At 72.4% G+C, this 914504-nt stretch carries 807 protein-coding genes, 15 tRNA genes, 3 rRNA genes, 1 other RNA gene, 11 pseudogenes and 2 riboswitches (2 of these 839 only partly in view); of the genes and pseudogenes, 505 read left to right on the top strand and 332 right to left on the bottom strand.

The annotated features are described in order from the left end of the window. A protein-coding gene (locus tag OG294_RS20190; RefSeq protein WP_327067911.1) for a LuxR family transcriptional regulator crosses the window boundary here: on the top strand, window positions 1–391 show its final stretch. Its footprint begins 560 nt before the window's first position; 391 of the gene's 951 nt are visible here — the last part of the coding sequence; the start codon falls outside the window, past its left edge; it ends in the stop codon at window positions 389–391. Between the two features lie 5 nt (window positions 392–396). Continuing rightward, window positions 397–1377, top strand: coding sequence for a LuxR family transcriptional regulator (locus tag OG294_RS20185; RefSeq protein WP_327067910.1), 981 nt, complete (start codon window positions 397–399; stop codon window positions 1375–1377). Between the two features lie 46 nt (window positions 1378–1423). On the opposite strand, the gene OG294_RS20180 is transcribed toward OG294_RS20185, so the two are convergent. The 6 genes from OG294_RS20180 to dnaK all read right to left on the bottom strand — a co-directional run bounded on the left by OG294_RS20180 (window position 1424) and on the right by dnaK (window position 8329). Then, window positions 1424–2056, bottom strand: a complete 633-nt coding sequence (locus OG294_RS20180; RefSeq protein ID WP_327067909.1) for a hypothetical protein — start codon at window positions 2054–2056, stop codon at window positions 1424–1426. 809 nt (window positions 2057–2865) lie between these two features. Beyond that, window positions 2866–3915 carry a TrmB family transcriptional regulator gene (locus OG294_RS20175; RefSeq protein ID WP_327067908.1) on the bottom strand — a complete coding sequence of 350 codons (1050 nt, stop codon included), beginning with the start codon at window positions 3913–3915 and terminating at the stop codon, window positions 2866–2868. Between the two features lie 122 nt (window positions 3916–4037). After that, on the bottom strand, window positions 4038–4559 hold the full coding sequence (locus OG294_RS20170) for a heat shock protein transcriptional repressor HspR (RefSeq protein ID WP_327067907.1): 522 nt from the start codon (window positions 4557–4559) through the stop codon (window positions 4038–4040). 6 nt (window positions 4560–4565) lie between these two features. Further along, window positions 4566–5714: a molecular chaperone DnaJ gene (gene dnaJ / locus OG294_RS20165; protein ID WP_327067906.1), complete on the bottom strand. Its 1149-nt coding sequence runs from the start codon at window positions 5712–5714 to the stop codon at window positions 4566–4568. 159 nt (window positions 5715–5873) lie between these two features. Beyond that, a complete protein-coding gene (gene grpE, locus OG294_RS20160) occupies window positions 5874–6485 on the bottom strand; it encodes a nucleotide exchange factor GrpE (protein WP_327067905.1) in 612 nt (203 codons plus the stop codon). Continuing rightward, window positions 6482–8329, bottom strand: a complete 1848-nt coding sequence (dnaK, locus tag OG294_RS20155) for a molecular chaperone DnaK (protein ID WP_327071602.1) — start codon at window positions 8327–8329, stop codon at window positions 6482–6484. Before dnaK ends, grpE begins: the two co-directional genes overlap by 4 nt. Before the next feature lie 338 nt (window positions 8330–8667). Between dnaK and OG294_RS20150 the strand changes: the two genes are divergently transcribed. From OG294_RS20150 to OG294_RS20135, 4 genes and pseudogenes are all read left to right on the top strand, one after another. Next, window positions 8668–10881: a (Fe-S)-binding protein gene (locus OG294_RS20150; RefSeq protein WP_327067904.1), complete on the top strand. Its 2214-nt coding sequence runs from the start codon at window positions 8668–8670 to the stop codon at window positions 10879–10881. A gap of 408 nt (window positions 10882–11289) precedes the next feature. After that, window positions 11290–12363: pseudogene (locus OG294_RS20145) on the top strand (sugar phosphate nucleotidyltransferase); the annotation flags it as partial. 235 nt (window positions 12364–12598) lie between these two features. Further along, on the top strand, window positions 12599–13636 hold the full coding sequence (locus tag OG294_RS20140) for a Yip1 family protein (RefSeq protein ID WP_327067903.1): 1038 nt from the start codon (window positions 12599–12601) through the stop codon (window positions 13634–13636). Between the two features lie 93 nt (window positions 13637–13729). After that, window positions 13730–14638, top strand: a complete 909-nt coding sequence (locus tag OG294_RS20135) for a metal-dependent hydrolase (protein ID WP_327067902.1) — start codon at window positions 13730–13732, stop codon at window positions 14636–14638. Between the two features lie 50 nt (window positions 14639–14688). On the opposite strand, the gene dcd is transcribed toward OG294_RS20135, so the two are convergent. Both dcd and OG294_RS20125 read right to left on the bottom strand, forming a co-directional pair. Beyond that, the gene (gene dcd, locus OG294_RS20130; RefSeq protein ID WP_327067901.1) at window positions 14689–15264 is read right to left on the bottom strand and encodes a dCTP deaminase; all 576 of its coding nucleotides are present in this window, start codon (window positions 15262–15264) and stop codon (window positions 14689–14691) included. Between the two features lie 126 nt (window positions 15265–15390). Beyond that, window positions 15391–15612 carry a hypothetical protein gene (locus OG294_RS20125; RefSeq protein WP_442789181.1) on the bottom strand — a complete coding sequence of 74 codons (222 nt, stop codon included), beginning with the start codon at window positions 15610–15612 and terminating at the stop codon, window positions 15391–15393. Window positions 15613–15795: 183 nt separating this feature from the next. Here OG294_RS20125 and OG294_RS20120 point away from each other — a divergent pair. Together OG294_RS20120 and OG294_RS20115 are read left to right on the top strand one after the other, a co-directional pair. After that, window positions 15796–15866: transfer RNA gene (locus tag OG294_RS20120), tRNA-Gly, on the top strand. 524 nt (window positions 15867–16390) lie between these two features. Then, window positions 16391–16810, top strand: coding sequence for a hypothetical protein (locus OG294_RS20115; RefSeq protein ID WP_327067899.1), 420 nt, complete (start codon window positions 16391–16393; stop codon window positions 16808–16810). Window positions 16811–16925: 115 nt separating this feature from the next. Here the strand turns inward: OG294_RS20115 and OG294_RS20110 are convergent, their stop codons facing one another. Together OG294_RS20110 and OG294_RS41160 are read right to left on the bottom strand one after the other, a co-directional pair. Continuing rightward, window positions 16926–18131: a tyrosine-type recombinase/integrase gene (locus OG294_RS20110; protein WP_327067898.1), complete on the bottom strand. Its 1206-nt coding sequence runs from the start codon at window positions 18129–18131 to the stop codon at window positions 16926–16928. 313 nt (window positions 18132–18444) lie between these two features. Next, a pseudogene (locus OG294_RS41160) lies at window positions 18445–19509 on the bottom strand (IS630 family transposase). A 302-nt stretch (window positions 19510–19811) separates the two neighbouring features. On the opposite strand from OG294_RS41160, the gene OG294_RS20090 reads away from it, so the two are divergent. The 6 genes from OG294_RS20090 (at window position 19812) to OG294_RS20065 (ending at window position 25278) form a co-directional block, all read left to right on the top strand. Further along, window positions 19812–20615, top strand: a complete 804-nt coding sequence (locus OG294_RS20090) for a hypothetical protein (protein WP_327067895.1) — start codon at window positions 19812–19814, stop codon at window positions 20613–20615. After that, complete coding sequence (locus tag OG294_RS20085; RefSeq protein ID WP_327067894.1) at window positions 20608–21771, top strand: helix-turn-helix domain-containing protein; 1164 nt, start codon at window positions 20608–20610, stop codon at window positions 21769–21771. The genes OG294_RS20090 and OG294_RS20085 overlap by 8 nt, the downstream gene beginning before the upstream one ends. A 134-nt stretch (window positions 21772–21905) precedes the next feature. Further along, a protein-coding gene (locus OG294_RS20080; RefSeq protein WP_327067893.1) for an IS3 family transposase occupies window positions 21906–23143 on the top strand; the annotation gives its coding sequence in 2 pieces (ribosomal slippage) (window positions 21906–22179 and window positions 22179–23143; 1239 coding nt in all). Between the two features lie 258 nt (window positions 23144–23401). Beyond that, window positions 23402–23692, top strand: coding sequence for a hypothetical protein (locus OG294_RS20075; RefSeq protein WP_327067892.1), 291 nt, complete (start codon window positions 23402–23404; stop codon window positions 23690–23692). Between the two features lie 16 nt (window positions 23693–23708). Further along, entirely contained in the window at window positions 23709–24491 is a 783-nt protein-coding gene (locus OG294_RS20070) for an AbiTii domain-containing protein (RefSeq protein WP_327067891.1), read from the top strand. A gap of 43 nt (window positions 24492–24534) precedes the next feature. Further along, the gene (locus OG294_RS20065; RefSeq protein ID WP_327067890.1) at window positions 24535–25278 is read left to right on the top strand and encodes an AbiTii domain-containing protein; all 744 of its coding nucleotides are present in this window, start codon (window positions 24535–24537) and stop codon (window positions 25276–25278) included. A 438-nt stretch (window positions 25279–25716) separates the two neighbouring features. Here OG294_RS20065 and OG294_RS20060 read toward each other — a convergent pair whose 3' ends face one another. Further along, window positions 25717–26733 (bottom strand): hypothetical protein, encoded by a 1017-nt coding sequence (locus OG294_RS20060; RefSeq protein ID WP_327067889.1) that lies wholly within the window; start codon window positions 26731–26733, stop codon window positions 25717–25719. Window positions 26734–27210: 477 nt separating this feature from the next. On the opposite strand from OG294_RS20060, the gene OG294_RS20055 reads away from it, so the two are divergent. Continuing rightward, complete coding sequence (locus tag OG294_RS20055) at window positions 27211–28260, top strand: hypothetical protein (RefSeq protein WP_327067888.1); 1050 nt, start codon at window positions 27211–27213, stop codon at window positions 28258–28260. A 663-nt stretch (window positions 28261–28923) separates the two neighbouring features. Here the strand turns inward: OG294_RS20055 and OG294_RS20050 are convergent. After that, window positions 28924–29355, bottom strand: a complete 432-nt coding sequence (locus OG294_RS20050; RefSeq protein ID WP_327067887.1) for an NUDIX hydrolase — start codon at window positions 29353–29355, stop codon at window positions 28924–28926. Window positions 29356–29390: 35 nt separating this feature from the next. Then, a pseudogene (locus tag OG294_RS20045) lies at window positions 29391–29495 on the bottom strand (SDR family oxidoreductase); the annotation flags it as partial. 957 nt (window positions 29496–30452) lie between these two features. Here OG294_RS20045 and OG294_RS20040 point away from each other — a divergent pair. Continuing rightward, window positions 30453–30713, top strand: coding sequence for a hypothetical protein (locus OG294_RS20040; RefSeq protein ID WP_327067886.1), 261 nt, complete (start codon window positions 30453–30455; stop codon window positions 30711–30713). A gap of 84 nt (window positions 30714–30797) precedes the next feature. Here the strand turns inward: OG294_RS20040 and OG294_RS20035 are convergent, their stop codons facing one another. After that, complete coding sequence (locus tag OG294_RS20035; protein ID WP_327067885.1) at window positions 30798–32012, bottom strand: alpha/beta hydrolase family protein; 1215 nt, start codon at window positions 32010–32012, stop codon at window positions 30798–30800. 134 nt (window positions 32013–32146) lie between these two features. Between OG294_RS20035 and OG294_RS20030 the strand changes: the two genes are divergently transcribed. From OG294_RS20030 to OG294_RS20010, 5 genes are all read left to right on the top strand, one after another. After that, entirely contained in the window at window positions 32147–32764 is a 618-nt protein-coding gene (locus tag OG294_RS20030; protein ID WP_327067884.1) for a TetR-like C-terminal domain-containing protein, read from the top strand. Between the two features lie 204 nt (window positions 32765–32968). Continuing rightward, window positions 32969–34435, top strand: coding sequence for an MFS transporter (locus OG294_RS20025; protein WP_327067883.1), 1467 nt, complete (start codon window positions 32969–32971; stop codon window positions 34433–34435). A 266-nt stretch (window positions 34436–34701) separates the two neighbouring features. Then, window positions 34702–35895, top strand: a complete 1194-nt coding sequence (locus tag OG294_RS20020) for a cytochrome P450 (RefSeq protein ID WP_327067882.1) — start codon at window positions 34702–34704, stop codon at window positions 35893–35895. Between the two features lie 55 nt (window positions 35896–35950). Further along, window positions 35951–36325, top strand: a complete 375-nt coding sequence (locus tag OG294_RS20015; protein ID WP_327071600.1) for a PaaI family thioesterase — start codon at window positions 35951–35953, stop codon at window positions 36323–36325. A 164-nt stretch (window positions 36326–36489) separates the two neighbouring features. Further along, window positions 36490–37119 carry a TetR family transcriptional regulator gene (locus OG294_RS20010; RefSeq protein ID WP_327067881.1) on the top strand — a complete coding sequence of 210 codons (630 nt, stop codon included), beginning with the start codon at window positions 36490–36492 and terminating at the stop codon, window positions 37117–37119. Window positions 37120–37192: 73 nt separating this feature from the next. Here OG294_RS20010 and OG294_RS20005 read toward each other — a convergent pair whose 3' ends face one another. The 8 genes from OG294_RS20005 to OG294_RS19970 all read right to left on the bottom strand — a co-directional run bounded on the left by OG294_RS20005 (window position 37193) and on the right by OG294_RS19970 (window position 50146). Next, window positions 37193–38752 (bottom strand): MmgE/PrpD family protein, encoded by a 1560-nt coding sequence (locus OG294_RS20005; RefSeq protein WP_327067880.1) that lies wholly within the window; start codon window positions 38750–38752, stop codon window positions 37193–37195. Window positions 38753–38875: 123 nt separating this feature from the next. Then, window positions 38876–39244 carry a nuclear transport factor 2 family protein gene (locus tag OG294_RS20000; RefSeq protein ID WP_327067879.1) on the bottom strand — a complete coding sequence of 123 codons (369 nt, stop codon included), beginning with the start codon at window positions 39242–39244 and terminating at the stop codon, window positions 38876–38878. Between the two features lie 153 nt (window positions 39245–39397). Next, on the bottom strand, window positions 39398–40348 hold the full coding sequence (locus OG294_RS19995; protein ID WP_327067878.1) for a diacylglycerol/lipid kinase family protein: 951 nt from the start codon (window positions 40346–40348) through the stop codon (window positions 39398–39400). Window positions 40349–40525: 177 nt separating this feature from the next. Beyond that, a complete protein-coding gene (locus tag OG294_RS19990) occupies window positions 40526–41287 on the bottom strand; it encodes a thioesterase II family protein (RefSeq protein ID WP_327071599.1) in 762 nt (253 codons plus the stop codon). A 20-nt stretch (window positions 41288–41307) separates the two neighbouring features. Beyond that, window positions 41308–42321: an LLM class flavin-dependent oxidoreductase gene (locus tag OG294_RS19985; RefSeq protein WP_327067877.1), complete on the bottom strand. Its 1014-nt coding sequence runs from the start codon at window positions 42319–42321 to the stop codon at window positions 41308–41310. 49 nt (window positions 42322–42370) lie between these two features. Beyond that, window positions 42371–43957: a fatty acid--CoA ligase gene (locus tag OG294_RS19980; protein ID WP_442789180.1), complete on the bottom strand. Its 1587-nt coding sequence runs from the start codon at window positions 43955–43957 to the stop codon at window positions 42371–42373. Between the two features lie 36 nt (window positions 43958–43993). Beyond that, window positions 43994–49741 (bottom strand): SDR family oxidoreductase, encoded by a 5748-nt coding sequence (locus tag OG294_RS19975; protein WP_327067875.1) that lies wholly within the window; start codon window positions 49739–49741, stop codon window positions 43994–43996. Window positions 49742–49798: 57 nt separating this feature from the next. Continuing rightward, the gene (locus tag OG294_RS19970; protein WP_327067874.1) at window positions 49799–50146 is read right to left on the bottom strand and encodes an acyl carrier protein; all 348 of its coding nucleotides are present in this window, start codon (window positions 50144–50146) and stop codon (window positions 49799–49801) included. Between the two features lie 265 nt (window positions 50147–50411). On the opposite strand from OG294_RS19970, the gene OG294_RS19965 reads away from it, so the two are divergent. The 12 genes from OG294_RS19965 to serS all read left to right on the top strand — a co-directional run bounded on the left by OG294_RS19965 (window position 50412) and on the right by serS (window position 62739). Next, window positions 50412–52082 (top strand): aldehyde dehydrogenase family protein, encoded by a 1671-nt coding sequence (locus OG294_RS19965; RefSeq protein ID WP_327071598.1) that lies wholly within the window; start codon window positions 50412–50414, stop codon window positions 52080–52082. Between the two features lie 39 nt (window positions 52083–52121). Further along, the gene (locus tag OG294_RS19960; protein ID WP_327067873.1) at window positions 52122–53258 is read left to right on the top strand and encodes an acyl-CoA dehydrogenase family protein; all 1137 of its coding nucleotides are present in this window, start codon (window positions 52122–52124) and stop codon (window positions 53256–53258) included. 43 nt (window positions 53259–53301) lie between these two features. Then, window positions 53302–54615 (top strand): aspartate aminotransferase family protein, encoded by a 1314-nt coding sequence (locus tag OG294_RS19955; protein ID WP_327067872.1) that lies wholly within the window; start codon window positions 53302–53304, stop codon window positions 54613–54615. Further along, window positions 54602–55084, top strand: a complete 483-nt coding sequence (locus OG294_RS19950) for a type II toxin-antitoxin system RatA family toxin (RefSeq protein ID WP_327067871.1) — start codon at window positions 54602–54604, stop codon at window positions 55082–55084. Before OG294_RS19955 ends, OG294_RS19950 begins: the two co-directional genes overlap by 14 nt. A gap of 24 nt (window positions 55085–55108) precedes the next feature. After that, window positions 55109–55708 (top strand): hypothetical protein, encoded by a 600-nt coding sequence (locus tag OG294_RS19945; protein ID WP_327067870.1) that lies wholly within the window; start codon window positions 55109–55111, stop codon window positions 55706–55708. Beyond that, entirely contained in the window at window positions 55705–56292 is a 588-nt protein-coding gene (locus OG294_RS19940) for a flavin reductase family protein (protein WP_327067869.1), read from the top strand. Before OG294_RS19945 ends, OG294_RS19940 begins: the two co-directional genes overlap by 4 nt. Further along, entirely contained in the window at window positions 56289–57272 is a 984-nt protein-coding gene (locus OG294_RS19935) for a VlmB-like protein (RefSeq protein WP_327067868.1), read from the top strand. Before OG294_RS19940 ends, OG294_RS19935 begins: the two co-directional genes overlap by 4 nt. After that, window positions 57269–58282: a beta-ketoacyl-ACP synthase III gene (locus OG294_RS19930; RefSeq protein ID WP_327067867.1), complete on the top strand. Its 1014-nt coding sequence runs from the start codon at window positions 57269–57271 to the stop codon at window positions 58280–58282. The genes OG294_RS19935 and OG294_RS19930 overlap by 4 nt, the downstream gene beginning before the upstream one ends. A gap of 63 nt (window positions 58283–58345) precedes the next feature. Further along, window positions 58346–58579 carry an acyl carrier protein gene (locus tag OG294_RS19925; protein WP_327067866.1) on the top strand — a complete coding sequence of 78 codons (234 nt, stop codon included), beginning with the start codon at window positions 58346–58348 and terminating at the stop codon, window positions 58577–58579. Beyond that, a complete protein-coding gene (locus OG294_RS19920) occupies window positions 58579–59799 on the top strand; it encodes a beta-ketoacyl-[acyl-carrier-protein] synthase family protein (RefSeq protein ID WP_327067865.1) in 1221 nt (406 codons plus the stop codon). The genes OG294_RS19925 and OG294_RS19920 overlap by 1 nt, the downstream gene beginning before the upstream one ends. Before the next feature lie 41 nt (window positions 59800–59840). Beyond that, window positions 59841–61460 carry an APC family permease gene (locus OG294_RS19915; protein ID WP_327067864.1) on the top strand — a complete coding sequence of 540 codons (1620 nt, stop codon included), beginning with the start codon at window positions 59841–59843 and terminating at the stop codon, window positions 61458–61460. Further along, entirely contained in the window at window positions 61453–62739 is a 1287-nt protein-coding gene (gene serS / locus OG294_RS19910) for a serine--tRNA ligase (protein ID WP_327067863.1), read from the top strand. The genes OG294_RS19915 and serS overlap by 8 nt, the downstream gene beginning before the upstream one ends. Before the next feature lie 74 nt (window positions 62740–62813). On the opposite strand, the gene OG294_RS19905 is transcribed toward serS, so the two are convergent. The 4 genes from OG294_RS19905 to OG294_RS19890 all read right to left on the bottom strand — a co-directional run bounded on the left by OG294_RS19905 (window position 62814) and on the right by OG294_RS19890 (window position 64989). After that, window positions 62814–63461, bottom strand: a complete 648-nt coding sequence (locus OG294_RS19905) for a class I SAM-dependent methyltransferase (RefSeq protein ID WP_327067862.1) — start codon at window positions 63459–63461, stop codon at window positions 62814–62816. Between the two features lie 149 nt (window positions 63462–63610). Next, on the bottom strand, window positions 63611–63994 hold the full coding sequence (locus tag OG294_RS19900; protein ID WP_442789349.1) for a glycine-rich domain-containing protein: 384 nt from the start codon (window positions 63992–63994) through the stop codon (window positions 63611–63613). A 132-nt stretch (window positions 63995–64126) separates the two neighbouring features. Further along, window positions 64127–64618, bottom strand: coding sequence for an ATP-binding protein (locus tag OG294_RS19895; protein ID WP_327067861.1), 492 nt, complete (start codon window positions 64616–64618; stop codon window positions 64127–64129). After that, complete coding sequence (locus OG294_RS19890; RefSeq protein WP_327067860.1) at window positions 64615–64989, bottom strand: hypothetical protein; 375 nt, start codon at window positions 64987–64989, stop codon at window positions 64615–64617. Before OG294_RS19890 ends, OG294_RS19895 begins: the two co-directional genes overlap by 4 nt. A 466-nt stretch (window positions 64990–65455) precedes the next feature. Here OG294_RS19890 and OG294_RS19885 point away from each other — a divergent pair, with 466 nt between their 5' ends. Further along, the gene (locus OG294_RS19885; RefSeq protein ID WP_327067859.1) at window positions 65456–66532 is read left to right on the top strand and encodes a hypothetical protein; all 1077 of its coding nucleotides are present in this window, start codon (window positions 65456–65458) and stop codon (window positions 66530–66532) included. Continuing rightward, a complete protein-coding gene (locus OG294_RS19880) occupies window positions 66517–67041 on the top strand; it encodes a GNAT family N-acetyltransferase (RefSeq protein ID WP_327067858.1) in 525 nt (174 codons plus the stop codon). The genes OG294_RS19885 and OG294_RS19880 overlap by 16 nt, the downstream gene beginning before the upstream one ends. A 105-nt stretch (window positions 67042–67146) precedes the next feature. Here OG294_RS19880 and fabI read toward each other — a convergent pair whose 3' ends face one another. From fabI to OG294_RS19855, 5 genes are all read right to left on the bottom strand, one after another. After that, entirely contained in the window at window positions 67147–67917 is a 771-nt protein-coding gene (gene fabI / locus OG294_RS19875; RefSeq protein ID WP_327067857.1) for an enoyl-ACP reductase FabI, read from the bottom strand. Window positions 67918–67981: 64 nt separating this feature from the next. Then, window positions 67982–69367 (bottom strand): MFS transporter, encoded by a 1386-nt coding sequence (locus tag OG294_RS19870; RefSeq protein WP_327067856.1) that lies wholly within the window; start codon window positions 69365–69367, stop codon window positions 67982–67984. 180 nt (window positions 69368–69547) lie between these two features. After that, window positions 69548–70651, bottom strand: a complete 1104-nt coding sequence (locus tag OG294_RS19865) for a fatty acid desaturase family protein (protein WP_327067855.1) — start codon at window positions 70649–70651, stop codon at window positions 69548–69550. 287 nt (window positions 70652–70938) lie between these two features. Then, entirely contained in the window at window positions 70939–71121 is a 183-nt protein-coding gene (locus tag OG294_RS19860) for a hypothetical protein (RefSeq protein ID WP_327067854.1), read from the bottom strand. Between the two features lie 51 nt (window positions 71122–71172). Beyond that, a complete protein-coding gene (locus OG294_RS19855) occupies window positions 71173–72165 on the bottom strand; it encodes a DUF2156 domain-containing protein (protein ID WP_327067853.1) in 993 nt (330 codons plus the stop codon). Window positions 72166–72339: 174 nt separating this feature from the next. Between OG294_RS19855 and OG294_RS19850 the strand changes: the two genes are divergently transcribed. After that, a tRNA-Gln gene (locus OG294_RS19850) sits at window positions 72340–72436 on the top strand. A 442-nt stretch (window positions 72437–72878) separates the two neighbouring features. On the opposite strand, the gene OG294_RS19845 is transcribed toward OG294_RS19850, so the two are convergent. Then, a complete protein-coding gene (locus OG294_RS19845; RefSeq protein WP_327067852.1) occupies window positions 72879–73226 on the bottom strand; it encodes a hypothetical protein in 348 nt (115 codons plus the stop codon). A gap of 143 nt (window positions 73227–73369) precedes the next feature. Between OG294_RS19845 and OG294_RS19840 the strand changes: the two genes are divergently transcribed. The 7 genes from OG294_RS19840 (at window position 73370) to OG294_RS19810 (ending at window position 80084) form a co-directional block, all read left to right on the top strand. Then, entirely contained in the window at window positions 73370–74365 is a 996-nt protein-coding gene (locus tag OG294_RS19840) for a helix-turn-helix transcriptional regulator (protein WP_327067851.1), read from the top strand. A gap of 557 nt (window positions 74366–74922) precedes the next feature. Continuing rightward, complete coding sequence (locus OG294_RS19835) at window positions 74923–75105, top strand: hypothetical protein (protein ID WP_327067850.1); 183 nt, start codon at window positions 74923–74925, stop codon at window positions 75103–75105. A gap of 312 nt (window positions 75106–75417) precedes the next feature. After that, complete coding sequence (locus OG294_RS19830; RefSeq protein ID WP_327067849.1) at window positions 75418–76212, top strand: AfsR/SARP family transcriptional regulator; 795 nt, start codon at window positions 75418–75420, stop codon at window positions 76210–76212. 171 nt (window positions 76213–76383) lie between these two features. After that, window positions 76384–77928, top strand: coding sequence for an acyl-CoA carboxylase subunit beta (locus OG294_RS19825; RefSeq protein WP_327067848.1), 1545 nt, complete (start codon window positions 76384–76386; stop codon window positions 77926–77928). 11 nt (window positions 77929–77939) lie between these two features. After that, complete coding sequence (locus OG294_RS19820; RefSeq protein WP_327067847.1) at window positions 77940–78131, top strand: acyl-CoA carboxylase epsilon subunit; 192 nt, start codon at window positions 77940–77942, stop codon at window positions 78129–78131. Between the two features lie 109 nt (window positions 78132–78240). Further along, window positions 78241–78999, top strand: a complete 759-nt coding sequence (locus OG294_RS19815; protein ID WP_327067846.1) for a serine hydrolase — start codon at window positions 78241–78243, stop codon at window positions 78997–78999. Continuing rightward, on the top strand, window positions 78996–80084 hold the full coding sequence (locus tag OG294_RS19810) for a serine hydrolase domain-containing protein (protein ID WP_327067845.1): 1089 nt from the start codon (window positions 78996–78998) through the stop codon (window positions 80082–80084). The genes OG294_RS19815 and OG294_RS19810 overlap by 4 nt, the downstream gene beginning before the upstream one ends. A 110-nt stretch (window positions 80085–80194) precedes the next feature. On the opposite strand, the gene OG294_RS19805 is transcribed toward OG294_RS19810, so the two are convergent. After that, on the bottom strand, window positions 80195–80590 hold the full coding sequence (locus tag OG294_RS19805) for a hypothetical protein (RefSeq protein WP_327067844.1): 396 nt from the start codon (window positions 80588–80590) through the stop codon (window positions 80195–80197). Window positions 80591–80633: 43 nt separating this feature from the next. Beyond that, window positions 80634–81923 carry a cytochrome P450 gene (locus OG294_RS19800; protein WP_327067843.1) on the bottom strand — a complete coding sequence of 430 codons (1290 nt, stop codon included), beginning with the start codon at window positions 81921–81923 and terminating at the stop codon, window positions 80634–80636. 190 nt (window positions 81924–82113) lie between these two features. Here OG294_RS19800 and OG294_RS19795 point away from each other — a divergent pair, with 190 nt between their 5' ends. After that, the gene (locus OG294_RS19795; RefSeq protein ID WP_327067842.1) at window positions 82114–83118 is read left to right on the top strand and encodes a ketopantoate reductase family protein; all 1005 of its coding nucleotides are present in this window, start codon (window positions 82114–82116) and stop codon (window positions 83116–83118) included. Window positions 83119–83192: 74 nt separating this feature from the next. Here OG294_RS19795 and OG294_RS19790 read toward each other — a convergent pair whose 3' ends face one another. Beyond that, window positions 83193–84194, bottom strand: coding sequence for an Lrp/AsnC family transcriptional regulator (locus OG294_RS19790; RefSeq protein ID WP_327067841.1), 1002 nt, complete (start codon window positions 84192–84194; stop codon window positions 83193–83195). 158 nt (window positions 84195–84352) lie between these two features. On the opposite strand from OG294_RS19790, the gene OG294_RS19785 reads away from it, so the two are divergent. Next, a complete protein-coding gene (locus tag OG294_RS19785; protein WP_327067840.1) occupies window positions 84353–85825 on the top strand; it encodes an MFS transporter in 1473 nt (490 codons plus the stop codon). 94 nt (window positions 85826–85919) lie between these two features. Here the strand turns inward: OG294_RS19785 and OG294_RS19780 are convergent, their stop codons facing one another. After that, the gene (locus tag OG294_RS19780) at window positions 85920–87659 is read right to left on the bottom strand and encodes a DUF4132 domain-containing protein (RefSeq protein ID WP_327067839.1); all 1740 of its coding nucleotides are present in this window, start codon (window positions 87657–87659) and stop codon (window positions 85920–85922) included. A 340-nt stretch (window positions 87660–87999) separates the two neighbouring features. Here OG294_RS19780 and OG294_RS19775 point away from each other — a divergent pair, with 340 nt between their 5' ends. The 5 genes from OG294_RS19775 (at window position 88000) to OG294_RS19755 (ending at window position 94574) form a co-directional block, all read left to right on the top strand. Further along, the gene (locus OG294_RS19775; RefSeq protein WP_327067838.1) at window positions 88000–90405 is read left to right on the top strand and encodes a glycosyl hydrolase family 18 protein; all 2406 of its coding nucleotides are present in this window, start codon (window positions 88000–88002) and stop codon (window positions 90403–90405) included. A gap of 149 nt (window positions 90406–90554) precedes the next feature. Next, window positions 90555–91340: a hypothetical protein gene (locus OG294_RS19770; RefSeq protein WP_327067837.1), complete on the top strand. Its 786-nt coding sequence runs from the start codon at window positions 90555–90557 to the stop codon at window positions 91338–91340. 59 nt (window positions 91341–91399) lie between these two features. After that, entirely contained in the window at window positions 91400–92353 is a 954-nt protein-coding gene (locus OG294_RS19765) for a LysR family transcriptional regulator (RefSeq protein ID WP_327067836.1), read from the top strand. A gap of 9 nt (window positions 92354–92362) precedes the next feature. Continuing rightward, window positions 92363–93166, top strand: coding sequence for a pentapeptide repeat-containing protein (locus tag OG294_RS19760; protein ID WP_327067835.1), 804 nt, complete (start codon window positions 92363–92365; stop codon window positions 93164–93166). A 55-nt stretch (window positions 93167–93221) separates the two neighbouring features. Continuing rightward, complete coding sequence (locus tag OG294_RS19755; RefSeq protein ID WP_327067834.1) at window positions 93222–94574, top strand: CoA transferase; 1353 nt, start codon at window positions 93222–93224, stop codon at window positions 94572–94574. Here the strand turns inward: OG294_RS19755 and OG294_RS19750 are convergent. Then, window positions 94493–95383: a MerR family transcriptional regulator gene (locus OG294_RS19750; protein ID WP_327067833.1), complete on the bottom strand. Its 891-nt coding sequence runs from the start codon at window positions 95381–95383 to the stop codon at window positions 94493–94495. The genes OG294_RS19755 and OG294_RS19750 overlap by 82 nt on opposite strands. A 184-nt stretch (window positions 95384–95567) precedes the next feature. Here OG294_RS19750 and OG294_RS19745 point away from each other — a divergent pair, with 184 nt between their 5' ends. The 4 genes from OG294_RS19745 to OG294_RS19730 all read left to right on the top strand — a co-directional run bounded on the left by OG294_RS19745 (window position 95568) and on the right by OG294_RS19730 (window position 99798). Continuing rightward, the gene (locus OG294_RS19745; RefSeq protein ID WP_327067832.1) at window positions 95568–96122 is read left to right on the top strand and encodes a GNAT family N-acetyltransferase; all 555 of its coding nucleotides are present in this window, start codon (window positions 95568–95570) and stop codon (window positions 96120–96122) included. A gap of 182 nt (window positions 96123–96304) precedes the next feature. After that, a complete protein-coding gene (locus OG294_RS19740; RefSeq protein ID WP_327067831.1) occupies window positions 96305–97612 on the top strand; it encodes a hypothetical protein in 1308 nt (435 codons plus the stop codon). Between the two features lie 254 nt (window positions 97613–97866). Continuing rightward, window positions 97867–99120, top strand: coding sequence for a hypothetical protein (locus tag OG294_RS19735; RefSeq protein ID WP_327067830.1), 1254 nt, complete (start codon window positions 97867–97869; stop codon window positions 99118–99120). A gap of 165 nt (window positions 99121–99285) precedes the next feature. Continuing rightward, window positions 99286–99798 (top strand): rhodanese-like domain-containing protein, encoded by a 513-nt coding sequence (locus OG294_RS19730; protein ID WP_327067829.1) that lies wholly within the window; start codon window positions 99286–99288, stop codon window positions 99796–99798. Between the two features lie 19 nt (window positions 99799–99817). Here OG294_RS19730 and OG294_RS19725 read toward each other — a convergent pair whose 3' ends face one another. Then, a complete protein-coding gene (locus OG294_RS19725; protein WP_442789348.1) occupies window positions 99818–100795 on the bottom strand; it encodes a DJ-1/PfpI family protein in 978 nt (325 codons plus the stop codon). Window positions 100796–101326: 531 nt separating this feature from the next. Here OG294_RS19725 and OG294_RS19720 point away from each other — a divergent pair. Together OG294_RS19720 and OG294_RS19715 are read left to right on the top strand one after the other, a co-directional pair. Beyond that, a complete protein-coding gene (locus tag OG294_RS19720; RefSeq protein ID WP_327067827.1) occupies window positions 101327–102031 on the top strand; it encodes an RNA polymerase sigma factor in 705 nt (234 codons plus the stop codon). Next, window positions 102028–103497, top strand: a complete 1470-nt coding sequence (locus OG294_RS19715; RefSeq protein WP_327067826.1) for a hypothetical protein — start codon at window positions 102028–102030, stop codon at window positions 103495–103497. The genes OG294_RS19720 and OG294_RS19715 overlap by 4 nt, the downstream gene beginning before the upstream one ends. 75 nt (window positions 103498–103572) lie before the next feature. On the opposite strand, the gene OG294_RS19710 is transcribed toward OG294_RS19715, so the two are convergent. Continuing rightward, window positions 103573–105072 carry an aminopeptidase P family protein gene (locus OG294_RS19710; RefSeq protein WP_327067825.1) on the bottom strand — a complete coding sequence of 500 codons (1500 nt, stop codon included), beginning with the start codon at window positions 105070–105072 and terminating at the stop codon, window positions 103573–103575. Window positions 105073–105238: 166 nt separating this feature from the next. Then, entirely contained in the window at window positions 105239–107044 is a 1806-nt protein-coding gene (locus OG294_RS19705) for a PP2C family protein-serine/threonine phosphatase (protein WP_327067824.1), read from the bottom strand. A 634-nt stretch (window positions 107045–107678) separates the two neighbouring features. Here OG294_RS19705 and OG294_RS19700 point away from each other — a divergent pair. Beyond that, window positions 107679–108482 carry a bifunctional DNA primase/polymerase gene (locus OG294_RS19700; RefSeq protein ID WP_327067823.1) on the top strand — a complete coding sequence of 268 codons (804 nt, stop codon included), beginning with the start codon at window positions 107679–107681 and terminating at the stop codon, window positions 108480–108482. Window positions 108483–108707: 225 nt separating this feature from the next. Here the strand turns inward: OG294_RS19700 and OG294_RS19695 are convergent, their stop codons facing one another. The 4 genes from OG294_RS19695 to OG294_RS19680 form a co-directional block, all read right to left on the bottom strand. Beyond that, the gene (locus OG294_RS19695; protein ID WP_327067822.1) at window positions 108708–109691 is read right to left on the bottom strand and encodes a DUF5926 family protein; all 984 of its coding nucleotides are present in this window, start codon (window positions 109689–109691) and stop codon (window positions 108708–108710) included. Window positions 109692–109771: 80 nt separating this feature from the next. Beyond that, on the bottom strand, window positions 109772–110470 hold the full coding sequence (locus OG294_RS41155) for an ATP-binding protein (RefSeq protein WP_442789179.1): 699 nt from the start codon (window positions 110468–110470) through the stop codon (window positions 109772–109774). Window positions 110471–110797: 327 nt separating this feature from the next. Next, on the bottom strand, window positions 110798–111646 hold the full coding sequence (locus OG294_RS19685; protein WP_327067819.1) for a glycerophosphodiester phosphodiesterase family protein: 849 nt from the start codon (window positions 111644–111646) through the stop codon (window positions 110798–110800). Window positions 111647–111762: 116 nt separating this feature from the next. Beyond that, entirely contained in the window at window positions 111763–113139 is a 1377-nt protein-coding gene (locus tag OG294_RS19680; RefSeq protein WP_327067818.1) for a purine-cytosine permease family protein, read from the bottom strand. Beyond that, window positions 113132–113280: riboswitch (TPP riboswitch) on the bottom strand. (Overlaps the previous gene by 8 nt.) Before the next feature lie 229 nt (window positions 113281–113509). On the opposite strand from OG294_RS19680, the gene OG294_RS19675 reads away from it, so the two are divergent. Continuing rightward, on the top strand, window positions 113510–115288 hold the full coding sequence (locus OG294_RS19675; protein ID WP_327067817.1) for a S1C family serine protease: 1779 nt from the start codon (window positions 113510–113512) through the stop codon (window positions 115286–115288). Window positions 115289–115360: 72 nt separating this feature from the next. Then, a tRNA-Ser gene (locus tag OG294_RS19670) sits at window positions 115361–115448 on the top strand. Window positions 115449–115595: 147 nt separating this feature from the next. Here the strand turns inward: OG294_RS19670 and OG294_RS19665 are convergent. The 17 genes from OG294_RS19665 to OG294_RS19585 form a co-directional block, all read right to left on the bottom strand. Further along, on the bottom strand, window positions 115596–117005 hold the full coding sequence (locus OG294_RS19665) for a tyrosine-type recombinase/integrase (RefSeq protein WP_327067816.1): 1410 nt from the start codon (window positions 117003–117005) through the stop codon (window positions 115596–115598). A 70-nt stretch (window positions 117006–117075) separates the two neighbouring features. Next, on the bottom strand, window positions 117076–117276 hold the full coding sequence (locus tag OG294_RS19660) for a helix-turn-helix transcriptional regulator (RefSeq protein ID WP_327067815.1): 201 nt from the start codon (window positions 117274–117276) through the stop codon (window positions 117076–117078). Window positions 117277–117294: 18 nt separating this feature from the next. Next, a complete protein-coding gene (locus OG294_RS19655; protein WP_327067814.1) occupies window positions 117295–119076 on the bottom strand; it encodes an ATP-binding protein in 1782 nt (593 codons plus the stop codon). After that, window positions 119073–119984 carry a bifunctional DNA primase/polymerase gene (locus tag OG294_RS19650; protein ID WP_327067813.1) on the bottom strand — a complete coding sequence of 304 codons (912 nt, stop codon included), beginning with the start codon at window positions 119982–119984 and terminating at the stop codon, window positions 119073–119075. The genes OG294_RS19655 and OG294_RS19650 overlap by 4 nt, the downstream gene beginning before the upstream one ends. Before the next feature lie 88 nt (window positions 119985–120072). Beyond that, window positions 120073–120339: a hypothetical protein gene (locus tag OG294_RS19645; RefSeq protein ID WP_327067812.1), complete on the bottom strand. Its 267-nt coding sequence runs from the start codon at window positions 120337–120339 to the stop codon at window positions 120073–120075. 16 nt (window positions 120340–120355) lie between these two features. After that, on the bottom strand, window positions 120356–120619 hold the full coding sequence (locus OG294_RS19640) for a hypothetical protein (protein WP_327067811.1): 264 nt from the start codon (window positions 120617–120619) through the stop codon (window positions 120356–120358). Then, a complete protein-coding gene (locus tag OG294_RS19635; protein ID WP_327067810.1) occupies window positions 120616–120831 on the bottom strand; it encodes a hypothetical protein in 216 nt (71 codons plus the stop codon). Before OG294_RS19635 ends, OG294_RS19640 begins: the two co-directional genes overlap by 4 nt. Before the next feature lie 220 nt (window positions 120832–121051). Continuing rightward, window positions 121052–123193, bottom strand: a complete 2142-nt coding sequence (locus tag OG294_RS19630; protein ID WP_442789347.1) for an FtsK/SpoIIIE domain-containing protein — start codon at window positions 123191–123193, stop codon at window positions 121052–121054. Between the two features lie 122 nt (window positions 123194–123315). Beyond that, entirely contained in the window at window positions 123316–123699 is a 384-nt protein-coding gene (locus OG294_RS19625) for a hypothetical protein (protein ID WP_327067808.1), read from the bottom strand. An 88-nt stretch (window positions 123700–123787) separates the two neighbouring features. Continuing rightward, a complete protein-coding gene (locus OG294_RS19620) occupies window positions 123788–124549 on the bottom strand; it encodes a DUF4097 family beta strand repeat-containing protein (RefSeq protein WP_327067807.1) in 762 nt (253 codons plus the stop codon). Window positions 124550–124569: 20 nt separating this feature from the next. Beyond that, entirely contained in the window at window positions 124570–125019 is a 450-nt protein-coding gene (locus tag OG294_RS19615; protein ID WP_327067806.1) for a hypothetical protein, read from the bottom strand. A gap of 42 nt (window positions 125020–125061) precedes the next feature. After that, the gene (locus OG294_RS19610) at window positions 125062–125442 is read right to left on the bottom strand and encodes an RRQRL motif-containing zinc-binding protein (protein WP_327067805.1); all 381 of its coding nucleotides are present in this window, start codon (window positions 125440–125442) and stop codon (window positions 125062–125064) included. Continuing rightward, the gene (locus tag OG294_RS19605) at window positions 125439–125762 is read right to left on the bottom strand and encodes a hypothetical protein (RefSeq protein ID WP_327067804.1); all 324 of its coding nucleotides are present in this window, start codon (window positions 125760–125762) and stop codon (window positions 125439–125441) included. The genes OG294_RS19610 and OG294_RS19605 overlap by 4 nt, the downstream gene beginning before the upstream one ends. Then, the gene (locus OG294_RS19600) at window positions 125759–126709 is read right to left on the bottom strand and encodes a DUF2637 domain-containing protein (RefSeq protein ID WP_327067803.1); all 951 of its coding nucleotides are present in this window, start codon (window positions 126707–126709) and stop codon (window positions 125759–125761) included. Before OG294_RS19600 ends, OG294_RS19605 begins: the two co-directional genes overlap by 4 nt. Beyond that, complete coding sequence (locus OG294_RS19595) at window positions 126706–126984, bottom strand: hypothetical protein (RefSeq protein ID WP_327067802.1); 279 nt, start codon at window positions 126982–126984, stop codon at window positions 126706–126708. Before OG294_RS19595 ends, OG294_RS19600 begins: the two co-directional genes overlap by 4 nt. Continuing rightward, entirely contained in the window at window positions 126984–127118 is a 135-nt protein-coding gene (locus OG294_RS19590; RefSeq protein ID WP_327067801.1) for a hypothetical protein, read from the bottom strand. The genes OG294_RS19595 and OG294_RS19590 overlap by 1 nt, the downstream gene beginning before the upstream one ends. After that, complete coding sequence (locus OG294_RS19585) at window positions 127115–127402, bottom strand: hypothetical protein (RefSeq protein ID WP_327067800.1); 288 nt, start codon at window positions 127400–127402, stop codon at window positions 127115–127117. Before OG294_RS19585 ends, OG294_RS19590 begins: the two co-directional genes overlap by 4 nt. 532 nt (window positions 127403–127934) lie before the next feature. On the opposite strand from OG294_RS19585, the gene OG294_RS19580 reads away from it, so the two are divergent. From OG294_RS19580 to OG294_RS19555, 7 genes are all read left to right on the top strand, one after another. Next, window positions 127935–128783, top strand: coding sequence for a GntR family transcriptional regulator (locus OG294_RS19580; RefSeq protein ID WP_327067799.1), 849 nt, complete (start codon window positions 127935–127937; stop codon window positions 128781–128783). Further along, window positions 128780–129484, top strand: a complete 705-nt coding sequence (locus tag OG294_RS19575) for an HAD family hydrolase (RefSeq protein WP_327067798.1) — start codon at window positions 128780–128782, stop codon at window positions 129482–129484. The genes OG294_RS19580 and OG294_RS19575 overlap by 4 nt, the downstream gene beginning before the upstream one ends. A 542-nt stretch (window positions 129485–130026) precedes the next feature. Further along, a complete protein-coding gene (locus OG294_RS19570) occupies window positions 130027–130257 on the top strand; it encodes a hypothetical protein (RefSeq protein WP_327067797.1) in 231 nt (76 codons plus the stop codon). A gap of 13 nt (window positions 130258–130270) precedes the next feature. Further along, window positions 130271–131011 carry a helix-turn-helix domain-containing protein gene (locus tag OG294_RS41150; protein ID WP_442789178.1) on the top strand — a complete coding sequence of 247 codons (741 nt, stop codon included), beginning with the start codon at window positions 130271–130273 and terminating at the stop codon, window positions 131009–131011. A 226-nt stretch (window positions 131012–131237) separates the two neighbouring features. Further along, window positions 131238–132602: an FAD-binding oxidoreductase gene (locus OG294_RS19565; RefSeq protein WP_327071596.1), complete on the top strand. Its 1365-nt coding sequence runs from the start codon at window positions 131238–131240 to the stop codon at window positions 132600–132602. Between the two features lie 282 nt (window positions 132603–132884). Continuing rightward, on the top strand, window positions 132885–133214 hold the full coding sequence (locus OG294_RS19560) for a hypothetical protein (RefSeq protein ID WP_327067796.1): 330 nt from the start codon (window positions 132885–132887) through the stop codon (window positions 133212–133214). 260 nt (window positions 133215–133474) lie between these two features. After that, entirely contained in the window at window positions 133475–134446 is a 972-nt protein-coding gene (locus OG294_RS19555; protein ID WP_327067795.1) for a glycoside hydrolase domain-containing protein, read from the top strand. A gap of 67 nt (window positions 134447–134513) precedes the next feature. On the opposite strand, the gene OG294_RS19550 is transcribed toward OG294_RS19555, so the two are convergent. Beyond that, window positions 134514–135230: a TetR/AcrR family transcriptional regulator gene (locus tag OG294_RS19550; RefSeq protein WP_327067794.1), complete on the bottom strand. Its 717-nt coding sequence runs from the start codon at window positions 135228–135230 to the stop codon at window positions 134514–134516. 77 nt (window positions 135231–135307) lie between these two features. Between OG294_RS19550 and OG294_RS19545 the strand changes: the two genes are divergently transcribed. Together OG294_RS19545 and OG294_RS19540 are read left to right on the top strand one after the other, a co-directional pair. Next, the gene (locus tag OG294_RS19545; RefSeq protein ID WP_327067793.1) at window positions 135308–136510 is read left to right on the top strand and encodes an FAD-dependent monooxygenase; all 1203 of its coding nucleotides are present in this window, start codon (window positions 135308–135310) and stop codon (window positions 136508–136510) included. 138 nt (window positions 136511–136648) lie between these two features. Next, on the top strand, window positions 136649–138325 hold the full coding sequence (locus tag OG294_RS19540) for a long-chain fatty acid--CoA ligase (protein WP_327067792.1): 1677 nt from the start codon (window positions 136649–136651) through the stop codon (window positions 138323–138325). A gap of 13 nt (window positions 138326–138338) precedes the next feature. Here the strand turns inward: OG294_RS19540 and OG294_RS19535 are convergent, their stop codons facing one another. Beyond that, the gene (locus tag OG294_RS19535) at window positions 138339–138866 is read right to left on the bottom strand and encodes a GNAT family N-acetyltransferase (protein ID WP_327067791.1); all 528 of its coding nucleotides are present in this window, start codon (window positions 138864–138866) and stop codon (window positions 138339–138341) included. A gap of 50 nt (window positions 138867–138916) precedes the next feature. Next, entirely contained in the window at window positions 138917–142324 is a 3408-nt protein-coding gene (locus OG294_RS19530; protein WP_327067790.1) for a PAS domain-containing protein, read from the bottom strand. Window positions 142325–142532: 208 nt separating this feature from the next. Between OG294_RS19530 and OG294_RS19525 the strand changes: the two genes are divergently transcribed. The 6 genes from OG294_RS19525 to OG294_RS19500 all read left to right on the top strand — a co-directional run bounded on the left by OG294_RS19525 (window position 142533) and on the right by OG294_RS19500 (window position 147983). Then, window positions 142533–142626 (top strand) — tRNA-Ser (locus OG294_RS19525). 160 nt (window positions 142627–142786) lie between these two features. Further along, window positions 142787–142859: transfer RNA gene (locus tag OG294_RS19520), tRNA-Arg, on the top strand. A gap of 129 nt (window positions 142860–142988) precedes the next feature. After that, window positions 142989–143064, top strand: a tRNA-Arg gene (locus OG294_RS19515). A gap of 152 nt (window positions 143065–143216) precedes the next feature. After that, on the top strand, window positions 143217–145691 hold the full coding sequence (locus OG294_RS19510; RefSeq protein ID WP_327067789.1) for an Ig-like domain-containing protein: 2475 nt from the start codon (window positions 143217–143219) through the stop codon (window positions 145689–145691). Between the two features lie 127 nt (window positions 145692–145818). Next, window positions 145819–147033 (top strand): SPFH domain-containing protein, encoded by a 1215-nt coding sequence (locus OG294_RS19505; protein ID WP_327067788.1) that lies wholly within the window; start codon window positions 145819–145821, stop codon window positions 147031–147033. Further along, window positions 147030–147983: a C40 family peptidase gene (locus OG294_RS19500; RefSeq protein ID WP_327067787.1), complete on the top strand. Its 954-nt coding sequence runs from the start codon at window positions 147030–147032 to the stop codon at window positions 147981–147983. Before OG294_RS19505 ends, OG294_RS19500 begins: the two co-directional genes overlap by 4 nt. 58 nt (window positions 147984–148041) lie before the next feature. On the opposite strand, the gene OG294_RS19495 is transcribed toward OG294_RS19500, so the two are convergent. Beyond that, entirely contained in the window at window positions 148042–149007 is a 966-nt protein-coding gene (locus OG294_RS19495) for an aldo/keto reductase (RefSeq protein WP_327067786.1), read from the bottom strand. A gap of 127 nt (window positions 149008–149134) precedes the next feature. On the opposite strand from OG294_RS19495, the gene OG294_RS19490 reads away from it, so the two are divergent. Beyond that, window positions 149135–149326: a hypothetical protein gene (locus tag OG294_RS19490; RefSeq protein WP_327067785.1), complete on the top strand. Its 192-nt coding sequence runs from the start codon at window positions 149135–149137 to the stop codon at window positions 149324–149326. Between the two features lie 45 nt (window positions 149327–149371). Here the strand turns inward: OG294_RS19490 and OG294_RS19485 are convergent, their stop codons facing one another. The 8 genes and pseudogenes from OG294_RS19485 to OG294_RS19450 form a co-directional block, all read right to left on the bottom strand. Next, window positions 149372–150391: an endo alpha-1,4 polygalactosaminidase gene (locus OG294_RS19485; RefSeq protein ID WP_327067784.1), complete on the bottom strand. Its 1020-nt coding sequence runs from the start codon at window positions 150389–150391 to the stop codon at window positions 149372–149374. Further along, window positions 150388–151173, bottom strand: coding sequence for a spherulation-specific family 4 protein (locus OG294_RS19480; protein WP_327067783.1), 786 nt, complete (start codon window positions 151171–151173; stop codon window positions 150388–150390). Before OG294_RS19480 ends, OG294_RS19485 begins: the two co-directional genes overlap by 4 nt. Beyond that, complete coding sequence (locus OG294_RS19475) at window positions 151170–152105, bottom strand: NAD-dependent epimerase/dehydratase family protein (protein ID WP_327067782.1); 936 nt, start codon at window positions 152103–152105, stop codon at window positions 151170–151172. The genes OG294_RS19480 and OG294_RS19475 overlap by 4 nt, the downstream gene beginning before the upstream one ends. A gap of 122 nt (window positions 152106–152227) precedes the next feature. Then, window positions 152228–152932, bottom strand: a pseudogene (locus OG294_RS19470) (nucleotidyltransferase family protein); the annotation flags it as partial. A 58-nt stretch (window positions 152933–152990) separates the two neighbouring features. Beyond that, a complete protein-coding gene (locus tag OG294_RS19465; protein WP_327067781.1) occupies window positions 152991–153983 on the bottom strand; it encodes an SDR family NAD(P)-dependent oxidoreductase in 993 nt (330 codons plus the stop codon). A gap of 65 nt (window positions 153984–154048) precedes the next feature. Then, the gene (locus OG294_RS19460) at window positions 154049–155545 is read right to left on the bottom strand and encodes a hypothetical protein (RefSeq protein ID WP_327067780.1); all 1497 of its coding nucleotides are present in this window, start codon (window positions 155543–155545) and stop codon (window positions 154049–154051) included. Window positions 155546–155618: 73 nt separating this feature from the next. Continuing rightward, window positions 155619–157070 (bottom strand): GT4 family glycosyltransferase PelF, encoded by a 1452-nt coding sequence (pelF, locus tag OG294_RS19455; RefSeq protein ID WP_327067779.1) that lies wholly within the window; start codon window positions 157068–157070, stop codon window positions 155619–155621. Between the two features lie 197 nt (window positions 157071–157267). Beyond that, window positions 157268–159502 carry a hypothetical protein gene (locus OG294_RS19450; RefSeq protein ID WP_327067778.1) on the bottom strand — a complete coding sequence of 745 codons (2235 nt, stop codon included), beginning with the start codon at window positions 159500–159502 and terminating at the stop codon, window positions 157268–157270. A gap of 392 nt (window positions 159503–159894) precedes the next feature. Here OG294_RS19450 and OG294_RS19445 point away from each other — a divergent pair, with 392 nt between their 5' ends. Next, window positions 159895–160821 carry a tyrosine-protein phosphatase gene (locus tag OG294_RS19445; RefSeq protein ID WP_327067777.1) on the top strand — a complete coding sequence of 309 codons (927 nt, stop codon included), beginning with the start codon at window positions 159895–159897 and terminating at the stop codon, window positions 160819–160821. Window positions 160822–160876: 55 nt separating this feature from the next. Here OG294_RS19445 and OG294_RS19440 read toward each other — a convergent pair whose 3' ends face one another. From OG294_RS19440 to OG294_RS19395, 10 genes are all read right to left on the bottom strand, one after another. Continuing rightward, the gene (locus OG294_RS19440; RefSeq protein WP_327067776.1) at window positions 160877–161821 is read right to left on the bottom strand and encodes an RNA polymerase sigma factor SigF; all 945 of its coding nucleotides are present in this window, start codon (window positions 161819–161821) and stop codon (window positions 160877–160879) included. A gap of 170 nt (window positions 161822–161991) precedes the next feature. Further along, window positions 161992–162927, bottom strand: coding sequence for an RNA polymerase sigma factor SigF (locus tag OG294_RS19435; RefSeq protein ID WP_442789346.1), 936 nt, complete (start codon window positions 162925–162927; stop codon window positions 161992–161994). Between the two features lie 229 nt (window positions 162928–163156). Beyond that, window positions 163157–163450: a Dabb family protein gene (locus tag OG294_RS19430; protein WP_327067774.1), complete on the bottom strand. Its 294-nt coding sequence runs from the start codon at window positions 163448–163450 to the stop codon at window positions 163157–163159. 66 nt (window positions 163451–163516) lie between these two features. Continuing rightward, a complete protein-coding gene (locus OG294_RS19425) occupies window positions 163517–163657 on the bottom strand; it encodes a hypothetical protein (protein WP_327071820.1) in 141 nt (46 codons plus the stop codon). 402 nt (window positions 163658–164059) lie between these two features. Further along, window positions 164060–164485, bottom strand: coding sequence for a DUF6917 domain-containing protein (locus OG294_RS19420; protein ID WP_327067773.1), 426 nt, complete (start codon window positions 164483–164485; stop codon window positions 164060–164062). After that, entirely contained in the window at window positions 164482–165450 is a 969-nt protein-coding gene (locus OG294_RS19415; protein ID WP_327067772.1) for a Gfo/Idh/MocA family protein, read from the bottom strand. The genes OG294_RS19420 and OG294_RS19415 overlap by 4 nt, the downstream gene beginning before the upstream one ends. Further along, the gene (locus tag OG294_RS19410) at window positions 165447–166637 is read right to left on the bottom strand and encodes an Ldh family oxidoreductase (protein WP_327067771.1); all 1191 of its coding nucleotides are present in this window, start codon (window positions 166635–166637) and stop codon (window positions 165447–165449) included. Before OG294_RS19410 ends, OG294_RS19415 begins: the two co-directional genes overlap by 4 nt. Beyond that, window positions 166628–167959 (bottom strand): M20/M25/M40 family metallo-hydrolase, encoded by a 1332-nt coding sequence (locus tag OG294_RS19405; protein ID WP_327067770.1) that lies wholly within the window; start codon window positions 167957–167959, stop codon window positions 166628–166630. Before OG294_RS19405 ends, OG294_RS19410 begins: the two co-directional genes overlap by 10 nt. After that, the gene (locus OG294_RS19400) at window positions 167953–168942 is read right to left on the bottom strand and encodes a sugar phosphate isomerase/epimerase family protein (protein ID WP_327067769.1); all 990 of its coding nucleotides are present in this window, start codon (window positions 168940–168942) and stop codon (window positions 167953–167955) included. The genes OG294_RS19405 and OG294_RS19400 overlap by 7 nt, the downstream gene beginning before the upstream one ends. Beyond that, window positions 168932–169966: a Gfo/Idh/MocA family oxidoreductase gene (locus OG294_RS19395; RefSeq protein ID WP_327067768.1), complete on the bottom strand. Its 1035-nt coding sequence runs from the start codon at window positions 169964–169966 to the stop codon at window positions 168932–168934. Before OG294_RS19395 ends, OG294_RS19400 begins: the two co-directional genes overlap by 11 nt. 256 nt (window positions 169967–170222) lie before the next feature. Here OG294_RS19395 and OG294_RS19390 point away from each other — a divergent pair, with 256 nt between their 5' ends. From OG294_RS19390 to OG294_RS19360, 7 genes are all read left to right on the top strand, one after another. Next, window positions 170223–171455 carry a DegT/DnrJ/EryC1/StrS family aminotransferase gene (locus OG294_RS19390; RefSeq protein ID WP_327067767.1) on the top strand — a complete coding sequence of 411 codons (1233 nt, stop codon included), beginning with the start codon at window positions 170223–170225 and terminating at the stop codon, window positions 171453–171455. Next, complete coding sequence (locus OG294_RS19385; RefSeq protein ID WP_327067766.1) at window positions 171452–172588, top strand: DegT/DnrJ/EryC1/StrS family aminotransferase; 1137 nt, start codon at window positions 171452–171454, stop codon at window positions 172586–172588. The genes OG294_RS19390 and OG294_RS19385 overlap by 4 nt, the downstream gene beginning before the upstream one ends. Window positions 172589–172891: 303 nt before the next feature. Further along, window positions 172892–173395, top strand: coding sequence for a hypothetical protein (locus OG294_RS19380; protein WP_327067765.1), 504 nt, complete (start codon window positions 172892–172894; stop codon window positions 173393–173395). 80 nt (window positions 173396–173475) lie between these two features. Further along, window positions 173476–174297: a class I SAM-dependent methyltransferase gene (locus OG294_RS19375; RefSeq protein WP_327067764.1), complete on the top strand. Its 822-nt coding sequence runs from the start codon at window positions 173476–173478 to the stop codon at window positions 174295–174297. Between the two features lie 58 nt (window positions 174298–174355). Beyond that, window positions 174356–175318, top strand: a complete 963-nt coding sequence (locus OG294_RS19370; protein WP_327067763.1) for a UbiA family prenyltransferase — start codon at window positions 174356–174358, stop codon at window positions 175316–175318. Next, the gene (locus tag OG294_RS19365) at window positions 175315–176913 is read left to right on the top strand and encodes a class I adenylate-forming enzyme family protein (RefSeq protein WP_327067762.1); all 1599 of its coding nucleotides are present in this window, start codon (window positions 175315–175317) and stop codon (window positions 176911–176913) included. The genes OG294_RS19370 and OG294_RS19365 overlap by 4 nt, the downstream gene beginning before the upstream one ends. Continuing rightward, window positions 176913–178247, top strand: coding sequence for a protoporphyrinogen/coproporphyrinogen oxidase (locus OG294_RS19360; RefSeq protein WP_327067761.1), 1335 nt, complete (start codon window positions 176913–176915; stop codon window positions 178245–178247). Before OG294_RS19365 ends, OG294_RS19360 begins: the two co-directional genes overlap by 1 nt. A gap of 62 nt (window positions 178248–178309) precedes the next feature. On the opposite strand, the gene OG294_RS19355 is transcribed toward OG294_RS19360, so the two are convergent. The 4 genes from OG294_RS19355 to OG294_RS19340 form a co-directional block, all read right to left on the bottom strand. Beyond that, window positions 178310–178399 (bottom strand) — tRNA-Ser (locus OG294_RS19355). Window positions 178400–178466: 67 nt separating this feature from the next. Further along, complete coding sequence (tadA, locus tag OG294_RS19350; RefSeq protein WP_327067760.1) at window positions 178467–179003, bottom strand: tRNA adenosine(34) deaminase TadA; 537 nt, start codon at window positions 179001–179003, stop codon at window positions 178467–178469. 55 nt (window positions 179004–179058) lie between these two features. After that, window positions 179059–179613 carry a tRNA adenosine deaminase-associated protein gene (locus OG294_RS19345; RefSeq protein WP_327067759.1) on the bottom strand — a complete coding sequence of 185 codons (555 nt, stop codon included), beginning with the start codon at window positions 179611–179613 and terminating at the stop codon, window positions 179059–179061. 283 nt (window positions 179614–179896) lie between these two features. Beyond that, the gene (locus OG294_RS19340) at window positions 179897–180154 is read right to left on the bottom strand and encodes a hypothetical protein (protein ID WP_327067758.1); all 258 of its coding nucleotides are present in this window, start codon (window positions 180152–180154) and stop codon (window positions 179897–179899) included. Window positions 180155–180261: 107 nt separating this feature from the next. On the opposite strand from OG294_RS19340, the gene upp reads away from it, so the two are divergent. Then, complete coding sequence (gene upp / locus OG294_RS19335; RefSeq protein ID WP_327067757.1) at window positions 180262–180897, top strand: uracil phosphoribosyltransferase; 636 nt, start codon at window positions 180262–180264, stop codon at window positions 180895–180897. An 82-nt stretch (window positions 180898–180979) separates the two neighbouring features. Here the strand turns inward: upp and OG294_RS19330 are convergent, their stop codons facing one another. The 4 genes from OG294_RS19330 to OG294_RS19315 all read right to left on the bottom strand — a co-directional run bounded on the left by OG294_RS19330 (window position 180980) and on the right by OG294_RS19315 (window position 184463). Beyond that, window positions 180980–181768, bottom strand: coding sequence for a LytR C-terminal domain-containing protein (locus OG294_RS19330; RefSeq protein ID WP_327067756.1), 789 nt, complete (start codon window positions 181766–181768; stop codon window positions 180980–180982). Between the two features lie 291 nt (window positions 181769–182059). Continuing rightward, window positions 182060–182356 (bottom strand): type II toxin-antitoxin system VapB family antitoxin, encoded by a 297-nt coding sequence (locus tag OG294_RS19325; RefSeq protein WP_030273186.1) that lies wholly within the window; start codon window positions 182354–182356, stop codon window positions 182060–182062. 142 nt (window positions 182357–182498) lie between these two features. Then, complete coding sequence (locus OG294_RS19320) at window positions 182499–183665, bottom strand: hypothetical protein (RefSeq protein WP_327067755.1); 1167 nt, start codon at window positions 183663–183665, stop codon at window positions 182499–182501. A 90-nt stretch (window positions 183666–183755) separates the two neighbouring features. Then, entirely contained in the window at window positions 183756–184463 is a 708-nt protein-coding gene (locus tag OG294_RS19315) for a rhomboid family intramembrane serine protease (RefSeq protein ID WP_327067754.1), read from the bottom strand. 107 nt (window positions 184464–184570) lie between these two features. On the opposite strand from OG294_RS19315, the gene OG294_RS19310 reads away from it, so the two are divergent. Continuing rightward, window positions 184571–187378, top strand: coding sequence for a lectin (locus OG294_RS19310; protein ID WP_327067753.1), 2808 nt, complete (start codon window positions 184571–184573; stop codon window positions 187376–187378). A 40-nt stretch (window positions 187379–187418) separates the two neighbouring features. Here OG294_RS19310 and OG294_RS19305 read toward each other — a convergent pair whose 3' ends face one another. Then, window positions 187419–188054: an HhH-GPD-type base excision DNA repair protein gene (locus OG294_RS19305; protein ID WP_327067752.1), complete on the bottom strand. Its 636-nt coding sequence runs from the start codon at window positions 188052–188054 to the stop codon at window positions 187419–187421. 292 nt (window positions 188055–188346) lie between these two features. Between OG294_RS19305 and OG294_RS19300 the strand changes: the two genes are divergently transcribed. Then, window positions 188347–189837 (top strand): amino acid permease, encoded by a 1491-nt coding sequence (locus OG294_RS19300; RefSeq protein WP_327067751.1) that lies wholly within the window; start codon window positions 188347–188349, stop codon window positions 189835–189837. A 4-nt stretch (window positions 189838–189841) separates the two neighbouring features. Here the strand turns inward: OG294_RS19300 and OG294_RS19295 are convergent, their stop codons facing one another. Next, window positions 189842–191311, bottom strand: a complete 1470-nt coding sequence (locus OG294_RS19295; protein WP_327067750.1) for an MFS transporter — start codon at window positions 191309–191311, stop codon at window positions 189842–189844. Between the two features lie 57 nt (window positions 191312–191368). On the opposite strand from OG294_RS19295, the gene OG294_RS19290 reads away from it, so the two are divergent. Beyond that, window positions 191369–191542: a TetR/AcrR family transcriptional regulator C-terminal domain-containing protein gene (locus tag OG294_RS19290; protein ID WP_327067749.1), complete on the top strand. Its 174-nt coding sequence runs from the start codon at window positions 191369–191371 to the stop codon at window positions 191540–191542. 54 nt (window positions 191543–191596) lie between these two features. On the opposite strand, the gene OG294_RS19285 is transcribed toward OG294_RS19290, so the two are convergent. The 4 genes from OG294_RS19285 to OG294_RS19270 form a co-directional block, all read right to left on the bottom strand. Then, window positions 191597–193942: a helicase-associated domain-containing protein gene (locus tag OG294_RS19285; protein ID WP_327067748.1), complete on the bottom strand. Its 2346-nt coding sequence runs from the start codon at window positions 193940–193942 to the stop codon at window positions 191597–191599. Window positions 193943–194316: 374 nt separating this feature from the next. Continuing rightward, window positions 194317–195087 carry a class I SAM-dependent methyltransferase gene (locus OG294_RS19280; RefSeq protein WP_327067747.1) on the bottom strand — a complete coding sequence of 257 codons (771 nt, stop codon included), beginning with the start codon at window positions 195085–195087 and terminating at the stop codon, window positions 194317–194319. Window positions 195088–195184: 97 nt separating this feature from the next. Beyond that, window positions 195185–196420 (bottom strand): arylsulfotransferase family protein, encoded by a 1236-nt coding sequence (locus OG294_RS19275; RefSeq protein WP_327067746.1) that lies wholly within the window; start codon window positions 196418–196420, stop codon window positions 195185–195187. A 466-nt stretch (window positions 196421–196886) separates the two neighbouring features. Beyond that, window positions 196887–197507: an NADPH-dependent FMN reductase gene (locus OG294_RS19270; protein WP_327067745.1), complete on the bottom strand. Its 621-nt coding sequence runs from the start codon at window positions 197505–197507 to the stop codon at window positions 196887–196889. Between the two features lie 125 nt (window positions 197508–197632). Between OG294_RS19270 and OG294_RS19265 the strand changes: the two genes are divergently transcribed. Then, window positions 197633–198286 (top strand): TetR/AcrR family transcriptional regulator, encoded by a 654-nt coding sequence (locus OG294_RS19265; protein ID WP_327067744.1) that lies wholly within the window; start codon window positions 197633–197635, stop codon window positions 198284–198286. Here the strand turns inward: OG294_RS19265 and OG294_RS19260 are convergent. Both OG294_RS19260 and OG294_RS19255 read right to left on the bottom strand, forming a co-directional pair. Beyond that, the gene (locus OG294_RS19260) at window positions 198271–200736 is read right to left on the bottom strand and encodes an ABC transporter permease (protein WP_327067743.1); all 2466 of its coding nucleotides are present in this window, start codon (window positions 200734–200736) and stop codon (window positions 198271–198273) included. The genes OG294_RS19265 and OG294_RS19260 overlap by 16 nt on opposite strands. Further along, window positions 200736–201479: an ABC transporter ATP-binding protein gene (locus tag OG294_RS19255; RefSeq protein ID WP_327067742.1), complete on the bottom strand. Its 744-nt coding sequence runs from the start codon at window positions 201477–201479 to the stop codon at window positions 200736–200738. The genes OG294_RS19260 and OG294_RS19255 overlap by 1 nt, the downstream gene beginning before the upstream one ends. A gap of 106 nt (window positions 201480–201585) precedes the next feature. Here OG294_RS19255 and OG294_RS19250 point away from each other — a divergent pair, with 106 nt between their 5' ends. After that, on the top strand, window positions 201586–202194 hold the full coding sequence (locus tag OG294_RS19250; RefSeq protein ID WP_327067741.1) for a response regulator transcription factor: 609 nt from the start codon (window positions 201586–201588) through the stop codon (window positions 202192–202194). A gap of 64 nt (window positions 202195–202258) precedes the next feature. On the opposite strand, the gene OG294_RS19245 is transcribed toward OG294_RS19250, so the two are convergent. Next, entirely contained in the window at window positions 202259–204484 is a 2226-nt protein-coding gene (locus tag OG294_RS19245; RefSeq protein WP_327067740.1) for a sensor histidine kinase, read from the bottom strand. A 138-nt stretch (window positions 204485–204622) separates the two neighbouring features. On the opposite strand from OG294_RS19245, the gene OG294_RS19240 reads away from it, so the two are divergent. From OG294_RS19240 to OG294_RS19230, 3 genes are all read left to right on the top strand, one after another. Further along, window positions 204623–205051, top strand: coding sequence for an SDR family NAD(P)-dependent oxidoreductase (locus OG294_RS19240; protein ID WP_327067739.1), 429 nt, complete (start codon window positions 204623–204625; stop codon window positions 205049–205051). Window positions 205052–205349: 298 nt separating this feature from the next. Continuing rightward, window positions 205350–207278 (top strand): APC family permease, encoded by a 1929-nt coding sequence (locus tag OG294_RS19235; protein ID WP_327067738.1) that lies wholly within the window; start codon window positions 205350–205352, stop codon window positions 207276–207278. Window positions 207279–207300: 22 nt separating this feature from the next. Next, complete coding sequence (locus OG294_RS19230) at window positions 207301–207735, top strand: OB-fold nucleic acid binding domain-containing protein (protein ID WP_327067737.1); 435 nt, start codon at window positions 207301–207303, stop codon at window positions 207733–207735. A 47-nt stretch (window positions 207736–207782) separates the two neighbouring features. On the opposite strand, the gene OG294_RS19225 is transcribed toward OG294_RS19230, so the two are convergent. Both OG294_RS19225 and OG294_RS19220 read right to left on the bottom strand, forming a co-directional pair. Beyond that, window positions 207783–209051 (bottom strand): ATP-binding protein, encoded by a 1269-nt coding sequence (locus tag OG294_RS19225; protein WP_327067736.1) that lies wholly within the window; start codon window positions 209049–209051, stop codon window positions 207783–207785. A 9-nt stretch (window positions 209052–209060) separates the two neighbouring features. Continuing rightward, window positions 209061–209507 (bottom strand): DUF5994 family protein, encoded by a 447-nt coding sequence (locus OG294_RS19220; RefSeq protein ID WP_327067735.1) that lies wholly within the window; start codon window positions 209505–209507, stop codon window positions 209061–209063. A 258-nt stretch (window positions 209508–209765) separates the two neighbouring features. Here OG294_RS19220 and OG294_RS19215 point away from each other — a divergent pair, with 258 nt between their 5' ends. Next, window positions 209766–210224 carry a CBS domain-containing protein gene (locus OG294_RS19215; RefSeq protein ID WP_327067734.1) on the top strand — a complete coding sequence of 153 codons (459 nt, stop codon included), beginning with the start codon at window positions 209766–209768 and terminating at the stop codon, window positions 210222–210224. Between the two features lie 258 nt (window positions 210225–210482). Beyond that, the gene (locus OG294_RS19210; RefSeq protein WP_327067733.1) at window positions 210483–213047 is read left to right on the top strand and encodes a ricin-type beta-trefoil lectin domain protein; all 2565 of its coding nucleotides are present in this window, start codon (window positions 210483–210485) and stop codon (window positions 213045–213047) included. Window positions 213048–213138: 91 nt separating this feature from the next. Here the strand turns inward: OG294_RS19210 and OG294_RS19205 are convergent, their stop codons facing one another. From OG294_RS19205 to OG294_RS19180, 6 genes are all read right to left on the bottom strand, one after another. Next, window positions 213139–214335 (bottom strand): metallophosphoesterase, encoded by a 1197-nt coding sequence (locus tag OG294_RS19205; RefSeq protein WP_327071595.1) that lies wholly within the window; start codon window positions 214333–214335, stop codon window positions 213139–213141. Window positions 214336–214840: 505 nt separating this feature from the next. After that, window positions 214841–215107 (bottom strand): Txe/YoeB family addiction module toxin, encoded by a 267-nt coding sequence (locus OG294_RS19200; protein WP_327067732.1) that lies wholly within the window; start codon window positions 215105–215107, stop codon window positions 214841–214843. Further along, the gene (locus OG294_RS19195; RefSeq protein ID WP_327067731.1) at window positions 215104–215382 is read right to left on the bottom strand and encodes a type II toxin-antitoxin system Phd/YefM family antitoxin; all 279 of its coding nucleotides are present in this window, start codon (window positions 215380–215382) and stop codon (window positions 215104–215106) included. Before OG294_RS19195 ends, OG294_RS19200 begins: the two co-directional genes overlap by 4 nt. A gap of 610 nt (window positions 215383–215992) precedes the next feature. Continuing rightward, on the bottom strand, window positions 215993–216349 hold the full coding sequence (locus tag OG294_RS19190) for a hypothetical protein (RefSeq protein WP_327067730.1): 357 nt from the start codon (window positions 216347–216349) through the stop codon (window positions 215993–215995). Further along, window positions 216346–216807 carry a prevent-host-death family protein gene (locus OG294_RS19185; RefSeq protein ID WP_266296005.1) on the bottom strand — a complete coding sequence of 154 codons (462 nt, stop codon included), beginning with the start codon at window positions 216805–216807 and terminating at the stop codon, window positions 216346–216348. Before OG294_RS19185 ends, OG294_RS19190 begins: the two co-directional genes overlap by 4 nt. A 129-nt stretch (window positions 216808–216936) precedes the next feature. After that, window positions 216937–217021, bottom strand: a tRNA-Ser gene (locus tag OG294_RS19180). A gap of 132 nt (window positions 217022–217153) precedes the next feature. Here OG294_RS19180 and ffs point away from each other — a divergent pair. The 5 genes from ffs to OG294_RS19155 all read left to right on the top strand — a co-directional run bounded on the left by ffs (window position 217154) and on the right by OG294_RS19155 (window position 221541). Next, window positions 217154–217244, top strand: an RNA gene (gene ffs, locus OG294_RS19175) — signal recognition particle sRNA small type. Window positions 217245–217323: 79 nt separating this feature from the next. After that, a complete protein-coding gene (locus OG294_RS19170; protein ID WP_327067729.1) occupies window positions 217324–219594 on the top strand; it encodes a DNA polymerase III subunit gamma and tau in 2271 nt (756 codons plus the stop codon). Window positions 219595–219746: 152 nt separating this feature from the next. After that, window positions 219747–220091 carry a YbaB/EbfC family nucleoid-associated protein gene (locus tag OG294_RS19165; RefSeq protein WP_327067728.1) on the top strand — a complete coding sequence of 115 codons (345 nt, stop codon included), beginning with the start codon at window positions 219747–219749 and terminating at the stop codon, window positions 220089–220091. Between the two features lie 201 nt (window positions 220092–220292). Continuing rightward, entirely contained in the window at window positions 220293–220892 is a 600-nt protein-coding gene (gene recR, locus OG294_RS19160) for a recombination mediator RecR (RefSeq protein WP_327067727.1), read from the top strand. Beyond that, window positions 220885–221541 carry a DUF5063 domain-containing protein gene (locus OG294_RS19155; RefSeq protein WP_327067726.1) on the top strand — a complete coding sequence of 219 codons (657 nt, stop codon included), beginning with the start codon at window positions 220885–220887 and terminating at the stop codon, window positions 221539–221541. Before recR ends, OG294_RS19155 begins: the two co-directional genes overlap by 8 nt. Before the next feature lie 24 nt (window positions 221542–221565). On the opposite strand, the gene OG294_RS19150 is transcribed toward OG294_RS19155, so the two are convergent. Then, window positions 221566–222114 carry a MarR family winged helix-turn-helix transcriptional regulator gene (locus OG294_RS19150; protein ID WP_327067725.1) on the bottom strand — a complete coding sequence of 183 codons (549 nt, stop codon included), beginning with the start codon at window positions 222112–222114 and terminating at the stop codon, window positions 221566–221568. A gap of 97 nt (window positions 222115–222211) precedes the next feature. Here OG294_RS19150 and OG294_RS19145 point away from each other — a divergent pair, with 97 nt between their 5' ends. The 6 genes from OG294_RS19145 to OG294_RS19120 all read left to right on the top strand — a co-directional run bounded on the left by OG294_RS19145 (window position 222212) and on the right by OG294_RS19120 (window position 229412). Further along, on the top strand, window positions 222212–223627 hold the full coding sequence (locus OG294_RS19145) for an MFS transporter (protein WP_327067724.1): 1416 nt from the start codon (window positions 222212–222214) through the stop codon (window positions 223625–223627). A gap of 327 nt (window positions 223628–223954) precedes the next feature. After that, on the top strand, window positions 223955–225235 hold the full coding sequence (locus OG294_RS19140; RefSeq protein ID WP_327067723.1) for an aspartate kinase: 1281 nt from the start codon (window positions 223955–223957) through the stop codon (window positions 225233–225235). After that, a complete protein-coding gene (locus OG294_RS19135; protein ID WP_327067722.1) occupies window positions 225232–226305 on the top strand; it encodes an aspartate-semialdehyde dehydrogenase in 1074 nt (357 codons plus the stop codon). The genes OG294_RS19140 and OG294_RS19135 overlap by 4 nt, the downstream gene beginning before the upstream one ends. Before the next feature lie 259 nt (window positions 226306–226564). Further along, complete coding sequence (locus tag OG294_RS19130) at window positions 226565–227170, top strand: SigE family RNA polymerase sigma factor (protein ID WP_442789345.1); 606 nt, start codon at window positions 226565–226567, stop codon at window positions 227168–227170. Further along, complete coding sequence (locus OG294_RS19125; RefSeq protein WP_327067720.1) at window positions 227163–228494, top strand: hypothetical protein; 1332 nt, start codon at window positions 227163–227165, stop codon at window positions 228492–228494. Before OG294_RS19130 ends, OG294_RS19125 begins: the two co-directional genes overlap by 8 nt. Window positions 228495–228617: 123 nt before the next feature. Further along, window positions 228618–229412 (top strand): SURF1 family protein, encoded by a 795-nt coding sequence (locus tag OG294_RS19120; protein ID WP_327067719.1) that lies wholly within the window; start codon window positions 228618–228620, stop codon window positions 229410–229412. Between the two features lie 18 nt (window positions 229413–229430). On the opposite strand, the gene OG294_RS19115 is transcribed toward OG294_RS19120, so the two are convergent. Beyond that, window positions 229431–231242, bottom strand: a complete 1812-nt coding sequence (locus OG294_RS19115; protein WP_327067718.1) for a S9 family peptidase — start codon at window positions 231240–231242, stop codon at window positions 229431–229433. Between the two features lie 123 nt (window positions 231243–231365). Then, on the bottom strand, window positions 231366–231734 hold the full coding sequence (locus tag OG294_RS19110) for a nuclear transport factor 2 family protein (RefSeq protein WP_327067717.1): 369 nt from the start codon (window positions 231732–231734) through the stop codon (window positions 231366–231368). A gap of 110 nt (window positions 231735–231844) precedes the next feature. Here OG294_RS19110 and OG294_RS19105 point away from each other — a divergent pair, with 110 nt between their 5' ends. Continuing rightward, window positions 231845–234574, top strand: coding sequence for a helix-turn-helix transcriptional regulator (locus OG294_RS19105; RefSeq protein ID WP_327067716.1), 2730 nt, complete (start codon window positions 231845–231847; stop codon window positions 234572–234574). Between the two features lie 43 nt (window positions 234575–234617). Here OG294_RS19105 and OG294_RS19100 read toward each other — a convergent pair whose 3' ends face one another. Together OG294_RS19100 and OG294_RS19095 are read right to left on the bottom strand one after the other, a co-directional pair. Next, window positions 234618–235346, bottom strand: coding sequence for a TetR/AcrR family transcriptional regulator (locus OG294_RS19100; RefSeq protein ID WP_327067715.1), 729 nt, complete (start codon window positions 235344–235346; stop codon window positions 234618–234620). 292 nt (window positions 235347–235638) lie between these two features. Continuing rightward, on the bottom strand, window positions 235639–239772 hold the full coding sequence (locus OG294_RS19095) for a type I polyketide synthase (protein WP_327067714.1): 4134 nt from the start codon (window positions 239770–239772) through the stop codon (window positions 235639–235641). Between the two features lie 617 nt (window positions 239773–240389). On the opposite strand from OG294_RS19095, the gene OG294_RS19090 reads away from it, so the two are divergent. After that, window positions 240390–240974 carry a hypothetical protein gene (locus tag OG294_RS19090; RefSeq protein WP_327067713.1) on the top strand — a complete coding sequence of 195 codons (585 nt, stop codon included), beginning with the start codon at window positions 240390–240392 and terminating at the stop codon, window positions 240972–240974. Between the two features lie 15 nt (window positions 240975–240989). Here OG294_RS19090 and OG294_RS19085 read toward each other — a convergent pair whose 3' ends face one another. The 5 genes from OG294_RS19085 to OG294_RS19065 all read right to left on the bottom strand — a co-directional run bounded on the left by OG294_RS19085 (window position 240990) and on the right by OG294_RS19065 (window position 245102). After that, window positions 240990–241910, bottom strand: a complete 921-nt coding sequence (locus OG294_RS19085; protein WP_327067712.1) for an N-acetylglucosamine kinase — start codon at window positions 241908–241910, stop codon at window positions 240990–240992. Next, window positions 241907–242854, bottom strand: a complete 948-nt coding sequence (locus tag OG294_RS19080) for an N-acetylmuramic acid 6-phosphate etherase (RefSeq protein ID WP_327067711.1) — start codon at window positions 242852–242854, stop codon at window positions 241907–241909. Before OG294_RS19080 ends, OG294_RS19085 begins: the two co-directional genes overlap by 4 nt. 104 nt (window positions 242855–242958) lie before the next feature. Continuing rightward, window positions 242959–243738 carry an ABC transporter ATP-binding protein gene (locus OG294_RS19075; RefSeq protein WP_327067710.1) on the bottom strand — a complete coding sequence of 260 codons (780 nt, stop codon included), beginning with the start codon at window positions 243736–243738 and terminating at the stop codon, window positions 242959–242961. Between the two features lie 269 nt (window positions 243739–244007). Next, a tRNA-Pro gene (locus OG294_RS19070) sits at window positions 244008–244081 on the bottom strand. A gap of 76 nt (window positions 244082–244157) precedes the next feature. Beyond that, complete coding sequence (locus OG294_RS19065) at window positions 244158–245102, bottom strand: metallophosphoesterase (protein WP_327067709.1); 945 nt, start codon at window positions 245100–245102, stop codon at window positions 244158–244160. A gap of 347 nt (window positions 245103–245449) precedes the next feature. On the opposite strand from OG294_RS19065, the gene OG294_RS19060 reads away from it, so the two are divergent. Beyond that, the gene (locus OG294_RS19060) at window positions 245450–245908 is read left to right on the top strand and encodes a GatB/YqeY domain-containing protein (RefSeq protein ID WP_327067708.1); all 459 of its coding nucleotides are present in this window, start codon (window positions 245450–245452) and stop codon (window positions 245906–245908) included. A 279-nt stretch (window positions 245909–246187) separates the two neighbouring features. Here OG294_RS19060 and OG294_RS19055 read toward each other — a convergent pair whose 3' ends face one another. Together OG294_RS19055 and OG294_RS19050 are read right to left on the bottom strand one after the other, a co-directional pair. Then, window positions 246188–246661, bottom strand: coding sequence for a hypothetical protein (locus tag OG294_RS19055; protein ID WP_327067707.1), 474 nt, complete (start codon window positions 246659–246661; stop codon window positions 246188–246190). A gap of 65 nt (window positions 246662–246726) precedes the next feature. Next, window positions 246727–250578, bottom strand: coding sequence for a golvesin C-terminal-like domain-containing protein (locus tag OG294_RS19050; RefSeq protein WP_327067706.1), 3852 nt, complete (start codon window positions 250576–250578; stop codon window positions 246727–246729). A 978-nt stretch (window positions 250579–251556) separates the two neighbouring features. Between OG294_RS19050 and OG294_RS19045 the strand changes: the two genes are divergently transcribed. The 3 genes from OG294_RS19045 (at window position 251557) to OG294_RS19035 (ending at window position 254037) form a co-directional block, all read left to right on the top strand. Further along, complete coding sequence (locus OG294_RS19045) at window positions 251557–252060, top strand: hypothetical protein (RefSeq protein ID WP_327067705.1); 504 nt, start codon at window positions 251557–251559, stop codon at window positions 252058–252060. Between the two features lie 142 nt (window positions 252061–252202). Further along, the gene (locus tag OG294_RS19040) at window positions 252203–253153 is read left to right on the top strand and encodes a hypothetical protein (RefSeq protein ID WP_327067704.1); all 951 of its coding nucleotides are present in this window, start codon (window positions 252203–252205) and stop codon (window positions 253151–253153) included. Between the two features lie 638 nt (window positions 253154–253791). Then, window positions 253792–254037, top strand: a complete 246-nt coding sequence (locus OG294_RS19035) for a hypothetical protein (protein ID WP_327067703.1) — start codon at window positions 253792–253794, stop codon at window positions 254035–254037. 135 nt (window positions 254038–254172) lie between these two features. Here OG294_RS19035 and OG294_RS19030 read toward each other — a convergent pair whose 3' ends face one another. Further along, entirely contained in the window at window positions 254173–256566 is a 2394-nt protein-coding gene (locus OG294_RS19030; protein ID WP_327067702.1) for a transglycosylase domain-containing protein, read from the bottom strand. A gap of 434 nt (window positions 256567–257000) precedes the next feature. Between OG294_RS19030 and OG294_RS19025 the strand changes: the two genes are divergently transcribed. Next, window positions 257001–257324, top strand: a complete 324-nt coding sequence (locus tag OG294_RS19025) for a WhiB family transcriptional regulator (protein ID WP_145905440.1) — start codon at window positions 257001–257003, stop codon at window positions 257322–257324. Window positions 257325–257373: 49 nt separating this feature from the next. On the opposite strand, the gene OG294_RS19020 is transcribed toward OG294_RS19025, so the two are convergent. Together OG294_RS19020 and OG294_RS19015 are read right to left on the bottom strand one after the other, a co-directional pair. Further along, complete coding sequence (locus OG294_RS19020; RefSeq protein ID WP_327067701.1) at window positions 257374–258591, bottom strand: ArsA family ATPase; 1218 nt, start codon at window positions 258589–258591, stop codon at window positions 257374–257376. Beyond that, entirely contained in the window at window positions 258588–259604 is a 1017-nt protein-coding gene (locus OG294_RS19015; protein ID WP_327071594.1) for an ArsA-related P-loop ATPase, read from the bottom strand. The genes OG294_RS19020 and OG294_RS19015 overlap by 4 nt, the downstream gene beginning before the upstream one ends. A 242-nt stretch (window positions 259605–259846) precedes the next feature. On the opposite strand from OG294_RS19015, the gene OG294_RS19010 reads away from it, so the two are divergent. The 5 genes from OG294_RS19010 to OG294_RS18990 all read left to right on the top strand — a co-directional run bounded on the left by OG294_RS19010 (window position 259847) and on the right by OG294_RS18990 (window position 262518). Next, on the top strand, window positions 259847–260002 hold the full coding sequence (locus tag OG294_RS19010; RefSeq protein ID WP_184936686.1) for a DUF4177 domain-containing protein: 156 nt from the start codon (window positions 259847–259849) through the stop codon (window positions 260000–260002). Next, window positions 260002–260466 carry a RidA family protein gene (locus tag OG294_RS19005; RefSeq protein ID WP_327067700.1) on the top strand — a complete coding sequence of 155 codons (465 nt, stop codon included), beginning with the start codon at window positions 260002–260004 and terminating at the stop codon, window positions 260464–260466. Before OG294_RS19010 ends, OG294_RS19005 begins: the two co-directional genes overlap by 1 nt. Window positions 260467–260539: 73 nt before the next feature. Beyond that, window positions 260540–261448, top strand: coding sequence for an NUDIX hydrolase (locus tag OG294_RS19000; RefSeq protein WP_327067699.1), 909 nt, complete (start codon window positions 260540–260542; stop codon window positions 261446–261448). Then, window positions 261435–261668 carry a hypothetical protein gene (locus OG294_RS18995; protein ID WP_327067698.1) on the top strand — a complete coding sequence of 78 codons (234 nt, stop codon included), beginning with the start codon at window positions 261435–261437 and terminating at the stop codon, window positions 261666–261668. Before OG294_RS19000 ends, OG294_RS18995 begins: the two co-directional genes overlap by 14 nt. Window positions 261669–261696: 28 nt before the next feature. Then, on the top strand, window positions 261697–262518 hold the full coding sequence (locus OG294_RS18990; protein ID WP_327067697.1) for an MBL fold metallo-hydrolase: 822 nt from the start codon (window positions 261697–261699) through the stop codon (window positions 262516–262518). Window positions 262519–262597: 79 nt separating this feature from the next. On the opposite strand, the gene OG294_RS18985 is transcribed toward OG294_RS18990, so the two are convergent. Further along, window positions 262598–263272: a Crp/Fnr family transcriptional regulator gene (locus OG294_RS18985; protein ID WP_030240972.1), complete on the bottom strand. Its 675-nt coding sequence runs from the start codon at window positions 263270–263272 to the stop codon at window positions 262598–262600. Window positions 263273–263532: 260 nt separating this feature from the next. Between OG294_RS18985 and nth the strand changes: the two genes are divergently transcribed. From nth to OG294_RS18965, 4 genes are all read left to right on the top strand, one after another. Beyond that, window positions 263533–264417: an endonuclease III gene (gene nth / locus OG294_RS18980; protein ID WP_327067696.1), complete on the top strand. Its 885-nt coding sequence runs from the start codon at window positions 263533–263535 to the stop codon at window positions 264415–264417. Further along, window positions 264414–265082, top strand: coding sequence for an NUDIX hydrolase (locus OG294_RS18975; RefSeq protein WP_327067695.1), 669 nt, complete (start codon window positions 264414–264416; stop codon window positions 265080–265082). Before nth ends, OG294_RS18975 begins: the two co-directional genes overlap by 4 nt. A 55-nt stretch (window positions 265083–265137) precedes the next feature. Continuing rightward, the gene (locus tag OG294_RS18970; RefSeq protein WP_327067694.1) at window positions 265138–266325 is read left to right on the top strand and encodes a MarP family serine protease; all 1188 of its coding nucleotides are present in this window, start codon (window positions 265138–265140) and stop codon (window positions 266323–266325) included. 156 nt (window positions 266326–266481) lie between these two features. Continuing rightward, window positions 266482–267183, top strand: coding sequence for a metal-dependent hydrolase (locus tag OG294_RS18965; RefSeq protein WP_327067693.1), 702 nt, complete (start codon window positions 266482–266484; stop codon window positions 267181–267183). A 45-nt stretch (window positions 267184–267228) separates the two neighbouring features. On the opposite strand, the gene OG294_RS18960 is transcribed toward OG294_RS18965, so the two are convergent. The 6 genes from OG294_RS18960 to OG294_RS18935 form a co-directional block, all read right to left on the bottom strand. Next, window positions 267229–267441: a hypothetical protein gene (locus OG294_RS18960; RefSeq protein WP_327067692.1), complete on the bottom strand. Its 213-nt coding sequence runs from the start codon at window positions 267439–267441 to the stop codon at window positions 267229–267231. Window positions 267442–267540: 99 nt separating this feature from the next. Further along, window positions 267541–268425: an alpha/beta fold hydrolase gene (locus OG294_RS18955; RefSeq protein WP_327071593.1), complete on the bottom strand. Its 885-nt coding sequence runs from the start codon at window positions 268423–268425 to the stop codon at window positions 267541–267543. A gap of 317 nt (window positions 268426–268742) precedes the next feature. Further along, on the bottom strand, window positions 268743–269210 hold the full coding sequence (locus tag OG294_RS18950; protein WP_327067691.1) for a phage holin family protein: 468 nt from the start codon (window positions 269208–269210) through the stop codon (window positions 268743–268745). Between the two features lie 152 nt (window positions 269211–269362). Next, the gene (gene nhaA, locus OG294_RS18945) at window positions 269363–270724 is read right to left on the bottom strand and encodes a Na+/H+ antiporter NhaA (protein ID WP_327067690.1); all 1362 of its coding nucleotides are present in this window, start codon (window positions 270722–270724) and stop codon (window positions 269363–269365) included. Between the two features lie 159 nt (window positions 270725–270883). Further along, window positions 270884–271528, bottom strand: coding sequence for a response regulator transcription factor (locus OG294_RS18940; RefSeq protein ID WP_327067689.1), 645 nt, complete (start codon window positions 271526–271528; stop codon window positions 270884–270886). A gap of 41 nt (window positions 271529–271569) precedes the next feature. Further along, entirely contained in the window at window positions 271570–272880 is a 1311-nt protein-coding gene (locus tag OG294_RS18935; protein WP_327067688.1) for a sensor histidine kinase, read from the bottom strand. Window positions 272881–273298: 418 nt separating this feature from the next. Between OG294_RS18935 and OG294_RS18930 the strand changes: the two genes are divergently transcribed. Beyond that, window positions 273299–274813, top strand: a complete 1515-nt coding sequence (locus OG294_RS18930) for a serine hydrolase domain-containing protein (protein ID WP_327067687.1) — start codon at window positions 273299–273301, stop codon at window positions 274811–274813. A 114-nt stretch (window positions 274814–274927) separates the two neighbouring features. On the opposite strand, the gene acs is transcribed toward OG294_RS18930, so the two are convergent. Further along, window positions 274928–276883, bottom strand: coding sequence for an acetate--CoA ligase (acs, locus tag OG294_RS18925; protein WP_327067686.1), 1956 nt, complete (start codon window positions 276881–276883; stop codon window positions 274928–274930). Between the two features lie 511 nt (window positions 276884–277394). On the opposite strand from acs, the gene OG294_RS18920 reads away from it, so the two are divergent. Beyond that, window positions 277395–277856: a hypothetical protein gene (locus OG294_RS18920; protein ID WP_327067685.1), complete on the top strand. Its 462-nt coding sequence runs from the start codon at window positions 277395–277397 to the stop codon at window positions 277854–277856. 261 nt (window positions 277857–278117) lie between these two features. Further along, window positions 278118–279092 (top strand): chitinase, encoded by a 975-nt coding sequence (locus OG294_RS18915; RefSeq protein ID WP_327067684.1) that lies wholly within the window; start codon window positions 278118–278120, stop codon window positions 279090–279092. Between the two features lie 150 nt (window positions 279093–279242). Here the strand turns inward: OG294_RS18915 and OG294_RS18910 are convergent, their stop codons facing one another. Continuing rightward, entirely contained in the window at window positions 279243–281561 is a 2319-nt protein-coding gene (locus OG294_RS18910) for a SulP family inorganic anion transporter (RefSeq protein WP_327067683.1), read from the bottom strand. A gap of 403 nt (window positions 281562–281964) precedes the next feature. After that, window positions 281965–283017: an ATP-binding protein gene (locus tag OG294_RS18905; RefSeq protein WP_327067682.1), complete on the bottom strand. Its 1053-nt coding sequence runs from the start codon at window positions 283015–283017 to the stop codon at window positions 281965–281967. Between the two features lie 196 nt (window positions 283018–283213). On the opposite strand from OG294_RS18905, the gene OG294_RS18900 reads away from it, so the two are divergent. Then, window positions 283214–284176 carry an oxidoreductase gene (locus OG294_RS18900; protein ID WP_327067681.1) on the top strand — a complete coding sequence of 321 codons (963 nt, stop codon included), beginning with the start codon at window positions 283214–283216 and terminating at the stop codon, window positions 284174–284176. 397 nt (window positions 284177–284573) lie between these two features. Here OG294_RS18900 and OG294_RS18895 read toward each other — a convergent pair whose 3' ends face one another. Beyond that, entirely contained in the window at window positions 284574–285599 is a 1026-nt protein-coding gene (locus OG294_RS18895) for an HAD family hydrolase (RefSeq protein ID WP_327067680.1), read from the bottom strand. 692 nt (window positions 285600–286291) lie between these two features. On the opposite strand from OG294_RS18895, the gene ssd reads away from it, so the two are divergent. From ssd to OG294_RS18860, 7 genes and pseudogenes are all read left to right on the top strand, one after another. After that, window positions 286292–287413: a septum site-determining protein Ssd gene (gene ssd, locus OG294_RS18890; RefSeq protein WP_327067679.1), complete on the top strand. Its 1122-nt coding sequence runs from the start codon at window positions 286292–286294 to the stop codon at window positions 287411–287413. Beyond that, the gene (locus tag OG294_RS18885) at window positions 287410–288744 is read left to right on the top strand and encodes a TadA family conjugal transfer-associated ATPase (RefSeq protein ID WP_327067678.1); all 1335 of its coding nucleotides are present in this window, start codon (window positions 287410–287412) and stop codon (window positions 288742–288744) included. The genes ssd and OG294_RS18885 overlap by 4 nt, the downstream gene beginning before the upstream one ends. Then, window positions 288741–289910 carry a type II secretion system F family protein gene (locus OG294_RS18880; protein ID WP_327067677.1) on the top strand — a complete coding sequence of 390 codons (1170 nt, stop codon included), beginning with the start codon at window positions 288741–288743 and terminating at the stop codon, window positions 289908–289910. The genes OG294_RS18885 and OG294_RS18880 overlap by 4 nt, the downstream gene beginning before the upstream one ends. Before the next feature lie 5 nt (window positions 289911–289915). Beyond that, window positions 289916–290755, top strand: coding sequence for a type II secretion system F family protein (locus OG294_RS18875; protein ID WP_327067676.1), 840 nt, complete (start codon window positions 289916–289918; stop codon window positions 290753–290755). Between the two features lie 162 nt (window positions 290756–290917). Beyond that, the gene (locus tag OG294_RS18870; RefSeq protein WP_327067675.1) at window positions 290918–291334 is read left to right on the top strand and encodes a DUF4244 domain-containing protein; all 417 of its coding nucleotides are present in this window, start codon (window positions 290918–290920) and stop codon (window positions 291332–291334) included. 121 nt (window positions 291335–291455) lie between these two features. Then, complete coding sequence (locus tag OG294_RS18865) at window positions 291456–291794, top strand: TadE family type IV pilus minor pilin (RefSeq protein ID WP_327067674.1); 339 nt, start codon at window positions 291456–291458, stop codon at window positions 291792–291794. After that, window positions 291794–292168, top strand: a pseudogene (locus OG294_RS18860) (Rv3654c family TadE-like protein); the annotation flags it as partial. The gene OG294_RS18865 and the pseudogene OG294_RS18860, both read left to right, overlap by 1 nt. 201 nt (window positions 292169–292369) lie before the next feature. On the opposite strand, the gene OG294_RS18855 reads toward OG294_RS18860, so the two are convergent. Then, the gene (locus tag OG294_RS18855; RefSeq protein WP_327067673.1) at window positions 292370–294724 is read right to left on the bottom strand and encodes a DEAD/DEAH box helicase; all 2355 of its coding nucleotides are present in this window, start codon (window positions 294722–294724) and stop codon (window positions 292370–292372) included. Between the two features lie 272 nt (window positions 294725–294996). Between OG294_RS18855 and bldG the strand changes: the two genes are divergently transcribed. From bldG to OG294_RS18830, 5 genes are all read left to right on the top strand, one after another. Further along, window positions 294997–295338 carry an anti-sigma factor antagonist BldG gene (gene bldG / locus OG294_RS18850; RefSeq protein ID WP_327067672.1) on the top strand — a complete coding sequence of 114 codons (342 nt, stop codon included), beginning with the start codon at window positions 294997–294999 and terminating at the stop codon, window positions 295336–295338. Window positions 295339–295630: 292 nt separating this feature from the next. Next, a complete protein-coding gene (locus OG294_RS18845; protein ID WP_327067671.1) occupies window positions 295631–296041 on the top strand; it encodes an ATP-binding protein in 411 nt (136 codons plus the stop codon). A gap of 445 nt (window positions 296042–296486) precedes the next feature. Next, window positions 296487–298850 carry a sodium-translocating pyrophosphatase gene (locus OG294_RS18840; protein ID WP_327067670.1) on the top strand — a complete coding sequence of 788 codons (2364 nt, stop codon included), beginning with the start codon at window positions 296487–296489 and terminating at the stop codon, window positions 298848–298850. A 101-nt stretch (window positions 298851–298951) separates the two neighbouring features. Then, window positions 298952–299857: a hypothetical protein gene (locus OG294_RS18835; RefSeq protein WP_327067669.1), complete on the top strand. Its 906-nt coding sequence runs from the start codon at window positions 298952–298954 to the stop codon at window positions 299855–299857. 80 nt (window positions 299858–299937) lie between these two features. Continuing rightward, complete coding sequence (locus OG294_RS18830) at window positions 299938–301488, top strand: DUF7059 domain-containing protein (RefSeq protein WP_327067668.1); 1551 nt, start codon at window positions 299938–299940, stop codon at window positions 301486–301488. 31 nt (window positions 301489–301519) lie between these two features. Here OG294_RS18830 and OG294_RS18825 read toward each other — a convergent pair whose 3' ends face one another. Continuing rightward, the gene (locus OG294_RS18825; protein WP_327067667.1) at window positions 301520–302143 is read right to left on the bottom strand and encodes a hypothetical protein; all 624 of its coding nucleotides are present in this window, start codon (window positions 302141–302143) and stop codon (window positions 301520–301522) included. Window positions 302144–302441: 298 nt separating this feature from the next. Here OG294_RS18825 and OG294_RS18820 point away from each other — a divergent pair, with 298 nt between their 5' ends. From OG294_RS18820 to OG294_RS18795, 6 genes are all read left to right on the top strand, one after another. Next, complete coding sequence (locus OG294_RS18820) at window positions 302442–302849, top strand: hypothetical protein (protein WP_327067666.1); 408 nt, start codon at window positions 302442–302444, stop codon at window positions 302847–302849. Between the two features lie 375 nt (window positions 302850–303224). Continuing rightward, window positions 303225–306107, top strand: coding sequence for a type I DNA topoisomerase (topA, locus tag OG294_RS18815; RefSeq protein ID WP_327067665.1), 2883 nt, complete (start codon window positions 303225–303227; stop codon window positions 306105–306107). Between the two features lie 170 nt (window positions 306108–306277). Then, a complete protein-coding gene (gene tmk / locus OG294_RS18810) occupies window positions 306278–309532 on the top strand; it encodes a dTMP kinase (protein ID WP_327067664.1) in 3255 nt (1084 codons plus the stop codon). 160 nt (window positions 309533–309692) lie between these two features. Beyond that, entirely contained in the window at window positions 309693–310928 is a 1236-nt protein-coding gene (locus tag OG294_RS18805; RefSeq protein ID WP_327067663.1) for a DNA polymerase III subunit delta', read from the top strand. A 218-nt stretch (window positions 310929–311146) separates the two neighbouring features. Beyond that, complete coding sequence (locus tag OG294_RS18800) at window positions 311147–312334, top strand: hypothetical protein (RefSeq protein WP_327067662.1); 1188 nt, start codon at window positions 311147–311149, stop codon at window positions 312332–312334. A gap of 96 nt (window positions 312335–312430) precedes the next feature. Next, a complete protein-coding gene (locus tag OG294_RS18795; protein ID WP_327067661.1) occupies window positions 312431–314032 on the top strand; it encodes an alpha/beta hydrolase in 1602 nt (533 codons plus the stop codon). Here OG294_RS18795 and OG294_RS18790 read toward each other — a convergent pair. Further along, window positions 313974–314630, bottom strand: coding sequence for a TetR/AcrR family transcriptional regulator (locus tag OG294_RS18790; RefSeq protein WP_327067660.1), 657 nt, complete (start codon window positions 314628–314630; stop codon window positions 313974–313976). The two genes, OG294_RS18795 and OG294_RS18790, sit on opposite strands and share 59 nt — an antisense overlap. A gap of 74 nt (window positions 314631–314704) precedes the next feature. Between OG294_RS18790 and OG294_RS18785 the strand changes: the two genes are divergently transcribed. The 3 genes from OG294_RS18785 (at window position 314705) to OG294_RS18775 (ending at window position 316602) form a co-directional block, all read left to right on the top strand. Continuing rightward, window positions 314705–315274 carry a GNAT family N-acetyltransferase gene (locus OG294_RS18785; protein ID WP_327067659.1) on the top strand — a complete coding sequence of 190 codons (570 nt, stop codon included), beginning with the start codon at window positions 314705–314707 and terminating at the stop codon, window positions 315272–315274. Between the two features lie 101 nt (window positions 315275–315375). Continuing rightward, window positions 315376–315449, top strand: a tRNA-Thr gene (locus OG294_RS18780). A 175-nt stretch (window positions 315450–315624) separates the two neighbouring features. After that, window positions 315625–316602, top strand: coding sequence for a hypothetical protein (locus tag OG294_RS18775; RefSeq protein ID WP_327067658.1), 978 nt, complete (start codon window positions 315625–315627; stop codon window positions 316600–316602). A gap of 71 nt (window positions 316603–316673) precedes the next feature. Here OG294_RS18775 and OG294_RS18770 read toward each other — a convergent pair whose 3' ends face one another. Then, window positions 316674–318902: an MMPL family transporter gene (locus tag OG294_RS18770; RefSeq protein WP_327067657.1), complete on the bottom strand. Its 2229-nt coding sequence runs from the start codon at window positions 318900–318902 to the stop codon at window positions 316674–316676. A gap of 98 nt (window positions 318903–319000) precedes the next feature. After that, window positions 319001–319351: pseudogene (locus tag OG294_RS18765) on the bottom strand (AMP-binding protein); the annotation flags it as partial. 305 nt (window positions 319352–319656) lie between these two features. Between OG294_RS18765 and OG294_RS18760 the strand changes: the two are divergent. From OG294_RS18760 to OG294_RS18740, 5 genes are all read left to right on the top strand, one after another. Beyond that, window positions 319657–320049 (top strand): hypothetical protein, encoded by a 393-nt coding sequence (locus tag OG294_RS18760; RefSeq protein ID WP_327067656.1) that lies wholly within the window; start codon window positions 319657–319659, stop codon window positions 320047–320049. A gap of 115 nt (window positions 320050–320164) precedes the next feature. Continuing rightward, window positions 320165–320344: riboswitch (M-box (ykoK) riboswitch) on the top strand. A gap of 292 nt (window positions 320345–320636) precedes the next feature. Further along, window positions 320637–322283, top strand: a complete 1647-nt coding sequence (locus OG294_RS18755; protein WP_327067655.1) for an NRAMP family divalent metal transporter — start codon at window positions 320637–320639, stop codon at window positions 322281–322283. Between the two features lie 232 nt (window positions 322284–322515). Beyond that, window positions 322516–322809 (top strand): hypothetical protein, encoded by a 294-nt coding sequence (locus OG294_RS18750; protein ID WP_327067654.1) that lies wholly within the window; start codon window positions 322516–322518, stop codon window positions 322807–322809. An 83-nt stretch (window positions 322810–322892) separates the two neighbouring features. Next, on the top strand, window positions 322893–323312 hold the full coding sequence (locus OG294_RS18745) for a winged helix-turn-helix domain-containing protein (RefSeq protein ID WP_442789177.1): 420 nt from the start codon (window positions 322893–322895) through the stop codon (window positions 323310–323312). 43 nt (window positions 323313–323355) lie between these two features. Continuing rightward, window positions 323356–324081: an MgtC/SapB family protein gene (locus tag OG294_RS18740; protein WP_327067653.1), complete on the top strand. Its 726-nt coding sequence runs from the start codon at window positions 323356–323358 to the stop codon at window positions 324079–324081. Between the two features lie 122 nt (window positions 324082–324203). Here the strand turns inward: OG294_RS18740 and OG294_RS18735 are convergent, their stop codons facing one another. The 3 genes and pseudogenes from OG294_RS18735 to OG294_RS18725 form a co-directional block, all read right to left on the bottom strand. Next, on the bottom strand, window positions 324204–324968 hold the full coding sequence (locus OG294_RS18735; protein WP_327067652.1) for a hypothetical protein: 765 nt from the start codon (window positions 324966–324968) through the stop codon (window positions 324204–324206). 230 nt (window positions 324969–325198) lie between these two features. After that, window positions 325199–325309, bottom strand: a pseudogene (locus OG294_RS18730) (DUF397 domain-containing protein); the annotation flags it as partial. A 54-nt stretch (window positions 325310–325363) separates the two neighbouring features. Beyond that, the gene (locus OG294_RS18725; RefSeq protein WP_327067650.1) at window positions 325364–326176 is read right to left on the bottom strand and encodes a helix-turn-helix domain-containing protein; all 813 of its coding nucleotides are present in this window, start codon (window positions 326174–326176) and stop codon (window positions 325364–325366) included. A gap of 167 nt (window positions 326177–326343) precedes the next feature. Here OG294_RS18725 and OG294_RS18720 point away from each other — a divergent pair. Next, window positions 326344–326676: pseudogene (locus tag OG294_RS18720) on the top strand (ATP-binding protein); the annotation flags it as partial. 72 nt (window positions 326677–326748) lie between these two features. On the opposite strand, the gene OG294_RS18715 reads toward OG294_RS18720, so the two are convergent. After that, window positions 326749–327120: a VOC family protein gene (locus OG294_RS18715; protein ID WP_327067649.1), complete on the bottom strand. Its 372-nt coding sequence runs from the start codon at window positions 327118–327120 to the stop codon at window positions 326749–326751. A 95-nt stretch (window positions 327121–327215) separates the two neighbouring features. Between OG294_RS18715 and OG294_RS18710 the strand changes: the two genes are divergently transcribed. Beyond that, a complete protein-coding gene (locus tag OG294_RS18710) occupies window positions 327216–327653 on the top strand; it encodes a MarR family winged helix-turn-helix transcriptional regulator (protein ID WP_327067648.1) in 438 nt (145 codons plus the stop codon). Here OG294_RS18710 and OG294_RS18705 read toward each other — a convergent pair. The 4 genes and pseudogenes from OG294_RS18705 to OG294_RS18690 all read right to left on the bottom strand — a co-directional run bounded on the left by OG294_RS18705 (window position 327601) and on the right by OG294_RS18690 (window position 329300). Then, window positions 327601–327855: a WYL domain-containing protein gene (locus OG294_RS18705; RefSeq protein ID WP_327067647.1), complete on the bottom strand. Its 255-nt coding sequence runs from the start codon at window positions 327853–327855 to the stop codon at window positions 327601–327603. The genes OG294_RS18710 and OG294_RS18705 overlap by 53 nt on opposite strands. Window positions 327856–327916: 61 nt before the next feature. Then, window positions 327917–328042, bottom strand: a pseudogene (locus tag OG294_RS18700) (alpha/beta hydrolase fold domain-containing protein); the annotation flags it as partial. 101 nt (window positions 328043–328143) lie between these two features. Next, complete coding sequence (locus tag OG294_RS18695) at window positions 328144–328836, bottom strand: hypothetical protein (RefSeq protein ID WP_327067646.1); 693 nt, start codon at window positions 328834–328836, stop codon at window positions 328144–328146. Between the two features lie 53 nt (window positions 328837–328889). Further along, window positions 328890–329300, bottom strand: a complete 411-nt coding sequence (locus tag OG294_RS18690) for an ArsR/SmtB family transcription factor (RefSeq protein ID WP_327067645.1) — start codon at window positions 329298–329300, stop codon at window positions 328890–328892. A gap of 98 nt (window positions 329301–329398) precedes the next feature. Here OG294_RS18690 and OG294_RS18685 point away from each other — a divergent pair, with 98 nt between their 5' ends. Then, entirely contained in the window at window positions 329399–330634 is a 1236-nt protein-coding gene (locus OG294_RS18685) for an MFS transporter (RefSeq protein WP_327067644.1), read from the top strand. Between the two features lie 47 nt (window positions 330635–330681). Here OG294_RS18685 and OG294_RS18680 read toward each other — a convergent pair whose 3' ends face one another. From OG294_RS18680 to OG294_RS18670, 3 genes are all read right to left on the bottom strand, one after another. Beyond that, window positions 330682–331641, bottom strand: coding sequence for an esterase/lipase family protein (locus tag OG294_RS18680; protein WP_327067643.1), 960 nt, complete (start codon window positions 331639–331641; stop codon window positions 330682–330684). A gap of 147 nt (window positions 331642–331788) precedes the next feature. After that, window positions 331789–332631 (bottom strand): ABC transporter ATP-binding protein, encoded by an 843-nt coding sequence (locus OG294_RS18675; protein WP_327067642.1) that lies wholly within the window; start codon window positions 332629–332631, stop codon window positions 331789–331791. Beyond that, window positions 332628–333365: a FadR/GntR family transcriptional regulator gene (locus OG294_RS18670; RefSeq protein ID WP_327067641.1), complete on the bottom strand. Its 738-nt coding sequence runs from the start codon at window positions 333363–333365 to the stop codon at window positions 332628–332630. The genes OG294_RS18675 and OG294_RS18670 overlap by 4 nt, the downstream gene beginning before the upstream one ends. A gap of 258 nt (window positions 333366–333623) precedes the next feature. Here OG294_RS18670 and OG294_RS18665 point away from each other — a divergent pair, with 258 nt between their 5' ends. Then, window positions 333624–335297: a protein kinase domain-containing protein gene (locus OG294_RS18665; RefSeq protein WP_327067640.1), complete on the top strand. Its 1674-nt coding sequence runs from the start codon at window positions 333624–333626 to the stop codon at window positions 335295–335297. Window positions 335298–335311: 14 nt separating this feature from the next. On the opposite strand, the gene OG294_RS18660 is transcribed toward OG294_RS18665, so the two are convergent. Further along, window positions 335312–335974: a MerR family transcriptional regulator gene (locus tag OG294_RS18660; RefSeq protein WP_327067639.1), complete on the bottom strand. Its 663-nt coding sequence runs from the start codon at window positions 335972–335974 to the stop codon at window positions 335312–335314. A 78-nt stretch (window positions 335975–336052) separates the two neighbouring features. On the opposite strand from OG294_RS18660, the gene OG294_RS18655 reads away from it, so the two are divergent. Next, complete coding sequence (locus OG294_RS18655; RefSeq protein WP_327067638.1) at window positions 336053–337132, top strand: MmcQ/YjbR family DNA-binding protein; 1080 nt, start codon at window positions 336053–336055, stop codon at window positions 337130–337132. Between the two features lie 11 nt (window positions 337133–337143). On the opposite strand, the gene OG294_RS18650 is transcribed toward OG294_RS18655, so the two are convergent. Continuing rightward, window positions 337144–337803, bottom strand: a complete 660-nt coding sequence (locus tag OG294_RS18650) for a double zinc ribbon domain-containing protein (RefSeq protein ID WP_327067637.1) — start codon at window positions 337801–337803, stop codon at window positions 337144–337146. Window positions 337804–338064: 261 nt separating this feature from the next. On the opposite strand from OG294_RS18650, the gene OG294_RS18645 reads away from it, so the two are divergent. From OG294_RS18645 to OG294_RS18635, 3 genes are all read left to right on the top strand, one after another. After that, window positions 338065–338685 (top strand): hypothetical protein, encoded by a 621-nt coding sequence (locus tag OG294_RS18645; RefSeq protein ID WP_327067636.1) that lies wholly within the window; start codon window positions 338065–338067, stop codon window positions 338683–338685. Window positions 338686–338735: 50 nt separating this feature from the next. After that, window positions 338736–340004, top strand: a complete 1269-nt coding sequence (locus OG294_RS18640) for a sensor histidine kinase (RefSeq protein WP_327067635.1) — start codon at window positions 338736–338738, stop codon at window positions 340002–340004. A 79-nt stretch (window positions 340005–340083) separates the two neighbouring features. Beyond that, window positions 340084–340821: a response regulator transcription factor gene (locus tag OG294_RS18635; protein ID WP_327067634.1), complete on the top strand. Its 738-nt coding sequence runs from the start codon at window positions 340084–340086 to the stop codon at window positions 340819–340821. Between the two features lie 295 nt (window positions 340822–341116). Here the strand turns inward: OG294_RS18635 and tatA are convergent, their stop codons facing one another. Next, window positions 341117–341389 (bottom strand): Sec-independent protein translocase subunit TatA, encoded by a 273-nt coding sequence (gene tatA / locus OG294_RS18630; protein ID WP_327067633.1) that lies wholly within the window; start codon window positions 341387–341389, stop codon window positions 341117–341119. A gap of 189 nt (window positions 341390–341578) precedes the next feature. Further along, window positions 341579–343177, bottom strand: coding sequence for an MFS transporter (locus OG294_RS18625; protein ID WP_327067632.1), 1599 nt, complete (start codon window positions 343175–343177; stop codon window positions 341579–341581). A 110-nt stretch (window positions 343178–343287) separates the two neighbouring features. Here OG294_RS18625 and OG294_RS18620 point away from each other — a divergent pair, with 110 nt between their 5' ends. Continuing rightward, window positions 343288–343884: a TetR/AcrR family transcriptional regulator gene (locus tag OG294_RS18620; protein WP_327067631.1), complete on the top strand. Its 597-nt coding sequence runs from the start codon at window positions 343288–343290 to the stop codon at window positions 343882–343884. Window positions 343885–343942: 58 nt separating this feature from the next. Next, window positions 343943–344221: a hypothetical protein gene (locus OG294_RS18615; RefSeq protein ID WP_327067630.1), complete on the top strand. Its 279-nt coding sequence runs from the start codon at window positions 343943–343945 to the stop codon at window positions 344219–344221. 52 nt (window positions 344222–344273) lie between these two features. On the opposite strand, the gene OG294_RS18610 is transcribed toward OG294_RS18615, so the two are convergent. Both OG294_RS18610 and OG294_RS18605 read right to left on the bottom strand, forming a co-directional pair. Then, window positions 344274–346001: a class I adenylate-forming enzyme family protein gene (locus OG294_RS18610; protein WP_327067629.1), complete on the bottom strand. Its 1728-nt coding sequence runs from the start codon at window positions 345999–346001 to the stop codon at window positions 344274–344276. A gap of 68 nt (window positions 346002–346069) precedes the next feature. After that, window positions 346070–347227: an acyl-CoA dehydrogenase family protein gene (locus tag OG294_RS18605; RefSeq protein WP_327067628.1), complete on the bottom strand. Its 1158-nt coding sequence runs from the start codon at window positions 347225–347227 to the stop codon at window positions 346070–346072. Window positions 347228–347541: 314 nt separating this feature from the next. On the opposite strand from OG294_RS18605, the gene OG294_RS18600 reads away from it, so the two are divergent. Continuing rightward, on the top strand, window positions 347542–348807 hold the full coding sequence (locus tag OG294_RS18600) for a TetR/AcrR family transcriptional regulator (protein WP_327067627.1): 1266 nt from the start codon (window positions 347542–347544) through the stop codon (window positions 348805–348807). Between the two features lie 7 nt (window positions 348808–348814). On the opposite strand, the gene OG294_RS18595 is transcribed toward OG294_RS18600, so the two are convergent. Further along, window positions 348815–349129 carry a hypothetical protein gene (locus OG294_RS18595; RefSeq protein ID WP_327067626.1) on the bottom strand — a complete coding sequence of 105 codons (315 nt, stop codon included), beginning with the start codon at window positions 349127–349129 and terminating at the stop codon, window positions 348815–348817. A 294-nt stretch (window positions 349130–349423) separates the two neighbouring features. Here OG294_RS18595 and OG294_RS18590 point away from each other — a divergent pair, with 294 nt between their 5' ends. The 6 genes from OG294_RS18590 (at window position 349424) to OG294_RS18565 (ending at window position 359358) form a co-directional block, all read left to right on the top strand. After that, window positions 349424–351421, top strand: coding sequence for an ATP-binding protein (locus tag OG294_RS18590; protein ID WP_327067625.1), 1998 nt, complete (start codon window positions 349424–349426; stop codon window positions 351419–351421). After that, window positions 351421–353814 (top strand): hypothetical protein, encoded by a 2394-nt coding sequence (locus tag OG294_RS18585; protein WP_327067624.1) that lies wholly within the window; start codon window positions 351421–351423, stop codon window positions 353812–353814. The genes OG294_RS18590 and OG294_RS18585 overlap by 1 nt, the downstream gene beginning before the upstream one ends. A gap of 163 nt (window positions 353815–353977) precedes the next feature. Beyond that, window positions 353978–354637, top strand: a complete 660-nt coding sequence (locus tag OG294_RS18580; protein ID WP_327067623.1) for a DedA family protein — start codon at window positions 353978–353980, stop codon at window positions 354635–354637. A 181-nt stretch (window positions 354638–354818) separates the two neighbouring features. Beyond that, window positions 354819–356747 (top strand): threonine/serine ThrE exporter family protein, encoded by a 1929-nt coding sequence (locus OG294_RS18575; RefSeq protein WP_327067622.1) that lies wholly within the window; start codon window positions 354819–354821, stop codon window positions 356745–356747. Between the two features lie 79 nt (window positions 356748–356826). Beyond that, on the top strand, window positions 356827–357777 hold the full coding sequence (locus tag OG294_RS18570; RefSeq protein WP_327067621.1) for a hypothetical protein: 951 nt from the start codon (window positions 356827–356829) through the stop codon (window positions 357775–357777). 168 nt (window positions 357778–357945) lie between these two features. Beyond that, complete coding sequence (locus OG294_RS18565; protein ID WP_327067620.1) at window positions 357946–359358, top strand: C40 family peptidase; 1413 nt, start codon at window positions 357946–357948, stop codon at window positions 359356–359358. Window positions 359359–359395: 37 nt separating this feature from the next. On the opposite strand, the gene OG294_RS18560 is transcribed toward OG294_RS18565, so the two are convergent. Continuing rightward, a complete protein-coding gene (locus OG294_RS18560) occupies window positions 359396–360316 on the bottom strand; it encodes a LysR family transcriptional regulator (RefSeq protein WP_327067619.1) in 921 nt (306 codons plus the stop codon). A 93-nt stretch (window positions 360317–360409) separates the two neighbouring features. Here OG294_RS18560 and OG294_RS18555 point away from each other — a divergent pair, with 93 nt between their 5' ends. Both OG294_RS18555 and OG294_RS18550 read left to right on the top strand, forming a co-directional pair. Then, entirely contained in the window at window positions 360410–361783 is a 1374-nt protein-coding gene (locus OG294_RS18555) for an MFS transporter (protein WP_327067618.1), read from the top strand. A gap of 53 nt (window positions 361784–361836) precedes the next feature. Then, window positions 361837–363141 carry a GNAT family N-acetyltransferase gene (locus OG294_RS18550; protein ID WP_327067617.1) on the top strand — a complete coding sequence of 435 codons (1305 nt, stop codon included), beginning with the start codon at window positions 361837–361839 and terminating at the stop codon, window positions 363139–363141. A gap of 97 nt (window positions 363142–363238) precedes the next feature. Here OG294_RS18550 and OG294_RS18545 read toward each other — a convergent pair whose 3' ends face one another. The 3 genes from OG294_RS18545 to OG294_RS18535 are packed head-to-tail and all read right to left on the bottom strand — an operon-like array spanning window position 363239 to window position 365068. Beyond that, entirely contained in the window at window positions 363239–364087 is an 849-nt protein-coding gene (locus OG294_RS18545; protein WP_327067616.1) for a TetR/AcrR family transcriptional regulator, read from the bottom strand. An 11-nt stretch (window positions 364088–364098) separates the two neighbouring features. Beyond that, window positions 364099–364659, bottom strand: coding sequence for a thiol-disulfide oxidoreductase DCC family protein (locus tag OG294_RS18540; RefSeq protein ID WP_327067615.1), 561 nt, complete (start codon window positions 364657–364659; stop codon window positions 364099–364101). Window positions 364660–364663: 4 nt separating this feature from the next. Further along, the gene (locus OG294_RS18535; RefSeq protein ID WP_327067614.1) at window positions 364664–365068 is read right to left on the bottom strand and encodes a hypothetical protein; all 405 of its coding nucleotides are present in this window, start codon (window positions 365066–365068) and stop codon (window positions 364664–364666) included. A 126-nt stretch (window positions 365069–365194) separates the two neighbouring features. Here OG294_RS18535 and OG294_RS18530 point away from each other — a divergent pair, with 126 nt between their 5' ends. Continuing rightward, entirely contained in the window at window positions 365195–365770 is a 576-nt protein-coding gene (locus OG294_RS18530; RefSeq protein WP_327067613.1) for a GNAT family N-acetyltransferase, read from the top strand. A gap of 51 nt (window positions 365771–365821) precedes the next feature. On the opposite strand, the gene OG294_RS18525 is transcribed toward OG294_RS18530, so the two are convergent. Together OG294_RS18525 and OG294_RS18520 are read right to left on the bottom strand one after the other, a co-directional pair. After that, window positions 365822–366304 (bottom strand): macro domain-containing protein, encoded by a 483-nt coding sequence (locus OG294_RS18525; protein WP_327067612.1) that lies wholly within the window; start codon window positions 366302–366304, stop codon window positions 365822–365824. A 9-nt stretch (window positions 366305–366313) separates the two neighbouring features. Then, window positions 366314–367531: an MFS transporter gene (locus tag OG294_RS18520; protein ID WP_327067611.1), complete on the bottom strand. Its 1218-nt coding sequence runs from the start codon at window positions 367529–367531 to the stop codon at window positions 366314–366316. Window positions 367532–367697: 166 nt separating this feature from the next. On the opposite strand from OG294_RS18520, the gene OG294_RS18515 reads away from it, so the two are divergent. Beyond that, window positions 367698–368669, top strand: a complete 972-nt coding sequence (locus tag OG294_RS18515; protein WP_327067610.1) for a LysR family transcriptional regulator — start codon at window positions 367698–367700, stop codon at window positions 368667–368669. Window positions 368670–368726: 57 nt separating this feature from the next. Here OG294_RS18515 and dmpI read toward each other — a convergent pair whose 3' ends face one another. After that, window positions 368727–368909, bottom strand: coding sequence for a 4-oxalocrotonate tautomerase DmpI (dmpI, locus tag OG294_RS18510; protein ID WP_327067609.1), 183 nt, complete (start codon window positions 368907–368909; stop codon window positions 368727–368729). A gap of 330 nt (window positions 368910–369239) precedes the next feature. After that, window positions 369240–369848, bottom strand: coding sequence for a YceI family protein (locus tag OG294_RS18505; protein WP_327067608.1), 609 nt, complete (start codon window positions 369846–369848; stop codon window positions 369240–369242). A gap of 210 nt (window positions 369849–370058) precedes the next feature. Here OG294_RS18505 and OG294_RS18500 point away from each other — a divergent pair, with 210 nt between their 5' ends. From OG294_RS18500 to OG294_RS18490, 3 genes are all read left to right on the top strand, one after another. Further along, on the top strand, window positions 370059–373457 hold the full coding sequence (locus OG294_RS18500) for a DEAD/DEAH box helicase (protein WP_327067607.1): 3399 nt from the start codon (window positions 370059–370061) through the stop codon (window positions 373455–373457). Beyond that, window positions 373454–373651 (top strand): hypothetical protein, encoded by a 198-nt coding sequence (locus OG294_RS18495; RefSeq protein WP_327067606.1) that lies wholly within the window; start codon window positions 373454–373456, stop codon window positions 373649–373651. The genes OG294_RS18500 and OG294_RS18495 overlap by 4 nt, the downstream gene beginning before the upstream one ends. Window positions 373652–373720: 69 nt before the next feature. Then, complete coding sequence (locus OG294_RS18490; RefSeq protein ID WP_327067605.1) at window positions 373721–374893, top strand: DNA polymerase III subunit beta family protein; 1173 nt, start codon at window positions 373721–373723, stop codon at window positions 374891–374893. 13 nt (window positions 374894–374906) lie between these two features. Here OG294_RS18490 and OG294_RS18485 read toward each other — a convergent pair whose 3' ends face one another. Together OG294_RS18485 and OG294_RS18480 are read right to left on the bottom strand one after the other, a co-directional pair. Beyond that, window positions 374907–375581 (bottom strand): LysE family translocator, encoded by a 675-nt coding sequence (locus tag OG294_RS18485; RefSeq protein ID WP_327067604.1) that lies wholly within the window; start codon window positions 375579–375581, stop codon window positions 374907–374909. Between the two features lie 13 nt (window positions 375582–375594). Next, window positions 375595–376338 (bottom strand): metallophosphoesterase, encoded by a 744-nt coding sequence (locus OG294_RS18480; RefSeq protein ID WP_327067603.1) that lies wholly within the window; start codon window positions 376336–376338, stop codon window positions 375595–375597. Between the two features lie 124 nt (window positions 376339–376462). On the opposite strand from OG294_RS18480, the gene OG294_RS18475 reads away from it, so the two are divergent. Next, window positions 376463–377152, top strand: a complete 690-nt coding sequence (locus OG294_RS18475) for a CGNR zinc finger domain-containing protein (protein ID WP_327067602.1) — start codon at window positions 376463–376465, stop codon at window positions 377150–377152. A gap of 33 nt (window positions 377153–377185) precedes the next feature. On the opposite strand, the gene OG294_RS18470 is transcribed toward OG294_RS18475, so the two are convergent. Both OG294_RS18470 and OG294_RS18465 read right to left on the bottom strand, forming a co-directional pair. Then, window positions 377186–378184, bottom strand: a complete 999-nt coding sequence (locus OG294_RS18470) for an SDR family NAD(P)-dependent oxidoreductase (protein ID WP_327067601.1) — start codon at window positions 378182–378184, stop codon at window positions 377186–377188. A gap of 202 nt (window positions 378185–378386) precedes the next feature. Next, complete coding sequence (locus OG294_RS18465) at window positions 378387–379307, bottom strand: NADP-dependent oxidoreductase (RefSeq protein WP_327067600.1); 921 nt, start codon at window positions 379305–379307, stop codon at window positions 378387–378389. A gap of 82 nt (window positions 379308–379389) precedes the next feature. Here OG294_RS18465 and OG294_RS18460 point away from each other — a divergent pair, with 82 nt between their 5' ends. The 4 genes from OG294_RS18460 (at window position 379390) to OG294_RS18445 (ending at window position 381616) form a co-directional block, all read left to right on the top strand. After that, window positions 379390–379962 (top strand): TetR family transcriptional regulator, encoded by a 573-nt coding sequence (locus OG294_RS18460; RefSeq protein ID WP_327067599.1) that lies wholly within the window; start codon window positions 379390–379392, stop codon window positions 379960–379962. Between the two features lie 108 nt (window positions 379963–380070). Then, on the top strand, window positions 380071–380436 hold the full coding sequence (locus tag OG294_RS18455; protein ID WP_327067598.1) for a helix-turn-helix domain-containing protein: 366 nt from the start codon (window positions 380071–380073) through the stop codon (window positions 380434–380436). Window positions 380437–380497: 61 nt separating this feature from the next. Continuing rightward, window positions 380498–381118 (top strand): hypothetical protein, encoded by a 621-nt coding sequence (locus OG294_RS18450; protein ID WP_327067597.1) that lies wholly within the window; start codon window positions 380498–380500, stop codon window positions 381116–381118. 153 nt (window positions 381119–381271) lie between these two features. Further along, window positions 381272–381616, top strand: coding sequence for a DUF2516 family protein (locus tag OG294_RS18445; RefSeq protein WP_442789176.1), 345 nt, complete (start codon window positions 381272–381274; stop codon window positions 381614–381616). Between the two features lie 74 nt (window positions 381617–381690). Here the strand turns inward: OG294_RS18445 and OG294_RS18440 are convergent, their stop codons facing one another. After that, window positions 381691–383298: a PP2C family protein-serine/threonine phosphatase gene (locus OG294_RS18440; RefSeq protein WP_327067596.1), complete on the bottom strand. Its 1608-nt coding sequence runs from the start codon at window positions 383296–383298 to the stop codon at window positions 381691–381693. A 363-nt stretch (window positions 383299–383661) separates the two neighbouring features. On the opposite strand from OG294_RS18440, the gene OG294_RS18435 reads away from it, so the two are divergent. After that, entirely contained in the window at window positions 383662–384246 is a 585-nt protein-coding gene (locus OG294_RS18435) for an O-acetyl-ADP-ribose deacetylase (RefSeq protein ID WP_327067595.1), read from the top strand. Window positions 384247–384394: 148 nt separating this feature from the next. On the opposite strand, the gene OG294_RS18430 is transcribed toward OG294_RS18435, so the two are convergent. After that, window positions 384395–385156: a class I SAM-dependent methyltransferase gene (locus OG294_RS18430; RefSeq protein ID WP_327067593.1), complete on the bottom strand. Its 762-nt coding sequence runs from the start codon at window positions 385154–385156 to the stop codon at window positions 384395–384397. A 367-nt stretch (window positions 385157–385523) separates the two neighbouring features. Here OG294_RS18430 and mshA point away from each other — a divergent pair, with 367 nt between their 5' ends. From mshA to OG294_RS18415, 3 genes are all read left to right on the top strand, one after another. After that, entirely contained in the window at window positions 385524–386888 is a 1365-nt protein-coding gene (mshA, locus tag OG294_RS18425; RefSeq protein ID WP_442789344.1) for a D-inositol-3-phosphate glycosyltransferase, read from the top strand. 71 nt (window positions 386889–386959) lie between these two features. After that, complete coding sequence (locus tag OG294_RS18420; protein WP_327067592.1) at window positions 386960–387496, top strand: YbjN domain-containing protein; 537 nt, start codon at window positions 386960–386962, stop codon at window positions 387494–387496. 104 nt (window positions 387497–387600) lie between these two features. Then, window positions 387601–388359: a phosphoglyceromutase gene (locus tag OG294_RS18415; protein WP_327067591.1), complete on the top strand. Its 759-nt coding sequence runs from the start codon at window positions 387601–387603 to the stop codon at window positions 388357–388359. Window positions 388360–388450: 91 nt separating this feature from the next. On the opposite strand, the gene OG294_RS18410 is transcribed toward OG294_RS18415, so the two are convergent. Then, on the bottom strand, window positions 388451–388633 hold the full coding sequence (locus OG294_RS18410; protein ID WP_327067590.1) for a hypothetical protein: 183 nt from the start codon (window positions 388631–388633) through the stop codon (window positions 388451–388453). Between the two features lie 164 nt (window positions 388634–388797). Further along, complete coding sequence (gene phoU / locus OG294_RS18405) at window positions 388798–389463, bottom strand: phosphate signaling complex protein PhoU (RefSeq protein ID WP_327067589.1); 666 nt, start codon at window positions 389461–389463, stop codon at window positions 388798–388800. A gap of 263 nt (window positions 389464–389726) precedes the next feature. Here phoU and OG294_RS18400 point away from each other — a divergent pair, with 263 nt between their 5' ends. Together OG294_RS18400 and OG294_RS18395 are read left to right on the top strand one after the other, a co-directional pair. Continuing rightward, the gene (locus tag OG294_RS18400) at window positions 389727–391019 is read left to right on the top strand and encodes a sensor histidine kinase (RefSeq protein WP_327067588.1); all 1293 of its coding nucleotides are present in this window, start codon (window positions 389727–389729) and stop codon (window positions 391017–391019) included. After that, window positions 391016–391711 (top strand): response regulator transcription factor, encoded by a 696-nt coding sequence (locus tag OG294_RS18395; protein WP_327067587.1) that lies wholly within the window; start codon window positions 391016–391018, stop codon window positions 391709–391711. Before OG294_RS18400 ends, OG294_RS18395 begins: the two co-directional genes overlap by 4 nt. Before the next feature lie 206 nt (window positions 391712–391917). Here the strand turns inward: OG294_RS18395 and OG294_RS18390 are convergent, their stop codons facing one another. Continuing rightward, window positions 391918–392649: a DUF461 domain-containing protein gene (locus OG294_RS18390; protein ID WP_327067586.1), complete on the bottom strand. Its 732-nt coding sequence runs from the start codon at window positions 392647–392649 to the stop codon at window positions 391918–391920. 514 nt (window positions 392650–393163) lie between these two features. Between OG294_RS18390 and OG294_RS18385 the strand changes: the two genes are divergently transcribed. From OG294_RS18385 to OG294_RS18360, 6 genes are all read left to right on the top strand, one after another. Beyond that, the gene (locus tag OG294_RS18385) at window positions 393164–393646 is read left to right on the top strand and encodes a CarD family transcriptional regulator (RefSeq protein ID WP_030244332.1); all 483 of its coding nucleotides are present in this window, start codon (window positions 393164–393166) and stop codon (window positions 393644–393646) included. Between the two features lie 299 nt (window positions 393647–393945). Next, a complete protein-coding gene (gene ispD, locus OG294_RS18380) occupies window positions 393946–394668 on the top strand; it encodes a 2-C-methyl-D-erythritol 4-phosphate cytidylyltransferase (RefSeq protein WP_442789343.1) in 723 nt (240 codons plus the stop codon). Next, window positions 394658–395197 carry a 2-C-methyl-D-erythritol 2,4-cyclodiphosphate synthase gene (gene ispF / locus OG294_RS18375; RefSeq protein WP_327067584.1) on the top strand — a complete coding sequence of 180 codons (540 nt, stop codon included), beginning with the start codon at window positions 394658–394660 and terminating at the stop codon, window positions 395195–395197. Before ispD ends, ispF begins: the two co-directional genes overlap by 11 nt. A 135-nt stretch (window positions 395198–395332) precedes the next feature. Then, on the top strand, window positions 395333–396727 hold the full coding sequence (gene cysS, locus OG294_RS18370; protein ID WP_327067583.1) for a cysteine--tRNA ligase: 1395 nt from the start codon (window positions 395333–395335) through the stop codon (window positions 396725–396727). 101 nt (window positions 396728–396828) lie between these two features. Next, on the top strand, window positions 396829–397821 hold the full coding sequence (gene rlmB, locus OG294_RS18365) for a 23S rRNA (guanosine(2251)-2'-O)-methyltransferase RlmB (protein ID WP_327067582.1): 993 nt from the start codon (window positions 396829–396831) through the stop codon (window positions 397819–397821). A gap of 291 nt (window positions 397822–398112) precedes the next feature. Continuing rightward, window positions 398113–400029, top strand: a complete 1917-nt coding sequence (locus OG294_RS18360) for a DoxX family protein (protein WP_327067581.1) — start codon at window positions 398113–398115, stop codon at window positions 400027–400029. A gap of 95 nt (window positions 400030–400124) precedes the next feature. Here the strand turns inward: OG294_RS18360 and OG294_RS18355 are convergent, their stop codons facing one another. From OG294_RS18355 to OG294_RS18345, 3 genes are all read right to left on the bottom strand, one after another. Next, entirely contained in the window at window positions 400125–400892 is a 768-nt protein-coding gene (locus OG294_RS18355; protein ID WP_327067580.1) for a nucleotidyltransferase family protein, read from the bottom strand. 140 nt (window positions 400893–401032) lie between these two features. Continuing rightward, entirely contained in the window at window positions 401033–401506 is a 474-nt protein-coding gene (locus tag OG294_RS18350; protein WP_327067579.1) for a hypothetical protein, read from the bottom strand. A 175-nt stretch (window positions 401507–401681) separates the two neighbouring features. Further along, window positions 401682–402773 (bottom strand): ABC transporter ATP-binding protein, encoded by a 1092-nt coding sequence (locus OG294_RS18345; RefSeq protein WP_327067578.1) that lies wholly within the window; start codon window positions 402771–402773, stop codon window positions 401682–401684. A 289-nt stretch (window positions 402774–403062) separates the two neighbouring features. On the opposite strand from OG294_RS18345, the gene OG294_RS18340 reads away from it, so the two are divergent. After that, window positions 403063–403136 (top strand) — tRNA-Thr (locus tag OG294_RS18340). A gap of 118 nt (window positions 403137–403254) precedes the next feature. Continuing rightward, window positions 403255–404392: pseudogene (locus OG294_RS18335) on the top strand (DUF3631 domain-containing protein). A gap of 388 nt (window positions 404393–404780) precedes the next feature. On the opposite strand, the gene OG294_RS18330 reads toward OG294_RS18335, so the two are convergent. The 6 genes from OG294_RS18330 to OG294_RS18305 all read right to left on the bottom strand — a co-directional run bounded on the left by OG294_RS18330 (window position 404781) and on the right by OG294_RS18305 (window position 410595). Further along, window positions 404781–405851: a UDP-N-acetylmuramate dehydrogenase gene (locus OG294_RS18330; RefSeq protein ID WP_327067577.1), complete on the bottom strand. Its 1071-nt coding sequence runs from the start codon at window positions 405849–405851 to the stop codon at window positions 404781–404783. Between the two features lie 13 nt (window positions 405852–405864). Next, window positions 405865–406896, bottom strand: coding sequence for a serine hydrolase domain-containing protein (locus OG294_RS18325; RefSeq protein WP_327067576.1), 1032 nt, complete (start codon window positions 406894–406896; stop codon window positions 405865–405867). Further along, on the bottom strand, window positions 406893–408206 hold the full coding sequence (locus OG294_RS18320) for a UDP-N-acetylglucosamine 1-carboxyvinyltransferase (protein ID WP_327067575.1): 1314 nt from the start codon (window positions 408204–408206) through the stop codon (window positions 406893–406895). The genes OG294_RS18325 and OG294_RS18320 overlap by 4 nt, the downstream gene beginning before the upstream one ends. Before the next feature lie 2 nt (window positions 408207–408208). Further along, on the bottom strand, window positions 408209–408910 hold the full coding sequence (locus OG294_RS18315) for a hypothetical protein (RefSeq protein WP_327067574.1): 702 nt from the start codon (window positions 408908–408910) through the stop codon (window positions 408209–408211). An 81-nt stretch (window positions 408911–408991) separates the two neighbouring features. Then, the gene (locus tag OG294_RS18310; protein ID WP_327067573.1) at window positions 408992–409198 is read right to left on the bottom strand and encodes a hypothetical protein; all 207 of its coding nucleotides are present in this window, start codon (window positions 409196–409198) and stop codon (window positions 408992–408994) included. A 104-nt stretch (window positions 409199–409302) separates the two neighbouring features. Continuing rightward, a complete protein-coding gene (locus OG294_RS18305) occupies window positions 409303–410595 on the bottom strand; it encodes a helix-turn-helix domain-containing protein (RefSeq protein WP_327067572.1) in 1293 nt (430 codons plus the stop codon). Window positions 410596–410880: 285 nt separating this feature from the next. Here OG294_RS18305 and OG294_RS18300 point away from each other — a divergent pair, with 285 nt between their 5' ends. The 3 genes from OG294_RS18300 to OG294_RS18290 all read left to right on the top strand — a co-directional run bounded on the left by OG294_RS18300 (window position 410881) and on the right by OG294_RS18290 (window position 412705). Next, a complete protein-coding gene (locus OG294_RS18300) occupies window positions 410881–411822 on the top strand; it encodes a hypothetical protein (protein WP_327067571.1) in 942 nt (313 codons plus the stop codon). A gap of 91 nt (window positions 411823–411913) precedes the next feature. Next, on the top strand, window positions 411914–412480 hold the full coding sequence (locus tag OG294_RS18295) for a mobilome CxxCx(11)CxxC protein (RefSeq protein ID WP_327067570.1): 567 nt from the start codon (window positions 411914–411916) through the stop codon (window positions 412478–412480). Window positions 412481–412501: 21 nt separating this feature from the next. Then, window positions 412502–412705: a hypothetical protein gene (locus OG294_RS18290; RefSeq protein WP_327067569.1), complete on the top strand. Its 204-nt coding sequence runs from the start codon at window positions 412502–412504 to the stop codon at window positions 412703–412705. Between the two features lie 554 nt (window positions 412706–413259). Here the strand turns inward: OG294_RS18290 and OG294_RS18285 are convergent. After that, entirely contained in the window at window positions 413260–414132 is an 873-nt protein-coding gene (locus OG294_RS18285; protein WP_327067568.1) for a polysaccharide deacetylase family protein, read from the bottom strand. Between the two features lie 179 nt (window positions 414133–414311). On the opposite strand from OG294_RS18285, the gene OG294_RS18280 reads away from it, so the two are divergent. From OG294_RS18280 to OG294_RS18260, 5 genes are all read left to right on the top strand, one after another. Continuing rightward, window positions 414312–415562, top strand: coding sequence for a M23 family metallopeptidase (locus tag OG294_RS18280; protein ID WP_327071590.1), 1251 nt, complete (start codon window positions 414312–414314; stop codon window positions 415560–415562). Window positions 415563–416046: 484 nt separating this feature from the next. Next, window positions 416047–417777, top strand: a complete 1731-nt coding sequence (locus OG294_RS18275; protein ID WP_327067567.1) for an ABC transporter ATP-binding protein — start codon at window positions 416047–416049, stop codon at window positions 417775–417777. Continuing rightward, complete coding sequence (locus OG294_RS18270; RefSeq protein WP_327067566.1) at window positions 417774–419603, top strand: ABC transporter ATP-binding protein; 1830 nt, start codon at window positions 417774–417776, stop codon at window positions 419601–419603. Before OG294_RS18275 ends, OG294_RS18270 begins: the two co-directional genes overlap by 4 nt. A gap of 84 nt (window positions 419604–419687) precedes the next feature. Beyond that, a complete protein-coding gene (locus tag OG294_RS18265) occupies window positions 419688–419969 on the top strand; it encodes a hypothetical protein (protein WP_327067565.1) in 282 nt (93 codons plus the stop codon). Window positions 419970–420082: 113 nt separating this feature from the next. Then, window positions 420083–421894, top strand: coding sequence for a glycoside hydrolase family 35 protein (locus tag OG294_RS18260; RefSeq protein WP_327067564.1), 1812 nt, complete (start codon window positions 420083–420085; stop codon window positions 421892–421894). Here the strand turns inward: OG294_RS18260 and OG294_RS18255 are convergent. After that, window positions 421885–422655 carry an SDR family oxidoreductase gene (locus tag OG294_RS18255; protein ID WP_327067563.1) on the bottom strand — a complete coding sequence of 257 codons (771 nt, stop codon included), beginning with the start codon at window positions 422653–422655 and terminating at the stop codon, window positions 421885–421887. The two genes, OG294_RS18260 and OG294_RS18255, sit on opposite strands and share 10 nt — an antisense overlap. Before the next feature lie 168 nt (window positions 422656–422823). Here OG294_RS18255 and OG294_RS18250 point away from each other — a divergent pair, with 168 nt between their 5' ends. The 5 genes from OG294_RS18250 (at window position 422824) to OG294_RS18230 (ending at window position 428062) form a co-directional block, all read left to right on the top strand. Next, window positions 422824–423762 (top strand): helix-turn-helix transcriptional regulator, encoded by a 939-nt coding sequence (locus tag OG294_RS18250; RefSeq protein ID WP_327067562.1) that lies wholly within the window; start codon window positions 422824–422826, stop codon window positions 423760–423762. Continuing rightward, entirely contained in the window at window positions 423759–424310 is a 552-nt protein-coding gene (locus tag OG294_RS18245) for a methylated-DNA--[protein]-cysteine S-methyltransferase (RefSeq protein WP_327067561.1), read from the top strand. The genes OG294_RS18250 and OG294_RS18245 overlap by 4 nt, the downstream gene beginning before the upstream one ends. A gap of 202 nt (window positions 424311–424512) precedes the next feature. Beyond that, window positions 424513–425937: a family 2B encapsulin nanocompartment shell protein gene (locus tag OG294_RS18240; RefSeq protein WP_327067560.1), complete on the top strand. Its 1425-nt coding sequence runs from the start codon at window positions 424513–424515 to the stop codon at window positions 425935–425937. Between the two features lie 69 nt (window positions 425938–426006). Then, a complete protein-coding gene (locus tag OG294_RS18235) occupies window positions 426007–427179 on the top strand; it encodes a family 2 encapsulin nanocompartment cargo protein polyprenyl transferase (RefSeq protein ID WP_327067559.1) in 1173 nt (390 codons plus the stop codon). A 124-nt stretch (window positions 427180–427303) separates the two neighbouring features. Continuing rightward, on the top strand, window positions 427304–428062 hold the full coding sequence (locus OG294_RS18230) for a bestrophin-like domain (RefSeq protein WP_327067558.1): 759 nt from the start codon (window positions 427304–427306) through the stop codon (window positions 428060–428062). 83 nt (window positions 428063–428145) lie between these two features. Here OG294_RS18230 and OG294_RS18225 read toward each other — a convergent pair whose 3' ends face one another. Then, window positions 428146–429171 carry an NAD-dependent epimerase/dehydratase family protein gene (locus tag OG294_RS18225; protein ID WP_327067557.1) on the bottom strand — a complete coding sequence of 342 codons (1026 nt, stop codon included), beginning with the start codon at window positions 429169–429171 and terminating at the stop codon, window positions 428146–428148. 253 nt (window positions 429172–429424) lie between these two features. Continuing rightward, window positions 429425–431533, bottom strand: a complete 2109-nt coding sequence (locus tag OG294_RS18220) for a BACON domain-containing protein (protein ID WP_327067556.1) — start codon at window positions 431531–431533, stop codon at window positions 429425–429427. A 140-nt stretch (window positions 431534–431673) separates the two neighbouring features. Here OG294_RS18220 and radA point away from each other — a divergent pair, with 140 nt between their 5' ends. Both radA and disA read left to right on the top strand, forming a co-directional pair. Further along, window positions 431674–433191, top strand: a complete 1518-nt coding sequence (gene radA, locus OG294_RS18215) for a DNA repair protein RadA (protein WP_327067555.1) — start codon at window positions 431674–431676, stop codon at window positions 433189–433191. A 169-nt stretch (window positions 433192–433360) separates the two neighbouring features. Beyond that, window positions 433361–434419, top strand: a complete 1059-nt coding sequence (gene disA, locus OG294_RS18210; protein ID WP_327071589.1) for a DNA integrity scanning diadenylate cyclase DisA — start codon at window positions 433361–433363, stop codon at window positions 434417–434419. 158 nt (window positions 434420–434577) lie between these two features. Here disA and OG294_RS18205 read toward each other — a convergent pair whose 3' ends face one another. Further along, the gene (locus OG294_RS18205) at window positions 434578–435573 is read right to left on the bottom strand and encodes a hypothetical protein (protein ID WP_327067554.1); all 996 of its coding nucleotides are present in this window, start codon (window positions 435571–435573) and stop codon (window positions 434578–434580) included. A gap of 141 nt (window positions 435574–435714) precedes the next feature. On the opposite strand from OG294_RS18205, the gene OG294_RS18200 reads away from it, so the two are divergent. Then, on the top strand, window positions 435715–436611 hold the full coding sequence (locus OG294_RS18200) for an A/G-specific adenine glycosylase (RefSeq protein ID WP_327067553.1): 897 nt from the start codon (window positions 435715–435717) through the stop codon (window positions 436609–436611). Between the two features lie 96 nt (window positions 436612–436707). Here the strand turns inward: OG294_RS18200 and OG294_RS18195 are convergent, their stop codons facing one another. After that, entirely contained in the window at window positions 436708–438312 is a 1605-nt protein-coding gene (locus OG294_RS18195) for an MDR family MFS transporter (RefSeq protein ID WP_327067552.1), read from the bottom strand. 267 nt (window positions 438313–438579) lie between these two features. Between OG294_RS18195 and OG294_RS18190 the strand changes: the two genes are divergently transcribed. Further along, entirely contained in the window at window positions 438580–439209 is a 630-nt protein-coding gene (locus OG294_RS18190; RefSeq protein WP_327067551.1) for a TetR/AcrR family transcriptional regulator, read from the top strand. 57 nt (window positions 439210–439266) lie between these two features. Here the strand turns inward: OG294_RS18190 and OG294_RS18185 are convergent, their stop codons facing one another. Further along, window positions 439267–440151 (bottom strand): M23 family metallopeptidase, encoded by an 885-nt coding sequence (locus OG294_RS18185; protein WP_327067550.1) that lies wholly within the window; start codon window positions 440149–440151, stop codon window positions 439267–439269. 319 nt (window positions 440152–440470) lie between these two features. Here OG294_RS18185 and OG294_RS18180 point away from each other — a divergent pair, with 319 nt between their 5' ends. The 6 genes from OG294_RS18180 (at window position 440471) to OG294_RS18155 (ending at window position 447653) form a co-directional block, all read left to right on the top strand. Then, window positions 440471–441628 (top strand): threonine aldolase family protein, encoded by a 1158-nt coding sequence (locus OG294_RS18180; RefSeq protein ID WP_327067549.1) that lies wholly within the window; start codon window positions 440471–440473, stop codon window positions 441626–441628. A 76-nt stretch (window positions 441629–441704) separates the two neighbouring features. Beyond that, a complete protein-coding gene (locus OG294_RS18175) occupies window positions 441705–442034 on the top strand; it encodes a trypco2 family protein (protein ID WP_327067548.1) in 330 nt (109 codons plus the stop codon). Continuing rightward, window positions 442031–445747: a tetratricopeptide repeat protein gene (locus OG294_RS18170; protein ID WP_327067547.1), complete on the top strand. Its 3717-nt coding sequence runs from the start codon at window positions 442031–442033 to the stop codon at window positions 445745–445747. The genes OG294_RS18175 and OG294_RS18170 overlap by 4 nt, the downstream gene beginning before the upstream one ends. Before the next feature lie 39 nt (window positions 445748–445786). After that, window positions 445787–446005 (top strand): hypothetical protein, encoded by a 219-nt coding sequence (locus OG294_RS18165; RefSeq protein ID WP_327067546.1) that lies wholly within the window; start codon window positions 445787–445789, stop codon window positions 446003–446005. A gap of 68 nt (window positions 446006–446073) precedes the next feature. Next, complete coding sequence (locus tag OG294_RS18160) at window positions 446074–446799, top strand: Clp protease N-terminal domain-containing protein (protein WP_327067545.1); 726 nt, start codon at window positions 446074–446076, stop codon at window positions 446797–446799. An 89-nt stretch (window positions 446800–446888) separates the two neighbouring features. Further along, a complete protein-coding gene (locus OG294_RS18155; RefSeq protein ID WP_327067544.1) occupies window positions 446889–447653 on the top strand; it encodes a MerR family transcriptional regulator in 765 nt (254 codons plus the stop codon). Between the two features lie 92 nt (window positions 447654–447745). Here the strand turns inward: OG294_RS18155 and OG294_RS18150 are convergent, their stop codons facing one another. The 16 genes from OG294_RS18150 to OG294_RS18075 all read right to left on the bottom strand — a co-directional run bounded on the left by OG294_RS18150 (window position 447746) and on the right by OG294_RS18075 (window position 464874). Then, the gene (locus OG294_RS18150; RefSeq protein WP_327067543.1) at window positions 447746–450262 is read right to left on the bottom strand and encodes an ATP-dependent Clp protease ATP-binding subunit; all 2517 of its coding nucleotides are present in this window, start codon (window positions 450260–450262) and stop codon (window positions 447746–447748) included. 764 nt (window positions 450263–451026) lie between these two features. Then, a complete protein-coding gene (locus OG294_RS18145) occupies window positions 451027–451377 on the bottom strand; it encodes a histone-like nucleoid-structuring protein Lsr2 (protein ID WP_327067542.1) in 351 nt (116 codons plus the stop codon). A 162-nt stretch (window positions 451378–451539) separates the two neighbouring features. Further along, a complete protein-coding gene (locus OG294_RS18140; protein WP_327067541.1) occupies window positions 451540–452067 on the bottom strand; it encodes an amino-acid N-acetyltransferase in 528 nt (175 codons plus the stop codon). 10 nt (window positions 452068–452077) lie between these two features. Then, the gene (locus OG294_RS18135; protein WP_327067540.1) at window positions 452078–452500 is read right to left on the bottom strand and encodes a BlaI/MecI/CopY family transcriptional regulator; all 423 of its coding nucleotides are present in this window, start codon (window positions 452498–452500) and stop codon (window positions 452078–452080) included. A 100-nt stretch (window positions 452501–452600) separates the two neighbouring features. Further along, on the bottom strand, window positions 452601–452768 hold the full coding sequence (locus tag OG294_RS18130; protein WP_327067539.1) for a hypothetical protein: 168 nt from the start codon (window positions 452766–452768) through the stop codon (window positions 452601–452603). A gap of 4 nt (window positions 452769–452772) precedes the next feature. After that, complete coding sequence (lysX, locus tag OG294_RS18125; RefSeq protein ID WP_327067538.1) at window positions 452773–454335, bottom strand: bifunctional lysylphosphatidylglycerol synthetase/lysine--tRNA ligase LysX; 1563 nt, start codon at window positions 454333–454335, stop codon at window positions 452773–452775. 80 nt (window positions 454336–454415) lie between these two features. After that, entirely contained in the window at window positions 454416–456056 is a 1641-nt protein-coding gene (locus tag OG294_RS18120) for a hypothetical protein (protein WP_327067537.1), read from the bottom strand. 223 nt (window positions 456057–456279) lie between these two features. Beyond that, complete coding sequence (locus OG294_RS18115; RefSeq protein WP_327067536.1) at window positions 456280–456996, bottom strand: hypothetical protein; 717 nt, start codon at window positions 456994–456996, stop codon at window positions 456280–456282. A gap of 117 nt (window positions 456997–457113) precedes the next feature. Beyond that, complete coding sequence (locus OG294_RS18110; RefSeq protein ID WP_327067535.1) at window positions 457114–457905, bottom strand: type III pantothenate kinase; 792 nt, start codon at window positions 457903–457905, stop codon at window positions 457114–457116. Between the two features lie 58 nt (window positions 457906–457963). After that, window positions 457964–458932: a carboxylating nicotinate-nucleotide diphosphorylase gene (gene nadC, locus OG294_RS18105; RefSeq protein WP_327067534.1), complete on the bottom strand. Its 969-nt coding sequence runs from the start codon at window positions 458930–458932 to the stop codon at window positions 457964–457966. Next, a complete protein-coding gene (locus tag OG294_RS18100) occupies window positions 458929–460605 on the bottom strand; it encodes an L-aspartate oxidase (RefSeq protein WP_327067533.1) in 1677 nt (558 codons plus the stop codon). The genes nadC and OG294_RS18100 overlap by 4 nt, the downstream gene beginning before the upstream one ends. Before the next feature lie 22 nt (window positions 460606–460627). Next, window positions 460628–461044 carry an aspartate 1-decarboxylase gene (panD, locus tag OG294_RS18095; protein ID WP_327067532.1) on the bottom strand — a complete coding sequence of 139 codons (417 nt, stop codon included), beginning with the start codon at window positions 461042–461044 and terminating at the stop codon, window positions 460628–460630. Window positions 461045–461090: 46 nt separating this feature from the next. Beyond that, window positions 461091–461987, bottom strand: a complete 897-nt coding sequence (gene panC / locus OG294_RS18090) for a pantoate--beta-alanine ligase (RefSeq protein WP_327067531.1) — start codon at window positions 461985–461987, stop codon at window positions 461091–461093. Continuing rightward, complete coding sequence (locus tag OG294_RS18085) at window positions 461987–462910, bottom strand: Rossmann-like and DUF2520 domain-containing protein (protein WP_442789175.1); 924 nt, start codon at window positions 462908–462910, stop codon at window positions 461987–461989. The genes panC and OG294_RS18085 overlap by 1 nt, the downstream gene beginning before the upstream one ends. 61 nt (window positions 462911–462971) lie before the next feature. Next, window positions 462972–463658 (bottom strand): response regulator transcription factor, encoded by a 687-nt coding sequence (locus OG294_RS18080; protein WP_327067529.1) that lies wholly within the window; start codon window positions 463656–463658, stop codon window positions 462972–462974. 13 nt (window positions 463659–463671) lie between these two features. Beyond that, window positions 463672–464874 carry a sensor histidine kinase gene (locus OG294_RS18075; protein WP_327067528.1) on the bottom strand — a complete coding sequence of 401 codons (1203 nt, stop codon included), beginning with the start codon at window positions 464872–464874 and terminating at the stop codon, window positions 463672–463674. 94 nt (window positions 464875–464968) lie between these two features. Here OG294_RS18075 and OG294_RS18070 point away from each other — a divergent pair, with 94 nt between their 5' ends. Both OG294_RS18070 and OG294_RS18065 read left to right on the top strand, forming a co-directional pair. Then, window positions 464969–465970: an SAM-dependent methyltransferase gene (locus OG294_RS18070; RefSeq protein WP_327067527.1), complete on the top strand. Its 1002-nt coding sequence runs from the start codon at window positions 464969–464971 to the stop codon at window positions 465968–465970. A gap of 5 nt (window positions 465971–465975) precedes the next feature. Next, a complete protein-coding gene (locus tag OG294_RS18065) occupies window positions 465976–467124 on the top strand; it encodes an NADH-quinone oxidoreductase subunit D (protein WP_327071588.1) in 1149 nt (382 codons plus the stop codon). Window positions 467125–467142: 18 nt separating this feature from the next. On the opposite strand, the gene OG294_RS18060 is transcribed toward OG294_RS18065, so the two are convergent. Both OG294_RS18060 and OG294_RS18055 read right to left on the bottom strand, forming a co-directional pair. Next, window positions 467143–467976: a hypothetical protein gene (locus OG294_RS18060; RefSeq protein WP_327067526.1), complete on the bottom strand. Its 834-nt coding sequence runs from the start codon at window positions 467974–467976 to the stop codon at window positions 467143–467145. Window positions 467977–468105: 129 nt separating this feature from the next. Continuing rightward, complete coding sequence (locus tag OG294_RS18055; RefSeq protein WP_327067525.1) at window positions 468106–468861, bottom strand: alpha/beta fold hydrolase; 756 nt, start codon at window positions 468859–468861, stop codon at window positions 468106–468108. Between the two features lie 117 nt (window positions 468862–468978). Here OG294_RS18055 and OG294_RS18050 point away from each other — a divergent pair, with 117 nt between their 5' ends. The 5 genes from OG294_RS18050 (at window position 468979) to OG294_RS18030 (ending at window position 474247) form a co-directional block, all read left to right on the top strand. Continuing rightward, entirely contained in the window at window positions 468979–469950 is a 972-nt protein-coding gene (locus OG294_RS18050) for a Ppx/GppA phosphatase family protein (RefSeq protein WP_327067524.1), read from the top strand. Between the two features lie 199 nt (window positions 469951–470149). Next, window positions 470150–470953 (top strand): sugar phosphate isomerase/epimerase family protein, encoded by an 804-nt coding sequence (locus tag OG294_RS18045; protein ID WP_442789342.1) that lies wholly within the window; start codon window positions 470150–470152, stop codon window positions 470951–470953. Between the two features lie 29 nt (window positions 470954–470982). Further along, entirely contained in the window at window positions 470983–471747 is a 765-nt protein-coding gene (locus OG294_RS18040; protein WP_327067523.1) for a class I SAM-dependent methyltransferase, read from the top strand. Between the two features lie 122 nt (window positions 471748–471869). After that, window positions 471870–473714, top strand: coding sequence for a dihydroxy-acid dehydratase (ilvD, locus tag OG294_RS18035; RefSeq protein WP_327067522.1), 1845 nt, complete (start codon window positions 471870–471872; stop codon window positions 473712–473714). A 38-nt stretch (window positions 473715–473752) separates the two neighbouring features. Continuing rightward, window positions 473753–474247, top strand: a complete 495-nt coding sequence (locus OG294_RS18030; RefSeq protein ID WP_327067521.1) for a hypothetical protein — start codon at window positions 473753–473755, stop codon at window positions 474245–474247. 266 nt (window positions 474248–474513) lie between these two features. On the opposite strand, the gene OG294_RS18025 is transcribed toward OG294_RS18030, so the two are convergent. Next, window positions 474514–474963, bottom strand: a complete 450-nt coding sequence (locus OG294_RS18025; RefSeq protein ID WP_327067520.1) for a hypothetical protein — start codon at window positions 474961–474963, stop codon at window positions 474514–474516. A gap of 129 nt (window positions 474964–475092) precedes the next feature. Beyond that, window positions 475093–475563: a hypothetical protein gene (locus tag OG294_RS18020; protein WP_327067519.1), complete on the bottom strand. Its 471-nt coding sequence runs from the start codon at window positions 475561–475563 to the stop codon at window positions 475093–475095. 522 nt (window positions 475564–476085) lie between these two features. Here OG294_RS18020 and OG294_RS18015 point away from each other — a divergent pair. The 5 genes from OG294_RS18015 to OG294_RS17995 all read left to right on the top strand — a co-directional run bounded on the left by OG294_RS18015 (window position 476086) and on the right by OG294_RS17995 (window position 484086). Further along, the gene (locus OG294_RS18015; protein WP_327067518.1) at window positions 476086–477414 is read left to right on the top strand and encodes an NDP-sugar synthase; all 1329 of its coding nucleotides are present in this window, start codon (window positions 476086–476088) and stop codon (window positions 477412–477414) included. Between the two features lie 143 nt (window positions 477415–477557). After that, window positions 477558–478250 (top strand): NAD(P)H-binding protein, encoded by a 693-nt coding sequence (locus OG294_RS18010; RefSeq protein WP_327067517.1) that lies wholly within the window; start codon window positions 477558–477560, stop codon window positions 478248–478250. Window positions 478251–478466: 216 nt separating this feature from the next. Beyond that, the gene (gene glgX, locus OG294_RS18005; RefSeq protein WP_327067516.1) at window positions 478467–480596 is read left to right on the top strand and encodes a glycogen debranching protein GlgX; all 2130 of its coding nucleotides are present in this window, start codon (window positions 478467–478469) and stop codon (window positions 480594–480596) included. Continuing rightward, complete coding sequence (locus OG294_RS18000; RefSeq protein WP_327067515.1) at window positions 480593–482761, top strand: AGE family epimerase/isomerase; 2169 nt, start codon at window positions 480593–480595, stop codon at window positions 482759–482761. The genes glgX and OG294_RS18000 overlap by 4 nt, the downstream gene beginning before the upstream one ends. Window positions 482762–482853: 92 nt before the next feature. Beyond that, entirely contained in the window at window positions 482854–484086 is a 1233-nt protein-coding gene (locus OG294_RS17995) for an IS701 family transposase (protein ID WP_327067514.1), read from the top strand. Between the two features lie 69 nt (window positions 484087–484155). Here the strand turns inward: OG294_RS17995 and OG294_RS17990 are convergent, their stop codons facing one another. From OG294_RS17990 to OG294_RS17965, 6 genes are all read right to left on the bottom strand, one after another. Then, entirely contained in the window at window positions 484156–485085 is a 930-nt protein-coding gene (locus OG294_RS17990; protein WP_327067513.1) for a TMEM175 family protein, read from the bottom strand. A 98-nt stretch (window positions 485086–485183) separates the two neighbouring features. Further along, window positions 485184–485870: an EthD domain-containing protein gene (locus OG294_RS17985; protein WP_327067512.1), complete on the bottom strand. Its 687-nt coding sequence runs from the start codon at window positions 485868–485870 to the stop codon at window positions 485184–485186. Window positions 485871–485907: 37 nt separating this feature from the next. Then, the gene (locus OG294_RS17980; RefSeq protein WP_327067511.1) at window positions 485908–486216 is read right to left on the bottom strand and encodes a muconolactone Delta-isomerase family protein; all 309 of its coding nucleotides are present in this window, start codon (window positions 486214–486216) and stop codon (window positions 485908–485910) included. Window positions 486217–486248: 32 nt separating this feature from the next. Then, on the bottom strand, window positions 486249–487727 hold the full coding sequence (locus OG294_RS17975) for an ankyrin repeat domain-containing protein (RefSeq protein ID WP_327067510.1): 1479 nt from the start codon (window positions 487725–487727) through the stop codon (window positions 486249–486251). Window positions 487728–487763: 36 nt separating this feature from the next. Beyond that, window positions 487764–488189, bottom strand: a complete 426-nt coding sequence (locus tag OG294_RS17970; RefSeq protein ID WP_327067509.1) for a VOC family protein — start codon at window positions 488187–488189, stop codon at window positions 487764–487766. After that, a complete protein-coding gene (locus OG294_RS17965) occupies window positions 488186–488875 on the bottom strand; it encodes an SDR family oxidoreductase (RefSeq protein WP_327067508.1) in 690 nt (229 codons plus the stop codon). The genes OG294_RS17970 and OG294_RS17965 overlap by 4 nt, the downstream gene beginning before the upstream one ends. 406 nt (window positions 488876–489281) lie before the next feature. On the opposite strand from OG294_RS17965, the gene OG294_RS17960 reads away from it, so the two are divergent. The 6 genes from OG294_RS17960 to glgB all read left to right on the top strand — a co-directional run bounded on the left by OG294_RS17960 (window position 489282) and on the right by glgB (window position 498652). Further along, entirely contained in the window at window positions 489282–490133 is an 852-nt protein-coding gene (locus OG294_RS17960) for a type 1 glutamine amidotransferase domain-containing protein (protein WP_327067507.1), read from the top strand. 174 nt (window positions 490134–490307) lie between these two features. After that, window positions 490308–491972, top strand: coding sequence for a thiamine pyrophosphate-binding protein (locus OG294_RS17955; RefSeq protein WP_327067506.1), 1665 nt, complete (start codon window positions 490308–490310; stop codon window positions 491970–491972). Between the two features lie 54 nt (window positions 491973–492026). Continuing rightward, on the top strand, window positions 492027–492623 hold the full coding sequence (locus tag OG294_RS17950; protein ID WP_327067505.1) for a DJ-1/PfpI family protein: 597 nt from the start codon (window positions 492027–492029) through the stop codon (window positions 492621–492623). 30 nt (window positions 492624–492653) lie between these two features. After that, the gene (locus OG294_RS17945; RefSeq protein WP_327067504.1) at window positions 492654–494750 is read left to right on the top strand and encodes an alpha-1,4-glucan--maltose-1-phosphate maltosyltransferase; all 2097 of its coding nucleotides are present in this window, start codon (window positions 492654–492656) and stop codon (window positions 494748–494750) included. Further along, complete coding sequence (locus OG294_RS17940) at window positions 494750–496279, top strand: maltokinase N-terminal cap-like domain-containing protein (protein ID WP_327067503.1); 1530 nt, start codon at window positions 494750–494752, stop codon at window positions 496277–496279. Before OG294_RS17945 ends, OG294_RS17940 begins: the two co-directional genes overlap by 1 nt. 72 nt (window positions 496280–496351) lie before the next feature. Next, entirely contained in the window at window positions 496352–498652 is a 2301-nt protein-coding gene (glgB, locus tag OG294_RS17935) for a 1,4-alpha-glucan branching protein GlgB (protein ID WP_442789174.1), read from the top strand. A 49-nt stretch (window positions 498653–498701) separates the two neighbouring features. Here the strand turns inward: glgB and OG294_RS17930 are convergent, their stop codons facing one another. Continuing rightward, complete coding sequence (locus tag OG294_RS17930) at window positions 498702–500048, bottom strand: helix-turn-helix domain-containing protein (RefSeq protein WP_327067502.1); 1347 nt, start codon at window positions 500046–500048, stop codon at window positions 498702–498704. A 280-nt stretch (window positions 500049–500328) separates the two neighbouring features. Between OG294_RS17930 and OG294_RS17925 the strand changes: the two genes are divergently transcribed. Together OG294_RS17925 and glgA are read left to right on the top strand one after the other, a co-directional pair. After that, window positions 500329–500502 carry a hypothetical protein gene (locus OG294_RS17925; RefSeq protein WP_327067501.1) on the top strand — a complete coding sequence of 58 codons (174 nt, stop codon included), beginning with the start codon at window positions 500329–500331 and terminating at the stop codon, window positions 500500–500502. 43 nt (window positions 500503–500545) lie between these two features. After that, on the top strand, window positions 500546–501730 hold the full coding sequence (gene glgA / locus OG294_RS17920; protein WP_327067500.1) for a glycogen synthase: 1185 nt from the start codon (window positions 500546–500548) through the stop codon (window positions 501728–501730). 29 nt (window positions 501731–501759) lie between these two features. On the opposite strand, the gene OG294_RS17915 is transcribed toward glgA, so the two are convergent. Then, window positions 501760–503136, bottom strand: a complete 1377-nt coding sequence (locus OG294_RS17915) for a cation:proton antiporter (protein ID WP_327067499.1) — start codon at window positions 503134–503136, stop codon at window positions 501760–501762. Between the two features lie 442 nt (window positions 503137–503578). Here OG294_RS17915 and proC point away from each other — a divergent pair, with 442 nt between their 5' ends. The 7 genes from proC (at window position 503579) to OG294_RS17880 (ending at window position 509890) form a co-directional block, all read left to right on the top strand. Further along, a complete protein-coding gene (proC, locus tag OG294_RS17910) occupies window positions 503579–504406 on the top strand; it encodes a pyrroline-5-carboxylate reductase (protein ID WP_327067498.1) in 828 nt (275 codons plus the stop codon). Between the two features lie 122 nt (window positions 504407–504528). After that, window positions 504529–505743: an MFS transporter gene (locus OG294_RS17905; RefSeq protein ID WP_327067497.1), complete on the top strand. Its 1215-nt coding sequence runs from the start codon at window positions 504529–504531 to the stop codon at window positions 505741–505743. Continuing rightward, on the top strand, window positions 505724–506923 hold the full coding sequence (locus OG294_RS17900) for an acetoin utilization protein AcuC (protein ID WP_327067496.1): 1200 nt from the start codon (window positions 505724–505726) through the stop codon (window positions 506921–506923). Before OG294_RS17905 ends, OG294_RS17900 begins: the two co-directional genes overlap by 20 nt. 258 nt (window positions 506924–507181) lie before the next feature. Then, complete coding sequence (locus OG294_RS17895; protein WP_035847941.1) at window positions 507182–507391, top strand: helix-turn-helix domain-containing protein; 210 nt, start codon at window positions 507182–507184, stop codon at window positions 507389–507391. Window positions 507392–507494: 103 nt separating this feature from the next. Then, window positions 507495–507611, top strand: coding sequence for a 30S ribosomal protein bS22 (locus OG294_RS17890; protein ID WP_425311139.1), 117 nt, complete (start codon window positions 507495–507497; stop codon window positions 507609–507611). A 141-nt stretch (window positions 507612–507752) separates the two neighbouring features. After that, a complete protein-coding gene (locus tag OG294_RS17885; RefSeq protein WP_327067495.1) occupies window positions 507753–508844 on the top strand; it encodes an NAD-dependent epimerase/dehydratase family protein in 1092 nt (363 codons plus the stop codon). Beyond that, a complete protein-coding gene (locus OG294_RS17880) occupies window positions 508841–509890 on the top strand; it encodes a lysophospholipid acyltransferase family protein (RefSeq protein ID WP_327067494.1) in 1050 nt (349 codons plus the stop codon). Before OG294_RS17885 ends, OG294_RS17880 begins: the two co-directional genes overlap by 4 nt. 58 nt (window positions 509891–509948) lie before the next feature. On the opposite strand, the gene OG294_RS17875 is transcribed toward OG294_RS17880, so the two are convergent. The 3 genes from OG294_RS17875 to OG294_RS17865 all read right to left on the bottom strand — a co-directional run bounded on the left by OG294_RS17875 (window position 509949) and on the right by OG294_RS17865 (window position 513882). After that, the gene (locus OG294_RS17875) at window positions 509949–511232 is read right to left on the bottom strand and encodes a DUF5667 domain-containing protein (protein ID WP_327067493.1); all 1284 of its coding nucleotides are present in this window, start codon (window positions 511230–511232) and stop codon (window positions 509949–509951) included. A gap of 251 nt (window positions 511233–511483) precedes the next feature. Next, complete coding sequence (locus OG294_RS17870; protein ID WP_442789341.1) at window positions 511484–512260, bottom strand: ECF subfamily RNA polymerase sigma factor, BldN family; 777 nt, start codon at window positions 512258–512260, stop codon at window positions 511484–511486. Between the two features lie 656 nt (window positions 512261–512916). Continuing rightward, a complete protein-coding gene (locus OG294_RS17865; protein ID WP_327067492.1) occupies window positions 512917–513882 on the bottom strand; it encodes an HAD family hydrolase in 966 nt (321 codons plus the stop codon). A gap of 96 nt (window positions 513883–513978) precedes the next feature. On the opposite strand from OG294_RS17865, the gene OG294_RS17860 reads away from it, so the two are divergent. The 6 genes from OG294_RS17860 (at window position 513979) to hemB (ending at window position 520477) form a co-directional block, all read left to right on the top strand. Next, window positions 513979–514257 carry a glutaredoxin family protein gene (locus OG294_RS17860; RefSeq protein ID WP_327067491.1) on the top strand — a complete coding sequence of 93 codons (279 nt, stop codon included), beginning with the start codon at window positions 513979–513981 and terminating at the stop codon, window positions 514255–514257. Between the two features lie 250 nt (window positions 514258–514507). Then, the gene (locus tag OG294_RS17855) at window positions 514508–515332 is read left to right on the top strand and encodes a redox-sensing transcriptional repressor Rex (protein ID WP_327067490.1); all 825 of its coding nucleotides are present in this window, start codon (window positions 514508–514510) and stop codon (window positions 515330–515332) included. 70 nt (window positions 515333–515402) lie between these two features. Next, entirely contained in the window at window positions 515403–516749 is a 1347-nt protein-coding gene (locus tag OG294_RS17850) for a glutamyl-tRNA reductase (protein WP_327067489.1), read from the top strand. Between the two features lie 50 nt (window positions 516750–516799). Next, entirely contained in the window at window positions 516800–517807 is a 1008-nt protein-coding gene (hemC, locus tag OG294_RS17845; RefSeq protein ID WP_327067488.1) for a hydroxymethylbilane synthase, read from the top strand. After that, window positions 517804–519465: a bifunctional uroporphyrinogen-III C-methyltransferase/uroporphyrinogen-III synthase gene (locus tag OG294_RS17840; RefSeq protein ID WP_327067487.1), complete on the top strand. Its 1662-nt coding sequence runs from the start codon at window positions 517804–517806 to the stop codon at window positions 519463–519465. Before hemC ends, OG294_RS17840 begins: the two co-directional genes overlap by 4 nt. Before the next feature lie 31 nt (window positions 519466–519496). Beyond that, window positions 519497–520477 carry a porphobilinogen synthase gene (hemB, locus tag OG294_RS17835; RefSeq protein WP_442789340.1) on the top strand — a complete coding sequence of 327 codons (981 nt, stop codon included), beginning with the start codon at window positions 519497–519499 and terminating at the stop codon, window positions 520475–520477. A 67-nt stretch (window positions 520478–520544) separates the two neighbouring features. Here the strand turns inward: hemB and OG294_RS17830 are convergent, their stop codons facing one another. The 3 genes from OG294_RS17830 to OG294_RS17820 all read right to left on the bottom strand — a co-directional run bounded on the left by OG294_RS17830 (window position 520545) and on the right by OG294_RS17820 (window position 521756). Further along, window positions 520545–520817 carry a hypothetical protein gene (locus OG294_RS17830; RefSeq protein WP_327067485.1) on the bottom strand — a complete coding sequence of 91 codons (273 nt, stop codon included), beginning with the start codon at window positions 520815–520817 and terminating at the stop codon, window positions 520545–520547. 192 nt (window positions 520818–521009) lie between these two features. Further along, complete coding sequence (locus OG294_RS17825) at window positions 521010–521348, bottom strand: rodlet layer protein (RefSeq protein WP_184936990.1); 339 nt, start codon at window positions 521346–521348, stop codon at window positions 521010–521012. Between the two features lie 69 nt (window positions 521349–521417). Continuing rightward, window positions 521418–521756, bottom strand: coding sequence for a rodlet layer protein (locus OG294_RS17820; protein WP_184936991.1), 339 nt, complete (start codon window positions 521754–521756; stop codon window positions 521418–521420). A 426-nt stretch (window positions 521757–522182) separates the two neighbouring features. Here OG294_RS17820 and OG294_RS17815 point away from each other — a divergent pair, with 426 nt between their 5' ends. Continuing rightward, entirely contained in the window at window positions 522183–522866 is a 684-nt protein-coding gene (locus tag OG294_RS17815) for a hypothetical protein (protein ID WP_327067484.1), read from the top strand. 81 nt (window positions 522867–522947) lie between these two features. Here the strand turns inward: OG294_RS17815 and OG294_RS17810 are convergent, their stop codons facing one another. The 4 genes from OG294_RS17810 to OG294_RS17795 all read right to left on the bottom strand — a co-directional run bounded on the left by OG294_RS17810 (window position 522948) and on the right by OG294_RS17795 (window position 524446). Further along, window positions 522948–523325, bottom strand: a complete 378-nt coding sequence (locus OG294_RS17810; RefSeq protein WP_327067483.1) for a hypothetical protein — start codon at window positions 523323–523325, stop codon at window positions 522948–522950. An 87-nt stretch (window positions 523326–523412) separates the two neighbouring features. Then, complete coding sequence (locus OG294_RS17805; protein ID WP_327067482.1) at window positions 523413–523682, bottom strand: chaplin; 270 nt, start codon at window positions 523680–523682, stop codon at window positions 523413–523415. 95 nt (window positions 523683–523777) lie between these two features. Next, window positions 523778–524020, bottom strand: a complete 243-nt coding sequence (locus OG294_RS17800) for a chaplin (RefSeq protein ID WP_327067481.1) — start codon at window positions 524018–524020, stop codon at window positions 523778–523780. A gap of 186 nt (window positions 524021–524206) precedes the next feature. Then, window positions 524207–524446: a chaplin gene (locus tag OG294_RS17795; protein WP_184937001.1), complete on the bottom strand. Its 240-nt coding sequence runs from the start codon at window positions 524444–524446 to the stop codon at window positions 524207–524209. Window positions 524447–524699: 253 nt separating this feature from the next. Between OG294_RS17795 and OG294_RS17790 the strand changes: the two genes are divergently transcribed. After that, complete coding sequence (locus tag OG294_RS17790; protein WP_184937003.1) at window positions 524700–524939, top strand: chaplin; 240 nt, start codon at window positions 524700–524702, stop codon at window positions 524937–524939. A gap of 205 nt (window positions 524940–525144) precedes the next feature. Further along, complete coding sequence (locus OG294_RS17785; RefSeq protein ID WP_327067480.1) at window positions 525145–526794, top strand: RICIN domain-containing protein; 1650 nt, start codon at window positions 525145–525147, stop codon at window positions 526792–526794. A 59-nt stretch (window positions 526795–526853) separates the two neighbouring features. On the opposite strand, the gene OG294_RS17780 is transcribed toward OG294_RS17785, so the two are convergent. Then, complete coding sequence (locus OG294_RS17780; protein ID WP_376778494.1) at window positions 526854–527441, bottom strand: hypothetical protein; 588 nt, start codon at window positions 527439–527441, stop codon at window positions 526854–526856. Window positions 527442–527726: 285 nt separating this feature from the next. Here OG294_RS17780 and hemL point away from each other — a divergent pair, with 285 nt between their 5' ends. From hemL to OG294_RS17735, 9 genes are all read left to right on the top strand, one after another. Continuing rightward, window positions 527727–529061, top strand: a complete 1335-nt coding sequence (gene hemL / locus OG294_RS17775; protein ID WP_327067479.1) for a glutamate-1-semialdehyde 2,1-aminomutase — start codon at window positions 527727–527729, stop codon at window positions 529059–529061. Next, complete coding sequence (locus OG294_RS17770; protein WP_327067478.1) at window positions 529058–529735, top strand: histidine phosphatase family protein; 678 nt, start codon at window positions 529058–529060, stop codon at window positions 529733–529735. The genes hemL and OG294_RS17770 overlap by 4 nt, the downstream gene beginning before the upstream one ends. Window positions 529736–529851: 116 nt before the next feature. After that, the gene (locus tag OG294_RS17765; RefSeq protein ID WP_327067477.1) at window positions 529852–530454 is read left to right on the top strand and encodes a TlpA family protein disulfide reductase; all 603 of its coding nucleotides are present in this window, start codon (window positions 529852–529854) and stop codon (window positions 530452–530454) included. A gap of 107 nt (window positions 530455–530561) precedes the next feature. Then, the gene (locus OG294_RS17760) at window positions 530562–531164 is read left to right on the top strand and encodes a TlpA family protein disulfide reductase (protein WP_327067476.1); all 603 of its coding nucleotides are present in this window, start codon (window positions 530562–530564) and stop codon (window positions 531162–531164) included. A 35-nt stretch (window positions 531165–531199) separates the two neighbouring features. Next, complete coding sequence (locus OG294_RS17755; RefSeq protein WP_327071584.1) at window positions 531200–531946, top strand: cytochrome c biogenesis CcdA family protein; 747 nt, start codon at window positions 531200–531202, stop codon at window positions 531944–531946. Between the two features lies 1 nt (window position 531947). Further along, on the top strand, window positions 531948–533726 hold the full coding sequence (gene resB, locus OG294_RS17750) for a cytochrome c biogenesis protein ResB (protein WP_327067475.1): 1779 nt from the start codon (window positions 531948–531950) through the stop codon (window positions 533724–533726). A 45-nt stretch (window positions 533727–533771) separates the two neighbouring features. Further along, a complete protein-coding gene (ccsB, locus tag OG294_RS17745; protein WP_327071583.1) occupies window positions 533772–534887 on the top strand; it encodes a c-type cytochrome biogenesis protein CcsB in 1116 nt (371 codons plus the stop codon). A 189-nt stretch (window positions 534888–535076) separates the two neighbouring features. Further along, entirely contained in the window at window positions 535077–535481 is a 405-nt protein-coding gene (locus OG294_RS17740; protein ID WP_327067474.1) for a hypothetical protein, read from the top strand. A gap of 65 nt (window positions 535482–535546) precedes the next feature. Continuing rightward, entirely contained in the window at window positions 535547–536041 is a 495-nt protein-coding gene (locus tag OG294_RS17735) for a GNAT family N-acetyltransferase (protein ID WP_327067473.1), read from the top strand. Here OG294_RS17735 and OG294_RS17730 read toward each other — a convergent pair. The 3 genes from OG294_RS17730 to OG294_RS17720 form a co-directional block, all read right to left on the bottom strand. Beyond that, window positions 536019–536231 carry an acyl-CoA carboxylase epsilon subunit gene (locus OG294_RS17730; protein WP_327067472.1) on the bottom strand — a complete coding sequence of 71 codons (213 nt, stop codon included), beginning with the start codon at window positions 536229–536231 and terminating at the stop codon, window positions 536019–536021. The genes OG294_RS17735 and OG294_RS17730 overlap by 23 nt on opposite strands. Window positions 536232–536330: 99 nt before the next feature. Then, window positions 536331–537917, bottom strand: coding sequence for an acyl-CoA carboxylase subunit beta (locus OG294_RS17725; RefSeq protein ID WP_327067471.1), 1587 nt, complete (start codon window positions 537915–537917; stop codon window positions 536331–536333). A gap of 448 nt (window positions 537918–538365) precedes the next feature. Further along, a complete protein-coding gene (locus tag OG294_RS17720) occupies window positions 538366–538707 on the bottom strand; it encodes a PLD nuclease N-terminal domain-containing protein (RefSeq protein WP_327067470.1) in 342 nt (113 codons plus the stop codon). Between the two features lie 105 nt (window positions 538708–538812). Here OG294_RS17720 and OG294_RS17715 point away from each other — a divergent pair, with 105 nt between their 5' ends. From OG294_RS17715 to OG294_RS17705, 3 genes are all read left to right on the top strand, one after another. After that, on the top strand, window positions 538813–540270 hold the full coding sequence (locus OG294_RS17715; protein ID WP_327067469.1) for a menaquinone biosynthesis decarboxylase: 1458 nt from the start codon (window positions 538813–538815) through the stop codon (window positions 540268–540270). Next, a complete protein-coding gene (gene mqnP / locus OG294_RS17710; RefSeq protein WP_327067468.1) occupies window positions 540267–541175 on the top strand; it encodes a menaquinone biosynthesis prenyltransferase MqnP in 909 nt (302 codons plus the stop codon). The genes OG294_RS17715 and mqnP overlap by 4 nt, the downstream gene beginning before the upstream one ends. A 102-nt stretch (window positions 541176–541277) precedes the next feature. Then, window positions 541278–541646 (top strand): VOC family protein, encoded by a 369-nt coding sequence (locus OG294_RS17705; protein WP_327067467.1) that lies wholly within the window; start codon window positions 541278–541280, stop codon window positions 541644–541646. 16 nt (window positions 541647–541662) lie between these two features. Here OG294_RS17705 and OG294_RS17700 read toward each other — a convergent pair whose 3' ends face one another. Then, on the bottom strand, window positions 541663–542373 hold the full coding sequence (locus OG294_RS17700; RefSeq protein ID WP_327067466.1) for an MOSC domain-containing protein: 711 nt from the start codon (window positions 542371–542373) through the stop codon (window positions 541663–541665). A 64-nt stretch (window positions 542374–542437) separates the two neighbouring features. Beyond that, window positions 542438–543196: a cyclase family protein gene (locus OG294_RS17695; protein ID WP_327067465.1), complete on the bottom strand. Its 759-nt coding sequence runs from the start codon at window positions 543194–543196 to the stop codon at window positions 542438–542440. A gap of 39 nt (window positions 543197–543235) precedes the next feature. Here OG294_RS17695 and OG294_RS17690 point away from each other — a divergent pair, with 39 nt between their 5' ends. The 6 genes from OG294_RS17690 (at window position 543236) to OG294_RS17665 (ending at window position 549107) form a co-directional block, all read left to right on the top strand. Further along, on the top strand, window positions 543236–543934 hold the full coding sequence (locus OG294_RS17690; RefSeq protein WP_327067464.1) for a UbiX family flavin prenyltransferase: 699 nt from the start codon (window positions 543236–543238) through the stop codon (window positions 543932–543934). Window positions 543935–544083: 149 nt separating this feature from the next. Then, window positions 544084–544542, top strand: coding sequence for an Lrp/AsnC family transcriptional regulator (locus OG294_RS17685; RefSeq protein WP_327067463.1), 459 nt, complete (start codon window positions 544084–544086; stop codon window positions 544540–544542). An 18-nt stretch (window positions 544543–544560) separates the two neighbouring features. Further along, complete coding sequence (locus OG294_RS17680; protein ID WP_327067462.1) at window positions 544561–545523, top strand: threonine ammonia-lyase; 963 nt, start codon at window positions 544561–544563, stop codon at window positions 545521–545523. A 69-nt stretch (window positions 545524–545592) separates the two neighbouring features. Continuing rightward, the gene (gene mqnE / locus OG294_RS17675; protein WP_327067461.1) at window positions 545593–546756 is read left to right on the top strand and encodes an aminofutalosine synthase MqnE; all 1164 of its coding nucleotides are present in this window, start codon (window positions 545593–545595) and stop codon (window positions 546754–546756) included. Between the two features lie 116 nt (window positions 546757–546872). Continuing rightward, window positions 546873–547862 carry a hypothetical protein gene (locus OG294_RS17670; RefSeq protein WP_327067460.1) on the top strand — a complete coding sequence of 330 codons (990 nt, stop codon included), beginning with the start codon at window positions 546873–546875 and terminating at the stop codon, window positions 547860–547862. Between the two features lie 300 nt (window positions 547863–548162). Continuing rightward, window positions 548163–549107, top strand: coding sequence for a beta-ketoacyl-ACP synthase III (locus OG294_RS17665; RefSeq protein ID WP_327067459.1), 945 nt, complete (start codon window positions 548163–548165; stop codon window positions 549105–549107). A 191-nt stretch (window positions 549108–549298) separates the two neighbouring features. Here OG294_RS17665 and OG294_RS17660 read toward each other — a convergent pair whose 3' ends face one another. Continuing rightward, a complete protein-coding gene (locus OG294_RS17660; protein WP_184937043.1) occupies window positions 549299–549946 on the bottom strand; it encodes a TetR family transcriptional regulator in 648 nt (215 codons plus the stop codon). 411 nt (window positions 549947–550357) lie between these two features. On the opposite strand from OG294_RS17660, the gene OG294_RS17655 reads away from it, so the two are divergent. Further along, entirely contained in the window at window positions 550358–552985 is a 2628-nt protein-coding gene (locus tag OG294_RS17655; protein WP_327067458.1) for a serine/threonine-protein kinase, read from the top strand. A gap of 202 nt (window positions 552986–553187) precedes the next feature. Further along, a complete protein-coding gene (locus OG294_RS17650) occupies window positions 553188–554246 on the top strand; it encodes a S1C family serine protease (RefSeq protein ID WP_442789339.1) in 1059 nt (352 codons plus the stop codon). A 101-nt stretch (window positions 554247–554347) separates the two neighbouring features. Here OG294_RS17650 and OG294_RS17645 read toward each other — a convergent pair whose 3' ends face one another. Beyond that, window positions 554348–555556 carry a sensor histidine kinase gene (locus OG294_RS17645; protein WP_327067457.1) on the bottom strand — a complete coding sequence of 403 codons (1209 nt, stop codon included), beginning with the start codon at window positions 555554–555556 and terminating at the stop codon, window positions 554348–554350. Between the two features lie 306 nt (window positions 555557–555862). Between OG294_RS17645 and OG294_RS17640 the strand changes: the two genes are divergently transcribed. From OG294_RS17640 to OG294_RS17580, 13 genes are all read left to right on the top strand, one after another. Further along, window positions 555863–556279: an NADH-quinone oxidoreductase subunit A gene (locus OG294_RS17640; protein ID WP_327067456.1), complete on the top strand. Its 417-nt coding sequence runs from the start codon at window positions 555863–555865 to the stop codon at window positions 556277–556279. Continuing rightward, complete coding sequence (locus OG294_RS17635; protein WP_327067455.1) at window positions 556270–556896, top strand: NADH-quinone oxidoreductase subunit B; 627 nt, start codon at window positions 556270–556272, stop codon at window positions 556894–556896. The genes OG294_RS17640 and OG294_RS17635 overlap by 10 nt, the downstream gene beginning before the upstream one ends. After that, on the top strand, window positions 556893–557924 hold the full coding sequence (locus tag OG294_RS17630) for an NADH-quinone oxidoreductase subunit C (RefSeq protein ID WP_327067454.1): 1032 nt from the start codon (window positions 556893–556895) through the stop codon (window positions 557922–557924). The genes OG294_RS17635 and OG294_RS17630 overlap by 4 nt, the downstream gene beginning before the upstream one ends. A 2-nt stretch (window positions 557925–557926) precedes the next feature. Next, entirely contained in the window at window positions 557927–558883 is a 957-nt protein-coding gene (locus tag OG294_RS17625; RefSeq protein ID WP_442789338.1) for a complex I subunit 1/NuoH family protein, read from the top strand. A 50-nt stretch (window positions 558884–558933) separates the two neighbouring features. Continuing rightward, complete coding sequence (locus OG294_RS17620; protein WP_327071580.1) at window positions 558934–559419, top strand: 4Fe-4S binding protein; 486 nt, start codon at window positions 558934–558936, stop codon at window positions 559417–559419. Beyond that, window positions 559416–560072: an NADH-quinone oxidoreductase subunit J family protein gene (locus tag OG294_RS17615; RefSeq protein WP_327067453.1), complete on the top strand. Its 657-nt coding sequence runs from the start codon at window positions 559416–559418 to the stop codon at window positions 560070–560072. The genes OG294_RS17620 and OG294_RS17615 overlap by 4 nt, the downstream gene beginning before the upstream one ends. A 6-nt stretch (window positions 560073–560078) precedes the next feature. Next, a complete protein-coding gene (gene nuoK, locus OG294_RS17610) occupies window positions 560079–560468 on the top strand; it encodes an NADH-quinone oxidoreductase subunit NuoK (protein ID WP_327067452.1) in 390 nt (129 codons plus the stop codon). After that, window positions 560465–562498: an NADH-quinone oxidoreductase subunit 5 family protein gene (locus OG294_RS17605; RefSeq protein ID WP_327067451.1), complete on the top strand. Its 2034-nt coding sequence runs from the start codon at window positions 560465–560467 to the stop codon at window positions 562496–562498. The genes nuoK and OG294_RS17605 overlap by 4 nt, the downstream gene beginning before the upstream one ends. Before the next feature lie 73 nt (window positions 562499–562571). Continuing rightward, window positions 562572–564131, top strand: coding sequence for a complex I subunit 4 family protein (locus tag OG294_RS17600; RefSeq protein ID WP_327067450.1), 1560 nt, complete (start codon window positions 562572–562574; stop codon window positions 564129–564131). Between the two features lie 3 nt (window positions 564132–564134). After that, a complete protein-coding gene (locus tag OG294_RS17595) occupies window positions 564135–565718 on the top strand; it encodes an NADH-quinone oxidoreductase subunit N (protein ID WP_327067449.1) in 1584 nt (527 codons plus the stop codon). A gap of 140 nt (window positions 565719–565858) precedes the next feature. After that, a complete protein-coding gene (gene htpX / locus OG294_RS17590) occupies window positions 565859–566716 on the top strand; it encodes a zinc metalloprotease HtpX (protein ID WP_327067448.1) in 858 nt (285 codons plus the stop codon). Window positions 566717–566779: 63 nt separating this feature from the next. Next, the gene (locus tag OG294_RS17585; RefSeq protein ID WP_327067447.1) at window positions 566780–567076 is read left to right on the top strand and encodes a YciI family protein; all 297 of its coding nucleotides are present in this window, start codon (window positions 566780–566782) and stop codon (window positions 567074–567076) included. A gap of 276 nt (window positions 567077–567352) precedes the next feature. Further along, window positions 567353–568843: a CehA/McbA family metallohydrolase gene (locus OG294_RS17580; protein ID WP_327071579.1), complete on the top strand. Its 1491-nt coding sequence runs from the start codon at window positions 567353–567355 to the stop codon at window positions 568841–568843. Window positions 568844–568869: 26 nt separating this feature from the next. On the opposite strand, the gene OG294_RS17575 is transcribed toward OG294_RS17580, so the two are convergent. From OG294_RS17575 to OG294_RS17550, 6 genes are all read right to left on the bottom strand, one after another. Beyond that, a complete protein-coding gene (locus OG294_RS17575; protein ID WP_327067446.1) occupies window positions 568870–569877 on the bottom strand; it encodes an MASE1 domain-containing protein in 1008 nt (335 codons plus the stop codon). 109 nt (window positions 569878–569986) lie between these two features. Then, the gene (locus tag OG294_RS17570; protein ID WP_327067445.1) at window positions 569987–570811 is read right to left on the bottom strand and encodes a PP2C family protein-serine/threonine phosphatase; all 825 of its coding nucleotides are present in this window, start codon (window positions 570809–570811) and stop codon (window positions 569987–569989) included. Between the two features lie 149 nt (window positions 570812–570960). Continuing rightward, window positions 570961–572532, bottom strand: a complete 1572-nt coding sequence (locus OG294_RS17565; RefSeq protein WP_327067444.1) for an LCP family protein — start codon at window positions 572530–572532, stop codon at window positions 570961–570963. Then, window positions 572525–573097, bottom strand: a complete 573-nt coding sequence (locus OG294_RS17560; protein WP_327067443.1) for a DUF6542 domain-containing protein — start codon at window positions 573095–573097, stop codon at window positions 572525–572527. The genes OG294_RS17565 and OG294_RS17560 overlap by 8 nt, the downstream gene beginning before the upstream one ends. Window positions 573098–573182: 85 nt before the next feature. Then, window positions 573183–574529, bottom strand: a complete 1347-nt coding sequence (locus OG294_RS17555) for an ABC transporter ATP-binding protein (RefSeq protein WP_327067442.1) — start codon at window positions 574527–574529, stop codon at window positions 573183–573185. A gap of 16 nt (window positions 574530–574545) precedes the next feature. After that, a complete protein-coding gene (locus tag OG294_RS17550) occupies window positions 574546–576291 on the bottom strand; it encodes an ABC transporter permease (protein WP_327067441.1) in 1746 nt (581 codons plus the stop codon). A 203-nt stretch (window positions 576292–576494) separates the two neighbouring features. On the opposite strand from OG294_RS17550, the gene OG294_RS17545 reads away from it, so the two are divergent. Beyond that, window positions 576495–576896, top strand: a complete 402-nt coding sequence (locus OG294_RS17545; protein WP_327067440.1) for a YccF domain-containing protein — start codon at window positions 576495–576497, stop codon at window positions 576894–576896. Between the two features lie 62 nt (window positions 576897–576958). Here OG294_RS17545 and OG294_RS17540 read toward each other — a convergent pair whose 3' ends face one another. After that, window positions 576959–577642 carry a TetR/AcrR family transcriptional regulator gene (locus OG294_RS17540; RefSeq protein WP_327067439.1) on the bottom strand — a complete coding sequence of 228 codons (684 nt, stop codon included), beginning with the start codon at window positions 577640–577642 and terminating at the stop codon, window positions 576959–576961. A gap of 161 nt (window positions 577643–577803) precedes the next feature. Between OG294_RS17540 and OG294_RS17535 the strand changes: the two genes are divergently transcribed. Beyond that, window positions 577804–578835 (top strand): medium chain dehydrogenase/reductase family protein, encoded by a 1032-nt coding sequence (locus OG294_RS17535; RefSeq protein ID WP_327067438.1) that lies wholly within the window; start codon window positions 577804–577806, stop codon window positions 578833–578835. Window positions 578836–578935: 100 nt separating this feature from the next. Here OG294_RS17535 and OG294_RS17530 read toward each other — a convergent pair whose 3' ends face one another. After that, entirely contained in the window at window positions 578936–580189 is a 1254-nt protein-coding gene (locus OG294_RS17530) for a citrate synthase/methylcitrate synthase (protein ID WP_327067437.1), read from the bottom strand. Window positions 580190–580323: 134 nt separating this feature from the next. Here OG294_RS17530 and OG294_RS17525 point away from each other — a divergent pair, with 134 nt between their 5' ends. Then, window positions 580324–581778, top strand: coding sequence for a citrate synthase (locus OG294_RS17525; protein WP_327067436.1), 1455 nt, complete (start codon window positions 580324–580326; stop codon window positions 581776–581778). A 3-nt stretch (window positions 581779–581781) separates the two neighbouring features. On the opposite strand, the gene OG294_RS17520 is transcribed toward OG294_RS17525, so the two are convergent. The 4 genes from OG294_RS17520 to OG294_RS17505 form a co-directional block, all read right to left on the bottom strand. Further along, on the bottom strand, window positions 581782–582789 hold the full coding sequence (locus OG294_RS17520) for an NADP-dependent oxidoreductase (protein ID WP_327067435.1): 1008 nt from the start codon (window positions 582787–582789) through the stop codon (window positions 581782–581784). Window positions 582790–583060: 271 nt separating this feature from the next. Further along, window positions 583061–583627, bottom strand: coding sequence for a G/U mismatch-specific DNA glycosylase (mug, locus tag OG294_RS17515; RefSeq protein ID WP_327067434.1), 567 nt, complete (start codon window positions 583625–583627; stop codon window positions 583061–583063). A 128-nt stretch (window positions 583628–583755) separates the two neighbouring features. Beyond that, window positions 583756–584901, bottom strand: coding sequence for a phosphatase PAP2 family protein (locus OG294_RS17510; protein WP_327067433.1), 1146 nt, complete (start codon window positions 584899–584901; stop codon window positions 583756–583758). 806 nt (window positions 584902–585707) lie between these two features. Further along, the gene (locus OG294_RS17505; RefSeq protein WP_327067432.1) at window positions 585708–586196 is read right to left on the bottom strand and encodes a YajQ family cyclic di-GMP-binding protein; all 489 of its coding nucleotides are present in this window, start codon (window positions 586194–586196) and stop codon (window positions 585708–585710) included. Between the two features lie 192 nt (window positions 586197–586388). On the opposite strand from OG294_RS17505, the gene OG294_RS17500 reads away from it, so the two are divergent. The 3 genes from OG294_RS17500 to OG294_RS17490 all read left to right on the top strand — a co-directional run bounded on the left by OG294_RS17500 (window position 586389) and on the right by OG294_RS17490 (window position 587973). Continuing rightward, window positions 586389–586469 (top strand) — tRNA-Tyr (locus tag OG294_RS17500). Between the two features lie 129 nt (window positions 586470–586598). Beyond that, on the top strand, window positions 586599–587225 hold the full coding sequence (locus OG294_RS17495) for a hypothetical protein (protein WP_327067431.1): 627 nt from the start codon (window positions 586599–586601) through the stop codon (window positions 587223–587225). A 64-nt stretch (window positions 587226–587289) separates the two neighbouring features. Then, the gene (locus OG294_RS17490) at window positions 587290–587973 is read left to right on the top strand and encodes an integrase (RefSeq protein ID WP_327067430.1); all 684 of its coding nucleotides are present in this window, start codon (window positions 587290–587292) and stop codon (window positions 587971–587973) included. Window positions 587974–588151: 178 nt separating this feature from the next. On the opposite strand, the gene OG294_RS41145 is transcribed toward OG294_RS17490, so the two are convergent. Beyond that, window positions 588152–588361, bottom strand: coding sequence for a KTSC domain-containing protein (locus OG294_RS41145; protein WP_442789173.1), 210 nt, complete (start codon window positions 588359–588361; stop codon window positions 588152–588154). Between the two features lie 17 nt (window positions 588362–588378). Further along, a complete protein-coding gene (locus OG294_RS17485; RefSeq protein ID WP_327067429.1) occupies window positions 588379–590268 on the bottom strand; it encodes an ATP-dependent nuclease in 1890 nt (629 codons plus the stop codon). 717 nt (window positions 590269–590985) lie between these two features. Between OG294_RS17485 and OG294_RS17480 the strand changes: the two genes are divergently transcribed. The 11 genes from OG294_RS17480 to OG294_RS17430 all read left to right on the top strand — a co-directional run bounded on the left by OG294_RS17480 (window position 590986) and on the right by OG294_RS17430 (window position 606597). Beyond that, complete coding sequence (locus OG294_RS17480) at window positions 590986–591513, top strand: universal stress protein (protein ID WP_327067428.1); 528 nt, start codon at window positions 590986–590988, stop codon at window positions 591511–591513. 8 nt (window positions 591514–591521) lie between these two features. Then, window positions 591522–591953, top strand: a complete 432-nt coding sequence (locus tag OG294_RS17475; RefSeq protein ID WP_327067427.1) for a hypothetical protein — start codon at window positions 591522–591524, stop codon at window positions 591951–591953. Window positions 591954–592109: 156 nt separating this feature from the next. Then, complete coding sequence (locus tag OG294_RS17470; RefSeq protein ID WP_327067426.1) at window positions 592110–594023, top strand: APC family permease; 1914 nt, start codon at window positions 592110–592112, stop codon at window positions 594021–594023. Window positions 594024–594466: 443 nt separating this feature from the next. Then, window positions 594467–596470, top strand: coding sequence for an APC family permease (locus OG294_RS17465; protein ID WP_442789337.1), 2004 nt, complete (start codon window positions 594467–594469; stop codon window positions 596468–596470). 395 nt (window positions 596471–596865) lie between these two features. Further along, the gene (gene kdpF / locus OG294_RS17460) at window positions 596866–596955 is read left to right on the top strand and encodes a K(+)-transporting ATPase subunit F (RefSeq protein WP_184937114.1); all 90 of its coding nucleotides are present in this window, start codon (window positions 596866–596868) and stop codon (window positions 596953–596955) included. A gap of 1 nt (window position 596956) precedes the next feature. After that, entirely contained in the window at window positions 596957–598618 is a 1662-nt protein-coding gene (gene kdpA / locus OG294_RS17455) for a potassium-transporting ATPase subunit KdpA (protein ID WP_327067423.1), read from the top strand. After that, window positions 598618–600732 (top strand): potassium-transporting ATPase subunit KdpB, encoded by a 2115-nt coding sequence (kdpB, locus tag OG294_RS17450; protein ID WP_327067422.1) that lies wholly within the window; start codon window positions 598618–598620, stop codon window positions 600730–600732. The genes kdpA and kdpB overlap by 1 nt, the downstream gene beginning before the upstream one ends. A 20-nt stretch (window positions 600733–600752) precedes the next feature. Further along, complete coding sequence (gene kdpC, locus OG294_RS17445) at window positions 600753–601391, top strand: potassium-transporting ATPase subunit KdpC (RefSeq protein WP_327067421.1); 639 nt, start codon at window positions 600753–600755, stop codon at window positions 601389–601391. A 109-nt stretch (window positions 601392–601500) separates the two neighbouring features. After that, entirely contained in the window at window positions 601501–604056 is a 2556-nt protein-coding gene (locus OG294_RS17440) for a sensor histidine kinase KdpD (RefSeq protein WP_327067420.1), read from the top strand. Next, window positions 604053–604739: a response regulator gene (locus tag OG294_RS17435; protein ID WP_327067419.1), complete on the top strand. Its 687-nt coding sequence runs from the start codon at window positions 604053–604055 to the stop codon at window positions 604737–604739. Before OG294_RS17440 ends, OG294_RS17435 begins: the two co-directional genes overlap by 4 nt. A gap of 337 nt (window positions 604740–605076) precedes the next feature. Continuing rightward, entirely contained in the window at window positions 605077–606597 is a 1521-nt protein-coding gene (locus OG294_RS17430; RefSeq protein ID WP_327067418.1) for a hypothetical protein, read from the top strand. Between the two features lie 26 nt (window positions 606598–606623). Here the strand turns inward: OG294_RS17430 and OG294_RS17425 are convergent, their stop codons facing one another. Continuing rightward, window positions 606624–608096, bottom strand: a complete 1473-nt coding sequence (locus OG294_RS17425) for a hydrolase (protein ID WP_327067417.1) — start codon at window positions 608094–608096, stop codon at window positions 606624–606626. Window positions 608097–608414: 318 nt separating this feature from the next. Between OG294_RS17425 and OG294_RS17420 the strand changes: the two genes are divergently transcribed. The 6 genes from OG294_RS17420 (at window position 608415) to OG294_RS17395 (ending at window position 611007) form a co-directional block, all read left to right on the top strand. Further along, window positions 608415–608487: transfer RNA gene (locus OG294_RS17420), tRNA-Thr, on the top strand. Between the two features lie 40 nt (window positions 608488–608527). Beyond that, window positions 608528–608600: transfer RNA gene (locus OG294_RS17415), tRNA-Met, on the top strand. An 83-nt stretch (window positions 608601–608683) separates the two neighbouring features. After that, the gene (gene rpmG / locus OG294_RS17410) at window positions 608684–608848 is read left to right on the top strand and encodes a 50S ribosomal protein L33 (protein ID WP_006604855.1); all 165 of its coding nucleotides are present in this window, start codon (window positions 608684–608686) and stop codon (window positions 608846–608848) included. Between the two features lie 113 nt (window positions 608849–608961). Further along, window positions 608962–609423 (top strand): MaoC family dehydratase N-terminal domain-containing protein, encoded by a 462-nt coding sequence (locus tag OG294_RS17405; protein WP_327067416.1) that lies wholly within the window; start codon window positions 608962–608964, stop codon window positions 609421–609423. A 4-nt stretch (window positions 609424–609427) separates the two neighbouring features. Continuing rightward, window positions 609428–609850 carry a MaoC family dehydratase gene (locus tag OG294_RS17400; RefSeq protein WP_327067415.1) on the top strand — a complete coding sequence of 141 codons (423 nt, stop codon included), beginning with the start codon at window positions 609428–609430 and terminating at the stop codon, window positions 609848–609850. Between the two features lie 101 nt (window positions 609851–609951). Then, a complete protein-coding gene (locus OG294_RS17395) occupies window positions 609952–611007 on the top strand; it encodes a UDP-N-acetylmuramate dehydrogenase (protein WP_327067414.1) in 1056 nt (351 codons plus the stop codon). A gap of 22 nt (window positions 611008–611029) precedes the next feature. Here OG294_RS17395 and OG294_RS17390 read toward each other — a convergent pair whose 3' ends face one another. From OG294_RS17390 to OG294_RS17380, 3 genes are all read right to left on the bottom strand, one after another. Beyond that, window positions 611030–611266 carry a hypothetical protein gene (locus tag OG294_RS17390; protein WP_327067413.1) on the bottom strand — a complete coding sequence of 79 codons (237 nt, stop codon included), beginning with the start codon at window positions 611264–611266 and terminating at the stop codon, window positions 611030–611032. Between the two features lie 35 nt (window positions 611267–611301). Then, the gene (locus OG294_RS17385) at window positions 611302–612327 is read right to left on the bottom strand and encodes an adenosine deaminase (RefSeq protein WP_327067412.1); all 1026 of its coding nucleotides are present in this window, start codon (window positions 612325–612327) and stop codon (window positions 611302–611304) included. A gap of 105 nt (window positions 612328–612432) precedes the next feature. Then, a complete protein-coding gene (locus OG294_RS17380; RefSeq protein ID WP_327067411.1) occupies window positions 612433–613671 on the bottom strand; it encodes a pyridoxal phosphate-dependent aminotransferase in 1239 nt (412 codons plus the stop codon). Between the two features lie 251 nt (window positions 613672–613922). Between OG294_RS17380 and OG294_RS17375 the strand changes: the two genes are divergently transcribed. From OG294_RS17375 to OG294_RS17295, 17 genes are all read left to right on the top strand, one after another. Then, a tRNA-Trp gene (locus OG294_RS17375) sits at window positions 613923–613995 on the top strand. A gap of 163 nt (window positions 613996–614158) precedes the next feature. Then, window positions 614159–614530, top strand: a complete 372-nt coding sequence (gene secE, locus OG294_RS17370) for a preprotein translocase subunit SecE (RefSeq protein WP_327067410.1) — start codon at window positions 614159–614161, stop codon at window positions 614528–614530. Window positions 614531–614751: 221 nt separating this feature from the next. Then, window positions 614752–615687 (top strand): transcription termination/antitermination protein NusG, encoded by a 936-nt coding sequence (nusG, locus tag OG294_RS17365; protein ID WP_327067409.1) that lies wholly within the window; start codon window positions 614752–614754, stop codon window positions 615685–615687. A 156-nt stretch (window positions 615688–615843) separates the two neighbouring features. Next, window positions 615844–616278, top strand: a complete 435-nt coding sequence (gene rplK, locus OG294_RS17360; protein WP_266296769.1) for a 50S ribosomal protein L11 — start codon at window positions 615844–615846, stop codon at window positions 616276–616278. Window positions 616279–616348: 70 nt separating this feature from the next. Further along, on the top strand, window positions 616349–617071 hold the full coding sequence (gene rplA / locus OG294_RS17355) for a 50S ribosomal protein L1 (RefSeq protein WP_327067408.1): 723 nt from the start codon (window positions 616349–616351) through the stop codon (window positions 617069–617071). A 188-nt stretch (window positions 617072–617259) separates the two neighbouring features. Further along, window positions 617260–618141, top strand: a complete 882-nt coding sequence (locus tag OG294_RS17350; RefSeq protein WP_327067407.1) for a hypothetical protein — start codon at window positions 617260–617262, stop codon at window positions 618139–618141. 32 nt (window positions 618142–618173) lie between these two features. After that, window positions 618174–619133, top strand: a complete 960-nt coding sequence (locus tag OG294_RS17345) for a hypothetical protein (protein ID WP_327067406.1) — start codon at window positions 618174–618176, stop codon at window positions 619131–619133. Between the two features lie 53 nt (window positions 619134–619186). Beyond that, window positions 619187–620041: a hypothetical protein gene (locus OG294_RS17340; RefSeq protein ID WP_327067405.1), complete on the top strand. Its 855-nt coding sequence runs from the start codon at window positions 619187–619189 to the stop codon at window positions 620039–620041. Window positions 620042–620396: 355 nt separating this feature from the next. Further along, window positions 620397–620960 carry a 50S ribosomal protein L10 gene (gene rplJ / locus OG294_RS17335; protein WP_327067404.1) on the top strand — a complete coding sequence of 188 codons (564 nt, stop codon included), beginning with the start codon at window positions 620397–620399 and terminating at the stop codon, window positions 620958–620960. 91 nt (window positions 620961–621051) lie between these two features. Further along, window positions 621052–621432 carry a 50S ribosomal protein L7/L12 gene (gene rplL / locus OG294_RS17330; protein ID WP_327067403.1) on the top strand — a complete coding sequence of 127 codons (381 nt, stop codon included), beginning with the start codon at window positions 621052–621054 and terminating at the stop codon, window positions 621430–621432. 597 nt (window positions 621433–622029) lie between these two features. Beyond that, a complete protein-coding gene (gene rpoB / locus OG294_RS17325) occupies window positions 622030–625503 on the top strand; it encodes a DNA-directed RNA polymerase subunit beta (RefSeq protein ID WP_327067402.1) in 3474 nt (1157 codons plus the stop codon). Window positions 625504–625604: 101 nt separating this feature from the next. Beyond that, the gene (locus OG294_RS17320; RefSeq protein WP_327067401.1) at window positions 625605–629510 is read left to right on the top strand and encodes a DNA-directed RNA polymerase subunit beta'; all 3906 of its coding nucleotides are present in this window, start codon (window positions 625605–625607) and stop codon (window positions 629508–629510) included. Between the two features lie 201 nt (window positions 629511–629711). Continuing rightward, the gene (locus OG294_RS17315) at window positions 629712–630392 is read left to right on the top strand and encodes a DUF4097 family beta strand repeat-containing protein (RefSeq protein WP_327067400.1); all 681 of its coding nucleotides are present in this window, start codon (window positions 629712–629714) and stop codon (window positions 630390–630392) included. A gap of 76 nt (window positions 630393–630468) precedes the next feature. Further along, entirely contained in the window at window positions 630469–631683 is a 1215-nt protein-coding gene (locus OG294_RS17310) for a sensor histidine kinase (RefSeq protein ID WP_327067399.1), read from the top strand. A 17-nt stretch (window positions 631684–631700) separates the two neighbouring features. Further along, entirely contained in the window at window positions 631701–632381 is a 681-nt protein-coding gene (locus OG294_RS17305) for a response regulator transcription factor (protein WP_327067398.1), read from the top strand. Window positions 632382–632489: 108 nt separating this feature from the next. Beyond that, window positions 632490–634646 carry an MMPL family transporter gene (locus tag OG294_RS17300; RefSeq protein WP_327067397.1) on the top strand — a complete coding sequence of 719 codons (2157 nt, stop codon included), beginning with the start codon at window positions 632490–632492 and terminating at the stop codon, window positions 634644–634646. Between the two features lie 59 nt (window positions 634647–634705). Further along, window positions 634706–636142, top strand: a complete 1437-nt coding sequence (locus OG294_RS17295; protein WP_327067396.1) for a WGR domain-containing protein — start codon at window positions 634706–634708, stop codon at window positions 636140–636142. A 14-nt stretch (window positions 636143–636156) separates the two neighbouring features. Here OG294_RS17295 and OG294_RS17290 read toward each other — a convergent pair whose 3' ends face one another. Beyond that, complete coding sequence (locus tag OG294_RS17290; protein WP_327067395.1) at window positions 636157–637248, bottom strand: helix-turn-helix domain-containing protein; 1092 nt, start codon at window positions 637246–637248, stop codon at window positions 636157–636159. Between the two features lie 92 nt (window positions 637249–637340). Here OG294_RS17290 and OG294_RS17285 point away from each other — a divergent pair, with 92 nt between their 5' ends. The 3 genes from OG294_RS17285 to OG294_RS17275 all read left to right on the top strand — a co-directional run bounded on the left by OG294_RS17285 (window position 637341) and on the right by OG294_RS17275 (window position 639917). Further along, window positions 637341–637544, top strand: a complete 204-nt coding sequence (locus OG294_RS17285; RefSeq protein ID WP_327067394.1) for a hypothetical protein — start codon at window positions 637341–637343, stop codon at window positions 637542–637544. Between the two features lie 178 nt (window positions 637545–637722). Beyond that, window positions 637723–638931: a cytochrome P450 gene (locus OG294_RS17280; protein WP_327067393.1), complete on the top strand. Its 1209-nt coding sequence runs from the start codon at window positions 637723–637725 to the stop codon at window positions 638929–638931. Then, a complete protein-coding gene (locus OG294_RS17275; RefSeq protein ID WP_327067392.1) occupies window positions 638928–639917 on the top strand; it encodes an ADP-ribosylglycohydrolase family protein in 990 nt (329 codons plus the stop codon). Before OG294_RS17280 ends, OG294_RS17275 begins: the two co-directional genes overlap by 4 nt. Before the next feature lie 25 nt (window positions 639918–639942). Here the strand turns inward: OG294_RS17275 and OG294_RS17270 are convergent, their stop codons facing one another. After that, window positions 639943–641241: a DUF2786 domain-containing protein gene (locus OG294_RS17270; protein ID WP_327067391.1), complete on the bottom strand. Its 1299-nt coding sequence runs from the start codon at window positions 641239–641241 to the stop codon at window positions 639943–639945. A 191-nt stretch (window positions 641242–641432) separates the two neighbouring features. Here OG294_RS17270 and OG294_RS17265 point away from each other — a divergent pair, with 191 nt between their 5' ends. From OG294_RS17265 to glmM, 41 genes are all read left to right on the top strand, one after another. Further along, entirely contained in the window at window positions 641433–642014 is a 582-nt protein-coding gene (locus tag OG294_RS17265) for a DUF1707 and DUF4190 domain-containing protein (RefSeq protein WP_327067390.1), read from the top strand. A 489-nt stretch (window positions 642015–642503) separates the two neighbouring features. Beyond that, complete coding sequence (gene rpsL, locus OG294_RS17260; RefSeq protein WP_014144289.1) at window positions 642504–642875, top strand: 30S ribosomal protein S12; 372 nt, start codon at window positions 642504–642506, stop codon at window positions 642873–642875. A gap of 2 nt (window positions 642876–642877) precedes the next feature. Then, window positions 642878–643348, top strand: coding sequence for a 30S ribosomal protein S7 (gene rpsG, locus OG294_RS17255; protein ID WP_035848142.1), 471 nt, complete (start codon window positions 642878–642880; stop codon window positions 643346–643348). Window positions 643349–643387: 39 nt separating this feature from the next. Then, window positions 643388–645493, top strand: a complete 2106-nt coding sequence (gene fusA, locus OG294_RS17250; RefSeq protein WP_327067389.1) for an elongation factor G — start codon at window positions 643388–643390, stop codon at window positions 645491–645493. Between the two features lie 195 nt (window positions 645494–645688). Then, window positions 645689–646882: an elongation factor Tu gene (tuf, locus tag OG294_RS17245; protein ID WP_327067388.1), complete on the top strand. Its 1194-nt coding sequence runs from the start codon at window positions 645689–645691 to the stop codon at window positions 646880–646882. Between the two features lie 573 nt (window positions 646883–647455). After that, window positions 647456–647764 carry a 30S ribosomal protein S10 gene (rpsJ, locus tag OG294_RS17240; RefSeq protein ID WP_012785157.1) on the top strand — a complete coding sequence of 103 codons (309 nt, stop codon included), beginning with the start codon at window positions 647456–647458 and terminating at the stop codon, window positions 647762–647764. Between the two features lie 14 nt (window positions 647765–647778). Beyond that, window positions 647779–648426 carry a 50S ribosomal protein L3 gene (gene rplC / locus OG294_RS17235; RefSeq protein ID WP_327067387.1) on the top strand — a complete coding sequence of 216 codons (648 nt, stop codon included), beginning with the start codon at window positions 647779–647781 and terminating at the stop codon, window positions 648424–648426. Between the two features lie 4 nt (window positions 648427–648430). Continuing rightward, on the top strand, window positions 648431–649108 hold the full coding sequence (gene rplD, locus OG294_RS17230) for a 50S ribosomal protein L4 (RefSeq protein ID WP_327067386.1): 678 nt from the start codon (window positions 648431–648433) through the stop codon (window positions 649106–649108). Then, window positions 649108–649428 carry a 50S ribosomal protein L23 gene (rplW, locus tag OG294_RS17225; protein WP_035848160.1) on the top strand — a complete coding sequence of 107 codons (321 nt, stop codon included), beginning with the start codon at window positions 649108–649110 and terminating at the stop codon, window positions 649426–649428. Before rplD ends, rplW begins: the two co-directional genes overlap by 1 nt. A 43-nt stretch (window positions 649429–649471) precedes the next feature. Next, window positions 649472–650308 (top strand): 50S ribosomal protein L2, encoded by an 837-nt coding sequence (gene rplB / locus OG294_RS17220; protein WP_327067385.1) that lies wholly within the window; start codon window positions 649472–649474, stop codon window positions 650306–650308. 11 nt (window positions 650309–650319) lie between these two features. Beyond that, window positions 650320–650601: a 30S ribosomal protein S19 gene (gene rpsS / locus OG294_RS17215; RefSeq protein WP_035848164.1), complete on the top strand. Its 282-nt coding sequence runs from the start codon at window positions 650320–650322 to the stop codon at window positions 650599–650601. A 55-nt stretch (window positions 650602–650656) separates the two neighbouring features. Then, entirely contained in the window at window positions 650657–651004 is a 348-nt protein-coding gene (gene rplV, locus OG294_RS17210; RefSeq protein WP_280692195.1) for a 50S ribosomal protein L22, read from the top strand. Then, window positions 651004–651837: a 30S ribosomal protein S3 gene (gene rpsC, locus OG294_RS17205; protein ID WP_327067383.1), complete on the top strand. Its 834-nt coding sequence runs from the start codon at window positions 651004–651006 to the stop codon at window positions 651835–651837. Before rplV ends, rpsC begins: the two co-directional genes overlap by 1 nt. A gap of 4 nt (window positions 651838–651841) precedes the next feature. Continuing rightward, window positions 651842–652261, top strand: a complete 420-nt coding sequence (gene rplP / locus OG294_RS17200; RefSeq protein ID WP_327067382.1) for a 50S ribosomal protein L16 — start codon at window positions 651842–651844, stop codon at window positions 652259–652261. Further along, window positions 652261–652485, top strand: coding sequence for a 50S ribosomal protein L29 (gene rpmC / locus OG294_RS17195; protein WP_101381388.1), 225 nt, complete (start codon window positions 652261–652263; stop codon window positions 652483–652485). The genes rplP and rpmC overlap by 1 nt, the downstream gene beginning before the upstream one ends. After that, a complete protein-coding gene (gene rpsQ / locus OG294_RS17190) occupies window positions 652485–652757 on the top strand; it encodes a 30S ribosomal protein S17 (protein WP_110670527.1) in 273 nt (90 codons plus the stop codon). The genes rpmC and rpsQ overlap by 1 nt, the downstream gene beginning before the upstream one ends. 102 nt (window positions 652758–652859) lie before the next feature. Then, window positions 652860–653231, top strand: a complete 372-nt coding sequence (gene rplN, locus OG294_RS17185; protein WP_035848171.1) for a 50S ribosomal protein L14 — start codon at window positions 652860–652862, stop codon at window positions 653229–653231. A gap of 14 nt (window positions 653232–653245) precedes the next feature. After that, window positions 653246–653557: a 50S ribosomal protein L24 gene (gene rplX, locus OG294_RS17180; protein WP_035853973.1), complete on the top strand. Its 312-nt coding sequence runs from the start codon at window positions 653246–653248 to the stop codon at window positions 653555–653557. Beyond that, window positions 653557–654135, top strand: coding sequence for a 50S ribosomal protein L5 (gene rplE / locus OG294_RS17175; RefSeq protein ID WP_327067381.1), 579 nt, complete (start codon window positions 653557–653559; stop codon window positions 654133–654135). The genes rplX and rplE overlap by 1 nt, the downstream gene beginning before the upstream one ends. Window positions 654136–654139: 4 nt before the next feature. Then, the gene (locus tag OG294_RS17170; protein ID WP_030251570.1) at window positions 654140–654325 is read left to right on the top strand and encodes a type Z 30S ribosomal protein S14; all 186 of its coding nucleotides are present in this window, start codon (window positions 654140–654142) and stop codon (window positions 654323–654325) included. 278 nt (window positions 654326–654603) lie between these two features. Beyond that, window positions 654604–655011: a 30S ribosomal protein S8 gene (gene rpsH, locus OG294_RS17165; RefSeq protein WP_184937226.1), complete on the top strand. Its 408-nt coding sequence runs from the start codon at window positions 654604–654606 to the stop codon at window positions 655009–655011. A gap of 22 nt (window positions 655012–655033) precedes the next feature. After that, window positions 655034–655573 carry a 50S ribosomal protein L6 gene (rplF, locus tag OG294_RS17160; RefSeq protein ID WP_184937229.1) on the top strand — a complete coding sequence of 180 codons (540 nt, stop codon included), beginning with the start codon at window positions 655034–655036 and terminating at the stop codon, window positions 655571–655573. 3 nt (window positions 655574–655576) lie between these two features. Further along, window positions 655577–655960, top strand: a complete 384-nt coding sequence (rplR, locus tag OG294_RS17155) for a 50S ribosomal protein L18 (protein ID WP_327067380.1) — start codon at window positions 655577–655579, stop codon at window positions 655958–655960. A gap of 48 nt (window positions 655961–656008) precedes the next feature. After that, window positions 656009–656656, top strand: a complete 648-nt coding sequence (rpsE, locus tag OG294_RS17150; protein ID WP_327067379.1) for a 30S ribosomal protein S5 — start codon at window positions 656009–656011, stop codon at window positions 656654–656656. Continuing rightward, entirely contained in the window at window positions 656656–656838 is a 183-nt protein-coding gene (gene rpmD, locus OG294_RS17145) for a 50S ribosomal protein L30 (protein WP_030300409.1), read from the top strand. The genes rpsE and rpmD overlap by 1 nt, the downstream gene beginning before the upstream one ends. A gap of 2 nt (window positions 656839–656840) precedes the next feature. Then, entirely contained in the window at window positions 656841–657293 is a 453-nt protein-coding gene (gene rplO, locus OG294_RS17140) for a 50S ribosomal protein L15 (protein ID WP_391446271.1), read from the top strand. Between the two features lie 319 nt (window positions 657294–657612). Continuing rightward, a complete protein-coding gene (gene secY, locus OG294_RS17135) occupies window positions 657613–658920 on the top strand; it encodes a preprotein translocase subunit SecY (protein ID WP_327067378.1) in 1308 nt (435 codons plus the stop codon). Beyond that, window positions 658920–659579, top strand: coding sequence for an adenylate kinase (locus OG294_RS17130; RefSeq protein WP_327067377.1), 660 nt, complete (start codon window positions 658920–658922; stop codon window positions 659577–659579). Before secY ends, OG294_RS17130 begins: the two co-directional genes overlap by 1 nt. A 133-nt stretch (window positions 659580–659712) precedes the next feature. Next, window positions 659713–660552: a type I methionyl aminopeptidase gene (gene map, locus OG294_RS17125; RefSeq protein ID WP_327067376.1), complete on the top strand. Its 840-nt coding sequence runs from the start codon at window positions 659713–659715 to the stop codon at window positions 660550–660552. A gap of 54 nt (window positions 660553–660606) precedes the next feature. Then, window positions 660607–661035 (top strand): large conductance mechanosensitive channel protein MscL, encoded by a 429-nt coding sequence (gene mscL / locus OG294_RS17120; protein WP_327067375.1) that lies wholly within the window; start codon window positions 660607–660609, stop codon window positions 661033–661035. Window positions 661036–661197: 162 nt separating this feature from the next. Further along, window positions 661198–661419 (top strand): translation initiation factor IF-1, encoded by a 222-nt coding sequence (gene infA, locus OG294_RS17115; protein ID WP_003956442.1) that lies wholly within the window; start codon window positions 661198–661200, stop codon window positions 661417–661419. Window positions 661420–661484: 65 nt separating this feature from the next. Then, window positions 661485–661598, top strand: coding sequence for a 50S ribosomal protein L36 (gene rpmJ, locus OG294_RS17110; protein WP_003956441.1), 114 nt, complete (start codon window positions 661485–661487; stop codon window positions 661596–661598). Between the two features lie 191 nt (window positions 661599–661789). Continuing rightward, entirely contained in the window at window positions 661790–662170 is a 381-nt protein-coding gene (gene rpsM, locus OG294_RS17105; RefSeq protein WP_327067374.1) for a 30S ribosomal protein S13, read from the top strand. Between the two features lie 73 nt (window positions 662171–662243). Then, a complete protein-coding gene (rpsK, locus tag OG294_RS17100) occupies window positions 662244–662651 on the top strand; it encodes a 30S ribosomal protein S11 (RefSeq protein WP_030232513.1) in 408 nt (135 codons plus the stop codon). 142 nt (window positions 662652–662793) lie between these two features. Next, the gene (locus OG294_RS17095) at window positions 662794–663816 is read left to right on the top strand and encodes a DNA-directed RNA polymerase subunit alpha (protein WP_035800873.1); all 1023 of its coding nucleotides are present in this window, start codon (window positions 662794–662796) and stop codon (window positions 663814–663816) included. 134 nt (window positions 663817–663950) lie between these two features. Beyond that, complete coding sequence (gene rplQ / locus OG294_RS17090) at window positions 663951–664448, top strand: 50S ribosomal protein L17 (protein ID WP_327067373.1); 498 nt, start codon at window positions 663951–663953, stop codon at window positions 664446–664448. Window positions 664449–664555: 107 nt separating this feature from the next. After that, window positions 664556–665455: a tRNA pseudouridine(38-40) synthase TruA gene (truA, locus tag OG294_RS17085; protein WP_327067372.1), complete on the top strand. Its 900-nt coding sequence runs from the start codon at window positions 664556–664558 to the stop codon at window positions 665453–665455. A gap of 53 nt (window positions 665456–665508) precedes the next feature. Beyond that, a complete protein-coding gene (locus OG294_RS17080) occupies window positions 665509–667173 on the top strand; it encodes an ABC-F family ATP-binding cassette domain-containing protein (RefSeq protein ID WP_327067371.1) in 1665 nt (554 codons plus the stop codon). Between the two features lie 217 nt (window positions 667174–667390). Continuing rightward, complete coding sequence (gene rplM / locus OG294_RS17075; protein ID WP_327067370.1) at window positions 667391–667834, top strand: 50S ribosomal protein L13; 444 nt, start codon at window positions 667391–667393, stop codon at window positions 667832–667834. A gap of 74 nt (window positions 667835–667908) precedes the next feature. Further along, a complete protein-coding gene (rpsI, locus tag OG294_RS17070; protein ID WP_376778550.1) occupies window positions 667909–668391 on the top strand; it encodes a 30S ribosomal protein S9 in 483 nt (160 codons plus the stop codon). Between the two features lie 179 nt (window positions 668392–668570). Further along, window positions 668571–669938, top strand: coding sequence for a phosphoglucosamine mutase (gene glmM / locus OG294_RS17065; protein ID WP_327067369.1), 1368 nt, complete (start codon window positions 668571–668573; stop codon window positions 669936–669938). A 7-nt stretch (window positions 669939–669945) separates the two neighbouring features. On the opposite strand, the gene coaA is transcribed toward glmM, so the two are convergent. After that, on the bottom strand, window positions 669946–670950 hold the full coding sequence (coaA, locus tag OG294_RS17060; protein WP_327067368.1) for a type I pantothenate kinase: 1005 nt from the start codon (window positions 670948–670950) through the stop codon (window positions 669946–669948). A 120-nt stretch (window positions 670951–671070) separates the two neighbouring features. On the opposite strand from coaA, the gene glmS reads away from it, so the two are divergent. Genes glmS through OG294_RS17035 form a run of 5 tightly spaced genes read left to right on the top strand, consistent with a single transcriptional unit; the run spans window position 671071 to window position 677226 of the window. Continuing rightward, entirely contained in the window at window positions 671071–672927 is a 1857-nt protein-coding gene (glmS, locus tag OG294_RS17055) for a glutamine--fructose-6-phosphate transaminase (isomerizing) (RefSeq protein ID WP_327067367.1), read from the top strand. Between the two features lie 21 nt (window positions 672928–672948). Then, window positions 672949–673317 (top strand): holo-ACP synthase, encoded by a 369-nt coding sequence (locus tag OG294_RS17050; protein ID WP_327067366.1) that lies wholly within the window; start codon window positions 672949–672951, stop codon window positions 673315–673317. 9 nt (window positions 673318–673326) lie between these two features. Next, window positions 673327–674799, top strand: a complete 1473-nt coding sequence (locus tag OG294_RS17045) for an NAD(P)H-hydrate dehydratase (RefSeq protein WP_327067365.1) — start codon at window positions 673327–673329, stop codon at window positions 674797–674799. A 35-nt stretch (window positions 674800–674834) separates the two neighbouring features. Then, the gene (gene alr, locus OG294_RS17040; RefSeq protein WP_442789336.1) at window positions 674835–675995 is read left to right on the top strand and encodes an alanine racemase; all 1161 of its coding nucleotides are present in this window, start codon (window positions 674835–674837) and stop codon (window positions 675993–675995) included. A gap of 13 nt (window positions 675996–676008) precedes the next feature. After that, entirely contained in the window at window positions 676009–677226 is a 1218-nt protein-coding gene (locus OG294_RS17035) for an alpha/beta fold hydrolase (RefSeq protein WP_327067363.1), read from the top strand. Between the two features lie 7 nt (window positions 677227–677233). Here the strand turns inward: OG294_RS17035 and OG294_RS17030 are convergent, their stop codons facing one another. Beyond that, window positions 677234–678181, bottom strand: a complete 948-nt coding sequence (locus OG294_RS17030) for a hypothetical protein (protein ID WP_327067362.1) — start codon at window positions 678179–678181, stop codon at window positions 677234–677236. On the opposite strand from OG294_RS17030, the gene OG294_RS17025 reads away from it, so the two are divergent. Together OG294_RS17025 and tsaE are read left to right on the top strand one after the other, a co-directional pair. Next, complete coding sequence (locus OG294_RS17025) at window positions 678144–678545, top strand: hypothetical protein (protein WP_327067361.1); 402 nt, start codon at window positions 678144–678146, stop codon at window positions 678543–678545. The two genes, OG294_RS17030 and OG294_RS17025, sit on opposite strands and share 38 nt — an antisense overlap. Window positions 678546–678763: 218 nt before the next feature. Beyond that, the gene (gene tsaE, locus OG294_RS17020; RefSeq protein WP_327067360.1) at window positions 678764–679300 is read left to right on the top strand and encodes a tRNA (adenosine(37)-N6)-threonylcarbamoyltransferase complex ATPase subunit type 1 TsaE; all 537 of its coding nucleotides are present in this window, start codon (window positions 678764–678766) and stop codon (window positions 679298–679300) included. A gap of 274 nt (window positions 679301–679574) precedes the next feature. On the opposite strand, the gene OG294_RS17015 is transcribed toward tsaE, so the two are convergent. Beyond that, window positions 679575–680153, bottom strand: a complete 579-nt coding sequence (locus tag OG294_RS17015; RefSeq protein WP_327067359.1) for a hypothetical protein — start codon at window positions 680151–680153, stop codon at window positions 679575–679577. 133 nt (window positions 680154–680286) lie between these two features. Here OG294_RS17015 and tsaB point away from each other — a divergent pair, with 133 nt between their 5' ends. The 5 genes from tsaB (at window position 680287) to OG294_RS16990 (ending at window position 683847) form a co-directional block, all read left to right on the top strand. After that, entirely contained in the window at window positions 680287–680940 is a 654-nt protein-coding gene (gene tsaB / locus OG294_RS17010; protein ID WP_327067358.1) for a tRNA (adenosine(37)-N6)-threonylcarbamoyltransferase complex dimerization subunit type 1 TsaB, read from the top strand. Then, entirely contained in the window at window positions 680937–681482 is a 546-nt protein-coding gene (gene rimI / locus OG294_RS17005) for a ribosomal protein S18-alanine N-acetyltransferase (protein WP_327067357.1), read from the top strand. Before tsaB ends, rimI begins: the two co-directional genes overlap by 4 nt. Continuing rightward, window positions 681475–682575 (top strand): tRNA (adenosine(37)-N6)-threonylcarbamoyltransferase complex transferase subunit TsaD, encoded by a 1101-nt coding sequence (gene tsaD / locus OG294_RS17000; RefSeq protein ID WP_327067356.1) that lies wholly within the window; start codon window positions 681475–681477, stop codon window positions 682573–682575. Before rimI ends, tsaD begins: the two co-directional genes overlap by 8 nt. Further along, a complete protein-coding gene (locus OG294_RS16995) occupies window positions 682572–682841 on the top strand; it encodes a hypothetical protein (RefSeq protein WP_327067355.1) in 270 nt (89 codons plus the stop codon). Before tsaD ends, OG294_RS16995 begins: the two co-directional genes overlap by 4 nt. Window positions 682842–682911: 70 nt before the next feature. After that, window positions 682912–683847 carry a polysaccharide deacetylase family protein gene (locus OG294_RS16990; protein WP_327067354.1) on the top strand — a complete coding sequence of 312 codons (936 nt, stop codon included), beginning with the start codon at window positions 682912–682914 and terminating at the stop codon, window positions 683845–683847. Here the strand turns inward: OG294_RS16990 and OG294_RS16985 are convergent. Then, window positions 683823–685019 (bottom strand): class I SAM-dependent methyltransferase, encoded by a 1197-nt coding sequence (locus tag OG294_RS16985; protein ID WP_327067353.1) that lies wholly within the window; start codon window positions 685017–685019, stop codon window positions 683823–683825. The genes OG294_RS16990 and OG294_RS16985 overlap by 25 nt on opposite strands. Before the next feature lie 245 nt (window positions 685020–685264). On the opposite strand from OG294_RS16985, the gene groES reads away from it, so the two are divergent. The 3 genes from groES (at window position 685265) to OG294_RS16970 (ending at window position 688518) form a co-directional block, all read left to right on the top strand. Then, entirely contained in the window at window positions 685265–685573 is a 309-nt protein-coding gene (gene groES, locus OG294_RS16980; protein WP_327067352.1) for a co-chaperone GroES, read from the top strand. A gap of 161 nt (window positions 685574–685734) precedes the next feature. Then, on the top strand, window positions 685735–687366 hold the full coding sequence (gene groL / locus OG294_RS16975; RefSeq protein WP_327067351.1) for a chaperonin GroEL: 1632 nt from the start codon (window positions 685735–685737) through the stop codon (window positions 687364–687366). A gap of 123 nt (window positions 687367–687489) precedes the next feature. Next, on the top strand, window positions 687490–688518 hold the full coding sequence (locus OG294_RS16970) for a LysR substrate-binding domain-containing protein (RefSeq protein WP_327067350.1): 1029 nt from the start codon (window positions 687490–687492) through the stop codon (window positions 688516–688518). Between the two features lie 111 nt (window positions 688519–688629). On the opposite strand, the gene OG294_RS16965 is transcribed toward OG294_RS16970, so the two are convergent. Beyond that, window positions 688630–688944 carry a WhiB family transcriptional regulator gene (locus tag OG294_RS16965; protein WP_327067349.1) on the bottom strand — a complete coding sequence of 105 codons (315 nt, stop codon included), beginning with the start codon at window positions 688942–688944 and terminating at the stop codon, window positions 688630–688632. A 458-nt stretch (window positions 688945–689402) separates the two neighbouring features. On the opposite strand from OG294_RS16965, the gene OG294_RS16960 reads away from it, so the two are divergent. From OG294_RS16960 to OG294_RS16945, 4 genes are all read left to right on the top strand, one after another. Then, a complete protein-coding gene (locus OG294_RS16960) occupies window positions 689403–690014 on the top strand; it encodes a response regulator transcription factor (RefSeq protein ID WP_014136228.1) in 612 nt (203 codons plus the stop codon). A 225-nt stretch (window positions 690015–690239) separates the two neighbouring features. After that, entirely contained in the window at window positions 690240–690911 is a 672-nt protein-coding gene (gene shbA, locus OG294_RS16955; RefSeq protein ID WP_327067348.1) for an RNA polymerase sigma factor ShbA, read from the top strand. A 323-nt stretch (window positions 690912–691234) separates the two neighbouring features. Then, window positions 691235–692737, top strand: coding sequence for an IMP dehydrogenase (gene guaB, locus OG294_RS16950; protein ID WP_327067347.1), 1503 nt, complete (start codon window positions 691235–691237; stop codon window positions 692735–692737). Window positions 692738–692849: 112 nt separating this feature from the next. Further along, window positions 692850–693965 carry a GuaB3 family IMP dehydrogenase-related protein gene (locus OG294_RS16945; RefSeq protein ID WP_327067346.1) on the top strand — a complete coding sequence of 372 codons (1116 nt, stop codon included), beginning with the start codon at window positions 692850–692852 and terminating at the stop codon, window positions 693963–693965. A 60-nt stretch (window positions 693966–694025) separates the two neighbouring features. Here the strand turns inward: OG294_RS16945 and OG294_RS16940 are convergent, their stop codons facing one another. Then, window positions 694026–694562 (bottom strand): hypothetical protein, encoded by a 537-nt coding sequence (locus OG294_RS16940; protein WP_327067345.1) that lies wholly within the window; start codon window positions 694560–694562, stop codon window positions 694026–694028. Window positions 694563–694783: 221 nt separating this feature from the next. Here OG294_RS16940 and OG294_RS16935 point away from each other — a divergent pair, with 221 nt between their 5' ends. The 12 genes from OG294_RS16935 to OG294_RS16880 all read left to right on the top strand — a co-directional run bounded on the left by OG294_RS16935 (window position 694784) and on the right by OG294_RS16880 (window position 711967). After that, window positions 694784–696853 carry a serine/threonine-protein kinase gene (locus tag OG294_RS16935; protein WP_327067344.1) on the top strand — a complete coding sequence of 690 codons (2070 nt, stop codon included), beginning with the start codon at window positions 694784–694786 and terminating at the stop codon, window positions 696851–696853. Between the two features lie 18 nt (window positions 696854–696871). Next, window positions 696872–698002 carry a protein kinase gene (locus OG294_RS16930; protein WP_327067343.1) on the top strand — a complete coding sequence of 377 codons (1131 nt, stop codon included), beginning with the start codon at window positions 696872–696874 and terminating at the stop codon, window positions 698000–698002. 169 nt (window positions 698003–698171) lie between these two features. Next, window positions 698172–700058, top strand: coding sequence for a serine/threonine-protein kinase (locus OG294_RS16925; RefSeq protein WP_327067342.1), 1887 nt, complete (start codon window positions 698172–698174; stop codon window positions 700056–700058). A gap of 97 nt (window positions 700059–700155) precedes the next feature. Beyond that, window positions 700156–701775 carry a succinic semialdehyde dehydrogenase gene (locus tag OG294_RS16920; RefSeq protein ID WP_327067341.1) on the top strand — a complete coding sequence of 540 codons (1620 nt, stop codon included), beginning with the start codon at window positions 700156–700158 and terminating at the stop codon, window positions 701773–701775. Then, window positions 701772–703568, top strand: coding sequence for a GMC family oxidoreductase (locus tag OG294_RS16915; RefSeq protein ID WP_327067340.1), 1797 nt, complete (start codon window positions 701772–701774; stop codon window positions 703566–703568). The genes OG294_RS16920 and OG294_RS16915 overlap by 4 nt, the downstream gene beginning before the upstream one ends. A 148-nt stretch (window positions 703569–703716) precedes the next feature. Continuing rightward, on the top strand, window positions 703717–704238 hold the full coding sequence (locus OG294_RS16910; protein WP_327067339.1) for a sortase-dependent protein: 522 nt from the start codon (window positions 703717–703719) through the stop codon (window positions 704236–704238). Further along, window positions 704219–704914: a class F sortase gene (locus OG294_RS16905; RefSeq protein ID WP_327067338.1), complete on the top strand. Its 696-nt coding sequence runs from the start codon at window positions 704219–704221 to the stop codon at window positions 704912–704914. Before OG294_RS16910 ends, OG294_RS16905 begins: the two co-directional genes overlap by 20 nt. A gap of 126 nt (window positions 704915–705040) precedes the next feature. After that, window positions 705041–706021, top strand: a complete 981-nt coding sequence (locus OG294_RS16900; RefSeq protein WP_327067337.1) for a hypothetical protein — start codon at window positions 705041–705043, stop codon at window positions 706019–706021. After that, window positions 706018–706866 (top strand): response regulator transcription factor, encoded by an 849-nt coding sequence (locus OG294_RS16895; protein ID WP_327067336.1) that lies wholly within the window; start codon window positions 706018–706020, stop codon window positions 706864–706866. Before OG294_RS16900 ends, OG294_RS16895 begins: the two co-directional genes overlap by 4 nt. Next, window positions 706863–708062 carry a HAMP domain-containing sensor histidine kinase gene (locus OG294_RS16890; protein WP_327067335.1) on the top strand — a complete coding sequence of 400 codons (1200 nt, stop codon included), beginning with the start codon at window positions 706863–706865 and terminating at the stop codon, window positions 708060–708062. Before OG294_RS16895 ends, OG294_RS16890 begins: the two co-directional genes overlap by 4 nt. 996 nt (window positions 708063–709058) lie before the next feature. Then, window positions 709059–710654, top strand: a complete 1596-nt coding sequence (guaA, locus tag OG294_RS16885) for a glutamine-hydrolyzing GMP synthase (protein WP_327067334.1) — start codon at window positions 709059–709061, stop codon at window positions 710652–710654. 260 nt (window positions 710655–710914) lie between these two features. Then, window positions 710915–711967, top strand: coding sequence for a Rieske 2Fe-2S domain-containing protein (locus OG294_RS16880; RefSeq protein ID WP_327067333.1), 1053 nt, complete (start codon window positions 710915–710917; stop codon window positions 711965–711967). A gap of 5 nt (window positions 711968–711972) precedes the next feature. Here OG294_RS16880 and OG294_RS16875 read toward each other — a convergent pair whose 3' ends face one another. The 3 genes from OG294_RS16875 to OG294_RS16865 form a co-directional block, all read right to left on the bottom strand. Beyond that, a complete protein-coding gene (locus OG294_RS16875) occupies window positions 711973–712194 on the bottom strand; it encodes a hypothetical protein (protein ID WP_327067332.1) in 222 nt (73 codons plus the stop codon). Then, window positions 712191–713771: a PspC domain-containing protein gene (locus OG294_RS16870; RefSeq protein ID WP_327067331.1), complete on the bottom strand. Its 1581-nt coding sequence runs from the start codon at window positions 713769–713771 to the stop codon at window positions 712191–712193. Before OG294_RS16870 ends, OG294_RS16875 begins: the two co-directional genes overlap by 4 nt. An 81-nt stretch (window positions 713772–713852) precedes the next feature. Beyond that, entirely contained in the window at window positions 713853–714602 is a 750-nt protein-coding gene (locus tag OG294_RS16865; RefSeq protein ID WP_327067330.1) for an SGNH/GDSL hydrolase family protein, read from the bottom strand. A gap of 347 nt (window positions 714603–714949) precedes the next feature. Between OG294_RS16865 and OG294_RS16860 the strand changes: the two genes are divergently transcribed. From OG294_RS16860 to OG294_RS16840, 5 genes are all read left to right on the top strand, one after another. Further along, window positions 714950–716287, top strand: coding sequence for a PspC domain-containing protein (locus tag OG294_RS16860; RefSeq protein WP_442789335.1), 1338 nt, complete (start codon window positions 714950–714952; stop codon window positions 716285–716287). Then, complete coding sequence (locus OG294_RS16855) at window positions 716280–716981, top strand: response regulator transcription factor (RefSeq protein ID WP_327067328.1); 702 nt, start codon at window positions 716280–716282, stop codon at window positions 716979–716981. The genes OG294_RS16860 and OG294_RS16855 overlap by 8 nt, the downstream gene beginning before the upstream one ends. Window positions 716982–717379: 398 nt before the next feature. After that, window positions 717380–718903, top strand: coding sequence for a hypothetical protein (locus OG294_RS16850; protein ID WP_327067327.1), 1524 nt, complete (start codon window positions 717380–717382; stop codon window positions 718901–718903). A 139-nt stretch (window positions 718904–719042) separates the two neighbouring features. Beyond that, a complete protein-coding gene (locus OG294_RS16845) occupies window positions 719043–720272 on the top strand; it encodes an acyltransferase family protein (RefSeq protein WP_327067326.1) in 1230 nt (409 codons plus the stop codon). Between the two features lie 88 nt (window positions 720273–720360). Then, window positions 720361–721923: a glycosyltransferase family 39 protein gene (locus OG294_RS16840; protein ID WP_327067325.1), complete on the top strand. Its 1563-nt coding sequence runs from the start codon at window positions 720361–720363 to the stop codon at window positions 721921–721923. An 82-nt stretch (window positions 721924–722005) separates the two neighbouring features. Here OG294_RS16840 and OG294_RS16835 read toward each other — a convergent pair whose 3' ends face one another. Next, window positions 722006–723202, bottom strand: a complete 1197-nt coding sequence (locus OG294_RS16835; protein WP_327067324.1) for an acyltransferase family protein — start codon at window positions 723200–723202, stop codon at window positions 722006–722008. 569 nt (window positions 723203–723771) lie between these two features. Between OG294_RS16835 and OG294_RS16830 the strand changes: the two genes are divergently transcribed. The 3 genes from OG294_RS16830 to OG294_RS16820 all read left to right on the top strand — a co-directional run bounded on the left by OG294_RS16830 (window position 723772) and on the right by OG294_RS16820 (window position 728127). Next, window positions 723772–724968 carry a hypothetical protein gene (locus OG294_RS16830; RefSeq protein WP_327067323.1) on the top strand — a complete coding sequence of 399 codons (1197 nt, stop codon included), beginning with the start codon at window positions 723772–723774 and terminating at the stop codon, window positions 724966–724968. A gap of 71 nt (window positions 724969–725039) precedes the next feature. After that, window positions 725040–727628 carry a DNA helicase PcrA gene (pcrA, locus tag OG294_RS16825; protein ID WP_327067322.1) on the top strand — a complete coding sequence of 863 codons (2589 nt, stop codon included), beginning with the start codon at window positions 725040–725042 and terminating at the stop codon, window positions 727626–727628. An 85-nt stretch (window positions 727629–727713) separates the two neighbouring features. Further along, window positions 727714–728127: a cobalamin B12-binding domain-containing protein gene (locus OG294_RS16820; protein WP_327067321.1), complete on the top strand. Its 414-nt coding sequence runs from the start codon at window positions 727714–727716 to the stop codon at window positions 728125–728127. 7 nt (window positions 728128–728134) lie between these two features. On the opposite strand, the gene OG294_RS16815 is transcribed toward OG294_RS16820, so the two are convergent. Both OG294_RS16815 and OG294_RS16810 read right to left on the bottom strand, forming a co-directional pair. Next, window positions 728135–729730, bottom strand: a complete 1596-nt coding sequence (locus OG294_RS16815) for a DUF5691 domain-containing protein (protein WP_327067320.1) — start codon at window positions 729728–729730, stop codon at window positions 728135–728137. Further along, window positions 729727–731028, bottom strand: a complete 1302-nt coding sequence (locus tag OG294_RS16810) for an SWIM zinc finger family protein (protein ID WP_327067319.1) — start codon at window positions 731026–731028, stop codon at window positions 729727–729729. Before OG294_RS16810 ends, OG294_RS16815 begins: the two co-directional genes overlap by 4 nt. 203 nt (window positions 731029–731231) lie before the next feature. Between OG294_RS16810 and OG294_RS16805 the strand changes: the two genes are divergently transcribed. The 5 genes from OG294_RS16805 (at window position 731232) to sucD (ending at window position 738583) form a co-directional block, all read left to right on the top strand. Next, window positions 731232–732335, top strand: a complete 1104-nt coding sequence (locus OG294_RS16805; RefSeq protein WP_327067318.1) for an ATP-binding protein — start codon at window positions 731232–731234, stop codon at window positions 732333–732335. Between the two features lie 216 nt (window positions 732336–732551). Next, a complete protein-coding gene (locus OG294_RS16800) occupies window positions 732552–735071 on the top strand; it encodes a DUF5682 family protein (protein WP_327071577.1) in 2520 nt (839 codons plus the stop codon). Then, window positions 735068–736279, top strand: coding sequence for a VWA domain-containing protein (locus OG294_RS16795; protein ID WP_327067317.1), 1212 nt, complete (start codon window positions 735068–735070; stop codon window positions 736277–736279). The genes OG294_RS16800 and OG294_RS16795 overlap by 4 nt, the downstream gene beginning before the upstream one ends. Before the next feature lie 229 nt (window positions 736280–736508). Beyond that, on the top strand, window positions 736509–737684 hold the full coding sequence (gene sucC / locus OG294_RS16790) for an ADP-forming succinate--CoA ligase subunit beta (RefSeq protein ID WP_327067316.1): 1176 nt from the start codon (window positions 736509–736511) through the stop codon (window positions 737682–737684). Window positions 737685–737701: 17 nt separating this feature from the next. After that, a complete protein-coding gene (sucD, locus tag OG294_RS16785; protein ID WP_327067315.1) occupies window positions 737702–738583 on the top strand; it encodes a succinate--CoA ligase subunit alpha in 882 nt (293 codons plus the stop codon). 37 nt (window positions 738584–738620) lie between these two features. Here sucD and OG294_RS16780 read toward each other — a convergent pair whose 3' ends face one another. Further along, a complete protein-coding gene (locus tag OG294_RS16780) occupies window positions 738621–739487 on the bottom strand; it encodes an RNA polymerase sigma factor (protein ID WP_327067314.1) in 867 nt (288 codons plus the stop codon). A 167-nt stretch (window positions 739488–739654) separates the two neighbouring features. Here OG294_RS16780 and OG294_RS16775 point away from each other — a divergent pair, with 167 nt between their 5' ends. After that, complete coding sequence (locus OG294_RS16775) at window positions 739655–741235, top strand: cell division protein PerM (protein ID WP_327067313.1); 1581 nt, start codon at window positions 739655–739657, stop codon at window positions 741233–741235. 39 nt (window positions 741236–741274) lie between these two features. Here OG294_RS16775 and OG294_RS16770 read toward each other — a convergent pair whose 3' ends face one another. Then, entirely contained in the window at window positions 741275–741997 is a 723-nt protein-coding gene (locus OG294_RS16770; protein WP_327067312.1) for a hypothetical protein, read from the bottom strand. Between the two features lie 365 nt (window positions 741998–742362). Here OG294_RS16770 and purN point away from each other — a divergent pair, with 365 nt between their 5' ends. Then, window positions 742363–743022: a phosphoribosylglycinamide formyltransferase gene (gene purN / locus OG294_RS16765; protein ID WP_327067311.1), complete on the top strand. Its 660-nt coding sequence runs from the start codon at window positions 742363–742365 to the stop codon at window positions 743020–743022. Beyond that, window positions 743019–744602: a bifunctional phosphoribosylaminoimidazolecarboxamide formyltransferase/IMP cyclohydrolase gene (gene purH, locus OG294_RS16760; RefSeq protein WP_327067310.1), complete on the top strand. Its 1584-nt coding sequence runs from the start codon at window positions 743019–743021 to the stop codon at window positions 744600–744602. Before purN ends, purH begins: the two co-directional genes overlap by 4 nt. A 71-nt stretch (window positions 744603–744673) precedes the next feature. On the opposite strand, the gene OG294_RS16755 is transcribed toward purH, so the two are convergent. Together OG294_RS16755 and OG294_RS16750 are read right to left on the bottom strand one after the other, a co-directional pair. Continuing rightward, window positions 744674–745342 (bottom strand): RDD family protein, encoded by a 669-nt coding sequence (locus OG294_RS16755; protein ID WP_327067309.1) that lies wholly within the window; start codon window positions 745340–745342, stop codon window positions 744674–744676. A 74-nt stretch (window positions 745343–745416) separates the two neighbouring features. Beyond that, complete coding sequence (locus OG294_RS16750; RefSeq protein WP_327067308.1) at window positions 745417–745827, bottom strand: DUF2752 domain-containing protein; 411 nt, start codon at window positions 745825–745827, stop codon at window positions 745417–745419. Between the two features lie 312 nt (window positions 745828–746139). On the opposite strand from OG294_RS16750, the gene OG294_RS16745 reads away from it, so the two are divergent. The 7 genes from OG294_RS16745 to OG294_RS16715 all read left to right on the top strand — a co-directional run bounded on the left by OG294_RS16745 (window position 746140) and on the right by OG294_RS16715 (window position 753754). Further along, the gene (locus OG294_RS16745; RefSeq protein ID WP_327067307.1) at window positions 746140–746994 is read left to right on the top strand and encodes a bifunctional methylenetetrahydrofolate dehydrogenase/methenyltetrahydrofolate cyclohydrolase; all 855 of its coding nucleotides are present in this window, start codon (window positions 746140–746142) and stop codon (window positions 746992–746994) included. 24 nt (window positions 746995–747018) lie between these two features. After that, the gene (locus tag OG294_RS16740; RefSeq protein ID WP_327067306.1) at window positions 747019–747432 is read left to right on the top strand and encodes a DUF3017 domain-containing protein; all 414 of its coding nucleotides are present in this window, start codon (window positions 747019–747021) and stop codon (window positions 747430–747432) included. A 227-nt stretch (window positions 747433–747659) separates the two neighbouring features. After that, window positions 747660–748652, top strand: a complete 993-nt coding sequence (locus tag OG294_RS16735; RefSeq protein ID WP_327067305.1) for a malate dehydrogenase — start codon at window positions 747660–747662, stop codon at window positions 748650–748652. Between the two features lie 76 nt (window positions 748653–748728). Then, window positions 748729–750078 carry a hemolysin family protein gene (locus tag OG294_RS16730; protein ID WP_327067304.1) on the top strand — a complete coding sequence of 450 codons (1350 nt, stop codon included), beginning with the start codon at window positions 748729–748731 and terminating at the stop codon, window positions 750076–750078. Between the two features lie 29 nt (window positions 750079–750107). Then, window positions 750108–751148 (top strand): tryptophan--tRNA ligase, encoded by a 1041-nt coding sequence (gene trpS, locus OG294_RS16725; RefSeq protein ID WP_327067303.1) that lies wholly within the window; start codon window positions 750108–750110, stop codon window positions 751146–751148. Further along, entirely contained in the window at window positions 751148–751723 is a 576-nt protein-coding gene (locus OG294_RS16720) for a 2'-5' RNA ligase family protein (RefSeq protein WP_327067302.1), read from the top strand. The genes trpS and OG294_RS16720 overlap by 1 nt, the downstream gene beginning before the upstream one ends. Window positions 751724–751909: 186 nt before the next feature. Continuing rightward, window positions 751910–753754 carry a stealth family protein gene (locus OG294_RS16715; RefSeq protein WP_327067301.1) on the top strand — a complete coding sequence of 615 codons (1845 nt, stop codon included), beginning with the start codon at window positions 751910–751912 and terminating at the stop codon, window positions 753752–753754. Window positions 753755–753864: 110 nt separating this feature from the next. Here the strand turns inward: OG294_RS16715 and OG294_RS16710 are convergent, their stop codons facing one another. After that, window positions 753865–757428, bottom strand: coding sequence for a bifunctional glycosyltransferase/CDP-glycerol:glycerophosphate glycerophosphotransferase (locus OG294_RS16710; protein WP_327067300.1), 3564 nt, complete (start codon window positions 757426–757428; stop codon window positions 753865–753867). Between the two features lie 204 nt (window positions 757429–757632). Between OG294_RS16710 and OG294_RS16705 the strand changes: the two genes are divergently transcribed. Continuing rightward, window positions 757633–758580, top strand: coding sequence for a YihY/virulence factor BrkB family protein (locus OG294_RS16705; RefSeq protein WP_327067299.1), 948 nt, complete (start codon window positions 757633–757635; stop codon window positions 758578–758580). Here OG294_RS16705 and OG294_RS16700 read toward each other — a convergent pair. Further along, window positions 758577–759911: a D-alanyl-D-alanine carboxypeptidase family protein gene (locus OG294_RS16700; RefSeq protein WP_327067298.1), complete on the bottom strand. Its 1335-nt coding sequence runs from the start codon at window positions 759909–759911 to the stop codon at window positions 758577–758579. The two genes, OG294_RS16705 and OG294_RS16700, sit on opposite strands and share 4 nt — an antisense overlap. Before the next feature lie 166 nt (window positions 759912–760077). Here OG294_RS16700 and OG294_RS16695 point away from each other — a divergent pair, with 166 nt between their 5' ends. Continuing rightward, window positions 760078–760341: an SCO4848 family membrane protein gene (locus OG294_RS16695; protein WP_327067297.1), complete on the top strand. Its 264-nt coding sequence runs from the start codon at window positions 760078–760080 to the stop codon at window positions 760339–760341. A gap of 77 nt (window positions 760342–760418) precedes the next feature. Then, window positions 760419–762065 carry a hypothetical protein gene (locus OG294_RS16690; RefSeq protein ID WP_327067296.1) on the top strand — a complete coding sequence of 549 codons (1647 nt, stop codon included), beginning with the start codon at window positions 760419–760421 and terminating at the stop codon, window positions 762063–762065. Between the two features lie 72 nt (window positions 762066–762137). On the opposite strand, the gene OG294_RS16685 is transcribed toward OG294_RS16690, so the two are convergent. From OG294_RS16685 to OG294_RS16655, 7 genes are all read right to left on the bottom strand, one after another. Further along, window positions 762138–762932 (bottom strand): succinate dehydrogenase iron-sulfur subunit, encoded by a 795-nt coding sequence (locus OG294_RS16685; RefSeq protein ID WP_327067295.1) that lies wholly within the window; start codon window positions 762930–762932, stop codon window positions 762138–762140. Continuing rightward, on the bottom strand, window positions 762932–764674 hold the full coding sequence (sdhA, locus tag OG294_RS16680; RefSeq protein WP_327067294.1) for a succinate dehydrogenase flavoprotein subunit: 1743 nt from the start codon (window positions 764672–764674) through the stop codon (window positions 762932–762934). Before sdhA ends, OG294_RS16685 begins: the two co-directional genes overlap by 1 nt. 44 nt (window positions 764675–764718) lie before the next feature. Next, entirely contained in the window at window positions 764719–765207 is a 489-nt protein-coding gene (locus tag OG294_RS16675) for a succinate dehydrogenase hydrophobic membrane anchor subunit (RefSeq protein WP_327067293.1), read from the bottom strand. A 6-nt stretch (window positions 765208–765213) separates the two neighbouring features. Beyond that, window positions 765214–765594 carry a succinate dehydrogenase, cytochrome b556 subunit gene (gene sdhC, locus OG294_RS16670; RefSeq protein ID WP_327067292.1) on the bottom strand — a complete coding sequence of 127 codons (381 nt, stop codon included), beginning with the start codon at window positions 765592–765594 and terminating at the stop codon, window positions 765214–765216. Between the two features lie 241 nt (window positions 765595–765835). Next, complete coding sequence (locus OG294_RS16665) at window positions 765836–766327, bottom strand: 2-oxo-4-hydroxy-4-carboxy-5-ureidoimidazoline decarboxylase (RefSeq protein ID WP_327067291.1); 492 nt, start codon at window positions 766325–766327, stop codon at window positions 765836–765838. 338 nt (window positions 766328–766665) lie between these two features. Then, entirely contained in the window at window positions 766666–767427 is a 762-nt protein-coding gene (locus OG294_RS16660) for an SDR family oxidoreductase (protein WP_327067290.1), read from the bottom strand. A 158-nt stretch (window positions 767428–767585) separates the two neighbouring features. Next, window positions 767586–769715, bottom strand: coding sequence for a S53 family peptidase (locus OG294_RS16655; RefSeq protein WP_327067289.1), 2130 nt, complete (start codon window positions 769713–769715; stop codon window positions 767586–767588). 572 nt (window positions 769716–770287) lie between these two features. Between OG294_RS16655 and OG294_RS16650 the strand changes: the two genes are divergently transcribed. The 9 genes from OG294_RS16650 (at window position 770288) to OG294_RS16610 (ending at window position 779727) form a co-directional block, all read left to right on the top strand. Next, on the top strand, window positions 770288–771493 hold the full coding sequence (locus OG294_RS16650; RefSeq protein WP_327071576.1) for an amidohydrolase: 1206 nt from the start codon (window positions 770288–770290) through the stop codon (window positions 771491–771493). 248 nt (window positions 771494–771741) lie between these two features. Next, complete coding sequence (locus OG294_RS16645) at window positions 771742–772815, top strand: BMP family lipoprotein (RefSeq protein WP_327067288.1); 1074 nt, start codon at window positions 771742–771744, stop codon at window positions 772813–772815. Window positions 772816–773100: 285 nt separating this feature from the next. Further along, the gene (locus OG294_RS16640) at window positions 773101–774750 is read left to right on the top strand and encodes an ABC transporter ATP-binding protein (RefSeq protein WP_442789334.1); all 1650 of its coding nucleotides are present in this window, start codon (window positions 773101–773103) and stop codon (window positions 774748–774750) included. 5 nt (window positions 774751–774755) lie between these two features. Continuing rightward, window positions 774756–775907: an ABC transporter permease gene (locus OG294_RS16635; protein WP_327067286.1), complete on the top strand. Its 1152-nt coding sequence runs from the start codon at window positions 774756–774758 to the stop codon at window positions 775905–775907. Further along, entirely contained in the window at window positions 775904–777178 is a 1275-nt protein-coding gene (locus OG294_RS16630; protein WP_327067285.1) for an ABC transporter permease, read from the top strand. The genes OG294_RS16635 and OG294_RS16630 overlap by 4 nt, the downstream gene beginning before the upstream one ends. 56 nt (window positions 777179–777234) lie before the next feature. Next, window positions 777235–777615 carry a cytidine deaminase gene (locus OG294_RS16625; RefSeq protein WP_327071575.1) on the top strand — a complete coding sequence of 127 codons (381 nt, stop codon included), beginning with the start codon at window positions 777235–777237 and terminating at the stop codon, window positions 777613–777615. Window positions 777616–777768: 153 nt separating this feature from the next. Continuing rightward, a complete protein-coding gene (locus OG294_RS16620) occupies window positions 777769–779046 on the top strand; it encodes a thymidine phosphorylase (protein WP_327067284.1) in 1278 nt (425 codons plus the stop codon). 115 nt (window positions 779047–779161) lie between these two features. Continuing rightward, entirely contained in the window at window positions 779162–779443 is a 282-nt protein-coding gene (locus tag OG294_RS16615) for a type II toxin-antitoxin system Phd/YefM family antitoxin (protein ID WP_327067283.1), read from the top strand. A 5-nt stretch (window positions 779444–779448) separates the two neighbouring features. Continuing rightward, window positions 779449–779727 carry a type II toxin-antitoxin system RelE family toxin gene (locus OG294_RS16610; protein ID WP_327067282.1) on the top strand — a complete coding sequence of 93 codons (279 nt, stop codon included), beginning with the start codon at window positions 779449–779451 and terminating at the stop codon, window positions 779725–779727. A gap of 23 nt (window positions 779728–779750) precedes the next feature. Here the strand turns inward: OG294_RS16610 and OG294_RS16605 are convergent, their stop codons facing one another. Together OG294_RS16605 and OG294_RS16600 are read right to left on the bottom strand one after the other, a co-directional pair. Continuing rightward, complete coding sequence (locus tag OG294_RS16605) at window positions 779751–780401, bottom strand: beta-glucanase (protein ID WP_327067281.1); 651 nt, start codon at window positions 780399–780401, stop codon at window positions 779751–779753. Window positions 780402–780501: 100 nt separating this feature from the next. Beyond that, a complete protein-coding gene (locus tag OG294_RS16600; RefSeq protein ID WP_327067280.1) occupies window positions 780502–781281 on the bottom strand; it encodes a TetR/AcrR family transcriptional regulator in 780 nt (259 codons plus the stop codon). Here OG294_RS16600 and OG294_RS16595 point away from each other — a divergent pair. Then, window positions 781238–781504 carry a serine aminopeptidase domain-containing protein gene (locus tag OG294_RS16595; RefSeq protein WP_327071574.1) on the top strand — a complete coding sequence of 89 codons (267 nt, stop codon included), beginning with the start codon at window positions 781238–781240 and terminating at the stop codon, window positions 781502–781504. The two genes, OG294_RS16600 and OG294_RS16595, sit on opposite strands and share 44 nt — an antisense overlap. A 50-nt stretch (window positions 781505–781554) precedes the next feature. Here OG294_RS16595 and OG294_RS16590 read toward each other — a convergent pair whose 3' ends face one another. From OG294_RS16590 to OG294_RS16580, 3 genes are all read right to left on the bottom strand, one after another. Then, window positions 781555–782349: a phytanoyl-CoA dioxygenase family protein gene (locus OG294_RS16590; RefSeq protein WP_327067279.1), complete on the bottom strand. Its 795-nt coding sequence runs from the start codon at window positions 782347–782349 to the stop codon at window positions 781555–781557. 66 nt (window positions 782350–782415) lie between these two features. Then, window positions 782416–783141 carry a tyrosine-protein phosphatase gene (locus OG294_RS16585; protein ID WP_327067278.1) on the bottom strand — a complete coding sequence of 242 codons (726 nt, stop codon included), beginning with the start codon at window positions 783139–783141 and terminating at the stop codon, window positions 782416–782418. A 44-nt stretch (window positions 783142–783185) separates the two neighbouring features. Beyond that, entirely contained in the window at window positions 783186–784613 is a 1428-nt protein-coding gene (locus OG294_RS16580; RefSeq protein ID WP_327067277.1) for an MFS transporter, read from the bottom strand. 37 nt (window positions 784614–784650) lie between these two features. Between OG294_RS16580 and OG294_RS16575 the strand changes: the two genes are divergently transcribed. From OG294_RS16575 to OG294_RS16565, 3 genes are all read left to right on the top strand, one after another. Then, a complete protein-coding gene (locus OG294_RS16575; RefSeq protein ID WP_327067276.1) occupies window positions 784651–785631 on the top strand; it encodes a LysR family transcriptional regulator in 981 nt (326 codons plus the stop codon). 77 nt (window positions 785632–785708) lie between these two features. Continuing rightward, window positions 785709–786857, top strand: coding sequence for an adenosine deaminase (locus tag OG294_RS16570; RefSeq protein ID WP_327067275.1), 1149 nt, complete (start codon window positions 785709–785711; stop codon window positions 786855–786857). 238 nt (window positions 786858–787095) lie between these two features. Continuing rightward, window positions 787096–787485 carry an ATP-binding protein gene (locus tag OG294_RS16565; protein WP_327067274.1) on the top strand — a complete coding sequence of 130 codons (390 nt, stop codon included), beginning with the start codon at window positions 787096–787098 and terminating at the stop codon, window positions 787483–787485. A gap of 98 nt (window positions 787486–787583) precedes the next feature. Here OG294_RS16565 and OG294_RS16560 read toward each other — a convergent pair whose 3' ends face one another. The 5 genes from OG294_RS16560 to OG294_RS16540 all read right to left on the bottom strand — a co-directional run bounded on the left by OG294_RS16560 (window position 787584) and on the right by OG294_RS16540 (window position 791711). After that, window positions 787584–787766, bottom strand: coding sequence for a PspC domain-containing protein (locus tag OG294_RS16560; RefSeq protein ID WP_327067273.1), 183 nt, complete (start codon window positions 787764–787766; stop codon window positions 787584–787586). 219 nt (window positions 787767–787985) lie between these two features. Continuing rightward, window positions 787986–788810, bottom strand: a complete 825-nt coding sequence (locus OG294_RS16555; RefSeq protein ID WP_327067272.1) for a VanZ family protein — start codon at window positions 788808–788810, stop codon at window positions 787986–787988. Between the two features lie 151 nt (window positions 788811–788961). Then, entirely contained in the window at window positions 788962–789285 is a 324-nt protein-coding gene (locus OG294_RS16550; protein WP_327067271.1) for a hypothetical protein, read from the bottom strand. Further along, the gene (locus OG294_RS16545; RefSeq protein WP_327067270.1) at window positions 789282–790925 is read right to left on the bottom strand and encodes a sensor histidine kinase; all 1644 of its coding nucleotides are present in this window, start codon (window positions 790923–790925) and stop codon (window positions 789282–789284) included. The genes OG294_RS16550 and OG294_RS16545 overlap by 4 nt, the downstream gene beginning before the upstream one ends. Before the next feature lie 108 nt (window positions 790926–791033). Further along, window positions 791034–791711, bottom strand: a complete 678-nt coding sequence (locus OG294_RS16540; RefSeq protein ID WP_327067269.1) for a response regulator transcription factor — start codon at window positions 791709–791711, stop codon at window positions 791034–791036. A 243-nt stretch (window positions 791712–791954) separates the two neighbouring features. Here OG294_RS16540 and OG294_RS16535 point away from each other — a divergent pair, with 243 nt between their 5' ends. Continuing rightward, window positions 791955–792836 (top strand): SigE family RNA polymerase sigma factor, encoded by an 882-nt coding sequence (locus OG294_RS16535; RefSeq protein WP_442789172.1) that lies wholly within the window; start codon window positions 791955–791957, stop codon window positions 792834–792836. Between the two features lie 155 nt (window positions 792837–792991). On the opposite strand, the gene OG294_RS16530 is transcribed toward OG294_RS16535, so the two are convergent. Further along, the gene (locus OG294_RS16530) at window positions 792992–793198 is read right to left on the bottom strand and encodes a hypothetical protein (RefSeq protein ID WP_327067267.1); all 207 of its coding nucleotides are present in this window, start codon (window positions 793196–793198) and stop codon (window positions 792992–792994) included. A gap of 146 nt (window positions 793199–793344) precedes the next feature. Further along, window positions 793345–794349 carry an AraC family transcriptional regulator gene (locus OG294_RS16525; RefSeq protein WP_327067266.1) on the bottom strand — a complete coding sequence of 335 codons (1005 nt, stop codon included), beginning with the start codon at window positions 794347–794349 and terminating at the stop codon, window positions 793345–793347. A gap of 159 nt (window positions 794350–794508) precedes the next feature. Here OG294_RS16525 and OG294_RS16520 point away from each other — a divergent pair, with 159 nt between their 5' ends. From OG294_RS16520 to OG294_RS16505, 4 genes are all read left to right on the top strand, one after another. Further along, on the top strand, window positions 794509–795495 hold the full coding sequence (locus OG294_RS16520; RefSeq protein ID WP_327067265.1) for a zinc-dependent alcohol dehydrogenase family protein: 987 nt from the start codon (window positions 794509–794511) through the stop codon (window positions 795493–795495). Window positions 795496–795727: 232 nt separating this feature from the next. Then, on the top strand, window positions 795728–796573 hold the full coding sequence (locus OG294_RS16515) for a helix-turn-helix domain-containing protein (protein WP_327067264.1): 846 nt from the start codon (window positions 795728–795730) through the stop codon (window positions 796571–796573). Further along, a complete protein-coding gene (locus tag OG294_RS16510; RefSeq protein ID WP_327067263.1) occupies window positions 796549–796761 on the top strand; it encodes a DUF397 domain-containing protein in 213 nt (70 codons plus the stop codon). The genes OG294_RS16515 and OG294_RS16510 overlap by 25 nt, the downstream gene beginning before the upstream one ends. Before the next feature lie 19 nt (window positions 796762–796780). Then, the gene (locus OG294_RS16505) at window positions 796781–796993 is read left to right on the top strand and encodes a DUF397 domain-containing protein (protein WP_327067262.1); all 213 of its coding nucleotides are present in this window, start codon (window positions 796781–796783) and stop codon (window positions 796991–796993) included. A 302-nt stretch (window positions 796994–797295) separates the two neighbouring features. On the opposite strand, the gene OG294_RS16500 is transcribed toward OG294_RS16505, so the two are convergent. Continuing rightward, a complete protein-coding gene (locus OG294_RS16500; RefSeq protein WP_327067261.1) occupies window positions 797296–798045 on the bottom strand; it encodes a DUF2637 domain-containing protein in 750 nt (249 codons plus the stop codon). 69 nt (window positions 798046–798114) lie between these two features. Next, window positions 798115–798345 (bottom strand): hypothetical protein, encoded by a 231-nt coding sequence (locus OG294_RS16495; protein WP_327067260.1) that lies wholly within the window; start codon window positions 798343–798345, stop codon window positions 798115–798117. A gap of 585 nt (window positions 798346–798930) precedes the next feature. Here OG294_RS16495 and OG294_RS16490 point away from each other — a divergent pair. Next, window positions 798931–800055, top strand: coding sequence for a Mu transposase domain-containing protein (locus OG294_RS16490; RefSeq protein ID WP_327067259.1), 1125 nt, complete (start codon window positions 798931–798933; stop codon window positions 800053–800055). Between the two features lie 13 nt (window positions 800056–800068). Here the strand turns inward: OG294_RS16490 and OG294_RS16485 are convergent, their stop codons facing one another. The 4 genes from OG294_RS16485 to deoC form a co-directional block, all read right to left on the bottom strand. Next, window positions 800069–800716 carry a uridine kinase family protein gene (locus tag OG294_RS16485; RefSeq protein ID WP_327067258.1) on the bottom strand — a complete coding sequence of 216 codons (648 nt, stop codon included), beginning with the start codon at window positions 800714–800716 and terminating at the stop codon, window positions 800069–800071. 169 nt (window positions 800717–800885) lie between these two features. Then, complete coding sequence (locus tag OG294_RS16480) at window positions 800886–801812, bottom strand: aldehyde dehydrogenase family protein (protein ID WP_327067257.1); 927 nt, start codon at window positions 801810–801812, stop codon at window positions 800886–800888. Further along, complete coding sequence (locus tag OG294_RS16475) at window positions 801805–803283, bottom strand: aldehyde dehydrogenase family protein (protein WP_327067256.1); 1479 nt, start codon at window positions 803281–803283, stop codon at window positions 801805–801807. Before OG294_RS16475 ends, OG294_RS16480 begins: the two co-directional genes overlap by 8 nt. A 5-nt stretch (window positions 803284–803288) precedes the next feature. Then, on the bottom strand, window positions 803289–804275 hold the full coding sequence (gene deoC, locus OG294_RS16470) for a deoxyribose-phosphate aldolase (protein WP_327067255.1): 987 nt from the start codon (window positions 804273–804275) through the stop codon (window positions 803289–803291). Between the two features lie 238 nt (window positions 804276–804513). Between deoC and OG294_RS16465 the strand changes: the two genes are divergently transcribed. Further along, window positions 804514–804768, top strand: a complete 255-nt coding sequence (locus OG294_RS16465; RefSeq protein ID WP_327067254.1) for a hypothetical protein — start codon at window positions 804514–804516, stop codon at window positions 804766–804768. A 30-nt stretch (window positions 804769–804798) separates the two neighbouring features. Here OG294_RS16465 and OG294_RS16460 read toward each other — a convergent pair whose 3' ends face one another. Further along, entirely contained in the window at window positions 804799–806628 is a 1830-nt protein-coding gene (locus OG294_RS16460; protein ID WP_327067253.1) for a carbohydrate-binding module family 20 domain-containing protein, read from the bottom strand. A 319-nt stretch (window positions 806629–806947) separates the two neighbouring features. Between OG294_RS16460 and OG294_RS16455 the strand changes: the two genes are divergently transcribed. Continuing rightward, window positions 806948–807631, top strand: coding sequence for a PH domain-containing protein (locus OG294_RS16455; protein ID WP_327067252.1), 684 nt, complete (start codon window positions 806948–806950; stop codon window positions 807629–807631). A gap of 93 nt (window positions 807632–807724) precedes the next feature. Here OG294_RS16455 and OG294_RS16450 read toward each other — a convergent pair whose 3' ends face one another. The 3 genes from OG294_RS16450 to OG294_RS16440 form a co-directional block, all read right to left on the bottom strand. Then, window positions 807725–809416 carry a phospho-sugar mutase gene (locus OG294_RS16450; protein WP_327067251.1) on the bottom strand — a complete coding sequence of 564 codons (1692 nt, stop codon included), beginning with the start codon at window positions 809414–809416 and terminating at the stop codon, window positions 807725–807727. A 224-nt stretch (window positions 809417–809640) separates the two neighbouring features. Next, window positions 809641–810462, bottom strand: a complete 822-nt coding sequence (locus tag OG294_RS16445; RefSeq protein WP_327067250.1) for a purine-nucleoside phosphorylase — start codon at window positions 810460–810462, stop codon at window positions 809641–809643. A 175-nt stretch (window positions 810463–810637) separates the two neighbouring features. Continuing rightward, a complete protein-coding gene (locus OG294_RS16440) occupies window positions 810638–811075 on the bottom strand; it encodes a gamma-glutamylcyclotransferase (RefSeq protein WP_327067249.1) in 438 nt (145 codons plus the stop codon). A gap of 159 nt (window positions 811076–811234) precedes the next feature. Here OG294_RS16440 and OG294_RS16435 point away from each other — a divergent pair, with 159 nt between their 5' ends. Next, window positions 811235–812689, top strand: a complete 1455-nt coding sequence (locus tag OG294_RS16435) for an NAD(P)H-quinone dehydrogenase (protein ID WP_327067248.1) — start codon at window positions 811235–811237, stop codon at window positions 812687–812689. A 198-nt stretch (window positions 812690–812887) separates the two neighbouring features. Then, window positions 812888–813820 (top strand): DeoR/GlpR family DNA-binding transcription regulator, encoded by a 933-nt coding sequence (locus OG294_RS16430; RefSeq protein ID WP_442789333.1) that lies wholly within the window; start codon window positions 812888–812890, stop codon window positions 813818–813820. Window positions 813821–813891: 71 nt separating this feature from the next. Here OG294_RS16430 and OG294_RS16425 read toward each other — a convergent pair whose 3' ends face one another. The 5 genes from OG294_RS16425 to OG294_RS16405 all read right to left on the bottom strand — a co-directional run bounded on the left by OG294_RS16425 (window position 813892) and on the right by OG294_RS16405 (window position 819273). Continuing rightward, window positions 813892–815667 carry an acetyl/propionyl/methylcrotonyl-CoA carboxylase subunit alpha gene (locus OG294_RS16425; protein ID WP_327067246.1) on the bottom strand — a complete coding sequence of 592 codons (1776 nt, stop codon included), beginning with the start codon at window positions 815665–815667 and terminating at the stop codon, window positions 813892–813894. 226 nt (window positions 815668–815893) lie between these two features. Beyond that, the gene (locus tag OG294_RS16420) at window positions 815894–816679 is read right to left on the bottom strand and encodes a hypothetical protein (protein WP_327067245.1); all 786 of its coding nucleotides are present in this window, start codon (window positions 816677–816679) and stop codon (window positions 815894–815896) included. Between the two features lie 47 nt (window positions 816680–816726). Then, on the bottom strand, window positions 816727–817344 hold the full coding sequence (locus tag OG294_RS16415) for a nucleoside triphosphate pyrophosphatase (protein WP_327067244.1): 618 nt from the start codon (window positions 817342–817344) through the stop codon (window positions 816727–816729). Between the two features lie 61 nt (window positions 817345–817405). Then, window positions 817406–817627, bottom strand: coding sequence for an acyl-CoA carboxylase subunit epsilon (locus OG294_RS16410; protein WP_327067243.1), 222 nt, complete (start codon window positions 817625–817627; stop codon window positions 817406–817408). Between the two features lie 41 nt (window positions 817628–817668). After that, complete coding sequence (locus tag OG294_RS16405) at window positions 817669–819273, bottom strand: acyl-CoA carboxylase subunit beta (protein WP_327067242.1); 1605 nt, start codon at window positions 819271–819273, stop codon at window positions 817669–817671. 200 nt (window positions 819274–819473) lie between these two features. On the opposite strand from OG294_RS16405, the gene OG294_RS16400 reads away from it, so the two are divergent. The 3 genes and pseudogenes from OG294_RS16400 to OG294_RS16390 all read left to right on the top strand — a co-directional run. Then, window positions 819474–820370: a biotin--[acetyl-CoA-carboxylase] ligase gene (locus OG294_RS16400; RefSeq protein WP_327067241.1), complete on the top strand. Its 897-nt coding sequence runs from the start codon at window positions 819474–819476 to the stop codon at window positions 820368–820370. Between the two features lie 204 nt (window positions 820371–820574). Further along, window positions 820575–821747: an adenylate/guanylate cyclase domain-containing protein gene (locus OG294_RS16395; RefSeq protein ID WP_327067240.1), complete on the top strand. Its 1173-nt coding sequence runs from the start codon at window positions 820575–820577 to the stop codon at window positions 821745–821747. A gap of 309 nt (window positions 821748–822056) precedes the next feature. Next, a pseudogene (locus OG294_RS16390) lies at window positions 822057–823235 on the top strand (diguanylate cyclase domain-containing protein); the annotation flags it as partial. 659 nt (window positions 823236–823894) lie between these two features. On the opposite strand, the gene fdhD reads toward OG294_RS16390, so the two are convergent. Then, window positions 823895–824719 carry a formate dehydrogenase accessory sulfurtransferase FdhD gene (gene fdhD, locus OG294_RS16385; protein WP_327067239.1) on the bottom strand — a complete coding sequence of 275 codons (825 nt, stop codon included), beginning with the start codon at window positions 824717–824719 and terminating at the stop codon, window positions 823895–823897. Between the two features lie 161 nt (window positions 824720–824880). Between fdhD and hutH the strand changes: the two genes are divergently transcribed. Next, window positions 824881–826455 (top strand): histidine ammonia-lyase, encoded by a 1575-nt coding sequence (gene hutH / locus OG294_RS16380; RefSeq protein ID WP_327071573.1) that lies wholly within the window; start codon window positions 824881–824883, stop codon window positions 826453–826455. Window positions 826456–826480: 25 nt separating this feature from the next. Here hutH and OG294_RS16375 read toward each other — a convergent pair whose 3' ends face one another. Beyond that, a complete protein-coding gene (locus OG294_RS16375) occupies window positions 826481–826930 on the bottom strand; it encodes a hypothetical protein (protein ID WP_327067238.1) in 450 nt (149 codons plus the stop codon). A gap of 182 nt (window positions 826931–827112) precedes the next feature. Between OG294_RS16375 and OG294_RS16370 the strand changes: the two genes are divergently transcribed. Both OG294_RS16370 and OG294_RS16365 read left to right on the top strand, forming a co-directional pair. Continuing rightward, window positions 827113–827979, top strand: a complete 867-nt coding sequence (locus tag OG294_RS16370; protein ID WP_327067237.1) for a MurR/RpiR family transcriptional regulator — start codon at window positions 827113–827115, stop codon at window positions 827977–827979. A gap of 242 nt (window positions 827980–828221) precedes the next feature. Next, a complete protein-coding gene (locus tag OG294_RS16365; protein ID WP_327067236.1) occupies window positions 828222–828581 on the top strand; it encodes a hypothetical protein in 360 nt (119 codons plus the stop codon). A 7-nt stretch (window positions 828582–828588) separates the two neighbouring features. On the opposite strand, the gene OG294_RS16360 is transcribed toward OG294_RS16365, so the two are convergent. Further along, window positions 828589–829158: a Uma2 family endonuclease gene (locus tag OG294_RS16360; RefSeq protein WP_327067235.1), complete on the bottom strand. Its 570-nt coding sequence runs from the start codon at window positions 829156–829158 to the stop codon at window positions 828589–828591. 183 nt (window positions 829159–829341) lie between these two features. Between OG294_RS16360 and hutU the strand changes: the two genes are divergently transcribed. From hutU to hutI, 4 genes are read left to right on the top strand one after another with little or no spacing between them, the layout of a single operon-like run. Next, window positions 829342–831012, top strand: coding sequence for a urocanate hydratase (gene hutU, locus OG294_RS16355; RefSeq protein WP_327067234.1), 1671 nt, complete (start codon window positions 829342–829344; stop codon window positions 831010–831012). 17 nt (window positions 831013–831029) lie between these two features. Next, the gene (locus OG294_RS16350) at window positions 831030–832214 is read left to right on the top strand and encodes an allantoate amidohydrolase (RefSeq protein WP_327071572.1); all 1185 of its coding nucleotides are present in this window, start codon (window positions 831030–831032) and stop codon (window positions 832212–832214) included. Further along, window positions 832205–833590 (top strand): formimidoylglutamate deiminase, encoded by a 1386-nt coding sequence (locus OG294_RS16345; protein WP_327067232.1) that lies wholly within the window; start codon window positions 832205–832207, stop codon window positions 833588–833590. The genes OG294_RS16350 and OG294_RS16345 overlap by 10 nt, the downstream gene beginning before the upstream one ends. Window positions 833591–833634: 44 nt before the next feature. After that, window positions 833635–834801 (top strand): imidazolonepropionase, encoded by a 1167-nt coding sequence (hutI, locus tag OG294_RS16340; RefSeq protein WP_327067231.1) that lies wholly within the window; start codon window positions 833635–833637, stop codon window positions 834799–834801. A gap of 75 nt (window positions 834802–834876) precedes the next feature. Here hutI and OG294_RS16335 read toward each other — a convergent pair whose 3' ends face one another. Continuing rightward, window positions 834877–836388, bottom strand: a complete 1512-nt coding sequence (locus OG294_RS16335; protein ID WP_327067230.1) for a peptide MFS transporter — start codon at window positions 836386–836388, stop codon at window positions 834877–834879. A 443-nt stretch (window positions 836389–836831) separates the two neighbouring features. On the opposite strand from OG294_RS16335, the gene OG294_RS16330 reads away from it, so the two are divergent. After that, on the top strand, window positions 836832–837506 hold the full coding sequence (locus tag OG294_RS16330; RefSeq protein WP_035848478.1) for a response regulator transcription factor: 675 nt from the start codon (window positions 836832–836834) through the stop codon (window positions 837504–837506). A 17-nt stretch (window positions 837507–837523) separates the two neighbouring features. Then, window positions 837524–838768, top strand: a complete 1245-nt coding sequence (locus OG294_RS16325; RefSeq protein WP_327067229.1) for an ATP-binding protein — start codon at window positions 837524–837526, stop codon at window positions 838766–838768. Window positions 838769–838848: 80 nt separating this feature from the next. Here the strand turns inward: OG294_RS16325 and OG294_RS16320 are convergent, their stop codons facing one another. Next, window positions 838849–839385 (bottom strand): GtrA family protein, encoded by a 537-nt coding sequence (locus OG294_RS16320; protein WP_327067228.1) that lies wholly within the window; start codon window positions 839383–839385, stop codon window positions 838849–838851. Window positions 839386–839621: 236 nt separating this feature from the next. Here OG294_RS16320 and OG294_RS16315 point away from each other — a divergent pair, with 236 nt between their 5' ends. Genes OG294_RS16315 through OG294_RS16305 form a run of 3 tightly spaced genes read left to right on the top strand, consistent with a single transcriptional unit; the run spans window position 839622 to window position 842512 of the window. Continuing rightward, window positions 839622–840779, top strand: coding sequence for a 5-(carboxyamino)imidazole ribonucleotide synthase (locus OG294_RS16315; RefSeq protein WP_327067227.1), 1158 nt, complete (start codon window positions 839622–839624; stop codon window positions 840777–840779). Then, window positions 840776–841306, top strand: a complete 531-nt coding sequence (purE, locus tag OG294_RS16310) for a 5-(carboxyamino)imidazole ribonucleotide mutase (protein ID WP_327067226.1) — start codon at window positions 840776–840778, stop codon at window positions 841304–841306. The genes OG294_RS16315 and purE overlap by 4 nt, the downstream gene beginning before the upstream one ends. A gap of 12 nt (window positions 841307–841318) precedes the next feature. Continuing rightward, the gene (locus OG294_RS16305; RefSeq protein ID WP_327067225.1) at window positions 841319–842512 is read left to right on the top strand and encodes a dipeptidase; all 1194 of its coding nucleotides are present in this window, start codon (window positions 841319–841321) and stop codon (window positions 842510–842512) included. 6 nt (window positions 842513–842518) lie between these two features. Here OG294_RS16305 and OG294_RS16300 read toward each other — a convergent pair whose 3' ends face one another. Next, entirely contained in the window at window positions 842519–842929 is a 411-nt protein-coding gene (locus tag OG294_RS16300) for a CoA-binding protein (RefSeq protein ID WP_327067224.1), read from the bottom strand. Between the two features lie 90 nt (window positions 842930–843019). Beyond that, window positions 843020–844360, bottom strand: a complete 1341-nt coding sequence (locus tag OG294_RS16295; RefSeq protein WP_327067223.1) for a UDP-glucose dehydrogenase family protein — start codon at window positions 844358–844360, stop codon at window positions 843020–843022. Between the two features lie 183 nt (window positions 844361–844543). Between OG294_RS16295 and OG294_RS16290 the strand changes: the two genes are divergently transcribed. From OG294_RS16290 to OG294_RS16270, 5 genes are all read left to right on the top strand, one after another. Then, a complete protein-coding gene (locus OG294_RS16290) occupies window positions 844544–845707 on the top strand; it encodes an acyl-CoA dehydrogenase family protein (protein ID WP_327067222.1) in 1164 nt (387 codons plus the stop codon). Between the two features lie 172 nt (window positions 845708–845879). Further along, on the top strand, window positions 845880–846563 hold the full coding sequence (locus OG294_RS16285; protein WP_327067221.1) for a DUF4232 domain-containing protein: 684 nt from the start codon (window positions 845880–845882) through the stop codon (window positions 846561–846563). Between the two features lie 432 nt (window positions 846564–846995). Continuing rightward, the gene (locus OG294_RS16280; RefSeq protein WP_327067220.1) at window positions 846996–848264 is read left to right on the top strand and encodes an MFS transporter; all 1269 of its coding nucleotides are present in this window, start codon (window positions 846996–846998) and stop codon (window positions 848262–848264) included. Between the two features lie 59 nt (window positions 848265–848323). Beyond that, the gene (locus tag OG294_RS16275; RefSeq protein WP_327067219.1) at window positions 848324–849904 is read left to right on the top strand and encodes a GMC family oxidoreductase; all 1581 of its coding nucleotides are present in this window, start codon (window positions 848324–848326) and stop codon (window positions 849902–849904) included. A gap of 74 nt (window positions 849905–849978) precedes the next feature. After that, a complete protein-coding gene (locus OG294_RS16270; RefSeq protein ID WP_327067218.1) occupies window positions 849979–850698 on the top strand; it encodes an SDR family oxidoreductase in 720 nt (239 codons plus the stop codon). Between the two features lie 77 nt (window positions 850699–850775). On the opposite strand, the gene OG294_RS16265 is transcribed toward OG294_RS16270, so the two are convergent. Then, complete coding sequence (locus tag OG294_RS16265; protein ID WP_327067217.1) at window positions 850776–852059, bottom strand: LCP family protein; 1284 nt, start codon at window positions 852057–852059, stop codon at window positions 850776–850778. A gap of 168 nt (window positions 852060–852227) precedes the next feature. Between OG294_RS16265 and OG294_RS41140 the strand changes: the two genes are divergently transcribed. The 6 genes from OG294_RS41140 to OG294_RS16240 all read left to right on the top strand — a co-directional run bounded on the left by OG294_RS41140 (window position 852228) and on the right by OG294_RS16240 (window position 858417). Further along, window positions 852228–852326 (top strand): putative leader peptide, encoded by a 99-nt coding sequence (locus OG294_RS41140; protein WP_442789171.1) that lies wholly within the window; start codon window positions 852228–852230, stop codon window positions 852324–852326. 209 nt (window positions 852327–852535) lie between these two features. Next, window positions 852536–853096, top strand: a complete 561-nt coding sequence (ssuE, locus tag OG294_RS16260) for an NADPH-dependent FMN reductase (protein ID WP_327067216.1) — start codon at window positions 852536–852538, stop codon at window positions 853094–853096. Between the two features lie 177 nt (window positions 853097–853273). Next, window positions 853274–854062 carry an ABC transporter ATP-binding protein gene (locus OG294_RS16255; protein WP_327067215.1) on the top strand — a complete coding sequence of 263 codons (789 nt, stop codon included), beginning with the start codon at window positions 853274–853276 and terminating at the stop codon, window positions 854060–854062. Window positions 854063–854078: 16 nt separating this feature from the next. Further along, complete coding sequence (locus OG294_RS16250) at window positions 854079–856649, top strand: ABC transporter permease (protein ID WP_327067214.1); 2571 nt, start codon at window positions 854079–854081, stop codon at window positions 856647–856649. A gap of 110 nt (window positions 856650–856759) precedes the next feature. After that, the gene (locus OG294_RS16245) at window positions 856760–857791 is read left to right on the top strand and encodes a glycosyltransferase family 2 protein (protein WP_327071571.1); all 1032 of its coding nucleotides are present in this window, start codon (window positions 856760–856762) and stop codon (window positions 857789–857791) included. A gap of 26 nt (window positions 857792–857817) precedes the next feature. Then, the gene (locus OG294_RS16240; RefSeq protein ID WP_327067213.1) at window positions 857818–858417 is read left to right on the top strand and encodes an acyltransferase; all 600 of its coding nucleotides are present in this window, start codon (window positions 857818–857820) and stop codon (window positions 858415–858417) included. Between the two features lie 30 nt (window positions 858418–858447). Here OG294_RS16240 and OG294_RS16235 read toward each other — a convergent pair whose 3' ends face one another. Continuing rightward, entirely contained in the window at window positions 858448–859224 is a 777-nt protein-coding gene (locus tag OG294_RS16235; protein ID WP_327067212.1) for a TIGR03089 family protein, read from the bottom strand. A gap of 245 nt (window positions 859225–859469) precedes the next feature. On the opposite strand from OG294_RS16235, the gene OG294_RS16230 reads away from it, so the two are divergent. Both OG294_RS16230 and OG294_RS16225 read left to right on the top strand, forming a co-directional pair. Further along, complete coding sequence (locus tag OG294_RS16230) at window positions 859470–860729, top strand: peptidoglycan recognition protein family protein (RefSeq protein ID WP_327067211.1); 1260 nt, start codon at window positions 859470–859472, stop codon at window positions 860727–860729. 160 nt (window positions 860730–860889) lie between these two features. Then, window positions 860890–861822, top strand: coding sequence for a DNA-3-methyladenine glycosylase family protein (locus tag OG294_RS16225; RefSeq protein WP_327067210.1), 933 nt, complete (start codon window positions 860890–860892; stop codon window positions 861820–861822). A 17-nt stretch (window positions 861823–861839) separates the two neighbouring features. On the opposite strand, the gene OG294_RS16220 is transcribed toward OG294_RS16225, so the two are convergent. Next, window positions 861840–862064 (bottom strand): hypothetical protein, encoded by a 225-nt coding sequence (locus OG294_RS16220; RefSeq protein ID WP_327067209.1) that lies wholly within the window; start codon window positions 862062–862064, stop codon window positions 861840–861842. A 77-nt stretch (window positions 862065–862141) separates the two neighbouring features. On the opposite strand from OG294_RS16220, the gene OG294_RS16215 reads away from it, so the two are divergent. Continuing rightward, the gene (locus tag OG294_RS16215; RefSeq protein WP_327067208.1) at window positions 862142–862798 is read left to right on the top strand and encodes a class I SAM-dependent DNA methyltransferase; all 657 of its coding nucleotides are present in this window, start codon (window positions 862142–862144) and stop codon (window positions 862796–862798) included. A gap of 331 nt (window positions 862799–863129) precedes the next feature. On the opposite strand, the gene OG294_RS16210 is transcribed toward OG294_RS16215, so the two are convergent. From OG294_RS16210 to OG294_RS16200, 3 genes are read right to left on the bottom strand one after another with little or no spacing between them, the layout of a single operon-like run. Then, window positions 863130–864428: a coenzyme F420-0:L-glutamate ligase gene (locus tag OG294_RS16210; RefSeq protein WP_327067207.1), complete on the bottom strand. Its 1299-nt coding sequence runs from the start codon at window positions 864426–864428 to the stop codon at window positions 863130–863132. Continuing rightward, complete coding sequence (gene cofD, locus OG294_RS16205) at window positions 864425–865384, bottom strand: 2-phospho-L-lactate transferase (protein WP_327067206.1); 960 nt, start codon at window positions 865382–865384, stop codon at window positions 864425–864427. Before cofD ends, OG294_RS16210 begins: the two co-directional genes overlap by 4 nt. Before the next feature lie 51 nt (window positions 865385–865435). After that, window positions 865436–866092 carry a cysteine dioxygenase gene (locus OG294_RS16200; protein ID WP_327067205.1) on the bottom strand — a complete coding sequence of 219 codons (657 nt, stop codon included), beginning with the start codon at window positions 866090–866092 and terminating at the stop codon, window positions 865436–865438. A gap of 771 nt (window positions 866093–866863) precedes the next feature. Here OG294_RS16200 and OG294_RS16195 point away from each other — a divergent pair. From OG294_RS16195 to OG294_RS16185, 3 genes are all read left to right on the top strand, one after another. After that, complete coding sequence (locus tag OG294_RS16195; protein ID WP_327067204.1) at window positions 866864–867133, top strand: WhiB family transcriptional regulator; 270 nt, start codon at window positions 866864–866866, stop codon at window positions 867131–867133. Window positions 867134–867387: 254 nt separating this feature from the next. Continuing rightward, window positions 867388–871395 carry a glycosyltransferase gene (locus tag OG294_RS16190; RefSeq protein ID WP_327067203.1) on the top strand — a complete coding sequence of 1336 codons (4008 nt, stop codon included), beginning with the start codon at window positions 867388–867390 and terminating at the stop codon, window positions 871393–871395. Beyond that, entirely contained in the window at window positions 871392–873092 is a 1701-nt protein-coding gene (locus OG294_RS16185) for a DUF5719 family protein (protein ID WP_327067202.1), read from the top strand. Before OG294_RS16190 ends, OG294_RS16185 begins: the two co-directional genes overlap by 4 nt. A gap of 34 nt (window positions 873093–873126) precedes the next feature. Here OG294_RS16185 and OG294_RS16180 read toward each other — a convergent pair whose 3' ends face one another. Continuing rightward, window positions 873127–873630: a metallopeptidase family protein gene (locus tag OG294_RS16180; protein ID WP_327067201.1), complete on the bottom strand. Its 504-nt coding sequence runs from the start codon at window positions 873628–873630 to the stop codon at window positions 873127–873129. Between the two features lie 151 nt (window positions 873631–873781). On the opposite strand from OG294_RS16180, the gene OG294_RS16175 reads away from it, so the two are divergent. The 8 genes from OG294_RS16175 (at window position 873782) to OG294_RS16140 (ending at window position 881995) form a co-directional block, all read left to right on the top strand. Further along, window positions 873782–874153: a DUF3499 domain-containing protein gene (locus OG294_RS16175; RefSeq protein WP_327067200.1), complete on the top strand. Its 372-nt coding sequence runs from the start codon at window positions 873782–873784 to the stop codon at window positions 874151–874153. 203 nt (window positions 874154–874356) lie between these two features. Beyond that, entirely contained in the window at window positions 874357–875754 is a 1398-nt protein-coding gene (locus OG294_RS16170) for a phosphomannomutase/phosphoglucomutase (protein ID WP_327067199.1), read from the top strand. Window positions 875755–875847: 93 nt separating this feature from the next. Then, the gene (locus OG294_RS16165) at window positions 875848–876030 is read left to right on the top strand and encodes a Trm112 family protein (protein WP_327067198.1); all 183 of its coding nucleotides are present in this window, start codon (window positions 875848–875850) and stop codon (window positions 876028–876030) included. 41 nt (window positions 876031–876071) lie between these two features. Then, window positions 876072–877277, top strand: coding sequence for an SIS domain-containing protein (locus OG294_RS16160; RefSeq protein ID WP_327067197.1), 1206 nt, complete (start codon window positions 876072–876074; stop codon window positions 877275–877277). Between the two features lie 71 nt (window positions 877278–877348). Continuing rightward, on the top strand, window positions 877349–878554 hold the full coding sequence (manA, locus tag OG294_RS16155; RefSeq protein WP_327071570.1) for a mannose-6-phosphate isomerase, class I: 1206 nt from the start codon (window positions 877349–877351) through the stop codon (window positions 878552–878554). Between the two features lie 10 nt (window positions 878555–878564). Next, the gene (locus OG294_RS16150; RefSeq protein WP_327067196.1) at window positions 878565–879530 is read left to right on the top strand and encodes a cation diffusion facilitator family transporter; all 966 of its coding nucleotides are present in this window, start codon (window positions 878565–878567) and stop codon (window positions 879528–879530) included. A gap of 256 nt (window positions 879531–879786) precedes the next feature. Beyond that, window positions 879787–881235: an adenosylhomocysteinase gene (gene ahcY, locus OG294_RS16145; RefSeq protein WP_327067195.1), complete on the top strand. Its 1449-nt coding sequence runs from the start codon at window positions 879787–879789 to the stop codon at window positions 881233–881235. Window positions 881236–881365: 130 nt separating this feature from the next. Continuing rightward, a complete protein-coding gene (locus OG294_RS16140; protein WP_327067194.1) occupies window positions 881366–881995 on the top strand; it encodes a hypothetical protein in 630 nt (209 codons plus the stop codon). Between the two features lie 14 nt (window positions 881996–882009). On the opposite strand, the gene OG294_RS16135 is transcribed toward OG294_RS16140, so the two are convergent. Further along, entirely contained in the window at window positions 882010–882942 is a 933-nt protein-coding gene (locus OG294_RS16135; RefSeq protein ID WP_327067193.1) for an RDD family protein, read from the bottom strand. A gap of 191 nt (window positions 882943–883133) precedes the next feature. On the opposite strand from OG294_RS16135, the gene OG294_RS16130 reads away from it, so the two are divergent. From OG294_RS16130 to OG294_RS16110, 5 genes are all read left to right on the top strand, one after another. After that, window positions 883134–884138, top strand: coding sequence for a stage II sporulation protein M (locus tag OG294_RS16130; protein ID WP_327067192.1), 1005 nt, complete (start codon window positions 883134–883136; stop codon window positions 884136–884138). Window positions 884139–884688: 550 nt separating this feature from the next. Further along, window positions 884689–886210: ribosomal RNA gene (locus tag OG294_RS16125) — 16S ribosomal RNA — on the top strand. Between the two features lie 276 nt (window positions 886211–886486). Continuing rightward, window positions 886487–889606: ribosomal RNA gene (locus OG294_RS16120) — 23S ribosomal RNA — on the top strand. A gap of 83 nt (window positions 889607–889689) precedes the next feature. Beyond that, window positions 889690–889806: ribosomal RNA gene (rrf, locus tag OG294_RS16115) — 5S ribosomal RNA — on the top strand. The 16S, 23S and 5S rRNA genes sit together here, the layout of an rRNA operon. Before the next feature lie 84 nt (window positions 889807–889890). Continuing rightward, window positions 889891–890583: a transposase gene (locus tag OG294_RS16110; RefSeq protein WP_327067191.1), complete on the top strand. Its 693-nt coding sequence runs from the start codon at window positions 889891–889893 to the stop codon at window positions 890581–890583. Window positions 890584–890607: 24 nt separating this feature from the next. Here OG294_RS16110 and OG294_RS16105 read toward each other — a convergent pair whose 3' ends face one another. From OG294_RS16105 to OG294_RS16085, 5 genes are read right to left on the bottom strand one after another with little or no spacing between them, the layout of a single operon-like run. After that, window positions 890608–891918 (bottom strand): DUF58 domain-containing protein, encoded by a 1311-nt coding sequence (locus OG294_RS16105; protein ID WP_327067190.1) that lies wholly within the window; start codon window positions 891916–891918, stop codon window positions 890608–890610. 44 nt (window positions 891919–891962) lie between these two features. After that, the gene (locus tag OG294_RS16100) at window positions 891963–892949 is read right to left on the bottom strand and encodes an AAA family ATPase (RefSeq protein ID WP_327067189.1); all 987 of its coding nucleotides are present in this window, start codon (window positions 892947–892949) and stop codon (window positions 891963–891965) included. Further along, window positions 892946–894148 carry a DUF4350 domain-containing protein gene (locus OG294_RS16095; protein ID WP_327067188.1) on the bottom strand — a complete coding sequence of 401 codons (1203 nt, stop codon included), beginning with the start codon at window positions 894146–894148 and terminating at the stop codon, window positions 892946–892948. The genes OG294_RS16100 and OG294_RS16095 overlap by 4 nt, the downstream gene beginning before the upstream one ends. A 26-nt stretch (window positions 894149–894174) precedes the next feature. After that, on the bottom strand, window positions 894175–894843 hold the full coding sequence (locus OG294_RS16090) for a DUF4129 domain-containing protein (protein ID WP_327067187.1): 669 nt from the start codon (window positions 894841–894843) through the stop codon (window positions 894175–894177). Between the two features lie 4 nt (window positions 894844–894847). After that, window positions 894848–896110 carry a hypothetical protein gene (locus OG294_RS16085; RefSeq protein WP_327067186.1) on the bottom strand — a complete coding sequence of 421 codons (1263 nt, stop codon included), beginning with the start codon at window positions 896108–896110 and terminating at the stop codon, window positions 894848–894850. Between the two features lie 240 nt (window positions 896111–896350). Here OG294_RS16085 and mtrA point away from each other — a divergent pair, with 240 nt between their 5' ends. The 3 genes from mtrA to OG294_RS16070 are packed head-to-tail and all read left to right on the top strand — an operon-like array spanning window position 896351 to window position 901035. Beyond that, the gene (gene mtrA, locus OG294_RS16080; RefSeq protein WP_035848644.1) at window positions 896351–897028 is read left to right on the top strand and encodes an MtrAB system response regulator MtrA; all 678 of its coding nucleotides are present in this window, start codon (window positions 896351–896353) and stop codon (window positions 897026–897028) included. A 1-nt stretch (window position 897029) separates the two neighbouring features. After that, window positions 897030–899165, top strand: a complete 2136-nt coding sequence (gene mtrB / locus OG294_RS16075) for an MtrAB system histidine kinase MtrB (protein WP_442789170.1) — start codon at window positions 897030–897032, stop codon at window positions 899163–899165. Window positions 899166–899187: 22 nt separating this feature from the next. Beyond that, entirely contained in the window at window positions 899188–901035 is a 1848-nt protein-coding gene (locus tag OG294_RS16070; RefSeq protein WP_327067185.1) for an LpqB family beta-propeller domain-containing protein, read from the top strand. Between the two features lie 23 nt (window positions 901036–901058). Here OG294_RS16070 and OG294_RS16065 read toward each other — a convergent pair whose 3' ends face one another. Next, window positions 901059–901769, bottom strand: a complete 711-nt coding sequence (locus OG294_RS16065; RefSeq protein ID WP_327067184.1) for a ComF family protein — start codon at window positions 901767–901769, stop codon at window positions 901059–901061. Window positions 901770–902102: 333 nt separating this feature from the next. On the opposite strand from OG294_RS16065, the gene hpf reads away from it, so the two are divergent. Then, complete coding sequence (hpf, locus tag OG294_RS16060) at window positions 902103–902795, top strand: ribosome hibernation-promoting factor, HPF/YfiA family (RefSeq protein ID WP_327067183.1); 693 nt, start codon at window positions 902103–902105, stop codon at window positions 902793–902795. Between the two features lie 200 nt (window positions 902796–902995). Beyond that, on the top strand, window positions 902996–903724 hold the full coding sequence (locus tag OG294_RS16055) for a response regulator transcription factor (protein WP_327067182.1): 729 nt from the start codon (window positions 902996–902998) through the stop codon (window positions 903722–903724). Between the two features lie 43 nt (window positions 903725–903767). On the opposite strand, the gene OG294_RS16050 is transcribed toward OG294_RS16055, so the two are convergent. Then, window positions 903768–904970, bottom strand: a complete 1203-nt coding sequence (locus OG294_RS16050) for a winged helix-turn-helix domain-containing protein (RefSeq protein ID WP_327067181.1) — start codon at window positions 904968–904970, stop codon at window positions 903768–903770. A gap of 61 nt (window positions 904971–905031) precedes the next feature. Next, window positions 905032–905604: a GNAT family N-acetyltransferase gene (locus OG294_RS16045; RefSeq protein WP_327067180.1), complete on the bottom strand. Its 573-nt coding sequence runs from the start codon at window positions 905602–905604 to the stop codon at window positions 905032–905034. Between the two features lie 234 nt (window positions 905605–905838). Here OG294_RS16045 and secA point away from each other — a divergent pair, with 234 nt between their 5' ends. Beyond that, window positions 905839–908598: a preprotein translocase subunit SecA gene (gene secA, locus OG294_RS16040; RefSeq protein WP_327067179.1), complete on the top strand. Its 2760-nt coding sequence runs from the start codon at window positions 905839–905841 to the stop codon at window positions 908596–908598. Window positions 908599–908691: 93 nt separating this feature from the next. Here the strand turns inward: secA and OG294_RS16035 are convergent, their stop codons facing one another. After that, complete coding sequence (locus OG294_RS16035; protein WP_327067178.1) at window positions 908692–909234, bottom strand: Rv3235 family protein; 543 nt, start codon at window positions 909232–909234, stop codon at window positions 908692–908694. A gap of 300 nt (window positions 909235–909534) precedes the next feature. Here OG294_RS16035 and OG294_RS16030 point away from each other — a divergent pair, with 300 nt between their 5' ends. From OG294_RS16030 to OG294_RS16015, 4 genes are all read left to right on the top strand, one after another. Beyond that, the gene (locus OG294_RS16030) at window positions 909535–910044 is read left to right on the top strand and encodes a DUF6912 family protein (RefSeq protein WP_327067177.1); all 510 of its coding nucleotides are present in this window, start codon (window positions 909535–909537) and stop codon (window positions 910042–910044) included. Window positions 910045–910112: 68 nt separating this feature from the next. Further along, on the top strand, window positions 910113–910769 hold the full coding sequence (locus tag OG294_RS16025; protein ID WP_327067176.1) for an HAD family hydrolase: 657 nt from the start codon (window positions 910113–910115) through the stop codon (window positions 910767–910769). Window positions 910770–910873: 104 nt separating this feature from the next. Then, window positions 910874–912499, top strand: a complete 1626-nt coding sequence (pruA, locus tag OG294_RS16020; protein WP_327071568.1) for an L-glutamate gamma-semialdehyde dehydrogenase — start codon at window positions 910874–910876, stop codon at window positions 912497–912499. Window positions 912500–912785: 286 nt separating this feature from the next. Further along, a protein-coding gene (locus OG294_RS16015; RefSeq protein ID WP_327067175.1) for an NAD-glutamate dehydrogenase crosses the window boundary here: on the top strand, window positions 912786–914504 show its start. 3243 nt of this gene lie beyond the right edge of the window; only the first 1719 of its 4962 coding nucleotides appear in the window; the start codon lies at window positions 912786–912788; the stop codon falls past the right edge of the window.

Here is a 914504-nt window from a genome sequence, read left to right as displayed (position 1 = left end):
TCGGATCCGGGTGCTGGACGAACCGTTCCTGCGGACGCTGATCCTCGACCGGACCGTTGCGGTGATCGACGGCGCCGGGGACTTCCGCTCGGCCTCGTTCATCGAGGACCCGGTGCTGGTGGACCTGATGGTGTCCGGCTTCGAGCGGGACTGGGCCCGCGCCGAGCGGGTCCGGTGGGAGCCGCCCACCGGCACCGAGGGACCCTTGGCCGCTTTGCTCGCACAGGGCCTGACGCAGGGCGCGATCGCGAAGCGGCTGGGCCTGAGCGAGCGCACGGTGGCGGCGCAGATCGCCGCGCTGCGCGAGGAGTACGACGCCGGGACCCTCTTCCAGCTGGGCTGGCTGATGGGAGCCGCGGCGGGCGGCGCGACGGGTGAGCCGGGGAGGTGACGCCGGTGTTCGAGGGTGCGGAGGAGGGCGCCCGGCTGCCGGACGGCCCGGCACGGGCGCTGTACCTGCGGCTGCTGGAGGGCGGTGGGCTCTTCCAGCTCGCCGACGTGCCACCGGACGACCTCGCGGCGCTGGTCCGGCTGCGGGAAGCCGGCTTGGTGAAGGAGCAGCCGACGCAACCGGACTCCGCCTTCTGGACCGTGGTGAGCCCGCGCAGCGCCGGGAGCCGGCTGAGTGTCGAACTGCGGGGCACCGGGATCGAGTTGCTGTTCCGCGCGGACGAACTGTCGAGGAGGTTCGACGAACTAACCTGGGCCTATGATCAGGCCACCCAGCCTGCGGCTGCCCGCAGCGTGACGCGGCATCTGAACGTGACCGAGCAGATTCAGCAACGGCTGCAGGAGCTGGCGCTGGAGTGCACCCGGGAGGTCCTGATGATGCAGCCCGGTGGTCGCCGCCCCGCTCGAGTGCTGCCGTCGGCGCTCGCCGCTGCGCGTGACCTGTCGCAGCGCGGCATCGCTCAGCGCGTCATCTACCAGCCCGGCAGTCGTCGGGACCGGGCCACCGCGAACTACGCGGCCAGCGTCACCGGGCTGGGCGGCCGGGTCCGGGTGCTGGACGAGGACTTCCGGCGGGTGGTGGTCTTCGACCGCAGGGTGGCCGTGATCGCCGGCTACCAGGGGGAGCAGGAAGCCACGTTCATCGAGGATCCGGTGCTGGTCGATGTGGTGGTGTCCGGCTTCGAGCGGGACTGGGCCCGCGCCGAGCGGGTCCGCTGGGAGGCGCCCGCCGAGGAGGCCGAGGAGCCGCTGGCGGCGCTGCTGGCGCGGGGCCTGACGCAGGGCGCGATCGCCAAGCGGGTGGGGTTGAGCGAGCGCACGGTGGCGGCGCAGATCGCCGCGTTGCGCGAGAGGTACGACGCCGAGACCCTCTTCCAGCTGGGCTGGCTGATGCGGGCCGACGCGCAGTCGGACAACCAGGGCTGACCGCAGTCCGCCGCCGCCGTCGGCGGACCGTGTGGACCCTGGGCGGTCAGCCGGTGGCCGCGCCGCTGCTCGGCCAGGCGCCGTACTGGTCGGCGTGCGACAGGCGCGGCGCGGTGGTCGGCTTGAACTGCTCGCCGGGTGCGGTCCAGAAGCCCTCGCGCAGCGAGAGCGCCATGCCGGCCCAGTCGAGGGCGGTCTCCACGATGTGCCGCAGGCTCTCCTGCGACCAGGTGTCGTCGAAGACCAGCGGAAGGACCGGGGCGACCTGCTCGATGGTGGCGATCAGCGGGTTGTGCGTGATCGCCTCGTCCACCAGCAGCACGATCGGCTTGCGCAGCGCGGAGCCCCAGCCGAGCTCCAGCGAGACCCCGGCCGACAGCGGCGAGCCGACGTAGGCGAAGACCAGGTCGGCGGTCTGCATGGCGCGGAAGTCCGAGGGCACGCGGGGCTCCGGTGACCGGCCTTCCACTGTCCAGGCGTCACTGTGGTGCGCGCTGAAGACAGCGGCACCGCTGTGCAGCAGGGAACTGCGCAGTGCGGTCAGCCGGGTCCGGCTGGCCAGCGTCACGACGCTGTCGGCCGGCCCGGTCAGCCGCATGAGCGGCGCGGCGAGGAAGACACGGGCCCGACGGCCTTCGGGGGCCTGGGCTGCGTGCTGGCGCATGTAGGGCTCACTCATGGCGATGGCTCCGGGGGAGATGAGGTGAACCCGGCCAGCTGTGGTGTTCTGGCCGGTGGAACTGGGAGGACCACTAGTCGTGGCACAGGCGCAGTGATTGCAGCGATTCGGTCGTCCTGGAAGGGATTGTTGAAATCTTTGCAGCTCGCCTGGGCCGGGAGACGTTGCGTCAGATCTGCTGCTATTGATCGTCTCCGCTTGGGCCGGTTGCAGTCCACAGGGCCGGTATGTCATCTCGCTGTCTGGCGCTTGGATGACACCATCCCGCTGCCAGGTCGACCTCGCCGCACCGTCCGAGGGCTGGCATCTTTCTGCCTGGCAGAACTATGACAGCCGCAGAGTGATGCCTGAGCCTTGCCTCGGGTCATATCAATGGCTTTGATAATGCATTGACCGTCCCAAACCGGCCAATGGAAGCACCAGAGCCGGGCAGACAATGTTTATCAGGTTCATGACAAGGAGTCACCACATGCGCCGTGCAACCCGGTCTGTGATACGCGCGCTTGTCGCTGGTTCCATTGCGGGTGGGGCTCTAGTGGCAGTTGTCGGCACTTCGGCCCTACTGTCCGGACCCAACTCCAGCTCAGCTGCGCAACACGGCAACGGATCCACCCACGCTGTTGTTGTGCAGGCCGCCGACATCCGCTGGGACGTCGTTGGGGTCTCGTCGCCCGCCAGCGCACCGAGCGACATCCGCTGGGACTGAGTGGTCGCGCCGGCGTCGCCATTGCGCGCCATGGATGCAGCCGAACCTCGCCCGGGGCGGCCGGACGGCACGGCGGAGCCGGGTGCGCTCGTCTGGAACCCGGTCAGACGTCCTTCTCCGGGTGCCCGTCCTCGTCTGCGTCCTCGTAGAGGATCTCGGGAGAGTTGAGGGCCATCCGCCAGCCGAGCTGGAAGAGCGTCTCCGAGTTGTACTCCTCGCGGAAGTCGGCGATGTGCCGGGCCAGTGTCCGCTCGCTGATCCCAAGGTTGCGTGCTATGACCCGGTGGCCGAGGCCCTGGGTCATCATGCGCAGGATGTTGCCGCGCAGGCGGGATATCACCTCGGGCGGGACCTCGGTGGCGCCGAGGAAGGGGCTTGCCCGCTCCCAGAGCCGCTCGAAGGAGTCGAGCAGATAGCCGACGATCGCCGGGTCGCTGATGAAGGCGGCTTCCTGGGTGGTGCCCTGGAAGGGGATCACCGCGATGCGCCGGTCGAAGACGAAGAGCCGGGTGAACGGTTCCTCCAACGTCCTGACCTCGGCACCGGCTTCCGTCATCTCCTCGACGTACTGTCTGGTGGGTGCGGAGTAGCGAGCGCTGGGGTGGTAGATGATCCGCCGGGCCACGCCGCGCTGTAGCCGTGAGAGGTCGTCCTCCAGGGTCCCCTTGAGCTGCAGCAGCGACTGGCGGCGGCTGCCACCCGGCTGAGCGGTGAGAAGCTCCGATTCCACGCTCTCGGAGAGCGCCTCAAGCCGCTGGTTGATCTCGACGAGCCCATGGATGTGCTCGACGGAGCCGCCCGGGTGGAATGGCCGCTCAAGCGACTGATAGGCATGGCCGAGCTCCTGCATGGCCACCGGAACCGCGACCGCTTGGGAAAGCAGGCCCAGCGCTTGCTTCTGCCACGCGGAACTGAGCTGGCTGGCCAGACGATTCGGGTCGGTGACGCTCGCGATCTCGGGCTTTCCTTGGCTCAGAACCAATAGACCCAGTCCGGCCAGCTCGTTCTTGGCACTATCCAGCGTCGGATCGTCCACTTCCAAGCTGCCGCCGGCCGCGACCACCCGGAGATAGAGGGACTTGGCCTCGGCAGAAATGAACTCGCTGTGTTCACTGGTTGCTTCGGGCCGGGTGCCGTTGCCGTGCGAACGCATCCTCAAGCTCCCCCTTCCCGGACACTCAGCGAACGCTCATCGGGCAGCAACTCTACGCACTTCGGCCATAGGTTGGCACCCCACCGCAAGGGTGGGGTGCCGGTTACCTGAGCGCAGCTCACTTACCGCCGGGGCCGCCAGACCACCAGCGCGCTGGACTGCTGCGCCGGCTGGTAGGGCACCAGGTCCCGCCGGTACGAGGCGTGCACCGCGGCCTCGCGGGCCTGGAGGGCGGCACCGGCACCCTCCACGGCGGTGGCCAGTTCGGCGACCCGCGACTGCAGGGCGGCGACCTGGTTCTCCAGTTCGATGATCCGCTTGATCCCGGCCAGGTTGATGCCCTCGTCCTGGGAGAGCCGCTGCACCTCGCGCAGCTGCTGGATGTCCCGGGCCGAGTAGCGCCGGCCGCCGCCGCCGGTCCGATCGGGGCAGACCAGGCCGAGCCGGTCGTACTGCCGCAGGGTCTGCGGGTGCAGGCCGGACAGCTCCGCGGCCACCGAGATCACGTAGACCGGGGTCTCCTCGGTGAGCACGTACTGCGCACCGGGCGGGGCGGCCCGGCGCGGGCGGGGGCCGGGGCCGCCGGGGAGGCCCTCGCCCAGGCCCACGCCGATGGCATCGGCTCTCTTGTCGGAATCACGCATGTCAGGTCACGCTCCCTCCGCCGCCTTGAAGAGGGCGGCACGCGGGTCCTCGGATGCGGTGGCGTCGCGGTACTGCTCCAGAGCGTTCAGGGCCTCGCCGCTGGTCTCCTGAGGAACGGTCACCTCGACGGTGACCAGCAGGTCGCCCCGGGTGCCGTCCTTGCGGGTGGCACCCTTGCCGCGGGCCCGCAGGGTCAGGCCGTTGGCACTGCCGGCCGGCAGCCGCAGCTTCACGGCCGGGCCGTTCAGGGTCGGTACGTCGATGGTGCCGCCGAGCGCGGCCTCGGGGAAGGAGACGGGCACCGTCACGGTCAGGTTGTCGGCCTTGCGCCCGAACACCGGGTGGGAGCTGACGTGCACGGTGACGAAGAGGTCGCCGGGCTGGCCGCCGCGCTCGCCCTGGGCGCCCTTGCCCTTGAGCCGGATCTTCTGGGCGTCCTGTACCCCGGCGGGGATGCGCACCTGCATGGTGCGGGCCGAGCTGGCCCGGCCGCTGCCGTGGCACTCCGTGCAGGGGTCGTCGACGATCATGCCGCGGCCCTTGCAGTCGCGGCACGGGTCGGAGAGCGCGAAGGCGCCCTGGCCACGGCTGACGGTGCCGGCGCCGACGCAGGTCGGGCAGACCCGGGGGGTGGTGCCGGCCTTGGCGCCGGTGCCGGAGCAGACCCGGCAGGCGGCCTGGCTGGTCATCCGCAGCGGAACGGTGGCGCCGTCCACCGCCTCCTCGAAGCTGAGCGTGACCTCGGTCTCGACGTCCGCGCCGCGGCGCGGCTGGGCCTGGCGGCCGCCGCGGTTGAACAGGCCGCCGAAGACGTCGCCGATGCCGCCGCTGCCGCCGGACTGCGCGCCGGTGAACAGGTCGCCGAAGTCGAAGCTGTAGCCGTTGCCGCCGGGGCCGCCCGAGCGCATCCCGCCGGCGCCGAAGAGGCTGCGGGCCTCGTCGTACTCCTTGCGGCGCTTCTCGTCGGAGAGCACGTCGTAGGCCTCGGAGATGTCCTTGAAGCGGTCCTCGGCCTTGGCGTCGCCCTTGTTGGCGTCCGGGTGGAACTCGCGGGCGAGCTTGCGGTAGGTCTTCTTGATCTCCGCGGTGGTGGCGTCCTTGGGCACACCGAGGACCTTGTAGTAGTCCTTCTCCACGTAGTCCTTCGTGCTCATGGCTGCTGCCACCTCCCGGGGTGGGTCGATACGGTGCCGGTCGCTATGGCGCTGCCGGCCGGAGCGGTGCCGTGGGCCGGAACGGCGCTGCGGGTCGATACGGCGCTGCGGAGCCGCCCGTCACCAGAGGTGACGGGAGACCCCGCAGCGCACAGCGTGTCAGTTGTCGCCCGCACCGTCAGCCTCGGGGGCTGTGTCCGAGCCGGTGGCGGAGCTGCCGCCACCGGACGGAGCGCCCGGCTGCGGCTCGGCGACGGCCACCATCGCCGGGCGGATGATCCGCTCGCCGATCCGGTAGCCGGGCTGCAGGACCTGGACACAGGTGTCCTCGGTGACGTCCGAGGAGTAGCTGTGCATCAGTGCCTCGTGCAGGTTCGGGTCGAAGGGCTCGCCCTCCTTGCCGAACTGCTGCAGGCCCAGCTTGGCGACGACGGTCTCCAGGTTGTCGGAGACCGACTTGAAGCCACCGGTCACCTCACCGTGCTCACGGGCCCGGCCGATGTCGTCCAGCACCGGGATCAGGGTCTCCAGGATGTTGGAGACCGCGATCTCGCGGACCGTCAGCCGGTCGCGCTCGACCCGCTTGCGGTAGTTCTGGTACTCGGCCTGCAGCCGCTGGAGGTCAGCGGTGCGCTCGGCCAGCTCGCGCTTGGCGGTGGCCAGCCCGTCCGAGGCCTCGGCGTCGGCCGGCGCCTCCTCGGTGGTCGGCAGGTCGGCCTGGTCGGCGCTGGAGTCGTCGCCGGGCTCCACGCCCTGCGCCTTCTCCGTCATGCGGCACCACCCTTGGGCTTCTCGTCGTCGATGATCTCGGCGTCGACCACGTCGTCCTCGGGCTTGGCACCGGCGTCGGCGCCGCCCGCGGCACCGGCCGCACCGGCAGCGTCGGCGTTGGCGTAGAGCGCCTGGCCGAGCTTCTGGGCGGTGGTGGAGACCTTCTCGGTGGCCTCGCGGATGGCCGCGATGTCCTCGCCCTTCAGGGCCTCCTTGAGCTCGCCGATCGCCGTCTCGACCTCGGTCTTGACGTCGGCCGGGAGCTTGTCGGTGTTGTCCGCGATGAACTTCTCGGTCGAGTAGACGAGCTGCTCGCCCTGGTTGCGGGTCTCCACCGACTCGCGGCGCTTGTGGTCCTCCTCCGCGTACTGCTCGGCCTCGCGCATCATGCGCTCGATGTCGTCCTTCGGCAGCGCCGAGCCGCCGGTGACGGTCATCCGCTGCTCCTTGCCGGTGCCGAGGTCCTTGGCACCGACGTGCATGATGCCGTTGGCGTCGATGTCGAAGGTGACCTCGATCTGCGGCAGGCCGCGCGGGGCCGGCGGCAGGCCGGTCAGCTCGAACATGCCGAGCTTCTTGTTGTACGCCGCGATCTCGCGCTCGCCCTGGTAGACCTGGATCTGCACGGAGGGCTGGTTGTCCTCGGCGGTGGTGAAGATCTCCGAGCGCTTGGTCGGGATCGTGGTGTTGCGCTCGATCAGCTTGGTCATGATGCCGCCCTTGGTCTCGATACCAAGCGACAGCGGGGTGACGTCGAGCAGCAGGACGTCCTTGACCTCGCCCTTCAGCACACCGGCCTGCAGCGCGGCACCGATGGCCACGACCTCGTCCGGGTTGACGCCCTTGTTGGCGTCCTTGCCGCCGGTCAGCTCCTTGACCAGCTCGGCGACGGCCGGCATACGGGTCGAGCCACCGACCAGGACGACGTGGTCGATCTCGGACAGGTTGATGCCCGCGTCCTTGATCACGTTGTGGAACGGGACCTTGCAGCGCTCCAGCAGGTCCGCGGTCAGCTGCTGGAACTGGGCCCGGGTGAGCTTCTCGTCCAGGTGCAGCGGACCCTCGGCGGAGGCCGTGATGTAGGGGAGGTTGATCGAGGTCTCGGAGGACGAGGACAGCTCGATCTTGGCCTTCTCGGCCGCCTCGCGCAGGCGCTGCAGCGCCATCTTGTCCTTGGAGAGGTCCACGCCGTGGCCGGCCTGGAAGGTCTTCACCAGGTGGTCGACGACCTTCTGGTCCCAGTCGTCACCACCGAGGTGGTTGTCACCGTTGGTGGCCTTGACCTCGACGACGCCGTCGCCGATCTCCAGCAGCGAGACGTCGAAGGTGCCGCCACCGAGGTCGAAGACGAGGATGGTCTGGTCGTCCTTGTCCAGGCCGTAGGCCAGGGCGGCCGCGGTGGGCTCGTTGACGATGCGCAGGACGTTCAGACCCGCGATCTCACCGGCCTCCTTGGTGGCCTGGCGCTCCGAGTCGGAGAAGTAGGCCGGGACGGTGATGACGGCGTCGGTGACCGTCTCGCCCAGGTACGCCTCGGCGTCCCGCTTCAGCTTCTGCAGGATGAAGGCGCTGATCTGCTGGGGGTTGAAGTCCTTGCCGTCCAGGTTGATCTTCCACCCGGTGCCCATGTGGCGCTTGACCGAGCGGATGGTGCGGTCGACGTTGGTGACCGCCTGGCGCTTGGCGACCTCGCCGACCAGCACCTCGCCGTTCTTGGCGAAGGCGACGACGGACGGCGTGGTCCGGGCGCCCTCGGCGTTGGTGATGACGGTGGGCTCACCGCCTTCGAGAACACTGACGACCGAGTTCGTCGTGCCGAGGTCGATACCGACCGCGCGTGCCATCGTAGATACCTCCAGGAAGAAGTTGAGCTGTACGCACTCAAGCATGCCCGACGGTTTCGGGGGCGTCAACAGCCATGAGCTGACCTGACTCAACTTTATTGCGCGCTTATCTCCCGCTCGCGGTGAGCAGGGGCCGCGCCGTCGCCCGGAGGGGTGAGCATCGCCCGGCGTGATCGCCGCCATACCTTGCGCATCTTCTGAACCAGCGTTAACGCGCGGTAGTGTCCGCCCCGATCCCTGGATTAAGTTACCGGCGAGTACACTGCCGGGTGGGGAGAGCCGTACCCCCTTGCCCCTTTTCGACATCGCCCCTCGCACCCGCAGGAGACGGAGAGCCGATGCAGCTAGCAGCGATCGTCATCTCGCTGATCACCACTGTGATCGGCATCGCGCTCGCCACCCGTGCGGGCATGCAGATCTACCACGTCGTCAAGACCGGCCAGCCGGACGACACCCGCACCGGGCAGCCGGTCCAGCGGGCCAAGACGGTGGGCGTGGAGTTCCTCGGCCACACCCGGATGAACCGCTGGGGCGTGGTCGGCGTCGCGCACTGGTTCGTCGCGGTCGGCTTCCTGACCCTGGGCCTGACCCTGCTCACCGCGCTCTGCCAGGTCTTCGACGCCGAGTTCGTGCTGCCGGTGCTCGGCGGCTGGCTGCCGTACGAGCTCTTCACCGAGCTGGTCGGCACCTTCACCACGCTCGGGATCCTGGTCCTGATCGTGATCCGGTTGCTGAGCCTGCCCTCGCGGGCCGGGCGCAAGTCGCGGTTCGCCGGCTCGATCGCCTGGCAGGCGTTCTTCGTCGAGTACGTGATCCTCGGCATCGGCATCTGCATCCTGACGCTGCGCGGCCTCGAGGGCGCGATGGCGGGCGTCGGCTCGTACGAGGTGCGCTACCTGGTCTCGTACCCGCTGGTCGCCGCCTTCCACGGCCTGTCGCACGGCACCCTGGTCAACCTGATCTACCTCTTCGCCACGCTGAAGATCTGCATCTCCTTCGGCTGGGCGGCCACCATCGGCCTCAACCCCTCGATGGGTGTGGCCTGGCACCGCTTCCTGGCGTTCTTCAACATCTTCTTCAAGCGCGAGGCGGACGGCGGGGTCGCGCTCGGCGCGCTGCGCCCGATGACCAGCGGCGGCGCCCCGATCGACTTCGAGGACCCGGCCGAGGACGCCGTCTTCGGCGTCTCGCAGGTCGAGCACTTCTCCTGGAAGGGCATCCTCGACTTCTCCACCTGCACCGAGTGCGGCCGCTGCCAGTCGCAGTGCCCGGCCTGGAACACCGGCAAGCCGCTGTCGCCGAAGCTGCTGATCATGAGCCTGCGCGAGCACACCTACGCCAAGGCGCCGTACCTGCTGGCCGGCGGCGGCAAGGATGCCGAGGGCAACGAGAAGGCGACCGCGGAGCAGTTGAAGGACGTGCCGGCGGCGGCGCTGGCCGAGGCGGAGCGTCCGCTGATCGGCACCGCCGAGGAGAACGGGGTGATCGACCCCGACGTGCTGTGGTCCTGCACCACCTGCGGTGCCTGTGTCGAGCAGTGCCCGGTGGACATCGAGCACATCGACCACATCGTCGACATGCGCCGCTACCAGGTGATGATCGAGTCCTCGTTCCCGACCGAGGCCGGGACGATGCTCAAGAACCTGGAGAACAAGGGCAACCCGTGGGGCATGGCCACCAAGGCGCGCCTGGACTGGGTCAAGGAGCTGAAGAAGGAGACCGGCATCGAGGTGCCGGTGATCGGCCAGGACATCGAGCCGGCCGAGGTGGAGTACCTCTACTGGGTCGGTTGCGCCGGTGCGTTGGAGGACCGGGCGAAGAAGACCACCAAGGCCTTCGCCGAACTGCTGCACACCGCCGGGGTCCGGTTCGCCATCCTGGGCAAGGAGGAGTCCTGCACCGGTGACTCGGCCCGCCGCCTGGGCAACGAGTTCCTGTTCCAGATGCTCGGTGCGCAGAACGTCGAGACGCTCAACGCCGCGCTGGAGGACGCCCCGAAGAAGCGGATCGTGGCCACCTGCCCGCACTGCTTCAACACGATCGCGAACGAATACCCGCAGCTCGGCGGCCACTTCGAGGTCATCCACCACACCCAGCTGCTGCAGCACCTGATCGACGAGGGCAAGCTGGTCCCGGTCAACCCGGTGGAGGGCCTGATCACGTATCACGACCCCTGCTACCTGGGTCGGCACAACAAGGTCTACAGCCCGCCGCGCGAGATCATGGACAAGGTCCCGGGGCTGCGCCAGCAGGAGATGCACCGTCACAAGGAACGCGGCTTCTGCTGCGGCGCCGGTGGCGCGCGGATGTGGATGGAGGAGCGGATCGGCAAGCGGATCAACACCGAGCGGGTGGACGAGGCGCTGTCGCTCAACCCCGACATCGTCTCCACCGCCTGCCCGTTCTGCCTGGTGATGCTCTCCGACTCGGTGAACGGCAAGAAGAACGAAGGCGCGGCGAAGGAGCACCTGAAGGTGGTCGACGTCGCGCAGCTGCTGCTGGACTCCGTGAAGGCGGCCCCGCCGGTCGTGGAGGAGCCCGCCCAGGTCTAGCGGGCCGGGGCAGCCGCCCAGGTCAACGGCGTGTGAAGGGGATCGGCGTCCGGAACTCCGGGCGCCGATTCGCCGGTTCTCCGGCCATTTCACGGCGACCGGATTCGGTGGATCCGGTCGTACGGAGGCCGTTTTGATCGTGTGCGAGTTCGACCGCTGCGCGAATGTGCTTGTGGCGCACCGCCTCACATATGATGCCTGCCCCGGGTGGTATCCACCCGGGGCAAGCTGCTACTCACACACAGGGCTTATTCTCAACGGAACCGGGGACGTGGCGCGGGGGTCGCGACCGTCTGGTTCGGCCGCCGCCACCTGGATGTCGGCCCGATGAGCACCAAGCACCCAAGCGACGGTCCTGGCACCATCACCGCCAGGTCGCTGACCGGAACCAAGGGGAGAAACGCACAGATGACCCAGGCGATCATGCTGGTCGGCGGCCAGGGGACCCGGCTGCGCCCGCTCACCACGCACACCCCGAAGCCGATGCTTCCGGTCGCGGGCGTGCCGTTCATCGCGCACCAGCTCGCCCGCGCCGCGGCTGCCGGTGTCACCCGTGTCGTGCTGGCCACCTCGTACCTGGCCGAGGTGTTCGAGGAGCACTTCGCCGACGGCTCCCCGTACGGGCTGGAGCTGGTCTACCTGACGGAGCGTGAGCCGCTCGGGACCGGCGGCGCGATCCGCAACGCCGCCGAGGGCCTGACCTGCGGCGCCGACGAGCCGGTGCTCATCTTCAACGGCGACATCCTCTCCGGCCTGGACATCGCCGCGCTGCGGGACGGCCACGTGGCCGCCGGCGCCGACGTCACCCTGCACCTGACCCGCGTCGAGGACCCGCGCGCCTTCGGCCTGGTGCCCACCGACGCCGACGGCCGGGTGCTGGAGTTCCTGGAGAAGCCGGAGACCCCGGAGCAGATCGTCACCGACCAGATCAACGCCGGCTGCTACGTCTTCACCCGCTCGGTGATCGACCGCATCCCGGCCGGCCGGGTCGTCTCCGTCGAGCGCGAGACCTTCCCCGAGCTGCTGGAGAGCGGCGCCCTGGTGCGCGGCGTCGTCGACACCTCGTACTGGCTGGACCTGGGCACCCCCGCCGCCTTCGTGCGCGGCTCCGCGGACCTGGTGCTCGGCCGCGTCGACTCGCCCGCCGTCCCCGGCCCCACCGGTGACGCGCTGCTGCTGGACGGTGCCACCGTGGACCCGGCGGCCGTGCTCAGCGGCGGCACCGTGGTCGCGGCCGGCTCGGTGGTCGCGGCCGGTGCGATCGTCGAGGGCAGCGTCGTGCTGCCCGGCGCGGTGATCAGCGCCGACGCGTACGTGAAGGACTCCATCGTGGGTGCCTACGCCACCATCGGCGAGCGCACCGCACTGGACGGCGCGGTGATCGGCGACGGCGCCGTGGTCGAGTCCGACAACGAGCTGCCGAACGGCATCCGGATCGCCTGCGGCACCCGGCTCCCGGTCGGCGCGGTGCGCACCAGTGCGGGCCCCGGCGGCTGCCCGGCGGGCGAGAGCTCGGCGGCGGCCGTGCACGGTTCGGTGCTGCAGAAGTAGTCCTGCAGTGGTCCGGCCGTCGTAGCGGTGGACCAGGGCGGTGCGCCGGGCTTGCAGGGGGGCGGTGCGGCGGTTGCGGCGGGGCGGTGCGTCACAGCCCTGCTGCAATGCCGTGGATCCGCTGGGCGGTCCGGCTGCCGTCCCCCTTTCCGGGTACCTTCGGAGGGTGGCAGGCAACGGAATTCCCAACGGGTGGGGCGGCGGCGAGCGCAACCAGGCCGCGCCGCCGGCCCGTACGCATGAGCCGTACGGTTCCTACGGCTCGCAGGGCTCACAGGGCCCGCAGGGTCCCTACGGCGCGCAGGGCTCGTACGGGGACGACCCGTACCGCGGCGACCCGGATCGCGACGATCCGTACCGCGCGGACCGGCCCGGGAACACCCGCGCCTTCCCGGTCGGCGGCCAGGGCTACGGCGCTGACCAGGGCTACGGCCCTGACCGGGGTTACGGCGCCGACCGGGGTTACGGCGGCGGGCAGGGCCATGCCGGTGCCCAGGGCTACGCCGGTGGCGAGGATTACGCCGGTGGCCAGGGCTACGGGGCCCACGGTGGCGCGGAACAGGGGTGGGAGCGCCCGGGCGCCCGGTCCCAGGCAGGGGACCGGCCGGACCACGTCGCCACCTACCGGGCCGGCGGTCGCACGGCCCCCAGGACGGGCGGTCCGCGGCTGCGCTGGCGGGAGTTGCTGATCGGCATCTACCGCGCCCCTGCCCGCACCTTCGACCAGATGCGCGACCACCAGATGTGGCTCACCGCCGTCACGGTCTCGCTGATCTACGCGGTGGTCGCCGTGCTCGGCTTCGGTGACACCCATGACGAGGTGGTCAACTCCACCTTCGCGACCGCCGCTTGGTCGCTGGCCGGTGCCGCGGTCGCCTTCGCGGTGGCCGGCCTGATGCTCGGCTCGGTGACCTACGCGCTCTCCCGGCAGCTCGGTGGCGACGGGCCGTGGGCGTCCACCGTCGGCCTCGCCGTGCTGATCGGCTGGACCAGCGACGTGCCGCGGCTGCTGCTCGCGCTCTTCCTGCCCTCGGACAACCTGCTGGTGCAGGCGGCGGGCTGGCTGACCTGGCTGTTCTGCGCCGTACTGATGACCACGATGATCCGCCGGGTGCACGACCTGCCCTGGGGCAAGGCGGCCGGCGCGGCCTCGATCCAGTTGCTGGCGCTGCTGGTGCTGATCAAGCTGCCGACCCTGGGCTGACGTCCGCCTCTCCCGGCTTCATCCCCCTTCCTCTTTTTGTCGTCTCCTCTTTTTGTCGTCCTCTCCCTTCCCCCTCTCGCACGGAGCCACCGAATGACCCTCCCCACCACCCGCGTCAGCTTTCCCGGCGGCGCGGTGACCGGTGAGTCCACCGTCCTGGCCGTCCACCCGCTCGGCGACGGGCGGTTCGGTGTCGTCACCGCCGACACCCCGTTCCACCCGCTCGACCACACCTGGCCCGACCAGCCCGCCGACACCGGCACGCTCACCGTGGACGGGAGCGATTTCGCGGTGGTCGACTGCCTGACCGCCGCCGTGGGGCCGGAGGCCGAGGACCTGCTGGTGGGCGCCGACATCCCGGTGCGGCGCGGCGACGAGGCGTGGTCCTGGCTGGTGCTGCACGTGCTCGCCGAGGAGCCGCAGGCCGAGCTGCTCGGCCGTCCCGTGGCGCTGAGCGTGGACGAGGAGCGGCGCGCTGCCCTGTGCGCCTCGCACACCGGCTGTCACCTGCTGGCGCTGGCGCTCAACGCCGCGCTCGCCCCGCGCTGGCGCAAGGACCCGGGGCGCGCGGACGCGTTCGGCAACCCCGACTTCGACAGCCTGGCGATGGCCTCCTCAGTGATGGACACCGAGGCGAGCACCGACGTCTACCGGCTGGGCAAGTCGCTGCGCAAGAAGGGCTTCACCGCCGAGGCCACCAGCACCGAGGCAGGCGAGGAACTTCCGGCGCTGGCCGAGGCGTTGCCGGCGATCACCGCCGAGGTCAACAAGGTGCTGGCCGGCTGGGTCGCGGCCGACGCGCCGGTACGGATCGAGGTCCCCGGCCCCGAGCTGACCGCCCGCCGCCAGTGGCACTGCGAACTCCCGGCCGGCCCCGCCGAGATCGCCTGCGGCGGCACCCACCTCCACCGGCTGGGCCAGCTCTCCGCGCTGGAGACCGAGTTGACCCTGTCGGCGGACGGTTCCGAACTGACCGCGGTGACCCGCCCGAAGCGGGTCTGAGCCCGGTCGACGGGTCTGGACCCGGTCGGCGGGGCTGACCCCGGTCCCGGTTACACGTCGGTGCGGTGGAAGTTCAGGAACGATCGCGAGGGCGTCGGCCCGCGCTGCCCCTGGTAGCGCGAGCCGTACCGCTCCGAGCCGTACGGGTGCTCGGAGGGCGAGGAGAGCCGGAACAGGCAGAGCTGCCCGATCTTCATCCCCGGGTAGAGCTTGATCGGCAGCGTCGCGACGTTCGACAGCTCCAGCGTCACGTGCCCGCTGAACCCCGGGTCGATGAAGCCGGCCGTCGAGTGCGTCAGCAGCCCCAGCCGCCCCAGGCTCGACTTGCCCTCCAGCCGGGAGGCGACGTCGTCCGGCAGCGTGATCACCTCGTAGGTGGACGCCAGCACGAACTCGCCCGGGTGCAGGATGAACGCGTCATCGCCGTCCGGCTCGACCAGCCGGGTCAGGTCCGGCTGCTCCTCGGACGGGTCGATGTGCGGGTACCGGTGGTTCTCGAACACCCGGAAGAACCGGTCCAGCCGGACGTCGATACTGGACGGCTGGACCATGGCCGGATCGAACGGGTCGATGACGACTCGGCCGTTGTCGATCTCGCTACGGATGTCTTTGTCGGAGAGCAGCACGCCTTGAGGTTACGTGCTGGCCCACGCGTACTCCCAATCCACACGCGAACCGCCCACAGTACGGTCATACGACAGGCGGCCACCCACGATGGATGACCGCCCGCCGCCACACACACCCGCCGCTGCTCAGGCCAGGAACGGCGCGGCCTCCAGCCGCAGCGCCCGCGCCAGCTCCGGCGCCGTCAGCCCACTCACATCGGCCGGCACCGAGTTGCGCATCCGCCCGCACTGCGGACACCGGATCAGCCGCCCCGGCCCCAGCCGGCCCACCCCGAGGTTCTGCATCGGGAACGTACTGGTGCTGAACAGGTGCCCCTCTGCACAACGCACAACGGTCCGCTGCTCCATTGATCCCCTTCCCAAGCCCGTCGGCCGCATCACGACAGCGTCACATTAGGGGATCTTCCGGACATCCCCACCACGGCTCGCCGCCGGACCCCCCTCTCCACCGTACCGAGAACCGGTGTGTGGGAGTGGGTGCGGGATGGGGTAGCATGGTGCAAGATCGAGCGGTCACTGGCGGCTCGTCAGGCGGGCGTAGTTTAATGGTAGAACATGAGCTTCCCAAGCTTATAGCGCGAGTTCGATTCTCGTCGCCCGCTCAGAAGCGTGAAACCCCAGGTCAGAGGCCTGGGGTTTTCGTTTTCTGTGTCCGATTTCCGCTCTGGAGCCATGAGCTTTGCGGCGAAGAGCCATGAGCCTAGTGGAAACGCGCTATGAGCATCGACGGCTCATGGCCTGGAATGCGGCTGGCGGCTCAGTAGAGCCTCGGAGGGGTCGCGCGTCTCATGATGTGAGACGGTCGCGGGGGCTATGCCTGGCCGCTATTGACCGTCGCATACCCGCCCTAATGGTGCGCTGGTGGTGCGCAAGGCGATCTGCGAGTCCTGGCGGGGAGATCTTCAGCGAGGTTGGGTTGCCCATTGCTGGTCCTTCGCCAGCCGGGTGCCCCCAGGTGAAGAGCGGGAAACCGTATCGATCTCCCTCCGGGGGAGATAAGTTGACGGTCTGCCACGAACTATGGGGGAGCCTCCGACGTGACCATCAACCGGGGTGCTCTCGATAGCGCTGTGAAGGCGGTCATCGCCGTTACACGTGCCGACGACGTGGGGCACTGTTTCGGGCCGTGATGCCGCCGGCTGGAAGCGCCACGCCTCCGGCCGACGCCGCCATCTGGTTCGGGTCGCTCGTCATCCATCTGGCGCTGACGGCTGCGGCCGCGTCGAGGCTGGAGCAGGGGTGCTTCCGGGAGGCCGTCTCGGGCTGGGTCGGGAAGGCGCTGGGCCCGCTGCCCACCCCGGCGCTGCTGCGTGCCGAGGATCCTGGCCGCATCGACCACGTCGAAGCGCTGAGTGCCGCAGCAGACTACTTGCAGTGCCGCGAGTACGCCGTCGACCTGATCCGGGTGGGTTTGGCCGAGCCGGATCAGGCACCGGAGGAGCGGGGCGTCGATGCCCACTGTGCGGTGACGAACGACAAGAAGGTGCGGATCACCGTGATCTCGATGCTCGGCCGCCTCGCTGCCGTTTCCGCTGGCCGGGGTTGATGGTTGCGGTGCGGGCTACGACGGACCGCAACCCGCAGCGCAACCGCGAAACTTCGCAATCGTCAATGGCGCCGGCCCGACCAGGAACCCCTGGTCATCGACATCGGCACCACGCTCACCCGCTGGCTCTCAGCCGCCCCTTGTCGCCGGGCCCGCCCCTGCTGCGGACGCGGTAGTCGAGCTTGGTGGCGAGTTCGCGTTGGCTGTCGTCGGTGGAGTGCTGGTAGATGAGGGCTGCGCGGGCTGAGCTCTGGCCCATGCGGACCATGAGGTCCTTGAGGCTGGTGTTCTCCTGGGCGAGGAGCGTGTTGCCGGTGTGGCGCAGGTCGTAAAAGGTGAAGCTCGCTGGTAGATCCGCCACGCGGGTGCGGGCCGCGCTGAACTTGCGGCCGAACGTGGAGCGTCGGTAGGGGGCTCCCTTTTCTCCGACGAAGACCAGTCCCAGAGGGCCGGGTTCGGCGTAGCGGTTCATGTGCAGGCGCAGTGGGTCGTCGAGGAAGGCCGGCAGGTGGACGGTGCGTTGTCCGGCCCTGGATTTGGGGCGCCCGGTCGCGCGTCTGCCGTTGGGCAGTTCCGGTGAGGCGGAGCGGATCCTGAGCAGGCGGTGGTCGACGTCGATGTCTGCGCGTCGCAGGGCGGCGAGTTCCTCGGGTCGCAGTGTGGCGAATCCGGCGAGCAGGACGAGGAGCCGCCACCGCTCACCGACGTTGTCGGCGAGCGCGAAGATCTGGTCCATGGTGGCGACGGTGCGTTCGGCGGGGTACTCGCTGCCTGCACCGCGGATGCGGCAGGGGTTGCGTGTGATCATGTCGTCGGCGACGGCGGTTTCCATGACGGCCTTCATGAGCCGGTACGCCTTGGCGGCGACGCAGGGTCCGGTTGTGCCGCGCTGTTCGCAGTTCCAGGCCCGGACCATGGCGAAGGTGATCTGGGAGACGGGCGTGTTGCCGAACGTGGGCAGGATGTATGCCGACAGCAGGCGTCCGTAGAGCGCGCGGGTGGTGGGCATCAGCGGGCGGTTGTCGACCCAGTCTTTCGCGTAGTCCTTGAGCAGGTTGCCTTTGCACGGGAAGGCTTTCGGTGGGCGTTGGCGATCACGGAGATCGGCTTGGAGCGCTGAGACATCCGGCAGGCGGCGGTCGTGCGTGAGGTCGGCTCGAACGAGTGCGAGCCAGGTCATGGCGTCGAGGTTGGTGTCGAAGGTCTCCGGGGAATGGTGTGTCCGGCCGTTGCGGTCCGTGTATGCCGCGCTCCAGCGACCGGAGCGGTACTGGCGGATCCTGCCGAACTGGCGCGGCGGTTTTCTCGCCCTGGAGGGCATGGCTGGCCTCCTCGGTGGATGGCAACCGGGAACTGTGGCCGTTCGAGCGCCGAGACGGAAGATCATCACGTCGCCGGATCGGCAGCGCGGTCGTTGTACGGATCCCGTTGTGATCTTCAGGCGCCGAGTCCGCGGCTGCAGGCTTCTAGGATCAGCATAGTCACATGAGCATGACATAAATGCCCGAAACGTCGAATCCTGCTGGTGAGCTGCCCGTCGGCTGCGGCCTGGGAGAGCCCCCTGGGCCGGTCCTTGCCTGCGGAAAGCGCTGAGGGCTACTGAACGTGGGTTCGTGATGTCGTCCTGAGCGCGGTCAGCCGTCCATGATCAGGCCACTCGCGGAGAGGTAGCCGGCGATGAGCCGGGGTCGGTACTGGATCTTCTTCAGGCTGCGCTTAACGGCCTGGGCGAGTTGGTTAAGGTTGGCAGCGGCGAGGCTACCGATGGTGCGCTGGACCAGCGACCAGCTGCCCTCTTGCGGGTCGAGGTCCGTTGCGTACGAGGGGAGTTGAAAGACAGTCAGCCACTTCTTGCTCGCCTCGATGAACTCCCGCATCGGCGGCATCAGGTGGGCGCGCAGGTTGTCCCACACGAGCACGACCGGACCGCCGAGCTCGATGCGCGTGCGAATGAGCAGGTCCCGGTAGTCCTGCCAGGCCAAGCCCTTCTTCTCGCCCTTGCGGCTCCGGTAGACGTGGAAGCTGTCGAACATCCGCGAGCGCCGGCCGGATTTGAAGCAGCTCAGCCCAGCCATGGAGACCCGGCCGCCTCCCCGGCCGCACACCCGCACCTCCGGTGTGCGGCCGACCCCGGCCCCAGGTCCTGGCGCGTGGCGGCCTCATCGACTACCCGGCTTCGTCCTCGATGACAAGCCAGGCTCCACGGGCCGCCGAGGTGCCTTTACCCGGGGCCACACCTCCTTCTTCCACAACTCGATGGCGGTGTCGTCGCGTTCGATCGCCCGGCGCGCCAGCTGCTGCCACGACCAGCCGTGGCGCTTGAGCAGGGCCCAGGTCTCCTCGATGGTGTAGCTGACGTGGAACATTCGCCCGATAAGCGTATTGTTTCGGGTCAGCGTCCAACGCTGGTCCTGACAGCCGTGCGTGAGCGGTTCATGCTCGAATTCTTGCTCTAATCAGGCTACTTGCGCATCACTCAGCGTTGACCTGCCCGGTGACTTCTTCGGCTGGACCCGGCCTTGCCTCGCTCCCGCCAGTGCTGCTGCCAGCGTTCCACCGACCGCTCGGACACCCGCAACACGGCAGCGATCTCTCTGGTCTTTTCCCCACCTTCGAAGCGGGTGACTGCCTCCAGCCGGATCCGCTCCCGCGTGGCCCTCTCAGTGTTGGATCAGCCCGCCGCCCCGGGCGTACGTCACAGCCCACAGCTATCGGACCCGAACCCGCGCCTTTAGGAAAACAGCCCGGCTTCACTCAATCAAGCGCAGTAGTGAACGAGATGCGCAGATGGCCTCGGTGGGCGCGCCCCGGGCTGGCGCCTTCGCCGACAGTCCGCCGTGGTCAACGGGCAGCTGACCGAGAGGTCGCCATCCGCAGGACCAACTCGCGCGTTCCCGCAGACCGTTCGCTGAAGTGCTTGTGCAAGTCCGATGAGATCAAATATAGTACTTTCGATGGTGCTGTGCTTCATTGAGAAGTGCTGGCCGCGAAGGAGACCGGTGTGAAGCTGGATGCGGACGTACCGTGGCAGAAGCAAGCCTTCGGTGAGCAGGACGAGTTGGTGCGGCTAGGCCTTGGGCAGGCGCTGCGGAACATGCACGAGAATGCACGCAACGCCCAGGAAGAGGCTCGGGTCAAGGCGAAGGACCCGTACGGCTCCTCGCGGTACACCGGCCAGTTCGAACGGATCGAAGATGAGGTCGGTGGCATCCCCGGCGCCAGGCTGGTCCATCCGCACGGCTTCAGGTTCAACCTGATCATGGTGGAGCGAGGACTGATCTACCCGTTCCGGTACGCGAAGAAGAACACGGACGTCCGTCTGGCGCGCATCCCTCACTCGAAGCTCATCCAAGAGCTGATCACGAACTTTGGGACCGAGTCCGACTCGCCCGACGAGATGCTGGACTTCGGACTGCCTGAACCCGAACCGACTGTGCTCGAACTGCGATCTGGCCTGGCCGGCCTGCCTGGCGACACGATGCTGATCCTGGTGCCCTTCGCCTGCAACGCCGGCAGCCTCCTGGAGTCCTACTGGGGGGTGGCCTCGCTCAGCGAGAACGGAGCGGACTTGCAGTGGGCGTCCCGTCCCGAGTCCCTGCCGGTGCCCGACAAGGCCACCGTCAAGACCAGCCTCATCGCCATTCCCGATCAGAGTGCTCCTAAGATCGAGTTGTCGGCCTTCAACCATGGCGCCCCGCCCCAGGTCTCGCTCGTCTCCCGGGCTGGCAGTGACGTGAAGCGCAAGACCACACCCAAGTCCGAAGTCGAACCGATCAAGCCTCAGGCGAACGAAAACGATGACTAGGCAAGACCTCATCCCAGGACTCGAAGAACGAGGAGTGACACCCCGCTCCGTCTGTGACTTCTTCGACCCGGCTCGGCTCACCCAAGCCCGTCGACTGGCGGAGCTGACGAAGAAGGAGCTCGCCGGCAGTCTTGGCGTGACCCCGGCAGCGGTAGGGCAGTACGAGACTGGCGTCTCGCGGCCTCGCCCAGACCTGATTCCCCGCATGGCTGACACGCTGAACGTGCCGATGAAATACTTCCTGACTGGACGACCCAGCAGCAGACTTGACTCCTCGATGGCTTACTTCCGCAGCCTGCGCAGTACACCAAAGGCCCAGCGCGAGCGCTCGTTGGCGTTCGCCGAGCAGATCTGGGAGCTGACCTTCGCGTTGGAGAGGCATGTCCAAATGCCTTTGGTGGACCTACCAGGATTCGCAGGGGGCGAAGTCCACCCGGGAGAGGACCTTCCAGCGGAGCCATCAGCGGCTGCGCGCGAGTTGAGGAGCCGGTGGGCTCTCGGGGATGGCCCGGTCACCCACCTCGTAAGGCGAATGGAGTCCCACGGCATAGTCGTCGTCCTCCCGTCGCAGGCCGACCCGTCGGCAGCCACCGTCGACGCCTTCTCCACCCGGGCTCCGCGGCCCGTGGTAGTCCTGACCTCTAATCGTGCGGACGACGTGTACCGCCATCGATTCAGCGCGGCCCATGAGCTCGGCCACCTCGTGCTGCATAACGATGCCACTGGGGACAGCCGGCAGGAGCGGGAAGCGGACGCCTTCGCGGCGGAGTTCCTCACCCCGCAAGCCAGCATTCTGCCGCTGCTACCGCCTCGCATGGACCTCGCACAGCTCGCTGACCTACGGCGCACCTGGGGAGTGTCGATCCACTCGCTCATCTACCGTTGCCGCGAACTCGGCCTGATCTCCGACGCGACCTCCAGCAGGGCCTACCAGCGTCTGCGGGCCTTGGACGGGCAGCCTGGTTTCGCACCGGAACCGGTCAGCGGATTTACCGGCGAGCAACCCGTACTTCTTCGTCAAGCATTCGAACTCGCAGAAAGCGATGGAGGATTGACAACTGAAAAGCTGGCGCATGAGCTGGGCTGGAAGCCGGAACGAGTCCGCGAGCTGCTCGGCGTTCAAGACCACCGTCCCGTGCTACGACTGGTCAGGTAGTCGAGGATCTATACCAACAACATGTTCTCCGTTGGCGATGGATCGGAGGCTCGGCGGATGAGCTGGTAGAGGCAGGCTGGTGAATCGCTGCGGGTTTGACCGAGACTCCTTCTCTTGGAAGGATCGATTCCGTTATGAGGAAGCCATACCCCAGTGAGGTCCGGGAGCGGGCGGTACGCCTGGTGCTGGAGACCCGCGATCAGTACGAGACCGAGTACCAGTGCATCCGGTCGATCGGCGCCAAGCTCGACGTGGGCCCGGAAAGCCTGCGCAAGTGGGTCCGCCAGGCCCAGACCGACGCCGGCGCCCGGCCGGGCACGACGACGGAGGAATCCGCGGCGATGAAGGCGCTCAAGCGGGAGAACGCCGAGCTGAAGCGCGCCAACGAGATCCTCAAGGCCGCGGCGTCTTTCTTCGCGGCCGAGCTCGACCGGCCACACACACGCTCGTAGCGTTCATCGACGAGCACCGGGACCGCTTCGGCGGAGTCGAGCCGATCTGCAGGACGCTCACCGCGAACGACTGCGGCATCCACCCCAGCACCTACTACGCCCACAAGAGCGGCACCACCTCCGCCCGCGCCCGCCGCGACGCCGAAATCGTCCCGATCATCAAGGAGATCCACGAGAGCAACTACGGCGTCTACGGCTACCGCAAGGTCTGGGCCGAACTCAACCGGCGCGGCCACACGGTCGCCCAGTGCACGGTCTCCCGCCTGATGAAGGCAGAAGGACTGTCAGGAGCGGTGCGCGGCAAGAAGATCGTCACCACCGTCTCGGACAAGAGCGTCGACCGGGCGCCCGACCTGCTCCAGCGCAACTTCGTCGCGAGCGCACCGAACCGCGTCTGGGTGGCGGACTTCACGCACGTGGCGGCGTGGGCCGGCACCGTCTACGTCGCCTTCGTCGTCGACACCTTCTCACGGCGGATCGTCGGCTGGTCGGCGGCCACCAACAAGCAGACCCCACTGATCCTCTCAGCCCTCGAGATGGGCCTGTGGCAGCGGGACCGCTCCGGATTCCCGCTAATGCCAAGGGAGTTGATACACCACTCCGATGCCGGCTCGCAGTACACGTCGTTCCGCCTGGCAACCCACCTGGCCAAGGAGAAGATCGCCGCGTCCATCGGATCGGTCGGAGACGCCCTGGACAACGCCCTGATGGAATCGACCATCGGGCTGTACAAAACCGAGCTCATCAAGCGTCAGGGCCCCTGGCGCACCCTTGCCGACGTTGAGATCGCCACCGCAGAGTATGTCGACTGGTTCAACTCCACCCGGCTCCATAGTGAACTCGGCCACACCCCACCCGCCGAATACGAAGCCAAGTACTACAGCCAACAGCCAAACCTGCAGGTCACAGCCACAATCTAGAGCCTCTGAAGAACCCGCAGCGATTCACTGGTTCTGCGTCTCCCCATCTTGGCAGGTGCTGGCTCTTGTGGGTGCGCCAGCGCACGGCCGACTCGGACTGGGCCGAGCTCGTGGTAACGGTTGCGGCCCTGTTGGCCTGGTCAAGCGGGAGGGGTGGAAGCAAACCCAGCGCGACCGGTTCTACAAGACGTTAGATGGCCTCATCTCTCCACCGCCCGACAGAGCGTCATAATCAGCTATAAGGAGCAGATCAACACCATGAACGGCAAGGGCAAGCTCCCTCCCGAGACGCCGCAGAACGGCACCCCCCAGTCATTTCAGATCCGCTCGGGCAACAGCTCGCCAGTCAACGTGTATGCACCTCAGTCCCATGCGCCCCAAGGGGGGACCGCGAACGCGAACGTGAGTGTGAACCCGCCTGCCGAGCTGTCCGGCGACGTCCGGCCCAAGTCTCGGTGGCGGGATCCGAAGATCCTCGGGATCGGGACGGTGCTCCTGGTGCTGATCGGTGCGGCGACCCTGTACTACACGGTCTTCCCCAACCACTGACGCCGGAGGCCGAACCATGAACGACATCTCTCCCTTGACTCGCCTGGAGCGGGACGTCGTAGACGACTCGGTCTCCCTGGCGTCGCTCCTGCGCCAGGTCATGGTCATCGGCGGTCGCGCCTCCTCTGCGGAACTGCGCCACTGGGCCAAGCAGGAGTTGGAGGGCTACGCCGACACCGACGTGGCGATCCCGTCGTATCGCCGGCTCCCAGCAACCATCCAGATGGACTGGTCGTCAGGCCCGCGCAGATGGACCGGCGTCCCGATCAGCACCGTGGAACTGCCCGAGCAACTACGCGGCAGGATTACCGAGGAGGTGCCGCTACCGTTCTCCGTGGCGGAGATCCAAGCGACGGTCGACAACCGCGAGCCCGGTCGGCCCGTGAAGCTGACTTACACGGGCATGGTCGGGGCTGCCCGGATCATGACGAGCCAGCAACAGGAGCGAGGCAACCTCTTCGCGGAGGTGCACTCGGTGTACTGGGCGGTAGCGCCAGCATCGCTGCAGGGCGTTCTCGATCGCATCCGTACCCGCCTGACCGAGTTCGTCGCGGAGCTGCGCGCAGCAATGCCTGAAGGTGAGGATGAGCCGACCGCTGAGCAGGTCAGTCAGGTCTTCCAGTACTTCTTCGTGGCCACCGGCAATGATTCGCCGGTGAATATCGCCGCACCGCTCGCCCAGGCGGTGGGCGCGGAAGCGCGCGCCGAGGCGAACATGACTCCGGCTCCCGCGCCGGCTCCCGCAAGGCCGGCCGCCCAGACCGAGAGCCGCCCGGGGCTGCTGAAGAGACACCGATGATGACCAAAGTGAGGTCCACCGTGCCCCTTGAACAAGGGAATGCATGAACTGGTTCAAGCGGACGTTCGCACAGAAGTCAGTCCTGGACCGGCTCGAAGAGGGCGTCCTGGACGAGGCGGTACCGCTCACGACGCTGCTGCGCCAGGTCATCGTCCTGGGCGGACGTGCTGCGTCCCAGCCACTGCGAACATGGGCCCAACACGAGCTGCGTGGCTACACCGAACCGGATACGGAGCTGCCAGACTACCGGCTGCTCCACGCCCTCATTCAGACCGACGCCCGGTCCGTCGCCTGGGAGATAAAGGCGCAGACAATCAGCGTCCTGGACCTGCTCGACTTCGCCCAGGACGTGGTGAAGGAGCAGCTCCCGATGACGTACGGCGTCGGCAAGATTGAGGCCCTGATCGCCTCCGCCGACCCCACCAAGCCGGTCAAGTTCTCCCTGCCTGGTGCAGCGGAACTCGCCAGGATGATGTCATACGAGCGCCGCCACATGGGCGTCTTCGTCGACGTCGTGTACTGGTCGGTCCATCCGTCGTCGCTGCAGGACGTCATAGACCAGGTCCGCAATCGCCTGGCCCAGTTCGTCGCGGAGCTTCGCGCGACCATGCCCATGGGCGCGCCGGAACCCACGCCTGGGCAGGTGCGACAGGCCGTCCAGCAGATCATCACGATCGATGCCGGAGACCACTCGCCCGTCACCGTCTACGCCCCTGTGGCACAGGCCAACCAAGAATCCGCTGCCATCGCCTCGATCAGGCTCGAGCTTCCAGATGACCACCCGTGACAGGTTTGCTGCCGCCTTGAGCGTCGCCAGGAGCATCGAAGCCATGAGATCAGCTCCTGTGATCGCATGGTGGTTGCTTCGGCGTGGACTTCGTGAACCTGCGAAAGGGGGTGACTACCTTTCAGTGCCGAGGGACGGTGCGCAGTTGTCTGCCCCAGGTGATGGTGCTTCCCGGTGGGAGGAAGGGCGGGTTGCTCGGTGACCGTCGTGCCGTACCGCTCCGGCAGATCGATACGGTCGGCCAGGCTTGCCGGACCTTCGGGTCGTACGGCGGAGTTCCGTCACCTGCCAGCGTCGACGACGGTGTTCGAGGAGGGCCTTCCACAGCTCCAGGCGGTGGCGGGAGTCCTTCGGGAACGTGAATCGAAGGACTCCGAGTACGAAGGTGGCCACCAGCATGGGTGCGGACACTGGGTGGTCGGTGAGGAACTGCACCGATCAACCCTTCCCGTCACACAGTTCAAGTGTGGCGACGCCCAGCGACACCTGGTAGGAGTCGCCGCGGCGGGTGAACCCCGCGCCCTTGATCCCGGCCTCGCGGTGCGTCAGGGCCAGTGCCAGGTCGCGGGATTCGGGATAGCCCGTCCAGCGGAACATCCACGAGGCCCCAGTGCCCCAGAGTCGGCGCACGGCACCTTGCTCCATCAGCTCCGGGTCTTTCCTGCACTCCACTTCAGGGCGCCCCAGGGGGTCCCAGGACAGACTGGTCGCCCAGTGGCCGCGCCGGTCCACCAGGTTGTAGCGGGAGACGAGACCGGCCAGCAGAGTGGCAGCGTCGGCAGTCATCGGGGGAACGCTTGCCAGCATCTCGCGTTCGTGCCCAGTGAGCGCATCGCGCACGGTGGGGAGTTTGCGCCACTTGGTCTGCTCGCGGGTGCGGCCGCGTTCGCGGCAGGCCGGGTCGCTGGTGACAGTCAGCATCGCTCCGGTGGGCAGGTGGCGCAGACGCAGTGTTAGATCTCCGCCCCGCCAGTAGTGGCTCTGATAGCGAAGGCCGGCTAGTCCGCAGGTGCGCTCGTAGTCGGTGGCCAGTAGCCGGCTGGCCACGTTCTCCGGGGCGCGCTCCGCCACCATCACCAACTGGTCCCAGCGGGGCGACATCACCGGGTCGTACGAGGCGACGATCGCGTAGCCCCACCTCGCCGTCGGACCGGTGTACACGTTGCCGTTGAACAACGCCAGTGCCAGCAGGGCCCGGAAGGCGCGCTGGTCGTCCGAGCAGTGATCCAGGCCCAGCCCGCGGGTGGCGCCGCCGATCGCGGATCGGGCGGCGTCCTCGCTCTCCCCGGTGTACTCGACGCGGAGTGGGATTCGCTCTTCCGGCGCCATGGTGTGGATGGGTAGCCCGCCCAACTCGCGCTCGGCGGTCAACCGTGCCTGTTGGAAAGGGATCGTGTTCCCGGACTCGTCCTGGATGCGGCGTGTGAGCGCAGCGATATCCCTGTTGAGCGTCATGTTCGGCTCCCGGTGGGCGCGACTCAGTGCTCCCGCTCACTGCGCCCCATAGGAGGAACGACAGTTCTGGATCACGCGTGCCCGACGGCACTTTGCGCCCTCAACCCCGGGTGGCTGCGAGAGGAACCCAGGTCCGACGTAACAGCGAGCGTGGTCGCCTGGCCGAAGCATAGCGCCTTGACGGTGCGTGTTGGAGATCCAGCTGCAAGCACGGGCTGTTGGGAGCGGCGAGCGGGATCGGCCATAGCTTTGCCGTGTACAGCTGCATCGCTGTTGGGCCTGCCAAAATCGGCCTCGGCGACGGGTGGTCCACTGTCGACATCGAGGGTGCGGGATGGCTGGGTGTTCCAGCAAGTACTAACGCCGATACCGTAGTGATCGACTGCGTCGACCAGATGACCCTCCGCCGTAGCATCGATGTTGATGTCAGCTGAGGCCGATAGCCTAGCTACGGGGGCCGGTTGGAAGGAGCCGTAGTTGGCCGGATTCAGCATCAACCACCACGAGATCGACAAGTTCGTCCGCGAGATCAAGAAGAGCATCGAGCAGGCAGCTCAGCGCCACCAGGTAAACGTGCCCATAGGTGCGAGCCTGTCCGACGGCTTCGGCACGCACAGCGGGATCGAGGACGATCCGTACCTGTCGAAGGCACTGCTGTGGCTGGACGAGCGATCCATACAGGAGCCTGGTTATGTCCAGGACCTTATTGACTTTGCCGGGCGGGAGCAGCTCCCGCAGGAGGAGGCCGAGAGCCTCGCGCTTCAACTGGAGCAGCACGGCCTCGTCCGCAGTGCGCAAGGTCTGGTGCCCAGTGCCGAGGTCTTCCTCACGGATGACGGTCGGATAGAGGTGCGGCGACTGAAGAAGCTTGCTGGTGACCGTGTGCGCCGCGCCAACTACTCGTGTAATGCCTTCCTGCGCTGGCTCTTCGACCAGGACGCCCCGATCGAGCCTGGCGAGTTCGCCCACGCCCGCACTGCCTTCTTCGCTGGCAGCGCCCTGGCAGCCGACGAGATCGCGGGTGCTGGCGCGGAACTCATCGAATACGGCCTTGCGGAATCCGAGGGCGCCCAGGACGACAACGAACCGCTCCGGTTGCGTATCACCGCTGTTGGAACCGCTTGCGTCCGCAGTGGCCACCCCGTCAGGAGCTATATGGATAGCCGGAACACCGCTGGGACCACGACGAATAACTACGGCAACGTGATCAACGGTGGCATGACTGGTGGGGTCGTCTCCACCGGTGACTACAACACGATTAACAGCGGCAACGGGATCGATGCCCAAGCGTTGGCCAACCTGGTTCACGGCCTGCGCGAGGTCGCCCCGCAGCTCGGTCTGGACGATGTCGACGCAGAGGACTACGCAGCCGAGGTCGAGACCCTCGAACGGGACGGTCACGACCCGGCGCAGGGCAGCCGGATCTGGCGCCGGATCCTGCGACTGGCTGGCCCAGCACTCACCACGGCTATCGCGAGCAGTGCAGGTCAGCAACTGGTCGCACTTGGAGCTGGCCTCTACAGCTGAACCACCCGAACACGATGGCGGCCGACCGCTGCGCGGTCGGCCGCCCCGGGCAACGGGTATCCGGAGGGGTTGTCCTCGGAGCGTCGTGTCTCATAACGGGGAGGTGACTCGGGCGGGTGCTTCCCAAGAGACGAGAGTGCTGGAAGCCATCCTGAGAGCCAGTCACGCCAGAAGCCCTGCACCACTAACGCGCCGGTACGGGCCGGTATGCAGCGGTCAACAGCGGTCAGGAATTATGCCAGCCACCGGTCTGCCGAAGCAGAGCCTCCGCACCACTAGCGCACCAGTAAGGCCGGTAAACAATGGTCAGCCGGGGCAAAGAATTCGTGACCGTGGGTCACCTGCAAAAACGTCAATTCACTTGACTGGCTTGGGAGTTGACGATCCATGCTCCCGAGCTTCCCAAGCTTATAGCGCGAGTTCGATTCTCGTCGCCCGCTCAGAGGTAAAGCCCCAGGTCAACAACCTGGGGCTTTCTTGTTGTCTGGACCAATTCGGGGTGGCCGCACCACTCGCGCACGAGCAGATGCCCGCGGTGCTGGTACGAACCATGAGGCCCTTGCGGCTGGCACCTTATTCAGCGAGCAGTGTTGTCGGTGTGCCGCAGGTCGTAGAAATGGACATGCTGTGGCAGGCCCTCGACCTTGGAAGAGGCCTCCGCTTCTATTGCACGGCGAGCAGTTCGCCACGCTCGATGGCCTCGCGCAGCATCGTGGCGAACTCCCCGGGCAGGAGGTTGACGGCGTCGAGCGCTGTGGTGGTGAGCGGAATCTCCTCCAGGAGGTACTCACCGCGGCCTTCCTGGCTGAACTCGGGGCCGGTGCGGTCCTCGAAGTTCCAGCTCTCGATGGTGGCCAGGTAGAAGTCCTGGCGCTCGTCGTCGGTTTCGATGGTGTGGAGCAGGCTGACGATCCGGGCGTCTCCGGCGATCTCCTCTCGGACTTCGCGGAGCAGGGCGTCCTCGGGGCTGGCGTCGGTCGGGTCGACCTTGCCGCCGACGATGACCCAGTACGGGGCGATGCCAGGACGGATGCGCTTGATCAGCAGTGTGGTGTTGTTCGGGGTGACGAGGACGGCTCGGACTCGCCTGAGCATGGTGGCCTGCTTCCTGCGTGGTGTGGCGGTGCTGGTCAGTGGAGGATCCATCCCCCGTCGACGTGCAACGACTGGCCGGTGACGAAGGACGCGCTGGGGCTGGCGAGGAACGTGACCGCGGCGGCGACGTCCTCGGGGCGAGCCCCTTCCACCGCCGTCGGATGCGTTCGTGATGGACACTCAGATTGAGTCGGCCTGGCTGGAGGGAGCCGCTCTCCAATAGTCGGTAGTCGAAGCTGACAACGGCCGGTTGTCAGCAGCCGCGTACGTGACATACGTGCCCCATCCGTGCCCAAAGGGCGGCCATCGGCGGTAAGTCACGGTGAATGACAGTACTTGCGTTCACGCAGCCAGCGGCGGTCCCGATCGTATGACTGCACGTCAGGAGCTTTTCACTGCAGATCAGTAGGCGAGATTCCCAAGCGCGTGGGCTCTCCACCGGTTGCTGGGCTCCGTCCTCTGTTGGTCGGGGTCCGCGGGTGAAGCGCGGAGCTAGGATGCGACGCATAGGGGGTGACGGATGCGGTCCAGTGGCCGTTGGTCAGTGGTGTTGCAGTTCGCGGGGGTGAGCGCGGCGGTCGCGGTGCTTTGGTTTGCCATGGCGTGGGGGGCGCCGGGCATCCTGCGCCAGATCGTCGACTGGTGAGAGGGTGCGGCGGCCGTCCCGCAGCCATGCCGGATCGGACGGTACGTGGCGGTCAGTCATGGGTGCTTGGAGCTCACTGGCTGGCGCCGACGCAGGTGGGGCGGGGTGAAGGTCAGAGCGGGTGGCGCACGCCAAGCCTTGTAGAGCAGTCTTCCGGCCGGTCGCTCGGGCGGACAACATCGGTAATCTGCAGGCAGATGAAGCCGAGCCAGAGCGACGCGACGGGAACGTTTTCGCAGTTCAGGGCCCAGATCTGCGGCGCAGGAGCACTGATTCCCAAGTGTGTAGCGCGAGTTCGATTCTCGTCGCCCGCTCCAGTAGTAAAGCCCCAGGTCAGTGGCCTGGGGCTTTCTTGTTGTCCGGATCGATTCGGACGCCTTCGTGGCATCCCTGCGGTGGGGGTGTTCCGGAGGGGTTCGGGTGGTGAGGGGTGTCGTTATGCTGCCGGGGCGTGGCTTCTGGACAGTTGGTGCGCTGGTGGTTGCAGCTCATCGACAACGGCAGCATGAACGCGATCGAGGGCGGCAGGCTGATCACGTACGAGGGCTGGCAGCCGCTCGGGTGTCCGGAGGCCCTGGTGCCGTTCCGTGTCTGGACCAGCGAATACGACGACTGGAAGGACGGCTGGGGCACGCCCCGGGGCGTCTTCGGGCAACGGATCGCCGACGAGGCCAGGGCTCTCCTTGCCGGGCCCTGGCCGCCGATGGGGTGAGCACGGGCGACGGTTTCCGTCGCCGTGCGCGGCCCGGCTCGGGAGGGTGGTCCTCGGGAGGGTGATCCCTGGGCCGGGCCTCTGTCAGCTGGTGGGGTGGGTGGTGGTCAGGGTGGTGTCGAGCCAGTCGAAGGTGAGTTGCTGGAAGCGGGCCATGGCTCCCATGTGGCAGTGCTCGCCGGCGCCTTCGGCTTCGGGGAGGGTGATGAGGGTGTGCGGGCAGGTGAGGGCGGCCTGGACCTCCTGCGGCTGGCCGTGGAAGAACTGGTCGTTCTCGGCGTCGAGGACGAGGGTGGGGCAGTCGATGAGGTGGGCGACGCCGTCGAGGGTGTAGTCGGTGGTGCGGCGGACGTAGTCGGCGGGGGAGGTGGCGCCGAAGGTCCAGACGCCGTTGCGCAGGGCCCAGCGGAGCTGGGTGCTGGTCCGCATGAGCAGGTTCAGGACGGGGTTGGCGAGGTCGTCGCGGCCGCTCTGGACCCAGTCCCACAGGAACGGCGGCATGAAGCGGGTGTGGGCCTGGCCGAAGCTGTAGAGGCCGTCGTCCAGGACCAGGGCGGCCAGGCGGTGGTCGTGGGCGGCGGCGCGGGCGACCAGGTAGCCGCCGAGGCTGTAGCCCAGCAGGACCAGGCGGTCGGGGGCGATCTCGGGGCGGGTCAGCGCGTAGTCGACCACCGGGGTGACCACGGCCTCCCAGTCCGGGCGGAAGACCATGCCCTGCTCGCGCAGCGCCGCCCCCTGGCCCGGGCCGTCGTAGGCCAGCACGTTGTAGCCGCGGCGCAGCGCGGCGGAGCCGATGACGAAGTAGGCCTCCTCCAGGGTCGAGTCGAAGCCGCTGGTGAAGACGACGGTGGGGCGGGGGGTGCCGGAGTCGTCGACGAGGAAGAGGTAGCCGGGCAGGCTGGTGTCCTCGTAGGGGATGCGCACGGCCTCGACGGGGGTGTCCATCAGGGAGGCGGCGGTCGCGAAGGTCTCGCGGGAGAGGCCGGAGAGGAGCTTGACCTCGGGGTCGTCGGCGGGGTCGTCGCGGCGGTAGAACTCGGCGGTGCGGTAGTAGCTCGACGCGCGCAGCAGGGCCTCGCGGGCGCTGACCCGGTGGCCGGTCGCCAGGGCGCGGTTGCCGATGGCGTGGACGCGCTCGGCGGTGCTGCGCCACTCGCGCAGCCAGGCCTCCTCGTCGCCCTCGGGGATGTTCCGGGCGGTGGTGACGACCTCGCCCAGATCGGCGCCGCCGTCGTTGGCGAAGCCGGCGGCGCGCAGGGCCTCGAAGGAGAAGGACTCGTCCTCGAACAGGAATCGCATGGGGTGCTCCTGAGTGGTCGGGCTGGCCGATGGGGTGCTTGATCGAGACGGAACGGGTTCGTCTCGGCTACGGGAACGACAGTAGCCCCCGCCTGGTCGAGACGCAAGCGTTCCGCCTGGTGTAGGTTCGAGGCATGTCCAGCTCACTCACGCCCCAGACGCCCGCCCCCGAACGCCGGCTCCCCGGCGGGCCCGTGCTCCAGGACTCGGTGACGGCGGCGATCTCGGCCGCCTTCTTCGAGGAGCTGGCCTCGGTCGGCTACGCGCGGCTCTCCCTGGAGGCCGTCGCCAGGCGGGCCGGGGCGGGCAAGGCCGCGATCTACCGCCGCTGGCCGTCCAAACTGGAGATGACCGTCGCCCTGGTCTGCGCGGTCGCGGTCGACGGACCCGAACTCGCCGACAGCGGGAGCCTGCGCGGCGACGTGCTCGCCCTCCTCACGGAGTCCGCCGCCGCGCTGCGCCACCGGCTGCCGTCGAAGATCATCCCCGACCTGCTCGCCGAGGCCACCCGCAACCCCGAGCTGGCCCAGGCGCTCTTCGGCGCCGTCCGCGACACCCGCCGCGCCAAGGCCACGAGCATGCTGGAGCGGGCGGTCGCACGCGGCGAACTCCCCGAGGACGTCGACCGCGAACTCGCGCTCGACTTCCTCGCCGGCCCCCTCTACTGGCGCCTCGCGGTGGTCCACACCCCGACCGGGCCCGACTACCTCGACCGGCTCGCCGACAAGCTGCTCGCCGCCTTCACCGCCTGATGAGGAGAGGGGCGGACCGGCTGCGGCCGGGGGTGTGTGCGCTGCGTCATCGGATGTCAGCGCCGCGTCAGCGGGCTTTGGTTGCATGGACGGGTGTGGGCGCCGTGTGACCTCGCTGGGGGCGAGAGCGGAAACGGGTCGGACGGAGTCAGCGCTGTTTCTTCACAGTGATTGCCCCAAGTCATGACTCAGGGAGGGCTCGACATGACCACCGAAGCAGAAGTGAAAAGCGGCGCGGCCGAGGCTGCGGCGCCCCCGGAGGGTTCGGCGGGCAAGCCGGCCTGGGGGGCGCTCCTGGTGGTGCTGGCCGGTCTGTTCATCACCAATCTTGATTTCTTCATCGTCAATGTGGCCATCCCGTCGCTGCAGAAGGGGATGCACGCGAGCCCGGCGCAGATCCAGCTCGTCGCCGCCACCTTCAACATCGGCCTGTCGGCCATGCTGATCACCGGTGGCCGGCTGGGCGACCTCTACGGACGGCGGCGGATCTTCTCGGTCGGCCTGGCGCTGTTCGCCCTCTCCTCGCTGGTGTGCGGCATCGCGCCGAACATGATCGAGCTGATCATCGCCCGCGGGGTCCAGGGTGCGGCTGCCGCGCTGGTGATCCCGCAGGTGCTGGGCATCCTGACCACGGCCTACGAGGGCAAGAACCGGGTCACCGCGTTCAACGCCTACGGGCTGGCGCTCGGTGCCTCGGCGGTGTTCGGGCAGCTGGTCGGCGGTCTGCTGATCAAGGCGAACATCTTCGGCCTGGACTGGCGGACCATCTTCCTGATCAACGTGCCGATCGGCGTGGTGGTCCTGCTGCTGGCGCCGAAGAAGGTGCCCGAGTCGAAGTCCGACGGCCGCACCGGGCTGGACCTGGTCGGTTCCGTCCTGGTCACGGCGGGCCTGACCGCGATCGTGCTGCCGCTGGTGCTCGGCCGCCAGCAGGGCTGGCCCACCTGGACCTGGGAGTGCCTGATCGCCGCGGTCCCGCTGCTGGCCGCCTTCTGGCTGCTGCAGCGCCGGCTGGTGGCGCGTGACAAGTCGCCGCTGGTCAACCCCGCGATGTTCGGTGACCGCTCGTTCAGTGTCGGGGTGGCGGCCATCTTCGGCGTCTTCTCGGTGATGGCCTCCTTCTTCCTGGTGCTCGCGCTCTACCTGCAGGAGGGCCGCGGCACCGGGGCGCTCACCTCGGGGCTGCTCTTCATGCCGCTGGGCCTGGGCTTCTTCCTCGCCTCCACCCAGGCTCCCCGGGTCGCGGCGAAGCTGGGGCGGCAGGTGCTGGCGCTGGGCGTGCTGGTGCAGGCGCTGGGCTACGTGGCGCTCGCCGAGACCGCCTCGGAGCTGCACCACAGCGGTTCGGTGGTCTGGTGCATCCCGGCGATGGTGATCTGCGGCGCCGGCATGGGCCTGGTCGTCGCGCCGCTCACCTCGCTGGTGCTGGCGGGTGTCCGGCCGCAGTACGCGGCCGCCGCCTCCGGGGTGTTCTCCACCGCGCAGGAGATGGGCAACGCCGTGGGCATCGCGATCATCGGCGTGGTCTTCTTCACCGTGGCCGGCCACCACAGCGGCACCAACGGCTACCCCGGCGCGTTCGGTACCGCCCTGTTCGTGCAGGCGGGGATCTGCGTGCTGGTCGCCGCCCTGGTGCAGTTGCTGCCCCGGCCGTCCGCCCCGCAGGGGTGAGCTGAGCAGAACGGCGCAGGACCGCCTGGCCGGCGGGGGCTTCGGAGCAGACTCCGGAGCGCCCGCCGGCCTTCGCGCGTGCTGCGGGGAGCGTGATGCAGGGGCCAGGGCCAGGGCCAGGGGCCACGTGCCAGGGGCCAGGGGCCACGTGCCGGGGGCCGGGGGAGCGGGAGCGAGTCAGTCGGAGATCAGTTCGAGGTCAGAGCATCGGCGCAGCATGGTGGTTGTCCACTGATGCCACCCCACCGCAGCCAGAGGTACCAGCCGTGTCTGACACCATCGAGGCGTTCTCCGCCTGGCCCATGCCGCGTTCCTGCCCCTACTCGCCGCCCGACGCCTACCGCGCGCTGCGCGACCAGCCGCCGCTGAAGGTGCGGATACGGGACGGTGAGGCCTGGCTGGTGACGCGGCACGACCAGGTGCGCCAGGTGCTGACCGACCCGCGCTTCAGCGCGGACGACCAGCAGCCCGGCTTCCCGATCCGCATCCAACTGCCGCCCGAGCCCGGCGTCATGTCCTTCAACCGGATGGACGACCCGGAGCACGGACGGCTGCGCCGGATGGCGATGACCGAGTTCACCGCCCGCCGCACCCGCGCCATGCGCCCGGAGGTCGAGCTGCTGGTGGACCGGCTGCTCGACGAGCTGGCGGCGGGCCCGCGCCCGGTCGACCTGGTCGACAACTTCGCCGTCCGGCTGCCCTCGCTGGTGATCGCCCGGATGCTCGGCGTCCCGGAGGAGGACGAGCACGCTTTCACCGAGCAGAGCCGCACCATCCTGTCCCAGGAGGCCAGCGGCGAGGAGATCCTCGCGGCCTTCGTGGAGATGTCCCAGTACCTGGACCGCCTGACCACGCAGAAGGAGCGCGACCCGCAGGACGACATGCTCAGCCGGCTGGCGCAGCGGTACGTGGCGACCGGCGAGCTGACCCATCAGGAACTGGTCGCCATGGGGCGGTTCTTCCTGGTGGCCGGCCACGAGACCACCGCGCACCAGATCAGCCTGAGCGTGCTGAGCCTGCTGCGCGACCCCGAGCAGCTGGCCCACCTGCGCGAGGACCCCGAGCTGTTCAGGCCGGCCGTCGACGAGCTGCTGCGCTACTGGTCGATCTCGCAGGACAACCAGGTGCGGGCGGCGATCGAGGACGTCGAGCTCGGTGGCGCCCGGATCGCCAAGGGCGAGGGCGTGATCGTGGCGATCCCCAGCGCCAACCACGACGAGTCGGTCTTCCCCGACGCGCACCGGCTGGACGTGCGGCGGGACGCGCGGGCGCACATCGCCTTCGGCCACGGCCCGCACCTGTGCCCGGGCGCACCGCTGGCCAGGATGGAGCTGGAGGTCTGCCTGCGCGCGCTGTTCACCCGGTTCCCCACGCTGCGCCTCGCGGTGGACGAGGCGAAGGTGGACTTCCGGGAGAACACCATCGTCTACGGTCTGAACCAACTGCCCGTCACCTGGTAGGGAGTGACCCGTGTCGTCGTCCGAAGCCGTGCCGCCCGAGGCCCTGCTCGAACTGATGCCGTACGCCGTCGGGCTCGGGGTGCGGCTGTCCGCCGCCTCGGCCGGTGAGGTGCGCGGCGAACTGGACTGGGCGCCGCGGCTGTGCACCGCGGGCGGGGTCCTGCACGGCGGCGCGCTGATGTCGCTGGCGGACGCGGTTGGCGCGGTGTGCGCCTTCCTCAACCTGCCCGAGGGGGCCTCGACCAGCACGGTGGAGTCCTCGACCCACTTCTTCCGGGCGGTCCGCGGCGGGACGGTCGCCGCGCTCGCCACGCCGCTGCACACCGGGCGCTCGTTCGTCACGGTGCAGACCGAGTTGTACGGCGAGCAGGGGCGACTGGTGGGCCGCACCACGCAGACCCAGGCGGTACAGGTGCGCCGGCCGGACTGAGCGCGCCCAAGGGCCCGTTGGACGCGGCCGGCGGACGGGGAGAACCCGTCCGCCGGCCGCGTCAGAGGCGTGTCAGCGCCGCGCACCACACTGGTCCCCGCCACGCACCCGGGCAGCTGAGCGCCCAGGGCCGGTCCGGCTGTGATCCAGGAGGTGTGGACGCTTTGCCCAAGCAGGCTCGGGGCCTGAAGACGCGCGGCCTGGTGCTCGACGCCGCCGCACGGGAGTTCGCGCAGTACGGGTACGCCGAGGCGAACCTGCAGCGGATCGCGGACCGGATCGGCATGACCAAGGGCGCGCTCTACGCCCACTTCGCCACCAAGGAGGAGCTGGCGGAGGTCTTCGCCGGCCATCTCGCGCAGGCGGGCGAGGAGTTGCTGGCCGACCGGCAGATCGGCTCCGGGGAGCCGCTGGAGGGGCTGCGGGCGCTGATGCTGGGCGCGGCCTCGCTGCTCCAGCAGGACGACTGGGCGCACGCGGCGTTCCGGCTGGCCGTGGAGGAGGCGTGCGCGACGGGCGTACCGCCGGCGCTGCCGGTCCGGATCGGCTGCGCGGTACGGCAGTTGGTGGCGCGGGCGCAGCAGGGGCGGGGGTGCGGGGCGGCGGTGGACCCGGCGGTGCCGGCGGACCTGGTCGTGGCGGTGCTGTTCGGGGCCTACGGGACCGGGGCGGCGCTGGAGCGGGCGGGGCTGCGCACGAGGGTGGCGGGGCTGTGGGAGCTGCTGGCCACGACGCTGGGCGCGGCCGGCAGCGCCGGCGCCGCCCGGACCCGCGTGGAGCTCTGGCGGTACTGACGGCGGCCGGCGGCACGGACAGTGACACGGACTGCGGCACGGACAGCGGCCGGCCGGTCAGCCGGTCAGCCGGTCAGCCCAGGAACGCCGCCTCGACCCAGCGGCGCACCGCGCGCGGACGCATCCGGTGCAGGCTGGCGGCGGTGTCGGCGACCCGCTGCGGCCCGCCCACGGAGAGGAACTTCTGGCGCATCATCTCGGCGTGGTTCACCCGGGTGTCCGGCCCGGCCGCGCCGATCGGGATGAGGCGGGAGCGGGTGATGGTGCGGCCGTCCTTCATCCGCACCACGACGCGGGCGCCGGTGGCCTTGGTCGACCCGGTGAAGTCGGGGGTCTCGCCGCCGAGGGTGCCCACCAGCTCGACCAGTTCGTCGCCGCCGAAGCCGCGCAGCCAGGGCAGCGCGCGGGCACCGGCCTCGCGCACCGCCTCGCCGAACGGCGCGTCGGAGGCGAAGAGTTCGCGGGTCATCGCGGTGTCGTGCTCGAGCCGGATGCGGCGGGCCAGGTTCCAGCGGGCGGGGTCGTCCAGCAGTGGCGAGGAGAAGTCGTCCACGCCGAACTCCCCGGTCAGCAGCGTGGTGGCGACCGGGTAGGGCACGTCCAGCACGAGTGCGCCCAGCGGGGATCCGGGGCCGCAGATGTAGGCGGAGGCGCGCTGGCCGGCGAAGAGCGTGTAGAGCGAGGCCTCGACCACGATGTCCGCGACGTCCTCGGGGCGGATCGGCCCCAGGACCCGGTGGATCTCCGCGGCGCAGTCGATCGCCGCGTCGATGCCGGGGCCGCCGGGGTGCACCTTGAACGAGAGGGTGTCGGTGTGCCAGCGCCGGCCCAGTCCCTTGGCGACCGCCTGGGGGAGCGGGACGGTGGCGAACCGGGCGAGGAAGCCGTCCTCGTGCTCGATGATGTCGGGGGCGCCGCGCAGTCCGGCGATCGCGCCGTCGCAGGCGTCCATGGCGGTGCGCACCGGGGTGAAGGTGTTGAACAGGCGCGCGTCGCTCGCCAGGAAGCCGCGCATCAGCGGCCAGTTGGGCATGGCCAGGGCGAGGCCGAAGGCGTCCTCCCAGACCCGGCCCGGCGCCCGGTCGCAGTGCAGCCGCCCGGCGACCGCGCCGGCCAGGTGGGTGTGCACCGCGCTCTGGCCGCGCAACGGGCCCAGGGTGGCCGAGGCGGTGATCCGCGCGGCGCACTCGTTGGCGGCCACCACCGCGGTGAGCAGCGAAAGGCCGTCCAGCTGGCGCGCGTAGGCGTAGGCGAGCGGGACGGCGACGGTGGAGTTGGACAGGTGGCCGGCGTAGGCGGTGTCGTCCAGGTTGAGCCAGGAGCCGAGTGCCGCGAACATGGCGGCGGAGGCGCGGGGGTCGGGCTGCAGCGGGTGGCCGAAGGCGGCGACCAGCCGGCGGCCCAGCGGGTGTGCCAGCCCGGCGCGGATCGAGGCCGCCTGGGAGAGCACCTGACTGGCCGCCAGTTTCAGTACCCGGCAGGGTATGTCGGTGGGGCGCAGGGCCGCGGCCCACTGCGCCAGCTCCCGCAGCGGGGTGTCGGCCGAGGCCCGCGGGTGGCGCGGCCCGCCGCCGGGTCGTTGCCACTCCTCGCAGAGGGCGGACAGCACGTCCTCGCTCAGGACCGACGCCATGACTGTGTCACATCCCTTGTCCGGTACGGGTCTTGACAGCAGAGCGGGAGCTGCCGGGTACGGGGGTGGGACCCGGCAGCTCCACGCGGTGGCCGGGGCGCCCTCAGGCGGCGCCCCGACCGGTCAGGCGGCCGGCAGCTTGTCGAGGAAGCCGTAGACGCCGGTGATCCGGCCGTCCTCGTTGGTGACGGCGACGTCGAAGCCGATCGCGATCGGCTCGGCACCCGCCTCGGTCACCAGGCCCCACTGGAACCGGGCGATGTTGTGGTGGGTGTCGACGGTGCCGAGCAGCTCGAAGGAGAGGCCCTTGAACTGGTCGCGGGCGCCGGTGAGGACGGCCGCGATGCCCTCGTGGCCCGCCACGGCGGCCAGCGGGTCGATGTACGGGGCGTCCGCGGTGAAGAGCTCGGCGATGGCGGCTGCGCGGTTGTCGGCGTCCGCCTCGTTCCAGATGGCGAGGTAGCGGTTGACGGTCTCGACCAGGTCGCTCATGGTGTGTCCCTTCGGTACGGGGTTCGCATACGGGTAACGGGTGGCGCAACGGTGTGCCGCTGGTGCGGCGGCGCGGTGCGGATGGCTGCCGCACCGGGGTGACCGGCTGCCGCGGGTGCACGCTCGGGCGTGCCGACGGCGGTGCCGGAAGCTCTATTCGGCCGGTGCCCAGGCGGCCAGGGCACCGGGCATGACCTCGAAGGTCGCGCGGGAGCCGAGGTCCTCCTGGTACTCCCCGTCGTGTTCGAGGGGGAGCCGCTCACCGTCGGTGCGCTCGACGGTGATCCGCCGGCCGCGGGCGTAGACGGTGGCGGGGTGGGTCAGGTGGGCGGCCTGGAGGGTGAGGGCCGGCACCTCGGCGGCCGGCACGTCGCCGATGACGCAGACGTCGAGCAGGCCGTCGTCGAGCAGCGAGTGCGGCAGCACCAGGTACTGCCCGCCGCGGTAGCGGCCGCCGCCGACGTTGGCCAGCGTGGTCGGGCCCTCGTGCACCACCTTGCCGTCGACGGTGACCCGGCCCGGGTAGGGCCGGTAACCGCGCGCGGTCTCGGCGTAGGCCCGGGCGTAGCGGGCCCGGCCGCTCTCCGGCACGCTGCGGGCGGTGATCAGCGAGTCGGCGATCACGCCGGAACAGCCGCCGAGGTAGACCACCCGGTCGGTCTCGACGAGTCTGGCCAGGTCGAGGCGGCGCAGCCGGGAGCCGCCGCCCGGGCCGGAGTCGGCCAGCACCGACTTGAGGGTCTCGGCCCAGAAGCGGTCGCCCCACAGCATCCGGTAACCGGAGTTGCCGGTGCCGCCGGGGACGACGAACAGGGCCGCCCGGCTGCCGGCGGCCTCGACCAGCCCCTGCACCACCTCGCGCACGGTGCCGTCGCCGCCGATCGCGACGACGAGGTCCGGTGCGCCCTCGGTGCGCTCCAGGGCGCGGCGGACCGCGGTGGTCGCGTCACCGGGGCCGGTGGTGCTGTGGACCTCGGCGTGCCGCAGGTAGTCGGCGCAGAGTTCCTCGACCTCGTAGACCAGCTGCGGGTTGTGCGAGCCCGAGGCCGGGTTGGCGACGATGAGGGCCCGGGACGGGCCAGCCGCGTGGATGGGATCGGCCATCTCCGGGACTCCTCCTTCGGTCGATGGATCCAGTCGGTGCATCGGGTGGCGGGCCGGGGTTCCGGTGTGGCCGCCGCATCGCTTCTGTTCCGACTATGGCGAACGGTCCTGACGGCGGCCTGACGCGCGACTGACTGAGCGTCAGTTCATGCACGCGCCAGGCCCAGGGCCGCCGGCTCAGCGGGACGCCACCAGGCGCTGCAGCCGGTGCGCGAAGTGGCTGGTGACGGCCTGGGCGTGGCTGTCGATGTAGAAGTGGCCGCCGGCGTACTCGTTGTGGCCCAGGTAGCTGGGGGTGCGCTCGGCCCAGTGGCTCATGGCGTCCGGGCGCTCCTGCAGCGGGTCCGAACGGCCGCCGTAGGAGGCCAGCGGGCACTCGACCTTGGCGCCGTCGTCGACGTACTGGGCGGCCACCCGCAGGTCTGCCCGCAGTGCCGGCACGACCAGGGCGAGCATCTGCGGGTTGTCGTAGACCTCGGCGGGGAACGAGCCCAGCTTCTTGATCCACTCGACCATCTCGGCGTCGGGCATCCGGCTCTGCTCCTCGGTGGGCTGGAAGAAGCCCTCCGGCGACCAGCCCGACATGCCGATCATGATCGGCTTCGGGCCGCCCTCCTGCTCCAGCTTGATGGTCAGCCGGAACGCCAGCTGGGCGCCGAGGCAGTGGCCGAAGAAGGCGAACGGACGGTCGTCCAGGTCGTCGAGGACGGCGTCGTAGAGCGCGTCCAGCAGCGGGTCCCAGTCCTCGTAGCTCTCCTCGTAGCGCCGGTTGTGCCGGCCGGGCAGGGTCACCGCCTGCGGGGCGATGTCGGCGGGCAGCAGGGACTCCCAGTCGCGGTAGATGACCGCGCCGCTGCCGGCGTGCGGCAGCATGAACAGCCGCACGGAGGCCTCCGGCGAGGGTTCCACCGGATGGAACCAGTGGCCGGCCTTCGACATCTCCTGGCCCAGGACAACGGTCACGATGCACTCCCAACGGCGATGGTCGGTGCGCCGAGCGCGCGCACTGCGGGCAGCAGCACCTCGGCGATCTCCTGAAGGTGCGGTTGCGGGTCGTAGGACCCGATCCGGATCACGATGTGGCGGGCGCCGGCCCGCACGTAGCCGGCCAGCCACTCGGCGCAGCGCTCGGCGCTGCCCCAGCCGTAGGCCTGGATGGCGGCCATCTGTGCCAGCGAACGGCCGTAGTAGTGGCCGATGTAGTGCTCCAGCTCGGCCTTGGCCGCGGCCTCGTCGCGGTTGACGGTGATCGTGGCGTAGAGCGCGGGGGTCACCGCGTCCGGGGCGCGGCCGGCCTCGACGCTCAGCTCGGCGAGCCGCTCGCGGGCGCTCGCGTAGGCCTCGGTGGAGGGCAGGAACGGCAGCCAGCCGTCGTAGTCGCGGGCGACCCGGGCCAGCACCTTGGGCGTGTCGCTGCCGGCCAGCCAGAGCGGCGGGCCGCCGGGGGTGCTGGGTCGCGGCAGCCGGTCCAGGCCCTCGGCCTGCCAGTACCTGCCCTCGAAGGAGGTCGGCGCGCCGGGCTCGCCCGCGTGCCAGGCCCGCCGCCACAGCGCGGTGATCTCGTCCAGCCGGCCGACCCGGCCGGCGAAGGAGGCGCCGACCGAGGCGAACTCGGCCTCGGTCTCGGGCATCGGGAAGCCCGAGCCCAGGCCGAGCACCAGGCGGCGGGCGGCCACGTGGTCCAGGCTGGCGATCAGGTTGGCGCCGATCAGCGGGTGGCGCAGGGCGGGGGTCAGCGCGGCGGTGCCGACCGTGATCCGGCTGGTCACCGCCGCGGCGGCGGAGAGCACGACCAGCGGGTCCAGCCGGGGGCGGGCGGTGAGCGAGTCGCCCGCCCAGAGCGAGTCGAATCCGAGCGACTCGGCCTGCCGTGCGAAGTCGAGCAGCGGCGCGGCCGAGTAGCCGCCGCTGATGGCCTGCTCCCGGGTCGGCAGCAGGATGCCCAGCTGGGGTGGCCCGGCGGACGAGGACATGACGGTCTCCGATCGTGGAAGGGCTGAAGATGCGTCAGAAACATTGCCTTCAAACGGCTTTCTGCAGGCCCTCACGGACGGTGCGGCGCAGCACCTTGCCGGAGGGATTGCGCGGCAGCTCGTCGACGATGTGGTAGCCGGTGGGGATCTTGTAGTCGGCCAGCCGGCCGCGCAGCGACAGCATCAGCTCGCGCGCGGTGGCGGTGTGGCCGGGGCGCAGCACCACGCAGGCGTGCACGCTCTCGCCCCAGCGGGTGTCGGGCAGGCCCACCACGGCGGCGTCGGCCACCGCCGGGTGGTTGCCCAGCTCCATCTCCACCTCGACCGGGTAGATGTTCTGGCCGGCCACGATGATGGTGTCGTTCATCCGGTCGCACAGGTAGACGTACCCGGCCACGTCCAGGTAGCCGGCGTCGCCCATGTGCAGCCAGTCGCCCACCAGGGTCCGCGCCGTCGCCTCGGGCAGGTTCCAGTAGCCGAGCATCCGGGAGGGGGTGCGGATGCAGATCTGCCCGATCCGGCCGGGCGGCAGCTCCTCGCCGTCCGGGCCGATCACCTTGACCTCGTTGCCCGGGCAGGGCCGGCCCACCGAGCGCAGCCGCCCGACGCCCGGGCGGTGGTCCTCGGGCGGCAGGCAGACCGCCACGCTGCCGGTCTCGGTGCTGGCGTAGATCTGGGTGAACTCGCAGCCGAAGGCCGCCAGGCACTCCTGCAGCAGCAGCTCCGACATCGGCGCCGCGCCGTAGGCGATCTTGCGCAGCGAGGCGAAGGAGACCGGCCCCGCCTCCCGTTCGGCCATCAGCATCTGCAGCATGGCCGGGGCGGCGAAGGTGATGGTGACCCGCTGCTCGCGGATCAGCCGCACCGCCTCCTGCGGGATGAACTGCGGCATCACCACGTTGACCGCACCGGCGTTGAAGCCGTGCATGAACCAGCCGATGCCGGCGATGCCGAAGCCGGGCAGCGAGATCAGGCTGACGTCCTCGGCCCGCCAGTCGATCCAGTCCACGCCGTGCTCGCGCATCGCCGCCGGCAGGGTGAAGAAGCTGCGGTGGGCGAGCACCGCACCCTTGGGCAGGCCGGTGGTGCCGCTGGTGTAGATCTGCACCACCGCGTCCTCGGGACCGGTGCCCGGGTCGAGGTCGGTGTCGGGCGCTGCGGCGTACCAGGCGCGCAGGCCCGCGCCGCGGTCCGCCGCGCCCCCGGGGCCGGTGCCGTCCAGCACCACCACGGTCCGCAGGCCGGGCAGCTGGGGGCGGACCGACTCCAGGGCGGCGGCGAACTCGGCGTCCACGTAGGCCAGGACGGCGCCGGAGTCGCGCACGATGTGCTCCACCTCGGGAGCGGTCAGGCGCCAGTTGACCGGCACCGTCACCGCCCCCGCCTTGGCGCCCGCCAGCAGCGCCAGGTAGTAGTACTCCGACTCGCGGCCCAGGTAGGCCACCCGGTCGCCGCGCCGCACCCCCGCCGCGAGCAGGGCGTGGGCGGCCCGGTTGCTCTCCCGGTGCAGCTGCCCGTAGCTGGTGGTCCGGTCCTCGCAGACGATCGCGGCTCGCTCGGGCCGGGCATCGGCGTGCCCGCGCGAGGTGTGGACCAGCGTCCACGTCTGGGTGTCTTCCACTGTCTGTCTCCGCATGTGTCGAAGGTGTCGGCCGCGGCGCTGGCGGACTGCTCAGGCGGCGGCCGGGGCGAGCTGCTCCTCCAGGAAGGCGCTGAGCTGACGCACCGTGGGGTGGTCGTACGTCAGGGAGGCGGGCAGCGGCAGCCGGAAGGCGCTCTCCAGGCCGGTCTTGACGGTCTGGGCCATCAGCGAGTCCAGCCCGAGCGAGAGGAACTCGGCGTTCGGCGAGAGCTCGTCGCCCTCCTCCAGGTGCAGCACGTCGGCGACCTTCTCCCGCACCAACTGGTCGATCAGGGCCAGTCGTTCGGGCTTGGGCAGGGCAGCCAGCGCCTGCGGCTCGAAGCTGCCGTCCGCCGCCTGGTCCTGGCGGGCCAGGCGGTCGTAGAGGGCGTCCTCCACGCCGCCGACCACATAGCGGTCCCAGTCGAACTCGCCGACCAGCCGCTGGGTGCGCGGCCCGTCCCAGAGCCGGGCCAGGGTGGCCAGCGCCCGGGTGGGGGAGAAGAACCGGACGCCGCTGCGCTCGATCTCCGCGATCAGGTGCTCCTCCAGCCGGGCGGACATGCCGACCCGCGCCCAGGCCGCCCAGTTGACGGACAGACCGGGCAGGCCCTGCCGCACCCGCCACTCGGCGAGGCTGTCGAGCGCGGCGCCGGCGGCGGCGTAGTGGCCCTGGGTGGCGCCGCCGAGCACGGCGGCGATGGAGGAGTACGAGGTGAAGAACGCGAGCTCCGGGAAGGACGCCGCGGCCTCGTGCAGCAGCCAGCCGCCGTAGGCCTTGGCCGCCAGCTGCTCCTCGAACGCCTCCCAGGTCAGGTCGGCGATCAGGGTCTTGTCGAAGGAACCGGCCGCGTGCACGATGCCGCCCAGCGGGTGCGCCGCGGTGCGCAGCAGGGCGGTCAGCCGCTCGACGTCCTCGCGGCGGCTCACGTCGGCCCGCACCACCTCGACCTCGGCCCGCTCGGCGAGCGCGGCCAGCACCGCGGCGGCCTCCTCGGTGGGCCGGCCGCTGCGGCTGACCAGGGTCAGCTGCCGGGCGCCGAGGTCGACCAGCTTCGCGGCGGTGACCAGGCCGAGGCCGCCGAGGCCACCGGTCACCAGGTAGTTGCGGTCGGGGCGGACGGTGACGGCGGCGCCGTCCGCGGGCGCGGGGCGCAGGCCGGTGAGGTCCACCCAGGCCGTCGTGCCGCGCGCCGCGGTGCGCAGCGCCTCGCCGGTCTCCTCGGGCAGGTAGGTCTCGGCCCCGGCCGGCAGGGCGGCGGGCTCGACGGCGGCGCAGGGCACGAGCAGGGTGCTGCGGAAGGCGCCGTCCCAGCGCACCAGGACCTCGGTGCCCGGGGCGTGGTCCGCCTGCGGGCCCGCGGCCCGCACGATGCCGCGGGCGAGCGAGCCGAGCACCGGTCCGCGCTCGCCGCTCTCGGCCCGCGCGGTGTCCAGCGCCACCGCGGCGTCCTCGGCCGTCAGGGCGACGGCGGTGACCTCGACCCGCAGCTGGTCGCCGCTTGGGGCGTCCACGTCGGCGTGTTCGAGCGCCAGGTCGGACAGGTCCCCGGTGGCCGGGGCGCGCAGCTCGACCTCGCCCGAGGCGGGGGCGGCGGTGTCGCCGGCGACCAGTCGGCGCACGTAGCGGCGGCCGGCGCGCAGCGCCACCTGGTGCTCGCCGGCGGGCTGCGCGGCCAGCTCGGCGGCCAGCGGCGCGAGCGGGCCGGCCGGGTCCGACCCGGTCTGCGGTGCGGGGTCCAGGGCGGCGTCCAGCGCGGGGTCCAGGTCCACCAGCGTCACCCGGTACTGCGGGTACTCGCTGAGCAGCACCCGGCCGAAGCCCCACAGGGTGGCGGCGGCCAGGTGTCCGCCGGTGCCCTGCGGATCGCCCGGCAGCAGCGTGGCGCCCTCGGTGACCAGCCACAGCCGCGGTGGGCGGCGGGCCGCGGCGCCGGCCAACGCGGCGGGCAGCGCGAGCAGGTCGCGGTAGTTGGCCTCGCACTCGGCGCGCAGCCGCTCCAGCGAGGGGACGCTGTCGTGCTGCGGGCGCCAGACCCAGCAGACGTCGGTGACGGCGGGTTCGCGCAGCGCCTCGGCCAGGCCGGCCGTATCCGCGCACCGGGTCACCGTGACCTCCGCTCCGGCGGCGGCCCGGAAGCCGTCGAGCGCCCGGGAGGCGTGCGCGCGCTCACGGTCGAGCAGCACGACGTGCCGGGCGGTGGGGCCGGCGGCGGGCGGCAGGGCCCGGCGCAGCCAGAGCGGCCGGTGCAGGAAGCTGCGTGCTCCGGCGCGGCCCTCGGGACGCTCCAGCTCGACCCCGCGCAGCTCGGCGACCGGCCGCCCGTCCTCCAGCAGCAGCAGGTCCGCGCGGTGGCGGCCCGCCTCGGTGGTGACCCGGGAGAGGACCAGCAGCTCGCCGCCGCGCGGCTTGCGGTGCAGGGTCAGGCCGCCGATCGCGCGCGGCTGGAGCACCGGGCCCTCGGGGTGCAGGACGACGCCGGAGAGCAGGGCGGCGTGCAGCAGTTCGGCGGGCAGCTGCTCGACGGCGGTGCTGTCCTTGCCGCGCACCCGCGCGCTGAGCAGGCCGTCCTCGTGCCGGGTGACCTCCAGCAGCCGGCGGATCCGCGGGCCGTGCGGGTGGCCGACCGAGGCGAGGTCGGTGTGCAGGTCCTCCTCGTCGATCCGCAGCACGGCGGCGCCCAGCTCGTCCGGCGCCGGCCAGGCGGTGGCGGTGGGGGCGTCGGGGGCGATCCGGGCGGTGGCGTGGACGCGGTCCGCGCCGTCGACGACGGTGACCACCTCGACCTCGGCGCTGCCGTCCGGGCGGCGCCGCAGCCGGGTGCGCACGGTGACGGGGTTCTCGGCCTCCAGCACCAGCGGTGCGTGCAGCCGCAACTCCTCGACGGCGCCGCGGGTGTGGCCCTCCACGGCGTCCTGGAGCGCGAGCAGCAGGTCGAGGTGGGCGGCGGCGGGCAGGGCCAGGCCGCCGTCCTCGGTGGCCAGGTCGGCGAGCGCGCCGAGGTCGTCGAGGACCAGGTCGGCGGCGAACTCCACGGTGCCGTCCTGCTGTTGCTGGTCCACCCGGGTGCCGAGCAGCGGGTGGTGGGCGGCGGCGCCGGTGGCGGCGGCGCGGCGCGGGCCGGGGGAGGGCAGCCAGTAGCGCTTGCGCTGGAAGGCGTAGGTGGGCAGCGGGATCCGGGCGGGGGCCACGGTCCCCTCGTGCAGCCGGTCGAAGGAGAGCGGCAGGCCGGCGGTGTAGTAGGCGCACAGCGCGTCCAGCAGGGCGGTGCCCTCCTTGTCGCGCCGCCGCAGGCTGGGCAGCCACAGGTGCTCGGCCGCATCGAGGCAGCGCTGGGCGAGGGCGGTGAGCGCCGCCGAGGGGCCGATCTCGATCATCGCGTGGCGACCGCGCTTGGCCACCGCCCGGATGCCCGCCAGGAAGCGCACCGGCTCGCCGATGTGCCGCACCCAGTACTCCGGGGTGCCGATCTCGGCGAACCGCGCGGGGCGGCCGGTGAGGTTGGAGACCACGGTGATGGTCGGCTCGTGGAAGGTGATGTCCTTCAGGGCGGTGCGGAAGTCCTCGTAGACCTCCGTCATCAGCGGTGAGTGGAAGGCGTGCGAGACGGCCAGCCGGTCGGTCCGCACGCTGCGCTCGCGCAGCACCTCGGCGACCTGCTCCAGCGGCGCCACGGCGCCCGATATGACGCACTGCTCGGGCGAGTTGACGGCTGCCATGGCCAGGTCGGGGTGGTCGGCCAGCAGCGGTTCGACCTGCTCGGCCGGCGCGCTGACGGCCAGCATGCCGCCCGCGGCGGTGACCGCCTGCATCAGCCGGGCGCGGGCGGCGACCAGGGCCACCGCGTCGGGCAGGTCGAGCACGCCGGAGACCGCGGCGGCGACCACCTCGCCGATGCTGTGGCCGATCAGCACGCTGGGCTTGGCGCCCCAGTCGATCCAGAGCTGCGCGAGGGCGTACTCCAGGGTGAACAGGGCCGGCTGGGTCAGCTCGGTGCGGTTCAGCGCCTCCGGGTCGGGGGCGGTGCCGAGCAGCAACTCGCGGACCGAGCGGCCCAGATGGGGCTGGAACAGCTCGTCGCAGCGGTCGACCAGCTCGCGGAAGAGCGCGTGGCGCCGGTAGAGCGCGGCGCCCATGCCCGGGTACTGCGAGCCCTGGCCGCTGAACAGGAAGGCGATCTTGCGCAGGCCGGCCGGCCCCTCGTGCTCGGCCTGCTGGGTGCGCTCCAGCAGCTTGTCCAGGGCGGCGTGGTCGGCGACCAGTCCGGCCACCCGGTAGGGGAAGTGGGTGCGGTCGGTGTGGCCGGTGCGGCAGAGCGCTTCGAGCGGCACGTCGGGGCGCTCGGCGAGCAGCAGCCGGTAGGCGGCGGCCTGGTCGCGCAGTGCGGCGGCGCTCTTGGCGGAGAGGGTGAAGAAGTTCGCGGCGGGCGACTGCGCCTGCCCGGCGGCGCCCTGCTCGTCCGCGGCCGGCTGCGGGGCCTGCTCCAGGACGACGGCGCCGATCGTGCCGGCGAAGCCGAAGCTGTTGACGACGGCGCGCCGCACCGGGGCCTGCCACGGCTCGCACGCGGTGGGCACCCGGATCGGGTAGAGGTCCCAGGGGATGCGGCCGGAGGGGGTGGTCAGGTTGAGGTGCGGGAAGATCGTCGCCGAGCGGATCTGCAGCAGCGCCTTGATGACGCCGACCAGGCCGGAGGCGGGCTCCATGTGGCCCAGGTTGGTCTTCACCGAGCCGACCAGCAGCGGGGCGGCGCTGGTGTGCGAGTCGGCGAAGGCGTCGCCGATGGCGCCGAACTCGATCGGGTCGCCCAGCGGCGTGCCGGTGCCGTGCGCCTCCACGTACTGGATGTCGGCCGGCTCCAGGTGGGCGGCGGCCAGCGCGGCGCGGATCACCTTCTCCTGGGCCGGGCCGTTGGGGACGGTCAGGCCGGCGCTGTCGCCGTCCTGGCCGACCGCGGTGCCGCGGACCACGGCGTGGATCCGGTTGCCGTCCCGCAGCGCGTCCGACAGCCGCTTGAGGACCAGCACCCCGCAGCCCTCGGCGCGCGCGTAGCCGTCGGCGGACTCGTCGAAGGTCTTGCAACGGCCGTCGGGCGAAAGCATGTTGGCGTTGGAGAACATCACCGGGATGCGCGGGTGGTGCACGGCGTTCACGCCGCCGCACAGCGCGATCTCGCACTCGCCGGCGCGCAGGCCCTGGGCGGCCAGGTGCAGCGCCACCAGCGAGGAGGAGCAGGCGGTGTCGATGCTCATGCTCGGGCCGCGCCAGCCCAGGAAGTACGAGATCCGGCCGGAGAGCGGGAACATGGTGATGCCCGAGGCGAGGTGGCCGTCCAGCTCGGTGTACGGCAGCGAGTCCAGCTCGAGGGCGTAGTCGATCGAGCTGGCGCCGACGTACACGCCGCCGTCGCCGCGGCGCAGCGGGGTCGGGTCGATGCCCGCGTGCTCCAGCGCCTGCCAGGCCGTCTCCAGCAGCATCCGCTGCTGGGGGTCCATGTACTGGGCCTCCTTCGGCGAGATGTTGAAGAAGGCGGCGTCGAAGCGGTCGACGTGGTCCAGGAACCCGCCGCCGGTGGTGTGGATCTTGCCCTTGTCCTCCGGGCTCTGCGGCGTGAACGCCGGGACGTCCCAACGGTCCTGCGGCAGCGGGCCGATGCCGGAACGCCCCTCCCGCAGGAAAGCCTCGAACTCGTCGAGCGAGTTGCTGCCACCCGGGAAGCGCAGACCGACACCGACGATGGCGATCGGTTCCGGCGGCTGCGGGTGCGTCACATCGGTCTTCGCTGCCACAGGCGGCATGCCTGGTCCTACCTTTCGGATGGGGGTTCGGTGCTCGGCGGCAGGTGCCGGTCGGTCTCAGCCGGCGAGCGCGTCGGTGAGGTGCTCGACCAGGCGCTCGACCGTGGGCTCGTTGAAGAGCACGTTCGCGTTGATCGCGAGGCCGAGCCGGGTCTCCAGGCGCTCGCGGATCTCGCTCAGCCGCAGCGAGGTGAGGCCGAGGTCGAAATAGCTCGTCTCCTGCGGAAGGTCCTCGTGCTCGGACATCAGCAGGTATTCCCGGAACATCTGCTGGACGACGGTCTCGACTTCCTCGCGTATTTCCAGCGGGGACAGCCCGCGCAGGTCGAGCGGCGCCGAGTTCTCGGTTTTCATGGCAGAGCCCCAATCCAGGGACAGCGAATGGCGGACCGGTGTGCGGATCATCCAAGCCGTCGGTGCTGACGCGGGACTGAGGTATCGCTGACGCGTTCGATTTCCGTACGTCAGAGGCATGTTGGGGCTGCTCGCCGGGCAGTCGGCGCGGTCGGCGCGGGTGGCGCAGGATCAGCAGGGCGTCAGCAACGAGTCAGATCCGATTGCGACCATCAAATCGCCCGAAAGCATGTTCTCCGGATCTGCAGCAGGCACCCGCGCCCAGGTTCCACCGTGCGACGGAACTATTCCGGAACCCCACTCGGAAAGGCTGATGATGCTTCGCGGAACTGTACAGGAGGGAAACGCCGAGGCGTACTCCCGATCAACCGGGACGGCCGGCCGGGCCGAATCCGTCAAGCAACTGAAGAGTTATGACCTCCTCATCGGGGGCAAGGACGTCCCGGGCGACGGCTGGGTCTACACCGTCAGCGGCAAGTCCCTGCTGGAGGACGTGTTCACCAGCGTGAGCCTCAAGCGCACCCTGGAGCAGGACCCGGAGTCCGAGGTCGCCCTCCACCCCTACGTGGTGGGGCGCTGCGCCGTCGCGAACGACGCCGCCATCGACTGGGCCACCCAGGCGGCGGCCGCCGCGGCGCCGCGCTGGGCCGCGGTCCCGCTGGAGCACCGGATGAAGCTCGGCACCCGGTTCCGCGAGGAACTCATCGCCCGCCAGGACGAGTTCCTGGAGATGCTGGTCGCCGAGTCGCACCCGGTGAAGCTGGCCCGCTGGGAGCTCAGCTGCCTGCTGCAGATCTACGCCCCCGGCAGCCTGCGCTGGTACACCAAGCAGATGCGGGTCGAGAAGGACTACGGCGACCGCAAGCTGATCCTGCACCGACAGCCCGACGGCGTGGTCGGCTTCAACCCGCCGCAGAACGCGCCGCTGCCCAGCGCCGCCCTCTCCGTCCTCGCGATGATGGCCGGCAACGCGGTCGTGGTGCGCGCCCCGCGCAGCATCGCCCTGAGCACCATGTGGCTGCTGCGCGACGTGGTCGCCCCGCTGCTGGAGGAGCTCGACGCGCCGCCCGGCGTGCTCAACGCGATCTGCTCCAACCCCAAGCAGACGCTGGACCGTTGGGTCGCCGACCCGCTGATGGACGACATCTTCTACATCGGCGGCAGCCAGGAGGGCCTGAAGTTCGAGCAGGACTGCGTGGCCAACGGCACCAAGCCGATCCTGGAGCTGGCCGGCAACGACGGCATCGTGGTGTGGTCCGACGCCGACGTGAAGTACGCGGCCGAGGCCATCACCGAGTCCTTCTACGGCTCGGGCCAGATCTGCATGGTGCCGAACTACGTGCTGGTCCACCCGGCGGTGGCCGACGCGCTGATCGCCGAGGTCTGCGAGCAGGTCAAGAGCGTCAAGCCGGGCCTGCCCGAGGAGGAGGACGTGCTGCTCTCCCCGGTGCGCCGCAGCGAACGCTTCTTCCGCCTGCTGCGCCAGGCGCTGGGCAACGGCGCCGAACTGCTGTGCGGCGGCAACCGGATGGAGGTGGACGGCACGGTCTCCGACACCGGCGTCTTCCTGCAGCCGACCGTGGTGAAGGTCTCCGGCCTCAAGGACGCCCGCAGCTTCGACGTGGTGCGCGAGGAGACCTTCTTCCCGCTCATCCCGATCATCGTGCCGGAGGCAGACGGCGACGACGCGCTGCTGGAGGCCTTCCTCGGCTTCGTCAACAGCAACGACTACGGCCTGCGCAACTCGCTCTGGGCGGGCTCGGACGAGGTGATCGACACCTTCGTGCGCCGGGTGGTCAACGGCGGCCTGCTGAAGGTCAACGACTCGCACATCGGGTTCCTGCCCTACCTCCCGAGCCACGGCGGCACCGGGCGCACCGGTGGCGCCTTCGGCGAGGCCAACTACCCCATGCTCAAGACCTCGCACGTCCAGGGCGTCAGCATCGCGCGCGGCGTGAGCCCGTACCGGGCGGTCTTCGGCGGCTGAGCGCGGTCGTCCCGTCCACCATCGATCGGAGGTAATCCGTTGCGTTCCCTCGACGCCGCCCGGGCCGTCTGTGAGCGGTACCACCCGGGCCTGCTCAAGGAGTTGGAGAGCATCCCGTTCGCCGAGCGGGAGAAGCCCGGCAGCCCGGTGATCGACCTGTTCCGGGTCTACGGCGGAGTGGGCCTGCTGGTGCCCGCCGAGTACGGCGGCCACGGCGCCGACCCGCTGGACGCGCTGCTGGTCCAGCAGGCGCTGGGCGCGATCTCGCCCTCGCTGGCCGCCGCGGTGACCATGCACCACTTCACCGTCGCCATGCTCTACTCGCTGGCCGGCCGCTCCGAGCGGCTCACCGACGCCCAGCTGAACCTGCTGCGCCGGGTCGTCCAGGACCAGCAGCTGCTGGCCTCGGGCTGGGCCGAGGGCCGGACCCAGCAGAACATCCTCACCCCGGCGGTCACCGCGCGGCCGGTGCGGGGCGGCTACCTGCTCTCGGGCTCGAAGAAGCCGTGCAGCCTGTCGGCGTCGATGAACCTGCTGACCGCCAGCATCGCGGTCTACAACGACGAGGGCCCCGCCGAGCTGGCGCTGGCCCTGGTGCCCGCCACGGCGCCGGGCCTGAGCGTGCACCGCTTCTGGGGCAACGAGCTGCTGGCCGGTGCCGAGAGCGACGAGGTGCGGCTCGCGGACGTGTACGTCCCCGAGGACATGGTGGTGCGGGCCGGCGCCGACGACCCGCGCCGGCTGGACGACCTGCAGACGGCCGGCTTCGTCTGGTTCGAGACGCTGATCAGCGCCGGCTACGCCGGTGCCGCCGCCGCCCTGGTCGAGCAGGTGATCCACCGCGAGCGCGGCGGCGCGCTGGAGCGGACCGACCTCGCCATCGAGCTGGAGGCGGTCCTGACGCTGCTGGAGAGCGCCGCCCGCGGCATCGGCCCGTTCCCCGACGACGACGCGGTGGCCCGCAGCCTGGTCGCCCGGTACTCGGTGCAGCGGATGCTGCCGCGGATCGCCGCGCGGGCCCTGGAGCTGCTGGGCGGGCTGGACTTCATCCGCTCGAACGACCACACCGCGGCCGCGGCGGCGGTCCAGGCGCTCGCCTTCCACCCGCCGGCCCGGGCCGCCGCCAGCGATCCGCTGCTGCGCTACTTCCGGGGCGAGGCCCTGGTGCTGGCCTGAGCCGACCCCGCACACCCCCACGCTTCCTTGGAGTGAGTACCTCGTGACCGTACTGCAGGAGACCGCCCCGGCCGCCGCCCCGGCCGATACCGAAGAGAAGATCCTGGGGCTCTACCGGGCCCATCTGAGCAAGGGCCGCGCCACCCTCGCCGAGCTCTTCGGCAGCCACATGGAGACGGCGTCCGAGGGCGCCTGGCTCACCACCAGCGACGGCGAGCGCTTCCTGAACGCCGGCGGCTACGGCGTGTTCATCATGGGCGCCCGCCACCCGATCGTGATGGAGGAGGTGGAGCGCCAGCTGCGCACCCACCCCACCGCCACCCGCATCCTGCTGGAGCCCACCGTGGCGCGGGCGGCCGAGGCGCTGGTCTCGGTCATGCCGCCGGGGCTGGACCGGGTGCACTTCGCGCTCTCCGGCGCCGAGGCGGTGGAGACCGGCCTCAAGCTGGCCCGGGCGGGCGGGTTCCGCCGCACCGTCTCGATGAAGGGCGGCTACCACGGCAAGACCATGGGCGCGCTGTCGGCCACCGCCAAGGAGGTCTACCAGGCCCCGTTCCGCCCGCTGGTGCCGGACTTCCTCCACCTGCCGTTCGGGGACGCCGACGCGCTGGAGGCCGAGCTGGCCGCCCACCCCGGCGAGGTCTGCGTGATCCTGGAGCCGGTCCAGGGCGAGGGCGGGGTCATCATCCCGCCGGCCGGCTACCTGAAGAAGGTGGAGGAACTGGTCCGCCAGTACGGCGGGTTCCTGATCCTGGACGAGGTGCAGACCGGCTTCGGCCGGCTCGGCACCTGGTGGGGCGCCGACGCCGAGGGCGTGGTCCCGGACGTGCTGCTGACCGGCAAGGCGCTGGGCGGCGGGGTGCTGCCGGTCTCGGCCGCGGTCGCCACCCGCAAGGCCTTCAAGCCCTTCGACAAGGACCCCTACGTCCACACCGCCACCTTCTCCGGCCAGCCGGTGCTGATGGCGGCCGTGCAGGGCGCCATCCGCGCCATGCACGAGGAGGACCTGGTCGCCAGGTCGGCCCGCCTGGGCGCCGAACTGCTGCCGCGGATCGCCGAGATCGCCCACCGCAACATCCCCGACCTGGTGGTGGACGTGCGCGGCCAGGGCACCCTGATCGGCCTGGAGCTGATCGAGGCGGGCCTGGCCGGCGAACTGCTGATCGAGCTGTTCAACCACGGCGTGGTGGCCAACCACTCCATGAACGGCAGCTCGGTGGTGCGGTTCACGCCGCCCGCCGTGCTCAGCGCCACCGACGTGGCGTTCCTGCTCAACTCCTTCGATCTGGCCACCCGCGACCTGGTCCGGGGCGCGGCCACTATGCCGGAAGGCGGTACCAAAAGTGCGGCACGTTGAACTGATCGCCCTTGTCCCCGGGCAGGAGGCCGCGGCGGTGCTGGACGCCGTGCGCCGCTGGGAGCGGTACCCGGAGCTCGCCCCGCACGTGAAGGCGACCGAGGTGCACGCGACGCTGCCGGCGCCGGTCGGCTCCTCCAGCTGGGAACTGCACTTCCGCAGCGGCCTGTTGCGCTGGACCGAGGACGACGTCTTCGACCTGGCGGGCAACCGGATCAGCTTCGAGCAGACCGACGGCGACTTCGACAGCTTCACCGGTGCCTGGACGCTGGCCCAGGAGGGCGACGACGTCCGGGTGACCTTCGAGGCGGACTTCGACTTCGGCATCCCGAGCCTGGAGGGCATCCTCGACCCGATCGCCGAGCGGGTCATCAAGGAGACCGTGGCCTGGGCGCTGACCGGGCTCTACCCGGACACCGAGGTGGTCGGGGGCATCGAACTGACCACTCCCGCCGCTGCCGCCGTGTAGCCGGTCGCCCACCAGGAGCTGATGATGGATCAGGCAAATCCCTTCGAGACGCCGAGGACCTACTCCCTGCACCGCGCGGAGTACCTGGTCGCCTTCGCCGTCACCACCGGCCTGCTGATCGCCCACCTCGACCAGGTGCGCTGGCTGCCCGCGGTCGCGCTGTTCCTGTACATCGACCTGATCGGCTACATCCCGGGCGCCCTCGCCTTCAAGCGCAGCGGCGGGCGGCCCGTCCACAAGGGCTACTACGTGGCCTACAACGTGATGCACAGCCTCATCACCCAGGGCGCGGTGGCCGCGCTGTGGTGCCTGCTGGTGAAGCCGGAGTGGGCGTTGCTGGTGCTGCCGTTCCACCTCTTCGGGGACCGGGGGCTGTTCGGCAACTTCATGAAGTCCTTCGCGCTCCCCTTCGAGCCGGTGCGCCAGAGCGGCTACCTGCGACTGCTGGACGACCTCGGGATCGCGCACCCCAAGCCGGTCGGGCACCACGGTGACGGTCCGGTGCCGGTGGGGCACGTCCCCGCCAGGGTCACCGCCACGGCCACCCCCACGGCCACGCCGAGGCCGGCCGCCGCGCAGCCGGTCGGCAGCCGGTCGGGCGCGCAACGGGAACCGGTGCGATGAGCGCCGCAGCCGTCAGTACCCTCGCGCCGGTGGACGGCCCGGCGCCGGCCGCCCGGCGCCCGGCCCGGCAGGACCCGGCCGAGCGCCGCCGGGCCCTGTACCACCTGGCCTCCCCGGTGTCGGTGCTCACCGTCAACCGGGACGGCCACCTGCACGGCACCACGGCCAGCACGGTCACCCTGATCTCCAAGGACCCGCTGCTGCTCGGGGTCTGCCTGCGGGTCGGCTCCTCCTTCGCCCAACTGGCCGGGGAGGAGGGCCGGTTCGCGGTCAACGTGCTCGGCGCCCAGCAGGCCGACCTGGCCCAGCGGTTCGCGAGCAGGCGCCCGGACGGCGGCGGGCAGTTCGCCGGCCTCCGGTGGTCCCCCGCCCCCTACGCGGGCGCCCCGCTGCTGGCCGGCGCGCTGGCCCACTACGTCTGCCGGGTGCACGGCACCCTCCCGCTGGGCGACAGCCTGGTGCTGCTCGGCCGGGTGGTGCACGCCACCGCCGTCGAGGACTCCCCGCTCCTCAGCTACTCCGGCGCCCTGTTCGCCGGGTCCCTGCAGCCGGTCCTGACATCGAAGGAGACATCCACACCATGAACCACTTCGTGGCGCCCGAGGCCGGCTGGGACACGGCTCCCGGCCTGCTCGACGGCGCGAAGGAACTCACCCTCGGCCCCGAGGAGTGCAACCTCGCCTACTGGTTCACCTCGGTGGCGCAGGGCACGCTCCGCGACCGCGGCGAGACCGGCCACCACCGCGACGCGGTGGTGCCGGACTTCCTCAAGGAGCCCGGCCCGCTGCGCGACGCGCTGGTGCTGGAGTTCGGCTTCCGCGGCCTGTCCGAGGAGATCGCCACCCGGCTGCTCGGCCACTACGTCGCCATCGCCCCCGGGGTTCCGGAACTGGAGTTCTACGCCACCCAGTTGATCGACGAGGCACGGCACGCCCGGGTGTTCCGCAACCACCTGGTGGAGCTGGGGCAGCCGGCCGCGACGCTGCTGCGCGACATCGACGAGATGGCCGCCGACTACCGGGCCCGGGTGCTGGAGCCGGTCGTCGACTTCACCCTCGACATCGTCCGGGACAAGGCCGACTTCCCCGGCGGCGTCGCGGTGTTCGCCATCGTCATCGAGGGCGTGCTGGCCCCCGCCGCCGAGCTGAGCGAGCGCAAGTGGACCCCGCTGTCGCCCGCCACCGGGGAGATCTCCCGCGGCACCGCGATCGACGAGATCCGCCACCTCACCGTGGCCAGCACCATCCTGCGCGACCACGTCGCCCGCCACCCCGAGTACCGGCCCCGGCTGCTGGAGATCCTGCGGGCCGGCGTCGAGCTCTGGGACGAGGTGCCCGACCGGGAGTTCGTGATCCACCGCGAGGAGCTGTTCCAGAAGGGCATGGCGCAGCACGCCGACCTGATCGGCGACTACGAGGTGTGGCCCGGCGTGCGCCTGCTGGACACCACGCCGGACCAGCGCTACGACATGGCCGAGCGGTGGACCGACGAGATGGCCGAGGCCCGGATGGCCTACATGGGCCTGCCGGTGGAAGTCCTCGCCTCACCGGGGGCCGACCGGTGACCCGTCGCCGTGGCCCCGCCGCGGTACTCGCCGGGCTCGGGGCGTACCTGCCGCCCCAGGTGGTCACCAACGAGGACCTGTCGCGCCGGCTGGACACCTCCGACGAGTGGATCCGCAGCCGCACCGGCATCGCCACCCGGCACGTGGTCACGCCCGGCACCGCCACCTCCGACCTGGCGGTCGAGGCGGGCTGGCGGGCGCTGAAGTCGGCGGGCGACGACCGGGTGGACGCGGTGGTGCTCGCCACCACCACCCCGGACCAGCCCTGTCCGGCCACCGCGCCGCAGGTCGCGGCCCGCCTGGGCCTGGGCCACGTGCCCGCCTTCGACGTGGCCGCGGTCTGCTCGGGCTTCCTGTTCGGGCTCGCCAGCGCCGAGGGGCTGATCGCCTCGGGCCTCGCCGAGCGGGTGCTGCTGATCGCGGCGGACGCCTTCACCACGATCATCAACCCCGAGGACCGCACCACCGCGGTGATCTTCGCGGACGGTGCGGGGGCGGTGCTGCTGCGGGCCGGCGAGGCCGGCGAACCCGGCGCGATCGGCCGGCAGATCCTGGGCAGCGACGGCGAGTCGAGCCACCTGATCGAGGTGCCGGCCGGCGGTTCCCGACAGCGCTCCTCGGGCCGCCCCGCCGCGCCCGGGGACGAGTACTTCCGCATGGTGGGCCGGGAGACCTACCGCCATGCGGTCGAGCGGATGACCAGCGTCTCCACCCAGGCCGCCGAGGCGGCCGGCTGGCGGCTGGACGAGGTCGACCGCTTCGTGGCCCACCAGGCCAACGCCCGGATCCTCGGCTCGGTCGCCGACCGGCTGGGGATCCCCGAGGACCGGCGGCTGAGCAACATCGCCCACGTCGGCAACACGGGGGCCGCCTCCATCCCCGTGCTGCTCGCCGAGGCCGCCGCCGACGGCGGCCTGCGGGCCGGTCACAAGGTCCTGCTCACCGCCTTCGGCGGCGGGCTCTCCTGGGGCGCGACCACCCTCGTCTGGCCCGAGGTCGCCGCCACCTGACCCCACCCCACACCTCACCCCACCACAGGTTCCACCCATCCGCGTCAACGAAAGGGAACTGCCATGCAGCTGGACCAGTTCAGGGAAATCCTGGTCGACACCCTCAAGATCTCGCCCGAGGCCATCACCCCGGAGGCCACCCGCGAGGACATCGAGCTCGACTCGCTGGCCGTGGTGGAGCTGTCGCTCCTGCTGAAGGCCGAGTTCGGCCTCGACATCAGCGACGACGAACTGCTGGAGGCCGAGACCGTCGCCGACATGGTGCGACTCATGGAGGAGCGGAGCGCGAAGGTCTGATGGCCGGCATCGACATCGCGGTCACCGGTCTGGGGCTGGTCACACCAGGCGGCGTGGGTGTCGAAGCGAGCTGGGCGAGCGTGTGCGGGGGCCGTTCCCCCGCCGCGCTCGATCCGGCTCTGGAAGGCAACCCGGTGCGGATCTCGTGCCGGGTGCCCGACTTCGATCCCGAGCGCCTGCTGAATGCCCGCCGGGCCCACCGCCTCGACAGGTTCGTACAGTTCGCCCTGGTCGCCGCCCGGGAGGCCATCGCCGACGCCGGCCTCGACCCCGCCACCTGGGACGGGGCGCGGGTCGGGGTGGTCCTCGGCTGCGCGGACGGCGGCCCGGGCACGGTCGAGCAGCAGCACCAGGTCCTGCGCGAGCAGGGCTCGGAGCGGGTCTCCCCGCTGCTGCTGCCCAAGCAGCTGCCCAACATGCTGGCGGGTCAGACCGCCATCGAGTTCGGCGCCACCGGGCCCAACCTGGTGGTCGCCACCGCCTGCGCCTCCGGCGCCACCGCCATCGGCACGGCCCGGGACCTGCTCGCCCTCAACCGCTGCGACGTGGTGCTGGCCGGCGGCAGCGAAGCCATGATCACCCCCCTGGTGATGGCCGGGTTCGCCCAGATGGGCGCGCTCTCCAAGCGCCAGGACGACCCGGCCACCGCCTCGCGCCCCTTCGACGCGGACCGGGACGGCTTCGTGGCCGGCGAGGGCGCCGGGATCCTGGTGATGGAGCGCATCGCCGACGCCCGGGCCCGTCGCGCACGCGTCCGCGGCCGGATCATCGGCTACGGCGCCACCGCCGACGCGCACCACATCACGTCCCCCCACCCCGACGGCGCCGGCATCGAGGCGGCCGTCCGCGCGGCCCTGGCCGACGCGGGCGCGGACCCCGAGGACGTGCAGCACGTCAACGCGCACGGCACCTCCACCCCGCTCAACGACCTGGCCGAGGCCCGGATGATGTACCGGGTGCTCACCGGCAGCCCGCTGGTCACCTCCACCAAGGGCGTCACCGGCCACCTGCTGGGTGCGGCCGGGGCGGTGGAGGCGGCGTTCTCGGTGCTGAGCGTGGAACGGGAGACGGTGCCGCCCACCGCCAACCTCTTCCTGCCCGACCCGCGCATCGACATCAAGCTGGCGCAGAGCCTCTCCCACATGCCGATCGACCTGGCGCTGAGCAACTCCTGCGGTTTCGGCGGGCAGAACACCGTGCTCGCCATCGCACCCGCCTGACCCTCCCCCGGCCCACCCCCGCCCCTCCTCCTGGAGCTGCCATGCCCGACAACAGACCCACCCGCCGGCCGGAGGCCCCGGCCGCTCCGGCCGGCCGGCTGACCACCCGTCACATCCTCTTCCTCATCGTCGCCGCGGCGGCACCGCTGTCGGCCATGGTCGGCACGGTGCCGCTGGCGTTCGCCTTCGGGAACGGGGCGGGGGTGCCGGCGGCCTTCGCCTTCGCCGGCATCACCCTGCTCTGCTTCTCGGTGGGGTACGCGGTCAGCGCCCGCCGCACGGGCGGCTCGGGCGGCTTCTACGCCTCCACGGCGGCCGACCTCGGCCGGCCGCCGGCGGTGGCGACCGGATACCTCGCCCTGCTCTCCTACAACTGCGCCACCATCGGACTGGCCGGCGCGCTGGGCTACTTCACCCAGATCATCCTGGCCCAGCACGGCCTCAACCTGCCCTGGGAGTGGTGCGCCGCGGTGGGGATCGCGCTGGTGGCCGTCTTCGGCTACCGCGAGATCGGGGCCAGCGCCAGGCTGCTGGCCCTGCTGATGCTCGGCGAGATCGGGATCCTGTTCGCGCTGGACATCGCGATCCTGGTCAAGCACGGCACCCACGCGCTGCCGGCCTCCTCGTTCTCCGAGCACAGCATGACCGGCCCGGGCACGGGTGTGGCGCTGATGTTCGCGTTCGTCTCGTTCATCGGCTTCGAGTCGGCCGCCCTGTACGGCAAGGAGGCCAAGGACCCGCAGCGCAGCGTGCCGCGCGCCACCTACGGCGCGGTGCTGCTGATCGCCGGCTTCTACGCGCTGACCAGCTGGCTGGCGGTGGGCGCGGTCGGCACCGGCAAGCTCAAGGAGGTGGCCGGCAACGAGCTGGGCAACCTCTTCTTCGACCTCGGCAACAGCTACCTCGGCACGGTCGGCGGCACCTGCCTGCAGGTGATGCTCTGCACCAGCCTGTTCGCCGCCACCCTCGCGCTGCACAGCGCCGCCAACCGCTACGCCCAGGTGCTGGCGGCCGACGGGCTGCTCCCGGCCGGACTGGCCGAGCAGCACCCGAAGTTCGCCTCGCCGCACCGCGCCAGCGTGGTGCAGACCGTGCTGACCGTGGTGGTGGCCGCCGTCTTCGCGCTGGCCGGGCTCAACCCGTACACCTCGATGACCACCAGCATGCTGGGCCTGGGCACGCTGGGCATCGTGGTGCTCCAGGCGGTGGCCGCGCTGTCGGTGGTGGTGGCGCGGCTGCGCGGCGGCGCCCGCGGCGGGAGCTGGCTGCGCGAGGCGGTCATCCCGCTGCTCGGCTTCGCCGGGCTGGTCGCCTCGGTGTGGCTGGTGGTGGGCAACTTCAGCATGCTGACCGGTTCGACCAACGTGCTGGTGGCCGACCTGCCGTGGCTGGTGGTCGCCGTGGTGGTGTTCGGCCTGCTGGCCGCCGCCTGGCTGCGCTCGGCCCGCCGCGCGACCTACCAGCGGCTGGGCACGGCGCATCTGGTGACCGCATCGGTCGCAGCTCCTGTTGCTGCTCCTGCTCCCGTCCCTGCTCCTGTCGCTGTCCCTGCTGCTGTCCCAGCGCCCGCGATCGACGTCGACGCCGACCTGGCGGCGGCGGTCGCGGCGGGCGCGGTCCTGTCCATGTCCCACGGTGATTCCGGAGAACGCCATGCATGATCCGCGCGAGCTGATCGAGAGGGACCCGGAGGCGGTGCGCCGCCTGGCCCGCCGCAGGTTCGCCTTCGACCGCGAGGCCTTCGCCACCGCCTACCGGCGCCGGGCCGAGGCCCAGGGCGTGGTCGACGGGCTGCGCGCCGAGGCCAACGCCGCGGCGCGGGCCCGCAAGGCCGGCCCGCCGACCGAGGAGGCCAAGGAGGCGGCCCGCGAACTGCGCGCCCGCACCCAGCTGGCCGAGGCCGAAGTCCGCACTGCCGAGGAGGAGTTCGAGGAACTCGCGCTCGGGATCCCGAACATCCCGCTGGACTCGGTGCCCGACGGCGACTCCGAGAAGGAGGCGGTGGAACTGCGGCGGATCGGCCCGACCGTCCGCACCCCCGGGGTGACACCACGCCACCACGCCGACATCGGCGAGGACCTCGGCATCTTCGACACCAAGACGGCCGCCCGGCTCTCCGGCGCCCGGTTCCACCTCAGCCGCGGCGCCGGGGCCCGCCTGGAACGGGCCCTGTCGGACTTCTTCCTGGACCTGCACACCCAGGAGCAGGGCTACACCGAGTACGCGGTGCCCTACCTGGTGAACCGGGAGACGATGACCGGCACCGGCCAGCTGCCCAAGTTCGAGGAGGACCTGTTCGCGACCTCGGTCGGCGGTCGCGAGCTCTTCCTCATCCCCACCGCCGAGGTGCCGCTGACCAACATGGTGGCCGGCCAGACCCTGGACAGCCGCGAGCTGCCGCAGGCCTTCACCGCCCGCACCCCCTGCTTCCGCGCGGAGGCCGGCGCATACGGCCGCGACACCCGCGGGGTGCTGCGGCTGCACCAGTTCGAGAAGGTCGAGCTGGTCCGGATCTGCGCCCCCGAGGACGCGCCGCACCAGTTCGAGCTGATGGTGGGGCACGCCGAGCAGTGCCTGAAGCTGCTCGAACTCAGCTACCGCGTCGTCCAGTTGCCCGCCGGTGACCTGGGCTTCTCGGCCCGGGTCACCTACGACATCGAGGTCTGGCTGCCCGGCAGCGACTCCTACCGCGAGATCTCCTCGGTCTCCGACTGCGGCACCTTCCAGGCCCGCCGGGCCGGCATCCGCTACAAGACCCCGGACGGCCGCAAGGGCCCCGCCGCCACCCTCAACGGCTCCGCCCTCCCGATCGGCCGCACCGTCGCAGCCCTCCTGGAGCAGGGGCTCCAGGCGGACGGCTCGGTCCTGCTGCCCGACGCCCTGATCCTCTACACCGGCTTCCGCCGCCTGCTCCCGGGCGGCGGCACCTCGACGGACTAGGAGAAGGACCAGGCACAGCGCGCACCAGCAGGGCCCGGCCGGGGGAGACCCCGGCCGGGCCTTGCTGCTACTGGTCACGCGCGGGCCACGACCAGCAGCGTCCCCAGCGCTGCATCCGGCGCCGGGATCACCTCCGCCCGTACGTCGGCCAACCCGTGACGCTTCAACAGATCGGACCACTGTTCGATGCTGTGCTGCCACCGCAGCACGGTCAGGCCGCCGTTCCCCTCGAGCCACCGACCGCCCATCTCCTGCGCCCCGTACTGCCCGGCGACCGGTTCACGGTGCGAGAAGGCGAAGACCCCGCCGGGCACGAGTCGTCTTGCGATGCGCGGGAACAGCTCCTCGGGGTCGGTGAACCAGACCGCGCCCCACGTCGAGTAGATCGCCTCCCACTGGCGAACCTCCTGGTCGAGGAACGCACACGCCTCGGCCTGGACGAACCTCAGATTCGGCAGACCGGCCCAGAACCGCCGAGCCCGCTCGACCTGCACGGCCGAGAAGTCCACCGCGGTCACCTCGACGCCCTGCCGGGCCAGGAAGGCGGCGTTCTCGCCTTCGGCCGGGCCGAGGTCCAACGCGGTCCCGGGGGCACCCAGGACCTCCGCGCCGGGGCCACTGCCGGGGATGCCCGTCCAGTCGAACCGTTCGGCGGCGGGCCGTTCCTGCTGGGGCCGGTACTTGTCCCAGTACTCGGCCGGCGTGGTGGGCGCGGTGGACATGTGGCTCCTCGTACGGCGTCGGGATCCGGTGCCACGACGCTATCGGGGATGCCGGTGGGGCGAGAGCTGAAGACGGAAACTGCTCAAATCATCACAAAATGAAAGCCGGAGCCGCACGCAGCGGCTCCGGCCCGATCGTTCAGGTCCTGCTAGTGGCAGCTGGCCCCGGGGTGGCACGGCCCGCACTTGGCGTAGTCGGCCTCCCAGAGCTTCCAGTCCACCTCGAACCCGTTGGCCGCGATCAGCTGGGCGGTTCGCTCCACACTCCCGTCGTACTTGAACGCGATCTCGGGGATGTGCTCCAGGAACTTCCCGTCGAAGTGCTTCGCGCAGAACTCGCGGTAGTTCTTCGTGTCGAGGATGAACACGTGGACGGCGATGTCCACGATCCGACCGCAGCACATCTCCAGGCCTTGGCCCCACTTCTCCATGGCGGTGATGAGGTACGAGACGGCGGCGTGGAACAGGCGCTCGGCCATGACCTGGTCGAACGGGTAGTCGCGCATGAGCAGGGTGACCTCGCGGTCCCAGATTTCGGGGCTCACGTAGGTGCGGGGATCTCGGGTGATCGTCGGAGTAGCCACTGTGGTGCTCCTTCCGCTGAACGGACCGGTGGTGCAAGGGTGGTGCTCGCCGCCGCGTCGCTGCGCGACGGAGACTGAGGGTTACGCCGGTACGGGCTCGGCGCGGGCGCGCGCGGTGTGGAGGAGCACGGATAAGCGGGGCTCGCCGGCGATAGCGGCGTCGGCGGCGACCAGGAAGTGGACCACCTTCCCGCGTTGCTTCGGCTCCCAGCCCCAGGAGTGGGCCAGCGCTTCGACGAGGGCGAGCCCGCGGCCCGACCTTGCGCTCGTGTCGGAGGACGTGAGGACCGGCACTCGGATGGACCGATCGGTGACATCGACCCGCAGGTGTTCGCCAGTCCAAGTGACCGACACCGTGCAGTGACCGGCGGCGTGGATCAGCGCGTTCGTGATGATCTCCGAAGCGCACAGCCGGACATCAGCGAGCGCGGCCCGGGACAGCGGGACGCCCCACCCCGTTGCGGTGTCGGCGATGCGGTCGCGGGCGGCCTGTACCGGCGTCTTGCCGGAGGGATCGGTAATGCCTGCGACCACGTCAAATGTGAGGGGCGTGGGAAGCGCGGCGATCGTCACGAGGTCGCCCCCGTCCGTTCGAGGGCGGGCTCGGTCTGTTTCGGGTAGAGCCGGGCACTAGCGAGGTGGCCGCCCACGACGAGGAACGTTCCACGGGCCCGCAGTGCCGCGCACAGCGCCTCATATGCGGAACTGTCGGGCGTGATCCCCCGGCGCGTCCAGGTGATGACCCCGGCCGCTCTGCCGTCGGCGAGCAGCGACAGCACGCGGGCCCATCCGAGCCGGTCGCCGAGGGGGCCACCCAGGCCGGTGTCAGGGTCGGCGGGGTCGGTGATCTCCGCAACGACGGTCCACTGACGCTCGTCGGCGTAGCTCCGGCAGTAGGCAGTGAGCACACCGCCGTCCAGCTCTGCGGCGGGCGTGTAGATCACCACGTCGACCGTACGCGGCAGCGTGGAGGGGAGCGTCACTGGAGTCGCGGTGGACATATCGGCGCCTCTCGTCGGGGCAGTAGGAGGGACGCCGCCCGGTGGCTTCCCGACAGCACTGCGCGAAACGGCTGGTCGCGTCGGGCGGCTCAACCAGTGAACGACCGTCAGGGACCGACGGGTAAGGAAGAAGTGCGACGATCCTGCTGGCTCGGGCAGGAAATTTTGGCATGCTCTTTACCCGAGCGGCTGCGCCGAGAGTAACGATGGCACTACCGTGCGCTTATGGGTGACAATGCCGCACTCCGCCAGGCCATTGCCGAACTCGGAATCAGTCATGCCGAGTTGGCCCACAGGATCAACACCCACACCGAGGCCCTGACAGGTCGGTACGGGTCCTGTACCGAACGCACGGTGCACAACTGGGTGGCCGGCAAGACCGGCTGGCCCAACGCGTCAACGAGCAGGCTTGGAGGCAGTATTCGACTGCACGGCCGAACAGCTCGGCTTCACCCCGCGGGGCCAACGCTCCGTGTCGCTCTCGGAGGAATCAGTGCGGCGCCGTACCTTCATCACGGCCGGGCCGACCACCGCAGCAGCGGTCGCTGCCCCGATGCTCGCCATCCGCCACACCGTCGGCCTCTCTGACGTCGGCCGGATGCGCGCCGGTCTCCAGGCACTGGATGCCCTGGACGACCATCAGGGCGGACACGCGACGCTCGAATGCGCTGCGCTTGCGGGCGCCCGACAGGTGATCGACATGCAGCAGAACAGCACTGCCAGCGAACGTGTGCGGCGACGCCTGTTCAGTGTCGCGGCCGACTTCACGGCACTCGCGGCCTGGTCGTGCATCGACGCGCGGGAACCCGACCGGGCCCGGCAGCATCTCGACCGGTGTGCGACGCTGGCCGGCCTCGCGCAGGACTCGACCGCGCAGCTACGGGTGTGGAACTCGATCGCGATCCTGGCGAACCAGGAGCGCCGCCACGGGGACGCGGTGGCAGCCGGGCGTGCCGCTCAGCGGACGGGGATCACCCGCCAGGATCCACTTTTCGCGTCGCTCGCGCATGCCCGCACAGCGGTGGGACTGGCGAATTCCGATGACCGTCAGGGCGCGCTGCGGTCGCTCGGGCTCGCCGCCGATGCCCTCGGTCGCGCCGTCGACCAGCCGCGACCGACCTGGATGGCGTTCTACGGACCGGCCGAGTTGCACGCGCTGACGGCGATTGCCCGGGACCGGCTCGGTGATGCCGAGCAGGCCGAATGGGCATCGCACCGGGCGTTGGCGACGTTGCCGGAGCGGTTCCGCCGCAACCGGGCGCTGGCCACCGCGCGACTGGCGCTCGCGCAGCTCCACCAAGGCGACGCCGAGCACGCGACCGCCACGGCCGGCTCGGTGTTCGACCTGATGACGGACGCGCCGATCCCCGCCCGGATTCGGACGCTGCTCGGGGACTTCTACCGCGATCTGTTGAGCCTGGCGGTGACCGCACCCGCTGCGCGAGAGTGGGCGGACCGCTTCCGTACCGAATGGAGCCGATCGTGATCGAGCTACGGCACTACCGCCACGGCGAGCTGCCGGAGGACTTCCGAGACCTGCTGCTCGGCGTCCACGCGGACGCCTACGCGGACCAGATGGACGACCCGTTCGTGCAGCGGTTCCCCTGGTTCGTGGATCACTGGTCGGGCCTGGACGGCTTCGCGTGCGTGGTCGGGTTCGACACCGGCGAACCGGTCGGGTTCGCCTACGGCGCGCCGGCGAAGACCGGCCGGGAGTGGTGGCGAGAGCACGTCGTACCCGCACCGGAAAGGGACTCGACGTTCGCGTTCTCCGAACTGATGGTGCGCCCGAGGTGGCGCAAGACCGGGGTGTCCGAGCAACTGCACGAAGCGCTGATGGGGAGCCGGGAAGAAGCGTTGGCAGTGTTGCTGGTCGATCCGGATCACCCGAAGGTCCAAACCCTGTACGAATCGTGGGGCTACCGGAAGGTTGGCGATCGCCAACCGTTCCCCGACTCGCCCCGCTACGCGGTGATGGTGCGCGACCTGCTCTGATCGAGCAATGACCGCGCTGGGTCGCCCTGCCGGACCGATGTGCGGTCCGGCAGGGCGACCGGCTTCCTGGGGCGAGCGGGCTCGCAGAACCTGCAGATATCCGCCCTACACCCCCATCGCGTGGACGCCGCCGTCGACGTGGACGATCTCGCCCGTCGTGGCGGCGAAGAAGTCCGACATCAGCGCCACCGTGGTGCGGGCGGTCGGGGCGGGGTCCGTCTGGTCCCAGCCGAGCGGGGCGCGGGCGTCCCAGCCGTCGGCCAGGTCGGCGAAGCCGGGGATGGACTTGGCGGCCATCGAGCGGATCGGGCCGGCCGCCACCAGGTTGCAGCGGATGCCGCGGCCGCCCAGGTCGCGGGCCAGGTAGCGGTTGGTGGACTCCAGGGCCGCCTTGGCCACGCCCATCCAGTCGTAGCGCGGCCAGGCGACCTGGGCGTCGAAGGTGAGGCCGACCAGGGCGCCGCCGCGCTCCATGAGCGGCAGGCAGGCGACCGCCAGGGACTTCAGCGAGTAGGCCGACACGTGCACGGCGGTGCCGACGTCCTCCCAGGTGCCGGTGAGGAAGTCGAAGGCGCCGGCCGGGCCGAAGGCGATCGAGTGCAGCACGCCGTCGAGGTGTCCGTCGTCGCCGGTCAGTTCGCGCACCCGGTCGGCCAGGGAGTCCAGGTGCGCCTGGTCGGTGACGTCGAGCTCCAGCACGGGCGCGGGTTTGGGCAGGCGCTGCGCCATCCGTTCGACCAGACTGAGCCGGCCGAAGCCGGTGAGCACCACCTCTGCCCCCTCGTCCTGGGCGATCCGGGCGGCCTGGTAGGCGATGGAGGACTCGGTGACCACACCGGTGATCAGCAGGCGCTTGCCCGCGAGCAGGCCGCTCATGCGGTCACCGAACCGGGGGCTGTGGTGTTCGCCGTCATGGGAAGTCCCTTTCGTGGGTGGGGAGTCACTCGGAGAGGACGCGGTCGACCGAGACGCCGGTGGTGCGCCCGCCCAGGCTCAGCACGGCGACGACCATGACCACCGTGGTGGCCGCGATGACGGCGAAGAGGGCGTCGGCGCCGTCGTGCTGCAGGACCGGCAGCAGGACGAACGGCAGCGAGCCCGCGGCGAGCTTGGAGAGCGAGTACGCGGCCCCGGAGGCGCCGCCGCGGATCTCGGTCGGGTACTGCTCGGAGAGGTAGACGTGCGAGACGCTGGAGAAGACGTTGCTGCACAGCGTGTAGCCGAAGCCCAGCAGGACGATGAGCACCGGCGAGCCGGCCACCCCGAAGCCGAGCCCCGCCACCGCCATCGCGGTGGCCGCCAGCACCAGCAGGGTGCGCCGTTCCATCCGCTCGACGATCGGCACCGCGAGCACGGAGCCCACCGGGTAGCCGAGGAAGCACAGGGCGGTGAAGCCGAGGCCCGCCACGATGCCGTAGCCCTTGGCCGCGAGGATCTCGGGCACCAGGGTGCCGAAGCCGTAGTAGCCGACCACCGAGAGGGTGCACAGGATCCACAGCATCACGGTGCGGCGCCGCAGCCCCGGATCGAAGGCGCCGCGGACCCGTTGCGCGGGAGCCACCGCCGCCGGCGCCTCGGCGACGGCCGCGGTGGGCCGCCCACCAGCCTGCCCGGCCTCCATCACGGCGACCAGCGCCTCGGCCTCGGCGACCCGGCCGCGCGCGGCCAGCCAGCGGGGCGACTCGATCAGGTTGCGGCGCAGCACCCAGACCACGGCGGAGCCGAGCGAGCTGATCACGAAGAGCCAGCGCCAGCCGGCCAGGCCCAGTGGCGACAGCGGCACCAGCCACAGCGCCGCGAAGCCCACCGCGGGCACCCCGCAGTAGGCCAGGGTGTAGGCCCAGGCGATGAACCGCCCGCGCCGGGAGGCCGGTAGGACGTCGGCCAAGTAGCAGTCGGCCAGCGCCTGTTCGGATCCGATGCCGATGCCGGCCACGAACCGGGTGGCGATCAGCCAGGTGGCGTTCGGCGAGAAGGCGCCCAGCAGCGAGAAGCCGGAGTAGAGCGCGAGGTTGAACAGGAAGGCCCGGCGTCTGCCGAACCGGTCGGCGAGTCGGCCGACCACCAGCGAGCCGAGGAACTGGCCGATGAACGCCGAGGCCAGCACGAACTTCAGGGTGGTGGCGTCCATCGCGAACTTGTGCTGGAGCACCTTGCCGATGGTGCCGGAGAGGTTGTTCTCGAAGGTGTCGAAGAGCAGCCCGGCGCCGATCGCGGCGGTGAGCCGGCGGTGGACCGGGCCGATCGGCATCCGGTCCAGCCGGGCACCGATCGAGGCCGGGGAGGGGCCGGGGGAGAGGCGGGGGCCGGTGAGGGTCTGGGACATGGTGAACGACTCCTGGGAAGCAGATCGCCCGGGACCGCAGGACGGTCCCGGGCTCTTCGGCCCGGAGACCGGGACGAACGACGGCTCGCGGTACAGCGGGAGTTGGGGGAACTCGGGAGTGGTGGGGCACTCGGGAGTCGGGGCACTCGGGAGGGAGGGGTGGGGGTGGGGGAGCGCGGCTCAGGCCGCCTGCCGCAGGGCCGCGTCCGCCTCCCCGCTGCGCACGGGGGCGCTGACCTCGTGCAGGAACGAGGCCACCTCGCGGTACGAGGCCCAGAAGCCGACCTCGTGGTACGGCATGCCGCGCTCCGCGCAGTACTCGCGGGTGAGCACCCGGGCCCGTCCCAGGTGGTTCTGCGGCATGGCGGGGAAGAGGTGGTGCTCGATCTGGTAGTTGAGACCGCCGTAGAGGAAGTCGATGAGCCACGAGGGCCGGATGTTGCGGGAGGTCAGCACCTGGCGGGCCAGCCAGTCGAGGGTCTCCGCCTCGCCGTCGCGCACCTCCATGCCCTTGTGGTTGGGCGCGAAGATCATGCCGAAGTAGACGCCCAGCACGGCGTACTGCACCAGGATGAAGGCGACCGCGAGCACCGGGCTCAGCACGGTGAAGACGCAGGCCAGGTAGCAGACCGCGCGGGCCACCAGCAGGACGGTCTCCAGCACCGGCCGCTTGGTCTTGCCCTGGGCGATGGACTGGAAGGCGGTGCGGTTCATCTTGAACGACTCCAGCACCAGCAGCACGAAGAACAGCACGCTCTGGTAGCGCACGATGAAGCGCTGCACACCGGTCCGGGTCCGGTACTGCTTGATGTCGAAGATCGCGGTGCGGCGCCCGATGTCCGGGTCCATGTCGAGGTGGTTGGGGTTGCTGTGGTGGCGGTTGTGGTGGTTGACCCACCAGCCGTAGCTGACGCCGTTGACCAGGTTGGCGTGGAAGTAGCCGACGACCGAGGAGACCTTCTTGTTGTGGAACATGGCCTTGTGGCCGGCCTCGTGCCACATGAAGGCCGACTGGCCGCCGCACAGGCCCATCCACAGGGCGACGACCAGCTGCCACCAGGAGTCGCCGATGAGGAAGAACGCGGCCAGGCCGGCCACGATCAGGCCGGTGTTGAGGATCAGCCGCCGCACGTAGTACCCCTGGTCGAGGTCCATCAGCCCTTCGGCCTTGACGCGGGCGAGCAACTCGGAGAACGTGGCGGACGCGCCGGCGCGCGGCGGCGCTGCGGCCGGGGACCCCGGCCCCGCCGCGCGTGTTCGGGTCTGGACAGGCTGAGGCTGCATGGATGCTCTCCTTGCGAGATGGAGCCGCCGGCAGGCGGCTGCGGTGCCGCACCCGGGAGCGCGGATGGACGAGCGGCGCGGCGAGGAGCCGGCTGGCGGTGCCGCGGCGCGCAGCGGCTGGTCGTGCTGCGCCGCAGCGCCCGGGAGATCGGGCCGGCCGGGGCGGCGCACAGGGGTGCCGCCCCGGCCGGACGTCGAGCGGACTCAGCGAACAGGGTTCTCGGTCGGCCTGATGTGGCTCTGACGCTCGACTGATCAGCGCGGCCGGCCTGCGAACTGACGGAGCGTCAGGCGGCTTCCGCGGTGGCGCGCAGTGCGGTGTCGAGCTTGCGGACGATCTCGTCGCCGGCGGCGGCGACGTCGGCGTCGTCGGGTGCACCGATGACGCCCATGAGCCCCTCGACCATGGCGTGCTGGAGGGTCTCGATCGGGTCGGCCGCCGCGGCGGCCGGGGTCTGGTCCTCGGACATGTCGGGCTCCTCTGCGTAAGTTGGCGGACCGGGTGGAGCGGACCGGGTGGACTAGAACGCCCCGCAGGCCCGGAAGATGTGCGCGAAGGAGGCCAGGGACGCCTGCCCGTCGAAGGCGACGTACTCGGGGATGGTCAGGTCCGGGGCCCACTTCTGCTTGTAGTTCAGCTGGGTCTGAGCCGGGTACAGGGCCGCGCCCTCGGCCCACAGGGCGTGCATCAGCCACTGGAACGCGGGGCTGTACCCCTCGATCTCGTAGCCGGCGTCCAGGCCGGTGAACGGGGTGAAGCCGAAGTGCAGCCACTCCACGCCCTCGCTGCGGAAGACCTCGGTGGCGTGCGCGTTGATGGCCTCCATCAGGCCCGGCGAGCCCTCCGGCAGTCGCCGGCTGAGGTCGTGCATCCAGCCGGCCCGGTCGCCGTAGACCGGGGAGTAGGAGATGTAGGCGACCGGGGCGCCGTCGATGGTGCCGACGAAGAGCCGGCGCTGCGCCTGCGCCTCGCCGCCGATCTGGCCCACCAGGAACTCCAGTTGGCTCGCCCCGCCCTTGGAGGCCAGCCAGGCGCCGTCGATCGTGCGGATGCCGTCGGCCCACTCCTCGGCCGGCACCTCGCTGATCTGGAGCCCGTTGCGCAGGGCGCGCGAGATCTTGTTGCGCAGTTGCATGAAGCGCGAGCCGCGCAGCGTGTGGTCGGGGATCCGGACCGCCCAGGAGGCGCCGACCTGGTTCACGGTGAAGCCGCGGCGCGCGTAGCGCTCGGCGTCGTGCCGCTGCAACTGCACGCCGACCAGGCGCAGTTCCTGCTCACGCACATGGTCGATGAAGTGCTCGGCGAGGGCCTCGTAGTCGTCCGGCGCGGCGAACGGTCCGCCGAACTGCACCACGTGCCGGCCGGTGCGCCGGTAGACGATGACGCCGTCACGGCCGGGCACCGTGAACGCGCTGTTTCCGCTGTTGAGCGCCAGGAATGAGCTGGGATTCTCGGCCTGGGTGTGCTGCCGCACTGCTGCGAGAATCGGATCGGCGGTAGCCGTCAGGGACATGGAATCGCATCCTCTCGCGAAGGGTGGATGTCGGTGAGAGTAGAGCACAGGCGGCCATTTCAGGGAAGGGTTGAATTCACTCTCGAATTCGCGTCAGAGGAACGTCAGTTGGGCGTCAGAAGAGGCTGCCAGAGTTGTTCTCGTGAACGGCGCGGGAAACCGGGCCGGGAACACGGAGAGGTGCCCGGAGTGGTTGATCGGGGGCCGGGCCCTGGCCCGGTCGGGTGACGTCAGGTTGCCCGCGCAGGTTCGAATCCTGCCTTCTCCGCCACGCCGTCCGTCGGTGCCGGGACCGCCTCGCGTCCGCGGCGCGTCCGCGGAGGTGACGGTGCGCCAACCGCCCGAGGGTTCACCGCCCTTCGGGCGGTTCTGCGTTTTCGGCCCTGGTGCGGAGCGGTCGCAGGCCTCACGCAACGCGCGGCACAGGCGCCTCATCTGACTCGTACTCAGCAGGCCTGCACACGCTGCCCGGTGGGCGTGACAGCGGAGTGACGGCGCCATCGTGATTCACTACGATAATGATCGTTGTCATGGGATAGGCATGCCCACGGTGGCCGCATAAGGACGCCGTGGTGTCAAGTGGCGGGGTGGTGCGGGAGCATTAGCGGGCAACAGTAAAGCCCCGCGCCGTGGTGCGGACGCAGGGCGGGCGACCAGCCCGATTCGGATCATGCACCTGACAAATACGCAGGTCGGCCATCCGGATCGGACCCTTAGAACGGTGGGGAGGGATCTTGGCAATCCGGATCGGTTATGGGCAGACGTCCTCCTGTCACGGGATCTTCGAGCAGTGGAACCTCGCTGCGCAGGATGAGGCATCCCCGCAGTTCGGGACAGGTCGCGATGGCGCGCTCGCAGACGGCCGATGCCGTCTGCTCGGCTTCGTCGAGACGAGCCGATAAGAGGAATAGCCCCACCACCGGGCCGCCGACCGCCTCCGGATGGAAGGTGACGTGCTCCACCGCCTCGTCGGGGGCTATACAGCCGGCCACGAGCCCCGCGACGTGATCAGGCAGCCGCCGCCCTGCGGGAGGTCGGAGCTGGACGTGAACAAGGTACATGTCCCGATCGTGGATCCATGACAATCCACTCCACAAGCAGTCATGGTGGACGGTTTAGGTCATTGCAGAAAGCGTCCAACTCGGGCAGGTGCATGCTAAAAAAAAGCTAGTGTTTCGTTACGCGAAGGGTAGGGGGAGGCGAAGTGCTCGAGTCGTTGGGCATCGATCGGCATGCTGAGCTGGTGTATCGCGCGATGCTGGCCCATCCAAGCGAGGGTGTGGCCGCTCTGGCGGCACGGTTGCAGCTCACGGAAAGTGAGATTCGCAGCAGCCTCGACCAACTCAGCGTGCTGGCCCTGATCCAGCCGTCGCCAGATGAGCACATCGGTTTCCGCGCGATTCGGCCGGAGATGGCCATGGAACTCCTGCTGGCCCGGCAACACGTGGATCTGGCGGCCCAGCAGATGCGCGTCGAGGCGTCCCGGGCCGCCGCGGCCCAGCTCATCGCCGAGTGTTCCGCACTGCCGACCCCCTCGGGAGACACCGACTCCGAGCACCTGGTCGGTCCCAACGCCATCCGGGAGCGTCTTGGCCAGATCGGCCGGACCATCGAGCAGGAGGTGATGACCCTCGCGCCCGGCGGCGCTCATCCGGTGGCGGACCTCGAGGCCAGCCGCGGTCCCAATGCGGCCCTGCTCGAACGTGGCGTTCGCATGCGGACGATCTATCTGGAGAGCATTCGCAACGACAAGCCGACGCTCGATCACGTGGCCTGGCTCAACCACCGGGGCGGCCAGGTGCGGGTGGCTCCCGCGCTGCCGGTGCGCATGATCATCATGGATCGCAGGCACGCCCTGCTGCCCATCGACACCAACGACGCGCGCATCGGAGCAGTGCTGCTGCGCGGCCAGGGCACCGTCGCGGCCCTGTGCGCGCTCTTCGAGAACATCTGGGACGCCGCGACCCCCCTCGGGGTCGCGCCCTCGCGCGACATCGAGGGGCTGCCGCGCCAGGAGGCCGTGGTGCTCCGGCTGCTCACCCAGGGGCTCACCGACGAGGCGATCGCCAAGCGGCTGGGCATCTCCCCGCGCACCGCCCGTCGGATCGCGGCGGACCTGATGACCCGGCTGGAGGCCCGCAGCCGCTTCGAGGCCGGCGTCCACGCCGTTCAGGACGGCTGGCTGCCCAGCACCCGGTAGTACCCCGGATCCCGCGTCACCCGGCACCCGTGTCCGCCCCCGCCTCCCGGGCGTCCGCGGCGTGCCGGTGACCGCCCGCACAGCCCGCCGGTGACCGCCCGCGCAGCCCGCCGGCGGCCGGACGGGCGTGCCCGCCCACGTCTCTTCGACCGCCGGCGGGCTGTCGTGTTCCGGCTCGGGAGAAGAGTGCGATCCGCCTTTCTGTTCGCGCCGTATGAACGGCTGTCCGGTATTTGCCGAGGGGCACGGATCCGCTGGGCCGGAACGGGCCGGGGGTGGCGCCGAGGACGGTTCGGGACATAGCTTGACGGTGCCATGGCGTGGCCGGTGACCAGCGGATTCATGCACGCGGCGGTCGGCCCGGGGATGGCCGTGCTGGACGGCTTATGCCACTGCAGGTTCCGTCCATTGGAGATCTCTTCCATCGCTTCCCGGGGTCCGCCACAGTAGAGCCATCGGCAAGGGGGACCAGTCAAATCGGGCGGTGAATATTCGTCCCGCCAATGACTCCTCCACGCAGTCGCTGCCGTCATTCAATCCCACAAAGGAGGCCCACTATGAGCACGTTCCGAAACGCCAAGATATACGCGACCGGAATTCTCGCCGCTCTCATTCTGGTCTGCGCTCCGATGGTGATCGGCGGGGCGTCCGCCTCCGCCGGGACGGTCGCCGGCGGGCAGGCCACCGCCCCCGCCCCGTCCACCTCCGCGTCCCCCGACGACCTGACCTGGGGTCCGTGACGTCCCGTACGCCGGCCCGCGGGCCGGGCGACGGTGCCGAGGGCTCCCGCCCTGCGCCGGGCACCACCCGCTCGAACGCTGCTGGAGTCAACTCGCTTCGTATTGCACCGATCTGACTTTCCGTAATACCTTCCCGGGAGAATGTATCCGCCATGATGCGAGTGGGGGTGTGAGGCCTCCGCTCGGCCTCCCGGCGCCGAGCGCCATGGCCGGCGACCCCCGCGGACCGCAGCGGGGCCGTACCGGCCACAGGGTGGCGTGACGCGAACCAGGCCAGACATCGTCTGTTTGATGAAGAGCCAAGGGGGCAGCATGCTGAGTTTTTCCATCCTCGGAGCCCTGGAGATCAGAACCCCCCTGGGGGCCGCCGAGATCTCCGGTGCCCTCCAGCGCACGCTCGTCCTGACCCTGCTCGTCAACGAGGGCCAGTCCATCTCGGGCGAGAGCCTGATCGACGAGATGTGGGGTGACGCCCTCCCGGACAACGAGTCGAACGCACTGCAGGCGCATGTCAGCCGACTGCGACGGAAGTTGAAGGCCCTGGAGCCCGACTGCCCGGGGGCCCGCCTGACCATCCATCCGTCCGGGTACCGGCTCTGCCTGCGGGACGCGGTGCTGGACGCCGTCGAGTTCATCAAGGCGGTGCGCCAGGCCGAGGCCCTCGCCCAGACGGATGCGGGGGCCACCGCGGCGCTGCTGCGCGACGCGCTGGCCATGTGGCGGGGACCGGTGTTCGGCGGCTTCACCGGCGGCCCGGCCTGCCAGCTGGCCCGGGCCCGGTACGAGGAGCACCGGATGCGGGCGATGGAGCTCTGCTTCGACGCGGAGCTGCGGCTGGGCCGGCACGCCGCGATCCTCCCCGAGCTCCAGGACGCCCACCGCAACCACCCGTTGCGCGAGCGCTTCTGCGAGCAGCTGATGATCGCGCTCTACCGCTCCGGGCGGCAGGCGGACGCGCTGGGCTTCTACCGCCTGATGTGGCAGAACCTCTCCGAGGAACTGGGAATCGAACCCTCTCCCGCGCTGAAGCGCCTGGAGCACGCGATCCTCTCGCACGCGCCGCACCTGGACGAGAGGGCGCTCACGCCGGCTCTCCAGCTGGTCTGAATCCGTTCGGCGCAGGGGCGCGCCGGTCACCGCGGTCGTGTGTCAGTGCCCGGTCAGCGCCGGCTGGCACGATCACTCGACAGGAAGTGGAATCCCGTTGATCGGGACGGGAGTTCACATCTGTTCCTGGACCGTACCGCGTCCCGTGCCCGGCCGAATGGAAGGGAAGAGATGATATCCCAGATCGAGGAGCTGGCACATATACGGCAAGAGGTGCTGGCCGGACCCAGCGCGCGGGCCACCGCCGCGCAGCTGGCCAAAGGAAAACTGACGGCACGTGAGCGCATCGCCCTGCTGCTGGACGAGGATTCGTTCTGCGAAGTGGAGCCGCTGCGCCGGCACCGGGCGACCGGCTTCGGTCTGGAGCTGAAGAAGCCCTACACCGACGGCGTGATCACCGGCTGGGGAACCGTCGGCGGGCGGACGGTCTTCGTCTACGCCCACGACTTCCGGATCTTCGGCGGCGCGCTGGGCGAGGCGCACGCGGCGAAGATCCACAAAATCATGGACATGGCGCTCAACGCGGGCGCGCCCCTGGTCTCCCTCAATGACGGTGCGGGAGCCCGGATCCAGGAGGGCGTCACCGCGCTGGCCGGCTACGGCGGCATCTTCCGCCGCAACACCCGGGCCTCCGGGGTGATCCCGCAGATCTCCGTGATGCTCGGGCCGTGCGCGGGCGGTGCGGCCTACAGCCCGGCGCTGACCGACTTCGTCTTCATGGTCCGCGACACCTCGCAGATGTTCATCACCGGGCCCGACGTGGTCCGCGCGGTGACCGGCGAGGAGATCAGCCAGAACGGGCTGGGCGGTGCCGACGTCCACGCCGAGCGCTCCGGGGTGGCCCACTTCGCCTACGACGACGAGGAGTCCTGCATCGCCGAGGTGCGCTACCTGCTGTCGCTGCTGCCGCAGAACAACCGGGAGACCCCGCCCGCGGAGAGCTGCGACGATCCGGCCGACCGGCGCTGCGAGGCGCTGCTGGACCTGGTCCCGGTCGACGGTAGCCGCCCCTACGACATGCGCAAGGTGATCGAGGAGATCGTCGACCACGGCGAGTACCTGGAGGTGCACGAGCGCTGGGCCACCAACGTCATCTGCGTGCTGGCCCGCCTCGGCGGCCGGGTCGTCGGCATCGTCGCCAACCAGCCGCAGTCGCTGGCCGGCGTCCTGGACATCACCGCCTCCGAGAAGGCCGCCCGCTTCGTCCAGCTCTGCGACGCGTTCAGCATCCCGATCGTCACGCTGCTGGACGTGCCCGGCTTCCTGCCCGGGGTCGACCAGGAGCACGGCGGCATCATCCGGCACGGCGCCAAGCTGCTCTACGCGTACTGCGACGCCACCGTGCCGCGGATCTCGCTGATCCTGCGCAAGGCCTACGGCGGGGCGTACATCGTGATGGACTCGCAGTCCATCGGCGCGGACCTGACCTACGCCTGGCCGATCAACGAGATCGCCGTGATGGGCGCGGAGGGCGCGGCCAACGTCATCTTCCGCCAGCAGATCGCCGAGGCCGACGACCCGCAGGCCAAGCGGGCCGAGCTGGTCAAGGCCTACCGCACCGAGCTGATGCACCCCTACTACGCCGCCGAGCGCGGCCTGGTGGACGACGTGATCGACCCGGCCCAGACCCGTCAGGTGCTGATCCAGTCGCTGGAGATGCTGCGCTCCAAGCACGCCGACCGCCCGTCCCGCAAGCACGGCAACCCGCCGCAGTAGGGGGCCGGGCGATGACGGCGATCGAGATCCAGGTCCTGCGGGGCCGGGCGACGGCGGAGGAACTGGCCGTGCTCACCGCCGTGTTGCTGGCGCGTGCCGCGGCCGGAGCGGCCCCGCGCGCCACCGGTGCCGGCAGCGCCTGGCAGCCGGACACCTTCGAGGCCCCGCACAGCTGGCACAGCCGCGCGGAGCGCGGCGGGTGACGCCGGGCGCGTCGGCATTGACGGGGACCGGGGCGCTCCGTCACGGTGAGGGGCGTCACGGTGCGGGTGCCGGCGGGCGCCTGCCCGGGCGAACCGAACGGAGGCGTGGATGCTGTCTGTTGCCGCTGGGCCACTGCACGGCCGACCGGTGGTGCTGCACAACGCCCAGGAGCCGCACGAGGCGGCCAGCACCATGAAGGTCGCGGTGCTGGCCGCGCTGCACCGCAGCGGACTCGACCTGGACGCCGAGGTGCCGGTGGTGAACCGGTTCGAATCCGCGGTCGGCGGCAGTTTCGCCAACGACCCCGGCTACGACAGCGATCCGGAGCCCTGGCAGCGCATCGGGCAGGGCCGGGCCCCGCTGCGCTGGCTGGCCGAGCGGATGATCACCCACTCGTCGAACCTGGCCACCAACCTCTGCCTGGCCCAGGTCGGCGGGGCGGCGGTCGCCGGGGCCTGGCGGGCGGCCGGTGCGACGCACAGCGCGAGCCCGCGCGGCATCGAGGACGCCCGGGCCCGTGCGGCCGGGGTGCGCAACGAGGTCACCGCGCTGGACCTGCTCCGGCTGGTGCGGTCGCTGGAACCGGAGCCGCTCGGGCTGCTGGAGCGCAACACCTGGCGGGTGGACCTGGCGGCCGGGCTGCCGCCCGGCACCCGGATCGCCTTCAAGAACGGCTGGTTCACCGGCGTGCGGCACAGCGTGGGCCTGGTGCGACCGCCCGACACCGCGCCCTATCTGCTCGCGGTCTGCTACACCGGCCCGCTGGCCTCGGGGGACGCCGAGGGGGACCCGGCCGCCGCCCTGCTGGCGCGCCTGTCCGCCCGGGCCTGGGCGCGGCGCCACGAGCTGGCGGGCGGGCGGCCGTGACCGAGCCGACCTGCTGCTGGGCGCCCGACACCGAACGGATCCACCGACTGCTGGCCGAGGGTGTGCGCGAGCACGTGTACCCCGGCGCGGTCTGGGCGGTGGGGGACGCCGGCGGACGCCTGACGGGCGGCGCGGTGGGCGTGCCGGATCCCCGGCGGCCCGAGCGGCCGATGCGGGCGGACACCCTCTTCGACCTGGCCAGCCTGACCAAGGTCCTCGCCGTCTGGTCCGTCCTCGGCGCCCTGTGGGAGGACGGCCGGCTGCCGCTGGACCAGCCGATCGGGAGCTACTGGCCCGAGCCGGCCGGCCACCCGCTGGGCCGGGTCACCGCCCGCCAACTGCTCACGCACACCGCCGGGGTGCCGCTGCGGACCCAGCTGGAGGCGCTGTACGGACGCGACCCGGCGGCGATCCGCACCGGCGTGCTGCGGGCGGCCCCGCACCGGCCGCCCGGCGAGGCGGTGGAGTACACCGACCGGGCCGCGCTGATCCTCGGCTACCTGGTGGAGCACCTGACCGGCGAGCGGCTGGACCGGCACGTCACCGAGCGGATCTGGGACCCGCTCGGCATGCACGCCACCCGGTTCGGCCCGCTGCCCGCCGCGGCGGCGGCCCGCTGCGCGCCCACCGAGCTGGACCAGGCGAGCGGGGAGCACTGGCAGGGCACCGTGCACGACCCCTCGGCGCGGCTGCTCGGCGGGGTCTGCGGCATCGCCGGGGTCTTCTCGACCGCCGACGACCTCGGCGTCTACCTGCGCCACCTGCTCGCCCCCGGTGCCGGGCGGACCACCGGCGGACGGGCCGGTGCCGACCGGGTCGGCGTCGGCGCGGCCTGGACGGCGGAGTCGTTGCGCGTCCAGACCGGCCGATTGGAGCCGCAGCGCGGGCTGTTCTGGCACCTGGCGCCCGGCACCGGCCCGGCCGAGGGGGTCTGGACGCACTACGGCTTCACCGGCACCGCCCTGTGGCTCGTCCCGGGGCTGGGCCGCTGGGCGGTGCTGCTGACCAACAAGGTGTTCTGGACGCGCGAACGCCAGCCGCTCACCGACATCCGCAACGCCTTCCGCGCGCTGGTCTGTGCCTGACCGGGAGCTGTGCCTGACCCGGTGCTGCGCCTGACCCGCTACTGCGCCGGTGCGGCCACTGCGCCTGACCCGGTGCCGTGGTCAGGCGCAGCGGCCGGCGCGGCGGCGGGCTACTGGTCGTCCGAGTAACTGAGGTCGCCGACCGTCCAACTGCTCACGTCCGCGATGGCGATGCGGTACATGCCGCCGGTGTGCGGCAGCCCGAAGCTGCCCTGCAGGATCCGGGCGAGGTGCAGGTGCAGGTGGGTCGGCTCGCCGGCGGTCCGCTCGGCGACGTGCGTGGTGGCGCTGCCGGGTGCGGTGGGGGCCGCGAAGAGGGCGGCGAAGGGCTTGAGGTGTTCCGAGGTCGCGAGCACCTCGGCCACCCGCTCGCGCCACAGGCTCTCCGGTGCCAGCCGGCCGGTGATGACCGCTCCCGGCACGACCACTGTCATGGGCATCTGATTGCTGCGCTCGGACTCCACCATGGCGGCGATGTCGACCAGCAGACCATCAAGTTTCGACATGGCCGACAGAGTAGTGCCTGCGGCCCTGCCGCGGGCCGGTGCGTCACCAGGTCACCAGCAGGCGGTGGACGCCGTAGATGATCATGTCGTCGCGGAACGGGACCTGCTCCAGCGGCTCGGCCAGGCGCAGGCCGGGGAACCGGGCGAAGAGCGCGCCGAGGGTGATCTGCAGTTCGGCGCGCGCGAGTTGCTGGCCCAGGCACTGGTGCGGTCCGTGGCCGAAGGCCAGGTGCGCGGTCGGCGGGCGGGTGATGTCCAGGTGCTCCGGGTCCGTCAGCGGTTCGCCGGCGCCGGGCAGCCCGAGCCCGAGTCCCGGGTCCCGGTTGGCGGCGGGCAGCGCGACGACCACCTGCTCGCCGGCGCGGATCGACCGACCGCCCACGGTGGTGTCCTGGGTGGCGAGCCGGAGCAGGCCGAACTGGATGATGGTCAGGTGGCGGAGCAGCTCCTCCACCGCGCCCTCGCCCAACTCGGGCTGCGCGCGCAGGGCGGCGAGCTGCCCGGGGTGCTGGAGCAGGGCGAGCGTGCCGAGCGAGATCATGTTGGCGGTGGTCTCGTGGCCGGCGATCAGCAGCAGCGAGCCGAGCACGGTGAGGGCCTGGTCGTTCAGCGGGCCCTCGGGATCGGCGTCGGCCTCCGCGACCAGCGTGCTGAGCAGGTCGGCGCCGGGGTCCAGCCGCTTGGCGGCGACCAGTTCGGACAGGAAGGCGCCCAGCTCCAGCCGGGCCTGCACGGACTGCTCCGGTGTGACGTCGATGGTCAGCAGCTGCCCGGCCAGGCGCTGGAAGGTGGCGCGGTCCTCGTAGCGCACCCCGAGCAGCTCGCAGATGACCAGCGAGGTGACCGGGAGCGCGAGTTCGGCCACCAGGTCGACCGGTGCCCCGCCGCCGGCCGCGGCCGCGCGCTCCATCGCGGCCAGGTGCTCCTCGACGATCCGCTCGATCCGCGGCCGCAGCTGCTGCACCCGCCGGACGGTGAACGCCCGCATCACCGGTCGCCGGTAGCGCCGGTGCTCGGCGCCGTCCAGGCGCAGCAGCGCTCCCGGCAGCGCCTGCTCGGGCAGCGGGACGAGGGTCCGGCGCACGTGCGGGGAGCCGGTGCTGAGCCGGGAGCTGAAGGCGGGGTCGGCCAGCACCGCCCGGGCGTCGGCCCAGCGGGTGACCAGCCAGCCGGAGCCGCCGCTGGGGAAGGCGATCCGGCTGACCGGCTGCTCCTCGCGCAGTCGCGCGTACGCGGGGTCGGGGTCGAACGGGCAGCCGCGCCGGCGGGGGAGCGACGGAAGATCTGATGGTTCGTCAGACAGGGCCGGACCGGCCTGGGTTGGCTGCGTCATACGGTCCACCATAGAGAAAGTGGCAGAACTGTCAATATTTATCCCACGGCCTTCGGCCCGGCCCCCGGGCGGCTCCCGGCCCGGCCCGGTGAAGCGGCGGGCACGAACGGTACGGTGACCTGGTCTGCGGCGGGGCGCGCGGGGGTACCAGGACCTGCCCCGCACGGGAACGACGAGGGGAGCCAGGGAAATGCGGTACATCATCATCGGCGCCGGCGCGATCGGCGGCACCATCGGCGGGCGGCTGCACGAGAGCGGGCACCAGGTGGTCCTGGTGGCGCGCGGCAGCCAGTACCAGGCCCTGCACGAGCAGGGATTGGCGCTGACCACCCCCGACCTGGGCACCCGGGTGCTCCCGGTGCCGGTGGCCCAGGGGCCGCAGGGGGTCGAACTCGCGCCGGAGGACGTGCTGGTGCTCGCGGTCAAGACGCAGGACACCGAGGCGGCGCTGGTCGCCTGGGCGGACCGTCCGGTCGCCGGCGGCGGCACGGCGGGCGAGCGGCTGCCGCTGGTCATCGCGCAGAACGGGGTGGAGAACGAGCGCCTGGCGCTGCGCCGTTTCGCCCGGGTGTACGGCATGTGCGTGCTGCTGCCGGCCAGTTACCTGGCGGCCGGCTCGATCACCGCCCCCTGCACCCCGTACACCGGGATGCTCACCCTGGGCCACTACCCGCCGCGCGCCGAGGCGGACGGGACGCTGCGTGCGATCGGCGAGGACCTGGTGAAGGCCGGCTTCCTCGCGCCGCTGGCCCCCGACGTCATGTACTGGAAGTACGGCAAGCTGGTCACCAACCTGGTCACCACCGTCGAGGCGCTCTGCGGCACGGGCGGCGACCCGGCCGCCCAGCGGGTGGCCCGGGAGGCGGTGGCGGAGGCGGACCGGGTGCTGGACGCCGCCGGGATCGCACGGGCGGACGCCGCCGAGATGGCGGACATGCGCACCGGCAAGGTGGAGAAGCCGCCGGTCTCGGGGGCGGCGACCGGCGGCTCCTCCTGGCAGAGCCTGGCCCGCGGCACCGGCTCGATCGAGGCCGACCATCTGAACGGCGAGATGGTGCTGCTCGGGCGGCTGCACGGGGTGCCGGTGCCGGTCAACGAGGCGCTCCAGCGGCTGGCGAACGCGAGCGCGCGCGAGCGCCGGGCCCCGGGCAGCCTGACCGGCGAGGAGCTGGCCGCCGCGGTCGGCCTGGTCTGAGCGCACCGGGGTCGCTGCCGCCCAGGGCCGCTCTTTCGGATCTTGCCGGGCGCGCAAGATCCGAAAGAGAGGCCCTAGCGGCGTGCCAGCGGCAGCGGCCCCGGGCCCTTGACGAGCCGCATGGTCGGCGCGGTCTCCAACTGCCGCACCGCGGGCAGCGAGGCGATCCTGGTGGTCAGGTAGGTGTAGAGGGCCTGCGCGTCCCGGGTCAGGACGACCGCGTGCAGGTTGGTCGCCCCGGTGGTCGCGCAGGCGTAGGCCACCTCCGGGTGTTCGGCCAGCGCCGTGCCGGTGGCGGCCAGCTCGGCCGGCGCCACCGAGAGCCAGAGCATGGTCTGGGCCCGCACGCCGAAGAGCCGCCAGTGCACCTCCAGGTCGTAGTAGAGCACCCCGCAGGCCTCCAGCTCCTCCAGCCGGCGGCGCACCGTGCTGAGCGACCAGCCGGTGGCGGCGGCGAGTTCGGCCGGCGGGGTGCGCCCGTCCACGGCCAGTGCGTCGAGCAGCCGCCGGTCGGCCGCGTCGAGCACCGGGGGCGGTCCGCTCGGCGGTCCGGTGGGCACGGTGGCGGCGGCGGGCAGTGGGCCCAGCGCCGCCACCTGCTCGGCGCTGAGCGTGTCGGTCTTCATCACCATGCTCATCGCGCCGCCGAAGAAGGTGTGCAGCACGCAGTGCGCGGTGACGCCGACCACGCTCGGGGTGCGCGGCAGCCGCTGGAGCAGCAGCGAGTGGTCGGCCTGGTCGGGGTGGGCGCGGGTGGAGCAGTTGATCTCGGTGCCGCCCGAACTGAGCGTGACCCAGGAGGTGTCGTTGCGCCGGGCCAGTGCCTCGGCCACCGAGGAGGCCGCGTCGGGGGTGCACTGCACCCGCACGTGCCAGCGCACCTCGCCCAGCGCCTCGGGGTGGGTCAGGCCCAGGACCCGGATCCGGCCGCTGCCGCGCAGCCGGGTGTAGCGGCGGGCCACGGTCTGGTCGGAGACGCCGAGCACGGCCGCGATCCGGCTGAAGGGCGCTCGGGCGTTGAGCTGGAGGGCGTGGACCAGCTCGCGGTCGATTCTGTCGAAGGTGTCGGAATCCACCGCTCCAGCGTAGGTGATGTCGAAATCCACCGGGGCTGGTCCGCCGGCTGAGGAAACCCCGCCTCGACGGCGCAGGGTGGGCACCGATCGACATCGTCCGGGCCGCCGGCGGGTGGCAGACCCGCCAGTGGCCCTCTGCTCTGACCGGAGAGAACACCGTGCGCAAGTGGATACCGTTGGCAGCCATCTGCCTGGGCGCCTTCATGCTGCTCGTCGACGTCAGCATCGTGAACGTGGCCCTGCCGAAGATGTCCGTCGACCTGCACTCCTCCTTCACCTCCCTGCAGTGGGTGGTGGACATCTACGCGCTGACCCTGGCCGCGCTGCTGATGGCGCTGGGCTCGCTCGGCGACCGGCTCGGCCACCGGCGGCTCTACCTCGGCGGCCTGGTGCTCTTCGCCGTCGCCTCGCTGACCTGCGCGCTGGCGCCCGACGCGGCCACCCTGATCGCCTCCCGCGCGGCCCAGGGCATCGGCGGCGCCGCGATGATGACCTCCACCACCGCCCTGCTGAACGGCGCCTACCAGGGCCGTGACCGCGGCACCGCGTTCGCCGTCTGGGGTGCCGTGAACGGCGCGGCGGCCGCGGTCGGCCCGGTGCTCGGCGGCCTGCTCACCGACCAGTTCGGCTGGCGCGCGATCTTCATGGTCAACGTGCCGGTCGCGGTCCTCGCGCTGGCGATGACCCTCGGCTACCTCAAGGGCGGCTCGGGCGTGACCCGCGGCCGGATCGACCTGGCCGGTGCGCTGAGCTTCACCGTCTTCGCCGGCTCGCTCGTCTACGGGCTGATCGAGAGCGGCGACAAGGGCTGGGGCAGCGTGCAGGTGCTCGGCCCGCTCGCCCTCGGCGTCCTCGCGCTGGTGGTCTTCGCGGTGGCCGAGCTGCGCGCCGGGCACCCGCTGCTGGACCTGGCGCTGCTGCGCAACCGCACCTTCCTGGGGCTGACGGTGGGCGGCCTGCTGCTCAACGCCGCTGCCTTCGCCCAGCTCACCTACGTCTCGATCTGGCTGCAGCAGGCGCTGGACCTGACACCGCTCAACGCGGGCCTGGCCGTCTGCCCGCTGGCACTGGCCTCCTTCGCGGTGTCGCTGGCCACCGGCAAGGCGGTGCACCGGCTCGCGCCGCAGCTGCCGATCGGCGTCGGCCTGCTGCTGATCGGCGGCGGCACGCTGCTGCTCGGCCTGGTCTCGGCCGGCTCCAACTGGACGGCCCTGCTGCCCGGTCTGCTGGTCAGCGGGGTGGGCGTGGGCCTGGCCACCCCGCAGCTGATGTCCACTGCGCTGGCCTCGGTGCCGCGCGAGCGGGCCGGGATGGCCAGCGGCGCGGTCAACACCGGTCGCCAGCTGGGCTATGCGCTCGGCATCGCGCTGCTCGGCACGGTGTTCCAGGACCGGGTGCGGCAGTTCACCGGGCACGCCGCCGGCCGCCCCGACCTGCACGCGGCCTTCGCGGCCGGGCTGGACCGGGTCTTCCTGGTGGCGGGCTGCGCCGGTCTGGTGGCCGGGGTGCTGGTGCTGGCGCTGGTGCGCCGCCCGGCACCGGTCCCCGGCGCCTGGGCGCCCGGCCAGGCCGCGGCGGCCCCGGCGGAGGCGGCCCCCGCGGTTGCGGCTGCGACTGCGGCGAAGGCCTGACACCGAGGCCGGCCCCGCGCCGCCCGTCCCGGATCACCGATCCGCGGCGGGCGGCGCTGCTGTTCGGGCCGACCGGCCCTCGTGCGGCGCTCCCTCACACCTGCGGCACCGGTTGCGCCAGCCCGTGCCGGGCCAGCTCGGCCCGCCAGGCGGCCGCCTGCTCCGCCTCGTCCGCCGCCGGGGACCAGAGCCGCACCAGCGTGTCGTCGGCCAGTTCGTGCATCCGCCCCGCCAGGTCGCGCAGCATCCAGTGGGTGGCGCCCTTGCGGCGGACCGGTCGGCCCAGCACCGGGCCTGACGGTGTGTCAATGTGCCAGACCAGGGCACAGCCGAGCTGGGCGAGCGCCGGATCGCCCAGGTGGTCGGCCTGCCACCGGGCCGCCGGTGTGCCGGGGTCGGCGTGCAGGCGCTCGGCCAACATGCCGCGGTAGGTCACCAGTTGGGTGCGCAGCTCGGCGAGCCGGGTGCGCAGCGCGGCGTACCGGGCGGGGTGCCGCTCGCGCACCTGGGAGGGGACGCCGCTCAGCAGCCGGCCCGCCTGGTTGCGGAACCGCAGCTCCACCGTGCCCTTGGCGCCGATCACGAAGGAGGCCGTGTACGGGCCGACCGGCACCCGCAGCGCCGTCGGGTCGGCACCCGCGGGCAGGTCGCGGACCGCGGCGAGCTCCTCGCGGGCCAGCCTGGTGGCGGCCGGCGAGTTGCCCGCCAACAGCCGGCGGTGCGCTCCGGCGCCCGGCTCCCCGGCGAGCGCGGCCAGGGCCGCCATCCCGGAGCGGACGAAGTGCGAGGCGGCCGGCCGCAGGTCGCCGAGCGCGGCGCGCCCGTGGTGCTCCAGGGCGCGGCTGAGCTGGTGGAGCGCCTTGGTGTCCTCGGTGACCACCGCGACCCAGGCCAGCGCGGCCAGCACGTGGGCACTGCGCTCACCGAGTTCTCCCGGGTGCGGCTGACCGGCGGGCCGGCAGTCGGCCGGCCCGCCGCGCCCGGCCGCCAGCAGGATCCGCAGCGGCTGCCGCAGGTCCGGCGTGAGCTCGGACAACTCCTTGGCCCGGCCCAGCCATTGATAGCCGGGCCGCAGCTCGGTGGTCTGCGCGCACAGCTCCAGCAGCCGCAGCGCGGGCTCCTCGTACAGCCGGGCGCCGAGCCCGCAGCGGGCCGAGCGGGCGAACAGCTCGTCCCCGGCGCCCAGGTCCGGGCCCCAGGGCAGCAGCGGGTCGGGGTCGAACGGGGTGGACACCAGCGCGCGCAGCCGCTCGGCGAAGGCCGCCTGCTCGGCGGTGGGCCGGCCGTCCGGCGTGCCGAGGTCGGCCCGGCAGCCGGACCGGGCGGCGAGCAGGGTGCGCAGGTACGGCTGGAACGGCTCGCGCTCGGGCGGGTCCAGTTCCGCGCAGGCGGCCAGCGGCAGCTCCAGGCTGCGCTCGGCGGTCACCCAGTCGGTGGCCCCCGGGCGGACCGGGTCCACCCCCAGCAGGGCGGTGGCGAACAGCTGGTGGACCTCCGCCGGCCGCCAGCCGCAGTGCGTCGCGCACAGCACCGCGCCCGCCGCCCACTCGTGGTCCCGCGCCAGCAGGCCGCTGCGCTCCTGCTGGAGCCGCAGCGCGATGGCCCGCAGGGTCTCGGCGGGCAGTCCGGCGAGCAGGGCGGCGGTGTGCGGCGCGGGCCGCTGCTGCCCCGGTCGGCCGGGATCCGGCCGGGAGCGCCCGTCGGCCGCGCCGGCCCTGGCCAGCGCCCGGCCCAGCTCGCGCGGCTCGAACGGCTCGCCGCCTCCGTCGCCCCACGTCCGTGGGAACTCCCGGCCCTGACCGAACCGATGCCACCACCGAAGCACGATCCTCACCCCCGTCGTCGTTCGCAGTCCTACCGCACTCGCCCCTGCCCGACCACGCCGGGTGGCACCCGTGGCAGTGCGCCGACCGCCGCCGCACCGGTCGAACAGGTACAGACCTGTTCGACCGAGCGAGGTCCATTGCCGGACGAACTCGGACGTTTGGGCCGGTCGGATGGTTCATCAGATTGCAGATTGGTACAGACCTGTTGACCCGGCCGGTGGACTGGGCATACGTTCTGCGCCAATCCGCGGAACCAGATCAGGCGACTGCGCCCCGCCCTGACCCAGGTACACCTCCCCCACACGGCGTCCGGTGCCCTTCGGCCGGGCGTGACTCCCTGGAGCGACCATGCCCGAACGCAGCCCCGCCGCGCGGCCGGCCGAGCGGCCCCAGACCGCCCGGCGCCCGTTCAGAAGCGCCACCGTGCTCGCCACCGCCACCGCCCTGGTGGCCGGCGCGGCCGGTCTGGCCGCCCTGGCCGGCGGTTCCGCCTCGGCCGCGAGCGCCAACCTGCTGGCCAACGGCGACTTCGAGACCGGCACGCTGTCCGGCTGGACCTGTTCCAGCGGCCTCGGCAGCATCACCACCACCTCCCCGCACGGCGGCAGCTACGCGCTGGCGGGCGCCGCCTCCGCCGCGGACACCGCGCAGTGCGCGCAGACCGTGACGGTCACCCCGAACACCGCCTACAACCTGACCGGTTGGCTGAAGGGCAGCTACGCCTACCTCGGCGTGACCGGCACCGGCACCACCGACACCAGCACCTGGACCTCCTCCAGTGCCGCCTGGGCCGACCTCAACACCGCCTTCACCACCGGTGCTTCGACCACCTCGGTGACGGTCTGGGTGCACGGCTGGTACGGCCAGGGGACGTACTACGCGGACGACCTGGCGCTCACCGGCCCGGCGGGCAGCACCGCTTCGCCGAGCCAGAGCACCTCGCCGAGCCAGAGCGCGAGCCCGTCGCAGAGCGCTTCGCCGAGCCAGAGCGCCTCGCCGTCGCAGAGCGCGAGCCCGTCGCAGAGCGCCTCGCCGAGCCAGAGCGCCTCGCCGTCGCATAGCGCGAGCCCCACCCAGAGCGCCTCGCCCACCGCGAGCCCCACCGCCGGCCCCGGCACCGGCACCGCGCCCGGCGGCGACGGCCTGGTCAGCACCCCCACCGGGGTCACCGCCGCCGTCAGCAACAACACCGTCACGCTGAACTGGTCCGCCGCCGCCGACGGCGGCCAGAACGGCAACGTCCCGGCGTACTACGTCTATTCGGGCGGCAACCTGGTCGCCACCTCGATGGGCACCTCGGTCACCGTCAGCTCGCTGCTGCCGAACACCGCCTACACCTTCACCGTCCAGGGCTACGACGTGGCGGGGCACAGCAGCGCCCAGTCCGCCCCGGTCGCCGTCACCACCGGCGCCCAGCCCACCGGCGCGGTGAAGTCCGCGTACTTCTCGCAGTGGGGCATCTACGGCAACCAGTACTACCCGAGCACGGTGGCGGCCAGCGGCGCGGCCTCCGGCCTGAACGTGATGATCTACGCGTTCGAGAACATCGACCCGACCAACCAGACCTGCTTCGAGACCATCAAGGCCGCCGACACCAACGACAGCGACCCGAACGCGGGTGACGGTGCGGGCGACGCCTTCGCGGACTACCAGAAGTCCTACACCTCGGCCAACAGCGTGGACGGCGGCAACGACGCCTGGAGCCAGCCGATCAAGGGCAACTTCAACCAGCTGCGCGAGCTGAAGGCCAAGTACCCGAACCTGCGCTTCACGCTCTCGCTGGGCGGCTGGACCTACTCGAAGTACTTCTCCGACGTGGCCGCCACCGACGCCTCGCGCAAGAAGTTCGTCTCCTCCTGCATCAACATGTTCATCAAGGGCAACCTGCCCACCGGCGTCTCCGGCGACGCCTCCGGCGGCACCGGCTCGGCCGCGGGCATCTTCGACGGCATCGACATCGACTGGGAGTACCCGGCCTCTTCCGGCGGCCACGCGGGCAACCACTACTCGGCCGCCGACACCGCCGACTACACCGCGCTGCTCGCCGAGTTCCGCAACGAGCTGGACGCCTACGGCAGCAGCATCGGCAAGCACTTCCTGCTCACCGCGGCGCTGCCGAGCGGCCAGGACAAGATCACCAACGTCCAGACCGACCAGATCGGCAAGTACCTGGACTACGGCAACATCATGAGCTACGACATGCACGGTGCCTGGGACGCGACCGGTCCCACCAACCTGCAGGACCCGCTCTACAACAGCCCGGGCGACCCGAGCACCCCGATCGCCCCCGGCACCGAGAAGTACACCGTCGACAACGCGGTGAACGCCTTCATCAACGGTGACCCGGCGTACGGGATCAAGGGCGGCTTCCCGGCCTCGAAGCTGGTGCTGGGCGTGCCGTTCTACTTCCGCGGCTGGACCGGCGTGCCGGCCGGCAGCACCAACGGCCTCTACCAGAGCGCCACCGGCCCGTCCGCCGCGCAGAGCACCAGCCAGGCGGCCGGCGTGGCCTTCTGGAAGGAGCTGGTGGCCACCGGCAAGACCACCGCGGCCAACGTGCACTGGGACCCGGTCACGCAGAGCTCGTGGATCTACGACGGCACCAACCTCTACACCGGTGACACCCCGCAGGCCATCACCGCCCGCGGCGCGTACGCCACCAGCAAGGGCCTGGGCGGAATCTTCGCCTACTCGCTGGAGGCTGACGACCCGTCGGGCAGCCTGGTCAAGGCGATGACCGGCAGCATGAAGTAGCAGCCCGTCCCGAACGGTCCCGGCGGCCCCCGGAGCGCACCGCGCACCGGGGGCCGTCAGGTGTTCGACCGGCCATCACGACCTGCTAATCTCAGCCGATTTCACCGCGGCACGAGGCGGTGGACAGACGGGGAAGAGGAACGGAAACCATGGCAATTCGCCGGGCCAAGCAGAAGGCTCAGGTCATCGAGAAGCTGTCCCAGGTGGCGCCGCCCGGGGAGACCTTCATCGCCTGCGTGCACGTGGAGACCGGGCCGAGCCCGTGGCTCAACGCGATCTTCGACGAGGTCCCGGGCCTGGGCCTGCTCGTCGCGCTGACCCGGCGGTTCTACTTCCTCACCCTCACCAGCAGCTCGGTGGTGGTCAACGTGGCCAGCCGCTGGACCAACCGCCCGGGCGAGGTGGTGGCGGTCTTCCCGCGGCACGCCTTCCCGGTCAGCCGGGTCAAGCGGGCCACCATCTGGAGCTCGATGTACCTCCAGCTGCCCACCGACAGCAAGCCGAAGCGGCTGAACATCCACCGCTACTGGCGCAACGAGATGGACCAGCTCGCGGCGGCCTTCCCGCCCGGGGCGATGGCGGACGGCTCGGTGCCGCCCACCGCGCCGGACCCGCTGGGCCGGCCCCTCATGCCGCAGGGCGTCCAGCCGCCGTTCCCGGGCCAGCAGCCGCCCGCCGGGCAGCCGTTCCCGCCGCAGGCGCCCGCCCAGCCCTTCCCGGGTCAGCAGCCGCCCGCCGCTCAGCCGTTCCCGGGTCAGCAGCCGCCCGCCGCTCAGCCGTTCCCGGGTCAGCAGCCGCCCGCCGCTCAGCCGTTCCCGGCCCAGCAGCCGCCCGCCGGGCAGAACCCGTACGGCGGCGCCCAGCCGTCCTACCCGGGCGCGCCGGCCCAGCAGCCGAGCCACCCGAGCTACGCCCCGCACCCCGACCAGCTCTGACCCCACCCCCGTACGGCGCCCGCCCCGGCACCCGGGGCGGGCGCAGTACGGTGGGCGGCGTGAACGATCTCGCCATCCGCGAGCTGCGGATCCTGGTCGCCGTCGAGCACCGGGGCAGCTTCACCGCCGCCGCCGAGGCGCTCGGCCTGACCCAGTCCGCCGTCTCACACGCCGTCAGCGCCTGTGAGCGCAAGATCGGCGCGGTCCTCTTCGACCGCGGCCGGCACGGCGCCCGTCCCACCCCCGCCGGGGAGCGCGCCGCCGCGCACGCCCGCCGGATCCTGCGGCTGCTCGACGCGCTGCCCGCCGAGGCGCGCGGCGCGAGCACCGGGGCGGTCGGCGGACCGCTGCGGATCGCCGCCTTCCGCAGCGCCGCCGTGCACCTGCTGCCCACGGTGCTCACCCGCCTGCGGGCGGCCCACCCGGCCCTGGCCCCCGAGGTGCGGATCGTCCCCGAGGTCGGGCCCGGCACCGCCGGCGAGGTCCACGCCGGGCGGGCCGACCTCGGCATCGCGACCCTGAGCGGCAACTACCGGCTGCCGGAGGGGCTGGTCGCGGGCGAGCTGTTCGAGGAGGAGTACTCGCTGGTCCACCCCGTCGGGCGGGTCGACCCGCGCTCGCTGCCGCTGATCGACTGGGCGGAGAACTGCTCCTCCTACACCCGCACCTGGTGGTCCCGGCAGGACTGGCTCCCGGCCGCCCGGCTCGACGCCGGCGAGGACAGCGTGGTGCTCTCGATGGTCGCGCGCGGGATGGGCATGGCGATCATGCCGCGCCTGGCCGTGCTGGACGCCCCCGCCACCGTCGCGCTCACCGACCTGGGCCCCGAGCGCCCGACCCGCACGGTCGGCTACGTCACCACCCCGGAGCTGGCCGGCACGCTGGCCGTGCGCGCCCTGATCCGCGAGCTGCGCGGCGCCGCCCTGCTGCCCGCCCTGCCGGCCCCGCCCGAACCGATTGGACGGGTCCCCCGTGCGTCGGTTCTACTCGATGGCCCGGCCCACCCCGAATAGAGGACCTTCGTGACCGAGCCCACCGCCCTGACCGGCGACTGCGCCAGCTGCTTCGGCCTGTGCTGCGTTGCGCTGCCCTTCACGGCCTCGGCGGACTTCGCGATCACCAAGGAGGCCGGCAAGCCCTGCCGCAACCTGGACACCGAGTTCCGCTGCGGCATCCACACCCGGCTGCGGGAGAAGGGCTTCACCGGCTGCACGGTCTACGACTGCTTCGGCGCCGGCCAGCAGGTCTCCCAGGTCACCTTCGGCGGCACCGACTGGCGCACGGCCCCGCAGACGGCGCGCGAGATGTTCGACGTCTTCCCGGTCGTGCGCCAGCTGCGCGAACTGCTCTGGTACCTCGACCAGGCGCTCGCCGCCGCCCCGGCCGCCCGGCTGCACCCCGCGCTGGGCGAGCTGCGGGCCGAGACCACCGCGCTGACCGCCGCCGCCCCCGCCGAGCTGCTCGCTCTCGACGTCCCCGCCCACCGCCAGCGGGTCAACACCCTGCTGCTCCAGGCCGGCGACCTGGTCCGGGCCACCATCCCCGGCAAGAAGCGCGACCGCCGCGGCGCGGACCTGATCGGTGCCAAGCTCGCGAAGGCCCAGCTCGCCGGTGCCACCCTGCGCGGCACCTACCTGATCGCCGCCGACCTCACCGGCGCCGACCTGCGCTGCACCGACCTGATCGGCGCCGACCTGCGCGACGCCCGGCTCCACGGCGCCGACCTCACCGGCGCCATCTTCCTCACCCAGCCCCAGCTCACCGCCGCCCGGGGCGACGCCGCCACCAAGCTCCCCACCGGCCTGACCCGCCCGTCCCACTGGTGACTCCCACCCCGTCACCCCCTCCCGCCGCAGGCCCGCCCGGGAGCAGAATGACGGGGTGACAGATCGCGAAGACCTCCCCACCGCCCAGGCCTGGTCCGCGCTCGGCGGTGCACCGGAGCTGACGAGCGGCGTGCGCTACCAGCGTGCGCCCGGGGTGCTGGAGAGCCGACTGCCGGTGCGGGAGTTCGCCGGCGCCACGGTCGGGGTCTGCTCGCTGGCGGCGGCCGAGCTGCTGGCGGAGCGCAACGGCGGGCCGCGGCCGGCCGTGACGGTGGACGAGGCGGCGGTGGCCCCGGCCTTCGTCAGCGAGCGGCACCTGCGGATCGAGGGGCGGGCGCCGACCAGCTTCGCGCCGCTCTCCGGGTTCTGGCGCACCGCCGACGGGTGGGTCCGCACGCACGCCAACTACCCGCACCACCGCGAGCGCCTGCTGGCCGCGCTCGGCCGCGGGCCCGACACCGGCCCCGAGCAGCTCGCCGCCGAGCTCGCGGGGCGCTCGGCGCTGGAGGTGCAGGAGAGCGCGTACGCCGCCGGCGCACTGGCGGTGGCGGTGCGGCCGGCCGAGCCGACCGAGCACCCGCTGGTCGAGCGCACCGCGCGCGGCAGCGGCGAGCGCCGGCTCGCCCCCGCCGCGCTGCCCGCCGCCGGGGTGCGGGTGCTGGACCTCACCCGGGTCATCGCCGGCCCCGTCGCCACCCGCACGCTGGCGCTGCTCGGCGCCGACGTGCTGCGCGTCGACTCCCCGCGGCTGCCGGAGAGCGAGGACGCCCACGCCGACACCGGGTTCGGCAAGCGCTCGACCCTGCTCGACGCCTCCGTGCCCGCCGACCGGGCCGTGCTGCGCGAGCTGGTCGCCACCGCCGACGTGCTGGTCACCGGCTACCGCCCGGGGGCGCTCGACCGCTACGGGCTGGCGCCCGCCGACCTGCCGCCCCACCTGGTGGTGGCCCAGCTCTGCGCCTGGGGCCGGCACGGGCCCTGGGCCGGGCGCCGCGGCTTCGACAGCCTGGTGCAGGCCGGCTGCGGGATCGCGCTGATCGAGGCCGGGCCGGACGGGCGCCCCGGCGTGCTGCCCGCCCAGGCGCTCGACCACGGCACCGGCTACCTGCTGGCAGCCGGTGTACTGCGGGCGCTGACCGAGCGCCAGCGCACCGGCGCCGGGACGCTGCTGCGCCACTCGCTGGCCGGCGCCGCCCAGTGGCTGCTCGGCCTGCCCGCGTCCACGCCCGAGCCCGGGGCCGCCGCCGCCGCGCCGGGCGCGCACCCGCACCTGGCCGAGACCCCCGGCCCGTACGGCCTGCTCCGGCACGCCCGGCCCCCGATCGGCTACGCCGGCGCCCCGGGCACCTGGTCCGCGGGCCCGACCCGCTGGGGCACCGACGCCCCGGCCTGGACCACCGGCTCCTGAAGCTCGGTCACCCACTGCCCAGGGTCGTCCGGGCACTCCAGGTAGAGCTCCCGGGCGAACCCGGCCGAGTGCCACCCGTTGGCGTCGATCCAGCGGGCCAGCGTCTGCGCGGTCCCGAGCACCTCGTCCATCGCGCCGCGGTGCACGATGGTGGCGGCGGCCGGCAGTGCGGGCAGGTCGGTGATCGCGAACCCGGCCGGGTGCCGCGGCAGCGTGGCCGGGGCGCTCACCGGGAACGCCGCGTGCACCAGCACGGCCTCCGAACCGTCCCCGGCCGGCTCGTAGTAGGCGATGGTCGGCCCGGCCGGGGGCAGCCCGGACTCGGCCACCCGCCGGCACAGCTCGTCGAAGAGCGGCCCGATGACCGGGGTGATGTGCTCCGGCTCGTAGCCGGCGGCCACGGCCTGCAGCTCGGCCACCCGGACCGCCGGGATCGGCTTGACCACCACGTCGTCGTTCTGCATGTGTCCCTCGCTCGCGATCGTTCGGAGCCTCGCCTCGACCTGGGTCAGCCGGGCGGTCGCCGCCGCCACCGTCTCGGCCAGTTCGGCCCGGCGCAGCCGCAGCATCCCGCGCAGTTCCTCGGTGTCCACCCGCTCGTCCAGGATCGACTGGACCTGCTGGAGGGTGAAGCCGAGTTCCTTGAGCGCGATCACCCGGTTCAGCCGGGCGAGCTGCTCGGCGCGGTAGAAGCGGTAGCCGCTGACCGGGTCGACCTGTGCGGGGCGCAGCAGCCCGATGGCGTCGTAGTGACGCAGCATGCGGACCGAGACCCGGCCGTGCCGGGCGAAGTCTCCAATGGTGAACATGATGGCTCCACTCCAGCGCCTGACACGGTGTGAGGGTCAACCTACGAGCTGCCCCCGAAACGCGATGGATCGTTTCCTCCGGAGCAGGACGCGATAGGTCGTCTTGACGTGCCCGGGGCTGATCCGTCCTCAGCAGCACCGGGCCGGGCGCGGGTCGACCCGGCCCGGTGCGTACGCTCCCCGGATGAGCGAGAACCCTCCCGCGCCGGGTGCGGTCGCCACCGAGCGGCTCGACCTGCGCCCGGTGCACCTGGACGACCTCGACGCGCTGCACACGATCAACCGCGACCCCGAGGTGTGGCGTCATCAACCCGCGGGCCGGCACACCGGGATCGCGCAGACCAGGGACTGGATCGAGCGGGCGGCGGCGCGCTGGGAGGAGGAGGGGAGCGGCTACTGGACGGCGCGGCTGCGCACCACCGGGGAGGTGGTCGGCGTCGGCGGCGTGCAGGTCCAGGGCCGCGGGCACTGGAACCTCTACTACCGCCTGGCGCCCGCGCACTGGGGCCACGGCTACGCCACCGAGCTGTCCCGGGCAGCGATCGATGCGGCCCACCGGCGGCGGCCCGAACTGCCGGTCTTCGCCTGGATCCACGCGCACAACACCGGTTCGCGCGCGGTTGCGCAGCGGCTCGGACTCATCGACCACGGCCTGCGACTCGACCCGTTCCTGCGCGAACTCCTCCATCTCCACGCCGACCGCCCGCAGCCCGAGGAGCGCCTGACCGGGCCAAACTGAGAGTCAGCTGGGAGTTTCAACCCCACTTTCTGCAAAAGCAGTTCGTCCGATATTCTCCGTCGAAATCTCCGTCGGCCCGGGGTGGGTCTCCAGCGGCCCGACGGCACACGATCGCGTTCCGGACGGCTTCTGGTGGGGGCTCCCCATGGGCGCGGCATTCTGATGATGAGGTGCACACACCCATGCGTCGTTCTCTCGCTCTGGCCGCGGTCGGCACCCTTGCCTCCTCCGCGGTGCTGACGGGTGCTCCGGCCGCGCTGGCGGCTGCCCCCTTCAGCGCGCCCTTCTCCGCCCACCTCGCGCTGCCGGCGATCCTGGCGACCAGCCCCACGCCCTCGGCCACCCCGGCCACGGGCGACGACCAGGCGGTGCCGGCCGCGGTCCGACCGCGCCTGGAGGTCCAGGGCCTGCGCGACCGGATCACCGCGGGCGCGGCGCCGACCGAGTTCACCGTCGAGCTGACCAACCCCTCCAAGAGCGACCTGGTCTTCTACCCGGCGCTGCGGGTGAACGACAAGGCCGGCGACTTCGACACCACCGCGCTCACCGTCGACTACCGCCGCGGTCAGCAGGACTGGCAGCCGAGCACCGTCCCGACCTACCTGAACACGCTGCGGCTGCTCGGGCCGCTGGACCAGAACGGGGCGCCCGCGCCGGGCGCGCTGATCTTCGTCAAGGCGGGCCGGTCGGTCTCGATCAAGGTCCGGCTCGGGCTGCCGGCGGACAACCCGACCGGGCCGGCGTTCGCGCAGTTCGTCTCCTACTGGGCGCCGGTGGACGCGCAGCGGCAGCCGACCCAGGCGGGGGAGATGTCGGCGAGCCGTCCCTCGTACTTCTGCGTGGTGTCGCCCGGCACCCCGAAGCCCTCGCACAGCCCGACCGGGAGCGCCTCGCCCACGGTCGAGCCGTCCTCCTCGCCGACGGTGCCAGCCACCCCCAGCGCCTCGCCGTCCAGCCCGGCCACGCCGCCGGCCTCGCCCTCCGCGCCGTCCACCTCCGCCTCGCCGTCCCCGTCCACCTCCGCCTCGCCGTCCCCGTCCGGCTCCGCGAGCCCCTCGCCCAGCCCGTCGCAGACCCCGGCCCCGACGCCGAGCACCGGCGCGTCCGCCACGCCGACGCCGAGCGCCACCCCGAGCCGGTCCGCCACGCCGGCCCCGAGCGCCAGCGCGACCGCCACCCCCGCGCCGTCCACCCCGGCACCCGCGAGCGCGCTGCCCGGCGGCCCCTCCTCCTCCCCTTCCTCTTCCTCCTCCGACGACACCGTGACCCCCTTCCCGGTCCAGCCGCCGGCCGCCGCCGTCCTGCCGATCCCGGCCACCGCCGTGCAGCAGGCCCAGGCCAGCGCCGCCGCGGACGAGAAGAGCCTGGCCTTCACCGGCGGTGGTGGCGACGCCGTGCCGATCGCCGTCACGGGCGCCACGGTCTTCGCGCTCGGTGTCGGCACCCTGGTGCTGCTGCGCCGCCGCAAGGGCGGTGCGCGGCACGCCTGACCTGTTCGGTCCGTTGACCGGACCGGTGGTCCACACCTCCTGGGTCCGTCCGAGCGGTTGAGCGGACGGGCCCAGGAGCGCTGTGCGCGGAACTCGGAAGACCCGGTTGTTCCACCTGATCGCATAGGATGACCGGCCGAAGGGGCCGGTGTGGGGAAGAGGAACAGGTGCGCCGAGCAAGCGCGGATGACGAAGCAACCGACTACGGGTCGAACACCGGCCGTATCGCGAGCCTTCCTGTCCGTAGACACCACGTGCTGCTGGTGGCGTGGACGGTCATCTGGTTCCTGATCGTCGAGCCCAGCGGCGGCTTCTCGTGGCACTACCTGCGCGAGGGCGAGCAGCTGCTCTTCAGCGGCGGCAACGGCGGCGGCCTCTCCCTCTACGCGCACCACCCCGAACTGCAGATCGGCCCGGTGAGCCTGATGGCCGCCCGGCTCTTCGCGCCGTTCCCCGCGAACGTCGGACAGGTGCTGGCCGAGGGCACGATGTCCGCGCTCGGCCTGATCATGCTGGTCCTGGTCGGGCGCACCGCGGCCTGGTACTACCGGGGCACCGGCACCAACCACCGCCGGCTCCAGCAGCGGATCCTGATCGCGGGCCTGGCCTTCATCCCGATGTGGGTCGAGGTCTCGGTGCGCTTCGCGCACATGGACGACGTGCTGGCGCTCTTCTTCACGATGCTCGCGGTGCACGCGCTGGCCCGGAACAAGCCGGCCGCGGTCGGCATCTACCTGGCCCTGGCGGTCGACTCCAAGCCCTGGGCGATCTCCTTCCTCCCGCTGATCCTGGCGCTGCCCAAGGCGTCGTGGAAGCGCTCCTTCCTCTGGTGCGTCGGGCTGATCGCGGTGGCCTGGCTGCCGTTCTACCTGAGCAACCTGGGCTCGCTGTCGGCCGCCAAGTTCACCATCCCGAACCAGCCCGCCTCCTCGCTGCGCTGGCTCGGCGTCTCGGACCCCTCCACCCCCTGGTGGGACCGCCCCGCGCAGTTCGCCGTCGGGATGGGCCTGGGCACCCTGGCGGTGCGCCGCGGGCGCTGGCCGGCCGTGGTGCTGGTCGGGGCCAACGCCCGGATCCTGCTCGACCCGAGCGTCTACACCTACTACACGGCCTCCATCCTGCTCGGCACGCTGCTCTGGGACGCGGTCGGCCAGCGCCGCCTGGTGCCCTGGTGGAGCTGGATCGCGCTGGCCTCGCTCTACGGCGGCACGCTGCTGATCCCCTCGGACTCCACCAAGGGCATGATCCGGCTGGCCTTCGTGGTGATCTCCACGGCCTATGTGCTGCTCTGGCCCACCAAGCAGCCGCGGCGGGGCCGCGGCAGCGGCGGGCGCGGTTCCGGCGGGCGCCGGGCGGGCGGTCGCGCCGAGCAGCCCGCGGCGCTGTCGAGCGAGCAGCAGGGCGGCATCCCGGCCCCGGCCGGCACCGGCGGGCGCCGGGCCCGCAACCGGGGCAGTGTGCCGCCCCCGGTCGGCGGGTCCCGCACCCCGGCCACCATGGGCGGCTGATCCGGGGCTGATCCGCCGCTGATCCGCAGCCGGTCGGCCCGGCGCGGCGAGGGGGCGGTGGCGGGATCTTGGCGGTCGTGGTCGTCCACGCCACTGTCGGCGGTGGTGGTCCGCGGCGGAGGATCGGGGCACCGCCCAGCAGCCAGCCCCGCCGAGGAGCCGACCGTGACCACCGCCCCCAGCCCCGCCGCCCCCGCTCCCGCCCCCGCGCACACCGCGAGCAGTGCCGCCCCCGCCCCCTCGCCGGTCAGCGCGATCCCGGCGCTCTCCCCGGAGCGGGCCTTCGCCTTCTTCGCCGAGCGGCTGGGCTGCCAGGCCGACCCGGCCGACGTCTGGTACGCGATGCGGGACGGCAGGCAGGACTTCACCCTCCTCGACGTGCGGATCGAGGGCGCCCACCGCAGGACCCACCTGCCCGGTGCGATCAGCCTCCCGCTGGCGGAGATCACCCCCGAGCGGGTGGCCGAGCTGCCCGCGGGCCTGCTGGTGGTCTACTGCTGGGGCCCGGCCTGCAACGGCTCGACGAAGGCCGGGATGAAGCTCGCCGCGCTCGGCCGCGAGGTCAAGGAGATGATCGGCGGTCTGGAGTACTGGATCCGCGAGGGCTGGCCGACCGAGGGCCGCCGGCCGGTCGACCCGAAGAGCGCCACTCCCGCCGACCTCGGCCTCGTCTGCTGACCGGCCCTCGCCGACCGGGTCAGGCCGCTCCGCTGCCGAACGAGCGCCGGTAGGCGGTGGGCGAGGTCCGCATGGTGCGCCCGAAGTGGTGCCGGTAGGTCGCCGCGCTCTCGAAGCCGACCGCCGCGGCGATCTCCTCCACCGTCCCGTCCAGCGACTCCAGCAGCGGCAGACTGGCCGCGATGCGCTGGGTGATCACCCAGCGCATCGGGCTGGTCCCGTTCCGGGCGGTGAAGTGCCGCAGGTAGGAGCGGTCCGACATGCGCGCGGCCCGGGCCAGCAGCGAGATGCTCAGCGGCGCGGAGAGGTGGTCCAGCGCCCACTGCATGCTGCGCGCCACCCCGTCCTCGGCCGCCTCCACCGGCGGCACCGCGGCCTGGATGAACTGCGCCTGTCCGCCGTCCCGGTGCGGCGGGACCACGAAGCGGCGGGCCACCGTGTTGGCCACCCTGGCGCCGTGGTCGGTGCGGACCAGGTGCAGGCAGAGGTCGATGCCGGCGGCGCTGCCCGCGCTGGTGAGCAGGTCCCCGTGGTCCACGTAGAGCACGTCGGGGTTGACCGTCACCGCCGGGTGGCGCTGCTGCAGCAGCTCGGCGTACCGCCAGTGCGTGGTGGCCTCCTTGCCGTCCAGCAGCCCCGCCGCGGCCAGCGCGAAGGCGCCCGAGCAGATCGAGACGATCCGCGCCCCGCGTTCGTGCGCGGTGCGCAGCGCCGCCACCAGCGCGGGGGAGACCTCGCCGGTGAAGGCGTTCGGCACGCCCGCCACGATCACGGTGTCGGCCGCCGCCAGCTCGTCCAGCCCGTGCTGGGCGGTCAGCAGGAACCCGCCCATGGCGCCGAGCGGCCGCCCGGGCTGCTCGGCGCAGACCTTCAGGCCGTACCAGGGGGCGGCGAGCAGTCCGGCCAGTTCGGGCCTGGCCAGCGCGAAGACCTCGACGACCACCCCGAGCTCGAAGGGCGCCATGCCCTCGAACGCGTACACCGCCACCGTGTGCACCGGCTCGGGCCGCCGTCCGATCGCCACCGGGACCGGTTGCGCTCCACTCCGCTCGGTCATGGACCCCCCTGTGCGCCGTGCCGAAACTGCTGGCGAGTGTAGTGGCGGGGGTGCCGCGAGCGGATCAGCGGCCGGTCCGCCGCCGGTCCGGACCGAGGCGGATCACGGGTGACCGGAGCCGATCGGAAAATTTTCGAAGTCACCTGCAACCCCCCGCGGGGATGGACGTCTATCAGGGTGGGAGCAAGGGAGCGGGACCGGCCGGGCCGGACCGCGTCAGCCGCTCCCGTCGATCCCACCGCCACCAGCACCACCGCCATGCCCAGGGGGGCCGCGTCATGCGCATGTCCGCTATCAACCGATTCACGGTGATTGTCACGGCAGACGAGGGCTCCGGTGACACCTCCTGGATCCGCCGCCTGGCCTGACCTGCCGCCAGGGGAGCGGCCGGGGGGTGCCACAATTCCGTCGTTCATGATCTTGAAATCAGCTTTGACGGCCGTCGCCGTCTCGGGGGAAAGCAGACCGTACATGTCCTTGGCCATGGCACCGAGCCTGCCCGCCGCAGTCCCCGTCCGGGGACTGCGGGGCCGGCGTTCGCCGGGTGTCCTGAAACTGCTGTTCGGCGCGCTCGGCACCTCCCCGGGCGAGGTGCCCGCGGGCGCGGAGCCGAGGGACGGCCAGGCGCCGCCGGCTGCCCGCCGGGCCGGGTTCCGGCTGCTGCGCGGCGGTCGCGCGGAGGACGAGGAGCGGCCGACGGTGACCGACCTCTACCACGCGCACCGGCTCGGCCTGGTCCGGCTGGCCGTGCTCCTGGTGGACCGTCAGGACGTAGCGGAGGACGTGGTCCAGGAGGCCTTCGCGGCGCTCTTCCAGAAGCACGGCGAGCGCCTGGACGACCTGGACAACGCGCTCGGCTACCTGCGCACCTCGGTGGTGAACGGCGCCCGCTCGGTGCTGCGCCGCCGCAAGACCGCGCGCGAGTACGTGCCGCCGCACGAGGCGGACGCCCCCTCGGCCGAGGACCACGCCGTCCTGAACGACGAGCACCGCCGCGTGGTGCTCGCCCTGCAGGAGTTGACCGAGCGGCAGCGCGAGGTGCTGGTGCTGCGCTACTGGTCCGATCTGTCGGAGGCGCAGATCGCCGAGGCCCTCGGGCTCTCCCGAGGCGCCGTCAAGTCCACCGCGAGCCGGGCGCTGGACGCCCTGGAGAAGCAACTGGAGAAGGTCCGATGACTGATCGTCAGAAGCTTGGGCCTTCGGGGGACGGCTCCGACGGCACCCCCTTGGAGAACCTGCTGCGCGAGGCGATGAGTGCCCGCGCCGCCCAGATCACCGCGGGCAGTCTGCGTCCCGCGGCCCCGCCGGCCCGCCGCCTGCGGCGCACCCGGCCGCTCTACACCGTCGCGCTGCCGCTGGTGGGGCTGGCGGCGGCGGCCTCGATCGGCTACCTGGGCTTCCGCAGCGACACGGTGGCCGAGCACGTGGTCCCGCCGCCGGCGGCCGTGCTGCCCACCAGCGCCCCGTCCTCGGCCACGCCGTCCGCCTCCCCGTCCCCCTCGCCCTCGGACTCGCCGTCCCCCTCGCCCTCGCCGTCCACCGCCCCGGCCACACCCAGTGGCTCGGTGACCTCCGACGACGCCCCGTCCGGCACCCCCGGCACCCCCGGCGCGAACGGCGGCCAGGCGCAGAGCTCGACGACGAGCGGCAGCCCGGTGTCGAGCGACGGCCCGTCGGCCCCCGCGAGCGCCACCGGGACGCCGTACACCTTCCGGGGCGTCAGCTTCACGCTCCCGGCGGGCTGGACGGCGAAGGCCAACGGGACCCAGGTGTGCCTGGAGACCCCGGGGGCCAAGCCCGACGACACCGAATGCGAGCCGCACGGGGTGTCCATCACCGCGTACAGCACGGCGGCGGATCTCGGGCAGCCCTTCCCGGTCGTCGAGGACCAGTACTCCCCGGACGGCTGGGCGCACCAGCCGGAGTGCTACTCCTGGGACAACCCGGCCATGGGCGGACAGCAGAGCCTCACCGACTACCGGTTCCAACTGGGCGTGCTGGCAGGGCAGTCCGTCCATGAGGCCACCTGGCAGCTGAAGTGCGACACCGGCGCCACCTTCACCGCGCGCCGCTGGGACTTCCCCAAACAGCAGGTCTTCGTGTCGGCCCGGGGTCTGAGTGCGACCTACGAGAGCGGGCTGCAGAGCGTGCTCGGCAGCCTGGACGTGTCGGGCCACCCCGACCCGCTGGGATCGCAGGCGGACGCGCTCTCGGTCGCCGTCAAGGGCCTGACGCCGAGCCAGCAGCTCAACCGCGGCACCCCGTACACCTTCTCGGTCACCTGGACGAACACCAGCAGCACCACGTACGCCACGGTGCTGCCGGCCGTCGCACCCGAGATGTACGGCAGTACCAACACCGGTCCGCCCCAGGCCCAGGGGACGATGGAGCGCCAGGACGGCGGCTCCTGGACCCAGCTCGGGATGCTCTGGAGCACCGCCGACTTCGGGGGCAGCAGCACCTCGACGACGTTCTCGCTGGCTCCCGGAGCCCAGCGGACCATCACCTACCGGATGACGCTGGACCAGCACAACAACCCGGGCACGCTGGTCCTGTCGGCCGGCGCCTTCCTCCAAGGGCAGGGCGGCCAGCTGTCCCAGCTCGGCAAGTTCTCGATGCCGCTGATCATCACCGGCCCCTGACACGCGCGAGGCCCTTGGCACCCCGACCCGGGGTGCCAAGGGCCTCGCCGTCAGCGCATCAGCCGATCGGGCGGATCAGCCCGCCAGCTCGGCCATCCAGGCCTCCACCGCGTCGGCCGTGCGGGGCAGCGCGGCCGAGAGGTTCTCGTTGCCCTCGGCGGTCACCAGGATGTCGTCCTCGATCCGCACGCCGATCCCGCGGTACTCCTCGGGCACCGTCAGGTCGTCCTGCTGGAAGTAGAGGCCGGGCTCCACGGTCAGGCACACGCCCGGCTCCAGCACCGCGTCCACGTAGGACTCGCGGCGGGCGTGGGCGCAGTCGTGCACGTCCAGGCCGAGCATGTGGCCGGTGCCGTGCAGGGTCCAGCGGCGCTGCAGGCCGAGCTCCAGGACCTTCTCGACGTCGTAGACCGAGGCGTCCAGCAGGCCCCAGGCGAGCAGGTGCTCGGCCAGCACGCGCTGGGCCGCGTCGTGGAAGTCGCGGAACCGGCCGCCGGGCCGCACCGCCGCGATGCCGGCCTCCTGGGCGGCGTACACGGCGTCGTAGATCTTGCGCTGCAGCGGGTTGAACGTCCCGTTGATCGGCAGCGTGCGGGTGACGTCGGCGGTGTAGAGGGTGCTGGTCTCCACGCCGGCGTCCAGCAGCAGCAGTTCGCCGGGGCGGACCTCGCCGTCGTTGCGCACCCAGTGCAGGGTGGTGGCGTGCGGCCCCGCGGCGGCGATCGAGCCGTAGCCCACGTCGTTGCCCTCGACCCGGGCGCGGCGCCAGAAGGTGCCCTCGATCCAGCGCTCGGAGGTGGCCACGGCCTGGCTCAGCTCCCGCACCACGTCGGTGAACCCGTTGACGGTGGCGGCGCAGGCGGCGCGCAGCTGCTCGATCTCCCAGGCGTCCTTGACCAGGCGCAGGCCGCTCAGGAAGACCTTCAGCTCGTCGTCGCCCTCCTCGGTGGTGGCGACCGCGGCCTCCAGGCCGGCGTCGTAGCCGCGCACGATCCGGGTGGGCACCGAGGCGTCGGCGGCGGCCAGCTCCTCGGCGGCCTTGCGCACGTCCCGGGTGGGCAGGCCGAGCAGCTGCTCGGCCTCGGCCAGCGAGTGGCGGCGGCCGACCCACAGCTCGCCCTGGCCGTCCAGCCAGAACTCGCCGTTCTCCCGGTCGGAGCGCGGCAGCAGGTAGAGGGCCTGGTCGTGGCCGCCCTCGGCGCGGGGCTCCAGGACCAGCACGGCGTCCTGGGTCTGGTCGCCGGTGAGGTGCACGTACTCGCTGGCGGCGCGGAAGGAGTACTCGGTGTCGTTGGCCCGGGTCCGCAGGTTGCCGGCCGGGACCACCAGGCGCTGGCCGGGGAAGGCGGCCGAGAGCGCGGCCCGCCGGGCGGCGGCGTACGGGGCCTGGGCGATCGGGGCCAGGTCGCGCAGCTCGGTGTCGGCCCAGCCGGACTTCATGGACGCCGCGAGCTCGTCCGACACCTCGCCGTACAGGCCGTTCTTGCGGCCCTTGATCGGCTGGTCCGCCGTCTCCTCCTCGGCACCGGCCCCCTCGGGGTTGTCCGCCACTGCCGGAGTACGGTCCTCGGTCACGTTCGTCGCCTCCTTGCGAGTCGTCCGCCCCTCACGCGTCGGATCGCGACAGGTGCCGGGCGGCTGTGGCACCCATGGTACGGACGAGCCGCCGATCACCCGTTCGGGAGGGGCCCGGGGCCCCTCCCGAACGCCCTGCTCAGGCCCCACGGACCCCGGTCGAGCCCTAGTCGAACCGGGCCGCCAGCAGCACCAGGTCGTCGGTCGTCTCCACCGTCTCGGGTGCCGTGCCCAGGCAGTGGCCCACCAGGTGGGCGCAGAGCGCGTCGGGGTCGTGCCGCAGCTCGCGCGGGGCGTCGGCGGCGGCCTTGCGCAGGCGGGCCTGGCCGGCGTGCAGGGTGGGGCCCAGACGGCGGGCCAGGCCCTCGGTGTAGAGCAGCAGCAGGTCGCCGCGCTCGACGTTCAGCTCCACCCCCGGGGCCTCCCAGCAGCTGAGCATGCCGAGCGGGGCGGAGAGCGAGGTCTCGACGAAGTTGGCGCCGTAGCGGGTGACCAGCACCGGGGGGCAGTGCCCGGCGCCGGCCAGGGTGATCCGGCGCTCCTGCGGGTCCAGGCAGGCGTAGACGGCGGTGGCGGTGCGGGCCGGCTCGGTGGTCTTGAGCAGCAGTTCCAGGTCGCCGAGGACGGAGACCGGGTCCTCGCCCTCCAGCACGGCGTAGGCGCGCAGCGCGGCCCGGATCCGGCCCATCGCGCTGGCGGCCGCGGTGGCCGAGGCCGGACCGGCGCCCGGTCCGTCGCCGGAGACCGAGCCGACGGTCAGCCCGACCGAGCCGTCCGGCAGCGTGATGGCGTCGTACCAGTCGCTGCCCGCGGAGTGCTCCAGCCCGGCCGGCAGCCAGCGGACGGCCAGCCGCAGCCCGGGCAGGTAGGGCAGGTGGTCGGGCAGCAGGCCGCGGCGCAGCGCCTCGGTGGCCCGCTGGCCACGCTCGGCGGCCAGCCGGCCGGCCAGCAGCGGGGCCGCGAAGGCGGTGAAGCGGCGGGCCAACTCCTGCTGCAGATCAGTGGGTTGGCGTGGCTCGGGATAGAACCAGACGGCGGCGGCGAGCGGCCCCTCGGCGTCGGTGGCCAGCGGCAGCGCGAAGCAGGCGGCCAGGCCCAGGCCGGCGGCCACCTCGCGGAACCGGGGGACCAGGCCCGGCTCGGCCGCCAGGTCGGCGTGCAGCAGCTGGCGCGGCCGGGCGCCGGAGCGCAGCAGACCGGCGAACGGGCCGTGCTCGACGGGCACCGTCTCCAGCGCGCCGATCGCGGCGTGGTCCAGCCGCAGGCCGACCATCGGGCCGTGGCCGGCGTGGTCCTGCCAGCCGGCGCCGGCCAGGCCGTGGACGGCGCCGACCGGCTCGACCGGGCGCCCGGTGGCCGGATCGGTGGCCAGGTCGGCGGCTGCGTCCAGGGCCGGGGCACCGGCCGGGCCGGTGACCGCGGCCCGGTCGAACGGCAGGTGGTTCTCGCCGCTCTCCCGGGCCACCGGGACGAGCAACGCGCGGTCCGCGCCGAGCAGTTCGGCGCCCGAGTCGAGCAGGGTGGTCAGCGTGGCGGCCAGGCCGCGGGCCCGGGCCAGGCGCTCGGTGTGCCGGTGCAGCAGGTCGAGCGCCGCCAGGCGCTCCGGCGCGGGCAGCAGGTCCAGGCGCTGCGCCGGCTCCTCGGCCGGTCCGCCGCCCGGCATGCGGGCCGTCGCGCCGTCCGGCGCCGAGGGCCCGTACGACGGGTCGCCGCCGTGCACCGCCTGCGGCTGGGGCGCGGCGAGCCCCGGCAGGTCGAGCAGGGCGGCCAGCCGCCGGCCCGTCGGTTGCGGGCCCTCGGCACCGCCCGCGCTCCCGGCCGGCTCCGGTGCGCCTGCACCCTGCCGCGTGCCGGCGCCACCGGCTGCGCCACCGCTGCCGCCGTGACCGGCCCCGCTGCCGGTCCCGGACGCCGGGACTCCGCTCATGCCACCGCTCGGGCCGGCCGCGCCGGTCGGACGCCTGTCACCCATGCCGCGACTCCCAGCGCTGAGGCCGTACCCCGTGCATCCGTGCATCCGCACATCCGCCCAAAGGCCTGCCAACCCACTCCAATGCCCCACTTGTACACAGGACGGTCGGGGCGTGTCCAGGATCGGAGCCCAGCCGGGTGGCTGGGTCCGCGCCGCACCCCGCGCCCCGTGCGCGCGCCCGCGCTCCGAAACGCCGGGCGTGGCGGGCACGGTCAGCGGGCAGAAGCTGACCAGAGGCTGCCGGACCCTGCCCGGAGCGTAGGGATCCCCCCGCCCGGCGGCCGTGCTGACCACAAGTCACTCACTCGTACGGTGGAACCAGAGGGCTCGCAAGGGCGTCCATCTGGTCGCATGAGGGATTCTCGTTCCAAGGACGCGTCCGAGGGCTACCCGGGTCGGCGTCCGTCGCACAGGACGCCGAGCACACCCTGCGGCTCCCCGGGCCGCGTCAAGGTTTTGAGCCAAGTCGGCCGTGAATCCCGTCGGTCGTGAATCTGTCGGCCGTGCGATCGGTCGATCGTGAGCAGTGCCGTCGTGAGCCCAAGTCGGCTGTGAGGCCATTCGGTTGTGAGACCAGTCGGTTGTGATCCACCCGTTTGTGATCCACCCCGGTCGCGGAGAGGAACGAGTGCGCATGCGTGAGTCGCGGGAGTTGTCCGCCAGGCACCGCAGAACCCGACAGGCGCTGCTCCAGGCGGCGTTGACCTGTGCGGAGCGCTGGCGCTGGCCGGTGCTGCCAGGGGCGGTGCTGGTGGAGCGGGCCGGCGTACCCGGTGGGCTGGGCCCCGCCGGGCCCGATCCCGCCGGGCTGGACGCTGCCGGGCTGGACGCCACCGGCCTCGATCCGGCCGGGCTCGATCCCGCCGGGCCGGTCGCGATCTGCTCCTGTGCCGATCCGCACTGCCCGGTCCCCGCGGCGCACCCGCACGACCACTCGCTGCTGGCGGCCACCACCGACGCCACCATGGTGCGCTGGTGGTGGGAGCGGCACAGCCCGCAGGCGCCGGTGCTGGTGGCGACCGGGAGCGCGGTGGCGGCGGTCAGCCTGCCGGCCGCGGCGGGGCAGCGGCTGCTGGCATACCTGGACGCGCTGCGGCTCACCCCGGGGCCGGTGCTGGCCTCGCCGACCCGCTGGGCGCTGCTCGTCGCGCCCTACGGGTACCCGGAGTTGGCGGAGCTGCTGGTGGAGCAGGAGCGGACGCTGCGGCCGGGCGGCGGTCCCGGCGCGGTGCCCAGCTCGGTGCGGTACCACGGGCCCGGCGGGTTCCTGGTGCTGCCGCCCTCGCGGGTCGGCGGCCAGGGCGCGGCGATGCGGTGGGTGCGGCGGCCGGTGCCGGCGCCGGGCGGCGGGGTCTGGCTGCCGCCGGTGGCGGGACTGTTGGAGGCTCTGGTGGCGGCGGGCTCGGCAGAGCCGGACGGCAGCAGGCTCGCGTTCTGAGGGGCAGGAGGCCGGCGGGAGATGGACACCGCCGGTCACATGGAAGATCCGGCCGCTGGCGACGGGGGATGCACCAGCGGCCGGACTGCTTTAAACAGTAACAAGGATTCGCGCCTTGGCCAATTTCCTCCGCGGGTCGACCCCGGTGTTTCCGGGTTTTTGGGCCCAGATGTGACCGGAGTCACGCTCCCACGATCGGAAATGATCACCAAGCGCCATCTTCGGTCAGTTCAGCGTGACCTGACGGCTCACCAGATTCGCGCGCGCCCGGCGCTCCTCCGCGCTCAGGGGCGCGCTGACGTCGAGCGCGCCTGCCAGCCGCTCCGCGAACGCCGCTGCCGGCTTCTCGCAGTCGGCCGCCGACATCTCCAGCGGCAGGTCCCAGACCGGCACGGTCAGGCCGTGCGCGCGGAACGAGCCGACCAGCTTGGTGCCCTCGCCGATCGAGGCCTCGCCGGTGGCGGCCAGCCGGGCCAGCGCGTCGAGCAGCTGCTCCTCGGGCACCGTCATGACCCAGCGCAGGTGGTTCTTGTCGGGGGTGCCGCACCAGTAGGCGCTGTCCACCCCGGCCAGCTTCTCGGTCGGGATCGCCGAGGCGTTGGCGCGCTCCAGCGAGGCGGCGACCTCGCCGGTGGCGGCCTCGGCGTCCTCCAGCCAGAACTCGAAGCCGGTGTGCACGGCGGGCGTGAAGGGGGCGCCGAGGTCCAGCAGGTCCTGCAGGCGCGGGCCGTCGGCAGCCGCCCGGCGGGTCGGCACCGGGTTGCCGGGCTCGGTCACCAGGGCCTCGGTCAGTGCGTCGGCGAGGTCGCGGCTCAGGTCGCCGGAGGAGGACTGGGTCTGCAGGCCGAGCAGGATCGACCCGTCCGGACGGCGCAGCGCGGGCCAGGCCAGCGGCAGCACGGTGGCCAGGGTGACCGACGGCACGTCACCGGTGGCCCCGTCGGTCAGGCCGGCGACCAGCGTCAGCGGCACGGTCGCGGCGGGCACCAGCTCGCGCAGCGCCACCCAGTCGGCCTCGCCCGGCAGTCCCTCGAACGGGCGGTGCACCAGCTCCTGGACGGCGTGCGCGGCCTGCCGACCGTGACAGGCCTTGTAACGGCGGCCCGATCCGCAGGGGCAGTCCTCGCGGGCGCCGACGACGGGGACGCTGTCCGTCGTGGCGGTGCTGCGGCTCGGCTGGGACGACTTCTTGGCGGCCTTCTTGGCCATGGTGCGGCTCTCCCGGGAGTGGTGGGCACGGAATTCTCCCGGGCAGCCTACTGAGAATCGGCGGTGCTCCTGGGAGTCGCTCAGGCCGAGCGGCGCACGGGCTGCTCCGCCCGGGCCGGCAGCGCGGCCCAGACGGTCACCTCGCCCGGCGCGTCCCGCACCCCCCAGTCGGCGGCCAACTGGCCGACGATGCTCAGGCCGCGCCCGCCCTTGGCGGTCAGCGAGGGGCTGGCCGGCAGCGGCCTGGTGGTGGCGCCGCCGTCGGTGACCTCCAGGGTCAGCAGGCCGTCGTTGTGCATCTGCCAGCGCACCAGCACCCCGCCGGCCGGCTCCGCCGGCTGCCCCGCCGCCCCGCCGTGCCCCGCCGCCGGTTGCGCCGGGGTGCTGGACGAGAGCGCGGAGCCCGGCTCGTGCGCCGCCCGCGCGTGGCGGTGCGACCCGGCGCTGACCAGCAGCACCTCCAGCGCTGCGGCCTCCGCCGCGGCCTCCGCGCTTTCCGCGCGGGCCGCGGACTTCGGCATATCGGCGCCGTGAAGTCGGAATTCCTCGCTCGCCCCCCCGGCGAGATCGAGCAATGGTGCAAGCGGCCGCGCATAGCGGCAGGAATTGCTGAGCAGTTCGGAAAGGATCAGAACCGCGTCGTCGATGACGGCAGCGGGGACCTTACGGTCGCCCAGGTCACGCCGCAGCCTGCGCCGGGCAGCCCCGACACTGGCCGGGCCGTGCGGCACCGCCATAGTTGATGAAGTCGGCACTTCACGCGCCACCATCAACGCCACCCCCGGACCTCCTTCAGCGTTTGCCGAGGGATGGATGCCCCGACGGAATGCACCGGAAACGGGTTCGGTCGGTTGCGGTCCGTCAATTGTGAAGTTGTGGAAGGTGCCGCAACACGCTGTGCGCAAAAGGTGATTAGCTGCTTACGCTGCGTCAATCGAGGGAGTGGATTCCGTCCGCCGGGCCCATCGCACCACCCACTGCGCGCGCCCGCGTACGCCAACCGGACCGCTCCGCGCGGCTTGCCGTATCGCCGCCGCCGCCGCACCGCCGCAGTGTCGCACCGCCGTCGCCGCGGCACCGTCCGGGCGGCCTCGCGGCGGGCCGGCTCAGCGCCCCAACTGGTCCAGGACGTCCCGCGGCCGGTTGGTGATGATCGCCTCGACCCCGAGCTCCAGGCAGAGCGCCACGTCCTCGGGCTCGTCCACCGTCCAGACGTGCACCCGGTGCCCGGCCGCCCGCAGCCTGGTCACCAGCTCGGGCCGGCGCCGCACCAGCTCGATCCCGGGCCCGGCTATCACGGCGCCGGCGGGCAGGCCGGCGCCCGGCCACAGCCGCAGCAGCGCCGGGTGCTCGAAGAGGAAGACCCGGGGGAAGGCCGACCCGGCCCCGCGCAGCCGGCCCAGCGCCAGGCCGGAGAAGCTCATCAGCCGGGCGTGCGGCCGCTCCCCGTCGCCCTGGTCGGCCCCGGCAGCCGCGCCGATCCCGTAGTGGGCCAGCATCCGCAGCAGCTCGTGCTCGACCGCGCCGCGGTAGCGCACCGGGTGCTTGGTCTCGATCGCCAGGTCCACCCGGCGCCCGCAGTCGGCCACCAGCTCCAGCAGGTCGGCCAGCGGCAGCACCCCGCGCCGCTCCGGGTCCGCCCGCTCGGCCTCGGTGCCGCCCGGCTTCCAGGAGCCGAAGTCGTAGGCCTGCAGCTGCGCCAGGGTGAGCGTGGAGACCACCCGCCGGCCGCCGTCCGAGACCCGGGCGATGGTCCGGTCGTGGACGCAGACCAGCTGCCGGTCCGCGGTCAGCCGCACGTCGCACTCGACCGCGTCCGCCCCCTCGGCCAGCGCCCGCCGGTAGGCCGCCAGGGTGTGCTCGGGCAGCGCCGCGGAGGAGCCGCGGTGGGCGACCACCTGGACCGTCCGTGCGTCGCGTCCTGGTCCGGTGGAGGAGAGGTCGAGAGTCGTCACGGGTCCACCCTAGATGGCCCGGGTGACGCGGACGCGTCGACCGTCCGAACGCGGGGTTCCGCAGGTCAGCGCGCGTGTCGGCGCCGCCGGCCGGCCCGGTCGGCGGCGCCGGGGCCTCAGGCGCGCTCGGCGAGCCAGGGCAGCCGGATCACCGCGAGCGTGGCGAGCCCCGCGACCAGGAAGGAGAGGAGCGAGGCCGAGGACCACTGCTGCGGCGTGAAGTGCACCGCGGTCTGCAGGCCGGTCCAGAAGCCGGTCCACCAGCCGGCCACCGCGGTCGGCGCCAGGAACTGGTAGACGGCGAAGCCCAGCGCCCACGGCAGCAGCATCAGCGGCCGGGCCGGGGCCTGCTGGCCCAGGTCCCAGCCCCGCCGGCCGCGGCCCAGGAAGAAGTCCACCGCGAGCACCGCGAGCAGCGGCACGAAGACCGAGCCGATCAGCCCGAGGAAGGCGTAGTAGGAGTCGGTGAACTCCTTGATCTGCAGCGCCAGCGCCGTCACCAGCAGGCCGATCGCGCCGGTCAGCAGCCGCCGGTCCACCCGCGGGAAGAGGTTGTGGACCGACATCGCGGTCGAGTAGACGTTGGCGAACGACTGGTCCGCCTCGCGCAGCACCAGCACCAGCAGGAAGGCCCAGCCGGCCGCCACCCCGGCGAACGAGTCGAGCAGGTTGTCGGCGTTGCCGTGCGACTGGAGCAGCGCGATCAGGCCGAGCAGGTAGCACCAGACCTGGGCGACCGTGTAGCCGGAGAAGGTGCCCCAGAACGAGGCCCGCCCGGTGCGCGAGTGCCGGGTGTAGTCGGCGGCCAGCGGCACGAAGGAGATCGAGACGGCGATGATCGCGTCGGTCGCCTTCAGGAAGCCGTGCCAGTTGCCGGCCCCGGGGTCCGGCCAGCCCTGCCGGCCCAGCTGGACCGTGAAGTAGACCATCGCGACGCCCACCGCGATCGCCACGTACTTGCGCAGCGCCGCGATCGACCCCAGCGGCCAGATGGTGAGCGCGGTGGTCAGTGCCCCGGCCAGCAGCACGAAGAGCCAGCGCCAGCCCTGGGTGCCGGCCACCGTCTGGGCGCCCCAGGCGATCACGATCAGCTCGTACACGCCCCAGCCCAGGCACTGCAGGATGTTCAGCACGGTGGGCAGGTACGACAGCCTGGTGCCGAACAGGCCGCGCAGCACGGCCATCGCGGGCGCGCCGGTCCGGGTGCCGATCAGCGCGGCCACCCCGAGCATCGCGGTGCCGATCACCGTGCCGGCCACGATCGCCACCACCGAGGCGGTGAAGGAGAGCTCGCTGCCGGGCTGGCCGAGCACCGTCGCGGCGCTGGTGAAGCCGATCAGGCTGATCCCGAGGTTGGCCCAGAGCGCGAACTGGTCGCGGAAGCCCAGGGTGCGCGCAGGCGCGGTGTCCAGCACCAGCGGCGCCTCGGCGCGGTCGGTGCCCGGCGGCTCCAGCACCGTGACAGGAGAAGGGGAAGGCGAAGCAGCCGTCATGGCCGATACTCCCTACGCCGGCATTACCCGGTCAGGTTCCGGCGGTCAGCGCTCCCTCGACCACCTGGGCGTCACCGCCATGGCGTACGGTCGACCAGCGCACTCTCAGCCTGGTGGGTCCAAGCTCCCGCGTGTCTTCAACAGATGCGACAGGGTAGCCCGGCGTTTGGATTACGCCAAGGTGGGGCAAAGCGCCGTCCGCATCGCGGGATGCCGCCGGGGAGGCCGGACGGCCCGCGGGGTGGGCGAAGGGGGGCTGTTCGGTCCGTCTAAGGATTCTTATCGGTTCTTCAGGCGGTCCCTTACGGCAACCAGATCGTGCATAGGAAAAACTATGGGCCAAGGTCCGTGTCAGCGATGGAGGTCGTCCGTGAGCACCGAGCACGAGAGTGGTTCCACCGGGCCGCAGGGGGAGCACCTCTCCAGCGGTCACGGCGAGCCGGGGGGCACTCCGGCGGTCGGTGACACACCGACGGTGAGCGAGCCGGTCGTGAAGGCGCAGCCGACCCTGGCGTTCACCAAGGTGCCCGCACCCGAGGCCCCGGCCGAGAAGCCGGTCGACCCGCGCGTGGCGGCCCCGGCCGAGGCTCCCGCCGCCCCTGTTGCCGAGCCCGCCGCCGAGGCCCCCGCCGCCGAGGCCGAGGCGCGCCCCGCGGCGCCCGCCTACCTCGACGCCCCGCCGCCCTCGGCGCCCGCCTCCTCCTACCAGGACACGCCGCCCCCGGCGACCGCTCCGGCCGCCGGCGCCATGGAGCCGCCGGCCAACCCCTACGCCCCCCCGCCCGTCACCCCCGTGGCGGGCGGCGCACCGATCACCCCCGGTGTCCCGGCCGGCCCGCCCCCGCAGGCCGAGCACCACCCCTTCGGCGCCGGCACCCCGCTCGGCGACACCTGGTCGACCCCGGCCGCCGCGCCCGGTTACCCGGGCGGCCCCGGCTACCCCGGTGGCCCCGGCTACCCCGGCGCGGAGTTCCCCGGTGAGTACCCGGGCGCCTTCGGCACCCCGCCGGCGCCGCGCAAGAAGGGCAAGGGCGGCCTGGTCGCGCTGATCGCCGCGGTCGCGCTGGTGGCCGGTGTCGCCGGCGGCATCACCGGTGCCGCGATCAAGGGCAACGGCTCCAACTCCGCCTTCGGCAGCAGCCGCACCAGCACCACGGTCAGCGGCAGCACCAACCAGGCCGCCCTCAACCGGGCACCCGACTCGGTGGCCGGCGTCGCCAACAAGGCGCTGCCGAGCGTCGTCACCATCAAGGCCGAGGGCAGCTCGGAGTCCGGCACCGGCACCGGGTGGGTCTTCGACACCGAGGGCCACATCGTCACCAACAACCACGTGGTCGCCCCGGCCCAGGGCGGCGGCAAGCTGACCGTCAAGTTCTCCGACGGCAACAGCTACCCCGCCTCGGTGGTCGGCCAGGCCAAGGGCTACGACCTCGCCGTGGTCAAGCTGGACAGCCAGCCGAGCGAGAAGCTCACCCCGCTCCCGCTGGGCGACTCCGACCAGGTCGCGGTCGGCGACACCACCATCGCGATCGGCGCCCCCTACGACCTGGAGAGCACCGTCACCTCCGGCATCGTCAGCGCCAAGAACCGCCCGGTCGCCTCCGGCGACGAGAGCGGCACGCAGACGTCCTACATGAACGCGCTGCAGACCGACGCCTCGATCAACCCGGGCAACTCCGGCGGCCCGCTGCTGAACGCCAGCGGCTCGGTGATCGGGGTTAACTCGGCGATCCAGTCCAACTCCAGCGGCAGCGGCCAGGCCGGCAGCATCGGCCTGGGCTTCGCGATCCCGATCAACCAGGTCAAGCGGGTCGCCCAGATGCTGATCAGCACCGGCACCCCGGTCTACGCGACGCTCGGCGTGCTGCGCAACGACAACTACAACGGCGACGGCGCGCAGATCAACACCGCCCCCGTCGGCAACACCGCGGCGGTCACCCCCGGCGGCCCGGCCGACAAGGCCGGCCTCAAGCCCGGCGACGTGATCACCAAGCTCGACGGCGAGGTCATCGACAACGGCCCCGCCCTGGTCAGTGCCATCTGGACGCACGCCCCCGGCGAGCAGGTCCAGATCGACTACACCCGCAACGGCCAGCCCGGCCACACCACCGTCACCCTGGGCAGCCGCACCGGCGACCAGCCCTCCTGACCCGGACCGCACCACACCCACCGGAATCAGGTGCACCGAACCCCCGCGGACCCGTTAGGCTGACCTCCGCCTGGAGAGCTGCCCGAGCGGCCTAAGGGAACAGTCTTGAAAACTGTCGTGGCGTGACCCGTCACCGTGGGTTCGAATCCCACGCTCTCCGCCGGTGGGGAAACCCCTGATCAGGGCGGGTATCGGCTACTTGCCGATACCCGCCCTTTTCGATTCCTGTCCCAGGGTGTCCCACTGTTTCCCAGTCCTGACCACCGCGTCGGGGCCAGGCCGGGGCCAACTGTGGACCGGCTGCGGGTCACTCGGACGGGGGCGCAGAACCTTCCGAGCCCTCGTTCAGGGCCCGCTCGATCTTCTCGTTCGCCTGATCGCGCTTCCCGTCCAGCACCTTGGCGTAGAACCGGTAGAGCACCGCGACGCTGTGCCCGGCGCGGCGGGCCACCTCGGTGGGGTCTACCCCAGAGACGAGCCAGAGCGTGATGCCGGCCTTCCGCAGCGCGTAAGGAACTTCGGCCAACTTGTCGTCCGGCTCCGGCTCGTTCACCCCCTCGGGTACCTGAGTCAGCCGCCAAGCGTCGCGGATCTTCTTCCACACCGCCGCGTACTCCTTGCTCAGCACCCGGCCGCCCTCGGCCGCACGGAACACCCGGCCGCCGGTGCCGGTCCCGTACGTCGCCAGGTGCTCGCGCAGCATCGCCACCAGCACCGGGGGAATGGGTACATCACGAGTGGCCTTTCGGGCCCGCCGCTTGAGCCCGCGTTCGTCGTGGGTCGTTCCGTCGTCGGTCCAGGTGGAACCGACGTTCGGCGAACTCCCGGCCAGCAGCAGCTTGCCCCAGCCGGATTCGGGCAGGGTGCAGTCCCGCTTGCGCAGGTCCGTCACCTCGGCCGGCCGCATCCCCGCGTAGTACATGCACGCGAAGAACGCCGTGAGGTGGCGACCGCGCGGGCCAACCGTCGGGGCGGTGGCGATCAGCCCTTTGGCCTGTGCTGGGTTCGGCACGTACCGCCAGTCAACCTCGTCATCCGTCTCCGGCGGCTCCCAGTCGATGAACTGCAAGGGATTGGCAGAGAGTTGGCGGCGCTCGACGCCATAGCGGAGGCAGTTGTTCAGCACCATCCGCTTGCGGCGGACGGTGTTGGCGGCGGCATCTTTGCCATCGAGCTTCAAGGCCAGCGAGGTGAGCCCGGCCCGCATCAGGTCGGCGTCTTCCTCCAACAGGCCCATCGGCACCGACTTTCGCTCAATCCATTCGAGCGCGGCGGCGATCTGCTCGGGCGGCTTGGGCAGGCGCTCGGAGAAGTTGAACGCCCAACCGGTCAGCGCCCGTCGGAGCACGCGGGGTGCGGGCGCCCCCTTCCGGTCGGTCACCAGCACGGGCGTGATGGTGGCGAGCGCATCGGCGCGCGTTCCGCGGCTCTTGGCGGACGAGCGCGCCCACTTCATCTCGGCGTACTTCCGGGCGTGTTCATACCAGGTGCCTTGCTGCTTGGCTCGCAGCTCGGACGCGGGCACGCCGGACTCCACGTCGAACTGCTCGCCGTTCTTCATCGCGGTGCGCAGCTCGGCCTCACGGCCCTGAGCCAGGGTCTTGGTGGCGTAGCTCTTGGAGTGCCGCTGGGGCCCCACGGTCCAGCGCAGCTCGAACGGCTTCCTGCGGCCGGGGCGCAGGCGGATCTCGTTGATCCGTACATCGAAGGTGAGCACTCGGTTCCTCGGGATCGAGAAGGGCCCTCGGCGCGTGCCGAGGGCCCTGGGGATGGGTGGTGAGGTTCGATCAGGCGGCGGCGGCCCTGCGCGCCGTCCACCACGCGTCGAGCGTGGCGCGGCTGCACCGCAGGTGGCCGTTCGGGAGCGGTACCAGCTCAGGAGCCTGGCCCTTGGCGCGCATGCGGTAGAACGCGCTTCGGGACAGGCGGGTCTCGGTGAGCACCTCGTTGAGCGTCAGGTACTCCTGCGGCGTCGGCTTCTTCGGCACGGCGGAACCTCTTCTCGGTCAGGTGATCGGGGCACAGGCTGGGTGCTTGGTCGCGCCGAGCGCGGCCAGCACCTCGTTCATGGGGGTTCCGCAGACTTTGCACATGGGTTGCTGGCCAGAGACTGGCTGCAAAGCAGCGTCCGCAGCGTCCTTAGCGTCCGCAATGGTGCCCCCGCGCTGGTCAGGCAAGCTGTTGCGCGCGGACGCTGACGCTGAGCCAGCGTCCGCACGAGCGTCCGCAGCGTCCGCAGCCGGGGCGTGCGGACGCTGTGAGGGGTGGTCGCGGACGCTGTCAGGAGGGTCAGCGTCCGCGAGAGTGGGCTGGTCAGCGGCGGTTGCGGACGCTGTGACCTCGGCGGACGCTGAATTCCCGCGCCCTCGGATGACGCTGATGGTGATGAGCCGCGTCCGCTTGCGGTCGGTGGCCCGGCAGCTGTCGTCGTAGCCGATCCCGACGGATCGAAGGATCGGAGCAATCCGCTTGAGGTGGCCACTGACCCGCGTCGCGTCCTTCGGCCACTTGGGGTGAAACCCGTCCGGCGGCGGGATGAGTTCGAGCAGCCGGGCAGCGCTGCCGGTCCAGGCTGCCTGCTGCTCGGCGAACTCGGCGACGGCCGACCCAAACGGGTCGCCGTCCAGCGCATCCGCGTTCACGTTCGCCGCGCCGGCCGTGTAGGAGTCCAGGGTGTGCCAGCCCTGTACCTGATCGACAGCGGCCAGCACTCGGGCGAAGTCGGCCATGCGCGGCATGCGGTCCAACTTCACACCCGGCAGCACCTTGAGCACACTGGCGAGCAGGTCCAGTAGGGCCCCGAGGATGGCCGGCCGGGCGGATCGGAACGCGGTGTCCAGCTCCTCTTCGCTGCGGCGGCTCTCCTCGCTGATCAGCTCCAGGTCGAGCAGCAGCATGCGTTCGGCGAGGTCACCCGCGAGGGCGCCAGCGTCGATGGTGGTCATGGCCAGCACCCGACGGAACGTCAGCACCACCACGTCATCATCGGTGTACAGAGCTCGGTCCACGATGCCGTCGCCAGTCACGGCCTTGCACAGGGTGTCCGACAGCCACGGCTGGATGTTGGACACGTTGTCCAGGCACAGCGCCCAGGAGTTGAACGCCTGGGTGGCCCACGCCTTCACGTCCCTGGGCTGGCTGCGCTTGGTCGCGGCGGATGGGTCGACCAAGTTGATCACGGTCTGCGCGGCCTTGGACTTGCCGGTGCCTTGCTCGCCCTTGAACGTCACCACCGGGTGCGGGATGTGTGGGATCCAGGAGGCCACCAGCCAGGCAACGAGCTGATGGAACGACTCGTCGCCCATGTTGAGCAGCCCGTGCAGCAGTGCCAGCCCACCCTTGCCGCGGACCGGCTCCGGCATGGGCGACATGGCGCCGGAGCGACGGAACAGGACCGGCGAGCGGTTGCTGACCTGCCAGCCATCGGTGGTGACGATGACGCACTTCCCGTCGGCGGTCCCCAGGTCCAGCACCACCCGGCCCGGTCCGCCAGCCACCCGCAGGTGGACCGGCACCGGGTCGGTAGCGGCGGCGATGCCTTCCAGCACGGTCATCGCGTCGGCGAGCGCGGACTGGGAGGGCACCGCGCCATCGCTCTCGTCGGTGAACTGTCGGGCGAGCTGCGAGCGAAGCCCGGCCCTGCCGCGCAGCGGCATCACCACCGCGGGCCCGCCGATCGGGACGCCGTACGGGCGGCCGTCTTCGGACATGATGAGCTCGTAGCGAGACCGGGCCAGGGCTACCAGCAGCGATGCCTGCGAGGGGCCCTTGCCCTCGGGGGCGCTCACCGGCTGGTCCGGGCATTGCGGCGGGCGGATGCGATGGTGGCCATCGCGCCGCGCTCAGGGTGGCCCTTGGACACGGCCGCGTCCAGCAGGGTCTGTTCCACGCGGTGTGGGTCGATGCCCGCCTCGAACGCGCGGCACGCGGCCCAGAACAGCCGGTTGTTCAGCTCGCCCTCTCCGGCATCCAGAACGACGCCTTCAAGGGCAGCCAAGCGCCCGCTGCCGCCTGATCCGTGCGGTACAGGCACTCGGCGCTCCGGCTCAGCCTGAGGGGGCGCCAGGAGCGCGAGAAGCGCTACAGGGGCGGGCGCGATGTGGCTCGGGTCAGCGTCGGGCGCGAAGGCGTACCGGCCGGCCGAGCCGAGCGAGCCCGGACCGACCAGGTAGCCGCCGCTGCCGCGCACGTCGATGCCCGGGCCGAGCTTGCTGGCCGAGTTGCTGATCCGCACCCCGGTCGGAGCGGACAACCACAGGTGCACTCCGCCCGAGGGGGTGTCCACCGTGGCCGTCTCCGGAACGGCGAACCCGTGCCGCTCGGCCAGCGCGGCGAGGGCGGTCACGCCGTCCAGGCCGTTCTTGCGGTCCAGGTCCAGCCCGATCAGGTGGAACGGCGGCTGGCCGCACGCGATGCCATACCCGGTCGCCCACGGCGCCACGGCGAACAGGGCTTCCAGGCGGGCCTGTTCGGTGGTCGCGTCGTGCACGCCGTGCCCGAACGCCCCACACTGCCCAGTGCAGAGCACCCCCGGCTGGTCGCGGTGGGCACCCGCGATGGCGGGCAGCTTGATGCGCGACAGCGGGAAGGCGGCGAACTGCCGCTCGGCCGCCCCTCGGGCGTGCGCCCGGGCCCTCGTCCAATTCGACGAGGGGCGGTTGGCTCCGGGGTGGTCGGTGGAGCGAGTAAGGGTCATGCTGGGGATCTCCTGTTCTCGGTACGTGAGCAGGGAGGCGGAGCGGCCGGCGGTTTCCTTGACCGGGAGTGTCGGCCGCTCCGCGCGCCTAGAACGGCGGCTCGTCGCTGTAGACGGGCTCGCGCCAGCCGAACCAGCGGCGGGCGGCCCAGCTGGGCAGGGGCAGGAGGCGGAAGTGGTGGCCGGGGTGCCAGCAGGGGCACAAGTCGGTGCCCGCGTACTCGCCGGTCTCCTCGTCGCCGTAGTCGAAGCCGCCGTCACCGAAGCAGTGCGGGCAGTTCGGGTTCGGGCGCTGGGTGAGGATCAGGGCGGGACTGCGGCCGTGGCTGGGGGCGAGGCGCCAGTGCAGGTTCAAGCGGCGGTCTCCTGGTTCAGGCGGCGCGGCGGGTGGTGATGTCGATGACCGCCGCCAGCCGCACCGGGGCGGGCTCGGTCAGCGGGGCGGGCTCGCGTCCGCTGGGCGGGGTGCCGCCGTCGGTCGTCTGCTGGGCGCGTTGGGCGGCGGACCACGCGAGCACGGCGGTGGTGGAGGCGGATTCGGCCTTGGAGCCGTGCCAGGTCCAGGCGGCGAGCCCGGAGGCTGCCACGGCGGTGCCGGTGAACAGGGCGCAGGTGATCAGGTCGGGGGTGTTCACGGGGTGGTCCCTCCGTGGCGGGTGGCGAAGGCGATCGCGTCGATGACGCTGGTGCCGAGCGCGGCGCAGCGCTGCTCGATGGCGGTCCAGGACTGGGGGTCGATGCGCATGAGCGCGGCCAGGGCGGCGGTGGGCTGCTGGTCGGCGGCGGCGGTGAGCGCGTCGGTGAAGTGGGCGGCGGCCAGCGGCCGGATCGCCGAGGGAGCGGTCACAGGGGGCTCCTTCACGGTGCTCGGGCTTGGTTGCTGTGAGTGAGAGGGAGGGAGGTCCCGGCGGCGGGAACACCCGCCGCAGGGCGCCCTCCGGGGGCGCCGATGGGTGGCTCCCTGCCTCCCTGACGCGGTGATCTGCGGTTATCTGTGCTGATCAGGGCAGGGGTGGGGGTTCAGGGAGGCTGGGAGGGAGTTCTCCCTGCCTCCCTCGGGACTCCCTTTACTCGGAGTCACCAGCGGCGGTGTCGGCGTCCCGGGTTTCGAGGGCGGCCAGGACCTTGGCGCGGGCCACGACCATCTGCCCGTCGGACTTGTACGGCGCCGCACCGGCCGCCTCCAGCACGGCCTTGAGATCACCGAAGGTCCACTCCCGGTACTCGCCCGGGTTGGCGGCGGCCAGCCGCTGCAGCACCTCCTGTGTCCGCACCCGTGCCGCGTCCCCGAGCACGGCCGCGATGTCCGCGAGCGCGTCGATGCCCTGCTCGGGCTTCTCGATCGCGGCCAAGGTGGTGACGCCGGCGCGGCGGGCCTTGGCCCGCCCGGCGGTCTCGATGGCCTGCTCGCCGGAGACGAAGTGCGTGCGGATCGTGATGCTGCTCTGTCCGGGGGCGAGCTTCACGCCGTCCCCGGCGACCACGACGGTGCCCTTGTCCAGGCCCTGCCGCAGCTTGTGCGGGGCCGCGCCGCCGTCAACGGCCTTGTCTCCCAAGGCCATGCGGGCCTGCTCCTCGGTGCCGAGCACGAGGGAGGCGCGGATGTGGGCGCCTTCGCGCACGAGCTTGGGCAGGTTCTCGTTCGTCGGGTCCTGCGTGCCCTGCCACAGGGTCACGTTCACGGCGCGCCCCTGGTTGTGGATCTTGCGGACGGCCATGAAGTACCGGGACGTGGCCTTGGTCCCGCCGTACGGGCGCTTGTCCGGCCCGACCGCGGGGCACATGAACGCGACCTGCGCTTCGTCCACCAGGCCCACGATCGGGTGGAACCGCGGGTCGGTGCGGGCCATCTCCCGGGTGACGCCGTCGGTGGCGCCGGACTGCTCCAGCAGCGCGATCCGCCGCTCCATCTCGGCCACCATCTCTTCGAGCATCTCGGTGGCGGCGATGACGTGCTCGTCGGTCGGCCCCTGGATCAGCACGGTGGCCAGGCCATCGAACATCCGCCAGTCGCCCACGCCCTTCAAGTCGGCGATGCGGAACTCCACCGAGCTGTCGAGTGCCAGCCACAGCGCCAGGGACCGCAGCGAGGCGGTCTTGCCCTGGTTCGACAGGCCCGTGATCAGCAGGTGGCGCTGCAACAGGCTCAGCAGGGCGGCATCCCCGCGCAGGTCCTGGCCCCAGGGGGCGCGGCCGTTGTACAGGTCGGCGCTCAGATCGGGGTCGATGACCAGCGGGGACGGTCCGATCGGCTCGTCCAGCGCGCCGGAGTCGGCGATCCACAGCCGCACCGTGCGGGCGGCCTGCGGGATCGTGATGAACACCTCGTGCTCGTGCCGGGACAGGTTCTCGGCGAGCTTGCGCCGACGCTTCTGCACCTCGTCCGTCGACACCCCCGAGGGCAGGGTGACGTCCACCTCCACGCCGCATCCGGCGATCCGGATCGGGCCGAGCATCGCAGCCCCCGCGTCGCCCATCTCGCGGATCGCGGCCCGAAGCGGCGCGATCCCCAGGTCCCGCAGGGCGGTGACCACGATCGAGGGTGTGATCGGCTCCCCGACGCTGCTGGTCTCGTTCGCCGGGAGGGTCCAGGCCGGGGCGGCCTGGCGGGCCCGGCCGACGTGCCACAGGCCGAGCAGGCCCAGCCACGGCCCCACCGCCACCACCGGCCCCCAGAGGATGCTCACGAGGAACACCGCCCACCGCACCACCTCGATCGCGGTCATCACGGGGGCGACCACATCCGCGATGTTCCTCTCCGCGACGGCCAGGATGATCCCCAGACCGAGCAGGGCGCCCGTGGTGGCCGCCGTGCCGACCACCGCGCCCTTGGCGATGCGTTGCGGGGCGGTGAGCAGGTCCATGCGGCGCTGGTGGCGCGCGTCGCGGAAGATCGCGGCCCGGTACTCCCATTCCAGGGCCTGCTCGTGCTGCCCAGCCGCCTCGCTGGCGCGCATCATCCGCTCGTAGCGGGCCAGCGTGCGCCCGTCCCACGCGCGGCGGGCCATGATGCCGCCACCGGCCACCACGTAGGAGCCGTGACGCACCACCAGGCGGGCCGTGGTGCGGGTCCGCTCATCGGTCAGCAGCACGGCCACCGCGCGGCGCCCGCGCGCCCACCCAGGGACCCTCACCGACCGGGCGGTGCCCGCCTCGACGGCGGGGGTGGTGGGGGTGGCGGGGATGGTGTCCTCGACCGGCCTGGCCATGGGCGGGTCGGCGTAGACGGATCCGGCATCCGGGCCGAGGGCGGCGGTGCGGGCGGCACGGGCCTTGGACAGGTCGACAACGACCGCACCCGGGCCGTCGGTCGGCGTGCTGTGGATCTGGCTCACCGGAAGTCCCTCCTGCCGTGACGCGCGGCCTCAACGGCCTGCGGAGCGCGCTCCAACAGGCCCCGGTGCTGGAACCACAGGTCCCAGGAGTACAGACCCTCGGCGGTGTGCAGGCCGCTCGCCGAGCGGCGGGTGAACACGTACTCGCCGTAGCACGTACGGGTCCTACGGGCGTCGTCCAACACGATCCACCGGGCGTCCGGTGCCCAGTACGGGCGCCCGAGCCGGGCACTGCGGACCCACGCGTCGTGCTCGCCGCGCATGCGGCCCTGCGCACGGCCTACGGGCATGCCGGCGGTGGCCGCGCGGACCTGGTCGGTGATCTCGTCGCCGTGCTTGTCGAAGAACGCGCCCACGGCGCGTTCCAGGAATCCAGGCATGATGGTTCTCTTCCTGCTCATCCGATGGGTGGTGAAGAGACCCGGGACGGCCGACCAGCCGCCAAGCACGCGGCCGTCCCGGGGGGAGTCAGCGGCGGCGGTTACGGCCGCTGACAGTGGAGGAGCGAACGGCCAGGTGGGCGGTGCCGTGCAGCTCGATGTCCCCGGACACCGTCCTCACGGACAGCTCGCCGCTGGATCGGCGCCCGGCGGTCAGGCGCACATCGCCGGAGACCGTCGTGATCGCGGCGTCGCTGCCCTCGTGCACGCCGATCCGCACGTCTCCCGAGGTCGTCTCGACCGTCAGGTGCTGGCCCACGCGTTCGGCTTGCACGTCGCCGGAGACGGTCGAGGCCACGAGCATCTCGACGGACTGGGCTCGCAGGTCGCCCGAGGTGCTGGTGAAGCCGAGAGCAGGCAGGTGGTCGGTGGCGTTCAGGTCGCCCGAGACGCTGCGGAAGACCATCGCGGCGGTCGGCGGGAGCGTGACCGTGGCGGTGATCTGACCGACCAGCGGGCCGCCACCGCCCACGATGACGCGGCCGTTGACGATCGTCACCCCGGTCACGTTCCCCGTGACGGTGCCGAAGGACTGGTAGACGCTGCGACCGCCGCTGCCGACGACGGTCACCCCGCCTTCGACCTCGGGGACCTGGATGTTCAGGGCCTGGTCCTCCCAGCAGCGGGCGCGGTGGATCGCGTCGGCGGCCGGGCCCTGGTCATCGGGCGTGCTGAGCATGACGGTGATGGCCCGCGCGGCGGGGTCCACGCAGACCCGGGCGTTGCCAACCGGCAGCCGCAGGTCAAGGTGGGCGGCGCGGGTGGCGAGCAGGGTACGAACGGTGCTCATGACGGTGGTCCTTCCGGCGATCAGGCGGAGACGATGAGGGCGGCGGCGGTCTCGAAGGCGTGGTGCCATGCCTGGTCCAGGGCGTAGGCGCCGTTCATGCCGTGGTCGGCCAGCCGCACGAAGTTGGCCTTGCCGGTCGCGTCGGCCACCCGGCGCAGGGGCTCGCGCCGGTCGGCGATGTAGTGCGTGACGGCGGACAGGGCCAGCGCGGCGGCCACCGGGGCCGGGCGCAGACGCAGGCCGAGCACCGCGCCGCCGGCCAGCAGCACGGCGCCCTGCGTGGCGGTGTAGGAGGCGACGTGTGCGGCGCAGGCGCGGTGGCCGGCGGCGCTGGACTGGCCCTCGGTGTGGTCGTGCTGGCCCTTCGTCTGGGCCTGGTGGTCGCTCTGGATCCAGTGGTCGGCGACGTCGGCCGCCGCGCGCAGCAGGGCGTAGGCGGCGGCGAAGCGGGCAGCGCGAACGGAGTTCATCGCGGATCTCCAACGGGTTTGTGGAGCAAAATGGTTGGGGTTTCAGGCAGCCGCGGCGTAGCCGTCGGCGCAGGGCAGGCAGGTGCCCAGGTGTGCCGGAAGCACGTACCCGGCATCGCACCCGCAGGCGGGGCAGGTGCGGCGGGCCCGGTTGGCTGCGGCCAGCGCGGCCCGCCTGCCCGCGGTCATCGGCCGCACGGGCTTGGCCAGGTCCAGCCGGTACAGGTACGCGGCCCGGGGGCCGGTCGCGCTCTTGCGGGAGTTCCAGAGGATCTGTGCGGCCACATCCTGGCCACCCGGACGCAGGCCCCGCGCCCGCAGCTGACGCCTGGTCAGCAGGTGCTCGGGGGCCATGCGCCAGGGGTAGGTGGGCGTGCCGCCGTGCCGGGACCCGTCCGGGTCCCAGAAGCGCGGGAGGCTCACCTGCCCGGTTCGTCAGGCTCGTTGGTGTCGTGGAAGCCGATCAGCTCCACCGGGACGCCGTACAGCCGGGCGGTCACGATGAGCCACGTCAGCTCCCTGCTGGGACTGGCCCGGTGGTCGATGTCGGCCGTGTCGATGCCCAGCGCGGCGCGCCAGCGCTCGAAGTCGCTGAGGCTGGAGTGCAGGGCGATCCGCAGGCCCCATTCCGGAGGCCCGTCGGGCTGCCACAGCTCCCGCACCTCGACAAGCGGCGTGGGCAGGGCGGGGTGGGCGGTCAGGATGGCCAGTAGGGCGCCGGCAGCGTTGATCTGGGTGGTCATGATGCTTGCTCCTCGGTCTCGACCGGGGCGGACTTGGGCGAGTGGGAGCCGTTCTCGTCGGCCGGAGTGCTGGTCTCGGCGGCGGGGGTGGGGACGGCGTGCAGGGCGACCGGTGCGGCGCGTTCGGCCTTGAGCAGGTCGCGCAGCATCCGGCCGTTGGCGGCGGAGGTGCGCAGCGCTCCCCGGATCCGGTCGGCGGTCAGCTCGTCGTCCGGCCAGTCGGCGGTGGCCGACCGGGCCTCGGTCAGTAGTTCCTCGGCGGTGCGCTTGGGCAGCGCGGTCCGGGCCGACTGCGGCACCGCGCCGGTCGCCCGACGCGGCCTAGCAGCAGGCGGGGCGGTCGGCTTCACCAGCCGGACCGGCTCGACCACCGGCACCGGTACGGTCGGCTCCTCGGTCGGCCTGGCCGACGGCGCCGGGTCGGGCGACTCGTACAGCGGACCGGTCCCGTCCGGGTCGGCGGAAACCGGCAGCTCAGACCCCGACCGATTCGTCATAGTCTGGTCGTTTTGCGAGGATTGCGGCTTGTGATGGAGGACCTTCGCCACCAGGTCCGACCCGAAGAAGATGGCCCCGACCGGCAGCGAGGTGGCCAGCAGCACCAGCGCCCAGTTGGCCGGGGCCCAGTCGGCCAGATGTGCCCGACCCGCCCCGTGCACAGCAAGCGCCGGGACCAGGCCGTGCACGTAGTTCAGGACCAGACTCGCGGCGGTGTAGCCGCCCAGCACCCGCAGTGCGAACGACCGGGCCGACCCGACGAGGATCAACGCGGCCACCAGCGCCAGCGCCATCAGCCCGTCCACCACCAGGGGGTAGACGGTCGCGGCGGTCGGGTCGGCCCCGATCGCCCGCGCCACGTCCTTGAGCGCGTTCCAGGAGACCCGGAACGCCATGGCGACCACGGCCATCAGAGCGGCCACCATGGACGCCTTCGCCTTCCGGCTCACCACGACCACCCCCGGCGCGGCTTCTCGCCGTCGGTGGTGAAGCTCGCGTAGCCGTCCTCCGGCGGCTCGGGGTGACCGACCACAACGTCGGCGACGATCACCGCCGCCCCCAAACCGGAGATCACGGCGGCGGCCACCGGGTGCCCCGCATTGTGGGCGGTGGAGGCCAGCATCCCTGCCCCGGTCGCCGTACGCCGGTCAGCGGCCGGCGCGCCGTAGCCGTCCGTACAGTACGAGACGACCACCCGGTCGATCGCGTCCTTGATCCGCCCCATCACGCCACCGCCTTCAGCGCGGCAGCGTTCTCACGGGCGACACGAGCGGCCTCCGCCGCAACGGCAGCCGCCCGCCTGGCTTCCTCGGCGGCGGCAGCCGCCCGCGCGATCTCCTCGCGCGCTTGCTCGCTCACGCCGCCATCTCCGACCACACCGGCCGCCGCCCCGACCGGGGACGGTGCAGGCGGACCGGGGCGGCGCGCATCAGCTCGACCGCGAACGCGGCCAGCTCCGGGGCCTCCATGGCCAGGTCGGCCAGGATGTCCCGCGCCGCGTCCGTCCGCGCCGCCCACTCCTCCTCGGACTCGCCGGCCACGCCACCGAACAGTGCGCCGAGCGGGTCCGCGTCCACACCGAGCATCAGCTCGATGAGCTCCAGCGCCGTAACCGGCTGCTGGGCTGCAACAATCGACTTCACGGGTTTCACCTCTGCTTCGAAGGGGTGTGGCCCGAAGGGGTCGTCGCGCAGCCGCCAAGCAAGGCGCGACGACCCCGACCTCGGGCCTGACCACTCGTCATGTCACGAGCAGCCATGGACCCCGACCCGCCACAGACCAGCGCGGATCGAGGACCAAAGGCACTCGGAACGAACGGACTTCACTCCCGGCCAGGGGTACCAACCGCAGCCTGAGCCCGCGTCCGTCACGCGGCGCGCCATCCTCACTGCCTGGCGCCAACAGGACGGCCTTCACCCAGCCGTCAGGGGGACGGGAGACACCCCGTCGTAACTCGACACTCTGTTCAATTCTCAATGAACATCCGCTTCCTTCGGGGGGCTGTCACCCCACCCCTCCGGCGCGTTTGTGCAGGTCAGAGCAGCCCAAAGAAGGGCCTCTCTTGCCGCTTCCGTCTTTCTCGGTTGCGACACCCTCAACATAGACAACCTGCTTAAGCAGGTCAAGAGGGTTGGGTTTCTCGCGCATGTTGAGCACCTGCCCTAGCATTGGCGCATGAGCCTCGACCCGGATGACTCCCGCGCGCCATATCAGCAGGTCAGCAGCTCTCTGCGGGCCTCGATCCTGACCAAGAAGCCGGGCTTCGAGCCCGGGGACAAGCTCCCGTCAGGCCCTCAGCTCGCCAAGCACTTCGGAGTGGCGCGGGGGACCATCGACCGGGCCTTGGACATGCTCCGCACAGAGGGGCTGATCATCACGCGGCAGGGCAGCGGCTCCTTCGTCAGGGAGCGCACCTCCCGCCCGGTCGGCCTGCGTCCGCACCTCGAAGCCGCCTTCGAGCAGCAGCAAGTCACCCTGGACTTCGCTGGGTTCTCCAGCGAGACGCTGCACAACGCGATGCAAGAGCCGCTGGACAAGATCCGCTCCGGGCGCCTCGCGCCCGAGACGATCACCGTGCGGCTGTTGCTGCCGGACACCACGGCGCCCATGGCTGTCCCGGTGCTGGTCGACGGACTCCAGGACGAGCCTGCTCTCCGCGAGCGTGCGCGGAACATCGCGCTGACCAACGCCGGCGGGATCGCGCACTCGGTGGAGGTGCTGGCAGAGCTGGGGCTAGTCCAGTCCGCGACCGTTCAGGTCAAGGTGCACCGGGCATCGAGCCTCTTCAAGCTCTACATCCTGAACCGCTCCGAAGCGTTCTTCGGCTTCTACCCTCTGCGCGAGCGGACTGTGGCGCTGGACGGCAACAGCCACACGTTCTTCGACGTGACCGGGAAGGACACCACCCTGTTCCACCACTCCGCTGGACCGGATGACGCGTCGCTCGGTTCGCAGTACGTCCAGCAGGCTCAGACGTGGTTTGACAGCGTCTGGTCGACCATCGCGTACGAGCGTCAGCCGTGACCGCGGCTTCGCCGTCGCTGGCGGACGTGCTTCGCCCGGTGAAGCACGTCCTGCTCGACTTCGACGGGCCGCTGTGCTCGGTCTTTGCTGGGCTCCCGGCCCCTGACGTGGCGGATCGACTCCGCGCGGCCCTGCTCGCCACCGGCGGGCAGGGCCCGGCCGGCAGCGAGACGGAGACTGACCCGCTCGCCCTGCTCCGCCTGGTCGCTGACGCCCGGCCCGACCTCGTGACGGTAGCTGATGACGCGCTGGCAGAGCTGGAGACGGAGGCTGTTCGGGTGGGTCGGCCGAACCCCGGTGGCGAATCGGTTCTTCGGGCCTGCGCCAGCTCCGGCCGCTCCGTCTCGGTGGTCAGCAACAACGCGGGGGTGGCGATCGAGGAGTACCTCTCCACACATGGTCTGATCGACTACGTGGCAGGAGTCTTTGGGCGCACTCCGGGTGACCCCGGGTCCATGAAGCCGAACCCTCAACTCCTCCTGGACGCGATGCAGACCACGGCCAGTAGCCCGGGAGAGTGCATCTTCATCGGAGACGCGGTCAGGGACGTGGAGGCTGGCGACGCCGCCGGGGTGGCCACCATTGGCTACGCGAACAAGCCCGGGAAGGATGCCAGGCTGGCCGCCGCCGGGGCTGTCGTCGTCGTGGACTCAATGCAGCTGATCGCCGACGTGTTGGGCACTGGCCTGGGAACCCTTTGAGTGTGGTGGGGCGCCGACAGACTGCCGACGCCCCTACCACATTTCGATGCCGGGCAAGGGCAGTGCACTCTCCCGGTCTATGGCCGAACCGCGCCAACGGTCCGGCCGAACCCTCTGTTTGCCGAGCAGCAAGAGCCGGGCCAGCCCGCAAGAACGTCGCGGGGTGCCTACTGGTCCCAGCGCTGTGCTTGCGGGGACATCCTCCCTGCCTCGTTGTCAGCTGACAACAGAGCATGGGACCGTCTGCTGCCGGCTGGGTGGGACAGCTGTCGGCCCAAAGATTCTTCTTCCACTCCTGGAAGTACTTCCGACCTGGGGATCTGCGAGACCCGTCCCAAAACGTACCCAGTCTGGATGGGCTTTTGTTTCATCGCCCAGTCTTGGACAGTTTGAAACAACGGCGGCAGCGATTGGACTCTGCTGGCCTGACAGACAATCATCTCCTGTGTAGCCACTGCGTTCTGGGACGCCAATCCCGGAGTGGTTTGCCGAGCAGCAAGATCAGTTGCAGCCAGCCGGGCTGCCCAGCGTTGGGAGATCCCATGAAGAACCGTGAGATGGCGGAGTTCCGTGTCCAGATTCCTGGGCACGACGTTGCGACCCCCACGACGCCCGCCGTTGTCATCGTCGTGGTCGTACTCGTGCTGGCTGCCCTGCTAACCGTCGCAGGTGTGGCCCCATCCACCATGTACGCCGCGCTCGCGGCGGGCGGGATGGTTGCTTCTTCATTGCTCCGACAGGTCGGCGTGACGGCTGGTCCGGCGAGGTTGTAGAGGCTCACATCAGATGGGTCGCAAGAAGACGCCCATCATGGTGGAGTCGCCTCTGCAGCCGCTCGCGCAGTTCCTCAGGGACCTGCGCGAGCGGGCTGGCCTGACGTACCGCCAGATGGTAGACGTGCTTGAGGGCCGTCAGGGTTGCTCGCTGGCGACGCTGTCCCGAGCCGATCGCGGCACTACCCTCCCGACGTTCAAGACGGTCGAGGGCTATGTGAGCGCGTGCGGGGGTGACCTGGTTGTTGCGACGCGCCTATGGCAGCAGGCGGTCCGGGACTACCGCTACCTGGACCGCAACCCTGGGAAGCCGATTCCGCGGCGGCGGCCACGGCCTGTGGTGGATCCCGACTTCATCTACGAGCCGCTGCAGTTGAGGGATGCCATGGTGCACATGCGAATGCAGGCAGGTGATCCTTCCCTGCGACAGCTTGCAGCTGGTGCGCAAGCGCTGGGACTCGGCCTGCCGAGAAGCACGCTCAGCGATGTACTCGCTGGCCGCCGGCTTCCGTCTCCCTCGATGTTACGTGCCTTTGTTCGTGTCTGTCGGGACGGGCGTCCGGTCGACGAATGGGATCGGGCGTTGCTGCGAGTGGTCGTTGGGCGGCATGCAGGGCTGCTGGGTAATCATCAGCTTTCTCGATCCGGGACGAAATGGACTCTCGTTCCTGCGGCGGCTTCGTCGCCCACTTGGACCGAACGTTTTGGTGCTGGTCGAGGACCGGGGCCATCTCGGGGCCAAAGAGCCACGTAGCATCGACTCGAACGTTGTTTCCGCTGGTGGGCGTAGGTGTGACTCCATGAGCGCCTTCCCCCTTGAAAACTGTCGTGGCGTGACCCGTCACCGTGGGTTCGAATCCCACGCTCTCCGCGTGGACCGGCCCCTGACCAGCATCGCTGGTCAGGGGCCGGCGGTATTTCCGGTGACGATCCGTCACACTGGGCTCCTCCGACGAGAGGAGCCGACGGTGGGCGAGACGGTGAGTGAGCTGACGAGCCGGTTGGCGGCCGGGCTGCCCGAGGGGGCGGTGGTGGTGGATCCGGCGGTGACCGGGGCGTACCGGCACGACATGGCCGGGTTCTGCGAGGCGGGTGAGCCGGCGGTGCTGGTCTTCCCGCGGACGGTGGAGGAGGTCCAGCACGTCCTGCGCACCGCGAGCGGGTTGCGGGTGCCGGTGGTGCCGCAGGGGGCCAGGACGGGGTTGTCGGGCGGGGCGAACGCGGTGGCGGGCTGCATCCTGCTGTCGCTGGTGAAGATGGACCGGATCCTGGAGCTGGACCCGGTGAACCGGATCGCCGTGGTGGAGCCGGGGGTGGTCAACGCGGTGCTCTCGCGGGCCGCCGAGGAGCGCGGGCTGGCCTATCCGCCGGACCCGTCCAGCTGGGAGTCCTGCACGATCGGCGGCAACATCGGCACCGGCGCGGGCGGGCTGTGCTGCGTGAAGTACGGGGTGACCAGCGAGTACGTGCTGGGCCTGGACGTCGTGCTGGCGGACGGCCGGCTGCTGCGCACCGGGCGGCGCACCGCCAAGGGGGTGGCCGGCTACGACCTGACCCGGCTCTTCGTGGGCTCCGAGGGGACCTTGGGCGTGGTGGTCGGCGCGGTGCTGGCGCTGCGCCCGGCGCCCGCGCCGCAGTTGGCGCTGGCGGCCGAGTTCCCGAGCACGGCGGCGGCCTGCGCGGCGGTCACCGCGGTGACCGAGGCCGGGTTCACGCCCTCGCTGATGGAGCTGATGGACTCGGTGGTGGTCGCGGCGGTCAACCGGTTCGGCCGGATGGGGCTGCCGGAGACGACCAGGGCGCTGCTCCTGGTCGCCTTCGACGGTCCGGAGCGCAGCAGCGAGCTGGCGGCCGTGGCGCAGCTGTGCCGAGCCGCCGGGGCCACCGAGGCGGTGCCGGCCGAGGATCAGGCCGAGTCGGAACTGCTGCTCCAGGCCCGGCGGTTGGCGCTGCCCGCGTTGGACTCCCTGGGCACCACGATGGTGGACGACGTGGCGGTGCCGCGCTCCCGGCTGGCCGAGATGCTGGCGGGGGTGGCCGGGATCGCGGAGCAGTGCGGGCTGACCATCGGCGTGGTGAGCCACGCCGGTGACGGCAACACGCACCCGGTCGTCGCCTTCGACGCGAAGGATCCGGAGCAGGTGGCGCGCGCGATGGAGTCCTTCGAGGCGATCATGGCGCTCGGGTTGGAGCTGGGCGGCACGATCACCGGTGAGCACGGGGTCGGGCTGCTGAAACGGGAGTGGCTGGCACGGGAATTGGGGCCGGTCGGCCTTGAGGTCCAAAAGCAGATGAAAGGATTGTTCGACCCCCTGGGAATCCTCAATCCGGGCAAGCTGTTCTGAGTCATTCCCGGGGTGGCGCCACGGGGGTGGCGCGGCTTCAGAAGGCCTTGGAGCAGTGCTGGTCAGCGGCCCTGATGGCCGAGATCGACCTGTGGATATCGGCTCGTTGCGGGATCGGGTTTAGCTTTCCGGGATCACGCGATCGAGCGAATTGCCCGGTGGACTCTGGCGGTTCGGTGCTCGGGTGCGGAGTCTTGATTTCGGCGTCGCAGCCACGCAGGGGTTCGTCTGGCCGCGAACTCCCGCAGTAGTCAGTCCACTTCGGGTTATCTGGAGGATTCCATGGCTCGCATCCGCACCGCCCGGCTGGTCGTCGCACTGGCCGCGGCACCGCTCACCGCAGGCCTGCTGCTGGCAGGTGCCGGCGCCGCCTTCGCCGACAACGTGGCCGGGTCGAGCGACGGCTCGAACAGCAGCGTCGTCTCCGACACCGGCAGCGGCAACATCTTCGGCGGCATCGACGGCAACTACAACGCCACCCAGCAGACGGCGACCGGCAGCGGCGCCTCGAACCAGAACAACACCCTTGGCGTGAAGGGGAACTCCGGACAGGTCCTGTCGGAGCAGGGCAACAAGAACCTGGACATCGTCTTCGCGCCCATCGGCGGGTGAACCCCCTGAGCCAGTGAGCGCGCTCCAGCAGGGGCGGGTGACGGGCGGATCGGCCATGCGTGGGCGAGTCGGCCGTCGCCGGAGACGGAAAGGGTCACCGGGCTCCGGTTCGTGGGCGGTGTCGGCAACGGCACCGCCCACTGGCATGTCGTGGCGCGGACGGTCCGCGGGCTGCGCCGACCGGGTGGCTTCGATGCGCGCACCGGCGCGTCCGCCCCCGGCTCGGCCGCCGCGCCCGGGGTCCGGCTCAGGATCGGGGGATGGTCCGCTACCTGCGTCCGACGGCGTTCTCGGCCGCCGCCCTCGTCCTGCTGCTGGCCACCGACACCACGGCCGCCCCCGGTGGCCGGCCCGGCCTCGCGGGGGTGGCGGGCCGGCTGTCCCCGGCCGGATGGGCGACCGCGGCGACGGCGGCGGCCGGGTCGACCGCGGCCCGCGCCGCGCCGCCCCCGGCACCGACCGTGCTGCCCGACCCAGGCCAGGCCCGGCTGGCCGGGGTGACCCGCACCGTCTTCACCGGCAGCGCCTTCGACGCCTGCAGCGCCCCGCCGCTGGACACCATGCGGGCCTGGCGCGGCGCCTCCCCGTACGGCGCGATCGGCATCTACTCCAGCGGCGGCCAGCGTGCCTGCGCCCAGCCCCGGCTGACCGCCGACTGGGTCCGCCAGGTCCGGGCGCTCGGCTGGCGGCTGGTGCCCATCCACGCGGGCCGGCAGGCGCCGTGCGCCCCACCGCCCGGCCGGTCGCGGTCGGCCGACCGGCCGCAGCTGATCGACCCGGCGCACGCCGTCCAGCAGGGCCAGGCGGAGGCGGCCGAGGCGGTCAAGGGCCTGCGGCGGATCGGGATCGGCCAGGGCGCGCCGGTCTACCTGGACCTGGAGGCCTACCCGCCGGGCAACGCCGGCTGCGCCAAGGCGGTGGTCGACTTCACCCTCGGCTGGACCCAGGCCCTGCACACCGCCGGGTACTTCGCCGGTTTCTACTCCAGCCTCGACTCCAGCATCACCGACCTGGCCGCCGCCGCCCGGGCCGGGGCGGCGCCGCTGCCGGACGCCGTCTGGTACGCCCACTGGGACGACCGCGCCAGCACCGACGGCGGTGGGGTGCTGGGCGCCGACCAGTGGGCCCGGCACCGCCGGGCCCACCAGCACCACGGAACCGTCCAGGAGACCCACGGCGGTGTCGGCCTGGAGATCGACCGGGACCAGCTGGACACCCTGGTGGCGCGCTGAGCCGGCCGGCGGCCGCCGCTTCGGCCGGGCAGCCCGCGGTCGGGCCCGAGCCCGGGCAGCCCGCGGCTCAGCCGAGCAGCGCGCCCAGGTAGCGCTCCGCCTCCGCCCGCAGCTCGGCCCGGTCCGGGACGTGCGCCTGCCCGGCGCCGGCCAGCGCGTTGAAGAGCACCCCCTCGGCCCAGCGGACCAGGCAGCGCGCGTGCCGGTGCGGATCGGCCGAGCTCGCGAAGGCCAGCAGCTGGGCGAGCTGCGCGGTGAACCGGGCACCCGCGCGGTCGTAGCCGTCCCGCAGCTCCGGTCGCCGGGTGGCCTCCAGGGCCAGCTCGAAGCGGGCCAGGGTGAGCGTCCGGCCCCCGGTGAGCGCTTGGTGCACCCCGGCGGCCAGCAGCTCGGCCAGCAGGACGCGCGGCTCGGCCCCGGCAGCCGCGCCCACCTCGCCCGTCACGCCCACCTCGCCCGTCACGCCCACCTCGCCCGTCACGCCCACCTCGCCCGTCACGCCCACCTCGCCCGTCACGCCCACCTCGCCCGTCACGCCCGCTCCGCCCGACGGCCCTGCCCCGTCCGCCGGCGGCGGCAGCAGCATCGCCGAGGCCTCCCGCTCGGCGATCCGGTCCAGCGCGACCGCCAGCAGCGCCGCCCGGGTGCGCGCGTGGTTGGAGGTCGAGCCGGCGGGCAGCTGGGCCGCCTCGTCCACGGCCCGGTGGGTGAGCCCGCGCAGCCCCCGCTCGGCGATCAGGGCGATGGCGGTGTCGGCGATCAGGGCGGCGCGCGGCGAACTCATGTCCCCGATCATCCCGCGTCGAGCGCAGCACTACGGATGTAGTGACGAATGACTACACCCGTAGTACCGTCGGTCCCATGACGCAATCCCCTGAGCGGTACGCGGCCGTCGTCGGCGCCGGCATCGGCGGCCTGGCCGCGGCGCTCGCCCTGTCCCGACGCGGCTGGCGGGTCACCGTGCACGAGCGCGCCGCCACCCTCGACCCGGTCGGCTCCGGCCTGAGCGTGGCCCCCAACGCGCTGCGCGCCCTGGACCAGCTCGGTCTCGGCGACCGGATCAGGGCGCACGCCGCGGCCCAGGGCGAGGCGGCCCTGCGCCGCCCGTCCGGCCGTCGGCTGGCCCGCACCAGCACCGAGGGCTTCGCCCGCGCCTACGGCGATCCGATCGTCGTGCTGCACCGCGCGGAGCTGGTCGCGGCCCTGGCCGACCGGCTGCCCGCCGGCGCACTGCGCACCGGCGGTGCGGTCCGCCTCGCCGACCCGGGCGACGCCCACCGCCCCGCCGTGCTGGAGACCCCCGACGGCCCGCTGACCGCCGACCTGGTGGTGGCCGCCGACGGCCTGCGCTCGGCCACCCGCGGGCAGCTCTTCCCCGACCACCCCGGCCCGCGCTACGCGGGCTGCACCAGCTGGCGCACGATCGTCCCGCGGCCGGCCAGGACCGGGCTGCCGCTCGGCGAGACCTGGGGCCGCGGCGCGCTGGTCGGTACCGTCCCGCTCGCCGAGGACCGCCTCTACCTCTACGCCGCGGCCTGGACCCCGCCCGGCGGCCGGGCGCCCGACGGCGACGAGCGCGCCGAACTGCTGCGCCGCTTCGGCGGCTGGTTCGCCCCGCTGCCCGTGCTGCTCGCCGCCGCCGACCCGGCCGCGGTGCTGCGCAACGACGTCTGGGAGCTGGCCGACCCGCTGCCGGCCTTCCACCGCGGCCGGGTCGCCCTGCTCGGCGACGCGGCCCACGCGATGACGCCGTTCCAGGGCCAGGGCGCCTGCCAGGCCGTCGAGGACGCCGTCGTCCTCGCCCACCACCTGGCCGGCCCCGGGCCCGTGGCAGCGGCCCTGGCCCGCTACGGCGCCGACCGGCTGCCCCGCACCACCCGGGTGGCCGCCCGCTCCCGCCAGGTGGCCCGGCTGATCGCGCTGCGCACCCCGCTCGCGGTCGCCGCCCGCGACGCCCTGCTCGCCCTCGGCGGCCTGCTTCCGGACGGCGCCGTGGTCCGCGCCGCCGCCCCGATGCTCGACTGGCGGCCGCCCACGGCCGATGGTGCCGCCCGCGGCATTTGAGCTGATCGTCTCATTCGGCCGGGAGCTGCTGACAGCCACCGCGCGCGGGGGCCAGAATCGGCAGCGGGCCATCCGGCTACCAGTCGGTAGCAAGCGCGGTGGCCGACAGCCAGGCAGCCCGGTCAAGGAGGACCCCGCGTGTTCAGCACCATGCAGGACGTACCGCTCACCGTCGCCCGGATCCTGAGCCATGGCGCGACGGTCAACGGCCGGGCCACCGTGACCACCTGGACCGGGAACGGGCCCGAGGTGCGGACCTTCGCCGAGGTCGGCGCCCGCGCGGCCCAGCTCGCCTACGCGCTGCGCGACGAGCTCGGCGTCACCCCGGAGCGCCTGGTCGCGAGTCTGATGTGGAACAACGCCGACCACCTGGAGGCCTACCTCGCCGTCCCGGCCATGGGTTCGGTGCTGCACACCCTCAACCTGCGGCTGCCGCCTGCGCAGTTGGCGTTCATCATCAACCACGCCGCCGACCACGCGATCATCGTGAGCGGCAGCGTGCTCCCGCTGCTGGCCGGCGTGCTGCCGCAGTTGGCGCCCACCCTCAAGCACATCGTGGTCAGCGGCGCGGGCGACCGCTCGCTGCTGGCCGACTTCGCCGGCACCGTGCACGAGTACGAGGAGCTGATCGCGGGCCGCCCCACCGAGTACGCGTGGCAGGAGGAGCTGGACGAGCGCAGCCCGGCGATGATCTGCTACACCTCCGGCACCACCGGCGACCCCAAGGGCGTGGTCTACAGCCACCGTTCGATCTACCTGCACTGCCTGCAGGTCAACTCGGCGGCCACCTTCGCCCTCACCTCGCGGGACATCGCGCTGCCCGTGGTGCCGATGTTCCACGTCGGCGCCTGGGGCATCCCGCACGCCGCCTTCATGTCCGGCGCGAGCCTGCTGATGCCGGACCGCTTCCTGCAGCCGCAGCCGCTGGCCACCATGATCGACGAGATCCGACCCACCGTCAGCGCCGCCGTGCCGACCATCTGGAACGGCCTGCTGGACGAGCTCGACCACCCGATCGACCGTCAGACTCCGTACCACACACAGTCGTTGCGGCAGGTGGTGATCGGCGGCTCGGCCTGCCCGCCCGCCCTGATGCGCGCCTTCCAGGAGCGGCACGGCATCCGGGTGGTGCACGCCTGGGGCATGACCGAGACCTCGCCGCTGGGCACCTACGCCCTGCCGCCGGCCGGTCTGAGCGAGGACGAGGAGTGGGCCTACCGGGTCACCCAGGGCGTCTTCCCGGCCTCCGTGCAGGCGCGGCTGACCGGCCCGGGCGGCGAGCGGATGCCGCACGACGGCGTCGCGGCCGGCGAGCTGGAGGTGCGCGGCCCCTGGATCGCGGGTGCCTACTACGGTGGCGCCGACCGTGAACCCGAGCGCCCCGAGGACAAGTTCACCGAGGACGGCTGGCTGCGCACCGGTGACGTCGGCACCATCACGCCGGACGGCTTCCTCACCCTCACCGACCGGGCCAAGGACGTCATCAAGTCCGGCGGCGAGTGGATCTCCTCCGTCGAGCTGGAGAACCACCTGATGGCGCACCCGGAGGTGGCCGAGGCCGCCGTGGTCGCCGTCCCGGACGAGAGGTGGGGCGAGCGCCCGCTGGCCACCGTGGTGCTGCGCCCGGACGCCACCGTCGACCTGCGCGGCCTGCGGGCCTTCCTGGCGGAGCGGATCGCCTCCTGGCAACTGCCCGAGTGCTGGGCGCTGGTGGCCTCGGTGCCGAAGACCTCGGTGGGCAAGTTCGACAAGAAGGTGATCCGCGCCGCCTATGCCGCCGACGAGTTGACCGTCACGCTGCTCGGCAAGGAGTGAGCCTGACGCTCCGTCAGGGCTGCGCCGGGCCGCACAGGGCCCGGCGCATCGCCAGCCGCGGCCAGCGGTCCAGGCCGTGTGCCGCCTCCCGGGCGCGGATCTCCCGCAGCCCGGGGCCGAGTTCCGACTCGGCCAGCGGCAGGAACCCGCAGCGGGCGTAGTACGGCGCGTTCCACGGCACCTCGGCGAAGGTGGTGAGGGTCAGCGCGGGCGCGCCCTGCGCGGCGGCCAGCGCGGCGAGGTGGTCCAGCAGCGCGCGCCCGACGCCGCGGCGCGCGTGGTCGGGGTGCACCGAGACCTGCTCGACGTGGAGGTTGCCGTCCACCGGCTCGGCGAGCAGGTAGGCGGCCGGCCCGCCGGTCGCGGGATCGACGGCGACCCAGGCCAGCTCCGCACGCCGGTAGCGGGCGAGTTCGTCCAGCGGCAGCGGCTCGTCCCCGGCGATCTCGGGCATGCCGACCTCGTGGAAGCAGCGTCCGGCGGCGAGTTCGAGCTCCTGCAGGGCGGTCAGTTCGTCCGGGCGGACCAGGCGGATGATCATCCGGCCATTCTGCCCGTCCGCCCGTTCACCGACCGGCTCTTTTCCGCCCGTCACCCGGCGGTGGTGACCTCGCCCAGCGAGCCGATCCGCCCGAGCAGGTCCACGATCCGCGCCTGCACGTCGGCGCTGGTCGAGCGCTCCGCCAGGAAGAGCACCGTCTCACCGGTGCGCAGCCGGGGCAGCTCGGCCGGATCGAGGTCCACCGAGGTGTAGACGACCAGGGGCGTGCGGTGCAGCCGGTCGTTGGCGCGCAGCCAGTCCAGCAGCCCGAGCCGGCGGCGGCGGATCTGCAGCAGGTCCATCACCACCAGGTTCGGCTGGACGCTGCTGGCCTTGGAGACCGCGTCGTTCTCCGAGACCGCGTGCTCGACGTGCATCCCGCGCCGCTCCAGGCTGCTGGTCAGGGCGGCGGCGATGTCCGGGTCGCCCTCGACCAGCAGCACCCGGGCGGCGTGGTTCTCGCTGTCCCGCGGGGCCAGCGCCCGCAGCAGGACCGCCGGATCGGCGCCGTAGGCGGCGTCCCGGGTGGCCTGGCCGAGCCCGGCGGTGACCAGCACCGGCACCCGGCTGTTGAGTGCGGCGGTGCGCAGCGACTGCAGCGCGGTGCGGGTGATCGGCCCGGTCAGCGGGTCGACGAAGAGCGCGGCCGGGTAGGCGGCGACCTGGGCGTCCACCTCCTCGCGGGAGCGGACTATCACCGGGCGGTAGCCGCGCTCCTGGAGTGCCTGCTTGGTGGACGGGTCGGGCTCGGGCCAGACCAGCAGCCGGCGCGGGCGGCCGTCGACCGCCGGGCTGACCATGGTCGGGTAGTCCGGGTACTCGGGCACCCGCGGCGCGCCGCCGCCCGGCCCCGCGACCGGGTCGTCCTCGCCGGAGAGCCGGGGCAGGCTGCTGTCGGCGTCCGGCCCGCCGTGCGAGGGCGCCTGGTCCACCGCCCGGGGCAGCTCGGCGACCGCGCGCGGCGCGGTCCGCGGCTCGGCCTGTGCCGGCACCGCCACCTCGCCGGGCTGGGCCGGGAACGCGGCCGGGAAGGCGCTCGCGAACCCGGTGGGACGCGGCGGCGCCAGCTCGCCCAGCCCGCTGCCCACCGGCACCTGCTGGGGTGCGGGCGGCTCGTCGCCGGCGGCCGGCGGTGCGCTCGGCACTGGCGGCAGCGCGAGCGCGCCACCGGACCCGGCGGACGACTGCTGATCGGCCGGCCGCCCCGACTCCAGCGCGAACGGGCCGCCCTCCGGCTGCGGGTGCTGCGCCGCGCCGGGGATGCCGAGCCGGCGCCGGCGCCCGGTGGGCTGCTCGGCCGGTACCGCGGGCTCGGCCGGCGGCTGGCTGGGCACGGCCGGCAGCGCGTGCTCCAGGCCGGGGTACAGGGGAGTGCCGGGCTCGGGCACTCCCGGCAGCGCGAGGGCGGCCGGCGGCTGCTCGCCCGGCGTGCCCTGCGCGGGCAGCGCCCGGCGCCGCCGGGACGGCTGACCCGGGATGGCGGCCGCGCCCGCCTCGGTGGGCCGTCCCTGGGGCGAGGGCTCGCCCTGGGCGGCGTCCGGGGCCTGCGGGCCGCCGGTCCCCGGACCGAGCGCGAACGGGGCGCGGGATGGCGGCCGCTGTTCGGCGTCGGCCGCCTGGTCGCCGGTCCCGGCGCCCAGTGCGATCGGGCCGCGCTCGGTGCCGCGGTCCCGCGCTGACCCGGGGTCAGCCGATCCGCTCCGGCCACCGGGCGAGGCCGTGCCCGCCCGCGCCGTGCCCTCGCCGTCGGGCGCCGCACCGGCCGGGCGCGGAGCCGGCTCGGGACCGCCCGCCATGCCCGGCAGGTCCGGCAGCACGGCCGTGTCCGTCTCCCGCGGCACCTGACGCCCGCCGTTGGTCGCCGCGCGCGCCGCCGCGGCCCGCGCCGCCGCCGCGTCGAGCGGCAGCTCCACGACGTACGTGGTGCCCGCGTGGTTGGGCAGTTCGTGCGGCTGGAGCACCCCGCCGTGCCGCTCCACCAGCCCGCGGGCGATCGGCACGTGGACCTTGCTGCCGCCCCGCCCGGGGCCGCGCACCTCGATCCGGGCCACGTCGCCGCGTTGGGCCGCCGCGAGCACCACCATCGGGGCCTGAGCACCGCCGGTGCCGGGGCCGTCCGCCAGTGCCGTGCCGCTCACGTCCGCCACCAGGTGCGCGAGCGCCTGGGTCAGCCGCTCGTGGTCGGCGGTCACCTCCACGGGGGCGGCGTGCACCGAGAAGCGCAGCTTGCCGGGGCCGACCAGCCGGCCCGCGTACTCGACCGCGCCGGACACCAGCTTGTCGAGCGTGGTCTGCCCGCGGTTGAGCGCCTCGGCGCCCTCGCGCGTCTCGCTCTGGCCGTCGCGGCCCTCCCGGCCCTCGTGCGGCTCGGCGCCGCCCGCCGCCTCGCGCTCGTAGCGCTGGTGGGTGAGCACGCCGTCGATCAGCAGGCCGAACCGGCGGCAGTCGTCGGACAGGGCGCGCAGCATCCAGTTGGCCTCGGGCCACAGCTGCCCCGCCGGGTCGCCGGCCAGCGCGTCGATCCGCTCGCGCAGCGCCGTGAGGGCGCCGCTGACCTCGGTCTCCAGGACGGCGGTCAGGTGGTCGGCGCGCGCGGTCAGCGCCAGTTCCCTGGTCCGGTCGGTGAAGGTCATCACCGCGCCGACCAGCTGGTCGCCGTCGCGCACCGGAGCCGTCGTCAGGTCGACGGTGACCGGGCGGCCGTCCTTGCGCCAGAGCGTGGCCCCGCGCACCCGGTGCTTGCGGCCCGAGGTGAGGGTGTCGAGCAGCGCCGACTCCTCGGCGGCCAGCGGGGTGCCGTCCGCGCGCGAGTGCTGGACCAGCGGGTGCAGTTCGCGGCCGCCCAGCTCGCTGGCCCGGAAGTCCAGGATGTGCGCGGCGGCCGGATTGACCAGGACGACCCGGCCCTCCAGGTCGACGCCGAGCACGCCCTCCGCGGCCGCCCGCAGGATCATCTCGGTCTGCTTGTGCTGACGGCGCAGCTCCGCCTCCACGCCGAGCCGGCCGGAGAGGTCGCGGACCAGGAGCAGCAGCAGGTCGCTCGGGCTGGAGGCGCCGCGCGAGCCGCGGTCCCGGTACGGGTCGTACGGGACGACCGGGGCGAACGCGTAGCCGCGGCCCTCGCTGCCGTCCTCGTTGGCGAAGTCGTTGCCGGACACCTCGACCGGGAAGGTGCTGCCGTCGGTGCGGCGCGCGGTCATCCGCACCGGCTTGTCGGCGTCGTCCTGGTCGCGCGGAGCGGGCCGCATCGACCCGGGGATCCGGCTGGGGTCGAAGTCGGGGAGCAGGTCGAGCACGCCCATCCCGACCAGGGAGGTGCCGGGGGTCTGCAGGCTGCGCACGGCGGCGTGGTTCGCGTCCACCACGGTGCCGTTGCTGTTCACCAGCAGCAGCGCGTCGGGGAGCGCGTCGAGTATCGCGGCGAGGCGAGCAGCGCCTCGGATCGGCCTGCTGCTCACGTCGACAGGTCTCCTCACGACTTACGACTTGCGGTTCGCGACTCTCGCTCGCGGACCGGGCTGCCTCCCGGGGGTTGGAGTATCCCATTGTTTTTGCCGAGAGGACGACCTGCCTAGTAACGTAACCAGTGGTTGGTGCCGGAGCCCCGAGCTGTGGCATCATCACTGGCACGCGGACCGCATCGGTGACGATGGGGCCCGGGTGGATGGAGGCTTCGCCTAGTCCGGTCTATGGCGCCGCACTGCTAATGCGGTTTGGGTCTTAAAGCCCATCGAGGGTTCAAATCCCTCAGCCTCCGCCAGATCGAGAGCCCCGCCGACTTCGGTCGGCGGGGCTCTCGTCGTTCCGGGCCGAGCGGCACAGACCGGCCCGGACCCACCGGGATCAATCGATTTCACCCCAGGTCGGCGTTCATGTAATGTTGTCCCCGCACCGCCCCGCAGGCCAGTCCGGCAGGGCGAGCGCTCATAGCTCAACGGATAGAGCACTTGACTACGGATCAAGAGGTTGCAGGTTCGAATCCTGCTGAGCGCACCGCGAAGACGAGGCCCCAGGCTCCGGCAGGGGGCCTCGTCGCTTGCGAAGTGCGCGACGGTCAAGCCGGTGCCATGCATCGGGTAGGCTGTCGGAGTACACCGCAGGGGAGTTCCGATTCCCCTGAGGGCGCTCATAGCTCAACGGATAGAGCACTTGACTACGGATCAAGAGGTTGCAGGTTCGAATCCTGCTGAGCGCACCACCTGATCGAAGGCCCCTCCTCGGAGGGGCCTTCGTCGTTGTGGGCCGCTGCGGCTGACCGGGTGGTTCCCGGGGGTACCGCGTGGGTGGCGAGGGTGACGGGGCGTTAGATCGTGATTCCTTTTTGTCACATCGTGTGCACAGGAGGGTCTCATGCCCGGGAGATCGCCACGGAACAGCCGCCCCGGCCGTCCCCACCGGCACCGGAGTGCTCCGCCGGCCCGCCGCCGCAGCGTGGTGGTCGCGGCGGCCCTGGCGTTCGGGCTCACCGTCGGGTGGCTGCCGACCGCATCGCAGGCCCAGCAGTCGCCGGACTCCTGGTCGGGTGACCAGCGCGCCGTGCTGCGCTCCGGTCTGACCGTCGACCTGGACTTCGCCGCCGACCCCGGTGTCACCGCGTACCCGGCCGCCGGGCGGCTGGACGAGCGCACCGCGGCGTCCTACGTCGACGGGGTCCGCCCCGGTGCGCCCGCCGAGACCGTCCGGTTCGGCCAGGACCGTCCCGAGGCGGACGGCGCCTGGCGCACCCTCGGCACGCTGCAGCTCAGCTTCTCCCGCCCGGTGCGCAACCCCCGGCTGCACGTCAGCGGCCTGGCCGGGGTCGCGAGCGGACCGGGCGGCCGGACCAGCTCCGCCATCCGGCTGAGCGTCACCGGCGGCAGCCCCGGTGGCCCGGCGCTCACCGGCCGCTCGCCCTGGAACGGCTGGACGGTGGGCGGCGGCGTGCTCGGCCCCGGCACCGCCGACGGATCGGGCGACGCGAGCGCCGACCCGGCCGGCAGCCTCGAACTCGACGGCACCTTCGACACCGCGGTCCTGCGGGTCGACCGGCGCGACACCGCCGACCCCGGCAGCACCACCGCACCCCCGGACCTGCGCCAGGCGTTCACGGTCACCCTGGACGAGACGCTGGGCAGCGCGCCGACCCGGTACGGCAACGCCTCGCACGTGGTCTCCGACCTCTTCCTCGGCAGCGACGCGCTGGGCGCGGCGCCCGCGGCCCCCCTCGCCCAGCGCGGCGGCGGGCTCGAACCGGCGCCGCCCGAGCTCCAGCCGGGCCGGGTCGACCACGTCGCCAACGACCCCGCGATCAGCTTCCCGCAGGACGCGGCGATCGGTGGCTACTACGACCTGACGGTGCCGGTCAGCCCCGGGCCGAGCGGTGCGACACTGGCCGGCTGGATCGACTTCGACGGCGACGGCCGGTTCGACGCCACCGAGCGGGCCCAGGTCGAGGTCCAGCCCGGGGCGAGCAGCGCCACCCTGGAGTGGATCGTGCCGCCGGACGTGGCCGCCGGTGACACCTGGGCCCGGCTGCGGATCGCCCGTGACCCGGCCCAGGTGGTGGCGGCCGACGGTTTCGCGGACGCCGGCGAGGTCGAGGACCAGGCGATCCGGCTCTCGGTGGGCGCGGCCACGCCCGAGATCACCAGCCCGCTGCCGGGCGCGACGGTCAGCGAGGTGCGACCGCGGTTCGCCGGCGACCGCGGCGTGCCGGGCGCCACCGTGGCCGTCCAGGAGGACGGGGCGACGCTCTGCCAGGCCACCGTGGACGAGGACGGCGGCTGGAGCTGCCGGGCCGCCGGCGCGCTCGCCCCGGGTGCGCACACCGTGCGGCCGGCCGAGACCACCAGCGGCGGCGTGCTGCGGACCGGCGACCCGGTGCGGATCACCGTGAACACCACGCCGCCCACCGCCCCGGTCTTCACGCTGCCCGGGTACACCAACGACCCGGGGCTGCTGCTGACCGGTACGGGCGGGCCGGGCAGCACCGTCTCCGTGACGGAGGGGAGCCCGGCCGCCGAACTGTGCCGCACGGCGGTGAAGGCGGACCGGAGCTGGTCCTGCCTGCCGGTGGAGGAACTGGCCGAGGGGCCGCACCTGCTGACGGCCACCGCGGTGGACCCGGCCGGCAACCGCGCCGCGGGGCACCCGACCACGCTGATCGTGCGCACCGTGCCGCCGGCCAAGCCGGTGATCAGCTCCCCGGGGCCCGGCGAGGTGCTGCACCTGGTCCGTCCGCGTCTGACGGGCCGGGGCGAGACCGGTACGACGGTGACGGTGCTGGCCGGGCGGGACGGCGCGCTCTGCTCGGCGGTCGCGGCGGTGGACGGGAGCTGGGCCTGCAACGCGCTGCGGGACCTGCGCGAGGGCGAGCAGCTGCTGACGCCGACCGCGACGGACCGGGCGGGCAACACGACGACGGGTGACCCGGTGCGGGTGCGGGTGGTGAACGCGGCGGCAGTGGCCGCGACACCGGGGGTGGTCACCCCGAGCGCGAGCGCGGGTGTGATCACGGGGGCGGGGGCAGGCGCCAGCGCGGGTGCGAGCACCAGCGCGGGTGCCGCTGCGAGTGCGAGTGCGAGCGCCGGCCCGAGTGCGAGCGCCGGCCCGAGTGCGAGCGCCACACCTCAGAAGTCGGCCTCGCCGACTTCCGCGCCCAGCCCCGCCGCCGCCTCCGGCAGCGGCCTGCTCGCCCCGCCGCCCGCTGCCGAGCCGCGCGCCGCCCGGCACACCGCGCTCAGCAGCTGGCGGGCGGCGAGCTGCGGGGTGCTGCTGATCCTCGCCGGGATGACCTTGATCACCAGACGGGTGCTGGCCCGCGGGCCGGGCAGCCGGCGCCGCTGACGGGGGTGCGCGACCTCGGCCGACGGAGTGTCAGGAAAAACCGACACGCCATCGGCCAAATGTCGCATTTGCTGACTTATGTACTTAACCTGACTCCGCGTGACACATCGAGCCTGAGGAATCCTGCATGGACGCCCCCCGCGACCCCGCCCGCCGCACCCTCGCCGGGGCGACCCCACTGCTGAAGAAGAGGGCCACGGTCGGCCCCCCGGCGGAGCCCGCGACCGAGGCGCTGCCGCTGCCGCTCCCGGCTCCGGCCGCTCCGGCCCAGGTCCCACCGCCGGCCGACCGTCCACAGCTTGTGGACAGCCGCGCCGAGATCGCCGCCCGCCGTCCCCCGAAGGCGGACCCGGAGCTGCGCGAGCGGGAGGCGCTCGCGCTGCCGGGGTGGGTGGCGCTGGCCGCCCTGTTGCTGGCGCTGGTCTCGATCGCGCTGGTGCTGGCGCAGGCGGGGCTGATCCCGCACTTCGCCGACGAGCTGCCCGACCTGCGCAGCGAGGCCGTCCAGGAGACCGGCGGGCCGGTGGTGACCGGGTGGGCCCTTTCGGCCGTGACGGTCGGCGCCGCCGTCGCGCTGTACGCGCTGGCGGGGCTGCTGGCCAACGCGGGCGGCGAGACCAGGGTGCTCAGCCGCTGGGGCCGCTACCGGGGAACGGTGCGCCGCACCGGGCTGCTCTGGGTCAACCCGCTGCTGCGCCGCCGCCGGGTGGACGTCCGGCTGCGGCACTGGCGCAGCGAGGCGGTCCAGGTGACGGACCGTACGGGGACCCCGATCGTGGTCCGGCTGCTGGTGGTCTGGCGGATCAAGGACACGGCGCGCGCGGTGTTCGCGGTCGGCGACCACGAGGAGTACCTGCGCGAGCAGATCCACGCCGTGCTCACCCGCACCGCGAGCACGCTGCCCTGCGACAGCGACGCGGCACCGGGACCGGCGCTGCGCGACGGCCAGTGGTTCGCCGACGAGCTCAGCCGCGCGCTGGCCGCCGAGGCCGCTCCGGCCGGTCTGGAGGTCTACTCGGCGCAGCCGCTCGCCCTGGAGTACGCGCCGGAGGTGGCCGACTCGATGCGCCGTCGCCGGCTGGCCGAGCTCGATGCGGGGCTGCGCACGGTGCTGGTGGACGACGCGGTGGAGGCCGCGGCCCTCGCGGTGCGGCGCCTGGAGCGGGCCACCGCCCATGAGCTGGACGTGGCGGCGCGCAGCGCCCTGATGGAGCAGCTCCTGGTGGCGTTCGTGGCCCCGGCCGGTGTGCCGAGCGGGCTGCCCGCCACCGTCCCGGCGCCGGCCGGCGCCGGCGCGCTGACGAAGAACGGCAAGGCCGGCCAGGAAGGAAAGCGCGCATGAGGATAGCCACCGACCCGGCTCTGATCCGCTTCGACGAGCAACTCGGCGAGGTGCCGGCGGCGGTGCGGTGCGGATGCCCGCCCTGCACCGCCGCGTCGGGTTCGCGGGAGCTGCTGCGCCGCAGCCGCGCCGCCGCCCGGGCGGGCCGAATACCGCAGCTGGGTCTGACGGTCCGGGGGGCCTGCCTGGCCACCAGCGTCCTCGCCGGGGCCGGCGTGCTGGGGCTCGGCGCGGCGGCCGGGACGGCCAGCGCGGAGCCGGCGCCGAGCGGTCCGGGGTGGGACGGCTCGAAGTACTGGTTCAAGAACGCTGCGGGGGAGTGGCGCTACACCCGCCACTACGACGTCTATCTGAGCCGCACCGGCGGTGGCGGTTCCGGCGGCGGTTCCGGCGGTGGCGCCGGTGCGGATGCCGACGGGATGCGTCAGGGGTGGGACGGGTCGGTGTACTGGTTCAAGAACGCGGCAGGGGAGTGGCGCTACACCAGTCACTACGACGTCTATCTGAGCCGCACCGGCGGCGGCGACGGGACCGGCGGCCCGGCCACGCCGACCGGCACGCCCAGCACCCCCGCGAGCAGCACCGCCGGCACCGAGCCCGCCGTCGCCTACGCGCTCGCCCAGCTCGGCAAGCCCTACGTCTGGGGCGGCAACGGCCCGGCCGGCTACGACTGCTCGGGCCTGGTGCAGCAGGCCTACCGCCGCGCGGGGATCGAGCTGCCCCGGGTGGCCGACGACCAGTACGCGGCCACCACCCCGATCAGCTCGGGCCAGCTGCGGCGCGGCGACCTGATCTTCTGGTCGGACAGCGGCCGTCCCTCGGGCATCCACCACGTCGCGATCTACCTGGGCGACGGGAGCTACGTCGAGGCCCCGCGTCCGGGCAAGAAGGTGCGCGTCTCGACCCTCAACGCCGGCTACTACCCGACGCAGATGGGCCGCCCCTCCTGAGTGGCGCCCGGCGGCCGTCGTTGTCCACAGGCGGTGGACAACGACGGCCGCGCGGGGCTCAGGCGGAGGCGGCGTCCAGCAGGTCCAGCTCCTCGGTGGTCAGCTGCAGGGTGGTGGCGGCCAGCAGCGGGGCGAGCTGCTCGACGGTGCGGGCGCTGGCGATGGGCGCGGCGACGGTGGGCTGGGCGGTGAGCCAGGCCATCGCGATGGTGGCGGGCTCGACCTGGTGGGCGGCGGCGACGGTGTCCACCGCGGTGAGCACCCGCACGGCGCGCGGGTCCGCCAGGTAGCGGGCGGCGCCCTCGGCCCGGGCACTGGGCACGCTCGGGCCGCCCGGGCGGTACTTGCCGGTGAGGAAGCCGGCCGCCAACGCGAAGTACGGGACGGCGGAGAGGCCGTGCTCGGCCACCACGGCGGCCAGCTCGCCCTCGTAGGTGCCGCGGGAGACCAGGTTGTAGTGCGGCTGGACGGCGACGTACGCGGCCAGGCCCTCCTGCTCGGAGAAGGCGAGCGAGGCGGCCAGGCGTTCGGCACTGAGGTTGGAGGCCGCGATCTCGCGGACCTTGCCCTCCCGCACCAGCTCGTCCAGCGCGCCGATGATCTCGGCGACCGGGACGTCGGGGTCGTCGCGGTGGGTGTAGAGCAGGTCGATCCGCTCGATGCCGAGCCGGCGCAGCGAGGCCTCGGTGGCCGAGCGGATGTTCGCGGCGCTCAGGCCCAGTGCCTCGGGGTGCTGGCCGACCTTGGTGGCCACCAGGATCTGCTCGCGGTTGCCGCGCGAGCGCAGCCAGTTGCCGAGGACGGTCTCGGACTCGCCGCCCTGGTTGCCCGGCGCCCAGGCCGAGTAGAAGTCGGCGGTGTCGACGAAGTTGCCGCCGGCCGCCGCGTAGGCGTCCAGCACGGCGAAGGACTGGGCCTCGTCCGCGGTCCAGCCGAAGACGTTGCCGCCGAGCGAGAACGGGAAGACGGTCAGCGAGGAGCGGCCGAGCGGGACGGCGGCGGCTGTCTGGGGAAAGTCGGTCATGCCCGTGGACAACGAGCGGTGGGCGGCGGCCATTCCGGGGCGAGCGCCGTGCCGGGCGGGCGACGCGCTCGGCCGGCAGGGGTCCGGACTGTGCTGGGTGGGGCCGGATTGGTTAGAGTCCCATGCCATGGCTGAGAACTATGAAGACCCTGCCGGCAGCACCCAGATGTTCCGGGCTTTTGTGGAGACGCCGGCGGCCCAGGCCCCCAGCAACGTCTCCGTGCACCGCAGCGGCGGTGGCCGTAACGGCGTGATCGTCCTGGGGGCGATCGTGGCGCTCGTGGTGGTCGTCGCGGTGGTCTGGCTCGCCGTCAAGTGACGTGACCGACCCGGTTCGCTCAGGTCGCGTGGCGCAGCAAGGCCGTCAGCACGGCTGGCGCCACGCGTCCAGTTCCAGGTGCTTCTCCATCGAGCTGAACCGCAGCCGGTTCGACTGCGCGCAGAACTGACTGGTCGGCACGCTGTACTCGACGTGCAGCACCGCCTTGTCCTGCTGGATGAACGGCGTCAGTTCGTCGCACTCCTGGTACTGCGCGCACTGCTCGTCGATGGCGAAGTCGAAGGAGTCGACGAGCTGGGGCACCTGGTCGACGTCGTTCTTCAACGCCACGCCGAGGCCCAGGCCGTGGGCCAGTTGGGCGACCATCTTGTTGTAGGCGATCTGGTCGTCGGCGGTGACCGGGAAGCCCGAGTTGTTCTGGTAGGCGTCCAGCAGGTCGGGTTCGATGGCGTCGAAGCCCTTGTCCTTGCACATCTGGAAGCGCTTGGCGAGCAGCGGGCGCAGCACGTCGATCTGGCGGATGTCGAACCAGTTCTCGCCCTTCCAGCCGTCGCCCGAGCCGCGCACCGAGCTGGGGAAGGCGGCGGCGTCGGGGCGGAAGCTCTCCCAGGCGCCCGCGTTGACGTAGCAGATCACCTTGCGGCCCTTGGCGTGCAGCGAGGCGACCACGGATGCGTCGTTCTCGAAGCCGTCGATGTCGTACACCGGGACGTCGACGGACTGGTCGACGGTGCCGCTGAGTTGCCACTGCCAGGGGGTGCCGGGGGTCGGGTGCCAGTAGGCCTGGCCCGTGCCGCCGGTGGAGCCGGACGGCGTGGGGGACGCCGGACCCGACGGTGACGCCGAGCCGGACGGTGACGCCGAGCCCGGACCGGAGGCGCCGGCGGAGGGCGGGCCCGAAGCGGCCGGCGATCCGGTGGCGGACGGGAGAGCCGACGGAGACGATGGTGAACTCGCGCCCCCGCTGGGAGAGTTGGCCGCCGAGGTGGCCGGACCCGGCTCCGGCTGGTCGGAGTCGTCACCGCCGTCGCTGGCGCAGGCGCTCACCAGCATCGCGGTGGTCAGGGTCAGGGCCGCCAGCAGGGCGGTGCTACGACGGGTCACAGTGGGCACTCCGAGGGCTTCGGCGTCGACGGTGGAGTGGCGGGGTTCCCCGTGGCGGCGGGTGGTGCGGTGGTGCGTGGTCCGACGACGGCGAACGGCCGGGCCGGTGGCGCGAGCCCGTGCGGCAGCGTCGCCCAGGGGTTGTCGCCGCTCCCGGACACCGTGCAGCCGACGCCGGCCCGGCGGGAGGCGATCAGCGCGCCCGCCGCCTCGGCGGCCTCGGCGGGGACCTGGTACACCAGGTGGCAGAACCGCTCGGCCGGATGGTGTCCGGTCCACAGCGGCAGCGCCAAGGCGTCGTACTCCGTCCAGCTGCCCTCGAAGGTGACCAGCAGATCACCCAACTCGGGTTCGGCGAAGGAGGGTTCGGGGTGCACGCCGTGTCCGAGGACGATCGTCGTGCAGCCGGCCGCGCGGGCCGCGGTGGCGAGTCTGCGGTAGTGCGCCAGGGCTGCCGGGTGGCCGGCGGCCTGGTCGAAGTAGACCCCGCTGGTGGCGTACCACTGACGGAAGGTCAGCAGGTCGGCCACCACCTCGCCGTGCGGGCGCGCGCCGTAGGCGGTGTCCACGTAGCCGAGCAGCGGGATGCCGGCCTCGGTCAGGTCGGCCGCCGCCTGTTCGAAGGCGGGGTCGGGGGCCGGCCCCGGCCCGTCCGCGATGTTGAGCACGACGGCGCGCACGGTGTCGGGGCCGGCAGCCGCGACCGCCTGCCAGGCCGCCGGGTCCACCGCGGGGTGGACGTACAGCGGCACCAGCAGGCGGGCGGCGGGAGTGCTGGTCATCGGCTGCCGGCCACCAACTGGTCGGCGCTGCCCGGACCGGGCGCCGGGGCCGGTCCCCGGACGTCCGACCACAGGTCGCGCAAGCTCTGCTCCAGCGGGATCCGGGGCCGCCAGTCGAGCGCGCGCTCGGCGGCGCCGATGTCGGCCTGGTGCCAGGAGACGGTGGCCGAGCGGGCCGAGCCGGCACCGCTCTCCTCGATCCGGCCGGTGAAGCCGGCCGCCGCGACCAGCCCGTCGGCGATCGCCCGCACCGGGCGGGCCCGGCCACCGGCGATGTTGAGGATCCGGGGCAGCGGTGCGGTGGCCAGTACGGCGGCCACCACGGCGGCGGCGACATCGCGGGCGTCCACGAAGTCACGGTACGCGGACAGGTCGCCGACCGTCACCACGCCGCCCGGGTCGGCCGCGAGTTCGGCGGCCAGCCGGCCGGGCAGCGAGGCGGCGGGGGAGCCGGGGCCGACCGGGTTGAAGATCCGCAGCACCACCGCGTCCAGTGCGGACCCGGTCACCGCCAGGGTGCCGGCCAGCTTGGTCACGCCGTAGATCCCGGTGGGGCTCGGCTGGTCCGTTTCGGCCAGCGAGGTGCCGTCCCGGCCCGGACCGTACTCGCCGCCCGACCCGAGGTGGATCAACCTGGCGGTGGGGCAGCTGAGTTCGAGGGCCTCGGCGAGGACCGCCGGACCCCGGGCGTTGACCTCGCTCTGGTGGCGGGCGCTGCCGGACACCGCCCCGGCGCAGTTGACCACCACGGAGGGGGCGAGCTCGGCCAGATCGGCTGCCAGTGACTCGACCTGACTATTCGTCAGATCAAGGCGCAGATCGTGGTCGGGCCGGCGTCCCGCGGTGGCCAGTTCGGCTGCGGGCAGCGCCCGCAGCGCGGTGGCGGCGTGCCGGCCGAGGAAGCCGTTGCCGCCGAGCAGCAGGATCCTCACGCGGCCCGCCCTTCGGCGCCGACCCGGGCCGGTTCGGCCGCGGGCACCGACTCGACACCGGGCGGCGTCTGGAGCGGCAGCTCGGGCAACTGCTCGCCCAGCGCCCGCTCGGTGCGGTCGTCGCGCAGCAGCAGCGAGCGGCGGGCGGCGAACTCGGCGTTCGCCCGGTCGTAGTCGTCCGGCCGGCCGATGTCCAGCCAGTAACCGTTGAACTCGTAGGCGGCCGGCGGGGTCTGGGCGGCCAGCAGGTCGAGGACCAGCTCGTCGAAGCCGAGCGGGAGTCCGGGGGTGTAGTTGGACAGCGCGGTCCGCGAGACGCCGTAGACGCCCATCGAGACGCGGTAGTCCATGCTCGGCTTCTCGCGGAAGGCGGTGATGCTGCCCTGCTCGGTGGTCAGCACGCCGAAGTCGATCTTCACCTCGCGGGCGTAGGTCGCGATGGTCAGCGGTGCGCCGGCCTCCTCGTGGTGCCGCAGCACCCCGGCGAAGTCCAGGTCGGTGAGGATGTCGCCGTTCATCACCAGGAAGTTCTCGGGCAGCCGGTCGAGCATGGTGAGCAGCGGGCCCATGGTGCCGAGCGGGGTGTCCTCGACGGCGTAGCCGACCCGCAGGCCCCACTGCGAGCCGTTGCCGACGTAGGCGCGGATGATGTGCCCCAGGTGCCCGATGGCGAGGGTCACGGTCGTGAAGCCGGCGGCGGCCAGCTGCCGCATCACGATTTCCAGAATGGCGTGCTGGTCGCCGATCGGCACCAGCGGCTTGGGCAGGGCGGTGGTGTAGGGCCGAAGCCGAACGCCCTTGCCCCCGGCCAGAATCACTGCGTGCATGGTGGTCTCCCCCAGGAAGTCGAGGTGGACGTGCTCAGACGAGTCGACGTGGACGGGTTCAGACGTTGTAGATGTCGGTCTTGTAGCGGGCCAGGTTGGCCGGGTCGCGGAAGAACGCGATGGTCTTCTCCAGGCCCGCCTGCAGGGAGTGCGCGGGCGCCCAGCCGGTGGCGGCGCGCAGCCGGCTCGCGTCGGCGACCAGGCGCATCACCTCGGAGTTGGCCGGCCGCAGCCGCTGGGTGTCCTCCCGGACCGTCAGCTCGACCTCCATCAGCTTGCCGACCAGGGTGACCAGGTCGCCGACCGAGATCTCGCCGCCGGTACCGGCGTTGAAGGTGCGCCCGACCACGGCCTCGGCCGACGCGGTGCCCACCGCGTGGAACGCGGCGGCGGTGTCCTTGACGAACAGGAAGTCGCGGGTGGGGCGCAGGTCGCCCAGGGTGATCTCGCGGGCCCCGGCGGCGATCTGGGCGATCACGGTGGGGATCACCGCGCGCATCGACTGGCGCGGTCCGAAGGTGTTGAACGGCCGCAGGGTCACCACCTGGGTGTCGAAGCTGGCGTGGTAGGCGTCCGCGAGCCGGTCACCGCCCGCCTTCGAGGCCGAGTACGGGGACTGGGTGTTGATCGGGTGGTCCTCGGTGATCGGTACGGTCTGCGCGGTTCCGTAGGTCTCGCTGGTGGAGGTGTGCACCATCCGCGGGATGTCCAGGTGGCGCACCGCCTCCAGCACGTTGAGGGTGCCGTTGACGTTGGTGTCGATGTAGGAGTGCGGAGCCTGGTACGAGTACGGGATGGCGATCAGCGCGGCCAGGTGGTACACCGCCTCGGTGCCCTTGACCAGGCCGGTCACCGATCCGGGGTCGCGGACGTCACCGAGCACGATCTCCACGGAGTCCAACACGTCCGCGTCCAGGGTCTCCAGCCAGCCGAAGGAGGAGAAGGAGTTGTACTGGACCATGGCCTTCACCCGGTGCCCGTGGGCGACCAGGTGCTCGACCAGGTGCGAGCCGATGAAACCCTCGGCCCCGGTGACTGCGACAGTGTTCATCTGGGAGAACTGCCCTCTCTGAGTGGTGGGATGGCGCATTGGCGGTGCTGGTGCAGCGGTGCTGTTCAGCGGTGCCGGGTGGTGCGGCCGAGGACGATCACGGCCAGCGGTATCAGCAGCACGGCGGCTGCTCCGCAGCCGTACAACTGGAGTTCCTGCGGGTCGCCGCCGCTCAGCAGGGCGAGGACCTCGTACCCGGCCGCCGCGAGGCAGAGGCCGGCGGTGCGCCAGGCGACCGAGAGGGCCTGCAGCAGCAGCGCCGTCCACAGGGCGGCGGCGAGCAGCAGCAGGTCGGTCAGCTGGGTCGTACCGATCGGGGGTGTGTGCGCCCACAGCGCGTCGGCGCCCAGGGCCAGTGCGGTCACGAAGGCCAGGTAGCCGAGCAGGCAGCAGGCGAGCACCAGCGCGGTGCGCCGGCGGAAGGCGGCGGGGCTGGCGCTGGTGCGCAGCGCTGCGGTGGCCAGGCTGCGGTAGCGGTAGAGCAGCCACTCGGCCAGGCCCAGGCTCAGGGTGAGCGCCACCAGGCAGGGCCCGGTGGCCGAGGGCGCCGGCGCTGGGCCGGCGGGCCGGAGCGCGTGGTGCAGGGTGGGACCCAGCCCGGCGAGCATGGTCAGCGTGCCGACCGCCAGGCCGAACAGCCCGGCGGAGCCGGTGAGGTGCCAGGCCGGACCGCTGCGCCGGCCGCCGCCGGGCTGCGCCAGGCAGAGCCGCAGCTGCCAGCCGGCCAGGCCGAGCGTGCCGGCCAGGGTGGCGAGCAGGATCGCCACCCTGACCCAGGTGGGCAGCCGGACCTCCAGGACCACCACGGCGCCGACGGTGGAGGGGGCCAGCGCGGCCAGCAGCAGCCGCTCCTTGCCGAGCACCAGCAGCGCGGTCGCCGCACCCAGGTAGCCGGACTGCCCGATGGTGAAGAGCAGCGCGGCCAGCGGCCCGCCCAGTACCCAGCCGGTGCCCGCCGCGAGTGCGGCACCGACCGGCGCGCCCAGTGCCAGCGCCCGGGCGGCCGAGCGGCGCTCGCCCAGGCTCAGCCAGCCGTAGGCGCGGTACGCCAGTGCCTGGTTGAAGGCCCAGCTGAGCAGCGTGGCGGCGGCGAGCGCGGCCATGCCCGAGGGCAGGCCGAAGCGCAGCCGGTGGGTGCTGAAGAAGTCGGCGCCGAGCAGGTAGCCGAGACCGGGCAGCGCGAAGACCAGGCCGCGCACCAGGCAGCGCCACGGATCGGCCCGCCAGGGGTCGGCGCTGGCCGGCGCCGGTCCCGGGTAGCGGCGGGCGACCTTGTCGAACAGGTCCTCGGCCAGGGTGAAGGAGTCGGGACGGCCGTAGACCAGCGCGGCCTGCTCGTCGGTCAGACCGTCCGACTCCAGGAACGCGGCGATCTCGTACGGGTGGACGGCGTCGGCGCACAACTCGGCGAGCCGCTCGGCGAGTTCGTCCAGCGGGTCGGGCGAGACATCGGGGCGCGGCTGGTCGGCGGGGCGGCGGCGCGGCAGGGTGCGCAGCCGCATCGTCTCCTCGGCCCAGCCCGGGGTCCCCTCATCGGGGACAAGCCTCAGGGGGCCACTCATGCGTCCACCTCGCTGCGCTCGGCAGCCACTGAGCGGAACACGCCGCCCTGCACGGTGAACTCGCTTCGCTCGTTCACGCCGCGCCCTCCGCGGCCGGCTGGAGCTTGGCCGACTGCCCGGCCGCGCCCAGCAGTTCGGTGTAGATGCCGCGGAAGCCGTCGATCGTCTGTCTGAGGGTGAACTGCTCGACCACTCTCACCCGGGCGCCGGCGCCCATGGTCGCGCGCAGCTGCGGGTCGCGCAGCAGGGTCAGCGCGGCCCGCGCCATCGGCTCCGGCTCGCGCGGCGGCACCACCAGTCCGGTGTCGCCCACCGCCTCGCGCACCCCGCCGACGTCGGTGGAGACCGTGGCCCGGCCCGAGGACATCGCCTCGATCAGGGTGAACGGGAAGCCCTCGCTGATGCTGCTGAGCATCACGATGCTGCCGGCCGCGTAGGCGTCCTTGATCTCCTCGACCCGGCCCTCGAAGACCACCGAGTCGCCCAGCCCGAGGTCGGCCGCGAGCTTGATGCAGCCGTCCCGGTAGCCCTCGGCGCCCCGTGCGGTGCCGCCGAACAGGCGCAGCCGGGCCTCCGGTATCTCGGCCCTGACCAGGGCGAAGCAGCGGATGAGGGTCTCCAGGTCCTTGATCGGGTCGACCCGCCCGGCCCAGCTCATGGTGGGCAGCTCGGGCTCGGGCCCGGCGGCGGGGAAGAGGTCGGGGTCCACGCCGTTGTAGACGGTGCGGATGTTGGCCGAGGGGGTGCCGCCGCGCTCCTCCCAGCGCCGGTTGTAGCGGTTGCCCGGGGTGACCAGGGCCGCACGCGCGTAGCTCTCCTCGGCGAGCATCCGGTAGAAGCCGAGCAGCAGCGCCTTGACCGGCCAGCGGTAGGGGCCGGTCCGGTAGCCGAGGTAACGTTCCCTCAAGTAGATGCCGTGCTCGGTGAGCAGGAACGGCACGTTGTGCTGCTGGGCGGCGATCAGTCCGGGCAGGGCGGCCAGCCCCCCGCTGACCGCGTGCGCCACCCCCTGGCTGGGCACCGCCACGGACAGCGGGCGCAGCGCGTGCTCCAGCAGGTCGGTGGCGTGCAGGGCGTCGTGCAGGCTCGGTTCGGCCTCGGCGGTCGGCAGGTAGGGCCGGCGCCAGACCTCCTGCAGGGTGCGCAGCGCCCCTTCACTGCGCAGCGCCGGGCCGAGCAGGCCGCGCCGGGCGAAGTCGGCGAAGCCGTACAGCTCGGTGCCGAAGTGCGTGGCGTAGACCGGGTCGAGGATCGAGTGCAGGAACCGCTCGTAGGCGTCCAGGAACCGGCGCAGCTCGCGTCCGCGCGGTGCCTTCCCAGGAGCGGGCGGGCCCCAGAGCGGGGCGGTGGTGACGGAGCGGACCCACGGGGGCAGCTCCCACGCCAGGGCCTCGCTGCCGGTGCCGGTCACCGCGATGACGTCGAACTCCACGTCGGGCATGCCCTGGACGAGCTGGTCGCACCAGACGCTGACGCCGCCGTGCGCGTGCGGATACGTCCCCTCGGTGAGCAAGGTGACACGCATCTTGCTTCCCTTCCCCCCAAATCGGCTGCGCCCGGTGGCGGCCGGGCGCGGCACTGGTACGGGCTCGCGCGGGGTCGCCGCGGAGCCCGTACCGCCGCGTTGTGGTGCCGGTGGTACGCGTGGTGCTGGTCGTACTGACTTACCTGTGGCGCTGACTCACCAGTGGTGCTGAACTCACCTGTGGTGCTTCTCGCCGCCTACTTGCTGCTGGCCGGAACCAGCGACGGCGACTTGGTGCGCTGGGTGTCGCCCGGCGCGACCGGGACGGCCTTGGCCGTGCCGGCCGGCACCGTGGTCTTCGGCGCCTTGGCGGTCTTCTGCGCCGCGGTGGCGGCAGCGGCGACGGTGGCGGCCGGCGCCTTGACCGAGCTCGGGGTCGCCGCGGCGGCCAGCTGGAGCGTCACGGAGCCCTGGAAGGCACCCGGGGCGACCCAGCCGGAGAGCGTGCCGGCGTAGGCGGTGCCGAAGGCCGAGCTGCCGAGCAGCTGCTGCTGCGTGGTGCCGGTCGGCATGGTGGCCTCGACCTGCACCCCGGCGGGCGCCTGCACGGTGACCGTGTTGCCGATCCGGTAGGCGGTCACCTTTCCGGCCGCGACCGCCGCGTTCCAGGCGGAACGCTTCTGCAGCTCGGTGCCGATCTGGCTCTCCCGCATGTTCACCATGGGGGTGTTGGCCGCGTAGAGGCTCTTGTACGTGTCGAGGATCGAGTTGAGCACCGGGTAGGCGATCTGGTCCTCGGCGAAGTTGGACTGGTGGATGAAGTTCGGCCGCGGGTCGTTGTTCGTCACGTAGCCGAGGTCGATCTTGGTCTGCATCGGCACGATGTACGAGGCGTAGCCGGTGGTGGTGTCCAGCGGGGCCGGCAGGCAGGTGGAGTTGCCCGAGGTCTCGCAGATGCCGCTGCCGCCCTGGGCCTTGCTGGTGTAGATCCAGTTGTACTCGTCCACCTCCTCGTTGGTGTGGCCCGCGTTGTAGAACACGTTCATCGGGTACCGCGGCACGGTCAGCGTGGAGGAGCCCACCGCGCGCTGGTTCGGCTCGCGGGAGGCGTCCGAGGCGGTCCACTTGATGCCGTCGGCGGCCAGCGCGGGGGCGAGGTTCGGGTTGTCGGTGGGCTGCTGGGGCAGCGTCACCAGGCCGGAGTGCTCACCGGTGATCAGCTCGGTCGGGTCGGTCGGCAGGCCCTGCTGCTTGGCCCAGGCGGTGTTCTCCTGGACCTCGTTCTGGATGGTGGCCTGGTCGACCCAGACGTCGCTGCCGCCGGCGTCGGTGGTGCACTGCCACGGCACCACGGTGACGTTCTGGACGCAGCCGAGGAACGGATGGTCCCAGGTGTGGTTGATGAACCGGAACGAGCCGGAGTTCGCCTTGAAGGCGTTCAGCAGCGGGTCGGTGGTGGTGTTGTTGTCCTGCTCCCAGTCCGACACGCCGCCGCCGTTGAAGGCGAAGTCGACCGTGAAGTTGTTCGCCTTCTCCCACGCCACCAGGGTGTTGACGTCGGAGGGGGTCATCCGGATCGGGTCGGTGTCGGTGTTGTCGCTGCCCGGCGGGCAGGTGACGTCACCCGGGGTGCACTTGAGCGTGGTGTTCCAGCGGTCGTCGGAGAGGAAGAGGTCGTCCACGTGGACCGCGAAGTAGTTGCGGTCGTAGCCGAGGTGGACGCCCTGGGTCAGCCAGTCCACGAAGCCGCGGGCCAGCAGCCGGTACTGCTGCTGGTACTGGTTGTAGACGAAGGTGACCACCAGCTCCTTGCGGCTGTCGTGGTCGTACTCGCCGACCAGCGAGCCGCGCGCGGTGCTGCCCGGGATCGGGGCGTCCACCAGCGGGGTGAACGAGGCGCCGGCGGGCAGCGTCGCCAGCGGGGTGGCCAGGTAGCCGTAGCTGGTCGAGACGCCCGGCTGGGGCTGCTCGAACGGGACGCTGCCGCTGAGGTAGTCGAAGGGGCCGGTCAGGCCGGCCTGGGTGACCGCCCCCTGGGTGCCGTCCAACGAGCCGATGTAGCCCGGGTTCTGGGCCCAGTTCAGGCCGACGTTGGGGTTGGCGTAGGTGTAGGCGTCGATCTGGCGGATGCCGAAGGTCGCCTCGTAGGAGGCGAGCGCGGTCATCTCGGTCGAACCCGTGCCGAAGGGGTTCTCGTTGGGCAGTACGACGCCCTGGAACTTCGCCCGCGGGGCACCGTTCACGGTGTCGCTGAGGAAGGCCGGGGTGATCGTCGGACGGTTGGGGTCCGACAGCTTCACCACGGTGTACGGGGTGCCTTCACTGGCCAGTTCGGCGGTGATCGCGGCGGTGGCGGGACCGCCGTCGTCGACCACCAGCACGGTCAGGTCGATTCGGTTCTGCGGTGCGGCGAAGGCAGTGGTGGTCTGCAGCCCTGCGGCCAGCAGACCGGCTGCCGCGCAGGCGGCAGCACGACGGGTCGCTCGACCCATGTTCGGTGTTCCTCCCTGAGAAGGGTGGACTGCCCCCGCGTCCACCCCTGTGACCTTGAAACAACCCCCAGCGCCGGGGACGGTCGACCGTGCTCGGCGCTGCGGACCATCGTGCGGCAGAACTACCGGCTTTTTACGCCGATTGAGTGAGAGTGCAGCGAATCTGTCAGAGACGTTCACTTCCGAGCCACGTTGGTCACCCGTTAGTCGTTAAGGTGGCTTTAAGGTGGCAGAAAACGATCAGATCATGACAATTTTCGTTTTATGAAGATGTCTCACCTGTCGGAATATGTCGTATACGGCCACCGACCGGGTGCTCCCGGCTGATCGAAAGGGCTGCCGGCTTCGTACCCTTGGTCGAACCAGGACCGTCAGCAGCGCAGGAGGAACCCGTGACCGAGCAGCCCGAGCGGACCGGTACCGCCGCCGAGGAGTTGGCCGCGCGCAGCCTGGGCCTGGCGGGCGCGGTCAACGCCCGTGACCTCGGTGGCTACCGCACCGTCGACGGGCGGGTGCTGCGCAGCGGCGTCGCGCTGCGCAGCGACGGGCTGAACCGGCTCGCCGAGCAGGACCAGGCGGTCTTCGCCGGGCTCGGCGTGCGCCACGTGGTCGACCTGCGCAGCCTGGACGAGGTCCGCGAGGCCGGCCCGGACCGGGTGCCCGGCCTGCCGGTGGCCGACATCACGGCCGTGGAGCTGTCCGCCGAGCCGCTCAGCGTCAGCGCCGCGGACCCGGACGGCATCACCCTGCACCACCTGCCGATCTTCGCCGCCGACTTCGACATCTACGTCGCGCTGCGCGACGCGCTGGCCGACCGCGACCCGGTCAAGCAGCACGCGCTGCTCGGCGAGGGGCGGGCCGCGCAGATCATGGTCGGCCTCTACCGCTGGTTCGTCACCGATCCGGTGGCCCGGGAGCGGTTCGCCGCCACGCTGCGGCTGCTGGCCGGCCCCGACAGCCCGCCGGTGCTCTTCCACTGCACCGCGGGCAAGGACCGCACCGGCTGGACCGCCGCGCTGCTGCTCACCGCGCTCGGCGTCGACCGGGAGACGGTCTACGAGGACTACCTGCTGACCAACGTGCGCTCCGCCGCGATCGTCGAGCACATCGTGGACAGCTTCGGCACCCGCGGCCTGATGGCGGACCCCTCGCTGCTGCTGCCGATGTTCACCGCCCACCGCGATTACCTGGACGCCGCCTTCGCCGAGGTCGAGTCCGGCTGGGCGGGCTTCCAGGAGTTCTGGCAGCAGGGTCTGGGCCTGGACGAGGCGGTGCTGGCCGGGCTGCGCAAGAACCTGCTCGGCGACGAAGGCCGATGACCCTCGGGCGCTCGCGCCGGCCCCCGCCGGTCTCGCGCTAGCCCTTGGTCTCGCGCTAGCCCTCGCTGGTGAGACCCTCGCGCAGCTGCGTGAGGGTCTTGGTCAGCAGCCGGGAGACGTGCATCTGCGAGATGCCGATCTCCTCGCCGATCTGCGACTGGGTCAGGTTGCCGAAGAAGCGCAGCATGATGATCCGCCGCTCCCGGGGCGGCAGCTTGGCCAGCAGCGGCTTGAGCGACTCGCGGTACTCCACGCCCTCCAGCGCGAGGTCCTCGTAGCCCAGGCGCTCGGCCAGCGGCCCGTCGCCGTCCTCCTCGCCGGGGGTGGAGTCCAGCGAGCTCGCGGTGTAGGCGTTGCCGACGGCCAGGCCCTCGACCACGTCCTCCTCGCTGACCCCCAGGCACACCGCCAGCTCGGCCACGGTGGGGGAGCGGTCCAGGCGCTGGGCCAGCTCGTCGCCCGCCTTGGTCAGCGCCAGGCGCAGCTCCTGCAGTCGTCTCGGCACCCGCACCGACCAGCTGGTGTCCCGGAAGAAGCGCTTGATCTCGCCGACCACGGTGGGCATCGCGAAGGTGGGGAACTCCACCCCGCGGTCCGGGTCGAACCGGTCGATCGCCTTGATCAGGCCGATCGTGCCGACCTGGACGATGTCCTCCATCGGCTCGTTGCGGCTGCGGAAGCGGGCGGAGGCGTAGCGCACCAGCGGCAGGTTGAGCTCGATCAGGGTGTCGCGGACGTACGCGTGCTCGGCGCTGTCGGCCGGCAGGGTGGCCAGGCGCCGGAAGAGCGAACGGGACAGGGTGCGGGTGTCCAGGCCGGGCGCTGTCGCCGCCGCCGCTGCCGCCGCCGCTCCGGACTGCGGTGCCGGCGCGGCGTCCGGTGCCGCCAGTTCGGCCGGTGCGGGCGCGGCCTGGTGCGGCAGCTGCGCCGACGGCTGCGGAGCGTGCTCGGCAACCGCCGTACCACCGTGGATCTCTGTGCTGCCCAGCTCTGCGGACATGCACCCACCCCCTCGTGACTGGTCCAACGGGAGCCTCCGCTCGGCGGTTCCCGGTGCGTGCCGAATGATCGGCACCCCCCACCGCTTGCTTTACCGGAACAACGCCCCCGGCAAACCCCGGCATCGCGAGTTGTCACGCCGCGGTAACGCGCAGCAACCCGCGGCCGGGCTCACTCCTCCCAGGAGTTGCCGGTGCGCAGCCTGGTGAGGATGCGCGCCAGGAGGCGGGAGACGTGCATCTGGGACATGCCGAGTTCGGTGGAGATCTGGGACTGCGTCAGGTTGGCGAAGAAGCGCAGTATGACGATCCGCCGCTCCCGCTCGGGCAGCTGCACCAGCAGGTGGCGCACCATGTCGCGGTGCTCCACGTCGGTCAGCGCGGAGTCCTCGTAGCCGAGCCGGTCGAGCAGGGCCAGGCCGCCCTCGTGCTCCTGGGCCGCTTCCAGCGAGGCGGCGTTGTAGGCCCGCCCGGCGTCCAGGCAGGCCCGCACGTCCTCCTCCGGGATGCGCAGGTTGGCGGCGATCTCCGGGACCTTCGGGGTGCGGCCGTGGGTGACCGTCAGCTCCTCCATGGCGCCGCTGACCTGGACCCAGAGCTCCTGGAGGCGGCGCGGGACGTGCATGGTACGCACGTTGTCGCGGAAGTAGCGCTTGATCTCGCCGAGGATGGTGGGCAGCGCGTAGGTGGGGAACTGCACGCCGCGGCTGGGGTCGAACCGGTCGATGGCGTTGATCAGGCCGATGGTGCCGACCTGGACCACGTCCTCCATCGGCTCGTTGCGGCTGCGGAAGCGGGTGGCGGCGTAGCGCACCAGCGGGATGTTGACCTCGATCAGCGCGGCCCGCACCTGCTCGCGCTCGGGGGCCTGGGCGGGCAGCTCGGCCAACCGCTCGAAGAGCACCCGGGTCAGGGTGCGCACGTCGATCGGGCCGCTCCCGCCGAACGGCTCGACCGGCTCGGGAAGCTCGGGCGGCGCGGCGGGCGCGGCGGGCTCGGGGAGCTCGGTCGACCGGGACGGCTCCGGCGGGTCGCTGGGCGGGTCGGACTCGGGGCGCGGCTTCGCGCCGGGTCCGTCCGTGCCGGTGTCCGGCGTGTCGTCCTGGATCCGCACGGACGTGTCACCCTCCCTTGGTTCACCACCTCGACCTGCCCGGCAAAATCGGTCATAGCATCACAAGACGGACGCCATCCGTTCAAGCACCCGCCTGATGCGTGTTGGTGGTCCGGGGTCGGCAACGACGCGGCCCCCCGCGCCGCGACGGGCTCGTCGTGAGCCGTCGGGATGCGGGGGGCCATTGGGTCGTACGGATACGACCGAACTGGCGGCGGGTCGGTCAGACCTCGAAGTCCGCGACCACCAGGGTGGCGATCTGCCGCCACAGCTGAGCGGCTGCGACATGCTCCGGATGGGTGGCGTAGGCCTGCAGCGCGGCCTGGTCGGCGACCAGGCTGTTGATCGCGAAGTCGTAGGCGACGTCGCGCGGGCTCACGTTCCAGCCGGTCTGCCACTCGAGCAGCTCGGGGATCTGCTGGTCGAGCCCCACGAAGGCCTTGGCGGCGGCGAGCGCGCGCTCGTCGTCCTTGGCGATGCCGTCATTGAGCTTGAACAGGACCAGGTGGCGGATCACCGGGCACTCCTATCTGTCGTCGGGGCGGGTCGGCGTGGTCGTCCGGGCGTGGTCGTCCGGGCGTGGCTATTTGATCAGGCCGGTCATGAAGGCCCCGATCGACCCGGCAGCGTCCGAGATCCCGACGAACCCCGACTGGACGAGCTCGGCCGCGCGGGCGGGCGAGTGGATGATCGTGTACACCACGAAAATCAGCAGCAGATACATGCCGATCTTCCTTGCCTGTGCCATCGGAACCGCCCACCTCCGCCGTCTGCTCCAGCCCCGCGCCGGGCCGTCCCCCGGCCGGGCGTCAGGTCCCCGATCTGACGCGGGGTCCGATGCGCAGCTTATCCACCGGATGGCGCAACAGGTGTGCAACGCGTTCACTCTGCGGGACGAAGGTCCCTGGCGCTGAGGTCCTTGTGCGGATGCCCGGCGCCCCGCCGCGCGGCAGGATGGACGGTGTACCGGGGATCTGGCAGGAGTCCGCGGTGCGTGGGTCCGGAGTTCCCCGCTGTGGGACCGGGCGCCGTGGTTTCCCCCGCGAGGCGCCGGTTGTGGGACCTCCGCCGGGGGAGCGGTCCGTCCCCCCGGGACCGCTCCCCCCACCTCGTCTCCTCCTGCGGCTCAGATCTGCTGGGTGAAGCGCACCTCGGCCTCCGGGGCCAGCCCCAGCTCCTCACCGGTCACCGGCTCACCCGTGCTGATCAGGATGTTGTAGTGGTTGGGGAAGTGGCAGGCGTCGAAGCCGAGCACCGTGCCCACCGGGCGGCCGCCGATCCACACCGTGTCGCCGCGGTCGATCACCCCCGCGCGCGAGATCTCGGTGAAGCCCAGGAACCCCACCCGGTCCACCCGGGCCCCCGGGGTGCCGTCGGCCACGTCGGTGCTGACCAGCTCGTGCAGCTCGCCGGCCCGCACGCAGCGGCTCGCGTAAGGCTCCACCGTCATGCCGCGGTCCTCGCGGCGGTGGACCAGCACCTTCACCAGCTCGCCGGCGACCGCGCGCTTGGCGCCGTCCTCCTGGCGGGGGGAGACCTGTACGGGGGTCACGGCGCCTCCTGAACGGCCGGGCGGAACACGTGGGTGGCGGTGTCGCGGTCCAGCCGGTAGGCCGCCGCGACCAGTTCGAGGGCGGCCAGGCCGCCGTCCCGGTGGCTGCCGGGGCGCTGCAGCGCGCTGCCGAAGGCGGTGAGGATGCCCTGGTACTCGTGCCAGAGCGAGGCCTTGAAGCCGGTGTGGCCGGCCAGCAGGTCGGCCCGCAGCAGCTGCCCGTCGGCCAGCGTGACCTCGATGTCCTTCACCTCGCCGGGGTAGGACCAGTCCAGCTCGACCTTGGCGCGGCGCGGCGAGGGCCCGTCGGTGATCAGGTCGATCACCGCCTGCCGGTCCAGCCCCGCGCCGTCGCGTTCGATCGCCGCCCGCACCACGCTCAGCCCGGTGTCCCGGAAGAGCAGCCGGACCAGGTCGAAGGCGTTCGGGCCGTTGTCGGCCACGCAGCCGCCGCCGCACCGGGCCGGGTCCAGGTACCAGCGGTCCGGGCCGACGTGCTCCTCGATCTTCTCCAGGTAGCGCACCCGGATGCTGCTGATCGGCGCGCCCGAACAGGCCGCGGCCAGCTCCAGGGTCTGGCTGTTGTAGCGGCGGTGGAAGGCGGTGAAGAGCGGCACCGAGCGCTCGGCGGCCATCGCGGTCAGCGCCCGGGCCTCGGCGACCTCGGTCGCCAGCGGCTTCTCCACGCAGATCGGCAGCCCGGCGGCGAGCAGGTCGCGGCAGAGCGCGGCGTGCGCGTCGTTGGGGACGGTGACGATCACCCCGGCCAGCTCCCGGTGGGCGGCCAGCAGCTCCCGGTGGTCGCGGTAGGCGGGGACGCCGGCCGCGCGGGAGGAGGCCAGCGCGGCCTCGTCGCGGTCGCAGACGGCGGCCAGGGTGAAGGACGGGTCGGCCTCGATGGCGGCCAGGTAGAACTTGGCGATCACGCCAAGGCCGATCACGGCCAGCGGGCGGGAGCCGGTCATGGGGTTCCTCCGATCGGCTTGGGGGCGGTCAGGCCGGTGGCCTGGGCCAGGTCGGTCAGCTCGGCGAACCGGGCGGGCGAGAGGCGCACACCCTCGCGCAGCTGGCGGTCCGCCAGCTCGCCCTCGGGGTGGCCCGGGTAGGTCACCGGGTGGGCGGGGTCCACCGGCGGGCAGTCCAGCAGGGTGCCGAAGAGCACGGCCGCCTGCCGGCCGAAGTCCGCCCCGTCGCGCAGCGCGCCGGGGTCGATGGCCAGCGCCAGGTAGCCGATGTCGTCGTCGCGGCCCGCCGGGCCGCCGTCGCCGGCCAGTGCGGCCGGTTCCGGGCCGAGCCCCGCGCCGGCCAGCAGCGCGCCGAGCACCTCGACCACCAGGCCCAGCCCGTACCCCTTGAACGCGCCGGTCTCCGGGCGGCTGCCGAGCCAGAGCAGGTGCGCCTCGCCCCGGTCGAAGGCGCCGGGGTCGGTCACCGGGGCGCCGTCCTGGTCGGCCAGCCAGCCCGGCGGGATCTGCTGCCCGGCCCGGGCGGCGGCCCGCACCCGCCCGGTGGGCACCGCGGTGGTGCTCATGTCCAGCACGAACGGGTGCGGCCCGCCGCTCGGGGCGGCCACGGAGAGCGGGTTGGTGCCGAGCATCGCCAGGCGACCGCCCGGCGGCCGGGCGATCCGCTGGCGGCCGCAGTTGGCGGCCAGCAGCCCCACCAGGCCGCGGCGGGCGGCCCGCCGGGTGTGGAAGCCGGCGCAGCCCAGGTGGGTGGCGCCGCGCACCGAGACCAGCCCGATGCCGTGGGCGGTGGCCCGCTCGATCGCCAGGTCCATCGCGGCCGAGGCCGACCAGAGGCCGAGCGCCCGCCGGTCGTCCAGCAGGACGGCGGCGCCGCGGTCGGCCAGCGGCTCGGGCTCGGCCGCGGGGTCGGCCCGGCCCTCGTCCAGCAGCGGGAGGTAGAGGCGGGTGAGGTTGACCAGGCCGTGCGAGGTCAGGCCGGTGAGGTCGCCGTAGCAGAGCGCCTCGGCGGCGGTGGTGGCCCGGGCGGCGGGCAGGCCGCGGCCGGTGAGGACCTCGGCGGTGAAGCGCAGCAGTTCGGGGTAGCGGACCAGGACGCCCGGAGCGGCGGCGCGCGGTGCGCCGATCCGGGCGCCGTCGCCTTCCAGCAGGGCGGGGGGTGTGGCCAGTGGGGGCGTCAGCTGCATACGGGACGGGCCTCCTGGGCGGGGTGGGGGAGTGCGGGTGCGGTGGTCCTGGGATCCGTGGGGTCGCTGGTGCCGTCGAAGGCGAGCAGCAGGCCGGCGACCGCGCGGGCGAAGGCGGTGAGCTCCTCGACCCGGACGAACTCGCCCTCCGCGTGCGCGTTGTTCCCCTCCAGCGAGCCCGGCCCGAGCACCACGGTGGCGGTACCCGGGCGGTCGGCCAGCCAGATCGCGTCGCAGGTGAAGCCGGGCTCGGCGGCGGGCCAGGCGGCGACCTGGGCGGCGTCCAGCAGGTGGGGCAGCCACGGTTCGACGGCGCGCTGCTCGGCGAGGGCGGGCAGGCCGCGCTTGAGCCAGTGCAGGCTGGTGATCGCGGCGGCGTCCACGGCGGTGCGGGCCAGCAGCGGGTTGGCGGCGAACTTCTCGGCGAACGCCCGCAGGCCCGCCGCCAGGCCCTCGGCCACCGCCCGCTCCAGGCGCTCGGCGGTGGCCGGGTCCGGGTAGGCGAGGTTGAGCAGCAGCTCGCCCTGGCCGTAGACCCGGTTGTGCAGGCGGCCGGTGTGCAGTCCGGCCACGCAGAGCCGCCCGGCGCCGGGGGTGATCGAGGCGGCCAGGTGCTGGGCGAGGAAGCCGAGCAGCACGGTGGCGTTGTGCCCGGCGGCCGGCTGGTCGTCCACCGCGTCCTGGCCCGCCACCTCGATCCGGGCGGTCATCGCGGCGGTGCAGCGGGTGAGCGCACGGTTGCCGGTGGGTTCGCAGAAGACGTTGAGCCGGCCGTAGTGCCCGGCCGCCACCAGCGGGCGGGTGCCCAGCGTGCCGAGGGCGCCGCCCTCCTCACCGGACACCGCCTGCACCAGCACGGTGGTGCGCCGGGCCAGCCCGGGGCGCTCGGCCAGCGCGGCCCGCAGGCCCGCGAGCAGGGCGACGGCCGGGCCCTTGGCGTCCACCGCACCGCGGCCGTAGTAGGTGTCGCCGTCGCGGTGCACCGGCTGCTGCCCGGCCACGGTGTCCAGGTGGACGTTGAACATCACCGTGCGTTCGCGTGCTGCCGCCGGCCCCAGCCGCAGCACCAGGCTCGGCTGCTCGGCCAGGAAGCCCGGATCGGCGGCGCGGCTGCGCACGGGCAGCGGGACGTCGGGCAGCTCGGCCCAGGCGGGCGCGGGCGCGGCGTGGTGCAGCACCTCGAAGCCCAGCTCGGCGGCGGCCCCGGCGTAGGCGCGCTGGGCGTCCCAGAGCCGCGACGGCAGGCCGGGGGCCTCCAGCGGTCCGGCGGTGGGCAGTTCGAGGAGGTCGAGCAGCAGCTGGTGGTCGGTCGCGGTCAGCACGGGAGGAGCTCCAGGCCCGCCGCCGTGCAGCGCCACGGCGCCGCGTCATCGCCCACCAGCCCTTCGACCAGGGTGCGCAGGGCCTGACCGGCGGCGGCGAAGGAGGAGCGGCACTCGGCGGGTCCGGCCCGGTGGTGCTCGTGCGGGCGGACGGCCAGGTGCGGCTCGATCGAGAAGTGGCCCGCGTAGCCGGTGTCCAGCAGCAGCCGCAGGCACTGCGCGACGCCGGCCTCGCCCGCGCCGGGCAGCGTGTAGCTCGGACGCTCCGGGCCGGCCACCGCATCCTTGATCTGGACGTGCTTCACATAGGGTGCCAGCGTGCGGAGTTGGTCGAGCGCTCGGTAGCCGTGGGCCGCACCGTTGCCGGTGTCGAAGAGCAGGCCGAAGGACTCGGCGCCGGCCGCCTCCAGCAGCCGCAGCGCCCGTCCGGCGTCGGCGCCCGCCCAGCCGGCGCAGTTCTCGTGCAGCAGGACCAGGCCCCGCTCGCCCGCGTGCCGGGCCAGCACCCGGATGCGGCGCAGTACTTCACGCTCCCAGTCGAGCTCGCTCAGGCCGTCGTTGGGGTAGGACATGATCCGCAGGTAGCGGGCGCCGAGGACCGCGCAGCGGTCGGCCAGCACCGCGAGTTCGGCCAGCTCCTGGTTCAGGTCGCAGCTGACCGGGCGCGACCAGCCGCCGATCCGGGAGGCGATGACCGGGACGCTCAGGCCTGCCTCGGCGATCCGGGCGGCGGTACGGGCGAAGGCGGGTCCGTTCAGCAGGTCGATCGGCTGGCCGTCGACGGTGCGCAGTTCGACGGCACGCCAGCCCAGTTCACGGGTGGCGGCGAGTTGGCCGGCCAGATCGACGGCGGCCTCGTCGGTGATCCCGCAGTAGTCGATCCGGCGGGCCGTGGCGGCGCCGCCGGCCGCGGGGGGTGCGTGGCTGCTGGCGCGCGGCCCGGCGGGCTCGCGGGAGAGCTCATCGGAGAGTTCAGTGGACACAGGACAACTCCCTTGGGGTCGCGATCGGTTCGGTCAGCAGGTCGGCGCCGCTGAGCCGTTTGGCCTCGCTCAGCAGGCGCACCGCCCGCAGGTGCCCGTCGAATTCGGCCTCGGGCGGCAGCGGGCCGCGCAGGAAGCGGCGGTAGGTGCGGGCCAGGTAGCTGCCGAGCGCGTCGTCGGCGAACACCTCGTGGCCGTGCAGCTTCCGTCCGGCCAGCCGGAGTTGGGCGTACTCATCGTCGGCGCTGCCGGGGAAGTGGCCGATCGCGGTGCCGCGTGCGAAGCGCAGCGTGATCCGGCGCTCGCGGACCGGGGAGGTGAGGTCGGAGACGATCTCGGTGCGCACCCCGCCGTGGTGCGCCAGCTGGAGGCGGGCGCCGCCGAGCAGCGGGCGGACCTGGCCGCCGACCCGCAGGTCGTGCCAGCCGGCCGCGGTGACCTCGCCGTCGCCGGCCAGCAGCAGGGCGACGCCGAGCGCGTGCGGGATCTCGATGTCGAAGGCGGTGGGGTGGCCGTGGGTGGCCAGGGTGCGGCGGAACCGGGGCTTGTGCTGGCGCACCGTGATCCGTCGCAGTGCGCCGAACTCGCCGCCGCGGACCAGTTGTTCCAGCCGGTCGGTGAGCGTGCTGGCGAGCCAGGGGGCGACCACCGAGACCTGCAGCCGCCGCTCGTGCACGAGTTCGGCGAGCCTGTCCAGGTCGGCGGTGTCGGCGGCCAGCGGCTTCTCGATGATCAGCCGGTAGAAGCCCAGGTCGGCCAGTTCGGCGACCAGGTCGGCCCGCCGCCGGGGTGGGGTGCAGAGGTGGACCACGGTGTGCGCGGGGTCGAGCAGCCGGCGGGCGGCGGGGAGCGAGGCGGCCAGCGTGACCTCGGCCGGGTCCGGGGGGCTGGTGCGCCCGGGGTCCACCGCGAGGATGGGCTGCGGTGCGAACGCGGAGACGCCCTCGTGCCGCAGTCGGCGCAGTACGGGCAGGTGCAGCCCGGCGCCGGCGCGGCCGAGGCCGACGATGAGCGTGCGGAACATCGCGCGGTGTCCTCCTTGCTCGCGGCCTGCGGGCTGGCGGGCCGGTCCAGCGATCCGGCGTCAGCGTGCCGATCATGCTGACGGAAAGTCAATTCGCTTTGGGGTGTTCCTTCACGAAAGAGTGGTTTACCCCTAATAAGCACTCTTTTGACGGTATGGCGCCGGTCAGTTGACGTAGCCTCGGGCCCTCGTGCGGATCGCGCCACCACCGCGCGCAGCCGATCACCCGAACCACCACCCGATCCCTGGGGGAGCGTTGTCCAGTCCCGTCACCGCCGCCGGCCTGCCCCGACAGGCCGGCGGCGCCCGTCCGGTGCCCTTCTTCACCCAGGCCCGCAGCTTCGAGCAGCTCTGGCCGCTGATCGAGCGGCACGCCGTGGAGGTGCTGGACGACGGCAAGTTCTCGCACGGCCGCCAGGTCGAGCGCCTGGAGCAGGAGCTGGCCCGGTACACCGGCGCCCGGCACGTGATCGGGGTGAACAGCGGCACGGACGCACTGGTCCTGCTGCTGCGGGCGGCCGGGCTGCGCCCCGGTGACGAGGTGCTGGTGCCGGCCTTCAGCTTCGTGGCCTCGGCGAGTTCGGTGGTACTGGCGGGCGGGCGGCCGGTCTTCGCCGACATCGACCCGGTGACCTACGCGCTGGATCCGGCCGCGCTGGAGGCGCGGCTGACCGCGCGGACCAGGTTCGTCATGCCGGTCCACCTCTTCTGCCGGCCGGCCGACGTCCGCGCGATCGGCGCCTTCGCCGCCCGGCACGGCCTGACCGTGGTGGAGGACAGCGCCGAGGCGATCGGGATGCGCCAGGACGGGCGGCACGCGGGCCTGTTCGGGGCGGGCGGGGTGCTCTCGTTCTTCCCGACCAAGACGCTGGGCGCGATCGGTGACGCGGGCGCGGTGCTCACCGACGACGAGGAGATCGCCCGCACCGTCGACGCGCTGCGCCACCACGGCCGGCTGGGCCGGACCATCGGCAACTTCCCGGCGATCAACACCAGTACCTCGCTGCCCGGGTTCAACAGCAAGATGGACGACCTGCAGGCCGCCGTGCTGCTCGCCAAACTCACCCGGCTGGACGAGGACATCGCCCGCCGCGCCGACCTCGCCGCCGCCTACGACCAGCGGCTGGCCGAGCTGCCCGGGGTGCTGCGCCGGCCGAAGGTCGGCGGGGTGGCGGGGCAGGTCTTCTACGTCTACCTGATCGAGGCCGAGCGCCGCGACGAGCTGGCCGCCCACCTCGCCGGGCACGGCGTGGAGACCGAGGTCTACTACCCCTCGCCGCTCCACCTCCAGCCGTGCTTCGCCGAACTCGGCCACCGCGCGGGCGAGTTCCCGGTGGCCGAGGCCGCCTGTCGGCGCACCCTGGCGCTGCCGCTGTACCCGGAGCTGAGCCTGGGCGAGGTCGACACCGTCTGCGGCCTGATCCGTGACTTCTACGCCGACGAACACCGCTACCCCGACGAGCCCAGCCGCACCGGAGGCGCCGCGTGACCACCACCGAACTGGCCCGGATCCCGTTCTTCCCGCCCGACCTGTTCGAGGGCGACCGCGAGGTGCTGCTGCACCTGCTGCGCGAGAGCGGCACCAGTGCGTCCCAGCGGTTCATCCTCGGCGAGCAGACCGCGCTGCTGGAGCGGGAGTTGGCCGAACAGCTCGGCGCGGCGGACGTGGTCGCCTGCGGCAGCGGGACCGCGGCGCTGACCCTGGTGCTGACCGCGATGCAGATCGGCCCGGGCGACGAGGTGGTGGTGCCGGCGTTCGGCTGCGCGCCGCTGGCCTCCAGCGTGCTGAGCGTGGGCGCGCGCCCGGTCTTCGCCGACGTGGACCCGTGGACCATGGTGGTCGACCCGGCGGCGATGGAGCAGCGGATCGGCCCGCGCACCAAGGCGCTGATGCCGGCGCACCTGTTCTCCGTGATGGCGGACATGCCCGCGATCGCGGCGCTGGCCGAACGGTACGGGCTGCGCCTGCTGGAGGACTCGGCGGTGGCCCAGGGCGGGGTGCTGGCGGGGCGTCCGGCCGGGCTGTGGGGCGAGGCGGGGGTGTACTCCTTCGTCCAGGTGAAGACCTTCGGGATGCCCGGCGAGGGCGGCGTGGTCGTCACCCGGGACCCCGAACTGGGCCGGCTGGCGCGGATGCTGCGCAACCACGGCCAGGACGGGAAGAGCCGCTTCCGGCACCACCGGATCGGCTGGAACAGCCGGTTCGACGAGGTGCAGGCCGCCTTCCAGCGACACCGCCTGCCGGGCCTGGCCGGTCGGCTGGCCCGGCGGGCCGAGATCGCCGCCTACTACACCGAGCGGTTCGCCCCGCTGGCCGAGCGCGGTGTGCTGCCCCCGCCGCCCGGCACCGAGGGCCGCTGCTACTACGTCTACACGCTGCTCGCGGAGCGGCGGGACGCGCTGCGCGACCACCTGGCCGGGCGCGGCATCGCCTCGCACGCCTACTACCCGCAGGCGCTGCCCCGCCAGCCGGCCTTTGCGCCCCTGGTCCGCCCGGGGGAGACCTGGCCGGCCGCCGACCGAGTGGCCGAACGGGCACTGTCGATCCCGGTCTATCCACATTTGACGGATAGTCAGACCGAACGGATCGCCGATGCGGTGTGTGATTTCCCGTTCAGCTGATGCCAGTTGGTGCGTGGCGCCAAAAGTCGGAGCAGTGGCCGGAGTTGATCCGGTGCTGCTGGTGCGGCCTGCTCCGACGCCACTGAACGAGTGAAGATCATTCCCCGATCGGGTGATGCCCGTGGCCGCCCGAACGGCTGCTTCCGCGTAACTCTCCGGACCAAGATCCCTTGGGGCGCAAGGGCGGGCGGCCGGTGTGCCACGGCGACCCGCCTGCGCCACGGAGCGTGACCTATTGATGCCTGCTTGTGATCAACTGGCGCCGAGTTCGGGCACCCGGCCCGATGCGTCCTAGGAGGATCCATGCAGCGAGTCGTCACGACCAAGCGCACCGTCGCCCTGGCGGTCGCCGGTCTGGTGGTCGGTACGGTTGGCGCGTTCAGCATCCCGGCCCTGGCGGACAACGCGCCGGCCAAGCGGGTGGCGCCCGTCCAGGCACTCACCCTGGACTTCTCGGGCACCAATGACGAGACCTCGGCTCCCCAGTCGACCGGCAGCGCCTTCGGCGGCACCGCTCGGGTCAAGGACACCAACGGCAACGTCATCGGCACCGCGTACGACCTGTGCGCCAAGGACGTCATCAACGCCAACTCCGACACCGCGTTCTGCACCGGTTCGGTGCGGATCAACGGCCAGGGCGAGATCTCCTTCAGCGCCGTCCTGCCGATCAGTGACAACGCCGCCGCGCCGGACGAGAACGCCTTCACCGGTGTGGTCAACGGTGGCACCCGCGCCTACGAGGGCATCACCGGCGAGGCCAGGTTCCAGCCGCGCGCTCAGGGTGTCTACGACCTGAACTTCAGCTGACCCCAGGTCGGTCACGGGGAGTCGTCGATCCGTCGACGGCTCCCCGCCGCTTGTCACCGTGCCCCGATGAGGAAGCCCCGATGACCCAGTTGCTCGATCCGGCCCCCGCTTTCGTAGCCGGGCCCGGCTACGCCTTCGACAACTCCAGCGACCACCCGGTCGCCCAGTTCGCCTGCCTGGCCGCCGCCTACGACCCGTTCACCATCGAGCGGTTGTCCGCCACCGGCGTCGGTGAGGGCTGGCACTGTCTGGAGATCGGTGCCGGCAACGGCAGCGTGGCGCGCTGGCTGGCCGACCGGGTCGGTCCAACCGGCCGGGTGCTGGCCACCGACCTGGACATCCGGCGGATCCCCTCGCACCCCGGCCTGGTGGCCGAGCGCCACGACATCGTCCACGATCCGCTGCCCCAGGCCGCGTTCGACCTGATCCACGCCCGCCTGGTGCTGCAGCACCTGCCGGAGCGCCGCGCCGTGCTGGCCCGGCTGCTGACCGCGCTACGACCCGGTGGCTGGCTGCAGATCGACGAGTTCGACGTCTCCTACGGTCCGGTGCTGCTGGCCCCGGACGCCGGATCGGCCGAGCTCTACGAACGCTTCCTCGCCGCCAAGGCCCGGCTCTTCGACGCTGCCGGAGGCCGCGCCGTCTGGGGGCGCGAGTGTCCCGCGCAGCTGCGCGAGGCGGGCTTCACCGACCTGGACCCGCAGCCCCGGGTGGTGCTCTGGCAGGCCGGACACCCCGGCCTGGAGCTGCTGGTCAGCCACCTCGACGGCCTGCGGGAGCGCTTGCTCGCGCAGGGCATGACGGAGAGTCAGCTCGACGAGGTGCGCACGGTGATGCGGCATCCGGAGTTCCGGGCGGTGTCGCCGGTGGTCTACTCCGTGCACGCCCGCCGACCGCGCTGACCCACGTCCCCGCCACCCCCCCCAGTGCGCCCGTCCCGGCGCGCGGAGAGGACCTCCGTTGCTGGACGCCCCCGTCCTTGCCCCCGGCTACCGGCCCCGGCCGGCCGCCTCCTGGCGGGCCTACGCCCGGCTCGCCAAGCTCGACATCTACGACTACTACCTCGCCACCCCGCTGCTGCTCGCGATGGTGCTGCCCGCCCACCTGCTGACCGCCGACGGCGCCGGCACCCTGCTGCTCTTCCTGGCCGGCGGTGTGGCGATGTTCGCCGGCGGGTGCTCGTTCGACGACGTGACGGGCTACCGCGACGGCAGCGACGCCACCAGCTACGGCCCCGACGCACCCGCCCGGCGGCTGGCCCGCAAGCCGCTGATCGCCGGCAGCCTCGGCGAGGCCCAGGCGGTGCGGTTCGCCTGGCTGGCCATCGCGTTCCAGTTCGCCTGCTGGACGGGCGCGTTGCTGCTGGCGCCCGCGCGGCCCGGCTGGGCGGTGCTCGCCGTGCTGACCTGCGCCTTCGCCGGCTTCCAGTACTCGTGGTGGCTCAAGCTCAGCTACCACGGCTGGCAGGAGTTCCTGCTGGCCTTCTACGGCTGGGTGTTCGTGCTCGCCCCCTACGGCCTGACCACGGGGCGGATCGGCTCCTTCGTGCTGGTCCAGGGCCTGGTCTTCGGTCTGGGCCCGCTGCTCTTCGGGGTCTACTCCAACATCAACGACATCGCGGGCGACCGCGCGGTGGGGCGCCCGACCGTCGCCGTGCTGACCTCCCCGCGCGGGAACGCGGCCTTCATCGCCGCACTCTCGCTGCTGGAGGCGGCGCTGCTGGTGGTGCCCTCGCTGACCGGCCTGGCGCCCTGGTGGTTCGCGGGCCTGATGGCGCCGGTGATCGCCCTGCGGGCAAGCCAGTTCACGCTCGGCGTGCTGGCCGGCGAGGTGCTGCGGGCCCGTCGGCTGGGCATCCGCGCCCACCGGGTCTGCACCGGCCTGCTGGTGGTCGCCTGCCTGGTCAACGGCGGTGTGGCATGAGGCTCCTGGGGGGACCGCGGCCGCTCGATCCCGGACCGCTCTTCGAGATCCTGGCCGAGCGCGGCTCGCCCACCGTGGTGCGGCTCAGCCGGCCGCTGGACCTGGCCCCGGAGGCCGGCTGCAGCTGGACGATCCCGCAACTGGCGGACCTGGTCCGGGAGATGTCCGCGGTGCTGACCGCCGCCAAGGTCCGCCCCGGCGACCGGGTGGCGATCCACAAGCGCAACCACTGGGACTACGCGCTGCTGGCCGCCGCCGCGATGCGGATCGGCGCGGTGCCCGCGCTCCTCTCCGACCGGCTCGACCCCGCGGCACTGGCCGTGCTGCTGGACCGCCTGAAGCCCGTCCTGCTGATCTCCGACCGCTACACCCTGGCGCTCGGCGGCAGTGCCCACGGGGTGCGCACGCTCAGCCTGGACGGCCCCGCAGCCGGGGCCGTCGCGCTCGACACGCTGCGCGGCGGCGCGGTGCCCGCCGTCCACCGCCGGCCGGACGACGCGCCGTTGGTGATCAACCACACCTCCGGCACCACCGGGCTGCCCAAGCTGGTGGTCCACTCCACCACCAGCCTGGTGCGCCGCCTCACCGGAATCGAGGCGCACCGCTGGCCGGTGGTCTCCATCCGCCGCGAGGACACCGCGGCCAGTGCGATCGCCTTCGCGCACGGGCGGGCCGTCTCCTGGTCGATCTCCGCGCTGTGGGCCAGGCCGCGCACCGTGCTGGTCCTCGCCGACGCCGAACCGTCGCTTGCCGCACCGCTGTTGCGGGCACACCGGCCCACCGTGCTGGAGGCGCTGCCGGCCACCTACATGCGCTGGCAGCCGCTCGCCGCCGAACCGGACACGCCCTTCGGTGACCTGCGGCTGTGCATCAGCACCTTCGACGCGGTCCACCCGCCCACCGTGCGGGACTTCCTGGCCGCCTCCCGGCGCAAGCGGCCGATCTGGGTGCAGGGACTGGGGCAGACCGAGACCGGCCCGCTCACCTTCCGGGTGCTGACCCGGCGCTCGGTGGCCGAGCGCGAGCAGCGCCACCCCACCACCCGCGACCTGGGCCGCCCGATGCCCGGCTGGGTCCGCCTGCGGGTGGTCGACCCCGAGACGCTGCGCCCGGTGCGGCGCGGTGAGCCGGGCGTCGTGCTGACCCGAACTCCCGGGCTGTGCACCGGGTACGAAGGGGAACCGGAGCGCTGGCAGGCCAAGCTGACCGAAGGCTGGTTCAACACCGGCGACCTCGGGGTGCGCACCCGCACCGGCAGCCTGCGGCTGCTGGACCGCGAGGTGGACATGATCCCCGGGCTGAGCTGCGTCGAGCTGGAGGACGTCCTGCACGACCGGCTGCCCGAGCTGGCGGAGGCCGTGGTGCTGGCCGCGGGCGAGGGGCGCCCTCCGCTGCCGGTGCTGGTCACCCGGGACGGCGAACTGGACCCACGACGCTGGCAGCACGCGGTGCGCGACCTGCCGCCGCTGGCCGAGCCGCTGCTGCTCGGCTGGGACGCGCTGCCCCGCACCGGCACCGGCAAGGTCTGCCGGCTCCAACTGCGCAGCCGCTACCTGGCGGGGGTCGCCGCGCACGGCACCGGGAGGTGGACCTGATGAGCGGTACCGAACTGGACGTGGCAGTGGTCGGCGCGGGCATCGCGGGCCTGGCCACCGCGCACCGGCTGGCCGCGGCCGGACGCGAGGTGCGGGTCTTCGAGGCCACCGCGCGGGTCGGCGGCCGGATGGCCGCCAGCCGGCACGACGGCTACCTGATCGACGAGGGTGCCGAGACCATCGCGCTGCGCGGCTACGACGCCACCTGGGAGCTGATCCGCGCCTGCGCTCTGCCCGCGACCCAGGTGCTGCCGATCGAGCACTCCTACGCGCTGTGGCGCGGCGGGCGCGCGCACGCCCACGCCGGCCGCCCGCTCGGCCTGCTCACCGGCGCCGGCATGTCGCTGCGCGGGCGCCTGGACCTGCTGCGCTTCGGCGCCGCGGCGAACCGGGCGATCCACCGGGGGCGCCCGGACAGCACCGCCTTCGGCGAGTTGACGGTCGGCGAACTCGCCCGGCGCTACCACCCCGACCTGCACGACGCGTTGCTCCAGCCGCTGGCCGGCGGCTTCTTCGGCTGGGACTGCGAGCGCTCGGCGATCGGCCCGATGGCCGCGATGCTGGCCGCCACCGGCGGGGTCGGTGCCCGCTGGCTGACCTACCGGGACGGCATGGACACCCTGGCCCGCCGGCTCGCCGACCGGTTGCCGGTCACCACCGGCGCCGTCCTGACCCAGATCGTCGAGCGCCCCGACGCGGTGGTGCTGGAGTTCGCCGACGGCCGCACGGTCAGCGCCCGGCAGGCGGTGCTGGCGATGCCCGCGCCGCAGGTGCTCGCGGTCCACCCGGGCCTGCCCGCGGAGGAGCGCCCGTACCTGACCGCCAGCAGCTACACCCCGATGCTCAAGGTGGCCTGCCTGCTGGACAGCCCGCTGCCCTCACCCACCCGCAGCCCCAGCTGCGGCCTGCTGATCCCCGCCACCGAGAGCCGGGTGGTGGGCGGCGCGATCCTGGACCACCTCAAGGCCGCCGGACGCGTGCCGCCCGGGCGGGGCATGGTCAGCCTGCTGCTCGCCCCCTGGGCGGTGCCCGACCTGCTGGGCGCCCCCGACGCCGAGGTCGTCGCCACCGCCGTCACCGAGGCCGAGCGCTTCCTGCCCGGCCTCACCGCCACGCTGCGCACCGCCCATGTCTTCCGCCACCCCCACGGCCTCCCCGAAGCCACCCCCGCCGCCCTGCGCCTGCGCCCCGCCTTCCTGACCCGCCCCCGCCGCCGCATCGACTACGCCGGCGACTGGCTCACCCTGCGCCCCAACAGCGAAGCCGCCGCCCACTCCGCCCACCTCCCCGCCCAACGCCTCTCCCCCGACCCGGCACCTGCGGTCACGGGGTGAGCCGGGATCAGATACGGCTGAGGGCCCCCAGGAAATCTCCTGGGGGCCCTCAGCCGTATCTCTGGCGGTAGCGGTGGGATTCGAACCCACGGTGGAGTTGCCCCCACACACGCTTTCGAGGCGTGCTCCTTTGGCCGCTCGGACACGCTACCGAGAGAGACTCTACCGGACGCCCTGGGCCCAGACGAAATCCTTTGGGGCGGCTGGGCAGGGGCGGGGTCAGCGGTGGGTGTCGAAGAAGGCGCGCAGTTGGGTGGCGCAGTCGTCGGCGAGGACGCCGGGGATCACCTCGGGGCGGTGGTTGAGACGGCGGTCGCGCATCACGTCGAAGAGGGAGCCGGCGGCCCCGGCCTTCTCGTCGAGGGCGCCGTAGACCACGCGGTCGAGCCGGGAGAGCACGATGGCGCCCGCGCACATGGTGCAGGGCTCCAGGGTGACGATCATGGTGCAGCCGGTCAGCCGCCACTCGCCGACGGCCTGGGCGGCCTGACGGATGGCCTGGACCTCGGCGTGCGCGGTGGGGTCGCCCACGGCCTCGCGCTCGTTGTGGCCGCGGCCGATGACGGTGCCGTCGGGGCCGAGGACGAGGGCGCCGACCGGGACGTCGCCGGTGCCGGTGGCGAGCGCGGCCTCGGCGATGGCCAGGCGCATCGCGGCCGACCAGCGGTCGCGGACCGGGTCGGGGCGCACCGGGGCCGGCAGGGGGGCGAGGCGGGGGGTGGCCGGGCGGTCCGCGAGGTCGGGGTGGGGCTGCATCCCACCAGTGTCCGACACCGGCAGCCCCGTCCCGACCCCGCGGACCCCGCTCCTGCTAGCGGACCGCCTCCAGCACCTCGGCGCAGCCCAGGGCGTCGGCGATCTCGGCGAGTGCGTCGCCGGGCTCGGCACCCTCGCCGCTGAGGTCGAGCAGGTCCTTGGCGGCGACGCCGAACTCGCTGAGCAGTTCGGAGTCGCCGAGCGGGCCGACCGGGACGCCGCCGGGGCCGGTGACCGGGGCCTCCTCGTCGTCGGACAGCTCGGCGTCCTCACTGTCCTCCAGCTCGGTCACCAGGTTGTCCAGGTCGTCGAACTCGCTGTCGCCGGCCCGGCCGACCAGCTCCTCGGTGAGGACCACGTCCCCGTAGGAGCTGCGCGCGGCGGCGGCGGCGTCGGAGACGAAGATCCGCGGATCCTCCTCGCCGTCCACCCGGACGACCGCGAACCACGCGTCCTCCTGTTCGATGAACACCAGCACAGTGTCGTCATCCAGTGCCGCTTCGCGTGCCAGGTCGGCAAGATCGGCAAGGGTTTCGACGTTGTCCAACTCGGTCTCGCTCACATCCCACCCGTCCTCGGTGCGAGCAAGCACTGCAGCGAAGTACGCCACCAGGGACACTCCCAAATGGTCTCGGCCGTAGGCGATCTCGGGCGAACGCGGTCTGGCCGCCCCCGCACCAGAGGCGGTCCGCTGTTCGGACCGTCCCACCGGAATCGTGACAGAAAGCCAGCCCTCTCGGGGAGTGTTCGGCAGCGCGTCTTCGCAGGTCGTGTCGGAAACCCGGGATCGACCCGTGAACGGTCGGCGAACAGGCGGCGAAACGCCCGGGCGCGGGGTGCCCACGCGGCCGGGCGGGTCAGCGGGAAACGCCGTGGCGGGCCCCGGGGCCGTGTCAGGTGCGGAAGGTGCGCATGCGGAGCGCCTCGCGCAGCCGGCGCTCCTTGGTCTTGCGCGGCTGCACCCTGGCCCGCAGCTCGCGGGCCTCGGCGAGCTCGCGCAGGAAGACGGCCCGGCGCCGGCGGCGCTCGGCCGGCGTCTCGCCGGGGGGCGGTGGGTCGCCGGGTTCGCCGGGGGCTGCCCGGGGCGCGGTGTTCGGATGCGCCGCAGGCTCCGCGGGGGGTCCGTCGACCGGGCCCCGGTTCCTGTTCATACGGTCTGACATTCCCAGAAGTCGGGTGTTGATACCACAGGAGTCCCACGGGACCGCTGGCGCCACGGCGGTCGTCGCCGCGCCCGATACGCCGTTAAGGTCGGGTTATGCGGATCCACGTCGTCGACCACCCTCTGGTGGCCCACAAGCTCTCCACGCTGCGCGATGAGCGCACCGACTCCCCGACCTTCCGTCGCCTCACCGACGAGCTGGTCACCCTGCTCGCCTACGAGGCGACCCGGGACGTGCGGACCGACGAGGTCGAGATCACCACGCCGGTCGCCGTCACCACCGGCACCCGGCTGAGCTATCCGCGCCCGCTGGTGGTGCCGATCCTGCGGGCCGGGCTCGGCATGCTGGACGGCATGACCCGGCTGCTGCCGACCGCCGAGGTGGGTTTCCTCGGGATGGTCCGCAACGAGGAGACCCTGGAGGCCTCCACCTACGCGACCCGGATGCCCGACGACCTGTCGGGCCGCCAGGTCTACGTGCTGGACCCGATGCTCGCCACCGGCGGCACGCTGGTCGCGGCGATCCGCCTGCTGATCGACCGGGGCGCCACCGACGTGACGGCCGTGGTGCTGCTGGCGGCGCCCGAGGGCGTCGAGGTGATGGAGAAGGAGCTGGCCGGCCTGCCGGTCACCGTGGTCACCGCCGCGCTGGACCAGCGCCTCAACGAGCACGGCTACATCGTGCCGGGCCTGGGCGACGCGGGCGACCGGCTGTACGGCACGGCCGGCTGAGCGACAGCGGACGACGAAGAGCGGTGCCCCCCTCGACGGGGGGCACCGCTCTTCGTCGTCCGCTCGTGTCCCGCGGACCGGCTCAGCAGCTGCCCGGCACCGGCGAGGGGCTCGGCACCGGCTTGAGCGCCGCGGCCAGCGCGGTCGCCGCGGCGTCCGGCTCGAGCAGGGCGGTGTAGCCGTCGCCGATCACGAAGTCGACGCTGCCGTCCGTGCGGGCGTCGGCCATCGTGGTCGCGCCGGTGACCTGGGCGCCGAGCAGCGTGGCCGCGCCGGCGCCGGCGGGACCGGCGACCAGCTCGGCCGTGCCGGGCACCTTCTTCGCCAGCGCCGACGGGGCGTTGCCGACCTTGCCCACGGTGAAGCCGCGCTTCTTCAGGTCGTCGGCGGTGCGCGCCGCGAGCCCGGCCTTGTCGGTGGCGTTCAGCACGTTGACCGTGACGGCCCCCGGCTGCGGCACGGCGGTGCTGGCCGGCAACGGCGTGCCGGCGGCGGCACTGCCCGCGGCGGGGGAGCCGGAGGCCGGGGAGCCGGAGGCGCCTGCCGAGCCGGAGGCCTCGGGCGAGCCGGGCGAACCGGAGGCGCCGGGGGAGCCCGAGGCGCCCGGCGCGGGCGCGGCCAGCGGCTTGCCGGAGAGCGAGGCGGCGGCCGAGGGGTGCGGACTGGCGCAGGCCTGGGCGGCGGTGTGCTTCGCCTTGCCGGTGAAGATGTCGACCAGCTGCACCCCGCCCAGCGCGATGAGCGCCATCGCGAGCACCGAGGCCACGATCGCCAGGACGCGTCGACCGCGCCGGGGTGGTGGGCCGAGCCGCGGATAGCTGGTCCCGGTGATCCGGAACTGCTTCCCCTTCAACCCCTGGGGGGTCAACATGCTCACAGTCTGTCTCCCCTGGGAGGAAGGGCAGCCATGCCGACGGGCGACGGAAGCGGCCGGCGGGGCAGCGGGGACGTCGAGTCCGCAGCGGGTGCGGCCGTGTTCAGCAGCCTAGTCCGCATCCCGTGATGAAGGTAATAAATGATCATCATTTGGCGCACCCTCTTACTCGAAAGGGTGTACTGACGATCATTCGGCCGCCTTGTCCAGGGGGCCGGCGCGCACCTGACTCGACGGCTGAACGGCTGTCAGTCGGGTTGGGCCGGTCGGGTAAGGCCCGGTCCGCCCTCAGTCCATCTCGAGGACTCTGGCGTGCAGCACCTGGCGCTGCTGGAGGGCGGCGCGCACGGCGCGGTGCAGCCCGTCCTCCAGGTAGAGGTCGCCGTGCCACTTGACCACGTGGGCGAAGAGGTCGCCGTAGAAGGTGGAGTCCTCGGCCAGCAGGGTTTCCAGGTCCAACTGGCCCTTGGTGGTGACCAACTGGTCGAGACGCACCGGACGAGGGGCGACGTCCGCCCACTGACGGGTGCTGGTCCGGCCGTGATCCGGGTACGGCCGCCCGTTGCCGATGCGCTTGAAGATCACACGGAAAGCCTACCGTTAGGGCGGCGCATGGCGCAGCAAGCGCGCTGCCTCGATGCGCGCTGCTGACGGTACGTCTACAGATGAGGCAGGAAAGCGCCCAGTCGAGAGGGCCGAAGTCGGGTTTGGCGGATTTTGAAAAAATTCAACCGCGCAGCGCGGCGCCGATCCGGTCCATCGAGCGCAGGCGCATCAGCCCGTAGTTGTAGAACTCGACCTCGGGCACCCCGAGCGCGCGCAGCGCCGCGATCTTCGCGGCGAGGTTGGCCGGGCCGTCGCAGTCCTGGGCCATCGGGCGCAGGATCACGGCCAGCTCGGCGGGCCGCACGCCGTGCAGGGCGAAGGCGGCGACCTTCTCGCGCACCGCCTCGGGCGTGGTGGCGTAGCCCAGCGTCTCGATGCCCACCCCGGCCCGGGTCAGCGCGGGCAGGTCGATGCCGGCCAGCCAGCCGGCTCCGGGGCCGTCGGCGTCCATGAAGCTCAGCCGCATCCCGTGGCGTCCGGCCCGCTCGGCCAGCTCGGCGGCGAGCGAGGTGACGGTGGCCGCGCCCGCGTCGACGTAGGCCGCCAGCGCGCCGTCGGCGAGCGCGTCCAGGGCGCCGGGCTCCTCGGCGGCCCGCTCGTCGGCCAGCCGGCGGCGGATCTCGGCGGCCACCACCTGCCGGACCTCCTCGGCCGGCACCCCGCGCCGCTCGGCCGCGGCCCGGCAGTGCGGGCAGAAGCAGAGACCGAGCAGCGCCTCGGCCATCGCGCCGAGCCGCTCGAAGTAGCGCTCGTGGTGGTAGCCGTGCCGCAGGCCGTGGAAGTGCAGCGACTCGGCGCGGATCGCGTCCACGCCGTACCGGGCGAGCTCGTCGACCAGGGTGTGCGCGTAGGCGCGGACCTCGGGGTTGGCGGGGCACAGCTCGGTGAGCAGGCGGTCGCCGAAGGCGTTGGCCGGTGCGCAGTCGGGGTGCTGGAAGCCGAGCCGGTCGTTGTGGCAGAACACCGTCCAGGCGTGCAGCTTGAGCCCGCGCCGGCGGGTCTCCTCGGCGGCCTCGGCGAACGGGTCGCGCTCGCCGATCGCGCCGGCCGCGAGCGGGGCGAGCCGCTGCCCGGCCCAGCGCGCCGGGTCGGGGCGGAAGTAGGCCGCGCCGGGCTCCAGGTAGCGCACCACCCGGGTCGGGTGGTGCGGGAAGACGTCGCGGGCCTCGTGGTAGACCGAGGCGAGGGTCACGCCGCCGACGCCGGCCCGCTCGGTGAGGTTGCCGAAGAAGGTGTCCGCACCCTCGTCGATCAGGTCGGTGGCGAAGGCGAGGACGGACGACTGCACGGCGCGGCTCCGGGGCGGAGAGGGGAGGGGCAGGCTCACGCTAGCCGCTGGGCCGAGCGATGGTCTAGACCTGCGATGGAGTGGGCCCGGTCAGAGGCCGAGGTCCTTCAGCTCCTTGAGCAGGTCGGCCCGCGAGCCGGTGCCGGATCCGGCGGGCCCGCCGCCGGGTGCGGGCCGGTCGGCGGCCGTCGCCCGCTCCTCGCGCCCGGCGCGGTCGCGCAGCAGCCAGGCGCCCGCCACCCCGCCGAGCAGCCCGCCCAGGTGGGCCAGCCAGCTCACCCCGTCCGGCGCCCCGGGCACCGCCCCGGCCAGCTCGTAGGCGAAGGAGGCCGCCATCACCACACCGATCAGGGTGTCGATCAGGTGCCGGTCGAAGATCCCGCGCAGCACCACGTAGCCGAGGTAGCCGAAGATCAGCCCGCTGGCGCCGACCGAGACGGTGTTGCCGGCCTGGAAGATCCACACCGCCAGGCCGCTGGTGAGGGTGATCAGCAGGGTCAGCAGCAGGAACTTCTTGACGCCCCGGTAGGCGGCCAGGAAGCCGAAGACGAAGAGCGGCCCGGAGTTGCCCTCCAGGTGCTGCCAGCTGAAGTGCAGCAGCGGTGCGGTGAAGAGCTCGGGCAGCCGGGTGAGGTCGTGCGGCCGGATCCCGTACTGCAGGGCCAGGGTGTTCCGGTCCGCCCAGTTGCCGAGCTGGACCGCCCAGACCACGCAGAGCAGGCCGAAGACCACGAAGAAGGCCTTGCGCGCCTCCGCGATCATCCGGGCCTCCGCGCTGCGCAGGTCGTGCTCCGCCATGTCCCTCTCCCCAGGCCGACGCGCGTTTTCCCCGATGGTAAGCCGATCGAGCGACACCCGGTCTGTCGCGACCGGTTTGGGCCCGGGGCGAACCACACCATAACGAAATGACTGTTCGTCAGATGATCACCGTGGCACTGGCCACCGTGCTGCTCACCGGCGCGGGCGGGACCCCGGCGGTGGCCGGGGCCGCCCTGACCGGGGCCAAGCACCTGCCCGCCGCCGACGTGAAGCACCGACCGGACGCCAAACACCGGACAACCGTCGAGGACCCGGCCCAGTACGTCAATCCGTTCGTCGGCACGCAGCAGGGCGCCATCGACTTCGGCAACGGCGGCGGCGCGGGCAACACCTTCCCGGGGGCCAGCGCCCCGATGGGCATGGTCCAGTGGAGCCCGGACACCGTGACGTACCAGCACGGCGGCTACCTCTACAGCGACCAGCGGATCCGCGGCTTCAGCCTGACCCACATCTCCGGCGCGGGCTGCGGCGACTACGGCAACATCCCGTTCCTGCCGATCCTCGGTGACAGCCCGGTGGGCCACGAGAGCTTCTCGCACGACCACGAGTCGGCCACGCCGGGCAGCTACGCGGTCACCTTCGACAACGGGCTGCGCACCGAGCTGACCACCACCCAGCGCTCGGGGGTGGCCCGGTTCAGCTACCCCGCCGGCCAGCGCGCCTCGCTCACCGTGGACGCCGGCCGGGCCTTCAACAGCGCCAGCGGTTCGGTGGCCATCGGAACCGACAGCATCTCCGGCTACACCGACGGCGGCGGCTTCTGCGGGTCGAACAACCGCTACCGGATCTACTTCACCGCCGTCTTCGACCACCCGTTCACCCGGTCCGGCATCGTGCAGGACGGCCGGCTGGACACCGGCCGGCGCACCGCGAGCGGGGAGAGCAGGGGCGTCGCCCCGCAGCCGCCGCGCACCGCGAAGGCCCAGGCCGAGCTGGCGGGACACCGCGGGCCGGGGCTGGCGCTGCACCCCGACGCGCCGGACACCGGGTCCGGTGCGCAGGCGCTGGTCTCCTTCGACACCAGCGACAACCCCACCGTCACCGCCCGGGTCGGCATCTCCTTCACCAGCGCCGAGGGCGCCCGGGCCAACCTGGACGCCGAGCAGGGGCAGCGCGACTTCGACCAGGTCAGGGACGGCACCCGGGCGGCCTGGAACGACCTGCTGGGCCGGATCGCGGTGGGCGGCGGCACCACCAAGCAGCAGCGCACCTTCTACACCGCGCTCTACCACTCGTTCCTGCACCCGAGCGTGCTCAGCGACGTGGACGGCCGGTACCCGGGCTTCGACGGCCAGGTGCACCGCACCGATCCCGGCAGAGTCCACTATGCCGACTTCTCGGGCTGGGACGTCTACCGCTCCGAGATGCAGCTGATCGCCCTGCTGGCCCCCAAGGAGGCCTCCGACATCGCCCAGTCCGTGGTCGACCAGGGCGCCCAGGCCGGCTACTTCGACCGCTGGACGCTGGCCAACGGCGGCACCGGGGTGATGGTGGGCGACCCGCTGCCGACGATCGCGGCCGGCATGTACGCCTTCGGCGCCACCGACTTCGACGCCGCCGGCCTGCTCAGGCTCGCGCTGGCCGGGCGCAGTGACGACCGTGAGCGTCCGGGCCACGCGGCCTACGACGGCCAGGGCTACCTGCCGGTGGGCACCTCGGGCATCTGGGGCTCGGCCGCCAGCACGCTGGAGTACAACACGGCCGACTTCGCCCTCGCCCAGCTGGCCGGCAGCCTGGGCGACAGCGCCGACCACGACGCCCTGCTGCACCGCGCGGCCGGCTGGCGCAACCTGTTCAACACCGACAGCGGCTACCTGCAGCCGCGCGACGCCGACCACGGCTGGCCGAGCTTCCAGCCCACCCAGCAGGACGAGTACGTCGAGGGGGACGCCGCCCAGTACACCTGGATGGTCCCGTTCAACCACCGCGGCCTGTTCGACGCGATGGGCGGGAACGCGGCGGTGGTCCCGCGGCTGGACAGCTTCTTCGAGAAGCTGAACGCCGGCCCGGACGCGGCCCACTCCTACCTGGGCAACGAGCCCTCGCTCAACACCCCGTGGACCTACGACTACGCGGGCCGTCCCGACCGCACCGCTGACGTGGTGCGCCGCGCGGTGACCACGCTGTTCAGCGACGCGCCCGACGGCGAGGTGGGCAACGACGACCTGGGCGAGATGTCCTCCTGGGCGGTCTGGGGCATGCTCGGGCTCTACCCGCAGGTCCCCGGCCGGGCCGAGCTCGTGCTGGCCAGCCCGCTCTTCCCGCAGATCACCGTGACCCGCGGCAACGGCCCCTCGATCGACATCAGCGCGCCCGGCGCCTCCGCGGACGTGCGCTACGTGCACGGCCTGCGGGTCAACGGCACCGCCTCCACCCGGCCCTGGACCGGATCCGAGCTGATCACCGACGGCGGCACCATGGAGTACCAGCTGGCCGCCGACCCCGACCCGTCCTGGGGCCACGACCCGCAGGACGCGCCGCCCTCCTTCGACGTCGGCCCGGCGCAGTCGGTGACCGGCCAGGTGACCGGCCTGGCCGGCAAGTGCCTGGACGTCGCGGGCGGCAAGAGCGACTGGGGCACGCCCGTCCAGATCTCGGGCTGCACCGGCGCCGACGGCCAGCGCTGGACGCTGGCGGGCGACGGCACGGTGCGCGCCCTGGACCGCTGCCTGGACGCGGACCACAGCGGGACCGCCGACGGCACCGTGATCCAGGTCTGGGGCTGCAACGGCACCGGCGCCCAGCAGTGGTGGCCGCGCCCGGACGGCTCGCTCTACAACCCGTCGGCCGGCCGCTGCCTGGACGCGCCGCACAGCCGCAGCGCCGACGGGACCAGGCTCCAGCTCTGGGACTGCAACGGCACCGGCGCGCAGCGCTGGACGATGCCGCACTGAGCGGCGGCGCCCGGCACTGACGGGCCGCCGGGCCGGCGGGTCACCTCGCCGGCCCGGCGGCCTTCGCCGTGCCCGCGCTCTTGGCGCTCTTCGCGGTCTTGGCCGCCTTGGCCGCCTGCTTGACCTGCTGCTTGTAGGCGCGAACCCGGCCGAGCGAGTCGGGGTCGGTGATGTCAGCCACCGAGCGGTAGCAGCCGTCCTCCCCGTAGGGCCCGGCCGCCTCGCGCCAGCCGGCCGGGCGCACGCCGAACTGCTTGCCCAGCAGGGCCAGGAAGATCTGCGACTTCTGGGCGCCGAACCCCGGCAGCGCGGTCAGCCGCGCCAGCAGCTCGGCCCCGTCGGCCGGGTCCCGCCAGACCGCCGCGGCCTCCCCGTCGTAGTGCTCCACCAGGTACTGGCAGAGCTGCTGGACCCGCTTGGCCATCGAGCCCGGGTAACGGTGCACGGCGGGCTTGGCCGAGAGCAGCGCCGCGAAGGCGTCCGGGTCGCAGGCGGCGATCCGGTGGGCGTCCAGGTCCTCGGTGCCCAGCCGTTGGCTGATCGTCAGTGGCCCGGTGAACGCCCATTCGAGCGGAACCTGCTGGTCCAGGAGCATTCCGACCAGGGCGGCCAGCGGGCTGCGGCTGAGCAGCGCATCGGCGTCCGGCTGCTGGGCGAGGTGGAGGGAGAGGGCCATGGCACCCATGGTGGTCGAGGCCGTGGCCCGGCCGTCCGAGCAACACGCCGCAGTGCCGGGCGGCAGCGGGGAGGGCGGTGGACCGGCACGCTGCGGACTGCCGATTACCGGCCGGTAGGGGAGTGGGGGAGGGGGGAGAAGAGCAGATTCCCCTTTTATCGGAATCCTCAGATAATCCTCAACTAATGCATCGATCTGGCCTCGAAGGGTTACGCGAAATTCCGCTCCGGGTTACGTTGCCAGGCAACGCGCGGAGCATCCCCCGCCGCGCAGGAGAGGTAGCGAAACACCTATGAGCACGGACATCCCCAAGCGCTCGAAGGCCGGATCGCCGGTCACCGCACCCGGGGCGGCAGCCGACGGCGCTGCTGCGGCCGGGCCCGCCGGCCACGGTGGTCACGGCGGTGACGGGCACCTGCAGGCCGGACTGAAGAACCGGCACCTGTCGATGATCGCGATCGGCGGCGTGATCGGCGCGGGCCTGTTCGTCGGCTCCGGCGCCGGCATCGCGGCGACCGGACCGGGCATCCTGCTCTCCTACCTGCTGGCCGGTGTGCTGGTGGTGATGGTGATGCGGATGCTCGGCGAGATGGCCGCCGCGGACCCGCAGAGCGGCTCGTTCTCCGCCTACGCGGACCGGGCGCTCGGGCGCTGGGCGGGCTTCACGATCGGGTGGCTCTACTGGTTCTTCTGGGTGGTGGTGCTGGGCGTCGAGGCGACCGCCGGTGCGAAGATCCTCAACGGCTGGCTGCCGAGCGTGCCGCAGTGGGCGTTCGCGCTCCTGGTGATGGCCGTGCTGACCTCGACCAACCTCTTCTCGGTCGCCTCCTACGGCGAGTTCGAATTCTGGTTCGCCGGGATCAAGGTGGTCGCGATCGCCGCGTTCATCGTGATCGGACTGCTGGCGGTGTTCGGCGTACTGCCCAACACGCACGCGGTCGGCACCACCAATCTGTTCGGCCACGGCGGTTTTCTGCCGCACGGCGTCGGAGCGGTCTTCAGCGGCATGCTGACGGTGGTCTTCGCCTTCATGGGCAGTGAGATCGTCACCCTGGCGGCGGGCGAGTCGAGCGACCCCGAGCGCGCGGTCAGCAAGGCGACCAACAGCGTGATCTGGCGGATCGGCATCTTCTACCTCGGCTCGATCGCGATCGTGGTCACCCTGCTGCCGTGGAACTCGGCCTCGGTCAAGGGCAGCCCGTACGTCGCGGTGCTGGAGCACGTCGGGATCCCCGGGGCGGGCCAGGTGATGAACGTCATCGTGCTGACCGCCGTGCTCTCCTGCCTCAACTCCGGCCTGTACACCGCCTCCCGGATGGCCTTCTCGCTCGGCCAGCGCGGCGACGCGCCGGCCGCCTTCGCCAAGGTGACGAGCCGGGGCGTGCCGCGGACCGCGATCCTGGCCTCGGTGGTCTTCGGGTTCGTCGCGGTCTTCTTCAACTACACCTCGCCGAACACCGTCTTCCAGTTCCTGCTGAACTCCTCCGGCGCGGTGGCGCTCTTCGTCTGGCTGGTGATCTGCGCCTCGCAGCTGCGGATGCGCCGGATCATCGAGCGGGAGTCGCCCGAGCGGCTGACCGTGCGGATGTGGCTCTTCCCGTACCTGACCTGGGCCACCATCGGGCTGATCGCCTTCGTGGTGATCTACATGTTCACCGACCACGACGGACGCAACCAGATGATCCTCTCGCTGGTGGCCGCGGCGATCGTGCTGGCGGCGGCCAAGGTGGTGGACGGGCGCCGGAAGGCGGCTGCGGCGGCCGCGGTGACGGCCGAGAGCTGACGCTTCAGTCGCTGCTCGGCGCGGAGCTGCCCGGCGCCGACCGGACCAGCAGGCTCACCGCGAAGGCGAGCAGGGCCGGCACGGTGGCGCCGAGCAGCACGCCGTGCAGGCCCGCGTCGGCGGCGGCGCGGAAGGCCTCCCGGGTGGCGGCCGGCAGGTCGCGCAGCTCGGCGGGCGTGGGGGTGTGCGAGGCGCCGGCCAGCCGGTGCGCGGTGACCTCGCCCAGCTGCCGGGCCAGGCCGCTCCGGAGCCGGTCGGCGTAGCCGGTGCCGAACAGCGCGATGCCCAGCGAACCGCCGAGCGTGCGGGCCAGCGTGACGGTTCCGCTGGCCGCGCCCAGATCGCGCGGCGGCGCGCTGGTGGTGGTGATCAGCAGGCTGCTCTGCATCAGCAGGCCCAGGCCGGCCCCCGCGGCGGTGGCCAGCAGCGCGACGGCCAGGACCGGGGTCCGCTGCCCGGTCAGCCACAGCACCAGCAGGCCGATCACCAGCAGTGCGCTGCCCGCGATCGAGTAGCGGCGGTAGCCGCCGCTCGCCCGGCCGGCGGCGAGCTGGGCGCCGAGCATGCCCAGCAGCAGGGGGAGCAGCAGCAGACCGGCGGCCGTGGGCGAGCTGCCGCGGCCGGACTGCAGGTACTGCGGCAGGTAGGTGGTGACGGCGACCAGCACCGCGCCGCTGAGCAGGCTGACCAGCTGGGCGGCGGTGAAGTCGGTGCTGCGGAACAGCCTGAGCGGGATGACCGGCTCCTCGGCCCGCCGTTCGGCGAACCAGAAGCCGGCCAGGGCGAGCACGCCGAGCGCGGCCAGGCCCAGCGAGCGCGAGTCGCTCCAGGCGTACCTGCTGCCGCCCCAGCCGGCCAGCAGGGTCAGGCTGAGGATGCCGGCGGTCAGCAGTCCGGTGCCGAGCAGGTCGATCCTGGCCCTGATCCGCTCGGTCCGGAGCCGGACCAGGGTGCCGACCAGCAGCAGCGCGAGGGCGCCGACCGGCAGGTTGACGTAGAAGGTCCAGCGCCAGCTGAGCCGGTCGGTGAGGAATCCGCCGATCAGCGGGCCGCCGACGAACGCGATCGGCATCAGCACACCGATCATCGACTGCAGCCGGGCGCGCATCCGTCCGGAGCCCAGCAGGGTGAGGATCGACAGCGCCCCGACCATCAGCCCGCCGGCGCCCAGGCCCTGCAGGGTCCGGAACGCGATCAGCTGGCCCATGCCGGTGGCCAGTCCGGCCAGTGCCGAGCCGAGCAGGAAGAGCCCGATCGAGGCCATGAAGGTGCCCTTGCGGCCGTAGAGGTCGCCGAGCTTGCCCCAGATCGGGGTGCTCGCGGCGCTGCTCAGCAGGTAGGCCGTCACCACCCAGGAGAGCTGGTGCAGGCCGCCCAGCTGGCCGACGATGGTGGGCAGTGCGGTGCCGACGACCATGGCGTCGAGCATCGCCAGGCCCGCACGGTCGACCTCTACGCGCGCGGCGCCACCCACTCCGAGATCGTGGTCCAGGAGTTGATGTAGAGTCAGAACTGGAACAACGGCGACGAGTTGCGCGTCGGCCTGGCGCCGCAGATGCGCTGGCTGATGGCCACCGGGCGGTATCCGGTGCTGGAGCGCCACCTGGTGGAGGCCAGGCGCAAGGACGATCCGCAGTGGCAGTTCGAGCTCGGCCTCGACTGCGTGCTCGACGGTATCGCCGCCCGGCTGGCCAAGTCCTGCTGAGCCGAACCGAGTTGAGCTGGGCCGGGCTGGGCCGGGTCAGGGCCGGCCGGCGGGTCAGCCGTGGGCCGGGAGCACGTCCTGGATCCGGGAGAGCGCGAACTCCTCGTGGCCGTCGCTCAGATGGCACCAGCCGTAGAGGAAGGGCGGGTCGAACTCCAGCTCGCTGAGGGTACGCATGGTGCGGTCGCCCGAGGGGTTCTGGTAGGTGATGGTGACCGTGTGCTCGAAGCGGATCGCGCTGGCCAGCCGGCGGATCGCCGAGGGCGTCAACTGCCGGGCGCGCGCGGCCAAGGCCTCGGCGGTCTCCTCGGTCCACTCGTCCACCTCGCCGTCCTCCTCCGGCGTGCTCGGGGCGGTCAGCAGCCGGTGGGCGAGCGCGCGCAGCTCCTCGGCGGTGGGGGTGCTGCGGGCCGGCCTGCCCGGCGCCCCGCGCTGGGCAGGAAGTGGCGCGGACCGCTCGGCGGGGGCGCGCTCGACCCGGACCGTGCCGTCGTGACCCTCGGCCACCGGCGCGTAGCCCTCGGCCCGCAGCGCGGCCAGGGTGGCCTCCGGGTCGGCGGCGCTGAGCAGCACGGTCGGTGCCAGCAGGCGCAGCCGCAGCGTGGTGAGCATGCGGTGCGCGGCCAGCTCGGCGAGCAGGGCGGGATCGGTGCCGTGCAGGACGCAGCCCGGCTGCAGCACCCGGATCCGGCCGTGCCGGCGCGCGGTGTCGGTGATCAGGTAGGCCAGCGGCTGCGGCAGTTGCGCCACCTCCCCGCCGGCGGTACCGATCGCGGCCAGCTCCTCGGCCAGGGCCTGCGGGGTGCGGCCCGCGTCCAGCGCCCGGCGGACGCTGGCGGGGGTGAAGCGCCAGACCGAGGCCGTGCCGCGGGCCTCCCGTTCGGCGGCGGCGTCCAGCAGGGCGGCCAGCGCGGCGGTCGGCGGTCCGGTCACCACGGCGGTCAGGTCGGTGCCGAGCCGGGCCCGGTCGGCCGCCGTCGGCAGCAGCCGGCGGGCGCTCTCCAGCAGGGCGTCCGGCTGCTCGGGCGAGTGCGCGGCCAGCGCCGCGCCCAGCGGCGAGAGGGTGCCGCGGGCCACCAGGCCGAGCAGCTCGGCCTCGTGGATCACCAGCGCGAACGGCGTGCTGTCCTGCGGGAGTTGGTCGACCAGCGGGCGGTGCCAGCCGGCGAGGCGGCCCAGGCCCGCCGAGCGGGCCGCGCCGTGCCCGGCCGGGAGGCGGCCGGCGGCGGTGAGCACACCGCGCCTGGCGTGCCGGCAGCCCGGACTCGCGGGTCGGCTGATCAGCGCGGGCCAGGACTTGCCGTCGCGGTCCTGGCTCGCGGTCGGGGTGAACGGCAGCGTCCACCAGGCGAGCGCCAGGTCGACGAGCTGCCCGGCCGGATCGCGCCCGGCCCAGGCGTCGTAGGCGGGGGTGACGGCGAGCAGCCCGCCGCCCGCCTCCGGGTCGGGCGCCCGCTTGCTCGGGGCGACCACCCGGCGCGGACCGCCCTTCACGCCCGTCCGGGTCGGCGCCGAATCGCCCGCGCCGACCAGTAGACCGGCCGCGAAGGCGCTCTCCAGCACCAGCCGCACCACGGCCTCGGAGCACTGGGTCTGCTTGCCGAGCCGGCCCAGCTCGCGTGGCCCCACCCCGCCGGTCTTCAGCAGCACCGGCGGCCGGGCCGCGCACTCGGCCAGCACCGAGGCGGCCTGGGCGCCGAACGCGGTGGCGGCCGAGACCGTCTCGCGCTCGACCTCGGCGGGGCCGACCGCGACCAGCGCGGGCTCGGGCGGCACCGGGTCGAACGGGGCGTGCCAGCGGGGGCCGCGCAGCGCCAGGGTGACCTCGGCGGGCATCCGGGCCGGCCCGTAGCCGTGGTGGGCGCGCACCAGCAGGCCGCGCTCCCGGGCCCAGCGCGCGGCCCGGCCGGTCTCGCCGGAGGCCGAGACCGCGAGGGCCCGCAGGGCCACCCCGGACTGCGAGCTCTCCGCCAGCAGCGGCCCGACCCCGGGCGGCGCACCGGCCACCACGGCGGTCAGCCAGGCCCGGTCGGCGAAGTGCTCGGCCAGCACCGCGAGGCGCTGCCGCTTGGCCACCGGCACCCGCAGCCGCAGCAGGGCCAGCATGGACCGCAGCTCCTCGGCGGTGGCGTCGGCCAGCAGCTCGGCGACCGGCGGCTCCAGGCCCAGGGCGCTGGGCCAGATCCGGCGCAGCGCGGGGACGGCGTGCAGCAGGCCCCGCTCGTCCGGCCAGACCAGCGCCTGGCCGGCCAGCGCCTGCAGCGCGGTGTCGAGGCCGGCCGCGCGCTCGCCGCTCCCGGCGTCCAGCAGGTGCGCCAACTCGGCACGTGCGCACGGGATTCCGGCGGCGACCAGGGCCTCGGCCGTCTGCAGACAGGGCAGCGGGAGGCGGCGCAGCACCGCGGTGACCGCGGCCGGGCGGGCCAGCCGCTCGGCCAGCTCGGCCAGGCCGCGCGGGGCGGGCTCGGCGGCGGTGTCGGGGCGGGCCCGCAGCAGGCGGAAGAGCTGCTCCTCGTCGAGGGCGCGCAGCCAGGCGATCAGCTCGGGAGGGGACGACTCGGTGATGGCGGCTCACCTCGCTCGGTGCAGGCGGTCGGCGGCCCGCGGCCGGGCCTGCCGTCCGGTGAGCCGGGGGACCGGTCTCGGGCTGCGATGACTCTGTGACGGAGCGTCAGTCTAGTGGGCCGTGCCGTCGCGGGGGCCGGTTCGGCGGGATCCGCCGAAGCGGTGGGCGCGCGCGGTGCGGGCCGCGCGCCCACCGGTGGCGGCGCGCCTCAGTGCGGCTTGCGCGCCTCGATCAGGAACCGCGCGGTGTGCGCCACGAACGGGCCCTCGCGGCGGATGAGTGCGTCCAGCTCGCGCAGCCGGTCCCGGTACTGCTCGACGGTGAACCCGGGGACCATCCAGATCACCTTGCGCAGGAAGTAGACCACCGCGCCGATGTCGTGGAACTCGGTGCGCAGCGACTCGGCCCGCAGGTCGACCACGGTGAGCCCGGCCGCCTCGGCCGCCCGCCGGGCCTGCTCGGGGTGGCGGCCGTTGCGGACCTCCTGCGGCTGCGGGCCGAGGAAGAACTCGACCAGCTCGAACACGCTGGCCGGGCCGACCTGCTGGGAGAAGTAGCTGCCGCCGGGCCGCAGCACCCGGGCGATCTCCTGCCACCAGACCGTCACCGGGTGCCGGCTGACCACCAGGTCGAAGGCCGCGTCCGCGAACGGCAGCGGTGGCTCGTCCTCGTCCGCCACGACGGCGACGCCGAGCGGGTGCAGCAGCCGGGCGGCCTTGGCGACGTTGGGCGGCCACCCCTCGGTCGCCACCGTCAGCGGTGCCCGGTGCGAGGCGCCGGCCAGCACCTCGCCGCCGCCGGTCTGCACGTCCAGGGCGGCCCGGGCGTGCGCCATCCGCTCGCCGAGCAGCCGCTGGTAGCCCCAGGACGGCCGCTGCTCGGTGGCCCGGCCGTCGAGCCAGGAGAAGTCCCAGCCCGCGACCGAGACGCTCTCGGCCTCGGCCACCAGCTCGTCGAACGTCCGCATCTCCTCGCTCATGGGGCGATCATCGCAGGACGGGGTGGGACGGGCCACCGCTTTTCGGTACAACTCGGGCGCCCCGCGGGTGGCGGGCGCCCGGGCTGCTCGACCGGGCCTACTTCCGGTTGCTCCAGTCGAACCGGTACGCCCGGTAGGTGTTCACCCCCGCCGGGAACGCCGCGTTGAACAGCAGCTTGCCGGACCGGCTGAACTCGGAGACGTAGGGCAGGGATCCCCAGCCCACCACGAGGGCGCCGCCCTTCAGGGTCTGGGCGTTGCCCTGCGAGGAGGCGCTGAGCCCGGCCGGCTGGTCGACGGACTTCACCAGGGTCGCCCGGTGCGTGCGCTGGTCCAGGCGCACCGTGACCACACGGCTGTACGGCAGCTCGGAGACGGCCCCGGCGCCGGTGTTGGCGACGCCTGCCGACTCGTTGTCGAAGAACGTGTAGAGGCCGCCGCCGAGCGGCTGCGGGTCGTGCTGCCAGGAGAAGATGGTCCCGGCGCTGTTCAGGATCTGGCCGGGCGCCGCCGCCAGGGTGAACGAGCTGGCCTTGCCGCCGAGTTGCCAGTTGATCCGGCCGGTGTGCCGGGACACCTGGTAGGTGGTCCAGGTGTTGCGCGCGTCCAGCAGCAGGTTGCCGTCGGTGTCCAGCTTGACGGCGTTGAGGTGGAACCAGTCCCACGGCGTGCTCGACGAGGCCGGCAGCGGCTGCTCGCTCTGCGCGTACGGCACGTGGTCGGCGCTGTTCCACTCGAAGAGCACCTTGCCGGTGCGGATGTCGACCTCCTGCACGATCCCGTCGATCACCTTCTGGTCGGCTCGGCCGCCGATGGCGGTGAGGTTCGCGGTCGCCTCGGTGTAGGAGATGATCAGCGCGGTGTTCTGCGGCGTGATCAGGAACTCGTGGCCGTCGGCGGAGTAGCCGTTCCCGGCCTTGACCTCGCCGATCTTCTGGTAGTGGTCGTCGTAGACGACGTCGACACCGGTGGCCAGTCCGCCCAGGCCGGTGCCCTGCCACCAGGTCAGCACCGGCTTGCCGTGGTAGGTCTGCTTGCGGAAGTCGGCGGCCTGCAGGCCGGCCGGCACCGCGTGGGACCAGACGGTCCTGCGGCCGTCCTGGCTGAGGATCTCCACGCCGCTGGCGTAGCTGCTGGTGGCCGAGGTCGGCGAGACGAAGAGGTCCCCGCCGCCGGTCCCCGCCTGGTCGGTCAGCACGGTCACCGGCGGCAGCGGCGGGTTGCCGGCTGCCGCGGTCGGCGCGGCGGCGGCGCCGGCCACCGGCAGAGCGGCCAGGAAGGTCGCGGTCGTGGCCAGTGCCAGGGCGCGCACGGTCCAGGGCTTCTTTCGCATCGTGATCCTTCGTCAATCACTGGAGGGAGAGCGGCAGTTCGGGGGAGACCGGGCAGCCCGGACGGCGCGCGCCGGCGCAGTCGGCGCGGCGCGGGGCCGGCGACGGGGCGGACGGGCGGTGGGGCGGGCGGGCAGCCGGGGTCGGCACGGCTGGCACGTCAGGCGCGGCGGGGTGCTCGCGAGGTGGTGGCGCTCAGCAAGCGCGACAGGCAGCGGAACAGACTCGCAGGAGGTCGACGTGACCGCGAGTCGTCAGGGTGAGGGCAGGCCGCTGCATGCGGGGGAAGCTAGCCGCAGTGCGCGCCGGGTGTCAACGTCCGCCCGTATCGTGGGCCCGGCCGATCGGGGCCGCTGCGGCGGTGCTGTCGGCTGCCGCTCCTGGCCGGTCCGCCTCCCCCGGGATCACTTCCGGTCCCGAACTCCGGGTCCCAGGTGCACTCCGGGACACCGGTCAGCCGTCGCCCGCTCAGCCCTGGTAGGTCCGGTCGGCGCGGGCGGTCCGCAGCGCCCTTCCCCACCAGGCCAGTTGGCCGAGCATGCCCTTGGCCGCGCCCTCGCACACGGCGGTGTCGCGGGGCGTGCCCTCCTCGGTGAGCCCCGACCACGGACCGTGCAGGCTGACCGAGTCGCGCACCGTCATGGCGTGCAACTCGGCGAAGATCAGGCGCAGTTGCTCGACCGCGCGAAGGCCCCCGCCGAGTCCGCCGTAGGAGACGAAGCCGACCGGCTTGGCCTGCCACTGCGCGTGGTGCCAGTCGATGAGGTTCTTCAGGGCGGCCGGGAAGCTGTGGTTGTACTCGGGGGTGACGACCACGAAGGCGTCGGCGGCGGCCAGCCGCGGGCTCACCTCGGCGAGTGCGGCCGCGGCCTCGGGGCTCACGGTGCCGCCCCAGCCGGGCATGGCCAGCGGCAGCGGGACGTCCACGAGATCGATGACGTCCAGCTCCAGGCCTTGGTCGGCGGCGGTGCCGAGGAACCAGTCGGCGACGGCGCGGCCGTGGCGGCCCTCGCGGACGCTGCCGATGATGACCGCGACGCGCAGCGGGGCGTCCAGGGTGGCGGGTGCGGCTTCGGTGGCGGCAGGCATGACGGTGTCCCCTCGTGCGGTGGGTCGGCCGCCTTGTGCGGTCCCCCTTCGGTAAAGTACAACGAGCGTTGTAAAAATTACAACGCTCGTTGTAGTCAGGTTCCGTGGAGCAGAAGGAGGCGCGTGTGAGCAGCGGCAGCGAGGTCCGCAAGCAGGAGAAGCGCAATGCCATCGCGAGGGCGTCCCGCGCCGTCTTCGGCCGTGAGGGGTACGCCCGCGCCTCGGTCGACGCGCTCGCCGCCGCGGCCGGCATCTCGACGCGCACCCTCTACAACCACTTCCCCGGGGGCAAGGCCGAGCTCTTCCGTGCCGTGGTCACCTGGTCCTCGGGCGAGGTGCGCGACGCCCAACTCGCCCGGATCCGCGCGCTGCTGGACCCCGGGCGGCCGCCCCGCCGGGAGGACCTGGAGCGCGATCTCGTCGCGCTGGCCCGCGCCTTCGTCGACCTGATGGCCGACTACCCGGACCACTTCGCCCTCGTCCGCCACATCCACGCCGAGGCCGACCACGTACCCGCCGAGCTCCTCGAAGCCTGGCGGGACGCGGGCCCCGCCCCCGTCGGCCGCGCCCTCGCCGAGGCGATGGCCGGCCTCGCGGACGCCGCTCTGGTGGACGTCCACGGCGACCCGGCCCTGACCGCGACCCACTTCACGGCCCTGGTCACGCTCTCGATCGTGCAGCTCTCGCACTACGGCGTCCGCCCGCTGCCGGCCGAGCAGGCCGAGCAGCTGATCACGGGCGGCGTCGCGGCCTTCCTGCGGGCCTACCGGCGCGGCTGAGCCCGCAGCGCGGCGCGGGCGGGGAGCCAGGTGCCGACGGCCGCGAGCGCGGCGGTGCCGGCCATGACGAGCGCGAGCCGGCGCAGCGGCAGCGCGAGGGCGTCGGTGCCGCGGGTGATGCCGTCCGCGTAGGTGACGAGCACCGCGAAGGCGATGGCGAGACCGAACGCGGTCGCGATCACCACGGCGGTCGCGGTCTCCCAGCCGAGCATCCGCCGGACCTGCCGGCGGGTGGCGCCGACCAGGTGCAGGGCGGCGAACTCCTGGCGCCGGTCGGTGATGCTCATGGCCAGGGTGTTGAGCACGGCGATCGAGACGAAGGCGGTGATCAGGCCGAGGGTGACGTAGCCGATCTCGGCACCCGCCGTGTTCTGCGCGGCCTGGGCGGCGGCGCGGTCCAGCACGCCGATCCCGGGGTCGGTGCGCAGGGCCGCGGCCAGGGCCGACCGGGTGACGCCCGCGCCCCGGACGAGCACCTCGTCGTCGAGCGGCACGTCGACGTGCGCGGCCACCAGGTCGTGCGCCAGGGTCAGGTCACCGAAGCCCAGCCCGCGCGCGTAGAGGGCGACGACGGTGAGCTCGGCCGGGGTGCCGTCGGCGAGGGTGAGGCGGATGCGCTCGCCGACCCGGTAGCCGAGCCCCGCGGCGGCTGCCGCCGTACCGTCCGTCAGCCCGCCGAGGTCGCCCGCGGTCACGCCGAGGTCGAGCGTGTCGGACAGCCGCTCCGGGGTCACCGCCTGCACGCTGCGCTCGGTCAGGCCGTCGCGCACCTGGGTGTGCAGCAACCGGGTCACGGTCCGGACGCCGGGGACGGCCGCGACCGCGGCGGCGGCGTCGGAGGGGACGCGGGGCCCGACGACGAAGTCCGCGCGGTCGCCGCGGGCCAGCTGGTCGCCCGCGGCGTGCGCGAGCGTGCTCTGCGAGAACAGGATCGTGCAGGCCATCGCGGTCAGCAGGGTCAGCGGGGTGACGACCGAGGCGAGGCGGTGCGCCGCGGTGCGCAGGTTGTGGGCGGCGAGGTAGCCGCCGACCGGGGAGAGCCGCAGCGGCAGGCCCAGCACCGCGGTGGCGCCGCCGGCGGCCAGCGAGCCGAGCAGCGCGAGCGCGGTGCACCAGAGCAGCACGGCGACGAAGCAGACCGGGGTCGACGCCGCGTCCGAGTGCAGCACGGTGAGCAGCAGGGTCAGCGCGAGGGCGCCGGCGGCGGTGAGCGCACCGCACAGGGCCCGGGGCCAGGAGAGCCGTGGCGGCCGGGGGCAGGCCTCGCCCAGCGCCTCGACCGGCCGGATCGCGGTGGCCCGGCGCGCCGAGATCCGGGCCGCGGCCCAGCCGGCCAGCACGGTGGCGCCCGCGGCGGCGAGCACCGGGAACGGCGAGCGGACGACGGGGATGTTCGACGGGATCACGTCCAGCGCGACGAACCGGTCGTGCAGCCAGCCACCCACAGGCAGGCCCGCGACGGCGCCGAGGGTCCCGGCGGCCAGGCCCACCGTGAGCGCCTCGCCGCCGATCATCCGGCGGACCTGACGGCCCGTCGCGGCCACCGCGCGCAGCACCGCGATCTCCCGCTGCCGTTGCTGGATCGACAGCCCGAAGGTGCCGACGACCACCAGCAGGGCGACGATCAGCGAGGTGCCGGCCAGCACGGCGCCCATGCTGATCAGCCGTGCCCGGGCGGTGGAGGCGTCGGGGAACTCCGCCGCGCCGCGGTCCGCGCCGGTGCGCACGACGACGGCCGGGACGGCCGGGGCGGCGTTGATCAGGGCCTGGACGTCGGAGCCGGCCGACGGCGCGGCCGGGAAGACGCCGATCGCGCTGACCAGCCCGTCATGGCCGGCGAGTTGCCGCGCCTGGTCGGGGGTGAAGAAGACCGCGGCCTGGGCGGCGAACCCCTGGGCGGTGACGCCGACGACGTGCAGGGCCAGCGTGCCCGAGGCGGTGCGGGCCCGCAGGGTGGCGCCGGGGGAGCCGTGGGTGCGGGCGGCCGTGGCCGCGTCCAGCACGACCTCGTCGGGCGCCGAGGGTGCGCGCCCGGCGGCGAGGGTCAGTCCGGCCAGCGGCGCCGACTCCCAGCCGTGGCCCCAGGAACCGCTGGCGGGCCCGCCGGGCAGCAGCACCGGGAAGGTCACCTCGGTCGCGACCGCCCGCACCGAGGGCAGCGCCCTGATGCGCTCGGCGAGGGCGGCGGGCACCCAGGCGCGGTCGGCGATCGGTTTGGCCTTCACCTTGGTCCGGCCCTTGCCCTCGTCCTGGACGACGTGGACGTTCTGGTCCCCGGCGACCAGGAGCGGTGCGGCGGCGTACCGTTCGGGCCGGACCTCGCCGGCGATCCCGGTGGCCAGCAGGGTTCCGCAGCCGCAGATCAGGGCCGCGGCGCAGAACAGGGCGACGAAGGCACCGGCGAAACCGGCCTTGCGGTGCCGCACGGTGGCGAGGGCGAAGCGGAGCATCATCGGTTCCACGCCCCCAGACGGATCATGCGGTCGGCGACCTTGGCGGCGGTCGGCTCCGCCATCGTGTCGGCGACGCGCCCGTCGGCCAGGAAGAGCACGGTGTCGGCGTAGGAGGCGGCGACGGGGTCGTGGGTGACCATGACGACGGTCTGGCCGAACCCGTCCACGGCCTGCCGCAACAGGGTCAGGACCTCGCGCGCGGTCATGGTGTCCAGCGCGCCGGTGGGCTCGTCGGCGAAGAGGACCTCGGGGTCCGAGATCAGCGCCCGGGCGATGGCGACGCGCTGCTGCTGTCCGCCGGACAGCTGCCCCGGGCGGTGCCGGGTGCGCTCCTGCAGGCCCACCCGGTGCACGAGCCGGGCCAGGTGCCCGGCATCCGTGCGGCGGCCCGCCAGGCGCAGCGGCAGCGTGATGTTCTGCTCGACGGTCAGCGACGGGACGAGGTTGAAGGACTGGAACACGAAACCCGCGCGCTCGCGGCGCAGTTGGGTCAGTTTCGTCTCGCTGAGCCGCGACAGCTCGGTGTCGCCCAGCCGGACGGTGCCGGCGGTCGGCCGGTCCAGCCCGGCCGCGCAGTGCAGGAAGGTGCTCTTGCCCGAGCCGGAGGGCCCCATCACGGCGGTGAAGCCGCCCCGGGGCAGCCGCACCGTCACCTCGCGCAGCGCGGCGACGGCGCCGCGGCCCTTGCCGTAGACCTTGCTGACGGCTTCCAGACTGATGGCACTGATCGGATCGCTCATGGGATCCAGCCTGCCGAGCAGCGGTCGTCGCACGCAGGGACGGCGTCACGAGGCAACCGTGACCTCGTCATGGGTGGGCCGTGCGCGCGATGAGTAGGGTCGTGCCGTGATCAGACTCCTGCTGGCCGAGGACCAACACGTGGTGCGCAGCGCGCTGGTGGCGCTGCTGGAGCTGGAGCCCGACCTCGCGGTGGTGGCGCAGACCGGCTCCGCCGACGACGTGGTGCCGCGCGCCATGGTCTTCCTGCCCGACGTGGCGGTGCTCGACATCGAGATGCCCGGGCGGCTGGACGGCCTGCAGGCGGCCGAGGAGTTGAAGCAGAGGCTCCCCGGCTGCCGAACGCTGGTGCTCACCTCGAACGGCCGCCCCGGGCTGCTCCGCCGGGCGCTGACGGCGAAGGTCGACGGCTTCCTGCTGAAGACCGCGCCGCCGCAGGACCTGGTGTCGGCGATCCGTCAGGTCGCGGCCGGTGGACGGGTACTGGATCCGGGCCTGGCCGTCGCCGCCTGGGACCTCGCGGACAATCCGCTGACGCCGCGGGAGAACGACGTGGTGCGGGAACTGGCCGAAGGGGCCGAACCGCCGGAGATCGCGGCGCGGCTGCACCTGTCGACGGGGACCGTGCGCAACGTGCTGACCGCTGTGGTGGGCAAGCTCAACGCGCGCAACCGGACGGACGCAGTGCGGATCGCGCGCGAGGCGGGGTGGCTGTAGGGCCGCTCCGGGCCGTCACCGCTCCGAGCCGTCACCGGCCCGCGCCTGTCACCGGTCCGAGCCGTCACCGGCCCTGGGCCAGCGGCACTTCGGCGCGCACCAGGTACCAGCCGTCGTCCGGGCCGGCCGACAGCGTGCCGCCGACCTCGGCCAGCCGGACGGTCAGGCCGCCGATCCCGGAGCCGGGTGGCCGCACGCCGTCCGGGACACCGTCGTTCTCCACCTCCAGGCGCGCGCACCGCTCGCGCACCGAGACTGCTATCCGCGCGTGGCGGGCGCTGCTGTGGCGCAGGATGTTGGTGACCGCCTCGCGCAGCACCACGCTCAGCACGGCCTCCACCTCCGGCGGCACCGGCCCGTCCCCGTCCCCCTCCTCGTCGTCGACCTCGACCGTGACGGCGCCCGCCGTCAGGATCGCCGTCGCGGAGGCCAGTTCGGCGTCGAACGGCAGCCGGGGGCTGTCCGCGGCCACCGTCCGCAGCTCGCCCGCTCCGCGCTGCGCCAGCCGCGTGATGTCCGCCAGCTCGGCCCGGCAGCGGGCGAGGTCCAGCGACCGAAGGCGCCGGGCGAGTTCGGCCTTGAGCAGGATCGCTGCCAGCCCGTGGCCGAGGAGGTCGTGCAGGTCGCGGGCGGCGCGCAGGCGCTCGGCCAGCACGGCGGCCCGGGCCAGTCCGGCCGCCGCCTGCTGGAGCTCCCGCACCAGGCGGACCAGGCGCAGCACGCCGTAGACGATGACGCAGGTGATCAGGGCGTTGACGGCGACGAGCAGTGCGGCCCCCGCCCCGCCGGTGGTCGCCCCGCCGGTGGTCGCGCCGACGGTGATCGCACCGGCGACGGCCGACGCCCCGACGGCCGCGGTCACGCCGAGCCGCAGCGGCAGGACCACCAGCGCCGAGCCGGCGAGGATGCCCACCGCACCGATCCAGTTGCGCCCGAACCAGGGCAGCGGCGCGAAGGCGAGGGCCGCCGAGACCAGCAGCGCCAGCACCTGTCGCCGCAGCGGCCCCGGGCGGGCGGCGGGGGCGCCCTGGGCCGGCAGCCGGGGGAGGGTGGCGTCCTGGAGCGAGAAGCGGATCTGCAGTCCGCACAGGACGGCGAGGGCCGCCACGCCGAGGCCGAGCAGGTGCGCGGGGAGGTACAGCAGCGCCTTGACGCAGAAGGCGCCCAGCAGGAAGACGTACAGCCCGAGCGCGGTGCGCAGCTCGGGCGGATCGGCGGCGGCCGTCGGCGCGGGGGTGGCGGGGACCGTCGCCTGGACGGCGAAGCGTCCGTCCGGTTCCAGACCGGCCGTCAGCCGGCCGCCGACGGTGCGGAGCCGGGCGGCGAGGCCGTCCAGGACGTCGGCGCCGAGCGCGGCCGTCACGACGCCGTCGCTGACCACCCGCAGCACCAACTGGCCGGCCCGCTCGCCGGTGACGATCTCGCACCGTCGCGCGTCGCCGATCCGCACGACCGAGGTGACCGCTTCGCGCAGCACCGTCGCCAGCACCGTCCCGGCCGGTCCGAGCGGTTCCGCGTGCCCGATCCGGATGTCGGCGGCGATACCGGCGGAGTCCAGCAGGGCGCGGGCGCTGGCCGCCTCGGGGGAGAGCGACAGGCTGCGCAGTTCGGCGGCCGTGGCGCGGGTGGCGGCCAGGGTCCGGCGGGCCACGGCGAGGAGCGGATCCAGAAGCGCGGGATCGCCCTGCCGGGCGAGGCCGTGGATCTCGTCCAGGCCCGCGGAGAGCCCGGCCCGCAGGCCCGCCGCGATGCGCAGGCGCTCCGAGGTCACCGCGGCAGCCGCCAGGGTGAGCCGTGCTCCGTGCACGCGGGTGGCGAGCAGCGCGAGGGTGGTGACCGCGTAGAGCATGACGCCGCCGAGCGCGACCGTGAGCGTCATGTCGAGGGTGTCGCGCACGCTGCCCGACCGGGTCGCCTCGATCACGGCCGCGGCGGCGCACAGCCCGAGCAGCGGGAGCCGGCGGCGCTCGAGCAGCAGCGAGCCGGCCGGCAGGCAGAGCAGGCCGATCGAGACGCCCAGCGGCAGCACGGCGAGGCCGGCGACGGTCAGTTCGGCGGCCGTCCACACCGCTGGTGCCACCGCGGGGCGCCGCAGGCCCGGCGGGAGATGCCGCAACTGCAGGGCCACCAGCGCGAGAGCGGCCGCCGTGATCGCCAGACCGGTGCCCGGCTCGGCCGGGATGCGGGCCAGCCCCTTGAGCAGGTGCGCCGCGGCCAGCGCACCGGCCACCGCGACAACCAGCGCGTGCGACAGGCGCGGTGTGCCGTCCTGCCCTGACGTGTCCCCCACGCGGGCATGCTACGCGGACGACCCGGGCGACCGGATGGGCACCGCCTCGACGGCTGCGAGCAGCGGCGATACCAGGACGGACGCCGCGATGCCGAGATGGTCCTGGCCGGTGGCGCGGGCCACGTGTGGGCTGGCCGCATGATCGAGACCATGACCCCGACCGGTGCGGTGGCACTGGTGACCGGGGCGAACAGAGGCATCGGGCTCCAGGTCGCGCGACAGCTCGCCGAGCGCGGGATGACCGTGTTGCTGGGCGCCCGCGACCCCGAACGCGGCCGGGCCGCCGCCGACGAGGTGCGGGCCACCGGGGCGGACGCCCACCCGGTGGCGCTGGACGTCACCGACCCGGCGACGGTCCGGCGGACCGCGAGCTGGATCGAGGAGCGGTTCGGGCGGCTGGACGTGCTGGTCAACAACGCCGGCCTGGCCGAGGACCTCGGGCACCGGCCCAGCACTGCGGACGTCGACCGGGTCCGCGCGATCTTCGAGACCAACGTCCTCGGTGTGCTGACCGTCACCAACGCGGTGCTCCCGCTGCTGAGCCCAGCGCCTGAGCCCGGCACCTGAGCCCGGCACCTGAGCCCTGCGTCCGAGCCCAGCGCCCGAGCTCTGCGCCCGGTGCCCGGGCGCGGCAATCCTGGCGCCGCCTTGACGCCCGCAGCCTTGACAGCACGGGGCCCGCCCGGCCGACCGCCGCCGCGCCGAGGGCCTCGCACCCCGCTGAGCTGGGCATCAGCCGCACCGGGTGCGCGGGCCGCGTCGCGGTCGGGCCGCAGAAGCCTTGACGCCATCCTGATGCCAGGCCTCTTGCACATTTCCGCCCCTGCTCTCCACCGGAGCGGGATCTGGGCCTACGATGCCCCGCATGCCTTCGCGAATAGGAATCATCAAACGGCTGCTGGTCGGCCAGCCGATGCACAACGAGATGCTCGGCGAGGCGACCCTGTCGAAGAAGATCGCGTTGCCGGTGTTCGCCTCCGACGCGCTCTCCTCCGTCGCCTACGCGACCGAGGAGATCCTGCTCGTGCTCTCCGCCGGTGGCGTGGCCATGTTCCACTTCACCTGGTGGATCGCCGCGGCGGTCGGCCTGCTGATGCTGGTCGTGGTGGCCTCGTACCGCCAGAACGTGCACGCCTACCCCTCCGGGGGCGGCGACTACGAGGTGGCCACCACCAACCTCGGTGCGAAGGCCGGTCTGACCGTCGCCAGCGCGCTGATGGTCGACTACATCCTCACCGTCGCGGTCTCGGTCTCCTCCGGCGTCGCCAACCTGGCCTCCGCCTTCCCGGCCCTCAACAGCCACGTCGTGCTGATCTCGGTGCTGATCATCGCGGTGATCACGCTGCTCAACCTGCGCGGCGTCCGGGAGTCGGGCACGGCCTTCGCCGTCCCGACCTACTGCTTCATCGTCTCGATCGTCGCGATGATCGCGTGGGGCGTGTTCAAGATCGCCACCGGGCATCCGCTGCACGCCGAGAGCGAGCACTACCAGATCAAGGCCACCGGCACCTTCGGTGGCTTCGGCCTGATCTTCCTGCTGCTGCGCGCCTTCGCCTCCGGCTGCACCGCGCTGACCGGCGTCGAGGCGATCAGCAACGGCGTGCCCGCCTTCAAGGCGCCCAAGAGCAAGAACGCGGCCACCACGCTCGCGCTGCTCGGCGCCATCGCCGTGTCGATGTTCGCCGGGGTCACCGCGCTGGCGCTGGCCGGCCACGTGCACGCGGCCGACGCCGCCGACCTGATCGGCGTGCCGTCCGGCCAGACCCCGCGCACGGTGATCGCTCAGGTCGCCCGCTCGGTCTTCGGTGACGCCTCGCCGCTCTTCTACGTCCTGCAGTTCGTCACCGCGATCATCCTGGTGCTGGCCGCGAACACCGCCTTCAACGGCTTCCCGGTGCTCGCCTCGATCCTCGCCAAGGACGGCTACCTGCCCCGCCAGCTGCACACCCGCGGCGACCGGCTCGCCTTCTCGAACGGCATCATGCTGCTCTCCGGCGCCGCGATCCTGCTGGTCGTCGCGTTCCAGGCGTCGCCGACCCGGTTGATCCAGCTCTACATCGTCGGCGTCTTCGTCTCCTTCGTCTGCAGCCAGACCGGCATGATCCGGCACTGGAACCGCCTGCTGAAGACCACCACCGAGCCGGCCGCCCGCCGCCACATGATCCGCTCGCGGGCCATCAACGCCGTCGGCGCCGGCTTCACCGGGGTGGTCCTGGCGATCGTCCTGACCACCAAGTTCGCCAAGGGCGCCTGGATCGTGGTGGTCGCCATGCCGCTGATCTGGCTGATCATGCGGGGCATCCAGCGCCACTACGCCGCGGTCGCCGCCGAACTGGCCCCGCCGGACGACCTCAAGGTCACCCCGCCCACCAACAACCACTCGATCGTGCTGGTCTCCAAGCTCCACCTGCCGACCATCCGTGCCCTCGGCTACGCCGGCACCACCCGGCCCACCTTCCTGGAGGCCGTCACCGTCGACCTCGACCCGGTCGACACCGAGGCGCTCAAGCGCGAGTGGCACGCCCGCGAGATCACCACCCCGCTGACCGTCATCGCCTCTCCCTACCGGGAGATCACCAGCCCGGTCGTCGACTACGTCAAGCGGCTGCGCAGCGAGAAGCCCAACGACATCGTCACGGTCTACATCCCGGAGTACGTGCTCGGGCACTGGTGGGAGCAGATCCTGCACAACCAGTCCGCGCTGCGCCTCAAGGGCAGGCTGCTCTTCCAGCGCCGCGTCGTCGTCGCCAGCGTTCCCTACCAGTTGCACTCCGCCGCCGCCCGCGAGGCATGACAGGCCCAAGGAGCAAGAAGAGATGAGCGATTCGCGCCGCACGTCCCGCACCAGCGACAACGACGGCGCCCTCGCGCGCCCGGCGGGCCAGTCCCTGGTCCGCCGGGTCGTGGCCCGGCTGTCCGCCAGCAGCACCGACCTGCACGCCGAACAGCTGGGCGAGGCCATCCCCAGGGCCGGCGCCATGCCCATCGCCGAAACCCGGGACCGCGAGCTGGTCTGCGTCGTCGGCACCCTGCGCTCGGTCACCCTGCGCCCGGTGGGCGGCGTGCCCGCCCTGGAGGCCGACCTGTGGGACGGCACGGGCGAGGTCGTCGTCATCTGGCTGGGCCGCCGGGAGATCCCCGGCATCCACCCCGGCCGCACCCTGCGCGTGCGTGGCCGCCTCAGCACCGCACGGGGCCGCCGCGCCATCTACAACCCCGCCTACGAACTCCGCACCCCCGGGCCGTCGTGACGCGCCGGGCACCCGCGAAGCAGCGCTGAGCGGACGACCCCGGCTGCTCAGACGCGCCCGTAGCGCACCGCCTGATCGGCGAACTCCTGGGCCATCGTGTCGGAAACGGTCGGCCGGGTGCGGTGGACGGCGTCCAGGTAGTCCTGGGTGCTGGGCTCGGTGCGCTCGCCGGTGTCGAGCGTGCGCTCGAAGGCGTCCTGGGCGACCGCCATGGCGACCTGCCTGATGTCGGCGGGCGTGAAGCCCTCGCTGGCCCGGGCGAGGACCGCCGTGTCGGCGGCGGTGCCCGTTCTCGCCGTGTAGCCGGCCCACAGCGCGTCGCGGGCCCCGGCGTCCGGTGGCCCGACCGGCAGGACGTAGTCGAACCGGCCGTGCCGCAGGAACGCCGGGTCCAGGGCGGCCACCGCGTTCGTGGCGCAGACGAGGAGCCGGCCGTCGCGGTCGCGGAAGCGCACGATCGACTTGAGGAGCTCGTTGACCACGCCGACCGACGCGGGGGCGGCGAGGCTGCGGGTACCGGCGATCTCCTCCACCTCGTCGATGAAGAGCAGCACGTGGTCGAGCCGCGCCACCTCCTCGAAGCGGCGGCCGAGTCCGCTGGCCAGTCCGTCCTGCGAGGCGAGCCGGGAGGGGAAGAGCTCGACGAACGGCCATCCGAGCCGCCCGGCCACGGCCTTGGCGAAGGTGCTCTTGCCGGTGCCCGGCGGACCGAACAGCACGACCGCGCGGGGCGGCTCCACGCCGTGCGCGTCCGCCAGTTCGGGATTGGCCAGGGGCAGCACCAGGCGCCGTTCGATCAGCCGCTTCTCGTCGGTCATGCCCGTGAGCTGTTCCCAGAGGCGGGCGTCGGGCATGGCCGCGCCCAGCTTCGCCAGGACCGCCGCGCCCTCGGCGCTGACGGCCTCCGACTTCTCGAAGTACGTGAGCCCCTGCTGGGGACGGAACCCGGAGTTGACCAGGGCCGTGGCGCCGGTCTCCTCCTCGGGCAGCAGTGCCGCGACGATCCTGGCGCCGGCATCCCGCAGACGGTGCTCCAACGCGGACAGCAGTGCGGTACCCACGCCCAGGTTCCGCCAGGCGGGGTGCAGCGCGATCCGCAGCACCCAGGCCCGGTCCCCGTCCACCCGGCCCACCGCCGCGCCCACGAGGTGCCCGTCGGCCACCACGACGACGCTCGGATTCCGCGCCTGCACCGCGGCGACGACGTCGGAGAGGCGGAAGACGGCGGGGCGGTCCGTGGTGGCGCTCTCACCGTCGAGCCGTACCACCGCTTCGAGGTCGTCCGGGGTGAAGTCCCGGACGTGCCAGACAGCCATCCGTCGCTCTCATCCGATCAGGAGTTCTGCCGCCGGGGTGTGGTTCCCGGTCGCCGAGGCTCCGGCCATCGCCGCGGCGGCGGCCGTCGGATCGGTGCCGGGCGGCACCACCAGCAGCAGGAAGTGGTCCTGGAAGCCCCGCGTGACGCTGATCGTCGCGGCACTGCCGGCGAACCAGTTGATCTTGATCATCAGGCCGTCCACCATGACGGACCGCGGCACGCCGTCCCAGGCCGAGGTGTCGAGGCCGACCCGGACGACGGGCCCGACATGCGCGCCCAGCGCGGTGATCAGGTCCGGCAGCTCGGTGGCGACGTGGTTCGAGCGGGGCCACCAGGCTCCGTCGAAGACACCCTCCCGGGACATCGTCGGCTCCAGCTCCAAGCGGGGCAGCAGGGCATCCGCCACGGGCCACGGCCCGGAGGGGGAAGGGGTGGTGAGGGGAATCGGCGTCATGGGAAGCCGCCCGTCCGGTCCACGAGGGACCACTGATGACCAGGGCGACGTCGGCGCTGATGCCGGTGTGCGGAATGTCCTTGGTTGTGAGTCCCACGCTACTCCGCCGCACTCCGCGCCGGGCCCTCCCGCCACCGGAGTAGCCTCGAAGACATCCAGGGCATCCCGCATCCCGGTACCCGCTCCGGCTTCGTTCTGGGTGGAGTACAGCCAGGCGGCCCGCTGCGGCGGGCGGCCTGAGACGGGACCGGTGACACCGTGACCGCTCACTCCCAGCAGTCGGTACGGCGCGGCCAAGGCCTCACGGTCGCCGACGCGATGGACCCCTGCGACTACCAGATAGCCGACGACAACACCGTCGACCAGGCGAACGACATCTTCCGCGGCGCCCACGTCGAGTACCTGCTCGTCCGCGGCCACGACGGCCGGTGCGAGGGGCTGGTCACCCGGATCGGGCTCCACCCGTTCCTGACCCGCTCCTGGTACACCGAGCGGACCGCGATCAGCGCCACCTCGCACCAGCGCGGCCCGTTCGCCTGGCCGACCATGGGGCTGGCGCTGGCCGCGATCGCGATGCGGATCAAGCACCTGGCGGTCTGGCCGGTCACCGACGACGACGGCTACATCCTCGGCGTCCTCACCGCGGACCGCGCAACCGGCCTCCTCGCCGCCGCCCCTGACGCCCCGAAACCGGCGGTGCTTCCCGCCGCCGGGTGACCGGTACCGGCCCGGGCCGCTCAGCGGCCCGGGCCAACTGCCGTCGGGGGAGGCGTGATTCGAGTCCGAGGGGTGGCCGCGCCCCAGCCCCGCCCCGGCACCGCCGTTGAGCAGCAACAACACCATTGCTGCGCAAGGCCTCCATGACTACTCTTCATGCGGAGCCTCAGGACTTACCGCCCTCCTAGAAACCCCAACCTCTGGTGGAGTGTCGCGATCCGAGGCATCCAACACACTCGATCCCGCTGGAGGGAACTCATGAGGGAGCGCATCCGCGCCCCGCGCCGCCGGTCCGGCGGCATCCTCCGCCACTTGGCGGCCATATCCGCACTCGCCACCCTGGCCGCCGGCGTCGTGACCCCCGCGTTCGCGACCCCCGCGTTCGCGGGCGCCCGGGAGCAGACCCCCGCCGGCGCGTCGACCGCTGCCGCCGGTACCGGTGTGCCGGGCGACCTGACCGGGGACGGCCTGCCCGACCTGGCCAGGGTCGAGCCGTACCAGCAGGTCGACTACGCGTACAGCGGCAGTGGCAGTGCCCTGACCGTCTACCCCGCGCACGGCGCGCCGTACACCGCCTCGACGCCCGCCGACGGGCCTGCCGGCGGGGACTGGAACGGGTACCTCGTCACGCACCACGGCAGCCTCACCGGCTCCGGCAGCGATGACCTGTACGCGCTCCACCCGTACGACACCTCGCTCTGGATGTACCCGAGCGACGCCGACTTCGGCGGCGCCCCGGGCTACTTCACGCACCCCGAGAAGGCCCAGCAGGTGGCCAAGCCCGCGTGTGCGGCCCCCACCGACTGCACCGCCTACAGCACCAGCTGGCAGTACGTGTCCCAGCTGGTCGCCACCGACGGCATCGCCAACAGCGACGGCCTGCCCGACCTGGTCACCGTGGAGAACGGCAAGCTCTGGTACTACCCGGGCAAGGCCGGCTCGTTCCTCGGCAGCCCGATCCTGCTCGGCACCGGTGACTGGAGCAACACCACGATCGCCGCGCCGGGGAAGGTCGGCGGCTCCACCGTGCTCTGGGCGCAGGACAACCTCACCGGCGCGGTGCGCAGCTACCCGCTCGACCCGACGGCCGGCGCCACCGCGCTGCTGACCCCGCCGGCCCACGGCAACATCCAGACCGCCGTCGCGCAGGCCAGTGGCAGCCGTCTCTGTGCGGGCCTCGGGGGCTACAGCAGCATCGCCACCCAGAACTGCGGCGACGCCAACTCCGCCCAGTGGGCGTTCGGTACGGACGGCACGGTGCACGGCGACGGCTTCTGCCTGAGCTCCGGCCCCGCCGACAGCACCGGCCGGATCCCTGCCCAGGTCGTGGCCTGCGACGGCGGCGGCGCCCAGAAGTGGACGGCAGGCACCGGCGGGACCCTGGTGCAGAACCAGTCCGGGCGCTGCCTGGCCGTCTCCGGCGATGCGACGGCGGTCGGAAGCACGCTGGTGCTGGCCACCTGTGACGGCTCGTCCGCGCAGAGCTGGGGCGTCGTCTCCGGCAGCGCCTTCGGCCCGCTGCCGGCCGCTCAGCCGCTCCTCGTCCCCGGCCTGCCGAGCACGAGCCTCGGCAACACCGTCGGCGCCGGCATCAGCCTCTCCGCCGACCTCGACCGCAGCGGCAACCCCGCGCTCGTCTCCGCCGACCTGCACGTGTACCCGGGGAGCCCCGCAAGCAACGGGATCGCCCGGTTCGGCCAGCCCGTCCCGACCAGTGGCCGGACCCAGCAGGCCTGGCCGTTGCTCATCGAGAACAACAACTACAGCAGCCTGGGCACCGACGGCGTCGTCTACTCCGCCTGCGCCAAGCTGGTCATGCAGGCCGACGGCAACCTCGTGCTGTACGCCCTGAAGACCGGTCAGGCGCTCTGGGCCAGCGGGACGTACGGGAAGGTCGGTCCGCACCCGCAGGCGGACATGAGCGGGTGGGGCAACCTGGAGATCTCGGACGCGGCCTCCCCGGGGCAGCCCGTCTGGAGCCCCACCACGGGCTACCGGCCCGGCGCGCACGCCGTGGTCCAGGACGACTGCAACTTCGTCGTCTACGACGGCAACAACCAGGCCGTCTGGTCCACGCAGACCTATGGCGCCAGCCACACGGCGCCCGGCCGCGCGCTGCCCGGCGGCACGGTGCTGAACCCCGGTGACAGCGTCACCGCCGCCCGCAGCCGCCTGACCATGCAGCCGGACGGCAACCTGGTGCTCACCTCCCTGGTCACCGGCAACGTCCTGTGGGCGTCCGGGACCTGGCCGCACTCCGGTTCCACCGCCACGGTCCAGGCCGACGGCAACGTCGTGGTCTACGACCCGAATCACAACGCGATCTGGTCCACCGGCACCTGGGGCCACGGCGGGGACCAGCTGGTGGTGCAGGACGACCACGGCCTGGCCCTCTACGGTCCGGACGGGCGGACCCTCTGGTCGGCCGGCACCCAGCAGGTCGATCCCGGTCAGTTGGGCGTCGTCTACACCCACGGGATCTCCAGCTACTCGACCGCCGCCTGGCAGCTCGCCCCGGGGACCAGCCTCCAGCCGGTCAAGGCGCACCTGACCATGCAGACCGACGGCAACCTGGTCCTCTACACCCAGGCGGGCAACAACGCCCTCTGGTCCTCGCAGACCTGGGGCAACCCGGGCGGAGGTGTCACGCTGCAGCGCGACGGCAACCTGGTGGTCTTCGACGGCAACCGCCGCCAGCTGTGGAGCTCCGGCACCGCCGGCCACCCGTACGACTACGCGGTGGTCCAGAACGACTGCAACTTCGTCATCTACGACGGGGACGGCAAGCCGCTCTGGAGCACCGCCACCTGGGGGCGCTGCTGAGCAGTACCGGCCGGCCCGGCCGGACAGCTGTGTGATCTCCGCCGCGGCGCGCGCGAGTTCGGCGCGCGCCGCGGTCGGGTGAGGACCCGCGCTACGCCGCGGGTGAGCTGCCGCCCGCGCGCAGCGTGAGCAGGGTGATCTCGCTCGGCGCGAAGACCCGGAAGGGCGGCCCCCAGAAACCGGTGCCGCGGCTGGTGTAGAGCTGGGTCCGCTCCCCGTGCCGGCTCAGGCCGTGCACCACCGGCTGGTCCAGCCGGACGAGGAAGTTGAACGGCCAGATCTGGCCGCCGTGGGTGTGCCCGGAGATCTGCAGGTCGATGCCGGCGGCAGCGGCCTGCGGGACGAACTTGGGCTGGTGGGCGACGAGCAGGACCGGTCGGTCCGGGTCCGTCCCCGCCAGCGCGTCGAGCAGGTTCGCGCGGTGTCCGGCCAGGCCGGAGGACTCCGCTGTGACGTCGTCCACGCCCGCGAGCACGAGGGCGTCCCCACCGCGCTCCACCACGACGTGGCGGTTGTGCAGCGGCTCCCAGCCCAGGTCCGCCATGCGGTCCAGCCAGCCCTGGGCCTCCCCGCCGTACTCGTGGTTCCCCGTGACGTAGACCTTGGCCAGCCGTGACCGGACCGTGCCGAGCGGCGCGGACTGCTCGCGGCGCTGGACGGGGGTGCCGTCGGCGATGTCGCCGGCGTGGACCACGACGTCCGCGTCGAGGGCGTTGACCGCCTCGGCCACCCGGGCCGACCAGTCGGCCCGGTCGATCGGCCCGTAGTGGGTGTCGGCCAGCACCACGACCCGGGTCCCGTCCAGGCCCTGGCCGAGCCGCGGGAGACGGACCTCCAGCCGCTTCACCCGGGGCACGCGCATCGCCTCGTAGTGGCCCCAGGCCAGCAGCCCGGCCGAGACCGCGGCGACGGCCACGGCGACGATCCGGGCCCGCCCGGCACCGCCGGCACCGAACCCGATCAGCACCAGGTCCACCAGGCCACCCAGCACCGACCAGGTGAACAGCACCCAGATGACCCCGAGGCCGGTGTCCGCGACCCGGGCGGCCTGGTCGGCCCGCCGCGGCCCGTGGCCCGCGACCATCAGGAAGGGGAAGGAGACCAGCCAGGCGGCGAGGACGACCGTGCCGACCAGGAGGACCGGGAACGGCCAGTCGGCGCCGGCGGCGAACAGCGTCCACCAGGGCGGCAGGCCCAGCACCACGAGGACGAGCACGACCACGGCCAGCCGCCGGCCCAGCGACCGCCGCGGCCGCGCGCTCCCGCCCGGCGGCCCGCCACTCGCCACCGCAGCCGCCCCGGCCTCGGCCCGGGCATCGGCCACGGCGGTCTCCGCCCCCGCGTGCTCCGCCCGGAGGCCCGACTTGGACCCGATGGATTCACTGTCTGCCACTGCGCCGCCCTTCACGTCCGCTGCTCCCATCATCCGGCACGCGGTGACGGTTCGAATCGTGCCCGCCCGCCGTGCCGCCCGCAGCGCCGCCCGCCCACGAGGGCGGCCGTCCAACGCCGTTGGCGAGCGGGAACGACGAAGGCCCTGACTGCCTGGGCAGTCGGGGCCTTCGATCAAGGCGGAGGATACGAGATTCGAACTCGTGAGGGGTTGCCCCCAACACGCTGTCCAACTGGTCGCCGGGGCTTCAGCTGAGTACGCCACCGTCCCGACCTGCGGAGAAGTGCCCGGACGAGGGCTGGCCGGACACTCGCGGACGGGGGTGAACGCAACTGGATCTGCAACTGGCCGACATCCCCGCCCGGGCCCCGACGTGTCGGGGCGATCAGAGCGAAACGGGCTACTTGCTGTAGTGGTAGCGACAGGCGATGACGCACACCGTGTCGGCCTGCTCGTCGAGGACGTAGACCAGGCGGTGTTCCTGGTCGATTCGGCGGGACCAGGCCCCGGCGAGTTCGTGGCGCAGGGGTTCGGGTCTGCCGATGCCATCGTGGCCGTTGTGGCGGATGTCGTCGATGAGTTGGTTGATGCGTTTGAGGAGGCGGCGGTCGTTCACCTGCCAGTACAGGTAGTCGGTCCAGCCGCCGTCGGTGAACTGGATCTTCATGCGGACTGCTCGGTGGCGTCCTCGGGGTCGATCAGTTCGCGGTTCTGGGTGCGACCTTCCTGGTAGTCCCGAAGGGACTGGCGCAGATGGTCGGCGTTGGCGGGGGAGCGCAAGAGGTAGTCGGTCTCGCGGAGTGACGCGTAAGCGGCCAGGGAGACGACGACCAGCGGCTCATGGCCGGCCCGGGTGATGACGAGTTCCTCGGCGTCGTTCTCGACAGAGTCGAGCGCGGCAGCGAGATTGCTGCGGAGCTCAGTCGCGCTCATCGTCTTCATAACGTACAGAATAGCGTACGTTCGTTGCCTGGGTCAGCAGGCGAGCCACCTCGTGGCGTCGGGCCAGGGCTGGGGCTCGGGACCGAAGCCGCTGTTGGCCACCTCCTGGTGCAGCCGGATCAGCAATCGTGGTAGGGGGAAGCCGAGTTCGCGCTCGGCTGCGGCGGCCTCCCACTCGCCGACCCGAGCGGGGAGCTCGCCCCTCTCTTGGAGCGCGTGTTCGCGGACGCGAGCGACGATGTCCGAGGGGCGCTCATGCCGACGCCTCCTGTGCCGTGCTGATCGTCCATGCCTGTCATGGCGTGGAACGTAGCGATGGAGGCGAAAAGACAGAGGGCCCGCGCCGCCGAAGCGGTGCGGGCCCTCTGGCCTGCGGAGGATACGAGATTCGAACTCGTGAGGGGTTGCCCCCAACACGCTTTCCAAATGTTCGTCCGGCCGTTCGGTGGGGGCCGGAGATGTCCTGACCTGTGGCGGAGTGGCTCAGTAACCAGGCTCTGAACGGCGCTGGACGCGGGTGAATGCAACCAAAACTGCAACTAGGCCGGCCTCGGTCACGGCGAGAACCGTTGAGTCTGGCTGGACCGTTTCGCCCTCTGTCTCCCGACGTCTAACTGTCGGTGTCCTTCGGATGCCGAGTGGAGGCGTACACGAGGTGGACGGTTCGCTTGGCCTCGTCGACGAGGTAGCGCACCCGCCCGCCGGCAGTCACCTCGTACTCCCACTGGGGAAGTTCGTCGCCCCCGAGGTCGCGGGTGGCGAGGCGACCGCGCAGCCGATGCTGACGATCGGGATCACTCATCGACAGCGGGTTGGTGCGCAGGGCCTCGAAGCAGCGGCGACTGTTCCCGGCAGCCTCGGTGCAGAGATCGCTCCAGCCCTTGGCTGCCTCGCTCGTAGCGAAGCGGAGCCGCCACTCGTTGCCGACGGGCGGCGGTGCGACGTCGTCGCCGCGCTTTGGACTCATGGCGCGGAGACCTCGCCGTGATCCTCGCCGGTGAGAGGTGCGGAGAGCTGTGCGGTCAGTTCGGGGTCGGCCAGGATCCTGGCAGTGGCACGCCACTCGACGATCACGCGGTGCAGGTTGGCGTGTACGTCCAGCTCCACGACATCGCGAGTGCTGTCCACGAGGTCAACGACGAACTCCCGCACTTCCTCGGCTGACAGGTGCCGGGTCCAAGGAAAGACTGTGGGTAGAGCGAGGAGCACGGCCCGTGCACCCTCATCGCTGCTGATCAAGGCCGCAAACAGACGCGCGGTGACATCGGCGGTCTCCTCGCGCTGCCGATCATGCCGCTCGGTGGTGAGGTAGAGATCCTCCCCGTCGCGGCGCGAGACGTGGATGCGCTGGGCCTGCTCCACGGTGTCGGCGACCCGTTTGGAGTTCTTCGACAAGTCAGAGAACGAGACGGTGAGAGTGGACATGCCGCCACGCTACTTCGGAACACGTTCCGAAGTCAAGGACAGTAGGCATTGCGCAGTCCGGATCAGCGATGCCCTGGGAGCAGAAACGACGAAGGCCCGGACCGCTGAGCGGTCCGGGCCATCTGCCGGCGGAGGATACGAGATTCGAACTCGTGAGGGGTTGCCCCCAACACGCTTTCCAAGCGTGCGCCCTAGGCCTCTAGGCGAATCCTCCGTGGGAGAGCTTAGCCCATGTTCAGGGGTGCTCGCGAACCGCTATCTCGCAGGTTGGGGGAGGGGGGTCGCCTGCGGATCGGAGAGCGGGTGGGGGTGCGGAGTGGGGTCGGGGATCCGGTACTCTGGTGCCAGCCCCTCGTGCGGCGTTATCTCTCTGAATCCCCCCAGGGCCGGAAGGCAGCAAGGGTAGGAGGGCTCTGACGGGTGCACGAGGGGTCCTTGCGTTTCCGGGGGCCGGCGGGGGCTGCGGCGGGACGAAGGACGACGCGTTTGTCAGTCTGTCCCGATATCGTCGGGGGCGTGTCCCTAGCCCTGTACCGCCGCTATCGCCCCGAGACTTTCGCTGAGGTCATCGGGCAGGAGCACGTGACCGCTCCGCTCCAGCAGGCCCTGCGCAACAACAGGGTCAACCACGCCTACCTGTTCAGCGGCCCGCGCGGCTGTGGCAAGACGACCAGCGCGCGCATCCTGGCCCGGTGCCTCAACTGCGAGCAGGGGCCGACGCCGACGCCGTGCGGCGAGTGCCAGTCCTGCCGTGACCTGGCGACGGGCGGGCCGGGGTCGATCGACGTGATCGAGATCGACGCTGCCTCGCACGGTGGTGTGGACGACGCGCGGGAGCTGCGCGAGCGGGCGTTCTTCGCGCCGGTGCACAGCCGGTACAAGATCTTCATCCTGGACGAGGCGCACATGGTGACCTCGGCCGGGTTCAACGCGCTGCTCAAGGTGGTGGAGGAGCCGCCGGAGCACCTCAAGTTCATCTTCGCGACCACCGAGCCGGAGAAGGTGATCGGGACGATCCGGTCCCGGACGCACCACTATCCGTTCCGGCTGGTCCCGCCGGGGACGCTGCGGGACTACCTGGCGGAGGTCTGCGGCCGGGAGGGCATCCAGGTCGAGGACTCGGTCTTCCCGCTGGTGGTGCGGGCCGGCGCGGGGTCGGTGCGTGACTCGATGTCGGTGATGGACCAGCTGCTGGCCGGTGCCGCCGAGGGCGGGGTGACGTACAAGATGGCCACCGCGCTGCTCGGGTACACCGACTCGGCGCTGCTGGACGAGGTGGTCGACGCGTTCGCGGCGCACGACGGCGCGACGGTCTTCCAGGTGATCGACCGGGTGGTCGAGGGCGGCCACGACCCGCGGCGGTTCGTGACGGACCTGCTGGAGCGGCTGCGCGACCTGGTGATCCTCGCCACAGTGCCGGAGGCGGGGGAGAAGGGGCTGATCGACGCCCCGGCGGACCGGATCGCGATCATGCAGGCGCAGGCCGACCGGTTCGGGGCGGGGGAGTTGAGCCGCGGCGCCGACCTGGTCAACACCGGGCTGACGGAGATGCGCGGGAACGCCGCGCCGCGGCTGCAGCTGGAGTTGATCTGCGCCCGGGTGATGCTGCCCGGGGCCTACACCGACGAGCTGTCGCTGATGGCCCGGGTGGACAAGCTGGAGCGGCGGTCCGCGATGGCCCCGGCGGCGATGGCGATGGGCGCGCCGGTGCCCGGCCCGGCCGCCCCCGCCGCCATGGCGCCGCAGCCGCCGGCGGCCCAGGCCGCCGCCCCGGTCGCCCCGGCGCCGGCGCCCGTCGCGATGCCCGCGCCCCAACAGCAGCCCCAGCAGCCCCAGCAGTACGAGCAGCCGCAGCAGCACGAGCAGCCCCAGGCGGCGCAGCCGCCGCAGCCGCCCGCACCCGCGACGCCGCCCCCCGGCGCCTGGCCGATCCCGCGCAGCTTCCCCGCCCCGGGGGCGGCGCCCGCACCCGCGGCGCCGCAGCAGGCGCAGCCCGTCGCCCAGCCGCCGAAGCCCGTCGCGCCGGCCGCCGCGGCGCCGCCCGCCCCCGGGCAGCCGGCGCCCTCCGCGCAGCAGCAGCAAGGTGCGGCCCAGGTGCGGCAGTTGTGGCCGCAGGTGCTGGAGGCGGTGAAGAACCGCCGACGGTTCACCTGGATCCTGCTCAGCCAGAACGGCCAGGTGGCCGGCTTCGACGGCAGCACGCTGCAGGTCTCGTTCATCAACGCCGGTGCCCGCGACAGCTTCGTCAGCAGCAACAGCGACGACGTGCTGCGGCAGGCGCTGGCGGACGCACTCGGCGTGGACTGGCGCGTCGAGTGCATCGTCGATCCCTCCGGCGGCACCCAGACGCCGCAGGCCGCCGCCGGTGCGGGCGGCGGTGGCGGCTGGGGAGCCGCCCCGCAGGCGCCGCGTCCGGCGGCACCGGCCGCGACGGCCACCGCGGTGGGCGGCTTCGGCGCCGCCCCGGGCGCCCCGGGCGGTCCGAACGCCGCCCCGACCGGTGGTCCGGCCGCCGGTGCCGCGTACCAGGGCGCCGGCCTGCCCGGCCCGGCCGTCCCGGGGGCGATGCCGTCGCCGAGTGCCGGGCCCGGCCCGTCCGCCGCGCCGCAGTCCCAGCCCGCCCCGGCCGGGCCGCCGCCGGGGCCGGTGCGACCGCTGGCGCCCGAGGACGAGGACATCTCGGTGGACGACGTCCCGGACGCCCGCCAGGAGACGGTCTCCGGCCAGGAGCTGATCATGCGTGAGCTCGGCGCGACCGTGCTGGAGGAGATCGAGCACGGCAGCTGAGTGCCCCGCCCCGGCGAGCCCGGGGCAGGACGTAGGCTCGGACCCGGCGTGGTCCGGCGGACGACGCGGGCCGACGGACGACGCAGCAGCGTGGCCGGGCCCGCGCACCGGGCCCACGTGACAGAGCCCAGTACCTCAGGCAGGAGCGAACCGTGATCCCTGGTGGCCAGCCCAACATGCAGCAGCTGCTCAAGCAGGCGCAGAAGATGCAGCAGGACCTCGCCAAGGCCCAGGAGGAGCTGGCCAAGGCGCACGTCAGCGGCACCGCGGGCGGCGGTCTGGTGGAGGCGACGGTGACCGGCAGTGGTGAGCTGGTGGCGCTGACCATCGCCCCGGCGGCCGTGGACCCGGAGGACACCGAGACGCTGGCCGACCTCGTGCTCGCGGCCGTCCGCGACGCCAACGCCGCCGCGCAGAAGCTCCAGGCGGAGCGGATGGGCCCGCTGACCCAGGGCCTCGGCGGCATGGGCGGCGGCATCCCCGGCCTGCCGTTCTGACATTTCGCCGTCGCGGAGCGAAACAGTTCGATCAGAGTCGACTTTCGGGCGTCGGACCGGTGTGTCCGGCGCCCGAATCGTTGGATGATGGCACCGTCGCACCGGACGGCCGCGCGGCGCGAAGCAGTGCGGCCGGGGCAGTGCGGCCGAAGACGTACGACAGATGACAGTGCACGACAGAGGCAGTGGAAGGGCAGCGCGGTGTACGAGGGCGTAGTTCAGGACCTGATCGACGAACTGGGCAGGTTGCCCGGCGTCGGGCCCAAGAGCGCCCAGCGGATCGCCTTCCACATCCTGCAGTCCGACCCGGTGGACGTGCGCCGGCTCGCGCACGCGCTGCTGGAGGTCAAGGAGAAGGTGCGGTTCTGCTCCGTCTGCGGCAACGTCGCGGAGGCCGAGCGGTGCCGGGTCTGCCTGGACCCGCGCCGCGACCTCACGGTGATCTGCGTGGTCGAGGAGCCCAAGGACGTGGTCGCGATCGAGCGGACCCGTGAGTTCCGGGGCCGCTACCACGTGCTCGGCGGCGCGATCAGTCCGATCGAGGGAGTCGGTCCGGACGATCTGCGGATCCGCGAGCTGCTGGCGCGGCTGGCCGACGGGACGGTCGGCGAGCTGATCCTCGCGACAGACCCCAACCTGGAGGGGGAGGCAACCGCCACCTACCTGGCCCGGCTCTGCAAGCCGATGGGCCTGAAGGTGACTCGGCTGGCGAGCGGACTGCCCGTCGGCGGGGACTTGGAGTACGCCGACGAGGTCACCCTCGGCCGGGCCTTCGAAGGGAGACGACTGCTCGATGTCTGACAACAGCGCGCACCAGGCGGTGCACACGGTTCACACCCTTGAACCGGATGACTTCGCGGTGCAGATCGCGGATTCCATCAAGAGCTTCGTGCTCGCGGTGACCGAGATCGCCAAGGGCGACGAGCCGGGCAGCGCGGTGTCACTGCTGCTCCTGGAGGTCTCCCAGCTGCTGCTGGCCGGTGGTCGGCTCGGCGCGATCGAGGACGTGGTCCCGGAGGACCGCTTCGAGCCGGACGCCGGCCCGGAGCCGGACGGCGTCGAGCTGCGCGAGCACCTGGCCGAGCTGCTCGCGCCGATCGACGTCTACCACGAGGTCTTCGACCCGTACGGGCCGCCGGACAAGCCGAACGCCTTCCGGATCTCGGACGACCTGGCGGGCGTGGTCAGCGACCTGCGGCACGGGCTGACCCACTACGACGAGGGCCGGGTCAGCGAGGCGCTCTGGTGGTGGCAGTTCTCCTACCTCTCCACCTGGGGTTCGACCTGCACGGCCGTGCTGCGGGCGCTGCAGTCGCTGATCGCGCACGTGCGGCTGGACAGCCCGATCGGCGCGGTGCCGGACGGGGCCGACACCGACGACGACGGCTTGACGGACGAGCAGCTGGAGCAGCAGGCGGGCGACCTGATGGCGGCCGAGCTCGGCACCTGACCGGCCCACGGCCGGCCGCGGCACTCAGATATCGATCAGCAGCAGGCGCAGCAGCTCGTTGAGCTGCCGCGCCTGTTCGTCGTCCAGGCGCGACAGTGCCCGCTGCTGCTCGACCAGGCCGGCCGCGACGGCCTGGTCGGTCACCGTCCGGCCCGCGTCGGTGAGGGTGATCCGCAGGCCGCGCCGGTCCGCCGGGTCGGGGGAGCGCAGCACCAGTCCGGCGCGCTCCAGCTTGTCCAGCCGGCCGGTCATGCCACCGGTGGTCAGCATCAGGGCGGCGGTCAGCTCGCGGGGCGAGAGCGTGTGCGGGGCGGGGGCGCGGCGCAGGGTGGCGAGCACGTCGAACTCGCCGCGGCTGATGCCGTACTCCTGGTAGATCTTCTCGATCCGGTCGCCCATGATCCGGGCCAGCCGGTAGATCCGGCCGAACGTCGCCATCGCGTCGGTCCGCAGATCCGGCCGGGCCACCCGCCACTGATCGATGATCGCGTCCACGGCGTCCGTGCCGCCCTTCGTCGCCGTGGCCGTCGCCCGCTGCTGGGACGGCGGCGGTGACTCTGACTGCTGCTCCATGGGACCAGTCTGCCACAGAAGAAGCTTGCACCTAAGTAGCTTGCTGCTAAGTTACTTACAACTTAGCTATGTGTCGTCCGGCTACCTGGAGGTGCCCGTGTTCCCGAAGCAGCAGGCCGATCGAGGGGTGCCAGGTCTGCCGGGCGGCCGGAGCGTCGAGCGGGTCCCGGGCGAGCGCGCGCTGCTGGCCGGCATGGCGATCGACTCGGTGGGCTCGGGCATGTACATCCCGTTCAGCCTGGTCTTCTTCCGGCACGTCACGGGCCTGCCGCTGACCGCGATCGGCGCGGTGCTCACGGTGGCCGGCTTCGCCGCGATGGCGGTCCTGCCACTGGTCGGCACGGCGGTCGACCGGTTCGGCGCCCGGCGGCTGCAACTGGCGCTGTACGTGCTGCGCGGGCTGGGCTTCGCCGCCTACCCGTTCGCGGGTTCGCTGCCCGCCTTCGCGGCGGTGGCGCTGCTCACCTCGATCGGGGACCGCGGCTTCCCGGTGGCCCAGCAGGCCCGGATCGGCGAGCTGGCGCGCGGCGGACAGGTCGAACGGCTGCAGGCGATCGCGCGCAGCCTGGCGAACGCGGGGCTGGGGGCCGGCACGCTGCTCGCCTCCCTGATGATCGGCCTGCTGGGGGACCGCGGCTTCACGGCGGCGGCCGTGCTCAACGCGGCCAGCTTCTTCGCCGCCGCCCTGCTGGCCCGCCGGGTGCCCGCGATGCCCGCCGCGCCCACCGCGTCCGTAGCGCCCAGGGCGTCCACCGCGTCCACCGCGTCCACCGCGTCCACCGGACCCCGCGCAACGGGCGCGAGGGCCGGGCGGGGCGGCTACCGGACGGTGCTCGCCGACCGGCCCTACCTCGGCCTGGCCGGGGCCAACTTCCTGATCGCGCTCGGCTACTCCGCCCTGTCGGTGCTGCTGCCGGTCTTCGCGGTCGGCTGCCTGCGGGCCCCGCAGTCGCTGACCGGGGCGGCCTTCGTGGTGAACACGGTGCTCTGCGCGACGGCCGGGGTCCCGGTGGCACGGCTGGCCCGACGGCTCGGCAGCCGGACCAGGGCGGCGGCGCTCGGCGCGGGCTTCTTCGCGCTGGCGGGGCTGGGGCAGGCGGTGCTGGGCACCGTGCGGCCGCACGCCTTGCCGCTGGTGATGGGCGGGCTGCTGTTCCTGGTGGTGCTCGCCACGGTGGGCGAGCTGGTGCACAACCCGTCCGCCTCGGCGCTCTCCACCGCCGCGGCCCCGGCGGCGCTGCGCGGGCGCTACCTGGCGGCCTACCAGCTCTCCTGGTCGCTGGCGAAGACGGTGGCGCCCTCGCTCTTCACCCTGCTGCTGGCGGTGGACGCCCGGTTGCCCTGGCTGCTGGTCGCGGTGGCCGCGCTGGCGGGCGGTGCGCTGCTGCTCCGCCTGGGCCGCCGGCTGCCGGCGGCGGTGCTCGCCCCGCAGGCGGCCACCGTGTCCACCCCCGGCAGCGCGACCGTGAGCACCGGTGTCCCGAGCCGCCGCCCGCTCCCTGCCGCCTGCTAGATCCGGTTCGGCTCCGGGGTTCCCGCCCCCGCTCCGCGGAATTGTCGAAAAAAATGGTCCGGCAAATTCGGAGCCCCCGGCACCCCCGCCCCGCGAATTCTTCGGACCCCCGACCCGTCGCCCGCAGACTCGCCCGTCGGCCCGTCCGACTCGCGTTCACCAGATGAAACGTGTGTCTCATGATATGGATCACGCCAGACGCCCGCCCCCTGCTCGGTAGACTGACCGGCGACCGCAGTACCCCCTCCCCGGGGGTCTGGGGGGACCGGACGGCGCCACCCCGCGCCGGGCACCACCCCCCGAAGACGACTTAGTCGAGGAGCGCACGTGGGCCTTGTCGTGCAGAAGTACGGCGGCTCATCCGTTGCGGATGCCGAGGGCATCAAGCGCGTAGCCCGTCGAATTGTCGACACCAAGAAGGCCGGCCATGAGGTCGTCGTCGTGGTGTCCGCGATGGGCGACACGACGGACGAGCTGATCGAACTCGCCGAGCAGGTATCCCCTATTCCCGCCGGTCGCGAGTTCGACATGCTGCTGACCGCAGGCGAGCGAATCTCCATGGCCCTGCTGGCGATGGCGATCAAAGCCCTCGGACACGAGGCGCAGTCCTTCACCGGCAGCCAGGCCGGGGTGATCACCGACCAGGTCCACAACAAGGCGCGCATCATCGATGTCACGCCGGGCCGGATCCGCAGCGCCCTGGACCAGGGCAACATCGCGATCGTGGCCGGTTTCCAGGGCGTCTCCCAGGTGAGCAAGGACATCACTACCCTGGGTCGGGGCGGCTCCGACACCACCGCGGTCGCGCTGGCCGCCGCGCTCAAGGCCGAGGTCTGCGAGATCTACACCGATGTGGACGGCGTCTTCACCGCCGACCCGCGGGTGGTCAAGAAGGCCCGCAAGATCGACTGGATCGCCTACGAGGACATGCTCGAGCTCGCGTCCTCGGGCTCCAAGGTGCTGCTGGACCGCTGTGTGGAGTACGCGCGGCGCTACAACATCCCGATCCACGTACGATCGTCCTTCTCCGGTTTGCCGGGGACCATCGTCAGCAACAGCAACCCGAACCAGCCCGAAGGGGGCGAGATGGAGCAGGCCATCATCTCCGGAGTCGCCCACGACACGTCCGAGGCCAAGGTCACGGTCGTCGGAGTGCCGGACAAGCCGGGCGAGGCGGCCCGGATCTTCCGCGCCATCGCCGACGCCGAGGTCAACATCGACATGGTGGTGCAGAACGTCTCCGCCGCCTCGACCGGTCTGACCGACATCTCCTTCACCCTGCCGAAGACCGAGGGCCAGAAGGCCATCGACGCGCTCGGCCGGGTCAAGGAGGGCATCGGCTACGAGTCGCTGCGCTACGACGACGCGATCGGCAAGATCTCCCTGGTCGGGGCCGGCATGCGGTCCAACCCGGGGGTCACCGCGACGTTCTTCGAGGCGCTCTCGGAGGCCGGCGTCAACATCGAGCTGATCTCCACCTCGGAGATCCGGATCTCGGTGGTCACCCGGGCGGACGACGTCAACGAGGCGGTGCGCGCCGTGCACAGCGCCTTCGGCCTGGACAGCGAGAGCGACGAGGCCGTCGTCTACGGCGGGACCGGACGATGACCGGCGGCGGAGCGGATCGCAGCCACCGGCCCAACCTCGCGGTGGTCGGTGCCACCGGCGCGGTGGGCACGGTGCTGCTGGGCATCCTCTCCGCCCACCAGGACGTCTGGGGCGAGATCCGGCTGATCGCCTCGGCCCGCTCGGCCGGGCGCCGGCTGACCGTGCGCGGTGAGCAGGTCGAGGTCGTCGCGCTGACCGAGGAGGCCTTCGAGGGCATCGACGTCGCGATGTTCGACGTCCCCGACGAGGTCTCCGCGCAGTGGGCGCCGATCGCGGCGGCCAAGGGCGCCGTCGTGGTCGACAACTCCGGGGCCTTCCGGATGGACGAGGACGTGCCGCTGGTGGTCCCCGAGGTCAACGCGGCCGCGGCCCGGATCCGCCCGCGCGGGATCATCGCCAACCCCAACTGCACGACCATGTCGATGATCGTGTCGCTCGGCGCGCTGCACTCCGAGTTCGGGCTGCGCGAGCTGGTGGTCGCCTCCTACCAGGCAGCCTCCGGGGCCGGGCAGGCCGGCATCGACGCGCTGCGCGAGCAGACCGTCAAGGTGGCCGGCACCGGCGTCGGCGAGCAGCCCGGCGACCTGCGGGCGGTGATCGGTGACAACGGCCCGTTCCCGGCGCCGCTGGTGCTGAACGCGGTGCCGTGGGCGGGCTCGCTGCAGGAGGACGGCTGGTCCTCCGAGGAGCTCAAGGTCCGCAACGAGAGCCGCAAGATCCTCGGGCTGCCGAACCTGCGGGTCGCGGTCACCTGCGTGCGGATCCCGGTGATCACCACCCACTCGCTGGCCGTGCACGCGGTCTTCGAGCGCGAGGTGACCCTGGAGCGGGCGCAGGAGATCCTGGCCCAGGCACCTGGCGTGGTGCTGTACGACAACCCGGCGGCCGGCGAGTTCCCGACCCCGAGCGACGTGGTCGGCACCGATCCCACCTGGGTCGGCCGGGTGCGTCGCTCGCTCGACGACCCGACCGCGCTGGACCTCTTCGTCTGCGGCGACAACCTGCGCAAGGGCGCGGCCCTGAACACCGCCCAGATCGCCGAGCTGGTCGCTGCCGAGCTGACCGGCTGAGCCGACCGGTCGAGGTCGACCGGTCGAGTCGACCGCTGAGCCGGTAGCGCACCGACCGGGTCCGTACCGCGCCGGTGCGCGACCGTTCCTGACACCGCTTCGGACCGGGGCCCCCTTCCTGTGGAGGGGGCCCCGGTCTTTGCGGAAGAATGTCCACCGGACGGGGCAACCCTGAGGGGGGATCGAGTGTCCAACGGTCGTGACAGACCTGGCAGTGGTGACGGCGGTGCCGAAGGGACGGGTGCGGCAGGTGCCGGGGGTGCCGTTCAGAGCGCCCGGAGCGCCGCGGGCCCGGCAGGCCCCGGCGCAGCCAGGTGCCGTGCGGCAGCCGGCTGAGGCGGAGGTGACCACGGCCGCCACCGACACGGCCGGCGCCAGCGTCGACCTGCTCACGACCACGTACCAGGAGCACTACCGTGCGCTGCTGCGGCTGGCCGCGCTGCTCCTCGACGACCAGTCGAGCTGCGAGGACGTGGTCCAGGAGGCGTTCATCCGGGTGCACGCCGCCCGTCGCCGGGTCCGTGAGCCGGAGAAGATCCTCGCCTACCTGCGGCAGACCGTGGTCAACCTGTCCCGCAGCACCCTGCGGCGCCGGCTGCTGGGGCTGCGGCTGCTGCCCAAGCCCATGCCTGACATGGCCAGTGCAGAAGAGGGCGCCTACGATGCTCTCGAACGCGACCAACTGAAGGCGGCGCTGCAGGGTCTGCAGCGGCGTCAGCGCGAGGTCCTGGTCCTGCGCTACTACGCCGACATGACGGAGGCACAGGTGGCCGAGCTGCTCGGGGTCTCGGTGGGCGCGGTCAAGGCGTACGGCTCGCGCGGGCTGGCGGCGCTGCGGGTCCTGATGGAGAGCAGTCATGACTGACGATCAGTTCGACCGCCGGCCTGGGCCCGCCGCCCCGGCGCGGGCGGGGCGGCCGGGCTCCGAGGAACCCGCCGGGCGCGCGCCGACCCACGGCGAGGAGCAGGCGCTGCGCGTGCTGCTGCACCGCGCGGTGGCGGACCTGCAGCCCGACGCCGAGGCGCTGCCCCGGATCCGGCGCGCCATCCCGGCCCGCCGGGCCCGCCACCGGCAGGCGTGGACCGGAGCGCTGCTGATCGCGCTGGTCTCGGCCGCCGCGGTGCCCACCCTGGGACGGCTGGGCGGCCTGCAACTGTCCGACGGCTCGGGCGCCGCCCCCAGCGCCGCCCCCAGCAGCGTCGATTCGCGCAGCCCCAGTGCCGCCGGGCACTCCGGCGGTGTCCGCCCGGTGGTCCCGCTGCCGGTGCCCGACTCCAGCAGCCCCGGCCCGAGCAGCAGCCCGAGCCCCACACCCAGCCCGTCCGCCGGCGCAGCGGACACGTCCGGGGGCGTCTCGGCCAGTGCGACCGCGATCTCCGTGACGGCCGGCCAGGCGGCGGGCACGGCCACCGGCGCGCCGGCCTGCCTGCGGGCCGACCTGGGCGCCGGCCAGGCGACGGTGGGCGCGGCCGACGGCGCGGGCTGGGTGTACGGGGCGTTCACGGTGGCCAACGTCTCCGGCCGTCCCTGCCTGCTGACCGACCCGGGCACGCTCACCGCGACGCTCGGCGGTGGGAGCACGGCCGGCTCGGTGCGGGTCCTCGCGCACACGGCGGGCGACCCGGCCGGCGGACTGCCGGATCCGGCGAGCGCGCCGGGCCAGCTGCTGCTGGGCGCCGGGGCCGGCTACCGGCTGCCGTTCGCCTTCGTCCCGGACGCGCTCTGCCCGGCCGGCGGCAGCGGCAGCGGTGGCGCGGGTGCCGGCGCGACGCCGACGCCCAGCGCCAGCGCAGCCGCCCCGGCGGCGAGCCCGGTCAGCAGTCCGAGCGGCGGACCGGGCGGCGGGCCCAGCGGGGCGGCGGGCGCGGCCGCCGGCTCGGCGGCGAACGACACGGCCGGCCGGCCGGCCGCATCCGGCGGCAGCACACCCTCGCCGGGCGGCGGTGCGGGTGCGGCCGCGGCCCCGGCGGGCCTGGCCGCGGACGGCCCCGCCACCGGGACGGCGTCGCCGACCCCGTCACCGGCACCGTCCGGCGCGCCCGGCGCGCCCGGTACGGCGGCCCAGCCGGGCACCGTCACGGTCACCCACCGCCCGCTCGGCGTCGCGCCGGACGCGGGCAGCGCCACGATCCCGAACGTCTGCGGCGGCGGCACCCTGTACCGCGCCGCCCCGCAGCAGGGCCAGTAGCAGGGCGGGCAGCAGGCCCGCCGGGGGTCGGCGGAGCACCGCCGACCCCCGGCGGCGCGCCCGCAGGCGCGCTCGGCGGGGGGCCGTGCTCGGGGCCGTGGAATCGGTGGCTACGGTGAGGGTGTGTACCGATTCCTCCTGACTCCGCGCTGGCTCGGCAGCACCGTGCTCGCGGTCGCCGCCATCGCGGTCTGTCTCTGGCTGGGCTCCTGGCAGCTGAGCCGGTTCGAGGGCCGGGTCTCCAGCCAGCACACCGCCTCCACCAGCGCCCGCCCGGCCGCCCCGCAGCCGGCGGCCAGCCCGCTGGACTCGGTGCTGTCCGGGCCGGACGCCCAGGTCGGCACCGGCACGCTCGGCCACCCGGTGAGCGCCTCCGGGCAGTACGACAGCGCCCACCAGCTGCTGGTGCCCAACCGCACGGTCGACAACCGTCAGGGCTACTACGTGCTCACCCCGCTGCGCACCGCCACCGGCCGCGCGGTCCCGGTGGTGCGCGGCTGGCTGCCCGGCTCGCCCGGTGCCGGCGCCGCGGTGCCGGCACCACCCAGCGGCGAGGTGACCGTCACCGGGCGCCTGCAGGCCTCCGAGAGCGCCGACACCAGCGGCGCGGTCGACGGCGGCCTGCCGGCCGGCCAGCTGGGCATGATCAGCCCGGCCACCCTGGTCAACCTGCTGCCGTACCCGGTGTACGACGGCTGGGTGGCCGCCGACGACGTCCCCAGCGGGCTGACCGCGGTGCCCACCGCCCAGGTCTCCGGCGGTGGCGGGCTGGACGCGCGGGCCTTCCAGAATCTGGGCTACACGCTGCAGTGGTTCGTCTTCGCGGGCTTCGTCGGCTTCATGTGGTTCCGGCTGGCCCGCCGCCAGGCGGAGGCGGTCCAGGACCGGGCGCTGGGCCTCGAACCGGTCCTGGACTGAGCGCCCCGACGCCCCCGGCTACACCCCCAGGTGCCGCCGGGCGAAGTCGATCTCCAGGCGCAGCTGCTTGATCCGCTCGTCGACCACCAGCGAGCCGTGCCCGGCCTCGTACCGGTACACCTCGTGCGGCAGGCCCAACTGCTCCAGCCGGGCCACGTAGTTCTCGATCTGGCGGATCGGGCAGCGCGGGTCGTTGAGTCCCGCGCTGAGGTAGACCGGCGCCCGCACCTGCTCGACGTAGGTCAGCGGCGAGGAGGCCAGCCAGCGCTCGGGGACCTCCTCGGGCGTGCCGCCGAAGAGCGTGCGGTCCAGCGACTTGAGCGCCTCCATCTCGTCCTGGTACGCGGTCAGGTAGTCCGCGACCGGGACGGCGGCCAGGCCCAGCGACCAGTTCTCCGGCTGGGTGCCCAGGCCCAGCAGGGTGAGGTAGCCGCCCCAGGAGCCACCGGAGAGCACCAGACGCTCGGGGTCGGCCAGGCCCTCGGCCACCGCCCAGGCGCGCACCGCGGCGATGTCCTCCAGCTCGATCAGGCCCACCCGCTCGCGCAGCGCGTCCGTCCAGGCCTGGCCGTAGCCGGTGGAGCCGCGGTAGTTGACCCGCACCACCGCGAAGCCGTGGTCCAGCCAGGCGGCCGGCCCCGCGGCGAAGGAGTCGCTGTCGTGGTGGGTCGGGCCGCCGTGGACCTCGAAGACGGTCGGGTACGGGCCGGGCCCGGCGGGCCGCTGGACCAGCGCGTGCACCCGCCCGCCCGGCCCCTCGACCCAGACGTCCTCGACCGGCACCGAGCGCGGCGGCACCGAGCCGGGCGCCCGCAGCACCACGGAGCCCGCCGTGGAGCGGACCACCGAGGGCTCGGCCGCGGAGGACCAGAGGAACTCCACGGTGCCGTCGGGGCGGGCGGTGGCGCCGGCCACCGTGCCGCGCGGGGTCTCCAGCCGGGTCAGCGCGCCGGTGGCGAGCTCGTAGCCGAACAGCTCGCTCCGGGCCTCGAACTCGTGCTCGATCAGCAGGCCGGTGGCGTCCGGGAACCACTGGGCCGAGACGTCGCCGGGCAGCTCGCGGCCGTCCTCGGTGCGCAGCGGCAGGTCGGTCTCCACGCCGGTCAGCGGATCCCAGAGGATCGGCTCCCAGCGGCCCCGGCGCTGGTGGGCGACGAGCAGCCGGTTGTCGCCGGGGGCCGGGGCGAAGCCCAGGCAGCTCAGCCCGCTGGGCTCGGGGCGGCCGGTCACGTCGTCCAGCTCGGCGACGGTCGCGCCGTCGGCGCAGCGCAGCACCCGGATCGCGCTGTGCATCGCGTCGCCGTGCTCGGTGTGGTCGACGGCCAGCAGCGCCGAGTCGTGGGACAGGTCGCCGACCCCGCCGTACTCGGCGTGCCGGTAGATCTCCACCGGCTCGACCGCACCGGGGCGCCGCAGGTGCAGGGTGGTGCCGTCCTCGTCGGTGGAGCGGCCGACCACCACGGTGCCGTCCCGGCCCAGCGCCAGCCCCGCCTCGTAGGAGGGGGCCAGGCCCGGCACGGCCGGCTCGTCGGGGCCGCCGGTGAAGGGCTGGCGGCGCCAGACGCCGTACTCGTCGCCGTCGGTGTCGTCGAACCACCAGACCCACTCGCCGTCGGGCGTCAGGCAGGCGTCGGTGGTACCGCTCGGCCGGTCGGTGACCTGCCGGTGGGTACCGGCGGCCCGGTCCCAGGCGTAGACCTCGAAGGTGCCGGAGGCGTTCGAGACGTACAGCGAACGCTCCGGGGCGTCGTCCGCCCAGTCCGGAAGGGACACCCGTGCCGCCCGGAAACGCTGCTCCCAGGCCGGCACATCGTTCTTCTCGCTACTCATTCGCCTCACTCTGGCACGGGTCCCGGCGGTCCCGGAACCAGGGGCCGCCTTCCGCGGCGGCCGGTGGGCGATCCCGGCCGCCGAGCGCCGACGGAGCAGGTGGGGCACCGGGTGGCGGTCGCCCTAGGCCGCGGGGACCTTGTCCAGGAAGCCGAGCACCGAGGCGATCAGGCCGTCCTCGGTGGCGACCAGGACGTCGAAGCCGACCACCAGCGCCTCGGCGCCGGCCGGACCGAGGTCCCAGGTGAAGCGGCCGATCCGGTGGTGGGCGTCCACCCCGTTCGCCCCCAGGGTGAAGACCAGGCCGGGGAACTGGGCCTGCACGGCGCCGATGGTGGCGTCGATCGCGTCCCGGCCCGCCGCCTCGACCAGCGGGTCGGTGTAGGTCGCGTCGGCGGCCCAGTAGGTGTCGATCAGCTTGCGGCGGGCCTCGGCGTCGGTCTCGTTCCAGGTGGCGAGGTACTGGGCGGCGAGGTCCTGAATGTTCGTCATGTTCCTGCTCCTCTTCGGATTCTCCGTGCTTCGCGGCGTTTCCCGCTGGTCAAAAAGGTAGGCCGGATCCGGGGCGGTGGAATCGGTCACGCATAGGTAGGGTTCGACCCATGCTGTACGGAAGGTCAGGGGAGCAGGCCGCCGTCGAGGAGTTGCTGACGGGGGCACGGGAGGGCCGCAGCGGGGTGCTGGTGCTGCGCGGCGAGCCGGGGATCGGCAAGAGCGCGCTGCTGGAGTACGCCGCCGAGCGGGCGTCGGCCGGGTTCGGGGTGCTGCGGGCCACCGGGGTGGAGAGCGAGGCGGACCTGCCGTTCGCCGGGCTGCACCTGCTGCTGGGACCGGCGCTGCCGCTGCTGCCGGGGCTGCCCGCGCCGCAGCGCCGGGCGCTGGAGGCGGCCTTCGGGCTGGCCGAGGGAACGGGACCCACCGACCGGCTGCTCAGCGGCCTGGCCACGCTCGGGCTGCTGGCCGAACTCGCCCAGCAGCAACCGCTGCTCTGCCTGGTCGACGACGCGCAGTGGCTGGACCACTCCTCCGCCGACGCGCTGCTGCTGGCGGCCCGGCGGCTGGGCAGCGAGGGCGTGGCGCTGCTCTTCGCGGCCAGGGACGGGGAGGGGAGCTTCCCCGCCCCCGGGCTGCCCGAGCTGCGCCTGGCCCCGCTGGAGCCCTCGGCCGCCGCCAAGCTGCTGGCGGCCCGCGCCGACGAGGCGGCCGGCGTGGGCCTGCGCTACCGGGTGCTGGCCGAGGCGCAGGGCAACCCGCTCGCGCTCACCGAGCTGCCCCTCGCGCTGGCCGCCGCGCCCTCCCCGGGGGCCGGCGAGCTGGCGCTCACCAGCCGGCTGCGGCAGGCCTTCCACGGCCAGGTGGCCCGGCTGCCCGCGCCGAGCCGGACCCTGCTGCTGGTGGCCGCCGCCGAGGAGAGCGGCGAGCTGGCCACCGTGCTGCGGGCCGCCGAGATGCTCGGGGCCGGGCCGGCGGACCTGCTGCCCGCCGAGCGGTCCGGGCTGCTGAGCCGCACCCAGGACGGCCGTTACGCGCTGCGCCATCCGCTGCTGCGGGCCGCGATCCTGGACGGCGCGCCACTGGACCAGAAGCTGAGCGGCCATCGGGCGCTGGGCGCGGTGCTGCAGGCCGACGGCGAACTGGACCGGGGCACCTGGCACCTCGCGCAGGCCGCCACCGGGCCGGACGCCGAGCTGGCCGAGGCGCTGGAGGGCGCCGCCCGGCGGGCGGCGGCCCGCGGCGGGCACGCCGGTGCGGCCGCCGCCTACGAGCGGGCCGCCGGGCTCGCCGACGACCGCGAGACGGTCGTCCGCTGTCTGCTGATGGGCGCCGAGTCGGCGCTGGACGCGGCCGAGGCCGAGCGGGCCCGCTCACTGGCGCTGCGCGGGGCCGAACTGGCCGAGGACGCGCTGACCCTGGCGGTGCTCGACTGGGTGCGGGCCACCACGGAGTTCTGGCGCGGCGGCTACCAGGAGGCGCACCGGCTGCTGCTGCGCGCCGCCGACCGGAAGATCCCCGCGCCGCTGGCCGCCCGGGCGCTGCTCCAGGACTTCCACATCGCCTGGTACCTGGGCGAGCGGCAGGTCGTCGAGGTGCTGGAGCTGATGGCGGCGCTCGACCTGCCGGCCGAGGACGCCACCGCCCCGCTGGTCGGCTACCTGCGCTCGGCCGTCGGGCCGGTCTTCGGCCACCAGGCGCCGCCCGGCGTCACGTTGGCCGAGGCCGCCACCCGGGCCAGGGCGGCCGGCGCGGACAGTCCGCGCGATCTGGTGCAGCTCTGCGGGGCCGCGCTGGTGCCCGGAGCGGACGCGCAGACCCTGGCGCTGGCCGTCGAACTGATCGACGAGGCGCGCACCGTCGGGGCGATGGGCCTGCTGCCCACGCTGCTCTTCTTCCGGGCCGAGGCCGAGCTCTTCCACGGCCGGCACCGGGACGCCGAACTCGCCGTGGCCGAGGGCCTGGCGCTGGCCCGGGACACCGCGCAGCCCCAGTGGGTCAGCCAACTGTGCGCGCTGGACGCCTATCTGGCGGCGCTGCGCGGCGCGGACGAGCTGGTCGGGCAGCGGGTCGCCGAGGCGCTCGCGGACCAGGTGAGCACCTGGGGCGGCCCGGCGGCCGGCACCTCCTGGAGCCAGTGGGCGCTGGCCGTGCACGACTTGGGCCAGGGGCGGGTGGCCGAGGTGGTGGAGCGCCTGGAGCCGCACACCGCGGGCGCCCACCGGCACCACGTCTCGGCGATCCGCACCGTGCCCGACCTGGTGGAGGCGGCGGTGCGGCTGGGCCGGCCGGAGCGGGCCGAGGCCGCCTTCGAGCGGTTCGAGGCCTGGTCGGCCCGGAGCGGCTCGCCCGACTGGAGCCGGGCGCTGGTGCTGCGCTGCCAGGCGCTGCTCGGGCCGGCCGAGCTGGCCGAGTCGGGCTACCTGGCGGCGCTGGAGCTGCACGAGGGGACCGGGCGGCCGTTCGAACTGGCCCGCACCAGCCTGCTGTTCGGGGAGTGGCTGCGCCGCGACCGGCGCAAGACCGAGGCCCGGGCCCGGCTGCGGGCCGCCCTGGAGATCTTCGAGCGGCTCGGCGCGCTGCCCTGGGCCGAGCGCGCCCGCAGCGAGCTGGGCGCGGCCGGCGACACCGCCCCGGTGGCCGCGCTCTCGGGGCCGCTGGCCGGACTGACGCCGCAGGAGGAGCAGATCGCCCGACTTGCGGCCAAGGGGCTGTCGAACCGGGAGATCGCCGCCCAGCTCTTCCTCAGCCCCAGGACCGTGGGGCACCACCTCTACAAGGCGTACCCGAAGCTGGGCATCGCCTCGCGCGGTCAACTCGCGGACCTGATCGCCGCCTGAGGCGGCGCCAGGTCACGATCCAAACAATTGTACTGACTGCCCGTCAGGCGCTGGCGACGGACTGTGCCGCGGCCCGGCGGATCGGCGCCGCCTTGGACAGCTGGGCCTGCGGCGCCTGCAGCTGGGCGGACTTGATCGCCTGGGCGTGCGCGGGGGCACCGAGGCCGCTGAGCAGCAGCCGCAGGATGGCGAGCAACTCCTCGGTCAGCGCGCTGGTGTGGGTGGTCTCCGGCTCGCTCACCCAGCGGTAGAGCGCGCCCAGGTAGACGTCCCGCAGCACGTTGCCGACCTGTGCGGGCACCAGGTCCGGGCTCAGCTCGCCCTGGGCGATGCCGGACTTGACGATCTGGGCGAAGATGTCCGCGACGTACGGCTCCTCCAGTATCGGCCGCCCGGCCTTGACCCAGGCGGTCAGCATGGCGACCGTCAGGTCGTGCTCCTCCTGGTTGAGCTGGCCGAGCGCGGTCACGCAGCGGGTCAACTGCTCGATCGGGCTGGAGCCCTGGGTCTGCGCCTCGGCCAGCACCGTCACCAGGTCCCAGCGGCGCCGCTCGGTCCAGGCGCTGATCAGGTCTTCCTTGCGCTGGAAGTAGTTGAAGAAGGTGCCGCGTGCGACGTCGGCGCGCTCGGCGATCTCGTCGATCGAGGTGTGGTCGTAGCCCTTGTCGACGAAGAGCTCGACGGCCGCGGCGTACAGGCGCTCCCTGACCCTCTGCTTGTTGCGCTCACGTCGGCCGATGGCGGGCGCTGCGGTTGGCGGACGCGGGTCCATGGCGTGTCTCCATCTCGACGTACATCTCGACCCCCCGCCGCGGGTGCGGGCGGACTGGGCAGTGGGCGACGGTGTCGGGTCAACCACGGGAGGTTCGTGCAGGTGACGGGTCAGGTGGTTGGTACGGTCACGATTTTTATACCACGGTCTAACTATTGGCCGCAGGCTTCCGAAGGATCTCGGCCCGGTCGGGCGGCGTGCGCCGGGTCACTACGTCATGTCCTGCGCGCCCCCGCCCGCCCGGCAGCGGATGCTCCGTCAGAAACACCGCACCGGGCGGGCGTCGGCCGGATCAGCCGCCGGTGGCCGCCGGGTCGGTCAGCGACCGGCGCAGGTCGGCCAGGCTCTCGTTGCCGAGCAGCCGGCCCGCGGTCAGCTCGATGCCGTGCTCCCGGCGCAGCTGCTGGCTGAGCCGGGTGGCGGCCAGCGAGTCCAGGCCCTGCTCGCGCAGCGGACGCCGCTGGTCGAGGGCGCCCGGGGTGAGGCCGAGCATCGACGCGGAGCCCGCCAGCAGGGGGTCACCGACCGGCCCGGCGGCAGCGGGCGCGGGCAGCGCGGGCGGGACGGCGGTGGCCGGTGCCGGTGCGGACGGCACGGTGGCCGGTGCCGGTGCGGACGGCACGGCGGCCGGTGCCCAGGGTGCGGGTGCGCCCGGCCCCGCGGCCTTGAGCGTGCGGCCGGCGGCCCTGCGCACGCCCCGCCCGGCGCGCCCGCCCGCGATGGCCGGCCCGCGGCGGGTGCCGAGGCCCGCCAACCCGGTCAGCCCGGTCAGCAGTGGCGCTGCCCCGACCTTGAGCAGCGTGGCGAGCGGCGCCGCCGAGTGCTCGGCGAGCCGCCCCAGGACCCCGGGCAGCCCGGCCGGCGCCGGCGCGTTCCCGGGCAGCGGCCGCAGCCGGATCCCGGTGAACCGGGCCAGCGGGTGCCCGTCCGGGTCGACCAGCAGGACGTCCGCCCGGGTGGCGTTGCCGAGCCCGTCCCAGGCGGTGACGGTCGCCAGGCTCCAGAACTCGTACGGCAGCGGGGCGAGGAACCGCGCCGAGGCCATGGCGGTCATCAGGAACCCGCGGCCCTCCTCGCCCGGTGCCCGGCCCGTCCAGGCCGCCAGCAGCGGCTGCAGCCCGGTCTCCCAGGAGCCGGGCTCGGGCGCCTTGGGCAGTCGCAGCCGGGCCACCGCCTCGCCCTTGCGGCGCCAGAGCTGCTCGACCGCGCGGAACGGCTCGCCGATCTCCACGCCCTGGCGGGCCGCCAGCTCGAGGAAGCCCTGCGCGCCGTGGTAGTCGTGGCAGCGGCCCAGGGCCTGGTCCACCACGCGCAGCGCGGTCAGCCGCGCGTCGTCGTCCACCGGGTGCAGCTCGGCCGAGGCGCAGTGCAGCGGTTCGGCGGCGCCCGGCAGCCGGGCCGCCACCGTCGCGGTGCGGGCCCCGCCGTCGACGGGGTCGGTGAGGGTGACCAGCAGCCCGATCCGGTCGGCCTCCTCGATCGGCAGGTAGGCGTCGGCGAGGACCACCTCGCGCAGCTCGTACTCGCGGGCCGGCCCGCTGCCCGGGTCGAGTTCCCGGGCGGCCTGGAGCATCGCGGCCAGGTGGACGGCCGGCGGCACCGGCGCGAGCCCGCGCACCGCCACCCCCGTACCCCAGTCACCGGCTCCCCAGTCGGCGAGTTCCACCTCCCAGGAGCGCGAGCGGGGCTGGTGCCGCACGCTCGTGCCGCGCCGCCCGGCGGGCCGCACGTGGCGCATCGCGTCCCACGGGTAGGCGGGCAGCGAGGTGACCACCGGCGGCGCGTCCGGGTACCAGCAGTGCCAGTCCACCCGGCCGCCGGCGACGAAGACCCGCCCGACCGTCCTGATCAGGTCCAGCACCCCGTCCTGGTCGCGGCGCAGCGTGGCCACCACGCCGCCCGCCAGCTGCTCGGCGTCCAGCGTCTCCTCGACGGCGGCGACCAGCAGCGGGTGCGCGCCGACCTCGACGAAGACGCTCTCGGCGGCCCGCGCCACCTCGGCGACGGTGCTGGTGAACCGGACCGGCCGGCGCAGGTTCGCCATCCAGTACTCGGCGTCGAGCTCCGGGCCGAGCAGCCGCTCGCCGCGCACCGTGGAGACCAGGGGGACCGTGCCCTCCACGGGCTGCAGGCCGTCGAGGGCGGCGAGCAGGTCGGGGCGCAGCGGGTCCATGTGCGGCGAGTGCGAGGCCACCGCCACCTGCACCTGGCGGCAGAGCACCAGACGCTCGGTCAGCGTCCGGGCGAGCTCGGCCAGCGCCGCCGCCTCGCCGGCCAGCACGGTGGCGGTGGGGGCGTTCTCGGCCGCGACGCAGATCCGGTCGCCGTAGTCGGCGATCGCCGCCCGCGCCCGGTCGGCCGAGAGCTCGACCACCAGCATGCCGCCGAGCCCGGCCTGGCGGTCCATCAGCGAGCTGCGCCGGCAGATCACGGCCGCCGCGTCCTGCTCGCTGAGGGCCCCGGCCGCCCGGGCCGCCGCCACCTCGCCCATGCTGTGGCCGATCACCAGGTCGGGGGTGACGCCGCGCTCGGCCAGCGCGGCGGTCAGCGCCACCTGCGTGGCCCACAGGGCGGGCTGCACGGTGGCCATCCCGGTGGGGAAGTCGCCGCCCGGCTCGGCGGTGATCAGCTCGCGGACGCCGTGGCCGAGCTGGCCGTGGATCAGCTGCTCGCAGCGCTCCAGCGTGGCCGCGAAGGCGGGGGAGGCGGCGGCCAGCGCACGGCCCATGCCGGTCCACTGGGAGCCCTGCCCGGGGAAGACGAAGACGGTCTGCCGCTGCTCGGGCAGCCCGGCCGCGCCCTCGGTGAGACCGCCGTCCGCGATCGTCTCGCCGGCGGCCAGCGCGCGCAGCCGCGCGGCGAGCTCCTGGTGGCTCGTGCCGAGGGCCCAGAGGCGGAACGGGTGCGCGTCGCGCCGCAGCGCGGCGGTGGCGCACAGGGCGCGCAGCGGGTGCGCGGTGCCGGCGCCGCCGGGGGAGAGGTAGTCGGCCCAGTGCTCGGCCAGCCGGCGCAGCGCGGTCGCCGAGCGGGCGCTGAGCACCAGCAGCTGCGGCTCCTGCGGCTGCTGGTCCTGCGGCTGCGCCGCGCCGCCGTCCACCGCGCCGGGAGCGGATCTGAGGTCGGCCGGGACGGCACCGATCACCACGTGGGCGTTGGTCCCGGACAGACCGAAGGAGCTGACGCCGATCAGCGCCTCGGGGCCCTGCGGTTCGAGCGGCCGTGCCTCGGTCACCACCCGCAGCGGCGCGTCGGGCCCGGCCACCAGCCGGTGCGGCCGCTCCAGGTGCAGCGAGGCGGGGATGACGCCGTGCTGGGCGATCAGCACCGCCTTGATCAGCCCGGCCAGCCCGGCGGCGGCCTCGGCGTGGCCGAGGTTGGTCTTCACCGACCCGGTGAGCAGCGGTCGTCCGGCCGGCCGGCCCGGTGTCACCGCCTCGGCCAGCGCCCGCAGTTCGACGTCGTCGCCGACCGTGGTGCCGGTGCCGTGCGCCTCCACGTAGTCCAGCTGCGCCGGGCTGATCCCGGCGCTGCGGCAGGCCTCGCGCACCATCTCGACCTGGCCGGCCACCGAGGGCCGCAGCAGCAGGCCGCTGGCGGCGCCGTCGCTGGTGACGGAGCTGCCGTGCAGCAGGGCGAGCACGGGGTCGCCGTCGCGCAGCGCGTCGGGCAGCCGCTTGAGCACCACCGCGGCCACGCCGTCGCTGCGCACGTAGCCGTCGGCGCCGCCGTCGCCGAACCGGCAGGCCCCGCCGGGCGAGGCCATGCCGCCCTGCGAGTAGGCGATGGAGTCATAAGGGGAGAGGATCAGGTTGACTCCCGCGGCGATCGCCAGCTCGCACTCCCCGAGCTGCAGGCTCTGCCGTGCGGTGTGCACGGCGACCAGGGAGGAGGAGCAGGCGGTGTCGAGCACGATGCTCGGACCGCGGGCGTCCAGCGCGTAGGAGATCCGGCCCGCGGTGACGGCCCGCAGCCGGCTGCCCACCAGGTCGCGTATGTCGGGCTCGTCGCGGTCGGCCTCGTCGTTGTACTCGGCGGTCGCCTGACCGACGAAGACGCCGACCTGTCGGCCCGCCAGCGAGTTCGGACGCTGACCGCCCGCCTCCAGCGCCTCCCAGACCACCTGCAACAGGATCCGCTGCTGCGGATCCATCGCGCGTGCCTCGACCGGGGAGATACCGAAGAAGGCCGCGTCGAAAGCGAACGGATCGCGCACGAAACCGCCGTGCCGGGAGACGGTCCGTCCGGGCAGCCGGGGGGCCGGGTCGTAGGAGTCGTCGACGGCGAAGCGCTCGGCCGGGATCGCAGTCACCGCATCGACCTTGTTGACGAGGACGTTCCACAGGGCGTTGACCCCGTCGGCACCAGGGAAACGGCATCCCAGGCCGACGATCGCGATCGGGGTCCGGCTCGGCTGTGCTGTGTGCATGCGGCAACTCCAGCTTCGAGACATGGAAGAGTCCGCGCCCGAATCGAAGCGCGATCCAAAAATACATTCAAGGTCAAACTAGGACGGCCGATTTCCAGCCGTAACGCAGGGGTGGGCTCGACCACTCGACCGGTACAGGTATGTCACTTTTGGTCGGATTCTCAGCCGTAACTGATCGACTACAGGTCAAACTAATACTTGCGTACATCGATGGCTCGGTGTTTATGATTGCGCATCAGTCGACGGGTGCGGGCTGCTCGTCGCAGGATCGGTGCCCCGGTGGCGGCCGCTGCCGCGGATCATGGCGCGGCCGTGAGCCGACCCGGCCCCGGTCGCCGCTGCGTACCATCCCTCGGGTGCGTGTGCCCAGGTCAGCAAGGTCAGGCTGGAGCGGAGCAGGGGGAGCCGATGCGCACCACAGGCTTGAGGAAACCGGGCGGCGAGGTCGCGCCCGGCCCCGGCGCCGTCCCGCCGGGGCCGGGTGCCGGGTCGGCCGGCCGGCGCCCCGTCCGGCGCCCGGCCGCCGCCACGGCGACGGTGTCGCGGGGTTCGACCGCGGGGATGCGCCGTGGCCGGTTTACCACTGCTCCGATCGCTGCTGATGCGAGGTGCAGACCGTGGCTGTCGGGGTCGAGGTGAACGAGCCGCTGGCGCTGCGTCCCTGGGACTACCCGGAAGTGACCCGGATGCTGCTCGGCTCCGACGGCTCGACCTCGCTGCTGGAGTCGGTGGCCGGTGGCCGGCTGACCGCGGTGCTCGATCACGAGGAGGTGCTCGCGCCCGCCGCCGTCCCGACGGTGGTGCGCGAGGCGCTGGGCATCGAGGACCCGGCCGCCCCACTGCTGCTGCGGCTCACCCGGCTGGTCACCCGGGAGCGACTGACGGTCAGCAGCGACCGGGTCTACCTGGCGGCCCGGGACGCCAAGCGGCTGCTGCCATCGGACGACGTCCCGCTGCTGCGCTTCCTGGCCCGCGAACGGCTGTCGGTGCGGCGCCGGCCGCTCTCCTTCTCGGCCCGGCGCTGGCCGCACGGTCCCGCGCAGCGCTGGAGCGTGGGGCGGGACTACCTGATCGACTGCGAGGGCGACGCCCGGATCTGGGTCAGCGAGCAGTTCAGCCCGGACTACATCCCGGCCGCCGCCGCCCCGAGCCTGGGCCGTGCGCCCGACCTGGCGCCGCCGGTGGCCGGGGCCGACGGCTGATCAGCCGTCGCTCGATCAGCCCCCGCTGCCGGGCACCGGATCCGCCGCGGTGAGCGGCCGTGCGACGGCCCGCCGCGGCGCCCCGGCCAGCCGGGCCGCCGCGGCTGCCGGGTCCCCGGCCGGGTGGACCGGCCCGTGGTCGGCGAGCAGGGCGAGCAGCCGGTCGCGCACCGCACCGGGTGAGCCGGCCACCGAGCCCGCCAGCACCAGTGGATCGCCGGCCGCCGCGGTGGCCCGCACCAGCGCGGCCAGGTGCTCGGCGCCGGCCGCGGCCACCTCCAGCGCGGTCCGGTCCCCGACCGCCGCGGCGGCGTTGACCAGGGGCGCCAGCCGGGCCAGGCGTCGCGGCGGGCCCGCGTACGCCCAGGGCAGCAGCTCCGCGGGCCGCTGCGCGCCGCAGTGCTGCAGCACGGCCCGGCCCAACGGCCCGTCCGGCTCGGCGTGGGCACGGCGCAGCGCCTCGCGGCCCAGCCAGAACCCGCTGCCCTCGTCACCGAGCAGCCAGCCCAGCCCTCCGCTGACCCGCAGCACCTGACGATCGGCCACCCGGCTGCAGGCGGCGCCGGTGCCGGCGATCAGGACGGTGCCGGTGCCCGCGTCCGTCCCCGAGGCGAAGGCGGTCACCGCGTCCGGGAGGAGCTGCACCGCGGCGCCGAGCCCGAACGCGCTGCGGCAGCGCTCGGCGAAGGCGGCCGGGTCGGCCAGCGCCCGGTACCCGGCCAGGCCCACCGCGCAGCCCGCCACCGCACCGGGATCGAGCCCGCCCAGCGCCGCGCGGGCCGCCTCGGCCAGCCGCCGCACCGCGCCCTGGTCGCCCTGGCCGGTGGGATTGGCCCCCTCGGCCAGCGCCCGCCCGCGCTCGGCGCCCCCGGCGTCCAGCACCACGGCACGGGTCCAGCTGCCGCCGGCGTCCAGGCCGAGGAAGAGCGGGCTCACCCCGCGGCCCCGGTCAGCTCGCGCACCGCCGCCCACGGGTGACCCTGGCTGCGGGCCAGTGCCGCGCGGGCCTGCTCGACCGAGCACCCGCAGCTCAGCACGACCAGCGCGGTCGCGGTCTCGGCGGCACACCGCTCCAGGCAGTCGCGCGCCTCCTCCTCGGTCACCTGGCAGGCCGTCACCAGGGTCCGCACGGCGCGCGCGTGCAGCTTGGCGTTGCGCGCCGAGGCGGCCACCATCAGGTTCGACCAGGTCCGCCCGCTGCGCACCATCAGCGCGGTGGAGAAGGCGTTCAGCGCCAGCTTCTGGGCGGTGCCGGCCTTCATCCGGGTCGAGCCGGTGACCACTTCGGGCCCGGTGTCCAGCAGCACGTGCAGGTCGGCGAAGTCGGCGGCCGCCGCGTGCGGGTCCGAGGAGAGCAGGGCGGTCGCCGCGCCCACGGCGCGGGCCGCGCGCAGCGCGCCGATGACGTAGGGGGTGCGGCCACTGGCGGTGACGCCGATCACCAGGTCGCCGCGGACCGGCGGGTGCGGCTCGTCCGGGTCCGGCGCGTGGTCCTCGGCGTCCTCCCGGGCCACCGCCCCGGCCCGGGCGCCGCCCGCCAGGTGCCCGACGACCTGCTCGGTGCCCACCCCGTAGGTCGGGCCCAGTTCCACGGCGTCGCCGAGCGCGAGCCGCCCGCCCGTCCCCGCGCCGAAGTAGTGCACCCGGCCGCCCGCGCGCAGGGTGCGCAGCGCGAGTTCGGTCAGTTCGGTCAGCTCGGGGAGCGCGCCGCGCACCACGGCGGGCACGGTGGCGTCCTGATCGTTGATCAGCTCCAGGATCGCGCGGGTGTCGAGCCGGTCCAGCTCCAGGCTCGCGGGGTTGCGCCGCTCGGTGGGCGGCAGTGCGGCAAGCGGTGCTGCGGCGGCAGGGCGGACGGCGGACGGCTGATCGGTATCCATGGACACTCGGGCTCCGGATCGACGCGGCGGTGGCCGATCAAGTCTTCCAGCCGGCGCGCGGATCCGTCAGGGTCTGCGGGGCCGTCCCCGTCCCTGCGCGCCGCTCAGCGGCGCCCCGCCGCGGCGAACGCCCCGAGCCCGGCCCGGGCCCTGGCCCGCAGCACCCGCTCCTCCACGATCTGCCCGTCGCTCAGCACGATCACCCGGTCCGCCCAGTCGGCCAGGTCCGCCCCGTGGGTGCGGCTGGGCTCGCGGGTGACCATCACGGCGGCGGCCCCGGCGTCGCAGCGCGCGCGCAGCACCCGCAGCACGGCCTCGCCGGTGGCCGGGTCGACGGGGCCGGCGGGCTCGTCGGCCAGGATCAGCCGCCGCTCGCCGACCAGCGCGCGGGCGACGGCCACCCGCTGGCGCTGGCCGGCGGAGAGCTGGTCGGAGAACCGGTCGGCGAGGTGGCCGACGCCGAGCTCGCTCAGCGCGGCCAGCGCCTCGCGGCGGGCCTGCTCGTCGGTCAGCGCGCCCAGGTCGCGCGGCAGGGAGACGTTCTCGGCGGCGGTCAGCGCGGGCAGCAGGCCGAGGTCCCGGTAGACGTAGCCGATCGCGGAGCGCCGCAGCACGGCCAGCGCGCCGCGGGACAGCCCGCCCAGCTCCCGGCCCTCGAAGAGCACCTCGCCCGAGCAGGCCCGGTCCAGCCCGCCGGCCAGGCCGAGCAGCGTGGACTTGCCCGCGCCGTCGGCGCCCAGCACCGCGACGAACTCGCCCGGCAGCACCGTCAGGTCCACCCCGCGCAGGGCGTGCACCCGGGCCGCGTCGTGGCCGTGCACGCGGGTCACGCCGCGCAGTCGCAGAACCGGGTCCCCGGTGGTTCGCGTCTGTGTGGTTGTCACTCCACGGCCCTCCTCGGTGTGGCTGCGGCGGCGACCGCGACGGTTCGACTGTGCGGGTGCGCGTCCGGCCTGTCTACCGGCCGATCGGCGCATACTGAGTATGTATACCCGGTATACAGCAGCTCATCAAGGCGTCCGTCCGGCGGCCCTGAATAGCCGTCATCGCGGCCCCGTCCGCAGCGCCGCCCGTTCGTCCCGCGGTGGCGACTGCCGTACAAAACGTCAGAGGGCCTACCGGATCTCTCCGATAGGCCCTCTGTACTACTGGGTCGGGGTGGCGGGATTTGAACCCACGGCCTCTTCGTCCCGAACGAAGCGCGCTACCAAGCTGCGCCACACCCCGGTCTTTCCTTTGTTGCTTCCGTCTCCGTCGCAACGAGTAGAACTCTATCCCATGCAGGTCAGGAGACGAAATCCGGTTATCGGAGGCGGGGGGTCAGGGTCATCAGGGTGGCCTCCGGAGGGCAGGCGAAGCGGACGGGGGTGTACCGATTGGTGCCGCAGCCTGCGGAGACGTGCAGGTAGGACTGCTTGCCGCCGGCCCGGTGGGTGGACAGGCCCTTGACCCGCTTGGCGTCCAGATCGCAGTTGGTGACCAGGGCGCCGTAGAAGGGGACGCAGAGCTGGCCGCCGTGGGTGTGGCCGGCCAGCACCAGCGGGTAGCCGTCGGCGGTGAAGGCGTCCAGGCTGCGCAGGTAGGGCGCGTGGACCACGGCCACCGACAGGTCGGCGTCGGCGGACGGGCCGCCGGCCACCGCGGCGTAGCGGTCGCGGCGGATGTGCGGGTCGTCCACACCGGTGAACTCGATGTCGAGCCCGGTCAGCGACAGCCGGCCGCGGGCGTTGGTCAGGTCCAGCCAGCCGGCCGCGTCGAAGCCGTCGCGCAGCTTCTCCCACGGGTTGTGGACCGCGCCGGTGATGCCGGCCCGTCCGGTGCCGTCGGCGTTGTTGAGGCCGTGGTTGCCGCTGCTCAGCGCCTTGAGGTAGCGGGTGGGGCTCTTGCGGGCCGGGCCGTAGTAGTCGTTCGACCCGAAGACGTACACCCCGGGGAACTCCATCAGCGGGCCGAGCGCGTCCAGCGTGCTGGGTACGCCGAGCGGGTCGGAGAGGTTGTCGCCGGTGTTCACCACCAGGTCGGGCCGCAGCCCGGCCAGGCTCCGCAGCCAGTTCTGCTTCTTCTGCTGTCCGGTCACCATGTGGATGTCCGACACGTGCAGCACCCGCAGCGGCTTGGCGCCCCGCGGCAGTACCGGGACCTCCACGCGGCGCAGGCGGAACGAGCGGACCTCGTAGCCGGCGGAGTAGGCGAGCCCGGCGGCTCCGGTGGCGAGGACAGCGAGCGGGACGGAGTACAGCTTTCGCATCGGTCCATGGTCGCAGACCCGGCCTGTTCGGGAGAACCGGGCCTTCCCCCGCCCGCCTGACGCACTGTCGGCCGGTTGGCCCGCCGTGCGCCCGCCGGAGTGCGCCGCGGTGCCCCGGGCCGGGCGGACGACCTGCGCCGCCACCGGAAGGGCAGGCCGGCCCGGACCGCCGCGGGGTCCGCCGGGCCACTGGTCCACCCGGCGCACAGCCGGTGCCCCGACCGGCTCGTACTGCGTCTGCTCGACCGCCCCGAAGCGGCCCGCCCCGGGCGGGCCCGAGGGTGCGCAGGGGAGCCGGACGGCGATATTCAGGGGCGTCGCGCCGTCCCGGATGTGAGGATTGGCCCATGACATCCCTCAAGGAGCGGCTGCGGGACGACCTGACGGCCGCCATCAAGGCTCGGGACGAGCTGCGCTCGTCCACCCTCCGGCTGACCCTGACCGCCGTCAACCGCGCGGAGGTGGCCGGCCCCGAGAAGCGCGAGCTCACCGACGCCGAGGTGGTCCAGGTGGTGCAGGGCGAGGCGAAGAAGCGCCGGGACGCGGCGACCGCCTTCCAGGACGCCGGGCGGGCCGAGTCGGCCGAGCGCGAGCGCGCCGAGGGCGAGGTGCTGGCCGAGTACCTCCCCAGGCAGCTCGGTGACGAGGAGCTGGCCGCGATCGTCGCCGCCGCGGTGGCCGAGAGCGGGGCGAGCGGGCCGCAGGGCATGGGCGCGGTGATGAAGCTGGTCCGGCCGAAGGTCGAGGGCCTGGCCGAGGGCGGCCGGGTCGCCGCCGCGGTGAAGGCCGCACTGATCGGCCGTTAGCACGGCGTGCGCCCGTAGCGGCGCAGGAGAGCACAGAAGGGCCACTCAGCTTCCGATCAGCTTCCGACGTCTTCGTTGATCGTCGCGGGGGTTGCTCGGGCGGGTTGTGTGGCGTCATCTGGCGGTGCGGACCTGAGCCAGCAGTGAAGCATCGGCGGTACTCACGCCTCCTCCGGGAGGGATCCGCCGATGCTTCCGGACCCGAGCGGCCGACGCTCGCGAGGGCAGGAGATCCGCACCTGGGCCGAACTGCCGGTCGGCACGTCGTCTGCTGCTTCATCAACTCGGGCTGAGCCTCTCATCCGGATCCGTTACGGGCTTCTCGCCCGGATCCGGCGTGGCCTGCCAGGAAGCGCATGACGAATCGGACACCTGCTGCGCTATGGATCCGTTCACGCGGGAGAGAACGACGCGGTAGCAGGTACTTGCCAGGTTCGGCATCGTCCCGCTCGGATAGGTGACGTCGGAGCGCAGTGTCAGGACAACGGAGGTTCCGCTGACGCTGGCGTTCACGGTGCTGACGGATGTTCCGTGCTCCAGCTCCTTGAGCGAGGTGAGTGTCTGGGGGCCTGCTGCGAAGGCTGGCTGGAGCCTTGCGATGTATCTGCGAGCGCCTGCGCCAGCCTCCGCATAGGCATGGTCCCGCTGCTGGTCGGCAGCGTGCAGCCACAGGTAGCCGCAGATCACGGCCGCGCCGACCGCCGGCACCAGCAGGGCCGCGAGCACAGCGCGGCGTCTTCCCACGATCTTCATGCGAGCCTTCGGGCCATGGCCGGGGCCCGAGAGGGCCCCGGCCGAGATGGGACTTGGTCCTGCCGTCAGTACTTGGCGGCGGTCAGTGCGTTCGCCAGGGCCTGCGCATACAGCTTCGTCCCGGCGTTGTTCGGGTGGTAGCTCTCCATACTGGGGCAGACCGGGTTCCCCGGGCAGGAGAAGTCGCCGCCGCCCTTCGTGGAGGGTGCCGCGACGACGTCGTTGATGGCGGCTCCGGCGTGGCTGCACACTCCGTGCTGGCTGAACTCGGTCATCGGCGAGTAGAAGGTGACCGGCACGGAGGACTGCAGGCCGGCGACCGTGCTCTGCTGCTGGTGCCCCATGTAGACGGCCCAGTCGTTGAGCTTCGCCGCGTTGCCGGGCGTCATCACACTGCACCCGAGGTCCCAGTCGCTCACCGTGAACAGCTCGGGGTAGCCGAGGAGAACGATCTTGGCGTTCGGCGCCTTGGCATGGATGGCGTACAGCAGGTCCCTCGTGCTACCGACGGCGGCATTGATCTGCCCCGTGACCGAGGCATCCGATGGGCAGCCCTTCGAGGGCTCCGCGCAGCTCGTGACGATGTCGCTGAACCCCGCGTCGTTTCCGCCGGCGGTCAGGGCGACCAGTGTGGTGTTCGCGTCGAGGAATCCGGACATGAGCTGAGGCACTTCGTGGTGCTGGCCGATGACACCCCACGCGCGGTTTCCTTGGGCGTCTCCGGCGCCGTTATTGCCGATCGAGTGGGTCAGTGCGCCGGAGCAGGCGGTGCTGTGGTAGTCGAGGCTGCTGTCGTTGGAGTCGGCGGCGCTGCCGATGCTGGTGGCCCTGCCGGGGATGACGGTCTGGCGGATCCAGGAGTTCTGGCTTCGCCGGCAGGCGTTCCAGCTCCGGCCGGGTGAGGTCTGCTTGTCCTGGTCGGCGTAGGGGCCGGTGTCGGTGCCGTAGATGTACGGCTGGGCGCCCTCGCCGGAGGAGTAGGAGTCGCCCATCTGGACGACGAAGTCCTTCGGCTTGTCGGGCAGGGGCTGGAAGGCCGCCGCGTCCCACGCGAGGTCCTCGCCGCCGGCCCCGATGCCGTCCTGGGTGTAGTTGCTCAGTTCGAGCCCCTGGATGCCGCCCCCGGGGGCGAATTGGAACACACCGAGACTCACCCAGTGGTTGGTGTTGGAGGCGACGTTGAGGGTCCGGTTCTCGGTGTCGAATCCGGTGTGGATGGTGTAGGTGGCCTGCTGGGTCTCCGAGCCTGTGTCGGGCAGATGGACGAAGACCCTGGTCCAACTGTTCAGCGGCTGGCTGAGCTGCCAGGTACCGGTGATCGCCATGGGGCCGCTGACCGTCCCCGGCGCCGAGACGTCGGTCGTCGACCGGTCGACGGCATTGTCGGCGTTGCGGGTGTGGGCGAACCAGAAGTGCGCGCCGTAACCGCCGCTGATCTGGTGCAGGTCGGCCTTGGCCTCGTAGTGACCGTCGCCGTCGGGCTGGAAGTTGAATCCGAAGGTGCCGGCGTTCTGCCAGACCCGGTCGCAGTCGGAGCGCATCGGCGGGGAGGCACCGGAGAGCGAGTCGATGACGAGGGTGCCGCTGGGCACGGCCGATGGGCTGCTGCCCGGACGAGTGCAGTCCGGAGCGCCGGTGGTGCCGTCGCCGGGTTCGGTCCGCAGCGTCTTGTAGGTCATGGTCTCGTGGCCGCAGTCACTGGTGCAGCTCTTCCACGCGGTCGAGGAGTGCCACCAGTAGGGGGTGTCACAGGTGGGGCCGAGGTGGTCGACCTCGCAGCGCGGCGGCTTGGTGGCGTCGCAGTTGTTCTGGGTGTTGCAGAAGGTGTAGAGCGGCGGCTTGACCAGCGAGCGGTGGTCGTCGTTGTCCCACCAGGCCGCGGCGTAGCCGGCGGTGTTGCCGTGGTTGAGGTTGCCGTTGTTGTCGTAGGAGCGGCCGGTGTTGATCGGCCAGGCGGCCCAGCCGAGGACCTTCTCCTGGTAGGGCCAGTTCTGCGGGTGGGCTGCGTCGGCGTAGTGGTTGAAGTTGAGGAACGCCGCACGGTCGGGCTTGTAGATCGGGTTGGCCGGGTTGTTGAGGTAGCCGAGTCCCCAGGGGGCGCTCGGGTTGGCGGGGTCGTATCGGGTGAAGCCGGCGTTGTAGTCCCAGGCCGCGGTGAACCAGTTCTCGATGGAGGCCGGGTTGTCGCTGTTGAGCTTCATCGGGGCGTTGGGGTCGTGGAGTTCGTTCCACTTGTCGGCCAGGGTCTGGGCCGCGACGGCGATGTTCGAGGCGTAGTCCAGGGCGACGGCCTTCTGCTTGTCGGCCGGCCAGGCCTGGTCACCGGGCCGCATCTGGCCGGCAGCATGCATGCCGTCGGTCTGCTGGCCCATGCCGTAGCCGCAGTCGACCCTGCTCCAGTCGACCTGCCAGATGTTCGTGGAGCCGGCCCGCGGGTGGCCGTAGAAGTTGCCGGTCAGCGGGTTGCCCAACTGGCCCGGTATGGCGCTTCCTTCGGCCTGCCAGAGGTTCGACTCCTGGGTCAGGATGCCGAGCAGGACCTGGGGCGGGATGTGTCCGCCCGGAGCACCGGCGAGACTCGGCAGCGGGAACATCCCCTGCGGATCGACCGTCCCCAGGCCGTCCATACCGCGCCAGGGGCTCTGACGGACCCACTGCTTGGTCAGGTCGCCGCGGACCGCCATGTCGGCGGCCCACTCCACCTGGGCGGGCGTCGGCTGGTAGGCCTGCTGGTTGGGGTCGTTGCGGGCCACGCTGCAGGCGCGGTCGTCATCGACGGTCGCCGTCGCGCTGCCCGTGGTCGTCGCACTCGTCATGGTCGCCATCGCGCTGCGGGGCGTGGCCGTAGCGGACGCCTGCGTGGTCCGTGGCTTGGACGTCCCGGTCAGCGAGCCTGCCTGTGGCCGGGGCGCAGGAGCGGGCTGCTGGTCGGTGAGGGCGGGTGAGGCGGCGGCTGCGGCCGCTGCAGTGGCGTCGGGGGTGACCGGTGTCAGGGAGAAGGAGAGCTTCTTCCCGGTCGCGGGCACCTCGCTCTGGATCTCGATCGGACCCTGGTCGCCCGGGCCCGGTGCTGCCAGCGGGTTGGCCGCCAGACTGCGGACCCGTCCGGAGACCGCCTGGTCGACGGCGAGTGCGCCCTGGGTGGAGACGGCGGCGTCGGACGACACCGCGAGCTGCTTGACGGCAGGGGGCAGCGAAGTCGGCCCCTGCGGCTGTCCGGTGAGGAAGACCTTGCCGTCCGCGCCTGCCTGCAGGCCGAGGTCACCGGTCCTGCTCTGGGCGAGCGTGGCGACCTTGCCCTCCGCCAGCCGCTTGGCCACCGTAGTGTCACCGCTGCGGTCCAGGAAAGTGACTCCGCCGTCAGCGTCCGGGTGAACGGCGGAGGCCGGTCCGGAGGTGGTGGCCAGGACACTCGCGTGTCCGGAGGCGTCGACCTTGGTCAGCTGCGATCCGGCCGCGCCGACGACGCCGTCCTTCACGGGCACCGCCGAGGTGAGCTGCCCGGCGACAGTGGCCGTGTCGACCGGCTTTCCGGTGGACGTGTCGATGGTCAGGAGCCTGGTCTGGCCGAGGTCGGCGTCGCCGCCCTGGGTGAAGACCGCGTTCTCACCCGCGCCGCAGCCCGGGTCGAAGTACGCCAGTGACACCTGGTCGGGGAGTTTGGTGACCGCGCCCGACTCCAGGTCGACGATCGCGGCGAACGCGCCGCGCTGCATCAGCTCCGGCTGGTTCGTGAACTGCCGCGGGGCGTAGACCACGGCCGCGCGCTTGCCGGAGGCGGTGACGCAGGAGTTGCCCACCCACAGGTCGGTCGCGAAGCCGGGCTCGGAGAGCGTCGCGACCGTACGCCACTGGTAGGCCTGACCACTGTCCGCGGCGAGGATGCGGAAACCCGCCGCGTCTCCGGCGGTCGTCACCGCACGGTCCCCCGACGACTGCCAGCCCTTGGGCAGCGCAGCGTCGGGGTCCGGCACCTTCGAGTCACCCGATGGCCCCGGCTGGGTCCCGGGAGCATCCGGCGGCTGTGCCGAGGGCGTCGCATCGGTCACCGTGTTCGCGTGAGCGGTGGTGCCTGCCATGGCGAGCGACAGGGCGGACAAGATCGAGAGCGTCCCCGTCAGGACCGCATGTTTGCTTCGATAACGCATCAAACCCCCAGTTTTACCGGCCTCTTCGGGCAGCCGATGACAGTTCGTGACAGCACGGACGGCACCCGTCGTGATTGATCGAGCCCGTGGGCTGTGCTCACGCGAGGGACGACGACGCAGGTCGCGATGATCGCGAACGCTTCCGTCCCCTCGCCGTACCAGTGGTGTGGCCGGCGCTCCCGCGTGACGGCAGGCGGACCATCGAGGCCGGCACTGCCGAGCGCAACCCCCCGGATCCCCCTGCGCCCTCGGCAGCACGATAGGTCATCGAGAATGGCGCTGGCCAGCCATGTGATCGATTCGTCAGCAAACCTGGCCACGGAACTACATGTCCAACCCTTTGCCATCGGTTCGCTCAAATCGGGCACTACGTTAAGCAACCGCGAACACTCGACAAGTCGCTGTGCGTAACCAGGTTGACACGGGGAGCGGCCTCGTGATGAGAATTTATCGCTCACGGGGGGCCTCGCAGGCCGGTGAGTGTGGATGGACCCTGCGGTCACCGGGGCTGGGTGGTTGCACCTCGTCCGGGAATTCGGTGGGCCATCACGCGATGTGATTGCTGAGTCCCTTGAGATCCCGAAGTCTCCGCCACTTTCCCTATCCGTAGCCAATCGTCGGCTGATCGGAATTCGTCTGGCCCTGCCCCCCGAGCCTGTACGTCACTTCCCGGCATTCAACGACCCCTCGGACGCACGCTCCGTCCCAGGTGTCCACCCGCACCTTCTCCTCCAAAGGAAACAGCCTATGAACAGCATCGTCAGGGGCAGCCGCCGTCTTCGTGCCGCCGCCGTCGCCGGAGCACTTGCTGTCACCACTCTGTCCTTCGCCGGCACCGCCATGGCTGAGGGCAACCCCACGATCATGGTCGGCTCAAACGGCGACGACACCATCATGTTGCCTGACGCGTGTGCCGACCACACGGACCAGTTCCGGTTCCGCTTCTACTACCACGCCGGATACCAGGGGGCCTGGATCAACGTCGGGCACCCTATTGCCGACATGACGTCCATCCCCATCGGCGGCGGAAACTCATACCCCGCACTCACCTTCTGCTCGAACGGTGACGGCGGCGGTCAGCGTGTGGCCAACAACTCGGCCTCCGCCTACAACTGGTTCGACCACTACGGCGCCACGGTGTACTACAGCAAGAACTTCTCCGGTGGCTTCGACCGGATCCTCCCTAACAGCGGGATGAATCTGGACGCCACCAAGAACAACAACCGGTCAATTAATTTCTACTCCTATTAGGAGCAACTCGGTTCGGCGCGCCAGCACTCGCCACCGGCGCGCCGAAACCACCGGTCCTTCTCCCCTTTTGACGCAAGCGAGGAACAACAGGATGCGAAGCGGCCACCGAGAGGCCGGTGCGGTCCACCGAAAGGCCGGTGCAATGGGAATCGCTCTCACCGCGGCCGTCCTCACCGTCGCGGGCTGCGCTCACGGGAAGACCGGCGCGACCGCGGGCCCGGCAGCTGGCGCCGTATCCCCCTCCGTCTCGGTCGCCAGTACTCCGGGCAGCGACCCGTCGACCTGGACGCTTCCCTTGCTGGCGTACCAGCCCACGCCGGAACAGGACGGGATGATCGGGAAGGCCGAACTCAAGCTGGTGCGGGGCTGCGTGAGCAGTTTCGGCGTCCAGTGGCAGCCCGGTCCGGACCTGCCGCCCCTCGGGCCGAAAAACCTGCTCGACCGGCGCTACGGCATCCACGATCTCCAGCTCGCCGAGCGACGCGGCTACCAGCTGGACGCCGCGATGCAGAGCCGGTACGACGCCGCCATGAAGGCCCAGTCGGCCATGCCGCCACCCTCGGCCGACACCGAGGTCCTGCTCGGCGGCACCGACATCCCCCCGGAACTGCTGGCCCAGGCCGGGCCCGAAGCGAGAAGCGGCATGGTGGCGGGCAAGCAGATACCGCCGGGCGGCTGCTTCGGCCAGGCCCGCCGAACTCTTGGCAGCGCGACCCACGGCGTCTCGCAGCTCGTCCAGCAGCTGACCCATCAGTCCTACACCGAGTCGGGCCAGGACCCGCAGGTGCAGGCAGTGTTCGCGCAGTGGTCCGCCTGTATGCGCGAAAAGGGCTTCGACTACAAGGCGCCGATGGACGCAAACGACGATCCCCGCTTCGAGCCGAGTGCAAAGGGCGTGCCGAAGCTCGAAATTGCCACGGCCACGGCCGATGTCACCTGCCGGAACATCCACAAGGTCGCGGAGATCTGGCATGACTCCGAAGCACGGATCCAGAGTCGTGAGATCGAGCAGAACCAGGACGCCCTCACCGCGGACCGCCGCAGCCTGGATGCCGTCCTCAACAGGGCAGCCGCCATCGTTGCCCAACCCTGATCCTCCATCCTTCTCGCCGTCACCATCGATGCCCTGCACCCGGCCCCGTCCGCCGAACGCGTCGCCCGCCGCGTGACCTCAACGACCATCCGCACGCCCACGAACGCCTTCCGCACGTCCGAGCCCCTCGCCTCCCCCTCGCCCCCCGACGCCAGAGCCGCGCCCAGCAGCCGGTTGGACACCTTGGTTGTCACCGATCCCGAGGCGATCGTGCGGACTCTGCGACACGCCGTCGGCGACGACGGTTCCACTACGCCCTCGCCTTACCCGAGCAGCAGTAGCGGCGTGGGCTGGTCCGGGCGTGCCGATAGCTGTCCGGGGCGTGCGAGCAGGTGGACGCTCACCCCGACGGGTGGCGGGCGGACGGTTCGGGTTCTTCGTAGGCCGGACGGCGGCAGCATCAGCGGTGCGGCGACCACGCCGGGGAGGGGATCCGCCCATGCTTGCGAGTCCACTGGCGTCCTTGCCGGCCGTGCTGGAGCCGCTGAGTGTGTTCACCGCGCCGAGCTTTCGCGACCTTCACCGCGATGATGACCGGGCTGGTCGCGCAGGCCGGGCCCAGCACGGGGATTGGGATGATGACCGGCCTGGCCCGCGCCCTGCTCGGAGTCGGGCAGGCCTGTAGTTGAATTGAGAACGTGGCAGGCCACACCGTCCTGTTCGGCATGTACCGCTACTCGATCACCGTCGTCTGGTACGTGTTGCACGGCCACCATCCGAACGACGCGGCTGACCGCCACGAGCAGGCTCCTTGGTACACCACCAAGGCCGACCCGGCCTTCGCCGACATGCTCGCCAAGCTCCGCCGCGTGATCATCGCCACCCGATTTCTTCCCGCTGCCGCCAACAGGCCGACTCACGCCGAAATCCGAGCGGTCCAGTGAGCCTGGGCCCAGGCAGGGCTCACCCATGCAGCATGATCGCATCAGGCTCGCCGTAACCGTGAGACTCGAAGAGCCCGGTGCCCCCTGGATTCGTCCAGGGGGCACCGGGCCCTTCTGTGCCGAGCGCGGCGGAGCTCAGTGGTGCCCGGGCTTGCCCGGCTTGCCGGGGCCGGTGCCGCCGATCATGCCCGGCGGCAGCGAGAAGCCGCCGCCGATGGTGCCGCCGCCCGGGGGCGGGTTCGGCACCGAGGGTGCCGACGGGGCTGCCGGCGGCGCCGTGGTGATCAGGCCGGCGTTGGTGGCCGGCGGGTTGCCGCCAGGGTTCGGGTTGTTCGGGTCACCGGGGTTCGGGTTCTGGCCCGGGTTCTGGTTCTGCGCCGGGTTCGGCGGCGGGGTGTCCGTCGAGGCCGTGGCCGAGGGCGCGTTCGGGACGAGGGTGAACTGGTTGATCGGGGTACCCGCGACCGCCTGGTTCATCGCCTGCTGCCAGATCGGGCCGGGGCCGTTGGCGCCGTATACACCGTCGGTGTCGTAGAAGTGCTTGCCGCCGATGGTGATGTTCCGGTCCATCGGGATGCTGCTGTCCGGGCCGCCGAGCCAGGTCACGTCGACCAGGTCGGGGGTGTAGCCGTCGAACCACGCGGCCATCCGACTGTCGGTGGTACCGGTCTTGCCGGCGATCGGGCGGTTGTCGCTCAGGTTCAGCGCGGCACCGGTGCCGGACTTCTCGGTCACACCCTTGAGCAGCGTGTTGACGCTGTCAGCGGTGTTCTGCTGCATCGCCTGCTGGCAGTTGGCCTGCGGGACCGGCAGCTGCTTGCCGTCGATGCCGGTGACCGACTTGATCGCGATCGGGTCGCAGTGCACGCCGCGCGAGGCGAAGGTGGCGTAGACGCCGGCCATGTCGAGCGGGCTCACCGTCTCGACACCCAGGGCCATGGCCGGCACCTCGTCGAGCGGGGCGCCGCTGGCCTTGGTCTTGATCCCCAGCTTGTTGGCCATCTGCTTGACCGCGCACAGACCGGTGTCCGCCTCCAGCGAGACGAAGTAGGTGTTGATCGAGCGCGCCATCGCCTCGGGCATCATGAACGGCCCGGACTCGCTCGGGCTGTCGTTGCTGACGGGCTCGCCCTTGGTGTTCTTCCAGGTCCCGGCGCAGGTGCTCATCTGCGGGTACGGCATCTTGGCCGGCGACGGGTAGGACTGGCTCAGCTGGGTGCCGCCGTCGATGGCCGCGGCCGCGACGATCGCCTTGAAGGTCGAGCCCGGCTGGAAGCCGTTGCCGCCGCCCATCGCCGTGCCGACGTTGAGGTTGACCACCGTCTGGTGCTTGGTGGCGTCAAGGCCGTAGGGCCTGCTCTGGGCCATCGCGAGGATCTCACCGGTCCCCGGTTTGATCATGGTGCTCGCCGCCGCGACCGGGTCGCTCGCGTAGACCTGCGAGGTCACGGCGCTGTTGGCCGCGGCCTGCTTGTCCGGGTCGAGGGTGGTGTAGATCTTCAGGCCGCCCTGGGTCCACAGCTTGGTGCGGTCGGCCGCGGAGGAGCCGAAGGCCGGGTTGCTCTCCACCACGCGCTTCACGTAGTCGCAGAAGAAGCCCTCGCCGTTGCCGGCCGTGATGCAGCCGTTCTGCGGGTCCTGGTAGTGGAGGTCCGAGCTGAGCTGGGTGGCCTTGGCCTCCTTGGCCTGCTCCGGCGTGATGTGCTTGTACTCGAGCATCTTGTCGATGACCGTGTCACGACGGTTCTGCGCGGCCTTGGGGTGCAGCAGCGGGTCGTAGGCCGTCGGGTTCTGCACCATGCCGGCCAGCGTCGCGGCCTCGGCGACGGTGAGGTCCTTGTCCGACTTGCCGAAGTACCGCTGGGCGGCCGCCTCGATGCCGTACGCCTGGTGGTTGAAGAAGGTGATGTTCAGGTAGTTGGTGAGGATCTGGTCCTTGGTCAGGTCCTTCTCCAACTGGATGGCGTACTTCAGCTCCTTGATCTTGCGGCCCAGGCTCTTCTCGGTCGCCGCCTTGAAGGCGACCGGGTCGTCGCCGGCCTCCTCGATGAAGACGTTCTTCACGTACTGCTGGGTCAGCGTCGAGGCACCCTCGGAAGCGCCGTCCGAGGAGGCGTTCTTGCCGATCGCGCGCGCGATGCCCTTGGGGTCGACCGCACCGTGCTGGTAGAACCGCGCGTCCTCGATGTCGACCTGCGCCTCGCGGGAGAGCGGCGACATCTGATCCTGCGTCAGTATCGTGCGGTCGCGCGCGTAGACCTTGGCGATCTGGTTGCCCTTGGCGTCGTAGATGTACGACGCCTGGTCCAGGGTCGGGGTCTTGAAGTCGTCCGGAATGTTGTTGAAGTTCTGGACGCCGTTCTTGGCCCCCAGGCCGATAGCGCCCACAGCGGGCAGTGCGAGTCCGGCCAGGACGACGCCGGCCAGGACGCTGACGCCCAGGAACTTGACGCCGTGTCCGGCCAACTCCAGGGGGGAGGTGCGCCGTCGGCGGGGGCGCTGGGTAGCTGATGAGCGCTTTGGTGCCATAGGGAGGACTCTACGTTGCCAAATCCAGGGCAAGAGGGCAGGTGTTCGCCTACGCTTGTCACAAGCTTGCGACAGCTTCGCTCTGTGAAACCCGGACACTCCTGTGAGTGTTTAGAGTTGTCCCATTTGACGGGTTATGAGGCGACTGGTGCGGCCCTCCGCCCTCCGTGTGAGGGCGTGTCCCGCGGGGCGCTGTGGCGCTCTGTGACGAAAGTGGCGTCAAAGTGGACGATCGGGACGGGTGCAAGCCTTACGACCTGCGATCACTCCAACGAGTGATCTGACCGGCACCCATAGTCCAATCGGGTCATTCGAGATTGGACCCCAAGGGGCTGTTGCGCTCCGCCAATCTTCCGTAACGTCCTCAACTGGCTGCGGTGAGTATGCCGTTGCCGCCGTGGGGGAGCCTCGATTCGGGAGAGGACGGCGCCGGGATGGGCTGGGTAGACGACTGGAGTGCGCAGGCTGCCTGCCGCACGAGTGATCCGGATGAACTGTTCGTTCAGGGGGCGGCGCAGAACCGGGCGAAGGCGGTGTGCAGCGGGTGTCCGGTGCGCACCGAGTGCCTGGCGGACGCGTTGGACAACCGGGTGGAGTTCGGCGTCTGGGGCGGGATGACCGAGCGGGAGCGCAGGGCGCTGCTGCGCCGCCGCCCGACGGTGATCTCCTGGCGCCGCCTGCTGGAGACCGCGCGCACGGAGTACGAGGAGTCGCTCGCCACCGGCGTGATCCTCTCGGACTACGCGCAGGCCGGCTGACCGGGCGGCCCCGACATCACGGGGTCGCCCTGTCGCACCGGTCCTTCGACTACGACCGGTCCGACCCCGTCGGATCGCCCGCGAGTTGACGCCCGATCAGGCGCAGCCCATGGAGGTCGTGCACATCCCCCGCCAGTGCCGGCACCTCCACCATGGGAACATCGGGATAGACCGAGACGAACCGGTCCCTGGTCCGCCGCTCACGGCCCATCACCTCGACCCGCTCCGCGTGCAGCCGCAGCAGCCCGGCGGCCAGCGCCTCCGCGTCGGCCTGCCCCGGCTCGTGCTCCCCGCCGTTCTCCTCCAGGGCCTGCGCCGCCGCCTGTGCGCGCTCCGCGGTGAGCTGCGGGGCGCCGGTGGCGTGCACCCGGTTGAGCACCAGGCCGGCCAGCGGCATCTGGTCGGCCGCCAGCCGGTCCACGAAGTACGCGGCCTCGCGCAGCGCGTCCCGCTCCGGCGCGGCGACCACCAGGAAGGCCGTGCCCTGCGCCTTGAGCAGCTGGTAGGTGCTCTCCGCCCGTTCCCGGAAGCCGCCGAACATCGAGTCCATGGCGGCCACGAAGGTCTGCAGGTCGGTCAGCAGCTGGGCGCCGAAGATCTTGCCCAGGGTGCCGGTGAGCAGGCCCATCCCGACGTTGAGGAACTTCATCGCGCTGCGCCCGCCGACCTTCGCGGGGGTCATCAGCACCCGGATGATCTTGCCGTCCAGGAAGGAGCCGAGCCGCCCCGGCGCGTCCAGGAAGTCCAGCGCCGAGCGTGAGGGCGGCGTGTCCACCACGATCAGGTCCCACTCCCCGGTGGCCTGGAGCTGACCGAGCTTCTCCATCGCCATGTACTCCTGGGTGCCCGCGAAGCCGGCCGAGAGCGACTGGTAGAAGGGGTTCTCCAGGATCGCCCGCGCCCGCTCGGGGTCGGCATGGGCGAGCACGACCTCGTCGAAGGTCCGCTTCATGTCCAGCATCATGGCGTGCAGTTCGCCGGGGCCGGTCGCGGTGGCCACGCCCTTCACCGGGCGCGGGGTGTTGTCCAGCTCGGTCAGGCCCATCGACTGGGCCAGCCGGCGCGCCGGGTCGATGGTCAGCACCACGGTCCGCCGGCCGCGCTCGGCGGCGCGCAGGCCGATCGCGGCGGCGGTGGTGGTCTTGCCCACGCCGCCCGAGCCGCAGCAGACGATGATCCGGGTGCCCGGGTTGTCGATCAGCCGGTCGACGTCGAGGGTGCCGCCGGCACCCTGGCCGCCGCCGCTGCCGGTCGTGCTGGAGCTCATGCCGCGCCCTGCCCCTTCAACTCGCCGGCCAGCCGGTACAGCCCGCCCAGGTCCACGCCGCCGCTGAGCAGCGGAAGCTCGTACGTCGGCAGCGCCAGCGCGCGCAGGTCGGCCCGCTGTTCGCGCTCCAGTGTCACCCGTTCGGCGTGCTCGCGGGCCTGGGCGAGCAGCGGGTCGAGCAGCGGCTCCACCGCCGCCCGCCGGGTCTGCGCGCTGCGCGACCGGCCGCCGAGGCCGGCCTCCACCAGCGCGAGGGCCACCTCCTCGCGGTGGTCGCCGTGCGCCGCGGCCACGGCCGCCGCGTCCAGCACCGGCGGGCGCACCATGTTGACCAGCACCCCGCCCACCGGCAGCCCGGCCTCGCGCAGCTCGGTGAAGCCGTCCACGGTCTCCTGCACCGGCATCTCCTCCAGCAGGGTGACCAGGTGCACCGCGGTCTGCGGCGACTTCAACACGCCCATCACCGCCTGGGCCTGACTGTGTATCGGACCGAAACGGGCGAGCCCGGCGACCTCGGAGTTGACGTTCAGGAACCGGGTGAGCCGGCCGGTGGGCGGGGCGTCCATCACCACCGCGTCGTACACCGGGCGCCCGTCCGGCCCCTTGCGCCGGGCCGCCTCGCAGGCCTTGCCGGTCAGCAGCACGTCGCGCACGCCCGGGGCGATGGTGGTGGCGAAGTCGACGAAGCCGACCTTCTGCAGCGCCTTCCCGGCCCGGCCGAGCTTGTAGAACATGTCGAGGTACTCGAGCAGCGCCTGCTCGGGATCGATGGCCAGCGCGAACACCTCGCCGGTGCCGTGCCCGGCCCGGCCCAGCCTGGCCGGGGAGACGGCGGCGATCTTGCGCTCCTCGTAGGGCAGCGCGGAGCTGCCGAACAGCTCGGCGATGCCCTGACGGCCCTCCACCTCGATCAGCAGGGTCCGCCGCCCCTCGGCGGCCAGCGCGAGCGCGAGTGCGGCCGCCACGGTGGTCTTGCCGGTGCCGCCCTTCCCGCTGACCACGTGCAGCCGCACGCCCTCCCAGTCGGGGCCGCCGGTCACCTCGGCGGGCTGCGCGGCGTCGGCCGGCTGCTGGGCCTGGCTCGGCTCCTGGCTCCTCGGCACGCTCCGTCTCCCTCCACTGGGCCTCCTCGCGAGCGTAACCAGCGCCCGCGCCCGATGCCGGGACCATCCGGGTGCCGAGCGCCCTCACGGCCCGCATTGTGTCCCACCTCACATCGGACGGCGCCGTGCGCGGACGGTCTAGAGTCAGCCCCATGACCAAGTGGGAATACGTAACGGTGCCGCTGCTCGTGCACGCGACCAAGCAGATCCTGGACACCTGGGGCGAGGACGGCTGGGAGCTGGTCCAGGTCGTGCCCGGGCCGAACCCCGAGCAGCTGGTGGCCTACCTCAAGCGGGAGAAGAACTGATGGGCACGGTCGAGAGCCGGCTGGCCGAACTCGGCCTGACCCTCCCGGAGGTGGCCGCCCCGGTGGCCGCGTACGTCCCGGCGGTGCGCTCGGGCGACCACGTGCTGACCTCCGGCCAGCTGCCGATGGTGCGGGGCAAGCTGGAGCACACTGGCAAGGTCGGTGCCGAGGTGACCGCCGAGCAGGCCAAGGAGCTGGCGGCGATCTGCGCGCTCAACGCGCTGGCCGCCGTGAAGTCGGTGATCGGCGACCTGGACAAGATCGAGCAGGTGGTCAAGGTGGTCGGCTTCGTGGCCTCCGCCCCCGACTTCACCGGCCAGCCCGGCGTGATCAACGGCGCCAGTGAGCTGCTCGGCCAGGTGCTCGGCGCGGCCGGCGTCCACGCGCGCAGCGCGGTGGGCGTCGCGGTGCTGCCGCTGGACGCGCCGGTCGAGGTCGAGATCCAGGTCCGGGTCCGGGCCTGACCTGCTGGCCGACACCCGGGGCCGCGGCGGGCGGGCCTTCTCAGCGCCGGGCCCGGATGCATAGCATCCGGGCATGGCAGCGAATCTCTCCGGCCCGCCCGCGGCCGCTCCCCCCATGCCGCCCGGCTGGCCCGCCCGGATCCGGGCGCTGGCGGCCGGTCGGCTGACCCCGGTGGTCCCCAAGCCGGCCGCCACCGTGGTGCTGCTGCGCGACGGCGAAGGCACCGAGGGGCCGCAGGCCTACCTGCTGCGCCGCCGCACCTCGATGGCCTTCGCCGCCGGGATGTACGCCTACCCGGGCGGCGGGGTGGACCCGCGCGACGCCGAGCAGGCGCCGGCCTGGGCCGGACCCGGCCCGCAGGAGTGGGCCGCGCGGCTCGGGGTCGACCGGGCCACCGCCCAGGCGGTGGTCTGCGCGGCGGTCCGCGAGACCTTCGAGGAGGTCGGCGTGCTGCTGGCCGGGCCCGACGCGCACACCATGGCACCCGAGCGCGACTGGAGCGCCGAGCGGGCCGCACTGGAGGCGCACGAGATCTCCTTCGCCGAGTTCTGCCGCGAGCACGCGCTGGTGCTGCGCAGCGACCTGCTGGGCGGCTGGGCCCGCTGGATCACCCCGGCCTTCGAGGAACGGCGCTACGACACCTGGTTCTTCGTGGCCGCGCTGCCGTCCGGTCAGCGCGCCGCGCGCGAGGTCGGCGAGGCGGACCGGGTGGCCTGGCTGAGCCCCACCGAAGCCGTCCGGGGCCACGCCGAGGGCCGCTACGGGATGCTCCCGCCGACCGTCTCGGTCCTGCGCGAGCTGCAGCCGTACGGCACCGCGGCCCAGGCGCTGGCGGCGGCCGGCCGCCGGACCCTGGCCCCGGTGCTGGGCCAGGCCGAGGTGATGGGTGATCGTATGACCGTTCGGTGGTCGGGGTATGAAGAGCTGACCATCGATGGCGACTACCCCGAGGAAGGACCCCCAGCCGATGATCCACAATGACGTGGCTCGCCTGCTCGCCGACCGGCACTCCGCCCCGAGCACCACGGCCCTGCGGCCGCTGAACCGCCCGCTGGCCTGCGAGGGCCCCAGGCCACCGGCCGATCTCCGCCAGCGCGCGCTGGTCCGCGCCCTGCCGGCGCGGGGGCTGCCGCCGCGGGTGCTGCTGACACCGGCACCGGCGCCCGCCGCCGGGAGCGAGCGGCTGCCCAGCGGGACCTGACTCCCCCCACTCCTGCGAGGACTCCTCCGTGACCGGTCTGCTCCCTGGTGACCCCGCCGCCACCGTCGGCGGTGCCGCCACCGAGCGCGCGTTCTGCGTGCTCGCCCCCAACCCGTCCCCGATGACCCTGGACGGCACCAACACCTGGCTGCTCGCCGAGCCCGACTCCGAGCTCGCCGTGGTGATCGACCCCGGGCCGCTGGACGAGGGCCACCTGCGCGCGGTGATCGCCGAGGCCGAGCGGCGCGGCAAGCGGATCGCGCTCACCCTGCTCACCCACGGTCACCACGACCACGCCGAGGGAGCTGCCCGGTTCGCCGAGCTGACCGGTACGGCGGTGCGGGCCCTGGACCCGGCGCTGCGCCTGGGCGAGGAGGGGCTGCACGGCGGACAGGTGGTGGAGGTCGGTGGGCTGGAGCTGCGGGTGGTGCCCACCCCCGGCCACACGGCCGACTCGCTCACCTTCCACCTCCCGGCGGACGGGGCGATCCTCACCGGGGACACCGTGCTGGGCCGCGGGACCACGATGGTCGCCCATCCCGACGGGCTGCTCGGCGACTACCTCGACTCGCTGCGCCGGCTGCGGGCGCTGGCCGTGGAGCACGGCGTGCGCACGGTGCTGCCGGGGCACGGGCCGGTGCTGGCCGACGCGCTCGGCACGGTCGAGTACTACCTGGCCCACCGGGCGGCCCGGCTGGCCCAGGTGGAGACGGCGGTGGAGAACGGCTGCCGCACGGCCGAGCAGGTGGTGGCCCGGGTCTACGCCGATGTGGACCGGGCGCTCTGGCCGGCCGCCGAACTCTCCGTCCGGGCCCAGCTGCGCTACCTGGAGGACCACGGGCTGATCTGAGCTGCCCGCGACGCACGCGCGCCGCCCGATCCAGGCGGATCGGACGGCGCGAGCGGCGGTGTCAGTGAAAGCGGCAGGGTCAGCGCGAGCGGCGGGAGAGGCGCTCGACGTCCATCAGGACCACCGCGCGGGCCTCCAGCTTGAGCCAGCCGCGCCCGGCGAAGTCGGCCAGCGCCTTGTTCACGGTCTCCCGGGAGGCACCGACCAGCTGGGCCAGCTCCTCCTGGGTCAGGTCGTGGGCGACGTGGATGCCCTCCTCGGACTGCACGCCGAAGCGGCGCGAGAGGTCGAGCAGCGCCTTGGCCACCCGGCCCGGCACGTCCGAGAAGACCAGGTCGCTCATCACGTCGTTGGTCCGCCGCAGTCGGCGGGCGATCGCGCGCAGCAGCGCGATGGAGACCTCGGGGCGCGCGTGCAGCCAGGGCTGCAGGTCACCGTGGCCCAGGCCCAGCAGCTTGACCTCGGTCAGCGCGCTCGCGGTGGCGGTGCGCGGGCCCGGGTCGAAGAGCGAGAGCTCGCCGATCATCTCGCTGGGGCCGAGCACCGCGAGCATGTTCTCGCGGCCGTCCGGCGACGCCCGGTGCAGCTTCACCTTGCCCTCGGCGACCACGTAGAGCCGGTCGCCGGGGTCGCCCTCGTGGAAGAGCGACTCGCCACGGGCGAGGGTCACCTCGGTCATGGAAGCGCGCAGCTCGCCGGCCTGTTCGTCGTCGAGCGCCGCGAAGAGCGCTGCGCGCCGCAGAACATCGTCCACGTGCTTCCTCCTTGTCAGCCGCCCGCGGTGGGCCCACGGACGGCTCGCGTGCTGGTGCTCCTCCATACGTCGGCGATGGAGAAACAGTGGTCTTCATCACCAAGCATGACGTATGTCGCTCCGATCATATGAGGAGGGGGGCGTTGCCGAGTCCGGTACAGGGCCATCCGTACGCATTGGTTACCGATCGGTCACAGCCGGACGACGTGGCACCGGGCAAAGGGCCGCGGGAGCTGGGCCAACCGGCGTAGCCTGCGTGCATGGCAGAGAGCAAGGTCCGCAAGGCTGTGGCCGCGCCGGCGGGGAAGCCGAAGAAGCCCGAATCGCACCTGGCGATGGTGCGCCGCGCTCGGAAGATCAACCGGGCCCTGGCCGAGCTGTACCCCTACGCGCACCCGGAGCTCGACTTCGAGTCGCCCTTCGAGCTGCTGGTGGCCACCGTGCTGTCGGCGCAGACCACCGACCTGCGGGTGAACCAGACCACGCCGGTGCTCTTCGCGACGTACCCCGACCCCGCGGCCATGGCGGCGGCGGTGCCGGAGGAGCTCGAGGAGATCATCCGCCCGACCGGCTTCTTCCGGAACAAGGCCAAGTCGCTGATCGGGCTCTCCATCGCGCTGCGCGACGAGTTCGGCGGCGAGGTACCGCGGACGCTGGAGCAGATGGTCACCCTGCCGGGCGTCGGCCGCAAGACCGCCAACGTGGTGCTGGGCAACGCCTACGGCGTGCCGGGCATCACCGTGGACACCCACTTCGGGCGGCTCGCCCGGCGGTTCGGCTGGACCACCGAGGAGGACCCGGTGGCGGTCGAGGCGGCCGTCGCGGAGATCTTCCCGAAGTCGGAGTGGACGATGCTCTCGCACCGGGTGGTCTTCCACGGGCGGCGGATCTGCCACTCCCGCAAGCCGGCCTGCGGGGCCTGCCCGATCGCCGCGCTCTGCCCCTCCTACGGGGTGGGCGAGACCGATCCCGAGAAGGCGGCGGGCCTGCTGAAGTACGAGCTGGGCGGGCAGCCGGGTCAAAGGTTGCGCCCGCCGGCCGGCTACCCCGGTGCGCCGGCGCCGAGCGCGCCCGCAGCGGCCGTGACCTCGGCCACCGGCGGTGGTGCCGGCGGTGGTGCCGGCGACGGTGGGGTGACCGCGTGACGAGCAGCGCGCCGACGGCGATCGTCCGCGACGGACTGCCCGACTGGCTGCTGCCGGTCCGCACGGCGGCCGAGACGGTCAGGCCCGAGCAGCTCAGCCGGTTCCTGCCGCCCGCCGAGGGCGGCCGGCACTCGGCGGTGCTGCTGCTCTTCGGTGAGGGCGAGCGGGGCCCCGACCTGCTGCTGACCCAGCGCTCCCAGGCGCTGCGCGCGCACGCCGGCCAGGTCTCCTTCCCCGGTGGCGCACTCGACGAGGCGGACGGCGACCCCGAGGGCTCGGGCCCGGTGGCCGCCGCGCTGCGCGAGGCGTGGGAGGAGACCGGGTTGGACCCGAGCGGGGTGCAGGTCTTCGCGACGCTGCCCGCCCTCTACATCCCGGTCAGCGACTTCGTGGTGACCCCGGTGCTCGGCTGGTGGCACCGGGAGAGCCCGGTTGCTCCGGTGGACCCGGGGGAGACGGGTGCGGTCTTCCGGGTTCCGCTCGCCGACCTCGCCGACCCGGCCAACCGGGGCCGCTACCGGCACCCCTCGGGGTTCACCGGCCCGGCCTTCGCGGTGGCCGGGCACGTGGTGTGGGGTTTCACGGCCGGGGTGATCGATCGGGTGCTGCACCACAGCGGACTGGAGCTGCCCTGGGACAGCTCGCGTCTGATCACCATGCCGTGAGGCTGGTGGCCGGGCCCGCTGCCGTGCGGTCCGGCATCCATGGGAGGGTGTCGAGATGAACGTGCTCGATCTGCTGCTGGTCGCCGCCGCGGTCGGCTTCGCCGTGTCCGGGTACCGGCAGGGCTTCGTGGTGGGCATCCTCTCGGTCCTGGGCTTCCTCGGCGGCGGGCTGATCGCGGTGCAGTTGCTTCCCTTGGTGCTCAGCCACCTGAGCCCCGGCACCACTGCCTCGGTGGTCGCCGTGGTGGTGGTGATCGTCTTCGCGGCGGTCGGCCAGGCGGCCACCACCCACCTGGGCTGGAAGCTGCGCGGGCGGATCGGGGAGCGCGGGCCGGCCAAGGTGCTCGACGCACTCGGCGGCTCGGTGGTGAACGTGCTGTCGATGCTGCTGGTGGCCTGGCTGATCGGCTCGGCGCTGGCGGGCACCTCGATGCCCAACGTCTCCAAGCAGGTCCGCAGTTCCAAGGTGCTCGGCAGCGTCCAGGAGGCCCTGCCCGACGACGCGCCGAACTGGTTCTCCGACTTCAGCAAGGTGCTGTCGCAGAACGGGTTCCCGCAGGTCTTCAACCCCTTCGAGCACGAGCCGATCACCGATGTGCAGCCGCCGGACCCGGCGCTGGCCGGCAGCCCCGCACTGGCACGGGCCCGGCAGAGCCTGGTCAAGGTGGTGGGCACCGCCACCTCCTGCGGCAAGACCCTGGAGGGCAGCGGCTTCGTCTTCGCCCCGCACCGGGTGATGACCAACGCGCACGTGGTGGGCGGCGTCGACGAGCCGACCGTGCAGATCGGCGGCACCGGCCAGCTCTACGACGCCACCGTGGTCCGCTACGACTGGCAGCGCGACATCGCGATCCTCGAGGTGCCCAAGCTCAACGCCCCGCCGCTCGCCTTCGCCAACGACGCGAAGACCAACGACAGCGCGATCGTGGCCGGCTTCCCCGAGAACGGCCCGTTCGACGTGCAGCCGGCCCGCGTCCGGGGCCGGATCCAGGCGAACGGCCCGGACATCTACCACCGCGGTTCGGTGGTCCGGGACGTCTACTCGATCCGCGCGCTGGTGCGGCAGGGCAACAGCGGCGGACCGCTGCTCACCCCGGACGGCGAGGTCTACGGGGTGGTCTTCGCCAAGTCGCTGGACAGCGCCGACACCGGCTACGTCCTGACCGCCTCCGAGGTGAAGCCGGACGCCACGGCCGGCCTCACCGACAACACCGAGGCGGACACCCAGGGCTGCGCGCTCTGAGGCGACCCGCTCGCTCGAACCTCCTCTGACGCAGCGTCGGGATCCGTCGGTGCGTCAGTTCCTCCTGATAGCGTCGGCCGCGCTCACCCGTTCGGCTCAACTTGGCTGGTGCGGGGCCAGTCCGGCGGGAGCCGGCGACATGAAGGAGTTTCGGCCATGATGGGTCACTCGCACGCGGTCAGCGGTGCGATGGTGTACGCGGCCTGCGTGCCATTCCTGCCACCGCTGTTGCTGCACACCCATCTGAAGCCGGCCGACATCCTGCTCGGCACCGTGCTCTGCGCGGGCGCGGCCCTGCTGCCCGACCTGGACCACCACGACGGGACGATCGCCAACTTCCTCGGCCCGTTCTCCAAGCTGCTCTGCCGGTTCGTGGCCTGGATCTCGGGCGGGCACCGGCACGCCACCCACTCGCTGCTCTTCGTGGCGCTGATGGGTGCCGGGACCTGGGCCGGGGTCACCTACCTGGGCCGCCCGTTCACCCTGGGGCTCACGTTCTTCCTGCTGGCCCTGGCGGTCAAGGCGCTGCGGATCCACGTGCCGGGCGAGGGGCACACGACCTGGCTGAGCGTCATCGGCCTGTCGGTGCTCGGCACCGCCGCGATGGACAAGTGGATGCCGAGCGCGCCGGGCTGGCTGCCGTACGCGGTCGCCCTCGGCACGCTCGCCCACCTGCTGGGCGACAGCCTCACCAAGATGGGCGCGCCGTGGCTGTGGCCGCACAAGCAGCGCTACGAGATCGTGCTGATCAAGCGCAGCGGCAACGACATGGAGACCAAGGTCCTGGTCCCGATCATGACGGTCGCGACCTTCGCCCTGCTCTGGTTCACGGCACTGGAGCCGACCGTCCTCGGCTGAACCGCCGCCCGGGCCCGGGCCGACACCCGGGTCCGGTCCGCGGGCTCAGGCCTCGCGACGCAGGCGGGCGCCGACCCAGCGCGCGCGCCGGCCGAGGATGCGTGGAATGCCCAGCGGGTGTGGCTCGGTGTCCGGGTGCTCCGACCCGTGCGCCCAGTCGTTCTGGTGCGGGGCGGCGTTCGCGTACGAGGGGTTCTGCGCGCTGCGGTTGACACGTCGTCCGCGAGGTGCGGCGGCGCGATCGGGCATCCAGGTCATGCAGGATGGATGCCCGGACGTCCGTGGAGGTAACCACCTTCCTTTGGACGAACTGGCCTATGCCCGTGTCATAGGAACATTTGGTCACATCGGAGATCGTCAGCGCTTGTGCGCGCTGACCCAGCCGAGGAGCTCGGCACTGACCTCCTGCGGCACCTCCTCGTGCGGGAAGTGGCCCACTCCCGGCAGCAGCCGCCAGCGGTAGGGCGCCGAGACGTACTCGCCGGCGCCGAGCGCGGTGCGGGCGAGCAGCACCGGATCGGCCGCGCCCTGGATGTGCAGGGTCGGCGCGGTCACCGGCTTCTTCATGCGCCGGGCGAACTGGATGCCGTCCGGCCGGGCCATCGAACGGACCAGCCACCGGTACGGTTCGATCGAGCAGTGCGCGGTGCTGGGGATCTGGATGGCCTTGCGGTAGTTCTCGACCGCCTCGGCGTCCAGCTGGTTCGGCCCGGTCCAGGCGGCCAGGAACTCGCCGATCTGCGCCGCGTCGTCGGCCACCAGCCGGCGTTCGGGTATCCAGGGCCGCTGGAACCCCAGCACGTGGTCGTAGGCCGCCATCTGGTGACGGTCCTTGAGCAGCGCCCGGCGCAGGTGCCGGGGGTGGGCGGCGGAGATCACGGTCAGGCTCTGGATCACCGAGGGCCGCATCACGGCGGCGACCCAGGAGAGCGAGCCCCCGGTGTCGTGGCCGACCAGGTGGGCGCTGTGCTCGCCCAGCGAGCGGATCACGCCGGTGATGTCGAGCGCGAGGTTGGTGGGGTCGTAGCCGCGCGGGGTCCGGTCGCTGCCGCCCATGCCGCGCAGGTCCAGGGCGACCGCCCGGAAGCCGGCCCCGGCGAGCGCGGCCATCTGGTGCCGCCAGGTCCACCAGTACTGCGGCCAGCCGTGCACCAGCAGGACCAGCGGGCCCTCGCCCTGCTCGGTGATGTGGAACCGGGCACCGTTCGCGGCCAGATCCCGGTGCGTCCACGGCCCGGCCATGCGGACGTTCCAGCCCGCCACCCGCCCGCCCACGGGCGAGGCGCCGATCAGCGGGTGCCCGCCCGCGCCTGACGCGGTCTCAGGCAGCACCGCCGCGGCGGCACCGGAGGGCGCCGACTGCTCGGAGCCCGCCGGCTCGGTGGGCCCCTCGGGCTCCTCGGGTGTCGAACCCGCGTGCGGTCCGGTGGGGACGGGCGGAACGGGCGTCTGGTCGAGCGGCATACCGAGAGCGTTTCACATCCCGGCCGGGAACACGGCCCCGGCACTCGGATGGGCTAGGGCTTGTCTGACAAGCCCTGGAACTGCCGTGCCCGGACTCAGCGCTCCAGAGCGGCCCGCTCCTCGGGGGTGGCGGGGCGCGGGCGGGCGTTCTTCAGCACGTCGGCGGTCGCCTGCGCGCCCTCGATGGTGCGCCGCGGCGGCTCGATCTTCTTGAACGACCGCCAGGCCAGCAGGCCGAGGATCGCCGCCACCAGCACGTACGCGAATCCGACCACCGCGAACGCGCCGCCCAGCGGCACCCCCCAGTACCGCAGCAGGTAGGCCGCGGCGAAGCTGAACATCGGGATCGAGGCCAGCGCGACCACGCCCGCCACGATGACCGAGACGCTGCCCGCCACACCGCGCTTGACGTCCGCCCGGATCTCGGCCTTGGCGAGCGCGATCTCGTCATGGACCAGGGACGACAGGTCGGCCGTGGCCGCGGCGAACAGCTGCCCGACGGAGCGCTCGCCCTCGTAGGGCGGCCGGGAGCTGCCGGACGGACCTGCGGTTCCTGCGGACATCTGGTCTTCTCCTCTGCTGAGACTCCGGACAGCTCAGAATCATGCCCCTACCGGCCGGTCAGGCACCACTTCGGGCCATCCGTGCCGGACGGTGTGTCACCCGCCCGCAGTCCCGGGCGGCCGGACTCCGCCGTGCGCACGGTGCCATCCCATCATGCTCGGCCCTCGGCCGACCGGTGACCCGGCCAGGTGGGGTCCTCGCGCTGGTAGACGTCCGGGATCCCGTCGCCGTCGCTGTCCAGGTCCTCCTCCTCGCACAGCCGGCGGTAATGCCGGTTGCGCAGCTTGAGCAGGACGGTGGCCACCACCGCGCAGAGCAGCGAACCGAGCAGCACCGCGGCCTTCGCGCGGTCGGCCAGTGCCGGATCGTGCGGGAACGCCAGCTCGCTGATCAGCAGTGAGACGGTGAAGCCGATGCCCGCCAGGGTCGAGACCGCGAACAGGTCGGCCCAGCTGAGCTGGGGATTCAGCTCGGCCCGGGTGAACCTGGCGGCCAGCCAGGTGCCGCCGAAGATGCCGATCGTCTTGCCGACCAGCAGTCCGAGCACGATTCCCAGCGGCATCGCCTGGGTGAAGACGTCCCGGATCGCGCCGCCCGAGATCGTCACACCGGCGGCGAAGAGCGCGAAGACCGGGACGGCCAGGCCCGCCGAGAGCGGCCGGACCAGGTGCTCGATGTGCTCGCCGGGGGACTCCTGCTCGTCGCCCTCCCGGTGGCAGCGCAGGATCAGGCCCATCGCCACGCCGGCCACCGTCGCGTGCACCCCGCTCTCGTGCATCAGGGCCCAGATGACGAAGGCGAGCGGGACGAACAGGTACCAGCCGTGGACGTTGCGCCGGTGCAGGAACCAGAAGAGCACCAGACCGGCCAGGGCCAGGCCGAGCGCCCAGAACTTGATGCCGGAGCTGTAGAAGATCGCGATGATCAGGATCGCGATCAGGTCGTCCACCACGGCCAGGGTCAGCAGGAAGGCCCGTAGCGCGGAGGGCAGGTGGCTGCTGACCACCGCGAGCACGCCCAGGGCGAAGGCGATGTCGGTGGCGGTCGGGATCGCCCAGCCGGCCGGGTGGCCGCCACCGCCGCTGTTGGCCAGGGCGAAGACGATCGCGGGCAGCGCCACCCCGCAGACCGCGGCCACCACCGGCAGTGCCGCGGCACTCGGGGTGCGCAGCTCGCCCGCGACGAACTCGCGCTTGAGCTCGATCCCGGCGACGAAGAAGAAGATGGTGAGCAGGCCGTCCTTGGCCCAGCTCTCCAGCGAGAGATCGAGATGTAGCGGGGTCGAGGGGCCGACGGTGTGGTGCAGCACGCTCTCGTACGCGTGCGGCCAGACGTTGGCCCAGACGAGTGCCACGATCGCGGCGATCAGGAGCAGGACGCCGCCGACGGTCTCGGTCCGCAGCGCCTCGGTCAGGTAGCGGCGCTCGGGCAGCGGGAGCAGGCCGAGGAACTGGCGGCGCTGGGACGGCGGCGGGCTGGCCACGGGGACGACCTCCTGGGCGCGGACGGGCATGCGGATACACCGGTGGTGTGGTGCCGACCAGACTTCCCGGCGCGCCTTGGAGTGCTCTCGCGCATCTTGATGCGATCTTGATGCGCCATCCACAGTCTACTGGGCGCCAAGCCGATATCCGTTTTGTCGCATTTTATGGCCAGATCCGGTGATCCGCTGTCAGGCTCCGAGGTGCCGCAGCACCGCGAGCACCCGCCGGTGGTCGGCCGCCGAGACCGGGAGTTCGAGCTTCTGGAAGATGTTGGCGACGTGCTTCTCCACCGCTCGCTCGGTCACCACCAGTGCCGCCGCGATCGCCGCGTTCGACCGCCCCTGCGCCATCAGTGCGAGCACCTCCCGCTCGCGCGGACTGAGTTCGTCGACGGTGCGGCGACGGGGACCGGCTCCCATCAGCTGGTTGACCACTTCGGGGTCGAGGGCGGTGCCGCCCGCGGCCACCCGCTCCAGCGCATCGACGAAGTCCTGTGCGTCGAGCACCCGTTCCTTCAGCAGGTACCCGATGCCCGCCGATCCGCCGGCCAGCAGCCGGGTGGCGTACTGCGTCTCCACGTACTGGGAGAAGATCAGCACCGCCAGGGTGGGGTCGGCCGCCCGGAGTTCGACGACGGCGCGCAGGCCCTCGTCGGTGTGGGTCGGCGGCATCCGGATGTCGGAGATCACCAGATCCGGCCGGTGGTCGAGCACCGCGGCCCGCAGCTGCTCGGCGTCCGGAACCGCCGCCGCGACCGTGTGCCCTTCCTCTTCCAGGAGTTGGACCAGTCCGGCGCGAAGGATCGCGGTGTCCTCGGCCACTACCACCCGCATCGTCAGCCTGCTCTCTGCGCCCGAACCGATATGTTGATCAGTCAGATCGTCCCAGAGCGTGCGGGATCCGCGGCCGGCGTTCCCGGCAGCTGGATCGAGATCACGGTGGGCCCGCCGGCCGGGCTGCTGCTGGTCAGCACCCCGTCGGCCGTCCTGACCCGCTCGGCCAGCCCGCGCAGTCCGCTGCCCGTCCCGTCCAGCCGGACACCGCCCCTGCCGTTGTCGGTCACCCGCAGCCGCAGCCCGCCATCGGCCGAACCGACCGACACCGTCACCGAGGTGGCCCCGCTGTGCTTGCCCGCGTTGGCCAGCAGCTCGGCCGCGGCGAAGTACAGCATCGTCTCGACGGCGGCCGACGGCCGCCGGGGCAGGTCCAGGTGGACCTGGGCGGGGATGGCCGACCGGGCGGCGAGCGTGCTCAGCGCCGGACCGAGCCCGGCGTCCAGCGCGGGTGGATGGATCCCGCTGACCAGTTCGCGCAACTCGGCGATGATCTCCTTGGCCTCCTGCCGCGACTGCCGGAGCAGGGCCTGCGTCTGCTCGGTGTTCCCCAGGGCGAGTTGGCGCTCCGCCCGGCCGAGCCGCATGCCGAGAGCCACCAGCCGGGCCTGGGCGCCGTCGTGCAGGTCGCGCTCGATCCGGCGCAGCGTGGTGGCTGCCTCGATGATCGCGTGCGCCCTGGTCTCGGTGAGCTGGGCCAGGCGCAGGGCGGCGGCACTCGGGCCGAGCAGGCGCGGCATCAGCCAGCGGTCGACGAGCAGCGGCAGGCGGCCGGGCCAGGGGGAGGCGGTCAGCACCAGGGCGCCGAACGCCATGACCAGCAGCGCGCGCGGCCAGGTGTCGGCGTACCAGCCGGCGAACTCCGCGCCGTAGCTGTGCCTGACGCCCGCCGCGTCGGTCCGGTGCAGCGGCTCCACCTTCCAGAGCACGGGGTAGCAGAGGAAGAGGAGGCCGTAGGCCCACCAGAGGAAGCCCAGGGTGAACTGCGCGACGCCGAGCGGGAGGCGGATCAGCAGGTAGAGACAGACCCGCCAGGCGGCCGGATCGCCCAGCTGCTGCCCCAGCAGGCCGGAGAGCCCCGGAGCGCGGGGCGGCAGGGGCGGTGCCGCGATCTCCAGGCGCAGCAGGGCGCGGGCCAGCAGGCGGTGGAGGGCGCCCAGGGCGCGGTCCGCACGCAGGGTCAGGGCCAGGACGGGGAGGAAGAGGAGCCCGGCGGAGAGGATGCCGACGATGGCGGTGACCAGCACCGCGGCCAGCCCGAGGGCGGCCAGCGGCAGGCTGAGGAGCGAGTAGCACCGCTCCCGCCAGGAACGCGCGGTCAGCTGTTCGCGGATGAGAGCCCCCAGTGTCACCCGGTCAGTCTGGCCCATGGTGATCTCGGCGGTCACCCCCGGCGGCGATGCCGGGCCCCGGCGTCGACTTCCGCCGTTCCGGCGGCATCGAGCGAATGCGGCAGGACGTGGCCGAACTTATCGTCAAGTCAACGCGCCGCCCGCTGGGTGGCCGATCTCGACTCCACTCGGAGGCACCCCCATGTCAGTTCAGGAACCGGCTGATCAGGCCGGGCCCACCGCGGCGGTCCCGTCAGGCCGGGCCGCCGTGCCTAATCCAGCAGCGGGAGGTGGTGAGGGCACGCAGAGCGCGCCGCCGCTGTTATCTGCGGGACCTCATCGGGGGGAGCACACCGGGCGCTCGCCCGTGCCGTCCTCGGGTAGCTCCTCAAGTAGCTCCTCAAGTACCTCCTCGGTTCCACCCTCGGGGGCCTCCTCGGTGCCGCCGAGGCCCGTCGCCCCGCCCGTCCGCTCGGTCCCGCCGCCCCCCACCGGCCGGCCGGCCGTCCCGTACGCCGGACCGCACGCCGCAGCGCTGGCCGGACCGCTCGCCGTTCCGGTGCGTCGGGCGACCGCGAACCGCTACGGCGGCCCTGCGCCGCTGGGCATCCGCCTCGCCGGGGCCCGCACACCGGCCGGACCGGAACTCGCCGGCGACGAGGCCCTGCGGCTCGAACGCCAGCTGCGTCCGCTCTTCCAGGGCCTGCCGCCGCACAGCGGGGTCGCCGTCGCGGTGATCCAGGGCGACCAGCGCACCGTGGCCTGTCGTGGTTACACCGACCCGGCCGCCAAGCGCCCGGTGCGGGCCGACAGCAGGTTCGAGATCGGCTCGATCACCAAGACCTTCACCGCGCTGCTGCTCGCCGACATGGTGGCACGAGGCGAGGTCCGGTACGACGATCCGATAGACCGGTACCTGCCGACCGGGTCCGCCCCCGGGTATCCGATGGAGCGGCCGATCACCCTGCTCCACCTGGCCACCCACACCTCGGGGCTGCCGCGGCTGCCCGTCGGGCTGCTGCCGAGTGCCACACCGCACTGGTTCACCCGTCCGTGCGCGACCTTCGGCGTCGCCCACCTGCTGCACTCGCTGGCGCGCACGCCCGTCCGCGGGACGCCCGGGACCCAGGTGCGCTACTCCAGCCTCGGCTGCGGCCTGCTCGGGCTGCTGCTGGAGAACGCCGCCGGCGCCCGGTACGAGGATCTGCTGGCGAGCCGGATCTGCGGCCCGCTCGGCCTGCTGGACACCTCCTGCGCACCGGGCGGTGAGGTCGGCAGCGGCTACCGCCGGGGGCGGCGGGTCCCGTCCTTCCGGATCCCGGCGTTGCCCGGTGCCGCGGGGCTGCGCTCCAGCGCGGACGACATGCTCCGCTACATCCACGCGCTGCTGATGCTCGACAGTGGTCCGCAGGCCGCCGCGAGCGGCGGCGTGCCGCTGATCGGTCCGCTGGTCAGTACGGAGATCGGGCCGTTTGCCGGGCCGGTTGCCGCCCCGGTGGGACGGCCGGACGAGGTCGGCCCGGCGGTCGGCGGCCCCGCGGTCGGTGGTCCGGCGGTCGGTGGCCCGGCGGTCGGGCCGCCGAGGCCTGCGGAGCCGCCGAGGCCGCGGGCGGACTTCGCGCTGCGGTGCGCGCTGGGTGAGGTGCGCCGGCCCCGGGCGGCCCGGCGGCTGGCCGGCACCCGGGTCTGCCTGGGCTGGAAGCAGCGCCTGCTCGAACCGGCCACCGGTGCGGGCGACCCGGGTCCGGCCCGGGGCAGGCGGGGGCGCGGCGGCGAGGAGCTGGTCTTCCACGAGGGCGTCACGCGCGGCTTCGTGGCCTTCGCCGGCTTCAACCCGCAGGCCGGCACCGGCCTGGTCGCCCTGGTCAGTTCGCCTCCACCGCGTCGGCGCAGGTTCCTGCAGACCGCCTACGAGACGCTGCACGGCCTGTCCGTGGAGCAGCAGCGCCGCTGACGCAGCGCCGCCGGAAGCCGGCCGGTCCGCCGTGGACTCCCGGTGAACGCCCGAGGGCCTCCCCCTTCTGCAGAAGGGGGAGGCCCTCGGGCGTTCTTGCCGGGTGTTGCGGGGTCAGCTGTGGTCGGAGCCGGTCGGCAGCTGGGACTGGATGAGGTTCATCACGGAGGAGTCGGCGAGGGTGGTGGTGTCGCCGACTTCGCGGCCCTCGGCGATGTCGCGCAGCAGGCGGCGCATGATCTTGCCGGAGCGGGTCTTGGGGAGTTCGCTGACGACCTTGATCTGCTTGGGCTTGGCGATCGGGCCGAGGGTCTTGCCGACGTGGTTGCGCAGGTCGGCGATGAGCTCGTCGCTGTCGGTGGCGGTGCCGCGCAGGATGACGAAGGCGACGATGGCCTGGCCGGTGGTGGCGTCGGTGGCGCCGACGACGGCGGACTCGGCGACGGCGGGGTGGCCGACGAGGGCGGATTCGACCTCGGTGGTGGAGATGTTGTGGCCGGAGACGAGCATGACGTCATCCACCCGGCCGAGCAGCCAGATGTCGCCGTCCTCGTCCTTCTTCGCGCCGTCGCCGGCGAAGTAGCGGCCCTCGAAGCGGGACCAGTAGGTGTCGATGTAGCGCTGGTCGTCGCCCCAGATGGTGCGCAGCATGGAGGGCCACGGCTCGGTGAGGACGAGGTAGCCGCCGGAGCCGTTGGGCACCTCGCGGGCTTCGTCGTCGACGACGGTGGCCGCGATGCCGGGCAGCGCGCGCTGGGCGGAGCCGGGCTTGGTCTCGGTGACGCCGGGCAGCGGGCTGATCATCATCGCGCCGGTCTCGGTCTGCCACCAGGTGTCGACGATCGGGGTCTTGCCGGCGCCGATGTGCTCGCGGTACCAGATCCACGCCTCGGGGTTGATCGGTTCGCCGACCGACCCGAGGATCCGCAGCGAGGAGAGGTCGAAGCGGGCGGGGATGTCGTCGCCCCACTTCATGAAGGTGCGGATCGCGGTGGGAGCGGTGTAGAGGATGGTGACGCCGTACTTCTGGATGATCTCCCAGAAGCGGCCCTGGTGCGGGGTGTCGGGGGTGCCTTCGTAGATCACCTGGGTGGCGCCGTTGGAGAGGGGGCCGTAGACGATGTACGAGTGCCCGGTGACCCAGCCGATGTCGGCGGTGCACCAGTAGACGTCGGTCTCCGGCTTGAGGTCGAAGACGGCGTGGTGGGTGTAGCTGGCCTGGGTGAGGTAGCCGCCGGAGGTGTGCAGGATGCCCTTGGGCTTCCCGGTGGTGCCGGAGGTGTAGAGGATGAAGAGGGGCTGCTCGGCGTCGTGCGCCTCGGGGGTGTGCTCGGTGGACTGACGCTGGGTGAGCTCGTGCCACCAGACGTCGCGGCCCTCGGTGAAGGAGGTCTCCTGGCCGGTGCGGCGCACGACCAGGACGTGTTCGACCTGGGGGCACTTGGCCAGGGCCTCGTCGATGGCGGGCTTGAGCGCGGTGGGCTTGCCGCGGCGGTAGCCGCCGTCGGCGGTGATGACGAGCTTGGCGTCGGCGTCCTGGATGCGGGAGGCGACGGCGTCGGCGGAGAAGCCGCCGAAGACGACGGAGTGCGCGGCACCGATCCGGGCGCAGGCGAGCATCGCGACGACTGCTTCGGCGATCATGGGGAGGTAGATCGCGACGCGGTCGCCCTTGGCGACGCCGAGTTCGAGCAGGGCGTTGGCGGCCTGGGAGACCTCGTCCTTGAGCTGGGCGTAGGTGATGGAGCGGCTGTCGCCGGGCTCGCCCTCGAAGTGGATGGCGATGCGGTCGCCGTTGCCGGCTTCGACGTGGCGGTCGACGCAGTTGTACGCCACGTTGAGCTTGCCGTCGGCGAACCACTTGGCGAACGGCGGGTTCGACCAGTCCAGGGTCTCGGTGGGTTCGGTGGCCCAGCTGAGGCGGCGGGCCTGCTCGGCCCAGAAGCCCAGGCGGTCCTCGGAGGCCTGCGTGTACGCGGCCGCGGTGACGTTGGCGGTCGCGGCGAGATCGGCGGGCGGGGCGAAGCGCCGCTCCTCCTTGAGCAGGTTGGCCAGGCTCTCGTTGCTCAACGCGCACTCCTCATTCGAGTCTGTTCATCGTGCTTTCTTTCGCGGGCCCCCGCGGAAAGCACTGTGCTGCGGGATGTCCCTGCCAAGGGATTGTCCCGTGTGTCCCAGCGCACAGCTCACCAGGCGAAGAGGTCGGTTGACAAGGGGGCCCGGGAAATTGGTGTAGACCTTTGACTGATTGGTGATCGTCGAGGCAGATCGGCGGGCTGCGGATGCCGTCAGGTGGGAATTATGCCCCCGGTGACGTCCGACGGCCGAGCGGGCGCGTCGCCGGCCCACGGGGCATCAGCTGATTCTTGTGCGCCGAGTCTTGACGCTCGTCACCGCCGGTACTCCACTGGAAGTACCAGCTCAGGCGGCCTCCGCCGGGTGCCGGAGGCCTGAGGCCCCCGGGGTCGCCCGGCCCACGGGTGCGCGGGGCGGTGCGGAACTCTCGGGGAGTTGAACCATGGTGGAATCTCCTGCCGACCCTGCCCCGCTGCCGAGACCGGGTGACTTCGCAGTCGTCCAGATGTCCGGTGATATCGGACGACTGATCAGACTGGGCCAATGGCTCAACGGTGACGGCTTCGCCAACTACGAGCACGCATTCCTAATGATCGACGACGACACCTTGGTCGAGGCCGAACCCGGTGGGGCCCGCCGGGCCCCGCTCGCCGAGTACGGCGCGACGCGGATCCGCTGGTCCAGCGGCCGGATAGAGCTGACGGACGAACAGCGAGAGGCGGTCATAGCCGCGGCGCACCGCTACCTCCGGGTGCCGTACAGCTTCCTCGACTATGCGGCGCTGGCCGCCCGCCGGTTCCATCTGCCCGGCAGTCCGCTGCTCAAGGGGTACGTGGCCAGCACCCGGCACATGATCTGCTCGCAGCTGGTCGATCAGTGCTACCAGGACGCGGGGGTCCACCTCTTCAGCGACGGTCGCTGGCCGGGGTATGTGACGCCGGCCGACCTCGACCGGCGCATCGGCTGAGGAGCCGTCAGAGCCACTGGACCGAGAGCTGCTTTCGCGCGCTTCTCCCGTGCACCGCCGCATGCTGGTGTGGCGCGGGAGTCGCGTGCTCCCTTGACATGTTCCGAGGGCAACGCCACCATCGCAGGACCAAGGTTAGGGAACTTTACTAACCGTCGCCGCCCCCACACGTGCGACCCGCCTCCTGTCCGACGTGCGCCCTTCGAAACCCGCCGTGCACAGGACGGGCATGCCTCCTGAAAGGTTGCCATGAAGGTTGTCATGAACAAAAAGTTCTGGCCTGCCGTCCTCGCCGCCTCGGTGCTGCCGATCAGCCTCGCGCTGGCCACCGCGCCCGCTCGTGCAGCCACCGCGCCGGCGGCAGCCCCGTCGGCGGATGCGCCCTCGGCGGCGAGTGCCTTCCCGGCCCACTACGCGGCGCCCTACCTGCAGATCAGCGGCTCGGACGCGGCCGACCTCACCGCCGACCGGAAGGCCAGTGGCGTGCGCTACTACACGCTGGCCTTCCTCACGCCCAAGTCCGGGTGCACACCGATGTGGGAGGACGGCAACGACTCGCTCGGGGCGTTCACCGCGCAGGTCAACGCGGTCAAGTCGGCGGGTGGCAACGTGATCATCTCTTTCGGCGGTGAGGCCGGCGGCGAACTGGCCCAGACCTGCACCTCGGTCTCCGCGCTGACCGCCGCCTACGCCAATGTCGTCAAGACCTACGGAGTCACCAGGCTCGACTTCGACATCGAGGGCAGCGTGCTGGACGACAGCGCGGCCAACTCCCGCCGGGACCAGGCGCTGGCCGCGCTGCAGAAGAGCGACCCGTCGGTGCAGATCGACTACACCGTCCCGGTCGACCCGACCGGCCTGGAGTCGAACGCCCTCAGCCTGCTCAAGGACGCCAAGAGCAAGGGGGTCCAGGTGAACCTGGTCAACATCATGACCATGGACTTCGGTGACGGCCAGAACGCACTGAAGGACGCCGAATCCGCCGCCAACGCCACCGCGGGGCAGCTTGCCGGGGTCTACGGCGGCAGCACGGCCCAGGCCTTCGGACGTCTGGGCCTGACCCCGATAGCCGGGCGCAACGACGACAACGAGAACTTCACCCAGGCCAACGCGACCACTCTGGAGAGCTTCGCCGCGGCGAAGGGCGTCCAGGAGCTGTCCTTCTGGGAGGTCGACGGCTACGACAAGGGCGTGGGGTACGCCTACTCCAAGATCTTCAACAAGATCACGCATTGATGACGGCGCTGGGACGCTGCCCTTGGGCCCTGCGCTCGGGCAGCGTCGCGGCGCTGATGCGGGCGGATGTCGGTTCGGGCGCCGCCGGTTCGGCAAGCGCCGGGTTCGGGCGGCGCCGGTCGGGCGGCGCTGGTTCGGGTGGGGCGCCGGTCAGGCGGCGCTGGCGATCTCGCGGGAGCCGGCCACTGCGCTGAAGCGTCCGCTCTCCCGGTCGAGCACGTAGGTCTGGGCGGTGGCGAAGTCGAAGTACATGCCGACCAGTTGCAGATCACCGTCCAGGACGCGCCGTTCGACCGCGGGATTGGCCATCAGCTGGTCGAGTTGCTGCACCACATTGGTGATGCCCAACTGCTCGACCTCATCGCTGACCTGGCGGTCGGCGAACTCTGCCGGGATCCGGGCCAGCCGGGCCAGTGAGCCGCGGCCGTTGCGCAGCCACCGGGCCAGCGGGGTGGGGCGGCCGGGCTGCTCGTGCACACCGTTCAGCAGGGCCTTCATGGCGCCGCACCCGGAGTGACCGCAGATCGTGATGCTGCGCACCTCCAGCACCTCCACCGCGTACTGCACGGCGGCGGCCACGGAGTCGTCGGCGGCGCCCGGTTCGTGGGGGACGGGGACCAGGTTGCCGATGTTCCGGACGGTGAACAGGTCGCCTGGGCCGCTGCTGGTGATCATGCTGGTGACCAGCCGGGAGTCAGCGCAGGTCAGGAAGAGCTGCGAGGGCGTCTGACCCTCGCGCGCGAGCCTGGCCAGCTCGGGGCGGACCAGAGGTGCGGTGTGTGACTGGAATCCGCGCACGCCACTGAGCAGGCGACGGTGCGGATCGTCCTCCTGGTCGATGCAGCGGTGGCCGACCCAGGGCGTCCAGGCGCGGCAACGGTGCGGACCGGGGTTGCCGGCCGAGCGCACCGTCCCGTCCGGGTCCAGCACCTCGCCCTCCTGGCGGACGGTCAGCATCGTGACCTGGCCGCCGCGCGCCAGGTGGTCGGCGCGCCAGGACTGCAGTGCCTCGTAGGCGGCGTGGTCCAGGAAGGCGCCGTCGTGCAGGATCGTCACCCGCGCCCCGGCCGGTGGCGCGGCCAGCGCCCTGGTCAGCCTCGGCACGGAGAGAAAGGTCAACGGGCCGTGCGTGCGCACCTCGTAGGAGCCGTCCGGCTGGACGCTCACCTCGAGGTGGGCACAGGCCAAGCGGCAGAGGGCGAGCAGCGCGGTCGCCGCCGCGCCGGTGGCGACCCCCAGCGGGACTCCGAGCAGGACCACCCCGAGGACAGTGGCGAGGTAGACCGCGAACTCGCGGTGCCGGTAGACCCTGCGGATGTGTGCGAAGCCGACCATCTGCATGCCGACCACCATGACCAGGGCGGCCAGTGCGGCGAGCGGGATCCAGCGCAGGCCGCCGGTCAGCGCGACGGCGGCCACCAGCAGCCAGCAGCCGTGCAGCACGGTCGACCATCGACTCCGGGCTCCGGCACGGACGTTGGCCGAGCCGCGGATCTCCCCGCCGGCGACCGGGAGACCGCCCAGGAGGCCGCTGACCAGGTTGGCGGCGCCCTGGCCGCGCAGCTCACGGTCGAGGTTGCCGGGCGTGCCGCTCTGACGGTCGACCGAGACCGCGCTGAGCAGGGACTCGACGCTGGCCACCGCGGTGACCGTCAGGACCGCACCGAGCAGCGCGAGCGGTGCTCCGTGGGGGAGGGCGGCGAGGTCGTGCCGGCCCCAGGCGAGCTCGACCCGCGCGAGCCGGAAGTCGAAGAACATGGCCAGCGCCGTACCGGCTGCCACCGCGACCAGCGCGGCGGGGACGCGCTCGAGCAGGCCGCCCAGCCGACCGGCCTGCCCGGGCAGCAGGTGGAGCCTCGGCCACCCGCAGAGGATGGTGATGGCCAGCAGGCCCACCATCAGCGCCGGCGGATGCGGACCCGACAGCTGGGCGGGCAGCGCCGCCAGGTTGGCCACCGTGGAGCCCTGGGGCGTACCGCCCAGCACCACGTGGAACTGGGCGATCGCGATGGTGATCCCGACACCGGCCAGCATCCCGTGGACCACGGCCGGGGACAGCGCCAAGGCCGCCCGGGCCACCCGCACCGTGCCGAGCAGCAGTTGGAGCAGCCCTGCCGCGAGGGTGATCGCACAGGTGGCCTGCCAGCCGTACCGCGTGATCAGCCCGGCGGTGATCACGGTGAGCGCGGCCGAGGGGCCGCTCACCTGGAGCGGTGTCCCGCCGAGCAGGCCGGCCGTGATCCCGCCGGCGGCGGCAGCGACCAGCCCGGCCGTCAGCGGGGCCCCGGCGGCCAGCGCGATGCCCAGGGAGAACGGCAGCGCCACCAGGAAGACCACCAGGGAGGCGGTCAGGTCCTGGGCGGCGGGGCGGCGGTGGCGTGCCGCTCCCGGCGCCGCACCGAGGGGCGGCGCGTGGCTGTCGCTGGAGTCGTCGGTGCGCGGCGGGGGAGGGGGTGTGTCGAGGGCCATGGCTTCCCGTCCTTCCGTGGAACGGACGCGGTCTGGTCCGTTGTCGCAGTCAAGTCCTCTGGTGGTGTGGGTGATCGGCTCGGCCGTCCTGCCGCCTGGGGCGGCTGGACGGTGTGTGGGACACGCCGGCAGGCGCGGGTGCGTCGCCCCGGCAGGAGTGGCGACGCACGGACCCATCCATCTCCCGCACCAAGAGTTGGTAAACGGTGAGTAATGGAAGCTTTGCATGGCGTAAGCGTGTGCGGGAGTCCTCGGGGCGATATTCACCCCTGCGAGTGGCCTGCGGCGTTCGTGCTGACGCATGGACGGCGGGGCCGGCGCTACGCGCCCGGTGCGGGTGCGTACCGTCGGCCCCGCCGTCTGGCGCCCCGGGGCGAGGCGGGTGGGGTGGCCGGGTGCCGTGTCAGACGGTGGCACCGGCCGGGTCGGCGGCGTCCTGCGCGGCCGACACCTGGTCGGGCAGGTGTTCTTCGGCCCCGGGGTGCGGCGCGGCGGCCGAGCCCAGGACGAAGGACGGGTCGACCTGCGTCGCCAGGTCCACGCCCGCCTTGGCGTTGCCCCAACTCTCCGCGTTGCGCAGGTGGAAGCGGACGGCCTGCGCGGTGTACCGCCGCGGGTCCCGGAGCGGGAAGGCCCCGTCCGCCTCGGTGCGCAGCAGTTCCAGGACGGCCCGGTTCTCCGTCTCCAGGGAGCTGAGCGGGGGTTCGGCCCCCTGCTCCAGGCGGCGCACCCACTCCGAGTGCCCGAAGGTCGCCACCAGGTCCTCGCCCACCTCCCGGCGCAGGAAGTCCAGGTCGTCCGGGCCCTGGACCTTGTTGCCCACCACGCGCAGGTGTACGTCGAAGTCCCGCGCGTACTCCTTGTACTGGCGGTAGACCGAGACTCCCTTGCGGGTCGGTTCGGCCACCAGGAAGGTGAGGTCGAACCGGGTGAAGAGTCCCGAGGCGAAGGAGTCCGAGCCCGCGGTCATGTCGGTGACCAGGTACTCGTCCGGGCCGTCCAGCAGGTGGTTGAGCAGTAGCTCCACCGCACCGACCTTGGAGTGGTAGCAGGCGACCCCGAGGTCCTCCTCGGTGAAGGCGCCGGTGACCAACAGGCGCACCGAACCCTCGTCCAGCGCCACCGGGCGGGCGCAGCCGGCGTACACCGGATTCTCCTCGACGATGCGCAGCAGTCGGGAGCCCCGGCCGGGCGGCGTGGTCTTGATCATCTCGGCTGCGGAGCCGATCCGGGGGTTGCTGCCGCGCAGGTACTCCTTGATGGCCGGCAGCTGGGCGCCGAGGGCGGGCAGCTCGGCGGCCTGGTCGTCGGTCAGCCCGAGTGCGGGGCCGAGGTGTTGGTTGATGTCCGCGTCCACCGCGATCACCGGACGTCCTGCGGCGGCTAGATGACGGATGAACAGGGCCGACAGCGTGGTCTTGCCGCTGCCGCCCTTGCCGACGAAGGCGATCTTCATCTGGACTCCCGGCTCTCGCGCCGTCGACCGTCGCGTGGGCCCCGGCGGACTTGTTGATAATCGTTATCGTCTCCGATAGCGGTCATAGTAATCGTGGTTTGGTCCACCGCGCCGGAGGGAAGTGCGGATTGCCTCGAACGGGTGATGACGGGGTTGCTGTGCGGCCCGGACCGCCTGGGTCGTTACTCTCGGGTAGGTGAGCACTGGAACTGATCCGCTGGCCCCGCTGGCCGAGCTTCCCGGGGTGTCCGAGTCCGTCGCCGAGGTCCGCAAGGCCGTCGACCGGCTCTACGGCCACCGCGTCATGCGCCGCCGTGCGCCCGAGGTCACCGGGGAGGCCGCGCTGCGCGGAGCTCGCGCGTCGGCGGCGTTGTCCGGCGCGGACTGGCCGCTGGAGGAGGTCCGGCGGCGCAGCGACTTCAGTGCGGGCGCCGAGGAGCGCACGGTCGGTGGTGCGCTGCGGATCTCGGCGGAGGCGGGTCAGCTGCTGAGCGTCTGGCGGACCTCGCCGCTGCAGGTCCTGGCGCGGCTGCATCTGCTGGCCGCGAGCGACCCGGGCGCGGCTGCGGGCCCGGGCGCCGCCACCGCGGCGGCCGGCCGGCCGCGGCGGGCGGGCGAGTCGCCCGAGGAGCTGTTCCCGTCGGAGCTGAGCCCTGTGGAGGGCGTGGCGGCGGCCCCCAGCGATCCGCTGCTCGGAGAGTTCGAGCCGTCTGCCGATCAGGGCCAGCGGGGGGTCGGGGCGGCCCTGCCGCCCGCGCCGCCGGCGGACGAGGTGGCGGCCAGGCTCGACCAGCTCGCGCAGCTGTTGGCGACGCGGCCGTCGGGTGTCCAGGGTGGCGCTCCCGCGCTGGTGACCGCGGCCGTGGTGCACGGCGAACTGCTCGCGCTGCGGCCGTTCGCGAACTACAACGGACTGGTCGCCCGGGCCGCCCAGCGCATCGTGCTGATTGCCGAAGGCCTCGACCCCAAGGCGATCTGCCCGGCTGAGGTCGGTCTGGTCGAGCTGGGCACGGCCGCCTACCGCGAGGCGCTGGCCGGCTATGTCTCGGGTACGCCGCAGGGGCTGGCGCGCTGGATCGCGCACTGCGGCCTGGCGTTGCGGCTCGGTGTCCGGGAGAGCACGGCGGTCTGCGAGGCGATGCAGCGCGGGATGGTCTGATCGGAGGCCGGCGGCACCGCCTTCGGCAGGCAGGGGCCGGCGGACGGAGTTGCGGCGACATCCCGACTGCTGATGTCGCCGCTGGTACAACGATTCGGGTGACCATGCGTGCACCGGATTTGCCCATCAGGCGGGGATCCTGCCCGTTCGCCTGGTGCGGCGGCCCGATCGCGGGTCGGCTGCACGTGGGTGCTCGAAGGCTGTACGCGGTCCGTGGGCCTGAACTGCGGTGTCGGTCTGACCTCTTCGGGTCCTTCCGGGTCTCGCGGGCCGTGAGTCCTTTGTATCTCGGAATCAGGGCAAAGGGAACTCGAAGGGCGAATTCTTTACCTTTGCCCGATTTGGCACGAGCTGAGCGATGGTGGCCCGCCCGGTCGGTGGCCGGGCCACCCGCCGCTCAGGCGACGGGGCGCTGCCGCTTGGCGAGTTGCCAGACCAGGCCGGCGCTCAGGCAGGCGGCACCGACCGCGACGGCGGCCAGTACACCGCGGCTGGGTGTCTTGAACTCGGGCAGCCGGCGGTGCAGTTCGATGGGGCGGTCGAAGACCAGGATCGGCCACTCGCGGGCCGCGGCCTCCTTGCGCAGGCCGCGGTCCGGGTTGACGGCGGAGGGGCGGCCGACGGCCTCGAGCAGCGGCAGGTCGGTGATCGAGTCGCTGTAGGCGTAGCTGTCGGCCAGGTTGTAGCCCTTGCGTCCGGCCAACTCGCGGATCGCGGCGGCCTTGTTCTCCGCATACGCGTAGTACTCGATCTCGCCCGTGTAGCAGCCGTCCTCGATCGCCAGTCGGGTGGCGATCACGTGGTCGGCGCCGAGCAGGGTGCCGATCGGCTCGACCACTTCGGCCCCGGAGCTGCTGACGATCACCACATCCCGCCCGGCGGCGTGGTGTTGCTCGATCAGGGCCGCCGCCTCCTCGTAGATGAGCGGGTCGATCATGCCGTGCAGGGTCTCCGCGACGATCTCGCGGACCTGCTGGACGTTCCAGCCCCGGGTCAGCGCGGAGAGGTACTGCCGCATCTTCTCCATCTGGTCGTGGTCCGCGCCGCCGACCAGGAAGACGAACTGGGCATAGGCGCTCTTGAGAACGGCTCGACGGTTGATCAGGCCGCCTTGGTAGAAGGGCCTGCTGAAGGCCAGCGCGCTCGACTTGGCGATGATCGTCTTGTCGAGGTCGAAGAAGGCAGCGGTGCGGGCCGGGCCGAGTGGCGAGGGTCCGGCGACGGTCCGGGGTGCGCCGGCGTGCCCGGCGCCGGCCTCGGCAGGCTGATCGGCGGCGTCCGCCGCGATGACCGGAGCGGCCTCGGGGGGCTGCTCGGGTGTCTGCGGGACAATCGGGCTACCGCTCGGCGCGGGATTCGGCGCGGCCTGCGGCCCGGAGTTCTCGGCACCGTTGGCGATGTCGGCGTTCTCGGTGGTGTCCACAAGAACCGAGGATAGATGGCGGTCTCACGGGCGCCGCCATTCGGTGGACCCGGGGGCGTGCTGGTTTGTGTTTCTGGCCGGTCGGGTACACCATGGAAGTCACGGATCGTTCGCGACCGTGCTAACCCGGTCCGGCTCCTCCCCCCCCCGAGTCGGGCTGTGGATAGACGACCCCCGCTCTCCCCCCCGGCGGGGGTCGTCGCATGTTCAGGGCCATTCTTCGGGCCTCTGGCGGGGGGTGCCCGGCACGTGGGCGAGGGTGAGCATCCCCTCGGGCGATCTGATCGGCAGGCTCATGCCAAGCTATTTTCGTCACTCTATGTAGCTGGTCGAGTGGTACCTGCTTACGTGTTCAGAAGCGCGTCAATTTCGCTGTTGCGGACTCCTCGCACGAGTGAAGTAGGAGCCAATCGGGCGAGCGTGGATATCCACATGGCCCGGGTTATCCACAGCAAATGATGAGTCGCTGACGCAATTGGAACGAGGCGGCACGGTTGGGGCCGAGCCGAAGCCGTGGGCCCGGACCGATGAGGCACAGACCGCCGATCGGGACGCCGGCGCACGGTCGAGGTCCCATCGTCCTCGCTCGCCTCGTACCGCTCTCCCGGAGCCCGCCGTCCGACGCCTCGCGCGTCGGTCCGACGGGCGCGGCCGACGGTCCGTCAGCGGGCATCCCTTCCGGGGAGGCAGCCATGCCGGCACTCACCATCGACCAGTACGGATCGGCGTCCGACGATCCCGGCGCCGCCGGGCCCCTCATCCTGACCGAGGACGAGGCACTCACGGAGCAACTGCTCCGGCTCTGCGCAGCCGCCGGTGCCCAGCCCCAGCTGCTGGGCGGGGCACCACCGCTCCCGCGCTGGGAGGCCGCGCCGCTGGTCCTGGTCGGCGACGACCAGTCCAAGCGGTGCGCGGGGCTCCCCCGACGGCCCGGGGTGGTGCTCCTCGGCCTTGATCTCGACGACTGCGAGATCTGGGTCCGGGGCGTCCAGCTCGGCGCCGAGCAGGTGGTCTTCCTGCCGGACGCGCAGGCCTGGCTGCTGGACCGGATCGCCGACGCGGTGGAGGGCTCTGCCAGTCCGGCGCTGACCGTGGCCGTGCTCGGCGGTCGGGGCGGCTCCGGGGCCTCCACGCTCGCCTGCGCACTGGCCGTCACAGCCGCCGGAGCGGGCCACCACACGATGCTCATCGACGGGGATCCGATGGGCGGCGGGCTCGACGTCCTGCTCGGCGGGGAGAGCGCCGATGGGCTGCGCTGGCCCGACCTGGCCGGTACGCGAGGCCGGGTCAGCGGCGCCGAACTCGCCGCCGCGCTGCCGAGGTTGCACCAGATCAGCGCACTGTCCTGGGATCGGGGCAGTCCGCTGCAGATCTCGCCGATCGCGATGCACAGCGTGCTCGCCGCGGCTCGGCGCCGCGGCGGGCTGGTGGTCCTCGATCTGCCACGACATCTCGATCCGGCCGCCGCCCACGCGCTGGAGCAGGCTGACACCGGTCTGCTGGTGGTGCCCGCCGAGCTGCGCGCGATGGCGGCGGCGGGCCGGGTCGCGGCGGCGGTCGGCATGCGCCTGGCCGACCTGCGGGCCGTGATCCGGTGGCCGGGGCCGGTGGGCCTGCGGGGGACGGAGATCGCCCGTGGCCTGGGCCTGCCGCTGGCCGGCGAAATCACCCACGAAGCGGGCCTGACGGTCGACGCGGAGCGCGGCAGGCCACCGGGGGCGCGGGCTCGTGGCCCGCTCGCCCGGTTCTGTTCCGCGTACCTGGCCGCGGTTCTGCCCAGCACGTCCGTCACCGAAGGAGGAATGGCGTCATGAGCACCCGCACGACGTACACCAGGAACGACCTGGGCCGGCCTGCCGACTGGGGCCCGAGGCCGCACCGGCCGCGAGCGGCCACCGCGGCGGTGCGACGGCACTCCACCACTCCGGCCGCCGCGGCGGCGTCGGGGGTGACGGCGGCGGGGCGCGCGACGGCCCTGCTGGATGCCGTTCGGCTGAGGCTGGCCGAGGCGGGCGCGGTGCCCACGGCCACCGAGGTCACTGCCGCATTGCGCTCCGAGCGGCTGCCGCTGGGTGGCGACGACCTGCTCGAGACCGTCAGCACGCTCCGCTCGGAGCTGGTCGGTGCGGGCCCGTTGGACGCCCTGCTGAGCGCGCCGGACGTGACGGATGTGCTGGTCAACGGGCCGGACGAGGTCTGGGTGGATCGCGGCGGCGGGTTGTGCCGGGAGAACTCCGTCGGTTTTCCCGATGCCGAGGCGGTGCGTCACCTCGCGCATCGGCTCGCCACCGCGGCCGGCCGCCGGCTCGACGACGCCCGGCCCTGGGTCGACGCCCGCCTCCCCGACGGCACCAGGCTGCATGCGCTGCTCCCGCCGATCGTCAGCGACTGCACGCACCTCTCGTTGCGGATCGCTCGCCAGCATCCCTTCACGTTGGACGAGTTGGTGGCGGCCGGGGCGCTGCCGCCGGGGGGCGCCGAGTTGCTCGCCGGCATCGTCCGGGCCCGGCTCTCGCTGATGATCAGCGGCGGGACGGGCGCCGGCAAGACATCCTTGCTGGCCGCGTTGCTGGGCCTGGTCGGGCACCAAGAGCGGATCGTCATCGCCGAGGACTCCGCGGAGCTGCGGCCGGCTCATCCGCACGTGGTCCGGCTGCAGGGGCGGCCACCCAACCAGGAGGGGATCGGTGAGCTGGCCCTGCGCGATCTGGTGCGGCAGGCGCTGCGGATGCGCCCGGACCGCTTGGTGGTCGGGGAGGTGCGTGGCGCGGAGGTGACCGAGCTGCTGGCCGCCCTCAACACCGGCCATGAGGGCGGTTGCAGCACCGTGCACGCCAATACGGCGGCCGACGTGCCGGTCCGCCTCGAAGCGCTGGGGTCGATGGCGGGCCTGGACCGCTTCGCCCTGCACAGCCAGCTCCGCGCCGCCCTGGACGTGGTGATCCATCTGGTCCGCGATCAGCGGACCGGGCAGCGACGGGTCGCCGAACTGCACACGCTGGCCGAGGATCGCGCCGGTCTCGCCGCCACCGTTCCCGCGGTGGTCTTCGGCCCGGACGGTTCGATCGCACGGGGGCCGGGCTGGGAGCGGTTGGTGCGGCGCTGTGCCGAGCGCGGCGTCGCCGTGGAGCGGGGGCGGCGATGACCGGGCGTCAGGTGGATCTCGGGCTGGCCCTGCTGCTCGGCGCGATCGCGACAGGCGCGTGGGCCTGGCTGAACCGGCGGGTGCGGCTGCGGCGGCGCTTCGGGGCCCTGCTGCCGAGGCGGCCGAGCGGTCCCGCGGTGCTGGTCAGGATCGGCCTGCGACGGCTGCGCTGGTTCTACGGCTGCGGCTGGCCCCGGCCACGCTGGCTGGTGGTCGAGCTCTGGCTGCTGCCAGTCGGGTTGGCCATCGGCTACGGCGCCCGTTCGCCGATTCCAGCGGTGGCCGCGGTACTGCTGATCTTTCCCAGCTGTCGGTGGCGGGAGCGGCACGGGGCGATCCAGGAGGAGCGCTCGCGGGCAGCCGCCGTCATCGAACTGTGCGCCGCGCTGGCGGGCGAACTGCGCGGTGGCGCAACGCCCGAGCAGGCGCTGGAGACGGTGACTGCCCCGGGCCGGGCGGCTGGGAGCGTCCTCGGCCGGCTGGGTGACGAGGCGCTGGCCCGTCTGGCGGCCGGCCGGTACGGCGCGGATGTACCGGCGGCGCTGCGCTGGCTCGGGACCCTGCCCGGGGGTGCCGGGGCCTGCGCGATCGCGGCCTGCTGGCAGGTGACCGCGGACAGCGGCACGGGGCTCGCCGCGGCCCTCGACCAGGTGGCCGAGGCGCTGCGGGCCGATGGTGCGCTGCACGAGGAGGTCCGGAGCGAGCTGGCCGGGCCGCGGGCCACCGCCGGCCTGCTCGCGGCTCTCCCGGCCTTCGGGCTCCTGTTGGGCGCCGCCCTCGGGGCCCGGCCGCTGTCGGTCCTGCTGCACACCCCCTTGGGGTGGGGGTGCCTGCTGGCAGGCCTGCTCCTGGAGGTCACCGGGCTGCTGTGGACCGGGCGGATCGTGCGCGCGGCGCTGGCCGACGTGGGCGCTCCGGCCGGGGCCGTGGCCCGACCGCCGGGGCAGCGGGCGCGGCCGGAGCGACCGGGGACGGCTGCCGCGCCGCGGCGGGCCTGCCGGGCGGGTGGCGGCGGGCCTGGGGGCCCGCACACGCGGCGGCCCCGGGCGGTCCCGTCGGCCCGGCGGCGGTCGAGCACGACGGTACGGCGGCGGGGTTGCACGGGGTGGCCGACGCATCGGGGGCTGCCTCCGGTCGGCGAGGGCGTGCTGGGGGTGTCGTGGTGAACACGGTGTCGAGACTGGCCCAGGCGCTGCCGGTGCCGTTGCCGCTGGTGATCCTGACGGGGGCGTTCACGCCGGTGCTCGTGCTGGTGGCAACCGCTGGCCGATTGCTGCGGCGTCGGGCCCAGCGCCGCCGGGCGGCTCGGGTGGGGCTCTTCGGGGAACGGGAAGGAGATCGGCCGACCCGGGCCGCCGGCGGCACCGGGCGTGGCCGGCCGAGGGGCCGCTGGCGGATGAAGGCAAGGGGCGGGGTGCCGCTGCTCGTCGGCGCGCTGGTGGCTGCACTGGTGCCTGGCGCGGTGGGCGTGCTGGGGGGAGTGCTGGCGGCGGTGCTGCTGCTGTGGCGGGGGCCGCCGGTGTTCCGCTCGGGCCGCGCCGGTCGGGCGTCGGGCGAGCCGGGTGCGCTGGTGGCTCAACTTCCCTTGACCGCCGACCTGCTGGCCGCTTGCCTCGGGTCGTCCGCCTCCCCGGCGCAGGCCGCCGAAGCCGTCGCGCGGACGATCGGTGACCCGATGCGGACACGGCTGGCCGCCGTGTCGGCGGAGTTGGCCCTGGGAGCGCCGCCGGCGCAGTGCTGGCAACGGCTGGGCGCTGACTGCCCGGCGCTGGCCCCGCTGGCCCGATGCCTGGTGCGCGCCACCGTCAGCGGCGCGCCGCCGGCCGCGGTGCTCGCCGGTCTGGCCCTCTCCCAGCGGTCAGCGGCGGCTCGCGCCGCGCACACCCGGGTGCGTCGTGCAGGAGTGCTGGCGACCGCGCCGCTGGGTCTGTGCTTCCTGCCGGCGTTCGTCCTGATCGGCATCGTGCCCGTGGTCACGGGCCTGGCGGCGGCGTTCGGTCGGCGGGTGTGACTGGCAAGTCTCTTGCTGGAAGCAGCAGGTGGCGTGACGTCAGATATGAAACCGAGAACTCCTCAACGGAAGGCAGTGAGAACGATGAGTGGAACGAACGGAGCCCGTGGCAGGCGCAGGGCCAGCGCGATGAACCGTGGTGCCGGTCGGGGAGGTCCGGTGGTGACCTTCATCGCGTCGCCGTCGCACGAGCGGTCGGGAGAGGGCCGAGCGGCGACCGGTGGACTGGCGGCCGTCCGGCGCCTGCCCGTGCCGTCGGCGGTCGGGCCGACGGCCGAAGTCCCGGATGAGGTGCGGTCCCTCGGGCGACCGGGGCGGGCCGGGCCGGCGTCCGCACCCACGCACCGCAGGCCGCGGCGGCGGGTGCGCGAGTCCGTCCGCTACGCGTTGCACCGGTTCCTGCGCCTTCTTCGTCGCAGCTTCGTCGACGCCGGCGACGAAGGGATGTCGACCGCCGAATACGCGATCGGAACGGTGGCGGCCTGCGGGTTCGCGGCCTTGCTGTACAAGGTCGTGACGAGTGAGGCGGTGACCACTGCGCTGACCGAGCTGGTGAATCGGGCGCTCCATGTGGTCTGACGGGCCGGGGCCGCCGGTTCGGCGTCGGCGGCTCACCGCCCGGTGGCGCCGCGCGCTCGTCGGCCGTGTCCGTGCCAGGCGGGCCGGGCGGGCCGGCCGGGCTGCCCACGAGGCGGGGTATGTGACCGCGGAGACGGCGGTGGTGGTGCCTTCACTGGTGCTGCTGCTCGCGATGCTCCTGTGGGGCGTTCTGGCCGGGGCCGCGCAGCTCCGGTGCATCGACGCCGCGCGGGTCGCGGCCCGGACGGCGGCACGGGGTGACGCCGACGCTGTCGCCAAGGCCGCCGTGGTCGCCCCGCCGGGGGCGACCATCCAGGTGCTCACGGGCGGCGACACGGTCTCGGCCCTGGTGGAAGCGAAGTGTCTCGGGGTCGGGCGGCTGGCATCCGCGCTCTCGGTGACGGTCTCCGCAACAGCCGTGGCCGCACGGGAGGACCGGATCGGAAGGGAGGTGGAGTGATGCTGTCCGACGGACCGGCGCCGGCCGGTGTCGGTGCTCGGGACGGGTGCTCCGGGCGGGGCCGGGGCCGTGGGCCGGGCGGTGGCCGGTGCCGGGATCGGGACCGCGGGTCGGCGACGATCTGGCTCTCGGGGTTGCTGTTCCTCGGGTGCGCGGTCTTCGGGCTCGCCCTTGACCTGGGGTCGGCGCTGGCCGCCAGGCATCGCGCCGAGTCCGCCGCCGACCTGGCGGCGCTGGCGGCGGCGGACCACCTCCTGTTGGACGCCGACGGCGGGTGCGCCCGGGCCGCGGCGCTGGCGGCGGCCCAGCGAGCCCAGCTGGTCTCGTGCGTGGTCGATCTCGGCACGGACAGCGTCGAAGTGGCCGTCCAGGTCCCGGTGCGGGGCGTCCGGATCCCGGTCGGACCGGCGACCGCACGGGCGCGGGCCGGGCCGGTCTGGGCCCCGGAGGGAGCGGACGAGGCGGCTCCGGCCCCGCCCGCCCCGCCGACCACGGCGGCCCTGGCGATCCGTGGCGGCGCGCCCGTCGGGTGGGGCGCCCGTCGGGCGGGAGCCGGGATCGCCCGGCGTCAGGCGCTACCCGGGTTCGACCTCGGCACCGGGCTCCTCCCCGGCGCTGGGCGCGCCGGCGAGGAGCCCGGTCAGCAGCCGGACGGCCCCGGCCTTGTCCAGCGGGTCGTTGCCGGTCCCGCACTTGGGCGACTGGACGCAGGACGGGCAGCCGCGCTCGCACTCGCAGGAGGCGATGGCCTCGCGGGTCGCGGTCAGCCACTGCACCGCGCGTCGAAATCCGTGCTCGGCGAAGCCGGCCCCGCCGGGGTGGCCGTCGTAGACGAAGACGGTCGGCAACTGGGTGTCCGGGTGCAGCGGCACCGAGACGCCGCCGATGTCCCAGCGGTCGCAGGTCGCGAAGAGCGGCAGCAGACCGATCGAGGCGTGCTCGGCCGCGTGGGCGGCGCCGGGCAACTGGTCGTAGGGGATCAGCGCGTCCAGCAGTTGCTGCTCGGTGACGGTCCACCAGACCGCCCTGGTCCGCAGCGTCCTGGGCGGCAGGTCGAGCTTGGTCTCACCGAGGATCTCGCCGGTGGAGATCCGCTTGCGCAGGAAGCCGACCACCTGGTTGACGACCTCGACCGAGCCGAAGTTGAGGCTGCCCTCGCCCCAGGCCACGGTGCGGTCGGTGGCGAGGATCGAGATGGCCGTGGTGTCGCGGGCCGAGGTGGTGTACGAGGGGTTGGCGAGTTCGACCAGGGCCGCCGAGGCCTCCAGGTCGAGGTCCCGGACCAGGTAGGTGCGCCCCTGGTGGAGGTGGACGGCGCCGGTGTGCACCGTGGTGTGCGCGGCGGCCGCGTCGACGGTGCCGAGCAGTCGCCCGGTGGACGCCTCGACGATCTGGACCGGATTGCCGCCGCTGCCGCGCAGGTCGACCGCGTCGACCGCTCGTTCACGGCGGGTCCAGTACCAGGAGCCGTCGGTCCGGCGACGCAGCAGCCCCCGCTGTTCCAGCACCGGCAGCAGCTGGGCGGTCGTGGGACCGAACAGCTCCAGGTCGTCCGGCCCGAGCGGGAGTTCGGCGGCGGCGGCGCACAGGTGCGGAGCGAGCACGTGCGGATTGTCGGGATCGAGCACCGTCGCCTCCACCGGGCGGGCGAAGAGCGCCTCCGGGTGGTGCACCAGGTAGGTGTCCAACGGATCGTCGCGGGCGATCAGGACGGCCAGCGCCCCCTGGGCCTCGCGTCCGGCCCGTCCGGCCTGCTGCCACAGGGAGGCGCGGGTGCCGGGGTAGCCCGCCATCAGCACGGCGTCCAGGCCGGAGACGTCGACGCCCAGCTCCAGCGCCGAGGTGGAGGCCAGACCGAGCAGCCGTCCGGAGTGCAGGTCGCGCTCCAGGGCGCGGCGCTCCTCGGGCAGGTAGCCGCCCCGGTAGGCGGCGATCCGGTTGGCGAGCGGTGCGTCGAGGTTGTCCTGGGCCTGCAGCGCGACCAGTTCGGCGGCGCGCCGGGAGCGTACGAAGGCCACCGTCCTGGTGCCGGCCGCCACCAGGTCGGTGAGCAGATAGGCGGCCTCGGTGGTGGCGGTCCGCCGGACCGGGGCACCGTGCTCGCCGACGTGTTCGGTGAGCGGCGGCTCCCAGAGGGCGAAGACCAGGGGGCCGCGGGGCGAGGCGTCCTCGGTCACCGCGACCGCGGGCAGCCCGGTGAGCCGTTCGGCGGCCGCGGCCGGACCTGCGGTGGTCGCGGAGGCGAGCAGGAAGGCCGGGTCGGAGCCGTACCGGCGGCAGAGCCGGCGCAGTCGGCGCAGTACCTGGGCGACGTGGGAGCCGAAGACGCCGCGGTAGCTGTGGCACTCGTCCACCACCACGTAGCGCAGCGCCTTCAGGAAGGAGGACCAGCGGGGGTGCGCGGGCAGGATGCTCCGGTGCAGCATGTCGGGATTGGTCAGCACGTAGCTCGCGTACTGGCGGACCCACTCGCGCTCCTGCGGCGGGGTGTCGCCATCGTAGAGCGCGGCGCGCACCCGGTCCGGGGCGAGCTCGGCGGCCCGGCGGCGCTGGTCGGCCGCGAGGGCCTTGGTCGGGGCGAGGTAGAGCGCGGTCGCGCCACGGCCGTTCGGCGCCTCGGTGCCGTCCAGCAGATCGCTCAGCACCGGTGCCAGGTAGCCGAGCGACTTGCCCGAGGCGGTCCCTGTGGCGATCACCACAGTTTGGCCCTCCTTGGCCAGATTCATCGCCTCGGCCTGGTGCGCCCAGGGCCGGGAGACACCGAGCTCCGACGCGGCGGCGCGGATCTCGGGGCGAATCGAGTCGGGCCAAGGGGCGTAGCGCGCCTCGCGCGCGGGGAGATGCTCCGTATGGGTGAGCCGGTCCGAGCGGCCCCGGCTGGCGACCAGGGTGTCGAGCAGGGCCTCGGGCAGGCGATGGCTGGGCGGCATGGAGACCCAGTGTGTCACTGGAGTGACGGACAATCGCGGCAAGCCATCGTGCGGGCATGCTGCCAGGTGGTTGAATGATGCGGTGGCGGCCAGCTGGCCGGACCGGCGGCACCTGGGCCGGTTGCTCGGCCATGCGGTGGAGACCGGTTCAGACGGCGCAGGCCGGCTGGCACGGTGGAGATCGCTGGTCGGGAGCGGTGGCCGAACGGCCGATGCCGCCCGACTCGCCGTAGAACGCAATAGACGTAGCAAGGCAAGGTGCTGGAGGTTCCGTGGACCTGTCCCTGTCGACCCGTACAGTCGGCGACCGCACGGTCGTCGAGGTTGGCGGCGAGATCGATGTGTACACCGCTCCTAAGCTTCGCGAGCAGCTGGTCGAGCTCGTCAACGACGGCAGCTACCACCTGGTCGTCGATATGGAGGGTGTCGACTTCCTGGACTCGACCGGGCTGGGCGTGCTGGTGGGCGGCCTGAAGCGGGTCCGTGCGCACGAGGGTTCGCTGCGCCTGGTCTGCACTCAGGAGCGCATCCTGAAGATCTTCCGGATCACCGGTCTGACCAAGGTCTTCCCGATCCACTCCTCGGTGGACGAGGCCGTCGCCGCGACCGACTGATCCGGCTGGCCCGGGGCCGTCCCGCTCAGCGGGGCGCCCCCGGTGCCCGGCCGCATGAGTTTTCCTGGCCGCACGCGGTTCTGTCGCGGCCTCATGTATTCCGGTGCGTCCGCTGCGGTGCGTCGGCCGGTGATTGGCGCCCCGTCAGGGTGCTCGCGCCGCAAAAGTGGTGGCGTCGCGTCAGGATGCCGGGTCATGGTGCCGGTTCTGGTGCCAGGGCAGCGGCCGTTGGCGAGTGCCGAGCCGCGGCTTGGCGGCAGTGTGCCCCTGGAGACGACCCCGAGAGGGAGAGATGGCAACCGTCGAACTGCGATTCAGCCCCCTTCCCGAGCACGTGCGGACGGCACGGCTGGTGGCGGCGGCGGTGGCCAGACGCGCGGGCGTGGACGAGTCGGTGCTGGACGAGCTCCGGCTGGCCGTCGGCGAGGCCTGCTCCCGTGCCGTGGGCCTGCACCAGCGCGGCGGCCTCGCCGGCGCCGTGCGGGTCGCGCTGACCGACCAGGAGAAGCGTTTCGTCATCGAGGTCGGTGACGGCGCCGGCGAGCTGAGCGAGTTGGCCGCGCCCACCGACGACGACTCGGGGGACGGCTCCGACGACACCCTCGGCCTCGCGGTGATCACCGGACTGGTGGAGGACGTCGAGGTCGGCCGGGACGACGCCGGCGGCCTGATCCGGATGGCCTGGCCGGTCCACCCGGCATAGCGGTGGTTCAGGAGGCCCAGTGCGGCCCCTGATGTTCCCCGCACGTGAAGTGACAAGAAAAAGAATCATGGGCGGCCCCGAAAACCAAGGTTTTTCGGGGCCGCCCATGATTCTTTCTGTTCTGTGCTGCACGCGGTCTATATCAATCCCGCGTTGATTCCTACACTCGCTCCTGGATATCCGGTCGGACCGACTGATCCGGTCCGGTCGCCTGTGCCACCAGAGCCACGTGCGCGCCGTCCGGACCGTTCGGCGTGCCGGTTTTCGGGGAGGACGCATGGCGGGAATCACGATCATCGCGACTGCTTCAAGCGCTATCGGCGCACTCACCTCCGCTCCAGCCACTCCAGTTCCAGCTCTCTCCGCGCCAGCCTCGCACGCGCTTTCAGCCTCGTCCGCGCCGCTGGCCACACTTTCCGCCGGGGCACCGGTGCGACCACGAATCTTGAACGTTCTGGCCGACGGTTCCACCGGCAACGCGGTACTCACCGGTGGCAACCGGCTGGTGGTGGTGATCATCGGTCTGATCGCCCTGGCCGCCCTCGGTGTCGCCGTCCTGCTGGTTCGCCAGGTGCTCGCGGCCGACGCCGGAACGCCGGTCATGCGGCGGATCGCGGGAGCCGTCCAGGAGGGGGCGAACGCCTACCTGGCCCGGCAGTTCCGCACCCTGGCGGTGTTCGCGGCCGGCGCCTTCTTCCTGCTGATGCTGCTGCCGGCGGACAACTGGTCGCAGCGCCTCGGACGCTCGGTCTTCTTCCTGGTCGGCGCCGTCTTCTCGGCGGCCACCGGGTACCTGGGCATGTGGCTGGCGGTGCGGGCCAACGTCCGGGTGGCCGCGGTGGCCCGGGGCGTGTCGGCCGGTCAGGAGCGCTCGGCGCAGCACCGGGCGATGCGGATCGCCTTCCGCACCGGCGGCGTGGTGGGCATGTGCACGGTGGGCCTGGGCCTGTTCGGCGCGGCCGTGGTCGTGCTGATCTACCAGGCCGACGCCGCCCGGGTGCTGGAGGGCTTCGGCTTCGGCGCCGCGCTGCTCGCGATGTTCATGCGGGTCGGCGGCGGGATCTTCACCAAGGCGGCGGACGTCGGCGCGGACCTGGTCGGCAAGGTCGAGCAGGGCATCCCGGAGGACGACCCGCGCAACGCCGCCACCATCGCGGACAACGTCGGCGACAACGTGGGCGACTGCGCGGGCATGGCGGCGGACCTCTTCGAGTCCTACGCGGTGACCCTGGTGGCCGCGCTGATCCTGGGCCGCGCGGTCTTCGGCGACGTCGGCCTGGTGCTGCCGCTGATCGTGCCGGCGATCGGCGTGCTCACCGCGGTGCTCGGGATCGTGGCGGTCGCCCCGCGCGAGCGCGACCGCAGCGGGATGTCCGCGATCAACCGGGGCTTCTTCCTCTCCGCCGCGGTCTCGCTGCTGCTGGTGCTCGGCGCGGCCTACCTGGTGCTGCCGTCCAGCTTCGCGGCCCTGCACCACGTGCCGGACGCGATCCGCGGTCACCACGGCGATCCGCGCCTGTTCGCGCTCGCCGCGGTGGTGATCGGGATCGTGCTGGCCGTGCTGATCCAGCAGCTGACCGGCTACTTCACCGAGACCAACCGCCGGCCGGTGCGCGACGTCGGCCGCAGTTCGCTGACCGGTCCGGCCACCGTGGTGCTCTCCGGCGTCTCGCTCGGCCTGGAGTCGGCGGTGTACTCGGCGGTGCTGATCGGTGCCGCGGTCTACGGCGCCTACCTGCTGGCGGGCGGCTCGATCGTGCTCGCGCTCTTCGCGGTCGCGCTGGCCGGCACCGGCCTGCTGACCACGGTCGGCGTGATCGTGGCCATGGACACCTTCGGGCCGGTCTCCGACAACGCCCAGGGCATCGCCGAGATGTCCGGTGAGGTCGAGGGCCTGGGCGCCCGGGTGCTGACCGAGCTGGACGCGGTCGGCAACACCACCAAGGCGATCACCAAGGGCATCGCGATCGCCACCGCGGTGCTCGCCGCGACCGCCCTGTTCGGCTCGTTCACCGACGCGATCAACGAGGCCGTCGCCAAGGCCGGCGGCAGCGCGGTGATCGGCAGCCCGGCGGGGCTCAGCCTGGACATCTCGCAGCCCAACAACCTGGTCGGCCTGCTGCTGGGCGCGGCCGTGGTCTTCCTCTTCTCCGGACTGGCCGTCAACGCGGTCTCCCGCTCGGCCGGTTCGGTGGTCTTCGAGGTGCGCCGGCAGTTCCGTGAGCACCCCGGGATCATGGACGGCAGCGAGACCCCGGAGTACGGCAAGGTGGTCGACATCTGCACCAGGGACGCGCTGCGCGAGCTGGCCACCCCCGGCCTGCTGGCCGTGCTGGCGCCGATCGCGGTGGGCTTCGGCCTGGGGGTCGGCTCGCTCGGCTCCTACCTGGCGGGCGCGATCGGGGCGGGCACCCTGATGGCGGTCTTCCTGGCCAACTCGGGTGGCGCCTGGGACAACGCCAAGAAGCTGGTGGAGGACGGTGCCCACGGTGGCAAGGGCAGCGAGGCGCACGCGGCGACGGTGATCGGCGACACCGTCGGCGACCCGTTCAAGGACACCGCGGGGCCGGCGATCAACCCGCTGCTCAAGGTGATGAACCTGGTGTCGCTGCTGATCGCGCCGGCCGTGGTGCGGTTCAGCTACGGGGTGCACGCGAGCGCGGGCGTGCGCGCGCTGGTGGCCGTCGTCGCGGTACTGGTGGTGGTCGGCGCGGTGTACGCCTCCAAGCGCCGCACGGTGGACGTGGCGGGCGGCACGGACGCGCCGCAGGGCGTCGGGGACGGGAGGGTGGCCCCGGCCGGGGGCTGAGCGTCGCCCGGGGGCCTCGCGTCGCCCGGGGCCGAAGGCCGGTCGAGGTCGTCGGGTAGGTTCACCCGGGACGGATCGCGACGTGACTGAAGGGCTCCCAGGTGGACGAGCGAGTGCTGGCGGACGGGCGTGCCCAGGCGGCGGGACGGGGCGGCGGTACGCGCTCGCGCACAGGCGGACCGGCCCGCCGCCTGCTCGGCCTGCCGCTGCTCGGGGTGCTGCTCGCCACCGGCGCGGCGGCCTGCTCCAGTGACAACAGCGGGCAGCTGAACAGCTGGGCGAAGCAGGTCTGCGACGGGATGCGGGACCCGGTGACCCAGTCGCAGAACGCGCTGAAGGACACCGGACAGGTCAAGCAGGGCGAGGCGCCGGCCGATCTGCAGAAGCGACTGGCGGCCGACCTGGGCGCCCTGGGCACGTCCAACCAGCAGATCGCCGACGCGATCGACAAGGCCGGCGCTCCCAAGATCGACAACGGCGCCGGCCTGCAGAAGGACGCCGTGAGCGAGCTGCGGCAGGCGGCGCAGGGGTACCAGGACGTCCAGAAGAAGCTGTCCGGGCTGTCGACGGACGATCAGGGGAAGTTCGCCGACGGGCTGAAGAGCGTGGGCGACCAGGCGCAGCAGCTGTCCAAGCTCTCCACCGTGGCGCTGGCGAAGGTGCAGACCGGCGACCTGGGGAAGGCCCTCGCCAAGCAGCCCGGCTGCAAGAGCCAGGGGTCCTCTACGGCTGGTGCCGGCGGGGCCGCGGGTGCGAGCGCGGGTGCGTCGGCCGGCCCGGGTGCGTCGGGCAGTCCGGCGTCCTCCGGCAGCCCGGCGGCTCCCGGCAGCCCGGGCGGGGCGCCCAGCGCGGGCGGATCGGCGAGCCCCGGCGGCGCGGGCAGCCCGAGCGGGTCGCCCGGCCCGGGCGGTTCGGGGTCGCCGGCCGCGGCCGGCAGCCCGGCCGGCTCCGGCTCCGGGAGCCCTGCGGCCTCGGGCAGCCCGTCCGGCAGCGCCTCGCCGAGCTGAGCCGTGGCCCCGCGCGCCCTGACGGCAGGTCAGGGCGCGCCCGGCTCGGCCGCCCGGCTCGCGGGCGGGACAATGGCGAGGTGACCAAGCTCCCCAATCCCGACCCCGCCCACCTCGCCCGACTGCGTGAGGCGCTGCTCGCCGCCTCATACACCGCCGACGGCTGCCTCGACCTGCTCGGCCCCACGGGCTACGCCGCGCTCGCGCGCAGCGAGGCCGTGCCGGCGCTGCGCGCGACCAGGGGCGGCACGCCGCTGGAGACGCTGGTCCGGCTCTTCCTGCTCCAGCAGCCCGTCCCCTACGCCGCCGCGGCCGCCGCGCTGCCGGTCCAGGAGTGCCTGGCGGACGGCTGGCTGGAGCGCTCCGCCGACGACGCCGAACAGGTGCGGGCGACGGTGGACGTCCGTCCGTATGCCAACGAGGTTGCGGGACTGGAGAGCGCGGACTCCTGGGTGGTCTCCGACCTGGGCTGCGCGGTCGGCGGCGCCGGCGGGATCGGCTCGGGCGGCAGTGCCGCCGGGGTGGCCCGGCGCGAGCTGGTGCTCGGGGTCGGCGGCGCCTCCACGACGCTGGCCGGTCTCGCGGTGCGCCGGCCGGTGCGCGCCGCGCTCGACCTCGGCGCGGGCTCGGGGGTGCAGGCGCTGCACGCGGCCCGGCACGCCCAGCGGGTGACCGCCACCGACCTCAACCCCCGGGCGCTGGCCTTCTCGCGGCTCACCCTGGCGCTGTCCGGCTTCGAGAACACCGACACCGCCGAGGGCAGCCTCTTCGAGCCGGTCGGCGAGCGGCGCTTCGACCTGATCGTCTCCAACCCGCCGTTCGTGATCTCGCCCGGCAGCCGGTTCGTCTACCGGGACGGCGGGATGGCCGGCGACCAGCTCTGCCGCGCCCTGGTGCGCGGCGCCGCCGCCCACCTGGAGCCCGGCGGCTACTGCCAGCTGCTGGCCAACTGGCAGCACGTCAAGGGCGAGGACTGGCACGACCGGCTGGCCGGCTGGGTGGCCGGCACCGGGCTGGACGCCTGGGTGGTGCAGCGCGAGGTGCAGGACGTGGCGCAGTACGCGGAACTGTGGCTGCGGGACGGCGGCGACCACCTGGCGCCGCGGTCCGCCTACGAGGAGCGCTACAACGAGTGGCTGGACGCCTTCGAGACGGCGAAGGTCGAGGGCATCGGCTTCGGCTGGATCACCCTGCGGGCCTCCGGTGCCGACCGGCCCGCGGTGCGGATCGAGGAGTGGCCGCACCCGGTCGAGCAGCCGCTCGGCCCGCACATCGAGCAGTGGTTCGCCCGGCAGGACTTCCTGCGTTCGCACGACGACGCCGGGCTGCTGGACGCCCGCTACCTGCTGGCCGACGACGTGGTGCAGGAGCAGGTCGGCCCGCCCGGTGCCGAGGACCCCGAGCACGTGGTCCTGCGGCACAACCGGGGCATGCGGCGTGCCACCAAGGTGGACACGGTGGGTGCTGGTTTCGCCGGTGTCTGCGACGGCACGCTGACCGCCGGGGAGATCCTGGACGCGATCGCACAGCTGCTCGGCGAGGAGCCGGCCGGGCTGCGGGAGCGGGCTCCTCAGTCGCTGCGACTGCTGCTGGAGCAGGGCTTCGTCGAGCCGGCCGCGGCCTCGTGGTGATGATCTGACGATCAGTCAGTCATGCTGGCTGCTACGGGTGGTACTGCTGGGTGATGCTGGTGATCACGTTCTGGCTGTTCGCCGTGATGCTGTACTGGTTCCCGTAGCAGTAGTTCGGCGCCTGCACGGCCGACGGGTTGTGCAGGCAGTCGTCCACGAGCTTCATGAAGGTGTTCAGATCGACCGCCTTGGCCTTCATGTCGGACAGGACGGTGGTCTTCACATCGTTACTGAAGGTGAACACCGTGGGGTCGCCGTAGCTCGCGAAGTAGCCGTCGTCGGGGATGTCGGCGCCGCAGACGAACTTGGTCGCCTTGGCGCGCATCCAGACGTGGGTGAGGTAGCCGTCGTCGGTGGCCTCGACCACCCGGTTGCCGGCGGCGTTCGCGGTGCAGTCGGCCGTCGGCGAGGCGCCGCCGGTGCCACCGGCCGGCTTGGTGCTGCTCGGCCGGGCCGGAGTGCTCGGCTTGGCGGGCGCGCCGGTCGGAGCCTTGGCGCTGGGCGCCGCAGCGGGGGCCGAGGCGGCGGCGGGCGCGCTGGCGGCGGAACCGGCGGTGGGCGCGGTCGACGCGGTCACCTCGTCGGGCCCGCAGGCCGTCAGGGTCAGCGCGGCGGTGGCCAGCAGGGCGGCGGCGCAGACGCGGTAGGCCTTCATGGTGTTCCCCCCAAGGGATCGGTTCGCTGGTGGCGGCTCGTGCGGCCCGCCGTCTGTGCACACGGCGGCGGCGGGGCGGCGGGTTTCCGCTGTTGCGGTGCTGTGACAGCCGTTCACCGATCCGTGACCCGGCCTTTGCCCGGGCGACAGCGGCTGTCGGCCCGGGGTTGTCCCCCCGCTGCCACGTTCGCAGGGGGCGGAGCAGGCCGCCGGCCGGGGAGGATCAGGGGGGGCAGGGGTGGAGACGCCGACGGTGACGGTGGCGGGGGGCGTACTCGTGCTTTTCGGAGGCGCACTGTTGTTCTGGTGCGCGGCCGAGCTGCGCCTTCGCCACCACCTGCGCCGGCACGGCGTTCCGGTGACCGCCCTGGTGGTCCCGGATCCGACCCCCGTCCAAGCGCTCGACCCCGCTCCGCTGCTCGCCTACGCCACCCTCCCCGCCGTCGGACTGGCGGCGGACGCGGGCCGGGCCGACCCGGTCTCGGTGCTCGCCCGTCCGCGCGGCAGCACGCCGCTGCGCCGCCCGGCCCAGCCGGCCCCTGGCAGCTCCGTGCGGGTCTCCTACGATCCGCTTGCCCCGGCCCGGGTGGTGCTCACGGGCCGGGGCATCGCCGCCTCGCTGCCACGTGACGTGTTCTGGATTCTTCTCGGTACGAGCAGCCTGGCCGGCGGACTGAGCCTGCTGGCCGCCGCCCTGCTGCGCTGACGAGCGCGCCCAGCGGCTCTCGCCGGGCCTGCTCCCGGCCCCGTACACCGGGCCTGGCCAGGCCTTACGCACCCGGTCGGCGACACCCCGCCGGAATAACAGCGGGGCGGGAACCTCCATCATGGGGTTACCGTTCGAGTGGCGTCGGTCGGCCTTGCCGGTGAAAAAGCGGGATCCGTCCGTTTGACAAGGGTGACCAGGGTACGGTCACACTCCGCTGGTGGGGTCGTCGCGATGCGGCAGCCCCAGGCGGTGGTGTGTCGGGCGGCCAAGAGCCCGCGCTGCCCTCGGAGGCCGGTCCCGTGACCGGTCGGCAGGACCGGGGGCCAGCCGTCGGCCAGCACACCAGGAAACGACCGGGAGAGAAGAGCGAAGGTGTCCCCGAGCAGCGAGACCGCGCGCAACGGCAAGCGACTCGTCATTGTCGAGTCGCCGGCCAAGGCGAAGACGATCAAGGGCTACCTCGGCCCCGGCTACATCGTCGAGGCGAGCGTCGGGCACATCCGCGACCTGCCCGGGACGGCGGCCGAAGTGCCGGACCAGTACACCGGCGAGGTGCGCCGGCTCGGCGTCGACGTCGACCACGACTTCGCGCCCATCTACGTGGTGAACGCGGACAAGAAGTCCCAGGTGTCGAAGCTCAAGGCGCTCCTCAAGGAGTCCGACGAACTCTTCCTGGCCACCGATGAGGACCGCGAGGGCGAGGCGATCGCCTGGCACCTGCAGGAGGTGCTCAAGCCCAAGGTCCCGGTCAAGCGGATGGTCTTCCACGAGATCACCAAGGACGCCATCCAGCAGGCCGTGGCCAACCCGCGCGAGCTGAACCAGCGGCTGGTGGACGCCCAGGAGACCCGCCGCATCCTCGACCGCCTCTACGGCTACGAGGTCTCGCCGGTGCTCTGGAAGAAGGTCATGCCGAAGCTCTCGGCCGGCCGCGTCCAGTCGGTGGCGACCCGTCTGGTGGTCGAGCGCGAGCGGGAGCGGATCGCCTTCACCTCCGCCTCGTACTGGGACCTGGTCGGCACCTTCGGCACCGGCCGCACCGCGGTGGACGCCGCCAACCCGGAGAGCTTCGGCGCCCGGCTCGCCACCGTGGACGGCAAGCGGGTCGCCAGCGGCCGCGACTTCGGCCCGGACGGGCGGCTGAAGACGGCCGGCACGATGCACCTGGACGAGCAGGCCGCCCGCGCGCTGGCCGCCGCCCTGGAGCAGACCGCCTTCAGCGTGCGCAGCGTCGAGTCCAAGCCCTACCGCCGCTCGCCGTACGCGCCGTTCCGCACCACCACGCTGCAGCAGGAGGCCAGCCGCAAGCTGGGCTTCGGCGCCAAGCGGACCATGCAGGTGGCCCAGAAGCTGTACGAGAACGGCTTCATCACCTACATGCGCACCGACTCCACGACCCTCTCGGAGACCGCGGTCGCGGCTGCCCGCGCCCAGGTCACCCAGCTCTACGGGGCCGACTACCTGCCGGACGCGCCGCGCGCCTACGCCAGCAAGGTCAAGAACGCCCAGGAGGCGCACGAGGCGATCCGCCCCTCCGGCGACCGCTTCCGGACCCCGGCCGAGACGGCGCTGGGCGGGGACGAGTTCCGCCTCTACGAGCTGATCTGGATGCGCACCGTCGCCTCCCAGATGAAGGACGCCGTCGGGCAGTCCGTGACGGTCAAGGTCGGCGGCCTGTCGGCCGACCGCCGGGACGTCGAGTTCTCCGCCTCCGGCAAGATCATCACCTTCCACGGCTTCCTCAAGGCCTACGTCGAGGGCGCCGACGACCCGAACGCCGAGCTGGACGACCGCGAGCGCCGGCTGCCGCAGATGACCCAGGGCGACCCGCTGGCCGCCGAGCGGATCACCTCCGAGGGCCACAGCACCAAGCCGCCGGCCCGCTTCACCGAGGCCTCGCTGGTCAAGGAGCTGGAGGACCGGGAGATCGGCCGGCCCTCGACCTACGCCTCGATCATCGACACGATCATCAACCGCAAGTACGTCTTCAAGAAGGGGACGGCGCTGGTGCCGTCCTTCCTCTCCTTCGCCGTGGTCAACCTGCTGGAGAAGCACTTCGGCCGGCTGGTCGACTACGACTTCACCGCCCGGATGGAGGACGACCTCGACCGGATCGCCAACGGTGAGGCGCAGTCCGTGCCGTGGCTCAAGCGCTTCTACTTCGGCGAGGGCGAGGGCCACGCGGTCGGCGGCGCGGCGGAGGCCGGCAACGGCGACGGCGACCACCTGGGCGGGCTGAAGGAGCTGGTCACCGACCTCGGCGCGATCGACGCCCGGGAGATCAGCTCGTTCCCGCTCAGCGAGGAGATCACGCTGCGGGTCGGCCGCTACGGGCCGTACGTCGAAAAGGCGGCCGCGGTGGAGGGCGAGCCCGGACAGCGGGCCGACATCCCGGACGAGCTGCCGCCGGACGAGCTGACCGTCGAGCTGGCCGAGGAGCTGCTGGCCAAGCCGAGCGGTGACTTCGAGCTGGGCACCGACCCGGTCAGCGGCAACCCGCTGATCGCCAAGGACGGCCGCTACGGGCCCTACGTGACCGAGGTGCTGCCCGAGGGCACGCCCAAGACCGGCAAGAACGCGGTCAAGCCGCGCACCGCCTCGCTCTTCAAGACCATGTCGCTGGAGACGGTGACGCTTCAGGACGCGCTGCGGCTGCTGTCGCTGCCGCGGGTGGTCGGCGCGGACGCCGAGGGCGTGGAGATCACCGCGCAGAACGGCCGGTACGGGCCGTACCTCAAGAAGGGGACCGACTCGCGCTCGCTGACCAGCGAGGACCAGCTCTTCACGGTCACCCTGGAGGAGGCGCTGGCGATCTACGCCCAGCCCAAGCAGCGTGGCCGGGCCGCCGCCGCGCCGCCGCTCAAGGAGCTGGGCACCGACCCGGTCAGCGAGCGTCCGGTGGTGGTCAAGGACGGCCGGTTCGGGCCGTACGTGACCGATGGTGAGACCAACGCGACGCTCCGCAAGGACGACGACGTGGAGACGATCACGCCCGAGCGCGGCTACGAGCTGCTCGCCGAGAAGCGGGCCCGTGGGCCGGTGAAGAAGGCGGCCAAGAAGGCGCCGGCCAAGAAGACCGCCGCGAAGAAGGCGACCGCGACCACGACCGCGGCGAAGAAGACGGCGGCGAAGAAGACGACGACCGCCAAGACGGCGGCCAAGAAGACGGCGACCGCCAAGACCGCCGCCAAGAAGACCACCGCGAAGAAGGCGGTGGCCGAGGAGACCGTGGCCGGTGCCGCTGACGAGGGCTGACCTCCCCTCAGGGGCCCCGGGCGGCCCCGGACCGATCGCGTTCCGCGGCCGGTCCGGGGCCGCGCCCGTTGCCGGGCGGGGTGGGTGGAGTGCGTCACAACCTCGTCATGGCCCTGATCCGGAACGCGATGAGCCCTTTTGGGGCAGGCACCGCCCGCTACGCTGACCGTATGACGAGCGAGGAGCAGCCCACCCCCACCGCCGAGGCCGGCGCCGGATCCCCCGACCTCCCCGAGGTGGCACCGGCCGGTACTCCAGGCGAGCGGGCCAGGGCGCTGCTGCGGCTGCGCCCCTACCGGCGGCTCTGGGTCACCCAGCTGCTCGGCGGCACCGCCGACCGGCTGGCCTTCCTGGTGCTGCTCGCGCTGACCGTCGCCGTGGCGAGCCAGGCCGACCAGTTCGGTGGCGGCTACCGGGGCGTGGCGTTGGCGCTGACCCTGGTCTTCGTCGTCCGGCTGGCGGCTGCCGCGCTGGCCGGCGTGCTGCTGCTCACCCCGCTGCACCGGCTGCTGACCGGCCGGCTCGACCGGCGCTGGACGCTGATCGGCGCCGACGGGCTGCGCGCGGTGCTGGTCGCGGTGGCGCCCTGGTGGCCCGTCTGGGTGCACGGCGGCGGTGCGACCTACGCGCTGCTCGGCACCGTCTTCGCGGCCGGTGTGGCCGAGCGGGTCTGGTCGGTGGCCAAGGGCGCCACCGTGCCGACCCTGCTCCCGCCGGCCAATCCCAACGCACCGGCGGCCGAGCAGCGCCCGTCGGCGGGCAACCTGGCCACCCTGCGCACCCTGGACATGCGCACCGGCTGGGCCACTGTGCCGCTGGCCTCGCTCGCCCTGATCGGCCTGACGCTGCTCAACAACCTCTTCGCGGCGCTCGGCTCGCACTGGCTGCGCGAGCACCAGGTGACGGTGGCCGCGCTGGGCGCGGCCGGGCTCTTCGCCGCCTCGGCCGCACTGCTCTACCTGCAGGACCTGCCGGCCAACCCGTCGGGCTTCGCGCCCAGCTCGCCGCTGCGCGGGCTGCGGGCACCGACCGACGCCACGCCGGGGCCGGCGCTCGGCAAGGGCCGCACCGGTTCCGCCCCGTACTTCACCTTCGCCGTCGCCGCCGCCTACGCCTCGATGGCCGGGGTCGCCGCGCTCGCGCTGCTCACCGCCGCCGAGCACGGGGCCGGGCCGGTCGGCTACGGCCTGCTGGTGCTCGCCGCCACCGGGCTGCCCTGGCTGGGCCTGCGGCTCACCCGGGTCACGCTGCCCGCGCTCTCCCGGCGCCGGCTGCTGGCGGTGGCGCTGCTGACGCTCGGCGCGGCGCTGATCCTGGCCGGGCTGGTCTTCGACTTCGTGCTGATCCTGCTGCTCACCATGGTGGCCGGTACCGCCGCGGGGATCGTGGTCGGCGTCGGCCGGGCGCTGCTGGCCCAGGAGGTCGAGGAGGCCCGGCTGGCACGGGTCACCGAGCACCTCTACGCGGTGCTGCGCACGGTGGTCGGCGGCGCGCTGGTCGCGCTGCCGCTGCTCGCCGCCGGTTACGGCGAGATCGACTACGGCGACCGCGGGCCCGGCGACTTCACCTTCATCCACGGCGGCGCCGCGCTCGCGGTGGCCACCGCCGGGGTGCTGACCCTGGCGCTGGCCGGGGTGGTGCTGCTCAAGACGGACGACCAGCGCGGCACCGTCCCGTTCGGGCGCGAGCTGCTGGAGGCGCTGGGCCGGGGCCGTGAGGTCCCCGAGCACCGGGCCAGCGGCACCGGGTTCTTCATCGCCCTGGAGGGCGGCGACGGGGCCGGCAAGTCCACCCAGGCGCAGGCGCTGGCCGAGTGGATCCGCAGCAAGGGGCACGAGGTGGTGCTCACCCGCGAGCCCGGCGGCAGCCCGGTCGGGCAGCGGCTGCGCGGCCTGGTGCTGGACGTCGGCAACACCGGCCTGTCGCACCGAGCCGAGGCGCTGATCTATGCGGCCGACCGCGCCGAGCACGTGGAGAACGTGATCCGGCCCGCGCTGGCCCGGGGCGCGGTGGTGATCACCGACCGCTACATGGACTCCTCGATCGCCTACCAGGGCGCCGGCCGCGACCTGGCCGCCACCGAGGTCGCGCGGATCTCGCGCTGGGCCACCGGCGGCCTGGTGCCCGACCTGACGGTGGTGCTGGACGTCGACCCGCTCAGGGCGCGGGAGCGCTTCACCGAGGCGCTGGACCGGCTGGAGTCCGAGCCGACCGAGTTCCACGCCCGGGTGCGGGCCGGGTTCCTCGCGTTGGCGGCGGCCGACCCCGTGCGCTACCTGGTGGTCGACGGCAGCTCCGCGCCCGCCCTGGTGACCACCGCGATCCGGCACCGGCTCGACCGTGAGCTGCCGCTCTCCGACCAGGAGAAGGCGGCCCGGATCGAGCAGGAGCGGCTGGCCAAGGAGGAGGCCGAGCGGCAGGCCGCCGAGGAGGCGCGCAAGAAGGCCGAGGCCGAGGCCGCCGAGCGCAAGCGCCTGGAGCTGCTGGAGCAGCTGCGCGCCGAGCAGGCGGAGAAGGAGCGGCTGGCCAAGGAGGAAGCGGAGCGCAAGGCCGCCGAGGAGGCGCGCAAGCGGGCCGAGGAGGCCAGGCTCCGGGCCGAGGAGGAGGCCGAGCGGCGGGCGGCGGAGGAAGCCGAGCGCAAGGCTGCCGAGGAGGTGCGGCTGGCCGCCGAGGCCGCCGAGCGGGCCCGCCAGGAGGCGGAGGCCGCCCAGCAGGCCGAGCTGCAGCGCCAGCGCGAGGTGCAGCGGGCCGAGCAGCGCCGCCGCGCCGAGGAGGCGCTGCAGCGGGCCGAGGCGGTCAGGGTCGCCGAGGAGGCCGCGGCCGCTGCGGCCGCGGCGAACGACGCCGCCGCGGTCACCGCGGAGCTGCCGCGGGTGGCCGGCACGGAGGAGCTGACCGAGGAGATCTCGGAGCAGGACCGGCAGGCGGCGGTGGCGGCGGCCGAGGCGGCTGCGGCTGCGCAGGCCCGCCGGGCCGGGCAGGCAGGGCAGGCCGGGCAGCCCGGCCCGGGGCAGGCGGCTGCCAAGGGCGCGGCGCCGGAGCAGGTGGTGGAGAAGACCGCGGTGCTGCCCCGGGTCACGCCGGCCGGTCTGCCCACGGCGCGTCCGGCGGACGCGAGGCGTCCGGTGGACCCGGTGCGCCCGGTCGAGGAGCGGGTGCCGCCAGGTCTGTGGCGGGCCGAGCCGCCGGCGGGCGATCCCACCCGGGAGTTGCCGAAGGCGGCGGCGCCGGGCGAGCCGCGCCAGGCGCCGCGGCCACCGCGGCCGTCCTGGGCCGAGGAGACGCCGATGGACGACCTGCCCTCGCTCACCGACTCGCTGCTCGGTTCGCGCGAGGAGTGGGCCCGCTGGGAGCAGGCGGACCCGGAGGACGACGGGCCGCATGACGAGGGCGACGGCGGCAAGGGGCGCAAGCGGCGCAAGTGAGGCCGGCCACCGGCGCCGCGGCCCTCGGTCGCCGGCCGGTCGCGGTCCGGTCGGGGGCCGGAGCCGGGCCGGCCGGGGTGTCGTCGGCGCGCCGTATGCTCGGGAGCGGAACGTCGGGTAGCGGATCGGGCGTCCGACAGCGGAACGGGTGGGAGCAGCGGTGGCCGTCTGGGACGACCTGGTGGGTCAGGAACGGGTGGTCGAGCAGCTGACCGCTGCCGCCCGGGCCGCCCGGGCCGCGGTGCTCGCGGGGCGCTCGGGGGCCGCGCCCGCCACCGCCACCGGCGAGCCGGCGGTCAACGCCTCGCTGATGACGCACGCCTGGCTCTTCACCGGCCCGCCCGGCGCGGGCCAGACCACCGCCGCCAGGGCCTTCGCCGCGGCCCTGCAGTGCACCAGCCCGGATCTCGACATGGGCGGCACGCCCGGTTGCGGGTTCTGCGACGGCTGCCACACCGTGATGTCCGAGAGCCACGCGGACGTAAAGTTCGTCCGCAGCGACGGCCTGTCCATCGGCGTCGGCGACATGCGCGACCTGGTGCTGCGGGCGTCCAGCTATCCGACCGGCGGGCGCTGGTCGGTGATCCTGATCGACGCCGCCCACCGGCTCACCGAGGCCGCCGCGAACGCGCTGCTCAAGGGCGTCGAGGAGCCCTCGCCGCGGACGGTGTGGCTGCTCTGCGCGCCGTCCGTGCAGGACACCCTGCCGACCATCCGTTCGCGCTGCCGCCACCTGGTGCTGGGCACCCCCTCCGCCGACGCGGTGGCCGACCTGCTGGTGCGCCGCGACGGGGTGGAGCCCTCGCTGGCCCTGCTGGCCGCCCAGGTCGGACAGGGGGACATCGAGCGGTCACGGCGGCTCGCGGTGGACGAGCAGGCCCGCAGCCGTCGGCTGGACGTGCTGCGGATCCCGCTGGAGGTGGCCGACATCGGGGGCTGCCTGGCCGCCGCCCAGCGGCTGGTGGACACCGCCAAGGCGGACGCCGAGGCGCTGGCCGAGACCCGGGACGTCAAGGAGACCGACGACCTCAAGGCCGTGTACGGCGCGGCCGAAGGGCTCGGCGGCAAGGCCCCGCGCGGGATGGCCGGGGCGGTCAAGGAGCTGGAGAAGCGGCAGAAGAGCCGGGCCACCAGGACGCGCCGCGAGACCCTCGGGGTGGCGCTGCTCGACCTGTTGGGCTTCTACCGGGACGTGCTGGCCCTGCAGCTGGGCTCCACCGGGGCGCTGTCCAACGAGGACCAGCGCCCGGCCCTGGACAAGGTGGCCTCCGCCGGTCCGCCCGAGGGTACCCTGCGCCGGATCGAGGCGATCCTGGACTGCCGCCGGGCGCTGGACCGCAACGTCGATCCGCTGCTCGCGGTGGAGGCGATGACGGTGGCGCTGCGCGCGGGCTGAGGCCGCGCCCCGGCGGGGCCGCTGCGGGCGGTTGACGATCCGTCGCACGAGGAGGGCGCCGTGGCGGGTGGCGATCCGTCGGCCGAGGGCGCCGTGGCGGGTGGCGGCTCGCTCGTTCGAGTGAACGTGCGCATTCGCGCGGGACGCTCCACGGGATCGGCGGCGCTCTCTTGCAGGCTGGGGAAGGCCGCGTCCAGATCCTCTTCGAGGTGGTGTCCGTGCTCCGTCCGCCCCTGCTGCTGCTCGTGCTGGTCCCCGTCCTGCTGCTCGCCTGCTGGCTGGCCCATGGTGCCTGGCGCCGCTGGCGCGGTGAGAAGCTCGGCCTCGCCTACGAGTTGACCGCCGATCCGCGTCCGGCGGTGCTGCGGCTGATCGGCGCGGTCTGCTGTGGGCTGTGCGCCACCGGGCTGGCCGTGGTGGTGGTGCTGAGCGCCCAGACCGGTCGGACCGGTCACGGCGCCGGGACGCAGCGGCAGGCCGAGGCCGGTGCGGCGGCGGATGCCGTCCGGGCCACTCCGGCCGCGGCTCGGCCGGCCCCCGTGCCCGGCGCCTCGGCGGCCTCCCCGGCGGCCGGCTCCCCGTCCGCGGCCTCGCCCTCGGCGGGCTCCCCGTCGGCGTCCCGGTCGGCCAGCCCGTCGGCGACGCGCTTCGTGACCGTCGGCCACCCCGCCGAGGGGGAGCTGCTGCAGGCCGACCTGCCCGGTGCCAACGGCCGGCTGCGCGCCGTACGGGTCTGGCTGCCGCCGCACTACGCCGACGATCCGACGGCCCGGTACCCGGTCATCGTGCTGCACGCCGCGACCCCGGGGCGGACCGCCGACGCCGAGCTGCCGGACATCTACGAGGGCGTCGCCTCCGCGATCAAGCTCGGCCGGGCGCACCCGTTCATCACCGTCGCACCGGCCGCGCCCACCGGCACCGCGCACCCCTGCGACCTGGTCGCCGCCGCCCCGCAGGCGCTGGGCGACGACGAGGTGGTGCGCGCCGCCGTCGCGGCCGCCTTCCACACCCTGCCGGCCGGTCCGCAGGGCTGGGGCGCCCTCGGCGTGGGGGACGGCGCGCCCTGCGCGGTCGCGGCCGAGCTGACCCGGCCGGACCTGTACGGGGCGGCGGCGGCCGTCTCGGGCCGCTACGACGCGGTCGCGCTGGCCCAGGCGGCGGCCGACGCGCCTGCGGGCCCGGCGCCGCGGCAGTTGTTCCTGGCCGCCGCGAAGGCGGACGGCGAGGGGCAGAACTCGGCGCACAAGCTCTCCGACGCGCTGCGCACGGGCAAGGGGCCGGCGGCCAAGGCGGTGGTGACGATCTCCAACGTGGTCCAGGACTTCACCCCGGAGCGGGAGCGGCTGCGCCTGGTGCGGCTGGCCGCGCAGTACCTGAGCGACACGCTGATCCGCTCCGCTGGCTGACACCCCGGCGCCGTTTGCCCGGCGCTGCGCTGTGCCCTGATCCAGTTACGCTCAGTACCAGCCGCTGCCCGGCCGGTGCCCATGAGGGAGTCCCGTATGCGTTCTGCCCAGCCCGCTGCTCCGCTGCGGACGCTCCTCGTGCTGGCCGCCGCCGGGCTGCTGCTCACGGGCTGCTCCGGCGGGGGCAGGCCGAACGGGCTGCCGGGCGGCACCCCGCCCTCTCCGGGCGGCACGGCCTCCGCCGTACCGGCCGGCGCTGCGCCGCTGCAGCCGCTGCCCGAGGCGGTCCCCGCCGAGCTGGACTCCTACTACCACCAGCAGCTCTCGTGGCAGCCCTGCGACCAGGGCTTCGAGTGCGCCACCTTCAAGGCCCCGCTCGACTACGGCCACCCGGCGGGCGGTGACCTGACGCTCGGCGCCGTCCGCCGCCCGGCCGATGGCAGCGGGGGCGCCAAGCGGCTGGGCTCGCTGCTGCTCAACCCGGGCGGCCCCGGCGGCTCGGCGGTGCAGTACGTCGAGGCGGTGGCCGCGGGCTACCAGCCGCCGGTCCGGGCCGCGTACGACCTGGTCGGCCTGGACCCGCGCGGGGTCGGCCGGAGCAGTCCGATCACCTGCTTGAGCGGTGATCGGATGGACGCGTACACCGCCGTCGACAGCACCCCCGACGGTCAGGCCGGGATCGACCGGCTGGTCGCCGCCGACCAGGAGTTCGCGGCCGGCTGCCAGCAGCACGCCGGTGCGCTGCTCAGCCACGTCAGCACCGTCGAGGCGGCCCGCGACATGGACGTCCTGCGGGCGCTGCTCGGCGACGCCAAGCTCAACTACGTCGGCAAGTCCTACGGCACCCTGCTGGGCGCGACCTACGCCGGGCTCTTCCCGTCCCGGGCCGGCCGGCTGGTGCTGGACGGTGCGATGGACCCCTCGCTGACCGCGCTGAGCGGCAACCGCGCCCAGGCCGGCGGCTTCGAGACGGCCTGGGGCTCCTTCGCGCGGGACTGCGGGACCCACGAGGACTGCCCCGTCGGCCGGGACGAGCAGCAGGCCGGGCAGCAGCTCGACGCGCTGCTCGGCTCGTTGCGTTCGCAGCCGCTGCCGGGCGGCGGGGGCCGGCAGCTGACCGAGGCACAGGCGGTGACCGGCGTCATCGAGGCGATGTACGCGGAGTTCCTCTGGCCGCAGCTGCGCACCGCGCTGGCCGCCGCCAAGACCGGCGACGGGGCCCCGCTGCTGCGGCTCTCGGACTCCTACTACGAGCGCGGCAGCGACGGCGGGTACCCCAGCCTGATGTACGCCAACATGGCGGTCAACTGTCTCGACCTGCCGCCCGCGTTCGCCTCCCCCGCGGACGTCAGCCGTGCGCTGCCGGACTTCCGGCAGGCCTCCCCGCACTTCGGGCAGGACATGGCCTGGATGGGGCTGACCTGCGCCTACTGGCCGGTCAAGGCGACCGGCGCACGGCACACCGTGCGGGCGGCCGGGGCCGATCCGATCGTGGTGGTCGGCACCACCAGGGACCCGGCCACGCCGTACGCCTGGGCGCAGTCACTGGCCGGGCAGCTGGCGTCCGGACGGCTGGTGACCTACGACGGCGACGGGCACACCGCCTACGGGCGGCACAACGACTGCGTGGACTCGGCGGTCAATCACTACCTGCTGGAGGGCCTGACACCGGCCGAGGGACTGCGCTGCCCGAAGTGACCGGCGCCCCGGGGGATGCCGCTGCCGCCAACCAGTCGTCCACCAGCTTGACCTGGCGCTCCGGCGGGAACTCGGCCGGGGCGAAGAGCGCCTGCACCACCAGGCCGAGCGTGAAGGCCTGGGCGGCGGCGGCCAGGTCCTCGGCGGGCGCCGTGGCGGGCAGCTCGCCGAGCGCCTGGGCGGTCTCGACGTGCCCGGTGAGCCTGACGCGTGCGCGGCGGTAGCGCTCGGCGTGCTCGGCTGCGAGCTCGGGGTCGGCCAGGGCGACGTCCCAGGAGCTGACCCAGATCCGGTTGGCGTCGGCGCCCTCGGCGGTCAGCGGCAGCACGTCGAGCAGGTGGGCACGGAGCGCGGCCAGCCCCGCCGGTGCCGCGCGCCGGGGCCGCTCCTGGTTGTGCTGGTCGAGCACCTCCAGCGCGGTGCGCAGCAGCGCCTGCTTGTTGGGGAAGTAGTGGGTGAGCAGCCCCGTCGAGGCACCCATCTCGGCGGCCACCGCCCGCAGCGTCAGCGCGCCGAAGCCCCGGCTCGCCAGCACCCGCCAGACCGCGGCGGAGACATCACGGCGGCGGGCTTCATGGTCTCCACGGGCGGGCGTCATGCGGTTATGGTACCTACCAAACGTTTGTTATGTACGCCCGTCGTGATGCCCAGGCCCGCCCGGAGGTAGTCAGCATGTTCGCCATTCCCCTCTCCGACACCCTCCCCGCCGAGCTGCGCCCCCTGGAGCCCTGGCACGCCGAGGAGTTCCTGGCCCACATCGACCGCGCCCGGGAGAACCTGAACCAGTTCATCGCCTTCGCCTCGCTGACCACCGACCTGGACTCCGCCCGCGCCACCCTGCGCCACTACGCCGACAAGGCCGCCGCCGACACCGGCGCGATCTACGGCATCTGGCTGGACGGCACGCTGGTGGGCGGGGTGATGTTCCCGCACTTCGACGTCAAGCACCTCAACTGCGAGATCGGCGTCTGGGTCGAACCGGCCGGCGAGGGCCTCGGCCTGATCACGGCCGGCGTGCGGCAGCTGATCGAGCACGCGGTGGCGGAGCGCGGCATGCAGCGCATCGAATGGTTCAGCAGCACCCGCAACACCCGCAGCCGCGCGGTCGCCCAGCGGGTCGGCATGCGCCTGGACGGCGTGCTCCGCTCCTACTACCTGCACAACGGGGTCCGCCAGGACAGCGAGGTCTGGTCCCTCCTGGCCGACGAGTGGCTCACCTCCCCCCACCGCCCCACCCGCTGACCCGCCCACCGGAACCCGGTACGGATCACCCCGCGGACCTGTGTAGACTGGCCCGCGTTGCCGATGCGAACCGCCCCTGGCGGGGGAGCTCGGGCAGCGGCGCCGCCTTAGCTCAGTTGGCCAGAGCAACGCACTCGTAATGCGTAGGTCATGGGTTCGAATCCCATAGGCGGCTCAGTGCAGGAAGGGCCTGGTCAGGAATCTGACCAGGCCCTTTGTCATCCACGGCACGAGGACTTCCGCGGTCGTGGAGGGGGTCAGGTCCAGCTCGTTCGCGCCGCTCGTGGTGACCGGCGGGCCGGCGAAGAAATGCTGAGCGGTGCGTTGATGGAGTCACGTAGATTCACCGGATGGCGCTTGATGCTTTGAACCTGGTCCCGGGCATGCTGACCACGCGCGATGCGGTCCGGGCTGCTTACGGTGGTCGGACGCAGCGCGGGATCTCTTCTTCGGGGACCACGCCGAACGTCTTCCTGTACTCGGATCACGGGTCCGCCGCGGAGCACGGCTATGACTTCGATGGCTGGGCCGAGGACGATGAGGTGTACCACTACACGGGCGAGGGGCCCAGTGGCGACCAGGAGTTGGTTGATGGGAACAAGGCGATCCTGGAGCATGCGAACCCGAAGAAGCCCCGTGCGTTGCACGTGTTCGTCGGCGAGGGCCGCAAGGGCTCCTCGGGGCCGGTGATCCAGCGCTACATCGGTGAGTTCACCCTCGACTTGGACGAGCCCTACCTGGAACGCTGGAACGTCGGTCAGGACGGGCGGGATCGCAAGGTCTTCGTCTTCCGCCTGCGTCCGGTCGCCGACGCCCGCTTCCATCGGGTCGTGAAGGACCGCACCCCCAAGGCGACGAAGAACACGCGGATCAAGCTGCCCGCGAAGGCCACGTCGGCGCGGCTGATCGCACCGGAGCAGAACAAGACGCCGGAGACCTCGTACGAGGCCCAGGGGGGAACGCGGAAGGTGACTCGCTGGGAGTCCGGCCTGTCCGATGCCTTCTTGGCACACCTTGAAGGACTCGGGCACGACGTCGGGCGCTACCAGCTCACGGTCAAGGGCTCGCGCGCCCCGCTGTACACGGACCTGTACGACGCGACCGATGACGTCCTGTACGAGGCCAAGAGCAAGCATGACCGCCCCTACGTGCGCATGGCGGTGGGTCAGATACTGGACTACCAGCGTCATATCGGAAGCGATTCGGTGCGGCTGGGCATCGTGCTGCCCGCGGAGCCGGAGGAGGACGTGCGCGCCTATACCGAGGGCCTGGGGATCCACCTGGTGATCCAGAACGGCGACAAGTTCGAGGGGTACCCGCTGTCGTAGGTGCGAGGCCCGCCCCGGCCCCGGGCGTTGATCGGCGGCACCTCGGATCCCTCGATCGCGTTGGGCAGGGGCTACTCGCCCTCGACGTTGAGGTGGGGGAGGAGGCGGTCGAGCCAGTGGGGGAGCCACCAGGCGTGGCGGCCGAGGAGGGTGAGGACGGCGGGGACGAGGAGGAGGCGGACGACGGTGGCGTCGACCAGGACGCTGACGGCCAGGCCCAGGCCCAGCATCTTGACGACGATGTTGTCGCTGAGGATGAAGGCGGCGAAGACGCTGACCATGATCAGGGCGGCGCAGCTGATGACGCGGGCGGTGATCTCCAGGCCGTGGGCGACGCTGCCGCGGCTGTCGCCGGTGTGGATCCAGGACTCGTGGACGCGGGAGAGCAGGAAGACCTCGTAGTCCATGCTCAGGCCGAAGACGATGGCGAACATCATCATCGGGACGTAGCTCTCGATCGGGACCTTGCCGGCCACGCCGAGGGCGGGGCCGCCCCAGCCCCACTGGAAGACGGCGACCACCACGCCGTAGGAGGCCGCGATCGAGAGCAGGTTGAGGACGGCGGCCTTGACGGCGACCAGGAGGCCGCGGAAGACCGCGAGGATGATCAGGAAGGCCAGGCCGACCACCACCGCGATGATCAACGGGAGGCGGGCGGAAACGAGTTCGAGGAAGTCGAGCTGGGCGGCGGTGGTGCCGGTCAGGTAGCTCTTCGCGGTGGTGCCGGCGGTGCCCTGGGGGAGGGCGTCGTGGAGCAGGTGGTTGAAGAGGTGGGTGGTGACGGCGTCCTGGGGGGCGCCGGTGGAGATGGCGGTGGCGATCAGCACGTCGCCGTCGGGGGTGGGCTGCAGGGGGGAGATGCTCGCCGCGCCGGGCACGCCGGTGAGGGCGTGCTGGAGGTCGCCGGCCAGGGTGGCGCGGTCGCCGGCGGGGACGGCGCTCTGGTCGACCACGATGGTCAGCGGGCCGTTGGCGCCGGGGCCGAAGCCCTGGGTGATCAGGTCGAAGGCGCGCCGGTCGGTGAAGCTGGTCGGGTCGGCGCCGTCGTCGATGTGGCCGAGCCGGATGGAGAAGAGCGGGATGGCCAGCACGGCGATCACCACCACCCCGCCGGCCAGGAACCACCAGGGGCGCCGCTCGACGCGCCGGGCGTAGTTGTGCCAGGCGCCGTGCGCCTGCTCGCCGGTCCCGTCGCCGGCGCTGCTGCCCTCGGCGACGGGGGTGCGCACCCGCCAGCGGTCGATCCGGCGGCCGAGCAGGCCGAGCAGGGCGGGGACGAGGGTGATCGCGCCGAGCACGGCGGTGGCCACGGTGACCATCGCGGCGACGCCGAGCTTGCCGATGAAGCTGACCCGGGAGACGGAGAGTCCGGCCAGCGCGATCGCCACGGTGCAGCCCGAGACGATCACCGCGCGTCCGCTGGTGGACACCGACTTGCCGGCGGCCTCCACCGGGTCCACGCCGTCCATCAGCAGCTGGCGGTGACGGGTGATCAGGAAGAGTGCGTAGTCGATGCCGACGCCGAGCCCGATCATGGTCGCCAGGGTGGGCGAGACGGTGGCGAAGGTGAAGGCGATCGCGAGCAGGCTCAGACAGCTCAGGCCGACGATCACCGCGATCAGCGCGGTGACCAGCGGCAGCCCGGCGGCGACCACGCTGCCGAAGCCGATCAGCAGCACCACCACGGCCACCGCGAAGCCGATCGCCTCGCTGGTCAGGTCCTTGGTGTGCGGGCGGGCCAGCTCGCCGAGCGGGCCGCCGTACTCGACCTGCACGCCGGCCGCCCGCAGCGGCGCGACCGCGTCGTCCACGCCGTGCAGGTAGTCGGTGCCGAAGGTGGTGGGGTTGCTGTCGAAGCGGACGGTCAGGTAGCCGATGGTGCCGTTGGAGGAGAGCGCGCCGGTGGGCGGGGCGCCGGGGGCGGGCAGCGGGTTCTGCACCGCGAGCACGTGCGGCAGGTGCTGCAGCGAGGTGACGCTCTGGCCGATCTGGCCCGAGATGCCGGTCAGCGGGCCGGTGGCGTCGTGCAGCACGATCTGCGCGTTGGTCCCGCCGGCGCTCGGGGCGTGTGCGGCGAGCACCTGCTGGCCGGTGTGCGACTGGACGCCGGGCAGTGAGAAGTCGTCGGAGTAGGTGCCGCCGACGGAGTTCTGCAGTCCGTGCAGGGCGCCGAGCAGGACGAGCCAGCCGATCAGCACCAGCACCCAGTGCCGGGCGCACCAGCGGCCGAGGCCGTGCAGGCCGCCGGCCCCGGCCGTCGTGGTCCGCGCACTGCTGCGGTTCTCGTCCGGCGTGGCCATGGGCGTGCTCCTGGGCAGTGGCGGGCGTCAGAAAGATGGTTTTCTGACGGTATGCCTCACTGCTCGACGGCCATCCGTGCGACATACGCCCGACCGGGTCATCGGACGGGGGCCCGGACAGGTCGGCCCGACAGCGTGGGGAGGTGCTCCAGGGCGAGCCCGTCCGGGCTCTCGGTGAGCAGGTGCCGCACTCCGGCCCGGCGCAGCAGGCGGTGCTGGCGCGCGGCCGGGTGCCGGGGGTCGAGCGGCAGGTAGCCGCACCCGTGCTTGCGCACTCCGAGGATGCCCACCACCGAGAGCCAGCCGTGTCCCAGCCGGAGGCCGACCAGGGTGCCGCGCGGCACCCTGCTGCGCCCGAGTTCGACGGCCAGACGGTCGCGGGTCGTGGCCAACTCCCGGTAGGTGAGCATGAATTCGCCGTCGTGCAGGGCCACCGCGTCCGGGGTGCGGCGGGCCCGGCGGTGCGAGGGGCAGTGGTGCGAGGGGCGGTGGCGCTACGGGCGGTGATGCTACGGGCGGGCGGCACGGTGGACCGTGTCGTCCATGGCTGCGGTGGTGGCCGACACCCTCCGCACAAGAGTTTCGGCACTGCGCAGCGGCTGTCAACTCCCGCCAGGAGGTGGCCGGAAGGCGCCTGGCGGGCGGACTTGCGAGTTCAAAAACGGGGTCTATAGTGACCGGGGTTTGCCGGCGGGTGCGCTGGTCGTGATCGCGCGTGCCCTCCAACTGGTCTTGAAAGCAAGGAGGTTGGCACATGACCAGCCTGACGTTCGATCACCGGTCGACTCCCCGTCTGCTGCGCGGCCTGCGTCTGGGCCGGCCCGCACCCGCTGCACCGCGGCCGCCTCGGCCGCCCGTCACGGGAACGGTCCGCGGCTGCCTGCGGCTGGCGCTGCGGGACGGCGTCCAGCGGCTGTACCTGCTCGATCCGCGCGACTTCGCCGCCACCACCTCGCCCGAGGTCGCCTACGACGCCCGGGTGCACGCCGCCTACCTGCTGACCCTGCAGGGGCACCGGCCCGAATGGCTGGCCCAGCACCTGGACCTGCCGGCCGCCGCCGTGCACCACATCGCGGCGCAGGCGTGGGACTGCGGTCCCGAGGGGCCCGGCCCGCTGCCGCCCGGGGCGCTGTCGCCCGAGGTCTGAGGTGCCCACGGGGAGCCTGTGGTCCCAGGGGTCCGGGGCGTGGGTACAAAGGTCAAGGTTTAGTAAATACGGCAAGCGTAAGGTCTGACTGGGTCTAAGCTGGTCGAGGTTTAGAAAGGCACCTCGTTCGGTGAGGCGTCTTCACGGACACAGGCCACTGATCCCAACCGTCGAGAGACGCTCCGGATCAGGACAGATCTTCCCGACCTAAGGGTTGATCCCAAGTGGCTTCCGGCTCCGCAGCGAGCTGGATCACGCCGTGAAGTGCCAAAGCTCTGACGAGTTGGGGTGAGCCGGTCGTTCTCAGGATCGGCGAGCTCCTTGCCGTGTCGTTTTGCGTCGCGATCAGCGCGCACCGGCCGGAAGGAGGCGAGAGACATGGATTGCAGTAGTCCGGGCCACAGTTGCCCCTACCCCCGCTTGTCCTCGTACTTCTTCGGCTCGCGGTAACCACCTTCGCTACGCGCTCTTCGCGTTGACGTTCGACGTCTCCTGGCCCTGCCATGCCCGGAACCTGTTCGTAGCGAGGACGGCTGCCGCGTGCCCCGAACTCCCCCATGAATGCGGGGGGCTGAGGGAGGTTCATCATGACCATCACCACCCACGACACCAAGGTCCCGACGCCGCGCACGGCGGTCCTGGACGAGGCGCACCTGGGCGACATCAAGGGCGCGCTGGGCACGATCAAGCTGGACGACACGGCGCCGCGCACGGGCCTGTCGGCGAAGCTGAAGACCCTGCTGGCGATCGTCGGCCCCGGCCTGATCGTCATGGTCGGCGACAATGACGCCGGCGCGTTCTCCACCTACGGCAGCGCGGGGCAGAACTACGGCACGAGCCTGCTGTGGACGCTGCTGCTGCTGGTTCCGGTGCTGTACGTGAACCAGGAGATGGTGCTGCGGCTGGGCGCGGTGACCGGCGTCGGCCACGCGCGGCTGATCCTGGAGCGGTTCGGCAAGTTCTGGGGCGCGTTCAGCGTGATCGACCTGTTCCTGCTGAACGCGTTGACGCTGGTCACCGAGTTCATCGGAATCACCCTGGCGGCAGGCTACTTGGGGCTGCCGAAGGAGGGGTCGGTGGTGCTGGCGGCGGCGATCATCATCGCCTCGGCGTTCACCGGCTCGTTCCAGCGCTTCGAGCGGATCGCGGTCGCGCTGTGCGCGGGTTCGCTGCTGCTGATCCCGATCTACTTCCTGGTGCACCCGAAGACCTCGCAGATGGCGCACGACTTCGTGGTGCCCAACATGCCGGGCGGCACGGGGCAGTTGGCGACGGTGATGCTGCTGATCATCTCGATCGTGGGCACGACGGTGGCGCCGTGGCAGCTGTTCTTCCAGCAGTCGTACGTGATCGACAAGCGGATCACGCCGCGGTTCATGAAGTACGAGAAGGTCGACCTGTGGATCGGCATCGTGATCGTGGTCGTGGGCGCGGCGGCGATGATGGGGTTCACCGCGGCGGCGTTCGCCGGCACCGACGGGTTCGGCAACTTCAGCGACGCGGGTGCGGTGGCCAAGGGGCTGGCGGACCACGGCGGCAAGCTGGTGGGCGTGCTCTTCGCGATCGCGCTGCTGGACGCCTCGATCATCGGCGCGTTCGCGGTCTCGCTGTCCACGGCGTACGCGATCGGTGACGTGTTCGGGATGAAGCACTCGCTGCACCGCGGGGTGGGCGGCGCGAAGGGCTTCTACGCCATCTACGCGGGCATCGTGGCGGCTGCCGCGGCGATCGTGCTGGTGGCCGACGACCACACGCTGGGTCTGCTGACCCAGGGCGTGCAGGTGCTCGCCGGGGTGCTGCTGCCCTCCGCCTCCGTCTTCCTGCTGCTGCTGTGCAACGACAAGCAGGTGCTGGGGCCGTGGGCGAACGGGCCGAAGACCAACGCGTTCACCTCCGCGGTGGTCGGTGTGCTGGTGACGCTGTCGATCATCCTGACCGCCTCGGTGCTGTTCCCCTCGATCTCCTCGCAGGCGATCCTGGACATCATGGCCGGCTGCGGTGTGGTCGGCGTGCTGGTCGCGGGCCTCTCCTTCACCCGGCGCCGCACCGCCACCAAGGAGGACCCCATCGACCGCACGGGGCGCGACGACTGGCGGATGCCGCCGCTGGAGACGCTGACCCGTCCGGTGATGTCCACCGGCCGCAAGATCGGCATGGGCGCGCTGCGCGGCTACCTCTTCATCGCGATGATCCTGGTGGTCATCAAGCTCGTCCAGACCGCCCTCGGCCACTGACGCCGAGCCCCCTTGGGGGCGGGAGGAGCGGCGGTACGGCTGCTCCTCCCGGTGCCGGGCGCCCCGGCACGTTTTCTCCGGGCAGCCCGGCAGGTCTTCTCCGGGCGCAGACACGCCCGACACACCTGACACATCAGACACACCAGACGCCCGCATCGAGTGCGAGCCGTCGGCTTCGCCATGCCCGCGTGCGCGTGACGTGCGCGCACGCCGTCCACGGAGGTGACCTCCCGTGTCCGTCTTCACGTTCAACACCGCCTCGCTCCCGGTGCCGCTGCCGCGGCCGACCGTGCTGCCGCGGCCGACCGTCCACGGCGGGACCGTCCGGGTCCGCGCCTTCCTGGCCCAGCTGCTCTGCCGCCTGGCCGACAGCCCGCTCGACAGCCCCGTGCTGCGCACCGTTCAGCCGGCCGCACCGCGCGCCACCACGCACCGCCAGCAGGTGCGGCTGAGCGCCGAGTGGCACACCGTCGTCGACGCCACGGGTGGCCGCCGTCTCGAAGCCGCCTGGCACACCGAGAACTGAGCGCACACCGAGAACCGAGCGCACACCGAGAACCGAGCGGCCGAACCCGCCAAGCCCGCCACGCCCGAGAGGGAGGGAACCTCATGCCTCTGCGCTACCCCCGACTCCAGCTGGTCTTCTCCGACAACCCGCCCGCCCCGCCCGCCCCGGCCGCACCCGCGGCCGGCCCCGTCGCCGTGCTGGAGGTACCCACCCGCCGCCTGACGGCCGTGGGCGTGGTGGTCGACATCGACCAGCGCACCGCGACCGTCGACGGACGCGAACTCGACCTCACGTTCCTGGAGTTCGAGCTGCTCGCGCACCTGATGGCGCAGCCGAGGCGGGTGATGTCCCGCAGCCAGCTGATGGAGGCCGTCTGGGGCCGCCCCAACCTGGGCGACACCCGCACGGTGAGCACGCACGTGGCCCGGATCCGCCGCAAGCTCGGCCCGGCCCACCGCGCCACCATCAGCACCGTCCGGCAGATCGGCTACAAGTTCGACCCGGCACTCGGGCCGCGCTGAGCCCGCTGCTTCTCCGTCCCGCTGTTCCCGAGGAGGTGCTGCCATGCACGCCCTGTCCACCTTCGACTTCCTGGTCCGGTTGGCCACCGGAGTCTTCTGCGGCGCCTTGATCGGGATGGAGCGCCAGTGGCGGGCCCGGATGGCGGGCCTGCGCACCAATGCGCTGGTCGCCACCGGGGCCACCCTGTTCGTGCTGTACAGCGAGGCGATGGGGGACGCCGGATCCCCCACCCGGGTGGCCTCCTACGTGGTCTCCGGGATCGGCTTCCTCGGCGGCGGGGTGATCCTGCGCGACGGCGCCAGCGTGCGGGGCCTCAACACGGCCGCCACCCTGTGGTGCTCGGCGGCCACCGGGGTGCTCGCCGCCTCCGGCAAGCTCGCCTTCGCGGTGCTGGGCGCGCTGACCGTACTCGCCGTCCACTTCGTGGGCCGGCCCGCCGGTCGGCTGCTCGACCAGGCCCCGGCGGCCGGCACCGACCCGGACGCGGTGGTGGAGGCCAATGTGCACCTGCGCTGCGACCGGGGCGCGGAGAGCCACATCCGGGCCCTGCTGCTGCAGTCGCTGACCGGCTCGGGTCTGACCCCGACCGGTCTGCGGGCCCGTCGTGAGACGCCGGAGACCAGCAGCCTGCGGGCCTCGCTCTCGGTCAGCGGTGATGTGGCCTGCGCCCTGGAGCAGGTGATCGCGCGGCTCTCGCTGGAGCCGGGGGTGCGGGATCTGCACTGGCACCTGGACGAGGAGGAGGACGTGCACCAGGCGATGGCCTGAGCCGGTCCCCTTCGGGGTGGAGGAGGGGGGAGGGTGATGATGTGTGGTTTTCCGCGTCCGCGGACCTGCGAGGGTGCAGCGGTGCTGGTGGAGGCGGCGGTGCGGGTGCCGGGGGTGAGGGGTCAGCACCTCGCGGGCGGTCTGTGCTCCTGGATGAGGGCGCGGACTTCCTCGGCCCGGCGATGGACGTCCGCGGCTGGTCGGGGAGGCCTGGCGTGGTGCGGGAGGGGTGCGGGGCGGGGTGGGGGTGGCTCGGGGAGCGGTGGGAGACGGTCGAGCAGGCGCTTGCGGGCGAAGGCACCCGGGCACTGGACGGAGGCGGGCAGGCCGTTGGTCAGCGCGAACCGGAACTGTTCGGGGGTGACGTCACGGGCGAACCACTCGGTGGCCAGGGATTCGAGGGCGGCGCACTCGTTGGCGGAGAGCATCATCCGCTTGTCCGCCGCGCCGAGGGAGGCGAGGGCGCGGTAGGCGATGGAGCGTGCAGGGGGCGCGGGGGCGGGGTCCGCGCTACCGCCGCCGGTGGTGGTGCGGCGGTCGGCGAGGAAGCGTTGCCACCAGGAGCGCGGGCGGGCGGTGCGGGAGAAGTAGGTGCGGGAGACCCAGCGGGTGAGGCCTTCTCCGGCCTTCTCGCGGATGCGCAGGAGGTGGCCGAGGTCGGCGAGCTTGCGCAGGGCGGAGCGGACGGCCTGTTGGCCGTAGCGGGGTTGCTCGCGGGCGAGGGTCTTGGTGTCGATCGCCGCGCCGTCGGGCAGGCGGTCGATGTAGGCGGCGAGGTAGGCCTCGCGTTCGGGCAGGTGGGAGAAGTCGTGCTGGGTGCTCGGACTTTGGGACGGCGCGGAACGCTTGCCGTAGCCGGGCGCGGCGGTAGGGTGGCAGGTAGCCACTGGATCGACCTCGATCTCGATCAAGTTCGGTCAGACCCCCGTTCGGTGTTGGCGCACCGGCGGGGGTTGTTTCTTTGCGCGAACCGTACACCGCATGTGCGGGGCGTGGTCAACTCATGACGATAAGTCATATTCATTGGTACGCGGGGACATTGGTGGGTGGGTGGGAAGTAGCCACCCACCGTTCCTCAGAAGAGAGCGCTCGGGGCCCGAGGCCCGAAGCTCGGGTGTCAGCGCAGCGGTTGGGCGGTCGCGAACGTGAGGAATCCAGCCCAGGCGGCGGGGGTGAAGGCGAGCTGCGGTCCGGCCTTGTCCTTGGAGTCGCGGACGTGGATGGCTCGATGCAAGCGCCTCAGAGTTGCCGTAGTTGGTCTTGAGTCAGCCTGGTTCAGCGGTCACAGTGCCTCTGATGCTTTCTGGATGAACCGGGCGGACTCCTCAATCCCCAGGGCCTGCATGCGGATCGTGCCATGGCGCTGCTCCAGTGCGCTGATTGTTTCAGGGGCCGTGTACAGGGCCCCGGTTTCCTGGCCCTCCACGTAGGCATAGCGCTGACGCTCAGCAGTCTCAAGGAGGACGAAGGGCCCGTTGAGCATGGCGTGCATGCCGCGTCCGGTAGGCAGGATCTGAATCGACACGTTCCTCAGTTGGCCGACGGTCAGCAGAAGCTGGAGCTGACTCTTCATCGTCACTCGGCCGCCCACCAAGGTGTGGAGCGCGGCCTCGTAGACGACGAAGCCGAAGAGCGCGGGAGGATTGCGGGTGAGCTTCTTCTGGCGTTCCAAGCGGGCCTGTACCCGCTCCTCGACGGTGTCGTCGCCGACTGGCGGGGTGTGCGCCTCGAACAGGGCTCGTGCATACTCCTCGGTCTGCAGCAAGCCGGGAATCAGCAGGGTCTCGAACCAGTTGGCAACGATTGCCTCGTCTTCCGCGGCCATGAAACTCTTCACGCTTTTCGGGGGTCGCTCTGGCCGCAGGTATCCCGCTGCGGCGATCAGCAGTCCACGTGCATCACAGAGCCGCTCGGCGGCCTCAAGTGCCTTCAGGGTCGGCCGCCTCCGGCCCTGTTCCATCGACTTGATCGTCTCGTAGTCGTACTCGGCTTCCTCGGCCAGCTGCTCGCGCTTGATCCCGGCGCGCTCGCGCCACAGCTTGAGCTGGTTGCCGCAGTACTGCCAGGCCAGCGGGGGCTCAGGTGTTCCGGTCATCCGTGCGCCCCCAACATTCATTCGCGGGTACAGGGCGGGTACTCAGCCAGTTGGACCCGCTGTGTCACTTCCGAGGCTACGACCGTGCCCGGCACCGTAGGAGTCCAATCCCCGGATTGCACCCATTCGAGTGCCAGTTCGCCCCGTCGCGTTTCGCAAGGACTCCGATGCCCCTGCCTCCCCTCGCCGCCGAGCACCACTTCCGCCGCACCGCCCGCAGCGTCTCGCTCTCCCGCAACCTCTTCCGGCAGCAGGCGACTTCGTGGTCCCTCTGCACCGAGACCGCCGACACCGCCGCCCTGCTCCTCTCCGAGCTCATGACCAACGCCTGCCGCCACGCCCGCTTCCCCCGTGACCGTTACATCGCCGCCCGCTGGCTCCTCGACCCCGTCGCCGACCTGCTCCGTGTCGAGGTCTCCGACGCGGACGACCACCTGCCCGCTCCTCGTCGCGCGCACCCTGACGAGGAGTCAGGGCGTGGCCTCGAACTCGTCGCCACCCTCTCTGCCGCCTGGGGTGCCGACCCGCGTCCGTATGGCATCGGCAAGACGGTCTGGTTCGAGCTGAAGCTGTCAGCCCCCGTGGACGGTGAGGGTGTAGCCCTCGGGGCCCTCGAAGGAGAACATCGGGCCGAACGGGCTGTCCACGATCGGCGTGAGGATCGTGACCCCGGCGGCGGTGAGCTTGGCGTGGAGCTCGTGGGCGTCGGAGGTCTGGAACCAGAGCGCCACGCCGAGGCCGGGCCGGGCGGTGTCGGCGAGGTCGACGCCGGGCAGGAGCTCGCGGACGGCGAAGGGGATCGGCTTGGTGTCGAACACGACGCCGTGCGGCGGTGAGACCGCTGCCCGGCGCAGGCCGAGGTGCTGCTCGCAGAAGGCGGCCGCGGCGTTCAGGTCGCGCACCTGAAGGGCGATGAAGTCGGGGCCGTTGACGGTGACGGACATGATTTCTCCTTCGAACCTTGATCCTCTGTCCCTGATGTCAGGACTTTGACATAATCGAGGCTAGGCTCGCCGGGCCTGTATGTCAAAATGCTGACATGCAGCAGAAGCAGAAGGACGTCACCCAGCACGTGGGATACCTGCTCAAGCGCGCCCAGTCCGCGCTGCGCGGGGCCATGGACAAGGTGCTGCGCGAGCACGGGCTGACCGTGCCGCAGTACTCGACCCTCGAACTGCTGGCCCTGCACCCCGGCATGTCCAACGCCGACCTCGCCCGCGCGACCTTCGTCACCCGGCAGTCCGGGAACGTCGTGCTGCGGGGCCTGCAGGACGCGGGCCTGATCACCCGCCCCGACGCCGCCGACCACGGCCGCGCCCTCCCCGCTCACCTCACCGAGGAGGGGCACGCCCGCCTGGCCACGGTGCAGGCCGCCGTCTACGCCGTCGAAGAGCGCATGACCGCGGCGATCGAGCCCCGGCGCGTCACCGCGCTCCTCGCCGACCTCGAACGCATCGCGGCGGCCCTGGAGGAGTGACCCGCACCCGCCCGCCCACTCGCCGCTCGCCGCGGGCGGAGCCGAGGAGCAGTGCGTTCAGGTCATGGGGCTGCGCGGGCTCGTCGGTCGGGGGCGCCGCGGTGACCCGGTCCAGGCGGAAGCCGCGGCCGGCCCGGCGGGTGCGGCACCAGGCGATCAGGCACCACCGGCCGTCGGCGGTGAGGAGTCCGGCCGGTTCCACCTCGCGGTCGCTCCCGCGTCCGGCCGCGTCGAGGTAGGACAGCCGCAGCACCGTGCCGAACGGCCTCGGCGTGTTCCACCAGCCAGCGCGCGGCGGCTTCGCAGTCGTCGGGGCCGGCCGGGAACGGGTGTTCCGGCGCGAGGCGGTACTCCACGCTGACCACGGCCAGGCGGGCCGTCTCGGCGAGGCAGTCCTGGTCCGTGATCGTCATGGTGTCGATCCTCGCGGTCGTCCGCGACAACGTACCGTCACCCTCTCCTGGTGAGGCGCGTCACTCTTCGCGGGCCGCTACCAGCGGTCCGAGGCGTCCAGGAGCACGGACACCGTGCCCTTGTCGTCGACGACCTCCGCGCAGACCTGGTGCCGGTCGAGCCCCCGGTCCTCGTCGCGGCAGGCACCCAGGCTGCCGTGGTCGAGGGTGAACTGCCAGCCGTGCGCCCGCGTCAGATGGTCGCGGAGTTCCCGCGCCACCTCGTCGGACGACTGCCCGGCCGTGCCACGCACCTCGATCCTCCGTTCGCAGGAGGTCTCGGAGCCGCCGCCGCAGCCCTCGTCGCGGTCGCTCACCACCGCGAGCCCGGCGGGCAGCGGCAGGACCTCCCGGTCGGAGGGGGTGATGGCCGGCACGCCGTTGATGCCGACCAGCCAGGCGGCCCCCAAGGCGGCGACGGGGCCGAGCACGCAGTAGAAGAGGGACAGGCCCATGCCCGCGGCGCCGCGCCCCTGCAGCGAACTCAGCTTCGGCACACCGGGCCTGCGGCTCTCGATGAGGATGCCCACGGGCAGGACGGCCGCGGTCACGAAGGTGATGACCACGATCAGGGTGACCCTCGCGTCGGGGAGGAGCCACCGCTGCGCGAGGGCGATCTCGGTGGCCGCGAGGAGCGCGAGCAGGATCCCGACGATCCAGCCCGTGCTGACCGTCCGAACCGCGAACAGCCAGCACACCAGCGGGAAGAGGAACGCGACAGTGGTGATCACGGCGGACACTCTGCCCCAGGCCGGGCCTTGCGGGCCAGGGTTTTCGGGCGGCGCTACCCCTCCTTCGGCGTCCAGTTCGCGACCAGGGCCAGCAGGCCGGGGAAGCGCGCCTCCAGGTCGTCGATCCGCACCTGGCTGCGGCGTTCGAGGCCGTACTGGCGCTGGCGGGTGACGCCGGCCTCGCGCAGGGAGCGGAAGTGGTGGGTCAGCGAGGACTTGGGACGGTCCAGGCCGAACCAGCTGCACGAGTGGTCGAAGGCGTCGGAGTCGAGCAGCAGCGCGCGCACGATGTGCAGGCGCAGCGGGTCGCTCAGTGCGCCCAGCACCGCCTCCAGGCGCAGCTCGGCGACCCCCGGCTCGGGCAGCGGCTCGGGCAGGTCGGCGGGCTCGGGGTGGCGGTGGACGGCGGGCGCCGCGGGGGTGGTGGGCGCCGCGGGGGTGCCGGGGGAGGAGCTGGGTGCCATGGGGACCTCCTTCGCGCTGCTTTTCAGTACGACTTCAATCGTACTGCATGCTAAGTTCGAGATATCTCGTACTGGACGGACGGCCCTAGGGGGATGCCATGGCGCAGGTCATCGAGAGAACAGCAGCATTGAACAGCAAGGGAGTTGATGTCGGGGCACCGCCACGTCGATGGATCTGGCTGGCCGCCTGGCCGGTCACCGCCGTCTTCGTGCTGTCCAATGCCGCCACCCCGCTCTACGCCCTGTGGCAGCACGACATCGGCTTCGGCAAAGGCACGCTGACCGTCGTCTTCGCCTGCTACATCGCCGGCCTGATCGGCTCGCTGCTGGTCTGCGGGGTGCTCTCGGACCGGATCGGCCGTCGCCGGGTGCTGGTCCCGGCGATCCTGCTGGCGCTGCTGGCCTGCGGCATCTTCGCCACCGCCGCCTCGGTGCCCGCGCTGCTGGCGGCCCGGCTGCTCACCGGGATCGCGGTCGGGGCGGCCGTCTCGGCGGGCATGGCGGCGGTGGCCGACGTCGCGGGCGCCGAGCGGCGGCGGCTGGCCGCGCTGCTCGCCTCCTGCGCGATGGTGCTGGGCGCGGGCACCGGGCCGCTGCTCGCGGGTGTGCTGTCGCAGGAGCTGCCGGGGCCGACCAGCGCGGTCTTCGGCGTGGTCGCCGTGCTGCTCCTGGTCGCATTGGCGGTGGTGTGGCGGATGCCGCTGCCGCCGCGGGTGGCGAGCGCCGCAGGACCACTGCTCCGCGTGCCCCGGGTGCCGCGCGGCAACGGGCGCCAACTGGCCCTGGGGATCGCGGTCTTCGCGCCCGGCATCACCGCGACCTCGTTCGTCCTGTCGCTCGGCCCCTCGCTGCTCACGGCGCTGCTCGGCGGCGGCAGCCGGATCCTCGCCGGGGTGGTCGCGTTCGCGATGTTCCTCACCGCGACCGCCGTGCAGTTCGCCGTGCAGCGGCTGAGCCGGCGCGCGATCCTGCTGGCGGGCGCCGTTTCGACCGTGCTGGCCGTGGCCGCCCTGGTCGGCGCGGTCCGCGGCCACGCCGTGGCGCTGCTGGTGGCAGCGGCGCTGCTGGCGGGTGCCGGGCAGGGGCTGGGCCAGCTCGGCGGGCTGTCGCTGCTGAACGCCAGTGTGCCGGCCGGCTCGCTCGCGGAGGCCAACGCCGCGCTCAACGTGGGGGGTTACCTGCTGGCGGGCACGCTCCCGGTGGCTGCCGGGTTCCTGAGCGACGCGATCGGGCTGACCGGCGGGGCCACGGTCTTCGGCGCCGCGCTGGCGCTGCTCGCGACGCTCGGTGGGGTGCTCGTCGCCGTCAAGAGGGACTGGGCGCGGGCGAGTTGAGGCAAGGCCCCGGGCGGTGGACGCCGCCCGGGGCGGTCGCCCGCGGCTCAGCCCGTCAGGTTGGCCAGGCAGCTGGCCTCGCTCACGTTGTCGGGGTCGAGCGCGTGCAGGACCTCGTGCCGCACGACCGGGTCGGCGACCATCAGCACGTGGTCCGGCACGTTGGCCGGGCAGAGGTCCTGCACCAGCACGTTGTGCACGTTCGGACCGGTCAGGAACTGCGAGGTGTAGGGCGTGACCACCTCGTCGTACTTGGTGGCGATCACCCAGTAGTCCACGCCGGGCACGGTGTCGCCGCCCGCGTTGAGCTTGCCGAGCATGGCCGAGCCGACCTCCTGGTCCGCGCAGGCGGGGCAGGCGGAGGAGACGATCTGCTGGGCGCCGGGGAAGGACTGGGCGAGCGTGGTCAGGCCGTCCAGCGTGGTCCCGTGGTTGCTCGGGGCGAGGCCGACCAGGGTGTGCACCTTGGCCGCCCCGCCGTCGAACTTCAGGTAGTAGCGCGGCATCATGCCGCCCTGGCTGTGGCCCACGATGTCGACCTGACCCGCACCGGTGGCGGCCAGCACGCCGTCCACGAAGGTGGCGAGCTGCTGGGCGGAGTCGGCCACCGGCGCGATCGCCCGCAGCACGGGGACGCCGGGCTGGGCGCCGTAGGTCAGGGCGTAGACGCAGTAGCCCTGGGCGGCCAGCGCCGGGGCGATGGTCAGCCAGTTGACCGAGCCGTTGGCGAAGGTGCCGTGGACCAGCACGACCGGCCTGGGGTGGGCCGAACTCGGCTGGCAGGACCAGTCGTTGGCGCCGGGTACGCCGGGTGCGGCGAGCGCCTGGGCGGCGGCGACCGGATCGGTGGTGCCGGCGGCGGACCGGGCCTGGGCCGGTGCGGCGCCGACCAGCGCGGCGCCGAGCAGTGCGGTGCCGGCTGCGAGCGCGGCGAGCCGGCGGGGGCGGCGGCCCCGGGGCGGGGCGGTTCTGGGCAGGGGGGAGCCGGGCAGGGTGGTTCCGGGCATGGCTGTCCTCCGGGTGGGGGTTGGAGGTGCGCGACGGCGCGTGGGGGTGCGCCGAGGAACTGGCCAGTAAGTTACTGCTGGGTTAACGCCCTGGCCAGACACCGCGCGGGAATTGACACCCGGAGGGACGAGTCGTGCCGAAGCGGACTAACCGGCGGTCACCGGGGCGGTGGCCGCCGCGGCGCGGCGGTCGGCGCGGGCCGCCCAGCGGCCGTCCGCCCGGCTGATCCGGATCGGGTGCTCGAAGCACGCGCTGACCAGCTCGGTGGTGACGATATCCGCGACCTCGCCGCGCCCCACGCACTCGCCCTCGCGCAGCAGCAGCGCGTGCGTGGTGCTGCTCGGCAGCTCCTCCAGGTGGTGGGTCACCAGCACGCTGGCCAGCTGGGGGTGCTGCTCGCGCAGCTCGTCGAGGCTGCTGAGCAACTGCTCGCGGGCGGTCAGGTCCAGGCCGGTGGCGGGCTCGTCCAGCAGCAGCAGGCGCGGCTGCGGCATCAGCGCGCGGGCGATCAGGGTCCGGCCGCGCTCGCCCTGGGAGAGCGTGGTCCAGGCGGCCTCGGCCCGCCGGGTCATGCCGAGGGTGGCGATCAGCTCGTCGGCGTGGGCGAGCTGGTCGGCGGTGGGCCTGCGGTGCAGGTCGGGCTCGATGCTGTTGGTCAGGCCGGTGAGCACCACCTCGCGCACGCTCAGCGGCGAGCGCAGCGGGTGGCGGGGGTTCACGTGGCCCAGGTGCGCGCGCAGCTCGCGGACGTCCACCCGGCCGAGCCGGCGGCCGAGCACCCGCACCACGCCGCGGGTCGGATGGGCGACGGCGCCGAGCAGGCCGAGCAGGGTGCTCTTGCCCGCGCCGTTGGCGCCGAGCACGGCCCAGTGCTGGCCGGGCTCGATGGTCAGCGAGATGCCGCGCAGCAGGTGGCGGCCCTCGCGCACGAAGTCGACGTCCTCGACGTGCAGCAGCGGGCCGTGCGGTGCGGGGTCGGCGGCGTTCACGGGTGCGCTCCTCGAAGGGTGGCAGGGGTGAGGGGATCCTGGGCGCGGAGCAGGTGGACGACCGCCTCCAGGTTGTGCAGGGTCGCGGCGACGGCGGCCTCGGCGTCGCGGGCCCGCAGCGCGGTGAGCAGCGCCGCGTGCGCGCACGAGGTGTCCGGCAGCCCCGGCACGCTCTCGACCAGTTCGACCAGCGCGGTGCGCAGCACCGGCAGCACGGCGGTGAACAGGTCCAGCAGGACGGCGTTCCCGGCCAGTTCGACCACCGCCAGGTGGAACGCCAGGTCGGCCTCGACGAAGGCGGGCGCGCTGAGTGCGCGCCGGGCCTGCCGGTCGACCAGCCGCTCGCCGAGGGCCCGCAGCTCGGCGGGTGTGGCGCGCTCGGCGGCCAGCCGGGCGGCCTCCACCTCCAGGGCGCGGCGGACCTCGTACACCTCCAGCAGGCGGGCCCGGCGCAGCAGCTCGCGCACCTCGCCGGGGGGTGCGGGCGGCCGGGCGGCGGGGTCGGTGACGAAGGTGCCGACGCCGTGGCGCACGTCGAGCAGGCCGTCGCGGACCAGCAGCCGCACCGCCTCGCGGACGGAGGAGCGGCCCACGCCCAGCAGCCGGGCCAGCGCGGCCTCGTTGGGCAGCTGCTCACCGACCCGCCACCGGCCGCCGTCGAGCAGCTCGCGCAGCCGCGCCTCCACCCGGGGCACCAGCGGGCCGCGCCGGGGGCCTGAGGTGCTCGGCTGCACGGCGTTCCTCCTCCACCCGGACGGCCCGGCAACCAGGTGGGCTCGAACGCGCGTCCGCAAGGGAGTGGGTGCCCGCGCCGGGGTGAGCACGCTAGCAGTCGTCCTCAGTCCTCTGAGGACTGTTCCACCCAGTGGACTCCCGGCGCACGGGCAGGCAGGGTGGTGCCCCGACTGGGGTGGCGGCGCGATGATGCCGCATCATGGCGCGGGTGCCGGGCATGCGGTGTCCGGCCGACGGAGCGTGAGGAGCAGGACCAGGTGATCGGACGAGCGCTGAACGGCCGCTACGAACTGGTCGGCACCCTCGGGGTCGGCGGCATGGCAACGGTCTGGCACGGCGTCGACCGGGTGCTCGGCCGCGAGGTGGCGGTCAAGGTGCTCAACAACGGCCTGGCCGAGGACCCCAGGTTCGCCGAGCGGTTCAGCCGGGAGGCGCAGCACGCGGCGATGCTGGTGCACCCGCGGATCGCGATGGTCTTCGACTCGGGCATGGACCAGGGCTCCGCCTACATCGTGATGGAGCTGATCCGCGGCCGTTCGCTCGGCTCGGTGCTGGCCGAGGGCGGTCCGCTGCCGGTCGAGCGGGCGGTGGGAATCGCGGCGGCGGTCTGCGAGGCGCTGGAGGTGGCGCACGCGGCGGGCCTGGTCCACCGGGACATCAAGCCCGGCAACGTGATGATCACCGACGACGGCGGGGTCAAGGTCGTCGACTTCGGCATCGCGCGCGCCTCGGCCTCCGGCCAGCAGCTGACCCAGACCGCCTCGGTGCTCGGCACCGCCGCCTACCTCTCGCCCGAGCAGGCCACCGCCGCCGAGGTGGACGGGCGCGCCGACCTCTACGCGCTGGGCTGCGTGATCACCGAAATGCTCACCGGGGAGCCGCCGTTCAGCGCCGACACGCCGGTCGGGATCGCCTTCAAGCAGGTCTCCGAGCAGGCCCCGCCGGTCAGCCTGCGCCGGCCCGAGGTGCCGCCGGCGCTCGACCACGTGGTGGCGCGGCTGCTGGCCAAGCGCCCGGCGGACCGGCCGGCCAACGCCGCTGCCGCCCGCGCCGAGCTGCTCGCGGCGGTGCCGGTGGCGGGGGCGGTGGACCGCACCTCGGAGCTGCTGGCGACGCCGATGCCCGGCCCGGACGGCGACCGCACGACGATGCTGCCGCCCATCGCGGTCGCGCCGCCGCAGCAGCCGTACCGGGCGCCGGTGGCGGCGCCGACCTCGGTGATGGCGCCGGTGCCCGAGTACGGCGAGTACGGCGACCACTCGGGGCACGGGACCCCCAGCGGGTACGGCGGGCAGTACCAGGACGGTCACCCGGAGCCCGCCGCCCCCGCGCGCCGCTCGCGCCGCACCCTCGCGCTGGTGCTCGGCGCGGTCGGTCTGGCCGGTGTGGGCCTGGTGGGCGCGCTGGCCTTCTCCGGCTCCGGCGGCAACTCCGGTGCCGCCGCGCCCGGCAGCAGCCGCCAGCAGCCCGCCCAGCCGGTCGGTGCCGCCACGGGCCCGGCCGCGCCCACCGGCGGCACCGCGGCCGCCCCCGCCGCTCCGACGCCCGTCGTGCCGCCGACCGGCAGCGCGCCCGCCGCGCCGAGCACCGGGCCCGCCAAGCCCGCCGGCACCCCGGCCGCCCAGATCGCCGCGCTGCGCGGCGAGGTGAGCGGCTCGGCGATACCGAAGGACCGCCAGGCCGCCCTGGTGCACACCCTGGACGCGGCCGGCGCGGCGCTCGCCGCCGGGCAGCCGCAGGACTCGGTGCAGGCGCTGAAGGCGGCCCAGCGCCAGGTGCGCGACCTGTCCAAGAAGCACGCGGTGGACGGGGCGACGGCCGCCTCCTGGCAGCGCGAGCTCGGGGTGACCATCAACGCGCTGAACGCCCAGGCCAGTCAGAACGCGGCCAACGGTGACGACGGCGACAACACCGACAACGGCGGCAACTGACGGACCGTCAGATCTCAGGTCTCGGTCTCGGCGGGCGCCTCCACGAACACCCGCCGGGAGGCGTCCTCCTGGGCGAGCCGGCGCATGCTGGCCAGCAGCGTGTCCCCGAGGACGGTGCCCAGCACCGCCCCCTCCAGTCGCCCGCCCGGATCGGCACGGCGCCCGAGCAGCGCCAGTTCGGCGGCGGCCAGCCGCTCGGCCGCTGCCGCGTACTCGTCCAGGATGCCGAGCAGGTCCTCCTGCCCCAGTTCGCGCAGCGCCTGGAAGACCTGGGCGAGCGCCACGCAGGCCGCGCCGCCGGGGTGCACCAGCCAGCCGCGCTCGGCCACCCAGGCCGCCGCGGCCTCGGCCGCCGCCCGCCCGGCCGCACTGTCCTCGGTGCGGCGCTCCCCGGGGCGGGGCCGCGGGGCGACGGCGTGCTGGGCGAGGTCCAGGGTGGCGGGCAGCGAGAGCCCGGGGGCGTCCAGCGCGGTGAGCAGCCGGCGGGCGGTGGCGATCGAGAGGCCGCCGACCTCCAGCAGTGCGCGCAGCAGCCGCAGCCGCCGCACGTGCGCCTCGTCGTACTGCGCCTGGTTGGGGCAGGTCAGCTCGCCGGCCGGGAGCAGCCCCTCCCGCAGGTAGTACTTGATCGTGGGAACCGGCACCCCGGTTCGACGGCTCAGTTCCCCGACGCGCACAGGCCGGTCTCCTCTCCCGCCCGGGGGCAGCGGTGATGCACCAAGCCTAGGTGGCGGGCCGGTGCCACTGCCAGACCCGTGAGTGTCCGCGCACTGTGGCAGCATGCCGCCCAGCAGGCTCCGGCAGCAGCGCCGCGGGCCGCCGGGGCGGAACGGGGCACACGGGTGGCGACGGTCGAGCAGGTACGGGCGGCGGCGCTGGCGCTGCCGCGCACGAGCGAGCACCTGATCCGGGACCGGGTGAAGTTCCGGGTCGGCCGGATCGTCTACCTGGCGCTGTCCAGGGACGAGACGGTGCTCGGCTTCGCCTTCCCCCGGGAGGAGCGGGAGCTGCTGCTCGCCACCGAGCCCGGGGTCTACCTGCCGCCGGAGCCGGCCGACGAGCGCTTCAACTGGCTGCAACTGCGGCTGGCGGCGGTCCCGGAGGCGGAGCTGCGCGAGATCGTGCTGGACGCCTGGCGGATGGTGGTGCCCAAGCGGGTGGCCGCCGAGCACGAGGCCGCGCACCCCGCTGCCCTGCCGCCGGGCCCGGCCCTGGCCGAACTCCGCTTCGCCGCAGGAGTGTTCGCCGGTCTCGGGGCGGTCGACGCGGGCTGGGAGCGGTGGGCCGCGGTGGTGGCCGCGGCGCCCGACCTCGCCCGCCCCGAGCACCGCGCGGCCCTGCACCGCTGGCTCAACTCCTGGGGCTGCCGAATCCGTTACCCGCGCGAGGGCGAGCCCGACCTGTTCTCCGCCGCGCTGGAGGGCTGGTGGGCCGCGCACGGCGCCGAGCTGCCCGATGCCTCGCTCGCCGTGCTGACGGAGGGTCAGCTCGACGCACTGGCCGCGGCCTATGCCGAGCTGGCGGCGCTGCGCGTCTCACCGGGCCGTACCCTCGGGCCGACCGCCGCCGCCAAGGCGCTCTACGCGCTGCGCCCGGCGGCCGTGATGCCCTGGGACGCGGCGATCGCCCAGCGGCTGCACGGCTCCCGGGACGGCGCGGCGTTCCGCCGCCACCTGGCCTGCGGGCGCCGCTGGGCCCGCGCGGTGATCGCCGAATCCGGCCTGGACGAGGGCGAGTTGCCGCGCGAGCTGGGCCGGCCCGCGGTGTCGCTGGCCAAGGTGCTGGACGACTACCTGTATGTCACGATCACCGCCGGGATCACCGCCGCGCCGTAGGCGGCCGGGCGCTACTGCCGGCTGCCGCAGCCGGGGCAGAAGGCCGCGCCCGCGGGCACGGCCGCCTGGCAGGAGCGGCAGCCCGCCGGATCGGCCAGCTTGTGGCCGCAGCCGGCGCAGAACGCCCCGCCGTGCGTCTCGGCGTTGCACTGCGGGCAGACCAGCTGCCGCTCGGTGCCCACGTCGTAGGCGTTCCCGGCCTCCTGCCCGGCCTGGTAGGCGCGCTGGGTCACCTGGTCGTTGAGCCCGCGGCGGCGGGCCGCCTCGGCCTCGGCGGCGGTGTCCGGCGCGCAGATCTGGCACAGGCCCTGGGCCGGGTTCCAGCACGTGTCGCAGACGTGCTGGGTGCACCGGGCGCAGCGGTGGAAGTGGCCCTGTGCGGCGCCGATCGCCCGCTCGAAGGCGGCGTCCTTGGCCCGGCCCCAGCCGGCGCCCGCCAGGCCGTCGACGGCGTTGGTGATGGTGCCGCCGTTGCCGTTGAGCACGCTCCAGGCCGCGCTGACCCCCTTGTTGACCCAGCCGGCCGCCCGCCCGGTGGTGAACGCCTCGAACGGCGATCTCCAGGCGTCGTAGCAGCGCTGGCAGTTGAACTCGAACTGGAAGCCCGCGCCGGTGCCGTACTGCTCGCACAGGTCGCGGTGGTTGTTGCTGAAGTAGATCTCGGTGGTCACTGCTGGTCCCCCCGGGGCGTCCGGTCGTCGTGGCGCTGCCAGCCGTACGACGTCACCGGGCGCCGACTGGTTCTGATTGTGTCCAACTGGTGTTCGATGCGCGAAGACTGCCATGCCGGACCAGGTGCGGCCAAGCCCCGACAGCCGCTGTTCACCCGGCGGACCCCCGCGGCTCAACCCTGGGGTGGAGGCGGCGGTTCCACCCGCCGGTCAACCCTGGAGCCGACGCCCGGACCGGGGCCCCGGCGGGAGGCTTGCACCATGGACACCACGACCTACCTCCTCAACGGCCTGCTGCTGGTGACGATCGTGCGCCAGGTGCGGGGCACCGAGCTGAACCTTGCCAACCTGCTGATCCCGCTGGGGACGGTGGCCGCTGCCGCGCTCGCCTTCCTGCACTCGGTCCCGACCGGTGGCGGCGACCTGACCCTGATCCTGGGCCTGGCCGGGCTCGGTGCGGCGCTCGGCGCGCTCGGCGGCTCGCTGGTGCGCCTGTCGGCCCTGCGGCCCCGGGCCGGTGCGCGGCAGGGCGCGAAGGTCCGGCTGCTCGCCCGCACGCCGCTGGCCGTGCTGCCCGTCCTGGTCCTGGGCAGCCTGGCGCGGCTGGCCTTCGCCTTCGCGGCGAACCACGGGCTGGGTCAGGCCATCGCCGACTTCAGCCGCGACCAGCGGATCACCGGCCAGGACGCCTGGGTCGCCGCCCTGGTCCTGATGGCGCTGGCCGAGGTGGTCACCCGTCTCACCGTGACCCGCCTGCGCGGCCACCTGCTCGGCCGCACCCTGGCGGCTCCGGCCGCTGCTTCGGCCACTGTCCCGGTCCCGGCCGCGGCCGCCGCCCGCCCTGCCCGCGCCCGGGCCGCCGCCCCCTTCGAGCCGGCATGACCTGGCCGGCGACTGGCCCGCGCACCGGCCTGCTCCCTATGCTGCGGGCCATGGCGAGCACAGCGTGGGGCGGGGACGAGGACGAACGGTCCACCGTGACCCTGGCGCAGCCCGGCAGCGACCCGGCGGTCAGCGCGCGGATCGCGCTCGCGCAGGTCCGGATCGACCAGCGGCGCAAGCGGCAGGTGTCCCGGTTGCGCCCGCTCAGCTGGCTGCTGCTGGTCGCCGTCGGCGTCTCCGCCTGGACCAGCTCGGTCACCCCGGGACTGACCGGCCGTCACCTGGCCGTCAGCCTGGCCCTGCTCACCTTCGCCGTGCCGACGGCGCTGGCCGGGGCCGGTCGGTGGCCGGGCCGGGACGAGCGGGGGCCGCGGGTCGTGCTGATCCTGCTGATCTCGCTGGCCGCGCTCACCCTCACCGCCCTGGTGCCCTCCGGCATCCTGAACGTGCTGCCGGTCTCCGGCGCCGTGATGCTCGGCTTCATCCGGCTGGACCTGCGCCCGGCGCTGCTGATCAGCGGCACGACCACGGTGCTGCTCGTGCTGCTGCTGGCCCTGACCGTCGACGACCCGGTGGAGACGATCACCTCCTCGGTGCTGCTCTGCGTGGTGCTGGCCGTCACCGCCCGGCTGATGCAGCAGAGCCGGGAGGGCCAGGACCGCACCGAACTGCTCTTCGCCGAGCTGGAGGACGCCTGGGAGGCGGAGACCAGGGCGGCGGCCGGCGCCGAGCGGGTCAGGATCGCCCGCGAGCTGCACGACGTGCTGGCCCAGTCGCTCTCCGCGCTGGCGATCCAGCTGGAGGGGGCCCGCAAGCTGGCCGAGCGCGACCGGGTCGCCCCGCTGCTCCAGCAGGTGATCAACCGCTCGGTGGAGCTGACCCGGGACGGTCTGGACGAGGCCCGGCAGGCGGTGGGCGCGCTGCGCGCCGAGCACCTGCCGGGCCTCGCCGAGGTCGCCCCGCTGGTCGAGCGCAGCGCCCGCGACCTGGACCTCGTCCTCGCGTTCAGCGTGCTGGGCAGCGCCCGCCCGGGTGAGCCGCAGGCCGAGTTCGCGCTCTACCGCGGTGTCCAGGAGGCGCTGACCAACGTGGCCCGCTACGCACGCGGCTCGCGCACCTCGGTGGTGCTCGACTACCGCGGGGGCGGCCGGGTGACCGTCAGCGTCACCAACACCGCGGGCACCGCGACCGCCCCGGCCACCGGGGGCGGCGGCAACGGGCTGCGCGGGATGCGCGAGCGGGTCGAGCGGGTCGGCGGCACCGCCGAGGCCGGTCCGGTCGGGGACGGCTGGCGGGTCGAGATGGAGGTCCCGGGATGAGCACCCGCCGTGCCCCCGCCCCGTGCCCGCACCCTCTGCCCAGCCCCGTCCAGCCGACCCCAGCACCGAGGAGCCCGAGATGATCCGCCTGGTGATCGCCGACGACCAGCGCGTCACCCGCGAGGGGCTGGCGCTGCTGATCGCTCTGAACGAGGGCATGGAGGTGGTCGCGCTGGCCGCCAACGGCGAGGAGGCGGTCGCGGCCGTCCTGGAGCACCGGCCCGACGTCGTCCTGATGGACCTCTCGATGCCGGTGCTGGACGGCATCGCCGCCACCACCGCGCTGGCCGAGCAGGTGCCCGGCACGCCCGTCCTGGTGCTCACCACCTACGCCGACGACGCCTCGATCTTCCCGGCGCTGCGGGCCGGCGCCAAGGGCTACCTGACCAAGGACGCCGGCTCGGACCGGATCGAGGAGGGCATCCGGGCCGTGCACGCCGGGCAGACCTTCATGGATCCGGTGGTCCAGCAGCGCCTGGTCGCCGCCGCCATCGGTGGCACCCCGCCGCAGCCCGCCGCTGACGCCGCCTCAGCGCCTGCCCGGCCCGCGGCCCCCGCCGCCGCGACCGGCACGTCCGCGGCGACCGGCACGACCGCGCCGGCCCAGGACGACGGGCTGACGGAGCGCGAGCGCGAGGTGCTGGTGCTGATCGCGGCCGGCCTGTCCAACCAGGAGATCGCCGAGCGCCTCTACCTCGGCCAGGCGACGGTCAAGACCCACATCAACCGGATCTTCGCCAAGACCGGCGCGCGGGACCGGGCGCAAGCCGTCCGCTACGCCTACCGCGCCGGGCTGGTCCCCGCCGACGGCGCTTAGGCCGTGTCTCACAATTCGCGTCGGATCAGCGCGCGGCGTTGGGCGCCCGGCTGGGCGTGCCGGCGAAGCGTCCTCGTACTGGGTCGTACTTGGATGATTCGCCGGTGCGTCCAGGCGGGATGCCCGGCGTCGCGCGCCTGGCGGGAATTGTGAGACACGGCCTAGGGCCTGTCCCGGACCGCCCGCCGTCAGCCCGCCCGCCGGAGCGCACCGAAGCGCCCGGGAGCACGACGAAGCCCCTGACCCGCTGTCGTCGGACGGCCTGTCAGGGGCTTCGGAAGTCGCGCTGCACAGCTCAGGCGGTGGTGTTCGTCTTGCTGGTCTCGTCAGCCTTGGTGACGTTGACCGGCGCCACCGCGGGGCGCGGCTGCTCGGTGGAGTTCGCCGTGGTGTTGGTGTCACCGCCGGGCGTGTCGTCCTCGCGCATCGCCTTGGTCTCGGCCTTCAGGATGCGCATCGACTTGCCCAGGCCGCGAGCCATCTCCGGCAGCTTCTTCGAGCCGAACAGCAGGATGAGGACAGCCAGCACCACGAGGAGGTGCCAGGGCTCCAGACCGTTGCGGAACATCCCTGACCACCGGTCCCTTCGGTTTTCTCGCTGTGACAGAGCCGGGCGGGGCCGCCCGGCCCTGCCAGTATGCCTGGCCCGGCGGCGGAACGTATACACCGCTCGGGAAACGGTGGTCAAAGAGGCGGTGACGCCGGCACGTTCGACGGATGTCTCCGCTGTGTGGTCTGGACCACACGGGGCAGGCGGTCAGGCCGGCCCGCCCGCGTCCGCGCCCACGCCGCTCAGCTGGGGGGATGCCGGGGTGGAGACCGGGGCGCCGGCCCCTGCCGCGCCCGCCTTCGGGAGGTGCCGCATCAGCCGGGACGCCAGCAGGCTGCCGCCCAGCAGGCACCCCAGCCCGATCCAGGCCGCCAGGTGCAGGCCGTCGGTGAAGGCCGACTGGCAGGCCGTCAGCAGCTCGTGCGCCGAGTGGGCCGGCAGGTCGGCCGCCACCGTGACGGCGCCGCCCAGCGAGTCGTGGGCCGCCCGGGCCGCCGCGTCGGGCAGCCCGGCCGGCAGCCGGTCCGTCAGCTGGGACTTGTAGACCGCCGCGCCGGCCGCGCCGAGCAGCGCGATGCCCAGCGAGCTGCCCAGCTCGCTCGCGGTCTCCGAGGTGGCGGAGGCGGCGCCGGCCCGGTCGGCGGGGGCGGCCGAGACGATCAGGTCGGCGGTGAGGGTCATGGTGCCGACCGTCCCGGCGGCCAGGAAGCCGGCGGCGGTCAGGATCAGCGCCAGCGGCGAGTGCGGGCCGACCCAAGTCATCAGGGCGAAGCCGGCCGCGCCGACCAGGAAGCCGCCGGCCATCTGGTGGCCGGGCCGGACCCTGCCCGCCAGTGCGCCGGAGATCCCGACCGCCGCGCCGACCCCGGTGCTCGGCAGCAGCGACCACAGCGCGGCGGTCAGCGGGCTCATGCCCTTGACCAGTTGCAGGTACTGCGAGGTGAAGAGGGTGAAGCCCATCATGGCGAACATCGCGAGGGTAGAGATCGAGATCGATCCCGCGTAGCTGCGGATCCGGAACAGGCCGAGGTCGATCAGCGGGTTCGCACAGGTCAGCTGGCGCCGGGCGAAGAGCGCGCCGGCGACCAGGCCGGCGGCCAGGGCCGCGGCGGGCAGCGGGTGCCAGCCGTCGACGGCCAGCGTCTTGACCCCGTAGACCAGCGGCAGCACGGTGGCCAGGGACAGCCCGGCGCCCAGCAGGTCGAAGCTCCCGCGCCGCGGCGCCCGGTACTCGGGCAGCAGCAGCGGCCCCAGGAGCAGCAGCAGGCCCATCGCCGGGATCGCGACCAGGAACGCCGAGCCCCACCAGAAGTGGTTGAGCAGCAGTCCGCCGGCCACCGGTCCGAGCGTCGCGCCGCCGGTCAGCGTCCCGGTCCAGGCGCCCATCGCGGCCTGGCGCTGCTTGGGGTCCGGGAACATCGTGCGGATCAGCGCGAGCGTGCTGGGCATCAGCGTGGCGCCGGCGACGCCGAGCACCGCCCGGGCCGCGATCAGCTCGGCCGCACTGCCGGACCAGGCCGCCAGCAGCGAGGCCGCGGCGAAGCCGGCGGCGCCCAGCAGCAGCAGCCGGCGCCGGCCGATCCGGTCGCCCAGCGCGCCCATCGGGATGAGCAGCCCGGCCAGCAGGAACGAGTACATGTCCATGATCCACAGCTGCTGGGTGCCACTGGGCCGCAGATCGGTGCTGATGAACGGGACGGCGAAGAAGAGCACGCCCATGTCCATCGAGAGGACCAGGGTCGGAAGCAGGAGGACGGCGAGGCCCGCCCAGGCGCGGCGGCCGGCGAGGCCGTTGGTTGCGGTCATGGAGAGAACGGTACGAGCGTGTCAGACGTTTGTCTAGTACAGATGTGCAAGACGAATGTTCGAGACATATGACCAAGACAGATGTCTGAGAGCGCAGTACCATGCGGACCATGGGAAACCGCGAAGAACTGCTGGCCGGCGCCAAGCGCTGCCTGGCCGAGAAGGGCTACGGCCGTACCACCGCACGGGACATCGCGACGGCCTCCGGGGTGAGCCTGGCCGCGATCGGCTACCACTTCGGCTCCAAGGACGCGCTGCTCAACATCGCGCTGATCGAGGCCATGGGTGACTGGGGCGAGACGCTGGGCGCGGCGCTGGCCGGGACGGCCGGGCTGGAGCTGACGCCCGAGGAGCGCTTCGTGGCCAGCTGGGACCAGGTGCTCGGCACCTTCGCGGAGAGCCGCGGCCTGTGGAAGGCGCAGTTCGAGGTGCTCGCCCAGGTCGACCACGTGCCGGAGATCGCCAAGGCGATGGCCGACGCCCAGGGGGACGCCCGGCTCGGGCTCTCCGCGCTCTTCCAGGGCAAGGCCGAGGTGCCGGACACCGAGGAGGAGCACTCCCGCGGCGCGTTCCTGCAGATGATCCTGGCGGGCGTCGCGGCGCAGTGGCTGATCGCGCCGGACCGGGTGCCGACCGGGCGGGACCTGTACCGCGGGCTCCAGCTCCTGGCCGGCGGCATGCTCACGCCGCCCGCGCCCGCCGCCTGACGCTCGGTCGGACCCGTTCGGCGTGCGGGGCGCACCGGGCGCCCCGAGGGTGGGCCGTATGGCGACCTTTCAGAAGTTCAACAGTGCGTTCCCGGTCAACCGGCGGCTGCTCGGCGCCGGCCTGATGCTCGGCGGCGTCGGCGCGGCGGCCGGGCTGCTGGGGACGGTGCTGGTCGGCGTGGCGCTGGCCACCGCCGGGCGCAGCTGGGTCCAGCAGTTCGAGACCTCGCCCGGCGAGCGGGCAGCCCGGGCCCTGCAGCAGGCCAGGGCGGCCTCGCAGGCAGGCCTGGACGCCTGGCGCACGGCCTCGGTGCCGGACGGGGCGCAGCTGAACTGACCGGCCGCGGCCGGGCGCCGAGCGGAGCGGGGCGGGCGGCCCTGCTCCGCTCTCAGGGCCGGTCCGGCGAGCCGCCCAGCGCCGCCCGCAGCTCGCCCTTGACGAGCTTGCCGGTTGCGTTGCGCGGCAGCGGCTCGTCCCGCAGGACCAGGTGCGCCGGTACCTTGAACGCCGCCAGCCGGGCCCCGACGTGCCGCCGCAGCTCCTCGGCGTCCGCCTGCGCGCCCGGTCGCAGCCGCACCACCGCGGCCACCTCCTCGCCCAGTGCCGGGTGCGGCAGGCCGAGCACCGCCGCCTCCGCGACCGCCGGGTGGTCCAGCAGCACGCCCTCGACCTCGCCGCAGTACACGTTCTCGCCGCCGCGGATCACCATGTCCTTGAGCCGGTCGACCACGTAGAGCTCGCCGTCGCGCCGGAACGCCAGGTCGCCGGTGCGGAACCAGTCGCCGCTGAACGCGGCCGAGGTGGCCTCGGGCGCCCGCCAGTAGCCGCGGAACACCGACTGCCCGCGCAGCCACAGCTCGCCCACCTCGCCGTCCGGCAGCCCGGCGCCGTCCGGACCGGCGATCCGCACCTGCACCGCGGGGGCCGGCCGGCCGATGCTGTCGGGGTGCTCCAGGTAGCGGGCGCCGACATTGGCGATCACGCCGCCGCAGACCTCGGTCAGGCCGTAGCCGTTGCGGGCCTCGACCCGTCCGTCGAACTGCCGGTGGACCCGCCGGACCAGTGCGGGCGGCGCCGGGGCGCCGCCGGTGCTGAGCCCGGTCAGGCTTTCCAGCGCGAGCCCGCGGCGGGCGGCCGCGTCCAGCAGGCCCAGCGCGGTGGTCGGGACCCCGCTGTAGCCGGTGACCCGCTGCCCGGCGATCAGCTCCAGTGCCGCCTCGGCGTCCCACCGGCGCATCAGCACGGCGGTGCCGCCACTGGCCATCAGCGGGAAGAGCGTGCTGAACGCGGCCACGTGGAAGAACGGGTAGGTCAGCAGCACGGTCTGCGCCGGGAGCCGGCCGAGGTCGCGCCCGGCGGCCAGGTGGGCGCCGGCCAGGAAGAACCGCGGGTGCAGGACGGCGCCGCACCAGGCGGACTGGGTGGCGACCACGCCCTTGGGGCGGCCGGTGGTGCCGGAGGTGTACATGATGGTGGCGTCGTCCCCGGCGGAGACCGGCACCTCGGGGGCGGTCACGCCGTCCGGTGGGGGCGGCAGCTGCTCGAACCGCTCGGTCCGGGGCGCGTCCAGGTGCGCCGACCCCGCCGGCACCTCCGCGGTCAGCAGCCAGGGCCGCGGGCCGCTCGCGCCGCGCGCCGCCAGCCAGCCCGCGATCCGCTCGGTCCGCTCCGGGTCGGCCACCACCAGGGCGGGCTCGCAGTCGTCCAGCGCGTAGGCCAGCTCCTCGGCCGACCACCAGGCGTTCAGTGGGACGGCGATCAGGCCGGCGAGCTGGGCGGCCCAGAAGGCGATCTGCCACTCGGGCAGGTTGCGCATGGCGATCGCCACCCGGTCGCCGGGGCGCAGCCCGTAGTGCTCCAGGCAGCGGTGGGCGAGGGCGGCGGCAGCCGCGTAGTGCTCGGCGTAGCTGCGGGTGCGCCCGTCCAGCAGCAGGAAGGGGCGCTCGCCGTGGCTCCGGGTGCTCGCCAGGAAGTCGCGCAGCACGGTCGGCCCGTCCGCGTAGCGCGGCCCGCGCGGGGTGTCGACCGTGGCGAACGGGGCGCCGGGGGCCGAGAGCGTCGCCCGCGCCCGGGCGACGGCGGCCGGCGAGCTGCCGGGCGGGGTGGGCGTGGTCATCGGCGTCCTTCAGGAACGGCGGCGGGCCTGCCCACCCTAAGGTGGACAGGCCCGCCGGGCACAGGCCGTTACAGGCCGAGCGACTTGGCGATGATGGTCTTCATGACCTCGCTGGTGCCGCCGTAGATCCGGAACACCCGGTTGTCGGTGTAGAGCCGCGCGATCGGGTACTCCAGGATGTAGCCGTACCCGCCGTGCAGCTGCAGGCACTTGTCGATCACCTCGGCCGCCGCCTCGGTGCAGAACAGCTTCGCCTCGGCGGCGTCCGCCACCGTCAGCTCGCCGTTCTGGTACTGCTCCAGGGCGGTGTCCACGAAGACCTGCATCGCGGTGACCTGGGTCTTGCAGTCGGCCAGCACGAACTTGGTGTTCTGGAACTCGGCCACCGCCTGGCCGAAGACCTTGCGGTCCTTGACGTACTGCAGCGCGAAGTTGACCGCCGCGGCGGCGGCCGCGTAGCCGCCGACCGCGATCGCCAGGCGCTCCTGCACCAGGTTGTGGGTCAGGTAGGAGAACGCCTTGCCCTCCTCGCCGAGCAGGTCGGCGACCGGCACCTTGACGTCGCTGAAGGCCAGCTCGGCGGTGTCGGAGGTGCGCAGGCCGATCTTGTGCAGCTTGCGGCCCACCGAGTAGCCCTCGGACGTGGTGTCCACGCAGAGGATCGACAGCCCGGCCCGGCGGTTGGCCGGATCGTACGGGCTGGTGCGGGCGACCACGAGCACCAGGTCGGCCAGCGCGCCGCCGGTGATGAAGGTCTTCGCGCCGTTGAGGACGTAGTGGGTGCCGTCCTCGGAGAGCTTGGCGGTGGTGCTGATGCCCGCGAGGTCGGAGCCGGCGCCCGGCTCGGTCATCGCGATCGCGGTCATGATCTCGCCGGAGACGAAGCCGGGCAGCCAGCGCTGCTTCTGCTCCTCGTTGGCGTACTCCAGCAGGTAGGGCAGCACCAGACCGGTGTGCACGCCCGAGGAGCCGAAGCTCACGCCCGCGCGGGCCACCTCCTCGGTGATCACCGCCTGGTACTTGAAGCCGGTCTCGCCCGCGCCGCCGAACTCCTCCGGCACCTCGATGCCGAAGACGCCCAGGTCGCCGAGCTTGTTGTAGAAGGAGCGCGGCGGGTGGCCCTCGGCCTCCCAGCTCTCGTAGACCGGGACGACCTCCTTGGCGATGAAGTCCCGGATGGTGCTCCGGAACGCCTCGTGGTCCTCGTTGTACACAGTGCGGCGCACGACGGCGCTCCCTTCGCACGGGTGGCTCGCGGGACCGGCCTGCGCGGCGGGCCCCGCGATCGATGGGGGCGGCCCCGGCGGCCCCGGTGTGGGGGTCCGGGGCCGGCGGGGCCACAACCCAGCGCTCTCGGGTGCCAGGTTGATCGATCGCTAAGTTAATCGCCAGTAGCTTTCCTGTCCAGAGTCGGCGCGCCCCGGACCGACATGGTTATTCCCGTTGCAGTGGTGGACCTATCCGGGGGTTATGTGAATCATTGCTAGCCGGGCGCGGCCAGCAGCGGCGGCGCCGGTGACGCGAGGTCCAGGGAGGGCGGATGGGACGGGAGGAGACCGGGCCGGCCCGCCGCCCGCGCGGTCGGCGGACGCAGATCCTCGCCGTGGCCGCCGAGCAGTTCCACCGCCGCGGCTACCACCAGGTGGCGATGGCCGAGGTGGCCGCGGCCGTCGGGATCACCGCCCCCGCGCTCTACCGGCACTACCGGGGCAAGCCCGAGCTGCTGCGCCAGTCCGTCTGCGGGGGCCTGGCGGAGCTCGCCGCCGCGACAGCGGAGGTGCCGGCGACGGCGGACGCTTCGGCCGGGCCGGCCGGGCTGGCCGCCGCGCTGGCCCGGGTGGCGCTGGACCAACGCGCCCTGGCCACCCTGTGGCAGCGCGACGCCCGGCTGCTGCCCCCGGCCCAACGGGCCGAGCTGCGCCGCGCGTTGCGCTCCTGCGTCACCGGGGCCGGTCGGCGGCTGAGCGCCGCCCGTCCGGAACTCGGCCAGCAGCAGGCCGAGTTGCTGGTCTGGTCGGCGCTCTCGGCGGCCGGCAGCCTGTCGTACCACACCTTCGCGCCGCCGCGCCGGCGCTTCGAGCGCCTGCTGACCGACCTGCTGCTCGGCCTGCTCGCCGCCTCGCCGGGCCCGCCCCGGCCGGTGCCTGCGGGGCGCCCGCCCGAGGGCGGCCTGGCCGGCCGCCGCGAGGAGCTGCTGGCGGCGGCGGTGCGGCTGTTCGACGAGCGCGGCTTCGACAACGTCAGCACCGACCGGCTCGGCGCGGCGGTCGGCATCGCGGGGCCGAGCCTCTACAAGCACTTCCCGGCCAAGGCCGACCTGCTGGCCGCGGCGCTGGTGCGCTGCCGCGAGCGGCTCGGGCACGAGGTGGTGGCGGTGCTGCTGGCCGCGGGCGATCCGGCCGAGCGGCTGGCCGAGGGGCTCCGTGCGTACACCGCCTTCGCCCGGCGCCACCGGCACTACCTGGGTGCGATGGTGAGCGAGACCGAGCGGCTGGCCGCGCCGGACCGCAAGGCGGCGCTGGACTTCCGCCGGGACTTCCTGCGGATCTGGGTGGAGCTGCTGCGCCAGGTGCACCCCGGCTACGACAAGGCCGAGGCCCGGATCCGGGTGCACGCGATGTTCGCCCTGGTCAACGACGGGGTGCGGAACAGCTCGCCGGTCGGGGGAGCCGAACTGGCGCCACGCCTTGACCAGTTGGCCTGCGTGCTGCTGGGCGTGCCGGTGGCGGGCGGCGACGGGCCGCCGAACGCCCGCGGGGGTGGGTCCGCGTCCGGACCCACCCCCGCCTCAGCGGTGTCGAACTGACGCGAGGTCAGCCGGCGGGCGCGTAGTGCACCGCGTGCAGGAAGTTGAGGTTGCCCTGCTCGCTGCCGACCAGGCCGGAGTTGCCGGCGACCGCGTTGGTGTTGTTCTGGTTGCTGCCGCCGGAGCCGGTGGCGGTCTGCTGGGAGGAGTTGCCGTTGCCGGTCACGCTGCCGACCACGTTGCCGGAGCCCCAGTTGCTCACGACGCTGCTGTTGGAACCGTTGTCGGAGCCGGCGCCGTTGTCGGCCTGCGCGCTGCCGATGCCGAGGATGAGGAAGGCGCCGAGGGCGGTGGCGGCGGTGATGGCACGGGTACGGGACACGATGGTCTCCCTAGGAGTACGGGTAATGCTGCGAGTTGGCGCCTTCGGGGTGGCCGCCCCGGTGCGCCGGTTGACTGACGTCGCCTGATCAGGATCACTCCGTACTCCGGTCGGATGCCAGTGAATCGGGCACGATTCGCTCAATGGGGTCATCTGGGGCGGAAATCGACCGAACCAGGTTTGATCGCCGTGAAAGCTGGCAGGGACGGCGGCACAAGGGCGGCTGTCACGGACCCGTTCGGCCGCCGGGAAACCGGTGGTCCCATGATTGTCAGACTGGCAGACTGGGGCCTCATGTCTGAAGGTCAGGAGAACCTGCGCACCACCGAGGTCGATCTCGGCGGCCTGGTGAGCGTCCTCGCCACCCACCTCTACTCCACGCCCCTGGTCGCGCTGCGCGAGCTGGTGCAGAACGCGCACGACTCGCACACCCGCCGCCGCCTGGAGGACCCGCAGGGCGCGGCCGGCCACCGGCCCCGGATCCGGGTGCGGGCCGACGCCGCCGCCCGGACCCTGGCGATCGAGGACACCGGCGCCGGCCTGACCGAGCCGGAGATCCACGCCTACCTGGCCACCGTCGGCACCGGCTACACCCGGCTGCTGCGCGAGGTCACCGGCAACGAGGAGCTGATCGGCGCCTTCGGCCTCGGCTTCCTCTCCGCCTTCTCGGTGGCCGAGGAGGTCACCGTCACCACCACCTCGCACCGCGAACCGGCCCTCGGCCACCGCTACCGCAGCCGCGGCGGCGAGCAGTACAGCGTCGAGCCGGTCCCCGCCCGGCCGCAGCCGGGCACCGTGGTCGAGCTGACCCTGCGGCCCGAGCACGCGCACCTGGCCGACGAGGACGCGCTGCGCGAGGTGCTGGGCCGCTACTGCGTGCTGCTGAGCGTCCCGGTGCACGTCGGCGACGACGAGCAGCCGGTCAACGGCATCCGGGTGCCCTGGCGCGAACAGGTCCCGCCGATCGCGCCGGGCCGCCTGCACGCGGCCCGGATGGAGTTCGCCGCCGCCTTCGGGCGCCGGTTCGAGCCGCTGACGGTGTTCCCCTTCGAGGCGGCCGGCGGCGGGGCCGAGGCGATCGGCCTGCTCTGGGTGCAGGACGGCGCCACCTACGGCAGCAGCGACAACCGCGACCTGGCCGTCTACCTGCGCGGCATGCTGCTCGCCGACGACGCCCGCGACCTGCTGCCCAGCTGGGCCGGGTTCATCGGCGGCGTGGTCGAGTCCAACCGCCTGACCCCCACCGCCAGCCGCGAGGACCTGCAGCGCGACGAGCACTACCGGGCGCTCCAGCGGGCGCTGGCCGACGCGATCGTCGACGGCCTGTACGAGACGGCCCGGCTGCACCCGGCCGCCTGGCGCCGGATCCTGGCCCGGCACGGGCAGGACCTGCTCGGCGCCGCGCTCTGCGACGAGCGCCTGTTCACCCTGCTCGCCGACGACGTCCCGGTGCCCACCTCGCAGGGCGACCTGACCGCCGGTGCGCTGCGTGCGGCGGGGCAGGGCGCGGTGCACGTCGCGCTCGGATCCGGGGGCGGCTTCGAGGAGATGCTCTACCGGGCGATGCAGGTGCCGATCGCCCGCGGCGACCGGTACGCCGTGCTGCCCTTCCTGCGCCGCTACGCGCAGCTGCGCGACTGCCGGATCGTCGAGCTGGGCAGTGCGGACGGCAACCGCGAGCTGTTCCGCGACCCGGAACAGCCCCTGCCCGCCGAGGAGTTGGGCTGGCTGTCGGCCGCACTGGCGGAGCCCGGCGAGCAGGTGGTGCCGGCCAGGTTCGAACCGCCGGGCCTGCCCCTGGTGCTGGTGCCCGACCGGGAGGCGGAGCTGAAGGCGCGGATCGAGGACGACCAGGCGGACGCCCGGATCCCGTCGGCGGCGCTGCGCCTGGCCCGGGCCTTCACCGCCCGTACCGACGGCACGGTCCGGGCCCGGCTCTACCTGAACACCGCCTCGCCCGCCGTCCAGGACCTGCTGCGGGCCTACCGGGCCGGCCACACCGGCAGCACCACGGCGGCGGCCCTGCTCCGCTCGATCAAGGTGATCATGGCGGCGGCGGGTGCCACCGGCTCGGCCGGCGGCGACCTGGGGGCGGCGCTGGCCGGGGTCGGCACGGCGGTCGCCGCGCTGACCGCGCCCCCGGCGGAGGGACTGTCAGCGGGGCTCGACAGACTCCTCGACGACAGCCGGCCCGACGGCGGCCCGCAGCACGGCGGCCCTCAGAACGGCGGCGCGCGGCAAGAAGGTCCGTGGCACGACGGTTCGCAGCACGAGCAGGGGGAGGGTGCCTGATGACCACCGATGTCTGGGGCTGGGTCCACGACACCCACGAGCAGCTGGTCGAGGGCGGCCAGCACCGGCTGGCCACCGCGCTGGTCGAGATCGCCGGCCACGCGGTCGACGGGCGCAACGAGCAACTGGACGCGATGTACCCGGAGGCGCTCGCCTCGGCCCGCGCCCTCGGCCTGCCCTGGGTGGAGGTCTTCCTGCGGCACTGGCGGCTGCAGAACCTGCTGAACAAGCGCCACCAGGGCGAGCAGGCGATGACCGAGGCGGTCTCGCTGCTGGAGTTCGCGCACCGCGAGGAGACCGCCGACTGCCCGCAGTCGGTCTGCGCCGTGCAGGACTTCACCATCTGCCACGCCAACATCGACGGCCCCGGCTACGTCCCCGAGCGGCTCGCCGTGCTGGAGGAGGCGCTGGCGCGGGTCGAGCCGGCCCGTGCCTGCTTCGACTGCCTCTCCCGCGAGTACGCCGACACCCTGGAGGACGACGGCCGGGCCGAGGCCGCGCTGGCCCACCTGGACCGGGCGCAGACCCGGATCCAGGCGGCGGGCGAGCGTGTCTCGCTCTCCTTCGGCCAGGCCAGGGCCGGCGCGCTGCACCGGCTCGGCCGCTACCAGGAGGCGCTCGACGCGCTGGACGCCGCCGTGCAGGCGCACACCGCCGCCCGCCAGGTGCTGGACGAGGACGACCACCGCAAGCTCGGCGTGATCCGGGCCCGCGCGCTGGCCGCGCTCGGGCGCCATCAGGAGGCGCTGGAGCAGCTGCCGCCGGTGGCCCAGGCCGACGGCTACGCCGACATCCGGCACCGCTGGGCGGACGCGGTCGAGCGCCTGGTGGCCGCCGACCGCTACCCGAACGACGCCCGGCTCGGCGTCCGGCTCGCCCACTGGGTCTCCTACCTGGACGCGGCCGGCTCGCACCGCCCGTGCCTGGACCTGGCGCTGGTCGCCGGGCGGCTCGCGGTCGGCCGCGGGGCGCGCGAGGTCGCGCTGGCGCTGGTGGCCACCGGCGAGCGCAAGCTCGCCCTGCTGCGCCGCACCGACACGGTGGCCGGCCCGCTCGCCGAGCTGCGGCAGGCCGCCGCCGCGCTGCCGGTGCCCGCGCTTCCGGTGGCCCCGGCCGAGCTGCCGGGCTGGCTCGGCGAGCGGGCCGCGGCGCAGCCCGGAGCCGAGCCGGCGCCGGAGGCGGACCTGGACCTGCTGGCCGCCGCCTGGGCCGCGCTGGAGCGCGACCCGGGCGCCGAGGAGCGCGGGGCCGCCACCGACCTGCTGCTCCACCTGGCCGGACTGCTCGCCTCGCTGGGCCACGAGCACTCCTCCGCCGCCCTGCTCTGGGCCCGCCTGGAGCAGGACCCGGGCCATCAGGACCTGATCGGCATGCTCGCCTCGGTGCTGATCGAGGCCCGTGACGACGCGGGCCTGCGCCGCCTCGCCGACCGGCTGGCCCCCGCGCAGCCCGGTGACGCGCACTGGATCCGCGCCCGCTGGGCGGCGGCCGAGAGCCGCTGGGCCGAGGTGCTGGAGAGCTGCGAGGCGCTGCTGGCGCTGGAGCCGGACCGGATCAACCCGCGCCGGCTGGGCGCCGCCGCGGCCACCGAGCTGGGCGAGCACGGCCGCGCCCAGCGGCTCTACCAGGACCTGCTGGCGCACGCGCTGCCCGCGGAGGGCACCGCGCCCGAGCAGCAGTACCGCACCGTCCAGCCCGCCGACCTCTGGCACCTGATCACCGCCGCGACCGCCAACCGCGACTGGGCGGTGGTGCGCGAGGCCGGCGCCCGGCTCGGCATCGAGTTCGACGAGCCCGAGGGCCCGGTGGCGGAGGAGTGGCAGCTGGTCACCGTCCGGGCCCGGCGCGCCAACGGGGCGACCACCGACCTGCCGGCCGTGCGGACCGGTCCGGCCACCGCGCGGATCCTGCCGGTGCTGGGCGAGGACATCCCGCTCAACCACCACGACGTGGTGGTCTTCGCGCCCGCCCTGCTGGAGCCCGCCCCGGCCGAGGACGCGAGCGAGGAGGAACAGGCCCGCTGGCGGCCGACCTTCGAGCTGCTCACGCTGCTCGACCCGGCCGGCTACACCAGCTGGTTCCTGGACGGCGCCTGGCCCGGCCCGCAGGCCTGGAACGAGCTGCGCGAGGCACTGGCCGAGGCCGGGTACGGGCTGTGGGCGTACAGCGGGGAGCAGTACGTGATCACCGATCCGGCCGGCGAGGCGGCCGGGCTGCCCGGCATCTACGCCGCCCTCGGGGTGCCGCCGACCGCCGCCGCCGGCGAGGCCGACGCGCTGCTCACCCGGCTGACCGCGCACTGGGCGCACCCGCTCAGCTGGCTGGACCTGGCCAAGGCGGCCGGCGCGGACCCGGTCCGCCACGAGGAGATCGTCAGCCGCTACGGCCTGTGATCCCGGCGGTGGCCGCACCGGTACCGACCGGCGCGGCCACCCCTTCGGCCTGCTTCTTTGCCAATGCTTTACCATGAGATGACCAACGCATTGGCAGACCGGTTGGCCGTCCCCGTGCCCGGACCGCTGACGTGAGCCCCCGAGACCATCCGGAGCGCCCCACGTGCACAGCCTCGCCCTCGGGCCGTCCTGGCTCGACCCGACCCAGCTCGTCTCGACCTTCGGGCTGCTCGGCATCCTGCTGGTGGTCTTCGCCGAGTCCGGCCTGCTGATCGGATTCTTCCTGCCCGGTGACTCGCTGCTCTTCACCACCGGCCTGCTGGTCGCGCACGGGCAGTACCTGAGCCAGCCGCTCTGGCTGGTCTGCCTGCTGGTGGTCGCCGCGGCGGTGGCCGGCGACCAGGTCGGCTACCTGTTCGGACGGCGGGTCGGGCCCACGCTCTTCAACCGCCCCGAGTCGCGGCTCTTCAGACGGGAGAACGTCACCAAGGCCGGTGCCTTCTTCGAGCGGCACGGGCCCAAGGCGATCGTGCTGGCCAGGTTCGTGCCGATCGTGCGCACCTTCACCCCGATCGTGGCCGGCGTCGGGCGGATGAACTACCGCGTCTTCGCGCTCTACAACCTGGTCGGCGGCCTGCTCTGGGGCGGCGGCGTCACGGTGCTCGGCGCCTGCCTGGGCCGGATCGCCTTCGTGCGCGAGCACATCGAGCTGATCCTGGTCGGCGTCGTGCTGGTCTCGGTGCTGCCGGTCGCGGTCGAGATCCTTCGTGCTCGCAGGATCTCGACCGCGACCGCCGGTGGCGGCCGGCACCGCGCCCGCTGAGCCGCTGACCTGCGACCGCGCGCTGTCGCCCGGCAGCTCACTCGACGTATCGTCTGCTTTTCGGAACCTTCTCGACCTGTCTGGGCGACTTGTACACATGCGTCCTGACCCGGCATCGGGCAAGGTGGAGGCGAAGATCACGGACGGTGGCGGTGCCACCCCGGGGCGGTGAGGAGCGGCAGTGCCTAAGCGGGGCCGACCGGGCGGCAGCAGGAGTGCCCGCGGCGGGAAGAGCGCGAACCGGGGCGGGAACGGCGCCGACCGGACGGGCAACCGGCCCCAGGACCGGCCCGAGGCCGCGCCGAAGCCCGTCCCGCCCGCCCAGGCGCCGCCCACCGAGGGCCTGCTGGCCAACGCCGCCCCGCCCGCCGACCAGGTGCAGCTGATCCCGCTGGCGCCGTTGCCGCAGGAGACCGAGGGGCTGCTCGGGCCCACCGTCGAGACCCCCGCGCCGCTGTCCCCGGCCGAGCCCGCGGCGAAGGCGAAGGAGAAGGAGAAGCAGGACGGGGTGCCGCCCGAGGACACCGTCGAGTCGCAGTACCCGGACGAGTTCGCCGCCTTCGCCGAGCTCGGCGGCGGCTCCGAGGACACCCTCACCCCTGAGGTCTGGCGCGCCGTCGGCTACAACCCGCCCAGCGGCGCCATCCCGACACTGCGTCAGGGCGCCCCCGGAGCCGCGCCCTGGCCGGACCGGATGCGCACGCTGCTGCGCACCCCGATGTCCGAGCGGCCCGCCTTCGAGCGCACCCCGCGCGAGGCCAAGTCCGAGGCCACCGCCCGCAACGTGCCGCGGATCCTGGACCTGACCCTGCGCATCGGCGAGCTGCTGCTCGCCAGCGGCGAGAGCGCGGAGGACGTCGAGGCCGCCATGCTCGGGGTCAGCCACGCCTACCAGCTGGACCGCTGCGAGCCGCAGGTGACCTTCACGCTGATCTCCATCTCCTACCAGCCCTCGCTGGTCGAGGCCCCGGTCACCGCCGCCCGGGTGGTGCGGCGGCGCACCTCCGACTACACCCGGCTCGCCGCCGTGTACCGGCTGGTCGCGGACATCACGGCGGAGAAGATCACGGTCAACGACGCCTACCGGCGCCTGGCCCTGATCCGCCGCAACCGGCACCCCTACCCCACCTGGCTGCTCACGCTCACCGCCGGCCTGCTGGCCGGCGCGGCCACCTTCCTGGTCGGCGGCCGGATCGACGCCAAGGCCTGGCTGGTCTTCCTCAACGCCGTGGTCGCCGCGATCATCGGCGACCGGCTGGCCATCCTGGTGGCCCGCCGCGGTCTGCCGGAGTTCTACCAGTTCGTGCTGGCCGCGATGCCCGCCGCGGTCTGCGGCATCATCCTGTCGCTCAACAGCTCCTCGCTGCGCGGCTCGGTGGTGATCACCGGTGGCCTGTTCGCCCTGCTGCCCGGGCGCGCCCTGGTGGCCGCCGTGCAGGACGGCCTGACCGGCTTCTACATCACCGCCGCGGCCCGGCTGCTGGAAGTCGTCTACCTGGTCGCGGGCATCGTGATCGGCGTGATGCTGGTGCTCTACGCCGGGGTCAGCTACGACGCGCAGCTGCGGCCCGCCGAGTCGCTGAGCGGCATCTACAACCCGCCGATCCAGCTGGTCGCGGCGATGCTGCTCACCCTCTTCTTCGCGATGCTGCTGCAGACCAGCCGGCGCACCCTGGCCCTGGTCACCTTCAACAGCGGCATCGGCTGGACCGTCTACGGAGTGCTCGCCTACAACGCGCAGATCTCGCCGATCGTCGCCACCGGCATAGCCGCCGGCCTGGTCGGCCTCTTCGGCCAGCTGATGGCCCGCTTCCGGTACGCCTCCGCACTGCCCTATGTCACCGCGGCGCTCGGCCCGCTGATGCCCGGATCCGCGCTCTACCTCGGCATGCTCTCCTTCGCCCAGGGCCACCCGTCCGCGGGGCTGGTCTCGATCAGCCGGGCCGCCGCCATCGCGATGGCGCTGGCGATCGGGGTGAACCTGGGAGGCGAGGTGGCCCGGCTCTTCATGAAGGTGCCGGGCGTCGGGACGCTCGCGGGCGGCGAGGTCCGGCTGGTGCCCTACCTGACCGGACCACGGCGGGCGGCCAAACGTACCCGTGGCTTCTGACCGCGCGTTAGCAGCACGTCGTACCGAAGCACCGCCGTACCGAAGCAAGCACCGAGGAAGCACCGAGGACGTACCGCCCATGCAGATCGCCGGCCTGGTGGAGGGATACCGCGCTCACATCGTCGCCGCCCACAAGCAGCCGCTCCTCCTGCTCCTGGTCGGCTTCATCAGCTCCTTCCTGCTGATCCGGGTCAGCGTCCGGATGATCCGGGCCAAGGTCCGCTGGTGGCCGGGGAACATCACGCCCGGCGGGCTGCACATCCACCACATGGTCTTCGGCGTCGGCTGCCTGCTGGTGGCCGGCATCGGGGTGTTCGCCACCAACGGCGGGCACCCGTGGATCGACTGGTTCGGGCTGCTCTTCGGGATCGGCTGCGGTCTGGTGCTGGACGAGTTCGCGCTGATCCTGCACCTGGAGGACGTCTACTGGAGCGAGCAGGGCCGCAAGTCGGTGGACGCGGTGATCCTCGGCATCCTGCTGACCGCGCTGCTGCTGACCGGCTCCGTGCCGCTCAGTGTGGTGCCCGGACAGAGCGGCTCGGACGGCTCCGGGCGGTGGGGACTGGTCGCGGTGATCTCGGTCAACGCCCTGATGTCGGTCGTCGCGCTGTTCAAGGGCAAGCTGTGGACCGGGCTGCTCGGCATCATGGTGCCCGGCCTGTCCTGGATCGGCGCGATCCGGCTGGCCCGCCCCGCCAGCCCGTGGGCGCGCTGGCGCTACGCCGAGCGGCCACGGCGCCAGGCCCGCGCCTGGCGCCGCGAGCGCCTGCTGCACGCCCGCGCGGAGCGGGCCAAGACCTGGTTCTTCGACCTGATCGCCGGTGCCCCGGACAAGGTCCCCGCCCACCACACCGCCACCCACCGGATGGCGGAGGCGATGGCGGCCCGGGCCGCCGCGCACCTGGAGGCCAGCCGCGCCGCCCGGCCCGCCGAGCCCCCCGAGCGCGGCGCCGACCAGCGCCGGCGCACCGTGCAGGCGGGCCGCGCCCGCTCCTACCTCGGCCGGGGACCGCGCCGCCGCACGCCCTGACCCGGGCGTCGGCTGAGCCGACGTCAGGTGACGACCTGTCAGGCGTGATCATCCACTCGGCCGCACGGAGCTGGCGGGGAACGTCGAGCGGATTTGAGAATATGACGTCTGGTGACTGAATTGTCACCTGATGGGATGTTTCGCCGATCGTCGAAGGGTGAGGGCTCCTTGCTGGCACGCAGACTTCTGACCGCCCTGCTGCTGACCCTGACCGCCCTCGCCGGCCCGCTCCCGTCGCCGGAACCCACAGCCGTGGCGGCCGCGGCCCCCGCCCGGGTGCCGCTCGGTGCCGTGGCCGACGATGCACCGGCACCCGACGGCGTGCCCTATCCGTCCACCGGGTCGATCGCGGACGCCAGGGCCGAGGCCGACCGCCGGGCCGCCGACACCGCGGCGATCGAGGACCGGCTGGCCGGGGCCAAGACCGAGCTGGAGCAGGCCGCCCGGGAGGCCGAGGAGGCCGTGGAGGCCTACGACGGCGCCCAGGTCAAGCTCGCCAGGGCCCGCACCGAAGCGGGTGCGGCCACCACGCGGGCGGCGGTCGCCGAAGCGGCCAGGGTCGATGCCGCCGAGAGCGCGGCGAGCCTGGCCGCCGCCAGCTACCGGCTCGGTGCCAGCCCCGAACTCACCGCGGTCAACGCCCTGCTGGGCGCCGAGGGGCCGCGCGCGGCCGGCGAGCAGGCCGTCATGGTGGGCGCCGCGGGCCGCAGCACCCGGCAGATCCTGGACGCCGCCACCAGCACCGCCAAGGCCGCGGGCGAGGCCGCGCGCACCGCGCAGCACGCCACCGACGAGGCGCAACAGGCCGCCGAGGCCGTCCAGGCGGCCAAGGGCCGGGCGCAGGCGCGGCTGACGGACCAGCAGCAGCTCGTCACCCGGCTCGACCAGCAGCGCGAGCAGCTGCTCGGCGAGCTGGCCGCCGCCCGGGACACCACGGTGGAGCTCGAACGCCAGCGCCAGGACGCGCTGGACGCGATCGCCGCCCAGCAGGCCGAGGCGGCGGCCAAGGCCGCTGCCCAGGCCGCAGCCACCGCGCAGGCCGAGGCCGCGGCCGAGGCCCAGGCCCAGCAGTCCGCACCGCGGCCCGACCCCGCCCCGGCGGCCCCCGCCCCCGGGCCGGGCGACGCACCGGCCACCGATTCCGGCAGCGCTGCCGCGCCGGGTGGTGCTCCGGGTGGTGCTCCGGGCGGCGCCTCCAACGGTGGCTCCTGGAGCGCGTCCGGCGCGCAGGCCGCCCTCGACTTCGCCCGGAGCAAGATCGGCCTGCCCTACATCTGGGGCGGCGAGGGCCCGGCGGGCTACGACTGCTCGGGTCTGACCATGCTCGCCTGGCAGCAGGGCGGCAAGCGGCTGACCCACTTCGCCGCCGACCAGTACGCCGAGTCGACGCCGGTCAGCTACGCCCAACTGCGCCCCGGCGACCTGGTCTTCTGGACCCACACCGGCCGCGCCGCCGACATCTACCACGTCGCCATCTACCTCGGCGACGACCAGATGATCGAGGCTCCCCGCACCGGCGTCCCGATCAAGCAGGCCAGCCTCTGGATCATGGGCCGCCCCGACTTCTACGCCCGCCCCTGAGACCCGCCCCTGAGACCCGGCCCGCGCGGTCGGCGCCTCAGCAGGCGCGGGCGGGGTGCGGGCGCTGGGGGAGGGGGTCGGCGCGGCGGGCCACGTCGAGGAGGGTGTGCAGCGCCTGTTCGGCCAGGCCCAGGCGGGGGTGCCACTGGGCGATGATGCTGACCGGGCGGATCGGTTCGGCCAGGCGCAGGGCGACCAGCTCGCCGGCCGCCAGCTCGCGGGCGACCGACAGCTCGGGCAGCAGGGTGACCCCGCGGCCGTGTCCGGCCAGGCGCAGCAGTGCGGCGAGGGAGCCGGTGATCAGCGTCTGCCGGATGCCGGCGAGCAGGTCGCGGCCCAGGCGGTCCACCAGCATCTGCGAGGTGCAGCTCGGCTCGACGACCATGAACTCCTGGCCGAGCAGCTGACCGGGCGTCACCGACTCCTGCCGGGCCAGCGGATGGAAGGGGGAGGCGACCAGCAGGGTGCGGTCGTGGCCGACCACCGCGTGCGGCCCCAGCGCCCGCAGGCCGTTGTCGTACTGGAAGACCAGGTCCACCTCGCGCGCGGCGAAGGCCTGGTCCAGGTGGCTGCGGCGGCCGACGGTCAGCTCGGCCCGGGCGACCACGCCCGGGCCGCCCGCACCGTACTCGTAGGCCGCCAGCACGTCCGGCATCCAGGCGTGGGCCAGCGACTCCTGGGCGCCGATCCGCAGCCTGGGCCGGTCGCCGAGTGCGGCGCGGCGCATCCGCTCGGCCAGCTCCAGCGCCTCGCGCGCGTGCGGCAGCACTCGCCGGCCGGCCTCGGTGAGGGTGGCGCCGGTCCCCGCGCGCACCAGGACGGTCACGCCGAGGTCCGCCTCCAGGCGTTTGAGCTGGGCGCTGACGCTCGACTGGGCGTACCCCAACTCCTTGGCGGCGGCGGAGATGCCGCCGTGGTCGGCGACGGCGACGAAGGCGCGCAGGTAGCGAGTGTCCACGGCGCCAGCATGGCATGGTCCATCGGATTGTCCGATGGGGTTATCGACATTGCGGCGTCGCCGGGCCGTGGGTCGCGGGGGGAGCCTGCTGCCATGACCACCGAGATCGCCGCCAGCCCCACCGTCCGTTCACCCGAGGCAGATCCGCCGGCCCGCTCGCGCCTGGCCTTCGCCGGCATCGCGATCGGCAACCTGCTCGTCCTGCTCGACACCTCGGTCCTCAACGTCGCCGTACCCGACCTGCAGCGCTCGCTGCACCCGTCCGCCGCCGCGCTGCCCTGGGCCGTCGACGCCTACACCGTCGTCTTCGCCGGACTGCTGCTCACCGCCGGGGTGTTCGCCGACCGCTGGGGCGCCCGCCGGGTCTACGTCGGCGCGCTCGGCGCCTTCGCCGCGCTGTCCGCGCTGTGCGCCGCCGCGCCCGGCGTCGGCCTGCTGATCGCCGGGCGGGCGCTGCTCGGTGCGGCCGGTGCGGGCCTGGTACCGGCCTCGCTCGCGCTGCTCATCGCGCTCAACCCGGACCCCGTGCGCCGCACCCGCGCCATCGGTGCCTGGGCCGCGGTGGGCGGCCTGGGCGCGGCCGTCGGGCCGGTACTGGGCGGCGGCCTGGTCGAACTCGGCGGCTGGCGGCTGGTGTTCCTGATCAACCCGCCGATCGCGCTGGCCGCCGTGGCGCTGGCCCGCCGGCTGCCGGCCGCCCCCGTCCGGTCCGCCCGGGCGCTGGACCGTCCCGGGCTGCTGCTGTCCACCGGCTCGCTCGGTGCGCTCACCTTCGGCCTGGTGGAGGCCGGTATCCAGGGCTGGGGTTCGCCGCAGGCCTGGATACCGATCGGGTTCGCGCTGCTCGGCCTCGTCGCGCTGGCGGTGGTGGAACGCCGGGTCGCCGCCCCGCTGCTGCCGTCCGCGCTGCTCGCACTCCCGCGGGTGCGGGCCGCGCTGCTGGCCGCCGCGGTCTCCTGCTTCGGCTACTTCGGCGGGATGTACCTGATCGACGTCTGGCTCCAGCACGGGCAGGGGCGCTCCCCGCTCGGGGCGGGGCTGGCCTCGCTGCCGTTGACCTTCCCGGTCTGCGTGATGCCGTTCTTCACCGGCCGTCTGGTCGCCAGGTACGGTGCCCGCCCGGTGCTGCTGGCCGGGATGTCCGCCACCGCACTGGCCGGTGTGCTGCTGGCCCGCTGCGGTGGGCACCCGCCCTTCCCGCTGTTCGTCGCGGCCGAACTCGCGCTCGCCGTGGCGGGGACCCTCGCGATCCCCGGTGCCGCCGCCGAGATGGCCGTCGCCGCGCCGCCGGAGCTCGCGGCCACCGGCCAGGGAGCGCTCAACGGGATCCGGCAGTCGGGCTCGGCGCTCGGCGTCGCGGTGCTGGGCACCCTGGGCACGCTGCCGGGCGCCGGGTACGTGCTGATCGTCCTCGGGGGACTGGCGGTGCTGCTGATCGCGGGCAGCACCGCACGGGGGCGGCGGTGAGGCGGCGGAAAAACCGGGTGCCCCGAGCGCAGCCGCCGTCCTAACGTGGGCGGATGAGGACCAGCACCGCCGCCGACGGCACCGCCGCGCCCGTGGACGAGATCGAGATCCGGACCATCACCGAGGACGACCTGGAGGCCTGGGGCTCCGCGGTGACCGTCGGGTTCCTGCGGCCCGGGCTGCCGGGGGTGCCCGAGTACCGCCGGCTGCGGCACTTCGCCGGGCGCACCCAGGGCGCCTACGACGGGGACCGCTGCGTTGCCACCTTCCGCAGCATGCCGTACGAACTGACGCTGCCCGGTGGCCGGTTGCTGCCGGTCTCGGCGATCACCGGGGTGACCGTCACCCAGACCCACCGCCGCCGCGGACTGCTCAGCCGGATGATGGACAACGAGCTGGCGTCCGCCCGCGAGCGCGGGGAGGCGGTGGCGATCCTGATCGCCGCCGAGTACAACATCTACGGCCGGTTCGGCTTCGGTCCGGCCACCCGCACGCACGGCTGGCGGGTGGACCTGCGGCGGGCCGGTGGCCTGCGCGCCGACCTGCCCACCGCGGACGAGTTCGGCGACGTACCGGCCGCCGGTCGGATCGACCTGGTCAGCATGGACGAACTGGGCAAGCTCGGGCGGGAGTTGCACGACCGGTGGCGTCTCGGCCAGCCCGGCGCGATCAACCGGGACCAGGCCCACTGGGGCCTGCTCACGGGCTCGACGACGATACCCGGCCAGGACTGGAAGGAGCCCTTCGCGGTGGTGCACCGGGACGCCGGCGGCGCCGTCACCGGGCTCGCGGTCTACCGGGTGGAGGACAAGTGGGTCGCCAACAACCCCGAATGCACCCTGGTGGTGGAGGACTTCCTCGCGCTCGACCGGCCGACCGCGGTGAGCCTGTGGCGCTACCTCTGCTCGGTGGACTGGGTCGGCACGCTGGTGGTGAACAACATCGCCCCCGACGACCCGCTGCCGTTCTACTTCAAGGACCCGCGCGCGGTGCGGCAGCACGAGGACAGCAGCGACTTCATGTGGCTGCGGGTGCTGGACGTGCCGGCGGCCTTCGCGCCCCGCCGACTGGCCGGGGCGGGCCGGGTGGTCCTGGAGGTCAGCGACCCGGCCGGGTACGCCGCGGGCCGCTGGGCGCTCGTCTCGGACGCCGACGGCACGGGCCGGGCCGAACCGACCGGTGACCGGGCGGACCTCGCCCTCGACGCCAGGGCGCTCGGCTCGCTCTACCTCGGCGCCGAGAGCGCCGCCCGCCTCGCGGCGGCGGGGCTGGTCGAGGAAGTGCGCCCGGGAGCCGCGTTCGCCCTGGACCGGCTGCTCGGCACGCCGCTCAGGGCCTGGAACCCGGACAGCTTCTGACCGGGCTGCGGCGCGACGGTCCGAGCGGGACCGCCGGTCGGCGGACCCGCGCAGCCCGGCGAGGATCTCGGGGGTGGTCGCGGGTCAAGGGTGCGTCTCAGTCCCTGCGCCTGCGCTTGCGGGCCGGTGCGGCAGGTGACCGGGTGCTGGCCGTCCTGCCTATGGTCGGCAGCACGAAGTCCTCGACCATGCCGACCGCGTCACGGACCAGCGGGCGGAAGACCCGGTAGCGGGAGAGGCTGACGATCTTGGCGACGAAGGGGGCGCAGCGCTGCACGAAGGCCCGGGTGCGCTCGGTGTCCTCGGTCCGGTCGAAGACCCAGTAGAGGACCACGACCATCAGGTGCAGCCAGAGCAGGTCGGGCAGCAGCTCGTCCAGCTCGGGGTCGATCTTCGGGCCGAGGTCCGAGCCGTCCAGCACCTCGCGGAAGATCTGCACCGCCGTCTCCCGCGCGGGGTGGGAATCGTTCGAGAACGGGCTCAGCGCGCTTTCCGGGTCGGCTGCCGTGCGGAAGAACTGCGCGGCGAACTCGTGGTACGGCGCCGCGCAGTCCACCCAGGCCTCGATGGCGACCCGCAGGCGCTCGGCGAAGTCCGTCGTCCCGGCCATCCGGGCCCGGGCCTCGACCGCGTGCTCGCGCGTCATCCGGTCGTAGAAGCCCTGGATGAGGAACTCTTTGCCCTCGTAGTAGTAGTACGCGTTGCCGACCGAGACGCCCGCCTCGGCGGCGATGGCGCGCATGGTGGTCTTGTCGTAGCCGCGCTCCTGGAAGAGCCGCATCGCGGTCTCCAGGATGAGCGCGCGGGTCTGCTCGCTCTTCGCGGTCTTCGGGCGGCCCTTGGCGTCGGCCGGCCCGGGCTCGGCGCCGGCCGGTGGGGCCGGCTCGCCGGCCGGGGCGGCTGCCGTGTCGGCCGGCGGGTCGGCTGGGGTCCTTGCGTCGTCCACGATGCCTGAGCCTAGCCGTGGAGGGTGCAGCCGCTCTCGGGGCAGGGCGGCGGCCAGCTCGGATCCAGGGCGCCGGCGGGACCGGGCGTCCCCTGTGCGCCCGGTTCCGCCGTGGCGTCCCGCTGGTCCGAAGGACCGTCCGGCGGCAGCCCCGACCCGTCGTCCGGCGGCAGCAGGCCCGCTCCGGTCGCCGAGCGGTACCGGCTGGCGACGAAGGCCGCCGTGCGCGCCAGCGGCAGGCCGGCCGGGGTGCTCAGGCGCAGCGAGAGTTCCCGGTGGCGGGTCAGTGCCCAGAGGCAGGCGACGAAGGCTTCCGCCCCGCGCCAGACCTCGCCGGTGTCCGCGACCACGGTGAGTTCGCCGAGCGATGCATGGTGGTCCAGGCCCGGGAAGTACCGCCGGGCCGCGTAGGAGGCCACCGGCAGGAAGCGCAGCGGCACCAGCTGGGGCTGCCTGCGCAGCCAGGCGGTCAGGTGGCGGCAGAGCCCGCAGTGCGGATCGTGCAGCACGGTGAGCAGGCCGACCGGGGGCGGGTCCGACGGGCTCGCGGGGAGCGGAGGTGGCGTCGCCATGGCGTCAGGGCTTGACCGGTGCGGTCCAGCCCTGCGGCGCGACCGGCGGGCGCTGCAGGCGCTCCAGCTTGCCGCGGCGGCGGATCCGGTTGAGGACCAGGACGTTGCCCAGATGCATCACGCCGAGGATCAGCAGCACCAGGCCGAGCTTGAGCGAGAGTGCGTCGAAGACCCCCTGGGTGCCGTTGACGGCGTCGCTGTTCTTCATCCACAGCATGACGAAGCCGAGGTTGAGCAGGTAGAAGCCGACCACCAGCAGCTGGTTCACCGCGTCGGCGAGCTTCTCGTCCCCCGCGAAGACGTCGGCCAGGAAGACCTTGCCGTTGCGGCTGAGGGTGCGGGCCACCCAGATGGTCACGCCGGTGGCGATCGGCAGGTAACCGGCGTAGCTGGCGACTGTGTAGTCCATGCAGGACCACGTCCTCTCGAATTTCGAACGTGTTCAAAACCGTCTGAGGGAGACAGTAGACCTACTTTTGAACGCGTTCAAGTTGCTCGGCCCGGGCTCTGGGAGGCGGCGTGGCAAGATCGACGGATGACCGACAGCAGCGCGACTTCGAGGTCCGGCCCACCCGACGCGCCGGACCCGGCGGACCTCTCGATCCGCCTGGGCGGCCCCGCCGACGCGGCGGTCGTGGCCCGGCTGCACGCCGAGAGCTGGCGCACGGCGTACGCGGGGATCGTGCCGGCGGCGGCGCTGGCGGACGGGCTGTTCGAGCAGCGCGGCGAACTCTGGGAGCTGCGGCTCACGGTCGACTACGGGGAACCGGCCGCCACGCCCGCGCTGCTGCTGGCCGAGCGGGCCGGCGGCGACCTGGTCGGTTTCGGCTACCTGGTCCCGGAGCCGGACGGGCCGGTGCTGCTGGACAACCTGCATGTGCGCCCGGGGCTGACCGGAGCCGGGATCGGCGCCGTGCTGCTGGATGCCGCCCGCGCGTGGACGGCCCGGACGCATCCCGGTGCGCCGCTCCGCCTGGAGGTGCTGCGCGACAACCACCGCGCGGTCGCCTTCTACGAGCGCTGCGGCGGCGAGCGCACCAGGGAGGGCTGGACCGACTTCCCGGGCGCCGGCGAGCTGCCCGAGTACGAGTACACCTGGGCGCGGCCGTAGGCCGTGGGCGCGCTCCGTCGGGCCAGGGCTCGTCCGGGCGCCGGGGCCGGGTCAGTCGTGGTCGTAGACGGTGACCGCGATGCCGCGATCCACCAGCCGGGCCGTCAGCAGCGGCTCGACCCGCTCCCAGCGTCCGCCCGCCAGCCCGCAGCCGATCCGCGGCAGGTGCACCGAGGCGCCCAGCGCCAGCGCGGGTGCGGCCAGCCGGTCGAGTGCGGTGTCGATCGCCTCGTAGCGCACCGGCGCTCCGGCGCTGCGGCTGGTCCGGGTGCCGTGCTGGCCGACCAGGTTGGCCACCCAGACGTCGCGCTCGACTTGGACCAGTTGCACGGCGCCGAGGCCGAAGTCGTTCCGGGCCCGCTCGCGGTGCCAGCGCCGGTAGGCGGCCTCGGGTTCGGGCCAGCGGCGGGAGAGCGCCAGCACGAAGCCTTTGCCCCAGCCGCCCCGGTCGTTGCAGAGATGCGCGATGATCTTGGGCCCTTTGGCCTGCGGGCTGGTCGCGTCCCCGCGCAGGTATCTGATCTCGCTCCCCATGGCGGCACCCTACGAGGCGTTGCCGACGGCGGCCACGGAGATTCGCAGCCGGCGGGTGCCGAGCAGGGCGGTCAGCAGGGCCAGCACCGCGGCTGCGGCGGGCAGGCCGAAGCCGCGGGCGCCCGGGGCGTGCTGGACGAGCAGGCCGCCGAGGGCCGAGCCCGCCGAGATGCCGGTCACGATGCCGGAGACCACCAGTGCCATGCCCTCGTTCAGCGCGGCGGCGGGCAGCATCCGCTGGAGGAGCGTCATGCCGCTGACCATGGTGGGCGCGGTGCCGGTGCCGGTGGTGAAGAGCACGAGGGCCAGCACCCCGGGGCCGGTGCCGCAGGCGGCCGCGGTGAGCGGCAGCAGGAGCAGGGCGCTCATCGCGGCGAGGCTGAGCAGCAGGCGGCGCACCGGGTCGGCGGACTCGGGACGCAGCCCGAACACCAGGCCCGACACGCCGGAGCCGGCGGCCAGCAGGCCGAGCAGCAGGCCGGTCGCCCAGCGCTGGCCGTGCGCCCCGGTCCAGGCCACCGTGGTGATCTCCAGCGAGCCGAAGACCAGGCCGGTGCCGAAGAAGGCGACCACCAGGGCGGGTACGCCGGGTGCCCGCAGCGGCGCTGAGGTGCCGTGGTCCGGCGCCGGTGCGACCGGGGGTTCGGTGCGGCGCTGGGCGGCGAAGAGCAGCCCGCCGGCGGTGGCGAGCCCGCTGATCGCCAGCAGTCCGGCCTCCGGGAAGAGGGTGGTGCAGAGCAGGACGCCGAGCACCGGGCCGGCCAGGTAGCAGAGCTCGTCCAGTGCCTGCTCCAGTGCGTTGGCGCGGTGCAGCAGGGCCGGCTCCGCGCCGTACAGGTGGGCCCAGCGGGCCCGGCTCATGCCGCCGAGGTTGGGCGCCACCGATGCGGTGGTGGCGGCGGCGAAGAGCGTCCAGTCGGGGGCGCCGCCGTGCAGCAGGAACGGCAGGGCGGTGCGCGGGACGGCGGAGCAGAGCGCGGCGGGTATCGAGACCCGGCGCTGCCCGTAGCGGTCGACCAGGCGGCCGAGCAGCGGGAGACCGACCGCCACGCCGACCAGCCCCGCGGCCGAGACGGCGCCGGCCAGGGCGTAGGAGTGGCGTCGCTGGACGATCGCGGTGAGCAGGCTGACGCCCAGCATCGAGAAGGAGAGGCGGCCGATCAGGCCGTAGCAGGTGAAGGCGAGGGCGCCGGGCCGGGCGAACAGCTGGCGGTAGGAGGCGAGCACGGGACTCCAGGGCAGGGCCGGTCGGCCGGTGGACGGCCGCGACCGGCGGGGGAGGGGGATTGCCCCCAGCCTGTCCGGTGGGTCCGGTGCCGGTCCAACACCTGTTCCGCCGCATTGACGCACTGGCGTTGTCAATCGGGAGCGAACGGTTGCTACGCTGCCCGCCGTGCCCGTCGACCTGCATCCGCGCCTGCTGCGCGGCTTCGTCGCCACCGCCGAGACCCTGCACTTCGGGCAGGCGGCGGCGCACCTGCACGTGGCCCAGCAGGCGCTGAGCCGGGACGTCCGGACGCTGGAACGCCTGCTCGGGCGCCCGCTGTTCACCCGCACCACGCGCAGCGTCGCGCTCACCCCGGCGGGCGAGCGGCTGCTGCCGCAGGCGCGCCGGCTGCTCGCGCTGCAGGAGGAGATGCTGGCCCCGCCGCCGGACGGGGCGGTGCTGGTGGACCTCAACAGCGCGGTGTCGGGCGAGGACCTGACGCCGGACCGGATCCTGGCCGCCGCCCGCACCGCCGCGCCGGGGGTCGAGCTGCTGGCCCGCTATCACGGTGGACTGGCCGCCGGAGCACGGGAGTTGCTGGCCGGTCGGCTGGACGTGTCGTTCGGCTGGTTCGGCGGACTGCCGGCCGCGCTGCGCGAGCGCCTCGGCCAACGGCCGGTCCGGCTGGAGCCGTTGGCGCTGCTGCTGCCGCGGGGGCATCCGCTGGTGGACCGCGCCGCGATCCGGCTGGCCGACCTGGCCGGGCACCCGGTGGACATCTGCGCGGGCAATCCGGCCACCACCGAGTGGACTGAGTTCGGCGAACAGCTGCTGGCCGCCCACGGGTTGACGGCCGCGGCGCCGTCGCCCGGGCCGGTCGGCGCGACGGAGACGGCCCGCTACCTGGCCCAGCGCGGGAATCCGATGCTGACCACCATGGGCGGGCCCGAACTGTCCGGCGTGGTCACCCGGGCGCTGGTGGATCCGGTGCCGCTGACCCTGGTCAGCCTGGTCCACCGGGCCGGTCCACCCTCGTCCGGGGTCCGACTGCTGGCCGACTGCGCGGCCGAACTCGGCTCCGGCGAGGGCTGGTTGGTGCGACCGCCAGCGAGCTGGCTGACGGCATGGGACGAGCGACTGCTGGCGGCCCGCCCCTGAACGGCGCCCGGTGGGTGCCGCCGAAGGGGCGTGGCCGGTCAGCAGTGTGACGCTGTGTCACTTGTCGGCGGTCAACTTGCCGGCGGCGCCCCAGCTGTCGGTGGGCACCTCGTGGATCCAGACCTGCACGGTCTCGGCGGGGATCTGGTACGCGTCCACGAAGGCGTCGGTGATCCGGGCGACCAGCTCGCGCTTCAGCTCGACGGTCCGGGGGCCCTGCTGCACGGTGACGACGGGCATGTCCTGCTCCTTGGCTCGCGGCCCGCTCCGGCCTGTCCGGTGCGCGGTTCCGATGGGAACAGTTCACCGCGCGGGACCGGTGGCGACCCAGACCCGAATCGCTCTCGCAGCGATCACGAATCCTGATCAATTGCTGGTGGCGGCCGTTGCGGCGGGGCGGCCGGCGGCCAGCAGGCGAGCCAGGCGGGGCGAGCGGTCGAACAGCTCGACCTTCAACTCCCCTGTCCTCCCCGGGCCCTGAACCACGTACCCCGATCCCCGGCCATCCTGCCGCACGGGGCGGCGCCGGGGATCCGACCGGTGGAGCGGTCGAACAGCGGGCGGTGCCGGTCAGGCGCGGACGGCGGAGATGTCGAAGCTGAGCTTGACCTTCTCGCCGATCAGCACGCCGCCGGTCTCCAGCGCGGCGTTGTAGGTCAGGCCGAACTCGGTGCGGTCGACGGTGGCCGAGCCCTCGAAGCCCAGGCGCTGGATGCCGTAGGGGTCGGTGGCGGTGCCGGTGAACTCCAGGTTCAGCACGACCGGGCGGGTGATGCCCTTGATGGTCAGGTCGCCGGTCATCCGGTAGGTTTCCGCGTCGAGCTGCTCGGCGGCGGTGCTGTGGAAGGTGATCTCGGGGTGGGTCTCCACCGCGAAGAAGTCGCCGGTGCGCAGGTGCCCGTCGCGCTGCTCGTTGCCGGTGCTGATGCTGGCGACCTTGATGACCAGTTCGGCGCTGGAGGCGGCCGGGTCGGCGCCGTCCAGGCGGAGGGTGCCCTGGTAGTCGGCGAACTCCCCGCGGACGTTGGTGACCATGGCGTGCCTGACCTGGAACCCGACCCGGCTGTGGGTGGTGTCGATGGTGTAGTCGCCGGTCAGGTGGCTGAGGTCGGGGCCGGCGGTCGCGGTCGCGAGGGCGGTGGTCTCGACGGTGTCGCTCTTGCGGTTGAACAGGCCCATGGCTCCTCCTCGGGTCCGAAGCCATTTGTTTAGGCTTCAACTTGTTGGCTCCACCATAGCGCTGCGTCGTTCAAGGTTCAACCATGTCGCCCGATTGGCTCAACGGAGCTGACCGGGGCGCTCGACTCCGCGGAGGAGAACGGGTGTCGGAGGTCCTGGTTAGGCTGCGAGGGACGTGATCAGTGGTGGTGGAGGAGGTGTCCCGGAGCGGTGTTCGCGGTGCACGGGCTGTGGCGCGGCCCCGGCGGTGGCCGGCTGGCGCTCTGGGCCGAGGACGCCCGTGCGCTGGGCGAGGCACACGGACCGGTGCCGTACGGCACCGGCGGGGCCGGTGCGGGGGTCGGGCCTGCCGCGGCGCGGCCGCATCCGTACGCCTGCTCGGCCGAACTGCTGGGGCTGTTGCTGGCCGGCATCGGCCCCGGGCTGGCGTGGCTGGCCGGGCAGGCGGCCGAGCGCTGGGCCACCGTGACGCTCCCCTCGCTGAGCGGTGCGCCGGCCAGCTCGCCGGAACTGCTCGGTGGCCGGGCCCCGAGCGGGGTGTCGCTGCACGCCTGGCGGGTGCCCGCGCTGGTCTTCGAACCCGTGGAGGCGGCTCAGCTGCTGGGCGAGCTCTTCGACCCGCAGTGGGCGCTGACCACCGCCGAGCTCGACGGCGTCGGGCGGGTGGACGTCGGGTACGGCGCTTCGCTGCGCTGGCTGACGGGGGTGCACGACCTGGCCTGGCGACTGGCCGGGCAGGGGCGGGTGCTGCCCGCGCTGATCCGCGAGCCGGGCGGGAGAGGGCCGGGGGCAGGCAGGTCGCCCGTCGGCGCCGGGGTGGCATACGCGCGCTGGCAGCCGGAACTGAGCGCGGCCGACCGGCGCGAGGCGCGGGCCCTGGCGGAGGGGTGTCCGCCGGTCGTCCGGGGGGAGCGGCCGGCCGCGGTGCTGCTCGCGGAGGTCCTGGAGACGCTGACCGACCGCGAGGTCCGCGCCACCCTGGCGGACCACGCCGGGGTGCTGCGGCTGCCCCGCGGCGTGGCCGCCGCCGACCTGGACGGACGGGTGGCCGAGCGCTGGTTCGCCGCGCTGGGGGCGGGGGACGGGCGCTTCGAGGTGGCGCCGGCCGATCCGGCGGGTCCGCCCGTCGCGGAGGGGCCGCTGGAGGGGCCGGTCGACGAGCCGGTGGATCGGCGGGTGGACGAGCCGGTGGACGCGGGCGGCTCGGCCGAAGCGGCCGGCCAGGTGTCGGCCGCGCTCGACCGGCTGGGCGAGCGGCTGGCCGCCTGGCACGCCTCCGGCGGGCCGCAGGCGCCCGCCGTGCGGCTCTGCCTGCGGCTGGTCGAGCCGCTGGGGCCCGACCCCGCCGACCCGGAGGGCGGCACCTCCGATGCCCACTGGCGGCTGGAGTTCCTGCTCCAGGCGGTCGCCGAGCCCTCGCTGCTGGTGCCCGCCGCCGAGCTGTGGGCCGGCGGCGCGGCCCTCGCCGCCTTCGGCCGTGTCGTGGAGGACCCGCAGGGCGCGTACCTGGCCGAGCTGGACCGGGCCGTCCGCCTGCGCGCCGAGCTGCGGCCCGCGCTGCGCTCGGTGCGGCCGAGCGGTCTGACGCTGGACCGGGACGGCGCGCTCGACTTCCTGCGCCGGACCGCCCCGGTGCTCGCCGAGGCCGGTTTCGGGGTGCTGCTGCCCACCTGGTGGCAGCGCCGGCCACGGCTGGCGATGGCGCTCTCCGTGCGTTCGGCGGCGGTGGAGCCCTCCGGGCGGGCAGCGGCCGGCCCGCCCCCGCCCGACGGCCACGCCTGGCTGAACCGCGACGCCGTGGTCGCCTTCCGCTGGCAGGCCGCGCTGGACGGCCGGCCGCTCACCGCCCAGGAGCTGGCCGATCTCGCGGCGGCCAAGCGCGGCCTGGTCCGGGTGCGGGGGCAGTGGATCGAGGTGGACGCCGGGCAGATCGCCGCCGCCGTGGCCTTCCTGGCCCGGGAGGGCACCGGTGAGAGCAGCCCGGGTCGGCTGCTCAAGCTGGCGCTGGACCCGGGCGCGCTGGTCGCGGGGCTGCCGATCGGCGCCATCACCGCCACCGGGGTCCTGGGCACCCTGCTCGGCGACCGGCCGGCCTCCCTCGGCGACCGGGCGGGTGTCACCGGCGATCGGGAGGGTGCCACCGGGCCCCGGCCGGCGGCCGGCTTCGGCACCACGCTGCGCCCGTACCAGGAGCGCGGAGTGGCCTGGCTGGCTTCGCTGAGCCGGCTCGGACTGGGCGCGGTGCTCGCCGACGACATGGGGCTGGGCAAGACCGTGCAGACCCTGGCCCTGCTCGCCGCCGAGCAGGAGGCAGGGGCAGGCGGCCCCACCCTGCTGGTCTGCCCGACCTCGCTGGTGGCCAACTGGCGGCGCGAGGCGGCCCGGTTCGCGCCGATGCTGCGGGTGCACGTCCAGCACGGGGCCGCCCGGCCCGGTGGGGAGCGGCTGCGCGAGGCCGTGAGCGGCGCCGACCTGGTGATCACCACCTACGGCGTGGTCCAGCGTGACGCCCCCGACCTGCGGGCCGTCCACTGGCGCCGGGTGATCGCCGACGAGGCGCAGAACATCAAGAACAGCGCCACCGCCCAGTCCAGGGCGCTGCGTTCGGTGCCCGCCGAGCACCGGATCGCGCTGACCGGAACGCCCGTGGAGAACCGGCTCAGCGAGCTGCACGCGATCCTGGACTTCGCCAACCCCGGTCTGCTCGGCTCGGCGGCGGCCTTCAAGGAGCGCTACACGATCCCGGTCGAGCAGCACGCCAACCCCGAGCGGACGGCCGAACTGGTGCGCCGGACCAGCCCGTTCATCCTGCGCCGGCGCAAGGACGACCCGGCCGTGGCCGTCGCGCTGCCGGCCAAGGAGGAGATGACCGTCTGGTGCGGCCTGACCGCCGAACAGACCGGGCTCTACCAGGCGGTGGTGGCCGACCTGCTGCACCGGCTGCGCGGGAAGAAGGGCGTGGAGCGCAAGGGGGCGGTGCTCGGCGCGATCGGCAGGCTCAAGCAGGTCTGCAACCACCCGGCCCAACTGCTGCACGACGGTTCGGCGGTGGCCGGCCGCTCGGGCAAGCTGGCACGGTTGGAGGAGGTGCTGGCCGAGGCCCTCGCCGAGGGGGACCGCGCGCTGGTCTTCACCCAGTACGCCGAGTTCGGCTCGCTGCTCCACCGCCACCTGGCCGAACGGCTCGGCACCGAGGTGCTCTACCTGCACGGCCGGCTGCCCGCCGGGCGGCGCGACGAACTGGTGCGGCGCTTCCAGGAGTCCACCGGAAAGGACGCGCCCGGTGTCTTCCTGCTCTCGCTCAAGGCCGGCGGCACCGGGCTCAACCTCACCGCGGCGAACCAGGTGATCCACCTGGACCGCTGGTGGAACCCGGCGGTGGAGCAGCAGGCCACCGACCGGGCCCACCGGATCGGTCAGCACCGCACCGTGCAGGTCCGCCGGTTCGTCTGCGCCGGGACGGTGGAGGAGCGGATCGCGGGCCTGATCGAGTCCAAGCGCGCGCTGGCGCAGACCGTGGTGGGCGGGGGCGAACGCTGGCTCACCGAGCTGTCCGACGGTGAGCTGCGCGAGCTGCTGACCCTGTCCCAGGAGGCGATCACCGAATGACCGAGCCGACGGCGAACGGACCGGAGGGCCTGGAGGGGTACTGGCAGGGTGACTTCACGCTGCGGCGGGAGGGAGCGAGCGCCGCACCGGCCGGGCCGCTGCCGATCGAGCGGCTGACGGCGCCGGAGATCACCGTCCGGGGCCGGAACCTCGCGGTGCTGCTCGCCCCGGTCTACCGGGCGCTGACCTCCTGACCACCGCGCTCCCCGCTGCTTGACCCTCGACCTGGTCGAGCCCCCAGAGTCCTCGTCATGGAGAGCGTGATGCGCAGTATCGGCCAGCTGGCCCGGGAGAGCGGGCTGACCGTCAGCGCGCTGCGGTTCTACGACAGCGCGGGGGTCTTCGGCCCGGCCCGGGTCGACCCGCAGACCGGCTACCGCTGGTACGCGCCGGACCAGCTCGCCGACGCCCGGCTGCTGTGCCGACTGCGCCGGGTCGGGCTGCCGCTGGCCGAACTCCGGCTGGTGCTCGCCGCACCGGCCGGCTCCGACACCGCCCGCCAGGTGCTCGACCGGCACCTGCGGCGGCTGGAGGACGGCCTGGCCGACGCGCGTCGCGAACTCTCCTCGGCCCGCAGACTGATCGACGAGAGGGAGCAACCGATGAACACGACGACCGACACCAGCACCGCCCGGGACGCCGCACGGATCACCGTGGCGGGCGCGGAACTGGCCGCGGCGCTGGCCGCCGTCCGCTTCGCGGTGAGCGCCGACCCCGAACTGCCCATGCTGGGCGGTGTGCTGTTCGACCTGGACGGCGCGGCGCTGCGGCTGGTGGCCACCGACCGCTACCGGATGGCGGTCGGTACGGCTGCGGTGCGCTCGGCGGAGGGCACCGGGTTCAGCGCCCTGCTGCCGACCGGGCCGGCCGATGAGATCGGCCGGCTGGTGGCCTCGGCCGTGGCGGCGGACCAGGACGCCGAGGTGACCATCGGCGTGACGGGTGGCTCGGTGACGGTGGCGGCCGGTGGGGGCCGGGTGACGGGCGAGTGCCTGGACCTGGACTTCCCCGACTACCGCCGGCTGGTCCGGCTGGAGCCCGGCCACCGGGTGGAGCTGGGCACCGCGGACCTGCGCCGCGCGGTCCTGGCGGGCACCATCCGCTCGTCCAGCTCGTCCAGCTCGTCCAGCCCGTCCAGCCGGTCCGGTCAGGAGCCGGGGGCCGGTGCCGAGGGCCCGGTCATCGTGCTCGCGGTGGATCAGGACGGCGGGCTGCGGGTGGTCGAGAGCGGTGCGGGCAGCCCGGACGAGCTGGTCGCGGAGGCGGCCGCTCGGGCGGAGGCACTGCGGGTGGCCGTGAACCGGGAGTTCCTGCTGGAGGCGATCGACGCGACCCAGGGCCAGCTGGTGCTCGAACTCGGTGGCGTGATCAGCCCCTTGGCCATCCGGTCGGCCGACGGCAACTTCTCGCTGCTGATGCCGGTGCGCCTCTCGTAGGGTCAACGGCGGTTCAGTTGAGCGCTGTTCGCAGGCCGAGGCCGACCAGGAGCGCCGCAGTGGCGCGGTGCAGGGCGGCCTTGGCCCGCGGGGAGCGCAGGGCGCCGGCCTTGTCGACCACCACGGACCAGGCCAGCAGCCAGGCGGCCACCAGCAGCGCCTGGGCCGTCGCCAGCTCGAACACCTGGGGGAGGACGGGCCGGTGGGGTGCGAGGAACTGCGGGACCAGGGTCAGGAAGATCGACGCCGCCTTCGGGTTGAGCACGTTGCCGAGCAGCGCCTGGCGGTAGGTCGACGACAGCGCGCGGGCCTGCGGCCGGGGTCGGGGCCCGGGGCGGCCCTGGGACTGGGACTGGCCCTGGGACCGGGCCCGGCCGTCGGCGGTGGCCGGGGCGCCCGCCCGGCCGCCGTCGCGCCAGGTCCAGAGGCCGAGCAGCACCAGGTAGACCGCGCCGCCCAGCCGGACGGCGGTGAAGGCCTGGCTGGAGCGCAGCAGCAGCGCCGACAGCCCGAACGCGGCCAGCGAGGCGTGCAGGTAGAGCCCGGTCACCGTGCCGAGCACCACCGCCGGACCGTGGCGCCGGTCACCCGTGCCGACCCGCTGAGTGAGCAGGGTCAGGCTGGCCCCCGGCGTTGCCACCAGCGGGAACACCGCGGCGAGGAAGCCCAGGACGCCGTGCGGGCCCATCAGCGGCGGCCGTTCACGAGGTGACCACCCGGAAGTGGGTGGTCAACCGCCGCTGGTCGTCGAGCACATGGAAGGCGATGCCGGGCGGCTGCTCGCGGTCGGCGGCCTCCGTGCCCTCCCAGGGCAGCCGCAGCGTCCAGGTGACCGCCGGGCCGACCAGCAGCGGCCGGCCGGCGAAGGTGGTGGCGGCGGCGGTGTGGGCGTGCCCGGTCAGCACCGCGACCACCTCGGGGTGGCGCTCCAGCAGGGCCACCAACTCCCGCTCGCCCTGCAGGGTGTAGGCGTCGGGAAGCGGGTGGTGCAGTTTCACCGGCGGGTGGTGGAAGGCGAGCAGGGCGGGGGTGCCGGCCGGCAGGCCGTCCAGCGTCTCGGCCAGCCAGTGCATGGTCCAGCCGTCGAGCAGGCCCTCGTCCTCGCCCGGGATGCTGGAGTCGCACATCAGGATCGCGGCTCCGCCGATCAGGTGCAGGCGGTTGACCGGACCCGCCGCGGCGGGCTCGCCCAGCAGCGCGCTGCGCAGCGCCGGCCGGGCGTCATGGTTGCCCGGGCAGGTCAGCACCGGGAACGGTGCGGCGAGGATCCGGGCGGCCTCCTGGTACTCGGCCACCGCTCCGTGGTCGGCGATGTCGCCGGTGACCAGCAGTGCGTCCACCGGTGTGGGCAGCGACCGCAGGTGATGCATGACGCGTTCGGCACGTTCGCGCGCTCGCTCCGTGCCGTCCAGATGGAGATCGCTGATCTGTGCGAGCAGGACCATGACGTGGCACCCCCGATGGGTCGGCCGATGGCTCTGCCACGGCCTTCTAACGGTAAATGAGTTTCTAACCGTTGGAGACGGTAGGGTACGACCAGCGTGATGATCAAGTGAGGCGAGGGAATCCGTGAAGGAAGGCCAGCTGGCGCTGGAACTGGCGGCCACCATCCGCCATGACGGAGACGGCGGGGTTGCCGACGACCTGTCCACGCCGGACGGGATGGCGGCGTGGCTGCGCGCCCGTCCGCTCCTGCTCGACGCGGCCGGGCTGCCCTCGGCTGCCGGGGCTGCCGCGGCTCTGGGGGAGGCCGGGGTCGGGGCCGAGGTCGGGGAGCAGGTGCTGGCCGTCCGGGCCGCGCTCCGGGCGCTGCTGGCCCGGGCGGTCAGCCCTGCCCCGCCCAGCCGTGCCGACGCGCACCGCCTGCTCCCCGCGGATCAGGCGGTGGCCCGGCTCAACGCCGCGGCGGCCGGGCAGCCGGTGGTCCCGCAGCTCGACTGGCCGGCGGTCGGCGCTCCGGCCGTACGGCTGCTCGCCGCGGGCACGGCCGCTCCGCCGGCCAGCGGTTCGCGGTCCGCCGCGGAGGTGGCGGTGGCGGAGGTGGCGGCGGGTGTGCGCCTCGCCGCGGTCCTCGCACGGGCCGCCATCGGCTTCCTTGCCGGGCCCGACCTGGTCCGCCTGCGGGCCTGCACGGCGCCCCGGTGCGTGCGGTACTTCCTCAAGGAGCACGGCCGCCAGGAGTTCTGCAAGCCCTCCTGCGGCAACCGTGCCCGCGCCGCCCGCCACTACCAGCGCCACCACGGAGCCCCCGCCGACTGACGCCCCGTCGCCGTCCTGCCGCGGTCGGGCACTTCACCGGGCCGGCCCGCGGGACGTCCGTGGCCGATGGTCGGACGCTCCCTGGAGCAGGGCCAGGTGGGGCTCGACACCGACCCCGTCGCAGCTGGCGTCCCACAGGTGCCCGGCGGCGGTGGGGTCGGTCATGTGGGCGCGGGCGGCCTCCAGTTGCGGCGTGCCGCGCAGGCCGAAGGCCCTGGGGCCCCACAGCTGTCCGCCCTGGACGTGCGGGTCCAGGACGGCCCGGACGATCGGCCAGGCCCCGCGGTCCTTGCCCTGGAGCAGCAGGCCGGCGGGCAGGCCGCGCAACCGCGTGCCGAGGGTTGGCACATGCACGCCCGCACGGGACGGGGTCAGCGAATCCAGGGCGCCACCGGGGTGGGCCACCACGCTGAGCACGGTGCTGCCACGGACGCGCAGGCGGCGGTCGAGTTCGAAGGCGAAGGACATCTGCGCCAGCTTCGACCGGCCGTAGGCCCGCCCCGGGCGGTAGTCCCGGGCCGACTGGAGGTCGTCCGGGTCCAGCCGCTCGGATCGCGCCGCGAAGCTCCCCACCGTCACGATCCGGGCGGCCGGTGCCGCTGCCAGCAGGGGTGCCAGCTCTCGGGTCAGCGCGACGTGCCCCAGGTGGTTGACTCCGAACATGAGCTCGTGACCGTCCTTCGTCGTGCGCCGCGGCGGCTCGTCGAGCGCGATACCGGCGTTGTGGACCACCGCGTCGAGCCGGTCGAGCCCGAGCCCGTCCGCAGCGGTCCGCACGGAGGCCAGGTCGGCGAGGTCCAGCGGGAGGTGGCGCAGCTGGGCGCCGGGGACGCGTGAGCGGATCGAGGCCATGGCGGCGCGGGCCCTCTGCTGGTCCCGAGAGCCGAGGACCACGAGGGCCCCGGTCCCGGCGAGCTGTTCCGCGACGAAGTAGCCGATCCCGGCGTTGCCCCCGGTGACCAGGAAGGACTTGCCGTCGGCGGACGGCAGCCGGTGGACGTCCCATGGCGGGGTCAGGGGTGCGGAAGACATGGGCAAGAGGCTCCTTCGGCTCGGGGCGGTGCGCAGAGGGCAACGCCAACCAGGTCAAGGACACCGCGTGCGACCCACAGATCGCTGATGGATCGCCGTCACCGCCGACAGAATCCCGGCACCCCGCCCGCCCGTTCTCAGTGAAGGTGAACCACAACCGGGGCAGCTCGGCTGCGGCCGTCGCCTCGGCGAGCGCGCCGGTTCACAGGGCGATCACGATTTTGCCGTGGACATGCCTCTGGGCCTGCGTCGTCACGGCTTCGCGAATCCGCTCGACCGGGAAGGTCGCCGCGATCGGAACCGTGATCTCGCCAGAACGGATCGCGTCGGCGATCCGTTCCAGGGTGCCCGGGCCCGCGTCGAGGGCGCCCGCCTTGCGCACGCCGGGCGGCGGGGCGGGGCCGTCGGCCACGACGGAGATCCGCTCGGGTGCCACGCCGAGCTTGAGCGCGGTCTCGGCCGCCTCCCTTCCGAACAGGTCGGTTGCGGCGGTGATCCCCTCGGGTGCCAGGGCCCGCACCCGGTCCGCCAGGCCGGGGCCGTACGCCACGGGTTCGGCGCCGAGCCCGCGCAGGAATCCGAACGTGCGCTCGGAGGCGGTGCCGAGCACCCGGGCCCCCGCAAGCTTCGCCAGCTGCACCGCGAAGATGCCCACGCCACCCGCCGCCCCACCGATCAGGACGGTGTCCCCGGCGCGGAGCCCGATCGCGGCGAGCGCGGCGGAGGCCGTCAGACCGGACACCGGAAGCGTGCCCGCCACCTCGTCGCCGACGCCCTCCGGGGTGGGCCACAGGTGTGCCGTGGGTGTCTTGACCAGCACGAAGTCAGCGACGGACCGGCCGATCGCAGCCCCGTACACCCGGTCGCCGGTCGCGAATCCGGTGGCTTCGGCGCCCACCTCGTCCACCACTCCAGCGAAGTCGCTGCCGAACCCGGCCGGCAAGGTGATGCCGAACCGCGCCGCCATGTCGGGCTGTGTGGTGATTTGCCAATCCATCGGATTCAGCCCGGCGGCCGTGATCCGGACGCGAACCTCGTCCGGAGCGGCGTGCGGCTCGGGTATCTCCTGCACTTCGAGCACTTCGGGACCGCCGAAACGCCGGTAACGGACAGCTTTGCTCATCGGTGACCTCTCCTGGCCAGTGATGGGACTTTGTCTCATGACCGTACACCAGTGATGGGACGAAGTCCCGTACACTGCTCCCATGGCTCGCTGGCAACCCGACGCACCAGGGCGACTCGCCGCCGCCGCCCTCGACCTCTTCGAGGAGCGCGGCTACGAGAACACGACCGTGATCGAGATCGCGGAGCGCGCGGGGCTCACCAAGAGCACGTTCTTCCGGTACTTCCCGGACAAGCGCGAGGTGCTCTTCGACGGGGGCACGGTGACCGGTCTGCTCGTCGAAGGGATCGCCGCGGCGCCGCCGACGGCCGGGCCGCTCGACGCGGTGGCGGACGCTCTCGATGCGCTCGGCCGGACGTTCTTCGCCGCCGACCGCCGCGAGTTCAGCGGCCGGCGCCAGGCCGTGCTGAACGCCACTACGGAACTGCGTGAACGCGAAGCCCTGAAGAGGATCGACCTCACCGCCTCGATGATCGAGGCCCTCGGCCGCCGCGGAGTCCCGAGCCTGACCGCGCGCGTGGCCGCGCAACTGGGCGCGCTCGCCTGGGAGATCGCCTACGACCAGTGGATCGACACCGACAACAGCGAGGGCTTCGGTCCGCTGGCACGGCAAGCGCTCGCCGAAGTGCGCGCGGCCGGAGCCGTGCGCTGCTGAAAGTCGGCCACATCACCTCGAGCGGCCCCCGGCAGAGCGTCACCGGTGCGTCGGGCTGCGTTAGCTGTGCTGCTTGCATTTGCAAGCAGCGGTAGGCAGCATGAAGGCATGGCTTCACTGAACGTGGGCTCGCTGGGTGAGTACATCCGCGAGCAGCGGCGCGGTGCGCAGTACTCGCTGCGCCAGTTGGCGGAGGCTGCGGGTGTGTCCAACCCGTACCTCAGCCAGATTGAGCGAGGGCTGCGCAAGCCGAGTGCGGAGATCCTGCAGCAGATCGCCAAGGCCCTGCGGATCTCGGCCGAGACGCTGTATGTGCAGGCGGGGATCCTGGAGGAGCGGCCGGCGGGCGGGGCGGACCTGCGGGCGGCGATCTTCGCGGACACGGCGATCAGCGAGCAGCAGAAGCACGCGCTGCTGGCGGTGTACGAGGCCTTCGTGCGGGACAACCGCGAGCAGGCCCCGGACCAGGGCTGACCTCAGCCCGCGGTCGGGAAACGACGTGCAGAGAGACGACGTGCGACGAGAGGAAGAGCGGATGCCCGGCACCGACGAGATCAGGAACGAGATCAGGAAGACGCTGAGCGATCCGACGCCGCTCTATGCGCTCGCGGGCGCCAGTGATCTGGCCTACGAGAAGCTGCGCGAGGTACCCGGGCGGGTCGAGGCGCTGGCCGGCGACCGGCGGGCGGCGCAGGAGGCGGCGGCCACGCGGCTGCAGGAGGCGCAGACCCTGCTGCAGGAGGCACAGGCCAAGGTGGTCGGGACGGTGACCACGCTGCCCACCGACTTCCGGGCGCTGCAGGACCGGGCGCAGACCTTCGCGTTCGAGCAGGTGGGCCGGGCCGCCGGCTTCGTCGTCAAGGCGAAGGAGGTCTACGACGAGCTCGCGGAGCGCGGCAAGGAGGTCGTGGAGAAGGGCTTCCCCGGCCGCTCCGAGGCCGGGGCACCGGACGCGGCCGAGAGCGCATCGGTGACCGTGGAGGTCGGCGATGCGGTGCCGGCGGACACCGAGACCATCGAGGTGGTCGAGGTGGTGGAGCTCGTCGACGACCCGGCCGAGCCCGCCGCGCAGACCGAGCAGACCGAGCAGGCCGAGCCGAAGAAGCTGGCGAAGAAGGCTGCCCGCCCGCGGAAGGCGCCGGGCGCCGGGAAGTAACGGCCGGCCGGGACATCCGCTGGTCCGGTGCGGCACGCTTCGGGCGCCTGGCTCGTTCACCGTTTGCCAGGCGCCACCGCGTGCCAGGATGGATGAGGACGGCCGTGGAAATCCACGGCGCGGTGGCGACGAGGTTGGTGTGAGGAGATCCGAGTGAGCATCACGTACTTCGACGCCCTGAATCCGTTCTGGTGGCTGTCCGCTGGAATCACGCTCTTCCAGGTGTTCGTCTTCGTCGACGCCGCCGTCCGGCGGGAGGACGCCTACCGCGCTGCGGACAAGAAGACCAAGGGGTTCTGGCTGGTGCTCCTCGGCGTGGCGCTCGGGATCGACCTGGCCTTCGGGGCCAACTTCATCGGAAGCTTCCTGACCCTGGCCGGGCTGGTGGCCGCGATCGTCTACATGGTCGACGTCCGTCCGGCGATCAAGGCGATCACCGGTGGCCGGGGCGGCAAGGGCGGCAGCAGCCGCAACACGGGGCCCTACGGCCCCTGGTAACGGCCCCTGATATGGCTCCCGGCAACCGGCCCCTCCGGTAGCGGCCGGCCCCGGGAACAGGGAGCGTTGCCTGCTCAGCCCATCAGTGGCTGCTGCTGGGTGCGTTCCAGCAGCAGGATGGCGACATCGTCGGTCAGGGCCCCGCCGTTGAGGTCCTCGACCTCGGCCAGTGCGCTGTCGACCAGTCGGCCACGCGTCAGGCCGCTGGCCTGGTGGTCGCCGATCAGGCCGATCAGACCGTCCTGGCCCAGGCGGCGCGATCCGGCGCCGACCCGGCCCTCGATCAGACCGTCGGTGTAGAGCAGCAGACTCCAGCCGGGCTGCAGCTCCAGGTGGTGCGGCGGCCAGCTGGCGTCGGGGTCGTCGCAGGACAGCAGGCCGAGCGCCGGACCCGCCTGGTCGGAGGAGAGCACCACGGGCCGTCCGGCGGGGGAGAGCAGCAGCGGGGAGGGGTGGCCCGCGAGGTAGAGCTGGGCGTGCTCCACCTCGGGCCGGTCGGAGGGCAGCGGCTGCTGACCGACGCCCGGAGCCGGTCGGTCGCCGGCCCTGCGGGGACCGGTGGTGGCCCTGCGGTGGCCCCGCGGCGCGTCGTCGGCCGGCGTGCCAGGGGTGATCACCAGCATGCAGAGGGTCGCGAAGATCTCGTCGCTGCGGCGTTCGTGCTCCAGCACGTGCTGGAGGGTGGTGAGGAGGGTCTGGCCGCTCAGTCCGGCGAAGACCAGGGTCCGCCACGCTATCCGCAGCGCGACACCGAGGGCGGCCTCGTCCGGTCCGTGCCCGCAGACGTCTCCGATGACGACGTGAATGGTGCCGTCGTCGGTGCGGACCGCGTCGTAGAAGTCGCCGCCGAGCAGGGCCCGGCGGCGACCGGGCCGGTAGCGGCGGGTGAAGGAGAGGTCGGCCCCCTCCAGCAGCGGGGTGGGCAGCAGGTGGCGCTGCAGGCGGGCGTTCTCCTGCCCGCGCAGTTCGGCCTCGACCAGGCGGCGCTGGGACTCGTCGGCCCGCTTGCGCTCCACCGCGTAGCGCAGCGCGCGGGCCAGCAGCGGGCCGTCGGTGTCGTCCTTGGTGAGGAAGTCCTGGGCGCCCGCGGCCACGGCTGCGGCGCCCAGCCGGGTGTCGGCGGCATCGGTGAGCACCACGATGGCGGCCTTCGGAGCCAGGCGCAGCAACTCGTGGAGCCCGTCCAGCGGGTCGGCGCCGTCGGCGCCCGGCATGGCGGCGGCGCCGGGGAGGGGGCTGTCGGCGGTGGTGCTGGAGGGCGTCGCCAGGTCGAGCAGGACACAGCTGAAGTCGATCGGCAGGGTGCGGGCGCGGCGCCCGGGGACGGCGGGCTGCGGGGTGAGCTGGGCGGCGGCCAGCTCCAGGCTGCGGGCCCAGGTGAGCTCGACCGGGGTGCCGCTGGCGGCGATCAGCTCCTGGATCAGCCGGGCGTCGGTGGTGTCGTTCTCGATCACCAGCAGTTTGAGGGGGGCGGCGGCCCGGTCGGCGGGGGCGGGGCGCCAGGTGGCGCGGGGGCCGGGGAGCGGGAAGGCGGTGGTCGCGCCCGCCTCGCCGCCGTCCGGGCTCCCGGGAAGCCGGGGCGTCAGGCTTGGCTCGCCGAGCCCGGTCAGTCCACCCATCGTGCCGAAGCCGTCGAGGGTGTCGAGGTCGTGCAGGGCGTTCAGGCCGTTCAGGTCGTCCATCCGATTCAGCCTCTCGTCGGCTGCGAGGGCCGCCGGATCAGGGCAGGGGGCAGCGACCCGCTGGCGGACGCCAGCACCTGCCGGGGCACCGGACCGGCCTTCGACGCCGAGTCCCTGCCCGTCTCCCGTAGCGGGCACGGATGGTTCCTCCCTCTCCCTGACGGGGTAACGGCTGCGGTCCGCGCGCAGTGCCCGCGTGGCACCGCGAGTCAGGGAGTTTCTCGTGACCATAACGTGATCTCCCGAGATTTCCTTGGCTGATGGGGGCTGGTGTGGCTATTGCCACGCTGGTGGCGGGCGTGATCGCTAGCGTGAGCGGTTCGGTGGCCGGGCAATCGCGCGGCCGATCTTGAGGAGTTGACGGTGACGCAGATCACGTTGATCCAGGGTGATATCACGAAGCAGCGAGTGGACGTCGTGATCAACGCGGCCAACTCGTCGCTGCTGGGCGGCGGTGGTGTCGACGGCGCGATCCACCGTGCGGGCGGGCCCGAGATCCTGGCCGAGTGCCGGGCGTTGCGGGCTTCGCACTACGGCAGGGGGCTGGCCGTCGGCCGGGCGGTGGCGACCACGGCCGGGCTGCTGCCGGCCGGCCATGTGGTGCACACCGTCGGGCCGGTCTACGGCGCGGAGCGGTACGAGCAGCTGGCGGGGCTGCTGGCCTCCTGCTATCGGGAGTCGCTCAGGCTGGCGGTGCTGGAGCTGGGCGCCAGGAGCGTGGCGTTTCCCGCGGTGTCCACCGGGGTCTACGGGTGGCCGATGGAGGACGCGGCCCGGATCGCGCTGTCGACGGTGGCCGAGGTGCTGGCGGAGGATCCGGTCAGGGCGGTGGCGGGGCTGGAGGTGCGGTTCGTGCTGTTCGGCGCGGAGGGGTACGAGATCTTCGCGCGGGTGCGGGAGGAGCTGGGGCTTGGCTCGGCCGGGGGCGAGCGGCAGGCAGGCCGATAGAACGGCCGGTAAGGCGGGTGGCATGGAGAGCTGCTGTCTGGTCGAGTCAAGGAGCGGTGGCACCGACGTCATCAGGTGCGCTCCCATAGTGGACTGACGACACGTCAACCTGCCAGAGGAATTCGATAACTCGTTCGAGTGAATCGAATCAGGGTGCCAGTGCCGACCAGGGCAGCGTGGCCTCGCCCTGCCGCCAGCGCCCGCGCGTGTCGACCAGCGGCCAGCTGCCACCCAGCGCCGTGCAGGCGGCCACCCAGCGCTGCCTGGCACCGAACGCCCCGTAGGGCGCGGCGGCGGCCCAGGCGCGGTCGAAGTCGGTGAGGAAGGCGTGCACCGGGCGCCCCGGCACGTTGTGGTGGATGAGCGCCTTGGGCAGCCGCTCGGCCAGGTCCGAGGGCCGCTCCAGGCTGGCCAGCCGGGCGGCGAAGGTCACCGTGCGGGGTCCCTCGGGGCCCAGCGCCACCCAGACGTGCCGGCGGCCGATCTCGTCGCAGGTGCCCTCGACGAGCAGCCCGTCCGGGGCGAGTCGGCCGCAGAGCCGCTCCCAGACCGCCTCCACCGCCTCCTCCTCGTACTGGCGCAGCACGTTGGCGGCGCGGATCAGCTGGGCCGAGGCGCCGTCCAGCGGCACCTCGAAGCCGCCGCGGCGGAAGGTCAGCGCGGGGGGTTCGGCGTAGGGCAGCGCGGCGGCCACCCGGGCCGGCTCGATCTCGATGCCCACCGTTCGCAGGTCGGGGCGCACGGCCCGGAGGCGGTGGGAGAGCTCGACGGCCGTCCACGGCGCCGCGCCGTAGCCGAGGTCGACGGCCACCGGCGGCTGGTCGGCGGCGCGCAGCCGGGGAGCCAGCGTGTGCACGATCCAGCGGTCCATCCGCCGCAGGCGGTTGGTGTTGGTGGTGCCACGGGTCACGGAACCGACCGGACGGCTGCCGGCGGGCGTGGCGCGACCGGCGGGAGAAGTCGATGGCTTCGACGTCCGGTGCGCGGCGGGGCGGCCCACGGAGCTGGGTGCGCCCGGATCGGAGGAGGAAGCCATGCCCGAAGCCTATGCCGAGCCGTCCGGACCACCGTTGCGCGCCCGGACGGGGCGCGGTGAGGCGGCGAGAGGCGGCGAGAGGCAGCGCGGGGTCGTGCGGAGGCCGTGGGGAGGGAGCAGAGCCGGCCAGAAGAAAGGAGGACGGACACTTGGGAATGACTCGCACCCCCGCGGGGGTTGTGTCCCTGTTGAAACCACACGAGTAGTCGCCAGCGCAGACCAGAGAGGCCGCAGCCAGGTGATCAAGCCCCCCGTGTCGACGGTATGGCGCGACCGGCAGACCCCGCCGGTCCGCGGGCGCCTGCACGCCTTCGCCGCCGGCCGCGCCCGTCGCCCCCGCCGGATCGCGATGCTCAGTGTGCATACCTCACCGCTCCACCAGCCGGGCACCGGCGACGCGGGCGGGATGAACGTCTACATCGTCGAGCTGGCCAAGCGCCTGGCCGCGCTCGGGATCGAGATCGAGGTCTTCACCCGGGCCACCTCCTCCGAGCTGCCGCCGACCGTGGAGCTGGCGCCCGGTGTGCTGGTCCGCCACGTCACCGCCGGCCCCTACGAGGGCCTGATCAAGGAGGACCTGCCCGCCCAGCTGTGCGCCTTCACCCACGGAGTGCTGCGCACCGAGGCCGGGCACCGCCCCGGCCACTACGACCTGGTGCACTCGCACTACTGGCTCTCCGGCCAGGTGGGCTGGCTGGCGGCGCAGCGCTGGGGCGTGCCGCTGGTACACACCATGCACACCATGGCCAAGGTCAAGAACGCCGCACTGGCCGAGGGCGACACGCCCGAGCCCGCGGCCCGGGTGATCGGCGAGACGCAGGTGGTCGAGGCGGCCGACCGGCTGATCGCCAACACCGCGGACGAGGCGGCCGAGCTCAGCACCCACTACAGCGCGCGCGTCGACCAGCTCGCGGTGGTGCACCCGGGCGTCAACCTGGAGGTCTTCCGGCCGGGCGACCGGCTGGCGGCGCGGGCCCGGCTGGGCCTGCCGCCGGACGCCGCGGTGCTGCTCTTCGCCGGGCGGATACAGCCGCTGAAGGCGCCGGACGTGCTGCTCAAGGCGGTCTCGGCGCTGCTGGCGCGGCGGCCCGAGCTGCGCGAGCGGCTGGTCGTCCCGGTGGTCGGCGGTCCGTCCGGGACGGGGCTGGCCAAGCCGCAGAGCCTGCAGAAGCTGGCCGCGCAGCTGGGGATCGGTGACGTGGTGCGGTTCCATCCGCCGGTCGGCCAGAGCGAACTGGCGCACTGGTACCGCGCGGCGACGGTGCTGGCGATGCCCTCGTACAGCGAGTCGTTCGGGCTGGTGGCCCTGGAGGCACAGGCCTGCGGCACCCCGGTGGTGGCCGCGGCGGTCGGCGGGCTGCCGGTCGCGGTGCGTGACGGCGAGACGGGCACGCTGGTGCGCGGCCACGACCCGGAGCAGTGGGCCCGGGCGCTGGAGCCCTACGCGACGGACCGGGAGCTGGGCGCCCGGCAGGGCGCCGCGGCGGCCCGGCACGCGGCGGGCTGCGGCTGGGAGGCGTCGGCCGCCGCCACGGCGGAGGTGTACGCGGGGGCGCTGGCACGGCCCGCCGGCCGGCTCGCGGGGGCACGCCGCCTGCTCGCCTGAGCAGGTGCGGCCCGAGGCGGGCGCGGCCCGGGAGCAGCGGCGAACCGGTACCAGCCGGTAACGTCACCGCCATGGCAATCCGTACCAAGGACGAGGCCCTCGGCCTGCTCGCCGCCGCGCTCGACGAGGCCGGGGTCAGCTGGGAGCCGGCCGCCGCCGACCCGTACACCCTGGTCGCGACGCTCCACGGCACCCGCAAGCTCAGCACCACCTGCGCGCTGCGGATCGGTGACCACAGCCTGTCGGTGAACGCCTTCGTGATCCGCCGCCCGGACGAGAACCACGAGGCGGTCTTCCGCTGGCTGCTGGAGCGCAACACCCGGCTGTACGGCGTCGCCTACGCGCTCGACGCGCTCGGCGACGTGTATCTGACCGGCCGGCTGCCGCTGGAGGCCCTCACCGGGCCGACGGTGGACCGGCTGCTGGGCGCGGTGCTGGAGAACGCCGACGAGCCGTTCAACACCCTGCTGGAGCTGGGTTTCGCCGCCGCGATCCGGCGGGAGTGGGAGTGGCGGACCAAGCGCGGCGAGTCCACCCGCAACCTGGAGGCGTTCAAGCACCTGGCCCAGCCGGTCCAGTCGGTGCAGCCGGATCAGGACACGGAGTAGCGAGCCGGGGCCGGTCGGAGCGAGTGGTGCGAGCGCGATCTGCACATCACTCAGGGGCTCAGGGCCCGGCCACCCCTTTATTTCGCTCCACTAAGCTGTGCGGCATGGCTGACACGACCTACCGACTGATCCTGCTCCGTCACGGCGAGAGCCAGTGGAACCAGAAGAACCTGTTCACCGGCTGGGTCGATGTCGACCTCAACGAGAAGGGTGAGAAGGAGGCGGCGCGCGGCGGTGAGCTGCTGGCCGCCGAGGGCCTGCTCCCCGACGTGCTGCACACCTCGCTGCTGCGCCGCGCGATCCGCACCTCGCAGATCGCGCTGGACAAGGCCGACCGGCACTGGATCCCGGTCAGCCGCAGCTGGCGCCTGAACGAGCGCCACTACGGCGCGCTGCAGGGCAAGGACAAGGCGCAGACCCTGGCGGAGTTCGGCGAGGAGCAGTTCCAGCTCTGGCGCCGCTCGTACGACACGCCGCCGCCGGTGCTCGCCGACGACGCCGAGTACTCGCAGGCCGGCGACGCCCGCTACGCCGACATCCCGAGCGAGCTGCGCCCGCGCACCGAGTGCCTCAAGGACGTCGTCGACCGCATGCTGCCGTACTGGTACGACGCGATCGTGCCGGACCTGGCCGCGGGCAAGACCGTGCTGGTCACCGCGCACGGCAACAGCCTGCGCGCGCTGGTCAAGCACCTGGACGGGATCTCCGACGAGGCGATCGCCGGTCTGAACATCCCCACCGGCATCCCGCTGGTCTACGAGCTCGACGCGGACTTCAAGCCGGTCACCGCCGGTGGCCGCTACCTGGACGCGGAGGCCGCCGCCGCCGCGATCGAGGCGGTCAAGAACCAGGGCAAGAAGTAACGAGGACGGACGAGCGGGCCCCGCCCCGGTGCAGCGTGCACCGGGGCGGGGCCCGTCCGCGTTCGGTCGTGGGTCCGGCGCCGGGGAGCGGTCAGTGGCCGCCGCAGCAGCCGCCGGTGGCGCCACCGCACTGGCAGGGCGCGCCGGACTGGCAGCCGCAACCGCAGCCGGGTCCGCAGCCGCAGGCACCGAGCAGGACCGGCAGGCCGGCCGGGCGGGGGGACGGCTCGGCGGTGCCCGGGGTCACCGTGGGCCGGGCGGGAGTGGTGGTCATGGTGCGGTGCCCTCCTCGATCGAGGCAGGCGAAGACTGACGGCCCGCCTGTCCATCGAGTGAAGCCCCTGCCTTGACGGAGCGTCAACGGGCGCGCGGTTGCGGGGGCGACCGCTTCGAGTGCGCCCCTGCAACCACGGCCGGGTTTACCGAACCGCCGGGGGACTACCGCTCCTCGGGGACGAACTCGCCCGCGTGCTCGCCGGTCACCAGGAAGACCACGCGCTTGGCCACCGAGACCGCGTGGTCGGCGAAGCGCTCGTAGTAGCGGCCGATCAGGGTGACGTCGACGGCGGTCTCGATGCCGTGCTGCCAGCGGTCGTCGATCAGGTGCTCGAACAGCTGGCGGTGCAGCTCGTCGATCGCGTCGTCGTCCCGCTCCAGCTGCAGCGCGGCGTCCACGTCCTTGGTGGCGATGACCTGGCCGGCCTTGGCCACCAGGCGCTGCGCGAGCTGCCCCATCTCCAGCACGATCGGGTGCAGGTCGGAGGGCACGGCCGTGTCGGGGTAGCGCCGCCGGGCCACCTTGGCCACGTGCCGGGCCAGGTCGCCGCAGCGCTCCAGGTCGGCGCTCATCCGCAGCGAGGTGACCACGATCCGCAGGTCGGTGGCGACCGGCTGCTGGCGGGCCAGCAGGTTGATTGCGGTGTTCTCCAGCTCGTGGTGGAGGTCGTTGACCTTCTCGTCGGCCGCGATCACGCTCTCCGCCAGGGCGAGGTCGGCGTCGAGCAGGGCGGTGGTGGCGCGGCCCATGGCCGAGCCGACCAGCCTGGCCATCTCGACCAGGCCGTCGCCGATCGAGTCGAGCTCCTCGTGATAGGCGTCACGCATGCGCTTGTCTTCTTCCTCTTCGGCTGTGTCGGTGGCGGTGCCGACCGGACGCCGAACCCGACGTCCGCTGCTGGTGACCGCGCATCGTACGCGCGCCACCGACCCACACGGGCTGCTTGTCGCAGCCTGATCCGTTCGGGCGACGACCCACGGCCGCCGCAGTGAACCAGGAGCTACCTGAAGGTGAATTCTCGGCAACGCACGGCCGATGCCTTGATCTGACGCTTACGGAGCGGCCGGTCGGTGCGCTTAGGCTGGGCCGCATGGACGTGAATGTGGCCGCCGCCGCTGCCTGCGCCATCGCCGGCCTCGGCGTCGGTCTCACGGCCGCCATCGCCTTCCGCTGGAGCGAGCGCGAACAGGGCAGGGGCAGCGGGAGTGGCAACGGCAGAAGAAGCAGCAGCGCATCGCTGGTGAACTCCCCCGCGCCGGAGTCGGCCCTGCCGCCCGGCGTGGACACGGTGCTCTCGGTGCTGCGCTCGTGCGCGATCGTGCTGGGCGACGGCGACGAGGTGGTCAAGGCCAGCTCCGCCGCCTACTCGATGGGCCTGGTGCGCGGTGGCGCGGTGGCCGTCGAGCAGATGCTCGCCCTCGCCCGCGCGACCCGCCGGGACGGGGAGATCCGCCAGGTCGAGCTGGACGTCCCGCGCCCGGGGGTGGCGCGCTCCGGCGAGCCGCTCTCGGTCTCGGTGCGGGTGGCCCCGCTCGGGTCCCGGCTGGTGCTGGTGCTGGTCGAGGACCTCACCGAGCGCCGGCGGATCGAGGCGGTCCGGCGCGACTTCGTGGCCAACGTCAGCCACGAGCTCAAGACTCCGGTGGGGGCGCTCTCGCTGCTCTCCGAAGCGGTCGCCGACGCGGCCGACGACCCGGAGGCGGTGCAGCGCTTCGCCGGCCGGATGCAGATCGAGGCGACCAGGCTGGCCAGCCTGGTCCAGGAGATCATCGACCTCTCCCGGGTCCAGGACGACCGGCTGCTGATGGACCCCGAGCCGGTCCCGGTGGACGAGCTGATCGCCGAGGCGATGGACCGCTGCCGCCAGCAGGCCGCGGCCAAGCAGATCCACATCGCGGCCGGCGGCATCGCCGGCCTCTACCTCTACGGCGACCGCGGCCAGCTGGCCGCCGCGCTCGGCAACCTGGTCGAGAACGCCGTCAACTACAGTCCGCCGCGCACCCGGGTGGCGATCGCCACCCGCCGGATAGCCAGCGCCGCCGCGATCGGGGAAGCGGACGGCGAGCTGATCGAGATCTCGGTGACCGACCAGGGCATCGGCATCTCGGAGAAGGACCGCGAGCGGATCTTCGAACGTTTCTACCGGGTGGACCCGGCCCGCTCCCGGGCGACCGGCGGCACCGGCCTCGGCCTGTCGATCGTCAAGCACGTGGCCGCCTCGCACGGCGGCACCGTCTCGGTCTGGAGCGTCGAAGGCCAGGGCTCCACCTTCACCGTCCGGCTCCCCGCCGGGCAGAACCCGAACGCCGTCGCTTCGAGCGGAGCGGCAGCGGTCGAACCCCACAACCCAACCCCCCTTCCTGCCCCGGAGGCCCGATCGTGACCCGAGTACTGGTGGTCGAGGACGAGGAGTCGTTCAGCGACGCCCTCTCCTACATGCTTCGCAAGGAGGGCTTCGAGGTGGCCGTGGCCGCCACCGGCCCGGACGCGCTGGAGCAGTTCGAACGCAACGGCGCCGACCTGGTGCTGCTCGACCTGATGCTGCCCGGACTGCCCGGCACCGAGGTCTGCCGCCAGCTGCGGGTGCGCTCCAACGTGCCGGTGATCATGGTGACCGCCAAGGACAGCGAGATCGACAAGGTCGTCGGCCTGGAGATAGGTGCCGACGACTACGTGACCAAGCCCTACTCGACCCGCGAGCTGGTCGCGCGGATCCGCGCGGTGCTGCGCCGGCGCGGCGAGGACGGCGGCCCGGGCACCGACGGCGGCGGCCCCGGTGCACTGGAGGCGGGACCGGTCCGGATGGACGTGGACCGGCACGTGGTGACGGTGGACGGCGGCAAGGTCGACCTGCCGCTCAAGGAGTTCGACCTGCTGGAGATGCTGCTGCGCAACGCGGGCCGGGTGCTCACCCGGATGCAGCTGATCGACCGGGTCTGGGGCGCCGACTACGTGGGGGACACCAAGACGCTGGACGTCCACGTGAAGCGGCTGCGGGCGAAGATCGAGCCGGACCCGGGTGCGCCGCGCTACCTGGTGACGGTCCGCGGCCTCGGCTACAAGTTCGAGCCGTAAGCCGCAGGGTCGCCGGCCGCCGGCCCACCGCACCGGCCGAGGGCCGCACGAGGACTGAGGTCCGCCACACAGACTGAGGGCCGCACCCACGGGGTGCGGCCCTCAGTCATGAACGACCTGGCGCCGAGCGGCTCTCGCGCGCCCGGCGTGCGCGCCCGGTACGCCGGGCGCGCTGACGGTGCGCAGGCTCGGCCGGGCGGGACGGGTCAGTGCGCGGACGGGCTCGTGCTGCCCGAGGGGGTGCCCGCCGGGCTGCCGCTCGGGGAACCGCTCGGCGTGCCGGACGGGGAGCCGGACGGCGTGCCGCTCGGGGCCCCCGAGGCGCTGGCGCTGCTGGAGCCGCCGGCCGAGGCGCCCGCGGACGGGGCGGCCGAGCCGGACGGCGGGACGGAGGAGCCCGCGGAGGCGCTGGCGGACGGCGAGGCCGGGCCGAACGACGCGTAGTAGCCGGCGGCCGGCGTCACCATGGCGGTGGTGTCCACCTTGCCCGCGCTGGAGAAGGAGAAGGAGGCCGGGGTGAAACCGCCGACGTTCAGCGCGACCGAGGAGAACACCGCGGACGGCTGCCCGCTGCCGCCCACCAGGACCGCACCGCCCGCGGGGATCACGATGCCGCCGGGCAGCGGCGCGCCCGAGGCGTCGTCGAAGGTCGCGGTGGCGCCGTTGAGGGTGACGGTCTGCAGCGTCTGCGGGTTGGCGCCGGTGTTGCTGATGTTGACGGTCAGGTTCGCGGGGCCCGGCTGACCGCTGGTCTGCACGGGGTCCACCACGGCGACGATGGCGTTGAGCTTGAGGTCGGCGCCCAGCGAAGTGGCCGGCGAGTCCGGCTTGATCTGCGTGGTCTCGGCGCTGCTCCCGGCAGAGCAGGCGGACAGCGAGACGGCTGCGAGGGCGAGGACGATGGCGGCAGTGCCACCGCGTCGAAGGCTGCGGCTCACGGCGGCGCATCTCCTTGGGTCACGTGTCAGGTTGTCAGCGCCCAGAGTACCGACCGTACTTATCCGGCCCTCACGGGGTGGCCCCGTGTCGCGCGTCGGCCGCTCGGCGCAGGGCTGACGGGGTGATCCGGGCGTGGCGGCGGCGGGGCGTGCCGGAGCCCCCCGGTGCGACGGTCCGGGGAGCGCCCCGCCGGGACGCCGAGGGAGACCGTGGCAGGTGATGTGACGGTGCTGTGTGCGGTTCCGGAGGGACGTCAAGATCAGATCACGATCGGGAAACGGTGAATATCCGGTGTTGACTTCAAGATCGAATGCCGGTTTCCGGGTCGGCGCCCGAGGTTTCGATCGCCGCGGGAAGGGCCTCCGACCTGCGAGAAGCCGTCGCGGCAGGGTGGCCGCAGCATGCCGCAGGGGTCCTTGTCAAGCCCCGAGACCGGCCCTGACCTGCGAAAACGCCCTTCGGGCGGACGGAAAAGCGTGTTATTCTGGAAAGCCACGGAAGGGGTCCTGTCACATGACGTTCAAGGTTGGCGACACGGTGGTCTACCCCCATCACGGGGCTGCACTGATCGAGGCCATCGAAATTCGCCAGATCAAAGGTGTGGACAAGACCTACCTGGTGCTGAAGGTTCAGCAGGGTGACCTCACGCTGCGAGTCCCCGCGGAGAACGCGGAGTTCGTCGGCGTGCGCGACGTGGTCGGCCAGGAGGGTCTGGACCGGGTCTTCGAGGTGCTGCGGGCACCGTACACCGAGGAGCCCACCAACTGGTCTCGCCGGTACAAGGCGAACCTGGAGAAGCTCGCGTCCGGTGACGTCATCAAGGTCGCCGAGGTCGTCCGCGACCTGTGGCGGCGGGAGCGTGAGCGCGGCCTGTCGGCCGGTGAGAAGCGGATGCTCGCCAAGGCGCGGCAGATCCTCGTCAGCGAACTGGCGCTGGCGGAGAACACCAACGAGGACAAGGCGGAGACGCTGCTCGACGAGGTGCTGGCCTCGTAGGAGCGGCTCCTGTGCCGTTTCAACAGCGCCCGGTTGCCGTGCAGGCACTCGGGCGCTGTGGCATGCCCGGGCACGGTGAACCCGGGCACGGTGACCGGCGCCGTCAACACCCGGGCGTGACGATTGCGCTGCTGTGCTCGTAGCGTGTGTGCTCGTAGCGTGGGGGCTCTGCACACCGGTACCCGAGAGGCGGCGCCGGGTGGAAGGGGTCCGGTGCACCGTCTGACGGGTACGCCTGGGCCATACCCACTTCGCCGAAGGAGTGAAACCTGAACACCCCAGGAGTAGTGGCAGCGGCCGTGGTTCCGGCCGCCGGGCGGGGCGAGCGGCTCGGCCCAGGGGCGCCGAAGGCGCTGCGCGAACTCGGGGGCGCGCCGCTGCTGGTGCACGCCGTCCGTGCGCTCGCACGCAGTCGGGCCGTCGGTCTGGTGGTGGTCGCCGCGCCGCCGCAGGGTGTCGCCGAGGTGGTGGGGCTGCTGGACAGCCACGGCCTGGACGGCAAGGACATCCGGGTGGTCGCCGGTGGCGCGACCCGGCAGGAGTCGGTGCGGCTGGGCCTGGCGGTGATCCCGGAGCAGACCGAGATCGTGCTGGTGCACGACGCCGCCCGCCCGCTGGTCCCGGTCGAGGTGGTGGACGCGGTGGTGGCCGCCGTGCGCGGCGGGGCCGAGGCCGTGGTGCCGGCCGTGCCGCTGGCCGACACGGTCAAGCGGGTGCGGCCGGTGCCCGCCGGTGAGCCCGAGCCGGTGCTCGACACGCCCGACCGCGCCTCGCTGCGGGCCGTGCAGACCCCGCAGGGCTTCCGCCGCCGGGTGCTCGCCGAGGTGCACGCCAAGGCGCTGGCCGAGGAGGCCGAGGGCGGCTCGCCGGTGGTGACCGACGACGCCGGACTGGTCGAGCACTACGGCGGCCAGGTGGTCGTGGTGCCGGGCCACGAGGAGGCGTTCAAGGTCACCCGTCCGCTGGACCTCGTACTCGCCGAGGCCGTACTCGCTCGCAGGAGGGCCTCCGATGGCTTCTGACGTCTCGTCACCGACGACGCCCGGGGCCCCCGCTCCCGGCATGATCATCCCCCGGGTGGGGATCGGCACCGATGTGCACGCCTTCGCGGACGGCGTGCCGCTCTGGGTGGGCGGTCTGCGCTGGGAGGGCTACGAGCAGGGCCTGGCCGGGCACTCGGACGGCGACGTGATCGCCCATGCCGCCTGCAACGCGATCTTCTCGGCCGCCGGGATCGGCGACCTGGGCACGCACTTCGGCACCGACCGCCCCGAGTACGCGGGTGCGGCCGGGGTGAAGCTGTTGGGCGAGGCGGCCCGGATCGTGCGCGCGGCCGGCTTCGAGATCGGCAACATCGCGGTGCAGGTGATCGGGGTCCGGCCACGGATCGGCAGCCGGCGCCAGGAGGCGGAGGAGGTGCTCTCGGCCGCGGCCGGCGCACCGGTGTCGGTCTCGGCGGCGACCACGGACGGGCTGGGCATGACCGGCCGCGGCGAGGGGCTGGTGGGACTGGCCACGGCGCTGGTCTACCCGGTGGCGCCGCGGGGTTGAGTCCGGCGGCGGGGAGGTGAACGGGACAGCGGGGAGAGAAAAGGGAGCCGGATCGTCCGGTTTGCCATGAACTCGTGACGGGTGGGATCCACAAACGTCGCGGGGCACTCCCTGATTCCCACTACGCTGGACGTCGTGAGCCTTCGCCTGTACGACACCAGCACCCGCCAGGTACGCGACTTCGTCCCGCTTGTACCGGGCTGTGTCTCGATCTACCTGTGCGGCGCAACCGTGCAGGGGGCCCCGCACATCGGGCACATCCGGTCCAACCTCAACTTCGACGTGATGCGCCGCTGGTTCGCCTACCGCGGCTTCGAGGTGACGTTCGTGCGCAACGTCACCGACATCGACGACAAGGTGATCCGCAAGGAGCACGAGCTCGGCGTGCCGTGGTGGCAGATCGCCTACGCCAACGAGCGTGCCTTCGACGACGGTTACACGGCGCTCGGCTGCCTGCCGCCGACCGTGGAGCCGCGGGCCACCGGCCACATCCCCGAGATGATCGACATGATGCAGACGTTGATCGCCAAGGGCCACGCCTACGCGGCCGACGGCAACGTCTACTTCGACGTCAAGTCCTTCCCCCAGTACCTGGCGCTCTCCAACCAGAAGCTGGAGAACCTCAAGCAGCCCGAGGGCGAGGGCGAGACCGGCAAGCGCGACCCGCGGGACTTCGCGATGTGGAAGTCCGCCAAGCCGGGCGAGCCGAGCTGGACCACCCCGTGGGGCCAGGGCCGGCCCGGCTGGCACCTGGAGTGCTCGGCCATGGTGCACAAGTACCTGGGCAAGGCCTTCGACATCCACGGCGGCGGGCTGGACCTGATCTTCCCGCACCACGAGAACGAGATCGCCCAGTCCAAGGCGTTCGGCGACGACTTCGCGAACTTCTGGGTGCACAACGCCTGGGTCACCATGAGCGGCGAGAAGATGAGCAAGTCGCTCGGCAACTCGGTGCTGATCTCCGAGATGGTGAAGCGCTGGCGCCCGATCGTGCTGCGCTACTACCTGGCCGGCCCGCACTACCGCTCGATGATCGAGTACAGCGAGGAGTCGATCCGCGAGGCCGAGGCGGGCTTCGGCCGGATCGAGGGCTTCATCCAGCGGGTCGTCGAGCGCTGCGGTCCGGTCGAGCCGGCCGCCGAGGTGCCGCCGGCCTTCGCCGAGGCGATGGACGACGACTTCGGCGTCCCGCAGGCGCTGGCCGTGGTGCACACGGCCGTCCGGCAGGGCAACAGCGCGCTGACGGCGGACGACAAGGAGAACGCGGTAGCGCGTCTGGCCGAGGTCCGTGCGATGCTCGGAGTGCTGGGGCTCGACCCGCTCGATCCGCAGTGGACCGGCGCGGAGCGCGGCGAGGACCTCCACGGCGTCGTCGACTCGCTGGTCCGGCTGGTCCTGGACCAGCGGCAGGCGGCTCGGGAGCGCAAGGACTTCGCCACCGCGGACGCCATCCGCGACCAGCTGGGCCTGGCCGGCCTGGCGATCGAGGACACCCCGTCCGGCCCGCGCTGGACGATCAGCAACCAGTAGCCCCGCGCTCGCCGCGCCGGGCGCCGGTAGGCCGTACCCGTGGGAGTCACGGGCGCGGCCTACCGGCATGACGCAGACGAATGAGAACAGGAAGTATCGCCATGGCCGGCAACAGCCAGCGCAGGAACCGCCGCAACCCCGGGTCGAAGAAGGGCGCGAGTGTCGGGACCGGCGGCCACAGCCGGAAGGCACTGCAGGGCAAGGGCCCGACCCCGCCCGGTGAGGCCCGCAAGGGGCACCCCAAGCAGCGTGCCGCCAACGCGGCGGTCAAGCGCGAGCGCGACGCCAAGGCGCGGGCCGGCATGCGCCGGTCCGGCGGTGGTGGCCGGGGCGGGCGCGGTGGCGCCGGCGCGGCCGAGCTGGTGGTCGGCCGCAACTCGGTGGTCGAGGCGCTGGTCGGCGGCGTGCCCGCGACCGCGCTGTACGTGATGCAGTTCATCGACACCGACGACCGGGTGCGCGAGGCGTTCCAGGCGGCCAACGATCGCGGAGTCCCGCTGATGGAGGCACCGCGCCCGCAGCTGGACCAGATGACCGGCGGCCTCAACCACCAGGGCCTGGTGCTCCAGGTCCCGCCGTACGAGTACGCGCACCCCGAGGACCTGCTGGAGGCCGCCGCGAACCTCAGCGAGGACGCGCTGATCGTGGCGCTGGACGGGGTCACCGACTCGCGCAACCTGGGCGCCGTGGTCCGCTCGGCCGCCGCGTTCGGCGCGCACGGCGTGGTCATCCCCGAGCGGCGGGCGGCCGGGATGACGGCCGGCGCCTGGAAGACCTCCTCCGGTGCCGCGGCCCGGCTGCCCGTGGCGCGGGCGACCAACCTGACCCGGGCGCTGGAGACCTACCAGAAGGCCGGGCTGATGGTGGTGGGCCTGGCCGCGGACGGCGAGGCGGAGATCGGCGACCTGGAGGCGCTGACCGGGCCGGTGGTGATCGTGGCCGGCAGCGAGGGCAAGGGCCTGTCGCGCCTGGTCGCGGAGACCTGCGACCTGCGGGTGCGGATCCCGATGCCGGGGCAGACCGAGTCGCTGAACGCCGGTGTGGCGGCGGGCGTGGTGCTGTACGAGGCCTCGCGGCTGCGGGCTCGGCGCTGAGCCGGCTGACGCCTTTTGAACGGGCTGTGACGCAAACGTTCACTATCCCGCGCGGGAGTGACCGGATCCGTCAGCCACGCCGAGGAGTTGCACCCGGGAGAGTGTCCTAACCGGGTGTCACCCGGTTAGAGGGGTGTGGACACCAGAACACCTCGGCGCCCCAGGCTGGGCCAAGCGGCAGGGATAGAGGCTGAGCCCGGCCTCAGCACCGTCAAGGTGCCGAGCGATCCGGCTCGACTCAGCAGCACCCAGGTCAGCTTCCGGCTCAGACTGGCCGATCCGGTCGCGCCCATGATCGACGCGCCGCCGGCATCCGCCGTCCCGGTCGCGGACGCCTTCGGGCGCCCCTACGCGGCGCTCAGCTACGGTGGCCGGCCCGGGCTGGTCCGGGCCGGGAGCGCGGACGGCGGCGCGATGGCCGGCCGCGTGGGCGCGCCGCGCCGCAAGGGCCGGGTCACCGCGGTGACCTGGAGCGGCCAGGCGGCCCCCGGCGACCTTGCGGCCACTCAGCTGCTGGACGCGGTGCGGCGGGGCACCGCGCCGGCACCGGTGGGCGGCTCCGTGGCCGCCGCCGGGGGCGCGCCGATGGCCGGCGGCGCCGTGGGGCTGGTCGACTCCGAGCAGACCCAGCCGCTGGAGACCATGCCCGGCTGGGACGACACGCCCGCCGGGGGTGCGTACCGCTTCGACAGCTCCGGCTCGTACGCCGGGGCACAGGCCTATGCCGGGGCCGACGCGTACGCCGGCGGCGGGTCGTACGGCGGGACCGAGACGTACGGCGGCTCCCGTCCGTACGGGCGCGGAGCGGTGCCGCGGCAGCCGCACGGCTGGTCGGGCGAGCCCGACGGCGCCGAGCGGAGCGGCCCCGGGCCGCTCGACGGCGGATCACCCGACGGCGGATCACGCGACGGAGCCCCGCGCATCGCCCGGCAGGGCGCCGGGCAGCGGGCGGGGAGTGCGCGGTCGCAGTCGCCGCTGGAGCGGGCCAGGCCGGGCTGGCAGCCCGCCGGCGCGCTGCCCGAGCACTCGGCCGGCACCGCCGCCGCGGAGGAGAACCGGCACGTCTGGCAGCCGGGGCGGCGGGTCGACCTGGGCCTGGTGCTGCTGCCGCTGCGGGTGCTGCTCGGCTCGCTCTCCGTCTACGCCGGGTTCAGCAAGCTCTGCGACCCGGTCTACTTCGACGGCGGCGCACGCGGTTCGATGATGCGCTGGCTCGGCTCGCTGCACCCGTGGAAGGTGGCCCAGCCGCTGCTGGACTTCGCCATGGCGCACCCCGTCGGGGCGGGTCTCGGTGTCGCCTTCACCGAGGTCGTGGTCGGCGTGCTCTCGCTGCTCGGCCTCTGGCAGCGCCTGGCGGCCGGCACCGCGATGGTGCTCTCGGCGGCGCTGCTCTTCACCGTCAGCTGGCGGGCCGTGCCGGTCTACGACACGCCCGACCTGATCTTCCTGGCGGCCTGGAGCCCGCTGCTGATCGCGGGCGCCCCGTTCGCCTCGCTGGACGGCCGGCTGACCCTGGAGGCCTGGCGCCGCTACGGTCCGCAGCAGCCCAGGGCGGTGCGTCGGCGGGTGCTGCGGCGCGGCAGCGTGGTGGCCGTGGTGGTGATCGGGCTGACCCTGCTGCTCGGCTCGCTGCTGGGCGCCGCGGTGCGCACCGGTGGCACCCTGCAGCCCGGCCCGGCCCAGCCGTCGACCGACTACGGCACGCCGGTGTGGCCGGCCGCGACCGGCGGCTCGGCAGGACCGCACGCGCCCGGTGCCCCGGCCCCCGGCGCGCCCTCGGCCACCAAGCCGTCGGCCGCACCGTCCGCCTCGCCCTCGGGCTCGCTGCCGCCGTCCGCGCCGCCCTCGCCGTCGCCAACGGCCAAGAGCGGCAAGGCGGCCCACCCGTCCCCGTCCGGCCGGGGCGGGGCGAGCGAGGCCCCGGCTGCGGGCAGCCAGCCCGGGCAGGGCGGTTCGACCGCCGGATCGCCGGCCGGTGCCGCGACGCCGGCCGGGTCGGCGGGCTCGGCCGGATCGGCGCCCGGGGCGGGCGGCTCGACCGGTTCGAGCAGCAGCACCCGGGCGCCGAAGCCCGCGCCGAGCGGCGACGGGCTGATCGGCGGGGTGCTGGGCAGCGGGGCACCCTCGCTGCGACTGCCGACCAGCCTGGGGATGCCGGCGGGCGACGCTGCCGGTGGCTCGCCGACCGCGGCGCGGCCGGTGGTCTGAGGCACGGCCCGGCTGGTCTGATCCAACGTCAGTTGCCCTCCCCCGGAAAGTCCGGGGGAGGGCAATCGGCGTTCCGGTGCTCGCTGTGCGGCGTGCTACTCGCCCAGGTGCTGCTGCAACTGGGCGAGTTCCTTCGCGGCCTCGGTGAGGTCCTTGGCGGTGTCGATCGCCCGCCAGTACACGCCGTGCGGCAGCTGGTAGCCCGCCAGCCGCTTGGCGCGGGCGAGTTGGGGGAAGGTCGTTCGCTCGTGGTCACCCACGTCCGGCAGCAGCTCGGCGAAGCCGGGGGCGAAGACGTAGAGCCCGGCGTTGATCAGGAACGGGGAGGGCGGCGCCTCGATGAAGTCCAGGACGTTGCCGAACCGGTCGGTCTCCACCGCACCCCAGGGGATCCGCGGACGGGCCAGCGCGAGGGTCGCCAGGGCGTCCCGTTCGTGGTGGAAGGCGGCCATCTCGCGCAGGCTGAACCTGGTCCAGATGTCCCCGTTGGTGGCGTACCAGGGCTCGTCCGGGCGCGGCAGCGCCTTCGCGGCGAACTTCAACCCGCCGCCGCGGCCCAGCGGTTCGACCTCGACGACGGTGCTGGCGCGCAGCGGCAGGTCGGCCTGGTCCAGCCAGGCCTGCAGCACCTCGGCCAGATGGCCGCAGGAGATCACCACATCCGTCACGCCTTCGGCTGCCAGCCAGGCGAGTTGGTGTCCCACGATCGGGGTACCGGTGCCGGGGATCTCGACCAGCGGCTTGGGGCGGTCGTCGGTGTAGGGGCGCAGGCGTGACCCCTGGCCGCCGGCCAGGATCACCGCCTGCGTCACAGCGGGGGCGGTGGGAGCGGCGGAGGGGGCGGGGGCGTCGTAGCCGGTCATGGGCAGCAGGATAGGACCGGCGGGGCCGCTGCGGGTGCTACTCGGCTCCGGCCGTGGCCGAGGTGACGGCCGATCGCCGCGGTGACGGCCGATCGCCGCGGTGACGGCCGATCAGGGCCGGAGCCGGGGGCCGGTCCCGGTCAGCCCGTGATGCCGGCGGCGAAGGAGCCGTCGCAGACCGGGCGCGCGAAGGACCGGGCGCGCTGCACGTCGCCCTGGTACAGCTTCAGCGTCGCCTGCCCCAACTCCTTGGCGAGCGTGGAGCAGTACGGCGTGAGCGAGGGCTGCTCGCGCATGGTGCGCTCCAGCAGGTCCAGCGCCGAGCCGGCCCCCTGGGAGCGGAGCTCCTCCAGCAGGTCGGCGCGGAGCGCGTCCTGCGGGGCCAGGCCGGGGTGCGCGGCGGCCGGGCCGGTGCCGTCGGGGCCGGTCGTGCCGGTCGCCGGGCTGCGCCCGATGCCGGTGCCGGCAGCACTGGTCGCGGCGACCACCTGCTGGTCGTCCCGGATGGGCGGGGCCCAGGCGACCCGGGTCACGGCGAGGGTGCCGGTGGTCACCAGGACCACGGGCAGGGTGAGGGCGAGGGTCTGGCCGATGCGGCGAACGAGCTGCTTCACGGGAGTGAGGGTAGCGCCGTGTGAGACGGTGCGGACACACCGTCACACGGACGAGTGATACACCGTCAGGGCCCCGCCGGACGCGTGTCCGACGGGGCCCTGAGTGGTCGTTCGGGTGTGCTGGCCGGTCCTGCTGACTGGTCGTACTGACTGGTGTGCTGGCCGGTCCTGCCGATCAGGCGCTGAGGCGGGCGCCCGTGCTGGTCGAGAAGACGTGGGTCTCGCCGCCGGTCGGGACCACGTGCACGGTCTCGCCCTTCGCCGGGATCTGCCGGCCGTGCACCCGGACCACGATGTCGGCGTCCTCGCCGCCGAGCTTGGTGGTGCCGTAGACGAAGCCGTCCGCGCCGAGCTCCTCGACCACGTTGACCGTGACGGCCACGCCCTCGATGCCGCCGCCGGAGACGATCTCGAAGTGCTCGGGGCGGATGCCCACGGTCACCGTCTTGTCGCTGCCGGCGCCGGCCAGGTGCTCGCGGTCGATGTTGATCACCGAGCCGCCGAACTTCACGCCGCCGTCCACCAGCGGGACCTCGACCAGGTTCATCGCGGGCGAGCCGATGAAGCCGGCGACGAAGACGTTGGCGGGCTTGTCGTACATCCGGCGCGGGGTGTCGACCTGCTGCAGCAGACCGTCCTTGAGCACCGCGACGCGGTCGCCCATGGTCATGGCCTCGGTCTGGTCGTGCGTCACGTAGACCGTGGTGATGCCCAGGCGGCGCTGCAGGCCGGCGATCTGGGTGCGGGTCGAGACGCGGAGCTTGGCGTCCAGGTTGGAGAGCGGCTCGTCCATCAGGAAGACCTGGGGCTCGCGGACGATCGCGCGGCCCATCGCGACACGCTGGCGCTGACCACCGGAGAGCGCCTTCGGCTTGCGGTCCAGGTACTCGGTGAGGTCGAGGATCTTGGCGGCCTCCTCGACCTTCTTGCGGATCTCCGCCTTGTTGACGCCGGCGATCTTGAGCGCGAAGCCCATGTTGTCGGCGACGGTCATGTGCGGGTAGAGCGCGTAGTTCTGGAACACCATGGCGATGTCCCGGTCCTTCGGCGGCAGGTGGGTCACGTCGCGGTCGCCGATCCGGATGGCGCCGCCGTTCACGTCCTCCAGGCCCGCGAGCATCCGCAGGCTGGTCGACTTGCCGCAGCCGGAGGGGCCGACCAGAACGAGGAACTCGCCGTCCTCGATGTGCAGGTCCAGCGCGTCGACGGCGGGCTTGGTGCCGCCCGGGTAGAGGCGGGTCGCCTTGTCGTACGTGACAGAAGCCATGGCTGTGCTCTCCTTCACCGGCAGGAACGTGCCGGACGATCCGAGTAAAGGCTGGATTGTTCGAACCGGCGCCGCTGGTGGTCCAGACCACAGGAGAATCGGTTCGGGCCGAGGCTACCTGTCCGTTCGTCCGATTGTCAGCCCCTCCTCATACCAGTCCGATCACACTGCCCACCCCCGCCCCCACTTCCCGTCCCCTTCTCAGCACCCGCCCACCCCCACACCGGCCACCCCTGCCGGTAGACTGCCACCCGGTTGCCACCACGGGCTCACCGTGGCCGGCCGCCATGCCTCCTTAGCTCAGCTGGCCAGAGCACCGCTCTTGTAAAGCGGGGGTCGTCGGTTCGAACCCGACAGGGGGCTCAGAGAATCACCTTGGATGAGCTGCAGGTTTGGCCTTCTGGGGCTTCATCGCCGGCCTCGGACGAGTCGTCCGAGGCCGTTTGCGTGAGCGGATGGCCTGGTGTGCGCGGTGTTCGTGCTGACCGACCCGGGCGCCCGGTCAGGTGACCCGGTCGCCCCAGCAACGCCAGGTGCGGGCCTGCTGTCCGAACTCCGCTCGGCCATCGCCAGGTACGTCATCCTGCCGTCCGAGCAGGCCCTGGACGCGGTGACTCTGTGGGTGGCTGTCACCCACCTGCAGCCTGCCTGGCAGCACGCACCTGCCTGGCCGTCACCGGCCCGGCCGAGCGGTGCGGCAAGTCCCGACTGCTCGACGTGATCACCGAGACCGTCCACGACCCGCTCATCACGGTCAACGCGACCCCGGCGGCCATCTTCCGGTCGATCACCGACAAGCCGCCGACCCTGCTGGTGGACGAGGCTGACACCCTGTTCGACAGCGTCAAGGCGGCAGAGAAGAACGAGGAGCTGCGCGGCCCGCTGAACGCCGGTCGCCAGCGCAATCGGCCCACGCTGCGGGTACCCGGGCCCGACCACAAGCCGATGAAGTTCCCCACCATCGCCGTGGCGGCCCTGGCCGGGAGCGGTGACCTTCCGGACACGTTCATGGACGGTCGGTGGTCATCCGCATGCGCCGCCGAGCACCGGGCGAGAGCATCGCCTCGATCCGCACCATTCGGGACACCCCGGGCCTGCACGGCCTGCGGGACCGCCTCCGCGCATGGGTGGCACCTCTGGTCGACGTGGCTGGCGAGTTGGAGCCTCCCATGCCCGTCGAAGACCGCGCGGCGGACACCTGGGAGCCGCTGGTGGCGGTCGCCGACCTCGCCGGAGGCGAGTGGCCCGTCCGCGCCCGTGCGGCCTGCCGCGCCATGACCGCGCAGTCCGGACAGGACGAGGACGGCGGCCTGAAGAGCGGGATCCTGCTCGACATCCGCCGAGTCTTCGCAGCGGGCGGCAACCCGGACGCCCTGTCGACCGAGCACCTCCTGGCCGCCCTGAAGGCTGACAGCGAGGCACCGTGGGCTGAGTGCGGACCCACCGGGCTGAGTGCACGAGGACTGCAGCTCCTGCTCAAGGACTACGGCATCAGCTCGGCGAACATCCGCTTCGACCGCGACACCCAGCGCAAGGGCTTCACCCGCAACAGCTTCCTGGACGCCTGGAACCGCTACTGCCCCGATCCGGCCGAGCAGCCCTCCGGGATCGGCCGCTGACCCTCCACCACCCGTACCACCCGTCCCCGCCCAGCTCAGGGCGGGGACGGGTCACTTCCCCGCAACGAGTCCAGCCGTCCCGTCTCCGCGATCCGTACCAGCCTGACCAGCAATGCGACGGGTGGGACGACTGTGACGGCATGTCCAGGAATTGCGCGAGGGACAGACCGACGGAGGACCACAGGCTGAGACCGCAGGCGGAGCAAGTTGTGGGGTAAGGAGTCCTTACCCCAGCTCGCCCGCGAGTCGGCAGCAGACCCAGGGGTGCCTGCCGCCGAGAAGGGGGTGGCCCAGGCCTGCCGTACCGAGGGCCCACGGGGCGGCCAGCACGCCGCTGTTCGCTGCTGCGTGAGTCCGCGACCTGCGGCGCCTCCAACGGCCTCTTCCCTCACGTGCCCGAGTCGGGACACCACTCTGAGGGCTGCTTGCACAAGCCAATAGCAGTGGGCTCGGGTCGAAGAGTGATTCCGGTGCTCGCGGCGACTCGCCCGGTGAGCCGGAGGAGCGCTTTGGTGAAGCCCGCTGCCGTGGCTCCATGGTCGGCTACGAGTGTGAGGCTCCTGTAGGCCGAGCAGCGAACGCCCGCGACGACGGTGTCTCCGGGCCGAAATCCGGCGTGCTCCAGCATCCAGCCCGCGCTTGCTCGGAGTTGGCCGTCGGTGTCGCGGTGAGCCGGGCAGCCTGCGGCTGACCAGCGGTGGGCCTGGACAGGAGTGACGCGCGGATTGAGGAAGACCGAGCCGACCTGACGGGCTTCCGGGTTGTGGGGGTTGAGCAGGAGGCCCCGGCGGTGGCGGTTGGTCAGCACCGCAGCGGTCACCTCGGACACGGTAGGACAGGCGCCGATCGGGACACCGAGTTCGGCGGCGAGGTGCTGATAGGTCACTGGCGCGGCCTGGCTGGTCCGGGTGAGGTGCAAGGTCACACTGAGGACGGTCCAGCGGCCGATCTCGACCTTGAAACGGCTGTGGCGGTAGCCGAGCCGACACGTGTGGGCGGGCAGGGTAAGCAGTCGGTTGGTCTGCCAGTCCCAGGCCGTGACGTAGTCGAGGGTGTCCGCGAGCTGTTGGCCGTAGGCGCCGGTGTTCTGCACCGGGGCGGCTCCGGTGGTGCCGGGTATGCCTGCCAGGCACTCGATCCCGGCCAAATGCTCTGCAGCGGCCCAGCTGACGAGGTCGGTGAGCGGGTGGCCGGCCTGGACGGTGACGGCCACGGTGCTGTCGGCCGCCCGCTCGGCGGCGATGCCACGGGTGTTCACCACCACGACCGTGCCGGGGTAACCGGCGTCGGAGGCGATGACGTTGCTGCCGTGTCCGAGCACGACGGGCGCCCGCTCGCCCTGTTCGTGGACTGCTCGGACGATGTCGGGCCAGTCGGTGGGGTCGGAGAGGACCAGGACGCGATCGGCGGGCCCACCGAGGCGCAGGGTGGTCAGGGATGCGAGCGTGGTCGGGGCCACGGCTGGTTCCTCCCTAGGGTTCGGCGGTGATCGCCTTGAGCGCGAGGGCGCGCAGGGGTGCGAGGCGGGTGCGGTTGGCCTCGTGGTGATAGACCGCGTTGGTGCAGATGGCCAGGTACCGGCCGGTGCGCGGGGCGAGGTAGAGGCTGGTGCCGGTGAAGCCGTGGTGGTAGGCGACCTGTCCGTCGTCGGCGAGGATCCAGGCCAGACCGCGGTCCAGACCGGGCTCGATCGCGACCTGCGGGACCATGCTCTGGGCCAGCCAGCGGCCCAGCCGGGTGCCGTCGCGGTGACAGGTCAGGAGGGTGCCCGCGTAGGTGGCCAGGTCGGCGGCGGTGGTGAAGACACCCGCGTGGCCGGCTACCCCGCCCAGCAGGGCGGCGTTGTCGTCGTGCGGGATCCCCCACAGGCGCGGGGCTCCCGCCAGGCGCCTTTCGGTCGGGGCGACTTGGCTCGAGCGGCTGATGGGCCCGTAGGTGGTATTGGTCATCTCGAGAGCGGCCCATGCCTCGGCGGCGAGGTTCTCCAGGCGGTGGCCTGCGTCCTGAGCGAGCAGGAGGCCGGCGAGGATGAAACCGCGGTTGATGTAGCGGTGGCTGGCCCCGGGCTTGCCGATCAGCGACTCGTCGCAGATCAACTGGGCCAGGTCCTCGGTCCGGCCGCGGTACTGGTCCAAGCGGGTAACGGCCCGCAGCCCGGTGGTGTGGGTGAGGATCTGGCGAACCGTCACCTTCGCACCGGGAGCCTCGGCCGGCACGCTGGGCAGGAAGGTGTGGACCGGGCGGTCAATGTCGATGCAGCCGAAGAAGATCAGCAGCCAGGTGGCCAGCACCTTGGTCAACGAGGCCGCGTCGTAGAGCGTGTCCGGGCCGGGGCGGGCTCCGGTGCACTCGGGGGCTACGATGCCCGCTGTCAGGAAGCCCGGCTCGCCGTCGAAGGTGCCGTGGGCGATGACACCGCCGGGCACCGTGCCGTCGGCGGTCAGCAGCTTCAGGCACTCCCGCAGATCGGCGAGCACGGTGGGCTTCCACGAAGAGGTGGTCACGGCATCTCCTGATCGATAATCAACCTGGCACCCAGTGAGGCCAGTTTGGGGAGCAGGCCGCCGTAGCCGCGTCGCAGGTGGTACATGCCACGGATCGTAGAGGTGCCCTCGGCCGCCAGGGCGGCGATCAGCATCGCGGTGACTGCTCGGATGTCCTCCCCGACCACGTCGGCGGCGACGAGCGCGGCGGGACCGCGCACGGTGATGACCGAGCCATCGACGTTGACGGCGGCGCCGAACGCGCGCAGCGGACCGACATGGGTGCCGCGCTCGGTGTAGACCCGTTCCTCGATCTGTGAGCCGCCCGGGGCCTGGGTGAGGAAGGCGGTCAGCTGAGGCTGCACGTCGGTCGGGAAGGCGGGGTGGGGGCCGGTGACCATGTGCAGGGCGCGGGGGCCGGTCGGGCAGCGAGCGAGCGTGCCGCCGTTCACAGAGGTCAGCTCGATTCCGGCGTCGGCGAAGACGGCCACCAACCCCGTGGGGAACTCGCTGGTCGGGAAGTCGTCCAGGTGGACGGTGCCGCCGGTGATCGTGGCGGCCAGGGCGAGGGTGGCGGCCTCCAGCCGGTCCGGCGGGACTTGGAAGGCACCGCCGGTGATGCGATCAGTGCCGGTGACGTGCAGGGCGGCGGTGCCTTTCCAGGTGAGGCCGACCCCTCCGGCCGCGAGAACCGAGGCCGTGACCATCACTTCGGGCTCGACGCTGGGGTTGAGGATGGTGGACGTTCCGCGGATGCGGGCGGCCAGCAGCATCGCGGTGACCGTGGCGCCCAGGCTCGGGCCCCAGGAGCGAGTGGCGGCGTCGGTCGTGAAGGGCGCCGAGTCCCAGCTGGCGATACGGGCCTTCACGTGGGTGCCAGTGACGGCCAGGGTCGCGCCGGCGGCCTCCATTGCGGCGAGGTGCCGGTCGATCAGGCGCCGGCAGAAGGCGTCGCCGCCCGGCAGCGGGAAGGTGACCTGTCCGGCCCTGGCGAGCAGGGCGGCGGCCATGACAGCGGTGATGCGGATGCGGCGGCCGAGCTGGTCGGGGATGACCGGGTACCAGGCGGCGGCTGGGACGGTCTCGAAGCGGTCGCCGATGACCTTGGTCGGGGTGCCGGTGTGGTTGAGGATCTCCGCGCAGACCAGGGTGTCCAGGATCTCCGGGGTGCCGGTCAGGGTCAGCGGCTCGTCGGCCAGGAGGGCGGCGGCGTACAGGTGCAGGGCGATGTTCTTGCTGCCCTGCACCGGCACCGCGCCCTCCAGGCGGTGGCCGCCGGTGATGTGGACGGTCCGGTCGTCGGTGATGGGCGGCAGCGGGGTCTGGTCCATGGTCACCTTCCCTGGCTTCCGGCGGGGAAGAAGCCCCCGACCTGGGTCTTGGGGTAGAGCACGGTGTGCGCGCCGATGAGGGTGGCGGGCTGGAGCACGGTGCCGGCCGGGATGATGACGCCGTCGCCGATGACCGCGCCGAACTTGGTCTGGCCAGTGGCGATGCGGTGACCGTCAAGGTAGGCGTTGACCTCCTCGGTGGCCGGTTCGGTGACCGGGCCGGAGGTGCACCGCAGGCCGGTGGTGGAGACGAAGGCACCGATGTTGACGCCCAAGCCGAGGACTGAGTCGCCGACGAAGCTGGTGTGCTTCATGAAGGCGCCGCCGATCAGCAGGCTGCGGGTGACCTCGGCGCCGAAACCGACCCGGCAGCCGGGCCCGATGACGGTGTTGTCGCGCACTCGGGCACCGGCCTCGATGACGGCACCGGGGCAGATCAGGACAGGGCCGGTGACGAACGCGCCCTCAGCGATAGCTGCGCCGGCCGCGACGATGACCTCTCCTTGGACGATGGCGCCGGGCTCGATGACGCCCTCCGAGGTGGGCAGAGAGAAGCCGTCACGGCCGGCGAGCAGGTTGGTCATGGCCTTCTTGAGGCCGAAGACGGTGGGGCAGCAGCTGAGCAGGTGGAGCACAACCGGGTCTGTGACCTGCTCGGTGTCGAAGTAGTACTCCGGGGTGGTGCGGTAGTCGATGCGCGCCAATTCAGCACTGAGCATTGGGATTTCGGGGGCATGGTGCATAGCTGTTCTCCTCTCGGGCGAGCGAGTGAAGAGGTGGCTGACCTAGCTCACGGGCAGGTCAGGTGTGGTGGCGGGGATGGCCGCCTGAGGGTGCACGTCGGCCTGGTGGATGGAGAGGCCGAGTAGCAGGAACACGGGGAGGTGCAGCGCAGCCCAGGACGCGGTCAGGAAGGTGCCGAGCCGGTCGCGGTCGGGCGCACGGTGGCGCGGACTGGAGACGGCGGGGGAGGAGAGGCTGTTCGTCGGCATACCGGCGCTCTCGTCAGCAGGGACAGGAGTGGCTGTCCTCAGTGAAGGGCTCCGGCGAAGATCAGGTCCGTAGCGCGACTACGGGCCCGTAAGACGCTTACGGGTCAGACGAGTCGGACGCCTGCGCGGGCGGCGAAGTCGCGCACGCCGGGCAGGGTCCTGTCGTGGCTGAGTAGGCCAGTCGCGATCTGGCGTGCGGAGCTACGGCGGATCTCCTGCGGAGCGGCCTGCTCGGCAGCCAGCAGTGCACGGTAGGTCTGCCTCGGCTTGCCCCACTGGTCGTAGGCGCGGGCCACGTCGATGAAGAAGCGCGCCTGCCGCTCGGAGGTGGGCAGTGCGGCCGGATTGATCGTCCGGGCCAGCTCGATCGCCTGGCCCGCATCGCCGAGCTCGTAGTGCACCGACACGTGGTGGAGGGCCACGCTCTGCATGCCGTCGGTGTCGCCGGCGGCGCGAGCCGTGTCAGCTGCCTCGCTGATCAGCGAGTGCGCGTAGCTGCGGTCGCCGAGCTTCGCGGCGGTGTAGGCGGCGGTGGCGTACAGGTCGCTCTGGGCAGCGAGGCGGGCCGGCTCCGGGATGTTGTCGTTGCGCTGCAGTTCATGTGCGGCCCGCACGGCGATGTCGGTGGCTCGGCTCAAGTGCCCTTGTCTGCGCCAGGCGCTGGAAACCATCCGCTGGGCCTCGGCGACGACCAGGCCATCGCCGCTGACCCGGGCGGCGGTCAGGGCACGGTCCGAGGTGATGGCGACCAGGCCGTTGTCGCCAACCTTGATGCACAGCCGAGCCGCGATGTTGTAGAGCGCAGCCACTGCGCGGGCCGACTCCTCCGGTGCGCCGACGCTCTGCGCGGCGGCGATCCATCCCGGGAGGGCCTGGCCGAGGGCGTCGTAGCGGGCGGCCCGGAACTCCTGACGTGCCGTCGCGAGCGAGGCTCGAACGCTCTCGAGGGTGGGCTCGCGCTGTCCGGGGATCGCTGCCGTCCCGTTCAGCACCAGGTCCTCTAACGGAGCCAGTGGTGCCGGGCTCGCGCCGGCAGGCTGGGCACCGATGATGACAGGGGTGAAGACGGCGGCAGCGGCAGCGGCCAGGAGTTCGCGGCGTCGCACCTCGTCGTCAACCTCCTCGGCAGCCGGATCGGCTGTCAGCCTAGCCGAGCTGACCTTGCGTCGAGGCGAAGCGGACGACGCTGCGGCGGGTTGCGGATGGGCGAGCAACTCGTCGAGCGTTGTGCCGAGAACGCGGGCGAGAAGGGACAGCATCTCGACCTTCCGCACCGGGATGACGTCGCGCTCGACGCCGGACACCCAGTCCTCGGTCCGGTCTACCTCGGCGGCGAGGTCGCGCTGATACCAGCCCTTGCGCCCGCGCAGCTTGGCGATGAACTCGCCGAAGGTCACACCCTCGCCTCCAGCCACGCCTGCCCCCAGCTACCCGTAGGCAATCGACTACATGGAGCAACAGTAGCGAGCTGTGAGTGCTTGCTGTATCCCCTTGAGAGGTTGAAGCCGCGCGGGGGATCATGTGCGTTCGGCGGTGGCCAGTCGTCGTGTCATGGGCACTGCGTGATTCGTCCTCTCGGCGCTGGTTGCACCGGCTTTCGTCTTTTAATGACTTGGCGGGGTGCTGGGCGATACGCTGACATGGCGGCCTGGTGGCTGAGCACCGAAGGAGGGGCATTCTCCATGAGTATCGCTGTTGACAGTGATGGCGCATCGTCAGAGTCTAGCTTCGAGCGCGACTTCTGCGGTGAGATGCTACCTCGGCTGCTGGTAAAGGCGGGCGCCTCAAGAGAAAAAGCAGACCTTGTTGCCCGCGACGTTGCGGGCCGCGCTCAGGCTACTGTTGCCCTGCCGGCCGAATATTTCGACGTTCTTATCACCCCGTTTCTTGAGGAGGTGACGCAGCATAGGCCGATCAATGCTCCTGCATGGCTAAGGGCAGCGGTGGTCGTTGTAGTCCGCAACAGTTCTCTGGAGGAATTGCACGCCCTGAATGGACTGCTGAGCAATCGGGATATCGCGGCTATCACTGAAGCTGCCACAGTTCCTCTTCGCGCGCTCCTGGAGGCCCCGGCCCAGCCGATCGGTCTCAATCCGTTGGCTGGGCTTGACGTGCGCTACCCAAGAGCATGGGCATGTATGGCAGCATTGTCTGATCTCATGGCAGCCAGCCATGAGGGTGAGATCAATTATGAATCGCCTCATGGTCCTATGCCAATGCTGCCGCGTTCTGACGAGTTGGTGCAGGTCAAGGAAAGTAGTGCCATCAAGGGCGTCAATCGCGCTAATGCGGTTGTGGCATCCGCAGTTGACCCACGTTTCGATCAGGCGCTTATTGGTCTGATGAAGCAGATCCAGGCCGGAGCGGCAGAAGTCGTTCCACTGTCTGCGCTCAGTCGGCTGTCTCGTAGTAGTGAGAAGCAGTTCCGAGTCCTTGAGTTTCTGCTTGCCCACAATGCGACAGTATTGACAACGAACTATCTGCTATCGCCAGGAGCTGTGGCAGTACGCGAGCGCCCTTTTGTCAAGCCGGACTCGTATAATCCAGTCGTCGGCTGGCGGAAGGAGCGCGGGCTGAGTCCCGCTCACCGGGACCTCGCTAGGGAAATTCGGAAGCTTTTCTGAATCGTGTCATTCCAGTTGCACCGCGAGTGTCGCGTGACTTGGGGACCTTCCGTTGCCGTCGGAGGGCGGGAAGTTTGGTGGGGAAGGGCACATGGCGGCAGGTATCGACGACTGCCGGCGCAAGTGTTGGGACGCGGCCCTGCATGCCTACGGGACCGGCTATATCTTCCAGAAGCGGACCAGCCGTCTGAAGCACAAGACTGACCTGCTGACCTGGGTCGGCTTCGCCGTCCCGTTGCTCGTCGGAGCATTGGTAGGAACCTTCGGCAAGGGAAAGGTCTGGAGCCTAGTCCTCGTCATCGCGTCCGTGATCGGGGCGGCACAACTTGCCTTGAGCCTTTGGTCCCTCGTCAAGCGTTGGCCGGAGGAACTGTCCTACTCCTCTGCCTCAGCCACAGCTAACGAATCGCTCGCCTCCAGGTTCGCTGCACTGGGCGAAGATCCTCCTAGCCTTCATCTGTTGCGGGCTCAGTTCGAGAAGCTGACCGTCGAAGACACTGCCCGGCGGGAGAGAGACAACGAGAAGGGCGTGACGGAGAAGGAACGCCGCATGGGCATGCGTGCCGCGTTGCGCAAGTTCCGGCGTCAATGTCCGGCTTGCCAACTAACTCCAACCTCAATGGACCCATCCGACTGTGGTGTCTGCGGAAAGTTCTAGTCGCCAGCGAGGAGCCTGTACATGGACAGCAAGGTAGCCGCAGTTCTGCAGGGATTCATTGCCCTCACGCCGACCCAGCGTGCCGAGTTCGTCACTGTCGTCAACGAGTACATCGGCGGCAACCCGCCCATTCAGGACCGCCTGACCGAGGAGTCCAGGAGGGACTGGATCATCAAGGTAGACCTGGGACCGACCTCCCAGATTTGCCCTTGCTGCGGCCGGTAGCACTGTTCCAGTCACCAGGTTCTGTCGCGGCCTGGTAACGGCGTGCGGCCGCCTCCTTGTCACGAGCGGGTGCTGCGCCAGCCAGGGAGAGCCGGCTAGGTGGGCAGGATGCCTCACGCCTCGGACACCTCGGTCCTGCGGTTGGTTGAGGTCTGCTGGGGCGGCCCCGAACTCAGCGGCGGTGAGCTCGCATTGCGGGGCGAGCGCTTGATCATCTTCGCGTCTTGCACTCCAGATGCGCGAGCGATGCGTGAGCGGACGGGATGACAGGAGCTGTCCAGAGGTGGTGGATCACGGAGCATGCCGCGCGGCGCTGAGCAGCCGGAACAGCACCACGCGGCACTAGCGATCACGCCCCGTCAGGATCCGGGTGGGGCTTGTAAAGCGGGGGTCGTCGGTTCGAACCCGACAGGGGGCTCAGGGCTTCGAGCTCCACAGCGCACGACGAGGGCCAGGTCACCGGGGTAGTCCCGGGGAGCCTGGCCCTTGGTCATTGTTCGGGGCGCGCGGGTGGTCAGTGCGGCTGGTGCCACGGTCGTGCCGACGGATGCGCCTCAGAGCGTGACGAAGCTCAGGCCCTTGGCCTTGAGCGCGGGCAGCACGGTCTTCAGCGCGTCCACCGTCTGCGAGCGGTTGCCGCCGCCGTCGTGGCAGAGCAGGATGTCGCCGGGCTTGGCGGCCATCAGCTTCTCGGTGATCTTCGGGACGCCGGGGCGCTTCCAGTCGTCCGGGTCGACGTCCCAGTCGATCGGGAGCATCCCGTACTTGGCGGCGGCGGCGAAGATCGCCGGGGACCAGTCGCCGCCGGGCGAGCGGAACAGGGTCGGAGCGGGGGCGCCGGCGTCCACGATGACCGACTGCGCGTCGGTGATCTGCTTCTCGATCTCCGCGGGGGTGCGCTTCGAGAGCGGCTGCGGGTGGGTCATCGTGTGGTTGGCCACCGTGTGCCCGTCGGCGGCGAGCTGGCGGATCAGGTCCTTGTGGGCGTGCCCCGGGATCCCCACCACGTTGAAGGTGGCCCGGATGTCGTACTTGCGCAGCAGCGCCAGCACCTGCGGGGTGTAGACCGGGTCGGGGCCGTCGTCGATGGTCAGCGCGATCGCGTCGGCGGGTGCGTTCGGCAGGATGTCGTGCACCTTGAAGACCGGCTTGGTGCGCACCGCCACCGGTGAGGCCGCCGCGGGGCTGGGCAGGGCGGAGATGGCGTTCGGGTCGACCGTGGCGTTGGGCGAGAAGGAGTCTGACGGGCTCTCGCCCGGGGTGGCGCCGGTGTGGGCGTGCGCGGAGTCCGAGCAGCCGGCCAGCGCGGCGGAGGCCAGCGAGGCCGCGCCCAGGGTGCCCCAGGTGAGCAGGCGGCGGCGGGAGGGGAAGAAGGGGGAGGCCGAGCGGGACGGGTCGGCCGGCTGAGAGGGCCTGGGTATCGGCATCAGTGGGACCTCAGGACTGGGGTGGCGGGACGGATACGTATCGATCGACGCGGTGCGGGCCCGAACAGTTCCACGGGGAGCGGAGGTTGAGCTTGACCGGCCGGTCGCCCGGAACGAGACTGAGTCGGCGATCCGGGGGGTCCGAAGGTCGTGCGAGGGGGAACGCGCGCGTGAGCAGGATGGATGTCGAGCAGGAGCGCTTGCGAGATTATCTGACAGGTTCGCGTCCTGATCACTCGCTCTTCGCTCCGGAGTTCCTGGCGGAGGTGACCGGCGAGGAACTCGCGGAGCTCCGCCGCGAGCTCCGGCCGCTGCTGGGCAGGGTGTGGACGATCGAACCGGACGATGCGGCAGGGGCGGACGAGGCGTCGCCGGGCCGCTACCGGGTGCGCTGCCCGCGGGCGGTGGTCGAGGCGCGGGTGGCGGTGGACGGGCGCGGCCTGATCACCGAACTGCTGCTGGAGCCGGTCCCGGCCGAACGGCCGCGGTCGGTCGGCGAGCGGCTGCGCGACCTGCGGGGGCCGGCGATCGCGCTGGGCTTCCTGCTGGTCCTGCTGGCGATGGCGGTCGACTCGGTGCTGGCCGGGAGCCGGGCCGGAACGCTGGCCGCGCTGGCGGGCGTGCCCGCCCTGGCGGTGGTCTGCTGGTTCGGCGTGCCCTGGAGCTGGGCCAGCCAGTACGCCCGGCTGCCGGTGGTCGCCGCCGCGCTGGTCCTGGCGGCCGTCGGCCTGGCGCGGCTGCCGGGACTGCCGACCGGTCGGGGCGGCTACCTGCGGCTCGCCTTCGCGGGGTCGGCCTGGCTGGCCGCCGCCGCGATCCTGCGCGGCCTGCGGGAGGCTCCCGGCGAGCGCGCGCCGCTGCTGATCGCCAACCCGCTGCCGGGCAGCCGGGTGCTGATCGGCCAGGGCGGCGGGGGCGGCGTCAACCACCATGCCGGGCACCCGGTCCAGCGGTACGCGCTGGACCTGCTCTGCCTGAACCGCTTCGGCGCCAGGGCCCGGGGTCCGGCCCCGCGCCGGCTCGCGGCCTACCAGGCGTACGGCGCCACGGTGGCCGCGCCCTGCGCGGGGACGGTGCTCGCCGTCCTCGACGGGCAGGCCGACCAGCCGGTGCAGGCCAGCCCGTTCGAGCCGGCGCCGCAGGTGCGGCAGCACGCCTACGGCAACCACCTGCTGCTGCGGGTCGAGGCCGGCGGGGAGGTGGTGCTGGCGCTGGCGCACCTGCGGGCGGGCAGCCTGCGGGTCGCTGTGGGCGAGCGGGTCGAGGTCGGGCAGCCGCTGGCCGAGGTGGGCAATTCGGGCAACACCACCGAGCCCCACCTGCATCTGCACGCCGCGGCACGGGTCGGCGGCGAGCTGGTGCCGGTGCCGGTGCGGCTCGTGGGCCGGCCCGGGCGCACGCCGTGGCGGGGGCGACGGCTGGACCGCTGACCCGGCCGCCGGGGGGCCGGGAGCGCTGCCGGTGTTGCCCGGGGGCGCTGCCGGTGCCGCCCGGGCGTGCCGCCGGTGTCGCCCGGGAGTGCGTCCGAGGTCGCCCGAGTGCGTCCGGTGCGGCCCGGCGGCGACGCCGCCATTTCGCTTGCTCCGTGTGCACCCGTCCAGCAGGATGTCCCGGCGGACTTCGAGTGCCGCGGGCTCGGGGTGAGGACCGGGTGGGGCGCTTTTCCGCCCGCCGGTTCCTCTGGCCGACCGAGGCCGCATCCGGCCGTCCGCCGCCGTTGACGATCGACGGCTGCTGACCGGCGGTCGGCGATCACACGCACCGACCAGCCGTCCGCCCGCCCGCCCGTCCGACACGGACTCGGGGTGCGCGGACGGCTTGCCCGCGCGTGCCCAGCGGCGCCCGGCAGGCACGACGGACGGAGGAGCGGTGGCGGCGGCGACGGGTGACGGGGGTTGGGGGCTCGGACGGGCGATGCGCTACGTCCCGGCCGGGGGCGCCGGCCCGGGGGCCGACGCGGCGGGGGAGCAGCCGGACTGCCGGTCACCGCAGCGCTTCCTGCGCTGGCTGGCGGGCCGGCTGCGGGTCTCGGTGGCCTGGGGCGTGCTGCTGGGGGTGGTCGGCCTGCTCGCGGAGGCGTTGGTGCCGGCCGCGATCGGGCGCGCGATCGACAGCGGGATGGTCGGGCGCGACGAGCACGCGCTGCTGCGGTGGGGCGGGGCCGTCCTGCTGCTCGGCCTGGTGGTGAACACCGCGGCGATCCTGCGCGACCGGTGCAGCCTGATGGGCCAGCTCGGCGCGACCTACCTGACCGCCGAACTGATCACGCGTCAGTCCGGCAGGCTCGGCGCCACCCTGCCGAAGCGGGTCTCGGCCGGCGAGGTGGTCAGCGTCGGCAGCGGCGACATCGCGGCGCTGGGGCGGCTGATGGAGGTGGCCGCGCGCGCCTCGGGGGCCGCGGTCTCCGCGGTGGCGGTGGCGGTGATCATGCTGAGCACGGCTCCCGAGCTGGGCGCGGTGGTGCTGGTGGGGGTGCCGCTGATGGCCTGGGCGGTGGCCTGGCTGATCTGTCCGCTGCACCGCCGCCAGGAACAGCTGCGCGCCGGGCAGGGCGAGTTGACCGAGCTCGCGGTGGACATCGCGGGCGGGCTGCGGGTGCTGCGCGGGATCGGCGGGGAGCGAATCTTCGCCGACCGCTACCGGGCGACCTCGCAGCGGGTGCGCGGCTCCGGGGTCCGGCTGGCCCGGGTGGAGGCACTGCTGGACGGCGCGAAGGTGCTGCTGCCGGGGACGCTGGTGGCCGTCGTGGTCTGGCTCGGCGCCCGCGAGGTGCTGGACGGCCGTTTGAGCATCGGGCAGTTGGTCGCCTTCTACGGCTACGCGGTCTTCCTGGCACCGCAGTTGCGTCGGCTGACCGAGGCCGCGGACAAGCTGACCCGGGGCCGGGTGGCGGCGGCCCGGGTGATCCGGCTGCTCACGCTGGAGCCGGAACTGGCCGACGCGGGGCGGGCGGTGATGCCGGCCTGCGGCGTGCTGCACGACCCCGGGACGGGGCTGCGGGTCCAGCCGGGCCGGTGGACCGCCGTGGTCTGCGCCGACCCTGACGAGGTCGCCGGACTCGCCGACCGGCTGGGCCGCTACACCGACTCGGCGGCCGAGTACGGCGGTGTGCCGCTGACCGAGCTGCCGCTGGCCGAGGTGCGCGAGCGGATCCTGGTGGCGCCCGGCGACGCCCGCCTGTTCAGCGGGCCGCTGCGTCGTGAACTCGACCCGGCGGACCGGGCCGTGGCCGAGGAGCGGCTGCTGCTGGACGCCCTGGCGGCGGCGTCGGCCCGCGACATCGTGGCGGCGCTGCCCGGTGGGCTGGACGGCCGGATCGCCGAGTCCGGGCGGGAGTTCTCCGGTGGCCAGCAGCAACGCCTGCGCCTGGCCCGGGCCCTGCTGGTCGACCCCGGGGTGCTGGTGCTGATCGAGCCCACCAGTGCGGTCGACGCGCACACCGAGGCCCGGATCACCCAGCAGCTGGGCGCCGCCCGGGCCGGGCGCACCACGGTGACCTTCGCCACCAGCCCGATCCTGCTCTCCCATGCGGACCAGGTGGTGCTGGTCGTGGGCGGCAAGGTGGTCGCCGAGGGAACGCACCGCGAGCTGCTCGCCGACCCGGAGTACCGCAGCGTCGTCACCCGAGGAGGGGACCCGGCATGACCGCTGTCACCGACACCGGCACCGGCACCGGCACCGGCACCGGCACCGACCACGACGCTGCCATGCTGCCCGTCGCCTCCGCCCGGGACGTCCGCTCGTACGCACGCCGGTTGACGCTGCACCACCCCGCCGAGTTGGCCGGTGCACTGGCCCTGCACGCGCTCGCGGCCGCCTGCGGGCTGCTCGCCCCGCGGCTGCTCGGCGAACTGGTCGAGCAGTCCGGGCGCGGCGTCGACCACGCCGCCCGCACCGGGCTGCTGATCTGCCTCTCGGTCGCCCTGCAGGCCGGGCTGCTCCAGGTCGCGGTCTTCGCCTCCGCGCGGCTGGGCGAGAAGGTGCTGGCCGAGCTGCGCGAGGAGTTCGTCGAGCGGGTGCTCGCGCTGCCGCCGGCCATCGTGGAACGGGCCGGCGCCGGCGACCTGGTCAGCCGCACCACCCGGGACGTGGACGCGCTCTCCCGGGCCGTGCGCCAGGCCGTCCCGGACACCCTGGTCTCGGCCGGAATTATCGTGCTCACGCTCGGCGCGGTGCTGCTGCTCGGGCCGCTGCTGGCGTTGCCGTGCCTGGTGGCCGTGCCGGTGCTGTGGGGTGCGACGCGCTGGTACCTGTCCCGGGCGCGGGCCGGCTACCTGGCCGCGAACGCGTCCTACGCCCAGCTCGCCGAGGGCCTGACCGAGACCGTCGAGGGCGCGCGGACGGTGGAGGCGCTGCGGATCGCCCACCGCAGGCAGGAGCGGGCCGGCCGGGACATCGCCCGCTCGTACGCGGCCGAGCGGCACACGCTCTGGCTGCGCACCGTCTTCCTGCCCATCTCCGACACCGCCTACGTGCTGCCGGTGGTGGCCACGCTGGTCATCGGCGGGCTCTACTACCTGCACCACATGGCCTCGCTGGCGGCGGTCACCGCGGCCGTCCTCTACGTGCAGCAGACCATCGGACCGGTCGACACGGTGATCGCGCAACTCGACACCCTCCAGGTGGGCGGCGCCTCGCTGGCCCGCCTGCTGGGGGTGGCGCAGGCCGCGGCCCCCGCCCGGCAGACGGATCCGACGCAGCGGCGGCGGGGCCCCGGGCGGCTGCGGGCGGTGGGCGTCGGCCACGAGTACCGGGCCGGGCAGCCGGTGCTGCGCGGGGTCGACCTGGAGGTGCGTCCCGGGGAGCGGCTGGCGATCGTCGGCAGCTCGGGCGCCGGCAAGTCCACCCTGGGCCGGCTGCTGGCGGGCATCCACCCGCCGCACCGCGGTGCGGTGCTGGTCGACGGCGCGGTGCTGGCCGATCTGCCGCTGGACGAACGGCGTCGGCAGGTCGCCCTGGTGACCCAGGAGCACCACGTCTTCCACGGCTCGCTGCGCGAGAACCTCGCGCTGGGCCGGGCGGCGGCCGACGAGCGGCAGATGGTCGCGGCGCTGCGCGCGGTGGAGGCCTGGGAGTGGGCAGGCGGACTGGGTCTGGACACCCCGGTGGGCGCCGGCGGAGTCGAGCTCTCGCCCGCCCAGTCCCAGCAACTCGCACTGGCGCGGCTGGTGTTGGCCGATCCAAGGGTGCTGATCCTGGACGAGGCCACCTCGCTGGTCGACCCGCGCGCCGCCCGTCGCCTGGAGCGCTCGCTGGCGGCGGTGCTGGCCGGCCGCACGGTGATCGCGATCGCCCACCGGCTGCACACCGCGCGCGACGCCGACCGGGTGGCGGTGATGGAGGCCGGGCAGATCGTCGAACTCGGCTCGCACGAGGAGCTGTTGGCTCTGGGCGGCGTCTACGCCGGGCTCTGGGCGGTGGGTGCGGCGGCCGAGGAGGAGGGGAACTCGCCTGATTCGAACGGTGATTGACCGAAAAATTCGAGGGCGACCCAGTGGCCGCCGTCCCGCTGTGCTCCCTGTCGCGACACGTCACCGGGCGCCGAGGGGGCGGCCTTGAACGACATCCGGGTCCACCCGGACACCCTGCGGACGGCGGCCGCCGCGGTGCAGGACACCACCGCCGGGACCGGTCCGGCGCGGGGGCACTGGCTCGACGCGAGCTTCACGGCCGCAGGCGGTATGACCGGCTGGGAGCCCGGCGGTGCGCTGGGCGACTGCACCCATGGCTGGCAGACCCAACGGGCGGGGCCGGTGATGGTCGACCTCCCCGCTCTGCGAACGGCGGACCCCGGGTCCGCCGCTGCATGGGGTGAAGACCGCTCCGGCCGGGCGTGACGAGCCGCACAGCGGGGGTGGGCGCGCCCCGCTCGACCCGCGGCGAGCCGCGTGGTCTGCTGGGCGGCAGTTCACCGCGCCCGTCGAGACCCCACCCCGAGGAGCTTCTCGCGATGCCCAGCCTCACGTATGACCGGGACGGCTTCACGCTGGACGGCCGTCCGCTGCGGATCCTCTCCGGTGCACTGCACTACTTCCGGGTGCTGCCCGAGCAGTGGGACTCCCGGCTCGCCCTGCTGCGCGCGATGGGCCTCAACACCGTTGAGACGTACGTCGCCTGGAACCTGCACGAACCGCGGCCCGGCAGCTACGACTTCACCGGCCGGCTCGACCTGGTGGCGTTCGTCCGGGCGGCCGAGCGGCAGGACCTCAAGGTGCTGCTCCGGCCCGGGCCGTACATCTGTGCCGAGTGGGAGTTCGGGGGCCTGCCCGCCTGGCTGCTCAAGGACCCTGCGATGCGGTTGCGTTGTGCGCACCCCGGCTATCTGGCCGCCGTCGACCGCTGGTTCGACGCGCTGCTGCCGGTGGTCCGCCCGCTGCTCGCCGAGGCGGGCGGACCGGTGATCGCGCTCCAGGTGGAGAACGAGTACGGCAGTTACGGCAATGACGCGGACTACCTGCGCCACCTCGCCGAGGGCCTGCGCCGGCGCGGGGCCGAATCGCTGCTCTTCACCTCCGACGGCCCCAGCCACCCGATGCTGCAGGGCGGCACGCTGCCCGGGGTGCTGCCCACCGTCAACTTCGGTGACCGGGTCGCGGAGAGCTTCGAGGTGCTGCGCGGACACCTGCCCGAGGGGCCGGCGGTCTGCATGGAGTACTGGAACGGCTGGTTCGACAACTGGGGCTCGCCGCACCACACCAGGGACGCGGCCGACGCGGCCAGGGTGCTGGACGAGCTGCTGGCGGCCGGCGCCTCGGTCAACCTCTACATGGCGCACGGCGGCACCAACTTCGGTTACCTGAACGGCGCCAACCTGGAGGACGGGCGGCTGCGCCCCACTGTGACCAGCTACGACTACGACGCGGCGATCAGCGAGGACGGGCGGGTGACGGCCAAGTTCTGGGCGTTCCGCGAAGTGCTCGGCCGCTACACCGAGGTGCCGAAACCGCCCGCCGAGGAGCCGGCCCAGACGCTGCCGCCCCGGACACTGCCCCTCGGCCCCCCGCTGCCGCTGCTCGACCTCGCGGAGCAGTTGGCCGCCCCGGTCCACTCGGCCGCCACCCTAGCGATGGAGGAACTCGACCAGTCCTACGGCTTCGTGCTCTACCGCACCCGGATCAGCGGTCCGCGCGAGACGGCCGAGCTGGTGGTGGACGGGCTCGGCGACCGGGCGCAGGTCTTCCTGGACGGCCGGCCGGTGGGCGTGCTGGACCGCACGGCCGAAGGGGAGCAGGCGCTCCGGCTGGCGGTCCCGGCCGGCGGAGCCCGGCTCGACCTGCTGGTGGAGAACCTGGGACGGGTCAACTACGGGCCGCAGCTCGCCGATCGCAAGGGCATCACCGGCGGGGTCAGGCTCGGCGGGCAGCTGTTGCTGGGGTGGCGGATGTACGGGCTGCCGCTGGACGATCCGAGCGGCCTGCCGTTCCCGCAGGAGGCCGATCCGACAGCGGATCCGACAGCGGATCTGACAGCGGATCTGACGGAGTGTCCGGTGCTGCGCCGCGCCGTGCTCGACGTCGACCGCCCGGCCGACGCCTTCGTGCTGACCGAGGGCCACGGCAAGGGCCTCGTCTGGGTCAACGGCTTCCTGCTGGGCCGGTACTGGGACATCGGGCCGCAACAGACCCTCTACCTGCCGGGGCCGCTGCTGCGCCCGGGCCGCAACGAGGTGGTGCTGCTGGAGCTGCACGGCCCGGCCGGCGACGGGCTGCCACTGGTCGCCGAGCCGGTCCTCGACCGGACACCGGGCACGGCTCAGACCTGACGGGTCGGCAGGATCATTGCCTGGCGCAGGTTGACCCCGCGCCGGCGGCTGGCGGTCCAGCCGATCAGGTCCGCGATGTCCTCGGAGGTCAGCGGCGGGATGCTCTCGAACATCCCGTCCAGGACGGCGGAGATGCCGGCGTTGTCGATGTGGCTGCCCAGCTCGGTCCGGGTCAGGCCGGGCTCGATGTTGGTCACCCGCACGTCCAGCGGGCCGAACTCGGCGCGCAGCACGGTCGAGAGGTGGGTCAGCGCGGCCTTGGTGGCGGAGTAGACGGCGAAGTCGCGGTAGACGCTGTGGGCGCCGATCGAGGAGACGTTGACCAGGTCGGCGGTGCCGCCCTCGGCCGCGACCGCCACCAGGTCGTCGCGGAAGGCGTTGATCACCCGCAGCGCGCCGGTCAGGTTGGTGTCGATCATCCGGGTCCACTCGTCGGTCCGTCCCTCGGCGACCGGGTTGGGCAGCATCACGCCGGCCGAGTTGACCACCAGGTCGGCCCGGCCGAAGGCGGCGCGGACCTGGGCGGCGGCGGCGTCCACGGCGGCCTGGTCGGTGATGTCGACCGGCACCACCAGGGCCTGGCCGCCGCCCAGGGTGATCTTCTCGGCCAACTCGGTCAGCCGGTCGGCGCGGCGGGCCAGCAACGCGACCCGGGCCCCGCCGGCGGCCAGCAGGCGGGCGGTGGCCTCGCCCATGCCGGAGGCGGCGCCGGTGATCACGGCGGTGCGGCCGGCGAGCTCGGGGTAGCTGGTGATGGTCATCTCGGTCTCCCTCTGAGGATCTGCGGCGGCCTGAGGCCTGCGGCAGCGCGGCGTCCGTGCCGGTGGAACCGATGCTGCTCGGGTCCCGGGCGACCTGGCAGGGTGATGCTGTTCCTGGGTCTGCCAGTACCAGGAAGGCTGTCGGCGCCGGGACTTAGGCTTGATCGTATGGAGAACACACTGGGGGAGTTCCTGCGGTCGCGCCGGGCGCGGATCCAGCCGGAGGACGTGGGGCTGCGCTCCTACGGGCACCGCCGGGTGCCCGGCCTGCGCCGGGAGGAGGTGGCCCAGCTGGCCGGGGTCAGCGTGGACTACTACATCCGCCTGGAGCAGGGCCGCGGTCAGAGCGTCTCGGACGCGGTGCTGGACTCGGTGGCCCGGGTGCTGGAACTGGACGCGGTGGAGCACGAGCACCTGCGGGTGCTGGCCAGGCCGCCGCGCTCCGGCGACCGGCGCGCGGTGCCGGTCCGGGGCAGCCAGCAGGTGCGGCCCGGACTGCTTCGGCTGCTCGACATGATGGCGGACGTGCCGGCCTTCGTCCTCGGGCGGCGACTGGACGTGCTGGCCTGGAACCCGCTGGCCGACGCGGTGGCCGGCTTCTCGGCCCTCACCCGGCGCAACATGGCCTGGCAGGTCTTCCTCGACCCGTCGGCGCGGGGGTGCTACCCGCAGTGGGAGGCGGTGGCGGCCGAGACGGTCTCCTACCTGCGGCTGGACGCGGGGCGTCATCCCGACGACGCCAAGCTCTCCGCGCTGGTGGGCGAGCTCTCGGTGCGCAGCCCCGAGTTCGGCCGGCTCTGGGCGGACCACCAGGTGAAGGAGAAGACCTGGGGCACCAAGCTGGTGCGGCACCCGCTGGTGGGTGACCTGGAGCTGGGTTACGAGACGCTGGCGCTGCCGGGGGACCCGGACCAGACGCTGGTCGGTTACACGGCGCAGGCGGGCAGTGCGACGGCGCAGCGGCTCGCGCTGCTGGCCAGTTGGTCGGCGACCGGAGCGGGGCCGGCGACCGGAGCGGGGTCTGAGGGCGGAGCGGTGCCGGCGGGCGGAGCCGGCTGGGGGGCCGGTGCCGCGGTCGGCGAGGCCGTGGCCGGGGAGCGGTCATGAGTGGCGGCGCGATCGAGTGGGTCACCGTGCCCAGCCCGCTGCCCACCGGGCCGCTGAGCGTCGGGGTCACCCAACGGGGGGTGGCGAGTGTGCAGTTCACGCCGGAGTCGGTGCCCGGTGGTGCGCCGCGCTGCGCCGACCGGCGCCGGGTGGCGGCGGTCACCGAGCGGTTCGCCGCGTACTTCACGGGCGTTTCACGGGAGTTGGCGCTGCCGGTGGACTGGCGGTTGGCGAGCGGTCCGCACCAGGTGGTGCTCGAGACGCTGTACCGGACGGTGGCCTACGGCGAGACCATCACGTACGGCCGACTGGCCCAGCGCAGCGGGGTGTTCGAGGACGTCGCGCAGAGCCCGGGGCTGGCGGCGCGCACGGTGGGCCAGATGATGGGCGCCAATCCGCTGGCGGTGCTGGTGCCCTGTCACCGGGTGGTGGCCGCGGACGGGCTGGGCGGCTTCGGCAACGGGCGGGTGGGGCTGGACGTCAAGCGCTGGCTGTTGACCCTGGAGGGCTGGCTGGCACCCACCCTGGACTGGGACGGCCCCGGCTGACGGACCCTTTCTGACCACTGCCGGACCAATCGAGGAACGATTCTGCGCGGAATTCTCCCGAACAGTAAATCGAGCAGACTGGCTAATCGTACTTATTGATCCGCTCATGCAATCACTCGTCCGAGTGATTGCGTTGTGATCGTCGTGGCCTCACTCTGGAATGCATACGTCCGCATCATCTTCCATGGGGGAGGGTCCTGTTATGACGACTGAGACCGATCTCAATATTCCGGCACCCGGCAGCTCGACTGAGAACCAGCAGCAGAGTCTCGGTACGGCCGCGGCCAGGAACCTCGCGACCACCACCAAGTCCGCACCGCAGATGCAGGGCATCAGCTCGCGCTGGCTGTTGCGCACACTGCCCTGGGTGCAGGTCTCCGGTGGCACGTACCGGGTCAACCGGCGCCTCAGCTATGCCGTGGGCCGTGGCCGGGTGAGCTTTGTGAAGACCGGTGCCGAGGTGCGGATCGTCCCGCCCTCGCTGCGTGAGCTGCCGGTGCTGCGCGACTTCGAGGACGACGCGGTGCTGGAGCAGTTGGCCGGCCGCTTCGTCCAGCGGGAGTTCCAGGCCGGTGAGGTGATCTTCGAGGCCGGGCAGCCGATCAACGAGGTCTATCTGATCGCGCACGGCAAGGTCAACAAGATCAGCACGGGCAAGTACGGCGACCACGCCGTGGTGGGCGTGCTGGCCGACGGCGACCGGATCGGCGACGAGGCGCTGACCGAGGCCGAGGGCCACTGGCCCTTCAGCGTCCGGGCCGCCACCGCCGGTACGCTGCTCGCCCTCGCCTGGCCCGCCTTCCAGGAGCTGGCGGACCGCTCGGAGGCGCTGCGCGCCCAGGTCCTCCAGTACCTCTCCGATGCCCAGCAGCCGCAGACCCGGCACGGTGAGGCCGAGATCGCCCTCGCGGCCGGCCACGAGGGCGAGCACGAGCTGCCGGGCACCTTCGTGGACTACGAGGTCGCTCCGCGCGAGTACGAGCTCAGCGTCGCCCAGACGGTGCTCCAGGTGCACAGCCGGGTCGCGGATCTCTACAACGAGCCGATGAACCAGATCGAGCAGCAGTTGAAGCTCACCGTGGAGGCGCTGCGCGAGCGCCAGGAGTACGAGCTGATCAACAACCCCGAGTTCGGCCTGCTGCAGAACACCGAGTACGACCAGCGGATCCAGACCCACTCCGGCCCGCCCACCCCCGACGACATGGACGAGCTGCTCAGCCGCCGCCGCGGCACCAAGGTCTTCCTGGCCCACCCGCGGACCATCGCCGCCTTCGGCCGCGAGTGCAGCAGCCGCGGCCTCTACCCCGGCACGATCGAGTACCAGGGGCAGCAGGTGCCCTCCTGGCGTGGGGTGCCGGTGCTCTCCTGCAACAAGATCCCGATCGTGGACGGCCACACCAGCTCGATTCTGGCGATGCGTATCGGTGAGGACAACCAGGGCGTGATCGGTCTGCACCAGACCGGAATTCCTGATGAGTACCAGCCCGGCCTCTCGGTCCGATTCATGGGGATCAATGAGAAGGCGATCATCTCCTACCTGGTGAGTGCGTACTACTCGGCTGCCATTCTGGTGCCCGACGCGATCGGTGTGCTGGAAAACGTCGAAATTGCCCGCCCGCGCGGCTGAGACTGTCCATTCCTGGTCGCCCCGGGGCATTCCCCGGGGCGACCCGACAACTGGGGGGCTGGCCAGATCATGGGCGCCGAAACACTGAGTCGAGAGAACAACCACAACGAATCGGCCGACCAGCCCCGGGGCGTCGGTGCCATACCGTCCGCCCGGGCCGGATCGATCGAGCAGATCGCCCCGTTCGGTGAGGACCAGGCGCTGGAGATCCTGGCCCGGGCCCGCACGGTGGTCGACCCGGCCCTGCGGGCCGCCGTCGAGAGCATGCCCGAGTCGATGCGCCGGGTCGTCGCCTATCACTTCGGCTGGCGCGAGGTCGACGGTACGCCCGCCGAGGCGGATGCGGGCAAGGCCATCCGGCCCGCACTGGTGCTGGCCGCCGCCCAGGCCTGTGCGGCGAACTCCCGCGCGGCGGACTCCTTCTCCCTGAACTCCCCAGCCGTGCGGTCCGCCGTCCGGGCCGCCGCGGCGGTCGAGCTGGTGCACAACTTCACGCTGCTGCACGACGATGTGATCGACCGCGATGTGACCAGGCGCCATCGTCCCACTGCCTGGCGGGCGTTCGGCGCGACCGAGGCGATCCTGGCCGGCGACGCGCTGCACTCGCTCGCGCTGCGCACCCTCGCCGAGGACACCCATGCCGCGACCGGTCCGGCGCTGCGCCGGCTGGCCCACTGCGTGGTCGAACTCTGTGACGGCCAGCAGGCGGACTGCGCCTTCGAGCAACGCAGCACCGTCTCGTTGGACGAGTGCCTCGCCATGGCCGAGGCCAAGACCGGTGCACTGCTCGGCACCGCCTGCGCGATCGGCGCGCTCTACGGGGGAGCGGACGAGGCCGGGGCAGCGGCAATGGACGCCTTCGGCCGGGAGATCGGCCTGGCCTTCCAGCTGATCGACGACCTGATCGGGATCTGGGGCGATCCCGCGGTGACCGGCAAGCCGGTCGGCGCGGACCTTCTCGTCCGCAAGAAGTCGCTGCCCGTGGTGGCGGCGCTCGGCTCGGGCACGCCCGCCGGGGCCGAACTCGCCGAGATCTACGCGCTGGACCGTCCGCTCACCGCGGCCGAGGTCCAGCGCGCCACCGAGGCCGTCGAGCGGGCCGGCGGCCGCGCCTGGGCCCAGGGCGCCTCGTGCGAGCACATGGCCGCCGCGATCGAGCACCTCGCCGTCGCCGTGCCCGAGCCCTCGGCCGCCGAGGACTTGCTGGCCCTGGCCGAGCTGGTCACCCGCCGCAACCGCTGAGCCAGGTCGCGCCCGGGGCGTTCCACCCCACACATCCCACCGCGCACGACGTCACGTCACACCACCCCACACCCCGCTGTCATGGCACCGCAATCCCCCAGAACACAGCAAGGACCTCTTCGCCATGAGCCTGACGGACATCGGTATCGTCCTCATAGTCCTCGCCGCGCTGGCCGTCGCCCTGTTCCTGTTGCAGCGCTGGGTCCCGCACCCGGTGCGCGAGGCGCACAACGACGTGGCCGGCTTCATCTTCGCCGCGGTCGGCGTCATCTACGCCGTGCTGGTCGCCTTCGTGGTCGTCACGGTCTGGACCAACGACGACGCCGCCCGCAAGACCACCTTCCAGGAGGCCGACTCGCTCGCCGGCATCTACTGGATCTCCCGCGAGCTGCCCGCGCCGTTGGGCCCGCAACTGGAGCAGCAGACCCTCAGCTACGCGCGGACCGTGATGGACACCGAGTGGCCGCTGATGGCCTCGCACCAGAGCAGCCCGGCGGCCACCGACCTCGTCTACCAGATCCGTGACAGCGTCTTCGCGATCAACCCCAGCGGCCCGCAGCAGCAGGTCCTCTACGAGCACGCGGTGAGTCACATGGAGGACCTCGCCTCGCAGCGCCGGGCCCGGCTGAACGAAGTGGACGACGAGGTCCCGACGCTGCTCTGGGTGGCGTTGATCGTCGGCGGGGTGCTCACCGTGGGCTTCACCTTCCTCTTCGGCTTGCCCAACACCCTGGCGCACTCGATGATGGTGCTCTCACTCGGCGGGCTGGTGGTGATCTCGCTGCTGGTGATCAAGGAGATGAACTTCCCGTTCACCGGGGTCACCGCGGTCAAGCCGACGGCCTTCGAGGTCTTCCTGCAACGCCTGCCACCGCCGCGCTGACGCGGGGCGGGCCGACCACGCCCCGCTTGCCTGCTGCCTGCTGCCTGCTGCCCGAGGGTGCACCACCCTCGGGCAGCAGCTGTTCAGGCGCCGTCGAGGATCCGGCGCTCCTTCTCCGGGTCGATGCCCAGCACCTCGGTGCCCTGCAGGTACGGCCGGTCCCGTGGGCCGCGCTGCTGGATCCAGGCCCAGGTGTCGCGCACGCTCTCCTCGAGCGGCCGGCAGCGCAGCCCGGCGGCCACTGCCTTGCGGCTGTCCGCCTGCCAGATCCCGCTCGGCCTGCCGTCGCCCGTGAACTCGGCGGCCCAGAGCGGCAGCTCGGTCCACTCCTCGATCCCGGCGGCGACCAGCTTCCGGTCCGGCACCCAGACCAGCTCGGCCGACGAGCCGGTGGCCGCCACGCAGGCCGCCAGCAACTGCCCGTAGGTGCTCGATCCCGGCAGTGCGGTGGTGACGTAGCTGCCCGCGGCGCCGCGCTCGGCCAGGTCGAGGCCGAAGACGGCGAAGTCCCGGGCGTCGATCAGCTGGATCGGCAGGTCGGGCCGGCCCGGGGCGAGCACCCGCCCGCCGCGCGCGATCCGCTCCAGCCACCAGGGCAGGCGGCCGACGTTCTCGTAGGGGCCCATCAGCAGTCCGCAGTTGAGGATGATCGAGCGGTCGCCGAACTGCTCGACGACCGCGCGCTCGCAGCCCGCTTTGAGTGCCGTGCTGAACGGCTGGTCGGGCGGCGAGTCGGCCGGGCACTCGTGCAGCGGCGCATGCTCGTCGATCGCCTCGGCGGGCCAGTCGGCGAAGGCGTGCACCGAGGAGACGAAGAGGTAGCGCGCGGCGTGCTCGCGCAGCAGGGTGGCCGTGCGCGCGACGGCGTGCGGCTGCTGGCCGCTGGTGTCGATCACCAGGTCCCAGGGGCCGTCCGGGCCGGTGGCGGCGGCGGTCAGCTGGGCCAGGTCCTGCTCGTTGCCACGGTCGCCGCGCAGTGCCCGGACGCCCGGCTGATCGGGCCCCGAGGCGCCGCGGTTGAAGGTGGTCACCTGATGGCCGCGCGCCAGGGCTTCGGTGACGAAGGCGCGCCCGAGGAAGACCGAGCCGCCGAGTATCAGGATTCGCATGCCCCCGATCCTGCCCAGCGGGACCGCCCGAGCAGCAGGCCTTACGCCCATGGCGGATCAGCCGAGGGCGAAGTGATCGGGCGTCAGGCGAGGGTCGAGGCGGTCGGTCCCGCTCCGGCCTCCCCACCGGGCGGCCGGGGCCCGGTCGCGGCAGGGCCGGGTGGCCGATTTTCTCGGAGCTTTCTCATCAATCGTGCGCAACATGACCGGCGTGTGGGGAGTCATAGTCACGTGACCGGAGGGTCCTGAAGGTTCAGCGCGCGGGTGACGAGGACGAAGGGTTGGACGTCGTGGAGGTCGGAACGGGGCTGGGTGAGGCGGCCGGCGGCGCGGCCGACGGCGTCGCGGGGGCGGGTGTCGGCGTGGCGCTCGGCGGACTGCTCGGCTGCACGGAGGGGCTCGCCGGGGCCGAGGGGCCGGACGTCGGGTTCGCGGTGGGGCTGTCGCTGCTGCTCGGCGCGCTGCTGGCGCTGCTGCCCGGGGTGGAGGTCTCCGAGGGGCTGGGGCTGGCGACGCCGCTGGGGTTCGCGCTCGCGCTCGGCGCCACCGTCGGTGCCGACGAGGAGGAGGACGCGCCGGGCGCGGGAGTGGGAGTGGACGGCGTGCCGGGTTCGCTGGTCGGGCCGCCCTGCAGGGTGACCACGGCCTCGGACGGCGGCAGCGCGATCTCGGCCGTCCACTGACCGGTGGGCGCGCGCTGCTCGTCGACGGTGACCGTGACGGTGATCCGCTGGCCCGGGGCCAGGGCGCCCGCGTCGCGGCTCAGCCGCAGCCAGTCGCGATCGGGCACGGCGTGCCAGTCGATCGGGGCGTCGCCGCTGTTGGTCAGGGTGAGCACGGTCCGGTTGCCGTAGGCGCCGGCCGCCACGGTGAGCTGGGCGCCGGCCGACGGCGGCGGGACGGGCGCACTGTGCAGGCCCGGGCTGTCGAGCGGGACGGCGCCAGGGGCCGGGACCGGGACCGCGACACCCTGAACCGCCGGTAGAAACGTTTCTGCACCCAGGGCACCCAGGGCACCGGTGCCGCTGCGCGCACCCTCCGCCGGGTCCGCGTCGACCAGACTGGCGGCCAGGCCGGTCCCGGCCTTCGAGGCGCCCGCCGCGCCCGGCAGCACAGCGCCCAGGCCCCGGCCCGGTGCCGCGGCCGGCGCCGGGATCGGGGCGGCGGCGACCACACCGGGGCCGGCGGCCTCGCCGCCTCCGTCGCCCGGACCCGCCCAGTCGCCCGGACCGCCCGGGTCCGGGTCGCCGTCGGCCACCCGGACCGCGGAGACGGCGGTGGCGCCGGTGGCGCCCGCGGTGTCCCGGTGGGCGATCCACAGCGCCGCCAGCGGGGCGGAGAGGACGGCGGCGAGCACCCCGGTGGTGACGGCCCGCTGCCGCACCAGGACCACCCGCTCGTGCAGGTCGCCGCCGCGCCGGTGGCGCTCCAGCAGGCTCGGGGCGCGGTGGCGGGGGAAGCCGCGCTGGTCGAAGCGGATCGCGCCGGAGCGGGCACCGCGGGTACTGCGGGCACTGCGGGTGCTGAGGACGCCGAGCGCGCTGCGAGTGGCGGAGTGGCGGGCCTCGCCGCCCCGGACGTCGGCGGAGTCGACTTCCACCGCGCCCGCCTGTGCCGCCGCCGGGGCGGACAGCAACCGCGGCCCGCCCCCGCCGCCTGACGCCCCGCCCCCGCCGGCCGCCCCGCCCGCGTCGGCCAGCTGCTCCGCCGTGCCCCGGCAGGTGGGGCAGTCGACCAGGTGCCCCACCAGCTCGCGGCGCAGCGCCGGCCCCAGCACCCAGCCGTCCTCGGCCGCCCCCGCACCGGTGCTCGCCCCCGCGCAGCCGAGCCGGGTCAGCTCGGGACAGCGCCCCGCCGCCAGCACGCGCAGCGCCTGCCCGGTCCGTTCGGCCTCGGCGCTCCCGGCCGCCAGCAGCCGCTGGGCCGCCACCGCCTCCAGGCCGAGCACCGCCGCGACCTCCAGCGGGGTGAGCCGGTGGCGGACCGCCAGCTCCAGCGCCTCGCGCTGCTCCGCCGTGGTGCCGGCCGCCGCAGGCCAGGCGAGCGCCGCCGGCAGCGCCGCGGCCCCGGGGCCGCCGGCCGGCTCCGTCCCGGGGTCGGCGGCGGGCCCGGCCGACCACCCGTCAGCTCCGGCCAGCCGCCGCACGCAGGCGTACCGCGCCACCGCGTACAGCCAGGCCCGCCGCAGCCCGGGGTCGGTCAGCCGGTCCGCGTTGGCGGTGGCCAGCTCCCGCGTCTCGGCCAGGGCCGCGAGCGCCGCCCGCTGGTCGCAGAGCACCGAGAGGCAGTAGGTGTACAGGCCGTCCAGCAGCTGGTCACAGCTCGGCGCGGGGTTCGGCACGGGGTCCAGGCGGTGTCTCATCCTGCTGACGGTAGGGACCTCGCTCCGGCGGACCCGGAAAGTCGGCCCGCTTGTCCTTCTTTCGGGTAACAACACCGCCCACCGGCTGACAATCCACAGTCGGCCGACCCTTGTCGGTGCCACCCGCTACGGTGGCCCCCATGGCAGCCCGTACCTCGAAGACCACCGCCAAGCCGCGCCCGGCCTACCGCTGCACCGAGTGCGGCAACCAGCTGCCCAAGTGGGTCGGCCGGTGCCCGGAGTGCAACGCCTGGGGCACGGTGGAGGAGTACGGTGCGGTCCCGATCCGCACCACCGCCGCCGGCCCGGTCAGCGCGCCGGCCCGCCCGATCGGCCAGGTCGACGGCCAGGTCGCCACCGCGCGCTCCACCGGCGTGCCGGAGCTGGACCGGGTGCTCGGCGGCGGCCTGGTGCCGGGCGCCGTGGTGCTGCTGGCGGGCGAGCCCGGCGTCGGCAAGTCCACCCTGCTGCTGGACGTCGCCGCGAAGGCCGCCACCTCCCAGCACCGCACCCTCTACGTCACCGGTGAGGAGTCGGCCGGTCAGGTCCGGCTGCGCGCCGACCGGATCAACGCCCTCTCCGACCACCTCTACCTGGCCGCCGAGTCCGACCTGGGCGCGGTGCTCGGCCACATCGAGCAGGTCAACCCGGGGCTGCTGATCCTGGACTCGGTGCAGACCATCGCCTCCGCCGAGCTCGACGGCGCGCCCGGCGGCCCGGCCCAGGTGCGCGAGGTGGCGGGCGCCCTGATCCGCGCCTCCAAGGACCGCGGCATGGCCACCCTGCTGGTCGGCCACGTCACCAAGGACGGCCAGATCGCGGGCCCGCGCCTGCTGGAGCACCTGGTCGACGTGGTGCTCTCCTTCGAGGGCGACCGGCACGCCCGGCTTCGCATCATCCGCGGCATCAAGAACCGCTACGGCGCCACCGACGAGGTCGGCTGCTTCGAGCTGCACGACGAGGGCATCGAGGGGTTGGCCGACCCCAGCGGCCTCTTCCTGACCCGCCGTGACAAGCCGGTGCCCGGCACCTGCCTGACCGTCACGCTGGAGGGCAAGCGCCCACTGGTCGCCGAGGTGCAGGCGCTGATGGTCGATTCGCAGATCCCCTCCCCGCGCCGCACCACCTCGGGCCTGGAGTCGCCGCGGATCGCGATGATCCTGGCCGTGGTCGAGCGGCACGGCGGAGTCAAGCTCGGCAAGCAGGACATCTACACGGCCACCGTCGGCGGGGTGAAGCTCACCGAGCCCTCCGCCGACCTCGCGGTCGCGCTCGCGGTCGCCAGCTCCTCCACCGACACCCCGCTGCCGAGCAACCTGGTGGCGATCGGCGAGGTGGGCCTGGCCGGTGAGGTGCGCCGGGTGACGGGTGTGCAGCGACGGCTGGCCGAGGCGCACCGGCTCGGCTTCACCCACGCGTTGGTCCCGCCGGACCCGGGCAAGGTGCCGCCGGGCATGAAGGTGGTCGAGGTGGCCGACATCGGCGAGGCGCTGCGGGCACTGCCGGGGCGCCGCCGCGCCGCCTCCGGCAAGCCCCCGGTCAAGAGCGCCGCGCAAGGTTCGCGGACCAACCAGGCCCCGGTGGTGCCGCCCCCGGCCGCCTGGCCGGAGGAGGTGATGGGGAGCTGGGAGCCCGTCGATTCGGACGAAGTGGTCTGACCGAGGCTCCGTCAGCGCGCCCGCACCGTAGACTTTGCCCTGTCAAGCACCAGATCGGGCAGTAGCGAACGAGGGACCGGGGCCACCGCGCCGAGCGGACCGGGCCGGCCGGAGGAGTCACGTGGCAGCGAGCGACCGGGTGGAGAAGTCCCCCCGCGAGGAGGCCCTGCTGCGCTCCTCCCTGCAGGCGATCGCGCCCGGAACGCCGCTGCGCGACGGTCTGGAGCGGGTGCTGCGGGCCAACACCGGTGGTCTGATCGTGCTCGGTTTCGACAAGACGATGGAGTCGGTCTGCACCGGCGGCTTCGTGCTGGACGTCGAGTTCACCGCGACCCGGCTGCGCGAGCTGTGCAAGCTGGACGGCGCCGTGGTGCTCGACAAGGACATCACCAAGATCGTCCGTGCCGGGGTGCACCTGATGCCGGACGCCTCGATCCCGACCGACGAGACCGGCACCCGGCACCGCACGGCCGAACGGGTCAACAAGCAGACCGGGTTCCCGGTGGTGGCCGTCTCGCACTCGATGCGGCTGATCGCGATGTACGTCAACGGCAGCCGCCGGGTCCTGGAGGACTCGCCCACCGTGCTCTCCCGGGCCAACCAGGCGCTGGCCACCCTGGAGCGCTACAAGCTGCGGCTGGACGAGGTGGCCGGCACGCTCTCCGCCCTGGAGATCGAGGACCTGGTCACCGTCCGGGACGTCACGGCGGTGGCCCAGCGGCTGGAGATGGTCCGGCTGATCGCGGCCGAGATCGCCGGCTACGTGCTGGAGCTGGGCACCGACGGGCGACTGCTCTCGCTGCAGCTGGACGAGCTGATCGCGGGCGTCGAGCCGGAGCGCGAGCTGGTGGCCCGGGACTACTTCCCCGATCGGATGGCCAAGCGCGGCCGGACCGTCGCCGAGGTGCTGGCCGACCTGGAGACGCTCACCCACGCCGAGCTGCTGGACCTCCAGACAGTTGCAAAAACGATCGGCTACTCGGGCTCGCCGGAGTCGCTGGACTCGGCCGTCTCGCCGCGCGGCTACCGGCTGCTGGCCAAGATCCCGCGGCTGCCGAACACCGTGATCGAGCGGCTGGTCGAGCACTTCGGCGGGCTGCAGAAGCTGCTGGCGGCCAGCATCGACGACCTGCAGGCGGTGGAGGGCGTCGGCGAGACCCGGGCGCGCTCGGTGCGCGAGGGGCTGTCGCGGCTGGCGGAGTCCTCGATCCTGGAGCGCTACGTCTAGGCCGTGTCTCACAGTTCCCGCCAGGCGCGCGGAGCCGCGCGCTGATCCGACGCGAATGGTGAGACACGGCCCAGGGCCTGTCCGGCCCCAGGCCTGTCCGGCTACAGCTGAGCCCAGGTCGTCCGCGACCTGGGCTCTGTGCTGTGCCGGACGGGGCGTCAGGCGTCCAGCCTGGTCGAGGTGCGGGCCGGGACCGGGCCGCCGCTGGGGCCGGTCAGCTCTGCCTGCACCAGGTAGTTGCCGGTCGGCGCGGGCGAGGTGTCGCTCGGCGTCGCGCACTGCGGCTTGCTGCGGGTGCGGTCCCAGACGAAGGTCTCGGTCAGCGCGTTCGCGGGGGAGACCTGCACCCAGCGGCTCTGCTTGTCGGTCACGCAGTCGGCGGAGGACCAGATCCGTTCGCCACTGGCGGAGTTGACGGTGATCGCGGCGGCGGCCTGGCTCAGGTCCACCCGGCAGCCGGCCGAGGAGGCGTTGCGGATCTTCAGCTCGAAGGTCGGCTTCTCCTTGGTCTGGTAGGCGTTCTGGGTGCCGGCGAGTTCCAGGGTGAGCTGGGAGGCGGTGCAGACGGGCAGCGCCATCACCTCGCCGGTGTTGATCGGCGGGTTGCCGCCGCCGGACCCACCGCTGCCCGAACCACTGCTGCCCGAACTGCCGCTGCCCGACCCGCCACTGGATCCGGCGCTGCCCGTGCCGGATCCGGAGCCGCCCGTGCCCGAGCCGCCGCCCGTGCCCGAGCCGCCGCCCGTGGCGGAGCCGCCCGCACCCCCGCCGTCGCCGCTGCCACCGGCGCTGCCCGAGATCGCACCGGTGCCGCCCCCGGTGTCGCTGCCGCCGCTGCCGCCGCTACCACCGCTGCCGCCGGTGCCGCCACCGGACGCGGTGCCGCCGCCGCTCGTGCCCCCGGTGCCGCCGGGGCGGGAGGTGATCGCGGGACCGGTCGGGCTGGCCCCCGGCGTGATCGAGGCGGCTGCCGTGGGCGTGCCGGTAGCGGGGGCCGGCTGAGCGGTCTTCTGCTTGCCGCCGTCACCGCCCTGACCGAGCGTCAGCCACGCCACCAGGGCCACCACCACCGCGGCGGCCGCGAGCACAACAACCCGCCGCCGCCAGTAGATCGAGGCGGGCAGCGGTCCGACAGGCTGACGCAATGAAGGCACGATCAAACTCTACGAGAGGCGGAGCACCGCTTGTCGCACCAACACCGGTATCGAACCCCGATCTTTCAGATCATCCGGTATTTCCTCCCTTTGAGGGAGGGAAACGGGGCCGTCCGGGCGTGTGCGAGGATCGGTAGCGCTATGGCGACCACCACCACTCACGCTCCCGCCCCGCTGCTGCACACGATCGTGCTGGACTGGTACCGGGAGTACGCCCGCGACCTGCCCTGGCGGGCACCCGACGCCTCGCCCTGGGCGGTCATGGTGAGCGAGTTCATGCTCCAGCAGACCCCGGTCAAGCGGGTGCTGCCCGCCTACCAGGCCTGGCTGGAGCGCTGGCCCACCCCGGCCGCGCTCGCCCAGGACGCGCCGGGCGAGGCGGTGCGGATGTGGGGCCGGCTGGGCTACCCGCGACGGGCGCTGCGGCTGCACGCGGCCGCGAGCGCGATCGTCGAGCGGCACGGCGGCGAGGTGCCGAGCGACCACACCGAGCTGCTCGCGCTGCCGGGCGTCGGTGAGTACACCGCCGCGGCCGTGGCCTCCTTCGCCTTCCGGCAGCGCCACGCGGTGCTGGACACCAACGTCCGCCGGGTCTTCGCCCGGGCGGTGACCGGCGAGGAGTACCCGGCCCAGGCCACCACCGCCGCCGAGCGCCGCACGGCCGTCGAGCTGCTGCCCGACCACCCCGAGGTGGCCGCCCAGTGGGCGGTGGGCGTGATGGAGCTGGGCGCGCTGGTCTGCACCGCCCGCAGCCCCGAGTGCGGTGGCTGCCCGCTGCGCGTGCACTGCGCCTGGGACCGGGCCGGACGCCCGCCGTACCAGGGTCCGGCCCGCCGGGGCCAGAGCTACGAGGGCACCGACCGCCAGGTCCGCGGCAAGCTGCTGGCGGTGCTGCGCGAGGCGCACGGCGAGGTCCCGCAGCACCGGCTGGACGCCGTGTGGCCCGAGCCCGTGCAGCGCTCGCGGGCGTTGCACGGCCTGATCGTCGACGGCCTGGTGGAGCCGGTGGCCCCGGGCGTCTACCGGTTGCCGCAGTAGCTGCGGCGGAGAACGCGGAGCGGGTGGGCCCGGGAGTGATCCCGGGCCCACCCGCTCCGCTCTTCAGGCAGGTGCGCCGTCAGACGGCCGCGCCGGTCAGTGCGCCATCGCCGCCATGTCGCTGCCCTCGGCCTGCTCGCCGGCGGCCTTGCCGGCGCCGCGCAGCGGGGTGCCCTTGAGGAAGAGCGCGGCGATGATCGAGACCACGCTGATTCCCGCGGCCCAGAGGAAGACCGCGTGGTTGCCGTTGCTGTAGGCGTGGTGGAACGCGCTCTGCACCGGCTCGGGCAGGGTGCGCAGCTTGGCCGGCGTCATCTGGCCGGTCCCGTCCGAACCGGAGCCGCTGGCGCCCGGCAGGCTCTTCAGGCCGTCGGTGACGTGGTTGGTGAAGATCGAGCCGAACAGCGCCACACCGAAGGAGCCGCCGATGGTGCGGAACAGGGTGGCGGTGGAGCTGGCCACGCCCATGTCCTTGAGCTGCACGCTGTTCTGGGCGACCAGCATGGTGATCTGCATCAGGAAGCCCATGCCGGCGCCGAGCACCGCCATGAAGATGCTGGAGGTCAGGCGGGTGGTGCCGACGCCCATGGTGGAGAGCAGCAGCGAGCCGGCGCCCATCACCACGGTGCCGATGATGGGGAAGACCCGGTACTTGCCGGTCTTGGTGACCACCTGGCCGACCGCCAGCGAGACGACGAGCATGCCGAACATCATCGGCATCAGCAGCAGGCCGGAGTTGGTGGCCGAGGCGTTCTGCACGATCTGCTGGTACTGCGGCAGGAAGGTGACGCCACCGAACATCTGGAAGCCGACGATGAAGCCGATGATCGAGACGACGGTGAAGTCGCGGTTGCGGAACATGCTCAGCGGCAGCATCGGCTCCTGGACCCGCGCCTCCACGTAGCAGAAGCCGATCAGCGAGGCGGCGGCCAGCACGATCAGGCCGATGATGTGCTTGGAGCCCCAGGCGTACTGGGTGCCGCCCCAGGTGGTGATCAGGACCAGCGAGGTGATGCCGACGGTCAGCAGCAGCGCGCCGAGGTAGTCCACCTTGGCGTCGGAGCGGACCTTGGGCAGGTGCAGCGTGACCCACACCACGGCAAGTGCGACCGCGCCCAGCGGCAGGTTGATGTAGAAGATCCAGTGCCAGCTGAAGTGGTCGGTGATGAAGCCGCCGAGCAGCGGCCCGCCGACGGTGGCGATCGCCATGACGGCGGCGAACATGCCCTGGTACTTGCCGCGCTCGCGCGGGCTGACCAGCGCGCCCATGATCGACATCACGCCGACCATCAGGCCGCCGGCGCCCAGGCCCTGCAGGGCGCGGAAGCCGATCATCTCGTTCATGTTCTGCGACAGACCGGCCAGTGCCGAGCCGACCAGGAAGATCACGATCGAGGTGAGGAAGGTGCCCTTGCGGCCGTAGAGGTCGCCGAGCTTGCCCCAGATCGGGGTGGCGGCGGCGGTGGCCAGGGTGTACGAGGTGACCACCCAGGACAGGTGGTTGGCCCCGTGCAGGTCGCCGACGATGGTGGGCATCGCGGTGCCGACGATCAGGTTGTCGAGCATCGCGAGCATCATGGTGATGACCAGACCGATCATCACCAACCGGATCTCACGCGGTGAACGGGCCGGGCGCTCGCCCTCCCCCGCGACGCCTCCCGGCGGTGTGTCCGCCTTGGCGTCGACCTGCTGCTGTGCCATGGTGCATCTCCCGGAAGCGCGTCTGGTCCGCGACTCGCGGCCCTCTTGGTGTCGGCTGCTGACTGCGGTGACTGATGTGGTGGAGCGGAAAGCTTACTTGCCGACCGGCTAGTTGTTTGTCAGCTGGCACGGTAAGGTCTGGGTAAGCCGGGCGTCAAGCCGAATTCGGCCCCGTCGGTGCGTACCGGTGAGAATGTCCGTACGGGAGGCTGGGCACGGCCCGGCCTCCGGGTCCCCTCAGCAGCTAACTAGGCAGGCCAGGAAGCCATGAGTACGTCGCAGAGCCCCCGCAGTGGCACCCGCGCGCGCATCATCTCGGTCGCGCTGGAGCTGTTCGCCGAGCAGGGCTACGAGAAGACCTCGCTGCGCGAGATCGCCGACCGGCTCGGGGTGACCAAGGCCGCGTTGTACTACCACTTCAAGACCAAGGACGACATCGTCCACGGCATCGTGCAGAGCATGGCCGCCCCGATCGACGAGGCGATCAGCTGGGGCGAGCAGCAGTCCTGGACGCCCGAGGTGCGCGACGAGCTGGTGCGGCGGTTCGCGGCGGGCATGGCCGAGCGGGCGCCGCTGCTGCGCTTCTTCCACGACAACCAGCCTGCGCTGCGCGACCTGCCGGCCGGGCTGGAGTTCAAGATCCGGATGCTGCGGATGGTCCGCATGGTGCACGGTCCGGGCGCCTCGTTCGAGGACCGGCTGCGCGCCACCATGGCGCTCTTCTCGGTCAACTCGGCGTTCTTCCTGCTCAAGCACGACCCGGACGAGGGGAGCGGCCTGCCGCCGCTGGACTCCGCGCGGGCCACCAGCGAGGAGGAGGCGATGGCGGCCGCGCTCACGGTGGCGCTGGAGATCGCCGGCCGGATCGGGCCGCGCGAGGACTGCGCGGTGGGCTGACCGCGCACGGCGAGCCCCGCGGGCGCCGTGTCCCCGCACGGCGCCGTCCGCGGCCGCTCAGAGGTCGTCCACCCCGTGCGCCGTCAGGTACCTGACCGGGTCCACCACCGCGCCGTAGGTGTCGACGGTGCGGATCTCGAAGTGCAGGTGCGGCCCGGTGGAGTTGCCCGTGCTGCCGGAGGCCCCGACCAACTGCCCGGCGCCCACCCGCTGCCCCGGGGCGACGTCCAGCCGCGACAGGTGCGCGTACTGCGCGAACCGGCCGTCCGCCAGCCGCAGCACCACCTCCTTCCCGTAGGCCCCGTCCCAGGCGGCCGAGACCACGGTGGCCGCGCCGACCGCGTGCACGGGCGTGCCCGCGTCGACGGCGAAGTCCACCCCGGTGTGGTAGCCGGCCGCGTAGCCGGTGTCGGGGGTGCCGAAGAGGTAGCTGATCCGCGCCCCGGGCACCGGTGCCGACCAGTCCGGCGGCGTGGCCGCGGCCGGCTGGGCCGGCGGTGCCGGGCGCGGTGCGGCGGGGGTGGCCGGGGCCAGGTTCCCCGCGACCGTGACGGCCAGCTGCAGGTCCTTCCAGCCGGCCGCCGGCCGGTACGGACGCGCGGCGGTCACCTGCACCGAGTTGTCGAAGGGCGCCGCCTCGTGGGCGGTGCTGAACGCGGAGCTGCCGGGCGTGGTCGGGCGCACGGTCTGCGCCACCGCGCTGCCCGGCACCGCCGCCACCGCCACCCCGAGCAGCGCCGCGCCCGCCACGGTGGCGGAGACCGCCTTGCGCCGGTGCGGGCCGCGGAAGACGGCGTACGGATCCGGCCAGGGCAGGGCCGGGCGCCGCACCAGCCGCGGGCGCGCGTGGCGGCCGTGGCCCAGCCGGGTGCGCAGGACGGTCAGGCGCAGGACGGCGGAACGGGCGGCTGAGCGGGCGGCGGAACGGGGCTGGAAGGACATCGTGTGCTCGACCTCGCAGTGGTTCGGGGCAGCGCGGAGCCGGCCTTGGGGGCGCACGCGGCGGGGGGCCCTACAGCTTTACCGTCGGTGAGGTGGTAGCGAAATCCGATCAGCTACGACGGTGTGTAGTGCGAGGCGTCTGAAATTTTCAGGCGATCGGCGGATTGGTCCATTGATCAGATCGGCGACCGATCGCTCACGACCTACTACGCCGGTTCGTATCAGGCTTCCGGGCTGTGACAAGGCCCACCCCGGCCCGCCATCGAGCAGTCCCGGCACGGGCATTCCCCGCACCGCGCGGCTGATGGACCATCGAGGGATGACGGACGAGTCGAACGGCCCATCGGATCCGGTGCTCGACCCGCAGGACCAGCGTTTCGCCCGGTGGCGCTCCAGTCGCCGGATCCTCTCCGGGCCGCGCCCGGTCACCCTGCACGAGCGCCTCGCCGAACTGGGCGCCGACGCCCGTGCCGTGGTCGGCCCGCAGGAGCGTCCCGACACCTACGGCGACGGCGTGGTCGCCGAACTGGAGTGCCGGGTGGCCGACCTGCTCGGCAAGCCCGCCGCCGTGTTCTTCCCCACCGGCACCATGGCCCAGCAGGTCGCGCTGCGCTGCTGGGCCCGCCGGCGCGGCAGCCAGGTGGTCGCCGCCCACCCGCAGTTCCACCTGGAGACCCGCGAGCGCCACGCCTACCGCCGCCTCACCGGCCTGGAGACGGTCTGGCCCACCGCCGCCGGCCGGCTGCCCACCGCCGCCGAACTGACCGCGTTCGACGAACCCTTCGGCGTGCTGATGATCGAACTGCCGCTGCGCGAGGCCGGCTTCGTGCTGCCCGAGTGGTCCGAGCTGACCGGGCTGGTGGCCGCCGCCCGCCGCCGCGGCGCGGCGGTGCACCTGGACGGCGCCCGGCTCTGGGAGTCCGCCGCCCACTACAACCGACCGCTGGCCCGGCTCGCCGCGCTCGGCGACTCGGTCTACGTCTCGCTCTACAAGGCGCTGGGCGGCATCAGCGGGGCGGTGCTGGCCGGTGACCCCGAGCTGGTGCGCGAGGCCGTCGCCTGGCGCCACCGCTACGGCGGCCTGCTCTACCAGCAGTGGCCCGCCGCGCTCTCCGGGCTCGCCGCGCTCAATCGCGAACTGCCGCGCCTGCCCGGCTACCTGGCCCAGGCCCGGATCCTGGCGGACGGGCTGCGCGAGGTGCTGTCCGAGGTGCCGGGCGGGCGGCTGCACCCCGATCCGCCGCACACCCACCAGTTCCAGCTCTGGCTGCCGCACCCGCCACAGCTCCTCGCCGAGGCGACCCTGCGGCACGCCGAGACCAGCGGCGACGCGCTCTTCGGCAGCTGGTGGGAGACCCGGCTGCCGGGTCTGTCGATGACCGAGGTGACCGCGCTGACGCCTTCGCTGGCCTGGTCGGCCGGGCAGGTCGCCGACTCCTTCCGAGGCTTTCTCCAGCTTCTGGAGAAAGGGGGTTGACGGTCCGTCGGGCATCGTCAACGCTGATGGGTGATCAGTTGACGAAGCGTCGAACGGCGGCCCCCGAGGAGTGCCAGTGAGCGACGACCGGTTCGCGGACATCGAACTCGCGGAGGCGGTCGAGGCCGTCCGCCGGCAGCTGGTGTCGGCCGCCGAGCGCGCCGAGGGGGAGCGCTTCCAGTTCGAGGTCGGCACGGTCGAGCTGGAGTTCGACGTCGAGCTGCGCCGTGAGGTGAAGGCCGCCGGGCGGGTGCGGGCCTGGGTGCTCTCCGGCCAGGCCGAGGCGGCAGCCGGGCGCACCCGTACCCACCGGGTCACCGTCAGCCTCACCCCCAAGGACGTCGTCAGCAACGGCAGCGTGCGGGTGGGCAACCCGGACCTGGGCAGCCGTGAGGGCTTCAATTGAGCCTGACGGCCCAGCGGGTCGCGGCGATCCGCGCGGCGGGCCAGGGCAGCGGCGTGCTGCTCACCGGCCGCCTGGTGCTGACCGTCGCGCATCTGCTGCCCCCCGAAGGGGCGGCACCCGTGCGGATCGAGGCCGCCGTCCCCGGGGGCCGGGGCTGGGTGCGCTGCACCCCGCTGTGGCGCGCCCCGCTGGACGGCGCGGACGTCACGCTGCTGCTGGCCGCCGGCGACCTGGTCCGCCGGGAGGTGGCGGCCGGCTTCAGCCCGCTGCACTGGGGACGGATCGAGGGACTGGACCCGGTCCCGCTCTGCCACGCGATCGGCTACCCGGCCGCGGGCCGCGAGGACGGCGGGGTGCTGCGCAGCCACCAGCTGGTCGGCACGCTGGCTCCCGGCACCGGCCTGGGCACCGGCCGGCACACCCTGACCACCCAGCACCAGCCGCCGGGCCCGGTGGGCGGCGCCGACTCCCCGTGGTCGGGCATGTCGGGCGCCCCGGTGATCTTCAACGGCCTGCTGCTGGGCCTGGCCACCGCCGATCTCGCGCCCGAGGTCTGGAGCCACTCCCAGCTGGGCCTGGTCCCGGTCGTCCCGCTGCTCGACACCCCGGAGTTCACCCGGCAGCTGGCCCGGCGGCTGCCCGCTCCGGTCCGGATCCAGGGCATCTCGGCCCAGGAGCGCCAGGACGCCGCCTTCGAGGAGCGGTACGCCCGCAGCATCGGCAAGGAGCACGGCCGGCTGAAGATCTTCGGCCTGCCCCAGTCGCTGCCCTGGGACCTGGGCACCGCCTACCTGAGCCTGCAGGCCGTCCAGCTCTCCGACACCCAGCGCAGCGCCGACTCCCCGGCGCCCCGGCGCGGCTACGGCAACACGGCCGTGCCCTCCGGGGACACCCTGCTCGGCCCGCCCGAGCGGCGCGGACGGGTGGAGGGCATGCTCAAGAGCCGCCGCCGGGTCCTGCTGCGCGGCCAGGCGGGCTCCGGCAAGACCACCCTGCTGCAGTGGCTCGCGGTCAACGCGGTGGCCGGCACCCTGGTCGGCGAGCTGGCCGAACTCAACTACCGGGTTCCGTTCGTGCTGCGGCTGCGCACGATGTTCCAGCTGCGCAACCTGCAGCCGGTGCCCGCCGAGTTCCTGGCGATGGACCGCAGCCCGGTCGCCGACAGCCAGCCGCCCGGCTGGGCGGACCGGCTCTTCGCCGCCGGACGGGCGGTGCTGCTGGTCGACGGCCTGGACGAGATCCCGCAGGGCGAGCGCGACGAGGCCGGCGAGTGGCTGGCCGAGCTGCTCGCCTCCTACCCGAACTGCTTCACCCTGGTCACCGTGCGCCCCTCCGGGGTGCCCGCGCAGTGGCTCAGCCACCTGCGCTTCGAAGAACTGCTGCTCTGCCCGATGGACGAGTGGGACCGCAACCGCTTCGTCGAACGCTGGCACCAGGCGGCGCTGGCCGCCGAGCGCGCCGCCGCCGAGGCGACCGCGCCCGAGCAGCTGACCGAGGACGAACTCGCCGCGCTGGAGGAGCAGTTCCGTGGGATGAAGAACATCCTGCGGCGCACCCTGCGGCAGTCGCCGGAGCTGGAGCTGCTCACCGACAGCCCGCTGCTGTGCGCGATGATCTGCGCGCTGCACCGCGACTGGGAGGGCGCGCTGCCGCGCCGCAAGATGGAGCTCTACGAACTGGCCCTGGACATGCTGCTGCTGCGCCGCGACAAGCAGCGCCGGGTGGCCGTCGAACCGGCCGGCTACCAGTACGGGCGCGAGGAGCAGCTGGCGCCGTTGCAGCGGATGGCCCGCTGGCTGGTGCTCAACGGCCAGCACGAGGGCGACCGCAGCGACGCGCTGCGCCAGATCGCCCAGGTGCTGCCCAGCCTGCCCGCCGCCCGGGCCGGGCTGGACGCCGAGCAGATGCTGCGGCACCTGGTGGAACGCACCGGCCTGCTCACCGAGACCAGCGTGGACACCTTCGAATTCGTCCACCGCACCTTCCAGGACTACCTGGCCGGCCTGGAGTTCGCCCAGGACCGGGACTTCGGCCTGCTGGCCGGGCGGGCCGCCGACGAGCACTGGGCGGACGTGGTGCGGATGGCGGTGGGCCACTGCTCGCACGGCGACCGGGGCCGCCTGCTGCACCGCCTGCTGGTCGCCGCCGACGAGTGCCCCGACCCGCGCGAGGCCCGCTGGATGCGGCTGGTCACCGCCAGCTGCCTGCCGTACGCCTCGGTGCTGGCCGAGAACGTGCGCGCCGAGGTGCTGGCCGGGGTGGAGCCGCTGCTGCGGCTCTACCCGGTGGAGGCCGAGGCCGCCTACGAACAGCGCGAGTGGCAGGGGCTGTTCGCGATCGGCGAGGACCTGCTGCCGCTGCTCACCCCCGACACCGACCTGCCGCTCTGGCTGGTCTGCCGGCTGCTGGAACGGATGGGCGGCGAGGAGGCGCTCAGCCGGCTGGCCGCGATCAACAGCCGGATCGCGGCCGAACAGGGCTCGCCCGACTCCTCGCGCGACGCGCTCGCCTCCCGCGAGGTGCTGGCCCGCGCCTACCAGGAGGCCGGCGACCTGGCCCGGGCGATCCCGGTGCTGGAGCAACTGGTCACCCTTGCCGAGGCGGTGAAGGGCCCCGGCCACCCCGACACCTTCGGTCCGCGGCTGCGGCTGGCCGACGCCTACCTCGACTCCGGCCAGCTCAGTGGCGCGCTGCCGCGCTACCAGCAGCTGCTCGCCGACGCCGAGGCCGCCACCGGTGCGGGGCAGGGCGGCGCGGGCGACGGCACCACGGCCGCCGGCACGCCCGCCGCCGCCGACCTGCTGCACATCCGCGGCCGGCTCGGCGCCGCCTATCTGCAGGCCGGCGCGATCGGCCAGGCGATCCCGCTGCTGGAGGACCTCACCGCGCAGACCGAGGACCTGCACGGCCCGGAGAGCGGCGAGGCGCTGGCCGCCCGCGGCAGCCACGCCGCCGCGCTGCGCGACGCGGGCGTGCTCGCCAAGGCGATCACCACCTTCGAGTGGCTGCTGATGGACGCCGAGCACGCGCTCGGCGAGGACCACCCGATCACCCTGGTGATCCGCACCGACGCCGCCGCCGCGCTGGCCGAGGCCGGCGACCTGTCCCGGGCGATCGCCGCCCTCGAACAGGTCCAGGCGGATGCGGTGCGCGCGCTCGGTGAGGACTACCCCGCCACTCTGACCGCGAGCCTGCGGCTGGCCGCCGCCTACGCGGACGCGGGCGACCTGTTCCGGGCCGTCCCGCTGCTGGAGGCCGTCGACCTGGCCCGCACCCGGGTGCTCGGCGAGCGGCACCCCGCCACCTTCAGCGCCCGCCGTCATCTCGCGGTTGCCTATCTCGACCAGGGCGAGGCGGCGCTCGCCTTCGACCTGCTGCACAGCACGCTGGAGCGGGCCCGGCGCTCGGTGGGCGACCAGCACCCCGAGTCGCTCGCGCTGCGCCACGAACTGGGGGTCGCCACCCGGCGGGTGGGCGACGCGAGGCAGGCGCTGGGGCTGCTGCGCGAGGTGCTCAACGACCGCTGGGCGCTGCTGGGCGAGCGCCACCCGGACACCCTGCGCACCCGTCATCAGCTGGCGAAGGCCTACTGGGCGGCCGGGGACTCGGTGGAGGCGGCCCAACTGGCCGGGCGCACCCTGGCGTTGTGCCTGACCTACCTGAGCGCCGGGCATCCGCTGACGGTGGCGGTCCGGGAGAGCCTGCGCGGCTGAGGGCCGTGACCCCGTCGGTCGCGGCTCGTTGTGCCGGGTATGAAGAAGCGCAGCATGCTCGCCGTCGCCTCCCTCGCCGTCGGTTTCGCGGCCTCCCTCGCGGCGCCCTCCGCCCACGCGGCCACCTCGCTCGGGGACGGCAGGACGCCGAATCTGCTCGGCAACAGCACGGTGCTCGACCCCCTGCTCGGCGGCCACCACAGTGCGCCCGAGGCCGGCGCGACCACCAGCACGACCGGGGGCCTGCTCGGCGGCTAGGCTCCGTCCGATCGAAAGATGTCAACCGGCGGTTGACGTCGCGCCATGTGTCAACCTACGGTTGACACATGGCGAACTCCACGCGCAAGACGTACTCCGTGCGCCTCGACGACCTGATCGAGGCCATCAAGCAGGGCCAGGGCGATGCGCTGACCCAGCTCTCCAACGCGGTCGTCGCGGCGGACCACCTCGGCGAGGTGGCCGACCACCTGATCGGCCACTTCGTCGACCAGGCCCGACGCTCGGGCGCCTCCTGGACCGACATCGGCCGCAGCATGGGCGTCACCCGGCAGGCCGCCCAGAAGCGGTTCGTGCCCAAGGACCCGGGCGAGCCCACCGACCTCGACCCCAGCCAGGGCTTCGGCCGCTTCACCCCGCGGGCGCGCAAGGTGGTGGTGGCCTCCCAGGAGGAGGCCCGCGACGCCCGGAACGAGGAGATCAACGCCGACCACCTGCTGCTCGGCCTGCTGCACGAGCCGGACGGCCTGGCCGTCAAGGCCCTGCTGGCTCAGGACATCACGGTGGCCCAGCTGCGGGAGGCCGCGACCGCGGTGCTGCCGGCGGCCTCGGACGAGGCGATCCCCGCGCTCATCCCGTTCGACGCGGGCGCGCGCAAGGCGATCGAGCTGAGCTTCCGCGAGGCGATCCGGCTGGGCCACAACTACGTCGGCACCGAGCACATCCTGCTCGCCCTGCTGGAGTTCGAGGACGGCTCCGGCGTGCTGGGCGGGCTCGGCCTGGACAAGGCGGGGGTGGAGGCCGCCATCGCGGCGGAACTGGCCGCGTTCAGCTGACCGGCCCGGGGGCCGCCACCCGATGGTCGGCGGCCCCGGGAGTGTCCGCCCCTTGCTCCTCACGCGACGTGAGGAGCGATCGTGGACGCATGGACACCGAACAGACCTGGAAGGTCGGGGCCTTGGCCCAGGCGAGCGGCCTGACCGTACGCACCCTGCACCACTGGGACGAGATCGCCCTGCTCAGCCCCTCCCGCCGCACCCGCGCCGGGCACCGTGAATACGGCGAAGGGGACGTCATCCGCCTCTACCAGGTGCTGGCATTGCGCCGGCTGGGCCTCGGGCTGGAGAGCATCGCCGTCTGCCTGGACGCCGGGGTGGACCCGGTCCGGCTGGTGGGGGAGCACCTGGCCGGCGTCGAGGCCTCGATCGCGGCCCTGACGACCCTGCGGCAGCGCCTCGCCCAGGTCCGCGACCAACTGGCCGACGAGCAGGAGCCGGACAGCGCCACCCTGATCGGCCTGCTGCAGGCGATGGGCAGCGCGGGCCCGGCGGGTGAGCAGGCACTGCGGCGCCACCTGGACCAGGACCAGCTCGACGCGCTGCGCGACCGCGCCGCCGCGATCGGGCCCACCGCCCACTACCTGCTCGAGGTGGAGTGGCCGGAGCTCTACCGCAGGGCGGAGGCGCTGCGGCTGGCGCAGGCCGACCCGGCCTCGGCGCCGGTGCAGAAGCTGGTGCGGCGGATGGACGAACTCGGCGCGCTCTTCGCCGGCGGCGACCCGTCCCTCTCCGCCGGCGTCCGGACAGCCTGGCACGAGGACCCGGCCGCGATGGCGGGCGACCCCGCGCTCGCCCCCGACGCCTGGCACGACCTCACCGCCTTCCTGGACCGCGCCCGGTCCGCGAGCTGACACTCCCCCTGGGACGGCCCGGGACGACCAACGGCCGCGGCCCCCTCGCATTCCTTCGAGGGGGCCGCGGCCGTTGAGGCACCTGGCAGGTGTTACTTCGTCAGGTCGGGACCCGTCGCCGCCACCGCGGCCGGAGTGTCGGCAACCGCCGACTTCTCCTCGCCACGGAAGGTGAACTTGGCGTCCTTGCCGTCGCCCTCCACGCCGACGACCACGATGTGGCCGGCGCGCAGCTCGCCGAAGAGGATCTTCTCGGAGAGGTGGTCCTCGATCTCGCGCTGAATCGTGCGACGCAGCGGGCGGGCGCCGAGCAGCGGGTCGTAACCGCGCTTGGCCAGCAGCTTCTTGGCCTCGATGCTGAGCTCCAGGCCCATGTCGCGGTCCTTGAGGCGGCCGTCCACCTTCTCGATCATCAGGTCGACGATCTGGATGATGTCTTCCTCGGTCAGCTGGTGGAAGACCACGATGTCGTCGACACGGTTGAGGAACTCGGGGCGGAAGTGCTGCTTGAGCTCCTCGCCGACCTTGGCCTTCATCCGCTCGTACCCGGTCTGGGTGTCACCGCTGGCGGCGAAGCCCAGGCCGAAGCCCTTGGAGATGTCCCGGGTGCCGAGGTTGGTGGTCATGATGATGACCGTGTTCTTGAAGTCCACGACCCGGCCCTGGGAGTCGGTCAGGCGACCGTCCTCCAGGATCTGCAGCAGCGAGTTGAAGATGTCCGGGTGGGCCTTCTCGACCTCGTCGAAGAGGACGACCGAGAACGGCTTGCGGCGCACCTTCTCGGTGAGCTGGCCACCCTCCTCGTACCCGACGTAGCCGGGGGGCGAGCCGAAGAGCCGCGAGACGGTGTGCTTCTCGCTGAACTCCGACATGTCGAGGGAGATCAGGGCGTCCTCGTCGCCGAAGAGGAACTCGGCGAGCGTCTTGGAGAGTTCGGTCTTACCGACGCCGGAGGGGCCGGCGAAGATGAACGAACCACCGGGACGCTTCGGGTCCTTGAGGCCTGCCCGGGTGCGCCGGATGGCCTGGGAGAGCGCCTTGATGGCGTCCTTCTGGCCGATGACGCGCTTGTGCAGCTCGTCCTCCATACGCAGCAGGCGGGAGGACTCCTCCTCGGTGAGCTTGAAGACCGGGATGCCGGTGGCGGTGGCCAGGACCTCCGCGATCAGCTCCTCGTCCACCTCGGCGACGACGTCCATGTCGCCGGCCTTCCACTCCTTCTCGCGCTTGGACTTCGCGTTCAGGAGCTGCTTCTCGTCGTCACGCAGCGAGGCGGCCTTCTCGAAGTCCTGCGCGTCGATCGCGCTCTCCTTCTCGCGGCGGACCTCGGCGATCTTCTCGTCGAACTCGCGCAGGTCCGGCGGCGCGGTCATCCGGCGGATGCGCATCCGGGAGCCGGCCTCGTCGATCAGGTCGATCGCCTTGTCCGGCAGGAAGCGGTCCGAGATGTACCGGTCGGCCAGGGTGGCGGCGGCGACCAGGGCGGCGTCCGTGATCGAGACCCGGTGGTGGGCCTCGTACCGGTCGCGCAGACCCTTGAGGATCTCGATGGTGTGCGGGAGCGAGGGCTCGGCGACCTGGATCGGCTGGAAGCGGCGCTCCAGCGCGGCGTCCTTCTCCAGGTGCTTGCGGTACTCGTCCAGCGTGGTGGCGCCGATCGTCTGCAGCTCACCACGGGCCAGCATCGGCTTGAGGATGGAGGCCGCGTCGATCGCACCCTCGGCGGCGCCCGCGCCGACCAGGGTGTGCAGCTCGTCGATGAACAGGATGATGTCGCCGCGGGTGCGGATCTCCTTGAGCACCTTCTTCAGGCGCTCCTCGAAGTCACCGCGGTAGCGGGAACCGGCCACCAGAGCGCCGAGGTCGAGCGTGTAGAGCTGCTTGTCCTTCAGCGTCTCCGGCACCTCGCCCTTGACGATCGCCTGGGCCAGGCCCTCGACGACCGCCGTCTTGCCGACGCCGGGCTCGCCGATCAGCACCGGGTTGTTCTTGGTGCGGCGGGACAGCACCTGCATGACCCGCTCGATCTCCTTCTCGCGCCCGATCACCGGGTCGAGCTTGGCCTCGCGGGCGGCCTGGGTGAGGTTGCGGCCGAACTGGTCCAGGACCAGCGAGGTCGACGGGGTGCCCTCGGCGGGCCCGCCGGCCGTGGCCGACTCCTTGCCGCCGCCCTGGTACCCGGAGAGCAGCTGGATGACCTGCTGGCGGACCCGGTTGAGGTCCGCACCCAGCTTCACGAGGACCTGGGCGGCGACGCCCTCGCCCTCGCGGATCAGGCCGAGCAGGATGTGCTCGGTGCCGATGTAGTTGTGGCCGAGCTGAAGGGCCTCGCGGAGCGAGAGCTCCAGCACCTTCTTGGCCCGGGGGGTGAACGGGATGTGGCCGGACGGAGCCTGCTGGCCCTGCCCGATGATCTCCTCGACCTGCTGGCGGACCGCCTCAAGAGAGATCCCGAGGCTCTCCAGGGCCTTAGCGGCGACACCCTCACCCTCGTGGATCAGGCCCAGGAGGATGTGCTCGGTGCCGATGTAGTTGTGGTTGAGCATCCGGGCTTCTTCCTGAGCCAGGACGACAACCCGCCGCGCGCGGTCGGTGAACCTCTCGAACATCGTTAATCGCTCCTCAGAGCGGTCGGGCAGTTCGGGGACTGTCCCCGCCCTGTCCTTCCGCATGCTAGTCCCGCTCAGCGGCGCGGCCTACGGTGTTCCTCGCGACTGCGAGGAAATCGTGCTGCGCGACCAGCCGACACCCTTCCCAACCTGATGCTGGGGAACGGTGTTCCCGCCAGTACGCGCGATGCACGTCTTGCCGCTACGCCAATGGCGAACACGCATCGGACCCCGATGGGGAACAGTGCGCACCCGCCTCGATTCCCGGCTTCGCGGCCTGCCTCCGGGGTGGGCCACGGAAGCCACTCACGCCCCAGTCGCCCGCCCCACCTGCATTCATACCGGAAATTCCGGCCGTTCTCGTGCAGTTTCCCCGGTAGTGTTGTTCGCCCGGCGAGAAGTTGCCCGCCCGGCGAGAACTCGCCGCCGCATCGGCCGCCGGCCCTCCGCTGGGGCCGAACGGGGCCGATGCCGTGACCGGCCCGCCGTTCCAGCGTTGCACAGTGCGTGAGCCTTCTGCTGCCGGTGCCCCAACCCGCCGGTGCCCCGCGCCCATCGGGCGCCGGCGGCCGCGGGACGGGGCGCGCCTGCGGCGGCCGGGCGGGGTGTGCCCGCGCCGGCCGGATCGGTCGCGCCGCTGATGCGGCCACGGCGCGCGGAGGGGGATCCTCCGCGCGCCGTCGTGGGTGGCGCGGTCCGCTCGCGTCCGTCCGTCGGCCCGGCGTGCACTCCCGGCTCGCCGCGCAGTGCCGCCCTGGGGCGGGTCAGGAGACGTTGGCCGCCTCGTAGGCCTCGCGGACGTTGCTCGGAACCCGGCCGCGGTCGTTCACGTTGTAGCCGTTGTCCTTCGCCCACGTGCGGATCTTGGCCGTGTCCGCACTACCGGCCGCCGGGCGGGCGGCGGCGCGGCCACCGGAGCGGCGCGCGCTGGTGAGGCGACCGCTCTGCTTGCGGCCCTTTTCGACGTACGGAGCGAGCAGACCGCGCAGCTTCTCCGCGTTGCCGGACTTCAGGTCGATCTCGTAGGCAACGCCGTCGAGCGCGAACGTCACCGTCTCGTCCGCCGAACCGCCGTCGAGATCGTCTTCAAGAATGACCTGCACCCTCTGTGCCACGGGACTCCCTTTCCGCTTAACGACCCAATGCCTTAGGGAAAGGAAACCGCCTTTTCTCGGAAAACACAAACCCCGGTCTCTTCGGCCGGGCGTGCCAAGCGGCATGGGCAAGTCGCCGTCAGTTGCTCCGGCGAGTGCGCCGCGAGTAGTGCACGGCCCGGTTCAGAGGTGCAGCAGCATGCGCGAGTTGCCCAGGGTGTTGGGCTTCACCCGCTCCAGGTCGAGGAACTCCGCCACTCCTTCGTCGTAGGAGCGAAGGAGTTCTTCATACACTTCCGTAGCGATGACGGCCGGGTCTGTCGTACCATCATCGGTTTCGCCGATCTCGATGAAGCCGTGTTTCGCGAAGAACGCGACCTCGAACGTCAAGCAGAAAATCCGACGGACGCCGAGCCACCGCGCGGTCTGCAGCAGCTTCTCCAGCAGCACGTGTCCGATGCCGTGACCTCGGCAGATCGGATCGACGGCCAGGGTGCGCACCTCCGCCAGGTCTTCCCACATCACGTGCAGCGCGCCGCAGGCGACCACGCTCCCGTCGTCATCGCGTTCGGCGACCCAGAACTCCTGAACGGATTCGAACAGTGTGACCGTGGGCTTGTCGAGCAGAATGCCGCCCCGCGCGTAGCCGTCGATCAGCCGGCGGACGGCCCGCACATCAGTGGTCCGCGCCCGGCGGATGGTGACCTCCATGGGCGCGACGTTATCGTGTCGGCCCCGGCTCGGTCCCATCGGTGCCAAGGGGCGGATTGCCGTCGTCCGAAGGGTCGGGGCCGGTGACACGAAGCGCGTCGCGCAGTGCCGCGCGCTGGTCGGCCGACATCATGCCGAAGAAGTGCACCAGGGCCGCCGCGGGATTGTCGCTGGTGGCCCACGCATCGTTCATCAGAGATGCCGTGTACGCCTCACGGGAGGAGACCGGCGCATATCGATAGGCCCGCCCCTCGCGCTCGCGGCGCAGCCAGCCCTTTCGGTAGAGCTTGTCCAGCACCGTCATCACCGTGGTGTACGCGATATCGCGTTCCGCGCGCAGATCGAGCAGAACCTCGCGAACCGTCACCGGACGGTTCCACCGCCACACCCGGGTCATGACGGCGTTCTCGAGTTCGCCGAGCGAGCGCACCATACGACCACTTTAGAGACTTTTGTCTGTTTAATGGCGCAGGCCGCCACCCGAATCGGGAGGCGGCCTGCGGCCGAGCGATCGGCCCTGCGCTACGACGGTGCTACTCGGCCGCCGAACCGCGCGCGGCACTGGCCTTGACCAGCACGTCGGCGGCGGCGTCCTCCTTGCTCTTCTGGGCGCCGCCCTGGTTGCGGATGATGGCCCGCACCAGGAACCCGAACCCGATCGCCATCACCAGCGGCGGCACGATCGCACTGATGTACTCCATCAGGTCACTCTCCCTCGGACTCTTCGGTCTTTTCGGCGGTCCCCGTGGTCTTTGCGGCCGGCTTCACCAGCGGGAAGAGCACCGTCTCGCGGATGTTCTTGCCGGTGAGCAGCATGATCAGGCGGTCGACGCCCAGGCCCAGGCCGCCGGTGGGCGGCATCGCGTACTCCAGCGCCCGCAGGAAGTCCTCGTCGATCTGCATCGCCTCGACGTCGCCGCCGGCCGCCAGCAGCGACTGGGCGGTGAGGCGGGCGCGCTGCTCGACCGGGTCGATCAGCTCGGAGTAGGCGGTGCCCAGCTCGGTCCCGAAGATCACCAGGTCCCACTTCTCCGCCACGCCCGGGATCGAGCGGTGCTGGCGGGTGAGCGGGGAGACCTCGGTCGGGTAGTCCTTGATGAAGGTCGGCCGGATCGCGTTCTCCTCCAGCAGGCGCTCGACCATCTCCAGGACGATCTGCCCGTGGCCCCACTCCTTCTCGTAGGGCACGCCGGCCGCGTCGGCGAGCTTGCGCAGCTCCTCGACGGTGGTCTGCGGGGTCACCTCGCTGCCCAGGCGGGCGGAGATGCCCGGGTAGACGCCGACCTCCTCCCACGGCTCGGCCAGGTCGATCTCGTGCTCCACGCCGTGCGCGTCGACGCCCTTGATCACCGTGGTGCCCAGCGCGTCGCGGGCCGCGTTGACGATCGTCGCGCGGATCAGCTCGGCCTGGGTGTCGTAGTCGCCGTACGCCTCGTACGACTCCAGCGAGGTGAACTCCGGGTTGTGGGTGGAGTCCGCGCCCTCGTTGCGGAAGTTGCGGTTGATCTCGAAGACCTTCTCGGCGCCGCCGACCACCAGCCGCTTGAGGTACAGCTCGGGGGCGATGCGCATGTAGAGGTCGATGTCGTACGCGTTGATGTGCGTCTTGAACGGACGCGCGTTGGCGCCGCCGTGCACCGGCTGCAGCATCGGCGTCTCGACCTCGATGTAGCCGCGCTCCTCGTAGGTGCGGCGGATCGAGCGGACCACCTTGCTGCGCAGGTGCAGGATCTCGCGGGCCTCGGGGTTGACGATCAGGTCCACGTACCGCTGGCGGACCCGGGCCTCCGGGTCGGTCAGGCCCTTGTGCTTGTCCGGCAGCGGGCGCAGGCACTTGGCGGTGAGCTCCCAGCGGTCCACCATGACGCTCAGCTCGCCGCGCTTGGAGGTGATCACCTCGCCCTCGACGCCCACCTGGTCGCCCAGGTCGATGTCGCTCTTCCAGGCCGCCAGCCGCTCCTCGCCGAGCTTGTCCAGCGAGAGCATCACCTGCAGGTCGCCCGAGCCGTCGCGCAGGGTGGCGAAGCAGAGCTTGCCGCCGGTGCGGGCCAGGATCACGCGCCCGGTGATGCCGGCGCGCTCGCCGGTGGCGGTGTCGGCGGGCAGGTCCGGGTGCTTGGCGCGGAGGTCCGCGATGGTGGTGGTCCGCGGGAACCCGACCGGGTACGGGTCGATCCCGGCGGCGCGGAGCCGGTCGAGCTTCTCGCGCCTCACGCGCATCTGCTCGGGAAGGTCGTCGGTCGCGGGAAGGCTGCTCTGATCGCTCACCTCACCAGGGTAGCGAGCCAAACACCCCGCTCCGCCACCGGATATCTCCGGACGGCGGGGCGGGGTGTCCGGCCTGGCCGTCAGTGCTGCGCGCCGGCCTTGCGGCGACGGGCGGCGTACACCAGGGCGCCGGCGCCGAGCAGCACCGCGGCGCCACCGGCGGCGGCGATCGCACCGGCGTCGGAGCCACCGCCGGTGAAGGCGAGCTCCTGGCCGGCCGGCTTCGCGGCGGCCTCGGTGGCCCGGGCAGCCGGGGTGGCCGGGGCCACGGGGGCGGCGGTGGTCGGCGCGGCGCTGGTGGCGGCGACGGGGGCGGCGCCGGTCGGGGCGGCGCTCGGGGTGGCGGCGGCCTGGGTGCCGAAGGCCAGCTGGACGCTGTTGTTGGCCGGGTTCGGGTCGAAGTCCAGCTTGTCGGTGGCGTCGAAGTCGGACGGCGCCTCACCGTTCACGAAGTCGACCAGCCCGTTGCGCACGGCGCTCGGGTCGTCCACCTGGATGCCGAAGTTGAAGGTGATCTTGAAGCCGGCCGGCTGGGTGTCCTTGGTGTCGCAGCGGTACATCGTGCGGTTCGCCGCGTCGGTCAGGTGCGTCTGCAGCAGGCAGCCGCTCGGCACCGTGGTGGCCTTGACCCCGGCGGGCAGGATCACCTGCAGGTCGGCGATCGAGGAGCCGGCCCGGTCGCTGTACAGCGCGGGGCCGTCGTTGCGCAGGCCGACCTGCAGGGTGCCCTGCTTGCCGCCGGCCTGGGGCTGCCAGCTGCCGAGCGCGACGTAGTCCGCGTGGTTGACGGCGGTGACGTCGAGTTCCGCCCCGCTGTTGGTGCCGAGGTCGGCGACGGTCGAGGGGCCCTGGCCGGGCGTCTCGGGCTTGCCGAGGGTCAGGTGGGGGCCGCTGCCCTGGGTGAACGTCTCGGTGCTGAAGCGGGTGAGGTCGTACGGCTGCGGGCTCACCGCGAATTCGACGAAGTCCTCCAGCGCCTGGCTGCTCACGTCGAACTGCATCGGGTCCAGATGGACCGTCTCGCCCGGCGCGATGCCGGTGTCTATGGTGCAGACGGCGGTCGAGGCGATGCCGTTGGCGTCCTTGCCGTACTTGCAGTTGCCGTACTGCTGGTGGAACGGCAGGGCGACGGACGAGAAGATCTCGATGTTCGTCTGGGTCGAGGCCAGCGTGCCGTTGTTGGTGATCTCGAGCCCGGTGCCCACGGTGGAGCCGATCTTCACACCGTTCTGCGCCGGGATCTGCTGGACCGACAGCTTGGTGCCGCCGACGGTGAGCGCGGTGTCGAAGGTGGTGGTGGCCCCGTCGTCCGTGGTGGCCGTGAGGTGGAGCTTCGCGGAGGCGCCGGGCTTGGCGCCGGCGACCGCCGCGAAGTTCAGCTGGGGCTGGGCCTCGGCGTACGGCCCCATGGAGTCCGTGCAGCTGACGACGGTGCCCTTGACGTTGCAGCTGGCGCTCGGCCGGAACGTGGCGATGCCGGTCAGCGCGCTGGTGTCGAAGGTGTAGGTGAGGCCCTCGTTCGAGGCCGCGCCGGGCTCGTCGATCCGGAGCTGGACCTGCTTCGGGGTGCCGTCTGCGGCCAGTGCGTTGGCGGCATCGCCGCTGATGGTCAGCTTGCCGGCCGCCGCGTGGGCCGGCAGCGCCGTCAGGCCGGCGGTGAGGAGCGCGGTGAGCGCGGTGGCGCCGGCGGCGGTGGCGCGGCGGGTGCGGACTGAGAGCACGGGGGTCCCCCTGGTTGCTGAATATTCCCAGCGGACCATAGGGGCGGACGTGACGGCGCGAATCGGACAGTTTCGGGCAGTGGTGGCTTAAATGCACTCAAGTTTTAGTGAAGCTTGACCATGAATCAGGAACGCAGCCATCACATTATCGACAAAGCGCTGCACGCCACCGCCTGCGGAAGGCGATGGCGTGCAGTTCGGACCAGGGCGTCAGCGCTGCGCGTCAGCCGGTGCCGGTCGCCAGCTCCTCGTCCTCCTCGGCCTGCGCGACCACCACCGGTGCCGGGCGGCGGGCGAAGAGCTCGGCGGGGGTGGGGATGCGGCCGGTGCCGGGGGCACCGGCGGTGCCGGCCGGGGCGGTGGCCTTCGGGCGGGGGGCGGGGGTACCAGCGGGGGTGCTCATCGGGATCGGTCCTCCGGCGCGGTCGGCTCGGTCGTTGAGGGGGCTGGGTACGGCCGCCAGGTGCCGCGTGGTGGCGGGACCCGGGACGGTGGGGCGGGGCAGGCCGGTGGTGCGGGCCAGGCGCTCGCGGATGGCGGTCTCGGCGAGGGCGTGGCAGCGGCCGGCCAGGCGGGAGCGGCGGGTGCGTTCACCGGGGCCGCAGGGCAGCTTGGCCAGGGCGCGCAGGGCGGCGAGGTCGTCCGGTTCGGGGAGGTAGCCGTCGGTGACGGCCTCCTCCAGCCGTTCCAGGTAGCCGCGGGCGCTGCCGGGCAGGGCGCGCCGGTAGCGGACCAGCTCGGCGAGGAGGAAGCCACGCAACCGGCCGCCCTCGCTGACGGCCTCGTCGATGGCCTCGGCCAGTCGGAGCGCCTCCTGGACGTCCTCGACCCAGAGGTCGGCCGGCAGAGGGCCGGCCGGGCTCTGGGCGGGGACGGCGGGGTGGAGGGCTTGGGCGAGGGCACGGCGCAGCACGCGCACTTCGTCGCTGCTGAAGGCCATGCCACCGCGGGATCCGTGAGGCGTGGGCATAAGTTGACACTACGTGAGGAATATCCGATTTGTGGGATGCCTCGCATGGCGCCGCCCGGATGGCCCAGCCTTATATCTGATGGTCCGTCAACTCGCGGTGTTCCGCTCGTAGACCAGTCGCAGTCCGATCAGCGTCAGCCAGGGCTCGTGCACGTCGATGGTGCTCGCCTCGTCCAGCACCAGCGGGGCCAGGCCGCCGGTGGCGATCACCTGGACGTCCTCGGGGTCGGTGGGCGAGAGCTCCTTGGCCATTCTGCTGACCAGCCCGTCCACCTGGCCGGCGAAGCCGTAGAGCACGCCGGACTGCATGCCCTCCACGGTGTTCTTGCCGATCACATTGCGGGGCTTGGCCAGCTCGATCTTGCGCAGCTGGGCGCCGCGCACCCCCAGCGCCTCGACCGAGATCTCGATGCCGGGGGCGATCGCGCCGCCCACGTAGTCGCCGCGCTCGTTGATCGCGTCGAAGGTGGTGGCGGTGCCGAAGTCGACCACGATGCACGGCCCGCCGTACAGGTGGTTGGCGGCCAGTGCGTTGACGATCCGGTCGGCGCCGACCTCCTTGGGGTTGTCCATCAGGACGTGCACCCCGGTCTTGACGCCGGGGGCCACCAGCACCGCGGGCAGGTCGCCGTAGTAGCGGCGGGTCACCTCGCGCAGCTCGTGCAGCACGGCGGGCACCGACGAGCAGATCGCCAGCCCGTCCACCCGCTCGCGGCCCGCGCCACCGGGCTGGCGGCCCATCAACCCCTGCATCAGGACCGCCAGTTCATCGGCGGTGCGGCGCGGGTCGGTGGAGATCCGCCAGTGGTCGACGACCTCCTCACCGTCGAACAGGCCGAGCGTGGTCTGGGTGTTGCCGACGTCGATGGTGAGGAGCATGGGCCCCGCTTTCCGGATCGGAGGGGTCGTCAAGGGTCGTCAGGGGTCGGCCGCCGGATCAGGCCCTCAGGTCCAGGCCGATGTCCAGGACCGGCACCGAGTGGGTGATCGCGCCGACCGCCAGGTAGTCGACACCAGTCTCGGCGACCTCGCGCGCGGTGGCCAGGGTCAGACCGCCGGAGGCCTCCAGCTTGGCCCGGCCCGCCACCAGCTCCACCGCCTCGCGCATCTTCGGCACGGTGAAGTTGTCCAGCAGGATCAGCTCGGCACCGAGCTCCAGCACCGGCGGGATCTGCTCCAGGGTGTCCACCTCGACCTCCACCGGCAGCTCGGGGTAGGCGGCCTTGACGGCCGCGAAGGCCTCGGCCACGCCGCCCGCGGCGACCACGTGGTTGTCCTTGATCAGCGCGGCGTCGGAGAGCGCCATCCGGTGGTTGACGCCGCCGCCGCAGCGCACCGCGTACTTCTGCAGCGCCCGCAGGCCCGGGTGGGTCTTGCGGGTGTCGCGCACCGCGGCGCCGGTGCCCTCCAGGGCGTCGGCCCAGGCGCGGGTGGCGGTGGCGATGCCGGACAGGTGGCAGAGCAGGTTGAGCGCGCTGCGCTCGGCGGTGAGCAGGTCGCGGGTGCGGCTGCGCACCGAGAGCAGCACCTGGCCGGCCTCGACCCGGTCGCCGTCCTCGACGTGCCGCTCGACCTCGAACTCCTCCTCGCAGATCAGCGAGACCACGGCCTCGGCGATCCGCAGACCGGCCACCACGCCCGCCTCGCGGGCGGTGAAGTCGGCGGTGGCCACCGCGTCCTCGGGGACGGTGGCCACCGAGGTGACGTCCTCGCCGCCGGCCAGGTCCTCGGCCAGCGCCAGGGTGGCGATGTCCTCGACCTCGACCGGGTCCAGGCCCGCCTGCTCCAGCAGCTCGGCCAGCGCCGGGTCCAGGCCCGTCTCGTAGCCCTCGCCGTCGGCGCAGCCGCAGCCGGCGCCGCAGCCGTCCTGGTCGGCCAGCGGAAGTTCCTCGTGGCTGTGGGTCATTGGTTCTGGTGCTCCTCACGGACGCGGACACCGGCGGCGTCCAGGACGGTGGTCAGATGACGCTGCCAGTTGGCGTCGTCGCGGTCGGGGAAGTCCTCGCGCCAGTGGCAGCCGCGGGTCTCGGTGCGGCGGGCGGCCGCGGCCACCAGGGCGGTGCCGACCAGCAGCAGGTTGGCCGCCTCCCAGGTCTCCACCCGCGGGTCGGCCGGCTTCTGCTCGGCGGCCCGCTCGGCGGCGCCGGCGGCGAGCGCGGCCAGCCCCTCGGCGGCTTCGGCCATGCTCCCGGCCGAGCGCAGCACGCCCGCGCCACGCGACATCAGGTGCTGGATCCGGGCCCGCGCCTCGGGGGCGGGCAGCGGGACGGGGGTGGCGGCCCGGGCGGCCGCCACGTCGACCTCGCGCAGCGGCAGTTCGCCGGCCGCGCTGCGCTCGGCCAGGTCGTGGGCGATCCGCTCGGCGAAGACCAGGCCTTCGAGCAGCGAGTTGGACGCCAGCCGGTTGGCGCCGTGCACCCCGGTGCAGGCCACCTCGCCGCAGGCGTAGAGGCCGGGCACCGAGGTGCGGCCGTGCAGGTCGGTGCGCACCCCGCCGGAGGCGTGGTGCGCGGCCGGGGCCACCGGGATCGGCTCGGTGACCGGGTCGATGCCGTGGGCCCGGCAGGAGGCCAGGATGGTGGGGAACCGCTCGGCCCACATCCGCGCGCCGAAGTGCCGACCGTCCAGGTACATGTGCTCGGCGCCCTGGGCCGCCATCTGCCGGGTGATCGCCTTGGCCACGATGTCACGCGGGGCCAGCTCGTTGAGTTCGTGCTGGCCGACCATGAAACGGGTGCCGGCGGCGTCCACCAGGTGGGCGCCCTCGCCGCGGACGGCCTCGGAGACCAGCGGCAGCTGGCCCTCGGCCCCCGGGCCGACCCAGAAGACGGTGGGGTGGAACTGGACGAACTCCAGGTCGGCCACCTCGGCGCCGGCCCGCAGCGCGAGCGCCACCCCGTCGCCGGTGGAGACCGCCGGGTTGGTGGTGGCGGAGAAGACCTGGCCCATGCCGCCGGTGGCCAGCACCACGGCCCGGGCCCGGATCGCGCCCACCCCGTCGCGCTGGCCCTCGCCCATCACGTGCAGGGTCAGCCCGGCCGTGCGGCCCGCGGCGTCGGTGAGCAGGTCGAGCACCAGCGCGTGCTCGATCAGCTCGATCTCGGGGTCGGCGTGGACGGCGGCGACCAAGGCGCGCGATATCTCCGCGCCGGTGGCGTCGCCGCCCGCGTGGACGATCCGGTTGCGGTGGTGGCCGCCCTCGCGGGTGAGCAGGATCTCGCCCTCGGCGTCGGTGTCGAAGGCCGCACCGAGGGCGATCAGGCGGCGCACCGCCTCGGGGCCCTCGGTGACCAGCACCCGCACGGCCTGCTCGTCGCAGACCCCGGCGCCGGCCACCAGGGTGTCGGCCAGGTGCTGTTCGGGGGTGTCGCCCTCGCCCAGGGCGGCGGCGACACCGCCCTGGGCCCAGCGGGTCGAGCCCTCGTCGAGCACTGCCTTGGTGACCACCGTCACCCGCAGGCCCGCTGCGCGGATGTTCAGGGCGGCCGTCAGGCCGGCGACACCCGAGCCGACCACCACGACGTCGGTCGTGGCGGTCCAGCCGGGCGCGGGTGCGGTGAGGCGGTGGGTCGCAGGCATCTCAGGCTCCAGTCGGCCGGTGTTACGCGTGTACGGCGTCGCCGCGCAGGGTGTCCGTCCCGGGCAGGGCTTCGGCGGCGTCGGAACCGAAGCCGGTGATCCTGTTCTCCGCGTCCACGAAGACCACCTTGGGCTGGTAGGCCCTGGCCTCGGCGGTGTCCATCTGCCCGTAGGCGATCAGGATCACCAGGTCGCCGGGGTGGACCAGGCGGGCGGCGGCGCCGTTGATGCCTATCACGCCGGTGCCGCGCGGCCCGGCGATGGTGTAGGTCTCCAGCCGGGCGCCGTTGTTGATGTCGACGATGTGGACCAGCTCGCCGGGGAGCAGGTCGGCCGCGTCGAGCAGGTCCTGGTCCACCGTCACCGAGCCGACGTAGTGCAGGTCGGCCTGGGTGACGGTGGCCCGGTGGATCTTGGACTTGAGCATGGTGCGGAGCATGGGTCACGCCTCCTGAGGTGAGTGCATGCCGAAGGGAATTACTGGGTTACCTGACCTGCAGGCGGACGTTGTCGATCAGGCGGGTGGACCCCACCTTCGCCGCCACGGCCAGCACCGCCTCGCCCTGGAAGTCGTCCGGCGCCTCGACGAAGTCGTGCGGGTCGATCAGGGCGAGGTAGTCGAGTTCGATGCCGTCCGCCTCGGACAGCACCTGCCCGGCCGCCTCGCGCACGGCCGCCGGGCCCTTGGCGGCCACGTCACGGCCGGCGAACAGCGCGCGGGAGAGCGCCAGCGCCTGGGTGCGCTCGGCCTCGGAGAGGTAGCGGTTGCGCGAGGAGAGTGCCAGGCCGTCGGCCTCGCGGACGGTCGGCACGCCGATCACCTCGACGTCGAAGTCCAGGTCGGCCACCATCCGCTGGATGACCGCCAGCTGCTGGGCGTCCTTCTCGCCGAAGAACGCGTAGTCCGGGTCGGTGATGTGCAGCAGCTTGGCCACCACGGTCAGCACCCCGTCGAAGTGCCCCGGGCGGGTGGCGCCCTCGAAGCGCTCGCCCATCGGGCCCGCGCTCAGCCGCACCTGCGGGGTGCCGTTGGGGTAGACCTCCTCGGGCAGCGGGGCGAAGACCACGTCGGCGCCGTGCTCCTCGGCCAGTCGCACGTCGGCGGCCAGGCTGCGCGGGTAGCGGTCCAGGTCCTCGGTCGGGGCGAACTGCAGCGGGTTGACGAAGACCGTCACGGCCACCCGGCCCTCGGGGCCGACCTCCTTGCGGGCGGCCCGGATCAGCGCGGCGTGGCCCTCGTGCAGCGCGCCCATGGTCATCACGACCGCGTTGTCCACCGGGCGCTCGTCGGGCCAGAAGGCCGCCTCGAAGTCGCCGACGGTGTGGGTGAGCTGGGTCTTGCGGACCATGGGGGCCTTGGCGGCGGGCTTGGGGCGGGCCATTACTTCTCCTCGTTGAGTACGTCCAGCAGCGAGGCCGCCGCTTCGTCCGTCAGCGTCCCGTGCGCCAGCGCCCGCTGCGCGGTGGCCTTCGCCATCGCCCGGTAGGCCGCCGGGATGTCCGGGGACACGGTGGTCAGCTGCGCCAGGTGGCGGCGCACGGTGCCGGCGTCGCCGCGGGCGACCGGGCCGGTCAGCGCCGCGTCGCCGGAGCGCAGGCTGTTGTCCAGCGCGGCGCCGAGCAGCGGGCCGAGCAGCCGGCCCGGTTCGGCGATGCCCGCGGTGCGCAGCAGGTCCATGGCCTGCGCGACCAGGGTGACCAGGTGGTTGGCGCCGTGCGCCAGGGCCGTGTGGTAGAGCGGGCGGACCGCCTCGGGAACCCACTCGGGCTCGCCGCCCATCTCCACCACCAGCGCCTCGGCCACCGGGCGCAGCTCCTCGGGAGCGGTCACCCCGAACGGGCAGCCGGCCAGCCGGGCCAGGTCGACGGAGCCGCCGGTGAAGGTCATCGCCGGGTGCAGCGCCAGCGGCAGTGCGCCGGCCCGGGTGGCGGGATCCAGCACGTTCACGCCGTACGCGCCGGAGGTGTGCACCACCAGCTGGCCGGGGCGGATCGCGCCGGTCGCGGCCAGGCCCGCGACCAGGTCGGCGAGCACGTCGTCCGGCACGGTGAGCAGCACCAGGTCGGCGGCGGCCAGCACCTGGGGCGGTGTCACCAGCCGCACCCCCGGCAGCAGCTCCCCGGCGCGGCGCAGGGAGGCGGCGGAGACGCCGGAGGCGGCCACCACCTGGTGGCCGGCCAGTTGCAGGGCGGCGCCGAGCGCCGGGCCCACCCGTCCGGTCCCCACCACGCCCACGGTCAGGCGGGCGGGGCGGGCCGCGGGGTCACTCGGGTCGGGGAGGTCGAAAAGATCGGAAGTGCTCACGGGCTTCTGCGTTCCAGTCCTCATACGGGTACCAGACGGTCCGTCCCATCCTACGGCCCCCCTACGCGCGGCCCGCCCGCAGCAGCCCCGCCTCGTAGGCGAGCACCACGGCCTGCACCCGGTCGCGCAGGCCCAGCTTGCCCAGGATCCGCCCGACGTGGGTCTTCACGGTGGCCTCGGAGAGCACCAGCTCGGCGGCGATCTCGCTGTTCGACAGCCCCTGGGCGACCAGCAGGAAGACCTCCCGCTCGCGCTCGGTCAGCGGGGTCAGCGCGGGCGGCCCCGAGGCGGGCTGCGGGACGGGCAGCACCTCGGCGAACCGGTCGATCATCCGCCGGGTGGTGGTCGGGGCGACCACCGCGTCGCCCGCGTGCACCGCGCGGATCGCGGTGACCAGCTCGGTCGGCGGCACGTCCTTGAGCAGGAACCCGCTGGCCCCGGCCTTGAGCGCGGCGAAGGCGTACTCGTCCAGGTCGAAGGTGGTCAGGATGAGCACCTTGGGCGCTCCCGCGCGGGGGGTGCCGTCGGGCTCCAGGCAGATCCGCCGGGTGGCCTGCACCCCGTCCATCCGCGGCATCCGGACGTCCATCAGGATCACGTCGACCTCGCTGGCGGCGGCCACCTCGACGGCCTGGGCGCCGTCGCCCGCCTCGGCGGCGATCTCGATGTCCGCCTGTGACTGCAGCACCATCCGGAAGCCGGTGCGCAGCAGTTCCTGGTCGTCGACGAGCATCACGCGGATCGTCACCTGGGGGTTCTCCTTATCGGGCGGTCTTGAGGGGGAGCACGGCGCGGATCCGGAACCCGCCGCCGGGCCGTGGGCCGGCATCCAGGCTGCCGCTGACCATGCCGATCCGCTCACGCATGCCGATCAGGCCGTGGCCCTGGCCGTCCGTGCCGCCCCGGGAGAGCTGCTCGTCGGTGCTGCCGCGGCCGTCGTCCTCGATCAGCACGTTCAGGTCGCGGTCGCCGAAGTCCACCGCCACCCGGGCGCTGACGTTCGGTCCGCCATGCTTGCGCACATTGGTGAGGGCTTCCTGAACGATCCGGTAGACGGTCAGCTCGACGCCGCGCGGCAGCTCGCGGACCTCGCCCGAGGTGGAGTACTCCACCGGCAGACCGGCGGTGCGCACCTGCTCCAGCAGCTCGGGCAGCTCCTCCACACCGGGCTGCGGCACGTACTCCTCGGCCGCGTCGGCGGTGCGCAGCACGCCCAGCAGCCGGCGCATCTCGACCAGCGCCTGCCGCCCGGTGGAGGCGATGGTGCCCAGCGCCTCCTTGGCCTGCTGCGGCGAGTTGTCCATCACGTAGGCCGCGCCGTCGGCCTGGACGATCATCACCGAGACGTTGTGCGCGACCACGTCGTGCAGCTCGCGGGCGATCCGGGCGCGCTCGGCGGCCACCGCCACCTTGGCCTGGGCGTCGCGCTCGCGCTCCAGCCGGGACGCCCGGTCCTCCAGCTCCACCAGGTAGGCGCCGCGGACCCGGGTGAGGCGGCCCCAGGCCCAGCAGAGGATGAACGGGGTGGAGAGCAGCACGGCGACGAACGCCTGCTGCAGGAAGCCGTGGGCGGGTGAGCCGTTGTCCGAGCTCTTGTGCAGCATCCCGACCGTCAGAGGTCCGGCGAGCAGGCCGCTGACCAGCGCGAAGCGCGAGATCCAGGGGACGGCGAAGGCGGCGCCGGTGTAGACGAAGACCAGGTAGCCCAGCGAGGAGGCGTCCGGGTCGACGTTCGCCAGCACCTGCATCAGGCCGAGCAGCATCGCCGCGACGGTGGTCGGCCCCGGCCAGCGGCGGCGCACCACCATCAGGCCGAACATCAGCACGGTGATCAGGTAGTAGGCCCCGCTGCGCCAGCCGGTGGCGTTCATGTTGGAGACCAGGGCCAGGAAGAGCACGATGGACGCCCAGACGCCATCGACCACCATGGGGTGTCCGCGAAGCCAGGCGTAGAGTCGATGCACGTGACAAGCCTAGGCAGTCGCCAGGGGCCGTCCCGTCCGCCACAAGAGCGATACCGTCCTCGTCCGCAGGTCGGAGCCCGGTACGGTCGCGGGCATGACCTGGATGCGCTGGCGACCCGCCATGGAACGGGCCCTGTACGGGCCTCAGGGCGGTTTCTACCACCGTCCTGAGGGACCGGCCGGGCACTTCAGGACCTCCGTGCACGCCTCACCCCGGTACGCGGCGGCCGTCGGGCGGCTGCTCCTGGAGGTGGACGAGGCGCTCGGCCACCCCGAGGAGATCGCCCTGATCGACGTCGGGGCCGGGCGGGGTGAACTGGTGGGGGCGCTCTGCGGGCTGCTGCCGGGGCGGCTGCGGGCCTACGGCGTCGAGCTGGCCGCCCGCCCGGACGGGCTGCCGGCGCAGGTGCGGTGGACCGAGCGGGTGCCCGAGGGGGCGGTGGGGCTGCTGTTCGCCAACGAGTGGCTGGACAACGTCCCGCTCGACATCGCCGAACGGGACGAGGACGGTGTGCCGCGCTACGTCGAGGTCACCGTGACGGGGGAGGAGCGGCTGGGCCCGCCGTTGACCGGGGCCGACGCCGCGTGGGCCGGGCGCTGGTGGCCCGCGGGGGAGCCGGGGGAGCGCATCGAGCTGGGCGGGACCAGGGACGCGGCCTGGGCGGCGGCCGTGGGGGCGCTGGAGCGCGGGCTCGCGGTGGCCGTGGACTACGCGCACCGGAAGTCGGACCGGCCGGTCTTCGGGACCCTGGCCGGCTTCCGGAACGGCCGTGAGGTGCCCCCGGTGCCGGACGGCAGCTGCGACCTGACCGCGCACGTGGCGCTCGACTCGGTGGCCGTCCCCGGTGTCCACAGCCTGTGGACAACCCAGCGCACCGCGCTGCGCGCGCTCGGCGTCGACGGCACCCGGCCGCCGCTCGCGCTCGCCTCCAGCGACCCGGCCGGGTACGTGCGGGCGCTGGCCGCCGCGGGGGAGGCGGCCGAGCTGACGGCCACCGCCGGGCTGGGCGGCTTCGGCTGGCTGGTCCAGGCCGTCCGGATGCCGGTACCGCGGAGCCTGGCGGGGCTGGCGGGATGGCAGACTCTGGGGGCATGAGCAGCTTGAGGGAGACCACCGTCGGCATCGGGTCGGGCGCGGAGAGCACCGCCACCGACATGGTGCTGAACATCGGCCCGCAGCACCCGGCCACCCACGGTGTGCTCCGGCTCAAGCTGGTGCTGGACGGTGAGCGCATCGTCTCGGCCGAGCCGGTCATCGGCTACATGCACCGCGGCGCCGAGAAGCTCTTCGAGGCCCGGGACTACCGGCAGATCATCATGCTGGCCAACCGGCACGACTGGCTCTCCGCCTTCGCCAACGAGCTGGGCGTGGTGCTCGCGGTCGAGCGGATGCTGGGCATGGAGGTGCCCGAGCGCGCGGTGTGGACCCGCACCCTGCTCGCCGAGCTCAACCGGGTGCTCAACCACCTGATGTTCATCGGCTCCTATCCGCTGGAGCTGGGCGGCATCACCCCCGTGTTCTACGCCTTCACCAGCCGCGAGGAGCTCCAGCACGTGCTGGAGGAGGCCAGCGGCGGGCGGATGCACTTCATGTTCAACCGGGTCGGCGGCCTCAAGGAGGACCTGCCGGCCGGCTGGCTCGGCCGGGTCCGCACCGCGATCGCCGCCGTCCGCGCCCAGCTGCCGGTCTACCAGGACCTGGTGCTGGGCAACGAGATCTTCCGGGCCCGTACGGCGGGCGTCGGCGTGCTCGCCCCCGAGCACGTGCACGCCTACGGCATCACCGGCCCGATCGCGCGGGCCAGCGGCGTCGACTTCGACCTGCGCCGCGACGAGCCCTACCTGGCCTACGGCGAGCTCCAGGACGTGCTCAGCGTGGCGGTGCGCGAGGAGGGCGACTGCCTGGCCCGCTTCGAGTGCCTGCTGGAGCAGACCGTCAACTCGCTCGACCTCGCGGACGCCTGCCTGGACCGGCTGGCCGGCCTGCCGGCCGGGCCGGTCAACCTGCGGCTGCCCAAGGTGCTCAAGGCACCCGAGGGCGAGACCTACGCGTGGACGGAGAACCCGCTCGGGGTCAACGGCTACTACCTGGTCTCGCGCGGCGACAAGACGCCCTGGCGGCTCAAGCTGCGCTCGGCGTCGTTCAACAACATCCAGGCGCTGATCGAGCTGCTGCCCGGCACGCTGGTGGCGGACATGGTGGCGATCCTCGGGTCGATGTTCTTCGTGGTCGGGGACATCGACAAGTAGCCGGGCGGCTGCCGGTGGTTACGCGTCCTTCTTGCGCTTCGGGTCGGCGGGGTGCGGCGCGAGCTTGCGGTCGGCCCTGCTCTTGATCCGCTGGTCGCACAGCTCGGTCAGCACCGCGTAGGCCGCCGGGCCCATCAGCTCGGTCAGCTCGGCGCGGTAGCTGACGTAGACCGGGTCGGGGCCCTGGTGCGCCTCCGGGCTGCTGGTGCACCACCAGTGCAGGTCGTGGCCGCCCGGGCCCCAGCCGCGCCGGTCGTACTCGCCGATGCTCACCTGCAGGTAGCGGGTGTCGTCCGGGCGGTCGATCCAGTCGTAGGTGCGGCGGATCGGCAGCTGCCAGCAGACGTCCGGCTTGGTCTCCAGCGGCTCCTTGCCCTCCTGCAGCGCCAGCGTGTGCAGCGCGCAGCCCTGGCCGCCGGCGAAGCCGGGGCGGTTGAGGAAGATGCAGGCGCCGTCCACCCGGCGGGTCTGCCGGTCGCCGTCCTCGTCCAGCATGGTGATGCCGCCGTCGAGCTTGAGCCGGCCCTTCTTGTCGGTGCCCTGGTCGAAGTACTGCCAGGTCTCGGGGGTCAGCCGCTTGGCGTGCTCGATGACGCGCTGCTCGTCGTCCTCGTCGGAGTAGTGCGCGCCCAGCGTGCAGCAGCCGTCCGACTCGCCGCGGCCCGGGCGGATGCCGTGGCAGCCCTGGCCGAAGATGCAGCCCCAGCGGGAGGTCAGCCAGGTCAGGTCGCAGCGGAAGACCTGCTCGTCGTCGGCGGGGTCGGCGAACTCGACCCAGGCGCGCGGGAAGTCCAGCGCGACCTCGGGCTGGGGCTTCTTGAGGGTGGGGGCGGGGATGTCGATGGCGGCCACCCGGCAAGGGTAGCCGCCATCGGCGACGCTGCCGTCTGAAGCGCCCCGCCGGCGCCGGTCGGTCCGGGTCCCGTGCCGGCCGGTCCGGGTCGGCCCCGGTCCGGCGCCGGTCGGTCGGGTCAGTCCCGGTCAGTCCCGCAGGAAGGCCTCCAGCGCGGTGGCGAAGGCCACCGGCGTCTCGTACATCGGGTAGTGGCCGGTGGCCGGCAGCACCTCGAGCTCGGCCGCGGGGTAGAGCGGCTGCCAGCCGGTGCGGAAGAGCGCGGGGGTGAGCGCCAGGTCCAGCTCGCCGACGAAGACCCTGACCGGCAGCGGCTGGCCGGCCACCTTCGCGGCGAAGTCCTGGGTGGTCCACTCGGTCAGGTAGGCCTCGAAGGCGTCCACCCGGCTGGTCGCCGAGGAGCGGGCCACCATCCGGTCCAGCCAGACGGCGTTCGCCCGCTGCCCGGTGACCTGGTCCAGGATCATCCGGCGGGCGGTGAAGTTGCGCGGGGCGGCGTGGAAGAGCGCGTGCTCCTCCTCGCCGAGCGGGAAGGCGCCGGCCGGCACCGGCGCGACGGCGGCCAGCTTGCGCACCCGGTGCGGCGCCTGGGCCAGCACCAGCTGGGCGGCCTTGGCCCCCATCGAGTGGCCGACCAGCGAGAAGGTCTCCCAGCCCAGCTCGTCGGCGAGGGCGAGGGTGTCGGCGGCGATCTCGGCGAGGGTGAACTCGCCGGGGACCTCGACCCGGTCGCCGTAGCCGCGGTAGTCGAGGAAGGCGTAGCCGAAGGCGCTCTTGTCCAGGTAGTCCAGGAAAGGACCCCAGCCGGCGGTGGTGCCGAACCAGTCGTGCAGGACGATGACCCTGTGCTCGCCCGCGCCCAGGCGGCGGTGACTGATCGTCATGGTGGGTTGCTCCCGGGGTGTGAGTGGTCGTCAGCCACCAGGCTGGCGCGCGAGCCGCCCGATCGGCAATCGAACAGGCGGGATTTCCGCAGGTGCCGTGGCGTAGCGTGGGGATCTATGCGACTCGGTGTGCTCGACGTAGGTTCCAACACGGTCCACTTCCTCGTGGTGGACGCCCACCGCGGCGCCGCACCGCTGCCCGCGTACTCGCACAAGGCGGAGCTGCGGCTGGCCGAACTGCTCGACGAGCACGGGGCGATCCGCGACGACGGGGTGGCCCGGCTGATCGACATGGTCGCCTCCTCGCTGCGGGTGGCCGAGGACAAGGGCGTGGTCGACCTGCTGCCCTTCGCCACCTCGGCGGTGCGCGAGGCGGCCAACGGCGAGAGCGTGCTGCGCCGGGTGCGCGAGGAGACCGGGGTCGAGCTGACCGTGCTCGCCGGGCAGGACGAGGCGCGGCTGACCTTCCTGGCCGTGCGCCGCTGGTTCGGCTGGTCCTCCGGGCGGCTGCTCGACCTGGACATCGGCGGCGGCTCGCTGGAGATCGCCTGCGGCATCGGCGAGCAGCCGGACGCCGCCTTCTCGCTGCCGCTGGGCGCGGGCCGGCTGACCGCCAACCGGCTGCCGGGCGACGTGGCCGACCCCGAGGCGGTGCGCGAGCTGCGCCGCCACATCAGGGCCGAGATCGCCGGGGTGGTCGGTGAGGTGGCCAGACTCGGGCCGCCGGACCACGCGGTGGCCACCTCCAAGACCTTCAAGCAACTGGCCCGGATGACCGGCGCCGCGCCCGCCGAGGCCGGCCTGCGGGTGCCGCGCCGGCTCACCCGCAGCGGCCTGGCCGCCTGGCTGCCGCGGCTGGCCGCGATGACGGCGGCCGAGCGGGCCAAGATCCCCGGTGTCTCCGAGGGGCGCTCCCGCCAGCTGCTGGCCGGTGCGCTGGTGGCGGACGCGGCGATGGACCTGTTCGGGCTGGAGGCGCTGGACATCTGCCCCTGGGCGCTGCGCGAGGGGATCATCCTGCGCCGGCTGGACAGCATGGAGCAGCAGGGCACCACCCCGTCCGCCCCGTCGGCGCTCCTAGGCGCTTAACCTGAATCCCGTGGAGGAGGAGCAGGCCAAGGAAGCGGGCGGCGGGCGCGGCGAGGCACGGCCGCGGCGGCGCGCCGGGCAGGCGGAGCCCGCGGCACGGCCCAGGCTGCCCAGGGCGCCGCGCCGCAAGGCGGCCGCCCCGCGGCGCGACCCGCTGCTGCGCACCACCGACCGGCTGGTGCTGCCGGCGCACCCGGCGCTGCACGTCCCGGACACCAAGGTCGCGCTCTCCACCGCCTCGGTCTACCCCGACAACACCGCGATCGCCTTCGAGCTGGCCGCCAAGCTGGGCTACGACGGCGTGGAGGTGATGGTCTGGAACGACCCGGTCAGCCAGGACCTGGACGCGCTGCGCGCACTGAGCGAGAAGCACCGGATGCCGATCCTGGCGGTGCACGCACCCTGCCTGCTGATCACCCAGCGGGTCTGGACCACCGACCCGTGGACCAAGCTGAAGCGCGCCAGGGCCGCGGCCGAGACGCTGGGCGCCGACACCGTGGTGGTCCACCCGCCGTTCCGCTGGCAGCGCGCCTACGCGCGCGAGTTCGTCCAGGGCATCGAGCGGATGGCGGGCGAGACGGCAGTGCGGTTCGCGGTGGAGAACATGTACCCGTGGCGCTACAAGGACCGCGAGGTGCTCGCCTACGCCCCCGGCTGGGAGGTCACCGAGGAGGCGTACCGGCACTTCACCGTCGACCTCTCGCACGTGGCCACCTCGCGGATCGACGCCTTCGCCCTGGTCGACCGGATGGGCGACCGGCTGGCCCACGTGCACCTGGCGGACGGCTCCGGCTCCGGCAAGGACGAGCACCTGATCCCGGGGCGCGGCAAGCAGCCCTGCGCCGAGCTGCTGGAGCGCCTGGCGCGCACCGGTTTCGAGGGCCACGTGGTGCTGGAGGTCAACACCCGGCGCTCCGGCTCACCCGCCGAGCGGGAGGCCGATCTGGCGGAGGCGCTGGCCTTCACCCGGCTGCACCTGGCCACCGGCTCGCGCGTACCCTGACGGTACGAACGATCCATCGGAGGGGTGTCATGACGGACGATCAGCTCAGGGAGCACGCCGAGAGCTTCGGTGCGGTGGCTGCCGAGTACGACCGCGCCCGGCCCTCCTATCCCGGTGAACTCTTCGATGCGATCGAGGAGTTGGCGCACCGCCCGATCAAGGGCTCGCTGGTGCTGGACGTCGGCGCCGGCACCGGCATCGCCACCAGGCTGCTGCACGCCCGCGGCGCCCGGGTCACCGCCGTCGAGCCGAGCCCGGGGATGGCGGCCCAGCTGCACCGGGTCAGCCCGGAGATCCCGCTGGTCAAGGGCGACGGCAACGACCTGCCGTGCCACGACGCCACCGCCGACCTGATCACCTACGCGCAGGCCTTCCACTGGACCGACCCCGACCGCTCGCTGCCCGAGGCGCTGCGGGTGCTGCGCCCGGGCGGTGCGCTGGCGCTGTGGTGGAACATCAAGGACCGCTCGGTGCCGTACCTGGCCGCGCAGGAGGCCCGGCTGCAGGCGGCGCTGCCCTCGTACCACTTCTACGGGGTGATGAACGCGGTCGGCGAGCACCTGGACCGCTACCCGTTCGAGGTGGCCCGGCGCACCCTGCAGTGGGAGCGCCAGCTCGACGTCGAGGACGTGCTGACCGACCTGCGCTCGAAGTCCTACTTCGCGGTGCTGGAGCCCGGGGTGCGCGAGCCGGTGCTGGCCGCCGAACGGGAGGCGCTGCTGGCCGACTTCCCGGACGGGCAGGTCGTCGAGCCGTACCAGCTGGAGCTCTGGGTCGGCACCAAGAAGGCCTGACTGCCGCGTCGGCCGGTGTTCCGCCGCCTCCGGCGGGTGACCGGCATGCGGACGGCGGGTCCGGCGGCTGGGACGGGGGCGTAGGCTCGGCTGTTACCTACCCCTGGGAATGGAGAGATCCCGTGCCCGAGCTGAAGTCCCGTACGGTCACCCACGGTCGCAACATGGCAGGCGCCCGCGCCCTCCTCCGGGCCGCCGGTGTAGCCCGGGAGGACTTCGGCAAGCCGATCATCGCGGTCGCCAACTCCTTCACCGAGTTCGTGCCGGGCCACACCCACCTGCAGCCGGTGGGCCGGATCGTCTCCGAGGCGATCCAGGCGGCCGGCGGCATCGCGCGCGAGTTCAACACCATCGCGGTGGACGACGGCATCGCGATGGGCCACCACGGCATGCTCTACTCGCTGCCCTCGCGCGACCTGATCGCCGACAGCGTGGAGTACATGGTCAGCGCGCACTGCGCGGACGCGCTGATCTGCATCTCCAACTGCGACAAGATCACCCCCGGCATGCTGATGGCCGCGCTGCGCCTCAACATCCCCACCGTCTTCGTCTCCGGCGGCCCGATGGAGGCCGGCCAGGCGGTGCTGGTGGACGGCACGGTGCGCAAGCTCGACCTGGTGAACGCGATCTCCGACGCGGTCAACGAGAACGTCTCGGACGCGGACATCGCGATCATCGAGGAGAACGCCTGCCCGACCTGCGGCTCGTGTTCGGGCATGTTCACCGCCAACTCGATGAACTGCCTGGCCGAGGCGATCGGTCTCGCGCTGCCCGGCAACGGCTCCACGCTGGCCACCCACACCGCCCGCCGGGCGCTGTACGAGGACGCCGGGCGCACCGTCGTCGAGATCACCAAGCGGCACTACGAGGGCGACGACTACTCGGTGCTGCCGCGCAGCATCGCCTCCCGCGCGGCGTTCGAGAACGCGATGGCGCTGGACATCGCGATGGGCGGCTCGACCAACACCATCCTGCACCTGCTGGCCGCCGCCCAGGAGGCCGAGCTGGACTTCGACATGCGGGCGATCGACGAGATCTCGCGCCGGGTGCCGTGCCTGTCCAAGGTGGCGCCCAACGGCTCGTACTACATGGAGGACGTGCACCGGGCCGGCGGCATCCCCGCGATCCTGGGCGAGCTGTACCGCGGCGGGCTGCTGAACGAGGACGTGCACACCGTGCACAGCGACTCGCTCGCCGAGTGGCTCAAGACCTGGGACATCCGCGGCGGCTCGCCCTCGCCGACCGCCGTCGAGCTGTTCCACGCGGCGCCCGGCTGCGTCCGCTCGGCCACCGCCTTCTCGCAGTCCGAGCGCTGGGAGACGCTGGACACCGACGCGGCGGGCGGCTGCATCCGCAGCGTCGAGCACGCCTACTCGGTCGAGGGCGGGCTCGCGGTGCTGCACGGCAACCTGGCCGAGGACGGCTGCATCGTGAAGACGGCCGGCGTGGACGAGTCGATCTGGACCTTCAGCGGCCCGGCCGTGGTGCTGGAGTCCCAGGAGGACGCGGTGGACGCGATCCTGACCAAGCGGATCAAGCCCGGCGACGTGCTGGTGATCCGTTACGAGGGTCCCAAGGGCGGCCCCGGCATGCAGGAGATGCTCTACCCGACCTCCTTCCTCAAGGGCCGCGGCCTGGGCAAGGCCTGCGCGCTGATCACCGACGGCCGGTTCTCCGGCGGCACCTCGGGCCTGTCGATCGGCCACGTCTCCCCGGAGGCGGCCTCCGGCGGCACCATCGCGCTGGTCGAGGACGGCGACATCATCGCGATCGACATCCCCGGGCGGACGATCGAGCTGCAGGTCTCCTTCGAGGAGCTGCACGAGCGCCGGCTGCGCCTGGAGGAGTCGGGCGGCTACCAGCCGGTGCACCGCGACCGTCCGGTGAGCGCGGCACTGAAGGCCTACGCGGCGATGGCCACCTCGGCGGACAAGGGCGCGGTGCGCGACGTCAGCCGACTGGGGTGAGCCGACCGGCTCCGGGGCTGCTCGGTGATACTGGAGGTGTGACCGACGAGCGCCCCACCCCCGCAGCAGCCCCCGAGCCGATCCGCTTCTTCGGCACCAGCTGGGCGGCCCGCGGCGCCGACTACTGGGTGCGGCGGGTGGCCGTCTCGCTCGGCGCGCTGGTGACCGTGGCCGTCGGCGCGCTGGTGCTGCGCTTCGCGGTGAGCGGGGTGCAGCTCTCCAAGTCGGGCGGCTTCGTCAACGGGCTGCTGATCGCCGCCATCGCCGTCTGCACCTGCCTGGCGGCGCTGCGCACCTGGAAGATCCTCGCCGAGGGCCGCGACTCGCTCGAGGGCTGGATGGCCGAGGACAAGTCGCTCGGCGCGGTCTGGCTGATCGGCTGCGTGGGCGCGGCGGCGGCGTACTTCTTCCGCAGCCTGGCCGAGGCCCCGGGCGAGGCGGTCAAGCGGGCGGCCTGGGAACGCGAGACCGCCCGGCTCGTGAAGCAGCAGGCTTCGCGGGACGGGCGGCCGGGCAAGCGGAAGAAGCGGTAGCTACTGGCGGCTGGCGGTGCCGCACTCGCGGTTCGGTGGCCGCCGGGCCTGCGGCTCCTCCTGCGGGGGCCCGTTGCGCCACTTGGCGGCCAGGGTCCGGCTCCTCGCCGGGGCCTGCTGGTCAGGGTCTTCGGCTATCGGCACCGGGTCAGTACGCCGAGGACGCACAACAGTTCGCACACCGGGCGGCCAACTTGCGGGCGCCCGGTGTGCGTTCTGCGTCTTCTGAGGTGATTGCTCCCTGTTCGGGGCGGGGAGGCCGCCGGTCAGCCGGAGCGGCGGGCGGCCTTGACCGAGCCGACCACGCCGGCCACCACCAGCAGGATGCCGGCGGGCAGCAGGGAGGTGAAGAAGGCGCCGAACAGGCCCCAGCTGCCGAGCATGCTCAGGACCAGCGTGTTGAGCACCAGCAGGGCTCCGCTGGCGGGCAGTGCGGCCTGCCAGGGGTGGGCGTCGGCCCAGCGGCGCAGCCGGCGGTCGCCGGTGTCCTTGCGCAGCTGGCCGCCGACCGTGCCGACCAGGAAGAAGAAGAACAGCGCCAGCCCGACCGGGCCGGCCAGGATGCCGGTGGACCAGTGCCCGGTCACCACGTCCACGGCCAGGGCTGCACCGCCCACCACCGCGCCGACCGCCGCGGCAGCGCGCCACGGTCCGACGGTGGCGGAGGCGACGGCCAGCTGACGGTTCTCGCGTCGCGACAGATTTCCGTGTTCCATGCCTCTACGGTGCTCCTCGGGCGGCGCGCGGGCCAGCCTCCGCGGCCCTGAGTTTTCCCCTACGGGCGGGCCCGATCGGGCGGGTCCTCCAGTAGGGGACCGGAGCCCGGGCCTCCTCCTGAGGGACCGCTACCGGGCCCCGGGCCACGGGGGGCCCTGGGAGCCGGCCCGGCCGGCGGGCTGGTGCGCCTCGTCGAGGATCGGCCAGCCCTGGGCGAGGGCGTGCTCGGCCAGCTCGGGGTCCAGGCCGATCACCCGGGGGTTGCCGACCACCCGCAGTGTGCGCAGGCCGCCGCAGTGGTCGACGTAGCCGAAGCAGCGGGCGGGGTCGAGTCCGAGCAGGATGATCGCCTCCACCACGGTGACCGGGGGTTCACCGGAGCGTGGCAGTGGCCCGGGTCTGGAGTGGTGCGGCTCGGGGTGCAGGATCAGGTCGGCCTCGACACCCAGGGTCGCGGTGTCGGGAAGCGGCCAGGGCCGGGACATCACCAGCACGACCAGGTCGCCGGCCTGGCGGTGGCGGATCGCCGCCGCGCGCAGGGCCTTGAGGCAGCCGACGGAGCGATTGCCGTCCGCCAGGTCGAAGAATGCCGCGCGCATCGGCTCAACCATGATCCTGCCTATCCCCCCTTGGAGACAAGGCCGTCGCCATTGTCACCGGTATAAGTATGGACGCCAGGTCAACGCTTCCGAAGTCGCGTGCAATCGAGGAGTCCGCCACAGAAGATATCCCTTCTTTAACACCTCTCACGGGCCGATCAAGGTTGTTTTTAATACCGGCTACGGTTGGTCACGGGAATACCGGCTTTGTCCGCCTCGGGCGTGACGGTGCGTCAGGTCGTTAATTCCGACTGCCCGGATCGCACCAATGGCCTGCTTCTTCCGAGTTGACCCGGGATTGTGGCGACTCGACGGCTTCGCGACCAGGGCGTTTCAGGAGTGATCGGCCGATTTCCCGTGCCCTGCCCACGTCAAGGTGCGCTGGAGGGCGCCTGGCGACCTGACGATAAAGGGAGGATTAGACCACGGATTTGACTCCTCCGTTGACACGCTGTGACTCATGTTGTTGAGTATTACTGGACAAGGTCGCCAACGTGGGGATGCGAGATGGGTGGCGGAGACATGGGGACCGTGGGGATCATCCTGGCCGGGGGGCGAGGCGAACGGGCCAAGCCGATCACCCTGGAGTCCGCGGACTACATCCGCAGCAAGGCGCTGATCCCCTTCGTCGGCCGCAGGCTCATCGAGTGGGTCGTCGAGGCCTGCCGGGAGCAGGGCATCCGCCGCTTCTACGTGGTCGCCCAGGGGCTGGAGAACCGCAGTCAGATCATGCTGCTGCTGGGCCACGGCGAGCGCTACGGCGTCGAGGTGCGGTACTCACGGCCGAGTTTCGACCGGTACAACGTCGGTTCCGGTGCCGCCACCCTGCACAACCTGGAGGAGTGGGACCTGACCGAGCAGGCCCTGGTGCTGCCGGTCGACTCGATCTTCGACTTCTCGCTCGCCGAACTGGAGGCCGGCCACCAGGCCGGCAAGGCCGTGGTCACGGTGGCCGCGGTGGCCCGTGCGCCGGGCGAGGTGGCCGGCAAGTACGGCGCGATGCAGACCGACCGGGCCGGACTGGTGGCCGGCTTCGTGGAGAAGCCCGACCCGGCCCGGATCAGGGAGCTCTTCCCCGAGGTGCGCGAGGACCCGGGCGCGCTGCTGCCGACCAACGCCGGGATGTACCTGATCGACTGCGCCCGGCTGCGGCAGGCCGCCCGGGAGCCCGAGCTGATGCGCCAGGCGCAGCAGCGGCTGGACTGGGGCGGCGACCTGCTGCCGTACCTGGTCGAGCGGGGCCTGCCGGTGGCCGCGCACCCGATCGCCCGGCTCGGTGACCTCGGCAACGTCGAGGACTACCTGGTCACCCTCAAGGACGTGCTGGCCGGCGACTACCCGCTGATGAACGAGCTGATGGCGGCGCCGCGCAGTGCCAGTCCGCGGTACTGGATCCACGAGAGCTCGCTGGCCACCCGGGACGACATCACCGGGACCACGCTGGCCGACAAGATCGAGGACGGCAGCGTGGTGATCGGGCCGGGGGTGCGGATCGGGCGGCACGTGGCGGTGGGCGCGGACGTCCACCTGGAGTACGCCGACGTCGGCGACGGCGTCGAGCTGCGCGAGGGGGCGCGGCTGGCCCGCAGCTCCTGCGGCGACGCCTCGGTGATCGGACCGTACGCCGAGGTCAGCGACACCTACGTGGGACCGATGGTGGAGATCCAGTCGGACCGGGAGAACCCGGTCCGACTGGAGAGTTTCTCGGCCATCGGGGACGGCGCCCAGCTGTGGCCCGGCTGCCGGCTGCGCGGGGTGAGCGTCTACCCGCGCCTGAGAGTGCCGGCGCTGGCGAATCTGCCCGCCGGCACCAGCCTGACCAGCTCGGACGACATCCTGCGCTGGGTCTGACCCGGCGCAGGGGCAGCACGGCGGAACTCGCATGACGGATCACTCAGTGGGATCGGATCGGCTCGCCGGGACCGCACGACAGGGACCGGCACGGCAGGAATCGGCTCGGCAGGGACCGGCACGGCGAAGCGAAGGAGAAGGGCATGGACAGTCCGGTGGTGGTGGTCGGCGGCGCGGGGCGCGTGGGACGGCTCATCGTGCGGCGGCTCCTGGAGCGGCGCGAGGGCGTACGGGTGGTGGGCCGCAGCGCCCCGCCCGCCAGACTCGCGCCCGCCGCCGACGCCGCGTTCGTCCGGGGCGACGTGCGGGTGCCCGAGACGCTGGTCCGTCCGCTGGCGGGCTGCTCGGCGCTGATCTACAGCGTCGAGCCGGGCACCGACGACCGTGGCCCGGACCGACCGGAGACCACGCTCTTCCAGGGCGTGCGCAATGCGCTGGCGGCGGCCGCGGCCGGCGGCAACCAGCCGCACGTGGTGCTGATCAGCCAGTTGCACGCGACCCACCAGGGCCACCCGCTGAACGCCTACGGCCGGCTGCTGGTGTGGCGGCACGCCGGCGAGGAGGCGCTGCGCGAGTCGGGCCTGCCCTACACCGTGGTGCGCCCGGGCTGGCTGATCGACGATCACGGCGCGGGCCGGCGGGTGCGGCTGGAGCAGGGTGACCGGGGGGTGGGCCAGGTGGACCGGGAGGACCTGGCCGAGGCCTGCGTGCAGGCGCTGTACACCCCGGCCGCGCGCGGCGTGACCTTCGAGATCTTCAACGAGCCAGGGGTCCCGATCCCGTCCTGGCAGCAGGCCTTCGGGTCGCTCGCCTGGGACCGGACGCCGGTGGCCTGACGAGACGAGACGCGGCGGCCCCGACCCCGGCGCTCCGGCGACGGCGGGCCGGGCACCGGGACCCGCCGCACTCCGCCCGCACCCGTGCGCGCGACTGCGACGGCGGAGAACACGACCGGAATGTGTCCTCCGTTGGGGGGACGGGCGGTCGGAATCCACAGTTCCGGGTGCACCATGGGTAGGGAGTTGACAGAAAAAATGACCATGAGTCAGACAGTGACGACCGAAGTCCCGGTCGAAACGCTCATGCGGGCCGAGGTGACTGCGGGTCGACCGCAGCCGCTGGGCGCCACCGTGGACGCGAACGGGGTGAACTTCGCGATCTTCTCGGAACGGGCGACCCAGGTCGACCTGCTGCTGTTCGACAGCTACGACGCCCCGGTGCCCGCCCGGGTCATCACGCTGGATCATGAGCGGCACCACAGTTACCACTTCTGGCACTGCCATGTCAGTAATCTCGGTCCCGGTCAGGTGTACGCATACCGGATGGACGGCCCGCACCACACGAAGGAGTCCGGAACCCGGTTCAACCCGCGCAAGGTGCTGCTCGATCCGTACTCCCGGGCGAATATCAATACCCTGTGGGATCGAAAGCTGGCGGTGGGCCCCGAGGACAACTGCGCCGCCTCGATGCGCAGCATGGTGGTCGACCTGGACGGCTACGACTGGGAGGGCGACGAGCCGCTGCGCACGCCGCTGGCCGACTCGGTGATCTACGAGATGCACGTGGGCGGCCTGACCTCCTCGCCGACCGCCGGCGTCTCCCACCCGGGCACCTTCAGCGGCGTGGTGGAGAAGATCCCCTACCTCAAGGAGCTCGGGGTCACCGCGGTCGAGCTGCTGCCGGTCTTCGACTTCGACGAGATGCAGGTGCTGCGCAGCGGCCCGGACGGCGCCCCGCTGACCAACTACTGGGGCTACGACCCGTTCGGCTTCTTCGCGCCGCACAGCGACTACTGCTCGGACCCGTGCGGCTGCAAGCACATCGAAGAGTTCCGCGACATGGTCAAGGCGCTGCACAAGGCGGGCATCGAGGTCATCCTGGACGTGGTCTTCAACCACACCTCGGAGGGCAACGAGCACGGCCCGACGATCAGCTTCCGCGGTCAGGCCAACGAGGTCTACTACCACCTGTGGTCGCAGGACCGCCGGCACTACATGGACTTCACCGGCTGCGGCAACGCGATCAACGCCAACCACCCGGCGGTCGCCAAGTTCATCATCGAGTGCCTGGAGTACTGGGTCACCGAGCACCACGTGGACGGCTTCCGGTTCGACCTCGCCTCCGAACTCTCCCGCGGGGCCGAGGGGTTCGAGATGGAGACGCCGCCCGTCCTGTGGGGGATCGAACTGTCCGGGATCCTCTCCGAGACGAAGATCATCGCCGAGCCGTGGGACGGCGGCGGCCTCTACCAGGTCGGCCGGTTCCCGGGGAAGCGCTGGGCGCAGTGGAACGGGCCGTTCCGCGACGACGTGCGCCGCTTCGTGCGCGGTGACGCCGGCCTGGTCGGCACCCTGGCGACCCGGCTCGGCGGCTCCCGCGACCTGTTCGGCCGCCAGGGCGAACTGCCCACCAACAGCATCAACTTCATCACCTGCCACGACGGGTTCACGCTCAACGACCTGGTCAGCTACAACGGCAAGCACAACCTGGCCAACGGCGAGGCGGGCGCGGACGGGTCCTACGAGAACTACAGCTGGAACTGCGGCGTCGAGGGCCCCACCGACGCCGAGGAGGTGGAGCGCCTGCGGGTGCGCCAGATCAAGAACTTCGCCGCGATCCTGCTGCTCTCCCGCGGCGTGCCGATGATCCTGGCCGGCGACGAGTTCCGCAACAGCCAGGGCGGCAACAACAACGCCTACTGCCAGGACAACCAGATCTCCTGGCTGGACTGGGAGCAGGCGCAGAAGGAGAACGAGGTCCGGGACTTCTTCCGCGGCATGATCGCGCTGCGCAAGCGCTTCGCGGCGCTGCGCCAGCCGCGGTTCTTCGAGGACCGGCGCAACGAGCGCGGCCTGCCCGAGGTCACCTGGCACGGCTGCCAGTTGGAGCAGCCGGGCTGGGAGGACGGGCAGGCCCGGGCGCTGGCGCTCACGCTGGCCGGGTTCGACGGCGACCCGGACCTGCACATCGTGCTGAACATGTTCCACCTGGGCCTGGACTGCGAACTGCCCCATGTTCCCGGCCACCGCTGGGCGCTGGCCGTCGACAGCTCGCGCGGGCCGGGCGAGGACGTCCGCTCGCCGGACGCCCCGCTGCCGCTTGACGGCCACACCTTCCACGCCCATGGCCGCAGCGTGGTCGTCCTGACCTCGCTGCCCGACGACGGAGGTTCCACCCGATGAGCGCTCCTGACACCAGGCGCACGTACTCCGACAGCATCGCCGGGTACGTCACCAGCTACGAGCCGACCCGGGAGCGGTTCGGCCTGCGCACCTCGGACGGTCGCGAGGTGACCATCCACCTGGACGAGGCGCTGAACTCGCAGATCGTGCGCAACCTCGGCGAGCCGCCCAAGGACACCACCGGCGCCACCCGGGACATGCTCGCCGAGGGCCGCTACGTCTTCGTCTACGGCATCTTCTACCAGTGGGAGGGCGGGCAGCGGATCGAGGCCCGGCAGATCACCTTCCCCGAGGAGCGCCGCGGCTCGTACGTCTTCGAGCACCCGTCCTGGTGGGTGAACCAGGCGGCCGAGATCGCCGACTTCTACCTGCGCGGGCACTTCCCCGACGGGGTGTACGACTGGCGCAACTTCCGCACCAAGCTGACCCTTTCGGGCACCCACGTGGTGGAGAGCGCGGACAGCGACGTGCGCCAGGAGACGGACACCATCTCCCGGCTGGTCTACGGCCTGGCCACCGCCTTCATGCTGACCGGCGAGGAGCGGTTCCTCGCCGCCGCCGAGTCGGGCACCGAGTACCTGCGCGAGCACATGCGGGTGGTGGACAAGCGGGAGAACGTCGTCTACTGGTACCACGGCATCGACATCACGCACGGCGGCCAGCGCAAGGTGTTCGCCTCCGAGTTCGGCGACGACTACGACGCGATCCCGATGTACGAGCAGATCTACGCGCTGGCCGGGCCGACCCAGACCTACCGGATCACCGGCGACCCGCGGATCCTGTCCGACATCGACCACACGGTCCGGCTCTTCGACAAGTACTTCCGCGACGAGGAGCGGGGCGGGTTCTTCTCCCACCTGGACCCGATCACCATGGACCCCAGGGCCGACGCGCTGGGCCGCAACCGCTCGCGCAAGAACTGGAACTCGGTGGGCGACCACGCCCCGGCGTACCTGATCAACGCCTACCTGGCCACCGGGCGCACCGACTTCGCCAAGCTGCTGGAGGAGACCGCCGACACCATCACGGAGCACTTCCCGGACGAGCCCAACAGCCCGTTCGTGCAGGAGCGCTTCCACGCGGACTGGAGCCCGGACCGCACCTGGGGCTGGCAGCAGGACCGCGCGGTGGTCGGCCACAACCTGAAGATCGCCTGGAACCTGACCCGGATCCGGGCCCTGGCCGACAAGCCCGAGTACGCCCAACTCGCCGAGCGGATCGCCGAGATCATGCCGGCGGTCGGCAGCGACCAGCAGCGCGGCGGCTGGTACGACGTGGTGGAGCGCCAGCAGGACCCGGCCACCGGCGGGCACCGGCTGGTCTGGCACGACCGCAAGGCCTGGTGGCAGCAGGAGCAGTCGATCCTGGCCTACCTGATCCTGGCCGGCGTCTCCGGCGACCCCGAGCACAAGCGGCTGGCCCGCGAGGCGGCGGCGTTCTACAACGCCTTCTTCCTCGACTACGACGACGGCGGCGTGTACTTCAACGTGCTCGCCAACGGGATCCCCTACCTGCTGGGCACCGAGCGGCTCAAGGGCAGCCACTCGATGGCCGGCTACCACGCGCTGGAGCTGTGCTACCTGGCCGCCGCCTACACCGGCCTGCTGCTCACCTCCTCGCCGCTGACCCTGCACTTCCGTCCGCTGCCCGACTCGTTCCCCGACCGGGTGCTGCGGGTGGCGCCGGACCTGCTGCCGGCCGGCTCGATCCAGATCGACAAGGTCTGGATCGACGACCAGCCGCACCGCGACTTCGACGCCAAGGCACTGACCGTCAACCTGCCGGCCAGTGACACCCCGCTGCGGGTGCGCGTCGAGCTGGAGCCGGTGGAGATGCGGCTGCGCATCTCCAGCGACTTCGACGGCAAGACCGCCCACATCCAGCTGGCCGGCATCATCGACCGCGACGAGCTGGACAAGTTCCGCCGCGGGCTGGCCGAGGCGCTGTCGGTCAACCCGCGCCGGGTCGAGTTCCACCTCGGCGAGGTCACCGAGATGGCCCGTCCGGCGATCAACGAACTCCTCTTCCAGCGCACGAAGATCGGCATGGACGTCGACTTCGTGATCGTGGGCTGCGCGCTGCCGGAGGTGTCCCAGGCGCTGGTCGCCACGGACGCCTTCCTGCTGGACAAGCGCGGCAGTTGCGCCGACGACACGGACAAGTGACCGACCCCTGTCCTTCTCCAACGCCCCCCGTAGCGGAGAGGGACAGGGCCATGGGCGGCCCCGGCCGCCACAAGCACCTGAAGGAGTGTGCTGTGTCCACGATTTCGCACCGCCGCGAATCGTTCGCGGGGGAGCGGCAGGACGAAATCTCCGAGTTCTGCCAAGGCCTGTTCGCCCCGTTCGCCCGCTCTGACCAGCGGCGCTGGGGAGAGGTGTATCTGCGCGGCCTGCTCCACGCGGACGGCCGCAAGACTCCCGCCAACATCTCCGAGCACGTGCTCGGACGCCGGGCGGTCCAGCCCATCCAGCAGTTCGTCAACCAGAGCACCTGGTCCTTCGAGAGCGTGCGACGCCACCTCGCGGAGCGGGTCTGCGCGGTGACGCCGCCGGAGGCCTGGGCGTTCGACGAGGTGGTGTTCCCCAAGAACGGAGACCGGTCCGCCGGGGTGGGGCGGCAGTTCGTCGCCTCCGAGGGGCGGATGATGAACTGCCAGCTGGCCCTGGCGGCCTCACTGGTGCACAAGGCCGGCAGCCTGCCGGTCAACTGGCACCTGATGCTGCCCAGGCACTGGGACCGCGACCACGAGCTGCGCGGTCAGGCGCACATCCCCGAGGAGGAGCGCCACCGGCCGCGCTGGAGCTACGTGCTGGAGTCGGTCGACGAGATCCTGCACGAGTGGAACGTGCCGATCGCCCCGATCCTGGCCGACTGGAGCTTCGAACACGAGGTCGAGCCGCTGCTGCTGGGTCTGGAGGAGCGCGGCCTGGGCTACCTGGTGGAGATCGCCGCCAGCGCCCAGCTGCCGGTGCGCCGGCTCGGCGGCCCGGCCGGCTCCTACCGGCGGCCCGCCGCCGACCTGGCCAGGGACCTGGGCGAGCACGGCGAGCGCGCGGTGCTCGCCTGGCAGGACCGGCCGGAGAACCGCTCCAGGCACTCGCAGTTCATGGTGGGCCGGCTGCCGGCCGGACACCACCCCAAGCTGCACGGGGCCGGCCCGCGCGGTGCCCGGCACCTGGTGGTGGAGTGGCCCTTCGGCCGGCCGCAGCCGCGCACCTACTGGGTCACCAACCTGCCCGCGAGCCGGTTGGCCGAGACGGTCGCGCTGGCCGAGCTGCGGCACAAGGCGAGCCACGGCTGCGAGAAGCTCCAGGCCTTCGGGCTCGGTGACTTCGAGGGCCGCTCGTTCCGCGGCTGGCACCACCACGTGACCCTCGCCTCGGCGGCGCTGGGCTACCACGCGCTGCGCGAGCTGTGCCAGGACGGGGAGCGGGAGCAGGAGGAGGAGCAGGTCGGCCGGCCCGGGGTGCGGGTGCGGGTGAACTGACGCGGCCCTCGCGTCGCAGGGGCCGGTGCCCGCCAGCGGAGGCGGGCACCGGCCCCTGTGCCGTGCGCATCAGTGCGTCGGGGCGGGCTCCGGTGCGGCGTCCTCCTGGGGGTGGCCGCAGTGGGCGCAGACCTCGGGCGGTGCGGGCGCGGCGTGCGCGACGGTCTCGGCGGGCTCGCTCGGCCCGGCCGCCTCGGCCGCCTCGGCCGGCGGTGCAGGCGCGTGCGCGGGCCGGACGGGCTCGGGCGCGGGCTCGGGCCCCGCGGCCGGCGGCGCGGGCGTGCGGGCCACCGCCGTCAGCAGCTGCACCGGTGAGCGCGGCTGCTCCTCGCGCGGGTGGGCCGCGCCCGAGGAGCTCCCCAGCACCTCGATCATGTAGAAGAGCAGCAGCACCCCGAAGATGGTCAGGCTGGCGATCGCGCTGATCAGGCCCACCAGGGTGGCCCCCAGGTACATGAACGGCCCCATGATGAAGTGCCGCCGCAGCACCGAGGCCTGGGCCGGGGTGATGTTCTTGCCCAGGTGGCGGTGGCCCGCGGCGGCGTAGAGCCAGACCGCGTTGAACGGTATCCCGCCCAGCGTCAGGGTGAGCCCGTAGAAGACCGCGGCCGTGCGCTCGCCGTGCCCGGAGCTCATCGCGTCGGCCAGCACATGGGTGGGGAAGGGGATGAACGAGACGTTCATCAGCAGGATCAGGTTGAAGAGCAGCAGGATCCGGTCGACCCGGCGGATGTAGTGGAGCATCGTGTGGTGGTTCATCCAGACCACGCCGATGATCAGGAAACTGACCACGTAGGCGCCCAGCGACGGCCACTCGTGGGCCAGCCGGTTGATCAACGGCCCTTCGCCGGACGGTAACTGGAAGTCCAGCACGAGCAGCGTGATCGCGATCGCGAAGACCCCATCGCTGAACGCCTCCAGCCGGCCGGTGCTGATCTCCACCGGCTCGGCGGCCGGGGGGTGGTGCTGTTCGTGGTGCTGATGGTGGATCGGATTCATCGCGCTGACCTCCCAGGGGGTGAACGGCTGCGGCCCGGGGCAGCCGGCTCGCTGCCCCGGGCCGACCGCTGCCAGGGATCTTGTGTATCAGGTCGTGATCACTCCGAGCCGATGAACCAGTGCTCGACGGCGGCGACCTGGTGGATGTAGCGCGGCTCGACGAACTCGCCGAGGTCCGCCAGCAGGGCGGCGAACTCGGCGGACTCGTAGGCGGTGCGCAGCGCCTCCTCGGTCTCGAAGTTGAACAGGTAGGCGCCGTCCAGCAGCGCCTCGCCCAGGCCGTACCAGCCGTCCCGGGTGAAGTTCTGGCTGTACCGCACCAGGCCCGGCAACTGGAGGGCGACCTTGGCGTGCTGCTCCAGCGAGCGGGTGCGGAACTGCTCGACGGTGGTGCCGTTGGTCCGCTTGACCAGCAGGATCAGCTTGACCGGGTGCGGGGTGGCCGCGCCCGGGCCGGGCAGCAGCAGGTGCGCGTCGGTGTCCAGCACCACGGTGCGCCAGAAGGCGGCCCAGTTGGGCTCGTCCAGCCGGGCGCCCTGCAGGAACTCGGGCGTCTGCAGCGAGGCGACCTGCTCCTCGTCGTTCTCGAGCCAGATCTCGGCGACCCCGCTCCACAGCGGGTCCGCCGGCTCGGGGCCGAGCGGGATCCGGGTGTCCACGGCGTACTTGCGGATCTGCGGGATCTTCGCGGCGTAGTTCGGCGCGTGCACCTCCAGCCAGTAGCGCTGGAACTCCTGCTCGCTCATGCCGGGCTTGGGATGGGCGAAGATGAGCTGGTGGATCATCGGAACTCCTCGTGGTGGACGTACAGATGACTGAGGATCAGACCTGGTAGCGCTTCTTGACGTCCTCGGCGAAGCCCAGGTAGTCGCGCAGCGGCCAGACCTCCTCGAACTCCAGGTACTCGCGCATCGGAAGCCGGCCGAGTGCGGTGCGGTCGAGTTCCTCGGCGTCCGGCGACTCGATGATGGCGATCACCCGCTTCTGTGCCGCGACCTTCCAGATCCCGACGCAGAAACCCGAGTTGATGGTCTCCACGGCCCGCTCGGCCTCCTCCTGTTCGAGCTCCCACAGCTCGTCCAGGGTGAGTCTGCCTTCGTGTCTCCACTTCATCTGAACGTAGAACAGCATCGCGCTCTCCTCGTCTGACGTTGCGTGAACTCTCACGTGGTCGAGCCAAGTCGGCGGGCCAGCTCGTGGCCCGCGCCGAACACCTCGGTGGCGAGGTCGAGCGGGGTCTTGCCGTCGTGGCCGTGCAGGTCGGTGCGGGCGCCGGCGTCCAGCAGGATCCGCACGCACTCCTCGTAGCCGTGCCAGATGGCGTCGTGCAGCGGGCTGTAGCCGTTGGTGGCGCCCTGGAAGTCCAGGTCCACGCCCGGCCGGGCGACCAGCTGGGCGGTGATCGCGGCGTGGCCGTTGTAGACCGCCTTGTGCAGCGGGACGGCACCGAAGCAGGGCTCCACCGCGTTGACGTCCGCGCCGGCCGCCAGCAGCAGCGCGACGATCTCGGTGTGCCCGTCGCGGGAGGCCACGTGCAGCGGGGTGTGGCCGTCGTTGAAGCCGTTCAGCCGCGGGAAGACCTCGTCCACCGCCGCGCCGGCCGCCAGCAGCGCGGGCACCTGCTCGGTGTCGCCGGCCGCCACCGCCGCCATCAGGCGCTGCGCCTCGACGGCCGCGCTGTCGCCGGCCCGGCGGTCGTCGAGGTGGCGTTCGGCGGTGAGCAACAGGTCCTTGCCGCGGGTGTTGACGTTGAGCTCGTAGTCGAAGTGCTGCTTGAGCGAGAAGCCGTAGTGGGTGTACAGCTCCAGGCCCGCGCCCTGCGCCAGCAGGTACTCGACCAGGTCCGGGTACTTGTACCAGAGCGCGTCCATCAGCGCGGTGTGCCCGGTGGTGGGCGCCACCGCGTCGACGAAGGCGCCCGCCTCCACCAGTGCCTTGACCACCTCCAGGCTGCCGCCCTGGCAGGCCTTGTGCAGCGGGGTGGCCCCGGCCCGGGTGTCGGCGGTCAGCGGGTCGGCGCCGGCCGCCAGCAGCGCGCGCACGGTGGGCGCGTCGGCCCGGCCCGCGGCGATCATCAGCGCGGTCAGCCCGCTGTCCAGGTCGCGGGTGTTGGGGTCGGCGCCCCGGGTGAGCACCAGGGTGACCTGCGCGAGGTCCCCGGCCGTGACGGCCTCCAGCAGCGGGCGGCTGGTGTGCCGGCTGCGCGGGTCGTCGTCGCCGCGCAGCGCGCGGATGATCTCGGAGGGGTCGGTGTAGGACTTCCAGCGCACGATCCTGCCCTCGCGCACGGTCAGCCACTGGATGAACTCGATCTCGAAGGGCAGGCCGGTCGCCTTGACCACCGACTCCTCGTGGATCACGCCGGCGGCGTTCTCGCCGTCCACCGCGATCCGGACCAGCTCCTCCTTGCCGACCTCGCAGATGCCGGTGAACAGGCCGAGGCTGTTCAGCACGCCCTGCTTGTCGTGCTCGGTGCCGATCCAGGCCATGTCGTCGTTGTAGCCGGGCACCGGCGCGTAGTTGATCCACTCCACGTCGTCGGCCAGACAGTCCAGCGCGGTCGCGAAGTCGCCGCTGGTCAGCGCGGTGAACCAGCGCTCGGCCACCGCCCTGGTGGCGGCGGTCTGCGGGGACTCGGTCATGTCGGTGCTCCTCTTCGACGGGGTATACAGAGCTGGTCAGAGCCAGTCGGCCTGGATGAACTCGAGGTAGTGGCCCTCCGGGTCCTGGACGAACAGGGCCTTGACGCCCAGCTCGGGGACGTCGGCCACCTCGGTCACCGGTGCTGCGCCGCGCGCCCGCAGCTCGGCTGCGGTCCGGGCCAGATCGGTGACGTAGAAGGCGAGTTGGGATACGCCGTGCAGCGCACCGTGGTTCGGCGGCGGCGGGCGGCGCAGCTCGATGCCGTTGGCCACCCGCATCAGCTCCAGCACCTGGGTGCCGTTGCCGAGGTAGACCACCTCGGCGTCGAACTGCGGCAGGGCCAGGCCCCGGATCGGGGTGAAGCCGAGCACCTCGCCGTACCAGGAGACGCTCGCCGCCAGGTCGGCGACGGAGAGGCAGGCGGAGAGCCCGCGCAGCGCCAGCGGCTGCCCGGCGCTCACCGGGCCACCGCCGCCGGCTCGTCGCGCCGCAGCGCACCGAACAGCCGGGGCCAGTCGGGGGCCGCGGAGCCGGGCTCGTTGTACATCTCGAAGGTGATGCCGGCGCCCTGCGGCGCGTAGAGGGCCTGCACCACGGCCTCGGCCACGTCCGCTCGGCTGATCCGGCCGTCGCCCGCGTCGCCCTGTTCCAGGCGGACCCCGGTGCCCGCGTCCCGGTGGTCGGTCAGCCAGCTGGGGCGGATCACGGTGTGCGGCAGGTCGGCGGCCCGCAGCGCGTCCTCGCCGGCCAGCCGCCAGTCCAGCAGGTGGCCGTAGGCGTTCATCGAGTGGTTCTTGCGGGTCACGTAGATCTGGCTGACCAGCACCACGTGGGCCGCATTGGTGCCGAGCGCCGCCAGGGTGTTGAGCATCCCCTGGTACATGGTGGCGCGCGGACTGCCCGGACCCGAGTCCGCGGTGCCGGGTTCCACGCTGTAGACCACCGCCGAGCAGTCGGCCAGCGGGGCGGTCAGCGTGTGCGCCTCGCGGACGTCGGCCCGCAGGTGCGTGAGGCCTTCCTCGGGACGGGCGGCGGCGTGCGCGCTGCGGCCCAGGACCCGGACCCGTTCGCCGCGTTCCAGCAGGCTGCGCGCGACCAGTCGGCCGACGCGCCCAGTGCCGCCGATGACGGCTATCGGACTCTCCATCGATCCTCCCGTTCGGACGGGCTGTCGAGTGGTGGGGGTCAGGCTGCTGACCCGCAACCACAGTCGAGGTAACTATTGCAGTCACATCGGGTCAATCGAGAAGTCGGCGAGGAAGTCGGCGCTATTGCGTTCACTGGCGGGGGCAGGTCCTGGTTGACCGCATGGTCTGCCGGAGGGGTGACGGAGGCTCAGTAAAGCGCTGGGTTGTGCTCGATCGGTGACTCGGCACAGTACGACCAGTGATATGACGACTGGTCAAGTCGATGTAAAGCGATCCGGTCTGACTCATTGGGCCCACTGGTACACATGAACGGGAAGCCGGGCTCCCAGGTCCGTCGCGGCAGCCGCCGACGGGACGACCCAGGCAGTCGAGCACCGCCCCCGCCACCTAAGGAGACCATCGCTGATGGCGAAGAAGCGCATCCTCGTCGTGCTCTCGGAGTACGGGTACTGGGGAGAAGAGCTGATCGGTCCGCTGGAGACGTTCGACAAGGCCGGCTACGAGGTCACCTTCGCGACCCCGACCGGCAAGCGCCCGGTGGCCCTGCCGCCCAGCTACGACCCGGAGTTCATCGACCCGCCGCTCGGCCGCTCGGTCACCTCCACCGAGATGGCCGAGAAGGTCAGGGCGGTCGAGGCCTCGGACCGCCTCGACGACCCGCTCGACCTCTCCTCCTGGCTGCCCGACCGCCCCTACCGCAGCCGCTCGGACTTCCTGCGGGCGTGGGAGGGCTACCACACCAAGCGGCAGCACGTGCAGGACCAGATCGCCGAGCGCTACGACGCGCTGCTGATCGTCGGCGGCAGCGGCCCGATCGTCGACCTCGCCAACAACTGGCGGGTGCACGACCTGATCCTGGCCTTCTACCACCTCGACCTGCCGATCGCCGCCGAGTGCTACGGCGTGGCCAGCCTGGCCTTCGCCCGCGAGCAGGACGACCGGATCAGCATCCTGCGCAACAAGCACGTCACCGGCCACTGCATCGAGTACGACTACAAGGACGGCACCGGCTTCGTCGGCACCGACTTCCAGGTGGGCCCGCCGCCGTACCCGCTGGAGTACATCCTGCGCGACGCCACCGCGCCGCGCGGCGCCTACCACGGCAACTTCGGCCACGTGACCTCGGTGATCGTCGACTACCCGTTCATCACCGGGCGCTCCACCCCCGATTCCTACCTCACCGGCCAGAAGGTGGTGGAGGTCCTGGAGCAGGGGCTGCGCCAGTGGGGCTTCCAGCCGGACCTCTACCAGGTCTGAGCCGGGCGCCCCGGGGCAGTTCCCGGGCGGGCGGTCGCATCCGGCGCGCACCGCGCGACCGCCCGCCCAAACCCGCTCTCCGATCCCCGTGACGGACCCCTGTGACGGCCCCTGGCGACCTACCCCCGTGACCCGACCCCGTTGTGTGCACGACCGCAGAGATGAGGCGAGGCGATGACCAGCAGGCCGGCCCGGGTGGCCATGCTCGAACAGTTCAAGGCCGACGGCGTGCAGTACATGTTCGGCAACCCCGGCACCGTCGAACAGGGCTTCCTGGACGAGCTGCGCGGCTTCCCCGAGCTGCAGTACGTGCTCGCGCTCCAGGAGGCCGTGGTGGTCGGCATCGCGGACGGCTACGCGCGGGCCACCCGCAGGCCCACCCTGCTGCAGCTGCACTCGGGGGTGGGCCTGGGCAACGGGATCGGCATGCTCTACCAGGCGATGCGCGGCCACGCCCCGCTGGTGGTGGTGGTCGGCGAGTCCGGCCTGGCCTACGACAGCATGGACGCCCAGATGGCCGCCGACCTGGTCGGGATGGCCAAGCCGGTGACCAAGTGGGCCACCAGGGTGGTGGATCCGCAGTCCACCCTGCGGGTGCTGCGCCGGGCCTTCAAGGTGGCCGGCACCGCGCCGTACGGCCCGGTGCTGGTGGTGCTGCCGGCCGACGTGATGGACGCCGAGACGACCGAGGAGGTCCGGCCCACCTCGTACCTGACCACCACCAGCAGCCCGGACGCCGCCTCCGTCGAGCAGGCCGCCGCGCTGCTGGCCGGCGCCCGGCGCCCGCTGATCATCGCCGGTGACGGAGTCCACTTCTCCGGCGCCCAGGCCGAGTTGGCCGACTTCGCGGAGAGCTGGGGTGCCCAGGTCTGGGGCGCGGACTGGGCCGAGGTCAACCTGCCGGCCGGACACCCGCTCTACGGCGGGCAGTTGGGCCACATGTTCGGCGAGGTCAGTGCCAAGGTGGTGCACCCCGCCGACGGGGTGCTGATCGTCGGGACCTACACGCTGCCCGAGGTCTACCCGCTGCTCGACGGGGTCTTCGGCCCCGAGGCGAAGGTGGTCCACCTCGATCTGGACAGCGGCGCGATCGCCAAGAACTTCCCGGTCGACCTCGGCCTGCTGGCCGACCCGAAGACCACCCTGCCCCGGCTCACCGAGGCGCTGAAGGCGCGGCTGACCGGCGAGCGCCGGGCCGAGGCCCAGGACCGGCTGGTCCGGGCCGGGCGGCAACGCGCCAACGAGCGCGCGGCGGCGCTCGCCGAGCTGGCGGGCGCCGATCAAGGACCGTTGACCGCAGCCTATTTCGGTGCCGAGCTGGCCAAGCAGCTGCCCGCCGACGCGGTGCTCTTCGACGAGGCGCTGACCTCCTCGCCCGGCCTCTTCCGCCACCTGCCGGCCGACCTGCCCGGCCACTGGCACCAGACCCGCGGCGGCTCGCTCGGCGTCGGCATCCCCGGCGCGATCGGCGCCAAGCTGGCCCACCCCGAGCGCACCGTGGTCGGCTTCACCGGCGACGGCGGCAGCATGTACACCGTCCAGGGGCTGTGGACCGCAGCCCGCTACGGCATCGCGGCCAAGTTCGTGATCTGCAACAACGGCCGCTACCGGCTGCTGGACCTGAACATCGAGGAGTACTGGCGGACCCAGGGGACAGACGAGCACGCGTACCCCGATCCGTTCGACCTCTCGCAGCCGGCCATCGACTTCGTGCGCCTGGCCCGGTCGCTCGGGGTGCGTGCGGTGCGGGTGGAGAAGCCGGAGCAGGTGCCGGGGGCGATCACCGAGGCGCTCGCGCACCCCGGGCCGTTCCTGATCGACCTCGTGATCGGCCGCTAGTCACCCGTTCGGAGCCCGTGAAGGCCCACCTGGACCCGCGAAGGAGAGCGCGCCGTGGCGTTGAACGGCCAGAAGGTCGCCGTCCTGATGGAGAGCGACTTCTACGAACCCGAGATCCTCTACTACCAGCGCCGGTTCGCCGAGGAGGGTGCCGAGGTGCACTTCCTGACCCGGCTCTGGGGCAACGAGCGGCTGGTCTTCCGCGGCCACGAGCACCGGATGCCGTTCGAGGTGTCCGAGTCCTTCGAGGACATGGACGAGTACGCGCTCAAGGAGTACGCCGCGCTGATCGTCCCCTCGGGCATCGTCGCCGACCGGCTGCGCTACACCGAGAAGGTCGACCAACTGCCGCCCGCGGTCGCGCTGTTGCGTCGCGCGTTCGCCGACCCGGCGATCGTCAAGGGGATCATCTGCCACGGCATGTGGCTGGCCGCCCCGATCCCCCAGGTGATCCGCGGCCGGCGGGCGGTGGTGCACAACAACCTGCTGGGCGACCTGCGCAACATGGGCGGCGTCTACGTGGACCAGGACGTGGTGGTGGACGAGGACCTGGTCACCGCCCGGACCGGGAACCACTGCCACCAGTTCGCCCGCACCATCATCGACGAACTCGCCAAGCGCGGCAGCCGGCGCCATGCCGGGCTGTCCTGACGGTCCGACGAGACGAGGGGGGAGCTGGAGATGACCGACACCGGACAGGTCCTGATCACCCGCACCGCCGCCGCGCCGGCCCGGTCCGCGACGGCGGCGCCCGCGGCGGAACGGTCCGCGCCGGAGAGATCCGGGCCGGAACGCCCGGCGCGGCCCGGCCCCGCGGCTCCGGCCCCGCTGGTGGGCCGGATCCCGGTGCTGGACGTCGCCCCGGTGGTGGAGGCCGGCCGCCGCCCGGCCAAGGCGGTGGTCGGCGAGCGTTTCCAGATCAGCGCGACCGTCTTCCGCGAGGGCCACAGCAGGCTGGGCGCCAACGTGGAGCTGCGCGACCCCGAGGGCCGGCCGGGCCCGTGGACGCCGATGCGCGAGCTGGCCCCGGGCACCGACCGCTGGGGTGCCGAGGTCAGCGCGGACCTGGTGGGCCGCTGGACCTTCACCGTGGAGGCCTGGAGCGACCCGGTGAGCAGCTGGCTGGACCGGGCCGAGATCAAGGTCCCGGCCGGGCAGGACGTCGAGCTGACCCTCGAGGAGGGCGCGCTGCTGCTGACCCGGGTGGCCGACGGGGTGCCCGGGGACGACGGCCGGGCCGCCGTGCACAGAGCCGTGGCGGCGCTGCGCGACCGGGACCGGGCGCCGCTGGCCCGCCTCGCGGTGGCGCTGCTGCCCGAGGTGGCGGCGGTGCTGAGCCGCTACCCGTTGCGGGAGCTCGTCACCGCCTCGGCGGCGCTGCCGCTGCAGGTGGAGCGGCAGCGGGCGCTGTACGGGTCCTGGTACGAGTTCTTCCCGCGCTCCGAGGGCGCCACCCTGGACCCGCCCCGTTCGGGCACCTTCCGCACCGCCGCCGAGCGGCTGCCCGCGATCGCGGCGATGGGCTTCGACGTCCTCTACCTGCCGCCGATCCACCCGATCGGCCACTCCTTCCGCAAGGGCCCCAACAACACCCTGACCCCCGGCCCGGACGACGTCGGCTCGCCCTGGGCGATCGGCTCGCCCGAGGGCGGCCACGACGCGGTCCACCCCGACCTCGGCACCATCGAGGACTTCGACGCCTTCGTCGCCCGCGCCCACGAACTCGGCCTGGAGATCGCGCTCGACTTCGCCCTCCAGGCCTCCCCCGACCACCCCTGGGTCAACAAGCACCCGCAGTGGTTCGGCCACCGGATCGACGGCACCATCGCCTACGCCGAGAACCCGCCCAAGAAGTACCAGGACATCTACCCGATCAACTTCGACCAGGACTTCGACGGCCTGGTGATCGAGACCCTGCGCCTGCTGCGCCACTGGATGGGCCACGGCGTGCGGATCTTCCGGGTCGACAACCCGCACACCAAGCCCGTGCACTTCTGGGAGAAGGTGATCGGCGAGATCAACCGCACCGACCCGGACGTGATCTTCCTCGCCGAGGCCTTCACCCGACCCGCGATGCTGCGAACGCTCGCCAAGGTGGGCTTCCAGCAGTCCTACACGTACTTCACCTGGCGCACCACCAAGTCCGAACTCACCGAGTACCTGACGGAATTGACCGAGGAGAGCGGCGCCTACCTGCGGCCCAACCTGTTCACCAGCACCCCGGACATCCTGCCCCGCCAGCTGCAGCACCAGGGCCCCGCCGCCTTCGCGGTGCGCGCCGTGCTGGCCGCCACCCTCTCGCCCAGCTACGGCATCTACGCCGGCTACGAGCTCGCCGAGAACCAGCCGTTGGGCGCGGACGGCGAGGAGTACCTGGACAGCGAGAAGTACCAGCTGCGCCCGCGCGACTGGACCCGCACCGACACCCTGGCCCCGCTGCTCACCACCCTCAACCGGCTGCGCCGCGAGCACCCCGCCCTCCAGGAACTGCGCAACCTCACCTTCCTGCCCACCGACAACGATCAGGTCATCGCCTACACCAAGCGCACCGGCGACGACCAGGTGATCCTCGTCGTCAACCTGGACCCGCACCACGTGCAGCAGGCCACGGTCTCGCTGCCCGCTACCGTGCTGCCCGAAGTCGCCACTTCTGACGGCGAGTTCACGGTGTGCTGCGAACTCGGTGGCGGCGAGCACCGCTGGCGGCGGCACAACTACGTCCGGCTGGATCCCGCGACGGCTCCGGCCCACCTGCTGACGATCCGTCGGGAGTCCTGATGTCCCAGGCCCTGTGCGCCACTTGCCTCAGTGCCGAGCACGGCTCCGGGGTCCAGGCCGACGAGCTGCTGGGCCCGCTGCTGCCCGCCCTGCTGCCCTGGCTGGTGACCCGCCGCTGGTTCACCCACGAACAGGGCCACCTGTCCGCCCTGAACCCGGTCAGCGCCTCGGTGCTGGGCACCTCGGAGCGGGCGCCGGGCGAGGGCGGCGGCCCGGTGCTGCTGCACTCGCTGCTCGACGCCCGGCACGGCAGCGTCGCCCACCACTACCAGGTGCTCCTCGGCCTGCGCCGCAGCCTGCCCGAGGAGCTGGCGGCGGCCGAGATCGGCCGGGCCGGCGGCGGCCGGTGGGACGGCTGGACGCTCTACGAGGCCACCGAGGACCACGAGTTGATGGAGCTGCTGCTGGAGCGCACGGCCGCGGCCGAGCCCGCCGGTGAGCTGCGGATGTCGCTCACCGGCGGCGCGCCACTGCCGCGCGGGCTCAGCGCGCGGGCGCTGGCGGTGGAGCAGAGCAACAGCACGGTGGTCTTCGGCGACCGGCTGCTCTTCAAACTCTTCCGCCAGCCGGAGCCCGGCCCGCACCCGGAGACCGACGCGCTGCGGGCGCTCACCCGGGTGCGCTGCCGGCGGATCCCGGGCCTGGCCGGCTGGCTGCACACCGAGGGCGACCCGCAGCACTCGGTGGTGCTGGGGATCCTGGAGGAGTTCCTGCCCGCGCGCGGTGACGGCTGGCAGCTGGCGGTCGACCAGGCCGCCGACTGCCTGGACGGCGCCTGCGCCCCGGTCCCCGGACTCGGCGGCTTCACCGCCGAGTCCCGGGCGCTGGGCTCCGCCGTGGCCGAGGTGCACGCCGCGCTGGCCGAAGCCTTCCCGCAGGTCATGCTGGACGGTGACGCGGTGGCCGAGCAGGTCGCCCAGCTGCACCGCGAGCTGCGCGACGCCGTCCGCCAGGTGCCCGAACTGGAGCCCTACGCCGGACGGTTGGGCGGCCTCTACGAGGACTACGAGAGGGTCGTGCGGCGCGGACCCGGGCTGGTCGGGCAGCGGATCCACGGTGATCTGCACCTCGGCCAGGTACTGCGGACCGAGGACGGCTGGAAGGTGATCGACTTCGAGGGCGAGCCGTCCCGCCCGGTGGCCGAGCGCGCGCTGCCGCAGCTGGTGCTGAAGGACGTGGCGGGCATGCTGCGCTCCTTCGACTACGCGGCCCAGCAGGCGCTGGCCCTGCTGGCCGAGCACGCGGGCCCCGAGCCGGACCCTGATCCGGCCGCCGAGCCGACTCCCGAGCGCGCCGCCGAGCGGCTGCGGCGCAGCAGACGCGCCTACGCCTGGACGGTGCGCAACCGCCGCGCCTTCACCGCGGGCTACGCGGCCGCCGGTGGCCTGGACCCGCACTGCCACCCCGTGGTGCTGCGCGCCTTCGAGGCCGAGAAGGCCGTCTACGAGGCGGTCTACGAGGCCCAGCACCGCCCCGCCTGGCTGCCCATCCCGCTGGCCGCGATCCAGCGCCTGGTCTTCGGGCGCTGACCCGCTCCCCGGCCGGGCCGCCCTCGGCGGCCCGGCCGGCCCATCCCGCCGCCTTGGAAGAAGGACCACCCCGTGACTCCGCGCCTGGCCCCCGAACTGGATCCCCCGGTCCTGCAGCTCTCCCCGGCGTGGCCGTCCCCCGAGGAACGGGGCCGGCTGCTGGCCGGCCGCCACCACGACCCGCATGCCGTGCTCGGCGTCCACCCGGTGCGCGGCGGTGTGGCGCTGCGGGTGCTGCGGCCCGGCGCCGAGCGGGTGCTGGTCGAGACGGCGGTCGGCGCCCTGGCGCTGGCCGCAGGGCAGGACGGTCTCTTCAGCGGCCTGCTGCCGCCCGGATGGGCGGCCGACTACTGGCTGCGGGTGGACTACCGCAGCGGCGCCGGGGGGTGGGGCGGCGTCGAGCAGGACGGTTACCGACTGCCGCCCACGCTGGGCGAGTTTGACCTGCACCTGATCCGCGAGGGCCGCCACGAGCAGCTCTGGCGGGTGCTCGGCTCGCACCTTCGCACGGTGGAGGGCGTGACCGGGACGGCCTTCGCCGTCTGGGCCCCCAATGCCGAAGGCGTGCGGGTGGTGGGCGACTTCAACTACTGGGACGGCACCGGCGCCCCGATGCGCTCGCTGGGCGCCAGTGGGGTCTGGGAGGTCTTCCTGCCGGGCGTCGGCGAGGGCGCCCGGTACAAGTACGAGATCGTCACCCGGGACGGGCGGCTGCTGCAGAAGGCCGACCCGCTCGCCCGCCGTGCCGAACTCGCGCCCGCCACGGCCTCGGTGGTGCACACGTCGCACTACGTCTGGGGCGACGGGGCGTTCCTGGCCCGGCGCGGCGAGGCGGGCTTCCTGGACCGTGCGATGTCGGTCTACGAGCTGCATCCGGCCTCCTGGCGGCCGGGGTTGGGCTACCGTGAGCTGGCCGAGGAACTGCCTGCGTATCTGCGGGAGTTGAACTTCACGCATGTGGAGTTCCTGCCGGTGATGGAGCATCCCTTCGGCGGTTCCTGGGGCTACCAGGTGTCCGGGTTCTACGCCCCCACCGCCCGGCTGGGCTCGCCGGACGACTTCCGGTACCTGGTGGACGCGCTGCACCAGGCCGGGATCGGGGTGATCGTCGACTGGGTGCCCGCGCACTTCCCCAAGGACGACTTCGCGCTCGCCCGCTTCGACGGCACCCCGCTCTACGAGCCCGCCGACCCGCGCCGCGCCGAGCACCCCGACTGGGGAACCCTCACCTTCGACTACGGCCGTACCGAGGTGCGCAACTTCCTGGTGGCCAACGCGGTGTACTGGTGCGAGGAGTTCCACATCGACGGCCTGCGGGTGGACGCGGTCGCCTCGATGCTCTACCTCGACTACTCCCGCCAGGACGGCCAGTGGGCCCCCAACGAGCACGGCGGGCGGGAGAACCTGGACGCGGTGGCCTTCCTCCAGGAGATGAACGCCACCGTCTACCGGCGCTGCCCCGGGGTGGTCACCATCGCCGAGGAGTCCACCGCCTGGGACGGCGTGACCCGCCCCACCGACAGCGGCGGCCTGGGCTTCGGCCTCAAGTGGAACATGGGCTGGATGCACGACTCCTTGCGGTACTTCGGCCGCGAACCGGTGCACCGCCAGTTCCACCACCACGAGCTGACCTTCTCGATGGTCTACGCCTATTCCGAGAACTACGTGCTGCCGATCTCGCACGACGAGGTGGTGCACGGCAAAGGTGCGCTGGTCGCCAAGATGCCGGGCGACTGGTGGCAGCAGCGCGCCAACCACCGCGCCTACCTCGGCTTCATGTGGGCCCACCCGGGCAAGCAACTGCTCTTCATGGGACAGGAGTTCGCCCAGGGCGCCGAGTGGGACCACGAACAGGGCCCGCAGTGGTGGCTGCTGGACGCCGACTGGCCGGCCGCGGCGGACCACCGGGGCATCCAGCGCCTGGTCACCGAGCTCAACCGGGTCTACCAGGACTGCCCAGCGCTCTGGCAGCTGGACGCGGACCCGGCGGGCTTCGGCTGGCTGGACGCCGACGCCGCCCAGGACAACGTCTACTCCTTCGTGCGCCGCGACGCCGCGGGCAGGCCGCTGGTGAGCGTCAGTCACCTGTGTCCCGAGGTCCGCACCGGCTACCGGATCGGGCTGCCGTCCGGCGGTCAGTGGTACCCCGTGCTGGACACCGACGATCCGCGCTACGGCGGGGCCGGGGCCGGCCCGCGGGAGCCGTACCGGGCCGAGCCGGTGCCCTGGCAGGGCCAGCCGTTCAGCGTCGAGCTGACCCTGCCGGCGCTGGCCACGCTCTGGCTCTGCCCGCAGGGCCCCGCACTCCCGCTGGCGCCGGCCCCGCCGGAGGAGCCGCTGTGGCAGGACCCGCAGGACCCGCAGGCCGGGTGAGCGTGCCGCCGGGCCCGGGCCGGCCAGGACCCGGGCCCGGCGGACCCGCTCAGCGCGGCCCGGCGGGCACCTTGACCGGGGCCTGCATCGGCAGCAGGCCGACCCCGCTGAGCGCCTGCCGGTACATCGCCAGCGCCTCGGCCTGGTAGCCGTTGAGCTGCCAGACGTCCCCGGCCAGGCGCCAGACCCCGGCGGCGCTGCGGTTCATCGGGATCGAGCTGAGCTGCCGCTCGGCCGCGCGCAGGGTGTCCTCGGCGGCCTGCGTCTCGCCCCGCTCGAACTGGGCCCGGGCGAGCCAGACCCGGGCGCTGGCGGACTCCCAGCGGGCCTCGTTGCGCAGCAGGCCCAGCGCCCGGCTGGCGCGGTCGGCGGCGCCGTCGGCGTCGCCCTGGCGCAGCGCGAGCCGGGCGTAGCTGGTCTCCAGCATGCCCTGTTCGGTGGAGGTGCCCACCTCGACGAGCGCGTTCTGCGCCTCGTCCAGCAGGTTCTGCACCCGGTCCAGGTCGGGGCTCTCGGTGTCGAGCAGGTAGACGCCGCAGTTGTGCTTGAGCATGCCCAGGTGGCGGACGTTGTCGGTCTCCGCCATCAGGGCCAGCGCCCGCTCGGTCAGCGCGAGCGACTCCTCCACCTTGCCGCGGGAGTTGGCCACCACCGCGGCGTTCCAGTAGACCGCGCCGCGGGCCACCCGGGAGCCGTTCTGCTCGGAGAGCGAGGCCAGCCGGTTGACCAGCAGCTGGGCCTGGGTCAGATCGCCCCGGTGGTAGTAGCTGAACACCAGGGTGGCGCCGAGCTGGATGTGGTCGTCGGTGATGTCGAGGCCGAGCTGGTCGAGCCGCTTCATCGCCCGCTCGCCCACCTCCACGCTCAGCACCTGGTCGCCGGCGTCGCGGTAGGCGCGGCAGAGCGCCACCGCGAGCTGGGCCCACTCCGCCGAGCCCGGCACGATCCCCGGGTCCTCGAAGAGGGTGTTGAAGAGCTGGATGGCCGCCTCCAGCCGGCCGAGCTTCTCGAAGGCCAGCGCCTGGCCCAGGCGGGCCCGGCGCACCGTCGCCTCACCCAGCAGCGGGGCGTTCGCCAGCGCCTCGCTGTAGGACTGCAGGGCCTCGCCGTTGGAGCCGTTGCGCAGGGCCATGTCGCCGAAGGCGACCTTGAGTTCGAGCTCCTTGACCCGGGCGTCGTCCCGCCCGGTGCGCAGGTAGTCGACGGTGCACCCGACCCGCTCGGCGAGTGCCTTCAGCACGGTCTCCGACGGTGCCCGTTTTCCGGTTTCGATCAGCGAGACATAGCTGACCGAGATATCCGCGGATGCCAGGTCCTGCTGGTTGAGACCACGCTTCTGCCGCAACTCGCGCAGCCGCTGCCCGATGCCATTCGTACCGCTCTGTGATTGGTCCATGGTTCTCCGGTCAACGGGGAGGACGGCTGATCTAGCCGTACCTCGGGGACGCCCATTTGACTCCATTTTTTACACCACCTGCTGACAGTCTCCAAGGTTGGCGACTGACCTCAGGGCTGCTATCGGCCGAACGCTTGCCGCAGAGAATCTTGTTCCCCGAAAGCTCATGGTCACTCTCCGTGGGCTCTGGAGATCTGTAAAGATGATCATTGACAGACTGGGTCAATTTAGATTGACTCTGCTTGTCAACAACACCCGGCTCAGCGAAAGGCACTCTGTCATGCGCAAGATCCTTCCGCTCTATCTGTCCGCCGCGATGCTCGCCGTCGGCGCCCTGCTCGCCGTCGTCACCAGCAGCGCCGGACTCAGCTACGGCGAACAGAACCCGCAGGTGGACACGCCGGTGGCCACCGCCACCCCGATGGGCAGCAACGGCGGTATGGGCTGCTGCTGATCCCCTCCGCTCCCCGTGCCGCCACCCCCAGAAGGGACCAGCCATGCGGATCGACCTCCTGACCAGGGAATATCCGCCGGAGGTGTACGGCGGTGCCGGTGTCCACGCGGCCGAGCTGACCCGGGCGCTGCGACGCCTGGCCGAAGTGCGGGTCCGCTGTCTCGGAGCCCCGCGCGGTGAGGACCAGACCCATGCGTACCAGCCGCCCACGGACCTGGACGGTGCGAACGCGGCCCTGCGCTTCCTCGGCGCCGACCTGCGGATCGCCGCCGACTGCGCCGGGGCCGACGTGGTGCACAGCCACACCTGGTACGCCAACGCGGCCGGCCACCTGGCCGGTCTGCTGCACGGCGTCCCGCACGTCATGACGCTGCACAGCCTGGAGCCGCTGCGGCCCTGGAAGGCCGAGCAACTCGGCGGCGGCTACGCGCTCTCCAGCTGGATGGAGCGCTCGGCCGCGATCGCCGCCGACGCGCTGATCGCGGTCTCGGGGGCGATGCGCGAGGACGTCCTGACCGCCTACCCGGAGATCGGTCCGGAGCGGGTGCACGTGATCCACAACGGCATCGACACCGAGGTCTTCCAGGCGGACGCGCGCACCGACGCGCTGGTCAGGTTCGGTATCGACCCGGAGCTGCCGATCGTGCTGTTCGTCGGGCGGGTGACCCGGCAGAAGGGGCTGCCGCACCTGCTGCGGGCCGCCTTCGAGCTGCGGCCCGAGGCCCAACTGGTGCTCTGCTGCGGCCGACCGGACAGCCCCGCGATCGCCGCCGAGGTGGCCGGCCTGGTCGCCGAGCTGACCCGGGCCCGCCGCGGCGTGGTGCGGGTGGACGGCATGCTCGACGGCCGCAGCCTGCGTCAACTGCTCACCCACGCCACGGTGTTCGTCTGCCCCTCGGTCTACGAGCCGATGGGCATCGTGAACCTGGAGGCGATGGCCTGCGGGACGGCGGTGGTGGCCACCGCGGTCGGCGGGATCCCCGAGGTGGTGGAGGACGGCGGCACCGGCCTGCTGGTCGGCTTCCGGCCCGGGCCGGACGGGACGGGCGAGCCGGCCGACCCCGGGCAGCTGGCGGCCGGCCTGGCCGAGGCGGTCAACCGGCTGCTCGACGACCGTGACCTCGCCGAGCTGTTCGGCGCGGCCGGGCGGCGCCGGGCGGTCGAGCGGTTCTCCTGGACCGGCGTCGCCGAACGCACCCTGCGGGTCTACGAGAAGCTGGTCGGCTGAGGGCGACGGGCCGACCGGTGCGGTCCTGCTCACCGCAGGTCCGCCGGGCCGGTCCCGGCCGCGACCCGCAGGCCGGGCCGCGGGCGCCCGCTCAGCAGGGTGAGCGCGGGCCCGGCGGCGGCGGTGGCCAGCAGCGCCACCACCAGCAGCGCCTCGAAGAGCCGTTGGCCGATCAGGTGGGCCTGGTACCCGGCGCTCAGCACCACGATCTCGGTCAGACCACGGGTGTTCATCAGCACCCCGAGGCGCAGCGCGTCCCTGGGCGGGCAGCCGTAGTGCGCGCCGACCAGCGCGCAGGCGGCGAACTTGGTGGCGGTGGCCACCGTGAGCAGCAGCGCCACCAGCAGCAGGAACCCGCCGTCCAGCAGGCTCCCGCCGAGGTCCACCTGCTGGCCGGCGCCCAGGAAGAAGCAGGGCAGCAGCACCGTGGCCAGCTGGCCGACCGCCGGCTGCCCGCCGGTGGCCGCCACGCCGCTGCCGGACTTGTCGATGGATTTGTCACATGACGTTGTGACAGCCGGTGAAGCGCCACCGGGAGCCGTGCCCGGCCCGGCCAGTCCGAGCATCAGCCCGCCGAAGAGCGGATGCAGGCCGAGCGCCGAGGAGACCGCCGCGGCCAGGCAGACTGCGGCGGTGACGGTGACCGCCCCGGCCTCGGCGCTCCGCGCGCGCCGCGGCCCGCGCCGCACCCGGCTGCGCCGCCAGGCCAGCAGGGCGGCCAGTACCGCCCCGGCCAGCGCCCCGACCAGCTGCGGCCACCCCATCCGTCCGGCCAGCCAGAGCGAGAGGGCCAGCAGGCACCAGCAGGCCGCGTCGCCGATCGAGGCGGCCCGCAGGCTCAGGCGCCCGATCGTGCTCCGGTCGAGGCCCCGGTCCTGCAGGATCCGGGCCAGCACCGGCACCGCGGTGACCCCCAGCGCGCAGGCCAGGAAGAGGGCGAAGGCGTCCAGGCCGACGCCGGGTCCGCCCAGCCGGTGGGCGTGCAGCACTGGCGCCAGGGCCAGCCCGGCGGCGGCCGGTGCGAGCAGCGAGACGGTCGCGAGCACCAGCGGCGCGCGTGCCCCGCCGCGCCGCGCCGGCCCGCCGGACGGGTCCGCCGGGTCCGCCTGGTCCGCCGCCCCACCGTCCGGCGTCAGCAACTGCCGCCCGATCTCGAACGCGTACAGTGCCACCGCCAGCTGCGCCAGCCCGTTCAATACGCTCTGCGCCTCGCCGCCGAAGAGCTGGCGGTGCACCGCGGGCAGCAGCCGCCCGAGCACCGAGGGGCCGAGCAGGACGCCGACCGCGATCTCGGCCAGCACGGCGGGCTGGCCGACCCGGGTGGCCAGCCGGCCGGCGCCCCGGCTCAGGCCCAGCAGCAGGGCGAGCCCGGCCAGCAGCCGGGTGGTGAGGTCGAGGGTGGTCACCGGCGCCCCCAACGGTGACCCTGCGTGGCTGGCCCACGGGTGCTGCGGAGACGCACGGTCATCCTGAACCTCCCAGGAACGCCGGTAATCCTGTCGGGTGGCCGCGTTGGCCATTACCAGAAAATTGACAACGAGAAATATAACTTGTCACAGAAAACCGATCCGTGATCGTGCGCAGGTGGGGGCGTACTGTCGGATGTCCCAAGCTCCGGTCATGGCCGGAGATTGCCGCTGGACTTTGCCCCGGGGAGCTTGCCTCGGCGGCCGGACCGGGCACCGGGCCCCGGCGGGACTCACCGCCGGGGACGCCCGTCACGGTGCTGGCCAGCGTGCCGCCCGCCCGGCGGCGCCCGATGTCCGCCCGGTGGACAGGCCCCCGATCCGGTGGGCCCTGGTGCGAGGATGGGCGGCAGTACCGTCGCGGTGATCAAGGAGCCACGCCATGACCAGCAGCGCCGTCCACCCCCAGCGGATCGCCTTTCTGGGTACCGGCAAGATCGGTGAGGCACTGCTCTCCGGGCTGCTGCGGTCGGGCAAGCGGCCGGCCGAACTCTGGGTCACCGCGCGCCGCCCCGAGCGGGCGGCCGAACTGGCCCGCAAGTACGGCGTGGCGGCCTGCTCCAACAAGGAGGCGGCCAAGCTCGCCGACACCCTGATCCTGGCCGTCAAGCCGCAGGACATGGGCACCCTGATGGAGGAGCTGGGCCCGCACGTCACCCCCGACAACCTGGTGATCTCGGCCGCGGCCGGCATCCCCACCCGCTGGTTCGAGGCCCGGCTGCCGGCCCGCACGCCGGTGGTGCGGGTGATGCCCAACACGCCCGTCCTGGTCGACGAGGGCATGAGCGTGATCTCCGGCGGCTCGCACGCCACCGAGGAGCACCTGCGGCGCGCCGAGCAGATCTTCGAATCGGTCGGCAAGGCGCTGCGGCTGCCGGAGAGCCAGCAGGACGCGGCCACCGCGCTCTCCGGCTCGGGGCCGGCCTACTTCTACTACCTGGTGGAGGCGATGACCGACGCCGGGATCCTGCTCGGCCTGCCCCGGCAGGTGGCGCACGACCTGATCGTGCAGTCCGCGATCGGCGCCTCGGTGATGCTGCGCGACTCCGGCGAGCACCCGGTCAAGCTGCGCGAGGCGGTCACCTCGCCGGCCGGCACCACCATCGCCGCCATCCGCGAGCTGGAGAACCACGGCGTGCGCGCCGCACTGCTGGGCGCCCTGGAGGCCGCCCGGGACCGCTCCCAGGAGCTCGCCTCCGGCGGGAAGTGAACCGCACGGCGGCCACGCCGGATCAGTGCGGTCGGACCCCTCCCCAAAAGTCGGCCCACCACCTACGCTCGCGCCAATATCGTCGTACCGGCCGGTAGCGCCGGTGGTGAGCGAGGTCCCGGATGACGTCAGCGGAGGCGACGGCCGAGCAACCGGTCAGACTGCGCCAGGCCCGCACCGCCCTGCTGGTCGGCTTCCTGCTCCAGGGCGCGACCTTCGCCCTGCTGGTCACCCGGATACCCGGCCTGCAACGGCAGTACGCGCTGACCGACGGCACCCTGACCGTCATCCTGGCCGCCGTGCCGATCCTGGCCGGCGTCGGCTCGCTCTGCTCCGAGCAACTGGTCAGGCGGACCAGCGCACGCGCCGTGCTGCGCACCGTGCAGCCGCTGCTCGTCCTGACCCTGGTCGCGAGCGGGCTCGGCCACCGGCTCTGGGCGCTGGTGCCGGTGCTGGCCGCCTTCGGCCTGCTCACCGGTGCGCTGGACGCCTCGATGAACATGCTCGCGGTGGCCCTGCAGCACCGCTACGGACGCTCGATCATGCTCGGCTTCTACGCCGCCTACAGCCTCGGCGGGATCATCGGCGCGCTGCTGGCCAGCGCCGGCGCGCGCCTGCACCTGCTCACCCTGTTCGGCGCCTGCGCGGTGGTCCTGGTCCCGGCCGCGCTGCTCGCCGGCCGCTCCTTCGCCGGCCCGCGCGAGCTGGGCTCCGCCGTCCAGGAGGCCGCCGAGGCCGCCGCCCGGGCGATCCCCTGGAGGCCGCTGCTGCCGCTCTGCGCCGTGCTGGCCTTCGCCTACATCGCTGACGCCACGGTCTCCAACTGGAGCGCCAAGGACCTGACCGAGTCGCTGCACAGCTCGGACCGGGTGGCCGCCCTCGCCTACGCCGGCTACCTGGCCACCCTGCTGCTCGGCCGCACGGTCGGCGACCGCTGGGTGCAGCGGTTCGGCGCCACCGCCGTGGTGCGCGCCGGTGCCGGGGTGGCCGCCCTGGGCCTGCTGATCGCCGCGCTGGCCCCCACGCCGTGGCTGGGCATCGCCGGCTTCACCGTGCTCGGGATCGGCAACTGCGCGGTGATACCGCAGGTCTTCGCGGCCGGCGGCCGGCTCTTCCCGCAGGACCTGGACGCGGCGGTGGCCCGGCTCAACCTCTTCAACTACGTGGGCTTCCTGGTCGGCGCCCCGCTGGTGGGCGCGATCGCCGGGGCCACCTCGTACCACTGGGCACTGCTGGCACCGATGCTGCTGGTGCTCGCCGTGGTCCCGCTCGCCGGGCACTTCGCAGCGCCCGCGAAGGGGCCGCTAGCGTTGGACCATGCCTCAAGCCGAGCCTGACCAGCCCTGCAGCCTGCGCCTCCTCTGGGACGAGGCGGTCACCGCCTACGACTTCGGTCCGGGACACCCGATGGACCCGACCCGGCTCGCGCTCACCATGCGGCTGATCGAGGCGTTCGAACTGCCCGCCGCCGCCGGGGTCACGGTGGCCGCCGCGCCGCCGGCCGGCGAGTCCACGCTGCACCTGGTGCACCGCCTGGACTACATCGAGGCGGTGCGGCAGGCGGCCGCCGATCCCGGGACGTTCGACGAGCGGCACGGCCTGGGCACCGAGGACAACCCGGTCTTCCCCGCCATCCACACCGCCTCGGCGCTCATCGCCGGGCAGTCGGTGGCCGCCGCCGAGGCCGTCTGGCGGGGCACGGCCCGGCACGCCGTCAACTTCGCCGGCGGCCTGCACCACGCGATGCCCGGCCGGGCGGCCGGCTTCTGCGTCTACAACGACGCTGCGCTCGCCGTCGCCCGGCTGCTCGAACTGGGCGCCCAGCGGGTGGTCTACGTGGACGTGGACGTGCACCACGGCGACGGCGTCCAGCAGGCGTTCTGGGAGGACCCCAGAGTGCTCACCATCTCGCTGCACGAGCACCCCAGCACGCTCTTCCCGCAGACCGGCTGGTCGAGCGAGACCGGCGGCGAGGGCGCCGAGGGCTGCGCCGCCAACCTGCCGCTGCCCGCCGGCACCGGCGACGCGGGCTGGCTGCGCGCCTTCCACGCCCTGGTGCCCGAACTCATCGCCGCCTTCCGGCCCGAGGTGATCGTCTCCCAGCACGGCGCCGACACCCACATCGAGGACCCGCTGGCCCACCTCGCGGTCACCGTGGACGCCCAGCGCGCGGTCGCGCTGAGCCTGCACGAGCTGGCCCACCAGCACTGCGAGGGCCGCTGGGTGGCGCTGGGCGGTGGCGGCTACGCGGTGGTCGACGTGGTGCCGCGCACCTGGACCCACCTGGTGGCCGCCGCCGCGGGCCGGCCGATCGCACCGGAGACCGAGACGCCGGCCCACTGGCGCGCCGAGGTACACCGGTTGACCCGGCGTCAGGCTCCTGCTCGGATGACGGACGGCGCCACGGCCGACTGGCGCGACTTCGCGGAGAGCGGCTACGACCCGGGCGACCGGCTCGACCAGGCGATCCTGGCGGCCCGCCGCGCGGTCTACCCGCACCACGGCCTGCTGCCCTGAGCCCCGGCGCCGGGCGTTCGGCCGCCGCGGGGGTCTGGTGGCGGCGGCTCGCTCGGTGCACGATGGAGCGCGAAGCGCCTGCGCCAGAGGTCTGACCGACTACCTACTGCAACAGGCGGATCTCTGACCGTAAAACAACTCGGCGCCCCCCTCTTCCCACTGGTATCACCCGCAACTACTCTGGGGATACGCGTGTGTCGGTGGAGTCACCGGAGGGGAAGCCGGTGCCTTGCACACGGATAAGGGTCGGGTGAGGTCATGAGTTCCGGCGAACGCCCCCTGCAAGAGGTCAACTTCCTGACCGTGGCGGAAGTCGCCTCGGTCATGAGGGTGTCCAAGATGACGGTCTACCGGTTGGTGCACAGCGGAGAGCTGCCCGCCATCCGGGTCGGCCGGTCCTTCCGGGTGCCCGAACAGGCGGTCCACGACTACCTCAAGGACTCCTACGTCGGCCGACAGAGCGCCTGACCGGCGGGCCCGATCGGTCCCGATTACGGGGCTGGCCGGGTAAACGGTAGGCTAGGCCCTCCGTCAGTCGTATGGACTCCGTCTCTCACGGGCGGGAGTCTCAGTGAGCGAGGGTTGTTCCGTGGGCTCTGTCATCAAGAAGCGTCGCAAGCGTATGGCCAAGAAGAAGCACCGCAAGCTTCTGAAGCGGACCCGCGTTCAGCGTCGCAACAAGAAGTAACACCTGCGGAGCCTCGCTCCCGGTGCGCTGCTGCCCGTCCCGGCCGACCGGCCGGGGCGGGCAGCACCCGTTTTCCCAGCGTGACGCGGTACGGTGCAAGCACCCGCCACGCGGGCGGGCCGGCAGGGAGGCGGCGGACACGTGGGCAAGGTCGTGCTGGTCACCGGCGTGGCCAGACAGCTCGGAGCCCGGTTCGCCGAGCGGATCCGCCGCGAGCCCGGGGTCGACCTGGTGGTCGGCGTGGACACCGAGCCGCTGCGCGGCGACCTCGCAGGGCCGCGACCCGACGATTCCCGGGCCCCGCTCGCCGACTACGTCTTCGCCCCGGCCGACCTGCGCCGCCCCGCGATCGCCGGGGTGCTGGCCGAGTACGCCGTCGACACCGTGGTGCACCTCAACGTCAGCGCCACCAATCCGGGCACCGCGGCCCGGGCCACCGTCAAGGAGATCAACGTCATCGGCAGCATGCAGCTGCTCGGTGCCTGCCAGCAGTCGGGGCTGATCCGCCGGCTGGTGGTGAAGTCGACCACCGGCGTCTACGGCGCGACCCCGCGCGACCCCGCGGTCTTCTTCGAGCGGACCCCGCCCAAGACCCTGCCCTCCGGCGGCTTCGCCAAGGACGCGGCCGAGGTCGAGGGCTACGTGCGCGGCTTCTCCCGGCGCCGGCCCGACGTCGCGATCAGCGTGCTGCGGTTCGCCAACCTGGTCGGCCCCGGCGCCGACACCCCGCTCGCCGAGTACTTCGCGCTGCCCGTGCTGCCCACCGCGCTCGGCCACGACCCGCGACTGCAGTTCGTCCACGAGGACGACGCCGTCGAGGTGCTGCGGCTGGCCGCGCTCGACCCGGGCCCGGGCGCGCCGTGGCGCACCGGCACCTTCAACGTCGCGGGGGAGGGGGTGCTGCTGCTCTCCCAGTGCGCCCGCCGGCTGGGCCGCCCCACCGTGCCGGTGCTGCTGCCCGCGCTCGGCCTGGTCGCGGAGCTGGCCAAGCGGACCAGGGTCTCCGACTTCTCCACCGAGCAGATCGGCCTGCTGACCCACGGCCGGGTGGTGGACACCACCGCGCTGCGCGAGGTCTTCGGCTACCGGCCGCGCTTCAGCACGCCCGAGGCGTTCGCCGATTTCGCCGCCGGCCGACGTGCCGGCCTGCTGCCGCCCGAGCGGCTGACCGCACTGACCGACCGGCTGGCCGCCCTGCTGCCCGCCACCGACCACAGGAGCGCCGGCCGATGAAGCCTGACCAGGGGACGGGGGCCGGCCACGAGCAGCAGGCCCCCGGAACGGAGCCCACCGGCAAGGTGATCCCGATCGAGAGCGCACCGAGCTGGTCCCCCGGACCGGCCGGCCAGGGCAGCTCGGACTTCGCCGGCCGGCTGGCCGAGGGTCTCGGCACCCTGCTGGCCGGGCGGGTCGGGGCGGCGGCCGACGGGCTGCTCGGCAAGGGGTGGGAGAACCGGGCGGCCGACGGGCTGGCCTTCCTGCGCCGCCGGATCACCGGCGACTACGAGGTGGACGAGTTCGGCTTCGACCGCGAGCTGACCGAACAGGTCTTCCTGACCGCGCTGCGCCCGCTGGCCGAGAAGTACTTCCGGATCGAGGTCCGCGGCATCGAGAACATCCCGGCCGAGGGCGGCGCCCTGGTGGTGGCCAACCACTCGGGGGTGGTTCCGCTGGACGCCCTGATGACCCAGGTGGCGATCCACGACCACCACCCGGGCCGACGGCACCTGCGGATGCTCGCCGCCGACCTGGTCTTCGTGCTGCCGCTGATCGGTGAGCTGGCCCGCAAGTCCGGCCACACCCTGGCCTGCAACGAGGACGCCCAGGCGCTGCTGGAGCGCGGCGAGGTGGTCGGCGTCTGGCCGGAGGGCTTCAAGGGGATCGGCAAGCCGTTCGCCGACCGGTACAAGCTGCAGCGGTTCGGGCGGGGCGGCTTCGTGGCCTCCGCGCTGCGGGCCGGGGTGCCGATCGTGCCCTGCTCGATCGTGGGCGCCGAGGAGACCTATCCGATGCTCGGCAACGTCAAGAGCCTGGCCCGGCTGCTCGGGCTGCCCTACCTGCCGATCACCCCGACCTTCCCCTGGCTCGGCCCGCTCGGCGCGATCCCGCTGCCGACCAAGTGGACGATCCAGTTCGGCGAGCCGATCCGCACCGACGGCTATCCGCCGGAGGCGGCCGAGGACCCGATGCTGGTCTTCAACCTGACCGACGAGGTCCGCGAGACCATCCAGCACACGCTCTACGAGCTGCTGGTGGCGCGGAGCAGCCTCTTCTTCTGAGCCTGCTCCCCGGGATGGGGCGGGCGGCCCGGGTCCCGGCCGCCCGCCCCACCAGGGTTCAGCTCCCGTCCAGCCCCAGCCCCGGCAGCAGGCCCGGGATCAGCGGCGGCAGGTTGAGCCCCTGCCCGGTGGCCGGCGTGCTGCCGCCCTGGCCGGGCACGGCCGCCGTCGGAGCGGCCGGCGCGGGCGTGGTGCCCGGCGTCGGGGTGCTCGGCGCGGCGCCCGGGGAGGCGGGCGTGGCCGGGGCCGCACCGGCACCGCTGCCGGTCAGACTGCCGGTCAGGCCGTTGACCAGCCCGCCCACCGGGTTGCCGCCGCCGAGCGCGCCGCCCTGGCGGGCCTGGCCGCCGCCGGGGCTCTGCGCCGTGCCGCCGCCCGTCGTGGGCTGCCCGCCGCCGGTCTGGCCACCGGCCGGGCTCTGCGGGGCGCTGCCCGTCGAGGGGTGCCCGCCGCCGCTCGCGGCGCCCGCGGGCGAGGGGGCCTGCGCCGCGCCGCCGACGGGACCGGTCGCCGGGGTCTGCCCGGAGGCCGGAGCGCTCTGCGCCGGCTCCAGGTGCAGCGGCGCGACGTCCTCGTTGAGGTTGTCGAAGAGCTGGTCGACCTGGCCCGCCACCGGGGTCAACTGCTGGGGCAGCCGCTGCTGCAGGGCGCTCCAGTGGTTGTCCTGGGCCTCGGTGAAGCTGGCCAGCTTGCGCATCGGGTCGAGCGAGCCGTTGGCCCGGTAGACCGACCGCAGCAGGTCCCTCCCCTTGGCCGCCTCGGCGTGCATGTCCTTGAGGGCCGAGGCGAGTTGGGCCACCGTGGTCTGGCTGAGCGCGCCGCCGGTGGCCTGCCGGCCGACCAGCGAGCGGGCCTCCGCGAGCCGGGTGGAGGCCTGGTCGAGCAGCAGCGCGCCGCGCTCGGCGTCCGAACCGGCCAGGTCGAGCCGCAGGCCCTCCAGGCCGCGCTTCATCCCGTAGAGCGGGTCACCGGGCAGCGCGCCGGAACTGGCCGCGGCCACCCCGGCGAAGCTCCCCACGGTGACCCCGGCCACCAGCCCGGTGATCGCGAACCGCCGTCCCCAGCGCCGCCGTTGCAGGCCGCGTTCGGAGCGGTGGCGGCGCTGGCGCGGCACGGTGGGCAGGCCACCGGCCGCATGCTGCTCGAACGCAGCCATCAGCTGCGCCCGTTGCTCGCTCTTCACCCCGGCGTCCATGGCGGGGGCGGCCAGCTGTGCCAACGCCTCGGTCGTTCCGAGGAGTTGCCCCAGGGCCGCACTCGCTGCGGGCTGTCCCGTCCGGTGGGCCTCCAGCGCCTCGGCGAAGGCCTTCGCCCGCCGGTGCTCCAGCACGTTTGCCGTCACGGGCCACACCTCCCTTCGTCGTTGTCGACTCCCCGGCCTGCCGGACGGTTGCCACGGCGGGCCAAATCCACTCCTTCGGGTGACGGTTCGCGGCTCGGCTTGACCACGTGACCCGAGGGGGTTTGCACGCTGGGCAACGAGCGGTGCGGGGGGTCGGTTACGCACGAGTGATCATGTGACCGCATTCTCACCCGGACGTGTGGGAACGGTCCGTGGGGTGACCCGACGTCAGCTATGGTCATCGGGCCGGGTCAGCGGGCGTCCGGCGGCAGCAGCCTGGCCAGCGTGCGGACCGCGCGGTACTGCAGGGTCTTGATGGCCCCCTCGTTCTTGCCCATGATCCGGGCCGTCTCGGCGACCGAGAGGCCTTGCAGGAAGCGGAGGGTGACGCACTCCTGCTGCTGGGGGTTGAGCCGGCGCACGGCGTCCAGCAGGGCGGCGTTGGAGAGCGACTCCAGCACCGAGTCCTCGGGGCTGCGCTCGCACTCGTTGGAGTCGAGCATCTCGCCGGTGGTCACCTCCAGCCGGAACCGGCTGGACTTGAAGTGGTCGGCGACCAGGTTGCGCGCGATGGTCACCAGCCAGGCGCCGAAGTCCCGGCCCTGCCAGGTGAAGGTGCCGATCCGGCGCAGCGCGCGCAGGAAGGTCTCGCTGGTCAGGTCCTCGGCCGTGGCCCGGCTGCCGACCCGGTAGTAGATGTAGCGGTAGACCGTGTCGCTGTAGTGGTCGTACAGGCGCCCGAACGCCTCGCTCTCGCCCGCCTGGGCGCGCTCGACCAGTTCCATGATCGGGTTGTGCTCGGTCTCGGTGCCCTGGTGCGGCACGGTGCCGGTGCGGCTGCGGGCACCGGCACCCCGGGTGCGGGTGCCGGCCGAGCCGGTGGCCGCCGAGCGCAAGGCGGTTCCCGCCGCGGCCGGGCCGAAGGCCCCGAACGGGCTTGGCCCGCCGGCCGGTTGCCAGGTGCCGCCGGCCGGGACCAGCTCGGGCAGGGACGGCAGCAGCTGACTGCGCAGCAGGGTGCGCAGCAGGCGGAGGTTGCGGGTGGTCGCGCGGGGCAGGGCAGCGAGGGCGACGGGTGGCGACGGGCGGGCGGGAGCAGGCGCGTCGTTCCGGACGGGTGGGTACACGGGACTCCCAGAGGCAGAACTGTGGACGGATCACCTCCGCCTGCGCGGAGAGCACACTCCCCGTCACCCCGTCGGGGGGACACCTGGGGTGGACGTGCATCCAGGAGAGAATAACGCTTTGTGCAATGACAGCTACACCGTGTGGCGGAAGTGGTCGATAGGGATCCACTTCGCGTGGTATATGAGCTGAAACCGACCGAACGCAGCACCGAACCAGGTGCTGTTGGTGAGCGTTCAGGGGCGGGCTGTGACCGATTCCGAGGTCGGCCGGGCGGTTTCCCCGCCAACGGGCCTGCCAATCCCAGACTTTCCAGGCCGTTCGAACGATCAGATCCGGTCACCGGGCCGCCGACGCTGGGAGTTTGTCAGATTCCGCTGGTGACAGATGTGGTGACGGTGTTTCGGGTCGCCGCGGGCGCGCCGCCGCGCCTCGGGGCGCCGGGTTGACCGGGCACCCCCGGGGCGTGCGGGAGCCTGGTTGACGTCGCGTCAACCAGGCTCCCGTCAACCGTGTCGGCCGTCGGCCGTGCCGGCACGGGTCGGCCGTGCCGGCCGGGTCAGTCGCGCTTGCGGCGCAGCGCGACGGTCGCCACCGTCGCCCCCGCCACCGCGCCGAGCCCCACCGCGGCGGGCACGCCGATCCGGGCCGCCTTGCGACCGGTGCGGAAGTCGCGCACCCGCCAGCCGTGCGCCCGCGCGTGCTTGCGCAGCCGCGCATCGGGGTTGACCACGAAGGGGTGCCCGACCAGCGAGAGCATCGGGATGTCGTTGGCCGAGTCGCTGTACGCGGCGCAGTGGCCCAGGTCGAGCTGCTCGCGCCGGGCCAGCGCGCGCACCGCGGCGGCCTTGGCCGGGCCGTGCAGCATCTCGCCGACCAGCCGGCCGGTGTAGTGGCCGCCGACCTCCTCGGCCACCGTGCCCAGCGCGCCGGTCATGCCGAGCCGGCGGGCGATGATCCGGGCCACCTCCTGCGGGGCGGCGGTCACCAGCCAGACCCGCTGCCCGGCGTCCAGGTGCATCTGCACCAGGGCCCGGGTGCCCGGCCAAACCTTGGCCGCGACGATGTCCTCGAAGATCTCCTCGCAGATCGCCTCCAGGTCGGCGGTGCGCTTGCCGGCCACCAGCGACAGCGCGGTGTGCTGCGCGTCGGCGATGTGCCCGGGGTCCTCGGCGCCGAACAGCCGGAACCAGGCCTGCTGCCAGGCGAACTTGGCCACGTCGCGGCGGGAGAAGAAGTGGCGGCGGTAGAGCCCGACGCCGAGGTAGAAGACCGCGGCGCCCTGGAGGATCGTGTTGTCGCAGTCGAAGAAGGCGGCGCCCTGCGGGTGGTCGACCGGGGGCGTGTCCGACTGCGGCTCGGCGGGCGGCTGTTCCGCCGGCTGATCCGCGGGCGTGCCGGTGCCCTCCGCCGCCGCCCCCTCGCGCAGTGCCCGCTCGGCCGCCTTTGCGGCGGCCTCGCCTGCCAGGGCGGCCCGCTCGGAGGAGGATCGTCTTGCCTGGGTGAGCCTTCGCAGCGCGGCCATGGCTCCGAGCATAGTCAGCCCTGGTGGGCGCCGGTATGGACGGGCACGCCGCGGTGGCCTGCCGGCGCCGCCCCGCGCGCGGCGCACAATGGTGCGGTGACCCCTCTGCTGCGCCGTGAGCGGCGTTCCGACCCCGCCGACCGCACCGTGACCCTGATCGGCAAGCCCGACTGCCACCTGTGCGAGCAGGCCAGGGAGGTGATCGTGCGGGTCACCGCCGAGCTGGGCGCCGGCTTCGAGGAGCGGGACATCACCCAGGACGCGGAGCTCTACCGCACGTACTGGGAGCAGATCCCGGTGACGCTGATCGACGACCGTCAGCACGATTTCTGGCGGGTCGACGAGGCCCGGCTGCGCGCCGCGCTCACCCGTTAGCACCGGCGCGGCGCCGTTCCGGTTCGAACTCCTGGCCGGACCGGCGCTGGTGGACGACGATGGTGCCGCCGGGGCGGCGTGTGGCGTGATGCGCGTCACTGTGGCGGGACAAAACGGACATCATCTTTGTGCACACGTTCACAAACGCATAGCCTGGCTGCCAAAGCCCAGCTTCACCCACAGGAGCACCGTGGCAATCGGCCGATCCACCCCTGAATCCTCGCCCCCCAGCACCGCCGACGGAGGCTCCATGCGCCGCACCCCTGTGGGACGTCAGACGCGTGCCCGCGGCATCCCGGAAGCCACCGTGGCCCGGCTGCCGCTCTACCTGCGCGCACTGACCGCGCTCTCCGAGCGCTCGGTCCCCACCGTCTCATCGGAGGAGCTGGCGGCTGCGGCCGGGGTCAACTCCGCGAAGCTGCGCAAGGACTTCTCCTACCTCGGCTCCTACGGGACCCGCGGGGTGGGCTACGACGTCGAGTACCTCGTCTACCAGATCTCGCGCGAGCTGGGCCTCACCCAGGACTGGCCGGTCGTGATCGTCGGGATCGGGAACCTGGGCCACGCGCTCGCCAACTACGGGGGCTTCGCCTCCCGCGGCTTCCGGGTGGCGGCCCTGCTGGACGCCGACCCGGCCGTGGTCGGCGGCAGCGCGGCGGGCCTTCCGGTGCGGCACATGGACGAACTGGAGTCCATCGTGGAGAGCCAGCAGGTCTCCATCGGTGTGATCACCACTCCGCCGGGCGCCGCCCAGCAGGTCTGCGACCGGCTGGTGGAGGCCGGGGTGACCAGCATCCTGAACTTCGCGCCGACCGTGCTGACCGTGCCGGACGGCGTGGACGTGCGCAAGGTCGACCTCTCCATCGAGCTGCAGATCCTGGCCTTCCACGAGCAGCGCAAGGCGGGCGAGGAGCCGGAGGCCGAGGAGGAGCCGGCCCCCAGCCGCACCCCCGGCCCGGTGCGCGCCGCGGCGGCCAAGCTGCGCCGCGCGGCCGGCGGCGGCAAGGACGCCCCCCGGGACGGCAAGGCGGAGCCGCGTGGCGAGAGCGAGCGGTCCGCGGTGATGCCGGCATGAGCGAGCGCAGCGAGCGAATCATGTCAGGTGCGTCCGGCTCGCCGGCTGCCGAGCGAAGCGAGGTGGGCGTGTGAGTTTGCTCGTCGTCGGCCTGAGCCACCGCACCGCACCCGTCACCGTCCTGGAGCGCGCCGCGCTGACCGGGGAGGTCCCCACCCGGCTGCTGCACGACGCGGCCGCCACGGCCACCGTCTCCGAGGCGGCCCTGCTCAACACCTGCAACCGGATCGAGCTCTACGCGGACGTGGACAAGTTCCACGCCGGCGTCGCCGAGCTGTCGCTGCTGCTCGCCGAGCACAGCGGGGTCGACCTGGAGGAGCTGACCGCGCACCTCTACGTCCACTACGAGGACCGCGCCGTGCACCACCTCTTCTCGGTGGCCTGCGGGCTGGACTCGATGGTGGTCGGCGAGGGCCAGATCCTCGGTCAGCTGCGCGACGCGCTGGCCCGCGCGCAGGAGGAGCACACCGCCGGACGCCTGCTCAACGAGCTGTTCCAGCAGGCCCTGCGGGTCGGCAAGCGCGCGCACAGCGAGACCGGCATCGACAAGGCCGGCCAGTCGCTGGTCACCTTCGGGCTGGAGCAGATCACCTCGGGGGCCGGCGAGATCGCCGGCAAGCGGGCGCTGGTGGTCGGCGCGGGCTCGATGAGCTCGCTGGCCGCCGCCACCCTCGCCCGGGCCGGGGTCGGCGACCTGTTGATCGCCAACCGCACCCCCGAGCGGGCCGAGCGGCTGGCCGCCACGCTGGGCGCCCGGACGGTCGAGTTCGCCAAGGTGCCGCAGGCGCTGGCCGACGTCGACGTGGTGATCTCCTGCACCGGCTCGGCCGGCGCGGTGATCCAGGCCGCCGACGTCGCCGCGGCGGTGGCCGCCCGGGCCGGGCGGACGCCGCTGGCCTTCCTGGACCTGGCGATGCCGCGCGACGTGGACCACGCGGTGCACGAGCTGCCCGGCGCGCTGCTGGTCGACCTGGAGTCGCTCTCCCAGGTCGACGCGGCGCTGCCCGGCACCGGTGACGTGGACGCGGTCACCACCATCGTCGCCGACGAGGTGGCCGCCTTCGGCGCCGCCCAGCGCGCCGCGCGGATCGCCCCCACCGTGGTGGCGCTGCGCGCGATGGCCTCCGAGGTGGTCGGCGCCGAGCTGGCCCGCCTCGAGGCCCGGCTGCCCGACCTGGACGACCGCTCGCGCGCCGAGATGGCGCAGACCGTCCGCCGGGTGGTCGACAAGCTGCTGCACGCACCGACGGTGCGGGTCAAGCAGCTGGCCGCCGAGCCCGGCGGCGCCTCCTACGCGGACGCGCTGCGCGAGCTGTTCGACCTCGACCCGGGTGCCGTGCACGCCGTGTCGGGGACGCCGGTGGGGCCGCAGGCGCAGCCCACCAGCGGTAGTCTCGCGGGCGGAGCGGCCCGATGAGTCGACCGCACCATCTTCTCGACCACCAGCACGACCGGGATGATCACGTTATGAATGGTCAACTGAGCACGCAGCAGGGCCAGTTGGACGCCGAAATACCGCTGCGGCTCGGCACCCGGCGCAGCGCGCTGGCGATGGCGCAGTCCGGGATGGTCGCCCGCGAGGTCAGCCGGCTGACCGGCCGCGAGGTCGAGCTGGTGGAGATCACCACCTACGGCGACACCTCGCGCGAGCAGCTGGCCCAGATCGGCGGCACCGGGGTCTTCGTCTCCGCGCTGCGCGACGCGCTGCTCGCCGGCCGGATCGACTTCGCCGTCCACTCGCTCAAGGACCTGCCGACCGCCGCCCCCGAGGGCCTGGTGCTCGCCGCCGTCCCCGAGCGCGAGGACGTCCGGGACGCCCTGGTCGCCCGCGAGGGACTGAGCCTTGAGGCGCTGATCGAGAAGTGCGCCGGGCGCGCTGCCCGGATCGGCACCGGATCCCCGCGCCGGATGGCCCAGTTGAACGCCTGGGCCGCGGCCCAGGGCGTCGCCGTCGAGACGGTGCCGATCCGCGGCAACGTCGACACCCGGATCAACTTCGTGCACAGCGGCGAGCTGGACGCGGTGGTGCTCGCCACCGCCGGCCTCAACCGGCTGGGCCGCTCGGCCGAGATCAGCGAGCACCTGGCGCCCGAACTGATGCTCCCGGCCCCCGGCCAGGGTGCGCTGGCCATCGAGTGCCGTGCCGACGACCCCGAACTGGCCGCCGCCCTCGGCGCGCTCGACCACGCCCCCACGCGTGCCGCCGTCGTCGCCGAGCGCGCGCTGCTGGCCGCGCTGGAGGCCGGCTGCTCGGCTCCGGTCGCTGCACTGGCACAGCTGAGCGAAGAGAACGAACTGCGGCTGGAGGGTGTCGTCGGCTCCGTCGACGGTGCCACCCTGCTGACGATGTCCACCACTGGCCCGCTCGCGACCGACGAGACGGCCGAACGGCAGGCGCGGGCCCTGGGCCACGCGCTGGCCGCCCGGCTGCTCGACGGCGGAGCGGCCGGTCTGATGGGGGAGCGAGTGCGATGAGCCCCACCACCACCGCCGCCGACCGGTCCGGACGCTGCACCTTCCTGGGTGCCGGCCCCGGCGACCCGGGACTGCTGACGCTCCGTGCGGTCGAGGTGCTGGCCTCGGCCGACCTGCTGATCGCCGACCCGCTCACCGCCGGAGCGGTGCGCAGCCACTGCCCCGAGGGCGTCCAGGTGTTCGCACCCGGCGCGCCGGTGGGCGAGGCGGCACCGCTCGACATCGGCGGCGACGACGCGGGCGCGCTCGCCCGGCTGATCGCCGACGCGGTGCAGGCGGGCAAGCACGTGGTCCGCACCGTCGACGGCGACCCGGGCCTGGACGGCCGGGCGGCCGAGGAGATGCTGCTCTGCGCCAAGGCCGGCACCTCCTTCGAGGTGATCCCGGGCGTGGCGCAGTCCGTCGGCGTCCCCGCCTACGCGGGCGTGCCGCTGCGCGGCAGCAACGGCGCCGACGTGCGCTTCGTGGACGGCACGGCGCTGCTGGCCGGCGCCCTGGTCGACCTCGGCGCGCCGGAGACCACCCTGGTGGTGCGCACCACGCTCGGCCAGCTGCCCGCCACCGCGAGCGCGCTGGTCACCCACGGCCGCAAGCCGGACGCCGCGCTGTGCGCCACCCTCTCGGGCACCACCACCCGCCAGCGCACCTTCACCTCCACGCTGGCCGCCATCGGGGCCGACCTGAAGGCGGCCCGGGTGCTGCCCTCGCCGGTCTCCGCACCGGTGGACCCGGCCACCTCGGTGATAGCCGTGGTGGGTGACCAGGTCGCCTACCGCGACTCGCACTCCTGGTTCGAGACCAAGCCGCTGTTCGGCTGGAACGTCCTGGTGCCGCGCACCAAGGAGCAGGCCACCGGCCTGTCCGAGCAGCTGCGCTCCTACGGCGCGGTGCCGCAGGAGGTGCCGACCATCGCGGTCGAGCCGCCGCGCACCCCGCAGCAGATGGAGCGGGCGATCAAGGGCCTGGTCACCGGGCGCTACGAGTGGATCGCCTTCACCTCGGTCAACGCGGTCCGCGCGGTGCGCGAGAAGTTCGAGGAGTACGGTCTGGACGCCCGCGCGTTCGCCGGCATCAAGGTCGCCGCGGTCGGCGAGACCACCGCCAAGGCGCTGGTCGACTTCGGCGTGAAGCCCGACCTGGTGCCCAGCGGCGAGCAGTCCGCGGCCGGCCTGCTGGAGGACTGGCCGCCCTACGACCCGGTCTTCGACCCGATCGACCGGGTGCTGCTGCCGCGCGCCGACATCGCCACCGAGACCCTGGTGGCGGGCCTGGTCGAACTCGGCTGGGAGGTGGACGACGTGACCGCCTACCGGACCGTGCGCGCCTCGCCGCCGCCGGCCGAGACCCGCGAGGCGATCAAGGGCGGCGGCTTCGACGCGGTGCTCTTCACCTCGTCCTCGACCGTGCGCAACCTGGTCGGCATCGCCGGCAAGCCGCACAACGTCACCATCATCGCCTGCATCGGTCCGGCCACCGCCAAGACCGCCGAGGAGCACGGCCTGCGGGTCGACGTGATGGCCCCCGCGCCGTCCGCCGCCGCGCTGGCCGAGGCGCTCGCGGAGTTCGGCGCCGGCCGCCGCGACGCCGCCACCTCGGCGGGCGAACCGGTCTACCGGCCCAGTGAGCGGCGCCCCGGCTCCCGTCGCAAGGCGCGCTGAGCCAGGGCGTTCACCGACGAACTCTGGAGGAATCGTGTCTTTCCCCGCCGCCCGTCCCCGCCGGCTGCGCACCACTGTGGCGGTGCGCCGGCTGGTCGCGGAGACCCGGCTGCACCCGGCCGAGTTCATCCTGCCGGTCTTCGTGCGGGAGGGCATCAGCGAGCCGGTGCCGGTCGCCTCGATGCCGGGCGTCGTGCAGCACACCCGCGATACGCTGCGCAAGGCGGCGGTGGAGGCGGCGGAGGCCGGCATCGGCGGCATCATGCTCTTCGGCGTGCCGCAGACGAAGGACGCCGTCGGCTCGGCCGGCACCGATCCCGAGGGCATCCTGCAGCTGGCGATCCGCGACGTGGTCGCCGAGGTCGGCGACCAGCTGGTGGTGATGTCGGACCTGTGCCTGGACGAGTTCACCGACCACGGCCACTGCGGGGTGCTCGCGGCGGACGGCAGCGTGGACAACGACGCGACGCTGGAGCGCTACGCCGAGATGGCCGTGGTGCAGGCCGAGGCCGGGGTCCACATGGTCGGGCCCTCCGGGATGATGGACGGCCAGGTCGGGGTGGTCCGCCGGGCGCTGGACGCCGCCGGGCACCAGGACGTCGCCGTGCTCGCCTACACCGCGAAGTACGCCTCCGCCCTCTACGGCCCCTTCCGCGAGGCGGTCGCCTCCTCGCTCAAGGGTGACCGCAGGACCTACCAGCAGGACCTGGCCAATTCCCGCGAGGCGCTGCGCGAGCTGGAGCTGGACCTGGCCGAGGGGGCGGACCTGGTGATGGTCAAGCCGGCCATGCCCTGCCTGGACATCCTGCGCCAGGTCGCCGACCGCTCGCCGGTGCCGGTGGCGGCGTACCAGATCTCCGGCGAGTACTCGATGGTGGAGGCCGCCGCGGCGAACGGCTGGATCGAGCGCGAGCGGACCATCCTGGAGACGCTCACCTCGATCCGCCGGGCCGGGGCCGAGCAGATCCTCACCTACTGGGCCGTCGAGGCCGCGCGGCTGCTCGGGCGCTGATCGACCGCATGACGAAGGGGGTGCCGGCAGCTGCCGGCACCCCCTTCGTCATGTCCGGCCCGGTGGCTCAGTGGTGGTGCATGCCGTCGATCTCGACCGCGCCGGCACCCTCGCCGCCGGTGGCCGTGGCGGTGGCCCAGCCGTCGCCCGAGCCCGCGATGTGCACGTGGCTGGTGCCCGCGACACCCTCGAGCCAGCCGGCCGCGAGGACGGGGTGGGCGCTGACCATGCCGCCCCCGTCACCGCCGGTGTAGACATGGGCGTAGGCCGGAGCGGCGATGGCGGCGATCATCAGCGCGCCGGCCGAGACGGCAGCGGCCTTGCCGAGCGTCTTGAGCATGGGAATCGGTCCTTCCTCGTGGTGGATTGACTGCTCGTCAACTACATGGCAGCGGAGCCGGGGGAAGCGTGCTCCCCGGCTCCGCTGGGTCCAGCTCTGGAGGGTCGGATACTGCTCTGGAGGGTCAGGTGCTTCAGGCGGCGCGTGGCGGACCGGTCGGGGCCGGCCGGTCCGCCCGTTTGCGGGGCTTGGTCAGCCGATCAGGTGCGACAGCGCGCCGTCGCCGTTGGCCTGGGTGGTCTGGCCCACGTTGCAGATCTGGTGCTGCTGCTGGTTGAGGACCGGCACGTCGACCTGGACCGGCACGAGGCCGACCTGGACGTGGTGCACCTCGGGCAGGCAGACGTTGGTGTTGTCCAGGGTGTGGTAGTTCGGGCTGTGGTCGCCGTGGGTGCCGGTGTGGTTGGTGCCACCGTTGCCCTGCACCGAGGCGGCCGAGCCGTCGGCGTCGCCGATCGCCATCGAGGGGGCGGCGGACATCGCGATGGCGGCGGTGGCCAGACCGGCGGTGGCGAGGACCTTCTTCAGCATGGGAGTGCTCTCTCTTGCTACGGGGTTACTGGGGGAGGTGGAGCGGGTGGAGCGAGGTGGCTTGCTTGCTCAGCCGATCAGGTGCGAGGCGACACCGTCGCCGTTGCTCTGGGTGGGCTGACCCTGGTTGCAGACCTGGTGCAGCTGCTGGTTTCCGACCGGCACGTCCGCCTGGACCGGCACGAGGCCGACCTGGACGTGGTGGATCTCCGGCAGGCAGATGTTGGTGTTGTCCAGGAAGTGGAAGTTGGGGCTGTGGTTGCCCCAGGTGCCGGTGTTGTTGGTGCCGCCGTTGCCGGAGAGCGAGGCCGCGGAGCCGTCCGCGTTGCCGATCGCCATCGCCGGGGTGACGCCGGCGGCCATCGCGGCGGCCACCAGGCCGACGGAGGCCAGGGTCTTCTTGATCATGAGGTTCCTCTCTGGATTGCTGCGTCCGCTGCGTCTGGGTGCAATCCGTTCTCCGAATTGACCTGGTCTGCGGTCACCATGACGTCCGCGGCGTATTCAGGAAAGTGATCACATTCGGCAGACCTCTGGCTGCGGTGCGATCGGGCACCCGATCCGGCCGTTGTCATGCTCGTTGTGCGGTGACATCGATATCAAAGAACGGCGGCCCGGAAAGTTACGCGAGGCGTGCCGGGAAAAATTCCGTACGACCGAATCAACCGGCGTGTCGGTGCTATTAATGAGCCATTCCGGTTAAGCCGCGCCTACTCCAACCGCGCCGGGTCGTTGAAACAGATCGACCCCGGTCCTGTCCGGCGGGCCGTGCGACGGGCCCACCGGTGCCGGGGACACGTCCCAGTGCCTCACGAGATCGGATCAGAGAAGACGATGAAGCTTCCCAAGCGGACCGGTGTACTGCTGCTGGCGGTCGGTGCGTCGGCGATCGCGGGCCAGGGCGCGGCCAGCGCCGCCGGTGCCCAGCCGATGACTCCGGGCCAGCCGATGACCCCGGCCCAGGTGGCGGCGATGGAGAACGGCCTGGCGACCAAGACGGTGCCGCTGCGGATCCCGCTGGAGACGGTCAGCGAGCACGCGCCGATGCTGCCGCTGGGCGGGGACGTCCACGGTGCGCTGCCGGCCTCCCCGGTGCTGCCGCCGGTGCAGGGCGGCCCGGAGAAGCACGAGCTGGTGCCGGACAAGGTCGTGCCCGCGCTCAACTTCAGCAAGGTCGGCCCGAGCCTGGGCAGCGACCTGCCGCTGCCGGCGGTGGCCGACGGGGTGCGGCCCGGCAACCTGGACCTGGACGCGCCCTCGGCCCCCTTGAAGGCGGTGGGCCCGGCCGTCGGCCTCGGGCACCCGCTCAACTTCGTGGAGGGTGCGGACGGCCAGCTGAAGAACGGCTCGCTGTCGGCGGGCGACCTGGACCCGCGGGTGCTGCCCGGCGCGCTCTCGGCCGGCCCGGACGCCAAGGCCTCGCTCGGCGGGCCCGACCAGCACGCCCCGATGCTCAAGACGGCGCAGGACCTGCTCGACACCACCGCGGCCACCGCCCAGGAGGCCACCCAGGGCTGAGGCCCTGCGGCCCCGGGGGCATGGCTCAGGCCCGGTGCGAGCACCCGCACCGGGCCTGACCCATGCCCGACGGGCGCTCGCTCAGTGGCCCGGCACCGCGCCGAGCAGCAGCCCCAGGCCCGGCAGGTCCTTGGCCCCGCCGCCGTCGCTGAGCGCCCCGGTGACGGCCGTGCTGCTGACCGGGCGCATGCCGGGGTTGTCCGGCTTGACCGCGACCGCGTTGTTCAGCGGATCGGCACTGGACTGGGCGAACGGGTCCAGGCGCAGGTCCTTGACCGGCCCGGTGACGTAGCCGACGGCCCCCAGCGCCGGGCCGACCTCGGTCGGCTGCAGCTGTGCCTTCGGTACGGGGGCCTGCGGTACGGCGGAGTCGGCCATGGCGGTGCCGGCCGCCGCGGGGGCGAGCAGCAGGGCCGCCCCCAGCGCGGCCAGCGCGCCGCTGGTGGTGGTGAGGCTCAACGGGGTCCTTCTCTCTTGCGGGCCGGAAACGGCGCTGTCCCCCGGACGCGGAAGTCCGGGGGACAGCGCTCACGCGACTTCCGCTGCTCAGCAGTCGTCGTCGTGGTGGTGCGGGGCCTCGACGTTGGCGCAGGTGTTGCCGAACGCCGGGTTCAGCAGGCCGATCACGTTGATCGAGTTGCCGCACAGGTTCACCGGGATGTGCACTGGCACCTGGATGGCGTTGCCGGAGGCGACGCCGGGGGAGTGGGCGGCGACGCCCTCCGCACCCGCGCTGGCGTTGGCGGCACCGGCGGCACCGATCACCAGGCCGACGGCGGCGGTGGAGAGGATGGCGAGCTTCTTGGTGGACTGCATGGGGGATCTCCTAGGGGATCATCACGGGGTGGCGGGCTGTGCTGCCAGGGGGAGGCGGCCGCACAGCCCGCGGCGCCGGGTCAGCGGGGGGTGGCTCAGCCCGCGTTGGCGCAGGTGTTGCCGAACGCCGGGTTCAGCGCGCCGATCACGTCGATGGTGTTGCCGCACAGGTTCACCGGGATGTGGATCGGGACCTGGATGGCGTTGCCGGACAGCACGCCGGGCGAGCCGGCCGCGACGCCCTGGGCGCCCGAGCTGGCGTTGGCCGCGCCGGCACCGGCCAGCAGCAGGCCCGCAGCGGCGGTGGTCAGGACGAGGGACTTCGAGAACTTGCGCATGAGTTATTCCTCCGTTGATTTCCCGGGAGCACTTCGGTCGGACACTTCGTCGTCCCGGTCGTCCCGGGTACCGGGCGAAACAGGATGGGCGATCGGAAGGTTCCGGCCGACCGGCCCGAATTCACTCAGCCGGGCGAAAGCCCGGCGATTCGAGCGGGCGGCGGACCGGAATTACCGTCCTGGTGGTCAGGCGTTGACGCAGGTGTTGCCGAAGGCCGGGTTCAGGATGGTGACGAGGCCGATGCTGTTGCCGCAGAGGTTCACCGGAACGTGCACGGGGACCTGGATCAGGTTGCCGGAGAGCACACCGGGCGAACCGACCGCGGCACCCTCGGCACCCGCGTTGGCCGAGGCGGCGGACGCGCCACCGATGATCAGAGCGGCGGCGGCGGCCACGCCGAACGCGCCGTGGACGAGCTTGCGCATGACGGAATTCTCTTTCTGCCTACGATTGCTGACGGTGTGAAGCGGCTTCCCGACATAGAACGAGCACCGGCGCGGCCGGAAACGGGCACCGTCCTGGATCACCCGATCGCCTGCACACGCGGTCCGGGCAGGGGCGGTGGGCCGGGTGGCTGCGCGCAAACGGGTGAATTCGGCGGGGTGGGCCGCAACCCCTCGCGGTATGGGGTCGTTGCTGGTCATGCACGCATCGTGCTCAGCAACAAGGAGACTCAATATGAGCGTCAAGAAGGCTGCCGCTGTCGGCGCCGCCGTGGTCGGCATCGTGGCCGCGGGTGCCGGGACCGCCATGGCCAGCGCGGGCGCCGAGGGTGCCGCTGTCGGCTCCCCCGGTGTCCTCTCCGGCAACCTGATCCAGGTCCCGGTGCACGTTCCGGTCAACGCCTGCGGCAACAGCATCGACGTGATCGGTCTGCTGAACCCGGCGTTCGGCAACACCTGCGTCAACGAGGGCTGATCCACCCCTGGCGAAGCCGTCGTCCGTCGTCTCCCCTCCTGAGACGACTGGCGGCGGCTTTGGCCTGTCCGCGCGGCCCTTCTCCGCCGGGCCATATGAGTGGGGCTCAACTTCTGTTGCCGCGAGCCTTGTTGCGTTACTTGTCAGTACCTACCATGTGAACCCGCTCACCGCACAGCTCCGCCACCCCCACCAAGGAGTCTGCGTGATCAGGAAGCTCACATCCGGTCCGCCCACCGTGCTGCTCGCGGTCGCCGCACTGGTCGCCACCATCGGCCTGGCCACCGGCGCCCCACCGGCCCACGCCGCCGCCGACTCCCCGTCGCCGCGGGCCGCGTTGCCCAGCGCGGTGGTCTCGCTGGGCGACAGCGCGATCTCCGGCGAGGGCGCCGGGACGGACACCAATGACGGCTACTTCGCCGGCACCGACGGCCCCAAGGACTACTGCCACCGGCACCCCCAGTCGGAGATCTTCGACACCGGCCTGTCCGGCGTCACCGCCGTCGACCTGGCCTGCTCCGGGGCCCAGACCGGCGACCTGGTCAGTGATCCGACCCTGGCCAAGGTCACCGGCGGCGGCAGCGGCGACTTCGGCGAGCCCAAGCAGGACGCCCAACTCGCCCAGACCGCGGGCAAGTACGACGTCAAGATGGTCGTCGTCACGATCGGCGCCAACGACGACTTCGACTTCAGCGGCATCATGGAGAGCTGCCTCGGGCAGTACTTCCCGATCCCCAAGTCGCAGGGCTGCCGGGACACCATCGGCAGCGCCACCATCACTCAGCGGGCCGCCGCGGTGATCCCCAAGGTGACCGCCGCGCTCACCGACGTCCGCCAGACCATGCGCGCCGCCGGCTACGCGGACGGTGACTACCAGCTGGTCTACCAGTCGTACTTCACCCCGATCACCCCCGACATCCGCAGCAACGACTACGCGACCAAGGTGGCCCAGGGCTGCCCGGCCTTCCCCGAGGACCTGGCCTGGGGCCACAACTGGGTGGTGCCGACCTTCGACGACGCGCTGCGCCAGGCTGCCGAGGCCGTGCCCGGGGTGCGCTTCCTGGACCAGCGCCGGGTCACCTACGGCCACGAGGTCTGCGCCGAGTGGACCACCTCGCCCTACGAGTACACCAACGGCGACGTGATCGACCTCTCGGAGAACACCCGCAACGGCTGCGACTACTCGATCGGCATCCTCTCGCTCTGCGAGAACGAGATCCGGCAGTCCTACCACCCCCGGGTCGCCGGCTACCAGGCCGAGGGCAACTGCCTGGGCGAGTTCTACAACGAGCCCGGCCAGCAGGAGGCCTACTGCACCCTGGACCAGGCCGACGGCACCACGATCATGCCGCTGACGCCGGGTCAGCCCTTCGGCGACGTCCCCGAGGACGGCGCCTGGTACCAGCTGACCAACGCCGCCACCGGCCAGGTGCTCGACTTCGCGGGCGGCGGGACCTACGGCGACGCCACCAACGGCCGACTCGCCATCAACTATCCGGCGGACGGCGGCCTCAACCAGTCCTTCGTGCTGGAGGCCAAGCCCGGCGGCAGCTACGAACTGGACTTCAGCGGCAACCGCACCATGTGCCTGGACGCCACCGGCGCGGCCACCGCCCCCGGCACCCGCCTCGAACAGTGGGGCTGCAACGGCGGCGGCAACCAGCACTGGATCTTCGAGCCCGCCGGCCAGAACCAGTACAAGCTGGCCGACTCCCAGGACACCACCAAGGTCGCCACCGTCAGCGCCGACCACGACGCCCAGAACAACCCGATCGTGGAACTCGCCGCCGACACCGGCGCACCGGCCCAGCTCTGGCAGCTCACCAAGCTCGGCATCGTCTACCTGCACGGCTGAGCCCGCCACGTGAGTGTGGGAAGCCGGCCCGCCCGACTTCCCACCCCATGCGGGTCAGCTCACGGCCACACCAGGCAGTACAGCTGGTGCCCCGCGTCGTGCAGCCGGTTGGCGAAGTCCTGCCACTCGTGCAGCATCGTGTAGATCACGAACGCGTCCCGCGGCCCGCGCCGGTCGGGGACGGTGGACCAGATGAAGGCGGCCGCGCCCAGCTCGGTCTCGTCCGCCTTGCGCAGGGGCTCGACCACGGTGTGGGGCAGCTGGACCACCGCGTAGTCGGGGTGCAGCACGACCAGTTCGAGCGGCGGGACCTGGTGGAGCGGGACGCCCTCGATGCCGGTGAGGACCATGGCGCTCATGGTCTCCGGTTTGATCTTGGTGGAGAGGTGGCCGGTGGGGGAGCCGCTGGTCTCCATCAGGTCGCCGAGGCGCCCGAGCGAGCCGAGCTCGCCGGCGTCCAGCCCCAGCCCCCCGGGGCCGAGCGCGGTGGGGACTCTCGCGGCGGTCGCGCGGTCGGGTGCGCCGAAGTACTTGTACGTCACCCCCACGCGTCCCTCACCCCGCCTTCCCCTTCCCGCGCGGGCGGCCTTGCGGCCGGCCCCCGTGGCCTCCTCGAAGCCGTCCTGCTCCTCGGACACTCGGACCATCCTCACCGGAATTCGCCGGAATCGACAGACCCCCGGACCTCCGGTGTCCCGCCGGATGTCCCTTTTTCCCGTTATGTCAGCGATTGTGCGCCGTGCCCGGCCAGCGTCGACCGCATCACGTCACATCGCGCCCAGCCCCGCACCGGGGCGCGTCGCCGCGCTCTCCAGTGTGCGGGATGAACCGACCGTGGCCGCACACGGATCATCGTTCCAGATGATCGGCCCCGACATGCAGAGGTAAAGGACACGATTTGAGAGCGGCGCCGTTTGAGAGGATGTGGTCTCGTGAGCTACCCCTATGAAGCACCCCAGTCCCAGTCGCTCTTCGAGCGCGCCTCGGCCGTGACCCCCGGCGGGGTCAACTCCCCGGTGCGCGCCTTCCGCGCCGTCGGCGGCACCCCGCGCTTCATGGTCTCGGGCAACGGCCCCTACCTGACCGACGCCGACGGCCGCGAGTACGTCGACCTGGTCTGCTCCTGGGGCCCGATGATCCTGGGCCACGCGCACCCGGCCGTCCTGGAGGCGGTGCGCGAGGCCGTCGGCAAGGGCACCTCGTTCGGCACCCCCGGTCAGGGCGAGGTCGAGCTGGCCGAGGAGATCGTGGCCCGGGTGGCTCCGGTCGAGCAGGTCCGCCTGGTCTCCTCGGGCACCGAGGCGACCATGTCCGCGATCCGGCTGGCCCGCGGTTTCACCGGCCGGGCCAAGGTCGTCAAGTTCGCCGGCTGCTACCACGGCCACGTGGACGCGCTGCTGGCCGCGGCCGGCTCCGGCGTCGCCACCTTCGCGCTGCCGGACACCCCGGGCGTGACGGGCGCCCAGGCGGGCGACACCATCGTGGTGCCGTACAACGACCTGGCCGCCGTGGCGGAGGCCTTCGCCCGGCACCCGGGCGAGATCGCCTGCGTGATCACCGAGGCCGCCCCCGGCAACATGGGCGTGGTCCCGCCGGGGCCCGGTTTCAATGCCGGCCTGGCCCGGCTCTGCCAGGAGAACGGCGCGCTCTTCATCTCGGACGAGGTGATGACCGGCTTCCGCGTCTCCAAGGCGGGCTGGTACGGCCTGGAGGCGGCAGGCGAGGGCTGGGCGCCCGACCTGCTGACCTTCGGCAAGGTGATGGGCGGCGGCTTCCCGGCCGCGGCCTTCGGCGGTCGCGCCGACGTGATGGCCCACCTGGCCCCGGCCGGCCCGGTCTACCAGGCCGGCACGCTCTCCGGGAACCCGGTCGCCACCGCGGCCGGCCTGGCCCAGCTGCGGGCCTGCACCGACGAGGTCTACGCGACCCTCGGCCGGGTCGCCGACACGGTCTCCGGCCTGGTCTCCGAGGCGCTGACCAAGGAGGGCGTGGCGCACCGGCTGCAGAAGGCGGGCACCATGTTCTCGGTCTTCTTCACCGAGGAGCCGGTCACCGACTACGCCTCCGCGAAGCGTCAGGAGGCCTTCCGCTTCACCGAGTTCTTCCACAGCCTGCTCGCGGACGGCGTCTACCTGCCGCCGTCGGCCTTCGAGTCCTGGTTCGTCTCGGCCTCCCACGACGAGCGCGCGATCGAGCGGATCGCCGCCGCGCTGCCCGCCGCCGCCCGCGCCGCGGCGCTGGCCAAGCCCGCGGAGGAGCTGCGATGACCGAGACCACGGTGGTGCACCTGGTGCGCCACGGCGAGGTGCACAACCCCGAGGGCGTGCTCTACGGGCGGCTGCCCGACTACCACCTGTCCGAGCTGGGCCGGCAGATGGCCGACCGGGTCGCCGAGCACCTGGCCGACCGCGACATCACCCACGTGGTCGCCTCCCCGCTGGAGCGCGCCCAGGAGACGGCCGAGCCGACCGCCAAGTCGCACGGTCTCACCGTCGCGGTGGACGAGCGCCTGATCGAGGCCGACAACATCTTCGAGGGCAAGACCTTCGGCGTCGGCGACGGCTCGCTGCGCAACCCGCGCTACTGGAAGTACCTGGTCAACCCGCTGCGCCCGTCCTGGGGCGAGCCGTACGTGGAGCTGGCGGTGCGGATGATGGGCGCGCTCGCCGGGGCGCGGGACGCCGCGCGCGGGCACGAGGCGGTCTGCGTCAGCCACCAGCTGCCGATCTGGATCGCCCGCTCCTTCGCCGAGAAGCGCCGGCTGTGGCACGACCCGCGCAAGCGGCAGTGCTCGCTGGCCTCGCTGACCAGCTTCACCTACGAGGGGGACAAGCTGGTCTCGGTCGGCTACCGCGAGCCGGCCCGGGATCTGCTGCCGGCCCACCTGGTGGGCAAGGGCGGCAAGGGGGACAAGCCGGTGGGCAAGAGTTTCGGGGCTTGATCCGCTTAACGCCGATCGGCATTTAAAGGATCTTTACAGTCCCAGTTCACAGGGGGGTCGGCAGAGAACTGCCGACCCCCCTGAAACACCTTCAACTACCGTGCGAGACTTTTCACATGTCTGGCACGCCCCGTTTCCGCCTGGCCGCGCTTTTCACCGCGGCAGCCGCCGTGCTGGCGCTCGCCGGCTGCAGCTCGACCGGCAGCGGCGGCAGTGCCGACGCCCAGGGCGGGTTCGTCGCCGGCCAGGACGGGCTGGGCACGGTCCCACCGGCGAACCGGAAGCCGGCCCCGGCGATCTCGGGCAAGGACCTGGAGAACAAGCAGGTCGCGCTCTCGGACTACACCGGCAAGATCGTGGTGATCAACGCCTGGGGCTCCTGGTGCTCGGCCTGCCGCAGCGAGGCTGCCGGGCTGGAGCAGTCGTACCAGAAGTACAAGGACCAGGGCGTGGAGTTCCTGGGCATCAACACCCGGGACACCGACCCGACCAACGCCCGGCAGTTCGAGGAGAACCACGGGATCGCCTACCCGAGCATCTACGACCCGGACGGCACCCAGATCCTCAAGTTCCCCAAGGGCAGCGTCGACCTGCAGGCCCTGCCGGCCACCCTGGTCGTGGACCGCCAGGGCCGGCTGGCCGCCCGCGCGATGCGGGCGGTCTCGAGCCACGACCTGGACACCCTCCTGGAGCCGCTGCTCGCGGAGCAGCATTCCTGACGCCGATCGGCGCTTAAAGGATCTTTACACCCGCAGTTCACAGGGGGGTCGACACGCAACTGCCGACCCCCCTGAAACGCCCTGAACTGTCATGCGAAACTTTTCACATGTCTGGTACGCCCCGCTTCCGCCTGGCCGCGCTTTTCACCGCGGCAGCCGCCGTTCTCGCCCTCGCCGGCTGCAGCTCGACCGGCAGCGGCGGCAGTGCCGACGCCCAAACCGGATTCATCACCGGCACCGGCGGCGTGGACACCGTTCCGCTGGCCAACCGGAAGCCGGCCCCGGCGATCTCGGGCAAGGACCTGGAGAACAAGCAGGTCGCGCTCTCGGACTACACCGGCAAGATCGTGGTGATCAACATCTGGGGCTCCTGGTGCTCGCCCTGCCGCAAGGAGGCCGCCGGGCTGGAGCAGTCGTACCAGAAGTACAAGGACCAGGGCGTGGAGTTCCTGGGCATCAACACCCGGGACACCGACCCGACCAACGCCCGGCAGTTCGAGGCGAACCAGGGGATCACCTACCCGAGCATCTACGACCCGGACGGCACCCAGATCCTCAAGTTCCCCAAGGGCAGCCTCAACCCGCAGACCATCCCGACCACCATGGTCGTGGACCGCCAGGGCCGGCTGGCCGCCCGCGCGATGCGGCCGGTCTCGATCTACGACATGGACGCCATCCTGGAGCCGCTGCTCGCGGAGCAGCACTCGTGACCGGCGCCCTCACCCTGCTCGCCGACGGCAACGGGATGAACCAGACGGTGAGCAGCGGCCCGCTGCTGCTCGCCGTCCCGGTGGCGGTCGCGGCCGGCCTGGTCTCGTTCTTCTCGCCCTGCGTGCTGCCGCTGGTCCCCGGCTACCTCTCGTACATCACCGGCTTCTCGGCCGCCGACCTGGCGGACGCCCAAGGGCGCCGGCGCGGACGGATGCTGGCCGGCTCGATGCTCTTCATCGCGGGCTTCGCGGCGGTCTTCATCTCCTTCGGGGCGCTCTTCGGCAACTTCGGCAACACCCTGCGCGACGACCGGCAGACCGTGAACATCGTGCTGGGCAGCCTGACGGTGCTGATGGGCCTGGCCTTCATGGGGTTCCTGCCGGGATTCACCAACCGCGAGTTCCGCTCGCACCGCCGGCCGGTGGTCGGCCTGCTCGGTGCCCCGCTGCTCGGCGTCGTCTTCGGGCTGGGCTGGGCCCCGTGCACCGGGCCGACCATGGCCTCCCTGCTCTCGCTCTCGTTCACCCAGGCCAGCGCGGCGCGCGGAGCTTTCCTGATGGCCGTCTACTGCCTGGGACTCGGCCTACCGTTCGTGGTGGCGGCGCTGGCCTTCCGCAAGGCACTCGGTGCTTTCAGCTTCATCAAGCGGCATTACCAGTGGGTCATGCGGATCGGCGGCGGCATGCTGGTCGCCGTCGGCGTCCTGCTGATCACCGGCGGCTGGGACTACCTGGTGAACCAGCTTCAGTACGTCGCCCCCAGCGGCGAGATCGGAATCTGACGTGAGTGACACCGACCTCAAGTCCGCGGACGCCACCCCACCGCCGGGTGATGCCCCGGCGGACGAGGTGTCGGCCGGGCGGCTGACCAGCGCGCCGCAGGAGGCGGAGGCGCCGGCCGGCATAGGGCTGCTGGGCTGGGCGCGCTGGACCTGGCGTCAGCTGACCTCGATGCGGGTCGCGCTGATCCTGCTCTTCATGCTCTCGCTGGCCGCGATCCCGGGCTCGCTGATCCCGCAGACCAGCGAGAACCCGTTCAAGGTGCAGACCTTCCAGGCCGCGCACAAGAGCGTCACGCCGATCTACATCAAGCTCCAGCTGTTCGACGTCTACAGCTCGGTGTGGTTCTCGGCGATCTACATCCTGCTCTTCATCTCGCTGGCCGGCTGCATCATCCCGCGGACCTGGCAGTTCGTCGGGGTGCTGCGGGCCAAGCCGCCGGCGGCGCCGGCCAACCTCACCCGGATGCCGGTCTACGCGGCCTGGCACACCGACGCCGACCCCGAGACGGCGGTGCGCGCCGCCGAGCGGCTGCTGCGCAAGCGCCGCTTCCGGGCCCACCTGGCGAACGGCGCGGTCGCCTCCGAGAAGGGCTACCTGCGCGAGGTCGGCAACCTGCTCTTCCACCTCTCGCTCTTCGCCCTGCTGGCCGGCTTCGCCTGGGCGAGCCTGGCCAGCGGTACCGGCAGCAAGCTGGTGGTGGAGGGCGGCGGCTACACCAACACCATGACCCAGCTGGACAACTTCACCGGGTCGGCCTTCTACGGCCCCGAGGACCTGGACCCGTTCGGCTTCAACCTGAACAACTTCACCGCCACCTACCAGACCACCGGCGACCAGATCGGCGAGGCCCGCGACTTCACCGCGCACATCCAGTACTGGAAGGGCGCGGACCCGACCAAGCTGAAGGGCGGTGAGATCCAGGTCAACCAGCCCCTGGAGATCGACGGCAGCAAGGTCTTCCTGATCGCCCACGGCTACGCCCCGGTGATCACGGTGCGGGACGGCAGTGGCAAGGTCGTCTACCACGACCAGGTGCCCTTCCTGCCGCAGGACACCAACCTGACCTCGACCGGCGTGATCAAGGTCGGCGACTACGGGCAGAAGGACGGCAAGAAGGTCCAGCTGGGCTTCCAGGGCTTCTTCCTGCCGACCGCGCCGGCCAACTTCGACGCCAACACCGGCCCGCGCTCGCTCTTCCCGGGCCCCGCGGCCCCGACCATGGTGCTCACCGCCTACGAGGGCGACCTGGGCACCGACTCGGGCCAGCCGCAGAACATCTACCAGCTGGACCTGAGCCACATGACCCAGCTGCAGCAGGACGGGCAGCCGGCCAAGGTCAAGATGGTCCCGGGCCAGGGCTGGGAACTGCCGGACGGCTACGGGTCGATCACCTTCGACGGCTACAAGCAGTGGGCGAACTTCAGCGTCTCGCACCGCCCCGGCAACTCGGTCGCGCTGACCGGCGCGGTGCTCGCGGTGCTCGGCCTGATCGGCTCGCTGATGGTCCAGCGCCGCCGGATCTGGGTCCGCGCGGTCGCCACGCCGGACGGCCGGACCCTGGTGGAGCTGGCGGGCCTGGCCCGCAGCGAGTCGGCGAAGATCGCCGAGGAGCTGGCCGAGCTGGCGGTCGACCTCCAGGACGACGCCCCGGCCCTCGACGACGAAGCACCGGCCGAGGCGTCGCTCGACGCACCGGCCGATCCGCCTGCCGACTCGCCCGGAGAGTCACCCGGCACCCCCGCAGATGCCACCCCCGCCGCACCGGAATCCAAGGAGTAGACGGTGACTAACCTCGCCACCGGGGTCAATACCCAACTGTCGGGCATGTCCGACAAATTGATCTACTCGGCCATGTTCGTCTACGCGCTGGCCATGTTCGCCCACATGTTCGAGTGGACCTTCGGCAGCAAGGGCGGCGTCGCGCGCCGCTCCGCCGAGCAGGCCTCGCTGGCCGCCGCTGCCGCCGCGGCCAGCCTGCCCGGACAGGCGGCGGCGGCCCAGGCGGCCAAGAAGGTGACCGTCACGGTCGCCACCGGCGACGGCGGCACCACCACGCTGACCCGCACCGCGCTGGCCGGCGAGGGCGCCACCGTGGTCACCAGCGGCCGCGGCGACGAGCTGGACTTCGACGGCCCGGGCGCGGCCGGCAGCAGCGAGAAGGGCGACCTGGCGGGCCGGATCGCCATCTCGCTCACCGTCCTCGGCTTCCTGTGCAACTTCGGCGGCGTGCTCTGCCGCGGCCTGTCGGTGATGCGCTGGCCGTGGGGGAACATGTACGAGTTCTCCTGCGCCTTCGGCGTCACCATGATCGGCGCCTACCTGCTGATGCTGGCGCTCGGCAAGCCGGTCCGCTGGATGGGCCTGCCGGCCGTGGTGGCCGCCTGCCTGACCCTGGGCCTGGCCACCAGCGTGCTCTACACGGACGACGAGCAACTGGTGCCCGCGCTGCACTCCTACTGGCTGGCGATCCACGTGACCGCCGCGATCATCTGCGGCGGCGCCTTCTACGCGGCCTTCGCCACCACCGCGCTCTACCTGGGCCGCGAGTCCTACGACAAGCGGGTGGCGGCCGGCCTGCCGGGCGGCCCGTTCAAGACCGCGGCCTCGATCTGGGAACGGCTGCCCGCCACCGCCACCCTGGACAAGCTCTCCTACCGGATCAACGCGCTGGTCTTCCCGCTGTGGACGTTCACCATCATCGCGGGCGCGATCTGGGCCGAGGCGGCCTGGGGCAAGTACTGGGAGTGGGACCCGAAGGAGACCTGGTCCTTCATCACCTGGGTGGTCTATGCCTGCTACCTGCACGCCCGGGCGACCGCGGGGTGGAAGGGCCGCAAGGCGGGGTACCTGGCGCTGCTGGCCTTCGCCTGCTTCCTGTTCAACTACTACGGCGTCAACATCTTCATCACCGGCAAGCACTCCTACGCGGGTGTGGGCTGATCCGACCGTCCCGGCACCCCGTCCCGCCGCCGATCCCGCCGACCGCAGCTGACGGTGTCGGCGAGATCACCGGCCTGACGGGGTGTCAGTGCCGGTGCGATGGGCAGGAGTCGGAACGAGTGACTGGCTGTACAGAGTGGGACGTACCGGTACCGATGCCGGTGCACCAGGCAGCGGGGAGGTCGCGACATGGACAGCGATGAGCTCATGCTGACGGTCCGGATCACGGTCGCCGAGCGGGCACTGCTGCGGCGCCTCGCGCAGGGGCACCGCAGCGACCTGTCCGAGGTGGTGGCCGACGGGCTGCTCGACATCCTGCCGACGCTGTCCGGCACCGCCCGCGCCTACCTGCTGCTGGCCGCGCTGACCGAGCCCGCCCCGTGCGCCCTGACGGTCTGGCTGCCCGCGCCGCTGGCCGACCTGCTGGTGCCCGCCGCCGACCAGGTGGCGCTGGCGACCGGGGTGCGGCTGGGCTCGGGCAGCTCGATGCTGGGCGCCGCGCTGCGGCTCTGGCTGGCCCAGGACCCGCAGCTGCTGGCCGACCACCTGGACCTGATGCACGCGGGCCGCTCGACCGGCCTGGTGGCCGCCTAGCCCCGGCCTCGGCCCGGGGGAAAAGCAGGTGCCCCGCGGGTGCCGTCGCGGCCATCATGACCCGCGTGAACGCGAAGATCTGGACCATCGAGCCGACCCCGGTCGACCACCCCGAGGCCGTCGCCCTGCTGCGCGCCTACCTGACCGAGATCGTGGGCCGCTACTACCAGCGCCCCGCCACCGAGGCGGAGGTCGACCAGGTCGAGGAGTGGGAGCCCGCCACCGGACTCGCCGCCTTCCTGGTGGCGCGGCTGGACGGCCTGCCGGTGGGCTGCGTGGGCCTGCGCGAGCTGGCGCCGGGGCTGGGCGAGCTGACCAAGGTCTACCTCGGCCCACCCGCCCGCGGCCAGGGCGCCGGCGGGCGGCTGATCGCCGCCGTGGAGGCGGCGGCGCTGGAGCTGGGGCTGACCACGCTGCGCCTGGACACCCGCGCCGACCTGGTGGAGGCGCGGGCGCTGTACGCGCGGCAGGGCTATCGCGAGATACCCCGCTACAACGACAGCGCGTTCGCCGCCCACTGGTTCGAGAAGGAGCTGATCAGGCGGCCCACTGCCAGCTGACCGGCGAGTAGTACACGGGGTGGCGGTCCAGCCGCTGCCAGCGGGCGATCGGCTCGACCGGAGCCAGGCCGGCGGCCGGCGCCGCGCTCGCGGCGGCGCGGGCGAGCAGGACGGCGGTGAGGGCGGCGAGCTCCTCGTCGGACAGGGTGCCGCGGGTGACGCGGACGAGCGGTTCGGCTGCTGCGGTCATGGCTGGGTCTCTCTCCCCCGGAAAGCGGTGCCCCCGGAAAGCTGTGGTCGACGAGGTGGCGCGCGGGCCCGGCGGCGGTCGGCCGCCGGGCGGCGGCTGCTACATCGGTGGGTTGCCGTGCTTGCGGCTGGGCAGGTCGGCGTGCTTGGTGCGGAGCATGGCCAGGGCGTGGGCGAGGACGGCGCGGGTCTCGGCGGGGTCGATGACGTCGTCCACCAGGCCGCGTTCGGCCGCGTAGTACGGGTGCATCAGCTCGTTCTTGTACTCCTTGATCTTCTGCGCGCGCATCGCCTCGGGGTCCTCGGCCCCGTTGATGTCGCGCCGGAAGATCACGTTGGCCGCGCCCTCGGCGCCCATCACCGCGATCTCGTTGGTCGGCCACGCGTAGGACAGGTCCGCGCCGATCGAGCGCGAGTCCATCACGATGTACGCCCCGCCGTAGGCCTTGCGCAGGATCAGCGAGATCCGCGGCACCGTGGCGTTGCAGTACGCGTACAGCAGCTTCGCGCCGTGGCGGATGATCCCGTCGTGCTCCTGGTCCACACCCGGCAGGAAGCCGGGCACGTCCAGGAGGGTGACCAGCGGGATGTTGAACGCGTCGCACATCTGCACGAAGCGGGCGGCCTTCTCCGAGGAGTGGATGTCCAGCACCCCGGCCAGCGACTGCGGCTGGTTCGCGATGATCCCGGTGACGTGCCCGTCGATCCGCGCCAGCGCCACGATCACGTTCGTCGCCCACCGCTCGTGGATCTCCAGGAACTCGCCGTGGTCGACGATCTCCTCGATCACCTTGCGCATGTCGTAGGGGCGGTTCCCGTCGGCCGGCACCAGGTCCAGCAGCGTGTCGTTGCTCCGCTCGACCGGGTCCTCGCTGGCGGTGGCCGGCGGCATCTCCCGGTTGTTCTGCGGCAGCAGCGACAGCAGGTAGCGCACCTCCTCGATGCACGACTGCTCGTCGTCGTAGGCGAAGTGCGACACCCCCGACACGCTGGAGTGCACATCCGCACCCCCCAGCCCGTTCTGGCTGATCTTCTCCCCGGTCACCGCCTGCACCACGTCCGGACCGGTGATGAACATCTGCGAGGTCTCACGGACCATGAAGACGAAGTCGGTCAACGCCGGGCTGTAGGCCGCACCGCCCGCACACGGGCCCAGCATCACCGAGATCTGCGGGATCACCCCCGAGGCCCGGGTGTTGCGCTGGAAGATGCCGCCGTAACCGGCCAGCGCCGTGACACCCTCCTGGATCCGGGCCCCGGCGCCGTCGTTCAGCGACACCAGCGGCGCACCCGCCGCGATCGCCATGTCCATGATCTTGTGGATCTTCTGCGCATGCGCCTCACCCAGCGCCCCGCCGAAGATCCGGAAGTCGTGCGCGTAGACGAACACCGTCCGCCCGTGCACCGCACCCCAGCCCGTGATCACACCATCGGTGTGCGGCTTCTTGTTCTCCAGCCCGAACCCCGTGGCCCGATGCCGGCGCAACGGCTCCACCTCGTGGAACGAACCCTCGTCCACCAGCAGATCGATGCGCTCACGCGCCGTCAACTTGCCCTTCGCGTGCTGCGCCTCGGTCGCCTTGTCACTGGGACCACGCCGCACCGCCGCACGCAACTCGTGCAACTCCGCGACCCGGCCACGCGCGTCCGCGGGCTCACCCGCAGCGGCCTCCTGCAACACCGTCATCTCGAACTCCCAGGTATGTGAGCGAGCGAGCAGTCGGTGTCGGCTGTGGGCTCCGGCTGCGATTTCCTTCTTCCCCTACGACATTACGAGGCCGGGCCACTCCGTTTCGGCGTTGATTCCGTACAAGGTCCTCTCGGTTTACCTGTCGAGGCCATACAGAAATCCTGATCGCGAGGCCGAGGAGACAGTCACTCGAATGCCTCCTGGGCGCCGCCTTGCGCCGTGCACGCCAAGATCGGCAGTGTCTTGGCGGAAAAGTCGATTCCCCAGCTCAGAGTGGGTTGCTAGGGGGTGACCCAGTGGGCCGCAGGGTGTCGGCCAGGGGTCGGTAGGGGTTGGTCCCGGGAACGGGTCGGTGGACCATCAGTCGTAGGGATACACCAAAAGGCGAAGATTGCGGATCAAGCGGCACAGTACCGGGGCCGGGCCCGGCCCCCGGGCTGCTGCGTCAGGTCGTGGCGTCGCCGCGGCCCTCCCGGCGGCGGCGCTCGTTGTCGCGCTGCAGCGAGGCGAGGAACTCGGGGTCGTCGTCCGGTGCCAGTGGGCGTCCGAGCGGGGCCGGCCCGTCCGGCGCGAAGCCGGCGCCCCGGCCCAGCACCGGCGCACCGCGGCGCCGCCCCGCCAGCAGCCAGGCGAGCGGGCCGAGCAGCACCTCGCCGAAGAAGAGGATGAGCAGGATCCAGACCACCTTGGGCAGGTGGCGGACCTCCTGCTCGGGGGTGGTCAGGCAGTCGATGAACGCCCACACCCAGAGCAGCAGGACGACCAGGAACGGCAGATAGTCCAGCACGTCGGTTTTCTCTCCCCCGAGACCGAGCGGGCGGCGGGCCCCGCGCCGCGGTGGAGCGGGACCTGTTGACCGGGCCAGGCTATCGGGTACCCGATACTGGCAGGCATGGCATACGACGATCTCCGCTCGTTTCTGCGGGCTCTCGAACGAGAAGGCGACCTCAAGCGCATCAAGGTCGAGGTGGACCCCCATCTGGAGATCGGCGAGATCGTCGACCGGGTGCAGAAGGCCAAGGGCCCGGCGCTGCTCTTCGAGAACGTCAAGGGCTCCACGATGCCGTTGGCGATGAACGTCTTCGGCACCGAGCGCCGGCTGGCCAAGTCGCTCGGCCTCAAGTCGCCGGAGGACATCGCGGAGAAGATCGCCGGGCTGCTGAAGCCCGAGCTGCCGCACGGTTTCACCGGCGTCCGGGACGCCTTCGGCAAGCTCGCCTCGATGACCCACGTGCCGCCGCGCAAGGTCAAGACGACCGAGGCGCCGGTGCAGGAGGTGGTGCTGACCGGTGACCAGGTGGACCTGGACACCCTGCCCGCGCTCTTCACCTGGCCGCTGGACGGCGGCTCCTTCTTCAACCTGGGCCTGACCCACACCAAGGACCCGGAGACCGGCGGGCGCAACCTGGGCCTGTACCGCCTGCAGCGGCACGACAAGCGGACCATCGGCATGCACTGGCAGATCCACAAGGACAGCCACAACCACTACCAGGCCGCCGCCCGGCGCGGTGAGCGGCTGCCGGTGGCGATCGCCTTCGGCTGCCCGCCGGTGGTCACCTACGCCGCCACCGCCCCGCTGCCCGGCGACATCGACGAGTACCTGTTCGCGGGCTTCGTGGCCGGCGAGCGGGTACGGATGGTCGACTGCAAGACCGTCCCGCTCCAGGTGCCGGCCGACGCCGAGGTCGTGCTGGAGGGCTGGCTGGAGCCGGGCGAGATGCTGCCCGAGGGCCCGTTCGGCGACCACACCGGCTTCTACACCCCGCAGGAGCCGTTCCCGGCGCTGACCATCGACTGCGTCACGATGCGCCGCCGCCCGATCCTGCAGTCCATCGTGGTCGGCCGCCCGCCGACCGAGGACGGACCGCTGGGCAAGTTCACCGAGCGGTTCTTCCTGCCGCTGCTCAAGATCATCATCCCGGACATCGTCGACTACGACCTGCCCGAGGCCGGCGGCTTCCACAACTGCGCGATCGTCTCGATCGACAAGAAGTACCCCAAGCACGCGCAGAAGGTGATGCACGCCATCTGGGGCGCCCACATGATGTCGCTGACCAAGCTGATCATCGTGGTGGACGCCGACTGCGACGTGCACGACTACCAGGAGGTCGCCTGGCGGGCGCTGGGCAACACCGACTACAGCCGCGACCTGAGCGTGGTCGAGGGCCCGGTGGACCACCTGGACCACGCCTCCTACCAGCAGTTCTGGGGCGGCAAGGCGGGCATCGACGCGACCCGCAAGCTCCCCGAGGAGGGCTACACCCGCGACGGCGGCTGGCCGGAGATGGTCAGCTCCGACCCGGCCACGGCCACCCTGGTCACCAAGCGCTGGACGGAGTACGGACTGTGAGCCTGACCGCCGACGCGTTCGAGGCGCCCCCGAGCAAGACCAGGTCCTTCCTGCGCCTGGTCCTGATCGAGCACTCGGTCTTCGCCCTCCCCTTCGCCTACATCGCCACCCTCACCGCGATGTTCCTCGCGGACAAGCGGGTGCACTGGGGGCAGCTGCTGATCGTCACCGTCGCGATGGTGAGCCTGCGGACCTTCGCGATGGCCGCGAACCGGATCATCGACCGCGAGATCGACGCCCGCAACCCCCGTACCGCGGGCCGCGAGCTGGTCACCGGCGCGGTCTCGCTGCGCACCGCCTACACCGGCTCGGGCATCGCCCTGCTGGTCTTCCTCGGTGCCGCGGCCCTGCTCAACCCGCTCTGCCTGGCGCTCGCGCCGGTGGCCGTGGTGCCGATGGTGGTCTACCCCTACGGCAAGCGCTTCACCGACTTCCCGCACGCGATCCTCGGGCTGGCCCAGGCGATGGGCCCGGTCGGCGCCTGGCTGGCCGTCACCGGCACCTGGTCCTGGGACGCGGTGGTGCTCGGGCTCGCGGTGGGCATCTGGATCGGCGGCTTCGACCTGATCTTCGGCTGCCAGGACGTGCTGGCCGACCGGGCCGAGGGCGTCCGCTCGGTGCCCGCCCGGTTCGGCGTCGCCGCGGCGCTCACCGGCGCCCGGGTCTGCCACGCCGTCACCACCGGGCTCTTCGTCTGGTACGGCGTGCTCACCCACGTGGGCCCGGCGTTCTACGTCGGCCTGGCCGTGGTGATCGTCGCGTTCTGCTACGAGCACAGCATCCTCAAGCCGGACGACCTCTCCCGCCTCAACCGGGCCTTCTTCACCGCCAACGGATTCGTCGGCGTCTCGCTGTTCGGCTTCGCCCTGCTGGACCTGATCCTGCGCGGCCTGCACTTCGCCTGACGCGGCGTCGGCCACCCCGGGGCACGCCCCCGGGGTGGCACCTTCTCAGGGCCCGGCGGGTACGCGATGATCGGAGCCCGAACGGGCCCTGGAGGAGCGTCGATGCTCGGTACCCTGCAGTGCGTGGTGCTGGACTGCCACTACCCGGCCGCGCTGGCCCGGTTCTACGCCGCGCTGCTCGGCGGCGAGGTGGACCGGCCCGACCCCCGCTGGCGGCTGGACGAGGACTGGTCGACCCTGCACACGCCGGACGGGCTGGTGCTCGCCTTCCAGCGGGCCGAGGACTTCCACCCGCCGCAGTGGCCCGACCCGGGCCACCCGCAGCAGTTCCACCTCGACGTGCAGGTCGCCGACCTGCCGGCCGCCGAGCGCGAGGTGACCGCGCACGGCGCGGCCTTCCTGCGCCGCGAGGCGGGCTGGGTCATCTACGCCGATCCGGCCGGCCACCCGTTCTGCCTGCTCTCGCACTGACCTGCGGCCCTGGCTGCTAGAGCAGTCGCAGCCGGTCCCCGACCCGCAGCGGGCCGGGCGCGCTGACGGTCGCCAGCACGTCGAGGCGCCGCTGGTGGGCCCGGTCCAGCACCCGCAGGATCCCGGGGGCGTGCGGCAGCCCCGGCTGCGCGGCGGCGGCCATCGCGCAGCGCTCGCTGGAGCGGACGAAGGCCAGCCGGGCGCCGGACCTCAGCTCGCCCTCCCGCCCGAACCAGTGGTCCTCGACGAACGGCGGGGTGCCCGGCGGGGTGCGCAGCACGATGTTGGGGCGGAACCGGCGCTCGTCCACCAGCTCGGTGGGCACGGCCTCGCGCAGCCAGTCCAGGGTCGCGGTGGTCAGCAGGCTCACCGGCAGCTGGTCGAAGTGCGAGACGGCGTCCTCGCGGGCCAGTTCGACGCCGTCCCGCTGCAGGTAGGCACGGAGGAAGGCGGTGGGATCGGCGATCGGGCGGCCCAGCGGGTCGAGCAGCTCGGGGCCCTCCAGCCGGTGTCCGAGCCGCGAGCCCAGGCGCAGCAGCCCGTCCATCCGCCGGAACCGCCGGGTGGTCTTGCCCGAGCCGAGCCGGCCGTCGGCGTCGCGGACGGCGTAGAGCCGGTCGCCGGCCAGGCCGCGGTCGTCCAGGGCGACCTGGGTCAGGCGCTCCCCGGCGGTCGACTTCACGGGGTAGCGCCAGAGCCGCTCGACCACTCCGACGATCTCTGCCATGGACGGGCAGCCTATCGGGGGCGGCGAACCTTGGTCTAGACCTATGGAGCAGGCCGGGGAGCGCTCAGCCGACCCGTGCCACCGCCCGCACGGGTGCGCCGTCGGCCGCGGCCAGCCGCAGCGGGAAGAGGCTCAGGCTGATCGGCTTCTCCCGGGCCTGGGCCTCCAGCAGCGCCGTCAGGTCGGTGAGGTTCTCCGCGATCACGCCGCCGCCCTCGGCGCCGAGCAGGATCCGGTGGGCGGCCAGCAGCGGCGCCTCGGCCACCGGGGCGGTGTCGTGCTCGTCGGCCAGGCCCGCCAGCAGCACGGCCACCGCCGGGTCCGCCGGGCCGGGGTCGGGGGTGGCGTCGACGCTCAGCGCGTCCACCCCGAGGGTGCGCACGCCGGCCGCCACGATCGCCTCGGCCGCCTCGGGCGTCAGGTAGGGGTGGGCCAGATAGCGTTCGGTGCCCCAGAACCGCGGCCAGCCGGTGGCCAGCAGCAGGATCGCGCCGGGCGTCAGCCGCTCCAGGGCGGGCGCCAGCTGATCGGGTGTCACCGGGGTGCGGGCCGGCAGCGCGCGCAGGTCGGCCACCACCGCGGGGCCGGTGAACCGGCTCAGCGGCAGCCCGTCCAGCGTGGGCCAGGTGACGTCCACGTGGTACGGGGCGTCCACATGGGTGCCGGACTGCGAGCCGAGGTGCACCGAGAGCACGTTCACCCCGGCGGTGTCGGTGGTCAGCGCGGGGCGCAGAGCCACCTCGGGGTCACCGGGGTAGACGGGCATGCCGGTGGTGACCTGGTGGGTGAGGTCGATCAGGACCGGGTCCGGCGAAGAAGTCACCCCACCATGCTCTCGCGTCCCAGGCCCTAGGGTGCGGGTATGGGCAAGGAAGACGACGACACGGTACGGCGGCCCTGGGTGGTCGCGGTCTCGGGCGCCTCGGGCACGCCGTACGCGGCCTCGGTGATCCGGGCACTGCTGGCGGCCGGCGAGGCGGTGGACCTGGTGGTCAGCCGGGCCGCCCGGCTGACCATCCTGGACGAGACCGGCATCTCCTTCCGGGACGCGCACTGGCGCACCGACCTGGCCGCCTGGCTGTGCGGCGAGCCGGGCGGTGACAGCCCGGCGGCCGCCGGCCTGTCCGGCGCCGAGCTGGACGACGTCCGCTACTGGGCCGCCGGCGACTTCGCGGCGGGCCCCTCCAGCGGCTCCTACCCGGCCAAGGGGATGCTGGTGGTGCCGGCCACCACCGGCGCGGTGGCCGGCATCGCGCTCGGCCTGAGCAAGGACCTGCTCCAGCGGGCCGCCGCCGTGACTCTCAAGGAGCGCCGCCCGCTGGTGGTCTGCGTCCGCGAGACACCGCTCGACGGAGTGACGCTGCGTCACCTGGTGGAGCTGGACGCGGCCGGCGCGGTGGTGCTGCCCGCCTCGCCCGGGTTCTACGCGGGCGGCTCCACCGCCCGGGAGCTGGTGGACTTCGTGGCCGGGCGGGTGCTGGACGCGGTCGGGGTGCCGCACACGCTCTACCGCCGCTGGGGCGGCGAGCTCGGCGCGGCCCGCACCGCCGAGGGGACGTAGGAGTGCCCGCGCCGAGAGAGTATGTTCTCTGCGATATCTGGCATCCGACATCTGACGTCTGCGAAAACCGGGTTGCACCACGTGTGAACCCTTGGAATTGCGGATAATGCTCTCGGAGTCTGGCGAGTTCGGAAGGACGCGGACGGTACATGGACACGGTGGACAGACAGCTCATCCAGGCGCTCCGGGAGAACGGTCGCGCCTCCTACGCGGAACTGGGCCGCCTGGTGGGCCTGTCGGGTCCGAGCGTCACGGACCGGATCAACCGGCTGGAACAGGCCGGCGTGATCACCGGCTACCGGGCCACCGTCAACCCGGCCTCGCTCGGCTTCGGGGTGACGGCCCTGATCGGCCTCCAGCTCACCGACGCGGCCGACCACGAGGACGTGGCGCACCGGCTGAAGGACCTCGGCGAGGTCGAGGACTGCTGGTTCATCGCGGGCGACGACTCCTACATGCTCAAGGTGCGGGTCTCCGACGTGGAGGGCCTGGAGTCGGTGGTGAAGCGGCTGTCGGGCACCAAGGGGGTGGCCCGCACCCGGACCACCGTCGTACTGTCCACCAAATGGGAGAACCGGGTCAGCGAGCTCCCGGCCCTGAGCGACTGAGTCGGGAATGAGGATCGGATGCCACTGGTCGGGCTGGAAGAGCTGCGCGCCGCTCAGCGACGGATAGCCGGGGTCGCGGTCCGCACCCCGCTGATGCCGGCGCCCTGGGCCGATGACGGCAACCGCCGCCTCTGGCTCAAGCCGGAGAGTCTCCAGCCCACCGGGGCGTTCAAGATCCGCGGTGCCTACAACCGGCTGGCCCAGCTGAGCGCCGCCGACCGGGCACGCGGCGTGGTCGCCCAGTCCAGTGGCAACCACGCCCAGGCGATCGCCTACGCGGCAAGGCTGCTGGACATCAAGGCCGTCATCGTGATGCCCGACACCTCGCCCGCGGTCAAGGTCGAGAACACCCGCTCCTACGGTGCCGAGGTCGTGCTGGTCGCGCCCGACCGGCGTGACGACCTCCCCGCCGAGCTGCGCGAGCGCCACGGCTACGTCTGGGTGCCGCCCTTCGACGACCCGGACATCATCGCCGGCCAGGGCACGGTGGGCCTGGAGATCGGCGAGGACGCCCCGGACGAGCTGGACACCGTGCTGGTGCCGGTCAGCGGCGGCGGGCTGATCAGCGGGGTCGCCGCGGCGATCAAGCTGACCACCCCCGGCGTGCGGGTGATCGGCGTCGAGCCGGAGCTCGCCGCCGACGCCCGGGCCAGCCTGCGGGCCGGTGAGCGGATCAGCTGGCCGGTCGCCGACACCTACCGGACGATCGCCGACGGCCTGCGCACCCCGGCCGTGGGCATGCTGCCGTTCGAGCACCTGCAGGCCTACGTGGACGACATCGTCACGGTCAGCGAGGCCGAGATCCGCGACACCGTCGCCGTGCTGGCCCGGCGCGGACGCCTGGTCGCCGAACCGTCCGGGGCGGTGGCAACCGCCGGCTACCTGTACCGGGCCGGTGAGCTGCGCGGGAGGGTCTTCGCGGCGGTCGTCAGCGGCGGCAATGTGGAACCCGAGCTCCTGTCGGAGCTGCTCGCCGCATAGGCGTAGTCTCGATCTGGCCAATCAGGCCGATGGCTTTTGCACCGAATGACACAGGAGGCGGGTCGCCGCATGGACGCAGGGCTGAAGCGGGAGCTGGAGGCGAAGGTCTACGCGGGCGAGCGGCTGACCCGTGAGGACGGCATCGCGCTCTACGAGAGCGACGACCTGGCCTGGCTGGGCGGCCTGGCGCACCACGTGCGGACGAAGAAGAACGGCGACGTCGTCCACTTCAACGTCAACCGCCACCTGAACATGACCAACGTCTGCTCCGCCTCCTGCGCCTACTGCTCGTTCCAGCGCAAGCCGGGCGAGAAGGACGCGTACACCATGCGGATCGAGGAGGCCGTGCGGCTGGCGAAGGCGATGGAGGTGGACTCGCTCACCGAGCTGCACATCGTCAACGGCCTGCACCCCACCCTCCCGTGGCGCTACTACCCGCGCAGCCTGCGCGAGCTGAAGGCCGCGCTGCCCAGCGTCTCGCTCAAGGCGTTCACCGCCACCGAGATCCACTGGTTCGAGAAGATCAGCGGTCTGACGGCGAGTGAGATCCTGGACGAGCTGATCGACGCCGGGCTGGAGTCGCTGACCGGCGGCGGCGCGGAGATCTTCGACTGGGAGGTCCGCCAGCACATCGTCGACCACGAGACCCACTGGGAGGACTGGTCGCGGATCCACCGCCTGGCGCACGAGAAGGGCCTGAAGACCCCGTGCACCATGCTCTACGGCCACATCGAGGAGCCCCGGCACCGGGTCGACCACGTGCTGCGGCTGCGTGAGCTGCAGGACGAGACCGGCGGCTTCCAGGTCTTCATCCCGCTGCGCTACCAGCACGACTTCCACGACTCCAAGGACGGCGTGGTCCGCAACCGGCTGATGGAGCGCACCGAGATGGCCACCGGCGCCGAGGCGCTGAAGACCTTCGCGGTCTCCCGGCTGCTCTTCGACAACGTCCCGCACGTCAAGGTCTTCTGGGTGATGCACGGCGTCACCACCGCCCAGCTGGCGCTCAGCCACGGCGCGGACGACATGGACGGCTCGGTGGTGGAGTACAAGATCACCCACGACGCGGACAACTTCGGCACCCCGAACAAGCTCGGCCGCCAGGACCTGCTGGAGCTGATCCGGGACGCCGGTTTCCGGCCGATGGAGCGCAACACCCGCTACGAGGTGATCCGCGAGTACGACGGCCCGGACCTGCAGCGTCGCGAGACCCCGCAGGCGATGCGCCTCTGACGGCGACCGGCCCGATCACGGACACAGGCCCTCCGCAGGAGCCCTGACGTCCCTTCATGAGGATTTATGGCGGCCCGGGTTTACCTTCCCGGGCCGCTTTTGGCAGGATCGATCGCATGTCCGGAACACGTCGTGCTGCCGAACGCCACCGCCCCGCGGGTGCTGCCGCCGCGGGATCCACCGGCGGGCGGGCGGCGCCAGGGCCCCGGGCACAGGCCCGAGGCCGGCGGCGCAAGGCGCGCCGGCGTCGCGGAGCCACCTCGGCGGGCACCGCCGCCCTGCTCGCGGTCGCGGCCGTCGGCTGGTTCGGTTTCGGCCCCGGCGGGCTGCTCGGCGCGCACGGCAGCGCGGCGCTCGCCCGGAGCACACCGCTGGCGCTGCCGCCCCAGGCATCGGCCGCCCCGCAGGGCACGCCCGCGGCGAGCACCGCCGCGACCCCGGCCGGGCAGCCCACCGCCGGCGATCCGCACTCCCAGGCACCCGGCGCCGACCGGTCCGACCGGGCGGACGGCAGCTACACCGCGATACCCGGCCTGGGCGCGGGATTCAGCGCGAAGATACCGGCCCAGAGCACCCAGGTGGTGCTGGCCGCCGGTGCGGGCAAGGACTCCTCCGACTCCACCGTGACCCTGTGGAACCGCACCCCCGACGGCCGCTGGCGCCCGGGCACCGCGTGGAGCGCCCACAACGGCGACGCCGGCTGGAGCACCGACCACACCGACGGCGACCTGCGCAGCCCGATCGGCGTCTACACGCTCAGTGACGCCGGCGGCCTGAAGCCGGACCCGGGCAGCAAGCTGCCCTACCACCAGGACGACGACTTCGTGGCCGGCGGCACCGGTTTCAACGGCGAGTCCCTGGCCGGCGCCTTCGACTACGTGGTGGCGATCGACTACAACCGGGTGGTCGGCACCTCCCCGCTGGACCTGCAGAAGCCGCTCGGCGCGGCCAAGGGCGGCGGCATCTGGCTGCACGTCGACCACGGCGGCCCGACCCACGCCTGCGTCTCGCTGGCCGAGGACCACATGACCGAGTTGCTGCGCACCCTCGATCCGGCAGCCCATCCGGTGATCGTGATGGGCGACGCGGCCTCGCTCGCCACCTGAGGTGGTCCGCCGGTGGGGGCCGGCGTCGCGACGCCCGGGCTGTCGCCTGGACGGCTTCTCCTCAGTCGCCGATGCTCCGCATGGACTCCTTCGTCGGCGCCGCCCAGACTCGGCCCGAACGCCGCTCCTTCACCCGGCCCCCACCGGCGGACCACCTGAGAATCCTCTTTATGCCCCCGAATGTCCCCCCGGGGCCCGTTGCGGGACAAGGGCTGTTGTTCGTCTCCTACAGCTTCCGGGGTCGGATCCTGTCACCGGCCGTGAGCAGTTGACGCACCGGTAACCGGGTTGAGTGGCACTATGACCGGTTCCCGCATTGTGGCGCTCGGCCACTACCAGCCCGCCAAGGTCCTCACCAACGACGACCTGGCGGTTCTGGTCGACACGGACGACGAGTGGATCCGCAGTCGGGTGGGCATCCGCGCGCGGCACATCGCCGAGAGCGAGACGCTCGTCGACCTCGCCACCGAGGCGGCGCAGAAGGCGCTGGCCGCGAGCGGGTTCGCCCCGGCGGACATCGACCTCGTGGTGGTGGCCACCTGTACCGCCGTGGAGCGCAGCCCCAACACCGCCTGCGCGGTGGCTGCGCGCCTCGGCATCCCCAGCCCCGCCGCCTACGACATCAACACCGTCTGTTCGGGCTTCTCCTACGCGCTGGCCACCGCGGACCACGCGATCCGGGCCGGTGCGGCGACCCGGGCGCTGGTGATCGGCGCCGAGCGGATGTCCGACACCATCGACTGGACCGACCGCAGCACCTGCGTGATCTTCGCCGACGGCGCCGGAGCAGCGGTGGTCGAGGCCCAGCCGGCGGACTGCGAGCCCGGCATCGGCCCGGTGGTCTGGGGCTCGGAGCCGGAGAAGACCGACGCGGTGACCATCACCGGGTGGAAGCCGGTGATCAGCCAGCAGGGCCAGGCGGTCTTCCGCTGGGCCACCACCCAGATCGCGCCGCTGGCCCGGCAGACCTGCGAGCGGGCCGGGATCGAGCCGAGCAAGCTCAAGGGCTTCGTGGCCCACCAGGCGAACCTGCGGATCATCGACTCGATCGCCGCCAAGCTCGGCGCCACCGACGCCGTGATCGCCCGCGACGTGGTCGACTCCGGCAACACCTCGGCCGCCTCGATCCCGCTGGCGCTCAGCAAGCTGGTCGAGCGCGGTGAGCTGAGCAGCGGCGATCCGGTGCTGCTCTTCGGCTTCGGCGGCGGGCTGGCCTACGCGGGCCAGGTGATCCGCTGCCCCTGAGCGGGCGCGAACACAGCGGTGGGCGGGATCCCGGTCAGGGATCCCGCCCACCGCCACGTGTGGGGCCGGCGCGCTGCGGTACGTCGGCGAACCTCCCCCGAGGACACGGCCGCCGCCCGACGTTCCACCGGACAGGAGGCCGGGGCCACGCGCGAGCACACGCTATGAGGTTTTTAGGGTAGTCGGACGGTCTACCTGGGAGGCTTCTTGCCGGTGACGCCCAGGTAGACCAGGGGGGCGAGGGTGGGCTTGAGGTCCTTGACCTTGACGCCCCAGGAGGTGAAGGCCTTCTGATGCTCCGCCGCCGATGCGAGCAGCGAGATCAGCGAGCCGGCCACCGCCGCGGCGTCCTGCGCCTTGTCGGCCTGGCCCTTGGCCTGGAGGTCCTTGACGGCATCCGCGAGCGGCTTGGCGACCGAGTTGAGGACCGTCATACGGATCTTGAAGAACCGCTTGTCCCCTTCTGCGGCACCAAGGGTGACCACGCGCAGAATGGCGTCGTTCTTGCGCCAGAAGGCGAGGAATCCGTCCACCAGTTCTTCGGAGGTGGTGGCACCGGACTTTCCTGCCCAGGACTTTCCGTCGATCAGCTCTTTGAGCTCGACGGAGTCCTTGGCCATTTCCTCGGCGATCTCGAGGACGGCGCCCTCGACATCCGGGAAGTACTGGTAGAAGGTCGCGGGGGAGGTACCCGCCATACGGGCGACGTCGATGACCTTGACGTCCCGGTACGGCGACGTGCTGAGCATCTCGCGGAGGCAGTCGAGCAGCTTCTGCCGCGTCTCCTGTCCGCGTCGCCCGGCGACGCGACCGTCGACGGTGCGAACTTGTCCTGTCATGCCGTCAGCTTACCGCGCACCGATCATGGCGCGATTCGGTGATGCGACTATTAGTCCGCACGGGGGCGGTAATGGGGGCGCGATAGCGATATTCGAAGCCCCCCCGTGTGCTGATGGCGGCACAGAGTGACGGACAGTGGGCTGAGGGGGACTCGGGTTGCTCTGCGTAGTGCCGCGCATGAATGCGGTGACTTCCGAGGGCTCGTCAGATCGGCTGGCCGATCGTCGAGTCGACGGGCCGTCGGTCGCCGCCCAGGACGGCCCGGGGCGGCGACTGGCCGGAAGCCGACGGTATGGCGCGACACGGCCGCAGACCTGGGGCAGGGGGAGATTGGCTCAGGGGCCGGGCGCATTGGAGAATCAACTCCGGCCCCCGAACGGGTGTCGTGCGGACGGGGAGGTGGCAGCCGAGTGGACCAGCTGACGGCGCAGGATCCGAGACGGATCGGGCCGTTCGAGGTGCTCGGGCGCCTCGGCGCCGGTGGGATGGGGCTGGTGTACCTGGCGCGGTCCGCCTCGGGGCGGCGGGTGGCCATCAAGACCGTGCGCGCCGAGCTCGCCGAGGACGAGCTGTTCCGGGTCCGCTTCGCGCGCGAGATCGCCGCGGCCAAGACGGTCGGCGGTTTCTACACCGCGGCCGTGGTGGACGCCGACGCGGACGCCCGGGTGCCGTGGCTGGCCACCGCCTACGTCCCCGCGCCCTCGCTGGAGGACCTGGTCGGCGAGTGCGGGCCGCTGCCGGTGGACGCGGTGCGCTGGCTGATCGCCGGCATCGCCGAGGCGCTGCAGTCCATCCACGCCGCGGGCCTGGTGCACCGTGACCTCAAGCCGTCCAATGTGCTGGTGGTCGAGGACGGCCCGCGGGTGATCGACTTCGGGATCGCGGCCGGTGTCTCGAACAGCCGGCTGACCATGACCAACGTGGCGGTCGGCACGCCCGCCTACATGTCGCCGGAACAGGCCAAGGACAGCCGCAGCGTCACGGGGGCCAGCGACGTCTTCTCGCTCGGTTCGCTGCTGGTCTTCTGCGCCACCGGGCACGCGCCCTACCACGGCGGCAACCCGGTGGAGACGGTCTTCAAGCTGCTGCGCGAGCAGCCGGACCTGTCCGGGCTGCCGGTGGAGCTGGTGGACCTGGTCCGGGCCTGCATGCGGCCCGCGCAGGAGCACCGGCCCACGCCCGCGCAGATCCAGGCGGAGCTGGCCCCGCACCTGTTCTCCGGGGACGACGCGGGGGAGGAGGGCGGCACCTGGCTGCCGCCGGAGGCGCTGGACTTCATCGAGCGCAAGCGCCGTCCGCGCCCCGTGCCGGCCCCGCGGGTGTCGCCCGCCCCGGCCGCGCCGATGACCGCACCGCCCGGGATCCCGCCGCTGCCGGCCGGTCCGCCGCCGGTGCCCGCACCCTACCTGGCGGCGCACGCCGGGCCGGCCGTGCCGGAGAGCCACTGGGGGCCGCCGCCGGTCCCGCCGCTGCCGCCGCGGACGAGCGCGCCGGCCAGGCCCGAGGGGGTGGACCCGCGCACGGGCGCGCTGGGGCCGCTGGGGTCCACAGCGATGGCGCAGGCGGCCGGCTCCTCGGCGGTCGGCCGCCCGGCCATGGGGCAGGCCGGGACCGGCCAGGGCACGACCGGTCAGGCCGGGCCGGGACAGGGCGCGGACGGCGAGGTGGCCACCGCCAAGCTCGGCTCGGCCCACCGGCACCGGCGCGACCCGGCGCAGGAGATCCAGCTCTCCGGTGCCTCGGTGCGGATAGGGCCGGGGCCGCAGGCGCACGGCGTGGAGCCGGCCCCGCCGGCGGCGGCGCCCGGCTGGTCGTCGCCGACGCCCGCCGAGACCGACTGGGTGCGCCGGGCCGACGGCACGGCGGGCGCGCCCGCCGCCGGTCCGACCGCCGCCGCCACGGCCTCCGCCGCCACCGTCGAGCGGACGGCGCCGGGCCGCTGGCGGCCGTGGCGGTTCCGGATGTCCAACGACGTCTGGGGCACGCCGGTGGTCGCCGACGGCACCCTGTTCATCTCCAGCTTCGAGGTGCACGCCCTGGACATCGCCTCGGGCCGGCGCCGCTACAAGACCCGGGACGTGGCCTGGGCGGTGGCGGTGGACGCCGGGCGGCTGCACGCCGCCGACGGCCCGCACCTCTACACGGTGGACGTCGCCGACGGCACCGAGCGCTGGCGCACCTCGCTGGACGGCTGGGTCTACGCGCTGGACGCGGCCGACGGGGTGCTCTGCTGCGGGCTGCGCGGCGGCGGGGTGCAGGTGCGCTCCAGCGCCAACGGCGCCGAGCTGTGGCGGGTGGAGGACGCCCAGCAGGACTACGAGAACCCGCAGTCCGGCCCGGCGCTGCTGGCGGGTTCGGTCTACTACTACGGCGGCGGGCGGCTGCGCTGCGTGGACGCCCGCGGCGGGCTGCCGCGCTGGACCTTCCCGGTCGGCGAGGACGTGCCGTCCCGTCCCGCGGTCCGCGGCGGCCTGGTCTACGTCACGGCGGGGACGGCGGTGTACGCGCTGGACGCGGCGAGCGGGGCGCAGCGCTGGCGGTTCGAGGCGCCGGTGGTGCTCTTCACCCCGCCGGTGCTGGACGATTCGGCCACCCCGGCCGTCTACGTGGCCGACTACCTCGGCACCCTCTACGCGCTGGACGGCGCCACCGGGCGGGTGCGCTGGCAGGGCCGCACCGCGAGCCGGCAGGGCGCCGAGCCGGTGGTGCTGGCCGGGCGCAGCGCGCTGATCGCCAGCGGGGACACCCTCTACGCCTTCGACACGGTGAGCGGGCGGGAGCTGTGGCGCTACGCGGCGCGCGGCGAGATCGTCGGCGCCCCGGCGGCTGCGGACGGTCTGGTCCACCTGGGCAGCCGGGACCACTCGCTGCACACCCTGGACCTCGCCACCGGGCGGCTGCGCTGGGAGCTGGGGACCAAGGGCGAGCTGACGGGCTCTCCGGTGGCCGCGCTCGGCCGGGTCTTCGTGAGCAGCAAGGACCGCTGCGTCTACGCGCTGGACGCGGTCTACGGAACGGCGGTGCCCGAGCAGCGTTAGGGCCTGCCCGCGGGCCGGGGCCGCTGCGGCGCGCCATTGACGGCAATTCGGACATATCGGTGGAATGCTGACGAGGCCCGGCGAAAGCCGGGCAGCAGTCCCCGTATGGACGGAACCGGAGGCAGTCCAGGTGCACCCCTCGAAGGATCACACCCGCCCGATCCCGCCCGGCCCGCGTCCCACCGGACCCAAGGCCGTCGCCCTGCGGCCGGCCGGGCCGGCGGCGGCGGTGGTGCTCTGCGCCGCGCTGGCGCTGGCCGGCTGCACCAGCGGTTCCTCCTCCTCGTCCTCCGCCTCCTCCTCGACCGGGGCGAGCGCCTCGCCCTCGGTGACCAACCAGCTGCAGACCGAGTACCAGCAGGTGATCGCCAATGTGCTGCCCTCGGTGGTGCAGATCACCACGGCCTCCGGGCTCGGCTCGGGGATCGTCTACGACGACAAGGGCGACATCGTCACCAACGCCCACGTGGTGGGCACCGCGACCAGCTTCCAGGTGAGCCTGGCCAACAGCAGCAGCCAGCTGGACGCCACCCTGGTCGGCAGCTACCCGGACTCCGACCTCGCGGTGGTCAAGCTGACCAATCCGCCCAGCGGCCTGCGCCCGGTCACCTTCGGCAACAGCGCGCAGGTGGAGGTCGGGCAGATCTCGTTGGCGATGGGCAGCCCGCTGGGGCTCTCCAGCAGCGTGACCGAGGGCATCGTCTCCGCCACCGGGCGGACCGTCACCGAGCCGCAGGGCGGCGGCTCGCCCGGCGCCACCATCGGCAACATGGTGCAGACCTCGGCCGCGATCAACCCCGGCAACAGCGGCGGGGCGCTGGTGAACCTGTCCAGTCAGGTGATCGGCATCAACACGCTGGCCGCCGTCGACCCGGACCTGAACGGCAGCGCCGCCACCGGGATCGGCTTCGCGATCCCGAGCGCCACCATCACCAGCATCGCCGACCAGCTGATCTCCAGCGGCAAGGTGACCAACTCGGGCCGCGCCGCGCTCGGCATCACCGCCCGCACCTACTACAACGGCAACTACCAGCCGGCCGGCGTGGTGATCGTCAGCACCACCTCCGGTGGTGCGGCGGCCTCGGCCGGACTGCAGGCGGGCGATGTGATCACCCAGGTCGGCGCCACCCCGATCACCACGCTCAACTCGCTGACCACGGCGCTCGCCTCGCTCGCGCCCGGGAGCAGGACCACCGTCAGCTACACGCGCTCGGGTGCCGGCAAGACGGCGGACGTGACCCTGGGGACGCTCGGCTCCTGACCGGGAGGTCTGCCGGCAGGGGCCCGTCAGGGACCGGTCCGGCGGCGGCGTACCGCGCAAGGGTCGCCGCCGCCGGACCACTGGCTCGCGCGGGGCCCGGTTCAGGCGGTGCGGACCGCCCGGGTGTGCCAGGGGAGCTCGATGGTGACCGTGGTCGGGCCGCCCACCGGGCTCTCCACCAGGAAGACGCCGTCCACCGCGCCGACCCGCTCGGCCAGGCCGGCCAGGCCGCCGCCGGGGCGGAAACCGCCGCCCGGGGCCGTGGCGCCGCCCCGGCCGTCGTCGCCGACCTGGATCATCAGCCGGTCGGCGGAGCGCCAGGCGTCCACCGAAGCGCTGGTGGCCCCCGCATGCTTCGAGGTGTTGGTGAGCAGCTCGCTGACGGTGAAGTAGGCGATGCCCTCCACCGCGGAGTCCGGGCGCTCGACGACCCCGTCGGGGCCGGTCAGGTCGACGTTGACCTGCACCCCGCCGGGCACGGTGCAGCGCGCGGCGACCGCGGAGAGCGCCGCGTCCAGGCCGCGGTCGGTCAGCACGGCGGGGTGGATGCCGCGGGCCAGGTCGCGCAGCTCCTGCAGGGCCAGCTTCACCTCGCCGTGCGCGGCGTCGACCATCTTGGCGGCCGAGGCCTGCTCGGTCGACAGCTCGGTCTCCAGCAGCTTCTCCTTGGCCAGGCCGAGGTCCATGGCGAGGGCGACCAGCCGCGCCTGGGCGCCGTCGTGCAGGTCGCGCTCGATCCGGCGCAGGTCGGCCGCGGCGGTGTCGACCACCGCGCCGCGGTCCTCCTCCAGCTCGCGCACCCGTGCCGAGAGCTGACCCGGACCGAGCAGTTGCTCCACCAGCATCCGGTGGACCACCGCCAGGTAGCGGACCACCCAGGGCAGCAGCGGCCAGCCGGCCACCAGGAAGAAGAGCGTCACGGTGAAGGTGATCGCACCCCAGGGCAGCATCAGCAGGCAGTAGAGCACCGAGCGCCAGCTCAGCCCGTCGGTGAGCGAGGCGAGCACCCAGCCGGTGATCCCGGGCTTGGCCGCGACCAGCGGTTGCGGCTCCTCGACCTGCGCGCCCAGACCGGGCCGGGCCTGCCAGCGGGCCACCACGCCGATGCCGCGGGCCCCGCGCAGCCCCAGGACCAGCACCGGTAGCCCGACCACCGTCACGCTCAGCCCAGCGCCGACCGCGAGCACCGTGGTGGTGAAGACGAAGGCCGCGATGCCGACGGGCAGGCCGAGCAGGTGGTGGATCACCTCGCGCCACATCTGGGCGCCGTACAGCGGCCTGGCGTCGCGGCGCTCGCCGGGGAGCTTCATGGTGGGCGTCCGTTCCAGTCGTGGGGGTGTGCGAAGGACAGCTTCGCCGAACCCGGGGGTTTCGCGCACGGGGGCTAGGGAGAGTCCGTACCGGGGGATATCCCCACCCCCGGCCGGTGGGTCCCGGGGGCGGTCCCGGCGGTGTCCTGCCAGTGGACCGAGTCGTCTTAAGTGGCGGGCAGGGTTCCGGAGGGACCGAGCCATGGCCATAGACTCACCGCGTAGCAAGGTTATGGATGTGTAAATAAATGCTGCGCTGCCCGGCCCGGCCGGCCGCGCGGCACCGCTGAGCTGGAGGCGAACGCAATGCAGGGGCCCTGGGCCAGCGCCCTCGCGGCCGACCCCGCGCAGGGCGGCGGCTACTTCCACGCGTACGGGGCGGTGGGGCTGCTCGCGGTGGTCGGCGCGCTCTTCATCGCGGTGGCGTTCACGGCCAACCGGCTGTTGCGTCCGGTGGTCTGGTCCCCCGAGAAGCTGCTCAGCTACGAGTGCGGGGTCGACCCGGTGGGTGAGGGCTGGGCGCACACCCAGGTCCGCTACTACATCTACGCGTTCCTCTACGTGATCTTCGCGGTCGACGCGATCTACCTCTTCCCGTGGGCGACGGTGTTCGCCGCCGCGGGATACGGCGTGGGGACGCTGGTGGAGATGTTCATCTTCCTCGGCTTCCTCGCGGTCGGTCTGCTCTACGCCTGGAAGAAGGGGGTCCTGGAATGGACCTGACCCACAGCCACGGCTCGGGTGGACCCGTCCCGCTCGGTCTGCCCGACCCCGCCCACCCCGGTCCGGGAGCGCTGGAGCAGCGCCGCCTGGGCCCGTTGGCCCGGCTCGCCCCGGACCCGGTCAAGGTGGTGCTCAACTGGGGGCGCCGCTACAGCCTCTGGTGCTTCAACTTCGGGCTGGCCTGCTGCGCGATCGAGTTCATCGCCGCGTCGATGGCCAAGCACGACTTCATCCGGATGGGTGTGATCCCGTTCGCGCCCGGCCCGCGGCAGGCCGACCTCATGATCGTCTCGGGCACCGTGACGGACAAGATGGCCCCCGCCGTCAAGCGCCTCTACGAGCAGATGCCGGAGCCGAAGTACGTCATCTCCTTCGGCGCCTGCTCCAACTCCGGCGGGCCCTACTGGGACTCCTACTCGGTCACCAAGGGCGTGGACCAGATCATCCCGGTCGACGTCTACGTGCCCGGCTGCCCGCCGCGGCCCGAGGCGCTGCTGCAGGGCATCCTCAAGCTGCAGGAGAAGATCGCCGCCGAGTCGCTGGCGGAGCGCTACGCCGGGCCGTCCACCGGTGCGCTGCGCCGGCCGCTGGTGCCGGGCCCCGGGGGTGCGCAGTGAGCCAGGACCTGACGCCCGAGCGGGCGGCCGCTGCCATCGGACCGTGGGCGAGCGCTGCCCGGGCCTATGAGCTGCTGACCGTCGACGTGCCGGCCGAGCACTGGATCGAGGCGCTGACCGCCGCCCGGGACGGGCTGGGCCTGCGCTTCTTCGACTGGCTGAGCGCGGTGGACGAGCTCGCCGAGGGCTTCGCCGTCTGCGCGCACCTGGCCGCCGCCGGGGACGGCGCCGGGGTGCGCCACCTGCTGCTGCGCACCCGGGTGCCGCGCGCGGGCGCCGCGCTGCCGACCGCGGGCGGCGTCTACGCCGGGGCCGGCTGGGCCGAGCGCGAGACGCACGAGATGTTCGGGATCGAGTTCACCGGGCACCCGGACCTGACGCCGCTGCTGCTGCCGGAGGGCTTCGAGGGGCACCCGCTGCGCAAGGAGTTCGTCCTGGCGGCCCGGGTGGCCAAGGCCTGGCCGGGCGCCAAGGAGCCGGGCGAGAGCGAGCACGACGGTCCGGCGCGGCGCAAGATGCAGCCGCCCGGTGTGCCGGACCCCAACGAGTGGGGGCCGCTCAAGGGCACCCTGCCGCCGGTCGCCGAACGGCCGGCCCGTGCCGCCCGCGGACCGCGCGCGGCCGGGGCGGGAGCTGCGGCGGAGGGCGCGCCCGCGGTGCGGGCCGACCGGCCGCGGCGCAACCGCAGCATCACGGACGGCTCCGCCAGCCAGTCGGCGCCCGCCGCTGCCCCCACGCCGGCTGCCGCCGAGCCCGCTGCCGCCACGCCACCGGCCGCCGAGCCGGGGCCCGCCACCGAGGCCCCGGCGGCCCCGGCGGCCCCGGAGGCGCCAGCCGCACCGGCCCGTCCGGCGCGCACCCGCAGCGCCGACGCGCCGTGGCACTCACCGGTGCCGGCACACGATCCCGCGCCCGCGAAGTCGGCCGAACCGACTCCCGACGCGCCGTCGGCCGAGCCGACGAAGCAGGACACCCCCGGGAGTGCCCCCGAGGAAGCCGCCGAGAACCAGGACGGAGAGGGCGCGTGACTCTGCTCGACACACTGCTGCGCTGCCTCGCCGCGCTGGTGGTCATGCTCACCTTCCCGCTGATCATCGGTCAGACCGAGCACAAGGTGATGGCCCACATGCAGGGCCGGCTCGGCCCGATGTACGCCGGTGGCTTCCACGGCTGGGCCCAGCTGGTCGCCGACGGCGTGAAGTTCGCGCAGAAGGAGGACATCGTCCCGGCCGGTGCCGACCGGCGGGTCTTCCAGCTGGCGCCGGCCGTCGCCCTGCTGCCGTACCTGCTCGTGCTGCTGGCCGTGCCGGTGGGCCCGCACGGCTTCGTCGGGCAGGCGATCGACGCGGGCATCTTCTTCGTGCTCGCGGTCATGGGCATCGGCGTGCTCGGCTCGCTGATGGCCGGCTGGGCCTCGGCGAACAAGTTCTCGCTGCTCGGCGGCCTGCGCACGGCCGCCCAGCTGATGTCCTACGAGCTGCCGATGCTGCTGGCCGGCGCCTCGGTGGCGATGGCGGCCGGCACCCTGTCGCTGCCCGGGATCATGGACGCCTTCCACTGGTGGTGGATCCCGTGGCAGGCGATCGGCGCGTTCGTCTTCTTCACGGCCGGCCTCGCCGAGCTGCAGCGCCCGCCGTTCGACATGCCGGTGGCCGACTCCGAGATCATCTTCGGCGCGTACACCGAGTACACCGGGCTGCGCTTCGCGCTCTTCCTGCTCTCCGAGTACGCGGGCATCCTGGTGCTCTGCGCGCTGACCGCGGTGCTCTTCCTCGGCGGCTGGCACGGCCCGCTGCCGGACAGCCTCGGCTGGCTCTGGACGCTGCTGAAGACCTTCGCGCTCGCCTTCGTGGTGATCTGGGCCCGGGTGACCTTCCCGCGGCTGCGCGAGGACCAGCTGATGCGCTTCGCCTGGACCGTGCTGATCCCGCTCGCGCTCCTCCAGCTCGCCCTGACCGGCATCATCAAGGTGGCGATCTCCCAGTGAACCTGCCCGGATCCGGCCTGGCCAAGGGCCTGGCCGTCACCCTGCGGACGATGACGCGCAAGACCGTCACCGCGCAGTACCCCGAGGTGCAGCCGCAGCTGCCCCCGCGCAGCCGCGGCGTGATCGGGCTGCTGGAGGAGAACTGCACGGTCTGCATGCTCTGCGCCCGGGAGTGCCCGGACTGGTGCATCTACATCGACTCGCACAAGGAGACCCTCCCGGCGGCCGACCCGAACGCGCGCGCCCGCACCCGCAACGTGCTGGACCGCTTCGCCATCGACTTCTCGCTCTGCATGTACTGCGGGATCTGCATCGAGGTCTGCCCCTTCGACGCGCTCTTCTGGTCGCCCGAGTTCGAGTACGCGGAGACCGACATCCTGGAGCTGACCCACGAGCGCGAGAAGCTGCGCGAGTGGATGTGGACGGTGCCGGCCCCGCCGGCGCTGGACCCGGCGGCCGAGGAGCCCAAGGAGATCGCCGCCGCCCGCAAGGCCGCCGACAAGATGGCCGCCGCCCTGGGCGGTGACGGCGCATGAGTTCGCTGCTCGCCGCCGCCGGCTCGCTCGCGCCCGCGAGCCGGGGCTTCCTGTCGCCGACCGGTGTGGAGATCGTCTTCGTGCTGGTCGGTCTCGCGGTGCTCGGCTCGGCACTGATCTCGGTGACCACCAGGCAGCTGGTGCACGCCGCGCTCTGGCTGGTCGTGGCGCTCGGCGGCCTGGCCGTGGAGTTCCTGCTGCTCACCGCCGAGTTCGTGGCCTGGGTGCAGGTGCTGATCTACCTCGGTTCGGTGGTCGTGCTGGTGCTCTTCGGCCTGATGCTCACCAAGGCGCCGATCGGCCGCTCGCCGGACGCCGACTCGGGCAACCGCTGGGTGGCCCTGGGCGTCGCGCTGGCCACGGCCGGCACCCTGGTGACCCTGGTGGTGGACGCCTTCCGGACCTCCTGGATCGACCTGGGCGCGGGCGGCGGCAGCACCGCCGTCACCGGCGCCAGCCTGTTCCGGTACTGGGTGCTGCCCTTCGAGGCCCTCTCGGTGCTGCTGCTGGCCGCGCTGGTGGGGGCGATCGTGATCTCCCGGACGGGCAAGGGCGGCGCCAAGCCGCGCGCGGGCCGGCTGCGCACCGCGCGTCCGCCCGCCGCCCAGCGCCCCGGCCGCGCCACCGCCGCCCCCGAGCAGCAGGAGCGCTGACCGCCGATGCACCTCGCCTACCCCGCCGTCCTGGCCGCGCTGCTCTTCAGCATCGGCGTCTACGGTCTGCTCGCCCGGCGCAACGCCATCCTGGTGCTGATGTCGGTGGAGCTGATGCTCAACGCCGTCAACCTCAACCTGGTCGCCTTCGACGCCTGGCTGCGCGACGCGCTGCACGCCGGACAGGCGCTCACCCTCTTCACCATCACCGTGGCCGCCGCGGAGATCGGCCTGGGGCTGGCCATCGTGCTGCTGGTCTTCCGGACCAGGGGCACGGCCGACATCGACCGGCTGACGGCGCTGGGGGACCGGGCCGCCGAGGTCCCGGCGCCTGCTGTGCCCGTTGACCTTGACCCCGAAGTTGACGAAGCGTCGAAGGGCCAGGCCGTCTCGTGAACATCGCCCTCCCCGCGCTGGTGCCGGCGCTGCCCGCGCTCGGTGCTGCCGCCACCTTCGCCACCGGGCGCAAGGCCCCCGGCTACAGCCGCCCGCTGGCGATCCTGCCGGTGGCCGCCGCCGCGGTGCTCGCCCTGGTCGTCGCCGTGCAGCTGGGCACCGGCCACACCCTGGACGCGGCCACCCGGCTCACCCCGACCGGCGGACCGGACATCTCGCTCGCGATCCACCTGGACGGCTACACCTCGCTGATCTCCGTCCTGGTCGGCGTGGTCGCCACCTGCGTGCAGGTCTACTCGACGGCCTACCTGCGCACGGACCCGCGCTACCCGTCCTACGCGGCGCTGGTCTCGCTCTTCACCGCCGCGATGTTCCTGGTGGTCTACTCGGGCGACCTGCTCGTGCTGCTGGTCGGCTGGGAGGTCATGGGCATCTGCTCGTACTTCCTGATCGGCCACCACTGGGAGACCGCGGACGCCCGGGGGGCCTCGCTCAAGGCCTTCCTGGTCACCAAGCTCGGTGACGTGCCGTTCCTGTTCGGCATCTTCGCGCTGGCGGCCGACGCGCACACCTTCAGCATCGGCGGGGTGCTCGACGCCGCCGCGCACGGCCGGCTGCACCACCCCACGCTGATCGCGCTGCTGCTGCTGGCCGGCGTGGCCGGCAAGAGCGCGCAGTTCCCGCTGCACACCTGGCTGCCGGACGCGATGGCCGGCCCGACCCCGGTCTCCGCGCTGATCCACGCCGCCACCATGGTGGCCGCCGGGATCTACCTGGTGGCCCGGCTGCTGCCGGTCTTCCTGCTCTCCGGCGCCGCGCTGGTGGTGCTGGCGGTGCTGGCGGCCGTCACGATGGTCGGCTCGGCGCTGTGCGCGCTGGCCCAGGACGACATCAAACGGGTGCTGGCCTACTCCACCGTGGGCCAGCTGGGCTACATGGCCGGGGCGCTGGCCAGCGGTGACCGCGAGGCGGCGGTCTTCCACCTGGTGGGCCACGGCGCGTTCAAGGCGCTGCTCTTCCTCTCCGCCGGGGTGCTGATCCACGCCGCGCACACGAACTCGCTCTCGGCGATGTCGCGGCTGCCCGGGCTGCGCGACCGGGTGCCGGACGCCCGCTGGACGCTGGGCATCGGCCTGGTCGCGCTGGCCGGCCTGCCGCCGTTCACCGGCTTCTTCACCAAGGAGGCGGTGCTCACCGCCGCCGAGCACGCGGCCACCGGCGAGGCGCTGACCAACGGCGTCGGCCCGGCCGGCGCGGTGCCGCACGCGGCGGGCTGGATCGTGCTGGTCGCCGGGATGCTGACCGCGCTGCTCACCGCGGCCTACGCGACCAGGCTGTGGCTGCTCGCCTTCCCCCGGCTGTCCGCCAAGGCCGCGGCCCCGGCCGCCGCCACCGCCGCCGAGCCCGGGGCGCCCTACTCGCCGGAGGCCGACGAGGTCGCCCCCGGCGAGGCCGAGCCGGCCGCGATGCGCTGGCCGCTGTGGGTGCTGGCGCTGCCGACGATGGCCTTCGGCATCACCGGACTGCGCAGCGACTGGCTGCCCAGCCTGCTGGACGGCGGCTCGCTGCGGCCGAGCCTGGTCACCGGCGTGCTCGGCACCGGGCTCGCGGTGGCCGGTGTGCTGATCAGCTACGCGACCTGGCGGGTCGTCGGTGCGCGGGTGGCCGAGCGGGTGCCGGAGCAGGGCGGTGCGCCCGAGGCCGAGCAGCTCACCCCGGCCGCGCCCGCGCCCGCGCCGGCCGACCCCGGCCGGGCGCTGCTCGGTCCGCTCTACGGCCCGGCGCAGCACGGTTTCCGGCTGGACCGGCTCTACACCCTGCTCTTCGTGCGCCCCACCGTGGCCGCCGCCGAGCTGGTCAAGTTCCTGGACCGCGAGGTGGTCGAGGGCTACGTGCAGGCCTCCGGCGGTACCGCCAAGCTGCTCGGCTGGGTGGTGCGGCGCAGCCAGACCGGCAACGCGCAGACCTACCTGAGCGCGCTGCTGGCCGGTGTGGTGCTGATCGCGGTCTTCGTGGCGGTCGGCACATGAGGCGCGCCCAGCTGATCCCCCTTCACCCGTCCACCGATCACCCCTTCGGCGCAGCCCGCGCAGGGAGTCCCCGATGAACGTGCTCCTCATCGCCCTGCTGGCGCTGCCCCTGCTCGGCGCCGCCGCCACGCTGGCCCCGGCCGGCGTGTTCGGTGCCGACCGCGAGGCCCAGGACCGGCTCGCGCTGCGCTTCAACGCGGTGGTGACCGGCTTGGTGCTCGCCCTGGCGGTGGCCCTGGCGGCCGGCTTCGACCGGTCCCGGCCGAGCCGGATGCAGGGCGTCACCGACGTCGCCTGGATCCCCGCGCTCAAGGTCCGCTTCCACCTCGGGGTGGACGGCATCTCGCTGCCGCTGGTGGTGCTGACCGCGCTGCTCACCTTCCTGTGCGCGCTCTACTCCACCAGAAAGCTGCCGAACGGCGAGGGCACCCCCTCGGCCCGGGCCTTCACCGGCCTGTTCCTGCTGCTCGAGGTGGGCATGCTGGCCACCTTCCTGGTGCTCGACCTGCTGCTCTTCTTCCTGGCCTTCGAGATCGTGCTGATCCCGATGTACTTCCTGATCGCGCGCTGGGGCAGCGGGGCCCGCACGGCCTCGGCCAACCGGTTCATCCTCTACACCCTGCTCGGCTCCGCGGTGATGCTGCTCGGCTTCCTGCTGATCGGCCTGAAGGCGGGCACCTTCGACATGACCGCGCTGGCCGCCGCGCACGGCCACGGCCTCTCGCACACCACCCAGGTGCTGGCCGCACTCGCGATCGGCCTGGGGCTGATGGTCAAGGCGCCCGCGTGGCCGCTGCACAGCTGGCTGCCGGACGCCCACACCTCGGCGCCCACCGTCGGCTCGGTGCTGCTGGCCGGCGTCCTGCTCAAGATGGGGACGTACGGCCTGGTCCGGGTGCTGCTGCCGGTGGTGCCGGACGGGGCCCACACGCTGGCCCCCTACCTCGGCGCGCTGGCGGCCGTCGGCATCGTCTACGGCTCGCTCGCCTGTCTCGCGCTCGCCCGCCCGGGGCGCCGGGGCGACCTCAAGCGCCTGATCGCCTTCTCCTCGGTGGGCCACATGGGCTTCGTGCTGCTGGGCATCGCCTCGCTCACCCCGGTGGGCGTCAACGGCGCGCTCTTCGCCAACATCGCCCACGGCCTGGTCACCGGCCTGCTCTTCTTCGTCGTCGGTGCCCTGAAGGACCGCTACGGGACGGCGGAGCTGGACACCCTCGCGGGGGAGACGGGCGCCGCGCTCTACGGGCGCGCGCCCCGGCTCGGGGCGCTGCTCGCCTTCGCCGCGGTGGCGAGCCTGGGCCTGCCGGGGCTGGCGGGCTTCTGGGGCGAGGTGCTGGCGATGTTCGGTGCCTTCGATCCGGCCGCCGGCCTGTCCCGCCCGGCCTTCGTCACCTACATGGCGCTGGCCGGCCTCGGCACCCTGCTGACCGCCGCCTACCTGCTGGTGGTGGTCCGGCGGGTCTGCATGGGCGACCCGGCCCAGCCGGCAGTGGCCGAGGTGGCCGAGCTGCGTCCGTACGAGGCCGTCAGCTGGACCCCGCTGGCCGCGCTGACCCTGCTGGCCGGGCTCTGGCCGGCGCTGCTGCTCGGGCTCTCCGACCCGGCCGTCAAGCACCTGCTGGCGGGGGGCTGACCGATGACCAGCTCCCTCGCCGCTCTTCACCCCCTGGGGCAGTCAGCCGTGAACCCGACCCTCCTCGCCGTCGCGAACCCCGGCGCGCTCATCCAGTCGGTGGACTGGGTGGCGATCGCGCCGCCGCTGATCGCCGCGCTGGCCGCGCTGGTGGTGCTGCTGGCCGACCTGCTGCTGCCCGCGGCCCGCAAGCGGCTGCTCGGCCCGCTGACCGCGGCCGGTCTGCTGCTGGCGCTGCTCGCCCTGCTGCCGCTGACCGGCGGGCGGCCGCGGGCCACCTTCTGCCTGCCCGGCGGGCAGGGCGCCACCGGTGGCTGCTCCTACGTCGCCGACCACTTCGCGCTGGTCTTCCAGCTGCTGGTGCTCGGCGGCGCGCTGATCGCCGCGCTGCTCTCGCTGCACACCGTGGACGAGCAGCGGCTGCCCGCCGGTGAGTACTGGTTCCTGCTGCTCAGCAGCGCCGCCGGGGCCGCGCTGCTGCCCGCCGCCCGCGACCTGGCGAGCCTGGTGATCGCGCTGGAGGTGGTCTCGCTGCCCTCCTTCGCGCTGGTCGCCCTCAAGCGGGACGGGCGCGGCGGCGAGGCGGCGCTGAAGTTCTTCCTCTCCTCGGTCACCGCGACGGCCGTGATGCTGCTCGGCGTCAGCTTCGTCTACGCCGCCACCGGCAGCCTGCACCTGTCCGCGATCTCCGAGGGCCTGGGGCACCTCCCCGGGCAGCTGCGGCCGCTGGCCGAGGCGGGGGCCATGCTGACCCTGGTCGGCTTCGCCTTCAAGGTGGCCGCCGTCCCGTTCCACTTCTGGGTGCCCGACACCTACACCGGCGCCCCGCTGCCGGTGGCCGGCTACCTGTCGGTGGTCGGCAAGGCGGCCGGTTTCGCCGGTCTCGCGCTCATCACCAACCTGGGCTTTCGCCCCTACGCCCACACCTGGGGCCTGCTGCTCGCGGTGCTGGCCGCCGTCACCATGACGGCTGGCAACGTGGCCGCGCTGCGCCAGCGCGCCGACTCCGCGCAGGGCGCGGTGCGCCTGCTGGCCTGGTCCTCGGTGGCCCAGGCCGGTTACCTGCTGGTCCCGCTGGCCGCCGCCGGCTACGCGGGCAGCCCGCACCCGCTGGGCGCCACGGTGGCGTACGCGCTGATCTACGGCCTGGTCAACCTGGGCGCCTTCGGGGTGGCCGCGGTGGTGGCCCGGACCAGCCCGGCCAACCGGCTCGACGACTACCGGGGCCTGTTCGCCCGCAACCGCTGGGCGGCGCTCGCGCTGGGCTTCTTCCTGCTCTGCCTGGCCGGACTGCCGCCGGGCGTGATCGGCCTGTTCGGCAAGGTGGTGGTCTTCCAGGCGGCGGTGAACGCCGGTCTCGGCTGGCTGGCCGTCCTGATGGCGGTCAATGTGGTGATCGCTCTGTACTACTACCTGCTCTGGCTGGCGAAGCTGTTCGCGCCCGCTCCGGCCGAGGCCGCAGCACCGGCGGACACCCGGCTGCCGAGGCCGCTGGCCGCGACCCTGGGGCTGACCGCGGTGGGTGCCGTGGTGCTCTCGGTGGCCCCGCAGCTGGTCCTCCAGGTGGTGTCGGGGAGCCTGTTCTAGCGCCTGATCCGGGGGTGGTTCGCACCCGCCCCGAAGCACCGGCGGCGAGCGCGGGGAACCAGCACCCCGCGCTTGGCCGTTGACCAGGCACGAGGGATGTGAACAGAGGGCTTCCCACCGCACCACTTGGAGGGGCTGCCGTGCACCGCCAGCACAACGGACTGAGGACGGCCGTCCTCCTCGGTGGACTGTCGGCGATCATCCTGGTGATCGGCAGCTTCTTCGGACGGACCGGCCTGCTGGTCGCCCTGCTGGTCGCCCTGGCCACCAACGGCTACGCGTACTGGAACAGCGACAAGCTCGCCCTGCGCGCCATGCGGGCCCGCCCCGTCAGCGAGATCGAGGCCCCCGGCCTCTACCGGATCGTCCGCGAGCTCTCCACCTCCGCGCGCCAGCCGATGCCGCGCCTGTACATCTCGCCGACCGAGGCGCCCAACGCCTTCGCCACCGGGCGCAACCCGCGCAACGCGGCGGTCTGCTGCACCGACGGCATCCTGCGCCTGCTGGACGAGCGCGAGCTGCGCGGGGTGCTCGGCCACGAGCTGAGCCACGTCTACAACCGCGACATCCTGATCTCCTCGGTGGCCGGAGCGCTGGCCTCGGTGATCATGTTCCTGGTGAATTTCGCCTGGCTGATCCCGTTCGGCCGCAGCGAGGACGACGACGGACCCGGGCTCTTCGGCATCCTCGCCATCATGATCCTGGGCCCGCTCGCCGCGAGCCTGATCCAGCTGGCCGTCAGCCGCTCCCGCGAGTACCAGGCCGACGCGGACGGTGCCCGGATCACCGGGGACCCGCTGGCGCTGGCCAGCGCGCTGCGCAAGCTGGAGACGGGCACTCAGCGGCTGCCGCTGCCGCCCGAGCCGCAGCTGCAGACCGCCAGCCACATGATGATCGCCAGCCCGTTCCGCCGCGGCGACTCCGGCACCCGGCTCTTCGCCACCCACCCGCCGATGGCCGAGCGGATCGCCCGCCTGGAGCGGATGGCCGGGCGTTAATCTGATCATGGGGTCGAAGGGAGTGGCCCCGATCACCGCACCCCCGGCCGCAGGAGCCCGCCCGTGTTCATCGTGACCATGACCTACACCGTCCCGCTGGAGCAGGTCGACGCCCTGCTGCCGGACCACGTGGCGTGGCTGGAGCGGAACTACGCGGCCGGCCGTTTCCTGGCCTCCGGGCGGCAGGTGCCGCGGGTGGGCGGGGTGATCCTGGCGCAGGCCGGGAGCCGGGAGGAACTGCTCGCGGTGCTCGCCGAGGACCCGTTCCAGCAGGCGGGCCTGGCCGAGCTCCAGGTCACCGAGTTCCTGCCGACCATGACCGCGCCCGCGCTGGAGCCGCTGCGGGTCACCCTGGGCTGACCCCCGTTCGGTGGAGCGGCAACTGATTGCCCGTTGGTCCCGCCTCGTCCGCACGCCGATCGCCCGGGCGTAACCGGCGGGGGAAGGGGGCGGGGGAACGGGTCGGCACGGACGCGTCGAGACCGGCCCGACCTGACCCCGGGAGGACCCACCGTGTGTGAGCACGACGCATGCCGACACCCCGACCCCCTCGACCCGTCCGCCGCCGATGACGGGGCGGGTCCGGACCGCCGTGCGCTGCTGCGCACCGGTCTGCTCGCCGGGGCGGCCACCGCGCTGACCCTGGCCCCGGTCTCCTTCGCCGCCGCCGACGGCCCGGGCGGCCCCCGCAGCGGCACCGACAGCCGGACCATCACCGGCCATCTCGACACCGGCGCCGCCGACTTCGTCCAGCTGCCGGTCGAAGTCCCCGACGGGGTCCAGCAGATCGCCGTCTCGTACAGCTACGACAAGCCCGCCGTCCCGGCCGGCGTGCCGGGCAACTCCTGCGACATCGGCATCTTCGACGAGCGCGGCACCGAGCTGGGCGGCGCTGGCTTCCGCGGCTGGTCCGGCGGGTTCCGCACGTCGTTCGCGATCAGCAACGGCGAGGCCACCCCCGGCTATCTGCCCGGGCCGGTCCGGGCGGGCACCTGGCACGTGGTGCTGGGCCCCTACCAAGTGGCGCCGCAGGGGCTCGACTACCAGGTCCAGGTCACCCTGACCTACGGCGAGCCGGGACCGGGCTTCACCCCCGACTACCCGCCCGAGCGGGCGAGGGGCCGCGGCCGGGACTGGTACCGCGGCGACTGCCACCTGCACACCGTCTACTCGGACGGCCGCCGGCTGCCCGCCGAGGTGGCCGCCGGAGCCCGCGCCGCCGGGCTGGACTTCATGGTCACCACCGACCACAACACCTCCGCCTCGCACGGCGTCTGGGGCCCGCTGGCCGGCCCCGACCTGCTGATCATCACCGGCGAGGAGGTCACCACCCGCAACGGCCACTGGCTCGCGCTCGGGCTGCCGCCCGGCGAGTGGATCGACTGGCGCTACCGGGCCCGGGACAACGCCTACCCGCGGTTCGTCCGCCAGGTGCACGGCCTGGGCGGCCTGGTGGTGCCCGCGCACCCGTACTGCCCGTACATCGCCTGCCAGTGGAAGTTCGGCTACCAGGGCGCGGACGCGGTCGAGGTGTGGAACGGCCCGTGGACCTACGACGACGAGTCGGCGGTGGACAGCTGGGACGCCCAGCTCGCCGAGGCCGTGCGGGCCGGCCGGCCCTGGCTGCCGGCGATGGGCAACAGCGACGCGCACAGCGTGCCGCAGGTGATCGGCTCCCCGCACAACGTCGTGCTGGCCGACGGCCTGAGCCGGGACCAGATCCTCGCCGGGCTCCGGGCGGGGCACAGCTGGCTGGCCGAGTCCGCCGCCGTGCGGCTCGACTTCACGGCCACCGGCCACGGGCGGCAGGCGGGCATCGGGGAGCGGCTGACCGTCCCGGTGGACGCGCCGGTGGACGTGCGGGTCACCGTGGCCGGGGTGCCGAACGGCACCGTCCGCATCGTCACCGACGAGGGGCAGCTGCACCAGGAGTCGCTGCCCGCCGACGGTGCGGGCAGCGTGGTCTGGCGCACCACCGCCTCGCTGGCCGGCTACGTCCGGGCCGAGGTCCGCCACCCGCTGGCGGACGGTACCCCGGGCCAGGGCAACGCCATGGGTGCCGCGCTGCCCTGGGGGCCGATGGCGGCGCTGACCAACCCGATCCTGCTCACGGCGGACGACGGCTGAGCCGGGCGGCAGCTGGGACGGGCAGCTCAGAGCGGCGGCTGGTCGCCGTCCCCGGGCGGGGGCCAGCCGGACCCGGCCTCGCCCGGGGCGAGCCTTGCCACCACCTCGGCCAGGCCCCGGCAGGCCGACTCGATCCGGCGGTACATCGACTGCTGCTCGGCGATGATGGCCGACAGCAGCAGGCCGGTCAGCGCCGCCGCGCCGTTGAGCGCCTGCAGGATCACCATGGTCTGCAGCACCCCGTGGTGGGCGAACGGCCCGCGGTGGTCGGTGGCCGCGGTGATGGCGAGCACCGAGACCACCAGCACGCACGGGGCCGCGCCGATCAGCTGGAACCGCAGCGCGGCCCAGATGAGCAGCGGGAAGACGAGGAAGAGCAGGCTCAGCTGGCTGTTGGTGACGGCCAGCGTGACCAGCACGGTGCCGGCCAGCAGGACCACCGGCTCGATCAGGTCGAGGGGCCTGCGGTCCTCGGGCAGGCGGAACAGGTACAGCGCCAGCAGCAGCGGCGCCACCACCAGCACGCCCATCGCGTCGCCCGTCCACCAGGCCGACCAGGCCGACCAGAAGTCGTGACCGGGCACCGAGCCGGTGAGCCAGAGCAGGCCCACGCCCACCGTGGCGCTGACCAGCATGCCGACCAGCGCGCCGAGGAAGACCAGCGCCAGGCCGTCGCGCAGCCGGTCCAGCTCGATGCGGAAGCCGGTGGCCCGCAGCAGCAGGTAGGCGACGATCGGGGCCGCGGTGTTGCCCGCGACGATCCCGAAGGAGGCCGGGTGCAGCGGCCCGATGCTGGCGATCACCGCGAAGGTGCCCAGCGCGATGCCCGGCCAGATCCGCAGGCCGAGCAGGAGCAGGCAGGTCAGTGCGATGCCGGTGGGCGGCCAGAGCGGGGTGACCTTGGCGCCGGCGACCACCACCTGCTGGATCAGCCCGAGCCGCCCGGCCACGAAGTAGGCGAGCGCGACGGCCAGCACCCGCAGGACCGCCGCGAGGGGGCGCCGGAAGTCCAGATGTCGGGTCACAGCAGTCATCAGACAACGCCGGGCGGTCACGGGCGGCCGTGACACGCGCGAGCCGTGGCGGTGGTTCGCCGGTCGGTGGGCGCCGCGCGGCGACCGCGCCGGTCACCGGCGGGGGGCGTCAGGCCGGCGGCGCCTCGTGGCGCAGCACCAGGACGGCGGCGTCGTCGGTGTGCCCGGTCAGGTCCGCCACCTTGATCACCTCGGCGGCCAGCTCGGCCGGCTCGGCGTGCACCCCGGCCCGGGTCACCCGGGCCACCTCGGCCAGGCCGGCCGCGATCGGGAACGCGGGACCCTCGATCACCCCGTCGGTGACCAGCACGAACGCGCAGGAGGCCGGCAGCAGCCGGCGGGTGACGGGGTAGCTCTCGTCCGGCAGCACGCCCAGCGGCAGGCCGCCCTCGTCCTCGCCCAGGCCCCAGCGGCCGTCCGGTTCGGCCCAGACCCAGGGCACGTGGCCGGCCCGGGCGTGGGCCAGCTCCCGGGTGACCGGGTCGAAGCGCAGGAAGCTGCAGGTGGCGAAGAGCCGGGTGTCCATCGACAGCAGCAGGTCGTTGGCCCGGCTGAGCACCTGGCCCGGGTCGGCGGCGGTGGCCGCCACCGCGCGCAGGCCGATCCGCACCTGCCCCATGAAGGCGGCGGCCTCGACGTCGTGGCCCTGGACGTCGCCGATCGAGAAGGCGAGCGAGCCGTCCGGCAGCGGGAAGCCGTCGTACCAGTCGCCGCCGATGCTCAGGCCGTGCCGGGCGGGCGCGTACCGGGCGGCGGCCCGCAGGCCGGGCAGCTCGGGGAGCTCGGCGGGCAGCAGCTCGCGCTGCAGGGCCTCGGCCAGTTCGACCCGGGCCTGCTGCAGCTCCGCGCGTTCCAGCGCCTGCTCGGTGAGCCGGCCGAGCTCGGTCAGCAACTCGTCGGCGCTCGCGTGGCGAGGGGGGCGGCGTCGGGTCATCGACCCTCCGGGGACTGCGTCGGTGCGGTGCTGCGTTTCGTCCGGGCCGGTCGGCGATGGGCGGGCATGGTGCACGCTCATCCTATTTCCGTGCCGCAACCCGTGCGTGGTGGGCGCCGCTGGCCCCGGCGCCCACCACGGTCACGACCTCAGTTCACACAGGGAATCCCGCCCATCTTGACCGGCGGGCCCTGCATCGGCAGGTTGGCCGCCGGATCGGCCGTCGAACTCGCGGCGGCCGCCGGGGGCGCGGCGGCGGGGGCACCGGGCGGGGTGTAGCCGGTGCCCAGCACCACCTCGACGTGGCCGGCGGGCACCGAGGCGGCGGCGGTGGCCGTCACGCCGTACCGGGCCGCGGCGGCGTCCGCGCCGTCCTTGGCCCCGGCGCCGTAGGTCACCGTGACGTCCTTCGGGTGGCTGCTCGCCTCCGCGACCCGTCCGGCCTTGAAGCCCATGGCCACCAGCGCCTTGGACTCGCTGCCGGCCGCCCCGGTGACGGCGGAGGCGTTGAAGACGTCCACCGTGCCGCTCGGCCGGGCACTGGGCGCGGCCGGGGCGCTGCTCGGGGCGGCCGGTCCCGCCGCGGGCGCGGCGGGCGCCGAGGAGGAGGCGTCGGTGGGCGGCGCGGGCGCCGGGTCGTGGCCGAACAGGGTCTGGACGATCTGCTTGATCTGCACCGGGTCGACCTTGTTGACGTCCTCCCCGCCGATGGTCGCGAAGCCGGCGATCGGCAGCGTGTTGAACTCGACGTTGCCACCGGTCAGGTTGGGCGCCTGCTGGGCGAAGTCCAGGATGTTCCACTGGTCGTCGATCACCACGTCCTTCTTCACCACGTTGAACAGGCCCTGCATCTTGCCCAGGTCGCCGAAGACGCCCTCCTGCTTGAGCTTGTACTCGGCCGAGGAGATGAAGGCCTGCTGGCGGTGGGTGCGGTCCAGGTCGCCGCCGGGCAGGTTGTGGCGCTGGCGCACGAAGGCGAGCGCCTGGGAGGCGTTGAGGGTGTTGAGGCCGGCCTGGCCGGAGAAGCCGGAGCCCTGGCCGGTCTCGGCCGGGTCGCTGGTGGCGTGGTTCAGGCAGACCTGGACCGGGCCGATCGCCTGCGCGATGTCGTAGAAGCCGAGCAGGTTGACCTCGGCGAAGTGGTCGATCGGTATGCCGAGGAAGTTCTGCACGGTGGCCAGGGTGGCGGCGCGGCCGGCCTCGCGGCTCTGCTGCTCCTCCTGCGCCTTGGAGAGCCCCTTGTTCGCCAGCTTGGCGTCCGCGGCTGCCTTGGCGATGCCGTAGGCCTCCTTGATCTTGTGCATCTTCCCGTCCGCGCCCTCGGTCTGCACGTAGTCGTCCCGGGGGATGGACAGCGCGGTGACCTTGCCCCCGTTGGCCGGGATGTGCAGCACGATCAGGGTGTTGGTGTTGTAGCCGCCGATCTCGCTGGAGCCGGCGTTCAGCTCGTCCTGGACGAACTGCTTGGGCAGGTCGTTGCCGTTCATGTCCTTACGGCTGTCCAGGCCGATCAGCAGGATGTTGACCGAGCTGTCCAGGTGCGGGGGCGCCGACTTCCTGACGGCGCTCAGCGCGGTGGAGGTGGTCAGCCCGGTGGTCAGCGAGGTGTACGCGTACCAGGCGAAGCCGCTGCTGCCGAGCACCGCGAGGGAGAGCGTGCAGGCGATCGTGCGGCCGGCCACCACCAGGGGGGACCTGCGGCGCGGGGCGTGGTCAGCCACGGCGGTTCCTCTTCTGCAGAACGAGGCGGATCAGGATGACGGCCAGCGCGGCGCCGATGGACTCGGCCATCACCGGGAAGCCGTGCACCAGCCAGCGCACGGATCCGGTGGCCAGCGCCTTGGAGCCCTGGTACTTCGAGGAGTCGCCGAGCAGCTCGGCGCCGGCCCAGGCGGCCAGTACGACCGGTGGGGGCGCCGGCAGCACCCACCACCAGCCCGCCCGGCTCGCCAGCGCCGCCGCACCGGCCGTGCCGAGGACCGCGCAGCAGGCGAAGACCAGGCCCAGGCCCGGGCCGGTCAGCTCGTCGGCCAGGGCGCCGGCCAGCGGCAGGGCGACCGCGAGCAGGAGGGCCGGGACGCGGTGACGGGCGGGTGGCGCGGCCCGCGCGTTGCGGCGGCGGCTCGCGGGGGCTCCTTCGGTGCGGCGCCGGGAGCCGGTGGGGGCCGGGGCCGGCGGCTGGGCGGCGGCGTGCGCGGCCGGCTGCCGGCGCGGCCCGGGCCGTTCGGGCCGGTCCGGCCACGGGGCTATGTCACCGTCGGGCCGCTCGGCCCACTCTTCTGCCACCTGTTCCGCTCCCTCGCTGTTTGCTCGGTTGCGCAATGTAGCAAGTGTTCCTATCGGCTTCCTCAGGGGCCACCCGGCAGAGGTCCTACAGCGCCGCCTCCGCGCCGGGCTCCAGGGTGAACTCGCCGTCGTCGGCGTCGTAGTCGTAGAGCTCGCCGTAGCGCCCCCAGTCGATGGCGATCTCCAGTTGGCGCCGGGCGTCCTCGGCGTCGTAGCCGCGGCGCAGCAGGTCCAGGAAGAGGTCCTCGCGCAGCTTGTGCTCGTCGGTGGCGGCCAGGGTCTGCACGATGGCGCGCACCAGCGGGGCGCGGCGGGCGGCGTTGCGGGCGAAGAGCTGCTTGCTGGTGAGGATGTCGGCCGCGGTGAACTCGCGCCCGGCGTCGGTGATCGCCATCCGGGGTCCCTCGGTGCGGGCCAGGCCGAGCAGGACGCCGGCGTCGACCAGCGGGAGCAGGTCGTCGACCTCGAAGTTCAGCTCGTCGGCGATCTCCGCCAGGCCCTCCTCGCCGCCGAAGGAGAGCAGGATCTCCAGCAGTCCGGCCAGGCCGCCGACGCTGGCCACCGGCAGCGGCGTGGTGATCGGCGTGGCGTTGGTGGGCGCCGCCACGGCCTCGGGCGCGGCCGACGGCTCGTGCTCCTCGCGCCCGGTGAGGATGCCGTAGACGGTGTCGACCAGCGCCTCGAACTGCGGGGTGCGCCGGTCGCGCGGGCGGGCCAGGTCGACGGGCAGTTCGGCCCTGATCCGGCCGGGATTGGAGGAGAGCACCAGGATCCGGTCCGCCAGCAGCACCGCCTCCTCGATGTTGTGGGTGACGATCAGGATCGACTTCACCGGCGCCTCGTGGCCCTCCCACAGGCCCACCAGCTCGGTGCGCAGGTTCTCCGCCGTCAGCACGTCGAGTGCGGAGAACGGCTCGTCCATGAAGAGCGCGTCCGGCTCCACCACCAGCGCCCGGGCGACGCCGACCCGCTGGCGCATGCCGCCGGACAGCTCCTTCGGGTAGGCGCCCTCGAAGCCGTCCAGGCCGATCAGGTCGATCGCCTTGAGCGCCCGCTCGCGCCGCTGCTCGGCGTTCACACCGCGGGCCTGGAGGCTCAGCTCCACGTTCTGCTGGACGGTGAGCCAGGGCAGCAGGGCGAAGGACTGGAAGACCATCGCCACCCCGGGGTTGGCGGCGGTCAGCGGGGTGCCGCGGTAGGAGACGGTGCCGGAGGAGGGCGCGATCAGGCCGGCCAGGCAGCGCAGCAGGGTCGACTTGCCGGAGCCCGACTTGCCGAGCAGCGCGACGATCTCCCCCTCGGCCAGGTGCAGCACGATGTCGTCCAGCACCGGCAGTGCGCGGCCGTCGGGGGTGCTGAAGGTCTTGGTGACGCCGTCGGCCTCGACGATCGTGCGGCGGGCGGCAGGTGCGGGGCGGGCGGCAGCGGTCATGCTCGGGCAGCTCCAGTCACAGCGCGTAGCGGGTCTCGGCCAGCCGGTACAGGCGCCGCCACAGCAGGCGGTTGAGCGCGACCACGTACACGCTCATCACCGTCACCCCGACCAGGATCCTCGGGAAGTCCCCGGTGCCGGTGGCTTCCGCGATGTAGGCGCCCAGGCCGGTGGCCTTCAGGTGGTGCGGGCCGTAGACGACGATCTCCGCGACGATGGAGGCGTTCCAGGCCCCGCCGGCCGCGGTGATGCCGCCGGTCACGTAGTAGGGGAAGACGGCCGGCAGGACGAACGCGCGCCAGCGCAGCCAGCCGCGCACCTGGAAGCCCCGCATCGCCTCGCGCAGGTCGGAGGGGACCGCCGAGGCCCCGGCGATGACGTTGAAGAGGATGTACCACTGCGCGCCCAGGGCCATCAGCAGCACCGCGCCGAGGTTCAGCGACAGGCCGATCGCCAGGAAGACGACGGTGGCGAACGGGAAGAGGAAGTTCGCCGGGAAGCTGGCCAGCACTTGGACGACCGGCTGGGCGAACCGGGTGACCTTCGGGTTCATCCCGATCCACACCCCGACCGGCACCCAGACGACGGTGGCCGCGATCAGCAGCACCACCACCCGGGCGAAGGTGGCCGCCCCCAGGCCCAGCGCGTGCCCGAACTCGCCGAGCCCGACCGTGCCGTGCACGTAGTCGAGGGCCCGCCAGGCGCCGAAGACCACCACCGCGGCGACCGCGCCGGCGAAGAATACGTCGCCGGTCCGCTCGCGGGTCGCCGGCCGGGCGAGCGGGTGCTCGGCCAGCCCGAAGATCCGGGTGCCGTGGTCCAGCGCGACGCCGAGGGGGCGCAGCGGGCGGCCGAGCCTGGCCGGCACGCTGGAGCGGCGCAGCAGGTCGAGCACCACGCTGCGCGGTCGGTCGGCCGACTGCGAGTCCTCCACCCGGAACCGCTCCGACCAGGCCGTCAGGGGTCGCCAGAAGAACACGTTGACGCCGATCACCATCACCACCATGACGGCGATCGCGATGCCGACCTGGCGCAGGTTGCCGTCCGCGATCGCGGTGGCGGCGTAGGAGCCCATGCCGGGCAGCGCGTAGTGGTGGTTGAGCACGCTGATCGACTCCGAGGCGGCCAGGAAGAACCAGGCGCCGCCGAAGCTCATCATCCCGTTCCAGACCAGCGGGATCATCCCGCTGGGCACGTCCAGCCGCCAGAACCGCTGCCACTTGGTCAGCCGCATCACCCGGGCCGCCTCGTCCAGCTCCCGGGGCTGGCTGGTCAGCGAGGCGTAGAAGGCGAAGGTCATGTTCCAGGCCATCGCGGTGAAGATGGCGAAGATCGAGGCGCACTCCAGGCCCAGGGCGGAGCCGGGGAAGAGCGCGATGAACGCCGTCACGGTGACCGAGAGGAAGCCCAGCACCGGCACCGACTGCAGGATGTCGAGCACCGGCAGCAGCACCTTCTCGGTCCGCCGCATCCGCGCCGCCGCGATGGCGTAGACGAAGCTGAACAGCACCGAGGCGATCAGCGCCACGAACATCCGCAGCAGCGAACGCACCGCGTAGTACGGCAGGTCGGCCGGATCGGTGGAGACGGTGGGGGGCGCCTGGTCCGGCAGGAACGGCGCGTTCAGGCCTGGCGCCAGCTCCAGCAGGCCGTACAGCAGCGCCACCAGCGCGGCGCCGACCAGGACGTCCACCCAGTGCAGCGCGGGGCGCCGCCACACACCCCGGGACGGGAATCCGCCGTTGCCCGCCACCCGTGCCACCACCCGACTCCGCCTCGCGCCGCCGCCGCCTCGGGCGGCCTCACGCCGCCACTCAACCACCCGCCGCCCGCCACACCCGGGCGCCCGGAGGGCGGGGCGCGACACTCACCGGCACGGCCCAACGGGCGGGGGTGCGGGGGGCGAGTGCTACGCGGAGGTGCCGCAGGTGCATGGACGGCCCCAGGAGTGGAAGGCTTGGTCCCATGAAGGCGATCGAGTTCGTGCTCAACATCCTGTGGCTGATCTTCTGCGGCATCTGGATGGCCATCGGCTATGTGATCGCCGGTGTCATCTGCTGCGTACTGGTGATCACCATTCCGTTCGGCATTGCCTCGTTCCGGATCGCCGGCTACGTGCTGTGGCCGTTCGGTCGCACCACGGTGGAGCGGCCGGACGCCGGGGCGGCGTCGTGCGTGGGCAACGTGATCTGGCTGGTGTTCGCCGGGTGGTGGCTGGCGCTGGCGCACATCGCGACCAGCATCCCGCTCTTCGTCTCGATCATCGGCATCCCGTTCGGCTGGGCCAACCTGAAGATGGTGCCGATCTCGCTGATGCCGCTGGGGCGCGAGGTCGTCCCCACCGACCAGCGGTTCGCCGGCTGGTGAGGTTCGGCAGGTGGCGAGGTCCGGCAGGTGAGGTCCGGATGGTGAAGTCCGCTGGTGAGGCGCTAGGGGGCCAGCAGGCTGGTCAGTTCCGACTCGAAGAGCAGGGCGGGGTCGAAGCCCATGCCCGTGTAGTGGCCGGCCAGTTCGAGGGAGAGGACGCCGTGCAGGCGGGACCAGAAGGCCAGCGCCCGGCGCAGTGTCGGGGTGGCGGCCGGGTTGCCGCCGTCCCACTGGCGGTGGTCGGCCAGGTGCTCGTCGAGCGCGGTGGTGCGGGCCGCGGCTGACAGCGGCTCGCAGGCCCGGAGCAGCACCGCCATGATCTCCGAGGCGATCGTGGTGACCTCCGCGGGCGCGTGGTAGCCGGGCACCGGCGTGCCGTAGATGAGGAAGTAGCGCTGCGGGTCGTCCAGCGCCCAGCGGCGCAGCGCATGGGCCAGGCCGCCGAGATCGGCGCCCGCGGCGGCGGCGCCCTGGACGGCGGCGGCCTCGCTGCGGTAGGCGTCCTTGATCAGCTCGGTGATCAGCTCGTCGCGGCTGGCGTAGTAGCGGTAGAGCGCCGGGCCGCTCATGCCCAGCTGCTTGGCGATCGCGTTGAGCGAGAGCGCGGTGGCGCCCGCGGTCGCGATCTGTTCCCAGGCGCGTTCCTTGATCTCCGCGCGCAGTTGGCTCCGGTAGCGCTCGCGGGGGGTGGCCGGGTCGCCGCCCGCGGTGGGAGTGGTGGCGGCCTTGCGGGTGCTGGGAGCCATGGATGCACTGCCTCTCTCGCGCTCTCGATGAGTTAGAGGCTATCACTCTCGACAGTACGGCTAACGAAAATTTCCGCCAACCTGTTGACAGGCATTCGCGTCAGTTAGAAGCTGTAACCAACACAAGGGTTTCTAAGGGCTTCTAAGAGGAGTGGGTGGCGATGGGTGCCGCGACGTTCGTCGAGATCGTGCTGCCGGGCAAGGTCGAGCCGGAGGGCCTGAAGGTCCGGCGCGGGGTGGTCCCGGTGGCGGGGCCGGGGCAGGTGGTGGTCGAGGTCGAGGCGACCGGCGTCTCCTTCGCCGAGCAGCAGATGCGCCGCGGCCGGTACTACGACCAGCCGCCGTTCCCGTTCGTGCCCGGCTACGACCTGGTCGGCACCGTGCTGGAGACCGGCCCGGGCGTCCCGCCGGAGCTGGCCGGCCGCCGGGTGGCCGCGCTGGTCAAGGTCGGCGGCTGGGCCAGCCACGTGGTGCTGGACGCGCTCGACCTGGTGGAGGTGCCCGACGGACTGGGCGCCGCGGAGGCGGAGGCGCTGCTGCTCAACGGGGTCACCGCCTGGCAGATGCTGCACCGCAAGGCCCGGGTGCGCGCCGGGCAGACCGTCCTGGTGCACGGCGCCAACGGCGGGGTGGGCTCGGTCCTGGTGCAGCTGGCGCAGGCGGCCGGGGCCCGGGTGATCGGCACCGCGACCGCCCGTCACCACGAGGCGCTGCGCGCGGCCGGCGTGCTGCCGGTCGACTACCGCACGGAGGATGTGCCCGCCCGGGTACGGGAGTTGGCGCCCGATGGGGTGGACGCGGTGTTCGACCACGTCGGCGGCCGCGGCGTGATCGACTCCCGGCGGCTGCTCGCGCCCGGCGGTGCGCTCGTCTGCTACGGCAGTGCCGCGACCCGCGACGACACCGGGTCCAAGCAGTGGCCGGTGCTGAAGCTGCTCGGCCGGGTCTGGCTGTGGAACAGCCTGCCCAACGGCCGCAGCGCCTCCTTCTACAACGTCTGGGCCGGCCGGGCCGTCAGCAAGTCCCGCTTCCGGGCCCGGCTGCGGGCCGACCTGGCCCAGGTCTTCGCCACCGCGGGGCGCGGTGAACTCGTCGCCCGGATCGCGGCCGAGCTGCCGCTGGACAGTGCGGCGAAGGCGCTGCGACTGGCGGAGTCGGGGACGGTGGCCGGGAAGGTGGTGCTGAAGCCGTAGCGGGTGGTGGGGAGTGGCCCGATCGCGGGCGACGGTTGCGGGCCTCGGGTCTCGGGCGTCGGGTCGCGGGCGTCGGGTGTCGGGCGCCGGGTCTCCGGCCTCAGACCGACGGCGGAGCCGGCACGGGCAGCGGCACCGGCTGCGGGGCGGCCGGGCCGGTGTAGCGGGCGGCGGGGCGGATGATCTTGCTGTCGGCGGCCTGCTCCAGGATGTTCGCGCTCCAGCCGATCACCCGGGCGGCGGCGAAGGTCGGGGTGAACATGGCACGCGGCAGGCCGCACAGGTGCATCACCACGCCGGCGTAGAACTCGACATTGGTGTGCAGGTCGCGGCCCGGCTTGAGCTCGTCGAGGATCGCCAGCACCTGGCGCTCCACCTCGACGGCGAAGTCCACCAGCTCGCCGCCGAAGCCCTCGGCCACCGTGCGCAGCATCCGCGAACGCGGGTCGTCGGTGCGGTAGACGGGGTGGCCGAAGCCCATGATCCGGTCGCCTGCCAGGACGCGCTCGCGGATCCAGCCGTCGATCCGGTCGGGGGTGCCGATCGCGTCCAGGGTGTCCAGCGCCCGGCTCGGTGCTCCGCCGTGCAGCGGTCCGGAGAGCGCGCCGAGCCCACCCACCAGGCAGGCCGCCAGGTCGGCGCCGGTGGAGGCGATCACCCGGGCGGTGAAGGTGGAGGCGTTGAAGCCGTGGTCCACGGTGGAGATCAGGTAGCGCTCGATCGCGCGGGCCTCGGCCGGGCCCGGCTCGTCGCCGGTCAGCATGTACAGGTAGTTGGCGGCGTACGACAGCTCCTCGCGCGGCTCGATCGGGGCCTGGCACTGCTGCAGCCGGTGGAGCGCGGTGAGGACGGTGGGCACCAGCGCGGTCGCGAAGAGCGCGTCCTCGATCCGCTGCTCGGGCGTGGTGTCGTAGAGCGGCCGGCTGCCGCGGGCGGCCGACGCGATGGAGAGCGCGGCGCCGAGGCCGGCCAGCGGGCCGGCGTCCTTGGTGGAGGCGGCCAGCGCGGGCAGCAGCGGGCGCAGGGCCTCGGGCAGGCGGCGCAGCGGCGCGGTGCGGGCGTGGAAGGCGGCGCGGGCGGCGGCGTCCGGCAGCTCGCCCAGCAGCATCAGGTGCCAGACGTCCTCCAGGCTGCGCTGCTCGGCGAGCTCGATGGCCGAGTACTGGCGGTAGTGGTAGAAGCCCTCGATCCCGCGGACGTCGCTCAGCGCGGTCTCGGTGACGACGACGCCCTTGAGGCCGCGCGGCACCTCGATGCCCGGGGGTTCGGTGGTGGTGGGCTTGGTCGTGGTGGCGGTGGCGGTGGTGGCGGGCTCGTCGGTGGGGGCCTGGGCCGGATCTATCGCGGTCGGCATGACTACCTCCTTCAGGGGCTGACGGTTGGTACTCTCCAAGTGTTGATCCATGTTGTCAATGTTGATTGAAATCAATGTGACATACTGCAGATGAGCGTGCTGGGCAGGGCGGCAGGGCAGGGAGAGGGTCAGGGATGGAGCAGCGCAGCGCCACGGGCGGGGCGGCGGATGCGGGCGAACCGGCGGGCGCGACAGGCCGGTTGAGCACGCAGCAGGTCGCCGAGCTGCTCGGCGTCAAGGTGGCGACCGTCTACGCGTACGCCAGCCGAGGCCTGCTGAGCAGCGAACGGGTGCCGGGCGGCAAGGGCAGCACCTTCGATGCGCGCGAGGTGGACGCCCTGGCGGCCGGCCAGCGCCGCCGGCTGCCACGGTCGCCGGGCTCCGAGCCGGCGGTGTCGCCGGGTTCCGCACCCGGGCTGCCGCCGATCGAGCCGGTCACGGTGCGGACCGCGCTGACGCTGATCGAGGACGGTCGGCTGTACTACCGGGGGGTGGACGCCGTGCGGCTCGCCGAGCACTGCGGGTTCGAGGCGGTGGTCGGCTGGCTCTGGGGTGTGGGGGCGGATGCCGCCCCGGGGGCGCCGGCGGGTGCGGGGGCTGCGGGGGGCTGTGGCGAGGACGCCGTGGTGCTGCGGGCGCCCGGGGAGCTGGTGGCCACGCTGCGCCGGGCCGGGCAGCTGCTGCCGGCCGCCGCTCGGCTGCCCGACCGGCTGCGGGTCTCGGCGGCGGTGGCGGCGACTGTCGACCCGCTCCGCTTCGACCTCCGGGAGGAGAACGTCCGGGCCGTGGGGGCGGGCCTGATCGCCGCCCTGGTGGAGGCGCTGCCATCGGCTGCGGGTGCGGCTTCGGGTGCGGGCGTGGGCGTGGGCGCGGGCGCGGGTCTGGCCTCGCGGGCGGGCGCGGTGCCTGAGGCCGACGAGTTCCCGGCCGGCGCCTCGCTGGCCGCCCGGCTGTGGACACGGCTCTCGCCCACCGCGCCGACGCCTGGCGCGGTGGAGTGCCTGGACCGCGCGCTGGTGCTGCTGGCCGACCACGAGTTGGCGGTGTCCACGGTCGCGGCGCGGGTCGCGGCCTCGGCCCGCGCGCACCCGTACGCGGTCGTCTCGGCGGGCCTCGGCGCCAGTGACGGGCCGTTGCACGGTGCGGCCAGCGCGCTCGCGTACCGGATGCTCGGCGAGGTGCTGGCGGCCGGGGACGCGGTGCCGGTGGTCTCCGAGTACCTGCGCACCGGTGTGGCGATCCCGGGCGCGGGGCACCGGCTGTATCCGGCGGGCGATCCCCGAGCCCGCGCGCTGTTGGAGGCGATGCGTCAACTGCCGGACGCCGAAGGTGTGCTGGCGGCCATCGAGGCGGTGGTCCGGGCGATCGCCGGGCCGCGGGCGCGGGCGGGCGACGCCGCCAACGTGGACCTGGCGCTGGCGGCGTTCGCGCACCTGGGCGGGATGGCGGCGGAGGCCGGCGAGGTGATCTTCTCGGTGGCCCGGACGGCGGGTTGGCTGGCCCATGCGATGGAGGAGTACCGCGAGGCGCCGCTGCGGATGCGGGCGCGCGGCGTCTACGTGGGGCCGGCGGTGGGCGGGAGCGGCTGAGCCTCAGGAGTCGGCGTCGCCGACCTGGACGATCATCTTGCCGATGTTCGCGCCGTCGAGCATGCCGAGGAACGCGGTCACGACGTTCTCGAAGCCCGTGACCACCGTCTCGTCCGCCCGGATCCGCCCGGAGCGGATGTGCGGAACCAGGAAGCCCGTCAACTCCTGCTGGAGGTGCCGGAATTCGCGGACCAGGAAGCCGTCCAGCCGCAGGCTCTTGCCGACGACGGCGTAGAGGTTGCGCGGCGCGGCGGGCGGCTCGACGCTGCTGTACTGGGCCACCGCGCCGCACCAGGCGATCCGCCCGTGGTCGCGCAGTACGTCGATGGCGCCTTCGAGGTGGTCGCCGCCGACGTTGTCGAGGAAAGTGTCGATGCCCTCGGGTGCTGCCGCGCGCAGCAGTTCGCCCACCGGGCCGTCGTGGTAGTTGAAGGCGGCGGAGAAGCCGGCCCGCTCGGTGAGGTGCTCGACCTTGGCGTCGGATCCGGCGCTCCCGATGATCCGGCTCGCGCCGAGCAACTGGGCGATCTGGCCGGCCGCGGTACCGACGCCGCCGGCCGCGCCCGAGATGAAGATCGACTCGCCGGGCTGCAGGCGCAGGACCTGGGTCAGCCCGACGTAGGCGCTCAGTCCGGTGCCGCCGAGCAGGCTGAGGTGGGTGCTCAGCGGCACACCCGCGAGCGGCGGCAGCACGCGCACCTCCGTGGCGGTGACCACGGCGTGGGTGCGCCAGGCATTCCGGTGGAAGACCAGGTCGCCGATGGAGAGTTCGGGTGTCCGGGACTCGATGACTCGGCCGATCGAGCGACCCTCCAGGGGAGTGTTCAGCTCCCACCCGCCCTCGTCCATCGCCTCGCGCATGTAGGGGTCGACGGAGAGGTAGATGTTCTCGACCAGCGCGCTGCCGGGGGTGAGCGGAGCGAGCTGATCCGCCACGAAGGTGAAGTTGTCGGCGCTGGGGCGGCCGACGGGGCGGGAAACCAGGTGGACGGCCATGGGCTGACGGGACATCGCGAGCTCCGGAGGGGATCGGCGGGTGGGAATGCGATCACCGTAGGAGCGCGGGAGAAGGGGTTGCAGAGGGGCGCATTGATGGAGCGGGGGGCTTCCATGAGCGCGATTCATGGAATAGGCCTGCTGGGCGGGGGTGGCGGGGGGTGGTTTATGAATGAGCGGTCATTCATTGTGCGCGGGAGTTCTTGCATGACCGTTCATGCATGACCGTTCTTGCATGACTGTTCATGCAAGAACGCCTACCCGCTCTGGGAGCAGCCGCCGCAGCTCACTCCACGGCCTCGCGCAGCTTGCGGAACTCTGCCGCCAGCGCGTCCAGCGAGTAGTGGGCGTTGAGGCCGCTGGGGTTGGGCAGCACCCAGACCTCGGTCTCGCCCACCCCTTCCGCCTGCGGTCCGATTGACGCGCGCGGGTGCCCGAAGGCCGTGCGGTACGCCCCGATGCCCAACACCGCCAGTACCCGGGGCCGCAACCGGGTCACCCGTTCGACCAGTGCCGCGCCGCCCTCCTTCAGCTCGGCCCGGGTCAGCTCATCGGCCTTCGCGCTGGCCTGGGCGACCACGTTGGTGATGCCCAGGCCCAGCTCCAGCAGTTCGCCCTGCTCGTCCGGCCGCAACTGCCGGGAGGTGAAACCGGAGCGGTACAGCGACGGCCAGAACCGGTTGCCGGGCCGCGCGAAGTGATGCCCGGTGGCCCCGGACCAGAGCCCGGGGTTGATCCCGCAGAACAGCACTCGCAGTCCTGGCGCCGAGACATCGGGGATGGTCACGTCCTGGGCCGCTGCCAGCTGCTCGGCATTGGGGCGGAACGGGGTCACGGGGGAGGGATTCTGCACCGGAACAGTCTGCCCCGCCCCCGCTCCGCCCGGAAGGCGCACGGGGCAGCCGGGCCGACCCGGCTACCCCGCTCCGTCCCTACCGACCCGGTCGCCCGTGCTGTGGGCCCGGGCTCGCTGTGTGCTTGCTAGCTCGTCGCGGTCGTCGCTGCTGCGGCCTTCGTTGCCTTCGCTGCCTTCGCCGCTGTGGGCGTCAGCGGTGAGGCCGCCGGTGCCGCAGTCGGTGCCGTCGTCGTCGATGCCGGTGCGGTCACCGCTGCCGTCCTCACCCGCGCGGTCGCCGTTGCCGTCGCGCCGGTCGGCTCGTCACTGGTGGCCGAGGCCCGGGTGGCGAGCAGCTCGCGGGCCTGACGCGCCTGCCGCTTCGCCGCACGGCGGTCCAGCAGCCGGCCCAGACCGAAGACCACCACCGCGGCGTAGAGCCAGCCCATCAGCACGTCGATCACGAAGTGCTCGGCGCCGTAGACCAGGGTGAACGCCATCGCCAGCGGATAGGCGGCCAGCAGCACCCGCAGCTTGCGCCCGGCCGTCGGCCAGAAGAAGAGCGCCAGCAGCATCGGGTACGCGGCGTGCAGCGAGGGCATCGCCGCCACGTCGTTGTCGAACTGGCTGCCGTTCTCGAAGATCGACCCGGCCCGGGGCAGCCCGCTCTGGGTCAGCACGTCCGAGACCACTCGGGTCAGCTGCGGCAGGTGCGCGTTCTGCGCGGCCAGCCACGGCGGGTCGGCGGGGTACAGGATGTACGTCGCGAAGCCGGCGAAGGTCAGCGCCAGGTAGAACGCGAGCAGCCGGGTGAACCGGTCGTGCCGCCGCCGCCAGAGCGCGGCCAGGACCACGAAGATCGCGAAGAAGTGCGACATGTAGACGGTGGTGCACAGGTAGTCGTACCAGTGCGGGTGGCCCGGCGTGTACAGCCAGTGCTGCAGCCGCACGGTCCACACCTGACCGAAGCCGAAGACCTTGTCGATGGCGATCTGCGGCGCGTAGTGCACCGCCCACGGGGTGTGGGCGCCGTAGCCGCGCAGCAGCGAGTAGACGTAGACGGCCCCCATCACGGGGATCCAGTCCCGCAGCACCCGCAGCCAGCCGCCCCGGTAGCCGCTGTGCACGGCGCCGGCGACCAGTGCGCCGATCAGCCAGCAGAAGACCACGTCGTTCTGGTACGGCAGCCCGTTGTCCGCGACGTACCGCCAGAGCAGGAAGCCGTAGAGCGGCCAGGCCAGGAACCGCAGATGCCGGGTCCGGTACCGGACGACGGCCAGCCGTTCGCTCACCGGCGCGAGCCTCTCCCGGACCACGGCCAGCCGGCCGCGCCACCCCGTCGGTGGTGGCCCCGAGCGCTTGCCGCTGACACCTGAGGAACCGTTGGCAACGCCTGAGGAACCGTTGGCCGCGCCCTGCGCTGGGGCCTCGGCGGTCGATGGGGAGCCGACCGGCGCCGGACGGGTCGCGTCGGCGGAGGAGCGGACGAGGTGGAGCGGGCTGGTCACCGGTGGCGTCCCCTTCGAGAGATCTGGTGGGGCAAGCCGGGTCAACGTAATGCTCGTTTTTTAAGAATTACTGAGCCCGGGCGTCGGCCCCGTGCCGTCGCGCCCCGATCCTGCCTCCGTGCCTGGCGTGCTGCCCACCCTTCGGGAGCCACCTGGCCTGGACTTGACCGGTTCGAACCCATTTGCGGGGCGCCCCGGCGTCCAGCGGACTTACACCAAATTCTCAGGAAACTTCCGCAACCGCGACTTCAGGTCCGCGTGCGGTCCGGATGCAGTAGGCATCGCCGGTCCGTCACCACCGGGGACCGACCGCTCTGCGGGGTCGCGCCCGGCCCTCTCGGCGAGGCGGATACGCCGGGCGGCGCATGCTCAGTGGGAGCATCAAACCATCCAGGACGACGGTCAGTTGGGCGGGCCCGTCGTGCACCCCCAGATTCTCGCCCGCTTGCCGGGGCGCCCGCCCCATCGTGACCGTGCCTCAGCCGCCGGGCCGCGAGCCGCTCCTGCCGGTGATGCCCGCTCCGGCCGCTACGGCCGATGGCCGCGCCCGGAAGCCCGGACACGGCCATCACGCGGTTGGGCCTGGCCCGTCAGCGGTAGTTCACGAACTGGATCGCGAAGTCCAGATCCTTGCCCTTGAGCAGCGCCTGCACCTCCTGCAGGTCGTCGCGGCTCTTCGAGGAGATGCGCAGCTCCTCGCCCTGGATCTGGGCCTTCACGCCCTTCGGGCCCTCGTCGCGGATGATCTTGGAGACCTTCTTGGCATCCTCCTGAGTGATGCCCTCCTTGATCGTCGCGAAGATCTTGTACTCCTTGCCGGACAGCTGCGGCTCGCCCGCGTCCAGCGCCTTCAGCGAGATCTTGCGCGCGATCAGCTTGCTCTGGAACACGTCGAGGATGGCCTTGACCCGCTCCTCGCCGTCAGCCTTGAGCTCGATCCGCTCGCCCGTCCAGCCGATGGTCGCGCCGACGTTCTTGAAGTCGTAGCGGGTGGCGATCTCGCGGGAGGTCTGGTTGATCGCGTTGTCGACCTCCTGCTTCTCGACCTTCGAGACGATGTCGAAACTGGAGTCGGCCATCTGTGGTGGTCTCCTTGCGATGTCGGCAGCACATGCCCCACCGATGCGGGGCTCTCACGCCCCCAGCCTATCCAGCACCACCCCGCCCCGACCCTCTGATCACCCGTGCCCAATCGAGTGGCGGAGCACCCCCTGTCATCAGGTAAGGTTTACCCAGTCGAACGGGGCAAGGCCCCGAGAGACACCAATCCTGGCTGGTTGCCCGAGCGGCCAAAGGGAGCAGACTGTAAATCTGTCGCGCAAGCTACGCAGGTTCGAACCCTGCACCAGCCACAGGATAGAGAAACAGCCCCTGATCTGCGGAAACGCGGATCAGGGGCTGTTTTGTTGTGTCCGGATGGCCGTTGGTCAGGGCGGGGGCGTTTTGGGTGACTTGTCTCGCTTTGGGTTGCCTGGAAACCGGTGCCGACCAGCATCTCCGGACCAGTCACGGACCAGGACCCGGGGCTCCTCGGCCAGGTGCACCGTTACGCGGCGTCGGAGCGAGGCAGCGGAGCCGGCTGCCAGAGACCGAGCGCGCAGCTGCGCCTGGGCGACCTTGCCCGGTCGTACAAGCTGGACCCGAGCTTCGAGCATGTGCCGATCGGCGGCGAGATCGACCTGAAGCGCGAAGACATGATCGTCATCTGCAGACCACGGCCTTCCAGCCACGTCGCCGGCGTGCTCGCCCAAGACCCGTCGATCTGTTTCGAGCGCGCCGAGGACGGCCCCTGGACCCTGCGTGACAGGGAGGCCGGGACCGCCTACCGCTCCGGTATGGACTCGGACCCGCGCACCAACTCGGACGTCGCCTACCTCGGCCGACTGCCCAAGCCCGACGTGCAAGGGCTGGTCATGGTGCTGACGGGCATTCACCCCCAAGGCACGCTCGGCGTCATCCACCTCATCGTGAACGACCTCGCTGACCTGTACTCCCAGGTCGGCACCGGGCGCTTCTCGGTCCTGGTGAACGTCGACTACGACCCGGCGAACAACGAACCCGTCAACGTGCGCCTCCTGTCGCCCTTCTACCGTCACGAGGCACGCTGAGCGGGGTGCGCATAGAGATCGCTACGAGCCCGCCTGCGCGGACAGCGGCTGCTCTCATGGGGTGGTGTGGCACGTCTCCCGACTCGGCGTCAGCTTGCTGGCGGAGATCACCAAACGGCCGGGGGAGGCGCTCGCGGAGTGCCTGGCGGCGGCGATCACGCAGACTGCCGAACTCCACGGCGACACCTGCGACCTCGCCCACCCGGGGACGCCGTCCGCCACGGTGATCGCTACCCGAATCGGTGAGGAGGAGGGCGAGTACCTGGTTCTGGCGGACTCCACGCTCGTCCTCGAACCGGCTGATGGGCGTGCACCGGTGGCGATCACCGACGACCGCGAGACGAAGGTTGGCGCGGTCCTGCGACAGCCGATGGACGCGGAGGCGACGGGGAGCCAGGCGCACACCGATGCCCTGCGTGCCTACGCGGAGGCCCTACGCGGCCACCGCAACCGACCGGGCGGGTTCTGGGTCGCAGCCGCCGATTCCGCGGCAGCCCACGAGGCGCTCACCGGCACCGTTCCGTGCGCCGACCTCGCCGGCTTCACGCTCCTCAGCGACGGCGCCTCACGTCTGGTCGACCGCTTCGCCTTGGCCGACTGGTTCCAGACCCCCAGGCTCGTGTGCGCCCAGGGGCCAGCCGAGTTGATCCACCAGGTCCGCGCAGGCGAGCGCGACGATGCCGCAGGCAAGCGCTGGCCCCGTGGCAAGGCCCACGACGACGCCGCAGTTGCCGCTGTCACCCTTTAACCGCCTGCCGCACAACTCGCCGCGTCCCACTGCCGAATTCAGCTTTACTAGGTCAAGGGCGCGCGTCCTGCGCGCGCCGACTACTGAATTTAAATGCGTGATGCCGAGCCTGGTCATGATGCAGCCGCCTATGACATGCACTATTCAAGGGGTGCGCCATGTCGGCGCACCCCTTTTGCTAAAGTCTCCAGAATGAAAATTTACCTCTGATGAAAGCGGCGAAAAATCTGCCATGGCTTTCGGCCTCCATGAGCTCACGATGGAGTGCAGGCGGTACCGCACGGTACTGGTAGATACCGCCACTCAAGAACTCAATTTCGAGAATCTCGGACCAGCGGTCGTAGCCGATGGATCTGATATTGCTTGAGCGTACGATGAATCGCTCCATTGTCTCTCCAGTCTATTTCATTTGGCGATGCCTCGGACATGCTGAATAATCTCAGCAAAGACCGCCGGTGGCTGGCCCGTGGCTGTTCGGGCGGCTTCGTAGTAGGTGAAGGAGTTCTTGCCGCTATAGCCCAGTCCGGTGGAGATAAGCTCTTGAACCCGGGCGTACCACTCGGCCCAGTCGTTCCGCAGGCAGTCCTCCAAACGGTCCGCGAAAGAGGCATGGCTGTAGTCGGCCCTTGTCGGAGGCCATTGCTCTGCCGCATGTCCGAGATAGCGGAGGAGCCTCATATTTTCGGCTGCAGACTTCTGGGCGTCTTTTGCCGCATCCTCAGAATTTCCGGAGTTTTGAAACTTTCTCTCCTCGGTGCCAATATCTCCGTCAAAGACGACATAGCACGGGATTCCGAGGAGATTCAGAATTGCATGGCTGAGCATCAGGCCGATCTTCCCATTGGCATCAGCTACGTAGATTCCGTCGACGGTTAGAGGGCCGGACTCCCGCTCGGCGTAGCCTTCGAAAATCGCCTTGTCTGTCGTTCCTTCAACCAGGAGGACCGCCGAGGCAAACATTGCCTCGGAGAGCTTATTCAGGCACGCATTCTCCAGCTGCTTAGCGATCTTCGAAGAATCGATATAGCCAGTCAGCTCTTCCGTTACGTTATCAACGGTCACATGCGAAATTGATACATAGGGGCGATTGTCCGAAGACTTCTCGCGACTGATCCGCCTGATCTCATGAAACTTCCTTGGCTCTACAAAAATGGGGTTGTGTGTGGCGTAGGCAACCTGGGTGTTTTGGGTGGCGTCCTCGGCGATCCTTCGCAGTACGGAGGCGAAGGCTCGCGCCTGCACAGGGTGCTGATAGAGCTCAGGCTCCTCGATAGCCAGACACAGCGACCCGCTACGGCCTCCGGTTGAATGCCGGTCAGAGAGCAACTTGAGTGCAGAGATGATCATTGCACGCTGAAAACCGTGGCCCTGCTTTTCGACAGCCGTCTCAACCTGGCCGTCGAGAACGCGTACATTGAAAACGGGCTTAGATGGCTTACTCGGAGCTTCGGATGACGAGATTCGAATATTTCGCCCCGTGGAAAATACCCCGACAGCGTCAGAGATTTCGCGCGAGATCCGCTCAAGCTGCGGCCCAAATCTCCGACTGGAGATCTCCGCGCGTTCGAGATTGCTTCGAGCCTCCAGCTCTGCAAGTTCGGCGTCGGCAACTCGGCGGTCAATTGCGCGTTCGATGATTCTTCCAAAGATGGACTTTCGAGTATCGATAGCCTCCTCCAGCGCGCGAAGGTCGGCGCTGACGAGAATATATTCGAAAAGGCTGGAAAGCTTTCCTTGGCCGGCGAAACCGAAGAACTCGGTGACCTCTTCCAGGGTGGCTGTTAGGCGATGATTATTTTCTCGCTCCCATGTGATCATTGAGTTATTGACAGCTTCAACACTTCCTGCGGGGGGCAGTCCTAGTTCGGATTGGGAGTCCCGCAGCGCATTGTAAGCACGCCGCTTTTCCATTGCTCCACTTTTGCTGCGAACCTCTTGGAAGGCGGGAAAGGACAAAGCCTTTCCCGTAATCTTGTCTTCTCCGCTTTCCCAAGATCGCCACAGAACAAGGTTGTCTACATCGGGGGGCGCATAGTGCCCAAGTGAGGCCTTGTCGGTTTCGGTGAGGTCGCTGAATTCGACCTCGACGAGGATCTTCTTGTCGCTGCCGCTCTCACAAACATCGGAATCGGTGAGGGCGACGGACTTTTCTCCATTGAAGAACCAATCGAGCGCGCGCAGGACGGTCGACTTGCCAACGCCATTCGGGCCGATAATTGACGTGACCTCGTCGAACCTGATTTCGGCGTCAACCAGGCAGCGGAAGTTCTGGATCCGCGCGCGCTTCATCTTCATGCTTCATGATGGTCTGTCGGCGGCCCGCCGTTCAAGCTAATTGGAAGGATTTGATTGACATCGTCGCGGGATGTATCCTTCGCCATTTTGCTGCCTCCCTCAAGCGCTTTCGAAGCTGGCGGGTCGTCTCACGTGCCATGTTGATCTTGAGAGGAAGCGGCGCGCGAGAATCGGAACCGATTGCGTGTGGCTTCCAGAGCTGCTTGCCGTCGGGAGACCTGACCGCACCTCGCGGTGCTTGGGGCAGATCCCGCGTCGAGTCGGGACGTCCTAGCGAAAGGAAGTGCCCCATTTACGAGTCGCAGCGGGGGAAGCGTTGGACCGTGTCAGCAGTGGGGTGCATACCAGCAGGTCGGAGCGGGCTGCGCAGCTGGTCTGTAAATCTGTCGCGCAAGCTACGCAGGTTCGAACCCTGCACCAGCCACAGGATAGAGAAACAGCCCCTGATCTGCGGAAACGCGGATCAGGGGCTGTTTTGTTGTGTCCAGGTGCGGAGGCTGGGGTGCGCCGGTGGCTTGGCGCGGGGCGTGTTGCCGGAGGCCGGCGTTGAGCGGGGATCCGGGGGGTGTGCGGGGGTGCCCTGTGGGTGGGGGCAGGTGTCAGGGGGGCGTTGGGATGGGGGGTGGGGGCGTCAGGGTTGTGTCAAAGGGGTGATGGGGAGTGGGGGCGGCTCGGTTGGCTGGGGGGTGACGGGTCGGCGGAGGAGGGCGGGCAGTGATGGGTGAGCGGCGGCGGGTCGTCGTGGGTGTCAGTGGGTCGCTGGGGAGTCTGGCGGCGCTGCACCGGGCGGCCGAGGAGGCGCGGCGCGGTGGGGCCGAGCTGTTGACCGTGCTGGCGTGGACGCCGCCGGGGGGTGAGCACAGTGTGCGGCGAGCGCCGTGTCCGCCGCTGGTGTCGGTGTGCCGGGAGGCGGCGGTCGAGCGGCTCGGGACGGCGCTGGGGGAGGCGTTCCCGAGTGGGCTGGCGGGGGTGCCGCTGAAGTGTGTCGCGGTGCGCGGGGAGGCGGGGCCGGCGCTGGTGGCGGCGGCCAACGGGCCGGACGACGTGCTGATCGTGGGTGCGGGCGGCGGCCCGTGGTGGCGGCGGTTGCGGCCGTCGGTGACCAACTACTGCGTGCGGCACGCGGGTTGCCCGGTACTGACGGTGCCCCAGCCGCAACTGCTGCGCGAGCTGGCGTCGTTCGAGCGGCGCAATGCGTGTCATTTGCCGATGGAGACGATGGAGATGACCGGTTCGAGCCACTGACCACGTCGATGTTCTTCTACACAGCGCGTCCGGGTGGGCGCCGCTACCGCCCGGTGGTGGGCCGGCTGCCGGTGCCGCTGTCCGGCGCGTTCGCGTTCCTCGGCAGCGCCGGGCTGGTGCTCGGGCTCGCCGGGGTGGGGGAGTTGCGGGCCGGCTGGGTCGCGCTGGGTTCCTTCGCGGTGCTCGGCGCGCTGCTCGGGCGGCGCTCGCGACCGGTGGCGGCGCCGCTGATCGGCGGCGTGCAGTGGCTGTTCTACAACGGGTACGTGGTGCACCGGTACGCGGTGCTGGGGTGGGCCGGGGGCGGCGTCGAGTGCGCGAGGGCGGGGCTGCTGACCGCTGTCGCGCTGCTGGCCGCGTGCTCGGCGACGTGGCCGCGGCGGCGGGTGCGTGCGGAGCGGTGGGTGCTGCACGGCCTGCCGAACGGCGAGCACCGGTGAGCAGCGGCCGAGCGCCGCGGGGGACGGGCGGCCCGGCGCCGTCAACGGCGCGTCAGGGACGCCGGGGCGAGCGCTAGGAACGCGTATGGGAGACGCGGGCGAGCACGTCCGCCCGGAGACGATGCGTAGCGCACCCGAGCACGGAGGATCCGTCCGATGTCCATCACCCCGGCGCCCGCGCAGGCGCCCGACGAAACGCCCGACGAAACGCCTGACGGCGCGCAGCAGAACACACCCGCCAAGGCGCACGACCGCGACAAGCTGACGGCGCTCGGCGGACTGGCCGCGCTGTCGCTGGACGCGATGGCCTCGGTGGCCTACGGGCCGGAGTCGATCGTCCTGGTGCTCGCCGCCGCCGGCAGCTACGGGCTGGGCTTCACCCTCCCGGTGACGGCGGCCATCGCCCTGCTGCTCGCGGTGCTCACCGCCTCCTACCGCCAGGTGATCGCGGCCTTCCCGGACGGCGGCGGCTCGTACGCGGTGGCCAAGACCCACCTGGGCCGGCGCACCGCGCTCACCGCCGCGGCCTCGCTGGTGATCGACTACATCCTCAACGTCGCCGTCTCGGTGACGGCCGGCGTGGCCGCGCTGACCTCGGCCTTCCCCGCCCTCTACCCGGACCGGGTCTGGCTCTGCCTGGGCGTGCTGGTCCTGGTGACGGGGGTGAACCTGCGCGGGATCGCGGAGTCGGCCCGCTGGTTCATGGTCCCCACCGCGGTCTTCGTGCTCTCGATCATGGCGATCATCGTGGTCGGCCTGTTCCGCTCGGCGCCCGCCAGCACGGCCGCCGCCGCGGGGCACGCCTCGGCCCTGGCCGCCAACGCGGGTTCGGTCGGCGCGCTGCTGCTGCTCAAGGCGTTCGCCTCCGGCTGCTCGGCGCTGACCGGAGTGGAGGCGGTGGCCAACGCCGTCCCGTCGTTCCGCGCGCCGCGGGTCAGGCGGGCCCAGCACACCGAACTCGCCCTCGGCGCGGTGCTCGGCGTGATGCTGATCGGGCTCGCGGTGCTGATCGGCCGCTTCCACCTGCAGCCGGTCGAGGGCGTCACGGTGCTGGCCCAGCTGGCGGACGCCTCGCTCGGACACGGCTTCGGCTTCTACCTGGTCCAGTTCGCCACCGTGATCCTGCTGGCCCTGGCGGCCAACACCTCCTTCGGCGGCCTGCCGGTGCTGATGCGCCTGCTGGCCCGGGACAACCACCTGCCGCACGTCTTCGCGCTGCGCGCCGACCACCAGGTGCACCGGCACGGCGTGCTCTTCCTGGCGCTGGTCTCGGCGGGGCTGCTGGTGGCCTCCGGCGGGGACGTGAACAGCCTGGTGCCGCTCTTCTCGATCGGCGTCTTCGTCGGCTTCACGATCTGTCAGGTCGGCATGGTCCGGCACTGGTCCCGGGAGCGCGGCGCGGGCTGGCGCGGCCGGGCGGCGCTGAACGGCTTCGGCGCGGTGCTCACCGGTGTCGCCACCGTGGTGGTGACCGGCACCAAGTTCACCGAGGGCGCCTGGGGCATCGTGGTGGCGCTGCCGCTGCTGGTGCTGCTCTTCGAGCTGGTGCACCGGGCGTACGGACGGATCGGTGCGCGCCTGGAGCTGGGCAAGGTGCCCGGCCCGGTGGTCCGGCAGCGCTCGCTGGTGGTGGTCCCGGTGACGATGATCTCGCGGCTGACCCGGGAGGCGCTGTCCACCGCGGTCTCGCTCGGCGACGAGGTGCTCGCGGTGACCGTGGTGCCGACCGAGCCCGACGCGGAGGACCGGCAGAGCCTGGAGGCGCTGCGCCGGGACTGGGAGCTGTGGCAGCCGGGCGTGCCGCTGGTCGAGGTCACGGACGCGCACCGGCGGCTGGGCCGGCCGCTGGTCGGGTTCGTCAACGGGCTGGCCGGCCAGGCGCACGGCCACGGCGGTGAGGACGGCTACCAGGGCTTCGACGGCTACGACCGGATCACCGTGCTGATCGCGGAGGTCGAGCCGGTGCACTTCTGGCAGCGGGCGCTGCAGAACCAGCGCGGCGTGCTGATCGACCGCGCGCTGCGCCGGGGCACCGACGCGGTGGTCTGCCGCCTGCGGCTGCGGATGTAGCGGCGGGCCCCCGGACACGACCGGGGCAGCCCCCGGACACGACCAGGGCAGCCCCGGACACGACCGGGGCAGGAGCTCAGGCGCCCGACGGGACCCCCGTCGGGCGCTTCGCGTCGGCCGGGAATACTCCGCCCCCGCCTTCGGTTGTAAGGCGCAACGGCGCCGTCGGCCCCATGAACAGAGTCGAAACATCACGATTAGCCTATAGAAGTGGTAACGGCTCGATATGTTGACGCGCCCTTGTCGCTCGTCTTAACGCCGTCCTTCCCCTCGTCCGCCTCCGGGCCCACCCCTCCTGGCCTGCGGAAACGCTGCCCGGCCCGCCCGTCGAAGGCCGTCCGCCTCCCCGCGAGTCGCCCGTTGTCCATACGCCCGGGGCGCATACGCTCGCGCTTGTGTTCAACGTGCCCTCGGCGCTCAAGCGCCTCGTGATCGGTAAGGCCATGCGCAGCGAGGAGCTGGGCGAGACCCTGCTCCCCAAGCGGCTGGCCCTGCCGATCTTCGCGTCCGACCCGCTGTCCTCGGTGGCCTACGCCACCGAGGAGATCCTGCTGGTGCTCACCGTCGGTGGCACCGCCTTCCTCTACCTGACGCCGTGGATCGCGGCCGGCGTGGTGGCGCTGATGGCGGTCGTGGTGCTCTCCTACCGGCAGGTCGTGCACGCCTACCCGGGCGGCGGCGGCTCGTACGAGGTGGTGACGCAGAACCTGGGCGCCAAGTCCGGTCTGGTGGTGGCCGCCTCGCTGATGGTCGACTACGTGATGACCGTCGCGGTCTCGGTCGCCTCCGGCGTGGACAACATCATCTCGGCGTTCCCCGGCATCGGCGCCGCCCGGGTGCCGATGGCCTGCGCCTTCGTCGCGCTGCTGGCCGCGATGAACCTGCGCGGTGTACGGGAGTCGGGCAAGGCCTTCGCGGCGCCGACCTACATGTTCATCTTCGGCATCCTGCTGATGGTGGTCACCGGGTTCATCAAGATGGCCTTCGGGCACACGCCGGTGGCCTCCAGCGCGCACTACGCGATCATGCCCACCGACCACAACGGGACGCTGGCCGGGATCGCGCTGCTGATGCTGGGCCTGAAGGCCTTCGCCTCCGGCTGTACCGCGCTGACCGGTGTCGAGGCGATCTCCAACGGCGTGCCGGCCTTCCGGGCGCCCAAGTCGAGGAACGCCGCCACCACGATGGCCGTCATGGGCATCACGGCCGTGGTGATGTTCATCGGCATCACCGCGCTGGCGCTGGTCGCCAAGGTGCACAAGACCAGCGACACCTGCCAGCTGGTGGGCTACCCGGGCGACTGTCACACCGCCTCGCAGCCGACCGTGATCGCGCAGCTGGCGTCCTCGATCTTCGGCGGGGACCACAGCTTCCTCTTCTACTTCATCCAGGCCGCCACCGCCCTGGTCCTGATCCTGGCCGCCAACACCGCCTTCAACGGGTTCCCGCTGCTCGGCTCGATCCTGGCCCAGCACCGCTACCTGCCCCGGCAGTTCCACACCCGTGGCGACCGCCTCGCCTTCTCCAACGGCATCATCGCGCTGGCCGTGGTGAACATCCTGCTGCTGTGGGGCTACAAGGCGAACGTCTCCAACCTGATCCACCTGTACATCCTGGGTGTGTTCACCTCCTTCACGCTCTCCCAGATCGGCATGGTCCGGCACTGGAACGAGGTGCTCGCCAACGAGAGCGACTCCTCGGTGCGGGCCCAGGCCCAGCGCTCGCGGGTGATCAACGCCTTCGGCGCCTGCACCACCGGCCTGGTCCTGGTGATCGTGATGGCCACCAAGTTCCTGGAGGGCGCCTGGCTCGCGGTGCTCGCCGCGATCGTGCTCTTCACGATGATGCGCGGCATCCGCCGGCACTACGACGCGGTGGCCGAGGAGCTGACGGTGGACGACCCGCACGCCGAGGCGGTGCGCCCCTCCAAGGTGCACGGCATCGTGCTGGTCTCCAAGGTGCACAAGCCCACCCTGCGGGCGCTGGGCTACGCCGAGGCGTTCCGGCCCGACACGCTGGAGGCGGTCAGCGTCGCGGTGGAGAAGGAGGGCATCGACGAGCTCAAGGAGCAGTGGAACGAGTTCGACATCCGGGTGCCGCTCAAGGTGCTGGACTCGCCCTACCGGGAGATCACCAAGCCGGTGGTGGCCTACGTCCGTTCGGTGCGCCGCACCAGCCCGAGGGACGCCGTCGCGGTCTTCATCCCGGAGTACGTGGTGGGCCACTGGTGGGAGCACTTCCTGCACAACCAGTCCGCGCTCTGGCTCAAGAGCCGGCTGCTCTTCACGCCCGGCGTGATGGTGATCAGCGTGCCCTGGCAGCTCTCCTCGGCGCCGCGCGCCGACCACCCCGCGCGCCGGGGCCCCGGCGCGGTGCGCCGCGGTGAGCCGGAGGCCAAGAACCGAGGCAAGGAGCGCGAGCAGATCGAGGCGCCGGAGAACGTCTGAGCGACGGGCTCGGCCCAGCGGCCCCGGGTGGACCTGATGGTCCCCCGGGGCCGCGCGTTTTCCGAACGCCTGGTCGGCGCGGCTGGAACCGCCCGGCGCCCGGCTGCCCGTTGCCGCCGTGTTATCGCCTCGTGACCGCCCCTCGACGCGCCGTATGGAGGCCGTCAACAACACCTCCGCACCCGTAAGGAGGACGTCAAGGAACGCGGGGGCGGCTCGAACGCACGGTTTGCTACTGGGGCCGGTCTGCCACCGGTGTCGTGTGGAGCCGCCCGGCCGCCCACGGCCAGGTTCCTGAAGCAACTGGTGGAGCTCATGCTCGATCTCGTCTTCGTCGGCCTCACGATCGTCGTGTTCGCCGTGCTCGCCCTGATCGCGAAGGGGGTGGAGAAGCTGTGAGCGTCGAGAATCTCGCAGGTCTCATCGTCGCTGTCGTCCTCGTCGGCTACCTCGTCGTGGCGTTGATCTACCCGGAGAAGTTCTGACATGAGCTCCACTCTCGCGGGCTGGCTGCAGGCCCTCGCCCTGGTGGGCGCGCTGGCCCTGTGCTACCGGCCGTTGGGCGACTACATCGCCAAGCTCCTCACCACCGCCAAGCACCTTCGGGTCGAGCGCGGCATCTACAAGGTCATCGGGGTCGACGGCGACGCCGACCAGCGCTGGCCGTCCTACCTCCGCTCGGTGCTGGCCTTCTCCGCCTGCAGCGTGCTCTTCCTGTACCTGCTCCAGCGGATCCAGAACCACCTGATGCTCAGCCTCGGGTTCAAGGCGGTGAACCCGCACGGCGCCTGGAACACCGCGATCTCCTTCGTGACCAACACGAACTGGCAGGACTACGGCGGCGAGGCCACCCTGGGCCACGTCGTCCAGATGACCGGCCTGGCGGTGCAGAACTTCGTCTCCGCCGCCGTCGGCATCGCCGTGGTGGCCACCCTGATCCGCGGCTTCAGCCGCAGCAAGACCGACCGGGTCGGCAACTTCTGGGTGGACCTCACCCGGATCAACCTGCGCCTGCTGCTGCCGCTGTCGATCGTCTTCGCGCTGGTCCTGGTCAGCCAGGGTGTGATCCAGAACTTCCACGGCTTCCACGACATCACCACGATCACCGGCGACACCCAGTCGATCCCGGGCGGCCCGGTGGCCTCGCAGGAGGTCATCAAGGAGCTGGGCACCAACGGTGGCGGTTTCTTCAACGCCAACTCGGCCCACCCGTTCGAGAACGCGACGGGCTTCACCAACTGGCTGGAGATCTTCCTGCTGCTGGTGATCTCCTTCTCGCTGCCGCGCACCTTCGGCAAGATGGTCGGCGACAACCGGCAGGGCTACGCGATCGTCTCCGTGATGGCCATCTTCTGGACGGCCTCGGCCGCGCTGATGACCTTCTTCGAGACGCACGCCGCAGGCGTGGCGCTGAAGGCGGCCGGCGCCGCGATGGAGGGCAAGGAGGTCCGCTTCGGGCTCTGGGGCACCAGCCTCTTCGCCTCCTCCACCACGCTGACCTCCACCGGTGCGGTGGACGGCATGCACGACTCGCTCACCCCGGGCGGTGGCGGTGTCGCGCTCTTCGACATGATGCTCGGTGAGATCGCGCCCGGCGGTACCGGTTCCGGCCTCTACGGCATGCTGGTGCTGGCCATCGTGGCGGTCTTCGTCGCCGGTCTGATGGTCGGCCGCACGCCCGAGTACCTGGGCAAGAAGCTCGGCGGCCGCGAGATGAAGTTCGCCTCGCTCTACATCCTCACCACCCCGGCGATCGTGCTGGTGGGCACCGGTGTCGCGATGGCCCTGGGCGGCGAGCGGGCCAACATGCTCAACAGCGGGGCACACGGCTTCTCCGAGGTGCTCTACGCCTTCACCTCCGCGGCGAACAACAACGGCTCCGCCTTCGGCGGTCTGACGGTGACCTCGCCCTGGTGGGACACCGCGCTCGGCCTCGCGATGGTGTTCGGCCGCTTCCTGCCGATCATCTTCGTGCTGGCGCTGTCGGGTTCGCTCGCACAGCAGCAGCCGGTCCCCGCCACCAAGGGCACCCTGCCCACTCACAAGCCTCTCTTCGTGGGCCTGCTGTCGGGCGTCGTCCTGATCGTGGTTGGCCTCACCTACTTCCCGGCCCTGGCTCTCGGGCCGATCGCGGAAGGTCTGCACTGATGTCGTCCACCCTTACTCCCGCTCCCGCCGACCAGGCGCCGGCTGTCGAGCAGCCGCACCGCGTCTCGTCCGGCCTGCTCGACCCCAAGCTGATCGTCGCCTCGCTGCCCGACGCGGTGAAGAAGCTCGACCCGCGCGTCATGATCAAGAACCCGGTCATGTTCGTGGTCGAGGTCGGCTCGGTGGTCACCACCGTCTCCGCGATCGCGCACCCCTCGGTGTTCGCCTGGGCGATCACCATCTGGCTCTGGCTCACGACGATCTTCGCCAACCTCGCGGAGGCCGTGGCCGAGGGTCGTGGCAAGGCACAGGCCGACACACTGCGCAAGACCAAGACCGACACCATGGCCCGCCGGCTGGTCGACTGGCCCGCCTCGCAGGCCGAGGAGGAGGTCTCGGGCACCGAGCTGCGGCTCGGCGACCACGTGGTGGTCGAGGCCGGCCAGATCATCCCCGGCGACGGTGACGTCGTCGAGGGGGTCGCCTCGATCGACGAGTCGGCGATCACCGGTGAGTCCGCGCCGGTGATCCGCGAGTCCGGTGGCGACCGCTCGGCGGTCACCGGCGGCACCAAGGTGCTCTCCGACCGGATCGTGGTGAAGATCGCCACCGAGCCGGGCAAGTCCTTCATCGACCGGATGATCGCCCTGGTCGAGGGCGCCGCTCGGCAGAAGACGCCGAACGAGATCGCGCTCAACATCCTGCTGGCCTCGTTGACCATCGTCTTCCTGGTCACCGTCGCCGCCCTGCAGCCGATGGCGAGCTTCGCCGGCGCTCCGCAGACCCTGATCGTCCTGGTCGCCCTGGTCGTCGCGCTGATCCCGACCACGATCGGCGCGCTGCTGTCCGCGATCGGTATCGCCGGTATGGACCGCCTGGTGCAGCGCAACGTGCTGGCCATGTCGGGCCGCGCGGTCGAGGCCGCCGGTGACGTCAACACGCTGCTGCTGGACAAGACCGGCACCATCACCCTGGGCAACCGCCAGGCGGCCGACTTCCAGCCCGCCGCCGGGGTCACCGTCGACGAACTGGCCGACGCCGCACAGCTCTCCAGCCTCGCGGACGAGACCCCCGAGGGCCGTTCGATCGTCGTGCTGGCCAAGACCGAGTACGGTCTGCGGGCCCGCGCCCAGGGCGAGCTGACGCACGCCACCTGGGTTCCGTTCACCGCCCAGACCCGGATGTCCGGCGTCGACCTCGACGAGGCCGACGGCCTGCACCAGGTGCGCAAGGGCGCGGCCGGCTCGGTCACCCGCTGGGTCGGTGAGAACGGCGGCGAGGTCGGTGCCGATGTCGCGCAGCTGGTCGACGGCATCTCCGCTGCCGGTGGCACCCCACTGGTGGTGGCCACCAAGACCGGTGCCAGGCCCGCCCGCGTCCTCGGGGTGATCTACCTCAAGGACGTCGTCAAGGAGGGCATGAAGGAGCGCTTCGACGAGCTGCGCCGGATGGGCATCAAGACCGTCATGATCACGGGCGACAACCCGCTGACCGCCAAGGCGATCGCGGAGGAGGCCGGCGTGGACGACTTCCTCGCCGAGGCCACGCCCGAGGACAAGATGGCGCTGATCAAGAAGGAGCAGGAAGGCGGCAAGCTGGTCGCGATGACCGGCGACGGCACCAACGACGCTCCGGCCCTGGCCCAGGCCGACGTGGGTGTGGCGATGAACACCGGCACCATGGCGGCCAAGGAGGCCGGCAACATGGTGGACCTGGACTCCAACCCCACCAAGCTGATCGAGATCGTCGAGATCGGCAAGCAGCTGCTCATCACCCGCGGCGCGCTCACCACCTTCTCGATCGCCAACGACGTCGCGAAGTACTTCGCGATCATCCCGGCGATGTTCGCCTCGGTCTACCCGGGTCTGAAGCACCTCAACATCATGGGGCTGCACAGCCCGACCTCGGCGATCACCTCGGCGATCGTCTTCAACGCCCTGGTCATCATCGGCCTCATCCCGCTCGCCCTGCGCGGCGTGAAGTACCGTCCTGCCGACGCTAGTTCACTGCTGGCCCGGAACATCGGGGTATACGGCATCGGCGGTCTGATCGTGCCGTTCATCGGCATCAAGCTGATCGACATGATCGTCCAGTTCATCCCCGGCCTGCGCTGAGAAACGGAGGAAAAGCTCTCATGTCCAAGCCACTGCCCACCTCCGTCCGCACCCACTTCACCGCCCTGCGGATGCTGCTGGTCCTGACGGTGATCCTCGGGATCGCCTACCCGCTCCTGGTCACCGGGATCAGCCAGGTCGCCTTCTCCCAGAAGGCCAACGGCTCGATCGTCAAGGACGCCGGCGGCAAGGAGATCGGCTCCAGCCTGATCGGCCAGAACTTCAACCTGCCCAAGAAGGACCCGAACGACCCGAAGGAGGTGGCGCAGCCGGACCCGAAGTTCTTCCAGCCGCGGCCCTCCGCGGCGGGCACGGGCTACGACCCGACCTCCTCCTCCGGTACCAACCTCGGCCCGAACAGCGACGTCCTGCTGAAGTCCGTCAACGACGCCCGCGCCTCGATCGCCGCCTTCGACGGCGTCGACCCGGCCAGCGTGCCGGCCGACGCGGTCACCTCCTCCGGCTCCGGCCTGGACCCGCACATCTCGGTGGCCTACGCCGATGAGCAGGTCGCCCGGGTGGCCAAGGCCCGCGGCGTCTCGGCGGACGCGGTCAAGGCACTGGTCGGCAAGTACACCGAGGGCCGCTCGCTGGGCTTCCTCGGTGACCCCGGTGTCAATGTGGTACTGCTCAACAACGCGGTCAACGAGCTGAAGTGACAAGCCATCTGACCGAGTGACCGGACCGGCCCGTGCGGGGATTCTGCCCCGCACGGGCCGGTCCGGCCTGTCTCTGCCCATCTTTTCGTGAAGAGAGAAGAAGCCCCCCATGGCTCGCGATCTCGCCTCCGCCGCCCCGCCCCGGCGCGGCCGGCTGCGGGTGTACCTCGGCTCGGCCCCCGGTGTCGGCAAGACCTACCGGATGCTGGACGAGGCCCGACGCAGACAGGAGCGGGGCGCGGACGTCGTGGTGGGCTACATCGAGTGCCACGGCCGCAGGCACACCGAGGGCATGCTGCAGGGCCTGGACGTGATGCCCCGGCTGCACCGCAGCTACCGGGGCACCGAGTTCACCGAGATGAACGTCGAGGCGGTGCTGGAGCGGCGCCCCGCCGTCGTCCTGGTGGACGAGCTCGCGCACACCAACATCCCCGGCGGCAAGAACGCCAAGCGCTGGCAGGACGTCGAGGACCTGCTGGTCGCCGGCATCGACGTGATCACCACGGTCAACATCCAGCACCTGGAGAGCCTCAACGACGTCGTCCAGAAGATCACCGGCACCCCGCAGCGGGAGACGGTGCCGGACGAGGTCGTGCGCCGGGCCGACCAGATCGAACTCGTCGACATGGCCCCACAGGCGCTGCGCCGCCGGATGGCCCATGGCAACGTCTACAAGGCCGAGAAGGTGGACGCCGCGCTCTCCAACTACTTCCGGGTCGGGAACCTGACGGCGCTCCGTGAACTCGCCCTGCTCTGGGTGGCCGGACGGGTCGACGAGGGGCTGCGCGACTACCGGGCCGAGCACAACATCGACCGGGTCTGGGAGACGCGCGAGCGGGTGGTGGTCGCGCTCACCGGCGGCCCCGAGGGCGAGACGCTGATCCGTCGCGCCGCCCGGATCGCCGATCGCACCGACGCGGGCCAGATGCTGGCCGTGCACGTCACCCGCAGCGACGGCCTGGCCGGCGCCTCGCCCGGCGCGCTGGCCAACCAGCGCCGCCTGGTGGAGACCCTCGGCGGCACCTACCACGTGGTGGTCGGCGACGACATCCCGAGCGCGCTGCTCGGCTTCGCCCGCGCCAACGACGCCACCCAGCTGGTGCTCGGCACCAGCCGGCGCGGCCGGATCACCCGCTTCCTGACCGGCCCCGGCATCGGCGAGACCACGGTCGACGAGTCCGAGGACATCGACGTCCACATGGTCACCCACGAGTTCACCGGGCGCGGCCGGCTGCCCAAGCTGGGGCGGCGGCACTCCAAGCGGCGCACGGTGGCCGGCTTCACCTCGGGCCTGCTGCTGCCCTTCATGCTGACCGGCCTGCTCTCCCCGCTGCACCACACGCTCAACCTGACCACCGACGCGCTGCTCTTCCAACTCGGCGTGGTGGCGGTGGCGCTGCTCGGCGGTGCGGCCTCGGCGCTGGTGGCCTCGCTGATCGCCTCGCTGCTGCTCAACTACTACTTCATCCCGCCGGTGCACACCTTCACCATCGGCGAGCCCAACAACGTGATCGCGCTGCTGGTCTTCGCCATGGTGGCGCTCACCGTCTCCACCGTGGTGGACCGGGCGGCCAGGCTCACCGGGCGGGCGGCCAGGGCGACCGCCGAGGCCGAGACGCTCTCCGCGCTGGCCGGCACCGTGCTGCGCAGCCAGGACTCGGGCCAAGGCGGTGGCTCGGCGATACCGACACTGCTGGAGCACTCCCGCAACACCTTCGGCCTGGACTCGGTGGCCCTGCTCTCCCGGGAGACCGGCGAGGTGATCGCCCGCAGCGACTCCTCGGGGGACGGTGCGGACGAGACCGAGAGCACCGAGGTGCCGGTGGGCGCGGACGCGCTGCTGATCCTGACCGGGCGCCGGCTGACCGCCGACCAGCACCGGCTGCTGACCGCCTTCTCGGCCCACGTGGCCGCCGCCCTGGAGCGCGACCGGCTGGCGGCGGTGGCTGCCGAGGTGGAGCCGATCAAGGCGGCCGACAAGATGCGCACCGCGTTGCTGGCCGCCGTCAGCCACGACCTGCGCACCCCGCTGGCCGCCGCGCTGGCCTCGGTCGGCTCGCTGCGCAGCCCGGACGTGGAGTTCTCGCCGGAGGACCAGGCCGAGCTGCTGGCCACCGCCGACGAGTCGCTGGTCCGGCTCAACCGCCTGGTCGACAACCTGCTCGACATGAGCCGGCTGCAGGCGGGCGCGCTCACCCTGCACCTGGGCCCGGTCCACGTGGACGAGGTGCTGCCGCGCGCGCTCGACTCGCTGGCGGACCCCGACGCCCCGGTGCAGCCGCTCGACCTGGAGCTGGTTCCCGCCGTGCTGGCGGACGCCCCGCTGCTGGAGCGGGTGCTGGCCAACGTGATCACCAACGCGCTGCGCTACAACGCCCCGGGCGCCCCGGTGCTGGTCAGTGCGAGCACGCACCTGGACCAGGTGCAGATCCGGATCGCCGACCGCGGCCCGGGCATCCCGGCCGCCGACCGGGACCGGGTCTTCCTGCCCTTCCAGCGGCTCGGCGACACCGACAACACCACCGGGGTGGGCCTGGGCCTGGCGCTCTCCCGGGGCCTGGCCGAGGCGATGGGCGGAACCCTGGAGGTCGAGGACACCCCCGGCGGCGGTACCACCATGCTGCTCACCCTGCCCACCGCGACGGAGGAGGACGAGGCACCGTGACCAACATCCTGATCGTCGACGACGAGCCCCAGCTGCTGCGCGCGCTGCGGATCAACCTGCGGGCCCGCGAGTACAAGGTGGCCACCGCCGCCACCGCCGCCGCCGCACTGGAGGCTGCCGAGCAGAGCCGGCCGGACGCCGTGCTGCTCGACCTCGGGCTGCCCGACCTGGACGGGGTGGAGGTGATCCACCGGCTGCGCGGACGCGGCCAGGTGCCGATCATCGTGCTCTCCGGGCGCAGCGGCGCGGACGACAAGATCCAGGCGCTGGACGCCGGCGCCGACGACTACGTCACCAAGCCCTTCCTGATGGACGAGCTGTTCGCCCGGCTGCGCGCGGTGCTGCGCCGCCCGGGCGCCACCCCGGCGGTGACCAAGGCGCTGCTGGGGGAGTGGGTGATCGACCTGACGGCCGGGACCGTGCTGCGGGCCGCCGACGGGCCGCCGGCCCAGCTGCGGCTGACCCCGACCGAGTGGAAGATCCTCACCATGCTGCTGGCCAATCCGGGCCGGCTGCTGCCCGGCCGTCAGATACTGCGTGCGGTCTGGGGGCCGGGCCACGAGGACCGCGGCAACTACCTGCGGGTCTACTTCGCGGGCCTGCGCCGCAAGCTGGAGCGCGACCCGTCCAGGCCCCGCCACCTGATCACCGAGCCGGGCATCGGCTACCGCTACGAGCCTTAGAGGGTCCGCAGAGTGACCGGCAAAACCCCAGGTGAACCCGGGGCGCTAATGATCCGTCAAGACCGGGTCGCGCGGTGCCAAGGGAGCGTCAGGACGGAGCACAATCGTCACGCCCAGGAGCTAGCGTCACTCGTGAGGAAACGGTTCCGCTCCGCTCCGTGGGGGAGCCCGGCCACTCGCCGGGTCAGGGGCTGGACCGTGCCGGACACCGGTGGATCCCGATCGGGATCCACCAGGAGCCGGCGGCCAGGTGATGGGGAGGGGACGCGCGGCCATGGCCACGGGAGTCACGCCACAGGTTGCACCGGGGGAGATCCGCTCCGAAAGGACGGGTTCGGTGACAGCCGGCGGTGCTTCCGCGCCGCGCGCCCCCCGCACCGGCCGATCCTCGAACGCCGGGGCGCCCGCCCCGCGGACCGCGGCCGCGGGACCGGCGCCGGCCGGGTTGGCCCGGCTGTTCCACCGGGCCTTCTGGACCACTCCGCGCCGGGTCCGCGCGCTCACCGCGGCCGCGCTCGCCGCCCTGCTGCTCTTCGCGGGGGTCGGCTACACGGTGCTCAGCGGTGCCCGGGACAGCGTGGACGCCATCGGCCACCACGCCGCCCCGCAGGCCGAACGGGCCTCCGACCTCTACTTCGCACTCGGGGACCTGGACGCGCAGGCGGCCAACCTGCTGCTGGTCGGCGCCGACGAGGCCGACTTCGCCAAGCGCAAGGCCGTCGAGGACACCTACGACCAGCGCCGGTCCCAGGCGGACACGGACCTGGAGCAGGCCACCGAGGCGCTGTCCGGCGACGCTGCGGGCCGCAAGGCCGTTCAGGACGAGCTGGACGCGCTCGGCCAGTACGAGGCCCTGGTGGCCCGTTCCGACCTGCAGGAGACCACCGCCAAGGCGCTGCCCGGCAAGCCGTCCGCCGACGCACTGAGCTCCTACCAGCAGGCCACCGACCTGCTGCGCAGTCAGCTGCTGCCCGACGCCGACCAGGTGGCGAACGCCAACGCGGCCGTGGTCACGTCGAGTTACACCTCCCAGCGGAGCGCTCTGGGCTCCGGGTGGTGGTGGCTGCTGGGCACCGGGCTGCTCGCGCTCGGCCTGCTGGGCGCCCTGCAGCGCACCCTGGCGGTCCGCTACCGGCGGCTGATCAGCCCGCCCCTGGTCGCCGCCCTGCTGCTGGGGGCGGTCGGCCTCGGCTACGTCCTGTCGCTCGTCTCCGACACCGGCGACCGGCTGCACACCGCCAAGGCGGACGCCTACGACTCGGTGATCGCGCTCAGCCGGGCCAAGGCGGTGGCCTACGACAGCAACGCCGACGAGAGCCGCTGGCTGAGCGACCCGAGCCGGGCGGGCAGCTACGCGCAGGCCTTCTTCGACAAGAGCCAGCAGGTCGTGCAGCTGGACCACACCGACCCGGCCGGCTACCTGACCGCGCTGACCCGGGCGGTCGGTGCGCACCAGGCCTCGGCGGCAACCGTCGGCTTCGGCGGCTTCCTGGGGGACGAGGAGCGCAACATCACCTTCCCCGGCGAGCAGCAGGCCGCCGACCAGGTGCTGAGCGAGTTCCGGACCTACCAGCAGGACGACCACCAGATCCGCGTGCTGCAGGGCCAGGGCCGGCTGGCGGACGCCATCGCCTTCGACACCGGCACCGCGGTGGGGCAGTCGGACGGGGACTTCAGCAAGCTGAGCGACGCCTTCGACCAGGTGATCGCGATCAACCAGAACGCCTTCGACCGGGCCGTCCGGCAGAGTGACGACGCGCTGGGCGCCGGGGCGGCGACCGTCTGCGCGCTGCTGCTGGCGGGCGCGCTGGCGCTCACCGTGCTGGCGGTGCGGCCCCGGCTGCGCGAGTACCGCTGAGGCCGCCCGGCTGCGCGAGACACGGCCTAGTGGTGGCCGCTCTGCCGCGGCAGTGCCAGTGCCACGGTGTCCGCGAACTCCCGTACCGCGCTGGTGCGGGAGACCACCCGGCCGCTGTGCACCACCAGGCGGCTGTGCCCGCCGGAGAGCGCGCCGGCCAGGCTGTCCCCGCGCACCGCGAGCAGCTCGGCCGGGAACCCGGCGTCCACCCGCACCGCCGGCAGTCCCATCAGCTGCCTGGCCCCCGTGCTGATCGCCTCGTAGGCGGCGCCGACACTCAGCGCGCCGGAGGCGGCCAGCAGGTAGGCGGCCTCCAGCGGATCGGCCCGGCCGACCGGGTTGGCCATGTCCCGCAGGGCTCCGCTGCCCGCCGCCAGCAGGATCTGATGCTGCGTCAACTCCATGGTCACCGAAGGGTTCAGGCCGCCCGGTGGGCCGTCGGTGGCGCAGCAGGCGCCGTTCTGCGGCAGGCAGACCACCCGAAGTCCGGCCGCCCGCAGGCACGTTCCGGCACCCGCGGTGATCAGATCGCACGGGCCCACCGCCACCCGCGGCCGTAGTGGCGCCAACATGGCGGCGATCCGCGCCAGTTGGGCCGGATCACGGCCGCGCAGATGCAGGTCGACGGGGCAGTCGAAGTCGGTGGCCGCGGCCACCACGGTCTGCACGTAGCCGGCTGGGTCGGGGTCCAGCTCCGGGCAGCCGCCCACCACGTCCGCGCCCAGGCGCAGCGCCTCGCGCAGCTGGGCCCGGCCCTCGGCGCCGGCCAGGCCGGTGAGCAGCCGGGGCACCGCGACCACCTGCAGCTGGGCCAGCCCGCGCAGCGCCCCGCGTGCGGTGAGCACCGCCTCCAGCCGGCGCAGCCCGTGCACGTCGCCGATCCGCACATGGGTGCGCTGGGCGGTGGCGCCGTAGCCGAGCGAGGTGAGCGCGGCCTCGGTGATCCGGCGCACCATCCCCCGGCCCTCGTCCTGGGATGCCGCCGGGTCCGGGTTCTCGGTGGCCGCGGCGGGCGGTGGCTCGGCGCTGCCGGGGGTCGCGCCGGTGAAGGCGGTGTCGTGGTGGGCGTGCGGCTCGGCGGGGGCGGGCAGCAGCAGGTAGCCGGTCAGGTCGATCCGGGCGCCGGCCGCGACCGCCGGCTCACTGCTGCAGGCCGCACCGGCCGGCAGTGCGGACTGCGGCAGCGGTCCGAGGCTCCCGGCGGTGCCGACGGCCTGGATCCGGTCGCCGCTGATCCGCACGTCGACCACCCGCCCGTCGGCCAGCCGGGCGCCGCTGAGCAGCAGGACCGGGCCGTGGCCGAGCGGGTTGCCCGCACCCGTGCCCGAGCCGCCCGCACCCGACCCCGGCGTGCCGGGGCCCGGTCCGCCCTCGTCCCGGCCGCCCGAGCCGGAGGGACCCGGGTGGCAGGGCCCTGCGTCGGACGACCCCGGGTCGGACGGTCCTGAGCCGGGCGGGCCGGGGTGCGGTCCGTCGGGGGAAGCGCTGTCCGGGCTCATCGGCCGGCTCCTTCCAGTCGTAGGCGCGGCCGGCCGAGGCCGCCCGCGCCGCGCGGAAGATCACTGGCGGTCGAGCCTATGGTCAGCGCGGGCGTGCGGGGCGGAGGCTCGCGGCGGACGGCCGGCTCCGGGCGGCGGCGCTCCGCAGCCGCCGCGGACCCCGGGCCCACCGGGCGGCCCACGGCCGTCCGGGCGGCCTCGAACACCCGCCCTGGAGTCGTCGGCCCGTGCGAGCCGCCGACCTGCGATCTTGTGCCCGGGATACGGATTTCACCTCCGGCCCCGAAACGTGTAATCTCTTCCTCGTTCGGCCGGTTCGCCCCTATAGCTCAGTCGGTAGAGCGTCTCCATGGTAAGGAGAAGGTCTGCGGTTCGATTCCGCATGGGGGCTCTGGTAGTCGGGATTCCGATCATCGGATCCTGAGTACCAAAGCGGTGTAGCTCAGTTGGTAGAGCAAGCGGCTCATAATCGCTGTGTCACCGGTTCAAGTCCGGTCACCGCTACCCCGCGTAGTCGGTCGGGAGATCGAACTCCCGATCGGCTACTCTTGTTGTGTCATCACCCATTGTCCAAGGAAGGCACTCCCGTGGCTGCCACCGATGTCCGCCCGAAGATCACGCTGGCCTGCGTGGAGTGCAAGGAGCGGAACTACATCACCAAGAAGAACCGGCGTAACGACCCGGACCGTCTTGAGATGAAGAAGCACTGCCCCCGCTGCAACTCGCACACCGCGCACCGCGAGACCCGCTGACACCGTAAGGCGTTTGCGGGCCTGGCAAGCGAACAGGTCCTAGGCTTCAGGCCGCACCCCGTCCGGGGTGCGGCCTGAAGTCGTTTTGGCACAACCCATTTGAGGAGTAGTCCATGGCGCTCGACGCTTCCTTCATCGGGCGGACCTACCCGCCCACCGAGGTGTACGAGGTGGGCCGGGAGAAGATCCGCGAGTTCGCCCTCGCGATCGGTGACGCGAACCCGGTCTACACCGATCAGGAGGCGGCCAAGGCCCTGGGGCACCCGGACGTGCTCGCCCCGCCGACCTTCTCCTTCTCCCTGAGCTACGCGGCCACCGCCCAGGTCGTGCAGGACCCGGAGCTGGGGCTGGACTTCGACCGGGTGGTGCACGGCGACCAGAAGTTCATCTACAGCCGCCCGCTGCGCGCCGGTGACCGGGTGCGGGTGCTGACCAGCATCGACAACATCAAGTCGCTGGCCGGCAATGACATCCTCACCGTGCGTGGTGAGATCGTGGACGAGAGCGGCGAGCACGTGGTGACGTCCGTCATGACCCTGGTCGCCCGGGCGGCCGCCGAAGCAGCGGGGGAGTAGCGCGATGGCTGTCAGCTTCGACGACGTCGAGGTCGGGACCGAACTTCCCGCCCAGTCCTTCCCCGTGACCCGCGCCACACTGGTGCGCTACGCCGGCGCCTCGCTGGACTTCAACCCGATCCACTGGAACGAGAAGTTCGCCCGCGAGGTCGGCCTGCCCGACGTGATCGCGCACGGCATGTTCACCATGGCCGAGGCCGTGCGGGTGGTCACCGACTGGACCGGCGACCCGGCGTCGCTGGTGGAGTACGGCGTGCGGTTCACCCGGCCCGTGGTGGTGCCGAACGACGCGACCGGCGCCGTGGTCGAGGTCACCGGCAAGGTGGCCCAGCTGCTGGAGGACCGCCGGGTGCGGGTGGACCTGGTGGTCACCAGCGGCGGCCAGAAGGTGCTCGGGATGTCCCGCGCCGTGGTCCAGCTGGGCTGAGACCGGCCCCGGACCCCGACGCGCCGCCCACGGACCCGTTCCGTGGGCGGCGCGTTCGCGTCCTGCGGCGGCGCGGAGCAGCGCCCGGCCCATCCATTACCGTGGAGCGCGTGCACGTGACCGAGAACGCCCCACTCGCCCCGTTGACCACCCTGCGGCTCGGCGGCCCCGCCCGCCGGCTGGTGACCGCCCGCACCGACGCCGAGGTGATCGCCGCCGTCCAGGCCGCCGACGCGGCCGGCGAGCCGCTGCTGCTGATCGGCGGCGGCAGCAACCTGGTGATCGGAGACGGGGGCTTCGACGGCACCGTGCTGCGGATCGCCACCACCGGTTTCCAACTGACGGGCACCGCGCTGGAGCTGGCGGCCGGCGAGGTCTGGTCCGAGGCGGTGGCCCGCACGGTCGAGGCGGGCCTGGCGGGCATCGAGTTCCTGGCGGGCATCCCCGGCTCGGCCGGCGCCACTCCGGTGCAGAACGTCGGCGCCTACGGCCAGGAGGTCTCGCAGTCCATCACCGAGGTGGTCGCCTACGACCGCCACGAGCGGGCGACGGTCACCCTGCCCGCCGCCGACTGCGCCTTCGGCTACCGCCACAGCCGCTTCAAGGCCGACCCCGAGCGGTACGTGGTGCTGCGGGTGCGGTTCGCCCTGGAGGCGGCCGACGGGGCCTCCAGCCCGATCCGGTACCCCGAGGTGGCCAGGACCCTCGGTGTGGCGGCGGGCGAGCGGGTGCCGCTGCGCACCGCCTTCGAGACGGTGCTCGCGCTGCGCGCGGGCAAGGGCATGGTGCTCGACCCGGCCGACCACGACACCTGGTCCGCCGGCTCCTTCTTCACCAACCCGCTGCTGACGCCGGATCAGTACCAGGACTTCCAGCGCCGCCTGGCCGAGCGCGAGCTCACCGCCCCCGCCTGGCCCGCGGCGGACGGCCGGACCAAGACCTCGGCGGCCTGGCTGATCGACAGGGCCGGCTTCGGCAAGGGCTACGGCAGCGGCCCCGCGACCCTGTCCACCAAGCACACCCTGGCCCTGACCAACCGTGGCCGCGCCAGCACCGAGGACCTGCTCACGCTGGCCCGGGAGATCCGCGACGGTGTGCACGCCGCCTTCGGCGTGCAGCTGGTCAACGAGCCGGTGATGGTCGGCGTCGAGCTCTGAGGGCCCACCGGGGGCGGGCGGCTCAGGCGCGCGCCCTGCGCAGCAGCGCCCACACCACCAGGGCTATCAGGGCCAGCAGCACCACGAGCGTCAGGCCGAGTCCGCTGCCGTGCGTGCTCCGGTAGTAGTAGCTGTGGTGCACGACGGTGACGTGGTGCACCACGTGGTGGGTCGTGGTGGTGTGGACGCTGTGGCTCGTGGTGCTGGTGTGCGTGGTGGTGTGCGTCGTGCCATGACCACTGCCGTGATGCGAACTCATGGGGCGTCAGCCTTCCATGGTCGCCACCGGGCCGGTCAAGCAGGTTCTGATGTCAGCCAGGTGTCGATTTCGCCGAGCAGTTCCTTGCGGACGCCCTCCGGTGCCCGGGAGCCGCGGATCGACTGCCGGGCCAGTTCGGCCAGCTCCTGGTCGGAGAAGCCGTGCACGTTGCGCGCCAGCTCGTACTGGGCCGTCAGCCGGGAGCCGAAGAGCAGCGGGTCGTCGGCGCCCAGCGCGAGCGGGACCCCCGCCTCGAACAGCGCCCGCAGCGGCACCGCCGCCGCCTTCTCGTAGACGCCGAGCGCCACGTTGGAGGCCGGGCAGACCTCGCAGGTGATCTGCCGGTCGGCCAGCCGCTGGAGCAGCCGCCGGTCCTCGGCCGCCCGCACCCCGTGGCCGATCCGGCCCGCGCCCAGGTCGTCCAGGCAGTCGCGCACCGAGTCGGGCCCGGCCAGTTCGCCGCCGTGCGGGGCGGCCAGCAGGCCGCCCTTGTGGGCGATCTCGAAGGCCCGGTCGAAGTCCCTGGCCATCCCGCGCCGCTCGTCGTTCGAGAGCCCGAAGCCCACCACGCCCTGGTCGGTGTAGCGCACCGCGAGCCTGGCCAGCGTCCGGGCGTCCATCTCCGACTTCATCCGGTTCGCCGCGACCAGGACCCGGATCCCCACGCCGGTGGCGGCCGAGGCCTCGCGCACCGCGTTCAGGATCAGCTCCAGGGCCGGGATCAGTCCGCCCAGGCGCGGGGCGTAGGAGGTCGGGTCGACCTGGATCTCCAGCCAGCGCGAGCCGTCCGTCACCTCGTCCTCGGCGGTCTCCCGGACGAGCCGGCGGATGTCCGACTCGTCGCGCAGCACCGAGCGGGCGGTGTCGTAGAGGCGCTGGAAGCGGAACCAGCCGCGCTCGTCGGTGGCCCGCAACTTCGGAGGTGCGGCGGAACTGAGGGCCTCGGGCAGTCGGACCCGGTGCTTGTCGGCGAGCTCCAGCAGGGTTGCCGGACGCATCGAACCGGTGAAGTGCAGGTGGAGATGGGCCTTCGGCAGCGCCCTGATGTCTCGCTCTTCCATTCACGAATCCTGCCGCATCCACCCCTTCCACGGGAACCGCCCCCGTCGGATCCCTCGCAAGGGTGACGGGGGCGGTGCTCGCCGCGGTGACGGACGCGTCTGCGGTCAGGCCCGCGCCTCGCCCAGCAGCTTCTGCATCCGGCTGACGCCCTCGGCGAGGTCCGCGTCGCCCAGCGCGTAGGACAGCCGCAGGTAGCCGGGGGTGCCGAAGGCCTCGCCCGGGACCACGGCGACCTCGGCCTCGTCCAGGATCAGCGCGGCCAGCTCGGCGGAGGTCTGCGGGCGCTTGCCGCGGATCTCCTTGCCCAGCAGGCCCTTGACCGACGGGTAGACGTAGAAGGCGCCCAGCGGCTCGGGGCACAGGACGCCCTCGATCTCGTTGAGCATCCGCACGATGGTCTGCCGGCGCCGGTCGAAGGCGACCTTCATCTCGTCGACGGCCGACAGGTCGCCGCTCACCGCGGCCAGCGCGGCCCGCTGGGCCACGTTGCTCACGTTGGAGGTGGCGTGCGACTGCAGGTTGGCCGCGGCGGCCACCACGTCCTTGGGGCCGATCATCCAGCCCACCCGCCAGCCGGTCATGGCGTAGGTCTTGGCCACCCCGTTGACCACGATGCACTTGTCGGCCAGCGCGGGCAGCAGCGCGGGCAGCGAGGTGAAGGTCGCGTCGCCGTAGACCAGGTGCTGGTAGATCTCGTCGGTGAGCACCCACAGGCCGTGCTCGAGCGCCCAGCGGCCGATCGCCTCCGCCTCGGCCTCGGTGTAGACCGAGCCGGTCGGGTTGGACGGCGAGACGAAGAGCACCACCTTGGTGTTCTCGGTCCGGGCCGCCTCCAGCTGGGCCACCGAGACCTTGTAGTCGGTGGTCTCGTCGGCCACCACCTCGACCGGGACGCCGCCGGCCAGCTGGATCGACTCGGGGTAGGTGGTCCAGTACGGGGCCGGGACGATGACCTCGTCGCCCGGGTCCAGGATGGCCGCGAAGGCCTCGTAGATCGCCTGCTTGCCGCCGTTGGTCACCAGCACCTGGGAGGCGTCGACCTGGTAGCCGCTGTCGCGCAGCGTCTTCGCCGCGATGGCCGCCTTGAGCTCGGGCAGGCCGCCGGCGGGGGTGTACCGGTGGTTCTTCGGGTCCCGGCACGCCTCGACGGCGGCGGCGACGATGTAGTCCGGGGTCGGGAAGTCGGGCTCACCGGCCCCGAAGCCGATCACCGGGCGGCCGGCCGCCTTGAGGGCCTTGGCCTTGGCATCGACGGCGAGGGTGGCGGACTCGGCGATGGCGCCGACCCGGGCGGAGACCCGGCGGTCGGCGGGGCGGACGTTGGCGGGGGAGGAAGCGCTCATATCTGCATCGTCGCAGAAGCCGGCGGGCCGCCGGGGGGCGGTTTCAGCATCCGTACGCGTCCCGTCCACCTGGTGACCCTGCCCGGTGGCCGGGTCGGCTGCCGTCCGACGCAAGAGGTTCGACCAAACGCCGTTGAACCCGTACACTCACTGATCGACGGCACCACCGCACCGCGAAGATCAGAAGCGTTCAGCACGCCGACGGTCGGATGCGGTAGGTTGGGCGTCGACTCGGAGCCGCGAGGCACCGAAGGGTACTAGCTCAATTGGTAGAGCACCGGTCTCCAAAACCGGCGGTTGGGGGTTCAAGTCCCTCGTGCCCTGCTGCTTGATCCTCGTCCAGCCCGTTCGCTCCACAAGAGCGAGCGGGCTTGACGCGGAAAGGGCGAAAGTTGTTCAGCACTTCCATTCAGCACTGCGCCGGATCGCCCGTGCTTCCATGGCACGTCGGTGACCTTCGGCTGGACCCGGATTCAGGTGAGGACGAGTGACGGAGACCACGGGCTCCACCGCAACGCCTGAGAGCGGCAACCCCGAGGGTGCCGAGGACGCGGTCGACACCGCCGAGGGCACTGCGAGCGAGGGTGGCAAGGCTCTCTCCCGCCGTGAGCGCAAGCGCGCCAACCGGGATGCCGACGGCGGCAAGACGCCCGGCAAGCGCGCCAAGGCGGGGCTGTTCGCCCGGATGGGGCTGTACTACCGCCAGATCATCGCCGAGCTCCGCAAGGTCGTCTGGCCGACCAAGAGCGAGCTGATGAACTACACCAGCGTCGTGGTGGTCTTCGTGGCCGTCATGATCGGCCTGGTCGCGACCCTGGACTGGGGCTTCGCCAAGGCCAGCTTCTGGATCTTCGGCTGATCCAGCCCCCACAGCATCACCACTCGACCCGGTCGGACCTCCGAGCACCAACGGGGGACCGCCCGGGTCGAGCTGTCGCCGCCGTGCGGACGAGCCCGCTACCGTTGACTGGGTACTGTTGAGACTTCGAGTCGTGCCACCCGCGCCCGCGCCCACGGGCCCGGGGCGGGCGCGCCCCGGAGCCGTACCATCTCCACACCTCCAGGAAAGAAGCAGCCACCGTGTCTGAGTCCCCTCTGTACGACGCCGACGAGACCGTCAGCGAGGCGGATGTCGCCGCCGAGCTGGACGCGGCTGAGGCTGCCGACGCCGAGGCCGACTTCGCCGAGCAGCCCACCGACGGGGAGCAGATCGTCGACGCGGTGGACGAGGACGAGGTCGAGGCGGCGGACGAGGCCGAGGCCGGCGAGCCCGCCGAGGAGGCCGCGCTGCACGAGGTGAGCGACGTCGAGGCCGCCGAGGACGCCGAGACCGCTGAGGACGAGGCTGCCGAGGACGGGACCGTCGAGGACGAGGCCGCTGCCGAGGACGTCGAGCTGGTCGAGGAGCAGGTCGACCCGGTCGCCAAGTTCCGCGAGGAGCTGCGCACCCTGCCCGGCGAGTGGTACGTGATCCACACCTACGCGGGCTACGAGAACCGGGTCAAGCAGAACCTGGAGCAGCGCGCCGTCTCGCTCAACGTCGAGGACTACATCTTCCAGGCCGAGGTGCCGCAGGAGGAGGTCGTCCAGATCAAGAACGGCGACCGCAAGACGATCCGGCAGAACAAGCTCCCCGGCTACGTGCTGGTCCGCATCGACCTGACCGCCGAGTCCTGGGGCGTCGTGCGCAACACCCCCGGTGTCACCGGCTTCGTGGGCAACGCCTACGACCCGTACCCGCTGACCCTGGACGAGGTCGTCAAGATGCTCGCCCCCGACGTCGAGCGCGCCGCCGCGAAGGAGGCCGGCAAGCCCTCGCCGGTCCGCCCGGCCGAGATCCAGGTGCTCGACTTCGAGGTCGGCGACTCGGTCACCGTCACCGACGGCCCGTTCGCCACCCTGCAGGCGACCATCAACGAGATCAACCCGGACTCGAAGAAGGTCAAGGGCCTGGTCGAGATCTTCGGCCGGGAGACCCCGGTCGAGCTGTCGTTCGACCAGATCCAGAAGAACTGACACAGGTCTTCGGATTCGGGGTGGGGCGCGTCCCCACCCCGAATCCGTTTTGGCCAGGCGGCGCATCCGCGTTAGCCTGGTCCGCTGTGTGTACGCATACCCGGGTGTCGCCCCGGAGCCGTGCACACGTCCATCGAAGGAAGGACCCGGAGAGACATGCCTCCCAAGAAGAAGAAGGTCACGGGGCTTATCAAGCTCCAGATCAACGCCGGTGCGGCCAACCCGGCCCCGCCGGTCGGCCCCGCGCTGGGTCAGCACGGCGTCAACATCATGGAGTTCTGCAAGGCCTACAACGCCGCGACCGAGTCGCAGCGTGGCATGGTCGTGCCGGTGGAGATCACGGTCTACGACGACCGCAGCTTCACCTTCATCACCAAGACCCCGCCGGCCGCGCGCCTCATCCTGAAGGCCGCGGGCGTCGAGAAGGGCTCCGGCGAGCCGCACAAGACCAAGGTCGCCAAGCTGACCTCGGCCCAGGTGCGCGAGATCGCCACCACCAAGCTCCCCGACCTGAACGCCAACGACCTGGACGCCGCGGAGAAGATCATCGCGGGTACCGCCCGGTCCATGGGCATCACCGTCGAGGGCTGAAAACCCCCTTCCGTTCAGTGGTAGGGCCAGCGCGGCCCGTACACCACAACTCCACCCTTCAGGAGCAGCAGTGAAGCGCAGCAAGGCCCTCAAGGCCGCGGACCTCAAGGTCGACCGCGACCGCCTGTACGCCCCGCTCGAGGCCATCCGCCTCGCCCGGGAGACCTCCACCTCCAAGTTCGACGCGACCGTCGAGGTTGCCATGCGCCTGGGTGTCGACCCGCGCAAGGCCGACCAGATGGTCCGCAGCACCGTCAACCTGCCGCACGGCACCGGTAAGACCGCCCGGGTCCTGGTCTTCGCGACCGGCGAGCGTGCAGCGGCTGCGGAGGCTGCGGGCGCCGACATCGTCGGCTCCGACGAGCTCATCGACGAGGTTGCCAAGGGTCGCCTGGACTTCGACGCCGTCGTCGCCACCCCGGACCTCATGGGCAAGGTCGGCCGCCTGGGCCGCGTGCTCGGTCCCCGTGGTCTGATGCCGAACCCGAAGACCGGCACCGTCACCCCGGACGTGGCGAAGGCTGTCACGGACATCAAGGGCGGCAAGATCGAGTTCCGCGTGGACAAGCACTCGAACCTGCACTTCATCATCGGTAAGGCCTCCTTCACCGACGAGCAGCTGGTCGAGAACTACGCCGCCGCGCTCGACGAGGTCCTGCGGGCCAAGCCGTCCGCTGCCAAGGGCCGCTACATCAAGAAGACCGCGGTCTCCACCACCATGGGCCCCGGCATCCAGGTGGACCCGAACCGCACCCGCAACCTCCTCGTCGAGGAGGACCCGGCGTCGATCTGACCTTCATCGGTCCGATCCGTGCCGGGCTGACCTGACTCAGGTCTGACGCACTTTCAGGGCCCGCATCCCGCAAGGGGTGCGGGCCCTGACGCGTTCCCCCGAGGAACCGAAACCCCTTTCCCCGGTGTCTTCACGGTCGGCTAGAGTCCGCAGGTCATCGGTTGGACGTACAAAAGGGGGAAACCGTCGTGCGCAGTGCGCGCATCGCAGTGGCGCTGGCCGTGCCGGCGCTGCTGGTCGGTTCACTGACCGCTTGCAGCAGCAGTAGCAAGAGCTCCAGCGGCTCAGGCAGTGCGGGCGCCGTCGCCTCGGCCGGTGCCGCGGCCGGTGCGGCCGGCGCGCCGGATCTCGGCTCGAAGGCGGCGCTGCTGGAGTCGGCCGCCGTGATGCAGAAGGCCGGCAGCGCCAACGTGACCGTCAGTTCGAGTGACAGCTCCTCGGGCAACGGCACCGGCGTGTACGCCTGGGGCACCAAGCCGGCCCTCGACCTGGCCGAGCAGGAGTCCGGGAAGACCGTCAAGTTCCGTCTGGTGGACGGTGGTTCGTACCTCGGCGTGGCCGACGACCAGGCCGCGCTGCTCGGCGGCAAGCACTGGGTCAACCTGGCCGCCGGCGGCGGCAGCGGCCTCGGCGATCCGTTCACCGCGCTCGCCGTGCTGATGGACCCGACCGCCGAGCTCACCGTCGCGGCGCAGAACGGCACCCTCAGCAAGGTGGGCTCCGAGCAGGTGGCCGGCGCCGCCACCACGCACTACCGCAGCACGATGCAGGCCGCCGACCTGGTCGGCAAGATGCCGAGCCTCAGCGACGCGCAGCGCAAGGCCGCCCTGCAGGTGGTCACCGACGGCGGTTCGACCGTCATCACCGACTTCTGGGTGGACGCCAAGCACCAGCTGCTCCAGATGGGCGAGCAGAACGTCGACGGCTCCTCTCCGAGCGCCGGCGCCAACCCGACCGCCAGCACCGTCAAGTACGCGGACCTGGGCGTGAAGGTCAGCGTCAGCGCGCCCGCCGCGAGCGACCAGGCCGACCCGACCGTCGCAGCGAAGCTGCTCAGCAGCCTCGGCTGACCAACCGCAGGGACCCCAGGGAGGGGATTCGCATGACCAGGACCCGTACTCGCACCCTCGCCGCCGCGGCCGTGGTGGCCGCCCTGACCGCAGGCCTGGCGGCCTGTGGCCCGGACTCGTCCACCGGCAAGAAGACCCAGGCCGCCGGCAGCGCCGCACCCTCGGCGGCGAGCAGCAGCCCCGGTGCCGCCCAGTCGCCGGCCGCCGTCACCCCGGCCGCCTTCCTCCAGCAGGTCAGCGCCAAGAGCAGCGCCCAGAAGTCGGCCAAGATCAACGAGGCCATCACGACCCCGTCCGGCTCCATCACCTACCAGGGTGCGGTGTCCTGGGCGAACGGCCTGGTCGGCTCGATGACGATGCAGCTGCCGTCCGCCGTGACGAGCAAGCTCGGCACCAACGGGGCGGCGGATGCCGTCTTCCAGACCGACGCGCTCTACGTCAACATGCACATGCCGCAGGCGACGGTCGACCAGATGGGCGGCAAGCACTGGTTCAAGTACTCCTACGACGACCTCGCCAAGATCATGGGCCCGGCCGGTGCCACCATCAAGAACGGCCTGAAGAGCGCCGACCCGGTGGCGGCGGTCCAGGCGGCGATCGCCTCCGGCAAGGTGACCGAGGTCGGCAAGGAGACCCTCAACGGGGCTCAGGTGACCCACTACACGGCCGACCTGACGCTCGCCCAGATGGCCGGGCAGGGCGCGCTCACCCAGGACCAGGTCGACGCGCTGCGCCAGCAGCTGCAGAGCCAGGGCGTCACCAGCGCGCACTACGACGTCTGGGTCGACGGCCAGGGCCTGCTGGTCAAGCAGGAGACCAAGTCCCAGACCGGCAACGGTCCGATCGACGCCTCGGTCAGCTACTCCGACTACGGCACCCAGGTCACGGCCACCCCGCCGGCGGCCGACGACACCCTGGACGCGGCCCAGCTGCTCGCCCAGGCGGGCAAGCAGCTGGGGCAGCCGGGGCAGACCCAGCCCGCCGCAGACTGATCAGGGGACGCGTGGCACCCTGAGGAAGACGGACCGGACGGGAGGTGATGAGCGTGGCGCGACGGCGCACGGCGACAGGTGCCACGGCGGTGGCCGCCGCGCTCATCGCCACCCTGGCCGCCTGCGGCGGCTCGGCCGGCGGCGCGGTGACGCTGCCCACCTCGGCCGTCCCGTCCACCGGATCCGCCTCGCCCACGGACAAGCCGACCGACCGCTCCCCGCAGGGCGTGCTGCTCTCGGCCGAGCAGGTGCTGCAGACCGCCCGCCGGGCCAAGCTCAGCTACCGCTTCGACACCCCGGACGGCAAGAGCGACAGCGCCGACGGCTCGCTCTACTGGGCGCCGCGCACGATCATGCAGCTGACGAAGACCAACCCGGGCGCCACCGACCAGCTGATCGTCATGGACACCGTCAGCTACCAGGGCGGCGACGCGGCCACCGCGGCCCGGCTCGGCGGCAAGCACTGGCAGAAGTCGCCGGAGGTGATGGGTCCCGACGGTCGCCCGGTGACCCCGTTCGCCGCCCTGGTCGACCAGCTCAACCCGCTGGAGGCGGTCACCGCCGCGGCCAACGCCCCCGACCTGCGCAAGCTGGGGGAGGAGAAGCTGGGCGACAGCACGGTGGAGCACTACACGGCCAGCCTCTCGGTGACCGACTACGCCGCGGCCCAGCAGAACCTGCTCACCGCCGACCGCCGGGACTCGCTGGCCGCCACGCTGGGCCAGGGCGGGGTGACCACGCTCAACCTGGACCTGTGGCTCAACGACAAGGACCAGCTGGTCCAGCTCCAGCGCGGCGGCACCGGCACCAAGGGCGACCTGGACCAGGTGATCCAGTACAGCGAGTTCGGCGGCAACCTCGCCGTCCAGGCCCCGGCCGAGAGCGACACCCAGGGCGGCGGTTCCTGAGGACCGCACGGCCTTGCGCATGCTCGATTTGGTGCACAAGTTCTCGTCTTGTACGCTGAAACCTGCCAAAGACCGCTGGTTGTCATGGTGTGTCCGCAAGGGGACGCCCGACCGAAGGATCTGCGCTTCGTCGCAGGCAGCCCGCGCAGGAGTGTTTGGAGCTTGGACTTCCGGTTCGTACGGTTTCGTGCGTCCGTCGAGGTCCGTACTGAGCCCCGTGCGCCTGCGCACCGGGGCTTTTCCCGTTCTCCGCAGAGGCTTTCTCCGCGTAGGCGCCCTTCTGGTGGTCCGAGGCAGTGTAGGTCGACTTGTCCAGGTCGGCCGACCTCGACATCACGGAAGGAGGCGTAAGCCTATGGCAAGGCCCGACAAGGCTGCTGCCGTCGCGGAGATCGCGGACAAGTTCCGTTCCTCCAACGCGGCCGTGCTGACCGAGTACCGCGGTCTGACGGTGAAGCAGGTCAAGACCCTGCGTCGCTCGCTGGGTGACAACGCCCAGTACGCCGTGGTGAAGAACACGCTGACCAAGATTGCGGCCAACGAGGCCGGGATCACTGAGCTCGACGACCAGTTCACCGGTCCGACGGCTGTCGCCTTCGTCACCGGTGACCCGGTGGAGTCGGCGAAGGCTCTGCGTGACTTCGCCAAGGAGAACCCCGCTCTCGTCATCAAGGGCGGTGTCCTTGATGGCAAGGCGCTGTCCGCCGATGAGATCAAGAAGCTCGCGGACCTTGAGTCCCGCGAGGTTCTGCTCGCCAAGCTGGCGGGTGCCATGAAGGCCAAGCCCTCCCAGGCTGCTGCGCTCTTCCAGGCCCTGCCCTCGAAGCTCGTCCGTACCGTGGACGCGCTGCGCGAGAAGAAGGCCGAGCAGGGCGGTGCCGGTACGCCGGCTCCCGCCGAGGACGCCGCCGCCGAGTGATCGGCGACGGGCTGACGCCCTCGCTGCGGGCCCGCGCCCGCCAATCCCGTACATCCGGCACCACCTGCCGATTTAGTGGAAGGACGCCATCATGGCGAAGCTGTCCCAGGACGACCTGCTCGAGCAGTTCGAGGGCATGACCCTGATCGAGCTCTCCGAGTTCGTGAAGGCCTTCGAGGAGAAGTTCGACGTCACCGCCGCCGCTCCGGTTGCCGTTGCCGCCGCTGCCGCCCCGGGTGCCGTTGAGGCCGTCGAGGAGCAGGACGAGTTCGACGTCATCCTCGACGGTGCCGGCGACAAGAAGATCCAGGTCATCAAGGAGGTGCGCACCCTGACCTCCCTCGGCCTGAAGGAGGCCAAGGACCTCGTTGACACCGCCGGCGCCAAGGTGCTGGAGAAGGTCGCGAAGGACGTTGCCGAGAAGGCCAAGGCTGCCCTCGAGGCCGCTGGCGCCAAGGTCACCGTCAAGTGACTTCTCGCTCCTGAGTGAGCACTCCGGCCGGGCCGGCCACCCCTCGCGGGGTGGCCGGCCCGGCCTTTTGTGTCGGTGCGGGCCGGTAAGGTGATCACGTTCGATGCCGTTGATCATCGACCGGGCAGCCACGGCCGCCGACAGGTCCGGTGTAACGCGGTGGGGGCGCAGAGCGATGAAGAGTGCGAGGTCCGCGCTTCGGCCGGGCCTTGACGAACGGCACGCGGCGCGCGATTCTCAAGTCGCGCGCCGACACCGTGAGGGCGGTTGGCCGTTAGTTTGAGTGTCCCCGGATGCATAACCCGGGGTCGCGGCGGGAAATGACTCACGTGAGTCGCGGTGCCGGCCTCAGGCGAGGTTGGGCACCGCTGCAGTGCGCAGTGGCAGGACGAGCAGTAGGGAGTGTCCGATTCGGTCTCCGAATCAGGGCTGGACAGCAGTGTGCCGTTTGGCTACACTGTCCCTTTGCGCTGCCTGTTAGCTGCTCCGTGACTCGTCGCCCGGAGTGTGCGCTGCCCTGACCTGGGGTTTCCCCCCTCGGCAAGGCCCGGCCGGTACGCGCGCAGTGAGCTCCGAGCCCTCGGAAGGACCCCCCTCTTGGCCGCGCCGCGCAACGCCTCGAACAACGCCAATTCCACCGCCCCGCTCCGCGTCTCCTTCGCGAAGATCAAGGAGCCCCTCGAGGTCCCGAACCTCCTGGCCCTGCAGACCGAGAGCTTTGACTGGCTGCTCGGCAATGCGGCCTGGAAGTCCCGGGTCGAGGCGGCCCTGGAGAGTGGTCAGGACGTCCCCACCAAGTCCGGTCTGGAGGAGATCTTCGAAGAGATCTCCCCGATCGAGGACTTCAGCGGGTCGATGTCCCTGACCTTCCGCGACCACCGTTTCGAGCCGCCGAAGAACTCGATTGACGAGTGCAAGGACCGCGACTTCACGTTCGCCGCCCCGCTCTTCGTCACGGCCGAGTTCACCAACAACGAGACCGGTGAGATCAAGTCTCAGACGGTCTTCATGGGCGACTTCCCGCTCATGACCCACAAGGGCACGTTCGTGATCAACGGCACCGAGCGTGTCGTCGTCTCGCAGCTGGTCCGCTCCCCGGGCGTCTACTTCGACTCCACCCTGGACAAGGTGTCCGACAAGGACATCTTCTCCTGCAAGGTCATCCCCTCGCGTGGTGCCTGGCTCGAGATGGAGATCGACAAGCGCGACATGGTCGGTGTCCGCATCGACCGCAAGCGCAAGCAGTCGGTCACCGTCCTGCTCAAGGCCCTCGGCTGGACCAACGAGATGATTCTCGAGGAGTTCGGCGAGTACGAGTCGATGCGCGCCACCCTGGAGAAGGACCACACCCAGGGCCAGGACGACGCGCTGCTCGACATCTACCGCAAGCTGCGCCCGGGCGAGCCGCCCACGCGTGAGGCCGCGCAGACGCTGCTCGAGAACCTCTACTTCAACCCGAAGCGCTACGACCTCGCGAAGGTCGGCCGCTACAAGGTCAACCGCAAGCTGGGCAACGCCGAGTCGCTGGACTCCGGCGTGCTCACCGAGCCCGACATCATCGGTGCGATCAAGTACCTGGTGAAGCTGCACGCGGGCGAGACCGAGTGGCGTGACGACGAGGGCCGCGACATCGTGGTCGAGGTCGACGACATCGACCACTTCGGCAACCGCCGCCTGCGCAACGTCGGCGAGCTCATCCAGAACCAGGTCCGCACCGGCCTGGCCCGGATGGAGCGCGTCGTGCGCGAGCGCATGACCACCCAGGACGTCGAGGCGATCACGCCGCAGACCCTGATCAACATCCGGCCGGTCGTCGCCTCCATCAAGGAGTTCTTCGGCACCAGCCAGCTGTCCCAGTTCATGGACCAGACGAACCCGCTGTCGGGCCTGACCCACAAGCGTCGTCTGTCCGCGCTGGGTCCCGGTGGTCTGTCCCGTGAGCGGGCCGGCTTCGAGGTCCGTGACGTGCACCCCTCGCACTACGGCCGCATGTGTCCGATCGAGACCCCGGAAGGCCCGAACATCGGTCTGATCGGGTCGCTGGCCTCGTACGGACGGGTGAACGCCTTCGGCTTCATCGAGACCCCGTACCGCAAGGTCGTCGACGGTGTCGTCACCGAGCAGGTGGACTACCTGACCGCTGACGAGGAGGACCGCTACGTCATCGCGCAGGCCAACGCGCCGCTGACCGAGGACCTCCACTTCGCCGAGCCCCGCGTGCTGGTGCGCCGCCGTGGCGGCGAGATCGACTACATCCCCGGCACCGAGATCGACTACATGGACGTCTCGCCGCGCCAGATGGTGTCGGTCGCGACCGCCATGATCCCCTTCCTCGAGCACGACGACGCCAACCGCGCGCTCATGGGCTCGAACATGATGCGCCAGGCCGTCCCGCTGCTGCGCAGCGAGGCGCCCGTGGTCGGTACCGGCATGGAGTACCGCTGCGCCGTCGACGCCGCGGACGTCATCACCGCCGAGAAGGCCGGTGTCGTCCAGGAGGTCTCCGCCGACTACGTCACCGTGGCCAACGACGACGGCACGTACAACACGTACCGCGCCGCCAAGTTCACCCGCTCCAACCAGGGCACCGCCTTCAACCAGAAGGTGCTCGTGGACGAGGGCGTGCGGGTCGAGGCCGGCCAGGTGCTGGCCGACGGCCCGTGCACCGACGAGGGCGAGATGGCGCTGGGCAAGAACCTGCTCGTCGCCTTCATGTCCTGGGAGGGTCACAACTACGAGGACGCGATCATCCTGTCGCAGCGCCTCGTGCAGGACGACGTCCTCTCCTCGATCCACATCGAGGAGCACGAGGTCGACGCCCGTGACACCAAGCTGGGCCCCGAGGAGATCACCCGGGACATCCCGAACGTCTCCGAGGAGGTCCTCGCCGACCTCGACGAGCGCGGCATCATCCGGATCGGCGCGGACGTCGTCACCGGCGACATCCTGGTCGGCAAGGTCACCCCGAAGGGTGAGACCGAGCTGACCCCGGAGGAGCGCCTGCTGCGCGCGATCTTCGGCGAGAAGGCCCGTGAGGTCCGCGACACCTCGCTGAAGGTGCCGCACGGTGAGTCCGGCAAGGTCATCGGCGTGCGCGTCTTCGACCGTGAAGAGGGCGACGAGCTGCCCCCGGGCGTCAACCAGCTGGTGCGGGTCTACGTGGCCCAGAAGCGCAAGATCACCAACGGTGACAAGCTGGCCGGCCGGCACGGCAACAAGGGTGTCATCTCCAAGATCCTCCCGGTCGAGGACATGCCGTTCCTCGAGGACGGCACCCCGGTCGACATCATCCTCAACCCGCTGGGTGTCCCGTCCCGAATGAACCCGGGACAGGTCCTGGAGATCCACCTCGGCTGGCTCGCCAAGCAGGGCTGGGACGTCTCCGGCCTCAGCGAGGAGTGGGCCCGCCGCCTGCAGGCGATCGGCGCGGACAAGGTCGAGGGCGGCACCAACCTCGCCACCCCGGTCTTCGACGGCGCCCGCGAGGACGAGATCACCGGTCTGCTGGACAACACCACCCTCACCCGTGACGGTGAGCGCCTGGTGAACTCCACCGGTAAGGCCCGGCTGTTCGACGGCCGCTCCGGCGAGCCGTTCCCGATGCCGGTCTCGGTCGGCTACATGTACATCCTCAAGCTGCACCACCTGGTCGACGACAAGCTGCACGCCCGTTCGACCGGTCCGTACTCGATGATCACCCAGCAGCCGCTCGGTGGTAAGGCGCAGTTCGGTGGTCAGCGCTTCGGTGAGATGGAGGTGTGGGCCCTTGAGGCGTACGGCGCGGCCTACGCGCTGCAGGAGCTCCTCACCATCAAGTCCGACGACGTGCTCGGCCGTGTGAAGGTCTACGAGGCCATCGTCAAGGGCGAGAACATCCCCGAGCCCGGCATTCCCGAGTCCTTCAAGGTCCTCATCAAGGAAATGCAGTCGCTCTGCCTCAACGTGGAGGTGCTGTCCTCGGACGGCTCCAACATCGAGCTGCGGGACTCCGACGAGGATGTCTTCCGCGCAGCCGAGGAGCTCGGTATTGACCTGTCCCGGCGCGAGCCGAGCAGCGTCGAAGAGGTCTGACGGAGGCCGGGCCGGCCGCTGATCCAGCGGCCGGCCCGCCCCCAGGCCCCCCTCAGACCAGATGAACGACTTTCGACTTACGAAAGAGGGCTTGACGACCAGTGCTTGACGTCAACTTCTTCGACGAGCTCCGCATCGGCCTCGCGACCGCCGACGACATCCGCCAGTGGTCGCACGGCGAGGTCAAGAAGCCGGAGACCATCAACTACCGCACGTTGAAGCCGGAAAAGGACGGCCTTTTCTGCGAGAAGATCTTCGGTCCCACCCGGGACTGGGAGTGCTACTGCGGTAAGTACAAGCGTGTCCGCTTCAAGGGCATCATCTGCGAGCGCTGCGGCGTCGAGGTGACCCGCGCCAAGGTGCGCCGTGAGCGGATGGGCCACATCGAGCTGGCCGCGCCGGTCACGCACATCTGGTACTTCAAGGGTGTGCCGTCCCGCCTGGGCTACCTGCTCGACCTGGCGCCGAAGGACCTCGAGAAGGTCATCTACTTCGCCGCCTACATGATCACCTGGGTCGACGACGAGCGTCGTCAGCGCGACCTGCCGTCGCTGGAGGCGCACGTCTCCGTCGAGCGCCAGCAGATCGAGAACCGCCGTGACGCGGACCTCGAGGCGCGTGCCAAGAAGGCCGAGACCGACCTGGCCGAGCTGGAGGCCGAGGGCGCCAAGGCCGACGTGCGCCGCAAGGTGCGCGAGGGTGCCGAGCGCGAGATGAAGCAGCTGCGTGACCGCGCGCAGCGCGAGATCGACCGCCTCGACGAGGTGTGGGCCCGCTTCAAGAACCTCAAGGTCCAGGACCTCGAGGGCGACGAGCTGCTCTACCGCGAGCTGCGCGACCGCTTCGGCACCTACTTCTCCGGCTCGATGGGTGCCGCGGCCCTCAAGGACCGCCTGGAGACCTTCGACCTGGCGGAGGAGTCCGAGCGCCTGCGCGAGATCATCCGCACCGGCAAGGGCCAGAAGAAGACCCGTGCGCTCAAGCGCCTCAAGGTCGTCTCCGCGTTCCTGCAGACCACCAACAAGCCCAACGGCATGGTGCTGGACTGCGTCCCGGTCATCCCGCCGGACCTGCGTCCGATGGTGCAGCTGGACGGTGGCCGCTTCGCGACCTCCGACCTGAACGACCTGTACCGCCGCGTGATCAACCGCAACAACCGCCTGAAGCGGCTTCTCGACCTCGGCGCGCCCGAGATCATCGTCAACAACGAGAAGCGCATGCTGCAGGAGGCGGTCGACGCCCTCTTCGACAACGGCCGTCGCGGCCGCCCGGTCACGGGCCCCGGCAACCGTCCGCTGAAGTCCCTCAGCGACATGCTGAAGGGCAAGCAGGGTCGTTTCCGTCAGAACCTGCTCGGCAAGCGCGTCGACTACTCGGCCCGCTCCGTCATCGTCGTCGGCCCGCAGCTCAAGCTGCACCAGTGCGGTCTGCCCAAGGCCATGGCGCTGGAGCTCTTCAAGCCGTTCGTGATGAAGCGCCTGGTGGACCTGAACCACGCGCAGAACATCAAGTCGGCCAAGCGCATGGTCGAGCGCGCGCGCCCGGTGGTGTGGGACGTCCTCGAAGAGGTCATCGCCGAGCACCCGGTGCTGCTGAACCGTGCGCCCACCCTGCACCGCCTGGGCATCCAGGCCTTCGAGCCGCAGCTGGTCGAGGGCAAGGCCATCCAGATCCACCCGCTCGTCTGCACCGCGTTCAACGCGGACTTCGACGGTGACCAGATGGCCGTCCACCTGCCGCTCTCCGCGGAGGCGCAGGCCGAGGCCCGCATCCTGATGCTGTCCTCGAACAACATCCTGAAGCCGGCCGACGGTCGCCCCGTCACCATGCCGACCCAGGACATGGTGCTCGGTCTGTTCTTCCTCACCTCGGACCGCGAGGAGGTGAAGGGCGGTGGCCGTTCCTTCTCCTCGACCGCCGAGGCGATCATGGCCTTCGACGCCCGCGAGCTGGACGTCCAGGCCCCGATCGACCTGCGCCTGCCGATCGGCACCGTCCCGCCCCGTGGCTGGACCCCGCCGGTCGACCCCGAGTGGACCGAGGGCCAGCCGGCCGCGTGGATGGAGGGCGAGTCCTTCCGCCTGCGCACCACCCTGGGCCGCGCGCTCTTCAACGAGCTGCTGCCCGAGGACTACCCGTTCGTCGACTACGAGGTGGGCAAGAAGCAGCTCTCCGCGATCGTCAACGACCTGGCGGAGCGCTACCCCAAGGTGATCGTCGCGGCGACCCTGGACAACCTGAAGGCGGCCGGCTTCCACTGGTCGACCCGCTCGGGTGTCACGGTGTCGATCTCGGACGTCGTCGTGCCGCCGAGCAAGCCGCAGATTCTCGAGGGCTACGAGGCTCAGGCCGAGAAGGTCCAGAAGAACTACGAGCGCGGTCTGATGACCAACGACGAGCGCAAGCAGGAAATGGTCAACATCTGGACCAAGGCGACCAACGAGGTTGCCGAGGCCATGAACGCGAACTTCCCGAAGACCAACCCCATCTTCATGATGGTCGACTCGGGTGCTCGCGGAAACATGATGCAGATGCGTCAGATCGCCGGTATGCGTGGTCTGGTGTCGAACGCCAAGAACGAGACCATCCCGCGTCCCATCAAGGCCTCGTTCCGTGAGGGCCTGTCCGTGCTGGAGTACTTCATCTCCACCCACGGTGCCCGTAAGGGTCTGGCCGACACCGCGCTGCGTACCGCCGACTCGGGTTACCTGACCCGTCGTCTGGTGGACGTCTCGCAGGACGTGATCATCCGCGAGGAGGACTGCGGCACCGAGCGCGGCCTCAAGCTGGCGATCGGCACGGTCGGCGAGGACGGCGTCCTGCGCAAGACGGACGACGTCGAGACCAGCGTCTACGCCCGCATGCTGGCCGAGGACATCACCGTCGACGGCAAGCTCGTCGCGACCGCCAACACCGACCTCGGTGACGTGCTGATCGACGAGCTGATCCGCCACGGCATCGCCGAGGTCAAGACCCGCTCGATCCTCACCTGCGAGTCGGCCGTCGGCACCTGTGCCTTCTGCTACGGCCGTTCGCTGGCCACCGGCAAGCTGGTCGACATCGGTGAGGCGGTCGGCATCATCGCCGCCCAGTCCATCGGTGAGCCCGGCACCCAGCTGACGATGCGTACCTTCCACACCGGTGGTGTGGCCGGTGACGACATCACCCAGGGTCTGCCGCGTGTCGTCGAGCTCTTCGAGGCCCGTACCCCCAAGGGTGTGGCCCCGATCTCGGAGGCGCAGGGCCGGGCCCGCATCGAGGACACCGAGAAGACCCGCAAGATCGTCGTCACCCCGGACGACGGCACGGACGAGATCGCCTACCCGGTCTCCAAGCGTGTGAAGCTGCTGGTCAGCGAGGGTCAGGCGGTCGAGGTCGGCCAGAAGCTGACCGTCGGTGCCACCAACCCGCACGACGTGCTGCGGATCATGGGCCAGCGTGCGGTCCAGATCCACCTGGTCGCCGAGGTCCAGAAGGTCTACAACAACCAGGGCGTGTCGATCCACGACAAGCACATCGAGATCATCATCCGGCAGATGCTCCGCCGCGTGACGATCATCGAGTCGGGCGACGCCGAGCTGCTCCCGGGCGAGCTCGTCGAGCGCGGCCGGTTCGAGACCGAGAACCGTCGCGTGGTCTCCGAGGGCGGTCACCCCGCCTCCGGCCGTCCGCAGCTGATGGGTATCACCAAGGCCTCGCTGGCCACCGAGTCCTGGCTGTCGGCCGCCTCCTTCCAGGAGACGACCCGGGTGCTCACCGACGCGGCGATCCACGCCAAGTCGGACCCGCTGCTGGGCCTCAAGGAGAACGTCATCCTCGGTAAGCTCATCCCGGCCGGTACGGGTCTGCCCCGCTACCGCAACATCCGGGTCGAGCCGACCGAGGAGGCCAAGGCCGCGATGTACTCGGCCGTCGGCTACGACGACTACGACCTGTCGCCGTTCGGCGCCGGCTCCGGCCAGGCGGTCCCGCTGGACGACTACGACTACGGCCCGTACACGGGCTGAGTGGTCCGAACACCGCTGGGCGGTCACCCCCTTTCCGGGGTGGCCGCCCAGCGGCGTTCCCGGGCGCTCGCGGGCGGCCTCCCCCGCGCGGGGGAGGCGGGCAAACCGCTCGGGGGAGCGATCCCGCGGCGGGGGTCGGGCGGGCAGGCTGAGGGGGTCGGTCCGGATGGTCCGGGCCCACGGCACAGGGGGACACCTCAGATGAACCAGCGCCTGACCCGGCTGCTCGGCTGCACCGCGATCACCGGCTTCGTCGTCTTCGGTATGTCCGGCTGCTTCTTCGACGGGCAGCAGCACAGCGTCGTCGGCTACGGGATCGACCAGCCGGTGCACGCCCTGGTGGTCAACGGGAAGACCGGCAACATCCGGGTGGTCGGGGCCGGCACCGGGGTGCACGTGGTGGAGCACCAGAACTACGACAGCAAGGCGCCCACCAGCACGCACACGGTGGCCGACGGCACCCTCACGCTCACCTACACCTGCCACGACGACTGCGGGATCGACTACGAGGTCGACGTCCCGGCGGGCACGGACGTCAAGGTCAGCGCGGGCACCGGCGACGTGCACCTGTCCGGGCTGAGCGCGGGGGTGCGGGCCGACACCGGTACCGGCTCGGTCGAGGGCGTGAACCTCAGCAGCGCCAGCGCCAGCCTCGGCTCGTCCACCGGGGACGTCTCCGCGACCTTCACCGGTGTGCCGGGCTCGGTGACCGCGAAGACCTCGACCGGCAACGTCAAGGTGGTCGTGCCGGCCGGCGGTTACGCCGTCAAGGCCACGGCCGACACGGGCAGCGTCAAGGTGACGGTCGCACAGGACGCCGCCTCGGGCCATGCGATCGACGCCGAGTCCGACACCGGCAACGTCACCGTCGCGCATGCCTGAGGTGGACCGGCTGCAGCCCGTCCACGACCTGTTGACCTGTGCCGATAGGCTCCCCCCGAACGGGGGAGGGGCGCGGATGGAAGCGATGACGCGCGGCCAGGAGTGGCTGGCCGAACGGGAGCGGTGGCTGCGCGGGCGGCTGGCCGGGATCAACCCGTACGTGGTGGACGGCCTGATCGCGCTGGTCTCGGTGGCGGTCTCGCTCTGGGCGGTCCACAACGACGGGACGCACTGGCCGCTGTGGACCTACCTGCTGGCCGCCGGCTGCTCGCTGCCGCTGCCCTGGCGGCGCAAGGCGCCGGCCGCGGCCTTCCTGGCCACCGTGCTGCTCTCGGGGGCGCTCGGGGTGTTCGCGCACTCCGCCCAGCCGCAGCTCCCGGTCTACGGGGTCGTCGCCATCTACACCCTGGCCGACCTGGGGGAGAACTGGCAGCGCTGGCTGATGCTGGCGGTCCTGGTGCCGGCCAACGTGCTGGGCACCCGCTCGCTGGACGGGATGATCTTCAGCGAACTCACCGTGCTCGGCTCCTTCGCGCTCGGCACCGCGGTGCGCGAGCTGCGCCGGCTGGCCCGGGTGGAGGCCGACCGGGCGCGCGAGACCGGGCTGCGCGCGGCCAGCGACGCGGCGCGCGCGGTCGCGGAGGAGCGCGGGCGGATCGCCCGGGAGATGCACGACATCCTGGCGCACGCCGTCGCGCTGATGGTGATCCAGGCCGAGGCGGGCCCGCTGGTGGTGCGCGCCGACCCGGAGAAGGCGATCAAGGCCTTCGACACCATCGCCGACTCGGGGCGCGACGCCATGGTGCAGCTGCGCCGGGTGCTGGGCGTGCTCAAGGAGGACGGCGCGGGCCCGCAGCTCGCCCCGCAGCCCAGGCTGCCCGAGCTCGCCGCCGTGGCCGAGCGGATGACGCTGGCGGGCGTGGCGGTGCGGCTGGTGCTGCCCGAGCGGGCCTCGGTACTGCCGGCCGACGTGGAGACGGCGGCCTACCGGATCGTCCAGGAGGCGCTGACCAACATCGTCAAGCACTCCGGCGCGGACGCGGCCGAGGTGCGGATCGCCGAGGTGGGCCAGGCGCTCGAACTGGCGGTCAGCGACAACGGGCACGGGCTCGACGAGCGCGGCCGGCAGCCGCGCCGGCCGGACGGCGGGGCGGGCTGGTCCGGCGGCCGGGGGCTGGTCGGGATCCGGGAGCGCGCGGCGGCCTGCGGTGGCCGGGCCGCGGCCGGCCCGGCGCCGGACGGGCGGGGTTTCGTGGTGACGGCGCGGCTGCCGCTCGGGGCGGCGAGCTGAGTGACGAGGGAGCGGGGATGTCCGTGATACGCGTGGTGGTGGCCGACGACCAGGAGCTGGTGCGGGCCGGGTTCGGGATGATCCTGGACGCCCAGCCCGACATCGAGGTGGTGGCGGAGGCGGCCAACGGTCAGGAGGCGGTCGAGGTGGTGGCCGAGCACCGCCCGGACGTGCTGCTGTTGGACGTCCGGATGCCCGTGATGGACGGCCTGGAGGCGGCCCGCCGGGTCTGCGCCGAGTACCCGGCGACCAAGGTGATCATGCTGACCACCTTCGACATCGACGACTACGTCTACGACGCGCTGTACGCCGGGGCCAGCGGCTTCCTGCTCAAGGACGTGCGGCGCGACGACCTCGCGCACGGCGTGCGGCTGGTCGCCTCGGGGGAGGCGCTGCTGGCGCCCTCCGTCACCAAGCGCCTGATCAGCGAGTTCTCGGCGCGCCGCCCGACGGGCCCGGGCGCGGCGGTGCGCGCGCCGTCCAGGCTGCTGGAGCAGCTGACCATCCGGGAGCAGGAGACGCTGCGGCTGATCGCCCGCGGCTGCTCCAACGCGGAGATCGCCGCCGAGCTGGTGGTCAGCGAACACACCGTCAAGACCCATGTCAGCAACGTGCTGAGCAAGCTCCAGCTGCGCGACCGGGTGCACGCGGTGGTCTTCGCCTACGAGGCGGGCGCGGTGGTGGCGGGCGAGGGCTGAGCCCCGTCCGCCGAAGGACCGCCGCCCGTCTCCCCCCTGCGGGGGAGGCTGGCGGACCGCTCGGCCGGGTGATCCGCGATGACCGCCCCCACCGGCAGGGTTACGGCCATGACCTCGCTCCTCGCCAGGGTGACCACGCGTCACCCGATCGCCGTCCTGCTCGCCTGGCTCGCCGTGATCCTGCTCGGCTTCGGCCTCAGCGGCATCAGCGCCACCCGGATGACCGGGTCGGTCGGCTCCGTCCCCGGCAGTGAGTCGCACCGGGTGGCCGACCGGCTCGACCGGCTCCAGGGGGCCACCGACGGCGGCACGATCAGCGCCGTGCTCTCCGGGCAGGACGTCACCGACCCGGCCTTCCGGGCCCAGATCGCCGCCGCGGTGCGCGACCTCGGCGCGATGCCCGGCGTCGCGGCGGTCGCCGATCCGTACCGCCAGGGCAGCGGGGTGTCGGCCGACCACCAGGCCCTGATCCTCCCGGTCACCCTCGCCGGTGGCCTCTCGGACGACGACCAGCAGGCCGCCCAGGACGGGGCCGAGGCGCGGCTGCGCCAGCTGCACGCCACGCACCTGCAGGTCAGCGGCGGACCGCTGCTGAGCCAGCAGATGAACGAGGCCGGCAAGGAGGGCGTCGGCCGCGCCGAGCTGGTCTCGCTGCCGCTGGTGCTGCTGCTCTGCCTGCTGGTCTTCGGCGGTCTGCTGGCAGCGGGGCTGCCAGTCCTGGTCGCCTTCTGCGGGATCGGCGGGACCTTCCTGAGCCTGCTGGCGGTCTCCGAGTTCACCGAGATCAGCGCCTCCTCGTTGCAGGTCACCACGATGCTGGGGCTGGGCCTGGCGATCGACTACGCGCTGCTGGTGATCAACCGCTTCCGCGAGGAGCGCCGCCACACCCCGGACCCGGCGCTCGCCGTCACCCGGACCGTGCACGCCGCCGGCCGCACCGTCTTCTTCTCCGGCCTGACCGTCGCGGTCTGCCTCGGCGGCCTGCTCGCCTTCGACAGCCCGTTCCTGCGCAGCATGGGCCTGGCCGCCGCCTCCGTGGTGCTGATCGACATGGCCGCCGCCGTCACCCTGGTCCCGGCCGTGCTGGCGCGGTTCGGCCACCGGCTGCGGCTGCGCGAGCCGAAGCCCACCGCGGGCCGCGGCTTCGCCCGGATCGCCCGCCTGGCCACCTCGCGCCCGCTGCTGGTCGCCGTCACCATCACCGCCGCGCTGGCCGCGCTCGCCCTGCCGCTGGCGGGCCTGCGCACCACCTCCGGCGACGCCCGCTACCTGCCGGCCGGCTCGGACGGCCGGCTCGCCCACCAGGCACTCCAGGCGCACTTCCCGCAGCTCTCGGGCGCCGACCCGGTCGTCGTCCTGCTGGACGGTCACGGACCGGCCTACGACGCCTTCGCCGACCGGGCCCGCGCGCTGCCCCAGGTCTCGGCCGCCCACCTCGCCACCCTGCCCGACGGGACCACCGAGCTCCAGCTCGTCCCCACCGGCGGCAGCGACGACGCCACCGCGCTCGCCCTGGTGCACACCCTGCGCACCACGCACCCCGGCCTGGCCGTGGCGGTCGGCGGCACCGCCGCCCGGGTGGCCGACTTCCAGCAGATGCTCGTCGACGGGCTGCCCGGCGCGCTGGCCGTGGTGGTCGGCGGGATCCTGCTGCTGCTCTTCGCCTTCACCGGCTCGCTCCTGATCCCGGTCAAGACGGTGCTCTCCACCGCACTGTCGCTGGGCGCCGCGGCGGGCATCACCACGCTGGTCTTCCAGGACGGCCACGGCGCCGGCCTGCTCGGCGGCGAGGGCATGGGCGCGCTCGACCTGGTGGCGCTGCCGCTGATCGCCGCGATCGCCTTCGGGCTCGCGATGGACTACGAGGTCTTCATCCTGGCCCGGGTCCGCGAGGAGTGGCTGCGCACCGGTGACCCGAAGACCGCGGTGGTCACCGGTCTGGCGCGGACCGGACGGATCGTCACCAGCGCCGCCGCGCTGATCCTGATCGTCTTCGCCGCCTTCATGACCAGCGGCTTCGGCCAGATCCTGCAGATCGGCCTGGGGCTGAGCCTTGCCGTGCTGATCGACGCGACCGTGGTGCGGATGCTGCTGGTGCCCGCCACCATGGCGCTGCTCGGCCGCGCGGCCTGGTGGGCGCCGGCGCCGCTGCGGCGCCTGCACGCCCGCTACGGGCTGCGCGAGGAGCGGCGCGCGGAGCAGGGCGGGGAGCAGGGCGCGGAGCAGAGCGGGGAGCCGGTGGCGCTGGTGCCCGCCGCGGCCTGAGGAGTTGTCAGTCCCGTTCGCTACTTTGTTCCCAACACCGAACGCCCCGGGAGGGCTTGATGTCCACTGCCGTCGCCGAGCAGGTCACCTACCTCGAACTCTCCGAGGAGCAGGGCAGCGCGCACAAGTTCTACGAGGTCCGCCAGGCCGGGACCGAGCTGACCGTCAGCTACGGGCGGATCGGCGAGGCGGGGCAGGTGCGCAGCACCTCGTACCCGACGGTGGAGAAGGCCGCCGCCGCGGCCGCCAAGAAGGTGGGGGAGAAGGTCCGCAAGGGCTACGCCCCGGCCCGGCGCGGGGAGCGCCAGCGCCGCGCGGTGACCCGCCGGGAGATGGTCAGCACCCGCTCCACGGCCCGCCAGGCCCCGGTGCTGTGGCGGTTCCGCTCGGGCGCCCCGGCCTTCGGGATCTTCGTCGACGAGGAGCAGGCATGGGTCGGCAACGAGTCCGGTGACGTCTACACCCTGACCCACGACGGCGTGGTGACCGGCCGCTTCGGGCTGCCGGACGGCGTCAAGTGCATCGTCGGGGACGACTCCTGGATCTACGCCGGCTGCGACGACGGCCGGGTCTACGACCTGGGCGGCAAGGTCCCGCGGGTGGCCTACGAGATCGCCTCCGACGTGGACATCTACTGGCTGGACATCCACGACGGCGTGCTCGGCGTCTCCGACGCCCAGGGCGGCATCACCACCGTCGACCACGAGGACGAGTTCCAGTGGCGACGGGCCACCCGCGGCAGCTCGGCCTGGATGGTGCGCTGCGACCCGGACGGCGTCTACCAGGGCTACTCGACCGGCGTCACCCGCTACGAGTCGCGCAGCGGCGACCAGCGCTGGCACACCCGGACCGAGGGCGAGGTGCTGTTCGGCTGGCAGGAGCGCGAGGAGGTCTTCGCCGGCACCAGCCGCGGCTGGGTGCACCGCCTGGCCAAGACCGACGGCGCGGAGCTCGCCCGCTACCGCTGCGACGCGGCCGTCTACTCCTGCGCCGCCTCGCCGGACGGCCGCCTCGTTTTCGCCGGGGACAGCTCCTCGTCGGTCTACTGCTTCGCCGCCGACGGCCGCCGGCTGTGGAAGCTGGCCACCGGCTGCGGCTCGGCGTACAGCATGCAGTACCGCGCCGGGCGGCTCTACCTGGTCACCACCGACGGCTCGCTGGCCTGCCTGGACGTGAGCGACACCGCCGTCCAGGACGCCGAGGGCGGCCGGCTGCCGCAGACCGCCGACGTCAAGGCGGGCAGCCTGACGCGGGTCGCCCCCAGCACCGAGATCGAGTGGGTGACCGGCGCGCAGGGCGGCGTCGAGGTGGAGTGCGTCCAGGACGGCGCGCGCACCCGGATCCGGGTGGTCACGGCCGGGTACGACCCGAGCTGGCGGGTCCAGTTCCCCAAGGACATCCGGGTGCCCGGCGCCCGCTACCTGGTCACCGAGGTGCGCGCCTCCGAGCGCGGCGGCTTCTACCGGGCGCGCGGCGAGATCAAGCGGCTGAGCTGACCGGATCAGCCGGGTCAGGTGGCCCGGGCGGCGGCTTTGACCTCCGCGACGAAGCCACCGAGCACCTTGCTCCGCTGCTCGGCCGGCAGCTCGGCCACGGTTCTCCGGGCCAGCTCAAGGCCGACACCGACGTCTCCGGACTTCACGAACGACAGTGCTCGGTGAACGCTCGTGTGAGCCGCGAACCGGCCGAGGCCGCCGGGCCTCAGCCGGTCGGCGGTGTCCTGCTCCCGCTGCGACTGCTCGACATCGCCGAGTCGGGCGTGAACGAGCGTCTTGGTGAGGCTGTATCCCCACTGCGGCATGGAGAAGACCGTGGCGAACGGCGGTGAGGCCACTGACGGGAACATCTCGTCGGCAGCACAGAGGTCACGTCGGGCCGGTCCAGGCTCGCCGAGCCTTGCGTAGCAGTGCGCTTGAGCCAGTAGGGCACAGAGCCGTCCCATGGAAGGGCGTTGGGACAGGGCAAGGGCCTTGGTCGTCACGGCGATCAGCGAGGACGGCTCGGCGCCCTCGTAGACGAGAGCGAGTGCGCCCTGCCCGCGTGTCCACTCGCGGAGCGCCAAGCCGCCGGAGCGGTCGGCGGCCTTGACCGCGGTTCGATACCAGCGGGCGGAGGCCGCAGGGCCGTTGAGCGAAGCCACAGCCATCCCCATGACGACCGAGAGCCTGGCCACGGACTCCCAAAGGCATTGGGAGTCCGCCAGGGCCCGGCGCAGCAGGAGCAGGTCGCCAGCGAGCTGTGGCTCGATCTCACGCGCTGGGAGCGTCATGAAGGCGCGTCCGTAGTCGTCCGTCACCTCCTGCCAGTCATCGACGCTGGCACGCCCGTCCAACGCGGCTACGAGCCCTTGCCGGGCGACCTCGCCGATCGGCGATGGCCGGCCGACTCCCGCGGCCTCGAAGACCTCGACCGGCAGAGCGAAGGTCCTCGCCAGGTGGGCCAGCCAGAAGGGCCCGACGGACCGTTTTCCGTTCTCCCACCGGCTGATCTCCTCCCGGGTCAGCGTTGGGCGAGTGGATGCCTCGCACAATGCGGAGGCAAGGCGGCCCTGTGACCAGCCGCGGGCCTCGCGGAGGGCTCTGATGAGTGCACCGACGCTCATACCGCACAGTCTGGCCACTACGGTGGCCACTGGCAGGGTGTTCACGGAGAACTACACCTGATGTGGCAACAGGTCACGATCAGGGAGCAGCCATGCCAACAGCCGAAGAGCCCGGGGCCGGGACGTACCGTCGCGTCGTCACCGACGACAACGGAGCGCGTCATGCCATCCGCGCGATGGCCCCCAGCTACGACCCGCACTTCGCTATCGGCCGGTTCCGGAGCAGCGACTGGCCGCTCTGCCGCTGCGGTGGCGAGCGATGCCCGGACCGGGCGTTCGCTGAGGCGGAGTCGTGAGCGCGGGGGCGGAGTGTGCGGAGTGCGTTCGACTGGATGACCAGGAACGCGCAGCATTCCTGGTCCGCGACCACAGTCGGCGGACCGATGTCCGCGTCCTGCGGAAGCGCCACCTCGATGCCTGGCACCTGGCGATGACCGAGGCGACTCCACTTGAGCAGGTCGATACGCTGCTCGAATGACGCAGCACTTCGATCCGTGGTCGGCGGAGTTCATCGCGCACCCGTACGACGCCTATGCCGAACTGCGGGAGCAGGCGCCGGTCTCGTGCTACGAACCGACCGGGCAGTGGCTGATCTCCCGCTACCAGGACGTGAGTTCGCTGCTGCGGGACCGGCGGCTCGGGCGCACCTACACGCACCGGTTCAGCCACGAGGAGTTCGGGCGCACGCCGCCGGACCCGGCGCACGAGCCGTTCCACACGCTCAACGACAACGGGCTGCTCGACCTGGAGGCGCCGGACCACACCCGGATCCGGCGCCTGGTGTCGAAGGCCTTCACGCCGCGGATGGTCGAGGCGCTGCGGCCCACGGTGGCGCGGCTGGCAGAGGAGCTGGTCGTCGGCCTGGTCAGGGAGGGCGGCGGCGACCTGATCAGCGCGGTGGCCGAGCCGCTGCCGGTGGCGGTCATCGCCGAGATGCTCGGGGTGCCCGCGGCCGACCGTGGGCTGCTGCGGCCCTGGTCGGCGGCGATCACCGGGATGTACGAGCTCAACCCGACCCCGGCGGCGGCCGAGCGCGCGGTGGCAGCCAGCATCGAGTTCTCCGACTACCTGCGCGAACTGATCCGCGAGCGGCGCGCCGCCCCCGGCGTGGACCTGGTCTCCGCGCTGATCGCCGCGCAGGAGGACGGCGACCGGCTGAGCGAGCAGGAGATGATCTCCACCTGCGTCCTGCTGCTCAACGCCGGGCACGAGGCGACGGTGAACACCACCGGCAACGGATGGTGGGCGCTGCTGCGCAACCCCGACCAGCTGTCCCTGCTGCGCTCCGGTGTCGAGCATCATCTCCCCACCGCCATCGAGGAGTTGATGCGCTACGACACCCCGCTGCAGCTGTTCGAGCGCTGGGTGCTGGAGGACATCGAGGTGGCCGGGGTGCGCATCCCGCGCGGCGCCGAGGTCGCACTGCTCTTCGGCTCCGCCAACCGCGACCCGGAGCGCTTCGCCGACCCCGACCGGCTGGACGTCACCCGGTCCGACAACCCGCACATCTCCTTCGGCGCCGGCCTGCACTTCTGCCTCGGCGCCCCGCTGGCCCGGCTCGAACTCGCCGAGTCCTTCGGCGCCCTGCTGCGCCACGCGCCCGAACTGGCGCTGGTGAGCGAACCCTCCTGGCAGCCCGGATTCGTGATCCGCGGCCTGAACGAACTGTTGGTGACCACATGATGCGCGCGACCGGAACCCTGCTCGGCCTCGCGATCGGGGACGCGATGGGGTACCCGACGGAGTTCAAGTGGATGGAGTACCTGGAGAACACCTGGCCGAACTGGCGTGAGCTCCCGCTGCCCACCCCGGCGCTGATCACCGACGACACCCAGATGACGCTCGCGCTGGCCCGCGCGGTCCGTCGTGCCGGTGCACTCACGCCGCAGAGCTTCACGGAGCCGCTGCGCGACGAGTTCGTCTCCTGGTCGGTCTCTCCCGAGAACAACCGCGCCCCGGGCATGACCTGCCTGCGCGCCTGCGGGTTGCTGGCCAGCCCCGACCGCCCCTGGCAGGAGGCCAGTCAGCTCGGCTCCAAGGGCTGCGGCGCCAACATGCGGGTCGCCCCGCTCGGACTCGTCCCCGGCCTCACCGAGCGCCAGCTCTCGGGCGCCGCGCAGCTGCAGTCCGCGCTGACCCACGGTCACCCGACCGCCCTCGCGGCCAGCGACCTGACCGCGCTCACCGTCCGGCTGCTGGTGGAGGGCACCGCGCCGGCCGAGCTGCCGGGGCTGCTCCGTGCGCACGCGGTCGCCAACCGCACCCGGTACGACGACCACTGGCTCGGCGACCTGGTCGCGCACAGCCAGGACCACTCGGCCGAGCAGTTCATCGCGCGCGGCTGGGACGAGTGCCTGGGCGTGCTGGACCGCCTGGACGCCGCGCTCGCCGACCCGGAGCCGCAGGCTGACCCGTGCCTGGCCACCGGGGAGGGCTGGATCGCCGAGGAGGCGCTGGCGACCGGGCTGCTCTGCTTCCTGCTCTTCCCCGACGACCCGGTCACCGCCGTGCGCCGGGCCGCCTACTCCTCCGGCGACTCCGACTCCATCGCCTGCCTGACCGGCGCGTTCGCGGGTGCGCACGCCGGTCCGGACGTCTGGCCGGCCGACTGGGTGCGGCGGATCGAGCACCGCGACGAGCTGCTCGCCCTGGGTGCGCTCTGGGACTGAGCCGCCCCGGGGCCGCCGCGACGCCTCAGCCCCGGCCGCGCTCCACCCGGCCGCGCCCGTGCAGCGCGGCCCGGTCCGCCGCCGCGCGCCCGGCCGCCCAGCCCTCGCCGTCGCTCACCCGCACCCGCTGCGAGGTGAGCTTGGGGAACATCCGCTCGGTGGCCGAGTCCACCGCCTCCTCGCGCGCGGCCAGGGCCGGCAGCAGCCGCTCGTCCGGCACCAACTGCTCGGCGGTGCCGTCCTCGCGCAGATGGCGGCCGGCCGCGGCCTCCCGGGTGGTGCGCTCGGTGGCCTCGGTCAGCCGCTCGCGGATCCGGGTCGCGTAGGAGACCAGGAAGGACTGCCGGAACGCCCGGGTGCGCGAGGCCCCGTCCAGGTGCTGCTTGCTGCCCGAGTGCTGCATCGCGGCGGTGGCCTGCACCAGCAGGGAGGTGTAGAGCAGCTCGACGGCGTCGAGGTCGGAGTCGAAGCCGATCACCGTGCAGAAGCCGAACTCCTTCGCCCAGACCACCCGGCACCGGTTGGCCGCCGACACCGCGTCCAGCAGCATCGCCTTGGGGCCCTCGTACGGGTTCTCCACCCCGATCCGCAGCGCGCCCGGCAGCCCGCCGTCGGGCTGTCCGGCGGCCAGCAGGGCCTCGTCGATGCTGTGCTGCGCCATCAGCTGCTGGGCCTTCTCGGTCAGCGCCTCGGCCTCCTGCGGGTACTCGGTGGACTCCGCCTTGGCCAGCAGCGCCCGGATCCGGGCGAGCATCCGCGGCTCACCGGGCACCCGCACCGCGGCCCGGTGCTCGACCGGGCGCCGGGCGGCGCCGGGCGCGGGCCCCACCGGCGCGATGGCCGGCAGCCGGCCGAGCAGCCGCAACAGCTCCAGGGCGGCGGTGGCCAGCGCGAACCGGTCCAGCCGGTGGCGGGTCGCGAAGCCGGGCAGGAAGCCCTCGTCCCGCGGCCACCAGACTTCGCAGGCCAGCTCGCGCAACTGCTCCTGCCAGCGCCGGTCCAGCGCGGCGGGGGCGTAACGGCGGGCCTCGGCGGCGACCAGGTCCACCAGCAGCGCCTGGTGGGTGGCCGCCAGATCGCGCCGGACCAGCCGGGCGAGGTCGGCGGGGCGCCAGCCGCGGGCCCAGAGCGCGCCGAGCGAGGTGTCCGTCAGGGTGAGCAGCCCCCGGCTCACCGCGGGCCAGCGCTCCTGGGACGCGGCCAGCAGCGAGGCCCCGCTGTCCACCGCGTCCTCGACCCGGCGGTCGGGCGCCTCCAGCACCGCCGACAGCGCTCGTCCCAGCAGCTCACCGATGCTCTTCTGGTCTACGTCCACCGAGCCCATGATGCCGCAGTGGGCCTGCCGACCGGCGGGGCCGGGCGCGGCCGTTGCCCAAGGGTGCGCCAACCCCGGCGGCAAGCGGCGCGGTTCGGGGCATGATGGTGCCCAGGCAGTGGAACCCAGCGGCGGGTGCGGTTCGTCCACTGGGGGACAGGCGCGGCGCGCGGGGCGGGCCGCTTTCGGGAGGAGACCGGATGGGCGACGTGCAGCCCTGGCCGCCGGCGGGCCGGCCCGGCCCAGCGCAGGGCGGCGGCTGGCCCAGCCCCCAGCCGAACGCGCAGGGCGCGGGCTACGCCGCGATGCGCGCCGCGCACACCGATCGGGACCGCACGGTGGACGTGCTGAAGGCGGCCTACGCGGAGGGCCGGCTGTCGGCCGCCGAGTACTCCGAGCGCTTCGACGCCGCCAACCAGGCCCAGACCTACGGTCAGCTGGCGCAGATCGTGGCCGACCTGCCCGCCGGCCCGCTCTCGGGCCCTGCCGCCGCCCCGCTCGGTGCCGCGGTCCCGCCGACCTTCCTGGCGCCGGCCCGCCCGGCGCCCAACAACGGCATGGCCATCGCCTCCCTGGTGCTCGGCCTGCTCTGCGTGCCCTCGGCCGGGGTGCTCGGCGTGCCGGCCGTGATCACCGGGCACCTCGCCCGCCGGCAGATCCGCGAGACCCGGGAGGGCGGCGACGGCATGGCCACCGCGGGTCTGGTGCTGGGCTACCTCTCGGTGGCCGGCTGGGCGGCGATGCTGCTGCTCGCCGTGCTGCTGGTGGGAACGCACGGCTGACGCCCCGGCACCGGGCGTGCCGGTCGTCACACACGGCTGACGCCCGGCACCGGCCGGGGCCCGGCGCTCTCCGGTCGCCGGGCCGCCGCCGGTGTGGTAGGACGGTCGAGGCGGCGGGCGACACCCACCAGCTGGTCGCGTCGGGCCACGTGTCCGGCCGCGGGCCCGACCCCCGGCGGCACCGCAATCCCGCCACGACCAGCCAGGTCGCATTTGTTTTGACCGCGCCCGATGCGCTAGGTACGCTCTGACCTTGTGCCTGGGGTGTCCCCGGGTCCTTGTGCGTGCAAGCACACCGGCCGCCGCGCCACTCGCGCGTGAGCGCCGCCGCTGCGCATCAGCACATCAGGATTCCGCGATTTCCTCCGCTGTCCCCGCCTCTGGCAGGACCGGAAGGAGCCCAACACACCCGACCTCGTGGGTCGGCGTGAGCTGGGAACACCGCAGGTTAGTTTCACCCAGCCTTGGCACACAGAAAACGGAGAAACGGTGCCTACGATCCAGCAGCTGGTCCGAAAGGGCCGGCAGGACAAGGTCGAGAAGAACAAGACGCCCGCGCTGAAGGGCTCGCCCCAGCGCCGCGGCGTCTGCACGCGTGTGTACACGACCACCCCGAAGAAGCCGAACTCGGCGCTTCGTAAGGTCGCCCGTGTGCGCCTCACCAGCGGGATCGAGGTCACCGCTTACATCCCCGGCGAGGGCCACAACCTGCAGGAGCACTCCATCGTGCTCGTGCGCGGCGGTCGTGTGAAGGACCTTCCTGGTGTCCGCTACAAGATCATCCGCGGTTCGCTCGACACCCAGGGTGTCAAGAACCGCAAGCAGGCTCGCAGCCGCTACGGCGCCAAGAAGGAGAAGTAAGAATGCCTCGTAAGGGCCCCGCCCCGAAGCGCCCGGTCATCATCGACCCGGTTTACGGCTCCCCGCTGGTGACCTCGCTGGTCAACAAGATCCTGCTGCACGGCAAGCGCTCCACCGCCGAGCGGATCGTGTACGGCGCCCTCGAGGGCGTTCGCGAGAAGACCGGCTCGGACCCCGTCGTGACGCTGAAGCGCGCGCTGGAGAACGTCAAGCCGGCCCTCGAGGTCAAGTCCCGCCGTGTCGGTGGCGCCACCTACCAGGTGCCGGTCGAGGTCCGTCCGGGCCGCGCCAGCACCCTGGCGCTGCGCTGGATGGTCGGCTACTCCCGCGCCCGTCGCGAGAAGACCATGACCGAGCGCCTGATGAACGAGATCCTCGACGCCAGCAACGGCCTGGGCGCTTCCGTGAAGCGTCGCGAGGACACCCACAAGATGGCCGAGTCCAACAAGGCCTTCGCGCACTACCGCTGGTAGTCCGAACCCCGTCACTAGACAGAGAGAGAACGAGCCACCATGGCTGCAACCTCCCTTGACCTCGCCAAGGTCCGCAACATCGGGATCATGGCGCACATCGACGCGGGCAAGACCACCACCACCGAGCGGATCCTGTTCTACACCGGTGTCTCGTACAAGATCGGTGAGGTCCACGATGGCGCTGCCACCATGGACTGGATGGAGCAGGAGCAGGAGCGCGGCATCACCATCACGTCGGCCGCGACGACCTGTCACTGGACGCTCGACGACTCCGACCACACCATCAACATCATCGACACCCCGGGCCACGTCGACTTCACCGTCGAGGTGGAGCGTTCGCTGCGCGTGCTCGACGGTGGCGTGACGGTGTTCGACGGTGTCGCCGGTGTCGAGCCCCAGTCCGAGACCGTGTGGCGGCAGGCTGACCGCTACGGCGTCCCGCGCATCTGCTTCATCAACAAGCTGGACCGCACGGGCGCCGACTTCTACTTCTGCGTGCAGACCATCGTGGACCGCCTCGGCGCCACCCCGCTGGTCATGCAGCTGCCGATCGGCGCCGAGGGCGACTTCGCCGGTGTCGTCGACCTGGTGAAGATGAAGGCCCTGGTCTGGTCCGCGGACGCCCCCAAGGGCGAGATGTACGACACCGTCGAGATCCCGGCCGACCTGGCCGAGAAGGCTGCGGAGTACCGCGAGCAGCTGATCGACACCGTGTCGAACACCAGCGACGAGGTGATGGAGCTCGCCCTCGAGGGCGAGGACATCCCCGAGGAGCTGCTGGTCGCCGCGATCCGCAAGGGCACGCTGAACTCGGACTTCACGCCGATCTTCTGCGGCTCCGCGTTCAAGAACAAGGGCGTCCAGCCCCTGCTCGACGCGGTCGTCAAGTACCTGCCGTCGCCGCTCGACATCACGGGCATCGAGGGCACGAAGCCGAACGACCCCGAGACCAAGATCATCCGCAAGGCCTCGGACGACGAGCCGCTCGCCGCGCTCGCGTTCAAGATCATGTCGGACCCGCACCTCGGCAAGCTCACCTTCGTCCGGGTCTACTCGGGCCGCCTGGAGTCCGGCACCTCGGTGCTGAACTCCGTCAAGGGCAAGAAGGAGCGCATCGGCAAGATCTACCGCATGCACGCGAACAAGCGTGAGGAGATCGAGTCGGTGGGCGCCGGCGACATCATCGCCGTGATGGGTCTCAAGCAGACCACCACCGGTGAGACGCTGAGCGACGAGAAGAACCCGGTCATCCTGGAGTCCATGGACTTCCCGGCCCCGGTCATCCGCGTCGCGATCGAGCCCAAGTCCAAGGGCGACCAGGAGAAGCTGGGTGTCGCCATCCAGCGTCTCGCGGAGGAGGACCCCTCCTTCCAGGTCAACACGGACGAGGAGACCGGCCAGACCATCATCGCGGGTATGGGCGAGCTGCACCTCGAGGTGCTCGTCGACCGTATGCGCCGTGAGTTCAAGGTCGAGGCCAACGTCGGCAAGCCGCAGGTGGCGTACCGCGAGACGATCCGCAAGGCCGTCGAGCGCATCGACTACACGCACAAGAAGCAGACCGGTGGCTCCGGCCAGTTCGCCAAGATCCAGATCGCCATTGAGCCTCTGGAGTCGGGCGAGGGCTACGAGTTCGTCAACAAGGTCACCGGTGGCCGCGTGCCGCGGGAGTACATCCCGTCGGTCGACGCCGGTTGCCAGGAGGCCATGGAGTTCGGTGTCCTCGCCGGCTACCCGCTCCAGGGTGTCCGCGTGACGCTGCTCGACGGTGCGGCGCACGACGTCGACTCCTCCGAGCTCGCGTTCAAGATCGCCGGCTCGATGGCCTTCAAGGAAGGCGCCCGCAAGGCCGGTCCGGCCCTGCTGGAGCCGATGATGGCCGTCGAGGTCACCACGCCCGAGGACTACATGGGCGAGGTCATCGGCGACATCAACTCTCGTCGTGGCCAGATCCGGTCCATGGACGAGCGTCACGGTGCCCGCGTGGTCAACGCGCTGGTGCCGCTCTCCGAGATGTTCGGCTACGTCGGTGACCTGCGCAGCAAGACCTCTGGTCGCGCGAGCTACTCGATGCAGTTCGACTCGTACGCCGAGGTTCCGCGGAACGTGGCGGACGACATCATCGCCAAGGCCAAGGGCGAGTAAGGTCCCGCAATCGGGACTTTTCACACCCCTTAGGCTTTAAGGAGACATACCCGGCGGGGTCGTACCCCGACCCCGCCGGCGTCTCCGCCCCACCCGCGGGACGGCATGGGGTGCCACCAGCACCCCGTTCCAAAAACCCGATCAAAGACCAACTGACGTCGTACGGCGTACAGAACTGTCCTCAGGAGGACTGCAGTGGCGAAGGCGAAGTTCGAGCGGACGAAGCCCCACGTCAACATCGGCACCATCGGTCACATCGACCACGGTAAGACGACCCTTACCGCGGCGATCACCAAGGTGCTGCACGACGCGTACCCGGAGATCAACCCCTTCACGCCGTTCGACCAGATCGACAAGGCGCCGGAGGAGCGGCAGCGCGGTATCACCATCTCCATCGCGCACGTCGAGTACCAGACCGAGGCGCGTCACTACGCCCACGTCGACTGCCCGGGTCACGCGGACTACATCAAGAACATGATCACCGGTGCGGCCCAGATGGACGGTGCGATCCTCGTCGTCGCCGCCACCGACGGCCCGATGCCGCAGACCAAGGAGCACGTCCTCCTGGCCCGCCAGGTCGGCGTCCCCTACATCGTTGTCGCCCTGAACAAGGCCGACATGGTGGACGACGAGGAGATCCTGGAGCTCGTCGAGCTCGAGGTCCGCGAGCTGCTCTCCGAGTACGAGTTCCCGGGCGACGACCTGCCGGTCGTGCGCGTCTCGGCGCTCAAGGCGCTCGAGGGCGACAAGGAGTGGGGCGAGAAGCTCCTCGGCCTGATGCACGCGGTCGACGAGGCCATCCCGACCCCGGCCCGCGCCGTCGAGCAGCCCTTCCTGATGCCGATCGAGGACGTCTTCACGATCACCGGTCGTGGCACCGTCGTCACCGGTCGTATCGAGCGTGGCATCCTCAAGGTCAACGAGACTGTCGACATCATCGGCATCAAGGAGACCAAGACCACCACCACGGTCACCGGCATCGAGATGTTCCGCAAGCTGCTCGACGAGGGCCAGGCCGGTGAGAACGTCGGTCTGCTGCTCCGTGGCATCAAGCGCGAGGACGTCGAGCGCGGCCAGGTCATCATCAAGCCGGGTTCGGTCACGCCGCACACCGACTTCGAGGCCCAGGCCTACATCCTGTCGAAGGACGAGGGTGGCCGTCACACCCCGTTCTTCAACAACTACCGCCCGCAGTTCTACTTCCGTACCACGGACGTGACCGGCGTCGTGACCCTCCCCGAGGGCACCGAGATGGTCATGCCGGGCGACAACACCGGCATGACGGTCGCGCTGATCCAGCCGATCGCCATGGAGGAGGGCCTGAAGTTCGCCATCCGTGAGGGTGGCCGCACCGTCGGCGCCGGCCAGGTCACCAAGATCATCAAGTAATTGATGCTCTGACCTGCCTGCTCCAACAGGCTTTCGAGGGGCCCCGCCCGCCGTCCGCAAGGACGGTGGTCGGGGCCCCTCGTGCTGTTCCGGCTGTTCCGGCGGGCGGTTTGACGACGGATCAGAAAGTGCTCGCGCTGACTACCCTCGCCCAATTGGCGTCAAACCCTGCTGGTATGGCAAGATAGTCAAGTTGCTCGGTTGAGTGCCGATGCTGCGCGCCTCCCGCCGGGAGGACCGGAAGCGAGTCCCATGTACTCGTCGTTCCCGTGATGGCCGTTCATGTGTTCACGTGCTTTGTGTGAATGCAGTGGTGTGTAAGCGACACCGCGGCAGCTGCGGGGCGGACGTACGGGAATCTTCTGGGAAGCGTGGGCGGGGCCTCGACCCGGTGCCTGTGGGTGCAAGACCGACCCGGATCCCGAAGAGGGTTTTTCCCTTTTCTTGAGCGCGAGTGCGACACGCCCGAGCGCGGGGACCGGCGGGAAACCATCCAGGGCACCACCGGAGCAGTCCACCCGGACGAAACCGGCCGTAGAAGCAGCATGACGACTCAAAGGACTACGAGTAGCCATGGCGGGACAGAAGATCCGCATCCGGCTCAAGGCCTACGACCACGAGGTGATTGACTCCTCGGCGAAGAAGATCGTCGAGACCGTCATTCGCACTGGTGCGCAGGTCGCGGGCCCGGTGCCGCTGCCCACTGAGAAGAACGTTTACTGCGTCATCCGCTCGCCGCACAAGTACAAGGACTCGCGCGAGCACTTCGAGATGCGCACTCACAAGCGTCTGATCGACATCCTCGACCCGACCCCGAAGACCGTGGACTCGCTGATGCGCCTCGACCTTCCGGCCGGCGTCGACATCGAGATCAAGCTCTGAGAGGCGCGACGAAGATGGCAAAGCAGATTAAGGGCATCCTGGGCGAGAAGCTCGGCATGACCCAGGTCTGGGACGAGAACAACCGGATCGTTCCGGTGACCGTCGTCAAGGCCGGGCCCAATGTCGTGACCCAGGTCCACACCGCTGATTCCTCGGCCGGCTACGACGCCGTCCAGATCGGCTTCGGCGAGATCGACCCCCGCAAGGTGAACAAGCCCCTCGCGGGTCACTTCGCCAAGGCCGGTGTCACCCCGCGCCGCCACCTGGTCGAGCTGCGTACCTCGGACGCGTCCGAGTACACGCTGGGCCAGGAGATCACCGCCGAGCTGTTCGAGGCGGGTGTCAAGGTCGACGTGACCGGCACCTCCAAGGGCAAGGGCTTCGCCGGTGTCATGAAGCGTCACAACTTCCGCGGCCTCGGCGCCGGTCACGGCGTGCAGCGCAAGCACCGTTCGCCCGGCTCGATCGGTGGCTGCGCCACCCCGGGTCGCGTGTTCAAGGGCATGAGGATGGCCGGCCGGATGGGCCACGAGCGCGTGACCACCCAGAACCTGACCATCCACGCCGTTGACGCGGAGAAGGGGCTGCTCCTGATCAAGGGCGCAATCCCGGGCCCGAACGGCGGCCTCGTCCTCGTCCGCACCGCGGCGAAGGGGCTGTGAGGATATGAGCACCATTGACATCCTGTCGCCCTCGGGCGACAAGAGCGGCAGCCTCGAGCTGCCCGCCGAGATCTTCGACGCCAAGGTCAGCGTTCCGCTGATGCACCAGGTCGTCGTGGCGCAGCTCGCTGCGGCCCGTCAGGGTACCCACAAGGTCAAGTCTCGTGGCGAGGTCCGAGGCGGCGGCCGCAAGCCGTACCGCCAGAAGGGCACCGGCCGCGCCCGTCAGGGCTCGACCCGCGCTCCGCAGTTCGTCGGCGGTGGCGTCGTGCACGGTCCCGTGCCGCGTGACTACTCGCAGCGGACCCCGAAGAAGATGATCGCCGCCGCTCTGCGTGGCGCGCTCACCGACCGGGCCCGCCACAACCGCATCCACGTCGTCACCGACGTGGTCGCGGCCGAGGCGCCGTCGACCAAGGCCGCCAAGGGCCTGTTCGGCAAGATCACCGAGCGCAAGAACATCCTCCTCGTCGTCGAGCGTGCCGACGAGCTGGGTCTGAAGAGCGCCCGCAACCTGCCGAACGTCCACATCCTGGACGCCGGTCAGCTGAACACCTACGACGTGCTCGTCTCCGACGATGTGGTCTTCACCCAGGCCGCCTTCGAGCGTTTCGTGGCCGGTCCGGTCGCGTCCGCCAAGGCTGTTGCCGCTGAGGGCGAGCTCGAAGGGAGCGCCGCCTGATGGCTGCGGACATTACGAGCAAGACGTTCACGGACCCCCGTGACGTCCTGGTGAAGCCGGTTATCTCCGAGAAGAGCTACGCGCTCCTCGACGAGAACAAGTACACGTTCGTCGTGTCGCCGGGCGCCAACAAGACCCAGATCAAGCAGGCCGTCGAGGCGGTCTTCTCGGTCAAGGTCGAGTCGGTCAACACGCTCAACCGTCAGGGCAAGCGCAAGCGCTCCAAGACGGGCTTTGGCAAGCGCAAGGACACCAAGCGCGCCATCGTGACGCTGGCCGAGGGCAACCGCATCGACATCTTCGGTGGTCCGGTCTCCTAACGGGGATCGGATGCGTCGATAAGGACGAGGACGAGAGAGCCAAATGGGCATCCGCAAGTACAAGCCGACTACGCCGGGCCGTCGTGGCTCCAGCGTGGCCGACTTCGTAGAGATCACGCGGTCCACGCCGGAGAAGTCGCTGGTTCGCCCCCTGCACAGCAAGGGCGGCCGTAACAACGCCGGTCGTATCACCGCTCGCCACCAGGGTGGCGGACACAAGCGCGCCTACCGCGTGATCGACTTCCGTCGTCACGACAAGGACGGCGTGCCGGCCAAGGTCGCGCACATCGAGTACGACCCCAACCGCACCGCGCGCATCGCGCTGCTGCACTACGCGGACGGCGAGAAGCGCTACATCATCGCCCCGCGTGGCATCACCCAGGGTGACCGGATTGAGAACGGCCCGTCGGCCGACATCAAGCCGGGCAACAACCTGCCGCTGCGCAACATCCCGGTCGGTACCACCATCCACGCGGTGGAGCTGCGTCCCGGCGGCGGTGCCAAGATGGCCCGCTCCGCGGGTTCCGGCATCCAGCTGCTCGCCCGTGAGGGTCGCATGGCGCACCTGCGCATGCCCTCCGGCGAGATCCGCCTGGTGGACGTGCGCTGCCGCGCGACCGTCGGCGAGGTCGGCAACGCCGAGCAGTCGAACATCAACTGGGGCAAGGCCGGCCGTATGCGCTGGAAGGGCGTTCGCCCGACCGTGCGTGGTGTGGCCATGAACCCGATCGACCACCCGCACGGTGGTGGTGAGGGTAAGACCTCCGGTGGTCGCCACCCGGTTTCGCCGTGGGGCCAGAAGGAGGGTCGTACCCGTAAGCCCGGCAAGGCTTCGGACGCCCTCATCGTGCGCCGCCGCAAGACCAACAAGAAGCGCTAGGAGCAGGTCAGATGCCGCGCAGTCTCAAGAAGGGCCCCTTCATCGACGGCCACCTCATCAAGAAGGTGGACGCTCAGAACGAGGCGGGTACCCAGAACGTCATCAAGACCTGGTCCCGTCGCTCCGTGATCAGCCCGAGCATGCTCGGTCACACGATCGCGGTTCACGATGGTCGCAAGCACGTCCCGGTGTTCGTCACCGAGTCGATGGTCGGCCACAAGCTCGGCGAGTTCGCTCCGACCCGCACCTTCCGCGGCCACGTCAAGGACGACCGCAAGTCGAAGCGTCGCTAGTCGCCGGCAGAACTGCCAAACGACTCAAATGACTTACACCAGCAAGGGGACAACCATGGAAGCCAGGGCCCAGGCGCGGTACATCCGCGTCACGCCCATGAAGGCCCGCCGCGTGGTGGACCTCATCCGTGGCCTGAACGCCACGGAGGCCCAGGCGATCCTGCGGTTCGCTCCGCAGGCCGCCACCGTGCCGGTCGGCAAGGTGCTCAACAGCGCCATTGCCAACGCCGCGCACAACTACAACCACAACAACGTGGACGACCTCGTCATCAGCGAGGCGTACGTTGACGAGGGCCCGACCCTGAAGCGGTTCCGTCCGCGCGCCCAGGGCCGTGCCTACCGGATCCGCAAGCGGACCAGCCACATCACCGTGGTCGTCAGCAGCAAGGAAGGGACCCGGTAATGGGCCAGAAGGTTAACCCGCACGGGTTCCGTCTCGGCATCAGCACGGACTTCAAGTCCCGCTGGTACGCCGACAAGCTGTACTCGGACTACGTCAAGGAAGACGTTGCCATTCGTCGCATGATGACGAAGGGCATGGAGCGCGCCGGTATCTCGAAGGTTGAGATCGAGCGCACCCGCGACCGCGTCCGGGTCGACATCCACACCGCTCGCCCCGGCATCGTGATCGGTCGCCGTGGCACCGAGGCCGACCGCATCCGCGGCGACCTCGAGAAGCTGACCGGCAAGCAGGTCCAGCTGAACATCCTCGAGGTCAAGAACCCCGAGCTGGACGCCCAGCTCGTGGCTCAGGGCGTCGCGGAGCAGCTGTCCTCCCGCGTGTCGTTCCGCCGTGCCATGCGCAAGTCGATGCAGGGCACCATGAAGTCCGGCGCCAAGGGCATCAAGGTCCAGTGCTCCGGTCGTCTCGGCGGCGCCGAGATGAGCCGTTCGGAGTTCTACCGCGAGGGTCGTGTGCCGCTGCACACCCTTCGCGCGAACGTCGACTACGGCTTCTTCGAGGCCAAGACGACCTTCGGCCGCATCGGCGTGAAGGTCTGGATCTACAAGGGCGACGTCAAGAACATCGCCGAGGTCCGCGCTGAGAACGCTGCTGCCCGCTCGGGCAACCGTCCGGCCCGCAACGACGCCCGCCCCGCGCGTGGCGGCGAGCGCGGTGGCCGTGGCGGCGAGCGCGGTGGCGCCCGTGGCGGTCGTCGTCCCGCGAACACCGAGGCCCCCGCGGCCCCGGTGAGCGAGGCGCCGGCTGCTGAGAGCACCGGAACGGAGGCCTGACCTCATGCTGATCCCCCGTCGGGTCAAGCACCGCAAGCAGCACCACCCGAAGCGCCGCGGCGCTTCGAAGGGTGGCACCGAACTCGCGTTCGGCGAGTACGGCATCCAGGCCGTCACCCCGGCCTACGTGACGAACCGGCAGATCGAGTCCGCTCGTATCGCCATCACCCGTCACATCAAGCGTGGCGGCAAGGTCTGGATCAACATCTACCCGGACCGCCCCCTCACCAAGAAGCCTGCCGAGACCCGCATGGGTTCCGGTAAGGGTTCGCCGGAGTGGTGGATCGCCAACGTTCACCCGGGACGGGTCATGTTCGAGCTGTCCTACCCCAACGAGAAGGTGGCTCGTGAGGCGCTCACTCGCGCTGCTCACAAGCTCCCGATGAAGTGCCGGATTGTCCGGCGCGAGGCAGGTGAGAGCTGATGTCGGCCGGCACCAAGGCTGCTGAGCTGCGCGAGCTGGACAACGAGGCCCTCGTTGCCAAGCTCCGCGAGGCCAAGGAGGAGCTGTTCAACCTCCGCTTCCAGGCGGCGACCGGACAGCTCGACAACCACGGACGGCTCCGGCTGGTCCGTAAGGACATCGCGCGGATCTACACCCTGATGCGCGAGCGCGAGCTGGGCATCGAGACGGTGGAGAACGCCTGATGACTGAGAACACCAACGAGACGCGCGGTTTCCGCAAGACCCGTGAGGGTCTCGTCGTCAGCGACAAGATGGACAAGACCGTCGTCGTCGCCGTCGAGGACCGCGTCAAGCACGCTCTGTACGGCAAGGTCATCCGCCGTACGAACAAGCTGAAGGCGCACGACGAGCAGAACGCGTGCGGCATCGGTGACCGGGTCCTGCTTGCGGAGACCCGCCCGCTGTCCGCGACGAAGCGCTGGCGCGTCGTCGAGATCCTCGAGAAGGCCAAGTAACGAAGTTGTCCGGGTACGGCCGTATGTGCACCAGGTCCCTCGCGGGCGCTGGTGTGAGCAGCGGCCGGCCCGCCAGCTCTCGTTGACGATCAGGAGAAAGTTGTGATCCAGCAGGAGTCGCGACTGCGTGTCGCCGACAACACGGGCGCGAAGGAAATCCTTTGCATCCGCGTTCTCGGTGGCTCCGGTCGCCGCTACGCCGGCATCGGGGACGTCATCGTCGCCACCGTCAAGGACGCGATCCCCGGTGGCACCGTCAAGAAGGGCGACGTCGTCAAGTGCGTCATCGTCCGTACCGTGAAGTCGCGCCGTCGTCCCGACGGCTCGTACATCCGGTTCGACGAGAACGCCGCTGTCGTGCTCAAGAACACCGACGGTGATCCTCGTGGCACCCGCATCTTCGGCCCGGTGGGCCGCGAGCTGCGTGACAAGAAGTTCATGAAGATCATCTCGCTGGCGCCGGAGGTGCTCTAACCATGGCGAACAGCATGAAGATCAAGAAGGGTGACCTGGTTCAGGTCATCACCGGCAAGGACCGCGGCAAGCAGGGCAAGGTCATCCAGGCCATGCCCGCTGAGAACAAGGTCCTCGTCGAGGGTGTGAACCGGGTCAAGAAGCACACCAAGCCCGGCCAGGGCACCGCCGGTGGCATCATCACCGTCGAGGCCCCGGTGCACGTTTCCAACGTGCAGCTGGTCGTGGAGAAGGACGGCAAGAAGGTCGTCACTCGCGTTGGTTACCGCTTCGATGACGAGGGCAACAAGATCCGCGTTGCCAAGCGAACCGGTGAGGACATCTGATGTCTGAGACGACCATCGAGAACGTTGAGAAGGTGGCCCCCCGCCTCAAGGCGCGTTACAACGCCGAGATCAAGGGCCAGCTGCAGGAGGAGTTCTCCTACGAGAACGTCATGCTGATCCCCGGCCTGGTCAAGGTCGTGGTCAACATGGGTGTGGGCGAGGCCGCCCGCGACTCCAAGCTGATCGAGGGCGCCATCCGCGACCTCACCGCCATCACCGGCCAGAAGCCGGCGGTGACGAAGGCTCGCAAGTCCATCGCGCAGTTCAAGCTGCGTGAGGGCCAGCCGATCGGCACCCACGTCACCCTCCGTGGTGACCGCATGTGGGAGTTCCTGGACCGTCTGGTGACGCTGGCGCTGCCGCGTATCCGTGACTTCCGTGGCCTCTCCCCGAAGCAGTTCGACGGCCGTGGCAACTACACCTTCGGTCTGACCGAGCAGGTCATGTTCCACGAGATCGACCAGGACAAGGTCGACCGTCAGCGCGGTATGGACATCACCGTCGTGACCACCGCTCAGACCGACGACGAGGGCCGGGCGCTGCTGCGCGCTCTGGGCTTCCCGTTCAAGGAGGCGTAGTCCCATGGCGAAGAAGTCCCTCATCGCGAAGGCCGAGCGTAAGCCGAAGTTCGGCGTCCGGGGTTACACCCGCTGCCAGCGCTGCGGCCGTCCGCACTCGGTGTACCGCAAGTTCGGCCTGTGCCGTGTGTGCCTCCGTGAGATGGCCCACCGTGGCGAGCTGCCGGGCGTGACCAAGAGCTCCTGGTAGTCCAGGACCTCTCGGTAGCGGTAACAACACTGCGAAGCAGCGGTGCCCGATCCCACATCGCCCAGATTTGGGCAGCCTTACGGTTTCCCGTAAGGTAGTGGGGTCGGGCCCCCTGCCGCGGCATTCCCTATGGATGTCTGCGGCCCTTCTTCGGAGGGCTCGCACCCAGTCTTACTAACGCCGCAGGTCCCCTGCGTCTGTGCCCCTGCCGCACTCCTCGGAGTGCGGCGGGGGGACCTGGCGCGGAGAAACCACGGCGAGAGAGGCCTGAGGCCATCATGACCATGACCGACCCCATCGCAGACATGCTCACGCGTCTGCGTAACGCGAACTCGGCGTACCACGACACCGTGGCGATGCCGGCTAGCAAGATCAAGTCGCACGTCGCGCAGATCCTGCAGCAGGAGGGTTACATCTCCAGCTGGAAGGTCGAGGAGCCGCAGGAGGGCGAGGTCGGCAAGAAGCTGACCATCGAGCTCAAGTTCGGCCCCAACCGTGAGCGCTCGATCGCTGGTATCAAGCGCATCAGCAAGCCGGGCCTGCGGGTCTACGCAAAGTCCACCAACCTGCCGAAGGTCCTCGGCGGCCTGGGCGTGGCGATCATCTCCACGTCCTCGGGTCTCCTCACGGACAAGCAGGCCGCCAAGAAGGGCGTAGGCGGAGAAGTTCTCGCCTACGTCTGGTAATTCGGGAAACGGAGGTACAGCAATGTCGCGCATTGGACGGCTGCCCATCCCGGTTCCCGCCGGCGTGGACGTCACCATCGATGGCCAGGCGGTCTCGGTGAAGGGCCCCAAGGGCTCCCTCACCCACGTTGTCGCCGAGCCGATCGAGATCGGCAAGGACGAGAACGGCACTCTGGTTGTCACTCGCCCGAACGACGAGCGTCAGTCGAAGGCCCTGCACGGCCTTTCCCGCACGCTGGTGGCGAACATGATCACCGGCGTGACCGCGGGCTACCGCAAGTCGCTGGAGATCAGCGGTGTTGGTTACCGAGTCGCAGCGAAGGGCTCCAGCATGGAGTTCCAGCTCGGCTACAGCCACCCGATCCTGATCGAGGCCCCGGAGGGCATCTCCTTCGTGGTCGAGTCGCCCACCAAGTTCCACGTGGACGGGATCGACAAGCAGCTGGTCGGCGAGGTTTCGGCCAAGATCCGCAAGCTGCGCAAGCCCGACCCGTACAAGGCCAAGGGCGTCAAGTACGCGGGCGAGGTCATCCGCCGCAAGGTCGGAAAGAGCGGTAAGTAAGCCATGAGTCTTTCTGTCAAGATCGGCAAGGGCAACGGCTACAAGAACGCCGCCCGCAAGCGCCGCGCGATCCGCGTTCGCAAGCGCGTCACCGGTACCGAGGCGCGTCCGCGTCTCGTGGTGACCCGCTCGAACCGCCACATCTTCGCCCAGGTCATCGACGACGCCAAGGGTCACACCCTCGCGTCGGCGTCCACCCTCGACGTGTCCGTCAAGGGCAACGAGGGCGACAAGACCGAGCTGGCCAAGAAGGTCGGAGCCCTGGTCGCCGAGCGCACCAAGGCCGCCGGCATCGAGACGGTCGTCTTCGACCGCGCGGGCAACCGTTACGCGGGGCGCATCGCCGCCCTGGCGGACGCCGCCCGTGAGGCCGGGCTCGACTTCTAAGCCGCTCGTCGGCTCAGTCGACGGACGTAATCGAGAGAGGTAATTCCAATGGCTGGACCCCAGCGCCGCGGTAGCGGCGCCGGCGGCGGCACCGGCGGTGGCGAGCGGCGTGACCGTAAGCGTGACGACCGGGGCAACGCCCCCGCCGTCGAGAAGACCGCTTACGTTGAGCGCGTCGTAGCGATCAACCGTGTCGCCAAGGTTGTCAAGGGTGGTCGTCGTTTCAGCTTCACCGCGCTGGTCGTGGTGGGCGACGCCGACGGCACCGTGGGTGTTGGTTACGGGAAGGCGAAGGAGGTTCCGGCCGCCATCGCCAAGGGTGTTGAGGAGGCCAAGAAGAACTTCTTCAAGGTCCCCCGTATCCAGGGCACCATCCCGCACCCGATCCAGGGCGAGAAGGCCGCTGGCGTCGTGCTCCTGAAGCCGGCTTCCCCCGGTACCGGTGTTATCGCCGGTGGCCCGGTGCGTGCCGTCCTGGAGTGCGCCGGCGTTCACGACATCCTGTCGAAGTCGCTCGGCTCGGACAACGCGATCAACATCGTGCACGCCACCGTGGCTGCTCTGAAGGGCCTCGTGCGCCCCGAGGAGATCGCCGCGCGTCGTGGTCTGCCGCTCGAGGACGTGGCCCCGGCCGCCCTGCTGCGCGCTCGCGCCGCCGGCACCGCCGCCGCTGCGACCGCTGGGGCGGGTGTCTGATGGCTCGCCTGAAGATCACGCAGACCAAGAGCTACATCGGCAGCAAGCAGAACCACCGCGAGACGCTGCGCTCGCTGGGTCTGAAGCGCATGCACGATGTGGTCGTCAAGGAGGACCGTCCCGAGATCCGCGGGATGGCCCAGACCGTGCGTCACCTCGTCACGGTCGAGGAGGTGGACTGATCATGTCTGACAACCCGATCAAGATCCACAACCTGCGTCCCGCCCCGGGTGCCAAGACCGCCAAGACCCGTGTCGGTCGTGGTGAGGCGTCCAAGGGTAAGACCGCCGGTCGTGGTACCAAGGGTACGAAGGCCCGCTACCAGGTTCCGCAGCGCTTCGAGGGTGGCCAGATGCCCCTCCACATGCGCCTGCCGAAGCTGAAGGGCTTCAAGAACCCCTTCAAGATCACCTTCCAGGTGGTCAACCTCGACAAGCTGGCCGAGCTCTACCCGCAGGGTGGCGAGGTCACGGTCGAGGGTCTCGTCGAGAAGGGCGCGGTTCGCAAGAACTCGCTCGTCAAGGTGCTCGGCACCGGCGAGATCTCCGTCGCGCTGCAGGTCTCGGTGGACGCCGTCTCCGGCTCCGCCGCCGAGAAGATCCAGGCCGCCGGCGGGACCGTCACCGAGCTGATCTGACCGCCTGAGGCAGTCGATCGCTCGCGCTGACACCGCGTCAGAACCAAAGCCCCGTCCCTCATTCGAGGGGCGGGGCTTTGGTCGTTCCAACTGATCCACGACACGAATTTGCCGATCAAGCCGGGCCAAATCCGGGCATCTGGGCGCGGCTTCGGCAACCCCGCGGCGCACGAGCTTCTTCTTCGTTGCCACACACTGTTAGAGTCCGTGGAGTTCCCTTGTAGCCTGCCCCAGGCTGCCGCGGAGCTGGACAACCTCAACTCCCCATCATCAGGACCGACCCTCCCGCCGACGACGCGCGGGAGGCGCAGGAGGCACCGTGCTCAGTGCGTTCGCGCGGGCGTTCAAGACGCCCGACCTGCGCAAGAAGCTGCTGTTCACGCTGGGCATCATGGTGCTGTTCCGGATGGGTGCGCACATTCCCGTCCCCGGCGTCAATTTCAAAGCCGTGAACGAGTGCGTCAAGCAGAGCAACAGCGGCCTCTTCGGCCTCGTCAACCTGTTCAGCGGCGGCGCGCTGCTGCAGCTGACGATTTTTGCGCTCGGCATCATGCCGTACATCACCGCCAGCATCATCCTGCAGCTGCTGACCGTCGTGATCCCGCGACTCGAGGCGCTGAAGAAGGAGGGGCAGGCCGGTACGACGAAGATCACCCAGTACACCCGGTACCTGACCATCGCGCTGGCGATCCTGCAGGGCACCGGCATCGTGGCGACCGCCTCGAACGGTGCGCTCTTCTCCAGCTGCACCTACGGCAACCAGGTCGTCCCCGACACCTCGGTCTTCCGGATCGCCACCATGGTCATCACCATGACCGCGGGCACCACCGTGATCATGTGGCTCGGTGAGCTCATCACCGACCGCGGCATCGGCAACGGCATGTCGATCCTGATCTTCACCTCGATCGCCTCCGGCTTCCCGGGCAACCTCTGGTCGATCAAGAAGGCCGGCAAGATCGGCGGCGGCTGGTTCGACTTCTTCGCCGTCCTGGCGGTCGGCGTCGTCGTGGTGGTGCTGGTCATCTTCGTCGAGCAGGCCCAGCGCCGGATCCCGGTGCAGTACGCGAAGCGGATGATCGGGCGGCGGGCCTTCGGTGGTACGTCGACCTACATCCCGCTCAAGGTGAACCAGGCCGGTGTCATCCCGGTCATCTTCGCCTCCTCGCTGCTCTACATCCCCGCGCTGGTCGCGCAGCTGACCAACAGCAAGGCCGGCTGGGCGGTCTGGGTCCAGAACAACTTCACCAAGGGTGACCACCCGGCGTACATGATCGCGTACTTCGTGCTGATCGTGTTCTTCGCCTTCTTCTACGTCGCGATCTCCTTCAACCCCGAAGAAGTTGCCGACAACATGAAGAAGTATGGTGGCTTCATCCCGGGCATCCGGGCTGGTCGGCCCACGGCCGAGTACCTGAACTACGTGCTGACCCGCATCACCTGGCCGGGTTCGCTCTACCTGGGCCTCATCGCGTTGATCCCGATGATCGGCCTGGTCGCCCTGAACGCGAGCACCACGATCCCGTTCGGTGGCACCAGCATCCTCATCATCGTCGGTGTCGGACTCGAAACTGTGAAGCAGATCGAGAGCCAGCTCCAGCAGCGTAATTACGAAGGGTTCCTCCGCTGATGCGTATCGTCCTCGTCGGACCTCCCGGGGCCGGGAAGGGTACTCAGGCGCACGTGCTCGCCAAGACCCTGTCCATTCCCCACATCTCCACCGGTGACCTGTTCCGGGCCAACATCAGCCAGAAGACCCCGCTCGGGGTCGAGGCCAAGGGCTACATGGACAAGGGCCAGCTCGTACCGGACGAGGTGACCATCGGGATGGCCAAGGACCGCCTCCTGCAGTCGGACGCCGACTCGGGCTTCCTGCTCGACGGCTTCCCGCGCAACCTGGCCCAGGCCAAGGCGCTGGACGAGCACCTGGCCGAGCAGGGCATCGCCCTGAACGGCGTGCTCGACCTGGAGGTCCCCGAGGACGAGGTGGTCAAGCGGATCGCCGGCCGCCGGCTGTGCCGCAACGAGGGCAGCCACGTGTTCCACGTGGTCTACAACCCGCCGGCCGTCGAGGGCGTCTGCGACCACTGCGGTGGCGAGCTGTACCAGCGCTCGGACGACACCGAGACGGCGGTCCGCACCCGGCTGGAGGTCTACCACACGGAGACCGAGCCGATCATCGACTACTACCGCCAGCAGGGCCTGGTGACCACCATCTCGGCGCTCGGCAAGGTCGACGAGGTGACGCAGCGCGCGGTCGAGGCGCTGCAGGCCCGCACGCAGGGCTGATCGACGCCTGCTCTCCGCACGGCCGCGGTACCCGGATCGGGTACCGCGGCCGTGTCGCGTCGTACGGTGGGGGAGTGGATGCGCCGTCCGGCAAGGACCGGGTGGCGAACTCTTAACGAAAGGCACTGGCCAGATGGTGGAGATCAAGACCCCCGAGCAGGTCGCGAAGATGCGGGTGGCCGGGCTGGTCGTCGCCGAGGCGCTCAAGGCCTGCCGCGAGGCGGTCGCGCCCGGGGTGAGCACCCAGGAGCTCAACGACATCGCGGCCAAGGTGATCGCCGACCACGGTGCCACCTCCAACTTCCGCGCCCACCACGGCGGCCTCTGGTTCCCCGGGGTGATCTGCGCCTCGGTCAACAACGAGGTGGTGCACGGCATCCCCGGTGAGCGGGTGCTGGCCGAGGGCGACATCATCTCCATCGACTGCGGCGCGATCGTGGACGGCTGGCACGGCGACGCGGCGATCACCGTCGAGGTCGGCGAGGTCCGCCCCGAGGTCGCGATGCTCAGCCGGGTCACCGAGGGCTCGATGTGGGCCGGCATCGCCCAGATGAAGAAGGGCAACCGCCTGGTCGACGTCTCCAAGGCGATCGAGGGCTTCATCCGACGCCAGCCGCTGCCGCCCAAGGGCAAGTGGGGCATCACCGAGGGCTACGGCGGCCACGGCATCGGCACCGCCATGCACATGGAGCCGCACGTGCTGAACTACGTGGAGCGCGGCCGGGGCAAGGGCCCCAAGCTGGTGCCCGGCACGGTGCTGGCGATCGAGCCGATGGTCTCGCTCGGCACCCCGCACACCGCGGTGCTGGAGGACGACTGGACGGTCGTCACCAACGACGGCACCTGGGCCTCGCACTGGGAGCACTCGGTGGCCGTCACCGAGCAGGGTCCGCTGGTGCTCACCGCCTTCGACGGCGGAAAGGCCCAGCTCGCGGCCCTCGGCGTGACCGCAGCGCCCGACCCGCTGGGCTGAGCCGGTATCGTTCTGCCTTCAGCGGCAGGCGAAATCGGACAATAGGGGTATCAAGTGCTCAAGGGTTTCCGCGACTTCATGATGCGCGGCAACGTCGTCGACATGGGCGTCGGCATCGTGATCGGGTCGGCGTTCACGGCGGTGGTCACCGGGTTCGTCAAGGCGTTCCTCACCCCGCTGGTGGGCGTGGTGGTCGGGGCGACCGGCGACTTCAGCAGCTACACCTTCACGGTGCTGAAGGTCACCTTCCCGTACGGCGCGTTCCTGAACGTGCTGATCGCCTTCCTGATGACCGCCGCGGTGCTCTACTTCTTCGTGGTGCTGCCGGTGACCAGGGCCACCGCCCGCTACCTGCCGAAGAAGCCGAAGGTCGCCAAGCGGCCCTGCCCGGAGTGCCTGACCGAGATCCCCGAGGCCGCCAGCCGCTGCGCGGCCTGCACCGCCCAGGTCCAGCCGCTCGCCTTTCCGGCGCAGCAGCGCTGAGGCTCGTTTTGGTCGCTGAGCGGACGGTGGCGTAGGATGGACCGTCGGCTCACTCGTAGCGTGCTTCAGCACGCCCTCTTCCCTCCGGGGATGGGGTGAACCCAGGTTCGCACGAGCGTGCCGCATACGGTAGCCGGTCCCGGAAGGTGGATCTCGTAGTTCATGGCAAAGAAGCAAGGCGCCATTGAGATCGAGGGCACCGTGATCGAGTCTCTGCCGAACGCCATGTTCAAGGTGGAGCTGCAGAACGGTCACAAGGTCCTCGCGCACATCAGCGGCAAGATGCGGATGCACTACATCCGAATCCTGCCGGATGACCGCGTCGTCGTGGAGCTGAGCCCCTACGACCTGACTCGCGGCCGCATCGTCTACCGCTACAAGTAAGACCCCGTCCCTCGCGCTTGGCGAGGGTCGACCACTGTCAGATCTAGACCCGGAGAACCTGAACCATGAAGGTCAAGCCGAGCGTCAAGAAGATCTGCGACAAGTGCAAGGTGATCCGCCGCCACGGCCGGGTCATGGTGATCTGCGACAACCTGCGCCACAAGCAGCGCCAGGGCTGATCCTCCCGCATTTCTCGTAGCACCTTCGCGCGACGCGCACAGCGCCCACCGGCGCTGTCCATGTACAACGGGCCGCCCGATCCAGCCGCAACGCTGGACTGCCACCCCCGGTCAGAGGCCGGGGCTCGCACACCGAGAGGTGTCCGGGTAGGCGGTTCGTAAGACCTCTGAAAGAACCACAGGAGCCATGAATGGCACGCCTCGCCGGCGTTGATCTCCCCCGCGAGAAGCGGATCGAGATCGCCCTCACGTACGTCTACGGCATCGGCCGTACCCGCGCCCAGCAGACGCTGGCCGAGACTGGCGTGAACCCCGACATCCGCGTCCGCGACATCTCCGAGGACGACCTCGTCAAGCTGAGCAAGTGGATCGAGGCCAACTACCGCGTCGAGGGTGACCTCCGCCGCGAGGTTGCCGCCGACATCCGCCGCAAGGTCGAGATCGGCTGCTACGAGGGTCTGCGTCACCGCCGTGGCCTGCCCGTCCGCGGTCAGCGCACCCACACCAACGCGCGTACCCGCAAGGGCCCGCGTCGCGCGATTGCCGGCAAGAAGAAGCCGGGCAAGAAGTAGTCCGCCCGTTAACCGGACATCCCTCCGGCCCGCGGGTTAGCGGACCGACCACCTCAGTAGGAGAAACAGACTTATGCCCCCCAAGGGTCGTCAGGCTGCCGGCGCGAAGAAGATCCGCCGCAAGGAAAAGAAGAACGTCGCTCACGGGCACGCCCACATCAAGAGCACGTTCAACAACACCATCGTTTCGATCACCGACCCCGCGGGCAACGTGATCTCCTGGGCCTCTGCCGGCCACGTCGGCTTCAAGGGCTCGCGCAAGTCCACCCCGTTCGCCGCGCAGATGGCCGCCGAGGCCGCCGCGCGTCGTGCGCAGGAGCACGGCATGCGCAAGGTCGACGTCTTCGTGAAGGGTCCGGGCTCCGGCCGCGAGACCGCGATCCGTTCGCTCCAGGCCACCGGCCTGGAGGTCGGCTCGATCCAGGACGTCACCCCCACCCCGCACAACGGCTGCCGTCCGCCGAAGCGCCGTCGCGTCTGACGCGTCACCGCGTCCGACACGTCGCCTTCGGGTGCGAGTGTCCCAACACCACGTACGGGGTCCTGTTTCAGACGGGACCCCGTACGCTGGTCTTGTTCGGCATCAAATAGTGGGTGCCGAAAACAACTGGAGGATCTGAACCATGCTGATCGCTCAGCGTCCCTCGCTGACCGAAGAGGTTGTGGACGAGTACCGCTCGCGGTTCGTCATCGAGCCGCTGGAGCCGGGCTTCGGCTACACCCTCGGCAACTCGCTTCGCCGCACGCTCCTCTCCTCGATCCCCGGTGCCGCTGTCACCAGCATCCGGGTCGACGGTGTCCTGCACGAGTTCACCACCGTGCCGGGCGTCAAGGAGGACGTCACCGACCTCATCCTCAACATCAAGCAGCTGGTCGTCTCCTCGGAGCACGACGAGCCGGTCGTGATGTACCTGCGCAAGCAGGGCCCGGGTGTGGTCACCGCCGCCGACATCGCGCCCCCGGCCGGTGTCGAGGTGCACAACCCCGAGCTGGTCCTGGCCACGCTGAACGGCAAGGGCAAGCTGGAGATGGAGCTGACCGTCGAGCGCGGTCGCGGCTACGTCTCCGCCGTGCAGAACAAGGCCTCCGGCCAGGAGATCGGCCGGATCCCGGTCGACTCGATCTACAGCCCCGTGCTGAAGGTCACCTACAAGGTCGAGGCCACCCGTGTCGAGCAGCGGACCGACTTCGACAAGCTGATCGTCGACGTCGAGACCAAGCCCGCCATGCGCCCGCGTGACGCCATGGCCTCGGCCGGCAAGACCCTGGTGGAGCTGTTCGGCCTCGCTCGCGAGCTGAACATCGACGCCGAGGGCATCGACATGGGCCCGTCCCCGACGGACGCCGCCCTGGCCGCCGACCTGGCGCTGCCGATCGAGGAGCTGGAGCTCACCGTTCGGTCCTACAACTGCCTCAAGCGCGAGGGCATCCACACCGTGGGTGAGCTCGTGGCCCGCTCCGAGGCCGACCTGCTCGACATCCGCAACTTCGGTGCGAAGTCGATCGACGAGGTCAAGGCGAAGCTGGCCGGCATGGGCCTGGCTCTCAAGGACAGCCCGCCCGGGTTCGACCCGACCGCCGCCGCCGACGCCTTCGGCGCCGACGACCTGGACGACGCGGGTTACGCGGAGACCGAGCAGTACTGATGAGTTTGCGGTGGGGGCGACTCCCAGCGGGTCGCCCCCACTTCAATGCAAGGAACTAAGTCGTCCGGGCAACCGTGCCCGGCCGCCCGTTCCGGTACCTGATACGGCCGGACTCGGAGATTCAAGGAGCTACCATGCCCCGTCCCGCGAAGGGTGCCCGCCTCGGCGGTGGCCCCCACCACGAGCCGCTGCTGCTCGCCGGCCTGTGCCGCGAGCTCTTCCAGTACGGCCGCATCACCACGACCGAGGCCAAGGCCCGTCGGATGCGCCCGCTGGCGGAGAAGCTGATCACCAAGGCGAAGGTCGGCGACATCCACAACCGTCGCATCGTCCGCAAGACGATCACCGACGTTGCGGTGCTGCACACCCTCTTCACCGAGATCGCGCCGCGCTACGAGAACCGCCCCGGCGGTTACACCCGCATCACCAAGATCGGTCCCCGTCGTGGCGACAACGCCCCGATGGCCGTGATCGAGCTGGTCGAGGCGCTGACCGTCGCGCAGACCGCCGTCGGTGAGGCCGAGGCCGCCACCAAGCGCGCCGTCAAGGAGACTGCTGCCGAGACGGACGCCGCCCCGGCTGCCGCCGAGGTCGCCGACGCCGCTCCGGCCGCCGAGGCCGAGCAGGCCTGACACCGGTAGGTGTCGCGCAGGCCTCGCGCCTGCAGGTGTACTGCACGGGCCCGTTTCCCCGCTTCGGCGGGGGAGCGGGCCCGTTCCCTTTGCTACGGAAGGTATGTGTGGTGAACGACTGCGCCGAGCAGCCGCCCGTGAAGGACGGCCCCGCCGAGGGGCATGTGCGGATCCGGCTCGACCTGGCCTACCACGGGGCCGAGTTCTCCGGCTGGGCCCGCCAGCGCGGCCGGCGCACCGTGCAGGAGGAGATCGAGAGCGCCCTGCAGGTGGTCACCCGCAGCGCCGAGCCGTTCCCGCTGACCGTGGCCGGGCGGACCGACGCCGGCGTGCACGCGCGCGGGCAGGTGGCACACGTCGACCTGCCGGTCGGGCTCTGGGCCGAGCACGGCGAGAAGCTGCTGCGCCGGCTGGCCGGGCGGCTGCCGGGCGACGTGCGGATCTACCGGGTCACCGAGGCGCCGGCCGGCTTCGACGCGCGCTTCGCGGCGGTCTGGCGGCGCTACGCCTACCGGGTGGCCGACCACCAGGGCGGGGTGGACCCGCTGCTGCGCGGGCACGTGCTCTGGCACGACCGGCCGCTGGACGTCGAGAAGATGAACGAGGCGGCCCGGCTGCTGCTCGGCGAGCACGACTTCGCCGCGTACTGCAAGAAGCGCGAGGGTGCCACCACCATCCGCACCCTGCTGGAGCTGCACTGGGACCGGGTGCCGGTGGACCCGTACGCGGCCCAGGAGGGCTCGCTCGCGGTGGCCACGGTGCGGGCCGACGCCTTCTGCCACAACATGGTGCGGGCCCTGGTCGGTGCGATGCTGCTGGTCGGCGACGGGCACCGCCCGGTGGAGTTCCCGGGCGAGGTGCTGGCCGGTGGGGTGCGCAACAGCGCCGTCAACGTGATCAGGCCGCACGGGCTGACCCTGGAGGAGGTCGGCTACCCGGCCGACGACCAGCTCGCCGAGCGCAACCGGCTGGCCCGCCGGATGCGCACGCTGCCCGGCCAGGGCTGATCCCCGGCTAATCCATTTGGTGGCACCACGCGGGCACTGCACAATTTCGACTCATGGGACACGTCGAGATTTCGCACCTTGAGTACTACCTGCCGGACGGGCGGGTGCTGTTCGACGACGCGTCCTTCCGGGTCGGCGAGGGATCAGCGGTCGCCCTGGTGGGGGCCAACGGCGCCGGCAAGACCACCCTCCTGCGGATGATCGCGGGGGACACCCAGCCGCACGGCGGCACGGTGACGGTCAGCGGCGGCCTGGGCGTGATGCGCCAGTTCGTCGGCACCACCGGCCGCGAGGACCTGCGAGAGACGCCCGGCGCCCTGCCGCCGGACGCCTCGGTGCGCGACCTGCTGGTCTCGGTGGCCCCGCCGCGGATCGCGCAGGCCGCGAAGGCGGTGGACGCCGCCGAGCTCGCGATGATGGCGCAGGACGACGAGAAGTCGCAGATGGCCTACGCCCAGGCGCTCTCCGACTGGGCGGACGCGGGCGGCTACGACTACGAGACCGACTGGGACGTCTGCACCATGGCGGCCCTCGGGATGCCGTTCGACCGGGCGCAGTTCCGCGGGCTGAACACCCTCTCCGGCGGCGAGCAGAAGCGCCTGGTGCTGGAGTGCCTGCTGCGCGGCCCCGACGAGGTGCTGCTGCTCGACGAGCCGGACAACTACCTCGACGTCCCGGGCAAGCGCTGGCTGGAGGAGGCCATCAAGGCCAGCTCCAAGACCGTGCTCTACATCTCGCACGACCGCGAGCTGCTCTCCCGGACCGCCGACAAGATCATCAGCGTCGAGTCGGGCTTCGGTGGCGGCGGGAGCAGCGTCTGGGTGCACGGCGGCGGTTTCGACTCCTTCCACGAGGCCCGCAAGGAGCGCTTCGCCCGCTTCGAGGAGCTCGGCCGCCGCTGGGACGAGGAGCACGCCAAGCTGAAGAAGCTGGTGGTCACGCTGCGCCAGGCGGCCTCGGTCAGCCACGCGCTCGCCACCCGCTACGCCGCCGCGCAGACCCGGCTGAAGAAGTTCGAGGAGGCCGGCCGCCCCGAGGAGCCGCCGCGCGAGCAGAACATCACCATGCGCCTCAAGGGCGGTCGCACCGGCGTGCGGGCGCTCACCCTTGCGCAGCTCGAGCTCACCGGGCTGATGCAGCCCTTCGACCTGGAGGTCTTCTACGGCCAGCGGGTGGCGGTGCTCGGCTCCAACGGCTCCGGCAAGTCGCACTTCCTGCGGCTGCTGGCGGGCGACGGGACGGTGCGGCACAGCGGCGGCTTCAAGCTGGGCGCCCGGGTGGTGCCGGGCCACTTCCGCCAGACCCACGCCCACCCCGAGCTGTTCGGGCGCACGGTGCGCTCGATCATCGAGGAGGAGCACGCGCTGGACCGCAAGGCGGCGATGGGCGCGCTGCGCCGCTACGAGCTGGACAAGCAGGAGGAGCAGAAGTTCGAGTCGCTCTCCGGTGGCCAGCAGGCCAGGCTGATGATCCTCAAGCTGGAGCTGCAGGGCGTCACCGCGCTGCTGCTCGACGAGCCCACGGACAACCTCGACCTGGAGAGCGCCGAGGCGCTGCAGGAGGCGCTGGAGTCCTTCGAGGGCACGGTGCTCGCCGTCACCCACGACCGCTGGTTCGCCAAGACCTTCGACCGCTTCGTGGTCTTCGGTGCCGACGGCCGGGTCTACGAGGCTCCGGAACCGGTCTGGGACGAGTCCCGGGTGCAGCGCGAGCGGTGACGCCCGTGGGGATTTGGCCCTGCCTCGCGCAGCCGGTAGGCTGAGCACTTGTTGTGCGTATTGGCTCGCTCCATCTCACGTGAGAGGTCATTACGCCGGAGATACCAGGCCGACGACCAGCGGCTCCCCTTGAATTGCGTCCAAGTGGAACCAGGCTGATCTCCTCGTCCGGGTGCTCCTGTCAGGACTCACTCACTGAAAAGCGAAGGCTACGACCGTGCGTACGTACAGCCCCAAGCCCGGCGACGTCCAGCGTCAGTGGCACGTCATCGACGCGACCGACGTCGTGCTCGGCCGCCTGGCCTCCCAGGCCGCCAACCTGCTCCGCGGCAAGCACAAGGCGATCTACGCGCCGCACGTTGACACTGGTGACTTCGTCATCATCATCAACGCCGACAAGGTGCACCTGTCCGGTAACAAGAAGACCCAGAAGCTGGCCTACCGCCACTCGGGCTTCCCGGGCGGTCTGCGCTCGGTGCGCTACGACGACCTGCTGGACAAGAACCCGGAGAAGGCCGTCGAGAAGGCCATCAAGGGCATGATCCCCAAGAACACCCTGGGCCGTCAGATGCTCTCGAAGCTGAAGGTCTACTCGGGCGACCAGCACCCGCACGCTGCCCAGCAGCCGGTGCCGTTCGAGATCTCCCAGGTCGCGCAGTAATTCCGGCCACCAAGCCCCTTAACTAAGAAAAGCTGAGGAACATCGTGGCCGAGAACGCTGCCATCGAGACCCCCCTGGACATCGAGGTCGACGAGGAGTACACCGAGTACACCTCCGAGGACACCGAGTCGTACTCCACCGAGTCGCTGGCCGGCCGCTTCGCCGAGGCCGTCCCCGGCGCCGGCCTCGGCCGTCGCAAGGAGGCGATCGCCCGCGTGCGCATCGTCCCCGGCACCGGCCAGTGGAAGATCAACGGTCGCACCCTGGAGAACTACTTCCCCAACAAGGTGCACCAGCAGACCGTGAACGAGCCCTTCAAGCTCCTTGAGCTGGACGGCCGTTACGACGTTGTCGCGCGCATCGCGGGCGGCGGCGTCTCCGGTCAGGCCTACGCGCTGCGCCTCGGCGTGGCCCGTGCCCTGAACGAGGCCGACGTGGACAACAACCGCGCCGCCCTCAAGAAGGCCGGCTTCCTGATGCGTGACGCGCGTGCCGTCGAGCGCAAGAAGGCCGGTCTCAAGAAGGCCCGTAAGGCCCCGCAGTACAGCAAGCGCTAGTCACCCCCGGGGTGCGTACCGCCCTTGGTGCGCACCCCGCAGGTGGGACCCACGCCCCGGAGCACTTCATGTGCCCCGGGGCGTTGTGCTCCCTGGACCGGTCAGGCGGCCAGGGATTCCTCCACCCTCGTGCGGCCCCTCCCCAGGCCGTGCGACGGCCGGCAACAAAGGACGGGACTGTGGCACGACTCTTCGGTACGGACGGCGTACGCGGTGTGGCCAACGAATCTCTGACCGCCGAACTGGCGCTGGGCCTGTCGATGGCAGCCGCCCACGTGCTCGGCGACTCGGGCGGCGCCGGCCGGCGCCCGGTGGCGGTGGTGGGCCGCGACCCGCGCGCCTCGGGCGAGTTCCTGGAGGCCGCCGTGATCGCCGGGCTGGCCGGCTCCGGCGTGGACGTGCTGCGGGTGGGCGTGCTGCCGACCCCCGCCGTGGCGTACCTGACCGGTGCGCTCGGCGCCGACTTCGGCGTGATGCTCTCGGCCAGCCACAACGCGATGCCGGACAACGGCATCAAGTTCCTGGCCCGCGGCGGCCACAAGCTGGACGACGCGATCGAGGACGCGATCGAGGCGGACTACCACCACGCGCGCTCCGGCGCCGAGCCGGTGCGGGTGCGGCCCACCGGTGCCGGGGTCGGCCGGGTGCACGAGTACACCGAGGGCTTCGACAAGTACGTCGCCCACCTGGTGGCCGTGCTGCCCAACCGGCTGGACGGCGTGAAGGTCGTCATCGACGGCGCGCACGGCGCCGCGGCCAAGGTGGCCCCCGAGGCCTTCGCCCGGGCCGGTGCCGAGGTGGTCTTCACCCTGGGCGCCGAGCCGACCGGGCTGAACATCAACGACGGCGTCGGCTCCACCCACCTGGACGGGCTGCGCCGGGCGATGACCGAGCACCGGGCCGACCTGGGCATCGCGCTGGACGGCGACGCGGACCGCTGCCTGGCCGCCGACGCGCAGGGCGACGAGGTGGACGGCGACCAGATCATCGCGATCCTGGCGGTGGCCATGCGCGAGGCCGGCACGCTGCGCGGCAACACCGCGGTCGGCACCGTGATGGCCAACCTGGGCTTCAAGCTGGCCATGGAGCGCGAGGGCATCGACCTGGTCGAGACGGCGGTGGGGGACCGCTACGTGCTGGAGGCGATGAAGGAGCACGGCTACGCGCTGGGCGGCGAGCAGTCCGGGCACGTGATCCTGCTGGACCACGCGACCACCGGCGACGGCACCCTGACCGGTCTGATGCTGGGCGCCCGGCTGGCCGCCACCAAGCAGCCGCTGGCCGAGCTGGCCGCCGTGATGACCCGGCTGCCGCAGGTGCTGATCAACGTCAAGGACGTGGACAAGAACCGGGCGGCCGGCAACCCCGAGCTGCTCGCGGCGGTCGCCAAGGCCGAGGGCGAACTCGGCAGCACCGGACGGGTGTTGCTGCGCCCCTCCGGCACCGAGCCGCTGGTGCGGGTGATGGTGGAGGCGGCCGACCAGGAGCAGGCCAGGGCGGTGGCCGAGCAGCTGGCCGGCGTGGTCCGCGAGCAGCTGGCGATCTGAGCCGGACTCAGAGCTTGCGCAGGAGGGCGCGGCGGACCTTGTGGTCGGCGCCCTTCTGCAGCACCAGCGTGGCCCGCCCCCGGGTGGGCAGCACGTTCTCCAGCAGATTGGGCTTGTTGATGGTGCGCCAGACCTGGCGGCCGTACTCCAGCGCCTCCTCCTCCGGCACCTCGGTGAACCGGCGGAAGTAGGAGTTGGGGTCCTGGAACGCGGTGTCCCGCAGCTTCTTGAACCGGGACAGGTACCAGTTCTCGATGTCGTCGGTGCGGGCGTCGACGTAGATGGAGAAGTCGAAGTAGTCGGCCACCGCCAGGCGGGTGCGCCCGTCGGTGCCGGGCAGCGCGGGCTGCAGCACGTTCAGGCCCTCGACGATCAGGATGTCGGGGCGCTGCACCACGAGCCGCTCGGTGGGCACGATGTCGTAGACCAGGTGCGAGTAGACCGGGGCGGTGACCTGGTCCTTGCCCGCCTTCACGTCCGCCACGAAGCGCATCAGCGCCCGGCGGTCGTAGGACTCGGGGAACCCCTTGCGGGCCATCAGGCCGCGCCGGCGCAGCTCGGCGTTGGGCAGCAGGAAGCCGTCGGTGGTGACCAGTTCGACCCGCGGGTGCTCGGGCCAGCGGGCCAGCAGGGCCTGCAGCAGCCGGGCGGTGGTGGACTTGCCGACCGCCACCGAGCCGGCCACCCCGATGACGAACGGGGTGCGGGTGCGCTCGGTGTCCCCGGTGTCCAGGAAGGTGCCCACCGCGCCGCGCAGCTCGTGGGTGGCGTGGATGTAGAGGTTGAGCAGCCGGGACAGCGGCAGGTAGACGTCCCGGACCTCGTCCAGGTCCAGTGCTGTGCCGAGGCCGCGCAGCTGCTCCACCTCGGCCGCGGTCAGCGGCAGGGGGGTGCGGTCGCGCAGGGCGCTCCACTCGGCCCGGGAGAGGTCGACGTACGGCGAGGGTGACGGCGACGGGCTGGGCGTCGAGAGGGCGCCCTGGCTACAGAGTTCGGTCAGCACATGGTCCATTGTGGGCGCTCCGGGGGCGGCCCGGCGCTGTGGTGTCGGTCACGAACCGTTGCCCGAAGGGCGGCTTCGGTGAAACCTCGGAGCCGCTTCGGCCGTTCATCGGCCCTTATGCTGACACATATGTGCGGAATTGTTGGATATGTGGGCGCGCAGTCGGCGCTCGACGTAGTGATCGCAGGGCTGCAGCGCCTGGAGTACCGAGGGTACGACTCGGCCGGTGTGGCCATCCAGACGGCGGACTCCTCAGGGCAGTGGAGTCTCGCCACCGACAAGCGGGCCGGGAAGCTCGTCAACCTTGAGAAGTCGCTCGCCGAGGCCCCTCTCCCCGGCGGCACCACCGGCATCGGCCACACCCGCTGGGCCACCCACGGCGGACCCACCGACGCCAACGCCCACCCCCACCTGGACGACCGGCGCGAGGTCGCGGTGGTCCACAACGGGATCATCGAGAACTTCGCCCAGCTCACCGCCGAGCTGGTCGACCGCGGCCACACGCTGCGCTCGGAGACCGACACCGAGGTGGTCGCCCACCTGCTGGCCGAGGCCTACGACGGCGACCTGGCCGAGGCGATGCGCACCGTCTGCCGCCAGTTGGACGGCGCCTTCACTCTGGTGGCGGTACACGCCGACGCGCCCGGCACGGTGGTCGGCGCCCGGCGCAACTCGCCGCTGGTGGTCGGGCGCGGGGCGGGCGAGAACTTCCTCGCCTCCGACGTGTCCGCCTTCATCGCGCACACCCGCGAGGCGATCGAGCTGGGCCAGGACCAGGTGGTCGAACTGCGCGCCGACTCGGTGACCGTGACGGACTTTCACGGCGAGCCGGCGGAGGTCCGCGAGTACCACGTGGACTGGGACGCCTCGGCCGCCGAGAAGGGCGGCTACGACTACTTCATGCTCAAGGAGATCGCCGAGCAGCCGAAGGCGGTCGCCGACACCCTGCTCGGCCGGGTCGGCACCGACGGCCGGCTGACCCTGGACGAGCTGCGGATCCCCGACTCGGTGCTGCGCGAGGTCGACAAGGTCGTCATCGTGGCCTGCGGCACCGCCTTCCACGCCGGGATGATCGCCAAGTACGCCATCGAGCACTGGACCCGGATCCCGTGCGAGGTCGAGGTGGCCTCCGAGTTCCGCTACCGGGACCCGATCCTGGACCAGCGCACGCTGGTCGTCGCGATCTCGCAGTCCGGCGAGACCATGGACACCCTGATGGCGCTGCGGCACGCCCGCGAGCAGGGCGCCCGGGTGCTGGCGATCTGCAACACCAACGGCTCCACCATCCCGCGCGAGTCGGACGCGGTGCTCTACACGCACGCCGGGCCCGAGGTGGCGGTCGCCTCCACCAAGGCGTTCCTCACCCAGTTGGTCGCCTGCTACCTGGTGGCGCTCTACCTGGGCCAGGTGCGCGGCACCAAGTGGGGCGACGAGATCTCGGCCGTGATCCGTGAGCTGTCCGACGCGCCGAAGCAGGTCGAGCAGGTGCTGCGGACCATGGAGCCGGTGCGCGAGCTGGCCCGCTCGCTGGCCGACGCCCGCTCGGTGCTCTTCCTGGGCCGGCACGTCGGGTTCCCGGTGGCGCTGGAGGGCGCGCTCAAGCTCAAGGAGCTGGCGTACATGCACGCCGAGGGCTTCGCGGCGGGCGAGCTCAAGCACGGCCCGATCGCGCTGATCGAGCAGGGGCTGCCGGTCGTCGTGGTGGTGCCCTCGCCGCGCGGGCGCTCGATCCTGCACGACAAGATCGTCTCCAACATCCAGGAGATCCGGGCCCGCGGTGCGAAGACCATCGTGATCGCGGAGGAGGGCGACGAGGCGGTGGTGCCCTACGCCGACCACCTGATCCGGATCCCGGTGACGCCCACGCTGCTCCAGCCGCTGGTCTCGACGGTGCCGCTGCAGGTCTTCGCCTGCGAACTGGCCACCGCGAAGGGCCACGAGGTGGACCAGCCGCGCAACCTGGCCAAGTCCGTGACGGTGGAGTAGCCACCGGCTAGGGTCGGTCGGGTGATCATCGGTGTGGGAATCGACGTCGCCTCGATCGACCGCTTCACGGAGTCGCTCGCGCGGACCCCGGGCCTGCGCGAGCGGCTCTTCACCGCGGCCGAGCAGCTGCAGCCCTCCGGCAAGCAGCGCTCGGCCGCCTCGCTCGCGGCCCGGTTCGCGGCCAAGGAGGCGCTGGCCAAGGCGCTCGGCGCGCCGGGCGGGCTGGAGTGGCACGACGCCGAGGTGCGCAGCGAGCCGTCGGGCCGGCCGACCTTGCACGTCAGCGGCACGATTGCCGCGCGTGCGGCGGAACTCGGCGTGCGGACGTGGCACTTGTCGCTGAGCCACGATGCGGGCGTGGCCTCGGCGGTGGTCGTCGCGGAGGGTTAGGTTGCTGTCATGCGCCACGCTCACACCGTCGAACAAGTCCGCGCCGCCGAGGCCGAACTGGCCGGGCAGCCCCTGATGGACCGGGCCGTCGCGGGCCTGGTCGCCACCTGTGCCCGGGTGCTGACCCGCCGGCGCGGCCGGGTCTACGGCAGCCGGGTGCTGGTGCTGGCGGGCAGCGGCGACAACGGCGGCGACGCGCTCTTCGCCGGCGCGAGGCTGGCCCGCCGCGGCGCCGCCGTGACCGCCGTCCTGCTGACCCCCGAACGGGCGCACCCCGCCGCGCTCGCGGCGCTGCGGGCGACGGGCAGTCAGGTGACCACGGATCAGGAGGTCGGCCTGGCCGACTTCAGCCGCGCCGACCTGATCCTCGACGGGATCGTCGGCATCGGCGGCAGCGGCCCGCTGCGACCGGCCGCCGAACCGTACGCCCGGCAGCCGCGCCGCGGCACGCTGATCGCGGTGGACCTGCCGAGCGGGGTGGACGCCGACACCGGGGAGGTCGCCGGGGCCGCGCTGCGCGCCGACCTGACGGTCACCTTCGGCACCCACAAGCCGGGCCTGCTGATCGACCCGGGCGCCGGGTACGCCGGCCCCGTGCAGCTGGTGGGGATCGGGCTGCGCCCGCCCGCCGCGCCCGTCGAGGCGCTCCAGCACGCCGACCTGGCCGAGCTGCTGCCCTGGCCGGCGGCCGAGAGCGACAAGTACAAGCGCGGCGTGGTGGGGGTGCTGGCCGGCTCCGAGCGCTACCCGGGCGCCGGGCTGCTCGCGGTGGCCGGTGCCCTGCACGGCGGCGCCGGCGCGGTGCGCTACCAGGGCCGGGCCGGCGAGGAGCTGGTCCGCCGCCACCCCGAGATCCTGCTCACCGCCGGGCGGGTGCAGTCCTGGGTGGTGGGCCCCGGCTCCGGTGACGACACCGCCGAGGCGCTGGACGACGCGCTGGCCGGCCAGGTCCCGGTGCTGGTGGACGCCGACGGCCTGACCGAACTGGCCCGCCGCGGCCCGCGCGCGCTGGCCGGGCGCAGCGCCCCCACCCTGCTGACCCCGCACGCGGGCGAGGCGGCCCGGCTGCTGGGCGGGGACGCGAGCGCGGACCAGGTGGCCGGCGCCCGGCTGCGGCACGCCCGCGAGCTGGCCGCCCGGTACGGCGCCACCGTGCTGCTCAAGGGTTCGACCACCGTCGTCGCCCGCCCGGACGGCACCGCCCGGGTGAACGCCACCGGCACCGGCTGGCTGGCCACCGCGGGCAGCGGCGACGTGCTGGCCGGCCTGATCGGCGCGCTGCTCGCCGCCGGTCTGCCGCCCTTCGACGCCGCGCCGGTCGGCGCCTACCTGCACGGACTGGCCGGCCGGCTGGCCGCCGGCAGCGGCGCGCCGATCACCGCCAGTGACATCGCCGCGGCCCTGCCGGCCGCCTGGCGCGATGCCGCCGAGGGGCGCCCGGTGGCCCGTCGGGCGGGCAACGCCGCAGGTCTGGGAGACTGACCCCGATGACAACTGCGAACACGACCGGGACCGCCATGCTCGCCGAGGGACTGCGCGCCGAGGCGACGATCGATCTGGCCGCGCTCCGAGGCAACCTCGCGTCACTGCGTGAGCGGGTGTCGAGCGCCGCCCTGATGGCTGTGGTGAAGGCCGACGCCTACGGCCACGGCGCGCTGCCGTGCGCCCTGGAGGCGCTGGCGGCGGGCGTGCGCTGGCTCGGCGCCACCACGCCCGAGGAGGCGCTGGCGCTGCGCGCGGCCGGGATCGCCCCCGAACAGGCCAGGGTGCTGTGCTGGCTGTGGACGCCGGGCGGCCCCTGGGCCCAGGCGCTGCGGGCCGACATCGACGTGTCGATCAGCGGTCAGTGGGCGCTGGACGAGCTGCTCGACGCGGTGCGGGCCACCGGCATACCCGCGCGGGTCCACCTGAAGGCCGACACGGGCCTGGGCCGCAACGGCTGCCAGCCGCACGACTGGCCCGATCTGGTGGACGCCGCGCTGCGCGCGCAGGCCGCCGGGCAGCTCGAGGTGGTCGGCATCTGGTCGCACTTCGCCGCCGCGGACGAGCCGGGCCACCCCTCGATCCGGGCCCAGCAGGACGCCTTCGCCGCCGCGCTGGCCTATGCCGAGCGCGCCGGGGTGCGTCCCGAGGTCCGCCACATCGCCAACTCGCCGGCCACCCTGCTGCTCCCGGAGACCCACTACGACCTGGTCCGCACCGGCCTGTCGATGTACGGCCTGTCGCCGGTGCCCGAGGTGGGTTCGCCGGCCGACTTCGGGCTGCGCCCGGTGATGTCGCTCAGTGCCCGGCTGGCCCTGGTCAAGCAGGTCCCGGGCGGACACGGCGTCAGCTACGGCCACCAGTACACGACCCCGGGCGACACCACCCTCGGCCTGGTCCCGGTCGGCTACGCCGACGGCATCCCGCGGCACGCGAGCGGGACCGGCCCGGTGAAGATCGGCGGCAAGTGGCGCACGGTGGCCGGCCGGGTCGCGATGGACCAGTTCGTGGTCGACCTCGGCGGTGACACGCCCGAGGTGGGCGAGGAGGTGCTGCTCTTCGGCAGCGGCGAGCGCGGTGAGCCGACGGCCGAGGACTGGGCACGGGCCTGCGGGACCATCGCGTACGAGATCGTCACCCGGATCGGGTCCCGGGTGCCGCGCCGCTACGTGGGCGGGAGCGGGGCGCTCGGGTGAGCGGGCGGGCGGCGTGAGCGACCCGGCGGGCCCGGCGGTCCCGGGCGGTGCGGCGGGCCCGGTCAGCCGGGCCGGGCTGATCGGCCTGTCGCTCGGCGTGGCGGCGGCCGGGGCCGCGGCGGGCGTGGCGATCGAGCGCCTGACGCTGGGCCGGGCCCGTCGGCGGGCCCGCGAGGAGCTGGACGCGGTCGCCCCCTTCGGCACGCTGCGCGGACGGCCGCGCACCGTGCGGGCCGAGGACGGCACCGAGCTGTACGTCGAGGTGGACGGCCCGGAGGCGGGCGAGTCGGCGCTCACCGTGGTCTTCTGCCACGGCTACTGCCTCAACCAGGACAGCTTCCACTTCCAGCGCGCGGCGCTGCGGGCCGGTCTGCGGCTGGTCTTCTGGGACCAGCGCAGCCACGGCCGCTCCGAGCGCTCCCGCTCCCACCTGGCCGGGCGCCCCGCCTCGATCGACCAGCTGGGCAGCGACCTCGAGGCGGTGCTCGACGCGGTCGCGCCGAGCGGGCCGCTGGTACTGGTCGGCCACTCGATGGGCGGCATGACCGTCATGGCGCTGGCCGACCGGGCGCCGCAGCTGTTCCGGGACCGGGTGGCCGGGGTCGCGCTGATCGGCACGATGGCCGGGCAGTGGGAGACCGTCACCTTCGGGCTCTCCCCGGTGGGTTCCAAGGTCTGGCGCCGGGTGGGACCCGGCGTGGTCAGGCTGCTGGGCAGTCAGGTCGGCCTGGTGGAGGCCACCCGGCGGATCGGCGCGGACGTCAGCGCCGTCTTCTACCGCCGGTACTCCTTCGGCAGCGGCAAGCCGGTGGACCCGGCGGTGGCCCGGTTCGCCGAGCAGCTGCTGGACGGCACCCCGATCGACGTGGTCGCGGAGTTCTACCCCGCCTTCGGCGCGCACGAGAAGACGGCGGCGCTGGCGGCGATGACCGGGCTGCCGGTGCTGGTGCTGGCCGGCACCGAGGATCTGATCACGCCCGCCACGCACAGCGAGACCATCGCCCGGGCGCTGCCGGACGCCGAGCTGGTCCTGGTGCCCGGGGCCGGCCACCTGGTGCTGCTGGAGTGCCCGGCGGAGGTCAACCGCCGGCTCGCCGTCCTGCTCGAACGCGCGGCCGAGCGGGCGGGCACCGGGCTGCCCGCGGCCGTGCACGAACTGGCGCGCGGCGTGGACGAACCGGCGCGCGGTGCGGACGAGAGCCCCGGGGAGGCGAGCCGCCCCGGGGCGTGAGGCCGCGTCAGGCGGCGTGGCTGCCCTTGCGGCGGCGGAACACCACGAGGGTGCCGACACCGGCGGCGACCACGGCGGCGCCGGTCAGCGCGATCGGCAGGCTGTCGCTGCCGCCACCGGTGAACGCCAGCGAGGGGCCGGCGCTGTGGCCGGCGCTCGCGACGGCGCCGGCCGGGCGGGCCGGGGAGGCGGCCTTGGCGGCGGCGATCACGGCCGGAGCGGGCGCCTGCACCGGCGGGGCGGCGACCTCGGAGCGCAGGCTCGCCGGCACGGCGGAGGTCGAGCCGGGCTGGCTGCTCGCGCCGGTCGGGAGGGCGGAGCCGGTCGGGGCGGTCGAGCCGTTGGACCCGTTGGCGCCGCTGGAGGCCGTGGTGCCACCGGTGCTCGGCGAACCGCTCGCCTGCGGGCCGGTGCCGGCCGCCGCGAACTCGAGCGTGGCGCCCCACATGCCGCTGGCCACGCTGACCGGGGTCCCCGAGGCGTCGAGCAGCGAACCGGTGATGCCGGAGGCGGCGTACGTGACGCCGGTCGGGGTGGTGGGACCGGCGGTCAGCCGCACGTGGATGCTCGCGGCCTCACCGGCCGGCAGGTACAGCCAGCTGTTGTCCCACGGGTCGCCCTGCGGGCCCGGGTAGACCATCGCCCAGGTCGTCGGGGCCGACGGTCCCGAGCCGAGCACGGCCGCGGGGTGCCAGGCGCCCTGGGGGTCCTGGACCTCGAGCTTCAGCGGGGCGGGGCCCGGGTTCGCCGGGGTGTTCGGCACGAAGAGGTTCGGGAAGGCGATCAGGTCCTGGTGGCTCGGGTTGGTGTAGGTCACCGTGAACTCGGCCGGCGCGCCGCCCACCACGATCGGGTGGGTCGGCATCGACTCGAAGCCGACCGAGGGGTTGTCGGCCTGCGCGGCCGGCGGCAGCTGGGTGATCGAGCTGGGCGACCCGCTCGGGCTGCCCGTCACCGCGGAGGCACTGGGCGAGGCGAGGGGGGAGGAGGAGGTGCTGCCGCTGGGTGAGGGCACCGGGGAGGACCAGGTGCTGCCGCTGGGCGAGGGCACCGGGGAGGACCAGGTGCTGCCGCTGGGCGAGGGCACCGGCGAGGACCAGGTGCTGCCGCTCGGTGAGGGCACCGGCGAGGACCAGGTGCTGCCGCTCGGTGAGGGCACCGGCGAGGACCAGGTGCTGCCGCTGGGGCTGGGGCTGGGGAAGGGCGAGGCGGTGTCGGCGAACGCACTCGGGCCCGCGATCGCGGCGAGTACGACGGCGCTGCCGAGCGCGGTGGCGACGGCCGCCAAACGCGTCTTCATAAGGGTCCCCTGTTGGTGAAGAGTCTGGTGGGCGAAGAGTTGCGATCTTCGCGAGAGCTGCACGGACGATAGCGGCCCGCGAACCACCCCTGGCAACGGGGTTTCCCGCTGCACCGTGTACAGAAGGCCCATCGCTGCCCACAGCCGGACGAAACGACCGCCCCGCCGCGTGGGCCGCGCCCGATATGGCACCGTTGGCTCTGAGTCGACCGACCCGTCCAGCAGACAAGAGGAGCCATGGGCGCCCACACCACACTCACCGTCCCCACGCCCGAGCTGATGACCGGGCTCGGCCGCCGGCTGGCCGGGGTGCTGCGGCCCGGGGACCTGGTGCTGCTCTCCGGTGAGCTGGGGGCAGGCAAGACCACGCTGACCCGGGGCCTGGGGGAGGGGCTCGGCGTGCGCGGGGCGGTGACCTCGCCGACCTTCGTGATCGCCCGGGTGCATCCGTCGCTGGTCGGCGGTCCCGCGCTGGTGCACGTGGACGCGTACCGGCTGGGCGGCGGGCTGGACGAGATGGAGGACCTGGACCTGGACGTCTCGCTGCCGCAGTCCGTGGTGGTGGTCGAGTGGGGCGAGGGCAAGGTCGAGGAGCTGTCGGAGGACCGTCTGGAGGTGCGGATCGAGCGCGCGCTCGGCGGCGCCGCTGCCGCGGTGGACGAGGCGGCGGTGGAGGAGAGCGTCGACCCGCGCCGGGTGATCCTGCGGGGTCTGGGCGAGCGCTGGACCGGGGTGGACCTGGCGGCGCTGGAAGTCGACGGGGCCGACGTCTGAGGCTACGGCTCTCCATCCGACGCTTATCCCGACACTTACCGACAGACTGTCGGGATCCTGTTGCGGCGGCGGTGGCCGACGTGGTGGGATGGGCTTTGCAGTTAGGTGTACCTAACTAGGGAGTCGTGATGGAGAGCAGCACCCCCGCCGCCGAGCGGGTGCCGATGGGCCGGCTGCTGGCGGCGACGGCCGCGGCCGCGGCCGTGTGCACCCCGCCGAAGTCCCGTGAGCCCAAGTCGCACGAGTCGGGTTCCCACGAGCCGAAGCCCGGCGATCAGGGGACCACCTGTACCCGGGTCCCGTCGGGGGCGAAGTCCCAGAGGGTCTGACCGTCGGCCCGGTCGGTGCGGATGCCGCCGGTCTTGGTCTTCGGGTCGGCCGCGGGCGTGGCGCCGTCGACGGCGGCGCTGAAGCCGAAGACGGTGCCGCCCAGCTGGGCGAAGCGCACCACGTGCTCGATCTGCTTGCCGTCGGTGCCGTTGGCCGCCGCCGCCCGGCTGTAGACGGTGTAGCTGCCCGGGGCCGGGTTCACCGACCCGGGCGTCACCGCGAAGGCGGCCTGGACCTGCGGGTCCTTCTTCGGGTCGACCAGCCAGACCACCTTGGCGCCCACCGAGTAGACCACCCGCCGCACGGCGATGCCGGTCGCCGTCGCGGGCAGCGGGGGGATCGTGGGGGAGGGCGAGGCGCTGGGCGACGGCGAGCCGGACGGCGCGGAGCTCGCGCTCGGCGGCGGCTGGGCGGCGGAGGCCTTCGCGGCGGTGCCCTCGGCCTGGACGGCGAGCAGGGCGATCAACCCCAGGGCCCCCAGGGTCAGCCCGGCAACCGCGACTGCAGGACCCCTCTTCGCCACTGTCCGCTCCCGTCGTTCGTAGGGCCGTGCGCCCCATCGTGCCAGGTTCCGCAGGGGCCTTAAGGGACATCGCGAACGTGTGTTCCGAAGGTAGGACAAAAGCGCTGCCCCAGCGACCAACTAACCTGGACCCGTGCTGCTGCTTGCGTTCGACACCGCTACCCCTGCCGTCACCGCCGCCGTCCACGACGGCTCGGCCGTTCTGGCCCAGACCTACCAGGTCGATGCCCGGCGCCACGGCGAACTGCTGCTGCCCGCGATCGGGCGGGTGCTGGCCGAGGCGGGGGTGGACAAGCGGGAGCTGACCGCGCTCGCGGTCGGCGTCGGCCCCGGCCCGTACACCGGTCTGCGGGTGGGCCTGGCCACGGCCGCCGCCCTCGGCCACGCGCTCGGCCTGCCGGTGCACGGCGTCTGCACGCTGGACGCGATCGCCCACCAGGCCCGGGCCGAAGGCCTGACCGGCCCCTTCACGGCGGCCACCGACGCGCGTCGCAAGGAGGTCTACTGGGCCGACTACGACGCCGAGGGCCGCCGGGTCGAGGGCCCGGCGGTGGACCGTCCCGGCGAGCTGGCGGCCCGTGAGGTCTCGGTCGGCGCCGGCGCGCTGCTCTACCCCGAGACCTTCCCGGGCGCGCACGGCCCCGAGCACCTGTCGGCCGGCGCGCTGGCCGACTTCGCGGTCACCGAGCTGGCCGCCGGGCGCGAGCTGCTCGCGCCGCTGCCGCTCTACCTGCGCCGCCCGGACGCCCAGGTGCCGGCCGGCTACAAGGCGGTGCTGCCGGCGTGACCGCACCCGTGCGGACCGCGCGCATCACGCTGCGGCCGATGCGCTGGTGGGACATCGCGCCGGTGCTGGAGCTGGAGCCGCGGCTCTTCCCGGAGGACGCCTGGTCGGCCGGGATGTACTGGTCGGAGCTGGCCGAGGCGCACCCGGACGGCAACCGCCACTACACGGTGGCCACCACCGAGGACGGCACCATCGTCGGCTACGCGGGCCTGATGGCGGTCGGCGACGAGGCGGACGTGCAGACCATCGGCGTGGACGACCGCTACCAGGGCCGGGGTCTGGGGTCCGCGCTGCTCGGCGACCTGATCGCCGAGGCGGCCCGGCGCTGCTGCACCGCGCTGCTGCTCGAGGTGCGGATCGACAACTTCCGCGCCCAGCGCCTCTACGAGCGCTTCGGCTTCGCGCCCGTCGGCATCCGGCGCGGCTACTACCAGCCGGCCAACGTCGACGCGCTGGTGATGCGCCTGGCCCCGCTGACCGACAACGAGCTGACCGATCACCAGCCGACCGAGAACGACACCGAGGATGAAGACCATGGCTGACGAACCGCTCGTCCTGGGCATCGAGACCTCCTGCGACGAGACCGGCGTCGGCATCGTGCGCGGCACGACCCTGCTGGCCGACGCGGTGGCCTCCAGCGTCAACGACCACGCCCGGTTCGGCGGCGTGGTCCCGGAGATCGCCAGCCGGGCCCACCTGGAGGCGATGGTCCCCACCATCCAGCGCGCGCTGGACACCGCCGGGATCAAGGCGAGCGACCTGGACGGCATCGCCGTCACCGCCGGCCCCGGCCTGGCCGGCGCGCTGCTGGTGGGCGTCAGTGCCGCCAAGGCCTACGCCTGGGCGCTGGACAAGCCGCTCTACGGGGTCAACCACCTCGCCTCGCACATCTGCGTGGACCAGCTGGAGCACGGCCGGCTGCCCGAGCCGACGATGGCCCTGCTGGTCTCCGGCGGCCACTCCTCGCTGCTGCTGACCGGCGACATCACCTCCGACGTCCGGCCGCTGGGCGCCACCATCGACGACGCGGCCGGCGAGGCCTTCGACAAGGTGGCCCGGGTGCTCGGCCTCGGCTTCCCCGGCGGCCCGGTGGTGGACCGGATGGCCCGCAGCGGCGACCGCAAGGCGATCCACTTCCCGCGCGGCCTGAGCGGCCCCAAGGACCCCGCCTTCGACTTCTCCTTCTCCGGCCTGAAGACCTCGGTGGCCCGCTGGGTGGAGGCCAAGCGGCGGGCCGGCGAGGAGGTGCCGGTGGCGGACGTCGCGGCCTCCTTCCAGGAGGCGGTGACCGACGTGCTGACCCGCAAGGCGGTCAAGGCCTGCCAGGAGCACGGCGTCGACCACCTGATGATCGGCGGCGGCGTGGCGGCCAACTCACGGCTGCGCGCGATGGCCGAGCAGCGCTGCGAGCGGGCGGGCATCCGGCTGCGGGTGCCGCGTCCGGGCCTGTGCACGGACAACGGCGCGATGGTCGCGGCGCTCGGTGCCGAGATGGTCTGGCGCAACCGCGCCCCCTCGTCGCTGGACCTCTCCGCGGACTCCTCGCTGCCGGTCACCGAGGTGTCGGTGCCCGCGGCCGAGGCCCATGGCGACCTGCACGGCCAGGCCTACCGCGCGCTGGACGGCCAGGCGTGACCGAGGCGGTGATGTGGGAGGCCAAGGCGGCCCAGGGCCGCGGCGCCGACCTGCTCGCCTGGGCCCGCGAGCAGGCGCTGCCCGCGCTGGCGGCGGCTGCCGGACGGGTCGAGCTGTTCAGCGCGCCCGGGGAGCGGGTGCTGCTGATCAGCTGGTGGCCCCAGGGGGTCGCGCGGCTCGCGCCGCCGCAGCCGCCGGCCGGGCTGCTGGCCCGGCCCGTGCACCATTGGGCGTTCCGCAGCGAGCTGGTGGTCGAGGCAGGGTAGCGTTCGGGGCCGGAAGCTGAACGAAACCTGATCGAAGCCTGATCATCGAGAGTGCTGGGGGCGGGACGCCGTGAACTGGGACCACAGGAGCCGGCTGACGGCGGTCACGGCGGGTGCGCTCGCCCTGGTCGCGGCCGTCACGGTCAGCGGCTGCGGCAGCGGCGGCGGCGGTGGCACCGCGGACGCCAAGGGCACCGCCGCCCCGCAGGGCGCCGCACCGGCGGCCGGCTCACCGGCTCCGCCGCCGGCCGCTTCCGCCCCGGCCGCCTCGCCGAGCACCGCGGCCCCGGCCGGCCAGGTGCCGGCGGCAGCCTGGGCCAAGTGGAACGTCCCGCCGCTGCCCGCCGCCCCGCCGCCGCCCGCGGACAAGCCGGTCAAGCTGACGAAGACCGGCCAGGTCCCGGTGATCAGCAACATCACCACCACCGACAAGGTGGTCTTCGTGACCCTCGACGACGGCGCGGAGAAGGACCCCAAGTTCATCGAGATGATGAACGACCTGAAGGTCCCGATCACCATGTTCCTGATGAACGACACGATCAAGGACGACTACGGCTACTTCAAGCCGCTGCAGGCGGCCGGCAACTCGATCCAGAACCACACGCTGCACCACCCGCAGATGAGCACCAAGTCGGCCGCCGAGCAGAAGAGCGAGGTCTGCGGCGACCAGCAGGTGCTGACCCAGCAGTACGGCACCGCCCCGATCCTGTTCCGCCCGCCCTACGGCGACGGCGCGCACACGCCGACCCTGAACACCGCCGTCCAGCAGTGCGGGCCGCGCGCGATCGTGCTGTGGCGCGAGACGATGCAGATCCACGACATGCAGTACCAGACCGCCGACAAGAAGCTGAAGCCCGGCGACATCATCCTGGCCCACTTCCGCGGTCCGACGGACCTCAAGGGCGAGACGATGACCCAGATGTTCGGCGAACTGCTCAGCCGGATCCAGGAGCAGGGCTTCACGGTGGCCCGGCTGGACGACTACATCGCCCCGCCGGCCGGCTGAGCCGTCGGCTGCGCCACGAGCATCGCCGGGGCGTCGGCGATCCGGGTCAGGAAGACGGTGGCCGCGTTCGGCCCCTCGGGCTTGAGCTGGCGGCGCAGCTCCTCCGGGGTCAGCCCGATGCCGCGCTTCTTGATCACCACGGTGCCCACCGCCCGCTGCCGCAACAGCGCCTTGAGCTTCTTGACGTTGAACGGGAGCACGTCGGTGATCTCGTAGGCGTGGGCGTAGGGCGTGGCCAGCAGCCGGTCCGAGGTCAGGTACGCGATCATCGGGTCGATCAGGGTGGCGCCCAGGTGGCCGGCGACCTCGGCGACCAGGTGGGCGCGGATCACCGCGCCGTCCGGCTCGTAGAGGTAGCGGCGCACCGGTCCGGCCGGCGGATCGGGCAGCCGGCCGCCGGTGAGGCTGTCCCCGCCCGGCAGCAGGGTGGCGCGGTGCGGGGCGTCGGCCGCGGGCCCGGTGCCGAACCAGAGCACCGCCTCCTTGACCTCGCCGTGGTCGGAGACCCACTCCGCCTCGGCGTCCTCGGGGACGGCGTCGTGCGGGATCCCCGGGGCCACCTTGAGCGCTCCGAACGGGGTGCGGCGACCGGCCTCGATCGCCCAGGAGAGCGGCGGCGAGTACGCGGCGGGGTCGAAGACGCGGCCCTTGGCGGTGCGCCGGGCGGGGTCGGTGAAGACGGCGTCGAAGCCGTCCACCGACACCTCGGTGACGTCCGCGCAGCGCACCTCGATCAGCTCGGCGAGGCCGAGCGCGGCGGCGTTGGCGGCGGCCACCGCGCAGGTCAGCGGGTCCCGGTCGACGGCGAGGACGCTGATCCCGGCCCGGGCGAGTGCGATCGCGTCGCCGCCGATGCCGCCGCACAGGTCGGCCAGCCGGCGCACCCCGAGCGCGGCGAAGCGCCGGGCCCGCCAGTCGGCGACGGTGCGGCGGGTGGACTGCTCGACCCCGTTGGGAGTGAAGTACATCCGCCGCGCGTCGGCGCCGAACTTGGCCCCGGCCCGCTGACGCAACCGTGCCTGCCCCAGGGCCGCCGAGACCAGCTCCGCCGGGTGCTCCCGCCGCAGCCTGGTGGCCAGCGCCAGCTCCTGCTCGGGGGCGTACTCCTGCAGGTCGTCCAGCAGTCGCTGCCCCTGCTCGGTCAGCAACTGCTCAAAGCTCTCGGTCTCCACCCGCCCATTGTCCCGGGTGAAGGTCGCCCCGCTGACCTGCGGCCTGTCCCGCTCCCCGGATTCGCCGGGCGCGCCGTTGGCACTCTGGTTGACTGAGTGCTAACCGCGGCCTAAGGTCGTTCCTGGCACTCCCCCCAGGGGGAGTGCTAACGCGACAGTGCTGGTCTGACCCCCGCGACGGCAGGCCGACGGTGTCGCCACCTACCTGTTAGACAACCCCGTAATCTCCGAAGGGGAACTCGGACGTGACCACCGCCAGCAGCAAGGTTGCCATCAAGCCGCTTGAGGACCGCATCGTGGTCCAGCCGCTCGACGCCGAGACCACCACGGCCTCCGGCCTGGTTATCCCGGACACCGCCAAGGAGAAGCCCCAGGAGGGCGTCGTCCTGGCCGTCGGCCCGGGCCGCTTCGAGGATGGCCAGCGCCTGCCGCTCGACGTCGCCGTCGGCGACGTCGTCCTGTACTCGAAGTACGGCGGCACCGAGGTGAAGTACAAGGGCGAGGAGTACCTCGTCCTCTCGGCTCGCGACGTCCTCGCCATCGTCGAGAAGTAAGCAGTCCGGCGGACCTGACGGTCCGTCCTTTGGTCCCGCCCCGGATCCGTGTCTCCCTGCCAGGCAACTGCCGCAGGGGCCCAAGACAGGGGCCCGGGGCGTGGCTGTTGGTCCACCTGACGTGACGTCACGTAACGCAGACATCCCGAGGAAACGGAATCATGGCGAAGATCCTGCAGTTCGACGAGGACGCCCGCCGCTCGCTCGAGCGCGGTGTGAACAAGCTGGCCGACACCGTCAAGGTGACCATCGGCCCCAAGGGTCGCAACGTCGTCATCGACAAGAAGTTCGGCGCCCCGACCATCACCAACGACGGTGTCACCATCGCCCGTGAGGTCGAGCTCGACGACCCGTACGAGAACCTTGGCGCGCAGCTCGTCAAGGAGGTCGCCACCAAGACCAACGACGTCGCGGGCGACGGCACCACCACCGCCACCGTGCTGGCCCAGGCCCTGGTCAACGAGGGTCTGCGCAACGTCGCCGCCGGTGCCGGCCCGGCCGCCCTGAAGAAGGGCATCGACAAGGCCGTCGCCGCCGTCACCGAGCACCTGCTCTCGGTCGCCCGCGAGATCGAGGGCAAGGACGACATCGCCGCCGTCGCGTCCCTCTCCGCGCAGGACCCGCAGGTCGGCGAGCTGATCGCCGAGGCGATCGACAAGGTCGGCAAGGACGGCGTGATCACCGTCGAGGAGTCGAACACCTTCGGCGTGGAGCTCGACTTCACCGAGGGCATGCAGTTCGACAAGGGCTACCTGTCGCCCTACTTCGTCACCGACCAGGAGCGCCAGGAGGCGGTCCTGGAGGACCCGTACATCCTGATCAACCAGGGCAAGATCTCCTCCATCCAGGAGCTGCTCCCGCTGCTGGAGAAGATCCTGCAGGGCGGTGCCTCCAAGCCGCTGCTGATCATCGCCGAGGACGTGGACGGCGAGGCGCTCTCCACCCTCGTGGTGAACAAGATCCGTGGCACCTTCAACGCGGTGGCCGTCAAGGCCCCGGGCTTCGGTGACCGCCGCAAGGCCATCCTGGGCGACCTGGCCACCCTGACCGGTGCCACCGTCATCGCCGAGGAGGTCGGCCTCAAGCTCGACCAGGCCGGCCTGGAGGTGCTGGGCTCCGCCCGCCGCGTGACCATCACCAAGGACGAGACCACGGTCGTCGACGGTGCCGGTGACAGCGAGGCCGTGGCCGGCCGCGTCGCCCAGATCAAGGCCGAGATCGCGGGCACCGACTCGGACTGGGACCGCGAGAAGCTGCAGGAGCGCCTGGCCAAGCTGGCCGGCGGCGTCTGCGTGATCAAGGTCGGCGCCGCCACCGAGGTGGAGCTCAAGGAGCGCAAGCACCGCCTGGAGGACGCCATCTCGGCGACCCGCGCCGCGGTCGAGGAGGGCATCGTCGCCGGCGGTGGCACCTCCCTGGTGCACGCGCAGAAGGTGCTGGACGGCGGCCTGGGCCTGTCGGGCGACGAGGCCACCGGTGTCGCCGTGGTCCGCAAGGCGCTCGCCGAGCCGCTGCGCTGGATCGCCCAGAACGCCGGCCTGGAGGGCTACGTCATCACCTCCAAGGTCGCCGAGCTGGACGGCAACCAGGGCTTCAACGCCGCCACCGGCGAGTACGGCGACCTGGTGAAGGCCGGCGTCATCGACCCGGTCAAGGTCACCCGCTCCGCCCTGGAGAACGCCGCCTCGATCGCCTCGCTGCTGCTCACCACCGAGACCCTCGTGGTGGAGAAGCCGGCCGAGGAGGAGGCCGGCGCCGGTCACTCGCACGGTGGCCACGGCCACTCGCACTGACCCGAGCCGGTAACGCGCGCTGAGCGCGCCACCTCGCTGCCGAGGCCCGGTCACCCCCGCTCGACGGGGGTGACCGGGCCTCACGCGTTCGGGTGACCGGGGCGCGCGGCGTACGGTTGGCGCATGATCGAGGCTCGTCATCTCCGTGTCCTGCGCGCGGTCGCCCGCACCGGCTCCTTCTCCGCCGCGTCGCGCGAGCTGGGGTGCACCCAGCCGGCGGTCAGCCAGCAGATGAAGGCGCTGGAGAAGGCGGTCGGGCTGCCACTGGTGGCCCGGTCCGGGCGCGGGGTGCGGCTGAGCGAGGCCGGCGAGGTGCTGCTCAAGCACGCCGCGGGGATCCTGGCCGGGCTGTCCGCCGCCGAGCAGGAGGTGGCCGCCATCGCCGGCCTGCGGGCCGGTCGGGTGCGGCTGGTCTCGTTCCCGACGGCGAGTTCCACCCTGGTGCCGCCCGCCGTCGCCCGACTGCGCGACGCCCATCCGGGGGTGCGCGTGTCGCTGGTGGAGGCCGAGCCGCCGGAGTCGCTGGCGATGCTGCGCGGCGGCGAGTGCGAGATCGCGCTGGCCTTCCGCTACCCGGACCAGGCCGCGGGCCCGCTGGGGGCGGAGCCGGCCGCCGGGGCACCCGGCGCCCCCTCGCACAGCACCTCCCGGGCCGACCGGGCCGCCGCGGTGCTGGCGGCGGCCGAGACGGCCGCCGCGGGGGACTGGTCCGACCTGGTGGCCCGCCCGCTGCTGGCGGATCCGCTGGTCGGCCTGCTGCCGGTGGACCACCGGCTGGCCGGTCGCGGTGCGGAGCACCCCGTCGAGCTGGCCGAGCTGGCCGGGGAGCAGTGGATCGCGGGCTGCCCGCAGTGCCGCGGGCATCTGGTGGAGCTCTGCGCGGGGGCCGGCTTCGCGCCCCGGATCGACTTCGCGACCGACGACTACCCGGCGGTGGTGGGCCTGGTGGCCGCGGGGCTGGGGGTCGCGGTGCTGCCGAGCCTGGCGCTGGCGGCGGTGCGGCACGACGCGGTGGCCGCGGTCCCGGTGCACGCGGCCTTCGGCGGGCCCGCGGTGCGCGAGGTGGTGGCGCTCACCCTGCCCGACCTGGCCGAGGTGCCGGCCGTCGCGCTCATGCTCGACCGGCTCGCCATGGTGGCGGCCGGTCGCTGAAGGGATGCCGAGGGCCGGGCCGGCGGGTGCGGACCTCCGAAGGCCGGGGCCGGGTGAGCAGAACGGTGAAAGAAGAAACGTTTCCTCCGGTCGGAGGCCGGTGATCGGCCGTTACTGGGGGGCGGCCATGGGCACCTCGACCAGCCGGTTGCGCGCGCGTCCCTGGAGTTCCTCGCGTTCGTCCTCGGTCAGGCCGCCCCAGACGCCGTAGGGCTCCCGGACGGCCAGCGCGTGTGCCGCGCACTCGGTCCGGACGGGGCAGCGCATGCAGACCTCCTTGGCGCTCTGCTCGCGCGAACTGCGCGCCGCTCCGCGTTCGCCCTCGGGGTGGAAGAAGAGCGAACTGTCCACGCCGCGGCAGGCGGCGGAGAGCTGCCAGTCCCACAGATCCGCGTTCGGACCGGGGAGTCGGGAGAAATCGGCCATGGCTCGTTCCCTTCGAGTCGTCCGACAGCCGTTCGGCGAGGCTTCGAGGCGCCGGGATGGACACCTGGAAATATGACTTACGGCAAGCTGTGGGACAAGTCACCCACAGAGCTACACAACAGTCAATGATCGTACAAAAGCCATAAAAACGGACGAAGGGCGCCGAAAAGCGGTCGCGTCCACTGTGGCAATCGGGTGGACCGGTGTGTCGGCGCCGCCCGGCCCGGGCTGCCGCCAGGCCGTACTCCGGCGTGCGCGGCGCGCGCCGGCTGTGGGTGCCGAGCACAAAAGAGCGGCGTTTGCCCCGCGATGCGGCTGATCCGTAATGGGTTGGCCACGTACAGTGGTGGAGATGGCCCTGAAGGCCGTAACTCATTCGAGTGACGGTCGTTGGAAGTGCGGAGAGTGTTCGTACCAGCCAGGAGGCTCAACGTGACGCGGATCAGCGGAGGACGGTCATGACTTCCGTTCTCGTTTGCGACGATTCACCGCTTGCCCGGGAGGCGCTGCGCCGCGCGGTGGCGACCGTGCCGGGTGTCGACCGGGTGACAACGGCGACGAACGGTGAGGAGGTCCTCCGCCGCTGGGTGGCCGACCGCTCCGACCTCGTCCTGATGGATGTCCGGATGCCCGGACTGGGCGGGGTGGAGACCGTGCGGCGGTTGCTGTCCGCGGACCCGGGGGCCCGGATCATCATGCTCACGGTCGCCGAGGACCTCGACGGCGTCGCGCTCGCGGTGGCCGCCGGGGCGCGCGGCTACCTGCACAAGGACGCCTCGCGGGCCGAGCTGCGGGCCACCGTGACCCAGGCGCTGGCCGATCCGACCTGGCGGCTGGCGCCGCGCCGGCTGCGCAGCCCGGACATGGGGGCGGCCCCCACCCTGACGGCGCGTGAGATCCAGGTGCTCGAGGGCATGAGTCACGGGCGCAGCAACGCCGAGATCGGCCGTGAGCTCTTCCTCTCCGAGGACACCGTGAAGACGCACGCCCGGCGCCTGTTCAAGAAGCTCGGCGCCTCGGACCGCGCCCACGCGGTGGCGCTCGGCTTCCGCTGGGGCCTGGTCCGCTGAAGGTCCACCGGCCCCTGCCGCGCCCCTTCCTCCCCTGGACGGAGGGAGGGGCGCGGCCGCTTTTCCTCGGGCGCGGCATAGGACCTTCGGCCCGTCAGGCTGCACCATGGAGGGGTGGAGCACGGCGACGGTGGGAGCGGGGGTGGCTCGGTGGCGGATAACGTTCCGGTGCACAAGTCCGGACGCGGTGCGAGGTTTTCCGATGTGACCAGGCACCATGGACCGATGCGCGACGACGAGGCCACCGACTCCGGCGAGGAAGCACCGGCCGCTGCCGTCCCCGGCAACTCCGGGGCCCGCGGCCGCAGGTCGTCGCCGAACACCGGCACATCGCCGCTGGTGGCCGAGCTGGTCTCGGCCGCGGTCCGCGGCGAAGGACCGGCCACCGACGCCTTGTTGGCATACGTCCATCCGCTGGTGCTGCGGTACTGCCGCGGCCGGCTGGTGCGGCTGCCCGGCGGCGCCCGGCACCACGTGGACGACGTGGCGCAGGAGGTCTGCGTCGCGGTGCTCTGCGCGCTGCCGCGCTACCGCGACGAGGGGCGCCCCTTCGAGGCCTTCGTCTACAGCATCGCCGCGCACAAGATCGCCGACCTGCAGCGGGCCGCGATGCGCGGACCCGGCTCGACGGTGATCCCGCCGGACGACCTGCCCGAGGTGCCGGACGAGGCGCTGGGCCCCGAGGAGCGGGCGCTGCTCAGCAGCGACGCGGCCTGGATGCGCGAGCTGCTCTCCAACCTGCCGGCCCGTCAGCGTGAGCTGGTGCTGTTGCGGATCGCGGCCGGGCTCTCGGCGGAGGAGACCGGCGAGATGCTGGGGATGTCGCCCGGCGCGGTCCGGGTCGCCCAGCACCGGGCGCTCAGCCGGCTGCGGGCGCTCGCGGAGGAGTCCGCCTAGGGCGCCGCGGTGGCCTGCGGGGTTGTGGAATGGCTCACCATGGCCAGCTGTTGTCAAGGGGGCGCGACGCCGACATTCGCCGCACCAGTACCATGGGGTATCGGCGCCTGGACAGGTTGCCAAAGATCCGCGCGGGCGGGCGCTCCTTTCTTGGATGTTCCTCCAAGCGGTTGCTTCTGGTGTCCTGGCCAGTGCCGGTGAGCGCGCGGGTGTGAGGAGGCCGTCACCACGGCCCAGCCACCCGGCAGAGCGACCCCTGCGCCCCCGACCCTCCGTAGGGCGCATCCGATCGACCGGCCGGCCACGGGAAGGTAGCCCCCACCATGTCTCTTAACGCCGCAGGCGTACCCGAGAAGTTCGCGATGCTCGGGCTCACGTACGACGACGTCCTGCTGCTGCCCGGGGAATCCGCCGTGCTGCCGAACCAGGTGGACACCGCGTCCCGGGTCTCGCGCAACGTCCGGGTGAACATCCCGCTGCTCTCCGCCGCGATGGACAAGGTCACCGAGTCCCGGATGGCGATCGCGATGGCCCGCCAGGGCGGCGTCGGCGTGCTGCACCGCAACCTGTCGATCGAGGACCAGGCCAACCAGGTCGACCTGGTCAAGCGCTCCGAGTCCGGCATGGTCACCGACCCGATCACGGTGGGCCCCGAGACCACGCTGGCCGAGGCCGACGCGCTCTGTGCCAAGTTCCGGATCAGCGGCGTGCCGATCGCCGAGCCGGACGGCAAGCTGCTGGGTATCGTCACCAACCGTGACATGGCCTTCGAGTCGGACCGCAGCCGCCAGGTCCGCGAGATCATGACCCCGATGCCGCTGATCACCGGCAAGGTCGGGATCTCCGGCGAGGACGCGATCGGCCTGCTGCGCCGCCACAAGATCGAGAAGCTCCCGCTGGTCGACGACGAGGGCCGGATCAAGGGCCTGATCACGGTCAAGGACTTCGTCAAGGCCGAGAAGTACCCGAACGCCGCCAAGGACGCCGAGGGCCGGCTGCTGGTCGGCGCGGCCGTCGGCGCCAGCGCCGAGGCCTTCGACCGGGCCCAGGCCCTGGTCGAGGCGGGCGTGGACTTCCTGGTGGTGGACACCTCGCACGGCCACAGCCGCAACGCGCTGGACTGGATCGCCAAGATCAAGTCGGCCGTCGCCGTCGACGTGGTCGGCGGCAACGTGGCCACCCGGGACGGCGCCCAGGCGCTGATCGACGCGGGCGTGGACGGCGTCAAGGTAGGCGTCGGCCCCGGCTCGATCTGCACCACCCGCGTGGTGGCCGGCATCGGCGTGCCGCAGGTGACCGCGATCTACGAGGCCGCGCTGGCGTGCCAGGCGGCCGGCGTGCCGGTGATCGGCGACGGCGGCCTGCAGTACTCCGGCGACATCGGCAAGGCGCTGGCCGCCGGCGCCGACACGGTGATGCTCGGCTCGCTGCTGGCCGGCTGCGAGGAGTCGCCGGGCGAGCTGCTCTTCATCAACGGCAAGCAGTTCAAGTCCTACCGCGGCATGGGCTCGCTGGGCGCCATGCAGTCTCGCGGCCAGGCGAAGTCCTTCTCCAAGGACCGCTACTTCCAGGGTGAGGTCACCTCCGACGAGAAGCTGATCGCCGAGGGCATCGAGGGCCAGGTGCCCTACCGGGGCCCGCTGTCGGCCGTGCTCTACCAGCTGGTCGGCGGTCTGCGGCAGACCATGGGCTACGTGGGTGCCGCCACCGTCGCCGAGATGGAGAGCAAGGGCCGGTTCGTCCGGATCACCTCGGCGGGGCTCAAGGAGAGCCACCCGCACGACATCCAGATGACCGTCGAGGCGCCGAACTACACCAGCCGCTGACCGTGGCGAAGGCCCGCCACCCGGCCCGGGTGGCGGGCCTTTGTGCGTGCTGGGCCGGGCGTCCGGGATACTGGGGGACGATCGTGAGCAGCAAGCAGCAGAGAGGCTCGAAGTGACTGAGATCGAGATCGGGCGAGGCAAGCGCGGCCGGCGGGCGTACTCCTTCGACGACATCGCCGTCGTCCCCAGCCGCCGGACCCGGGACCCGAAGGAGGTCTCGATCGCCTGGCAGATCGACGCCTACCGCTTCGAGCTGCCCTTCCTGGCGGCCCCGATGGACAGCGTGGTCTCGCCCGCGCAGGCCATCGCGATCGGCCGGCTGGGCGGCCTCGGGGTGCTGAACCTCGAAGGCCTGTGGACCCGCTACGAGGACCCGCAGCCGCTGCTGGACGAGATCGCCGCCATCGGCGACGAGGCCGCCGCCACCCGGCGCCTGCAGGAGATCTACGCCGCGCCGATCCAGGCCGAGCTGATCGGCAAGCGGATCCGCGAGGTGCGCGAGTCCGGCGTGGTGACCGCCGCCGCGCTCTCGCCGCAGCGCACCGCCGAGTTCTCCAAGGCGGTCGTGGACGCGGGCGTGGACGTCTTCGTGATCCGCGGCACCACGGTCTCCGCCGAGCACGTCTCGGGCGCGGCCGAGCCGCTGAACCTCAAGCAGTTCATCTACGAGCTGGACGTCCCGGTGATCGTGGGCGGCTGTGCCACCTACACCGCCGCGCTGCACCTGATGCGCACCGGCGCGGCCGGCGTGCTGGTCGGCTTCGGCGGCGGTGCCGCGCACACCACCCGCAACGTGCTGGGCATCCAGGTCCCGATGGCCACCGCCGTCGCGGACGTGGCCGCCGCGCGCCGCGACTACATGGACGAGTCCGGTGGCCGCTACGTGCACGTGATCGCGGACGGCGGCGTCGGCTACAGCGGCGACATCGCCAAGGCCGTGGCCTGCGGTGCGGACGCGGTGATGATCGGTGCCGCGCTGGCCCGCGCCACCGACGCGCCGGGCAAGGGCTTCCACTGGGGCATGGAGGCGGTGCACGAGGAGCTGCCGCGCGGCAAGCGGGTGGACCTGGGCACCGTCGGCAGCACCGAGGAGATCCTCACCGGTCCCTCGCACACCCCCGACGGCACCATGAACCTGTTCGGCGCGCTGCGCCGGGCGATGGCCACCACCGGGTACTCGGAGCTCAAGGAGTTCCAGCGGGTCGAGGTGACGGTCAGCCACCGCTGACGGCAGGTCGACGGCGGGGCCGGGCGGTTCGCCCGGCCCCGCCGTCGCGTTCCCGCCCGGTCAGCGCCGGCCGAACCGCCGGGTGAGCAGGTGGCCCTCGACGGCGGCGACGCCGTAGACGAGCAGGTCCTCGGCGTCCAGCAGGCTGCGCCAGCCGGACAGGGTGTCGCCGAGGTCCGAGCCGAACACGTCGGCCGGGCCCAGCCCGTACTGCTGGTGGAGCACCAGGTAGATGAAGAAGAGCTGGCCGAGGAGGACCCCGAGCAGCGGGAGCAGCGCCCCCAGCAGCGGCAGCGCCGGGTGCCGGCCGCCGAAGCGGCCCAGGGCGAGGGCGATCACCAGGGCGAGCGCGAGGGCGAACCAGCTCCGCTGCCCGTCGGCCGCCTTCATGACGAAGCCGTAGGCCAGCGCGCCCGCGACCGTGGCGGTGAGCCCGGCCGCGGCGCCGGCGCCGAGTCGGCCAGGCCCGGGCGGCTCGGCGAGCCGTGCGTATCCGTAGGGCGCCGACCGGTCGAAGGCGGGTGGCTGTGCGGCGAACGGGTGCGGCTGGTGAGGCTGGTGGGACGGCTGGGGCAGCGGTGGCTCGGGTGCGGTCATGGAGCTTCCCCAGGAGTGGAGCGGATACGACGGGGGCGAACGCTAGCAGCGGCTTCACGTCGGGTGACACCTGATTCCAGTCAGCCGCTGACCATTCCAGGGGTCGAGTGAACAGTAGTCAGGGGCACAGGGGATGATGGAGGCTTGGCCGTCACACCGGTGCGCGCAGCGACCCGACGGTCCGTCACCTGACCGGCAGCAGCACATGGGGGAACGCCCGAATGACCCAGCCGCAGGGCACTTCCGGACGCGTCCTGGCCGATCGCTATCGGCTCGACTCGGTCCTCGGCAGCGGCGGCATGGGGACCGTCTGGCGCGCCGAGGACGAAATGCTGGGCCGGATAGTCGCGGTGAAGGAACTGCGGATGCACGGCGGCGTCGACGACGACGAACGCCACCGCCTGATCGTCCGGACGCTGCGGGAGGCCAAGGCCACCGCGCGGATCCGGCACACCGCCGCCGTCACCGTCTTCGACGTGGTCGAGGAGGACGACCGGCCCTGGATCGTGATGGAGCTGGTCGACGGCCGCTCGCTCGCGGAGGTCGTCAAGGAGGACGGTCCGGTGACGCCGGCCCGTGCCGCCGAGATCGCGCTCGAACTGCTCGGCGTGCTCGGGGCCGCGCACAGCCAGGGCATCCTGCACCGTGACGTCAAGCCGTCCAACGTGCTGATCGGCGAGGACGGCCGGGTGGTGCTGACCGACTTCGGCATCGCCAGTGTGGAGGGCGACAGCTCGGTCACCTCCACCGGCATGCTGGTCGGCGCGCCCTCGTACATCTCGCCGGAGCGGGCCCGCGGGCAGAAGCCCGGTCCGCCGGCCGACCTGTGGTCGCTGGGCGGCACGCTGTACGCGATGCTGGAGGGCAAGCCGCCCTACGACCGGGGATCCGCGCTGGCCACGCTCACCGCGGTGATGACCGAGGAGCTGCCGCCGCCGGCCAACGCCGGGCCGCTGCGCCCGGTGATCGAGGGCCTGCTGGACAAGGACCCCGAGAAGCGGCTGGACGCGTCGACCACCCGCTCGATGCTCAAGCGGATCGTGGCGGAGTCGACCACGCGGGCCGAGTCGACCACGCAGTCGGCGGTGCCGGCCGCGGAGCTGACCAAGCTCGACCTCGCCGCGCCGCAGGCGCCGGCGGCCGGCAAGGGCAGGGCCGGGAAGAAGGACGCCGCCAAGAAGGCCGAGGCAGCACCGGAGGTCGGATCGGCCGACGCTGCGGGCAAGCCGGCCGTGCCGACGCAGCGCAAGCCGGGCCTGCGGCCCGGGCTGAGCACCGTGCGGGTGGGCAGCCGGGTGCCGGCGGGGGAGAGCGCCGCCGCCGTCCCCGCTCCGCTCCCGCAGCCGCCGGCCGGGGAGGACGCGGAGGCGCCCAAGGCCGCCGGGGCCGGGGACGGCGGCTGGTCGCGCAGCGGCACGCTGGGCGTGGCCGCGCGCTGGTCGCGGCGACGGCAGCTGCTGGTCGCCGTGGTGCTGGTGCTGCTGCTGATAGCCGGCGGCGTCTGGCTGGCGGTGGGGTCGGGCGGGTCGACGGAGAAGAAGGGTGCGGCTGCCGCCCCGGCGGCCGGCACCGGCGGATCCGGCACCGGCACGGCCTCCACCGTGTCGCACACCTCCAGTGGCGCCGGTGCGGGCACCCCCTCGGGCGCGGCCCCGGCCGGCAGCACCCCCGCCACCGGTGCCGCCGCCGCGCCGGCGGCCTCCCCGGACACCCCGGCCGGCCCACCCGCCGCCGCCACCGCGCCGACCCCCTCGGCCGCCGCGAGCAGCGCCTCGCCGAGCGGCTCTCCCAGCGGCTCCCCGAGCAGTTCACCCAGCGGCTCTCCCAGCGGTTCGCCGAGCCCCGCCGTGCCGGCCGGCTTCTACCTCTACACGGACCCCTCCGGCTTCTCCGTCCAGCTGCCCAACGGCCTCAACCACGATACGGGCGCCTCGCAGACGGACCGGCAGGTGTTCGACGGCAACGGCCTGCGCCTGCAGATCGAGTGGACCGACCAGCCGGGCGCCAGCGCCGTGGGCGCCTGGCAGTCGGAGGAGAAGGAGGTGGCGCCCACCCTCAGCAACTACCAGCAGCTCCAGCTGACGGCGATCACCTACCGCGGCTGGACCAACGCCGCCGACTGGGAGTGGACCTTCGGTTCCGGCACCAAGCAGCACTCGTTGAACCGCGGCTTCGTCACCGGCCGTCATGGTTATGCGCTCTACTGGACCGCGAACGACAGCGACTGGAACAGCCCCGCGAACAGTCAGGCCCGGGAGACCGCGTTCCAGACCTTCGCGCCCGCGCCATAACGAGAGAGGGGGCGGCCCATGCGAGCCGGCCCTGGTCAGACGGTCGCCGCCCGGTACCAGGTGACCGACCGCGCGCCGCAGGACGGGACGGCCGGTCCACGCCGGTTCGCGACCGATCTGCGCAGCGGCGCTCCGGTGCTGCTGGAGGCGTTGGAGCTGCCCGAGGTGCTGGTGCCCGAGCTCGCCGGCAGCGCGGACTTCGAGGCCAGTCGCTGGCTGGATCCCGCCGAGGTGCTGGCCGCGGTGCGCGCCGTCCTCGACCGGACGCCCGAGCACGCGCGGTTGCGGCAGGTCTTCGAGGTGCTCGCGGAGGACGGCCTGGTCTGGGTGGTGGGTGAGCAGCCGGTGGCGGTCGGGCTGCCCGAGCTGCTGGAGGACGGGCCGCTGGAGCCCTACCGGGCCGCCGAGCTGGCCGCCGATCTGGTGAGCGCGCTGGGCGCGGTGCACCGGGCGGGGCTGGCGCACGGCCAGGTGGTGGCCGACCAGGTGGTGGTCTGCCCGGACGGCGCGGCGCTGCTCGGCGGCCAGGCCGGCGCGGCGGCCGAGGAGGCGCTGGCCCGCGCTCTGGCCGGCACGGACGACCGGCGCTGGGCGCAGGCACGCACCGGGCTGGTCGGCACCCGGGCCGAGCGCTGGCCGCCCGAACTGCTGGGGCAGGGCGCCGCCGCGGGGCCGGAGGCGGACCTGTGGGCGCTGGGGGTGCTGCTGCAGCGGGTGCTGACCGGGCAGGGGCCGTTCCCCGAGACGACCGCCACCGCGCTCTTCGCGGCGGTGCGCTCCGGGCAGCGGTCGGGCAGCGGGGAGTGCGGTCCGCTCGCTCCGCTGGTGGACCGGCTGCTGGCCACCGATCCGGCCGAGCGGCCCAGCGCCGAGGAGACCGGGCGCTGGCTGGCCGAGCTGCTGGCGCACGCGCCCGAGCCGCTGCGGGCCGCGGAGCCCGCGCAGGTGCTGCCCGTGCCGCGCCCGGCCCGGCCGCTGGTGCCGCGTTCGCGCCGTGGGCGGGCGGCGGCGCCGGTGGCACCCGAGCACGCCCGGCACGCCCACGCCGCGGCGCGGCGGCCCTCGCGGCTGCTGCCGGTGGTGCTGGTGGGCGGGGTGTTGGCGGCGATGGTGCTGGGGATCGCGGCCGTCGTGGTCTTCGCCGGATGAGCACGAACCGGCGGGACACCGCACATCACAGCCCGGTCACGTGGCCGGGTCGCGATGACCGCCGTGGGAATGGACGCCTAGGCTGGGACCGGAACAATGTCCGAGCGGTGACGTCCGAGCCGTGACTCAGAAGAGTGGTTCACCGAATGATGAGGGGGGAGCGGTCGCCGTGAGTGGACAGGAGCAGGCGGGGGCTGCCACCGACTCCGAGCGGGCCGAGCCGATCGCCGCCGCCGCGACACGCCGGATGCTGGCCGGGCGCTACGAACTGGGGGCGCGGCTCGGCCGCGGTGGCATGGGCACGGTCTGGCGCGCCCGGGACCTGATGCTGGACCGCGAGGTGGCGGTCAAGGAGCTGACCGTCGACCACCTCCCGGAGGAGGATCTGGCGATCCTCCAGTCCCGGATGAAGCAGGAGGCCAGAGCCGCGGCCCGGATCAAGCACGCCGGTGTGATCACCATCCACGACGTGCTGGAGCAGGACGGCCGGCCGTGGATCGTGATGGAGCTGATCGACGGCCGCTCGCTGGCCGACGTGGTCTCCCAGGACGGCCCGCTCTCGCCGCGCGAGGCGGCCGAGGTCGGCACCCAGGTGCTGGCCGCGCTGCACCGGGGCCACCAGCTCGGGGTGCTGCACCGGGACGTCAAGCCCGCCAACGTGCTGCTGGAGCACGGGACCGGCCGGGTGGTACTGCTCGACTTCGGGATCGCCAAGTTCGAGGGCTCCTCCGAGCTGACCCGCCCCGGCGACCTGGTCGGCTCGCCCGACTACCTGGCGCCCGAGCGGGCGCAGGGCGAGCGCCCCGGTCCGGCCTCGGACCTGTGGGGCCTGGGCGCCACGCTGTACACCGCGGTGGAGGGCCAGTCGCCGTTCCGCCGCCACGACCCGCTGAGCACGCTGGCCGCCGTGGTCTCCGAACCGCTGCCCGAGCCGCGCAACGCGGGTGCCCTCGGGCCGGTGTTGGCCGCGCTGATGGCCAAGGACGCCGCCGAGCGCCCGAGCGCGGACGAGGCGCTGCAGATGCTGCGCGAGGTGAAGGCCGGCCACACGGTGGGGATCAGCATGCGCCCGCCGCTGCAGCGGGTGCCCACCCAGGCGGTGCCCGTGGTGGACCGCCGGCCGGCCGAGGAGGAGTCCGCGACTCCCTGGGTGGCGAGCGGGCAGCCGCCGGTGGCCCAGGCGGGCCCGCCGGTGCGGCCCGTTCCCTACGAACCGACGGCCACCGATCTGCCGGCGCAGTCCCGGGCGACCTCGCCGCAGCCGCTGATGGCGCAGCCGCCGACGCTCCGGCCGCCGGTACCGGTGGCCCCGGCTCCGGCCGCGCCGCGTCGGCGCCGCGGCCTGCGCACGGCGCTGGCCGGACTGGTCGCCGCCGTGGTCAGCGGTGCGGTGGCCTTCGGCGTGGTCCACCTGGAGCACAGCGGCGGCACGCCGACGGCCGACCCGTCCGCGTCGATGAGCCCCACGCCCAGCGCCTCGCCGGGCGGCCCGGCCACCAGCGCCCCCACCGGTGCCGCCGGGCCCTCCGGGCCCGCGCCGGCCGGCTACGCGTGGACGACCGATCCGAGCGGCTTCCGCTTCCCGCTGCCCAGCGACGGCCCCACCTGGCAGCGCAGCATGGACGACAAGAACCAGATCTACTACAGCCCCGACAACAAGCGGCACTTCCTCCAGTTCGCGGTCACGGTCGGTGATCCGGTCCGGCCCTACGACAACATGCTGAGCATGGAGGGGCAGCTGAAGGGGAACTCCACGAACTACCGCCGGCTGAGCCTGGAGCAGATCAACGTGCACGGTCACGAGGCGGCTCGGCTGGAGTGGAGCTACACCCAGATCCAGGGGCCGAACCCGGGCAAGCGCACGGTGGTCGACGAGGAGTACCGGGACTCGGACGGGACCAGCTACGCGATCCTCTCGTCCGGGCCCGACAGCGACTGGACGGCGACGCAGCAGCGGCTGACCGCGGTCCTCAACGGCTTCGCACCCGTCGCCCAGTCCGGCGGCGCGGCCGTCCAGGCACCCGCGACGCCGGACGACACGGAGCCGACCGGCTGACCGCACCCGGGCCGGACCCTTGCCGTGCCCGGACTCCGGGGCCGAATCTTGTTACCGCCGGGTACCGGACCCGCCGTCGAGAGCCTAGGCTGCGCCCATGACGGACATCACGGCAGAAAGCCGCAGCACCGGCCGCAACCCCGTGGCCCCGGGCGCCGGTCGTACGGTCGCCTCGGCGGTCCCGCAGTCCCTGGTCCGAAGGCTCGCCCGGGGCGTCACCGCCACCGGCGGCGCCGAACCCGCGGTGACCCGGACGCCACTGACCGGCGAGGTGCTGGCCGAGCTGCCGCAGTCGACCACCGAGGACGTCAAGGTCGCCTTCGAGCTGGCCCGCCGGGCCCAGCAGGCGTGGGCCGCGCTGCCGGTGCGGCGGCGGGCGGCGGTGCTGCTGTGCTTCCACGACCTGCTGCTCAAGCGGCAGGACGAGGTACTGGACCTGATCCAGGCGGAGACCGGCAAGGCCCGGCTGCACGCGTTCGAGGAGGTGCTGGGCGCCGCGCTGGCCGCCCGCCACTACGGGCGCGCCGCGGCGGGCTACCTCAGGGACCGCCGTCGGGGCGGCGCGATCCCCGTCCTCACCAAGGCGGTGGAGGCCCGCCGGCCCAAGGGCGTGATCGGCCAGATCTCCCCGTGGAACTACCCGCTGGAGCTGTCGGTCAGCGACGCACTGCCGGCCTTCGTCGCGGGCAACGCGGTGGTCAACAAGCCCGACACACAGACCGCGCTGACCGCGCTGTGGGCCCGCGAGCTGCTGATCGAGGCCGGGCTGCCGGCCGACCTGTGGCAGATCGTGGTGGGCGAGGGGCCGGTGGTCGGCCCGGCCGTGGTCGAGCACGCGGACTACGTCTCGTTCACCGGTTCCACCGCCACCGGGCGCGAGGTGGCCCGGCGGGCGGCCGGCCGGCTGGTCGGCGCCTCGCTCGAACTCGGCGGCAAGAACGCCATGCTGGTGCTCGCCGACGCCGACCTGGAGAAGGCGGCCGAGGGGGCGGTGCGGGCCTGCTTCTCCTCCGCGGGGCAGCTGTGCATCTCGATCGAGCGGCTCTTCGTGCACCGCTCGGTGGCCGACGCCTTCCTCGCCAGGTTCGCCGAGCGGACCCGGGCGCTGCGGCTGGGCGGCGGTCTGGCCTACGGCGCGGACATGGGGTCGCTGGTCTCCGAGCGGCAGTTGGAGACGGTCACCCGGCACGTGGAGGAGGCCGTCAAGGCGGGCGCCACGGTGCTGGCCGGCGGCCAGGCCCGCCCGGAGCTGGGCCCGCTCTTCTACGAGCCCACCATCCTGGACGGGGTCACCCCCGAGATGGCGGTCTGCACCCAGGAGACCTTCGGCCCGGTGGTCTCCATCTACCGGTTCGACACCGAGGAGGAGGCCGTCGAGCGGGCCAACGCCACGCCGTACGGGCTCAATTCGAGCGTCTGGACGAAGGACACCCGGCGCGGCCGGGCGGTCGCGGCCCGGCTGCGCACCGGCACCGTCAACGTCAACGAGGCCTACGCGGCGGCCTACGGCTCGGTGGCCTCGCCGATGGGCGGCATGGGCGAGTCGGGGCTCGGCCGCCGGCACGGCGCGGAGGGCATCCTGCGCTACACCGAGGGCCAGACCATCGCCACCCAGCGGCTGCTGCCGATCGCACCGTCGCTGGGGCTGACCGACGAGAAGTTCGCCGCGGTGTTCACCACCAGCCTGCGGGCGTTGAAGGCGCTGGGGCTCAAGTGACCGACAGGGAGCAGGCGGTGGAGGAGTACGACTACGACGTGATCGTGGTCGGCTCGGGGTTCGGCGGCTCGGTCAGTGCGCTGCGGCTGACCGAGAAGGGCTACCGGGTCGCCGTGCTGGAGGCCGGGCGGCGCTTCGGGCGCGACGAACTGCCCAGGAACTCCTGGGACGTGAAGAACTACCTGTGGGCGCCGGGCCTGGGTCTGTACGGCATCCAGCGGATCCACCTGCTGGCCAACGTGCTGGTGCTCGGCGGCGCGGGGGTGGGCGGCGGCTCGCTCAACTACGCCAACACGCTCTACGTGCCGCCGAAGGCCTTCTTCGAGGACCGGCAGTGGCGGCACATCACCGACTGGGCCGAGGAGCTGGCCCCCTTCTACGACCAGGCGCAGCGGATGCTCGGGGTGCGCGCCAACCCCACCACCACGCCCTCGGACGTGCACCTGAAGGCGGCGGCCGAGCGGATGGGGGTGGGTGACACCTTCCACTTCGCGCCGGTGGGCGTCTTCTTCGGGGACGGCCGGGACGCCGACGGGAGCGCCAAGGCGGTACCGGGCGGCGAGGTCGAGGACCCGTACTTCGGCGGTGCCGGGCCGAGCCGCAAGGCCTGCGTGGAGTGCGGCGAGTGCATGACCGGCTGCCGGCACGGCGCCAAGAACACGCTCACCGAGAACTACCTCTTCCTGGCCGAGGCGGGCGGCGCCGAGATCCACCCGCTCACCACGGTGGCCCGCATCCGCGAGCTCGACGGCGGCTTCGCGGTGGACGTCAAGCGCACCAACGCCCGGGGCGCTGCCGCCGAGCGGGCCGGGGCCAGGACGCTGACCGCGGCCAAGGTGGTGGTGGCGGCCGGTACCTACGGCACCCAGACGCTGCTGCACACCATGCGCGACCAGGGCCGGTTGCCCCGGATCCCGGCCGCGCTCGGCAAACTGACCCGTACCAACTCCGAGGCGCTGGTGGGCGCACAGACCACGCCCGGGCGCTACGGCGGACCGGTGGACTTCACCAAGGGGGTGGCGATCACCTCCTCGATCCACCCGGACGCGAACACCCACATCGAGCCGGTGCGCTACGGCAGGGGCTCCAACGCGATGGGCTTCCTGTCGATCATGCAGGTGCCGGGCGGCGGCCGTGGCCCGCGCTGGCTGCGGGCCGGTGCCACCGCGGTCAAGCACCCCACGGTCTTCGCCCGCTCGCTGAGCAACTACCGCTGGTCGGAGCGGACCATCATCGGCCTGGTGATGCAGTCGCTGGACAACTCGATCACCGTCTCGCTCAAGCAGAAGGGCCTGGGGAAGGGCAAGCTGACCTCCCGGCAGGGCCACGGCGAGCCGAACCCGAACTGGATCCCGGCCGCCGAGCAGGGCGCCCGGGCGCTGGCCGCCGAGATCAACGGCTTCGCGGGCAGCACCGTCGGCGAGATCTTCGACATCCCGATGACCGCGCACTTCATCGGCGGCTGCCCGATCGGGGACAGCCCCGAGCACGGCGTGGTCGACCCCTACCAGCGGCTCTACGGCTACCCGGGGATCAGCGTGGTGGACGGCTCCACCATCTCCGCCAACCTCGGCGTCAACCCCTCGCTGTCGATCACCGCGCAGGCCGAGCGGGCGATGTCGATGTGGCCCAACAAGGGCGAGCCGGACCCGCGGCCGGCCCAGGGCGAGGCCTACCGCCGGGTGCCCGCGGTCGCGCCGGTGCGGCCCGCGGTGCCCGCCGGGGCCTTCGGCGAGCTGCGGCTGCCGCTGCTCGCGGTGCCCGAGGTGCCGAAGAAGAAGCAGCAGTCCTAGTGCGTCCGGTGGGTCGCCGAGGACCGTTACACACCCGCGCGGTGGGTGTTACACGGCCGGCGGCCCACCGTGCGGTGGGCTTCCTAGCGTGGGCACCACACCGCCTGGGCCACCCGGGCCGAGGCGGCGGAACCTCGGAGGACCACCCATGTCACGTGCCCGTTCCCCGCGTCGCTCCGCGCGTCTGACGCTGGTCGGCTTCGGCGTCGCGGCCGTCCTGGCCGGCTCCACGACGGCTGCCTTCGCGGACGGCGCCCCGGCCGCCACGCCCACGCCGGCGGCGAGCGCCCCGGCCAAGGGCGTCGCCCCTTCGGCCTCGCCGAGCGCCCCGGGCGGGGCGGCCGTCATGCCGACGCCCACGGCCGGCTCGGCGGTCAAGGTCACCGCTCCTACGGCCTCGGCGAGCGCCCCGGGCGGGGCGGCCGTCATGGCGACGCCCTTGGCCGGCGCGCCGGCCAAGGGCGTCGCCCCCTCCGCCGCGCCCAGCGCGCCGGCCACCGCCGGCTCGGGGGCGCAGGTCAAGGCCGTGCCCAAGGGCGGCGCGCAGACCGGTGAGGGCTCGACCGGCACCTCCTCCACCGCGCTGGCGGGCGGCTCGGTGCTGGGCGTCGGCGGCCTGGCGGCCATCGGCTACGCGGTCCGCCGTCGCCGTGCGGGCTCGGCGGCTTGAGCGCCGCCGCCACGGTCGGCGCCCGCGCAGGTGGGCGCCGTTCGCGGCGGGCGGCACCCTCGCCCTGGCCCTCGGCGGATTTCTGCTCGGGCACACCACGCAGCAGCCGCCACCCGTGCGGATCGACACGGTCGCGGCAGCGCCCATGAACGGCCAGGACACCTCGCCGGGGACCGTGCCCAGCGGCGCACCGCCCGGCGGCGCCCCGTCCGGCGACGCGAAGCCGGCCGCGCCGCCGACCCGGCTGGTGATCCCGAGCATCGGGGTGGACGCCGCGGTGAGTCCCGGCGGTCTGAACTCCGACGGCACGGTGGAGGTCCCGCCGCTCGACCAGCCCTCCCAGGTCGACTGGTACGACCAAGGGCCGGCCCCCGGCGCGTTGGGCCCCGCGGTGCTGCTCGGCCACCTGGACACCAAGGCCGGCCCCGCGGTCTTCGCCAAGCTGCCGAAGCTCATGCCGGGCGACCGGATCGAGATCCACCGCGCCGACGGCAGCACGGTGACCTTCCAGGTCCGCAAGCGGGAGCAGCCGCACAAGGACCAGTTCCCTACCGACGAGGTCTACGGGAACACCGACACACCGCAGTTGCGGGTGATCACCTGCGGCGGATCGCTGCAGAGCAACGGGCATTACTCCGATAACATCATCGTCTTCGCGGATCTGGTCTCCTCCTAGGACCGGTGTCCGACCGCCTGACGATGCAACCTGCCGGGTGCTCACGGACGTGTCAGCCGCTGACCGGGGCCGGCGACCGAGACCTCCGGGAGCCCCCGTCCGTCCTGTCGAAAGGCGCTGTTCCGCGTGAGTTCCTGGCTCAGTCGCACGGCCGCCCGGTGCGGCGCGGTGCCCGCCGTGCTGGCCCTGGCCGCGCTGGCCGCCCTGGCGGGCTGCGCCGACACCGGGCAGCTGCACGACGCCGGTGCGACCCGTCCGCTCTCGGCGCCCACCAGCCCGCCCACCCCGGTGGCGCTGTGGGCGGCGGTGGGCGCCGCGCCCACCCCCTCCGCCTCGGCCACGCAGCCGGTGGGGGCGCTCACCCCGGTCCCGGGCATCACCGTGTCCGGCGCCGACCTGCGCTCGGTGGACGTCCACCAGCTGCTGCGGCAGGACCCGCAGCTGAAGGACGCGGAGCGGACGGCGCTGGCCGGCTGCACCGGCTGCCAGGTGCTCGATCCGCGCTACGCCGACCTGGTGGGCGACGGCGGGGCCGAGCTGATCACCGCGGTGCTCACCGCCGACCAGCACGCCTACCTGCACGTCTACCAGCTGCGGGACCACCAGGTGCTGGCGGTGCCGGAGATCTCGGTGCTGCCCGGCTTCACCGCGCAGACGGTCGGCCGGGACCTGGTGGTGAACGAGCCGACCAGCGCGGCCACCGAGACCAGCAGCACCTACCGCTGGGACGGCGGCCAACTGGTCCGGGTGGAGACCAAGTTCACCGGGCCCGACACGGTGGCCACGCCCGACTGCCAGCCGGGCGTGGTCACCCCGCCCTACCCGACCGGCAAGTCCTCGCGCCCGCAGCCCTCAGCCGTGCCCTCCGCGGCGCCCGCCGCCACGCCGTCGGGGGGCTCCGCCTACCTGCCGCCCACGGCGCCGCCCGGTGCCAAGGCCTCGGCGTCACCGAAGTCGGGCGCCGGGCCGGTCATGAGCGCGGCACCGTCGAACCCGGGCCCGGCGAACACGGCACCCCCGAACACGGGCCCGGCGAACACGGCACCGGTGAATCCGGCACCGTCGAACACGGCACTGTCGAAGCCGACTTCGGAGCGCACCTCATGACCACTCCCGGCACGGCCACCCCCGGTACGCCGCGGATCCTGCTGGTCGAGGACGACGAGGTGATCCGCGAGGCGACCCGGATGGCGCTGGAGCGCTACGGGTTCCCGGTGGACACCGCCGCCGACGGCCTGGAGGGCCTGGAGCGGTTCCGCGCCGGGCGCCCGGACCTGATGCTGCTCGACGTGATGCTGCCGCTGCTGGACGGCGTGGGCCTGTGCCGCCGGATCCGCGAGGAGAGCCAGCTGCCGATCCTGATGATGTCGGCCCGCACCGACCCGATCGACGTGATCTCGGGCCTGGAGGCGGGGGCCGACGACTACCTGGTCAAGCCGTTCGAGACAGCGGTGCTGGTGGCGCGGATCCGTACCGTGCTGCGGCGCACCGGGCTGCCCCCGGCGAGCCCGGCGCCGGCCGCGCCGCCCGCCGTTCCGCCCGTTCCGTCCGTGCCCCCCGTCCCGCCGTACCCGCCCGTCGCGGTGGCCCCCGCCGCCCCCGTGGCCCCGCCCGCCGCGGCCGAGCCGCCGGCCCCCGCACGCACCGTGCGGTCGATCGACGGCCTGGAGGTGGACACCGACGCCATGGAGGTGCGGGCCGAGGGCCGCCCGGTGCTGCTCACCCCCACCGAGCTCCGGCTGCTGCTGGAGTTCACCGCCGCGCCCGGCATCCTGCTGGAGCGGCACACCCTGCTGGAGCGGGTCTGGGACTACGCCTGGGGCGCCGACACCCGGGTGGTGGACGTGCACGTGCAGCGCCTGCGGGCCAAGATCGGCGCGGGCCGGATCGAGACCGTGCGCGGCTTCGGCTACAAGCTGCGCACCCGGCGCGGGACCGGCGGCGCCGAGTGAACCTGCGCCGCCAGATCGCGGTCACCGTCGCGCTGGTCTCCTGCCTGGTGGCGCTCACCGTCAGCCTGCTGGTCCACCAGGCCTCCGTCCAGCAGCACACCGACCAGGCGCGCAGCGCGGCCGAGAACGCGCTGGACGCGGCGCTGGACGGCTACAGCCGGACCGGGGCGCTGGCCTGGAACGCCAAGCTCGACGACCCCGAACTGCCGCCGCGGCTCCGCCAGCTGGCCGCCGAGGGACACCACGGCTCGATGCTCGTGCACGGCCCCGCCGGGACCCGGATGTGGGCCGCGGCCGGCAGCAACGGCCGGATCTTCTCGCTCTGGATCGACTTCGACCAGGACGAGAAGGCCATCAGCGACCTGGACCGCAGCATCATGATCTCGGCCGCCCTGTCGGTGGTGGTGACCGTGCTCGCCGGGGTCCTGGTGGCCCACCGGATCAGCCGCCGGCTGCGCACCGCGGCCCGCACCGCGCGCACCATCGCCCAGGGCGACCTGGCCGCCCGGATCGGACCACTGGGCCGCTCGCGCGACGAGGTCGCCGAACTCGCCGCCGCCGTCGACTCCATGTCGGCGGTGCTGAGCAGCAAGCTGGAGAACGAGCAGCGGTTCACCGCCGACGTCGCGCACGAGCTGCGCACCCCGCTGACCGGCCTGCTCACGGCGGCCGAGCTGCTGCCGCCGGGCCGCCCCACCGAGCTGGTGCAGGACCGGGTACGGGTGCTCTGCGCGCTCACCGAGGACCTGCTGGAGGTGTCCCGGCTGGACGCGGGGGCCGAGCTGCCCGAGCTGTCCCCGGTCACCCTCGGGCCGCTGCTGAGGCGGATCCTGGCGGTGGCCGGCCCCGCGGTGGAGCTGCGGATCGAGGCGGACGCCGAGGTGACCACCGACCCGCGCCGGCTCGACCGGGTGGTGGCCAACCTGGTGACCAACGCGCAGCGGCACGGCGCGTCCCCGGTCCAGGTGGTGGTGGCCGGCGCCACCGTCACCGTTCGCGACCACGGTCCCGGGTTTCCGGCCGACGTCCTGGAATTCGGGCCGCAGCGCTTCCGCACCGGCGCCAAGGAGCGCGGTCGCGGGCACGGCCTGGGCCTGACCATCGCGCAGGGCCACGCGGCGGCGATCGGGGTCGGGCTGCGACTGGCCAACCATCCGGGCGGCGGCGCGCTGGCCGAGCTGACGTTCCCTCAATAGACCTGCGCAGCAGGCGAATCGATCGCTCCGCGGCCGTCCGCCCGCAGGCCGGGCAAGGCAAAGGGCCCCGCGGGGGAACGGGGCCCTTTGTCGCTCAGCACGCGGCGTCAGGGCTGCGCCGGTGCTGGGGTGACGGCGCCGGGGGATGAGCGCCGTCTATTCGGTTGGCTTCGAGTCGTGCCCCGGCGAACCGGGTGTGGATGCGGGCCGGGCGCCGGGAGGTGCCCCGCGCGCCGACCGACCGCTTCGCCCTCACGGAGCGTGAGGCGATACCCACTGTTACTGCCGATGGGCAGTCGTGGGAAGCACGTGCCGGTGGCCCGAGTCGGCCACCGGAGAACCCCCTCCCCAGCATCGTGGTGGACACAGGCCATGCTCTGCAACCGATTCGGCCGACTTCGGCCCAGTCCATTTTTCGCCGACCGTGCTCCTGACAGCCTGTCAGCAGCAGGTCCGGACCTGCTCCGGGTGCGGCGACCTGGGAGGCTGCGGTGACGTTCGGTAGTCGTACAAGTCGTTCGTATGGCTCGCTCGGACGAGCCGCCGCCCCGGGTGGTGCGGCGGCGTTCCCGGGCGTCCCCGTGCCTGCCGCCGCACCTCCTGGCGCAGTCGGGAGCCGGCCGCTGTCCCCTGCCGCCGGTTCCACCGCACCCGCGCGCGGTCCCACGGCGCTCCGGGCCGCCGATGCCGCCGACGGTGGAGCGCCACACGCGCGAGTGGACTGGAATCTTCCACGCGTGGTCCTGCCGGACCGTACGGGCGCGGGCCCGGGCGCCGATGCGCCGCACCTGGCCGGTGCGGCGCGGTCGTACGGTCGCCGGGAGAACGAGCGCGCGCCCGGCGCGGACACGGCCTGCGGGCGAGCCGTGGGCAAAGGGGTGAAGGGGGTCAAGAGGTCGGCCGGTAGAATCGGTGGTGACACCCCCACCGGTCGCCCGCCGCCGCCCTCGCAGGCGCTGCGTGCGACACCTCCCGTTCGCTGCCGGAAGGCCGTCTGTGTCCCCTGCTACCCCCGACCAGTCCGTACCGCCGGTCGACACCGTTCTGGTGGTCGACTTCGGCGCCCAGTACGCCCAGCTCATCGCCCGTCGGGTGCGTGAAGCACGGGTCTACAGCGAGATCGTGCCGAGCACCATGCCGGTCGCCGAGATGCTCGCGAAGAACCCGAAGGCGATCATCCTCTCCGGCGGTCCGTCCTCGGTCTACGAGGAAGGCGCGCCGCGGCTCGACCGCGCGATCTTCGAGGCCGGGGTGCCGGTCTTCGGCATGTGCTACGGCTTCCAGCTGATGGCGATCACGCTCGGCGGGACCGTCGACAACACCGGCGCGCGCGAGTACGGCCGTACCCCGCTGCACGTCAGCAAGAGCGGTTCGACGCTCTTCGAGGGCACCCCGGCCGAGCAGTCGGTCTGGATGTCGCACGGCGACGCCTGCTCCGCCGCGCCCGAGGGCTTCAGCGTGACCGCCGCCACCGACGTGGTCCCGGTCGCCGCCTTCGAGAACGACGAGGCCCGGCTCTACGGCGTCCAGTACCACCCCGAGGTGCTGCACTCCACGCACGGCCAGCAGATCCTGGAGCACTTCCTCTACCGCGGTGCGGGCCTGGCCCCGACCTGGACCACCCACAACGTGGTCGACGAGCAGGTCGCGCTGATCAAGGCGCAGGTCGGCACCAAGCGCGCGATCTGCGGCCTGTCCGGCGGCGTGGACTCCGCGGTCGCGGCGGCGCTGGTGCAGAAGGCCATCGGCTCCCAGCTGACCTGCGTGTACGTGGACCACGGTCTGATGCGCCAGGGCGAGACCGAGCAGGTCGAGAAGGACTTCGTGGCCGCCACCGGCGTCAAGCTCAAGGTGGTCGACGCCCAGGAGCGGTTCCTGACCGCGCTCAAGGGCGTCAGCGACCCGGAGCAGAAGCGCAAGATCATCGGCCGGGAGTTCATCCGGGTCTTCGAGCAGGCGCAGGCCGAGATCGTCGCCGAGGCCGGCGAGCACGGCGAGTCGGTCGACTTCCTGGTCCAGGGCACCCTCTACCCGGACGTGGTGGAGTCCGGTGGCGGCACCGGCACCGCGAACATCAAGTCGCACCACAACGTCGGCGGCCTGCCGGAGGACCTGCAGTTCGAGCTGGTCGAGCCGCTGCGCAAGCTGTTCAAGGACGAGGTCCGGATGGTCGGCCAGGAGCTCGGCCTGCCCGAGGAGATCGTCCAGCGCCAGCCGTTCCCGGGCCCGGGCCTGGGCATCCGGATCGTCGGCGAGGTCACCAAGGAGCGCCTGGACCTGCTGCGCGAGGCCGACGCGATCGCTCGCGAGGAGCTGACCGCGGCCGGTCTCGACCGCGAGATCTGGCAGTGCCCGGTGGTCCTGCTGGCGGACGTGCGCAGCGTCGGCGTGCAGGGCGACGGCCGCACCTACGGTCACCCGATCGTGCTGCGCCCGGTCTCCTCCGAGGACGCGATGACCGCCGACTGGTCGCGGCTGCCCTACGAGGTGCTGGCCAAGATCTCCACCCGGATCACCAACGAGGTGCGCGACGTCAACCGCGTGGTGCTGGACGTGACCAGCAAGCCGCCGGGCACCATCGAGTGGGAGTGATCCCCGGGCGGGTCTGACCGGGCCCGCCGGAAACCTCCCGTCAGTCGTTGAACGGCCGCACCGCCATCCGCGTACCCGTGGATGGCGGTGCGGCCGTTCGCGTCAGATCCTGGCCGGGTCACGGCTGTGCGCCGAGCTGGCGCACAGGTGGGCGGGATACCGTCGGGATCGGGCTGGAACGGGCAGAATCCCACCCGGACCGGTCGCGGGTGGACAGGTTGTGGTGAGAGGCGGACTGCTGTGGGAAGGGTGACGCGATGATGGAGGGGACCACGGACCCGGTCGAGACCGCGGGACCACTCGCCGGGCCGGCGCCCTCGGGGCCGGCCGGGCGGGCGGCGCGAGCGGCGCAGCGCCGGGCGTTCGCCGGCCGGTACGCGCTGCTGCCGGTGCGCCTGTTCCTCGGCGTCACCTTCGCGTACGCGGGCCTGGAGAAGCTCGCCGACAGCCACTACCTGGCCGGCGCCGGCGATCCGCAGTCCTTCTACGCGCAGACCGTGGCCGCCCGGGCGAACAGCCCGATCGGCTGGGCGCTGGCCCCGGCACTGCACCAGCCCACCTTCTTCGGCCTGCTGATCGCCTTCGGCGAGCTGGCGGTCGGGCTCGGCACGCTGTGCGGGCTGTGGGGCCGGGTGGCCGCGCTCGGCGGCACGCTCCTCAGCCTGACCCTGTTCCTGACGGTCAGCTTCCACGTCTCGCCCTACTTCCTGGGCAACGACCTGCCCTACCTGATGGCCTGGACCACCCTGCTGCTGGCCGGGACGCCGTACCTGTCGGTGGACGGCTTCATCGCGGGCCGGGCCGAGCGCGACCGGCGGCGCGGCCTGCCCGAGGAGGCGGTGCGCCGCCGCAGCTTCCTGGACGGCTCCATCGCGGCGGTCGCGCTCGGCGGGGCGGGGCTGCTGGGCGGCTCGCTGACGGCCACCTTCATCCGCCGCAAGCCCAGGCCGGCTTCCGCTGCCACCCCCGCCGGGGGTATCGCGAGTGCCCCCGCGGGCGGTGCGAAGGCCTCGGTCGCCCTCGCGGACGTCCCGGTGGGCGGCTCCGCCACCGTCACCGACCCCGCCAGCGGCGACGCCGTCTACATCGTCCAGCCCGCGGCGGGCCAGTACTGCGGCCTCTCCTCGGTCTGCACGCACGCCGGCTGCGCCGTGGACGCGCCGAAGCAGGGCCAGCTGCGCTGCCCCTGCCACGGTTCGAAGTTCGACGCCGCCACCGGCGCGGTGCTGGCGGGCCCGGCGGTCAAGCCGCTGCCGAGGTACCGGGTCACCAAGAACGGCGACCGGCTCGACCTCGGCCCGCTGCAGTCCTGACGCCCTCAGGCGTCCGGGTCACCGGCGTCCGGGCCCCGGCCGCGGCGGGCCATCGCGGCCACCGCGCCGGCCAGGCCAGCCGCGCCGAGCACGATCAGGGTGATCGGCATGACGATCCGTCCGTTCACCGTGGAGTCGTTCAGCGAGGCGACCAGGTAGACCACGGCGATCGCCGTGAACAGACCGCCCGCCATGAACGAGTAGAGGTCGAACCGATGCCGCTTCATCCCTGCACCACCTGAATGTCGCCGAGGTCGACCACGATGTCGAGGTCGATCGTTCCCTTGCTCGCCGCGCCGCCGACCGGGGCGAGGTGGACCGTCTGCCGGGTGCCGACGTCGCCGTCGAAGGTCCGGTCGGGCAGGTGGATGCTGCCGACCACGGTGTGCAGGGTCAGGTTCGCCTCGACGTCCGGCGGCAGCGTCACGTCGGCCTGGCCCGCGCCGAGGCGCACCGAGCTGCTCACCGTGCCGCTGGCCGGGTCGACCGCCGACAGGTCCAGCGAGATGTCCCCGGCCCCCAGCGCGTACTGGTGCTGCACGGCGGCCGCGCTGGCCGGCGTCCAGGTCCGGTTGCCGACGCCCGCGTGCAGCGAGGTGGCGGAGGTGCTGCCCGCGGCCAGCACGGCGGTGAGCACCAGGGCCGGGACGGTCAGCACCCGGGCGCGGCCGAACTTCACGCCCACCAGCATGGTCAGGCCGAGCCCGAGCAGGCAGGTGGCCAGCACGCCGGAGAGCAGCACCGTGCTGTTCTGGTGCGACCGCAGCGTCCAGACCAGCCAGGCCGCGCCGACCGACAGCAGCAGTCCGAAGGGCGCCAGCACCGAGCGGGGCCGGCGCTCGCGGTGCACCGGGCGCGGCGGCGGCGGTGGCGTCGGTGCGCCCGGGGCGGACTTGCGCAGCGGGTCGCCCTCGGGCAGGTCGCTGCGCTGCCACCAGGGCTGGGCGGGCGCGCCCGGCGGCGGGGTGGCGCCGTAGGGGTTGCGTTCGGGGTGCCGCGGGTCCCACAGGTAGCCGGTGCTGCTGGGGGGCGCGTCGGTGGGGGCGGTGCCCGGCTCGGCGGAGCGGGCCGCCCCCCCGCGCCGGTTCAGCGTCTCCTTGGCCAGGTTGACGTGCTCCTGGATCTCCCCGCTGTGGTTGGCCCACTCCTCGCGCAGGTGCGCCGTGTGGGTGGCCCACTCCTCGCGCATCGCGGCCGTGCGGCTCGCCCACTCCTCGTGGAAGTCGCGCCGCCAGCTCTGCCAGTCGCTCAGCGGCGAGTCTGCGCCCGCACTGCCCGGACCGAGGTCGCCGGGCCGGCCGGTGGGCCGGTCGTACGGACCGCCCTGCCGCGGCGGCTGCCCGAGCCCGCGGGCCCGGCGGCGGCGCTCGGGGTCGTGCCGCACCGCGAAGAAGATCATCGCGCCGAGCAGCAGCAGCGGGAAGGTGGAGTCGCCGCTGCCCATCCAGGAGAAGAAGACCCCGGTGCCGATCACGGTGAGCAGCACCGCGCCGATCGACTGGCCGTCCACCCGGCCGGTCAGCACCCGCTGCAGCTCGGTCCGACCGTGCTTGCCGTCCGGGTGCTCGGTCGGCACGATCAGCCAGGCCAGGCCGTACAGGAACAGCCCGAGCCCGCCGGTCAGGCAGAGCACTGCCGTGACCACCCGGAACACCACCGGATCGATGTCCAGGTGCCGGCCGAGCCCCCCGCAGACCCCCGCCACCACGCGGTGGCTCTCGTCGCGCACCAGGGGCGGGCGTTCGCCCCCGGGCTGTTCCTGGGCGGCCCGCTCGTCCTCGGCCGCGCTCTGCTCCTGCGTCATGGCTCCATCCTGGGGGTTGGGAGCGGCGCGCGGGAGCGGGGTGGGCCCTGTGCGGACCCTGATCTGTCCCTGAGACAGCGCTCAGGGGCAGCCGGCGCCCGCGTGCACCGGGGCGTCGTCGACCAGGCGGTGGGCCTCGCTGTCGAGGGCGCCGAAGAAGGCCACGGCCATCCTGGCGTAGCCGCGGTCGTTGGGGTGGAGCCGGTCGTTCCACTCGTCCTGGGTCAGCGCGGGCGGGGTGACCCAGCTCAGCCGGTTCCCCAGCTCGCGCTCGGTCGACTGGAGGGTCCGGGCCTGGCGGTTGAAGCGGCGCACCTGCGTCTGGAGGCCGTCGGTGGTCGGCAGCAGGCCCTGCAGGATGACGGTGACGCCGGGGCGGTCGGCGAAGATCTGCTCGACCAGGGCCTGCAGGCGGTCGGGGGCGTGGTCCTTGTCCGCCCCGCGGTCCAGGTCGTTGATGCCGATGTGCAGCAGCACGACGTCCGGCCGCTGTGCGGCGAGCCAGCCGTCCACGTGGGAGCGGATGTCGTCGATCATCCAGCCGCTGTGCCCCTCGTGCTGCGGGGAGGGGAAGGAGCCGTCGCGCTGCGAGCCGACGAACTGCACGGTGTAGCGGGACTGTCCGGTGACCAGCTGCCAGAGCGGCAGCCGGTAGCCGGCCTGGCTCTGGCTGCCGACGCCCACGGTGATCGAGTCACCGAGCGGCATCACCCGCAGCAGCGGCGGGGCGGCGTCCCGGTGCGCGGGTGCGGCCTGGGCGGGAACGGAGCTGGCCAGGCCCAGGCCCGCGCAGAGGGTCGCGGACAGCAGGGCGATGATGGTCCGTTTCATGGCGCAACCTCCAGATGTATGACGATCTGTCAGATGCGCCGGATCATAGGATTGTCTGATCTTGAGGCGAGGGGCGACACGCGGGGCTGTACGCCGGACCGGGGGGCGTTGCCGCCGCCTGCCGGGTCCCGCGGCGTCCCGGGAGCGGCCACGGGCGAACCTTAGGGGGAGCACCCTGATGCGCTCGCCCCCGCGCCCGTGTGACCATCTGTGGCGTGGCAGTCCCCGGTACCGAAGCGAACCCGAGCACCTCCGCCGCCGAAGCTCCACCGGGCGGCGGCGGCGAGCCGACCCAGGGCGCGGCCCGGCCGCCGTACCGCAAGCTCTACCGGAGCCCGCACTCGCGGATGCTGGGCGGGGTGGCACACGGACTCGCGGTGCACCTGGGGCTGCCGGTGGTCTGGGTGCGGGCGGCCTTCGTGCTGCTCACCTTCGCCAACGGGATCGGGGTGCTGCTGTACGCGGCCTTCTGGTTCGTGGTGCCGATCGGCATCGGCGAACCGGGGGCGCGCGGCGGACTGGGCGTCAGCTACGTCTGGGCGAACGGCCAGTTCGTGCCGGCCGGCGCCTCCGGCGTGACCCCCGACCCGCTGCGCAAGGGCAGGCGCGGTCGGCTCGGGCGGCTGCGCGACATGCTGCAGGGCACCTTCCAGGGCGAACCGGTGATCGCCGAGACGAGCGGGGCGGCGGGCTCGCCCACCTCGGGCAGCCGGCAGAACCTCGGCCAGCTGGCCGCCCTGCTGATGCTGGTCATCGGCGTGATGGCGCTGCTCAACGTGCTGAACATCCAGTCCTCCAGCCCCTACACCTGGCCGCTGCTGGCGATCGGGGTCGGTGTCGCGCTGGTCTGGCGGCAGGCCGACGACTCGCGCTGGCAGCGCTGGTTCGGCCTGGAGGGCGGCGGCAAGCGGCGGGTGGCCTTCACCCGGGTCGGCGTCGGCGTGCTGCTGGTGACCGTGGGCATCATCGGCTTCCTGGTGCTGCAGGGCGCCGGCTCCACGCTCGCCTCGGTGATCGAGGCGTCGCTCGCGGTGCTCGCCGGCGTCCTGGTGCTGACCGGACCGTACGCGCTGCGGATGTGGCAGGACCTCGCCACCGAGCGCACCGCCCGGATCCGGGCCCAGGAGCGGGCCGAGATCGCCGCGCACATCCACGACTCGGTGCTGCACACCCTCACCCTGATCCAGCGCCGCTCGGAGGACCCCAAGGAGGTCCAGCGCCTGGCCCGGGCCCAGGAGCGCGAGCTGCGGCTGTGGCTCTACCGGCCCGAGGCCGCTGCCGAGGCGGCCCCCGACACGCTGGCCGAGCGGCTGCGCTCGGTGGTGGCCGAGGTGGAGGACCGCCACGGGGTGCCGGTCGAGCTGGTCTGCGTCGGCGACTGCCCGATGGACGAGCGGCTGACCGCACAGATGCAGGCCGCGCGTGAGGCGATGGTGAACGCCGCCAAGTACGGTGGCGGAGGACCGGTGCAGGTCTACGCCGAGGTGGAGGGGAGGACGGTGTCGGTGTTCGTGCGCGACCACGGCCCCGGCTTCGACCCGGACACCGTGCCGGAGGACCGGATGGGCGTCCGCGAGTCGATCATCGGCCGGATGAAGCGCAACGGCGGCACCGCACGGGTGCGTCCCGCGCCGGACGGCGGCACCGAGGTCGAGTTGGAGATGGAGAGAGCTGCTGATGACTGACGCTGTTGCGCCCGACGCCGGGGCGGGGGGCCCCGACCGGCAGGCGCGGGTGGTCCTGGTCGACGACCACCGGATGTTCCGCACCGGTGTGCGCGCCGAGATCGGCCGTACCGAGGCCACCGGCATCGACGTGGTGGGCGAGGCCGACGACGTGGAGTCGGCGGTCAAGGTGGTCGCCGAGACCCGCCCCGACGTGGTGCTGCTCGACGTCCACCTGCCCGGCGGCGGCGGTGTCGAGGTGCTGCGCCGTTCCGCCGCGGTGATGGGTGAGCCGGGTGGCGTGAAGTTCCTGGCGCTGTCGGTCTCCGACGCCGCCGAGGACGTGATCGGCGTGATCCGCGGCGGCGCCCGCGGCTACGTCACCAAGACCATCACCGGTGGCGACCTGGTCAACGCGATCTTCCGGATCGCCGACGGTGACGCGGTCTTCTCGCCGCGGCTGGCCGGCTTCGTGCTGGACGCGTTCGCCGCCACCGACACCCCGCCGGTGGACGAGGACCTGGACCGCCTGACCCAGCGCGAGCGCGAGGTGCTGCGGCTGATCGCCCGCGGATACGCGTACAAGGAGATCGCCAAGCAGCTCTTCATCTCGGTGAAGACGGTGGAGAGCCACGTCTCGGCGGTGCTGCGCAAGCTGCAGTTGAGCAACCGGCACGAGCTGACCCGCTGGGCGACGGCGCGTCGACTGGTCTGAGCCCGCGGGCGGGAGCGCGTGGTGCCCCTAAGGACATACCCAGTATGCAGTTCCTCTAGCATACTGGGTATGCAGTCGTCCGCTCGTGACGATGGCTGTGCCGGGGGAGCTGTGCGCGAGCACGCCCTCGGGTGCGTGAGTTGTCCGGATCCCGCCGCTGCCGTGGGGTCATCGCATGGACCCCGGGCCGAAGAAGCGGGCCGGGGGCATCGTCCGGCCCCGAGAATTCCGGGCCACTAGTTGCCGTATTGTGGAGCACCGTGACCGACACCGCCGCAGCTTCGAGCCTTCCTGCATCCGAAGCGTCCGTCGACGACGAGAATCAGCCGATCACGATCAGGGGGGGCGCCCGGGGGACGGGCGCGCGTCGTGGCGGTCTGCGCGAGTGGCTGTTCCGCGTGACCCCGTACCGGGTCACCGGCCTGATCTTCCTGCTGATCCTGGTGCCGATGTGCGCTGCCCTGCCCTGGTCGGGTGACCAGGGGCAGCACGCGTCGACCATCTGGCGACTGCGGGAGAACTTCTCACACCCGACCAGCCCGCTGATCGACATCTCGGGGACCAACAGTCCCTACTTCGCGCCGTACCAGGTCTTCGGTGCGTTGGTGTCGATGGCCACCGGCCTGGTGCCACTGAAGACGATGCACCTGCTCGCGGTCATGAACGTGCTGCTCGTGATCACCGGGATCGGCGCCTTCGTCCGGTCCCTGACCAGCCGCGCGTGGGCTCCCGTCATAGCCCTGTTCACGTACTTCTTCCTCTGGGGCGTCAACGTCGAGGTGTGGAGCGGCTACGAGTCGTGGCTCTCCTTCTGCCTGGGGCTGTCGTACCCGAGCGCCTTCGCGGCGGGCCTGATGTTCTGGCTGTGGGCCGGCACGCTGCGGCTGCTGGGCCGGGTGCCCGACCGCAACCCGCTCTCCGACAAGCTCGCCGTCCGGATCCCGGCGCACGTGGCGGTCGGCCTGGTGCTGTTCGTCGTCCTGCTGTCGCACCCGTTCACCGGCATCGTGATCTGCCTGGGACTGGCCGGCATCATGATCGGCTCGCTGCGCGGCCTGAGCGTGCGCAACTGGCTGCTGTGGGTCCTGTCCGCGGCCGTCACCCTCGTCGCGGTGCTGGCCTGGCCGTACTTCAGCCTGCTGGACCAGCAGCAGTCCGCCGCCCTGGACGCGATGCACCAGGGTCTCTACAGCGCGCCGCTGGCCTGGTTCGGCTTCGCCCTGGTGCTCGGCCTGCCCGCGCTGTTCATGCGGTTCCGGCGCAACCGCCTCGACCCGCTGGTGCTCACCTTCCTGCTGATCGGCGCGGTCGTGGCGTACGGCTGGTTCAGCGGTCACTACAGCTTCGGCCGCGCCTACCCGGGGCTGGTCATGACGATGCAGCTGGCCGTGGCCGTCGAGGCCGCGGAGATCCCGTGGAAGGACTGGTTCAAGCGCGAGCTGTCGCTGATCCTCACGGTGGCACTGGTCCTGGGCATGTGGGTGCAGGCCGGCACGATCTTCTACCTGATCCCGAAGAAGGACTTCCCCAAGGGGGTGGTCGACAACGTCCAGACCTGGAACCCGTGGCCCGGCTACGAGTGGACCGCCAAGTACGGTCTGAAGTACGGCGACGTGGTGATGACGTCGGGCGAGCGGCCGCTGGACCAGCTGCCCGCGTACGGCTACTACACCGTCAGCACCAACTACCCGGACCCGGCCGTGGCCCAGTCGGTGTTCGACCAGCGCAACCACGACGTCTGGGAGTTCTTCTACTCCAAGGAAGCCAGCGACCAGGACCGCAGCGAGCTGCTGGCCAAGTACCACGCGAGTTGGGTGCTGATCATGCCCGGGCAGGGCGTGGTCCTGCCGAGCGGTCCGCACTACCAGCAGGTGGCGACCAGCCCGCAGGGCGAGTACCTGTACAAGGTGGTCAATCCCTGACATCCCCTCAGCGCGAGCCCCGTGGGCCCGCGTGTGGCACGGCCGGTGGGCATACAGAGCCCACCGGCCGTGCCTGTAGGCTCCCCTTTTGACGACAAGCCCCAGCGCCGCCCGGCGCCCCGTCAGGAAGCGCCGATCGATGCCAATCCCCGTCCTGCCGAGCCGGCTCAAATCCGTCTCGGCCGACCGACCCGCCCGCGCCGAACAGTCGAGGGGCTCCGGCAAGCACAGCCGCCCGCGGCTGTACGTGCTGGACGGGATGCGCCTGCTGGCCGCACTGAGCGTGATGAGCTTCCACCTGATCGGCAAGCCGGTCGGTTGGGAGCAGACCTGGCACGGCCGCCCCGACCAGCTGATGCCCGGACTGCACGGCGTGGCCATCTACGGCTGGATCGGCGTCGAGCTGTTCTTCCTCATCAGCGGCTTCGTGATCTGCATGTCCTGCTGGGGCAAGCGACCGCAGGACTTCTTCGTCTCCCGGGTGGTCAGGCTCTACCCCGCCTACTGGGCGGCGATCGCCATCACCACTGCCGTGGTCCTGTGGGCGGGCTACCCGTTCAGCACGGTCAAGGACCTGACGGCGCGCAACGTCATGGTCAACGCGACCATGCTGCCGTCGCCGCTGGGCGCCCCGCTGGTCGACCCGAGCTACTGGACGCTCTGGGTCGAGATGCTCTTCTACGTGCTGTTCGCCGTCGTGGTGGCGAGGGGTCTGACCTACCGCCGCGTGGTGGCCTTCTGCGGGATCTGGACCTTCCTGGCGGCGATCGCGCCCAGCGTGAACTTCCCGCTGCTCTCGGCCGTCGTGCAGCCCGGCTACGCGCCGCTCTTCGTGGCCGGCATCACCATGTACCTGATGTACCGGTTCGGCAAGAACCTGCTGCTCTGGGGGATGCTCGGCTTCTCGTTCCTGCTCGCGCAGTACCAGCTGCTCGGCACGGTGCAGATGTACCAGATGTACCTGCCGCAGCACATCTCCTGGTCGGTGGCGGCCGGTCTGCTGACCCTCTGCTTCCTGCTGGTGCTGGCCGCCGCGATCGGCTGGTTCAACTGGATCAAGTGGCGCTGGCTGACGGTGGCCGGCTCGCTGACCTACCCGCTGTACCTGCTGCACCAGGAGATCGGGACGACCATGATCTGCTGGCTGCGCCAGTCGATGCAGCCCTACGCCGTGCTGGCCGTCGTGGTCCCGTCCCTGCTGCTGCTCGCCTATATGGTGCACCGCCTGGTGGAGCGGCCGCTGACCCGCGGCATGAAGAAGGGGCTCGACTCCGCCTTCGCCTCGTTGACGGCGATCGACGCGACGGCCGGAGCACCGAGGACCCCCGACACGACGGCCAGAGAACTGAAGGAGCGAACTCCGGTGTGACGTCACGCCACTTGAGTTCCGCCAGCCGCGCCCGTGCTCCGGCCAACCCGGCACGGGTCGCCAGTGACAAAGACGAGGGATGACTTCCATGGCCCAACCAACACTGCCCGCCCCCTTGGCCGAGGAGGCGATACCCGAGGTGCCGGGCTCCGGTCACCGGGCTTTGCGGTTCGGCCGTGCGAGTGGACTCCTGTCCTGGCTGGCACCCGCGCTCGTGATGCTGGTGGTCGGCTTCTACGGCAGTGCCGGACCCCAGCTGTGGGGCGATGAGCTGGCCAGCTGGCGGGCCGCCGACCGGAGCACCTCGCAGCTCTGGCACATGCTGCACAACATAGACGCGGTCTACGGCGTCTACTACCTGCTGCTGCACTTCTGGATCAACGTCTTCGGCGACTCGGCGACCAGCCTGCGCGCCCCGTCCGCGATCGCCATGGCCGGCGCCGCCGCGTTCATCGCGCTGACCGGGCGCAAGCTCTTCTCGGCCCGGGCCGGACTGCTGGCCGGACTGGTCTTCGTGACCATACCCATGGTCTCGCGGTTCGCCCAGGAGGCCCGCCCCTACGCGATCGTCATGTGCGCCGTGGCCGCCGCGACCTTCCTGCTGTTCCGCGCGCTGGAGCGCCCCTCGCTGCTGCGCTGGATCTGCTACGGGCTGTCGGTGACCGTCGTCGGCCTCTTCCAACTCGTGGCGCTGAGCGTGCTGGTGCCGCACTTCTGCCTGGTGGCCCTGCAGTACTGGCCCGGGCGCGGGCGCCCGTGGCGACGACTGGCCGAGTTCACCGGCACGGCGGTGCTGGCGGTGGTACCGGCGCTGCCGCTGGCCCTGGAGGGCCAGACGCAGGTGACCAAGCAGATCTCCTGGATCAGTCGCCCGACGCTCGACTCGCTGCCGGCCCTGTGGGACGGCCTCTTCGGCACGGCGCTGGTCTCGCTGCCGCTGCTCATCCTGGCCGCGATGCCGCTGGGCTGGAACCGCAACCGCCGGCCGGTCTTCCAGTTGCTGCTGATCGGCAGCCTGCCCGTCGTCCTCATCTACCTGGTCTCCACCGAGGGGAACGTCTCCTACTTCCTCACCAGGTACATGCTCTTCATCCTGAGCGCCTGGGCCGTGCTGGCCGGCGCCGGCCTGGCGGCGGTGCGCCCGAAGCTCGTCGCCGTCCTCGCGTTCGCGGTGCTGGTGCCGTTCTGCTGGAAGAACCAGCAGTCGATCCGGACCGCCTACGACCGGGTGCCCTACGACGAGCGCGCCGCGGCCCAGATGATCGCCAAGGGCTACCAGCCCGGTGACGGCCTGGTGATCCCGCACGACCCCACGATCTGGGACGCCGGGGTCGAGGTCTACCTGCCCCAGCGCGTGGTGGACGGCGCGCGGGACGTCTTCCTCCACAAGACCGCGGCCCAGCTCAACGGGCTGGCCGCCGAGGAGTGCCCGCAGCCCGCCGCCTGCGTCGGCGACGAGAAGCGCCTGTGGGTGGTCACCCAGGGCCCCGACCAGCCGGCCGGTACCCAGCGCGACCCGTTGGCCGCCCTCGTCACCAACACCGCGGGTGGCCTCACCCCCGCCGAGGTCACGGCGCTCTCCGCCAAGTACACCGCGACCTCGGTCACGCACCTGAAGGGGATCTGGGTGACGTTGCTGGAGCACCGCTGACCGGCCGACCCGGGCAGTGCGACCGCGGCGGGGGCCGCCGACCCGGTGGGGTCGGTGACCCCCGCCGCAGCGCATGCGGGAGCTACTTCGCGTCCGAGGCCTCGGCCATCGCCTTGAACGAGGACTCCAGCCACGTCTTCAGCTTCGCCGAGAGCGGCCGTTCGACCACCCGGTTGACCAGGTAGGCGACCACCAGCATGATCGCGATCATGGCGCCGAGCGTCTCGCCGGGCGGGAGCGAGCGGCGCAGGTAGGAGATGCCGACCCAGCCGATCTCCTGGTGGAGCAGGTAGAGCGGGTAGGTCAGCGCACCGGCGGTGGTCAGCCACTTCCAGCTGATCCAGTTCAGCTTGCCCAGCGCGGCGGCCAGCACGAGCAGGTAGCAGGCGGTCATGACCAGGCAGGCCACCGTGTAGGTGAGGCCCCGGTTGCCGTCGGACTCGTACTGCTTCATGATCCCCGGCAGCTGGTTCTGCGCCATCATCCAGTCGAACACCAGCATCGCCCAGAGCAGGAACGTCGGCTTGAACCGGTACATCAGGTACATCACGATGCCGCCGATGAAGAACGGCGCGTAGACCGGCTGGGTCACCTCGGTGGCCAGACCGAAGTTGATCATCGGGGTGAAGATCGCGGCGAACGACCAGATCATGCAGAAGAGCACGACCCGGCGGTAGGTCAGTCCGAAGGCCACGACGATGGCGAAGGCCACGTAGAAGCGCATCTCCAGCCAGAGCGTCCAGTAGACCGGGTCGACGGCCGGTGAGCCGATCGGCCACTGCATCATCGACAGGTTGCTGAAGAGGGTGCGGGCGCTGAGGTCGCCGAAGCTGCCGAACGGGCGGGCCGCGTACCAGACCACCGCGGCGGTCAGCAGGACGCAGAACCAGTAGGCCGGGTAGAGGCGGATCACCCGGGAGATGAAGAAGTCGCGCGGGCGCTTGCCCCAGCACGACATGCAGATCACGAAGCCGCTGATCAGGAAGAAGAGTTCGACACCCATCCAGGTGTAGCGACCGATCTCGTGGACGTGCGGCAGCAGGGTCTTGTTGGACCCGTGCCAGACGCGCGGATCGAGCTCCTGGCCGGTGTAGTGGAACAGCAGCACCCCGAGCGCGGCGATCAGCCGCATGCCGTCCAGGGCGTAGAGGCGGGGGCGCCTTCCGGGCCGGGGGGCCGCGGCGGATCCGCCGTCGGTCTGGGCGGGGAGGCTGGCTCGGGCTGCTCCTTCGGTCCGTGTACCGGAGCGCCGGTTCAGCAAGGAGAGCGGGGTCGGCATGGCGGGAGGGGCCTTTGTTCGCAAACGGGAGCGCAGGGAAGGGTCGGATCGGTCAGGGCAACCGGCCGAGTGGGTGGGGCGGCGCTGTGAAAGGACCACGGCGGACCGTTGAAAGGCTCGGCCTTTCGGGAGGGGTCCGCCCGGTCGTCGAGTCACGTCCGGGGGAACGGGACTCGGGCGGCCGCCCGGTGACCGAGTCTTTCAGGCCTCACACATCGTCCGGGTGCGGGCGATGTGAGGATAAGTGGGCGGTTTGTGCCACAGGATTGGGATGGCAGGTGCTCGTCATGGGTCACCAAGATAGGCCATCGGAAAATCCGACCTTTTGCCAGCGTGCTTGATCATTCGCGCGCCGTATCCGGGTGCTGCGCGCCGTTCGTTGGAGTGAACGAGCCCGGGGCGAAACGCAGCCGGCGGATAGAGTCGGCCCGCCTGGACGACATCTCCGGCCTGCCGCGCGTCCAGTTCGGCCCGCGGGCCGCAGGGGCTGCTTCGTCACGTCGGCCGGGCCCGCACTCTGATGAGGAACGCCAGTGCTGCCAATCACCAAAGGGTGGAACGCGGGGCAGGTGACGGCCACGGGCGGCCCGCGGCGGGTGGTGACCGGCCGGGCCGCCGCGCAGTTACGTGCCTGCGCGCCCGCGTTGCTGGGCTATCTCGCGGTGCGCGCGGTGGGCGTGCTGATACTGCTGGTGAACCAGCACTCGGTGCCCGTCCTCACCCGCCTGGGCACCCTGTGGGACGCGCACTGGTACACCGACGTCGCGACCCACGGCTACCGCGACGACATCGGCGTCTACGGTGTGAACGGCGTCCCGTTCTCGACCCGGGCCTTCTTCCCGCTCTATCCGCTGCTGATCCGGGCCGTCACCGGCGTGCTACCGGTCTCGGCGCCCGGTGCAGCGCTGGCCGTGGCCTGGGCGGCCTCGCTGGTCGCGGCGCTGGGCATCTTCGCCGTGGTCGCGCACCGCTACAACCGCCGGGTGGGCGTGATCACGGTGGTGCTCTGGGGGGCGCTGCCGCACGCCGCCGTGCAGAGCATGGCCTACTCCGAGTCCCTGTTCACCGCGCTGGCGGCCTGGTCGCTCCATGCGCTGCAACGCCGCAACTGGATCCGGGCCGGTGTGCTGAGCCTGCTGGCCGGCCTGGTCCGGCCCACCGCCGCGGCCGTCGTCGCGGCCGTGTGCCTGGCGGCCGCCGTCGAGCTGGTCCGGCGGGTGCGCCGGCGCGAGGCGGAGCACGGGGACGCCCCCGCCTGGTGGCGGATCGTGCTGGGGGCGGGGCTCGCGCCGCTGGGGATCGTCGGCTACATCGGTTACGTCGACCACGTGCGCCGGTCCTGGAGCGGCTACTCCTACATCCAGTCCGCCTGGGGGACGCAGTTCGACGGCGGCATGGGGACCGCCCGCTGGCTCGACCAGATGTTCCTGAGCCCGGGCAGCCCGCCCCAGCTGCTGAACCAGGTGGTGATAGCGCTGGTCGTGGTGGCCTACGTGGTCCTCTTCCTGCTCGCGCTGGTGCAGCGGCAGCCGCTGCCGTGGCTGGTCTACGGCGCGACGATCCTGGCCGTGGCGATCGGCAGCAGCTCGACCGACGCCGCCCGGGCGCGGTTCCTGGTGCCGGCCTTCGTGCTGCTGGTGCCGTTGGCCGCGGGCCTGTCGCGGGTGCGCTCCCGGGCCTCGCTCGGGGTGCTGCTCGGCTCGGCGGCGGTCTGCTCCGGTTTCTACGGCGTCTACCTGGTCTTCGCGAACTCCTACTCGCCGTGATCCGCGCTCCGGGCGGGATCCGGGGCGCGGGCGGACGGGTTGTCGGCGGCGGGCCATAGACTCGGAGAGCCATGAGTAGCCTCTTTGACGACCTCCCGCTGCCCGGCTTCGAGCCCTTCGAGGCGAAGCCCGCCGCCGACGCGATGCCCGTGCACCTGGCCGAGGAGCCTCCGCCGGAGGACTACGACGGCCCCGGCGGGTACGAGGAAGAGATCCCCAGTGACCTCTTCCACACCGACCACGCCGCGCAGTCCGAGCGCGACGCCTACTACCGCAACGGCGCCCACCGCACCGTGGTCGACCCGGCCCAACTGCTGGAGGGGATGAACGACCCGCAGCGCGAGGCGGTGCTGCACGCCGGGGCGCCGCTGCTGATCGTGGCCGGTGCCGGTTCGGGCAAGACCCGGGTGCTGACCCACCGGATCGCCTACCTGCTGGGTGCCCGCGGGGTGCAGCCGGGCGAGATCCTGGCGATCACCTTCACCAACAAGGCGGCCGGCGAGATGCGCGAGCGCGTCGAGCAGTTGGTGGGGCCGCGGGCGCGGGCGATGTGGGTGTCCACCTTCCACAGCGCGTGCGTGCGGATCCTGCGCCGGGAGAGCAAGCGGCTCGGCTTCACCTCCAGCTTCTCGATCTACGACTCGGCCGACTCGCAGCGGCTGATGTCGCTGGTCTGCCGGGACCTGGACCTGGACCCCAAGCAGTTCCCGCCGAAGTCGTTCACCGCCAAGGTCTCCAACCTCAAGAACGAGCTGATCGACGAGGAGACCTACGCCGGGCAGGCCGCCAACCCGATGGAGCGCAAGCTCGCGGAGGCGTACACGCTCTACCAGGCGCGGCTGCGCGAGGCCAACGCGCTGGACTTCGACGACATCATCATGACCACGGTCAACCTGCTGCAGGCCTTCCCGGACGCGGCCGAGCACTACCGGCGCCGGTTCCGGCACATCCTGGTGGACGAGTACCAGGACACCAACCACGCGCAGTACATGCTGGTGCGCGAGCTGACCGGCGGCGCGGCGGGCTCGGCGCCCAGGCGCACGGTGGACGGCGACTTCGTGAACCCCGCCGCCGCGGGGCTCGCCGAGCTGCCGCCGGCCGAGCTGTGCGTGGTGGGTGACGCCGACCAGTCGATCTACGCCTTCCGCGGTGCGACGATCCGCAACATCCTCCAGTTCGAGGAGGACTACCCCGACGCCACCACGATCCTGCTGGAGCAGAACTACCGCTCCACCCAGACGATCCTGAGCGCCGCCAACGCGGTGATCGAGCGCAACGCCAACCGCCGCGAGAAGAAGCTCTGGACGGCCGGGGATCACGGCGAGAAGGTGGTCGGCTACGTCGCCGACGACGAGCACGGCGAGGCGCAGTTCATCGCCGAGGAGATCGACCGGCTGACGGATGCCGGCGACGCCAAGCCCGGTGACGTGGCGATCTTCTACCGGACGAACGCCCAGTCCCGGGTCTTCGAGGAGGTGTTCATCCGGGTCGGGCTGCCGTACAAGGTGGTCGGCGGGGTGCGCTTCTACGAGCGCCGGGAGGTCCGCGACGTGCTGGCCTACCTGCGGGTGCTCTCCAACCCCGAGGACACCGTGCCGCTGCGCCGGATCCTCAACGTGCCCAAGCGCGGCATCGGCGACCGCGCGGAGGCGATGATCGAGGCGCTGGCCTCGCGCGAGCGGATCTCCTTCGCCCAGGCGCTGCTGCGCGTCGACGAGGCGTACGGGATGGCCGCGCGCTCGGCCAACGCGGTGCGCAAGTTCAACGAGCTGCTGGCCGGGCTGCGCCAGGTGGTCGAGTCGGGGGCCGGGCCGGCCGCCGTGCTGGAGGCGGTCCTGGAGGAGACCGGGTACCTGGCCGAGCTGCAGTCCTCCACGGACCCGCAGGACGAGACCCGGGTGGAGAACCTCCAGGAGCTCGCCTCGGTGGCCCTGGAGTACGAGCAGGACCCGGGCGAGCGCCCCGACGCGGGCGAGGACGGCGCGCCGCCGGTCGGCTCGCTGGCCGACTTCCTGGAGCGGGTCGCGCTGGTCGCCGACTCCGACCAGATCCCGGACGAGGAGGACGGCGCGGGCGTCATCACGATGATGACCCTGCACACCGCCAAGGGCCTGGAGTTCCCGGTGGTCTTCCTGACCGGCATGGAGGACGGCATCTTCCCGCACATGCGGGCGCTGAGCCAGGTCAAGGAGCTGGAGGAGGAGCGCCGGCTCGCCTACGTCGGCCTGACCCGGGCCCGGCAGCGGCTCTACCTGACCCGCAGCGTGCTGCGCAGCGCCTGGGGGCAGCCGGCCTACAACCCGGCCTCGCGGTTCCTGGAGGAGATCCCGACCGAGCTGGTGCAGTGGAAGCGCACCGGCGCGGCCGCGGTGCCGGCTGCCCGCGGGCTGTCGACCAGCGGCTCGCGCGGCTCGGGGGGCGGCTCCTCCTCGGGCGGCGCGGCCTCGCCGAAGGCGGGCTGGGGCAAGTCGGCGCGCAAGGTGACGGAGCGGGAGGTGGTCGCGCTGGCGGTCGGCGACCGGGTCAGCCACGACAGCTTCGGGCTGGGCACCGTGGTGAGCACCGAAGGGGTGGCGGACCGGGCGAAGGCCACCATCGACTTCGGCGCCTCGGGCCGCAAGGTGCTGCTGCTGCGGTACGCGCCGGTCGAGAAGCTCTGACGGGCGCGCCCTCGCACGGTCCGGACGCCACCCGGCGCTAACCTCCCCTCAGGTCGGTTGTCGCCGGGTGACGTTGGAGGCGCAGATGGTGGGGTCGGGCCCGATCCGGGTGGTGGTCGCCAAGCCAGGTCTCGACGGCCACGACCGCGGTGTCAAGGTGATCGCCCGGGCCCTGCGGGACGCCGGGGTGGAGGTGATCTACACCGGCCTGCACCAGACGCCCGAGCAGGTGGTGGACACCGCGATCCAGGAGGACGCCGCCGGGATCGGCCTGTCGATCCTGTCCGGCGCGCACATGACGCTCTGCGCCCGGGTGCTCGACCTGCTCCGGGAGCGGGGCGCGGCGGACATCACGGTGTTCTGCGGCGGCATCATCCCGGCCGCCGACATCCCCGAGCTGAAGGCGCTGGGCGTCGCGGAGATCTTCACCCCGGGCACCCCGACCGGCGAGGTGGTGGCCTGGGTGCAGGCCAATCTCGGTGCCGCTGAGTCTGGTTGACGAACCATCAGATCTCTTCCCCGGTGAGTTCGGCGAGCATCTCCGCGCGGAACCGCAGCGTGCCGGCCAGCCGGGCGAAGGTCTCCGCCCAGGCGGTGTCCGGCGCGGCGTCGGCGGCCAGCGCGGCGACCGCTGGTGCGGTGGCCGGTGCGAGCGAACGTTCCGTCAGGCCCAGCACGCCGCTGTGGTTCCACGGGTAGGAACCGGCCGTGGCCGCCCGTTCCAGGGCCGCCACCACGGCGGTACTGAGCGGCGGGGTCCACGGGGTGGCGCAGGCGCCGAGCAGCTGGAAGGCGTCGCCGGGGCCGTGGGTGCGCAGGAAGGCCGCGGTCCACAGGGCCCGCTCGGGCGGCGGCAGCACGGCGAGCAGCCGGGCGGGCGCACCGGCGACGGCCGGCGAGCCGGCCCGGCGCGGGGGCGGGCCGAGCAGCGCCCGGGCCCAGGAGGCGTCGCCCTGGCGCACCGCGGCCCGGGCCCAGGCCTCGTGCAGCTCGTCGCGCCAGGGGCCGCCGTCGGCGGCCGGTCCGGCGTGGGCGCCGACCTGCGTGCGGGCGTCCGCGACGGGCAGGGCGAGCAGCCGGCCTGGCGGCAGGCCGAAGGAGTGCGTCCAGCAGGAGAGCGGCGTGGCGGCCAGCACCTCGCCCAGCCACCAGGCCTGCTCGCCGCGCCCGGTCGGCGACTTGGGCGGGATCCCGTCGTGCTGCATCGCGGCGTCGCAGGCGGTGGGCGGGGTGACCAGCAGCACGCCGTCGACCAGCCGCACCGCGGCCTGGGCCCGCTCGGCCATCCGCCGGCCGAGCGCGGAGCCGGGCAGGGTGGAGAGCAGTTCGGCGGCCGTGGCGCGGACGTTCCTGCTGCGGTCGGTCAGGGCGGCCTCCAGGAACGGCTCGTCGGCCGGCGAGAGGCCCTCCTGCAGGGCGTCCAGGAAGAGCAGCCGGTCCTCGGCCCGTTCGCTCGGCCAGGTGCCGGCGAGCAGCGCGAGCGCGGCGGCCGGATCCCGGCGGCGCACCCTGGTCAGGTGGGTGACCCGCTCGGCGAAGAGGCCCTGCTGCCAGACGAGGTCCGTCCCGGTAGGCCCCTCGGCGCCCGCGGTGCGCAGCACGTAGCGCCACTGTGGGTTCCGCTCGGCCAGCCAGCGGCCGAGCGGACCGGCCAGCGCCACCGCGTCACCGCGCAGTTCGCCGCGGGCCCGGGCGGCCTCCAGCAGCGCCGGGACCTGGGCGGCGGGCGGGCGGTAGCCGCGCTCGCGGGCCAGGGAGAGCCACTGCGGCAGCAGTTCGGCGAGATTGGGCTGGGTGGTGGTGCCGGCGGCCCGGCCGGCCAGCAGCACGGCGAGCCGGCGGGCCGCCGCGGCGGGCAGTTCGGGGCGCTCGTCGTCCCCGGCCGGGGGTTCCGGCGCCGGGGCGGGCAGCGGGAGCAGCCCCGCCCGGCGCCGGACGGCGGTCAGCGCGGCCAGCTCCAGCAGGGCGGTGGCCGGGTCGGTCCGGTCCACGCCCGCGGCGGCGGCCTGCAGGGCGGGCGGGCCGTCCGGCTCGGGCAGCGGGCGGCGGTCGGTGCCCAGCAGGGCGGTGCTCTGCAGCTGGTCCCAGTAGTCGCTGCTCATGCGGCTCCTCCCGTGGTCAGGCCGGTGGCGCGGCCCTGCTCGTCCCAGACCGTCACCGGGGTGAACCCGCGGTGGCCGCACTCGCCGAAGACCGTCACCGGACGGCCGCCGGAGACCGCGGCCAGCCGCCAGAGCGCCTGCTCGGGGGTGGCGTGCAGGGGCAGGGCATGCTGACGATCCGTCAACTGCCAGCCGTCGGCGGTGGCGATGGGCCGTACGTCGCGCAGCACCACGGGCCAGGTCTCCGTCCAGGGGTCCGCGGCGACGGCCTCCCCGTAGTGGGCGAGGGCGGCGGACACCGGCTCGGCCGGCGGCGCGCCGGGCGTGGGGCCGGGGGCGCCGTGCCGGGGGCCGAGGACGGCGCGCAGCGGCCGGGCGCCCGGGTGGAAGGCCAGCTCCGCTTCCAGCAACCAGCCGGTGGGCAAGGTCGGTTCGGGGGCCTGGCCGGGGCGGCCGTAGGAGAGCAGCAGGGCCGATCGGCCGGTCTTGGCGCCGCGCAGCCACAGGCGGCGGGTGGTCAGCGGGCCGTCGGTGCTGTCGCGGCTGCCGAGGACCAGCCAGTGGTCGCGCACGGTGGGGCCGGCCAGCAGCTCGGCGCTGTCGACGGTGAAGCCGACCCGGGCGCGCACGGTGTGGGCCAGCGGCTCGGGCAGCTCGCCGATCCGCTCGCAGGCGGTGGCGAGCAGGTGCAGCAGGGCGTGGCCGGCGAGCTGCCCGTCGGCCGGGAGGCGGTCCAACTCCGCTGCTCCGGAGGCGAGTCCGGGAGCCTGGGCGTCCACCATCCGGGCCGCGACCTCCGCCCAGCCGCCCGCGGCGGCGCCCGGGTCGGCCAGTCCGCGCCGCACCCGGTCGGCCAGTCGTAGCCGCAACTCGGCTGCGCCGGCGGCGACTCGGGCCGCCCGCCGGTCGGCGCGCCGCCGCGCGGCGACGGGGTCGGCGGGAGCCGCGGCGGGCTCGGCCCGCCGCCGGCGCCCGGCCAGCCACCGGGCGGCCCAGTCGGCCGGCTCGGCCCCGGCCGGCACCGCCGCCGGGTCGCCGCTCCACAGCAGGAGCAGGCCCAGCGCGTGCTTGCACGGGAGGGTCCGGCTGGGGCAACTGCACTGGTAGGCAGGCGTGGAGAACTCGACCACCGTCCGGTACGGCGCGCTCCCGCTGCCCTGGCACAGCCCCCAGAGCGCCCCCTGCCCGCACCCGGTCCGCGACCAGGCGGCGGGGGAGGAGAGCCTGCCGCCCGCCGCGCGCGCGGCCGCGTCGGATGCGAGGGACAGGACGTGTTCGGTGCTCCAGCGTTCCTCCATGACGCGAACGCTAGGACGGGGGACTGACAGGGGTTCAGGCGCGCCGATCGTGCCCGCCGGATTGTCAGTGGCGTACGGCAGAGTGGTTCTCGCAGGTCGGACGGGAGGTCGATCCCGGGCCTGCGAGCCGAGCCGACGCTCCCCATCACCCCACCGTCCCGGGCATCGCCGTGCCCTGGGACGGGCGATCCGAAGGAGCCCCGATGACCACCCCTACCGAGAGCACCGCCGAGGTCCTGCGGGCGCACGCCGAGGAGGCATTCGCCGGTGAGCTGGCGGCGCTGGCCGCGCAGGACGAGCGGCCCCGGCCGGCCGGCTGGCGGCTGTCGCCGTGGGCGGTGGCCACCTATCTGCTGGGCGGCGAGCTGCCGGACGGCACCGTGATCACGCCCAAGTACGTCGGTCCGCGGCGGATCGTGGAGGTCGCGGTCAGCACGCTGGCCACCGACCGGGCGCTGCTGCTGCTCGGGGTGCCCGGCACCGCCAAGACCTGGGTCTCCGAGCACCTGGCGGCGGCGGTCAGCGGCGACTCGACGCTGCTGGTGCAGGGCACCGCGGGCACCGGCGAGGAGGCCGTGCGGTACGGCTGGAACTACGCGCAGCTGCTCGCGAACGGTCCCAGCCGGGCGGCGCTGGTGCCCTCGCCGGTGCTGCGGGCGATGGCCGGGGGCAAGATCGCCCGGGTCGAGGAGCTGACCCGGATCCCGGCCGACGTGCAGGACAGCCTGATCACCGTGCTCTCCGAAAAGACGTTGCCGATACCGGAGTTGAACGGGGAGACTCAGGCTGTCCGCGGGTTCAACCTGATCGCCACCGCCAACGATCGCGACCGCGGGGTCAACGAACTCTCCAGTGCGCTGCGCCGCCGTTTCAACACGGTGGTCCTTCCGCTGCCGGCGACGCTCGACGAGGAGGTCGGGATCGTCGAGCGGCGGGTCGGGCAGCTCGGCCGCGCGCTGGAGCTGCCCGAGCTGCCGGGCGGTGCGCAGGAGATCCGTCGGGTGGTGACGGTCTTCCGCGAACTGCGCGACGGCGTCACCGTCGACGGCCGGACCAAGGTCAAGAGTCCGACCGGCACCCTCTCCACCGCCGAGGCCATCTCGGTGGTCACCGCAGGCCTCGCGCTCGCCGCCCACTTCGGCGACGGCGTGCTGCGGGCGGGCGAGGTGGCGGCCGGGGTGCTCGGGGCGGTGGTGCGCGACCCGGTCGGCGACCAGGTGGTGTGGGGGGAGTACGTGGAGGGCGTGCTGCGCGAGCGGGACGGCTGGCAGGACTTCTACCGGGCCGCCCGCGAACTGGCCGGATGAATGAACATCCCTGAGAAGAAAAGGAGTTGGACGAACTGACCGAGCCGTACGGCCGGACCGGAGCAGAACGGACCGACCGACCTGAACGACCTGAACGACCTGAACGACGTGAACGACCTGAACGACGTGAACGACGTGAACGACGTGAACGACGTGAACGACGTGAACGACCGCAAGTCCCGCACGGACACCAGGAACGGAACAAGGGGGAGCGACATGACTGGTGAGCTGACTCTGCTGGGTGTGCGCCACCACGGACCGGGTTCGGCCCGCGCGGTGGGTGCGGCCCTGCGTGCGCTGGAGCCGGATGCGGTGCTGATCGAGGGACCGCCGGAGGCGGACCCGATCATCGCCCTGGCGGCCGACCCGGAGATGGTCCCGCCGGTCGCGCTGCTCGCGCACGCGGTCGAGGACCCGGCCCGCGCGGCCTTCTGGCCCTTCGCCGGCTTCTCGCCCGAGTGGGTCGCGATCCGGTACGCGCTGGCGGCCGGGGTTCCGGTCCGGTTCATCGACCTGCCGGCCGGCAGCTCCTTCGCCCTGCGGGCCACCGGTCAGACGCCCGAGGACGGCGAGGAGCCCGCGGTCGACCCCGTCGCCGTGCTCGCCGCGGCCGCCGGGAACGGGGACCCGGAGGCCTGGTGGGAGGACGTGGTGGAGCACCGCCACCCGGGCGCCGACCCGCTGGCGCCGTTCGCGGCGGTGGCGGCGGCGATGGCCGAGCTGCGCGACCCCGAGGTCGGCACCCCGGGCTCGCCCGGGGTGCGCCCCGAGGGGCCGTCGGCCGGCCGGGCCGCCCGCTTCGGCGGGCGGCCCGGCGCCTGCGCCGCCGGGCGGCGCGACGAGCTGCGCGAGGCGTACATGCGCCAGCAGATCCGGGCCGCCCGGCGGGCCGGTCACCGCCGGATCGCCGTGGTCTGCGGCGCCTGGCACGTACCGGCGCTCGCCGCGCAGCCCGCGGCGAGCGCCGACCGGGCGTTGCTGGCGGGCCTGCCGAAGAAGCTGAAGACCGAGATCACCTGGGTGCCGTGGACGCACCGCCGGCTCGCCCAGCGCACCGGCTACGGCGCCGGCATCGAGTCGCCCGGCTGGTACCAGCACCTGTTCGACAACCCCGGGCCCGCGGCGGGCGGCACCGGCATGGCCCGCTGGCTGACCCGGGCCGCCGAGCTGCTGCGGGCCCAGGACCACCCGGTCTCCCCGGCGCACGTCATCGAGGCGGTCCGGCTCGCCGAGACGCTGGCCGCCGTGCGCGGTCGCCCGGCACCCGGGCTCGCCGAGTCGCTGGACGCGGTGCGCGCGGTGCTGTGCGATGGCTCGGAGGTCGCGCTCGCGCTGGTGCGCGAGCAGCTGGTGGTCGGCGAGGCGCTCGGCCGGGTGCCGGCCGCCGCGCCCACCGTGCCGCTGCAACGCGATCTGACCCGGCTGCAGCGCACCCTGCGGCTCAAGCCGGCCGCCGCCGTCCGCGAACTCACCCTGGACCTGCGCAAGGAGCTGGACGCCGGCCGCTCGCGGCTGCTGCACCGGCTGCGGCTGCTCGGCATCGACTGGGGGACCGGGGCCCGCTCCGCCGCCAACTCCACCGGAACCTTCCGGGAGAGCTGGCGGCTTTGCTACGAACCGGAGTTCGCGGTCCGGGTGGTCGAGGCCGCGCAGTGGGGCAGCACCGTCGAGGAGGCCGCCACCGCCAAGGTGGCGGCCGCGGCGGGCCGGGCGGCGGACCTGCCCGCGCTCACCCGGCTGGCCGAGCAGTGCCTGGTGGCCCAGCTGCCCGCCGCGCTGCCCGCGGTGATGCGCGCGCTGGCCGACCGGGCCGCACTGGACAGCGACACGGCCCGGCTCGCCGAGGCACTGCCCGCGCTGGTCCGGGCGCTGCGCTACGGCGATGTGCGCGGCACCGACGGCGGCACGCTGGAGGGCGTCGCGCACGGCCTGGCCGACCGGATCTGCGTCGGCCTGCCGCCCGCCTGCGCCGGGCTGGACGCCGAGGGCGCCGCCGCGATGCGTGCCCGGCTGGACGCGGTGCACGGCGCGATCGGGCTGCTGGAGCGGCGCACCGGCGCAGCCGTGTCGGCCCCGGCCCCCGCGGCGGCCGGCCCGGCACACGCGTTGGCCGCGGCGCCCCCGAGTACCGCCCCCGCCGCCCTGGCCGAGCGCTGGGCCAGGGCCCTCGACGCGCTCGCCCGGCGCGAACCGCGGGCCCGCGCAGCCGGCGCCGCGGGGCTCGGCGGCGCCGTCCCGGGCCTGCTGCGCGGGCGGGCCGTGCGGCTGCTGCTGGACGACGGCCGGCTCGACGCCGCCGAGGCCGCCCGCCGGCTGCGGCTGGCGCTCTCCACCGCGAGCGCGCCTGCCGACGCGGCCGGCTGGATCGAGGGCTTCCTGTCCGGCGGCGGCGCCCTGCTGCTGCACGACCCGCAGCTGCTCGCGCTGCTGGACGGCTGGCTGGCCGAGGTCCCCGCCGGCGCCTTCGTCGACCTGTTGCCGCTGCTGCGCCGCACCTTCGCGGCGGTGGAGGCGGGGGTGCTGCGCACCGTCGCCTCCCGGGTCGCCACCGGCCGCCCGGCCGGCGGCGCCGGCGGCCCGTCCGGCTCGCCGGAGCAGCCGCTGGACCAGGCCCGCGCCGACGCGGCGCTGCCCACCGTGCTGCGTCTGCTCGGCCGCCACCCCTCGCCCGAGCCATCGCCGGCCGGTGCCCGCCCGTGGATCCCCCGTCAGCCCGACCGCAGGAGCGCCGCGTGACGACCAGTGAGCAGGCCCGGGGGCAGGATCCGGAACCCGATCCGGAGCACGACCCGGAACAGGAACGCCTGCGCCGCTGGCGCCTGGTGCTCGGTGGCGAGCCCTGGGGCGCGGCGCGCGGGGGGCGCCTGACCGGCCGCGACGCTTCGATCGACCGGGTGCTCACCGCCCTCTACCGCGGTGCGCCGGACCAGGCGGACGGCGCCCGGACGCCGGGCCGCTCGGCGGGGCTGGGCGGCAGCGCCCCGCAGGTGGCCCGCTGGCTGGGCGACATTCGCCGCTACTTCCCGACCTCCGTGGTCCAGCTGATGCAGCAGGACGCGATCTCCCGCCTGGGCCTGACCCGGCTGCTGCTCGAACCGGAGATGCTGGCCGCCGTCGAGCCGGACGTGCACCTGGTGGGCACGCTGCTCTCGCTCAGGCACGCGCTGCCCGAGACCACCCGGGAGACCGCCCGCCTCGTGGTCGCCCGGGTGGTCGCCGAACTGGAGCGCCGGCTGGCCGACCGGACCCGGGCCACGCTGGGCGGCGCGCTGGACCGCGGCGCGCGGGTCGACCGCCCGCGCCACCGTGACATCGACTGGGACCGCACCATCCGGGTGAACCTGCGGCACTACCTCCCCGAGCAGCGCACGGTGATCCCCGAGCGCCTGGTCGGCCACGCCCGTGCACAGCGTGCGACGAAGAAGGAAGTGATCCTCTGCGTCGACCAGTCGGGTTCGATGGCCGCCTCCGTGGTGCACAGCGCGGTCTTCGGCGCGGTGCTCGCCTCGATGCGCACCCTGGACACCAGGCTGGTGGTGTTCGACACCTCGGTGGTCGACCTGACCGAACAACTGAGCGATCCGGTGGACGTCCTGTTCGCCACTCAGCTCGGCGGCGGCACCGACATCAACCGCGCGCTGGCCTACTGCGAGTCGAAGATCACTCGTCCGGCTGACACCGTGGTCGTCCTGATCAGTGATCTCCACGAGGGCGGCATCCGCGAGCGGATGCTGCGCCGGGTGGCCGCGATGAAGGCCGCCGGCGTCCAGTTCCTCGCGCTGCTCGCGCTCAGCGACGAGGGCACTCCCGCCCACGACCACGCGCACGCCGCCGCGCTGGCCGCGCTCGGCGTCCCGGCCTTCGCCTGCACCCCGGACGCCTTTCCGGACGTCATGGCCGCGGCCCTGGAACGGCGGCCGTTGCCGGACGCGCACCCGTTGTGACGGTTCTCACCTCGGCACAGTCGCTCCCGGGCGAATGCCGCCGTCCCGGCGGGGATACCCTGCCAGACGGACGTGACGCGCGTGTTGATTGACGTGTGCGCCCGAGACCGCGTGGGCCGCAAGGCCGCAACTCTGCGTACCCGCACGGCCCCGACGACCCGCAGCGAAGATCCTGCCGTGGCACGCTCGTAGAGACACAATCCGCGACCACGAACAAGGACGAACACACGTGGACCTGTTCGAGTACCAGGCGAGGGACCTCTTCGCCAAGCACGGCGTACCCGTGCTTGACGGTGATGTCATCGAGACCCCCGAAGCAGCTCGCGCCATCGCCGAGCGCTTCGGCGGACGCGCCGTCGTCAAGGCTCAGGTGAAGGTCGGTGGCCGTGGCAAGGCCGGTGGCGTCAAGCTCGCCGCCGACCCGGCCGACGCCGTCGCCAAGGCCGAGGCGATCCTCGGTATGGACATCAAGGGCCACACCGTTCACAAGGTGATGCTGGCCCAGACCGCGGACATCAAGGACGAGTACTACGTCTCGTTCCTGCTGGACCGCACCAACCGCACCTTCCTGGCCATGGCCAGCGTCGAGGGCGGCGTGGAGATCGAGGTCGTCGCCGAGGAGAACCCCGACGCGCTCGCCAAGATCCCGGTCGACGCCAACGAGGGCTGCACCCCGGAGAAGGCCGCCGAGATCGTCGCTGCCGCGAAGTTCCCGGCCGAGGTCGCCGACCAGGTGGCCGAGGTCCTGCAGAAGCTGTGGACCGTCTTCATCAAGGAAGACGCCCTGCTGGTCGAGGTCAACCCGCTGATCAAGTCCGGTGACGGCAAGATCATCGCGCTCGACGGCAAGGTCTCGCTGGACGAGAACGCCGAGTTCCGTCAGGCCGACCACGCCGCGCTCGAGGACAAGGCCGCGGCCAACCCGCTGGAGGCGGCGGCCAAGGCCAAGGGCCTCAACTACGTCAAGCTCGAGGGCGAGGTCGGCATCATCGGCAACGGCGCGGGGCTCGTCATGAGCACCCTGGACGTCGTCGCCTACGCCGGTGAGAACCACGGCGGCGTCAAGCCCGCCAACTTCCTCGACATCGGTGGCGGCGCCTCCGCCGAGGTGATGGCGAACGGCCTGGAGATCATCCTGGGCGACCCCGACGTCAAGTCGGTCTTCGTCAACGTCTTCGGCGGCATCACCGCGTGCGACGCGGTCGCCAACGGCATCGTGCAGGCGCTGGCCCTGCTGGAGAGCAAGGGCGAGGCGGTCACCAAGCCGCTGGTCGTGCGTCTCGACGGCAACAACGCCGAGCTGGGTCGCAAGATCCTCACCGACGCCAACCACCCGCTCGTCGAGCAGGTGGACACCATGGACGGCGCCGCTGACCGCGCCGCCGAGCTGGCCAACGCGAAGTAAGGAAGGGGACTCTCACCATGGCTATCTTCCTTACCGAGGACAGCAAGGTCATCGTTCAGGGCATGACCGGCTCCGAGGGCATGAAGCACACCCGCCGCATGCTGGCCTCGGGCACCAAGATCGTCGGCGGCGTGAACCCGCGCAAGGCCGGCACCACGGTTGACGTCGACGGCACCGAGGTGCCCGTCTTCGGCACCGTCGCCGAGGCCATGAAGGCCACCGGCGCCGATGTCAGCGTCATCTTCGTCCCGCCGGCGTTCACCAAGAGCGCCGTCGTCGAGGCGATCGACGCCGAGATCCCGCTCGCGGTCGTCATCACCGAGGGCGTCCCGGTGCACGACAGCGCCTGGTTCTGGGCCTACGCCGGCCAGAAGGGCGGCAAGACCCAGATCATCGGCCCGAACTGCCCCGGCCTGATCTCCCCCGGGAAGTCCAACGCGGGCATCATCCCGGCCGACATCACCAAGGCCGGCAAGATCGGCCTGGTCTCCAAGTCGGGCACGCTGACCTACCAGCTCATGTACGAGCTGCGGGACATCGGCTTCTCCTCGGCCGTCGGCATCGGTGGCGACCCGGTCATCGGCACCACCCACATCGACGCGCTGCGCGCGTTCGAGGCCGACCCGGAGACCGAGATCATCGTGATGATCGGTGAGATCGGTGGCGACGCCGAGGAGCGCGCCGCCGCCTTCATCAAGGAGAACGTGACCAAGCCGGTCGTCGGCTACGTCGCGGGCTTCACCGCCCCCGAGGGCAAGACCATGGGCCACGCCGGCGCCATCGTCTCGGGCTCCTCGGGCACCGCCCAGGCGAAGAAGGAGGCCCTGGAGGCCGCCGGTGTCAAGGTCGGCAAGACGCCGTCCGAGACCGCTCGCCTGGCGCGTGAGCTGATCGGCTGACAGCCGACGCCGCCTCACCGCCGCACCCCGGACCGGATCACCGGTCCGGGGTGCGGCCTTTTGCGTGCGGCCCGTCCTCGGCGCACCACAGGCTGCGCAGGCCGGCGACGTGCGCCGGGCCGGCCGGGCCCGCGCTGCCGTTCAGCGTGCCGGTGCAGAGCGGCGCGGGCGTGGGCGGCCGGTCGAACCAGGCCGAGGGGCCGTGGCCGTCCAGGGTGCCCGCGATGGCCGTCGCGGTGACCAGCACCAGCAGGCCGGAGGCGGCGGGCAGGGCCGCCGCGCGCAGCCGGGCCCGGGCGGGCAGCATCCGGGGCACGTGCTGCCCCGTGGCCGCGGGCGGGCAGTACCGCACCGCCGTCCGGTAGAGCAGCCCGCCGAGGCGCTCGCCGAAGCCGGGCGCCAGCGGGTCGGCGCCCACCAGGTCGGGCAGCGCGCGGGCCAGTTCCAGGTGGGCGGCGCGCAGCCGGTGGTCGACCGCGGTGGCGCTCGCCTCGACCTCCAGGGCGATCTCGGCGGGCCCCAGGCCCAGCGCGTCGTGCAGCACCAGCACGTGGCGGCGCGCCCGGCTCAGCCGGTGCAGCGCGCCGAGCAGCGCCTGGTCGGCCGCCGCTGCCTGGTCGGCCGTCTCCGGGGCCGCCGTCGCCGGGTCCGCCGCCTCGGCCTGCCGCCACGGCGGTCGCAGCCGACGGGCGTGCGGCGGGCCGCCCGGGCGCCAGGGGGCGAGCGCGGTGGCGAAGGCGCGGGTGCGCAGCCAGCGCGCCGGGTCGGGGTCGGTGGCGGCCTCGGCCCAGCGGGTCCAGGCGGCCTCGAAGGCCTGCTGGACGGCATGCCTGGCGAGCCGGTGCCGGCCGGCGGTGACCAGGTACGTCTGCTGGAGAAGTTCGTCGTACGACCGTTCGTACAATTCTTGGTACTGGGAGCGATCGGGCGCCGGGCCCGGATCGTCGGGGCGGGCGGCGGCTACGGATTCATCTGATTCAAGGATCTGACGCACAATCAGATAATCCGGGACACGGCGAGCGGGCGCCGCTTGCACGCGGCAGGACGAGTGACGGCGGCACCATGAGGCTCATGACGCAGCACCTGATGGGTCGTCGGATTCCGCGCGGTGTCGGCTCGCCGGGATCGGGCCCGCTCCTGGCGGGGGCCACCGCTGCGCTCCTCGGACTCGCCGTCACCGGCGTGCCCGTGCTGGTCCTGTGGGTCCTCACCGCCACCGGCCACGACAGCGCCGCCGACGCCGCCCGGCTGGTCGGGGTCCTGTGGCTGCTCGGCCACGGCGGACCGCTGACCCGGGGCGCCGGGGCACCGCTCTCGCTCACCCCGCTGCTGCTCACCCTGCTGAACGCGCAGCTGCTGCGCTGCGCCGCCGCCCGCGCGGCCGTGGCGGCGCAGCCGCGCACCGGCCCGGTCCCGGCGCTGCTCTGCACCGGGTACCTGCTGGTCGCACTGCCGGTGGCCCTCGCCTGTGCGGCGGGCGGTGGCGGCCTGCGCGCCGAGCCGCTGCCCGACCTGCTCGCGGTGGCGCTGCTGGGCTACGCCGCCGCGCAGTGGGGCGTGCACGGCGGGGCCGGGTTCGTCGGGCCGGCACCGGTGGGGCCGGGCCGGCTGGCGGCGGTCCGGCGGCGGCTGCCGGCCGGCAGCCCGGGTGCGGTCCGGGCGGCGGTGACGGCCGGGCTGCTGATCCTGCTCGCGGGCGGCGCGCTGCTCTTCGGCATGGCGGCGCTGCTGCGCACCGACACCACCGACCCCGCGGTGCGCGCGCTGGCCGGCGGCAGCGTGCCCGCCGCGCTGGGCGTGCTGCTGAGCTGCCTGCTGCTGGTGCCGAACGCCGTGCTCTGGGCCGGTGCCTATGCGCTGGGGCCGGGCTTCCTGCTGGGGACCGACACCGTGGTGGCGCCCGGGCGGGTGCAGCACGGTGCGTTGCCCGACTTCCCGCTGCTGGCGCTGGCGCCCACGACGGCCTCGGGCTGGCAGCTGCTGGTGCTGCTGGTTCCGGCGCTGGCGGGGGCGGTGGCGGCCGGGCTGCTGGGCCGGGCGGCAGCCTGGGGCGGTGGGCGGCGTGCCGCCGTCGAGCCGGCCTACCTGGTGGAGGCGGCGGAGGACGACACGGACCGGGCGGAACCGGGGCAGCCGTGGCGTGCGCCGGGCACCGCGCTGGCCGGGCTGGCGACCGCGGCTGCGGCGGGCGCGCTGGTGGCCCTGGCCGGCTGGCTGGCCGGGGGCGCGGCGGGCGGCGGCCGGATGGCGCGGCTGGGGCCCTCGTTCGCCTGCGGGACGGTGGCGGCCGGCTGGTTCGCGGTGCTGGTGCTCCCCGGTGCGCTCGTCGTCCGCTGGTGGCTGCTGCGCCGGGCGGCGCCGGCCGCGGCGGCATGGGACGAGTCGGCGTGGGCCGGGCCGGGACCGGGGCTCGGCGGGCCGGGGCTGCACGGGTCCGAGTGGGGCGGCCCGGCTTCGGGCGCGCTGGTCCTGGCCGGTCCGGTGCTGGACGAGCCGGAGCTCGACGGCCCGGAGCTCGGCGGCCCGGATCCCCGCGGCGACGGCCCGCACGGCCGGCGCCGGCTGGTGCCGCGCTCCCGGGCCGCGCTCGCCGCGCGGTGGACGGCGCTGCGCCTGCGGCCGGGCCGGGGCCGCGGCGAGCGGCCGGAGTGAGCGGCCGGAGTGAGCGGCCGCAGCGAGGCGGTGTCAGTGTCAGTTCTGCGGGTCGTCCATCGTGACCAGCCAGTGCGGGGCGAGGTTCGAGCAGCTCTGGGTGCCCACCGAGGTCAGCGCGTCGTTCAAGCAGGTGTAGTAGGGGCGGTAGACCACCTGCAGCGCGAAGCTGCCGAGCACCAGGGCGACGGCCACCCCGCCGGTGATCAGCCCGCCGAGCGCGGCCGGCACCTGCGGGCGGCTGCGCTGCGCGTACGGCCAGCCGAGCGGCGGCGCGGTGCGCGGGTCGGCGGCGGTCGGCTCCGGCGCGCGGTCGGCGCCGGTCGCGGGCGTGCTCGGCTGGCCGCCGCCGCGCAGTGCGCTGATGCCCCAGTAGAGCGCGAGCGCGCCGAACAGCAGGGCGAAGGCCATGAAGCTGTCCAGGCCGCAGAAGAGCGAGGCCATGCCGCTCATCAGCGCGTAGCGCGAGCGGCGGTGGCGCGGGTCGTTGGGGTCGAATCTGGGTTGCTGCGGGGCCTGTGGCCGGTCCGGCCAGCCGGGGCCGCCGCCGCCCTGCCAGTTCGGGCTCCACGGGTGCGGCGGCGGCACCGGCGGCCGGCCGGGGCGGCCTTCAGCGGCGGGCCGTTCGCCGTCCTCGGGGGCGCCCTCGGAGGTCCCGCCCGAGCGACCCTGCGGAAGGCGCGGACGCCACGGCTGGTCCGGAGCGTCCTGAGGCGGCGGCGCGAAGGGGTTGCGCTCGTCGCTGTTCTTGCCGCTGCTCATGTCGGTCGGGGTCCTCATCGTCGTCGGGCGTCGCGACCCATGATCCCGCAGGCTGCTGAGGAGCACGGGGCGGCCTGCCGTTCGATGCGAAACCGCAGTGTCGGGCGGCCTGCGGACGGCGCGCGAGGGGGCCGGGGAGATCCCGCTCTCATCTACGCGCGTCAAGCAGAATCCCAGGTACAGCACCCGTTCAGCCAGCCGTTATCGTGGTGACGGTCAGCAGCCCTCCCAGGTTCCCGGGCCCCGCAACGCAGCGGCGTCCCCGGCACACCCATCGCCAGCCGACCTGCCGCCAGTCCGTAGTGGCCCCACCCTCCGGTGGACGTACCAGCGGGCCGGCACCCCGACGTACGGAGACCCGCGCAGTGGCCGCCGCTCACCCGCTCGCCTTCCCAGCCCCGCTCGACCGTCCCGCCCGTCTGGTGGTCCTGGTGTCCGGTTCCGGCACCAACCTCCAGGCGCTGATCGACGCGGTCGCCGACCCCGCCTACGGCGCGCAGATCGTCGCCGTCGGCGCCGACCGGTCGGGCATCGCCGGGCTGGAGCGCGCCGAGCAGGCGGGCCTGGCGACCTTCGTGCACCGGGTGAAGGACTTCGCCGACCGGGCCGACTGGGACGCGGCGCTGACCGACTCCGTCGCCGGCCACCAGCCCGACCTGGTGGTCACGGCCGGCTTCATGAAGATCCTCGGCGACCGCTTCATCAGCGCCTTCGCCGGCCGGATCGTCAACACCCACCCCGCTCTGCTGCCCGCCTTCCCCGGCGCGCACGGTGTCACCGACGCGCTCGCCTACGGCGTGAAGGTCACCGGCTGCACCGTCCACCTGGTCGACGCCGGAGTGGACACCGGGCCGATCATCGCGCAGGGCGTCGTGCCGATCACCGACGCCGACCATGCCGATGGCGGCGAAGCGCTGCACGAGCGCATCAAGACTGTCGAGCGCCAGCTGCTCGTCGAGGTCGTGGGCCGTCTCGCCCGCGAAGGCCACCGCATCGAAGACCGAAAGGTTTGGATCCCGGCATGAGTTCCGCCCCCCACGCCGCGCCGCCCGTCTCCGAGAACATCCGTCCGATCCGCCGCGCGCTGGTCAGCGTGTACGACAAGACCGGCCTGGAGGAGCTGGCCCAGGGCCTGCACGCCGCCGGGGTCGAGCTGGTCTCCACCGGCTCGACGGCCGCCCGGATCGCCGCCGCCGGCGTGCCGGTCACCGAGGTCTCGGAGCTCACCGGCTTCCCGGAGTGCCTGGACGGGCGCGTGAAGACGCTGCACCCCCGGGTGCACGCCGGTGTGCTCGCCGACCTGCGCCTGGAGTCGCACCGTGCGCAGCTGACCGAGCTGGGCATCGAGCCCTTCGACCTGGTGGTGGTCAACCTCTACCCGTTCGCCGCCACCGTCGCCTCCGGCGCCACCCCGGACGAGTGCGTCGAGCAGATCGACATCGGCGGGCCGAGCATGGTGCGCGCCGCGGCCAAGAACCACCCGTCGGTCGCCGTCGTGGTCGACCCGGCGCGCTACGGCGACGTGCTGGCCGCCGTCCGGTCGGGCGGCTTCGACCTGCTGACCCGCAAGCGGCTGGCCGGCGCGGCCTTCGCGCACACCGCCGCGTACGACGTCGCGGTCGCGCAGTGGTTCGAGGCCTCGGGCTACACGGAGTCGACGGAGGCCTTCCCGGCCTTCCTCGGCGCCACCTGGGAGCGCTCGAACGTGCTGCGCTACGGCGAGAACCCGCACCAGAGCGCGGCCCTGTACCTCGACGGCACCGGCGGCCTGGCGGGCGCCGAGCAGCTGCACGGCAAGGAGATGTCGTACAACAACTACGTCGACACCGACGCCGCGCGCCGGGCCGCCTACGACCACGAGGGCCCGGCCGTCGCGATCATCAAGCACGCCAACCCGTGCGGCATCGCGGTGGGCGCCGACGTCGCCGAGGCGCACCGCAAGGCGCACGCGTGCGACCCGCTCTCCGCGTACGGCGGCGTGATCGCGGTCAACCGCCCGGTCACCGTCGAGCTGGCCGAGCAGATCGCGCCGATCTTCACCGAGGTCGTCGTCGCCCCGGGCTACGAGGAGGGCGCCGTCGAGGTGCTCGCCCGCAAGAAGAACCTCCGGGTGCTGAGCGCCCCGCAGGCCCCGTGCGAGCGCCGCGAGGCGCGGCGGATCAGCGGCGGGCTGCTGTTCCAGGAAGTCGACCGGATCGACGCTGCGGGCGATGACCCGTCCACCTGGACGCTGGCGGCCGGAACGGCGCTCCCGGAGGCCGAGCTGGCCGACCTCGCCTTCGCCTGGAAGGCCTGCCGCGCGGTGAAGTCCAACGCGATCCTGCTGGCCAAGGACGGCGCCTCGGTCGGCGTCGGCATGGGCCAGGTCAACCGGGTCGACTCGGCCAAGCTGGCCGTCGAACGCGCGGGCGAGCGGGCGAGCGGCTCGTTCGCCGCCTCGGACGCGTTCTTCCCGTTCGCGGACGGCCTGCAGATCCTGCTCGACGCGGGTGTGAAGGCCGTCGTCCAGCCGGGCGGCTCGGTGCGCGACGAGGAGGTCGTCCAGGCGGCCCAGGCGGCCGGCGCCACGATGTACTTCACCGGGACGCGGCACTTCTTCCACTGACCGCGGCACCGCGCGAACGGCCCGGCACTCCGTCAGGAGCGCCGGGCCGTCCGGGTGTTCGCGGGCGCCGGTCAGGCGCGGATCACCAGGCTGTTGGTCACCTTGTCGGCGAAGCACTGGCTCTTGTCGTCCCACAGCGGCCACAGGTAGCCCAGGCCGCACAGGAAGCCGTCCAGGAAGTGGGCGAGCTTGCGCACGAAGGCCATGCCGAAGCCCAGCGGCTGGCCGTCGATCTCACGGACCAGCCGGATGCCCACGGCCTTCTTGCCGATGGTCTGGCCCTGGCCCTCGCGGACCAGCTGCCAGATGCCCAGGATCAGGCTGAGCACGATGCCGACCACGATGATCGCCAGGCCGCCGCCGCTGAGGCTGGTGGAGGGCGCGGGGCAGTTCGGGAGCCCGTTCTCGTCCAGCGGGCAGTTGGTCTGGCTCTTCACCACGGTGCTCACCAGCATGGCGCCGCCGATGAAGTAACAGATGATCACGGGCAGGCCGACGACCAGGAAGTCGATGAAGTACGCGCCGACCCGGGCGCCCCAGCTCGCCAGCACCGGCGGCGCCACGGGGACGTAGCCGTAGGGGGCCGGCTGCTGCGGGAAGCCGTAGCCCTGCGGGGCGCCCTGCTGCGGGTAGCCGTAGGCGGGCGGCTGGCCGTACGGGTTCGGCTGCTGCGGGGGAACGCCGTAGGGGGCCTGCTGCGGCTGGCCGTAGGGGTTGTTGGGATCGGGCGGGTAGGACACGGAAGGCCTCCGGACGGGGACGTGCTCGATGAACGGTGGGGACGGGTGGAACAGCGGGTGAGACTAGTGGAGGGCTATGACGGTGTGACACCCAGACGCTGCAGCTGCCAGATCCAGGCGACGGCCAGCGCGGTGGCGACCACCCCGGTGCGCCGACGCGGTGTCAGGGACCACCACCAGGCGCCGCCGCCGAGCGGCGCGGTGAGCAGCGCGAGCACCGCCAGCACGGTCACCGGATTGGCCGTCAGCGCGGCGAGCCAGTGGCCGTGGCCGGCCTCGATGAAGACGGTGGTGCTCCCGCAGGCGGGGCACGGGATCCCGGTCAGCCGGCGCAGCGGGCAGAGCACGCCCGGGTCGTGGGCGTCGTGCAGCACCGCCACCAGCACGGCCGCGCCGGCCGCGAGGGAGCAGCGCAGCGCGGTGCGGGCCAGTCGGCCGGTCAGCGGGCCGGGGGCGGGCCGGGCGGCCCGGACCGGCGTGATCACCGGGTGGCGGGCCGCGGCGGGTGCTCCGGTGTGCGGACGCGGCGTTCTCGCCGCCGGTGCTGAGGCGTGGTCACGACGTTCTTCCCCCGATCGCCCGGGGCCCGCGCGCGGCGGATCCAGGGCCTTCTGACTGGTGCTCGAAGCCTATGCTCGACGGCGCCGGGCGGGCTGTCCAGTGCGTTCCCGCGGTCCGGCCCCAACTGTGGCGCAACCGCAATCGGATCCACACGTTCCGTTAAGGGGGCGCCTTCTCGGCCGCACCGGTCCTGCCGGGTGCGGAAGCAGTGCCGCCGATCCGGGAGGATAGGGGGTATGACTGCCCAGATTCTCGATGGCAAGGCCACCGCGGCCGCGATCAAGTCCGAACTCGCCGTCCGTGTGGCGGCCCTCAAGGAGCGGGGCATCACCCCCGGTCTCGGCACCGTCCTGGTCGGCGACGACCCGGGCAGCCACAGCTACGTGCGCGGCAAGCACCGCGACTGCGCCCAGGTCGGCATCGCCTCGATCCAGGTCGAGCTCCCCGCGGACGCGACCCAGGCCGAGGTGGAGGCCAAGGTCCGCGAGCTCAACGAGGACCCGGCCTGCACCGGCTACATCGTCCAGCTCCCGCTGCCCAAGGGCCTCGACGCCAACCCGGTGCTCGAGCTGATGGACCCGGACAAGGACGCCGACGGCCTGCACCCCACCTCGCTGGGCCGCCTCGCGCTCGGCATCCAGGGTCCGCTGCCCTGCACCCCGTACGGCATCGTGGAGCTGCTGCGCCGTCACGACGTGGAGATCAACGGCGCGGACGTGGTCGTGGTCGGCCGCGGTGTCACGGTGGGCCGCTCGATCGGCCTGCTGCTCACCCGCAAGAGCGAGAACGCGACCGTGACGCTCTGCCACACCGGCACCCGCGACCTCTCCGCACACCTGCGCCGGGCCGACATCATCGTCGCCGCCGCGGGCGTCCCCTACCTGGTCAAGGCGGAGGACGTGCGCCCGGGCGCGGCCGTGCTGGACGTCGGCGTCAGCCGCACCGAGGCCGGCCTGGTCGGCGACGTGCACCCGGCGGTCGCCGAGGTGGCCGGCTGGCTCTCGCCGAACCCGGGTGGAGTCGGCCCGATGACCCGCGCCATGCTGCTCAACAACATCGTCGAGGCGGCCGAGCGTCAGGCCGCCCTCTAGTCGCCACCCCTGGGGATACCGGAAATGAGCGCGCTACGAACGGGCCGGTCCACGCGTCGACGGCCGGCCAGGACCACGGGGACGCTGCCGCCGGAGGGCTCCGGGGCGGCACTGGGCCGCGACCACTCGCTGCCGGTGCGGCAGTGGCCGATAGTCCTGGTGCTGTCCGTGGTCGGGATCGGGCTGGCGATCACCTGGCGGGCCGACTTCCGCTACGGCCTGCTGGTCATCGGCGGCGCCATGCTGCTCGGGGCGCTGCTGCGGCTGCTGCTGCCCGAGGTCGGCATGCTGGCGGTGCGCAGCCGCTTCACCGACGTGCTGGTGCTGCTCTTCTTCGCCGCGGTGATCGTGGGGCTCGCCCTGGTCGCCCAGCCGGATCCGTGGCTGCGGCTGCCGCAGGTGGAGGACATCGGCACCTACATCGGCCAGCGGCACTGAGGCGGCCCCGCGCCGTACCGAGGGTCCGCGCCGTACCCGAACCCGCCCCCGCACCCTGCGGGGGCGGGTTCCGCCGTCCTGTGACGCACCAGCCACGCCCGTGCGCACGCCGCCGGGCCGCCCTTGCGATAACCTGACGCCGGTTCTCTCGATGTCGAGAGAAAACATCCTCGGCTCCAGTGCGCCGACGTGCCTGGGGCATGCTGGCGATCGCTGGAGAAGGAAACATGACTCGCACCCCCGTCAACGTCACCGTCACCGGAGCTGCCGGCCAGATCGGCTACGCGCTGCTCTTCCGCATCGCCTCGGGCCACCTGCTCGGCGCCGACGTTCCGGTGAACCTGCGCCTGCTCGAGATCCCGCAGGGCCTCAAGGCCGCCGAGGGCGTCGCGATGGAGCTCGACGACTGCGCCTTCCCGCTGCTGCGCGACATCACCATCACCGACCAGGCCGACGTGGCCTTCGACGGTGCCAACGTGGCCCTGCTGGTCGGCGCCCGCCCGCGCACCGCCGGCATGGAGCGCGGCGACCTGCTGCAGGCCAACGGCGGCATCTTCGGCCCGCAGGGCAAGGCCATCAACGCCCACGCCGCGGACGACATCAAGGTCCTGGTGGTCGGCAACCCGGCGAACACCAACGCCCTGATCGCCCAGCGCAACGCCCCCGACGTGCCGGCCGAGCGGTTCACCGCGATGACCCGCCTGGACCACAACCGCGCCGCCGCCCAGCTCGCCAAGAAGGCCGGCGTGACGGTCGAGGACGTCAAGAAGGTCACCATCTGGGGCAACCACTCCGCCACCCAGTACCCGGACCTGTTCCACGCCGAGATCTCCGGCAAGGCCGCCTTCGACGCGGTCGGCGGCGACCAGAAGTGGGTCGAGGAGTTCTTCATCCCGAAGGTCGCCAAGCGCGGCGCCGAGATCATCGAGGTCCGTGGCGCCTCCTCGGCCGCCTCGGCCGCCAACGCCGCCATCGACCACGTGTACACCTGGGTCAACGGCACCCCGGCGGGCGACTGGACCTCGATGGGCATCGTCTCGGACGGCTCCTACGGCGTGCCGGCCGGCCTGATCTCCTCCTTCCCGGTCACCACCAAGGACGGCAAGTTCGAGATCGTCCAGGGCCTGGAGCTCTCCGCCTTCGACCGCGCCCGGATCGACGCCTCGGTCAACGAGCTCGCCGAGGAGCGCGACGCCGTCACCGAGCTCGGCCTGATCTGAGCAACCCGGTAGGCATCGCCCGGGCCGACCGCTTCGTTCAGAAGCGGTCGGCCCGGGCCGTTTACACTGACCGACCGTGAACGAAACCCTCCAGGACGCCGCACTCGTCCTGCTCTTCATCGTCCTCGGTGGGCTGTTCAACATCGCCGAGATCTCGCTGATCTCACTGCGCGAGGGCCAGATCCGGGCGCTGGCCGAGCGCGGCACCAAGCGGGCCGACCGGGCCGCGCACCTGGCCGCCGACCCCAACCGGTTCCTGGCGGCCGTGCAGGTCGGGGTGACCTGCATGGGCTTCCTGTCGGCTGCCTTCGGCGCCGACACGCTGGCCGGAAAGCTCTCGCCGGTCTTCGTGCGCCTGGGCCTGTCCAGCGCAGTGGCGGACGCGGTGGCGCTGGTCGGCCTGACCCTGCTGATCTCCTACATCTCGCTGGTGCTGGGCGAGTTGACGCCCAAGCGGATCGGGCTGCAGCGGGCCGAGTCGCTCGCGCTGCTGGCCGCGCCGGTGGTCGACGTGATGTCGGTGGCGCTGCGCCCGGTGATCTGGCTGCTGGGCCGGTCCACCAACCTGATGGTGCGCCTGCTGGGCGGCGACCCGAAGGCCGGGCGCGGCAGCATGAGCTCCGAGGAGCTGCGCGGCCTGGTCGCCGCCAACACCGAACTGGGCAGCGACGAGCGGGCGTTGATCGCCGACGTGTTCGCGGCCGGGGAGCGCCAGCTGCGCGAGGTGATGGTGCCGCGCACCGAGGTCACCTTCCTGGACGCCGACCAGCCGCTCGTCGAGGTGCGGGAGGAGACCAGCACCTCGCCGCACTCGCGCTACCCGGTGGTGGAGGGCTCCTACGACGCCGTGGTCGGCTTCGTGCACGTGCGCGACCTCTACGGCGCGCACGGCGAGCGGGCGCTGCAGGTGCGCGAGATCGCCCGTCCGGTCAAGCTGCTGCCGGCCACCAAGAAGGTGCTGGAGGCGATGAGCGAGATGCGCCGGGAGGGCCACCACCTGGCGATGGTGGTGGACGAGTACGGCGGCACGGCGGGCATCGTCACCCTGGAGGACCTGGTCGAGGAGGTGATCGGCGAGATCCGCGACGAGTACGACGCCCAGGAGACCACCGCGACCCGCCGGCTGGTGGGCGGCGGGGTCGAGGTCAACGGCCTGCTCAACCTGCCGGACTTCGCCGAGGAGACCGGCGTGCTGCTGCCGGAGGGCCCCTACGAGACGGTGGCCGGCTACGTGGTGGCCGAGCTGGGCGAGCTGCCCGAGGTCGGGGACCAGGTGCTGGTGGCCAAGGAGGGCACCGAGCAGGGGGTGCGGCTGACCGTGGCGGCGCTGGACGGCCGGCGGATCGACCGGATCAGGGTCAGCGCCGTGGCGGCCCAGCCGGGCGGCGAGCGCCCGGGGGAGTCACCGGGCGAAGCCGGGTCCTGACCGCTTTGCGGAACTGGAAGAATGGCGGCATGGTCAACGCAGCGGTCAACGATTCGGCGATGGAACGTCCCCGGGTGCTCTCCGGCATCCAGCCCACCTCCGGCTCCTTCCACCTGGGCAACTACCTCGGCGCGGTGCGCCAGTGGGTGGACCTCCAGGAGGCCAATGACGCCTTCTACATGGTGGTCGACCTGCACGCGATCACGGTGCCCCAGGATCCGGCCGCGCTGCGCGAGAACACCCGGATCTCGGTCGCCCAGCTGCTGGGCGCCGGCCTGGACCCGGAGCGCTGCACGCTCTTCGTCCAGTCCCACGTGCCCGAGCACGCGCAGCTCGCCTGGGTGATGAACTGCCTGACCGGCTTCGGCGAGGCCGCCCGGATGACCCAGTTCAAGGACAAGTCCGCCAAGCAGGGCACCGACAGCACGACGGTGGGCCTGTTCACCTACCCGGTGCTGATGGTCGCCGACGTCCTGCTCTACCAGGCCGACGCGGTGCCGGTCGGTGAGGACCAGCGCCAGCACCTGGAGCTGACCCGGGACCTCGCCGAGCGCTTCAACACGCGCTACCGGCCCACGTTCACGATCCCCAAGCCGTACATCCCCAAGGCGACGGCGAAGATCATGGACCTGCAGGACCCGACCGCCAAGATGAGCAAGTCGGCCGCCTCGCCCAAGGGCCTGATCAGCCTGCTGGACGACCCGAAGCTGAGCGCCAAGAAGTTCAAGAGCGCGGTGACCGACACCGACACGGTGGTCTCCTACGACGAGGACACCAAGGCCGGCGTCTCCAACCTGCTGCGGATCCACTCCGCGCTGAGCGGGCAGAGCATCGAGCAGCTGGTCGCCCACTTCGAGGGCAAGATGTACGGCGCGCTGAAGACCGAGCTGGCCGAGCTGTTCACCGAGTGGGTGGCCCCGTTCCAGCAGCGCACCCAGCTCTTCCTGGACGACCCGGCCGAGCTGGACCGGGTGCTGGCCCGCGGCGCCGAGAAGGCCCGCGAGGTCGCCTCCGTCACGCTGGAGACGGTCTACGACCGCATGGGCTTCGTGCCGGCCGTCAAGCGCTGATGCCCGACTCCGTGCCCGCCGGTGGCGGCGCCCTCCCCGGGGCCGCCACCACCGGCGCGTCGCTGACCATCGGCGTGGCCGTCACGGTGCCGGAGCCGTTCGGCTCGGCGATCCAGGACGCCCGGGCCGCGCTGGGCGATCCGCTGGCCCGCGCGATACCCACGCACGTCACGCTGCTGCCGCCGACCGAGATCCGGGCCGAGCGGCTGCCCGGGGTGCGGGCCCACCTGGCGGCGGTGGCCGCCGCGCACCGCCCGTTCCGGATGCTGCTGCACGGCAGCGGCACCTTCCGCCCCGTCTCCCCGGTGGTCTACGTCCGGGTCGAGGAAGGCGCCCAGGAGTGCCGCGAGCTGGAGGCCGCGATCCGCTCCGGACCACTCGCCCGGGAGCTGGCCTTCCCCTACCATCCGCATGTGACGGTGGCGCACGGGCTGGCCGAGGAGGCGCTGGACGCGGCCCTCGCCGAGGCGCGGGAGTTCCACGCGGTCTTCGCGGTGCCCTCGTTCACGCTGTCCTGGTGCGGGGCGGACGCGGTCTGGCGTCCGTGGTGCGGGTACCGCCTCGGCGCCGGTTAATTCGATTCTCAGGAATCTCTCAGAAAACCAAAACTATAGGTTCTTATTACTTTCTCATTCACCTCACCATCTGCTGAGCGCTATACTCGCCCGGTAATGGCCTCGGGGGGCCTGGAACGGTCAGAAGGCTCAGCGTCTGGAGAGATGATGCGCTGTCCCCGCACGGTTCGGCGAGTGGTGCGCGCCGTGACCCGCAGGGCCCGCCGGGTCGGCGTACGGTCCGGGCTGCTGCCCGGACAGCGCGTGACCGACCAGTTGCCGACGCCGCCCGCCCCGGAGCCCGAACCCGAGCCGGAGCCCGCCCCGCCGACCGCCGAGGAGCTGCGGTGGCAGCGCGAGGAGTGGCTGCTGGAGCAGCAGCCGGCGCTGGTGCGGCACGAGGGCCTGGTGACCGAGGTCCGTGACGACCTGCTCTCCGGGGACGCCTTCCTGCGCAGCTTCACCGAGGTGACCGACCTGCTGGTCGGCGCCGACCTGACGTTCGCCCCGATGCGCGGCCACGAGGCCCGCCACTGGGTGGTGATCGCGCCGGGACAGCGCGCCGAGGTCCTCGCCACCCTGGCCACCGCCTTCGCCGGGCAGCCCGTCTACGCGGATCTGCTGGGCCACGACGTCACGCTCGCGACGGTGCTGGCGGAGAACCTGCCGGCGGCCGTGGCAGCCCTGGAGGGCCATCCGGAGCCGGCCGCCGACGAGAACCCCGCCGACGAGAACCCCGCCGATGACGAGCCGGAGGGGGCCGAGCAGGTCAGGGTCAAGGGTGTGCGGATCTACCGGCCCGTGGTCACCAGCGGCCGGAGCCTGGTCTACGGCCCCGAGCACGGGTGCGACCTGGACTTCTGGGACTCGGCCGCGCCCTCCAGCGGTGCCATCGCGGCCATCCACGAACCCCCGTTCGGCTGGTGGGTGCCCTCCCTGGAGGCGGACGCGACGGTGCGGATCGGCGGCCGGGACTACCCCGCGCCGAAGGCCTTCGCCCGCCCGCTGATGGACGACGTCACCTTTCCGGTGGACGCGGTGGTGACCTGGGTGGACGACAGCGACCCGGTCTGGCGCGGCCGGCGCGAGGCGACGCTGGCCCGGATGGGCGAGCCGCCGGCCACCGGGAGCGGTGCCGAGCGCTTTCACAACCGGGACGAACTGCGCTACTGCCTGCGCTCGATCGCGATGTACGCCCCCTGGATCCGGCACGTCTTCCTGGTCACCGACGGTCAGCAGCCCGACTGGCTGGAGACCGCGCACCCGGGGATCACCGTGGTCTCGCACCGCGAGCTGTACGCCGACCCCTCGGTGCTCCCGGTGTTCAACTCGCATTCGATCGAAACGCAGCTGCACCGAATTCCGGATCTTGCCGAACATTTCCTCTATTTCAATGACGACATGTTTCTCGGCCGTCCGGTCCGGCCCGAACAGTTCTTCCAGGGGAACGGCCTGCCGTTGGTCAACCTGGATTCCCGGGTCATCCCGCCGGGCCGGGTGACGGGAGACGACGACGAGTACGTCTCGGCACAGAAGAACACCCGCGAACTGGTCCGGCGCGCCTACGACCGGGACACCACCAACACCCTGAGCCACGCGCCCTATCCGCTGACCCGCACGCTGCTCGCCGAGAGCGCCGAACTCTTCGCCGCGGAGCTGTCCGCCACCGCCCGCTCGACCTTCCGCTCGGCCACCGACGTCGCACCGGTCACGCTCGCGGTCAGCCACGGCTACCTGAGCAGCAAGGTCGCCTGGGGTCGGATCGGCCACCGCTACGTCGACGTCGACCGGCGGGCGGCGCTGGAGCAGCTGCCGGGCCTGCTGCGGGCCCGCGAGATCGACACCTTCTGCCTCAACGACGGCGCCCTGGACCAGGTGCCGCGGGCGGAGCAGGACCGGATCGTCACGGCGTTCCTGCAGGCCTACTTCCCGGTGGCCGGACCGTTCGAGAGCAAGCCGCCGGAGCCGGCCGCCGGCGAGCCGCAGCCGGCCGAGGAGGACGTGGCGCAGGCCGATCCGGCCGGGGCCGTCCCGGTGCAGGCGTCCCACTGAGGCCGTATCGGCCATGAAGCCCGAAGGGGCCCTCGCACGAGTGCGAGGGCCCCTTCGGGCTTCATGGCCGGGGCCGCACCGGGAGGTCCCGGCGCGGTCCCGGCGCGGTGTCAGCCCAGCATGCCGTCGACCACCCGGGCGGCGGCGTGGCCGTCGTCCAGGTCGCAGTAGTTCGCGCGGAACGTGGCGTAGGCCTCGCGGTGGTCGGCCGTCACCGTGGCCAGGTCGCCGAGCGCCGTGACCAGCTCCTCGGAGGTCGCCAGCAGCGGACCGGGAGCCTCCTTCTCGAAGTCGAAGGTGAACCCGCACAGGTTGTCGCGGTAGTGGTCCAGGTCGTAGGTGAAGAAGAGCACCGGGCGACCGGTGTTGACGAAGTCGAAGACCGACGCCGAGTAGTCGGTGACCAGCGCGTCCGCGACCAGCAGCAGGTCGGTCATGTCCGGGTAGCGCGAGACGTCGTAGACGTAGCCGTTGCCGTTGCCCGGGATCGTGCCGTGGCAGTTCGAGTGCGGGCGGACCAGCAGGACCTGGTCCTCGCCCAGCGCGGCGCGGGCCGCCTCCAGGTCGATCCGCAGGTCGATCTGGTAGCCGCCGTGCGGGCGCTTGCGGTCCTCGCGGAAGGTCGGCGCGTACAGCACCACCTTCTTGTCCTCCGGCAGGCCCAGCTTGCGGCGCACCTCGGCGGCCCGCTTCTCCCGCTCGGGGGCGAACAGGATGTCGTTGTGCGGGTAGCCGGTCTCCAGCATCTCGCCCTGGAACTTGAACGCCCGGCGCAGCACCGTGGTGGCGAAGGAGCTGCCGGAGATCAGCTTGCCCCAGGTGGGCACCTCGCGGTCCAGGTGCTTGAGGTAGTTGCTGTCGATGAACCAGATCTTCTCGAAGTCGTGGCCGATCCGCTTGAGCGGAGTGCCGACCCAGGTCTGCAGGATGACCTGGCCCGGGCGGGGGGTCACGAAGTCGGGCAGGTGGGCACTGGTCACGATGTACTTCGCGGTGGCCAGCGCGTCGAACCACTCCGGGCTCCACTGGCGCAGCCCGCGGGTGCTCTCGGGCAGCTCGGCCTGCTGGTCGTCCACCGTCCACAGGTGCTCCAGCGGCAGGCCGCGGCGGACCAGCTCCTCGTGGATGGCGCGCGGCGAGCCGGCGTACTGGCCGCCGTTGGCCACGTTGTAGACCACCGCGTCGCGCAGCGGCTTGCTCTTGGCGGCCGGGTAGATCTCCTTGCGCAGCTGGCGCTGGCGGTAGCCGCTGCGCTCGTGCGGGCCGAGGTCGGAGTGTGCCTCCAACGAGAGCGTGTCGTAGTAGCGGCGCTCCAGCACCACCTGCTTGCCGCGCGCGCGGATCTCGGCGGGCAGCGAGGCGTGCGCCTCCAGGGCGACCTGGACCTTGGGCCAGGCCAGCTCGGGGTCGCCGCCCTGCGGGCGGAACAGCAGCTCCCAGGTGCCCTTGTGCAGCGGCACGTGGCCGGCGAAGGAGTCGATCGGCACGGCCGGCAGCTTGACCTCGAACCGGCCGTCCCGGACCACCAGCGGGTGCTGGTAGTCCTCCTCGCGCCAGGTGTGCTGGAGCACCAGGTCGTAGCGGTGCTCGCCGGGCAGCGGGAAGCGGCCGGCGAGGGTGAAGCCGCCCTCGTCCACCGCGGTGATGCTGTCCACCACGGGCTGCACCAGCTGGTCGGAGAACTGCAGGTGGCCGGTGTCGGTCGGCTTGGAGACCAGCACCCGCGCGCTGCCCAGCGGGGCCTCGGGGTTCAGCGGCAGGTCCAGGTGCTGCACCGCGACCCGGTCGTCGACGATTATCTGCAGCACGGTCTTGTCGGCCAGCAGCAGCTTGGCGTACCAGTGGTCCGAGGTGCGGGTGTCGGCGGTCGGGTCGAGCGCCGCCCAGGCGTCCCGGACCTCGGTCAGCGCCTCGACCGGGATCCGCGCGGTGAACGGCACCGGGCGGCCGGTGGGCGAGCCGAACTCGATCGGGAAGTCGATCTTGTTGCCGGACTCGGAGTGGTGCATCTGCAGCCGCACCCCGGACAGGTTGGCGGTGCTGCGCACCGTGCCGCGCAGCTCGATCACGCCGTCGACGGCCTGCAGCCCGGTGAGCGCGGCACGCAGCGTCTCCACCGTCAGGTGCAGGAAGCTGTCGCGCAGTATCGGCACGATGCGGGTGTTGGCGTCGACCCAGTGGATCGGGTAGCTCTGCGCGGTGTCGGCCCAGCCACCGGTGATCCGGCCCTTGTAGACGCCGGACTTGCCGACGCCGCCGATCAGCACTCGCCAGCTGCCGTCCTGCCACTGGCCGCGCTTCTTCAGCTTCTCCGGGTCGATGAAGCTGGTGAAGCCCGCCCAGTCGCAGCTGTAGATGTCGTGCGGCGAACTCGCGGTGGCCTCCGGCGCGTACTGCGTCCGGGTCTTGAACGTGACGATCCGCTTGCCCTTGGCCTCGCGCAGCACCAGCATCCGGACCAGGTCGTGCTTGTTCTCCACGCCCAGGTGCTCGGGGAACGCGTGGCCGGTCAGCCGCAGCTTGCCGTCCTCCCAGGCCGACTCGTAGACGCGGCTGCGCATCACCAGCGCGTTGTCCAGCCGCAGCACGTCGGCGGGCACGCTCTTGCGCCCGCCGCGCAGGAACGGGTAGTCGGCGTACGGGCGGAGCACACCGCGCGCCGGGGCGGCGCCGTTGCTCTCGGCCTCGAAGCGCATCTGCTCGACGAACTCGTCGATCCGGCCCTGCAGGGTCAGGTGGTACTTCAGCCGCAGCGGCGCGCGCAGCTTGCGGACCTGCTCGGGCCCGATCGCGCGCAGCAGCCGGCCCACGCACTCCTGGTAGGCGTCCCGGTAGTCCTGCTCGCCGTCGACCACCGACCAGAAGAACATCGGGATCTCCTCGACGAGGTTGTTCTCGTCGTAGGAGCGCAGGTACTCCTTGTACTTCGGCGCGGTCTGCTTGAGCAGCCAGGAGCGCACCAGCTCCATCGAGGTGACGCGGTCGACCAGGCCCTTGGGGTTGGTCCGCATCTGGGTGATCGACATCTCGCCGAGCTCGCGCTCGCGCCAGTGGTAGATCGGCTCGGAGAGCACGTCGACGCTCTTGGCCAGGTAGTGGTGCGGCACGCTGACCGGGGCGTCCTCGTACAGGATGCCCTCGGGGTAGAGCAGCCCGGCCGCGTCCCAGAACGAGCGCCGGTACACCTTGTTCCACGCGGTGCGGTCGGTGACCAGCGCGGGGATCTCGGTGATGTGGGTCTTCAGCCGGGTCTGCCGGAACGGCTTGCTGTGCCCGCCCGACGGGTAGTGGCCCACCGCGCGGAAGCGCAGCACGTTGCCCGTGGCGAAGTCGGAGCCGGTCTCGTCCAGCGTGGAGATCATCAGCTGGTACGCACTCGGCGGCAGCGTGTCGTCGCTGTCCACGAACGCCAAGAACTCGGTGCCCTCGGTCAGGTGCAGCAGCCCGGTGTTGCGGGCGGCGCCGAGACCGGCGTTCTTCTTGCGGACGAGGCGGAACCTGGAGTCCTTGGCGGCGAAAGCCTCGGCGATCGCCGCGCTTGCGTCCTTCGAGCCGTCGTCCACCATGATGCACTCAAGGTCGCTCATGGTCTGGGCGGCGATGGATTCCAGGCACTCCTCCAGGTACCGCTCGACGTTGTAGATCGGAACAACGACGGAGAGACGGGGGGCCATCAGCTGGGCGGGCCTTTCATCAGGGGCGGAACGACGGCCTGGGGCGGGCCCCGCGTTTCAGGGGGCACAGGACAGGCGGTACGCCGCGATCCTACCGTCCGCCCCCACCCGGACCCGGGGCATGGCAGGTGGCGGAGCTGCGCCTTCCAGGGCAAGTCGGACCATGCAGGACTTTTACCCTCGGTGATCGGGTAGGCGTGGCCCATGGGATTCCTCACCAGGCTGCCGGTCATCGGCCCGCTCGCCGCCGCCGTGCTGCGCAGCCGCCCGTACCGCGTCTACGAGCACTTCACCGCGGCCAAGGGCAACCGGCTGGCCGGTGCCGTCACCTTCTTCGGCTTCCTGGCGCTCTTCCCGCTACTCACCGTAGCGCTGGCGATCGCGGTCTCCTTCCTGACCCCGACCCGGGTGGACACCCTCAAGAACAAGATCGCCGACCAGGTCCCGGGCCTGGCGAACTCGCTCGGGCTGGACTCGCTGGTCGCCAACGCCGCCACGGTCGGGGTGCTCAGCGGGGTGCTGCTGCTGATCTCCGGGCTCGGCTGGGTGGAGACCATGCGCGGCTCGATCCGGGACATCTGGCAGCTGCCGGAGGAGGACGGGAACGTCTTCCAGCGCAAGGCCTGGGACTGCGTGGTGCTGGCCGGCCTCGGCGTGGTGTCGCTGGCCTCGCTCGGCGCCTCCGCGGTGACCACCCAGCTGGCCGGGCGGCTGGCCTCCGGGCTCGGACTGTCCGACAAGGGCCCGGCGCACTACCTGCTGGCGCTGGCCGGGTTCGTCATCGCGGTCGGCGCCGACCTGCTGCTCTTCCTGTACCTGCTGGCCCCCTTCCCGCGGATCGGCGGCCAGCACCGCCGCGACCTGCTGACCGCCGCGCTGATCGCGGCGGTCGGCTTCGAGCTGCTCAAGCTGCTGCTCTCGTCCTACCTGGGGTCGGTGGCGGGCAAGAGCCTGTACGGCGCCTTCGGCGTCCCGGTCGCGCTGCTGCTCTGGATCAACTTCGTCTGCCGACTGCTGATGTACTGCGTCTCCTGGACCGCGCTGGCCGATCCGGAGGGCGCGCGGGCCCGGGCCCGCGCCAGCGCGGACGCCGCCTACCGCGCGGCCGGTGAGCTGGGCGGCGGCGCGCCCGCCCGGGGGAGCGAACGTTAGCGGTGGCGCACGGCGGTGGCGCCGCCGCTCTCCTCGGGCGCCGCAGGCGTTCTGCCGGAGGGCGTCGTCCGGGAGGCCGTGGCGCGCAGCGCGCGCCGGCGCCCGCGCAGCAGCCACAGGGCCGCCGCCGCACAGAGGCTGAGGGCGCCGGTCACCGTCCAGGTCTCCGGGCCGAACAGGCCCGAGTGGCGCCCCCGCAGCGCGGCCGGTGTGCCAGGCCCGCCGCCGCCCGCGACGCCGGCCCGGGCCGGGCCCGCCGGGGCGGCGGCGAGCGGGCTCCGTGCCGCCGGGCCCTGGGCGGGGCTCGCATCGGCGGGCGGCTTGGGGGTGACCAGCTTGCCGACCGGCGTCACGTGGTCGGCCGCCTCGAAGCCCCAGTCCAGCAGGGCGGCGGTCTCGTCGTACACCTTCATGTAGGTGTCGGGGTGCATGACCGCCACCAGCAGCGTGCGCCCGCCGTGCTCGGCCGCGCCGACGAAGGTGCTGCCCGCGTTGGTGGTGTAGCCGTTCTTGACGCCGATCAGCCCCGGGTACTTGCCGAGCAGCCGGTCGGTGTTCTGGATGCCGAAGGTGTTGCGCTGCCCGGTGCGGCTGTCCACCGCCCCGGGGAACTGGGCGTCCTTGGTGGCGCAGTAGGCGCGGAAGTCCGGGTTGCGCAGCCCCTCGCGGGCGAAGAGCGTCAGGTCGTAGGCCGAGGTGAGCTGCCCGTCCTCGTCGTAGCCGTCCGGGGAGACCACGTGGGTGTCGGCGGCGCCCAGCTCGACGGCCCGCTGCTGCATCTGGCGGACCGTTTCCTCGACCCCGCCGTTCATGTGGGCCAGCACGTGCACCGCGTCGTTGCCCGAGCTGAGGAAGACCCCGCGCCACAGGTCCTCGACCCGGTAGTCGAGGTCCTCCTTGATGCCGACCAGGCTGCTGCCGGTGCCCAGACCCAGCAGCTCGTCCGGAGTGACGGTGTGCACGACCCGCCGGTCGAACTTGGGCAGCACGGTGTCGGCGAAGAGCATCTTCAGCGTGCTGGCGGGCGGCAGCCGCAGGTGCGGGTTGTAGGCGGCCAGCACGTCACCCGTGTCGGCGTCGGCCACCAGCCAGGACATCCCGGTCAGCCCCGACGGCAACTTCGGGGCCCCGGTCCGCAGCGAGACCTGGACCCCCGACTGGGCGAGCCGTTCGCCGCCGACCGCCGAGGGCGGCGGTGGTTCCGCGACGGCCAGGGCACCGGCGCCGGGCGCGGCGGCCAGGACCAGCGCGGCGGCCAGCGCGGCCGTCCGGGCGGCGGCCCGGCGCCCCGGCCACCGGCGGGAGCGGCTGCGCAGACTGGTACGACACATCAGGTAAGCATCCAATTGCACTCGGTGTCCGTACCCAGTCCAACGTCCGCCGCGCCCGGGCGGTCGCCCACGTCCCCTGGAAGGGGGACCGCCGCCTGAGCCGATCGGCCGCCTGCCCATACTGGGGAAACGCCAGCTCCACCCGCACCGCGAAGGACCGCCCGCCATGAAGCTCAGCCGCCGCACCTCCTGGTTCCTTGCCGCCTTCGGGGTCTGGTCCGTGATCATCTGGACCACCTTCGTGAAGAACCTCTGGGCGGACTCCGCCCACCAGGCCTTCACCAACGGAGACCACAGCCACCCCACGGCCTTCTTCTGGATCCACCTGACGCTGGCCATCACGTCCTTCGTGCTGGGGGTCCTGGTGGGTCTGGTGGGGATCAGGGGGCTGCGCAGCCCGGCCACGGCGAGCCCTGCCGAAAGCCGTTGACCTGACGGGGCGGCGGCTGCCAGAGTCTCCCTGCTTCGCACGCCGTGCGAACGAATATTCGAGGGGGACTTCTTTTCGTGCTGTCCACGACCCGACTCCTGGCCGCCGGCGGTGTGCTCACCCTGGCCGTCGGCCTGGCCACCGCCCCGAGCGCCTCGGCGGCCACCGGCCTGACGTACAGCAACCCGCGGGCGACGCCGACGCCGTCGAACTACCTCGGCGTCCAGACCGACGCCTGTGACAGCACCACCACGCCGCAGTGGATCAGGAACACCGGCGAGACCCCGACGCTCAGCGTGAACGTCAACGTCCCGGCCGGCGTCACCACCGTGCCGACCATCTCGGTGACCGACGAGACCACCGCGCCGTTCACCAGCGCGTTCCAGGCCGCCGCGCCCGTGGTCAACGGCATCGCGAGTGTCCAGGTGCCGAACCTGAAGGACGGTCACTCGTACTCCTGGCGCGCCTGGTCGGTGACCGGCGGGATGCCCTCGGCCTCGGCGAAGTGCCACTTCCGGGTGGACACCACGCTGCCGACGGTCAGCGTCAGCTCCACCGACTTTCCGGCCTCGGGCTCGGGGCTGACCCCGACGAAGTACGCGGGCCAGACGGGGACGTTCGTCATCAACGGCAGCGACGCGGCTTCGGGGATCGCGTGCTACTACGTCAGCCTGCAGGCCACGCCGGGCTTCGGCGGAGGGTGCTCCGGGCCGAACGCCGTGAAGCCGGGACCCGACGGGAGCGCGACGATCCAGCTGAAGCCGACGGACTGGGGGAGCAACATCCTCCAGGTCGAGGCGGACGACGTCGCGGGCAATGCGACGCGGTACCAGTACTCGTTCTACGCGCCGTCGAATCCGCACCCGCCGCAGGCCTTGGGCGACATCGACAACGACGGTGTTCCGGACATCCTGCTGCCCGACGCGGCCGGCAACCTCCAGGTGATCAGCGGTGGCTCGGGCACCACCACGCCGACCACGGTCATCCCGGCGGGCAATGCCCCCGGCGGGGCGGGCTGGACCAACATCGAGCTCAGCCACCGTGGTTGGTCCAACACCGCGCCGGCCGACACCGTGTTCGCCCGCAACCTCGCCTCTGTCGCCACCCGTGGCGGCGTGTACGTGTACCGGAACCAGGGCACGCCCGGGATCGAGTCCGGGCGGCAGGCGACATCGGCGGGCAAGCCGAGCAGCTGCCAGGACCTCACCGGTGCGACGATCACCTGCCCGGCCGACGTGGCCTGGTCGGGCGCCGACCAGATGGTCGCCCTGGGCCCGGTGGACCCGCAGGCGCCGACCGCGCCCTCGCTGCTCGCCGTCGAGCACGGTGACCTCTGGCTCTTCGCCCACGGGGACCTCCTCTGGGGCGAGGAGAACGCCACCAAGCTCACCACCGCGGCCAACTGGGCCGGCTACGACCTGATCGCCCCCGGCCCGGACGCGCAGGGCAACCTCGCGCTGTGGGCCCGGGACCGGGCGACCGGGGAGCTGCACGCGTACCCGCTGCCCAAGAAGGCGGACGGGACGATCGACTTCTCCGCGCTCGCCGACCCGACCGCGCACGTGGTGGCGAGCGGCTTCACCACTGCTGCGTACCCCACCCTGGGCAGCTCGGGTGACCTGAACGGCGACGGCACCCCGGACCTGTACGGGGTCACCGCGGACCGGCACCTGGTGACGTTCAGCGGCTGGAGCAACCCGAAGGACCTCGGCGCGCTGCAGTAGCCGAACCGGGAACGCCGAGGGCCCGTCCGGAGAAATCCGGACGGGCCCTCGGCGTGCAGGCGCGGGGGTGGATCAGAAGCGGCGCGTCACCAGGGCGCGCTTGACTTCCTGGATCGCCTTGGTGACCTCGATGCCACGCGGGCAGGCCTCCGAGCAGTTGAAGGTGGTGCGGCAGCGCCACACGCCCTCACGGTCGTTGAGGATCTCCAGGCGCTGCTCGGCACCCTCGTCGCGCGAGTCGAAGATGAAGCGGTGCGCGTTGACGATGGCGGCCGGGCCGAAGTACTGGCCGTCGTTCCAGAAGACCGGGCAGGACGACGTGCACGCGGCGCACAGGATGCACTTGGTGGTGTCGTCGAAGCGCTCGCGGTCCTCGGCGGACTGCAGGCGCTCGCGGGTCGGGTCGTTCCCGTTGGTGATCAGGAACGGCATGACGTCCTTGTACGCCTGGAAGAACGGGTCCATGTCGACCACCAGGTCCTTGAGGACCGCGAGGCCCTTGATGGCCTCGATGGTGATCGGCTTCATGCCGCCCTTGCCGTCCGGCTCGGTGACGTCCTTCAGCAGGGTCTTGCAGGCCAGCCGGTTGCGGCCGTTGATCCGCATGGCGTCCGAGCCGCAGATGCCGTGCGCGCAGGAGCGGCGGTAGGTGAGGGTGCCGTCCTGCTCCCACTTGACCTTGTTGAGGGCGTCCAGGACGCGCTCCTTCGGGTCCATGGTGAGCTGGTAGTCCACCCACACCGGGTCCGGGTGCTCCTCCGGGTTGAACCGGCGGATCCGCAGGGTGAAGGTGATCATCTGCACGCCGCCGGCCTCGGCCGCGTCCAGCGCCGCCGAGTGCGGTGCGTCGATCGTGGGGGCGCTCATCAGTACTTACGCTCCATCGGCTGGTAGCGGGTCGTGACAACCGGCTTGTAGTCAAGGCGGATCGAGGTGGTGCCGTCCTCGGCCACCTCCTGGTACGCCATGGTGTGCTGCATGAACTTCACGTCGTCACGGGTCGGGAAGTCCTCGCGGAAGTGGCCGCCGCGCGACTCCTCGCGAGCGAGCGCGGAGACGACCAGGACCTCGGCCAGGTCGAGCAGGTTGCCCAGCTCGACGGCCTCCAGCAGGTCCGTGTTGTAGCGGTAGCCCTTGTCCTGGATCGCCACGTGCTTGTAGCGCTCGCGCAGCGCCGCGATGTCCTCGCGGGCCTGCTTCAGGGTGGCGCCGGTGCGGTAGACCATGGCGTTGACGTCCATGGTCTCCTGCAGCTCCTTGCGGATCTGCGCCACCGACTCGGTGCCGGTCGACTCGCGCAGGCCGTCGACCAGCGCCTGCACCTTCTCGGCCGGGTTCTCGGGCAGCTCGACGAAGTCGTGCTTGCTCGCGTAGTCGGCGGCCGCGACACCGGCCCGCTTGCCGAACACGTTGATGTCCAGCAGCGAGTTGGTGCCCAGGCGGTTGGCGCCGTGCACCGACACGCAGGCGACCTCGCCGGCCGCGTACAGGCCCGGGACGATGTCGGTGTTGTTGCGCAGCACCTCACCCTCGACGTTGGTCGGGATGCCGCCCATGGCGTAGTGCGCGGTGGGCTGGATCGGGATCGGGTCCGTGTAGGGCTCGATGCCGAGGTAGGTGCGGGCGAACTCGGTGATGTCCGGGAGCTTGGCGTCCAGCTGCTCCGGCGGAAGGTGCGTCAGGTCCAGGTAGACGTGGTCGCCCTCGGGACCGCAGCCGCGGCCCTCGCGGATCTCGGTGTAGATCGCGCGCGAGCAGACGTCACGGGACGCGAGGTCCTTCATGACCGGGGCGTAGCGCTCCATGAAGCGCTCGCCGTCCTTGTTGCGCAGGATGCCGCCCTCGCCGCGGGCGCCCTCGGTGAGCAGGATGCCCATCCGCCAGATGCCCGTGGGGTGGAACTGGAAGAACTCCATGTCCTCCAGCGGCAGGCCGCGGCGGTAGACCAGCGCCTGGCCGTCACCGGTGAGGGTGTGGGCGTTGGAGGTCACCTTGAAGAACTTGCCGGTGCCGCCGGAGGCGAAGACCACCGACTTGGCCTGGAAGACGTGGATCTCGCCGGTGGCCAGCTCGTAGGCGACGACGCCGGAGGTCTTGCCCTCGTTGATCAGCAGGTCGAGGACGTAGAACTCGTTGAAGAACTCGACGCCGTGCTTGACGCAGTTCTGGAACAGCGTCTGGAGGATCATGTGACCGGTGCGGTCGGCCGCGTAGCAGGAGCGGCGCACGGCCGCCTCGCCGTGGTTGCGGGTGTGACCGCCGAAGCGGCGCTGGTCGATCCGGCCGGCCTCGGTGCGGGAGAAGGGCAGACCCATCTTCTCCAGGTCGAGGACGGCGTCGATGGCCTCCTTGCACATGATCTCGGCGGCGTCCTGGTCGACCAGGTAGTCACCACCCTTGACCGTGTCGAAGGTGTGCCACTCCCAGTTGTCCTCCTCGACGTTGGCGAGGGCGGCGCACATGCCGCCCTGGGCCGCGCCGGTGTGGGACCGGGTCGGGTAGAGCTTGGTCAGCACCGCGGTGCGGCTGCGCTGGGTCGACTCGATGGCCGCGCGCATGCCGGCGCCACCGGCGCCGACGATGACGGTGTCGTACTGGTGAATCTGCATGGGGGTTAGCTCGCCTCTGGCTCTGCTGGCTCTGCGATGGCCGATTAGATGTTCGGGTCGAAGGTGAAGATGACCAGGGTGCCGAGCAGCACGGTGAACACCGTGGCAGCGCCCATCAGGCCCTTCAGCCAGAGCCGAGTGGAGTCCTTCTCGGCGTAGTCGTTGATCACCGTGCGCATGCCGTTGGCGCCGTGCAGCATGGCGAGCCAGAGCATCAGCAGGTCCCAGCCCTGCCAGAACGGCGAGGCCCAGCGGCCGGCCACGAAGGCGAAGTTGATCTTCGACACGCCGTGGTCCAGGAACAGCATGATCAGCAGGTGACCCAGGATCAGCACGACCAGCACGACGCCCGACAGGCGCATGAAGAGCCAGGCGAGCATCTCGAAGTTGGTCCGGGTGCGCCGCGGGGTCTTCTTGGTGCGGGTGCGCGGCGGCTCGACCACGAAGGCGTCGGCCGGATTGCCGGTGCCGAGACCCTTGCCGGTGTGAGCCTGCGCGGAGGGGACCACGAGGTCGGTGGCGTCAGTCGACATGGCGCATCACTTCCCGAACCAGTTGGACAGCGTGTGCTGGAGAATCGGGTAGAAGGAGCCGGCCATCAGCACGACCCAGAGGCCGACGACGCTCCAGAGCATCTGCTTCTGGTACTTCGGGCCCTTCGACCAGAAGTCCACCGCGATGACCCGCAGGCCGTTCAGGGCGTGGAACAGGATGGCGGCGGTGAGGCCGTACTCCATCAGGTTCACCAGCGGAGTCTTGTACGTCTGGATGACCGAGTCGTACGCCTGTGGCGAGACTCGCACCAGTGCGGTGTCAAGGACGTGGACGAGAAGGAAGAAGAAGATGAGGACGCCAGTGACTCGATGAGCCACCCAGGACCACATGCCTTCGCGGCCGCGGTACAGCGTTCCAGCCGGCACGGGAAACCCTCCGGAAGCGGTTGAAGGGCTCGGCCGGCTTCGGTGTCGGTCAGCCCGGCCGGATACGGTCCACCGGCCGCGGTCATCCTATCGACGCCGCGTCGGCAACCGCCTCCGGGGGGTTTGAGTGTGATCAATCAGGCACGAGCGGCCTAATGGGACCGGGAACTGTGACCATGAGTGATCATTTTGGCCCGAAAAGGTGACTCTTCGTCGAGGTCGCGTCACCTCCGGGGGTCCGTCAGCCGGCGCTGGGGCTCGCGACCAGGTGCTCCAGGCGGTGCAGCGCGATCCGGCGCAGCTCCTCGGAGGCCACCAGTCGTTCCTCGTCCGGTTCATTGGTGAGCCGGGTGCGGATCGAACTGAGCACGGTGTCCAGCATCTCCTCCGGCTCGACGCCGTCCAGGCAGACCACGAAGACGTGGCCGAACCGGGACTCGTAGGCGGCGTGCGCGGCCCGCAGCGCGGTGTGCGCCGCCTGGCTGCCCGGCGCCCGCATGCCCAGCAGCGGCTGGGGCATCCAGCTCTCGTCGGCCAGTGCCTCGGCCAGGTCGCTGGGCCGCAGGTCGTAGGAGGCCTCGCTGGCCGCCGCCAGCAGCGAGTCCAGATCGGGGTAGGGGCGGTGGGCGGTCAGCCGCAGCGCCCAGCGGTGGCTGCCGCAGCAGGCCAGCAGTGCCTCCTCCGCGGCGCCCGGATCGGCCTCGTTGAAGCGGTGCAGTCCGACCGCCGGCACGGGCGGGGTGGTTGGCCGTGGTGCGGGGATGTCGGCCGGGATGTCGCTGGCCAGCGGGTCCTCCTCGGGAGGCGGGAAGGGCGACGGGCGGGCCCCGCGGGAAAGCAGCGGACAGCGCGCCGCGTCGAACGGCTCATGGGGTCGGACGTAACCAGCATGGATCACGGCGCGGCGCGGGTGGGGTCACCCGGGCGGTGCCGGGGTCCTCCCGGGCAGCGGCACCACGGTAGTTGAGCGCTCATCAGTTGGGGAGGGTGCGCGCGGAATTCACCCTGACGAGCTATCAAGTTGTGACCCCTGGGCTCCCGACTCCCTTCCCGGCGGCCCGCCGGGGCCGGTCAGTCGCGGTGCACCTTGTAGTTCGAGGCCTGGGCGCGCGGGCGCACCACCAGCAGGTCGATGTTGACGTGGGAGGGCCGGGTGACCGCCCAGGCCACCGTGTCGGCGATGTCCTCGGAGGTGAGCGGGTGGGAGACGCCCTGGTAGACGGAGGCCGCCTTGGCCTCGTCGCCGCGGAAGCGGGTCACCGCGAAGCCCTCCGACTTGACCATGCCCGGGGCGATCTCGATCACCCGGATCGGCTCGCCGACCAGCTCCAGGCGCAGCGTGGCGGCGATGGTGTGCGCGGCGTGCTTGGCGGCCACGTAGCCGCCGCCGCCCTCGTAGGCGGCCAGTGCCGCGGTGGAGGAGAGGATCAGCACCGTGCCGTCGCCGCTGGCGCGCAGGCCGGGCAGCAGGGCCTGGGTCATGTGCAGCACGCCGAGCACGTTCACCTGGTACATCGCGAGCCAGTCGGCCGGGTCGCCCTGCTCGACGGACTCGGCGCCGAACGCCCCGCCGGCGTTGTTCACCAGGACGTCGATCTGCCCCAGTGCCGCCGCGAAGGCGTCCACCGCGGCCCGGTCGGTGACGTCCAGGGTGATCGCGCGGGCGGCGCCGCCCTGGCCCTCGATCTCCTTGGCGAGCTCCTCGATCCGCTCGGTGCGACGCGCGGTCAGCACCACCTCGAACCCCTCGGCCGCCAGCCTGCGCGCGGTCGCCGCGCCGATCCCGCTGCTGGCTCCCGTGACCACCGCGACCTTGCGCTGACCGGTACCCATCCGACTCGCTCCTCTGTTCGCGCCCTAGCCTGCCGGGTCATCATCGCACCGCCGCCCGGGCGGGCCCATGACGTGGGGCCCGCAGTCGGTGACTGCGGGCCCCACGGTTGTTGCTCTGCTCTCTGCTCTCTGCTCTCAGCTCTCAGCTGTCGGCGCGGTCAGCCCTGGGCGTTGTCGTCGCCCTGGTCGTCGGCGTCGGCGGAGCCGCCGGCGTTGCCGTGCTTGATGGTGAAGGACTTGAAGAAGCCCTTGGCCGGCGAGCCGAGGCCGGTCGCGGTGTCGTAGCCCTTGGTGGCCGACAGGCCGTAGTCCGCGCCGATCTTGTACAGGCGGACCTTCAGCGCGCCGCCCACCATGCCCAGGTCCACCACGTTGCCGCGCTTGGTGTGCACCGCGCTGTCGTTGACGTCGTGGAAGGCCCGGGTGTTGTAGCGGTCGTACAGGTCGGGGTTGGCGAAGCCGATCGGACGGCCGCCGCGGGCCTGGATGGCGTCGGCCATGATGCCCGCGAACTCCGGCGAGGAGACCGAGGTGCCGCCGTAGCCGCCCTCGCTGTAGGCGCCGCCGGCCGGGGTGAAGCCGACCAGGGTGGCGGCCACCAGGTCACCGCTCATCGCGACGTCCGGGGTGGCGCGCTGCGGGGTGGCCGACTTGGTGCCGTCCGCCGCCACGGTGGAGATGGAGTCCGGCACCACGCCCTTCTGGTACCACGGCTGCGCCTCGCCCTTGACGACGCCGCCGCCACCACCGAAGTAGAAGGGGGCCTGGCCGGGGGCCGGGGTCCAGGACTTGCCGTCGGCCGAGAGGACCGAGCGCTGGTCGCCCATGTTGACCTCGTGGCCGTAGGCGCCCGACTTGTCCTTCAGCTCCAGGGCGGTGCCGCCGACCGCGGTGATCCACGGCGAGGAGGACGGCCACTGGGTCTGGGCCTGGTTGGTGTCGGCCTGGCAGTTGACGCCGGTGGCCGCCGCACCCGGGGAGTTGTCGCCGCAGTCGCCGGCCGAGGCCATGAAGGTGATGCCCTCGGTGGCGCCGAGCTGGAAGACCTGGTTGTCGGCCGCGATCACGGCCGGGTCGAGGTCGCCGCTCTTGCCGTGCATGATCTCGCCGTAGGAGTTCGAGACGATGTCGGCGAGGTGGTTGTCGACGATGTTGCTCAGCGCGGCGTTGAGGTCCGGGTCCTCGCAGGAGTTGGCGCCCACGTAGACCACGTTGGCGTCCGGCGCCATGCCGTGCACCATCTCGACGTCCAGCGCCTCCTCGCCCGACCAGTCGCCGCAGTCGGCCTGGTGCGTCCACTGGTCCGGGGTGAGCACCTCCTTGTACTGGCCGGGGGCGAAGGGCTGGTCGCCGTGCGCGGCGGAGAACTTGTCGGCGTCCGCCTGCATCGTGCCGAGCCCGTAGGCGTCGACGATGGCGACGGTGGCGCCCTTGCCGGTCACCTTGGCGTCGGTGACGCCGTAGGCCTTGCGCAGCTGGCTGGGAACGTAGCTGCAGGGGGCGAAGGGCTCGTTCTTCTCGTAGCCGGCCGGGGCACCGGTCGCGGTCTTGGAGCCGTACTTGCCGTCCGTGCAGGTCGCCGTGGTCGGCAGGGTCTTCGGCGTCTTGGCCGGGTCGGCGTCGGGCTGGTTGGTGCCCGCGGCCTGTGCCTGCGCCTCGGCGTCGGCGGTGGCCTGCGAGACGGCGTTCGAGGACGCCTTCTGCACCGTGTCGGCCAGGCCCTCGACGCCGTCCACGTCGGCGGCGACCGCGGCCGGGACCACCGCGTCGGTGGCCGGCGCCTTGTGGGTGCCGTCGGCGGTGCGGTAGTTGCGGAACTGCGCGCCCAGCGCCCGGGTCAGCTCGTCGGTGGTGCCGCTGACCTGCAGGTAGTGCGCGTTGGTCGCACTGATCGTCAGACCGGCGCTGGTCAGCCACTGGGTGACCGCCTTGACCTGCGCGGCGCTGGTGCCGAAGCGGGCCTTGGCCTCGTCGGTGGAGAGGAACTTGCCGTAGTCGGGCGAGTTCTGGTCCGAGACGGCCTGCGCGTACGCGGCCAGGCCCTGCGGGTCCTGGCTGGCCAGGTAGACCCGGGCGGTCGCCGGGGTGCCTGCGGGCACCGCACCGGCGTCGGCCTGCGGGGTGGCCCAGTCGGGGTGGGAGCCGGCGAGCTCCTTGGCGGCGCTGGGGTCGCCGGCGGTGGTGTCGGCGAGGGCCGGGCTGGCGAACGCGAGCGTCCCCAGGACCAGGGCGGCGGCGGCCGGAGCCGCCACCGCTATCCGCGAGATCCGGCTGCGTGCTGCTGGCACGTGGGTTCCCCACTCTCATGGAAGGGCCCCGTCCCGCGGGGGCGGGAACGGTGACTGCGTGCTCGACCGCGCTTCGTGGGCGCCGACCGGACGCGGGCGTGACGGATCCCCCCGCCGGGCCCGTCTCCTGAGGGAGGGTCGGGGGCGTGGGAGAGGTTTCTGACTGTGCGGTCGTTGTCTATTCGCTCATGTGGCCGAAGCTCAAGACTTCGTCTGAATTCTTTACCAGTACATGACCTGAATGACCGGATCCTGATACGCGCGGGCCATCCGGGGGACAGCCGGATGACGGATCGTTACCCGCGGGGAGTGTCGGTCGTTGACTGGGACACACCGCCCATTTCGCCCCGGGTGGTGTCACCGGGGAAGGCGGCTGAAACGAGATGTCATACCCAACCGCTGGCCGTGTATGCGCCAATCCGGGGAGTTATTCGGCCGAAGTCAAGCCAAACCTCAGCCGCCCCCATATTCTTGTTGGGGTGAACCGTCCTCAGACCGACCCGCAGGCAAGCCAGCAGCCCATCGCGTCCGCCTCCCGCCCGGCCCCGTCGGCCGCGGACCGGGCGTCCGCCGTGACCGAGGCGGCGCTGCGCGCCCGGGTCCGGGCCTACGAGGCCGAGCTCATCGCCTTCCGCCGTGACCTGCACCGTCACCCCGAGCTGGGTCGTCAGGAGCTGCGCACCACCAGGCTGCTGCGCGAGCGGATGGAGGCCGCGGGGCTGACGCCCCGGGTGCTGCCCGGCGGCACCGGTCTGCTCGTCGACCTCGTCCCCGCGGGTACCAGGAGCGGCACGCCGCTGCTCGCGTTCCGGGCCGACATCGACGCGCTGCCCATCGACGACGCCAAGACCGACGTGCCGTACCGCTCCACGGTGCCCGGCTGCTGCCACGCCTGCGGCCACGACGTGCACACCACGGTGGTGCTCGGCACCGCGCTGGTGCTGGCCGACGCGCTGCGCGAGGGGCGGCTGCGGCAGCCGGTGCGGCTGGTCTTCCAGCCCGCCGAGGAGATGATGCCCGGCGGTGCGCTGGAGGTGATCGAGGCCGGCGGCATGGAGGGGGTCGGGCGGATCTTCGCGGTGCACTGCGACCCCAGGGTGACGGTGGGTCGGATCGGCCTGCGGGTCGGTGCGATCACCTCGGCCTGCGACGCCCTGGTGCTCAACCTGGACGGCCCCGGCGGGCACACCGCCCGCCCGCACCTGACGACCGACCTGGTCACCGCGGCCGGCCGGTTCGCCGCCGACCTGCCCGCCGCGCTCGCCCGCCGGATGGACCCGCGCTGGGGCGTCAGCCTGGTCTGGGGCCGGATCGAGGCCGGCTCGGCGCCGAACGTGATCCCGCAGCACGCCGAACTCGAAGGCACCGTCCGCTGCTTGGAGTTGGCCGGCTGGCGGGAGGCGCCGGACGCGCTGCACGAGCTGGTCGACTCGATGGCCGACACCTACCGGGCCAAGTGGAGCCTGGACTACAAGCGCGGCGTCCCGCCGGTGGTGAACGAGGCAGAGTCCATCGCCCAGTTGGAGATGGCGATGACGCGTCAGTTCGGTGCCGCCGGTGAAGAGGTGGTGGAGGGCACCGAGCAGTCCCTGGGGGGCGAGGACTTCTCCTGGTACCTGGAGCACGCGCCGGGGGCGCTGGCCCGGCTCGGCGTGCGGGCGCCGCACGAGACCGGGGTGCGCGACCTGCACCAGGGCCGGTTCGACGTGGACGAGCGGGCGATCGCGATCGGCGTCGAACTCTTCGGCTCGCTCGCGCTGGAACACGGCCGGGTCTGAGGCGGACGACAGGGCTACCGGACAGTAGCAGGGGGTAGTGACAGGGAGTCGAACTGGGGCGCGGATCGTGAGTAGGGCCATGCGAGACTGGGCCTGCTCACCGGGGTGCAACGTTCACCTCATGGGCATCCGTGCCACGGTTTGATAACAACCCGAGGGGCCGGGCAACCCGTAACCCAACCGTGTTCTACGCGCGTTACGGTGACGTCCGACCACGCCAAACGGGTGTGTGAGAAGGAGAAACTCCCTTGCGCCGTTCAGTAAAGCTCGCCGCGGTTGTGCTCTCGGGTTCCCTGGGCATCGCCTCGCTCGCCGCTTGCGGCGCAAAGAGCAACAGCTCCACCACCGCCTCCGCCGGCGGCTCCGGCATCAAGGTCGGTATGGCCTACGACGTCGGCGGCCGTGGCGACCAGGGCTTCAACGACCTCGCCGCCGCGGGCCTGGACAAGGCCAAGGCCGAGTTCGGTCTGCAGACCAACGAGGCCGAGGCCAAGCCCGGTGAGGCCGACTCCGACAAGGAGACCCGCCTCGAGACGCTGGTCCACGCCGGCTACAACCCGATCATCGCGGTCGGCTTCGTGTACCAGGCGACCGTCGAGAAGGTCGCCAAGGAGAACCCGAACGTCAAGTTCGCGATCATCGACTCCGACTCCTCCACCCAGCCGAGCAACGTGACCTCGCTGGAGTTCACCGAGCAGCAGAGCTCGTACCTGGCCGGCATAGCCGCGGCCAGCAAGACCAAGACCAAGCAGGTCGGCTTCATCGGCGGCGTGCAGTCCGAGCTGATCAAGAAGTTCGAGGCCGGCTACCGGGCGGGTGTCGCCTCGGTCGACCCCAGCATCAAGGTCGACGTCACCTACCTGACCACGCCGCCGGACTTCACCGGCTTCACCGACCCGGCCAAGGGCAAGTCGGCTGCGCAGGGCCAGATCGACCAGGGCGCGGACGTCATCTACGCCGCCGCCGGTGGCTCCGGCACCGGTTCGATCCAGGCCGTCTCCGCGGCCAACAAGCCGGGCAAGCAGGTCTGGTCGATCGGTGTCGACACCGACCAGGCCAAGCAGACCGCGCTCGCCCCGTACAAGGACTCGATCCTGACCTCGGCGCTGAAGAACGTCGACACCGCGGTCTACAACTACATCAAGAGCGTCAAGGACGGCGCGCCGCTGACCGGCGTGCAGCGCTTCGACCTCAAGGCGGGCGGTGTCGGCCTGGCCACCACCGGCGGCCACATCGACGACCTGAAGGCCAAGCTGGACGCCGCCACCCAGCAGATCACCTCGGGCTCGATCACCGTTCCGACCGCGCCGTCCGGCAGCTGACCGACGCCGTAGGTCCGTAGTACCCGGTACCGCAGCGGTACCGAAGCAGCACGAGGGAGGGGCCCGGTGGGTCGCGCGCGAGCGCACTCCGCCGGGCCCCTCTTGCACCCCCGCCCAGCCGCCAAGCAGTTCGGCCTCCCTCCCCAGCGCGACGAAGCGCCTGCTCATCACCAGGAGATCGCCATCACCGCTTCCACTCCCTCCCTCAGCAAGGGAGGCAAGCCCACCAAGGGATCGGCGACCGTGGCCGTCGAACTGCGCGGTATCACCAAGCGCTTCCCCGGCGTGGTGGCCAACCACGACATCAACCTCACCGTGCGCTCCGGCACCGTGCACGCCCTGATGGGTGAGAACGGCGCCGGCAAGTCGACGCTGATGAAGATCCTCTACGGCATGCAGCGGCCGGACGAGGGCACCATCGCGATCAACGGGGAGACCTGCGAGTTCGCCACCCCGGGTGACGCCATCGCCCGTGGCATCGGCATGGTGCACCAGCACTTCATGCTGGCCGACAACCTCACCGTGCTGGAGAACGTCGTCCTCGGCGGCGAGAAGCTGTACGGGATCGGCGGCAAGGCCAAGGCGCGGATCAAGGAGATCTCCGACCAGTACGGCCTCAACGTGCGCCCCGACGCGCTGGTCGAGGACCTGGGCGTGGCGGACCGCCAGCGCGTGGAGATCCTCAAGGTGCTCTACCGCGGCGCCCGGATCCTGATCCTGGACGAGCCCACCGCCGTGCTGGTGCCGCAGGAGGTCGACGCGCTCTTCGACAACCTGCGCGAGCTCAAGGCCGAGGGCGTCACCGTCATCTTCATCTCGCACAAGCTGCACGAGGTGCTCTCGGTGGCCGACGCGATCAGCGTGATCCGCCGCGGCACCACGGTCGGCGACGCCGACCCCAAGCAGGTCACCGCCCGCCAGCTCGCCGAGCTGATGGTCGGCAGCGAGCTGCCCTCCCCGGAGAGCCGCGAGTCCACTGTCACCGACGTGGAGATGCTCAAGGTCGAGAACCTGCGGATCGCCAAGGCCGACGCCGAGGGCATCGAGCGCGTCGTGCTGGACGACATCTCGCTCACCATCCACAAGGGCGAGATCCTCGGCATCGCCGGTGTCGAGGGCAACGGCCAGGCCGAGCTGGTCGAGGCCATCATGGGCATGCTGTCGCTGGACGCCGGCACCGTCATGTTGGACGGCGCCGACCTCACCACGCAGCAGACCCGCGTGCGCCGCGAGGCCGGGATCGGCTACGTCCCCGAGGACCGGCACCGCCACGGCCTGCTGCTGGAGGCGCCGCTCTGGGAGAACCGGATCCTCGGCCACGTCACCGAGACGCCGAATTCCAAGGGCTTCCGGCTCGACCCGGCCGCCGCCCGCCAGGACACGCTGCGCATCGTCGAGCAGTACGACGTCCGCACCCCCGGCATCGACGTCACCGCGGCCTCGCTCTCCGGCGGCAACCAGCAGAAGCTGATCGTCGGCCGCGAGATGAGCCACCAGCCGAAGCTGCTGATCGCCGCGCACCCGACCCGCGGTGTGGACGTCGGCGCGCAGGCGCAGATCTGGGACCACATCCGCGGCGCCCAGCGGGAGGGCCTGGCCGTCCTGCTGATCTCCGCGGACCTGGACGAGCTGATCGGGCTCTCCGACTCCATCCGGGTCATCTACCGTGGCCGCCTGGTCGCCGACGCGGACCCGGCCACCGTCACCGCCGAGGACCTGGGCACCGCGATGACCGGCGCCGGCAAGGGCCACCTGGAGTCCGACGCCGCCCCGGCCGCCCCCGCCGCCTCGACGGACGACGCCGCGCCGGCCGACGACACCGACGACACCGACGAGGCCGCGCCGGCCGTGGCCGAGGTCCCCGCGCAGGCCGCCCCGGCCGACGACACCGCCACCACCGAGACCGCTGCCGCCGACGCGCAGGCGGGGGAGTGACCCACATGAGCACGACCACTCAACCCGCCCAGCGGGGTTTCCTGCAGCGGATCGACCGCGAGCGGCTGGCACTGGCCATCGCGGCCCCGCTGCTGGCCATCGTCATCGCCGTGCTGCTCTGCTCGGCGCTGCTGGCCGTCGCGGGCTACGACCCGACCCAGGCCTTCAACATCATGGGCAAGTTCGCCGTCGCCTCCGACGGGCAGGTGGCGATCCTGAACAAGGCGACCACCTACTACCTCGCCGGTTGCGCGGTGGCCTTCGGCTTCCGGATGAACCTGTTCAACATCGGTGCGGACGGCCAGTACCAGCTGTCGGCGCTCTTCGTCGCCTACGTCGGCGGCACGGTGAACCTGCCTTCGTTCATCGAGATCCCGCTGCTGCTGATCGTCGCGATGCTGGTCGGCGGTGCCTGGGCGGGCGTCGCGGGTGTCCTCAAGGTCACCCGCGGGGTCAACGAGGTCATCGCGACCATCATGCTGAACGCGATCACCACCGCGATCATCGGCATGCTGCTGGTCCCCGGCATCTTCGTGCCGGGCAACGGCGGCGGCACCAGCAACACGGTGCAGACCAAGCAGATGGTGGCCTCCAGCAACTTCTTCACCATCAACACCCAGGGCGGCTCGCTCTACGGCTTCATCATCGTCGCGGCCCTGGTCGGCGTGGTGTTCCAGCTGGTGCTCACCCGGACCCGGTTCGGCTTCGACCTGCGGGCCACCGGCCGCTCCGAGTCGGCCGCGGCCGCCAGCGGTGTCAACGTCAAGCGCATGGTGCTGACCAGCATGTGCGTCTCGGGTGCGCTGGCCGGTCTGATCGGCATGCCCGACCTGCTGACCAACTCGCACTACTTCGGCCAGAACTTCCAGGCGGGCATCGGCTTCACCGGTATCGCGATCGCGCTGCTGGGCCGCAACAGCCCGCTCGGGATCGGCTTCGCGGCGCTGCTCTGGGCCTTCCTGGACGCGAGCGCGCCCACCCTGTCGGTGTCGAACTTCCCGCCGGAGATCATCAACGTCATGGAAGGCACCATCGTCATCTGCGTGGTGGTCGCCTACGAGCTGGTCCGCCGGTTCGGTCTCAAGCGTCAGCAGCAGCGGGTCGGCGCCCAGCTCGCCGCCGCCGCCGTGTCCGTCAAGAAGGAGGTGGCGGCATGAGCACCGCGACCGCATCCCGTCCCAAGCCCGCCGTCAAGGCGCCGGGCACGAGCGGTGGCAAGAAGCTCTCGCTGCCGGTCATCCTGCTGCTGATAGCCGGCGCGCTGCTGCTGCTGGCCGCCGTCGGCGCCGCCACCGGCAACCACTCGCTGACCTCCTCCGGCCAGGTCACCGGCGCGCTCGGTGCGGCGGTGCCGATCGGCATGGCCGGTCTGGGCGGTCTGTGGGCCGAGCGGGCCGGCGTGGTCAACATCGGCCTCGAAGGCATGCTGGTGGCCGGCACCTTCGCCGGCGCCTGGGTCGGCTACCTGGTCAACCCGTGGGTCGGCCTGCTGGCCGCGATCGCGGCCGGCGCCCTGGGCGGTCTGCTGCACGCGGTGATCACGGTCGGCTTCGGGGTGGACCACATCGTCTCCGGTGTCGGTATCAACCTGCTGATCCCGGGCATCTGCCTGTACGTCAACCGGATCTACTACGAGGACTACCGCGCCGCGGGTGCCGGTGCCAGCATGTCGCCGCCCACCCCCGCGCTGCCGACCATCACGGTCCCCGGGCTCTCGCCCTGGCTGAGCACGATCGAGGGCCACCACTGGTTCTTCGTCTCCGACGTCGCCGGCGTGCTGGGCGGTCTGGTCACCAACCTCTCGGTGGTCACCCTGGTGGCGGCGGCCCTGCTGGTGGGCAGCTACTTCGTGCTCTGGCGGACCACCTTCGGCCTGCGCCTGCGCTCCTGCGGCGAGAACCCGACCGCGGCCGAGTCGCTGGGCGTGAACGTCTACAAGTACAAGTACATCGCGGTGATCGCCTCCGGCGGCTTCGCGGGCCTGGGCGGCGCCTACCTGTCGATGGTCGCGGCGAGCATCTACCGCGACGGCCAGACCGGCGGCCGCGGCTACATCGGTCTCGCCGCGATGATCTTCGGCAACTGGCTGCCGGGCGGCCTGGCCACCGGTGCGGGCCTGTTCGGCTTCACCGACAGCCTCCAGCTGCGCGACCCCGACTCGGTGCACGTGCTGATCCTGGTGATCGCCCTGGTGCTGGCGCTGCTGGCGCTCTGGCAGGGCTACCGGCGCAGGTTCGTCCCCGCGGTGGGCTCGCTGGTGGCGGCTGTCGCCATGGGCGTGTGGTTCGGCACCACCGACGCGGTGCCGCGTCCGCTGATCGTGGCCACGCCGTACGTGATTACCCTGGTGGTGCTGGCGCTGTCCGCTCAGCGTCTGCGTCCGCCGAAGGCCGACGGTCAGATCTACCGCAAGGGGCAGGGCAAGTGACGAGTGCGCAGGCGTCTTCCGCTTCCGGCCCGGCCGACGGTTCGGCCGACGGCCCGGTGATCGACTGGCAGGCGCTGCGCGCGGCGGCCCGGGACGCGATGTCCCGAGCGTACGCCCCGTACAGCAAGTACCCGGTCGGTGCGGCCGCGCTCGTCGACGACGGGCGGGTGGTGACCGGCTGCAACGTGGAGAACGCCTCGTACGGCCTGGGCCTGTGCGCCGAGTGCGGCCTGGTCTCGGCGCTGGTCGCCGGCGGCGGTGGCCGACTGGTCGCGTTCTCCTGCGTGGACGGCGCCGGGCAGGCGCTGATGCCGTGCGGGCGCTGCCGCCAGCTGCTCTGGGAGCACGGCGGTGCCGAGCTCCTGGTGGACCTGCCCTCGGGGATCAAGCCGATGACCGAGGTGCTGCCGGACGCGTTCGGGCCCGAGCGGCTGTAACCCCTTCGCCGGGCGGGAATTGGTAGTAGCCGCGCATGGTGTGACGCGCGTAGAGTGGCAGGTGGGGGCGGCAGAGCAGCAGCCGCCCCCATCTTCTTTTTCTGTCTTCCGCTGCCTTCCTCTCGCAGGTTTCCCCCCTCCTGGAGCACGCTCATGGACGTCATCTCCGTCATCACCGCCAAGCGCGACCGCCGCGAGCTGACCGATGATCAGATCGACTGGGTGATCGACGCCTACACCCGTGGTGTGGTGGCCGACGAGCAGATGTCCGCGCTGGCGATGGCCATCCTGCTGAACGGGATGAACCTGCGGGAGATCGGCCGCTGGACCGACGCGATGATCCGCTCCGGCGTCCGGATGGACTTCGCCGGCCTCGGCATGCCCACCGCCGACAAGCACTCCACCGGTGGTGTCGGCGACAAGATCACCCTCCCGCTGGCCCCGCTGGTCGCCGCCTGCGGCGCCGCCGTGCCGCAGCTGTCGGGCCGGGGCCTGGGCCACACCGGCGGCACCCTGGACAAGCTGGAGTCCATCCCCGGCTGGCGGGCGCTGCTCTCCAACGACGAGATGATGGACGTGCTGCGCCACTCGGGCGCGGTCATCTGCGCGGCCGGCGACGGCCTGGCCCCCGCCGACAAGAAGCTCTACGCGCTGCGCGACGTGACCGGCACCGTCGAGGCGATCCCGCTGATCGCCTCCTCGATCATGTCCAAGAAGATCGCCGAGGGCACCGGCGCCCTGGTGCTCGACGTCAAGGTCGGCTCCGGCGCCTTCATGAAGAACCTGGCCGACGCCCAGGAGCTGGCCCGCACCATGGTGGGCCTGGGCCGCGGCGCGGGCGTCAACACCGTCGCGCTGCTCACCGACATGTCCACCCCGCTCGGCCTGACCGCGGGCAACGCTCTGGAGGTGCGCGAGTCGGTCGAGGTGCTGGCCGGCGGCGGCCCGGCCGACGTCGTGGAGCTGACCATCGCCCTGGCCCGCGAGATGCTCGCCGCGGCCGGTGTGCAGGGCAAGGACCCGGCCGACGCGCTCAAGGACGGCTCGGCCATGGACCACTGGCGCCGCCTGATCAGCGCCCAGGGCGGCGACGTGGACGCCCCGCTCCCGGTCGCCCGCGAGCAGCACGTGATCCCGGCGCCGGCCAGCGGCGTGCTGACCGCGCTGGACGCCTACGCGGTGGGCGTCTGCGCCTGGCGCCTGGGCGCCGGCCGCGCGCGCAAGGAGGACCCGGTGCAGGCCGGCGCGGGCGTCGAGATGCACGCCAAGCCGGGCGACACGGTCACCGCCGGCCAGCCGCTGCTGACCCTGCACACGGACACCCCCGAGCGCTTCGACTACGCGATCGAGGCCCTGACCGGCGGCATCGACGTCGCCCCGCACGGCACCGAGTACACCCGCACGCCGCTGGTGCTGGACCGCATCGGCTGAGCCGGCGGACGGCGCCCGTGACGGGCGCACAGGTCGACGGGCGGTGCGCGGGGGGCGCACCGCCCGTCGTCGTTCGGCCATGCTGTCCCAGATGTACATCTGCTACATTGAAGACATGAGTGAGCCCGTGGTCGAGTCGATGGCCGAGGTGCGCAGTCATCTCGCGGACGTCATCGACCGCGCCAGTCGCGAGGACACCCCGACGATCATCACCCGGCGCGGCAAGCAGGAAGCCGTGGTGCTCGACATAAGGGAGTACCAGCGGCTGCGCGAGCTCGCCGAGCGGGCGGAGGACGCCTGGCTCGGGCGGTTGGCCGACGAAGCCGAAGTCGAGGGCAGGGAGGGGTCCGTCTCGCTCGAGGAGATGGCTGCTCTGCTCCGCGCCCACCACGCCTGATCCGCATGGGGTACGTCACGAAGTTCACCCCGCACGCCCAGCGGGACATGCTCAGGATCCCGCGCTCCGACGCTGTGCGGATCCTGCATCGCCTCACGGACCTTCAGAAGGCGCTGGACCGCGGAGAGACCGATGCGTTCGACATCAAGGCACTTCAGGGTCACAGCGCCCGGTGGCGGCTCAGGGTCGGTGACTACCGCATCGTCTACACCGTTGAGGCGGGCGAGCTGATCATCTGGGTGCTGGCCGCGGGCAACCGCCGCGAGGTGTACCGCGGCCGGTAGCAGGCTGCCCCCTGGTCCGGACGTCAGCGTTCCACCTGGAGGCTCTGGCACGTCCAGCTCAGGCGGCGGGGGCCCCAGAAGGACGGGGCCGGGTGGTAGGTGCCGTCGGAGACGGAGAGGTTGACGATCAGGTAGGCGGACCAGTCGGTGCCGACGCCCGCGCCGTCCGCGAAGCAGAGGGTGTCGCCGACGTACCAGTCGACCGAGTCGGCGCCGAACCGGGTCGAGACCTGCACGGTGGCGCCGGGGGCGACGCCGTCCGAACTGCCGTGCCAGTACGAATTGGTGCCCGCCAGGTGGTTGCTGAACTCCAGCAGGTCGGGGTGGTCGGGGTGGTACTCGAAGACGTCGACCTCGTTGTCGCCGTCGCGCCAGGTCCAGATGGCGGGCCAGGCGCCGGTGCCGGTGGGCAGCACGACCCGGGCGGTCAGCAGATCGCCGCTCCGGAGCTGGAAGCCGCCCGGACTGCCCTCGGTGGTCAGCAGGTTGCAGTTCCACAGGCGGCTGAAGAAGCCGCGGGTCGCGGTGAAGACTCCGCCCGGGCAGTAGGCGGGGACCAGCCGGTCGAGCTTGTGGTCGCCCTGGTTGGTCGGCCCCATGTTCGGATAGGCGCTGGTGCGACCCGCCACCCACTGCTCGGGCGAGGTGAAATCGGCGTCGAAGACCACGGCCATGACTGCCTCCCTGTGTGCACACGGTGATATGCCCGCGACCGGGGGCGATAACCGCTGCTGGGAGGGGGCGTGCGGTGATCGACGCCGGAAGTCGGCCGGCTCAGGACGAAGACCCCTGCGCCCTGCGGTCGATGAGCACCTGGACGCCGTCGAGGATGCGGGTCAGGCCGAAGTCGAGCGGGTCGAGGGCGGTCGGCTCGAACGCGCCCTGGGTGATGGCCGCGGTCAGGGCGGGGAACCGGTCGGCGTGACGGTCGAGCAGTTCGCCGGTCAGCCGGCCCCACTCCCGGTCGTGCTCCTCGTCGAAGTCGGCCAGCTGCTGGGCGAGGTTGCGCACCAGTCCGACGATGAGCAGGGAGACCTGGTGGCGCTCGGCGGCGGTCAGCCCGGTGGTCTCCAGGGCGCCCAGCGCGGCGTCCAGCCAGCTGAGTTGACCCGGACCCATGGCCTGGCGGCGCATCGCGGTGGCCGCGAGCAGCCAGGGGTGGGCCTGGTACACGGCCAGTGAGCGGCGGGCCCACTCGGCGAGTCCGGCCCGCCAGGCCTGCTCCACGGTGGTGAGGTCGGGGCGTTCGGCGAGGACGACGTCGACCATCAGCTCGACGAGTTCGGCCTTGCCGGGCACGTACCGGTACAGGGCCATGGCGGAGACGCCGAGTTCGGTGCCGACCCTGGTCATCGACACGGCGTCCAGGCCCTCGGCGTCGGCCAGGGCCACGGCGGCCCCGGCGATGCGGCGCGGACTGAGGGTGGGCTTGGGCCCGCGGGTGAGCTGATCCTGCTCGCCCCACAGCAGTGCGACACCGGCGTGCAGGTCGCGCGCCTTCTCCGAGCGGATCGCGCCCACCGCCGCGACGATCGACGAGTGGGCCGAGGGCACGGCGTTCCAGCTGCCGTTCTTCGTCTTCCAGGGCGAGCACGACGTGCTGACCCCGCCCGCGCCGGCCAAGCGGTTCTTCGACGACGTCAGCGCGCCGGTCAAGGAGTTCGCGCTGATCGAGGGCGCGAGCCACTTCGCGTCCTTCCGGCGGCCCGAGCGGTTCCTCGACCTGATGCTCACCAAGGTGCGCCCGGCGGTCACCGGCGAGCTGATCGGCCGGTAGCCGTGCCGGTGCCGGTGCCGGTGCCGGTGCCGGGCCCAGGGCCTGTCCGGTCAGGCCTGCCGTGCCAGGCCGAGCCGCACCGCTCGCTCGACCGGGGAGCAGTCGCCGTCCGGGCGCTCGAGGTCGAGCAGGCCGGTGGGCAGCAGCGGGGGCTGGGCGAGGAAGCGCGGAGTGGTGCCGTGGTGGTCCTGTGCCGCGTGGATCAGGAACGGGTGGCAGAGGTAGACGTCGCCGGCCCGACCGGTGGCCAGGGCGAGCGGCCGGTCGGGGGCGTCGAGCCGGCCCGCCTCCTGCATCGTGGTGCACAGGGAGAACAGGTCGGTGCCGCGTTCGCCGAGCGGCTCCAGGAAGGGCGGCACGTCCAGGTGGGAGCCGACCTTGATCCGGGTGGGCGCGTCGTCGGCGCCGGTGTCGGAGAAGAGGAAGAGCATCAGCAGGGCCCGGCCCCGCGAGCGCAGGTTGAGCCAGTGGCCCTGCTCGCCCTCGGGGGTGAAGCTGCCGTCCAGGTGCCACCCCGTGTCCCCGGCCTCGCCCGGGTGCGGGAAGCGGATCGGGAAGGTGCCCAGTCCCGTGCGCGGCACCCAGCGGCCCGCACCGACGAGCTGGTCGAACGCGCCGTGCAGGCGCGGCGTGGTGGCGGCCCGGGTGAACAACTCGCCGCCGTAGCCGCCGAGTCGAACGACCGGCTCGGTCCAGCCGGCCGGGTCCGCCGGGTCCAGTCCGGTCTCGCGCCACAGGAAAGCCCGGCACTCGTCGGCGAGTTCGCGCGGGAAGGCCTCGGGGAGGTGGACGTAGCCGTCGGTCACGAACCGCTCGACCTGCTCGTCACTCAAGATCGCCGTCACGGAGGCGATTCTCCGGGGCCCACCGGCGGGCGGCAACCGGGTTTCCGCCGCCGCCCCGGGCACTCGCTACGCCGTCAGCAGCCGGGCGCGCAGCTCCGCGACCAGTGCGTCGTCGGCTCCGAGGTGCGTGGTGGCGTACCCGCCCACCGAGCCGTACGTGGCCCGCAGGTCGGCCAGGAACAGGCGCATCACCTCGGCCGGCGCCCGCCCGTAGCCCGGCCAGCGCAGCGTCCGGTCCGGGTGGGCGGCCTGCCAGTCGGCGCGCAGCCGGTCGGTGGCCAGTTCGGTGAGGGCGAAGTCCGCGAGGATCTCCTCGTCCGCCACGCCGAGCAGGGCCAGCACCAGCGCCGCGAGCAGGCCGGTGCGGTCCTTGCCCGACGCACAGTGGAAGACCAGCGGAGCGCTGTCCGAGGCGATGATCTCCAGGGCCTGCCGAAGCTCCTCGGCGCCGTCCAGCGCCACCTCCGCGTAGCGGTCGGCGAGGAAGCGCCACGGATCGAGGGCCGGGTCGATCTGCGCCTGGTCGTAGGGCCGGTGCTCCACGCTGAGGTTGACGTAGCCGAGGCCCATCGCCTGCGGCACCCGCCCGCGCCGCTCGATCTCCCAGGGGTAGCGCAGGTCGATCACGGTGCGCACGTCGAGGGCGAGGAAGCGGTCCCAGTCGGCGCCCCGCAGCTTGGCGAGCGAGTCCGACCGGTACAGCCGCCCCCACCGCACCGACCGCCCGTCGGCCGCCCGGTAGCCGCCCAGGTCACGGAAGTTGTGCAGCCGTTCGAACTCGATGTGCCTCATGCGCGCCACCCTAGGGCCTCCCTGGGGGCGGATCGGACGGGGTGTCAGATGCTGTCCTGACCTCCCCGCCCTCCCGGTCGGCGATTGCCTGAGTGGAGTGGGTGCGGATCTGACGGCAGCGGTCCTCGGCCGGCCGGCAGCGTACCGACCGCCGCCGCCCGTCGTCCGGCGTAGCTCGCGTACGCCGTCACCGCGCCGGCCAGGGCCATCGCCACGAGCCCGACGGTGGCCGCGCCGGACCAGCCGACCGCGTGGTAGGCGTCGGCGCCCACGGTGCCGCCGAGGCTGTTGCCGACGTAGTAGGCCATCAGGTAGAGCGCCGAGGCCTGGGCCCGGCCGTGCTGGGCGGTGCGGCCGACCGCCGAGGAGGCGGTGGCGTGGCCGGCGAAGAAGCCGCCGGTGATCAGCACCAGGCCGAGCAGCGCGCAGGGCAGCGAGTCGACCAGCGAGACCAGCAGGCCGGCGGTGGTCAGGCCGATCGCGACGTACAGCGCGCCGCGGCGGCCGAGCAGCGCGGTCAGGCGGCCCGCGGCGGCGGAGGTGCCGGTGCCCACCAGGTAGACGACGAAGATCGAGGCGGCCACCGACTGCGGCAGGTGGAAGGGGGCGCCGATCAGCCGGAAGCCGGCGCAGTTGTAGACGGCGCCGAAGACCGCCATGAAGAGCAGGCCGAGCGCGTACAGCCGCAGCAGCAGCGGGTTGCGCAGGTGGGCGCCGATGGTGCGGGACAGCGCGCGCGGGTCCACCGGGGTGCGGCGGAAGTGCCGGGCGGCGGGGATCAGCAGCCGGAAGGCGAGGACGGCGAGCAGCGCGAGGACGGCGGCCGAGGCCAGGCCCCAGCGCCAGCCGCCGACCGCGCCGGTCCAGCCCGCGACCAGCCGCCCGCCCATGCCGCCGATGCTGTTGCCGGCCACGTACAGACCCATCGCCGAGGGCAGCGCGCTCGGGTGCACCTCCTCGGCGAGGTAGGCCATCGCGGTCGCGGGCAGGCCGGCCAGCGCCGCACCCTGCAGGGCCCGCAGCACCACCAGCGCGCCGAGCGAGGGGGCGAAGGGCAGGGCGACGGCGATCAGCGAGGCGGCCAGCATCGAGCCGGTCATCACGGCCGTGCGCCCGTAGCGGTCGGACAGGGCGCTGGCCGGCAGCAGTGCCAGGGCCAGGCCGAGGGTGGCCGCCGAGGTGGTCCAACTCGCCTGCCCCGGCGTGATGCGCAGGTCGGTGGCGAGCAGCGGGAGCAGGCCCTGGGTCGCGTAGAGCAGCACGAAGGTGGCGACGCCGGCGGCGAAGAGCGCGAGGTTGGAGCGGCGGAACTCGCGCTGCCCGGGGCGCAGTCGCAGGTCGGCTGCGGCTGCGGCTGCGGCTGCGGCTGCGGCGGTGGTGGCCGAGGCGGTGGCGGCTGGGGTGGGGTCTGCGGCAGGGGGAACGGCACCCGGGGCGGTGGCGGCGGATGCCTCGGTGCGGACGGGAGGCATGGGAACGACGGTAGACCCGCCGCTTTCCATGCGTCCAATGCATGAATCAGCCATAATCGATGCTGTGCCGCATGAGGATGTCCCAGCCGCCCAGCTCGCCGAACTCGACCCGCAGGCCCCGGTGGTGCGGCTCGCGCCCCGGCTGGCCCAGTTCGCGGCGGTGGCCCGGCTGGAGCACGTGACCAGGGCGGCCGAGCTGCTCGGCATGCCGCAGCCCACCCTGTCGCGCGCGATCGCCCGGCTGGAGGCCGAGCTCGGGGTGGCGCTGCTGGCCCGGGAGGGACGCACGGTGCGGCTCACCCGGGCCGGACACCTGCTGCTCGGCTCGGTGGAGCGGGCGCTGGGCGAGCTGGAGCGCGGGGCGCGGGCGGTGGCGGCCGAGGCGGATCCGGCGGCGGGGCGGGTGGCGTTCGGCTTTCTCCACACCATGGGGACGGACGCGGTGCCGGGGCTGCTGCGCGGCTTCCGCGAGGACCACCCGCGGGTGCGGTTCCAGCTGGTGCAGGACTACGTGGCGGCGATGCTGGAGCGGCTGCGCGCGGGCGAGCTGGACCTGTGCCTGGTCTCGCCGCTGCCGGACGACCCGCAGCTGACCGCACGTCCGCTGGACGAGCAGGTGCTCCACCTGGTGGTTCCCGCCGACCACCGGCTCGCCGGGCGGCGCAGGATCAGGCTGGCGGAGGTGGCCCAGGAGCCGTTCGTGGCGCTGGAGCACGGCTACGGGCTGCGCCAGATCACCGACGACTTCTGCGCCGAGGCCGGGTTCACGCCGCGGATCGCCTTCGAGGGGGAGGAGGCGGAGACGCTGCGCGGGCTGGTGGCGGCCGGGCTCGGGGTGGCGCTGCTGCCGCCGGGCACCGCGCCCCGGCCGGGGGTGGTGGACCTGACGGTCACCGCGCCGCGCACCAGGCGGGCGATCGGGCTGGCCTGGGTGACGGGGCGGCCGCTGACGGCGCCGGCCGAGGCGTTCCGGCAGTTCGTGCTCTCGCGGCGGGGGCAACTGCTTGCTCAGGGGTGAGCGACGGCAGCACGGAGTGAACGAGCCCTGTGACGTGGCGAGTAGGAATCTACGCGCGTAGGGGCTACACTCCCGCAATGCAGAACCAGATCCCCGTTCCCGCGGGCACCACGGCCCCGCGTACGCCCACCGCCGACCAGATCCGCCGCGCGCCCAAGGTGCTGCTGCACGACCACCTGGACGGCGGCCTGCGCCCCGAGACCATCGTCGAACTGGCCGCCGCCTGCGGTTACGAGGGGCTTCCCACCACCGACCCGGCCGCGCTCGGCGTCTGGTTCCGCGAGGCCGCCGACTCCGGTTCGCTGGTCCGCTACCTGGAGACCTTCGCCCACACCTGCGCGGTCATGCAGACCCGCGAGGCGCTGATCAAGGTCGCCGCCGACTGCGCCGAGGACCTGGCCGCCGACGGCGTGGTCTACGCCGAGGTGCGCTACGCCCCCGAGCAGCACCTGGAGGCGGGCCTGAGCCTGGACGAGGTCGTCGCGGCCGTCAACGAGGGCTTCCGCGAGGGCGAGGCGAAGGCCCGCGCCAACGGCCACCGGATCAAGGTCGGCACCCTGCTCACCGCGATGCGGCACGCCGCCCGCTCGCAGGAGATCGCCGAGCTGGCCAACCGCTACCGCGACGCCGGCGTGGTCGGCTTCGACATCGCGGGCGCCGAGGCGGGCCACCCGCCGACCCGCCACCAGGGCGCCTTCGACTACCTCAAGGGTGAGAACAACCACTTCACCATCCACGCCGGCGAGGCCTTCGGCCTGCCCTCGATCTGGGAGGCCCTGCAGTGCTGCGGCGCCGACCGGCTCGGCCACGGCGTGCGGATCATCGACGACATCACGGTGAACGAGGACGGGACGGTCGCGCTCGGCCGCCTGGCCGCGTACGTGCGTGACAAGCGCGTCCCGCTGGAGATGTGCCCCACCTCCAACCTGCAGACTGCGGCTGCGAGTTCGTACGCCGAGCACCCGATCGGGCTGCTCAGCCGGCTGAAGTTCCGGGTCACCGTGAACACCGACAACCGGCTGATGAGCGGCACCAGCATGAGCCAGGAGTTCGAGCACCTGGTGGAGGCGTTCGGCTACTCGCTGGACGACATGCAGTGGTTCACCGTCAATGCGATGAAGTCGGCCTTCGTGCCGTTCGACGAGCGCCTCGCGATGATCAACGAGGTGATCAAGCCGGGCTACGCCGAGCTCAAGGCCGAGTGGCTGTTCGGTTCGTCGGTCTGATTCGCGACCGAGTCCGAGGAATCTGACGTTCCGTCAACTCCGGTGCGCCTCAGGTCAAGTAGGACTGTATGACGGTTCACTCGGGCGAGTGGCGGGCCTTTGGCCCCCGCCCGGGGGACTGTCTACGGTGGGCAGTCACTGCTGACACGGTGCAGCGGCGCATCCACGGGCTCCGGCCCGGGTGTCCGCCTGGGCGTCAGCCCACGCGCCGGCCCGACGAGGACACGAGGACGGACTCATGAAGCAGGCCATCAAGGTTGCCGGTACCGCGGCGCTCGGCGTCGCCATCGCGACGGTCGCGGCCGGCGCCGCCTCCGCGGCCGCCCCGGGCGGCCTTCCCGCGCTGCCGGACACCAGTGGCGTGACCGGGGCCCTCGGCAAGGCCCCCGCGGTCGACGGTCCGGTGAAGCAGACCACCGGCCTGCTCGACCAGAAGTCCGGAACCCAGGCCCCCGCCGCGCAGGCGCCGGCTGCCGCCGCGCCCGAGGCCGCTCCGATCTCCGCGAGCGGCGCCACCCGCGGCCTGCCGGTCGGCGCGGTGCAGGGTGCGGCCAAGCAGGTCCCGCTCAGCGGAGCGCTGGGCAGTGTGGTGCCGCTGGGCGCGACCGCGCCGGGCCTCGGCGGCTGAGCACGGCGGCTCCGGAGCCGCCCCACGCGTCAGGCCGTCCACCCCGCTGAGGGGTGGACGGCCTGACGCGTCTGCTGCCCGCCGCCCGGGCGCGGCGCTCACGGCTCCTGCGGCAGCAGGAACCAGAGCGCCATGTAGAGCAGGACCTGCGGGCCGGGCAGCAGGCAGGAGGCCAGGAAGATCAGCCGGACCGTCCACGGGGTGAGGCCGAAGCGCTCGGCGACCCCGGCGCAGACGCCGGCGACGAGACGGTTGTGGCGAGGGCGGGCAAGCGTGCGCATGGGGATCTCCGAGCGGTGGCGGTGTGGTGCTCCGGTGGTCCCGGGGCTCGGTATCCATGCTGCGCCGCGATGACCTGCCCGGACGTCCGCCTGACTGTCGATCCCGGACCCCGGTCTCTCACCGGGGAGCGGTGGCCGGCTCTCGGGGTCGGCCTCAGGGTCGTCCCCGAGGCCCGGCGCGAGGGGCACGGCGCCAGGGGCACGGCGGGGGAGCGCTGCTCAGAGGTGGTGCGCGCGGTGCACCGAGGCGGGCAGCGTGCCCGGCCGGGGGGACAGCAGCCGCAGGGCGCGCCCGCCGTCGCTCGGGGCCTCGTTGCGCGGAGTCTGGGCGTGCGGCGGCTGGGTGCGGGGCGTCGCGAAGGCCGGGCGGACCTGCGCCGCCGGGGCGTCGTCACCGCCGGGCCGACCGGTCCCCGGGGGAACCGCCGAGCCCGCCGCGGCCGCCGCACCCGCTTCGCCCGCCGCCGCCTCGTCCGGCCACGGGTGACGGGCCAGCCAGGCCCGCAGCCGGGCCCGCCCGACGGGGACCACCAGCAGGTGGGCGGCCGCCGCGCCGATGGTGCCCAGCAGTATGTCGTCGACGTTCAGCAGGTGGCTGGTCAGGCCGGTGCGCACCACCTCCATCGCCGTCGCGAGCAGCGCGTTGATGCCGAGGGTGTGCAGGAAGGACGGCAACCAGGCCTGCCGCAGCCGTCCCTGGGCCAGCGGCAGCAGGACGCCGAGCGGGGCCAGCACGACCAGTGAGCTCAGCACCTGCCGCAGGCCGGCCGCGCCACCGGTGGCCAGCGCGCGGTGCACGGAGGCGAACGGCGTCAGGTTGGAGTCGTAGGACCAGCCCGCCGGCGGCTGGCGCAGTGCCAGCCAGCCGAGCAGCAGGAAGTACAGCACCAGCATGGTCAGGCCTGCCGAGCGCAGCAGCGGCGGCAGCAGCTCGGGCCCGGCCCCGGCCGCCTGGCCGCCGGGTGCGTCGGCGCCCGGCTCTGGGTCTTGGGCGTCGTCGAGCGGCCGGGCCGTCACGGCCGGCCGTCGGTCTTCGATCCGCACGCTGTCGCGTGCTCGCCGCACGCCGGTGCCATCTCGCTGCACGCCAGAGTGGACGCGGCGCCGGGCGCGCGCGGTTCCCGGCACACCCCGCCGGCTCGCGCATGGCGCCGGTCACAGGCTCCCGGCGTCCGCCGCTCGGCGGCGCCAGGCCTCAGGGGCACCGCACGGGCCCGGTCGGGCTGGGGGTCGCCGAGGGCAGTGCGCTGAACAGGCTGCCGGTCGCCGGCGAGACCACCGGCGAGGGCTGGACCGAGGGGTGCACGGGGTTCTTCGGGGTGGCGCTGGGCTGGCTGGTCGGCAGGGACGGCGGGTGCACCGGGCTCGGACACGCGGTCCGCACGGCGGGCCGCCCCGCGTCGACCGGGACGGCCGTGGGCCGGATCCCGCAGCCGGAGGCCAGGGCGACCGTGACCGCTCCGACCCCCAGGACGAGCACCCACCGTCCGGCTCCACTGCTGTTGGTGGCCTCGTTCACTGGGGCGTCCTCCGCTCGGTACCGTCTCCCGAGTCTCCCGCATCCCCCGAGCCGCTCGTACCGCCGCCGGGGCGCTGGTCGCCGGTGCCCCCGCCGCGCTGCCCGCGTGCGCCGAGCCCGCTGCTGACCGGGCCGCCGGCCGCGGGACGTTCCGGCGGGACCAGCGGCAGCCGCAGGGTGAAGACCGCGCCGCCCTGCGCCCCGTTGGCGACGGTGATGGTGCCGCCGTGGATCTGGGCGTTGGCCATCGCGATGGACAGGCCGAGCCCGCTGCCCTCCGAGCGGGCCCGCCCCTTGTCGGCCTTGTAGAACCGGTCGAAGACATGCGGCAGCACGTCCTGCGGGATGCCGGGGCCGCTGTCCGAGACCTCCACCACCACCTCGCCGGCGCCGGTCGGTCCCACCCCCTGGCTGACCTTGACCCGCACCGGGGAGCCGCCGTGCTTGAGCGCGTTGCCGATCAGGTTGGCGAAGACCACGTCGAGCCGGCGCGGGTCGACCACCGCCAGCACCCCGCGCGGCGCGTCCACCTCCACCGCGTCGTACCAGGCCCGGCCGTCGATGCAGGACATGATCAGGTCGGCGATGTCCATCTCGTCGGCGACCAGCTTGGCGGTGCCCGCGTCGAACCGGGTCACCTCCATCAGGTTCTCCACCAGGTCGGAGAGCCGGCGGGTCTCGCTGACCACCAGCCGCACGGCCGGCTCGATCATCGGGTCCAGCGACTCGGCCTCGTCCTCCAGGATGTCGGTGACCGCGGTCATCGCGGTCAGCGGGGTGCGCAGCTCGTGCGACATGTCGGCGACGAACCGCCGGCTCTGCGCCTCGCGCGCGCTCAACTCGTCGACCTGGTGCGAGAGCTGCTCGACCGCCTGGTTGAACGTCCGGCTCAGGTCGGCGAGTTCGTCGGCGCCGGTGACCTCCAGCCGGACGTCAAGCTCGCCCTCGCCCAACCGCCGTGCGGCATCCCCCAGTTGACGCACCGGGCGGAGCACCGCGCTGGACGCCGCCTGGGCCAGCAGGGTGGCGGCGACCAGGGCGAGCATGGTCGCCACCGCCAGCGACCAGGCCAGTGTCTTGAGGTCGTCCCGCTCGTTGTCGAGCGACTTGAACATGTAGGCGGTCAAGCCGGTCGGCACCACCTTGGTGCCGCCCACCAGGTAGGGATCACCCTTCAGGTTCACCCGCTGCCAGTAGAGGTGGTTGGTGAACGGGATCGCGGTGGTCGCGCTGCGCGGGGTGGCGACGGTGGTGACCAGCGCGTGCGGCACCTGGGCCAGGGTGAACTGCGGGTCGGAGAAGGCCGCGCAGCCCGGCTGGCTGTCGTCCACCACCACGACGTCGTAGTTCAGGCCGGAGCTGGCCACGTCGTTGGCGAGCTGGGCCAGCTCCGCGCAGGTGGCGCCCTGCGGCAGGGCCGAGACGTTGCGGCCGAGCGAGCTGCGGAAGTCGTCCAGTGCGGTGTTCTGGGCGCGCTTGAGCACCGCGTCGCGGTTGAGCCAGTAGGCGATGCCGGAGGCGGAGACGGCGGCGGTCAGCGCCACCACGGCGAAGACCGCGGCCAGCCGCACCCGCAGCGAACTGAGTCGGAGCCGGCGCAGTGTCCGGGACAGCCGGTGGCCGTTCTGATGGTCAGTCACGTGTCAGGTCAGCCATTCGGTGTCAGGGCAGCTGGCAGCGGTGCGCGGTTCGGTGGACGGTTTCGCGGGCAACGGGGCGACGGGGTAGGTGGGGGAGGGCGGCGTCGGTCAGGCGGGCGGGTCCAGACGATAGCCCACCCCGCGCACCGTGCGGATCAGGGTCGGCGCCGAGGGGACGTCCTCCACCTTGGCCCGCAGCCGCTGCACGCAGGCGTCCACCAGTCGGGAGTCACCGAGGTAGTCGTGTTCCCAGACCAGTCGCAGCAGTTGCTGGCGGGAGAGCGCCTGACCGGGGCGGCGGCTCAGTTCGAGCAGCAGCCGCAGTTCGGTGGGGGTGAGCTGGAGGTCCTCGCCGTCCTTGGTGACGGTCATCGCGGAGCGGTCGATCACCACCGAGCCGAAGGCGGAGGAGTCCGAGTTCTCCCGCTCGCCGCGGCGCAGCACGGCCCGGATCCGGGCGTCCAGCACCCGTGGCTGCACCGGCTTGACCACGTAGTCGTCGGCTCCGGACTCCAGGCCGACGACCACGTCGATGTCGTCCGAGCGCGCGGTGAGCAGGATGATCGGCAGCTGGTCGGTGCGCCGGATCCGGCGGCACACCTCGAAGCCGTCGATTCCGGGCAGCATCACGTCGAGAACGATCAGATCCGGACGCTGTTCCTTGAACAGCCGAAGGCCGTCCTCGCCGGACGCTGCGGCGGCCACGCGGTGGCCCTGGCGGGTGAGAGCGAGTTCGAGGCCGGTCCGGATGGCGTCGTCGTCCTCGATCAGTAGGAGGAAAGGCACGCGTTCATTCTGGCTCACCGGATGTGCCGCCGGGAACCGCCTGGGGCAGAGCATGCGTCGTCGGTGTCGGACGGCGGCTCGGGACGAAGGTCCCGCCCCTTGTGACACCGCTGTGACAGTCGCCGGACACCGTCATGACGGGCGACGGGCAAGCTTTTCCATGTCAACGCGACGAACCGGCACGACCGGGACGGGGCGAGGGCACCGGAAAGAACCCGCTCGTACCGACCATGGGGGCGCCACATGACCGCAACGCTTGAGACCCGGGGCATCCTGGATGCACACAACCCGGCCGTCCGCGGCTTGCGTGCCACGGCACACCGCGTGGTCGAGCACCGTGTGATCGAGCAGGGCCGGACCGAACAGTGCACGGGGGCCCGCCGGGTGAGCGGCGGGATCCGGACGGGCGAGCACCGCGCGTTCGTCCGCCCGGGCAGTGTTCCCGTGGGGGCGGGAACCGGCCGGACCGTGGGTGACTCGGGGGAGTCGACCGACGGCCGGACGACGGGCGCCACCCTCTACCGGCTCGCGCCGGTGGAGCAGAGCGTCCCGCAGGGCGAGCAGGGAGGCGCGCAGGGGGAGCACTCGGCCGCCGAGGTGGACCACCTGACGGAGTTCACCGCGTATGTGCGCGAGCGTCGCGCCTCCCTCTACGTCACTGCCTACCACCTGACCGGTGACCGCTACGAGGCCGAGGACCTGCTGCAGAGCGCGCTCTTCAGCACCTACCGCGCCTGGGGCCGGATCAGCGACAAGGCCGCGGTCGGCGGCTACCTGCGCCGCACCATGACCAACCTGCACATCTCCGCCTGGCGGCGCCGCAAGCTCAACGAGTACCCGACCGAGGAGCTGCCGGAGACGGTCGGCGACACCGACGCCATGGGCGGCACCGAGCTGCGCGCCGTGCTCTGGCAGGCGCTCGCCAAGCTCCCGGAGAACCAGCGCACCATGCTGGTCCTGCGCTACTACGAGGGCCGCACCGACCCGGAGATCGCCGACATCCTGAACATCAGCGTCGGCACCGTCAAGAGCAGCATCTGGCGCGCCCTGCGCCGACTGCGCGACGACGAGCAGCTCAACCGCAACGGTGACACCGCGCACGCCTTCGGCGAGCTGGTGGCGTAACGCTTCACCACAGGAACTCCCGTCGGGGGACGGGTGAGGGCGCGGAGGCAGGCGGCTCGGGGGAGCCCGCCGGCTGGGAAGCCGCGAACTCGCAAAGAAGCTGGGCCCGGTGTCTTGGGAGAGGCCACCGGGCCCAGCTGCGTGCCGTCGGAGCGTCAGCCCGAGTCGTCGCCGCTGTCGCCGCTGTTCCGGTTCAGGCTCCGGCGCCGGTGCCTGTGGGTGATGCGCACCAGCTCGCCCGCGGCGAGCGTCACGGTCGCCACGCCGCGGACCCAGCGGGGCCCGCCGCGCTCCGCCCACACCACGCAGGCGCAGCCGCCGATGGTGAGCACCAGGATGCCGAGCAGTACCAGACCGAGCATGTTCTCCACCTCTGTGTTTCCGTGTGTTCCTACGGGCGGCCCTGCTGGCGGGTTCAGGCGGGGAGGGGCCCCGGCGTACTGCGTCTTCCCGCGCAGCGGACGGCCAATCGGACACGACCGGGTGGCGGGGAGCCGCCGGGCAGGTCCTAACCGTCGGCCGCCAGTGCCGGACCGCTGCACCGCCCGTCGTACTGTCCGTCCTGCTGCCCGTCGGGCCTGCCGGCGCGCCGTTGGTCGCGGTAGCGGCCGGGGGAGAGGCCGTACTCGCGCTTGAAGGCTTTGGCGAAGGCGAACTCGCTGAGGTAGCCGACCTGTTGGGCGATGCGGTGGAGCGGGGCGTCGGATTCGCGCAGCAGGCGGCCCGCGGTGGTCATCCGCCACCAGGTGAGGTAGCCGAGCGGGGGCTGGCCGACCAGAGTGGTGAAGCGGCGGGCGAAGGCGGCGCGGGACAGGCCGGCCCGGGCGCCGAGTTCCTCGACGGTCCAGGGGTGGGCCGGGTCGGCGTGGATCTCGCTCAGCGCGGTGGTGACCACCGGGTCGCCGAGCGCGGCGGCCCAGCCGCCGGTGGCCGCACAGGCGGTCTCCTCGAAGAAGGCGCGCAGGATGTAGAGCAGCAGCGTGTCGAGCAGCGCGGGCGTCGCCGCGTCCGAGCCGAGCCGGCGCTCGGTCAGCTCGGCACCGAGCAGGTCGATCAGGGAGCGCAGGGCCGGGTGGTGGCCGACCCGCGCCGGCAGGTGGACCACCTCGGGCAGCGCGGCCAGCAGCGGGTGCGGGCGGGCCTGGTTGAGCTGGTAGGCGCCGCAGAGCATCGTGGTGACCTCGCCGCCGGGCGATCCGGTGAGGAGGGTGGCGTCGCGCTGGGCCGGCAGCAGGCCGCCGTCGGTGATGACCACGTCGATCAGGCCGGTCTCCAGCGAGTCCGCCAAAGCGAACCCGCGGCCGCTCGGCAGCAGCACCACGTCGCCGACGCCGAGCCGGACCGGCGGCGCGTCCCCGGGTGGGAGCAGCCAGCAGGAGCCGCGCAGCACGATGTGGAAGCCGGCGCCCGGGGCGGGCGGGAAGCGCATGCCCCAGGGGGCGAGCTTGTCGGTGAGCCCCGAGTGCGGGCGGCCGGTGCGCATCACGGTGATCGCGTCGCTGAGCACGTCCATGGCGGGAGCGTAGCGCTCACCAGCGCTCCATGGGGCGAGACGATCAGACAGGAGAACGAGACTTTCCGGCATGGGACGTCTCGTCCGGCACACCTACGGTGGAGGTACGTCAGCGAACTGACGCGTGATCATCTGATTGTTGTGATGGGGGATTCCGCCATGGCCAAGGCAGTGGTGTTCGACGAGATCGGTGGACCCGAGGTCCTGAAGATCGTGGAGGTGGAGCTCGGCGAGCCGGGGCCGGACGAGGTGCTGGTGCGGGTCGAGGCGCTCGGGCTGAACCGGGCGGAGGCGATGTTCCGCGGCGGTACCTACTTCTACCAGCCCGAGCTGCCGGGCTCCCGGCTCGGTTACGAGGCCACCGGTGTGGTGGAGGCGGTCGGCGCGGCGGTCACCGGATTCGCCGTCGGCGACCTGGTGAGCACCGCGGCGCTGGGGAACTTGAGCACCCACGGGGTCTACGGGGACCGGGTGCTGGTGCCGGAGACCAACCTGATCCACCGCCCGGGCGAGGTCGACGCGGTGACCGGCGCGGCCGTCTGGCTCTCCTACACCACCGCGTACGGCGCGCTGGTGGACAAGGGCGGGATGCGGCCCGGGGACACGGTGCTGATCACCGCGGCCTCCAGCAGCGTGGGGGTGGCCGCGATCCAGATCGCCCGGCACCTGGGGGCGATCCCGGTGGCGGCGACCCGGACGGCGGCGAAGCGCGAGCAGCTGCTGAAGCTCGGTGCCGCGCACGTGATCGTGACGGACGAGGAGGACCTGCTGGGCCGGGTCGGCGAGATCACCGGCGGTCGGGGCGCCGAGCTGGTCTTCGACCCGGTGGCCGGGCCCGGGTTGGCCACGATCGCGCAGGCGGTGGCGCCGGGCGGGCTGCTGATCGTCTACGGCTGGCTGGACTCGCGCCCGACCCCGCTGCCGCTCAACTGGGGGCTGCGGGTGCTCGGTTACAGCAACCTGGACATCACCGGCGATCCGGCCGCGCGGCGGCGGGCGTGGCACTTCGTCGACGCCGGGCTGCGGGCGGGGACGCTGGCGCCGGTGGTGGACCGCGTCTTCGACCTGAGCGAGATCGTCGAGGCGCACCGGCACCTGGAGGCGAACGGGCAGGTGGGGAAGGTTGTGGTGACGGTGTCGCACTGACGGTGTCGCGCTGACAGGGGGGGCGATGACGGCGAACGGATGACAGATTTTGAAATCTGTCATCCGTTCGCCGTTCGCCGTTCGCCGTTCTCTGTTTTCGCGTCTCGGGGGTTCGTCATCGACTTCCTGCGCGAGTTGGAGGTGAATTCTCACGATCTGCGAATACGGCGTGACAGTGCGCAGTTAGCATCCCGAGGGGGTTTCATTCGGCTCGTACAGACGAGGAGGGGCCGTGCCGGCGCCAAAGGAACTCGATCCGACAAGCTCCCTGGCGGCCTACCTCGGCGCACAGATCCGCCGACGGCGGGAGGCGCTGGGGCTGACGCAGAAGCAGCTCGGGCAGATGGTGTTCGTCTCGCACAACCGGATCGCGCAGATCGAGCTGGCGACCGACCCGCCAGGGCGGGAGATGATCAAGCTGCTGGACGCGGCGCTCCGGGCGAACGGCGAGCTGATCGATCTGTGGGGACACCTGAGTGACCCGAAGTACGACCACTTCGCGAAGACGTTCCTGCATCGGCAGGCTGAGGCCAGCATGATCCAGGAGTACTCCCTGATCATCCCAGGCCTATTGCAGACCAAGGCCTACATGCGGGCGATCTTCGCTGACGCTGATGGTGTGCTGGGTGACGGCACGACGGAGGAGAAGTTCAACGATCGGCTCGCGCGCCAGCGGATCCTGCATGCCGAGAACCCGCCGTGGTACCGAATGACGCTTCACGAGTCGGCCCTCTATCTTCCTGTCGGCGGGCATCAGGTGATGCGCGGACAGCTGGCCCACTTGCTGGAGGTGGGCCAGCGGCGGAATGTTGACGTGCAGGTGGTCCCGCTTCATGCGCTTCCGCTGACTGCTCTGGGTGGATCGCTGTGCCTGCTCACGATGCCCGACGGCTCGCGGTCGGCCTACACCGAGGGGCTTGATACTGGACAGTTCTCCGAGCAACCGGCGGACGTCACCCGATTGACGGTCATCTACGATCGGGTGCAGGCAGCCGCGCTCGGCCCGGAGATGTCGGCTGCCTTCATCCGGAACGTGATGGAGGAACGGTACACGTGGGAACCGCCACCCCTGACCTGAGCAACGCGACCTGGCGCAAGGCTAGTTACAGCGGTGGTGGCGGAAGCAACTGCGTGGAGGTCGCGGCTGGCTTCACCGGGGTTGCCCCCGTGCGGGACTCCAAGGACCCGGCCGGGCCGGCGCTCGTGTTCCCGGCCGACTCGTTCGCCGCGTTCGTCGGGGAGCTCAAGGCCGGCCGCCTGCAGTAGCTACGGAGGAGGGGTACTCATGGGGTCTGCCACCCCTGACCTGAGCAACGCGACCTGGCGCAAGGCCAGTTATAGCGGCCAGTCGTCGAACGACTGCGTGGAGGTCGCGGCTGGCTTCACCGGTGTCGCCCCCGTGCGGGACTCCAAGGACCCGGCCGGGCCGGCGCTCGTGTTCCCGGCCGACTCGTTCGCCGCGTTCGTCGGGGAGCTCAAGGCCGGCCGCCTGCAGTAGCGTCACTGGACGTCCGACGCCTGCCCGAGTCGGTGCTCCGGCTGCCGTCGACCACGCGGCCCGAGCGGGGCCGCGTGGTCGCAGGATCCGGGAGGCTGCGTCCTGGACCTGGTGAGTGGGGCGGTGGCGATCGGGCCGATGGGTTGTCCAATCGGGGATCGCGTGCCACCTGTTCGAGCGAACGGTCTTTCCGTCGGTTGACGTGGGCATCCCGCGTCGGCCCGAGCGCTCGGGGAATCGGGATGGCTCGCGGCTGCACTGGCAAATGAATCTCCTCTCGCTTCTGGCATATTCAGTTCTGCTCACCGAGATGCCCTGCGGACTGTGTGGCGCGGGGTGCGGCGGGCGGTATGAGCGGTGGTGAGTTGACGCACGAGCTGGTGCAGGGAGACGGCTGCGGTGATGGGTGGCAGGCCCGCGACGACGATGTCGAGGACGCCGAAGAATGTCCGGCACGCATCGGAGATGCAGAGCCCGGTCGCGACGCTGGAGGAGATGACCACCACGGCCCACGAGTGGGCCGGCCGCCGCCCTTCGAGGGCGGCGCGCAGCACCGAGAGGCAGCCCACGAGCCACGGGCCGTAGACGATGACCGGCCACAGGTGCGACAGCCCGTGCGGCACCCGGGACTGCGCCAGGTCCCGCAGCGGGTCGTAGGAGAGCATCCCGCCCAGCACGCACACGGCTGCGACCAGCACGGCGGTCAGCACCCCGAACGCCTCCCCGATGGCCAGTGGCCATGACACGACCGGGCGTTGGGCCCTGCGTCGGCGGTGGGAGGCGGTCGGGGCGCCCAATTCGGCGGAGTCCGCACCCGTGGCGTGCAGACCGGCGTCGTCGAGAGGGGCGCGCGGACGGGGCAGCGGGATCTCCTCGGGCGCCCAGGTCCCCTGCCCTCCAGTGGTCGGGTAGCCGAGCCGTGGGCCGCGGGGTGCGGTGTCCCCGTCGTAGCGGCCTCCGGCTTCGTAGAGCGCTGTCACGGCGAGGTCGTCCAGCACGCCGTAGGGAGCGCCCGCATATCGGAGGGAGAACTCGCCTGCTGGGTCATACATGGTCAACTCCGCGGTTTATTAATGCTGTTGTCCGACCTGCCGGCGTCGTCGCCGGGCGCGTCGCGGGGGTCATCCTTCGACCGCTGCCGGCTCGACGACGATGCGAGCGGCGAAGCTCTCCTCGATCTGGCGGATCGTCCGCAGGAACTCGGCCAGCAGGCGGGAGCAGTGCCGCAGGACGACGCGTTCGCCGTTGCACGACAGGTAGCCGGCCCGCACGTCGCCCGCCGCGTTCCGGCGATCGGGGACGAAGAGCCACTTTCCGACGTTGCAGACAGGGTCACGATCCGGCGGAGGCACGGTATTCGCGTAGCACATTGAACTCATGACTCTGTTAACGACCGAGTGCCGGTGTCGCGCCTACGGAATTCGGGCGTCTTTTCATATCCAATTCCTGAGGTGCTCCCCGAAATTACCCCGACGATGCGCCGGACAGCATCCGGCATTATATGCTCAGGATGCTCGTCGAAATTCCCCAGCGCCGACCGGGGCGGCCATCATACATTCATTACCGCTGGCCGGTGCTCGGTGAACTTCCCCAAGTGGTCCAGGGGGGTGGCGTGTTCACAACCAGCGGTGCTCTCCCAAATTCCCCACCCCGTACGGTTGGAAAACAAATCCCAGCTACTCAGCTTCGGCTGCATCGTGTAACGTTTTCGCCTCGTCAGGGCGTCCGCCATCAACTTGCACTCGGCACGATTCTCGGGTCCGGCTTGAAGGGGGTCTGGAATGCTCACCAGGAAGGAATACGCGGAAGCGCGGGAACTGCGCCGCGTCGGGTGGTCGATCTCCGCGATCGCCCGGCACCTGGGGCGTGACCGCAAAACGCTGAGGGCGTACCTGGGCGGCAGACGGGTCGCAGGGGTCCGCAGCCCCGCTCACGACGTGACCCAGCGCTTCCTGCCCTACTGCCGCCAGCGCCTGGCCGATGAGCCGCACCTTGCGGCGACGGCGCTGCTGGCGGAGCTCGTCGAGCTGGGCTATCCGGGTGGCTATTCCACCCTCACCCGCGCTATCCGCAAGCACCGGGTGCGCCCGCCCTGCCGGTGGTGCGGCCCGGGTATGTCCCCCGCCGGGACACCCGCACCGGAGCGGTCGGACGACGAGATCCGGTTCGCCTGGCTGGAGCTGGCCGATCCCCCCACGGAGTGGGGGTGCGGCGGCCGTCTCCACCTGCTGACGGGCTCGCTGGCGAGCTCGGGCCGCTGGCGCGCAGTGCTGGCCGAGAGCCGGGACCTCGCCCAACTCGTCGCGGCCGTCGACCAGGTGATGCGGGGGCTGGGCGGCACCGCGCCCCGCTGGCGGCTCGACCGGTCGACGGCCGCCTGCTGCGCGGTGAACGGGCGGGTGACGCCCGCCTTCGCAGAGGTGGCGAGGTACTACGGCGCGGTGGTCGACCTCGCCCCCGCCACAGAGGCCGCCACAGAGGCCGCCATGGCGGCCGACGCGGACCGCGATGCGGTGCTCCGGTCCTGGTGGAGCTCCGCCGCGCACGGCGCGGGCCTGCAGGCCGCCCAGGAGGAGCTCGACCGGCTCGCGGCGCGGACGGACCGTCGCCACCGGGGCGCGAACGGTACGCGTGCGACGTCCGGTGCCCCCGCCGCTCCGGCGCGAACGCTGATGGATCTGCCGACCCTGCCGTTTCCCGCCAGCGTGTGCGTCAGCCGCATCGTCAGCCCCCAGGGGCTGGTGTCCTTCCGCGGCAGTTTCTACGCGGTCCATGTCGACCTGGCCGGCGCCCTGGTGGAGGTCCGCCAGCGCTTGGACAAGCCGCACCTGTCGATCGCGACGCTGAACGGAGCGGTCATCGCCCGCCACACCCTGGCCCCGCCGGGAGCAGGTCTGACGGTGGTCGACCGCGACCACGCGATCGCCCGGGACGCCCTGGAACGTCCCGCACGCCTGCCGCGGGCCGAGGTACCGGCCTGCCAGGGCAGCAGGGACCGCCGTCCGCTCTCCCCGGCGGCGCTGGCCGAGGCCGAGGCGCTGCGCGCCGGTCCGGCGGACTGAGGAGGCGGCGGCCTCAGACGCCCGCCGTGACCCGCTCGCCCTGCTGCACCACGGCGCGGACCCGGGCCGCGGCCTCGTCGCCCGCGCAGGCGTGGGCGCCCAGCTCGATCTGGCGGGCGATGATGCCGGCTTCGGCGCGCATCAGGCGCCAGCCGCGGCGGAGCAGGTAGGGGACGGACTTGCGGCCCTCGCGCACGTCGCGGCGGAACCGGCGCCAGGCGGTGGTCAGCGGGCGGTTGCGCAGGCACAGGGCGGCGCCGAGCAGGTCCTCCGCGTCACAGGCGCCGACCAGCTCGGCGGCGAAGATGCCCTCGGCGATGAAGGCGGGGGCGCCGGCCAGGTCCAGGGTGTGCGAGCCGGCGCGGCCGTTGGCGGGGATCGAGTAGACCGGGACCTCTGCCCGCCCGGTCTCCACCAACTGCCGGATCGCGGCCAGCGCCTGGTCCCGGTGCCAGGAGAGGGGCGAGTCCCAGTCGGTGCCGGAGCCGTCGGCCAGCAGCGGCAGGCTCGGGTCGTCGCCGTCCTTGTAGAAGTCGTCGAGCTGGAGCACCGGCAGGGCCAGGCGCTCGGCCAGTGAGGACTTCCCCGAACCCGAGGGCCCGCAGAGCAGCACCACACGGGCACGGGTGGTCGGGGCGGGGTTCAGCTGCGTGTCACTCACGAGACACCAGTCTGACGTATCGGGTGCCGTGCTCGGAACCCGTCGGGCGGGGGGAAAAGGGCGACGGGCCCGCGCCAGGGGGGGAGAGGCGCGGACCCGTCAGTGGCGCGTCCGGGCCCCGGGGGGGGAGGGGCACTGGGGACGGCCAGTTCAGGAGGGTGGTACCGGACTACTGACCCATGGGGTGCCAGACCGTCTTGGTCTCCAGGAAGGAGAGCAGTCGCTCGACACCGGGGGCGGTGGTCCAGTCCTGCGCCGACGGATCGACCGCCGGGCGCAGCACCCGCTTCAATGTATCCGCAGCGGCGGCCTCCAGAACAGCCGCCGCGCCAGCACCGTCGGCAGCGATCGCGCCGGTGAGGTCGAGCGCGTTGACGTCCTGGTGCGAGGCGAGCGTCGGGGCGAGGTCCGCGGTGCGGCCCGAGATGATGTTCACCACGCCGCCGGGCACGTCCGAGGTGGCCAGCACCTCGCCCAGCGACAGGGCCGGGAGCGGGGCGTCCTCGGCCGCGGCGACCACCACGGTGTTGCCGGTGGCGATCGCCGGGGCGATCACCGAGACCAGGCCGAGGAACGAGTGCCCGTAGCCGGTCTGCGGGGCGACGATGCCGACCACGCCGGTCGGCTCCGGCACCGAGAGGTTGAAGTACGGCCCGGCCACCGGATTGGCGGCACCCGCGATCTGCGCCACCTTGTCGGTCCAGCCCGCGTACCAGACCCAGCGGTCGATGGCCTGCTCCACCAGCGCGGCGGACTTCTTGGCGCCCAGACCCTCGGCCGCGGCCACCTCGGCGGCGAACTGCTCGCGCCGCCCCTGCAGCATCTCGGCCACCCGGTAGAGCACCTGGCCGCGGTTGTAGGCGGTGGTGCCGGACCAGCCCTTGACCGCCGCGCGGGCGGCGAGCACGGCGTCGCGGGTGTCCTTGCGGGTCCCGAGCGGGGCGTTGGCCAGCCACTCGCCCTTGCCCGCCGCGCCGGCGGCTGATGTTGCAGTGGTCACCTCGTACACCCGTCCGCTCTCGGAGCGCGGGAACTTCCCGCCGACGAACAGCTTGTAGGTCTTGAAGACGTCAAGACGCGTGGCGATATCAGACATCGAGGTAGGCCTCCAGACCGTGCCGGCCACCCTCGCGGCCGTAGCCCGACTCCTTGTAGCCGCCGAACGGCGAGGTCGGGTCGAACTTGTTGAAGGTGTTGGCCCAGACCACGCCGGCCTTGAGCTTGTCGGCCATCCAGAGGATGCGCGAGCCCTTCTCCGTCCAGACGCCGGCGGAGAGGCCGAAGGGGGTGTTGTTGGCCTTGGCGACCGCCTCGTCCGGGGTGCGGAAGGTCAGCACCGAGAGCACCGGGCCGAAGATCTCCTCCTGGGCGATCCGGTGCGCCTGGCTCACGCCGGTGAAGATGGTCGGGCGGAACCAGTAGCCGGCGGAGGGCAGGTCGCAGGCCGGGGCCCAGCGCTCGGCGCCCTCGGCCTCGCCGGCCGCGGTCAGCTCGGTGATCCGGGCCAGCTGGGCGGCCGAGTTGATCGCGCCGATGTCGGTGTTCTTGTCCAGCGGGTCGCCCACCCGCAGGGTGGCCATCCGGCGCTTGAGCGCCTCCAGCAGCTCGTCCTGGATCGACTCCTGGACCAGCAGCCGGGAGCCGGCGCAGCAGACGTGGCCCTGGTTGAAGAAGATGCCGTTGACGATGCCCTCGACCGCCTGGTCGATCGGCGCGTCGTCGAAGACGATGTTGGCGGCCTTGCCGCCCAGCTCCAGCGACAGCTTCTTGCGGCTGCCGGCCAGCTGCCGGGCGATCGACCGGCCGACGTTGGTCGAGCCGGTGAAGGCGACCTTGTTGACGTCCGGGTGCGCGGTGAGCGCGGCACCGGTGCGGCCGTCACCGGTGATGATGTTGACGACACCCTCGGGCAGGCCCGCCTGGCGGCAGATCTCGGCGAACCGCAGCGCGGTCAGCGGGGTGGTCTCGGCCGGCTTGAGGACGACCGTGTTGCCGGTGGCGAGCGCCGGGGCGATCTTCCAGGCCAGCATCATCAGCGGGAAGTTCCACGGGATGACCTGCGCCGCCACGCCCACCGGGCGCGGGTTGGGGCCGAAGCCCGCGTAGTCGAGCTTGTCGGCCCAGCCGGCGTAGTAGAAGAACCACGCGGCGACCATCGGCAGGTCGAAGTCGCGGGTCTCCTTGATCGGCTTGCCGTTGTCGATCGACTCCAGCACGGCCAGCTCGCGCGAGCGCTCCTGGATGATCCGGGCGATCCGGTAGAGGTACTTGGCGCGCTCGCTGCCGGGCAGCGCCGACCAGTCGCCGAAGGCCTTGCGGGCGGCCTTGACCGCGCGCTCGACGTCCTCCTCGGTGCCCTGGGCGAACTCGGCCAGCACCTGCTCGGTGGCCGGGTTGACCGTCTTGAGCGCCTCGCTGCCGCTCGAGTCGACGAACTCGCCGCCGATGAAGTGGCCGTAGGAGGTGGCGATCCCGCCCGCCGCGGCCGGCGACTCGGGGGCCGGGGCGTAGTCGAACAGCGGCCCGCTCTTGGGCAGTTCGGCCTCGGTCTTCTTGTTCTTGGCCATCGTGATCAGTCCACCGTCACGTAGTCGGGACCGGAGTACCGGCCGGTGCGCAGCTTCTGACGCTGCATCAGCAGATCGTTGAGCAGGCTGGAGGCGCCGAAGCGGAACCAGTGCGGGCTCAGCCACTCGTCGCCGAGCGTCTCGTTGACCATCACCAGGTACTTCATCGCGTCCTTGGTGGTCTTGATGCCGCCGGCCGGCTTCACGCCGATCTGCACACCGGTGGCCGCCTTGAAGTCGCGCACGGCCTCCAGCATCAGCAGGGTGACCGGGGGAGTGGCATTGACGGTGACCTTGCCGGTGGAGGTCTTGATGAAGTCGGCACCGGCCAGCATGGCCAGCCAGGAAGCGCGGCGCACGTTGTCGTAGGTCTGCAGTTCGCCGGTCTCGAAGATCACCTTGAGGTGGGCCGCCGTGCCGTCGGGGCGCAGGCAGGCCTGCTTGACGGCGGTGATCTCGTTGTAGACGTCCAGGTAGCGCCCGGAGAGGAAGGCGCCGCGGTCGATCACCATGTCGATCTCGTCGGCGCCGGCCGCCACCGCGTCGGCGGTGTCGGCGAGCTTGACCGGAAGCGCGGCGCGCCCGGCGGGGAAGGCGGTGGCCACCGAGGCCACCTGGATCCCGGTGCCGGCCAGCGCGGCCTTCGCGGTGGCGACCGTGTCCGGATAGACGCAGATCGCGGCGACCTGCGGGGCGGACTGGTCGCTCGGGTCGGGGTGCTTCCCCTTGGTGCACAGGGCGCGCACCTTGCCGACCGTGTCCGCGCCTTCCAGCGTGGTCAGGTCGATCATCGAGATGGCGAGGTCGATCGCGAAGGCCTTGGCCGTCGTCTTGATCGAACGCGTTCCGAGGGAGGCGGCGCGGGCTTCGAGGCCGACGGCGTCGACGCCGGGCAGGCCGTGCAGGAAGCGGCGGAGCGAGGCCTCCGAGGCGGCGACGTCGCTCAGGCCGCCGCCCGCGGCGCCGGGGGCGTTGGCTGCAACAGTGGACATAGTCACCAGATGAGCATATCTACGCGCGTAGCCAATGACTAGGAGGGGTCCCGCTTCGATGCCGGACCGAGATCTGGGGCGGGGAGCGGCGAAACCTTCACAGAACCTGCGCCCGCCCCGGTAGAGCGCCGGGTTACGCGGGTAGCGTCCCTGACGGGGGAGGCGAGAGCTAGGGGGTGACGCGGTGTTCGAGTCGGCGCGCTGGCCACTGGTGTGGACCGGATTCCTGTTGATGGCGATGAGCGTGCGTCTGGCGGTGACGGTGCGCTCCCACCGGCACCGGCGGCTGCGGCGGGCGGCTCGGCCCAGCCGTCTGGAGTGGCTGCCCGGCCTGGCCGGGCTGGGGCTGGTGGTGGCCGCGGGCCCGCGGATCCTCTGCGCGGGCCCGGCGGTGCTGGCGGCGGCCGACGACCTGGCCGTGCTCGCCTGCACCGGAGTGCTCGGGCTGCTGCTGTACGGCGGGGTGGTGTTGGCCCGGCGGCTGCGCGGCTGATCGCGCGGCACGCCGGGCCGGCACCGAATGCTAGTTCTGCCAGGTGTCGTTCAGAGTGCCGCCCGAGGAGCCGGAGTTGGCGCTGTGGTTGGCACCGCCCTCCCAGGTGACGTTCCCGGAGCCGTCCTTGACGAGGTACTTGTACTGGAAGGCGGTGTTCGCGGGCAGGCTCAGCGTGCCGCCCCAGGCCGGGTAAGCGGCCGAGGAGAGCGGGATCGCCGCGTTCGGGTCCCAGCTGCCGAGCGCCGGGATCGAGCCGACCAGATAGACGTTCTGGCCCCAGCTGGTGGTCTTGTTCTCGGTGAAGTTCTCGGCGACCGTCCCGTTCGAGCCGGTGGCGTAGATCGCCACCGAGTCGCCGGGGTTGACCGTCACGGTGGCCTGCCCGGTGGCGTTGACGCTCACCGTCGGGCCGCTGCAGCCGCCACCCGCGGCGGGGTCGCCGTGGATGACGTCGCAGTAGCTGCCGGGTGCGAGGCCGGTGCTGAAGGTCTGGGTGACCGCGCTGCTGCCGTTGTTGATCGCGACCCAGGCGGTGTTCCCGCGGCTGAACGCGATGGCGCTGGTGCCGTTGTCCCACCAGTTGGCGACCGGCTTGCCCTGGGCGGCGTTGTGCCAGCGGACCATGTTGGCGATGCCCTGGTTGCGGTCGGTGCAGATCCACGCGCCGGACGAGCAGTCGGTGGCGGTCACGAAGCCGTTCGCGTCGGCCGGCGGGGACTGGTCGCTGGTGCTGAAGTCGAAGCCGGAGTACACCTGCGGAGTGCCGTAGCCCCAGGCGAGTTCGAAGACGGTGGCCAGCGTGTACTTGCTGCCGTCCTTGTAGCTGAGGGTCTGGCCGCTGCGCTCGGTGTCGTGGTTGGCCACCATCACCGAGGACAGGTTGCTCGGCTCGATGCCCCAACTCTGCCCGAAGGTCTTGAGGTTGGCTATGTTGCCGTTGAACTGGCTCTTCAGGTCGTAGGCGTAGGTGAACTCGATGACGCTGCCGTTGCCCTCGAAGGCCGAGGGGGCCAACTGGCCGCTGCTGCCCGGGATCACCTCCTGGTAGACGTAGGGCCGCGAGCCGGTCCAGGTGGTGTTGTTCACCCGGCTCAGGATGTTGGCCATGTCGGCCTGCGCGATGTGTTTGGCGGCGTCCATCCGGAAGCCGTCCACGCCGTAGCCGACCAGCTTGTTGAGGTAGCCGGCCAGCTTGGCGCGGACGTCGTCCTGCTCGGTGGCGAGGTCGGAGAGCGAGGAGAGGTCGCAGTCCTGCACCTGGGTGACGTTGTTCCAGTCGGTGATGCTCATGTCCGCGTTGGGGCAGGGCGGCGAGAAGTGGAAGTCCGCGCTGGTGTACGGCACGTTGTTGTACGTGAAGGTGGCCGGGTTGAAGCTCGCGCCGCCGTAGGAGTCGGTGCTGCTCTGGTTGGCACCGGCGGTGTGGTTGAGCACGGCGTCGGCGTAGACCTTGACGCCCGCGTTGTGGCAGGCGGTCACCATCTGGGCGAACTGCGCCTCGGTGCCCATCCGGCTGTTCAGGTCGTAGGCCACCGGCTGGTAGACGTCCCACCAGGCGTGGGTGCTGCCGGCCAGGCGGATCGAGTCCTCGGGCGGGGCCACCTGGACCGCGCCGTAGCCCTTGGGGCCGAGCACGGTGGTGCACTCGTTGGCCACCGAGGGCCAGTTCCACTCGAAGAGGTTGGCGATCGCGTCGCCGCCGTCGGGGGCGGGTGAGGCGGCGGGCGCGGCGGCCGGGGCGGTCGGCGCGGCGTGCGCGGCGCTCTGCAGGCCGAGCGGCAGCAGGGCGCCGGCCAGCAGGGCGGTGGCGGTCAGCGCGGCTGGTCTACTGGTCCGGTGTCGTCGGAGCAGCGTCATGGGAGGACTCCCGTGGGGGTGGGGCCGTCCTGCCGAGGACCGGGGCGCAGGTTCGCGTGCTGCGCGCCGGGGGTGGGGCTCGGCGGGGGCGGGATACCGATGGTCGGTGGGTACGCCGGCTCGACCCGCGAGGCTCCGGTGCACCGCGGCTAGACCTTCCCGCTCGGAAACCGGCGGCGTCAAGAGCCCGGCAAGGAATTTCCGAAAGTTGCGGCAAGCCTTTGCTGCAAGGTGGCCGCGGGGTCCGCCGCAGGTCGCGGCCGAATAGTGACGTTTGCGACCACTGGTGCGCAGGGGTCCATGCGGCAGAATCGTCCCCATGACCGAATCCGCCGGTACGCCCGACCCGGGCTCTGCCGCCCCCGCCGACGGGCCGAAGTACGCCGATCAAGTCTTCCGCTCGACTCCCGGCATCATCTCCGGCGTGCTGCTGCTCGCAGTGGCCGCCTGGCTCATCGTGGACGCCATGGTGAGCGGCAGCGGGAAGACCCCCTGGGTCGCGCTGGCCTGCGCCCCGCTTTTCGGGGCGCCGGTGATCGCCTACACCATCCGCCCCGTGGTGACCGCCGGGCTCGACCGGCTGGTGGTCCGCAACCCGCTGCGCACCCTCGTGGTGCCCTGGGCCTCGGTGCAGGGCCTGCGGGCCGCCTACTCGGCCGAGCTGACGGCCGAGGACAAGACGTACCAGCTGTGGGCGGTGCCGGTGTCGCTGCGCCAGCGCAAGAAGGCCAGCCGGCGGATCGAGGGCGGCGACCTGCGGCCCCGGACGTTCCAGATCGGCGGCGCCGGACAGTTCGGCTTCCGCGGGGCCAACGCCGTCCCCGGCGCACCCGACCAGAACCGGGCCTGGTCCGACCAGGTGGTCGACCTGCTGCGCGAGCTCGCGCAGACCAACGCCGTGCGGCCGACCGCCAAGGGCGAGGTCGAGGTGACCTGGTGCTGGTGGGTCATCGCGCCGACACTGGTGGGCCTGGTCGCGCTGGTGGCGCTGATCCTGGCCTGAGCCGGGCGCCCGAGAACGCCGCAGGGGCCTGCGACCGAAACCGGTCGCAGGCCCCCGCGGTACGTGCGCGGACGTGTGCCCGGACGTCGCGGCTCAGATGCCGGCGGCCACGGCCATGGCCTGCTTCAGCGCGCCGAGCAGCTCGGCCGCCCGCTCGCGGGCGGCGGCCAGCTCGTCGGCCGAGCCGACCGGCAGCACGACCTCCAGGTAGCACTTCAGCTTCGGCTCGGTCCCGGAGGGGCGCACCACGATCCGCGCGCCGCGCACCGACTCGCCGGCCAGGTAGTACCGCAGGCCGTCGGTCGGCGGCAGCTCGGCCGAGCCGGCCGACAGGTCGTCGGCCCGGGTGACGGCCAGGCCCGCCAGCTCGGCCGGCGGCTGCTCGCGCAGCCGGCGCATCGCGGCGGCGATCAGCGACAGGTCCTCGACCCGGGCCGAGAGCTGGTCGGTGGCGTGCAGGCCGTGGGTCAGCGCCAGCTCGTCCAGCAGGTCGGACAGGGTGCGGCCGGTGGTCTTGAGCGAGGCGGCCAGCTCGGCGATCAGCAGGGCGGCGGTGACGCCGTCCTTGTCCCGCACGCCCTCGGGGTCGACGCAGTAGCCCAGCGCCTCCTCGTAGCCGTAGCGCAGGCCCTCGGCGCGGGCGATCCACTTGAAGCCGGTCAGCGTCTCCTGGTAGTCCAGCCCGGCCGCCGCGGCGATCTCGCCGAGCAGGGTGGCGGAGACGATCGTGGTGGCGAAGGTACCCCGGACGCCCTTGGCGACCAGCGCGGCACCCAGCAGCGCGCCGACCTCGTCGCCGCGCAGCATCCGCCAGCCGGCGGCGTCGGTGGCGTCCGGGACCGCCACCGCGCAGCGGTCGGCGTCCGGGTCGTTGGCGATCACCAGGTCGGGAGCGGTGGCGGCGGCGGCCTTGAAGGCCAGGTCCATCGCGCCGGGCTCCTCCGGGTTGGGGAAGGCCACGGTCGGGAAGTCCGGGTCCGGGTCGCCCTGCTCGGCCACCACGGTCGGGGCGGGGAAGCCGGCCCGCTCGAAGGCGGCCAGCAGGGTGTCCCGGCCGACGCCGTGCATCGGGGTGTAGACGACGGACAGGTCGCGCGGGCCCTGCGGGTCCACCACGGTGACGGCGCGGGCCAGGTAGGCGTCCAGCACGTCCTCGCCGAGCACCTGCCAGCCGGCGTCCGCGTCGGTGGCGAGCGGGACGTCGGCGAGCGAGGCCACCGCGTCGATCTCGGCGGCGATCGAGGCGTCGGCGGGCGGCACGATCTGCGAGCCGTCGCCCAGGTAGACCTTGTAGCCGTTGTCGCGCGGCGGGTTGTGGCTGGCCGTGACCATCACACCGGCCGCGGCGCCCAGGTGGCGGATCGCGAAGGCGAGCACCGGGGTGGGCAGCGGGCGCGGCAGCACCGCGGCGCGCAGGCCCGCGCCGACCATCACCGCGGCGGTGTCCCGGGCGAAGTCGTAGGACTTGTGGCGGGCGTCGTAGCCGATCACCACGAGGTCGCCCGCGTTCGTCGCGCGCAGGTAGCCGGCCAGCCCGGCGGCGGCGCGCATCACCACGGCGCGGTTCATCCGCATCGGGCCGGCGCCCAGCTCGCCCCGCAGCCCGGCGGTGCCGAACTGGAGCCGGTCGGCGAACCGCTCGGCCAGCTCGGCCAGGGCGGGCTCCTCGCCCTGGTCCGCGGCGGCCAGCAGCGCGGCCAGCTCCTCGCGGGTCTCGGCGTCGGGGTCCTCGGCCAGCCACTGGCGGGCACGGGCGAGGAGGTCGGTGGTGCTTTCCTGGGCCATGGGTCGCCTGCTCCGGTATCGGGTAGGGGTCGCTGTGACGTGCAAGAGGGTCACGAGGGGCCGCTGTGGGGGCCCTCAGGACAAGGATCGGCCCGGGTGCTCAGAAGCGGGAAGGGAGCGCCCGGGCCGGGGTACTGCGGGTGGGGCCGGGTCCGTGGCGGGACCGGCTCATCGTCGAGCCGGTCCGGGTGGCCGCGGACCCGGTGGGTCCGATCCGCGCGGGATCAGATCCGCTCGAGGACCTTCGCCAGCAGGCTGCCCATGCGCTCGGCGGAGGCCTTGCCGGCCTCCAGCACCTCGGCGTGGTTCAGCGGCTCGCCGGTCATGCCCGCGGCCAGGTTGGTGACCAGCGAGATGCCGAGCACCTCGGCGCCGGCCTCGCGGGCGGCGATCGCCTCCAGCGTGGTCGACATGCCGACCAGCTCGCCGCCGATCACCCGGGCCATGTTGACCTCGGCCGGGGTCTCGTAGTGCGGGCCGCGGAACTGGACGTAGACGGCCTCGTCCAGGCTCGGGTCCACCTCGCGGCACAGCTCGCGCAGGCGCTTGGAGTAGAGGTCGGTGAGGTCGACGAAGTTGGCGCCGACGATCGGGGAGTCCGCGGTCAGGTTGATGTGGTCGCTGATCAGCACGGGCTGGCCGGGGACCCAGCCCTGGCGCAGGCCGCCACAGCCGTTGGTCAGCACGATGGTCCGGCAGCCGGCCGCGGCGGCGGTGCGCACGCCGTGCACCACGGTGGCCACGCCGTGACCCTCGTAGTAGTGGTTGCGGCCGAGGAAGATCAGGGCGCGCTTGTCGCCGATCTTCACCGAGCGGATCGTGCCGGCGTGACCGGCGACGGCGGGGGCGGGGAAGCCCGGGAGGTCGGTGACCGGGAACTCGGCCACCGGCTCGCCCAGGGCGTCGGCCGCCGGCACCCAGCCGGAGCCCATCACCAGGGCGACGTCGTGGCGCTCGGCACCGGTGAGCTCGCGCAGGCGGGCAGCGGCGGCCTGGGCGGCGGCGTAGGGGTCGGCGGACACGGCGGTCTGAGGAGAAGCATTCACATGCCCGAGGATAGACAAGAAATGCCTACGCGCGTAGAACCAGCCGCCATGCCTTGCCGGATCGTTACCGGGATCACCGGAAAACACCAGTTGGGGCGGGTTCGGCGGGCCGGGTTTCGGAGGAACCGCCAGTGGTCGAACGACCCTCTCGCCGGGCCGGTGGGAAAAGCGCCGGTCAGCAGGGGCGGTGGCGCAGCGACAGCACGTAGTCGTCCGGCGCCCCGGCGCTCTCCGCGGCGTCCGCGATCAGCCCCAGGTACCGGGCGGCCGGCAGCCCGCCCTCGTAGTCGTTGAGCACGTACGTCCAGACCGGCACCTCGCCGTCCAGGGTGTGGGCGCGCAGCCGGATCTTGCGGTAGATGCCCAGCTGGAGGCCCTCCCAGCGGTCCAGGCCGTCCTCGTCCATCGGGGCCACGTCGTAGAGCGAGACGAAGACCTGGTCCTTCTCGTCCTCCACCACCGTGGCCAGCGAGCCCTCCCAGCCCAGCTGCTCGCCGCCGAAGGTCAGCCGCCATCCGTCCAGCCAGCCGGTTCCGCGCAGCGGGGAGTGCGGGGCGCGCCGGCTCATCTGCCGGGCGTCGAGGTTCGTGGCGTACGCGGCGTAGAGCGACATGGGCGTCAGCCTACGGGAGTTGACGGGTGGATCAAGGCCCGGTCGGCGGCCCGCGGAACCGCCGTACCCGCACCGCCCGCTGTGCCGCTCGTCACACCGTCTGCGTGATGCGCACAAATCAACGGCCCCCTGCTCGCGCCGGACGCGGCGTGCGGGACAATGGTGCACGTGACTCGGATCGTGATCATCGGTGGCGGACCCGGCGGATACGAGGCGGCCCTGGTGGCGGCCCAGCTCGGGGCGGAGGTGACCGTCGTCGATCGCGACGGTCTGGGCGGATCGGCGGTACTCACCGACTGCGTCCCGTCCAAGACCCTGATCGCGACGGCCGAGGTGATGACCGGCTTCGACGCCTCCTACCAGGAGCTCGGCATCAACCTCGCCTGCGACGACCGCGACGGCGACGGCGAGCGGCGCGCGATCAGCGTCGACCTCGGCAAGGTCAACCGACGGGTCAAGCGCCTGGCGATCGCCCAGTCGCACGACATCACCCAGGCCGTCACCCGGGCCGGCGTCACCGTGCTGCGCGGCAAGGGCCGGCTCGGCTCCGGCGGCCAGGCGGCCGACGGCTCCCGCGAGGTCGTGGTGGAGGCCGCCGACGGCAGCACCCAGACCGTGCGGGCCGACGCCGTGCTGATCTCCACCGGCGTGCACCCGCGCCAGGCGCCCGACGCCAAGCCGGACGGCGAGCGGATCCTCAACTGGACCCAGGTCTACGACCTGGAGGAGCTGCCCCGCGAGCTGATCGTGGTCGGCTCCGGCGTGACCGGCGCCGAGTTCGCCGGTGCCTACCAGGCGCTCGGCTCCCGGGTCACCCTGGTCTCCAGCCGCGACCGGGTGCTGCCCGGCGAGGACCCGGACGCCGCCGAGGTGCTGGAGGACGTCTTCCGCCGCCGCGGCATGAACGTGATGAGCCGCCAGCGCGCCGAGGGCGCCAAGCGGGTCGGCGACCGGGTCGAGGTCACCCTCTCCAGCGGCGAGGTGATCAGCGGCACGCACTGCCTGATGGCGATCGGCTCGATCCCCAACACCGCGGACATGGGCCTGGAGGAGGCCGGGGTCAAGCTCAACGAGTGGGGCCAGGTCGTGGTGGACCGCGTCTCGCGCACCACCGCCCCCGGCGTCTACGCGGCCGGCGACTGCACCGGCGTCTTCATGCTGGCCTCGGTCGCGGCCATGCAGGGCCGGATCGCGATGTACCACGCGCTGGGCGACGCGGTGCAGCCGCTGAACCTCAAGACGGTCGCCTCCAACGTCTTCACCGACCCGGAGATCGCCACCGTCGGCTACACCGCCGCGGACGTCAAGTGCGGGAAGATGGACGCCGTCGAGGTCAAGCTGCCGCTGCGGGGCAACCCGCGGGCCAAGATGCAGGGCATCAGGGACGGCTTCGTGAAGCTCTTCTGCCGCCCCGGCACCGGCATCGTGGTGGGCGGTGTGGTGGTGGCCCCGCGCGCCAGCGAACTGATTCACTCGATCTCGTTGGCCGTGGACAACAACTTGACGGTCGAGCAGGTGGCGGGTGCTTTCACCGTCTACCCCTCGCTGTCCGGATCCACCGCCGAGGCCGCCCGCCAGCTGCACATTCGCAAGCGGGCAGAGAGCGAATCCTGACCCCGTCACCCGTACGCGCGAGCTCTTCGCCCTGCCGGCGGAGAGTACGCGGGGGTGCGGCGGCGCGAATTGTACGGTCGTGCGCCGCCCGAAGGTGAGCAGTTCCTGTTACTAGTGGCAAACGCCTGAAAGCAGACGGTCAGGAGAGTTACCGTCGGTTCTGTGTTTGCAGCAGAACGTCGCCAGTTGATCCTCGAAATGGTGCGGGCCAACGGAGCCGTGTCGCTCCGCGAGTTGGCCCGCGTCGTCCAGACCTCCGAAGTGACCGTCCGTCGAGACGTCCGGGCGCTGGAGGCCGAAGGGCTGCTCGACCGCCGACACGGCGGCGCGGTGCTCCCCGGAGGCTTCAGCCGAGAACCGGGCTACCCCCAGAAGACCCACCTCGCCGCCGCCGAGAAGAGCGCGATCGCGGACCTCGCGGCCACGCTCGTCGAGGAGGGGGACGCGGTGGTGATCGGCGCCGGGACCACCACCCAGGAGCTGGCCCGCCGACTCGCCCGGGTTCCGGGCCTGACGGTGGTCACCAACTCCTTGCTGGTCGCCCAGGCGCTCGCGCACGCCAACCGGGTGGAGGTGGTAATGACCGGGGGGACACTGCGGGGCTCCAACTACGCGCTGGTCGGCAGCGGTGCCGAGCAGTCGCTGCACGGGTTGCGGGTCTCCAAGGCCTTCATCTCCGGCAGCGGCCTGACCGCCGAGCGCGGCCTGTCCACCACCAACATGCTCTCCGCGAGCGTGGACCGGGCCTTGGTGCAGTCGGCCGCGGAGGTGATCGTGCTGGCCGACCACACCAAGCTCGGCACCGACACGATGTTCCAGACGGTGCCGACCGACGCGATCACCCGCCTGGTGACCGACGAGCACGCCGCCGGCCACGACCCCACCGCCCGGGAGCTGGACGCGCTCGCCGACTGCGGGGTGCAGATCGCCATCGCCCCGCTGGGCCTGGCCGCCGAGCCACCGGGCCACCCGGGCCCCGAGCGCCATCCGCAGCAGCAGCCCCCGGGCGCCGCGCGGCGGGCGGCGGGGGCCCCGAGCGCCGCCGCCCCGCTGCCCGGTCAGCGTCGCCCCGGCACCCACGGCGGTCCGCCGCCCGGCCATCTGCCACCGCGCCTCGCGGGAGCCAGATAGCCGTGTGGCCCGCCGGTTGACGGACAACCAGCGGGCCACCGTGGGAGCGGGGACTCAGCCCCTGATCCCGGTCAGTCCTTGATCTCGCAGAGCGCCGCGCCACTGCTCACGCTCGCGCCCACCTCGGCCTTGAGGCCCACGATGGTGCCCGCCTTGTGCGCGTTGAGCGGCTGCTCCATCTTCATCGCCTCCAGCACGACGATCAGCTCGCCCTCGGCGACCTGCTGACCCTCGGTGACGGCGACCTTGACGATGGTGCCCTGCATCGGCGAGGCGAGGGTGTCACCGCTGACCGCGGCACCCGCCTTCTTGACGCCCACCCGGCGCTTGGCCTTGCCCGCGCCAGCCGCACCGGCGGCCGGCGCGGAGCCGACCCCGAGCGAGGCGGGCAGCGAGACCTCGATCCGCTTGCCGCCGACCTCGACCACCACGGTCTCCCGGCCGTCCGGCTCCTCGCCGTCGGCCGCGCCGCCCGCGAACGGCGGGATGGTGTTGTCGAACTCGGTCTCGATCCAGCGGGTGTAGATCGTGAACGGGCCCTCGGACCCGTGCGTCTCCGGCGCGAACGCCGGGTCCGCCACCACAGCCTGGTGGAACGGGATGGCGGTGGCCATGCCCTCGACCTTGAACTCGGCCAGCGCGCGCCGGGCCCGCTCCAGGGCCTGCTTGCGGTCCCGGCCGGTGACGATCAGCTTGGCCAGCAGCGAGTCCCAGGCCGGGCCGATCACCGAGCCGGACTCGACACCCGCGTCGAGGCGCACCCCCGGGCCGGACGGCGGCGCGAAGAGCGTCACCGTGCCGGGCGCGGGCAGGAAGTTGCGGCCCGGGTCCTCGCCGTTGATCCGGAACTCGAAGGAGTGCGCGCGGATCTCGGGGTCGTCGTAGCCGAGCTCCTCGCCGTCCGCGATCCGGAACATCTCGCGGACCAGGTCGATGCCGGTGACCTCCTCGGTCACCGGGTGCTCGACCTGCAGACGGGTGTTGACCTCCAGGAAGGAGATCAGCCCGTCCTGCGAGACCAGGAACTCGCAGGTCCCGGCGCCGACGTAGCCGGCCTCGCGCAGGATCGCCTTGGACGCCCGGTACAGCTCGGCGTTCTGCTCCTCGGTGAGGAACGGCGCGGGCGCCTCCTCGACCAGCTTCTGGTGGCGGCGCTGCAGCGAGCAGTCACGGGTGGAGACGACCACCACGTTGCCGTGCTGGTCGGCCAGGCACTGGGTCTCGACGTGCCGCGGGTTGTCCAGGTAGCGCTCCACGAAGCACTCGCCGCGCCCGAAGGCGGCGACCGCCTCGCGCACCGCGGACTCGAACAGCTCCGGGATCTCCTCCAGCGTGCGGGCGACCTTCAGGCCGCGCCCGCCACCGCCGAAGGCCGCCTTGATGGCGACCGGCAGGCCGTGCTCGGTCGCGAAGGCGACCACCTCGTCGGGCCCGGCGACCGGGTCCGGGGTGCCGGCGACCAGCGGCGCACCGGCCCGCTGGGCCACGTGCCGGGCGGTGACCTTGTCACCGAGGTCGCGGATGGCCTGCGGCGGCGGGCCGATCCAGATCAGTCCTGCGTCGAGCACGGCCTGGGCGAAGTCGGCGTTCTCCGACAGGAAGCCGTAGCCGGGGTGGACGGCGTCCGCACCCGAGTCGGCAGCTGCCTTGAGGACCTTGGCGATGTCCAGGTAACTGGTCGCGGGGGTGTCGCCGCCGAGAGCGTAGGCCTCGTCGGCCGCGCGGACGTGCAGCGCGTCCCGGTCGGGCTCGGCGTAGACGGCGACGCTGGCGATACCGGCGTCCGAGCAGGCCCTGGCGACGCGGACGGCGATTTCCCCGCGGTTGGCGATGAGCACCTTGCGCACTGTGGCTCCCTTCTTGAACCTCGATGGAGTTTAGGGATGATGAGGCGGTACCGGCGAGTAGCCCCTGGTGGTGAGCTTGCCCACACGGAGCGTGACGCACATCGTGATCATGTGCGCACGCAGCGGGAGAGCCGCAGGTGGCAACGGTACGCCGAGTGGCTGTGAACGGGCTCGACCGGTCCCGGATCGGGGGCCGGCGGCCGTGGCCTTCGCCACAGTGCCGGCCTCACGCGGTACTTCCGGGGCTCGGTACGGGTGTGGGGGCGGGCGCACGCGGTGCGGGTGCGGTCGGCGGCGCGGTCGCGGCGGCGGTGACGTCGGCGACCAGTTCGACCACGTCCGGGCCGTACTTGACCGGGTTGACGACCCGCAGCATCAGGGCGAACGAGCCGTGCGCACCGTGACGGCCCATCAGCAGGCGCTGGTTGGCCACCAGATAGCGCACCGCCGCGTGATTGGCTATCGCCACCTGGCCGGCGATCAGGAAGACCGGCCGTCCGCCGCCGCCCGTGTCGAGCCTGGCCAGCAGGACGTAACTGTGGCCCGGGGTCTCCTCGGTGCTGCGCTCCAGCACGAACTCCTGCTCGCCCACCAGGATCGCGCCCAGGATGCCCGGCTCGTAGCTGAACCGCACCCCCGGCAGCCGCCAGTTCAGGTGGGCGACCGTGCGCTCGTTGCTGCTCGGCCCGCCGAGGCAGAACTCGGCCTTGTGGCCCAGCCCCTGGCGGACCTCGTCGTGCGCCACCACCTCGGGCCGCGCGCCGCAGGCGTTGACCAGCACGGCCAGCTCCATCAGCGCGCTCACGTCGTCCCGGTGCACGCTGGTCGCCTTCGGGCTGCCGGAGTGGCGGTTGACCACCAGCAGGCACTCGGTGCCGGCGGGCATCCCGAAGAACGCGCGGCTGCGCTCCAGCCGGCGCCGGCGGCGCAGCGACTGGGCGAGCCAGCCCGCGCCCGCGCCGATGGCGCTGGTGAGCAGGCCGAGCACGATGTTGAGCAGCATGTCCCGCATCGCGCCCCCTCCCCGTCGGCCGTTCCCCGCCCAAGCGCGGCGCCAGCCTAGCGGGACGAGGAGCCCGTGGCCCAGAGATCGGTGATCCGCACCTGAAGATCGGCGAGCAGGGTGCGCAGCAGCGGCAGCGACAGCCCGATCACATTGCCCGGGTCACCCTCGATGCCCGCCACGAACGGCGCCGAGCGGCCGTCCAGGGTGAACGCCCCGGCCACGTGCAGCGGCTCGCCGCTGGCCACGTAGGCCTCGATCTCGGCGTCGTCGGGCTCGGCGAAGTGCACGGTGGTGGACGCGGTGGCGGAGACCCGGCGCCCGTTCGCGGTGTCGATCACGCAGTGCCCGGTCTGCAGCACCCCGCTGCGCCCGCGCATCGCGTGCCAGCGGGCGAGCGCCTCGGTGGCGTCGGCGGGCTTGCCGAGCGCCTGCCCGTCCAGTTCGAGCACCGAGTCGCAGCCGATCACCAGCTCGCCGCCGGTCAGCTCGCCGGCCACCGCCGCCGCCTTGGCCTCGGCGAGCACCAGGGCGAGCTCGGCGGGCGTGGGGGCGTGCAGCGCGTCCTCGTCCACGCCGCTGACGATCACGCGCGGGTCCAGCCCGGCTTGGCGCAGCAGCCCGAGCCGGGCGGGGGAGGCGGAGGCGAGCACGAGGATGCGGCGATCGGTCATGCGGGCCAGCCTAGGGCCTGCCCTCGCGGGCAGGCCCCAGGCAGTGTCCGGCTTCGGCGGCTCAGCCGCCGGCCCAGCCCGAGGTGCGCCAGGCGTGGCTGCCGGGGCGCGGGGTGGTGCGGATGCGGCGGGCGGGGTCGGTCCACGGGGAGGCCGGGCCGCTCGCGCGGCGGGTCGCCTCGGCGGCGGCCTGCGCGGCGGCCCGGGCTTGGACCACCGCCAGGACGGTGGCCAGCTCCTCGGGGGTCGGCTGCCCGTGCAGCACCTGGATGGGGGGCATCATCGGGTCCTTTCCGAGCACAATCGTCGTAGGCCGCAGGGGCCCTACAGAGGGATGTTGCCGTGCTTCTTGGGCGGCAGCACCTCGCGCTTGCCGCGCAGGGCCCGCAGTCCGCGCACGATGTGCTTGCGGGTGTCGGAGGGGGCGATCACCGCGTCCACGTAGCCGCGCTCGGCGGCCAGGTACGGGTTGAGCAGCGTCTCCTCGTACTCGGCGACGAGTTCCGCGCGGCGGGCATCGACGTCCGCGCCCGCCGCGGCGGCCTCGGACAGCTCGCGCCGGTAGACGATGTTGGCCGCGCCCTGTGCGCCCATCACGGCGATCTGGGCGGTGGGCCAGGCGAGGTTGAGGTCGGCGCCCAGGTGCTTGGAGCCCATCACGTCGTAGGCGCCGCCGAAGGCCTTGCGGGTGATCACGGTGATCAGCGGGACGGTGGCCTCGGCGTAGGCGTAGATCAGCTTGGCGCCGCGCCGGATGATGCCGTCCCACTCCTGGCCGGTGCCGGGCAGGAAGCCGGGCACGTCGACGAAGGTGAGCACCGGGATGTTGAAGCTGTCGCAGGTCCGCACGAAGCGCGCGGCCTTCTCGCTGGCGGCGATGTCCAGGCAGCCGGCCAGGTCCAGCGGCTGGTTGCCGACCACGCCCACCGGCTGGCCCTCGACCCGGCCGAAGCCGGTGATGATGTTGCGCGCGTACAGCGGCTGGGTCTCCAGGAACTCGCCGTCGTCCAGCACGTGTTCGATCACGGTGTGCATGTCGTACGGCTGGTTCGCCGAGTCCGGCACGATCACGTCGAGTTCGAGGTCCTGCTCGGAGACGGTGAGATCCGCCTCCTCGGGGAACCCGGGCGGGTCGGAGAGGTTGTTGGAGGGCAGGTACGACAGCAGGCTCTTGACGTACTCGATCGCCTCCTTCTCGTCCGCGGCCAGGTAGTGCGCGTTGCCGGACTTGGTGTTGTGCGAGCGGGCGCCGCCCAGCTCCTCCATGCCGACGTCCTCGCCGGTGACGGTCTTGATCACGTCCGGTCCGGTGATGAACATGTGCGAGGTCTGGTCGGCCATGACCACGAAGTCGGTGATCGCGGGGGAGTAGACCGCGCCGCCCGCGCACGGGCCCAGGATCAGCGAGATCTGCGGGATCACACCGGAGGCGTGCACGTTGCGGCGGAAGATCTCGCCGTACAGGCCGAGCGAGACCACGCCCTCCTGGATCCGCGCGCCGCCGGAGTCGTTGATGCCGATCACCGGGCAGCCGGTCTTCAGCGCGAAGTCCATCACCTTGACGATCTTCTCGCCGAACACCTCGCCGAGCGAGCCGCCGAAGACGGTGAAGTCCTGGGCGAAGACGGCGACCTGACGGCCGTCCACGGTGCCGTAGCCGGTCACCACGCCGTCGCCGTACGGCCGGCTCTTCTGCTGGCCGAAATTGGTCGAGCGGTGCCGGGCGAACTCGTCGAACTCCACGAAGGAGTCCTCGTCGAGCAGTTCGAGGACGCGCTCACGAGCCGTCAGCTTGCCCTTGGCGTGCTGCTTCTCGACCGCGGCGGCGGAGCCGGAGTGCACCGCCTCGTCGATCCTGCGGCGCAGGTCGGCGAGCTTGCCGGCGGTGCTGTGGGGGTCCAGCGAGGGGTCGGTGGGCACGTCGGTCATCCCGTGGAGTTCCTCACGTGAAAGGCGCGTTGGAGGTTGGCGGGGCAGTGCGGGCGACAGGGTGCCGTACTACCGTCGGGTAGCGTAGCCAGCCTCCCGCTCCTCGCGTTATGGCCAGCGACACAGTGTGTTAATCAGCGTTTCTGGTGGACGATGGGTCGGCCTACGGCTCGGCGCGGGCTCGCCCCTACGCTAGGCCCATGACCGAGCCAGATCGTCCCCGTCGCAGCGGACTGCGTGGTTTCGGCCACGCCGGACCCTCCCCCTGGACCGACCTAGAGCGCCCGCCGCTGGACGCCGCCGTCCTGCGGCACGACCTGCTGGTGCCCGGCGGCCTGTGGACGGCGCTCGACGTGGTCGAGGAGACCGGCTCCACCAACAACGACCTCACCGCCCGCGCCAAGGACGGCGCCGCCGAGGGCGCGGTGCTGATCGCCGAGCGGCAGAGCGCCGGGCGCGGCCGGCTGGACCGGCAGTGGAGCGCGCCGGCCCGCTCCGGGCTCTTCCTGTCCATGCTGCTGCGCCCCACCGTGCCCCGGGAGCGGCTGGGCTGGCTGCCGATCCTGGTCGGCGTCTCGGCGGCGGCCACGGTCGGCCGGGTGGCCGGGGTCCAGGTCGGCCTGAAATGGCCCAACGACCTGCAGGCCGAGGTGGCGGGCGAGGAGCGCAAGATCGGCGGCATCCTCACCGAGCTGACCGGCGAGGCGGTGGTCGCGGGCCTGGGCCTGAACGTCACGCTGCGCCAGGAGGAGCTGCCGGTGCCCACCGCCGCCTCGCTCGCGCTGGCCGGCGCCGAGGTCACCGACCGCGCCACGCTGCTGCGCACGCTGCTGCGCGAGTTCGCCGAGCTGTACGGCGAGTGGCAGGCGGCCTCCGGCGACCCGCAGGCCAGCGGACTGCTGCCGGCCTACACCGCGCGCTGCACCACGCTGGGCCGCCAGGTGCTGGTGCAGCTGCCCGGCGAGCGCGAACTGCGCGGCGAGGCGGTGGCGCTGGACGCCGACGGACGTCTCGTGGTGCGCACCCCGGACGGGGCTCGCCAGGCGGTCGGCGCGGGGGACGTGGTGCACGTGCGCCCGGAGCCGCGCACCTCCTGACACCCCGCCGACCACCGGTGCGCCACCCGTGCGCCGCCCGTCAGGGGCCGGTTGGTCGGCTGCGGATGCCCCGGATCCAGCGATTCCGTGCGACCATTCCACCTGGCATCAGTGTGAGGCGCGCCACGTCCGAGGGATCGCGGGGCGCCGCGGGCTGGGTAGGACATTCGACGGCAAGTGCGGCGACCGCACGGGGACGGACCGGTGGCAGACGACGACGGCGGGCTCGCGCCGAAGGACAGCGCGCGCGACGGCGGTGGGCCCGAGGAGCCCGACCACACCGTCGCGCTCGATCTGGAGGAGCTGATCCTGGGGGCGCCGCGCCGCTACACGCCCTATCAGGCGGCCCGCACCGCCGAGGTGCCGATGGAGCTGGCCACCCGGTTCTGGCGGGCCATGGGGTTCCCCGACATCGGCCAGCAGCGGGCGCTCAACGACGGTGACGTGATCGCGCTGCGCCGGCTGGCGGGCCTGGTGGAGTCCGGCCTGATCAACGAGGCGATGGCGATCCAGGTGGCCCGCTCCACCGGCCAGACCACCGCCCGGCTGGCGGGCTGGCAGATGGACACCTTCCTGGAGAACCTCACCCAGGCCGCCGAGCCCGGACTGACCCGGGCCGAGGTGGCGTACCCGCTGGTCGAGCTGCTGCTGCCGGAGCTGGAGCAGTTCCTGATCTACGTCTGGCGGCGGCAACTGGCCGCCGTCACCGGCCGGGTGGTGCAGGCCGCCGAGGACACCGAGATGACCAGCGGCCGGCTCGCGGTGGGCTTCGCCGACCTGGTCGGGTTCACCCGGCTCTCCCGGCGCCTGGAGGAGGAGGAGCTGGGCTCGCTGGTGGAGACCTTCGAGTCCACCTGCGCCGACCTGATCGCCGGCCAGGGCGGGCGGCTGATCAAGACCCTGGGCGACGAGATCCTCTTCGTCTCCGAGGATCCGGTGACCGCGGCCGAGATCGCGCTGAGCCTGGTGGAGACGCTCACCGGCGAGGAGAACATGCCCGCGCTGCGGGTCGGGATGGCCTTCGGCACGGTCACCTCCCGGATGGGCGACGTCTTCGGCACCACGGTCAACCTGGCGAGCCGGCTGACCTCGATCGCGCAGCGCGACGCGGTGCTGCTCGACGGCGAGTTCGCCACCGCGCTGGAGCAGGCGGGGGCGGCGCTGCGCGGCGCCGCGGACGGCACGGGCAGCGCGCAGGCGCAGCTGGCGGACGCGCTCGCCGCGCACTCCGGGGCGCCGCTGGGCTCGCTGGGGCGGGCGTCGGGGCAGGGGGGCGGTCCGCGGTTCCAGCTGCAGGCGATGTGGCGGCGGCCGGTGCGCGGGCTCGGGCTGGTCGAGCCCTGGCTGCTCACCCGGCGGACCAGGCCGGTCCGCTAGGCCGCCGGTCGGCCCGCGCCTATACCCGTTTTCGGGTCGCTGCGTGCGCCTGATGCGGAGATTTCCGCCTTTTCTGGCAAACCGGGCATAACCTCGGCAAACGCCCCTAGTCTGGTCCCGAACGCGGAGTTCCGGACCGAAGCGGCAGGGGTGAACGTGGGCGGTGCGCAGGTGATGGCGGAGCTCGGAGACACCGGCGGGCTCGGTGCCGGGCCCGAGCCGGCGGCAGCCCCCGGCCTCCCGGACCCCGCCCTCCAGACCCCCGGCCTGGACCGGCGGCTGCAGGCCGTGGTCGAGCTGGCCCAGGACATGGCCGGTGCGCAGAGCGCGCTGGAGGCGGTGCGGGCCGCCGCCGAACGGGCCACCAGCGCGCTCGGTGCCACCATGGCCGCCGTCTCGGTCTGGGACCGCGAGTCGGGCCGGCTGCGGGTGCTGGTCAACCACGGTGAACTGGCCGCCGGCGAGGAGGAGATCCCGGAGGACGAGTCCTACCCGGTGGCCGACTACCCGGAGATCGTCAGCTTCCTGGAGGAGCGCGGCGGCGCCGGGCGGCTGCCCAGGGCCTGGGTGCAGACGGCGGAGGAGCAGACCCCCACCGGGCCCGCCGGCTACGGCGCCCACGCCCACCCGGAGGCCGGGGCGTTCTGCCAGCAGCGCGCCGCCGGACTGCGCCGGCGCGGGCGGTCCTGCTGCCTGGTCGCCCCGATCGTGCTGCACGGCCAGGTCTGGGGCGAGCTCTACCTGGCCCGCGGCCTGGGCCTGCCGGTCTTCACCGAGGCGGACGCGCAGTACGCCACGCTGCTGGCCGCGCAGATCTCCGCCGGCCTGGCGCAGACCGAGCGGCTGGCCGACCTGCGCCGGCTGGCCTTCACCGACCCGCTGACCGGGCTGGCCAACCGGCGCGCGGTGGACGCCCGGCTGGAGAGCGCGCTGGCCAACCACAACCGCGACAACACCGTGGTCACCCTGATGGTCTGCGACGTCAACGGCCTCAAGCGGATCAACGACCGGCTCGGCCACGAGGTCGGTGACCGGCTGCTGGAACGTTTCGCCGGACAGCTCTCGCTGGCCGGTGCCAAGCTGCCCGGCTCGCTCGCCGCCCGGCTCGGCGGGGACGAGTTCTGCCTGCTGGTGGAGGGCCAGAAGGCAGACGAGGTGGTCGCGGTGGCCGAGGAGCTCTGCACCAGGGCGCTGCAGCTGGCCGACGGCGAGGGAGTGGCCTGCGGGATCGCCTCCACCGGCGACTCGATCGGCCCGGTCTCCACCTCGGACCGGCTCTTCCGGCTCGCGGACGCCGCTCAGTACCGGGCCAAGGCGGCGCGGGCCGCGCGCCCGGTGGTGGCCGGGCGCAGCCACGGACCCGGCCTGGCCCCCGACCCCACCGTGCTGCTGGCCGACGCCGCCGACCCGCACCGGCGCAGCTCCGACGCCCGCGGCCGGGTGGGCGGCGGGCGCGGCCCGCACGGCGACCGCCGCCGCTTCCGCGGCGCCGCGCACAGTGCCGACCCCGGGCAGCTGATCAGCGTGGTGCTGGCCGCCCTCGACCAGGAGGGCGGGCCGCGCGCGCACCACCCGGCCGACACCCTGGGGCGGCTGGCCACCGTCGCCGAGGCGGCGGCCCGGCTGCTGAACGCGGTGGCCTGGTGGATCTCCTACGTGCCGCCCGGCTCCCGGCTGATGCACACCACCCGGCACGCCGTCTACCGGCTGACCAGCGGCCCGGGCGGGCGCGCGGTCGGCACGCTGACCCCCGGCGCGGCCCGCCGGGCGGCGGACCTGCGGGCCCGGGTGGAGGCCCCGGACGCGGTCTTCGACCTGACGCACTACCCGCTCACCGCCCGCGCGGTGCGGGGCGGCAGCTTCGCGCTGCGCACCGGCGCGGCAGGCAACGACCCGGCCGAGGAGGCGGTGCTGGTGGTGGGCGGCTACCGGGGCATGGTGGCGGCCGGGGGCGCCAACCCGGCCGGCGGCTGGCTGGTCGAGCTCTTCGCCGACGACGCCACGCTGCCGCTGGGTCAGATCGCCCCGGCGCTGCGCGCGCTGGTCGCGGTGGCGCTGGCGGGTCCGGCCTCGCCGCCGCCGGGCTGACCGGTCCTTCGTTCCGACCCTCTCCTGATCCTGTGCCCGGCGCTGTGCCCGGCGCCGGGTCAGTCGGTGAGCACCCGGTCCGCGCGGGTGTAGACGTTCGCGCCCTCGCCGCGCAGGAAGCCGATCAGGGTGAGCCCCAGCTCCTCGGCCAGGTCGGCCGCCAGCGAGGACGGCGCCGAGACGGCCGCGAGCAGCGGCAGCCCGGCCAGCGCCGCCTTCTGGGTGAGCTCGAACGAGGCCCGGCCGCTGACCAGCAGCAGGTGCCCGGTGAGCGGCAGCCGGTCCTCGCGCAGTGCCCAGCCGATCACCTTGTCGACCGCGTTGTGGCGCCCCACGTCCTCGCGCGCGCAGAGCAGTTCGCCGGCCGCCGTGAAGAGTCCGGCCGCGTGCAGGCCGCCGGTGGAGTCGAAGGCGCGCTGGGCGGCGCGCAGCGCGTCGGGCAGCCGGTAGAGCAGTTCGGGGCGCACGGTCAGCGGGTCGTCGCCGGGCTTGAAGCGCACCTGGGTGCGCACCGCCTCCACCGTGTCGCGCCCGCACAGGCCGCAGGCGCTGGTGGTCAGCAGGTTGCGCTGCGCGGAGAGCGGGGGCGCGTCCGGCTCGCGCACGGTCGCGTCCACGACGTTGTACGTGTTGGCGCCGGCCTCGTCCGTCCCCGCGCAGTAGCGCAGCGCGGTGAGCTGCTCGCGGCGGTGCAGCAGCCCCTCGCCGACCAGGAAGCCGGCCACCAGGTCGAAGTCGTGCCCCGGGGTGCGCATGGTGACGGTCAGCGGCTGGCCACCGACCCGTATCTCCAGCGGCTCCTCCGCCGCCAGCGCGTCGGGGCGGGGGGTGCGCTCGGTCCCGCGCAGTCGCACCACGCGCCGTCGTGCCGTCGCCCGCGTCATCTGGCCCCGCCTCTCCTGACCATCCCTGCCGGAGCGGCCCCTGTCGGCATACCCCCGGGGCCCACCCTCCGGTGTTCACCCTCCAGCATGAGGCATGCGGGCTTTCGGCCGCGCAACGGTTGTCATATCTTCATTCAGCTGATCTGATAGTGCATATGGATATGCACAGTGCTCCGGCCGCCGACGCGCCGCTTGTTCAGGTCGGCAAGGCCGACGTCACCGCCGAGGACGTGCTGGCTGTGGCACGCGGCAATGCCCGGGTCGAGATCGGACCCGACGCGCTGGCCGAGATGGCCGCCTCCCGTGCCCGGATCGACGCGCTGGCCGCCGAGCCGCGCCCGGTCTACGGCGTCTCCACCGGCTTCGGCGCCCTCGCGGTGCGCCACATCAGCCCCGAACTCCGCGCCCAGCTGCAGCGTTCGCTGGTCCGCTCGCACGCGGCCGGCATGGGTCCGGTCGTCGAGCGCGAGGTCACCCGCGCGCTGATGTTCCTGCGGATGAAGACCCTGGCCTCCGGCCGCACCGGCGTGCGCCCGCTGGTCGCCGAGACGATGGCCGCGATCCTCAACGCCGGCATCACCCCCGTGGTGCGCGAGTTCGGCTCGCTCGGCTGTTCCGGCGACCTCGCCCCGCTCTCGCACTGCGCGCTGGTGCTGATGGGCGAGGGCCTGGCGTACGGCCCGGACGGCGCCGAGCACGATGCCGGCGAGCTGCTCGCCGCCGCCGGGATCACCCCGGTCGAGCTGCTGGAGAAGGAGGGCCTGGCCCTCATCAACGGCACCGACGGCATGCTCGGCATGCTGGTGATGGCGATCGCCGACCTGTCCCGGCTCTTCACCACCGCCGACATCACCGCCGCGATGAGCCTGGAGGCGCTGCTCGGCACCGAGAAGGTGCTGGCCCCCGAGCTGCACGGCCCGATCCGTCCGCACCCGGGCCAGGCGCTGAGCGCCGCCAACATGCTGGCCGTGCTCCAGGGCTCGGGCCTCACCGGTCACCACCACGAGGACGCGCCGCGGGTCCAGGACGCCTACTCGATCCGCTGCGCCCCGCAGGTGGCCGGCGCCGGCCGCGACACCCTGGCGCACGCCCGTACGGTCGCCGAGCGCGAGCTGGCCGCCTCGGTCGACAACCCGGTGGTGCTGCCGGACGGCCGGGTGGAGTCCAACGGCAACTTCCACGGCGCCCCGGTCGCCTACGTGCTGGACTTCCTGGCCATCGCCGCTGCCGACCTGGGCTCGATCTCCGAGCGCCGCACCGACCGGCTGCTCGACAAGAGCCGCTCGCACGGCCTGCCGGCCTTCCTGGCCGACGACCCGGGCGTGGACTCCGGTCTGATGATCGCCCAGTACACCCAGGCGGCCCTGGTCAGCGAGAACAAGCGGCTCGCCGTCCCCGCCTCGGTGGACTCGATCCCCTCCTCGGCCATGCAGGAGGACCACGTCTCGATGGGCTGGTCGGCCGCCCGCAAGCTGCGTCAGGCCGTGGACAACCTCGGCCGGATCCTGGCCGTCGAGCTGACCGCCTCGGCCCGCGCGCTGGAGATCCGCATCGCCGACGGCGACGTGCAGTCGGCGCCGGCCACCGCCGCCGCGCTCGCCGCCGCCCGCGAGGCCGGTGTCGGCGGCGCGGGCCGGGACCGGTTCCTGGCGCCCGACCTGGCCGCGGCCGAGGCGCTGGTCGCCTCCGGCGCGCTGGTCGAGGCCGTCGAGCAGGTCACCGGTCCGCTGGCCTGAGGCACCGCAGGGCAGTGAGTGGGCCTCAGGCCCACTCACTGCGGGTGCTGCTCAGGCGGCGCTGCTCCTCGCGGGCCTGCTCGTGGCGGCCGGCGAGGGCCGCGGCGAAGTTGACGCCCACGATGCCCGCCCAGGTGGCGAGCATGCCCGGCAGGCCCGCGGCGGAGCCGATCCCGGTCAGCGGGATCGCGAAGACCAGCGACATGACCGACAGTCTGGTGCTGTTGCCCGCGGCCCAGCCGCGCCGGGCGCCCGGGCGGTCGAAGCGCTGCTCGGCGCGGGAGGCCGGGCCCAGGTCCGCCAGCCGCTCGGCCACCCGCTGCTCGACCCGGGCGTCCAGCCGCGCGTCGACCCGGGAGAGGAAGGAGTCGATGAGCGCCGACTCGTACTCGGGGCCCAGTTCCTTGCGGGTCTGCAGAGCGGCGTCCAGATCGGCCCGGAACTCCGAGGGGCGACTGTCGTGGCGAGGATCCATGAGGACCAGCCTGCGCGCCGCGGCCACGCGAGGTCCAGCCGGCGGGAGGGCTCTCAGGGGGAAATCAGGGTGACCCTGAGAGCGGGCATCCCGGACAACGAGACACCATTGCCCTGGCGTCGTACCTGCTGCACAGTACGTCGACCGCCGCACCTGCCGTAGTACGCCGAAAGGGACGCACCATGAGGACCAACGCCGAGTCGTCCCCCGCGCCGTCCGCCCGGCTGCTGGAGCTCTTCGACGGCCACCGGCTCACCCCCACGCAGCGCCGGATCGCGCACGCGCTGGTGCGGCACGCCGCGGAGGCGCCGTTCCTGTCCAGCGTCGAGGTGGCCGAGCTGGCCGGGGTCAGCCAGCCCTCGGTCACCCGGTTCGCGGTCGCGCTCGGCTACGACGGCTACCCGGCGCTGCGCAAGCGGCTGCGCGACCTCGGCGTGGGCGAGCCGGCCGCGCCCGAGACCCCGGCCGAGGTGGTGCGCAACGAGCACCAGCAGGCGGTGCTCGCCGAGATCGCCCACCTGCGCCACCTCGCGGAGCTGCTGGCCGACCCAGAGCCGATCGTGCGCGCCGCCCGGCTGCTGGCCGCCTCCCGCCCGCTGCCGGTGCTCGGCCTGCGGGCCGCCTCCGCCCAGGCGCGCGGCTTCGCCTACTTCGCCGCCAAGGTGCACCCGGACATCCGCCTGCTGGACGAGGGCGGCAGCATGCTCGCCGACCGGATCGAGCAGGCCGCGGCGGCCGGCGCCTCGGCGTTCCTCTGCTTCGCACTGCCGCGCTACCCGCGCGAGCTGATGGACGCGCTCACCGTGGCGCGGGGCTGCGGGCTGACCGTGCTGACCGTCGCCGACAGCGCCTTCGCGCCGGTGGCGGAGCTCTCCGACCTGCTGCTGCCCGCCGAGGTCGGCACCGGCCTGGTCTTCGACACCGCGTGCGCGCCGATGGTGCTGGGGCGGGTGCTGCTGCAGAGCATGTGCGACGAACTGCCCGGTGCCGAAGCCCGATTGGAGTCGATCGAGCAGTCGGCGGCAGCCCGCGGACTGTTCCTGGAGTAGCACCGGAGCAGGAGTAGCGCGCCCTGGACCGGGCATCCCCATAGAGGGTCCGCCGGTAGGGGGCCGGCGTCGCGACGCCCGGACTCTCGCCTGGACGGCTTCTCCTCAGTCGCCGATGCTCCGCATGGACTCCTTCGTCGGCACCGCCCAGACTCGGCCCACTGCGGACATCAGCCGCTGACGCGGCGGGCGCTCCTTCACCCGGCCCCCTACCGGCGGACCACCTGTCAGGACGAACGGGGGTGTCCGCCATGCGCGTGATCCACGAGATGAGACCGGTCGGCAGACTCGCTTCGGGGGCCGAGGAGTGGGCCTGCCCCAGCTGTGGCCGCCGGGTGGCGCTCGGCCCGCCCGGACCGGGCCTGCGGGTGCTGGAGCCGGGCGACGAGTCCGCCGTCCACATCGGCCTGACCGACCCCGCCCCGCCCGGCGGCTCCACCGCCGAGCGCTACGGTCTGGGCCCGGTCCAGGAGATCCCCCGCCCGCCGTCCCTGCCCATGCTCCCGGTCGACGCCCCGGCCGAATCCCCCGAGACGGCCGCACGCGACCGTGCCTGGCTCGCCGAGATCGGCATCGACTGGGACGGCGACGCGGCGGCGTGAGGGGGCGTCAGTTGCCGTAGCGGGGGAAGGCAGTGGTGCTCAGCTCGCCGGTAAGCGGCGCGGGCAGCGGGACGGGCTCGCCGTAAGTGCCGTGCAGCACGCCCTGGTAGGCGCCGTCACGGGGGTGACTGTAGAGCGTCCACGTGCCGTTGCGCGGGTCGACGGCGAGCAGGAGGGCGACGGCGGCGATGGCGTACCAGCGGGTCTTGTCCGCGATGCCGCGGGCCCGTTCCGAGCCCGAAATGACCTCGACCGCGAGAGTCACGTCGCGCGGATCCGCCAGCCAGGAGTCGTCACGGTCCCAGTCCGTCGGCAGCACGATCAGATCCGGTGTCGCATAGTCCTCGTGGTCATCGGGCATCGCGATCGAGGAGACCTCGTACATGTCGGTGCCGGAGGGCAGCAGCGGGTCGAGCTGGCGGCGCAGAAGCCGGATCACGCCCGCGTGCTTGCCCCGTGGAGGGGGGGACATGACCAGGACCCCTCCGATGATCTGTACCCGGAGGCCGGTGCTCTTCTCGATCTGCTCGGCCGCCTCGCGAAGCCGGCCGGGCCGCACGGTGATCGCTGCCGTCACGGTGTCCTCCACTGCTGAGGGGATGGGCCGAGTGGCTGGTGTTCGCCAGGTCCAGAGTAGTGCCCGGCAGCTGGGAAGTTCGGGGCTGATCAGATGTGTGCGGGGTCTGGCCGCAGCTTGAATGATTGGATATATTCAGTGTGCTAGATCCTGAATGAATCCATCCGCAAGGAGGCCGGCAGCATGGCGGAGCAGCAGACGAGTGGCCCGCGCGAGGTGCGTGCGGCGCGTGGGACGAAGCTCAGCACCCAGGGGTGGCAGCAGGAGGCCGCCCTGCGGATGCTGATGAACAACCTCGACCCCGAGGTGGCCGAGCACCCCTCCAAGCTGGTCGTCTACGGCGGCACCGGCAAGGCCGCGCGTGACTGGCGCTCGTACGACGCGATGGTCCGCACGCTGCAGACGCTCAAGCAGGACGAGACCATGCTGGTCCAGTCCGGCCGTCCGGTCGGCGTGATGCAGACCCACGAGTGGGCGCCGCGGGTGCTGATCGCCAACTCCAACCTGGTCGGCGACTGGGCCAACTGGGAGGAGTTCCGCCGGCTGGAGAGCCTGGGGCTCACCATGTACGGGCAGATGACCGCCGGTTCGTGGATCTACATCGGTACCCAGGGCATCCTGCAGGGCACCTACGAGACCTTCGCCGCCGTCGCCGCCAAGAAGTTCGACGACACCCTGGCGGGCACCATCACGCTGACCGCGGGTCTGGGCGGCATGGGTGGCGCCCAGCCGCTGGCCGTCACCATGAACGGCGGCGTGGCGATCTGCATCGACTGCGACCCGTCCCGGATCGCGCGCCGGATCGAGCACCGCTACCTGGACGTCGAGGCCAAGAACCTCAGCCACGCGCTGGAGCTGGCCACCGCCGCCCGCGACAAGAAGCAGCCGCTCTCGATCGGCCTGCTGGGCAACGCCGCCGAGCTGTTCCCGCAGCTGCTCGCGATGGACGCGCCGATCGACATCGTCACCGACCAGACCAGCGCGCACGACCCGCTGAGCTACCTGCCGATCGGCGTCGCCTTCGACGACATGGCCGACTACGCGGCGCGCGAGCCCGCCGAGTTCACCACCCGCTCGCGCGAGTCGATGGCCAAGCACGTGGAGGCCATGGTCGGCTTCCAGGACAAGGGCGCCGAGGTCTTCGACTACGGCAACTCGATCCGCGGCGAGGCCCAGCTGGCCGGCTACAAGCGGGCGTTCGAGTTCCCCGGCTTCGTGCCGGCCTACATCCGCCCGCTCTTCTGCGAGGGCAAGGGCCCCTTCCGCTGGGCCGCCCTCTCCGGCGACCCGCAGGACATCGCCAAGACCGACAAGGCCGTGCTCGACCTGTTCCCGGAGAACGAGTCGCTGCACCGCTGGATCAAGATGGCCCAGGAGAAGGTGCACTTCCAGGGCCTGCCGGCGCGGATCTGCTGGCTCGGCTACGGCGAGCGCGACAAGGCCGGCGAGCGCTTCAACGACATGGTCGCCAGCGGCGAGCTGTCCGCCCCGATCGTGATCGGCCGCGACCACCTGGACTGCGGCTCGGTGGCCTCGCCCTACCGCGAGACCGAGGCGATGCTGGACGGCTCCGACGCGATCGCCGACTGGCCGCTGCTCAACGCCATGGTCAACGTGGCCTCCGGCGCCTCGTGGGTCTCCATCCACCACGGCGGCGGCGTGGGCATCGGCCGCTCGATCCACGCCGGTCAGGTCACGGTCGCCGACGGCACCAAGCTGGCCGGCGAGAAGATCCGCCGGGTGCTCACCAACGACCCGGGCATGGGCGTGATCCGGCACGTGGACGCCGGCTACGACCGTGCGGACGAGGTCGCCGCCGAGCGCGGTGTCCGCATCCCGATGGGCGAGCTGTGACCCTCGGGTTCCAGGAGATGTGGGCGGAGCTGCTCCCGGTGGGCCGCTCCGCCTCCTCCGGCGGCTACCGCCGGCACGCCTGGAACGCCGCCGACGCCGAGTGCCGGGCCTGGTTCGAGGAGCAGGCCCGCTCCCGCGGCCTGACCTACGAGCTGGACCGCAACGGCAACCAGTGGGCCTGGCTGGGCGATCCGCAGGGCGAGGGGGCGATCGTCACCGGCTCGCACCTGGACTCGGTGCCGGACGGCGGTGCCTTCGACGGCCCGCTCGGCGTCGTCTCCTCCTTCGCCGCGCTGGACGGACTGCGCGACCGCGGGGCCGAGTTCAGCAAGCCGCTGGCGATCGTCAACTTCGGTGACGAGGAGGGCGCGCGGTTCGGCGTGGCCTGCGTGGGGTCCCGGCTCAGTGCCGGGCTGCTGACCCCGGAGCAGGCCCGGGAGCTGCGCGACGCGAACGGCGTGCGGCTGCCCGACGCGATGGAGCGGGCCGGGCAGGACCCGGACGCGATCGGTGCCGACGCCGAGCGGCTGGCCCGGATCGGCGCCTTCGTGGAGCTGCACGTCGAGCAGGGCCGGTACCTGGCCGAGGACCAGCCGGTCGGGGTGGCCGGGGCGATCTGGCCGCACGGCCGCTGGCGCTTCGACTTCCACGGCGAGGCCAACCACGCGGGCACCACCCGCCTGGACGACCGGCACGACCCGATGCTCACCTACGCCACCACGGTGCTGGCCGCCCGCAAGAAGGCCCGGCAGGCCGGTGCGCTGGCTACCTTCGGCAAGATCGCCGTGGAGCCGAACGGCACCAATGCGATCGCCTCCCTGGTCCGCGGCTGGCTGGACTCCCGGGCGGCGGACGAGGCCACCCTGGACGAGCTGGTGGCGGCGATCGCGCAGGCCGCCGCCGAGCGCGGCGAGCGCGACGGCGTGAAGGTCGAGCTGGTGCGCGAGTCGTACACCCCGGTGGTGGACTTCGACGTCCCGCTGCGCGACCGGCTGGTCGGCGCGCTCGGCGGGGTCCCGGTGCTGCCCACCGGCGCGGGACACGACGCGGGGATCCTGGCATCGGCGGTGCCGACCGCCATGCTGTTCGTACGGAACCCGAGCGGCGTCTCGCACTCCCCGGCCGAGCACGCCGAGGTGGCCGACTGCCTCACGGGAGTGGCGGCACTCACGGACGTCCTGGAGGACCTGGCATGTCAGTGACGCAGACCCCGGCGGCACCGCCGGCGGTGGCACAGCGGTACTGGGCCGAGCAGGCCTGGCTGCCGCACGTGAACGGCCCGGTGGTGGAGCGGTCCGTGCTGATCGAGGTGGCCGCCGACGGGCGGATCACCAAGGTCACCCCGGACAGCGGCCCCTGCCCGCCGCAGGCCGTCCGGCTGGCCGGGCTGACGGTGCCGGGCCAGGCCAACGCCCATTCGCACGCCTTCCACCGCGCGCTGCGCGGCCGGGTGCAGGTCGGCTCCGGCACCTTCTGGACCTGGCGCGACACCATGTACCGGTTCGCCGCCGCGCTCGACCCGGACAGCTACCTGGAGCTCGCCACCGCCGTCTACGCCGAGATGGCGCTGGCCGGGATCACGGCCGTCGGCGAGTTCCACTACCTGCACCACGCACCGGTCGGCGCCCGCTACGCCGACCCGAACGCGATGGGGGAGGCGCTGATCGAGGCCGCCGCACGGGCCGGCATCCGGATCACCCTGCTCGACACCTGCTACCTCTCCTCCGGCTTCGGTGCCGAGCTGACCAAGCCCCAGCTGCGCTTCGGCGACGGCGACGCGCTGGCCTGGGCCGAGCGCGCGGATGCGCTCAAGCCCCGCGAGCACGCCCGGATCGGCGCCGCGATCCACTCGGTGCGCGCGGTGCCGGCCGAGCAGCTGAGCACGGTCGCGCACTGGTCGTCGATGCGCAAGGCGCCGCTGCACGTGCACCTCTCCGAGCAGACCGCGGAGAACGACGCCTGCCTGACCGCGCACGGCGTCACCCCCACCCGGCTGCTCGCCGACCACGGCGTGCTCGGGCCGCGGACCAGCGCGGTGCACGCCACCCACCTGACCGAGGAGGACATCAAGCTGCTCACCGACTCCTCCACGGTGATCTGCATGTGCCCGACCACCGAGCGGGACCTGGCCGACGGCATCGGGCCGGCCCGTCAACTGGCCAGCGGCGGCTGCCCGGTGACCCTGGGCAGCGACAGCCACGCGGTGATCGACCCGTTCGAGGAGGCGCGCGCACTGGAGCTCAACGAGCGGCTGCGCACCCGCACCCGCGGCCACTGGACGGCGGGCGCGCTGCTGCGGGCCGGCACCGAGGACGGGCACGCCTCGCTCGGCTGGCCGGAGGCGGGCCGGATCGAGGTGGGGGCGCTGGCCGACTTCACCGTGCTGGCGCTGGACTCGGTGCGCACCGCGGGCCCCGATCCGCACCTGGGCGCCGAGACCGCCGTCTTCGCCGCCTCGGCGGCCGACGTGCGGCACGTGGTGGTCGGCGGCCGGCGGGTCGTCGCCGACGGCGTGCACCAGAGCATCGCCGACGTCCCCGGCGCGCTGCACCGCGCGATCACCGCGCTGCTTCCCTGAGAGCGCCCGCCCGTGGCGGACCCTCTTGAACTCCGGAAAGGCTCATGACCAGCACCCTGATCAGCAACATCGGCACCCTGGTCACCAACGACCCGTCACACCCCGGCCTGCTCGGCCTGATCGAGCAGGCCGCCGTGGTGATCGACGGCTCGGTGATCACCTGGACCGGACCCAGCGCCGACGCCCCCGCGGCCGACCAGCACGTGGACGCGGCCGGGCGGGCCCTGCTGCCCGGCTTCGTCGACTCGCACGCCCACCTGGTCTTCGCGGGCGACCGGACCGCCGAGTTCAACGCCCGGATGTCCGGCCAGGCCTACACCGCGGGCGGCATCCGCACCACGGTGGCCGCCACCCGGGCCGCCTCGGACGCCGAACTCGACGCCAACCTGGCCCGCTTCGTGCGCGAGGCGCTGCGCCAGGGCACGACCACCATCGAGTGCAAGTCCGGCTACGGCCTGACCGTCGAGGACGAGGCCCGGGCGCTGCGGATCGCCGCCGACCACACCCCGGAGACCACCTACCTGGGGGCCCACGTGGTCGCCCCGGAGTACGCCGACGACCCCGCGGGCTACGTCGACCTGGTCACCGGCCCGATGCTGGACGCCTGCGCCCCGCACGCCCGCTGGGTGGACGTCTTCTGCGAGAACGGTGCCTTCGACGGCGACCAGGCGCGGGCGATCCTGACCGCGGGCGTCGAGCGGGGCCTGACCCCGCGGGTGCACGCCAACCAGCTCTCCTACGGGCCCGGCGTGCAGCTGGCGGTCGAGCTGGGCGCCGCCTCGGCCGACCACTGCACCCACCTGACGGACGCGGACGTGGCGGCACTGGCCGGCTCCGGCACGGTCGCCACCCTGCTGCCCGGCGCGGAGTTCTCCACCCGCGCCCCCTATCCCGACGCGCGCCGACTGCTGGACGCGGGCGCCACCGTGGCGCTGTCCACCGACTGCAACCCGGGCTCCAGCTTCACCAGCTCGATGGCCTTCTGCATCGCGGTGGCCGTGCGCGAGATGGGCATGACCCCGGACGAGGCGGTGCACGCCGCCACCGCCGGCGGCGCGCGCGCCCTGCGCCGCACCGACGTCGGCCGGATCGCCCCGGGCGTCCGCGCGGACCTGCTCCTGCTGGACGCCCCCTCCCCGGTCCACCTCGCCTACCGCCCGGGCGTCCCGCTCACCGCCGCGGTCTGGCGCGCCGGCGTCCGGGAGCTGTGACGCGCGCCTGACGCCGCAAGGGCCGGTACCCGTGAGACGGGTACCGGCCCTTGCGGTCGGTGCGGGTGGATCAGGTCAGTGGACGTCGCCCATGAGCCTGATCACGTTCTTGCGGTACATCACCAGCGCGATACCGGCGATGATCGCCGCCACGCCCTGGGAGGCGAAGTACCAGGTGCTGCCGGTGGCGTTGCCCAGGCCCAGCTGGATCACGGCCGCCACGCAGTCACCGGCGGTGACGGCGAGGAACCAGATGCCCATCATCTGGCTGGCGTACTTGGCCGGTGCCAGCTTGGTGGTGACGGACAGGCCGACCGGGGACAGGGCCAGCTCGCCGACGGTCTGGACCAGGTAGACCAGCGCCAGCCAGAGCGGGGTGACCTTGTGGCCGCCGGCCGCCGCGGCCATCGCCAGCATCATCACCAGGAACGAGGCGCCGATCAGCAGCAGGCCGATGGCGAACTTCATCGTGGTGCTCGGGTTCTTGGCCCGGCGGGCCAGCCAGACCCAGAGCCAGGCGAAGACCGGGGCCAGCGCCATGATGTAGAGCGGGTTCAGCGACTGGAACCAGCTGGAGGGGAAGCTCGCCCCGAAGATCGACAGCTTGGTGTTCTGGTCGGCGAAGACGCTCAGCGTGGAGCCGGACTGGTCGTAGATCATCCAGAACACGGCGGCGACCACGAAGAACCAGATGTAGCCGCGGATCTTGGAGTGGTCGGTGGGGCTGAGGTCCTTGTCCCGCTTGATCCGGGCGAAGACGACCACCGGGATCGCGATGCCCGCGATCGACAGCGGCCAGACCGCCCAGTTGATGCTGAAGTTGCCGGTCAGCACCACGACGCCGTAGAAGACCACGGCCGCGGCCAGCCACAGGCCGGCCTTGCGCAGCAGCGCACCGCGCTCGGTGTCGGACATCGGCGAGGCCACCACGCTGCTCTGCGCGCTGAGGTGGCGCGAGCCCAGCAGGTACTGGCCCAGGCCCAGCGCCATGCCGATGCCGGCCAGCGCGAAGCCGAGGTGCCAGTCGACGCTCTGGCCGACGGTGCCGATCACCAGCGGAGCCGCGAAGGCGCCGAGGTTGATGCCCATGTAGAAGATGGTGAAGCCACCATCGCGACGCGGGTCGTTCGGGCCCTCGTACAGGTGGCCGACCATCGTGGAGATGTTGGCCTTCAGCAGGCCGGAGCCCACCGCGATGAAGACCAGGCCCAGGAAGAAGGAGCCCTCGAAGGGCACGGCCAGCAGGAAGTGGCCGATCATGATGATCCCGCCGCCGAGCGCGACGGTCTTGCGGGCGCCGAGGAAGCGGTCCGCGATCCAGCCGCCGGGCAGGGCGAGCAGGTAGACCATGGCGTTGTAAACGCTGTAGATCGCGGTGGCCAGGGCCACCTTCATGCCGAGTCCGCCATGGGCCGTGGAGGCCGTCATGTAGAGGACCAGCAGGGCCCGCATCCCGTAGAAGCTGAAACGCTCCCAGGTCTCGGTCATGAAGAGGGTGGCGAGTCCGCGGGGGTGCCCGAAGAAGGTCTTGCCGCCGGAAGGAGAGACCGGCTTGAGGCCGGCGTCCAGGGTGGTGGGTGACGCCATGAGTCGTTGTTCCTTGCCTGACTGTCTGGGACACCGCCGCGCCGTGGGGGTGAGGCGCAGCGGGTCCGAGTGCCGCGGCGCCCCTGCTCGCTGCTCGAACAGGGGCGGACCGCAGTGCACGACATGGGGACCGGACCACTGTACGTCGCGAAATTCCACGACATGGGTGGACAAAAGCATTCAATTCAATAACGGGCCTTCGAAGGCCCGTTCGCCCTGGATGTGAGAATCGATGGTAAGGCAGGATTCGTTCCTTCGAAGCCATGGTCGAAGTGGAGATTCTGCGGCGGCTCCGGGCGTGGGAGCGTAGGTACGGCAGCCACCCGGGCCCGGCGCGCCGACTACCTACTGTGAAGTAGTTCACAACCCCGCGAGCGGTCGCGCGCCACCACCGCGCCCGACGGGACTGATCGCGGGGCCCCGGGCGGACTACGATTCGCAGCATGACCTGTGTGCTGCTCGCCGAGGACGACCCGGCTATCTCGGAACCGCTGGCCCGTGCCCTGCGCCGTGAGGGCTACGAGGTGCTCGTCCGCGAGGACGGCCCGTCGGCGCTCGAGGCGGGGCTGGAGGAGGAGGTCGACCTGGTCGTCCTCGACCTGGGCCTGCCGCAGATGGACGGCCTGGAGGTCTGCCGCCGGCTGCGCGCCGACGGCAAGAGCTGCCCGGTGCTGGTGCTCACCGCCCGCGCCGACGAGGTGGACACCGTGGTCGGCCTGGACGCCGGCGCCGACGACTACGTCACCAAGCCGTTCCGGCTGGCCGAGCTGCTCGCCCGGGTCCGGGCGCTGCTGCGGCGCGGCAACGTGGACTCGCTGTCCACCGGCGCGCACGGCGTGCGGATCGACATCGAGTCGCACCGCGCCTGGGTCGGCGAGGAGGAACTGACCCTCTCCGCGAAGGAGTTCGAGCTGCTGCGGGTGCTGGTGCGGGACGCCGGGCGGGTGGTGACCCGTGAGGACATCATGCGCCAGGTCTGGGACACCACGTGGTGGACCTCGACCAAGACGCTCGACATGCACATCTCCTGGCTGCGCAAGAAGCTCGGCGACGACGCGACCAACCCGCGCTACATCGCCACCGTGCGCGGCGTGGGCTTCCGCTTCGAGAAGAACTAGGTCCGGGGCACCACCGCGTGAAACGCAGGATGATCAACTCGCTGCTGGGTGTGGTCCTGGTGGTGGTCGTGGTGTTCTGCGTACCGCTCGCACTGGTGGAGAAGCAGAGCATCATCGACACCGCCAACGAGCGGGCCGATGCCGCCGCCGTGCGGCTGCTCGGCCTGGTGGAGACCAGGCTGGCGGCCCACGAGCCGGTGACCGGGGAGCGGATCGGCAGCCAGGTCGTCGACGGCTACTACGCCGAGATCCAGGTCCCGGACCAGCCGCTGATCACCATCGGGAGCAGGCCCGCGGGCGACGACCCGGTGCGGGCCACCGAATCCGGCGCCAGCGGCGAGACGGTGACCGTGGAGCAGTCCCGCTCGGAGGTCGACCGGGAGATCGGCCACATGCTGCTGCTGCTCGGCCTGGTCGCGCTGCTGGCCGTGCAGGCCGCGGTCGCGCTCGCGGTCTGGCAGGCCCGCCGGCTGGCCCGGCCGCTCACCGACCTGGTGGAGACCGCCGAGCGGCTCGGCTCCGGCGATCCGCGCCCGCGCGACCGGCGCTACGGGGTGGCCGAGCTGGACCGGGTGGCCGAGGTGCTGGACGCCAGCGCCGAGCGGATCGGCCGGATGCTCACCGCCGAACGCCGGCTGGCCGCCGACGCCTCGCACCAGCTGCGCACCCCGCTCACCGCGCTCTCCATGCGGCTGGAGGAGATCACCGCGCTGGCCCACCAGCCCGAGACGGTGCGGGAGGAGGCCAGCATCGCGCTCCAGCAGGTCGAGCGGCTCACCGACGTGGTCCAGCGGCTGCTCACCAACCAGCGCGACACGCACGGGCCGTCCGCCGGCGGGTTCGAACTGGACGAGGTGATCCGCCAGCAGCGCGAGGAGTGGGCGGCCACCATGCGCGGTGCCGGGCGGCGGCTGGTGACCGAGGGGCTGGCCGGGGTGGTCGCGCTCGGCACCCCGGGCACCGTCTCCCAGGTGCTGGCCACGCTGATCGAGAACTCGCTGATGCACGGCGCCGGCACGGTCACGCTGCGGGTGCGGCCGTCCAGCAGCTCGGTGGTGGTCGAGGTCCAGGACGAGGGCCCCGGGGTGCCGGCCGAGCTGGGCAACCGGGTCTTCGAACGGACGGTCAGCGGGCGCAACTCCACCGGCATCGGCCTGGCGGTGGCCCGCGACCTCGCGGAGGCGGACGGCGGGCGGCTGGAGCTGCTGTCGCTGCGGCCGCCGGTGTTCGCCCTGTTCCTCAACCGCCCGACGGTCGGCTGAAACCGCCCGACGGTCGGCTGACCATCGGGCGGGGGGTTCGCCGGGGGGTGCTCGCCCGGGCTTCGTGCGGGGGCTTCGCGCTACTTGATGTAGGCCGCGTCCTCGGCGGCCAGGATCCGCTCGGCCTGCGCCACCACCGGCTGGTCCGCGAGCTGCTCGTGCTCGGCCAGCTCCGGCATCGCCTTGAAGACCCAGGTGCGGTAGGAGAAGAAGCGGAACAGCGTGGCCACGGCGGTGCCGGCCACCTTGGAGGCGTTGTAGGCCACCGTGCCGGTCATGGCCAGGGTGTAGGTGGTGAACCAGACCGCGCCGTTCTCGATCAGCAGGCCGATCCCGCTGAAGAGCAGGAAGAGCGTGATCTCGCGGCGGCGCGAGGCCGCGTCGCTGTCCCGGTAGACCCAGTAGCGGTAGCCGAGGTAGTTGGCGAGGATCGCCACCACGGTGCCGATCACCGAGCAGCGCACCGGCGCCCAGTGGGTGGCGTGGATCACGGCGTTGGAGACGCCGAAGTTGACCACGATGCCGACCAGGCCGACGACCGCGAACTTCAGCACCTCACCGGAGGCGCCCCGCAGTCGCTGGATCAGGGAGGGGCGCGGAGCGCTGTGCTTCGTCATCCGTCAGGTCTCCTGTGTGCCTGTTCTGAGTGGCTGTCCCCGGGGCCGTTGCCAACGGGCAGACGGCCGCGGGCACATGATCACAACAGTGCCCCGTCTGGGTCAGGCCATCCAGGCTACCGGCTCCCGACGGCGGCACTCGCGCGCGAGCTCGTCCCGGGGCTTCCCGCCGACCGGGGACGCCTCGCCCGCAGTGGCCGCGCACCCGGTTTGAGCGGCCCGGATATCCTGGCAGCGTGACTCTCCCGGGCAGTGCAAAATTTCCAACGGTAGGCATGGTCGGCGGCGGGCAGTTGGCCCGCATGGCACACCAGTCGGGCATCCCCTTGGGGATCCGGTTCAAGCTCCTCGCCGACACCCCGCAGGACTCCGCCTCCCAGGTGGTGGCCGACACCGTGTTCGGCGACTACCGGGACCTGGAGACGCTGCGCCGCTTCGCCGCCGACTGCGACGTGGTCACCTTCGACCACGAGCACGTCCCCACCGAACACCTGCGGGCCCTGCAGGCCGACGGCATCGCCGTGCGGCCGGGCCCCGAGGCACTGGTCAACGCCCAGGACAAGGGCGTGATGCGGGCCAAGCTGGACTCCATCGGGGTGCCCTGCCCGCGCCACCGCCTGGTCGCGGACCCGGCCGACGTCACCGCCTTCGCGGGCGAGGGCGAGGGGTACCCGGTGGTCCTCAAGACGGTGCGCGGCGGCTACGACGGCAAGGGCGTCTGGGTGGTCGCCGACGAGGAGCAGGCGCGCGCGCCGTTCCTGGCCGGCGTCCCGGTGCTCGCCGAGGAGAAGGTCGACTTCGTCCGCGAGCTGGCCGCGAACGTGGTGCGCTCGCCCAGCGGGCAGGCGGTCGCCTACCCGGTGGTGGAGAGCCTGCAGGAGAACGGGGTCTGCGCCGAGGTCACCGCGCCCGCCCCGGACCTGGACCCCGCGCTCGCGAACGAGGCCCAGGAGCTGGCCCTGCGGATCGCCGGCGAGCTGGACATCACCGGCCACCTGGCGGTCGAGCTGTTCCAGACCCGCGACGGCCGGATCCTGGTCAACGAGCTCGCCATGCGCCCGCACAACTCCGGCCACTGGTCGATCGACGGCGCGGTCACCTCGCAGTTCGAGAACCACCTGCGCGCGGTGCTCGACCTGCCGCTCGGCGACCCGCGCCCGCGGGCCCGGTGGACCGTGATGGTCAACGTGCTCGGCGGCGACTACCCCGACATGTACCACGCTTTCCTGCACTGCATGGCCCGTGACCCGGGCCTGCGGATCCACATGTACGGCAAGGACGTGAAGCCCGGCCGCAAGGTCGGTCACGTCACCGTCTTCGGGGACGACCTCGACGACGTGCGCGAGCGGGCGCGTCACGCGGCCGCGTACCTGAGAGGGACCATCACCGAATGAGCAGCTCCTCCCCTGTCGTCGGCATCGCCATGGGCTCCGACTCCGACTGGTCGGTGATGGAGGCCGCCGCCCAGGCGCTCGACGAGTTCGAGGTGCCCTACGAGGTCAACGTGCTGTCCGCGCACCGGATGCCGCGCGAGATGATCGGCTACGGCGAGCAGGCCCACCGGCGCGGCCTGAAGGCGATCATCGCCGGGGCCGGCGGCGCCGCCCACCTGCCGGGCATGCTCGCCTCGGTGACCCCGCTGCCGGTGATCGGCGTCCCGGTGCCGCTGCGCTACCTGGACGGCATGGACAGCCTGCTCTCCATCGTCCAGATGCCGGCCGGCGTGCCGGTGGCCACCGTCTCGGTGGCCGGTGCGCGCAACGCGGGCCTGCTGGCGGTGCGCATGGTCGCCGCCTTCGACCCGGAACTCACCGAGAAGATGGTCGACTTCCAGGCCGAGCTGAACGCCCAGGCCACCGAGAAGGGCAAGAAGCTGCGCGCCAAGGTGGCCGGTTCGACCTCCTTCGGCTTCAGCCGGTAGAGGATGGGGGTCATGACGACCCCTGAACTGCTCGACCGCGCCCGTACGCTGCTCGCCACCGCCCCCGTGGTGGACGGCCACAACGACCTGCCGTGGGCGATGCGCAAGCAGGCCGGCTACGACCTGGACGCCATCGACCTGGCCGCCGACCAGCGCAGCCGCCTGCACACCGACCTCGACCGGCTGCGCGCCGGCGGGGTCGGTGGGCAGTTCTGGTCGGTCTACGTCTCCGCCGACCACACGGGCGACGACGCGGTCAGCGCCACGCTGGAGCAGATCGACTTCGTGCGGGCGCTGGTCGACCGGTTCCCCGACCGGCTGCGGCTGGCCCTGACGGCCGCCGACATGGAGGCCGCCCGGGCCGAGGGCAAGGTCGCCTCGCTGATGGGCGCCGAGGGCGGGCACAGCATCAACTGCTCGCTGGCCACCCTGCGCGCCCTGCACCAGCTGGGCGTGCGGTACATGACGCTCACGCACAACAGCAACGTGCCCTGGGCGGACTCGGCCACCGACGAGCCGGCGGCCGGCGGTCTGACCCGGTTCGGCGAGGAGGTCGTGCGGGAGATGAACCGGGTCGGCATGCTGGTCGACCTCTCGCACACCTCGCCCGACACCATGCGCGCCGCGCTGCGGGTCAGCCGGGCGCCGGTGATCTTCTCGCACTCCTCCTCGCGCGCGGTGCACGACCACCCGCGCAACATCCCCGACGACGTGCTCGCCCAGCTGCCCGCCAACGGGGGGGTGGCGATGGTCACCTTCGTCCCGCAGTTCATCTCGCCCGAGGCCCGCGCCTGGACCGACCGGGCCTCCGAGGAGCTGGCCAAGCACGGCTTCCACCACCTCGCGCACACACCCGAGGCGATGAAGGTGCTGCGCGAGCTGGAGGCCCGCGATCCGCGCCCGATCACCACCGCGGCCACCGTCGCCGACCACCTGGACCACATGCGCGAGGTGGCCGGCATCGACCACCTCGGCGTGGGCGGCGACTTCGACGGGGTCGCCTTCACCCCGGCGGGCCTGGACGACGTGGCGGGCTACCCCAACCTGATCGCCGAACTGCTCGGCCGCCACTGGTCCGAGGCCGACCTGTCCAAGCTCACCTGGGGCAACGCGGTGCGGGTGCTGGGCGCCGCCGAGTCGGTCGCCGCCGAGCTGCGCGCCACCCGCGGGCCGTCGATCGCCACCATCGCCCAGCTGGACGGCTGAGAGCGGTCAGAGCAACGGGATCTCGATCGCCGGGCAGCGGTCCATGACCATCCGCAGCCCGGCCTTCGTGGTCCGCTCGTAGGCCGCCTCGTCGATCACGTCGAGCTGGAACCAGACCGCCCCGGCGCCCTTGGCCACCGCCTGGTCGGCCACCTCGCCGGCCAGCGAGCTGTTCACGAAGACGTCGACCACGTCGACGTCGAACGGGATGTCGGCCAGGGTGGCGTACCCCTGCTCGCCGAGCACCGTCTCGGCCTTGGGGTGCACCGGCACGATCCGCTTGCCGTAGCGCTGCAGGACCTGGGCCACGCCGTAGGCGGCGCGGCGGGTGTTGGTGGACAGGCCCACCACCGCCCAGGTGTCCCCGGTGGCGGTGAGGATCTCGCGGACGGTCGCCTTGTCGCGGAAGTCGGTCATGAGAGGTCCAACACCGCGACGGGATCCGCGATTCCTAGTGCCGCGTCAGGCAACTTTTGCCCGACGGGGCGAAGGTTGCCTGACGCGGCACTAGCTCGGCCGGCCCATCGCCCGGTAGGTCCAGCCCGCCGCGCGCCAGCGCGGGGCGTCCAGCACGTTGCGCCCGTCCAGCAGCCGGCGTTCGGCGACGACCTCGCCCAGCGCCACCGGGTCCAGCTCGCGGAACTCCTGCCACTCCGTCAGGTGCAGCACCACGTGAGCCCCGACGGCCGCCTCGCTCGCCGAGACGGCGTAGGAGAGCGAGGGGAACATCTTGCGGGCGTTGTCCATCGCCTTGGGGTCGTAGACGGTCACCTGGGCGCCCTGGAGCTGGATCTGGGCGGCCACGTTGAGCGCGGGGGAGTCGCGGATGTCGTCCGAGTTCGGCTTGAAGGCGGCGCCGAGCACGGCCACCCGGCGGTCCAGGAAGCCACCGCCGCACTGCTCGCGGGCCAGCTCCACCATCCGCGAGCGGCGGCGCATGTTGATCGAGTCGACCTCGCGCAGGAAGGTCAGCGCCTGGTCGGCGCCGAGCTCGCCGGCCCGGGCCATGAAGGCCCGGATGTCCTTGGGCAGGCAGCCGCCGCCGAAGCCGAGTCCGGCGTTGAGGAACCGGCCGCCGATCCGCTCGTCGAAGGAGAGCGCCTTGGCGAGCAGCGTGACGTCGGCGCCCGCGCTCTCGCAGACCTCGGCCATCGCGTTGATGAAGGAGATCTTGGTGGCCAGGAAGGAGTTGGCCGCGGCCTTGACCAGCTCGGCGGTGGGGTAGTCGGTGATCACCATCGGCACGCCGTCGGCCAGCGGGGTCGCGTACACCTCGCGCAGCAGTTCCTCGGCGCGGCCGCCCTCGCGCACGCCGACCACGATCCGGTCGGGGTGCAGGGTGTCGCCGACCGCGAAGCCCTCGCGCAGGAACTCGGGGTTCCAGGCCAGCTCGATGCCCTCGCCGGCCGGGGCCAGCGCCTGCAGCCGCTCGGCCAGCCGGCCCGCGCTGCCGACCGGCACGGTGGACTTGCCGACCACCAGCGCGGGGCGCCCCAGGTGCGGGGCGAGCGCGTCCACCGCGAGCTCGACGTAGGACATGTCGGCGGCGAACTCGCCCTTCTTCTGCGGAGTGTTGACGCAGATGAAGTGGACGTCGGCGAACTCGCCGACCTCCTGGGGCGAGGAGGTGAAGCGCAGCCGGCCGGTCGAGCCGGGGTGCCCGGCGACGTGCTTGACCAGCAGCTCGGAGAGTCCGGGCTCGTACATCGGCACCTGGCCGGCCGCCAGCGAGGCGAGCTTGTCCGGGTCGATGTCCATCCCGAGGACCTCGAAGCCCAGCTCGGCGAGGCAGGCCGCGTGCGTGGCACCGAGATAGCCGGTACCGATCACCGAGATGCGCAGGGCCACGGGGCTTCCCCTTCACGGGCCGCCGGATCAGAACCGGCGAAGGACAGGAGTGAGGTGCAGCCACCGATGGTATCGGGCGCTCGGCATGTCATCGACGTCACGTCTGGTCATCACGCCGGCCAGGCCTAGAATGGGGATCTACTGAACAGTAACTAACGTCGTTTCGCAAAGGGGCAGCAGACCATGGCTGGCAATGCCGATTTCGACCTCTTCCGCATCTCGGAGGAGCACGAGATGCTCCGCGAGACGGTTCGAGCGCTCGCCGAGGCCAAGATCGCCCCGTTCGCGGCCGACGTGGACGAGCACGGCCGGTTCCCGCAGGAGGCGCGCGACGCCCTGGAGGCGAACGACCTGCACGCGGTGCACGTCCCCGAGGAGTACGGCGGCGCCGGTGCCGACGCGCTGGCCACCGTGATCGTGATCGAGGAGGTCGCCCGGGTCTGCGCTTCCTCCTCGCTGATCCCGGCCGTCAACAAGCTCGGCTCGCTGCCGGTGCAGCTGTCCGGCTCCGAGGAGCTGAAGCAGAAGTACCTGGGAGCGCTCTCCCGGGGCGAGGGCATGTTCTCCTACTGCCTCTCCGAGCCGGACGCCGGTTCGGACGCGGCGGGCATGAAGACCCGCGCGGTGCGCGACGGTGACTTCTGGGTGCTCAACGGCGTCAAGCGGTGGATCACCAACGCGGGCGTCTCGGAGTTCTACACCGTCATGGCGGTCACCGACCCCGAGAAGCGCTCCAAGGGCATCTCGGCCTTCGTGGTGGAGAAGGGTGACGAGGGCGTCTCCTTCGGTGCCCCCGAGAAGAAGCTGGGCATCAAGGGCTCGCCGACCCGCGAGGTCTACCTGGACAACGTCCGGATCCCGGCCGACCGCATGATCGGCGCCGAGGGCACCGGCTTCGCCACCGCGATGAAGACCCTGGACCACACCCGGATCACCATCGCCGCCCAGGCGCTGGGCATCGCCCAGGGCGCGCTCGACTACGCCGCCGGCTACGTCAAGGAGCGCAAGCAGTTCGGCAAGCCGATCGGCGACTTCCAGGGCATCCAGTTCATGCTCGCCGACATGGCGATGAAGCTGGAGGCCGCCCGCCAGCTCACCTACGCCGCCGCGGCGAAGTCGCAGCGCGTCGATGCCGACCTGACCTTCTTCGGTGCGGCGGCCAAGTGCTTCGCCTCGGACGTCGCGATGGAGGTCACCACCGACGCCGTCCAGCTGCTCGGCGGCTACGGCTACACCTGCGACTACCCGGTGGAGCGGATGATGCGCGACGCCAAGATCACCCAGATTTATGAGGGGACGAACCAGGTCCAGCGGATCGTGATGGCGCGGAACCTTCCGAGCGCCTGACCACGGCCCGACCGCCGGGCACCCGACAGCCCCCCGCGCCCCGTCCGGCGCGGGGGGCTGTTGCGTGCCGGACGACCGCTTGTTACGCAGCCGCGACACCGGGACGCGAACTGAACGGCGGGTGAGGGCGTGATGAGAGACGTACTGATCAACACCACCCGTTGGGGGAGTCATGAGGTTGCGCAAGGCGATGGCGGTCGCGGTCACCACGATCGCGCTGGGGCTGGGTGCGGTCGCGTGCAACGACGAGGTACCGGCGACCTCCGCGGCCAGTGCGCCCGCCGCCGCGCCCGCCGCCTCGCACACGCCGGTACCCGCCGGCGCGTCGAGCACCGGTGCGGGGGCGAGGACGAGCGCCAAGCCCGGCACCCCGGCCGGCACCGCCAAGCCGACCGCCGACGCCTCCTCCCGCTGCCACACCGGGGACCTGACGGTGGACGTCCAGCTCCAGCCGTCCTCGATCCTGCCCGACTCGGCGATGGTGTTGGTGACCAACAAGAGCTCGCGCACCTGCACCGTCTACGGCTACCTCGGCTACGGCGGCCTGCGGGCCGACAACAGCCCGATGGTGGTCAAGACCAACCGGGTCGCCTACCCGGGCGCGCCGATGGCCACCACCCTGAAGCCCGGTGACAGCGCCTTCGCCGGCCTGAAGTGGTCCTCCTGCGACAAGGCCGACCCGAACTGCAACGTGCTGGCCGGGCTCACCGTCACCCCGCCGGACGAGACCACCCAGGTCACCGCCAACGTGCTGAGCGTGGACGGCAAGCCGGTGGACCAGCTGCTGGTCTCCGCCGCCGGGTTCACCGTCGGCTCGCTGCAGCCGACCCACGAGGGCGTCGACTTCACCTCCTGACGCCCGCGGCGCGGCGCCGCACCCCGCGAGCCCTCCCGCCCCTGACCGGGGCGGGAGGGCTTCGTCATGCCTCCTGCGAGCGGCCCGGCTACCACTAAAGAGGCATCAGGGAATGGCCTGCCACTGGCTCCGGTTGAGCCCGGCGAATGTCGCCGACGACCTCGGCGGTGAATATCTGGAACGACCCTCCGAAATGTGACGTCCTATTCTCCCGAAGTTGCGACAGTGCCCCTGGTGGCCAGTCGTACCAAGGGATGCTGGGCATCATATTCCCGGATCAGATACCACCTTCGGGCCATCGGAAGGGGTACCGAGGAGGAATTCTCCGAGCGCGCCTCGCCGGATAATCTCGATGACGTGAAGAAGGGCCCCGGAATTCGGGGTTCCACCGGATTTCCCCAGCCGAAAGCCTCCCGAAAGGCAGCCAGTCCCATGGCGCTCACCCAGAACCAGACGCGCGGAGCGCGGGCCGCGGAGGTCACGCCGCCCGCCGCCGGCATCTCCAAGGGCATGGTGACGCTCTTCGCCGCCACCGCCGGCCTCTCGGCCGCCAACACCTACTACGCGCAGCCGCTCCTCACCTCGATCGCCCAGACCTTCCACGTCGGCAGCGGCGCGGCCTCCTGGGTGGTCACCGCCGGGCCGATCGGCTACGCGCTCGGGCTGGCCTTCCTCGTCCCGCTGGGCGACATGGTCAACCGGCGCAAGCTCGTCGTCGCGATGCTCGGCGTGGTGGCGGTCTTCCAGCTGCTGGCCGCGGCCGCCCCCTCGCTCGGGGTGCTGATCGTGGCCGAGATCGTGGCGGCCGTCGTCTCCACCGTCTCCCCGCTGATGGTCTCCTTCGCGGCCAACCTGGCGGCACCCGAACAACGCGGCCGGGTCACCGGAAGCGTGATGAGCGGGGTGCTGCTCGGCGTCCTGCTGGCCCGCACCGCCGGCGGCGTGATCGCCGAGTTCGGCGGCTGGCGGCTGGTCTACGTGGTGGACGCCGTGGTGGTGGCCGTCCTGGCGATCGCCCTGCTCAAGCTGCTGCCCAGCAGCCAGGCCGCGGGCGAGAAGCTCGGCTACGGCAAGCTGCTCGGTTCGGCCGTCTCGCTGCTGCGCGAGGAGAAGGTGCTGCGGCTGCGCACCGCCTACGGCTTCTTCTCCCAGGCCGGCTTCCAGGTGCTGTGGACCTCGCTGGCCTTCCTGCTGGCCAAGTCGCCCTACCACTACAACGAGGGCGTGATCGGCCTGTTCGGCTTCGCCGGGCTGGTCGGCGCGATCGCCGCGCGGCTGGTGGGCCGGCTGGCCGACCGGGGCAAGGAGAGCGTGGCCACCGGTCTGCTGCTCAGCTCGGTGCTGATCAGCTGGGGCCTGATGGTGCTGCACGGCGGCAGCTGGCTGATCGCGATCCTGGCCGGCATCGTCGTCCTCGACTTCGGCGTCCAGGGCATGCAGGTGATGAACCTCAGCATCATCTACCGGCTGCGCCCCGAGGCCCGCTCCCGCCTGACCACCGCGTACATGACCCTCTACCTGGTCGGCGGCATCGCCGGCTCGGCGGGCTCCGGCTGGGCGTACGCCTCGTACGGCTGGACCGGGGTGAGCGTGATCGGCGCGGTCTTCGCCGGGCTCGCGCTGCTCATGTGGGTGGCGGCCGAGGCGGCCAGCAAGCAGCGCCGGATCGCCTACAACCCGCCGCAGCAGCTGACCAGCTGACTCCCGGCCCCCGAACGGCCCTTGAGCACACACACCGACCAGCAGGCAGGAGAGCCGCGATGACCCCCTCCCACCCCGATCACACCGACATCGTCATCGGTGCCGGATCGACCGGCGCGGTCATCGCGGCCCGGCTGTCCGAGCACGCCGACCGCAGGGTCCTGCTGATCGAGGCGGGGCCGGACTACCCGGACCCGGCCGAGCTGCCCGCCCCGCTGCGCAACGGCCTCTACCCCGCGATCGGCACCCACGACTGGGGCTACACCGCCGAGGCGGTGCCGGGCCGCACGATCGGGTTCCCGCGCGGCAAGGTGGTCGGCGGCACCTCGGCGATCAACGTCTCGCTGGCCATGCGGCCCGAGCCGCTGGACTTCGAGGCCTGGACCAAGGTCGGCAACGAGGGCTGGACCTGGGAGGACGTCCTCCCGTACTACGTGAAGCTGGAGGACGACCAGGACTTCGGCGACCAGCCGGTCCCCGAGGGCCGGCCCAGGCTGCACGGCGCGGGCGGCCCGATCCCCATCTGGCGCTGGCAGGACGCCCAGCTGACGCCCCAGCAGAAGGCGCTCCAGGAGGCGGCCAAGCGGCTCGGCTTCCCCGAGGTGGCCGACCACAACGCCCCCGGCGCGCTCGGCGTGGGCCCGCTGCCGCAGAACCTGGTGGACGGGCAGCGGATCTCCACCGCGATCGGCTACCTGGCCGCGGCCCGCAGCCGCCCCAACCTGACCATCCGGGCGAACACCACGGTGGACCGGATCCTCTTCGAGGGCACCCGGGCGGTGGGGGTGCGGGTGGTCACCGACGGGGTGGCCGAGGAGCTGTACGCCGACCGGATCACGCTGTCGGCCGGCACCGTGGCCACCCCCGCGATCCTGCTGCGCTCGGGCATCGGGGCACCGGAGCGGCTCGCCGAGCTGGGGGTCGCGCCGGTGGCCGAACTGCCGGGCGTCGGTGAGAACTTCCTCGACCACTGCACCAACCTGCTGTCGCTGCAGCTGCGTCCGGGCGTCTACGACGAGGCGACGCCGGTGACCCAGATGCTGCTGCAGTTCACCGCCCCGGGCTCCGCGGAGTTCGCGGACATGCAGCTCTACGTCTTCAGCCACGTCGACCTGAACGGCTACGGCTCCTGGGTCAAGGAGCCGCTCGGCACCGACCGGGCGATGATGTTCTCGGTCGGCCTGGAGCTGCCGCGCTCGGTGGGCCACGTGACCATCGACTCGACCGACCCCGAGGCCAAGCCGATCGTGGTCGCCAACTACCTGCAGGACCCGGAGGATCTGCGCAAGATGCGCGAAGGCCTGCGGCTGTGCTGGGAGTTGGCGCGCCAGCCGGAGTTCCGGCTGCTGACCACGGGGAACGTCTGGCCCGGCGCCGAGGTGCTGCGAAGTGACGAAGTGCTGGACGAGTTCCTGCAGAAGACGGTCATCACGCACTTCCACCCGGTCGGCACGGCGAAGATGGGACCGGCCGACGATCCGACCGCGGTGGTGGACGACCGGTGCCGGGTGCACGGCACCACCAACCTGCGGGTCGCCGACGCCTCGGTGATGCCCGTGATGGTCCGCTCGAACACCAACCTGACCTGCATCATGATCGGCGAGCGGGTCGCCGACTGGCTTCTGGACGAAACGAACTGACGTTACGTCAGATCTCAGAAGTGCGGCACGCACCACAGAGCTCCAACCCACCTTTTCGCAAGAGAGGCATTCCGATGAGCCTGAACGGCAAGCGCGTGGTCCTGATCGGCGGCACCTCCGGGATCGGCTTCGCCGCCGCCACGTTGGCCGCGGCCGAGGGCGCGTCCGTGGTGGTCGCGTCCAGCAAGCAGGACCGGGTGGACGCCGCGGTCAAGCGGCTCGGGGGCGACGCCGAGGGCCACCGGCTCGACGTCACCGACGAGGCCCGGATCCGCGACTTCTTCGCCACCGTCGGCGAGTTCGACCACCTGGTCTACACCGCCGGCGACGCCCTGCTGATGAAGGGCCTGGCCGAGATCACCGCGGCCGAGGCCAAGGCCTTCTTCGACATCCGCTACTGGGGTGCCTTCCTCAGCGCCAAGTTCGGCGCCCCGGGCATCCGGGCGGGCGGCTCGATCGTGCTCAGCTCCGGCAGCGTCGCCACCCGCCCGGCGCCGGGCACCGCGGTCGCGGCCGGCAGCACGGCGGCCGCCGAGTCGCTGGCCCGCGCGCTCGCGGTCGAGCTCGGTCCTGCGGTGCGGGTCAACGCGGTGCGTCCGGGCCCGGCCAGGACCGAGATGTGGGGCGCCAGCGTGCCGGACCCGCAGGCCATCTACGACACCTTCGGTCCGCACCTGCTGACCAAGCGCGTCGCCGAGCCCGAGGAGATCGCGCAGGCGTACATCTTCCTGCTGAACAACGCCTTCACCACCGGCACCGTGCTGACCGTCGACGGCGGCCACGTGCTGGTCTGAGGGCCGCCCACGGCGGCACCGAACGCGGCACGGCCCGGGAGTGCGACTCCCGGGCCGTGCTCGCTGCGGGCGGTGGATCAGAAGGCCGGCACCGCGGTGTCGTTCTTGATCGCGTCGAAGACCTGCTTGGACTTGGCCGGGTCCCACTTGACCGCCGACTCGCCGGTGCTGGTGTGGTAGTCCGCGTTGCCGATCGGGATCGTGATGCTCTTGCCGTCGCCGCTGCTGACCGTGCGCATCGCCTCGAAGAGGGTGGCCAGGTCGGTCAGGCCGGTGTTGTTGTCGACGATCAGGGTGTCCAGGCCCGAGCCGATCAGCGGGTAGAGCTCGAAGGGGTTGAGCAGCGTGGCCGGCGAGGCCGCCTGGTGGGCCAGCGCGGAGAGGAACTTCTGCTGGTTGCGCATCCGGCCCAGGTCCTGGTCGGCCATCTGGTGGCGCTGGCGCACGAAGGCCAGCGACTGCGTCCCGTTCAGGGTCTGGCAGCCGGCCTTCAGGTTCAGCCCGGAGTCGGTGTCCTGGATGTCCTTGTCGATGCACATGTGCACGCCGCCCACCGCGTCCACGATGCCGACGAACCCGGCGAAGCCCACCTCGGCGTAGTGGTCGATGTGGATGCCGGTGTTCAACTCCACGGTGCGCACCAGCAGTTCGCCGCCGCCGTTGTTGAAGGCCGAGTTGATCTTGGAGGTGGTGGCGGCGATGGTCCGGCCGCTGCCCGAGGTGTCCTGGTGGGCCGGGATCGGCACCCAGGAGTCACGCGGGATGCTCATCAGCGTGTTCCCGTGGTCGCCGATGTGCAGGATCATCATCGAGTCGCTGCGCTTGCCGTCGTCCGAGCCGGTGTGCATGTCCTGCTTCTGCGCGGCGGTCAGACCGTCCCGGCTGTCCGAGCCGACGATCAGCCAGTTGGAGCCCTTGCCCGCCGCCGGGCGCCCCGGGTAGTCGGCGAGCACGTTCTGGTGCTGCAGCTTCGAGTCGGCCCAGAAGTAGGTGCCCACGCCGGTGACCAGCACCGCCAGCACCACCCCGAGCACGGCGTACTTGATCTTGCGGCGGCGCGGCCAGCGCTTGCGGGCCTGCGGCACCGGGCCGCCGGGTCCGCCCGGGCCGCCGGCGCCACCGGGACCGGCCGGTCCGGCGGGCTGCCGCAGCGGCTGCCCCGGCACCTGGGGCGGGCGCTGCCCGGACTGCTGGGCCTGGGCGGGCCGGGGCGCCGGCGGGCGCCGTCCGGCGGGTGCGCCCGGGGCGCGCGGCGAGAGACCGGGCGGCAGCGGCGGCTCGGCGCCGCCACCGGCCGCACCGTCTTGGCCGCCGTACCCACTGCCACCGCCGCTCGGGCGGCCCTGCTGCCACGTGTTCATGCTGTCGAGAATGCCCGATCGATTCGCCCCGAAGCCGACTCGTGCCCTCCTGCGGGTCGCTTGTAGCAGAGTTGATGCAGGCGCGGGACGCTCCCGGCGCACGGGGACCCGGGAAGCACGCCCGGCGGTCGAGACGAACCTTGACCGCCCGGAAGAGCGCGTGTTTGCATGAGAACCATGGACCAGAGCCCGAGTCTCACGCGTCGGCGGCACGTCGACCTGCAGCGTGTCTCCGGCTCGCTCTGTCGTCCCCGTGCCCGCGGCTGACCACCCGCCGCCCCCGCCACCCTTCACCAGGCCCCCCTCGGCCGGATCTCGCGTGCCGCCCCCGGGGTGCTCCCGTCGCAGCTGTGCCACCCGCCCGCCCGGTCGCACCGTCACGCCGCCGCACCCTCGCGGCCCGGCCGCGTCCCGGCTGCCCACCTCCCGCGTGCCCGCCCCGCCGCTCGCCCGCGGCAACCCTGAGGTTGTGAACCATGGCCACCGTCCTCGCCGTCTCCGGCTCCCCGTCCCCGACCTCCCGCACCACCCGCCTGCTGCGCCACGTCGGCGCCCACCTCGCCGCCGAGGGGCACCGGGTGCTTCCGCTCGACGTCCGCGAGCTGCCCGCCGAGCCGCTGCTGGCCGGCGACACCCGGCATCCGGAGATAGCCCGCGCCCTGGAGCTGGTCGAGGGGGCGGACGGCCTGGTGATCGGCACGCCCGTCTACAAGGCCGCCTACTCCGGCCTGCTGAAGGCCCTGCTGGACGTGCTGCCGCAGTACGCGCTGGCCGGCAAGACCGTGCTCCCGCTGGCCACCGGCGGCTCCACGGCCCACGTGCTGGCCGTGGACTACGCGCTGCGCCCGGTGCTCTCCTCGATGGGCGCGAGCCACATCACCCAGGGCTGGTTCGTGCTGGACCGGCACATCTCGGTGCGCGAGGACGGCGTCACGGTGGTCGAGCGCGAGACCGACGTGCTGCTGCGCCCGGTGGTCGACGCGTTCGCCGCCGCGCTGCGCCCGCGGGCCGAGCCGGCGCTGCTCGCGCGCCCCTGAGAGAGCCTCCCCGGACCCCTAGGGGGACCCGCTCCGGGACCCGTACAACTCTGGTCGTCCAGCGTCCTCCCGCCGGATGACGAGGGCCCTGACCTCATGCCCTAGGTTGATTTCATCGGCTCGGCCCCTGCTGTCAAGGGGGCCGGGCTCGGGGGAACAACGACCTAGGAGCCAGACGTGACGACTGCATCTGCAGCCGTGCAGACTTCCGAGAACCCGGGCGGCCGGCCCACGAGCGCCGCCAGCGCGCGGCAGGTGACCAAGGCCTACGGCGCGGGCGAGACCCGGGTCACCGCCCTGGACGCGGTGGACGTGGACATCGAGCGCGGCCGGTTCACGGCGATCATGGGGCCCTCCGGCTCCGGCAAGTCCACGCTGATGCACTGCCTGGCCGGTCTCGACACGGTCAGCCAGGGGCGGATCTGGATCGGTGACACCGAGGTCACCGGGCTGAAGGACAAGCAGCTCACCCGCCTGCGGCGGGACAAGATCGGCTTCATCTTCCAGGCCTTCAACCTGCTTCCGACGCTCAACGCGCTGGAGAACATCACCCTCCCGATGGACATAGCCGGGCGCAAGCCCGACCAGGCCTGGCTCGACCAGGTCGTCAGCACCGTCGGTCTGGGCGAGCGCCTCAAGCACCGGCCGACCCAGCTCTCCGGCGGCCAGCAGCAGCGCGTCGCGGTGGCCCGGGCCCTGGCCGCCCGGCCGGAGATCATCTTCGGTGACGAGCCCACCGGAAACCTCGACTCCCGCTCCGGCTCCGAGGTCCTGACCTTCCTGCGGCGCTCGGTGGACGAGCTGGCGCAGACCATCGTGATGGTCACCCACGACCCGGTGGCCGCGAGCTACGCGGACCGGGTGCTCTTCCTGGCCGACGGCCGCATCGTCGACGAGATGCACGCCCCGACCGCCGACTCCGTCCTCGAGCGCATGCGCCGTTTCGACGGCAAGCGCACCAGCTGAGCCGGGGCCGACACCGATGCTGCTCAAAACCTCACTGCGGAGCTTCGTGGCCCACAAGGGCCGGATGGTGCTCTCGCTGATCGCCGTCGTCCTCTCGGTCGCCTTCGTCTCCGGCACCCTGGTCTTCTCCAACACCGCCACCAGCACCTTCGACAAACTCTTCGACGCCACCGCCTCCGACCTCTCGATCAGCCAGGCACCGCCCAAGGGCGGTGACGAGGCCCAGCAGAACGGCGGCAGGACGCTGACCGTCCCCGCCACCGCCGTGGCGCGACTGGCCGGTCAGCCCGGCGTCAAGACCGCCGACGGCCAGGTCTCGGTGCAGACCGGCACCCTGGTCAACCCGAAGACCAACAAGGCGATCGGCCCCACCAGCGGCGCCCCGACCATCGTCGGCGCCTGGGTGCCCGGTCCGCACCCGGCGATGACCATCACCTCCGGCGGCGCGCCGGCCGGGTCCGGTCAGCTGATGATCGACGCGGACACCGCCAAGCACGCGGGCCTGCACCCGGGCGACCCGATCCGGGTGATCGGCGACCTGGGCACCTTCGACTACACGATCTCCGGCATCGCCACCTTCAACGGCACCAACCCCGGTGCCGCGCTGGCCTTCCTGGACGTTCCCACCGCCCAGCACGACCTGCTGGGCGACGCCGCCGGCTTCACCTCCATCGACGTCTACGGCGACGGCAGCCGCAGTGACGACCAGCTGAAGTCGGAGGCGGTCGCCGCGCTCGGCAACGGCTACCAGTTCAAGACCGCCGCCGAGCAGAAGGCCGACAACCAGAAGGGCGTCGGGTCCTTCCTCGACTTCATGAAGTACGTGATGCTCGGCTTCGCCGGGGTCTCGCTGCTGGTCGGTGCCTTCCTGATCATCAACACCTTCTCGATGCTGGTCGCCCAGCGCACCCGCGAGATCGGTCTGCTGCGCGCACTCGGCGGCAGCCGCCGCCAGGTCAACCGCTCGGTGCTGATCGAGGCGCTGCTGCTCGGCGTGCTCGGCTCCACCCTGGGCATGCTGGCGGGCCTGGGCCTCGCGCTGCTGCTGATCCAGCTGATGAAGGCGGTGGGGATGAACCTGTCCTCCTCGCTGGTGATCGGCGCCAACGTGCCGGTCGCCTCGTACCTGGTCGGCATCGTGATCACCGTGCTGGCCGCCTGGATCCCGGCCCGCCGGGCCGGCAAGGTCTCGCCGATGGCCGCGCTGCGCGACCACGGGACGCCGAGCGAGGGCGCCGCCAACAAGATCCGGACGGCCCTCGGTCTGCTGATCACCGCCGCCGGTGGCGCGCTGCTGGCCGCCGGGGCCGGTGCCAAGGCACTCGGCACCGGCGGCAGCGAGCTGGGCCTGGGCCTGGTGCTGACCCTGCTCGGCTTCGTGGTGCTCGGCCCGCTGCTGGCCGGCGTGGTGATCCGGGTGCTCGGTGTCGCGCTGCCGGCCCTGTTCGGTCCGGCCGGGCGGCTGGCCCAGCGCAACGCGCTGCGCAACCCGCGCCGCACCGGTGCCACCGCCGCCGCGCTGATGATCGGCCTGGCGCTGGTCACCGGTGCCTCGGTGGTCACCAACTCGATGGTCAGCTCCACCAGCTCGCAGATCGACAAGTCGGTGGGCGCGGACTACATCGTCACGGTCAACCACGGCGGCCTGACCACCGCCATGGTCGACGCGGCCAAGGGCACCCCGGGGCTGTCGCACGTCACCGAGCAGCGCGAGCTCCCGGCCACCCTGACCACTCCGGCCGGCAAGCAACTGGACGAGTTGGTCTCGGCCGTCTCGCCCACCTTCACCCAGGACTTCTCGCTGCCGGTCACCTCCGGCAGCACCGAGGGCCTGGCCAGTGGCGGGATCTCGGTCGACGCGAACTTCGCCAAGGACAACGACCTGAAGGCCGGCGACAAGCTGGCGGTCGACTACGGCAAGGGCCGCACCCAGACCCTGCCGATCGCGGTGGTCACCACCACCGGCAACACCATCTTCGACCGCCACTTCTTCGCCACCATCGACACCGTCGCCCAGGCGGTCCCGCTGGACCAGCAGCCCGGCGACGTGGCCGTCTTCGGCAAGGCCGCCCCCGGGGCGGACGTCGAGAAGACCCTGACCGCCCTGCAGGACTCGCTGACCGCCTACCCGCAGGTCTCGGTGCAGGACCAGGCCGGCTACAAGAAGATCGTCCAGAAGAGCGTGGACACCCTGCTGTACCTGGTCTACGGCCTGCTCGGGCTGGCGATCACCGTCGCGGTGCTCGGCGTGGTCAACACGCTGGCGCTCTCGGTGGTCGAGCGGACCAGGGAGATCGGACTGCTGCGGGCGATCGGCCTGTCGCGCCGTCAGCTGCGCCGGATGATCCGCCTGGAATCGGTGGTGATCGCGGTCTTCGGCGCGGTCCTGGGCACCGGCCTCGGCCTGGCCTGGGGCGTCACCGCCCAGCGGGTGCTGCGCAACTCCGGACTGAACGAGCTGTCGGTCCCGGTGGGCACCATCGTGGTGGTCCTGCTGCTCTCCGCGGTGGTCGGCCTGCTGGCCGCGCTGCTGCCGGCCTTCCGGGCCGGGCGGATGAACGTGCTGGCGGCCATCGCCACCGACTGACCCGCCGTCAGTCCACCGGGCCGGGCGCTCCCACGGGGGAGGAGCACCCGGCCCGGTCGCGCATTCCGGCCGTTCATCCAGGTCCGGTACCGTTGCCTGCGATGAACACCATGGCTGCTGAGGAGCTGCCGGCGGTCTCCGTGATCATGCCGGTGCTCAACGAGGAACGACACCTTCGCACCGCCGTGCGGCGCATCCTGGAGCAGGAGTACGCCGGGGCCATGGAGGTGGTGATCGCGCTCGGCCCGTCCAGTGACCGGACCGACCAGATCGCCGCCGAGCTGGCCGCCGAGGACTCGCGGGTGCGGACCGTGCCGAACCCCACCGGGCGCACCCCCGCCGGGCTGAACGCCGCGATCAGAGCCTCCTCCCATCCGATAGTGGTACGGGTGGACGGCCACGGGCTGCTCACGCCCGGCTACATCGCCACCGCGGTGCGCCTGCTCGGCGAGATGGAGGCGGCCAACGTCGGCGGCATCATGCACGCCGAGGGCGAGAGCGAGTGGGAGAAGGCCGTCGCCGCCGCGATGACCGCCAAGATCGGCGTGGGCAACGCCGCCTTCCACACCGGTGGCCTGGCCGGCCCCGCCGAGACCGTCTACCTGGGCGTCTTCCGGCGCGAGGTGCTGGAGAAGCTCGGCGGCTACAACGAGGAGTTCATCCGCGCCCAGGACTGGGAGCTGAACTACCGCATCCGCCAGGACGGCGGCCTGATCTGGTTCACCCCGCAGCTGAAGGTCACCTACCGCCCGCGCCCCAGCGTGCGCGCGCTGGCCAAGCAGTACAAGGACTACGGCCGCTGGCGCCGGGTGGTCACCCGCTACCACCGCGGCTCGGTCAACCTGCGCTACCTGGCCCCGCCGAGCGCGCTGATCGCGGTGCTGCTCGGGCTGGTGCTGGGAGCTGCCGTGCACCCCGCCTTCTTCGTCCTGCCGGCCGGCTACGCGCTCGGGATCATCGGCGGCTCGGTGGTGGAGGGCCGCGGCCTGTCCGTCCGGGCGCGGCTGCAGCTCCCGCTGGCGCTGGCCACCATGCACTTCAGCTGGGGCTTCGGCTTCCTCACCTCACCGCGCAAGCTGGCCGCCAAGGTGATCGCCAGTGCGGCGCCCGGTACCCGGCCCGTACCGGAACGTACCGGCTGAGCGAGGGAGCCGCTACCGTCAGTCGTATGACGGAGGCGGTGCGTATCGAAGCCAGTGCGGACGTCGATCCGCGGGCACGGATCGGGGCGGGGAGCGCCGTGTGGCACCTCGCCCAGATCCGCGAGGACGCGGTGGTCGGCGCCGAGTGCGTGATCGGGCGCGGCGCCTATCTCGGCCCGGGGGTGCTGCTGGGCGACCGGGTGAAGGTGCAGAACCACGCGCTGCTCTATGAGCCGGCCGTGATCGAGGACGGGGTGTTCATCGGCCCCGCGGCCGTGCTGACCAACGACCTCTACCCGCGCTCGGTCGGTGTCGACGGCCGCCTCAAGGGCGCCGAGGACTGGCTGGCCCGGGGCGTCACGCTGCGGCAGGGCTGCTCGATCGGGGCCCGCGCGGTGCTGGTGGCCGGGGTGACGGTCGGCCGCTGGGCGCTGGTGGCGGCCGGCGCGGTGGTGCACCGGGACGTTCTGGACTTCGCGCTGGTGGCGGGCGTCCCGGCGCGCAAGACCGCCTGGGTCGGCCGGGCCGGCCAGCCGCTGCGCCGCCAGGGCGTGGGCCGCTGGCGCTGTCCGTGCACCGGCGAGACCTACGCCGAGGCGAACGGGCGGCTGGCGCTGATGGTCTGACCCGGTGGGCGGCCGGCCCGGCGGCGGGGCTCAGCCCAGGCGCAGGGTCACTCGTTCGGCCTCGATCCGGGCTGCCCACTGATCCTCCGTCAGCCCCGCGGAGTTGCGGCAGAGCACCACCGAGGCGCCGGCCGCGAGCGGGGCCAGCAGGCCCGCCTCCAGGCCGGCCCAGCTGTCGTAGGGCAGCGTGCTGAGCACCCGCGAGCCGCGCTCCAGGCCCAGCCGTGCGGCGCCCTCCCGGGCCAGGTCCACGGTCTGCTCGCCCGTCAGCTTGAGCGCCAGGCCGTCCACGGCGGTCTCCAGCGCGGGGGCCTGCGGATCCACCGGCGAGTACGGCGCGAACCGGTCGCCCTGCCCCGGCACCTCGGCCGCGTAGTCGAGGAACCCGTCGGGCCGCTGCGGGAACCGGCCGCCGAGCGGACGCAGCGCCAGCGCCACCCGTTCGCCGGAACAGGCCTGCGCGGCTTCCAGCCCGTCCGGTCCGCTGATCACCAGTTCGGCCGTGGCCGGGTCGCCGCCCGGCAGTGCGGTGACGCCCACCGACCAGCAGGCCAGCAGCCAGACCGCGCTCTGCCAGTGCGCCGGGAGGAGCAGTGCCGCGCGGTCCTCCGGGCCCGCGTTCAGCTCGTCCTGGAGCAGATTGGCCGTCTTGGCGACCCAGTTGTCGAAGGTCTTGACCGAGAGTTCCACCCGCTCACCCGACAGATCGTCGTAGAAGGTGACCAGGGGACGGGCGGAGTCCTCACCGAGGGCGGCTCGCAGCAGCTCGGCGGGGGTACGGGCGTCGGCAGCGAATGGCGCAGTCATGGTGCGTCCCAGCCTACGGCCTGAGCTTGTTCGGATGGGAGGGGGTCCGGGGAGGCTCGCCGGTCGCGTGTCCCGGTGCGTGTGCCGGTGCGTGCGCCCGGCCGGATCGGGTGCCCGCCGGACAGTGGATCAGTCGATGGTGCGTCAGATGCCGCGCCGGGAGCGGGTCGCAGGGGTGTCGGCGGCGCGCCCGGGAGCGGCCGGACGGGTGGCGAGTCGTCGGATATGAACGCATTATCCCTTTTATGCGCATTTCACTGATCCCCCTTCTCGGCCTCGGCTGCACCGCCGCCCTGCTCATGCCCGCGTCGGCCGCGGGTGCGGCGCCGGCCCGGACCCACCAGCCCACCGCCCAGCGGACCAGCGCCCCCCGGACCACCACCCTCGCCCTCACCCCGCTGCCCGCCGCCGCGGCGGACGCCGACCGCGCGGGCGAGCCGGGTGCCGCGGACGGCGGGGACGATCAGGGCGGCGCGGACCGTACCCGGGGTGCGCTGACGCGCGGCCTGGACGCCCCGAGCACCGCGGGCTTCGCCCTGCTCGGGGTCAGCTGGGACGACCCCACCGCCACCCTGCACGGGACCGTCGAGGTCCGCACCCACCGGGCGGGCGCCGGCCGCAGTGCCGGCTGGAGCGCCTGGCGCCCGCTCGCGGCCGACACCGAGGACAGCACCGGCCAGGGTCTGGAGGCCGCCCGCGGACCGCACGCCCGCGGCGCCACCGCGCCGCTGTGGGTCGGCCCCAGCGACGGCGTGCAGGTGCGGGTCCACGGGACCGGCGAACTGCCGCAGGGGCTGCGGGCCGACCTGGTCGACCCGGGGCGCGCGGCCGCCGTGCCCGTGCCCGTGCTGCCGCCCCAGGGCGAGGCGGCCTCCGACCGGCTGCACGCCGCCGCCCACCAGGCGCCCAGACCCGGCATCGTCACCCGGTCCGGCTGGGGCGCGGACGAGAGCCTGCGGGCGTCGGGCTACGTCTACACCGGCCCCGTGAAGGTGGTCTTCGTCCACCACACCGACACCGGCAACGGCTACAGCTGCGCCGACTCGCCCTCGGTGATCCGCTCGATCTACCAGTACCACGTGGTGAGCAACGGCTGGCGCGACATCGGCTACAACTTCCTGGTCGACCGCTGCGGCACGATCTACGAGGGCCGGGCCGGGGGAGTGGCCCGCTCGGTGCTCGGCGCGCACACCCTGGGCTTCAACACCGACTCCTCCGGCGTCGCCGCGCTCGGCACCTACACCACCGACTCGCCGCCGCAGGCCCAGGTCGACGGCATCATCAAGATCGCCGCCTGGAAGCTCGGCCTGGCCGGCCGGGACGCGGCCGGCACCGCGACCCTCACCTCCGCCAGCGACGGCAGCCGCTACCCGGCGGGCACCAGCCACACCTTCAACGCGATCTCCGGCCACCGGGACGCCTTCGCCACCGACTGCCCCGGTGACACCCTCTACGCCCGGCTCGGCGACATCCGCACCCGCGCCGCCCACCTCCAGGGGCGGTAGCGCGCGCCAGGCGGCAGCGGCCCTGCGGTCCCCGGCGACCGGCGGGGGCGGCCGGGCCGCTGCCGCGTCAGGCTGCTGACATCCGGTCAGCGCCGGGCGAAGCCGCTGGTGGGGGCGCCGCCGCTCGGGCCCTGTCACCCCTGCGCGGCAGACTGGCAGGGTGAGCGACCTCCCGCTCGAGCGGGTCTGGCTCCCCGGCCACCCGCTCGACCTGCACCGCACCCTCGCCCCGCTGAGCCGGGGCCCGGGCGATCCGGCCTGCCGCCTCGGTGGTGACGGCGCCCTCTGGCGTGCCTCGCGCACCCCGGCCGGGCCGGGCACGATCCGGGTGGTCGAGCGGTACGGCGAGGTGCGGGCGCGGGCCTGGGGGCCGGGCGCGGCCTGGCTGCTGGAGCGGCTGCCGGTGCTGCTCGGCGCCGAGGACGACCCGGCGGGCCTGGCGCCGCTGCCGCCCGGGCCGGTGCGCGAGGCCCAGCGCGCCCACCCCGGGCTGCGGCTGTGCCGCACCGGCCTGGTGCTGGAGTCGCTGATCCCGGCGGTCCTGGAACAGAAGGTGACCTCCGACGAGGCCTACCGCGCCTGGCGCCTGCTGCTGCGCGACTTCGGCACCCCGGCCCCGGGCGCGGAGGCGGACGGCGTGGCCGCGGGGATGCGGGTGGCCCCCTCGGCCCGGGAGTGGGCGCTGATCCCGTCCTGGGCGTGGCACCGCGCGGGTGTCGACCCGAAGCGCTCGGCCACCGTCCAGCGCGCCGTCCGCCTGGCGCCACGGCTGGAGCAGGCCGCCGGCATGCCGCACGCCGAGGCCCGCGCGCGCCTGACCGCCGTCCCCGGCATCGGCGAGTGGACGGCCGCCGAGACCCTGCAGCGCAGCAACGGCGACGCCGACGCCGTCTCGGTCGGCGACTTCCACCTGCCCAACATCGTCGGCTGGGCGCTGGCCGGGCGCCCCCGCTCCGACGACGCCGACCTGCTGGCCCTGCTCGCCCCGTACGCGCCGCACCGCCACCGCGTCTGCCGCCTGATCGCGCTCAGCGGCCTGCGCCCGCCGCGCTACGGGCCGCGGCTGGCGCCGAACGACCACCGGCGGCGGTGAGCCCGGTCAGCCGCCGCTCACGAGACCGAGTACAGCCCCGTCTCGCGGTCGCGGTAGACGGAGCCCGCCTTGCGGAGCTGTTCGAGGTCGCGGCGCACGGTCCGCGGGTCGGGGTACACCTTGTAGGTCTCGCGGGCGCGGGTCCAGTCCCAGCCGCCACCGCCCAGGCGCATCGCCTCCAGAAGCTGGGCGCGGCGCTCGATGGCGGAGGTGGGGGCGTCGTCGGGGATGTTCTCGTTCATCCGCTCATTCTCTCGCGCCCGTGCGGTGCCCGGCGCCACAGTGCCCGGCGCACCCGCGCGGGAGTAGCCTCGGCGGGGTGACCGAGCCGACCCATCTCCGCGAGATCCGGGCCTCCTACGACACCGTCGCCGCCGACTACGCCGACCTCGTGCGCGACGCCTTCCGGAACGACCGCACGGGCCGCGCGGTGCTGGGCGCCTTCGCCGACCTCGTGCGTGCCGGGGGCGGTGGCCCGGTGGCCGATGTCGGCTGCGGTCCCGGCCATGTGACGGCGCATCTGCACGACCTCGGGGTGGACGCGTTCGGCATCGAACTGTCGCCGGAGATGGTCGCGGTGGCCCGTCGGGACCACCCGGGGCTGCGGTTCGAGGTCGGCTCGATGACGGCCCTCGACCTGCCGGACGGCGGGCTCGGCGGCGTCCTGGCCTGGTACTCCATCATCCACACCCCGCCGGAGGTGCTGCCGGCGGTCCTCGCCGGGTTCCACCGGGTGCTGGCGCCCGGCGGCCACCTGCTGCTCGGCTTCCACGTCGGCGACGAGCGGCGGCGCAAGGAGGAGGGCTACGGCCACCGGATCGCGCTGGACCTCTACCTGCTGTCGCCCGACCGGATCACCGACCTGGCCGCGCAGGCGGGTCTGGTGCCGCAGACCCGGCTGATCACCGACTCGCCGCGCCCGGGCGGGGCACCGCAGGCGCGCCTGCTGTTCCGCAAGGCCCGGACCGGCGAGTAGGCGCCGAGGGGCGAGCAGGCCCTCACACCCGCGACGAACGAACCCACGTGGCCGTGCCGGACCCAGGGTGGCCGGCAGGTGCCGCCCCCGCACCGGTGACCGGAACGAACAGCGAGGTCAGCGAGAGGGCGGCGGCGACGGCCCAGAAACGAAGCTTCATCAGGATCTCCTCATGGCAGCGCCGCCGAAACCTGAACTCGGTGGCGCTGCCATCGTCCTGACCAGTCGGGCCGGGAGGCCAGCCGAGGTGACGCCGAATCACCTGTTGGAACCAATAAGTCGTTCAATGCGCCCGGCGCCGACCGACTTTCAGCTCAACAGCCGGTTCAACTCACCGCACGGTGATGAACGGATCCGGCGCCCGCTCCTCGCGGTCCGGCGGCACGGTCGCCGGCCGTCCGACCGCGACGGCGCCCATCGGGTCCCAGCCGGCGGGCAGGTCCAGCACCTCGCGCACGGTGTCCCGGCAGAACATCGTGGACGACACCCACGCCGTCCCGTAGCCCTCGCCCGCCAGCGTGACCAGCAGGTTCTGCACCGCCGCGCCGATCGCCACGGTGAACATCTCGCGCTCGGCCCCGGCCCGCCGGGCATCGGGGTAGTGGTGCGAGCCGTCCATCGCCAGGCAGGGCACCACCAGGTACGGCGCCTTGCGCAGCACGTCGCCGCGCGCGGTGCGCCGCGCGATCCGCTCCTCGTCCCAGCCGTCCAGCTCGCGCAGGTCGCGCCGCCAGGCGCCGAGCATCGCGTCCAGCAGCGCGGTGCGGGCCTGCTCCGTCTCCAGCAGCACGAAGCGCCACGGCATCGTGTGGTGCGGGGCGGGCGCGGTCACGGCGGCGGCCACCGCGCGGCGGACCGCCTCCGGGTGCACCGGCTCGTCGCTGAACTCCCGCACGGTGCGGCGCATCGTCACCGCCGCGCGGACCGCCTCCGAGGTGCCGTAGCGGAACATGTCGTCCTCCAGCGACCGGATCAGCGGGCTGACGCCCGCGCCGTCCGCCTCGGTGACCGCTTCGGGCAGGCCGCGCACCACCGCGACCGGGGTGCCGGTGGCCTTGCCCTTCACCAGGTCGGCCGCCGCGGCGAGTTCGTCGGCGGTGGCGGTGACGGTCAGGGCCAGCTCGTTGCCGTGGCTGTCGGTACGGCCGCGGTGGTCCTCCAGGACGCTCACGCCGGCAGCGCCGATCGTCACATCGGTCAGCCCGCTGCGCCAGGGGCGGCCGAAGGTGTCGGTGATCAGCACGCCGACCTGGCGGCCGGTCAGCTCGTGGATCCGGGCGCGGATCCGGCGGGCCGAGTCGTCCGGGTCCAGCGGCAGCAGCAGGATGGTGCCGGGCGCGGTGTTGGAGGCGTCCACCCCGGCCGCGGCCATCACCAGGCCCTGCCGGTTCTGCACGATCCGGGTACGGCCGCGCCGGGCGACCACCCGCACCGCCTCGGCGTCGATCGCCGCCTCGCGGTCGTCGGCCTGCATCAGCCGGCCCTCGGCCTTGCTGACGATCTTCGAGGTGACCACCACGACGTCGCCGGAGCGCAGTTCCAGCCCCTTGACGATCAGCTCGCCGAGGTCGGCGCCCCGCTCGACCTCGGGCATCCCGAGGACCGGCAGGATTTCGAGGGCACGGCTCATGACCGCACCTGTTCGGCCAGCTCCAGCGCGGCGCGGGCCATCGCGGCGGTGGCCGCCGGGTCGGACATCAGCAGCGGGACCGCCCGGCAGGGGATGCCGGCCGCCTCGACCTCGCCCACCGCGTCGGCGTCGGCCTCGTCCACCAGCCAGCCGTCGATCAGGTCGGCGCCGTAGTGCAGTGCCACGGCCGAGGCGGAGGCCGTCACTCCGACGGCCGCCAGCACCTTGTCCGCCATGCCGCGCACCGGCGCGCCGCCGATGATCGGCGACAGCCCGACCACCGGGGCGGCGGCCCTGGCCACCGCCTCCCGGATGCCCGGGACGGCCAGGATGGTGCCGATGCTCACCACCGGGTTGGACGGCGGGAAGAGGATCACGTCGGCCGCGGCGATCGCCTCCAGCACGCCCGGGGCGGGCTTGGCCGTGTCGGCACCGACCGGGATGATCGCCTCGGCGTCCACGGCCGCGTGCAGTTTGACCCAGTACTCCTGGAAGTGGATCGCGCGGGTGCCCTCCGCGTCGGTGATCCTGACGTGGGTCTCCACCCGGTCGTCGCTCATCGGCAGCAGCCGCACCCCGGGCTGCCAGCGGTCGCAGAGCGCCTCGGTGACGGCGCTCAACGGGTAGCCGGCGCCGAGCATCTGGGTGCGCACGATGTGGGTGGCGAAGTCCTTGTCGCCGAGCCCGAACCAGGACGGCCCGACGCCGTAGGCGGTCAGCTCGTCCTTGACCGCGAAGCTCTCCTCGGCCCGGCCCCAGCCCTGTTCCTCATGGATGCCGCCGCCGAGCGTGTACATCACGGTGTCCAGGTCGGGGCAGACCTTGAGCCCGAAGAGGTGAATGTCGTCCCCGGTGTTGCCGATGACGGTGATCTCGTCGCCGGGGGCCACGACGTCCTTGAGCCCGCGAAGGAAGCGGGCACCCCCGATCCCGCCTGCCAGTGCCACGATACGCATGCGCCCATCCTGCCAGGCGGCCGCCGCGGCCCTGTCGTTGTGGCCACCGCCCTACGGCAGTTCCGCCTCCAGCTCGCGCTCGACCGCCGCGGGGCCGTACTGGTTCATCTCGGTCAGGCCGGGCGAGTAGAGGTGGATGCTCAGGGCCGGCTCCAGTGCGGCGTTGACCACCTCGTGCCGGTAGCCGCTGGAGAAGACGCGGTGTCCGCCGGGCCGCAGCGTGCGGGTGCGCTCGTCGCCGTGGGCGCCGGAGCGGGGGGCGCCGTGCTGGGGCACGGTCAGCGAGCGCTCCACCAGCTCGCCCTGAACGACCGTCATGACGCCGGTGGCGGAGCCGTGGTCGTGGAAGCCGCTGCTCTGGCCCGGCAGCCAGCTGAGCAGCCAGACCTCGTAGCCCGGGCCGGTCTCCAGCCGGGCGTACCAGCGGCTCAGCGCGTCGTAGCGGACCAGCGGCGCCCAGCGGTCGTGGTCGGCGGCGATCTCGCGGACCAGCCGGACGTAGTCGGCCACCGTGGTCGGGTGGGCGGGCAGGTCGGTGCGGGCCAGGTGCGGGAAGGCCAGCGGGTCGCCGGCGATGCTCACGTCGCTCAGCCCGTCCGCCCAGCTGGCGGCGGGCAGCGCTGCGGGCAGGCGGCGGGCGGCCGCGGCCTGGCGGCTGGGCTTGTTGCGGTCGCGGTTGCGCTTACGGGGGCGGATTCGGCCACGCATCATGCGGTCCTCGGCGGCTGGTCGGCGGAGCTGGGGCGGGGGAGCCGGGTCCGCGGAACAGGGGTCGGATGCGCGGGCGGCCTCGGTGGTCCTGGTGCGGCGCGCCGAGGCTGGGAACCGTCCGGGTCAGGGATGGAGGACCCGGAAGAGGGAAAAAGCCGACGCGCCTAGAGACAACAGGAGCAGCGACGGCAACACAGAGCGCTCGCGGCACGCTGGAGCAGCACGTGGCGGCTCTGCGGGGCGTAGGACTCTGACATGCGTTACAGCAGACAGGGTAGTCGGGGTTCGTGTCAAGCCAGCCCGTAGGGCCATCAGAGGGACATCGCGGACGAACCACCGAATCAGGTGATAAGTCCGACTCGATGTTTCGATGTCCAGATTGCCGGGAAGGGAGGCCGTTGACCTGGTTGATCCCAGGTCAGACCCGGTGCGCCGGCGGCTCCGACCCGTGGCTTCTAGCCATCGAGGGCGGCGTCGGCAACCGGATCGGCTCGGTGCTCGTCTCCGCCAACGGACGGAGGCGAGGGGTCCGGATGACGCGCCTCGGCCGCGAGCTGCGGAAAGTCCGTTCTGTCCGAATATGTACACTATTTGTAGCCGCTTGGTTCCGGGGAGTGAATTCGCGACCCAATACCAGAGCTCGGCTTGACTGAGCCAGAGTGACGCACATGTAATTTCAGTCGTGTCGTTCGGCCGAACCCAGTGCAGGAGTCGGTGCCTGCGGCACACACGCACGGGGACGCCAAGAGGGGCAGAGGAGGCGCGCCAATGAGCGAGCTCTTTGAGCTGTTGATCGGTGAGGACATCGAAGAGGAAGAGGAACTCGGTTGGCAGGAGCGCGCGCTGTGCGCCCAGACCGACCCCGAGTCCTTCTTTCCCGAGAAGGGTGGGTCCACTCGCGAGGCCAAGAAGGTGTGCCTGGCCTGCGAGGTGCGGTCCGAATGCCTGGAGTATGCCCTCGCCAACGACGAGCGATTCGGAATCTGGGGTGGCCTGTCCGAACGCGAACGTCGGCGGCTCAAGAAGAGCGCGATCTGAAGCGGCATCCGACCGGACTTTCCTCTTCTTTGCAGAATCTGTGCAGTATCCACCGCGGTTGTGCAAGCGCCTCGCCGATACGGCGGGGCGCTTTTGCATTTCCGTGCGCCCCTTGAGGCCCTCGTCCACCCTGGCCCGTCGGGCGCCGGGCCCGGGCCGTCCCCAGCCCCCGGACCGGTGGGCATCGCGCTCAGCCGAAGCCGTTAGTGTGGTGCGCCACCTGCCGTCCACCGGAACCGGGGCCCGCGCACTCGATGACTGCCTACAGCCAGCAGCACGGCTACCCAGACCAGCCGTCATCCCCCCAGCTGAACCGCGGCTGGCCGGGCGGCGCCCGGCCGCCCGCGTACCCGCGCCACCTGGTGACCGCCGTCATCGTGACCCACGACGGCGCCCGTTGGCTGCCCCAGGCGCTGGCCGGCCTGCTCGGCCAGGACCGCCAGGTGCAGCGCATCCTCGCGGTGGACACCGGCAGCACCGACACCTCGCCGCAGCTGTTGCGCGAGACCCTCGGCGACTGGCTGCCCGAGTCGGGCCCCACCGTGCTCGGCCGCCGGGCCGGCTTCGGCACCGCGGTGGCCGAGGCCGTCTTCAACAGCCCGCCGCTGCGTCCGGAGGACCTGCCCTACAGCCTCGACCCGTCCGGCTACGACCCGGTCACCGGCGGCTGGGACGACTTCGGCGACCCGCTCGCCTCGGCGGACGACTTCAACGCCGGCAGCTCCCGCGAGACCCAGCCGGTCGAGTGGCTCTGGCTGCTGCACGACGACTGCGAACCGCAGACCGACGCGCTGCGCCGGCTGCTCCAGGTCGCCGACAGCACCCCCTCCGCCGCCGTGATCGGCCCCAAGCTGCGCAGCTGGTACGACCGGCGCCAGCTGCTCGAGGTCGGCGTCACCATCGCCCGCTCCGGGCGCCGCTGGACCGGCCTGGACCGGCGCGAGCAGGACCAGGGCCAGCACGACCAGGTCCGGCCCGTCCTCGCCGTCTCCACCGCCGGCATGCTGGTGCGCCGCGACGTCTTCGAACAACTCGGCGGCTTCGACAAGGCGCTGCCGCTGATGCGCGACGACACCGACTTCTGCTGGCGGGTCAACGCCGCCGGCCACCGGGTGGTGGTCGCCCCCGACGCGGTGCTGCGCCACGCCGAGGCCGCCAGCCGCGAGCGCCGCGCGATCGACTGCGGCGCCGCCCACCCGCACCGGGTCGACAAGGCCGGCGCCGTCTACACCCTGCTCGCCAACTCCCGCGGCCTGGTGCTGCCCTACGTCCTGCTGCGGCTGGTGCTCGGCACCGTGCTGCGGGTGCTGGCCAACCTGGTCGGCAAGGACCCGCGCCAGGCGCTGGACGAGGTGGCCGGCCTCGGCCACGAACTGGTCCGGCTGCCGCGCGTGCTGGCCGCGCGCAAACGCCGTGCCCGCACCCGCTCCTTCGACGCACTGGACGACCGCGGTCTGTTCCCGCCGCCCGGCGCCACCGCCCGGCTGGCGGTGGAGACCGCGATCGGTTCGCTGGGCATCGGCGGCACGGACGACAACGCGATCGGCCGGCACGGCTCGGTCGAGGCCACCGGCGGCGACGACGACCAGGACGTGCTGGAGGTCGAGCAGTTCGCGCTGATCAAGCGCCTGGCCCGGCGCCCGGCGCCGGTGCTCTTCGCCGCCCTGCTGCTCGTCACGCTGGTCGCGGGCCGCAACCTGCTCGGTTCGGGCTCGCTGCTCGGCGGCGCGCTGCTGCCCGCCGATGACGGCGCGTCAGGCCTGTGGAACATGTACGCCGCGGCCTGGCACCCGATCGGCACCGGCAGCACCGCCACCGCCCCGCCCTACCTCGCGGTCCTCTCGGTGTTCTCCTGGCTGCTGTTCGACCACGCCGCGCTGGCCGTCACCCTGGTGCTGGTGCTCGCGGTCCCGCTCGCCGCGGTCAGCGCCTACCTGGTCTCCCGGCCGCTGCTCGGCTCCAAGGTGGTCCGCTGCTGGGCGAGTGCCGCCTACGCGCTGCTGCCCGCCGCCACCGGGGCGATCGCCCAGGGCCGGCTCGGCACCGCGGTGCTCGCCGTGCTGCTGCCCCCGCTCGCCCGGGCCGCCGCCGTCTCGGCCGGCCTCGGCATCCGCGCCGAGACCGCGGCCCGCGGCGCCCGCCCGGGCTGGCGGTCCACCTGGATGACCGTCCTGCTGCTCACCGTGTGCACCGCCTTCGTGCCGCTGACCTGGGCGATCGCGGTGCCGCTCGCGCTGGCCGCGCTGCTGGCCGCCGTGCTGCGCGGCGGCGCCTACGGCAGCGGTGGATCGGCGCTGCGCCTGCTCGGCCCCCGGGTCGTGGCGATCCTGGGCGTGCCCGTGCTGGTGCTCGCGCCCTGGTTCCCCCAGGTGCTCGCGCACCCGACCCGGCTGCTGCTGGAGGCCGGTCTGCCCGGCTTCAACGGCCACCGGGCCTCGGCGGCGGGCCTGCTGCTCGTCAACCCGGGCGGCTCGGGCGTGCCGCCGATCTGGCTCTCGGCGGGCGTGCTGCTCGCCGCGCTGGCCGCCCTGCTGCGCGCCGACCGCCGCCGCGCGGTGCTGGCGGCCTGGGGCGCGGCGGCCGTCGGACTGCTCTTCGCGGTCGCGGTGGCCGGCACCAGCGTCACCCCGGCCTCCGGCGGCCTGCCGGTGGCCGCCTGGTCGGGCCCGGCCACCCTGCTCAGCGGCGTCGCGCTACTGGCCGCCGCCGCGATCGGTGCCGACGGCGCGAACGCCCGGGTCGCCGGGATCGCCTTCGGCTGGCGTCAGCCGGTGGCCGCCCTGGTGGTGGCCGCCGCCGTGCTGGCCCCGCTGGGCACCGCCTGCTGGTGGGCCGTCAGCGGTGCCGACGGCCCGCTGCACCGCTCCAGCGCGGGCCAGGTGCCCGCCTTCATCGCGGAGGAGGCCGGCACCACCGACCGCTCCCGCACCCTGGTGCTCAGCGGCGACCCGCAGGCCGGCTCGGTCCGCTTCAGCCTGGTCCGCGGCGCCGGCCTGACCCTCGGCCAGGCCGAGGGCACCGTGGACACCAGCGGTGACACCAGGACCGGGCTGACCAAGCTGGTCGGCAGCCTGCTGGCCGGCTCCGGCGCCGATCAGGCCAGCGCGCTGGCCGGCTACGGCGTGGCCTACGTGCTGGTCGAGGGTCCGATGATCGCCAAGGTCCAGAACGTGCTGGACACCACGCCCGGTCTGATCGGCGGCAACCAGGACAACAACAGCGCGCTCTGGCAGGTCAGCGGCGTCCCGGCGACCCGCGCGGTGATCACCGCCCAGAACGCCGCGCCGGTGCCGGTCCCGTCCGGCACCGAGACGATCACGGCCACCATCCCGGCCGGCCCGGCCGGACGGGTGCTGCGACTGGCCGAGCAGGCCGACCCGGGCTGGCAGGCCAGCCTGAACGGCAGCAAGCTCACCCCGGTCACCGTGGACGGCTGGGCGCAGGGCTTCCAGCTGCCGGCCGGCGGCGGCAAGCTCACCGTCGACCGCGACACCCCGCTGCTGCACACCGGCTGGATCGGCGTGCAGCTGCTGCTGGGCCTGACCCTGCTGGTGCTCGCGCTGCCCGGACGGCGCAACACCAAGGACGACGACCTGCCCGACGAGGCGCTGGCCGCCGCCGCCCTGGCCGCCGCCGCCCAGGCCCAGGCGCCGGTACCCGGCAGCCGCAGGGCCCGCCGGCTGGCCGAGCGCGGCGAGGGCGAGGCCGGCGAGGAGCAGGGCGAGGCGGATCCCGGTGTGTACGGCGGTCCGGCCGGCATCCCGGCCCAGCCCACCGGCGAGCCCTACCCGGGCGCCGACCCGGGCGGGCCGGCCGACCCGTACGGCCAGGAGCCGTACCGGACGGGCGGCTACGGCGAGGAGGACTTCCGCCAGGCCGACCCCTACGGCTACGACCCGTACGCGGCCCAGCAGACCTACCAGCCGAACTACGCCGCCCAGCCGCAGGGCTACCCGGGCGAGCAGCCGTACGCCGAGGGGCCGTACCCCGGCCAGGGCGCCGTCCCGGCCCAGCCGGGGGAGCAGCCCTACGCCGACCCCGGCTACCAGGGCGACCCGTACAACCAGCAGCCCTACCCGCCGCAGTACGGCTACGGCGGCTACGACCAGAGTGGCTACCAGGGCGGCGGCGAGCAGCAGCCGTGGCTGCCGGGCCAGGGCCAGGGGCAGGGGCAGCCGTACGACCCGGACGCCCCCTCCTACGGTGGCCACCCGCAGCACCACGACGGAGCTGACCCGCGATACGGAGCTGACCCGCGATGAAGTTGCCCGCCTTCTCCCGAGGCCGCTCGGCCGACGAGCCGTCCGGCCCGGCGGAGTCCGCCGAGCCCGCCGGCTTCCCGCCGCCCACCGGCCACACGCCGCCCGCCGGCACGCCCATCGCCACCCCCGCCGGCCCCGGCGGCAGCCGCGCCGGGGTGTCGCTGCTGGCCTGCGCGGCCGTGCTCGGGCTGGTCTTCGGCGTCGCCGAGCTGCGTCCTCCCGCCTCGCCCGCCGGGCCGCCGGCCGGGGCTCCGGTGGGCGCGCAGGTCGAGCGCACCGCGGTGATCTGCCCGCAGCCGATCCAGGGCGTGACCGGCAGCACCCAGATCACCGCCTTCACCCCGGGCAGCGGCGGCCCGGCCCAGGGCGGCAGCGCCACCGTGCGCGACGTGACCCCGCCGGCGCCCGCCGCCGCCGGCCCGTCCGGCGCGCCCTCCGGTTCGCCCGCCGCCTCGCCGTCGCCCAGCCAGGCCCAGAACACCGGCCAGGCGAACGCCCTGGTCACGCTGGCCAAGCCCGGTGTTCCGGTCAGCGCCCAGGCGGACAACGGCGACAGCGCGGTGGGCACCACCGCGATCGCCACCGGCAGCTACGCCCCCGGCTTCACGGTCACCCAGACCACCACCGTCACCGACCCGCACGGCCAGGGCCTGTCGGCGGTCAACTGCACGCCCTCGGGCACCCACTTCTGGTTCGCCGGCGCCAGCACCGCGGGCGACCGCAAGGACTACGTCAGCCTGACCAACCCCGACGCCACCGCCGCCGTGGTCGACCTGCGGCTGTACGGCGGCAACGGCCCGATCGACAGCGACGCGGCCACCGGCATCACGGTGCCGCCGGGCAGCTCGGTGGCGGTGCTGCTGACCAGCGTGGTCACCGACCAGGTCAGCGACCTCGCGGTGGAGGTGAGCGTGCGCAGCGGCCGGGTCGGCGCGTTCCTGCACGCCGCCGACGGCTCGGCCGGTGCCGACTGGATCCCCGCCTCGGTGGACCCGGCCGCCTCGGTGACGATCCCCGGGCTGCCCGGCGACCTGTCGGCGGCCCGGCTGATCGTGGCCGCCCCCGGCGGCAGCGACGACGCCGACCTGAAGGTCCAGCTCTCCGGCCCGAACGGCTGGTTCACCCCGGCCGGGCACGAGACGATCCACGTCAAGGCGGGCATGGTGAACGCGGTCGACCTCGGCCAGATCACCCGCCAGCAGGCCTCCGCGCTGCGGCTGACCCCCAGCGACCCGCAGCACCCGACCCCGGTGGTGGCCACCATGCGGGTGGACCGCTCGGCCAACGGCAAGAGCGACTCGGCCTGGCTGACCGGCACCGACCCGGTGGGCCGGCGGGCCAGCGTGGCGGACACCCGCGGCGGTGGCACGTCCACTCTGCTGCTCACTGCCACGGGTGACGCCGCCACCGTCAAGGTGACGGCCTCGGCGGGCACCGGCGGCGGCACCCCGAACACCCAGACCGTCCAGGTCCCGGCAGGTTCGACGATCTCCCTCGCCTCACCCGAACCCGCAGGCGGCAGCGGATCGTTCGGCCTGACCATGGAGTCCGTCTCGGGCGGCCCGGTGGTGGCCGCGCGGGTGCTGGCGGTGTCGAGCAACAACGTGCCGATGTTCACCATCCAGGCGCTGCACGACGACCACAGCTACGTGCAGATCCCGCAGGCCAACCCGGACCCGGGAGTGCTGGTGCACTGAGCGGGTCCGGCCTGAGAGACTGCCTGAGCCGCTGTCAGTCCTCGTCGTAGCGCGGATCGATGGCGTCCGGCGAGAGCCCGAGCAGCTCGGCGACCTGCTCGATCAGGATCTCGTGGACCAGCGCCGCCCGGTCGTCGCGCGTCTTGGCGCGGATCTCTACCGGGCGGCGGTAGATCACGATCCGGCTCTTGCGGCCCTGCCGGGCGGCGACCACCATGCCGAGCGGCACCCCGCCGCCGGCCGGCGCGTCGGGCTCGCCCGGCAGCGCCTCGGGCACCTCGTCGACCTCGAACTCGACGTCGATCAGCTGGGGCCAGCGCCGCTCCAGCCGCTCGACCGACTCGCGGACGTAGTCCTCGAAGAGCTCGGAGCGGCTCAGCGAGAGCGGGACCTGCGGCGGTGCCAGCGGCCCGCGCAGGCCGCGCCCGTGCCGGTCGCGGCGCCGCGGACCAGGCGCCGGCGCGGTGGGCGGCGGCGGTCCGGGCGGCGACCCCGCGGGTGGCGGCGACGCGGGCGGTGGCGGTGCGGAGCTGTCCATATCAGTGACGAGCGTAGTCCTTGGAGGCCAGGAAATGGACCATGCGGACACCGATCCGAGCCGGCCCGCGAGCCCGCCGGGACGCGACACGAACCATCGCGACGCACCGGGTCTTAGCCAGCCGGGCGTGGTTGCGGTACCGTCCACCCTCGTGAGCCCTGTACGTCGTTGTTCGCGGACCGCGTGCGGCCGACCGGCCGTGGCGACCCTGACGTACGTGTACGCCGACTCCACGGCGGTACTCGGCCCGCTCGCCACCTACGCCGAACCGCACTGCTACGACCTGTGCGCCGAGCACGCCGAGCGGCTGACCGCTCCGCGCGGCTGGGAGGTGGTCCGCCTGGCCACCGAGGGCGGCCCGATGCGCCGCAGCAGCGACGACCTGGAGGCGCTGGCCAACGCCGTGCGCGAGGCGGCCCGCCCGCAGGACCGCGGTCCGCGCCCGGTGCGGCCCGCCGAGGTCGATCCCGCCGAGGTCGGCCGCCGGGCGCACCTGCGGGTGCTCCGCTCGCCCGAGAACTGATCCCCGCCGCGCCCGGGTCGTATCAGGAGCGGGGCCAGGACCGGGACGGGATCACGAAGCGTTCCGAAGCCGACACCCGCACCCGGTACGCTGCTCCCCTGCCCGGGACGGGGCCCTGTGGTCACCCGTACCCGTGGCGCGACGTATCGTGACCGTGGGCCGACCGGAGCCCGATCCCGTACACAGACCAGGGTGGAGCCGCAGTGCGCGACCTCAAGCAGCTCGTGAAGGCGTACGACGTCCGAGGCGTCGTCCCGGACCAGTGGGACGAGAACCTGTCCCGTGCCTTCGGCGCCGCATTCGTGCAGGTCACCGGCGCGACCGCGATCGTGGTCGGCCATGACATGCGCCCCTCCTCGCCGAGCCTGAGCCGGGCCTTCGCCGAGGGCGCCGCCGCCCGCGGTGCCGATGTCACCGAGATCGGCCTGTGCTCGACCGACCAGCTGTACTACGCGAGCGGCAAGCTGGACCTGCCCGGCGCGATGTTCACCGCGAGCCACAACCCGGCGCAGTACAACGGCATCAAGCTCTGCCGCAAGGGTGCCGCCCCGGTGGGCGAGAACACCGGCCTGGCGGACATCCGGGAGCTGGTGCAGTCCTGGCTGCACGAGGATGCCGACGGGGTCGAGAGCGTGACGGTGCCGGCCGTGGACGTGAAGCCGGGCGTGCTGACCCAGCAGGACACCCTGCGCGGCTACGCCGACCACCTGCTCGGCCTGGTCGACCTCACCGCGATCCGCCCGCTCAAGGTCGCGGTGGACGCGGGCAACGGCATGGGCGGCCACACCGTCCCGACCGTCCTCGAGGGCCTGCCGCTCGACGTCGTCCCGATGTACTTCGAGCTGGACGGCACCTTCCCCAACCACGAGGCCAACCCGCTCGACCCGAAGAACCTGGTCGACCTGCAGGCCAAGGTCAAGGAGGTCGGCGCCGACATCGGTCTGGCCTTCGACGGCGACGCCGACCGCTGCTTCGTGATCGACGAGCGCGGCGAGCCGGTCTCCCCGTCCGCGATCACCGCCCTGGTCGCGGTGCGCGAGCTGGCCCGGGCCCGGGCCAACGGCGAGCCGAACGCCACGATCATCCACAACCTGATCACCTCCTGGACCGTGCCCGAGGTCGTCGCCGAGCACGGCGGCAAGGCCGTGCGCACCCGGGTCGGCCACTCCTTCATCAAGCAGGAGATGGCCGAGACCGACGCGATCTTCGGTGGCGAGCACTCCGCGCACTACTACTTCCGCGACTTCTGGCGTGCCGACACCGGCATGCTGGCCGCGCTGCACGTGCTCGCCGCGCTCGGTGGCCAGCAGGGCACGCTCTCCGCGCTGACCGCCGAGTACGACCGCTACGCGGCCTCCGGCGAGATCAACAGCGAGGTCGCCGACCAGGCCGCCAAGGCCGCCGAGGTCCGCGCCGCCTACGGTTCGCTGGAGGGCGTCAAGGTCGACGAGCTGGACGGCCTGACCATCGCCGGCGCCGACTGGTGGTTCAACCTGCGCGCCTCCAACACCGAGCCGCTGCTGCGCCTGAACGTCGAGGCCAAGGACCCGGCCAAGATGGCCGAGCTGCGCGACGCGGTGCTGGCGATCGTCCGCGCCTGATCCGTTGTTCGTCGCGCCCCGGCCGGTAGGGTGGTTACCGGCCGGGGCGCGACGCGTCCCGCCACCCGAACGACCCGACGGAGCCCGTACACCATGACGCTCGAACCGTTCCTGCTGGAGATCCTGGTCTGCCCGAGCTGCCATGCCGCGCTGCGCGAGAGCGGCGAGGCCGACCAGCCCGAGCTGATCTGCACCGGCGCCGACTGCGGCCTGGCCTACCCGGTCCGCGACGGCATCCCGGTGCTCCTCGTGGACGAGGCCCGCCGCCCCGCCTGAGGTCCCGTCACCGCAGAGAGCGGACCAGGAGGTCCAGCCGCATGCTCGACGACAGTCTGCTCGACGACCCGGCCGCCCTCCAGCGCGCCGACCGGGAGCACGCCCTGCTCATGCTGGCCGCCGCCGGCGCCCGGGTCCGCACCGCGCTGCGGCTGGCCGAGGCCGCGGGCCTGGGCTCACTGCAGCCGGACGGACACCCGCGCGGCATCCTGGTCGCCGGACACGGCAGCGCGCTGACGGCCGGTCAGGCGCTGGCCGCGCTGGCCGGCAACGGGACCCTGGTCCAGCCGCTGGCCCCGGTGGACGCCCGGCCCGCCGCCCTCTTCAGCGAAGGCCTCAGCTGGCAGCTGCCCGGCTGGGCCGGACCGCTCGACCTGCTGGTGCTCTGCTCCTCCGACGGCACCGAGGCCGGCCTGATCAGCCTCGCCGAGCAGGCGTACGGCCGCGGCTGCGCTATCGCGGTGATCGCCCCCGAGGGCCGCCCGCTGGCCGAGGCCGCGCTCCAGGTGCGCGGGATGCCGCTGCCGTACGTGCCGGCCACCCCGCTGGAGGAGGTGCCCGAGGCGCGCGAGCCCGACCTCCCGGCGGAGGAGCTGGGCGCCCTGTGGGCCTTCCTCACCCCGCTGCTCGCGCTGGCCGACCGGATCGGCGTGATCGACGCCCCCACCGCGCAACTGGAGGCCACCGCCGACCTGTTGGACGAGCTGGCGGTGCGCCACCGGCCGGACGCCGCCGCCTACCGCAACCCCGCCAAGGAGCTGGCCGCCCAGCTCTCCGGCACCGTCCCGCTGCTGTGGAGCGAGGGCCCGCTGGCCGCGGTGGCCGCCGAGCGGTTCACCGCGGTGCTCGCCGACCGGGCCGGGCGCCCGGCCGTCGCCGGGCAGCTGCCGCAGGTGCTCAGCACCCACCGGGGCATGATCACCGGCCGGTTCGGCACCGGCGCGGACCCGGCGGACTTCTTCCGCGACCGGATCGACGAGCCGGACCCGCTGACCCTGCAGGTCCTGCTGCTGCGGCACACCCCGCGCGAGGAGCTGCCGGGCGCCGAGCCCGTCGAGCCGGAGGCCGTGCCGGAGCCCGGCCCGGCCACCCCGACCGTGCGCCGCGCCCGCCGCCTCCTCGCCGACCACGAGGTCCGGTTGACCGAGCTGGCCGGCCTGCGCCCCGAGCCGGTGCACGCGCTGGCCGAGCTGATCGCGCTGACCGACTTCGCCGCCGTCTACCTCGCACTGGCCGAACAGCACTGAGGCCTGGTCGGCTAGGGTCTGAGGGCCTCGAACACGTTGTGCAGCACACCGATAAGGAGCAGGGCCGCTACATGGACCGCCTCGCCAACACCGTCCGCCCGTATGCCTGGGGTTCGACCACCGCGATCCCGGCCCTGCTCGGTGAGCAGCCCACCGGTGAGCCGCAGGCCGAGCTGTGGCTGGGCGCCCACCCCGGCGAGCCCTCCCGGGTGGACCGTGGTGCCGGCCCCCAGGCGCTCAACGAGGTGATCGCCGCGGACCCGGCCGGCGAGCTGGGCGCCGAGGCCGTCGCGAAGTTCGGCCCGACGCTGCCGTTCCTGCTCAAGGTGCTGGCCGCCGAGATCCCGCTCTCGCTCCAGGTGCACCCCTCGCTGGCCCAGGCCCGGGCCGGGTTCGCCGCCGAGGAGGCCGCCGGGGTGCCGGTCGAGGCCGGCCACCGCAACTACAAGGACGCCAACCACAAGCCCGAGCTGATCTGCGCGCTCGAGCCGTTCGACGGCCTGTGCGGCTTCCGCGACCCGCTGGCCACCGCCGAGCTGATGGAGGGGCTCGGCGTTCCGGGCCTGGCCCCGCTGATCGACCTGCTGCGCACCAAGCCCGAGGCCCAGGCGCTGCGCGAGACCCTGGCCATCGTGCTCACCACCGACCCCTCGGTCGTCGCGGTCACCGTCAAGGAGGTGGCCGACGCGCTGGACCGCTCGCTGGCCGCCGAGCCCGCCTCGCCCTGGGCGCCCGCCTGGGCCGGCTACGCGTACGCCGCCAAGCACTTCCCCGGCGACGCCGGTGTGCTGGCCGCGCTGCTGCTCAACTTCGTCCAGCTGCAGCCCGGTGACGCGCTCTACCTCGGCGCGGGCGTCCCGCACGCCTACCTCAAGGGCACCGGCGTGGAGATCATGGCCAACTCCGACAACGTGCTGCGCTGCGGGCTGACCCCCAAGCACATCGACGTCCCCGAGCTGCTCGACGTGGTCGTCTTCGAGGCCGGCGACCCGGGCGTGCAGCATCCGGCGGCGAGCGAGGACGGCGAGGAGCTGTTCCCGGTCCCGATCGACGAGTTCCGCCTCTCCCGCTTCGCCCTGACCGCGGGCACCGAGCGCCAGGTGGCCGGGCGCAGCGCCCAGATCCTGCTCTGCACCGAGGGCGCGATCACCCTGGCCGACGCCGCCGGCCGGCGACTGGAACTGGCCAAGGGCCAGTCCGCCTACCTGCCGGCCACCGGCACCGCCACCACCCTGACCGGCGAGGGCGTGCTGTTCCGCGCCACCGTCACCCTCTGAGGCCCCACCGGTGAGCACCGAGGGCGGCACCAGGGCACTGATCGCGGCGCTCAGCGCCAATCTGGCCATCGCGGTCAGCAAGTTCGCCGCCTTCGCGTTCACCGGGTCCTCCTCGATGCTCGCCGAGGGAGTGCACTCGGTCGCCGACTCCGGCAACCAGGTACTGCTGCTGATCGGCGGCAAGCGCGCGCGCCGGGAGGCCGACGAGGAGCACCCCTTCGGCTACGGGCGCGAGCGCTACGTCTACGGCTTCCTGGTCGCCATCGTGCTCTTCAGCCTCGGCGGGCTCTTCGCGCTCTACGAAGGCGCGGAGAAGATCCGCCACCCGCACGAACTGCACGGCTGGGGCTGGGCGGTGGGCGTGCTGCTGTTCGCCGTCGCGATGGAGGGCTGGTCCTTCCGCACCGCGGTGCGCGAGGCCTCGGCGGCCAAGGGCGCGCTGGGCTGGGTCGGTTACATCCGCCGGGCCAAGGCCCCCGAGCTGCCGGTGGTCCTGCTGGAGGACGCCGGCGCGCTGATCGGTCTGGTGCTGGCGCTGCTCGGCGTCGGGCTCACCGTGCTGACCGGCGACGGGATCTGGGACGGCGTGGGCACCCTGGCGATCGGGCTGCTGCTCGGCACCATCGCCGTGGTGCTGGCGCTGGAGACCAAGTCGCTGCTGATCGGCGAGTCGGCCGACAGGCATTCCGTCGAGCGGATCCGGGACGCGCTGCTGGAGGGCGACACGATCACCGGTGTGATCCACCTGCGCACCCTGCACGTGGGACCGGAGGAGCTGCTGGTGGCCGCGAAGATCGGGGTGCGCCGCGAGGAGAGCGCCGAGCAGATCGCCAGGACCATCGACGAGGCCGAGGTCCGGGTGCGCGCGGCCGTGCCGATCGCCCGCGCGATCTACCTGGAGCCCGACATCTACTCGGCCGAGAAGGCCGCGGCCGGCCCGGACCCCGAGGCCACCCCCGGCGGGCCGGGACACTAGGTCCTGTCCCACCCGGGGTGACCGGACGCAGCGCGGCCGAATCCCGCCGGTGCGCCCCGCGGTCGTGCGCCCGCGGTGTAGATTCGTCACCAGTGCCAAACGTCGCTGCAGATGGCGGTCGATCCGGTCTGACCCCGGGTCGAGGGAGAGAGGTCCTCCGACGGATTGTGCCGCGCAGCAGGGCGCCGCCCAGGTGGCCGCTCTGCCGTCAAGCACACCCGTACGCATAGGCCCACGCAGCGAGGAGTACCCACGCATGTCGTCGAACACCACCGGTGACTTCAAGGTCGCCGACCTCTCCCTGGCCGCGTTCGGCCGCAAGGAGATCCAGCTGGCCGAGCACGAGATGCCCGGCCTGATGTCGATCCGCAAGGAGTTCGCCGCCAGCCAGCCGCTGGCCGGCGCCCGGATCACCGGCTCGCTGCACATGACCGTGCAGACCGCCGTGCTGATCGAGACGCTCACCGCGCTGGGCGCCGAGGTCCGCTGGTGCTCCTGCAACATCTTCTCCACCCAGGACCACGCGGCCGCCGCGATCGCGGTCGGCCCGGAGGGCACCGCGGAGAACCCCCAGGGCGTCCCGGTCTTCGCCTGGAAGGGCGAGACCCTGGAGGAGTACTGGTGGTGCACCGAGCAGGCGCTGACCTGGCCGAACGGCCAGACCCCCAACATGATCCTGGACGACGGCGGTGACGCCACGCTGCTGATCCACAAGGGCGTGGAGTTCGAGAAGGCCGGCGCCGCGCCGGACCCGTCGACCGCCGACAACGACGAGTTCCGGATCATCCTGGAGCTGCTCAACCGCACCCTGGCCGAGTCCCCGCGCAAGTGGACCGAGGTCGCCGCCACCATCAAGGGCGTCACCGAGGAGACCACCACCGGCGTGCACCGCCTGTACGAGATGCACCGGGACGGCCAGCTGCTCTTCCCGGCGATCAACGTCAACGACTCGGTCACCAAGTCGAAGTTCGACAACAAGTACGGCTGCCGCCACTCGCTGATCGACGGCATCAACCGCGCCACCGACGTGCTGATCGGCGGCAAGGTCGCGGTCGTCTGCGGCTACGGCGACGTCGGCAAGGGCTGCGCCGAGTCGCTGCGCGGCCAGGGCGCCCGGGTCATCGTCACCGAGATCGACCCGATCTGCGCGCTGCAGGCGGCGATGGACGGCTACCAGGTCACCACGCTGGACGAGGTCATCTCGATCGGCGACATCTTCATCACCACCACGGGCAACAAGGACATCATCCTCGCCTCGGACATGGTGAAGATGAAGCACCAGGCGATCGTCGGCAACATCGGCCACTTCGACAACGAGCTCGACATGGCGGGCCTCGCCAAGCTCCCCGGCATCGTGAAGACCGAGGTCAAGCCGCAGGTCCACGAGTGGCGCTTCGAGGACGGCCACACCATCATCATCCTGTCCGAGGGCCGCCTGCTGAACCTCGGCAACGCGACCGGCCACCCGTCCTTCGTGATGTCCAACTCCTTCGCGAACCAGACCATCGCGCAGATCGAGCTGTTCACCAAGACGGACGAGTACCCGATCGGCGTCTACGTGCTGCCCAAGCACCTGGACGAGAAGGTCGCCCGCCTGCACCTGGACGCGTTGGGCGTCAAGCTCACCGTTCTGAGCAAGGAGCAGGCCGACTACATCGGCGTCCCGGTCGAGGGCCCGTACAAGTCGGAGCAGTACCGCTACTGACGATGACGTCCGACTGAGCCCGGTGCCGCACGCGACGCGGCACCGGGCTCAGTCGTGTGCGGGCGGGTCGGCCCACCGGCACGTGGGTCTCGGCTGCGCCGGCGTTCGACTCCGGCATAGGCTGCTGGCCATGCCCAACGGCCGTTACTCGCTGCACGACCCCCACGACCACGTCCTGCTGGGCGAGGAGCGCTTCAGCTGCGCACCCGGCCCGGCGGGCTGGCGCTACGTCTCCAAGACCTACGCACCGGACGGCGGCACGCTGGGCACCGTCGACCTCACCCTCGACTCGCGAAGCCGCCCGCTGCGCATGGAGCTGCGCGCCGGCGGCTGGCAGGTGCGCGGGGGAGCGGTGGACGGAGTGGCCTGGGTGCGCACCGATCCGGACGACCCGACCGGCGCCTCGGCCACCGAGGGGCACGACCGCGCGCACGGCTTCGCCGGTGACTCGCCCGCCTTCCTGATCGCCACCGCCCGTCTGCTGCGGCTGGCGCCGGGAGCGAGCGCGCGGGTGCGGCTGGTCGCCTTCCACGGCACGGCGCTGGCCCCGCGGACCTTCGACCAGGGCTGGACCCTGCAGGAGACGGAGCAGCACCCGACCGATTCCGGGCCGCTGCTGGTCGAGCGCTACCAGGTGGCCGACCTGGAGACGGGTGAGCAGCGGGAGATCCACCTGGCGGGCGACGTGTTGCTGGCGGCGCCGGGGATCGAGCTGGAGGAGTTGGAGGGTCCGCCGAACGCCTGGCCGAGCTGGGACTGAGCCGCCCCACCCGGTCAGCCGGGCAGCGCGAAACCGCCCGCGTTCGGTGCGGGCGGCGCCGGCGTCGCGGGCGGAGCGGGTGGTGCGGCCGGTGCGGGGGTCGGCTGGGCGGGAGCGGCCGGCGACACCGGCGGCGGCGTGCTGTGCAGCGGCTGGGTGCCGTATCCCGGGGTCACGCCGTAGCCGGGTGCCGCGCTCGTGCCGGTCGCGCGCTGCCAGTCGCGCCGCTGCCGCTCGGTGAGCACCGCTGCCAGGTACATCGCCGGGTGCAGCCCGGCCGGTACCGGCCAGCCGACCCGCAGGGCCACGTCACCGGCGAGCCGCTGCGCCATCGTGAGGGCTACCTGTCCATCCAACTGATCGCTGCGACTCAGGAGTTGACGAACGGCGAGCCAGAGCCCCTCGGGTACGGCCGACAGGTCCAGGCGCACCAGCTCCGACCCCAGCGCATGCATCACCTGCGGTGGCGGCGCGGTCGGCAGACCGTCCGTGCGGCCCGCGGGCACCCGCTCGCGCACCACCAGGGTGCCCGCGAACACATCACCGAGCCGCCGCCCGTCGGCCGAGACCAGCGAGCTGATCACGGCGGGCACCCCGGTGAGCATGATGATCTCGAAGATGCCGACCAGCGCGCGCACCAGCGCGTGCCGGAAGCTCGCGGGCCCGCCGTCGACGCGCACCACGCGCAGCCCCAGGGCCGCCTTGCCCAGCGACCGGCCGTGCGAGAGCGTCTCCACCAGGACCGGCAGGGCCACCAGGAAGAAGACCAGCAGGCAGATCACCAGGGCCGCCGCGGCTGCGCCGTCCAGGTCGGAGAGCGAGGTCATCAGCAGCAGCGCGGTCAGGAAGAACGCGGTGAACTCCACCAGCAGGTCCAGCAGGACGGCCAGTGCGCGGCTCGGCAGCTTCGCCGTCCGCAGCCCGAGGACGACGGCTTCACCCGTCACCAGGTCACTCATCGCACCAGCCCGTTCCGTCCGGTATCCGGAAGACGGGCCCGCCGCCCGCCCCCGATCTTCAGGGGCCCAACATACGGGGCCGCCAGAAGCCCGGGAAGGGCCGCCTCGCCCGCCGGGACCTCTGGCAAGCTGAGCCCAGCCGTTGCCCCGCGCCGCATCGCCACCTTGGAGTGACCCGGATGGATCTGGACGTCTTCGTCGCCGCCCACCAAGCACAGTGGGCGCGCCTGGAGACCCTCAGCAAGCGGCGCCGGCTCAGTGGCGAGGAGGCGGACGAACTGGTCGCCCTCTACCAGCGGGTGACGGGTCAACTGGCCCGGGTGCAGGCCAGCGCGCCGGATCCGGTCCTGGTCGGTCGCCTGACCACGCTGGTCGCCAGGTCCCGCAACGCGGTCACCGGCCGGCGGGCCAGCAGCTGGCGCGAGGTGGGCCACTACTTCGCGGCCGGCTTCCCCGCCGCGCTCTACCGCTCCCGCCGCTGGTGGCTGTCGATCGCGCTGCTCTCACTGCTGGGCACCGCGCTGATCTCCTGGTGGATAGCCACCCACCCCGAGGTCCGGGACAGCATGGCCACGCCCAGCCAACTGCGTGAGATGACCCGGCCCGGCGGCGCCTACCAGGCCTACTACACGGACCGTCCGGCCAGCTCCTTCGCCGCCCAGGTCTGGACGAACAACGCCTGGATCGCCGCCCAGTGCCTGGTCTTCGGCGTCTTCCTCGGCCTGCCGGTCCTCTATGTCCTGGCGCAGAACGTCCTCAACCTCGCGGTCGGCATCGGCCTGATGGCGTCGGCCGGTCGCCTCGACCTCTTCCTCGGCCTGCTGCTGCCGCACGGCCTGCTCGAGCTGACCGCCGTCTTCGTCGCCGGCGGGATGGGCCTGCGCCTGGGCTGGACGGTGATCGACCCCGGCCCGCGCAAGCGCACCGTCGCCCTGGCCGAGCAGGGCCGGGCCACCATCGGCATGGCGATGGGCCTGACCGCGGTGCTCTTCGTCAGCGGCCTGCTCGAAGCCTTCGTCACCCCGTCCGGCCTCCCCACCTGGGCGCGGATCGGCATCGGCGTCACGGCCGAGGTGCTCTTCCTGCTCTACGCCCTCGTCCTGGGCCGTCGAGCCGCGGCTGCCGGCGAGACCGGCGACGTTGCCGCCGCCGACCGTGGGGACCTCCAGCCGGTGGCGGCCTGACCCCTTCTGACCTGGTAGTCTTCTCTTCACGCCGCCGGAACTGTTGACACAGCAACGAACGGCTAGTAGATTCGAACGGTTGGCTCGGACTGGACAACAGGACCGAACGAGCTGTAGTGTCTACGACACGGCAAGTCGAGGCAGGGCGTCCACGGATGCGGCCCGGCAAGTCAAACCCCGAGGTAAACCAGGAAAAAGTCTTTGCTAGGCTTTGCTGGTCAGCCAAAGGAAATCCCCTCAGCGGGATTTCGGAGAAGAAATCGGCCGGTAAACGGCGCGAATCGGATCTGATAAGCTGAGAACACGAAAGAACGAAGCGCCCGGAGGGGCCACGGAAGTGGCTGCAAAGGAAGCGTCCGTTCCTTGAGAACTCAACAGCGTGCCAAAAGTCAACGCCAGATATGTTGACATCCCCGGCCTTGGTCTTCGGACTGGGGTTGGAGATTCCTTTTGAAGTAAAACACTAGCGAGGACGCAGTGCGCGAGGCCACCCTATTCCGGTGGTTGTCGTGCCGCTCAACGCGGGTGTCGACCCGATTACGGGTAAACATTCACGGAGAGTTTGATCCTGGCTCAGGACGAACGCTGGCGGCGTGCTTAACACATGCAAGTCGAACGGTGAAGCCCTTCGGGGTGGATCAGTGGCGAACGGGTGAGTAACACGTGGGCAATCTGCCCTGCACTCTGGGACAAGCCCTGGAAACGGGGTCTAATACCGGATACGACCTTCCTCTGCATGGGGGTTGGTGGAAAGCTCCGGCGGTGCAGGATGAGCCCGCGGCCTATCAGCTTGTTGGTGGGGTAATGGCCTACCAAGGCGACGACGGGTAGCCGGCCTGAGAGGGCGACCGGCCACACTGGGACTGAGACACGGCCCAGACTCCTACGGGAGGCAGCAGTGGGGAATATTGCACAATGGGCGAAAGCCTGATGCAGCGACGCCGCGTGAGGGATGACGGCCTTCGGGTTGTAAACCTCTTTCAGCAGGGAAGAAGCGCAAGTGACGGTACCTGCAGAAGAAGCACCGGCTAACTACGTGCCAGCAGCCGCGGTAATACGTAGGGTGCGAGCGTTGTCCGGAATTATTGGGCGTAAAGAGCTCGTAGGCGGCCTGTCGCGTCGGATGTGAAAGCCCGGGGCTTAACCCCGGGTCTGCATTCGATACGGGCAGGCTAGAGTGTGGTAGGGGAGATCGGAATTCCTGGTGTAGCGGTGAAATGCGCAGATATCAGGAGGAACACCGGTGGCGAAGGCGGATCTCTGGGCCATTACTGACGCTGAGGAGCGAAAGCGTGGGGAGCGAACAGGATTAGATACCCTGGTAGTCCACGCCGTAAACGTTGGGAACTAGGTGTTGGCGACATTCCACGTCGTCGGTGCCGCAGCTAACGCATTAAGTTCCCCGCCTGGGGAGTACGGCCGCAAGGCTAAAACTCAAAGGAATTGACGGGGGCCCGCACAAGCAGCGGAGCATGTGGCTTAATTCGACGCAACGCGAAGAACCTTACCAAGGCTTGACATATACCGGAAACGGCTAGAGATAGTCGCCCCCTTGTGGTCGGTATACAGGTGGTGCATGGTTGTCGTCAGCTCGTGTCGTGAGATGTTGGGTTAAGTCCCGCAACGAGCGCAACCCTTGTTCTGTGTTGCCAGCATGCCTTTCGGGGTGATGGGGACTCACAGGAGACTGCCGGGGTCAACTCGGAGGAAGGTGGGGACGACGTCAAATCATCATGCCCCTTATGTCTTGGGCTGCACACGTGCTACAATGGTCGGTACAAAGGGCTGCGATACCGTGAGGTGGAGCGAATCCCAAAAAGCCGGCCTCAGTTCGGATTGGGGTCTGCAACTCGACCCCATGAAGTTGGAGTTGCTAGTAATCGCAGATCAGCATGCTGCGGTGAATACGTTCCCGGGCCTTGTACACACCGCCCGTCACGTCACGAAAGTCGGTAACACCCGAAGCCGGTGGCCTAACCCTTGGGAGGGAGCCGTCGAAGGTGGGACCAGCGATTGGGACGAAGTCGTAACAAGGTAGCCGTACCGGAAGGTGCGGCTGGATCACCTCCTTTCTAAGGAGCACATGGCCGGATGCGAGCGAATGTCTCGCACGGTTGCTCATGGGTGGAACGTTGACTATTCGGCACACTGGGTGATGGTTCGTGAGTACTGCTTCGGCGTGGAAAGCGTTTCTTGAGTCTGGTGTGTCGGGCACGTTGTTGGGTCCTGAGGGAACGAGTAATCGTTGTCTCAGTGCCGGTCCCACGGACCGACCTGGTGTTTGCTGGGTTGTGTAGGTGGGTGTCTGGTCGTTGTTTGAGAACTGCACAGTGGACGCGAGCATCTGTGGCCAAGTTTTTAAGGGCGCACGGTGGATGCCTTGGCACTAGGAACCGATGAAGGACGTGGGAGGCCGCGATAGGCCCCGGGGAGCTGTCAACCGAGCTTTGATCCGGGGGTGTCCGAATGGGGAAACCCGGCAGTCGTCATGGGCTGTCACCCATACCTGAACACATAGGGTATGTGGAGGGAACGCGGGGAAGTGAAACATCTCAGTACCCGCAGGAAGAGAAAACAACCGTGATTCCGGGAGTAGTGGCGAGCGAAACCGGATGAGGCTAAACCGTTGTGGTGTGAGACCCGGCAGGGGTTGCCACTTCGGGGTCGTGGGAAAGTTCTTCGGTCGTCTGCCGGCGATCGGGTGAGTCAGAAACCGTATGGGTAGTCGAAGGACATGCGAAAGGTCCGGCGTAGAGGGTAAGACCCCCGTAGACGAAACTTGTACGGCTCACTTGAGCTTCTCCCAAGTAGCACGGAGCCCGAGAAATTCCGTGTGAATCTGGCGGGACCACCCGCTAAGCCTAAATATTCCCTAGTGACCGATAGCGGATAGTACCGTGAGGGAATGGTGAAAAGTACCGCGGGAGCGGAGTGAAATAGTACCTGAAACCGTGTGCCTACAAGCCGTGGGAGCGTCGTTGGTCAGCTTGCTGATCAGCCGTGACTGCGTGCCTTTTGAAGAATGAGCCTGCGAGTTTGCGGTGTGTAGCGAGGTTAACCCGTGTGGGGTAGCCGTAGCGAAAGCGAGTCCGAATAGGGCGGTTGAGTTGCATGCCCAAGACCCGAAGCGGAGTGATCTAGCCATGGGCAGGTTGAAGCGCGGGTAAGACCGCGTGGAGGACCGAACCCACCAGGGTTGAAAACCTGGGGGATGACCTGTGGTTAGGGGTGAAAGGCCAATCAAACTCCGTGATAGCTGGTTCTCCCCGAAATGCATTTAGGTGCAGCGTCACGTGTTTCTTGCCGGAGGTAGAGCACTGGATAGGCGATGGGCCTTACCGGGTTACTGACCTTAGCCAAACTCCGAATGCCGGTAAGTGAGAGCGTGGCAGTGAGACTGTGGGGGATAAGCTCCATGGTCGAGAGGGAAACAGCCCAGAACACCGACTAAGGTCCCTAAGCGTGTGCTAAGTGGGAAAGGATGTGGAGTCGCAGAGACAACCAGGAGGTTGGCTTAGAAGCAGCCACCCTTGAAAGAGTGCGTAATAGCTCACTGGTCAAGTGATTCCGCGCCGACAATGTAGCGGGGCTCAAGCACACCACCGAAGTCGTGTCATTCACAGAATACGCCCAACGGCGCTGTGGATGGGTAGGGGAGCGTCGTGTGCCGGGTGAAGCGGCGGAGGAATCCAGTCGTGGACGGTATACGAGTGAGAATGCAGGCATGAGTAGCGATACAAGAGTGGGAAACTCTTGCGCCGATTGACCAAGGGTTCCTGGGTCAAGCTGATCTGCCCAGGGTAAGTCGGGACCTAAGGCGAGGCCGACAGGCGTAGTCGATGGACAACGGGTTGATATTCCCGTACCCGCTTTGAAGCGCCAACGCTGAACCTCTGAATGCTAAAGCCGTGAAGCCGGCCCGGAGTCTTCGGACAATGGGACGTGGTGGAGCCGCTGATCCAACAGGGTATTAGGTGAGCGATGGGGTGACGCAGGAAGGTAGTCCAGCCCGGGCGGTGGTTGTCCCGGGGTAAGGGTGTAGGACGCAAGGTAGGCAAATCCGCCTTGCACATAGTCTGAGACCTGATGCCGAGCCGATTGTGGTGAAGTGGATGATCCTATGCTGTCGAGAAAAGCCTCTAGCGAGTTTCATGGCGGCCCGTACCCCAAACCGACTCAGGTGGTCAGGTAGAGAATACCGAGGCGTTCGGGTGAACTATGGTTAAGGAACTCGGCAAAATGCCCCCGTAACTTCGGGAGAAGGGGGGCCGGAACTGGTGGAGGCACTTGCTGCCCGAGCTGGGGCCGGCCGCAGAGACCAGCGAGAAGCGACTGTTTACTAAAAACACAGGTCCGTGCGAAGCCGTAAGGCGATGTATACGGACTGACGCCTGCCCGGTGCTGGAACGTTAAGGGGACCGGTTAGCTCTGATTCGTCGGGGCGAAGCTGAGAACTTAAGCGCCAGTAAACGGCGGTGGTAACTATAACCATCCTAAGGTAGCGAAATTCCTTGTCGGGTAAGTTCCGACCTGCACGAATGGCGTAACGACTTCTCGACTGTCTCAACCATAGGCCCGGTGAAATTGCATTACGAGTAAAGATGCTCGTTTCGCGCAGCAGGACGGAAAGACCCCGGGACCTTTACTATAGCTTGATATTGGTGTTCGGTTCGGCTTGTGTAGGATAGGTGGGAGACTTTGAAGCGGCAACGCCAGTTGTTGTGGAGTCGACGTTGAAATACCACTCTGGTCGTGCTGGATGTCTAACCTGGGTCCGTGATCCGGATCAGGGACAGTGTCTGGTGGGTAGTTTAACTGGGGCGGTTGCCTCCTAAAGAGTAACGGAGGCGCCCAAAGGTTCCCTCAGCCTGGTTGGCAATCAGGTGTTGAGTGTAAGTGCACAAGGGAGCTTGACTGTGAGACCGACGGGTCGAGCAGGTGCGAAAGCAGGGACTAGTGATCCGGCGGTGGCTTGTGGAAGCGCCGTCGCTCAACGGATAAAAGGTACCCCGGGGATAACAGGCTGATCTTCCCCAAGAGTCCATATCGACGGGATGGTTTGGCACCTCGATGTCGGCTCGTCGCATCCTGGGGCTGGAGTAGGTCCCAAGGGTTGGGCTGTTCGCCCATTAAAGCGGTACGCGAGCTGGGTTTAGAACGTCGTGAGACAGTTCGGTCCCTATCCGCTGTGCGCGTAGGAGTGTTGAGAAGGGCTGTCCCTAGTACGAGAGGACCGGGACGGACGAACCTCTGGTGTGCCAGTTGTCCTGCCAAGGGCATGGCTGGTTGGCTACGTTCGGGAGGGATAACCGCTGAAAGCATCTAAGCGGGAAGCCTGCTTCGAGATGAGCACTCCCACCTCCTTGAGAGGGTAAGGCTCCCAGTAGACGACTGGGTTGATAGGCCGGATGTGGAAGCCCTGTAAGGGGTGGAGCTGACCGGTACTAATAGGCCGAGGGCTTGTCCTCAGTTGCTCGCGTCCACTGTGTTGTTCTGAAACAACGACCCCCATCCGAAAGCGGATGGTTGCCGGTCGACAGTTTCATAGTGTTTCGGTGGTCATAGCGTGAGGGAAACGCCCGGTTACATTCCGAACCCGGAAGCTAAGCCTCACAGCGCCGATGGTACTGCAGGGGGGACCCTGTGGGAGAGTAGGACGCCGCCGAACAATCATTCCAAGAAAGCCCCCTTCCTTCGGGAAGGGGGCTTTCTTGCGTTCTGGACGGGTGCTGCTGGCCCTTACGATCGGCCTATGGCACGCCCCGGCCGCAAGGCCCACCCCGAACCCGCGCCGCGTCCCGAACCCTTTGGCCTGTCCACCGACCCTTTCGCGATGGAGACCTCGCACGAGGTGGCCGCGATGTACCTGGCGCCGCCCGAGCGGGTGCTGGTGCTGCGCGTCGATGCCGACACGATGCTTCGTCCCAAGCTCCGTGAGGAGCTGCGGCAGCGTCAGGCCGAACCGTTGCCGGCCACCGTGCAGACCTTGCTGGACAGCCTCGACAGCACGACGGAGACGGTGCTCGGCACGCTGCACCGCCGGCGGCGCGGAGTCGAGTTCCGCCGCTTCCTGTCGCAGCTGGAGCGGGAGTTGCCGGAGAGCGGTGAACTCCACCTGATCTGCGACAACTACTTCACCCACAAGTCGCCGACGGTGGTCAACTGGCTGCGTGCCCACCCGCGGGTGACGATGCACTTCGCACCGAGCGAGGCGGCCTGGCTCGCCCACGTCGAGCGGTGGTTCGCCTACCAGGCGGCTCGGGAGGCGTTCCACGGCGACACGTCGTCGGCGACGGCGCTGTCCCAGGGGATCGCCGCCTGGATGCCGGCGGCCGAGCGGAACGAGAGCGACGAGCCCGCCGCCGAGGCCGAGCTGGACGTGTCGGAGGCCGAGGAGAGCGGTTCCGGTACCGCGCACGTGTGGCTCAAGCCGCAGTACGGCTGACCGGAGGATGGCCGCGGAGCGTGGCTACAGGCGCCCGGCGGCCTTGAGCGCGAGGTAGGTGTCGGCGAGGGCCGGGGGCAGCGTGGCCGGCGGGGCGTCCAGGACGGTGACGCCGTGCCGGGTGAGGCGGTCGGCGGTGGCGCGGCGGTCGGCCCGGGTCTGCTCGGCCGCAGCCGCGCCGTAGACGGCGGAGAGGGTGCCCCGGCCCGCCGCCAGCTCGTCCAGGTGCGGGTCGGCCACCGCGGCCACCACCACCTCGTGGCGCTTGGTGAGTTGGGGCAGCAGCGGCAGCAGCCCGTCCTCGGCGGGGCCCGCGTCCAGGCCGGTCAGCAGGACGATCAGCGAGCGCCGGTTGGCGATGCGCAGCACGGCTGCCGTCAGCGCCCGCAGGTCGGTTTCGACCAGCGCGGGCTCCAGCAGGGCCATCGCGTGGGTGACCGCGGGCAGCACCTCGGTGGCCGAGCGGCCGAGCACCGAGGCGCGCGGGCGCAGGTCGTGGGCGAGCAGGTCGACCCGGTCGCCGGCCTTGGTGGCGAGTGCGGTGAGCAGCAGCGCGGCGTCCAGGGCGGCGTCCAGCCGGGGCGCGTCGCCGACCCGGCCGGCCGAGGTGCGTCCGGTGTCGAGCACGATCAGGATGTGGCGGTCGCGTTCGGGCCGCCAGGTGCGGACGGCGACGGTGTTGCGCCGCGCGCTGGCCCGCCAGTCGATCGAGCGCACGTCGTCGCCGGGCAGGTACTCGCGCAGGCTGTCGAACTCGGTGCCCTGGCCGCGCCTCAACAGCGAGGTGCGCCCGTCGAGTTCACGCAGCCGCGCGAGCCGCGAGGGCAGGTGCTTGCGGCTGGCGAAGGGCGGCAGCGCACGCAGCGTCCAGGGGACCTGGTGCGAGCCCTGTCGCCCCGCCAGGCCGAGCGGGCCGAGCGAGCGGATGGTCACCCGGTGCGCGTGGTGGTCACCGCGCCGGGTGGGCTGCAGCGCGGTGCCGACCCGGCGCCGCTCGCCCGGCGGTACCAGCAGGGTGTGCCGCGAGGCGGTCAGCTCGGTGCCGGGCCGGAAGGCGGAGGGGGCCCAGGCGTCGCGCAGCCGGCCCCGCAGCGGGCGTCGGGAGGGATTGGCCACGGTCAGCGAGACGGTGGCGGGTTCGCCGAGCCGCACCGATCCGTCGCCCTCGCGCGCCAGCCGCAGGGTGCGGACGGGAGCCGCGAGCAGCAGGTCGGCCAGGACGCCCAGCAGCAGGACCGCGCCGACCGTCCCGACGCCCGTCCAGGAGGGCAGCAGGAGTCCCACGACCAGGCTGCCCAGGGCGGCGAGCAGGGCGGTACGGCCGGTGAGGGCCACGGTCGGACTCCTAGGGGCAGCGGGGGATCAGCGGGCGGCGGGGATCAGCGCGGCGCGGGTGTCTGGGCGAGCACGGCCTGGATCACCGAGTCGGCGGTGACCCCCTCCATCTCGGCCTCGGCGCGCAGCTGGACGCGGTGCCGGAGGGTGGGCAGGGCCAGCGCCTTCACGTCGTCGGGGGTGACGTAGTCGCGTCCGGCCAGCCAGGCCCAGGCCCGGGAGGTGGCCAGCAGCGCGGTGGCGCCGCGCGGGGAGACGCCGAGCGAGAGCGAGGGCGAGGTCCGGGTGGCCCGGCACAGGTCGACGATGTAGGCGAGGACCTCGGGGGAGACGGTGAGCCCCGCGATCTCGGCGCGGGCGGCGGCCAGGTCGGCGCGGCCGGCCACCGGGCGCACGCCCGCGGCGTGCAGGTCGCGCGGGTCGAAGCCGGCGGCGTGCCGGCTCAGCACCTGGAACTCCTGGTCGCGGTCGGGCAGCGGCAGGATCAGCTTGAGCAGGAAGCGGTCCAGCTGGGCCTCGGGCAGCGGATAGGTGCCCTCGTACTCCAGCGGGTTCTGGGTCGCGGCGACCAGGAAGGGCACCGGCAGCGGGCGCGGCTCGCCGTCCACCGTGACCTGGTGCTCCTCCATCGCCTCCAGCAGCGAGGCCTGGGTCTTGGGCGGGGTGCGGTTGATCTCGTCGGCGAGCAGCAGGTTGGTGAAGACCGGACCCGGCTGGAAGGAGAACTCGGCGGTGCGCGCGTCGTAGACCAGCGAGCCGGTGACGTCGCCGGGCATCAGGTCGGGGGTGAACTGGATCCGCTTGGTCTCCAGGCGCAGCGCGGTGGACAGCGTGCGGATCAGCAGCGTCTTGGCGACGCCCGGGACGCCTTCGAGCAGCACGTGGCCGCCGCAGAGCAGCGCGACCACCAGGCCTGTGACGGCGGGGTCCTGGCCGACCACGGCCTTGCCGATCTCGGCGCGCAGGGCGCCGAGCGCCTTGCGGGGGTCGGTCGCGGCGTCGGCCCGCTCGGGGGCGGTCTGGTCGGTCACGGGTGTCGTACCTGCCTTTCCAGGGCATCGAGGTCGTCCGCGAGCCGCAGCAGCGCGGCGTCGTCGGTGGGCGGCGGGCCGTAGAGCAGGCCGTGCGGTCCGCCCGGCTCGCGCCGGTCGCCCAGCCGGTCGGCGAGTGCGGTGAGCAGTGCGGTCGGCTCGGGTTCACCGGCCGTCAGCGGCACGCCGAGCACCGGGGCCAGCCGGTTCCGCGCGGCCCGGCGCAGTGCCTCGGCGGCCCGGCCGCGGGCCTTGGCACGGTGGTAGAGCCGGGCCCGGCCCTCGGTGGTCTCGGCGGCCCTGACCACCACCGGCAGCTCCTCGCTGACCATGGGACCGAGGCGGCGGGCCCGCCAGAGCGCGGCCAGCACGGTGGCGAGGGCCAGTTGCAGGCCGGCCCAGCGCCAGCCGTCCGGGATCAGGTCCGTGAAGCTCTTCTGCTGCTCGGCGGGCGGCAGCGCCTGGTAGTCGGGCAGGAACCAGGTGAGGTGCGGCCGGGCGCCGAGCAGGCCGAGTGCCAGCGCGGCGTTGCCCTGGCGGGCCAGGTGCTGGTTGGTGAGGAAGAGGCCGGAGCCGAGGACGATCACCTCGGTGCCGTTGGCCAGGGTGGTGCGGGCCAGTGCGGGGTAGCCGTTGCGCAGGTAGCAGCCGGTGGCGGGGCCGTCGGTCCGGTAGAGCCGGCCGCCGAGTTCGGCGCTGCCGGCCTGTGCGGCCTCGGGCAGCGCGCACTGCTGGGCGGCGTTCGCGGAGCTGACGGAGAGCGGCAGTCCGCCGTTCTCGGCGACCTCGACACCGGGGGCGAGCAGGTCCAGCGCCGAGCTGTCGGGGGAGATCAGCACCAGGCGGTGGTGGCCGGCGGCGGCCAGGGCGCTCAGCTGATCGTCGGTCAGCAGGTCGGGCAGCGGCAGCAGCACGGTGTCGTCCCGGGCGGGGACGGCGAGTTGGCCGGGATCCGCGGTGGTGTCGACGGTGATGCCCTGGGCGCGCAGGAGTTGGGCGGTGGCCTTGGCCCCGTCGGGGTCGGCCGAGCGCGGGTCGAGCGAGGGGTAGTCGGTGCTGTCGCCCAGACCGCCCAGCAGCAGTCCGGCCAGCAGCACGATGGCGGTAACGGCCAGGAACCAGCGTCCGCGGTGCCAGAGTTGACGCACTGTCGGGGTGAGCGTGGTGGCGGGCGCGGGGGTCACCGGTTCGGGGGACACCGTCGGGAGGGGCGTCGAGCTCGTGGTCACGGGGCGCCCACCGGGGCCGGGGTGCTGGGCCGGGTGCGGCGCAGCACCTGGTCGAGGTCGGCGAGCTGCTGGTAGCCGTGCTGGTCGGCGGGGCGCTCGCCGAAGGCGATGTCGTCGAAGAGGCGCGCGGCCTCGCGCAGCGCCGGGGCGTGCGCGGGCAGGTGGCGGCCGGCCTCCTCGGCGGCTTCGTCGGCGGTGCGGCCGGGGCGCGGATCGAGCAGCGTGCGCTCCTCCAAGGAGCGGACCAGCGCGCGCATCTGCTCGCGGACGGCGCTCGCGAAGTCGCCCTCGGCGGCGTGCCGCCGGGCGGCCTCGCGGTGCTGGTCGGCCGTGCGCGGTCCCTCGGCGCCGAACAGGGTGCCGGTGGTGGTGGCGGACCGGCCCGGGCGGCCCAGGCGCCACCAGAGGGCGGCGCCGATCAGGACGGCGATCACCAGGAAGAGGACCAGCCCGGTGCCGCCGTTGCTGGCGGCGCTGCCGAGCTGGCCGAGCAGCTTGTCCAGCTGGTCCCAGAGCCAGCTGCTGAGCCGCTGCAGCAGCGTCGGGTCGTGCCGGTGGTATTCGGGCTTCAGCAGTTCCTCGCGCGCGGCCTCGCGGGCCGCGTCGCGCGGCACGGTCACCGGGGCGTCGGCGGCGACCCGTACCCAGTCCCCCCAGGTCGGCATCGGGTCAGGCCGCCCCGCCGTCCCGGCCGGCCCAGCCGGAGCCGCCGTACTCGGGCAGGCCGGCCGCCCGGGCGAGCTCCAGGTCGAGCGCCTCGCGCCGGATCCGCTGGTCGACGTAGAGCAGGACGTTGATCGCGGCCTGGACCGGGATGGTCAGCATCGAGCCGATCACCCCGCCGACCGCGATGATCACCAGGGCGCTGACCGGCTGCGGGTGGTCCGTGGTGCCGCCCAGCGCACTGGTCAGCGAGCCGCCGGCCACGGCGGCGACCGCCCGGAACGGGATCGCGATCACCGAGGCGAGCATGGCGGTCAGGAACGAACCGAGCAGGCTGATCCCGAAGATCCGCCACCAGGCCCCCCGCACCAGCTTGCGGGAGCGGGCGAGCGCGGCCTTGACGCCCTGCTTCTCCAGCATCAGGGCGGGGGTGGCCAGGCTCAGCCGGAAGTACGTCCAGAACGCGACCAGGCCCGCGCCGAGCAGGATCAGGAAGCCGATCGCCATGGGGGCCGGTCCGTCGTCGCCGAGCGCGGCCAGCACGATGATCGGGACGGCGCCGGCGACCAGGATGCCCACCACGATCAGCATCACCAGCATGGTCAGGCCCGTCAGCCGCCACAGCTGGGGGCGGGCGGCACGCCAGGCGGCGCCGGCCGAGACCGGCTCACCGAGGATGGCCCGGCTGACCACCATGGTCAGCAGCGCGCTCATCAGCAGTGAGGCCACCGCGTCCACCAGCAGGCCGACGCCGGCCACGACCAGGCCCGCGGTGTCCTGGGAGTCGTGCTGGCTCCACCAGTCGACGAAGGTCAGCGTGGTCTGGGTCAGCAGGGCGACCACCAGGGAGAGCCCGAGTACGGTCTGCCAGTGCTTGCGCACGGTGGCGATCGAGCCGTCGAGGATCTCGCCGACGCCCAGCGGGCGCAGCGGGATCACGCCGGGCTTGGGGCTGGGCGGCGGGACGGCCCAGCCCTGCTGCCCGCCCCAACCGGGCTGGGTGCCCCAGCCGGGCTGGCCGCCCCACCCCGGCTGCGGGCCCCAGCCCTGCGCGGGCTGCGGGGCGGTGGGGCCGGCCGGCGGGCGGCCGTAGGCGCCGGGGAACGGCGGTGCGGCCTGCGGGGCGGCGTCCGAGGGCGGGGGCGCAGTGGCCGACGCGGCATCCGGTCCGCCGGGCGCGGCGGCCGGTGGCCGGACACCCTCGGCGCTGGTCCCGGAGGAGTCGGTCCCGGACGAGCCGGGGGAGGCCCAGCCCGAAGTGTCGGTCATCACTGCTCCTCGGCCTGGAGCGGGTGCCCCAGGATGGTGGTGTGGCGCAAATCGTGCGGCCCATCGTGCCATGGTGGCGGCAGGCACCCCAGGGGTGCCCGGTTGCTGATCGACAACGGGGTCGGCAGCGATGAGGAACACGGGAGTTTGGGTGGATATGGGCGCTATCGCCGGCGGGACGAGCGGGCCATGGGCACGGGTGTGCGGCAGGTCACAATCCGGTAATGAGAGGATGGGCGCATGAAAGGTCGCGTCCTCGTCGTAGATGACGACACCGCACTCGCCGAGATGCTCGGCATTGTGCTGCGTGGTGAGGGTTTTGAGCCGTATTTCGTCGCGGACGGGGACAAGGCGCTGGCCGCGTTCCGCGAGACCAAGCCGGATCTGGTGCTGCTCGACCTGATGCTGCCCGGACGCGACGGGATCGACGTCTGCCGGCAGATCAGGTCGGAGTCCGGGGTGCCGATCGTCATGCTCACCGCGAAGACCGACACGGTCGACATCGTGGTGGGCCTGGAGTCGGGCGCCGACGACTACGTGGTCAAGCCGTTCAAGCCCAAGGAGCTGGTGGCCCGGGTCCGGGCCCGGCTGCGCAGGGCGGAGGAGCCCACTCCCGAGCAGCTGACCATCGGCGACCTGGTGATCGACGTGGCCGGCCACTCGGTCAAGCGGGACGGTCGGGGCATCCCGCTCACCCCGCTGGAGTTCGACCTGCTGGTCGCGCTCGCCCGCAAGCCCTGGCAGGTGTTCACCCGCGAGGTGCTGCTGGAGCAGGTCTGGGGCTACCGGCACGCGGCCGACACCCGGCTGGTGAACGTGCACGTCCAGCGCCTGCGTTCGAAGATCGAGAAGGACCCGGAGCGCCCGGAGATCGTGGTCACCGTGCGCGGGGTCGGATACAAGGCCGGACCCAGCTGACGTGACGTATCAGGCTCACCCCTCCCCGTCGGGCCCTGGGGCCGACGGGGAGGCGCTTCTCGGGGGATCGACCAGCGGGCGCAAGCCGCTCTCGCCGCTCGGGCTGCTGAGCCGGCGTGCGGGCAGTCCGCTGCGGCAGGCCTCGGCGCTCTACCGCCGCTCGATCCAGTTGCGGGTGGTCGCGGCCACCATGCTGCTGTCGGTCGCGCTGGTGGTGGTGCTCGGGATCGTGGTGATGGCCCAGGTCCGCACCGGACTGCTGGACACCAAGAAGCACGCCTCCGAGAACCAGGCCAGCGGTGGCTTCACCACCGCGCAGATGCAGAGCGACGCGCTGGCCGCGCAGCGGGCCAAGACCGGCAGCCCCACCGATCCCAGCCCGAGCGAGACCGGCACCTGGCTGGCCGACCAGGTGGCCAGCCTGGCCAGCGGTGGCCAGGGCGTCTACTCGGTGATCGGCCTGGTGCCCTCCACCGACCAGACGGCCGACGCCGGGCTGCTCAGCGCCCGGGCCTCGGGCGACGTCAACCGCAACAGCATCACGCAGGCCCTGCAGGAGCAGGTGGCCCAGGACCCGAACCGGGCGCACGAGCAGACCACCACCATCCACCGCGACATCGCGGGACAGCCGGGGCAGTACCGCTCCGAGCCGGGCCTGGTGATCGGCAAGCAGCTGCACGGGCCCGCGGGCGAGAAGTACCAGCTCTACTTCGCCTTCTCCTTCGCCCAGGAGGACAACGCGCTGAGCCTGGTCACCGGCACGGTGGCCACCGCCGGCGTCTTCATCGTGATCCTGGTCAGCTGCACCGCCTGGCTGGTGGTGCGCCAGGTGGTCACCCCGGTGCGGATGGCCGCCGGGATCGCCGAACGCCTGGCGGACGGCCACCTGGAAGAGCGGATGAAGGTCACCGGCACCGACGACATCGCGCGGCTCGGCGGCTCCTTCAACCGGATGGCCGACGCGCTGCAGACCCAGATCCGGCAGCTGGAAGAGCTCTCCCGGGTGCAGCGCCGGTTCGTCTCGGACGTCTCGCACGAGCTGCGCACGCCGCTGACGACCGTGCGGATGGCCGCCGACCTGATCTACGACAGCCGCGAGGACCTGGACCCGATGGCGGCCCGCTCGGCCGAGCTGCTGCAGGGCCAGCTGGACCGCTTCGAGTCGTTGCTGGCCGACCTGCTGGAGATCAGCCGGTTCGACGCCGGGGCCGCGGTGCTGGACGCCGAGCCGGTGGACCTGCGCGACGTCGTGCAGCGGGTGGTCGAGGCGGCCGACCCGCTGGCCCGGCTCAAGGGCAGCAAGGTGCTGCTGGCGGGCGCCGAGGAGCCGGTGGTGGCCGAGGTCGACCCGCGCCGGATCGAGCGGATCCTGCGCAACCTGGTGGTCAACGCGCTGGAGCACGGCGAGGGCCGGGACGTGGTGGTGCGGCTGGGCTCGGCCGACGGGGCGGTCGCGGTCGGCGTGCGGGACTACGGCATCGGGCTCAAGCCCGGCGAGGCGTCCCGGGTCTTCCACCGGTTCTGGCGGGCCGACCCGTCCCGGGTGCGGACCACCGGCGGTACCGGCCTCGGCCTGTCGATCGCGGTCGAGGACGCGCACCTGCACGGCGGCTGGCTGCAGGCCTGGGGCGAACCGGGCGGCGGCTCGCACTTCCGGCTCACCCTGCCGCGCACCCGCGGCGGCGAGATCGGCCGGGCGCCGTTCCGGCTGGAGCCCGAGGACTCCCGGTACAACCGCGGCCTGCGGGCCCAGGGCACCCCGTACCGGCGGGCGCTGCCGAGCGGGGCGACCGCGCTGACCGCGGGTGGTGTGCCGACGGTGATCCCGGAGACCCCGGGCGGTGCCGGGGGCGGGCTCGGGCCCGGGCTCGGCGGGGTACTGAGCATCGGCGGGGCGGGGCTCGGGCCCCGGCGGCTGCCCGCCGTCCCGGTGGTGGCCGACCCGTCCGACGTCCGCGCAGCGAGCGGCGGGTACGGTGCCACCGGTGCCCAAGTCGTGGTGGATCCGGGGCGGGCGAAGACGCCGGACGGCGACGTCGGGCAAGGCCGGCACGAGCCGGCGAGCGGTGCGGCGCAGGACGCCGAGGACACGAGCGCTAAGGGGGCGCGGGGTGGGGAGCAGCAGGACAGGCCCTAGCCGGCGGCGCCGGGGGGCGGCCGTGCCGTGGGTCGCGCTGACGGTGCTGCTCGCGGCGGGCTGCGCGACCATGCCGGACAGCGGCGAGCCGCAGGCGGTGAGCCCGCCGCCGAGCTCCGACCAGGGCGTGCAGGTCCGGGTGATCCCGGTGCCGCCGCGCGACGGCCAGTCGCCGCGCGAGGTGCTGCAGAACTTCCTGGACGCCTCGATCTCGGACGAGCACGACTACCAGACCGCCCGGCAGTACCTGACGCCCGAGGCGGTCAAGACCTGGCAGCCGGACAGCGGCGCGGTGGTGCTCTACGACACCACCCCGCACCAGTCCTCCGGGGACGGCGACCTCGACCACGCCACGGTCACCCTGCGCTCGCAGGAGGTGGCCACGCTGGACGCCAAGCACACCTACCAGCCCAAGAGCGACCAGTTCGCCGCCGACTTCACGCTGATCAACGTGGCCAAGGACGCCGACAAGGACGGCAAGGACGCGCCGGCCAAGGCGCAGTGGCGGATCACCGACCTGCCGAGCACGCTGATCCTCAACCAGACCAACTTCCACAATGCCTACCAGCAGGTGGACCGGTACTTCTTCTCGTTGCCCGATCCCTCGGGCAACGGCGGCGACCCGCCGGTCCTGGTGCCGGACCCGATCTTCATCCGGCGCCGGATCGACCCGGCCTCCGCCGCGGCCGCCGCGCTCGCCCAGGGGCCCTCCGACTGGCTGCGCCCGGCCGTCCGGTCGGCCTTCGACGGCAGCGAGCCGGCCGCCACCGTCGACACCAGCGACCCGACCAAGCCCCAGCTGCAGGTCAACGGCGTCGACTTCGTGACCAGCGCGCGCCAGTGCCAGCAGATGGTGGCGCAGCTCTACTTCACGCTGGCCAGCCTGAACGGCCCGGGTTCGCTCGAACGGGTGACGCTGAAGAGCAAGCACGGGAGCTGCGACCTCCCCTCGACGGCGGCCAAGGCCCTGCCGTGGGCGCCCGGGGCGCTGGCCGACAGCACGGGGGTGGGCGGTCAGCCGTACGCCCGCAAGGCGGACACCGGCCAGCTGGAGCGCCTGGACACCGCCGGCACCCCGGTGCCCGGCGTGCTCGGGGCGGCCACCAGGCCCGCCCCGCTGGCACCGGTCGGCGGCCGGGTGCAGGGGCCGTTCGCGGTGCGGCGCGACGGCAAGGCCGCCGCCGTGATCAGCGAGGACGGCAAGGCGCTGTACGTGGCCAACCTGGACGACTCGGCCAAGCAGCTCGGCACCCCGCTGCTCACCAGCCACGCCGCACAGGGGCTGGCCTCGCCCAGCTGGGACGGGCTCGGCGGTCTGTGGGTGGTGGACCGCGATCCGGCCGCCCCGCAGGTCTGGCTGGTGCGCGGGCAGAACCGCACCGCCGTCCAGGTGGGCGTGCCGGCCGGCAGCACGGTGGACACCATCAAGCTCTCCTCCGACAGCACGCGGGCCGCACTGCTGCTGCGCGACTCCGCCAGCGGTGCCCGCACCCTGGCGATCGGACTGGTGCAGCGCGGCGGCAGTTCGCCGTCGGCCGTCTCGATCGTGGGGGTGCGGCCGATCGCGCCGGAGCTGTCGGACGTGACCTCGGTGTCCTGGACCGATCCGGACCAGCTGCTGGTGCTCGGCAAGCAGGTCGAGAGCGTGCCGCAGCTGCACTACGTGCCCACTGACGGCTCGCCCGGGGCGGACAACCCGCTGCAGTCGGTGGACGGGATGACGACGGTGGGAGCCGCCGAGGACCGCGACGACGCGGTGCTGGCCGACTCCAAGGACCCGGACCACACCATTTACTCGCTCAGCGTCGTGGGCCAGCCGCAGTGGAAGGTCTACGGCAAGGACGGGGTCATGCCGACCTACCCCGGGTAGCCCGGGGCATGGCGGCGCCGCGGCTACCGGCGGGCGGTGGCGGCCACCGTCGCTGCGGCCAGCGGTGGGGCGCCGGCCGCGCGCAGGGCCCGGGCGGCCTCGGCGAGGCTGGCACCGGTGGTCACCAGGTCGTCCACCAGGACCAGGCGACGGCCGCGCAGCGCGGTGTGGAAGCGGGGCGGGACGGTCAGCGCGCGGTGCAGGTTGGCCCGGCGCTGCCCCGCGCCGAGGCCGGCCTGGTCGGCGACCGGCCGGTGCTGGCGCAGCACCGGGGCCACGCGGCAGGGCAGCCCGTTGCGGCCGAGCCGACCGGCGGCGCTGCGGGCCAGCCGCCGGGTGGCGTCCTGGCCGCGGGCCCGCACGGCGTGCCGGGCGGAGGGGACCGGGACCAGCAGCACCGGGTGCCGGTGCGGCCCGGGCGCCGCCTCGGTGAGCGCGCCGCGCACCGCCTCGGCGAGCACCGCGCCCAGCGGCCCGGCCAGCCGCAGCGCGCCGCGCTCCTTGTGGGCGATCAGCAGGCGGCGCAGCGGATCGCGGTAGACCGCGCAGGAGTGCAGCGGGAGCAGGCCGGGCGGCGTCGGGTGGGCTGCGGCAGGTGCGGCGCGCAGCCCGGCGAGCAGCGCGCGGCAGACGGGGCAGAGCTGGCTGCCCGGTTCGCCGCAGCCGGCGCAGCTGGCGGGGAGCAGGAGATCGAGCAGGGCGCCGGACATGACACCTCCCGGATAGATGGTCACGCTGCGTAGTGGCGCCATGATGGGCCGTCTGGGCGGAGTTGTCCAGATATTTACCCTCACTTCACTCGATGGGGGGTAGACAGGGGTGAACAGCTGTCCGGCCGCAGCCCGCGCGCCTAGGGTCCCGCTGAGGAGGCGAAAAGACCGACCCGGGTGTCTGATGAGGCTCCTAGGGGGTTTCAAGCTCCCCTGGTGGGGAGTAAGTGGGTGAGGGCCCGGCCCGTCAGGTCCGTGGACCAGACGGTAGGCCGACGGCAGAGTGGCTGGTCAGGCTGGGTCTCAGCCCGGTCCGGTAGTCCGGATCGGCGTCAGCACGAGGGATCGGAGTTCTGCGTGGACATCGTCGTCAAGGGCCGCAAGACCGAGGTGCCCCAGAGGTTCCGCGAGCACGTGGCCGAAAAGCTGGAGAAGGTCCAGAGGTTCGACGGCAAGGTGATCAGCCTTGACGTCGAGGTGTCCAAGGAACACAACCCGCGCCAGGCCGACCGGTCCGACCGGGTGGAGATCACCGTCCGCACTCGTGGCCCGGTGATCCGGGCCGAGGCCGCTGCCGCGGATCCCTACGCGGCGCTGGACCTGGCCTCGGCGAAGCTCGACGCGCAGTTGCGCAAGTCCGCCGACCGGCGCCGGGTGCACCACGGCGCCCGCACCACGCCGCTGAGCGTGGCCGAGGCCACCGCGCGGATCGCGGCGCTGCCCGGCACGGCGACCGTGGAGGACCTGGAAGAGGCACCGGTGCGCAAGACCGTGGCGCCCTCGCTGGAGGTGGAGGGCGAAGGACCGCTGGTGGTCCGCGAGAAGACCCACAGCGCCTCGCCGATGACGCTGGCTCAGGCGCTGCACGCGATGGAGCTGGTCGCCCATGACTTCTACCTCTTCGTGGAGAAGGACAGCGGGCTGCCGAGCGTGGTCTACCGCCGCCGTGGCTACGACTACGGCGTCATCCACCTGAAGGCCGACGGCCTGGAGCCGGACGGCGACATCGGCGGTGCCGGCGGCGCGATCAACACGGCGGCCGACCGCTGACCGCATTCACCCCGTAGCGACGGACAGTTCCGGCGGCCGGCTGAGGACCGGCCGCCGGTTCGTCGTTCGTGCCCGTGGTCGCCCGCGCCCGTCGTCCCGCGCCGCACCCGTCCGGGGGACCCCGCCGATCGACGGTTGAGTTCGGCCGTCGAGGGCGTGGAATGATGAGGCCCACAGCTTTCGGCAACGGGGAGGGGCGGATGGCGGACCGGTTCGAGGGTGGCGGCGGCGAGAGCGTGGAGCCCGCGTACGCGCCACGGGGCGGCGAGCCGATCCGCGTCCTGGTGGTGGATGATCACGCTCTCTTCCGGCGCGGGCTGGAGATCGTGCTCGCCGAGGAGAGCGACATCCGGGTGGTCGGCGAGGCGGGGGACGGCGCCGAGGCGGTGCTCAAGGCGGCCGACCTGCTGCCCGACATCATCCTGATGGACGTGCGGATGCCGCGCCGCAGCGGCATCGAGGCCTGCACCTCGATCAAGGAGGTGGCCCCCAGCACCAAGATCATCATGTTGACGATAAGCGACGAGGAAGCCGACCTCTACGAGGCGATCAAGGCGGGGGCGACCGGCTACCTGCTCAAGGAGATCTCCACCGACGAGGTGGCCACCGCGATCCGCGCGGTCGCCGACGGGCAGTCGCAGATCAGCCCGTCGATGGCGGCCAAGCTGCTGACCGAGTTCAAGTCGATGATCCAGCGCCGCTCCGACGACCGGGAGTTGGTGCCCGCGCCGCGGCTGACCGACCGCGAGCTCGAGGTGCTCAAGCTGGTGGCGACCGGGATGAACAACCGGGAGATCGCCAAGGAGCTGTTCATCAGCGAGAACACGGTGAAGAACCACGTCCGCAACATCCTGGAGAAGCTGCAGCTGCACTCCCGGATGGAGGCCGTGGTCTACGCGATGCGGGAGAAGATCCTCGAAATAGGGTGAGCTGAGCGGGAGGTGGCCACCTAGGTGGTGGCCGCGCGGCGGGTCAGCCGAGCAGCCGGTCGAGTTCGGCCCGCAGCGACCCGGCGCCCGTGCCCTCGGCCGTCAGCGTCTCGACGCGCACCCCGGTGCAGCCCACCCAGTCGGCCGCCTCGCGCAGCGCCTGGGCCAGCGCGGGCAGTTGGCGGGGCGAGTCGAGGGAGACCTGGCGGGCGACCAGGGTGGTGCCCTCGCGGGCCGGATCGACCCGGCCCACCAGCCGGCCGCCGGCCAGCAGCGGCATCGCGAAGTACCCGTGCACCCGCTTGTGCTTGGGGGTGTAGGCCTCCAGCCGGTGCGACATGCCGAAGATCCGCTCGGTCCTGGCCCGGTCCCAGACCAGCGAGTCGAACGGGGAGAGCAGGGTGGTGCGGTGCCGCCCGCGTGGTTCGCCGGCCAGCGCCGCGGGGTCGGCCCAGGCGGGGGCGGTGGCCGGACCGCCGCCCGGGCCCCAGCCCGCCACCGCGACCGGGACCAGCCCGGACTCGGCCAGCACGGCGTCCAGTTGGGCGGACTTCAGGCGGTGGTAGTCGATCAGGTCGGCCCGGGTCGCCACCCCGAGGGCCTGGCCCGCCTGCCGGACCAGTTGCGTCAGGCACTCCCGGTCGCCCGGCTCGCGCTGGTACAGCTCGGCGGGCACCGCCTGCTCGGCGAGCGCGTAGACCCGCTTCCAGCTCCGGCGTTCGGTGCAGACCACGTCGCCGAAGGCGAGCGCGCGCTCCACCGCGATCTTGGCGTCGGACCAGTCCCACCACTCGGCCGTCCGCTTGGCCCCGCCCAACTCGGTGCTGGTCAGCGGCCCCTCGGCGCGCAGCCGGTCCAGCACGCCCCGGTAGGCCTGCGGGCTCACCTGGTGTCCCCAGAGGTGGCCGCGCTCGCGGTAGTCGCGGCGGCGGAAGGCGAACAGCGGCCACTCCTCGATCGGCAGCACGCAGGCCGCGTGCGACCAGTACTCGAAGCTGGTCCGGGCGCCCCACAGGGCGTGCTCGACGGCGGGGCGGCCGACCGCACCGAGCCGGGCGTAGGGCACCAGTTCGTGCGAGCGGGCCAGCACCGAGATGGTGTCCAGCTGGACGGCGCCGAGGTGGCGCAGCACGCCGCGCACCCCGGCCCGGCGGTCCGGCGCGCCGAGCAGGCCCTGGGCGCGCAGGGCGATCCGGCGGGCCTGGTCGGCGCTGAGGGTCAGGACGGGCGGCGGCGCTGCGGTCATGCGGGCAGCGTAGGCGCCGCCACCGACACCGGGACGCGCAGCCGGGTTCCCGGCGGGCGGGTCAGCCCTGGTCCCACTCGGAGGCCAGCAGCGAGCCCATCCAGCAGTCGCGCCAGACACCGCGCTGGGCGGCGTAGGAGCGCAGGGTGCCTTCCAGGGTGAAGCCGGCCTTGCGGGCCACGGCGAGCGAGGGCTCGTTGCCGACGTAGGCGACCCACTCCAGGCGGCGCAGCCCGCGCTCGGTGAACGCCCGGTCGGCCACCGCGCGCAGCGCCTCCACCGTGCAGCCGTGCCCGCGTGCTCCGGTGGCGACCCAGAAGCCGACCTCCGCCGCGCCCTGGCCGCGCGCGGCCAGGGACTGGGTGCCGACCAGGGCGCCGGTCCCCTTCTCCAGCACGCGCCGGATCGGACTGCGGCCACTGCGCCAGCCCTCGGCGGCGAGCCGCTCGACGAAGAAGACGGCGTCGGCACGGGAGTAAGGGGAGGGGACGACGGTCCAGCGCTGGATCTCGGCGTCCTGGCAGGCCGCGGTGATCGCGTCGAGGTCGGCCGCGGTCGGGGCGCGCAGGACCAGCCGCTCGGTCTCCAGGACTGCGGGCACCGGGGTCGGCGTCACCTCGGTCGCAGTTCTCATGAACGGAGTATGGCCAGCGGGCCGACGGGCTGAAAGTGACTTTCCCGCGCCCGATTTGTACCCCTATCGATACCTATCGCGGGATCCGCTCCCAAGGGTGACACCGGAATGGCGTGCTGACGCACCTCCCGGCGCGTTGGCCTCCTCGCATACGATGGCCCGTACGGTGGGGTGGATCCCGCCGTACAAGTCGTTGCTCAGTCCAGTGCCAATCCAGGCGAGGAGCCCGCTCAAGTGTCCGTCTTCGACAAGATCCTGCGCGCCGGCGAGGGCAAGATCCTTCGCAAGCTGCAGCGGATTGCTGCCCAGGTCAACTCCATCGAAGAGGACTTCGTCAACCTCACGGACGACGAGCTGCGTGCACTGACCGACGAGTACAAGACGCGGCTCGCCGACGGCGAGAGCCTGGACGACATCCTCCCCGAGGCCTTCGCCACCGTCCGCGAGGCCGCCAAGCGCGTGCTGGGCCAGCGCCACTACGACGTGCAGATCATGGGCGGCGCCGCCCTGCACCTGGGCTACGTCGCCGAGATGCGCACCGGTGAGGGCAAGACCCTGGTCGGCACGCTGCCGGCCTACCTCAACGCGCTCACCGGCAAGGGCGTGCACCTGATCACCGTCAACGACTACCTCGCCGAGCGCGACTCGGAGTGGATGGGCCGGGTGCACCGCTTCCTCGGCCTCGAAGTCGGCGTGATCCTGGGCAACATGCCGCCCGCCGAGCGCAAGCGCCAGTACGCGATGGACATCACGTACGGCACCAACAACGAGTTCGGCTTCGACTACCTGCGCGACAACATGGCGTGGTCGCAGGAGGAACTTGTCCAGCGCGGCCACAACTTCGCGATCGTCGACGAGGTCGACTCGATCCTGATCGACGAGGCCCGTACCCCGCTGATCATCTCCGGCCCGGCCGACCAGGCGACCAAGTGGTACGCCGACTTCGCCAAGCTGGTGCTGCGCCTCAAGCGCGACCGCGACTACGAGGTCGACGAGAAGAAGCGCACGGTCGGCGTGCTGGAGGAGGGTGTCACCCGGGTCGAGGACTACCTGGGCATCGACAACCTCTACGAGTCGGTGAACACCCCGCTCGTCGGGTTCCTGAACAACGCCATCAAGGCCAAGGAGCTCTACAAGAACGACAAGGACTACGTCGTGATGAACGGCGAGGTCATGATCGTTGACGAGCACACCGGGCGTATCCTCGCCGGCCGCCGCTACAACGAGGGCATGCACCAGGCGATCGAGGCCAAGGAGGGGGTGGAGGTCCAGAACGAGAACCAGACGCTGGCCACCATCACCCTGCAGAACTTCTTCCGCCTGTACGACAAGCTCTCCGGCATGACCGGTACCGCCACCACCGAGGCGGCCGAGTTCCACCAGATCTACAAGCTCGGTGTGGTCCCGATCCCGACCAACAAGAACCCGCTGCGGATCGACCAGCCCGACCTGATCTACAAGTCCGAGCCGGCCAAGTTCGCCGCCGTGGTCGAGGACATCGCCGAGAAGCACGAGAAGGGCCAGCCGGTCCTGGTCGGCACCGTCTCGGTGGAGAAGTCCGAGTACCTCTCCCAGGAGCTGCGCAAGCGCGGCATCCCGCACGAGGTGCTGAACGCCAAGCACCACGAGCGCGAGGCGCAGATCGTCGCGCAGGCCGGGCGCAAGGGCGCGGTCACGGTGGCCACCAACATGGCCGGCCGTGGCACCGACATCATGCTCGGCGGCAACCCCGACCACCTGGCCACCGCGGAGCTGGCCCAGCGCGGCCTGAACCCGGTGGACACCCCGGAGGAGTACGAGGAGGCGTTCCCGGCCGCGCTGGAGAAGGCCAAGGCGGCGGTCAAGTCGGAGCAGACCGAGGTGCAGGAGATCGGCGGCCTGTACGTGCTGGGCACCGAGCGGCACGAGTCGCGCCGGATCGACAACCAGCTGCGCGGCCGCTCCGGCCGTCAGGGCGACCCGGGCGAGTCCCGCTTCTACCTCTCGCTGGGCGACGACCTGATGCGCCTGTTCAAGGCCGGCATGGTCGAGCGCGTGCTGTCGATGGCCAATGTGCCGGAGGACGTGCCGATCGAGTCCAAGATGGTCACCCGCGCGATCGCCTCCGCGCAGACCCAGGTCGAGCAGCAGAACTTCGAGATCCGCAAGAACGTCCTGAAGTACGACGAGGTGCTCAACCGCCAGCGCGAGGTCATCTACGGCGAGCGCCGCCGGGTGCTGGAGGGCGAGGACCTGCAGGAGCAGATCGGCCACTTCATGGACGACACCGTGGAGGCGTACGTCAGCGCCGCCACCGGTGAGGGCTTCGAGGACGACTGGGACCTCGACAAGCTCTGGACGGCGCTCAAGCAGCTCTACCCGGTCACCCTGGAGCTGGAGGCCCTGGAGGAGGAGGCCGGCGGCAGCTCCGGCCTGACCACCGACTTCCTCACCAAGGTGGTCCAGGAGGACATCCAGGCCCAGTACGGCGCCCGCGAGGACCAGCTCGGCGAGCAGGTCATGCGGGAGCTGGAGCGCCGGGTGGTGCTCTCGGTGCTGGACCGCCGCTGGCGCGAGCACCTCTACGAGATGGACTACCTCCAGGAGGGCATCGGCCTGCGGGCGATGGCCCAGCGCGACCCGCTGATCGAGTACCAGCGCGAGGGCTTCGACATGTTCGGCGCCATGATGGAGGGCATCAAGGAGGAGTCCGTCGGCTACCTGTTCAACCTGGAGGTCCAGGTCGAGCAGCAGGTCGAGGAGGTTCCGCTGGCGGACGCCGAGGAGACCGAGGTCTCGCTCGAGAAGACCGCCCGTCCCGAGATCAAGGCCAAGGGCCTGGAGGCCCCGAAGCCGCAGCGCCTGCACTACACCGCCCCGATGGTGGACGGCGACGACACTGTCATCGAGGGCGACTTCGAGGACGACGTGCAGGACGAGGCGGAGGGCGACGGGCTGACCCGCGCCGAGCGCCGCAAGGCCGCGAAGTCGGCCAAGGGCCGCCGCCGCAAGTGACGCGGGCCGGTGGTGACCGGCTGAATCGCCGACAGGCCGGTACCGGCTGGTCAGGGCGCCGTTCCGGGGAGACCCGGGCGGCGCCCTGCCGCGTCACCGGGCCTCCACGGCGGCGCACTGCCACTGCGCGGTGCGCCAGTGCCGCTCCAGCCGGAAGGCCACCACGCGGTGCCGGGCACCGGCCTCGACCCGGACGCAGACCTCCAGCGCACCGGGCCCCGGGGCGCTGGAGTGCACCCGGCCGAGCCTGGGCCGGACCTGGGCCGCGGCCCGGCGCAGCGGACCGTCCTGCGCCAGCCGGGCCAGCTGGCGGTAGCCGTCGTGGGTGGTGTGGCGGGCCAGCTGGCCCACCGGACGGGCCCCGGCGAGCACCTCGACCAGGCGCAGCGCGAAGCGGGCGGCCAGGCCGCCGTCCACCTCGCCGAGGCCGCCCCCGCAGGCGGCGCGCGGGTGGCGCGGGCCGCGCTGCGCCGATGCGTGGTGCCCGGCCGAGTGCTGCGCGGCCGAGTGCTGCCCGGTCGTGCGATGGGCGGTTGCAAGGTGCCCGGCCGCCGGTCGCCCGGCTGTGCCGGGTCGACGCGCCAGCCGGTGGATCGCCGGTGCGGTGGCTGCGGGGTGGAGCGCGGTCTCGGCCATGGGTGGGTACCCCCGGGTCGGGTGCGGACGGTCTGACCCTGTTATCGGCGCCCGCCGCCGGGCCCGCAGCACACCCGGCGGGCTCGCGCACCGTCCCCCGGACGGCGGCTTGACGAGCCTGCGGCCCCTGTCGCTCCTGGTACCCGGTGGCGGCCGGGCGCGGGAGTGCGCCGCCGTGCGGTCCGCTCGAAGGGGGACACCGCGATGATCGCCCGGGCCGTATTCTGTGGACGTCCCCGGGGAGCACCCGCTCGGGCCCCGGAACACCCGAATGTCCCACGACTGCGGAGCGTGCCCCCGATGCGTGTCTACGTCCCCACCACCCTGGCCGCCCTGGCCCAGGCGCACCCGGACGGCGCGCTGGAGCAGTCCGCTGCCTACGCGGTCACCCCCGCGCTGCGCGAGTGGTACGTCAGCGACGACCTGGAGGAGCTGGAGTACGCCGCGCTGGTCCGCGCCGCCCAGTCCTCGCTGCGGCTGCTGGCCGCCGACCCCGCCGCGCCGCGCCGCCGCGTGGTGGTCGCGCTGGACGTGGCGGACGGCGCCGTCCAGCCGTTCCCCGGTGACGAGTACCAGGACCAGGCCTCGCTCGGCCGGGTCGTGCTGGCCGGCCCGGTCAGGCTGGCCAAGGCCGCCGCCGTGCACGCCGACGCCGGCGACCAGGAGGTGCAGGCGGACGTCGCGGCGGCCGCCGGTGCGATCGCCGCCGCCGACGCGGGCGACGAGGACGCGCAGTTCAGCGTGGACGGCGCCGAGGACCACGAGCTGCTCTGGTTCGCCACCCAGGAGATCCCCGGGCTGCTGGCCTGAGCCGTCGCGCAACCTCCCGTCCCACCGCAGGACGGACAGCTGTCAGTGACAGCCGCTACCGTGCCGGGGTGCGAACTCATATCGTCTGGGACTGGAACGGCACACTGCTGCACGACATGGCGGCGGTGGTCGGCGCGAGCAACGCCGCCTTCGCGTTGGTCGGTGGCGCGCCGCTGACGCTCGAGCAGTACCGGGAGATGTACGAGATCCCCATCCCGCGGTTCTACCAGCGGGTGCTGGGCTTCCAGCCCAGCGGGGCCGAGTGGGAGCGGCTGGACGCCGCCTTCCAGCAGCGCTACGCCGAGCTGAGTTCCGGCTGCCTGCTGACCGAGGGCGCCCCCGAACTGCTCGCCGCCTGGGCGGCCGAGGGCGGGACCCAGTCGCTGCTGTCGATGTACGAGCACCGCCGCCTGCTGCCCGCGGTGGAGGCCTTCGGCATCCAGCGGCACTTCCTGCGGGTGGACGGGCGCACCGGTCCCTCGCACGGGCAGAAGGCCGCCTCGCTGGTGCGCCACCTGGCCGCGCTCGGCCCGCAGGTGGAGCCGGCCCGCACGGTGGTGATCGGCGACGCGGCCGACGACGCGCTCGCGGCCCGGCAGGCCGGCGCGCACGCCGTGCTCTACACCGGCGGCTCGCACATCCGGGCGAACCTGGAGCCGGTCGGGGTCCCGGTGGTGGACAGCCTGGCCGAGGCGGTCGCGCTGGCCCAGCAGATCACCGGCTGACCCGCGCCGCCGGGCGGCCACCGGTGTGTCGCCGCCCGGCCCGGGGCCGTGCCGTGGTCAATCTTGGTTGACCACAGTCCCACGGAGCGGAGCCCGCCATGCCGATCGACGCCGTGACCAAGGTGCCCGTCCCGGTGAACGAGCCGGTGCACGGCTACGCTCCGGGCAGCCCGGAGCGCGCGCGGCTGCTGAAGCGGCTGGACGCGCTGGCGGCCGAGCCGATCGCGCTGCCGATGACGATCGGCGGCGAGCAGCGCCTCGGCTCCGGCGAGCGGATCGACGTGGTCCAGCCGCACCACCACGCGGCCCGGCTCGGCGTGCTCGGCAACGCCACCGCCCAGGACGCCGAGCTCGCGGTGGCGGCGGCGCTCGAAGCCGGTCCCGACTGGCGCCGGCTCTCCTTCGACGACCGGGCGGCGGTCTTCCTGCGCGCCGCCGAGCTGCTGGCCGGGCCCTGGCGCGAGACGCTGGCGGCGGCCACCATGCTCGGCCAGTCCAAGACCGTCCAGCAGGCCGAGATCGACGCGCCCTGCGAGCTGGTCGACTTCTGGCGCTTCAACGTGCACTTCGCCCGGCAGATCCTGGCCGAGCAGCCCGAGTCCTCGCCGGGCGTGTGGAACCGCACCGACCACCGCCCGCTGGAGGGCTTCGTCTACGCCGTCACCCCGTTCAACTTCACCGCGATCGCCGGCAACCTGCCCACCGCCCCGGCGCTCCTGGGCAACACCGTGGTCTGGAAGCCCGCGCCCACCCAGACCTTCGCGGCGCACCACCTGATGCGCCTGCTGGAGGCGGCCGGACTGCCGCCCGGAGTGATCAACCTGGTCACCGGGGACGGCCAGGCGCTCTCCCGGGTGGCGCTGGCCAGCCCCGACCTCGCGGGCCTGCACTTCACCGGTTCGAGCGCCACCTTCCGCACGCTCTGGCAGACCATCGGGGCCAACCTGGCGGGCTATCGCGGCTATCCGCGGATCGTCGGGGAGACCGGCGGTAAGGACTTCCTGATCGCCCACCCCTCGGCCGACCCCGCCACGCTCACCACCGCGCTGATCCGGGGCGCCTTCGAGTACCAGGGCCAGAAGTGCTCCGCGCTCTCCCGCGCCTACCTGCCGCGCAGCCTCTGGGCGCGGATCAAGGACGAGCTGCTGGCCCGGGTCGACGCCCTGACGGTGGGTGACGTCGGCGACCTGACCAACTTCATGGGCGCCCTGATCGACGCCAGGGCCTTCGCCAAGAACCGCGACGCGATCGAGCGCGCCAAGGGGGACCCGGACGTCGAGCTGGTGGCCGGCGGCCAGTACGACGACGCGATCGGCTACTTCGTGCGCCCCACCGTGCTGGTCGGCGGCACGGGCCGCAACGAGATCTTCAGCACCGAGTACTTCGGCCCGATCCTGGCGGTGCAGCTCTACGAGGATGCCCGCTGGAGCCAGGCGCTGGCCGCGGTGGACGGCGACGCCCCCTACGGCCTGACCGGCGCGGTGTTCGCCACCGACCGGCAGGCCATCGCCGAGGCGACGGAGGCGCTGCGGTTCGCGGCGGGCAACTTCTACGTCAACGACAAGCCCACCGGCGCGGTGGTCGGCCAGCAGCCGTTCGGCGGCGGCCGGGCCTCGGGCACCAACGACAAGGCCGGTGCCGCGCAGAACCTGCTGCGTTGGACCTCGGCCCGGACGATCAAGGAGACCTTCGTCCCCCCGACCCAGGTCGGCTACCCGCACCTGGGCTGACCAGCGCACCCCCGCCAACTGGACAACCTGTCCAGGAAGAGTGGATCTCCCTTCGACTTTGCGCCTCCCTGTCCCCTGACACCCTGGTTTTCGCCCGTTAGGCTGGCTGGGTCGTCGGGGCACTTCCACAGGCCGAAAGACCTGTTGTACCCAGGCGGGAGGTTCTTTAAGCGTGCCTTGAGCGCCTCCGGCCAGGATGGTGCGGGAGGATTGCGGACAGGCCCGGCGGTGCACATCCTGACCACCACCGAGTCACGCAACGGCGCGCGACAGGAGCCAAACAGCCATGCAGACCAAGCTGGACGCGGCGAAGGCCGAACTGCTCGTCAAGGCGGCCGCCGCCGCCGAGCACAGCCAGGTGGGGGGAGCGGCGCCCGGAGAGGGTCTGGGCAACGGCGCTCTGACCGCGTACCTGCACCACTACTACCTCCACACCGCCCCCGAGGACCTGGTCGACCGCGACCCGGTCGACGTCTACGGGGCGGCCGCCTCGCACTACCGGCTGGGGCTCAAGCGGCCCCAGGGCACCGCGGAGGTCCGGGTCTCCACCCCGACCGTCGACGAGAACGGCTGGTCCAGCGGCCACACGGTGGTCGAGGTGATCACCGACGACATGCCGTTCCTGGTCGACTCGGTCACCAACGAGCTGTCCCGCCAGAACCGGGCGATCCACCTGGTCATCCACCCGCAGCTGATCGTGCGCCGTGACATCACCGGCAAGCTGCTGGAGATCCTCGACATCGACGCCTGCTCGCGCAGCCAGGCCGCCGGCGCCGAGTGGCCCGCGGACGCCACCGTCGAGTCCTGGATGCACATCGAGATCGACCGCGAGAGCGACCGCGAGGACCTGCGCCAGATCGAGGCCGACCTGCGCCGCGTGCTGGGCGACGTGCGCGAGGTGGTCGAGGACTGGGCGAAGATGCGCACCTCCGCGCTGCGCCTGGCCGACGAGCTCGCCGAGCAGCCCCCGGCCCACCTGCCCGAGCAGGAGGTCGGCGAGGCCTGGGAGCTGATGCGCTGGCTGGCCGACGAGAAGTTCACCTTCCTCGGCTACCGCGAGTACGACCTGGTCGAGCACGAGGGCGAGGAGGTGCTGCGGGCGATCCCCGGCACCGGTCTCGGCATCCTGCGCTCCGACCCGCTGAGCATCGACACCGACCACCACCCGGTCAGCGAGTCCTTCGGCCGCCTGTCCGCCCCGGTGCGGGCCAAGGCGCACGAGAAGAAGCTGCTGGTCCTGACCAAGGCCAACTCGCGCTCGACCGTGCACCGCCCGGCCTACCTGGACTACGTCGGCGTGAAGAAGTTCGACGCCGCCGGCAACGTGGTGGGCGAGCGCCGCTTCCTGGGCCTGTTCTCCTCGGCCGCCTACACCGAGTCGGTCACCCGGATCCCGGTGGTGCGCCGCAAGGTGCAGGAGGTGGTCGACGCCTCCGGTTTCTCCGCCGAGAGCCACGACGGCCGCGACCTGCTCCAGATCCTGGAGACCTTCCCGCGCGACGAGATCTTCCAGACCCCCGCCGAGGAACTCCAGCAGATCGCCACCAGCGTCCTGTACCTCCAGGAGCGCCGCAAGCTGCGGCTCTACCTGCGCCAGGACGAGTACGGGCGCTACTTCTCCGCGCTGGTCTACCTGCCGCGCGACCGCTACACCACCCGCATCCGGCTGCGCCTGATGGACATCCTGATGCAGGAGCTGAACGGCGCGGCGATCGACTACACGGTCTGGTCCACCGAGTCGGTGCTGACCCGGCTGCACTTCGTGGTCCGGGTGGCCCCGGGCAGCGAGCTGCCGGAGCTGACCGAGGCCGAGGTCGAGCGGATCGAGGCCAAGCTGGCCGAGGCCGCCCGGTTCTGGATGGACGGCTTCAACGACCAGCTGCTGCTGGAGCTGGGCGAGGAGCGCGCCGCCGAGCTGTCGCACAAGTACGCCAACGCCTTCCCCGACGGCTACCGCGCGGACTTCACCGCCCGCACCGCGGTGGCCGACCTCAAGCAGATCGAG

The sequence above is a fragment of the Kitasatospora sp. NBC_01302 genome (genome assembly GCF_035976515.1).
Classification (GTDB): domain Bacteria; phylum Actinomycetota; class Actinomycetes; order Streptomycetales; family Streptomycetaceae; genus Kitasatospora.
Note: the sequence above shows the minus strand (reverse complement) of the source record. Positions and strands in the feature narration are given on the sequence as shown.

Bases quoted from the DNA above. Each gene is read 5' to 3' on its own strand.
- OG294_RS20180 (WP_327067909.1), bottom strand. From the start codon at position 2,056: ATGAGTGAGCCCTACATGCGCCAGCACGCAGCCCAGGCCCCCGAAGGC.
- OG294_RS20175 (WP_327067908.1), bottom strand. From the start codon at position 3,915: ATGCGTTCGCACGGCAACGGCACCCGGCCCGAAGCAACCAGTGAACAC.
- OG294_RS20170 (WP_327067907.1), bottom strand. From the start codon at position 4,559: ATGCGTGATTCCGACAAGAGAGCCGATGCCATCGGCGTGGGCCTGGGC.
- dnaJ (WP_327067906.1), bottom strand. From the start codon at position 5,714: ATGAGCACGAAGGACTACGTGGAGAAGGACTACTACAAGGTCCTCGGT.
- grpE (WP_327067905.1), bottom strand. From the start codon at position 6,485: ATGACGGAGAAGGCGCAGGGCGTGGAGCCCGGCGACGACTCCAGCGCC.
- dnaK (WP_327071602.1), bottom strand. From the start codon at position 8,329: ATGGCACGCGCGGTCGGTATCGACCTCGGCACGACGAACTCGGTCGTC.
- OG294_RS20150 (WP_327067904.1), top strand. From the start codon at position 8,668: ATGCAGCTAGCAGCGATCGTCATCTCGCTGATCACCACTGTGATCGGC.
- OG294_RS20135 (WP_327067902.1), top strand. From the start codon at position 13,730: ATGACCCTCCCCACCACCCGCGTCAGCTTTCCCGGCGGCGCGGTGACC.
- OG294_RS20125 (WP_442789181.1), bottom strand. From the start codon at position 15,612: ATGGAGCAGCGGACCGTTGTGCGTTGTGCAGAGGGGCACCTGTTCAGC.
- OG294_RS20110 (WP_327067898.1), bottom strand. From the start codon at position 18,131: ATGCCCTCCAGGGCGAGAAAACCGCCGCGCCAGTTCGGCAGGATCCGC.
- OG294_RS20085 (WP_327067894.1), top strand. From the start codon at position 20,608: ATGACTAGGCAAGACCTCATCCCAGGACTCGAAGAACGAGGAGTGACA.
- OG294_RS20075 (WP_327067892.1), top strand. From the start codon at position 23,402: ATGAACGGCAAGGGCAAGCTCCCTCCCGAGACGCCGCAGAACGGCACC.
- OG294_RS20070 (WP_327067891.1), top strand. From the start codon at position 23,709: ATGAACGACATCTCTCCCTTGACTCGCCTGGAGCGGGACGTCGTAGAC.
- OG294_RS20065 (WP_327067890.1), top strand. From the start codon at position 24,535: ATGAACTGGTTCAAGCGGACGTTCGCACAGAAGTCAGTCCTGGACCGG.
- OG294_RS20060 (WP_327067889.1), bottom strand. From the start codon at position 26,733: ATGACGCTCAACAGGGATATCGCTGCGCTCACACGCCGCATCCAGGAC.
- OG294_RS20050 (WP_327067887.1), bottom strand. From the start codon at position 29,355: ATGCTCAGGCGAGTCCGAGCCGTCCTCGTCACCCCGAACAACACCACA.
- OG294_RS20035 (WP_327067885.1), bottom strand. From the start codon at position 32,012: ATGCGATTCCTGTTCGAGGACGAGTCCTTCTCCTTCGAGGCCCTGCGC.
- OG294_RS20030 (WP_327067884.1), top strand. From the start codon at position 32,147: ATGTCCAGCTCACTCACGCCCCAGACGCCCGCCCCCGAACGCCGGCTC.
- OG294_RS20025 (WP_327067883.1), top strand. From the start codon at position 32,969: ATGACCACCGAAGCAGAAGTGAAAAGCGGCGCGGCCGAGGCTGCGGCG.
- OG294_RS20015 (WP_327071600.1), top strand. From the start codon at position 35,951: ATGCCGTACGCCGTCGGGCTCGGGGTGCGGCTGTCCGCCGCCTCGGCC.
- OG294_RS20005 (WP_327067880.1), bottom strand. From the start codon at position 38,752: ATGGCGTCGGTCCTGAGCGAGGACGTGCTGTCCGCCCTCTGCGAGGAG.
- OG294_RS20000 (WP_327067879.1), bottom strand. From the start codon at position 39,244: ATGAGCGACCTGGTCGAGACCGTCAACCGCTACCTCGCCATCTGGAAC.
- OG294_RS19995 (WP_327067878.1), bottom strand. From the start codon at position 40,348: ATGGCCGATCCCATCCACGCGGCTGGCCCGTCCCGGGCCCTCATCGTC.
- OG294_RS19990 (WP_327071599.1), bottom strand. From the start codon at position 41,287: ATGTCGAAGGCCGGCCACTGGTTCCATCCGGTGGAACCCTCGCCGGAG.
- OG294_RS19985 (WP_327067877.1), bottom strand. From the start codon at position 42,321: ATGTCCTCGTCCGCCGGGCCACCCCAGCTGGGCATCCTGCTGCCGACC.
- OG294_RS19980 (WP_442789180.1), bottom strand. From the start codon at position 43,957: ATGCGGAGACAGACAGTGGAAGACACCCAGACGTGGACGCTGGTCCAC.
- OG294_RS19975 (WP_327067875.1), bottom strand. From the start codon at position 49,741: ATGCCGCCTGTGGCAGCGAAGACCGATGTGACGCACCCGCAGCCGCCG.
- OG294_RS19970 (WP_327067874.1), bottom strand. From the start codon at position 50,146: ATGATCCGCACACCGGTCCGCCATTCGCTGTCCCTGGATTGGGGCTCT.
- OG294_RS19965 (WP_327071598.1), top strand. From the start codon at position 50,412: ATGCTTCGCGGAACTGTACAGGAGGGAAACGCCGAGGCGTACTCCCGA.
- OG294_RS19945 (WP_327067870.1), top strand. From the start codon at position 55,109: ATGGATCAGGCAAATCCCTTCGAGACGCCGAGGACCTACTCCCTGCAC.
- OG294_RS19940 (WP_327067869.1), top strand. From the start codon at position 55,705: ATGAGCGCCGCAGCCGTCAGTACCCTCGCGCCGGTGGACGGCCCGGCG.
- OG294_RS19935 (WP_327067868.1), top strand. From the start codon at position 56,289: ATGAACCACTTCGTGGCGCCCGAGGCCGGCTGGGACACGGCTCCCGGC.
- OG294_RS19925 (WP_327067866.1), top strand. From the start codon at position 58,346: ATGCAGCTGGACCAGTTCAGGGAAATCCTGGTCGACACCCTCAAGATC.
- OG294_RS19920 (WP_327067865.1), top strand. From the start codon at position 58,579: ATGGCCGGCATCGACATCGCGGTCACCGGTCTGGGGCTGGTCACACCA.
- OG294_RS19915 (WP_327067864.1), top strand. From the start codon at position 59,841: ATGCCCGACAACAGACCCACCCGCCGGCCGGAGGCCCCGGCCGCTCCG.
- serS (WP_327067863.1), top strand. From the start codon at position 61,453: ATGCATGATCCGCGCGAGCTGATCGAGAGGGACCCGGAGGCGGTGCGC.
- OG294_RS19905 (WP_327067862.1), bottom strand. From the start codon at position 63,461: ATGTCCACCGCGCCCACCACGCCGGCCGAGTACTGGGACAAGTACCGG.
- OG294_RS19880 (WP_327067858.1), top strand. From the start codon at position 66,517: ATGGAGCCGATCGTGATCGAGCTACGGCACTACCGCCACGGCGAGCTG.
- fabI (WP_327067857.1), bottom strand. From the start codon at position 67,917: ATGAGCGGCCTGCTCGCGGGCAAGCGCCTGCTGATCACCGGTGTGGTC.
- OG294_RS19870 (WP_327067856.1), bottom strand. From the start codon at position 69,367: ATGTCCCAGACCCTCACCGGCCCCCGCCTCTCCCCCGGCCCCTCCCCG.
- OG294_RS19865 (WP_327067855.1), bottom strand. From the start codon at position 70,651: ATGCAGCCTCAGCCTGTCCAGACCCGAACACGCGCGGCGGGGCCGGGG.
- OG294_RS19860 (WP_327067854.1), bottom strand. From the start codon at position 71,121: ATGTCCGAGGACCAGACCCCGGCCGCCGCGGCGGCCGACCCGATCGAG.
- OG294_RS19855 (WP_327067853.1), bottom strand. From the start codon at position 72,165: ATGTCCCTGACGGCTACCGCCGATCCGATTCTCGCAGCAGTGCGGCAG.
- OG294_RS19845 (WP_327067852.1), bottom strand. From the start codon at position 73,226: ATGTACCTTGTTCACGTCCAGCTCCGACCTCCCGCAGGGCGGCGGCTG.
- OG294_RS19835 (WP_327067850.1), top strand. From the start codon at position 74,923: ATGAGCACGTTCCGAAACGCCAAGATATACGCGACCGGAATTCTCGCC.
- OG294_RS19830 (WP_327067849.1), top strand. From the start codon at position 75,418: ATGCTGAGTTTTTCCATCCTCGGAGCCCTGGAGATCAGAACCCCCCTG.
- OG294_RS19825 (WP_327067848.1), top strand. From the start codon at position 76,384: ATGATATCCCAGATCGAGGAGCTGGCACATATACGGCAAGAGGTGCTG.
- OG294_RS19820 (WP_327067847.1), top strand. From the start codon at position 77,940: ATGACGGCGATCGAGATCCAGGTCCTGCGGGGCCGGGCGACGGCGGAG.
- OG294_RS19815 (WP_327067846.1), top strand. From the start codon at position 78,241: ATGCTGTCTGTTGCCGCTGGGCCACTGCACGGCCGACCGGTGGTGCTG.
- OG294_RS19805 (WP_327067844.1), bottom strand. From the start codon at position 80,590: ATGTCGAAACTTGATGGTCTGCTGGTCGACATCGCCGCCATGGTGGAG.
- OG294_RS19800 (WP_327067843.1), bottom strand. From the start codon at position 81,923: ATGACGCAGCCAACCCAGGCCGGTCCGGCCCTGTCTGACGAACCATCA.
- OG294_RS19795 (WP_327067842.1), top strand. From the start codon at position 82,114: ATGCGGTACATCATCATCGGCGCCGGCGCGATCGGCGGCACCATCGGC.
- OG294_RS19775 (WP_327067838.1), top strand. From the start codon at position 88,000: ATGCCCGAACGCAGCCCCGCCGCGCGGCCGGCCGAGCGGCCCCAGACC.
- OG294_RS19770 (WP_327067837.1), top strand. From the start codon at position 90,555: ATGGCAATTCGCCGGGCCAAGCAGAAGGCTCAGGTCATCGAGAAGCTG.
- OG294_RS19750 (WP_327067833.1), bottom strand. From the start codon at position 95,383: ATGTTCACCATTGGAGACTTCGCCCGGCACGGCCGGGTCTCGGTCCGC.
- OG294_RS19745 (WP_327067832.1), top strand. From the start codon at position 95,568: ATGAGCGAGAACCCTCCCGCGCCGGGTGCGGTCGCCACCGAGCGGCTC.
- OG294_RS19740 (WP_327067831.1), top strand. From the start codon at position 96,305: ATGCGTCGTTCTCTCGCTCTGGCCGCGGTCGGCACCCTTGCCTCCTCC.
- OG294_RS19720 (WP_327067827.1), top strand. From the start codon at position 101,327: ATGTCCTTGGCCATGGCACCGAGCCTGCCCGCCGCAGTCCCCGTCCGG.
- OG294_RS19715 (WP_327067826.1), top strand. From the start codon at position 102,028: ATGACTGATCGTCAGAAGCTTGGGCCTTCGGGGGACGGCTCCGACGGC.
- OG294_RS19705 (WP_327067824.1), bottom strand. From the start codon at position 107,044: ATGGGTGACAGGCGTCCGACCGGCGCGGCCGGCCCGAGCGGTGGCATG.
- OG294_RS19700 (WP_327067823.1), top strand. From the start codon at position 107,679: ATGCGTGAGTCGCGGGAGTTGTCCGCCAGGCACCGCAGAACCCGACAG.
- OG294_RS19695 (WP_327067822.1), bottom strand. From the start codon at position 109,691: ATGGCCAAGAAGGCCGCCAAGAAGTCGTCCCAGCCGAGCCGCAGCACC.
- OG294_RS19680 (WP_327067818.1), bottom strand. From the start codon at position 113,139: ATGACGGCTGCTTCGCCTTCCCCTTCTCCTGTCACGGTGCTGGAGCCG.
- OG294_RS19650 (WP_327067813.1), bottom strand. From the start codon at position 119,984: ATGACCCTTACTCGCTCCACCGACCACCCCGGAGCCAACCGCCCCTCG.
- OG294_RS19630 (WP_442789347.1), bottom strand. From the start codon at position 123,193: ATGGCCAGGCCGGTCGAGGACACCATCCCCGCCACCCCCACCACCCCC.
- OG294_RS19625 (WP_327067808.1), bottom strand. From the start codon at position 123,699: ATGCCTGGATTCCTGGAACGCGCCGTGGGCGCGTTCTTCGACAAGCAC.
- OG294_RS19620 (WP_327067807.1), bottom strand. From the start codon at position 124,549: ATGAGCACCGTTCGTACCCTGCTCGCCACCCGCGCCGCCCACCTTGAC.
- OG294_RS19615 (WP_327067806.1), bottom strand. From the start codon at position 125,019: ATGAACTCCGTTCGCGCTGCCCGCTTCGCCGCCGCCTACGCCCTGCTG.
- OG294_RS19605 (WP_327067804.1), bottom strand. From the start codon at position 125,762: ATGACCACCCAGATCAACGCTGCCGGCGCCCTACTGGCCATCCTGACC.
- OG294_RS19595 (WP_327067802.1), bottom strand. From the start codon at position 126,984: ATGGGGCGGATCAAGGACGCGATCGACCGGGTGGTCGTCTCGTACTGT.
- OG294_RS19580 (WP_327067799.1), top strand. From the start codon at position 127,935: ATGAGCCTCGACCCGGATGACTCCCGCGCGCCATATCAGCAGGTCAGC.
- OG294_RS19570 (WP_327067797.1), top strand. From the start codon at position 130,027: ATGAAGAACCGTGAGATGGCGGAGTTCCGTGTCCAGATTCCTGGGCAC.
- OG294_RS41150 (WP_442789178.1), top strand. From the start codon at position 130,271: ATGGGTCGCAAGAAGACGCCCATCATGGTGGAGTCGCCTCTGCAGCCG.
- OG294_RS19560 (WP_327067796.1), top strand. From the start codon at position 132,885: ATGGCTCGCATCCGCACCGCCCGGCTGGTCGTCGCACTGGCCGCGGCA.
- OG294_RS19555 (WP_327067795.1), top strand. From the start codon at position 133,475: ATGGTCCGCTACCTGCGTCCGACGGCGTTCTCGGCCGCCGCCCTCGTC.
- OG294_RS19550 (WP_327067794.1), bottom strand. From the start codon at position 135,230: ATGAGTTCGCCGCGCGCCGCCCTGATCGCCGACACCGCCATCGCCCTG.
- OG294_RS19545 (WP_327067793.1), top strand. From the start codon at position 135,308: ATGACGCAATCCCCTGAGCGGTACGCGGCCGTCGTCGGCGCCGGCATC.
- OG294_RS19535 (WP_327067791.1), bottom strand. From the start codon at position 138,866: ATGATCATCCGCCTGGTCCGCCCGGACGAACTGACCGCCCTGCAGGAG.
- OG294_RS19510 (WP_327067789.1), top strand. From the start codon at position 143,217: ATGCCCGGGAGATCGCCACGGAACAGCCGCCCCGGCCGTCCCCACCGG.
- OG294_RS19505 (WP_327067788.1), top strand. From the start codon at position 145,819: ATGGACGCCCCCCGCGACCCCGCCCGCCGCACCCTCGCCGGGGCGACC.
- OG294_RS19500 (WP_327067787.1), top strand. From the start codon at position 147,030: ATGAGGATAGCCACCGACCCGGCTCTGATCCGCTTCGACGAGCAACTC.
- OG294_RS19495 (WP_327067786.1), bottom strand. From the start codon at position 149,007: ATGACCGACTTTCCCCAGACAGCCGCCGCCGTCCCGCTCGGCCGCTCC.
- OG294_RS19490 (WP_327067785.1), top strand. From the start codon at position 149,135: ATGGCTGAGAACTATGAAGACCCTGCCGGCAGCACCCAGATGTTCCGG.
- OG294_RS19480 (WP_327067783.1), bottom strand. From the start codon at position 151,173: ATGACCAGCACTCCCGCCGCCCGCCTGCTGGTGCCGCTGTACGTCCAC.
- OG294_RS19465 (WP_327067781.1), bottom strand. From the start codon at position 153,983: ATGAACACTGTCGCAGTCACCGGGGCCGAGGGTTTCATCGGCTCGCAC.
- OG294_RS19460 (WP_327067780.1), bottom strand. From the start codon at position 155,545: ATGAGTGGCCCCCTGAGGCTTGTCCCCGATGAGGGGACCCCGGGCTGG.
- pelF (WP_327067779.1), bottom strand. From the start codon at position 157,070: ATGCGTGTCACCTTGCTCACCGAGGGGACGTATCCGCACGCGCACGGC.
- OG294_RS19450 (WP_327067778.1), bottom strand. From the start codon at position 159,502: ATGGGTCGAGCGACCCGTCGTGCTGCCGCCTGCGCGGCAGCCGGTCTG.
- OG294_RS19440 (WP_327067776.1), bottom strand. From the start codon at position 161,821: ATGTCCGCAGAGCTGGGCAGCACAGAGATCCACGGTGGTACGGCGGTT.
- OG294_RS19425 (WP_327071820.1), bottom strand. From the start codon at position 163,657: ATGTATCTGCTGCTGATTTTCGTGGTGTACACGATCATCCACTCGCCC.
- OG294_RS19415 (WP_327067772.1), bottom strand. From the start codon at position 165,450: ATGACCGGCTCCCGCCCGCTGGCCGTGATCGGCCTTGGCGTGATCGCC.
- OG294_RS19410 (WP_327067771.1), bottom strand. From the start codon at position 166,637: ATGCAGCTGACGCCCCCACTGGCCACACCCCCCGCCCTGCTGGAAGGC.
- OG294_RS19395 (WP_327067768.1), bottom strand. From the start codon at position 169,966: ATGTTCCGCACGCTCATCGTCGGCCTCGGCCGCGCCGGCGCCGGGCTG.
- OG294_RS19380 (WP_327067765.1), top strand. From the start codon at position 172,892: ATGCAGCGAGTCGTCACGACCAAGCGCACCGTCGCCCTGGCGGTCGCC.
- OG294_RS19375 (WP_327067764.1), top strand. From the start codon at position 173,476: ATGACCCAGTTGCTCGATCCGGCCCCCGCTTTCGTAGCCGGGCCCGGC.
- OG294_RS19365 (WP_327067762.1), top strand. From the start codon at position 175,315: ATGAGGCTCCTGGGGGGACCGCGGCCGCTCGATCCCGGACCGCTCTTC.
- OG294_RS19360 (WP_327067761.1), top strand. From the start codon at position 176,913: ATGAGCGGTACCGAACTGGACGTGGCAGTGGTCGGCGCGGGCATCGCG.
- tadA (WP_327067760.1), bottom strand. From the start codon at position 179,003: ATGCAGCCCCACCCCGACCTCGCGGACCGCCCGGCCACCCCCCGCCTC.
- OG294_RS19340 (WP_327067758.1), bottom strand. From the start codon at position 180,154: ATGAACAGGAACCGGGGCCCGGTCGACGGACCCCCCGCGGAGCCTGCG.
- upp (WP_327067757.1), top strand. From the start codon at position 180,262: ATGCGGATCCACGTCGTCGACCACCCTCTGGTGGCCCACAAGCTCTCC.
- OG294_RS19330 (WP_327067756.1), bottom strand. From the start codon at position 181,768: ATGTTGACCCCCCAGGGGTTGAAGGGGAAGCAGTTCCGGATCACCGGG.
- OG294_RS19315 (WP_327067754.1), bottom strand. From the start codon at position 184,463: ATGGCGGAGCACGACCTGCGCAGCGCGGAGGCCCGGATGATCGCGGAG.
- OG294_RS19310 (WP_327067753.1), top strand. From the start codon at position 184,571: ATGACTGTTCGTCAGATGATCACCGTGGCACTGGCCACCGTGCTGCTC.
- OG294_RS19305 (WP_327067752.1), bottom strand. From the start codon at position 188,054: ATGGCCCTCTCCCTCCACCTCGCCCAGCAGCCGGACGCCGATGCGCTG.
- OG294_RS19300 (WP_327067751.1), top strand. From the start codon at position 188,347: ATGAGCACGGACATCCCCAAGCGCTCGAAGGCCGGATCGCCGGTCACC.
- OG294_RS19280 (WP_327067747.1), bottom strand. From the start codon at position 195,087: ATGAGCGAGGAGATGCGGACGTTCGACGAGCTGGTGGCCGAGGCCGAG.
- OG294_RS19275 (WP_327067746.1), bottom strand. From the start codon at position 196,420: ATGCGAAAGAAGCCCTGGACCGTGCGCGCCCTGGCACTGGCCACGACC.
- OG294_RS19270 (WP_327067745.1), bottom strand. From the start codon at position 197,507: ATGCCTGCCGCCACCGAAGCCGCACCCGCCACCCTGGACGCCCCGCTG.
- OG294_RS19260 (WP_327067743.1), bottom strand. From the start codon at position 200,736: ATGCTCCGCTTCGCCCTCGCCACCGTGCGGCACCGCAAGGCCGGTTTC.
- OG294_RS19255 (WP_327067742.1), bottom strand. From the start codon at position 201,479: ATGAGCGATCCGATCAGTGCCATCAGTCTGGAAGCCGTCAGCAAGGTC.
- OG294_RS19240 (WP_327067739.1), top strand. From the start codon at position 204,623: ATGATCGAGACCATGACCCCGACCGGTGCGGTGGCACTGGTGACCGGG.
- OG294_RS19235 (WP_327067738.1), top strand. From the start codon at position 205,350: ATGCCTTCGCGAATAGGAATCATCAAACGGCTGCTGGTCGGCCAGCCG.
- OG294_RS19230 (WP_327067737.1), top strand. From the start codon at position 207,301: ATGAGCGATTCGCGCCGCACGTCCCGCACCAGCGACAACGACGGCGCC.
- OG294_RS19225 (WP_327067736.1), bottom strand. From the start codon at position 209,051: ATGGCTGTCTGGCACGTCCGGGACTTCACCCCGGACGACCTCGAAGCG.
- OG294_RS19220 (WP_327067735.1), bottom strand. From the start codon at position 209,507: ATGACGCCGATTCCCCTCACCACCCCTTCCCCCTCCGGGCCGTGGCCC.
- OG294_RS19210 (WP_327067733.1), top strand. From the start codon at position 210,483: ATGAGGGAGCGCATCCGCGCCCCGCGCCGCCGGTCCGGCGGCATCCTC.
- OG294_RS19200 (WP_327067732.1), bottom strand. From the start codon at position 215,107: ATGAAGATCCAGTTCACCGACGGCGGCTGGACCGACTACCTGTACTGG.
- OG294_RS19195 (WP_327067731.1), bottom strand. From the start codon at position 215,382: ATGAAGACGATGAGCGCGACTGAGCTCCGCAGCAATCTCGCTGCCGCG.
- OG294_RS19190 (WP_327067730.1), bottom strand. From the start codon at position 216,349: ATGAGTCCAAAGCGCGGCGACGACGTCGCACCGCCGCCCGTCGGCAAC.
- OG294_RS19185 (WP_266296005.1), bottom strand. From the start codon at position 216,807: ATGTCCACTCTCACCGTCTCGTTCTCTGACTTGTCGAAGAACTCCAAA.
- OG294_RS19155 (WP_327067726.1), top strand. From the start codon at position 220,885: ATGTCTGACAACAGCGCGCACCAGGCGGTGCACACGGTTCACACCCTT.
- OG294_RS19150 (WP_327067725.1), bottom strand. From the start codon at position 222,114: ATGGAGCAGCAGTCAGAGTCACCGCCGCCGTCCCAGCAGCGGGCGACG.
- OG294_RS19135 (WP_327067722.1), top strand. From the start codon at position 225,232: ATGACCGGCGGCGGAGCGGATCGCAGCCACCGGCCCAACCTCGCGGTG.
- OG294_RS19125 (WP_327067720.1), top strand. From the start codon at position 227,163: ATGACTGACGATCAGTTCGACCGCCGGCCTGGGCCCGCCGCCCCGGCG.
- OG294_RS19115 (WP_327067718.1), bottom strand. From the start codon at position 231,242: ATGAGTAGCGAGAAGAACGATGTGCCGGCCTGGGAGCAGCGTTTCCGG.
- OG294_RS19110 (WP_327067717.1), bottom strand. From the start codon at position 231,734: ATGACGAACATTCAGGACCTCGCCGCCCAGTACCTCGCCACCTGGAAC.
- OG294_RS19105 (WP_327067716.1), top strand. From the start codon at position 231,845: ATGCTGTACGGAAGGTCAGGGGAGCAGGCCGCCGTCGAGGAGTTGCTG.
- OG294_RS19100 (WP_327067715.1), bottom strand. From the start codon at position 235,346: ATGGACCCGCGTCCGCCAACCGCAGCGCCCGCCATCGGCCGACGTGAG.
- OG294_RS19095 (WP_327067714.1), bottom strand. From the start codon at position 239,772: ATGCACACAGCACAGCCGAGCCGGACCCCGATCGCGATCGTCGGCCTG.
- OG294_RS19080 (WP_327067711.1), bottom strand. From the start codon at position 242,854: ATGGATACCGATCAGCCGTCCGCCGTCCGCCCTGCCGCCGCAGCACCG.
- OG294_RS19065 (WP_327067709.1), bottom strand. From the start codon at position 245,102: ATGCGAAAGCTGTACTCCGTCCCGCTCGCTGTCCTCGCCACCGGAGCC.
- OG294_RS19060 (WP_327067708.1), top strand. From the start codon at position 245,450: ATGACATCCCTCAAGGAGCGGCTGCGGGACGACCTGACGGCCGCCATC.
- OG294_RS19055 (WP_327067707.1), bottom strand. From the start codon at position 246,661: ATGAAGATCGTGGGAAGACGCCGCGCTGTGCTCGCGGCCCTGCTGGTG.
- OG294_RS19045 (WP_327067705.1), top strand. From the start codon at position 251,557: ATGAACAGCATCGTCAGGGGCAGCCGCCGTCTTCGTGCCGCCGCCGTC.
- OG294_RS19040 (WP_327067704.1), top strand. From the start codon at position 252,203: ATGGGAATCGCTCTCACCGCGGCCGTCCTCACCGTCGCGGGCTGCGCT.
- OG294_RS19030 (WP_327067702.1), bottom strand. From the start codon at position 256,566: ATGGCACCAAAGCGCTCATCAGCTACCCAGCGCCCCCGCCGACGGCGC.
- OG294_RS19025 (WP_145905440.1), top strand. From the start codon at position 257,001: ATGGGCTGGGTAGACGACTGGAGTGCGCAGGCTGCCTGCCGCACGAGT.
- OG294_RS19020 (WP_327067701.1), bottom strand. From the start codon at position 258,591: ATGAGCTCCAGCACGACCGGCAGCGGCGGCGGCCAGGGTGCCGGCGGC.
- OG294_RS19010 (WP_184936686.1), top strand. From the start codon at position 259,847: ATGACCAAGTGGGAATACGTAACGGTGCCGCTGCTCGTGCACGCGACC.
- OG294_RS19005 (WP_327067700.1), top strand. From the start codon at position 260,002: ATGGGCACGGTCGAGAGCCGGCTGGCCGAACTCGGCCTGACCCTCCCG.
- OG294_RS19000 (WP_327067699.1), top strand. From the start codon at position 260,540: ATGGCAGCGAATCTCTCCGGCCCGCCCGCGGCCGCTCCCCCCATGCCG.
- OG294_RS18995 (WP_327067698.1), top strand. From the start codon at position 261,435: ATGATCCACAATGACGTGGCTCGCCTGCTCGCCGACCGGCACTCCGCC.
- nth (WP_327067696.1), top strand. From the start codon at position 263,533: ATGGCAGAGAGCAAGGTCCGCAAGGCTGTGGCCGCGCCGGCGGGGAAG.
- OG294_RS18970 (WP_327067694.1), top strand. From the start codon at position 265,138: ATGAACGTGCTCGATCTGCTGCTGGTCGCCGCCGCGGTCGGCTTCGCC.
- OG294_RS18965 (WP_327067693.1), top strand. From the start codon at position 266,482: ATGATGGGTCACTCGCACGCGGTCAGCGGTGCGATGGTGTACGCGGCC.
- OG294_RS18960 (WP_327067692.1), bottom strand. From the start codon at position 267,441: ATGACCTGGATGCCCGATCGCGCCGCCGCACCTCGCGGACGACGTGTC.
- OG294_RS18955 (WP_327071593.1), bottom strand. From the start codon at position 268,425: ATGGCCGGGCCGTGGACGCACCGGGATCTGGCCGCGAACGGTGCCCGG.
- OG294_RS18950 (WP_327067691.1), bottom strand. From the start codon at position 269,210: ATGTCCGCAGGAACCGCAGGTCCGTCCGGCAGCTCCCGGCCGCCCTAC.
- nhaA (WP_327067690.1), bottom strand. From the start codon at position 270,724: ATGCCCGTCCGCGCCCAGGAGGTCGTCCCCGTGGCCAGCCCGCCGCCG.
- OG294_RS18940 (WP_327067689.1), bottom strand. From the start codon at position 271,528: ATGCGGGTGGTAGTGGCCGAGGACACCGCGATCCTTCGCGCCGGACTG.
- OG294_RS18920 (WP_327067685.1), top strand. From the start codon at position 277,395: ATGTCCGGTGATATCGGACGACTGATCAGACTGGGCCAATGGCTCAAC.
- OG294_RS18915 (WP_327067684.1), top strand. From the start codon at position 278,118: ATGAACAAAAAGTTCTGGCCTGCCGTCCTCGCCGCCTCGGTGCTGCCG.
- OG294_RS18910 (WP_327067683.1), bottom strand. From the start codon at position 281,561: ATGGCCCTCGACACACCCCCTCCCCCGCCGCGCACCGACGACTCCAGC.
- OG294_RS18905 (WP_327067682.1), bottom strand. From the start codon at position 283,017: ATGAAGATCGCCTTCGTCGGCAAGGGCGGCAGCGGCAAGACCACGCTG.
- ssd (WP_327067679.1), top strand. From the start codon at position 286,292: ATGCCGGCACTCACCATCGACCAGTACGGATCGGCGTCCGACGATCCC.
- OG294_RS18885 (WP_327067678.1), top strand. From the start codon at position 287,410: ATGAGCACCCGCACGACGTACACCAGGAACGACCTGGGCCGGCCTGCC.
- OG294_RS18880 (WP_327067677.1), top strand. From the start codon at position 288,741: ATGACCGGGCGTCAGGTGGATCTCGGGCTGGCCCTGCTGCTCGGCGCG.
- OG294_RS18855 (WP_327067673.1), bottom strand. From the start codon at position 294,724: ATGCCGCCCAGCCATCGCCTGCCCGAGGCCCTGCTCGACACCCTGGTC.
- OG294_RS18845 (WP_327067671.1), top strand. From the start codon at position 295,631: ATGGCAACCGTCGAACTGCGATTCAGCCCCCTTCCCGAGCACGTGCGG.
- OG294_RS18825 (WP_327067667.1), bottom strand. From the start codon at position 302,143: ATGAAGGCCTACCGCGTCTGCGCCGCCGCCCTGCTGGCCACCGCCGCG.
- tmk (WP_327067664.1), top strand. From the start codon at position 306,278: ATGACGAGCGAGGAGCAGCCCACCCCCACCGCCGAGGCCGGCGCCGGA.
- OG294_RS18795 (WP_327067661.1), top strand. From the start codon at position 312,431: ATGCGTTCTGCCCAGCCCGCTGCTCCGCTGCGGACGCTCCTCGTGCTG.
- OG294_RS18790 (WP_327067660.1), bottom strand. From the start codon at position 314,630: ATGACGCCCGCCCGTGGAGACCATGAAGCCCGCCGCCGTGATGTCTCC.
- OG294_RS18785 (WP_327067659.1), top strand. From the start codon at position 314,705: ATGTTCGCCATTCCCCTCTCCGACACCCTCCCCGCCGAGCTGCGCCCC.
- OG294_RS18775 (WP_327067658.1), top strand. From the start codon at position 315,625: ATGGCGCTTGATGCTTTGAACCTGGTCCCGGGCATGCTGACCACGCGC.
- OG294_RS18770 (WP_327067657.1), bottom strand. From the start codon at position 318,902: ATGGCCACGCCGGACGAGAACCGCAGCAGTGCGCGGACCACGACGGCC.
- OG294_RS18760 (WP_327067656.1), top strand. From the start codon at position 319,657: ATGACCAGCCTGACGTTCGATCACCGGTCGACTCCCCGTCTGCTGCGC.
- OG294_RS18755 (WP_327067655.1), top strand. From the start codon at position 320,637: ATGACCATCACCACCCACGACACCAAGGTCCCGACGCCGCGCACGGCG.
- OG294_RS18745 (WP_442789177.1), top strand. From the start codon at position 322,893: ATGCCTCTGCGCTACCCCCGACTCCAGCTGGTCTTCTCCGACAACCCG.
- OG294_RS18740 (WP_327067653.1), top strand. From the start codon at position 323,356: ATGCACGCCCTGTCCACCTTCGACTTCCTGGTCCGGTTGGCCACCGGA.
- OG294_RS18725 (WP_327067650.1), bottom strand. From the start codon at position 326,176: ATGACCGGAACACCTGAGCCCCCGCTGGCCTGGCAGTACTGCGGCAAC.
- OG294_RS18715 (WP_327067649.1), bottom strand. From the start codon at position 327,120: ATGTCCGTCACCGTCAACGGCCCCGACTTCATCGCCCTTCAGGTGCGC.
- OG294_RS18710 (WP_327067648.1), top strand. From the start codon at position 327,216: ATGCAGCAGAAGCAGAAGGACGTCACCCAGCACGTGGGATACCTGCTC.
- OG294_RS18690 (WP_327067645.1), bottom strand. From the start codon at position 329,300: ATGGCACCCAGCTCCTCCCCCGGCACCCCCGCGGCGCCCACCACCCCC.
- OG294_RS18685 (WP_327067644.1), top strand. From the start codon at position 329,399: ATGGCGCAGGTCATCGAGAGAACAGCAGCATTGAACAGCAAGGGAGTT.
- OG294_RS18680 (WP_327067643.1), bottom strand. From the start codon at position 331,641: ATGCCCGGAACCACCCTGCCCGGCTCCCCCCTGCCCAGAACCGCCCCG.
- OG294_RS18645 (WP_327067636.1), top strand. From the start codon at position 338,065: ATGGACACCACGACCTACCTCCTCAACGGCCTGCTGCTGGTGACGATC.
- OG294_RS18640 (WP_327067635.1), top strand. From the start codon at position 338,736: ATGGCGAGCACAGCGTGGGGCGGGGACGAGGACGAACGGTCCACCGTG.
- OG294_RS18635 (WP_327067634.1), top strand. From the start codon at position 340,084: ATGATCCGCCTGGTGATCGCCGACGACCAGCGCGTCACCCGCGAGGGG.
- tatA (WP_327067633.1), bottom strand. From the start codon at position 341,389: ATGTTCCGCAACGGTCTGGAGCCCTGGCACCTCCTCGTGGTGCTGGCT.
- OG294_RS18625 (WP_327067632.1), bottom strand. From the start codon at position 343,177: ATGACCGCAACCAACGGCCTCGCCGGCCGCCGCGCCTGGGCGGGCCTC.
- OG294_RS18620 (WP_327067631.1), top strand. From the start codon at position 343,288: ATGGGAAACCGCGAAGAACTGCTGGCCGGCGCCAAGCGCTGCCTGGCC.
- OG294_RS18615 (WP_327067630.1), top strand. From the start codon at position 343,943: ATGGCGACCTTTCAGAAGTTCAACAGTGCGTTCCCGGTCAACCGGCGG.
- OG294_RS18610 (WP_327067629.1), bottom strand. From the start codon at position 346,001: ATGACCACGCCCACCCCGCCCGGCAGCTCGCCGGCCGCCGTCGCCCGG.
- OG294_RS18600 (WP_327067627.1), top strand. From the start codon at position 347,542: ATGGGACGGGAGGAGACCGGGCCGGCCCGCCGCCCGCGCGGTCGGCGG.
- OG294_RS18590 (WP_327067625.1), top strand. From the start codon at position 349,424: ATGTCTGAAGGTCAGGAGAACCTGCGCACCACCGAGGTCGATCTCGGC.
- OG294_RS18585 (WP_327067624.1), top strand. From the start codon at position 351,421: ATGACCACCGATGTCTGGGGCTGGGTCCACGACACCCACGAGCAGCTG.
- OG294_RS18570 (WP_327067621.1), top strand. From the start codon at position 356,827: ATGCAGATCGCCGGCCTGGTGGAGGGATACCGCGCTCACATCGTCGCC.
- OG294_RS18555 (WP_327067618.1), top strand. From the start codon at position 360,410: ATGACCACCGAGATCGCCGCCAGCCCCACCGTCCGTTCACCCGAGGCA.
- OG294_RS18550 (WP_327067617.1), top strand. From the start codon at position 361,837: ATGAGGACCAGCACCGCCGCCGACGGCACCGCCGCGCCCGTGGACGAG.
- OG294_RS18540 (WP_327067615.1), bottom strand. From the start codon at position 364,659: ATGGCGACGCCACCTCCGCTCCCCGCGAGCCCGTCGGACCCGCCCCCG.
- OG294_RS18535 (WP_327067614.1), bottom strand. From the start codon at position 365,068: ATGGACTACACAGTCGCCAGCTACGCCGGTTACCTGCCGATCGCCACC.
- OG294_RS18530 (WP_327067613.1), top strand. From the start codon at position 365,195: ATGACCGACAGCAGCGCGACTTCGAGGTCCGGCCCACCCGACGCGCCG.
- OG294_RS18525 (WP_327067612.1), bottom strand. From the start codon at position 366,304: ATGGGGAGCGAGATCAGATACCTGCGCGGGGACGCGACCAGCCCGCAG.
- dmpI (WP_327067609.1), bottom strand. From the start codon at position 368,909: ATGCCCGTCGTCACCGTGCAGCAGGGCCCCCGGACCGTCGAGCTGAAG.
- OG294_RS18505 (WP_327067608.1), bottom strand. From the start codon at position 369,848: ATGGGCCTGTTCAACCGCAAGAGCGACACCGTCGAGACCACCGCCCTC.
- OG294_RS18495 (WP_327067606.1), top strand. From the start codon at position 373,454: ATGACCGAGCCGACGGCGAACGGACCGGAGGGCCTGGAGGGGTACTGG.
- OG294_RS18490 (WP_327067605.1), top strand. From the start codon at position 373,721: ATGCGCAGTATCGGCCAGCTGGCCCGGGAGAGCGGGCTGACCGTCAGC.
- OG294_RS18485 (WP_327067604.1), bottom strand. From the start codon at position 375,581: ATGGGCCCGCACGGCGTCCTGGGCTTCCTCGCCGCGGTGTTCCCGCTG.
- OG294_RS18480 (WP_327067603.1), bottom strand. From the start codon at position 376,338: ATGGTCCTGCTCGCACAGATCAGCGATCTCCATCTGGACGGCACGGAG.
- OG294_RS18470 (WP_327067601.1), bottom strand. From the start codon at position 378,184: ATGTCTTCCGCACCCCTGACCCCGCCATGGGACGTCCACCGGCTGCCG.
- OG294_RS18465 (WP_327067600.1), bottom strand. From the start codon at position 379,307: ATGAGCAAAGCTGTCCGTTACCGGCGTTTCGGCGGTCCCGAAGTGCTC.
- OG294_RS18460 (WP_327067599.1), top strand. From the start codon at position 379,390: ATGGCTCGCTGGCAACCCGACGCACCAGGGCGACTCGCCGCCGCCGCC.
- OG294_RS18455 (WP_327067598.1), top strand. From the start codon at position 380,071: ATGGCTTCACTGAACGTGGGCTCGCTGGGTGAGTACATCCGCGAGCAG.
- OG294_RS18450 (WP_327067597.1), top strand. From the start codon at position 380,498: ATGCCCGGCACCGACGAGATCAGGAACGAGATCAGGAAGACGCTGAGC.
- OG294_RS18440 (WP_327067596.1), bottom strand. From the start codon at position 383,298: ATGGACGACCTGAACGGCCTGAACGCCCTGCACGACCTCGACACCCTC.
- OG294_RS18420 (WP_327067592.1), top strand. From the start codon at position 386,960: ATGGCAATCCGTACCAAGGACGAGGCCCTCGGCCTGCTCGCCGCCGCG.
- OG294_RS18415 (WP_327067591.1), top strand. From the start codon at position 387,601: ATGGCTGACACGACCTACCGACTGATCCTGCTCCGTCACGGCGAGAGC.
- OG294_RS18410 (WP_327067590.1), bottom strand. From the start codon at position 388,633: ATGACCACCACTCCCGCCCGGCCCACGGTGACCCCGGGCACCGCCGAG.
- phoU (WP_327067589.1), bottom strand. From the start codon at position 389,463: ATGCGTGACGCCTATCACGAGGAGCTCGACTCGATCGGCGACGGCCTG.
- OG294_RS18400 (WP_327067588.1), top strand. From the start codon at position 389,727: ATGGACGTGAATGTGGCCGCCGCCGCTGCCTGCGCCATCGCCGGCCTC.
- OG294_RS18385 (WP_030244332.1), top strand. From the start codon at position 393,164: ATGACGTTCAAGGTTGGCGACACGGTGGTCTACCCCCATCACGGGGCT.
- ispF (WP_327067584.1), top strand. From the start codon at position 394,658: ATGGCTTCTGACGTCTCGTCACCGACGACGCCCGGGGCCCCCGCTCCC.
- rlmB (WP_327067582.1), top strand. From the start codon at position 396,829: ATGGCCGGCAACAGCCAGCGCAGGAACCGCCGCAACCCCGGGTCGAAG.
- OG294_RS18360 (WP_327067581.1), top strand. From the start codon at position 398,113: ATGATCGACGCGCCGCCGGCATCCGCCGTCCCGGTCGCGGACGCCTTC.
- OG294_RS18355 (WP_327067580.1), bottom strand. From the start codon at position 400,892: ATGACCGGCTACGACGCCCCCGCCCCCTCCGCCGCTCCCACCGCCCCC.
- OG294_RS18345 (WP_327067578.1), bottom strand. From the start codon at position 402,773: ATGGCTTCTGTCACGTACGACAAGGCGACCCGCCTCTACCCGGGCGGC.
- OG294_RS18320 (WP_327067575.1), bottom strand. From the start codon at position 408,206: ATGGACCAGACCCCGCTGCCGCCCATCACCGACGACCGGACCGTCCAC.
- OG294_RS18310 (WP_327067573.1), bottom strand. From the start codon at position 409,198: ATGCCGACGAACAGCCTCTCCTCCCCCGCCGTCTCCAGTCCGCGCCAC.
- OG294_RS18300 (WP_327067571.1), top strand. From the start codon at position 410,881: ATGAGTATCGCTGTTGACAGTGATGGCGCATCGTCAGAGTCTAGCTTC.
- OG294_RS18295 (WP_327067570.1), top strand. From the start codon at position 411,914: ATGGCGGCAGGTATCGACGACTGCCGGCGCAAGTGTTGGGACGCGGCC.
- OG294_RS18290 (WP_327067569.1), top strand. From the start codon at position 412,502: ATGGACAGCAAGGTAGCCGCAGTTCTGCAGGGATTCATTGCCCTCACG.
- OG294_RS18285 (WP_327067568.1), bottom strand. From the start codon at position 414,132: ATGCCGATACCCAGGCCCTCTCAGCCGGCCGACCCGTCCCGCTCGGCC.
- OG294_RS18280 (WP_327071590.1), top strand. From the start codon at position 414,312: ATGGATGTCGAGCAGGAGCGCTTGCGAGATTATCTGACAGGTTCGCGT.
- OG294_RS18275 (WP_327067567.1), top strand. From the start codon at position 416,047: ATGCGCTACGTCCCGGCCGGGGGCGCCGGCCCGGGGGCCGACGCGGCG.
- OG294_RS18270 (WP_327067566.1), top strand. From the start codon at position 417,774: ATGACCGCTGTCACCGACACCGGCACCGGCACCGGCACCGGCACCGGC.
- OG294_RS18260 (WP_327067564.1), top strand. From the start codon at position 420,083: ATGCCCAGCCTCACGTATGACCGGGACGGCTTCACGCTGGACGGCCGT.
- OG294_RS18255 (WP_327067563.1), bottom strand. From the start codon at position 422,655: ATGACCATCACCAGCTACCCCGAGCTCGCCGGCCGCACCGCCGTGATC.
- OG294_RS18250 (WP_327067562.1), top strand. From the start codon at position 422,824: ATGGAGAACACACTGGGGGAGTTCCTGCGGTCGCGCCGGGCGCGGATC.
- OG294_RS18245 (WP_327067561.1), top strand. From the start codon at position 423,759: ATGAGTGGCGGCGCGATCGAGTGGGTCACCGTGCCCAGCCCGCTGCCC.
- OG294_RS18240 (WP_327067560.1), top strand. From the start codon at position 424,513: ATGACGACTGAGACCGATCTCAATATTCCGGCACCCGGCAGCTCGACT.
- OG294_RS18235 (WP_327067559.1), top strand. From the start codon at position 426,007: ATGGGCGCCGAAACACTGAGTCGAGAGAACAACCACAACGAATCGGCC.
- OG294_RS18230 (WP_327067558.1), top strand. From the start codon at position 427,304: ATGAGCCTGACGGACATCGGTATCGTCCTCATAGTCCTCGCCGCGCTG.
- OG294_RS18225 (WP_327067557.1), bottom strand. From the start codon at position 429,171: ATGCGAATCCTGATACTCGGCGGCTCGGTCTTCCTCGGGCGCGCCTTC.
- OG294_RS18220 (WP_327067556.1), bottom strand. From the start codon at position 431,533: ATGAGACACCGCCTGGACCCCGTGCCGAACCCCGCGCCGAGCTGTGAC.
- radA (WP_327067555.1), top strand. From the start codon at position 431,674: ATGGCAGCCCGTACCTCGAAGACCACCGCCAAGCCGCGCCCGGCCTAC.
- OG294_RS18200 (WP_327067553.1), top strand. From the start codon at position 435,715: ATGGCGACCACCACCACTCACGCTCCCGCCCCGCTGCTGCACACGATC.
- OG294_RS18195 (WP_327067552.1), bottom strand. From the start codon at position 438,312: ATGGCACAGCAGCAGGTCGACGCCAAGGCGGACACACCGCCGGGAGGC.
- OG294_RS18190 (WP_327067551.1), top strand. From the start codon at position 438,580: ATGAGTACGTCGCAGAGCCCCCGCAGTGGCACCCGCGCGCGCATCATC.
- OG294_RS18185 (WP_327067550.1), bottom strand. From the start codon at position 440,151: ATGTCCTTCCAGCCCCGTTCCGCCGCCCGCTCAGCCGCCCGTTCCGCC.
- OG294_RS18180 (WP_327067549.1), top strand. From the start codon at position 440,471: ATGACGGACGAGTCGAACGGCCCATCGGATCCGGTGCTCGACCCGCAG.
- OG294_RS18165 (WP_327067546.1), top strand. From the start codon at position 445,787: ATGAAGAAGCGCAGCATGCTCGCCGTCGCCTCCCTCGCCGTCGGTTTC.
- OG294_RS18160 (WP_327067545.1), top strand. From the start codon at position 446,074: ATGGCGAACTCCACGCGCAAGACGTACTCCGTGCGCCTCGACGACCTG.
- OG294_RS18155 (WP_327067544.1), top strand. From the start codon at position 446,889: ATGGACACCGAACAGACCTGGAAGGTCGGGGCCTTGGCCCAGGCGAGC.
- OG294_RS18150 (WP_327067543.1), bottom strand. From the start codon at position 450,262: ATGTTCGAGAGGTTCACCGACCGCGCGCGGCGGGTTGTCGTCCTGGCT.
- OG294_RS18140 (WP_327067541.1), bottom strand. From the start codon at position 452,067: ATGGAGGTCACCATCCGCCGGGCGCGGACCACTGATGTGCGGGCCGTC.
- OG294_RS18135 (WP_327067540.1), bottom strand. From the start codon at position 452,500: ATGGTGCGCTCGCTCGGCGAACTCGAGAACGCCGTCATGACCCGGGTG.
- OG294_RS18130 (WP_327067539.1), bottom strand. From the start codon at position 452,768: ATGGAGTACATCAGTGCGATCGTGCCGCCGCTGGTGATGGCGATCGGG.
- OG294_RS18115 (WP_327067536.1), bottom strand. From the start codon at position 456,996: ATGGCCTTCAGCAGCGACGAAGTGCGCGTGCTGCGCCGTGCCCTCGCC.
- OG294_RS18110 (WP_327067535.1), bottom strand. From the start codon at position 457,905: ATGCTCCTCACCATCGACGTCGGCAACACCCAGACCACGCTCGGCCTG.
- nadC (WP_327067534.1), bottom strand. From the start codon at position 458,932: ATGACCCACAGCCACGAGGAACTTCCGCTGGCCGACCAGGACGGCTGC.
- OG294_RS18100 (WP_327067533.1), bottom strand. From the start codon at position 460,605: ATGCCTGCGACCCACCGCCTCACCGCACCCGCGCCCGGCTGGACCGCC.
- panD (WP_327067532.1), bottom strand. From the start codon at position 461,044: ATGCTCCGCACCATGCTCAAGTCCAAGATCCACCGGGCCACCGTCACC.
- panC (WP_327067531.1), bottom strand. From the start codon at position 461,987: ATGGCCCGCCCCAAGCCCGCCGCCAAGGCCCCCATGGTCCGCAAGACC.
- OG294_RS18070 (WP_327067527.1), top strand. From the start codon at position 464,969: ATGACCTGGATGCGCTGGCGACCCGCCATGGAACGGGCCCTGTACGGG.
- OG294_RS18055 (WP_327067525.1), bottom strand. From the start codon at position 468,861: ATGACGATCAGTCACCGCCGCCTGGGCGCGGGCGAGCACAGGGTCATC.
- OG294_RS18050 (WP_327067524.1), top strand. From the start codon at position 468,979: ATGCGACTCGGTGTGCTCGACGTAGGTTCCAACACGGTCCACTTCCTC.
- OG294_RS18040 (WP_327067523.1), top strand. From the start codon at position 470,983: ATGACGGACGATCAGCTCAGGGAGCACGCCGAGAGCTTCGGTGCGGTG.
- OG294_RS18025 (WP_327067520.1), bottom strand. From the start codon at position 474,963: ATGGAACACGGAAATCTGTCGCGACGCGAGAACCGTCAGCTGGCCGTC.
- OG294_RS18020 (WP_327067519.1), bottom strand. From the start codon at position 475,563: ATGCGCGCGGCATTCTTCGACCTGGCGGACGGCAATCGCTCCGTCGGC.
- OG294_RS18015 (WP_327067518.1), top strand. From the start codon at position 476,086: ATGGGGACCGTGGGGATCATCCTGGCCGGGGGGCGAGGCGAACGGGCC.
- OG294_RS18010 (WP_327067517.1), top strand. From the start codon at position 477,558: ATGGACAGTCCGGTGGTGGTGGTCGGCGGCGCGGGGCGCGTGGGACGG.
- OG294_RS18000 (WP_327067515.1), top strand. From the start codon at position 480,593: ATGAGCGCTCCTGACACCAGGCGCACGTACTCCGACAGCATCGCCGGG.
- OG294_RS17990 (WP_327067513.1), bottom strand. From the start codon at position 485,085: ATGAATCCGATCCACCATCAGCACCACGAACAGCACCACCCCCCGGCC.
- OG294_RS17985 (WP_327067512.1), bottom strand. From the start codon at position 485,870: ATGATCCACCAGCTCATCTTCGCCCATCCCAAGCCCGGCATGAGCGAG.
- OG294_RS17980 (WP_327067511.1), bottom strand. From the start codon at position 486,216: ATGCTGTTCTACGTTCAGATGAAGTGGAGACACGAAGGCAGACTCACC.
- OG294_RS17975 (WP_327067510.1), bottom strand. From the start codon at position 487,727: ATGACCGAGTCCCCGCAGACCGCCGCCACCAGGGCGGTGGCCGAGCGC.
- OG294_RS17965 (WP_327067508.1), bottom strand. From the start codon at position 488,875: ATGGAGAGTCCGATAGCCGTCATCGGCGGCACTGGGCGCGTCGGCCGA.
- OG294_RS17960 (WP_327067507.1), top strand. From the start codon at position 489,282: ATGGCGAAGAAGCGCATCCTCGTCGTGCTCTCGGAGTACGGGTACTGG.
- OG294_RS17955 (WP_327067506.1), top strand. From the start codon at position 490,308: ATGACCAGCAGGCCGGCCCGGGTGGCCATGCTCGAACAGTTCAAGGCC.
- OG294_RS17945 (WP_327067504.1), top strand. From the start codon at position 492,654: ATGACCGACACCGGACAGGTCCTGATCACCCGCACCGCCGCCGCGCCG.
- OG294_RS17940 (WP_327067503.1), top strand. From the start codon at position 494,750: ATGTCCCAGGCCCTGTGCGCCACTTGCCTCAGTGCCGAGCACGGCTCC.
- OG294_RS17930 (WP_327067502.1), bottom strand. From the start codon at position 500,048: ATGGACCAATCACAGAGCGGTACGAATGGCATCGGGCAGCGGCTGCGC.
- OG294_RS17925 (WP_327067501.1), top strand. From the start codon at position 500,329: ATGCGCAAGATCCTTCCGCTCTATCTGTCCGCCGCGATGCTCGCCGTC.
- glgA (WP_327067500.1), top strand. From the start codon at position 500,546: ATGCGGATCGACCTCCTGACCAGGGAATATCCGCCGGAGGTGTACGGC.
- proC (WP_327067498.1), top strand. From the start codon at position 503,579: ATGACCAGCAGCGCCGTCCACCCCCAGCGGATCGCCTTTCTGGGTACC.
- OG294_RS17905 (WP_327067497.1), top strand. From the start codon at position 504,529: ATGACGTCAGCGGAGGCGACGGCCGAGCAACCGGTCAGACTGCGCCAG.
- OG294_RS17900 (WP_327067496.1), top strand. From the start codon at position 505,724: ATGCCTCAAGCCGAGCCTGACCAGCCCTGCAGCCTGCGCCTCCTCTGG.
- OG294_RS17895 (WP_035847941.1), top strand. From the start codon at position 507,182: ATGAGTTCCGGCGAACGCCCCCTGCAAGAGGTCAACTTCCTGACCGTG.
- OG294_RS17880 (WP_327067494.1), top strand. From the start codon at position 508,841: ATGAAGCCTGACCAGGGGACGGGGGCCGGCCACGAGCAGCAGGCCCCC.
- OG294_RS17865 (WP_327067492.1), bottom strand. From the start codon at position 513,882: ATGGCCGCGCTGCGAAGGCTCACCCAGGCAAGACGATCCTCCTCCGAG.
- OG294_RS17855 (WP_327067490.1), top strand. From the start codon at position 514,508: ATGCGCCGCACCCCTGTGGGACGTCAGACGCGTGCCCGCGGCATCCCG.
- hemC (WP_327067488.1), top strand. From the start codon at position 516,800: ATGAATGGTCAACTGAGCACGCAGCAGGGCCAGTTGGACGCCGAAATA.
- OG294_RS17840 (WP_327067487.1), top strand. From the start codon at position 517,804: ATGAGCCCCACCACCACCGCCGCCGACCGGTCCGGACGCTGCACCTTC.
- OG294_RS17830 (WP_327067485.1), bottom strand. From the start codon at position 520,817: ATGCTCAAGACGCTCGGCAAGGCCGCTGCCGTCTCGGCCGGCGCGCTG.
- OG294_RS17825 (WP_184936990.1), bottom strand. From the start codon at position 521,348: ATGCTGAAGAAGGTCCTCGCCACCGCCGGTCTGGCCACCGCCGCCATC.
- OG294_RS17820 (WP_184936991.1), bottom strand. From the start codon at position 521,756: ATGATCAAGAAGACCCTGGCCTCCGTCGGCCTGGTGGCCGCCGCGATG.
- OG294_RS17815 (WP_327067484.1), top strand. From the start codon at position 522,183: ATGAAGCTTCCCAAGCGGACCGGTGTACTGCTGCTGGCGGTCGGTGCG.
- OG294_RS17805 (WP_327067482.1), bottom strand. From the start codon at position 523,682: ATGCAGTCCACCAAGAAGCTCGCCATCCTCTCCACCGCCGCCGTCGGC.
- OG294_RS17800 (WP_327067481.1), bottom strand. From the start codon at position 524,020: ATGCGCAAGTTCTCGAAGTCCCTCGTCCTGACCACCGCCGCTGCGGGC.
- OG294_RS17795 (WP_184937001.1), bottom strand. From the start codon at position 524,446: ATGCGCAAGCTCGTCCACGGCGCGTTCGGCGTGGCCGCCGCCGCCGCT.
- OG294_RS17790 (WP_184937003.1), top strand. From the start codon at position 524,700: ATGAGCGTCAAGAAGGCTGCCGCTGTCGGCGCCGCCGTGGTCGGCATC.
- OG294_RS17780 (WP_376778494.1), bottom strand. From the start codon at position 527,441: ATGGTCCGAGTGTCCGAGGAGCAGGACGGCTTCGAGGAGGCCACGGGG.
- OG294_RS17770 (WP_327067478.1), top strand. From the start codon at position 529,058: ATGACCGAGACCACGGTGGTGCACCTGGTGCGCCACGGCGAGGTGCAC.
- OG294_RS17765 (WP_327067477.1), top strand. From the start codon at position 529,852: ATGTCTGGCACGCCCCGTTTCCGCCTGGCCGCGCTTTTCACCGCGGCA.
- OG294_RS17760 (WP_327067476.1), top strand. From the start codon at position 530,562: ATGTCTGGTACGCCCCGCTTCCGCCTGGCCGCGCTTTTCACCGCGGCA.
- OG294_RS17755 (WP_327071584.1), top strand. From the start codon at position 531,200: ATGAACCAGACGGTGAGCAGCGGCCCGCTGCTGCTCGCCGTCCCGGTG.
- ccsB (WP_327071583.1), top strand. From the start codon at position 533,772: ATGTCCGACAAATTGATCTACTCGGCCATGTTCGTCTACGCGCTGGCC.
- OG294_RS17740 (WP_327067474.1), top strand. From the start codon at position 535,077: ATGGACAGCGATGAGCTCATGCTGACGGTCCGGATCACGGTCGCCGAG.
- OG294_RS17730 (WP_327067472.1), bottom strand. From the start codon at position 536,231: ATGACCGCAGCAGCCGAACCGCTCGTCCGCGTCACCCGCGGCACCCTG.
- OG294_RS17725 (WP_327067471.1), bottom strand. From the start codon at position 537,917: ATGACGGTGTTGCAGGAGGCCGCTGCGGGTGAGCCCGCGGACGCGCGT.
- OG294_RS17715 (WP_327067469.1), top strand. From the start codon at position 538,813: ATGGCATACGACGATCTCCGCTCGTTTCTGCGGGCTCTCGAACGAGAA.
- OG294_RS17705 (WP_327067467.1), top strand. From the start codon at position 541,278: ATGCTCGGTACCCTGCAGTGCGTGGTGCTGGACTGCCACTACCCGGCC.
- OG294_RS17700 (WP_327067466.1), bottom strand. From the start codon at position 542,373: ATGGCAGAGATCGTCGGAGTGGTCGAGCGGCTCTGGCGCTACCCCGTG.
- OG294_RS17690 (WP_327067464.1), top strand. From the start codon at position 543,236: ATGGGCAAGGAAGACGACGACACGGTACGGCGGCCCTGGGTGGTCGCG.
- OG294_RS17685 (WP_327067463.1), top strand. From the start codon at position 544,084: ATGGACACGGTGGACAGACAGCTCATCCAGGCGCTCCGGGAGAACGGT.
- OG294_RS17680 (WP_327067462.1), top strand. From the start codon at position 544,561: ATGCCACTGGTCGGGCTGGAAGAGCTGCGCGCCGCTCAGCGACGGATA.
- mqnE (WP_327067461.1), top strand. From the start codon at position 545,593: ATGGACGCAGGGCTGAAGCGGGAGCTGGAGGCGAAGGTCTACGCGGGC.
- OG294_RS17670 (WP_327067460.1), top strand. From the start codon at position 546,873: ATGTCCGGAACACGTCGTGCTGCCGAACGCCACCGCCCCGCGGGTGCT.
- OG294_RS17665 (WP_327067459.1), top strand. From the start codon at position 548,163: ATGACCGGTTCCCGCATTGTGGCGCTCGGCCACTACCAGCCCGCCAAG.
- OG294_RS17660 (WP_184937043.1), bottom strand. From the start codon at position 549,946: ATGACAGGACAAGTTCGCACCGTCGACGGTCGCGTCGCCGGGCGACGC.
- OG294_RS17645 (WP_327067457.1), bottom strand. From the start codon at position 555,556: ATGAAGCTCCCCGGCGAGCGCCGCGACGCCAGGCCGCTGTACGGCGCC.
- OG294_RS17640 (WP_327067456.1), top strand. From the start codon at position 555,863: ATGCAGGGGCCCTGGGCCAGCGCCCTCGCGGCCGACCCCGCGCAGGGC.
- OG294_RS17635 (WP_327067455.1), top strand. From the start codon at position 556,270: ATGGACCTGACCCACAGCCACGGCTCGGGTGGACCCGTCCCGCTCGGT.
- OG294_RS17620 (WP_327071580.1), top strand. From the start codon at position 558,934: ATGACGCGCAAGACCGTCACCGCGCAGTACCCCGAGGTGCAGCCGCAG.
- OG294_RS17615 (WP_327067453.1), top strand. From the start codon at position 559,416: ATGAGTTCGCTGCTCGCCGCCGCCGGCTCGCTCGCGCCCGCGAGCCGG.
- nuoK (WP_327067452.1), top strand. From the start codon at position 560,079: ATGCACCTCGCCTACCCCGCCGTCCTGGCCGCGCTGCTCTTCAGCATC.
- OG294_RS17600 (WP_327067450.1), top strand. From the start codon at position 562,572: ATGAACGTGCTCCTCATCGCCCTGCTGGCGCTGCCCCTGCTCGGCGCC.
- OG294_RS17595 (WP_327067449.1), top strand. From the start codon at position 564,135: ATGACCAGCTCCCTCGCCGCTCTTCACCCCCTGGGGCAGTCAGCCGTG.
- OG294_RS17575 (WP_327067446.1), bottom strand. From the start codon at position 569,877: ATGACTGCTGTGACCCGACATCTGGACTTCCGGCGCCCCCTCGCGGCG.
- OG294_RS17570 (WP_327067445.1), bottom strand. From the start codon at position 570,811: ATGACCCGACGCCGCCCCCCTCGCCACGCGAGCGCCGACGAGTTGCTG.
- OG294_RS17555 (WP_327067442.1), bottom strand. From the start codon at position 574,529: ATGACCGCTGCCGCCCGCCCCGCACCTGCCGCCCGCCGCACGATCGTC.
- OG294_RS17545 (WP_327067440.1), top strand. From the start codon at position 576,495: ATGAAGGCGATCGAGTTCGTGCTCAACATCCTGTGGCTGATCTTCTGC.
- OG294_RS17540 (WP_327067439.1), bottom strand. From the start codon at position 577,642: ATGGCTCCCAGCACCCGCAAGGCCGCCACCACTCCCACCGCGGGCGGC.
- OG294_RS17535 (WP_327067438.1), top strand. From the start codon at position 577,804: ATGGGTGCCGCGACGTTCGTCGAGATCGTGCTGCCGGGCAAGGTCGAG.
- OG294_RS17530 (WP_327067437.1), bottom strand. From the start codon at position 580,189: ATGCCGACCGCGATAGATCCGGCCCAGGCCCCCACCGACGAGCCCGCC.
- OG294_RS17525 (WP_327067436.1), top strand. From the start codon at position 580,324: ATGGAGCAGCGCAGCGCCACGGGCGGGGCGGCGGATGCGGGCGAACCG.
- OG294_RS17520 (WP_327067435.1), bottom strand. From the start codon at position 582,789: ATGTCCCGTCAGCCCATGGCCGTCCACCTGGTTTCCCGCCCCGTCGGC.
- OG294_RS17505 (WP_327067432.1), bottom strand. From the start codon at position 586,196: ATGGCCGACTCCAGTTTCGACATCGTCTCGAAGGTCGAGAAGCAGGAG.
- OG294_RS41145 (WP_442789173.1), bottom strand. From the start codon at position 588,361: ATGGAGCGATTCATCGTACGCTCAAGCAATATCAGATCCATCGGCTAC.
- OG294_RS17485 (WP_327067429.1), bottom strand. From the start codon at position 590,268: ATGAAGATGAAGCGCGCGCGGATCCAGAACTTCCGCTGCCTGGTTGAC.
- OG294_RS17480 (WP_327067428.1), top strand. From the start codon at position 590,986: ATGGGTGAGCGGCGGCGGGTCGTCGTGGGTGTCAGTGGGTCGCTGGGG.
- OG294_RS17475 (WP_327067427.1), top strand. From the start codon at position 591,522: ATGTTCTTCTACACAGCGCGTCCGGGTGGGCGCCGCTACCGCCCGGTG.
- OG294_RS17470 (WP_327067426.1), top strand. From the start codon at position 592,110: ATGTCCATCACCCCGGCGCCCGCGCAGGCGCCCGACGAAACGCCCGAC.
- OG294_RS17465 (WP_442789337.1), top strand. From the start codon at position 594,467: ATGCGCAGCGAGGAGCTGGGCGAGACCCTGCTCCCCAAGCGGCTGGCC.
- kdpA (WP_327067423.1), top strand. From the start codon at position 596,957: ATGAGCTCCACTCTCGCGGGCTGGCTGCAGGCCCTCGCCCTGGTGGGC.
- kdpB (WP_327067422.1), top strand. From the start codon at position 598,618: ATGTCGTCCACCCTTACTCCCGCTCCCGCCGACCAGGCGCCGGCTGTC.
- kdpC (WP_327067421.1), top strand. From the start codon at position 600,753: ATGTCCAAGCCACTGCCCACCTCCGTCCGCACCCACTTCACCGCCCTG.
- OG294_RS17440 (WP_327067420.1), top strand. From the start codon at position 601,501: ATGGCTCGCGATCTCGCCTCCGCCGCCCCGCCCCGGCGCGGCCGGCTG.
- OG294_RS17425 (WP_327067417.1), bottom strand. From the start codon at position 608,096: ATGAGCCCGGACAGCGCTTCCCCCGACGGACCGCACCCCGGCCCGCCC.
- OG294_RS17405 (WP_327067416.1), top strand. From the start codon at position 608,962: ATGGCGCTCGACGCTTCCTTCATCGGGCGGACCTACCCGCCCACCGAG.
- OG294_RS17400 (WP_327067415.1), top strand. From the start codon at position 609,428: ATGGCTGTCAGCTTCGACGACGTCGAGGTCGGGACCGAACTTCCCGCC.
- OG294_RS17390 (WP_327067413.1), bottom strand. From the start codon at position 611,266: ATGAGTTCGCATCACGGCAGTGGTCATGGCACGACGCACACCACCACG.
- OG294_RS17385 (WP_327067412.1), bottom strand. From the start codon at position 612,327: ATGGAAGAGCGAGACATCAGGGCGCTGCCGAAGGCCCATCTCCACCTG.
- OG294_RS17380 (WP_327067411.1), bottom strand. From the start codon at position 613,671: ATGAGCGCTTCCTCCCCCGCCAACGTCCGCCCCGCCGACCGCCGGGTC.
- rplK (WP_266296769.1), top strand. From the start codon at position 615,844: ATGCCTCCCAAGAAGAAGAAGGTCACGGGGCTTATCAAGCTCCAGATC.
- OG294_RS17345 (WP_327067406.1), top strand. From the start codon at position 618,174: ATGACCAGGACCCGTACTCGCACCCTCGCCGCCGCGGCCGTGGTGGCC.
- rplJ (WP_327067404.1), top strand. From the start codon at position 620,397: ATGGCAAGGCCCGACAAGGCTGCTGCCGTCGCGGAGATCGCGGACAAG.
- rplL (WP_327067403.1), top strand. From the start codon at position 621,052: ATGGCGAAGCTGTCCCAGGACGACCTGCTCGAGCAGTTCGAGGGCATG.
- OG294_RS17315 (WP_327067400.1), top strand. From the start codon at position 629,712: ATGAACCAGCGCCTGACCCGGCTGCTCGGCTGCACCGCGATCACCGGC.
- OG294_RS17310 (WP_327067399.1), top strand. From the start codon at position 630,469: ATGGAAGCGATGACGCGCGGCCAGGAGTGGCTGGCCGAACGGGAGCGG.
- OG294_RS17305 (WP_327067398.1), top strand. From the start codon at position 631,701: ATGTCCGTGATACGCGTGGTGGTGGCCGACGACCAGGAGCTGGTGCGG.
- OG294_RS17300 (WP_327067397.1), top strand. From the start codon at position 632,490: ATGACCTCGCTCCTCGCCAGGGTGACCACGCGTCACCCGATCGCCGTC.
- OG294_RS17295 (WP_327067396.1), top strand. From the start codon at position 634,706: ATGTCCACTGCCGTCGCCGAGCAGGTCACCTACCTCGAACTCTCCGAG.
- OG294_RS17290 (WP_327067395.1), bottom strand. From the start codon at position 637,248: ATGAGCGTCGGTGCACTCATCAGAGCCCTCCGCGAGGCCCGCGGCTGG.
- OG294_RS17285 (WP_327067394.1), top strand. From the start codon at position 637,341: ATGCCAACAGCCGAAGAGCCCGGGGCCGGGACGTACCGTCGCGTCGTC.
- OG294_RS17280 (WP_327067393.1), top strand. From the start codon at position 637,723: ATGACGCAGCACTTCGATCCGTGGTCGGCGGAGTTCATCGCGCACCCG.
- OG294_RS17275 (WP_327067392.1), top strand. From the start codon at position 638,928: ATGATGCGCGCGACCGGAACCCTGCTCGGCCTCGCGATCGGGGACGCG.
- OG294_RS17270 (WP_327067391.1), bottom strand. From the start codon at position 641,241: ATGGGCTCGGTGGACGTAGACCAGAAGAGCATCGGTGAGCTGCTGGGA.
- OG294_RS17265 (WP_327067390.1), top strand. From the start codon at position 641,433: ATGGGCGACGTGCAGCCCTGGCCGCCGGCGGGCCGGCCCGGCCCAGCG.
- rpsG (WP_035848142.1), top strand. From the start codon at position 642,878: ATGCCTCGTAAGGGCCCCGCCCCGAAGCGCCCGGTCATCATCGACCCG.
- fusA (WP_327067389.1), top strand. From the start codon at position 643,388: ATGGCTGCAACCTCCCTTGACCTCGCCAAGGTCCGCAACATCGGGATC.
- rpsJ (WP_012785157.1), top strand. From the start codon at position 647,456: ATGGCGGGACAGAAGATCCGCATCCGGCTCAAGGCCTACGACCACGAG.
- rplC (WP_327067387.1), top strand. From the start codon at position 647,779: ATGGCAAAGCAGATTAAGGGCATCCTGGGCGAGAAGCTCGGCATGACC.
- rplD (WP_327067386.1), top strand. From the start codon at position 648,431: ATGAGCACCATTGACATCCTGTCGCCCTCGGGCGACAAGAGCGGCAGC.
- rplW (WP_035848160.1), top strand. From the start codon at position 649,108: ATGGCTGCGGACATTACGAGCAAGACGTTCACGGACCCCCGTGACGTC.
- rplB (WP_327067385.1), top strand. From the start codon at position 649,472: ATGGGCATCCGCAAGTACAAGCCGACTACGCCGGGCCGTCGTGGCTCC.
- rpsS (WP_035848164.1), top strand. From the start codon at position 650,320: ATGCCGCGCAGTCTCAAGAAGGGCCCCTTCATCGACGGCCACCTCATC.
- rplV (WP_280692195.1), top strand. From the start codon at position 650,657: ATGGAAGCCAGGGCCCAGGCGCGGTACATCCGCGTCACGCCCATGAAG.
- rpsC (WP_327067383.1), top strand. From the start codon at position 651,004: ATGGGCCAGAAGGTTAACCCGCACGGGTTCCGTCTCGGCATCAGCACG.
- rplP (WP_327067382.1), top strand. From the start codon at position 651,842: ATGCTGATCCCCCGTCGGGTCAAGCACCGCAAGCAGCACCACCCGAAG.
- rpmC (WP_101381388.1), top strand. From the start codon at position 652,261: ATGTCGGCCGGCACCAAGGCTGCTGAGCTGCGCGAGCTGGACAACGAG.
- rpsQ (WP_110670527.1), top strand. From the start codon at position 652,485: ATGACTGAGAACACCAACGAGACGCGCGGTTTCCGCAAGACCCGTGAG.
- rplX (WP_035853973.1), top strand. From the start codon at position 653,246: ATGAAGATCAAGAAGGGTGACCTGGTTCAGGTCATCACCGGCAAGGAC.
- rplE (WP_327067381.1), top strand. From the start codon at position 653,557: ATGTCTGAGACGACCATCGAGAACGTTGAGAAGGTGGCCCCCCGCCTC.
- OG294_RS17170 (WP_030251570.1), top strand. From the start codon at position 654,140: ATGGCGAAGAAGTCCCTCATCGCGAAGGCCGAGCGTAAGCCGAAGTTC.
- rpsH (WP_184937226.1), top strand. From the start codon at position 654,604: ATGACCATGACCGACCCCATCGCAGACATGCTCACGCGTCTGCGTAAC.
- rplF (WP_184937229.1), top strand. From the start codon at position 655,034: ATGTCGCGCATTGGACGGCTGCCCATCCCGGTTCCCGCCGGCGTGGAC.
- rplR (WP_327067380.1), top strand. From the start codon at position 655,577: ATGAGTCTTTCTGTCAAGATCGGCAAGGGCAACGGCTACAAGAACGCC.
- rpsE (WP_327067379.1), top strand. From the start codon at position 656,009: ATGGCTGGACCCCAGCGCCGCGGTAGCGGCGCCGGCGGCGGCACCGGC.
- rpmD (WP_030300409.1), top strand. From the start codon at position 656,656: ATGGCTCGCCTGAAGATCACGCAGACCAAGAGCTACATCGGCAGCAAG.
- rplO (WP_391446271.1), top strand. From the start codon at position 656,841: ATGTCTGACAACCCGATCAAGATCCACAACCTGCGTCCCGCCCCGGGT.
- OG294_RS17130 (WP_327067377.1), top strand. From the start codon at position 658,920: ATGCGTATCGTCCTCGTCGGACCTCCCGGGGCCGGGAAGGGTACTCAG.
- map (WP_327067376.1), top strand. From the start codon at position 659,713: ATGGTGGAGATCAAGACCCCCGAGCAGGTCGCGAAGATGCGGGTGGCC.
- infA (WP_003956442.1), top strand. From the start codon at position 661,198: ATGGCAAAGAAGCAAGGCGCCATTGAGATCGAGGGCACCGTGATCGAG.
- rpmJ (WP_003956441.1), top strand. From the start codon at position 661,485: ATGAAGGTCAAGCCGAGCGTCAAGAAGATCTGCGACAAGTGCAAGGTG.
- rpsM (WP_327067374.1), top strand. From the start codon at position 661,790: ATGGCACGCCTCGCCGGCGTTGATCTCCCCCGCGAGAAGCGGATCGAG.
- rpsK (WP_030232513.1), top strand. From the start codon at position 662,244: ATGCCCCCCAAGGGTCGTCAGGCTGCCGGCGCGAAGAAGATCCGCCGC.
- OG294_RS17095 (WP_035800873.1), top strand. From the start codon at position 662,794: ATGCTGATCGCTCAGCGTCCCTCGCTGACCGAAGAGGTTGTGGACGAG.
- rplQ (WP_327067373.1), top strand. From the start codon at position 663,951: ATGCCCCGTCCCGCGAAGGGTGCCCGCCTCGGCGGTGGCCCCCACCAC.
- OG294_RS17080 (WP_327067371.1), top strand. From the start codon at position 665,509: ATGGGACACGTCGAGATTTCGCACCTTGAGTACTACCTGCCGGACGGG.
- coaA (WP_327067368.1), bottom strand. From the start codon at position 670,950: ATGGACCATGTGCTGACCGAACTCTGTAGCCAGGGCGCCCTCTCGACG.
- glmS (WP_327067367.1), top strand. From the start codon at position 671,071: ATGTGCGGAATTGTTGGATATGTGGGCGCGCAGTCGGCGCTCGACGTA.
- OG294_RS17045 (WP_327067365.1), top strand. From the start codon at position 673,327: ATGCGCCACGCTCACACCGTCGAACAAGTCCGCGCCGCCGAGGCCGAA.
- alr (WP_442789336.1), top strand. From the start codon at position 674,835: ATGCTCGCCGAGGGACTGCGCGCCGAGGCGACGATCGATCTGGCCGCG.
- tsaE (WP_327067360.1), top strand. From the start codon at position 678,764: ATGGGCGCCCACACCACACTCACCGTCCCCACGCCCGAGCTGATGACC.
- tsaD (WP_327067356.1), top strand. From the start codon at position 681,475: ATGGCTGACGAACCGCTCGTCCTGGGCATCGAGACCTCCTGCGACGAG.
- groL (WP_327067351.1), top strand. From the start codon at position 685,735: ATGGCGAAGATCCTGCAGTTCGACGAGGACGCCCGCCGCTCGCTCGAG.
- OG294_RS16970 (WP_327067350.1), top strand. From the start codon at position 687,490: ATGATCGAGGCTCGTCATCTCCGTGTCCTGCGCGCGGTCGCCCGCACC.
- OG294_RS16965 (WP_327067349.1), bottom strand. From the start codon at position 688,944: ATGGCCGATTTCTCCCGACTCCCCGGTCCGAACGCGGATCTGTGGGAC.
- OG294_RS16960 (WP_014136228.1), top strand. From the start codon at position 689,403: ATGACTTCCGTTCTCGTTTGCGACGATTCACCGCTTGCCCGGGAGGCG.
- shbA (WP_327067348.1), top strand. From the start codon at position 690,240: ATGCGCGACGACGAGGCCACCGACTCCGGCGAGGAAGCACCGGCCGCT.
- guaB (WP_327067347.1), top strand. From the start codon at position 691,235: ATGTCTCTTAACGCCGCAGGCGTACCCGAGAAGTTCGCGATGCTCGGG.
- OG294_RS16940 (WP_327067345.1), bottom strand. From the start codon at position 694,562: ATGACCGCACCCGAGCCACCGCTGCCCCAGCCGTCCCACCAGCCTCAC.
- OG294_RS16935 (WP_327067344.1), top strand. From the start codon at position 694,784: ATGACCCAGCCGCAGGGCACTTCCGGACGCGTCCTGGCCGATCGCTAT.
- OG294_RS16930 (WP_327067343.1), top strand. From the start codon at position 696,872: ATGCGAGCCGGCCCTGGTCAGACGGTCGCCGCCCGGTACCAGGTGACC.
- OG294_RS16920 (WP_327067341.1), top strand. From the start codon at position 700,156: ATGACGGACATCACGGCAGAAAGCCGCAGCACCGGCCGCAACCCCGTG.
- OG294_RS16910 (WP_327067339.1), top strand. From the start codon at position 703,717: ATGTCACGTGCCCGTTCCCCGCGTCGCTCCGCGCGTCTGACGCTGGTC.
- OG294_RS16895 (WP_327067336.1), top strand. From the start codon at position 706,018: ATGACCACTCCCGGCACGGCCACCCCCGGTACGCCGCGGATCCTGCTG.
- OG294_RS16880 (WP_327067333.1), top strand. From the start codon at position 710,915: ATGGAGGGGACCACGGACCCGGTCGAGACCGCGGGACCACTCGCCGGG.
- OG294_RS16875 (WP_327067332.1), bottom strand. From the start codon at position 712,194: ATGAAGCGGCATCGGTTCGACCTCTACTCGTTCATGGCGGGCGGTCTG.
- OG294_RS16870 (WP_327067331.1), bottom strand. From the start codon at position 713,771: ATGACGCAGGAGCAGAGCGCGGCCGAGGACGAGCGGGCCGCCCAGGAA.
- OG294_RS16865 (WP_327067330.1), bottom strand. From the start codon at position 714,602: ATGAAACGGACCATCATCGCCCTGCTGTCCGCGACCCTCTGCGCGGGC.
- OG294_RS16860 (WP_442789335.1), top strand. From the start codon at position 714,950: ATGCTGGGCGGGGTGGCACACGGACTCGCGGTGCACCTGGGGCTGCCG.
- OG294_RS16855 (WP_327067328.1), top strand. From the start codon at position 716,280: ATGACTGACGCTGTTGCGCCCGACGCCGGGGCGGGGGGCCCCGACCGG.
- OG294_RS16845 (WP_327067326.1), top strand. From the start codon at position 719,043: ATGCCAATCCCCGTCCTGCCGAGCCGGCTCAAATCCGTCTCGGCCGAC.
- OG294_RS16840 (WP_327067325.1), top strand. From the start codon at position 720,361: ATGGCCCAACCAACACTGCCCGCCCCCTTGGCCGAGGAGGCGATACCC.
- OG294_RS16835 (WP_327067324.1), bottom strand. From the start codon at position 723,202: ATGCCGACCCCGCTCTCCTTGCTGAACCGGCGCTCCGGTACACGGACC.
- pcrA (WP_327067322.1), top strand. From the start codon at position 725,040: ATGAGTAGCCTCTTTGACGACCTCCCGCTGCCCGGCTTCGAGCCCTTC.
- OG294_RS16820 (WP_327067321.1), top strand. From the start codon at position 727,714: ATGGTGGGGTCGGGCCCGATCCGGGTGGTGGTCGCCAAGCCAGGTCTC.
- OG294_RS16815 (WP_327067320.1), bottom strand. From the start codon at position 729,730: ATGAGCAGCGACTACTGGGACCAGCTGCAGAGCACCGCCCTGCTGGGC.
- OG294_RS16810 (WP_327067319.1), bottom strand. From the start codon at position 731,028: ATGGAGGAACGCTGGAGCACCGAACACGTCCTGTCCCTCGCATCCGAC.
- OG294_RS16805 (WP_327067318.1), top strand. From the start codon at position 731,232: ATGACCACCCCTACCGAGAGCACCGCCGAGGTCCTGCGGGCGCACGCC.
- OG294_RS16800 (WP_327071577.1), top strand. From the start codon at position 732,552: ATGACTGGTGAGCTGACTCTGCTGGGTGTGCGCCACCACGGACCGGGT.
- sucD (WP_327067315.1), top strand. From the start codon at position 737,702: ATGGCTATCTTCCTTACCGAGGACAGCAAGGTCATCGTTCAGGGCATG.
- OG294_RS16775 (WP_327067313.1), top strand. From the start codon at position 739,655: ATGACGCAGCACCTGATGGGTCGTCGGATTCCGCGCGGTGTCGGCTCG.
- OG294_RS16770 (WP_327067312.1), bottom strand. From the start codon at position 741,997: ATGAGCAGCGGCAAGAACAGCGACGAGCGCAACCCCTTCGCGCCGCCG.
- purH (WP_327067310.1), top strand. From the start codon at position 743,019: ATGAGTTCCGCCCCCCACGCCGCGCCGCCCGTCTCCGAGAACATCCGT.
- OG294_RS16745 (WP_327067307.1), top strand. From the start codon at position 746,140: ATGACTGCCCAGATTCTCGATGGCAAGGCCACCGCGGCCGCGATCAAG.
- OG294_RS16740 (WP_327067306.1), top strand. From the start codon at position 747,019: ATGAGCGCGCTACGAACGGGCCGGTCCACGCGTCGACGGCCGGCCAGG.
- OG294_RS16735 (WP_327067305.1), top strand. From the start codon at position 747,660: ATGACTCGCACCCCCGTCAACGTCACCGTCACCGGAGCTGCCGGCCAG.
- trpS (WP_327067303.1), top strand. From the start codon at position 750,108: ATGGTCAACGCAGCGGTCAACGATTCGGCGATGGAACGTCCCCGGGTG.
- OG294_RS16720 (WP_327067302.1), top strand. From the start codon at position 751,148: ATGCCCGACTCCGTGCCCGCCGGTGGCGGCGCCCTCCCCGGGGCCGCC.
- OG294_RS16710 (WP_327067300.1), bottom strand. From the start codon at position 757,428: ATGGCCCCCCGTCTCTCCGTCGTTGTTCCGATCTACAACGTCGAGCGG.
- OG294_RS16705 (WP_327067299.1), top strand. From the start codon at position 757,633: ATGGGATTCCTCACCAGGCTGCCGGTCATCGGCCCGCTCGCCGCCGCC.
- OG294_RS16700 (WP_327067298.1), bottom strand. From the start codon at position 759,911: ATGTGTCGTACCAGTCTGCGCAGCCGCTCCCGCCGGTGGCCGGGGCGC.
- OG294_RS16695 (WP_327067297.1), top strand. From the start codon at position 760,078: ATGAAGCTCAGCCGCCGCACCTCCTGGTTCCTTGCCGCCTTCGGGGTC.
- OG294_RS16685 (WP_327067295.1), bottom strand. From the start codon at position 762,932: ATGAGCGCCCCCACGATCGACGCACCGCACTCGGCGGCGCTGGACGCG.
- sdhA (WP_327067294.1), bottom strand. From the start codon at position 764,674: ATGCAGATTCACCAGTACGACACCGTCATCGTCGGCGCCGGTGGCGCC.
- OG294_RS16675 (WP_327067293.1), bottom strand. From the start codon at position 765,207: ATGTCGACTGACGCCACCGACCTCGTGGTCCCCTCCGCGCAGGCTCAC.
- OG294_RS16660 (WP_327067290.1), bottom strand. From the start codon at position 767,427: ATGGGTACCGGTCAGCGCAAGGTCGCGGTGGTCACGGGAGCCAGCAGC.
- OG294_RS16635 (WP_327067286.1), top strand. From the start codon at position 774,756: ATGAGCACGACCACTCAACCCGCCCAGCGGGGTTTCCTGCAGCGGATC.
- OG294_RS16630 (WP_327067285.1), top strand. From the start codon at position 775,904: ATGAGCACCGCGACCGCATCCCGTCCCAAGCCCGCCGTCAAGGCGCCG.
- OG294_RS16620 (WP_327067284.1), top strand. From the start codon at position 777,769: ATGGACGTCATCTCCGTCATCACCGCCAAGCGCGACCGCCGCGAGCTG.
- OG294_RS16615 (WP_327067283.1), top strand. From the start codon at position 779,162: ATGAGTGAGCCCGTGGTCGAGTCGATGGCCGAGGTGCGCAGTCATCTC.
- OG294_RS16610 (WP_327067282.1), top strand. From the start codon at position 779,449: ATGGGGTACGTCACGAAGTTCACCCCGCACGCCCAGCGGGACATGCTC.
- OG294_RS16605 (WP_327067281.1), bottom strand. From the start codon at position 780,401: ATGGCCGTGGTCTTCGACGCCGATTTCACCTCGCCCGAGCAGTGGGTG.
- OG294_RS16585 (WP_327067278.1), bottom strand. From the start codon at position 783,141: ATGAGGCACATCGAGTTCGAACGGCTGCACAACTTCCGTGACCTGGGC.
- OG294_RS16580 (WP_327067277.1), bottom strand. From the start codon at position 784,613: ATGCCTCCCGTCCGCACCGAGGCATCCGCCGCCACCGCCCCGGGTGCC.
- OG294_RS16575 (WP_327067276.1), top strand. From the start codon at position 784,651: ATGCATGAATCAGCCATAATCGATGCTGTGCCGCATGAGGATGTCCCA.
- OG294_RS16570 (WP_327067275.1), top strand. From the start codon at position 785,709: ATGCAGAACCAGATCCCCGTTCCCGCGGGCACCACGGCCCCGCGTACG.
- OG294_RS16565 (WP_327067274.1), top strand. From the start codon at position 787,096: ATGAAGCAGGCCATCAAGGTTGCCGGTACCGCGGCGCTCGGCGTCGCC.
- OG294_RS16560 (WP_327067273.1), bottom strand. From the start codon at position 787,766: ATGCGCACGCTTGCCCGCCCTCGCCACAACCGTCTCGTCGCCGGCGTC.
- OG294_RS16535 (WP_442789172.1), top strand. From the start codon at position 791,955: ATGACCGCAACGCTTGAGACCCGGGGCATCCTGGATGCACACAACCCG.
- OG294_RS16530 (WP_327067267.1), bottom strand. From the start codon at position 793,198: ATGCTCGGTCTGGTACTGCTCGGCATCCTGGTGCTCACCATCGGCGGC.
- OG294_RS16525 (WP_327067266.1), bottom strand. From the start codon at position 794,349: ATGGACGTGCTCAGCGACGCGATCACCGTGATGCGCACCGGCCGCCCG.
- OG294_RS16520 (WP_327067265.1), top strand. From the start codon at position 794,509: ATGGCCAAGGCAGTGGTGTTCGACGAGATCGGTGGACCCGAGGTCCTG.
- OG294_RS16505 (WP_327067262.1), top strand. From the start codon at position 796,781: ATGGGGTCTGCCACCCCTGACCTGAGCAACGCGACCTGGCGCAAGGCC.
- OG294_RS16500 (WP_327067261.1), bottom strand. From the start codon at position 798,045: ATGTATGACCCAGCAGGCGAGTTCTCCCTCCGATATGCGGGCGCTCCC.
- OG294_RS16480 (WP_327067257.1), bottom strand. From the start codon at position 801,812: ATGTCTGATATCGCCACGCGTCTTGACGTCTTCAAGACCTACAAGCTG.
- OG294_RS16475 (WP_327067256.1), bottom strand. From the start codon at position 803,283: ATGGCCAAGAACAAGAAGACCGAGGCCGAACTGCCCAAGAGCGGGCCG.
- deoC (WP_327067255.1), bottom strand. From the start codon at position 804,275: ATGTCCACTGTTGCAGCCAACGCCCCCGGCGCCGCGGGCGGCGGCCTG.
- OG294_RS16465 (WP_327067254.1), top strand. From the start codon at position 804,514: ATGAGCGTGCGTCTGGCGGTGACGGTGCGCTCCCACCGGCACCGGCGG.
- OG294_RS16460 (WP_327067253.1), bottom strand. From the start codon at position 806,628: ATGACGCTGCTCCGACGACACCGGACCAGTAGACCAGCCGCGCTGACC.
- OG294_RS16455 (WP_327067252.1), top strand. From the start codon at position 806,948: ATGACCGAATCCGCCGGTACGCCCGACCCGGGCTCTGCCGCCCCCGCC.
- OG294_RS16450 (WP_327067251.1), bottom strand. From the start codon at position 809,416: ATGGCCCAGGAAAGCACCACCGACCTCCTCGCCCGTGCCCGCCAGTGG.
- OG294_RS16440 (WP_327067249.1), bottom strand. From the start codon at position 811,075: ATGTCGCTCTACGCCGCGTACGCCACGAACCTCGACGCCCGGCAGATG.
- OG294_RS16435 (WP_327067248.1), top strand. From the start codon at position 811,235: ATGGTGCACGTGACTCGGATCGTGATCATCGGTGGCGGACCCGGCGGA.
- OG294_RS16430 (WP_442789333.1), top strand. From the start codon at position 812,888: ATGGTGCGGGCCAACGGAGCCGTGTCGCTCCGCGAGTTGGCCCGCGTC.
- OG294_RS16420 (WP_327067245.1), bottom strand. From the start codon at position 816,679: ATGCGGGACATGCTGCTCAACATCGTGCTCGGCCTGCTCACCAGCGCC.
- OG294_RS16415 (WP_327067244.1), bottom strand. From the start codon at position 817,344: ATGACCGATCGCCGCATCCTCGTGCTCGCCTCCGCCTCCCCCGCCCGG.
- OG294_RS16410 (WP_327067243.1), bottom strand. From the start codon at position 817,627: ATGATGCCCCCCATCCAGGTGCTGCACGGGCAGCCGACCCCCGAGGAG.
- OG294_RS16405 (WP_327067242.1), bottom strand. From the start codon at position 819,273: ATGACCGACGTGCCCACCGACCCCTCGCTGGACCCCCACAGCACCGCC.
- OG294_RS16400 (WP_327067241.1), top strand. From the start codon at position 819,474: ATGACCGAGCCAGATCGTCCCCGTCGCAGCGGACTGCGTGGTTTCGGC.
- fdhD (WP_327067239.1), bottom strand. From the start codon at position 824,719: ATGACGCGGGCGACGGCACGACGGCGCGTGGTGCGACTGCGCGGGACC.
- hutH (WP_327071573.1), top strand. From the start codon at position 824,881: ATGCACAGTGCTCCGGCCGCCGACGCGCCGCTTGTTCAGGTCGGCAAG.
- OG294_RS16375 (WP_327067238.1), bottom strand. From the start codon at position 826,930: ATGGATCCTCGCCACGACAGTCGCCCCTCGGAGTTCCGGGCCGATCTG.
- OG294_RS16370 (WP_327067237.1), top strand. From the start codon at position 827,113: ATGAGGACCAACGCCGAGTCGTCCCCCGCGCCGTCCGCCCGGCTGCTG.
- hutU (WP_327067234.1), top strand. From the start codon at position 829,342: ATGGCGGAGCAGCAGACGAGTGGCCCGCGCGAGGTGCGTGCGGCGCGT.
- OG294_RS16350 (WP_327071572.1), top strand. From the start codon at position 831,030: ATGTGGGCGGAGCTGCTCCCGGTGGGCCGCTCCGCCTCCTCCGGCGGC.
- OG294_RS16345 (WP_327067232.1), top strand. From the start codon at position 832,205: ATGTCAGTGACGCAGACCCCGGCGGCACCGCCGGCGGTGGCACAGCGG.
- hutI (WP_327067231.1), top strand. From the start codon at position 833,635: ATGACCAGCACCCTGATCAGCAACATCGGCACCCTGGTCACCAACGAC.
- OG294_RS16335 (WP_327067230.1), bottom strand. From the start codon at position 836,388: ATGGCGTCACCCACCACCCTGGACGCCGGCCTCAAGCCGGTCTCTCCT.
- OG294_RS16330 (WP_035848478.1), top strand. From the start codon at position 836,832: ATGACCTGTGTGCTGCTCGCCGAGGACGACCCGGCTATCTCGGAACCG.
- OG294_RS16320 (WP_327067228.1), bottom strand. From the start codon at position 839,385: ATGACGAAGCACAGCGCTCCGCGCCCCTCCCTGATCCAGCGACTGCGG.
- purE (WP_327067226.1), top strand. From the start codon at position 840,776: ATGAGCAGCTCCTCCCCTGTCGTCGGCATCGCCATGGGCTCCGACTCC.
- OG294_RS16305 (WP_327067225.1), top strand. From the start codon at position 841,319: ATGACGACCCCTGAACTGCTCGACCGCGCCCGTACGCTGCTCGCCACC.
- OG294_RS16300 (WP_327067224.1), bottom strand. From the start codon at position 842,929: ATGACCGACTTCCGCGACAAGGCGACCGTCCGCGAGATCCTCACCGCC.
- OG294_RS16290 (WP_327067222.1), top strand. From the start codon at position 844,544: ATGGCTGGCAATGCCGATTTCGACCTCTTCCGCATCTCGGAGGAGCAC.
- OG294_RS16285 (WP_327067221.1), top strand. From the start codon at position 845,880: ATGAGGTTGCGCAAGGCGATGGCGGTCGCGGTCACCACGATCGCGCTG.
- OG294_RS16280 (WP_327067220.1), top strand. From the start codon at position 846,996: ATGGCGCTCACCCAGAACCAGACGCGCGGAGCGCGGGCCGCGGAGGTC.
- OG294_RS16275 (WP_327067219.1), top strand. From the start codon at position 848,324: ATGACCCCCTCCCACCCCGATCACACCGACATCGTCATCGGTGCCGGA.
- OG294_RS16270 (WP_327067218.1), top strand. From the start codon at position 849,979: ATGAGCCTGAACGGCAAGCGCGTGGTCCTGATCGGCGGCACCTCCGGG.
- OG294_RS16265 (WP_327067217.1), bottom strand. From the start codon at position 852,059: ATGAACACGTGGCAGCAGGGCCGCCCGAGCGGCGGTGGCAGTGGGTAC.
- OG294_RS41140 (WP_442789171.1), top strand. From the start codon at position 852,228: ATGAGAACCATGGACCAGAGCCCGAGTCTCACGCGTCGGCGGCACGTC.
- ssuE (WP_327067216.1), top strand. From the start codon at position 852,536: ATGGCCACCGTCCTCGCCGTCTCCGGCTCCCCGTCCCCGACCTCCCGC.
- OG294_RS16250 (WP_327067214.1), top strand. From the start codon at position 854,079: ATGCTGCTCAAAACCTCACTGCGGAGCTTCGTGGCCCACAAGGGCCGG.
- OG294_RS16245 (WP_327071571.1), top strand. From the start codon at position 856,760: ATGGCTGCTGAGGAGCTGCCGGCGGTCTCCGTGATCATGCCGGTGCTC.
- OG294_RS16240 (WP_327067213.1), top strand. From the start codon at position 857,818: ATGACGGAGGCGGTGCGTATCGAAGCCAGTGCGGACGTCGATCCGCGG.
- OG294_RS16235 (WP_327067212.1), bottom strand. From the start codon at position 859,224: ATGACTGCGCCATTCGCTGCCGACGCCCGTACCCCCGCCGAGCTGCTG.
- OG294_RS16230 (WP_327067211.1), top strand. From the start codon at position 859,470: ATGCGCATTTCACTGATCCCCCTTCTCGGCCTCGGCTGCACCGCCGCC.
- OG294_RS16220 (WP_327067209.1), bottom strand. From the start codon at position 862,064: ATGAACGAGAACATCCCCGACGACGCCCCCACCTCCGCCATCGAGCGC.
- OG294_RS16210 (WP_327067207.1), bottom strand. From the start codon at position 864,428: ATGAGCCGTGCCCTCGAAATCCTGCCGGTCCTCGGGATGCCCGAGGTC.
- cofD (WP_327067206.1), bottom strand. From the start codon at position 865,384: ATGCGTATCGTGGCACTGGCAGGCGGGATCGGGGGTGCCCGCTTCCTT.
- OG294_RS16200 (WP_327067205.1), bottom strand. From the start codon at position 866,092: ATGCGTGGCCGAATCCGCCCCCGTAAGCGCAACCGCGACCGCAACAAG.
- OG294_RS16195 (WP_327067204.1), top strand. From the start codon at position 866,864: ATGAGCGAGCTCTTTGAGCTGTTGATCGGTGAGGACATCGAAGAGGAA.
- OG294_RS16190 (WP_327067203.1), top strand. From the start codon at position 867,388: ATGACTGCCTACAGCCAGCAGCACGGCTACCCAGACCAGCCGTCATCC.
- OG294_RS16185 (WP_327067202.1), top strand. From the start codon at position 871,392: ATGAAGTTGCCCGCCTTCTCCCGAGGCCGCTCGGCCGACGAGCCGTCC.
- OG294_RS16180 (WP_327067201.1), bottom strand. From the start codon at position 873,630: ATGGACAGCTCCGCACCGCCACCGCCCGCGTCGCCGCCACCCGCGGGG.
- OG294_RS16165 (WP_327067198.1), top strand. From the start codon at position 875,848: ATGACGCTCGAACCGTTCCTGCTGGAGATCCTGGTCTGCCCGAGCTGC.
- OG294_RS16160 (WP_327067197.1), top strand. From the start codon at position 876,072: ATGCTCGACGACAGTCTGCTCGACGACCCGGCCGCCCTCCAGCGCGCC.
- manA (WP_327071570.1), top strand. From the start codon at position 877,349: ATGGACCGCCTCGCCAACACCGTCCGCCCGTATGCCTGGGGTTCGACC.
- ahcY (WP_327067195.1), top strand. From the start codon at position 879,787: ATGTCGTCGAACACCACCGGTGACTTCAAGGTCGCCGACCTCTCCCTG.
- OG294_RS16140 (WP_327067194.1), top strand. From the start codon at position 881,366: ATGCCCAACGGCCGTTACTCGCTGCACGACCCCCACGACCACGTCCTG.
- OG294_RS16130 (WP_327067192.1), top strand. From the start codon at position 883,134: ATGGATCTGGACGTCTTCGTCGCCGCCCACCAAGCACAGTGGGCGCGC.
- OG294_RS16110 (WP_327067191.1), top strand. From the start codon at position 889,891: ATGGCACGCCCCGGCCGCAAGGCCCACCCCGAACCCGCGCCGCGTCCC.
- OG294_RS16090 (WP_327067187.1), bottom strand. From the start codon at position 894,843: ATGCCGACCTGGGGGGACTGGGTACGGGTCGCCGCCGACGCCCCGGTG.
- OG294_RS16085 (WP_327067186.1), bottom strand. From the start codon at position 896,110: ATGACCGACACTTCGGGCTGGGCCTCCCCCGGCTCGTCCGGGACCGAC.
- mtrA (WP_035848644.1), top strand. From the start codon at position 896,351: ATGAAAGGTCGCGTCCTCGTCGTAGATGACGACACCGCACTCGCCGAG.
- OG294_RS16055 (WP_327067182.1), top strand. From the start codon at position 902,996: ATGGCGGACCGGTTCGAGGGTGGCGGCGGCGAGAGCGTGGAGCCCGCG.
- OG294_RS16050 (WP_327067181.1), bottom strand. From the start codon at position 904,970: ATGACCGCAGCGCCGCCGCCCGTCCTGACCCTCAGCGCCGACCAGGCC.
- OG294_RS16045 (WP_327067180.1), bottom strand. From the start codon at position 905,604: ATGAGAACTGCGACCGAGGTGACGCCGACCCCGGTGCCCGCAGTCCTG.
- OG294_RS16035 (WP_327067178.1), bottom strand. From the start codon at position 909,234: ATGGCCGAGACCGCGCTCCACCCCGCAGCCACCGCACCGGCGATCCAC.
- OG294_RS16030 (WP_327067177.1), top strand. From the start codon at position 909,535: ATGCGTGTCTACGTCCCCACCACCCTGGCCGCCCTGGCCCAGGCGCAC.